Raw genomic sequence first — 900,716 nt, 5'->3', positions numbered from 1 at the left:
ACACAGTCCGCGTTCACACAGCACTACGTGGACGAGACCGGCTGGATTCAATCCGATTGCGCAACGGTGTATGCCCTCGCGATCGCCTTCGGCCTGTTGGACGGCACGACTCGGAAGCTGGCCGGTGACCGTCTCGCCGAGTTGGTGGTCCAGTCGGACTATCGAGTGACGACCGGATTCGCGGGCACCCCATTCGTGACGTGGGCGCTGTCCCTGACCGGGCACGTCGACGAGGCGTACCGCCTCCTGCTCGAGCGCGAGTGCCCCTCCTGGCTGTACTCCGTGACGATGGGAGCCACCACGATCTGGGAGCGATGGGACTCCATGCTCCCGGACGGCTCGATCAACGCGGGTGAGATGACCAGCTTCAACCACTATGCCCTGGGCGCGGTGGCCGACTGGATCTACCAAGTCGTCGGTGGCATTCGACCGGCCGCCCCCGGCTACGCGCGAGTCCGGATCGAACCTCAGCCCGGTCCCGGCATCGACTGGGTGGAGACGTCCTACGACAGCATCCACGGAACGATCAACTGCGCATGGAAAGTGGTCGCAGACACCTTCGAGCTTGCCGTGTCCATCCCCGAGGGGATTCCCGCGGATGTCATCCTGCCCGACGGCCGCGTTCTCGAAGTCGTGGGAGGGTCCCACGACTTCCGAAGCGCATTCGCCGCGACGGAGGTAAGCCGATGAAGCACCGTCACCTCGGCGCATCCGGACTGAAGATCTCGGAGATCACGTACGGCAACTGGCTCACACATGGCTCCCAGGTCGAGAACGAAGCCGCGATGGCGTGCGTGCATGCCGCCCTCGACGCCGGAATCACCACCTTCGACACCGCCGACATGTATGCGAACACCAAGGCGGAGGTGGTGCTGGGCGACGCGCTGCGCGGCCAGCGCAGGGAGTCGCTGGAGATCTTCACGAAGGCTTATTACCCGGTCGGCCCACTGGGGCCGAACGACTCCGGGTTGTCCCGCAAACACCTCATGGAGTCGATCGACGGATCCCTGCGCCGCCTAGGCACGGACTACGTCGACCTCTACCAGGCGCACCGATGGGACAACGCCACGCCGCTCGAGGAGACCATGGTTGCGTTCGCCGACATCGTGCGCTCCGGCAAGGCGCTCTACATCGGAGTCAGCGAGTGGACGGCCGACCAGCTCCGGGCAGGAGCCGCGCTGGCCAAAGAACTCCGCATCCCGTTCGTCTCCAACCAGCCGCAGTACTCGGCCCTGTGGCGAATCATCGAGTCCGACGTTGTGCCCGTGTCTCGGGAGCTCGGCATCTCGCAGATCGTCTGGTCGCCGGTTGCCCAAGGCGTCCTTACTGGCAAGTACCGACCGGGACACGCAGCCCCGGCCGGCAGCCGTGCCACCGACGGCAACGGGGGCGCCGAGATGATTTCTCGGTTCATGCGGGATGACGTCCTCGAACGAGTCCAACGGTTGCGGCCCATCGCCGACGAACTCGGGCTGTCCATGGCGCAGTTGGCGGTTTCGTGGGTGCTGCAGAACGACAATGTCGCCTCTGCGCTCATCGGCGCGTCGCGACCGGAGCAGGTGCATGAGAACGTCCGTGCGTCGGGGGTCATCATCCCGCCCGAGCTGATGTCACGGATCGACGACTGCCTTGGAGACGTCGTCGAGCGAGACCCCGCCAAGACCGTCGAAGAATCGCCCGTCAGGTAGTGCCCCGGACGCCTCCAGCTCGGGCGGTGGTCGTGACAAACGTGGGGTCGTCCGCCGTCGCCCGTTCACTCTTGGCGGTCTGTGCTCAGATCAGAGCGACTGGCGCTACTGCGAGATCCCCGACATCACCGCGTCGTGATCAGTTCCTCGGCGTCGACGAGGCCCGATAAGGCGACCGTGCCGACGACATCGTCATTGCTCAGCAGCGGAACGGCGCCGCTTGCCGCGGCGAGCTGCGGTGACTCGAGCCAGGCAGGAATCTTCCCCGCCAACCGTGTCGTGAGCGCCACCTCGTAGCTCGATACGCCGCTCTCCAGACCGTGTTGCGCTTCCGTTCGACCCAATGGTCGTTTTCCGCGGTAGTCCCCTCGAACGCGACATGGAAGACGCGTTGCTGGCCGAAATGCACCGCGATGGTGACTGGGAGCTGCTCGCGGGCGCAGTACACGGCGATCGATTCTCCGATCTTCCGGGCTTGTGGTTCCGCGCTGAGATCGCGAGCTAGCTGGGGTCACCCGCGAGGCGACTCTCGATTCCGGCGATGAGAAGGTCGATGTTGTATGCGAACTGCTCGTCGGATTCGGGCGCCCAGTGCGCGATGACAGCTCGGGCTCCAGGAAGTTCGTCGGGCTGGAGGTCATCAATCGCACGCTGCATCTCATCGAGCTGAGGGTGGCGGCCGCCATTCTGTGTCAGCACCGCTTCGCGGGCAGCCGCGAAGGTGATCTGGTTGACGGCGGTGAGGGCTCGGATCGCCTCGTCGGCGCAGAGCCCCGCGCCAGTCAGTCGTTCGAGAACCTCGTCAACGATCGTCAGCGCCCGCGGCGCCCCGCCCGCGGGAAAGCGGAAGTAGGGGCTGTGCGAGCCACTCAGAATAACGCCGGCGCGTAGCCGATCCGCGAACACGCGGATGGCCGCACGCCAATCCGCACTGTCGGGCAGCCGGGTGTCCTCAATCTGCGAAAGCACCACATCCGCTGCGACAAGTTCTAGCAGCGTTTCACGGTCGGCCACGTGATAGTTCACGGCCGATGGGTCGACGCCGAGTTCTGCGGCGATGGCTCGCATCGTGAGTCTGTCCGGCTCCATCGCCCGGGCGACTTCGATGATCTGCGCGCGACTTATGCGAGGGGGACGCCCACGTCGTCGTGGTGTCTCGGGCGTGCTGGTCACGTGATCGGTCTCTTCTCGCTGGCCGTGGGACGAGTCTACTTCGCGCCTCACGCGAAGTCGTGTTATTTTTCAAGTACTTGAATAAATAGCCCACGGGCCGAGCTTCGATGGAGAAGACCTTGTCAGAGAACACTGTGCCTGCGATCGGCACACCCGAAGCAGCTCTCGCCTCCCCGGCGCTGGCGAGTCCGACGTCCGACCCGAACACCGGGCCTGCGACGATGCCGAAGCGGCTGTGGATTCTCTATCCCCTCGGTCTGCTGAGCCTGTCGATCGTGTGGGGTTCCGTTCTCCAGGTGCTGCTCGCGCGCCAGGTCGCCGCGTTCGGCTCTGGAGGTCCGGATGACGCGGGCACGCTCGGTGTGGTCGTGAGCTTCGCCGCGATCGTCGGCCTGGTGGCCGGCCCGGTCCTCGGCTTCGCGTCCGACCGCACCCGGGTCCGCTTCCTCGGTCGCCGCAACATCTGGATCCTCGGAACTGCGCTCGTCGGGGCCGTCGCGCTCATCATCACGGGCCTGTCTCCGAACGCGTTGGTCCTCGGGATCGTCTGGGCGATCGCCATCTGGCCGCTCACCGGCTACCAGACAGCGATGGCCGCGGTGCTCCCCGAGCGGATTCCGGTGCGCGTGCGCGGAACGATGTCGGGACTGTCCGGCACCCTCGGGCTACTGGGCACATTCATCGGGGTCGCCGTCGGCGGCCTGGTCACCGACCCGCTGATCGCCTACGGCGTGGTCGCCGCGCAGCTGGTCATCATCGGCGCCGTTTTCGCTTTCTTCACGAAGGACCTCTCCGCTGAGGCTCTCCGGGCGCTCGATGCGAGCGCACCGAAGGTGAGGTCGAAGCTGCCCAGCCTGCGAACCGAGCGCGACTTCTGGCTGACGTTCGTGGGTCGGTTCTTGACGTTCTTCGGCTACTTCATCGTCCAAGGGATGATGCTCTTCCTGCTGCGCGACTACATCAAGTTCGGCGACGGGAGTACAGATGCCGCATCCGCAGCCATCGTGCAGGTCAGCGGGATCAGCATCCTGTTCACGATGGTCGCCGCGATCCTCGGCGGAGTCCTCGCTGACAGGGTCGGTCGGCTGAAGATCTTCGTTGTGGTGTCGTCGCTGATGTTCGTGCCGGCCGCTCTGATCCCGCTGCTCATGCCGGACTTCACCGGCATCCTGATCGGGATGAGCGTCGCCGGGCTGGCCTTCGGGGCGTACCTCGCCGTCGACCAGGCGCTGATCTCGCGCGTGCTGCCGAACCTTGACGACGCGGGTCGTGACATCGGGATGATCAGCGTCGCGAATGGCGCGCCACAGATCATCACGCCGGTGCTCGGCGGACTGCTCATCAGCACGGTCGGCTACCCGTCGCTGTTCGTCGTCATGATGGCGTTCACCATCATCGGTGCGATCGCGGTCATGTTCATCAAACGCGTTCGCTGAGAAATCGTGCTGCGCCATCCCTTCAACGACGACTGGTTCGTCGCCGCAGAAACCCCCGGGCGGGCGTCCGCACCGACAGGGCCGCTCACCCTCCCGCACGACGCCATGATGTTCGAGCGCCGCGACCCTGACTGCGCGAACGCACACAACACCGGCTACTTCCCCGGTGGCGTCTACCGGTACACGAAGCGGTTCGTCGCTCCCGCGGAATGGCGGGGGCTGGCTGTGCTGCTCGAGTTCGAGGGCGTGTACCAACGATCGCAGGTGTACCTCAACGGCTGGCACGTCGGGGGGCGGCCGTCAGGGTATGCCGAGTTCCGGGTGCCGCTCGACGAACACCTCTTGATCGGGGAGGAGAACGTCGTCGAGGTCGTCGCGAACAACGCGGACGAGCCGAACAGCCGGTGGTACACCGGCAGCGGCATCTACCGCCCCGTGCACCTCCTCATCGGGCCGGCGCTGCGGATCTCGGCCGCGGGACCGTGCGCACGGACACTGTCCGTCGACAGCGCTCAAGCAACCGTCGAGATCCTCACCGAGCTGGTGAATGACGAGGACCATACCCGCCGCGTGCGCGTCTCGACGGCACTCACCGCACAGGGGGACGAGCCGGTGAACGCCGCAGAGGTCGTCGACGTGCCTGGCCATGGTCGAGCCACGGTACGGCAGCTGGTGACCATCACCGATGCCGCGCTCTGGACGCCCGAGTCACCGACGCTCTACGACATCGCGGTGTCGCTCGAATCCGAGGATGAGGTGATCGACTCCAGCCACGACCGGTTCGGCATCCGCGCCATTGACGTCGACGCGAGCCACGGGCTCCGCATCAACGGTGAATCGGTCAAGCTCCGCGGCGCCGCTATCCACCACGACAACGGCGTCATCGGTGCCCACACCCTCGACGCCGCCGAACGGCGCCGCGTCCGCATTCTCAAAGAGGGCGGATTCAACGCCATCCGCAGTGCACACAACCCGGCATCCAGGGCGCTGCTGCGGGCCTGCGACGAACTCGGCGTCCTCGTGATGGACGAGCTGAACGACGCGTGGACCCGGCCGAAGGTGAACTGGGACTCCTCGATCGAGTTCGCCGAATGGTGGGAACGGGACCTCGAGGCGATGATCGAAAAGGACCGGAATCACCCGTCGGTGATCATGTACTCGATCGGCAACGAGATCGGTGAAACCGCGCTCCCCGAGGGCATCGATACGAGCCGGCGGCTTGCCGAGCGAACCCGAGAACTCGACCCATCGAGGCCCGTGACGAACTGCATCAACGCGTTTCTCAACCTGGTTGCACCCCCTGACGAGGAGAAGGTGCAGAAGAAGGCAGCAGCAGCTCGAGCCGCGGGCCGCCAGGAGACCAACAAGAACTTCATTCTGATCCTCAATCTGATGATGGGGGTGATGACCAAGGTCATGCCCCGGGTGCTCAAGCTCGGCATCGTGGACAAAAAGACCCGCGACGCGTATGCGACGGTCGACATCGCGGGCTACAACTACATGGCCTCACGGTTCCGTGGAGACTCAGCCCTCCACCCCGAGCGCGTGATGGTCGGCAGCGAGGATCCCGCGACGCAGACCGTGGCGATCTGGCAGGACATCGCCGACCAGCCGCACGTCATCGGTGACTTCGTCTGGACGGGCTGGGACTACCTGGGAGAGGGAGGGCTCGCGACCATCCGCTACAACGACCGCGCGCGCCTCTACCTGCCGTACCCCGCGCTCGCGGCAGGCACCCCGAACATCGACATCACCGGGCATCGCCAGACGCAGTCGTACCTGAACGAGATCGGGTGGGGGCTGCGGTCGGGCCCGCACCTCGCCGTCCAGCCGGTGCACCATGCGGGCGAGAAGCAGACGGTGTCGAGCTGGCGCTCAACGAACTCAATACGTAGCTGGAGCTGGGAAGGATGCGAGGGCCGGGAGGCCACCGTCGAGGTCTACGCCGACGCCGCTGAGGTGGAGCTCATGCACAACGGAATCACCGTCGGGCGTCGTCCGTCAGGCGCGGCTGCAGGGTTCTTGTCCACTTTCGCCCTGGATTTTCAGCCGGGGGAGCTCGTCGCCATCGCACGCGATTCGGATGGTCGCGAAATCGGCCGCGACTCCCTCCGCAGCGCCGCCCCCAACCTCCGGCTAGTGGTGACACCCGAGGTGGATCGGCTCCGGGCTGACGGGCAGGACCTCGCCTACGTGGCGATTGAACTGGCCGACAGCGAGGGAATCGTGCGTCCGCTACAGGACCGTCGGGTGGAGATCGTGGTCTCAGGGGCTGGCACGCTCCTCGGGTTCGGAAGCGGCGAGGCGATCACCGAAGAGGGGTTCTGCACCACGTCACACTCGACATTCCTCGGACGAGCGCTAGCCGTCGTCCGAGCGGGGCACATTCCGGGCACCATTACGGCAACCGTCCGTGCGGAAGGTTGCGAGTCCCGGAGCATCGAGCTCCTCGTCGTCTAGCCTCGACGCGGTGGCAACACCGACTGGACCGTCGCCCCACAGCACCGACTGGCCACCCCCGACCGCTCAGAACGGGTAGGGAGCGATCGACGATCTCACTGTCAGCCACTGCACGTCCGTGAACGCGTCGAGGTTGGTGCGGAGGCCACCCACCCGCGACCCGTTTCCCGACCAGCCCGTGCCGCCGAACGGGGCATTCGCTTCGTCTGAGACAGTCTGCTCGTTGATGTGGATCTTGCCCGTCGGGATGCGGTCCGCGAGATCCATCGCCGTGCCCACATCGCCCAGGATGCCGAGCGACAGTCCGTAGGAGTTCGCGAGTGCGAGCTCGGCTGCCTCGTCGATGCTCGAGAAGGACCGCACGGGCGCAACCGGGCCGAACACTTCCTCGGCCCAGGCGGGGGATGCGTCGTCAAGTTCGCTGAGCACGGTCGGCGCGTAGAACAGTCCCTCATGTGTCCCACCCGCGTGAAGTCGCGCGCCGCGATCGACCGACGATCTCACGATGCCGTCGATGCGCTGAAGCTGCTTCTCGTCGATAATCGGCCCGAGCGCAACCTGGTCGGTGTCCGGGTTCCCGACCGGCAGTTTCAGCGCCTTGTCGGTCAGTCGTTCCAGATACGCCGTGGACAGGCTTTCGTGGACGAGATGCCGGCCGGTCGTCATGCAGATCTGCCCCTGGTGCATGAACGAGCCGAACGCGCCTGCCGAGGCTGCCGCATCCAGGTCGGCCCCCGGGAGCACGATCAGCGCGTTGTTGCCGCCGAGCTCGAGGTGCACCCGCTTGAGGTTCTGCGCCGCGAGCGCTCCGACGTTGCGGCCGGCTGTGGTCGACCCGGTGAATGCAACCACCCTCACCTCGGGCGCGGTCACGAGCGCCTGACCCACCTCGACACCCCCGGGGAGCAGATGCAGGAGGCCGTCGGGCAGCCCGGCCTCCTCGAAGATCCGTGCAATGGATACCCCGCCCGAAACGACCGTGCGCGGATCCGGCTTGAGGAGCACCGCGTTGCCGAGGGCGAGCGCAGGTGCCACGGAACGGATCGCCAGGATGAGGGGGAAGTTGAAGGGTGCGATCACGCTGACCACCCCGACAGGCAGGTTGCGCGCAAACGACCAGCGGTCCTCATTCGAGGTGAGGACGTCGCCGTGCGGGTATGAGGGGAGCGCAGACGCCTCGAAGCACTCGTTCGCAGCGATATGGGTCTCGAGCTGCGCCTTCGGCGGGATCGCGCCCGTCTCGCGGACGATCCAGCGCTCCACTTCCGCCGCGTGCTCCTGCCAGAGCAGCCCGGCCCGCCGGAGCACGTCCGCCCGCTCCTCCGGACGGCGCTTCGCCCAGTCGCGCTGCGCGTGCGACGCGGATTCCGCCGCGCGCAGGACATCAGCCACACTCGCCGTGCCGACCTGACCGAGCGAGGCCCCTGTCGCCGGCTCCATCACCGCCTGCGGAGATCCTGACCCCGATCGCCAGCCTCCGCTGAACAGCGCGCCATGCCACGTCTCGGCTCCGAGCAATGTCATCGTCTCTCCCTCGCTCGACACCACGCTAGGGCGATGGCGGGGCGGGGAGCCTGCCCTCGCGAGCGCCTTGCACTGTGCGACAGAGGGACTGCGCTGGGCGGCAACAGCATGGCGCCTGCCTGCGGCGATTCTGGTCGGACGACAGATGTCGCGGATGAGGAGTGCGCCATGACCGACTACGCAGAACTGCTTTCGAGAGTCTCCGCCCCGGAGGGATCGGGACGGGAGATCTCTGACCCCGCCACGGGCGAGGTGATCGGCCGCGCGCCCGTGCAGACCGTCGACGACCTCGACGTGCTGATCGCGAGGGCCGGCGAGGCGCAACGCCCATGGGCGGCGCTCGGCCATGAGAAGCGCATCGAGCTTCTGAACGCGGTCGCCGACCGCATCGACGCATCTGCCGAGGCGCTCGCCGAGCTGCTGTCCCGCGAGCAGGGCAAGCCCCTCAACGGCCCCAACGCGCGCTTCGAAGTCGGGGCGTGCTCGGCGTGGCTGCGTGCCACGGCTGCGACCCCTCTGGACCCCGAGGTGCTCGTCGACGACGGGGAGGCGCACGCGGAAATCATCTACAAGCCGCTCGGCGTCGTCGCCGCGATCGGTCCGTGGAACTGGCCGCTCATGATAGGCATCTGGCAGATCGCCCCCTCGCTGCGGATGGGCAACGCGGTCATCGTCAAGCCGTCGTCGTTCACCCCGCTCAGCGTGCTGGCGATGGTCTCGATCATGAACGAAGTACTTCCCGAGGGCGTCCTGCAGGCGATCTCCGCAAACGGCGAGGTCGGCGGCGCGCTCGCCGCGCATCCCAAGATCGACAAGGTCATGTTCACGGGCTCGACCGCCACCGGGCGCGCGATCATCGAGGCATCAGCGGGCAACCTGGCGCGGCTCACGCTCGAGCTCGGGGGCAACGACGCCGGCATCGTGCTGCCGGACGCGAACCCGGATGCGATCGCCGAGGGCCTGTTCTGGGGCGCGTTCATCAACACCGGTCAGACCTGCGCGGCGCTCAAGCGCCTCTACGTGCACGACTCGATCTACGACGCGGTCATCGACTCGCTCGCCGCGTTCAGCAAGAACATGCCGATGGGCAACGGCCTCGACGAGCAGAACGTGCTCGGCCCAGTGCAGAACAAGAAGCAGTTCGACATCGTCGCCGGGCTCGTCGAGGACGCGAAGACCCGGGGCGGCCGGATCGTGACGGGCGGCAGCCCGGCGACAGAGCTCGGTCCGCTGTTCTACCCGATCACCATCGTCGCCGACGTCAACGACGGCGACCCGATCGTCGACGAAGAGCAGTTCGGCCCGGCACTCCCCGTGATCCGATACACCGAACTGGAGGATGCGATCGCCAGCGCCAATGCGCTCGACGTAGGCCTCGGCGCATCGGTGTGGTCGTCCGACCCCGCGAACGCGCGCGCCGTGGCGACTCGGCTCGAATCCGGGACCGTGTGGATCAACCAGCACGGCACCCTGCACCCGATGGCGCCCTTCGGCGGGGTGAAGGGCTCGGGCTACGGGCTCGAGTTCGGCGTCGAGGGGCTGAAGGCAGTCTCGGCGCCGCAGCTCATCCGCAGCTGATCCATGGAGAGGACGAACATGCCCGAGAGCACCACCCCCGTATACGACGTCATCGTCGTCGGAGCCGGATCCGCAGGATCGGTCGTCACGCGTCGCCTCGTCGACGCCGGTCGACGAGTGCTCCTGCTCGAGGCGGGCGGCCCCGACATCAACCCGATGATCCACGACCTCTCCGGAATGGGGACCCTCTGGCACGGGCCGGAGGACTGGGACTATTTCACCGTTCCCCAGGAGCACGCCGCGGGCAGGCGGCTCCATCTGCCGCGAGGAAAAGTGCTCGGCGGCTCCCATTCGCTGAACGCCATGATCTGGGTTCGCGGCGCGCGCGAGGACTACGACGGATGGGCCGCCGCCGGCAACCCGGGATGGTCGTGGGACGACGTGCTGCCGCTGTTCCGCGCCATCGAGAACAGCAGCGGCGGCGCATCGGAGCTTCGCGGCGCGGGTGGGCTGCTCGACGTCACCGACGACTATCCGCTCTCTCCCATCCAGAGCTCGATCATCGATGCTGCAGTGGAGATCGGTCTCGAGCACAACCCCGACTACAACGGCGACCACCTCGACGGTGTCTCGCAGCAGCAGATCACCGTTCGGGACGGCACGCGACTCAGCTCGTATCGGGCCTACGTGCAGCCGATCCAGGACGCCCCGAACCTCACGATCCAGACCGGGGCCTGGATCCACCGGCTCCTGTTCGACGGCCAGACGGTGGTCGGCGTCGAATACGAGCAGGACGGCGACCTCGTGCGGGTCCACGCCGACGTCGTCGTGCTCTCCGCCGGAGCGCTCGATTCGCCGAGGATCCTGCTGCGATCCGGCATCGGGCCTGCCGCCGAACTCGCCGATCTCGGTATCGAGGTGGTGCTCGACGTTCCGGGTGTCGGCAAGAACCTGCACGACCACCTCCTCTCACCCGTGATCTTCACGACCGACGAGCGCCCGGTCGATCCACCCCAGCCGGGTGTCTCGGTCACGCAGACGCATCTGTTCTGGAAGAGCGACCCTGAACTCACCGTTCCCGACACGCAGCCGATCAACTTCAGCGTGCCCATGTACGAGCCCTGGATGGAGGGGCCCGAGAGCGGCTTCTCGCTCATGGCAGGCATCATCACGCCGCACAGTCGCGGCACGCTGACGCTGACAGGCGCCGGTGCACACGACCCGATCGCCATCGATCTGGGTGCGCTCGCCGACGAACGCGACCTCGACGCGCTCACCGCATCCGTGCGGCAGTGCCGCGACATCGGCGCTGCGCCCGCGCTCGCGGAATGGGGCGCACGCGAGCTGTACCCGGGTCCCGAGGTGGACGACGACGACAAGCTTCGCGACTACGTGCGCCGCACGGCGATCACCTACCACCACCAGGTCGGCACGTGCCGCATGGGCGACGACTCCCTCGCCGTCGTCGACTCCCGTCTGCGGGTGCACGGCATCGCGGGTCTCCGGGTGGTTGACGCGTCGATCATGCCGAAGATCACCTCCGGCAACACCAACGCCCCGTCGATCCTCATCGGGGAACAAGGCGCCCGGTTCCTGCTCGACGAGAGTCTCTGAACGCTCGTGCACCCGCGTGCAAGGGGTCTTCGCGCCGGAACAAACCCCGCATCCTCACCCTGAGGAGGCTGGGACGAGCACCAATCGACGGGGCGACCTCGCCTCGGCTGAGCACCGACAGCGGTACGAAGGAGTACTGAGATGAAAGCAATCACGGTCCGGGGCGCACTTGCGCTCACGGCAGCCGCCTTGCTGGCGGCATCGCTCGCCGGCTGTGTGGCGGACGACACTGGCAGCGGCAACGCGGGCGGCACCACGGATAAGGGCGAACTGCAGTGCGGGCTCGCCAACGGAGAAGCGGCGTCGGGCGACCCCATCAAGGTCGGCGCGATCGCAACCGCGAGTGGCGGTGTCGACTTCTCGTCGTCGCCGAAGGCCGCGGCCGCCTACTTCGACTGCGTGAACGAGAACGGCGGCATCAACGGTCGCCCGATCGACTACTCCTATGAAGACGACCAGTTCGACCCCACGAAGACCGCGCAGCTCGCGGCCGGATTTGCGGCCGACAGCGACGTCGTCGGACTCGTCGGCGACGCGACCTTCATCGGCTGCGACGTCGCGAACGCCGAGTATGTCAAGGCAGATCTCTACTCGATCACCGGGGTGGGTGTGCCTCAGTCGTGCTTCTCGTCGAGCAACCTCGCGCCGGTCAACGCCGGTCCGCGACAGAGCGCGATCCAGCTGCTGCAGTGGCTCGAGGAGACCGACCAGGCGGACGCCGTCTTCCAGGTCGGCCTCAACACGCAGGGCAACGGCGACTGGGTGGCGGCGGGCATCAACGAGTACGCCGAGGCCAACGGGATCAACATCGTCGGCACCGAACTCAGCGACCCCGCGGAGACGAACTGGCTCCCCCTGATCCAGAAGATCAAGGACTCAGGCGCGACCTCGGTCATCATCGTCGACCCCGCACCGATCACCGCGGCCATCCTCGCGGCCGTCGAGCAGCAGGATGCCCGCGGCGACATCATCTGGACCTGCACCGCGTCCTGCTATGACGCTCAGTTCGGCAGCCAGATCGGGTCCTACTGGGAGGGCTTCGTGGCCAACTCGGAGCTCCAGTTGGTGGATGCCGCGGGCGAAGACAACGAGTTGTGGAAGTCGGTGATGGATGCGTACGCCGCTGATGACGCTCCGCGCGACACCTTCAGCCAGGCGGGCTTCCTCGCCGCGAAGATGTTCACCGACGCGCTGCTCGAGCTGGACCCCGCGGACATCTCTCGTGAGACCGTCTCGGAGGCGATGCTCGGCATCACGAACTACTCGTCCGATCTGCTGTGCCGGCCCTGGTACTACGGCGAAGCGGCCGAGCACAACGCCAACCACTCCACCCGTACGGCGGAGATCACGGACGGCGTGTTCACGAAGCTGAGCGAGTGCATCGACTCCGGCGACCCCGCCCTCGAGTCGATTCTCGCGAACGAGGAATCGCAGGGACTCGTCGGCTGACGCCGACGTCCTGAGCGAGAGAGCCGTCGTGATCCTTCCCTTCATCGTCGCCGGACTGGTGCTCGGGTCCCTCTACGCCCTCAGCGGCGTCGGGATGCTGGTGCTGTACCGGACGACGGGCGTGCTGAACTTCGGCTACGGCGCCCTCGGCGCCATGTCGGCGATGCTCGCCTGGCAGTTCGCAGAGCTCAGGATGCAACCGATCCTGGCCTACGTCCTGGGGATCCTGGCCGCGACGGCTCTCTCGCTTCTCTTCGGCTTCCTCGCGGGGCCCTTCCTCGCGACCGTGTCGACCCTCACCAAGGCGACGGCGACCCTCGGGCTCGCCCTCGTGCTGCTCGGGATCATGTTGTTCGTCTGGAACGACAAGGCCCGCTTCCTGCGGCTCATCACTGACACGATCGGGGTCCAGTTGGGAACCCGGATCACTCTCACTCAGATCATCTGTCTCGCGGTGGCCATGGTGATCGTGTTCGGCACGACCATCTACCTCCGACGGAGCCAGACCGGAACCTCCATGCGGGCGCTCGCGTCCGACCGCGAGCTCGCCTCGATGCTGGGGGTGCGGGTGCGCCGGATCGAACTGCTCGCCTGGAGCGTCTCGGGGGCGCTCGCCGGCTTCTCCGGCATCCTGCTCTCCAGTCAGACGCGGCTCGAGCCGGTCTTCCTCACCTTCATCGTCATCCCCTTCCTCGCCGCCGTGGTCGTGGGTCGCTTCGGTTCACTCGCCGGCACCCTCATCGGCGGACTCAGCATCGGCGTCATCCAGGCTGTCGCCTCCGCATTCCCCGCGACGTCGTCGTTCAGCAATGCGACGCCGTTCGTCGTGGCGACGATCGTCATCCTCTTCCTCCAGCGACGGAAGGTCGTCACCATCGAGGTCGCACGATGACCGCCTCCGTGCAGCAACGTTCCAGCAGGGTCTCACTGTGGTCGCGGGGGCGCATCTTCTCCGCTCGGAACATCGCGGTCGCTGTCTTCCTCGTGCTCGCGCTGGTGTTCGGACCGATCCTGCTCGGCGCCTATTGGACCCGGATCATGACGGCATGCGCGATCTTCGCCATCCCCGCCGCCGGCATCGCGCTCCTCTACGGCCGGCTCGGCCTGGTCGCGCTCGGGCAGGTCTCGCTCATGGGCGTCGGCGGGTGGATCACCCTGCGCGTCGGCCACGCGACGGCGCTCCCCTTCGAGCTGCTGCTGGTGATCGCGGCCGTCGGCACCGGCATCATCGGTGTTCTGGTCGGCCTGCCCGCGCTGCGGCTCTCCGGGCTCAACCTCGCGATCGTCACCCTCATGCTCGCGGGAGCGTTCGAAGTCGTCTTCACCGTCACGGGATTTCCGAACGGAGGGGAGGGCTTCCTGGGAAGAGCCGCCGGCGGGGTGCTTCAGAAGCCCCTTCCGCGCCCGGTACTCGGAACGACCGACCCTGACTACTTCCGCTATGTGCTCATCGTCACGGCGATCATGTTCGTGATCATCGCGCTGCACTTGGCCAACCGGCCCGGGCGAGCGTGGGCGGCGATGCGCCAGAGCGAGGCGGGAGCGCTCGCCGCCGGAATCGGGACGGTCCGCTACCGCCTCTGGGCGCTGGCAGTCGTCTCGGCGACGACGGGTGTCGCCGGCGGTCTGCTCGCCGGCAACGCCGGGCTTCTCGACCCCATCTCGTTCAAGGCATCGCAATCGATCCTGCTCTTTGCGACGGTGCTCATCGGTGGCGGCTTCTCCCTTCTCGGTGCAGCCATCGCCGGCTTCCTCTCGCAAGGGCTGCCCCCGCTGCTGAACTCCATCGGCGTCGATGGCAACCTCATCTTCGTGATCCTGGGACTCGGGATGATCCAAGCGCTCACGACAGCACCGCAGGGAATCGCGGGTCAACTGCAGGGCCTCGCTCGGCGCATCACACGCACGATCACCAAGAAGGGCAAATCGTGACCGGGGCACTGACGGTCGAGAATCTCACCGTCGTGTATGGCGGAGTGAAGCCGATCAACGACCTGTCGCTCGTGTTCGAGCGCGACGTCTGCGGTCTCGTCGGCCCGAACGGAGCCGGCAAGACCACGTTCTTCAACGTGCTGTCAGGGTTCGCCGTCCCGGCGACGGGCACGTTGACCTTCGACGGGGTCGACCTGCTGGCGATGAACCCGGCGAAGCGCGCCAGATGGGGGCTGCGACGCACCTTCCAGCAGGAGCAGGTGATCCACACCCTCACAGCGTGGGACAACATCCGTCTCTCCGCCGAGCACACGGGCGGCGGTCGTGAGGCGGTGCACGAGGCGGTGGACTTCGTCGGGCTGACGGGGCTCGACCGCCCCGGATCCGAGCTCACCATGCTGGAACGCCGCCTTGTGGAACTGGCGAAGACGGTCTGCGGTGGACCGAAGCTCGTGCTTCTCGACGAGCCCGGCGCTGGTCTCGACGTCTCCGAGACGGAGCGCCTCACCGGACTGATCCGACGCATTCCGTCCGAGTTCGGCGCGCTCGTGATCCTCGTCGACCACGACATGGATCTGGTTTCCACCGTCTGCGGCGCAACCGCCGTGCTCGACTTCGGCCAGCTGATCGCCTACGGACCGACTGCCGAGGTGCTGGCTTCCGCCGAGGTGCGCCGGGCGTACCTCGGAACATCCGATCTGGAGGCCACCGTATGAGCGAGTCGCTGATCGTCAGCGGGCTCTCGATCGACCGCGGAGGCCGCGAGGTCGTGCACGCCGTGGACCTGCGTGCCGAACCGGGGGCCATCACGGCCCTGCTCGGACCGAACGGCGCCGGGAAGTCGTCTCTCGTGCTCGCGCTGGCGGGGGTGCTGAAGCCTCGTGATGGCTCGGTATCGATCGGCGACGAAGATCTGACCGGCAGGAAGCCCACCGCCATCCGTGCCGCGGGTCTCGCGACCGTGCCCGAGGGGCACCGGGTGCTCAAGGACATGACCGTTATCGACAACCTGCGGACTGCCTCGTTCCTTGTGCCGCGTGCGGAGCGCGCTGCTGCCGTCGACCGGGTGCACGCTCTCTTCGAGGAGTTGCAGCCGCTCGGCGGACGCCTTGCCGGGTCCCTGTCTGGTGGGCAGCAGCAGATGCTCGCCATCGGTCAAGCGCTCGTCGCCCAGCCTCGGTTCCTCGTGATCGATGAGATGTCGCTGGGGCTCGCGCCCATCGTCGTGCGACGACTGGTGCCTGCCCTTCGACGCATCGCTGACGCGGGCGTCGGGGTGATCCTGATCGAGCAGTTCACGCAACTGGCGCTCGACCTGGCCGTCGACGCGTACGCGATGGCGCAGGGGCGGGTCGTGCTGAACGCGCCGGCGGCCGAGCTGAGGAAGGCGCCCGACCGCCTCGAGCAGGCGTACCGCCTCGCCTAGATTCGACCGCCCGTGCGGTCAGTCGATGGCCGCGTTCACCATGGCGGTGTCGGTGACCTGCTCGAACTTCACGGCCATGCCGTCGCGCAGACGCCAGACGTGGACCACGCGCGCCGAGAAGTCGCGCCCGGTAGCCTTGTAGGTGCCCGAGTACGTGCCGACGGCCACGACCGTGTCGCCATCCTGCAGCACCTCGTCGACGACGAGTGCGTAGCCGTCCCAATCGCGCTGAAGAGCGGCGAACACATTCTCGGCGACAGCTTGCGGCCCGACGTAGGTGCCTGCCAGAGGAAAGCCGTCCGCCTCCGTCCAGACGATGTCGTCGGCGAACGGCGCCATCACTGCCGCGAAATCGCCTTCGACGAAGCCCGCGTAGTGGGCCTCGATGATCTCCTTGTTCGTGGGCATGGTTTCGTCTCCTCGATCAGATCGGCTGGATGTCGGGGTATGCGACGGCGCCGAGCGGGTAGATGTGGCCCCCGGCGCCAGAGTGTTGGGACTCGCCTGATCCGTTGAGACCGAGGAAGATGCCGGTGGTGCGCAGCGCGTAACCCAGATCGTGCAGCCAAACGCTCGCCACCGCGATCTTGAACTCGCGGAAGCAGAAGAGGTAGAGGCCGTCGGCGAACTTCCACACGGTCGACAGGTCGACATCCCCGTGGCCGCGCTGGACTCCCTGGAGGCACTGCCACATGTACCGCTCGCTCGACATGTAAACGTGCTCGTAGAGATGCGCAGGGCTGTACCGGTATATGTTGCGCTTGCCGATGAGGTCGCGCGACGGTCCGGGTTCCTCACCGGTCACCTCGCCCCCGACGACGGCTCCCGCCCAGAACTCCTGCGTCACCTGCGGCACGTCTTCGACGTGCTCCGGCTGGATGACCGAATGCACACCCAGCGCTCGACGTGTCATGGTCGAGTACACGATGGTGAGGGCCTCGCGGCTCCGAGATGAGAACGGCAGGTTCACGTAGACGACGCCGTCGCGGACGTGGACCGCGTCATAGGGGTCCGTGGACGACCCGCTGCCCGCGAACACGCCATCCGCGCTCCACGACACAGTCTGCGCATCCGTGAAATTGAGGTGCACCGTGGGCCCGCCGGCGAACGCGATCGCCAGCTGCTCACCCGTGAGGTCGGCGCTCGGCAGCCGGTACGTGTCGATGCCCGCGGCGAACTCGTCGTAGCTGCGCCACTCGTCGGCGGGTGCGGCGTCGAGCCGGTCGGTCGAGATCTCGGTCATGTACGTGCTCTCCTTGATGGTCGAGGTCAGAGGCCGGTCACGAGATAGCCGCCATCGACCGGCAGAACCGCACCCGTGATGAACGAGGCCGCATCCGTGCAGAGGAAGGCGACGACGGTGCCGATCTCATCCGGGTCGCCGAAACGGCCGAGCGGGGTGCGGGACAGCAGGCGCTCGCGGATAGCAGGGTCGTCCTTGAGCGGTGCGAGCAACGGGGTGTCGATCCAGCCCGGTGCGATCGAGTTGACGCGGATGCCGTCGGAGGCATACACCTGCGCAAGCGACTTCGTGAGTTGCACGACTCCGCCCTTCGAGGCGGAGTATGCGGCGATGTCGCCGCCGCCGAAGTAGGAGTACATGGAGGCGATGGTCACGATCGATCCCCGCGACGCGGCGAGAAGGACGCGTGCGAGGTCGATCGTGCGGTAGACGGCGAGCAGCTGAATCGACACCACACGTTGGAACGCCTCCCATTCGAGCTCGCGCTCACCCAGGCTGATGCCGGCCGCGGGGACGAGGATGTCCAGCCGGTCGAGTTCGTCGAAGAGCTGGGTGAGCTGGCTGTCGTCGGTCACGTCGAGCTCGCGAAGGTGCACCCGTTCGTGCTTCGGGGTGTCTGCGGACCCGAGCCCGACCGCGTGGACTTCTGCCCCGAGGTCGGCGAGGACGCGCGCCGTCGCCGCGCCGAGCCCTGACGTGCCGCCCGTGACGACGGCGATCTTCCCCGCCAGCAGGTTCGGCGCGAAGGCGTGGACGCCGCGTGCCTCAGTCATTCGGCACCAGGATCGCCTTGATGACGCCATCCTGCTTGCCGCGGACGACCTCGTAAGCCGCCTCGACATCTTCAAGGGGGAACCGGTGCGTCACCAATTCGGCGTACGGGAACGCGTTGCGCTCCAGCGCTGCGATCGAGGGTTCATACCCGCCGGCAGAGAGGAACGACGGCAGGATGTCGATCTCCCGCGTGAGCAGCTGCTCATCGGCCTGGAACTCCACGAGGGCGTTCGCGCCGCAGGCGCCGGCGAGCACGACCCTGCCCCCTCGCCTGACGAGAGTGACAGCCTGCCGCTGGGCGGCAGGCACACCGGCGATCTCGATGACCGCATCCGCCAGCCGGCCGCCGAGTGCGCCGCGCACGGCATCCGGAGCGTCGGCCTCGCGACTGTTGACGGTGGCGTCCGCCCCGAAACGCAGGGCGAGGTCCAGGCGTGACTGGCGAGTGCCCACCATCACGACCCGCGCCGCGCCGGCGGTCTTCGCTGCCGCGGCTATCAGCAGCCCGACCGGACCTGGACCGATCACTACCACATCCTCACCTGGGGACACGCGTCCTCGTGCGACGGCCCGAAAGGCGACCGCGAGCGGTTCCACGAGTGCCGCGGTGTCCCAGGGGATGCTCGCAGGCAGCGGGTGCACGATCGCGTTCGCGGGGACGGTGAGTATGTCTGCGTAGCCGCCCCACAGCCCGGGGGTGTGCGTACGGGGGATGTTGATGCCGTACTCACGTCCGACGGGCTCACCGCTCGCAGGATCATCCCGATCACAGAGGTTGTACCGACCTTCGCGGCACCGCGCGCACCGGTTGCAGGGGAGGAGCATCTCCACCGACACGCGGTCGCCGACGGCGAGGCCGCGGTCGCGTTCCGCCTCGGGGCCGAGCGCCGCGATCTCGCCGACGAATTCGTGGCCAGGGACCAGCGGGAACGGATCGCCGATGTGCCCCTCGAGCAGGTGCAGGTCGGTCGCGCAGATGCCCACCCGCTTCACCCTGAGCAGCATGTCGCCACCGGTCGGCGCCTCCACGGCCACTTCATCGAGGTCGACGGATCCCTTGCGGGGGAACACCACCTGGCGGGCTGTGGTCTCGAGTGCACGCGTCACGAACAACTCCTTCGTCGCTTCATGTTGTCTCTGTCGTGGGTCCGCGGGTTTGTCGGGACAGGAACGGGCCTTGACTCTGGGGGAACGATGGCGGCTGAGCCGTTCCGCCGGAAGGTCTCGGGCGTCAGACTGCCGCACATGACGAACGATCAGGATGAATTGATCCTTGGCGACGAGTCGCCCGATTGGCTCAATATGGAGGACTTCGCGCAGGGGATCGACACCAACCGGGTTCCGCGCACGGACGCGCTGACAGGTCGCACGGTCACCGTTGATCTCTCGGGCGGTGGCTCACTGACGGTCGACTTCGATGAGACCACCGTCACCTGGACCGTCAGTGGCGTCGATTGGGCCGGCGGCGGCACGGATGCCTACGAGGCCGTGCCTGTGGGCGTCGGTGCGTTCTGGGTGGACTTCTCGATCGCCGAGCGACAAGTCGAGACGATCACGCTCGTGTTCTCGCCGCCGATCGGGTGGGGTCTCGTGGTTCACTCCGTCATCCAGCCTGAAGATTTCGCGAGCGAGACACGCGTGACGCAGACCTTCCACCCTGGTCGCGTCGTCGGCGCTCCAACGGGTGGACCGCTTCCCGCTCCTACTCGCGACCTCATCGGCAAGCGCACACTGTTCCGCTACAGTTCCCGCCACCTGTACGAGCACATCTACCTCAGCTCCCGTCGCTTCGTCTGGCACAACCTGATCGGTGAGCAGCGTGGGCATGCGGCTGCCGAGCTCACCACCACCTACAAGCTCGAGGAGGGCATGTACCTCTTCACCTGGCGTGAGGAGAAGATCCCCGTCGGCACGGTGTTCGTCTTCGACTACGCCCGCGGCCGGTCGACCGGCAAATTCATCGGCCTGACGGGCGACGGCGTCGTCGCCAACAGCCCGGGCGGGGCCGAGATTCTCGAGTTCGGGTACTCCGACTACGCGGACTTCGCCGATCCAGTCTGAATCGCGGCCGCGCGTACCTCGCTCGGCGACCGGTCGAACGTCGCGCGGAAGAGCCGCGAGAAGTGGGCTGCGTCGATGAACCCCCACCGCGCCGCGATGGTGCCGATGGCCCGGTCGGCGAGCAGGGGGTCAGCAAGGTCGCGGCGGCAGTGCTCGAGCCGTCGGGTGCGCACCCATGTTGAGACAGTGGTGCCCTCCTCGCGGAAGATACCGTGCAGGTGCCTGGTGGAGATGAAGTGCGCGGCGGCGATCGCGGCGGGGTCGAGCTGCGGGTCGGCGAGGTGATCCTCGATGTATCGGCGGATGCGGGTGGCGAGTGCCTGGTGGCCGGTCGGGCTGAGCGCGCCGAGCTCGCTCGCGAACATCGTTGTGACGAGGTCAATCGCGTTGTGGGCGAGTCGGGTGCCGGTCGGGCCTGAGAGGCGCTCGATCCCATTGGCCATCTGCTCAAGGAACGGGCCGATCATCCCCGGGAGCCCTTCGCCGTGCGCGAATCGCACCGCCGTCAGCTGCCCCACCGACTCTGCGGGGAGGTCGAGCAGTGTCTGGGGGAACATCACCACCATCATCCGAAAATCGTCATCGAAGACGAGGGAATAGGGGCGGGCGGTGTCATAGACCGCGATGTCGCCCGGCTGAAGCAGCGCTTCGCGGTTGTCTTGGATCAGGAGGCTAGAGCCGGAGATCTGCAAGCTCAGTTTGAAGTAGCGGCGGTCGCCCCGGGTGATCAGCTCCGGGGTTCGCTCGACGGTGTGCTCGCGTGCGCTTACCTCCGAGACGTGGATCTCATCGACCTCGGCCATCCGGATGCGGCCGGCGAACCGGCCCGGGTTGTTGCAGCGGACCTGCAGCGGCACGAACGACTCGCTCGCGGCGGCGCGGAACTCGGTGAAGTCATGGGTCGTGAAATCGGAGACTCCACCTCGGGTGACGGGTCCAGCGATCACGTGCAGCCTCCTCATCGAGTGCCTGTCTTCGGACAATATACGATTTGTGTGCGACGAGCACCACGCACCCCGATGATCTGCGCGGAGTGCACAAAAGCTTGCGCTCCGATCGTGGGGGGTGGCTACGTCACGCCGCGGTCATCGTCACGCCTCCGGGATCGGTCGACCGAAGGTCTCGAGAGTGATCGCCTCGGGCTCGGGTCCTCCGCGGGTCTCGGTGTCGAGCGCGTCGATGGCGGTGACCTGCTCGGCGCTCAGCTCGAAGTCGAACACTTCGAAGTTCTCGGCGATGCGTTCAGGCTTCGTCGACTTGGGGATGACGGAGCGACCCTCCTGGATGCCCCATCGGAGCATGATCTGCGCGGCCGACTTGCCGTGCGCGTTCGCGATCTCGAGGATGGTCGGGTCTTCGAGGGCACTCCTGTCGGAGTCGCGGTAGTGGGTGATCCCACCGATCGGCGACCAAGCTTGCGTGAGGATCCCGTGCTCGGCGTCGGCCGCCTGCAGCTCCTTCTGCTGGAAGTAGGGGTGCAGTTCGATCTGGTTCACGGCCGGGATCACACTGGTCTCGGCGAGCAGCTGCGTCAGGTGGTCGGGCATGAAGTTGCTCACGCCGATCGCGCGTACCTTGCCATCGGCAAGGAGTCTCTCGAGCGCTCGGTAGGCGTCGAGGGTGAGGTCGAAGCGGCTGGGTAGGGCCTGGTGCAGGATCAGCAGATCGATCTGGTCGATGCCCAGCTTGGCGGCGCTCTTGTCGAACGCGTGGAGGGTGGCGTCGTAGCCGTAGTCACTGATCCAGACCTTCGTCTCAATGAAAATCTCTTCACGGGCGACCTTGGAGCGACGGATGCCCTCCCCCACCTCGCGCTCGTTGCCGTAGGCGGCGGCGGTGTCGATGTGGCGGTAGCCGGTGCGCAGCGCCGCCTCGACGGCGGCGGTGGTCTCGTCGGGCGGTGTCTGGAAGACGCCGAGTCCGATGGCGGGGAGTTCGACGCCGTTGTTCAGCGTGAGAACCGGAACGGTCATGTCAGTCCTGCTTTCTGGCGTGGGGGCGGCGGGGTGATCCCATCAGGCAGCAGCCTGGTCTTTGATCTTCGCGAGAGCGGCCATGAAGCCTTCCGAGCATCCGCTGGAACCGGCGAGGCGGTCGAGCGCGATCTCGTCGATGTTTCGCCCGATCACGGCTCCGGGTAGCGCCTCGGCGAACCGCCGCTGATAGCCGAGCGAGGTCTCGTCCTCGGCGGGCGTGGTGATTTCCACCGCGGTCACCACGTCGTCATCGATCGTGAGAGTGACGTCGTGGTGCGACGGCAGCCCGCCATACCATCCGGTGGCGGTGTACTCGCCGTCCGCGTAGTCGGTGTCCGTAGCCGTTGCGGGCGCTTTGGTGACAGCGGTGCTCGGCGTCGGCGAGGTGCTGTCCGCGTTGGCGGCCGATGAGTTCGCACCCGGGTTCGCCTCCGCACTGCACGCGACAAAGCCGACACCGGCTGCGACGATGCCGAGGCCCACCACGGCGCGGATATGACTGCGAGGTGGCACGATCACGCCTCTCGCGAGGCGGATCGGCGGTCGGCGTCCGCTGGTCGAGCAGGTGCCGAGAAACTCTCGCAGCTCGGCTCGGTGTCCATGGCTGACACGCTACGCCCGGGGAGTCGAGCCAAGGAGGCTCTGTTCGTACCTGGTTCACCACGGTCTGGATGCCGCAGTCGTCGGAGGGCGGACTCGTTCCGCGGATCGTTCTAGCGTGAGCTCATGGACGAGCCGATCCTGCCGGAGGCAGAGGAAGCGCGGCGCCGCACGAACGTCACGCGCAAGCACTCCGGGTCGCCCCCAAGGGATGAAACGCTGTTCTGGAGCGCGCAGCCCGGCGTGCGCGAGGATGCCATCGACGCTCGTCGTCAGGACGCCATGGGTGAGACCCTCCCTGCTGCCTAGGTGCGCGAACGGTACGACCTCAAACCGCTGTGAGCGAAGTGGCCACCGACCGATCGGCTAGCGCGACTCCGTGACGTTCGTTCCGCCCCGGGCGGCTGGCGTCGACAGGCAGCCACCTGAAATGCGGCCGCGTCGGCGAGAGAGTGCGGGCCGCCCGGGGAAGATGGATCCGTGTCCGATCGACGTTTCCACCCGTTTGCGAACGCGTACCCACTGATGGGTGCCGAGCCGCTCGCTGAGCTTGCTGACTCGATCCGCCGCAACGGTCTGCGCGAGCCAGTCGTGCTCCACGCGGACGACTCCGTGCTCGACGGCCGCAATCGGTACCTCGCGTGTCGCACCGTAGGGGTCGAGCCGACCTTCGTCACCTTCCGGGGTTCCGACGAGGAAGCGCTGCAGTTCGTCATCGACACGAACACGCATCGTCGTCATTTGACCGAGAGTCAGCGTGCCCTGGTCGCGGCGCGGCTGGTCGGGTTCTCACATGGAGGTGATCGCGCCGCGTCTGTCGCAGGGGTGCCACCAATGCTCACTCAGCGGCAGGCAGCGGAGCGTCTCGGGATCAGTGAGCGCACGGTCCGTGACGGCAAGCTCGTGCTGGACTACGCGCCCGACGCGCTCGCCGGGGAAGTGGAGCGTGGCCTGCTGGCGGTGCGAGCCGCGGCAGAGATCATCCGTGCGGCGGGGAAGGACCAGGCGCTGGTCGCGGAGTACCACCGACTGCGGCGGGCAAGCGGTAGCGAGGAGTGGTACACACCACGTCACATTCTTGCCCTCGTCGCCGAGCTTCTCGGCGAGATCGATCTGGACCCGGCATCGAACCCGGGAGACCCGTGGGTGACCGCACGTCAGCACTTCAATCGTGCTGATGACGGGCTCACCCGCCCGTGGGCCGGCCGAGTGTTCCTGAACCCTCCGTGGAACGCGCAAGGCTCGCCTGCGAGGTGGGTGGCGAAACTCGTGGACGAATACGAGGAGGGGGACGTGACCGAGGCGGTATGTCTCCTCCCTGCCCGTGTGAACACGTCGTGGATGGCCCGGCTCGCGATCTACCCGCGGGTCTTCGTCCGCGGGCGGCTGAAGTTCACGGATGCTGCCGGTGACGCCCCCTTCCCAGTCGCGTTGGTATACCTCGGTGCTCGAGTTGCGGAGTTCACCGACATCTTCAGCAGGGTCGGGAACGTGTACGGATACCTCGCTCCCGCGTCTGAATCCCTGAGTGCGGCGCAGCCGGGGACGGCGTCCAGCACGACCGCCGACTGAGAGCCGACGCGCCCACGGCGACCCGAGTGCCGGGGCGTGGAGCTGACGGGTCCCATTGCCGCGGGGAGTAAGCGGCACGTGTGCCGCTTGCTCCCCGCGCCTACCGGGCGTGACGAGGGACAGCCCGTTCGTCCGGGGGGCATTCTGAGCAGCCCCCGGAGAGGACGCGGTTCGCGGCGCTTCGCTTCATCTGGTGGCCGTTCGGGCATAGCCAGACCCAGATTTTGTTTGAGCCGGGGAAGACCTCGTCGGGCCGTGTCCAGTTGAGGTAGGGGTGCCATTCGGCCGCGATTTCGGGGTGACGGGTGGCAAGGTCGTTGAACCCTGCCAGCAGCAGGCGGCCGGCGCAGTACGGGCAGCCGCCCCCTGCTACGCGCCGGTCGATGCGCATCGGGTACTCGTGTCCCTTGGCGCATCGCCAGGTCGCGGGTGCGTGGCTGTGAGGGCTGTAGTCGTGGGGGGTTTTGCCGGTGTCGGTGTAAACCCACTCGGCCGCGAGAAGAGGTTCCTTCTCCGCGAGGGTGCCGCGTTTGGTGACGGAAGCGAGCCGGCGGCATTCCCGGCATGCGTGCCCGGCGGCGCGTTCCCGGTACCGTGCCCGGAACTCGTGCCCTGCCGCACACACCCAGTCCGCGAAGATGGGCGAGTTAGCGGTGTGGCGGTACGGGTTGTATCGGGTCAGGGAGCTCGGGGCTAGCTCAGCGAAGGCCCGCGGGTGGCGAGTGGCGAAGTCGTTGAAGCCGGGAAGGATGCTCCGGTTCTGGCAGAAGGGGCAGCCCTGGTCGTTGTTGCTGCGATTGGAGGGCGTCGCGGAGAACGGGTGTCCTTCCCGCCGGCAGAGCCAGTGCACCTTGATGCTGCTGCTAATGGCGACCATGGTAGGTAGAAGGTCACCGTTGCGCTCGTAGTCCCATTGCGCCAGCAGTGCCGGACGGGAGCCGATGTCGTTGAGGCCTGGCGTGGCAGTTCCGGTGCGCGGGCACACGAGGCAGCGCGGGTCCGGGTCGCTGCTGGTGCGGGTGAAGCTGTGACCGTGTGCGCAGACGTGATGCCGGGTGTGACTGCCGGGGACGAGGCGTTGGTACGCGTCACCGAGGTAGCTGTTCGCGGTGGCGGGCGTGTCGGATGTCTGCTCGAGGAACCGGGTGAATGGTTCGCGCTCCCGCATCCGTGGGAGGTTCGCGACGGCTGCGGGGTGAACGGGGAAGTCATGCGGGTGCCCCGCGATGAAGGGTTCTCCGGTGCGCGAGGCGGTCCGGGCGGCAGCGAATGCGGGACGCAGCGCCAACCACAGTGCCCGGGTCGTATCGGGCTGCTTGCTCCCTGCTCGGGCAGTGACCGCGGACTGCAACTTCAGGAACGTGCGGGCGTAAGTCTGCCGGGGGTCAAGCATCACGCGGAGGAAGTCCGGGTGCGTGAGCTGCGCGATGAGGTCGATGACCATCGGGAACACGTCCGACTCAGACCGGCCGAGTTCGGCGGCCAGGTGCTGTGACGCCAGGCCGTACAGGCGCGGGTCGATGCGGGAGGTGCGACGCAGCTTTTCGAACCGCGCGGCTGCGCGGAGGTGCGACTGGCCGATGCGGTGCTGTGCGTCGGGTGTCTCCGTGAACCCGACCCAGCGCTGGTGGCGTGCGCACACCGGGGCGAGGAAATGCGGGTCCTGTTCGACGTGGTCGCCGTGCGTGCACAGGGTGCACATCCAGCGCTGCTGCAGCAGGTCAGTGCACTGGTCGCAGGTGGTTCCGTCGCGGTGAAACACACCCGCGTTGAACGGTCGGGGAGCCGGGGTACTCCGATTCTTCTGATGGAGAAGCGTCGGCCACTCGGCCTTCGCGAGCTGATGCTCGGCCAGGAGGACGCGGGGCAGGTCGGCGGGTTCCGAATTCGCGGCCAGAACACGCCGGGTGAGCGACTGGATGCTCTCACCATGTCGGGGGCGGACACGGAACGGGAAGGGACGCGGGCGCTCCATTGTGGTCGTCATCGTCCGTTCACCTGCTCCATGAGCGCGCGCTTCGCGGCATCGACGGCTGGTGATTCGTTTGCTTGACGCTGCTTCGGCTTGGTGGCCGCCTTGGGGCGCCGTGCGCTCACAGTGGGCAGGTTGCGGCGGCGGTAGTGGGCTTCGGAGCTGTAGTCGAGGGCGTACTGGTCCAGCGCGTCCTCGGTGAACTCTTCCGGCGCGCCTTCACCGGCGGAGATGAGGTCGATGGCGGTTCCGGTGAGGAGTCGGGAGAGGGCGCCGATGCTGCCATCTGTGCGCTGGTGCAGGTACTCCGCGAGCGGGTCGAGTGTGCCAGGGGCGTTGTCGATGAGCGGGCACAGCTTCTCGAACGTGGCGACGATACGCTTCCACGTCTTCCGGTCGTCAGGGTTGGCCCATTCGTATTTCACCATCGGGACGGCGGTGAACCGGCGAGTGAGCTGTTGGCCGCGCAGGCCCGACATGAAGCCCTGTGCGGTCAGGTCGATGCCGGCGTAGAGGAATGTCGCGGTCAGGTCGTTGGAGAGTCCCTTGAGGATGTCGGATGCTTCGCCGACTCCGGCGGTGCGGCCGGCGAGGTTGTGCAGTTCGTCGACGACGATGACCTGGGTGTTCGCGCGGCGCAGTGCCGCGACGACTTTCACCCGGAGTTCGTCCGCCGTCTCCCGGGGGAGCACCGCCAGTCCGAGGAACTCGGCGAACACGCGCATCAGCGTCTTGCCGTTCGCCGCGGCCGGCACCTCGATGTAGACGACGGGGATGTGGTCGGCGGCTCGCCAGCCGGGGAACTGCAGGCTGTACTGGTCGACCACCCACCGCATGAGGGTTTTCGCGGCGGTGGTCTTGCCCATCGTGGAATCGCCCGTGAGCATGACCCCCGCGTGCCCGGAGTTGCGGGCACTGTTGGCCGCGAAGGCTCGGGTCAGCACGGTCTTGCAGTCCTGGATGGTCGGGGTGACCACGACGAGACCGCCGGACAGGTAGGCGATGCGGGCGCGGTCGAACTCCGCCCGTTCCGGTGCCGGCATAGCGTCGTAGTCGGGGCGGGTCAGCGCGGCCACCGGGCTGATGGGCCGAGTGAGGTAGTCCAGCAGGGATTCGCGGCGGTTGAGGGCGAGGGGCGCAGCCCCGGGGTGAGTGAACTGGATTGTCATGACTTCTCCATGCGCGGTCCGCATCGGTTTCTGTGACACGCCGCCGATCGCGCACCCCGGGCGCCTCCGCCCCGGCCACGCAAGGCGGCGACCGGGGCGCAGACGATGTCACAGGCTGGTGTAGTCGTACTCGTCGTCGTCATCATCATCGAAATCGTCGAAGGACGCGGCGGCGACGGCAGGCGCCGAGGCCGGCGTCGATTGCGGGAACGGTGTCCCTGTCGTCACGGCGTTGAACTGTGCCACCTGCGCGCGAGGTTCGTCGGTGACGGGCGCCAGGTCGGGCTGAAGGTTCACCAGGTCGCTGCCGCGCTCGGTGCATTCGATGAACGTGCCGTTGTCCAGTTCCACCCACACCACCCGGGTGTTGTACGGGTCGCGCTTCACCTTCCATTTCCCCTTGTGCTTCTTGTGGGAGGACTTCTTGTTCCGGTGCGGGTGCAGTTCGGGGGAGTCGTATTGGCGGGAGTTGACCTGAACGCCCACATCTGAGATGACTCGCCACACGGTGTCCAGCAGGCCGACGTACCCGTTTGTTGTCATGGGGATGCAGAACTGAGAGACCTGGGTGACGGCGATGGTCGCCTTCTCCAGGGGAGAGATGCTCACGGTGGGCTGGCGAGGGTCGAACAGCCCTCGATGCGCACGCTGGTGGTAGTCCCGCATGAACCAGTCATCCAGCAGTGCCCACAGCATGTCCAAGCTCAGCAGATTGTCTTCTTCCGGCTTGTGGCCGCGGTCGCTGGGGCTTCCCCCGGTGTACCCGGGCAGCGTTTGGATGAACATTTCTTTGACGGTCTTGAAGAACCTCTCCACGTGCGGCTTGGCCGTGGGCGTGCGCGGCGGCGACAGGCTGATGTCGATGCCGCAACACTCTGCCGCTGCCCGGAACGTCTCGGACACGTAGTCCTTGCCGTTGTCCATCTGAATGCGCCGTGGGTGGATGAATGGATGCTGCCGCGCGAGGTCCTGATACTCCGCCCAGTCCATCAACTCGAAGTCGGTCCGCTGGTCGTTCAGCGCCGTACGCACGCCCGACAGGTCGGGCCGGTTCTGCCGGGGCGTGAGGGCCTGGCCGAGGAGCAGCACGTGGTCGACTCCCTTTGTGGCCTTTGTTCGGAGCGTCCACGCCAGAACCATGCGGGTGCCCACGTCGAGCATCACCGTCAAGTGCGGGCGCACTACCTTCTTCCCATTCCTCACCAGCACGTCCAGGGGGGTGGAGTCCACCTGGACCTCCGCGCCGGGGAACTGCTCCACGTTCTTCTTGAACTTCTCCTTCTTCGGCCGGTCGGCCGCGGAACGCCGGGTAGATGCCTTTCCCCTGAGGTACCCGCCGGCATCGAGTTGTTCGATGTACCGGTACATCGAGCTGTCCGACACGTCGCCATCGGTTCCGTGCTGTCGCCGCACGCGCCTGCGCACCTCGTCCATCACGTACTTGGCTGTACGCGTCGACTGATGGGTGCCCTCGTGCAGCACGTCGAGGATTGCGTCACGCACCGGGACGGGGATGTTCTTCGTCGGGTCAGACAGCCGTGTCCAACGACCGTCGACGAGGCCGGACAGGCCATCCTCCCGGTACTGAGCTAGTTTTCGCATGAGCGTAGTTCGCGACATCCTCATCCCGTAGGCCTGGAGTTCGCGGACCTTGTGCTGCACCCGTGTCTCCTGTGTCGTCGTCTCGAGGTCATACGCTGGGCGTCGCTCCCCGTCCGGGCCAACCCCGGTCTCGACTTCGCGGATGTGGTCGGCGAGGGTAACAACTCGCCGTTTGAGCGGTGCGTCCAGTTCGTCCAGGACCCGCGGGTCCGGGCGGGGGAAGTCGTCGGATGCCAGTTCAGCGGCGTGTCGGACGGTCTTCTTCCCCGTCTCCCGGCTCACCAGCGTCACCTCGGTGCCAGCAACGGCGACGATGTTGTGCACCACCCCATCGAGTCGGACCGATATCGGCTTCTCAACGGAGGGCATCGACGGCCTCCAATCCAGCGACGACCGCTGCGTGCAGCACAGTCTGGGGCGACAGCCGGTCACCGAGGTCGAAGGTGCACTTTCGTGACCACAGCACATGCAGCGCCATCGCTCGAGCATCCGCCTCGGCGGGGGCCGGCATCGCGGCGACGAGGTCGTGGAACGTCCACCCGTCCTCAAATGCCGTGTCCAGCTCCGTGTAGGCGTCGGCAGGTGGCGCGTAGACGGGGTGACGGAAATGGGAGATGAACTCCAAGGTGACCTGATGCTGCGGCGGCAGCTCGGTGAGGACGCGGTACCCCCACCCGACGCGCGCGCAGGCCTGAGCCGTGAGCTCGAACTGCCGACGGGCGTGCTCCACGCGGGCTTCCGGTTTCACGTCCACCAGTGACTGGGTGCCGTCGTTGTGCAGCACCAGGAAGTCCGGGAAGTGGACCTCACCCCGCATGGTCAGCTTCATCGGCTGAGATGCGACCGCGACGACCCCCGCGGCGAAATCGAGTTGCATCATCGCGGCGCGCTCCAGCATCGACTCGCACCACACGTGCCGGCCCGTCGAGGCGCACCAGTACCAGTTGTGGTAGTTCTTCTGCCCCTTGTACTGGTGACCCTCCCGTATCCGGTCGACCAGGTACAACTCCTCACTGAGAAGGTCAGGGGACAGCGGCTCAACCCGGCGTTCGTCCAGGGTCAGCCATTCCGCCCCATCGATAAGCGATTCAGGTGTGTTTCTGTTCATAGGAACTCCATGCGCGGTCCGCTCCCGAAGCTGTGACACCTGTGTGCGGTGAGCGCCCGTCACTACGCACCGAGCAAGGGCGCTCTCGTCAGAGGGACGGCCGCGGCACAGCATGGAACGGGCACCGCGGGCGTCCCTCCCGTGGTGTTGCACTCGGGCCACCCGCTCCTCGAGACCTAGCGGAGACAGGCCTCGGCGCTTCACTCTCATGGGCTGCGCGACAGTCATGACGTCCCCCCGGTTCGAATCTCAGGACGGTCCGGCCGAGGCGGTGCCGGTTCGCCGTGCCCGGGTGCGGAGGATCGCATACTCCTGGGCCTTTGCCCGGTCAACATACGGGGACGCTCGCACCCGTGCTGCAACAACTGCGAGCGCACCCACCCGCGCGGTGGTGTCACGGCCGCGGGCGAGGACCGCGCATGTGTTCGGCATGCACACACGCCAGACACCCGATACCGCACACCAGGACTGGTGGATCCGATACGACGCCGTCGCGCTCGTTGCACACGAGCTCGGTCGCCTGCCCCGGCTCAGCGACGGAGTACTTCCCGCCATGGTCTCCTGGCTCGCGAACCAACGTCGAAACGTCGGACTAACTCCCGAGAAACGCGCCGCACTGGAAGCGCTGCCGGGGTGGAGCTGGGACCCGCGCGACGACGCTTGGATAGCCCGCGCCGAAGACCTTCAGCTGTTCATCCAGGAACGTGGTCGCGCCCCCCGCATCAGGAGCGAAGGCGAGGAACGAAAGCTCGCCTACTGGCACTCCCAGCAACGCGTCGCCCTCAGCGACGGTCGGCTGCGCGCCGACCGAGTCGCAGCCTTCCGCTACGCGATCCGAGGACTCCGGGAGAACCCGGTGAAGTGACACATCCTTCCTCCCCGACGTCAGACTCGGGCATCGATGCCGCGTGGCTTTATGCGGCATGCCGCGGCATGGCCGCGCTCTGGTTGATGTGGCTCACTCTCCGGACCGTGTTGCGTCGACCGCTGACGCCCACACCCACGTCCGATGTCGCGTTCCGGCGATTTCGAAGGTGACGCCGACCGCTCGCGGGGTCCATTGCACGGCGAGCGCGTGGACTTGGATGGGTGTTTTCCCGAATCGCACCCAGACGAGAACCTCGCGCGGATCTGGATCTACCGTCTTGGGGAGCTGGTCGAGTTGGAGTTCCTGCGTCGTGAGGGAATCCAGCGGGCCGGCGGCAGCGATGCGTTCGACGATCCGCTGGTCCATTCGCGCATCCACCTGCGTCGCGTAGCGGCGGTTCGTGCCCACCTGGTCCGATCCTCGTCTCCGGCCGACAGTTGCGCCCCTGGCTAGGCGTGTCCAATCACTCGTACGCAGCCACGAGCGCCCATCGGCCGTCAATTCCCTCGACGTCTACGACGGCCGTTCGCTCATCTCGCTCGCTGCGAACGGTGAATCGCCAGGCCTGCCAGAGCCCGCCGCCCTCACGTGTGGGTTCATCAATCACTCGCCACCGGTCACCTCGCCAGACCATCCGCACAGGCTGGCCACGACCGCACCACACGTGAATATTCTCACGATCTGAGATAAGCATTGAGCGACCTTTCCTAGAACAAGTATTCGATACTAGGCGAATAGACACCAGGGCGGAAGGCACAATCCTCAGGACCGGCGCGACCGTGGACTGGCGACGTCCACCTGCTCGCAGTTGATGCAACCTGGGACGCGCGATCCGAATAGCGTCGACGGCGCACAGTCACAGCGCGCAAGGAGCGGGATGACGATGGAGATGGACTCTCTTGAGACGGCGGCGACGTTCGATCTGCCGGATGAGCAAGTCGACCTGGCCGTCACCGAAGTGGAGGTCCCCCGATGAACGACTCCCGATTCCGTCCCGTCGTCGCCGTCGACATCGACGGCGTTCTCCGCGTCGACCCGCCCGCCCGATACGAGATGCCCGCGCCGGGCCTGTTCGCACGACGCATCACGATGCGCCGGGACGCGTACCCGACCTACTTGCATGGGGAACCGGAGTGGGATGAGGAGGACAAATGGACGTCAGTCCATTGGTTCTCCGGCGTCGGGGCCGAGTGGATCCGCGACCTCCTCGAACGGGGCATCGACGTGGTCTGGGCGACCACCTGGCAGCAGTACGCGAACCTCTACTTCGCGAAACGTCTCGGGCTCCCCAAACTGCCTGTCGCGGTGCGGGGCCCGGGCGACGTGGGGGAGCGTCCTTCGGTCTGGAAGTCAAGGATGCTGTCCCGTCAATTCGACGGGCGACCGCTGCTGTGGGCAGATGACAACCCGGTCTCCAGGCAATCGATGCGACTCGATCGCCTCCGCCGCCGCAACGACCGCATCATCACCCACTTCCATTGGGTCAGAAACTGGGACGCCGGCATCACCGCCGAGGACGTCACCGAAATGAACGAGTGGCTGGACCTCGCCTCCACCCCGGCCGGTCACGACGAGCTCCGTCGGCGCCGGCGACGCGAACGCGACAACGCGCGGGCCAAGGAGATCCGCAGTCTCTGGGGAACTGTGGAGAACTATCGGGCCTGGCAGCCGGTGCGCGCACGGCTGGAGGACGAGCTTGGATTGCACCGCTCCTTCGTCGGGGTGTTCGGATCCGTCGCCCGTGCTCACCCCGGTGACATCGACCCGGCAGAGATCGCCGACCTCCTCGACCACTGGGGCAATCCCCGAGCCAACCCGCCCGTCGACGCCATCGTCGCCATCCTCAACCAGTACCAGCCCGCTCCGCGGAGACCCAGATGAACTCCGAGTCCCCGATCAACGGACACGGCATCAACACGCCGCTGACCGAGCACTCCGCGCCCGGCGTGTACATCGTGATCACGGGGTCGCGCACGCTCTACCAGGTCGAGATCATCAGCCACGACGCCCTTCCGGTCATCACCCGGTACCCAGTAGTGAACGGCCTCCTCAAAGACGGCACACCGCTGCCGGGTGTCAGCGGCTTCCAGTTCGACGCAACCACGGGTCTCGGAGAGATTCGGTGGTGGAAAGATGATCCGAACGACTACGACAGGCCGGACCTGACCTACGCAGGCACCATCCGTACCACTAGTCGGGTGCTCGTGATTGCTCAGGTCAGTGACATCCCCGCGGCCCACAACCTCGACCGGCCCCCGGTAGACGAGGGACGGCCGGGGAACGAGGCTGTTGTGGACCTAATCCGCACCACTATCGCCTCGCTCGACTCCTACGAGAAGTTCGCCGTGTTCGTCGAGCTCCTCCTTGTCGGGAAGCGCCGATGACCGAACCCGCATCCCGCACTCAGCCGGAGCTCAGTGTTGCTGAACGTGAGTTCGCGATCGCCGCGGGAGTCTCGTCGGACGCGTTCACCGGGGAGAGCGCGGAGATCAACGCCCAGTGGCAGGCCGCATCAGCCGCTTGGGTCGAAGCAGAGAAATCATCCTGGCTGACCACCGTCGAGGTCGCGAAGCTCCTGAACGTCACCGTGGCGGAGGTGCGACGCTTGCGTGCCCGCGGTGATCTGACGGCGGGTCGTGCCGGGCGCGAGTTCGCCTACCCCAACTGGCAGTTCACGTCGGGAGGCAGATTCCTCCCCGGCCTGCGAGTGCTCTTGTCTGCCTTTCCGCCCGACTACGACCCACTGGACATCGCAGCATTCATGACCACCTCGACGGAAGACCTGGACGCCGCCAGTCCGAAGGAATGGTTGGAATCCGGTGGCGATGCCCACCGACTCGTTCATCTCATCGGAGATCTGTCTTGGGCCTGACTGGTGCGACATCGGGAAAGGCGGTTGCCTCGGAGACACCTGGGATCTCCGGAACGAAGTCTGGATCCACGTGGCTCAACCTCCGCAGTATCCTCCACTCGGCCGACGCGTGGGGGTCAGGCTGTACCGCAAGTGAGCCCGGCAATGCAGCCTGTTCGGCGGTTCAACGCCAGTTCGGCGGTGCGTCGCTGCAACCCGTCCGTCTCGCGATCGCGTCGGCGTCACGGTTCGGAATCTAGAACGTCGACGGCGTCAGTCGTCCGTCCCTGTTGGTCGGCGGAGCGGATGATTGTGAACGTGTTGCTGATCGCGGCACCACTAGACCGGGTAGGCCAGGCCCGGCGTGTGAGATCACAGCTCGCGGGGCACCGCTGGACGTCACACGCCGTAGGGGTCAAGTTCACGGCGGCTGGCAGGAGCATGCGACGTGGGTGTGGTCAAAGCGCTGTCGAACGGAACGATGGCATCCGACCCTGTCAGAACGAGTGAGGCGGCGCGTTTCCGACGGCGACCCGGTACCACTGCTAACCTCCTGCCCAACTGGGATTAGGGAGTGCGCGTGGCAGACAATGACGCGACCGAGACCGCCGCTGGCGTGGGGACTATCGGATCGAACAAGGTTCGTTCCAAGAACGGCGTTGCGCGCGTCGGCCTCAAGACCATCGACGAGCAGGCCAAGAAGATCTGGAACGTCGCCCGCACGAGCGAAGTCGCGGAAGTCCAGATCGCGCGCGCGCTCGCCGGCAAAGCGGACGCGAAGGCCAGCGGCGGCGGTTGGCGCGCGAGGATTGCCATGCTCCGGCTCTACGGGATCGTGGACAAGACCCGAGAAGGCTTCTTCAAAATGACCGACCTCGGGATCGCGCTAGCGAATACTGGCGATGAGGCCGGGCATCAGCAGGCGCTACGAACGGCCGTAGTGAGGATTCCTGCCAATTCGTTAATTCTCAAACGCTACGACGGTGGCGAACTTCCCGGGCTGGACACGCTTGCGACGGAGTTCGAGTTCGGATACTCGCTTTCGAATGCCGACGCAAAGTCGGCTGCGCAGGTGTTCCTTGCCAGTGGGAAGTACGCGGGCCTGGTGTCGGACGGCGGCCACGTGAGTCTTGACGGTACGCCCTCAGACCTTCGCGACGAGCTCGAGGAAGAGCAGGGTGAAGACGAGGACTTGTCCGACTCGGGTATTGATGGCGACACTGATGCGGAGCAGGAGACTCCCCCTCCCGCCGACACACGTGGGCCTCGTCGGGATAACCCTCCCCCTCCCCCTCCGCCCGCCCTGCCCGCGCTGACCACATCTCCCGTATCGCTGAGCGTCAAGCTCGACATGAGCGGCTGGGCAGTTGATGACGTGCTTCGTGTACTCGGCGCACTCGGTTACGAGAGCACCGAGCGTGCTGGATCCTGAAGATGGATACCTGCTGTTCGAAACTGATCAACCCCGTCTACTCACGGCGTTGAAGGCCGTTGGCGTCGGCTCCCCCGTCTACGACAACGACGCGAATGCGGTCCTCGAACATACCGGGCTGGTGAAGAACGAAACTGACCCGGAGTTGACCGAAGCTGGCTTGGCGCTTTATCGCGCCGCCTTTGTCGCGCGAGATGACGAGGCCACTAACCGCTTGCTTGGCCAGGCGATCCGGACCTTGCTGCCTATACAGGCAATCGCGCAAGAACTCGGAAATTCGACGGCGATCCCTGAGCAGGGTGTGGTCGACTTACTCGCTCTGCATCGCATCGTCGATCAGGACTTCACGGTGGAAAACGCTCGGCCGACGTTCCGCTGGTTGAACACGCTCAAGGTCCTCGTGTATTCGCAGAAGCAGAAGACCGTTCGCTACGTGCCCGACTCCCCCGAGGCGGCGAAAGCGGGCGAGATCGAGTCGCTTGCTGCGATGATTTCACCACGGACCCCATACTCCAACGTTGCAAAGCTCCGTAAGGTGCTCCGCACCCAGATAGGCGTGGTGATCTGGGCTGACCAGCACTTCGGAGCGCGAGCCTTGGAAGAGCTCGTTGACGAACTCGATCCGACCAAGGTCACTGAGCTCCGGATCCTCTCCGGGAGTGCGCCCAACGTCGCATCGCCGAAGAGCTTCAAGGACTACGAGCGGTTCCGCGACGAAATGAAGGTCAAGGGAATCACGGTCGAGTGGAGGGTCGACGGAACCCGGGAGTGGCATGACCGGTGGCTGATCGACGACAAGACGGCGCACAACGTTCCACCGGTCAACAGCCTCTTCGCGAATCAGTACTCCGAGATCTTGCCCACCAAGGAACGACCGCCCGCAGAGGAATGGTGGAAGCGGGCAACGCCTCGAACGGAGTAGTTCCTGCAGGCCGGTCTGGCAGGGGCGGGAAGCCGGGGACGCGCCCCTGGCTTCTGGCATGTGTAGCAAGTCAGAAAACCAAGGTTTCGAGAACTAAGAGGACTAGGCCCCGCCCGTGAAAATACTGGGCTAAGGGCCCTAAACGACCGGCGGATTTGGCGTCTGCTGCGTGATCACCAGTACGACCTGGCTCTGGAATCGACAGCGCCAATGTCAACTGGCTTGAGAAAGTCTCAACAATTATGAGAATCCACAGTGGAGGGGCTGACGGGAATCGAACCCGCGCTATCTGCTTGGGAAGCAGAAGTTCTGCCATTGAACTACAGCCCCACTGGCCTGGCGGCCTCGGCAAGCCTATCAAAGAGCCGAACGACGTCGTCGAGCCGATCGTCAGCCGCGCAGGTAGACCGTGGTGGACTCGGTGAAGAACTCGCGCGCGGCACGCCCCTGCTCTTTCGGGCCGATGCCGCTCCCCTTGACTCCGCCGAAGGGAACGTGCGGGTCGGCGCCCGGGGTCTCGGAGTTCACGTGCAGGATCCCGACGTTCCAGTCGTCGAGGATCTCGGACACGCTCGCGATGTCGCGGGTGAAGACGGCGCCGGAGAGGCCGAACTCCGAGTCGTTCGCCAGTGCCACAGCATCCTCCCGCGAACGGGCGCGGCGGACGACGAGCACGGGACCGAACAGCTCCCGCTCCCACAGGTCGCGGTCGGAGTCGGCATCCACCTCGAAGATGGTCGGGCTGACGAAGCATCCCTCCGCGAGCTCGCCGTGCGCGTAGGCGGGTCGCCCGAAGACCTCGCGCACGCCGGCCGCTCGCGCACGCTCGATCGCGGCGAGCAGCGTGCGGTGAGACCGCGTGTCGATCACGGGCCCGAGGAAGGTGTCCGTGCTCAGTGGATCGCCGACGACGAGCTTCGCGGTGCGCTCGGCCAGCCGCTCGATGAAGGCGTCGGCGACGGCCTCCTCGACGATGACCCTCGACGTTGCCGTGCACTTCTGCCCGCTGGACCGGAAGGCGCCCGACACCACCTGATCGACGGCGAGGTCCAGGTCGGCATCCGCCAGCACGATCGCCGCGTTCTTGCCGCCCATCTCGCCCTGGAACGCCTTGCCGAGCTCGGCGCAGCGCGCACCGAGCCGTCGACCCACGCCCGTCGAGCCGGTGAAGGTGACCGCGTGCACGCCGGGATGCTCGACCAGTCCGCTGCCGATCTCGCTGTCGCCGAGCACGAGCTGCAGCACGCCGGCGGGAAGGCCCGCGTCGACCAGGGCCTCGACGAACCGCATCGCCAGCAGCGGCACCGCCGATGCCGGCTTGAACAGGACGACGTTGCCATAGGCCAGCGCGGGCGCGATCTTCCAGGCGGGGATGGCGATCGGGAAGTTGAACGGCGTGATGGCCGCGACGACCCCGACCGGGCGACGGCTGACGAGGATGCGCTCACCGCGCCGCGGCGAGTTGTAGATCTCTCCGGCTTCACGGTCGGCGTCGGCCGCGAAGAACCGCAGGATCTGTGCTGCCCGCAGCACCTCGCCACGTCCCTCGACGAGTGTCTTGCCCTCCTCGCGGCTGAGCTCGCGGCCAAGGCCGTCGGCGTCCGCTTCCAGGCGAGAGGCCGCCCGCGCGAGGTAGCCTGCCCGCTCGTGCGCGGGCGTGTGCGCCCACGACCGCGCCGCCGCCGCCGCGGCGTCCACCGCCCGCGTCAGCTCGTCGGCGCTGCACGTGCGACCACGGGCGACGACCTCGTCGCACCGTGCCGGGTTGCTGACCTCGAACTCTTCGCCCTCCCCGTCCACCCACTCGCCTGCAATGTGACTGCGCACCGTGACCGTCATGATCGAGCGCCTCAGAACGCCGGGATGCCGGTGATCATCTGCCCGAGGATGAGCGTGTGCATCTCGTCGGTGCCCTCGTACGTGCGGACGGACTCGAGGTTGTTCGCGTGGCGCAGCGGCGAGTAGTCCAGGGTGATCCCGTTGCCGCCGAGGATGGTGCGGGCCGTTCGGGCGACGTCGATCGCAACCCTGGTGTTGTTCAGCTTGCCGGTGGAGATCTGGCGATGATCCAGCGTGCCGGCATCCTTCAGCCGCCCCAGCTGGAGTGCCAGCAGGAATCCCTTGTCGATCTCCAGTGCCATGTCGACGAGCTTCTGCTGGGTGAGCTGGGCTGCGGCGATCGGACGGCCGAACTGCAGGCGCCCGATCGAATACTCCCTGGCGACGATCCAGCTGTCGCGCGCGGCGCCGAGCACACCCCATGCGATGCCGTAGCGGGCTTCGTTCAGGCAGACGTAGGGCCCACGCATGCCGATCGCTCCGGGCAGCAGCGCATCATCGGGGACGCGGACGTTGTCGAGGTCGATGTCGCACTGCTGCGATGCGCGCATCGAGAGCTTGGCGGCGATCGGCGTCGCCGTGAAGCCCTCGCTGGCGGTGGGCACGATGAACCCGCGGATGCCCGCGTCGGTCTGTGCCCAGATGATCGCGATGTCGGCGATGGCCGCAAGGCCGATCCACCGCTTCGCCCCGGTGATGACCCAGTCCGACCCGTCGCGCCGGGCGAAGGTGGTCATGCTCTGCGGGTCGGACCCGGCGCCCGGCTCCGTGAGCCCGAAGCATCCGATCACTTCCCCCGCCGCCATCCGCGGAAGCCACTCCGCCTTTTGCTCCTCGGAGCCGTGCCGGTGGATCGCGGTCATCGCGAGCGACCCCTGCACCGACATGAACGTGCGCAGGCCCGAATCGCCGGCCTCGACCTCGGAAGCAGCGAGGCCGTACTCGACCGCGCTGCGCCCCGCGCATCCGTACCCGTCCAGGTGCAATCCGAGGAGCCCGAGCTCGGCCATCGGGGCGATGATCTCGCGCGGGAAGACCGCGTTCTCGTACCATTCGGCGATGTTCGGGCGGATGGCGTCGTCCACGAATCGGCGGACCACGTCACGGAAGGCGATCTCATCGGCGGAGAGCAGCGTGTCGAAGCTGATCAGGTCGGTCGGTTCCATGGTTCCTCCAGGGCGGATGTGCGAAGCCCGCACCGTGAGACTAGGCCGAGCCCGGTGAGCAGATGTGTATCATCGGCACACTGTGACGGTGCAGCTATGCGCTGCGCACAACTCAAGGAGGAGTCATGGTCACGCTGGCCGACCTTGTGCGCGCCTCAGGGCCCGCACTGCAACCCGTCAACGCCGCGGCCAGAGCGCCGATCGAGCTCACCGGTGTGCACATCTCCGAGCTGATCGACCCCACCCGGTACCTGGAGGGCGGCGAACTGCTGCTCACCACCGGGATGCCGCTGCTCGATCCTGCTGTCGCGGTGCCCGACTACATCGAGCGGCTCGTGGATCGCGACGTGCGGGTGCTCGTCATCGGGCTGGGCCCGAACTACGACGAGGTGCCGGCCGCGCTGCGGGAGGCGTGTGATGCCGCGGGGATGCCGCTGCTGCTCGTGCCGGTGGACCAGGCGTTCCGCACGGTGACAACGAAGTACTGGGAGCTCGTCGCCGCCGAGGGCAGGGCGGGACTCGTCCAGCAGATCGGCCTCCAGACCTCCGTGGTCCGCGCAGCGGCGGGTGCGAACGGGGTGGATGCCGTGGTCAAGTCCGTCGCGCAGGCGATGGGCAGCTGGGCGATGGCGGCGCCGTTCGAGGGGCCCGAGGTCTCCATCTGGCCGGCGAGTGCGGCGGGTGTGCTGCCGGCGCTGCGCACGGAGCTGCAGCGGTTCGCCCAGCGCGGCAGCATCGGCGCCGCGACGTTTCCGCTGCACGGATTCGATGTGATCGCCTACCCGATCACCGAGGGCAGCCGTCCCGTGGGCGCGTTCGTGGTCGGGACGACCCGCCGGCCGTCGAAGACGGACCGGCAGGTGATGCTCACGGCCGCCGCGGCGCTCTCGCTGCGCGCCACGCTGCGCAACGATGCGCACGGCAGTGAGCGTTCGATCGACAGTGCCGCCGGCGCGCTCTTGCTCGACGGCGAGGTCTCCGCCGCGCGGGCGCTGCGGGCGGCGGTCGGCGCGCGCCCGATGCCTCCCGCCGTGAGGGTCTTCGTCCCCGCCGCGCATGTACTGCCCTCGACCTCCCCCCGTGCGATGGCGCCGCCGTCGCCCCAGGCCCATGCGATGGTCGCGGAGCTGATCCGCCGCGGGCTGATCGCCGAACGGTGCAACCCGCCTCTCGCCGCCTGGCACGCCGGTCGCCTGGTGCTGCTCATCGACGAGGCGGCAGGCGCGGGTCCGTCGGTGGACTCGAAGCACTGGACGCCGCTCGAGTCGCTCAGCGGAGCACTGAGCGACCCGGTGCCGCTTGCCGAGGTGCCCGCGGTGGTCCGCGCGACCGTCGAGAGAGCGCGCCGTGCACAGGCAGGAGCCGTGCTCACCGCGAGCGATGCGCCCGGCCGGTCTCAGGGTGATGTGGCGGCCGAGGCGCTGCGGATGTACTCGCGTGCGCCGCTCGTCGAAGCAGTACAGGGGTACATCCGCCATCGCGGCAGCTGGGAGGCCGCCGCGCGGGAGCTCGGACTGCACAGGAACACCGTGCGCAACCGCGTGCAGATCGCCCGGGACACCCTCGGGATCGACCTCGACGACCCGGACATCGCGTCGGAGCTGTGGATCGCACTGCGCGACCACCCGCATGGCTGACCGGGACCACTCTCGATGAAGGCTGTGCGCGCACACCAAGTTCCGCGCGGCGGGGTGCCTTATCGTCCGGAGGACAGTCGATCGAGGAGGACCAGGTGAACACGGTGGTGGAGCAGGTGCGCATCAGGGAGGGCGGGCTGCCCGGGTCGGCCTCGGCGGCGCGCGCGGATGCGCGGGCGCGGGAGCTGCCTCGCGGGCTCGGCAACGCGGTGCCGATCTTCATCGAACGGGCGTCGGGCGCGATCCTGCGCGACATCGACGGGAATCAGTTCATCGACTTCGCCTCAGGGATCGCCGTGACCAGCGTCGGCGCCTCGCACCCGCGCGTGGTGCGCGCCGTGCAGGAGCAGGCCGCGCTGTTCACGCACACCTGCTTCCTCGTGACCGAGTACGACGGCTACCTCGGCGTGGCGCAGCGGCTCAACCGACTGACGCCGGGGGATCACGCGAAGAAGACCGCCCTGTTCTCGACCGGTGCGGAGGCCGTCGAGAACGCGGTGAAGATCGCGCGGGCCCACACGGGGCGTGCCGCCGTGGTCGTGCTCGATCATGCCTTCCACGGTCGCACGCTGCTCGCCGGCACGATGACCGCGAAGTACAAGCCCTACCGGGGTGCGGGGCCAGCCGCCACCGACATCCACCGCGCACCCGCGCCGTACCCGTACCGGTGGCCCGGTGGTGCGGAGAACGCGGCAGAGCAGTCGTTCGCGCGCCTGACCGAGATGGTCGAGACTCAGATCGGCGCCGAGAACGTGGCGGCGATCGTCGTCGAACCGGTCCAGGGCGAGGGCGGCGTCATCGTCCAGCCGCCCGGGTACCTCTCCGCCATCCGCGACTACTGCACGCGGCATGGGATCGTCATGATCGCCGACGAGATCCAGGCGGGGCTTGCGCGCACCGGCGCGATGTTCGCGGTGGAGCACGACGGCGTGATCCCCGATCTCATCACGACCGCGAAGGCGCTGGCCGCCGGGCTTCCTCTCGCAGCCGTCACCGGACGGGCCGAGATCATGGACGCGATCGCGCCCGGCGGGCTCGGCGGCACCTACGCGGGCAACCCCATCGCCTGCGCCGCGGCGATCGCGGCCCTCGACGTCATCGTCGAGGAGGGCCTCGTCGACCGCGCCCGGCGCATCGAGGAGCTCACCCGGTCGGCGCTCGCCGACGCGATCGCGGCGCCGCACGTCGGGGAGTTCCGTGGCCGAGGGGCGATGCTCGCGCTCGAGATCGTGCACCCGGGTGGTACGCGGCCCGATGCCGAGACGGCCGCAGCGATCGTCGCGCGGTGCCACGAGCGCGGCCTGCTCGTGCTCCTGTCCGGCACCTTCGGCAACGTCATCCGCCTGCTGCCGCCCCTCGTCATCGATGACGACCTCCTCCTCGAAGGCATGGGCATCCTCGCCGAGGAGGTGCGGAGAGCCGATGAGCTCGCGACCGCTTGACGGCGTGGTCGTCGCGGACCTCAGCCGCGTTCTCGCCGGCCCGCTGGCCGCGGTGATGCTCGCCGACCTCGGCGCCACCGTGATCAAGGTCGAGCGCCCTGGGTCGGGCGACGACACCCGCCAGTGGGGACCTCCGTGGAGCGGATCCTCGAGCTCGTACTTCGAGAGCGCCAACCGCTCGAAGCAGTCGATCGCGCTCGACTTCGCCGATGCGGACGACCTCGCCGTCGCCCACCGGCTCGTCGCCAGAGCCGACGTCGTCATCGAGAACTACCGTGCTGGTGCCCTCGCCCGCTTCGGGCTCGACGAGGCCACGGTGCGCGAAGGAAACCCCCGGGTCGTCTACACGTCGATCAGCGGATTCGGTTCGGGAGCCGGCGCGGACCTGCCCGGCTACGACTTCCTCGTGCAGGCGGTCGGCGGCCTCATGTCCATCACCGGCGACCCGGACGGCGAGCCCCAGAAGGTCGGCGTCGCCCTGGTCGACGTGCTCACGGCGAAGGACGCGGTCATCGGGACGCTCAGCGCGCTGCGCCACCGCGACAGCACCGGCCTCGGCCAGCACGTCGAGGTCAACCTGCTCTCCTCTCTCCTGGGATCCCTGGCCAACCAGGCTTCGGCGTACCTGGCGACAGGGGAGGCTCCCGCGCGCCTGGGCAACCGGCATCCGTCCATCGCCCCCTACGACAGCCTCCGCTGCCAGGACGGGTCGCTCGCCGTCGCGTGCGGCAACGACCGGCAATGGCGGATCATCTGCGAGGTCATCGGGGCGCCCCAGCTGGCGGATGATCCGCGCTTCGCGCGCAACGCCGACCGCGTCGCCCATCACTGTGAGCTCGTCGCGGAGCTCGAGACCGCCCTCGCGGCCGACACGGTGACCGCCTGGGCGGAGCGATTCTCGGCCGCCGGCATCCCTGCCGGCAAGGTGAACACGATCGGTGAGGCGATCGCGCTCGCGCGCGACCTCGACCTCGACCCGACTGTGCCGGTCGGTGAGGGGCATCCCGACCAGCTCAGCCACCCGATCCGGTACTCCGCCTTCCGTGTCGCGACCCCTCGCACGCCTCCCGCGCTCGACGCGGACGGGGATGCTGTGCGCGCCTGGCTCGCGCAGGAACAGGTCGATGTGCGCGCAGGGTCAACTTCGCAGACACCTGTACCGCCAGGACATGCGAGCGGCGGGGACAGCCACGTAGCGTGACGCGCACCGGCGGTGGGACGCCGGCCCCGACCCGAAGGATGAACGTGCAGATGACGACGACGTATGCCGTGGTGAACCCGGTGGATGGCACGCGTGAGCGCGACTACCCCGCGCTGACGGACGCGGAAGTGGATGCGGCAGTCGCCCTCGCCGCGGGCGCCCACGCGGGGTGGAGCCGCGGCCAGACTGTGGCCGAACGCGCAGCGGTCGTGCGACGCATCGCCGAACTGCACGTCGAGCGCAGGGAGGAGCTCGCCGAGATCATCGTGCGGGAGATGGGCAAGCCGATCGACTCCGCGCTGGGTGAGGTCGACTTCTGCGGCGACATCTACTCGTACTACGCCGACAACGCCGAGGCGTTCCTCGGCGACGAGAGCATCCCGCTCCTGGCCGGCGACGGCCGCGCGTTCATCCGGCGCAGCTCCCTCGGCCCGATCCTCGGCATCATGCCGTGGAACTTCCCCTACTACCAGGTCGCCCGCTTCGCCGCCCCGAACCTGATCCTCGGCAACACGATCCTCCTCAAGCCCGCACCGCAGTGTCCGGAGTCCGCGGAAGCCCTCGCGAACCTGTTCCGCGACGCCGGCGCCCCGGCGGGCGTGTTCGTCACCCTCCTCGCCTCCGAGGGGCAGATCGCCGGAGTCATCGCCGACCCGCGCGTCCCCGGCATCTCGCTGACGGGGTCCGAGCGAGCGGGTGCCGCGGTCGCGGAGCTCGCCGGCCGCAACCTGAAGCGCGTGGTGCTCGAGCTCGGCGGATCCGACCCGTTCATCGTGCTCTCGACCGACGACATGGCCGCCACCGTCGAGTCAGCCATCACGGCGCGCATGGAGAACTCGGGCCAGGCGTGCAACGCCGCCAAGCGCTTCATCATCGTCGACCACCTCTACGACGAGTTCGTCGACGCGTTCGCCGAGGCGTTCGCCGCCCTGAGCACCGACGACCCGCGGGTCTCGGGCACTGTCGTCGGCCCGCTCTCGTCCGCGCAGGCCGCCGATCGGCTGGAGCAGCAGGTGATCCAGGCCACGTGCCACGGCGCTCGGATCCGCGTCGGCGGCACGCGTGACGGCAACTTCTTCACGCCGACGGTGCTCACCGACGTGTCGCCCCAGAACCCCGCATACCGCGAGGAGTTCTTCGGCCCGGTGGCGACGATGTACCGCGTCGCGGACGAGGCCGCCGCGGTCGCGCTCGCCAACGACACCCCGTTCGGACTGGGCTCCTACCTCGTCACGACCGACGATGAGCAGGCGCTCCGGGTCGCAGACCAGATCGAAGCCGGCATGGTCTTCGTCAACGTCGTCGCCGCCGACGGCGCCGAACTCCCCTTCGGGGGCATCAAACGCTCGGGCACGGGTCGTGAGCTCGGTCGGCTCGGAGCCGACGAGTTCGCGAACAAGAAGCTGATCCGCATCGGCTGACCCCGCCGCATCCGCGCACCAGAAAAACGCAACGACCTTCCAATGACGAAAGGCAATCGATGACCAACCGACCCCCGCAACAGCCGTCGCTCGACGACTCCGAGCACCTGGAGGTGCTCGGCTATTCGAACTCGTTCGACCGCTCGATGAGCCTCTGGGCCAACTTCGCCCTGGGCTTCACCTACCTGTCGCCGCTCGTCGGCGTCTACTCGCTGTTCGCGCTCGCGATGACCGTCGGCGGCCCGCCGTCGATCTTCTGGATCGTCATCGTCGGTGCGGGCCAGCTCCTCGTGGCGCTGGTGTTCGGTGAGATCGTGTCGCAGTACCCGATCCACGGCGGCATCTACCCCTGGGCGCGGCGACTGTGGGGCCGTCGGTACGCCTGGCTGGCCGCCTGGGCCTACGTCTGGGCGCTGCTGGTGACGATCACCGCGGTCGCCGAGTACGGCGCCGGCTTCGTCGCGAGCCTGTTCGGCCTGACCGTCGACGCGACGAGCGGCTTCGTCATCACGCTCGCGCTGCTCGTGCTCGCCCTGCTGATCAACTTCTCGGGCACCCGCTGGCTGTCGCGCGTCGCGCGCATCGGTCTCGCCGCCGAGCTGATCGGCGTGATCGGTCTGGGACTGTACCTCCTGATCTTCCAGCGCAAGCAGGAGTTCTCGGTGTTCTTCGACACGATGGGCCTCGGCGGCGAGAACGGCTACGCGTCGGCGTTCCTCGGCGCCGCGCTCGCCGGTCTCTTCCTCTTCTACGGATTCGAAGCCTGCGGCGATGTGGCCGAAGAGGTCGAGAACCCGGCCCGCCGCATCCCGCGCGCCATGGTGCTGACAATCCTCGTCGGCGGCGTCTCCGCGCTGTTCTCGTTCGGCGGCTACGTGATGGCGGCTCCCGACCTCGGGGCGATCGTCAGCGGCGAAGAGGCCGACCCGATCGGCACGATCCTCGAGTCGACCCTCGGCACCGTGGGTGCGCGCCTGTTCCTCGTCGTCGTCATCACCGCGTTCATCTCCTGCGTGCTCAGCCTGCAGGCAGCGGCCAGCCGGCTGCTGTTCTCGTTCGCGCGCGACGGGATGATCCCCGGGTCGCGGTGGCTGTCGAAGGTGTCGCCCCGCAGCAAGGTCCCGACGAATGCGCTCATCGTGGCGTGCACGGTCCCCGCCCTGTTCTGCCTGCTCATCTGGATCAACGCCGACCTGCTCGTGCCGATCACGGCCTTCGCCATCCTCGGCATCTACGTGTCGTTCCAGATGGTGGTGCTCGCCGCGCTGCGTCAGCGGGTCAAGGGCTGGAAGCCGGCGGGCCCGTTCTCGCTCGGCCGCTGGGGCATCGTGGTCAACATCGTCGCTCTGGCTTACGGCATCTTCGCCATCTACCTGCTGGCGAAGCCGGGCGAGTCGGGCGTAGTCCTGACCGACTGGATCGTGCTGCTCGGACTCGGCGTGGTGATGGGCACCGGCCTGGTCTACATGCTGCTGGCCCGTCCCGACCGCAAGTCGGACGCGCCGTCGGGCGACGCCATCGCGGTCGCCGACGAGATCCAGCGCCGCACCGGCGCGATCCGCACGATCTCCGACAAGTAGGCAGTGAGGAGCCGGTGGGTGCCCTGTCGGGGTGCCCACCGGTCTCCCGCGGGCGGCGTGCCCGCTCAGGCGCGGATGACCGTACCGTTCTCAGGACCAACGGGCACCGCGCGGTGGGCGCGACGCGGAGTTCTGGGGAGCCTGCCCATGCTCCCCACGATTCCTCCTGAGTACGGTACGTCTGGCGCTCCCAGACAGACCCTGACCGCGCCGGTAGGCTGAGCCCGTGCTGCTCAGTGACCGCGACATCCGCCTGGAACTCGACGCAGGCCGCATCGGCCTCGACCCGTGGCAGCCCGAGATGGTGCAGCCCTCGAGCGTCGATGTGCGGCTGGACCGGTACTTCCGTCTCTTCGACAACCACAAGTACCCGTTCATCGACCCCGCGGAGGATCAGCCCGACCTGACGCACCTGATCGAGGTCGCCCCGGACGAGCCCTTCATCCTGCACCCCGGCGAGTTCGCGCTCGGCTCGACGTTCGAGCAGATCACCCTGCCCGACGACGTGGCCGCCCGCCTCGAGGGCAAGTCGTCGCTCGGCCGCCTCGGCTTGCTGACCCACTCCACTGCCGGCTTCATCGACCCCGGCTTCACCGGCCACGTCACCCTCGAGCTGTCGAACGTGGCGACGCTGCCGATCAAACTGTGGCCCGGCATGAAGATCGGCCAGCTGTGCTTCTTCCGCCTGAGCTCGCCGACCGAGAACCCCTACGGCTCCGGCCCCTACGGCAACCGGTACCAGGGGCAGCGCGGGCCCACCGCATCCCGCTCGTTCCAGAACTTCCACCGCACCGACGTCGGCCGCTCCGACGCGGGTTCACGCGGCGCCTGAACGCGGCGCTGCAGGCGCCTGAGTACGGCGTTTCGAGCCGGCGGAGGTCTCCGCCCCAACTGGTCATCTCCGCGACACCTGTGGATTGCCTCTGCAGGGCCTGTGCGTCACACATGTCCCGGATCCTCCTCATTTGGTAGCTGAGCACAGCCCCGCCATGTCGGCGGTAGCGCGATGGGCCGGTACTGGAGCGACACCCGGATGGCAGACACCGTGAGTCCCCCCGGCGGGGTGATGGTCCGCGCGCGCGTCGCCTTCACTGCCTTCGAGTCACCCGACGACCCGCTCAAGCTGGCGTGGCGGCGGTTCCGCGATCCGCTGGTTCCCCTCGCCGGTGCCCAGCGCGTCCGCGAGGCCGCAGAGCACGTCGCCTCCGCTCCGGCTGGCCCCCGCAGCGGCCTCTGGCGTCTCATGGCCAGCAACAACCGCGAGATCGGCCGCAGCTACCACCTGTACCGCAGCTTCGAACGGGCCCGGACGCACGTCGAGCAGCTGCAGGCCGCGCCCGATGCGCTCGAGGTCGAGATGCTCACCGCGCCGGGGGGCTCCGCCCGCGCCTGGATCCTCACCGCCCACGGCATGCCCGTCATGACCTGCAGCCGGTGGTACGCGTCGAGCTCATCCGGGGCCGAGGCCGCAGCGCTGGCGCTCGCGGCGCTGCCTGGAGCCGTGCTGTCGCCCGCAGCGGATCGCTGTGGGCCGTCCGGGCGGTTCGTCCGCCGAACGCCGCGGAGCGACAGTGCCGACGGATGGTGAGAACTCACCGGACGTCGGTGCGGGTGGGCCCGCCGGTGCGGGTGGGCCCACCCGTGCTCCGGGCCTGCTGGCGGGGCGCTTCCAGCTCGGCCCGCTGCTGGGCTCGGGCGGCTCGGCCTCGGTCTTCGCCGCCGTCGACGGGGAGACGGGCGCTTCGGTCGCGCTGAAGACGCTGCATCCCCATCTGGCGCGTCGCGCCGACGCCAGGGCGGCGTTCCTCGGTGAGGCGGAGCGGATGCGGGGCGTCCGGCATCCGCACCTCGTCGGGGTCGTGGATGCCGGCATCGACGGCGACGCGGCCGACCCGGTCGTCTGGATCGCTCTCGACCTGGCCGAGGGCGTGAGTCTGGCCGAGCATGTCGAGCGCCACGGACCGCTCTCCGCCGCCGACGCCGTCGCGGTCGGCGAAGGCCTGCTGCGGGCGCTGACCGCCCTGCATGCGGCCGACATCATCCACCGCGACGTGTCGCCGTCCAACATCACGGTGGCCGTCGATGTCGACGGGGTGCTGTCGCTCGCGAGCGTGCGATTGCTCGACTTCGGGTCGGCCGACGCCGCCGGCGAGGCGGCTCTGGTTGCCTCCAGCATCCTGAATGCGACGGAGGACGGACGGACCGGCGTCCTCGGCAACGTGAACTACGTGTCGCCCGAGCAGGCCCGCGGCGAGCCGGTCGACGAGCGCGGCGATCTCTACCAGGCGGGCGCGGTGCTGCACTTCGCGCTGACCGGACGCCCGCCGTTCGAGCGCGCAGACGCGGCGCAGACAATGCGCGCCCACGTCGAGGCCCCACCACCGGTGCCGTCGGTGACCGACCCCCGTATCCCCCGGGCGCTCGATCGGGTGGTGGTGCGCGCGATGCTGAAGAGCCCGGCCGACCGGTTCGCGTCGGCCGACGAGATGCGGGCGGCGCTCGCCGCGGCGGCCGCACTGCCCGCCGCCCGCCCCGTGCCGGTCTCGCGCACCGACGTGACGAAGGTGCTCGGCCGCACCAACCTCACCCCCGCTGAGGCGAGATCACGTGATCTCGACGAGATCACCCGCAATGGCGCACCAGGACATGTGCGCTCGCCGAGATCACGTGATCTCGGCACGAGGGGTGGGCGCGCGGGATGGGCGTGGGCGGTCGGGGGGCTCGCGGCGGCGGGGATCGCCGCGGCGATCTTCTACGCCGCCGCGACCGCGCCGTCGGTCGCGGTCGCTTCCCCCTCGCCGACGGCGCCGCGGGCATCCGCCACACCGACCGCGTCCCGCACGGTCGCGCCGACGACCGGCGGTCCGGCGGACCCGGCCACGACCAGCGTGCCCGACCTGCGCACCCTGACCCTGGCTGCGGCACGCGCTGCCCTCGCCGAGGCGGGGTTCGTGGTGGGCGAGCTGTCGCAGGCGGATTCCCCGCGCCGGGCCGAGACCGTGCTGAGCTCGTCGCCCGGAGCCGGAGCCCGCCTCGCCCGCGGCGGCGCGGTCTCCCTCGTCGTGGCGTCCGGCTTCAACGCGGTGCCGCCGGTGGCCGGGTCGTCGCCGCAACGCGCGACCGCGACCCTCGAGGAGGCCGGCTTCGTCGTGGTGTTCGCGGAGACGGCAGGCGCAGAGGCCGCCCACGGCGCGGTGCTGGGGACGGACCCCGCGGCGGGCGCATCCATCCGTCTCGGCGCCACCGTGACCGTCCTGCGGGCCGCGCCCGCAGCATCCCCCTCCCCGACACCCCCGCCGACCACCGCGCCGACTCCGAGCGCCACGCCCACCCACGCGCCATCTCCGTCGCCGACCCCGGTGCCCACCCCATGAGCGCGCGGAACGCCTCGTCAACACCGCAGACGGCCGTCCTTCGCCCGCCGGACGCCCTGCGTTCACCGAGCGGGTCCACGCTGATCAACGACCGTGAGGCGCCCACTCGCTCCGGTCGATCTTCCACCCGAAGGAACCTGATGTCCGCTGTGCCGCGCCCCGGTGTGCTCGCGTGAGCCTCGACCTCGACGTCCGCAGAGACGACGAACAGACCACCGTCCTGCCGGTGTCGGACGACGACGCCTTCGCGGCGGCCACGCGCCGCGACCTGAAGTCCCGCCCGTCCGGTGCGGATCGCGCCTTCCGCACCGTGAGCTTCGCTGCCGGCGGGATCACCGTCGGGATCATGCTCGCGGTCGGCATCTTCCTCGCCTTCCGGGCGGGCGACGCTCTGCGGGTCGCCGGCTTCTCGTTCTTCACCGAGCAGCAGTGGTCGCCGGAGACGCAGGAGTTCGGCATCGCGGCGGTGCTGTTCGGAACGGTGTCGATCGCCCTCATCGCCCTGACGCTCTCGGTGCCGCTCGGGCTCGGCACCGCCCTGCTCATCAGCGAGATCCTGCCGGAAGGGCCGAAGTCGGCGCTCATCACTCTCGTCGACCTGATGGCGGCCGTCCCCAGCGTGGTCTACGGACTGTGGGGCGTGTTCTTCCTGCAGGCGAACGTCATCCCGGTGGCGCAGTGGATCTCGACGTACTTCGCGTGGATCCCGATCTTCGCCGTCACCGACGCCGACGGCAATCGGCTGACCGATGCGAGCGCGTTCACGTCGTCGGCGTTCATCGCCGGCATCGTCGTCGCGCTGATGGTGGTGCCCACCCAGACATCGGTGATGCGCGAGGCGTTCTCGCAGGCTCCGGTCGGAGAGCGCGAAGGCGCCCTCGCGCTCGGGTCGACGCGCTGGGGCATGATCCGCACCGTCGTGCTGCCGTTCGGACGCGGCGGCATCATCGGCGGCACCATGCTGAGTCTCGGCCGTGCCCTCGGCGAGACGATCGCGATCTACATGATCATCTCGCCCATCTTCGAGATCAACTGGCAGGTGCTCAAGACGGGATCGAACTCGGTGTCCGCGCTCATCGCGCTGCGCTACGGCGAGGCGAGCGAGTTCGGACTGTCGGCCCTCATGGCAGCCGGCCTGGTGCTCTTCCTCATCACCCTCATCATCAACTTCACCGCGTCGCAGATCGTCGCCCGGTCGCGCTCGGGCGCAGAGACGGATGCGTGACATGACGCTCTCCGACGTGCACACCGAGCCGGCGGTCCGGCCAGGACGCACCCACCTGCCCGACCCCGGCGACACGGAGGTCGGGGAGCGCCGCATCGTCCGCAGCGGCACCCTGGACGACCGGTTCAACGTGATCGGCGCGCTCGCCGCAGCCGTGGCCCTGGCCACTCTGCTGTTCGGGTGGTTCACGCCGATGACCGGTGCGGTCGGATGGGCGGTCGTCGCCTACCTCGCCTTCGTCGGCATCTTCGCCTTCCTCGTCTCCCTGCGCAGCGACCGTCAGGCCGTCGCCGACCGGGTGATGACGGCGCTGCTCTACAGCGCGGGGCTGATCCTCATCGGCGCCCTGATCTTCGTCGTCGCCTACGCGCTCATCCGCGGCATCCCCGCGATGAGCCATCTCAACTTCTTCACCGAGACGATGGAGTTCGCCGGGCCGCTGGACCCCCTCGACGTGGGCGGCATCCTGCATGCGATCGTCGGCACCCTCATCCAGATCAGCATCGCGCTCGCGATCACGATCCCGCTGGGCATCACCACCGCGGTGTTCATGAACGAGATCGGGGGCCGGTTCGCGCGATTCGTCCGCACCGTGTCCGACGCGATGACCGCGCTGCCTTCGATCGTCGCCGGCCTGTTCGTGTACGCGGCGATCATCACGCTCGTCACCCACGAGAAGTCCGGCTTCGCGGCGTCGATCGCGATCACGGTGATGATGCTGCCCATCGTGATCCGTGCGTCCGACGTCGTGCTGCGCCTCGTCTCCGGCAACCTCCGCGAGGCGTCCTACGCGCTCGGCGGATCCCGGTGGCGCACGGTGTGGCACGTCGTCCTCCCCACCGCACGGTCGGGCCTCGTCACCGCCGTCATCCTCGGCACCGCCCGCGGCGTCGGCGAGACCTCGCCCGTCCTCCTCACCTCCGGGGTGACGGCAGTCATGAACCTCAACCCGTTCTCCGGGCCGATGATCTCGCTGCCGCTGCAGGGCTTCGACATGGTCAAGTCGCCCGAGCCCAACATGATCGCGCGCGGCTTCGGCGCGGCCGCGACGCTGATCTTCCTGGTGCTGCTGCTCTTCACGATCGCCCGCATCCTCGGCGGCCGCGGACCGGGGCGGCTGACGCCCCGCCAGCAGCGGGCGGCCGCAGACGCGTCTCGCCGCGACGCGGTGCGGATGGCGCAGCGCCCGCCCGCCGGCGCCGCCGCCCACCTCGCCGTGCCCGCCTCCCACCCCGCCCCCTCGGCTCCGTCCTCAGAGGAGACACCGTGATCCGCCGTCCTTCCCGCTTCCGCCGGCTCGCCCTGGTGCTGGCCGGACTCCTCGTGATGGCCGCGGGGCTCACCAGCGTGCCCGCGACCGCCGACGACAGCTGGACCCGGATCTCCGGCTCCGGATCGACCTGGTCGCAGAACGCCCTCGACCAGTGGCGTCGCAACGTGGCGTCCAACTACGCGATGACGGTGAACTACTCGGGTGTCGGGTCGTCGGCCGGCCGCACCGACTTCATCAACCGGCGCGTCGACTTCGCGATCAGCGAGATCCCGTTCCAGACGAACCCGACCGACAACTCGGCGCCCGAGCGTCCGACGACGAAGTATGCGTACATGCCGATCGTCGCCGGCGGGACGTCGTTCATGTACAACCTGAAAATCGGCGGCAAGCGGGTCACGAACCTGCGGCTGTCGGGCACCACGATCACGAAGATCTTCACCGGCGCGATCAAGAAGTGGAACGACGCGGCCATCCAGGCCGACAACCCCGGACTGAAGATGCCCGACCGGACGATCGTGCCGGTGGTCCGGTCGGACGGGTCCGGCTCGTCGGCGCAGTTCACCCTGTGGATGTCGAAGACGCACTCCGACATCTGGAAGGCGGGCATGACCTCGCAGTTCCCGACGCCGTCGGGCGGGAAGGCGCAGAACGGCTCGCTCGGCGTCGCCGGGTACGTGAGCCAGAACTACGGTGAGGGCGCGATCACGTACGTCGAGTACTCGTACGCGCTGAAGTCGGGCTTCCCCGTCGCGAAGGTGCTGAACGAGGCCGGCTACTACATCGAGCCGACCGCGTCGTCCGTCGCCGTCGCGATGCTGAAGGCGAAGATCAACGACAACGAGTCGTCGGTGGACTACCTCACGCAGATCCTCGACGGCGTCTACGGCAGCACCGACCCGCGCGCGTACCCGCTGTCGAGCTACTCGTACATGATCGTGCCGACGGAGACCACGAACGTCTTCACCAAGAAGAAGGGGCGCACCCTCGGCGCCTTCGCCAGCTACGTCCTGTGCGAGGGGCAGCAGCAGGCGGCGGCGCTCGGCTACTCGCCGCTGCCGATGAACCTGGTGATGGCCGGGTCCGATCAGATCAAGCGCATCCCCGGTGCCGGCTCCGCAGGCATCGACCTCGCGAAGTGCAACAACCCCACCTTCAAGGCCGGCGACAGCCCCTCCAGCAACCAGCTCGCGAAGACGGCCCCACAGCCGGCCGACTGCGATCGGAAGGGCCCCAACCAGTGCACGACGGGAACCGCCGGCGCGGGCTCCGTGGAGACCCCGACGACGGGCAGCGGCACCGGCGGCAGCTCGGCCGGTGCCGGCTCCGGCGGGTCCGGCTCGGGCGGGTCGGGGTCCGGCGACGGATCGGGCGCGGCCGCGGGCGGGTCCGGCGGCGACGGGGGGAGCGGCGACGCATCCGGCGACGCCGGCGGTGGCTCGGGCGAAGCGGTCTACGACTCCAACGGGGCGCTCGTCTCGGGCTCGACAGGCACGGCCGTCGCCGCATCCGCTCCGTTCACCCTCGAGAGCGACGAATGGGGCGCGCCGCAGACGCTCATGCTGGCCGCCGGCATCCTCCTCGTCCTGGCGATGGTGGTTCCTCCTCTCGCCTCTCGGCGATTGCGCAGAGGCGGCTCGCAGCAGAGCTGATCCCCTCGCGCCGACCTCCGGGGCACGTCCCCGGCGATCGCCGTGCCCGCTGAAAGCCCCGATCAAACCCTGTTTCCCGCGCGCCATTGACGACAGCACCCATCCGCCATGATCGGCCCCGCCCTCGTTGGCGAATCGTTCACCCAGATGTCAATCCACGCCCATAGCTTCGGCTCGCCGGCATACCCGATCGGCGCTCACTCTCAGGAGTCCTCTGTTGCTTCGCCCGTCTTCCCGCACGTCCCGCACGTCGTGGATCCCCTCGCTCCTTGCGGGCGGGATCGTCGCCGGCCTGACGTTCGGCACCATGTCGCTCGCGGGCATCGCCGCGGCACCCTCGGCCGCCGCAGCGGACGGCTCGGCCGTGACGGTGACCGCGGCGACACAGGACGACGACCTCGAGAACGCGCCCTTCCCCGACCTCGCCGTGACGGTGTCGCAGACGCAGGACCTGGTGTCGCAGGGCATCCAGGTGAGCTGGACCGGAGCCGCGCAGTCGACCGTGCCCAGCCAGCAGACCGGCGGCCAGAACTTCCTGCAGATCTTCCAGTGCTGGGGGGACGACCCGGACGACGTGAACGCGCCCGACCGGACGACCTGCCAGTACGGCGCGACGCTGACGCCCGGCACCACGCGCGACGCATTCCGGGACGGCGACGACACCGTCGCCAAGGAGGACGAGCCGTACACGGTCTTCGGCGACGGCTTCGCGAACCCGACCTACACCGGCATCCCGTTCCGCTCGGTGACCAACGAGGTCGTCGAGTCGGTCGTCGACGGAAAGCACGACTCCACCGTCGACCTGAACACCAATGAGTTCTTCACCGCGCTCACGACCAACGAGGTGCCCTGGGCAGGGTCGGGCGCGGACGGCACCGGCTCGGTCAAGTTCGAGGTGCAGACCGCCCTGCAGGCCCCCGGACTCGGCTGCGGCACCCCCGTGACCGCAGACTACGGCGCGGTCTCCGGTCAGTCGTGCTGGCTCGTGATCGTGCCCAGGGGGACGAGCGACTCCGGCTCGGCGAACATCACGCAGTCCGGTCTCTTCTGGGATGCGTGGAAGCACCGCATCGCGGTGCGCCTCGACTTCAAGGCGCTCGGCCTGCGCTGCCCGATCGGCGCAGCGGAGCGTCAGCTCGCCGGCAGTGAGCTCGTCAGCCAGGCCATCTCGTCGTGGCAGCCGGCGCTCTGCAACGCGAAGGGCGGCGCGATCTACTCCGCGCTCACGGGGGTCGAATCCGACGCGCTGATCGCCGCCAACTCGGGCGGTGCGGCGCCGCTGGCGCTCACGACCGAGCCGCTCGCCGCGGGAGACGGGGTGACCGACACGCTGCAGTACGCGCCGATCGCGCTCACCGGGCTGACCGTGTCGTTCGCCGTCGACCGTGAGCCGAAGCAGTCCGCGTCGGAGGAGTCGAAGCAGCGGGCGGGTCTGCCGCTCACGGATCTCAAGCTCACACCGCGGCTGCTCGCCAAGCTGCTCACGAGCTCGTACGTCGACTCCCTGCCGACGTACGCCGACCGCACGCACCTGAGCCACCTGTCGGACGGCAAGCGGGTCTACAACCCGCGCGGGCTCACGAACGACCCCGACTTCCTGGCGATCAACGACCCGGAATGGGCGGACCAGTCACTCGTCTCGCCGTCGCTGTCCGACATCCTCGTGCCGCAGGGCCGATCCGACGCGGCCACGGTCCACTGGACCTACATCGTCAGCGACCCCGACGCAGTCGACTTCCTCAAGGGCAAGGCCGACCCGTGGGGCATGACGGTGAACCCGTGGAGCGCCACGACGGCGAAGGCGAACACCTCCGGCGCCGCCCTCACGCTGCCGCGCGACGACTTTCCGAAGGCGGATCCCGTCGTGCAGGAGGGGACCGACACGGAGGGTCCGATCGACCTCATCACGTGGCGCCCGTTCGTGACGGACTTCTCCACCAGCGCGTACCTCACACTGCGCGGCGACGGGCAGGTGCTCGGCGCGTGGGATCCGCTGGGCGTTCCGGTGCCCAAGTATCAGAAGGCCGCGCGGTACCTGCCGGGCCAGCAGCGCGTGCTCGGGCTGACCGACACCTCCGCCGCTGCGCGCTACCAGGTCTACACGGCGGCGCTGCGCAACCCCGCCGGCCGGTTCGTCTCGGCCGGCACCGACTCGATGCGCGCCGCGGCCGCCGCGATGACGCCCGCCGCCACCCAATCGCAGGTCTACGGGTTCGCACCCGAGTCCGCGCCGGCGAAGGCGGCCGCCACCGCGTACCCCCTCACCGTCCCGGTGTACGCCGCCGCGTCGCCGGCGATCGCCGACGCAGCCGTGCGATCGAGCTACGCCACGTTCATCCGCTACGCCGCGACGAACGGGCAGGAACCCGGCGTCGACCTCGGCCAGCTGCCGGACGGCTACGCCCCGATCCCCGACAGCTGGCGCACGCAGGCGCTCAACGCCGCCGTGGCCATCGAGGCCGGCGCCGCGACCCCGCCGCCCACCGAGGAGTTCCCCGATCAGCCTGCCGGCGAGCCGGGCGCCGACGGCGGATCCGGGACGGGCGCCGGCGACGGGTCCGGGCTGGGCTCGGGCGGACTCTCGGGCGACCCCTCCTCCTCCGGTACGGGCGATCCCGATGCGTCGGGCGCGGCCGCCGGGGCACTCAGCGGACCGGTGACGCCCGCCGACCCCGAACTCGCCGCCATGCCGGCGGCCGTGCCGACGAGCCTCCTCGCGGGCCTCGCCGGGGCGTGCGCCGTGCCCGTCATCGGTCGGATGCGTCGCCGCCTCTGACCCCCAGAACTCACCCTTCCCGCACCACCTCATCGCAAGACACCTCACTCAACACACAGAAGGAATCACATGAAGATCAGGAAGATGGTCGCCGTCAGCGCGGCCGTCGGAGTCGCCTTGGCCTGCGTCGGCTTCGGCAGCTCCGCCTACGCCGAGCCCGTCTCGAACAGCTACTCGCTGGTCGGGTCGGACACGCTGCAGGACTCGGCCAACGCCATCATCAACGGCACCAACGCCTCCGGTGGCTTCCTCCGCGTCACGTCGTCGAACACCACGCTCGGCAACTTCGACGCGTTCGGATCGACCGCCATCCAGGCCAAGCCCGGCGGCCCGTTCTTCGGTCGCCCGTCCGGCTCGGGCGCCGGCGTCACCGCGCTCCGCGCATCCATCACGGGTGCGACGTACTCGGGCAACGCGGCGGTTCCGGCGAAGGCGATCACCGGCCAGGTCGACATCGCGCGCTCCTCGAGCGGCCCCGGCGCCAACGCGAACACCTCCGGCCTCCTCGCCTACGTGCCGTACGCGCGCGACGCCGTCGGCTTCGCGTACAAGGGCGGCAACGCGTCGTGGGCCACGCTCACTGCCGCGCAGCTCAAGGCGATCTACGAGTGCACCACGACCGAGATCGACGGCATCGCGGTCACCCCGCGCATCCCGCAGAACGGCTCGGGCACGCGCTCGTTCTTCCTCTCGGCCATCGGCGTCACCACGCTCGGCTCGTGCGTCAACGACACCGGCAACACGACCCCCGAGAACGACGCGACCGTGCTGGGCGCGAACCAGATCATCCCGTTCTCGGCGGCCAACTGGATCTCGCAGGCGAACGGCGTGGCGGGCCTCAACACCACCACGGCGGCAGGTGTCGCGTTCGGCTCGGCGATCGCCGGGCAGGCGGCCTTCACCGGCTCCGCTCCGAACCTCGTTCCCAACTCGACCTACTACTCCGACACCAAGTTCGGCCGCGACACCTACCTCGTGGTCGAGTACGCGCGCATCAACACCGCCGACCCGAAGTACGACGCGGGACTGGCGCGCCTGGTGAACCCGACGGTGGCGAACAGCCTGACGAGCTTCGGCACGATCGGCACGTCCGTCGGCAACGTGAAGAAGAAGTTCGGCTTCCTCGCCCCCTCGACCACCACGATCACGCGCGCGTTCGCGACGCTCTGACCTGAAAGGAACAGCACCATGAACATCACTTCGAAGAAGCTGACGGCGTCCTTCGTCGCCGTCGGCCTGATCGCCGCCGGCGTGCTCGGCACGTCGCTCTCGGCCTCGGCCGCCGGGGAGCCCGACTTCTACCTCCTGGACGCCGGCGACGGGCACCTGCTCGCTGACGACCAGGTGCTGGCGTGGGAGGACCAGGTGATCTCGTCGCCCGGCAAGACCATCCCCGACCTCGACATCCCGTTCCCCGGCACGGCGGACGCCACCGGCGCCACGCTGTTCATCTCGCCCGTCGGTCAGGAGACCACCATCGCCAACTGGTCGGCGACCGGTGACTCGTCGCTGGTGCCGGGAACCGTCGGCATCCAGAGCCCCAACCTGACGCTCTCGGGCTTCACCAAGGGCAACTGGGCGGGCGTGAAGGCCGGCGGCACGTACAGCCTCGGCTTCGCGTGGACGAAGAACAACGGCCTCAACCTCGCCGACGCCGGCGTGCTGTTCACGACGATCGTCGTGCAGCCGGGCGGCGCGGGCAACTGGACGTTCGCCGACCAGAGCGGTCCGGTCGTCGAGCCGCCCGCGCACTGCGACGAGATCCCCACGCCGGACGACTGCCTCAAGGGCGACATCGACCTCGAGGCGACCACGGTCGGCGCCGAGGACGGCGCGCTCAGCCTGGAGGTCCCGGCCGGCGCGAAGGCCACGTTCGGCACCGCGACGCTCGTGAACCACCTGTCGACGTCCACCGCCGAGCTGCCGGAGTTCTCGGTCGTCGACGAGCGCATCGTGTCGCGTCCCGGCTGGACGCTGACGGCCGACGTGGCGGACTTCACCAGCGGTTCGTCGACGTTCGGCGCCGAGCACCTCGGCCTCGCTCCGACGCTCGTCACCGACGCGCACGGTGCGGAGCTGGCCGCGGCGCAGACCGCCGGCTCCGGTGTCTACCCGGCGGACTTCGCCGCTGCTGACGCGGGCAAGGGCATCGGCGAGACCACGTTCTCGGCCGACCTGACCCTCGTGGCGCCGGTCGACGCTCCTGCGGGCACCTACACCTCGAAGCTGACGCTCACGCTGATCGGCGACTAGGCACCCTTCGCGATCACCGCGATCGCACCCCGGGAGGGGCGATGCCACCAGGCATCGCCCCTCCTTTCCACGTCCTTCGGCCGGGTCAGCAGACATCGTGCGTCCGGCGTTCACATCTGGTTCACCCCGCGGATGCGAGCCAGCAAGCCTCACTTGTCGGAATGTACTGTGCAACCTTTCACCACCTCGCGCGCGGGCATCGCCACCATCGCCGCGCTCGCCCTCGGGCTTCTGCTCTCGTCGATGCCGGCGACCGCCGCACTCGCCGCCGACGACGACACGGTCGGCATCGCGGGTGCGCCCGCAGACGACTCCGGAGCCGACGGGCGCTCACGTTTCACGTACGCGGCCGACCCCGGCCAGCACATCGAGGACTTCTACGAGGTGCGCAACACGGGCACCGTCGAGCAGGAGCTGACGGTCTTCGCGACCGACGCGTTCAACAACGACGACGGAGGGTTCGCCCTCCTCGACACCGAGGCCACCCCCACCGACGCGGGCAGCTGGATCACCGTGGGCGGCAAGAAGCAGGTCACGGTCACGCTCCCCGCCGGCGGGTCGAAGGTGCTCCCGGTCGATCTGACCGTGCCTGCCGACGCATCGCCCGGCGACCACGCAGCCGGCATCGTCGTGTCGACCGTCTCGCCCGACGGTCAGGTGCTCGTCGATCGCCGGGTCGGCAGCCGCCTCTACGTCCGCGTCGCCGGCGACCTGCAGCCGCTCCTGACGATCACGGGCATGTCGCCGTCGTACTCGCCGACGATCAACCCCTTCGACGGCACGACCACCGTCACCTACACGGTCGAGAACGCCGGAAACGTCGCGCTGTCGGCCAGTGCGGTGACCGGCGTGCGCACCTTCTTCGGCCTCGAGACCGGACAGCTCGTCCGCACCGAGGTGGAGGAGATGCTGCCGGGCTCGACCCGGGCCCTCACGGTCACCGTGCCCGGTGTCGGCCAATGGGGGTACCTCAACCCCTACGTCCGCATGATCGGCAAGGCCGACGGGTTCATCGAGGCCCCGATCCAGGAGACCCGGCGCGACGTCGTCATGATCGTGGTCCCGTGGACGATCCTCGCCGTCATCGTGCTCGGCGTCGCCATCTGGCTGTTCGTGCGGTGGCGTCGCCGCCGTGACGAGAAGAACGCGGCCGCCTGGGTGGCGCACACCGAGGCGGAGGCGCGTCGCAAGGCAGAGGCGGAGTCCGTCCCGGTGCCCGTGGGCGCGCCCGCTGACGACCGCACGGATCGCTGAGGTGCCGCCCATCAACGCCCGCCGCCCAGGAGTCCGGACCCGTCGCGTCCTCGGGGGCGCGTCGATGCTGCTCGTCGCGCTCGGCGTCACGCTGCTGGGCGGCACGGCAGCGTGGGCGAGCGCGCCCCTGCCCGCACAGGGCGCCGTCGTCCGCCAGGCGGCCGCCTGCACCGAGCCGGATGTCGATGCCGACGGAGGCGTGCTGCTCTCCGCCGAGGTCCTCGGGCCTGCTCCCGACTGCGACGCTGAACAAGGCGGCTCCGACGACGACCCGGTGCCCGGCGGGCTCGGAGCAGCGCCGCCGTCCGATGCGTCCGGCCCGTCGGACGTCGCGCCGGACCCCGAACCGACGCCGATCGCCGACGACGAGACCGACCTCGGCGGCATCCTCACGGTGTCCGGCCTCGAGCATCGCTACACCCCGTCGCTGAACCCCGCAGCCGGCGACATCCAGGTGTCCGTGACCCTCCGGAACGTCTCCGAGTCGACGATCGACGCCGACACGGTGTTCTGGGTGCAGACGCCGTTCGGCAACGGCGTCGGCCAGAACGTCACCGTCACCGTCGACAACCTGAAGCCGGGCGAGACCCGGGTGATGACGGCATCCATCGAAGACGTCGGACAGTGGGGGATGTACTTCGCCCACGCGACGATCCTTCCCCCCGACGAGGTCGACGGGGTGGAGCTGAGTCCGCTCGTCCGTGATGCGACGGTGTTCGCCTTCCCCTGGTTCGTCGCGATCGTCCTCATCGTCGTCGCGACAGCCTGGTGGGGTGTGCGCGCCGCACGCGGCTCCTGGCCGGCGAGGACGGCGGAGGTGACGGCGTGACGACCACGGAGGCGCCCACGTCGCGTCGCTCCCCGAAGCCCCCGCGCGCACCGAAGGCCCCGCGCCCGCCGAAGCGTCCCCCGCGTCCCCCTGTGGTGCTGGCGCCGCTCACCACGCGTCAGGCGTTCGCCCGCAGCTTCGCCGCGGTGGCCGCCGCGCTGCTGATCATGTTCGCGCTCAACCTCCTCGTGTTCAGCCACGTCCAGCATCTGGTCGCCCAGCAGCGCCTCTCCGACGACTACCGGGCGCAGCTCGAGGCGGGCATCGCGCCGGTCAGCGAGGGCGACTTCGAGGACGTGCTCCTGGCCGACGGCGCACCGGTCGGCCTCCTGGCCATCCCGAGCCTGGGCCTGCACGAGGTCATCGTGGAGGGCACGGCGTCCGGCGTGCTGACCGCGGGCATCGGGCACCGGCGTGACACGGTGCTGCCGGGGCAGGGCGGCGTGAGCGTCCTGATGGGGCGGGCTGCCGCGTACGGGGGCCCGTTCTCGCACCTGCAGAGCCTCGCCCCGGGCGACGTGATCACGGTGCGCACCGGCCAGGGGCTGCAGGAGTTCGCGGTGATCGGCCTCCGATACGCCGGAGACCCCACGCCGCCTGCGCCGAAGGCGGGCGAGAGCCGCCTCATCCTGCAGACCTCCCGCGGCGCGCCCTACGTGCCCACCGGGGTGGCGTACGTCGACGCCGAGCTGACCTCGGACGTCCAGCCCGCCGGCGCGCGGATGACCACGACCGCGACCCTGCCGGCCTCCGACACGGCACTCGGCACGGACGTCTCGACGGTGTGGGCCCTGGTCTTCGCCGTGCAGTTCCTCATCGCCGCCGAGATCGCCGCGGTGTGGTCGCTGCGACGCATCGGCTCGCAGAAGACGTGGATCGTCTTCGTGCCCGTGCTCCTGCTCGCCGGGTTCTTCGTCGCCGACGAGATCACCCGCCTCCTCCCCAACATGCTGTGACCGCAGCATCCGACCACCCAGAAAGCCGGCAGCAGTGACCGACGACATCACCGCAGTGATCGAACCCCTTCCGTCGCGCAGGACGCCGCGACTGCGCACGCCGAGAGCACCGCGCCGCAGCGCCGCGACGGCGGCCGTGCCGGTGGCCGAGCCGCTCGCCGCCCTCGAGGGGCGCAACATCTCGGCCTGGTTCGGCGACCATCAGGTGCTCGACCGGGTCTCCCTCACCATGCCCGCGGGCGTGGTCACCTCCCTGATCGGGCCGTCCGGATGCGGCAAGTCGACCTTCCTGCGGATCCTCAACCGCATGCACGAGCTGGTGCCGTCCGCCTCGCTCGCCGGAGAGGTGCTGCTGGACGGCGAGGACATCTACGACCCCTCACGCAAGCTCGTCGAGGCGCGCAAGCACATCGGCATGGTGTTCCAGAAGCCGAATCCGTTCCCCGCGCAGTCGATCTACGACAACGTGATCGCGGGGCTCAAGCTGACCGGCACCCGGGCGTCGCGCGATGAGAAGGATGAGCTCGTCGAGTCGTGCCTGATCAAGGCGGGGCTGTGGAAAGAGGTGAAGGATCGCCTGCGGGCGCCCGGCGCCGGGCTGTCGGGCGGGCAGCAGCAGCGCCTGTGCATCGCCCGGTCGCTGGCGGTGAAGCCGCGCGTGCTGCTGATGGACGAGCCGTGCTCCGCGCTGGACCCCACTTCGACGCGCGTGATCGAGGAGACCATGCTCGAGCTCGCGCACGAGGTCACGATCGTGATCGTGACGCACAACATGCAGCAGGCCCAGCGCGTCTCTCAGCAGTGCGCGTTCTTCCTTGCGGCTCAGGGCACGCCCGGCGCGATCGTCGAGCACGGCGACACGGAGGCGATGTTCCACGACCCCGTCGACCCCCGCACGTTCGACTACGTGAACGGCCGCTTCGGGTAGTCCCGTCGTCCCACCCCATCCCGTTTACGGACGGAACACGCCGCATGCGGGCCGGCACAAGCGGCGTGTCGCGGCCGTAAACGGTGGGGGGCGGTGGGGGGAGGGACAGGAAGTCAGTGCGCGGTCGTCACGCCGACGGCGTCGTGCACCAGCACTGCGGCGACCCGCGCGCCTTGACCGGCAGCGACGATGAGCTGCTGCGGTCCGGGGGCGGCAGCATCCCCCGCTCCGTACAGACCGGGCACGCTCGTACGGCCCGCCCGGTCGACGAGCAGGTGACCCTCGCCGTCGCGGTCCACGCCGAGCCCGTCGAGGAACTCCAGCGCGGGCGTCCACACCGGGCGGACGAACCCGCCGGTCACCGCGACGCGCGTGCCGTCGGCCAACCACACCGCCTCGAGCGCCCCGCGGTCCCCGTCGAGCCCGGCGATCGGCGCGCGCTCGACGCGGATCCCGGATGCTGTCAGCTCCGCCTCCTCCACGGTGCTCACCGTGTCGGCGCCGTTCGTGAAGACCGTAAGCGCGTCGGTCCACCGTGCGATCAGCCGGGCCCGGGCGGCGAGGTCGGGCGTCTCGCCGATGAGGGCGAGCGGGCGGTCCTGCAGCTCCCACGCGTCGCACGCGGCGCAGCTGAACAGCGACATCCCGTAGAAGCCGCGGATGTTCGGCACATCGGGCAGCGTCTCGCGGAGCCCGGTCGCGATCAGCGCGGCCCGCGCGTGCAGCGTCGCCGGCCCAGCGCGGCCGTCGAGGGTCGCCACGAATCCGCCGTCGATGTCGCGGGCGAGGGATCGCACGGTCGTGCGGCGGAGGACCTCCACCTGCGGGTAGGCCGCCAGCTCTGCCCGGGCGAGCGCCCGCAGCTCCTGCGGCGGGATGCCGTCGCGGGTGAGGAACCCGTGCGAGGCGAGGGTGGCGGCGTTGCGCGGCCGGTCGGCGTCGATCACCGTGACGGTCGCGCGAGCGCGGCCGAGGTTGAGGGCGGCGGAGAGGCCCGCGGGACCCCCGCCGATGATCAGCACATCCCGCGGGGTCATGACCGGGTGAGGCTGCCCGCGCGCGAGATGCCGACCTGCTCGTCGCGGGGCACGACCTTCACCCGCTCGCGGGCGTGCTCGTGGCTCTCTCCGAGGGTGCGCTCGTGCGCGTCCAGCACGCGCCAGCCGTCCCAGGTCGTGTACGCGATCTCGCGCTCGTCGAGGAAGTCGAGCAGGTCGCCCTCGGCCACGGGGGCGGGAAGCGTCCCCGCCTCGGCGTCGGCGATCAGGTGCGCGACCGTCTCCATCGCGTCGGACTTGGTGTGGCCGATCAGGCCGACCGGACCTCGCTTGATCCACCCGGTCGCGTACAGCCCGGAGACGGGGTCGCCCGCTGCATCCGTCACGCGCCCCTCGGCGTTCGAGATCACGCCGCGCGCCTCGTCGAACGGCACATCGAGGATCGGCGAGCCGAAGTACCCCACCGCGCGGTAGACGGCCTCGACGGCGTGCTCGCGCAGCTCGCCGGTGCCGACGACGGTGCCGTCGGGTCCGGGGGCGGTGCGCTCGAAGCGCAGCCCGCGCACGCTGTCGTCGCCGAGGACCTCGACCGGCGCGTGGAAGAAGTGCAGGTGCAGGCGCCGGCTCGCCCCGGTCGTCCCGCGCTGACGCCACTGGTCGAACGTGCGCAGCATGACCTTGAGCTGGTTGTTGCCGGGGACGAAGCCCTCGAGGTGCGCGAAGTCCTCGCCGGCGAGCACGATGTCGACGTCGGGCACCTCGCCGAGCTCGCGCAGCTCGATCGGCGTGAACTTGATCGCCTCGGGCCCGCGCCGGCCGAACACGTGCACGTCGGTGACGGGCGAAGCCTCGAGACCGGCGAGCACGTTGTCGGGAATCTCGGTCGTGCGCAGATCGACGGGATGCTTGGCCAGCACACGCGCCACGTCGAGGGCGACGTTGCCGTTGCCGATGACGGCGACCCGCTCGGCCTCGAGCGGCCAGGTGCGCGGCACGTCGGGGTGCCCGTCGTACCAGGCGACGAAGTCGGCGGCGCCGTAGCTGCCGGGGAGGTCGATGCCGGGGATCGCGAGCGCCGCGTCGCGGATCGCGCCCGTGGCGAAGATCACCGCGTCGTAGCGGGCCTGCAGCTCGTCGACGGAGATGTCGCGCCCCACCTCGACGTTGCCGACGAACCGGATGCGCCCCGAGTCCAGCATCTCGTGCAGCGACGTGACGATGCCCTTGATGCGCGGGTGATCGGGGGCGACGCCGTAGCGGATCAGGCCGTAGGGCGAGGGGAGCGATTCGAGCAGGTCGATCTCGACTGCGCCGCCCCGCTCGGCCACGGACGCAGCCAGGATGTTGCCGGCGTACACGCCGGCGGGTCCGGCGCCGACGATCGCGACGCGGAGCGGGCGGAAGGAGGATGCGGTGGTCACAGGGATGCGGCCTTTCGTGCGGTCAGATCGGCGGGGGCGTACGGGCTCAGACGCACCACGTCGCCGACGACGATGACGGCGGGGTTGCGGACGCTGCGGGCGGCCGCCTGGTGGACGATGGTGGACAGGGTGCCGACGGTGACGCGCTGCCGCTCGCCGAAGCCGTCCTCGACGATGGCCACCGGGCAGTCGGCGCCGCGCTCGCCGCGGGCGAGGGTGATCGCGGCATGCGCGAGGGTGCCGACCCCCATCAGCAGTACGGCTGTGTGGTCGCGGCCGCCGCCGAGCTCGCCGAACTGGTCATGGGCGGTGACGACGGTGAAGGCGGTCGCGACCCCCCGGTGGGTGAGCGGGATGCCGGCGATCGCGGGCACGGAGACGGCACTGGTGACGCCGCTGACGACCTCGACGTCGACGCCCGCCTCACGGCAGAACGCGAGCTCTTCCAGGCCGCGCCCGAAGACGTAGGGGTCGCCGCCCTTCAACCGGACGACCCGCCTGCCCGCCCGGGCGAGCTGTACGAGGAGGGCGTTGATCGCGTCCTGCGGCACGGCGTGATGGCCGGGGAGCTTGCCGACGTCGACCACCTCGGCGGTGAGCGCCACCCCCTCGGCGGCGAGGCCGTCGAGGACGGCGCGGGCGCCGAGCCGGTCCGCGACGATCACGTCGGCGGCCTCGAGCAGGCGCAGCCCGCGGACGGTGAGCAGGCCGGGGTCGCCGGGGCCGGCGCCGACGAGGGCCACGTGTCCGTGTGCGGATGTCATCGGGGGACTCCCTGCAGCAGGCCGCGACGGCGCAGCATCCGGCGCTCGATCGGGGCGAAGAAGGCGAGCTCGACGAGGATGCCGATCGCCAGGATGACGAGGATCGTCGACAGGACGCCGGCGAGGTCGGCGAGGTCGCGACTCTGCTGCAGCATGGCGCCGAGGCCGAAGCCGATGCTGCCGCCGGTCGCGATGATCTCCGCCGCCATGAGGGAGCGCCACGAGAACGCCCAGCCCTGCTTGAGTCCGGCGAAGTAGCCGGGCAGTGCGGCGGGCAGGATGACCACGGTGGCGAGCTGGGTGCGGCTCGCGCCGAGCACCTGTCCCACCCGGCGCAGCTGCGGCGGCACCTGGTCGACGCCCGCGATGAGGCCGTTGACGATCGAGGGGATCGCGCCCATCAGGATGACGAAGTACACGGTGGCGTCCGAGAGGCCGAACCAGATGATGGCCGCAGGCACCCAGGCCACCGACGGCAGCACCTGCAGGCCCGAGATGATCGGGCCGATCGCGCGGCGGAGCACGCGCACCTCGGCCAGCAGCAGCCCGAGCGGCGTGGCGACGATGATCGCGATGAGGAAGCCCATCAGACCGCGTTCGAGGCTCGTCGCGATCGCCATCGGCAGCGTGCCGCTCTGCCATGCATCGCCGAGCGCCCCGACGACGGCCGCGGGGCTCGGCACCTTGTCGGGCCGGGGCTGGGCGATGACGACGTAGAGCTGCCAGACCACGATGAGCGCGACGACGAAGATGATGGGCGGCAGCACGCTGGTGACGAAGCGCTGCCACGGGCTGACGTGCCCGTCGACGTCGGTCTGCAGGCGATCGAGGCCGGCCGACAGGGTGCGGAGGTCGTCGTCAGGGCGCGCGCCGCGCGCGAGGGTCTCAGGCGGCATTTCGGCTGATCTCCTCACGCAGGCGGTCGGTGATCTCGACCGACAGGGCGGCCACCTCGGGCGACTCGATGCGGCGACCCTCGGTCTTCCCGACGCGCCACTCGCCGGCGACCCGGCCAGGACGGCTCGACAGCAGCACGATGCGCTGGCCGAGGCGCGCGGCCTCGCGCACGTTGTGGGTGACGAACACGATGGTGCGGCCGGTGCGCCGCCAGGTGCGTTCGAGCTCCTCGTGCAGCAGGTCGCGGGTGATGGCGTCCAGGGCGGCGAACGGCTCGTCCATCAGCAGCACCGGCCGGTCCTGCGCGAGCGCCCGGGCGAGGGCGACGCGCTGGCGCATGCCGCCGGACAGCTCGTGCGGCCGGCGATCCGCGGCCTCCGTCAGGTTGACCGTGTCGAGGAGGGCCAGCGCCTGCTCGCCGCGCTGACGGCGGGGCACCCCGCGCAGGCGCAGCGCGAGCTCGACGTTGCGGCGGGCGCTCAGCCAGGGCATCAGCGCGGACTCCTGGAACATGACCGCGGAGCCCTCGCCGGGCGTGGTGATCGTGCCGGAGGTCGGCTTGTCCAACCCGGCGATCAGGTTGAGCAGGGTGGACTTGCCGCAGCCTGACGCCCCGAGCAGGCACACGAACTCACCCGGTGCGACGTCGAGGGAGACGCGATCGAGCACGGTCGGCCCTGCGCCGAAGCGCTTGGTGACCCCGTCGATCCGCACCGCGGGGTCGGCGGCGGGTCGCTGATCGCCCCGCGGGGGCGTCGTCATGTCGAAGCTCGGCGTGAACCGCGGGACGGATGCGGCCGCCCCGGCGCGCTCGGGCGCCGCGTCCGCCGGTGCTCCGGCGGACGCGACACCCTGCGACGCGGGCTGCGTCATGAGCCGTCCTCACCCAGCCCTGCGGCCGAGACCGTCTCGCGATCGGAGTCGGACAGCAGGGTGTTGAGCAGTCGGAGGTCGAACAGGCCCTCGATCGAGCCGTCCTTCTGCGTGCCGGCCTCCAAACCGTTGGCGACGAGCGTCTCGAACGTCTCCGCGTGCGGGTTCACCGAGAACGTGACGTTCTCGAGCGCCCTGGCCAGCACGTCGTCGGCGAGGGGCTTGCCCGCGTCGACCTCGAGCTGCGCGTTGATGGCGGCCGACGCATCCTCGGCGTTCGCCTCGATCCACGTGATCGCCTCGTCGTTGGCGGCCACCAGCTCCGCGACCGTCTCAGGGTGCTCGGCGAGGAAGTCGGCGTTCACCAGCAGCACGGTGGTGGGGAAGGCGCCGTCCTCCCAGAGGTCGGCTTCGTCGACGAGCACGTGCGCCCCGCCCTCGAGGATCAGGCGCGACGCCCACGGCTCGGGCAGCCACGCCCCGTCGAGGTCGCCCTCCTGGAACAGGGTCAGCGTCTGCGCGTTCTCGGTGGGGGTGATGTGCACGTCCCCGCCGCCGGTGGTGTCGGTCTCGTAGCCCTCGTCGGCCAGCCAGCTGCGCAGCGCGACGTCCTGGGTGTTGCCGAGCTGAGGAGTGGCGAGCGTAGTGCCGGCGAGGTCGTCCGGGCTGTCGATGCCGTCGCGGACCACCAGCTGCGCACCGCCCGAAGTGACGCCGGCGACGATGCGCACCGACTCGCCGGCGGACTGGATGTACGAGTTGATCGAGGGGTTCGGGCCGATGTAGGTGGCGTCGATCGCCCCGGCCGACAGTGCTTCGATCGCGGCGGGGCCGGCGTTGAAGATCTGCGTCGTGAGCTCGGTGCCCTCGAGCTCGTCCGCCAGGATGCCCTCGTGCACCCCCACGAGCGCGGGCGCGTGCGTGACGTTCGCGAAGTAGCCGAGCCGGAGCGCGTCGGCCGCCGTGCCCCCGGTGAGGTCGGCCGGCTCGTCGCTCGACGCCTCGGCGGAGGCGCCGCAGCCCGCGAGCATCATCGCAGCCACGGCCAGGGTAGTGATCTTGAAGATGCGGGTGTTCATCAGTCGCCTCCTTCTTGTTCGAGTGGACCCCGGCCCGAGGCGAATCAGGCCAGGACGGTGCCGGCGGCGAGAGTCGCGCCGTCGGACGGGTGGATGACCAGGAACGAGCCGCCGTGCCGGTTCACGGCGTACGGTTCGACGGGGAGCTCGGGGGCGACGCGCACGCGAGCGCGTCCGATGTCGTTCACGGCGAGCGTGCTCGCGTCGTCGTGCGCGAGGGTGTCGAGGTCGTAGCGGCTGGTGACCTCCACGACCGCCTGCACGGTGGCGGTGCCGTGCTTGACGAGCACCCGCGTACCGCTGGCCAGGGGCCGAGCGTCGAGCTGGAAGAGCTCGGCGGCGAACTCCCGCGTGCCCGCGGGGGCGGAGCCGGATGCTGTCAGCACGGCGCCGCGGGCCGCATCGACGTCATCGGCGAGCTGCACGGCCACGGACTGCGGGCTGATCGCCTCCTCGACCGCGACGCCCGCCGCGGTCAGGCCGGTGACGGTCGTCTCGATGCCGCTCGGGAAGACCGTCACGCGGTCGCCGACGCGGACGGTGCCGGACGAGATGCGCCCGGCGACGGCCCGGTAGTCGCGGTAGGCGGCCTGCTCGCCCTCGGTGATCTCGGGCGAGAGTCCGCCCTGCGGCCGCAGGACGAGCTGCACGGGGAGGCGGAATGCCTCGAGATCGCTGTCGAGCTCGTCCTGGCCGGGGAGCGACTCGAGCAGCTCGAGCAGGGCAGGACCGGTGTACCAGGGCGTGTGCGGGCTGCGGTCGACGATGTTGTCGCCTTCGAGCGCTGAGACCGGGAGCACGTGCACGGCGGGGATCCCCAGCTCGTCGGTGACCGCACGCACCTGGGACTCGACCGGCGCGAACGCATCCGCGGCGTAGTCGAGCAGGTCGATCTTGTTGACGGCGACGATCACGTGCGGCACACGCAGCAGGGCGATCACGGCGAGGTGGCGGCGGGTCTGCTCGAGCACGCCCTTGCGGCCGTCGATGAGGACGACGACCGCGTCGGCGGTGGTCGCTCCGGTGACCATGTTGCGCGTGTACTGCACGTGGCCGGGGCAGTCGGCGAGCACGAAGCTGCGCGCGCCGGTGGAGAAGTAGCGGTAGGCGACGTCGATCGTGATGCCCTGCTCGCGCTCGGCGCGGAGGCCGTCGGTGAGGAGGGCGAAGTCGAAGCCCGTGCCGTGCGCGAAGCCGCGCTCGACGGAGGTGCGCGCGACCTGCTCGAGCTGGTCGGCGAGGATCGCCTTCGAGTCGTGCAGCAGTCGCCCGACGAGGGTCGACTTGCCGTCGTCGACCGACCCCGCCGTCGCGAAGCGGAAGAGGGTGGGTTCGCTCACCGTCGTCATCAGAAGTACCCGTCCTTCTTTCGGTCCTCCATGGCGGCCTCGGAGAGGCGGTCGTCCGCGCGGGTGGCGCCCCGCTCGGTCACGGTGGAGCGGGCGACTTCGGCCACGACCGCGGCGACGTCGGCAGCATCCGATTCGACCGCGCCCGTGCAGCTCATGTCGCCGACCGTGCGGTAGCGCACCACTCGGCGCTCCAGCGTCTCGCCGGCGCGGATGGGGGAGAACTCGCCCGTCGCACGCCACATTCCGTCGCGGGCATACACCTCGCGCTCGTGCGCGTAGTAGAGCGGTGGCAGGGCGATGGCCTCTCGCTCGATGTAGCGCCAGACGTCGAGCTCGGTCCAGTTCGAGATCGGGAAGGCCCGGACGTGCTGACCAGGGGTGTGGCGCCCGTTGTACAGCGCCCACAGCTCAGGGCGCTGGTTGCGCGGATCCCACTGACCGAACTCGTCGCGCAGCGAGATGATGCGCTCCTTGGCTCGGGCTTTGTCCTCGTCGCGGCGGGCGCCGCCGAACACGGCGTCGTGGCGGCCGGCCGCGATCGCGTCGAGCAGCGGCTGCGTCTGCAGCGGGTTGCGGGTGCCGTCTGCGCGCTCGTTGAGACGGCCGTCGTCGATGTAGTCCTGCACCCGGGCGACCTCCAGGCGGATGCCGAGGCGGGCGACGGTCTCGTCGCGGAAGGCGAGCACCTCGGGGAAGTTGTGCCCGGTGTCCACGTGCAGCACGGGGAACGGCACGCGGCCGGGGAAGAACGCCTTCGTGGCCAGATGGAGGACGACGACCGAGTCCTTGCCGCCCGAGAACAGCAGCACGGGGCGCTCGAACTCGGCGACCACCTCGCGGATGATGTGGATGGCCTCCGCCTCGAGGAGGTCGAGGGTGGAGAGGCCGACTCCCCTGCGGGTCGTTGAGCGAGCGAACCGAGACGAAACGTCTGCGGTGTTCGAGATCGTCATGAGTGCAGCCCGCATTCCGTCTTCGAGAGCCCGGCCCATCGACCCGAACGCGGATCCTCGCCGGCCGCGACGGGCTGGGTGCAGGGCTCGCACCCGATCGAGGGGTACCCGTTGGTGACGAGCAGGTTCACCGGCACCTGGTGGGCGCCGGCGTAGTCGAGCAGATCGTCGAACGTCCAGGCGGCGACCGGGTTGACCTTGACCAGCCCGTTGCGTTCGTCCCAGGTCACCAGCGGGGTGTTCGTCCGGGTGGGCGCCTCCTCGCGGCGGACGCCGGTGAACCACACCTCGTAGCCGCCGAGGGCGTCCTGCAGCGGAGCGACCTTGCGGCGGGCGCAGCACAGGGCGGGGTCGCGCGCGTACAGCTGCGCGCCGAACTCGGCGTCCTGCTGAGCGACGGTCTGCTCGGGGAGCACGTCGACGATCCGCACGTCGAGCACACGTCCGACCTCGTCGCGCGTGTGGCGCGTCTCGGCGAAGTGGTAGCCGGTGTCGAGGAAGAGCACGTCGACGCCGGGGAGCTGCTCGGCCACGAGGTGGGGCAGCGCGGCATCGGCCATCGAGCAGGCGACGGCCGCAGCATCCGTCGAGAAGTTCTCGGCCACCCAGCGCACGACCTCGGCGGGGGAGGCCTCGTGGTCGGTCAGGCTGCCGAGCAGCTCGTTGCCGGCCTCCGCGAGTGCGCGCAGCTCGTCGGGGGCGCGCCGGACGGCGGCGCGCGGCGCGAGGGAGACGCTCATTGGAGTGCCTCCTCGTCCGCGCGGTGCGCCCACTGGGCGAAGGTCTCGTCGGCGGCGCTGTCGCGATCGGCGAGGAAGCGCCGCACGACCCGCTCGGTGTACTCCGCGATGCCGTCGGCCTCGACCTTGAGCCCGCGGACGGTGCGGCCGAGGCCGGCCTCGTCGCGGTCCTGCGAGGCGAGCCCGCCGCCGAGGTGCACCTGGTAGCCGGGCACCTGCTCGCCGGCGTCGTTCGTGATCAGCTGGCCCTTGAGCCCGATGTCGGCAGTCTGGATGCGCGCGCACGAGTTGGGGCAGCCGTTGACGTGGAGGCTGATCGGATGCGGCAGGTCGAGGCCGCGCAGGCTCTCTTCGAGGGCGAGCACGGCGTTGGTGGCGTTGACCTTGGTCTCGACGATGGCGAGCTTGCAGAACTCGATGCCGGTGCAGGCGATGGTCCCCCGGCGGATGAGGCTCGGCCGGGAGCTCAGGCCGAGGCGGTCGAGCTCGGCGATGAGCGGGTCGATGTTCTCCTCAGGCACGTCGAGGATGACGAGCTTCTGGTGCGGGGTCGTCCGCAGGCGGGTCGATCCGTGCGTCTCGATGACGTCGGCGAGCTCGGCCAGCGTCGGGCCCGACACGCGGCCGACGATCGGGGTGACGCCGATGTAGAAGCGGCCGTCCTTCTGGCGGTGCACGCCGATGTGGTCGCCGGGCGTCGAGGGCTTCGGCGCGGCAGGCCCGTCGAGCAGGGGTGCGGAGAGGTACTCGGTCTCGAGCACGTGGCGGAACTTCTCGGCTCCCCACTCGGCCAGCAGGAACTTGAGGCGTGCCTTGTTTCGCAGGCGCCGATAGCCGTAGTCGCGGAAGATCTGCGCGACGCCGTGCCACACCTCGGCGACGCGCTCGGCCGGCACGAAGGCGCCGAGGCGCTCGCCCAGGCGCGGCGTGGTCGAGAGGCCGCCGCCGACCCACAGGTCGTAGCCCACGCCGTGCGCGGGGTGGTCGATGGCGACGAAGGCGACGTCGTTGATCTCGTGCACGACGTCCTGGCTGGGGTGCCCGGTGATCGCGGACTTGAACTTGCGGGGGAGGTTCGCCAGCGACGGATCGCCGATGAACCGCTCGGTGATCTCGTCGATCTGCGGGGTCGGGTCGATGAGCTCATCGGCCGAGATGCCGGCGACCGGCGAGCCCAGGATGACGCGCGGCACGTCGCCGCACGCCTCGGTGGTGCCGAGCCCGACGGCCTCCAGTCGACGCCAGATCTCGGGCATCGCCTCGACCTGGATCCAGTGCAGCTGGATGTTCTGCCGGTCGGTCAGGTCGGCGGTGTCACGGCCGAACTCGGTCGAGATCCCGGCCACGACCCGCAGCTGCTCGGTGGTGAGCTGGCCGCCGTCGATGCGCACGCGCAGCATGAAGTACTCGTCTTCGAGCTCGTGCGGCTCGAGAGTCGCAGTGCGTCCGCCGTCGATGCCGGGCTTGCGCTGCGTGTAGAGACCCCACACGCGGAACCGGCCGTGCAGGTCGGTCGGATCGATCGACGCGAATCCGCCCTTCGCGTAGACCTTCTCGATGCGGTCGCGCACACTCAGGCCGTCGTCGACCTGCTTCCACTCCTCGTTGCCGTTGAGCGGGGCGGTGCCGTCGATCTTCCACTGGCCGTTCGGGCGTGAGGACGGCCGCGGCGGCCGTGCCCTGGCGCCCTCGGCGGCACGCTCGGCGTGCCCGGCGCGCGCGGGCTCTTCTGCGGTCTCGATGCTCACGGGAGTCCTCCGGATGTCCCGGGCGGCCCCCGGGGCAGACGTGGCGGATCTGCTCTACGCGAGGCTAGGCGTCCTACCGGATGGGCGTCGCTGTGTTTCGCGGGGCCGTTAACCAGCGACACATGGCGTCACGAACTTGACGTCGCAGCGGCGCGGTAGCGGGCCACGACCAGGTCGACGAGCTCGTCAGCCGGAGGGGCGTCGTCGAGCAGCGGCCGGGCCACCGGGTGCGGTGCAGAACGCGTGACGGCCAGGTCGTGGAAGTAGCCGGGCGCGAGCAGGTACGTCGCGACGACGACGGGACCGGATGCTGCGGCCGCCGCGACGGCCTCATTCAGGCTCGGCTGCGCCGCAGCGAGGAAGCCCACGGTCACGGGCCGACCGATCCGGTCGGCGAGGAGGGCGGACACGGCGCGGCAGTCGTCGTTGGCGCGCTCGTCGCTGGACCCGGCGACGGCGAGCACGACCGCGGCGTCGGCGTCTGCGTCCGTGCCGAGTGCGGCGAGCCGGTCGGCGAGCACGACGGCGAGGCGGGGATCGGGGCCGAGAGCGGGGGTCACCGTGACGTCGTCGCGGCCGCCGGCGGCCTCGGCGAGGTCGACGTGCACGTGGTACCCGGCGGAGAGCAGCAGCGGCACGAGCACGACCCCCCGGCCGGGGAGGGCGGCGAGGCTCGACGCGATGTCGGGCTGCTGCACGTCGACATGCCCGAGGCGCACGTCGACTCCGGCGAGCCGGGCTGCGACGGCGTCGACCAGCGAGGCGACGGCAGCCTGGCCCGCGGGGGAGCCGGTGCCGTGCGAGATCGCGAGGAGGGCGGGCGGCAGCATCCGCTCATTCTCCCCGACGCCGCACCTCAGGCGGCGATGAGCAGGACCAGCGAGCTGTCGCCGCAGGCGAGGGCTGTCCCGCCGTCGGGCAGCCCGGCCGAGTCGGCGCCGGCGCGGAGCGCGGCGAGCGCCTCGGGCAGGCCGGCTCGGCGGAGGATCGCGCCGGGTTCCAGGTGCGCGTCGGTCGAGGTGACGACGCGGCCGCCCGCGTTCACGATGGTCGCTTCGCCGCGGCCCGACCGCAGCACCGGCAGCAGCTCACGCTCGAGGCGGTCGACGAGCGCATCGGTGCCGACGACGCCGACCATCGCGCCGGCCACCCGCACCGGGGTCGTGATCGTCACGGCGTAGTCGTCGGTGCAGACGTAGTCGACGTAGGGTCCGGTCAGGTGCCGCGCACCGGTGCGGGCGGGGATGCGCCACCACTCCAGTGCCGTGTAGTCGCGGAACTGCTCGTGCGCAGGATCGTCGATGGTCGCGAGGCGCCGCAGTGCGCCCTGACCGCCCAGCCACCAGGCGAGGTGCCACTCGGCGTCGTCCAGGGTGCCGGGAGTCGCGACGAAGCCGGCCCCCGTGATGAGCGCGTCGCGGTGGAGTGCCGGGACGGCGAACTCCTCGACCAGGCCGTCGACGGACTCTGCGGTCAGCGTGTCGAGCGCTGCGAGGCGGCCCTCGAGCAGATCGCGCCATCCGTCGATGGTGGCGAACAGCGCATCGAAGGTGTCGGCGACGCGGTCGGCGATCTCGGTCGGCGTGCGGGTCGTGACGGCGGTCATCGGCCTGCCTCCTCTCGTCGAATGCTTTGGTCGTCCGCCTCGAGGCGTGCCCGCTGGTCGATCAGCCAGCCGAACGCGGACGTGAGGTGGGCCACCGTCGCCGCCCGCGCCCCCGCAGGATCGACGGCGCGGACCGCGGCGATCACCTCCGCTCGGGCGAGCGCACTGCGGTCACGGTACTCCTGGTCGCGCAGGCACAGCCAGAGCAGTGGTCCGGCTTCGCTCTGCATCCGGATCTCCTCGTGCACGAGACGCGGAGACTGGCTGATCGCGGCGATCTCGAGCTGGAAGCGGCTGACCGCGCGCCGGGCGCCGCCGGCCGTGGACAGATCCGCCTGCTCGTCGATCGCGACGAGGCTCTCGATGTCGTCGTCGCTGGCCCGGTCGGCGGCGATCTCGGCGGCCGTGCCAGCGATGGCGCGCACCATCAGCGACAGGTCGCGCAGCTCGATCCGGCTGTGTCCGCGCAGGCGGGACTCGAGGAGGCGGGATGCGGCGTCCCGGTCGTACGTGACGAAGCTCCCGCCGTCGCGGCCGCGGCGCGTGCGCACGAGTCCCTGATCCCGCATGCCCTCGAGCGCCTCGCGGGCTGTGACGACCGCGACGCCCAGGCTGCGTGACAGCTCCGACTCGCTGGGGAGGCGCTCGCCGTCGCGGAGCACGCCGCTGACGATCGCGTCGGTGAGGCGCTGCTGCACGAGCTCGGCCCTGCCGAGGTCTTCGAGCGGGGCGAAGACGACGGCGTGCGCTGCGTCGACGCGACCCGTCGCGTGCGGCATGCGGCTCCCCCGGCAGCGGCCCCGAGGGGCCCGGCGTGTGTCCGGCGGGGGGACCCCGGCCGGTCGTGACACGACCGTAACACGATGGGCACCCTTTTGACATCTGGATCCATATGATTTAGTTGCACCGACGTCGAAGGGGATCGTCCATGACCGATCAGCATCCAGCCATCCGGCTGACCGGGCTCACCAAGGAGTTCGGATCCGTCACCGCGGTCGACCACGTCGACCTCGAGATCGCGGCGGGGGAGTTCTTCTCGATGCTCGGCCCCTCCGGGTCGGGCAAGACCACCGTGCTGCGTCTGATCGCCGGGTTCGAGCAGCCCACCGAGGGGCGCATCGAGCTGTTCGGTCAGGACGTCACCGCGAAGGCTCCGTTCGACCGCGACGTCAACACGGTCTTCCAGGACTACGCGCTCTTCCCGCACATGAGCGTGCTCGACAACGTCGCGTACGGACTGCGGGTGCGGGGGATCGGCCGCAAGGAGCGCCGGGACCGCGCGATGAAGGCGCTCGCCGGCGTCCGGCTCGAGGCGCTGGCCGCACGCAGGCCCTCCCAGCTGTCCGGCGGGCAGCGACAGCGCGTCGCGCTCGCCAGGGCCACCGTCGTCGAGCCCAAGGTCCTGCTCCTCGACGAGCCGCTCGGCGCGCTCGACCTGAAGCTGCGCGAGCAGATGCAGGTCGAGCTCAAGCAGATCCAGCGCGAGCTCGGCATCACGTTCATCTTCGTGACCCACGACCAGGAAGAGGCCCTCACCCTGTCGGACCGCATCGCCGTGTTCCACGACGGTCGCATCGAGCAGCTCGGGACCCCGGAAGACCTCTACGAGCGGCCGGCCTCGCGGTTCGTCGCCGACTTCGTGGGCACATCCAACCTCTTCGACGCCGAGCGCTCCGCCACCCTCATCGGCCGGCAGGGCGAGCACTCCATCCGCCCCGAGCGGCTGCGACTGTCGACCGAGCCGAGCGCGGCCGAGCATGTGCGCAGCGCCCCCGGGACGGTCGTGGAGTCGATCTACGTCGGCAGCGGCATCCGTCGCGTCGTCGATCTGGATGCGGGACTTCGGGTCACCGTGCTCGAACGCAACGACCGATCGCGCGCCGGCGGGCAGGACCGCGGCGACCGCGTCCACGTGAGCTGGCACGACGACGACGTCGTCGCCCTCCTTCCGCCCGGCGCCTAGCCGAGCGAGAGACCCGCGGGCATCCGCCCCGGAGCACCACCACAGCAAGACACCCGAGAGGAAGCACACATGTTCACGACACGCGGAGTCCGCACCGCCGCTGTCGCCGCGATGGTGATCGGCTCGATCGCCATCCTGGCCGGCTGCGGCACGTCATCGGGAAGCTCGGAGGGCGCCGAGGAGCAGACCGAGCTCGGCGACTACGAGGGCCAGGTGTCGATCCTGGCGTGGCCCGGCTACGTCGAGGACGGCAGCAACGACCCGGCCGTCGACTGGGTCAGCGCGTTCGAAGACAAGACCGGCTGCCAGGTGACCAGCAAGTCGTACGGCACGTCCGACGAGGCCGTCAGCCTCATGAAGACCGGCGACTACGACGTGGTGGCCGCCTCCGGCGACGCCACGCTGCGCCTGATCGCCGCCGGCGACGTCGCCCCGGTCAACACCGACCTCATCCCGAACTACGAGGGCGTCTTCGACTTCCTCAAGGACAAGGAGTGGAACTCGGTCGACGGCCAGTCGTACGGCGTTCCGCACGGCTACGGCGCCAACCTGCTCCTGTTCAACACGGATGAGGTGAGCCCCGCCCCGACCTCGTGGGACATCGTGTTCGACGGTGCGAGCGAGTACTCGGGCAAGATCACCGCGTACGACTCGCCGATCTACATCGCGGATGCGGCGGTGTACCTGATGGCGCACCAGCCCGACCTCGGCATCGAGAACCCCTACGCGCTCGACGAGACGCAGTTCGCCGCGGCCGTGGACCTGCTGAAGGCGCAGCGTCCGCACGTCGGCGAGTACTGGTCGGACTACCTGAAGGAGATCCAGGCGTTCGAGACCGGCGACTCGGTCGCCGGCACCACGTGGCAGGTCATCGAGAACGTGCTCGAGGGTGAAGGCGCCGCCACCGACGTCGTGCTGCCCGAAGAGGGCGCGACCGGATGGTCGGACACCTGGATGATCGCCTCGCAGGCCGAGAACCCGAACTGCGCCTACGCGTGGCTCGACTGGATCGCCAGCCCGGAGGCGAACGCGCAGGCCACCGCGTACTTCGGTGAAGCGCCCTCGAGCCAGGAGGCGTGCGACTACCGCGACGACTGCGAGGCGTACCACGCCGGTGACGCCGACTACGCGTCGCAGATCTGGTACTGGACCACGCCGATCGCCGACTGCGTCGACGGTCGCACCGACGTCGAGTGCGTCGACTATGCGCAGTGGACCGAGGCCTGGGCCGAGATCAAGGGCTGACGCCCACGCCGGGGGCGGCGCACACCGCCGCCCCCGGCTTCCCCGAGGAGCACGATGAGCACCCCACCACTGACGGACACGCGCAGCATCCGCGTCCCTCCGCCCCCGGCGACGCCGGCCCGGCGCGCCTCGGCGTTCCTGTCGACGCACCCGCGCACGCGACTGGCCCTGCTGCTGACCGCGCCCCTGTTCTGGCTCGTGGTCGTCTACATCGTGGCGCTGGTGCTCCTGCTGATCACCGCCTTCTGGCGAGTCGACAGCTTCACCGGCGAGATCGTCACCGACTGGACGCTCGACAACATCATCACCGTCGTCACCGGGGCGCTGTACCAGACCGTCACGCTGCGCACGCTGGGCGTCGCCATCGCGGTGACGATCATCGACGTCGCGCTCGCGCTGCCGATCGCCTTCTACATGGCCAAGGTCGCGTCGCCCCGCATGCAGCGGTTCCTCGTGATCGCGGTGCTCATGCCGCTGTGGGCGAGCTATCTCGTGAAGGCGTACGCGTGGCGCTCTGTGCTGTCGCAGGAGGGGATCCTGGAATGGATGCTGGCCCCGCTCGGCCTGCACACCCCGGGCTACGGCCTGACCGCGACGATCATCACGCTCTCGTACCTGTGGCTGCCCTACGTGATCCTGCCGATCTACGCCGGGCTCGAGCGGGTGCCCGACTCGCTGCTGGAGGCCTCTGCGGACCTCGGCGGCAAGACCTGGCGCACCGTCGGCAGCGTCGTGCTGCCGCTGGCGTTCCCCGCGATCATCGCCGGCACGATCTTCAGCTTCTCGCTCTCGCTCGGCGACTACATCACGGTCAACATCGTCGGCGGGGCCAACCAGATGCTCGGCAACCTCGTCTACACGAACGTCGGCGCCGCGAACAACCTGCCCCTCGCGGCCGCGATCGCCCTCATCCCGATCGTGATCATCTTCGGCTACCTCGCCCTCGTGCGCCGCACCGGCGCCCTGAACAACCTGTAGGACGGCATGCGACTCGGAAAGCTCTCGCGGACGACGCTCGCGATCGTGACGGCGGTGATCCTGATCGCCGTCTACGTGCCCCTGTTCGTGGTGCTGGTGAACTCGTTCTCGACGTCGACGTCGCTCACCTGGCCGCCGCCCGGCTTCACGCTCGAGTGGTGGGGCAAGGCGTTCGAAAGTCAGGGGGCCCGCGACGCGGTCACGACGAGCGTGTTCGTCGCGATCATCTCCACGATCATCGCGCTCGTGCTCGGAACGCTCATCTCGATCGCGCTGCAGCGCTTCGAGTTCTTCGGGCGGGACGCGGTGTCGCTCCTGGTGATCCTGCCGATCGCGCTGCCCGGCATCATCACGGGCATCGCGCTGAACAACTTCTTCCGCACGATCATGGGCGTGCCGCTCTCGATCTGGACGGTGGTCATCGCCCACGCCACCTTCTGCATCGTGACCGTGTTCAACAACGTCATCGCGCGCCTGCGCCGCACCGGCACGAACCTCGAGGAGGCCTCGGCCGACCTGGGTGCCGGCGTCTGGACGACCTTCCGGCTGGTGACCTTCCCGCAGCTGCGCTCCGCGCTGCTCGCCGGAGCGCTGCTCGCGTTCGCGTTGAGCTTCGACGAGATCATCGTCACCACGTTCACCGCGGGTTCGGGCGTGACGACGCTGCCGATCTTCATCCTCAACAACATGTTCCGGCCGAACCAAGCGCCGGTCGTCTCGGTGATCGCCGTGGTGCTGGTGGTGGTGTCGATCGTGCCGATCTACCTGGCGCAGCGCCTGTCGGGGTCGGAGCAGACCCGGAGGTAGCCGGGCGGGCGGGGCGCAGCATCCGCTCTCCGACGCCGCCTCGCCGTGACTTCACCTGTCGCAATCTGCGCGTTTCGGAGCACTTTGCGACAGGCGAGCGGCGTGGGTGTGGTGCATGCCAAGCCCCCAGACGCGAGAAACCACTTCTCGGGCGAGACACCGCGCGGGGCGGGGCGTCTCGAACCGGAAGTGGTTTGTCGCGGAGAGCGGATGCTGTGGCTCAGGCGGCCGGGGAGGCCTGCCCACGGGCGAACCCGGCGTCGAAGCCGCGCTCGTACGCCTGCTCGGCGTGGTGCGGGTGCGGGTGGCCGTGGCCGGCACCGTGGCGCGGACCGAAGCCGTGCCCGTGGCCGTGGCCGTGGTCGGCGTCCGGGCCGAACCCGTGGCCGTGGCCGAACTCCGCGTCAGGGCCGAAGCCGTGGCCGTGCCCGAAGCCGTGGCGGAAACCGCGACCGGGGCCGAAGCCGCGTCCACGGCCGAAGCCGCGGCGGCCGACCGGGGACTCCTCGTTCCAGCCGAGCTCGCGGGCGATGGCCTCGAGCGAGGCGAGGGTGGTGGCGAAGTCCTCGGGGGAGACGGCGCCGGCGACCCGTGCGCGGATGCCGCCCACGATCTCGTCGAGCTGCTCCTTGGCGGCGCGCCCGTCGTCGGTCAGCGACCAGGTGCCGTCGTCGGACTGCGCGATCCAGCCGCGCTCGGCGAGGCGTGCTCGGCGTGCGCCCTTGCCCTTGCGGGGAGCGCCTTCCGGGCCGCGCGGACCGCGGCGGGGGGCGTCGACATCGCCGGAGACGATGTTGAGAAGCATCCAGTCGCGGCGGGTGAGGTCGGCGTCGGCGAACGCCTTCGCGAACTCCTCGGTGAGGAGGGCGTCGACCGTGCGCAGCCAGAAGCCGAGCGGACGGCGGTCGGTCGGGAGTGTGTCGTTTTCAGAGGTGTTCATGTTCGAGGTCCTTTCGGGGCGACGCCTGGCGTCGCGTGGTTCCATGTCGTAGTGCATGTATATGTAGTGTGACATGCGCTTAAGAAACATGTCAAGTCACATGTAAAATCGCTTCATGACCGATTCGGATGCTGACGCCATCGTCGCCGCGCTCTCCCAGCTGCGGGGGCGACGCGGACCACGGCCACCGTGGATGGACGGCGCCGGTCACGACGGTCATGGCCACGGCGGTCCCCACGGCGGCTTCCACGGGGGCCCGCACCACCATCCGGGCCACGGCGCCGGCCCGCACGTGCGCTTCGCCGGCCCGGCGCGGCTGCGTCTGCTCGAGACGCTGGCCGCCGCCTCCGCGCCGCTGTCGGTCAGCGAGCTGGCCGAGGCGATCGGCGTCGATCAGCCCCGTGCGTCACGGCTCGTCCAGCAGTGCGTCGACATGGCGCTGGTGCGTCGCGAGGCGGACCCAGACGATGCGCGCCGCACCCGCATCGTGCTCACCGTCGAGGGTGGGCAGATCGTCCGCGGCTTCCGCGGACAGCGCCGCGACGCCGTCGAATCCGCGCTCGCCGGCTTCTCCGATGACGAGCGGGCCGAGCTCGCGCGTCTGCTGACGAAGCTGGCGGCGGCCTGGCCCGATCGCTGATCGCAGCACGGTGCCACCGCTCAGCAGACGATGCTCGCCTGGAAGTAGGCGTTGACGGGGGCGCCGGTCTGGCTGGTGATGGTCACGTAGGCGAAGGTCCCGGATCCGTAGCCCGACCCCTGGTATCCGCCCCACGAGGAGACCAGGACCGCACACGAACTGATGTTGCTGTCTGCGAGCAGCGTGTAGTCCCCTGAGCCTCCGGCGCTGTAAAGAGAGAGCCGCGACGAGGCATACGCGTTGCCCTCCGCGCCGAACACGCCGTAGATCGCCGGCTCGTAGTACCCGGTGGCGTCGATGACGAGCCGCATGCGAGCGCCGCGCGGCTGCACGGAGATCCCGCTGGCGGTGACCGCCACGGTCTGGCTGTCGAGGCTCGCCGAGCCCTTCGTGACGAGGAGGGCCGTCGTGTTCGGCGCCGCTGTCCCACGAGCCCACACGCCGAGGCTTCCGCTCGTGGTGACCTTGGTCGCGGTGACGCTGGCCGTGATCGCCGTCGCGGACGCGGGGATGCCGCATCCCGTCGATTTGCCGCCCTGCGCGCTGAACCCGGCGGTGCCGGACACGCGGAAGTCGCGACGGGCGTCGCTCTTCAGGTTTCCCGCCGTCGCGTTCGCCGTGTCCACCAGTCGGCACGGGGCGATCGGGACGAAGCTGGTGGTGTGACCACCGCTCGCCACATCCTGGGGTGACGCGGCATCGGGTGTGCTGTCGCCGTCGACCCTGGAGTGATCCCCCGGCGGGTCGGTCGCGACGTCCGACGCGGCCGGGGCGGCGAGGACGAATGCCGACGCGAGAGCGAGCGCGGCGACCGCGGCGGAGATCAGGATCCGTGCAGGCATGGCGGTGTCCCTTCGGTGACAGGCGGGATGGATCTCACACCTAACACCCCTCCGCGCGCCGCCGCGAGAGGATCGGTACCGCACCGGTACCGCGCGGTCACGTAGCCTGGGTGCTGTGACCGTCCAGTACCACCGCGCGGCAGTCCGCGACATCGAGCCGGAGACCCTCTACCGGCTCCTGTGGCTGCGCGTCCGCGTCTTCGTGGTCGAGCAGACGGCCGCATATCCCGAGCTCGACGGTCGCGACATCGAACGCGACACCGAGCTGTTCTGGGCGACGCAGGGTGCCGACGTGCTCGCGACGCTCCGTCTGCTGCACGATCGAGGACCGGATGCTGCGCGCATCGGTCGCGTCGCGACCGTGCCGTCCGCGCGGGGCAGGGGCATCGCGGCCGAGCTGATGACCCGCGCCGTCTCGCGGGCCGACGAGCGGTGGCCACGGCATCCGATCGTCCTGGACGCCCAGGAGCACCTCGCGTCCTGGTACGCGCGGTTCGGGTTCGTCGTCACCGGTCAGCCGTTCGTCGAGGACGACATCCCGCACGTGACGATGCGGCGCGAGCCGCAGGGCTGAGCCGGCTCCTCGTCAGACCTGCGAGGCGGTGGCCGAGGCCGTGCCGTCGCGCAGCTGCTGGTGCGGGGGCAGCTTCACGAGCAGCAGCATCCCGAGCCCGAGCGCGAGGATGATCACGAGCCCGAGGATGCCGAAGTGGGTGGCGCCGAACCATCCGATGAACAGCGCCCACAGCAGCGGCGAGAGGAAGCTCATCACGCGGCCGGTCGTGGCGTACAGGCCGAACACCTCGCCCTGCATGTTGTCGGGGGCGACGCGGGTCAGCAGCGCCCGACTCGACGCCTGCGCCGGGCCGACCGCGGCGGAGAGGACGATGCCGCCGATCCAGAAGATCGTCTTGCCCTCCTCGCGGAACACGAACACGAACAGCGCGCTGACGATCAGCACGGTCAGCGCGGTCACGATCACCGCCCGCGCCCCGAAGCGGTCGTCGAGGCGGCCCGCGATGATCGTCGAGATGCCCGCGACGAGGTTGAGCGCGATGCCGAAGATGATGACCTCGTTCGGGGAGAAGCCGAACGAGACGGCGGCGAGCACCCCGCCGAACGCGAAGACGCCCGCGAGCCCGTCGCGGTAGACGGCGCTCGCGATCAGGAACCAGAACGTCGCGCGGTGGTGGTCGAACAGGCCCTTGATGTCCTTGACGAGCACCACGTAGCTCTCGAAGAAGCCGACCCGCGGCCGATCGAGGCGTGCAGGGGCCTCCGGCACGTTCAGGAAGAAGGGCAGCGCGAACACGATCGTCCACACGGCCGCGCCGACGGCGATGAGCCGGTAGGCGAGTCCGTCCGACACATCGAGGCCGAACCAGTCGAGCTGGTTCAGCACCACGACGATGACGAGTGCGAGGATGCCGCCGATGTACCCGAGTCCCCAGCCGAGACCGCTGACGCGGCCGATGGTGCGCGGAGTCGACACCTCGAGCAGCATCGCGTTGTAGTTGACCCCGGCGATCTCGGAGGCGACCGACCCGAGCGCGACGACGATCGCGCCGTACCAGAAGTACTGCGGGTCGGCCAGGACGAAGAAGAGGGCGAACTGGGCGAGCGCGAGCGCGATGGTGGCGCCCATCACCCAGCGCTTCTTGCTGCCCGACGCGTCCGCGCGCTGGCCGAGTACCGGCGCGAGCAGGAGCACGAGGATGCCGGCGGCGAAGGTGATCCAGCCGTACCACTCGGTCAGATCGGACAGCCCCTGGCAGTACGCGCTCGCGGCGTCCGCGGCGCGGGAGCAGACGAGGCTGTCGTCGGCGTTCTGAGCGGCGACGTCGGCCGGCAGGAAGCTGTCGGAGACCAGGTAGAGCGACACCCACACGAACGTGAGGATGACGGAGTTGAACGGCTGCGTCGCCCAGTCCCACACCGCCCACGAGACGACCTGCTTGCGAGGGACCTCCGTCACGTCCGTCATAGTGGGGCCCTTCGATGTACAGCGGTGGCGGGATGCGGTGCCGCGGCGTCGCGGCGCACGCTCAGGCTATCCTCGGACCGGCAGGACGGAGACGACATGACCGACCGGACACGCCCAGGAGCCGGCCGGCCGCGCGGGCGCACCGCCCGGACCCGCGAGCATCTGGAAGCGCTCGACGGCCACGAGGACGCGTTCGTCATGTACTTCAAAGAGCGCGTCTACGCGACCTTCACGGGGCTCGCGATCGTGCTCGTCGTCTCCGCGGACGACGACCACGACGCACGGCACGCCTTCCTCGCGCTGCTCCTCGGCGTGCTCGGCATCACGCTCGCCGGCTTCGTCTCGGACGTCATCTCGCACCTCGCGGTGCATCAGGAGTTCCCGACCAGGGTGGACATGGCGATCCTGCTGCGGATCGCCGGGGGCGCGCTGAGCACCGTGATCACCCCCGCCGTGCTGCTCCTCCTCGCCTGGCTCGACGTCATCGGGCTGGTGGGGGCGCTGCGGGCGGGCACGATCGTCTACATCGTCACCCTGGGCGTGATCGGATGGTTCGCCGTCCGCCGCTCCCGGCTGCAGTGGTGGAAGCAGCTGCTGGTGCTCGTCGTGCTCGTGGCCCTGGGCCTCGCGGTCGTCGCGCTGCAGACGCTGGCGCACTCGCTCTGACGGCTGTGGTCGCAGCATCCTGCGAAGTTGATATGAGTCGACTCAACTTCGTTTGACACTCGGAAATGACCGCGCTAACGTTGAGTCATCGCGGCTCAACCCGTCGGGTGGACCGCGAGCAGACTGATCCACGAGAAGGAGAACAACATGGCACGTGCTGTGGGAATCGACCTGGGTACGACGAACTCCGTCGTGAGCGTCCTCGAGGGCGGCGAGCCCAAGGTCATCGCGAACGCCGAAGGCTTCCGCACCACCCCGTCGGTGGTCGCGTACACCAAGGACGGCGAGGTGCTCGTCGGAGAGACGGCCAAGCGCCAGGCCGTCACCAACGTCGACCGCACCGTCGCATCCGTCAAGCGCCACATGGGCACCGACTGGAAGTTCGACGTCGAGGGCAAGAAGTACACGCCGCAGGAGATCTCGGCGCGCATCCTCGCGAAGCTCAAGCACGACGCCGAGCAGTACCTCGGTGACACGGTGACGGATGCTGTCGTCACCGTCCCCGCCTACTTCAACGACGCCGAGCGCCAGGCCACCAAGGAGGCCGGCGAGATCGCGGGCCTCAACGTCCTGCGCATCATCAACGAGCCCACCGCGGCCGCGCTGGCGTACGGACTCGACAAGGGCAAGGAGGACGAGCTCATCCTCGTCTTCGACCTCGGTGGCGGCACGTTCGACGTCTCGCTGCTCGAGGTGGGCAAGGACGACGACTTCTCGACCATCCAGGTGCGCTCGACCGCGGGCGACAACCGCCTCGGCGGCGACGACTGGGACCAGCGGGTCGTCGACTACCTGATCAAGCAGTTCAAGGACACCACCGGCGTCGACGTCTCGGGCGACAAGATCGCGCTGCAGCGCCTCAAGGAGGCCGCGGAGCAGGCGAAGAAGGAGCTCTCCAGCTCCGCATCGACCAGCGTCAACCTGCCGTACCTGTCGCTGACCGAGTCGGGCCCCGTGTCGCTGAGCGAGACGATCACGCGTGCCAAGTTCGAGGACCTCACCAAGGACCTGCTCGACCGGACCAAGAAGCCGTTCCAGGACGTCATCCGCGAGGCCGGCATCAAGGTCGCCGACATCGACCACGTCGTCCTCGTCGGCGGCTCGACCCGCATGCCTGCGGTCGCCGAGCTCGTCAAGCAGGAGACCGGCAAGGACGCCAACAAGGGCGTGAACCCGGATGAGGTCGTCGCCGTGGGCGCCGCCCTCCAGGCCGGTGTCCTCAAGGGCGAGCGCAAGGACGTTCTGCTCATCGACGTCACCCCTCTGAGCCTCGGCATCGAGACCAAGGGCGGCATCATGACCAAGCTCATCGAGCGCAACACGGCCATCCCGACCAAGCGCAGCGAGACCTTCACGACCGCCGACGACAACCAGCCGTCGGTCGCGATCCAGGTCTTCCAGGGCGAGCGCGAGTTCACCCGCGACAACAAGCCGCTGGGCACGTTCGAGCTCACCGGCATCGCGCCGGCGCCGCGCGGCATCCCGCAGGTCGAGGTCACCTTCGACATCGACGCGAACGGCATCGTGCACGTGTCCGCGAAGGACAAGGGCACCGGCAAGGAGCAGTCGATGACCATCACGGGCGGCTCGTCGCTGCCCAAGGAGGACATCGAGCGCATGGTCCGCGAGGCGGAGGAGAACGCCGCGGAGGACAAGAAGCGCCGTGAGGCCGCCGAGGTGCGCAACCAGGCGGAGACCCTCTCGTACTCGATCGAGAAGCTCATCAAGGACAACGACGACAAGCTGCCCGAGGACGTCAAGTCCGAGGTCCAGGGCGACGTCGACGCGCTGAAGACGGCGCTGGCCGGCGATGACGACGACGCGGTCAAGGCCGCGTTCGAGAAGCTGAACCAGAGCCAGGGCAAGCTGGGCGAGGCGATCTACGCGTCGAGCCAGGCCGCCGCGGCCGACGGGGACGCCGCTGGGCAGGCCCCGGAGGGCGACGCGCAGCCGGCATCCGACGAGGATGTCATCGACGCAGAGGTCGTCGACGACGAGGATGAGAAGAAGGACTGATGAACAAGGACTTCCAGCCGGACGACGGCGACGAGGTCCTTCCCGGTGACGAGGGGTCGGAAGCGCAGGCTTCCGACCCTGAGTCGCAGGAGGAGGAGCTCACCGTCGACGACATCCTGGGCACGTCCCAGAACGTGGATGCTGCAGCGGAGGATGCTGTGCTGGCCGACCTCGAGTCGGCCCTGCTCAACGACCTCAAGCGACTGCAGGCCGAATATGCCAACTACCGTCGCCGCACCGAGGACCAGCGCGAGCTGGAGAAGGAGCGCGCGCAGGGCGAGGTCGTCAAAGGCCTGCTTCCGGTGCTCGACGATCTCGACCGCGCGGACAAGCACGGCGACCTCGAGCAGGGCACGCCGTTCGCGGCGATCGCCGACAAGGTGCGCGCCGTCGCCGACCGCCTCGGCGTGGTGTCGTACGGCGAGGCCGGAGAGGCGTTCGACCCGCAGCAGCACGAGGCCATCTTCCAGGCCCCCACACCGGGCGTGACCGAGCCGACCGTCCTCGAGGTCGTCGAGGTGGGCTACCGCCTCGGCGCCGTCGAGCTGCGACCGGCGAAGGTCGTCGTGGCCGTCCCGGCGGACTGAGGGGACTGAGGAGGAGCATGGCCAGCCAGGACTGGTTCGACAAGGACTTCTATACGACGCTCGGTGTCGCGAAGAACGTCTCGGACGCCGACCTGAAGAAGGCGTACCGCAAGCTCGCGCGCAAGTATCACCCGGATTCCAATCCGGGGGATGCGGCTGCGGAGGCGAAGTTCAAGGAGATCAGCGAGGCGTACTCGGTGCTCTCCGACAAGGAGCAGCGCACCGAGTACGACCAGATCCGCGCGATGGGATCGGGCGCCCGCTTCACGGCGGGCGGCCAGGGCGCCGGCGGCTTCGAGGACGTCTTCAGCATGTTCGGCCAGGGCCGCGGCGCACGCCAGAGCCCGCAGGACTTCGACGACATCTTCTCCATGTTCAACCAGCAGCAGGGCGGAAACTTCGGCAGCGGCCGGTTCGGGCAGCCGACCGGCGGCTACCGCGGCTACGGCGGCCCGCAGCGCGGCGCGGATGTCACCGCGCGCACGACGATCGACTTCGTCACGGCCACCAAGGGCGACACGATCACGCTGCAGGGCGAGGACGGCGTGCCGTTCAAGATCAAGATCCCCGCCGGCGTCTCGGACGGGCAGAAGATCCGTCTGCGCGGGCGTGGGCGCCCGTCGCCGGACGGCGGCGAGCAGGGCGACATCGTCGTCTCGGTGACGGTGCGACCGCATCCCGTCTTCACGCGCGACGGACTGAACCTCCGCGTGACGGTGCCGGTCACTTTCACGGAAGCCGCTCTCGGCGCGACCATCGAGGTGCCGACGCTCGGAGGCGACCCCGTGAAGCTGCGTGTCGCCCCGGGCACGCCCTCGGGCCGCGTCCTGCGCGTGAAGGGCCGAGGAGTCGAGACGAGCAAGGGCACCGGAGACCTCCTCGCCGAGGTGCAGGTCGCGGTGCCGTCGCATCTGGACGATCAGGCACGTGAGGCGCTGCAGCGCTTCCACGAGCTGGAGCCCAAGGAGAACCCGCGCGCCGACCTCATGTCGAAGGCGCGCGGCTGAGAAGGTGATGAGCATGCCCGAGGGTCTCGACGAGGACGCGCCGATCTTCGCGATCGCCGTCGCGGCCGACCTGTCGGGAATGCACCCGCAGACGCTGCGCCAGTACGACCGCCTGGGACTGGTCGTGCCCGAGCGCACCCGGGGCGGCTCGCGCCGCTACTCCCTGCGGCACATCGGGCAGCTGCGCGAGGTCGCGCGGATGTCGGCCGAGGGGATCGGGCTGCCGGCGATCGTGCGGATCCTCGAGCTCGAGGCCCGCGTGCGCGAGCTCGACCTGCGGGTGCGCGATCTCGAGGCGCGGGTGCGCACCGAGATCGAGCGCCGGCCCGGAGCGCGCGTGTTCGCGGCCGGCCCGAGCGGCGGCGTCATCCCCCTGCGGCAGGGAGTGCGGGTGCGCCGCGCGACCGAGGTGGTGCTGTGGCGACCGGTCGCGGACGCACCGCGTGAGGACGATCAGGCCGACTGACGACGCCGGCGGATCGTAAGCGCCAGGCCGAGAAGGATCATGGCCGCGGCGAGGACCGGCACGATCGGCACCACGCCGGTGCCGCCCGTGGTCGGGAGCACGCCGCCCGCACCCTCCTCAGGGGTGGGGGTGGGGGTCGGTGTGGGCGCCCGGTCGGCGGTGTTGACGAGCGTGAGCCGGGCGATGTCGTCCTCGTCGTGGGTCGCTGTCATGGGCAGCACGACCTTGCCCTCATCGTCGGGGACGAGCACCTCCCCGTCGACGGTCCAGACGGGCGTTCCCCACTCCACCCCGGGGATGTCGGGCAGAGCCTGCTCACGCGCCTCGATGATGGAGTTCACCGGGAACCAGGGTGAGATCAGCACCACGTCCTGCTCCAGCTCCACCGGGTTCTGGGGGTCGTAATCCCACCACCAGTCCACCGGGAACGCCGTGTCCGTCGGGATCGTCGCCGCGCCGTCGCCCTCGACGGTCTTCGTGATCGCCCACCGGGTGAGCTCCTGGACGTTGTTGGTGACGTGAAGCACCGCGGTCTGGTCGCCGCGGATCGTCAGCGTGTTGCCGGGGCTCCACGTCGACTCCGCCCAGGCGAAGCCCGGCGGCAGTGCGTCCGGGTCGGGCTCCTCCTCGAAGAGCCGCACGATCGTGCCGACGGGGAACTCGATCGGAGTGCCGTCGGGGCGGGTCGGCTCGGTCGGTGTGCCGTCGGCGGGGATTTCGAAGCGGCCGGCGGTCACGGTGCGGTCCGGCTCCCACGCCGTGTAGTCGACGGCGAAGGAGTCGGTCAGCAGCTCGTCGGCGTCGATCCCGGCGAGGTCCTTGGCGACCGCGAACGTGCCGACGAGCGTGTCCGCGGTATTCGTGAGGGTGGAGGAGACGGTCGCGGCACCTCCCTCACCGATGACGAGCTGCTCCGGGTCGAATGTCGCCTCCAGCCACTGCACCGACCTCACTCGCGGAGCCTCCTGCTCATCGAACGAAATCGTCGTGCCGAAGGGGAAGAGGAGGGGATCGCCCGCAGCGTCCACCGGGGTGACCGGGGTGCCGTCAGCAGGCAGGCGCACGGTGCCGGTCTGCACGTCGCCGGTGGGCGTCACGGCGGTCCATCCGACCGTGAACTCGAGACCAGGAAGGTCGTCGTCGTCGATGCCCTCGAACTCCTTCGACAGCTCGAAGGTGCCCTGCTGGAGGGTGTTGCGCACGGTGATGCCGATGATCCCCGTCGGCGGCAGCGGGATCTCGACGATGGCGGTCGCGAGCGGGCCGGCGCCTTCGAAGTTCTCCGGGCGGTACTCGGTCGTCGTCCCGCCGGCGGTCACCTCGATGACGGGCACCTCGAAGAGGGCAGGATCGACGGGGTCGCCGTTGAACGTCGGCAGGAGCTCGGCCAAGTCCAGCACTGCGACGTCTTGCGCGACGTCGTCGAGCAGGACGGGTCGACCGACATCGAGTGCTCGGGTGGTGCGGGTGCCCGCGGTGTCGGTGTTGTAGCTCACTGCGTAGGCGAAAGCCGGGTCGGCGGCAGCGCCCTCGACCGATTTCGCGATCGTGATCAGCCGGTCCTCCTCATCGGGGATCGGCACGACGGTGTTGGTGAGCGTCACCGCGATGGACTCGTCGTCCTCCCCGATGATGATCGTGCTGCCCGGGTCCCAGGTCGCTCGCGTCCAGACGTAGCCGTCCGGCGGGTCGATGCCGGTGCGATCCTCGGTGAGGGTGACGCGCGTGCCGAGGGGGAAGTCCTGGCCCACCTCGACGCGGGTGCCGTCGAACGGCACGTCCAGCGTGCCCGCGCCGATCTCCTCCGAACCGAGCGTGGCCACCCAGTCGACCGGAACGCTCGCGGCCGAGGGCGCGCCAGGGGTGCCGCCGAAGGGGTCCTCTGTCGTCTTCGCGACGCTGAACGTGCCGGTCAGCTCGGTCGCGGTGTTGGTCACGACCACCTCGGCGGAGCCCGCGCCCACGATGAGCGGATTCGGCGAGATGGTCGCTGTGCCCCACTCGTATCCCGGAATGCTCTCCGGCTGCACCTCCTCGAACTGCACCGACGTGCCGATCGCGAACTGCTCGCCCGCCGCGACGGCGCTCCCATCGGCCGGCACCTCGAGGGTGCCGACGCTCACGGTGCCGTCGGGAGCGGTCGCCGTGTAGTTCACGGTGAAGGTGGTGCCGGCGGGGACATCCTCCTCATCGATCCCGTCGATCGCCTTGCTCACGGCAAAGGTGCCGCTGTCGGCCTCGCAGCTGATCTCGCCGGCGAAGAAGAACGAGTGCACCTCGCCACCGCGGATCGTCACTTCCCGACCGAGCACCTGTCCGTCCAGGGGGGCCGCGGTGACGGTGACCGACGCCTCCGGAGCGTAGATGGATCCGTCGATCCGTGCTTCGGCCGCGGTGACGGCGACGTCGCCGGTGAGCGCGGACAGGTCCCACAGGATGTAGGGGGAGTACTCGCCCTGCGGGTCGCTGCGTGCGCCGATGACCGTCGTCGTTCCGGCCGGGACCCGGATGATGAGCGGGTTCGCGGCACCGGGCGTCGGACCGGGCGAGTACTGGATGAGCGCGGTGCCGGCGATGTCCGCGTAATCGACGACGTTCGGCTGGTCAGGGCTGAGCGGATCGAGCACCACGCGGCTGCCGGCATCCTCTGCCACGCCGACCGGGTTGCCGACCGTGGAGAGGCCGTCCAGGCAGCTGGCGGCGTCGTCGTACGATGCCTCGGCGTTGGCTTCGACGTAGTCGGCGACGGCGGTGGGACCCGTGTTCGCGGTGTAGACGCTGGTGTTCCCCGCGGGGCCCGAGGGGGGAGCGGCGCTCGCGGGATATGTCTGATGGGTCGCGTCGATGAGCGGGGTCTGGTCGGCGTTCGACGGATTCTCGTTGAGCCGGATCCAGTCGGCGCGGCCGAACGCCTGCCAGGGGCCGTCGCGCTGGACCATCTTCACGTCGCCCCACAGCGCGGGGTCGGAGGTGCCGGCGCTCGTGACGGCGAGGATGTTCGTGCTGTCCGGGCTGTGGCTGCCGACCAGATACCTGGTCGGGTCGCCGTCGACGGTCGGGAGCGTGTAGTCCCCCGTACCCGCCGCGACGTGGATGATCGTGTACTGGCCGCTCGAACCCTGCACGGTGGAGACGCCGCCGACGGCGATGCTGCCCTCCGTCTCCTGGTTCTGCAGCAGCGCGTCCTCGCGCGCATAGACCGTGAAGCCGCCGCTCATCGAGAACGGGTTGAATGTGCCGGGGTAGGCAGCGTGCGCGGGCGGAGCGACCGTCGTCTCGACTGTCACCGCGCCGGCGCCCACCACGATCGCCGCGGCCGCCACGGCGAGCCAGCGGTGCAGGGAAGGGCGTCGCGCAGTGGACATTCGACTCCGTCCGCACGGCGCTCGAGTGGTCGCCGCGCAGATTCAGTACACCACGGGAGGCACCGGCAGCTCCAGAGCGAATATGTCAGCTCTGCGCGGCGATGAAGGCGTCGTAGTCGGCTCGGGATACGGCGGCGTAGTCGTATGCCCACTCGAGGATCGACTCGCCGATCACGCGGCCGTTGCCGATGTAGCCCGCCACATTCGCCGCGTGGACCGACTGCGAATGAGCGCGGGCCAGGCTGGACGCGCAGGCATTCGCGTAGCGCAGGAACGGCGCGTCCTCGAGCGTCTCGGCGTCGATGCCGCCCTTCATGTCGTGGAACTGCCGCACGTACATGTCGCCCCGGAGCGCCCGCAGGTGCCCGAGGAACGGATCGGACACCGACTGCAGGATCCGCTGCAGCGCGACGACCCGGGCGCCCTCGCCGGACTGTTCGACGACCGAGTGGAACGCCGGCGGCTGCTCGGTGCCGCCGTACTGGACGAGCACGCTGCGGCCCGCCTCCTTCGCCTGCAGCAGCAGTGCGCTCCCGTCCCCGTCCTGGAGGACCACGAGGAAGCAGCGCGTGCCGACGCTGCCGACGCCGACCACTCGCCGTGCGGCGTCGGACACGGCGTAGTGGGTCAGGATCATCTTGATGTCGACGTTGGCCGTGTCGCGGTATCGGTCGATGAGCTCCTGCAGACGGTCTTCGAGCTCGTCCTCGACATGGGTCATGGTCGGCGGGTTCTCCACGAACACGAGCCGCCCGTTCTCAGCGGGCGCGGTGATCCGTCGGGCCGCACGCTCGGTCGTCCGCCGCTCGGCATCCGCCATGGCGGCCTTGAGGGCCGCGCGCGATCTGCGGTCGAGGGTGCGCATCGCGTCAGCGGGGGTGAGGTTGGAGTAGTAGCGCTCGAGCGGGGTGCGCTCGATGGCCGCGGCGATCACCCGCGCATACGTCCGCACGGCCGACAGTGCGGCCTCGCGCACGGCGACCTCATCGCGGGCCGTCGCCTCGCCCGCGATGACGACGCTGGTGACCAGGCGCTTGACGTCCCACTCCCAGGGCGCCCACGCGGCCTCATCGAAGTCGTTGACGTCGAACACGAGCGTGCGCTGCGGAGAGGCGTAGAAGCCGAAGTTGGCGAGGTGCGCGTCTCCGCAGGAGGCGACCGAGATGCCCGACGACGGCCCTCGCGCGAGATCGGCCGCCATCAGCGCCGCGCTGCCGCGATAGAACGCGAACGGGCTCGCCGACATCCGCTCCGTGCGCAGCGCGATCAGGTCGGGGAGGCGGGTGGAGTTCTGCGCCGCGATGATGCCGAGCGGGTCACGGGGCCCGGTGCCGAGCTGCGAGAGCGAGCTGCGAGCGACCGCGCTGCGTGCCTGCCGCCCCTCCTCGACCCGCGACGCCCGCGACTGCGGGCCCGCCCAGCCCGTCTCGAACGCGTTCGGCGTCACGCTCGGACACCCGTCGCTGGCTCGTGCTCTTCGACGATCATGTCGGGCGAGGCGGTCACCACCAGCCAGGCGGGGAGGATGATCACGCACAGCACGGGCAGCATGCTGACGTCGCCGACCATGGCGACGGCGACGAACAGGGCGATCCAGCCGTCCCGCGCGATCGCGAGGGTCAGGCCGATCACTCCGGCGGCGACCGCCAGCGACAGGGGCGTGTCCGGCAGGAGCACCTGCCCCAGCATCCCGGCAGCCACTCCGAGGAAGACGGCGGGGAACACCCGGCCGCCGCGGAAGCTGAACGCGGCGGCGACGAGCAGCGCGGCCATCTTGACCACGAGGATCACGACGAGCTGCCAGCCGGTGACCTCATCGTGCGCGGCGAGGAGCGTCGCGCTCTGGTCGAGGCCCTTGAACAGCGTGATCGGGCCCCCGATCGCGCCGAGGATTCCGAGGAGCACGCCGCCGACGGCGGGGACGAGGAAGCGATGCCGCAGCACGCGGCGGGCGAACCGGTGCAGCACCGGAAGTCCGTAGACGGCGATCAGCCCGAACGCCGCAGACACCGTCGCGATGATCGCACCCCAGAGCAGGTCGATCGGCCGCGGCGTGTACTCCCCGAATCCGCCGAGCTCGCCCATGCCTGCGCCGAGCAGGTTGCTGATCATCGCGCCCGCCGCCGCCGACACCAGCGGGAGGAACAGGCGATCCCACAGCGAGCCCTTGCCCGGCAGTGCGGCGAGGGTGCCGGTGAGCACGAGCGCGGCGGCGACCGGCGTGCCGAACAGCGCGCCGATCGTGGCGGAGGACGCGAGGATCACCGCCAGCTGCGGCGGGAACGCGTGCCACAGGCGCGTCATCAGCCATGCGCACAGCGACACGTTGATCGCGATGATCGGCCCCTCCGGGCCGAGGCTCACGCCACCGGCGAGGGTGAGCACGGTCGCGAGCGCGATGCCGGGCACGGCCCACAGCGGCTGCGGGGGCACCGCCAGCTCGACGGTGGCCGAATCAGGCTCCGCGTGCCCTGGGACGAGCCAGATCACGAGCCCGACGAGCACGCCGATCACCGTGAGGGTGCCGAAGATCCACCAGCCGGAATCGGGGTCAGCGCCCCATGCGTGCGGGAGGGTCTCCCAGAGGACGTGCTGGATGCCGTGGGCGATGACGTCGACGAGCGCCAGCATCCCGCCGGAGATCAGGCCGATGAGCAAGGCGGGCACCGTCAGGGCGATCAGGTGGCCTCGCGTGGGAGACCCGAGCAGACTCCCCGTGTCGGACATGTGATCACTGTATTGCCCGCCGCTCGCGCGTCACCAGGCATTTGCGGTCCACATCGGCGCGTCGGCGCTACTGTCAACGCGTGAGCACCTCTCCGTCACCTGTCAGCCGCCGTCAGTCGCGCGGGACCCTCGCCGCCATCGACAGCTCGAGCGAGAGATCGCTCGAGTCCCTCGCCCTCTCCGTCGGGGCGCTCTCCTTCGTGGTCTCCGCAGCCGTCGCGCTCCTCTCGTTCCGGTTCGCCGCGGCCCCCATCGCCGGGCCGAACTCGGTCGGGCAGTTCGCAGCGGTCGCCTCCGCGGTCACCGTGTTCCTCGCGTTCGTCGCAGGCCGTTACCTGCTGCACGCGTCGGCGGCCAAGGGGCGGGTCGGCTTCCTCGACGTGGTCGACGTCGTCGCGCTCGGCTTCGCGCACGCGGTCATCGCCCTGCTGACCTGGACGCTGCTCGCGGTCATCATGGAGCAGGCGTTCATCGGGGCCGAGGTCTTCCCGCTCGCCGTGCTGATCCTGGCCGGCGCAGCCGCGGCCCTCAGCGCGTATCTCGCGTTCTACTCCGCGACGCACATGGATCTGCAGCTGCTGGCCATCGTGCTGGCGGTCTTCCTCACCGAGGGGGTCATCGCCAGCATGCTCACGGCGAGCGACCCGCAGTGGTGGAAGGAGAACCTGAGCGCGCTCGGGATGACCGACGACCTCTCGGCCATGGCGTTCAACCTCACGCTCATCGTCGCGGGCGTCCTGGTCACCACCCTGGCGCGCAGCGCGACCAAGGGCATCCCGACCCCGCATCCGACCGGCCTGCGGAGCGTCCGCACCTGCCTCGTCGTGGTCGGCGTCTTCCTCGGCCTGGTCGGCGTCTTCCCGGTCGACCAGTTCTTCGCGCTGCACACCGCGGTCGCGTCGGGCATGGTCGTCGCCTTCGCCGTGCTGATCGTGCGCCTCAACCACTGGATCCCCGGCATGCCGCGGGTGTTCATCATGCTCGGCTGGCTCTTCGTCGCGGTCATCGTGCTGCTCGCCGTCTTCTTCGCGGTCGGGTTCTACACGCTGACGGCGGTCGAACTGGTCGCCGGCATCCTCGTGTTCACGTGGATCGTGCTGTTCATCCGCAACGCCGCCGCGCTCGAGCAGGACGCCGCCGCGGCGGCTAGCCTGGCCGCGTGAAGCGCGCCGAACCCACTCTGCCGACGCCCCCCGTCCTGTCGCCGACGCTGCGGGTGCTGATCGGGCTCGCCGCCGCCGTGATCGCCCTCGCCGGGCTCTCCTTCGCGCGGGAGCTGGTCGGGCCGCTCGCCCTGGCCGCGGTGATCGTGATCATCTGCCACCCTGTGCGGCATCCGCTGGAGCGGGCAGGCTGGCCGCGCTGGGCGGCGACGACCGCGGTGATCGTCGTGGCCTACCTGATCCTCCTGTTCATGCTGCTGCTGCTCTGGTTCGCGGGCACGCAGTTCGTACGCCTCGTCGCCGACTTCGCCGACGAGCTGAAGGCGACCGCATCCGCGCTGCTGAGCTGGCTGCAGTCGCTCGGGCTGGACGAGCAGGCTGCCGACGCGACAGCATCCCTCCTCGATCCGGGCACCATAGCCTCGTTCGCCGCGTCTCTGGGAGGCACGGTGCTGGGCGTCCTGACGGCCTTCTTCTTCGTGGTCGCGTACGTGATCTTCATGGCGGCGGACGGTGCCCGCTACTCGCGCGCCGAGGCGGCGTTCGGCGCAGCGGTGCGTCCGACGGTGCGACGCTTCCAGTCCTTCAACAGCGGAGTGCGGCGCTACTACGTCGTCAACGCGATCTTCGGGCTCATCGTCGCGATCATCGACGGCCTCGCCCTGTGGGCGCTGGGCGTGCCCGCCCCGGCGGTCTGGGCGATCCTGGCGTTCGTGACGAACTTCGTGCCGAACATCGGCTTCGTGCTCGGCCTCATCCCGCCGGCGCTGCTGGCGCTCGTGGTCGGCGGCTGGCCCATGATGCTCGCCGTCATCGCGATCTACTGCGTGGTGAACGTCACGCTGCAGGTGCTGATCCAGCCGAAGTTCGTGAGCGACGCGGTGAACCTGAGTCTGACGCTGAGCTTCTTCTCGGTGATCTTCTGGACGTTCATCATCGGCCCGCTCGGTGCGATCCTCTCGATCCCGCTCACGCTGCTCGTGCGTGCACTGGTGCTCGAAGGCGACCAGGGCAAGCGGTGGCTGCGCTGGCTGTCGGGCGACCCGGCCGCGGCGGGCGCAGACCAGACCGGATGACCGCGACGCGGCCATCCGGTCTGAGGGGTCCGACTACGAGAGCAGCCGGGCCTTCGCTGCGGCGAACTCGGCGTCGTCGAGCACGCCCGCGTCCCTGAGGGCGGCGAGCTTCTGCAGCTCGGCGACGATGTCGACGGTCGGTGCGGCCGGCGCAGGCGGTGCCGGCGGTGCGGCGTACTGCTGAGCCGCCGCGTGCTGGGCGACGGCCTGCTGAGCAGCCTGCTGCATCGCAGCCTGCTGCTGCGCGGCCTGGTACTGCTCCTGCTCGTACTGGTCCTGCGCCTTGCGCTGGCGCGAGTCGTTCATCGCGCCGGAGACGGCGTTGGCGGTGCCCGCGACGACGGCCGTGCGCGCCGCGAGCCCGATCAGGCCGGGGCGTCCCATTCGACGGATCATTCCTGCTCTCCTTCACTTTCGGCGGCGTCCGCGATCGCATTCACGACCGGGGCGGGGATGCGTTCGTAGCTGAGGAGGACGCCGCCGGACGCGACGACGCTCTCGGCGAGAGCACGCTGGTACACGAGCTCGAGGGCCACGACGAGGGCGGACCCACCAGGGGGCACGACATCGGCGAGGTCGGCGATGTCCTCCTCGCCGGTGATCCCGACCGCGTCGACGACCAGGTCGAGACCGTATTCCTCTTCGTCGTCGTCGACCTCGATGATCGTCACTTCGCCGTCTTCGGACTTCGAGACGAGCACGAAGTCGAGCAGCCGGACGTGACCGCCGCTGACCTGCTTGTTGAGGGCGGCGATGACGCCGGGATCGGGGCGATCGCCCTCGAAGCCCACGAGATAGAGCTCCACGGGCCCGTAGCGGAATTCGGCCATTTGTTGTCCCCTTCGCTGGTGCGGCTGACGTGCCGAGCGTATCGCTCGCGCTCCGGCGGTGGGAGGGTTTCTTTGCGAATTCAGGCGGGGTCGATGCGCAGCACCTCGGCGGACTCGCCGATGGCGAGATCGTCGGCGAAGCGCAGAGTGCGTGCGAGGTCGTCGACGGCGCCGATGACCGTGCCGAAGCGCTCCCGGTCCGCGCAGACGGCCGTGACGCTCACGAGATGGGTGCCGGTGTCCCAGGTGTACGTCGCGAACGGCGGGGTCGCCGGCCCCGGCGGAAGCGGCATGGCGAGCTTCTCGCCGATGCCGAGGTAGGGGCTCCGGAACGTCTCGGTATCGTCGTACTCCATCGGCATCATCGCCCGCGCGGTGCGCAGCTGCGGGGTGAGCTCCTGCACGTTCGCCATCACCACGAGGAGGTCGGGAGCGTCCTTCCACACCCAGACGAGCACCCGCCCGTCTGCCCGGCGCATGAGCAGCGGGGCGGCCTGGCTCATCGCCCATGCCGTCACTCCGCCGGCGCGACCGCCGGAGCCTCCGCCGGCCTGGGCGAGCAGCATCCGGATCGCCGCCTTGCGATGCCGGCGCCCGCGCCACCCGAGCGAACCGGTCACCGGGACCCACAGGGTCGGGTCGGCGTCGGCGTGCAGTCGTGGCATGGTTCCAGCGTAGGCGGATGCCGGTGCACCGGGTGCGGGCTCCGGGGCACCGCTGAGGCGCTCGGGTAGAGTTGAAGCGGCCCTGCAGACCGCGCACGGCCGCCGCAGAGATAGGCAGCCACCGATCCCGTGACTCCCCCCGCGACCTCCGACACCCCGCCCGCCGGCGCCACCGCCGGCCGACCGGATCGTCTCACCGTGCTCATCGGCGCAGACACGTTCCTCCCTCACGTCAACGGCGCCGCCCGCTTCGCCGAGCGCCTCGCCGCCGGCCTGGTGGCGCGCGGCCACGACGTGCACGTGATGGCGCCCAGCGCCACCCACCGCGCGCACGGTCGCTTCACCGAGGTGATCGAGGGTCAGCCTCTGACGATGCACCGCCTGCCGTCGTGGCGCTGGTACCCGCACGATTGGCTCACGTTCGTGCTCCCGTGGATGTCGAAGCACCACGCCCGGCGGGTGCTCGACGAGGTCAAGCCCGACGTCGTGCACATCCAGTCGCACATCGTGATCGGCCGCGGCCTCGCCCGGGAGGCGCGCAAGCGCGGCATCCCGATCGTCGCGACCAACCACGTGATGGCCGAGAACATCGTCGACTTCACCACCCTGCCGCCGGTGCTCGACAAGGTGGTCGTCAAGCTCGCCTGGGACGACGCGAAGCGCACTCTCGACATGGCTCGCGCCGTCACCACCCCGACGCGCAAGGCCGCCGACTTCCTCGAGGCGACCATCGCCATCGACGGAGTCGTGCCGGTGAGCTGCGGCATCGACGCGAGCAACTACACGCCCGATCTCACACCGCGCGACGCGAACCGCATGGTGTTCGTGGGGCGCCTCACGACCGAGAAGCAGATCGACGTCGTGCTGCACGCGCTCGCCCGCCTCGACCCGGCGCTCGACGTGACCTTCGACATCGTCGGCAACGGCGACCAGCGCCGCAACCTCGAGCAGCTGGTCCACCAGCTCGGCCTCGACGAGCGCGTCACCTTCCACGGGCGCACGTCCGACGAGGAGCTGCGCGCGGTGCTCTCACGCGCCAGCGTCTTCGTGATCGCCTCGATCGCCGAGCTCCAGTCGATCGCCACGATGGAGGCGATGGCCTCCGGGCTGCCGATCGTCGCCGCCAACGCCGTCGCGCTGCCGCACCTCGTCCACGACGGCGAGAACGGGTACCTCTTCGCCCCCGGCGACGTCGACGACCTCGTCGGCAAGCTGACGGCGGTGCTCACCGCGACGCCGGAGGAGCGCCTGCGCATGCAGCAGGCATCGCTCGACGGCGTGAAGGTGCACGACATGAAGCGCACGCTCGACACCTTCGAAGCGCTGTACCGCGGCGAGCCCCTGCCCGAGTAGCCGCCGTGCACATCGTCTTCTTCAGCGACCAGCACCTCGAGTCGTTCGGGGGAGCGCAGGTGTCGATGCGCCTGCAGCGCCGGTTCCTGGAGCGGGCGGGCCACACGGTCAGCGTGGTGGCGCCCGCTATGCACGGAGCCCGCGGCCGGGCCGTCGCGCCCGATGCGGGCTACCTCGACATGCCGTCGATCCCGATCACGCTCGACCGGGAGTACTCGCTCACCTGGCCGGGTGCGCGCTCGGACCGCTGGGTGGATGCGGCGCTGGCCGGTCGCCCGCCCGTCGACGTCGTGCACGTGCAGGCCGACTTCTGGGGTGCGTACATCGGGCACCGTTTCGCAGCGCGCCACGGGCTGCCCGTCGTGCACACGATGCACAACCGGGTCGACGTCGGGATCGAGGCGACCGCCCCCCTGCCCGGGCTGGTGATGCGGGTGCTGAACCGGTGGGAGCGCTCGGCGCTCGGCGACCGCACCCCCGGGGCTGACGGCTGGGCATACCTGCGCCGACTGGCCGCGCGCTCGACGGCGGTCACCGCGCCGTCCGCGCACTTCGCGCACCGGCTCGACGCGCACGGCGTCGTGCCGCGCGGTGCGCGCGGTGCACGGGTCGACGTGATCTGGAACGGCATCGACGACGACGTGCTCGACGCGGCGCTCGACGCCGGCCGACCCGTCCGGGAGGCCGGCCCGGCACGGCTCGTGTGGCTCGGGCGCATGAGCCCCGAGAAGAGGCTGCTGCCGTTCCTCGAGGCGCTCGCGGCGTCGGGCGTGCGCGCCGAGGTCGAGGTGCTCGGCGGCGGTGGTCAGCTGCGCGCCGCGCGGAGGCTCGTCGCGAAGCTGAAGCCGACGGCATCCGTCGTCTTCGCCGGGAGGCTGCCGTACACGGCCGTGCTGGCGAAGCTGCGCACGGCGGATGCGCTCGTGCAGACCTCGATCGGCTTCGAGACGCAGGGGATGACGCCCTTCGAGGCCGCATCGCTCGGCACCCCCTCGATCGTCAGCGACCCCGACATCGCCCGCGAGCTCGGCTCGGGATTCTGGGCGGTCGGCGGGGACGCGGATGCTGCGCCCGACCGCGCCGACGACTCGGTGCGGGCACTGGCGCGCACCCTCCGCCGTGCCGTCGCCGACATCGAGGCCGGCACGGCGCCGGCGGTCGACCCGCTCCTGCGCGAGCGGTTCCGCCAGTCCTCGCGGACCGCCGCGATGCTCGAGGTGTACGCCCGCGCGATCGGCTGACTCCCGCGTGGTGGTGCGGCGCCGACTCAGGGGAGGCGGGCCGGGTCGAGGGGGAGGCGGCGGTAGCCGTCCGTGTGGAGGGCGATGCCCGTGGAGGCGATCGCGATGGCCGACAGGGCTGTGATGACGATCAAGGTGAACATGGCAGGAACGCTACGCTTGCGGTAGGACTGCCACGAGTGGCAGGATGGACACACCTCGTCGGAAAACTGCCACCGTCCGACCCGCTCCCCGATCTCAGGAGAACACCATGAAGACCGTCGCCGTGATCGTCCAGGATGGGTTCGCTCCGTTCGAGTTCGGCGTGGCCTGCGAGGCGTTCGGCCTCGATCGGTCGGGCGACGGCATCCCGAACTTCGACTTCCGCGTCGTCGCGCCCGAGCCTGGCGCCATCGTGTCGAAGCTGGGGTTCTCGATCAATGTCGAGAACGACCTGTCCTTCGCCTACGAGGCCGACCTGGTGGTCGTCTCGCCGACCCCGCGGGAGTGGTGGCAGAAGGCCGACCCGCGGGTGCTCGACGCCATCCGCGACGCATCAGCCCGCGGCGCCTGGCTGCTCAGCGTGTGCAGCGGCTCGTTCCTCCTCGCCGCCGCCGGGGTCCTCGACGGCCGCAAGGCCACCACGCACTGGATGTACGCCGACACCATGGCCCGCATGTACCCCGCGATCGAGGTCGACCCCGACGTGCTCTACGTGCAGGACGGCCGCATCATCACGAGCGCGGGCACCGCGGCGGGCCTCGACGCGTGCCTGCACCTGCTGCGACAGGAGCTCGGCGCCGAGATGACCAACCGCATCGCCCGGCGCATGGTGGTGCCGCCGCAGCGTGACGGCGGGCAGGCGCAGTTCATCGACCGCCCCCTGCCGGAGGTCGCGTCCCTGTCGCTCGCGCCGGTGAGCGACTGGATGCTGGAGAACCTGCGCCTCGACCTCAGCGTCGACCAGCTGGCGGCCAAGGCCCACATGTCGCCCCGCACGTTCGCGCGCAGGTTCAAGGCCGACTTCGGCGCGACGCCGGCGGCGTGGCTCGCGCGTCAGCGTCTCATCCACGCGCAGCGGCTGCTGGAGCAGACCGACCTCGGTCTCGACCGCATCGCCTACGAGAGCGGGTTCGGGTCGGCCGCGGTGCTCAGGCAGAACTTCGCCCGGGTGCTCGGCCTCACGCCCACCGCGTATCGGTCGCGGTTCACCTGCACCCGCGACGAGATAGCGGCGCGCGCGGACGAATCCGCCGCCTGAGCGGTCGTGGCCGGCGCGACCGGGCCGCATTGCGGCCGAGCGTCGGCGGCGGTAAACTTGAGTCAAGACGGCTCAACTTTGGAGCAGCCGTCCGAGAACTTTCAGGAGACACATGAACGCCACCCAGAACCCCGGGCAGGAGGAAGCGCAGAGCGCCCTCGAGCAGTTCGGGATCAACCTCACCGACCGGGCCCGCCAGGGCAAGCTCGACCCCGTCATCGGACGCGACAGTGAGATCCGGCGCGTCAGCCAGGTGCTCACCCGCCGCACCAAGAACAACCCCGTGCTGATCGGCGAGCCAGGCGTCGGCAAGACCGCCGTCGTCGAGGGCCTCGCTCAGCGCATCGTCGCCGGCGACGTCGCCGAGTCGCTCAAGGACAAGGAGCTCGTCACGCTCGACATCTCGGCGCTCGTCGCCGGTGCGATGTACCGCGGCCAGTTCGAGGAGCGCCTGAAGAGCGTGCTGAAGGAGATCACCGAATCCGACGGCCGCGTCATCACCTTCATCGACGAGCTGCACGTGCTGATGGGCGCGGGCGGCGGCGAAGGCTCTGTCGCCGCATCCAACATGCTCAAGCCCATGCTCGCGCGCGGCGAGCTGCGGCTCATCGGCGCGACCACGCTGAACGAGTACCGCGAGTTCATCGAGAAGGATGCTGCGCTGGAGCGCCGCTTCCAGCAGGTCTACGTCGGCGAGCCCACCGTCGAGGACACGGTGGCGATCCTGCGCGGGCTGAAGGGCCGCTACGAGGCGCACCACGGCGTGACGATCACCGACGGCGCACTGGTGGCCGCGGCATCCCTGTCGAACCGCTACATCCCGAGCCGTCAGCTCCCCGACAAGGCGATCGATCTGATCGACGAGGCCATGAGCCGGCTGAAGATGGAGATCGACTCGTCGCCCACGGAGATCGACCAGCTGCGACGCCAGGTCGACCGGATGCGTCTCGAAGACCTCGCCCTCAAGAAGGAGAAGGACGACGCATCCAAGGAGCGCAGGGCGAAGCTGCGCGAGCAGATGGATGCGGCCGAGACCGAGCTGAGTGCGCTCGAGGCGCGCTGGGAGCGCGAGCGCGCGGGGCTCAACCGCGTCGGCGACCTCAAGAAGCGTCTCGACGCCGCCAGGACCGAGCGCGACCTCGCGCTGCGCGAGGCGGACTACGCGAAGGCCTCGCGGCTCGAGTACGAGACGATCAAGCAGCTCCAGGCAGAGCTCGACGACGCCGAGCGCGACGAGTCCGACCCGGCTGAAGAGCGCATGGTGAACGAGCAGGTCACCGATGAGGACATCGCCGCCGTGATCGCGGCGTGGACCGGCATCCCGCTCGGACGCCTGCTGCAAGGCGAGACCGAGAAGCTGCTGCACCTCGAGACCGAGCTCGGCAGGCGCCTGATCGGGCAGAAGGAGGCCGTGAAGGCCGTCGCCGATGCCGTGCGCCGCTCGCGGGCCGGCATCAGCGACCCGCACCGGCCGACCGGCTCGTTCCTGTTCCTCGGCCCGACCGGCGTCGGCAAGACCGAGCTGGCCAAGGCGCTCGCCGAGTTCCTCTTCGACGACGAGCGCGCCATGGTGCGCATCGACATGTCCGAGTACGGCGAGAAGCACTCGGTGTCGCGGCTGGTCGGGGCGCCCCCCGGCTACATCGGGTACGAGCAGGGCGGACAGCTCACCGAGGCCGTGCGTCGTCGGCCGTACTCGGTCGTGCTGCTCGACGAGGTCGAGAAGGCGCACCCCGAGGTGTTCGACGTGCTGCTGCAGGTGATGGACGACGGGCGCCTGACCGACGGTCAGGGCCGCACGGTCGACTTCACCAACGTGATCCTGATCCTCACCTCGAACCTCGGCTCGCCCGTGCTGATCGACCCGACTCTCTCGCTCGAGCAGAAGCGCGACACCGTGCAGGCGCTCGTGCGGCAGGCCTTCAAGCCGGAGTTCGTCAACCGCCTCGACGACATCGTGATCTTCCAGGCCCTCACCGAGGACGACCTCGCGCAGATCGTCGAGCTCGCCGTGGACCAGCTGCAGCGTCGCCTGCACGACCGCAGGCTCACGCTCGCCGTCACGCCCGACGCGCGGGCGTGGCTGGCCGAGCGCGGTTACGACCCGGTGTTCGGTGCGCGGCCGCTGCGCCGGCTCATCCAGTCCGAGATCCAGGACCGTCTCGCGATGGGCCTGCTTTCGGGCGCCGTGCGCAACGGCGACGTCGTGCGCGCGGATGTGGCGGCCGGCGGAGGGTCGCTGGAGCTGACCAGCGCGGGCCCGGTCGTCGCGGCGGCCTAACGCGCGGCGGTCCACCTGCCCTGGCGGGGCGCGGCGCATGAGACGATCGGGCATGCGCACCCTCGGGGCCCTCTGGCGCTCGTCCCATCCCGGACCCTCGGTCGTGGTGACCGCGCTCGCGCTGGCGCTCGGCCTCTCGATCGGCCTGGAATGGTGGCGGCTCGCGCTGCTCACCGTCGCGGTGTTCGCCGGCCAGCTCTCGGTGGGCATCTCGAACGACGCGATCGACGCGCCCCGGGATCGGGCGGTGGGCCGCGCGGGCAAGCCGCTCGCGTCGGGCGAGGTCGGCCTTCGCGCGGCCTGGGTCGCGGCATTCGCCTGCCTCGCCCTGGCGCTCGCGGTGTCGGCCGTGCTCGGATGGCGGATGCTGGCCGCTCACGCGTTCGCGCTCGGGTCGGCGTGGGCCTACAACGCGGGTCTCAAGTCGACGCCCGCGTCGGTGCTGCCGTTCATCCTGAGCTTCGGGACCTTCCCCTCCCTCGCGACGCTGTCGGCGGCGGACCCGCATTTTGCGCCCGGTTGGGCGTGGATCGCCGGCGGATGCCTCGGCACCGCCGTGCACTTCACGAACGTCCTGCCCGATCTGGCGGACGACGACCGCACGGGCGTGCGTGGGCTGCCCCACCGGCTCGGCGTCCGCACGGCGACGATCGTCGCCTCTCTCGCCCTGATCGCCGGGGCGATCGCCGTCCTTCTCGGCGCCGCGGGCGGAGCGGTCGGCGCCGTCTCGCCGCTGTCGTGGGCGTTCTTCGGCGTGGTGGTCGTCGTCGCCGTCTTCACCGCGCTCCTCACGCTGCGACGCGCGCCGACCCGCACCCTGTTCCGGCTCGTGATGCTCGCGGCTCTGCTGCTCGCGGCGCAGCTGGTCGCCACCGGCGCGGCGCTCGACGGCTGACCGGCGCGCGCCGGGCTCACGCCCCGCTGTCGAACCCCATCGAGTACGCCCGCGCGAAGACCCTGCCCGCCGGCGGCGCGAGCATCGCGCGGACGCCCAGCGACCTGAGCGCGTGCGCGCGGGGGAGCGGCCGGCCCAGCGCGGTGTTCATCGTCGCGAGCCGCGCGGCCGTCCGCGCCGATGCGACGCGTCGCGCCTCCCACCGCCGCAGCTCGGCGTCGGGGGCTTCGCCGTCGTGGATCCAGCGCGCGACGAGCGGTGCGAGGCCCACGGCATCCAGCAGCCCGAGGTTCATCCCCTGACCGCCGATCGGGCTCACCTCGTGCGCGGCGTCGCCGATCACGAGCACCCGGCCGTTCCGGAGCCGGGGCGAGACCACGCGTCTCACCCCGAATCCCGTCGCCTCGGTCACGCGGTCCGCCGCCTCGAACTCGCCTCGGCGGCGCAGTGCCGACCGGAGGCGCTCTGCGCGGGCGTCCGGCGACGGATCCGCCGCGGGGTCGTCCCACACCACGAATCGGCGCCGGCCCTCGGGCAGCGGGAACGATTCGAGGACCCCGCTGCGGTCGAGGTCGACGACGGCGACCCCTGCGTCCGGGTCGGCGCCGGTGGCGGAATCCGTCATGACATAGCGATCGGGGTAGACGGTGGTGGCCACGGCACCGGGTCGCAGCACGAGCGCCCGCCCGCCCGCACCGGCCGCGACGACCACGATCCGGGCGGTGTGCTCGACGACCCGGCCGCCCACCTCGGCGCGTACGACCACGGCATCCGGCCGCGGCTCGATCTCCGTCACCCGTGCGTCGCGCACCGGAGCGGGAGCGCGTTCGGCCAGCGCGCGCTCGGTCGAGGACTGCGGAAGCGTCGCGACGAACGGGAAGCGGGTCGAGAGCCGGTCGAAGCGCACGACACCGAGAACCCGCCCGTCGGCGCGGGCGACGCCGCGCCGCACACGCAGCGCCGTGGCGAGCAGACGCTCGGTCGTGCCGCCGGGCTCGAGGGCGGCGAGCACCGCCGCGTGCACCCCGATCGCGCGTGAACCGGCCCCGAGCTCCGGCCGCCGTTCGAGCACGCGCACGTCGACGTTCCTGGTCGCGAGCTCGGCGGCGAAGAGCAGCCCGACCGGGCCGGCCCCCACCACGATGACGTCAGCCATGGGCGGTCGCCAGCGCGACGACCCGGAACGGCCGGCCGCCTCCCACCCGCCACATCCCGGGTCGGGCGTCGTCGAGGGCGGCCTGCAGCTCGCCCACGGTGTAGCTGCGCCGGATCGAGCGGAGCCCGTCCGTGCGCAGGAACGTTCCGGGTGCGAGCGGCTGGATGGCGGCCGCGTAGAGCGCATAGGCGGCTCGTGAGCGCGCGATGTCGCTGTGCAGCACGAGTCCGCGCGACAGCGCCAGCGACGCGTCCGTGAAGGAGGTCAGCTCGGTCCCGAGGTGGTGCAGCACGTGGTTCGAGATCACGACGTCGTAGCTGTCGCCTTCCGCCAGGAGCATCGTCGTGTCCGCGCACCGGAACCGGACGCCCGGCGGCGCTCCGCGCGCCGTCGCGGCGGCGTGGGCGCGCGGATCGGGGTCTATCCCGGTCCACTCCACGTCGAGTCCGTCGCCTGCCGCGCGCCGGGCGAGCCGCACCACGACATCCCCGCCGCCGCATCCGAGGTCGAGCACGCGGGCGGGCCGGCCGAGACCGGCGAGGTACGGGCGCAGCGTGACCGCGTAGAGCCCGCCCCACCCCGAGACGAGCCGGTTGACCACGCCGAACCGGCGCAGCGTCGCGCTCAGGCGAGCCGGATCGCACGCAGGGTCGTCCATCAGCTCGACGAGCGTCTCGTCGCGGACGTCGAGGGTCACGACCCCGTCCGCATCGTGAGCAGCGCGGACTCGACCGTCAGCCCCGGCCCGAAGGCGAGCGTCGCGACCGGGTGGCCGTCGTCGAGGTCGGCGTCCTCGAGCAGATCGCGCAGGACGAACAGCACGGTGGCGCTGGACATGTTGCCATGATCGCGCAGGACCGCCCGCGAGCGGTCGAGTGCATCCGGATCGAGCCCGAGCCCCGCCTCGATCCGGTCGAGCACGGCGCGCCCGCCCGGGTGCACGGCCCAGGCGTGCGCCCCCGTGTCGGGTCCGAAGAAGCCGTCCACGACCGCGCGGATCTCGCGGCCCACGATCCGCGGCACCTCTGCCGAGAGGGTCATCTCGAACCCGTCGTCCTTGATGGTCCAGACCATGTCCGACTCGCCCTCGCTCGTGAGCGCGGTGGCGAAGCGCTCGAGCTCGAGTCCGCCTGGCGTGCCCACCGAGGGGTCCGCGGTCACGACGGCGGCGGCGGCGCCGTCCGCGAAGACGGACGCCGCGACGATCTGCTGCGGGTCGTTCGAGGCGCGGATGTGCAGCGAGCACAGCTCCGCGCACACGACGAGCACCACGGCGTCGGGGCGGCCCTCGGCGATGTGCGCCGCGAGCCGGAGACCCGGCAGCGCGGCCGCGCAGCCGATGAACCCCAGGTGGTAGCGCTCGACCGTGGGACGGAGGCCGAGGTCGCGCACGATCCGGTAGTCGGGGCCGGGGGCGAAGAAGCCGGTGCACGACACCGTCACGACATGGGTGACCTGGGATGCCGTCACCTGCGCCCGCGCGAGCGCGCTGCGTGCGGCTTCGGCGAACAGCGGCGGCGCCAGCCGGGTGTAGTCGTCATTGCGCTCACCCGTCGTCCGGGCTGCCAGCGCGCCGTCGGGAGTGAAGAACCCGGACGCTGCGGCCGCAGCACCCTGCCCCAGGTCGGAGATCACCGAGTGGCGGCGCTCGATGGCCGCGGCGTCGAAGGCCGCCGTGATCCAGCGCTCGGTGAGCCGGTCCACACCCGGCTGCGCCGCGAACACATCACGCACGGTCTCCTGCGTGAAGGCGTGAGCGGGGACGGCCGTCCCGATGGCGATGATGCGCGAGGGCATGAAGCGAGCCAACCACGGGTATCGCGTCAGGGGGAGGTGGCTTGCGTCTTCGTCGATCGAAGGATAGGCGGACGCGAGGGTGCGGGACCGGGAGGGATGCGTCGGCTACGCCGCGTCAGGCAGCTCGCGCATGCCCCAGAACGGGCCGATCACCACGAACAGGCACGCGAGCAGCTCGCCGCAGGCCGCGATCCAGAGCGTCGGGACCACGCCGATCCAGGTGCTGACGGCGCCGGCCACGAGTGCGGCGATGGGCATGACGCCCCACACCACGAATCGGATCGAGGCGTTCATCCGGCCGAGCAGCCGGGGCGGGGTGATGCGCTGCCGGAAGCTGACCTGCGTGATGTTGTAGAGCAGGACGGTGAAGCTCGTCACGAAGAACTGCACGACCAGCAGCGGGAAGGCCAGGGCGGGGACGAGCGAGATCGCCGGCAGGAAGAACGGCACCAGGCAGAACAGGATCGCGCTGATCGGGATCGCGCGCGCCTCGCCGATGCGGGCGACGATGCGGGGCGTCGCGATCGCTCCGAGCAGGCCGCCCACGGCCGAGAGCGAGAAGACGATGCCGAACATGGCCGGGGTCAGCCCGAGCTCGCGCAGCACGAAGATCGGCAGCAGCGTGCCCGCGATCGTGCCGAAGAAGTTCGCGACGCCGGTGGTGCCGACGATGCGGCGCAGCAGCGGGTTGCCGAACACCCAGCGCAGACCTTCGCCGATCTCCCGCGGCAGCGGGCGATGGTCGGTCGCGGGCCGGAGCTGCTCGTGATCGCGGGCGAACAGCAGTGCGGTGAACGACGCGATGTACGTTCCGACGGTGATGAGGATCGCAAAGGGTGCGGCGACGATGCTGATCAGCCAGCCGCCCACCGCCGGACCGGCGAGACCGGCCAGCTGCTCGGTGGACTGCAGCTTGCCGTTGGCCTCCGAGATCTGGTCGGGGCGGACGAGCGAGGGGATGATGCTCTGGTTCGACACGTCGAAGAACACGGTGGCCACGCCCATCACGAGCGCGACGACGTACATGTGCCAGATCTGCATCGTCCCGGTGAAGGCGACGATGGGCAGCGCAGCGAGCGCGGCGGCCCGCACGACATCGGCCCAGATCATCACCCTGCGCTTGCGCATCCGGTCGATCCAGGCGCCGGCGGGCAGCCCGACGACGAGGAACGCGGTGACCTGCGCGGCCCCGAGCAGCCCCACCTCCCACTCGGTGGCGTGCAGCACGAGCACGGCCAGCACGGGGAGCGCGAGCTCCGTGATCTGCGCGCCGAACTGGCTGAGCGCCTGACCGCCCCAGACGGTCAGGAAGTTGCGGTCGCGCCACAGCGAACCCTGCCGCACGGCGGGGGCGGCAGCATCCGTCTCGCTGACTGATTGGGACATGTCAATCAGTATCGTCGGACTGATCGAGAAATGTCAATCGCTCGGCTAGAGTGTGGCCATGACGGACGTGCAGCAGACCGAGGAGGAGCTGGCGCAGGCCCGCGCGCGGGCGCTCAGCTCGCCCCTGCGACTGCGGATGCTGCGGCTCTGCGCCTTCGAGGCTCGCACCAACAAGGAGCTCGCCGACCTGCTCGGGATCAACCCGGGCACGATGCTGCACCACGTCCGCACCCTCGTGCAGACCGGGTTCCTCGCGCCGGACGACGAGCGCACCGGAGCGCAGGGCGCCCGAGAGATCCCCTACCGTGCGACCGGACTCTCGTGGCGCACGCCCCTGACCAACCAGTCGGTGCTGCTCCTGGAGACGATGCGCCAGCAGCTCGAGGGCGTCGACCCGGCACAGGTGCAGGTCACTTGGCTGGGGCTGCGGCTGACGCCGGAGAACCGCGCCGAGCTCGAGCGGCGGCTGTACGAGCTCGTGCAGGAGTTCAAGGCCATGCCGGCCGACGTCGGCGGCGACACCTACTCGCTCGTGACGGTGCTGCACCCCGACCACAACCCGCCGTCGGCCGGCAGGGAATGACCCGGCGCGGGATGATCCGATCGTGACCGACCTGCTGATCGTGGCCGGCGCGGGCGCCCACGGCGACCCCTGGCACGTGCTCGACGACACGGCGGCGGCGCTCGCCGAGGTGCTGCGACCGCTCGGCGAGGTGCGGGTCGTGTCCACCGGCGAACTCGCGGGGCTGCCCGCCTCGCCGGCGCCCGACCTCGTCGTGTGCGACATCTCCGGGCCGCCCGAGGGCACCGGCGGCGGCGACCCGGTGCTGGAGCGGCTCCTCGCGTGGCACGCGGGCGGTGCGCCCGTCCTCGCGGTCCACTCGGCCGTGCTGGCCTTCCGGGACGACGACCGCTGGTTCGCGCTGCTCGGCGCGCGGTGGCGCGAGGGGGTCAGCGGGCACCCGCCCCTCGGCCCGGCCGATGTGCGGTCCACCGGCGACAGCGCGGCCGGCATCCGGCTCGCGGGGTTCCGCACGATCGACGAACGCTACAGCGACCTCGAGCTCGCCGACGCCGACGGCGACCGCGTCGTGCTGGCGGAGCACGTGGAGCAGGGGCGACAGCATCCGCTCATCTGGTGGCGGGCGGCCGGCGGCGCTCCCGTCGCCGTCTCACTGCTCGGGCACGACGCCCGGGCGTACGCCTCCGCGGACTACGCCGACGCCCTGCGACGGCTCGCCGCAGGGCTGCTGCGCGGCTGAACGGCTACGCGTCGACGACGAGCGACTCGGCGATCGGGCGCCGGGTGCGGGGGGCCAGCTCGCGCTCGCGGAGGCCCTCGGGGGCCGCGTCCACGTCGCCGAGCGAGCCGACGGCCATGACGGTGACGGCGGCGAGGTTGTCGCCGAATCCGAACGCCGCGGCGATCGCGTCGCGGTCGAATCCGCCCATCTGGTGGGTGTGCAGGCCGGACGCGTGCGCCTGCACGGTGAAGTACGCGGCGGCCTGGCCGGTGTCGTACACGGCCCAGCCCAGCGGACGGCCCTCGACCGACGCGACCGTGGCGAACACGACGAGCGCCGCCGCGTCACCCGCCCACGCCTGGTTGAAGCCGAGCAGTGCGCCGACGACGGCGTCGTGCGCCTCGGAGCCCCGACGAGCCACGACGAAGCGCCACGGCTGGGTGTTGTTCGCCGACGGTGCCCACCGCGCCGCCTCGAGGGCGCTCGCCAGTGCGGTCTCGTCGAGCGGGGCGGACGGATCGAACACCCGGGTGCTCCAGCGCTCGGCGAGGACGTCGAGGATGGGCGCATCCGTGGGGGCGGTGCGGTCGAGCGTGCGGGTCATGGCGTCTCCTCAGGTGGTGTGGTGATGCGGGGACGCCATCGGCCCGACGACGTCAACGGCGGATGCGGCCCGCTTGTTCCCGCTCGGTGAGGTTCGCGGGTTCTTTCCAGGTGATGCGGGGGACCGGCGCGGTGAGGCCGCGGCTACCGTGGGCCCATGACGATCGCGACGGCCGACCTGTACGACGAGCGCGGCGACGAGCTCGACTCGCTCTCGCTGCAGCTGCTCGACCTGGGCGGACGCACCGCGTTCGACGGGGTGGTCCGCACCGTGCGCTGCCACCGCGACAACGCCCTCGTGAAGGCGACGCTGGCGACCCCCGGCGACGGCGCCGTGCTGGTGGTCGACGGCGGCGGGTCGCTGGAGTCGGCACTCGTCGGCGACCTGATCGCGGCGGCCGCCGTCGCCGACGGCTGGGCCGGGATCATCGTCAACGGTGCGATCCGCGACCGCGACGCGATCGGGATGCTGCCGCTCGGAGTGAAGGCGCTCGGCTCGAACCCGCGCAAGAGCGCGAAGGACGGCGTGGGCGAGGTCGACGTGCCCGTCACGATCGCGGGGGTCGTGTTCCGTCCTGGGGCGCACGTGTGGGCGGACGCGGACGGCGTGCTCGTCGAGCGCTGACCCCCTGCCGTTCACCGCCGACCCCTCGACACCCGCCGCGGCCGCGAGCATGCTGGCAGCATGACCGGATTCCAGACCGACAGGGCGTTCAGCGGGTTCAGCGTCGACGACATCGACGCGGCCCGGCAGTTCTACGGCGAGACCCTCGGGCTCACGGTGGAGACCAATCCGATGGGCTTCCTCGACATCACCCTGCCGAGCGGGGGATCGATCCTCGCGTACGCCAAGCCGAACCACGAGCCCGCGAGCTTCACGATCCTCAACTTCCCCGTCGACGACATCGACGGTGCGGTCGACGAGCTCAACGCGAAGGGCGTGAAGACCAAGATCTACAGCGACGACGAGTTCGCCTCCGACGAGAAGGGCATCGTCCGCGGAGACGGCGTCCACGGGCCGGACATCGCCTGGTTCCGCGATCCGGCCGGCAACGTGCTCGCGGTGCTCGCCGCGTCCTGACCCGGATCCCAACCCGTTTACGGACGCGACACGCCGCGTACCTGCCGGCGCAAGCGGCGTGTCGCGTCCGTAAACGGTGTGGAGCGCCGGGTCAGCCGGACAGGGCCTCGCGGAGCTTGACCCGGCCGCCCATCCGCAGCAGCGAGTTCTCGTAGATGCGCGCGCCGACGACGATCGCGAGCACGCAGGTGCCGATGAGGATCAGAAGCGACAGGATCGGCTCCCACCACTGGGCCGTGCCGAGGAACAGGCGCATGGGCATGCCGACGGGCGCGGAGAACGGCACGTACGACATGATGCCCAGCACGAGCGGGTTGTCGAAGAAGAAGATCACCAGGAAGTACGGCGCCATCACGAGCATCGTGATCGGCATCGTCGTCGAGCCGATGTCCTCCTGGCGCGACACCATCGACGCGGCGGCCGCGAAGAGAGCGGCGAGCAGCACGAACCCGAACAGGAAGAACACCGCGAACCACGCGATCGGCACGCCGAGGCCGGCCAGCAGCTCGGTCTGACCGGTCACCGACAGCCCGATCAGCGAGATCGAGGCGAGCACCAGGATCTGCCCCATCGCGAGCACGGTGTTGCCGAGCACCTTGCCGGCCAGCAGGGCGCGGGTCGGAATCGCCGAGATCAGCAGCTCGACGACGCGCGTCTGCTTCTCCTCGACGACGCTCTGCGCGATCGTCCCTCCGAACAGCGACGCGGCGAGGAGGAACACCACGCCGAAGCCGATCGCCACGAAGTAGCCGAGGATCGGATTCGCGTCCGACGGCTCGAGCAGCTCGACCGGCGGCGTCTGGCTGAGCAGCCCCATCAGCGCCGACGGCACGCTGTCGTCGGCGACCACCTTGTACCCGAACGCGCCGGACTGCGGCACCAGCGCGGCCTCGACGTCGCCGCTGTCGACCAGGGCGAGCGCCTCGTCGGCGGTGTCGACCACGGTCGCACTCACGGACGGGATCCCGGCGACGGCCGACTCGGTCTGCGGCGTCACCGCGACGTCGATGCCGTCGGCGTTGCCCGCCTGCGTGCCGCCCCAGATCACCAGGAGCAGCGCGCCGACGAACAGGATCGCGGTGGAGATCACGAACGCCTTGCTGCGCAGCTTCGATCCGATCTCGCGGGCGGCGACCAGCCACACGCTGCGGGCGAGCGGCGGAGCGGGCACGGTGTCAGCGGTCACTGGATGACCTCCTTGAAGATCTGCGCGAGCGTCGGATGCTGCGGCGCGAAGCTCGCGACGGCCCCGCGTCCGAGGGCGGTGCGCAGCACGCGCTGGGCCGTGCCGTCGTCTGCCACGTCGAACAGGGCGCGGCCAGCCTCGCTGCCGGCCAGGGCGACACCCGGCTCCGCGGCGAGCCACGCGAGGTCGGCGTCCGAGACCAGCTCGTAGCGGTGGGTGGAATGCTGCGCGCGCAGCTCGTCACGCGATCCCGCCGCGCGGATCGTGCCGCCGGCGATGATGACGAGGTCGTCGCAGAGGCGCTCGACGACATCGAGCTGGTGCGACGAGAACAGGACGGCGGCTCCGGCGGCCGCGCGCTCCTGCAGCACCCCCGCGACCACATCGACGGCGAGCGGGTCGAGGCCGGAGAACGGCTCGTCGAGGATCAGCACCTGCGGGTCGTGCACCAGGGCGCCGGCGATCTGGGCGCGCTGCTGGTTGCCGAGCGACAGGGCCTCGACGTTGTCGCCCAGTCGCTCGCCGAGTCCGAGCCGGGTGAGCAGCGCGCGGGAGCGGGTGACCGCATCCGCCTTCGAGAATCCATGCAGGCGGGCGAGGTACACGATCTGCTCGAGCACCTTCATCTTGGGGTACAGGCCCCGCTCCTCCGGCATGTACCCGAAGCGGCGGCGCTCGGTCGCGGTCACGGGCGCGCCGTTGAGGCTGACCGTCCCGCCGTCGCCGCCGAGCACGCCGAGCACGATGCGCATCGTGGTGGTCTTGCCCGCGCCGTTGCCCCCGACGAAGCCGGTGAGCCGGCCAGGACGCACCGCGAAGCTCACCTCATCGAGGGCGGGACGGCCGCCGTAGCTCTTGCTGACGCGGTCCAGCTGCAGCATCCGGTCCCCTTCCTGGACGACTGACACCACGCTATGGGCTGAGCGCCCCGGCCGGGAAACTTTTCCATTCTGGGGAATAGATCTCGGAGGGGGTCGGTTGTCGATGACGGATTGTCCACGGTGGCCCCCACCGCGGGGCTGTCATGTCTGAAAGAAGAATGATGACCACGCGCACACTCGGCTACATCGTCGGAAGCATCTCGTCGACCTCGATCAACCGTCGTCTCGCGAAGGCGCTCGAGCGCCTCGCGCCCGAGGGCACGACGCTCGTCGAGATCCCGATCAAGGACCTCCCGTTCTACTCGCCCGACCACGACGCCGACTACCCGCAGGTCGCGCGCGACTTCAAGCAGGCGATCGCCGACGTCGACGGCGTCATCATCCTCACCCCCGAGTACAGCCGCTCCATCCCCGGCGTGCTGAAGAACGCCCTCGACTGGGCGGCCCGCCCGTGGGGCCAGGGTTCGTTCAACGGCAAGCCGACCGCCGTGATCGGCACCTCCGGCGGCGGCATCGCCACCGCGGCGGCCCAGCAGCACCTGAAGGCGATCCTCAGCCACTACAACGCCCCGACGCTCGGCCAGCCCGAGGGCTACATCCAGTCCACGCCCGGCCTCATCACCGACGAGGGCGAGGTCACGAGCCCCGAGACCGCCGCCTTCCTGGTGGCCTACCTCGAGGCGTTCGTCGCACTCGTCGACCGGTACGCACCGGCGACGGTCTCCGCGTAACACCCGTTCCAGCACCCGGATGCCCCGGCCCCTCGCGGGTCGGGGCATCGCTGTGCGTGGGGCGACAGCATCCGTCTGTCGTCGAGACCCGCCGTCCGCGTCGAGACCCACCTTCACAGAACGGGTCTCGCCCGGAAGCATGGGTATCGCCGACAACACGGAGGAGCACCCATGACCGGACGCATCGTGATCGACCTGTTCACGACCCTCGACGGGGTCGCCCAGGCACCCGGTGGACCCGAGGAGGACCCGTCGGACGGGTTCCCGTACGGCGGCTGGCAGGCGCCGCTGCTGGACGACACCGCCGGGGAGCGCGTCGGAGAGGGCATCGCGCGACTCGACGCGCTGCTGCTCGGCCGCCGCACCTACGACATCTTCGCGGCCTACTGGCCGACCCATTCCGGTGTGGATTCGCCGATCGCGGAGATCCTCAACCGCGTGCCGAAGTACGTCGCCTCGCGGGGCACGCCGACGCTGGAGTGGTCGGGCTCGTCGCAGCTCGGTCCCGATCTCGCCGCCGAGATCGCGCGGCTGCGCGAGCAGCACGCCGAGACCCACGTGATCGGCAGCGTGGACTTCGTGCAGTCGCTGCTCGCCGAGGACCTCTACGACGAGCTGAATCTCTGGGTGCACCCCGTGGTGCTCGGGCAGGGCAAGAAGGTGTTCCCGGACGGAGCGACGCCGGCGACCCTGCGGCTGCTGGAGCCGGCCGTCACGTCGGAGAAGGGCGTGCTGCTGCTGCGCTACGGCCCCGGCGGTCCCGTCCGCACCGGCGACATGGACAAGCCCGACCGCGGGCTCTGACGGCCCGCGACAGGCCCGGCCGTCTCAGCGCGCTGCGCCAGAACACCTGTTCTGGCGAGGGCAGGAGGTTTCCGGCACCGGATGGCCTGCGTCCGCCAGAACACCTGTTTCGACGAGGGGAGCGGGTGCCGGGTGAGGCGCGGTCGGCCCGCGACGGACGGATGCTGCGGCTCAGCCGAAGATCATCGGCACATCGTCGTCGTCATCCGGCGAGGCCAGGTCGAGGTCGACGACGACGGGCACGTGGTCGCTCGGGATCTCGCCCTTGCGCTCGTCGCGGTGGATCGCGGCGCCCGTCACGGCGTCTGCCAGAGCCCGCGAGCCGAGGATGAAGTCGATGCGCATGCCCTCGTTGCGGGGGAAGCGCAGTCGCTTGTAGTCCCAGTACGTGAAGCCCGCGGGGACGAGCGGGCGCACGACGTCGGCCAGGCCCGCCGCCTCGAGATCGGCGAACGCCGCGCGCTCGGGAGGGGAGACGTGGGTGGAGAACCCCTCGACGACCGCGGGGTCGCCGTTGTCGGCCGGAGTCGGCGCGATGTTGAAGTCCCCGACGAGCGCGAGGGGCAGGTCGGGCGAGGCCGCGAGGGTGGCGCGGGTGTGCGCCGCGAGCGCTTCGAGCCAGTGCAGCTTGTACGTGTAGTGCGGGTCGCCGAGCGCGCGCCCGTTCGGCACATAGAGGCTCCACACCTTCACTCCGCCGACCGTCGCGCCGATCGCACGGGCCTCGAGCGGCGCGTCGGGTCCGTCGTGGTCCTTCGCGAACCCCGGCATGCCGGGGAACGCGGTCTCGACGTCCTCGATGGGCTCGCGGCTGGCGATCGCGACGCCGTTCCACTGGCTCAGCCCGTGCGCGACGACGTGGTACCCGGCCTCCTCGAACGCCTCGTACGGGAACTGCTCCGGCTTGCACTTGATCTCCTGCATCGCGAGCACGTCGATGTGCTCGCGCACGGCGAAGTCGACGGTGCGCGCCACGCGCGCGCGGATGGAGTTCACGTTCCAGGTGGCCAGGCGCATCCCCCCAGCCTATGGTCCCGGATCCGCGGAATCCCCACCCGCGCAGGCGGTCACAGGTGGCGGAGGATGTCCTCGACCCGGTCCTTCGCGTCGCCGAACAGCATCTGCGTGTTCTCGCGGAAGAACAGCGGGTTCTGGACCCCCGCGTAGCCCGACGCCATCGACCGCTTGAACACGATGACGTTCTCGGCCTCCCACACCCGCAGCACCGGCATCCCGGCGATCGGGCTGGTCGGATCCTCCGCGGCTGCCGGGTTCACGGTGTCGTTCGCGCCGATCACGAGCACGACCGACGTCGCCGCCAGATCGTCGTTGACCTCGTCCATCTCGAGCACGATGTCGTACGGCACCTTCGCCTCGGCGAGCAGCACGTTCATGTGACCAGGCAGTCGTCCGGCGACCGGATGGATGCCGAAGCGCACGTCCACGCCCCGGTCGCGCAGCCGGCCGGCCAGTTCGGCGACCGGGTACTGGGCCTGCGCGACCGCCATGCCGTATCCGGGTGTGATGACGACGGTGGATGCTGCGCTCAGCATCTCCGCGGCGGTCTCGGCATCGATCTCCCGATGCTCGCCGGCCTCTTCGTCGCCCGCACGCGGAGCCTCGATGCCGAACCCGCCGGCGATCACCGACAGGAACGAGCGGTTCATCGCCTTGCACATGATGTAGGACAGATACGCACCGGACGAGCCGACGAGCGCACCCGTGACGATCAGCAGATCGTTGTTCAGCAGGAAGCCCGCGGCCGCGGCCGCCCAGCCCGAGTAGCTGTTGAGCATCGAGACGACGACGGGCATGTCGCCGCCGCCGATCGAGGCGACCAGGTGCCACCCGAGCGCGAGGGCGAGCACCGTCACGATGACGAGCAGCCAGAGCTCGGGAGTGATGACGTACCAGACGGTCAGGGCGACGAAGGCGATCAGGGCGCCCACGTTGAGGGCGTTCTTGCCCGGCAGCATGAGCGGCTTCGACGGCATCCGGCCGGACAGCTTCAGGAACGCCACGATCGACCCGGTGAAGGTCACCGCGCCGATGAAGACGCCCACGAACACCTCGGCGTGGTGGATGTCGTCGAGCGCGCCGGTGAGGCCGCTGTCGTAGAGCGCGCCGTTCCAGCCGACGAGCACGGCGGCGAGCCCGACGAACGAGTGCAGCAGGGCGATGAGCTCGGGCATGCCGGTCATCTCGACCACCCGCGCCCGCCACAGTCCGATCGAACCGCCGACGAGCATGGCCACGACGAGGAGGACGAGCCCGATCGCGCCGGTGCCCTCCGCCCGGCCGAACACCGCGGTCTGCACGACGAGCCCGATGGTCGCGAGCAGCGCGATCGCCATGCCGATGATGCCGTAGCGGACGCCGGCGCGCGCCGACTCGTGCTTGCTGAGCCCGGCGAGGCTCAGGATGAACAGCAGGGCGGCGACGATGTAGGCGGCGCCCGCGACGGGTCCGGCGATCATCGCTGTGCGCCCTTCTGGTCGGAGCCCTTGCTGAACATCGCGAGCATGCGGCGGGTGACGGCGAATCCGCCGAAGATGTTGATCGAGGCCAGCAGCACCGCGATCGCCGCGAGGATCTGCACGGTGAGGTCGGGCGTCGTGATCTGCACGAGCGCGCCGACGATGATGATGCCCGAGATCGCGTTGGTGACGCTCATCAGCGGCGTGTGCAGCGCGTGCGCCACCTTCCCGATGACGTAGAAGCCGACCACCACCGACAGCATCAGCACGGTGACGTGCTGCGGCAGCGGCGCCGGGGCCAGTGCGCACACCGCGAAGAGCGCGGCCAGCCCGACCCCGATGAGCGTGTTCCGCGTCGTCCGGCTGACGGTGCGCTTCGCGGGAGCGGATGCGGTGGCCACCGCATCCGTCGTCGCCTGCGGCACCGCCGACACCTGCACGGGCGGAGGCGGCCACGTCGACTCGCCGTCGCGCACGACGGTGACCGAGCGCTGCACGACGTCGTCGAAGTCGAGCGTCAGCTGCCCGTCCTTGCCCGGCGTGAGCAGCTTGATCAGATTCACCAGGTTGGTGCCGTAGAGCTGCGACGCCTGGGCCGGCAGCCGTCCGGCCAGATCGGTGTAGCCCAGGATGATCACACCGCCGGCGGTCACGGTCCGCACGCCGGCGACCGAGCCCTCGACGTTGCCGCCCTGCGCGGCGGCCATGTCGACGATGACGCTCCCCGGCTTCATGGTGGCGACGTCGGCCGCGGTGATGAGGCGCGGTGCGGGGCGCCCGGGGATGAGCGCGGTCGTGATGATGATGTCGACGTCCGCGGCCTGCTCCGAGTAGATCTCCGCGGCGCGGCGGTCGTAGGCCTCGCTCGTCGCCTTGGCGTAGCCGTCGCTCGACGCCATCTGCTCGGCGACCTCGACGGGGAGGTACTCGCCTCCGATCGAGCGGACCTGGTCGGCGACCTCGGGTCGCGGGTCGGTCGCGCGGACGATGGCGCCGAGGCTCGAGGCGGCGCCGATCGCGGCGAGACCGGCCACACCGGCGCCGGCCACGAGGACCTTCGCGGGCGGCACCTTGCCGGCCGCCGTCACCTGGCCGGTGAAGAAGCGGCCGAACTCGTGCGCGGCCTCGACGACGGCGCGGTAGCCGGAGATGTTGGCCATCGAGCTGAGCACGTCCATCGACTGTGCGCGCGAGATGCGCGGCACCGCGTCGAGGGCGAGCGCCGTGATCCCACGGGTCTGCAGCGACTCGCGCACCTCGGGACGCAGAGCGGGGCTCAGCATCCCGACGATCGTCGCTCCATCGGCGAGCAGGTCGACCTCCCGGGGCGTCGGCGGGTTGAGCTTGAGCACCACCTCGCACGCCCACGCCTCCTCCCGGCCGACGACGACCGTGCCGGCGGCGGCATACGCCCCGTCGGGGAAGGAGGACGCGGCACCCGCGCCGCTCTCGATGACGGTCTCGTACCCGAGGGCGTGCAGCTTCTGGACGGTGGTCGGGGTCGCGGCGACCCGCGTCTCCCCTGGTTGCTCAGCGACGATGCCGATGCGGGTCATCCGGTGTGATCCTTGCTGTGTGGGGTGCTGCGCCGATGGCGCACCCATGGATGGCTCCGACCCTACTTCTAGACTCGACCACATGACCGTCGCCTCCACGCCCGAACTCGAAGCCGATCGACAGGCCCTCATCGGCCTCATCCAGGACGAAGCCGTCTTCCACGGCGACTTCACCCTCTCCAGCGGCAAGAAGGCGACCTACTACGTCGATATGCGCAAGCTGACGCTCGACCACCGTGCGGCGCCCGCCATCGGCCGGATCATGCTCGATCTGATCAAGGACGTCGACGGCGTCGTCGCGGTCGGCGGGCTGACGCTCGGCGCCGACCCGATCGCGAACGCGGTGATGCACGAGTCGGCGCGCACCGACTCGCCCCTCGACGCGTTCGTGGTGCGCAAGGAGCCCAAGGACCACGGCCGCGGCCGTCAGGTGGAGGGGGCGGATGTCGCGGGCCGGCGCGTCATCGTGGTCGAGGACACCTCGACCACAGGGCAGTCGGCCCTCAAGGCCGTCGACGCGCTGCGCCGCGAAGGGGCCGAGCCGATCGCGGTCGCGGTGATCGTCGACCGCAAGACCGGCGCGCAGGCCGCGGTCGAGGCCGCCGGGCTGCAGTGGCTCGCCGCGATCGACCTCGACGACCTGGGCCTCGCGCCGCAGTAGCGGTCGCCCCGCCGCTGCCGGCGTGCCCGCCCGGCGGCGTCAGTGGAAGATCGGGAGCTGCGAGGACAGGGCGAGCATCAGGCCGAGCAACGTCAGGATCAGCACTCCGCGACGGTTCGTCGTCGCGCCGGCGGCCGAGGCCTCCTTCTGGGTGCGCAGGAACAGCACGAGGGCGACCGCCAGCACGGCCAGACCCGACAGGCCGAGGATGAGGGCCATCAGTCGCCGCCGTCCCGGCGGTGGCGGACCATCTGCACGATCAGCACCACCAGCGCGGTGGCGGTGATGAGCGCGGAGCTCACCAGCAGGAGCGTCTGCTCGAACGGATTCACGGGCGCTTCCCCACTGCGGCATCGGCCGCGATCTTCGCGATCCGCGCGGCGCGCGTCTCGGGCCTGCGGGCGCTGTCGACGGCGGAGATGCCGACCTTGCGGCTCGACGGCGGGAACGCGTCCCATCCGGCGCGCGCCGCGGGCAGCGCGTCGAGGGCGGCCTTCAGGTCGTCAGGCTCCCGCAGCGCCTCGGCGTTGTCGAGGATCGTCCACGACCCGTTCGCCTTCGCCACCTCGATCGCGCGGATGCCCGCAGCGGTGAGCAGCCCGTCTCGCTCGAGGATCTCGAGCCGCGCCTTGTTCGTGGCAGCCCACCCGCTCATCGGACGTCGCGGGGCGAACCACAGTCCGCCGGTCTGCTCGTCGAAGGTGCGCACGGGCCCGTCGATCCAGCCGAAGCACAGCGCCTGCATGATGGCGTCCTCGTAGGCCACGAGCTCCAGACCGGAGCCCTTCCGCGGCCGGACCAGCCACGCCCCGGTGGAGGTCGCATGGTGGGCGCTCAGCCACTCGCGCCACTGCGCAGCATCCGTCGCCATCACCCGTTCGCCGTCGTCGAGCGCCCCCATCACACGCCCTCGGGCAGGTCGGGCAGGTCGGTCTCGATCGGCTCGGGGGCGATCAGGTCGGCCACCGAGTCGACGATCTCGTCGGGACGGAAGGGGTAGCGCTCGATCTCGGCACGGTCGCTGATGCCGGTGAGCACGAGCACCGTGTGCAGGCCCGCCTCGATGCCGGCGACGACGTCGGTGTCCATCCGGTCGCCGATCATGCCGGTGTTCTCGGAGTGCGCGCCGATGCGGTTGAGCGCGGAGCGGAACATCATCGGGTTCGGCTTGCCCACGACGTAGGGCGCCTTGCCGGTTGCGTGGGTGATCAGCGCGGCAAACGATCCCGTGGCGGGAACGACGCCGAAGGGCGTGGGGCCGGTCGCGTCAGGGTTGGTGATGATGAAGCGCGCCCCCGCGTTGATGAAGCGGATCGCCTGCGTGATCGCCTCGAACGAGTAGTGGCGCGTCTCGCCCACCACGACGTAGTCGGGCTGCGACTCGGTCATCACGAAGCCGGCCTCGTGCAGCGCGGTGGTGAGCCCCGCCTCGCCGATGACGAACGCGGTTCCGCCGGGATGCTGCGACTTCAGGAACTCGGCCGTGGCCAGCGCCGAGGTCCAGATGCGGTCCTCCGGCACGTCGAGCCCCGACGCGCGCAGCCGGGCGCTGAGATCGCGGGGCGTGAAGATCGGGTTGTTGGTGAGCACCAGGAAGGGGACGCCGGTGTCGCGCCACTGCGCCAGCAGCTCGGCCGCCCCGGGGATGGGGCGGTTCTCGTGGACGAGCACCCCGTCCATGTCGGTGAGCCAGCAATCGATGTCGGCTGAGGTCCGCATGTGGCCAGCGTATCCGTGTCGTTCGGACGTAGTGTCGGAGCGTGGCGAGACGCGGCGCATCCTGGGACCCTCAGCATCTGCCGGATCTCACCGGCCGCACCTACGTCGTCACGGGCGCGAACGCCGGGATCGGCTACTTCTCGAGCGAGCAGCTCGTGCGCGCGGGTGCCCATGTGGTGATGACCGGCCGCAACCCGCCGCGCCTCGCGGCGGCCCGCGCCGCGATCTACCGGCGGGTACCGGGCTCGGCCGACCGCGCCGCCGTCGAGACGCTGCTGCTCGACACCAGCAACCTCGGGTCGGTGCGCGCGGCCGCTGCCACCCTGCGCGGCCGCAAGAAGATCGACGGGCTGCTGCTGAACGCCGGGATCGTGCACCCGCCGGCGCAGCGCGAGACCGCCAGCGACGGCAGCGAGATCGTGTTCGCCACCAATGTGCTCGGGCATTTCGCGCTCGCCGGCGAGCTGCTGCTGCCGCTGGCGGCCGCCCTCGGCCGGATGGTCTGGCTCGGCAGCCTGTCGACCGCGCTCACGCCGTACGACCCGGTCGACCCGCAGCTGGTCGACGGGTACACCTCGTGGCGGGCGTACGTGCAGTCGAAGGTGGCGACGACCGCACTCGGGCTGGAGGCGGCGCGGCGCCTGCACGCCGCGGGCGTGCCGGTGGCGAGCGTCGTCGCGCACCCCGGGTTCTCGATCGGCGGCCGCACCGTCGCGGTGGCCGGGGTGAACGAGCCGACCAGGGCCAAGCGCTTCGCCGACAGCCTGCTGCTGCCGGTCAGCCAGTCGAAGGAGCACGGGGCGTGGGCCCCGGTGCGCGCGCTCACCGACCCGCATGTGCGCGGCGGCGAGTTCTTCGGCCCGCGCTACCTCCTGCGCGGCGACCCGCATCGGGCGACACCCTCGCGCATCACGCGCGACCGCGACATCGCCGAGCGTCTCTGGCAGGTCGCGGAGGAGACCACTCAGGTGCGGTGGCGGCTCGACAAGGCGGCCCGTCGCCCTCGGCGCCGCTGGTTCGGCCGGGCGTAGCCGCGCGCCCCTCGCCTCAGGCGGAGAGCCAGACGGCGTCGGCAGCGTCGCCCGGCAGGCTGACGTCTGCTCCGCCGAGGCGCAGGGTGGCAGCATCCACCGCCGTCACGACCGCCCCCACGGAGACGCCCGCCGCCTCGACCGCGCGCAGCAGCTGCGGGTCGCGGTCGCTCACGCGCAGCACGCGGCCGGTGTGGCCGGTGGGCGCCGTGCGCAGCAGCACGAACGCCTCGCGGTGCACGTGCCCGTCGGCGTCGGGGATCGCGTCGCCGTGCGGGTCGAAGCGCGGGTGCCCGAGCCGCTCGTCGATGCGCGCGAGCAGGCGGTCGCTGAGCACGTGCTCGAGCACCTCTGCCTCGTCGTGCACCTCGTCCCAGGAGTAGCCGAACTCGCGGACCAGCCACGTCTCGACCAGCCGGTGCCGCCGGATGATCGCCGCGGCGCGCACCTCGCCGGCGGTGCTCAGCCGGATCGGCCCGTACGGACGGTGCGTGACCAGACCCTGGGCGGCGAGCTTCTGCACCATCTCGGTCACGCTCGACGGCGCCAGCGACAGCTCGGCGGCCAGCTGCGAGGGCGTGATCGGGTCGCTCTGCCACTCGGTGTGGTGGTAGATCGTCTTCAGGTAGTCGTCGATCGCGACGGACATCGGCACCAGGCAAGGCTACCCGCCGGTGAACACCAGCCAGAGGAGCACCCCGTTCAGGGTGATGAGGAACACGGATGCGGCGACCCCGGCGATCGTCGTGCCGACCCGGTTGCGATACCGGCCGAGGGTGCGCTCCTGCGCGGTCAGCGCCACCAGCGGGATCAGCGCGAACGGGATGCCGAACGACAGCACCACCTGGCTCAGGATCAAGGCGCCCGTCGGGTCGGCGCCGATCGCGAGGATCGCGAGTGCGGGGATGAGGGTCACCAGCCGCCGCGCGATCAGCGGGATGCGCACCCGCAGCAGCCCGTGCATGATCTCGGCGCCCGCGTACGCGCCGACGGCGGTGCTGGCCAGGCCGCTCGCGAGCAGCCCGACCGCGAACAGGGTCGCCACCAGCGGGCCGATGCCGTCGCGCAGGGCCGCGTAGGCGCCCTCGAGGCTGTCGGTGCCCGGCACGCCTGCGAGCGCCGCGGCCGCGAGCAGCAGGATGCAGAGGTTCACGGTGCCGGCGACGGCCATGGCGATCGTGACGTCCCACCGGGTCGCCCGCAGCAGCCGGGGGGTGGAGTGCTCGCTCGCACGGAACCGGTCGCGCGCCAGCGCGCTGTGCGCGTAGATGGCGTGCGGCATGATCGTCGCGCCGAGGATGGATGCTGCCAGCAGCACCGAGTCGGTCCCCTCGAAGCGGGGGACCAGACCCGCCACGATCCCCGCGGGGTCCGGCGGGACGACGAAGACGCCGAACACGAACCCGACCGCGATGATCAGCACCATCGCCATGACGACGAACTCGAACGTGCGCGGGCCGCGCCGCGACTGCAGCACGAGCAGGGCGATCGAGATGGCCCCGGTGATCGCGCCGCCCCACAGCAGCGGGAGCCCGAACAGCAGGTTGAGGGCGACCGCGCCGCCGATCACCTCGGCGATGTCGGTGGCCATCGCCACCAGCTCGGCCTGCACCCAGTAGGCGCGCCGGCCCCACCGGTTGCGGAGCCTCTCGCCGAGCACCTCGGGCAGGCTCTGGCCGGTGACGATGCCGAGCTTGGCCGACAGGTACTGGATCAGCCACGCCATCACGTTGCCGATCACGACCACCCACACCAGCAGGTAGCCGTAGCGGGCTCCCGCGGTCATGTTGCTGGCGACGTTGCCGGGGTCGAGGTAGGCGACACCCGCGACGAGAGCGGGGCCGAGCAGCCACGCGATGCGGGCGCCGACGGGTGGGCCTCCCGGCGCAGGCCGGAGGGTCGGACTCGTCGCCCGCGGTGACGTCGCCGTCGACGCTGATTTCGGCATACCGAAACTGTAGCGATGTTTCGGCGCCCCGAAAAGGCCTCGACCTTCCCGCTCACCTGTCGCAATCTGCATCCCAACGCGCACTCTGCGACAGGTGAGCGAGAGGGGAAGGGCGAGAGGGGAAGGGCGAGAGGGGGAAGAGCGAGAGGGACCGGGAGGCGCCGGGCTAGCCTGGGGCGGTGACCCCGCCGCCCGACGCCGCGCCAACAGGCGAGCCCGCCGAGCCGGAACTCCCCTACGGGGTCGGCCCGTGGCCGAGCGCGCCGGAGGAGTGGCCGGACGACCCTCGCTACGACCGCGCACTCCTGGCGGACGGCGACCGCCGCAACGTGATCGACCGCTACCGCTACTGGACCATGGACGCGATCGTCGCCGATCTCGATGCGCAGCGGCATCCGTTCCATGTCGCGATCGAGAACTGGCAGCACGACATGAACATCGGCTCGATCGTCCGCAGTGCCAACGCGTTCGGCGCCGCTGAGGTGCACATCATCGGCAAGCGGCGGTGGAACCGGCGCGGCGCCATGGTCACCGACCGCTACCAGCACGTGCGCCACCACGAGGATGTCAGCGCCTTCGCGGCGTGGGCGGCCTCAGGTGGACTCCCCGTGATCGCGGTCGACAACGTCGCGGGCTCGGAGCCGGTCGACCGGGCCGAGCTGCCCGAGCGCTGCGTGCTCCTCTTCGGCCAGGAGGGGCCCGGGCTGTCGCCCGAGGCAGTGGCGGCAGCATCCGGCGTCGTCGAGATCACCCAGTACGGCTCGACCCGCTCGATCAATGCCAGCGCGGCCGCGGCCGTGGTGATGTACGAATGGTGTCGCCGCTGGGCGTGAGGATCACGCCCCGGCGGTGAGCCATCGGGCGCCGCGCACCCGCCAGCCGAGGGTGGCGAGCCGGGCGAGCATGTACACGCCGAAGAACGCGGCCGCGAGCCAGGCGAGGCCGGCGGCGTCCGTCGGCTGCAGCAGGGCGATCGCGACGAGGGCGGGCAGGAACGGCACGAGGTTCAGCATCCCGACGACGGCGAGGTAGCGGGCGTCGCCCGCGCCCATCAGCACGCCGTCGAGCACGAAGACCACGCCGCACACCGGCTGCGCGACGGCGAGCACGATCAGCGCGGGCTGCACCAGCGCCGCGATCTCGGGGTCGCCCGTGAACACCAGGCCGATGACACCGGAGAGGCCGCCGATCACGAGGCCGACCGCCACGCCGAACCAGGCGCCCCACGCCACAGTGCGACCGAGCACGCGATGCACGAACGGCTCGTCGCCCGCGCCGAGGCCCTTGCCGATCAGCGCCTGCGCCGCGATCGCGAGCGCGTCGAGGGCGAATGCCGCGGTCGAGAAGATCGTGAACGCGACCTGCCAGCCGGCCAGCTCATCGGTGCCGAGGCCCGCCGCGACCGCGACGGTCGCGAGCAGGGCGATCCGCAGCGACACGGTGCGCACGAAGAGCCAGCCGCCCGAGCGCGCCGACCCGCGCACGCCCTCGCGCTGGGGGAGGACGGATGCGGCGTGCTCCCGCGCCAGCCGGCCCACCACCACGACGTACGCGGCCACCATGCCCCACTGCGCCACCACGGTGCCGAGGGCCGACCCGGCGATGCCCCACCCGAACCCGTAGATGAACAAGGCGTTCAGGAGGGCGTTGGCGGCGAAGCCGAGCCCGGCGATCCACAGCGGCGTCACCGTGTCCTGCAGCCCGCGCAGCAGTCCGGTGGCCGCGAAGACGATGAGCATCGCGGGCAGGCCCCACATCGAAAGCTCGAGGTAGATCCTGGCCTGCTCGGACACAGCCTCCGTCGCGGAGAACAGCCCGACGATCGTCGGCGCGAGCAGAGCGCCCACGGCGGCGAGGACCGCGCCGATGAGCACCGCCAGCCACATGCCGTCGATGCCGACGGAGACGGCGTCGCGCGTGTCGCCCGCCCCGAACCGGCGGGCGACCGCGGGCGTCGTCGAGTACGCGAGGAAGACCATCAGCCCCACGATCGTCTGCAGCACCGCCGACGCGATGCCGAGCCCCGCCAGCGGCGTCACCCCCAGATGGCCGACCAGCGCCGAGTCGACGATGAGGAACAGCGGCTCGGCGACCAGGGCCCCGAGCGCGGGGACGGCGAGGCGCAGGATGTCCCGGTTCAGGGTCTGCGCGGCCATGCGATGAGCCTAGATGCGACACATGCGGCGACTGCCCACCACCGGGGTCGGTCGGCGCGCGTATCCTGGACGGATGACCGAGACCGCCCCCCGCTCGGGTATCGAGCTGTCCGAGCTGAGCACCGAGATCCGCCCGCAGGACGACCTGTTCCGGCACGTGAACGGCTCGTGGCTGGACCGCACCGAGATCCCCGAGGACAAGGCCCGCTGGGGCTCGTTCCACCTCATCGCCGAGCAGGCGGAGAAGGACGTGCGCGCGATCGTCGAGGAGTCGCAGCAGGCGGAGCCCGGCACCGAGTCCCGCAAGATCGGCGACCTGTACTCCAGCTTCATGGACACGGACCGCATCGCGGAACTCGCCGCATCCCCGCTCGCCGATCAGCTGGCGAAGGTGGATGCCGTGGCCTCCGTCGACGACGTGCTGCGCACGATCGGCGAGTTGGAGCGCGACGGTGTGCGGGGTCTCTTCGGCCTGTACGTCGAGCCCGACCCCGGCAACCCGACCCGCTACGTGCCGTTCGTGCTTCAGAGCGGCCTGTCCCTGCCGGACGAGAGCTACTACCGGCTCGAGAGCTTCGAGGCCACGCGCACCGCGTTCCGCGGGCACATCGAGCGGATCCTGGGCCTGGCCGGCATCGACGACCCCGCGGGCACGGCCGACCGCGTCTTCGCGCTCGAGACCGAGCTGGCCACGCACCACTGGGACAACGTGCGCAGCCGCGACGCGGTCGCCACCTACAACCTGAAGACCTGGGCCGAGTTCACCGAGCTCGTCGGCCTCGATCTGCAGCCGTGGATCGACGGCGTCGCACCCGACCACGCCGACGCCTTCGCCGTCGTCAACGTGTACCAGCCGAGCTTCTTCGAGTCGTTCGGCGCCCTGCTCGTCGACGACCGCCTCGAGGACTGGAAGGCCTGGCTGCGCTTCGCCGTCGTGCACGGCGCCGCCGCGTTCCTCTCGGATGACTTCGTCGACGAGAACTTCGCGTTCTACGGCACCCAGCTCACCGGCGTGCCCGTCAACCGCGAGCGCTGGAAGCGCGGCGTCGGCCTGGCGGAGGCGGCGATGGGCGAGGCCATCGGCCGCGTCTACGTCGAACGGCACTTCCCGCCGGCGGCGAAGGAGGCCATGGACGAGCTGGTCGCCAACCTCATCGAGGCCTACCGCCAGTCCATCACCGACCTCGAGTGGATGAGCCCGGAGACCCGCGAGCGCGCGCTCGCGAAGCTCGACGCGTTCACCCCCAAGATCGGCTACCCCGTGAAGTGGAAGGACTACTCCGGGCTCGAGATCGACGCCGCCGACCTGATCGGCAACGTCCGCCGCGCGCACGTGCTCGAGCACGATCGTCAGCTCGGCAAGGTCGGGCAGCCGATCGACCGCGACGAGTGGTTCATGACCCCGCAGACCGTCAACGCGTACTACAACCCGCTGATGAACGAGATCGTGTTCCCCGCGGCGATCCTGCAGTACCCGTTCTTCGACGCGGAGCGGGATGCTGCCGCCAACTACGGCGGGATCGGCGCCGTGATCGGTCACGAGATCGGGCACGGCTTCGACGACCAGGGCAGTCGCTTCGACGGGGACGGGTCGCTGCGCGACTGGTGGACGGATGCTGACCGCGAGGCGTTCGAGGAGCGCACCAAGAATCTCATCGCGCAGTACGAGGAGCTCGTCCCGGTCGGCCTGGCCGAGGAGAACCACGTCAACGGCGCCCTCACGATCGGCGAGAACATCGGCGACCTGGGCGGCCTCGGCATCGCGCTGAAGGCCTACGCGCTGCATCTCGACGGGGCCGGCGCGGGCGACGACGTGCTGGACGGGTTCACCGGCATCCAGCGTCTGCTGCTGAGCTGGGCGCAGATCTGGCAGCAGAAGGGCCGTGACGCGGAGACGATCCGCCTCCTCACGATCGACCCGCACGCGCCCAACGAGTTCCGCTGCAACCAGATCGTCCGCAACATCGACGCGTTCTACGACGCGTTCGGGGTGACCGAGTCGGATGCTCTCTGGCTCGACGCCGACAAGCGGGTCTCCATCTGGTGATCGCCGCGGACACCGCATCGCAGACCACCCGCCGCAGCCGCATCCGACTGGAAGGAACCGCGCTCATGGGCACGCCCCCGGAGCCACTCAAGGATCCAGCATCCCAGCGGGAGTCTCGCCGGGGCGGCAAACGCCGGCTCCCGCGCAGGGCCGCGGCCGGCCGCAGGTCGTTCACCTCGACCCTGAAGGCGCTCGACCAGCTGGCGACCGCGGGTGCGCGGGTGTCGGTGCGCATCACCGACCTCGACCGCGGCCACGTGGTGCTCGCCGGCGACGACCACCTCACCCTCCCGGTGGCGGGGCTCGGCGTGGTGCCGCTGCTCATCGAGGTGGCCGCGGGCATCGAGGCGGGCACGCTCGACCCGCTCGAGATCATCGATCGCGAGGACGTCGGCCCGGTCGCGACCGTGGGCATCTGGCAGCACCTGAAGGCGCCAGCGCTGCCGCTGGTCGACCTCGCCGTGCTCGCCGCGTCGACGGGTGACGCGCTGGCCTCGAACGCCCTGATCGCGAAGGTCGGGCTCGAGGCCGTCCGCGCGCGCATCGAGCAGCTCGGCATGACGCGCACCGCGCTGATCGACGCCTTCCGCGACGAGCGAGGCCCCGACGACGCCCCGCAGGTCGCGGTCGGGTCGGCCGGCGAGCTCGCCGAGGTGTTCGCGGCGCTGGTCAACTCGCAGGCGGTCTCGCCCGCGGTGAGCGCGCAGGTCGCGGAGTGGCTGAGCCTGAACCACGACCTCTCGCTGGTGGCGTCGGCGACGGGGCTCGACCCGTTCGCGCACGAGAACGACGAGCACGGGCTGCTGTTCATCAACAAGACCGGACGTGACGCCGGCGTCCGGGTCGAGGCCGGCGTGCTCGCGGGGCCGCGGGCCGGAGTGGCCTATGCGCTCATCGTGTGCTTCGACGACCTGTCGATCATGCACCGCTCGCGCGCGCACGAGGCCTTCCGCACCCTGGGCCTCGACCTGATGGAGTACGTGTTCTAACGCTCACTCGCCGCGCGTCAGAACACGATCGTGTGGTTGCCGTGGCGGATCACGCGGTCCTGCGCATGCCACAGGACGGCGCGCGAGAGCACCTGACGCTCGACGTCGGCGCCGCGGCGGGCCAGCTCGGCCGAGGTGTCGGCGTGCGTGACGCGCACGGTGTCCTGCTCGATGATCGGACCCTCGTCGAGGTCGTCGGTCACGTAGTGCGAGGTCGCTCCGATGAGCTTCACGCCCCGCTCCTTCGCCTTGCGGTACGGCTCGGCGCCGACGAAGGCGGGCAGGAAGGAGTGGTGGATGTTGATCACCGGCACCCCGAGCTGCTCGAGGAAGTCGGCTGACAGGATCTGCATGTAGCGGGCCAGCACGACGAAGTCGACATTGCCCTTCAGCAGCTGCAGGATCTGCGCCTCCGCGGCCGCCTTGTCCGCCCCCGCCGACGGCACGTGGAAGAACGGCACCCCGAACGAGCGCACGTCCTCCGCGGCGGTCGTGTGGTTCGACACGACCATCGGGATCGACACGGGCAAGTCGCCGCGGCGGTGCCGCCAGAGCAGATCGAGCAGGCAGTGGTCCTGCTTGGACGCGAGGATCGCCATCCGCTTCGGAATCGACTGGTCGGTGATGGTCCACTGCAGGTCGAAGCCGTCGCCGAGCGTGCGTGCGAGGTCGTCCTCGAGCGCGGGGAGCGCCGCCGACAGGTCAGGGCGGTGGAACACGACGCGCTGGAAGTAGTCGCCGCCGGTCGGATCGTCGGAGTACTGGTCGAACGCGACGATGTTGCCCTGGTGCCGCGTGATCAGCGCCGAGACCGCCGCGACGATGCCCGGGCGGTCCTTGCCGTGCACGATGAGGCAGGCGTGGTCGTGGAGCAGGTGCGGTGCGGCCATGGATCGATTCTGCCCTGTCACGGACGGGTGACCCGCCGATGGCGCGTCTAGGCTGACCGCGTGGACACCCCGAGCACGCAGCATCCGCGGGTCGCCGGCCGGGACGACCGGATCACACTCCGCTTCATGACCACGCCCGCCGACACCGCCGCCGGCGGCAGCTCGGTCGCGGCAGGCAGCGTCATGGAGTGGATCGACAAGGCGGGCTACGCCTGCGCGGTCGGGTGGGCCGGCGCGTACTGCGTCACCGCGTATGTCGGCAACGTGCGTCATCGTCGTCCGATCCCGCTCGGCAGCCTGGTCGAGGTCGAGGCACGTCTCGTGCACACCGGCCGGACGAGCATGCACGTGGTCGTGACCGTCTCGTCTGCCCAGGTGAGCGACCGGCTGTACACGCCCGCGACGACCTGCATCCTGATCTTCGTCGCCAAGGGGGACGCCGGTCGCCCGGCCACGGTCCCGCCCTGGGAGCCGTCCAGCCGCTCCGATCACAAGCTCGCCGCCGCGGCGCTCGAGCGCATCGACGCGCGCACGCGGATCAAGCAGCTCATGCTCGACCAGGAGTACACCGACGCCGGCCGCGCGCCACGCACGGTGCTGCGGTTCCTCGTGCCTCCGGGCGTCGTGAACTGGGGCGGCAAGGCGCACGGCGGCACGGTGATGCGCTGGATCGACGAGGCGGCCTACGCGTGCGCGGTGGGCTGGGCGGCGGATCTGGGGGATGCTGCGGCCACCGCCGTCGCGGTGTACTCCGGCGGCATCCACTTCTTCGCACCCGTGCGCATCGGCGATCTCGTCGAGGTGGAGGCCCGCCTCGTGTACACGAGCGCCCACAGCATGCACCTCAGCATCCGGGTCTCGACGGCCGACCCGCGCACCCCGCAGGACCTCACCCTGACGACCCAGTGCATGAGCGTGTTCGTCGTACCGGGCGCGGGCGGCGTCGCCGCGCCGGTGCCGCAGTGGCTGCCGGAGACCGCCGAGGACGTCCGCCTGCACGATCATGCGAGGCAGATCATCGCGCTCCGCGAGCACATCGTGCCGATCCCCGCGTCGCTGACGCTGGAGCCGTAGGCGCCGCCTCCCGCTGCGCACCCCTGGCGGGGGGCGGCGTTTCGCGCTATCCTGGTTCCGTTCTGCGAACACGCGTTCGCACAGCGAACAGCACGAACCACGAGGAGGTGCGCGTGATCGACAAGACCGTGGCAGACGTCGAATCCGCCGTCGCCGGCATTCCAGACGGCGCGACGGTGATGATCGGCGGCTTCGGCCGCGCGGGTCAGCCGGTGGAGCTCATCGACGCGCTCATCGCGCAGGGCGCGGGTGACCTGACGATCGTCAACAACAACGCGGGCAACGGCGACGTGGGCCTGGCGGCGCTGCTGGCGACCAAGCGCGTGCGCAAGATCATCTGCTCGTTCCCCCGCCAGCACGACTCCTGGGTGTTCGACGGGCTGTACCGCGCCGGCGAGATCGAGCTCGAGATCGTGCCCCAGGGCAACCTCGCTGAGCGCATCCGCGCGGCGGGCGCCGGCATCGGCGCCTTCTTCTCGCCGACCGGCGTGGGCACGGTGCTGGCGGAGGGCAAGGAGGCCCGCGAGATCGACGGGCGGGCGTACGTGCTCGAGTATCCGATCAGGGCGGACTTCGCGCTCATCTCCGCGCTCCAGGGCGACCGGTGGGGCAACCTCGTGTTCCGCGAGACGGCACGCAACTTCGGCCCGATCATGGCCACCGCCGCGGCGACCACGATCGCGCAGGTCGACGAGATCGTCCCGCTCGGCGAGATCGACCCCGAGCACGTCGTCACCCCGGGCATCTTCGTCGATCGCGTGGTCGCGGTGGGGGAGCGGGAGTGGCTGCGAGACGGCGCCTTCGTGGGCGGCGTCGACATCGAAGGGCAGCCGGTCGCCGTCTCGGCCGGCCAGAGCGCCGGGGCAGCGGGGGTCGACCAGTGAGCACCCGCATCACCCGCGACGAGCTGGCCGCGCGCATCGCCGCCGACATCCCCGAGGGCTCCTACGTGAACCTCGGCATCGGCGCACCCACACTGGTGGCCAACTTCCTGCCCGCCGACCTCGAGATCATCCTGCACACCGAGAACGGGCTGCTCGGAATGGGCGAGGCGCCCGAACCCGGGCTCGTCGATCCCGACCTGATCAACGCGGGCAAGCAGCCCGTGACCGCGCTGGCGGGCGCCGCGTACTTCCACCACGCGGATTCGTTCGCGATGATGCGCGGCGGTCACCTCGATGTCTGCGTGCTCGGCGCCTTCCAGGTGTCGCAGCGCGGAGATCTGGCGAACTGGTCGACCGGCGCCCCCGGGGCGATCCCGGCGGTCGGGGGTGCGATGGATCTCGCCATCGGCGCGAAGTCGGTCTACGTGATGACCGACCTGCTCACCAAGACGGGGGAGTCCAAGCTCGTCGAGGCGTGCAGCTACCCGCTCACCGGGGTCGGCTGCGTCACCCGCGTCTACACCGACCACGCGGTCTTCGATGTCACGCCCGACGGCTTCGCCGTGCGTGAGGCGTTCGGGGACAACACGGTGGAGTCGCTCGCCGAGCTGACCGGGCTGGCATTGGCGGATGCGGTGGCCACCGCATCCACGCGGGGCCCTTCGACGGGCTCAGGAACCACGGAGAACTGAGATGACCGCATCCTTCGTCTACGACGCCGTGCGCACCCCGTTCGGCCGCGCCGGCGGCGCGCTGTCGGGCGTGCGCCCCGACGACCTCGCCGCCGTGGTCATGCGCGCAGCCGTCGAACGCGCCGGACTCGACCCCGCCCGCATCGACGACGTGATCTTCGGCGACGCGAACCAGGCCGGCGAGGACAACCGGAACGTCGGGCGCTTCGGCGCGCTGCTCGCGGGCTTCCCCACATCCGTCACCGGCGTGACCGTCAACCGGCTGTGCGCCTCGTCGGTGGAGGCGGTCATCCAGGGGTCGCGGGCGATCGAGGCCGGCGACGCCGACATCATCCTCGCCGGCGGCGTCGAGTCCATGAGCCGGGCACCGTACGTCGTCGAGAAGTCGCCGCGACCGTGGCCGTCCGTCGGCAACCAGACCCTGTGGAACACCTCGATCGGCTGGCGCATGACCAACAAGGCGCTGCCGGCCGGGTGGACGATCAGCAACGGCGAATCGGCCGAGAAGATCGCCGGCGAGTGGGGCATCTCCCGCGCGGAGCAGGATGCGTTCGCCGTGCGCTCGCACCGGCTCGCCGCCGAGGCATGGGCCGCGGGCGTCTACGACGGCGAGATCGTGCAGGTGCCCGGTGCCGAGCTCGCCCGCGACGAGGGCATCCGAGACGACTCATCCGTCGAGAAGCTCGCCGGGCTGAAGGCCCTGTTCGCGGCCGAGGGCACGGTGACGGCGGGCAACTCGTCGCCCATCAACGACGGCGCCTCCGCCGTGCTGCTCGCCGGCGAGGGTGTGCTCCCGGGTGAGCCGCTCGCCCGCATCGTCGGTCGCGCGTCGCACGGCGTCGACCCCGATCAGTTCCCCATCGCCCCCATCGAGGCGGCGAACAAGGCGCTCGCCCGCGCCGGCAGGACGTGGGCCGACGTCGACCTGGTGGAACTGAACGAGGCGTTCGCGTCGCAGTCGCTCGCGTGCATCGCAGGCTGGCCGGACCTCGATCCGGACAAGGTCAACATCCACGGCGGAGCGCTCGCGATCGGGCACCCGCTCGGCGCATCGGGCGGTCGCATCATCGGGCACGCGGCCCACGAGCTCGCCCGGCGCGGCGGGGGCGTCGCGGTCGCGGCGATCTGCATCGGCGTCGGCCAGGGCCTCGCGGTCGTCCTCGAGCGGTGAGAGACTCGTCGCTGCGCTCCTCGCTCGGCGGGCCGGGAGATGATGATCGGATGAGCATCGAACCCTCCGCCGACTTCGTGCAGTCGCTCGCCCGCGGCCTCGCGGTGATCCGCGCGTTCGATGCGGACAACGCGGAGCTCTCGCTCAGCGACGTGGCGCGCAGGGCCGAGCTTCCGCGCGCGGCCGCTCGCCGGTTCCTGCGCACGCTCGAGACGCTGGGCTACGTCCGTCCGTCGGCGGGGGCCGGGGCGACCGTGCGGTTCTCCCTCACACCCAAGGTGCTCGAGCTGGGGTTCAGCTACCTGTCGGCCCTCTCGCTGCCCGAGGTCGTGCAGCCCCACCTCGAGCGGCTCTCCCGGGAGGTCGACGAGTCCGTCTCGGCGGCCGTGCTCGACGGCGGCGACATCGTCTACATCGCGCGCGTCCCCACCCGCCGGATCATGAGCGTCCGCATCACGATCGGCACGCGCTTCCCCGCGTACGCCACGAGCATGGGCCGCGTGCTGCTCGCCGCGCTCCCCGAAGCCGCCCGCGCACAGGCGCTCGCCGACTCCGCGCTCGAGCACCTGACCGGGCGGACGATGACCGACCCGGCCGCGCTCGCTGCAGAGCTCGAGCGGGTGAGGGCGCAGGGGTGGTCCCTCGTCGACGGTGAGCTGGAGCCGGGGCTGCGCTCCGTCGCCGTGCCCGTGCACGGCCGCGACGGCGCGGTCGTCGCCGCGGTCAACGTGTCGACCAGCGCGACCCGCGACACGGTCGAGCACCTCACCGACGGGCATCTCCCGAAGCTGCGGGCCGCGGCATCCGCCATCGACGGCGAACTGCGCCTCGTCTGACCGTGCTACCGTCGACGTCGATCGTGATCCGCCGAGAGGAGGCCAGACCCATGAACGCATCACTCACCGTGGGCGCTCCCTCTCGTCCACGATCGCGCGACTGAGGTCGTCGCCGCCGGGAGCGCCTGCATCGCGAAAGGCACTCCCATGCACACTCCTTCCTCCCAGCCCCACTCGACCGCCCTCGTCCTCGGCGGCGGCGGCTCCACCGGCAACGCCTGGCTGATCGGCATCGTCGCCGGCCTGTTCGACGCCGGCCTCGACGTGACCGGTGCCGACCGCACGATCGGCACCTCCGCCGGCGCCACCGCGGGCGGCCAGCTGGCCGGCGCCTCACCCGCCGAACTGTTCAGGGCCACGCTCACCCCCGTCCCTCCGCAGCGGACCGCGGCGGTCGGGGCGACCGCCGCCCGCCCGCCCGTCCGAGGCCTGGACGACCACCTGGACAGGATGCGCGGGATCATCGCGACGTCCGAGGATGCCGCAGACTGGCGGCGCCGCATGGGCGCGGCGGCGCTCGAGGTCGACGCCGCGTCGGACGGGGCCCAGTCCGCACGGTGGCGGACCACCGTGGCCGGCCGGCTACCCGCCGACAGGTGGCCGGAGCGGATGCTGCTCCTCACCGCCGTGGACGCCCGCACCGGCGAGCCGGTGGTGTTCGACCGCGACAGCGGCGTCGGCCTGGCCGATGCCGTCGCGGCCAGCACGTCCGGGGGCGGCTTCGCCTACCGCATCGGCGAGGGCCGGTACATCGACGGCGGCTACCGTTCCAACGCGGAGAACGCCGATCTGGCGGCCGGCTGCGAGCGGGTGCTGGTGCTCTCGCCGCTCGGCGGACGCTCGCTGACGCCGGTCGAGTGGGGCACGCACCTGACCACGCAGGTCGACCGGCTCCGCGCGGGCGGAAGCCGCGTCGAGACGATCGTCCCCGACGCCGCGGCGGAGCACCTGTTCGGCGCCCGCGCGATGGACGGGACGCTGCGACCGGCCGCGGCTCAGGCCGGATACGACCAGGGACGCGAGCTCGTCACGCGGCTCGCCGACCTCTGGGCGTGACCCGCAGGCCTACCGGACCCCCCGCATGAGGGCGAGCACCGGCTTGACCGCCAGCAGCAGCGCGATGCCCAGGGCGATCGCGATGAAGCCGAGGATCGTGAAGTAGGGGACCTCGTTCGTCGGGTCGTAGAACTGCGCGAGCCAGCCGGCGATCGACGTGCCGAGCGCGACGGAGAGGAAGTACAGCGCGACCATCTGGGTGTGGAAGCTCTCGGGGGCGAGCTTCGTGGTGACGGACAGGCCCGGGGGCGAGATGAACATCTCGGCGATGGTGAAGACGAGCAGGATCAGCACGATCGCGATGAGCGGCGTCGAGTTCGGCGCGCCGTTCGCCCACGGGAGGAACAGCAGGAACGCGATGCCCATGACGATGGCGCCGAGCGCGAACTTCACGGGGGCGGACGGCTGCCGCGGACCGAGCTTCGTCCAGATCGCGGCGAACACCCCCGACAGGATGATGACGAAGACCGGGTTGATCGAGTTGACCCACGAGATCGGCATCTCCCAGCCGCCGATCATGCGGTTGAGCCGCTCGTCGGAGTAGATCGTGAGCACGGTGAACTGCTGCTGGTACAGCGACCAGAACCCGACGTTGACGATGAACAGCGGGATGAAGCTGAGGACGCGAGAGCGATCGTCCGCCGTGATCCGGTGCGATGACACGATGACGAAGAAGTAGGCGACCGCGGCGACGAGCGTGACGATGATGACGACGCTCGCCAGGTTGCGCGCATTGATGACGCCGAGGAGCACGAGCGCGACGATGACCACGATGCCCGCGATGCCGATGCCCACGACCAGGCCGTAGCGGTTGCGGGGGAGCGGGTTCGCGACGATCTTCGACGACTCGGGGAGCCGCTTGCGCCCGAACGAGTACTGCGTGAGCCCGATGGCCATGCCGACCGCCGCGGCGCCGAAGCCCCAGTGGAAGCCGACGTTGCTCTGCAGGAACCCGGTGATGAGGGGGCCGAGGAACGCGCCGACGTTGATGCCGAGGTAGAAGATCGAGAAGCCCGCGTCGCGCCGCAGGTCTCCGGGGGCGTAGAGCGTGCCGACGATCGCCGTGGCGTTGGCCTTGAGCCCGCCCGAGCCCAGTGCGACGAGGATGAGCCCGACGCCGAGGCCCCACACGTTCGGCAGGACGGCGAGGGCGATGTGCCCCGCCATGATGATGATCGCGCTGTAGAAGAGGACGCGCTCCGACCCGAGCAGGCGGTCGGCGAGCCACGCGCCGAGGATCGTGCACAGGTACACGGTGCCGCCGTAGGCGCCGACGATGCCCGTCGCGACCGCCTTGTCGATGCCGAGGCCGCCCTCCGCGACCGTGAAGTACATGTAGATGAGCAGGATGCCCTGCATGCCGTAGAAGCTGAAGCGCTCCCACATCTCCACGCCGAAGACCGTCGCGAGCGAACGCGGCTGGCCGAAGAAGCTGGTGTCCTTGTCGCCGGGGGCCGCCGAGGTCGCCACCGATTCTGTGCCGCTCATGGCGCCAGGGTATAGCCCTGTCAGCGCGGAAGGGAGGGGTGTCGCTCGCCGGCCGCCGCGCGACGCGGGATGCACAGGGCGAGCACGAACGCCACCACCGCAGCCACGCCGCCCAGCACGAACGACAGCTGGAAGGCGGTCGGCGAGGGCACCGGCATCCCGTCGAGCTCGGTCGTGTAGGTCGCGAGCACCGCGCCGATGACCGCGGCGGCCGTGCTCGTGCCGAGCGACCGGAACAGCGCGTTCAGGCCGTTCGAGGCGCCCGTCTCGTGCTGCGGAACCGAGCGCATGATCAGCATCGGCATCGCGGCGTAGCCGAATCCGATGCCCACGCCGATCCCGATGTTCGCGACGACCAGCTGCCAGACCTCGGTCGAGAACAGCAGCGTGAACGCGTACGACCCGACCAGCGCGAGGGCGCCCACGACGAGGAGCAGCTTCGGTCCGACGGTGCGCGCGAGCTGCCCGGAGAACGGCGACAGCACCATCATGACGAGGCCGGCCGGCATGACGACCAGGCTCGCCCCGAGCAGGGTCAGCCCGAACCCGCCCGCCGCGACCGGCAGCTCGAGCATCTGCGGGTACGACACGTTCGAGGAGAAGAGCGCGAACCCCATGGCGATGGATGCGAGGTTGGTCAGCAGCACGGGCCGCCTCGCCGCGACGCGCAGATCGAGCAGCGGCTCGTCGATGCGCAGCTCGTACCAGCCCCACAGCAGCAGCACCAGCACGCCGCCGATTCCGCACACGAGCACGGGCGCCGACGTCCAGCCCCACTCGTTCCCGCGCGACACCGCGAGCAGGATGCCGACGAGCCCGATCGCGAGCCCGGTCGCACCGAGGTAATCGAACCGGCCGGCGGTGCGCAGCACGCTCTCCGGGACGATCCACACGACGAGGGCGAAGACGACGACGCCGAGTCCGGCGGCCACCCAGAACAGCACGTGCCAGTCGCTGCGCTCGGTGATGAGCGCGCTGATCGGCAGGCCGAGGGCGCCGCCGACGCCGAGGGTCGCGCTGATGAGGGCGATCGCCGCGTCGACCCTGTTCTCGTGCAGCACGTCGCGGAGGATCGAGATGCCGAGCGGGATGACGCCCGTCACAGCTCCCTGGAGGGTGCGGCCGATGATGACGCCGACGATCCCGGGCGAGGCGGCCGCGATGACGGAGCCGACGACGAGGCTCGCCAGCAGCGCCAGGACGACCCGCTTCTTGCCGTACATGTCGCCGAGGCGGCCGGAGATCGGCGTGATGACGGCGGCGGCGACGAGGGTCGAGGTCACCACCCACGCGGTGTCCTCGCGGCTGGCGTTCAGCAGCTCGGGCAGCTTCGACTGGATCGGCACGACGAGCGTGAACATGAACGAGGACGCGAGCCCGGCGATGGCGAGCACCGCGACGATCGCGGACTGCGGCGAGGTGCGGGAGAGTCTGCGGCGCTCATCCTCGTCTCGACCCATCGGTCCAGGCTATCGGCGTGCGGACGGGGGTCGGGTCGGACGCGGCCCCCGGTCCGTCCCCGTCCGGACGTGTTCGCAACTCAGGCAGAACCGCGGATTCGGCCCCCTGGTGGCTTCCGGCTGACATATCTGCCTGAGTTGTGCGCGCACTAGCGTGGAGCCATGAGCGAGTCGTCCTTCGATGAGCCGGCCGGCATCCGCATCCGCCCCCTCGACACGGTCGAGCAGATCCACGCCGCATCCGCGGTGCTCGGCGAGGTCTGGGGCGGCGACCGGTCGGGAATGCCGCCGAATCTGCTGCGCGCGCTCGCCTATTCGGGCAACTACGCCGTGGGGCTGTATGACGGCGACCGCCTGATCGGCGCGTCCGTCGCGTTCTTCGGGCCGCCGGCATCCCGCACGATGCACTCACACATCACGGGCGTGCTGCCGGGGTATCAGCGGCACGGCTTCGGCCGCCTGCTGAAGCAGCATCAGCGGGAGTGGGCCTTCGCCCGCGACGTCGGCCACATCACGTGGACCTTCGACCCGCTCGTCGCCCGCAACGCCCACTTCAACCTGCTGGTGCTCGGCGCCCAGGTGACCGACTACCTCGTGAACCAGTACGGGGCGATGGACGACGGCGTGAACCGGGGCGACGAGTCCGACCGGCTCATGGTGACCTGGGCGCTCGCCGCGGCGCGGCCGCACGCACCCGCTGACGACCGGATCGCGGCGACGGTCGCGATCCCGCGCGACATCGAGGCGATGCGCACCGATGACCCGGGCGAGGCGGATGCCTGGCGCCGGCGCGTGCGCGGCGAGTTCGAGCGGCTGCTCGGCGACGGGCTCGTCGTGGCCGGGTTCCGCGACGAGGCGGGATACCTGTTCGTGCGACCCGAGGGTCAGAACACGTAGACCTGACCGAGGATCAGGATCGCGATGAAGAAGGCGGCGGCGATCGCGCCGATGATCGCGAGCGTGCGGCCCGACAGCTTCGCGACTCCCCAGCCGACGAGGAACGGCAGCGCGAAGAGCATGATCGCGACGAGCCACCAGAAGGCCACGTAGCCGCCGGTGGTCGCCTCCGAGAGCCGGCCCGCGAACAGCTGCTGCGACACCGGGTGGGTGGCGTAACGCACGGCGGCGGAGATCGGGACGGCGACGAAGACGAAGACGATGAGACCGATCAGCGCGCCCCAGAGTGCGGGGCTGCCGTTGTCGCTCAGGACGCCGCCGCGGAGTTCGGTTTCCTGATGCCGTGAGTTCTTGGTCGCTGCCATGGCCCGAGCCTAGCGGCGGCACGGTCCGGCGCGCTCGACGGCGGCCCGAGTGTCCGCGCCCGCCTCGCGTCTGCCATCCTGCGGCGGCGAACTGCCGACCCTGCCGCGCGCGGCGGGCACCGCATCCGCCCGCCCGTAGGCTGACGCGCATGCCCGAGTATCGCGCCCACTTCGACTTCGACATCCGGTTCGCGAACGGCGGCGGTCTCGCCGGCGTCGGCTTCCGGCTCGATCTGCCCGACGCCGCGACGACGGAGGCGGAGATCGGGATGCTGCTGGTCCGGCACCTCGGCCTCGCGCTGGTCGACGAGGTCGAGCTGCGCGGGGTGCGCATCGTCGAGGAGCCGCATCGGGGCAGCCGCGGCGTCGAGGTCGAGCGTGCGGCCAGTCGGATCGTCGACCTCAGCCACCCGATCCGCGCCGGCCTGGTGACCTACCCCGGTCTGCCCGCGCCGACCATCACGCCGCACCTCACCCGTGCCGACTCGCGCGCGAAGTACGCCCCGGGGACCGAGTTCGCGATGGACGTCATCCACATGATCGGCAACACGGGCACCTACCTCGACTCGCCGTTCCACCGATACGCCGAAGGCCCCGACCTCGCCGGGCTCGACCTCTCGAGCCTCGTCGGCCTGCGGGCCGAGGTGTTCCACCTCGAGGACTCGTGGGATGCGTCGGCCCGCGGCATCCGCGCCGAGACCCTCGCCGACCGTGACCTCCGCGGCGCCGCAGTGCTGCTGCACACCGGATGGGACCGCCTCTTCGGCACTCCCGAATACGGCGCGGGCGCCCCCTTCCTCACCGGCGCGGCCGCGCAGTGGCTCATCGACGCGGGGGCGGTGCTCGTGGGCATCGACTCGGTCAACATCGATGACACCGAATCGGGCGGCGAGCGCCCGGCGCACAGTCTGCTGCTCGGCGCGGGCGTGCACGTCGTCGAGCACCTCACCCACCTGGGCGAGCTGCCGCCGAGCGGCGCCCGCTTCACGGCGGCACCGCCGGCGATCGAGGGCTTCGGCACGTTCCCGGTGCGCGCCTTCGCCGAGCTGTGACCGGCGGACGCCGGTAGCGTGGCGGGATGATCCCGCCCGACTGGACTCCGCACCGCCGTGACGACGGCGAGCTCGTCGGCTGGATCCGCCCGGCCGGCGACGACTGGGCGGCGGTCGACCTGTTCGGCCGCGACGTGTCGGAGGCTGTCGACTGGCTCGACGCCGAGGCGGTGCTCGAGGCGCACGGCATCGGCTGGCTCGCCGACATCTGGATGCTGGACGGCCGGGCCGATGCGCCCCTGCGGGTGCGGGTGGTCGAGGTGACGCCGGGCGGCAGCGGCGAGGCCGGGCGAGTGGTGGTCAAGCTCGACGACGGGGGCGCCGTCGGCGGTCCGCCCACACGCCGATTCACCCTGCCCTGGCCGGCGCCGGCGACACTGCGGCCCCCGCGTCAGGGAGATCCGTCCGGGCTGACCCTGTTCGGCTAGCGCCCGCGCTCCGCGCCGCGGCTAGCCTGGGCGCATGCCCATCGCCCGGCCCGCCGCATCCATCGCTCTGCAGGGATTCGAGCTGCGCGTGCTGCACCTGCCGCTCGTCTCGCCCTTCACGACATCGTTCGGCACCGAGACAGTGCGCGAGGTCATCGTCGTGCGCGCGCTGACCGATGACGGCGACGGGTGGGGCGAGATCGTCACCGGGGCGGCGCCGCTGTATTCGAGCGAGTACACGCAGAGCGCGTGGGACGTCGCGACGCGCTTCCTCACCCCGGCCCTGCTCGAGCGCGGCACCCTCGCGCCCGAGGACGTCGCGGGGGTGCTGCGTCCGTTCATCGGGCACCGCATGGTCAAGGCGGGGCTCGAGCTCGCCGTCCTCGACGCGGCCCTGCGTGCGGAGGGGCGCCCGTTGGGCGAGTACCTCGGCGCGGTGCGCGACCGGGTGCCGAGCGGCGTCTCAGTCGGGATCCAGAGCGACCCCGCGGCATTCGTGGACGCGGTGGGCGGGTACCTCGACGAGGGGTACGTGCGCATCAAGATCAAGATCAAGCCGGGCCGCGACATCGCCGAGACGGCGGCCGTGCGGGCGGCGTTCGGGGGGATCCCGCTGCAGGTCGACGCCAACTCCGCCTACACACTGGCCGACGTCGAGACGCTGGCCGAGCTCGACGCGTTCGACCTGCTGCTCATCGAGCAGCCGCTGCAGGAGGACGACATCGTCGACCATGCGACGCTGGCCCGGCATCTGCGCACGCCGGTGTGCCTGGACGAGTCGATCGTCTCGGCCAAGGCCGCCGCCGACGCCCTGGCACTCGGGGCCACCTCGGTGATCAACGTCAAGGCGGGGCGCGTGGGCGGGTACCTCGAGGCCGTGGCGATCCACGACCTGTGCCGCGACGCCGGCGTGCCGGTGTGGTGCGGCGGCATGCTCGAGACGGGGATCGGGCGAGCCGCGAACGCGGCACTCGCCGCGCTGCCCGGCTTCACGCTCCCGGGCGACGTGTCGGCGTCGAGCCGTTTCTACACCCGCGACATCGTCACCGAGCCCGCGGTGCTCGAGGACGGGCACGTGCGGGTGCCGACCGGCCCGGGCCTCGGCGTCGAGATCGACCAGGCCGCGCTCGACGACGTGACCGTCGAGCGGGTCCTCGTGCGGCGGTAGCCCGAGCATGCGCAGCCACGGCACGGCGGTCGCGGGCATCGCCCTCGCAGCAGTCGCTCTCGCCCTGACCGGATGCGCGCCGGACGCCGCGGCGCCGCCGGCGCTGCCGGACGGGGTGGTCGTGTCGTTCCTGCAGCTGCGCTCGGACGTCGCGGCGCACCAGGGGCAGGTGCGGGTCGACAACGGCTCCGAGCAGCCGCTCGAGATCGGGCAGGTGGCGGTCACCGATCCCCGGTTCGACGGCGCCGCGACACGGGTGATCGCCGACCGCACCACGGTGCTGGCCCCCGGTGGGTCGGTGGACATCCGCATCCAGCTCCCTGAGATGGACTGCGCGGTCTCGGACGGCACCATGACGCTGCGGATCGACGACCTCTCGGGACACGGGCGGGAGGGCCCGCTGGCGGACCCGCTCGAGGTCATCGGCCAGCTGCACGATCGCGAATGCCGCCTGCAGCAGTTCGCCGCAGCCGCCGACCTCGGCTTCACCGGCTTCCGGCCATCGCCGGCCGGAGAGCCGGCCGAGCTCGACCTGACGATCACGCCCACCGGCCGCGGCGGCACGGGCACCGTCGTCGGCGTGCAGCGCACGAACCTCATCGACTTCGACGCCGAGACCCGCGACGGCGCCTACCCGCTCGACCTCGTCGTCGACGCGGCCGGCGCGCCCGTCACCGTGACCCTGCCGATCGTCCCGTTCCGCTGCGACCCGCACGCGGTGCAGGAGGACAAGCGGGGCACGATCTTCGACATCCGCCTCGACCTGGAGGGGGATGCCGGCGAGGTCGAGCTGTTCGTGGGTGAGGAGATGCGCGGCCACATCCTCACCTGGGTCGCCGATTGGTGCGGCTTCGGGGGCGGATGACCGCCCGCCCCCTAGGCTGAACCCATGACGACGCAGCCCCCGCAGCCGCCGTACGGCGGTGCCGCCCAGCCCCAGCCGATGACCCCCGCCGACGAGAAGCTCTGGGCGACGCTCGTGCACGTCGGCGGACTGTTCTTCTCGTTCTTCCCCGCCCTCATCGGCTACCTCGTGCTGCGCGACCGCGGACCGTTCATCCGCGCCCACACCGCGACCGCGCTGAACTTCCAGATCACCCTGGCCATCGCCGGCCTGGTCGGCTCGGTGCTCGTCGTGATCGGCATCGGCATCCTCATCCTGATCGCCGTGTGGGTGGTCAGCCTGGTGTTCTCGATCATCGCCGCGGTGAAGGCGAACCAGGGGCAGTGGTACACCTACCCCCTGACCATCACTTTCGTCAGCTGACGCCCTTCTCGACGTACTCTGGGGCCATGGCACCGCGCTCTTCGCGATCCTCCGCCCGCACCGCCGCGCGCCGGACCGGCATCGGGCTGCTGGCGATCGTCGCGGTGGGACTGACCGGATGCTTCGGCTCCGGCGATCCGGACGCGTTCGGCGACGGCGACTTCGTCGACGACGGGTGCACCAGCATCGTGGTGGCCACCTCGTCCGAGAAGGTCAACATGCTCGACGCGCTCGCCGACGCCTTCAAGGAGTCGCCCGAGCACGACGCCCTCGACGAGTGCGCCACCGTCCATCCGATCAACGTCTCCTCCGGTGAGGCCACCCGCATCCTGACCGCGGGCGGGGACTGGCCCGACGAGGACACCCGCCGTTGGCCGACGATGTGGTCGCCGGCCTCGACGGTGTGGACCGAGCGGGTCGCGGCCGCCGCATCCCCCTCCCTCGTCGGTGAGCCCGCCTCCTTCACGCACACGCCCGTCGTGTTCGGGGTGCCCGAGCCGATGGCGAAGGCGCTCGGATGGCCCGACGCCGAGATCGGCATCGCCGACTTCGAGGAGCTGTGCGCCGACCCCGACGGCTGGGCGAGCGTCGGCAAGCCGCTCTGGGGGTCGTTCAAGATCTCCAAGACCAACCCGAACACCTCGACGACCGGCCTGTCCGCGATCCTCATGCAGTCGTACGAGGCGGCAGGCAAGACCGACGGCCTGACCGCGGATGACGTCGCCGCGGCCGCCGACTTCTCGCGGGTGTTCGAGGAGTGCGTGATCCACTACGGCGACACCACCGGCAAGGTGCTGACGACGCTGTACGACGAGACCCAGAACGGCGCCAGCGGCTCCGGCTACGTCTCGGCGGTCGCGCTGGAGGAGACCTCGCTGCTCAACTACAACCAGGGCAACCCCGACTCGCACACCGTGCAGCCGGGGGAGAAGCTCACCCCGCCCAAGGAGAAGCTCGTCGCGGTCTACCCGTCCGGCGGGTCGATCTGGTCGGACAACCCCATCACGGCGCTCGGCGCCGACTGGGTCACCGACGTGCAGGCGGAGGGCGGCGCCGCGTTCGCCGCGTTCCTGCAGACCGATGCCGCGCAGAAGATCCTCCCCGACTACGGCTTCCGGCCGCTCGACGAATCCGTGCCGCTCGGCGACCTGTTCACTGCCGCGTACGGCGTGGACCCCGCCGGGCCCGCGGTGACGCTGCCCAAGCCGGGCGTCGAGGTGGTCTCGGCCGCGATCGACCAGTGGACGCAGATCCGCAAGCCCTCCTCGGTGCTCGAGGTGATCGACATCTCGGGCTCGATGGACGAGGCGATCGGCGACGGCCGCTCGAAGCTCGACGGCGCGATCGAGGGCGCGCAGGCCACCCTCGGCCACTTCCGCTCCAGCGACGAGGTCGGCGTCTGGGCGTTCACCACCGGTGTCAGCTCGACCGCCGGCGAGAACCTCGTCGTCCTGCGCGACGTGGAGCCCCTCGCCTCCGACCGCGAATCGCTCGACACCTCTCTCGCCGACCTGCGCTACGCGCAGCGTGAGGGCACGCCGCTGTACGACGCGGTCGCCGCCGCGTACGACGAGATGACCGCCCGCGCCGAGCCCGGTCGCATCAACGCGATCGTGCTGCTGTCGGACGGGCAGGACACCGACTCGTCGATCTCGCTGGACTCGCTGATCGCTCGGATCGGCAAGGCCTCCGGCGAGGGCGGCGACGACGCGCCCGTGCGCATCTTCCCGATAGCGTACGGCGAGGGGGCCGACACCGGTGCGCTCGCGCGCATCGCCGAGGCGACCGGCGGTCAGTGGTTCGACGCTTCGGACGCCGCGAAGATCGACCTCGTCTTCGCCTCGGTCATCAACAACTTCTGAGCGGACGAGGGATGCTGCTGCTCACCGCCGACGCCGGCTACATCGACGAGGCCGCCGCGGCCCTCGCCGACGACAACGTCTACGTCTCCGCCGAAGTTCCTGACGCGGCGGCCCTGCACGATCAGCTGTCGGCCGCCGTCGGAGACGAGTCGATCGGCGTCGCGGTGTTCTCCGACAACGCCGCCCTCGAAGCATCCGGCCCGGAGATCGTCTCCGAGCTCGCCGCGGCCCACCCCGAATGCGAGACGATCATCGTCGCGGTCGGAGACGACCTCTCCGCGGGCTCGCGGGTGCTCGCCGCGGGTGAGGCTGCCCGGCTCGCCAACGAGGCCGAGTCCTCGGGCGCCGATGTCGACGGCGCCCTGACCGAGACCATCCAGGGCGTGATCGCGCAGGCGCCGGAGCCGGAGGCCGGTGTCGACGCCGGCCCCTTCATCGGCATCGCCCTCGCCGTCGCCGCGGTGGCCGCGGCCGGCGCCGTGCTCTTCGGGGTGGCCCGCTCCCGCCGATCGCGATCGCGCTCGACCGGGCACCGGCCGATTCCCGACCGCATCCGCCCGCTCGTCGCCCGTCTCACCGCGCTCAGCGGGGAGTACGCGGCCGCGGGCGCCGCCGGGAACGCGGTGGCCGCGGAGGTCGCCGCCGATGCCGCGACGATCGCGCAGAACACCACCGAGCTGTTCGAGCGTCTCGACCGCAAGGGCGACGAGGGCCAGCGCGAGATCGTCGCCGTCGAGTACGGGGAGACGCTGCGCAAGGTCACCGCCGCCCTCGACAGCGACTACCTGCTCGACATCCTGCGCCACCCCGACCTGTGGGACGACCCGGGCGAGCGGATCCGTGAGGTGCGCACGGCGGTGTCGGCCTTCTCGGCGGAGCTGGTCGAGAACATCAAGCAGGTCAACGCGCGCCGCGGCCTCCACTTCCAGGTCTCGCTCGACGGACTCATCGGACGCCGCACGGAGCTGCAGGCGTGGGACCGCGAGTTCGGCAAGGCGTCGGAGGGCGACGGCGACGCACGCCCCACGGGCTGAGTGGGCGGACCGTCGTCGGAGGGGCGCCTCAGCGCTCGAGCAGCGAGAAGCGGAACGCGGCGAACCCCTCGATCGGCAGCACCGTCACGCCGGTGAACCCGGCCTCGCGCGCGTAGCGCTCGAGCGTCTCCGTCCGCATCACCGTGCCTGTGCCGACCGACCCTTCGGTCGAGAGCGAATCGGGCAGGCAGATCAGCAGGCTGTATGTGTACATCACCCGCTCGACGTCGTCGCCGTCCGGGGCGAAGGCGTCGGCCACGGCCTCGTCCATGATCACCACCACGCCGTCGGGGCGCACGGCGCGGTGCAGAGCGGTGAGCACCGCGACCGGATCGGGCAGGTCGTGCAGCGCCTCGAACACGAAGGCGGCGTCGTAGCGTCCGGCGCCGTCGGCGTCGAGCTGCTCCCCCCGGCGCAGCTGGAACGACGCGGACCCGACGCCCGCCTCGGCCGCGTGCGTCCGCGCCGCGGCGATCGAGGGCTCGTCGACGTCGAATCCGGCCACGGTGGCGTCCGGGTACGCCCGCGCGAGGGCGATCGTCGACCACCCGTGGCCGCAGCCGACGTCCGCGATGCGGGCACCGGGCCGCGAGAGCACCTGGTGCACCGCGGGAACCGATGCCAGAGCCCCGGCCAGCGCCGACTCGAACCAGGGGCGGTTGATGTCGCCCTGCGCGTCGCGCGCGTCGGCGCCGTAGGCCGCCCAGCCGACGCCGCCGCCTGCGCGGTAGGCGCTCAGGAGTTCGGGCATGCGGGTCGCGGCGGCCACCAGCATCCGTGCGAGAGGAGCGCTGAACGCCAGTGAGCCGGGGTCGGCGAGGACCTCGGCGTGCGCGGCGGGGAGCACGAAGCGCGGGTCGCCGGCGGTGCTGTCGACGGTGAGGATGCCCGCGACCGCCTGCTGCTCCAGCCACTCGCGTGCGTAGCGCTCGTCCAACCCGGTGCGCTCGGCGAGCGCGGCGACCGTCGCGGGCGCGTCGACGAGGGCGCGGTAGAGGCCGAGGCGGTCGCCGACGTAGATCGACAGCGACTCCATTCCGCCCAGGAATCGCGAGAAGATGTCATCCGCGAACGCCGCCACCTGCTCGCCGGCGTCCTCGCCGTCCGCGTCGTGCATCTCGTCTCCCCCCGACGCGGCACATGGTAGCCCGCGCGCATCGGGTGCGCCACGGGGCGGACGGATGCGGCCGGGCCACCGCGACTAGAATCGAACAGGCCGCTTGCTCGCGGCATCCGCGCGAATCCGCGCCTTCTCACTCTCCCGACCATTGGAGCCACCGTGGCCGAGCAGTCCCGCCTCGACAAAGTCATCGCCCTCGCCCGTCACCGCGGGTTCGTCTTCCAGGCGGGCGAGATCTACGGCGGTTCCCGCTCAGCATGGGACTACGGCCCCCTCGGCACCGAGCTCAAGGAGAACATCCGCCGCCAGTGGTGGCAGACGTTCGTGCGCGGCCGCGGTGACATGGTGGGCCTGGACTCGTCGGTCATCCTGCCGAAGCGCGTGTGGGAGGCGTCGGGTCACGTCGCCACCTTCACCGACCCGCTGGTCGAGTGCCTGCAGTGCCACAAGCGCTTCCGCGCCGACAACCTCATCGAGGACTTCGAGGCCCGCAAGGGCCGCACGGCCGAGAACGGCCTCGCCGACGTGCCGTGCCCGAACTGCGGCACGAAGGGCCAGTACACCGAGCCCAAGGCGTTCTCCGGCCTGGTCAAGACCTACCTCGGCGTCGTCGACGACGAGTCGGGCCTGCACTTCCTGCGCCCGGAGACCGCGCAGGGCATCTTCGTGAACTTCACCAACGTGCTCACGGCGAGCCGCAAGAAGCCCCCGTTCGGCATCGGCCAGGTCGGCAAGGCGTTCCGCAACGAGATCACGCCGGGCAACTTCATCTTCCGCACGCGCGAGTTCGAGCAGATGGAGATCGAGTTCTTCACGCCCCCGGCCGAGGCTCCGCAGTGGTTCGACCACTGGGTGGCCGCGTGCTGGGAGTGGTTCATCGACCTCGGCATCGACCCGGAGAACATGCGCCAGTTCGACGTCCCGGAGGACGAGCGGGCGCACTACTCCGCCGGCACGATCGACTTCGAGTACCGCTTCGGCTTCCCCGGCAAGGAGTGGGGCGAGCTCATGGGTGTCGCCAACCGCACCGACTACGACCTGTCCAGCCACACCGAGGCATCGGGCCAGAGCCTCAGCTACTTCGACCAGGCGTCCGGCGAGAAGTACACCCCGTACGTCATCGAGCCGTCGTTCGGCCTCACCCGGTCGATGATGGCGTTCCTCGTCGACGCGTACCGCGAGGAGCAGGTGCCCAACGCCAAGGGCGGCACCGACACGCGCACGGTGCTGAAGCTGGACCCGCGTCTCGCGCCCGTCAAGGTCGCCGTGCTGCCGCTATCGCGCAACGAGAACCTCTCGCCGCTGGCCCGCCGGGTCGCCGACGAGCTGCGCGCCGCCGGCTGGAACACCGACTTCGACGACGCCGGCGCCATCGGCCGTCGCTACCGCCGGCAGGACGAGGTCGGCACGCCCCTGTGCGTCACGATCGACTTCGACTCGCTCGACGACCACGCGGCGACCGTGCGCGACCGCGACACGATGGCGCAGGAGCGCGTGCCCCTCGAGGGCCTGCGCGCCTACCTCGCGGAGCGGCTCAAGGGCGCCTGACCGCGTTCCACCCCGTTTACGGTCACGACACGCCGCTTCGTGCTTCAACGAAGCGGCGTGTCCGTCCGTAAACGGGGTGGGGGGTGGCGCGACAGCGCGGCGACAGTGATCGGGGCACCGTGACAGCGGGGTGACAGCGGGGCGCGCGCATCGTGGAGGCATGACAACTTCCACTTCATTCGCGGTGCGCGCCGAAGGGCTCGTCAAGACCTTCGGAGACAACCGCGCGGTCGACGGCGTCGACCTCACGGTCGAGGCCGGCACCGTCTACGGCGTGCTCGGCCCGAACGGCGCGGGCAAGACCACCACGATCAGCATGCTCGCGACACTGCTGCGCCCAGACGGCGGTCGAGCCGAGATCTTCGGGCACGACGTCCAGCGCGAGGCGCAGATCGTCCGCCAGCTCGTCGGCGTGACGGGCCAGTACGCCTCCGTCGACGAGACGCTCTCCGCGACCGAGAACCTCGTGCTCTTCTCTCGTCTGCTCGGGCTCTCCCGGGCCGACTCCCGCCGCAAGGCCGCCGAGCTGCTCGAGGAGTTCGGCCTGACCGAGGCAGCCAAGCGTCCGCTGAAGAACTTCTCGGGCGGCATGCGGCGGCGCCTCGACCTCGCGGCATCCCTCATCGCCCATCCGCCCCTCATCTTCCTCGACGAGCCGACCACGGGCCTCGACCCGCGGACCCGCGCTCAGATGTGGGAGACCATCCGTCGCCTCGTCGCCAACGGCTCCACGGTGCTGCTGACGACGCAGTATCTCGATGAAGCCGACCAGCTCGCCGACCGCATCGCGGTCATCGACACGGGCAGGGTCGTCGCAGAGGGCACCCCCGACGAGCTCAAGGGCTCGATCGGAACCTCGAGCCTGCAGCTGCGTCCCGCGGACCCGGCCGACGTCGACGACGTCCGCATCGCGGTCGAGCGCGTGCTCGGCGTGACGGCCACGGTGACGCCCGAAGCGGCGCGGCTGACCGCGCCGATGCAGGACCCCGACCTGGTGACCGACCTGCTCGTCACCCTGCGCGAGTCCGGCATCCGCCTCGCTGAGATGAGCGTGCAGAAGCCGACGCTCGACGAGGTCTTCCTCACCCTGACGGGTCACGGAGTCGTCGACTCCGAGAAGCCCGAGGCCGCGCTCGAAGGGAGCCGCGCATGACCACTGCAGTCCTCACCTCGACCATCCCGCTGAAGAACCACGTGAGCATCGGTCAGTCCGTCCGCAACTCGCTGACGATGGCAGGCCGCGGACTCATCAAGATCCGGCGGACGCCCGAGCAGCTCATCGACGTCACCGTGCAGCCCATAATCTTCACCGTGATGTTCGCGTACATCTTCGGCGGTGCGATCGCCGGCAGTGTCGGGAGCTACCTCCCCTACCTGCTGCCCGGCATCCTCGTGCAGACCGTCATCACGACCTCCGTCGTGACGGGCGTGCAGCTGCGCGAGGACATGGAGAAGGGCGTCTTCGACCGGTTCCGGTCGCTTCCGATCGCACGCGTCGCTCCGCTCGCGGGTGCGCTGCTGGCCGACACGCTCCGCTACGCGATCGCGACGACGCTCACCTTCGCGACCGGGTACGTCATGGGCTACCGGCCCGCGGCCGGTCTCGGCGGCGTCGTCGCCGCGGGCCTTCTGGTCATCGGCGCGGCGTGGGCGCTCAGCTGGATCTTCGCGTTCTTCGGGGTCATTGCCCGCACCGCCGCGTCGGTGCAGGGCATCTCGTTCCTCATCCTGTTCCCGCTGACGTTCCTCTCGAACGCGTACGTCCCGACCGACACGCTGCCGCCCGCACTCGAATGGTTCGCCGAGATCAACCCGGTCTCGCACCTCGTGTCCGCCGCGCGCGCGCTGACAATGGGCACCGAGGCCGGAGCCGACATCATGGCGACCATCATCGGTGCGGCCGTCGTCGTCGCGGTCTTCGCCCCGCTGACGGTGCGAGCGTACATGCGCAAGGCATAGCGGATGCTGCGCCCGGCCGTGCTGATCACTCCAGCAGGGCCGCCAGCGCGGTGAGGTCGGACGCGGCGTCGGAGGTCTCCTCCGGCGCCGCGTCCAGCTGCGTGCGCAGGCGTCGCAGGAACGGGTCGGCCTCGTCGGCCCGTCCGCGCAGCGACGCGGACACCGCCAGCGCACGGTGCGCGTCAGCATCCCGCCCCTCCGCGGCCAGCCAGCCGGCCAGGCTCAGCGCGACGTCGGCCAGGATGGGCTGATCGCCGCTGCGCTGCGCCGCGGGGATCACCCGCCGCAGCACCTCGCGCGCCTCGTCGCGGCGGCCGAGCAGCAGCAGGGCCTGCGTGCGGCGCGACCCCGCCCACCCGATCATCTGGTCGGGGTAGCCGCCTTCGAACTCCGGATCCAGCGCGTCGAGCTCGGCGAGGGCCGCTGCACCGTCGCCCGCGGCGATCTCCACCGTCGCGGCATTCATGCGCGCCTGGCCGATCGCCCTGGCCGAGCCGTCCTCGTCGGCGAGCGCCTGGATCTGGCCGAGCCGCACTCGCGCGTCATCGATCCGTCCGAGGCGCAGCAGCAGGTTCACGCCCTGCGCGCGCTGCTGCACGACGTCAGTGATCGAGGTCAGCCCGGTGAGCCCGGCCGTCGACGCATCGGCGACCGCGAGCGCCTCCTCCAGGCGGCCCTCGAGCATGAGCCACTCCGAGCGCATCTGGCTCGAGAAGGCGATGCCCCACCGGTCATCCAGCGCCAGGAACATCGTCAGCGCCTGCTCGCTCTCGCGGCCGAGGGTGTCGACGTCCCCGCTGTTCTGGGCGATCGCCGACCGGAGCATCGCGATGAACGCGCGCGTCCAGGCCGGGGTGCTGTCGCCGGTCAGCTCGGGGATGTGGAAGCTGAGCGGCGGCCACGCGGACCGGCTCTCGCCGTCCCTCTCGCTGTCGCGCATGGCGGCTGCCGCGCCCGCCAGCAGCGGGGGGACGGCGGCGGCGAGCTCGGACGGGTGCCGCTCCGCGGCCTCGGTGAGCCCCTGCCGCAGGGACTCGAAGTCTCCGGCCGCGTCCGCTGCGAACGCGGTCGCCTCCGCGCCGAAGCCGCCGGCGGCCGCCACGGTCGCGAACAGCAGCGCGATCCCGCCGACGACGACGGCGGCCTCCGAGTCGAGGGGCAGGTCGGGCCGGCCGAAGTCGCGCATCCCGGCCTGCAGCTCCTCGAACCGCTCGCGCATCATCCACGCCCACAGCGACCCCCGGACGAGGCGCACGCCGGTCATCCGGTCGCCGGACGGCCCGCTGCTCGTGCGGAGCGCGGCGGAGAGGTTCTCGTCGTTGGCGTCGAACCAGGCCAGCCCCCTGCGGACGCCCGGGCCGCGGAGCATGGCGTCGTGGGCGGCGGCGAGGCCGGCCATGACCTCGGCCTGCCTTGCGCGGAACTGCGCCTCGAGGCCCTGCGCCCTGAGCCTGTCGATACCGTACTCGCGCACCGTCTCGAGGGTGCGCAGGCGCCCATCGCTCCGGCGCAGCAGGGAGCGGTCGACGAGCTGGTCGAAGGCGAGGCGGTCGACGCCCGCGGCCGTGGCGACGGCGGCGAGGTCGGTCACGCCGATGCCGTCGGGGAACACGGCGGCGGTCAGCAGTGCGGTGCGCTCGTCGGGCCCGAGCGTCTCCCAGCTCCAGTCGATGAGGGCGCGCAGCGTGCGATGCCGTGGCTCGATCGCCTGCGGACCGGTCGCGAGCAGCGCGAACCTGTCGTCGAGACCCTCGTCCACCTCGGCGATCGAGAGGGTGCGCGTCTTCGCCGCCGCCAGCTCGAGCGCGAGCGGGAGGCCGTCGAGGCGCCGGACGATACGTCGTGCCGCATCCGCCTCCGCGTCGCTCGGCGCCGTGCCGCGGGCCGCGCGCACGCGCCGCCGGAACAGCTCGTCCGCGTCGTCGTCGGGCAGAGGCCCCAGGGCCACGAACGCCTCGCCTGGCGCGCCGAGCGGCTCACGGCTGGTCGCGAGGACGCGTGCCGTGCCGACGGACTGCAGCAGGTCGACGGCCACCTCGGCGGCTTCGCGCGAGAGGTGCTCGCAGTTGTCGAGCACGACCAGCACCGTGCGTCCCTCCAGGGCGAGCAGGGTGCGCTCCCGCGATCCGGACGGCAGGAGCGTGTCGGAGAGCCGGATGCTGCGGCCGGCGGCGCCGGCCACCACCGTCCACACCTCGCCGGGTGCCGCCGGTGCGAGTTCGACGAACACCGTCGCCCCCTCCTGGCGGCGGGCCGTCTCCAGGGCGAGCGTCGTCTTGCCCGCGCCGCCCGGGCCGATCAGGGTGACGAGGCGCTCCGCGGCGATCTGCTCCCGGATCGCGTCGAGCTCGTCGAGCCGCCCGACGAGCGGTGTGAGCGCGGCGGGAATCGTCGTGGCCACGGGCATCGCGGCGGTCGCCTGCCCAGAGCCGGCCGCCCGCGCGAGCCGCTCGGCGTGCGCGCGGTCCTCCAGCAGGTCGCGGATCACCCAGTCGAAGCCGTCGCCGGGTGTCCACGGGTCGCCCGACCAGAGCGTGAGGGCGTCCCGCGCCGCCGCGGCGGCAGCGGCGGGCGCGCTCTCCGCGCGGGCCCGCGCGACGAGGTCCTGGAACCGGGTCAGGTCGATCTCGGCCCGGTCGAGGGCGAGCCGGTAGCCGCCGGGCACGGCCTCGATGACCCCGGCCGGCAGCGCGCGGCGCAGCCGTGACACGAGCGACTGGAGCGCCGCCCGTGGGTCCTCGGGCGCGTCGTCCGGCCAGACGTCTTCGGCGAGCGCGCGGTAGCCGACCGTGGTGCCGGCGTCGATGGCGAGCCGGAAGAGCAGCGACTCCTGCCCGCGGCCGCGCACGGCGGGCGCGTCGGCGTCGTCGATGACGAACCCGCCGAAGTACCTCAGTCGCACGGAGTCAACTGTAGAACCGGGGCGGGCTCAGACGCCGCCGTTGCCGGCCTTCGCCGATGCGGCGGCGGCCTTCGCCGCGCGCTTGTGCTCGCGGACTTTCGTCAGCGACTCGGGCGACACGATGTCGGCCACGCTGCGGAACGACCCGCCCTCGCCGTACGGAGCGGATGCCGCCTGCCACCCTGCGCCGTCGTACCCGTACTGCTTGCCGAGCAGCGCGAGGAAGATCTTCGCCTTCTGCTCGCCGAACCCGGGGAGAGCCTTCAGCCGCTTCAGCACGGTGGCGCCGTCGGGGTCGCCGGTCGTCCAGATCGCCGCCGCGTCGCCGCCCCACTCGTTGACGACGGCCTCGCACAGCGACTGCACCCGCGCAGCCATCGACCCGGGGAAGCGGTGGACGGCCGGCGTCTGCTGGAACACCGCGACGAACGCTTCCGGGTCGTACCCCGCGAGGGCAACGGCGTCGACCGATCCGGTGCGCTGCGCGATCTTGAGGGGCCCGGCGAACGCGGTCTCCATCGCCACCTGCTGGTCGAGCAGCATCCCGATCAGGAGCGCGAGCGGGTCATCGGTGAGGAGGCGGTCGGCGTCGTCATCTCCGGTGATGTGCAGGCTCATGCGTCCATCGTCGCACTTCGGGGGAGAATCGGAGGGTGACCGATCCCGCTGACCCCGACCTGCTCGATCGCGCCCACCACGCGCACGTCATCGTGATCGGCGGGGGCGCCGCGGGGCTCGTGGCCGCGCTGCAGTGCGCCAAGGTCGGCATCGCGGTGACGCTGCTGGAGGCGGGCGACCGGCTCGGCGGCGCGATCCGCTCCGCCGACGTGGCCGGCCTCACCGTCGACGTGGGGGCCGAGAGCTACGCCACCCGCGGCGGGCACGTCCGCGCGCTGATCGACGAGCTCGGCCTGGCCGACGCGGTCGTGCGCCCGGCCGGGGGCCGCCCGTGGGTGCACGGGCTGCCGGGCGCCGCGCCGCTGCCGGTGGGTGGGCTGCTCGGGATCCCCGAGAACCCGTGGGATCCGGATGTCCGCCGGGTGATCGGCTGGAGCGGGGTCTGGCGCGCCTACCTCGACCGGGTGCGGCCGCCGATGACCATCGGCCACGAGCGGAGCCTCGGAGCCCTCGTCCGCTCACGGATGGGCGAGAAGGTGCTCGAGCGCCTCGTCGCCCCCGTCGTCGGCGGCGTCTACTCGGCCCGCCCGGACGACATCGACGTCGAGGTCGCCGCACCGGGCCTCAGCGCCGCGCTCACCCGCACCGGGTCGCTCGCCGGCGCGGTGGCCACGCTGCGCTCGCAGCGCGACCCGGCCGCGGCGCCCGGCTCCGCGGTGGAGGGGCTCGCGGGCGGCATGTCGCGCCTGGTCGACGCGCTCGCCGAGCGCCTCGCCGAGCTCGGCGTCGAGGTTCGGACGGACGTCCGTGCGACCGTCGTCGCCACGGCGGGCGCCCGCTGGCGTGTAGAGGTGGCGGACGCGGACCCGCTGGACGCCGACGCCGTGATCGTCGCGACCGACGAGAGCACCGCGCGGGACCTGCTCGGCGGGGCGCTTCCCGCGCTCGCCGCGGAGCAGGCGGTGCAGCCGCACGTGGATGTCGTGACGCTGGTGCTCGATGCGCCCGCCCTGGACGCCGCCCCCCGAGGGACCGGGGTGCTCGCCGTCCCCGGTCGGACGGTCGCGAAGGCCCTCACCCACGCCACCGCCAAGTGGGCGTGGCTGGGCGAGGCCGCACGCGCGCAGGCCACGCACCGCCACGTGGTCAGGGTGTCGTTCGGCACGCAGGACGAGGCGCCCGCCACGGCGACCCTCGACGAGGCGGATGCTGCCGCCCTCGCGCTGGGCGAAGCATCCGCTCTTCTCGGGGTCCCGCTCGAGCCCGGCCAGCTCGTCGCCGCCCATATCGAGCGGTACGCGCAGAGCCAGCCCGCCTCCGTCATCGGGCACGCCGACCGGGTGTCGCGCGCGCGCCTCGCGTTGAGGCGCGTCCGCGGGCTCGGCGCGACCGGCGCGTGGCTGTCCGGCACGGGTCTGGCACAGGTCGTCCCCGACGCGATCGACGAGGCCGAGCGCGTGCGCCGAGGGCTGCTCTGGGCCGAGGACGCCACGGCCTGAACCACGTCTTCGCCTGCGTGTCAACCGCGGATGCCGATTTCGGCATACCGGTCTACTGTGGGAGACCAGACGACGCAACAGCCAGGTACAACCACGTGAGGAGACCCCACATGAGGGGCAAAGTCGGAATCGTGATCGGGCTCGCCGCGGGCTACGTGCTGGGTTCACGCGCGGGGCGCGAACGCTACGAGCAGATCAAGGAGCAGGCGCTGAAGGTGTGGAACCTGGCGCCGGTGCAGGAGCAGGTCGCCAAGGCGAAGGACTTCGCCGCGTCCAGCGCGATGGCGCTTCCCAACACGCTGTGGGACACCGCGGTCAAGGTGACGAAGGCTGCGACCTCGTCGAAGGGCACGCCCGGTCAGAAGCTCGACGCGGCGGTCCGCGCGGGCAAGGCGTCGGTGGACGATGTCGCCCAGGCGGCCGACACCACGGCCGACGCCGTGAAGGATGCGGCAGAAGACGCCATCGATTCGGTGGCGAAGGCCGCGAAGTCGACGCGCAAGCCATCGGGGAGCTGACGTGACGACCCCCCGAGGTTTTCGCGATCGGGCGGACGACAGCCTCTTCACCCTGATCGGCGAGGTGCCCGAGCTGCTGCGCAACCTCGTCATCGCCGAGGTGAACGCCGCCAAGGCGTGGGTGGGACGCACGTCGAAGGACGCCGGCATCGGCGCGCTGTGGTTCTTCGCCGCGCTCTTCGTGCTGTTCTGGTCGATCCCTGCGCTCGGCACGTGGGCGATCGCCGGCCTCTCGAGCTGGTGGCCGGTGTGGCTGTCGGCGCTCGTGGTCTTCTTCGCGATGCTGCTGGTCGCCGTCGTGTTCGCGCTCATCGGCATGCACTGGTTCCGCAAGCTCAAGAACAGGCAGAACCCGATCCAGTCGATCGCCCAGGATGTGAAGGAAGTGCGCGATGAGTTCTGAGGCGCCCGTGCCCACCCCCCGCACCGCCGTGCCCTACGGCATCACCGACCCGGTCGAGCGGGCCAGGGCCGAATTGAAGGCGGCTCTGGCCGCCATCGAGGTGAAGGGCAACCTTCCCCGTCGTGCGAGCGATGCCACCGAGCGTGGCGTCGACCGGGTGCGCGCCTACCAGCGGAAGAACCCGGCTGGGGTCGCCGCCGGGGTGGTCGCCGTGGCAGCCGGAGTCGGAGCCCTGGTGTGGTGGGCGGTCAAGGCCTTCACCGACGACTGAGCGGTCGCGCGCTCTCATCTGCTCCCGGCCTTTTCCCAGGGAGGGGTATGCTCGGGATACTGGCAGTGCAATGGTGCGGATGCTGCCGGCGGCGCCAACCCGATCAGCATCGGGTGTCCATGCGCCTGTCGGCTGCTCTCTACTCGGGGCGGCCGAAAAGCACCACGAGAGTCCCATGAGCGAAGCACTGCAGCAGATTCCCGAAAAGCCCCTGGCGGGCTGGCGCGTCCTCGTGCCGCGCGGCGGCCCGTGGGGCGACAGCGTCGCGGCCAGCCTGCGCCGTCAGGGCGCCGTGCCCGTCGTCGCGCCGCTCATCAACTTCGCGCCCAGCAACGACCAGCCCACGCTCGAGCAGGCGATCGCCGACCTCGCCGCCGGCGCCTTCGACTGGCTCACCGTCACCAGTGCGACCACCGTGGACGTGCTGTACGCCTACCGCGCCACGATCCCCGCCAACACCAAGGTCGCCGCCGTCGGCGAGACCACGGCGGCCGCGCTCGCGGCGGTCGGGTACCGGGTCGATCTCGTCCCGGAGCAGGACAACTCCGCCGCCGGCATGGCCGAGCAGATGATCGCGCTCGAGCCGGAGCCGCGCGACATCCTCACGCTGCGCAGCGAGATCGCCAAGCCCGTCCTCACCCGCATGCTCGCGGACGCCGGTCACCGGGTGCGCAGCGTCGTCGCCTACCGCACGGTCGGCGTGCCGGTCACCGACCGCATCGCCGCCGACGTCCGCAGCGGCAGGATCAACGCCATCCTCGTGACCAGCGGATCGGTGGCCGAGCAGGTGTCCCTGCAGTTCCCCGACGTGCCCGAATCCACCGTGATCGCCGCGATCGGCCCGCGCACCGCCAAGGACGCGAAGCGTGCGGGGCTCTTGGTCGACGTCGTCGCCGAGAAGCAGACGGTGGATGCGCTCATCGACGCCGTGCGCGGCTTCCCGCTGCCGCACGCCGCCGACGAATTCGCGCTGTGACCCCGCGGGTCGTCGTCCTCGCCGGCGGCGTGGGCGGGTCGCGGTTCACCCTCGGCGTGCGCGCCGCCCTCGCCGCCCGCGGCGAGGAGGAGGCCGGGGCCGCAGCATCCCTCACCGTGGTGGTCAACACCGGCGACGACCTCTGGCTGTCCGGCGTGCGACTGCAGCCGGACGTCGATTCGATCCTGTACGCCCTGGCGGGCGAGAACGACACGGTGCGGGGGTGGGGTCGCGCGGGCGACACCGAGCGCGTCAACCACGAGCTGCAGGCGTGGGGCGCGGGGTGGCCGTGGTTCACCCTCGGCGACCTCGACCTCGGCACGCACCTCGCCCGCACCGGCTGGCTGCGCGACGGACTCACCCCCACCCAGGTGATCGAGCGCCTGTCCGCGCGCTGGCCGCTCGGCGCGCGACTGCTGCCGATGACCGACGCCGAGGTCGACACCCACGTCGTGCTCGCCGGCGGCGAGCGGATGCACTTCCAGGAGTGGTGGACCCGGCACAGGGCCGCCCTCGCACCTGAGCGGTTCGAGAACCCCGGCATCGGCGACGCCGCTCCCGCACCCGGCGTGGTGGAGGCGATCGCGGAGGCCGACGTCGTGCTGATCGCGCCATCCAACCCGGTCGTCTCGATCGGGCCCATCCTGGCCGTACCCGGGATCCGCGACGCGCTGCGCGCGACCGCCGCCCCGGTCGTCGGGGTGTCCCCGATCATCGGCGGCGCCGTCGTGCGCGGGATGGCCGACGTCTGCCTCACCGCCATCGGCGTGCGCACGGCCGCCGACGCGGTCGCGGCGCACTACGGCGCGCGCTCGCACGGGGGCGTGCTGGATGCGTGGCTGGTGGCGGAAGAGGATGCGGAGCTGTCCGCATCCGTCGACGCGCTCGGCGTGCGCGCACACGTGCGACCGCTGTGGATGACGGATGCTGCGGCCTCGCGCGCGCTGGCCGAGGCGGCGCTGTCCGCAGCCGCGGTCTGACATGCCGGACCTCGCAGCGTGGGCGTGGGTGCTGCTCGCCGTCGGCTCCGTCGTCATCGGCGTCTCGAAGACGGCCCTGCCCGGCGGCGGCACGGTCGCCGTCGCGATCTTCGCCGCCGTGCTGCCCGCGCGGGAGTCGACGGGCACGATCCTGCTGCTGCTGCTCGTCGCGGACCTGTTCGCCATCACGACCTACCGGCGGCACGTGAACTGGCGGGCACTGCTGCGATTGGCGCCCGCGGTCGTCGTCGGGCTCGCGCTCGGCATCGCGTTCCTGTTCGTCGCAGACGACGAGCTCGTGCGGCGCGTGATCGGGGGCGTGCTGATCGCGGTGGTGGTCTTCACCCTCGCGCGGAGGTGGCTGCGGCACAGCGTGGAGGAAGGCGGGTCCCACCGCGTCGCCGCCGTCGCCTACGGAACCCTGGGCGGCTTCACGACGATGGTGGCGAACGCCGCCGGCCCGGTGATGTCGATGTACTTCCTGGCTGCGCGGTTCCCGGTCAAGGAGTTCCTGGGCACCGCCGCGTGGTTCTTCTTCCTCGTCAACCTCAGCAAGGTGCCGTTCTCGGCGGGACTCGGGATCATCACCGTTCCGGGGATGCTCATCGACCTCGTCCTCGTGCCCGCGGTCGTGGCCGGGGCGCTGCTCGGCCGCTGGATCGCGAACCGCATCGACCAGGTTCTGTTCGAGCGGCTCGTCATCGTCCTGACCCTGGTCGGCGCGATCTACCTGATCCTGGGCTGACACAGGCCCCCTGGCCACCTCGCCGCCCCCCGGAGTGCGGTGTGCGGCCCGCACCGCCCTGCTCCTGAGCCCGACTCCGTTCGCTCACCTGTCGCAGAGTGCGGGTCTGGATGCAGATTGCGACAGGTGAGCGGAGGGACGGGGGATGCCGCTGCACGCCTCAGGGCCCGGGTCCGGGGGCCTCAGGAACCGGGCCCCGGGGCTCAGGGGAGCAGCGCGGCGGTGCGGGGGCCGAGGCCGAGCGCCCAGGCCTCGGCGAGCTGCGCGGCGGTGTCGACGTCGCGGCGCAGCGTCGACGCATCCGGGAGGTCGAGGGCGACGAAGCCGAGGTCGAGGTGCCGGACGAACGAGCCGTCGCCGAAGGACGAGCGCCACGGCACGCCGGCCGCGGAGGTGAGGAGGGTCGAGCCGGTGCCCTCGGCATCCGCCACCACGGTCCGGTCATGTGCCGTGGCCGCGCGCAGCGCCGCCGCCAGGTCATCCGGTCGCAGCGCGGGAAGGTCGCCGAGCAGCGCCGCTCTCGGTCGCTCACCGGCGGCCGCGATGCCGACCGCGACCGCCGCGTCGAGGCGGCTGCCGCCGTCCGCGCGCGCCGTGGCCGCGGCGAGCGGCACCGAACCGTCCGGCTCGGTCTCACTCACGAACCGCAGTCCCGGGATGCCCGCCGCCTGCAGTGGCAGCGCCGCGTCGTCGGAGACGACGATCACCTGGCCCACCTCGTCGCACGCCGTGGCCGCGGCGATCGTGTCGAGCGCGATGGCCCGGGCCAGCGCGACCCGGTCGATGCCGGGGACCTCGAGCCGGGTCTTGCCGGCCGCCGCCGGCTTGACCGGTACGACGACGACCCAGTCGCCCCCGCTCACGCGCCGTACCGCGCGCGCAGGCGCGGCAGGATCTCCTTGCCGTACATCCGCAGGAACGCGCCCTGGTCGTGCCCGGGGTCGTGGAACACCAGGTGACGGAAGCCCAGCTCGATGTACCAGCTGATGCGCTCCACGTGCTCGTCGGGGTCCTCCGACACGATGAACCGCGACGCGGCACGCTCGATGGGGAGCTCCTCACCGAGCCGCTGCATCTCGATGGGGTCGTCGACGCCCATCTTCTCGTCGGGGCTCAGCGCGAGCGGTGCCCAGAATCGGGTCTTCTCCTGCGCGTCGGCGATCGTGCGGTCGAGCGAGACCTTCACTTCGATGAGCGTGTCGATGGCATCGGCCGGCCGGTCGGCCTTCTGCAGCCCCTCGTGCAGCGCGGGCAGCAGCGTGTCGGTGTACAGCTCGCGCTTCTTGCCGCTGGTGGTGATGAACCCGTCCGCGATGCGCCCGGCCAGTCGCGTCGCGGCGGGGCCGGCGGCGCCGATGTAGATCGGGACCGGGGCGTCCATCTTGTCGTAGATCGTGATGTTGCGCGCCTGGTAGTAGGTGCCGTCGAAGTTCACCCGGTCTTCCGACCAGAGCCGGCGGATGAGGCCGATCGCCTCCTTCAGCCGCTGGAACCGCTCGGGCGGGTCGGGCCAGGCGATGCCGAGGTTGGCCTCGTTGAGCGCCTCGCCGGTGCCGACCCCGAGGATCACCCGCCCCGGGTACATCACCCCGAGCGTCGCGAAGTCCTGCGCGACCACGGTGGGGTTGTAGCGGAAGGTGGGGGTCAGCACCGAGGTGCCGATGAGCACCTTCGACGTGCGGGCGCCGAGCGCGCCGAGCCAGGGGACGGATGCGGGGGCATGACCGCCCTCGTGGAGCCACGGCTGCAGGTGGTCGGAGATGAAGACGGAGTCGAACCCGACCTCCTCAGCGAGGATCGCGTAGTCGAGCAGCTCGGTGGGACCGAACTGCTCGGCCGACGCCTTGTAGCCGAACCGCAGGGGGACAGCGTGATCGGTCATGGGATGCCTCCGAGCGTCGCGGGCGTGGGGGTGGAGAGGAATTCGGCGCCGTCGGCGGCTGCGAGGCGCGCGCGGAACGCGTCGACGGTGCCGGGCCAGAGCAGCGCGAGGCGGCCGGATCGCTCGTCGACGTACCAGTTGTGGCAGCCGCCGGCGATCCAGGGAGTGGATGCTGCGGCGACCGCGATCTCGTCGGTGTAGGCCTGCTCGGCTTCCGGGCGGACGCGGCGGACCGGCATCCCCTCCTGGTCGCCGTGGGCCAGCGCCCGCACGACGTAGGACGCCTGCTCCTCCATCATGAGCACGGACGAGCTGTGCCCGAGCGAGGCGTTCGGGCCGTTCAGCACGAACATGTTCGGGAACCCGGCGACCACGGTGGAGGCGAACGACGTCATGCCGGTCGACCAGTGGTCGGCGAGGGTCTGCGCCTCACCGTGCACGAGATCGGCGTAGGGCTGCCGGGTCGACGCGAAGCCGGTGGCGAGCACGACCGCATCGACCTCGTGGCGGGTCCCGTTCGCGGCGACGAGCGTGCGACCCTCGACCGCGGTCAGCGCGTGCGGCTCGAGTGTCACGGCGGTGGACGCGACGGCGGGGTAGAAGGCGTCCGAGAGGAGGACGCGCTTGCAGCCGAAGGCGTAGTCGGGGGTGAGTGCGGCGCGCAGCGCCGGGTCCTCGACCTGCGCGTGCAGGTGCGCGAGTGCCACCGCCCGCGCGTCGGCCGCGGCGACCGGGTCGCCCGAGCGCGACGCGAACCGGGCCTCGCCCTCGGCGTACAGATCTGCGCGCAGCGCGGCCAGTACAGCCGGGTCGGCGGCGAACCCCGCACGATCGGCGTCGGAGTAGGCCACGGCTCCGCGCGGCACGATCCAGGCCGGTGTCCGCTGGAACAGCGTCACGTGTCCGGCCGTGCGGGCGAGCTCGGGCACGAGCTGCACGGCGCTCGCGCCGGTGCCCACGACCGCGACCCGCGCTCCGCGGAGGTCGGCGTCCTGGTCCCACCGCGCGGAGTGGAACAGCGGCCCGGGGAAGGTCTCCAGTCCGGAGATCTCGGGGATCTGCGGCTCGGTCAGCCGGCCGCAGGCGAGCACCAGCGTCTCCGCGGTGAGCGCGCCGTCGGGGGTGTCGAGCTGCCAGGCCGCGGCGGCAGCATCCCATCGCGCCTGCAGCAGCGGGGTGCTCAGGCGCAGCCGCCCGCCGAGGCCGGCGCCGGCGGCGACGTCCTGCAGGTAGCGGTGGATCTCGTCCCCGCGCGCGTAGAGGCCGGACCAGTGCGGGTGCGGGTGCGTGGCGAAGCCGTACAGGTGGCTCGGCACGTCGCAGGCGACGCCGGGGTAGACGTTCTCGCGCCATGTGCCGCCGACGGATGCTGCCCGCTCCAGCACGACGAACGACTCGCGGCCGGCGCGCTGGAGCGCCAGTGCCATGCCGATGCCGGCGAACCCGGCACCGACGATCGCGACCTCGACGCGCCCGGTCATGAGGCCGTCCCGAGCGTGCGGTAGTCGGTCGAGCGCAGCCGGAACGGCCGGAACATCCTGGTGGCGAGGGCGGCGGCATCGCGCACGGGCAGTTCGAGACCGTGCTCGATCCCGGCCTCGGGCTTGACGCGGCCGTCGAGCAGCGTGCCGCCGAGGTCGTCGCCGCCCGCGCGCAGCAGCGCAGCCGCGGCGGGCAGCCCCACCCGCGTCCAGGGGATCTGGATGTGCGGGATGCTGCCGCTCAGCAGCAGCCGCGAGACCGCGACCATCGCGCGGTGCTCGTCGAGCGGCGCACGCCCGGTGACGAGGGGGACACCGCCGGCGGGGCCGGGCAGGGGGATGGGGACGAACTCGGTGAAGCCTCCGGTCGCCGACTGGATCTCGCGGAGCCCGCGCAGGTGCGCGATGCGCTCGGCGGCGGTCTCGACGTGGCCGTAGAACAGCACGCTCGTCGAGCGGAGACCGGCCAGGTGCGCGGCCGTGATGCCCTCGACCCAGCGGTCGATCTCGAGGTCGCCCGGAGCGACGAGCGCGCGCACCCGCTCGCTGAGCACCTTCAGGCCGGTGCCGGGGACGGTGTCGACGCCGGCCGCGCGCAGGGCGCCGAGCGCGCCGTCGAGGCCGAGACCGCCGCGGTCGGCGAGATCGCGCACGTCCTGCGGGCGGTAGGCGTGGAGGTGCAGGCTCGGTGCAGCCGCCCGTGCGGACCGGATGATGTCGAGGTAGGCGTCCGGGTCCTCGTCCGGCGGGAGGAGCCCCTGCACGCAGAGCTCCGTGGCGCCGAGGTCGGCGGCGTCGCGGGCGATGGCGGCGACCTCGCCGAGGGTGAACGTCGCGGGGTCGGCTTCCGGGGTGCTGCGGAACCCGCTGGAGGTGAGGTTGCGGTTGACCACGAGGCTGATCGCCTCGCCGACGGTGTAGCGGCGCACATCGTCGGCGGTGGCCGTGAGCGCGTCGAGATCGGCGCCGGTCGCCTCGAGCAGGGCGACCCATTCGGCGTCGTCGAGGCTGCCAGGGTCTGCTGCCGCCCGCTCGGCGAGGGAGGGGAGGTGTGCGCTGAGCTCGCGGCGTTTCGTCTCCTCGCTGCGCTCGTCGCTCAACGGGCCGGGAGTGGTGTCCCCCTGCGGCTCGTTGAGCGAGCGGAGCGAGACGAAACGTGCCGACCGGCCTTCGGCCGCGAGGCCCGTCGCGGGGTCGGCCAGCGCGGCGACCGGGCTGTGCAGGTCCTCGTCGATCCAGGTGCCGGCATCGGCGATGTACTCGGGGTGCGCGGTGAGCCGCTCGCGCAGCTCGAAGCCGAGTGCCGCGGTGCGCGCGGCGAGGTCATCCAGCTGCGGCCACGGGCGCTCCGGGTTGACGTGGTCGGCCGTCAGGGGAGACACCCCGCCCCAGTCGTCCGCCCCCGCCCGCACCAGCAGGTCGAGCTCGGCCGGGTCGGACAGGTTCGGCGGCACCTGGATCCGCATCCGCGGCCCCATCACGAGACGCGCTGTCGCGACCGCCGCGACGTATTCGATCACCGTGGCGTCGGGCGCACCCTGCATCGCGGTCTTCGGCTTCGCACGGAAGTTCTGCACGATGATCTCCTGCAGGTGACCGTGGCGCTCGTGCGCGTCGCGCAGCGCGACGAGGGACTCGGCCCGGTCGCGCAGCGTCTCGCCGATGCCCACGAGCACTCCCGTCGTGAACGGGATGCGCAGGCGCCCCGCATCCTCGAGCACCTGCAGCCGGACGGCGGGATCCTTGTCGGGCGATCCGTGGTGCACCTGACCCGGCTCCTCGAACAGCCGCCGCGACGTGGTCTCGAGCATCATGCCCATCGACGGCGCCGTCGGCCGCAGGACGGCGAGCTCGTCGGCCGACATGACCCCCGGGTTCAGGTGGGCGAGCAGTCCGGTCTCCGCGGTGATGAGCCGCGCGATGGCACCGACGTATTCGAGCGTCGAGGCGTAGCCGTGCTCGTCGAGCCAGGCGCGCGCCTCGGGCCAGCGCTCCTCCGGACGGTCGCCGAGCGTGAGCAGCACCTCCTTGCACCCCATCGCCTCGCCCTGCCGCACGACGGCGAGCACCTGCTCGGGCGACATGTACGCGGGCTTCTGCTTCTTCAGCAGCTGCCCGGGGGTGTCGACGAACACGCAGTAGTGGCAGCGGTCGCGGCACAGGGTCGTCAGGGGCACGAACACCTTGCGCGAGTAGGTCATCACGCCGGGCCGGCCGGCGGCGGCCAGACCGGCGTCGCGCACGGCGGCGGCGGCGCGCAGCATCCGATCGAGATCGGATCCGGATGCTGTCAGCAGTGCTTCCGCGTCGTCGACGCCGAGGCGCTCGCCGGACTCGGCGCGGGCGAGCGCCGCGTCGACAGCGTGCGCGTCGACGGCCTGCGCCGGTTCGAGCAGAGTCATCGCTCCAGTCTTGCACCGTGTGCGATGCCGGGGCCGCGTCGATCGTTGTCGGTCTGTGAGCAAAACCCCCTGCGCTCGCCGGGCGCCGCTGGCAGACTGAGGGCATGGTGACCCTCCTGCTCGACTCGACGCAGCTGGAGATCGCGCTGTCGGCCACCGAGCGGGTGCTCGCATTCCATCGCGGGAATATCGTCATCGATCGCTCGACCATCACCAAGGTCCAGCTCACCGATGACGGGTGGACCTGGCTGCGCGGAGTCCCGAGCCCCGGCACGCACCTGCGCGGCATCGTCGCGATGGGCACGTGGAAGTCGGCGGGCGGAGACGACTTCGCGATCATCCGTCGCCACCGCCCCGGGGTCGTGATCGATCTCGACGGGACCGGAGACCTGAACCGCGTCATCCTCACGACGCGTCATGGACTCGCGCTCGTCACCGCCCTGCGGCTGGACGTGCCGGAGGAGGCCGCGGATGTCGCCGACATCGCCGCGGCCCAGCGGAAGCCGTCGAAGCCGCGCGTCATCGCGCCCCGACCGGCGACCGCCTAGCCTCAGCTGACGTCGCGGCGCCAGCTGGTCAGGTGCCCGAGCACCAGGAAGACCACGGCGTACCCGAGCAGCACCAGGCCGCCGACCCACCATTCCAGCGGCTCTTCGACGGCCGCCCCGCCGGTGGGTCCGGCAGTGGCGAAGACGCTCGCGCCGACGAGCGCGTCGCTGACCGCGCCGGGCAGGTACCGGGTCACGGCCGTGATGCTCTCGGCGAAGGCCGCGGCGGTCCGGGCGATCGGCTCGAGGAACTGGGTGAACACCAGCACGCCGACGATCGCTCCGACCTGATTGCGGACGAGTGCGCCGACGCCGATGCCGACGAGCACCCACAGCACGAAGGCGAGGACCATCCGCCCGAGCATCGCCCAGATGTCGGGATCGTCGAGGGCGGTGTCGTGGCCGAAGGCCGCGAGCAGCCCTGCCCCCGGACCGACCGAGGCGATCACGCCGATCACTCCGAAGAGCACGCCCATCGCGGCGCCGACCAGCACCTTCGCCGACAGGACCACGCCGCGGCGCGGCACCGCGAGGAACGTCGGGGTGAGCGTCTTGTGGCGGAACTCGGTCGTCACCATGAAGGTGCCCACGAGCAGCGGGAAGACGTATCCGACGGCGGTGGCGAGGCTGTAGAGGATCGCGGGAAGCCCGTCCGCGGGGATCTGCGGGGCGTTGCCCGGCAGATCGCCCGCGGCGGATGCCGAGAGCACGAACCCGAGGACGGCGGCCGTGAAGGCGATGTAGACAAGGAGCACCAGCGCGAGCACCCACCACATGGAGGTGGTGAACTGCTTCGTCAGCTCGGAGCGTCCGGCGGTCGCGAGGCTCATCGCTGCTCACCTTCCTCGCGGTCGGCGGCTTCGTCTGCGGCCACCCGGGCTGCGCGTGCGGCGTCCTCGTCGAACGACGAGAAGAAGCGGTCGGCCTCGACGTCCGACTCCGTCTTCTCGTGCGACTCCCACGGTCGGTCGAGCGGTTCGGCCTCCTCGACCTCCTCCGCCTCGTCGACGTCCTCCGACTCCTCGCCACCAGGCTCCGGCTCGGGCGCGACGTCCGCTTCCGGTTCCGGTTCCGGCTCGACCGCGATCTCGGGCTCGGGCTCCGGCTCGGGCGCTTCCGCCTCGGGCTCGAGAATCTCGACCTCGGGTTCGGCAACCTCGGGCTCGGCAGCCTCGGGCTCGGCAGCCTCGGGCTCGGCAGCCTCGGGCTCGGGCACCTCCGCCTCCGTCTCCGGCTCCGGCTCCGGCTCGTGAGTCTCCGGCTCGGCAACCCCCGGCTCGGGCTCGGCAACCTCGGCCTCGTCCACGGCGGGCTCCGGCTCCACGGCCGGGGCCGCAGCATCCCCGCCGCTCGTCGCGCTCGGATGCACGCGCACCCCGCTGACGAGCTCGAAGAAGACCTCCTCCAGTGCCGGACCTCGGCGCTGCAGGGCGGAGAGGGCGATGCCCGCCTGCGCGGCGACCGCGCCGATCTCGGCGGCGCCCGATCCGCGCACCGACAGCCCCGTGCGCAGCACGTCGAAGCTCGCACCGTGTGCGGTGAGCGCCTGCATGAGCGCGTCGCGGTCGGGGGCGTCGACGACCGTCGTGTACTCGGTCGGATCGGCGAGATCCTCCAGCGCGCCCTGGTAAACGAGCCGGCCACGCGAGATGATCAGGGCCGCATCCACCGTCTGCTGCACCTCGGCGAGCAGGTGCGACGACACGAAGACCGTCCGGCCCTCGGCGGCGAGCAGGCGGAGGAATCCGCGGATCCAGGTGATGCCCTCGGGGTCGAGCCCGTTCGTGGGCTCGTCCAGCACGAGCACACCGGGGTCGCCGAGCAGGGCGAAGGCGAGCCCGAGACGCTGGCGCATGCCGAGCGAGTAGCCGCCGACCTTGCGTCCGGCGGCGTCGGCCAGACCGACGAGGCCCAGCACCTCGTCGACGCGCGAGACGGGCAGCCCGGCGGCGTGCGCGTACACCTTGAGGTGGTTCGCCCCGCTGCGGCCGGGGTGGAAGCTCGACGACTCGAGCACGGCGCCGACGCTCTGCAGCGGATGCTGAAGCTTCGCGTACGGCACGCCGCCGATGGTCGCGGTGCCCCCGGTGGCGCGGACGAGGCCGAGGAGGATGCGCATCGTCGTGGTCTTGCCTGCGCCGTTCGGCCCCAGGAAGCCGGTGACGACCCCCGGCTCCACGCGCGCCGAGAAATCCGAGACCGCGGCCACCGCGCCGAAGCGCTTGGTCACGCCGGTGAACTCCAGCACACCGTCAGACATCACGGACCTCTCTCCATCGCGAGTCGTTCCTCCCATCCTGGCGGAAAACCGCGTCCGACCCGCGGTCATCCATCCCGTTCGTTTCGGACGGTAACGTTGCCCGCGTGACCGAGCCCGAACCTCACCCTGCCGCTGAGCCGCGCGTCCTCGTGCGCCGCGAGAGCGGGCTGGGGCACCTCACCCTCAACCGGCCTCGAGCGATCAACGCCCTCGACCTCGGCATGATCGAGCAGCTGTCGGCGGCGCTGGACGAGTGGGAGCACGACGCGGACATCGAGGTGGTGCTGCTGGACGGCGCCGGTGACCGCGGGCTGTGCGCCGGGGGCGACGTCCGCGGCCTCTACGACCAGATCGTGGGCGGCGACGCGGAGGATGTCGGGGTGTTCTTCCGGGCTGAATACGCGCTCAACGCGCGCATCGGCGCGTACCCGAAGCCGATGGTGGTGATCGCCGACGGGATCACGATGGGCGGAGGCATCGGGCTGGCCGGCCACGCCGCCGTCCGGGTCGCGACGGAGCGGTCCCGCCTCGCGATGCCGGAGACCCGCATCGGCTTCACGCCCGACGTCGGGGGCACGTGGCTGCTGGGCCGCGCTCCCGGCCGGATCGGCGAGTACCTCGGGCTCACCGGCGCGACGATGGATGCGTCCGACGCCGTGTACGCCGGCTTCGCCGACCACGTCGTCCCGGCGGACCGGCTCGAGGGGCTGCGCGACGCCCTCGAGACGCGCGCCGATCCGTCCACGCCGAACGAGCTCGTCCTCCTGTTCGACGAAACGCCGCCGCCGCCGGCGCTCGCCGCGGCACGGCCCTGGATCGACGACGCCTTCTCGGCCGACACCGTGGCGGACATCGTCGACCGCCTGCGCGCCCGCCCCGAGCCGGAGGCGCACGCCACCGCGGACCTGCTCGGCGAGCTCGCGCCCACCGGGCTCGCCGTGACCCTCGCGGCGGTCCGCGCCGCCCGCGCCCTGCCCGACCTGCGTGCCGCGCTGGCGCAGGAGTACGGCCTCGTGATGTGGTTCGCGCACACCCAGCCCGACCTCGTCGAGGGCATCCGCGCCCAGCTGGTCGACAAGGACCGCTCGCCACGGTGGCAGCCGGCGAGCGTGGCCGAGCTGCCCGCGGGGCTTGCCGCATCCGCTCTCTCGTTCGTCCCGCAGACGCCGCTCTGGGGGTAGGCGTGTTCGACAGCCCGCTCTCCGCGTCGGCGTACGACGTGCTCGAGGTCGCCCCGGACGTCGACGACGACGCGCTGCGCAAGGCGTACCGCCTGCGCCAGCGCCAGACCCACCCCGACACCGGCGGGGATGCGGCGGTGTTCATCCAGGTGCAGCGGGCGTGGGAGCTCGTCGGCACCCCCGAATCGCGCGCCGCCTACGACCGCGGCCACGGCTTCGCCGACGCTCCTGCACCCGAATGGTCCGGGTGGCGCGCCCCCGCGCCGCGCGCGGACACGCGCCCACGCGCCCGCTCGCACGGGCACCCGGGCGGCTGGCGACGTGAGCGGTACCTCACGCTGATCCGCGAGTGGGCGGGCCGCGGCGTCGAGCTCCCCGACCCGTACGATCCTGCGCTGGTCCGGTCCGCTCCCGTGGCGCTGAGGCGGATGCTCGCCGACGCGCTCGCCGAGGAGGCGACGGCGCGGGTGGTCGCCGATCTGGGCATCGGCTACACGGTCTGGCACGACGTCGCCGGGCCTCGGGATCCCGCCCCCGACAGCAAGCTCGACCACATCGTGCTCGGCCCGAGCGGCCTCTACGGGGTGCTGTCGGAGGACTTCGGCGGCCCCGTGCGCGTGCGGCGCGGCGACCTCATCGGCGAGGGGGTCGACGGCGCCCCGGTGGCGACCCTCGTGGCGCGGATGCGGGCGATGGCGCGCGCGGCGGGCGTGCGCTTCAGCGGGGCCATCGTCGTGCTCCCCGACGAGGACGTGCCCGAGCCGATCCAGGAGATCGGGAAGGTGCGGGGCACCCCCGTCGTGATCACCTCGCGCAGCGCCCTGTCGACCGTGCTGCGCCGGGGGATCACGGGTGCCCGGTCGATCGGCGGCAACGAGCTGTTCGACGCCCGGACGCGACTGCAGCAGACGGTGCGATTCGTCTGACCCCGATCCGGGGCCGGATCAGCCGGTGATGCCCCAGAGCAGGAGCGGGTGCGTGAGGCGCCACCATCCGTCCGGCCCCTCGACGTCGTCGGCGAGCACGAGGTCGACCGTGGTCGAGTTCAGGGGGCCGACCACCGACATCGTCCCGACGACATCGCCCTCGGCATCGGCATCGCCCAGTTCCATCGTCGGCGCGACGGTCGCGCTCTCGCCGTTCCACAGGATGGCCGTGCCGTCCGTCGCCGTGATCACGTCGACCTCCTCGCCCCACGCGGTCTCCACCGCGCCGGCGACGGTGCCGGCGGGCACGGCCCTGCGCGAGACGAGCTCCGCCTGCACGCTGTCGTACAGCTCGCGCGAGGTGTCGAAGCGGGAGTCCTCGTCCGGCTGGCCGAGCACCGCGGCGTACATCCGCACGGGCGTCGTGCCGACGACGATCTCCTCCGCGGAGAGCAGGTTGAAGGAATCGAGCCATCCGGTCTTGATGCCCAGCACGCCGGGGTCGGCGAGCAGCTCGTTGGTGTTCTCGACCACGCCGGCCCCGGGAAGCGTGACCTCCTCGGTGCCGACGATCCCCGCGATCACCGGGTCTTCCATGGCGATCTCGCCGAGGCGGACGAGGGATGCGGCGTCCGCCGTGTTGCCGGCGTCGATTCCGGTCGGGTCGGTCACCGTGACCCCGTCGACGTCGTGATCGGCCAGCCAAGCGTTCGCGGCTGTCACGAACTCCGCATCGGAGTCCCAGTACTCGGCCGCGAGCCGGTGCGCGTAGTTGTTCGCCGAGCCGATCAGCATCCCCTCGAGCATCTGGAACTGGCTGAGGGTGCCGCCCACGGGCACGTCGAGCGCGGACTCGCCGCGGTAGCGGTAGCTCCAGTAGTCCTGGCTGTCGGCCCAGGTGAAGGTGAAGGCGTCGCCCTCGTCGCCCGGCTGCAGCGGAGCCGCCTCCTGGACGAGCAGCGCGGTGACGACCTTGGTGATGCTCGCGATCGAGCGGACATCCGTCGACGAGCTGAGCACCTCGTCGGTGCCCTCGACCTGGAGCGCGGCCGTGCCGTCCTCCGGCCACGCGACCACCGCGGGCGGGGCGGGCACGGTGGCGACCTCGACCGCCGCGGCCGTCGGGGCGACCGCGTCGAGCGGCCAGAGCAGGGTCGATGCGGCGTAGGTTCCGGCCAGGACGACGACGATCGAGAGCGGGAGCAGGATGCGGCGCGCCCAGGACGAGCGCCCGCCATCCTGCTCGGCGAGCAGATCGGCCGTGACCGGGACGTACGGGTAGGCGGCGGCGGCGACCTCGGCGTCGGTGAGCGGCCGCTGGACGGCGGCCTCGTCGACCCAGGACAGCGCGACCGGATGAGGGTCGCGAGCCGGTGCGGGTGCGGCGGCGCGTGCCGGTGCGGCGGGTGCCGGTGCCGGCGCCTCTTCTTCGGCGCGCTGCTCGCCGAAAAGGGTGCCCAGATCGATGGTCTCGGGGTCGGCGTCGGCGAGCACCGGTTCGACGGACTCCGCGTCGCCGTGCTCCCGCAGCGCGCGTCGCGTCGGCGGCTCGTCGGATGTCACCTGCCCAAATTACCGTGTGCGGGGCGGGCTATACTCAACGCGAAACCACGGGAGTCCGGTGAGCCGGGCTGAGAGGAAGCGATCCACGCTTCGACCGTCGAACCTGATCCGGATCATGCCGGCGCAGGGAGGAGTGAATATGCACGTGTCCACATCCACGTCGCCACGGGGCGCAGCCACCGCCGATCGCTTCCGCTGGCGGGTCGTCGACATCGTCGTCGCCAGCGTCATCGGCGTCGCATCCGGGCTGATCTTCCTGTTCTGGAACGTCGCGTACATCGGCCCGAAGAGCCTGCTGGAGCCGCTCCTGCCCGGACTGCAGGGCCTGCTCGACGGGCCGTGGCTGTTCGCCGGGGTGCTCGGCGCGCTCATCATCCGCAAGCCGGGCGCCGCGGTCTACACCGAGACCCTCGCGGCGGTCGTGTCAGCCCTGGTGGGCAACTCCTGGGGCGGGTTCCTCACCATCGAGGCCGGTCTCGTGCAGGGGCTCGGCGCCGAGCTGGTGTTCCTGATCTTCCTGTACGCGCGGTGGAGCCTTCCGATCGCGATGCTGGCCGGCGTGGGCGCGGCGCTCGCAGGCGGGATCAACAACCTCGTCCTCTGGTACGCCGGCGCCGACACCGCCTTCACGGTGATCTACCTCGTGAGCACCGCGATCTCGGGCGCGCTGATCGCCGGGGCGCTGTCCTGGCTGCTCGCGCGAGGTCTCGCCGCCACGGGCGCGCTCGACCGCTTCGCGTCGGGCCGCGCCGCACGCGTGCGTGTCTGATTCGCCGGTGCCGGCCCCCGCCGCGGTCGACGCCCGCGGCTGGGGCTGGCGCCATGCCAGCCGGAAGGCGTGGGCGGTGCAGGATGCCACCTTCCGCATCGAGCCGGGCGAGCGGGTGCTGCTGCTCGGCGCTTCCGGATCGGGCAAATCGACCCTCCTGCACGGGCTGGCCGGTGTGCTCGGCGGCGCGGAGGAGGGTGAGGCGGTCGGTGAGCTGATCGTCGGCGGGGTGCCCGCGTCCGCCGCGCGCGGACGGGCCGGCCTCGTGCTGCAGGACCCCGACGCCCAGGTGATCCTCGCCCGCGTGGGCGACGACGCGGCGTTCGGGTGCGAGAACCTCGGCGTGCCGCGCGCGCAGATCTGGCCGCGGGTGCGGGAGGCTCTCGACGCCGTCGGCCTCGACGTGCCGCTGGACCGCCCGACGAAGGAGCTGTCCGGCGGGCAGAAGCAGCGGCTCGCACTCGCCGGCGCGCTCGCGATGCACCCCGGCCTGCTGCTCCTCGACGAGCCCACGGCGAACCTCGACCCCGAGGGTGTCGTCGAGGTCCGCGACGCGGTCGCCCGGCTGCTCGAGAGGCGGGCCACCACGCTCGTGGTCGTGGAGCACCGGATCGACGTGTGGCTGCCGCTCGTCGACAGGGTCATCGTGCTCGGCGGTGCGGGTTCCGGCGCCGCGTCGGCGGTGGTCGCCGACGGCAGCCCCGCCGAGGTGCTCGGCCGTGAAGGCCGGCGGCTCGCGGCGCAGGGTGTCTGGGTCCCCGGCTTCCCGCCGCCGACGCCTCCCGCCCCGGCCAGGGCGCCCGGTCAGGTGCTGCTGCAGGCCCGGTCGCTCGCGGTCGAGCGCGTCCGGGGCCGTGCGGTGGCCTCCGGCATCGACCTCGACGTGCGTGCAGGAGAGGCCCTGGCGATCACCGGGCCCAACGGGGCGGGGAAGTCGACGCTCGGACTGACCCTCGCCGGACTGCTGGCGGCAGCATCCGGAGATCTCACGGCCACCGAGCCGCTCGCGGTCGGTGCAGGGCGCACGCCGATCCGCTGGGCGTCGCGCCAGCTGCTCACCCGTCTGGGGATGGTCTTCCAGGAGCCGGAGCACCAGCTGCTCGGGCGCACCGTGCGCGATGAGCTCGAGGTCGGACCCCGCGCGCTGGGCCTGGACGACGGCGAGATGCGGCGGCGCGTCGACGATCTGCTCGAGCGACTGCGCCTCGACCGGCTCGCCCTGGCCAACCCCTACACGCTGTCGGGTGGTGAGAAGCGCCGGCTGACCGTCGCGGCGGCGCTCGCCACCCGCCCGAGGGTGCTGATCCTCGACGAGCCCACGTTCGGGCAGGATGCCCGCACCTGGGCCGAGCTCGTCGCGATGCTCGCCGCTCTGCGCGACGGTCAGGACGACGCCGACGGCACCGCCATCGTCGCCATCACCCACGATCTCGACGTCGCCGCGGCCCTCCACGCCCGTCGCTTCGAAATGGCGGGGGTGCCGGTGTGACCCTGCTCGACGCGCACGCCCGCACAGGGCGGGTCGCACGGATCAACCCGGTCGCGAAGCTCGGTGCCACCGCCGTGCTCACGCTCCCTCTCGTGCTCACCCTCGACGCGGTGTCCGCCGCCACGGCGCTCGCGCTCGAGCTGATGCTGTTCCCCTTCGCCGGTCTGGGCTGGCGCGAGTTCTGGGCGCGCACCTGGATCGTCTGGCTGCTCGCGCCGCTCACCGCGCTGACCATCGCGCTGTACGGCGAGCCCAGCGGCACCGTCTACGTCGACTGGCTGCTCGTCCACGTCAGCGAGGGCTCGCTGCAGCTGGCGCTGGCCACGATGCTGCGCGTGCTGGCGATCGCGCTGCCCTCGGTGGTGCTGTTCGCGACCGTTGATCCGACCGACCTCGCCGACGGGCTGGGCCAGGTGCTGCGCCTGCCCGCGCGCTTCGTGATGGGCGGCCTCGCGGCCCTCCGGATGGTCGGGCTCTTCGTCGACGACTGGCGCGCACTCGAACTCGCCCGACGTGCGCGAGGAGTGGCCGACCGGGGCCGGCTGCGGCGCTTCCTCGGCATGGCCTTCGCCCTGCTGGTGCTCTCCATCCGGCGCGGATCGAAGCTGTCGACGGCCATGGAGGCGCGCGGATTCGGCGCTCCGGTCGTGCGGACGTGGGCGCGTCCGTCGCCTTTCGGTGCGGCGGAATGGATGCTGATCGCCCTCGGCGCTGCGATCGCCGCGGCTGCGGTGGCCGCAGCAGTGTGGGCCGGCAGCTGGAACTTCATCCTCGGCCCGAGCTGACCCGCACTATCGCGCACCGTGCCGCGGTGCCACAATGTGCCCAACGAGGCTGTGGGGGCTTCGATCTGGGCAGTGCTGAGGGGGGCTGGGCATGTCTGACGTGCGCGCGCGGAAAAACGGCAGGGCCGGCAGGATCCGCACACTGATCGCCGGGCTCCTCGGCGCCCTGCTCGTCGTGTCCGGCGTCGGCGCCACCGCGCAGGCCGCGGCGACCGTGACCTTCACCGACCCGCAGCTGCGCGCCGCGGTCAACGAGGCGCTCGGCAACGATCCGGACGCTCCCGTCGACGCGGCGGCGGCCGCATCCCTCACCGAGCTCTACGCGGCGTACCGCTCGCCGGCCATCACCCGTCTGGGCGGCATCGCCGCGCTCAGCGGTCTCCACGACCTCTCGCTCGACGGCAACGCGATCGCCGACATCTCACCGCTGGCCGCACTCACGAGCCTCACCACGGCCTCGGTGACGGGGCAGAGCATCACGCTCGACTCCATCGAGACCGGGGTCTGGCAGGCGAGTCCCATCCGCGGGCTGAGCGGCGCCGTCGTGGCACCGCAGGACCCCGGCTACTGGGGCCTCACCGTCGATACCGCCGGCAAGCGCTGGCAGGCGACCCAGGCGGGCTACTACTCCGTCCCATGGTCCGTCACCGCCGGCGCCGTCGCGTATTCGGGCTACGTCAGCCAGGAGGCGACAGGAGACGCGGTCCTGCCCCCCGGCACGGTCGCGAAGCCGACGATCGGCGGGCCACTGTCGGTCGGCTCCACCGTCACGGCCGCCGTCGTCGTCGATCCGAACTACGACTGGCAGACCACCTACGCGTACCAGTGGCTCGCGGACAACGCCACGATCCCCGGCGCCACGGCCAAGACCCTGGCCATCGCCGCCGCCCAGGCCGGCGCCCGCCTCTCGGTGCGCGTGACTGTGAGCATCCCCGACTACCGGCCCGTCACCGTCGTGTCGGACCAGACGGCGAAGGTCGTGACGGCCGGCACGCCCACCGTCACGGGGACGCTGCGGGCCGGCGAAGTGCTCACCGCGAGTCCCGGCACCTGGGATCCGCCCGCCGCCTTCGCCTACCAATGGCTTGCGGGGGGCACGGCGATCTCCGGGGCGAACGCGACGACCTTCACGCTCACGACGGCGCAGGAGGGCAAGCGCATCTCCGTGCGCGTCACCGGAACGCCGGCGGCCGGCTTCGCCACCGTGACCAAGACCTCCGCGGAGACCTCCCCGGTGCTGCGCCCGCTCGTGAAGACCCCCGTGCCGACGATCTCCGGCACCCTCGCCGTCGGCTCGACGGTGAAAGCCGTGCCGGGCACGTGGGACTCCGGCGCGACCCTCGCCTACCAGTGGTACGCGAACGGAGCCGCGATCCTCGGTGCGACGACGTCGAAGCTCGTCCTGACCACCGCCCACAAGGACAAGGTCCTCACGGTCAAGGTCACCGGATCGAAGCCCGACTACATCCCCGCGACGAAGACCTCGAAGGCCAGCCTCAAGGTCATCTTCGCGACGACCCCGAAGATCTCCGGCAAGATCGCGCTCGGCGTGAAGCTGACGGTGACGCGAGGGACCTGGACGCGCGACACCGTGTTCAGCTACCGCTGGTACGCGAGCGGCGCCGCGATCCCCGGGGCGACGAAGTCATCGCTGACGATCGACACCCCGCTGCAGGGCAAGAGCATCAAGGTGAAGGTGACAGGCAAGAAGGCCGGATACGCGATCGTCGCGAAGACCTCCGCGGGAAGCGCCAAGGTCTCGCTGATGAACACGTCGAGCAAGGCATCCGTCGCCTCCGCGTACAAGCGGATCCTGGCGCCGGCGGAGAGGACCTCGGTCGGCTGGACCGGGAGGATCTCGACGTGCACCCCGGGCACCGAGGCGTCCAGGTCGAAGCGGGCCACCCTCAACGCCGTCAACTTCTACCGGGCGCTCGTCCAGCTCGACGGCGTGCGGTTCGCGGACAAGTGGAACAGCCAGGCCATGCGCAACTCGCTGCTGATGGCCGCGCGGGGGCAGATCACGCACTACCCGTCGAAGTCGGGCAAGTGCTGGTCGCAGGCAGCCTACGACGCCGCCAGCACCTCGAACCTCTTCATCGCGTGGGGTTACAGCGGGCTGTCGCCGGCCACCGGCGCCCGTGCGATCAGCGGGTACATGGACGACAGCGACGGGAACAACATCCTGGTCGGTCACCGCAGGTGGATCCTGTACCCCCCGACCTCCATCATGGGCACCGCGTCGACCAACTCCACCAACACGCTGAAGGTCATCGGCACGTCGACCGCGAAGACCTTCGCGTCACCCACCTGGATGGAGTGGCCGTCAGCCGGGTACTTCCCGACGCAGCTCGAGCCGCAGGGGCGGTGGTCGCTGTCGGCGTCCAGCTCGAGCGTGGACTTCAGCTCGGCGAAGATCAGCGTGAAGGGGCCCGGTGGCAAGAGCCTCAAGGTCACGAAATACCCGGTCACGGACGGCTACGGCCCGAACACCGTGAGCTGGCAGGTGGCCGGAGTGGCCGCGCCGAGCGGAAGCGCGGTGCGCAGCTACACCGTCACCGTCTCGGGGATCGAGGGCGCGACAGCATCCCGCTATTCGTACACGGTGAAGATCTTCCGGCCCTGACGGTCACCCGCCGGCGTCAGCGCACCTTCGCCGTCTGAGACGCGGCTGTCGTCGCGACCGCGTACCCGGGAGTCCTTCCCGTGACCTCCACGTGGATGCGCTTGCCGGCGAGGGCGCGCGTCAGCACCAGGGTCTTGCCGTGCGCGCCCGCGATCGGGTGCTCATCGGCGAACCACCGATACGAGAAGCGCGTCCCTTTCATCCACTTCGCCATCGAGAACCCAAGGGTCGAGCCGACAGCCGCCGTGCCGTGGATCCTCGGCCTGGTCGCACGTCCGACCTTGCCCTTCGTGGGGGTGACCTGCACCACCGTTCCGTAGCCTGGGACGACCGCGGTGACGCGAGCGGTGACGTGGTGGCCCAGATCGGACCGGCGAAGGTGGAACCACCAGTTCGTCGCCTTCGAGATCGGCTTGCCGTCGCGCAGCCACTGGTACGACACCTTCGTCCCCTTGCGCCACCCCTCCGTGTCGACGGCAAGGGAACCCGTTGTGATGAAGTCCCCCCAGAACTCGACCGGCGGGATGTAGACGGCGCGCGGTGTCGACGCCGACACCGTCACCTCGTCGTAGCCGGGCTTGACGCCCGTGACCTCGACGCGCACCGGAAGGTCGATGGCCCGCTCGTCGAGCCGATACGTGGCTGCCGTGGCGCCCGTCATCCACATGTCTCCCACGAACCATTGGTAGCTGAGCTTCGTCCCCGGGGTCCATGAGCCGGGGATCGCCCTCAGGGTCGACCCGACGACGTGCTTGCCGCTGATCTTCGGCGTGGGAGCGACGAGCACGGGCGAGGTCGGCGAGGAGGTGGCGACGAGCGTCGTGCGCCCCGCGAGCGCGCCGGTGACGCGGATCGCGACCCGACGGTCGGAGGTTGCCGCGCTCGGCAGGAAGGTCGCGGCGGTCTCCCCTGAGATGTCCGCGCCGTCGACCGTCCACTGGTAGGACAGCCTCGTGCCCTCGGCCCACACGCCTGGGTCCGCGGTGAGGGGGCGCCCGACGGCAGCGGGGCCCACGACCGTGGGGACGCCGGGTCCGATCACCGGTGCGGACCGTGCCGAGACGTACTGCCGCGTTCCGCCGGCGATTCCGCCGCTGGCGGAGAAGGAGATTGTCTTCCCGCGCATCGCTTCGGTGACGACGAGCGTCTCGCCGCCGCCGACGATCTTCCTGTCCGCGAACCATTCCAGGTAGGGCTTGATGGGCGCGCTCCAGGTGCCGGGGACACCGACCAGCGTCGCCCCGACGACGGCATCCCCCTGTATGGAGACCGTGCCGACGCGGATGACGCGCAGAGTCTCCTGCGAGAAGGACGTTGCGCGGGGGTAATCGGGTGCCGTGCCGGTCACGCGGACCGAGATGCGTGCACCTTCGGCGTCATCGGGGACGACGAAGGTGGCGGCTGTCGCGCCCTCGTAGGGCTTGCCGGACACACGCCACTGGTAGGAGAGTGCGTACTCAGCGGTCCAGCGCGTCACGGCCGTGAGGGTGGCCCCGACGCGCAGCAGTCCGGTGATCTCCGGGGTCGGTGCGGCGGCGACGCGCAACGTGGGTGCGGACGCTCTCGACTCGACGTCCCCACCTGGAAGGACACCCGTGACGACGACGTGCAGCCGCGCGCCCAGATCGCCGTCATACCGCGGGTTGTAGTACCGCTCAACCGCACCTTCGACGGGCTGGCCGCCGGAGTACCACTGGTACGTGAGCTGAGTCCCCTCCGGCCAGGTCCCGGGCTGTGCGTACAGCGTCGCGTTCGCGAGGGGATCGCCCGTGATCGTCGGGGTCGACCCATCTGGGACATCGGCCGTGACCGCCACCGCAGCGGCTTCCCCGACCTGGGCGGATGCCTCCAGCGGGGCGCCGACCAGACCGATGACGAGTCCGAGGATGGTCGCCGTCGAGAGCGCAGTCGAGAGTCGTCGTTGGACCACGATGACCGAACCTCCGGGGGGAGAGATTGGAAAGTCTCAGATGGGTGCAGGACCGACGGGCCGCAGCTTCTCGATCGGGGGCATTCTATGCGACGCCGTGGCCGTCGAAGCTGAAGATCTTCCGGCCCTGACGGTCACCCGCCGGCGTCGAGCTGCCGGACGAGACGCGCGGGCGCGGTCACCCGGTACGACGCGTCGATGAGCTCGGCCACCTCGCGCCAGTCGGCGGCGTCGGCGATGTCCAGCCCGAGCCAGCCCGCCGGGCCGAGGTACGCGGGCACCCAGAAACGGGGATCGGCGCGCAGTGCGGGCTCGTCGCCGGGGTCGGGCTGCACGAGGATCGCGCGATCGTGCGGCACCCATTCGCCGTCGACGCGCTGCGATCCGCCGAACCAGCAGAAGACCTTGACCGTGAAGAACGCGGGCCGCCCGTGCCCCACCTTCTCATCGGAGCCGGGCAGCGCGAGCGCGATCGCGCGCACCCGCGCGAGCAGATCGTCGTCCTCGTCGAACATGATCGGATGCGGCATTCCCGGCCCCTCAGGTCGCGTTCCACAGGGCGCGGTAGTAGGCGAGCCGCTCCCGGTCGGGCTCGAGGCCGTACGCCGCGATGAGCGCGTCCTCCCACCCCGGCCCGTAGTTCCACTCGGTGCTCATCGCCGCGACCGCGATGTCGGCCCAGCGGTCGGCGACGCCGAGCGCGCCGAGGTCGACGTGACCGGTGACCCGGCCGGCCTCGTCGAGCAGCGTGTTCGGGCAGCACGCGTCACCGTGGCACACCACCCGCACGTCGACGGGAGGCGGCGTGCGCAGCGCGTCGGGGACTCGGATGCCGCGGGCCGCCGCATTCGTGAGGCGCACCCCGACCCCCCAGTCGAACGGGCAGTCCGCCACCGGCAGGGCGTCGTGCAGGGCGCGCAGTCCCGCTCCGACGGCTCGGACGGCGACTGCCGGGTCGGCGATCCACTCGGGTGAGACGGCGCTGCGGCCAGGGAGGGAGGCCGTCACGAGCCACTCCTCGTCTTCGTCGGCGCCGACCGCGAGGACCCGGGGGACCGGCGTGCGCCCGCCGGCCCACGCGAGGCGCTCGGCCTCAGCTGCCGTGCTCGTCTCGAGGTTGCGGGGTCCGAGCTTGATGTGGCGCCCGTCGTCCGTGGCGAAGGTGAGGCCGCCGAGTCCGTTGCGCCACACCGGGGTCACGGCGGCACCTCCCGCGAGCGCCGCGACCCGCGCGGGCACCGGCACGGTTTCAGTCGGGATGCTCACGCGCTCATCCTGCCACCGGGCCTTCGCCGCTGATCGACCTCAGCGGCGGAACCATGGGCGTCGCCGCTGCGGAGGCGTGCGCCCGGCCGCCTCGGCCTGCTGTGCGCGTTCGGCGCGCGCGATGCGGCGTTCCCGCCAGGCTCGCACCTCGGCATCGACGTCGCGCGTCGGAGTCACGACCGGCGGGCCGCCCTGCAGTTGGCGTCGCGCCTCGATCACGCGGCGGTTGAAGTCGTCGACGATCTCGCGGACGAGCGCTTCGCTCGGCTCGAGATCGAGACGCGCGTCGAGTTCGAGGTTCTCCGTCCGCAGGCTGAGCGCGGGCGGCCCCAGCCCGGTGAGCTTCTCCGTCTCGATCTTCCGTCGGATCCACCAGTCCGGGTCATGGTGCGTGCCGAGTCCCTCCAAGGGCTTGCCGGCGCCCGGAAGATCATCGAACTCGCCGCGGCGGATCGCCTGCTGGATGGCGTTCTCCACGAATGCAGACTTGTTCTCCGCGTTCAGCGACACCGGCGGTCGGGTGGCCTCCGACTGCGTCGACGGGACTTCTCCCGCCGCCCGCTGCGCCGCGTAGCGAGCCGCGTTGTGCATCGCGTCAGACATCGCCGCCTCCTGTCGGGCCCGCTCGACTCACACCCCAGTCAACCTCAGACATGTCAGCGGTCTCAACAGTGCTGCCGCCCGCTCCGGCTACCCTGGGATCACGCCCACCCACGGTGAGACTCAGTGCCGCGTATGCTGACACGGGATGCCGCGGTGCGCGCACCGCCGCCGTTCGAAGGAGAACCATGGACATCATCGGCAGCTCCGCCGTCGTGACCGGCGGTGCCAGCGGTCTCGGACTCGCGACCGCTCGTCGCCTCACCGCCGCGGGCGCGGCGGTCACGATCATCGACCTCCCCTCCTCGGCCGGTGCCGACGTCGCCGCGGAACTCGGGGGCACGTTCGCACCCGCCGACGTCACCGACGCCGAGCAGGTCGCCGCCGCCGTCGCCACCGCATCCGCGGCCGGCCCCCTCCGCGTCGTCGTGAACTGCGCGGGCATCGCCCCGCCGGCGAAGGTGCTCGACCGCGACGGCGCCCCATCGCCGCTCGCCGACTTCGCCCGCGTGGTGCAGATCAACCTGATCGGGACGTTCAACGTCATCGCGCAGGCCAGTGCGGTCATCGCGAAGACCGAGCCGACAGCATCCGGCGATCGGGGAGTCATCGTCAACACCGCCTCGGTCGCCGCCTTCGACGGCCAGATCGGGCAGCCCGCCTACTCGGCCAGCAAGGGCGGCGTGCACGCCATGACCCTGCCGGTCGCCCGTGAGCTCGCGCGCTACGGCATCCGCGTCTGCACGATCGCCCCGGGCATCATGGAGACCCCGATGCTCGCCGGTCTGCCGCAGGCGGCGCAGGACTCGCTCGGCCAGCAGGTGCCCTACCCTGCCCGGCTCGGCGCGCCAGACGAATACGCCGCGCTCGTGCAGCACATCGTCGAGAACGGCTATCTCAACGGCGAGACGATCCGCCTGGACGGCGCGATCCGCATGGCGCCGAAGTAAGGAGTGGACATGACCGAATCGATACTGCTGAGCGTGGAGGGCGGGCTCGCCCGCGTCACCTTCAACCGGCCCGCGTACCTCAACGCGATGGACTTCGAGATGGGCGGACGGTGGCGCGACATCGCGCACCAGGTCACCGCCGATCCGTCGGTGCGAGCCGTGATCCTGGATGCGGCCGGCCCGGCCTTCTGCGCGGGGGGAGATGTCGTCGCGATGGGCACGTCGGGAGCCGGCGGGTCCGCCGTCACGGAGGCCGCTCATGTCATCCACGACGGCATCCGCACCTTCGTCGAGTCGGACAAGCCGATCGTCGCGGCCGTGCAGGGCGCCGTCGCCGGGGGCGGGCTCGGGCTGATGCTCGCCGCGGACTACATCGTCGCCGGCGAGAAGGCGAAGTTCGTCTCGAAGTACGCGAACATCGGCCTCACGCCCGACCTCGGCGTCTCGACTCTCCTCGCCGGCGCGGTCGGTGAACGCCGGGCTCTGCGGCTCCTCCTGCAGGACACCACGATCGACGCGGCCACCGCTCTGGACTGGGGGCTCGTCGCCGAGGTGGTGGCGCAGGATGCGCTCGCCGCCCGTGCCGAAGAGGTCGCCCGGTTCTGGCTCGCCGGGGCCGCCGGCGCGTTCGGCCAGGCCAAGCGGCTCGTCCGCACCGGCGCCGGCCGCTCGTTCGCGGACAACCTCGACGACGAGGCCCGCACGATCGGGGCGGCATTCGACACCGACGATTCGAAGGCGCGGGTCGCGGCGTTCGCCGCCGCATCCCGCAAGAGCAAGGAGCAGCGATGACGGACACGGCGACAGCGACCGGCGGCCTCGCCGGCAAGACCATCCTGATGTCGGGCGGCAGCCGTGGCATCGGCCTCGCGATCGCGCTACGCGCGGCCCGCGACGGCGCGAACATCGCCCTGCTCGCCAAGACCGACACCCCGCATCCCAAGCTCGAGGGGACCGTGCACTCCGCGGCCGAGCAGATCCGCGCAGCGGGTGGGCAGGCGCTGCCGCTCGTCGGAGACGTCCGCAACGACGACGACATCACCGAAGCAGTGCTGAAGACGCAGGGCGAGTTCGGCGGCATCGACATCGTCGTCAACAACGCCTCCGTGATCGACCTGTCGCGCTCGCTCGACCTGGCCGCCAAGAAGTACGACCTGATGCAGGACGTCAACGTGCGCGGCACGTTCATGCTCTCGCGGGCCGCGGCGCCGATCCTGAAGGATGCCGCCAACCCGCACATCCTGTCGCTGTCGCCGCCGCTGAACCTCGACCCGAAGTGGCTCGGTGCGCACACCGGCTACACGCTCGCGAAGTACGGCATGACGATGGCGACCCTCGGGCTCGCGGCCGAGCTCGCCCGCGACGGCGTCGCCGCGAACACGCTGTGGCCGCGGACGACGATCGCGACCGCGGCGGTGCAGTTCGCGCTCGGCGGCGACCGGATGATGAAGGTCAGCCGCACGCCCGAGATCTACGCCGACGCCGCCTACGAGGTGCTGCTGCAGCCGTCGCGGGAGTACACCGGCCGGACGCTCATCGTCGAGGACGTGCTCGAGGCCGCAGGCATCCCCGACTTCTCGGGGTACGCCGCGGTGCCTGGCACCCCCGACTCGGAGCTCTTCCCCGACATCTTCCTGTAGGCGAGGGCGGGTGTGCGGCGTAGCCTGCCGGCATGGGCGTGCGCAGCGGCTTCCCGATCCTCTCGACCCGTGATCTGCCCCGGCTGGTCGCGTTCTACGAGGCGGCGCTCGGCGCTGAGGTGACGTACCGCTTCACCGACGACGGCGCCGACGTGTACGTGTCGCTCGCGCTCGGGCCGGCCGCCCTCGGCATCGGGTGGGACCCCGAGACGCCGCCCGCAGACACCGGTGACCGCGCCGCCCTCTGGTTCTACGTCGACGACGTCGATGCGGCCTACAAGGCCGCGCTCACCGCCGGTGCCGCGCCGGTCTCCGAGCCCGCCCTCATGCCGTGGGGCGAGCGCGTCGCGCGTGTGCGCGACCCCGACGGGACGCTGATCAGCCTCGGCGCCGAGCCCGCGGCGTAGCTGACCCCGTCGACGAGTTCGCTTCGCCTGTCGCAATCTGCACGTGAACCCGCAGATTGCGACAGGTCAGCGCTGAGAGTGTCGGCGTCAGCGCGCGACGAGCCCGTGGCGCACGAACGCGTTCCAGACGCCGTCCTCGCGGACGCTCGTCGTCACCTCGTCGGCGAGCTCCTTCAGCTCGGGCGCCGCGTTGCCCATCGCGATACCGGTGCCGCACACCTCGAACATCTCGACGTCGTTCCAGCTGTCGCCGATGCCGATCGAGGCCGCCGCGTCGATGCCCAGGTGCTCGAGGATCGACAGGATCGCCGAGCCCTTCGTGGTGCCGCGCATGCCGATCTCGCCGTTCGATCCGCCGGGGAGCGGCATGCTGCCCGGGACGACGTGGAACCGATCGCCGAGCTCGGCCTGGGCGCGCTCCACGGTGTCGGCCTCCTGGCTGAGGAACACGGCCTTCGCGACGCGGGCGAGATCGATCCCGGCGATATCGCGGAAGCGCGGGATCCCCTGCGGCGCCGTCTGCGGCTCGTCCGGCTCGCCGTGCGCTCCCATCCAGCGCCGCATCAGCTCGGCGAGCGTCGCCTGCACCTGGAGCGACGCGTAGACGGCCTCGTCCGTCTGCAGGAAGAAGAGGATGCCGTGGCCCTCGAAGTAGGCGATGAGCTGCTCGACCGCGTCGCGCGGCATCGGCTCGGCGACGACCGTGTCGTCTCCGCTCGTGGCGTACGCGCCGCCGTTGGTGATCGCGCCGTCGAAGCCGATCTCGCTCACGCCGGGGTGGATGTCGCCGGCGGCCCGTCCGGTGCTCAGGTAGACCAGGTGACCGGCGGCACGCGCGGATCGCACCGCCTCGATGGTCGAGGGGGCGATGGTCTTGCCGTGATCGAGGATCGTGCCGTCGACGTCGAGGAAGGCGATGCGGGGGGATGTCACGGGTTTCTCCAAACAGTCGTGTCCAGGATGCCGCATGGCACCCTGGACACGAGCTGTGTCGTGATCGGTCAGCGGGTCAGCGAGGCGCCGTTGGTGCGGATGACCTCTGCGTACCAGTCGAAGGACTTCTTCCGGTAGCGCGTGAGTGAACCGGAGCCGTCATCGTTGCGATCGACGTAGATGAAGCCGTAGCGCTTGCTGAGCTGCGCCGTCGACGCGCTCACCAGGTCGATGCAGCCCCAGGTGGTGTAGCCGAGCAGGTCGACGCCGTCGGCGATGGCCTCGCCCACCTGCTCCAGGTGCGCCTGGAGGTAGGCGATGCGGTAGTCGTCCACGACGGTCGGGACGCCGTCCACCTCGACCAGCTCGTCCTTCGCGCCCAGGCCGTTCTCGACGATGAACAGCGGCTTCTGCCAGCGATCCCAGAAGCTGTTCAGCGCCAGACGCAGCCCGACCGGGTCGATCTGCCATCCCCACTCCGAGGCTTTGAGCGTGGGGTTGCGCACGCCGCCGAAGAGGTTTCCCTCGCCCATGTCGCGCTTGTCCGGGTCGACGGTCTCGCAGATGCTCGAGTAGTAGCTGAACGAGACGAAGTCGACGGTGTTCTCCTTCAGGAGCCCCCGGTCCTCATCGGTGATCGCGAGCTCGACACCCTGCTCCCGCAGGCTCCGCAGGTAGTAGCCGGGGTACTCGCCGCGCACGTGGATGTCGCCGAACGCCAGGTTCGTGCGGTCGGTGGTGAGCGCGGCGAACACGTCGTCGGGGTCGGGGGTGAGCGGGTAGACCGGCATCGACAGCACCATGCAGCCGATCTGCGCGTCGGGGGCGAGCTCGCGCGCGATCTTGGTGGCCAGCGCCGACGCGACGAGCTCGTGGTGCACGGCCTGGTAGAGGTCGGTCCGCGAGAGCTGGTCCTTCGGGGTGTTGATGCCGCCGGACATGAACGGCGCGTGCAGCACCGAGTTGATCTCGTTGAAGGTCAGCCAGTACTTGACCCGTGCGCCGTATCGGGTGAACAGGGTGCGCACATAGCGCTCGTAGAACCCGATGAGCTCGCGGCTGGCCCACCCGTCGTACTGCTCCGCCAGGTGCAGCGGCGTCTCGTAGTGCGAGATCGTGACGAGCGGCTGGATGCCGTGGCGCTCGAGTTCGTCGAGCACCCGGTCGTAGAACGCGAGGCCCTCCTCGTTCGGCTCGGACTCGTCTCCCTGCGGGAAGATCCGGCTCCAGGCGATCGAGAAGCGGTAGACCCCGAACCCCATCTCGGCGAACAGTGCGATGTCCTCCGCGTAGCGGTGGTAGAAGTCGATCGCGACCTGCTTGAGGTTGTCGTCGGTCGGCGCGTCCGCGCGCGGCGTCAGGATGCCGTTCGGCATGACGTCCTGGATGGACAGCCCCTTGCCGCCTTCGATGTAGGCGCCCTCCACCTGGTTGGCCGCGGTCGCGCCGCCCCAGAGGAAGCCCTCCGGGAAGACGGGGGATGCGGTGATGTCGCTCATGGTGCTCCTTGTCACTTTCCGGCCAGGACCCGCTCGACGGCGCCCGCGAAGAACAGCGTCTCGCCGTGCGCGATCGGACCGGCGGCTGCCGAGCCGACTTCGGGGTACAGGTCGGGGTTGGTGATGATCACCGGGGTGATCAGGTTGTAGCCGGCGCGCTCGATGGCGTCGCCGTCGAACTCGACGAGCAGGTCGCCCGCCTTCACCTCCTGGCCGCTGGTGACCTTGAGCGCGAAGTGCTCGCCGCCCAGCTTCACCGTGTCGATGCCGATGTGGATGAGCAGCTCGGCACCGTCCGCGTGACGCAGCCCGATGGCGTGGCCGGTGGGGAAGGCGGCGACGACGGTCCCGTCGAACGGCGCGTACACGGCGCCCGAGCGCGGCTGGATGGCGACGCCCTGACCGAGCGACCCGTCGGCGAACGCGGCGTCGGGGATCTCGGTGAGCGCGACGACCGTGCCGTCGAGGGGGCTGAGCACCTCGACGTCGGTGGCCTCGGCCGCGATGGTGGCGTCCTCCGCGGGCTCCTTGAAGCCGACGATGACCGTCAGCAGGAACGGGACCGCGATGGCCACGGCGAGACCCAGCGCCAGGAGGAGCATGTTGCCGTTGCCGAACAGGGCGGGCAGGGCCAGGCCGGAGGGGACCACGAACGCCGTCGAGTAGACGCCGCCGATCGCGATGATCGCGCCACCGAGCGCGCCGCCCACGATGCCGAACGCGAACGGCCGCTTCAGAGGCAGGTTGATGCCGTAGATCGCGGGCTCGGTGATGCCGGCGAGGAAGCCCGACAGGGTGGCGGGAGCCGCGAGCGACTTGAGGTTCTTGTTGCGCGCACGCACCCACACCCCGGCGACAGCGGCGGCCTGTGCGAGCACCGCGGCGAACACCGGGCCGATGAGCAGGATCTGGCCGGTGGTCTGGAACTCCAGCGTGAACAGCGGCACGAGACCCCAGTGCAGGCCGAAGATCACGAAGACCTGCCACAGGCCGCCCATGATCGCACCGCCGAGCCACGGCACGGTGGAGAACACCCAGCCGATGCCGCTGCCGAGCCAGCCGCCCACGATCGCCGACAGCGGGCCGACGACGAGGAACACGAACGGGACGCCGAGGAGCACGACGATCATGGGGGTCACGAACCGGCGGATCGAGCCGGGGAGCTTCGCGTAAAGGAACCGCTCCGCGTGCGACTGCAGCCAGACGATCACGATGATCGGGATGACGCTGGAGACGTAGCTGACCATCGTGAAGGGGATCCCGAAGAAGGTCAGATCGGGCGCGCCCACGAGCGGTGTGATGGTCGGATACAGGAGGGCCGCCGCGATCGCGAAGGAGGTGAACTCGTTCGCCTTGAAGTAGCGGGCCGCCGTGAACGCCAGCGCGAGCGGCAGGAAGTTGATGAAGGCGTCGGACAGCGCGTTGAGGACCACATAGGTCGTCGTCGCGGTGTCGATCCACCCGAAGGTGACCGCCGCAGCGAGGAACGCCTTCAGCAGGCCGGTGCCGGCGAGTGCCCAGAGGAGCGGGGTGAAGATCGCCGAGATCATCGCGATGAAGCGGTTGAAGAGGTTGCCCTTGGGGCGGTCCTGGGCGCCGGTCGCCTCACCGGCCTTGCCCAGACCGGAGATCTTCGCGATTTCCGCGTAGACCTCGGGCACATCGTTGCCGATGACGACCTGGTACTGGCCGCCGGCCTCCGCCGTCGTGATCACTCCCGGCGTGGCCTTCACGCCGGCCTTGTCGATCTTCGCGTCGTCCTTGATGACGAACCGGAGCCGGGTGGCGCAGTGCACGAGCGACTGCACGTTCTCCTCGCCGCCGACGCCCTTCAGGACGCCTGCCGCTGTCTTGGAGTAGTCCATTCGGATCACTCTCCTTCTGCCGCTGCATCGCGGCTCATGGTGCGGATTGGGGACTCGCGAGCCGTTTTCGGGCAACAAAAAAACCTGAACTCGTTCATCGCCGATCAAGCGATGTGAGTTCAGGTTTTGCCTGCTGCGCAGTAACAATCCGGAGCTGCGGCTACGGTAGCACGGCCTCCGGCGGGGCGCCAGGGGCGATCTGGCTGGCGAGGCGCTCCACGTGCACGATCACGTACAGCAGCTCCTCGTCGGTGAGCTCGGAGTCGGTCGCCGCCGCGACGTACGCCTTGACCTCCTGGGCGATCGCGAAGGACCGCGGATAGCTGTGCTTGGCGAACTCGAAGAAGGACGAGTCGGCGCTGCGCAGCATCGATCGCGACACCAGCCGCTGCAGCAGGAACTGGATATGCAGGACGAACCGGGCGTAGTCGGGGTTCTCGACGTCCAGCTGCACGCCGAGGCCGGTCTCGACGGTCGCCACCACGTGCTGCACGCGCCGGAACAGCAGCGCGGCGGTGCCGTTGGGCTCGTCGCGGGTGGCGTTGAGCAGGTGCATCGTCAGGAAGACGGCCTCCTCGGGCGGCAGCTCCCGCTCCAGCGCCGTCGAGATCGAGGCCGCCATCCGTTCGGCCGCGGCGAACTCCCGCGGGTGCAGCACACGCAGCTCGGGCATGTTCGTCGAGGGGATCCGGATGCCGTCGTCCAGCCGCTCGAGGACGAACTGGATGTGGTCGATCACCGCGATCGACAGATGCCTGCCGAGGCCGTGCCCCAGCATCCGCTCCGCCTCGTCGACCGCGCGCGTGACCGCCTCGATGACGACGTAGGGCACGTCGGTGAGCATCTGCCGTTCCCGCTCGCCCTCGGCCCCCTGGTCGAGCACGAAGGTCTTCTCGACCTTCGCCGGATCGATCGCGTCGCTCGGCTTCAGCCCGAACCCCAGGCCGCGGCCCATCAGCACCCGCTCGCGGCCGGACGCGTCGACCGAGATCACGACGTTGTTGTTGAGCACCTTGTGGGCGATCGTGTCGTCGGCCGGTGTCATTGGTGGCCCCCGGTGACCAGGAGGATGCCCCCGAGCCCGACCATCATGCCGCCGCCGGTCGCGGTGAGCGTCTCGATGCGCTTGGGCGACTTGGCGAACCACGCGCGCGCGGCGGCTGCCAGCAGCACCCACGCACTGTCGGAGATCACGCCGATGAGTCCGAACACGAGTCCGAGCTCCATCATCTGCAGCGGCACCGAGCCGGCGGAGAGGTCGACGAACTGGGGCAGCACGGCGACGAAGAACGCGATGGTCTTCGGGTTGGTGACGCCCACGATGAAGCCCTGCCACAGCTGCCGGCCGTGGGAGCGGGGGAGGCTCGCCGGATCGATCGCGGCGGCCGCCGCGCTCTTCCGATGGCGGATCGCCTGCACCCCGAGGAAGGCGAGATAGAGCGCGCCGGCGACCTTGAGCACGGTGAACAGCACGACGGACTGCGCGACGATGCCGCCGACCCCGATCGCCACGAGCGCCACGATCGGGAAGAGCGAGAGCGTGACGCCGACCACGCTGAGCAGTCCCCCCGCGCGCCCGAGCGCCAGCGTGCGGCCCACCGAGAACAGCACGGCCGGGCCGGGGATCACGATGATCACGAGGGACGCGAGTGCGAAGGCGAGGAGGTTGTCGAGCGGGACCACGGCCCCCAGCGTAATCCTGTGGCGTCCCCGAGCGCCGGTGCGGTCCTCCGGGCCGGTGACCTGCCGTGGCGCCTAGGGTGATGCCATGCCCGAACCCGCCGACGACCTCGCCGCGCTGCTCGCCGCCGGTCCGCTCGTCCTCGACGGCGGCCTCGGGACACTGCTCGAGGCGCACGGCCACGATCTGCGCTCGGAGCTCTGGTCGGCGCGACTGCTCGTCGAGCAGCCGGCCGCGGTGCGGGCTGCCCACGCGGAGTTCGTCGCCGCGGGCGCGCAGGTGCTGACCACGGCGTCGTACCAGGTCAGCTACGCCGGGCTCGGCGCGGCCGGGTTCACGGACGCGGAGGTCGACAGGATGCTGCGGCGCAGCGTCACGGTGGCCCGAGAGGCCGCGGGCGACGCTGCGGTGCTCGTCGCCGCCTCGGTCGGCCCGTACGGAGCCGCCCGAGCCGACGGGAGCGAGTACTCCGGCGCCTACGGGCTCTCGGTCGACGAGCTGCGCGAGTGGCATCGGCGCCGGCTGCGGGTCCTCGCCGAGGCAGGGGCGGACCTCCTCGCGATCGAGACGATCCCCTCGCCCGCGGAGGTCGAGGCGCTCTGCGCCGAGCTCGCCGAGATCGGCATGCCCGCCTGGGTGAGCGTCTCCGGTGCGAGCACCGGGTTCACGCCGGAGTCGCGGACCGAGGCGCTCGCCGCGGCGGCGGCGACCCCCGGAGTGATCGCCGTCGGGGTGAACTGCTGCCCACCCGGCGACGTGCTGCCCGCCCTCGCCGACCTCGACGTCGACGTGGCCCTGCTCGCCTACCCGAACAGCGGCGAGAGATGGGATGCGGTCGTCCGGCAGTGGCGCGGAGACGGCGGCCTCGACGACGCGCTGGTGGAGTCCTGGCTCGACGCCGGCGTGCGGCTCGTGGGCGGATGCTGTCGCACCACCCCCGCCGACATCGCCCGCGTCGCCCATCTCGTGGACGCGAGGCCCGCGGGCGCCTAGCCCGCCGTGAGCGGCTTGCGGAGGAAGACCTGCTCGATGCCGTCGTCGCCCTGCACCCGCTGCGACTCGCGGTAGCCCTCGCGGCCGTACAGCCGCAGGTTCGCCTCACTGAGCGATCCGGTGAACAGTTCGGCGGCGGTGGCGCCGGCATCCGCTCCGCGTCGTTCGACCGCGGCGAGCAGGCGGGTGCCGACGCCCTGGCCCTGCTGGTCCGGGGCGATCACGAGCCGGCCGATGAGCAGCAGCTCGCGGTCGAGCCGCGCGCGCACGGCGCCGACCATGCGCGGCCCGTCCAGTGCGACGACCCCGAGGTTCTCGTGCAGCTCGGCCTCGAGCTCCTCGAGGGTCTGGGTGAGCGGCGGCATGTCGACGGACCGGTAGATGAGCGCTTCCTGGACGAACGCGGCGCGCTGCAGCGTCAGCACCTCGCCGGCGTCGGCCTGGTGGATGTCGCGGAGCTCGATGTCTGGCACCCGCCCACCGTAGCCGTGCGTCCGCCGCGGGTGTCGCGCGGACGGCTCAGGGACGGGGCTCCGGCTCAGCCGCCACGAGCACGTAGACGCCGGAATCGCCGCCCGACCACAGGAATCCGAGGCGCTCGCCGACGGCCATGCCCTGCGGTCGGTCGGCGGGCGGGACGAGGTCGTAGGGCACGTCCACGGCGAGCGCGGCCGTCCCTCGGAGCGCCGCGGGCACACAGCGGGCGCGGGCGACCTCCCCGCGGCTGACCGCGATGCAGTCCTCCTCCTGCACGATCCCGTCGGCGGAGGCGATCCACACCCGCCAGCCGTGCACGACGCCGAGCGAGCGGACCCAGCGCACCGCGCCGCTGGCCGGCAGTACCGGCGGCACCGCATCGGTGTGCGACGAGGCCGACGGCTCGATCGGGATCCGCAGCACGATGCGCGCGTCCGGGTCGCGCACGAGCGTGTACGCCGCGCGGGCCTCCACCGTCGTCGTGGTGCCCTCCGCGGCAGGGCCGACCGCGTCGAGGAGCGCCCGCACCGCGAAGACCAGCACCACCAGCACGGCGACCGCGAGCCCGACTCGGCTGCGCGGCGCCCGCAGCGGCGGGGCGGAGTCGGACTCCGGCGGGGCGGGCGCCTGCACGAGCGGATCCTCGGTCAGCGTGCTCCCGCCGTCGGCGTTGCCGACCGTCTCCGGCGTCCAGGTGGGCCGGCGCTCCCGGCGCACCTGCTCCTCGAGCGCCCCGAGGCGCGCCACCGCGTCCGCGTCGGCGTCGGCCTGCGGGCCGAACACGCGTCGACGCAGCTCGTCCAACTCGGCGCGAGCAGCAGCATCCATCGTCCGTCACCCCGTGGACCGCGTCATCGGCGTCCACGTGGCCGACGCTACTCCGCCTCCGACGCGGCCGCACTGCGCTCGCCCAGGCGGCTCCCGTACCCTGGAGGCATGACCGAACCCACTCCCGTGCGCACCACCAAACCCCGCCAGGTGCGCCCGGCGACCGAGGGATGGTCGCAGAAGAAGGACGCCGAAGGCCGCCCGCTGCTGCAGTTCGCGTCGCCCAAGCGCGGCAAGCCGCCCGTGCACCTCGCCGACCTCACCCCCGAGCAGCGCGTCGAGAAGGTCAAGGAGCTGGGGCTTCCCGGCTTCCGCGCCAAGCAGCTCGAGAAGCACTATTTCACCCACTTCACGCACGACCCCGCCGACATGACCGACCTGCCCGCCGAGGGCAGGGACGAACTCGTCCACGGGATGCTGCCGCCCCTGCTGACGGAGGTGCGCCGCCTCGAGACCGACCGCGGCGACACGATCAAGTTCCTGTGGAAGCTGCACGACGGCGCCCTCGTCGAATCCGTGCTCATGCGCTACACCGGCCGGATCACCCTCTGCGTGTCGTCACAGGCCGGCTGCGGCATGAACTGCCCGTTCTGCGCGACCGGACAGGCGGGCCTCACCCGCAACATGTCGGCCGGCGAGATCGTCGAGCAGGTCGTGCGGGCCAACCGCCTGATCGCCGACGGCGGACTCGGCGACCCGCGCAAGGTCGGGCACGCCGGCGAGCGCGTCACCAACATCGTCTTCATGGGCATGGGCGAGCCGCTCGCCAACTACGCCAGGGTCATGCAGGCGGTCCGCGTCATGACCGACAAGACCCACGGCATCGGGATGAGCGCCCGCGGCATCACCGTCTCGACCGTCGGCCTCGTGCCGGCGATCACGAAGCTCGCGAACGAGGACATCCCCGTCACGTTCGCGCTGTCGCTGCACGCGCCCGACGACACGCTGCGCGACGAGCTCATCCCGGTCAACGCGCGCTGGAAGGTCGACGAGGCACTCGACGCCGCCCGCGCCTACTTCGACCGCACCGGCCGCCGCGTGTCGATCGAGTACGCGCTCATCAAGGACATGAACGACCACGCCTGGCGCGCCGATCTGCTGGCCGACAAGCTGAACGCCCGCGGTCGCGGGTGGGTGCACGTGAACCCGATCCCGCTGAACCCGACGCCCGGCTCGATCTGGACCGCGTCCGACGTCGACGTGCAGAACGAATTCGTCCGCCGTCTCAACGACGCCGGCATCCCCACCACCCTGCGCGACACCCGCGGCAAGGAGATCGACGGCGCCTGCGGGCAGCTCGTCGCCACCGAAGAGGATGAGGCGGTCGCCGCCGCCACCCCGCTCGAGGTCTGATCCGCAACCCGGGCCGCACCCTCCGCGTCCGCCACTAGCGTGGAGGGATGGTCAATTATCGGTATCTCGGCAACAGCGGTCTCAAGGTCACGGAGATCACGTACGGCAACTGGGTGACGCACGCCTCGCAGGTGGACGACACCGACGCGATCGCGACGGTGCACGCGGCGCTCGACGCCGGCATCACCACGTTCGACACGGCGGACACCTACGCCAACACGGCCGCGGAGGTCGTGCTGGGCAAGGCCATCTCCGGCCAGCGCCGCGAGGGCCTCGAGATCTTCACGAAGGTGTACTGGCCGATCGGCCCCATGGGCCCGAACGACGCCGGCCTCAGTCGCAAGCACATCTTCGACGGCATCAACGGTTCGCTGCAGCGCCTCGGCGTCGACTACGTCGACCTGTACCAGGCGCACCGCTACGACTACGAGACCCCCATCGAGGAGACGATGCAGGCCTTCGCCGACGTCGTGCGGCAGGGCAAGGCGCTCTACATCGGCGTCAGCGAGTGGACCGCTGAGCAGCTGCGTGAGGGCGCGGCGCTCGCCAAGGAGCTGAAGTTCCAGCTCGTCTCGAACCAGCCGCAGTACTCCGCGCTCTGGCGCGTCATCGAGGAGAAGGTCATCCCGACCTCCGCGGAGCTCGGCATCTCGCAGATCGTCTGGTCGCCGATGGCGCAGGGCGTGCTCAGCGGCAAGTACCTGCCCGGGCAGCCCGTCCCTGAGGGGTCGCGGGCGACCGACGAGAAGAGCGGCGCGCACTTCATCTCGCGTTTCCTGCGCGACGACGTGCTCACCGCCGTGCAGAAGCTCAAGCCGATCGCCGACGAGGCGGGTCTGAGCATGCCGCAGCTCGCCATCGCGTGGGTGCTGCAGAACCCGAACGTGGCCTCGGCCCTGGTGGGCGCCTCGCGCCCCGAGCAGATCGCCTCGAACGTCGCGGCATCCGGTGTCGTGCTCGAGCCCGCGATCATAACGGCGATCGACGAGGCTCTCTCGCCCGTCGCCGAGCGCGACCCCGAGCAGACCTACACGGTCTCGCCGAAGAGCCGCCCGGGCAGCTGACCGGCGGCGCATCATGGCCGTGACCAGCGCCGGCATCCTGCTGCACCGAGGGGTCGAACCCGAGGTGCTGATCGCCCACATGGGCGGCCCCTTCTGGGCGCGCAAGGATGCCGGCGCCTGGTCACTGCCGAAGGGCGAGTTCGACCAGGCCGCCGAGCCGGCGGCGGACGCCGCGCGCCGCGAGTTCCGGGAAGAGCTCGGCGTCGAGCCGCCCGAGCCGCTCACCGAGCTCGGCACGTGGGCCTACGCGAGCGGCAAGCGGGTCACCGTGTTCGCCGCCGACGGCGAGGGCTTCGCGACCGACGGGCTCGTGTTCGGCGAGTTCGAGCTGGAGTGGCCGCCGCGCTCGGGCAGGATGCAGTCGTTCCCCGAGGCCGACCGCGTCGCCTGGGTGGGCCTGGATGCGGCACGCGAAAAGCTCGTCCGGGGACAGGTGCCCGCGCTCGACGCGCTCGCGCGGCACCTCGCCGCCGGCCGCTGACCCGTTGTGGCCCGCGGGCGACCGCGCGACACTGGGTGACGTCCGAGACGAGGAGGAGCCCATGGCCCACGGAGACATCACCCACATCGACATCCCGGTGCAGGACTACGCGCGGGCGACCGCGTTCTACTCGGGGCTGTTCGGATGGCAGATCGCGGACGTGCCCGGCTTCGAGGGCTACCCGATGTGGCAGGCGCCGAACAAGATCAGCGGCGGGGGGCTCGCTCCCCGCGACGAGGGCTTCACCCAGCCGCGCTCGTACGTCGAGGTCGACTCCATCGACCAGACGCTCGCGGCCGCCGTGGACGCCGGCGGCACCGTGCTGCGCGGCAAGGAGCAGATCACCGAGACGAGCTGGTGGGCGGTGCTCAGCGACCCCGACGGCAACACGATCGGCCTGTTCGAGGGCTCCACGGGAGTCTGAGGGCTGCCGCGCCGCTGCTTCTACGAGTCCGCGCCCGACCGGCGCTCCGCCTCCCACTCGTCGAGGAAGGCCGGCATCCGCTCGGCGAAGAACCGGAAGAACCCGGACATCTCCCTCGCGCGCTCGGCGGACTGAGGCGCATCCGCGTTCTCGTCGGCCACGGCGTCGATGAGGTCGGCGAGCATCGCGTACAGGGGCGCGTTGGCGGTGAGCACCGAGTGCCAGCCGTCATCGATGAGGTCGTAGCGATCGCGGCGATCTCCCGCACGCGACAGCCGATGGACGATGTGGATCGTCTGCAGGTATCTCACGGCCCCCGAGACCGCGGCGGCCGAGACCCCGAGGCGCTCCGCGAGCTCCGCCGCCGAGTAGCCCTCGTCGGGAGAGCCGACCAGTGCCATCATCACGCGAGCCGCCATGCGGGGCATGCCGGCCGCGGTGAGCATGGCGGCGGCGCGCTCAGCGGCCTCCGCTCCGGGGTAGGTCGGCTCCGTCACGCCCCTATCCTCCCGTGGCAAGCTCGCGGCGACGCATCAGCGCGATGGATCCGATGCCGCCGACCGCGGCGACCACGAGCAGCCACCAGAGCCCGTCGAGCTGCACGCCGTCCACCGTCACGTTGGGGGCTGCCTCCAGCGGGGACAGGCCGGCCATCCAGTCCGGGAAGCCGAACAGCGGACCGAACAGCCCGAAGATCGCGCCGACGACGACGAGCGTCCATCCCACCACGATCGTGGCGCGGGGAGCGAGGACGAAGACCAGGGCGGTGAGGACCAGGAAGACGGATGCGGCGGCCAGCTGCCCCAGGCCGGTGACGACGATGGTCTCGACGAGCTGCGCGCCGTCGTCCATCGAGCCCAGCCCCAGCAGCGCTCCGAGCATGCCCGCCGCGACGACGAGGACCATGGCGATGACGGCCACGACGAGGTAGTCGACCAGCCAGCGCACACGACCGACGGCAGCGGACAGCACAGGTTCTGCGGTGCCGTGCGCCTCCTCCTGGCGGGCGCGGATCACCGTCTGCACCCCGGCGCCGGCCGCGAAGATGCCGAGCATCAGGAAGAACACCGAGACGGTCGCCTGATCGAGGCTGCCGTTGCTGCCGCCGATCTTCTCGAGGATGTCCACGATGGCCGGGTTGTCGCCGCTCACCTCGTCGACGACCGAGGCGAGCGCGGTCGACAGCATCCCGGTGAGCAGGCCCCCGATGGTCCACCCGAGGATCGCTCCCCACGTGAGACGCCAGACGAGGCCGGTCGGCGTCGAGAGCAGGGGGCCTGCCGCGGCGCGCGCCGCCCGCTCGGGCATGAAGCCCTCGCCGAGATCGCGCGCCGACTGGAGTGCGATGGCGACACCGGCCAGGGCGAGGCCGAACCCGAGGGCGAGGACGCCCGGCCACAGGTCGTCGTCGGCGTACGCGCGCGTGTTCTCGCCCCAGCCGAAGGGGGAGAGCCATGTCAGCCATGAGCTCTCCATCCGCTGCAGGTCGTCGCTCGGGGTGCCGAGCGCATTGCCGAGGCCCGCGAACACGAAGGTGACGATGAGGGTCCACACGGCGAGGGCGTTCGCGCCGCGCGACGTGCGCATGATCTGGCCCGCGATGAGCCCGATGCCGAGGAAGGCGACGCCGACGGCGCCGACGGCGAAGCCGGCGACCTTCGCGCCGGCGACGTTCGCCTCGGTCGGCTCGAGTCCGGTCGCAAGGAAGCCGAGCGTGGTGAGTGCGGCGAGGACGACGTTCGCGATGAGCCCGTGGATCACGGTCGCCACCACGGGGGTCGTGCGCCCGGCGGGAGTCGCCGCGACCAGTTCGGCGCGCGCCTGCTCCTCGTCCATGCGCGTGTGGCGCACGGCGAGGAACGTGCTCATGAACGCCGCGAGCATGGCCAGCCAGGGGAGGATCAGGAACACCATGAGCTGGCCTTCCCCAGCCCCGGAGGGAAGACCGCGGAAGAGCAGGATGACCGGGTTCGCCATGACCGTGACGAGGAGCGCCTGACGCTCCTGGAGATCGCCGTAGGACTGGGAGACGGCGCTGTACGACGCGTACGCGAACAGCCCGGTGCCGAGCGTCCAGATCAGCAGCTGCTTCCCGTCGCGCTGTACCCGCTGCCGCAGCAGCGGAGCGAGGCCGCTCATCGCCCCGCCGCCACGCCGCTCATCGCCCCGCTCCGGTCGGTCACCGACCCGCTCCGGTCGCTGAGCCCGTCGAAGCGTCGAGCGCCGCCACATCGTCGCCGTAGTGCCGCAGGAACAGCTCCTCCAGCGAGGGCGGCTCGATCCGCAGCCCCTGCACCGCGCGCTCGGCGAGGACGGGAAGGACCGCGTTCACGGCGTCGCTGTCGACGGTGAAGCGCGCCCGTCCCTCCGCCACCGTGAGGTCGTGGGCCCCGGGGATCGCCTCCGGCGACGCGGCTGCGTCGAACGACACCTCGGTGCGGGTGAGATGCCGCAGCTCGGCGAGCGTGCCGGACTCGACGATCCTGCCGGCGCGGATGATGCTGACACGATCGCACAGCAGCTCGACCTCGGACAGGATGTGGCTGGACAGCAGCACCGTCGCCCCCGCCGCGCGGAGACGGTCGATCTCCGCGCGGAAGACGACCTCCATGAGCGGGTCGAGACCGCTGGTCGGCTCGTCGAAGACGTACAGGTCTGCGGGCACCGAGAACGCCGCGATCAGGGCGACCTTCTGCCGGTTGCCCTTCGAGTAGGCGCGGCCCTTCTTGCGCGGGTCGAACTGGAACGCGTGCATCAGACGCTCCTTCTCGGCCCTGAAGGCGGCGTCACGGCGCGGGGCGCCGCGCAGGCGTGCGAGCAGATCGATCGCCTCGCCGCCGGAGAGGTTCGGCCAGAGGCTGACGTCGCCCGGCACCGACGCGATGCGGCGGTGCAGCGAGACGGCGTCCCGCCAGGGGTCGCCGCCCAAGACCGTGGCCTCTCCTGAGGTGGCGCGGGCGAGTCCCAGCAGCACGCGGATGGTGGTGGACTTCCCCGCGCCGTTCGGCCCGAGGAAGCCGTGGATCTGACCGGCCTCGACCTCGAGGTCGAGGCCATCGAGCGCGCGGACCTTGCCGTACCGCTTGACGAGCCCGCTGGTGTGGATGACGGTAGCCATGCGCGCGAGCGTACGCCGATTTCACGAATTTGTGAATAGTGGGAAGTGCGGGGTTCGCAAGAGTGGCGGGATCTCGCTGGCGAGTCGATTATGTATACGCTTGCGGCCCGAAGCTGGCACTTCGGGGCGCCCGCTCGCCAACTATGTATACAATGTAGAACGATGAGCGACGAGGGGGTGGGCCGCATGCGAGCGAGCGATCGCGCCTATGACACGCTCCTCGACGAGATCCAGTCCGGGCTCCTCTCACCCGGCACGGTCCTCGGCGAAGTCGAGCAGGCGGCGCGTCTGGGCGTGAGCCGTACCCCGCTGCGGGAGGCGCTCGGGCGGCTCGCCGCCGACGGCCTCGTCGCGCAGCAGTCCGCCCGCGTCACGGTCGTGACCGACATCGACGCGGGGGACATCCGCGAACTGTTCCAGGTGCGCCGCGCACTCGAGGAGTCGGCCGCGCGGATCGCCGCCGAGCACGCCGGCCGCGGCGGCGCCGAGACGTTCGCCGCGCTCGCCGCGGAGTTCGACGTCGCCACGCTCGAGGGCGCTGCCGGCCTCGACGCGTACTACGAGCTCATCGCGCGCTTCGACGCCGCCGTCGACGACGCTGTGGCGAACGAGTACCTCAGCGCCGCCCTCCGGACGGTGCGCACGCATCTCGTGCGCGTGCGCCGTCTCGCGCGCGACAACCCCGACCGGCTCGCGGCATCCGTGGCCGAGCACCGGCTCATCGCCTGCGCGATCGCGGCCGGCGACACCGACCTTGCGGCCCACGCGACGCACGTGCACCTGCACAACGCGCTGGTCAGCATCCTCGCGTCCGTCTCATGAAAGGCACGACATGACCGTCATCCACCACCTCCGCGTCCACCGCAGTGACGAGAACCTCGAACGCGAGGGACAGCTCGCCTGGCACCTGGCGCAGATCGCCGCCGACCCCGTCGCCGTGGACGACGACGTGGTCGAGATGATCATCAACCGCGTGATCGACAACGCCGCGGTGGCGGCGGCATCCGTCACGCGCGCGCCGGTGAGCGCCGCCCGGCAGCAGGCGCTCGACCACGCCGTGTCGGTGTCCGGGTCGGGCGCGACCGTCTTCGGCTGCCCGCTCGAGCGTCGCACCTCGCCCGAGTGGGCGGCGTGGGCGAACGGCGTCGCCGTCCGCGAGCTCGACTACCACGACACGTTCCTCGCCGCCGAGTACTCGCACCCCGGCGACAACATCCCGCCGATCCTCGCGGTCGCCCAGCACGTCGGCTCCGACGGAGCCGCCCTCGTGCGCGGCCTCGCCACCGGCTACGAGATCCAGATCGACCTGGTGCGGGCGATCTCGCTGCACAAGCACAAGATCGACCATGTCGCCCACCTCGGCCCGTCGGCCGCTGCGGGCATCGGCACGCTCCTCGGCCTTCCGGTCGAGACCATCTACCAGGCGATCGGTCAGGCGCTGCACACGACGACCGCGACCCGTCAGTCGCGCAAGGGCGAGATCTCGACGTGGAAGGCGCATGCGCCCGCGTTCGCCGGAAAGATGGCGGTCGAGGCGGTCGACCGCGCGATGCGCGGCGAGACCTCCCCGTCGCCCATCTACGAGGGCGAGGACGGCGTGATCGCCTGGATGCTGGACGGCCCCGACGCCGCCTACGACGTGCCGCTGCCCGCCGAGGGCGAGGCGAAGCGCGCGATCCTCGACTCGTACACGAAGGAGCACTCCGCGGAGTACCAGGCGCAGGCGTGGATCGACCTGGCCCGACGCCTGGGTGAGCAGCATCCGTCCCTGCGGGAGGGCACGAGCGACGAGGGTGCGGAGATCGAATCGGTCGTGCTGCACACCAGCCACCACACGCACTACGTGATCGGCTCGGGTGCGAACGACCCGCAGAAGTACGACCCGACCGCGTCGCGAGAGACGCTCGACCACTCGATCCCGTACATCTTCACGGTCGCGCTGCAGGACGGCGGCTGGCATCACGTCGACTCGTACACCCCGGAGCGCGCGGGTCGTGACGACACGGTGGCGCTGTGGCACAAGGTCACCACGGCAGAGGACGCGGAGTGGACCCGCCGGTACCACTCGGAGGACCCCGACGAGAAGGCCTTCGGCGGCCGAGTGGTGATCCGCTTCGCCGACGGCTCGGAGCTCGTCGACGAGATCGCGGTCGCCGACGCCCACCCGCTCGGGGCGCGGCCGTTCGCGCGGGAGGACTACATCCGCAAGTTCCGGATCCTGGCCGAGCCGGTCCTGGAGGCGGACGAGATCGAACGGTTCCTCGACCTCGCGCAGCGTCTGCCCGAGCTCACGGCCGAAGAGGTGCAGCAGCTGTCGATCGTGGCGAAGCCGGGGACGCTCCTGACCGCGCCGGCCCCGAAGGGGCTCTTCTGATGCTGTACTCGACCGTCACCGCGACGGAGAAGCGCCGCGTGCTGCGCGAGCGGCTCGCCTCGGGCGAGCTGCTGCGGTTCCCCGGGGCCTTCAACCCGCTGTCGGCACGGCTCATCGAGCGCAAGGGGTTCGACGGCGTCTACATCTCCGGCGCGGTCCTGAGCGCCGATCTCGGGCTGCCCGACATCGGGCTGACCACGCTCACCGAGGTCGCCGGGCGCGGTCAGCAGATCGCGCGGATGACCGATCTGCCCGCGATCATCGACGCCGACACCGGATTCGGCGAGCCCATGAACGTGGCGCGGACCATCCAGACGCTGGAGGACGCGGGTCTCGCCGGCACCCACATCGAAGACCAGGTCAATCCGAAGCGCTGCGGGCACCTCGACGGCAAGGCCGTCGTCGACGCCGACACCGCCGTCAAGCGCATCCGCGCAGCCGTCGACGCGCGCCGCGACCCCGGGTTCCTCATCATGGCGCGCACCGACATCCGTGCCGTAGAGGGCATCGATGCCGCGATCGACCGCGCGAAGGCGCTCGTGGACGCCGGGGCGGACGCGATCTTCCCCGAGGCGATGCGCGACCTCGGGGAGTTCGAGGCGATGCGCACGGCGCTGGACGTGCCGATCCTCGCCAACATGACGGAGTTCGGCAAGAGCGACCTCTTCACGGTCGAGCAGCTGCGCAGCGCCGGCGTCAACATGGTGATCTGGCCGGTCTCGCTGCTGCGCATCGCGATGGGCGCGGCATCCCGCGCTCTGGATACGCTCATCGACGAGGGCAACCTCACGACGAGACTCGGCGAGATGCAGCATCGCGCCGACCTGTACGACCTGATCGACTACGAGGGCTACAACCAGTTCGACACCTCCATCTTCAACTTCCAGATCGAGAAGGACCCCGCATGACCGACATCAAGAAGGGCCTGGCCGGCGTCGTCGCCGACGAGACGGCGATCAGCAAGGTCAACCCCGAGACGAACTCCCTGCTGTACCGCGGGTACCCGGTGCAGGAGCTCGCGGCGACGCAGCCGTTCGAGGCGGTCGCCCACCTGCTCTGGCACGGCGAGCTGCCCACCGACGACGAGCTCGCCGCCCTCCGGGCCACCGAGCGCGCGCACCGCACGCTCACACCCGAGGTGATCGCCGCGATCGACCTGGTGCCGCTGGACGCCCATCCGATGGACGAGGTGCGCACCGCGCTGAGCCTGATCGGCGCGATCGACCTGGCCGGCCGCGGATCGGTGCTCGAAGCCAGCGGCAGCGTGGAGGACAACCTCGAACGCAGCATCCGCCTCTTCGCCGCGCTCCCCGCGATCGTCGCCTACGGCCAGCGCCGCCGTCACGGCGACGAGCCGATCGCCCCGCGCGACGACCTCGACTACGCCGCGAACTTCCTCTGGATGACCTTCGGCGTCGAGGCCGACCCGGTCGTCGTGGACGCGTTCAACCGGTCGATGGTGCTGTACGCCGAGCACTCGTTCAATGCCTCGACGTTCACGGCCCGCGTGGTCGCCTCGGCCCTCAGCGACCTGTACTCGGCCGTCGTGGCCGCCGTCGGCGCGCTGAAGGGCCCGCTGCACGGTGGTGCGAACGAGGCGGTGCTGCACATCTTCGAGGAGATCGGCGATGCCTCGAACGTCGTGCCGTGGCTCGACGACGCGCTCGCCTCGAAGCGCAAGATCATGGGCTTCGGCCACCGCGTCTACAAACGCGGCGATTCGCGCGTGCCGACGATGAAAGCCGCGCTCGACACGCTCGTCGCGCACTACGACCGGCCGGACGTCGCCGAGCTCTACGACACCCTCGAGTCCGAGTTCGTCTCGCGCAAGGGCATCTACCCCAACCTCGACTACCCGTCCGGCCCCGCGTACAGCCTGATCGGGTTCGACATCCTCACCTTCACCCCGCTGTTCGTCGCGGCGCGGGTCACGGGCTGGACCGCGCACATCATGGAGCAGCTCGGCTCGAACGCGCTCATCCGGCCGCTGTCGGAGTACGTCGGGCCCGACGAGCGCCACATCGAGGGCTACGTTCCCGACCCCGCCGTCGCCGAGGCGCTGACGCGCGCGGAGGAGGCCGCCGGCTGATGAGCACGCGCACCGCCGTCATCGTCGACGTCGTCCGCACACCCTCCGGACGCGGCAAGCCCGGCGGCGCGCTGAGCGGAGTGCACCCGGTGGATCTCGCCGCCGGCGTGCTCACCGCCGTGCTCGAGCGCAACGGCCTCGAGTCGACGCAGATCGACGATGTGCTGCTGGGGTGCGTCAGTCAGGCGGGCGAGCAGTCCGCCAACATCGCCCGCCAGGCCGTGCTCGCCGCGGGCTTCGACGAGTCGGTACCGGCGACGACGATCGACCGGCAGTGCGGATCGTCTCAGCAGGCCGCGCACTTCGCCGCGCAGGGGGTCATCGCGGGGGCATACGACATCGTGATCGCCGGTGGCGTCGAGTCGATGAGCAGGCTCCCGCTCGGCATCGCCGCCTCCGTGGGCGGATCGCCGGTGTCGCCGGGCATCTCCGCGAGGTACCCCGCGGGGCTCGTCAACCAGGGAGTGTCCGCCGAGCTCATCGCGCACAGGTGGGGGCTCTCGCGGGCCGAGCTGGATGCGTACGCGGCCGAGTCCCATCGCAGGGCGGCGGATGCGGGAGCCCGAGGCAGCTTCGCCGGGCAGCTGCTCCCGACGGCCGGGGTCACCTCCGACGAGACCGTGCGGGCGGCCACGACCGCCGCGGCGCTGGCCGCCCTCGGTCCCGCGTTCCGCACGGACGCCTACGCCGAGAGGTTCCCCGAGCTGGACTGGCGGATCACCGCAGGCAACTCGTCCCCGCTGACCGACGGGGCATCGGCCGCGCTCATCATGAGCGAGGAGCGGGCGGTCGAGCTCGGTCTCACACCCCGGGCACGGTTCCACGCGTTCGCGGTCGTCGGCGACGATCCGCTGCTCATGCTCACCGGTCCGATCCCGGCGACGCGCCGGGTCCTGGAGCGCGGTGGGCTGACGATGGACGACCTCGACGCCTACGAGGTGAACGAGGCGTTCGCCTCCGTGCCGCTCGCCTGGGCGGCGGAGCTGCACGCAGACCCCGCCAAGCTGAACCCCTGGGGCGGGGCGATCGCGCTCGGCCACGCGCTCGGCTCGTCGGGAACGCGGCTGCTCGGAACGCTCGTGGCTCAGCTCGAGGAGTCCGGCGGCCGCTGGGGCCTCCAGACCATGTGCGAGGGCGGCGGCATGGCCAACGCGACCATCATCGAGCGTCTCTGACAGTCGCGGTGCCGATCGGCGACACCCATGGAATTTACTAGGACGTCCAGCTAAACTCATCATGCTGCCCACCCGGCCGCGCAGGATTCCTGCAGGATGCCCCACAAGGACGTGAAATCCGATGAGCATGACCGTGACGACCGATGAGAGAGCCGCGATTGTCGCGGCGGTGCGCGAGTTCGCGACCACCCGGCTGGCGCCGCACGCGCTCGACTGGGACGAGCGCCACCACTTCCCTCGTGAGGAGCTGACCGCGGCAGGCGAACTCGGCCTGGGCGGGATCTGCATCCGCGAGGACGTCGGCGGGTCCGGGCTCAGCCGGATGGACGCCGCGGCGATCTTCGAAGAGCTCGCGCAGGCGGACCCGGCGGTGGCGGCCTACATCTCCATCCACAACATGGTCGCCGGCATGATCGACGGCTACGGCGACGACGCCCAGCGGCAGCGGTGGCTCCCGCAGTTGACCGCGATGACCGGGTTCGGCGGCTACTGCCTGACCGAGCCGGGCGCAGGGTCCGACGCCGCGGCGATCACCACCAGTGCGGTCCGCGACGGCGACGAGTTCGTTCTCACGGGCGTCAAGCAGTTCATCTCCGGCGGTGGTGAGGCCGCGGTCTACGTCGTCATGGCGCGCACGTCGACGCTCGGTGAGCCGGCGCTGCCGGGTGCCAGGGGCATCAGCGCGTTCCTCGTGCCGGGAGACGCTCCCGGCCTGAGCTTCGGCGCGCTGGAGAAGAAGATGGGCTGGCACGCCCAGCCCACCCGGCAGGTGATCCTCGATCAGGTGCGCCTGCCCGCCTCCGCGCTGCTCGGCGCGATCGGGGAGGGATTCAAGATCGCGATGTCGGCGCTCGACGCGGGCCGCGTCAGCATCGCCGCATGCTCGCTCGGGGGAGCGCAGTGGGCACTCGACCGCACGGTGCAGTACGTGCATGAGCGGTTCACGTTCGGACAGGCGCTCGCCGAGAGGCAGTCCGTGGTGTTCGCCCTCGCCGACATGGCGACCGAGCTCCACGCTGCGCGCGCCCTCGTGCGCGACGCGGCCCAGGCGCTCGACGAGGGCGCCCCGGATGCCGCGATGCGCTGCGCGATGGCCAAGCGCTACGTGACCGACGCCGGCTTCGCGGTCGCCAACCAGGCTCTGCAGCTGCACGGCGGCTACGGCTACCTGCACGACTACGGCATCGAGAAGGTGGTGCGCGACCTGCGAGTGCATCAGATCCTCGAGGGCACCAACGAGATCATGCGCGTCATCATCGGCCGCGGACTCCTGGCGGCCTGACATGCGCATCGCCTTCCTCGGCCTCGGGCACATGGGTCTCCCGATGGCCGTCAACCTGGTGCGCGCAGGGTTCGACGTGACCGGCTTCGATGTCGTGCCTGCCGCCGTCGACGCGGCGCGCGCCGCATCCATCCCCGTCGCCGCATCCGGATCGGATGCCGCGGCCGGCTGCGACGTCGTGATCACGATGTTCCCGAGCGGGCGGCACGTGATCGATGCGTATCGCGGCGCCGGCGACGACCCGGGGCTGCTCGCGGTCGCCGCCCCCGGCGCGCTGTTCCTGGACTGCTCGACGATCGCGGTCGACGAGGCGCGGGCCGCCCACGAGCTCGCGGTGTCGGCGAGCATGCGCAGCCTCGACGCGCCCGTCTCCGGCGGCGTGGTCGGCGCGGAGAACGGGACGCTCGCGTTCATGGTCGGCGGCGCGGAGAGCGACTTCGAAGACGCCCTGCCGATCCTCGAGGCGATGGGCCGCCGCGTCGTGCACTGCGGCGAGGCCGGGCTCGGTCAGGCGGCCAAGGTCTGCAACAACATGATCCTCGGGGTGACCCAGATCGCCGTCGCCGAGGCGTTCGTGCTGGGGGAGCGGCTCGGTCTCAGCCACCAGGCGCTGTTCGACGTCGCGTCCAACGCGTCGGGGCAGTGCTGGGCGCTCACCACGAACTGCCCGGTGCCCGGCCCCGTGCCGACGAGCCCCGCGAACCGCGAGTACCAGCCGGGCTTCGCCGGAGCACTCATGGCGAAGGACCTCGGTCTCGCCGCGCAGGCGCTCGAGCTCACCGGGGTCGACGCCCGGATGGGCAGGCTCGCGGGCGAGATCTACACAGCGTTCGCCTCGGGCCCCGGAGCCGGGCAGGATTTCAGCGGGATCATCACCACCATCCGGGACGACAGCCCGGAATGAGCCACCTCGCCGATGACCCCGCCGCCCCGGCATCCGCCCCACCGAATCCCCTCACCCAGAACAGGTGTTCTGGCGGAGGCAGGATGATTCAGGGGCAGAACCTCCTGTGCCGGCCGGAGCACCTGTTCTGACACCGCCCGTCGCCGGGCCGCAAGACGAAGGAAGACACCGATGACCGAGTACGACACGATCCTCGCCGAGACCCGCGGGCGGGTGGGGTGGATCACCCTCAACCGCCCCGAGGCGCTGAACGCCCTCAACACGCAGCTCATGCGCGACGTGGTGGCCGCGGCATCCGCCTTCGACGCCGATCCGGAGATCGGGGCGATCGTGGTGACCGGGTCGGAGCGGGCCTTCGCCGCCGGTGCCGACATCAAGGAGATGGAGGGCAAGAGCGCTCAGGAGATGCTCGACGGCGACCACTTCGGCGACTGGGCGCTGTTCGCCGCCGTGCGCACGCCGGTGATCGCCGCCGTGGCGGGCTACGCGCTCGGCGGCGGCTGCGAGCTCGCGATGATGTGCGACGTGATCCTCGCGGCCGACACGGCCCGCTTCGGGCAGCCCGAGATCAACCTCGGCGTCATCCCCGGCATGGGCGGCACGCAGCGCCTCGTTCGCGCGGTCGGGTACTACAAGGCGGCGGAGCTCGTCTTGACCGGACGGATGATGGATGCTGCCGAGGCCGAGCGATCCGGGCTCGTCTCGCGGGTGGTGCCCGCCGGCGACCTGCTGGCCGAGGCGGAGAAGACGGCCGAGGCGATCGCCGCCAAGTCGCTGCCGTCGCTGTTCGCCGCGAAGGCCGCGCTCGACGCCGCTCTGGAGTCGTCCCTGGCCGACGGGCTGCGGTTCGAGAAGCAGGCGTTCGCCGCCCTCTTCGACACCGCCGACCAGAAGGAAGGGATGGCCGCGTTCCGCGAGAAGCGCGCCGCGGCCTTCGAGAACAGGTGAGCTACGCGCCCGCTGCGCCCGAGTGCATGGGCGGGGCCACGGCATCGCCCGCGCTCTCGCGCGCCCGCGTGAGCAGCTCGGTCAGCTCGGCCGTGTCTCCTCCGCTGAGGCCGATGTCGGCGAACACGTCGGTGTTCAGCGCGTGCGTCGCCCGCTCGACGAGAGCGCGGCCGGCCGGGGTGAGCACGAGCATCGCCGCACGCCCGTCGTTCGGGTGGGGCTCGCGTGCGACGAGCTCCGCGCGGACGAGCCGGTCGACCGTGTTCGTGACGCTGGTCGGATGCACCTGCAGCCGCGTGATCGCGCTGGCCAACGGCATCCGTCCCGCCCGCGTGAACGCGAGCAGCCGCAGCAGCTCGAACCGGGCGAAGGTGAGGCCGAAGGGCTTCAGCGCGCGGTCGATGCGGGCGAGCATCAGCTGCTGCACCCGGAACACCGAAGTGACCGCCGCCATGCCCGGTGCGGCATCCGCCCACCCGTGCGCAGACCACTGGCGACTGGCCTCGGCGATGGGATCGCCTGGCAGCGGACGCGGCTTCGCCATCGCGCACCTCCCTCGTGGCGGTGTCAACGCTAGCCGGTCGTCGCGGCCCATAGACTCGACACGTCGAAGGAGCGGAGCGCTATGAAGATCGTCGTCCTGGTCAAGGAGGTCCCGGACACCTACGGGGATCGCCAGCTGAATCTCGAGACCGGTCTCGCCGACCGTGACGCCGGCGAGAAGGTGCTCGACGAGATCGGCGAGCGGGCCCTGGAGGTCGCGCTGTCGTACGCCGACGCGCATGCGGGCACCGAGGTGGTCGTCGTGTCGATGACCCCTGAGACCGCCGTGGCCACCGTCCGCAAGGGCCTCGCGATGGGCGCCGCATCGGCCCTGCAGGTCGTCGACGATGCTCTGCGCGGCGCCGATCTCAGCCTCACCTCCGAAGTGCTCGCCGCCGCCGTGCAGCGCGCGGGGTTCGACCTGGTGATCACCGGCAACCAGTCCACCGACGGGTCCGGCGGCGTGCTCCCCGCCATGCTCGCCGAGCGCCTCGGGGTGCCCCAGCTGACGGCCCTGTCCGCCGTCGAGTTCACCGAGGACGCCGTCAGCGGGTCGCGCGCGAGCGACGCGGGGGTCGCGCGGATCTCGGCGCCGCTCCCGGCCGTGATCTCGATCACCGAAGCACTGCCCGACGCCCGGTTCCCGAACTTCAAGGGCATCATGGCGGCGAAGAAGAAGCCGTTCGAGACGGTCTCGCTGGCCGACCTCGGCGTCGACGCCGAGCGCGCCGATGCGCCGCGCTCGATCATGACCGCTGTCGCGCAGAAGCCGCCGCGCGGCGCGGGCGTGAAGATCGTCGACGAGGGCGACGCGGGCGAGAAGCTCGCCGCCTACCTCATCGAGAACCGACTGGCATAGGAGACGGCGATGGCTTTCGCGGATGATTCGATCCTCGTCCTGCTGGACGTGCTGCCCACCGGCGAGCTGGCGAAGTCGTCGGCCGGCCTGCTCGGCGCCGCCGCCGGCGTCGGCACCCCGGTCGCCCTGGTGGTCGTCGCCGAAGAGCGCCAGCAGGCGCTGGCGGCGGATGCTGCCGCCCTCGGTGCCGCGACGGTGCTCGTGACCGGACTCGGTGGCGCCGACACCGCACTCACGGTTCCCCTGGTCGACGCGCTGGCGGCCGCCGCCGACCTGGTGCGCCCGGACGCCGTGTTCGTGTCGAACTCGGTCGAGGGCCGCGACATCGCCGGTCGCTTCGCCGCCCGTGCGAACCTCGCGATCGCGGTCGACGCGGTCGGCGTCTCGCGCGACGACGAGGGCATCGTGGCCCACCACTCCGTCTACGGCGGCGCGTACAACGTCGAGTCGGCCGCCACCTTCGGCGCGCCCGTCATCACGGTGCGCCAGGGTGCGGTGGAGGCCAGGGCCGACGCCCAGCCGGTGGTCGTGGAGGAGCTGGCGGTGACCGCATCCGGTGCGCCCGCCGCCGCCATCGAGGGCTTCGACGCCGTCGTGACGACCTCGTCGCGACCCGAGCTGCGCGGGGCCGCCAAGGTGGTCTCTGGTGGTCGCGGGCTGGGCTCCGAGGAGAAGTTCGCGCTCGTCGAGCAGCTCGCCGACGCGCTCGGCGCGGCCGTGGGCGCCTCGCGCGCGGCCGTCGACGCCGGGTACATCCCCTATGCCCACCAGGTCGGGCAGACCGGCGTCTCGGTCGCCCCTCAGCTGTATGTCGCGCTCGGCATATCCGGAGCGATCCAGCACAAGGCCGGGATGCAGACCGCGAAGACCATCGTCGCGATCAACAAGGACGGCGATGCGCCGATCTTCGACATCGCCGACTTCGGCGTGGTCGGCGACCTGTTCACCGTCGTGCCGCAGCTCATCGCGGCGCTCGAGGCGAAGAAGGCCTGAGTGGCGACGTACGGGCGGACGCTGCGCCGCGGCCTGCCCCGCGTGGCCGGCGGCGAGCCGTGGCCGCCTGCGGGTGAGGCTGAGGGCGTCGCGGAGCCCGTCGAGGGGGCGGATGCTGCCGCATCCGTCGCCGATGAGCGACCCGTGCTGACACCCGAGCCCGTCGTGGCCACGACCGCCGGGGTTGAGGTGGCTGATGCTGCCGCATCTGTCGCCGAGGAGCGCCCTGTACTGACACCCGAGCCCGTCGGGGCGCCCGTGCGGGTCCGCCGCGGCCTGCCCCGCACCCCCGGTGGCGAGCCGTGGCCGCCCGCCGCGGCGGTGGCGGCAGCCTCCCTGCCCGCGGCCGCATCCGCATCCGCGCCCGCACCCGCACCCGGCGCCGCAGCACCCGACCGCGCCCTTTCTCCGCAACCGCGCCAGAACGATGTGGCGCCCTCGCAGGGAAGTGGAGCCGCACCGGCCGCAGCCGCGCCGGCCGCAGACGCCCCCTCAGCTGAGGGCGCACCGCTCCGCCGGGGCCTGCCCCGCGTCCCGGGCGGCGAACCCTGGCCGCCCGCCGGCTTCGCGCCCGTTCCGGGGGCGGCCGCTGCCGCTCCGGCACCTGCGGTCCAGCCCGAGCCGACACCAGAACCTGTCGCACCCGCGCCCGCTGCCGAACCCACGACCCGTCCCGAACCCACGACCCGACCGGCACCGGCACCGGCCGCCGCCGGCCCGCGCGCCCCGCTGCCGTTCACCCGCACGGTCTGGCCGGGCGCCGCCGCGCGCACGCGGCCGCAGCCGAAGCCTGAGCCCGTCCGCATCGGCCCCTTCACCCGCACGCAGTGGGCGGGCGCCGTGATCGTCGGCGGGATCGGGATGCTGTTCGCCGCCGCGATGGTCGTGTTCTTCACGCGGTGGTTCGTCTCGCTGGAGTTCATGCGGGACTTCCTCTACGCCTACCCCGGCGAGTACGACCTGCCCGAGTCGGCTCCGGTCGGCTTCCCGGCGTGGCTCGGCTGGCAGCACTTCTTCAACACCTTCCTGATCGTGCTGATCATCCGCTCGGGCCTGCAGGTGCGCACCGAGAAGCGCCCGACCGTGTTCTGGGCGCCGCGCGGCGACAAGAAGGGCAAGATCAGCCTCGCGCTGTGGTTCCACCAGGGGCTCGACATCTTCTGGCTCGTCAACGGAGCCGTGTTCGTCGTGCTGCTGTTCGTCACCGGCCAGTGGATGCGGATCGTCCCGACCAGCTGGGAGGTGTTCCCGAATGCGGTGAGCGCTGCCCTGCAGTACGTGACGCTCGACTGGCCGACCGAGAACGGCTGGGTGAACTACAACTCCCTGCAGCAGCTCGCCTACTTCGCGACCGTGTTCCTGGCGGCGCCACTCGCCGCGATCACCGGCTTCCGCATGTCGAAGCTGTGGCCGAAGGACGCCAAGGCGCTGAACCGCGTCTACCCCGTCGAGTGGGCGCGCGCCGTGCACTTCCCGGTGATGCTGTACTTCGTGGCGTTCATCATCGTGCACGTCACGCTCGTCTTCGCGACGGGGGCGCTGCGGAACCTCAACCACATGTACGCGGCGCAGGACGCCGTGAACTGGGTCGGGTTCTGGATCTTCGCCGCCTCCCTGCTCGTCATCGCCGCCGGCTGGGCCGCCGCGCGCCCGCTCATCCTGGCCCCGATCGCCCGGCTGTTCGGCACCGTCAGCGGACGCTGACGCGGCTCGACCGAGAACAGCATCGGGGGATAACCCCCGCAGAAGACTCCGGATGGCTCTGGCGCGCGCGGCGCGGCCGCGGCCTAACTTTGAGCCATGACTTCCGTTTCCCCGTCTCGGCGCATCTCGTCGCCGCTCGTGCTGCTCGGCGCGATCGCCCAGCTCGTGGCGGTCGGCATCGTCGGCACCGTCGTGTTCACGATCCTGATCACGCTGCTCTCGCTCGGCATCGGCCTGCTCGCCATCTTCGGCATCGGCCTGCTCTTCCTCGCCGCGCTGGTCTACGCGCTCTACGCCACGGCCTGGGTCGAGGGCGCCCGTATCGAGGGCCTGTACGGCTTCGGCATCCCCGCCCTGCGCACCCGCCGCAGCGGCCGCCCGGGCTTCGGCGGACTGATGCGCACCCTCTGGCAGCAGGCGATCGACCCGTCCATGTGGCGCGGGGTCGGCAACGCCGCCATCGCCACCCTGCTCGGCGTCATCGTGCTGCCGCTCGTCACGCTCGTCTTCTCCGGCATCGTGCTGGCCTTCGCCCCGCTGCTCGGCTCCGACGGCGCCGTGCGCCTCTTCCGCACCGACCTCGACGTGCCCACCTCGTGGGCCGCCATCATCGGCATCGCCGTCGCCCTTGTCTCGCTCGCTGCGGTCGTCGGCCTGGCGATCGTGCACGGCATGATCTCGCGGGCCATCATGGTCCCCTCGCGGGAGGCGCAGCTGACCGAGGCCGCCCGGGTGTCCGGCGCCCAGCGGGCCGGAGCCGTCCGCGCGGCCGAGGTCGAGCGCACCCGCATCGAGCGGGACCTGCACGACGGCGTCCAGCCGCGGCTGGTGTCCATCGGCATGACGCTCGGGCTCGCTCAGCAGAAGGTCGACGCAGACCCCGAGGCGGCCAAGGCGCTGATCGCCGAGGCGCACACCTCGACGAAAGCCGCCGTCACCGAGCTGCGGCAGCTGGCCCGCGGCATCCACACCTCCGTCCTCGACGACCGCGGCCTCGATGCGGCACTCTCCGCGCTGGCCGGCCGATCCCATATCCCCGTCGCCCTCGACGTGCGCCTCACCCAGCGGTGCAGTCCCGCCGCCGAGGCGGCTGTGTACTTCGTCGTCGCCGAAGCCCTGACCAACGCCGCCAAGCACTCGCGTGCCGGTGAGGTGCGTGTGCTCGTCCGGCAGCGCGACGGCGGGATGCTGTGGGCCAAGGTCGAGGACAACGGCATCGGCAATGCGCAGATCACCCCGGGTGGCGGCCTCGACGGCATCGCTAACCGCGTGCTCGGCGTGGGCGGCACCTTCCAGCTCGACAGCCCGGCCGGCGGCCCGACCACCGTGGAGGTGAGCATCCCGTGCGCATCCTGATCTGCGAAGACTCCGTACTGCTGCGGGAGGGTCTCGTGCGACTGCTCGAAGACGCCGGCCACCAGGTGGTCGCGGCCCTCCCCGACGCCACCGACCTCGACGAGGCGGTCGCCGAGACCGACCCCGACCTCTGCATCCTCGACGTGCGGCTGCCGCCGACCCACACCGACGAGGGCATCCGGGCGGCGCTCCGACTGCGCGCCGCCCGGCCCGAGCTGCCGGTTCTGGTGCTCTCGCAGTACGTGGAGGAGCGCTACGCGTCCGAGCTCATCGCCGGCAAGGGCGGCGCCCTCGGCTACCTGCTGAAGGACCGCGTCGCCGACGTCGCCGAGTTCGTCGACACCGTCGAGCGCATCGCCACCGGCGCCACCGTGTTCGATCCGGAGGTCGTCGCGCAGCTGCTCAGCAGACGCGCCATCGACGAGCGGATGCGGCGGCTCACCGACCGCGAGTCGACCGTGCTCGCGTTCATCGCAGAAGGAAAGTCCAACCAGGCGATCGCCCAGGCGCTCTTCGTCACCGAAGGCAGCGTCGAGAAGCACATCACGGCCGTCTTCCAGAAGCTCGAGCTCGAGCAGGACGAGGCGGGCAACCGCCGCGTGCTCGCCGTCCTGGCCCACCTGGAGCACGGCGGCGCCACACCCCCGACAGGAGAGATCCGATGACCACCCTCACCCCGCCGCCGCTCCCGCCGGCACCGACCACTCCGACCCCGCCCGCGCCGCAGGAGCGGCCCCCGCACCCGGCCGCCCGGGTCGTCGCGATCCTCGCGATCGTCTTCGGCGGACTCATCGTGCTGGGCGCCGCGACCGCCGCCATCATCGGCGGGCTCGCCGCCGCCGCCGTGCACACCGAGACCCGCACGGTCACCGCCGACGGCATCGCCGACCTCGACATCGACGTGTCGGCCGGCGAGGTCGTGCTCGAGTACGGCGACGTCGACGACGTCACCCTGGAGGTCACCAGCTCCCGCGGAGCGGACGCGTGGACGCTCGAGCGCGACGGCGACACCCTGACCGTCCAGACCCCGAACGGGTTCTTCGGCTTCGGCTGGATCTTCGGCGGCAACGGCCGCGCGGTGATCACGCTGCCGGCCGAGTACGAGAGCCGGACCCTGGATGCCGCCCTCGACCTCTCGGCCGGAGATCTCACCGTCTCCGGAACCTTCGGAGACCTGAAGACGACCGTGAGCGCCGGGTCGCTCGACGTCGAGGGCTCAGCCTCGTCGCTGCAGACCGACGTGAGCGCGGGCAGCGCCGACCTCGCCGTGTCCGGCGTCGCCGACGCCGACCTCGCGGTGAGCGCGGGCGAGCTGATCGTCGCTCTGACCGAGCGCGCCCCGCGCGACGTCGTGCTCGACGTCAGTGCGGGCTCGCTCACGCTCACGGTGCCGGACGGCACCTACGACGTGAACGTCTCCGTCTCGGCCGGCGAGCTGCACAACCACCTCGACACCTCGAGCACGGCGACCAGCACGATCACCGGCGAGGTGTCGGCCGGAGACGCCGTGCTGCGCGCGGGGCGCTGAGCCGGGCTCAGCGCGAGGCGGCGCCGTCTGCCCAGCCGAGGTCATATCCCTCGGCCCGGCCGGCGGCGTGCGCTTCGTCGGCGCCGAGCCGGAAGAAGTCCCGCTCGGGCGGCCGCACGATCGACCGGGCCCCCGGCAGGTCGAGGTCGCCGACCAGATCGGCGCGCCCGCGGACGACGGCGACCGGCAGGCCGGCCGCCTTGCCCTTCACGAGATCGGATGCTGCGGCCAACTCGTCCGCCACGCACGGCATCGTGACGATCAGCGGCCGGCCCTCCGCATCCGTCCCGCCGCGAAGATCCTCGAAGACGTGCACGCCCGCGGCGCCGATGGCCGCATCCGTCTGGCCCTCGCGCCAGGCGCGGCCGTGGGTGTCGCTGACGATCACGCCGACCCGTGCGCCCGTGCGCTCGCGCAGACCGGCCGCCAGTGCACGGGCGGACGCGTCGGGGTCGACGGGCAGCAGCAGCACGGTGCCGTGCGGAGTGTTGGAGGCGTCGACTCCCGCCGCAGCGGCCACGATGCCGAGGCGGTTCTCGACGATGCGGGTGATGTGCCCGGTCGGAGACGTGCGCGACGCGACCACGCGCACGGTCTCGGCCGTGATGGCGTCCTCGCGGTCGTCGGCGCGGACGAATCGGCCCTCGGCCTTCGAGACGATCTTCGAGGTGACGACGAGGATGTCGCCGTCCTGGAGTGCGCCGTCGGCCGCTGCTGCGATCAGTGCGACGAGATCGTCGCCCTCCTGCACCTCGCCGATGCCGTCGAGGGCCCAGATCTGCAGCACGTCAGCGGGTCAGCGGACGAACCGGACCTCGGTCAGCGTCTCGCCGAGGAAGGGCTCGGTGTGCGTGGCGCCGTCGAGGGTGAAGCCGTTGCGCTGGTAGAACCGGTGCGCGCGCGGGTTGTCCTCCGCGACCCACAGGTACACCTCTTCGCCCTCGTCGACCGCGGAGTCGAACAGGCGCTGGCCGATGCCGGTGCCGTGCCAGGCGTCGAGGAGGTAGATGAAGTAGAGCTCGCGGGTGCGGGGTGCGTCGCGGTCGCGGGCGGGGCCCGAGCCGACGAAGCCGACGATCTCGCCGTTGACGAGCGCCGCGCTCATCCGGAAATCGGGGCCCTGGACGGCCCAGTGGGTCCACAGCTCGGCCAGCCGGCGCGGCGACACGCGCTCGAGCGCGGCCTTGCTGATGAGGTGGTCGTAGGTCTCGTGCCAGCAGGTCGCGTGGACGCGTCCGAGTGCTTCGGCGTCCACGTCCCGCACAGGACGGACCACGATGTCTGTCTGCAGTTCGGCTTCCATGGCCAGACTCTACGTCGAAGGCGGCAGGAGGCCTAATCGAGCAGACCGGGAGAAATCCCGTGCGAATGAGGGCGCGAAAACTTGTCGAGGAGTGACAACGCGATTGCGGGATCTGTCGCGGATGCGGCTAACATCGCGCCTCGTGAACGTGTGGTGGCGAACCCTCCTGACCATCTGGCGCGCGAAGGTGCTGCTGCGCCGTCGCGGCAGGATCGACCCGGCCTCGGTGGGTCGGGTGCGACTGCGCACGCTGCCGACGGACATCGACCTGCTGCGGCACATGAACAACGGCCGGTACGCCTCTCTGTTCGACCTGGGCCGGTTCGACCTGCTCATCCGCACCGGCATCTGGGACGCCATGAACGAGCGCGGCTGGTACGCGGTCGTGGCCAACGAGACCATCACCTTCCGCAAGTCGCTGCAGCTCTGGCAGCGCTTCACCGTCGAGTCACGGCTGTACGGGCACGACGACAGGGCCGTCTACCAGATCCACCGCGCGGTGGTGGATGGCGAGATCTACGCCGAGATGGTCGTGCGCGCCCGCTTCCTGCGTCGCAGCGGAGGAGTGGTGCCGCTCGAGGAGCTGTTCGAAGCGCTGCACCGGCCCGACGACCTGCCGCCGCTGCCCGAGTGGGTCACCGCCTGGGCGACCGGCGCGGCGCTCCCCTCGACGAAGGCGCCGGCGCCGAGCGAGTGGCGCTGAGTCCCGACCCGGCTCAGTAGCCGTTCACGCAGACGGTGATCGTCTGGCTCTGCGTGCCGCGGAGCGCGGTGATCGTCCCGCTGGTGAGCGTGTAGCGGTCGGCGACGGGGCTGTTCGACGACGGATCGACCGTGAACGCGTACCCGCCGGACGGCGCGGGCGACCAGTCCACGTGGTTCACGTGCCCGCCTGCGGCCGTCATGGCCGCCTTGGCCGCCGAGAGGTCGACCGTGGTCGTCCAGCCGAAGAAGTACGGATACTCGGCGAGGTCGCGCCGCCCGGTGACAGTGATGTCGATGCAGGCTCGTGTGGCGGTCCAGGTTCCCTTGACCGCGGTCGTCACGGTGTACCAGTCCGGGTCGCCGACCGGGGGTGCCACGGCGTTGGCGTTGCAGATGCTCGTGGTCAGCACCGTGCCGGCCGCGATCGTCTCGTAGGGATACCGGCCGGTCACGACGGCGCGGGTCGGGTCGCCGGATACCGGAGTGACCTCGACGTCCTGTCCCCAGATCATGCCGGCGGCGCCCCAGTACGGCGCTTCATCGAGGTGGATGATCATCGACCAGGGGATCGGCGTGGGCGAGGTCGTCGTGATGGTGAGTGCGGCGCAGTAGCCCGAGGTGTTGGTCGCGGGCATCGTCCATGACGCCTGGCCGATCACCGTGCTCGGCTCGCCCGGTTCGAACGGGCCGTTCATGTCGGGCTCCTGGTCGGCCCAGGTGCCGACGTCCGTCGCAGCGGCGACGTGCACGGAGTCCGTCCAGGCGGCGCTGGTCGACGTCACGCTGCCCGCCGCGAGCAGGACGGCCACGGCGGCGGCAGCGCCTGCGGCGGCGCGCGCGAGACCGTTCATCAGGCCGGCACCGCCTCGGGTGCCACCGCGGGGCGACGGGCGGGGAGCAGCGTCAGGCCGACGAGGGCGAGGATCCCGAGCATGCCGGGGATCGCGACGGCCGGGCGCATCAGCGTCATGACGGCGTAGCTGCCGCCCGGGATGGTCCACGTCGGCTGCCAGACCGATGCGTCGGCGTCGACGACGTAGGCCTCGGGATCGGCGGCCTGGTTCGCGTCGCCCTGCATGCGCACCGAGACGGTGTCGCCCGACCGGGTGATCTCGATCACCCGGTGGGTGACCAGCTTTCCGGTCACCTCGCTGTGCAGGGTGGTCACCTCGCCCACCGCGACCTCGGAGGCCGGGGTGGGCGTGGCGAACAGGAGGTCGCCGGTCCGGATGCCGGGTGACATCGAGCCCGAGGCGACGACGAGGGGCTGGACGAGCCCCGCCGCGTTCGCGGCCCAGAGCCCGCCGCAGAGCACGCCCACGGCGACGAGAAGCCACAGCACGGCGGAACTGATCGCGCGCAGGGCGCGGCCGACGACGGTGCTCATGAGCTTCTTCCTGCCGTGGGCGTGCGCGCGGTCAGCTGCTGGTTCCGGTGACGGTGACCAGCGCGGTCCCCGTCGCGCCCTGGAGCGTGGCCGGGATGTCGCCGGTGGTCAGCGTGATGGTGACCGCCGTGACGTCGTCGGTCGCGAGAGCGGTCTCGGCGGCCACGGCGTCGACCGTGATGGTCGAGCCGGCGTCGGCGATCGCGCCCGTCAGGTCGGCGTCCACCGTCAGCGTGGCGTCGGCGGTGTCCGCGTTCTTCACGTAGACCTCCATCTCGTAGGTGCGGTTCGGCTGGAGGGCGCCGAAGTCCGACGCGGAGACGGGGATCGTGAGGGCGTCCCCCTCGGTGGCGTAGTCGTCCCACGGGCCGGTGGCCGTAGTGCTGCCCTTCAGATCGAGAGAGGCGACGTCCGCTTCGGCGGCGAACCAGACCTGGTCGGTCCACGCGGCGGTGGTGATCGCGGCGCCGATCCCGAAGACCGCGAGTCCGGCGATCGAGATGCGGATGATGGTGTTGCGCCGGTCCTTCCGGTCCGTCCGGTCGCGCGAAGACATGAGCTGTCCTTTCAGAGGGCGGCGACGTGCCGCCGGTCACAGCGCCGGCGGAGCCGCCGGCACGTGCATCCGTGTGAATGCACCCTCAGTATACGACTGTGGTCAGACCACAGTGGATCATCGCCCTTCCGCACAGCAATCACTCAGCCTCGAAAGGCGGCCCGGTGTCTGCCTTCCCGGCTCCCGCCGAGACCTTAGGCTGGGCGCATGGCCACAAGCCGAGCACACGACACGACTCCTTCCGACCACGATCTGGGCACCCGCGCCGTCGACCTCGCGCGGCTCTGGGTCGCCGAGAGTGCCGACTACCCGGCCGACGCATCGGCCGAGCGCCTCGCCGGCGTCCTCAAGGACCCGAACGGGCTGCCGTTCACGATCGGCTTCGTCGACGGCGTGATGCGCCCGGAGAGCCTCGCCGCGGCAGCATCCCGACTCCACGGCGTCGCCCCCCTCGTGCCCGAGTTCCTGCCCTGGTACCTGCGCGGCGCGGTCCGGGTGGGCGGAGCGATGGCGCCGGTGCTGCCGTCGCCCGTGGTGCCGATCGCGCGCCGGGTGCTGCGCGAGATGGTCGGACACCTGGTCGTCGACGCACGGCCCGACAAGCTCGGCCCCGCGATCGCGGCGCTGCGCGCGGACGGTGCGCGGCTGAACCTCAACCTGCTCGGCGAGGCGGTGCTCGGCGAGGCCGAGGCGCTTCGCCGACTCGAGGGCATCCACGACCTGATCCGGCGCGACGACGTCGACTACGTGTCGGTCAAGGTGTCCGCCATCGCCAGCCACATCTCCATGTGGGCGTTCGACGAGGTCGTCGACAAGGTGGTCGAGCGCCTGATGCCGCTGTACCTGACGGCGAGCGATCCGGCGGCCGGCGCGGAGACGTTCATCAACCTCGACATGGAGGAGTACCGCGACCTCGACCTGACGATCGCGGTGTTCACCCGCATCCTGGATGATCCCCGGCTGCGGGCCCTCGAGGCCGGCATCGTGCTGCAGGCCTACCTGCCCGATGCGCTGCCGGCCCTCCAGCGGCTCACCGGCTGGGCGCAGCAGCGCGTCGCCGCGGGCGGCGCGCGCATCAAGGTGCGGCTGGTCAAGGGCGCGAACCTGGCGATGGAGACCGTGGATGCGGTCATGCACGACTGGCCGCTGGCGACCTACGGCACGAAGCTCGACTCCGACGCGAACTACCTGCGCTGCCTCGACTACGCACTGGATGCCGAGCGCACGGCGGCGGTGCGGCTGGGTGTCGCCGGCCACAACCTCTTCGACATCGCGTACGCCTGGCTGCTCGCAGGGGAGCGCGGCGTCCGCCCGGCGACCTCCGACGCGGGGCAGGCGGAGACGCCGGCACTCGAGTTCGAGATGCTGCTCGGCATGGCACAGGGCCAGGTGGCCGCCGTCACCCGCGAAGTCGGACACGTGCTGCTGTACGTGCCGGTGGTCCGCCCCGACGAGTTCGACGTCGCGATCAGCTATCTGGTGCGCCGGCTCGAGGAGAACGCGTCGAGCGAGAACTTCCTGTCGGCCGCGTTCGATCTGGCCGACGAGCCCGCCCTGTTCGAGCGTGAGCGCGACCGCTTCCTCGCTTCGATCGCGCGGGCCGCCGACCCCACGCTGCCGATCGGCTCGAACCGCACGCAGGATCGCCGTGCCCCTGTCGCGACCGGTGCGGTGCGCGCCGACGGGCGGGTGCGGCGCGAGCAGACGCCGGCTGACGACGACGGCGGCCTGACCGAAGCCGTTCTCGACATCGCGCGCGGGTCGAGCACTCCGAGGATCGACCCAGGCGAGACCGCCCCGGTCGCGCCGCCGGCCGAGGCGCAGCTGTTCGGCGGCGAGGCCTTCGTCGAGACCGCGGTCTTCGCGCCGCGCGAGGACGAGGTCGCCGAGGGTGCACCGGGCTTCCGCAACACCGCCGACACCGACCCGGCACTGCCGGCGAACCGCGAGTGGGCGCGCGAGATCCTCGCCCGCATCGACGGATCGAGCCTCGGCGACGCCGCCGTCGCGGCCGCACGCGTCGACGACGAGGACGCCCTCGAGGCGATCGTCGCCACGGTGCGGGATGCTGCCGCGTCGTGGGGTGGCCTACCCGCGTCCGATCGCGCCGCCGTCCTCCTGGCGGCCGCACGCACGCTCGAGGCGCGCCGCGGCGATCTCATCGAGGTGGCTGCCAGCGAGACCGGGAAGGTCTTCGCCGAGGCCGATGTCGAAGTGAGCGAGGCCGTCGACTTCGCCAACTACTACGCCGCGACCGCGCGGGAGCTCGACCGGGTGTCCGGCGCGATCTTCGAGCCGGAGCGCGTGACGGTCGTGACGCCGCCCTGGAACTTCCCGATCGCGATCCCGGCGGGCGGGGTGCTCGCCGCGCTCGCCGCCGGCTCGGGCGTCGTGTTCAAGCCCGCCCCGCAGGCGCGCCGCTGTGCGGCGGTCGTCGCGGAGGCGCTCTGGGAAGCGGGCGTCCCTCGCGAGGTGCTCGCGCTCGTCGACATCGACGAGGGTGCGCTCGGTCGCCGGCTGCTCTCGCACCCCGATGTCGACCGGGTGATCCTGACCGGGTCGTGGGAGACGGCGGCGCTGTTCCGCTCGTGGCGCCCCGACCTGCCCCTGCTCGCCGAGACCAGCGGCAAGAACGCCATGATCGTGATGCCGTCGGCCGACCTCGACCTGGCAGCATCCGACCTCATCAAGAGCGCCTTCGGCCACGCGGGGCAGAAGTGCTCCGCGGCCTCGCTCGCGATCCTGGTCGGGCCGGTCGGCCGTTCCCGGCGCTTCGCACGGCAGCTGCGGGATGCTGCCGACTCGCTGCGCGTCGGGCTGCCCACCGATCCGCTCAGCGAGGTCGGGCCGGTCATCGAACCGCCGCAGGGCAAGCTCGAGTGGGCGCTGACCACTCTCGACGAGGGCGAGCAGTGGCTGGTCGAGCCGCGGCCGCTGGATGAGGCCGGCGGAGGCGGCCGGCTGTGGTCGCCCGGCATCCGGGTCGGCGTCCGGCCCGGCTCGCGCTTCCACACCGAGGAGTTCTTCGGCCCGGTGATGGGCGTCATGCACGCCTCGTCGCTCGCCCAGGCGATCGAGCTGCAGAACGCGGTGGCCTACGGGCTCACCGCCGGCCTGTACACGCAGAGCCCCGCCGAGCTGGCGCTGTGGCTCGACACCGTCGAGGCCGGCAACCTCTACGTCAACAGAGGCATCACCGGCGCGATCGTGCAGCGTCAGCCGTTCGGCGGCTGGAAGCGCTCTTCGGTCGGCGGCGGCACCAAGGCGGGTGGCCCCAACTACCTGGTCGGGCTCGGCAGCTGGCGCGCGACCGGCGGCGCGGCGCCGTCGCCGACCCTGCACCTGCGGGGTCTCGACAGCCGCATCACCGCGATCATCGAGGCGGCCCAGCCGACCCTCGACTACGAGTCCTTCGAGTGGCTGCGCCGAGGCGCCCTGTCCGATGCCATCGCCTGGGACCGAGAATTCGGCCGGGTGAAGGACGTCTCGCAGCTCGGCGTCGAGCGCAACCTGTTCCGCTACCGCCCGATGCCCTCGGTGGGGGTGCGTGCGACCGGCGATGCGTCGTGGCACGCGCTGCTCCGGGTCGTGGTCGCCGGCATCCGCTCGGGGGCGTCGTTCGACGTGAGCGTTCCCGTGGGCCTCCCCGCTGAGGTGCGCCGCGCGCTCGGCGACGAGCAGATCACGGTGTTCGTCGAGACAGAGCCAGAGTGGATCGAGCGGATGCGGCTCGCGGAGTCGCGGCCGGAGCGCGTCCGGCTCGTCGGGGCGGCAGCATCCGTCGCCGCCCTGCACGGAGCGCTCGCCGAGGCGACGGCGGGCGACCCCGACCTCGCCGTCTGCGCCAACGAGGTCACGACCGCCGGCCGTCTCGAGCTGCTCCCGTTCCTGCGTGAGCAGTCGATCAGCATCACCGCCCACCGCTTCGGCAACCCCGACCCGTGGTCCGAGGCCGTGATCTGAGACACGCGTCGCGCGGCGCAGAGGATAAACAATTTATCTTTCTGGCGCGGGAGGGAGCGGCCTAGCAGGATGGCGGTCGGGGACTTGTCTGCCGCAGCTTGTTCGGCCACGCGGCAGTGAAGAGGGACCGTTGGGGATCAGTGGCCCCGACCCGCGGAGAGTTCTTCTCCGGGGTCGGTGGCCGCGACCCGGACCATGAACGCATCCGACATCGCGCGCACGGTGAGCCCGAACAGGGTCCACTGCCCGGTCGGTGCCATCTCGTCGTCCTCGCTGAGCACGTAGACGGGGTGGTCGAGGCCTTCGGCCGCGCGGATCGCGAAGCCCTCGCCGATCGCGGCGAGCGCCTCGGCCAGATCGCGCACGGTCATGGGTTCGCGCATCCGGTAGCCGAACCGCTCCATCAGCTCGGCGTAGAAGGCCGCGAACGCCGCCACCGACTCGGCGTGGCGGGCGGCACTCGCCTCGCGCAGCTCCGGCCACGCGCCCGCCGCCGTCCGCAGCGCGAGGGCGGTGATGAACGCGTGCGAGTCCCGTGATCCTGGATCCAGGTGGAACTGCGCCGCGTAGGTCACATGGTCGAGCGCGGCGGCCCGGATGACGTCGTCCATCGAGGTCGCATCCCGGACCGCGGTCTCTGCGCTGGCCGTCGGCTCGGCGAACCGCAGGCGGACCATCGCGATCGCGAGGTCGCGGTGGTACTCGGTCTGATCCGCCCAGATGCGGTACGCGGCGCCGGTGGTGAGGCCGACCGTCCGCAGCACCTCCTGCAGCCGGATGTGCTGGACGCCGGCCGACACGCCCCGCTCGAGCAGGAGCTGGAGCCCTGCGTCGATCAGCAGGCGGCGGGTTTCTTCGGCGGTGCGGCGGCCCATGGTTCTCACTCTGGCAGTTCGGGGTGGCGAGGGGGATCAGCCGGGCCGATCGGAGCGAGTAAAAGATTCTTGACACGCGTCGGCGCCGAGCGTACCGTCTGTGTCAAGAATCTTTGACATGTCGGAGGGCGTCATGGGCTACGCGGAGCGCAACACGTGGGCGCAGCTGATCGCGAGCGTCGGCGGCACCGCCGTCTACTTCGCGATCGTGCTGCCACAGCTGGGTGGGCCGGTCGACGAGGTCGACTGGGTGTGGCCGATGGTGTGGTCGCTCCTCGGGGCGATCGTCGGGTCGATCGTGCTCAGCATCCTCTGGGGGATCGGCGCGGGCATGCGCGATCCGGAGGAGGAGCACCGCGCCGACCAGCGCGACCGCGAGATCGAGTGGTTCGGCGACCGCGTCGGGCAGGCGTTCATGGTGCTCGGCGGTCTGGCGGGGCTCATCCTCGCGATGGTCGAGGCGCACTGGTTCTGGATCGGCAACGCGATCTTCGTCGGGTTCTTCCTCTCGGCGCTGCTCGGCGGCATCGCCCGCCTGTTCGCCTACCGGAAGGGGTTCCAGTGATGGTGCGCCCCACCCGCGTCGTCAACACGATCCGCGCTGCCCGGGAGCAGGCGGGGATGACCCAGGCCGAGCTGGCGCGTCGCGTCGGCGTGACCCGCCAGACGCTCATCGCGATCGAGCAGGGCAGGTACTCGCCCACGCTCGAGCTCGCGTTCCAGATCGCCAGGGAGTTCGGCACGAGCCTGGACGCCCTCTTCCACTACCCGGAGGAATCATGAGCGCGGATGCCGTCACCACGACCATGTGGATCCAGCGGCGCTACGGCGGGCCCGAGGCGGTCGTGCGGACGGACGCGCCGGCGCCGGTCGCCGGCCGCGGCGAGGTGCTCCTGCGGGTGCGGGCCACGGCGCTGAACTCCGCCGATGTGCGGGTCATGCGCGGCGACCCGCTGATCCTGCGGCTGGCGTTCGGGCTGCGCCGCCCCCGGACGCCCGTGCAGGGCCGCGATGTCGCGGGCACGGTCGTCGAGGTCGGCGACGGGGTCGATGGCCTCGCGGTGGGCGACGAGGTCGTCGGCGAGCTGTCTGGCGGGGGCCTCGCGGAACTCGTCGTCGCGCCGGCCGCGAGGCTCGTGCGGCGGCCCGTGTCCGTGGACGCGGTCGACGCGTCGAGCGTGCCGATGGCCGGCGGCACCGCGTGGCAGGCGCTCGCAGCGGCCGGAATCGGTGCGGATGCCGGTGGCCGCCGCATCCTCGTCGTCGGAGCGGGCGGCGGCGTCGGCACCTTCGCGGTGCGGCTGGCCGCGATCCGCGGCGCCACGGTGACGGCGCTCGCGGGCGAGCGTGCGCTCGACGTGGTGCGCCGGCTGGGAGCGGCCGAGGCGCTCGACTACCGGCAGACCCCGCTCGAGGCGCTGGCGACAGCATCCTTCGACGCCGTCGTGATGATCGCGGGCGACCATCCGCTGCGCGCCCTCCGCCGCCTGGTCGCACCGGGCGGGACGGTCGTGCTGGTCTCGGGCGGCTCGCACCGCGTGTTCGGTCCGCTCGGCGCGATCGCGCGCGCCGGCATCCTGTCGATCGGCGCATCGCGTCGCCTCCGCCCGCTCGCGGCCACCGCGAAGCCCGAGGTGACCGCGGAGCTGCTGGCCCTCGTCGCCTCCGGCGAGCTGCGCCCGCACATCGAGCAGGTGTACCCGCTCTCCGACGCCCGCGCCGCGCTCGCGCACGTCGATGCCGGTCACACGGTCGGCAAGGTCGTCGTCACGCCCTAGTTCCTCGCTCTGTGCGCCGACCCCACCCTCTAGCGCCGAGCCCACCCCGTGCTCGCGGTGCAGCGAGGGCGGGCTCGGCAGTACAGGGTGGGGTCGGCGAACCGGGGCGCGGCTCGGCGAGCGTGCGGGTGCGGCATGCGAGAATGGGCTCGGCGTGCCCGGGTCGTCCCTTCGCCCCCCATCCCTGAGCGGATGACGTGGGTCGGAGGCCGCCGGGCCTTGAGGACAGCGTCCGCCACGGCCCACTTGAGGAGCGAAATGTCCACGCACCCCGACACGCTGACCGGCACCGCCGCAGCACGTACCGCCCAGCACCGCCGCTACCTGATGTGCCGCCCCGAGCACTTCACGGTGAGCTACACGATCAACCCGTGGATGGAGCCGGCCAACCCGACCGACACCGCCAAGGCCGTGCGGCAGTGGCAGGACCTGTACGACGCCTACATCGAGCTCGGCCACGAGGTGCAGCTGATCGACCCGATCGAGGGGCTGCCCGACATGGTCTACACGGCCAACGGCGGGTTCGTGATCGACGGCGTGGCCTACGGCGCGAAGTTCCGCTTCGCGGAGCGCGTGCCCGAGGGGCCGGCCTTCATGGACTGGTTCGGCGAGAACGGTTTCGAGGTCCGCGAGCCGGTCGAGGTCAACGAGGGCGAGGGCGACTTCCTGCTCGTCGGCGACACCATCCTGGCCGGCACCGGCTTCCGCTCGACCGGCGACAGCCACCGCGAGGTGGGTGAGGTGTTCGGCCGCGAGGTCGTCTCGCTCACCCTGGTCGACCCGCGGTTCTACCACCTCGACACCGCGATCGCCGTGCTCGACCCGGTCGAGGGCGTGGCCGACGGCGGCCCGGAGCACGCGAACATCGCGTATCTGCCCCACGCCTTCGACGAGCGCAGCCAGCAGGTGCTCGCCGAGCGGTACCCCGACGCCATCCGCGTGTCGGACGAGGACGGGGCCGTGTTCGGCCTGAACTCGTCCAGCGACGGCTACAACGTGATCATCTCGCCGCGGGCGAAGGGCTTCGAGGCGCAGCTGCGCGAACGGGGCTACAACCCGGTGCTCGTCGACCTGTCCGAGCTGCTGCTCGGCGGCGGCGGCATCAAGTGCTGCACGCTCGAGCTGCGCCGCTGAGAGAGGCCGGCACGATGAACACCGCAACCGGCCTGGATGCTGCGACCGCCGAGCTCATCGGCGTCGAAGAGGCGCACGTCGCGCACAACTACCACCCGCTGCCCGTCGTCATCGCCCGCGGTGAGGGGGCGTGGGTCACTGACGTCGAGGGCAAGCGCTACCTCGATCTGCTCGCGGCGTACTCGGCGCTGAACTTCGGGCACCGGCATCCCGCTCTCATCGACGCCGCGACCGAGCAGCTCGGGCGACTGACCCTCACGAGCCGCGCCTTCCACAACGACCGGCTCGGCGTGTTCGCCGCGGCGCTCGCCGACCTGTGCGGCAAGGAGCTCGTGCTGCCGATGAACACCGGCGCCGAGGCGGTCGAGACCGGGATCAAGGTCGCGCGCGCCTGGGGCTACCGCGTCAAGGGCGTGCGGCCGGATGCTGCCGCCATCGTCGTCGCGAACGGCAACTTCCACGGCCGCACGACGACGATCGTCGGCTTCAGCGACGACCCGCAGGCACGCGACGACTTCGGGCCGTACGCGCCCGGGTTCGTGCAGGTGCCGTTCGGTGACGCCGCCGCGATCGAGGCAGCCATCACCGCCGACACGGTCGCCGTGCTGATCGAGCCGATCCAGGGCGAGGCCGGCATCATCCTGCCGCCCGAGGGGTACCTGCGCGCAGTGCGCGAGATCTGCACGGCGCAGAACGTGCTGTTCATCGCCGACGAGATCCAGTCGGGCCTCGGCCGTGTCGGCGAGACGTTCGCGTGCGATCGTGAGGGCGTCGTGCCCGATGTGTACCTGCTCGGCAAGGCGCTGGGCGGCGGCATCCTGCCGCTGTCGGCCGTGGCCGCGGACGCCGAGGTGCTCGGCGTCATCCGGCCCGGTGAGCACGGCTCCACCTTCGGCGGCAATCCGCTCGCCGCCGCCGTGGGGCTGCGCGTCGTGGAGATGCTCGCGTCGGGCGAGTTCCAGGCCCGCGCGAAGGCGCTCGGCGCGCACCTCGAGGGCAGGCTCGGCGAGCTCGTCGGGCACGGCGTGACCGCCGTGCGGGTGGCGGGGCTCTGGGCGGGCGTCGACATCGATCCCGCCGTCGGCACCGGCCGTGAGGTGGCGGAGCGCCTGCTCGCCCGTGGCGTGCTGGTGAAGGACACTCACGGCCAGACCGTGCGCATCGCCCCGCCCCTCGTGATCCGCGCGACCGAGCTGGACTGGGCCGTCGAGCAGCTCAGGATCGTCCTCACGGAGTGATGTCACCCGGCCAGGGTGAAATCGCGCCCGACTGAGGCAGGCTCTGTCAGTCCGCTGGCTCCGCGGTCTATGGTGACTCCCACGACGGTGGGCACCGCCACCTCGCGGGATCGGGAGGACACGACGATGACGGATGCGGCGGAGACACGGCCCGAGGAGCCGTCACGGGGACGCGGAGCCCGGTTCTGGGTGCTCACGATCATCATCGCGGTGGCGATCATCGTCGCGGGGGTGCTGATCTACCAGGCGTCGATGGCCGCGTTCACGGCCCAGACGGGCACGGGCTCGAGTTCGTTCTCGACGGGCACCATCGACCTCACGAACGACAGCGAGGGCTCGGCGGTCTTCACCGAGACGGACCTGACGCCCGGCGACACGGGCACCTCCGACATCGTCGTGAACTACACCGGCGGGACGATCGACTCCGAGGTGCGGCTCTACTCCGAGGGCTCCGGTGCGGCGCAGGATCTGGCCGATCACATCCAGCTGACGATCACCTCGGCCGGCCAGCCCGCGAACCCTGCCGAATGGACCGGGACGCTGGCGGACCTCCAGGCGATCACCGACTTCTCGCAGGGCATCCTCCCCGTCGTCCTCGCCGATGGCCAGTCCCAGACGTACACCGTTGCGTACGAGGTGCTGGACACCGCGCCTCAGGGCGCGGCCGCCGACGTCACGTTCGTCTGGGAGGCCCAGAGCCAGTGACCTGCCGGCCATGACGACCCCGCGGCGGCAGGCGCCGGCCCCGGGCTGGCGCGGCCGTCCGATCGAGGATCTGAGCTGGCCCGTCCTCATCCGCGTGGCGGTGTGCTGGGGCGTCCTCTGCATGATCCTCACGCTCCTCGCGGCGGCGTTCGTGCCGCGTCCGTTCGGCTTCATCGGAACGACCGTCGTGACCGGATCGATGAGGCCCTCGATCCAGCCGGGCGACGTCGCGCTGGTGTGGCCTGTGGAGGAGTACGCACTCGGACAGGTGATCCTGTTCATCGATCCGAGCCACCCCGAGCAGCAGATCATGCACCGCATCATCGAGGTGCGTGAGGACGGGATGCTGGTCACCAAGGGCGACGCCAACGAATCGGCCGATTCGACCCCGGTCCACCCGGCGAATGTCATCGGCGTGGGCAGCATCCTGGTGCCGGCGATCGGGCTGCCCATCGTCTGGGCGGTCCAGGGCGCGATCCTGCTGATCGTCGCGACCGTCCTGCTCACTGCGCTCCTCGTGCGTGGCACGCTCCGTATCGAGTTCCTGCCCAATGCGCGCAAGAGCGCGGCGACGCACTCGGTCCTCGAGGCCGGAGTGGTGATCGCCATGCTCGTGGTGGCGGTGCTGGTGGTGGTCGTCGGTGTCGCGCGCTCCTCGCATGCGGCGTTCTCCGACCGATCGAGCGCGCTCGCGACGTGGGCGATGGGCACGACGACTCCGCCTCCGTCGGGGACCTGCTCGGTCAAGGGCGTCTACCACCACTGGCCGGGCGAGGCGATCATCGACTTCACGATCACCAACAACACCGGTACGGCGATCACGGCGTCACCGGAACGGTGGGTGCTCGTCTGGTCGTGGACCGGTGACGAGCAGGTCAAGTATCCGTCGTCGGGGCAGGCGGAGTCGATCACCCAAAGCGGTCAGGTCGTGACCTACATCCCCTGGAGCTGGTCGATCATCGAACCTGGTGAGGCCGAGCCTGGCCAGGTGCACATCGCGAGCGCCACCGACACCTTCCTGCCGCCCAAGGACTTCTTCCTCAACGGAGCTCCGTGCGACTACATCCCGCCGGCGGGGCCGCCGATCGGCTGAGCGCCGCTCGGCGGACACTGGCCTCACCAGCCTGTCGCGATGAGCTTCCTGGTCTTGAACCGGCCGTCACCCCGACCGGAGTACAGGTACAGGCGGCCGGTGGCATCCCGGGCGACGATGTCGGCGTAGTAGTGCCGATCGTCGTCGATGTCGGCGCCTGTCGCGATCGTGAGGGACTTCCAGCCGCTGCTGACTCGGATGGGCTTCCGGAATGTCCCGTTCCCGCGCCCGAGATGCGTCCACAGGACCCCGCTCGAGTCGACCGAGATGAGGTCGGCCTTGTAGTCCTCGTTGAGGTCGCCTGCCGCAAACAGGTGGTCACCCTTCCATCCTGTGGAGACCCGGTGGGACGGCGAGACGAACCCGCCCTTCCCGTTGCCGCGGTGGAGCCTGAGCACCCCGTTCTTGTCGATCGAGAGCATGTCAGCCCGGTTGTCGCCGTCGAGGTCGGCGGAGAAGGTGAGGCGGCGATGCTGCCATCCCGAACCGATCTTGACCGGCGGGCGGAGGTAGCCGTAGCCGTCGCCCTCGTACAGGAACATGTCGCCGCTCCCGTCGACGCCGATGATGTCGTCCCTGGGCACCGTCTCTGCGCCTTCTGGACGGTAGAAGTAGTCGTTGCGTCCCCAATTGCCGGGCGCGTAGATCTTCTGACCGCTCAGGCCGCTGCGGATCGGGATACCCGGCTGCACCACTCCGTCATGTACAGGAAAAGCCGAGAGCGTGCCGCCGCTGACCGCGATGATCTCGTTCGCCGCGCCCGTCCCGGCGTTGTCGACGGTGAGCCCCTGTCCGAGCACGATCTGATCGGCGGGAAGGGTGGCCACCGGAATGGTGACCGTCCCGGCGTCGATCGGCGCCGTCGTCAGCGGGTGGACGCGGGCGCGATCGGCCGGGACGAGCCCGGTTGATGGATCCTCCCCGATGAAGCCGCTCCAGCCGGTCAGACCGCGGTGGAGTGCGACAACGTGACCGTCGAACTCGTCGCCGCTCGTCTCGAGCCCGCGCACGGTGAACGTCCCGTCGGCGGCGGTCCGGGTGGTGTGCGTAGGGCCGAACGGGCCCTCGCCGACGGGCGCATGGGTGTAGTCGACGACTCCGTAGACGTAGACTTCCGCGTTGGCACGGGGTGTTCCGTCGGCGTTGACGAAGACCCCCGACACGGAGGTTCGGGCTTCTCTTTGCAGCGTGATCCGGCCACGCACCGATGAGGTGGCGAGGAACACGCGTGCACGGCTCCTGTCTTCGCTCTCGGGGTCCGCGCGGTCTCCCGTGAAGAAACCAGTCGCGTACCCCTCGTCCCGCCCGGTCACCACCGACAGGTGGTACGTCCCCCCTGCCCGGAGGCCCTGGATGACGAACTCGCCTTGGGTGTCGGTCCGCGTTCTGTCCGCCGAGCTCGACGCGCCCAGCCGCCACGCGTCGATCCACACCCCGCTTGCGGGGCTGCCGTCTGCATTGAGGACGCGACCAGAGAGCGAGGCGGTCGCCGCCATGGCAGGGGCGGCCGTGACCACGGAGAGGGGGGCCAACAGGACCGTCACCGCGATCGCGATCAGCCAGCGGCGCGCGCGAGTGACAGAGGGCCGATGAACGGTTGGCACGGTACTCCAGGGGGAAGGGGCGCTAGCAGTCTAAACGGGGCCCGGTGCGGGTGCTCGCCGGCTGACGCGAGCCCTCCTCTGGTATCGGGCCGGGGTCAGGGGCACTCTCTGTCGGTAGAGACCGCGTTCGTGGTCTTCACCGTGCGGCGCATGCGAGGAGCGCGTGCGCTCGCTTCAGCATGCAGGGGGCAGCAATGAGCACTCGTCTACGCACATCGATGATCGCCGCGGTGGTGACCACCCTCATCCTGGGTGCGATCGCCACGACGTCTGCAGCGGCGATCGGCGAATCGCCGCCGGATTCGCCCAACAGCGGGGCGGAGGGCGGCTTCGGGCCGGAGGATGCGCCGCCCGCCACGGATGCGATCGATGCGTCGAAGATGTCCACCACGTACGTGCCGATCACCCCGTGTCGGGTGGCCGACACCCGCAAAGGCGGCGGCCTCCTGGGTGATGGGACGACTCGTGACTTCTACATCTCCGGGTCGTTCGGGTTCGCTCCGCAGGGAGGCCAGACCGGAGGCTGCAGCATCCCGCTGGCGGCGACGGCGGTGGCCACCTCGGTCACCTCGACCGGCGCCACCGCAGCCGGGCGCGTGCGCGCCTGGCCGACCTCGGCATCCGAACCGAACACCACGGTGCTGTCATACCCGAAGGCGGTGAACATGACCTCGACGCCGACTCTGACGATCACTGCGGGGGCCGCCAAGCAGCTGCGTGTGCGCAACTTCACCGCCAGCGTGCACCTGGTCATCGATGTGGTCGGGTACTACGTGCCGCAGATCCACGCAGTGCTCTCCCCCTCGGGCGGTGTCTACAACGGCAGCCCGCGGGTCCTCTCGAGCACCAATCTCGGGACGGGGTCCTACCGAGTGCTGCTGGACATCGACGCCACCGGCTGCACGCCGGTCGTCTCCGTGCACGGCGGCCCGTACTGGGCATCCGCGTACGTGGCGGGCAGCTACATCTACGCCAACACGTACACCGATTCGGGCACGGCGATCAATCTCTACTGGACGCTGGCAGTGCTCTGCTGAGATCGGGTGAGCGGGGCGGACGTGGATCCGTCCGCCCCTCACCGCGTTCAGGCCACCGTGACGTGGATGGTGTGATGCCCGGTCGCGCCGTCGGGCGCGGGCGGGGCGGTGTCGGCGGTCTGCGTCGTGCCATCGGCCGAGAGGGCACGGCAGCGGATCGTGTGGTCGCCGGACTCGGGCGTCCACGGCAGGCTCCACTGCACCCAGGTGTCGTCGCTGATCGCCGTCGCCAGGGTCGCCGCCTGCCACGAGCCCTCGTCGATCTGCACCTCGACGCCGGCCACGCCCACGTGCTGCTGCCACGCGACTCCCGCGATGACGGTGTCTCCCGCGGCGACCTGCGCCCCCGGGCGCGGCACGTCGATGCGCGACTGCAGCTTGATCGGTCCGCGCTCGCTCCACCCCCGGGTCGTCCAGTACGCGGTCGTCGCATCGAACCGGGTGACCTCCAGCTCGGTGACCCACTTCGTCGCCGACACGTACCCGTACAGCCCTGGCACCACCATCCGCACCGGGAAACCGTGCTCGGCGGGCAGCGGCTCGCCGTTCATGCCGACCGCGAGGATCGCCGCGCGGTCGTCGGTGAGGACCTCGAGCGGAGTGCTCGCGGTGAACCCGTCGATCGAGCGCGAGAGCACCATGTCGGCGTCGGCGCTCGGCACGGCGCGGGCGAGCAGCTCGCGGATCGGGTACCCGAGCCACAGCGCGTTGCCGATCAGGTCGCCGCCGACGGTGTTCGACACGCATGCGAGCGTGGTGGTGCTCTCCTCCAGCGGCAGGGCGAGCAGCTCGTCCCACGTCAGCGTGACCTCGCGCTCGACCATCCCGTGGATCCGCAGGCTCCAGTCCTGCGTCGCCACCGACGGCACGATGAGCGCCGTGTCGATCCGGTAGAACTGCTCGTTCGGGGTGATCAGCGGGGCGAGCCCGTCGACGCCCAGCTCGGCGCCCGCCGGCACCGGCGGTGCGGTCGCGGATGGCCGGGGGAGCGTGATCGCGTCACGAACAGCGGATGCTGCCTGCCGCCCCGCCTGCAGGGCCGACGCGGCGATGGCCGAGAGGGCTCCCGCTGCCGCTGCCGCGATGGTCCAGCCGAGGAACGCGCGGCGGTCGGGGCGTTTCGTCTCGGGCGCTTCGCGGCCTCGCTCAACGAGCGGTCCGGAGTCTGGGCGTTTCGTCTCGGGCGCTTCGCGGCCTCGCTCGACGAGCGGTCCGGAGTCGGCCTGCGCACGAGGCATGAGGCGAGCGAGGGCGCGCAGGGTGAAGGCTGCCACGAGCCCCGCGACTGCGGAGGGGAGCCACGCCATGCCGCCGGCGTCCGCGCGGGTCAGGGCGACCACGGCTCCGACCGCGCCGAGCAGACCGAGCACGAGGCTGCCCCACGGGGGGCGTCGCACCTCCAGCACGCCGGCCCCGCCTGCCACCACGACCAGCACCAGCGCGATCCCGACCACGAGCGCGATCTTGTCGGCGGTGCCGAAGAGGGCGATGGCAGCATCCTTCGCCCACGACGGAGCGGCATCGATCAGCGCGCCGCCGATGACGGCGACGGGGCTCGCGGACGGCACGAACAGCGCGGCGACGAGTTCGCCGATGCCTGCTCCGAGCGCGACCGACGCGACTCCCGCCACGGCGGGAAGGACGACCGTGCCCCGTTCCCTCACTCCGTCAGCGTACGTCCGCGGACGCCGCCGCGGCCCCGTGTGCGTGCAGCCCGCCCCGAAACACCGCGGCAACACGGCCCGGACTAGGCTCGTCGCATGGGTGACCTGTTCGACGGATACGGCTCCACGCTGGCGCCTCGCAAGTCGGTGTCGGGCGTACCCGCGTTCGACGAGATGTTCGCGGGTCCGGCGCATGCCGGCGCTCTGGCGGAGTCGCGCGACGCGTACCGCGAGCTGTACCAGGCGCTGGCGCAGATGACGCAGGAAGAGCTGCGCGGCCGCACGGATTCGCTGGCGAGCTCGTACCTCGCGCAGGGCGTCACCTTCGACTTCGCGGGCGAGGAGCGCCCCTTCCCGTTGGATGCCGTGCCCCGCATCATCGACTACGACGAGTGGTCGCGGGTCGAGGCGGGAGTCAAGCAGCGCGTGCGCGCGCTGGAGGCGTTCCTCGATGACGCGTACGGGCACCAGTACTGCGTGCGCGACGGCGTGCTGCCGGCGGCGCTGATCGCCTCGTCGCAGTACTTCTACCGCCAGGCAGCGAACATCCACAGTGCCAATGGCGTCCGCATCCAGGTGTCCGGGATCGACCTCATCCGCGACGAGCACGGCGAGATGCGCGTCCTCGAAGACAACGTGCGCGTGCCCTCAGGCGTGAGCTACGTGATCGCGAACCGACGGGTCATGGCGCAGACGCTGCCCGAGCTCTTCGTGTCGATGCGGGTGCGGCCGGTCGGCGACTACCCGAACAAGCTCCTGCTCGCGCTGCGCGCCTCGGCCCCCGCCGGCATCGAGGAGCCGAACGTCGTCGTGCTGACCCCCGGCGTCTACAACTCGGCCTACTTCGAGCACACGCTGCTCGCCCGCCTCATGGGCGTCGAGCTCGTCGAGGGCCGCGACCTGCTCTGCATCGGCGGGAAGGTCTTCATGCGCACCACGCGCGGCCCCAAGCGCGTCGACGTGATCTATCGCCGGGTCGACGACGAGTTCCTCGATCCGCTGCAGTTCCGCGCCGACTCGATGCTCGGCGCCCCCGGTCTCATGCTCGCCGCACGCCTGGGCAACGTCACCATCGCCAACGCCGTCGGCAACGGCGTCGCCGACGACAAGCTGCTCTACACGTACGTCCCCGACCTGATCAGGTACTACCTCGCCGAGGAGCCCATCCTCAAGAACGTCGACACCTGGCGGCTCGAGGATCCGGGCGCTCTCGAGGAGGTGCTCGACCGCATCGACGAGCTCGTCGTGAAGCCGGTCGACGGCTCGGGCGGCAAGGGCCTCGTCGTCGGACCCGACGCGTCGCCCGCGGAGCTCGATGCGCTGCGCGCGCGGCTGCGGGCCGACCCGCGCGGATGGATCGCGCAGCCGGTCGTGATGCTCTCGACCATCCCCACCCTCGTCGAAGACGGGATGCGGCCGCGGCACGCCGATCTCCGGCCCTTCGCCGTGAACGACGGCGAGGACATCTGGGTGCTCCCGGGCGGGCTTACCCGCGTGGCACTCCCCGAAGGCCAGCTGGTCGTCAACTCCAGTCAGGGCGGCGGCTCGAAGGACACCTGGATCGTGGGCGGCTCTGCTCCCGGCCACGTCGAGTACGGCCAGGGGGCAGGGCTCGCCGGTCTCGTCGCCGATCAGGCCGCGACCATCACCGCAGCCATCCCGATCATCTACGAGGACCAGGACGAGGTCACCCACTCGCCGCAGGACCGCCCGCGCTCGCGCGTCGAGCAGCAGGAGCAGCAACAGCAGCAGGCGGAGGACGCCCCGCTGGCTGACGCGCCGACCCGCGAGGACGACGCATGCTGAGCCGCATCGCCGAGTCGCTGTTCTGGATCGGGCGGTACATCGAGCGGTCGGACGGCACGGCCCGCATCCTCGACGTGCACCTGCAGCTGCTGCTGGAGGACCCCTGGATCGACGAGGACACCGCGTGCCGGTCGCTCCTCAGCGTGATGGGCTCGTTCCCGCCGGATGGGCTCGAGGTCGTCCGCCGGGGCGACGTGCTGCAGCGCCTCGCCGGCGACCGCATGAATCCCGCATCCATCGCCTACTCGCTGTCGGCCGCGCGCGAGAACGCCCGCCGTGCCCGCGAGATCGTGTCGACCGAGCTGTGGGAGTGCCTGAACACCACGAACGCGCGCATGCCGCGGCGCCTGCAGACCGAGAAGGCGCACGAGTTCTTCCAGTGGGTGCGCGAGCGTGCAGCGCTCGCCGTCGGCATCGTCGACGCCTCCACGAGCCGGGACGAGGCGTGGCAGTTCTTCACGCTGGGCCGTTCGATCGAGCGCACCGACATGACCGCGCGGATGCTGGCGACCCGCTCCTTGACCGAGGCGTCCGGGCCGTCGTGGACCACGATCCTGCGCTCCTGCGGCGCGTACGAGGCGTACCTGCGCACGTACCGCGGCATGCCGAGCGCCCGCAACGCGGCCGAGTTCCTGCTGCTCGACCGGCTGTTCCCGCGGTCGATCATCTACTCGATCCAGCGTGCCGAGGAGTGCATGAGCGCCATCGACCCTCGCGCCGACCGCGTCGGGCATTCGAACACGGTGCTCCGTGCGCTCGGCCAGATCCGCAACGACCTGGAGTACAGCCCCATCAGCGAGATCCTCAGCGAACTCCCCGCGCACATGCGGCGGGTGCAGACCGTCTCACGGGAGGCATCGGAGGCCATCCGCGGCCGGTTCTTCCCGACACAGGCGGAGCCGAGCTGGATCGGAGAGATCTCATGACCCTGCGACGGACTCAGGGACCAGCCGGCCGCTCCTGCGGGCAGGAGCGCAGCGCATGAAAAGACTCCGCATCGAGCACAAGACGGGCTTCTCGTACCAGGGCGACGTCACCGCCTCGTACAACGAGGCGCGGATGCTGCCCGGCTCGACCGACAGCCAGTTCGTGCTGAACTCGACCCTCGACATCGAGCCGTCGACGTCGGTGAACCAGTACGTCGACTACTTCGGCACGCGCGTCGCCGCATTCGACGTGCTCTCGCCGCACAGCGGCCTGACGATCACGGCCCGCTCGCTCGTCGAGGTGCGACCGCGCCCCATCGAGCACGTCGACTACACCTGGCAGCAGCTCGCCGACGACGCGTCGCGGTCGATCGAGACGGTCGAGCAGCTGAGCCAGACCAACCGCACGCGTCCGCACGAGGAGGTCGCCGAGATCGCGCGGTCGATCGCGGCCGAGCACGACCACCCCGGTCGCGCGGCGCACGCGATCGCGATCGCCATCGGTGACGCGGTGGAGTACATGCACGGGATCACCGGCGTGCACTCGACGGCGTCCGAGGCCTGGGATGCCCGCAAGGGCGTCTGCCAGGACATCGCGCACATCACTCTCGGCGCCCTGCGCGAGGTGGGCATCCCCGCCCGCTACGTCTCGGGCTATCTGCACCCGCGCCCGTCGGCGGAGGTCGGCGAGGCCGTGACCGGTGAGTCGCACGCCTGGGTGGAGTGGTTCGCCGGCGAGTGGCAGGGCTTCGACCCGACGAACAACATCGAGATCGGCGACCGGCACGTGCTGGTGGGTCGCGGCCGCGACTACGGCGACGTCCCGCCGCTGCGCGGCGTGTACGCGGGCCCGTTCAAGTCGCACCTGCACGTGAAGGTGACCATCACCCGCGAGGCGTGAGCTCGCGTCAGCCCGGGGACGCGCAGCATCCCTCGCCCTGGCCGCCCCTCCGTCGTCGCGAGATAAGGACATGACGCGACGGGAGGATGCTTCCGCTCCGGCAGGCCTTCGTCGGCCACATCTCCTTGTCTCGCGAGAGGACGGGATCGCGACAGGAGCGGCCGGGGTTCGCTTCAGGCCGGGGGTGAGTCCGGGTCGAGGGTCTTCAGGGTGTCCTCCTCGACGGCGTTGTCCGCGTCGAGCTGCTCCTCGGTGGTCTCATCGCCGCCGAGCGGGGCAGCGTCAGCGGGCTTCGGGGTGTCGGACTCGCGGGGATCAGTCATGACCTCACGCTAAGTCGCGCCGCGCGGCGCGGTAACCCCCTTGCGCATTCGCGTCGAACCCACCCCCAGGCGTCGACCCCACCCCTTCCGCGCGGTGCGCAGAGGGTGTGCCGGGCACCAGGAGGTGGGGTCGGCGAACAGACACGGGGCCGCGAACAGGCGGGACCCGCCGCCTCACTCGCGGTGCGCGCGGTAGTACGCGAGCAGCGCCTGGGTCGACGCGTCCTGCGCGGCGAGGGCCTCGTCGTCGCCCTCGATCGCCGGTGCGATCTGCAGCGCGAGCTGCTTGCCGAGCTCGACGCCCCACTGGTCGAACGAGTTGATGCCCCAGATCGCCCCCTGGGTGAAGGTGATGTGCTCGTAGAGGGCGATCAGCTGCCCGAGCACCTGCGGGGTGAGCGCGGGGGCGAAGATCGAGGTCGTCGGACGGTTGCCGGCGAACGTGCGGGCGGCGACGAGCGGTCCGGTGGTCCCTTCGGCCTCGACCTCCTCCGCGGTCTTGCCGAACGCGAGCGCCTTCGTCTGCGCGAGGAAGTTGGCCAGGAACAGCCCGTGCACGTCGCGCCCGCCGTCCTCGAGCGGATACGCCGGGTTGACGAACGCGATGAAGTCGGCCGGGATCAGCCGGGTGCCCTGGTGGATGAGCTGGTAGAACGCGTGTTGGCCGTTCGTCCCGGGCTCGCCCCAGAACACCTCGCCCGTGTCGGTGGTCACCGGAGTGCCGTCCCAGCGCACCGACTTGCCGTTGGACTCCATCGTGAGCTGCTGCAGATAGGCGGCGAAGCGGCTGAGCTGCTGCGCGTAGGGCAGCACCGCGTGCGACTGGGCGCCGAGGAAGTTGGTGTACCAGACGTTCAGGAGGCCCATCAGAACCGGCACGTTCTGGGCGAGCGGGGCGGTGCGCATGTGCTCGTCGACGGTGTGGAACCCGGCCAGCAGGTCGCGGAAGACCCGGGGTCCGAGCGCGATCGCGAGCGGCGTGCCGATCGCGGAGTCGACGGAGTATCGCCCGCCCACCCAATCCCAGAAGCCGAACGCGTTCGCGGGGTCGATGCCGAACGCCTCGACCTTGTCGAGCGCCGTCGACACCGCGATGAAGTGGTGTGCCACGGCGTCGGTCCTGGCAGCATCCGTCCCGTCGATCGCTCCCGCCTCGGCGAGGGCGGTCCACAGCCAGTCGCGGGCGAGCCGCGCGTTGGTGAGGGTCTCGAGCGTGGTGAAGGTCTTCGACGCGATCACGAACAGGGTCGTCTCGGGGTCGAGGTCGCCGGTCTTCTGGGCGATGTCCGTGGGGTCGATGTTGGACACGAAGCGCGCCTCGATGCCGGCGTCGGCGTACGGCTTGAGCGCCTCGTAGACCATCACCGGGCCGAGGTCCGACCCGCCGATGCCGATGTTGACGACGTGCGTGACCTTCTTGCCGGTGACGCCCACCCACTCGCCGTCGCGGACCCGGTCGGCGAACGCGGAGATGTCGTCGAGCACCGCCTGCACGTCGTGATCGATGTCCTGCCCGTCCACGACGAGGGCGGGTTCGGCACCAGGCGGGCGGCGCAGGGCGGTGTGCAGCACGGCGCGGTCCTCGGTGGTGTTGATGTGCTCGCCGGCGAGCATCGCGGCGTAGCGGTCGGCGACCCCGGTCTGCTCCGCGAGGTGGACGAGGGATTCCAGGATGCTGTCGGTGACGAGGTTCTTCGACAGGTCGACGTGCAGGTCGCCCAGGGTCAGGCTGAAGCGCGCGACCCGGTCGGGGTCGTCGGCGAACCACCCGCGCAGGTCGGGGACGAGTGCGGCGCTGTGCGCCTCGAGCTCGGACCAGGCGGCGGTGGACGTGGGATCGATCGGGGCGCTCATGCCCCCACGGTATCGCCGCGGACGTGCGGCGTCACCCTAGCTGCGCGGCTCGTGACGGCGCGGGCGGTGGGTGCGGGCGACGAGGTCGCGCAGCGACTCCAGCGAGCCGGACACGAGACCGGCCGCGCGCGCCTGCACGAGCACGTTGCCGAGCGCGGTCGCCTCGACCGGACCCGCCAGCACGGGGAGCCCCGCCCGGTCGGCGGTGCGCTGGCAGAGCAGCTCGTTGAGCGCGCCGCCGCCGACGATGTGGATGGCTCGCACGTCGACGCCGCCGATGCGGCCGGCTTCGCGTGCCGCATCGGCGAATGCCTGCGCGAGCGACTCGACGATCGAGCGGGCGTAGGCGGCGCGGGTGCGCGGGGCGGCCAGGCCGTGCTCGGCGCACCACGCGTCGATGCGGCCGGGCATGTCGCCGGGGGCCAGGAACCGGGGGTCGTTCACGTCGAAGACGGGCACCGTCGCGGCATCCACCTCTTCGGCGGAATCGAGCAGCGTGGGCAGGTCGATGCGGTGGCCCTCGGTGCGCTCCCACCAGCGCACCGCCTCGCTCAGCACCCACAGCCCCATCACGTTGTGCAGCAGGCGCACGCGCCCGTCCACACCGCCCTCGTTCGTGAAGTTCGCGCGCAGCGCATCGGGGGTGAGCACGAGGCGCTCCACCTCGACGCCCACGAGCCCCCACGTGCCGCAGGAGATGTAGGCGGCAGCATCCGGCTGCATGGGGACGGCGACGACCGCCGAGGCGGTGTCGTGCGAGCCGACGGCGGTGACCGGCACGCCGGCGGGAGCGCCGAGAGCGGCGGCGACGTCGGGCAGCAGCGTGCCGACGGTGTCGCCGGGGGCGATGAGCGGGGGCAGGATGCTGCGGGGCAGGCCGAGTCCGGCGATCAGCTCATCGTCCCACTCGCCGCCCAGGACCCGGAGCAGACCGGTGGTGGAGGCGTTCGTCTGCTCGGCGCGCGCCTGGCCGGTGAGCCAGTAGCCGACCAGGTCGGGAATGAGGAGGGCGGTGTCGGCGAACTGCAGCAGCTCGTGCGGTTCGGCGGCCAGCTGGTAGAGGGTGTTGAACGGCAGGAACTGCAGGCCGTTGCGCTCGAATAGCTCGGCGTGCGGCATGCGCGCGTGCACCGCCTCGACGCCGCGGGCGGTGCGCTCGTCGCGGTAGTGGAACGGGTTGCCGAGCAGTCGCCCGTCGCGCAGCATCCCGTAGTCCACCGCCCACGAGTCCACGCCGATGCTCGCGATCTGCGGTTCGCTGCGGAACGCCTCGCGGAGCCCCTTGACCGCCGCGCCGTAGAGCGACAGGACATCCCAGTGCAGTCCATCGCCGGCGGTGACCGGGTCGTTCGCGAACCGCGCGACCTGCGTGGTCTCGAGGGTGTCCGGGCCGACGTGGCCGACGATGACCCGCCCGCTCGTCGCCCCGAGGTCGACCGCCGCGACGCTCCCTCCGGTCATCGCAGGAATGCCGCCGCGACGCCGGAGTCGACCGGGATGTGCAGGCCGGTGGTGCGCGAGAGCTCAGGGCCGGTCAGCACGTAGACCGCGTCGGCGACGTTCTCGGGCACGACCTCGCGCTTGAGGATCGTGCGGTTCGCGTAGAACTGGCCGAGGTCTTCCTCGTCGACGCCGTAGGTGGCGGCGCGGTTTGCGCCCCAGCCGGACGCGAAGATGCCGGAGCCGCGCACGACGCCGTCGGGGTTGATGCCGTTCACGCGCACGCCGTGCTCGCCGAGCTCGACCGCGAGGAGGCGCACCTGGTGCGCCTGGTCGGCCTTGGTCGCCGAGTAGGCGATGTTGTTCGGGCCCGCGAACACCGAGTTCTTCGACGAGATGTAGATGACGTCGCCGCCCATCTTCTGCGCGATGAGGGCGGATGCCGCGGCCTTCGACACCAGGAACGAGCCCTTGGCCATGACGTCGTGCTGCAGATCCCAGTCCTTCTCGGTGGTCTCCAGCAGCGGCTTCGACAGCGACAGTCCGGCGTTGTTGACGACGAGGTCGATGCCGCCGAAGGCGAGCACGGTGGCGTCGATCGCGGCCTGCACGCCCGCGGCGTCCGCGACGTTCGCGGCCACGCCGATCGCGACGTCGGTCGAGCCGAGCTCCGCGGCGACCGCCTGCGCCTTCTCGAGGTCGAGGTCGGCGACGACGACGCACGCGCCCTCCGCCGCCAGCCGCACCGCGATGGCCTTGCCGATGCCGGAGGCTGCGCCGGTCACGAACGCGATGCGCCCCTGGTGGGTCTTCGGCTTCGGCATCCGCTGCAGCTTGGCCTCCTCCAGCGCCCAGTACTCGATGCGGAACTTCTCCGCGTCCGAGATGGGGGAGTAGGTCGACAGCGACTCGGCGCCGCGCATCACGTTGATCGCGTTGACGTAGAACTCGCCGGCGACCCGGGCGGTCTGCTTGTTCGCGCCGAAGCTGAACATGCCGACGCCCGGCACCAGCACGATGAGCGGGTCGGCGCCGCGGATCGCGGGCGAATCCGCCGTCGCGTGCGCGTCGTAGTACGCCTGGTAGTCGGCCCGGTACTCCTGGTGCAGCTCCGCCAGACGGGCGAGCTGCTCGTCGAGCGTCGCCGTCGCGGGCAGGTCGAGCAGCATCGGCTTGACCTTCGTGCGCAGGAAGTGGTCGGGGCAGCTGGTGCCGAGGGCGGCCAGTTCGGGCGCGCGCTCGGCGGCGAGGAAGTCGAGCACGACGTCCGCGTCGGTGAAATGCCCGACCATCGGCTTGTCGTGCGAGGCGATGCCGCGGATCGTCGGCGCGAGCGCTGCGGCGCGGGCGCGACGGTCCGCCTCCGGGAGCGCGTCGAAACCGGGACGCACGCCGCCGAACGGGTCGGGGCGGCCGTGCTCGGCGATGTACGCCTCCGCCGTGCGGATGATCCACAGCGAGTGGGCCTCCGCCTCGTCCGACGTGTCCCCCCAGGCGGTGATGCCGTGCCCGCCGAGGATGCAGCCGATCGCGTCGGGGTGCTGCGCCTTGATGGCCGCGATGTCGAGCCCGAGCTGGAAGCCGGGGCGCCGCCACGGCACCCACACGACCTTGTCGCCGAAGATGGTCGCCGTGAGCTGCTCGCCGTCGGCGGCGGTCGCGATCGCGATCCCGGAATCCGGATGCAGGTGGTCGACGTGCGCCGCATCCACGAGTCCGTGCATCGCGGTGTCGATCGACGGCGCCGCGCCGCCCTTGCCGTGCAGGCAGTAGTCGAACGCGGCGACCATCTCGTCCTCGCGCTCGACGCCCGGGTAGACGTTCACGAGCGCGCGCACGCGGTCCAGACGCAGCACCGCGAGCCCCTCGGGCTTCAGCGTGCCGAGGTCGCCGCCCGAGCCCTTCACCCACAGCAGCTCGACCGGCTGCCCGGTCACAGGGTCGGTCTCGGTGCCCTTGGCGGAGGTGTTGCCGCCGGCGTAGTTCGTGTTCTTCGGGTCGGAGCCCAGACGGTTGCTGCGCGCGACGAGCCCTTGGACAGGCTCAGGAACCGGAACGGTGGTGTCGTTCGTCATCGCGGTCACGCGCCCCATCCGGCCTGCACGCCGCCGACGCGATCGGCCTCGATCTTCTCCTGATAGCCGGATGCTGCGAACCCCGCCATCGGGTCGGCCGGCAGTCCGCGCGACTCGCGCCATTCGGCCAGGGCCGGACGCACGTCGGTGTAGAACGCGTCCATGAGCACGGCGTTCGCGGCGAGCACGTCGCCGGAGACCTGGGCGGCGCGCAGCGCCTCGGCGTCGACGAGCAGCGCGCGAGCGGTCATCTCCTGCACGTTCAGTACCGAGCGGATCTGGCCGGGGATCTTCTTCTCGACGTTGTGGCACTGGTCGAGCATGAAGGCGACATCGGGGTTGTTGAGCCCGCCGCCGCGGATGACCTCGTAGACGATCCGGAACAGCTGGAACGGGTCGGCGGCCCCGACGATCAGGTCGTCGTCGGCATAGAACCGCGAGTTGAAGTCGAACGAGCCGAGCTTCCCGAGCCGCAGCAGCTGCATCACGATGAACTCGATGTTCGTGCCGGGCGCGTGGTGGCCGGTGTCCAGGCACACCATCGCGCGGTCGCCCAGTGCGGCCACCTGCGCGTAGCTGGTGCCCCAGTCCGGGACGTCGGTGTGGTAGAACGCCGGCTCGAAGAACTTGTACTCGAGCACGAGCCGCTGCTCGCCCGACAGGCGGGCGTAGATCTCCTGCAGCGACTCGTGCAGGCGATCCTGCCGGCCGCGGAGATCGGCCTGACCGGGGTAGTTCGACCCCTCCGCGAGCCAGATCTTCAGATCGCGGGAGCCCGTGGCGTCCATGATGTCGATGCACTCGAGGTGGTGGTCGATGGCCTTTCGGCGCACGCCCGCGTCCTCGTGGGTGAGGGCGCCGAACTTGTAGTCGTCGTCCTGGAAGGTGTTGGAGTTGATCGTGCCGAGCGCGACGCCGAGGTCCTCGGCGTGCCTGCGCAGCACGGCGTAGTCGTCGACCTTGTCCCACGGGATGTGCAGCGCCACGCTCGGGGCGAGGGCGGTCACCCGGTTCACCTCGGCGGCGTCCGCGATCTTCTCGAACGGGTCGCGCGGGGTGCCCGGGGTCGTGAACACCTTGAAGCGGGTGCCCGAGTTGCCGAACGCCCACGAGGGGAGTTCGATGCCCTGCTGCTCCAGGGTGGAGAGGATGTCGGGAGTCAGAGTGCTCACGATGCGTCGCTTTCGGTGAGGGTGTCGGTACGTGGGGTCTGCGCGCTCGCCGCGGCGAGCTGGTCTTCGAGGTGGAACACCTCGGTCAAGGGGGTGGCCGCCTGGTCGGGGCGTCCGTCGAGGCCGACGAAGAATCGGCCCATCTCCGCTTCCCAGCGGGCGGCGACGGGGGAGGCGGCGAGATATGCCTGCGCTGCCGCGTCGTCGTCGGTCTCGTAGTAGCCGAACAGGCGGCCGCCGTCGCCGAGGAACAGGGAGTAGTTGCGTCGCCCGGCTGCCGCGATCTCTGCGAGCATCTCGGGCCAGACGGGGGTGTGACGGGCGATGTACTCGTCGAGCAGCTCGGGTGCGACCTGGAGCTGGAAGGACACGCGCGTCATGGTTTCCTCTTTCGGGGGGTGCCCGGCCGGCCGTTGCCGACCGGCCGGGCGTGGCGGCTTCTTAGAAGTCGAAGTCGCCGATGTTGTCTGCGTCGAAGACGTAGGGGTCGCCGAGCAGGACGGTGCCGTCGGCGCCGACCTCGTAGTCGCCGAGCTTGCCGGCCGAGAACGAGTCGCCCTCTGCGCCGGTGATCTCACCGGTGATGAGCGCCTGCGCGGCCCACGCGGCGAGGTAGCCGAGGTCTTCCGGGTTCCACAGCGCGAACGCGGTGACGGTGCCGTCCTCGACGAACTCGCGCATCTGGTTCGGGGTGCCGAGGCCGGTCAGCGCGACCTTGCCCTTGTAGTCCGAGGTGGACAGGTAGCGGGCGGCGGCCGAGATGCCGACCGTGGTGGGCGAGATGATGCCCTTCAGGTTCGGGTGGGACTGCAGCAGCGCCGCCGTCTTGTCGAACGAGGTCTGGTCGTCGTCGTCGCCGTACACCGTCTCCACCAGGGTGATGTTCGGGTGGTCGGCGGCGAGGATCTCGGTCATCGTCTCGATCCACGCGTTCTGGTTGGTCGCGTTGGCCGAGGCCGACAGGATCGCGATCTCGCCCTCGTCGCCGATCTGCTCGGCGATCAGGTCGACCTGGATCTTCGCGATGCCGTCCGCGGTGGCCTGGTTGATGAACAGGTCACGGCAGTCCGGGTTCGTGTCCGAGTCGAACGTGACGACCTTCACGTCGGCGTCGCGCGCCTCGTTCAGGGCGTCGCAGATCGCCTGCGGGTCGTTCGCGGAGACCACCAGCGCACCGACACCCTGCTGGGTCGCGGTGTTGATGTAGGAGACCTGCGCGTCGGGGGTGGCCTCTGCGGGGCCGACCTCGGCGAACGTGCCGCCGAACTCCTCGACCGCCGCCTTGCCGCCCTTGCTGGACGTGTCGAAGTACGGGTTGCCGAGGTTCTTCGGCAGGAACGTGACCGCCAGGTTGCCGGTGTCGCCGGAGCCCGGCTCCTCCGACGGCGAGCCGGAGGTGCCGGTGTCGGCACAGCCGGACAGGGCCAGCGCAGCCGCCACGGCCACCGCCGCCACCCCGGCCACACGCTTGCGTGCAAACGTCATTGTTCTTTTCCTTTCGTGGGGTCCGCCGTGACTGCTGTCGTCGGCGGGGAGTTGCGACCTCGTCATGGTGCTGTGGAGGTCGCGACGCGTGGGGGGCGCCCCGGGCGGCGTCTGGCCTTCTGCAGCCACGTCAGGACGCTGGCTGCGACGACCGAGAGCACCAGGAGCACGCCGGTGATGATGTTGATGACGTCGGAGGTGACGTTGGCCAGGCGCAGAGCGCTGGCGAGGACGCCGATGAGGAGCGCGGCGGCGACGACCCCGTAGAGCTGGCCTCGGCCGCCGAAGACCGACACCCCGCCGAGCACGACCGCTGCGATCACCTGCAGCTCGAGCCCGGTGGCGTTGTCGCCGCGGGCGCTGCCGAAGCGCAGCGTGTAGTAGATGCCGGCGAACGCCGAGACCACTCCGGCGAGCACGAACAGCACCATCTTCGTGCGCTCGACGTCGACGCCGGAGAAGCGCGCAGCATCCTTCGACAGGCCGATGGCGTAGATCCCGCGCCCGAACGGGGTGAAGTGCAGCATGATCACGAAGATCGCCAGCAGGATGAGGAACGGCACCATGATGTACGGGATCGTCGTGCCGGCGATCTTCGCCTTGGCCAATGCCGTCCAGGTCTCCGGGAAGTTCGTCACCGCTGTGGTGCCGAGGAGGCCGACCGCGAGCCCGCGGAACAGCGCCAGGGTTCCGATCGTGACGGCGAGCGAGGGCAGGCCGACGACGGTCACGAGGAAGCCGTTGAAGGCGCCCCCGACCACGCCGACGAGCAGCGCCAGCAGTGCGGCGACCTCGAAGGGGAGCCCGGCCTGGATGCCGACGCCGGTGACGACGCTGGACAGGCCGACCATGCTGCCGACCGACAGGTCGATCTCGCCGGTGATCATGATGAGGGTCATCGGCAGCGCGATGAGGAGGATCGGCGCGATGTCCAGCAGCAGGTAGTTCAGCGTGATGGGCTGACCGAAGCCGCGCACCGTGGCGGAGGCGACGACGACGACCAGGATCAGCAGGCCGACGATGGCGGCCTCGCGCGTCAGCAGCAGCCGGCGCCACAGGGGCTTGTCGTAGTCGCGGATCACGCGGGTGGTCTCGGTGGTGGCGGTGGTGGTCATGATTGGTCCCTCGCCTCGATGAGCCGCCGTCTCTGTCTGACCGCGAGCACGCGGTCGAGCACGATGGCGCCGATGATGAGCACGCCGACGACGGCGCGCTGCCAGAAGTCGGGGATGCCGAGGATGGGCAGCGCCCGGTTGATGGTCATCAGCAGGACCGCGCCGATCGCCGCGCCCCAGACCGAGCCGACACCGCCGGTGATCGCGACGCCGCCGATGACGGCGGCGCCGACAGCATCCAGCTCCCATCCGGCTCCGGCCTGCGAGCTGACCGAGCCGTAGCGGGCGGCGTAGAACACACCGGCCAGGCCCGCGAGCGCCCCGGAGAGGATGAAGGCGGTGAGCACCCGGCGGGTGACGCGCAGGCCGTACAGCTCGGCGGCTGCCGGGTCGGAGCCGATCGCGTAGTACTCGCGGCCGCCGCGGGTGTTGCGCATGTACCAGGCGGCCACGGCCAGCACGACGACGGCGACGATGGAGAGGATCGGGATCCACAGGATCGAGCCGGTGCCGAGGGCCAGGAACTCCGGCGGCATGTCCGAGGCGTTCACGCGGTTGCTGCCCGCCCACATGACGTTGATGCCGCGGTAGGCGTACAGCGTGCCGAGGGTGATCACCATGGCAGGCACCCGCGCGAAGGCGACGAGCGCACCGTTGATCGCGCCGAGCAGGGCGCCGAAGACGACGGCGATGAGGACGACGACGGGGATCGGCAGGGCCGGCACGTTGATGAACAGGCTGCCGGTCAGGTAGGCGGACAGGCCCATCACCGATCCGACCGAGAGGTCGACGTTGCGGGTGATGATGACGATCGCCTGGCCGACTGCGACGAGCACGAGGATCGACGGGGTCAGCAGGAGGTCGCGCCAGCCGTCGGCGCTGAACAGGAACGCCGGGTTCTTCACGGTGGCGGCGATCACGACGAGGGCGAGCGCGATCAGGATGCCGAACTCGCGCGCCTTGCCGAGCGCGCCGATGTGCTTGGTGAGCCCGGAGACGGGGATGCGGGTCGTGGGTGCGCTGGTCACTTCAGCTGCTCCGATGCGTGGGTGGCGGCGAACATGACGTTCTCGGAGGTGGCCTCCGAGCGGGCGATCTCGGCCGTGATGCGGCCTTCGCGCATGACGAGGACGCGGTCGGCCATGCCGAGCACCTCGGGCAGCTCGGACGAGATCATCAGGATCCCCATGCCTTCGCCGGCGAGCTGCGAGATGAGCCGGTGCACCTCGGACTTCGTGCCGACGTCGATGCCGCGGGTGGGCTCGTCGATGATCAGCACCTTGGGCTGCGTGGCGAGCCACTTGGCCAGGACGACCTTCTGCTGGTTGCCGCCGGACAGCGTCGCCGCCACGGTGTCGAGCGCATGCGTCTTCACCTCGAGGCGGCTGGCCCACTCCTTCGCGGCGCGGTTCTCCATGCCGGTGGTGAGCAGGCCGAACTTCGCGAGCTGCTTGCGGATGGCCAGCGTGATGTTGTGGCCGACGCCGGACTCGACCACGAGCCCCTGCTTGCGGCGGTCTTCCGGGACGAGCGCGATGCCGGCGCGCATGGCGTCGACGGGGCGGCTGCGCCCGATCGTCTTGCCGCTCACGCGGACGGTCCCGTCGCGGTACCCGTCGACGCCGAAGACGGCGCGGGCGACCTCGCTGCGACCGGCGCCGACGAGGCCCGCGAGCCCCACGATCTCGCCGGCGCGCACCGTGAAGGAGATGTCGTGGAAGACGCCGGGGCTGGTCAGCCCCTCGACCTCGAGCAGAGGCTCGCCGACTGTGGTCTCCTGCTTGGGGTACAGCTCGGTGACCTCACGGCCGACCATCTGGCGCACGATCTGGTCGACGGAGGTCTCGGAGATCGGGCTGGTGGCGATGTAGGCGCCGTCGCGCATGACGGTGATGGTGTCGCAGAGTGCGAACACCTCGTCGAACCGGTGCGAGATGAAGATGAGGGCGCGGCCCTCGTCGCGCAGGCTCCGCGCGATCGTGAACAGCCGCTCGACCTCGACGCCGGAGAGCGCGGCGGTCGGCTCGTCCATGATGAGCAGCGTGGCGTCGAGCGACACGGCCTTGGCGATCTCGATGACCTGCTGGTCGGCGATGGAGAGTCCCTCGGCCGGACGGTCCGGGTCGATCGCGACGCCCAGCCGCGTGAAGAGCCGCTCGACCTCGTGGCGCATCGACTTGCGGTCGATCCGGCCGAGCCGGCCGGTGGGCTGGCGTCCCATGAAGATGTTCTCGGTGACGGAGAGGTCGGGGAAGAGCGTGGGCTCCTGGTAGATCACCGCGATCCCCGCGGCCTTCGACTGGGCGGTCGAGGTGAAGTCGACGTCCTCGCCCTTCAGTCGGAAGATGCCGCCGTCGCGCTGGTACAGCCCCGCGACGATCTTCACGAGCGTCGACTTGCCCGCACCGTTCTCGCCGACGAGCGCGTGGATCGAACCCGCGTCGACCGAGATGGTGCCTGACCGCAGGGCGATCACCGCGCCGAAGGCCTTCTGAACGTCCGCGAGTTCGAGCACTGGCGTCGCGCGCATCGAGGACATCACCCACTCTCTCCATTGAGGGATGAATCGTTTCATGCCCTGCGAATGCGAGATTAGGGCACGCGCCGAATGGCTGTCAAGCGAGCGGGGAGATCGTGAGTGAGTCGTTTCATTCGGGTGTTGGATAGAGTGCACCAACGAAGGAGGGCCGATGACGGTCAGCGTGCGGGACGTCGCCGACGACGCCGGTGTGTCGGTCGGCACGGTGTCGAATGTGCTCAACCGGCCCGAGAAGGTCGGCGCCGAGACGGTGGCCCGGGTGCAGGCGTCGATCGAGCGACTCGGGTTCGTGCGCAACGACGCGGCCCGCCAGCTACGTGCGGGGCGCAGCCGCACGATCGGGCTGGTCGTCCTCGACCTGCGCAACCCGTTCTTCACGGAGGTCGCGCGCGGTGCCGAGGAGCGTGCGGGCGAGCACGGGCTCTCCGTCCTGGTGGCCAACAGCGACGAGCGGCAGGACAGGGAGGCGACGCACCTCGATCTGTTCGAGCAGCAGCGCGTCTTCGGGGTGCTGGTGACCCCGGTCGCCGAGAACCTGCCCCGCCTCAGCCGGATGCGCGACCGCGGCATCCCGACGGTCCTGGTCGACCGCGAGTCGCACGATCCGACGTTCGCGTCGGTCGCGGTGGACGACGTCGAGGGCGGCCGCATCGCCGCACGTCATCTGCTCGACATCGGACGCCGGCGCATCGCGTTCGTGGGCGGGCCCGTCTCGATCCGCCAGGTCTCCGACCGCCTCGCCGGCGCGCAGGGCGCCGTGGCCGACGCCGGTGCGTCCATCGAGTTCATCGGCACCGACGCGCTGACGGTGGAGGAGGGTCGGCGGGCCGGCGCCCGCATCCTGCAGCGTGACGCATCCGCCCGTCCTGATGCGGTGTTCGCCGCGAACGACCTGCTCGCCCTCGGCATCCTGCAGAGTCTCGTGATGACCGGCGACGTGCGCGTGCCCGACGACATCGCCCTGATCGGCTACGACGACATCGACTTCTCCGCGGCCGCGGTCATCCCGCTCAGCTCGGTGCGTCAGCCGGCCACGCTGATCGGCTCGACCGCGGTCGACCTCCTGCTCGAGCTGCAGCAGGGCGAGGCGCGGCCGCGCGAGCACATCGTGTTCCAGCCGGAGCTGGTCGTGCGAGCCTCGACCGCCGGCAGCTGAGAGTCGCCCGCGCACCGAGATCACGTGATCTCGATGAGCGCACATGTTCTGGTGCCCCATAGCGGGTGGGCTCGCCGAGATCACGTGATCTCGCGCACACGCGAGGCTCGGAAGAGCGGCGGATGCTGCGCGTCAGCGCGTGGGCCGCGGCAGCGCGATCGGGGTGGTGCCGGCGACCTCGTCGCTGAACTGCTCAGGCTCCGGGCGGATGACGGTCACCGGGACGGTCTCGTCGATCGTCAGGGTGAACCGCTTCGTCTCGTGCCGGTGCACGCGGCCGGATGCCAGCATCCAGGTCGCCCCGATGGCGAAGGCGACGAACGCGGCCGCCGCGCCGAGCAGGATGGCCGACCGCGGGCCGAACTCGGATGCCACCCAGCCGACGATGGGAGCACCGAACGGCGTTCCCCCCATCAGGATCGCCATGTACAGGGCCATCACGCGGCCACGCAGCACCGGGTCGGTGGTGGTCTGGACGTAGCCGTTCGCGGTGGTCAGGGTCGTGACGACCGCGAATCCGGTGAACATGAGCGTGATGGCATATGCCCAGTAGGTGGGCATGAACGAGGACACCGCCGCGGCCACCGCGAACAGTGCGGTGCCGCCGACGACGAGTCGGATGCGGGCGCGGTCGCGACGGGCGGCCAGCAGCGCGCCGGCCAGCGAGCCCACGGCGAGGATCGAGCTGAGCAGGCCGTAGCCGTCGGCTTCCTGGCCGAACTCGAGCGCCATGGTCGAGGCGAAGATCGGGAAGTTCATGCCGAAGGCGCCGAGCAGGAACACCATCGCGAACGTCACGAGCAGGTCGGGGCGTCGCCCGACGTAGCGGAACCCGTCGGCCAGGCGCGCCGCCCCGGTCGCCTTCGCGCGGGGGATGAGGTCATCGATGCGGATGAGCCGCAGCGCGACGATCATCGCGAGGAAGGTGACCGCGTTGACGAGGAACACCCAGCCGGTGCCGACGGCGACGATCACGATGCCGGCCACCGCGGGGCCGATCATGCGCGCGCCGTTGAAGGAGGCGGCGTTGAGCGCGACCGCGTTGGAGGCGTTCTCGCGGCTCACCAGATCCGAGACGAAGGCCTGCCGGGCGGGATTGTCGAACGCCGAGACCACACCGAGCGCGAGGGCGAAGCCGTACATGATCGGCAGGGTCATCGCGCCGAGCAGCAGCATGACGCCGATGGCGAGACCGAGCACCAGGAGCAGGCTCTGCGTGAGCATCAGCAGACGGCGGCGCTCGAACCGGTCGGCGACCCAGCCGGTGACTCCCACCAGCAGCAGCGGCGGCGCGAACTGCAGCGCCATCGTGACGCCCATCGCACCGGCGTCGTTGTTCGTGAGCTCGGTGAGCACCACCCAGCTGAGGGCGGTCGCCTGCATCCAGGCGCCGATGTTGGACACCAGGGCGCCGATGAACCAGACCCGGTAGTTGAAGACGGCGAACGAGCGGAACATGGCGCTCATCGTGCGGCCACCTCCCGCATCAGGTCCGCCGCGCGGGCGACCGTCTCGAGGTCGTCGGCGGACAGCGACGAGAGCGCGCCCTCGAGCCACGCGTCGCGGCGGCGCGTCGTCTCGTCGACGACGCCCAGCCCCGCCTCGGTGAGGGCGATGTTGACCTTGCGGCGGTCGTCGGTGTCGGGCGTGCGGCTGAGGTAGCCGAGCTCCTCGAGGCAGTTCACTGTGCGGTTCATCGAGGGGGCGGAGACCCGCTCGCGATCGGCCAGCTCGCCGAGGGTGTGCGGGCCGTGCACCTTGAGTGCGGCGAGCACCGCGTACTGCCCGTCGCTCATCGTGTCGACCGCCTGCTGTGCGCGCAGGCGCCGGGCGAGGCGGAACGTCGCCATCCGCAGATCGGATGCGGCGTGGGCGAGGTCGATGGCAGGGGGCTCTGGAGTCGGCGGCATAGATTAGTTAGCTTAGCTCATTAGCCTTGCTAAGTAAATGCGAGGGAGTACCGGCGCGGATCGGGTGCGGAACCGGTGCGACCTCTAGAGTCGGTGCATGCCCGAGCCCACCGAAGCCCGTTCCTTCACGGACGCGCACGGCGTCGAGATCATCTACGACGTCCACCCCGCCGCGACGACCCCGCGCGCCGTCGTGCAGCTGCTGCACGGCGTCGGCGAGCACGCCGGCCGCTATGCGGCCACCATCGCAGCCCTCACCGCGGAGGGGTACATCGTCTATGCCGACGACCACCGCGGCCACGGTCGCACCGGCATGGGGCAGCACGGCGGCGACGCCGCGAAGCTCGGAACCCTCGGTCCGGGCGGGCTGCGCGCGGCAGTCGCGGCGATCTGGCATCTGACCGGTCTGATCCGCGCCGAGAACCCCGGGCTGCCGCTCGTGCTGCTGGGCCACTCGTGGGGGTCGTTCCTCGCGCAGATCCTGGTGAACCAGCATCCGGAGGCCTACGACGCACTCGTGCTCAGCGGGTCGTCGCTGCGCTGGCCCGGCTCGCTCAACTCCGGCGACCTCAACAAGGCCTGGCGCGGCCCCGACGCACTGGGCACCGAATGGCTGTCGTCCGACCTCGAGGTGGGACGTGCCTTCCTCGACGACCCGCTCACGACCACCCGCACCCTGCCGCAGCTGTTCGGGCCGCTCGACACCCTGCGCATCATCGGCAAGCCGCGCAAGGGTCTCGGACGCGACATCCCGACTCTGCTGATGGTCGGTCGCGACGACCCGGTCGGCGGTCCGCGCAGCGTGCACCGGCTGGCCGACGCCTACCGGCAGCGCTCCGGGTTCACGGATGTGACCACGCTCGTGTACCCAGGCGCGCGCCACGAGATCTTCAACGAGGTCGCCCAGGCGGACGTGCGCGGCGACCTGCTCGCCTGGCTCGACCAGCGCTTCGCCGCCCGGGACTGACGCCGCGCGCCCTGCGCGACTCTAGGCTGGTCGCATGCACGGCGAATACAAGGTCCCCGGCGGCAAGCTGGTCGTCGTCGACCTCGAGGAGCGCGACGGCCGCATCGCGGACTTCCACCTCGCGGGCGACTTCTTCCTCGAGCCGGATGACGCGCTCGCCGACATCGACGCGGCGGTGACGGGGCTCCCGCTCACCGCGGATGTGGCGACGATCGCGGCGGCGGTGCGCGCGGCGCTGCCTGAGGGTGCCCAGCTGCTCGGATTCACGCCCGAATCTGTGGGCACGGCCGTGCGCCGCGCGCTGATCACGGCGCCCGGCTGGCGCGACTTCGAGTGGGAGGTCGTGCTCGACGAGGCGCGCTCGCCGCACATGAACCTGGCGCTCGACGAGGTGCTCACCACCCGCGTCGGCGACGGTCGGCGGCGCCCGACGCTGCGGTTCTGGAAGTGGGACTCCTCGGCGGTGGTGATCGGCTCGTTCCAGTCGTATCGCAACGAGGTCGACCCGGACGGGGCGGAGCGGCACGGCTTCGAGGTCGTGCGGCGCATCTCCGGCGGCGGCGCGATGCTGATCTCCTCGGAGTGGATCATCACGTACTCGCTGTACGTGCCGGCATCCCTCGTCGCGGGGATGACCTTCGCCGACTCGTATGCGTTCCTCGACGACTGGGTGCTGCAGGGGCTGCGCGCGCTCGGGATCGACGCGACGTACAAGCCGCTCAACGACATCGCGAGCCCCGACGGCAAGATCGGCGGAGCCGCCCAGAAGCGCCTCGCCAACGGGGGAGTGCTGCACCACGCCAGCCTCAGCTACGACATGGACGGCGAGGTGCTCACCGACGTGCTGCGCATCGGCCGCGAGAAGCTCAGCGACAAGGGCACGACCTCGGCCGCGAAGCGCGTCGATCCGCTGCGGAGCCAGACCGGGATGCCCCGCGAGGAGATCATCGCCGCGCTGACCTCGACCTTCACCACGCTGTACGGCGCGACCGAGGGGCGCGTCACCGACGACGAGGTGGCCGAGGCGGAGGCGCTCGTGGCGTCGAAGTTCGCGACCGACGCGTGGCTGCACCGCGTCCCGTGACCGGCCAGGCACCGGAGCCGGCCGCGGACGCTGAGCCTCCGCTCGCCGATCCCGCCGCAGGGTCGGTGGAGATCCACCAGGGCGACAACCTCGACGTGGTCCGCGGCTTCGCCGACGGCTCGGTCACCCTCATCTACCTCGATCCGCCGTTCAACACCGGGCGCTCGCGCGGGCGCGCGGTCGAGACCGCGGTGCCGCGTGATGCGCCCTCGGCGGGTGGGCAGGTCAAGGCCGGGTATCGGGGCCGCGACTACGAGCGACTGGTCGGCGACCTGCGCCGCTACGACGACCGGTTCGACGACTACTGGGGCTTCCTCGAGCCGCGACTGGTCGAGGCGTGGCGGCTCCTGGCCGACGACGGCACGCTGTACCTGCATCTCGACTATCGCGAAGCGCACTACGCGAAGGTGCTGCTCGACGCGCTGTTCGGCCGTGAGCACTTCCTCAACGAGCTGATCTGGGCCTACGACTACGGGGCGAAGAGCAGGAGCCGCTGGCCCACGAAGCACGACACGATCCTGGTCTACGTCAAGGACCCGGATCGGTACTGGTTCGACAGCACCGCCGTCGACCGCGAGCCCTACATGGCCCCGGGTCTCGTCACGCCGGAGAAGGCTGCCCGCGGCAAGCTCCCCACCGACGTCTGGTGGCACACGATCGTCCCGACCACGGGGCGCGAGAAGACCGGGTACCCCACCCAGAAGCCCGAGGGGATCCTGCGCCGCATCGTGCAGGCCTCGAGTCGTCCCGGGGATCGCGTGCTCGACTTCTTCGCCGGCAGCGGCACGACCGGGGCCGTCGCCTCGGCGCTGGGGCGTCACGCCATCCTGGTCGACGACAACCCCGAGGCGATCGCGGTGATGACCGCGCGCATGCCCCACGCCCGGCTCGTCGTCTCGCCCTGACCCCGCACCGTTTACGGACGCGACACGCCGCATCCGATCCGTGCGATGCGGCGTGTCCCGTCCGTAAACGGGATGGGGCGCGGATGGGGGATGCTGGACCAATGCGATTCGGAACCTTCATCCCCCAGGGCTGGCGTCACGACCTCGTCGGCATCGAGCCGTCTGACCAGTGGCGGGTGATGCGCACGCTCGCGCAGCGCGCCGACGAGGGGCCGTGGGAGTCGCTCTGGGTCTACGACCACTTCCACACGGTGCCGGTGGTCAGCGAGGAGGCGACGCACGAGGCGTGGACGCTGATGGCCGCGTTCGCGGCGGTGACCGACCGCATCCGTCTCGGCCAGATGTGCACGAGCATGGGCTACCGCAATCCCGCGTACCTGGCCAAGGTGGCCGCGACCGTCGACCACGTCTCCGGCGGGCGGGTCGAGATGGGCATCGGCGGCGGCTGGTACGAGCACGAGTGGCGCGCGTACGGCTACGGCTTCCCCGCGATCGCCGACCGGCTGGGCGCCCTCGACGAGGGTGTCCAGATCATGAAGCAGGCGTGGGAGACCGGCACGGCGACGCTGGCGGGAACGCACTTCCAGGTCGACGGCGCGATCGTGCGGCCGCTGCCCGTGCAGGCGGGCGGCATCCCGATCTGGGTCGCCGGCGGCGGGGAGAAGAAGACGCTGCGCACCGTCGCCAAGTACGCCGACTACGCGAACTGGGCCTCGAACCCCACGGAGTTCGCCCACAAGCGCGAGATCCTCGCCCGGCACGGGGAGGCGGTCGGGCGCGACATCTCCGAGATCGTGCTGTCCGCGAACTTCAACACCGTGGTCGGGGTGGACGACGCCGACGTCGCCCGCCGCCTCGACGCGATCGAGGCGCGCGTCGCGCCCTTCCTCGGTGACCGCCTCGACGCCTTCATGCACGACTACCGGTCCGGCGTGGCCCTCGTGGGCACGCCGGCGCAGGTGATCGAGCGGCTGCGCGCCATGGCCGATGTGGGCATGACGTATGCGATCCACTACTTCCCCGAGCTGGCGTACGACCGGTCGGGTGCGCAGCTGTTCGAGACCGAGGTCATCCCTGCGCTGAGCTGAGCCCGTTTCGTCTCGGTCGCTGCGCTCCCTCGCTCAACGAGCGCCGGCTCGTCTGGGCTGAGTCCGCTCAGACGAGCGCGCGCGCCGAGGCGAAGGCGTCGGCCTGCACATCCGGGCTCGTCGCGTCGGCGTCGAAGACGCGCGCGATCCCGGGGTGAGCCGACCACGGCGTCCAGCCCGGGTCCCCGTCGCGGATGAACGCGACGGCGGAGCCGTGGGATGCTGCCGCCAGCCCCCGCGGCGGGCGCGGCCCCGCGATGGCCCCCACCCCTTCGGCGTCGAGCACATCGAACCAGAAGGGCACGTCGAGGCAGTGGCACGCCCAGCCGTTCACCGGTGAGGCCCACGCGAACCGGTACGCCCAGGTGGGGGCGACGCCGCGTGCTTCGGCCACCTGCACGACAGTGCGGCGGAACACCCAGTCGGAGACGAACCGGCCGAGCACGGCCGCGGTGCCCTTGCGGCGCTGCGCGGTGTTGGCGGCGAGGTACGCCTTCCGCACCGCGGCGTCCGGCAGCAGTCGCCCGAGCGCGAGACCGGCGGGGACGAGCCGCAGCTTCCCCTTCGCCCCGTCGAGCGCCATCGAGAACTCGTCGTCCGTCGCGCCGAGCACGAGCGGCTTGTCGGCGCCGATTCCGGAGCGCAGCGCCTCGATGGTGGGCTCGGCGATGAGGTCGCCGTCGATCATCGGCCCCCACGACAGGCCGTCGTGCAGCAGGGAGGTCACACCGGCCATCGGCGAGGTGGAGCCGTGGGAGATGGCCTTCTCCTGCAGATCGATGAGGGTCTGCTCGTCGGCGCCGGCGAATCCGTCGCGGGTGGGGACGACGCCGGCCAGGTGCGCGAGCTTCGCCGACAGGGTCCGCGCGCGCTCCGGCGTGACGTTCGCGATCGCGCCCGACAGCGCCCACACGCCGTGGAAGAGGTGCTGTGCGGCCGGCATGCCGAGCAGGGTGAGCACGGCGCCGCCGCCGGCGGACTGACCGGCGATCGTCACGCGGGCCGGGTCGCCCCCGAAGGCGGCGACGTTCTGCTGCACCCACTCGAGTGCGAGCAGCCAGTCCCGCACGCCGCGGTTGGACGGGGCGCCCGCGATGTGCCCGAACCCGTCGAAGCCGAGCCGGTACGAGACGACGACCGTCACCACGCCGTCGCGCGCGAACGCGGCCCCGTCGTACCAGGGGCTCGCCGGCGACCCGGCGACGTACCCGCCGCCGTGGATGTACACGAGCACCGGCAGCTGCGCCCCGGCGGTACCGGGCGACGGGGTGAACACGTTGACGTTCAGCGTCGACGCACCGGGCACCGACGGCTCGGGGATCAGGGTGATGCCGGGGTCGCCGCGCTGTGCGGTGGCGCCGAAGACGATGGCGTCGCGGACGCCCTCCCAGGGCTCGGGCGGCACAGGCGCGGCGAACCGCAGGCCGCCGACCGCCGCCTGCGCGAACGGGATGCCGAGGAACGCGGCCGATGACCGCGCCTCGTCGCGCCAGAAGCCGCGGATCTCGCCCGGCCCGATCCGCACGACGGGCGCGGCGCCGGCCGTGGACGCTGAGGGCTCAGCGCTCATCGGAGCCGCCCGGCCACAGCACCTCGAAGAGCGCATCGATCGTGCCGGCCATATCGACGTCGGGCTCCAGCATCCACTGGATCTGAAGTCCGTCGGCGACGGCCTGGAAGATTCGTGCCAGCGTCTCGGGGGGCACGGAGGTCGTGAGCGTGCCCGCGGCCTGGCGCTGGGCGAGAGCGGCGGTGAACGTCGAGCGCAGCAGCGTGCCGCGCTCGACGAAGAAGTCGTGGGCGGGATGCTGCGGGTCGACCGCGTCGACCGCCAGCCGCGAGAACAGCTGCACGAGACCCGGCACGTCGGCGTTGTGCCTGATCAGGCTGAGGTACGCGACCCGCATGTCCGGCGTCTCGTCGGCCTCCGCATCAAGGGGGCCGAACGCGGCGCTGTCGACCTCATCGCGCTTGCGGAGGATCTCGGTGAAGAGCTCCTCCTTCGAGTCGAAGTAGTGCAGCAGCCCTGCCTGGCTGAGTCCCACCGCTTCCGCGAGCTCCTTCACGGAGGCGCCGCGATACCCCTCACGGGCGATCACCTCGAGGGCGCGGGTGAGGATCTCGTCGCGCTTGGCGACGCCCTTGGCATACGCGCCACGGCGGCGGGGAGCTTCATCGGTCATAGGAAAGAGTAAAACCGAATGACGCTTGTTTCTCAAAACCAAATGTCATATGGTTTCTACGCGCAGCCACGGTGGCTGCCGAGAGGAACCGACGATGACGTCAGAATCCCTGGTGGAACCCGCCGCCCCCATCACCGAGAACACCTTCGTCGCCACCGCCGCAGGCAACGACGACCCGCCCCCGCCGATCAAGGGCCTGCGCCGCCTGTTCGGGTGGGTCATCCCCGCGAACCTCGCGATCTTCATCGTCTGGGGCGCCGTGCCCGGCATCCTCCTGCCCGCGCAGATCACCGCGCTGTTCGGCGAGGGGAACAAGGTCGCCAACCTCGCGATCGTCGCCACGATCGGCGCCTTCGCAGCCATGCTCGCCCAGCCGATCGCGGGGCAGATCTCCGACCGCACCCGCACCCGGTGGGGCCGTCGCGCGCCGTGGATGGTGATCGGCGCGCTCACCGGTGCCCTCTCGCTCGTCGGGCTCGCCTTCGCGGACAGCCTCATCGGCGTCGTGATCGCCTGGACCCTCGTGCAGATCACCTACAACTTCGCGCAGGGGCCCCTCAGCGCGGTCATGCCCGACCGCGTCCCCCTCGCCCGTCGCGGCACCTTCGCCGCGCTCTCCGGCATCGGACTCATGGTCGGTGCCCTGGGCGGCTCGATCGTCGGCGCGCTGTTCTACAACAGCATCGCCGCCGGCTATCTGACGTTCGCCGTCATCTCGGTCGTCGGGCTCAGCCTGTTCGTGATCTTCAACCCCGACTACCCGAGCACCAGGCTCGTGCTCGAGCCGTTCAAGCTCGGCGACTTCCTCCGCACCTTCTGGGTGAACCCGATCAAGCATCCCGACTTCTTCTGGGCGTTCACCGGCCGACTGCTGCTCTACACCGGCTACTTCGCGGTGACGGGCTACCAGCTGTTCCTGCTCACCGACTACTTCGGGGTCGAGCACCCCGAGACCGTCATCCCGCTGCTCGGTCTGATGAGCCTGGTCGGAATCATCATCTCGACCGTGGTGGCCGGACCGCTCTCCGACCGGATCGGCCGCCGGAAGCCCTTCATCTTCGCGTCCGCCGCCGTGGTCAGCCTGGCGTTCCTGCTGCCGTGGTTCTGGCAGGACCTCACCGCCTGGATCCTGATGACGATCATCGCCGGCTTCGGGTTCGGCATGTTCCAGGCGGTGGACACCGCGCTGATGAGCGAGGTGCTGCCGTCGGCGAAGTCGTTCGCCAAGGACCTCGGCGTCGTGAACATCGCCGCAACCCTCCCGCAGACCCTCGCCCCCGGCGTCGCCGGCGTCATCGTGCTGATCTTCGGCTACGCGGGGCTGTTCCCCGTGGCGATCGTGCTGGGCCTGCTCGGCGCGCTCGCCGTGTGGCCGATCAGGTCGACGCGCTGACCGGCATCCGCGCTACTGAACCGATAATACGAATCGACACGAAAGCGAATCTCATGACCGAAACGAGCACCACGGCGCCTGACGCGGCCGTCGCCGACCTGACCCTCGAGGAGAAGGCATCGCTGACCAGCGGCGCGAGCTTCTGGTACACGAAGGCGATCGACCGCGTCGGGGTCCCCAGCATCATGGTCACGGACGGCCCGCACGGCCTGCGCAAGCAGGCCGAGGGTGGCGACCACCTCGGCCTCGGCGCCAGCGTGCCGGCGACCTGCTTCCCGCCGGCCGTGGGCCTCGGCTCGTCGTGGGACACCGAGCTCGTCGAGCGTGTCGGTGAAGCCCTCGGGGTCGAGACCTCGATCGAGAACGTCGCAGTGCTGCTCGGACCCGGCATCAACATCAAGCGCTCGCCGCTGTGCGGCCGCAACTTCGAGTACCTCTCCGAGGACCCGATCGTGTCGGGCGTGATCGGCGCCGCCCTGGTGAAGGGCATCCAGTCGAAGGGTGTGGGCACCTCGCTCAAGCACTTCGCCGCGAACAACCAGGAGAACGACCGGATGCGGTCGAGCTCGGATGTCGACGCGCGCCCGCTGCACGAGATCTACCTGCGCGGGTTCCAGCGGGTGGTCGAGGACGCACAGCCGTGGACCGTCATGTGCTCGTACAACCGCATCAACGGCGTCTACGCGTCGGAGGACCCGTGGCTGCTGACGTCCGTGCTCCGCGATGAGTGGGGCTTCGAGGGTCTCGTGGTCTCGGACTGGGGCGCCGTCAACGATCGCGTGACGGGCCTCGCCGCGGGCATGGACCTCGAGATGCCCTCGTCGAACGGCGTGACCGACGCGCAGATCGTCGCCGCCGTCCAGGACGGCTCGCTCGACGAGTCGGTCGTCGATGTCGCCGCCGGCCGGGTGCTCGACCTGGTGCGCAAGGCCCGGACCGGTGCCGGTGCGGTCGAGGGCCCGCTCGACGTCGATGCCCACCACGCGCTCGCTCGCGAGGCCGCCGGCCGCTCGATCGTGCTGCTGCAGAACAGGGGCGCCGTCCTGCCGCTGTCGCCCGAGTCGTCGATCGCCGTGGTCGGCGTCTTCGCCGAGAAGCCCCGGTACCAGGGTGCCGGCTCGTCGATGATCAACCCCACGCGCCTCGACAGCGCGCTGGACGAGATCCGCGCGGCAGCTTCCGGCGAGGTCGCCTACGCGGCGGGCTTCAGCGTCGCCGTCGACCCGTCGGCGGACGAGACGACCGCGCTCCGCGAGGAGGCTGTGGCCGCGGCATCCGCTGCCGATGTCGCGGTCGTCTTCCTCGGTCTGCCTGCCCGCCTCGAGTCGGAGGGCTACGACCGCGAGGACATCGACCTTCCTGCGGCGCAGCTCGAGCTGCTCGACGCGGTGCTCGAGGTCAACCCGAACACGGTCGTCGTGCTCTCCAACGGAAGTGTCGTCGCGCTGCCCTTCGCCGACCGGGTCCCCGCGATCCTCGAGGGATGGCTGCTCGGCCAGGCGGGCGGCGGCGCCACCGCCGACGTGCTGTTCGGCGCGGTGAACCCGTCGGCAAAGCTCACCGAGACGATTCCGCTGCGGCTGGAGGACACCCCTTCGTTCCTCGACTTCCCCGGCGAGCACTCCCACACGCGCTACGGCGAGGGGCTGTTCGTGGGCTACCGCTGGTACGACGCGCGTCGCATGGACGTGGCGTTCCCGTTCGGCCACGGCCTCTCGTACACGACCTTCGCGTACGGGGATGCCGCGGCCGCCGTGCGCCCGGACGGCGACATCGAGGTCTCGGTGACGGTCACCAACTCCGGCGACCGTGCCGGCCGCGAGGTCGTCCAGGTCTACACCTCCCTCCCCGGCGGCACGATCCAGCGTCCTCAGCGCGAGCTCAAGGCGTTCACCTCGGTCGGACTCGAGGCGGGCGAGAGCCGCGAGGTCGTGCTGACGGTGCGCCGAAAGGACCTCGCCTACTGGGACACCCGGATCGACGGCTGGCTCGTCGAGGGCGGCGACTACGTGGTGGATGTCGCCGCGTCGAGCCGCGACATCCGCTCCTCCGTCACGGTCGCCGTAGAGGCCGACGCCTTCGTGCTGCCGCTGTCGCGCACCTCGTCGATCGGCGAGGTCATGGCCCACCCGGTCGTCGGAGCCATGGTGCAGGCGGCGATCAGTCAGATGATGGGCGGCATGGAGGGGGTCGAGGCGATCATGCCCGAGGGCGTCGACGCGTCGAAGATGATGGAGTCGTTCCCGATCGGCCGCGCCGGCATGTTCGCCGGCGCCGATTCGGGCGGTGCGATCAACTCCGAGATGATCGACGGCCTGATCGCGATGGCGAACGCCCCGCAGCAGTAGCCCGGGTCACCCTCCCCGCCGAATCCATGCCCTTCGCGCCGAGTCCAGCCCTTCGGGGTGCGCGAGGGCATGGATTCGGTGCGAAGACGGTGGATTCGACGAAGCTCACGGCGCGCAGCGACGCAGCGCGGCGGCCCCGCGGTGCGGGTCAGCCGGCGAGGAACTCCAGGATCGCGGCGGAGACCTCGTCGCCGTGGGTCCACAGCATCCCGTGCGGGGCTCCTTCGATCTCGAGATAGGTCGCGGTCGGCAGCAGGTCCTTGAAGCGACGCGCGGTCACGTCGATCGGGAGGATGTTGTCGGCCGTGCCGTGCACGATGAGCGAGGGCACGTCGATGTGCGGGATGTCGGCGCGGAAGTCGGTCGGCCAGGTCAGCGGCGCCGCGACGATCGCGGTGTTGCCTGCCTGATTCGCGATCTGGATGCTGGCATCCAGCGCTTCCTGCGAGATGCGCTCATCGAGATTCTCGTCGAGGTTGTAGAAGTCGCTGAAGAACCCGGTGAGGAACGCGTACCGGTCGTCGCGGACGGCGGCACTGGTGTCGTCGAAGAACGACTGCGGGCCGGCGCCCTCCGGGTTGTCGTCGGTCTTCAGCAGGTACGGCTCGAGCGAGCCGAGGAAGACCGCCTTCGACACCCTGCCGCTGCCGTAGCGCGACAGGTAGCGCGCGATCTCGCCCGTGCCCATCGAGAAGCCGACCAGCACCGCGTCGCGCAGGTCGAGGTCTTCGATGATCGCGTGCAGGTCAGCCGCGAACGTGTCGTAGTCGTAGCCCGAGCCCGCCTTGGTCGAGGCCCCGAAGCCGCGCCGGTCGTACGCGATCACGCGGTAGCCGGCATCGAGGAGCGCGGCCTGCTGCTTGCCCCACGACTCCCCGTTCAGCGGGAATCCGTGGATCAGCACGACCGGATCGCCGGTGCCCTGATCGGTGTAGAACAGCTCGACGTCGACCGAGTTCTCGGTGCCGACGGTGATGTACGCCACGGTCGCTCCTCACGCGCCGGGGCCCGGTGCTCCGGCTTCGTCCACGACGTTACGGCGGAGCATCCGCCCACGGGAAGGGGGTTGACGCCCAGCAGGCTCGGCCTAGGCGTCGCGGCCGGCCCCGGCCGACGGCGACACGGTGAAGATGTGCGGGGCGGCGAAGCCGCGCTCGGCGAAGGCGGCGGCGACAGCATCCGTCACGCGCTCCGCGTCGGCGTGGCGCACCAGGGCGATCGCCGCACCGCCGAAGCCGCCGCCGGTCATCCTGGCGCCGATCGCACCGGCCGACATCGCCGCCTCGACTGCCGTGTCGAGCTCGGGCACCGAGATCTCGAAGTCGTCGCGCATCGAGGCGTGCGACGCCAGCAGCAGCGGCCCGATCGCGTCGGGGCCTTCTTCTGCGAGCGTGGCGACGGTGTCGAGCACGCGCTGGTTCTCGGTGACGACGTGGCGCACGCGCCGGAAGGTGACGTCGTCCATCAGCCCCTGCGCGCGGTCGAGGTCGGCGACCGACAGGTCGCGCAGCGCCGGGACGCCCATGATCCGGGCGCCGAGCTCGCACGACGCGCGGCGCTCGCCGTAGCCGCCGGTGGAGTGCGCGTGCTTGACGTGGGTGTCCATCACCAGGAGTTCGAGGCCCGCGGCGGCGAAGCCCAGGTCGATCACCTGCGCCTCGAGCGAGCGGCAGTCGAGGAAGATCGCGGCGTCGGCGCGGCCGAGCATCGCGGCCATCTGGTCCATGATCCCGGTGGGTGCGCCGACAGCCTCGTTCTCGGCGGTGCGGCCGACCTTCGCGAGGGCCACGCGGTCGAGTCCGAGGCCCCACACGTCGTTCAGGGCGGATGCGGTGGCCCCCTCGATCGCGGCGGACGACGAGAGGCCTGCCCCGACCGGAACGGTGCTCGAGATGTCGAGGTCGACGCCGGAGACGGCATCCGCGCCCGTGGCCTGCAGCAGCGCCCAGGCGACGCCGAGCGGGTAGCGCGTCCACTCCGGCACCTGCTCGCGGTCAGCGGGGAAGATCTCGGCGAGGGTGTCGATCGACACCTCGGCCGGCTCGGGGTCGAACGTCGAGGTCACGCGGATGCGGCGGTCGTCGCGAGCGGTGAGGGCGACCGTGGTGCGGTGCTCGATCGCGAACGGCAGCACGAAGCCCTCGTTGTAGTCGGTGTGCTCGCCGATCAGGTTGACGCGGCCGGGGGCGGACCAGGTGCCGGTGGGGGTGCTCACAGCGTGACTCCTTCGACGGCGGCGCGCAGGCGCTCGGCCGACTGCTCGGGCGGGACGTCGCCGATCCAGGCGCCCATGGCGGCCTCGGATCCGGCCATGAACTTCAGCTTGTCGGCCGCGCGGCGCGGGCTGGTGAGCTGCAGGTGCAGGCGGGCGGTGTCGCGGCCGCGGTGCACGGGCGCCTGGTGCCAGGCGGCGATGTAGGGGGTGGGCGTGTCGTAGAGCGCGTCGACGCCGCGCAGCAGGCGCAGGTAGAGCGGGGCGAGCTCGTCGCGCTCCTCGGGGCTCGTCGCGGCGAAGTCGGCGACGTGGCGGTGGGGCAGCAGGTGCACCTCGAGCGGCCAGCGCGCGGCGAACGGGACGAACGCGGTCCAGTGCTCGCCCTGCAGGATGACGCGGGGTCCCTGCTGCTCGAACTCGAGGATGCGCTGGAACAGGTCGGGCGCCGTCCGGTCGATGGTGTCGAGCAGTCGCTGCGTGCGCGGAGTGATGTACGGGTACGAGTAGATCTGGCCGTGCGGATGCTGCAGCGTCACGCCGATGGCCTCGCCCCGGTTCTCGAACGGGAACACCTGCTCGATGCCCGGCAGCGCGGAGAGCGCGGCGGTGCGGTCGGCCCATGCCTCAATCACCGTGCGGGCGCGCGTGACCGTCAGGGTGCCGAACGATCCGGCGTGCTCGGGGCTGAAGCAGACGACCTCGCACCGGCCGACCGAGGTGCGGGTGCGGCCGAGGCCGAGCGCATCGAGATCGTCGAGCCCTCGGGGTGGGTCGGCCGCCGCGGGGGCGTCGCCGGTGGCCTCGGCGAGGGCGGGGCCGAACGACGGGGACTTGTTCTCGAACACCGCGACGTCGTACATCGACGGCACCTCGGACGGATTGGTCGGGGTCTGCGGGGCGAGCGGATCGAGCTCGGCCGGCGGGAGGAACGCGCGGTTCTGGCGGGCCGAGGCGACCGAGATCCAGTCGCCCGTGAGGATGTCCTGGCGCATCGTCGCCGTGGCCGGCCGCGGGTCGAGGGTGCGGGCGTCGACGGCGCGCTCTGCTCCGAGCGTGGTGCCGGGGTCGTCGAAGTAGATGAGCTCGCGGCCGTCGGCGAGGCGGGTGGACCGCTTCACCACTCCGGCACCGAGTGCGGTGGGCGCGGTGAACTCCTCAGACGTCATGACCTGACGGTATCAAGCGTGCGTGTTATCGTCAACATGGCGGGATGCTCGCGAGGCTCCGCCCGGCGGAAGGACGCGCATGGAGACCGATCGGACGGCGCAGGACGCGCGGCGGACGCGAGTGTCGATGGCCGACGTGGCGGCCGCGGCCGGGGTGTCCGGCCAGACCGTGTCGCGCGTGGTGAACGGCAGCCCCCGCGTCGACCCCGCGACGCGGCTCGCGGTCGAGCAGGCCATGGCGCGACTCGGCTATCGCATGCACCGGGCGGCGCGGGCGCTGCGCACCGGGCGCACCCACACGATCGGCGTGGTGGTCTCGACGCTCGCGACGGTCGGCAACTTCCGCATGCTGCAGGCGCTGACGGATGCTGCGGCGACCCGCGACTACGCCGTCACGGTCGTGACGCTCGGAGCGGGCGCGACGGTCGCTGACGCGTTCGAGCGGCTGCGCGACCAGGGCGTCGACGGCGCGGTGGTGCTGAACGAGGCGACCGCCGCCGTCACGGATGCGCCGACCGGGCTGGAGCTCGTGGTCGTCGACGCCCCGCCGGAGGCCGGGCTGCGCATCGTGCAGTCGGATCATGCCGGCGGTGCCCGTGCGGCCGTCGAGCATCTGCTCGCGCTGGGCCACCGCACCGTGCACCATCTCGCGGGGCCGGTCGGCTCGTTCGCTGCCGCGGAGCGCGAGCGCGGGTGGCGGGAGGCGCTCGCCGGGCGCGAGGTGCCCGAGCCGCTGCGCGGAGACTGGGCGGCAGCATCCGGCCATCGCGCCGTCGCGGCCCTCGACGCGGACGCCACCGCGCTGTTCGCGGCGAACGACCAGATGGCGCTCGGCGCGCTGCGCGGGCTCGCCGGGAGCGGGCGAGACGTGCCGGGCCGGGTGAGCGTGGTCGGGTTCGACGACGTCGCCGATGCCGCCGACTACCGCCCGCCGCTGACCACCGTGCGGCAGGACTTCGACGCGCTCGGCGAGCACGCCGTCGCGGCCCTGGTCGCCGCGATCGAGGGCGCCGCGGGTGCCGCGTCGCGGGCCGAATCCGTGCCGACCACCCTCGTCGTGCGCGAGAGCACCGCGGTCCCGCCGGCCTGAGGTCGCTCCGACTCTCTCTCTCTCTCTTCTGTCGCGAGATAAGGAGATGACGCCGGGGGAGGTCTCCTCGGTGCGGACCCATCCTCCGGTAGCCCCATTTCCTTATCTCGCGACAAGGGGGGCGGGGGCGTGACCGGGGGACGTCAGCGCGCGGCGGTGCGGGCCTCCCAGCCCGAGCGCACCATCTCGTCGACCGAGTAGCGGTTGGCCCAGTCGAGGTCGCGCGCGGCCAGTTCGCCGGTCGCGACGATCCGGTCGGGGTCGCCGGGGCGGCGCGCCGCGATCTCGGGCGTGAAGTCGATGCCGGTCACCCGGGCCATCGCGTCCATGATCTCGCGCACGCTCAGGCCGTTGCGCGAGCCCAGGTTGTACGCGGGCTCCACCGGCTCGCCGGCGGCCAGACGCTGCGCGGCCACGACGTGCGCGGCGGCGATGTCGGCGACGTGCACGTAGTCGCGCACGTTGGTGCCGTCGGGAGTGCCGTAGTCGTCGCCGTAGATGCGGGGGGTCCTGCCTTCCACGAGCGCCTCGAAGACGAGCGGGAACAGGTTGTGCGGGCTGGTGTCGTAGATCGACGGGTCGCCGGATCCGACGACGTTGAAGTACCGCAGCGAGGTGTGCCGGAGCGGATGCTGCGCCCCCGCCGTCGCGACCGCCTGATCGCGGAGCAGCCACTCGCCGATGAGCTTCGACTCGCCGTAGGGGGAGGCGGGACGCTTGGGCAGGTCTTCGGTGACGAGCTCGACGTCCGGGGTGCCGTAGACCGCCGCGGACGAGGAGAACACCAGACGCGGGACACCGGCCGCATCCATCGCCTCCAGCACGATCCGCGTGCCCTCGACGTTCTGCGAGTAGGTGTGCAGGGGACGCTGCACCGAGACGCCGGCGTACTTGAAGCCGGCGACGTGGATGACGCCCTCGACATCGTGCTCGCGCAGGGTGCGCTCGACGAGGTCGCGGTCGAGGATCGAGCCCTGCACGAACGGCACCCCGTCCGGCACGAAGGACGCGTGCCCGCTGGAGAGGTCGTCGATGACGACGGGGGGCAGACCGGCATCCGCCAGTGCACGGACGATGTGGGCGCCGATGTAGCCGGCGCCGCCGGTCACAAGCCAGGACATGTCACTCCTCGAGAGATGGGTGGGCGACGAACTCTCATTCTGCCCTGCGGCCGTGCGCCGCGCCGAACAGCCGAGGCGTCGCCGCGTTCACGCGTGGCCCCGGGCGCGGATGGGAGGATCGGCCCATGCGTCGCACCGTCGTCATCGCCCCCGACAGCTTCAAGGGCTCGATCGCCGCGGCGGCGGCCGCCTCGGCGATCGCCGACGGCTGGCGCGAGGTCGATCCGGGCGCCGAGCTCGTCCTGCGGCCGATGGCCGACGGCGGCGAGGGCACGCTCGACGCCTTCGCTGCCGCGGTGCCCGGCGCGCGCCGCATGCCCGTGCGCGTCACCGGCCCGGATGGTGCCGAGGTCGGCGCGGCCTGGCTGCTGCTGCCCGACGGCACGGGAGTCGTCGAGCTGGCCTCGACCTCGGGCATCGAGCTGCTCGGCGACCGGCGGCTCCCGCTCGATGCGCACACCCTCGGATTCGGCCAGGCGATCGCCGCCGCCCTGGATCACGGCGTCGCGCGTCTCGTCCTCGGCATCGGGTCGAGCGCGTCCACCGATGGCGGCACCGGGCTCCTGGCGGCGCTCGGCGCGCGATTCGCGGATGCTGCCGGCCACCCGATCGCGCCGGGCGCGCGTGGTCTGGGCGCACTGGCGTCCGCAGACCTGTCCGCGCTCCGCCGCGTGCCTCCGGGCGGGGTGGTCGTGCTCGGCGACGTGACCAATCCGCTCTGCGGGCCGGAGGGTGCGGCTGCGGTGTTCGGACCCCAGAAGGGGCTCGACCCCGCGCAGGTGGCGGCTGCCGACGCGGGACTCGCTCGGCTGGCCGCCTCTGTCGCGGGCCAGGGTGGCGTCGACCCGTTCGCGCCGGGCGCGGGGGCAGCCGGCGGCACAGGCTTCGCGCTACTCGCGTGGGGAGCGGAGATCGTGCCGGGTGCCGTGGCGGTCGCCGACCTGATCGGGCTGCCGGATGCGGTGGCGACAGCATCCGTCGTCGTCACGGGGGAGGGGTCGTACGACCGGCAGTCCGCCGCCGGCAAGGCGCCCGCACACGTGGCCGCGCTCGCCGCGGGGCACGGGGTGCCCGTCGCGGTGGTCGCGGGGCGCATCGCCGCCGATGCCGACGTCAGCGCGCTCGCGGCCGCCGTCTCCCTCACCGATCTGGCGGGCTCCTCGGCTGCAGCGCTCGCGGATCCCGCGCGCTGGCTGTGCTCGGCCGGAGCCGATCTGGCCCGCAGAATCGGGTAGCGGCGCCCGCGGCCAACCAGCCCGCCGGTTGAGGTGTCAGTTGGTGCCGCTTCGCGCCGCCGACCCGACCAGAACTGCCACCTGGCGAGCGCCCGCCGGCCAGCCCGCCGGTTGAGGTGTCAGATAGTGCCGCTTCGCGCCGCCGACCCGACCATAACTGCCACCTCGCACCACAGCGGCAGCCCGACCCGCCCTCACCCGAGCGGGTCGCGCAGGAGCTCGGCGAACGCCGCCTCTGCCGCACCGAACAGCAGCCGGTCGCCGGCGAGTGCGGCCGGACGGATGCTGAGTCCCTCGGCATTGGCGTGCATCGCCTGGGCCGAGACCGCGGCGACGAGTCCGTCGAGGTCGCGGGCCGCGATCGTCGCGAGGAACCCGCCGAGGACCACGACCGACGGATTCAGCACGTTGACCGCGTTGGCCAGCGCCGTGGAAAGGATGCGGCGCTGCCGCTCGACCTCGTCGTGCACGGCGTCGTCCGCCGAGGCCGACAGTGCGGCGGCCAGGGTCGGCTCGTCGGCGTGCCGCAGCCGCAGCGCCGCCAGCAGGCGCGCGCGGCTGACCTCGTCCTCGAGCACCCCGGCGTCCGCACGCCGGTCGGCGCCCGCCGCGATGCCTGGACGGTTCTGCCCGAACTCGCCGGCGTAGCCTCCGGTTCCGCCGACGGCGATGCCGTGGACGATGAGCCCGCCGCCGATGCCGCTCGCGCCGCCGTTGAGGTACACGACGTCGTCGACGCCGCGCGCCGCCCCGAACAGGTGCTCGGCCAGGGTGCCGAGCGATGCGTCGTTGCCGATCGCCACGGGAAGCCCGGTCGCCTCGGCGACCAGGTCGCGCAGCGGCTCGTCGGTCCACTTCAGGTGCGGGGCGTCGCGCACCAGCCCGTCGGAGGCGCGCACCAGGCCAGGCACCGCGAGCCCGACGCCCGCGATGCGGGTGGATGCCAGCATCCCGCTCCGCCACTCCGCGAGCGTCGCGGCGATGAGCTCGGCGGTCTCGGCGGGGGAGAGCAGGTGATCGAGCTCGATGCGGGTGCGGACCGGGATGCTGCGATCCAGCGCCACGGCGGCGATCTCGAGCGCGTCGACCTCCGGGTTCGCCGCGATCGCCACCACCTCGGCGCTCGCCGAGACGACCGGCGACGGCCGCCCGACCCGGCGTGAGGGATCGGGGGCGTGCTCCACCACCAGCCCGGCCGCGACGAGATCGGCCACCAGGTCGGCGATCGTCGAGCGGTTCAGCGCGGTGGTCTCGGTCAGCGCGGCGCGCGAGAGCGGGCCCTCCACGTGCGCGAGGCGCAGGATGCGCGCGAGGTTGCGCTGGCGCACGCCCTCCGCGGCGCTGCCCTGTCGCGCGCCGTCCGCGGCGCCGGTGGAATCGGCCATCTGCTCACTGTATGAGATCCGATCGTGACCTTGCGCACATTTGTTGCTCTTGACCACGAAACCCCCGCAACCTATTCTGGCGATGTCCACATCACTTTTCGACATTGCAGTCGAAACTTTCGAGAGGTTCAAGGATGAACAGACGCAGCATGACGCGAGCCGCGGCAGGGCTCGCAGCCGCGGGATTGGCGATCGGCGCACTGGCCGGGTGTGCGGGCAGCACGTCCGCCGAGCCGAGCGACGACGCCAGCGGAGGGGACGTCACCCTCACCTGGTGGCACAACGCCACCTCCGGCCCGCTCCCCGCCGTGTGGGAGAAGGTCGCGAAGGACTTCGAGGACGCGCACCCGGGCGTCACCGTCGAGCAGACCGGCTACCAGAACGAGGACCTGCAGCGCACGCTCATCCCGAACGCGCTCGCGGCGGGCGACCCGCCGGACCTGTTCCAGGTGTGGCCGGGCGGCGAGATCCGCGGGCAGGTCGAGAACGGCTACCTCATGCCGCTCGACGATGTCATCGGCGACACCATCACGAGCGTCGGCGCCACCGTCAACCCGTGGCAGGTCGACGGCAAGACCTACGCGGTGCCGTTCACCTTCGGCATCGAGGGCTTCTGGTACAACACCGACCTGTTCGCCGAGGCCGGCATCGACGCGCCCCCGACCACGCTCGACGAGCTCAAGGACGACGTGGCCAAGCTCCGCGACGCGGGCATCACCCCGATCTCGGTCGGCGCCGGCGACAAGTGGCCAGCCGCGCACTGGTGGTACCAGTTCGCGCTGCACTCCTGCTCGCCCGAGACGCTGCAGGCCGCAGCAGCCGACTTCGACTTCAGCGACCCGTGCTTCGTCGACGCCGGTCAGGAGCTCGAGGACTTCATCGGCATCAACCCGTTCCAGGACGGCTTCCTCGGCACGCCGGCCCAGACCGGCGCGGGCAGCTCGGCTGGTCTCGTCGCCAACGGCGACGCGGCCATGGAGCTGATGGGCCACTGGAACGCGGGCGTCATCGGCGGCCTCACCGAAGACCAGAAGGTGCCTGCCTTCCTCGGCTGGTTCCCGTTCCCGGCGATCGAGGGCTCGGCCGGCGACCCCGGCGCCGCGCTCGGCGGCGGTGACGGCTTCGGCTGCTCGGCGGAGGCTCCGCCCCAGTGCGCCGACCTGCTCGCCTACATCATGAGCGAAGACGTGCAGAAGGAGTTCGCCGCGAGCGGCTCCGGCATCCCCACGGTGGCAGCCGCCCAGGCGTCGCTCGAGGACCCGAACCTCAAGCTCGTCGCCGACGGCCTCGCGCAGGCATCGTTCGTGCAGCTGTGGCTCGACACCGAGTACGGCACCACGGTCGGCAACGCGATGAACGAGGGCATCGTCAACCTCTTCGGCGGGGCGGGAACGCCCGAGGACATCGTCAAGAAGATGGAAGACGCGGCCGGCACGCTGTGACGATGACCGCTGCACAGCCCGGGCTCGCGGTGACCACCGCGGGCCCGGGTCCCACCCCCGTCCGACGCCGCTCGGGAGCGAAGGCGCGCAAGCGCGCCGAGATCGCCCTGTTCACGGCACCCGCGCTGTTCCTGTTCCTCGGCTTCGTGATCCTGCCGGTGATCCTCGCCGCGGTCTACAGCTTCTACAACCTCCCCGCGGCCTTCCAGTGGAGCCACCTCGCCGACCCGGAGCGCTTCGTCGGCTTCGAGAACTACGTCCGCGCGCTCACGACGCCCGAGTTCCTCAAGGCGATCGGCAACACCTTCCTCATCCTCTTCGCCTCGCTGCTCGTGCAGGGACCCATCGCGATCGGGGTGGCGCTGCTGCTCAATCGCCCGATGCGGGGACGCGCGGCGCTGCGGCTGCTCATCTTCGTGCCCTACGTGCTCGCCGAGGTCATCGCCGGCCTCGCCTGGAAGCTGCTGCTGCAGCCGAACGGCGGCGTCAATGCGATGCTGGCCGCATTCGGTCTCGAGGACCTCCAGCGCGCCTGGCTCGCCGACCCGGCGATCGCCCTGTGGACGATCTTCCTCATCCTGACCTGGAAGTACGTCGGCTTCGCCATCCTGCTCATGCTCGCCGGCCTGCAGGGCGTGCCCGAGGAGCTCGCCGAGGCCGCGCAGCTCGACGGCGCGAGCTGGTGGCAGATCCAGCGCCACATCACGCTGCCGCTGCTCGGACCCACCATCCGCATCTGGGCGTTCCTGTCGATCATCGGCTCGCTGCAGGTCTTCGACATGGTGTGGGTCACGGTCGCCCCGACCGTCCGCCAGATGGCCACGGAGACCATGGCGACCTACATGGTGCAGCAGGGCCAGTTCGCCGGCCAGCCCGGCTACGGCAGTGCCATCGCCGTCATCCTGTTCGTCATCTCCCTCGTCATCGCGCTCGCCTACCAGCGCTTCGCCCTCCGCCGCGATCTCGCCGGCGCCGTCACCTCGGGAGTGCGCTGACATGACCGCCACCGCCACCCTCGTCACCTCGCGCAGCGCGCCACCGCCGGCATCCCCCGCCGGTCGCCGCTTCGACTGGGGACAGCCGTTCGTCTACCTGATCGCCCTCGTCATCGCCGCCATCGCCATCGGGCCGGTGCTGTACGTCTTCATCGGCGGCTTCCGCACGACGGCCGACCTGAACGCGAACCCGGCCGGCCTGCCCGACCCGTGGACGTTCCAGAACTGGTCGGCGGTGCTGTCGGCCCCGCGGTTCTGGGGCAACGTGTTCGCCAGCATGGTGCTCGCCACCGCGACCACCGCCGGTGTCGTGATCGCGGGCATCATGGCCGCGTTCGTGCTGGCGCGCTACGACTTCCGCGGCCGGCAGGGGCTGTACACCCTGTTCGCCGCGGGGCTCATGTTCCCTCTCACGGTCGCGGCGCTGCCGCTCACCCTCCTGCTGCGCACCCTCGGGCTGCACGGCACGTATCTCGGCGTGATCATCCCCGGAATCGCCTTCGCCCTGCCCACCACGATCATCATCCTGGTGCCGTTCCTGCGGGCCATCCCCGACGAGCTCGAGGAAGCCGCGACCATCGACGGCGCGACCAGGATGCAGTTCTTCTGGCGCATCCTGCTGCCGCTGTCGAAACCCGGTCTGGTGACCGTGGGCATCCTCGCGTTCGTGGCGAGCTGGAACGGCTACCTGCTGCCGCTGCTCGTGATCAGCACCGGGTCGCTGCCGCAGGAGCTCTGGCCGCTGCCGCTCGGGGTCACCCAGTTCTCGACCCAGTACTCGCAGGACACCGGCGCCGTGCTCGCCTACACGTCGCTGGCGATGATCCCGGCACTGGTGTTCTTCCTGATGGCAGAGAAGCGCATCGTCGGCGGCCTCACCGGGGCGGTGAAGGGATGACCCGCGTCGACGAGCTCATCGCCCAGATGACGCTCGAGGAGAAGATCGCCCAGCTGTACGGCGTGTGGGTCGGCGCGTCCGACGAGGGCGGCGACGTCGCCCCGCACCAGCACGACCTGGACGACGCCGTGGACCTCGACGAGATCCTCCCCTCCGGACTCGGCCAGCTCACCCGGCCGTTCGGCACGAAACCCGTCGACGCGGCCACCGCCGCGCTCTCCCTCGCCCGCACGCAGGAGCGCATCCGCGCCGCCTCCCGGTTCGGCATCCCGGCGGTGGCGCACGAGGAGTGCCTGGCCGGCTTCGCCGCGTGGGGCGCGACCGCGTACCCCGTGCCGCTGTCCTGGGCGGCCACGTTCGACCCCGACCTCATCGAGGAGATGGGCCGGCGCATCGGCGACGACCTGCGCTCCGTCGGCGTGCACCAGGGCCTCGCTCCCGTGCTCGACGTCGTGCGCGACGCGCGCTGGGGCAGGGTCGAGGAGACGCTCGGCGAAGACCCGCACCTCGTCGCGACCGTGGGCACCGCCTACGTCCGCGGCGTCGAGGGAGCCGGCGTCGTCGCGACCCTCAAGCACTTCGTCGGCTACTCGGCCTCGCGCGGCGGGCGAAACCTCGCGCCCGTCTCGATCGGGCAGCGCGAGCTCAACGACGTGCTGCTTCCGCCCTTCGAGATGGCGGTCCGCGACAGCGGGGTGCGCAGCGTCATGAACGCGTACACCGATCTCGACGGGGTGCCGAGCGCCGCCGACCGGTCGCTGCTCACCGGGCTGCTGCGCGAGACCTGGGGCTTCGAGGGGACCGTCGTCGCCGACTACTTCTCCGTCGCCTTCCTCCGGCTGCTGCACGGCACGGCCGAGACCTGGTCGGATGCTGCCGCACAGGCCCTCGAGGCGGGCATCGACGTCGAGCTGCCCACCGTGAAGACCTTCGGCGAGCCCCTGCGGCGCGCGGTCGAGGAGGGTGCCGTCGACGTCGCGCTCATCGACACAGCCCTGCGGCGCGTGCTCGCCCAGAAGGACGACCTCGGGCTGCTCGACCCGGACTGGTCGGCGGTTCCTCCCGCACTCGCGGGCGCCGACCTGTCCGACCCCGACGCGCTGCGCGGGACGGTCGACCTCGACCCGCCGGAGAACCGCGCGCTCGCCGCGCGGATCGCGGAGCAGGCTGTCGTGCTGGTGCGCAACGACGGGATGCTGCCGTTCACGGCCCCGCGGTCGATCGCGGTCATCGGGCCGAACGCGGACGACCCGTACGCCATGCTCGGCTGCTACTCGTTCCCCGCGCACGTGGTGTCGCAGCATCCAGGCGTCGACATCGGCATCCGGATCCCGACGCTGCTGGAGGCGCTGCGCGCAGAGTTCCCCGACGCGCACATCGCGCACGCCCTCGGCACCTCGGTCGACGGCGGCGAACGCGACGGGTTCGCCGATGCGGTGGAGCTCGCGGCCGCCGCGGACGTCGTCGTGGTGGCCGTCGGCGACCGGGCCGGACTGTTCGGCCGCGGCACGAGCGGTGAAGGCTGCGACGCGGAGACGCTCGACCTGCCCGGCGCGCAGCAGGCGCTCGTCGACGCTGTGCTCGACACCGGAACCCCGACGGTGCTGACGCTGCTGGCCGGACGTCCGTATGCGCTCGGCAGAGCGGTGGCCGAGGCGGGCGGGATCGTGCAGGCGTTCTTCGCCGGCGAAGAGGGCGGGCCGGCGATCGCCGGCGTGCTCAGCGGCCGGGTGAACCCGGTGGGGCGGCTGCCCGTCAGCATCCCGGCCGGGTCCGGATCGCAGCCGACCACGTACCTCGCTGCGCCGCTCGCACGCCGATCGGACGTCTCGAACGTCGACCCGACCGCTGCATTCCCGTTCGGGCATGGACTGTCGTACGGCGCATTCGCGTGGTCGGAGCTGGACTCCGACACGCCGTCGCTCGTCACGGACGGATCGGTGTCGGTGGTGCTCACCGTCACGAACACGGGCGAGCGGGCCGGGGCGGACGTCGTGCAGCTGTACCTGCACGATCCGGTCGCCGAGGTCGCGCGGCCGGTGCAGAAGCTGATCGGCTACGCCCGCGTCGAGCTCGCACCGGGCGAAGCCGCCGACGTGCGCTTCGACGTGCCCGCCGACCTGTTCGCGTACACGGGCCGTGACCTGCAGCGCATCGTCGACGCCGGCGAGGTGGTGCTGAGCGCAGGTCGCTCGAGCGGCGACCTGGTCTCCGCGGTGGCCCTGCGCGTCGAGGGCGAGAGGCGGGTCGTCGACCACACCAGGGCGCTGCGCCCCGGGGTGCGGGTCGGCGAGATCGCAGCGCGGGTCTGATCGCCGGCGCACATTCGTCCGCCGCAGCTGTGCCGCCGAGAGATCCGTTCAGGCCCGGACGGGCGCCGTGCTGCCCCGCACGATGAGGTGGGTGGCGAGGTCCATCCGCAGGTTGTCCGGGCGCTCGCCCTGCGCCATCCGCAGCACGAGCCTGGTCGCCTCCTCGCCCATCCGGCGGAGGGGCTGGTGCACGGTCGTGAGCTGCGGGCTCATCCACCGCGACAGGGCGATGTCGTCGTAGCCGACGACGGAGAGGTCGCCCGGTACGGAGAGCCCCACCTCGCGGCCGGCCGCGATCGCGCCGAGCGCCTGCAGGTCGCTGCCGGCGAAGATCGCGGTCGGCGGATCGGGCAGGGCGAGCAGCTCGCGGGCCTGGATCTCGCCGCCCGTCGGGTGGAAGTCGCCGTAGCGGACCCACGCGGGGTCGATCGGCAGCCCGGCCGCGTTCATGGCCGAGCGGTAGCCGTCCAGCCGGGCGAGTGAGCACATCATGTCGTCGGGCCCGGTGATGGCCGCGATACGCCGGTGCCCGAGCTCGATGAGGTGCCGGGTGGCCATCAGACCGCCCGACCAGTTCGCCGACCCCACCGACGGCACGTCCGGCGACGGGTCTCCGGCCGGGTCGACGATCGCGAAGGGGATGCCGCGGGAGCGGAGCTTGTCGCGGTGCGGGGCGGCGATGTCGGAGAACACCAGGACGACCCCGGCGGGACGGCGCCGCAGCACTCCCTCGATCCAGTCGGGCGCGGGGGAGTGCCGGTTGCCGCTCACCGTCAGCACGACCGACAGCCCGGCGGCCGCGGCGACGTCCTCGACGCCCTCGACGACCTCCATCGACCAGCTGCTGTCGAGCTCGTGGAACACCAGCTCGATGAGCTCCGCCCGCTGCGCGGTCGCCCTGCGGCGGTAGCCGTGGCGGGTGAGGTGCTCCTCGACCCGTGCGCGCGTGCTCGGCGACACATCGGTGCGGCCGTTGAGCACCTTCGAGATGGTGGCGAGCGAGACCCCGGCCTCTTCGGCGATCTGGGCGAGGGTGACCCGCGGTGCTGCTGTCATCTTTCGATCCTAGAGGCCGAAACTATCGAGATCGCGGTAGACGCAGCATCCCCTTCGGGTATAGGTTGTTGTTCACAACAATTGGATCGGACGCGAAGGAGCGCCATGCCCACCCCCACTCGCGAGGACAAGTTCTCGTTCGGCCTCTGGACCATCGGCTACAACGGCACCGACCCGTTCGGCGGCCCGACTCGCCCGCACCTCGACGTCGTGCACGCGGTCGAGAAGCTGGCCGAGCTCGGCGCCTACGGCCTCACCTTCCACGACGACGACCTGTTCGCGTTCGGATCGACGGATGCTGAGCGCCAGACGCAGATCGACCGCCTGAAGGGCGCGCTCGACGACACCGGGCTGATCATCCCGATGGTCACCACCAACCTCTTCTCCGCCCCCGTCTTCAAGGACGGCGGCTTCACCTCGAACGACCGTCAGGTGCGGCGCTTCGCGCTGCGCAAGGTGTTCCGCCAGCTCGACCTCGGTGCCGAGCTCGGTGCGAAGACGTTCGTCATGTGGGGCGGCCGCGAGGGTGCAGAGTACGACTCCGCGAAGGACATCCGCGCGGCGCTGGAGCGCTACCGCGAGGCCGTCAACCTGCTCGGCGACTACGTCACCGACAAGGGCTACGACATCCGCTTCGCGATCGAGCCCAAGCCCAACGAGCCCCGCGGCGACATCCTGCTGCCCACGCTCGGCCACGCGATCGCGTTCATCGACTCGCTCGAGCGCCCCGAGCTCGTCGGCCTCAACCCCGAGGTCGGCCACGAGCAGATGGCCGGTCTGAACTTCGCCGCCGGCATCGCGCAGGCGCTGTACCACGGCAAGCTCTTCCACATCGACCTGAACGGCCAGCGCGGCATCAAGTACGACCAGGACCTGGTCTTCGGTCACGGCGACCTGCACAACGCGTTCGCCCTCGTCGACCTGCTCGAGAACGGCGGCCCCGGTGGGGTGCCCGCCTACGAGGGGCCGCGTCACTTCGACTACAAGCCGAGCCGCACCGAGGACGAGAACGGCGTGTGGGATTCGGCATCGGCGAATATGCGCACCTACCTGCTGCTCAAGGAGCGGGCCGCGGCGTTCCGCGCCGACCCCGAGGTGCAGGAGGCGCTCGAGGCCGCCAAGGTGTTCGAGCTCGCGCAGCCCACCCTGAACGAGGGCGAGAGCTACGACGACTTCCTCGCCGACCGGTCGGCCTACGAGGACTTCGACGCGGACGCCTACATGGGCGGCCACGGCTTCGGCTTCGTGCGCCTGCAGCAGCTGGCGACCGAGCACCTGCTCGGCGCGCGCTGACCCGGCGGTCGCACACCAGCCCCCACCCCGTTTACGGACGGGACACGCCGCTTCCCCGCACGGGCAGGCGGCGTGTCCCGACCGTAAACGGTGAGGGCGAGAAAGGTACGAGATGAGCTACGTGATGGGCGTCGACTCGTCGACGCAGTCGTGCAAGGTCGTCGTGACGGATGCGGCGACCGGCGAGATCGTCCGCGAGGGGCGCGCGTCGCATCCGAACGGCACGTCGGTCGACCCTGAGGCGTGGTGGGTCGCGCTGCAGGAAGCGATCGTCGCGGCCGGCGGGCTCACCGACGTCTCCGCGTGGGCGATCGCCGGGCAGCAGCACGGCATGGTCGTGCTCGACGCCGGCGGGCGGGTGATCCGCGACGCGCTGCTGTGGAACGACACCCGATCGGCGGATGCCGCTGCCGCCCTCACCGCCGAGCTCGGCGCCGAGGCGCTCGCAGAGCGGACCGGGCTGGTTCCGGTCGCCTCCTTCACCTCGACCAAGCTGCGGTGGCTGCGCGACAACGAGTCCGACAATGCGGCGAAGGTGGCCGCCGTCGCGCTGCCGCACGACTGGCTGACCTGGCGCCTGCGCGGCTTCGGCCCTGACGCCGAGGGCGGCGCGGCGCTCGACGAACTCGTCACCGACCGCTCGGACGCCTCGGGCACCGGCTACTGGAGCCCGGCGACGGGCGACTACGACCGCGAGCTGCTCGCGGCGGCGCTCGGCCACGACGCCGTGCTGCCGCGGGTGCTCGGGCCGCGGGAGCACGTCACCGACGCCGATGGGCGCCTGGTCGGCCCCGGCGCAGGCGACAACGCCGGCGCGGCGCTGGGCCTCGCTGCCGGGCCGGGCGACGTCGTCGTCTCGATCGGCACCTCGGGCACCGTGTTCGCGGTGAGCGAGGAGCGCACGATCGATCCGACCGGCACGGTCGCGGGCTTCGCCGATGCCGACGGCAACTTCCTGCCGCTGGTGGCGACGCTCAACGCCGCGCGCGTGCTCGACGCGGTCGCCGGGCTGCTCGGAGTGGACCACGGTGAGCTCAGCCGGCTCGCGCTCGCGGCGGAGCCCGGCGCGGGAGGCCTGTCGCTCGTCCCGTACTTCGAAGGAGAGCGGACCCCCAATCTGCCGGATGCGACAGCATCCCTCACCGGGATGACGCTCGCCTCCACGACCCGCGAGAACCTCGCGCGCGCGGCGGTGGAGGGGATGCTGTCGGGTCTCGGCGCGGGCCTGGAGGCCCTGCGCGGGCTCGGCGTGCCGCTCGAGCGCGCACTGCTCATCGGCGGAGGCGCGCAGTCCGAGGCGGTCCGAACGATCGCGCCGCTGGTGCTGGGGCTTCCGGTCGACGTGCCGGAGCCGGCGGAGTACGTCGCCCTCGGCGCCGCACGGCAGGCCGCGCGTCTGGCGGGGTGAACCCGGCCGCGAACCGGCGGCGTCCCGTGATTGCAACGTTGTAGAGTCGGGGGTGCGCTGGGGAGAGGAGTGCCCGTGTCGGTGACCCTGCATGATGTGGCTCGCGCCGCCGGGGTGTCGATCAAGACGGTCTCGAACGTCATCAACGACTACCCCCATGTGCGCCCCGCCACGCGCGCGCGGGTCAACGAGGCGATCGGCGAGCTGGGCTACCAGCCGAATCTGTCTGCGCGGAGCCTGCGCTCCGGCCGCACCGGAGCCATCGCCCTCGCGCTCCCCGAGCTGAGCCTGAGCTACTTCGCCGAGCTCGCCGATTCGGTCATCCGCGCTGCAGAGCGCGTGGGCCAGGTCGTCATCATCGAGCAGACCGGCGGCGACCGTGAGCGCGAGCTGCAGCTGCTCTCGAGCTCGCAGCGGAAGATGACCGACGGGCTCATCTTCAGCCCGCTCGGGATGGGCATGGACGACGCGGCGCGCCTCGATGTCTCCTACCCCCTCGTGCTGCTCGGCGAGCGCATCTTCGACGGCCCGACCGATCACGTGACGATGCGCAACATCGATGCGGCCCGTGCGGCGACCGAGTACCTCATCTCGCAGGGCCGCCGCCGGATCGCGATCGTCGGCGCCCACGAGGGAGAGGTCGTCGGATCGGCAGGCCTGCGTCTGCGCGGATATCGCGAGGCGCTCGACGCCGCCGGCATCCCGTTCGACGAGCAGATCATCGCGTACACGACGCTCTGGCACCGCTCGAACGGCGCGACGGCGATGCGGGAGCTCCTCTCGCGCGACGTCGACTTCGACGCGGTGTTCGGGCTCAACGACACGCTCGCGCTCGGTGCGATGCGCGTGCTGCAGGAGGCCGGCTACCGCGTCCCGGGCGACGTGTCCGTGATCGGATTCGACGATCTGGACGAGGCGATGTACTCGCTGCCGAGCCTCACCACGGTCGACCCCGGCCGTGCCGAGATCGCGGAGATCGCCGTGCGATCGCTGATGGAGCGGATCGAGACCCCGCAGGCGGTGGAGGCTCCTCGCCTCCACCTCGCGCAGTTCCGCATCGTCGAGCGCGAGTCGACGGCAACTGCCTGAAGCGCTTGACACGCTCGCGCGACAGGGGCAAGATGCCATTTACAACGTTTACTTTACAACGTTGTAAGTCAGCCGGAGCAAAGGTCGACGGATCGAGGGTGATCGCGTTGGGGCGCAGTGGCCCCAGTCCGAAACCACGCTCGAACGTCCGGCCTGCTGGGTGACGCACCGACAAAGAAGTCCTCACTCACACCCTGAAGGGAACCGAGCACAGTGAAGAAGAAGCTCGCGCTCGCGGCCGGATCGGCCCTGGCGATCACCTGTCTGCTGACCGCCTGCACCGGCGGCAACGGCGGCGAAAGCACCGAGAACGGCAACGGCGGCGAGGCCGCCAGCTGCACCAACACCATCACGAAGACCGACCTCCCCACCGTCACCGTCTGGGGCTGGTACCCCAACATGGACAAGGTCGTCGACAACTTCAACGAGGGCAACGACGAGGTCCAGGCCTGCTGGACGAACGTCGGCCAGGGCAACGACGAGTACGACAAGTTCCAGACCGCGATCTCGGCGGGCACCGGAGCCCCGGACGTGATCATGCTCGAGGCCGACCGCATCCCGAACTACGTGGTGCAGGAGGCACTCGTCGACATCTCCGGCTTCGGCGTCGAGGACGTCAAGGACAACTTCAGCGCCGGCGCGTGGAAGGACGTCTCGGTCGGCTCCGCGGTCTACGGCGCTCCGGTCGATGGCGGCCCCATGGGCATGATCTACCGCACCGACATCTTCGACGAGTACGGCATCACGCCGCCCACCACGTGGGACGAGTACGAGACCGCAGCGCAGAAGATCAAGGATGCCGGCGGGCCGCTCTTCGGCGACCTCGGCGCCAACGTGCCGGCCGTCTTCATGGCCCTCACGATCCAGAACGGCGCGACGCCCTTCACCTACGACCCCGCCACTCCCGAGGAGATCGGCATCAAGGTGAACGACGACGCGTCCAAGGAGGTGCTCGACTACTGGGCCGGTCTCGTCGAGAAGGGCCTCGTGGGAACGCAGGACCAGTTCACGCCCGAGTACATCTCTGGTGTCGTCGGCGGCGACTACGCCACCTACGTCTCGGCCGCATGGGCGCCCGGCTACCTCACCGGTGCCGGCGTCGGCGAAGGCGAGGACGCGGGCAAGTTCGCCGTCGCCCCGCTCCCGCAGTGGGACACCGCGAACCCCGTGTCGGTCAACTGGGGCGGCTCGGCCTTCTCGGTGACCAGCCAGTCGACGCAGCCGGAGCTCGCCGCGAAGGTCGCGCTCGGCATCTACGCCGACGACGCCTCCCTCACGGACGGCTGGCAGAACCAGATCATCTTCCCGCTGAACAACAACGTCCTCACCTCGGACGAGTTCGTCGACGCGGAGGTCGGGTTCTTCAACGGACAGCAGGCCAACAAGGAGGTGTACGTCCCCGCGGCGGACGCCTACGAGGGCTTCACCTACAGCCCGTTCGGCTCGTTCTACTACGCCGAGTTCACGAAGGAGCTCGCCGCGATCAACGCCGGCGAGAAGACCGGATCCGAGGCCGCCGACAGCCTGCAGAAGACGCTCGTCGACTACGCCACCGAGCAGGGCTTCACCGTCACCGAGTAGTCCTCTCGCCCGGGCCGGCTCCGCTCTCGGGGTCGGCCCGGCGCGTCCCCACCGCAAGGATCAGCACATGACAACTACGACTCTCGCGCCGGCGAAGCCGCGCGCAGGCTCCAGACGGGCGTTGCGTCGCCGCTCGGCAGTGGGGTGGATCTTCATCGCCCCGTTCGGGATCGTCTTCTCGATCTTCCTCATCGCACCGCTGGCCTACGCGTTCTACCTCTCGCTGTTCAAGAAGGCGCTCATCGGCGGCACCCAGTTCGTCTGGTTCGACAACTACCTGAAGGCGTTCACCGACGACAGCTTCCTCAACGGCGTCTGGTTCGTCGTCCGCTTCTCGATCGTCCTGATCCCGCTGCAGATGCTCGTCTCGCTGGTGATCGCACTCGTCCTGGATGCGGTGGTCACGCGGTTCACCCGCTTCTCGCGGCTCATGGTCTTCCTGCCGTACGCGATCCCCGCCGCGATCGGCGCCCTCATGTGGGGCTTCCTGTACAGCGACAACTTCGGCCCGCTGAGCGACCTCTTCGGGCTGTTCGGCCAGACGGCCCCCGACTTCCTGAGCCCTGACCTGATCTTCTTCGGCCTGCTGAACGTCGTCACCTGGCAGTGGGCGGGCTACTACATGATCATCCTGTACGCGGCGCTGCAGGGCATCGACCCGTCGATCTACGAGGCGGCGCGCATCGACGGCGCGAACGCGTGGCAGATCGCGGTGCGCATCAAGGTGCCCATGGTGAGCAGCGCGCTCCTGCTGATCCTCGTGTTCGCCCTCATCGGGACGCTGCAGTTCTTCAACGAGCCGATGATGCTGAAGTTCCTGGCAGCGGGATCCATCGGGCCCGACTTCACCCCCAACATGTACGCGTACCAGCAGGCGTTCGCGCTGGCGAACTTCAACTACGGCTCGGCGATCTCGTTCGCGCTCGGCTTCGTCGTCTTCGTCTGCGTGTACATCTTCATGTTCGCAACGCGCAAGCGGGGAGGGTTCCTGCGATGACCACCACTCGGACTCTCACGGTGCCCGGTCGGGCCGCCACGGCCCCCGGAGTCGGCCACGGGCCGAAGCAGCCGCGGCGCATCGGCATCCAGGTCATGCTCGGCCTGCTCGTCGTCTACTTCCTGATCCCGTTCTGGTGGATCGTCGTCAACTCGTCGAAGGACGCCGCTGGACTGTTCGGCGGCGGGAACTCGCTGTGGTTCGCCGACACGATCGACTACCTCGGCAACCTGCAGCAGCTCTTCACGTACAACGGCGGCATCTACGTGCAGTGGCTCCTGAACTCGGCGTTCTACGCGCTGACGGGCGGAGTGGGCGCGACCGTCCTCGCCGTGCTCGCCGGATACGGCTTCGCCAAGTACGCCTTCCGGGGTCGTGACTTCACGTTCGCGCTGCTGCTGGGCTCGGTGATGGTGCCCCTCACGGCCCTCGTCATCCCGACGTTCATCATGCTGTCGCAGGTCAACCTCACCAACACGGTGTGGGCGGTCATCCTGCCGTCGCTGCTCAACCCGTTCGGCGTCTACCTCATGACCGTCTACGTGCGCGACTCGGTGCCCGACGAGCTGATCGACGCGGCGCGCGTCGACGGCGCAGGGGAGTGGCGCACGTTCTTCCAGGTGGCTCTTCCGCTGATGCGCCCGGCGGTCGTCACGGTGCTGCTGCTGTCGATCGTCGCGACGTGGAACAACTTCTTCCTCCCGCTGGCGATGCTGCAGAACAACCGCCTGTTCCCCGTCGTGGTCGGCATCAACCAATGGCAGAGCCTCGCTGCGGCGAACAACGGCGGCGGCACGTCGCTGTGGAGCCTCATCATCATCGGCTCGCTCGTCTCGATCGTGCCACTCATCATCGCGTTCCTGTCCCTGCAGAAGTACTGGCAGGGCGGCCTCTCCCTGGGAAGTCTCAAGTGATCTCTGCTCGCCTCACCATCGATCCCCGCTTCGCCGTCGGACCGATCAACCGCCGCCTCTTCGGCTCGTTCGTCGAGCACCTGGGTCGCTGCGTCTACGACGGCATCTACGAACCCGGGCACCCCACAGCCGACGCCGAGGGCTTCCGTCAGGACGTCATCGATCTGGTCAGCGGACTCGGCGTCTCCGCCATCCGGTATCCGGGCGGCAACTTCGTCTCCGGGTTCCGCTGGGAGGACAGTGTCGGCCCGAAGGAGGAGCGTCCGCGGCGGCTCGACCTGGCCTGGCACTCGACCGAGACCAACGAGGTGGGCCTGCACGAGTTCGCGTCGTGGCTCGACAAGGTCGGCAGTGAGCTCATGCTCGCGGTGAACCTCGGCACCCGCGGGACGCTCGAAGCCCTCGACCTGCTCGAGTACTCGAACATCCGCGGCGGCACGGCGCTGTCCGACCGTCGCGTGGCGAATGGCCGTGCCGAGCCGTTCGACGTGCGCATGTGGTGCCTCGGCAACGAGATGGACGGCCCCTGGCAGCTCGGGCATCGCTCGGCCGACGACTACGGCAAGATCGCGTCGCAGACCGCCAAGGCGCTGCGGCAGGTCGACCCCGACCTCGAGCTCGTCGTGTGCGGCTCGTCGAGCGCGCACATGCCGACGTTCGGCGAGTGGGAGCGGGTCGTGCTCACCCACACGTACGACGACGTCGACTACATCTCGTGCCACGCCTACTACGAGGAGCGCGGCGGAGACCTGGGCAGCTTCCTCGCGTCGGCCGTCGATATGGACCACTTCATCGAGACGGTCGTCGCGACCGCCGACCACGTCGGCGCCGTCAAGGGCAGCACGAAGAAGATCGACATCTCGTTCGACGAATGGAACGTCTGGTACATCGACCGCTACCACGGCGTCGACAAGATCACCGGGGTCGACAACTGGCCGGTCGCCCCGCGCCTGCTGGAAGACGCGTACTCGGTGGCGGATGCCGTCGTCTTCGGCAACCTGATGATCTCGCTGCTCAAGCACGCCGACCGGGTGACGAGCGCTTCGCTCGCGCAGCTCGTCAACGTGATCGCCCCGATCATGACCGAGCCGGGCGGACCCGCCTGGAAGCAGACGACGTACTTCCCGTTCGCGACGACCTCGCGCCTCGCGGTGGGGCACGCGCTCGAGGTGCGCCTCGAGTCGCCCACGTACACGACCGAGGTCTACGGGGAGGTGCCGGTGCTCGACGCCGTGGCCACTCACGACCCCGAGACCGGCGCGGTCGCGCTCTTCCTGGTCAACCGCGACCAGAACGAGTCGCATGAGGTGACCGTGGACATCTCGGCGATGTCCGGGCTCGTCGTCACCGAGGCGGTGTCGCTGTGGGACGACGACCGCTCGGCCGCGAACACCCTCCACGACACCGAGCGCGTCGGGCTGAAGCCCAACGACTCGGCGACCGTCGAGGGCGGTCGCCTGACCGTGACGCTTCCTCCGGTCTCCTGGACGGCTGTCTCGCTCAGCGCCTGATGACTCGTCGACGGATGCTGCGGGCTCACCCGATCGTGGCGCTCGCGGTCGCGGCGGCCGCAGCATCCGCTCTCCTCACGGGGTGCGCGCCGGCGGCGTCGGGCGCGCGGGAGCTGACCGGCGATCTCGCGACCCACGATCCCGCCTATGCGGTCTCGGGCGATGTCGAGTACGTGTACTCCACGGGTGACCCGAACGTCGCCGACGGGAACATCCAGATCAGGTCGTCGGCCGACGGCACGACGTGGAACGCGCGCGGCGCGGTGTGGGACGAGAAGCCCGACTGGCTCAGTGAGGCGGTGCCGGGCGTCTCGAATCTGTGGGCACCCGAGCTGATCGAGCACGACGGCACGTGGTACCTCTACTACGCGGCGTCCACCTTCGGCCAGAACACCTCGGTCATCGCGCTCGCGACGAACACGACGCTCGATCCCGACGACCCGGATTACCGCTGGGTGGATCGGGGCGAGGTCATCTCGTCATCTCCGGCCGACGATTTCAACGCCATCGACCCGGGCGTGATCGTCGACGAGGCGGGCGACCCGTGGCTGGCGTTCGGATCCTTCTGGAGCGGCATCCGCATGGTGTCGCTCCAGTGGCCGGACGGCGGACGAGCGGATGCTGCGGAGCCGCTGCGCTTGGCCGACCGCGGCGTGCCGCCGAACGCCATCGAGGCGCCGTACATCGTCGAGCACGATGGCGACTACTTCCTGTTCGTCTCGTTCGACTCCTGCTGCAAGGCGCTCGCGAGCACGTACCGCGTGATGGTGGGCCGGGCGGATGCCGTGACGGGCCCGTACGTGGATCGAGCCGGCGTGCCGCTCCTGGAGGGCGGCGGCACCAGTGTGCTCGAGGGCGACGGGCAGGTCCACATCGGCCCAGGCGGGCAGTCCTCCGCCGCCGGCACACTCGCGGTGCACTACTACGACGGGCGGCTCAACGGGGCGTTCCAGCTCGCACTGCTGCCCCTCGTCTGGGACGCCGAGGGCTGGCCGACGGTCACCTGGTGACTTCGCCAGGGTTCGGGTGTCCGTTCGTGCCGCTCCGGCGGGCGCGAGCGACCACAACTGCCACCTGAACAGCCGGGTCGGTGAGCGAGCGCAGCGAGACGAAACGCCCCGGTCAGCTCCCGAGGGCGGCCGCGACGACCGCGCGGGCCTCTTCCTGCACCTGCTTGAGGTGGTCCTCGCCGCGCAGCGACTCGGCGTACAGCTTGTACACGTCCTCGGTCCCCGATGGACGGGCCGCGAACCAGGCGTGCTCGGTCTGCACCTTGAGGCCGCCGATCGCGGCCCCGTTGCCCGGGGCGTGCGACAGCTTGCCCGTGATGGGCTCGCCCGCGAGCTCGGTCGCGGTGACCGCATCCGGTGCCAGCTTGGCGAGCTGCGCCTTCTGCGCGGGCGTCGCCGGGGCGTCCACCCGCTGGTAGGCCGAGGCGCCGAACTGCTCCTCGAGCTCGGCGTACCGCTGCGAGGGGGTCTTGCCCGTGACCGCGAGGATCTCCGCGGCGAGCAGGCACAGGATGATGCCGTCCTTGTCGGTGGTCCACACCGTGCCGTCGAAGCGCAGGAACGAGGCGCCTGCCGACTCCTCGCCGCCGAAGGCGACCGAGCCGTCGAGCAGGCCGGGAACGAACCACTTGAACCCGACCGGCACCTCGAGCAGGGTGCGCCCGAGCGACTCCGCGACACGGTCGATGATCATCGACGAGACCAGCGTCTTGCCGATCGCGGCATCGGCGGGCCAGCCGTCGCGGTGCGCGTACAGGTAGTCGATCGCGACCGCGAGGTAGTGGTTCGGGTTCATCAGCCCCGCGTCCGGGGTCACGATGCCGTGCCGGTCGGCATCCGCGTCGTTGCCCGTGAGGATGTCGTAGTCGTGGCGCTTCGCGACCAGCGAGGCCATCGCCGACGGCGATGACGGATCCATCCGGATCTTCTCGTCCCAGTCCAGGGTCATGAACCGCCAGGTCGGGTCGACATCGGGGTTCACCACGGTCAGGTCGAGCTCGTAGATCTCGGCGATGAGCGCCCAGTACTCCACCGACGCGCCGCCCAGCGGGTCGGAGCCGATCCGCACGCCCGCACGCTTGATCGCCTCGACGTCGATGATGTTCGCGAGGTCGCGCACGTACGCGTCGCGGAAGTCGTACTCGCCGAGCGCGTCACCGTCGATGTCCTTGTACGGCGTGCGGTGCACCCCGTCGAGCCCGGCCGCGATCAGCTCGTTCGCGCGGTCGGCGATCCAGCCGGTCGCGTCGGTGTCGGCCGGTCCGCCGTTCGGCGGGTTGTACTTGAAGCCGCCGTCGCGGGGCGGGTTGTGCGAGGGGGTCACGACGATGCCGTCGGCGCGGCCGGGGTCGTCGAGCGCGCGGCCCTTGTTGTACGTCAGGATCGCGTGCGAGAGCGAGGGCGTCGGCACCCACGAGTCGCGGGAGTCGACGCGCACGTCCACGCCGTTCGCGATCAGCACCTCGATGGCGCTGCGCTCGGCCGGCAGCGACAGGCCGTGCGTGTCGCGGCCGAGGAAGAGCGGCCCGCCGATCCCCTGGCCGTTGCGGTAGTCGACGATCGCCTGGGTGGTCGCGAGGATGTGGTCCTCGTTGAAGCTGGTCGACAGGGCCGACCCGCGGTGGCCGCTGGTGCCGAAGGCGACCCGCTGCTCGGGCACCGCCGCATCCGGCTTCTTGTCGTAGTACGCCGAGATCAGTTCATCGATGTCGATGAGGTCGGATGCTTCGGCCGGCTGTCCTGCGCGAGTCATGGGCCTAGTCTGCCCCGTCCACGGCGATACCGCGCCCCCGGGTTCGCCTGAAGTCCGCGGATGTCGGGCCGGATCGGGGTCAGCGGCGCGTGAGGGTCAGGGTCGCGACGCCGTCGGCGACCGCGGTGTCGAGCTCGAGCGTGTCGGGGGTGCAGGCGAAGGTCGCGTCGCCGACCGGAGCCTGCACGATCTGCTCGACGATCTCGGCGGCGTCGATGGCCTGGCCGGCGGCATCGGCGACGATCTCGAGGTCGTTCGCGACGGTCGCATCGGTGGCGATGTGGCCGGGAGTCGCCGTGTAGGTGCCGCTGATCGACCCGCTGATGTCGACCGACATCGGGGTGCCGGCAGCATCCAGTTTCAGCGTCAGGTCGGGGGTCCAGGTGTAGTCGTCCGCGCCGATCGTCAGGGCGGCGGTGCCCTCGGGCGTGAACGTGATGCCCGCCTCGCCCGCGATCGCGCTCACCTGGGCGTAGAAGTCGGTGAGCGACTGCTCGTCGACATCCCAGTCGCCGATGAGGCAGGCGGGGTCGTCCGTGTCGCCGGCCGAAACGGTCGGCGAGGGCTCACCCGACGCGGATCCGCTCTCACTCGGCGCCGTGGATGCCGTCGGCCCGGGGTCCGGATGGTTCGTCTGGCCGGTGCAGCCGGCGAGCAGCAGCAGCCCGGTCATGGTCGCTCCTGCGACGGCGGTGGTGCGCAGCATCCGGAATCGGTCGGTCATGTTCGCCCCCTCGGCTGTCCGCTCGAATCTAAGCGGGGGATCCGGCGGATGCAACGCCCGGCGGTGCCCCGACTAGGCTGAATCCCCGTGAGCACCGAGCCCGACGCCCCCACCCGTCGCACGTACAGCTACCTGGGTCCGGCGGGCACCTTCACCGAAGCGGCGCTCGCGCAGGTGCCCGAGGCCCGAGGCCAGAACTGGCGCTCCGTCCGCAACGTCGGCGAGGCGCTCGCGGACGTCGTCGAGGGCCGCGCCGACGCCGCGATGATCGCCATCGAGAACTCGGTCGACGGCGGCGTCTCCACCGCGCAGGACGCCCTCGCGACCATGCCGGGGCTGCGGATCGTCGGCGAGTATCTCGTGCCCGTCGACTTCGTGCTGGTCGCCCGGCCGGGCACGCGCCTCGACCAGGTGTCGCTCATCGCCGCGCACCCCGTCGCGTACGCGCAGTGCCTGCAGTGGCTGACCGAGCAGCTGCCGGCGCACGCGCACGTGCCCGCGGCCAGCAACGTCGCCAGCGCGATGGGGCTCCTGGAGGGGACCAGCGATGCGGATGCCGCCATCGCCGCGCCCGGGATCCTCGAGCACCACGAGCTCGAGCTGCTCGCCGCGCACATCGGCGACAACGAGCGCGCCGTGACCCGGTTCGTGCTCGTCGCACGCACCGTCGCGCCGCCGCCCCCGACCGGCGCCGACAAGACCTCGCTCATCGTCGAGCTGCCCGAAGACCACCCGGGCGCCCTGCTCGAGCTGCTCGAGCAGTTCGCCACCCGCGGCATCAACCTGTCGCTGCTCGCCTCGCGTCCGATCGGCGACGAGCTCGGCCGCTACCGGTTCGTCATCGACGCCGACGGCCACATCGAGCACGAGCGGATGGCCGACGCCCTGATGGGGCTGCGGCGGTTCAGCCCGAAGGTCATCTTCCTGGGCTCGTACCCGCGCGCCGACCACGCCATCGTGCGCTACCCGCAGCGCTACTCCGACGACGTGTTCGTCGAGGCGCGCGACTGGCTGCGCGGCCTCATCTCGGGCGAGCCCGACGCCTGAGATGCCCGAGGTGCTGCGGTACGCCGCCTTCATCGATCCCTCAGAGGCCGATGGCGGAAACCCCGCCGGTGTGGTGCTGGACGCGGACGGGCTGGACGATGCCGAGATGCAGCGGATCGCTGCCGACGTCGGCTACGCGGAGACCGCATTCCTCGTCGGGCAGGACGGCGCAGCGCGCCGCATCCGCTATTACTCGCCCATCGCTGAGGTCCCGTTCTGCGGGCACGCCACCATCGCGACAGCGGTCGTGCTCGCCGAGCGCGAGGGTGCAGGGCTCTTCCGCTTCGCCACCCCGGTCGGCGACGTGCCGATCGAGACGATCGCGACAGACGCCGGCATACGGGCGACCTTCACCAGCGTGGATCCGGTCGTGTCCGACCTTGCGCCCGACGTGCGCGAGGCGCTGCTCGCGCTGCTCGGGCTGAGCGAGAGCGACCTCGACGGCGCCTACGGTCCGCGGATCGCCCGCGCGGGCAACCCGCATCCCGTGCTCGTCATCGCCGATCGGGCGCGCTTCGACGGCTTCTCGTTCGATCCGGTCGCCGTGCGCTCGCTGATGGACGAGCAGGGCTGGACCGGAACGGTCACCGTGATGCACCGCGACCCCGCCGGCGACTGGGAGGCACGCAATCTCTTCCCGGTCGGAGCGATCACCGAAGACCCGGCCACAGGGTCGGCGGCCGCGTCGTTCGGCGGCTATCTGCGCGCGCTCAGGGCCGTGCCCGTCGGAGAGACGACGCACGTGCGCATCCGCCAGGGGCGCCATGTCGGTCGTCCCTGCCTGCTCGAGGTCGAGATCCCCCCGACGGGCGGGATCCGGGTGTCGGGCTCCGCGGCCGCGCTGTAGGAGAACTCGGTCGTGCCGCGGCGGGAACGCCGAAGCCCGCTCACCGGTGACGGCGAACGGGCTGCGGTGGGGCATGGCGCCCCGGGGGGGAATCGCGCGGTCAGGGACCGCGGGGCAGAGGCTGCGGTCAGAGAACCGCGGTGGCCTCGAACGTGACGTCTGCGGGCAGGTCCAGGAACAAGCCCTCGAACTGGGCTGCGCCCTCGGTGGGCAGACGGTCGATGAACGCCGTCGTCGAGCCGACCATCGTCCCGCTGTCGTCGCGGGCGATGATTTCGACGGACACCAGCTCCTGGTCCTCGCCGAGCGTGCTCGACACGGTTCCGCTGACCGTGGTCATGCCGTAATCGGTCGACGCCTTGATGTCGCTGACCGTCATCACACCTGTCTCGTTGGCGGGGGAAGAAGTCGCGTCGTCGGCGCCCGGTCCCCGCACGTCGAGGTGGTCGATCGTGCTGGAGCCCACACTGAAGAACGTCCCGGTGAGGATGGTCTGTCCCTGCAGCAGGGTGACATAGCTGGTTGCGGAGTCGAGGATCGTGCCATCCTCGGCGACAGCCTCGACAGTCACCGGTTCGGACGTGAAGACGTAGTCGCTGTTCGGGTTGTCGATGACGACCCCGTACCAATACGAACCGCTCGACTCGGCGCCGAAACCCGACTCGACGATCTGGATGTCGTCGACGGCAGCGGCTGCCGCGGCTGCGGACTCCGCCGGCACGTCGACTGCTCCGCTGTCGGCCGGCGCGACCGCCACGGCCTCCGAACCCGAGAAGGCATCGTCGACCGCGTCGACGGCCAGGGAGGCGAAGACGCTGGCACCGATGACTGTTCCGACGATCGAGAGAATCAAGCCCGTCAGGCCCGCGGACTTGCCCTTGCCCGTGCGGAAGAGCGAGACGATGCCGAGGACGAAGGCGATCGGCAGCAGGATCCAGCCGATGATGAGCGCGCCTGGAATGCAGGCGAAGATCATGCCGATGATGGCGACGACCAGGGCGACCCGGCCGAGGACGTTCCTCGGCTTCTTCACGGCCTGCTCCGGCGTGGCGGGACCCGTCGCGCCGAGCGGCGCCGGCGGGGGCGCCGGATTCGTGACGGTGTCGTAGGACATGGGTTCCTCTTCTCGGTGGTGCGAGCCATCCGAGGCATGCCGAGTACGACGCCGTGCCCGGGCAGTCGAGAGTTCGGCGCGACCGGGCGGCGATGGAGTGATGAGGGCAGACGGCGGTCGGTGGAGGACCGCGAACGGCTGCTCTTGCGATCAGGTTAGCATGTGGTCCGACCACAGATCCAGCGCGCCGAGGAACCTCTCAGGTTCGGGCGAGCAGCCTCAGTTCAGGCCGGCGGCGATCAGTTCGAGCGTCTGGATGCGGCCGGGCGCAGCATCCATCGCCTCCGCGTCGAACGAACCGGACACGGGCGAGAGCATCACCTCGTCGACCCCGTGCGTGGCCGCGAAGGAGCGGAGGGATGCGGCGACCTCTGCACCGGTGCCGATGAACCACCGCTGGCGGAGGCCCTCGAGGATCGGGGCGGCGAGGAGGTCGCTCGCCTCGGCGGCCGCGGCCTGCTCCACCGTCTCGAGCGGAACGAGCGGGCGGCCGCCGCGGAGCCTGGACATCATGCGCGCCTGGGGCAGCGCGCGGGCGTGCGCCTCGTCGGCGGTCGGCGCCGCCACCACATTGACGGTGAGGAACGTGCGCGGCTCGGGGTGAGCCTCGCTCGGCCGGAACTGCCCGCGGTACAGGCTGAGGGCACGCTCGAGTCCGTCGCCGGAGAAGTGGTTCGCGAACACATAGGGGAGTCCGAGCGACGCAGCGAGCTGGGCCGAATAGTCGCTGGATCCGAGCAGCCACACCTCGGGAGTCGTCTGTGCGGCGGGTGTCGCGTGCACGTCGTAGGTGCCGCCGGCGGTGAACTCGAGGGTCGCGCCTTCCGGCGAGACCAGCGCGAGGATGTCGCGGATGTGCTGGGGGAAGCGCTCCACGTCGCTCGGGGTGCCCGACATGCGCAGCAGCTGGGTGATCACCGGGTCGCTGCCGGGCGCGCGGCCGATGCCGAGGTCGATGCGACCGGGCGCGATGGCCTCGAGCGCGGCGAACTGCTCGGCGACGATGAGCGGAGCGTGGTTCGGCAGCATCACGCCACCGGACCCGAGACGGATGGTCGACGTGCGCCCCGCGGCGGCGGCCACCAGTACGGGCGGCGTGGTCGAGGCGACCGCCGGCATGTTGTGGTGCTCGGCGAACCAGTAGCGGCGGTAGCCCAGCCGGTCGGCGACGGAGGCGAGGTCGAGGGATGCCGACACCGCCTGTGCGCTGGTCTGCCCGGCGCGCACGGGCACCAGGTCGAGGACGGAGAGGGCGGGGGCGGGGGAAGGGTTCATCACCGTGGTGCAACCGCGCGGGATCCCCGACGCATTCCCGCTAGCGTGACCGCTTCACGGCGTCGTACGCATCCAGCGCGGCGCGGCGGGTCTCGCCGAGATCGACGATCGGCTGCGGATCCTCGCCCGCCGAGTACTCCGGCGCCCACCGTTTCACATACTCCCCGTGCGGGTCGAACTTCTTCGCCTGCAGCTCGGGGTTGAAGATGCGGAAGTACGGCGCCGCATCCGCTCCGGAGCCCGCGACCCACTGCCAGTTGAACGGGTTGCTCGCCGCATCCGCATCCACCAGCGTGTCCCAGAACCACTGCTCGCCGTGCCGCCAGTCGATCAGCAGGTTCTTCACCAGGAACGAGCCGACCACCATGCGCACCCGGTTGTGCATCACCCCGGTGTGCCAGAGCTCCCGCATTCCCGCGTCGACCAGCGGCACTCCGGTGCGGCCGCGCTGCCATGCCGTGAGGTGCGATCTATTGAGTCGTGGCCAGGGGAAGGCGTCGAACTCCGAGCGCCAGTTCTTGGTGGCGAGGTCTGGCGCGGAGAAGAGCGTGTATGCGGCGAACTCGCGCCAGCCGAGCTCCGAGAGGAAACGCTGGGCGGATGCGGCGTGCGCACCCGATCCGCGATGTGCGACCGTCTCGTGCCACACCTGATGAGGGCTCAGCTCGCCCCAGCGCAGACGCGGCGAGAGCCCGGACGTCACGCCGGCCGCCGGCTCGTCCCGCGCGCGGTCGTAGGCACCGAGGTCGTCCTCGAGGAAGGCGCGCAGGCGCGCGCGTGCGGCCGGCTCGCCGGGCTCCCAGGTGTCGCGCAGGCCTTCGGCCCAGTCGGGCTCCGTGGGCAGCAGCTGCCACGCGTCGAAATCGTCGGACGCGGGTGGGGTGGACGGGCCGGGGACCTCGCGCGGCTCGGGCAGGGGAGCGCGCGGCGCCGGCATCGACTGGCACGCCCGCCAGAACGGCGTGAAGACGGAGTAGGGCGTCCCCGCACCGGTCTGCACGGTCCACGGCTCGAAGAGCAGGGACGCGGCGAACGAATCGACCTCGAGCCCGTCGTGGCGCAGCACGGTCTTGATCTCGGTGTCGACCTCGCGCTCCGCCCCGCCGTAGCGGCGATTCCAGAACACCGCGCCGGCTCCGGTCGCCGCGGCGATGTCGCGGACGACGGCCGCGGCGGGACCCCGCCGCAGTACCAGGATCGAGCCTCGCTCGGAGATGCGCTCGCCGAGCGAGGCGAGCGAGTGGTGCAGCCACCACTTCGCCGCTCCGCCGAGCGGACGGATTCCCCTCGACTCCTCGTCGAGCACGTAGAGGCCGATGATCGGCTCGCCGCGGTGGATCGCCGCACGCAGCGCCGGATTGTCGGCGAGGCGCAGGTCGTCGCGGAACCAGACGAGCGAGGGACCGGGCACGCATCCATCCTGACGCGAGCCCCGCGTGCACGGATGGGCTTGACAGGCGGGCTCACCTTGTCTCCCGCACGGCTTGCGTGGCATTTGCGCGCCTGTGCAAGTTCTTGCGTACACTGACCGCATGTCGAAGCGTCTCGCCGAGGTGGCGCGCAAAGTCGGAGTCAGTGAGGCCACGGTCAGCCGCGTGCTCAACGGCAAGCCGGGGGTGTCCGAGGCCACGCGCCAGGCCGTGCTCACCGCGCTCGATGTGCTCGGCTACGAGCGGCCGACCAAGCTGCGCGGCGAACGGGCTCGGCTCGTCGGCCTGGTGCTGCCCGAGCTCACGAACCCGATCTTCCCCGCGCTCGCCGAGATCATCGGCGGGGGGCTCACCCAGAACGGCTACACGCCGCTGCTGTGCACGCAGAACGCCGGCGGGATCAGCGAGTCGGAGTACGTCGATCTGCTCCTGCAGCAGCAGGTGTCCGGCGTGATCTTCCTCGGCGGCAACTACAGCCAGGCCGACGCCCCGCACGAGCACTTCGAGCGCCTGCGTCAGGTCAACCTGCCGACGGTGCTCGTGAATGCGCGCATCCCGTCGCTCGACTTCGCCACCGTGTCGACCGACGACGTCGCGGCGGCCGAGCAGGCGGTGCTGCACCTGCACCAGCTCGGGCACCGCCGCATCGGGATGGTGCTCGGGCCGCTCGACCACATCCCCTCACGGCGGAAGCTGGATGCGGCGACCCGCCTCCTCGAACGCCTCGGTTCGCCGCTCGACGAGGATCTCGTCGTGCGCGGGCTCTATTCGCTCGAGTCGGGGCAGGCCGGCGCCGCCCGCCTGTTCGCGGCCGGAGCCACCGCCGTCGTCTGTGCGAGCGACCCGCTGGCGCTCGGGGCCGTGCGCGCGGCCCGCCGGCTGGGCATGCGCGTGCCCGAGGATGTCAGCGTCGTCGGCTTCGACGACTCGGCCCTGATGAGCTGCACCGAGCCTCCGCTCACCACCGTCAGGCAGCCGATCGAGCCGATGGGCCGCACCGTCATCGAGCTGCTGCTCTCGCAGATCGCCGGGACGACCGAAGCGGGGGACGAGCTGCTCTTCGAGCCCGAGCTCGTGCTGCGCTCGTCGACGGGTCCCGTCCGGGCCTGAGCTCGCTCCGTTTCGTCTCGCTCCGCTCGCTTAACGGGCCGGGGTGGGTGTCTGCCTGCGGGTCGTTGAGCGAGGAGCGCAGCGACGAGACGAAACGGCGTGAGCTCGCTCCGCTTCGTCTCGCTGCGCTCGCTCAACGGGCCGGGGTGGGTCTCTGACCGCAGCTCGACGAATCCAGAACCCGCCGTTGCATAATCGTGATCTTGCAGATACTTGTCAAAGAGTTGCGCGCAAAGGATCCCAAAGCTACATTCATCGGTAGCCGCCCCATCACCGACGAAGGAGCCCCGTGGACAGCGACGCCCGCGATGACGCACTGTGGTGGCGCAGCGCCGTGATCTACCAGGTCTACGTCCGCAGCTTCGCGGACGGGAACGGCGACGGCACCGGCGACCTCGCCGGCGTGCGGCAGCACCTCGGGTACCTCAAGGACCTCGGCGTCGACGCGATCTGGTTCAACCCCTGGTACCCGAGCCCGCTCGCCGATGGCGGCTACGACGTCCAGGACTACCGCGACATCGACCCTCGCTTCGGCACGCTCGCCGAGGCCGAGGCGCTCATCACCGAGGCTCTCGCGCTGGGCATCCGCACGATCATCGACGTGGTCCCGAACCACATCAGCGACCAGCACGAGTGGTTCCAGGCGGCGCTCGCCGCCGGCCCCGGCAGCCCGGAGCGCGAGCGGTTCTGGTTCCACCCCGGCAAGGGCGAGCACGGCGACGAGATCCCGACGCACTGGGTCTCGAGCTTCCAGGGCACCACATGGACCCGCACCACCGACGCCGACGGCACGCCGGGCGAGTGGTACCTGCACATGTTCACGCCCGAGCAGCCCGACCTGAACTGGAATCACCCCGACGTCCGCCGTGAGCACGAGGACATCCTGCGCTTCTGGTTCGACCGCGGAGTGGCCGGCGTCCGGATCGACTCCGCGGCGCTGCTGGTCAAGGACGCCGACCTGCCCGAGGTCGGTGAGAAGCCCGACCACCCCACCGAGGACCGCGACGAGCTGCACGACATCTACCGGTCGTGGCGGTCCATCGCCGACTCCTACCCCGGCACGCGCGTGCTCGTCGGCGAGATCTGGGTGCCTGACATCGAGCGGTTCACCCACTACCTGCGGTCCGACGAGCTGCACACGGCGTTCAACTTCGACTTCCTCGCGCGGCCGTGGGGCGCAGCATCCTTCCGCGAATCGATCGAGCAGACCCTCGCCGCCCACGCCCCCGTCGGCGCGCCGAGCACCTGGGTGCTGAGCAACCACGACGTGACGCGTCCGGCCACCCGGTATGGGCGGGAGGACACCGCGTTCGCGTTCCTGAAGAAGCGCTTCGGCGTGCCGAGCGACCCCGAGTTGGGCCTCCACCGCGCCCGCGCCGCCGCTCTGCTCGTGGCGGCGCTCCCCGGCAGCCTCTACATCTACCAGGGCGACGAGCTCGGGCTGCCCGAGGTCGAGGACCTGCCGCGCGAGCTGATCCAGGATCCGATGCACTTCCGCTCAGGCGGCGTCGACCCCGGCCGCGACGGCTGTCGCGTGCCGCTGCCCTGGTCGGGTGCCGAGCCGCCGTACGGCTTCGGCCCCGCCGGCACCGAGCCATGGCTGCCGCAGCCCGCGGACTGGTCCACGCTCACCGTCCAGGCGCAGGAGGCCGACCCGGCGTCGACCCTGCACCTCTACCGGGACGCGCTGCGGCTGCGGCGCGAGATCCCCGCGCTCGGCGACGGCCCGCTGACCTGGTGGGACGATGCGGTCCCTGCCGCCGGTCACCGGGGCGCCGCATCCGAGATCCTGGCCTTCCGCCGCGGCGACACCTTCGCGTGTGTCGTCAACACCGGCGACGACCCCGTGCCCCTGCCCGAGGGCACGACCGTCCTGCTGTCGAGTGCACCACTCGACGCGGGGCGCCTTGCGGGCGATTCCACAGCGTGGCTGCAGGTCCCTGCGCCCACGACCACCCACACCCCCGAGGGCTGACGCGCAACGAGGCAGGCGCGGTCCTCACCACGAAAGGAAAGACGATGAAGTCACCAGCAAGGGTCCTGCTCGCCGGTGTCGCCGTGGCGGCGACCATCGGCGCACTCGCCGGCTGCTCCGCCGGCGAGGGAGAGGAGAACGCCGACGGCAAGGTCGAGCTGCGGGTCGCCACGTTCCCGCCCGGAGCGGATGCTGCGGCCTACGAGGCCTTCGCCACCCAGGAGAAGCAGTTCGAGGACGAGCACCCCGACATCGACATCATCGGTGTCGAGTACGAGTGGGAAGGCCCGACCTTCGCCGTGCAGCTCGCCGGCGGCAGCCTGCCGGACGTGTTCACCGTGCCGTTCACCGACTCCAAGACGCTGCTCGAGAACGGCCAGCTCATGGACGTCACCGACGAGATCGAGGAGCTGGGCTACACCGACAGCTTCAACCCGATCATCCTCGACGGCGTCACCGACGGCGAGGGCCACATCTTCGGGTTCCCGCGCCAGGCGTACGCGATGGGTCTGCACTACAACCGCGACCTGTTCGAGCAGGCCGGCCTCGACCCCGACAGCCCGCCGACCACGTGGGAGCAGGTGCGCGAGTACGCCAAGAAGATCTCCGACGCCACCGGCAAGGCCGGCTACGCGCAGATGGCGATCAACAACACCGGCGGCTGGCAGCTGACGGCGCAGACGGTCGCGCGCGGCGGTCGCACGCAGGTCGACAACGCCGACGGTACGGCCGAGTCGACGATCGACAACGACGGCACCCGCAACACGCTGCAGTTCCTGCACGACCTGCGGTGGGAGGACGACTCGTTCGGCTCGAAGGTCGACCTCGACTGGGGCACGATCAACCAGGAGTTCGCCGCCGGCAACATCGGCATGTACACGTCGGGCTCCGACGTCTACACGGCCCTCGTGCGCGACTTCGGCATGAGCCCCGACCAGTACGGCCTCGGCGTCGTCCCGGTCGAGGGTGACGACCCCGGCACGCTCGGTGGTGGCGACATCGCGGTGATCAGCCCGACCGTCGACGACGACACCAAGGCGGCCGCGGTCACCTGGATCGACTGGTACTACATGCAGAAGCTGCTCGACGAGGATGCTGCCGTGGCCGACGCGAAGGCGCTGTCCGACTCCGGTCAGGCCGTCGGAACCCCGGTGCTCCCTGTGCTGAGCCGTGAGCTGTACGAGGAGTCGCTGACCTGGATCGAGCCGTACATCAACGTGCCGCGCGACCAGATGGCACCCTTCATCGACTCGATCTGGGACCAGACCCCAGTCGGCGAGGCGAAGAAGAGCACCCAGGAGGTCTACGCCCTGCTCGACGGTGTCGTGCAGACGGTCCTCACCGATGAGAACGCCGACATCGACGCGCTGCTCGCCAAGGCGCAGACCGACGCGCAGGCGCTGCTCGACCAGTAACCCCCCCCGCCCCACCCCGTTTACGGACGGGACACGCCGCTTCCCGCACGGAGCAGGCGGCGTGTCTCGTCCGTAATCGGACCCACCGAGTTGGAACCGACGTGACCATGACCCTGCCGCCACGTGCTGAGGCAGCATCCGCCCCTGTCGCGCCTGCGCGACGCAAGCCGCGCCGCAGCCCGGTGACCTGGTACCGCGGGGGCGGCCTCTGGAACCTCCTGTTCCTGCTGCCGATGATCTTCGTGTTCTTCTTCTTCTCGTGGTCGCCGATCGTGCAATCGGTGATCATGAGCCTGCAGAAGACGAACCTGATCGTGTCGGAGTGGGTCGGGCTCGACAACTACGTCACCGTGCTGAGCGATCCCGAGCTCGGTCGCGCGGTGATCAACACCCTGTACTTCGCTGTGCTCGCGCTGCTGTTCGGGTTCCCGCTGCCGCTGTTCATGGCCGTGCTGATGAGCGAGGTCAAGCGCGGCAAGGGCGTCTACTCGGCGCTCGCCTATCTGCCCGTGGTGATCCCCCCGGTCGTCGCGGTGCTGCTGTGGAAGTTCTTCTACAGCGCCGACCCGGCCGGCGTGTTCAACACCGCGCTCGGCTGGGTCGGCATCCCTCCGCAGCCGTGGCTGTCGTCGGCGACGCAGGCGATGCCCTCGCTCGTGCTCGAAGCGACGTGGGCCGCCGCGGGCGGGTCGATCATCATCTACCTCGCTGCGCTGCTGAGCGTGCCGCCCGAGCTGTACGACGCCGCCGAGGTCGACGGCGCGAGCATCTGGCGCAAGGTCTGGCACGTCACGATCCCGCAGCTGCGCGGCATCCTCTTCATCATGCTGATCCTGCAGGTGATCGCGACGGCGCAGGTGTTCCTCGAGCCGTTCCTGTTCACCGGCGGCGGCCCTGCCGGTGCGACGAAGACCGTGCTGCTGTACATCTACGACAAGGCGTTCCGGAACAGTCTGGGCGGCGACTACGGCGAGGCGACCGCGGTGTCGGTGCTGCTCGCGATCGTGCTCGCGATCCTCTCCTGGCTGTACTTCAAGCTGACCAACCGCTGGAGCACCTCATGACCTCCTCGATCTCCACCACCATGCGCAAGGAGGGGATGCGTGCCTTCCTGACCGCGCGGCGCGGACGGTCGCTGGGCTCGCCGAAGGGCATCGACGACCTCGCCGAGCGCACCATCGTGTCGGACTCCGAGCGGCGCCGCCCCGGCACCCGCGCCGGGATGACGATCACGCACATCTTCCTCACGGTGTCGCTCGTCGTCGCCGGGCTCGGGCCCATCCTCTGGCTCGCGAAGGCCGCGATCACCCCGACGCAGGACACCCTGTCCCAGCCGTTCGCGCTCTGGCCGAACGGGATGGACTGGGCGAACCTGTCCACCGCGTGGAACGACATCCACATCGACCAGTACTTCTTCAACACGGTGGTCATCGCCGCGGGGGCCTGGTTCTCGCAGCTGTTCATCGCCACGACGGCGGGGTACGCGCTGTCGGTCCTGCGTCCGAAGTACGCGCCGATCCTCAACGCGCTGGTGCTGGCGACGCTGTTCATCCCGGGCATCGTGCTGCTCGTGCCGCTGTACCTCACGATCGTCAACCCGCCGCTGCTGGGCGAGGTCAGCCTGCTCAACAACTACCTCGCGGTGTGGCTGCCGATGGCGGCGAACGCGTTCAACATCCTGCTGGTCAAGCGGTTCTTCGACAACCTCCCGCGCGAGGTGTTCGAGGCGGCGACCACGGATGGCGCAGGGCCGTTCCGGCTGTTCTGGTCGATCGTGCTGCCGATGTCCAAGCCCATCCTCGGGGTGGTGTCGGTGTTCGCGATCATCGCGGCGTGGAAGGACTACCTCTGGCCGAAGCTCGTGCTGCCGAACCCCGCGGTGCAGCCCCTGTCGGTCCGGCTGCCCGATGTGCAGAGCCAGACAGAGCTGGATGTGTTCCTCGCCGCACTCGCGATCTCGACCCTGATCCCGATCGCGATGTTCCTGCTGTTCCAGTCGGTGTTCCTGCGCTCCGCCGGCCTCGGCGGCGCCGTGAAGGGCTGAGGCCGCCCGATCGGCGGGGCGCCTCGGCCCCCATCCCGTTTACGGACGGGACACGCCGCGTGGCCGCCGACGCAAGCGGCGTGTCGCGTCCGTAAACGGTGGGGGGGCGGCGGTCACACGCGGGCGCCGCGCGAGCGGAGCGCCGCGCGAACCCGGGCGGCCACCTCGCGCGGGTCTCGGTCATGACGTCGGACTCGGATCACCAGCCATCCTGCGCTTATGGCCCGCTCGAGGTCGCGGGCGTCCTTGTGGTACTGGTGCGAACTCGTGCGGTGCTGCTCGCCGTCGTACTCCACCAGCACGCGCTGCTGTTCGTAGACCATGTCGCCCAGCTTGATGTGTCGACCCTGCTGATCGCGTACCGAGACGTTGATCGCGGGCTCGGGCAGCCCGGCGCGCACGAGGTCGAGTCGCAGGCTCGTCTCCCTGCTCGAGTCTGTCCGCTCTCTGACGAGGTCGACCGCCATCCGGAGCACCTTCGCGCCGTGTCTGCCCGCGTAGCGGCGGACCGCTTCACGCAGTTGATCAAGGGACGCGACCGGATGCTGGCGCCGCACCAGATGATCCCCGATCTCGACGAGTTCGTCGAGGCTCAACATCGCTGAGAGCGCGCACCAGGTGTCGATCGGATGGGTGACGAGCAACCCATCCACCATGACGCGGCGCTCGTCGCGAGGGAGCGGGTGCACCGTGACACCCCGGTGGCGGCGCCTCGCCGCATCGGAGTATGTGGTGATGTGGAGCTCGGACATCCGCAGATGTCTTGCGCGCAACGGGAAGCCGTGGACGGCGGCGGCCGTCGTGTGGCTGAACGCCGCTCCGACCGCAAGGCGCGCCTGCTCGTATCGTGCGCGCTGGATGACCTGCTGGCGCAGCAGCAGCCAGGGCTCGACGCCCTGCTCGGCGAGGTCGCGGATCGGTTGCAGCCCGGCGGCCGCGCCGGCGGGTACCTCATCGGGTCCCTCCGAGGCCAGGATGCTGTCGGTCAGCGCCGTGCGCATGACACGTACGCCGCGGAGCGGGACCGTGACGTCGCTCCGCCGCAGGCGCGAGCGGGGTACGCCGAGTGCGTCCGCCTCTCGCAGGGCGAACGGTCTTCCGAGGAGCTCGGGCGGGAGTGGTGGAACCCGGTGCATGGCTCCACGGTGTTCCGCCCGCGTTGCGGGCGGGCCGCGGCATCCTCGATCCGTCGACTACTCGCGCAGCGCCGGTCCTGTTGAGGAGCGCGCCCCCTGACCGTTTACGGACGGGACACGCCGCGTCGACCCGCGTTCAAGCGGCGTGTCCCGTCCGTAAACGCGTTGGAGTGCCGGGCCCCCGAGACCCGGGCCCCAGCCGTCGGGGCGCGCGGCGCGGAGCGCCTCGACCTACAGCCGCGAGACGTCGTGGCCGGAGGGCATCGCGAGCAGCAGGCCGCCCGCGACCACCCGCGTGGTCACCTCGCGGGCCTCGCCGAATTCGTCGCCGTCGAGCTGCACGGGCCGCGGCTCGGTCGCGGCGAGATCGATGCCGGTGCCCCGGGAGTAGCGCATGGCGTTGTCCTTGGTGCGCAGCGCCAGCACCCGGCGCCCGGCGCGGAACCGCCGCAGGACCGAGTTGTCCCACGCGACACGGCGCCACACGAAGATCCACCCGAAGGCGCCCTTCGGCTGGATGATCACGATGTCCAGGGCCCCGTCGGCCACGGAGGCCTCGGGGATCAGCTCGAGCCCCGCCGGCAGCGACCCGCAGTTGGCGAACAGCACGCTCTGCACGCGGGCCGAGTGCAGGCGGTGACCCGGCAGCTGGTACATCACGCGGAACGGCTTGGCATTGGCCAGCGAGCGGGCCGCGCCGTCGACGTAGGCCACCCAGCCGACCGACTTCTTCAGCTGGGGGTTGGTGTTCGCGATCATGGCGGCGTCCAGCCCCATCCCGCCCATCACGACGAACGCGTGGTCGTTCTTCGTGCCGTCGGCGCGGGTGAGGGTCGCGAAACCGATGTCGATCGGATGGATGTCGCCGTCGAAGGTCGCCGCGATCATCGATGCGGGGTCGACCAGCGGCAGTCGCAGGTTGCGCGCCAGAAGGTTGCCTGTGCCGCTCGGCACGATCGTGAGGGGGACGCCCGACTCGCTCATCGCCTCCGAGACCGCACGCACGGTGCCGTCGCCGCCGGCGACGAGCACGGCGTCGACCTCTTCGGCGAGGGCCGCCCTGGTCGCCCCGTCGCCGAGGTCGTCGACCGTTGTCTCGTAGAACAGCGGCTCGGCCCAGCCGGCGGCCGCTGCCGCCTCGCTCACCTGCGCGCGCAGCTTCTCGGCGGTCACCTTGATCGGGTTGTACACGAGCGCGGCCCGTTTACGGGAAGAGGATGCTGCATCGATCGGGGCAGCCTCGCCCGCCGGCGTCACGCGGCGCGCCTCGTCGGACGCGGTGGTGCCGGCGGGCGACTCGCCTGCCGTCTCATCGCCGGCGGGCGTGCTGTCCGTTGCGGCCGTCATGTCTACACATTAGGGGTGGGGCGGGCCGCGCGGCCGTCTGCGATCGGATGCGGTGATGTCCGATATCGTGCGGGCGTGACGTTCTTCGAGTCGGGGCCCGTGCGTCCCGCGTCCGGCGGGTACGCCTCGTCCGGCGCGCGCCCGCCCCGGCGGCGGATGCCGCACGGCGTGGTGGCGGGAGTCGTGCTGGCCGTGGTGTCGGCTGGACTGTTCACCGCGGTGACGATCGCCGGGCCAGAACGCGTCGCCGCGTCGGCGCAGCGTGTGTTCGGCGGCGTCCCCGAGCCGGCGCCGGAGATCGTCGAACTCGCCGATCAGGCCTATCTCACCGACGAGGGGCGGCAGCTGCTCTACGCATCCCGGCCACAGCTCGCCCCGCCCGCCGAGGTCGAGGAGATGTGCGGCAAGAGCGAGGACGACGACCCCGATCTGATGGTCACCGGGTGCTACAGCTCGCTGGGCTTCATCCTCATCGCCGACGAGTACGACCCGAGCCTGGTGGGATCGCTGGTCACGACGCTGGCGCACGAGCTGCTGCACGCGGCGTACGACGAGCTCGACGCGGGGGAGGCCGGCCAGATCGACGCCCTGCTGCACACGGCCTATGCCGACATCCCGCCGACGGATCCCATACTCGAGCAGATCAGCGGGTCGGTCGGCGCCCACGACGCCTCGCTCGACACCGAGCTGTTCGCCTACCTCGGCTCGCAGGTGATGCCGTCAAGCGGCCTCGCCCCCGAACTCGAGGCGGTGTACGCCCGCTACTTCACCGATCGGGCGGCGCTGGTGTCGACCTACACCGGCTGACCGGCAGGTCACCGGCTGACCGACGGCCCGCGGCTAGACTCGATCTCGTGATCGATCCCGTTCTTCTCCGCGACAATCCTGACCTGGTCAAGCGCTCGCAGGAGGCCCGCGGGAGCTCGCCCGACACGGTCGACGCCGCCCTCGCCGCCGACACCGCACGCCGCCAGGCGATCACCGCCTTCGAAGAGCTCCGCGCCGCCCAGAACGCGCACGGGAAGAAGGTCGCGCAGGCTCCCAAGGAGGAGAAGGCCGCGCTCGTCGCCGAGGCCAAGCAGCTCTCCGAGCAGGTCAAGCAGGCGCAGCACGCGGTCACCGCCGCGGAGGAGGCAGCATCCGCCGCCTTCGCCCAGGTCGAGAACATCGTCATCGATGGCGTCCCCGCCGGCGGCGAAGACGACTTCATCACCCTCCGCACGCACGGTGAGATCCCCGCCTTCGACTTCGAGCCGCTCGACCACCTCGCCCTCGGCGAGAAGCTCGGCGCGATCGACATGGAGCGCGGCGCGAAGGTCTCCGGCGCTCGGTTCACCTTCCTCACGGGCATCGGCGCGCGGCTCGAGTTCGCCCTGATGAACCTGGGGCTGGAGCGTGCGCTCGCCGCCGGGTTCATCCCGATCATCCCGCCGACGCTGGTGCGCGCCGAGGTCATGCGCGGCACCGGATTCCTGGGTCAGCACGCCGACGAGGTCTACCGGCTCGAGGCCGACGATCTCTACCTCGTGGGCACCAGCGAGGTGCCGCTGGCCGGCTACCACATGGACGAGATCCTCGACCTGTCGCAGGGCGCGAAGCGCTACGCCGGCTGGTCGACCTGCTACCGCCGCGAGGCGGGCTCCGGCGGCAAGGACACCCGCGGCATCATCCGCCTGCACCAGTTCAACAAGCTCGAGATGTTCGTCTACACGACCCCGGAAGACGCCGAGGCCGAGCACCTCCGCCTCGTCGAGATGCAGGAGGGGATGCTGCAGGACCTCGGTCTCAGCTACCGCGTCATCGACGTCGCCGCCGGCGACCTCGGCTCGAGCGCCGCGCGCAAGTACGACGTCGAGGCCTGGGTGCCGACGCAGGGCGCCTACCGCGAGCTGACGTCGACCTCGAACTGCACCACCTACCAGGCGCGCCGGCTCGAGATCCGCCACCGTCCCGAGGACGGCGGCAAGACGCAGCCGGTCGCGACGCTGAACGGCACCCTCGCCACCACCCGCTGGATCGTCGCGCTCCTCGAGACGCATCAGCGCGCCGACGGATCGGTCACCGTGCCCGAGGTGCTGCGCCCCTACCTGGGCGGCCTCGAGGTCATGGAGCCCATCGCGTGAGCGAGGCGCATCTCCCGCCGACCGGCAGCATCCGGGTCGTCAAACCGACCAAGGCCGCCAAGATCGTCGAGGAGATCGCCGAAGACACCGAGAACCCCGACGTCGCCACCGAGCGTCTGCTCATCGCGCTCGACATCGACGGGACGATCCTCCTCGAGGACGAGTCGCTGAGCCCGGGAGTGGTGGATGCGGTCGCCCACGCGCACCGCGCCGGCCACGAGGTGATGCTCGCCACGGGCCGCAGCTGGGAGGGCACGCGCGGCACCGTCCGCGTGCTGAACATCGCGCCGGAGTACGTCGTCTGCTCCAACGGGGCGGTCATCATGAAGCGCGTCGACGCCGACGAGGTGCACTACGAGCGGTTCCACGTGGAGACGTTCGACGCGTCCGAGGTGCTGACGCTGCTCAAGCAGCACCTGCCAGATGCGCGCTATCTCGTCGAGCTCGCCGACGGCAGGCGCCTGTACACCGAGTTCATGGACGACTGGAACCTGACGCAGGCGACGCGAGTGCCGTTCGAGGAGCTGTCGGCGCAGCCGGTGTGCCGCGTCGTGGTCGTCTCGCCCGGCGACACCGCACAGGACTTCACCGAGCTGGTCTCGCGCATCGGCCTCCACCAGGTCTCGTACGCCGTGGGGTGGAGCGCGTGGCTCGACATCGCCCCGCACGGGGTCGACAAGTCCACCGCACTCGAGCGGGTGCGCACGAACCTCGGCGTCGACCCGGCGCACGTGCTCGTCATCGGCGACGGACGCAACGACGTCGGCATGTTCGCGTGGGCGCGCCGCAACGGCGGGCGCGCGGTCGCGATGGCGCAGGGTCCGCAGGAAGTGCGGGATGCTGCGACCGAGACCACGACGTCGGTGGATGCGGGCGGCGTCGCCGCCGTCCTGAAATCGCTGTAGGGACGGCATCCGTCTTTCAGAGGTTCCACAGGCCTACCTGCGAAAATGTCCTACGGCGCTGTCGGCTAGACTCGACGCCTGTTCGACAGGGGATCCCGATCCCCGGTCGGGAGGGTTGTCCGAGCGGCCGATGGACCTGGTCTTGAAAACCAGTGGGCAGCAATGTCCCGTGGGTTCGAATCCCACACCCTCCGCAAGCATGGGGACTGTGTTCCCGGCGTGGAGTTCCCCCAGCCCGAGAGGACTCGAGTGAGCAAGCAGAACGATGTGAAGGGTGCGCGTCGCCAGACGGTGGCGCGGCACGGCGTGCTGACGTCGCCGAACGCGTTCGCCCAGATGCTCACCATCGTCGCGGTCGGCCTGGCCGTCGTGCTCGTCTCGGTCCTCGGAATCACCGGCTTCGCCGTGCTCAACACCGCGCAGGCGATCGGCGCGAACGCTGTGTCGCTGGGCGATGACGAAGAGATCCCGCCGTCGATCGGCGCCATCGAGGGCGGCGTGAACCTGCTGCTCGTGGGCACCGACTCGTGCGAGGGCCAGGACGTCAAGCTCTTCCCGCGCTGCGCGCACGACGCCGGCGGCGAGCGCAACGACGTCACCATGCTCGTGCACATCAGCGACAACCCGCGTCGCGTCACGGTCGTCTCGTTCCCGCGCGACATGTTCGTGCCGATCCCGTCGTGCCCCTACGCCGACGGCACCGGCAACTACTCGGCGATGAGCGCGCAGAAGATCAACTCGTCGTACGGCTACGGCGGGCTCGCCTGCACCGTGCTCACCGTCGAGGCGCTGACCGGCGAGGACATCCAGTTCGCCGGCGCGATCCGGTGGACCGGCGTCATCAACATGTCCGACGCGATCGGCGGCGTCGACGTCTGCGTCGAGGGCGACATCAACGACAAGCACACCGGCCTGCACCTGAAGGCGGGCAACCACACCCTCCAGGGCGAGGAGGCGCTGCAGTTCCTGCGCATCCGCCACGGCATCGGCGACGGTTCCGACCTCGGCCGCATCTCCAACCAGCAGCAGTTCATGGGCTCGATGGTGCGCAAGCTGCAGTCCGAGTCGGTGCTCGCGAACCCGTCGGTGCTGTTCAACCTGGCGACCACCGCGATGGCACAGGTCGAGAACAAGCAGCTGGTCCTCAGCCAGTCGCTGACGAACCCGACCCTGATGGTGCAGATCGCGATGGCCGTGAAGGACGTCGACTACTCCGACATCGTCTTCGTGCAGTACCCGACCGCGTACGGGTCGGTCAACGGCGAGAGCGGCGTGCTGCCCCTCACGGAGCCCGCCGACGTGCTGTTCCAGGCGCTGCGCGACAACAAGGCTCTCGAGCTCACGGGCGAGGCGAGCGGTGGTTTCGGTGTCGAGGTGACGGGTGAGGCGACCAAGCCCTCGGCCAGCCCGACCGCGACTCCCGGCAAGTCGAGCTCGCCTTCGCCGTCCGCCACCGAGGAGCCTGACGAGGCGGTCGCCCTTCCGTCGCAGGTCACCGGCAGTACGGCTGCCGATGTCACCTGCACGAAGCCTGAGGGGTAGGCGCCCGGTTCGTCTGGAGGCCCCGCAGCGGTTATGATTGCTGGGCGCGTCCGTTCGCCTCGGTGCTCGGATGCCTGGAGACGTCGCATAGTTCGGCCTAGTGCACCACCCTGCTAAGGTGGAGTCCCCTTATGGGGACCGAGGGTTCAAATCCCTCCGTCTCCGCAGAAAAACCCCTGGATATCCGGGGGTTTTCGTCTTCATCCAGGAGCTTCTGATCGACTCGGCTACGGCGCCCAGATCGGCCTTGCCCGCGCCGGCATCCTTATGCGCGCATCCGTCCTACTTATGTGGGAATCGAGCCTAATCCTGCTAGTGTCGGCATCGATCCCTTCCAGACGAGTCGGTGGGATTCGATCAGAGAGCGAGCATCGATGCTTCTCGAAAGAGACCTCATCCAGTCCGTCGGGTTCCGCAATGTGAGTGAGGGCGGCCGGATCACCGGCTTCCAGATTCGCGTCCGGATGCCCTCCTACCGCGGGATGACCGCATCGCTCATCGACGGCATCGCCGTGAAAGTCGGCGACTTCGTCGATGTCGCGGCCGACGTGCCCCTGTGGACCTTCGCCGGAACCACTTACACTCTCGCCGAACTGTGGGAGAGCGAGGACGTGCGCTGGCCGCTCGAGGAAGCGGCGATCGTCACGGTGCCGCTGGAGGGCGGGCTGCCGGACGGGGTGCATGAAGTGACGATCGAGCTGCGGCTGCGCATGTCGTACATACCCGTCGAACACCAGCCGTCCACCTATCACGTGACCAAGCACGTGACCCTGTCGCCGGAGGCAGCGGGTGCGCCGTTCAAGTACGGTGTGTCGCTGTACAGCTTCATGGGTGACTACGGCACCGTGCTCGACCTCGAGACCGCTCTCGCCGGAATCGCCGACATCGGCGCGACAGGTGTCGAGATCCTCGGCGAAGGTCACATTCCGAACTACCCGCATCCCTCGCAGGAGTGGGTGGACGACTGGTTCCGCATGTTGGAGAAGTACGGACTCGAGCCCACCACCTACGGCTCGTGGATCGACACCCGCCTGCACTCCAGCGGCCCGAAGGGCCGCGACATGACGGTCGCCGAGGGGGCTGCGGCCCTCCAGCGCGACCTTCGCCTCGCGAAACGGCTCGGCTTCCGCTTTGTCCGACCCAAGATCGGCGTCATCACCGGTGACCTGGTGCCGCACCCGATCTGGACCGAGGTCGTCGAGCAGAGTCTGCCGCTCGCCGAGGAGCTCGACGTGATCATCTGCCCGGAGATCCACGCGCCGACGCCGATCAAGCACGCCGTCGTCGAGGAGTACGTCGAATTCATCAAGCGCACCGGAACCAAGCACTTCGGGCTGCTGATCGACACGGGCATCTTCCAGGATCGTCCCATTCCGCTGAAGCCAGGTGAGCTGCCCGGTCGGCGACCCGCGTTCCTCGACGGCATCGGTGTCGATCCGGCCGACTTCGCCGACGTCGCCGAGCACGTGGTCTTCGTGCAGGCGAAGTTCCACGACATCGACGAGAACCTCGACGACCAGCAGATCCCGTGGGAGCCCGTGCTGCGAGCGATGAGGGACGCCGGCTACACCGGCTATCTCTCCAGCGAGTACGAGGGAGATCGAATTCCGTGGCGTTCCATCGAACAGGTGCGGCGCCAGCACTCCCTAATCCGCCAGGTCGCGGACGGACTCTGAGCTCAGGCATCCGAGCTCTCCGCAGTGAAAGAAGAAGGCATCATGCCCAACGGACTGATCCACGAAGACAGCCTCCGCGTCCACCCCGAGGGGCTCGCGCTCTCTCTCACTCTGCCCTGGTATCGCAGTCTTTGGCTGTCATCGGTGTCCTCGCTGAAGGTCACGATCGACGGCACCGACGTGCCTGTGGAGCGCCTGTCCTTCGAACTCCAGGGTGTCCGGTACGCACTGGATGAGCTCCCTGCGCAGAGCGAGGTGCTCTGGTTTCTCCAAGAGCACCCGCTCCTGATCGTGGCGCGCGACACTCGGGTCGAGCTCGGCGAGATCCACGACGTGACTCTCATCGGCCAGTTGCGCCTGCCCTACATGCAGATCGCACCCGGCACCGACGGCGGCCCCGGCATGTATGTGCCGAACTTCGTCCGCGACGTCAAGACGCTGACGGTGACCGATCAGGATGCCGCGGCTCCCGCGCTCGTCTCCGATGTACCGCCACCGCCGCCGGCCACCGATGCCGATCCTTTCAAGCTCGGCCTGACGCTGTACTCGGCGAGCGCGGAGTTCCGCGCCGGATGGTTCGACTTCGAAGGTCTGCTGGGTAGGGTCGCCGAGCTGGGGATCGGGCCCGGGATCGAGATCGTCGCATCGCAGATGGTGCCGACGTATCCGGTGGTCTCGGACGAGTTCGTGCGCACCTGGCGTACCGCGTTCGACAAGTACGGATTCGACGAGAGCTCGTTCGGAGCCAACCTCGACATGGGCCGTCGTCGCGATCGCGACATGTCGCCGGACGAAGAGTTCGAATTCAGCGAGCTCATGTTCCAGGGCGCGGAGAAGCTCGGATTCCCGCTCGTGCGAATCCAGAGTGCCAAGCCCGAACTGCTGCGCCGCCTGCTGCCGGTCGCCGAGACGCTGAACCTCAAGCTCGCCTACGAGATCCACGCGCCGATGGGGCCGAACGCGGAGGCCGTGCTCAAGGTGCGCGACACCTACGCCGAACTCGACTCGCCCCTGCTCGGCTTCGTCGCCGATTTCTCCTCGACGATGCACAGCATGTCACCGACCCTTCTGCGCGCCGTGCAGCGAGCCGGTCTCGACGACGCAGCGCTCGCCACGCTGCAGTCGATCTGGGGGACCGAGGCGACGATGCAGGAGCGTCAGCAGGAGTTCATCGGCTACCTCCAGAGCCGCGACTTCGATCCCGGCCGTCTCGGCTCGTTCGCGCATCTGGCCTTCAACATGCACGGGCACGTCTCGCCGCAGGAGTGGGCCGATATCATGCCGCAGATCCTGCACGTGCACGCGAAGTTCTATGACATCGACGAGAACGGTCTCGAGCCGGCGATCGATTACCCAGACCTCGTGCGGGTGTTCGTCGAGGGCGGTTACCGCGGCTACTGGTCCAGCGAGTGGGAGGGGCACGCATTCGCCGAGCTCGGCGAGGTCGACCCGCTGCTCCTCGTTCGCAGGCAGCACGACCTGATCCGCAAGGCGATGCGTGAGCTGCAGCCGGCTTAGCTCGCTTCGATCGAGCGTCCGGCCTCCTCGAACAACCCGCGCATCCACAGATGCTCGGGGTCGCGATTGTGCACAGGATGCCACCACAGGGCGTTGCTGAGGGGCGTCGCGACAAAAGGCAGAGAGACGATTCTGGTCTTTCCCAGCCGCAGTACGGCCGGTGCGAGCGACGCCTGGATCAGCCCGACTCGGCGCGTTCCGGCGACGAAGGATGCAAGAGCGAGGAAGCTCTCGACGATGACTTCGATGTGCGGCTCGATGCCGAGCTGCTGGATCTGGCGGGCCGCTGACGTGAAGGCGGATCGGGACTGGTAGGTCATGACCCAGGGCAGTTCTGCGACGTCGGTCATGGTGAGTTCGTCGCCGACGGTGGTGTTGGTGTCTGCGACGACGGCGACCCAATCGTCGTGCCACAGATCCGAGTACGGGAGGTCAGTCAGATGGCCATGCGGCATGACCATCCCATCGGCGGACCGGAGGCGGTTGGCGGCGTCCTCGACGATGGACTGGTTGTGCAGCATGAACCGGAAGCGAACCCCCGGCGCACGTTCCGCGGCCAGTGCTGCCACCGCAGTGCCGATGGTCACGAATCCGTAGTCGCTGCCGTAGATGGCGAACTCACGCACCGATTCCGTCGGGGTCCAGCTCGCCTGACTCTCGAAGACTCGTCGGGCCGCCTCGAGCGCGGTGGTGGTGTGTTCCGTGAGACGCATGGCGAACGGAGTGAGTTCGTAGGTATTGCCGCGCCGGGCGAGGATCGGGTCGTTGAAGTGGTTTCGCAGTCGACTCAATGATGCGCTCAAAGCGGGTTGACTCAGATGCAGCCCCTCGGCGGCCCTGGTGACGCTGCGCTCGGTGAGCAGCGCGTCCAAGGCGACGAGCAGATTCAGATCGAGACGGGACAGGGGTGCGTGATCGGCCACGTCAATGTGTCCTTCGGGTGGTAGCTGGTTATCCGAATCTATCAGCGCTGTCTATGGGGGATCCACCTTTCATAGCTGATCTGGATGCAGCATTTCGCCGTCGCTCAGTCTTGCCCGGGCTTATGCCCTATATCCAAACTACTTATGTGCGTTTTCTGCACATCGGAACGATACTGGCAAGACAGCAGGCAACTCGATGAACGAGCGGCCGACAACGAAGTCAGAAAGGCTGACATGACACAGCATCGACGCACCCGCGTTCTCCGCAACGGCATATTCGCCGCGACGGCTGCGGGTGCCCTCATCCTCGCCGGCTGCTCCTCCTCGGCCACTCCCGAAGAGTCCGACGGTGGCGAGCAGGCGTTTTCGTTCACGTTCGCAACGTCGAACAACCTCGAAAGCCCTTATCAGACGCTCGCGGACCTCTATATGGAGGAGAATCCCGACGTCACGATCACCACGAACCCGACGCCGAACGACAAGTACGGCGAGACGATCCGCACCCAGCTGCAGGCGGGCAACGCCTCCGACGTGATCCAGACCACGCCCGGAAGCGGTGACGCCCGCGGGCTCATCGGCCTGGCCGATGCCGGCTTCCTCGAGCCGCTCGGCGACACGGCTGCGAGCCTGGTGCCGGAGGGCAGCGAGTCGCTCTTCGAGATCGACGGCAAGGTCTACGGACAGCCGCTCGACTTCACGATCGGATCGGTCGTCGCAAGCTTCGGCAATGCCGGCCGCATGGGCATCACGGACTTCGCATGGCCCGAGTCGATGGACGACCTGTACGCGGCCTGCGATGCGGCAGCAGCCACGGGCGGCTCCCTGTTCGCGCTCGCCGGCGCCGCGCCGCCGAACACCGGGCTCATGGCGCAGGCGATCTCGGCGACGCGCGTCTACGCACAGGACCCCGACTGGAACCAGCAGCGCCTCGACGGCGACACGACCTTCGCTGACAGCGATGGCTGGAAGGACACCCTCCAGACGATCATCGACCTCAACGACGGCGGATGCTTCCAGGCCGGATCCGAAGGTGGCGGCTTCGACGCCATAACCAACGGCCTCTCTGGTGGCACGTCGATCGGCGGGTTCATCCCCTCTGGTGCCGCGATCGAGATCGCCAAGGCTGCACCGCCGGAGGCGGCGTTCGCCGTCGAGCCTTTCCCCGCCGACGGTGGCGCGCCCTACATCATGGCCAGCTCCAACTACACGCTCTCGATCAACGCCGCCTCCAAGGCGAAGGACGCATCGGCTGCGTTCCTGGAGTGGATGGCCGAGGACGCTCAGCAGCAGAAGTACTACGAGCTTTCGGGTGAACTGCCGGTGTCCGCATACAAGGACATGGACCTCACCGGAACGATCTACGAGCCGGTCGTCGACCTGCTCGCCTCGGGCTCTTACACCTCGCTGCCGTCCAACGTCTGGCCCAACCCGTCGGTCTACGACGCGCTCGGGGTCGGCGTGCAGGGGCTCCTGACCGGGCAGAAGACGATCGACCAGGTGCTCACCGAGATGGACACCGCCTGGGATCAGTGACACCTGACCGCCCGGGAGACACTCTCCCGGGCGGTCAGCACTCAGTGCACGATGACGTGAGGAACACGAGGAATCATGACTGGAACAGTGGAGTCGGAGACAGAGCTCGTCGTCCTCCCGAAGAAGGGCGGCCGTCGCGGCCCTGAGGTCCAGCAGCCCCGCCGCCCGGGCCTGCTGAAGTTCGGCCACTGGTGGTGGGCCCTTCCGGGAATCATCCTCGTCATCCTGATCCACTATGTGGCAACAGCGGTCGGCGGATTCTTCGCCTTCACGGACTGGTCAGGCATCGGCGACTTCGCGTTCGTCGGCCTCGACAACTTCGTCAAGATCTTCCAGGACCCGACCAAGATCGGCGCACTGGGCAACACCCTGTTCCTCGCGTTCGCGTCCGTCGTCCTCAGCAACATCGCGGGTCTGGCGATCGCCCTCGGATTGAACCGCGGACTGAGGTCCAGGTACGTGCTTCGCGTCCTGTTCTTCATGCCGGTGGTGCTCAGCCCGCTGGCAGTCTCGTACATCTGGAAGTTCATCTTCGACTACAACGGGCCGCTCAATGCCGTGCTGAGCGCGGTCGGACTCGAGGAACTCGCGAAGCCATGGGTCGCCGACCCGACGTGGGCGATCTGGACGGTCCTGATCGTCATCGTGTGGCAGAACACCGGCTTTGCGATGGTCATCTACATGGCTGGTCTGGCGGCGGTCCCCGTGGAGATCGAAGAAGCCGCCGCGATCGACGGCGCGAACCTCTGGCAGCGCTTCTGGCACGTCACCCTCCCTTCGATCCGCCCCGCGGTCGCGATTGCGACGACGCTCGGCATCGTGAACGGGCTTCGGGTCTTCGACCAGATCATGGCGCTCACCGCGGGCGGGCCGGCCGGCGCCACCGAAACACTGGCGACGCAGGTCTACAAGCAGTCCTTCTCGCTCGGCAACTTCGGCTACGGTGCGGCTCTCGCGCTGCTGCTCACCCTGATCATCCTGGCTTTCGCGCTCGTTCAGCAGCGTGTCACCAACGGCCGCCCCGAGGAGAGCTGACATGTTCCGCTACACGAAGTTCACGGCGCTGCGCGAGGTCGTCTTCTGGATCATCGCCATCGCCTTCCTGGCTCCGTTCTACTTCCTGGTGGCGACGTCGTTCAAGTCCGACCAGGAGACCCTGACCACGACGGCCCTGACGCCGCCGTCATCCATCGACTTCAGCAACTTCATCGCAGTGCTGACCGCGACCGGCAACTCGAACGTGATCATGGGCCTGATCAACAGCATCCTGATCACGACGGGCAGCATCCTGCTGCTCGTGCTGCTCGGCGCGCTCACCGGCTATGTCATCGCCCGCAGCACGCGGCGGTGGAGCCGGGGCGTCTACTACCTGTTCCTCATCGCTATCGTGCTGCCCACGCAGCTCGGCACCGTCCCCCTCTACATCGGGGCCCGGACCGTCGGGCTCACCGGATCGATCTGGGGCATGATCGTCCTCTACACCGGGATGCTGCTTCCCCTGTCGATCTTCCTGTACGCGGGATTCTTCCGCGGGCTGGGGACCGAGTACGAGGAAGCGGCAACGATCGACGGTGCCAGCCGGACTCAGATCTTCTTCCGGATCGTGCTGCCGCTGATGTCACCGGCCACCGGAACCGTGGCGATCCTGTGTGGGCTCATCGTCTGGAACGACTTCTTCACCTCGCTCATCTTCCTCGGCGGATCCGCCAACCAGACGCTCCCCGTTGCGATGTACTACTACATCGGCTCGCTGGTCTCGGCGTGGAACAAGATCTTCGCGATCGTCATCGTGTCGATGATTCCGATCCTGGCGTTCTACCTGTTCGCGCAGAAGCGCTTCATCCAGGGCTTCGCCGGCGGGCTGAAGGGCTGATCAGATGAGCGTCGACAATCGTGCGGCGTTTGAGGCGTTCGTCGATCTCTTCTACACGCAGAAGCGCGTGGGAGATGCCTTCGACCTGCTCGTCTCTGACGACTATCGCCAGCACAACCCGACGATCGGCGATGGGCCGGCGGCCGCGATCGAGGCCCTGACGCCCAAGTTCGACGGGTCGCCCGAGGCGCGCTTCGAGATCCAGCGGATGCTTGTCGACGGCGACCTCGCGATGGTTCACGTGAAAGCCTCCAGACCCGGCGCACCCGACGCCGCGGTCGCGGACATCTACCGATTCGAGAGCGGCCGGATCGTCGAGCACTGGGACGTGCTTCAGCAGGTTCCCGTGCATGCCGCCCACGACCATCCGATGTTCTGATCACCGAAGGACTTTCCATGTCATACCAACTCGCCCCCAACATCGAACTGCTCTTCACCGAAGCCGGCGACTATCACGACCGCGTGCGTGCGGCCGCGGCATCCGGGTTCACGGCCGTCGAGATGTGGGGCCCGACCGGCGCAGACGCTCCCTCGACGCCGAAGGACCTCCCCGCGCTGAAGGCTGCGCTCGAGGAGACCGGCACCCAGCTGACCGCCCAGCTCAGCGAGCCGCGCACCCAGTTCATGATCCCGCCGTGGGATCACTCCGAGTTCTACCGCAAGCTCGACGAAGGTGTCGAGATCGCGCACTTCCTCGGTACGCCCCGCATGGTCGTCGGCAGCGGCACGGGATTCGGCGGCTGGAAGCGCCAGGTGCAGCTCGACAAGCTGATCGAGATCTACCAGAAGGCCATCGCGCAGATCGAGGGCTCGGGCATCACGCTCGTTCTCGAACCGGTCAACGTGCGCATCGACCACCCGGGTTCGCTCCTCGACCGCACGAGCGAGGGCGTCTACGTCGCGAAGGGCGTCGACTCCCCGTTCTTCGGGGTCCTCTACGACATCTACCACTCGGCAGTCGAGGGCGAGGACATGGCCGCCGAGCTCGCGAACGCCGGTTCGATCGTGAAGTACGTGCAGCTGGCCGACACCGAGGGTCGCGGAGAGCCCGGTACGGGTTCGATCGACTGGCCCGCAACCCTTGCGACGCTGCGCTCGTCGGGCTACGACGGACCGATCGGGCTCGAGTACTACCCGACCACCGAATCGTCGGAGTCGGTGAAGCTCATCCAGAAGCTCGCGGACGACGCATGAGCGAGCGCGTCTATCCGGCATCGGTCGACGTCGCCATCGTCGGCAGCGGCCCTGCTGGTTCGACCTACGCGCGCATCCTCAGCGAGAACGCGCCGGCAGCGACGATCGCCATGTTCGAGGTTGGTCCGACTGTCTCCGATCCGCCGGGCGCACACGTGAAGAACATCGCCGACCCCGACGCGCGCGCTCGCGCTCAGCTGCGCTCGGAAGGGCCGGACGCGCACGACGGCGGCGATCGTGTCGGCGGCATCGTCAAGACGGCGCAGCGCCGCGCTCGGCCCGGCACGTTCCTCCTCGAATCCGGATACCAGGTCGAGGGAGAGGAAGGACTGCCCGTCGCCGCGTTCTCGAGCAACGTCGGCGGGATGTCCGCGCACTGGACCGGCGCGTGCCCTCGGCCGAACGACAGCGAGCGCATCGGCTTCCTCGACGACAGCGGAGAGCTCGATGAACTACTGGCGGAGGCGGAGCGACTGCTCGGTGTCACCCGCGACGCCTTCGACGCCTCTCCGCACGCGCCTCTCGTGCGGGACCGGCTGGCTGCGGCCGCCGACGATGGCCGCGATGCGCACGAGCGGGTGCAGCGGATGCCGCTCGCCGTGCATCGTCGTGACGACGGTGTGCTGGTGTGGTCAGGGTCCGACGTCGTGCTCGGCGACAAGACCCGCGGCAACGCGCACTTCACCCTTTACGACGAGTCGCTCGTCACTCGGGTGCTCGTAGAGGACGGTCACGCGGCCGGAGTGGCCGTCACCGACGTGCGCACGGGCGAGAGTCACGAGGTCCGCGCCCGCCATGTCGTCGTCGCGGCCGATGCCCTGCGCACCCCTCAGGTGCTCTGGGCCTCCGGGATCCGTCCGTGGGCTCTCGGGCGCTACCTCAACGACCAGGCGCAGATCGTGTTCGCAGTGCGCATCCGTGACTTCGAGCCCACCGCGGATGCCGACGGCGCCCCGCGGACCGGGCTCAGCGAGTACAGCGGCGTCACCTGGGTGCCGTTCACCGATCAGATGCCGTTCCACGGGCAAGTCATGCAGCTCGACGCGTCGCCGGTGAAGCTCGCAGAGGATGATCCGGCGGCGCCCGGATCGATCGTGGGGCTCGGTCTGTTCTGCGCGAAGGACCTGCAGGCCTCCGATCGGGTGGAATTCTCCGACGAGGCGGTCGACGGGTACGGGATGCCGGCCATGACGCTGCACTACACGCTCAGTGCGCATGATCACGAGGTGATCGAGCGGGCCAAGGCCGAGATCGTCCGTCTCGGAAAGGCGATCGGCGAACCTCTCGACGAACGTCCGTTCACGATGCCGCTCGGAGCTTCGCTGCACTATCAGGGCACGACGCGCATGGGTGAGACCGACGACGGCGAAAGCGTCTGCAATCCCGACAGCGAGGTCTGGGGAGTGCCCGGCCTGTTCGTCGCAGGCAACGGAGTGATCCCCACCTCGACCGCGTGCAATCCGACGCTCACGGGCGTCGCGCTCGCCGTCCGCGGAGCACGGCATATCGCCGCCGAGCTTGCTTCTGTCTGATTTCGACATTAGAGTGTAGAAACAATGACAAAGATGTCCGGCCGACCGCGTCGGCCCAGAACCAGGAGGTTCGCGTGATCCCCGATCGCATCATCGAGCAGGGAACGCTCGTGACACACGGTGCCCGCGCTGCCGTCGAAGTGCGCCTTCCCTGGTATCGCGCGCTCCCGGGATCGTGCATCGCCGGCGCGAAGCTCACCATCGACGGAGTCGAGGCTCCCGCGGAGTCGCTGCGCTGGAACATGAACGGCCGCGAGTTCAGCTTCGACGAGCTGCGCACGAACACCGAGGAATGGTGGTTCCCCACCGACTCGGCGGTGCTCTCGGGCGACCTTCCGGTCGATCCGGATGCCGAGCACGAGGTGACCGTCGGCCTGACGCTCTACATCCCGTACATCATCATCTCGGACACCGAGACGCTCCACATCGACGAGACCAACACCAAGACAATGAAGGCGGTGGCGGCATGACCCTTCGACAGGCTCAGGACGGCGGCCTCGGTTCGCCCATCCAGGGCGTCACGCTCTACAGCTTCACCCGCGCGTTCCACGCACGCGAGTACGACCTCGAAGGACTGATCCGGAAGACGGCCGCCGAGGGCTTCGGCCCGGGCCTGGAGATCATCGGCTTCTCGAGCTTCCGCGGGTTCCCCGAGATCGACGACGCGTACGCCGCATGGTTCCGCGACCTCGTCGAGGAGGTCGGCCTCACCACGACCTCGCTCGCCGTGAACGCCGATATCGGCATCCATCGCGATCGCCTGTTGAACCAGGACGAGCTCATCGCGTACATGACGCGGCAGATCAAGGCGGCGGCGAAGCTGGGCTTCCCCATCGCGCGGGTGCAGATCTCGATCGAACCCGACTCGATGGAGGCCCTCGCGCCGATCGCCGAAGAGCATGGGGTGACCCTCGCCCTCGAGGTGCACGCCGACCAGTACGCCTCGCACCCGCGCATCCTGGCGCTGCGCGACCGGTTCGAGAAGGTGGGCTCCCCCTTCCTCGGCTTCACGATGGACTGGGGTGCGACGGTCAGCGGATTCGCCCCGTCGCTCATCGAGTCGTACCGACGCCGCGGTGCGTCGGAAGGGCTGCTCGGTCAGGTCGTCGAGCTGTGGAACACCTACTACGAGCAGGGACCGCCTGCGGATCAGGCCGAGCACGGGCAGCGCTTCGGCTCGTTCATCGGGCTGGCTGCGCGCAATGGGCGTCCCGACCTCGGCATCGACTTCGGCATCAACGGCACCGGGCTGTTCGGCCCGGCGCGAGTGGACGACTGGCTGGCGATCGCGCCGTGGATCAAGCACGTGCACGGCAAGTTCTTCGGCATCGATGAGAACGGCGAGGAGCCCTCGGTCCCGGTGCGCGATCTCGTCCGCCTGCTGGTCGAGAACGGCTACAACGGCGCGATCTCGAGCGAGTACGAAGGCTGGCACTGGAACAGCTGGGAGTCGCCGTTCGACATCATCCGCGCCGAGCAGGCCGTGCAGCGCTCGGCCGCTGCCGACGCCGGCTCGCGCATGATCACCGATCTGGCGGAGGCGCGAGCACAGCTCGGCGCTTGGCTGCCGACGACAGAAGGAGCAGGAGCATGACTGACGGAATCGCAGGAACCGGCATCAAGCTGGGGACGACCCTCTACTCGATGACCAGCGAGTTCGCGGCCGGGCTGTACACGCCCGAGACGCTAATCGCCGCCGTCGCGGAAGAGGGCATCGGCCCGGGCGTCGAGTTCAACATCGCCCAACTGCTGCGTACCTACCCTGACGTCGACGACGCATTCGTGAAGCTGTGGTTCGACTCGCTCGAGAAGTACGGACTCGAGGCGAGCGCGGTGGGCACGAACCTCGACATGGGCCGCCGCAAGGACCGCGACATGACGCCCGACGAAGAGCACGACTTCCTTGCCCGCCAGCTGAAGACCGCGCACACGCTCGGCTTCAAGAAGGTGGTCATCCGATCCCACGGCAAGGAGCTGCTGCGCAGCCTCCTCCCCCTGGCAGAGAAGTACGACCAGTACCTCGGCTACGAGATCCACGCGCCGTCGGGACCCAACGACCCGCAGGTGCTGCAGATGCGCGAGATGTACGACGAGCTCCAGTCGGAGCGGCTCGGCTTCACGGCCGACTTCTCCTCCACGATGCACAGCCTGTCTCCGACCCTGCTGCGCACGCTCGGTCAGATGGGCATGGACGAGAAGCACTTCCCCGTCATGGACGAGATCTGGCACGAGCCGACCCCGATGTACGTGCGCAACCAGAAGTTCGAGGACTACCTGACCGGTGAGGGCGTCGATTTCCTGCGCTTCGGCCCGTTCACGCGCCTGGCCTTCAACATGCACGGTCTGGTGCCGCCGGAGGAGTGGCTGGACATCATGCCGCAGATCTTCCACGTGCACGCCAAGTTCTACGACATCGGCGCCGACGGCGAGGAGCCGGCGATGGACATCCCGCGCATCGTGAAGCAGTTCGTCGACGGTGGGTACCAGGGATACCTCTCCAGCGAGTGGGAGGGCCACGCGTTCTCCGACCTGGGCGAATCCGACCCGATCGATCTCGTGAAGAAGCAGCACGTCCTCATGCGCAAGGCCATCGAGGACACCGTCGCCGCGAAGCAGAACGCGAATGTCTGACACGATCGCACCGGCATCCGTCGCCGAACTGCAGTCCGAACTGGCCGCGCTGCGCGAAGAGGTCATCGCCGTGCGCGCCGTAGCCCAGAGGGCCGAGGACCGCGGTCAGGTGGAGAACCTGTTCAACCGCTACATGTACCTGCACAACGCTTTCCAGGACGAGCAGATCATCCCGCTGTGGGTGAGCGAGGGCACCGAAGGCATCCGCGCCCGCTACACCAACGCGGGGCAGTACACGACGTGGGAGAGCGTCACGCGCTACCACCGCGATCGCCCGAGCCCCGAGGGCAAGCTCATCCTGCACGCCACGACGACCCCGGTCATCGAGGTCGCCGCCGACGGCAAGACGGCCAAGGGCGTCTGGCTCATGGCAGGCACCGAGTCGGGCCTGACCGACCGGAAGGTCGCCGAGGCGTTCCCCGACATGTACTCGCCCGACGAAGTCCTCGGCAAGAAGGTCTGGGCCCACTGGGTCTGGTGCAAGTACGCGATCGACTTCCTCAAGCAGGACGGCGAGTGGAAGTTCTGGAAGTTCCGCTGCTACGAACTCGCCCGCGCACCGTTCGAGGAGAACTGGGTCAGCTTCGGCCTGAAGAACCAGGGCGCGTTCGACCTCGACCTCATGTACTTCGGCGACGACGGCAAGCCCGTGTTCATGCCGCCTGCCGACGAACCCGTGCCCAGCACGAACCACCCGTACAGCCCCACGACGGTGCAGAAGCTCGAGCCGGCGCCGCCGGTCGCGCACGACACCTTCGCCGACACGTTCAAGTAGGGACCGATCATGGCAACGCACAATTCCCTCTTCTCCGAGAAGGACGTCCGCCGCACCGCCGACGGCATCGCCGTCTCGGTGCAGCTTCCCTGGTACCGCAGCCTGTGGCTGTCGGCAGTCGACGACGTCGCAGCATCCGTCAACGGCGTCGAGGTGCCGAAGGACGAGCTTCGCTTCGTGCTGAACGACACGAGCTACCGCATCGGGGAGCTGCCCCAGCAGTCCGAGACCCTCTGGTTCGTCGCCGACAAGCCGGAGGTCGTGATCCCGCTGGACCACGCCCCTGCGGCCGGCGAGAAGCTCACCGTCGAGGTCGTGCTGACGCTGCGCCTTCTGTACATGCAGATCATGCCCGGCGTCGACGGCGGCCCCGGTCGGTACGTCACCAATCGCGTCCCGGTCGAGCGCGAGGTCGTCCTGGCATGACCCTTCGGGTCGCCATGATCGGGTACGGCTTCATGGGAGCCACCCACTCGGTCGGCTGGCGTCAGGCGCCCCGCATGTTCGATCTGCCGGACGCGGTCGAGATGGCCGTGATCGTGGGCCGGAATGCGGATGCCGTCGCCGCGGCCGCCGAGAAGTGGGGCTGGGCGGAGTCGGCGACCGACTGGCGGTCCGTGATCGCGCGCGATGACATCGACCTCATCGACATCGTCACGCCGGGTGACTCGCATGCCGAGATCGCCATCGCGGCGCTGGAGGCGGGCAAGCACGTGCTGGTCGAGAAGCCGCTCGCGAACACGGTCGAAGAGGCCGAGGCGATGGCGGCAGCGGCGGCACGCGCGAAGGAGCGCGGGGTGCGTTCGATGGTCGGGTTCACCTACCGTCGCGTCCCCGCGGTGACCTTCCTGCGCGACCTCATCGCCGAGGGAGTCGTGGGCACGGTGCAGCAGGTGCGGGCGGCCTACCGCCAGGACTGGCTCGTCGACCCGACGATGCCGCTCGCGTGGCGCCTGCAGAAAGAGCACGCGGGTTCCGGCGCGCTCGGCGACATCGGAGCCCACATCATCGACATGACTCAGTTCGTGACCGGCCAGACCGTCGACGCAGTGTCGGGCACGATCGAAACGATCGTGAAGGAACGACCTCTGCTCGGCTCGGGCTCGGGACTGTCGGGAACCGCCGCAGAGGGCTTCGGCGAGGTGACGGTCGACGACGTCGCTCTCTTCACCGGGCGGCTTTCGAGCGGGGCCCTCGTCTCTTTCGAGGCGACGCGATTTGCCACCGGGCGAAAGAACGCGCTGACGATCGAGGTGTCCGGTGACGAGGGCGCGCTCGCCTTCGATCTCGAAGACCTCAACAGCCTGCAGTTCTATGACCGCAAAGTTCGCGACGACCGACAGGGTTTCACGAAGATCCTCGTCACCGAGGCGCGGCATCCGTACGTCGCCGCGTGGTGGCCCGCCGGGCACATGCTCGGCTACGAGCACGGCTTCACTCACCAGGTCGTCGATCTCGTGACCGCGATCGCCGAGGGCGCCAACCCCCACCCGAGCTTCGCCGAAGGATTGTCGGTGCAGCGCGTGCTCGACGCCGTCGAGCGCTCGAGCGCGAACGAGTCCGCCTGGGTCGTCACCGCTGCGGGCGTCCCCGTAGCCGTCTGAGAAATCGATCCGAAGGAGAACGCGATGACGCGCCCGATCACCCTCTTCACCGGCCAGTGGGCCGACCTGCCCTTCGAGGAAGTGGCCCGACTCGCCGGCGAGTGGGGCTATGACGGCCTCGAGATCGCCTGCTGGGGGGATCACCTCGACGTGTCCCGCTGGGACGATGTCGACTACGTGCAGTCACGGCTCGACATCCTTGAGCGCAACGGGCTGAAGGTCTACACGATCTCGAACCACCTCACCGGCCAGGCGGTGTGCGACGACCCGATCGACGAGCGGCATCGCGACATCCTCTCGGACCGCGTCTGGGGCGACGGTGACCCCGAGGGCGTGCGTCAGCGCGCCGCCGAGGACATGAAGGACACGGCCCGGTTCGCGGCGAAGCTCGGCGTGAAGACGGTCGTCGGCTTCACCGGCTCCTCGGTCTGGAAGGCCGTCGCGATGTTCCCGCCGGCCTCCGACGAGTTCATCGCCCGCGGCTACCGGGACTTCGCTGATCGATGGAACCCGATCCTCGATGTGTTCGAAGAGGTCGGCGTGCGATTCGCGCTCGAAGTGCACCCGTCCGAGATCGCGTACGACTACTGGACCGCGAAGGACACGCTCGAGGCGATCGGGCATCGCAAGAGCTTCGGGTTCAACTTCGACCCGTCCCACTTCGTCTGGCAGCAGTTGGACTACGTCGCGTTCGTCCTGGACTTCGCCGAGCACATCTTCCACGTGCACGTGAAGGAGTCGATCACCAACCTCGACGGCCGCAACGGCGTGCTCGGGTCGCACCGACCGTGGGCCGATCCGCGCCGCGGCTGGACGTTCGTCTCGACCGGCCACGGAGCGGTGCGGTGGGAGCCGCTGTTCCGCGCGCTCAACGCGATCGGCTACGAGGGTCCGACGAGCGTGGAGTGGGAGGACGGAGGCATGGATCGACTCATCGGGGCTCCCGAAGCGCTGGCGTTCGTGCGGAAGCTCGCCGAGATCACTCCTCCCGCCGCCGCGTTCGACGCGGCTTTCTCGACGCATCCCGAGGGTTGAGACGGTGGCCGAATCGCCGAAGGTCAAGTGGAGCTACATGGATCACTGGCGCAGCCAGGGTCCGGCGGGCCCGATCGACCAGTGGCAGTCCCGGACCGCGATGACCCGCTTCCTGCGCCAGGTCGCTGCCGTCGGCTTCGACGCGATCGACACGTTCGACTTCCGGTTCTGGCAGATCCTCGAGCAGTACGGATCCGTCGCGAACTACCAGGAGTTCGTGCAGGAGCAGGGCCTCGAGCGCATCGTGAACACGTTCCACGGCGTGTACTACACGCCCGAGCGCTATGCCCCAGAAGTGCCGGCGACCCACGACACGATCCTCGAGGACTTCAGGGTCACGATGGACAGGTGGTCCGGCATCCAACTCGACAACATCATCGTCATGCCCGGTTCGCGGTACTTCGACGAGGTGGGCGTCACTGACGAAGGACTCAAGCACGCGGCGGAGGTCTGGGGCAAGGTCGGCCAGATCACGCAGGAGTACGGCGTCAACCTCACCTGCCACCACGAGTTCTACGGCGGCATCCGCACCCGCGCCCAGATCGACACGTTCTACGACTACGCCGACCCGGCGTTCGTGAAGTTCTTCGTCGACACCGCGCAGCACTGCATCGCCGATGTCGATCCGGTGGATGTATACGAAGCCCACCACGAGCGCGTGACGGGCTTCCATTTCAAGGACACCCGGACCAAGGACACCAACGACGACTACCGCCTCTGGCCGGATGCTGAGCTCTCGGCGGTGACCACCGAGAAGTGGTTCTACGAGATGGGCACGGCGGAAGGACTCGTCGACCTCGAATCCATGATGCGTTCGGTGCGCGACCACGGCTACTCGGGGTGGATCAGCGTGGAGCACGACAAGGCCGACAAGATCGGCGGCGACTACTCCGAAAGCACCGCGATCTCGCGGTGGTACGCGAAGAACGTACTCGACGGCATCTACGCGGAGGGCGCGAAGTGACCGGCGTCCGCTGGGCGTACGCGCTCAATCAGTGGGACACCAACATCGACGCGTTCGTCCGCCGGCGTGACCACGAGCGTGCGTTCAAGACCATCTCGATCAGTGGGTTCAGCGGCGTCGAGCTGACCGCGGTGAGCTTCGGTCCGTGGGAGCCGTTCGGCAGCCCCGATGAGATCGCGAAACTCTACGGATCGCTCGACGGGCTGCGCGAGTTCCTCGCCGAGTGCGCTCTCGAGGCTGTGAGCAGCTACGTCTACGACCCGTTCGTCGGGTTCGAGGTCGAGATGGGTCGCGGCCCCGACCCGCTGAATCCCGACTCGCTCGAACCGATCGCGGCCACCGCGCTCTGGTTCGCCGACGCGGTGCACCGGCTGGGCGGCGCCACGCTCGTCGTGCGTCCGGTAGGCTCGGCATGGCAGACGGGTGAGCTGAGCGATGAGCAGATCGGCACGCTCGCCCGACTGTGGACCGAGGTGGGCCGACGCATTGCGGGGCATGAGGTGCGCCTCGCGCTGCATGTGGACTTCCTCTCGGCCCTCCGTCTCGGCGACAGCATCGACCGCTTGCTGACGGCCACCGATCCCGAGTTCGTCGGGCTGGCGCTCGACACCGCCGAACTCGCCGTGGCGGGAATCAACCCGGTCGACTTCTTCCGAGCTCATTCTGACCGCGTCCGGCACATCCAGCTGAAGAACGCCCGGGACACCGTCGATGACGTCGAGGCTCTCACGCCTCATGCGGAGCAGTTCGTGCGCACCGAAGGTGGCACCCGCCGGATCGGGCGCTGGTTCTTCGAACCCACCGATGAGGGGGGCCTCGTCGACTTCGAGGCGTTCGCTGAGGCCGTGGCAGAGTCGGAATACTCCGGATGGATCGTGGTCGAGTCCGATCAGAGCCCGCACCCCGCCGAAAGCGCGATGGTCAGCGGCTGGTACGTGCAGAAGGTGCTGCGGCCGATCGTCGAGGGCACGCGATGAAGGTCGGACGATGACAGATCGCACGATCGGCATGGGGATCCTCGGAGCCGCGGGCATCGCCGAGCGGGCGATCGTCGAGCCCGCGCGAGAGCTGGACGGCGTGCGCGTGGTCGCGATCGGCGCACGCGATCCCGAGCGGGCGCGTGACCTGGCCGAGCGGCTCGGGGTCCCCGAGTCCGGCGACTACGACATGGTCCTGAACGATCCGCACGTCGACCTCGTCTATATCCCGCTGCCGTCGACCGTGCAGGCGCACTGGGCGGTGCGGGCGCTGCAGGCAGGCAAGCACGTCCTGTGCGAGAAGCCGCTGTCGGCGAACGGCACGACGGCGGCGGAGATCGCCGACGCCGCCGATGCGGCGGGACGTCGGGCGTTCGTGGGGTTCCACTACCGGCTGCACGGCTTCACCCGCCGGCTGCTGGAGGTACTCGCCTCAGGGGAGCTCGGCGATGTGCAGCGTGTGGAGTTCGACTACAGCATCCCTCACTTCGTCGTGCAGCCCGGCAACATCCGCCTCGACGGGGATCTCGGCGGCGGCTCGTTCATGGACGTCGGGTGCTACGCCGTGGATCTGATGCGCGCGGCGTGGGGAGACCCCGGGGTGATCTCGGCTGACGCGACGCTGTACGAGGGCGACCCGCGTGTCGACCTGCAGACGGATGCTGTGCTGGTGCTCCCCGGCGGCATCCCCGCTCACGTCCGCTCGTCGTTCATCGGGGACGACGGGGGCAGCATGTCGCTGCGGGTCACCGGTTCGGCCGCCCACCTGGAGGCCACGAGTGTCATCGTGCCGCAGTGGGGCGCGGAGCTGCGGGTCACCGCGGGCGACCGCGTGCTCATCGGCGAGAAGGCGGCAGACGGCGAGAACAGCTATGGGCGGCAGCTCGAGCACCTGATCGCGGTGCTGCGAGACGGGTCGCCCAGCCCGCTGGAAGCGGCACTCGGCGTCGGCACGATGCGCGTCGTCGATGAGGTCTACCGAGCAGCCGGTCTGCAGCCACGCTGAACGGCGTGGCGCGACGCAGCCCGTCGGCGACGGCACGCGCCGCGCGGCTCATCCCTCGTGGTTGTAATAGGGCCAGGGGAGGAAGCGGCGCTCGCCGTGGCGATCCGGGCCGGCGAGGGTCACCTCGCCGGTTGCGGCCCATTCGACGCCCCGCGGGAACATGCGGATGAACTCGATGCGCCGGAAGGTGTCGATGTCATGTCCGATCGTGATCGTGAACGAACGGCCCGCGCCGTACTCGTTGATCCACGCGATCGGCTGGTCGGTGTTCATGCCGTTGAGAGCCGCGATGCCGCCCTCGGGGATGACGACGGGATAGTGCGACATCGGCCACACCGGCGCGTTCTCGTAGGCCTCGAGATCGTCGAAGGTCGTGAGCAGCACCTGTGCGCCCTCGTACAGCTGCACACCCGTGAGGATGTCGTCGCCCGTGACCGTCCACGTCCCGTTGATGCCCTCCGTGATCGGATGCCGCGGCTCGGCGGTCTTCAGAAGCGCCTCGCCCCAGGGTCGGGGTCGCAGCCCCGTCTCGTACGCGCTCAGCTTCGCGCCGCGCATCACGTTGTACTCCTCGGGGTACCCCCACGAGTCCTCCTGCGCCGCGGAGCCGTGGAACCAGACGATGCCCTTGCCGTCGTCGTGCACGAAGCGCAGGAGCGCGGCATCCGTCTCGGCGCCGAACCCGACGGCCTTGTCGTGGTAGCCGTCACGGCCCTCGAACACCACGATCACGACGTCGTACTTGTCGATGATCTCGGCGCCGAGACCGCGCGGGTCTTCGACGACCCGGACCTTGAACCGTCCGGTGTCTTCGAGCAGGGTCGTCAGCCAGTGGTTGTGCTGACGGAAGCTCCGGTGCTCGTTGTCGTGCTCGATCGTCATGTGTCCCGAGAGGATCAGGACGTTCAGAAGGGTCATGCACTCGCTCCGTTCAGTGCGCGGCGGGCCATCGCCAGGTGGTCTCGGGTCATGGCGGTCGGGTCGTCGTCGAGCCATTCGTGGCCGCCCCACTCGCTGCAGAGGGTTCCCTCGAAGCCGGTGCCTCGCAGCAGCGCCCCGAGCTCGCGGATCGGCCCGCTCACGCGGTCGTCGGAGTCGTCGAGGTCCCAGAACTTCAGATGGAAGGCCCCGATCCAGGGCAGCACGTCCGCGATCACGGTCGCCTCCGATCGGCCGAATCTGACCAGCATGTCCATGTACAGCGTGTGGACGGATGCCGGCACCCCGCCGGATCGCAGCAGGTCGACGATCCCGCCCACGGTGGCCGCGTCGCGCCACCTGTGCCGCAGCGTGTCGATGAGTTCCGGCGGAACGCCGCCGTCCTGCAGGCGCTGAAGGTAGCTCTCGGGGAGGGCAGGCATGAACATCGAGATGTCCACGAGCAGACGCACATGCGGGTCGTCGATGCCCACGATCTGGTCGATCGCGGAGCCGGCCTGGGGCGAGCCGGGCGTCTGCGAACCCTGGATCTCCTCGAACAGCGTGAGCCCGGTCTCGTGGAGGATCGGCAGCACGCGATCGAGCAGGGGGCGGCCCGCCTGCCCGATGGGCAGGCGCAGACCGCGCGCACCCAACTGGTGGGCGATCTCGATCTGCGGCAGGAGGAACGCGAACCTCTCGTCGTCCGTGCGGCGGGTGCCCTGCGGCGACCAGTCGTCGATGCTCGCGCCCAGGATGCTGACACGCCCACCCGCCGCGGCCAGGCGCTCGCCGAATGCCGAGGCATCCGCCTCGCCCCGTCCAGGGAACGAGCGCCACAGCTGTCCCGGCTCCGCTTCGATCTCGACCGCCAGGTCGTCCTCGACGATCCCGATCGCGATGTCTACGGCATCCCGCTCAGCAGCGATCATCTCGGGCGTCCAGTTGAAGGCGCTCGCCGTGAGCACCCAGCCCGCGGGGAGCGAGCCGTCGCTGACGACTGGCCCGGCATCCGTCGCCACCACGGCTGACACGTGTGGCGCGTCGAGCACGAGCGGCCGCTCCTCCCGGAACGGCAGGGTGAGCGGGCCGTCCGGACCCACCTGCAGGTAGGGGATACGCAGCCAGAATTCCACCGCGACATCGTGGACTCCGGAAGTGAGTTCGTGAGGCACGGCCAATGTGAGGCGATCCTGCTGAAACCACCACCCGTCGTCCTCGGTCAGTTCTGCCGCTGGCACGTGACGATCGTCGAGCACCACCGTGATGTCCTCAGCGCGGGCTCCATCGATCGTCACGATCGGGTTCTGCAGCGAGGCCAAGGGCAGCGAGCGGATCCACGGCAGGGAGATCCGGACCGCGGCGCCGCCCGGAGAGGTGATCAGCGAATCGTCGCGCAGCGGGGGCAGCGTCATGGGCACGTCCTTGTGTCGGCGACCGCATCGAAAAGCGGCTTATGACGAGAACCTACACGCTTACGTAGAAAAGTGGAAGAAGTATCAGCTCGTCCCGTGCACGCCGTCGATCGTCGGCCGGCCATCGGCGAACCACCGGGGGAAGGTCACATCGAACAGCTGCTCCCGGACCATTTCGGCGCCGCCGCGGAGCGGCTCCCGAAGGTCTTCCTGCGACTGCACGATGCTCAGATCCCGGGTCGCGAGCGGCAGCGAGAGCTCGTAGACCCTCTGGCGAACCTCGGCCAGGAAGACTTCACCCGCTCCGACGACGGCTCCGCCGATCACGATCGTGCCGGGGTTGAACATGTTGACCAGCGCGGCGATTGACTCGCCCACGACGCGCGCGCACCGCTGGATGAGAGAGATTGCAAGCGCGTCGCCATTCTCGGCCGCGCGGGCGATCGCCTCGGGGGTGAGGGGCTCCCCGTCGCGCGTCCGCTGAGCGAGAGCTCCGGTGGTGCCCTCGGCGATGGCGGCCTCCGCGTCGCGCACAAGGGCCCAGCCGCCGGCCACCGCCTCGAGGCATCCGACCTTGCCGCACCGGCACAGGGCGTCCGACCCCGCGACTCGCACGTGGCCGATGTCGCCGGCCGCACCGTTCGCCCCTCGGTGGATGTGACCCTGGGAAAGCAGCCCGGCGCCGATTCCCGATCCCACCTTGCAGTAGATCAGGTCGAGGTGCTCGTCGTGGCGACGCGAGCGTTCGTTCAGTGCGAGGAGGTTGACGTCGTTGTCGACCCAGACAGGCGCCGCGTACCGCTCCTCGAATCGACGGCGGATGTCGAACCCGTTCCAGCCCGGCATGATCGGCGGCGCGACCGGGCGGCCGGATGCGAAGTCGACGGGCCCGGGGATGCCCACCGAGATGCCCCACACGGGCACATCCGGCGTGCGTGCCAGCACGTCATCGATCATCGCGAGCGCGGTGTCAAGGGTCTCGGCCGGGCCGCGCGAGATGTCCCAGGCGCGGTGAGTCTGCTCCACGATGTCCCCCTCGAGCATCGCCACTCCGACGTGGATGTGCAGAGCGCCCAGGGCGCACACGATGATGCGACCGCGAACGCCGCGGAACTGCAAGGTGCGGGGAGCGCGGCCACCGGACGATGGGCCGAACTCGCCGTCCTCGAGGTAGCCCATCTCGATCGCCTGCTCGACACGCTGGGTGACGACTCCTCGGCCGAGGCCGGTCACACGGCCGATCTCCGGTCGAGTGACTGCCTCACCCGACCGCACCATGTTGACGATCCGCAGAAGGCTCGTCACTTCGTCGGTCTGCGCGCCGAAGCGCAATGTGGACTCCTTGGCCATGGTCGATTTTTACACAAGATCGGCCTTCTTCGGGTCATCTGACGACGTCAATAGTCACACTTCTCGATACTTCGGTACTATTCATGCAAAACAACGGATGAGGAGCGATGGTGCCCCACGGAGTCGGGATCGTCGGAGCAGGCCCAGGTGTCGCTGCGCTGCACCTGCCGACGCTCGCGCGCCTGAGCGACGACTTCGAGGTCGTGCACATCTCCGATGCGGGAAGCGGCCGGGCCGCGCAGCTCGCCGATCGAATCGGTGCCCGCTCGTCGTCCGGGATCGAGGAACTGCTCGCGGACGAGAGGGTCGTGGCTGTCGTCCTGTGCAGTCCTCCCGCTGAGCACGCGGCTCAGATACTCGCGAGTGTCGCGGCGGGCAAGCGCGCGATCCTCTGTGAGAAGCCACTCGCCACGACCATGGCGGACGCGGAGGCCGTGATCGACGCGTGTCGCGCGGCGGGGACGGTGCTCCTGGTCGGTACGAACCACTTGTACGACCCTGCGTGGGGGCGGGCCAAACATCACTTGATGGCGGGCGGTCACCATGTCCAGGCGCTCTCGGTGACGCTGGCACTCCCGCCCAACGGGCGGTATCACGATGTCGTCACCGAACTGCCGGGCTCCGCTGCCGCCCCCGCGCGCGGCGCTCCGGACTTCGCGGTTCCGCAGGTCGCGGCATCCGTCGTCCGTCAGTTGATCACCGGTCTGGCCGTGCACGACCTGCCGATGCTGCGCGATCTCGCGCCGGCGATCGAACGGGTGGTATTCGCCCGCGCGGTCGCTCCCATCGGATACGTGGTGGGGTACCGGGCGTCCGGCATCCCGGTGCGGCTCGCCACGGTCATGCTTCCGGACGGCGCGGATGCGCTGTGGGAACTCACGGTCATCACCGACACCGACGTGGTGACGGTGTCGTTTCCGCCCGCGTTCGTGCATGCGGGCAGCGCCGAAGTGACCGTAATGACTGCCACGGGCAAGCGCACGAGGTACCCGCTCGACCCCGTCGACGGCTACCTCGCCGAGTGGCGCGCGCTCGCGGCCGTGTTGAACGGCTCGAGTGTGGTCGAGTACGACGAACTGCTGGACGACGCCCGCTACGCGATCGCTCTGGCGGATGCGGCATCCGCGCTGATCCTCGACGGAGCGGACGCATGACCGCCGTCTTCGCCCCGCCCGGGGCATACCGTACCGCGGTCGCCGAACTGCCCCTGAGCGCGCAGCTCGCGGATACTCCCGCGGGCTCGATCGTGGTCGTGCCGGGAAGGACGGGATGGGTGGACGCCGCACTCGCCGCCGTCGCTGCCGGGGCGGCGGCGGTCATCGTGGCCGCGCCGGCGTTCGCGGTAGCCGCCGACATCCGCCGGATGCAGGCGGGGGCGAAGGTTCCGGTCGTCGTCGAGAGGCCGCATCTGCGGACGGACTCGACCTTCGATGCCGCGGCCGGTCGATCGATCGATGGCGGCTCGACCGCTCCTCGGCTGCTCGTGGCCGACGGTGGGGCGCCGCGGGGGCTCGTTCCAATCGTCGCGCGCGAGGCGTTGGGGTGGCTGCGGGTCCTGTCGGGCGGCAGGCTCGCTCTGGCCAGCGCCGACGGCGCGTTCGCGCTCCTGGAGACCGCCGACGGGACCGCCGCAACGCTCTCGATCGTCGTGACCTCGACGCCCGGCGGTGGGTCGTTCTGCGTCCGCGCCATCGGCGAGGTCCTGACCGAGGTCGAGGTCGATGAGCGACGCACCCGCGTCAGCACGTCCACGACCCGAGGAACCCTGTCAGCGCCCGACCGGTACGAGTCCTCTGCGCGCCTTGCCGTGCGCCGTGCGCTCGCGGCGGTCGAGTCCGGTCCCACGGACGACCTGGGCGAACTCCTTGCGGACACCGAGCTGGTCGGACGTCTGAGTCCCCACCTGGCATAGACGCGGCTGATTCTCGACATAGGCGATATGGGATTCCCGGATATGCCGACTTCAGGCGAAAGTTGATCTCGGGATCACCCCACACGCTTGTCTTGTCGAAAGGATCGAAGATGATCAAGCTGCTCTCCCACCTCTCCTATGTGGCCGTCACCACGCCGGACGTCGAGGCCTCCGTGAAGTTCTACGAGGAGCAGGTCGGGCTCACCGTCGTCGATCGCATCGAGGGCGCCGTCTATCTGCGTTGCTGGGGCGACTACTACGCGTACTCGCTCGTGGTGCTTCCCGGCGACGAGCCGGCACTGGCCACGATGGCCTGGCGCACCTCGAGCGCCGAGGCGCTCGAAGAGGCCGCGAGGCGCGTCGAAGAATCCGGCATCCAGGGCGAATGGCTCGACGACGTCCACAAGATCGGTCGCGCCTACCGCTTCACAGGGCCGTTCGGCCACTCGATGACCCTGCACTGGGACGTCACCCGCCACCAGGCACCTGGTCATGTCGCATCGATCTACCCCGACCGTCCCGAAAAGCGCTCGAAAGTGGCCGGCGCACCGCGCCAGCTCGACCACGTCACCGTCGCCACCCAGGATGTGGACGCGTTCGTCAAGTGGTACGTCGACGTGCTCGGCTTCCGCTTCATGGCACGGACGATGCTCGACGAGGCGCCGATCTCGGTGTTCTCCGTGCTCACCACGAACGAGAAGTCGCACGATCTGGGGGTCGTCCTCGACGGCTCGACTCGCGCCGGCCGCGTCAACCACTACGCGTTCTGGGTGGACACGCGCGAGGAGCTGCTCATCGCCGCCGACACGCTCATGGAGAACGGCATCCCGATCGAGTACGGGCCCAACATCCACGGCATCGGCGAGCAGACCTTCCTCTACTACCGTGAGCCGTCGACGCTGCGTATCGAGCTCAACACCGGCGGGTACCGCAACTACGTGCCCGACTGGGAGGCCAACACGTGGAAGCCGTCGCAGGGTTCGAACAACTTCTACCGCAACGGCGCGATGCCGATGTCGATGACGGAGTCGTTCCCAGCCGCCGACGGTCCGAGCGCGACCGAGGAGGGCGTGCCCGACGAGATCAAGGACGCGCTGCTGAACCCGTACGCGCAGCACGGCCGAGGCTGAGACCGGAGGTGGGGCGTCGCCTCGCGTGACGCCCCACCTCGCACCGACGGTGACGCGAAGTCGCCACGATAGAGAGACTGAATGACGATGACGTCGACCGGACTGACCGCCCCGTACGCCCTCGCGCGCTTCCGCGACGGCGATTCCGTTGCGCTGGGAGTCGTCGCGGGCGACCGCATCCGCGCGATCAGCACCGACGAACTCGGCGCGGCCGACCTGAACGCGTTCCTCGCGGGCGGCGACTGGGCGCGGGTAGCAGCGGCGGCAGAGCGGACGGACGGATGGATGCCGCTGGCCGACGTCACCCTCACCGCCCCCGTGGCGCCGCGTCAGGTGTTGCAGGCGGGCGCCAACTACCGCGAGCACGTCATCGAGCTCGTTGCGGCCGGACTCACTCAGAACACCGATCGAACACCGGAAGAAGCGCGCGAGTTCGCGGCGAAGATGATGGATGACCGGGCGGCGAACGGCGAGCCCTACTTCTTCATCGGGCTGCCCGCCTGTGTTGTCGGCGACGACGTGCCGCTCGTCCTGCCCGCGTACAGCGAGGTGCACGACTGGGAGCTCGAGCTGGCGGTCGTGATCGGGCGCGAGGCTTTCCAGGTGTCCCGCGAGGATGCCCTCGACCACGTCGCCGGCTACACGATCGTCAACGACATCACGACCCGCGATCTGGTCTTCCGCAAGGACATGAAAGAGATCGGCACCGACTGGTACCGGTCCAAGAACGCGCCCGGGTTCCTGCCCACAGGGCCGTTCCTGGTTCCGGCGCCCTTCATCGACGGTGCGGACCTCGCCGTCACACTCGAGCTCAACGGCGAGGTCAAGCAGAACGGTCACACAAGCGACCTGCTGTTCGGCATCGCTGCGCTCATCTCCGGTGCGAGCGAGACGATGCCGCTGCTGCCCGGCGACCTGCTGCTGACCGGGAGCCCCCCGGGCAACGGCCAGCACTGGAAGCGCTTCCTCCGCGACGGTGACGTGATGACGGGAACGATCGAAGGCCTCGGTACGCAGGTCGTCCGGTGTGTGGCGCCATGAACGCGCCGACCGAGAACCCGGTCGACATCGACCGGACCGATCCCGAGGGTGAGGTCGTCGCGCGCGCCGAGGCGTATCGCAACTGGGGTCGATGGGGTGCGGACGACGTTCTCGGCACCTTGAACTTCATCGACGCAGCGAAGCGTGTCGAAGCGGCTGCTCTCGTGCGTGAGGGCGTCTCGATCTCGCTGGCGCAGTCGTTCGACACCGACGGCCCGCAGAAGGGCTGGCGCCGCAGGACCAACCCGGTTCACACCATGACGGACACCGGAGTCGACGCGGAGCGCGGCAATCAAGGCTTTCCCCATGGGATCGGCGGAGCCGACGACGTCATCGCGATGCCGCTGCAGTGCTCGACGCAGTGGGATGGGCACGGTCACATCTTCGACCACGGCTTCGCATGGAACGGCCGGCGAGCGGGAGACGTCGTCACGAGTGAAGGTGACCTCGTGACCGGCATCGAGCACGCGGCATCCATTGTCGTCTCGCGCGGCGTCCTCCTCGACGTCGCCCGACACCTCGCGCCCGACACGGCCGAGCTGCCGGACGGATACGCGATCAGCGCGGCCGAGCTCGACGCCTGCGCGGCTGCAGAGGATGTCACGATCGGTCGGGGTGACATCGTGCTCGTGCGCACCGGGCGACTCGCGCGGGCGCGACGTGAGGGCTGGGGCGAGTATGCCGGCGGCCCTTCGGCCGGACTCTCGCTCACGACTGCCGGCTGGCTGCACCGAAGCGAGATCGCCGCGATCGCGACCGATACCTGGGGGTTCGAGGTGCGACCGAACGAATTCGACGTTCCTTCATTCCAGCCCTTGCACCAGGTCGTGATCCCCAACATCGGTCTCACGATCGGTGAGATGTGGGACCTCGACGCGCTCGCCGAGTCCTGCGTCGAGCGAGGCAGGTGGGACTTCCTCCTCTCCGCGCCACCTCTGCCCATCACTGGGGCCGTCGGCTCGCCCATCAACCCCGTCGCGATCTTCTGACGCGCATCCCAACCCAAGAACAGAGAGGTTCTGACATGACCGCAGTGTCCAAGGTCGCCATCGCCGGCAGCGGCGTCGCCGGGCTCGCCGCCGCCATCCAGCTGGCCAAGGCCGGTGTGGAGGTCGACGTCTACGAGGCCAAGCCCGAGCTCAGTGCGCTGGGCTCTGGCATCTCGCTGCAGGGCAACGCCCTGCGCGTCTTCGACGCGCTCGGCGCGTGGGACGACATCCGCGCCGCCGGCTATCCCTTCGAGGGACTGCATCTGCGCGCTCCCGGACCGGACGCGCCGATCGTCGCCCAGCTGCCCGATGTGAAGACCGGCGGGCCGGATTACCCGGCTGCCATGGGGATGCCGCGGGCCGAGCTGGCCCGCATCCTCCTCGACCACGCCCAGCGCGCCGGCGCGCACGTGCACTTCGGCAAGAAGATCTCCGGAGTCGACGCGCGGGCCGATGACGCTGTCGAAGTCTTCGTCGACGACGAGTCCGCGGGCGAATATGACCTGCTGATCGGCGCCGACGGGCTGAACTCGACGGTTCGCGAGTTGATCGGCATCCAGACCAAGCCGGAGCCGACGGGCATGGGCATCTGGCGCACGTTCGTCTCGCGCCCCGCAGAAGTCGAGCGCAGCGAGCTCTACTACGGCGGCCCGGTCTTCATCGCCGGGTACACGCCGACCGGTGAGGACTCGATGTACGCCTTCCTGGTGGAGAAGGCGCAGGACCGCTTCGGCACACCCGACGACGAGGCCACGCGCATCATGCTCGAGGAATCGCGCGCGTACCAGGGGCCGTGGGACTCGATTCGAGCCGATCTCGAGGCCGGCGCCCACGCGAACTACACCTGGTTCACGAAGCACCTGGTGGAGGAGCCGTGGAATCGCGGCCGGGTCGTCATCATCGGGGACGCGGCTCACAGCTGCCCTCCGACGATCGCCCAGGGTGCAGCGCAGGGACTCGAAGACGCACTCGTGCTCACTGAGCTGCTGGCTTCGCGCGAACGTGTCGAACAGGATCTGTGGGATGAGTTCCACGCTCGGCGCCTGCCGCGCGCGAAGAGCATTGTCGACGCTTCCGTCCAACTCGGCCAGTGGCAGCTCGACGGGGTCCGCGATGCCGACGTGCCGGGCCTGATGTTCGGGGTCGCGCGACAGATGTCGGAGCCGGCATGACCGCGCGAACCACGGCCGGTGGCGACCGCGGTTCGGTCACCGACGTTCATGCGCACCTGCTGCTGCCCGCACTGGGCGCGGAGGTCGAACGTCGTGCGCCGGAGCAGGTCGCCGAGGCCGCCGATCTCGAGCGGCGCCGGAACGGCATCGAGTCTCTGAAGGCCTCGGGAGCGATGATCGGCGCCCGCATCCCGAAGCTGACCGACGTCGGCGCACGCCTGGCGGCGATGGATGCGCAGGGCGTCGACCGTCAGTGGGTCAGCGTGTCGCCGAACCACTTCTACCCGTGGGCGAGCGAAGGCCTCGCCGTCTGGGTCGCGGGGGAGACGAACCGCCTCATCGCCGAGCACGTCGCGCAGGCACCCGACCGGCTCACGGGTCTCGGTGTGGTTCCGCTTCAGCACCCGGAGCGCATCGTCGAGTACCTCGATGACGCCGTGCTCGGGCGCGGCCTGGCGGGTGTGGAGATCTCGTCGTTCGCAGGCGACGTCGAGCTGTCCGATGAGCGACTCGAACCCTTTTGGGCGCGCGCCGCTGAGCTCGGCTGCATCATCTTCCTGCACCCGTTCGGCTGCAGCCTCGACGAGCGGCTCGACCGCTTCTACCTTTCCAACACGGTGGGCCAACCGACCGAGAACGCCGTAGCGCTGTCGCACCTGATCTTCGCCGGTGTTCTCGATCGGCACCCGGATCTCAAGATCGTCGCCGCGCACGGCGGCGGGTACCTGCCGTCCGCGATAGGACGATCTGACCACGCGTGGAAGGTGCGTCCCGAAGCCCGCCGATGCGCGCACGCTCCGTCGACCTATCTCCGCCGGCTGTGGTTCGACACTGTCGTGCACGATCCGATCGCTCTGCGTCACCTGATCGAGGCCGCCGGAGGATCGCGTGTGCTGCTCGGCAGTGACTTCCCCTTCGACATGGGTCTGGACGACCCGGTCGGCTTCGTCCGCGGCGTGGGATTGCCCGGCGCGATCGAGAGGCGAGTCCTCGGCGAGAACGCGGAGGCGCTGATCGACAGCAGGGTGCGCGCATGAGGATCGCGCGCTGGGTCGGCGGCGAGGGGTTCATCGTGGATGATCACGTCGTGCCGTTCGCAGATGGTCTCACCGTCGCGGAACTCCTCTCGATCGGCTTGACCGGAGCGCACGAGGCGCTTCGTCGCGCTTCGGCCGCCCACGGACTGGAGGAGCGCCTGCCGCTCCAGAGCGTACGGCTGCTCGCCCCGCTCGTGCCAGCGGCCATCCGCGATTTCGTGGCGTTCGAAGAGCATGTCGAAGGGGTCAGCGCATCGGTTGATGGAAAGAGCGAGGTCGTGCCGGAGTGGTACCAGGCGCCGGCGTTCTACTTCTCCAACCCGCACACCGTGCTCGGACCGGATGAACCGGTCTCTCCGCCGGTGACCGAGCGGCTCGACTTCGAGCTCGAGGTCGCCGCCGTCATCGGCGCGGTGCCCGGTACGGGTGGGGCGAATCTGGACGCGGATGCTGCGGCATCCCACATCTTCGGCTACACGATCATGAACGACTGGTCCGCCCGCGACATCCAGTCCCGCGAGATGAAGGTGCGTCTCGGGCCCGCGAAGGGCAAGGACTTCGGCACGAGCCTCGGGCCCTGGATCGTCACTGCCGACGAACTCGAGCCCTACCTCGACGCGGAGGGGTTCCTCGGTATCCGCGCGGAGGTCTTCGTCAACGGCAAGCTGATCGGCGAGGACCTCGTCTCGAACATGGGCTGGCCCTTCGGCGAACTCGTGGCATACGCGTCGCGCAACTCTCGAGTCGTGCCAGGCGATGTGCTCGGGTCCGGCACCGTCGGCAACGGCGGATGCCTCGGCGAACTCTGGGGTCGCGCCGGCGAGCTCTCGCCGGAGCCCCTGCGCGAGGGTGACGAGGTGCGCATGGTGGTTGAGGGGATCGGCGAGCTCGCCAGCCGCGTCGGTGCCGCCGTATCCGCGCCCGGACTCGCTCCGGCGCGGACCCGATCGCGCGCGCGGTCCCGCTTGGCGTCTTTGGTTGAAAAAGAACATAAGTAAGACTAGAATGGACAAGACGTCGGGATCCGTTCTGGATCCGTCCCCTGATGTGATGCAGCATCCGGGGCACACTCGGTCGCGTCGACGGTCCGATCGTTCGGGCAGACCGCGAATGCCACTCACACCTTGGAGGCTGCGCCTCCTCATCATCTCCCTGCTCACCGTCTCGTTCCTCGGAGCGCTGGATCACACCGTGGTCGCCACCTCGCTCGCCACGATTGCGGGGGACTTGGGTGCCGTCCAGCAGATGAGCTGGGTGATCGTGTCGTACACCCTCGCCAGCACGGTCATGCTCCCGGTGCTGGGCAAGCTCGGCGATCTGCTGGGGGCCCGACTGATCTTCCTGTCGAGCCTCGTCTTGTTCCTCGTCGCATCACTGTTCTGCGGGTTCGCCCAGGACATCACTCAGCTGGCGATCGCCAGGATCGCGCAGGGGATCGGATCGGCGGGGCTGCACCTGATGCCGCAGACGATCGTCGGCACGGTCGTCGCGCCGCGCGAACGACCGCGCGTGCTCTCCGTCATCGGTGCCGCGTTTCCCGTCGCGATCCTCGTCGGCCCCTTGCTGGGCGGTGTGATCACCGATGCCTGGGGCTGGCGTTGGGTCTTCTGGATCAACATTCCGGTCGGGTTGATCGCCCTCGCTCTCGCCGTCATCGCCGTCCCGCGCGTCGCGGGGCACCGTGGGCGGACGTTCGACGTCGCGGGGGCGATCATCCTCGGTGTCTCCGTGACGGCGCTGGTCCTCGCAGCCAGTTGGGCGAGCTCTGGCGGGTGGACCGTAACCGCGCCCGTTGTGGTCGCCGGCCTGATCGCTCTGGGAGCGCTCGCCGTCTTCATCATCGTCGAGCGGCGGGTGAGTGAGCCGCTCGTGCCGCTTCGCCACTTCGCCGATCGCACGATCCTGATCTGCATCGTCCTGTCGACCGTCATCGGCGTCGGGCTCTTCTCGGTCGTCTCCTACGTTCCGACCTTCATCCAGATGGCGTACCGCACGTCCGTGACCGTGTCAGGACTCGTGCCGATCGCCACGGTGTTCGGCATGCTGGTGAGCACTCTGGTCACCGGTGCGCTGGCGAGTCGGTCGGGACGGTATCGGCCGTTCCCGATCATCGGCACAGCGCTGGCAGCGGCCGGACTGCTGGTCATGGCCTTCCTGCCGCCCGGGCTGCCGCTCTGGGTGCCGATGGCCACGATGTTCGTGGTGGGGGTGGGAACGGGCGCCTTCATGAACATCCTGGTCGCGGTCGCGCAGAGCGCGGCACCACACGGTGACACCGGAAGCGTGACCGCGACCGTGAGCCTGGTCCGTCAAGTCGGATCGACCACCGCCACGGCGATCGTCGGTGGTGTGATCGGTGCGGGCGTCGCGCTGGGACTGCCCTCAGATCTGGATGCCGCCACTCTGACACCGGCGGTGGTGCATGCGTCATCCGCCGCGGTCCAAACCGAGGTGGCTGCGCTGTACTCGGCGGTGCTCGCGCCGATCTTCATCGGACTGGCGATCGCCTACTCGATCGGGATCGTGGCCGCAGTGCTGCTTCCCCACCGTCGCCTGTCCGACCATCTGGAACTCGAACCCGTGCCGACCGTCGAGTCGGCCGTCGTCTGACCTCGAGGAGGAACCCATGTCATCCCACCCCACCATCGCCATCGTCGGCAGCGGTCCGATCGGCTCGGCCTACGCCCGAGTCCTCATCGAAGCCGTGCCGGACGCGCATGTGGTGATGTTCGAAGCCGGGCCCCAGCTCACCGCGATCCCTGGTGAGAGCGTGCGCAACATCCCCGACCCCGATGAGAAGGAGCGCGCACGCGAGATGTCGCAGGGACCGCAGGCCGGTGCTCTGCGAGAGTCGCTCGGAATCCCGGCGGGCGTGGTCGTGGAGGGTATGTTCACCGCCCGCCAAGGAACGCATCTGATCGATTTCGGGGGCCAAGGGTCGGGTCACGCGGAGACCTTCGCCGCTGCGGCCGCATCCACCAACGTCGGGGGTATGGGCGCGCATTGGACGTGCGCGACGCCGTCGCCGGCGTTCAGCGAGAAGATCCCGTTCATTTCCGACGACGAATGGGACGACCTCCTCGACGCGGCCAAGGATCTGCTGCACGTGCAGGATGCTGCTTTCGCCGATTCCGCGGTCGGCGAAGGCATCCGCTCGCTGCTCGAGGAGGAGTTCGGCGCCGAACTGCCGGAGGGGTACGGGCCGAGCACGCTCCCGGTGGCCGGCGATCCGCAGCCCGACGGCACGATGCGCTGGGCCGGCGCCGATGTCGTGCTCGGCCCGCTCGTCGATCCCACGTCGCCCCTCAGCCAGCGGTTCGAGTTGCATGACCTGTCGCTCGTCCGTCGCGTCGAAGTCGAGAACGGTCGGGCGGTCGGCGTGAGCGTCGAGGACCTGCGCTCGCGCGAGACACGCTTCGTGCCCGCCGACCTGGTCGTCGTGGCTGCCGACGCGTTCCGATCTCCGCAGCTGCTCTGGGCCTCCGGCATCCGCCCATCCGCACTCGGCCGATACCTCACCGAGCATCCGGTCGTCATCTCCACCGTCGCCGTCGATGCCGAGAAGATCGGACGATTCGCCACCGAAGACGACCTGGACGCGGAGATCGAGCGCCGCTCGGTGAACCCTGCCGATCCGGTCGCCGCCGTGAACCGGATCCCGTTCTCCGAACCCGATCACCCCTTCTCGCTGCAGGTCATGTACGCCGAGAGCCCGCCGTTCCCGCTGGATCCCGCTCATCCGGCGGCCGGCAACCGCTGGGGCTACGTCAACATGGGTTACGGCATGCGCAAGCGTCCGCGCGTCGACGACGGTGTGACGTTCGACGACGACGAGCTGGACTACCGCGGCTTTCCCAACATGACGATCGAGTACGCGCTCACCGAGGCCGAGAACGCAGAGATCGCGGCGGCCACCGAGCGCCTGCGTCGTGCCGGCAACGCCCTGGGCGAGTTCATCGCCGAGCCTCGCCTGCTTCCCAACGGTTCGAGTCTGCATTACATGGGGACGACACGGATCGGAGTGGCCGACGACGGCACCTCGGTCGCGGACCCGTGGTCACGGGTGTGGGGCGTCGACGGGCTGCTCGTGGGCGGTAACGGCACCATCCCCACCGCGAACGCGATGAATCCGACATTGATGAGTGTGGCCATCGCCGTGCGCGGGGCGCGCAAGGCGGCGGAGCCGCTTCGTTGACTACCCACGGATACGAGGGTGGCGGATCCGATCCGACATGACCTTCGTGCCGCCAGAAGACGTGGTGCCGCCGTCCACCGGGATCTCGGCCCCCGAGATGTAGGCAGCCGCGTCCGAGAGCAGGAAGACGACGACGCGCGCCACCTCGTCCGCGGTGCCGGTGCGCTCGAGCGGGGTCAGCGCCAGTTGCGTCTCGCGCATGGCAGTCGGCGCGTGCGCCGTCATCGGCGTTCCGATGAAGCCGGGGTGCACGATGTTGACCCTGATGCCGCGCGGCCCGTATTCCGTAGCGGCGACATGTGTGAGGCCTCGCAAGCCCCATTTGCTCGACGTGTACGCAACGGGGTAGTGGGCATTCAGTGCCGCGGACGATCCGATGTTCACAATCGAGGATCCGGCGGACATCAGGGGTGCGAGCGCCTGCATGCCCAGCATCGGCCCGGTCAGGTTGACGGCGATCACCCGATCCCAGTCCGCGCGGGCGGTTTCGCCGAGTCGGGTGCGGTGGGTGATCCCCGCGTTGTTCACCAGCCCCCGGAGCGGGTGCCCGAGGAGTGCCGACGCGAGATCCTCGGCGAGGCCGTTCCAGGCGCCCTCGTCGGTCACATCGAGTCGCCGGTAATCGACGCCGGTTCCACGGAGCGCGGGCGCGGCATCCGCGATGTCCGTCGCGATCACGTGAGCACCGGCTTCCGCGAGCAGCAGGGCAGCGGCGAGTCCTTGGCCTCCGGCCGCGCCGGTGACCACGACCGTCGTCCCGTCGAAGCCGGGCGAGGAAGAAGGCGCAGCGCTGCTCACGATGCGAAGCTAGCCCCAGCATCCGCGTCTCGGGAACGGGGGTTCGCTGATGGCGCGCATCAGAACTCCCGAGGAGCGGGCGCCGGCTGCCCCGTAGGGCGTGGTCCTACTCGCTGATCAGCAGCGCGGATACCTGCTGAAGTGTCCCGGGAACGAGGCGGTAGTAGGCCCAGGTGCCGCGCTTGGACCTCGTGAGGAAGCCGGCCTCGGTGAGCACCTTGAGGTGGTGCGAGACGGTGGGCTGGGAGAGGCCGATCGGGTCGATGAGGTCGCACACGCAGGCCTCGCTGTTCTCGCTGGAGGCGACGATGGACAGCAGCCGGAGTCGGGCCGGATCTGCGAGCGCCTTGAGTGTCACGGCGAGCTGTTCGGCGTCGGCCTGAGCGAGGGGCTGCTTCACCAATGGCGCGCAACACGCGACCCTGGGGGAGGCGTCAGTGAGCTCGAGCATCGTGGCCATACATCGACAGTAGTCGATATTGACAGGTTTCGATATAGCTGCGCATACTGGGCATCGACGTCCATCGATATCCAACCTGGAGGACTCCCCATGACACTCCTTGACCTGACGCCCCGAGTCGCGACCAGCGATCGGCTGGCGACGCTTCCGGTCCTGATCATCGGCGCCGGCCCGATCGGTCTGGCCGGGGCTGCGAACCTTGCGGAGCGCGGGATCGACTTCCAGATCCTCGAGGCCGGTGACAGGGTCGGCGCGGCGATCCGGCTCTGGGGTCACACGCGCCTCTTCTCTCCCTGGCGCCATCTGATCGACCCGGCGTCCCGTCGCCTCCTCGACTCCACCGGCTGGGTCGGGCCCGTCGACGAGGGGAAGGCTCCGACCGGGCACGAACTCGTCGATGAATATCTGACCGCGCTTGCTGCGGTCCCGGTGATCGGGTCGCGGATCAGGTTCGGCGCCCGAGTGCTCGCCGTCACGCGGGAGGGGATGGATCGCACCCGCACCCTCGGGCGGGAGAACGCCCCATTCCTCCTCCGCGTTCAGGCGGCCGACGGGCAGACCGAGGAGGTGACCGGGCGCGCGGTCATCGATGCATCCGGCACCTACGGCACCCCGAACCCGTTGGGCTCGACCGGTCTGGAACCCCTCGGCATCGATCAGGTCGCGGATCGCATCATCCACGCCCTCCCCGACGTCCTCGGGGCCGACCGTGCCCTGTTCGCGGGAAAGCACACGACGGTGGTCGGTGCCGGGCATTCCGCCGCGAACACCCTCATCGCGCTCGCCGAGCTCACGAAGACCGCGCTCGGGACACGGGTGACCTGGTTGATTCGGAACCGGGCAGCAGCCCGTGTCTCCGCGTCGCCCGAGGACGAGCTCGCCGATCGGGCGCGGCTGGGTTCACGGGTCGATCGGCTGGTGGGCAGCGATGCGATCGAGCGCGTCGACTCGTTCGAGATCGCGCGCGTGCAGCGCCGCGCCGACGGGATCCGGCTGATCGGACGACGTCACGGCGAGGAGGCGACCCACGACACGGACCTGGTGGTGAATGCGACCGGGTTCCGGCCGGACCTGGGCATGCTGAGGGAGATTCGGCTCGAGTTGGACGAGATCGTCGAGGCGCCGAAGCTGTTGGCGCCGCTCATTGACCCGAACCTGCACTCATGCGGGACGGTCTCTCCGCACGGGTTCGCCGAGCTGCGGCATCCGGATCCGGGGTTCTTCGTGGTGGGCATGAAGTCCTACGGCCGCGCACCGACCTTCCTGCTCGCCACCGGCTACGAGCAGGTTCGCTCGGTCACCGCCTGGGTCGACGGGGATATGCGCGCCGCGACCACCGTGCAGCTGACACTGCCCGCGACCGGGGTCTGCTCGACTGGCCCGACCGGAGCGGGATCCTGCTGCTGATGACCGAGATCAGGCACCTGGTGCCCGCGGACTGGCCCGAGGTGGAGAGCATCCTCGCTGCGGGGATCGCCGGCGGGGAGGCAACGTTCGAGACCGACACGCCGAGCTGGGAGCAGTTCGACTCGGGGAAGATCCACGACCCACGCCTGGTCGCCGTCGACGACGCAGGCGTCGTGGTCGGGTGGGCGGCAGCGTCACCGGTGTCGACGCGCGCGGCATACCGCGGCGTGATCGAGCACTCCGTCTACATCCACCCCGACCACCACGCGCAGGGCATCGGCGGACGCCTGCTCGCCGCGTTCATCGCCGCCGCGGACGAGGCCGGATACTGGACGATCCAGTCCAGCATCTTTCCGGAGAACACCCCCAGCCTGCGCCTCCACGAACATGCCGGCTTCCGAGTTGTCGGCCGACGGGAACGGATCGCCCGCTCCCGTCTCGGCCCCCACGCAGGTCAGTGGCGGGACACCGTGCTGGTCGAGCGCCGTTCCACTCGCAACGACCCCGCTCACATCTCCTCCGAATAGACTGCGGTCTATGGATTCGGTGGTCGAGGCGCCCGCGCTGACGGTGCTGGCCGATCCGACCCGCGCCCGCATCCTCCAACTGATCCGCGACGCCGACGACGGGCGCGGCCTGGTGGGTCGGCTCGCTGAACAGCTCGGGCTGCGCCAGCCCACTGTCAGCCACCACATGGCCGCGCTTCATGCCGAGGGCTTGGTCGTGCGCGAGCCGGAGGGGCGTCGGGTCTGGTACTCGATCAACCCCGAGCAAGCCGACCGTGTCGCCGCCCTGCTCGGTGCGCCGTCGGCTCCGACGGAGGAGCCGGATTGGGAGCGAGTCGTTGACGACCTGACCGCCCGCTATCGGGGCACATTCAACCGGCAGACGGTCGCCCGCTATCTGAGTGACTCCCGCGATCGCCTCGCCACTCGCGGCGACGCGATTCCGCTGCGGGCATCGCGGACCGCGACGTTCACCGTGACCCGACTCGACGACCTGGCACGCGCGGAACAGCACACCGGCACCCCGTCGGTGCTGTTCGTCTGCGTGCAGAATGCCGGGCGGTCGCAGCTCGCCGCCGGCATCCTCCGCCACCTCGCCGGCGACGCGGTGACGGTCCGCACCGCCGGGTCGGCACCCGCCGGTGAGGTGCGGGCCGTGATCGTGACGGCCCTCGATGAGATCGGTGTCACCGTGGGCGGGGAGTTCCCCAAACCGCTCACCGACGAGGCCGTCAAGGCCGCGGACGTCGTGGTCACGATGGGGTGCGGCGACGCCTGCCCGATCTATCCCGGCCGTCGATATCTGGACTGGGACCTCGAGGAGCCGGTCGGCAAGTCCCTGAGCACCGTCCGGCAGATTCGCGACGACATCGACCGACGCGTTCGCGCGCTCCTCGTGGAGCTGACCGAACCTGACGCCACCTGATTCATAGATATGGGTCTATGCTTTCGACGAGAGGAAGCGAGATCCCGTCATGAGTGAGAAGCCCACCGTCCTGTTCGTCTGCGTACACAACGCCGGCCGTTCCCAGATGGCTGCCGGGTACCTGCAGTCGATGGCAGACGGGCGGATCGATGTGCTCTCCGCCGGCTCCGAGCCCAAGGACCAGATCAACCCGGTCGCGGTGACCGCGATGGCTGAGGAAGGAATCGACATCGCCTCGAACACCCCGAGACTGCTCACCGTCGACGCCGTGCGCGAGTCGGACGTCGTGATCACGATGGGATGCGGCGACGCCTGCCCGATCTTCCCCGGCAAGCGCTACGAGGATTGGCAGCTGGATGACCCGGCTGGACAGGACGTCGACACCGTTCGCCGCATCCGCAACGAGATCCGCACGCGGGTGGAAGCACTGATCAGCGAGCTGCTGCCGGCCCGGCCGTCCGTATGAACCGTGTCGGCGCATGTCCTACGACTGCCGCGCATGATCGATGTGCCTGGGCTTGATCCCTGGCGCATCCCCATCGCGCTTTCGTGACCGGTACGCCACATACCGGCCGATGATGGTGCACACCCCGGAGATGCCGGCGACAACGGCAGTGCTCTGCCAGGTGACCTGAAGGATGCCGGAGCTCGCGATCAGTGCGCCGGCGCCCGCCCCGAGGAGTCCGAACGCGGAGAGGTGCACGGCAGGGAAGGGCACCTGTCGCAGGGCGCGGCCCAGCAGCCACGCGAACGGCGCCCCGAGCCAGACCAGGATCAGGGTGATGAACCCGGCGAAGCAGACGATCGACGCCCCATACATGTCCCCGCCCATGGTGAATGCGCTGAAGACTGCGTACCCGACGACGAACACCATGAATGCAGCCAGGATCGTCCAGGTGTGACGTGCGACATCTCGGAACGTGAACGGCATGACCGGCCCGCTCGACTCCAGGGCATCGATCGCGGCTGACTCCGAGGCTCCGTTGTTCATGGTGTGATCCTACGCCGTTATTGAACATGTTCAGTAATCGGCGCCGAGCCGGCATTGCTGCCCTGGCGCGCAGCGGTGACGAGGGGGAAAATCTAGGCCATGTCTGATCACACATCCGCTGGTGCGTCGTCCGATGCGCCCTCCTCGGCGGCGGATGCCTCTGACTCTGACGCCGTCCTCGCACGTCGCGCCCAGATGCTCGCCACAGAGCACTGGGGCCTCCTCGCCGCGAGGAGCGCCGCGCAGGGCGAGGTGCTGACCCGGATCACGATCTTCCTCACCCTCGTGTCGGCCGGCCTCCTCACGATCGGGCTGCTGGGCCAGGCGACGAAGTTCGCTGGATGGTTCGCCGGCGCGGCTCTCGCGATCCTCGGCTTCCTCGCGCTGATCGGCCTCATGACCCAGGCGCGCGTCCTCAACGTCGCCGAGGAGGACCTCATGTACGTCGTTGCGATGAATCGCCTGCGTGGGGCGTACGTCGACCTCGACCCCGCGATCGAGCCCTACTTCCTCGCGGGGATCACCGATGATCTGCCGGGCTCCGTGCGCACCTACTCGTTCCTTCGGCGACGCAACTTCAGTCATCTCTTCGGCAGCTCGTTCATGCTGATCATCGTCGTCAACGCCTGTGTGCTCGGGCTGCTGGCCGGCGGCTCCATCGTCGCTGCGGGAATCCCGGTCGGCTGGGCGATCGCCGTCGGCATCGTGGTGGGCGCCGTGGTGATCGTCGGCTTCTCCATCTACGGCAACTGGACCTACCGCGAGGCATGGCGCAACCACCGGCCGCTCCGGACGGCCGAGGATCGGACGGAACCGTCGCCGTAGAGAGCCTGCCGCCGCCGCTCGAGGGCGCCTGCCCGCGTAGGCTCCTCGGATGACCTTCGATCTCAACGACGCCGGCACCCACGCATGAGCCTGCACCTCATCGGCGGCGGCGCGACCACCGTCGCGGATGCCCCGCTGCATGCGCCGTTCGTCGCCGAAGCGGTGCAGCGCGCCGGCCACGCCGGCCGCGCGCGGCCGCGCATCGCCGTGATCTCGCTGCACCCCGAGGCCGCAGAGAAGGCCGTGGCGCTCGGCGAGCTTCTGACAGAGGCCGCATCGGGAGCCGCGATCGAGGTGCACCTGACCGCGGGGCGGCCAGGGGAGCCGATCGGGCTCGACGCGATCGCTGACGTCGATGGCATCGCGGTGGGCGGTGGCGTCGTCGAGGACGTGCGAGCCGGCCTCGAGCCGGTATTCGGCGAGGTGCGCCGGCTGGTCGCCGACGGTGTGCCCTACCTCGGCGTCTCGGCCGGCGCGATGATCGCGGCGGAGGGGTCGCTCGGCGGCGGTTCTCGCATCGGCGACGTGGTCGTCTCACCCGAGGAGCCCGGCGAGCCAGGCGACGAACTGGAGATCGAGGCCGGCATCGGCCTCGTCGACGTGGCTATCGAGGTCCATGTTGTCCAGCGGGGGATGCTGTCCCGAATGGTCGCCGCGGTCGAGTCCGGGCTGATCGCGGGCGGGCTCGGCATCGACGAGCGCACAGCCCTGATCGTGGGCGAGGGCGGGCTGCGGGTCGAAGGCGCGGGCAGCGTCTGGCGGGTGCTGCCGACCGAGGGTGGCGTGCTGGTCTCCACGATCGGCGTGTGACGGCGCCCCGCAGTCCTGAACGAGCACGAGCGCGGGGGAGTAGCAGGTGGAGCCGTGGGAGATGCGCGAGTGGTACGCCGAGTACCTCGACGCCTGCAATCGTCACGACCTGGACGACATCCGATCATTCCTCGACCCGGCCGTGCGCCGTGCCCACCTGCCCGGTGGAGTCGATGCCTGGATCAACGACCTCGCCGACCTGTTCCACGGCTTCCCCGACTGGCGGTGGCGCCGCATCCAGCTCATCGTCGAAGACGATCGTGTGGCGGCGCACGTGCGCGCGAGCGGAACACACCTCGGCCCGTTCCGCGGCATCGCGCCGACTCGACGACACGCGAACGTCGCCGAGTTCGCAATGTACCGAGTCACGAACCGGCGGATCGTGGAGTTCTCCGGTACCGATCCGATCGAACTCCTCGCGCTGCTGCAACCGTAGCCCCCGGAAGGGAGGCGAAGTGCCCACGTCGAGGCTCCATGCCCCGTCTGCGCCATTCGCCATCACCGGACAACTCTCGTCAGTCGGCCTCGGGGCTGACCTGCGCTGATTCGACGGGCCGCTCCCCAGCGAGTTCGGCGAGAGCTCGCTGGTAGCCGTCGTCGAGGGTCACAGTGACGAGGCGGCGAATTCGCCATCGGCGGGTTCCTTCGATCCACGCAGCGTGCGGGTCGACTTCCTGCAGCACGATTCGCTGTGACGTTGTATCGACGACCACGCCGATATTTCTCATGCCCGGACGATGCTCGCACTCAATGCCGATCAGCGCGCCGGCCGGGACGGCGGTGCGCAGCATCCGTCGGGTGCTGTTGAGATCGATGGGTTCGGGGGTCGCGGGAGGTGCTGGCGGCCACTCGGGCAGTGTCCGTGAGAATCGCGACTCGAAGGAGCGGTTGTGTCGCACCTTTCGGACGTTCTTGATCCGAACGAGCTCGTGTCCGTCGAAGTAGCCACCGTCGAGCGTGAGGGCGATGAGCGCCCACTTGGCTCCGACCGCCACGACGAATCCGTCGATACGGTCGTCCGGGTCGGAGCGAGACCAGAGGGCCACGATCTCCTGAGAAACCGCGGCCGCCGTCAAGCGCGAGACGACCCGCAGTTGGGTTGCCATGAAATGCCTCCGTCACCAGTTCTCTTGGATTGTCCCAGGCCCGGCGCTTCTGCCGGGAGAGGGCCGACGGCCGTTGGGCGATGATCCTCCGAACCCGCGCGTAGCGTCGCGGGGCTGCCGATGCCAGGATGTCCTCCATGAGCCGCGCCGTCACGATCGCCGCAGCCACCGGCGCCGTGGTCATCATCTGTCTGGCCGCGCTCTCCGCTCCTGCGATCGTCGCGACCTGGGCGGCCGTCAGCCCATTCGTCGACACTGCAGCATCCGCTCTCGCCTCCCCGTCGCCGTCGTCTCCGCCGGGCGCGGCGGACGAGGAGAGCGACCCAGCCTCGTCCGACCCGGACGTGCTGAACCCTGAGCAGGAGGGCGCGATCGTCCTCACCCTTCAGCAGAAGGAAGGTCCCGGCGACTGCGAAGCCAGTGCGATGATCACGACCCCCTGGCACACGCAGGGGAATGAGCCGGTCGAGCTGCGGGGCGAACTGACGGACATGGGCGCGACCGAGTTCGCGGGCGGTCCCGTCGGGTACAACGCTGACGGGCTGATCGAGTCCTACACCGTTCAGCCCGGCGACACCCTCATCGGGATCGGCGAGCGCTTCTGCATCGACTTCGTCACCGTCGGCGTCTACAACCACCGCTTCGGCTCCTCGGAGATCCAGCCAGGCGATGTCCTCGTGCTCCGCCCGGACCCCACAGCACCGTGGACCCCGTGACGATCGCCGAAACAGTTCGTCCGGTTGCTCGCCATGGATACAATTCGGCATGCCTGCGCCTCGCCCATTGGGCGACTATCTGAGAGCCCGTCGCGAGCTCCTCCATCCTGCCGATGTGGGCCTGCAGCCCGGCGTCGGATTGCGCAGGGTCCCCGGGCTCCGACGATCCGAGGTCGCCGCGCTCGCCGCCATCAGCACCGAGTACTACGTCAAGCTCGAGCAGGGTCAGGAGACGCGCCCGACCGATCAGGTGCTGGACGCGCTCTCTCGAGCCCTGAAGCTCGACGCGACCGCGAGTTCCTATCTGCGCTCGCTCGCCCGTCTGGTCGGCAGGCCTGCCGACGCCGGCACGCCGCCCGCGGTGGAGCGCACGCGATGGCTCATCGACTCGTGGCCGATGACGGCGGCGATGATCCTCACCCGCCACTCCGACATCGTGGCCGTCAATCCCCTCATGGGCACCCTGATCGACGGGTACCGAGTCGGTCGCAACGCCTTGGTCGTGCTGCTGCTCGACGGAGGGATGCGGGAGCTCTACCTGGACTGGGAGGGGCTCAGCATGCGCTCGATCGCGCTCTTCCGTTCCCGGACCGGGCTCGACCTGGACGACCCTCGGGTGCAGGAGCTGGTGGAGGAGATGACACAGGGGAGCGCTCGTTTCCGAGAGCTGTGGCATCGCCACGACATCGGAGGGATGACGGCGGGCACGCATCCGATGCGGCACCCCGCCGCGGGGCATCTCTCGCTGCAGTACGCGCACCTCCCGCTCGTCGGCACAGACGATTATTCGCTGTTCCTGTACTACGCCGAGCCGGGCACAGCGACGGAGAGCGCGCTCGCCGACCTGGCGTCAGGGAGGTAGCCGGAGTACTAGCCGCGATGGAGGCACGTCCGACATCGCGCCCGGGTCCTACTCTCGGCGACATGGATCTGGGATTATCCGGCAAGGTCGCTGTCGTCACGGGAGCGAGCAAGGGAATCGGGCTCGCGATCACTCAGGGGCTGGTGGCCGAGGGTGCACGCGTCGTCGCCGGTGCGCGGTCCTCGACGCCGGAGCTCGATGAACTCGTGTCGAGCGGCGCCGTCCTGTTCGAGAGCGTCGACCTCTCCGAGGCGGACGCACCGGCCCGCCTCGTCGCGCGGACTGCGGAATTCGGCGGGCTGGACATCCTCGTCAACAACGTCGGAGCCGTCGCCTTCCGCTTCGAGGGCTTCCTCTCGATCACCGACGACGACTGGCTCGACACTCTCAACCTGAGCTTCCTGGCCGCGGTGCGCACGACCCGGGCCGCACTCCCACTGCTCCTCGAGCGTGGCGGCGGCAACGTGGTGACGATCGGCTCGGTCAACGCGTTCCTGCCTGACCCGCCGGTGGTCGACTACTCCGCAGCCAAGGCCGCGGTCTGGAACCTGTCGAAGTCGCTGTCCAAGGAGTTCGGCGCTCAGAACATCCGCTTCAACACGATCAGCCCTGGCCCGGTCGCGACGCAGCTCTGGCTCGGCGAGCACGGGGTGGCTGCGACGGCCGCGAAGAACCTCGGGGTCGACATCGACACGGCACGCGACCAGGTGGTCGCCAGCCAGGGGGGCTTCTCGACCGGCAGGTTCACGCAGCCCTCCGAGGTCGCCGACTTGGCGCTGATCCTGGCCAGCAACCGTGCCGGCAACGTCACCGGGGCGGACTTCCTCATCGACGGCGGCCTCGTCAAGACTCTCTGACCCGCACTCCCTCACCGTCACAAGCAAGGAGCACTCATGCCCACGCACGTCGTCTTCATCCACGGACTCTGGATCCACTCGGCTGCCTGGAAGCCCTGGCAGGACCTCTTCGAGGAGAAGGGCTACGCGACGTCCGCCCCCGGCTGGCCCGGTGACCGCGAGACCGTCGAGGAGACGCGTGCGAACCCAGACGGACTCGACAACCAGGGCATCGCAGAGATCTGCCACCACTACGCCGACATCATCGCCGGGCTCGACGAGAAGCCGATCGTCGTGGGCCATTCGTTCGGCGGCCTGATCGCCCAGGAGCTCCTCGCGAACGACCTCGTGGCCGCCGCCGTCGCGATCGACCCTGCGCCGATCAAGGGCGTGAAGGTGCTGCCGTTCGCTCAGCTGCGCTCGGGTTTCCCGGTGCTCGGCAACCCGGCCAACAAGTCCCGCACGGTCGCGCTCACCGAGAAGCAGTTCAAGTACGCGTTCGGCAATGTGCTCACCGACGAGGAGTCGGATGCCCTGCACGCGGCCTGGACGATTCCGGGACCCGGCCGTCCGCTCTTCGAGGACGCCACCGCGAACTTCGTGCGCAACTCGCCGGCCGCCGTGAACACGCACACCGCCGTCCGCGGTCCGCTGCTCCTGACCTCAGGAACCGAGGACCACACGGTCCCCGAATCCGTCACCCTCGCCGTCGTGAAGCTCTACGCCGACAACACGGCCTCCGTGACGGACTACCACCGGTACGAAGGCAAGGGGCACTCCCTCACCCTCGACGACGGCTGGAAGGATGTCGCGGACGACGTGCTGGCGTGGCTGGCGGCGCAGGAGCTCTAGCGGGCCGAGTCAGCGGACCCGGATGGCCGAGGGCTGAAGCGAGACGCTGAACGACCGCGTGGTGCCGATCTCCTCGCCGTCGATCTCGAACGCCCTGGCCTCGGGGAGGGAGACGTCGAGCTTCGTGGTCCGGCCGTGGTTGACGGAGTCGGTGCTGGTCAGATCGTCCTTGTCAGAGATCAGCCGCTTGAGTCCGTTGTCCCACAGCATGGTCTTGGCCGTCTCGGCCCATTGGCCGATGCCCTCGGCGCTGAGGACCAGGTAGTCGAGCTCGCCGTCGGAGGGATCGGCGTCCGGGAGCAGCGTCAGCCCGCCTTGCAGTGTGCCGCAGTTCGCGACGAGGAGCGTGTGCCCCTCCTGCTCGCGCGGCGGTTCATCGTCCGCGGTGATGTGGAACGGGACGATCTCACTCGCAGCGAGCGCGCGCCCGAGGGACTCGATGTAGGCGAGCCACCCCGCCTTGTCCTTGAGTTCGTCGTCGGTCTCCGCGATCATGTGCGCGTCGATGCCGAAGCCGATCATCACCACGAACCCGTGCCGTTCCCTGCCGTGATCGAGATCGACCTCGACCCACCCGACGTCGATCGCGCGCGAGTCGCCCTCCAGCGCCCGGCTGAGAGCTGAAGAGATGTTGCCGAGCGGGATGTCGAGATTCCGGGCGAACAGGTTTCCGGTGCCGAGCGGCACGATCGCCAGTTCCGCGGTGGATGCGCTGTCGGCAAGGTGCGCGGCGACCGCTCGCACGGTGCCGTCGCCGCCGGCGACGATCAGGAGATCCGAGCCGGCGGCCAGCGCCGCCTCTGCCGCACCCTCGCCTGGGTCGTCCGCGGAGGTCTCCCACCAGGTGACCTCAGGCGACAGCCCCTCGCCGACCGCCTTCTCGAGCCCGGACTGCAGGCTCTCCCGATCAGTCTTGGTCGGGTTCCAGATGATCGCGATCTTGGTCGTCATGGACGGTCTCTCCATCTCGGTGTGGGTCGACCTCAAGCATGCAGGCCCTCGCGCGATTGCCCCCTACCCCTTGACAGGGGAGTCATCGGCCATTGTCAACCCCGACGAGCATGTGTGCATAGGTCCATAGAGTCATCAGCGGGGCGACCCGAGCCCGCCCAGAATCGACAGTGTGAAGATGACCGACCACGCCGCGCAGACAGCGACCGCCTGATGTCCAAGAAGAAGAACAAGAAGACGTCGTCGGTCGACCGCGTGCCGAAGCGCATCTACAAGGACGAGCTCGAGCGACTGCAGACGGAGCTCGTCGAGATGCAGCAGTGGATCATCGCCAACAAGGCCCGCGTGCTGGTGCTCTTCGAAGGGCGCGACGCCGCAGGCAAGGGCGGAGCGATCAAGCGGGTGATGCAGTATCTGAATCCGCGGCACGCGCGGGTGGTCGCCCTGCCCAAGCCGTCGAAGAAGGAGCGGGGTCAGTGGTACTTCCAGCGCTACATCGAACGCCTGCCCACCGCGGGGGAGATCGTGCTGATGGACCGCTCCTGGTACAACCGCGCCGGCGTGGAGATCGTGATGGGGTACTGCGCTGAAGACGAGTACCAGCAGTTCCTCGCTCAGGCGCCGATCGTCGAGGGTCTGCTGCGCGACGACGGCATCATCCTCATCAAGTACTGGTTCTCCGTGTCGGACGAAGAACAGCACGCGCGATTCGCTTCGCGGCTGGACGACCCGATGCGCCGGTGGAAGCTGTCTCCCATGGACCTGGAGTCGATCCTCCGCTGGGAGGACTACTCCCGCGCGAAGGATGCCATGTTCGCAGCGACCGACCTCGAGGAGTCGCCGTGGTGGACGATCGAGAGCGACGACAAGCGCGCGGCTCGCCTCAATGCGCTCACCCACCTGCTGGACAGTGTCCCGTACAAGCGGCTGAAGCCCGAGAAGGTCTCCATTCCGGACCGCCCCGACGCGGACGACTACGAGCGTCCACCGCGCGAGAACTTCCGATACGTCCCGGATGCCGCAGCCGACCTCGTGCGTGAGGAGACCGGGTAGTCCGTCACCGGATCAATCGTCGAAAAGCCCCGCTGAGCGGGGCTTTTCCGTTTTTGCGCGCAGGTGTGACCGTGGGCCGCATGAGAAAGCGATGAGAGCTTGGCGCCGTCGGCATCCGGTCCGGCCCGCCCTCCGAATCACGTGTAAGGAGCAACGTCGCTCTAGGTCAGAGCCTCGCTCCGCCGGAAGAACCCATCCCGAAAGGTAAGACCATGACCAACCGTTCGAGCATGCGACGCACCATCGGCGCTGTCAGCGCCGCCGCCCTCGTGGCCCTCAGCCTTGCGTTCGCTCCCGGCGCGGCGACCGCCGCCACGGCGGAGACCGGCTGGCTGCGGCTCGGTCATCTCTCCCCGGACACGAAGTCGGTCGACGTCGAGGTCACCTCGCCGAGCGGGAAGACCGTGCTCGAGCTGGAGGGTGTGAGTTACGGCGACGTCTCGGCGTACTCCGAGCTCACGCCAGGCTCGTACACCGTCAGCATGGTGCCGGCCGGGTCGCCCGCGAGCACGTCTGCCGTGATCTCGGCGGACATCAAGGTGCCCGCTGACAGTGCGATGACGGTCGTCGCCTACGGCCCGTCCACCGACCTCGAGGTCAAGGCGGTCGACGACGACTTGGCCGCGCCGTCCTCCGGCAGTGCACGCATCCGCCTCTTCCAGGCATCCACGCTCGCCGATTCGGTGGATGTCGAGACGTCGACCGGCGTTCCGATCGCCGAGGATGCCACCCAGGGCTCGGTGACCGACTACGCCGAGGTGCCGGCCGGGTCGTGGACGCTCGAACTGACCGGCGGAGACAAGAGCGCCTCGGCCGATGTCGATGTCGCCGCAGGCAGCGTTTCGACGCTGTTCGTCCTCGACACCGCAGACGGTGGTCTCACGATCCTCCCGATCGTCGATTCCGCGGCCGTGGGAGATGCGCCCGACGGCGGCGTGCAGACCGGCGGCGGCGGAACCGCGTCGAGCACCTCCGTCGTCACACGCACCTACGGTTGGACGAAGGCTGTCTGATGATCCTCCCCGACGTGCGCTGGGTCATCGGCGCCGCGGCGGCCGTGGTCCTCGCCGGCGCGCTGGTCGTGGCCGTCGCAATGAGGCCCGCACCCGATGGCCCGGCGCCCGAGGCCGCAGCGCCCGAGGCCGTGCACGCGGTCACGCCGACCGCCCAGGCGAATGCGTTCGCTGCCGGGGGGCTGCAGGATCCTTCCGGCTCACAGGTCTCCGTGGACGTCGGCGACCCGGTCGCGGTGCGGATCCCGAGTCTGGGCGTCTCCTCCTCGCTGGAGCGCCTGAGCGTGGGGCGGTCCGGCGCGCTCGGAGCGCCGGACGACTACGACAGTGCCGGCTGGTACGCCGACGGGCCGGCCCCCGGTGAGATCGGACCGGCGATCATCGCCGGGCACGTCGACTCGCAGACCGGACCCGCCGTGTTCGCTCGCCTGGACGAATTAGAGGTCGGTGACGATGTCGTCGTCGACACCGACGCCGGCCAGTCACTGGTCTTCACGATCACGGGACGGATGCAGTCGGCCAAGGCGAACTTCCCGACCGCCGACGTGTACCGCAATGTCCCGCGCCCTGAGCTGCGTCTCATCACCTGCGCCGGCATGTTCGACCGATCCGTCGGCCACTACACCGACAACCTCATCGTGTTCGCCGCACTGAAGGGGAGTGAGTCGCAGTGACCTCGTCATCGTTGTTCCTCGCGGTCGATGTCGGCGCCAGCCGGACGGCCGCCGCGATCGCCCGCGTCGGTGCGGACGGTGTCATCACTGCGACGCCTTTCCTGCTCGGCCGGCACACCGACAGCGTGCCCAGCGCGATCTTCGTCGGAGACGGCGAACTGCTCTTCGGCGACGCGGCCGAGCGGCGCGGCATCGCCCAGCCCGAGCGACTCATCCGCGAATTCAAGCGGCGCATCGGCGATGCGACGCCCATCCGCGCCGGCGACCGCCGGTTCACCCCCGAACAGCTGTTCGCGCTCTTCGTCTCATGGGTCGCCGATGGCGTCGCCGAACGCGAGGGCGAGCGCCCGACCGCGCTCAGCGTGTCGATCCCCGCCACGTGGGGCGATCACCGCTCGGACCTGGTGCAGAGCGCGCTCGAGCGCGCGGGATGGCGTGACGTGCAGCTCATCAGCGAGCCGGAGGCCGCGGCGCGGCACTACGCCGTCGAGCGCTCGCTCGAGGACGGATCCGTCCTCGCGGTCTACGACTTGGGCGGCGGCACATTCGACGCCGCGGTCGTCCGCATCGAGGACGATCACAGCATCCAGATCGTCGGAGACCCCGTCGGCCTCGACGCGTTCGGCGGGGCGGACTTCGACGATGCCGTGCTTCGTCACGCGGTGCAGGCGGCCGGCCTGTCGATCGCAGAGCTCGCCGCCGACGACGACGCCCGCGTCGGACTCGCCGCGCTCCGCCGCGAAGCTGTCGACGCCAAGGAAGCCCTCTCGTTCGACTCGGAGGCCGTGATCCCCGTCTTCCTCGGCGACGGAGACGCCGTGATCCGGCTCACCCGCGCGGAACTCGAGGGGATGATCGAGGACGGCATCGGACGGACGGTCGACATCGTCGCGAGCCTTCTGGAGTCCGCGAGCCTGGCGCCCGAGGACCTCACGGCGATCCTGCTGACCGGCGGCTCCTCGCGCATCCCTCGGGTCGCGCAGCAGCTGTCCGAGCGATTCGACCGGCCGGTCGCCGTCGATGCCGACCCGAAGGCGGTCATCTCACTCGGGGCCGCACGGGCGATCGCCGGCGCTGAGCGCCCGCGCGTTCCGGGGGAGGGGCGCGGGCTGGTGCTGCTCGACGCGCCCAGCGACGACGCTCCGCACGCCGACGGGAACGCGGCACCGGTCTTCGCGCGGCCCGCGGCGCGACGCCCGTGGCTCGGCAGGGCGGCTACCATCGCCGCTGTCGCCATCGGGGCGCTCGTCCTGATCGTCGGAATCGCCGTCGCTCTGCTCGCGCCCCCGGAAGCCTCGCGCGGGGCGCGCATCGAGCCGGGCAGCTCATCCGTGAGCACCCCGACCCCCGGCTCGTCGACCACCCCGTCGCCCTCGGCGACGACGGTCCATCCGCTCTTGACGCCCGCGCCGCCGGGTGTCGTGACCGATCTCTTTCCGTAGCCCGGCTGCCGACCCGCTCCGCTGCCGTGCCCCGATGAAAGGAACCCGATGAAGCCGACGACGCCGATCTCCGCCCCGCTCCGCCTGGCGGAGGGCCCCCTTCTCTGGACCGGCCACGCCCGTGCCCACGTCGACGCGGTGATCTCCGCCCGCGCGTCACGCCGCCTCCTGCTCACCGGCCCGTCCGGCTCGGGAAAATCGGGCGTCCTGCGGCACCTGCGCGGCGAACTGGCCGCCGCAGGATCGACGATCAGCACGACCCGCTCCCGGACCGAGATCGCAGCAGTGCCCGCCGGGCATGTGCTCGTCATCGATGACGCCCACCTGCTCGACGTCGGTCAGCTCTCCGCGCTCATGGAGCGCAGTGCGGACCCGGATGCCGCGCTCGTGCTCGCTGCCCGCCCGTGGCCGCAGAGCGACGGCTTCCGTGCGCTCGCCGAAAGGCTCGAGCGCTCCCAGCCGGCTGTCGTGCTCGGCAGCATCGGCCGCGCCGACGTCCACGCCTACCTCGAGCAGACCGGCGACATCATGTCGGATGCCTGCCTCGACGCCGTCCTCGAGGCGACCGGCGGCACCGCCTGGCTCGTGTCCGAGTCGCTGGCGGTCCACGACACCACCGACTGCGCCGGCGATGCCGATCACGACGCCCTGCACGACGTCCTCCGCGATGTCATCGCCCATCGCCTGCGCACCGTCGCGCCTCCCGTGCGGCACCTCGTCGAGCACCTGTGCCTGGGTGGCGACGACGGCATGCGCGCGGACCGCGACGATCTGATCCTGTCCGCGTACGCCGAGGGCCTGCTGCTGCCGGGAGGCCGCCCGGCCCCGGTCGTCCGGTCGGCCGTTCGAGCGACCTCATCGATCGAGCGCGTCATCCGCCTGTACGAGGACACGGTCGGCGCCGGAAGGGGGCCGGATGCTGCGGGCACCGGCCTGGACAGCCTCGTCGACGGGGTCCACGACGCCCACCTCGCCGAGCTGCTGCTGCAGCACGGCGACGCCGTAGGCGCGACCGACCCGCGCCGTGCGCGCGAGCTCTACCGGCGCGCTCGCGAGGCGGGCGCCGATCCCGCGACCGCCGCGATCCGCGAGGCGCGGGCCGAATGGCAGCTCGGCGGCGTCGAGGCCGCCAGCCGCCTCCTCGACGGCGCCCGCATCCCTGCCGAACATCCGGACCATGACGCCGCGGCCGACACCGCCGCGGCGGTCTGGGCGGCGCGCGGGCTGACCACCATGAGCGACGCGGTGTACCGCGCATTCGCGCCGTCGACCCCGACGTCGCGGGCCCGTGCGACCGTGGCGGCGTTCGCCGTGGCCGACGCGGGGCTCCTCGACACGACGTCGGCGCACGCGCGGGGTCCGACGATGCCGTCGACGCTCGCCGTCGCGATGGATCTGCTCGAGAGCGGTCTGCGCGCCACGCTGACGACGTCGGCGGACGCCTCGCTCGGCGAGCTCATCCGGGCGGCCGAGATGTACTCGGCCGCCCGCACGTCCGCTCCGATCCCGGAGCTGCCAGCGGTCGTCGCCGCCCTCGCGGCGCTCCACGTCGGCGAACCGGACGTCGCACTCGCCGTGCTGGATCGCGCTCTCGACGACCGCCACGGCGGTGCGTGGGCGCAGGACCGGCTCGTCCTCTGGCGTGCGTGGGTCGCCCTGCAGCTCGAACGCGCGCACGAGGTCGAGGAGGCGCTGGAGGCGATCGCGCCGACGGCGCATGCGCTCAGCCCGCGCGAGCGGCTGCTGTTCGACGCGCTGTCGGTGTCGATCGCCCGCCGCTACCACGACGCGGTCGCGCTCACGGTGGCATGGCGGGCCGCGCGGGAGAGTCTCATGCGCGCATCGTTCGACCTGTTCAGCATCCTGCCGCTCGGAGAGTTCGTTGTGACGGCGGCCAGGGTCGGCGAGCCGGAGCGCGTCGAGGCGCACTTCGCACAGGCTCTCGCGCGGCTCGAGCAGCTGGGCTCGCCTCCGCTCTGGGCAGCGCACGCCCATTGGGCCGGGATCCAGCAAGCCATCCTCCGCGGGCGACCGCAGGACATGACGTCGCACGCGCACGCGCTCATCGACGCCGCACCCCACAGCAGACTGGCCTCGATCATGGCGCAGGCGGGCCGGGTCTGGACGAACGTGCTGTCGGGCACCGTCGACGTCGAGGCAGTGGAAGCCGCGGCGACCGCGCTCGGCACCGTGGGACTCGCGTGGGACGGTGCGCGGCTCGCCGGGCACGGAGCGGGTCACACCGACGATCGCCGGCTCACGGCGCGGCTTCTCGCCGCGGCCCGTCGCCTGCATCCGCACGAGGATCTCCGTCCCCCTGCCGTCGAGAGCGACGCGGTCTCCGCGCAACGCCCGCGCACCCCCTCCGACCTCAGCCCGCGCGAGCTCGAGGTCGCTGCCCTCGTCGTGCAGGGCAAGACCTACGCCGAGATCGGTGCCACCATCTTCATCTCCCCGCGCACGGCGGAGCACCACATCGCCCGCATCCGCCGTCGCCTGGGCGCGACGAACCGGTCGGATCTCATCGCGAAGCTGCGCGTCGCCCTCGACGATGCCGACGGCGACGATGCGGGCCACGGCGGGGCGAGGGCCAGCGCATGACCGACCCACCCCGGGGATATCCCCCTACTCGATTCGCCCCGCGTGGGGGGTATACCCCGACGCGCTCAGACCACCCAGCCACGTACGGTCGAAAGACCACAATGAAGAGGAGCCGAGCATGAGCCTCACGCTCGCGACAGTCGCAGACGCCTTGATCGAATTCATCCTCAGCCTGCTCCGGGACCCGGACGCCCAGGCCGAGTTCGACGCAGACCCGGAGGGGGCGCTCGCGGCCCGCGGTCTCCAGCATGCCGGTCCATCGGATGTCGCCGCTGTCGCGCCGATCATCATCGAGCGCACGCATGTCGTCCAGGTCGGCGTTCCGCAGCCGGTCTACTTCGAGCGCGAGCACCAGTCCGCGATCGTTCGTGAGATCAACCAGGTCACCTCGCACTTCCAGTGGGTGGACGACCGGGACACCGTCGTCGACCAGTCGGTCAACCAGAACATCTGGGCAGACGGTGACGTGACGCAGACGTTCGACAACGACGCGATCGTCGCGTCCGGCGACGAGGCCGTCGCCGCGGGCAACGACGCCACGGTCGACAAGACCTGGGATGAGTCGACCACGATCGAAGCCGGCGACGACGTCAACATGGGCAACGAGACGGACGTGCAGGTCGTCGAGGATTCCATGAACGAGGAGACCGACGCCTCGACCACGACCGACGACTCCACCGTGGTCGTCGTCGACGACTCGTTCGACGAGCAGACCGGTCAGGTCGACGCTGACGACTCCTTCAACGACACCGAGACCGTCACGGAGACCGCCGACACGACGATCGTCACGGACACGGGGACGGATACCGCTGCGGCGGATCCAGCGACCGTGGAGACCGAAACCGAGACCGTCGAGCCCGAGACGGCCGACGCCGACGTCCAGTACGAGGATGCGGCGACGCAGTATGTGGAGACCGACCTGGCCGAGGATTCGGGTGGCGCGTTCTCGGACGTCGAGCCCGTGATCATCGATGAGAGCGCCGACGATGACAACTTCTGACACGAAGGAGCCGCTCCGGCTGGAGGCGGGGGCCGCTCAGGTGGACGACGCGCAGACCGCCGAGGTCAGGGCGCCGGATCGCCCGCCGCTGACCGGCAAGGAGGCGGCACCGGTGCTCGTGAAGCTGCCGCCGCCGTTCTTCGTGCGCCTCAGCCAGATCGCGTGGCTGATGAGTCTCATCGCCGGTGGCGTCGCGATCATCTACCTGTTCGTCATCCGGCAGGCCCAGCTGCCCGAGATCGAGGATCTCGTGAAGGCCGTCGACGGATCGCGGGCCGACGCCACCTATACGACGGCTGCCGACATCGTGTTCTGGTCGGTGTTCACGCCGCTGGTCGCGATCGTGCTCGCCCAGATCGCCATGCAGGTGTCGTTCGCGAGTCGTCGGGCGAACGTCCGATGGTGGCAGTTCGGGTCTGTGCTGTTCCAGGCCGGAGTCTTCCTGATCGCTCGTGAACTTGTCGTCTTCGGCGAGCGGGCCCTGCCCCTCGAGCGGATCCTCCTGGTGCAGCTGGGGCTCGCCGTCCTCGGCCTCCTGATCAGCCTGCTCCCGCAGGCTCTACGCTGGACGGCTCGCCAGCACGACGTCCGCCGCGGCGGTCCGGTCACTCCCGCTTCCGACGGCCAGCTCTGACGCCACGCCCTCGATGCTGCGGATCACGACGCGGCAGGCCTCGCTCGTGGCACGATCCGAGAGCGGCGACTCCGCCAGGCGGCGCCAGTGGCCGAGAACCCCGTCGACACGGGCATGGATCGCCCAGGCCTCCGCGTCGTCTCGCAGCCCGAGACGCCGGAGAGCCGAGGTCCCCGATCCGCCGAGGAGGCGCTGAGCGGCCGTCGCATCGGCGGCAGCGAGGGCGGGTTCGGCGGTGCGCAGCTCCGCGAGGAGAGCGAGTTCGCGGAGATCGTGACTGTTCGCGGTGATGCGCTCGATGCCGGCGCGGATGCGGGTGGACTGGCGGGTCGGATGATCCTCCAGCAGCATCTCGAGCCCGACCAGCACGCTCCGCGCCTTGAGTGACGCCCCGCGTGCACGGAACTGGTCGGCGACGAATCGCTGCACGTCGATCAGCCCGCTCTGGGCGACCATCCGCTCGGACAGCTGGGAGGACGTGCGTGCCCCGCCGCGCACGAGCGCGGCGCCCAGCCGGACGCCGAAGATCCCGAAGCGCGCGAGGAGCTCCCGCCGCTGGGTCACGCTCAGCGAGGTATCGCGCGTCGTGCGGGTGAAGCGGTCCACCGAGATGAGCAGGCGGTCGCGCACGGCGCGGTCGAGCCGGGCGAGTGTGCGGAACGCCGCGAACTCGCTCTCGCGGAGCGTGCGGGCGCCTTCAGCGAGAAGCCCTGCCACCGGGATGCATTCGAGCGCCAGGGAGCGCAGGTCGCCGTCGTGACGATAGCGCTCGGCGATGCGGGCGGCGGAGAGCAGCGAGTCGATCCGGCCGGAGCCGATCTCGTCGGCGCGCGACAGGAGTGCGACGGCGTTGACGGTCTGCGACGCGCCGGCGGCCGTGTCGCGGAAGGCCTCGAGGAACCGCACGTCCGACCCGTGGATGTGGCGGAGCAGGTACAGGATCGCGTCGGCCTCGGACGGCGAGCGCGTCGGCGTCAGGAACCGCGTGGAGCGCTCCGATACCTCCTGCGAGATCGAGGCGATGCCCGGGGTGTCGATGAGGACGGTGGAGCGGAGGCTCTCGGACGGCCAGACCACGTCGATCCAGGCGATGTCCTCTGCGGTCCGCGAACCGAGGTCGAGGACGAGCGCGCCCGCGGACCGGGTCACGGGCAGCCGCACCTCGGCGCCGCCGTGAAGGTGCGCGGTGATCGTGGCGGTCCGGCCGTAGCGGTACCAGGTGATCGTCCGGGTGCACTCACCGGCATCGGTCGGCGCGATCTGCTCGCCGATCAGAGCGTTGAGCACCGTCGACTTGCCGGCCTTGACCATGCCCGCCACGGCGAGGCGCAGCGGCTCCCGCAGGCGGCGCGCGTACCCGTCGAGCGCGGCCTCGGCGGCGGAGTCGCCGGCATACATCGCGCGGGCCTCGTCGACGAGTTCCGTGACGTCCGCGAGCGCACCGCTCATGAGCGCACGTCCCGTTCGCCCGCGGATGCCGGGATCTCGGCGCGCAGGGCCTCGATCCGCGCGATCTGCTGCCGGAGTTCGATCACGCGTCCGTTGCGGTCGGCCTCGAAGGTCGCGGCGGCCTGTTTGGCGGCGAGCACGGACTCGGACAGCGAGCGGTGCAGCTCGTCGGCGATGCCGCCGAAGTGGTCGCGAGCGACCCGCTGGACGAACCGCAGGCGGTCCTTGAGCTGTTTGCCCACCTGGAAGACGACGTCTTCGATATGCCGGCGGGCGAGGTTCTTCGCCTCGGCCTGGCGGCGGCTGAGCCGCGCCGACATGTCTTCGCGATAGGCGCGACGGCCGACGAGCACGCCGACCAGGAGCGACAGGGGGTTGATGAGCGCCATGCCCACCAGGCTCGTGGCGAGCCCCGCCATCAGGACGCCGCCATACGAGCCGCGTACGCCGATGTAGATCTTCTCGGCGGCACCGAGTCGCCCTTCGCCCATTCCCTGCAGGCTCTCGACCGGGTCGAGCACGCCGGCGGTGTCGCCGACGTCGATGAAGGGGATGGTCGACTCCTCGAGCGCGAACTCCTCGGCGACCTGCTCGGAGAGCCAGCGCGAGCGCTCGTTGGTCCAGACGAACGTCTCGGACACGGCGTTCGACACGCGCTGCTCGAGCCATTCGGCGATCTGATCCCAGATCGGGCCGGGGTCGCCCTCGTCGACGGCGATCTCCGCTTCGCGCTGCACCTTGCGGAGTCGGTCGCGCAGGTCGTGCTCGGTGTCGGAGATGAGGTCGGCGATCCCGTCGCTCAGGGTGACCTGCCACCGCGACGTCCGGCCGCGGAACTCGTCTGCGCGTGCCTTCGCCGCCTCGAGCTCGGCGATCATCGCCGGGGTGTCCTGGGGGTTCAGGAGCGCGTTCAACTCGGTCTTGATGGCCATGCCCAGCTGATCGACGACGGACACGAGATCGTGCACCGCCGAGCGGCGGTGCACGATCTCCGCCTTGCCGAGCACGTCGCGTCGCAGATGGGAGACGAGGGCCGGGAACCCGGACTCCTCGTTCAGATCGCGATCCTGCTCCTGTGCCGCCAGCATCCGCAGGTCACTCGACACCGCGAACATCGGTATGCCGCCCACATCGCCGAGGTGCGAGCGGTCGATCTCCTCGATCTGGCGCCACGACGGATAGATGTCGGTCTTCGACAGCACCGCGGCGACGTTCGGAGACACCCGCAGGGCGTGCTTGAGGAACTGCACCTCGGGCTCGGTGTACTCCTGCGAGGCGTCGGAGACGAGCAGCACGGCGTGCGCCGTCGACAGCGCGGCGAGGGTGCTGACCGACCGTGTCGATTCGATGCCGCCGACTCCCGGAGAGTCGACGAGCCGCAGCCCCCCGCGGAGCAGCTCGCGCGGAAGGACGACCTCGGCGCCCACGATGTCCAGCTCCTCGTCGCGACGGCCGCGCTCCGACACGAAGTCCGCGAGCGCGTCGAGCGGGATGGGCATCCGGTCGACGGCGCCCCCCTGGGTGTCGCCGTTGCGCACGATCGCGAACGCGGCGGCCTCCTCGCCGTACGACACGGACGTGGGCACACTGGTGGCGATGTCGTCGTCGACCGGGCAGGCGGGCGCGTTCACCAGGGCGTTCACGAGCTTGCTCTTGCCCTGCTTGTACTGGCCGACGACGATCACGCGGACGTATGGGTCATCGAGCCGCGAGCGCGTCTGCTCCAGTCGCCCGACGAGGTCGGCGCGCCCGAGCACGCGCGACAGGTCGGCGGTCTTCTCGACGAGGTGCGCCAGCTGCTGGTTGGCACGGGCGATCGCCGTCGTCGAGGTGTCATCCCCAGGGGCGGTCGTCACCGGTGCGGGGGCCACGGACTTCGTCATCGTCGACACTCCTTCGTCGTCCTGCGGATCAGCGCGGATGCTGGTGAGCATGGGGCGGGCGGCGCCTCCGGAGGTACCGGAGACACCGCCCTAGTGATTCGGCGCGGATTGCCGAACGGATGGGATCAGGACTCGTCGAATGCGTCGTCGATCGCCGGCGGCTCGATGATCGCAGCGTCGCCGCTGCCCCAGATCACGTCGGCGTCGACATCCCAGGTGGAATCGGTCTGCGACGTGAGCTCCTCGTTGAACGAGTTCGTCGCCGTCCAGCTGGCCGAGTCGGTGTTGTACGAGTCGTCCACGTCGAGGTGCGTCGAGCTGTCCGTCCACGACGAGTTGTCGGTCGTCTCGTTGTACGAGTCGGTGACGGTGGTGACGTGGGCCTCGTTGCCGATGTTCACATCGCCGTACGCCGAGATGTTCTGCGAGTGATCGACGCTCTGGCTGAGGTCCACGTCGTTGCCTGCCGCGACCGAGCCTGCACCCGAGGCGACGACTGCGGAGCTTCCGCTCTCGGCCCCGTACCCGTCCGCACCGTCGACGCCCGCATTGAACGATTGGTCGACGATCGTGTTCTGGTTGTTGACCCAGACATCGCCACCGCCGCCACCGCCGCCGCCGAGGGTGAGGTTGCCGAAGCCCGTGTTGTAGTCGCGCGTCCCCACCTCGATCGAGTGGTCGTCGACCGACTCGTCGAGATACGAGTTGTACGACCCCGCGATGAGGCTCGTCGATGCGTCGTTGTACGACCCGTTCGTCGAGTTGTCGCTGTTGTCGGTGACCGAGTTGTCGCTGTTGTCGGTGACGGAGTTGTCGCTGCCGTCCCAGACCGAGTTGTCACTGTTGTCGTCGACGGAGTTGTCGGACCAGTCGTTGAACGACCCGCTGATGCCGGTACTGGTGTCGTGCGAGTCGGTGTTCCCGACGCCGTCGAGGGCGACGTCGAGATTTCCGCTGTCGTTCGTCGACGAGTCGGTGTTGCCGACCTCGTTCAGGTCGACGCCGACGGTCGTGCTGCTCGTCGTGTTGGTCGTGTTGTGAGAGTCGCGGACCCGTGAGTTGAACGAGTCGTCGAAGTCGTTCTCGGTGTAGTCGGCCATGATCTTTCGCTTTCTTCAGTTTGAGCTGTCGGGTGGGTCAGCCGGCGAAGGAGTCGTCGATGACCGCGTCGCCGCTGTCGACGATCGCGTCGACGTCGATCGAGACGTCGGTGGACTGCCACAGGTCGTTGGTCTCGTTGAACGAGTCCTCCGCCGAGTACGACTCGGTGTACGAGTTGTACGAGTCGGCGACCGAGGTGTGGGTCGAGCTGTCCTCCCAGCTGGAGGAGTCCTCGTAGGTGTTGTACGAGCCGGTGACGGTCGTGATCGTCGTGTCGTTGTTGAGGTTGACATCGCCCTCAGCCGACGAGATGTTCGTCGAGTAGTCGACGTTCGTCGCGACGTGCACATCGTTGCCGGCGGCGATCGAGTCGTCGCCCGACGCGACCACGGCGCTGCTGCCGCTCCAGCCGCCTCCGCCGCCTGCGGCGTTGTACGACTGGTCGATGATCGTGTTCTGGTTGTTGACCATCGTGTCGCCGTCACCGCCGGCACCGCCACCGCCGCCGAGCGACACGTCGCCGAAGCCCGTGTTGTAGGAGCGCATCCCCACGTTGATGGAGTGGTCGTCGGTCGACGCGTCGGTCCACATGTTGTGCGAGTCGCTCACCGTGTCGGTGGACCAGTCGTTGTGCGAGTCGTTGACCGAGTTGTCGGAGTCGTCCGTCATCGAGTTGTCGGAGTCGTCCGTCATCGAGTTGTCGGAGTGGTCCTCCATCGAGTTGTCGCTGTGATCGTCGACCGAGTTGTCGGACTCGTCGTTCCACGAGTCCGAGATGTCGGTGGTCGTGTCGTTCGAGTCCTCGTTGAACGAGTCCGCGACATCCACGACGATGTTGCCGCTGTCGTTGGTCGATTCGTCGGTGTTGAAGGAGTTGTCAGCCGCCAGGCCGAGGGTGTTGGTGGTGTTTGTGGTCTCGGTGTTGCCCGATCCCCAGACGCCGGTGTTGAACGACTCGTCGTAGTCGTCGATCTCGATGTTGTCCATGAGCCCTATCCGATCCCGGGGCTGTCCCCGAAGGTGATGTGGCTTCACGGTAAGAGCAGCCGGGCAGGGGGCACATCGGGGAGCAGCCCGCGGCTCCCCACCCCCCAGTAGGGGATTCCTGGCGACCCCTATGGGAGTACTGCTGGTCACTGCCACCCGCGGTCACCCGTGCGTAGCGTTGCAGCAAGGAGAGGACCCCATGCGCATCGAACACCCCAGACCGACCGTGAAGAATCCACCGGAGCAGTTCGTGGGGGATGTGTGGCTGGATGTGATCGCGGCGCCCCACGAGCCGGATCAGAGGATGACGGTCGCCACCGTCCGCTTCGCCCCGGGCGCCCGGACCGCCTGGCACTCGCATGCACGCGGCCAGTACCTTCGCGTCACGTCGGGGGTCGCCCGCTTCGGCGGCCGGGACGGGTCCGTCATCGAGGTGCACCCGGGCGAGACCCTGTACACGCCGCCGGGAGAGGATCACTGGCACGCTGCGGCACCCGGATGCTTCATGGAGCACCTCGCAATGCTCGAGGCCGGCGATGACCCCGCCGCGTCGACCACGTGGAAGGAGCACGTCAGCGACGAGGATCTGGCGCGACCTGTCACCGCCACGGCGGCCGGTCGATGAGCGGCTGGACGGATGCCGAGCTCCGCGAGCTCGCTCGGGCTTCCGAGGTACGCGTTGCCGGGCGCCGTGCCGACGGCAGCTCCCGGTCGCTGGTGATCGTGTGGCACGTCGTGGTCGACGGTGCGCTGTACCTGCGCTCCGTCAAGGGTCCGCAGGGCGAGTGGTACAAGGGCGTCGCCCGGTACTTCGAGGGGTACCTCAGCTGGGCAGGACGCACCCGTGCCGTCACCTACACGCTCGACTCGTCGAAGGACACCGAGATCGATGAGGCGTACGCCGTGAAGTACGGAACCGGATCGGCGACTCAGGCGATCACCAACGATCTTTCGCACCAGACCACCCTGCGGGTCGATCCGCGCTGATCACCCGGCCGATCCGTCCGACTAAGGGAGATCGCATGTCCACCGTTCTTTTCGTCGTTTCCGCAGCCCGCACCTGGACCCTGTCCGATGGGACGGCGCACCCGACCGGATTCTGGGCCGAGGAGCTCCTCACGCCGTACCGGCTGCTGTCCGAAGCCGGGCATGACGTGGTGTTCGCGACCCCGGGCGGAATCGCGCCGGTCGCGGATGAGGCGTCGTTCGGCGACGACGGCGACGCAGAGAGGGCGGCGCTGGACAGCATCCCTGGCCTTCGATCACCGTTGGACACGCGCGAGGTCGACCTGACGTCGTACGACGCCGTGTTCTACCCCGGTGGCCACGCGCCCATGGAGGATCTCTCGCACGACGCGACGTCCGGAGCGCTCATCGCCGAGGCGCTCGACACGCAGAAGCCGATCGCGCTCGTCTGCCACGGGCTGGCGGCACTGTTGGCGGCACGTCGCGCTGACGGGACGTCGGCGGCCGCCGGACGCCGCGTCACCGCGTTCACCGACGAGGAGGAGACGCAGGGAGGCCTGGCGCCTCGTGCCCGCTGGCTCCTCGAGTCCACCCTGCGCGAGCACGGCATCGTGGTCGAGGCCGCCGAGCCGTGGGCGGACCACGTGGTCACCGACGGCAGCCTCGTGACGGGGCAGAACCCGCAGTCGTCCGCGTCCGTGGCGAAGGAGCTTCTCGCCCTTCTTTGAGCTCTTCGTGTGCGCCGTGCCGCACAATGGGCAGATGTGGTGGAGCTTTCTCAAGGCGATCAAGGACCGGAAGCACCGCGTCGCGCCGACGACGTGGGTGGTGGGGATCGCGTCCGTCGTCTACACCTTCTGGCCGCTCGACCTGATCCCCGAACTCGTGCTCGGCCCGTTGGGATTCGCGGACGACCTGGGGCTGTGGGGCATCTTCCTGCTGCTCTTCGCCCGTGAGAAGGGCCGCTGGCAGGCGGGTCTCGGGTCGTCCTAGGCGTGTCACCGCGAGAGGGTCGCTAGGCTGAGCCAGCGGACAGTGTTGTCCGCATCGCACGACGCGTTGACGTCCTTTCCCCCGGAGGAACCTCGCCGATGACCAGCACCCCCACGCCGCCTCCCGCCGGCTGGTATCGCGCCCCCGACGGATCGTCGGCCACGTGGTGGTGGGACGGCGGACAGTGGACGCAGCCCCAGCCCCAGCAGCAGCCGGGCCGACAGGCGGGGACCCACTCCCTCGCCAGGCTCGCCACGGCCACTCAGGTGCTGTTGGTCGTCTGCGGTGTCCTGTCCATCATCACCATCGGGATCGAGACGTTCGGGATCGGAGCCGTCAACAGCTACCTCGATGGTCACGGTGTGGCCGTCGACATGCTCACCGTGTACGACCAGAGCAGGTTGGTGCTCACGATTCTGTCCGGCGTCTCCCTTCTCGCCACCGGCGTGCTCTGGGTCATCTGGCAGTACCGCGCAGCCAAGCAGGTCGCCGGGCTGACGCGGCGCTCCGCAGGCTGGCACGCCGGTTCCTGGTTCGTGCCTGTCGTCAGCCTCTGGTTTCCCTACCAGGACATCTCGGACCTCTGGCGAGTGGGCGGGCGCGTTCGGCCCCCATGGCAGGTCACGTGGTGGGTGCTCTGGCTCGTCAGCAGTGGCGTCACCCAGATATCGAGCCGCATCTACCTCGCCGCAGAGGAGCTCGAACAGCTCCGCAATGCCATGTGGGTGAGCATTCTCGGTGAGAGCCTCCTTCTGGCAGCCACGCCATTGGCATGGCTGATCGTCCGCGGGATCACGCAGGGCATTCTGGAGCGCTCTTCGGTTCCCGCGCGGATGCTCGCGGTCTGACGGAGATCGCCTCAGCAGCCGACTGCGCTCCCGCACGGAAATGAGGCATCCTCCTCATGGATGGGTGGTGCCTTAGCGAGCAGTGTCGGTCAGGTCAACGCACCTGAGGAGGCGCCATGTACGCCAGCGAGCAACTGTTCGACCACCTTCGCCTTGCCACGGAGGTGCAACTGCTTCGCGAGCTCGAGCATCGGCGGGTCGCCCGTGAACGGGCATCCGAAGCCACACCGCCCGCGCGACGAGGCCTGCGGGAGTTCACGCACAAGCTGCGCGAGCTGACGCACCACGCACCCCGGCCGCTCGCACATTGACGGCTTCGCTCGCCGGACCGCTCCGCTCTGCGGACGGGCCGGGTGGGGTCGCGGCGGGAGGGGGCGGGCCTGAGTCGGCCGGCCGGCCCATTGTCCGAGGACCGTGGGACGATGAGTTCATGCGAGCCACGGTCAGCCCGGCGCTGATCGGCCGCGAGGCCGACCTCGACGCGCTCCACGACGCCTACGCCGACAGCGTCGCCGGCTCGACGCGAGCCGTTCTGGTGGGTGGCGAGGCCGGCATCGGCAAGACCCGCCTCGTCGGCGAGTTCGTGCGATCGCTCCCGCCGGAGGCGATCGTCCTGCGGGGGCAGTCCGTCGATTTCGATAGGGACGCCCCGCCCTACGCGCCCATCGTCTCGGCGCTCCGATCGCTCGCGCAGGAGGTGGGCGAAGAGGCGCTCTTCGATGCGTCCGGACCGGCGGGCGACGTGCTCGCTCTTCTCTTGCCCGAGCTCAGCCGCAGCACCACCGGTGGCGATGTCCCGGTGCGCGGCGGTGCCGACCGGCTCTACGACGTCGTCGCCGAGGTCCTCGAGAACGTCGCCGCCGCCCGACCCGTCGTGCTGGTGATCGAAGATCTGCACTGGGTCGATCCGCAGAGCCTGGGGCTGCTGCGATTCCTGATCCGGGTCGTCGAAGATGCGCGATTGCTGGTGGTGCTCACCTTCCGCAGCGACGAGCTCGGCCGTGGCAGCGCCCTGCGTGCCCTGCTGCCCGAGCTCGACCGCAACCGCCGCGTCGCGCGGATCGAACTCGCCCGCCTCGACCGTCGACAGGTGCGCGAGATGGCGACCGTGATCCTCGACGGAGCGCCCGACGAGGACGAGCTCGCACAGGTGTTCCTGCGGACCGAGGGCGTGCCCTTCTTCGTCGAGGAGCTGGTCAGCTGCAGCGGGGTGCGCGGCATGGACGACTTCCCCGACACGCTCCGCGACATCCTGCTCGCTCGCTACGATCAGCTCGCCGAATCCACGCAGCGGATGCTGAGACTCATCGCCGCGGGCGGCGTGCGGGTGGAGCACGAGCTGCTCGTCGCCGTCTGCGACGAGTCTCCTGAGCGCATCGACCTCGCCGCCAGTGAGGCGATCGCCGCGAGCGTGCTCGTGGTGGATGGCACCGCCTACGCGTTCCGACACGCGCTGGTGCGCGAGGCGGTACACGACCAGCTGCTTCCGGGTGAGCGCGTGCGCTTCCACACGCGGTACGCCCAGGCCCTGGTGGCGCAGGCCGGCACGAGTGGGGCTGACGCCACCGCGATCTCGTACCACTGGATGGCTGCGCACAACGTGCGCGAGGCGTTCATCGCCTCGGTCGCGGCATACGAGCAGGCCAGGGCGTCGTTCGCGTTCGCCACCGCCGCGACGATGGGCGAACGGGCGATCGAGCTGTGGGACCAGGTGCCCGACGCGAGCGACCTCGCCGAGCGCACGAAGGTGGAGCTGCTGAGCGAGACCTCCTACGTCCTTCGCAACGCGGGCGAGAGCGAGCGGGCGATCGCGCTCATCGACGAGGCGATCGCGCTCTGCGACCAGGCCGACCGCGCCGCCTACGCTCTGCTGCTGCGCAACAAGGCGTCGTACCTGGCCAACATCGGCCAGACCGGATCCATCGAGCTGCTGCGTGAGGCGCTCTCCGTGCTCGAGGGCGAGCCACGCAGCGTGCTGCGTGCGAACGTGCTCGGAGAGCTGGCCGCCCGGCTCATGCTCATCGCCCGATTCGATCCGGCCATCGAGATGGCCGACGGTGCTTTCGTCGAGGCGACCGCGGTCGACAATCGGGCGCGGATGTCGGTGGCATCCAACATCCGCGGGTTCTCGCGATTGGCCGGCGGCGACGTCGACGCGGGCCTCGCCGATCTCGCGCTCGCGCGTGAACTCGCCGTCGGCAACGATTCGGCGCGCCTCCGGTACTGGGTGAATCAGTCCGAGGCCTTGAATCTGCTCGGCCGCTACGACGAGGCGGTGCGCACAGCGGAGGAAGGCGCCGAGCGGGCGAGGCAGCGGGGCGTGGAGCGCACCTCCGGGGCGATGCTCCTGTCGAACGTGATCAGCCCGCTCTACGCACTGGGCCAGACGGGTCGGGCCGACGAGATGCTCGACCGCGCCCTCGAACTCGACGCGCCGATCGGCTTCAGCGCTCCGCTGCGACGCCTCAAGGTGAGGGCCGCGCTCTGGTCCGGCGATCGTGCCCTGGCCGAGCGACTGCTTCGCGGCTGGCACGGCTCCCTCGCGCAGCAGGGGAGATCGGACGTGCAGGCCGCGCTCGGCCTGGCGCTGGTGAGCGGCGAGCTCGCGTTCGCGCGCGGCGAGACCCGCGAGGCGTGGCAGGCGGTCAGTGTCCTCACCGACCCGCGGCACCGCCCGTTCCCCGCCTACGACCTCCCGCTGGTCGCCTTCGCAGCCCGCGTGCTCGGTGCGGCACGGGTCACGGGAATGGCTCTGGCCGGCCCGGACGGGGAGCCGCGCTCGCTCGACGAGTTGGAGGGCGACGTGCGGTCCGCGCTCGCCGCCGCGGGCAGCTGGCCGACCGCATCCGCGTATTCTGCGATCGTCGACGCCGAGCTATCCGGCCCCCGCGGCACCGGCACCGATCCCGAGCTCTGGCAGCTCGCGGTCGCCGCCTCGCGCGAGGCGATCGCGCCCGCCCAGCTGGCGCCCTACGCGGCGTTCCGGCTCGCCGAAGCGCTCGCCAACGCCGGAGACCGCGCCGGTGCGCGGACGGCGGCGCAGACGGCACGCGAATGGGCCGAGGAGATCGGCATGGGGCTCATCGTCGACAGCGTGACCGAACTCGAGCGCCGCGTCGGCGCGGTCGGGGGAGACCACCGCGACGCGCCTTCGGACGCGGCGTCCCTCGAGGCGCTGCTCACCGAGCGTGAGCGGCAGGTGCTCGATCTCGTCGCCCGCGGGCTGAGCAACGGGCAGATCGCCGAGCAGCTGTTCATCAGCACCAAGACCGCCAGCGTCCACGTCTCGAACATCCTCCGGAAGACGGGCGCAGCGACCCGCACCGAAGCGGCGTACCTGTCCGCGCACTCAGCGCGCTGACGGGGCGCGCCTCCCTCAGACGCGCCCGATGGCCCGCGCCGGAAGATACGGCGGATGCCTCATGCAGGCCGACCACCTCACGGACGAGTGTCGGGGTTGTCGGATCACCCGCATTGGAGGCCAATCATGGCAATCATCCTGCTCATCGCCATCGGAGTTCTCGTGCTCATCATGGGCGTCTCGACGCTCGTCCAGGTCGCTCGCGACGGGTACCACGCTGCGCCGACGCGCGACGACCTGCTGCAGCGACTCTGACTATCGCGCCGGTCTCAGGCTGGACCCCGCCTTCCGGCATCGCCGCCTCGCCCTAGACCGAGGCGGCGTCACTCGTGGGCGCAGCCGGGACGCCGTCGGAAGGGCGCGCGGTCTCCGCGATGATGCCGCGCGCCGCCAGGCCGATCGCGTGGCCGGTCGCCCCTGCCAGGAGCGCCAAGGCCGAGAGCAGAGTGAGGACCCAGCCGAGCAGCAGCCACGCGCCCGGCTCGTACGCCGACGACGCGAGGGCGAGCACCCCCACGCCCGCCAGGAGCCCGACACCACCGAATCCGGCGAAGCCGGTGACATAGGAATCGAGCCGTTGCAATGGTGTCTTCACGCACATCTCCCGTCGCAGGGGCCGAGTCAGAGCTCACTCGTCGTTGAGGGGCTCCCCGGTTGGAGTGAGCCTATCCCTCGTCCGCGCTCCAGAGCGGCACGGTGAGCATCTCGCTCACGGTCGCCTCGAGCGTGCCCGCGAGCGAGATGCCGTCGGGGTCGTCGAGCCATTGGCGCTGCAGCCCTTCCTCCAGCGCGAGCAGACGCACCGCGCCGAGGGCGGGATCGATTCCCGGGGCGAGGATGCCGGCGCGCTGCGCTCCGCGGAGTGCCCACGCGATGCCGGAGCGGACGCGCCGGTAGTTCTCGTGCATGTAGTCGTGGGCGGGGTGGTCGGGTGAGGTGGACTCGGCGGAGACGACGACGTAGAGCTGCACGAGGCCCGGAACGGTCTCGTTGTGGCGGGCGAGGGCCACCATCCCGCGGAGCACTCCGAGCCCGTCCGGCCGCCGGGAGTCGTGGGTGCGGAAGACCTCGCGATCGAGCGATTCGCGGCGCTCCAGGACAGCGATGAGGAGCTCCTCCTTCGACCGGAAGTGATGCATGAGGCCGGCACGGGTGATGTTGCACGCAGCGGCGATCTCGAGGATCGACGCACCGGAGTATCCCGCGTTCGCGAACGCGCGCACGGCGGCGGTGAGGATCTCCTCCCGCCTCGCCTGCCCTTTCGGGTAGCCGGTGTGTGCCATCGACTGCTCTCCATCCCGATTCCGGTGGCCCGGTTGCACAAACCTACACTAGTGCAGGTATTGTGTCTGAGCCGGCATGGCGCCGGCACAGTAGACATTGGAGTCCACGTTGCCCACATCCACCGAGGGCCTCGAGCCCACTTCCGTCGGCACGGCCGCCGTGGAGCCGGACGCTCCGGCCCGCACGAGGGAGCCCCGCGGGTTCGCCGTCACGTATTGGCTTGCCAGCTACGGTCTGTACCTCGGCATCCTGACACCGATCCTCGGTGGTCTTGCCGTGCGGGTGCAGAACATGGTGGGCCTGGAAGCCGCCCCGGCCGTCCTCGGGCTGGTCATGGGCGTCGGATCGCTGTTCGCCCTCGTCGCACAGCCGCTCGCGGGTCGCCTGTCGGACCGCACGACGTCGAAGTTCGGCATGCGCCGCCCCTGGATCCTTGCCGGCGTGCTGGTCGCCGGCGTCAGCCTCGCCCTGGTGGGGGTGGTGCCCGCCGTGTGGATGCTGCTCGTCGTGTGGTGTCTCGCGCAGATCGCGAGCAACTTCGCGCAGGGCCCGGAGACGGCGGCGGTCGCCGACCAGGTGCCGCACCTGCGTCGCGGCTTCATCAGCGGGCTGGCCGGCACGGCGACCCCGATCGCGATCCTCACCGGCGCGGTGATCCTCAACGCGGCGCCGAGCGACGCCCTCCGCAGCCTCGTGCCCGCCCTTCTCGCCACGGCGTTCGGCCTGCTGTTCGTGTTCACGCTCAAGGATCGCGTGCGGACGCAGCCCCCGGCCGAGCGCTTCAGCTGGAAGGAGTTCTTCGGGACCTTCTACTTCAACCCGCGCACGCACCGCGACCTGGGCTGGGCGTGGCTGACCAAGGCGCTCATCATGTTCGCCTTCGGAGCACTCGGCGGCTTCCTCACCCTGTTCACCGGCGCGCAGTTCGGCCTCGACGTCCCCGCGCAGCTGGCGTTCAACCTCTCGGCGACGATGGTCCAGGTGGCGGCCATGGTGATCGTCAGCGTCATCGCCGGCAAGTGGTCCGACAAGATCAACCGCCGCAAGCCGTTCGTGACGCTGGGCGGCGTCCTGGTCGGTCTCGGCGTCATCGTCGTCGCCCTCTCGCCGCTCGCCGGCGATGCGGGCCTCACCGTGATCCTGGTCGCCGAGGCGATCCTCGGCATCGGCGCGGGCCTGTTCTTCGGCGTCGACCAGGCGATGTGCATCGACGTGCTGCCCGATGAGGACAGCATGGCCAAGGACCTCGGCGTCCTGAACATCGCGAACACCCTTCCGGCGATGGTGGCGCCGTTCCTCGCGGGTACGATCTTCATCCCGATCGGCACGGCGCTGTTCGGCGGGGGCTACTCCGTCTGGTTCGCGTTCGCCGGCGTCGTCGGCATCATCGGCGGTCTGCTCGTCACGAAGATCCGCGGCGTCAAGTAACACCGCGCAGCAGCATCCGAGGAGGCCCCGGCGGCGCCGGGGCCTCCTCCCCACAGCACTCGAAGAAACAAGAGCAGGAGCCCCCATGACCACCAGAACCGACACCCGGTTCCCCTTCCAGGACGCAGGCCTCTCGCCCGAGCAGCGCGCCGACGACCTGCTGAGCCGACTTCCCCTCGAAGACAAGGCGGGTCTGCTGTTCGTCGGGATCTCCGTCTTCGGCGACCCCACTCAGCCGAGCCCGATGTTCCCCGCGCCCTCGCTGGAGTCGACGGTCTCCAAGCTGCGGATCAACCACATCTACGTGATCGGCGACGCGGACTCCGCGCGCGAGTTCGCGCAGTGGCACAACACATCGCAGGACATCGCGGCCCGGACGGGCTTCGGCATCCCGATCACGTTCGGAACCGACCCGCGCCACGGATTCCATTTCAACCCCGGCGCGTCCGCGGCGGCGAAGGTGTTCTCGCAGTGGCCCGAGCACCTCGGCTTCGGGGCGCTCCGCTCCGAGGAGCTCGTCGAGCAGTACGGCGACGTCATCCGCCGCGAGTACGCCGCCGTCGGACTGCGCCTTGCCCTGCACCCCCAGATCGACCTCGCCACCGAGCCGCGCTGGGCGCGACTGAACGCCACGTTCGGAGAGGACCCCGATCTCGTGGCCGGCCTGGGCGCGGCGTATGTCCGCGGACTCCAGGGCCCCGCGCTCGGAACCTCGTCCGTGTCGGCGATGGCCAAGCACTTCCCCGGCGGCGGTCCGCAGAAGGATGGCGAAGACCCGCACTTCGCCTACGGCAAGGAGCAGGTCTACCCGGGCGGCCGCTGGGACGACCACCTGAAGCCCTTCGTCGCCGCGATCGAGGCCGGCGTCTCGCAGATGATGCCGTACTACGGGATGCCGGTGGGCACCGAGTACGAAGAGGTCGGGTTCGCGTTCAACAAGGCGATCATCACCGATCTGCTGCGCACCGAACTCGGATTCGACGGGATCGTGTGCACCGACTTCGGGCTCGTCTCCGACGTCGAGATGTTCGGGGCTCCCTTCCCCGCCCGTGCGTGGGGCGTCGAGCACCTCACCGCGCAGGAGCGCATCCAGCGCCTGTTCGACGCCGGCTGCGACCAGCTGGGCGGCGAATTCTGCGTCTCCGAGCTCCTCGGCGCCGTCCGCGCCGGTCTCGTCACCGAAGAGCGCCTCGACCGGTCAGCCCGTCGCGTGCTGATCGAGAAGTTCACGCTCGGCCTGTTCGACGAGCGCCACGTCGACCCGGATGCGGCCGAGCTCGCCGTCGCCACGCCCGAGATGGTGCAGGCGGGGATCGACACGCAGCGGGCCTCGCACACCCTCCTGACGAACGGGCCGGCCGACGCGCCGACGCTCCCGCTCGGCGCCGGCGTCAAGGTGTTCGCGAAGAACATCGACGGCTCGGTCTTCGCGGGCTGCGAGATCGTCGACGACCCTGCGCAGGCGGACGTCGCGGTCCTGCGGATCGCCGCGGCCTACGAGCCGCGCACGCAGGGCTTCGAGCTGTTCATGCACGCCGGCAGCCTCGACTACACGGACGCCGACCGCGACGAGATCCTCGCGCTGTGCGCCGCTGTGCCGACCGTGATCGTGGTGAACCTCGATCGCCCCGCGATCCTCACGCCGTTCGTCGACCATGCGGCCGCGATCATCGCCGAGTACGGAGCGACCGATCAGTCCGTCGCCGACGTGCTGCTCGGAACGGCCGAGCCGAAGGGGCGGCTCCCGATCGACCTGCCCCGGTCGATGGCCTCGGTCGAGGCGAACAAGTCCGACACCCCGTTCGACATGCCCGATGCGCTCTTCCGCTTCGGGCACGGGCTGACCTACGGAGGCTGAGTCCTCAGCCGGACGTACGACCCTCGGCTGAGGAGGCGCCTCAGCCGAGGTCGTGCGCGGGGTCCTTATCCCGCGACGGCCGCCAGTCCAACGAGGCCGACGGCCGACCCATTCGCGCTTTGATGCATCCGAATGCGCCCTTCCGAGTGAATAACTCGATGATGGGCGGCAACGGGCCGCTCCGACGAAGGAGCAAGACTGTGCGAAAGATACTCATGGGCATCAGCGCCGGGGCGGTCGCCGCGCTGGCGATGATCGCGCCCGCCAGTGCCGACACCGCAGGCAATGCCGTCCTGTCCGTGCTCCACGGCATCCCCGACACCCCGGTCGACGTGTACGTCAACGGCGAACTCACGCTCGACGACTTCCAGCCAGGCGACCTTGCCGGTCCCTTGGATCTGCCGGCCGGCGACTACGAGGTCGCTCTGACCGCTCCCGACGCCACCGACGACAGCGCCCCGGTGCTCGGTCCGGTGACCCTCACGCTGGAGGCCGACACGAACTACACCGCGGTGGCGCACCTGACGGAGGACGGCGACCCGACCGTCACGCCCTACGTCAATGACACCTCCGCGACCGCGGCGGGGGAGGGCAGGCTGACAGTCCGTCACGACGCAGCCGCGCCGGCCGTCGACGTGCTCGCCGGAGATTCCCCGGTGATCGAGGGGCTCGCCAACCCCGATGAGGAATCGCTCGACCTGCCGGCCGGCACCGTCGAGGCTTCCGTCGCCGCAGCGGGCACCACTGATCCCGTGATCGGCCCGGCTCCTGTCGAGGTGCAGGAGGGCGTGCTCACGATCGTCTACGCCTGGGGCAGCCTCGAGGAGGACAGCCTCGATCTCGCGGTGCAGACCATCGAGGGCCTGCACTCGGCTCCCGATGGGGTCAACTCCGGCACGGGCGGCCAGGTCGCCGAACGCGACGCGCTGACGCAGGCGCTGTTCCTCGTCGGCGGGTTCGCTGTTGCGGCAGCGGTCGCCGCATCCGCCGTCGTCGTGATGCGTGCGCGGGCGAAGCGCTGAATCGCGAAGCCGTGGCGAGGCCGACCGCAGGGGCATCCGCTGTCCTTGCGGTCGTCCTCGCGCTCGCGGCATGTGCCTCACCGCCGGGCCCGCAGTCGGCCCCCGCACCCACGCCCACGGCGACAGTGCGTCCGACGCCGGCTGTCGAGGTGCCGATCGCGGCCGCCACCGCGGCGCCGGTGCGGAAGCGCGTCGCACCGGAACGGGTGGTGATCGACGCCCTCGGGATCGATGTGCCTGTGGTGCCGGTGGGCGTCGAGAAAGGGGGGTTCATGGAATTGCCGGACGATCCGGCGGTGGCCGGCTGGTACCGATTCGGATCGGATCCGGACAGCGCCGAAGGCAGCACCGTCATCTCGGCCCACATCGACGCGCCGCAGTACCCCATCGGCCCGTTCAGCCGTCTGCGCGACCTCGCGACAGGCCAGGCGGTGGAGGTGATCGATGCGGCGGGTGACGCCCACCGGTACCGCGTGGACAGCGTCACCTACTACCCGAAGGCGGAGCTGCCCGCGGGCGACCTGTTCGAACGAGACGGTGCACCGGCACTGGTGCTCATCACCTGCGGCGGAGCATTCGACGCGCGAACAGGCCACTACGACGACAACGTCGTCGTCATCGCGACCCCGACATCATGACCCTCGTTCGCGCTCGGACTCGGGCTCCTCGTCGAGGAGCATGCCGACCGAGGTCGCGCAGGCGTCGCCCCGCCAGGCCTCGACGCCCTCCCGGACCGCGAACGCGGCGATCACCAGCCCCGCGATCGCGTCCGCCCACCACCAGTCGAACGCGCTATTCAGCACGAGTCCGACCAGCACCGCGGCCGACAGGTACGCGCAGATCAGCGTCTGCATGGAGTCGGCGACGGCGGTCGCGGAGCCGAGCTCACGGCCGGCCCGGCGCTCGGCGAACGAGAGGAGCGGCATCACGACGACGCTCACGGCGGTGAGGACGATGCCGATCGAGCTGTGCTCCACCTCGACCCGCGCAATCAGCGCGGAGAGTGACGCGACGGTGACCCATGCGGCGAGCGCGAAGAACGCGACGGCGATCACCCTGAGAGTGCCCTTCTCCCAGCGCTCCGGGTCGCGCCGCGTGAACTGCCACGCCACGGCGGCGGCGGAGAGCACCTCGATCGTGGAATCCAACCCGAACGCGACCAGCGCCGCCGAGGAGGCGACGGTACCGGCGGTGATCGCGACGACGGCCTCGACCAGGTTGTAGCCGATCGTCGTCGCCACGATCCAGCGGATGCGGCGGTGCAGCACCCGCCTGCGGTCACGGGAGATCGGGGTGGCGCTCATGCGCAGGTGCAGGTGTCGCCTGCGCAGCAGTCGGGTTCGACGTGGAGGACGACCTGGAGCAGCTCGTTCAGCGCGGTGGCGAGGTGCGCGTCGGCGAGACGGTAGGACGAGCGTCGGCCTTCCGCCGTCGCCGCGACGAGGCCGCAGCCACGCAGGCACGCGAGTTGATTCGACATGACCTGCCGGGAAACCCCGAGCGACTCGGCGAGGTCGGACGGATACCCCGGCCCTGTGCGCAGTGCGAGCAGCACGCCCACGCGGGTCGGATCCGAGAGTGCATGGCCGAAGCGGGCGAGAGCGGCCGTATGCGTCACGGATGCGGTCAGAGCGGGCACGTCGCAATAGTACAGAGAATCGTGAATCAAGTGGATGTCGTCCCGCGCAGAATTTCCGCCGCCTGTCAAGCGCCTGACGCGACGCGCGAGCAGTGGCAGGGTGGCTCTTGATGATGAACGGCGTACACGTGCACGGCTCTGAACGGGTCGGCCTGGTTCTCGACGAGCGCTACCGGCTCGACGCGGTGCTCGGCGACGGTGCGATGGCGACGGTCTACCGTGCCTTCGATCAGGAACTCGGACGAACTGTCGCCGTCAAGCTCTTCCGGCCAGGGATGACCGAAGCGGGCGATGAGCACCGGAGAGACTCCGAGAAGCGGCTCCTGGCGTCGTTGAACCACCCGTCGCTGGTGACCCTGTTCGATGCCCGCCTGTCCGGTGGTGACCACGCGTATCTCGTGATGGAGCACATCGCCGGAGGCACGCTCACGGAGCGCCTCGAACGCGGCGCATTGCCGAGCAGTGACGCGGCTGATCTGGTGGCCCATCTCGGGGAGGCGCTGCACGTGGTGCACGCGGCCGGCATCATCCACCGCGACATCAAGCCGTCCAACATCCTGCTGCGCCCGACGTCGGAGTCCGGGCCCGCGCTCCGGGCGGTGCTCGCCGACTTCGGCATCGCCTACCTGGTCGACACCGCGCGCGTCACGACACCCGGCATGGCGGTCGGCACCGCCGCGTACATCTCGCCAGAACAGGTTCGCGGCGCCGAGCCGACGCCTGCTTCGGACATCTACTCCCTCGGACTCGTGCTGATCGAGTCGCTGACGGGGCGGCGGGCGTTCCCGCAGCAGAACTCCGGCGAAGCCATCGCCGCGCGGCTGTCCAGTCCCCCGGCAGTCCCGCCCGGGGTCAGCTTCGCCTGGCGTTCGCTGCTCGTCCGCATGACCGCCATCGACCCCCTGAGTCGACCGACCGCGCTCGAGGTGGCGCGCGCGAGCCGTGCCCTCGAGGCGGACGACCCGGCCGGCCCCGACGTGACCCAGGCGGCGATCGAGGCAGCGCCGCACGCATCGGCTCCGAGCGTCGACCCGCCGACCGCGCCGACGCGCCTCATGCCCGAGGCGCCGGCTGCCGTCGGGCACACCACCGAAGCTCTCGTCGCACCGACGCCCGTGCGCCGGTCGGCGCGACGCCGCGTGGTCGCCGTGATCTCGGCGATCGCAGCCGCTGTCGTGATCGCCATCGCCGCGTTCGTCTGGACCGGATTGGGCGACCCGCCCGCGACGACGCCCGATCTTCCCGAGGTCCAGGATCCGCTCGGGACCCACCTGGACGAGCTGCTCGAGCAGGTGACGCCATGATCCGTCGCGCCGCAGCATCCCTCGTCGCGATCGCCCTCGCTGTGACGCTCGCCGCCTGTGGCACGGCTCCGGTCGACCTCGCACGCAGCGCCTCGTCGGTCATGCAGGATTCCGTCGTCTCGGTGGCCGAGGCCGCGGCGGAGGGGGATCTCGCCACGGCGGTCGCGCAGCTCGACGAGCTGCAGCAGCGTCTCGACCAGGCCATCGCCGACGGCGATGTCAGCGCGGTGCGCGCCGGAGCCATCCAGGCGTCGATCGACGCAGTGCGCGCGGACCTCGAGGCCGCAGCGGCGCCCGAACCCTCAGCGACCCCGACGCCGGCAGCGCCCGCGACCGTCGATCAGGGCGAGGAGACGACGGCGCCCGTCGACACCAGCACCGGCAACTCGGGGCCGGGGAAGAACAGCGGCAAGGGCAAGGGCGCGGACAAGCCGAAGGGCGAGCCCAAGGACAAGCCGAAGGGCAAGGACAAGTAGGTCAGGCGGCGCTACTCGGCCCGGCCGGAGATGATCCGCGCCAGCTGCTCGATCGGGAGCTTCGGAGTGCGGTCCGATCCGACGAGTCCGTTGGTCTCCTGGAGCGTGTCGGCGAGCTGCGTGTAGCAGAAGCCCGACAGCACGCGGCTGTCGTTCACCGCGGACAGCAGGCCGCCGAGACGCTCGGCGAAGTCGTCTGTCGAGCGCGCGGCGGAGTAGCCCCACGAGTCCTCGGTCGCGTCGACGTGGAACGAGATGCCGCCGAACTCGGTGAGCATGACAGGTGCCTGGCTCACGTCTCCGCTGAGCACGAGGCGGCGGCCGGCGGGGCCGACCCCGTCGATCAGCTCGTCGATCGCGGAGCGGTCGAGATAGCGCGGGCGCACGACGTCCGGATCCCACTCGTAGTCGTGGATCGCGACGATATCGGTGTCGACCTGCTCCCAGCCGTCATTGGAGACGACCGGTCTGGTCGGATCGAGCGCCTTCGTCAGGTCGACCAGCGACCGCGCGTAGTGCTCCATGCGGGCGTCGGTCGCGACGTGCTGGATGCCCCAGCTCTCGTTCAGCGGCACCCAGGTGACGATCGACGGGTGGGAGTAATCGCGGCGCACGATCTCGAGCCACTCCCGCACCATCCGGTCGACGGACGTGGGCGAGTACCGGAAGCTCGCCGGAGCCTCGCCCCAGACGAGCAGACCGAGCCGGTCGGCCCAGTAGAGGAATCGCGGGTCCTCGAACTTCTGGTGCACCCGCGTGGCGTTGAACCCGAGATCCTTGATCAGCTGGGCCTCCGCGCGCAGGGCGTCGGCGGAGGGCGCGGCGAGATGCGACTCGGGCCAGTAGCCCTGGTTGAGCACGGACCGCACGTAGTACGGACGATCGTTCAGCAGATATCTGCCCCGGGCGACGTGCGACGTGCGCAGTCCGAGATAGGACGAGACGCGGTCATCGCCGACAGCGACCGTCGCGTCGATCAGCCGAGGATGCTCGGGAGACCAGAGGAGCTCCTCGTAGGCCTGCCCGTTGGTCAGCGCGGCGAGCGAGACGGTGATCTCGAACTCATCGCGGCTCACCGTGGTGCGGGCTTCGCCGAGGTCCTCCCCGCGGTATCGCAGACGCACCGCGACCTCGAGCGGCTCGCGGGGGACGGCGCTCAGCACGACCCTGGCGCGAACGCTCGCGGCATGCACGTCGGCGGTCCAGTGCAGGGTGTCGATCGAGACGGCCGGGACGGCCTCCAGCCACACCGGCTGCCAGATTCCGCTGGTGCGGTGGTACCAGATCACGTGCGGCTGCTCGCGCCAATCCTGCTTGCCGCGCGGCTGCGAGACGTCGTGCGGGTCGTCCTCGGCGCGCACGACGACGGTGTGGGCGTCGGACTCGTCGAGCAGATCGGTGATGTCGATCGAGAACGGAGTGTGGCCGCCTTCATGGGTGGCCGCGAGGTTGCCGTCGACCCAGACGCGGCAGCGGTAGTCGACGGCGCCGAAGTGGAGATTCAGTCGAGCGCCGGAGGAGAACCCGGCCGTCTCAAGGTCGTCACCGGTGATGGTGCGCGCATACCAGACGATGCGGTGGTGGGCGGTGTCGCCGATGCCGGATGCCGGCGACTCCGGCGGGTACGGGACGCGGATCTCCCGATCGAAGGACGGCCGCTCGAACCAGCGCTCGCGCAGTCCGGCGTCCTCGTCGTCGTGGGCGAAACCCCACGTGCCCGACAGGTCGGTCCAGTCGGAGCGCAGCAGCTGCGGGCGCGGGTGGTCGCCGACCTGCTCGCTGGCGACGGGCAGGCGCGCGTGGTCGTCCTTGATCATGGCGATAAGCATGCACCAAATATGCAGCGCTGTAAAACCCTCGGCAGAATCAGTGGACGGCGACGGGTCCTGGTGCGCTCTCGCGGACGACGATGCGGTGAGCGACGATCTCGTGGCGTCCGGTGCCGTCGAATCCCGTCATCCGCTCGATGAGCAGGCGCAGTGCGGTCGCCGCGAGGGCGTCGAGATCGGGGGAGACGGTGGTCAGGCTGGGGAAGGTCACCGCGCTCAGCCGGATGTCGTCCCAGCCGGTCACCTCGACATCGGTCGGCACGCCGATCCCGCGCTCCTGCAGTGCTCGCAGTGCGCCGATGGCGGCGAGGTCGTCGCGGCAGACCAGCGCGTCGAAGCCCAGGCCCGCGTCGATCGCGCCGCCGACCGCCTCCACGGCTCCGGCGGCCGAGATCGCGGCGGAGGGGATCAGGAGCGTGGGGTCCGGGGCGATCCCCGCGCGCTCGAGCGCCTGCTGGTATCCGGCGATGCGCTGTCGCGAGGTCTCGCTCAAGCCGTTCAGCTCGTGTCCGGCGAAGCCGATGCGGCGCCGCCCGGAGGCCAGCAGGTGGCTGGTGATCTCGTCGGCGGCCGCCACGTTGTCGATCATGACCCGGTCCATGGTCAGCGGCGCTGCGGTCTCTCCGAGCAGCACGAGGGGCAGGTCGCTGCGGTGCCGCGCGATCTCGGTGGATCCCATCACGCTCGGCTGGAACAGCATCCCGTCGACGAGCCCAGCCTCGGACGTGGCGACGAGCGCCCGCTCGCCTTCGAGCGTGGCATCCGTCTCCTCCAGGAGGACGCGATAGCCCAGCGTCTCCGCGGCGCGCGACACCACCCTGGCGAGTTCGGCGAAGTAGGGGATGCCCACATCGGCGAAGGCGAGGGCGATCAGTCCGGTCTTGCCGGTGGCGAGGCGCCGGCCCATCATGTTGGGCTTGTAGCCGAGCGTGTCGATCGCCCGCTGCACCTTCTCGCGCATGCGCGGCGAGACGTGCGGGTAGTCGCGGACGACGTTGGACACGGTCTTCATGGAGACCCCCGCGAGCTCCGCGACGTCCTGCAGGCGTACCCCGCCCATGCATCCTCCTCGACGATGCCGCAATTCCTTGGCTGACTCTAGCGCCTGGACGCGAGGATGCGGGGTGTCTTGACAGCAGAATTCCAGCGCTGTAAATTTCTGATCACCCGCCGGGCATCCCATGCCGGCGAACAGTCCGCTCAGATGAGTGGACGCACCGAACCACTCAAAGGAGAGCAATCGCATGAAGAAGCCACTCGCGCGCCGGGGGCTCGGCCTGGGTCTGGCCATCGCGGTCGGCCTGTCGCTGGCCGGCTGCGCAGCATCCACCTCAGGCGGCGGCACCGTCGAGGGCGGCGGAGAGTACGACGGGCCGAAGGTGGAGATCACCTTCTGGAACGGCTGGACCGGAGGAGCCGCGCCGGTGATCGTGCCGAAGCTCGTCGACGAGTTCAACGCCGAGCACGACAACATCGTCGTCAAGAACGTGCCCCAGGAGTGGGCCGACATCGCGTCGAAGATGCCGCTGGCCATCAAGGCGGGCAAGGGGCCGGACGTGGCAGTGCTGCACGGCGACGACCTGGCCACCTACGCCGCGCAGAAGCTGCTGCTGAAGGCGGACGGCATCGTCGACGGGCTCGGCTACAGCGCGGACGACTTCCCGCAGGGCGTCTTCGACAAGGGCAACTACAACGACGCCCAGTACGCGGTGCCGTGGAGCGTCACCCCGCTCGGCCTCTTCGTCAACAAGGAGGTCATGGCCAAGGGCGGTGTCACCGACATCCCCACCGACCAGGCGGGCTACCTCGACGCCCTTGCGGCGCTCAAGGACGCTGATGTCGCCGGCGAATGGGTCGACGGCTACGTGTTCACCGGCACGTTCGAGTTCCAGAGCCTGCTCTGGCAGTTCGGCGGCGAGCTCTACAACGACGACGTCACTGAGGCGACGTTCAACTCCGACGCCGGCGTGAAGGCGCTCACCTGGATGAACGACCTGATCGAGAAGGGCTACAGCCCGAAGAACGTCGCGCAGGACGGCAACATCAAGGCGCTGCTGGCCGGCGACACGGCGTTCAACTGGAACGGCGTCTGGCAGACCACGAACACGGCGTTCGAGGGCCTCGACTGGGCGGCGGCACCGGTGCCGCAGATCGGCACCGAGAAGGCCGTGTGGTCGAGCTCGACGCACTGGGTCTTCCCGGCGAACAAGGGTCAGAACGAGGACGAGACCGCAGCGGCCGCGACCTTCGTCAAGTGGATGAACGACAACTCCGCCGGCTGGGCGGAGACCGGTGAGCTGCCCGCAGCCAACACCGTCCGCGAAGACCCCGCGCTGCTGGAGAAGTACCCGAACCTCAAGCCCTTCATGGATGAGCTCGAGTACGCGCACTACGAGACGGTCGCCCCCGGCATCAACGAGGCGAACGCGCTCATCACGACCGCGCTGAACGAGGCTCTGACGGGCAAGAAGTCGCCGAAGGAGGCGCTGGACGACGCCAAGGCGAAGGCAGATCAGATCCTGAAGCAGAACCAGGCAAAATACGGTGGCTGAGATCGCCACCACGACCGCCCTCGGCCCGCAGCGCGCAAGCGCTGGGGGCCGGGGGCCGGTCCGGCGCGCGGCGACACGGCGCAAGACGCTGATCGCGTATCTCTTCCTCGCGCCGTTCCTGATCCTGTTCGCCACGTTCGTGGTGGCTCCGGCCGTCTTCGGACTGTGGATCAGTCTCACCGACTGGAGCCCGTTCAAGGACGTCCAGAACTTCATCGGGTTCCAGAACTACATCGACCTGTTCACCGCCGGATCCACGACCTCGGGCGACTTCTGGCAGTCGATGCGGGCGACCGCCATCTTCGTGGTCGCCAGCGTGCCCTTCCTCGTCGTCATCCCCCTGCTGGTCGCGATCCTGCTCAACCAGAAGATCCGCGCCGCGACCACCTTCCGCACGATCTTCTTCGCGCCGTACGTGCTCGGGGTGGCTGTGGTCGGCGTGATCTGGGGCTACATCCTCGACACGCAGTCGGGCATCCTGAACCACCTGCTGGGCAGCATCGGCCTGCCGTCCGACATCCCCTGGACCGTCAACGTGCCGTGGGTGTGGGTCACGCTCGTCGGCGTCACCGTGTGGTGGACCATGGGCCTGAACACCGTCATCTTCCTGGCGGGGCTCAAGGGCATCAACTCCGACCTCTACGAGGCGGCATCGCTCGACGGCGCGGGGGCGTGGCGCTCGTTCCTCAACGTGACGATCCCCGGACTGCGTCCGGTCATGCTCTTCATCACGACGACCACCGTCCTGGCCTCGGCCAACATGTTCGGCCAGTCCTACCTGCTCACCGTCGGCGGCCCGGGCAACGAGACCCGCACGGCCATCATGTACATCGCCGATCAGGGCCTCTCCCAGAACAACATGGCGCCCGCCGCCGCGATGAGCTACATCCTGTTCGCGTTCCTGACCGTGATCAGCGTCATCAACTTCCGTCTGCAGCGCGAGCGCGCCGAGAAGGGTGTCTCATGACCGCCGCGATCGCCGTCGACCGGCGTCCCCGCGCCCGCCGCATCACCGCGAAGGTGCTGCTCTACATCGTGCTCGGCGCTCTTGCGCTGATCATCGTCCTGCCGCTGGTGTGGATGCTGATCACCTCGTTCAAGACCGACGCGGATGCGGTGCGCAACCCCTTCGCGCTGCCGAACCCGATCTCGTTCGAGGCGTACCAGACCCTCGCCAGCGGGCAGCAGCCGATCCTGCTGTGGCTGTGGAACAGCTTCGCCGCCGCGACCATCCAGACGATCCTGATCCTCGTCACCGCGTCGATGGGCGCGTACGCGCTGGCGCGTATGGACTTCGCCGGCAAGAAGTTCATCTTCGGCCTCATCATCGCCACGCTGCTGGTGCCGCCGGTGGTCTTCCTCGTGCCGAACTACCTCATCGTGCAGAACTTCGGCTGGCTCGACACCATCCTGGCGATCACGGTGCCCGGCGCTGCCGGCGCGTTCGGCATCTTCTTCCTCCGCCAGTTCTTCGTGGGGCTGCCTGTCGAGATCGAGGAAGCCGCGCGCATCGACGGCGCCGGCGAGTTCCGCATCTTCCTGCAGGTCGTGCTGCCGCTCGCGCGGCCGGCGCTGGCCACACTGGCCGTGCTGTCGTTCCTCAACAACTGGAACGACTTCCTGTGGCCGGTGTACGTGCTCCTCTCACCCGAGAACATGACCCTCCAGCCCGGCCTGTCGATGCTGCAGGGCGCCTACCGCACGCACTTCGCGATCGTGATGGCCGGCGCGGTGATCGCCTCGGTGCCCGTGCTGATCCTCTTCGGTTTCGCGCAGCGGCAGATCGTCGACTCGGTCGCCGGCGCGGCGGTCAAGGGATGAATCCGGTCCGGCCGGCGCGACCGGTGCTCGCGACGCTCGTCGCGGCGATGCTCGTCGGGCTGGCCGGGTGTACGGCGATCCCGGCCGCACCGACGAGCACACCGACGCCGACGGCAGGTGCCGGGTTCGTCCTCGACGAGGACTTCCCCGATCCGGATGTCGTCGCCACCGACGACGGCTATGCGGCCTTCGCGACCGGGACGTTCGGCATCAACATCCAGTCGGCGGCGAGCCCGGATCTCGTCACCTGGCAGATCAGCCGCGACGACGCCCTCCCGACCATGCCCGCGTGGGCGACGACCGGCAAGGTGTGGGCGCCGGACGTGGCGCCGCGTCCCGACGGGGTCTACGTGATGTACTTCACCGCGGAGGACATCGCATCCGGTCGCCAGTGCATCGGCACGGCGACGAGCCCCGACCCCGCGGAACCCTTCGTCGGGGCGTCGGACGAGCCGCTCGTCTGCCCGGTCGAGGAGGGCGGCGCGATCGACGCGAGCACCTTCACCGATGACGACGGCACGCGCTACCTGCTGTGGAAGACCGACGGCAACTGCTGCGGCCAGGACACGTGGATCAGGATCGCCCCCCTCAGCGAGGACGGGCTCTCGCTCGTCGGCGAGCCGACGGACCTGATCAAGCAGTCGCTCGAGTGGGAGGGGAATCTCGTGGAGGCTCCCGTGCTCGTCCGCCACGACGACCGCTACGTGCTCCTCTACTCGGCCAACGACTACGGCGGCGACGACTACGCGACGGGCTTCGCGACCGCGGCCGACGTGCTCGGCCCATACGACAAGAATCCCGACCCGCTCCTGTCCACGGCGAACAGCGACGGGCGCTACCGCGGACCGGGCGGAGAGGATGTCGTCAGCACCCCCGCCGGAGACGTTCTCGTCTTCCACTCGTGGGACGACGCCTACGTCTACCGCGGCCTGAACGCGGCGCCGCTCGAGTGGGACGCTGACCGGCCGACCGTCGTGCTCCCCGACTGATCCCCGGGATCATCATCCTCGGATGATGCGCCGCCCCAGCTCGGATGCCACGATCGCCGCACACTCCCATCTCACAGTCGGAGGTTGTGCGTGATGACGGATTCGGCGAGGCGGCTGCGGGTCCGCGCCGCGGCAGTCCTGTGCGTGGCGATCGCGACCCTCGCGCTCGCCGGCTGCGCCGACGGTGACACCACCGTCGAGCGCGCCCAGGCCCAGGTGACGGCAAAGGAGAAGGCGCTCGCACAGGCCGAGGACGACTTCGCGCAGGCCTCCGAGCAGTTCTGCGCGTCGAGCACGACGTACATCCGCGCGCTCGATCAGTACGGCGACGTGCTGAACTCGACCGCGCCCACGGTCGGCGACGTCCGGGAGGCGGGCGCGGATCTTGCCGAGCCCCATGACGACGCGTTCGCGGGTGCGGACGCCGCGGTCGACGCCCAGCGTGAGCTGGTCGCCGCTCAGCAGGACCTGATCGACGCCCAGGTCGCTCTCGCGGAGGCCGATCCTTCCGCGACACCGGCAGCGTCCGCCGTCGCGGGGCCGACGGCCACCCCGCTCGCGCCGGCGGCGACCGTCGAGCGGGTCGAACAGGCGGAAGCGGACTTCGCCTCCGCCCAGGAGGCGATCACCGACCAGACGCCGCTGGCCGACGCATCCGAACTCTTCAACAGCGCCGCCGTCGCTCTGGAGCTCTCGTGGCTCCGCCTGCTCCTCGACGCCGGGTGCGTCACGGACGAGCAGGAGCAGCAGGCCGAGGCTGCCGTGAGCGCCTACACGAGCGCGCTGCAGCAGGACCTCGCCGACACCGGGCACTACGACGGAGACGTCGACGGCGTCTACGGCCCGGCCACGGTGGCGGCCGTCGAGGATCTGCAGAAGGCCAGCGATCTGCCCGCCACCGGCACGGTGGACAAGGCGACCGCCGCGGCGCTGCAGGCCGAGCTGGTCGCGCTCGGTGGGGCGGAGGCCCAGGAGGCCGTCGCCACGACCGCCGCCATCCAGCAGACGCTCGCGCTCGTCGGCTTCTGGGATGGGCCGGTCGACGGCGTCTGGACGCCGGAGCTGACCGAGGCGGTGCAGGACGCCCAGGTCGAGCTGGGGGTGGAGCCGACCGGGGAGGTGGATGCTGCCACCCTCGCGGCCTGGGAGAAGGCCCTGGCCGAGCGGGAGCAGGCGGCGTCGCCCGAACCGAGCCCGTCCAGCGAGCCGTCGGAGTCCGCCACGCCGTGATCGCGGTAGTGTCCCGCCATGGGCGAACTCCCGGAGCATGTCGCGGTCAATCGTGAGTACTGGGATGCCATGGCCCATGAGTGGGTGGCGGCGGGCGAGCGCTCATGGCAGGAGGTCGAGCCGTCCTGGGGACAGTGGGGCATCCCCGAATCCGAGACCCCGCTGCTCCCCGACGACATGACGGGCATGCGGGCCATCGAGCTCGGATGCGGGACCGCCTACGTGTCGGGCTGGATGGCGCGACGAGGGGCCGCCGTCACCGGGATCGACAACTCCGCCGAGCAGCTGCGCACCGCCCGGCGACTCGCCGACCAGCATGGCGTCGCCCTCGACCTCATCCACGGCAATGCGGAGTCGGTCCCTCGCGCCGACGAGTCGTTCGACTTCGCGATCAGCGAGTACGGTGCAGCCATCTGGGCCGATCCCTATCGCTGGATTCCCGAGGCGCACCGCCTGCTGCGGCCCGGAGGCACGCTGGTGTTCCTGGGGAACCACGCCTTCGTGAGCGTATGCTCGCCGCTCGACGGGTCGTTCCCGATCACCCGACGGCTGGAGCGGCCGTACTTCGGCAGCCATCGCCTTGACTGGCGGGATGCCGTGGACGACCCAGGCGGCATCGAGTTCACCCTCACCCACTCGGCCTGGATCAAGCTCTTCCGGGCGACCGGGTTCGAGGTGGTCGATCTGGTCGAGATCCAGGCGCCGGCCGACGCGACAGGGGTGCGATCGGGGATCTCGGCAGAGTGGGCCCGCGACTTCCCCAGCGAGCACGTCTGGACGGTTCGCAAGCGGTAGGTGAGGCGTCGCGGGTCTCGCCCCGCCTCACCCGTACAGCGTTGCCGGATTGCCCGGTGCCAGGATCGTCAGCGCCAGCCGTTCGAGGTGGCTGCGGATGATGGCGAGGATGTCGGTGCTGCCGTTCGTGATCACCCACTGCAGCTGCAGCCCGTCACTGATGGCGATGCACTCCTGCGCGATCGCGCGATAGTCCAGATCGTCGCGCAGCCGGCCGGCGCGGACGCCGGCTTCGAACGACGCGACGAGCTCTGCGATCGTGGCCGCGTAGCGCTCTTCGTAGAAGGAGCGCGCGGGGCTGTTCGGATCGGCTGCCTCGGCGGCGACCAGCACGAACAGCTCGATGAGCGCGGGCTGCCCGGCGAACGTCTCGGCGAGGCCGAGCATGAGGCGCAGCGGTCCGAGGCCGTCGCGATCGGGCGGAGCCTTCCGCACGATCTCCGCGGCCAGATCGAATCGGCGCTCCGTGATCCCGATGAGCAGGTGCAGCTTCGAGGGGAAGTGGTGGGTGAGCCCAGGGGTGGTCAGACCGGCTTCGCGCGCGATCTCCGCGAGGCTGGTTTCGGCGTACCCCTTCTCCGCGAACTTCGCTGCCGCAGCATCCAGAATCTGATCCCGCCGTGCACGCCCGGCGGCATAGTTCCCCCGCCTCGTCTCGGCCACGGAATCACTGTACCGACCCACCGTTGCGCACGAAAGCCTTTCATGTAAGGTGTTCATGTCGCGGGCGATGGAAGCCCCGACAGCACCCGACACCCGGCCGGATGGCCGCTTCGAGCAAGGACGCCGAATGAACTCGACCCCCGGAGCGGATGCTGCGTACTCCGTCGCCGAAGGCGACCCCGGGTTCCAGCCGCCGACATTCCTGGCCCCGGGTGTCGCGGAGCAGCAGCATCCGCAGAACGCGACGGTTCATCGTGCGCTGACCTACTCGATGCCCGACGGGTATCGGCCGCTGCAGCTCGACCTCTACGTGCCGGACGGTCGCACCGGACCGGTGCCCTGTGTGGTGTGGATCCACGGTGGCGCGTGGCTGTTCGGCTCGCGGCTGACGCCGCCCGACTACTGGCCCGCCGCCTCGCTCTTCGGAGCCGCGATCGCCGCCGGTCTGGCGGTCGCGTCGATCGACTACCGACACTCCCGCGAGGCGTCGTTCCCCGCGCAGCTGCACGATGCGAAGGCCGCGGTGCGTTACCTGCGCCGATTCGCTGCCGAACTGGGCATCGACGCCGGCCGGATCGGGGTCTGGGGCGAGTCGGCCGGCGGACACCTCGCCGCGCTCCTCGCCCTGGTGGACGATCCGGCTCTCGAGGGCGCGGATGGCGTGACGGGGGAGAGCTCCGCGGTCGACGCCGCTGTCGTCTTCTACGGCGTCGCGGACGTGGACTCCATGCCGTCGTTCCTCGACTCGATGCCCGCGGAGTGGATCGAGAATCTGCAGGCGCAGGACACGGGTGCGGGCGTCGAGCCCATCGACGTGCTGCTCGCGGCATCGCCCTACGAGAGGGAGGAAGCGCGACGTCTCGTCTCGCCGATCCATCACGTGCGCGCCGACGCTCCGCCCTTCCTGCTGGTGCACGGCGAGGCGGACGGCCTCGTGCCCGTCAGTCAGAGCGAGATGCTCCACGCCGCCCTGCAGGACGCGGGCGGGGCAGCCGAGCTCGTCACCGTCGCCGGGGCCGACCACGTCTTCCTCGGCACCGATCCGCTGCCGCAGATCGAGCGCGCAGTCGACTACCTGGCGGCCGCTCTCGACGCGACGCCGAGCCCGTAGACGGGCGCGGACCCGCTCCCCGCTACCCCCGCTGCACCAGCTCACCGCGGACGATCGAGTCGCCGGAGTGCGCCGGATCCCCGTCGAGAGGCTCGACGGAGATGTCGACCAGGCTGTACTCCGCGAGGTCGACGCCGTCGGGGATGGGGAAGGAGCCCTCGTCTCCGTCGAGCACGCCGAGGCTGATGAGCGCCTGCGCGTCGTTGCGGATCAGCCACACCTCCCGGTACTCCGTCTCGGGCGTGCTCGCGTCGAGTGTGACGACGAGCCTTCGAGTCCCGTCGGCGGTGCGGTCGACATCCGCGGTGCCGGCGGCGGTGGGGTGGTCGGGGAAGGCGTCGAGGGTCGCGCTGGCGACCGTCACGGGTGCGGGCGGTACCACGACGGCCCAGATCCCCGCACCGATCCCTGCGACGGCCACGAGTGCGGCGGCGAGGATCCAGGCGGTGCGCACCCCGCGCCGGGGCGCTCGGGTGGTTTCAGGCTCGGCGGCACCGAGCCCGAGCTCGGCGGCGATGCCTGCCCAGACCTGCGGGGGCGGCGACTCGAGCTCATCGTCGCTGATCGTGGAGCGGGCGATCTGCACAGTGCGGCTCAGCTGCGCCAGCTCGTCGGAGCACTGGCGGCAGGACGCCAGGTGCGCGAGGTCTTCGGGTGAGCCGACCGGTTCGCCGAGCGCGAGCAGCGCCAGCTGGTCGGGGTCAAGGTGCGACACGGGCGGCCTCCAATCTGCCGCGCAGGCGGATGAGGCTCCGGCGGATGTGGCTCTTGACGGTTCCCAGCGGCATGTCCAGTCTGGTCGCGATCAGCTCATGAGTGAGGTCGTCGAAGAAGGCGAGTCGCATGACCCGCTGCGCGTCCGGCTCGAGCCGTTCGATCTCGTCGGCGAGAAGGATCGAATCGGCGAGATCGGGCAGCTCCCGCACCAGGTCGTCGGGGCGCGTCATGCGCTCGAGCTCCGCCTGCACCGCTCTGATCTTGGTGCGCGATTCGTGCATGTCGGCGATGCGCCGGCGGGTGATCGCGATGAGCCACGTCGACAGCCGCGCCTTGGCGGGATCGAAGGAGGAGCGCGAGGTCCACGCCGAGACGAACACCCGCTGAGTGACGTCCTCGGCGTCGCTGCGGTCTCCGAGCGAGCGCAGGGCGAGCGTGAAGACGACCGGCGACCAGCGTCGATAGATCTGGGCGAGAGCGTCTTCGTCGCCCGCGACGAAGCGCGCGTCGAGCGCCTGCTCCGCCGTCTCGTCCAATGCCGACCTCTTCGCCTCGTCGCGAGGATGCGATCACGTCACCTGCCCGCGCATCGTCCTCTTCAGTATGTTCCCCGGCGGACGCGGATTCGGATGCACCTGTCACGACATCGTGTCCGAGTGCATCCGCCGGCGTCCTCCGGGCGGAATAACCCTGTGACGGCCTGCGGGTCCCGCAGGCCGTCTCTCACATCACCGAAGGAGCTGAATGATGAAGACAAGAATGCGCCTTGCCATCGCGGCGATCGCCACCGCCGCACTCGTGTTCGCCTCGACGCCGGCGCAGGCGACCGGCGGGTCGAGTTCGCCCGGCACGATCGTCGACGTGGCGGTAGCCGCATCCGGCGGCGGCGCCCCCGACAGCAACTCGTGGGACTACGACATCCTCGTCCAGGCCGTCCTCGCGACGGGTCTCGACGGCGCGCTCTCCGACACCAGCACGAAGTACACGGTCTTCGCTCCCAACGACCGGGCCTTCCTGCGTCTCGTGCGCGACCTCACCGGCACCACTCCGGATTCCGAGGCAGCGGCGCTCACAGCGATCACCAGCACGTTCACGACCGACCAGATCGCGAACATCCTGCTCTACCACGTGGTCGCCGGAAAGAAGCTCAGCCCCCTCAAGGTGCTGTTCTCCCGGTCGCTCACGATGGCCAACGGTGGAATCGTCGAACCGCGTGGCCTCACGCTGCGCGACGAGACGCCCTCGCTGAAGAACCCCCGGCTCGTGCTGTGGGGGCTGAACATCAAGGCGTCGAACGGCGTGATCCACACCATCGATCGGGTGCTCGTCCCCGCTGCCTGACCGAGCCGACGGCCCGCCCGGATCGCCCCCACATCCGAGCGGGCCGCTCACTGTCGCGGCGTGCCGTCGCGAGGTGGAGTACGACAGCTGAGGCTCGCGAGCGAGAATGGTGCGCATGGCTGAGCGCTCCGATGATGATCTCGATGCGATCGTCGTCGAGCTGCTCACCGTGACCCCGGCAGAATTCACGGCGGCGCGCACAGACCGCGCGCGTCAGGCGCCGAAGGAGCTGGCTGCGCGCATCAAGGCGCTCCGCAAGCCCTCCGTCTCCGCGTGGACGGTCGATCTGCTGGCGCGCGAGGGCCTGCTCGGCGAGGCGCTCGAGCTCGCGGCATCGCTGCGCGAGGCCCAGGACGACCTCGACGCGGCCGAGCTGTCGAGACTCGGCGGACAGCGGCGACAGCTGGTGGCGGCGCTCGCGGCGCAGGCTGTCGACCGGGCGGCCGAGCATGGAGTGCAGGTCAGCGCGTCCGCCCGCACGGAGGTCGAGCAGACCCTGAACGCCGCCATGATCGACGCCGATGCCGCGGCCGCGGTGCTCAGTGCGCGGCTGGTGCGGCCGCTCGAAGCCGCGGGATTCGGCGGCGTCGATCTCGGCGACGCGCTCGAGGGCTCCCAGCCCGCCGGGTCGCCGGTCGTCGCGACCGACGATCTCGCCGAGCGCCGTGCCCGCAAGGCCGCGGAGAAGGCGGTGCGCGACGCCGAGCATGCAGCGGAGCAGGCCGACCGGGAGCGCGCCAGGATCGCGACGCGCCGTGACAAGGTGCAGGAGCGCGTCGAGCGGCTCGACGAGCGCGTCACGGAGCTGCGGCGCGACCTCGCGCGCGTGGAGGCCGAGCAGGAACAGGCGGCCGCCGAGCTCGCGGAAGCCGCCCAGCAGTGGGACGCCGCCGACGAAGCCGCCCGTGCGGCCGCCTCGGCGGCGCATTCCGCGCGCGACGCGCTCGAGTGATCCGGCGACGCGCGGCGGAGTAGCATGCACGCGTGCCCATCAAGCTGGAGAACGTCGGCATCGCCGTCCGCGACCTCGAGGCCGCGATCGCGTTCTTCACCGATCTCGGTCTCACCGTGATCGGACGCGACACGGTCAGCGGCGAGTGGACCGACACCGCCGTCGGCCTGGACGGCAACCACGCCCGCATCGCGATGCTCCAGACGCCGGACGGCCACGGGACTCTCGAGCTCTTCGAGTACATCCACCCCGACGCGATCGAGACGAAGCCCACCGTCCCCAACGAGATCGGCATGCACCGGGTCGCGTTCTCCGTCGATGACATCGACGAGGCGCTCGCGATCGCCGCGCGGCACGGGTGCCACCCGCTGCGCGGGGTCGCCACCTATCAGGACGTGTACAAGCTGACCTACCTCCGTGGGCCCAGCGGCATCCTCGTGATGCTCGCCGAAGAGCTCCAGAAGCGCTGACACCCCGCCGGCGCGGTATCACCGGCGCCGCCGGACACTCCTCATCCGTGATGCACGCCATCTCCGGCGTGCCCTGGGTGAGGAGACAGACATGGCCCGCAGTATCCGCAACGGGGGCTCGGTCCCTGTGGCAGACATCGCCTCCGGCGAGATCGTGCGCCGGGGGCGCCGCATCCGCATCGCCGGAGACTTCACCGAGCGTGACGCGCACGGCGTCCGCGTCACGGGCGCCGGCGCCGCCGACGTCTCATACGAGGGCGACGCGCTCGTCATCGATACATCAGGGCTCGCGATCGGCGGTCACACCGTCCTCGTCAGCGGCATCCCCTCGCTCGGGAAGGAGAAGGGCCGGCAGGATGCTGCGTTCGACGTGATCGTCGTCGACACGCCCGCGCCCCTCGACGAGAGCCTCGCCGTGCTGCACGCGACCCGCATCCGCATCGGCGAACTCGACATCGAGTCGCTGCCGATGGGAGCCGGCGTCGAGGGCGAGTTCCGCGACGTATTCAAAGCGGTGACCAGGGACGGCGAGAAGGCGGAAGTGCTCGCGTTCGACCAGGTGGGGGAGCGCGTCGACATCGACGAGGAGCTCGCGGGCCTCGCCCAGCGTCGGCAAGAGCGCTACGGCCGGGTCGAGCCGGCCCTGTTCGAGCAGCTCGAGCAGGGCGGCGAGGTCGACGTCGCGGTGTGGGCGTCGACGCGCGACGTGGACGTGCCCGAGCCCGAGAAGTCCGATCGGCGCCAGACGCGCAAGCCGAGTCGGGTCGACGCCGCGGCGCGGAAGCAGTGGGCCGCTCTCGGCGAGAAGCTCGCCGACGTGGGCAGGGAGTACGGGCTCGAACCCGAGCGGATCGACCAGGCAGCGCCGGTCGTCTACGGGCGCATGCCTGCTGAGGCCGTCCGCAAGCTCGCGGAGCACGACCTCGTTGCCGGGGTCTTCCGCCACGACCGCGAGGGCATCGACGACCTGAACGACTCGATCGCCATCCACAACAGCGACGACGCGCACACCGCCGGGTTCACCGGCGCAGGCGTCGACGTCGCGGTGTACGAGCAGGGCCCCGACGTCACCACGAACCTGGTGATCTCCGGGCGCTTCGAGACGCCGGGATCGACGAGCAGCCACGCTCGGATGACCCACGGGATCATCCGCAACAGCCAGCCCAACCGTCCGCACGGTCACGCGCCGGACGCCAACCTGTTCTCGGCGAACAGCTACGACCTCGACGCGATCCGCTGGGCCGCGCAGGACGAGGGCTGCACGGTGATCAGTCAGAGCTTCCACCGTTCGGCCGAGCAGACCAGCGACTCGCTGTCGCACGACGACAACTACAAGGACTGGCTGGCGCTGCACTGGCCGTTCCCCACGATCGTGGAGGCCGCGGGCAACGGCACGTCGACCGAGTTCGTCAACCACAAGGGCTACAACCGGCTCACGGTTGGCAGCCACGATGACACCGCGAGCGCCATGGCGACGAGCTCGGTGTTCCGCAACCCGAAGTCGACGCACGGGGATCGGGAGCTGCCTGAGATCGCCGGCAACGGCGTCGGCGTGACGGTCGTCGGGCTCACCGACAGCGGCACGAGCTTCGCGGCCCCCGCGGTCGCCGGGATCGCCGCATGCGTGCAGGAGGCGGCGCCGGTGCTGAAGTCCTGGCCGGAGGGGACCCGTGCCGTGCTGATGGCGGGCGCGTGGCGCAACCCGAGCGGCGGGCGCTGGCGGGCCGACCTGTCGGCGGGTGTCGACGCGCGCGACGGTGCGGGCACGGCCGACGCGGGGCGATCGACTTCGATCGCGCGGGCGAGGCAGAATCGCGACAACGCGGGGGCGCTGCGCGGCTTCGACGTCGGGACGCTGCGTTCGGCGGACCTCGACGGCTCCGGGCGCACGGCATTCCGCTATCGGATCACGACGCCGCGGACGCCGCTGTTCTTCGGGTCGCACGTGAAGGTCGCGCTGGCATGGGATTCGAAGGCGACGCGCACCGACATCCTGTTCCTGTCGATCTACCAGAACACGCTGACCGTCGACCTCGACCTGGAAGTCCGCGACTCGTCCGGCTCGCTCGTCGCGTCCAGCATGTCGTGGGACAACAGCTACGAGATCGCCGAGTTCGACGCGAAGGCGGGCGAGAGCTACGACATCCGGATCCGGCGCTGGTCGGGCACCGATGACGTGTGGTTCGGCATCGCCTGGACGCAGATCTCGACCCTGTTCGACATCTTCGGCTCGGTGCAGACGGCGCCCGTCTTCGAGATCGGCGGCTGACCTACGTGAGCGCGGAGTGGCCGCCCTGCGCGAGCCACTCCGCGCGCAGGACTCCCATCACGACGGAGTCGTACCGCTCACCGCGCACCTCGCGGGCGTTGCGGAAGCGCGCCTCCTCGGTGAATCCGAGCCGGTGGCCGACGCCGAGCATCCGCGTGTTGCCCGACCAGGTCGAGAAGTCGAGCCGCACGGCGTCCGTGTGCGCGAACAGGTAGTCGGTCCAGATCCGGAGCGCCTCGGTGCCCGATCCCCGCCCGCGCGCGGCGGGGTCGAAGACGGTGACGCCCATCCGGCGCCAGTCCGACTCCTCGGCCTCCCAGTGCCACGACACCATTCCCATCAGGCCGGTGGGGTCGTCGGACGCGGCGACGACCGCGCGTTCGATCGGCGCGGCGCGCAGCGTGCCGTCGACGATGCGTCCGCGCAGGCGCTCGATGCCGGCGTCGATCTCGGCGGGCTGCCGGACGGGGTTGTAGGGGCCGTCCCACCGCTGCCACTCCTGACCTGGCTGCAGCCATTCGCGGTAGGCGGGCAGATCCGACACGGTGAAGTGCCGCAGCACGACGCCGCGACTCTCGCCGATCAGCAGGTCCGAGGCCACGGGCCCAGCCTGCCACCCGGGTGCGGCGATCGCGACGGCGGTGACCGGCGTCGCGCAAGATACAGGTATGGCACCTGACCGGGCGAACGAGCGCCTCCCGTGATCTCCGCGTGGGTCGCGGTCGCAGTCCTCATCGTCGCGGCGATCATCCTCCTCGCGACGCGACGCCGCGCCGTCCGCGACATCGCGATCAGCGCGCGCGCCGCCCGGATCACCGGATCGACGCCCATCGCGGCGACCGACGCGCCTGACGCCGCGAGCGCTCTCGCCGCGGCCGAGGCGGTGGGCATCGCCATGACCCAGGCCGGGTACTCGGTTGAGACCGTGCAGGACGTGCTCGCCGACATCGCCCGCGCGAACGGTCTGCCCGAGAGCCAGGTGGTGGTCTTCCCGAATGCGCTCCTCGTCTCGGCGCGCGGTCAGGGACAGCACCGCACCGGCACGTCGGTGAGCAGCGAGGGTCAGCTCCTCTTCTCGCAGATCGACGAGGTGCAGCGGACGGTGGATGCTGCGCGCACCGGAGTGCTCGACCCCCGGTCCACCATCGAGCGCATCGAGCGCATCCGCGCGATGCCGCCCGCGTACGGGCGCGTCGTGCGCGTCGTGGCGTACGCCTTCCTGAGCGCCGCCCTCTCGGTGCTGCTCGGCGCCTCGTGGGCCGGGGTTGCGCTGGCCGCAGCGCTCGGACTCGTCGCCGGAGCGGCGCTGCTCGTGAGCGAGCGCGTGCCGCGCCGCTACGGTGCCCTGATCACGGTCGCGATCGCCTTCGTCGTGGCGTTCGCGGTGTTCTCACTCCTGCGCGCCGGCTGGGGCTCGGGCATCGTCGCGGCACTGCTCGCGCCGCTCGTCGTCCTGCTGCCCGGGGCGCTGCTGACCACGGCGGTCCTGGAACTGTCGACGGGCCAGATGATGTCCGGCGCCGGCCGTGCCGCGGCGGGGGCCATGCAGCTCGTCCTCCTGGGCGCCGGCGTCGTGACCGCCGGTGCGCTGGTCGGGGTCTCCGACATCGATCTCACTGCCAAGGCCGAGCTGCTCGGCCCGGTCGCGCCGTGGGTCGCCGTCGCCGTCTTCGGCGTCGCGATCTCCGTGCATCGCAGCGCGCCCCGCCGGTCGCTGCCGTGGATCCTGCTCGTGCTCTACATCGCCTACGCCACCCAGGTGCTCGGCGGCCTGCTCCTGGGCGGAGTGTTCTCGGCGTTCGTAGGCGCTCTGTGCGTGACCCCGGTGACCGCGCTCGTCGCACGGCAGCCGTCGGGCCCGGCGGCCCTCGTCAGTTTCACGCCCGCGTTCTGGCTGCTGGTGCCCGGCGCGCTCGGACTCGTCGGAGTGGCGGATGTCCTCGGCGGCGACGCCGCGGCGTCGACCTCGCTGGTCGCGACGCTGGCGACGATGGTCGCGATCGCGCTGGGAGTGCTCGCCGGCTCGAGCCTGTCGAATCGGATGCAGCGCCCGGCGCTCTGACCCCCGTCGGCGCGCGTCAAGCCGGCTTGTCGTCCTCGCGTGTCCAGGCGATCGCGATCAGACGACGCAGGACGTCGAGGTCGATGTCGTCGAGCGTCCGCACGTAGACGCAGCCGGCACCCTCGGTGTACCTGCCCAGCTGGGGGAGCAGCGCCGCGCCCTCCGGCAGATCCTTCAATCCGTAGAGCGAGAGCTGCGCCTTCCGCGGGGAGAAGCCGGTCTTCGGCCAGTCGCCCTGACGCTTGGGGTCGGACGGCGAGACGTACCGGTAGCTGCCGTAGCCGATCATCGTCGGTCCCCACAGCACCGGCTCGGCGCCCGTGACCTCATGGAAGACGTCTGCCAGTACGAGGCCGTCCGCCCGCCGGCGTGCCGGCGTCGCAGCCTCGAGGAAGGCGTCCACATCGGCGTCGGTCGGCTGCGTCTTGATCTCTGCCATGCCGTCATTGTCGCGCGGCGCAACCAGGGCCGCCAGGTCGGGCCGGCGTCTCACGCCTGTGCGAGCGCGATGACCAGTCCGCCGGCCGCGCCGACGAGGACGACCGCCCACGGCGGGACGCGCCAGGCCACGAGCAGCACGAAGCAGATCAGGGCGAGCGCGAATGTCGCCGGACCGACCACCGCGGTCACGAACACCGGATCGTAGAGAGCCGCCGCGAGGATGCCGACGACCGCGGCGTTGGCCCCGCGGATCGCGGCCTGCGCGGACGGCGCAGCGGAGAAGCGATTCCAGAACGGCAGCACGCCGACGAGGAGCAGCAGCCCCGGCAGGAACACCGCGATGAGCGCGATCGCGGCGGTGAGGAGGCCGAGGGCGCCGGGCGCCGCGAGCGCCCCGAGGTAGGCGGCGAACGTGAACAGCGGCCCCGGAAGCGCCTGCGCAGCCGCGTAGCCCGCCAGGAACTGCTCGGGGCTCACCCATCCGCCGGTCACGACCTCCGCCTGGAGCAGCGGCAGAACGACATGGCCGCCGCCGAACACCAGCGCGCCCGCCCGGTAGAAGCGGTCCGCCACCTCGACGGCGAGGCTGTCGCTCAGTGCGGCGGCGATCGGCAGGGTGACGAGCAGCAGGCCGAACACGGCCAGGCACACGATGCCCGCGGCGCGTGTGACGGGGAACACCAGTCGGTGCGCGGCCACCGCCGGCCCCGTGCGGCACAGCGCGAGTCCGGCGAGCGCGCCGAGCAGGATCGCGACGACCTGGCCCAGCGAGCCGGCGAACAGGAGCACGCCGACGGCTGCGGCGACCGCGATGCCTGCGCGACGCGCGTCGGGGGTCAGCGTGCGAGCCATCCCCCAGACCGCCTGCGCGACGACCGCGACCGCGACGACCTTCAGCCCCGCCAGGATGCCGCTGCCGGTGAGGGTGTCGAGCAGGGGCCCCGCATACGCGAATGCCACCATGAGGATCGCCGAGGGCAGGGTGAACGCGACCCAGGCGGCCAGTGCCCCGAGAGTGCCTGCCCGGACCAGGCCCATTCCGAACCCGACCTGGCTCGACGCCGGCCCCGGCAGGAACTGGCTCACCGTGACGAGTTCGGCGTAGTCGTCGTCGGTCACCCAGCGGCGGCGGGCGACCAGTTCGTCGCGGAAGAAGCCGAGGTGCGCGATCGGGCCGCCGAACGAGGTGACGCCGAGCCGGAGGAATGCGCGCAGCACCTCTCCCGGAGTCCCGCTCGGCCCACTGCGCACAGCCCCGACGCTAGCGCCTCGCGGTGCTCCTAGCTCGACCTCGCCTTGAGCGTGGTCTTCGCGGCGCGCTCGACGAGCACCGGCACGAAGTCGCGCACCCTCGCATCGTCCATCGACGCGTGCGCCGCTCTGACCGCGGCCACGACCTCCGCCTCGGGGACATCGGGAAAGCGCTCCCGCAGTCGATGGACGACGTGGTCGATCGCCTCGGATTCGGATGGTGCTTTCTCGGGCATGCTTCCTCCAGAGCGACGTTGCTGCGGTCAACGTACCGTGGTGCGCACCGCTCGCAGAAGGGGGTCCTGTCAAGGCCTTCCTCGTCGCGCGGGCGTCCGGTGCACTGGTACTGGCAGCATCCGCTCTTCGCGGACGCCGTGAAAGGAACCCCATGCAGACTGTGACGCTCAACACCGGCGCGGAGATGCCGATCCTCGGATTCGGCGTCTTCCAGGTCGGGCCGGAGGAGACGGAGGATGCTGTCGCCCACGCCCTCGAGGCGGGCTACCGGCTGATCGACACCGCAGCGGCCTACGGGAACGAGGAGTCCGTGGGCGCGGCGATCGCGAAGAGCGGAGTGCCGCGCCAAGAGCTGTTCATCACCACGAAGCTGTGGGTGCAGGATGCGCCCGCCGAGGAGAACACGGCCCGGTCGTTCGACGCGTCGCTGCAGAAGCTCGGGCTGGACTACGTCGACCTGTACCTGATCCACCAGCCGTTCGGCGACTACTACGGGCAGTGGCGCGCGATGGAGAACGTGCACCGCGACGGTCGTGCCAGGGCGATCGGGGTGTCGAACTTCGCACCCGACCGCCTGCTCGACCTGGTGCTGAACAGCGAGGTGGCACCGGCGGTGAACCAGATCGAGACGCACCCGTTCCACCAGCAGGTGCAGGCGCACGAGGTCCTGGCAGCGGAGGGCATCCAGCACGAGTCGTGGGGGCCGTTCGCCGAGGGGAAGAACGACCTGTTCACGAATCCGCTGCTGAGCGAGATCGGTCACGGGCACGGGAAGTCGGTGGCGCAGGTCGTGCTGCGGTGGATGATCCAGCGCGATGTGGTGGTGATTCCCAAGTCCGTGAAGCCGGAGCGCATGGCTGAGAACATCGACGTCTTCGACTTCACGCTCACGGCCGACGAGATGGAGCGGATTCGCACGCTCGACACCGGCACGTCGCAGTTCTTCGACCACCGCGACCCCGACATGGTGCGGTGGCTCGCGGCGCGCCGCATCGGCTGAGCGTCCCGGGTCAGCCGACCTCGTCACGCCAGGAGTGGCGCGGCGCGTAGCCGAGCACCCGCCGCGCCTTGTCGATCGACAGGAGGGTCTCGTTCGGTCCGACATCCTCGCGGAACGGGACCCCTGGGTAGACCTCGGCGACCAGTTCGGCGTTCGGGCGGGTCATGACGGTGTCGGCCGCCGCGATGATGAAGCAGTCGAAGCCGGGGGCCGCAGCATCCACTGCCCGCTCGACGGCCTGCGCGCCGTCGCGTGCGTCGATGTACCCCCACAGGTTCCACTTGCGGCGCCGGGCGTCGGCGTCGAAGTCGGGGAACTCGGCGTAGTCCTCCGGCGCCATCACGTTCGAGAACCGGAGGGCGGTGATCGAGGTGTCGGGCTCCCAGCGCACGAGCTCGCGTGCCATCCGCTCCTCGAGCACCTTGACCAGCGAGTACACCGACTCCGGTCGCGGCTCGTACTCCTCGTCGACCGGGATGTACGGCGGCGGAGCATCGAACGGCAGCCCCAGGACCGTCTCGCTGGAGGCGTACACGATGCGGCGGATGCCGAGGCGCCGGGCAGCCCAGAACACATTGAAGGTGGTGGCGATGTTGCTGTGGAACGTCGCCACATCGCTGAGGATGCCGGGTGCGGGGATGGCCGCGAGGTGCACGAGGGCGTCGACGCCGTCGTGCTGATCGTTGACGGCGGTGAGCGCGTCGACGACCTGCCCGTAGTCGCGCAGGTCGACGTTCACGAAGCCCGGCCCGCGCTCGCCGGTCCTGTCGAGATTGACGACCTCGTCGCCGCGGGCACGGAGGTGCTCCACGACGACCCTGCCGAGCTTGCCTGATCCGCCTGTCACCGCGATGCGCATGGAATCACTCTCGCACCTCCGACGCCCGGTCGTGTCGGAACCGGCACGTAGGCTCACGGCGTGCCCACCGCCGGATCGATGCCGGGGCGCTGCATCCTGTGCGGCGCGATGGTCGGCGTGCGCCGAACCGACGGCTGGCACTGCGGGGTCTGCGACTGGCGCGTCGGCGACGTGCCGGACTCCGATCTGCCACCGCCGCGCATCGAGGTGGTCTACTACCTCCGCTATCGCGAGCGCATCAAGATCGGCACGTCGGCGAATCCGAAGCAGCGCCTGGCGGCGATCTGGCACGAGGAGCTGCTGGCCTTCGAACGAGGGGGACGGATGCTGGAGCGCCGGCGGCATGTGCAGTTCGCCGAGCTGCGCGAGGGCGGCGAATGGTTCACGGCCGCACCCCCGCTCCTCGCGCACGTGGCCGACGTGACCGCGGCCGCCGGCACCGCCGCGCCGTGGGACGCCTATGCGCGATGGGTGAGCGAGGCGTACTCGGGTCGCTGACCCATCACATCGACATCCCACCGAGGAGCGCGAGGCACGGGCCGATCACGACGAGCCAGGCGCCCGCCGACACGATCAGGATGCCGGTGGCCATGCGCCGCGTCTTCGGGAAGAACATCATGACCGCCCCTGCGACCAGGATGACGATGAAGGGCAGCACGAAGCCCCAGACGCCCCACAGGGACGCGGCAGTCAGACCGCTGATCACCAGGAGCCCGCCGATCACGTAGAGCCCGCAGCCGATGCCCACACCTGCGCCGACACCGAGACCTCCCTGCCGATCGGGAGGCGTCTCGGGCGGCTCGATCGGTGCAGGCGTGAACGCGGGTGGCGGTGATGCGGCGGGGCCCGGCGCCGGCGGACGATACGGCGGAGCTGGTTCCTCCGGCTCCGTCGCCCCTTCTGAGTCGTCAGGCGTGCTGCTCATGCGGTGCTGTCCTCTCGACGGGTGCTGGGCTGTGCTCGGTGAACCGGCCGTGGGCGCCCATCCAGGCGATCCGGGCCAGCAGGATCGGAATAGTGATGAGGAGGAAGAGCTGCGGGCGGGTAAGTCCCATCCACGCCACATCGTTCCCTCGGACGAACTCGATGCAGAAGCGGAAGATCCCGTACGCCGCGATGTACAGCGTCAGCGTCTCGCCGGCGGCGATGTCGCGGTGGCGCAGCCAGAACCAGAGCAGCGCGAACGCGATCGCGTGGAAGAGGATCTCGACGAGGAAGCTCGCGTTCAGCGGCACGCCGCCCGGCGCCTCCGTCAGGTAGCAGCCGACGCGTCCGATCACCATCGCGAGCGCGACTGCGGGTGCGAACAGGTCGCCCGTGCGCGGCTTGTAGCGGACGATCCGCTTCGCCACGTGCACGCCCAGCCACGCCCCCACGAGGGCGCTCAGCATGGACGCGTTGCCGTAGGCGAGCTGGTCGATGAGGCTGAGGTTCTTCGAAGGATCGAGGTGCTGCGCCCAGGTGCCGAGCCGGGAGAGGAGCGCGGCGCCCGCGAGGGCGCCGAGCACGATGTACGGGATGCGGGGATCGGTCACCCCGCGCCGACGGCGCTCGATGAGGAAGACGATGCCGGCCGCCGCCAGCCCGAGAGCCACGAAGACCGAGTGCGTTCCCAGCGGGGGGAGCCAGGGTGCGAGGTCCTGCAGCGTCGGGAACACGGTTCAGCCCAGCATCCCGATCCAGAGCATGACCCAGAACGGGATAGCGACCGCGGCGAGCACGGCGATCACCGACAGGTACAGGAGCACGAGCCGCGTGTCGCCCAGCTTGCAGCGCGAGCGCAGGAGCCCCGCCCGCCGGGCGCGTGCGTAGCCGGCGATCGCGATGCCGGCGAACGCGAGCACCGCGATGGGGCCGAGGATCGCGGTGATCGCCGCGACGGTGGTGAAGACGCACAGCCGCAGCGGATCGAACGGAACGACCGGGGCGCCGACCGAGTCGTCGCGCTGGTTGAGGTGGCTGTAGTCGGCGGCGCTCATGACACCGTCACCGGGATCTGCCTGCGCGTGCCGCCGGTCGCGGTCGAGATGCGGGTGCGTGAGAGCGGCGCCCAGGCCTGCACCGCGCAGAAGGGAGCGCACTGATGGGCGTCGGTCGTCTCGTTGACTGTGGCCACGTGGACGCAGCACTGCGTGAGGCGCTCCTCGATCATCGTGTTGATGTCCATGAACGGCTTCACCGTGATGCGCAGCACGCGGTCGGCCAGCATCCGGCGCAGCCGCTGATGCTGGCCGGGCAGCCGTGAGGCCGCCAGCGTCGCGAGCGTGCCGATCCCGAGGTCGCAGTTCACGCAGATGTCGCGCCAGATGTCGCTCATCGACGGGTGCGACAGCGACGACTGCTCGCTGAGCAGGTCGAGCAGGGAGTTCTTCACGACGTCGCGGATGGCCGCGTTCACGTTCGAGTCGGCGATGCGGTTCGCGATCATGTCGGGGTTCAAGTCGAGGAACTCCTTCAGCCGGTCGTGCCCGATCAGCCCGACGAGCGACTTCCACTCGTCCGCGTCGTCCTTGAGGAAGTACCCGACCGAGCAGCAGTGCGGATGGCTGCACGGCAGCGCGGTCAGGTCGCGCCAGGTGATCTCGCCGTCGGTCTGCGGCCCGAGCCGCGTCAGCACGCCGGTGTGGGTGAGCCGGTCGTCCGGGTCGATGCCGGCCGATCGGCCTGATCCGAACACGGGCTGGACCGTCACTCCGCCGACGTACGGCGTCGCCATCGCCCGCCGGATCACGGCGCCGATCTCGCCGTCGTTCACCCCGAGCGCCGCCGTCATCGTCAGGGTCATGAAGACGCCCGCCTCCGAGAGCCGCTCCATGGCGCGCTCCTTGAACCGACGGATGTCGGCTCCTCGGTGATATGCGGACGCCTCGGCGCTCTCGCCGTCGTACTGCAGGTACACCTCGACCCGCTCGCGGTGCTTCTTCAGCGTCGCGACGAGCGCGTCGTCCTGCGCGATCCGCAGGCCGTTCGAGTTGATCAGGATGCGCACGATCGGGCGGGCGACCAGGTGCTCGAGCAGCTGCTCGAGCCACGGGTACAGCGTCGGCTCGCCGCCGGAGAGCATCAGCACGTCGATGCGGTTGTTCTCCTTGGCGAGCCGCGCGTCGACGGAGGCGAGCACGGCGGCGAGCGGCGCGATCGCCGATGCGGCCGGCGACGACTCGGCGAAGCAGGTCGGGCAGCGCAGGTTGCAGTGGTCGGTGAGGTCTTCGAGCAGGATGCAGGTGTGCTGCGTCTGCATCTGCGGCAGGCCGTCCTCGTACGCGGAGGGGACCGGCTTGAAGTTGCCGATCGTGTCGGGGCCATGCACCTTCGTCGGCGCCGTCCACTGCTCGAGGTACGTGAGGATCTCCGCCGACTCGTCGTACAGCGTGCTGATCATGCCGTGATCAGGGCACCCGCGCTCCAGCCAGACGCGGCCGTCGCGGTCTGCGAGCCAGCCGGACAGACGCCGCACGTCGGCCAGGGGCCGATCGGGATCCTCCTCGTGGCAGCGCGGACAGAACGCGTTGACGTAGCGGTGAATGCGATATTCCCGCAGCGGCATCCCAGGGGAGCTCTGACTCATGTGCTCACGATAGACCTGAGCGTCAGCCGGACGGGTTGACGGGCCGTGGCGCGGTTGGTTCGATCGCCTCATGAGTCTCATCGAATCCGCCGACGGCACCTCGATCGCCGTGCACGAGGTGGGCAGCGGTCCCGCCGTGGTCATCGTCAACGGCGCCTTCTCGACGGCGAAGGATGCTGTCGAGATCGCGGACGCGTTCGCCGGCGCCGGGCTGCGCGCGGTCACGTACGACCGGCGCGCGCGCGGCGACAGCGGCGACACCCCTCCGGTCGACCCGCTGCGCGAGGTCGAAGACCTCGCGGCGGTGATCGCCTCGGTCGGGGGAGTGGCGGCCGTCATCGGGCATTCCTCCGGCGCCGTGCTCGCCCTGTACGCCGCAGGAGAGGGCGTCCCGGTCGGGCGGCTGCTGCTCTCCGAGCCGCCGTTCCACTTCGGCGAGGACGAGCCGGATGCCGCGCTGCCCGAGCGTCTGCAGGCTCTCGTGGACGCGGGTGAGGAGGCCGAGGCCGTGCTGGTCTTCCAGCGCGAAGGCATCGGGCTGCCGGAGGAGATGATCGAGCAGATCCGCACCAGCCCGCTCTTCGACAGCCTGGTCCCGCTGGCACAGTCGACGGTCTACGACGCGACGCTCACCCGTCAGGTGTCGACGCCGACGGCGGAGATGCGCCAGGTCGAGGTGCCGGTGACGATCCTGTGCGGCGTGCAGACCTTCCCGCTGCTCACCGGCGCCGCCCGACGGCTCGCCGAGGCGATGCCCGCGGCGGAGTTCCTCGAAGTGCCCGAATCGGTCGGACACCGCCTCGACCCCGCCGCCGCCACCCGCATCGTCGCCGAGCGGCTTCAGGTCTAGCCCCATATGGTTCGCCTGTCGCGATCTGCGACCCGCGGTGCATTTCGCGACAGGTGAAGGCGGAGCGCCGTGCTCAGGTGCCGGTCATCCGCTTCAGGGTGAGGGCGTTGCGGACCGCGTTGCCCTCGCCGTCGTTGTTGAAGTACGCGTACACCGTGCGGCCGGCGCCGCTCCATTCCCGCAGCCGGTCGGCCCACCAGGCGAGATCGTCATCCGAGTAGGAGCCGCCGTAGAGGTGCTCGTGGCTCGGCCCATGCAGTCGCACGTACGCGACATCCGACGTCGCCCGAAGGATGCAGGGGAGCCCGGCCCCGCTCATGACGCAGTACGCCGCCCGGTGCCGCTCGAGCAGTGAGAACACCGCCTCGTCATTCCAGGACGGATGCCGCAGCTCGACCGCCGTGGGCATCCACTCCGGGATGCGCTCGAGGAAGTACCCCAGCCGGTCGTCGTCGCGCTCCATCGTCGGGGGCAGCTGCACGAGCATCACGGCACGCTTGTCGCCGAGCTCCTGCCAGCCTGCCCTCATCCGCTCCAGCCAGGCCTCAGGGCCGTACAGGCGCTTGCCGTGAGTGAGCCCGCGCGGCGCCTTCACGGTCATCGCGAAGCCGCCGGGGAGCCGGCGGTTCCAGCTCTGGAAGCGCGATGCCGGCGGCCAGCGGTAGAAGCTCGCATTCAGCTCGACCGTGTCGAACACCGAGACGTAGCGGGCCAGCCGGTCGTGGGCGGGGAGCCCGGGCGGGTAGAGCACATCCTGCCAGTGGTCGTAGCTCCACCCCGAGGTGCCGATCCGGATGGCCATGGGCGCTGCCTGCGTCAGGCGATCCGGGAGTCGCCAGGGGAGGGGATCCGCAGCCAGCGGAAGCCGTACGGCGCCAGCTCGACGCTGATCCGCCCCCGCCCGTCGACCGGCACCGTGTCGGGCCCGTGCAGGTCGAGCAGCTCGGCGCCGGCCGAGTCGGTGCCGATCGCGACGCGGGTGCGCACAGGCACATCGGTGAAGTTATGGAACGCGACCATCCGGCCGACGTCCGATGTCAGCGAATGCACCAGCACGCCGTCGGTGTCGGGCGAGAGGATCTCGAGTTCGCCCCAGCCGATCTCGGCCGAGGTGCGAGAGCGGCTGATCATCCTCCGGATGAAGTCGAGCAGCGAGTCGGGGTCGTTGCGCTGCTGCTGCACGTTGACGTGCGCCGGAGCGTACCCGTCGGCCGGGAACGGCGCGACGAGCCGCCGGGGCGGTGCATCGGAGAATCCGGCGCCGGCAGCATCCGTCCACTGCATCGGCGTTCGCACCGAGCCGCGGCCGTGCACATCGGGGTTCTCGCCCATGCCGATCTCCTCGCCGTAGAACAGCACCGGGGTGCCGGGCAGGGAGAACAGCAGGCTGTAGACCATGCGGATGCGGCGAGGATCGCCGGCGAGCATGGGTGGCAGCCGCCGGGTGATGCCGCGGCCGTAGACGCGCTGACCCTCGTCGGGGGCGAACGCCGTGAACACCTCCTCGCGCTCGCGCTCGCTGAGTTTGTCGAGGGTGAGCTCGTCGTGGTTGCGCACGAAGTTCGCCCAGCCGGCCTCCGGTGGCAGCGCCGGACGCGCCTGGAGGCTCTTGACCAGGGGCGCCGGGTCGCTGCGCGCCAGCGAGAGGTAGAGGGCCTGCATCGAGAGGAAGTCGAACTGCAGGTCGAGCTCGCCGCCGCGCGGTCCGCCGAAGAACTGCAGCTGCTGCCGGAACGGCAGGTTCACCTCGCCGAGGAGGGCCGCCTCACCCGACCGCCGCTGCAGGAAGCGCTTCAGGTCACGGAGCAGCTCGTGCGGGTCACCCAGCTCGACGCCGTCGGGCGGTTCGATGAGGAACGGGACCGCGTCGATGCGGAAGCCCGAGACGCCGAGAGCCAGCCAGAAGCCCATCGTCTTGGCGATCTCATCACGCACCCGCGGGTTGGCGACGTTGAGGTCGGGCTGGTGCTTGTAGAACACGTGCTGGAAGTACTGGTCGGTGCGCGGCTCGTGCTCCCAGACCGACGCCTCCTCGCCGGGGAACACGGTCGGCTGGGGGTGCGCGGGCGGCTCGTCGCGCCACACGTAGAAGTCCCGGTACCGCGAGGTGCGGCTGCGCTTGGCGGAGACGAACCACGGATGCTTGTCGGACGTGTGGTTGACGACGAGGTCGACGATGACGCGCATGCCCCGATCGCGTGCGGTGCGCAGCACCTCGACGACGTCGCCGTGGCTGCCCAGACGCCGGTCGACGCCGTAGAAGTCGGTGATGTCATAGCCGTCGTCGCGATCGGGCGTCGGATAGAACGGCATCAGCCACAGGCAGGTGACGCCGAGGTCGGCCAGGTAGTCGATGCGCCGGGCGAGTCCGGTGAAGTCGCCGATGCCGTCGCCGTCGGCGTCCATGTAGGTCTCGACGTCGAGGCAGTAGATGACGGCGGACTTCCACCACAGGTCGCTGGTGTCGGTGATCTTCACAGTCGTCTCCTCAGCGCGGGCAGCAGGTCGCGTTCCGCGCGGTCGAGGAAGTCGTCCTGGTCGGTGCCGACACCGTGCAGATAGACGCGGTCGAAGCCGGCCGAGGCCAGCCCGGCGATCCGGTCTGCGGCCTCCTCCGCGTCGGCGGAGCAGATCGCGCCCTGGCGCAGCTGATCGTCGGTGGGGTCGCCGGCGAGCGCGTCGAAGTCCTCCGGCTGCTCGATGTCCCAGAGGGTCGGCCCGGTGATCACGGCATGCCGCCACTGCGCTCGGAGCACCGCGACGGCGGCAGCTTTGGTGTCTTCGAGGGCGAGGTGCACCTGCAGCGCCAGAGGGCCTCGCCCACCGGCATCCCGGTACGACCGCACGACCTCGTCCAGCACGGGTCGCGCCTGGCCGACGGTCACGAGGCCGTCCGCCCACCCCGCCGCCCACGCGGCCGTCTCGGCGCTCACCGCTGCCGCCAGCAGGGGCGGCGGCGCCTCGGGTCGGCTCCAGATGCGCGCCCGATGCGCGGTGATGACGTCATCGCGGGTGACCTCGTCGCCGGCGAGGAGCGCTCTGATCGTGTCGACCGATGCCGCCAGTCGCTCGTTGCGCTCGTGCTTCGCCGGCCACGGATCGCCGGTGACGTGCTCGTTCATGGCCTCGCCGCTGCCCAGTGCCGCCCAGAACCGGCCGGGGAACATCTCCTCCAGCGTCGCGATCGCCTGTGCGGCGATGACCGGGTGGTACCGCTGACCCGGCGCCGTCACGACGCCGAACGAGAAGGAGGTTGTCGCGAGAGCGGCGCCGAGCCAGCTCCACGCGTAGCCCGACTCGCCCTGCGCGAGACCCCAGGGCGCCAGGTGGTCGGAGCACATCGCGCCGTCGAATCCCGCCTGCTCGGCGCGGACGACGGAACGCAGCAGCGCGCTGGGCGGCAGCTGCTCGTGGGAGGCGTGGTAGCCGAGGAAGACCATTCCGCGAGTCTTCAGAACCCGCCGCCGCCCGGCAAGGGCTTGCACCCGAGGTACGCGAGCGCCTATGGCGCCTGCCGTGCGGGGATCAGTCGTTGTGCCAGAGCTCGCCGAGGGTGGAGCGGCGCGGGATCAGATGCGGATCGAGCACGAGGCTGCGCACCGATGCGTCGGGGCGGGCGATCCGCTCCAGCAGCAGGTCCGCCGCCACGCGGCCCATCTCCTCACCCGGCTGGCCGACCGTCGTCACGGGGACGGCGCTCTCCGACGCGAAGTGGTTGTTGTCGTAGCCGGTGATCGCGAGATCGGCGGGCACCCGGAACCCCTCGCGCTCGCCGAGCGCCTGGATGAGGCCGATGGCGACGAGGTCGGCGGCGGCGATGATGCCGTCGTAGCGGCCGGCCCCCCGGTCGAGGATCGTCTGCGCCGCCGCGCGCCCGTGGCGGATGTTGAGTCCGCGCGTCTCGAGGTGCTCCATCTCCGCCCCGGGGAACGCGGCGACCGCCTCCGCGGCGCCCTCGTAGCGGCCGCGCACGGCCGTCAGGAAGAGGGGGCCGCCGACGAACAGCAGTCGCCGGCGGCCGAGCTCGAGCAGGTGGCGCGCCGCGAGGCGTCCGCCGAGGTGCTCGTTCACCGCGACGGACGGGTGGGCGTGCGACTCGGAGTCGAAGTTCACCAGCACGGTCGGGGTCTTGCTCGCGGGCAGCACCTGCGAGCGGGCGAGCGGGGTGTCGAGCGGGGCGAGGATGATGCCGGCCACCCTGTGCTGTTCGAACAGCTCGAGATTGCGCACCTCGCGGTCGCGGTCGATGTCGGTGTTCGCGATGAGGACATTCATGCCGTTGCGCCGCATCACCTGCTCGGCCCCGCGGGCGATGTCGACGAAGAAGGAGTTGCCGAGGTCGGCGAGCACGAGGCCGACCGTCGTGCTGTTGCCCGCGGCGAGTGAGCGCGCGGCGTCGTTGCGCACGAAGCCGAGCTCGGCGATGGCGGCGAGCACCTTGCGCCGGGTCGCCTCGGCCACCTTCTCGGGATTGTTGAGCGTGTTCGACACCGTGCCGAGCGCCACACCTGCGTGCCGTGCGACGTCGGTCATGCTCGGCTGGCCGCGCCGGGCGGCTCCCTGCTCGCTGATGATGCTCTCCTGCCCGGCCGCAGACGGCCACTCCGACGCTGCGTCCTCATTATGCCGACACCCGTCCCGCGGACGGGCGATTCGATGAAGCGCTTCACAAATGTATAACGCCGGGTTGACAATCGCTCTGATTGAGTGGCAATCTTCCACTGAAGCGCTTCAATTGAGGCGTCGCATTCAAGGAGGAATTGTGACCACAGCTACGAGGCGCACCCGGCGCCTTCTCCCTGCTCTCGCGCTCGTCGGCGCGGGGGCGATGATCCTCGCCGGCTGCTCAGGCAGCGCAGAGCCGTCTGCCAGCGGAGGCGCAGGCGACGGGGAGTTCAGCTACCTCGGCCAGACCGAGAACACCACGATCGTCGGCACCCTCGAAACGCTCGCCTCCGACGTCTGCTCCGACGTCGCAGAGACCGCGGCGCTGAAGACGGACGACATCGCGGGCACCCAGTGGGACCAGCAGCTCCAGCTGCTCGCCAGCCAGGACGCCCTGTCCGACATGTCGATGGCCGCGGGCACCCCGTCGCTGATGGCACAGTTCATCGAGGCCGGCCAGGTGCTCAACCTGTCGGACGCGCTCGAGGACCTCGGGGTGGCCGACAAGATCCTGCCCGCCGCCGAGTCGACCATCAAGGCGCTCTACGGCGACGGCGGACTCTACGCCCTGCCCACCGAGTTCAACATCGAGGGCTTCTGGTACAACAAGGAGATCCTGGCCGACAACGGCATCGAGGCGCCGGAGACGTGGGACGACCTGGTGGATGCCGCCGCCACGCTCGACGCCGCAGGCGTTCAGCCGTTCTCGGCTGCCGGCAAGGACGGCTGGCCGGTCACCCGGCTCGTCGGCGACTACATCTTCCGCGACCTGGGCGCGGACGCGCTCCAGAAGGTGGCAGACGGCGACGCCAAGCTCACCGACCCGGAGTACGTCGCGGCTGCGGACGCCGTCGCCGAGCTCGGCAAGGCCGGCTACTTCGGCGACGCGGTCGGCTCGGTCGACTACAACGCCGCGCTGAACACCTTCCTCACCGGCAAGGCCGCCTTCTTCTACATGGGCAGCTGGGCGCTGGCGAACTTCAACGATGAGGCGCAGAACCAGATCGGCGCCGACAACGTCGGCTTCGCGCGGTTCCCGGCCGTCGAGGGCGGTGCGGGCAGCATCGACGAGATCCCGGCGAACGTGGGCATCCCGGTGATGTTCTCGCAGAAGGGCTACGACGCCGACACGGAGGCGTGGCTCACCTGCATCGCGGAGAACTACGGCGACACGGTGCTCAACGAGACCGGTGTCGTGTCGGGCTTCGCCATCGACAACCCGCCCGCAGACCTGCCGGAGACCACACAGACCGTGCAGGACGTGATCGCGAACGCCCCCTCGAGCGTGCTGTGGTTCGAGGCGCTGTTCACGTCGAAGGGCACGAGCATCAGCCAGACCAACGGCGGCGCACTGGCGAACGGGTCGCTCAGCGGCGCGGACTTCATGGCGCTCGTCCAGTCGGCCAACGACGAAGGCTGATCCCGTCCCCGGCTCGGGGCGGGCGCTCCTTTCCGTCCGCCCCGAGTCGTTCGTCAGCAATGAAGAGAGTTCCCCCATGCACAAAGTGCTCGGTGACAAGCGCGCCGTCTTCCTCCTGCTCGGCCCCGCCCTGCTGGTGTACACGCTCATCATGGTCGTCCCGATCGTGTGGTCGATGTTCTACACCGTGCAGGACGGCAACCCCATCGTCGGGTTCACGTTCGTCGGCTTCGACAACTTCGCGAAGTTCTTCCAGGACCCGGCTGCATGGGACGCCCTGCTCTTCACGCTGAAGTACGCCCTCGTGCTGACCGTCCTGCAGGTCGGGTTCGGCTACCTGCTCTCGCTGATGTACGTCTTCTGGCTCCGCCGCGGCTCGAGCGCCATCCGCACGATCGTCTTCTTCCCCGTCGTCCTGCCGACGGTCGCGGTCGCCCTGCTCTTCCAGCGGCTCTTCGAGGCGGCGCCCACCACCGGCCCGGTGAACGCGCTGCTCAACGCCTTCGGCCTCGACTCCATCGACTGGTTCGGCACGCCCGGCGCCGCGTTCTGGATCATCATCCTGATGGACCTCTGGCGGTCCATGGGGTTCTACGCCGTGCTGCTGTACGCCGGCCTGGTCGACATCCCCGACGACATCCTCGAATCGGCACGCCTCGACGGCGCCGCCGGCTGGAAGCTCGTGCGCACCATCGTGCTGCCGCTGTCGCTCCCGGTCCTGCTGTCGTCGCTGATCTTCAGCATCAACGGGACGCTCAAGGTCTTCGACACCGTCGTCGCGCTCACCAACGGCGGACCGGGCAGCGCCACCACCCCGCTGACCCTCTACATGTTCCGCACGTCGTTCAGCTACGGCGACTTCGGCTACGGCAGCACGATCGCGCTGATGCTCACCGTGCTGTGCCTGCTGTTCACCCTCTTCATCTTCCGGTCCACGCGCCGCGACCTCACGAAGGACTGAACCGTGACCACCACCAGCCTCATCGTGACCGGCCGGCGCCGCACCGGCGTCCAGGCGCCCGAGACCCGCCGGCGCGGGGCGGGGGACTTCCTGCGACGCCTCCCCATCCGGCTCATCATCGTCGTCCTGCTGATCATCGAGATCTACCCGATGTTCTGGATGTTCCTGGGCTCGTTCAAGACGCAGTCCGAGTTCCTCAACGAGCCGTTCTGGGCGCTGCCGCAGTCGTGGGCGCTCGACAACTACGTCGAGGTCTTCACGACCGGCGAGTTCGGCACCTACATCATCAACAGCGTCGTCACCGTCTTCCCCGCGCTCCTGATCATCCTCGCGTTCGGCACCGCCGCCGGCTTCGCGCTCGAGGTCATGGTCTGGCGGGGCCGTGGAACGGTGCTGCTGCTCTTCCTCGCCGGCATCATGGTCCCGGCCCAGATGATCCTGCTGCCGCTGTTCAGCATCTACTTCCGCACCCACCTGACCGGCACGCTCTGGCCGCTGATCATCACGTATGTCGCGATCGGCATGCCCCTCACGGTGTTCATGATGGCCACCTTCTTCCGGGCGGTGCCGCGCGAGATCTTCGAGGCCTCCACGCTCGACGGCGCGAGCATCTTCCGCTCCTTCTGGTCCGTCGGCGTCCCCCTCGTCAAGAACGCCCTGTTCACCGTCGGCCTCGTGCAGTTCTTCTTCCTCTGGAACGACCTCCTCATCGCACTGACCTTCACCACCAGCAGCGACCTGCGCACCATCCAGGTGGGCCTGCTCAACTTCACCGGGGAGTACGGCGCAGTCCAGTACGGGCCGACGTTCGCGGCGATCGCCGTCAACGTGTTCGGCACCCTGCTCATCTACCTGTTCCTCAACCAGCAGGTCATGAAGGGCCTGACGGCCGGATCGGTGAAGGGCTGACCGATGACGACCGAGATCACACAGATCTGGCTGGAGAACCGCCGCGGTGGCACCACCGTCGGCATCGACGAGGCCGCACCGCGCCTGTCGTTCGTGCCGACGGCATCCGCTCCCGGCTACGAGATCGAGTTCACCCGCGACTCGGGCCACCTCGAGACGCACCGCACGAGCAGCACCCGCCTGGTCGCGTGGCCGTTCGCGGCGCTGGCCGCGCGGGAGGGCGGGATGCTGCGGATCCGCGCCGCCGAGGGCGAGTACTCGACACCGGTCCGCGTGGAGCGGGGGCTCGGCGGCGACTGGCAGGTCGACTTCGCCTCGCCGTCCACGGCGGCGCCGCAGGGGGCCCCTCGGCCCGCGTACCTGCTGCGGGCGGAGGTCGACCTCGGCGCGCACGGGATCGCCCCCGCCGACATCGCCCGCGCTCGCGTATACGCGACCGCGCACGGCGTCTACGAGCTGGAGCTCGACGGCGCACCCGTCTCGGGCGACCGGCTCGCTCCCGGCTGGACGAGCTACGGCCACCGCATCCGCTGCCAGACGCATGACGTGACCACGGCCCTGCGCGACGGCGACCTCCACGTCTTCGGCGCGTGGCTCGCCGACGGCTGGTACCGCGGGCACATCGGCTTCGACGGCGGCGTGTGGGACCTGTACGGCACCGACGTGTCGCTGCTGCTGCAGCTCGAGGCGACCACCGCCGACGGAACCCTGCACGTGATCCCGCTGCGCTGGCGCACCCACGCCTCGCCGATCACCGAGGTCGGCCTCTACGAGGGCGAGAGCTACGACGCGCGCCTGCTGCCGGACGGGTGGTCGCTGCCCGGGTTCGACGACGCCACGTGGGACGACGCGCACGTGCTCGACCGCAGCGCGTTCCCCGCGGCGATCGAGGCGCCGACCGCGCTCCCGGTCACCGAGATCGAGACCCTGCAGCCCGTGACGAGCGAACGGCTCCCCAGCGGGCGGATCCGTCTCGACTTCGGCCAGAACATCTCCGGCGTGCTGCGCATCCGCCCGCGCGCCGCCGCCGGCACGGTCGTGCGCCTTCACCACGCCGAGGTGCTCGAGAACGGCGAGCTCGGCACGCGCCCGCTGCGCGCCGCGTTCTCGGTCGACACCTACACGTGCAGCGGTGCGCAGGGCGAGGAGTACACGCCGCGCTTCACGATCCACGGCTTCCAGTACGCGGAGCTCGAGGGGTGGGACGACGACCTGGAGCCAGGCGATGTCGAGGCCGTGGTCATCCACACCGAGATGGTGCGCACCGGCTGGTTCGCCTCGTCCCACGAGGGCCTCGACCAGCTGCACTCGAACGTGCTGTGGAGCATGCGCGACAACTTCGTCGACCTTCCCACCGACTGCCCGCAGCGCGACGAGCGGGTGGGGTGGACGGGCGACATCCAGGTGTTCGCGCCGACCGCGCTGCGGCTGTTCGCGGCGCACGGCACCCTCACGGGCTGGCTGCGCGACCTCGCGGCCGAGCAGTGGGACAGCGGGCACGTGCCGCAGTTCATCCCGTGGGTCGAGTGCGGGTTCCCGAACTTCCCGACCGCGGCGTGGGGCGATGCCGCCGTCGTGGTGCCGTGGGAGATGTACCGCAACGACGGCGATCTCACCGTCCTCGCCGACCAGTACGACAGCATGCGCGCGTGGGTCGACCTCGTCGACGGTCTCACCGGCCACACTGGCCTGTGGAACCACGGCTTCCAGCTCGGCGACTGGCTCGACCCGCAGGCGCCGCCGGATCACCCGGGCGACTCGCACACCGACCGCTACCTGGTCGCCACGGCGTACCACGTCAAGACCGCTCGCATCCTGGCCGAGGTCGCCGCGCTGCTGGGGCGCCAGGAGGATGCGGCGCACTACGGCGCTGTGGCCGCACGAGCCACGCGGGCGTTCCAGGACGAGTTCCTCACCCCTTCCGGCCGCGTCGTCAGCGACACGGCCACCTCCATCGCGGTCGCGCTCGTGTTCGAGCTGTTCGCCGACGAGCGTCAGGCCGCCCGGGCGGGGGAGCGGCTGCTCCACCTGGTCGGCCACGGCGGATTCCACATCTCGACGGGCTTCGTCGGCACGCCGATCATCTGCGATGCGCTCATCCGCGCGGGGAGCGTCGATTACGCGTACCACCTGCTGCTGCAGCAGGAGCTGCCGTCCTGGCTGTACCCGGTGACGATGGGTGCCACGACGATCTGGGAGCGGTGGGACAGCATGCTGCCCGACGGCTCGATCAACCCGGGCGACATGACCTCGTTCAACCACTACGCGCTCGGCGCGGTCGCCGACTTCCTGCATCGCGAGGTCGCCGGGCTCGCCCCCGCCGCACCCGGCTGGACCGGCATCCGGTTCGCGCCGCACCCGGGCGGCGGGCTCACGAACGCGTCGGCCGCGTATGACAGCGTGCTCGGCCGGGCCGCATCAGGGTGGCGGCGCGAGGGGACGACGCTCACGATCGAGGTCGAGGTGCCGCAGGGCGCCACCGGCGTCGTCGTGTTCCCCGAGACCGGCGAGGAAGTGCCCGTCGGGCCGGGGGCGCACACCCTCACCACCACGTTCCGCTCCGTCGGCGACGATCCAGCGGCGCCGTTCTTCGGCTGGCGCCGCGAGCAGGTCGACGCCTGAGCCGTGGCGCACCGCATCCCTCCCATCGAACGGAATCCGCAGTGACCCTCTCTCCCCGCACCACGATCACGCCCGGCCAGGTCTGGCTCGACACCGCAGGCGAGCGCATCCACGCCCACGGGGGCTCGGTCATCGCCGTCGGCGACCGCTTCTACTGGTACGGCGAGAACAAGGAGTTCTCCACGCCCGGCAGCGGGATCTGGCACTGGGGCGTGCGCGCGTACTCGTCGACCGATCTGTGCAACTGGCAGGACGAGGGCGTCATCATCCCGCCCGACGAGGACGACGAGGAATCCCCGCTGCACCCGGCCCAGCTGCTCGACCGGCCGCACATCGTCTACAACGCCGAGACGCGGAAGTACGTGTGCTGGGTGAAGGTCATGACCAAGGGCTCGATCCAGCGCTCCACCGTGCTCGTCGCCGACGACATCCTCGGTCCGTACGAGATCGTGCGCACCTGGCTGCGCCCGCTCGACATGAGCGCGGGCGACTTCGACCTGGTGGTCGACCCGCACGACGGCAAGGGGTACTACTACTTCGAGCGGGTGCACTCCGAGATGATCTGCGCCGACTTGACCACGGACTACACCGGCGTCACCGGCTACTACTCGACGCACTTCCCGCAGCCGCAGCCGCCGTTCGTACGCGAGGCGCCGGCGTATTTCGCGCGCGACCGCAAGCACTACCTGCTCACCTCGGGGACCACCGGCTACTACCCGAACCCGTCGGAAGCGGCCGTCGCTCACTCGTACCACGGGCCGTTCACGGTGCTCGGAGACCTGCACCCGAGCGACTCGTCGCGCACGTCGTTCCACTCGCAGATCTCGTCGGTGTTCCGACACCCCGGCAAGAAGGACCTCTACATCGCGATCGCCGACCGCTGGCTGCCGTCGTACCTCGCGCACGGCGAGCGGGCCCACCAGGCGTTCGTGGAGCACTTCGCGCCGGGGCGCGACGGCGATGAGCCGATGGAGGAGTTCGCCGAGGTGAACACCTCGCTCGCCGACTACGTATGGCTGCCGATCTCGTTCGACGGCGACCGGCCCGTCATCGCCTGGCGGGACGAGTGGAGCCCCGACGAGTTCGAGGACGCGTAGCGGCCCTGGCTACTCGGCCGCGGCGTGGGTCCCGGTCTCCGGCAGGCTCTTCACCTCGACCGGCACGGACTTCGTGACCATGACGGCGGTCGTGCTGGAGAGGGTGTGCTCCCGCAGCGCGTGGAGCACGGCCTGGCGGATCGTCCAGTACAGGACGATGACGGTGATCATGGCCCCCAGCACCCACCAGACGATCGCGTAGAAGATGTCCATGGCGTCGAGATTAGCGGTGGCCGGCGGGCGCGCCGTCGACCGTCTCGGCGCCCAGTGCGCGGATCAGCGACTGCGCGTCGTACGGGCCGGTGTGCCTGCGGCCGTTGATGAACAGCGTGGGCACCGCCGTGATCCCCATGGCCTCCGCGTCGAGCATGTCGTCGCGGACCCGCCCTGTGACCTCCGGCGCGGTCAGGTCGCGCTCGAACTTCTCGACGTCCAGCCCGAGCTCGCGCGCCAGGCGCACGATGTCGGAGGGCCGCTGGTTCTCCTGGTCGGCGAACAGCCCCCGCTCGAACTCGAAGAACTTGCCCTGCAGCGAAGCCGCCTCCGCTGCCTCGGCGCCGGCGAGCGCGTTCGGGTGGAACTCGGTCAGCGGTGCGTGCCGCCAGATGTAGCGGAGTCGATCGCCGAGCACCTCGTGCACCTCCTGGATCGAGCCGGAGGCCTTCAGGCAGAAGCCGCACTGGAAGTCGCCGTACTCGACGATCGTGTACGGGGCGTCCATGGCGCCGAACACGTGGTCGCGCTTCGCGTCGACCGGGCGCGCGAGCGTCTGCCCTGCGTCGACGTCGGGGCGCATCGCATCCGACACCCGGAAGATCACCGTCGCGATGACGAACGCGATGACGGATGCGGCGAGCACCCCCACCCGGGCCTCGTTCTGGACCGCGGCGTCGTCGATGGCGATATCGACGATGAACAGCGAGATCGTGAAGCCGATGCCGCACAGCGCCGACCCGCCGGCGATGCGGTCGAGCGTGAGCCCTGGCCCGAACTCGCCGAGGCGCAGCAGGCGGAGGACGGCCGCTGACCCGAACACGCCGATGAACTTGCCGGCGACCAGCCCGGCGACGATGCCCCAGGTCACCGGCGACCGGACCGCGCTGGCCAGGATCTCCTGGTTGATCACGACGCCCGCGTTCGCCAGCGCGAACAGGGGGAGGATCACATACGCCACATACGGCGCGTAGGCGGACTGCAGTCGCTCGTTGATCGAGATGGATTCGCGCAGGCTGTTGGCGGCCGCGCGGGCGTACTCGGTGTTCGGCGACTGGCGGAACGTGCGGGCGAGGTCCAGGGCGTGCTCGACGTCGCGCCGATCGGGCCGGTACACCGGCACGAGCAGGGCGATCGCCACGCCCGCCAGGGTGGGGTGCACGCCGGAGGCGAGGAACGCGAGCCACACGATGACCGCGAGGGTCGCGTAGACGGGTCCGCGTCCGCCGCGGAGATAGCGCGTGAAGTAGACGCCGGCGAGGCCCAGGGCGGCGATGACGAGCGGCAGCGGCGAGAAGCTCTCGGTGTAGACGAGCGCGATGATGCTGAGCGCGCCGATGTCGTCGACGACGGCGAGTGCGAGGAGGAACACCCGGAGGCGGCCCGGCACCCGCGGCCCGATCAGCGCGAGCGCCCCGACGAGGAAGGCCGTGTCGGTCGAGATGACGACGCCCCACGCGTTCGCGTGACCGGATCCGGCGGCGATCAGGACGAAGAGCAGAGCGGGGACCGCGAGACCGGCGACGGCGGCGATGACCGGCACCATCGCCCTCGACCAGCTGGTCAGCTCGCCGATCGCGAACTCGCGCCTCACCTCCAGGCCGACCGTGAAGAAGAAGATCGCCATCAGGGCGTCGTTCACGAGCGCGTGCAGGGTGAAGTCGAGATGCAGGTCGCCGACCCCGACGGTCAGGTGCGTCTCCCAGAAGGTCGAGTACGACCCGGACGACACATTCGCCCACACGATGGCCGCCACCGTCGCGAGCAGGAGCAGCAGAGCGCCGATCCTGCTCTGCCCCATCGCGCGGATGCGCGAGGCGATGGATCGGCGCTCCCGTGCCCGCGCGTCGACCTGCTCAGGGTCGGGGGAGCGCTGGATGAGCGTCAGGTTCACCATAGATCCGCATTCTGCTGGACCTGCCGCGCAGCGACAACCCGGCCGACCGGAGAAGGACTCACAGGCGCCTCCCAGCCAGCAGGGAACCAATCGGGACCGGCATCCGTTCTCCTCTATGGCGCGGCAGCCGGCCGCGTCGGGCTACGGTGAAACCGCGAGCCGCCCGACCACTCAGGAGAACGCATCATGACCGACACCGGATCCATCACCCGTACGCCCGGCACCGAGACCGCGGTGCTCGCGGGAGGCTGCTTCTGGGGCATGGAAGACCTCATCCGTCGCCAGCCCGGCGTGCTCGACACGCGCGTCGGCTACACGGGCGGGCAGAACGACCACGCCACGTACCGCAACCACCCGGGTCACGCCGAGGCGGTCGAGGTCGTGTTCGACCCCGCCGAGACCACGTACCGCGACATTCTGGCCTTCTTCTTCCAGATCCACGACCCGTCGACCCTGAACCGTCAGGGCAACGACATCGGGTCGAGCTACCGCTCGGCGATCTTCCCGCTCTCGGCGGAGCAGGCCGAGGTGGCCCGTGACACGATCGCGGACGTCGACGCGTCGGGCCTCTGGCCCGCGAAGGCCGTCACCACGATCGAGCCCGAGGGTCCGTTCTGGGAGGCCGAGCCGGAGCACCAGGACTACCTGGTGAAGTACCCCAACGGCTACACCTGCCACTTCCCCCGGGCCGGCTGGGTGCTGCCCGCGCGGGATCAGGCGAACAGCGGCGTCTGAAACCGGCGCTCGTAGCGGCGGATGCACTGCGTGCGGCGCGCGAACTCGAACGCCCGCACGCAGTCGCGGTCGGTCCGCGACGCCTCGCGGTACACCTCGTACTCCGCGAGCGAGGGGAACGTGAAGAGCGCGAACGCCTCGTCGCTGTCGCCTTCGCTGGGTAGGAAGTAGCCGTGGTGCGTCCCGCCGAAGCGGGGCACCAGCCGGATCCACTCTCTGGCGTACTCGGTGAATTCCGCGAGCTTGTCCGGATCGATCTCGTAGCGCAGGTGGATGGTGATCATGGCCGGGGTCAGCAGGAGCAGCTGATCGCGTCGAGCGGAGCGGTGAGCGCATCCTTCGCCCGGGCGATCGGGCCACGGTCGTCCTCGGTCGGGTACCCCTCGCGCGCCCAGTACTCGAAGCCGCCGATCATCTCCTTGACCTGGTAGCCCAGGCGCGCGAACTCGAGCGCGGCGCGGGTGGCGCCGTTGCAGCCGGGGCTCCAGCAGTAGACGACCACCGGCATGTCGAGCGGTATCTCGTCGGCGGCGCGGGCCGCGATCTCGCGCGTGGGCAGGTGCACGGCGCCGGTGGCGCGGCCCTGGTTCCACGCCACGGCGGCGCGGGAGTCCACGAACACGAAGCGGGCGCCCGCCTCGATGTCGGCGTGCACGTCCGACGGGTCGGTCTCGAACGCGAGCTTCGCGCTGAAGTGGGCGACGGCTTCGGCCGTGGGGATGCTGGTGGCGCTGGTCATGTGTCGAGTGTGGAGGATGCGCGCGTGCTGTCACGACGATCCGGTGGCCGCACGGCATCCCTGTCCGGATCGCTCGCAACGATGGCAGGGCGCCTCCGTCCGGAAGCGCCCTGCCATCGAGGGATGCTCGTCGCCTACGCGCCGCTGGCGGGCAGCTCTTCCTCGAGGGCGTCGATGTGCACGACCTCGCGGTTGCGCCAGTGGCCGAGCGCGCTCAGCAGCACGCCCGCGATCGCCCATGCGCCGAGCACGAGCCAGGGCTGCGTCATGTCGGCGGCCGGGAAGTAGCTCAGGTCGCGGATGAGGGTGGCTGCGGCGCCCGGCACGAAGTACTGGCCGATCTGCCCCCACGGGCCCACCAGGAACTGCGCGGGCATTGCTGCGGCCGAGATCGGGTTGCCGACGAGCATCGTGAGGATCGCGCCGACCGCGATGCCGGGAGGGCCGATCAGGGCGTTCATGCCCACGATGAACGACGCCGTGCCGAGCATCGCCAGGGAGAGGCCGGTTGCCAGCGCGAGGAAGTCGCCGGGCAGGATGCCGAACCAGGTGTGCGCGATCAGGGTCACGAGCGTGCCGGCGGCCACCGCGTAGACGGCGAGCGCGGTCAGGCGCCGGGCGACGCCGGCCACGAGCAGGGAGATGAGGATGCCGCCCAGCATCCCGCCCAGCACGATCGGGAAGCCGATCGCGACGAGCCCCGATCCATTCGGGTCTTCATCGACGAGGGGCACGACGTCCGTGACCGCGACGGTGACGGAGGTCGGGTCCTGGCCCGCTGCGGCGAGCTGGGCCGAGACCTGAGCCTGCAGGGTGCCCGCCAGCGAGCGGAGCATCGTCGCGACGGCGGGGCTCGCGGCGCTGGCGACGATCACCTCGGGCTCGGTGCCGACGACGACGGCGCCGTACAGCTTGCGCTGCTCGATGGCGTCGACGGCCTCGTCGCGGGTGTCGTACGTGGTGGTGTCGAAGACGCCGTCGGCGTGCTCGTCGAGCGCGGATTCGACCTGGCTCGTCGCCTGCTCAGGGCCGACGAGCCCGAGGGGGACGTCCTTGGCCTCGGCGGTCACGACCGGCCAGAGGAAGGCGAGGACGATGACGGCGACGGCGATGGCGGCGGCGGCGGAGATCGCGATGGCGGCCGGCCAGCGCGTGACGAAGCGCCCGGTTCGCGGGGTGGTGGGCTCGGACACGACAACTCCTAAAAACAATGACCGTTCTGTTTGCTCCATCACTATACAGAACAGTTACTCTGTTTGGGTGCCGAAACTGACCGATGCCTCCGCGCAGGCCCGCCGAGACGAGATCGTGGCCGCTGCCGTCCGCGTGATGGGACGCAACGGGGTGGCTCACACGTCGATGGCCGACATCTCCGCCGAGTCGGGCCTGTCGAGCGGATCGATCTACTCGCACTTCGCCAGCAAGGGCGAGATCACCGCGCAGGCGGCCGACGCGATCATCGGCCGCCGCGCGGCCGGTGTCTTCGCGGCTGTGGAGAGCGGGCAGCCGCTCCCGCCCCGTGAGGTGCTTGCGCTGATGCTGTCGGCCATGGGTGACGAGGAGGTCCCCGTGATGCTGGTCGTGCAGCTGTGGGGGGAGGCGGCCGTGGACCCGGAGATCCGCGCGGTCGTGCATGGGGCTCTCGAGCGCGTCAGGAAGATGAGCGCCGGAGCCATCCTGCCCTGGGTGCGGGCGACGCAGCCCGACCTCGACGAGGCCGCCGCCGAGCGTCGGGCCGACCAGCTCGCCACCTCGATGGTCGGCGTGGCGCAGGGCTACATCGCGCGCCGTGCGCTGTTCCCCGACACCCCCTCGTTCCTCGAGTACGCCGAGGGAGCGCACGCGGCCCTGGGGTGAGGCTGGCCGTCAGGCCGCTCGCCACTGTCGCGCGATGACGACTTGGGCGCTGTCTGATAGCGGTTTCAAGGGGTGCTTGATAGCGGTTTCAGATTCGTGTACGGTCGCATCTTGAAACCGCTATCAACGGAGACGCGATGACAAGTCAGGCCCTGTCGACGGAGACCACCGAGGTCACGTCGTTCGTGTGGGGAAGCCCCCACCTGGAGCTGACCTTTGCATGGACGCCGGATGCGCCGGTGTGGTTGGCGGGCGCGATCGTCGGAGGTCGCAGCATCCGCTTCGCGCGCATCCCGCTCGTCGAACTCGTCACGGCATCGGGCGGGCACACGCCCGCGTCCGATCGGCTCGCGCATTCCACGGTCGGTGCACGGCTTCGCCACATCGAGCATCGCGAAGTGGTGGCCGATGCGGGCCGGGTACTTGTCATCGCGCAGTCCGACGGCGACCTCGAGGTCGTGATCCGGCTCGAGATGCTCGGCGCCGCCGCCGTCCGCTCGCAGGTCACCGTCGCCAACCGAGGCGCGGGTACCGCGGTGCTCCGATCCGTCTCATCGTGGACTCAGTGCTTCACCGACGTGGACGCCGACGCCGATCCGCTCAGCGGGTGGACCCGCATCACCGGTCGCAGCGATTGGCTGGGTGAGGGGCGATGGGAGCGCGAGAGCCTTCGGGGTGACGACTTCCCGCGGCTCGCAGAACACCTCACCGGCCACAACCCCCGCGGCTCTCTCGCCGTGACCTCCGACGGCACCTGGTCGACGGGTCGATCGCTTCCGACCGCGGCCCTCGAGCGCGACGGACTCGCGATCGCCTGGCAGATCGAGCACAACGGCGCATGGCGGTGGGAGATCGGCGAGGACACGACCGGCGGCTACATCTCGCTCTCGGGGCCGACCGATTCCGATTCGGCCTGGACCCTGCCGCTGGGCGCGGGCGCGAGCTTCACCTCGGTTCCTGTGACGGTCGCGTACGCCACCGACGCGACCGAGGCGTTCGCGGCACTCACCGACCACCGGCGTGCGGCGCGTCGCCCCCATCCCGACAACTCGGCGCTCCCGGTCGTCTTCAACGACTACATGAACACGCTCAACGGCGACCCGACGACCGAGAAGCTCCTTCCGCTGGTCGCCGCGGCCGCCGAGATCGGCGCGGAGATCTTCTGCATCGACGCCGGCTGGTACGACGACAGCGGGCACTGGTGGGACAGCGTCGGCGAATGGCGTCCGTCCACCACCCGCTTCCCCGGCGGCCTCGCCGAGGTCGTCGACGCGATCCGCGACGCGGGCATGGTGCCCGGCCTGTGGCTCGAGCCCGAGGTGATCGGCGTCCGCAGCCCGATGGCGACGCGCCTGCCGGACGACGCCTTCTTCCAGCGGCACGGCGTGCGCATCGTCGAGCACGATCGATATCACCTCGACCTCCGCCATCCCGCCGCGATCGCCCACCTGGATGAGGTCGTCGACCGGCTCGTCGCCGAGTTCGGGATCGGCTTCTTCAAACTCGACTACAACATCAACCCCGGCCCGGGCACCGACGTCGATGCGCCGAGCGTGGGCGCAGGACTGCTCGACCACAACCGTGCGCACCTCGCCTGGCTCGACGGGGTGCTCGACCGGCATCCCGACCTCGTGATCGAGAACTGCGCGTCCGGTGCCATGCGGATGGACTTCGGGATGCTGTCGCGCCTGGCCATGCAGTCCACGTCCGACCAGCAGGACTTCGCCAAGTACCCGCCGATCGCCGCATCGGCGCCGCTGTCGATGCTCCCTGAGCAGGCGGCGAGCTGGGCATACCCCCAGCCCGACATGACGGCGGAGGAGGTGGCGTTCTGCCTGGTCACAGGACTCCTCGGCCGCTACTACGTCTCCGGCCACCTGAACGAGATGGATGCGGTTCAGCGCGCGCTCGTCGCGGAGGCAGTCGGCGCGGCCAAGCAGCTGCGCGGGTCGGTCAGCGCCGGGCACGCGCACTGGCCGCTCGGCCTGCCCGCCTGGGACGCGCCATGGGTCGCCCTCGGCGTGAGCGGCGATTCGGACGACATCGTGTCGATCTGGCGCCGCGGTGGATCGGGCTCGACGACGCTCGCCCTCCCGCATCTGGCGGGGCGTGAGATCGCCGTCTCGACCGTCTTCCCGCAGCACCTCCCCGAGTGGCAGTCCGAGTGGGACGCCACGACAGGGACCCTCACCGTACACGCGACCGATGCCACCATCGCCGCGCGTACCCTCCGCCTCGCCATCAGCCCGAACCGGCCGGCGCAGGGGACAGCAACACCCAACCGATCAGAATGATCACACCAAGAAGGAGCAATTCAATGAAGAAGCGGTTCCGCGCGGCGGGTCTTCTCGCCGCCACTGCAACAGCCGCCCTCGTGCTGTCCGGGTGCTCCGACCCGGGCGCCGGAGGCACCGAGAGTTCCGCCCCCGCCGCATGGCCCGCCCAGGACACCAGCCTGGACGGCGTCAGCCTGACGGTCTGGGCGGCGCAGAACTCGAACAAGATCCCCGACAGCGTCGTGGCCGGCTTCGAGGAGCTGACCGGCGCGAGCGTCGAGGTCGTCACGATCCCCGACCCGTACGAGCAGAGCGTGCAGACGAAGGTCGCCTCGGGGGACAAGCCCGACCTGGCCTTCTGGCAGCCGACAGCATCCATGCTCACGGCGCTGAACGCGTCGACCAACCTGCAGTCGCTCGACGGAGCTCCGTTCATCGACAGCTACAAGTCCGAGCTGCGCGACATCACCGGGATCCTCGACGACACCCGCTACGCCGCGCTGATCACCACCCCGGCGGTCGAGGGCGTCTACTACAACAAGCAGGTGTTCGCCGATGCGGGGATCACCGATCTGCCCGCGAACTGGGACGAGTTCCTCGAGGTCGCACGGTCGCTGAAGTCCGACGGCGTGACGCCCTTCTTCGACTTCGGCGGCGGGACTCCCTGGGCGACCCAGTGGTGGGTGCAGGTGCAGCTCGCCGACGCGGCGAAGGACGGCCTGTGGGACCGTGTCAACGCCGGTGAGGAGAAGTTCACCGACGAGACGATCCAGGGTGCGATCGACGAGTACGACAGCCTGATCAAGGAGGGGCTGTTCAACGAGAACCTCAAGACGGCGACCTTCGAGGACCAGGGTGCGGCCCTGCTCTCGGGCGACGCGGCCATGGCGGTGCAGGTCAACTCGTTCTTCGGTCAGCTGCAGTCGCTGGCGGACACGGCCGAGCTGGACGAGAAGATCGGGTTCTTCCCGATCTCGCCGAGCGGCAACGTCGGTACCTTCATCCCGGACCAGTCCAACGCGCTCGTCGCCTTCAAGACCGGCGACGCGACCCGTGAGGCCGCTGCCCGCCAGCTGCTGACCTACTGGCTGGGCGACGGCTACGGCGACTTCGTCGAGGCGCAGTCGACGCCCTCGCTGCAGGACGGGGTCGACACCCCGGCCGGCGTGCCGCAGGCGCTGCTCGACGTGAGCGCCTCGCTCTCCGACTCGGTCGGCTCCATGCAGGCGCTCGCGATCGTGAACCCCGATCTGTACCTCAACCTCGGCGACATGATCCAGGGCACGAAGTCGACCGCCGAGGTCGGGCAGACGACGCAGGACCAGTTCGCCCAGCTCGCGCAGGCCATCGGCGCCAGCGGCTTCTGATCACCACCGGGGGTGCCGGCGTCCGCGCCGGCACCCCCCCTCTGGAAGGCACATCCCCATGACGACCACGCTCGGACTCTCCCGGGGCGCTGCGCACGCGCAGGGCATCGCGGAGTTCGCACCCAGTCGCCGAGGGAAGAAGGATCACCCCCTCTGGTTCCTGATCCCCGCGCTCGTGGTGCTGGTGGTCTTCTTCTTCATCCCCACCCTCTTCAACTTCATCTATGCGTTCACCGACTGGTCGAGCTTCAAGACGGACATCAACTTCGTCGGCGCACAGAACGTCACGCAGCTGTTCTCGAACGGCACCCTGCTCAACCGGCTCTGGATCACGCTCACGTACGCGGTGCTGGTGGCCATCTTCCAGAACGTCTTCGGCCTCGCCCTCGCCCTGCTGCTCGAGCGCGACACCGCGATCAACCGCGCGGTCCGGGTCGCCTTCTTCATCCCCGTGATCATGTCGGCCCTCGCCGTCGGGTACGTGTTCCAGGCGCTGCTCAAGCCGGAGGGGGCGGTCAACGGCATCCTCGGCTTCTTCCTCGGCCACCCCGTCGAGATCGCGTGGCTCGGCAGCACCACGTGGACGATCGTCGTCGTCGCGCTCATCCACGCGTGGAAGTGGATGGGACTGTCGATGCTGATCTACCTCGCGGGGCTCAAGACCATCAGCCAGGACGTGATCGAGGCGGCCCGCCTCGATGGAGCCGACTGGTGGACGACGTTCCGCAGCATCCGCTTCCCGCTGCTCGCCCCCGCAGTCACGTTCAACGTCGCCACGGCGCTGCTCGGCTCGATGAACGGGTTCGACATCGTGCAGGCGACCACCGCCGGCGGCCCGGGCGGCACGACCGAGCTCGTCAACATCTTCATCTTCCGCACCTTCGGCCAGGGGCTGTTCGCGCAGGCGACCACGATGAGCCTGGTGCTCTTCCTGATGGTCGCGGTGCTGGCCTTCCCCGTCATCCGGATGCTCCGCAAGCGAGAGGACGTGCTGTGAACGCCGCCGTCGCCACCCGCCGTCGCTTCCACCTCGGTCGCGTGCTGCAGCCCACGGCAGCCATCCTCTCTGCGATCGTGCTCCTGGGCATCCCCTTCTGGGTCGTGCTGGTCACCGCATCCAAGGATCAGGCGGGCGCGCTCAACCCGAACCTCGAGCTGCCGGACCAGTGGCACCTGTTCGAGAACTTCGCGACCGTCTTCACCGACGGCAGGATGCTGGCCGCCTTCGGCGGAAGCGTGCTCGTGATGGTGCCGTCGGTCCTCGGGGTCCTGATCCTCGGCTCGATGGCCGCGTGGATCCTCGGCCGCCGGAGCTCTCGAGCGCTCGCGTTCGTCTATGCGCTGGCCATCAGCGGGATCGTGCTTCCGCCGGCAGTCGTGACCATCGTGCTGCTGCTGCGACAGCTCGGTCTCGCGGGCACGCCGGTCGGCATGATCGGCGTCTACATGGGCATGTACCTGTCGACGGTGATCTTCTTCGTCACCGGATTCGTGCGCACGATCCCGATCGAGCTCGAGGAGGCGGCGCGGGTCGACGGAGCATCACCGGTGCGGGTTTTCCTCACGATCATCCTGCCGCTGCTGATGCCCGTGCTGGCGACCGCGACCATCCTGATCTGCCTGTACATCTGGAACGACGTGTTCTACGCGCTGTTCGTCGTGGGGGGACGCCTCGACACGCTGCCGCTCAACCTCTACCAGGTCGCGAGCTCGGGGCTCTACCTTCAGAATTGGCACCTGATCTTCGCCTACATCATCCTGATGAGCCTGCCGCTGCTGATCACCTTCATGGTCGCGCAGCGCAAGATCATCTCGGGGATCACCAGCGGGGCCGTCAAGTGACCGCGACCCGCGAGCGGAACACGAGAACGAGAATGACCACACCGTCGAAGGCGGCGACCATCGCCGATGTCGCCGCGCGCGCGGGCGTGTCCGTGCCCACGGTCTCTCGGGTGCTGACGGGTGCGGCGCGGGTCACGCCGGAGAAGCGCGAGCGCGTCGAGCAGGCGATCGTCGAGCTGAGCTTCCGGCCGAGCGCCGCGGCCCGGGTGCTCGCGTCCCGCAAGGCCCAGGTGATCGCGGTGATCGCGGGCGACACCTCCCGCTACGGTTACGCCGAGACGATCCGCGGAATCGAGGAGGGTGCGCGCGCCGAGGGGTACACCGTGATGATCACGGTGGTCGAGAGCCCCGATGAGGACGAGATCGACCGTGCCATCGCGGCGACCCTCTCGCAGCCGCTGGCGGGCGTGGCTGTGCTCAAGTTCGACCCGCCCGGCGTCGCCGCGCTGCAGCGCGTGCCCGACGATCTGCCGCTCGTGGTGCTGTCGGGGGTGCGCGACACGAGCCTTCCCCAGGCGGTGCTCGACGAGACACGCGCGGCCGAAGAGCTCACCGACTACCTGCTCGGTCTCGGCCACGCGACGGTGCACCATGTGCGCATCCCGCCCTCCCGCAAGGAGGACGGCCGGACCACCGGCTGGCGTCGTGCGCTCCGCCGGGCCGGCGCGCCGATCCCTGAGCCGCTCGACGCCACCTGGGAGCCCAAGAGCGGGCAGGCTCTCGGCGCGGTCCTGGCGGCTGATGAGGGTGTCACCGCCGTCTTCTGCGGGAACGACGAGATCGCGATGGGCGTCATCAGCGGCCTCACCCGCGCCGGGCGCCGCGTGCCGGAGGACGTCTCCGTCGTCGGCTTCGACGACCACCCGCTCGCCGAGATGTGGACGCCGCCTCTGACCACCGTGGATCAGGACTTCGCGGGCATGGGCCGCCGCGGATTCGAGCTGCTCCTCGCCGAGATCCGCGGCGAGCCGGGCAAGCAGTTCTCGTCCGAGCGACCGCGCCTCATCGTGCGCGAGAGCGCGGGGCGCGTGGGCGGCGCCTGACGCTCTGTGTGAGGCCGCGGCATCGTGTGCTCGCCGGAATTCAGGTGCCTCAGCATCCTGCGCCGTCGGTTCACCCCTCGTTCGTGAGGAGAATCGGCGAACCGAGGACGTGCGGCCGCCCGAACGTCCTCACTTCGCCGAAACTACTCGGCAGTGAGGGGGATCCGCCGGCGCCTGAGCTACTCGCCGCGGGAGCCTCAGCTCTTGCGGGAGAACAGGAAGTACGCCGCCGGCCCGAACCAGTTGATCAGGATGACGGGGATCCAGGCCGGCTTCGGGCCCTTGATCTGATCGGCCGGCCGGTTCGCGAGGTCCCAGAACGCGAGGAACGCGAAGGCCGCCTGGACGATGCCGAGGATGCCCAGGCCGATCCGGGCCGGGACGGGGGTTTCGGAGAGGTCGCGACGCGTCATGGTCATATCCTGCCCCGACGGCGCGGGGACGGCCAGCGGTGCGCGGGTTTGAGTCGCACGGGGATCGAGTACTAGGGTTGCCAGGTCAGGTTCGCCTTACCTAACTGCAGTCGTCGCTCTGCAGCCGCCACTCCGTTCTTCCGTCACCCGAGGTTCCCCCGTGCTCGCCACCTTCCTGATCGGCCTCCGCGAGGGCCTCGAGGCCGCCCTGGTCGTCGGCATCCTGGTGGCGTACCTCACCCGCGTGGGCCGACGTGATGTTCTTCCCCGCCTCTGGGCGGGCGTCGGCCTGGCCGTCGCGCTCGCGGTCGTGATCGGCGCGGTCCTGACCTTCGGCGCGTACGCGCTCACCTTCGAGGCGCAGGAGATCATCGGCGGGACGCTGTCGCTCGTCGCGGTCGCGATGGTCACCTGGATGATCTTCTGGATGCAGCGCACCGCGCGCACGCTGAAGAGCTCGCTCGAGGGCGGGCTCGACCGGGCGCTCGCCGTCGGCGGGCTCTGGGGCATCGTGCTCATCGGGTTCGTGTCGGTCGCCCGTGAGGGCGTCGAGACGACCCTGCTGCTGTGGTCGATGGTGCAGTCCTTCGGCGACGCGCCGGCGGCCCTCGTCGGGGCGCTCCTGGGGCTGGGGGTCGCCGTCCTGCTCGGCTGGCTGCTCGCCCGGGGCATGCTGCGACTGGACCTCCGCGTCTTCTTCGGCTGGACCGGCGCGTTCCTGGTCATCGTCGCCGCGGGGGTGCTCGCCTACGCCATCCACGACCTCCAGGAGGCCGGGGTCCTGCCAGGGCCGTTCACCGCCGCGGCCCCGATCGACCCTGCAACCGGCGCCGTCGCCATCGGCTGGGCCGCGTTCCCCTTCGGCTGGGCCTTCGACGTGTCGGCCGTCATCACGCCGGGCAGCCCGCTCGCCGCGGTGCTGCAGGCGACGGTCGGCTTCATGCCGCGGATGAGCTGGCTGCAGGTCGTCGCATGGACCCTGTACGTCGGAATTGTCGGCACCCTCTTCATCCGCGGCCAGCGTCGACCGCAACCCGCGCGGGCACCCGAGGCCCTCGTCCGGGAAGCACCCGTTCCCACCGCCTCGCAGCAAGGAGCAGCATGACCCCGCACCGCACCCTCACCGCCTTCGCCGCGCTGGGCGTGGCCGCACTCGCCCTGGCCGGATGCGTCGCCAAGAGCGATGTGGCAGCATCCGACGCCCTCACCGTCTCGTCGACCGACTCGGCGTGCGAGGTCTCGGCCGCGGACGCCACCAGCGGCACGCTGACGTTCGACGTCGCGAATGACAGCTCTGAGGTGACCGAGTTCTACCTGCTCGCCGACGACGGGCTGCGCATCGTGGGCGAGGTCGAGAACATCGCACCCGGGGCCTCCCGCACGCTGACCGTCGTGGCGCAGCCGGGCGAGTACTACACGCTCTGCAAGCCGGGCATGGTGGGCGACGGGGTCGGCAAGACGGCGTTCTCGGTGTCGGGCGACCGCGTCGAGGCGACGGGTGACGACGCCGAGCAGAAGCAGCAGGCCGTCGACCTGTACGCCGCCTTCGTGAAGGATCAGGTCGAGCAGCTGCAGCCTGCCGTGCAGGAGCTCGTCGACGCGTACGAGTCGGGCGACGACACGGCAGCGCAGGAGCAGTTCCCGCAGGTGCGCGCCTACTACGAGCGCATCGAGCCGGTGGCCGAGTCGCTGGGCGACCTCGACCCGCGCATCGACTATCGCGAGGTCGACGCCGTGGCGGAGGGCCTCGACTGGACCGGCTTCCACCGCATCGAGAAGGACCTCTGGGTGCCGGCGGACGACGCGCTCAACGCCGACGGGGAGACACCCGCCTGGCAGGGCTGGCAGCCCTCGACCGCCGACGAGCGGGCCGCGTTCGGCGACCAGCTCGTCGCCGACGTGCAGGAGCTGAACGACTACGTGCACTCCGACGAGTTCCAGGCCGCCCTCGACGCCCAGGGCGTCGCGGGTCTCTCGAACGGCGCCATCGCCCTGCTCGACGAGGTCGCCACCGGCAAGATCTCCGGCGAGGAGGACTGGTGGTCGGGCACCGACCTCTGGGACTTCGCCGCGAACGTCGAGGGATCGAAGATGGCGTTCTCGCTCGTGAGCGACTTCGCCGCCTCGCAGGGCGACGAGGGCCAGGCGCTGGTCGATGACATCACGGCCGGCTACACGGACCTCGAGGCCGCGCTCGCTCAGCGCGGTTCGCTCGCCGACGGCTTCGTGAACTACCGTGAGCTCACCGACGACGACAAGCGCGAGCTCACCGACCTCATCAACGCCCTGGCCGAGCCGCTGTCGCAGCTCACCTCGACCGTCCTGGAGTGACCACGAGTTCCGACCCATCGACAGGCTCAGCGGACGGGCGACCGGCCGCTGAGCCTGCCGACGCGCCCGCCGGCCTCAGCCGCCGCGGGCTGCTCGGGCTGGCGATCGGGGCCGGCGCGGCCGGTGTCGCCATCGGCGCGGGCGCGGGAGCGGCGGCCGGCGTCGCGGTCGGGCGTGCCAGGGAGCGGGATGCTGCCGCCACCCCGTACGCCTACTTCGGCGCGCATCAGGCCGGCATCACGACCCCCGTGCAGGACCACCTGCACTTCGCGTCGTTCGACATGATGGCCCGCACCGGCCGCGATGACCTCGTCTCGCTGCTGCAGGACTGGTCCTACGCCGCCTCCCGCATGACCCAGGGTCTCGATGTGAGCGCGACCGGGGCCGTCGGCGGATCGCCCGAGGCTCCTCCCGACGACACCGGCGAAGCGCAGGGGCTCGCGGCCAGCGGCCTGACGATCACCTTCGGCTTCGGCCCGACGCTGTTCCAGACGGCCGACGGCGAGGACCGCTACGGTCTCGCCGCGCGGCGGCCCCCCGCCCTGGAGCGGCTGCCCGCCTTCCTCGGCGACGACCTCGACCCCGGTGCCTCAGGCGGAGACCTCTGCATCCAGGCGTGCGCCGATGACCCGCAGGTCGCGGTCCACGCGATCCGCAACCTCAGTCGTATCGCGTTCGGGCGTTCACGGCTGCGGTGGTCGCAGCTCGGCTTCGGGCGCACCTCGCGGACGACCGCCGCGCAGGCGACCCCGCGCAATCTGTTCGGCTTCAAGGACGGCACCGCCAACATCCTCGCGTCCGACACCGCCGCGCTCGACGACCACGTGTGGGTCGCCGGTTCGGACGAGCCCGCCTGGCTCGCCGGCGGCTCGTACCTCGTGGCGCGCAAGATCGCGATGCTCATCGAGACGTGGGACCGCGTGCGCCTCGCCGAGCAGGACCGCATCATCGGCCGTGATAAGGGCGAGGGGGCGCCGCTGTCCGGTGGCGACGAGTTCACGGAGCCCGACTTCTCCGCGACGGATGCTGCCGGCTCGCCGGCGATCGACCCGGCGAGTCACGTGCGGCTGGCGCACCCCGACGGCAACGGCGGCATCCGCATCCTCCGCCGCGGATACAACTACGTCGACGGCAACACCGACCTCGGCCGCCTCGACGCCGGCCTGTTCTTCCTCTCCTACCAGCGCGCGCCCGAGCAGTTCGTCACGCTGCAGCGGGCGCTGTCCACCGACCTCATGGCCGAGTACATCCGGCACATCGGCTCCGGCATCTGGGCGATCCCGCCCGGCGCCGAGCCCGGCTCGTACGTCGGAGCTCCCCTGTTCGCCTGAGGGCTCGCCGATGCGCGACAGTGGGCCCATGAGCGTGCCCACCGTCCTGTTCGTCTGCGTCCACAACGCCGGACGCGCGCAGATTGCCGCCGGCTTCCTGCGGACGCTCGCGGCGACCGGATCGAGGGCCGGGCAGGGGATCGAGGCGGTCCGGCCCATCCGCGACGAAATCAGGGCCAGGGTCGAGGCGCTCATCGCGAGCCTGGACCCGGCGGCCTGACCGCTGGACGACATTGCCCTCGGCATGAGGTGGCAGTCGTGGTCGCCCGTAGCGGGCGCAGCGGCATGAACTGACCCCTGAAATCCGGGCGGCCACGGTGATGTGGCAGTTGTTGCCGCATGTCACGGGTGCAGCGGCACGAACTGACACCTGACCTGGGAGCGAGGACGGACAGAGGGATGCTGTCGCCCCGCGACACGCGCTCGTCCCTCAGCGCGCGCGGGCGAGCGCCCTGAGCCAGTCCGCGAAGCGGCCGTCCGGCAGGGGCGGCGGCACCGGTGCAGGGTCGGGCGTGGCCGCGATGCCCTGATCAGCAGTTCATCGAGCTGCCGGTGTGGTCGCGATGACCCGCATCCCTCCGGTGCCGGGTCTCGAGCCGGCGTTCGAGGTCGGCGTCGACCTGGCGCGGCGGGTCAGGTACACGGCGTACCGGGTGACCTGACGCACGTCGGGCGCGCTAGCCGCGCCCGACGAAGTGGTCCATCGACGAGTAGACCTTGAACACGCGGCCGGCCACCGCATCCCATGCCCTGGTGGGAAGGACGCCGCGCAGCGCCATCGCGAGCTTCACCGTCCACGGGCGCATGACCATCGGGGTGCCGCGGACCATGCCGCGCCAGGCGGCGTCGGTGGCCTGCTCCGGCGTCATGATCGGGGTGAGCAGCGGGCCGCGCGCACCCTCGAACATGCCGGTGGAGATGTAGCTCGGGCAGAACGTCGTGACGGCGATGTGGCGATGGCCCGCCCTGGCCAGTTCGAGCCGGACCGACTCGCTCCAGCCGATCAGCGCCCACTTCGACGCCGCGTAGACGCTCATGTTCGGGTTCGCGAGCGTGCCCGCCGCCGACGCGATGTTGAGCACCCGCTGCGGGCGGCTGCGGTCGGCGATCATGGCGGGGAGTACCTCGCGCGTCAGCCACATGGGCGCGAGCGTGTTGATGCGCATCGTCAGGTCGGTGTCGCGCTCGGAGTCGTGCTCCCAGAACGGCGCACCCCGGACGATCCCGGCGTTGTTGATCAGGATGCGGGGCGCTCCGAGATCCGCGACGACCCGCGCGGCCGCGGCGCGCACGGCGGCGAGGTCCGACACGTCGACGCCGTAGGCGCGGGCGTCGACGCCCGTCGTCGAGAGCTCCGCGGCCAGCGCGGAGGCGCGCTCCTCGTCGACGTCCCACAGTGCGATGGCGCGGGCGCCCTCGCGTGCGGCGCGGCGGGCGTACAGCTCGCCCATGCCGCGGGCGGCACCGGTGATGAGCACCGTGGCGCCGCGGATGGGGTCGATGGCAGGTCTCGGCATCAGGCCATTGTGTCGAGGATCGCGGTGAGGTGCTCGAACGTCGTCCGCGGGTTGAGGATCGCGAAGCGGGCGTTCGTGCGGCCGCGGTGGCTGCTGGGCACAACGAAGGCGTGCTGTCCGTCGAGCAGCCGCGACGACCACGCGTCGTAGTCGGCCTTGGCCCAGCCATCGCGCTCGAACACGACGACGCCCAGCTGCGGGCGGCGCACGAGGGTCAGGTCGGGGCGGCGCTCGATCTCGTCGGCGATGCGTGCGGCCAGATCGACCGAGGCGGTGATCGCCTCGCGGTACGCGCCGGCGCCGTATGTGGCGAGCGAGAACCACAGCGGCAGCCCGCGCGCGCGGCGGGTCAGGTGCGCGGCGTAGTCGGACGGGCTCCAGTCGCTCGTCTCGGTGAGCGTGTCGAGGTACTCGGCGTGCTGGGTGTGGGCGCGGCGGCCGAGCTCGGGGTCGCGGTAGATCAGCGCGCACGCGTCGAACGGGGCGAACAGCCACTTGTGCGGGTCGACGACGAGCGAGTCGGCGTGCTCGACGCCCGCGAACAGGTGGCGGGTGCGCGGCGACAGGGCGGCGGCGAGTCCGTACGCGCCGTCGACGTGCAGCCAGAAGTCGTAGTCGGCCTTGAGCGCGGCGATGCCGGCGAGGTCGTCGACGATGCCGAAGTTCGTCGAGCCCGCTGTCGCGACGACCGCGAAGACGCTGTCGCCGTGCTCGGCGAGGGCGGCGGCCACCGCATCCGCGCGCAGCACGCCGTCGTCGCCCGCGGGGACGGCCACGACGTCGACGTCCATGACGCGCGCGGCGGACGCGATCGACGAGTGCGCCTCCGCGCTGCACACCACGCGCCACCGGTCGGGCCGGGCTCCGCCGGCCGGTTCCTGAGCTTGTCGAAGGGCGCTGTCCTGAGCCTGCCGAAGGGCGCGAGCCGCGACCAGCGCGGACAGGTTGCCGAGCGTCCCGCCCTGCACGAACACCCCGCCGGCCGACGCGGGCAGTCCGAACTCGGCGGCGAGCCATCGCAGCACCTCGTTCTCGGCGTGCACCGCCCCCGCGCCCTCGAGCCACGAGCCGCCGTAGAGCGCGCTCGCCGAGACGACGACGTCGAACGCGGCGGCGGCCTTGGACGGCGCGGACGGGATGAACGACAGATACTGCGGGTCGTCCGTCGAGATGCACGCGGGCGCGAGCACGTGCTCGAAGACCGAGATCGCCTTGCGGGCGCCGATGCCCTCCTCCCCGATGGTGCGGCCGGCCAGTCGGGCCAGCTCGGCGGGGGGCAGCGGCTTGTCGAGCGGGGTGTCGCTCGACAGCAGCCGGTTGCGCGAGTAGTCGAGCACCAGGTCGACGATGGCGGTGGTCTCGTCGGACACCTCGTGCATGCGGGCCGGGTGGGTCATCGGATGCTCCGGGATTCGGGGTTCATGCGCGGGGTGCGCGGGGGTGCGGTGCGCCGCACGCCGGTCGCCTCGAAGGCGGCGGCGAGCTGCAGCAGGGCGGAATCGTCGTAGGCGCGGCCGGCGAACGTCAGGCCGACCGGCATCCCGATGTCGGTCATCGTGCCCATCGGCACGGTGACCGTGGGGATGCCCAGGTGGCGGATCGCGAGGTTGCCGTTCGCGATCCAGACCCCGTTGCGCCAGCCGAGGTCGGCGGAGGCCGGGTTCACGTCCATGTCGGCGGGGCCGACGTCGGCGACGGCGGGGAAGGCGACGGCGTCGAGGCCGAGCTCCTCCAGCCACGCCTCGAGGTCGACCCGGCGGGTGCGCTCGAGGCCCGCGAGACCCGCTTCCAGCTCGGGCATGTCGCGCCACGGGGTGGCGCCGGGGTGGTCGCGCACCCACCCCGGGTACTCGGCGATGTCGTCGTCGAAGCCCGTGTAGCGGTCGGGCAGGGCGCCCGCGGGGTGCGGGAAGATGCTCGCGCCGTCCACGCCGTCGAGCGAGGGCAGGCCGGGGTCGCCGTTCGCGCGCAGGAAGTCGTCCCACGCCCAGGCCGACAGGTCGACGATCTCGCGGTGCAGGAACTCGGGCGACACGAATCCGCGGGTGGTGACGGTCGGCGCACCCGGGCGGTCTCCCTCGTAGTTGGACACCACGGGGAAGTCGACCTCGAGCACCTCGGCTCCGGCCTCCTCGAGCGAGCGGCGCGCCGCATCCCACAGCGCGATGATCGACGCGCGCGTGTCGATGCGCTGCCCGGTCGGGCCTCCGATACCCGGATGCTGCGCAGTGCCGGCCTCGTCGTCGGCGTTGATGTACATGCGGGGCACGCCGATGCGCCGCCCGCGCAGCGACGCCGTTCCGGCGAGCTCGGGGTAGGACGACGGGCGCACCTCGGACGAGCGCGGGATCTCGACCCACGGCTGCGCGCGCCAGAAGTCGCCGCGGGAGTCGGTGTCGTCGGCGACGATCACATCGAGCACCTCGAGCAGGTCGGCCATCGTGCGGGTGTGCGGCACCACCACGTCCATCGTGGGCACGAGCGGCCAGTTGCCGCGCACCGAGATCACGCCCCGCGACGGGGTGTACGCGCACAGGGCGTTGTTGCTGGCGGGCCCGCGGCCGCTCGACCAGGTCTCCTCGCCGAGGCCGAACGCCGCGTAGCTGGCGGCGGTGGCCGTGCCCGAGCCGTTGGACGACCCCGAGGCGAACGGCGCGGTCAGGAAGTCCGCGTTGTAGGGGCTCTCCGCCCGCCCGTAGACGCCCCGCTGCATGCCGCCGTTGGCCATCGGCGGCATGTTGGTCAGGCCCAGGCAGACGGCGCCGCCTGCGCGCAGGCGCTCGATGGTGAAAGCGTCGCGCTGCGCGACGAGGTCGGCGAAGGCCGGGCTGCCGGCCGCGGCGGTGAGACCGCGGACGAGGTAGCTGTCCTTCGCCGTGTACGGGATGCCGTCGAGGGGCCCGAGTGTCGCTCCGGCGGCGCGCCGGGCGTCGGATGCGGCGGCCTCGGCCCGTGCGTCGGGGTTCGCGACGACGACCGCAGTGAGGCTGGTGGCCGTCCCCGCCGGGTCATAGGCCGCGATCCGCGCGAGGTACTCGTCGACGAGCGCGACGGCGGTGGTCTCGCCCGCCTCGAGCGCTGCCCGCAGCTCGGCGATGGTGGCCTCCACGACGTCAAACATGATGCCTCCGATCGACGGCAGCTGCGCCGGTTCCTGAGGAGGCCGCGCAGCGGCCGTCTCGAAGGGCCACGACGTCGATCATCGTGCGTCCAGGCTCGGCTGCTGCTGCGTGATGCAGTGGATCCCGCCGCCGCGGGCGAAGATGGGGCGCGCGTCGACGGTCGTCACCTCGCGCCCCGGATACGCCTCCGCGAGGATGCTGCGGGCCGCAGCATCCGCCCGCTCCTCGCCGAAGCCGCACGCGATCACCCCGCCGTTGACGACGTAGTGGTTGACGTAGCTCCAGTCGACGACGCCCTCGCTGTCGCGGAGCGTCTCCGGGGCGGGGAGATCGATGATCTCGAGGCGGCGGCCAGCGGCGTCCACCTGGTCGGCCAGCAGCGCGCGCAGCTCGAGGGACACGGCGTGGTCGGGGTGGGCGGCATCGCGCTGCTCGTGCAGGAGCACGCGTCCGGGCGAGGGCATCGCGGCCACGATGTCGACGTGCCCGTTCGTGCCCATGTCGTCGTAGTCGCGGGTGAGGCCGCGGGGGAGCCAGATCGCGTGGGTGGTGCCGATCGTCCGGGCGAGCTCCGCTTCGACGCGCGCCCGGTCGGCGAACGGGTTGCGCCGAGGGTCGAGCTGCACGGTCTCGGTGAGCAGCACGGTGCCCTCGCCGTCCACGTGGATGCCGCCGCCCTCGTTCACGAGCAGCGAGCTGACGAGGTCGGCTCCGACCTCAGCGGCGATGAGGCGGGCGTGCGCGGCGGAGAGCTGCCACTGCGCCCACTCCGGCGCGCCCCACCCATTGAAGATCCAGTCGACCGCGCCCAGGCGGCCCGTCTCGTCGTCGATGACGAACGTGGCGCCGTGGTCGCGCATCCAGAATTCGTCGACCGGCGCCTCGATCAGCTCGACCTCGCTCGGCAGCATGCGCCGTGCGCGGGCGGTCTCGCTGGGATCGACCAGCATCGTGAGCGGCTCGAACGCGGCGACGGCGGTCGCGACGGCCGCCCAGGCGGCGTAGCCCTCCTCGCGGAGCGCTGCCGTGTCGCCGAGCGTGAGGCCCTCCCGGGGGAAGGCCATCCAGGTGCGGTCGTGGGGCGCGGTCTCGGCCGGCATGCGCCAGGTCATCGCGTTCTCCTCGGTGCTGAGGTAGGTTATTGATCAATTGACCAACAAGACACGAGGGTACCCACTCCATGGCCGGCACGTCAACGTCACCTCGGGTGCGACGCTCACCCGCGCAGCGCCGCGCCGAGCTGTCCGCGACCGCCCGGTCGATCGCTCTCGATCAGGGACTCGCGGCCATCACGGTCCGCGCGGTCGCATCGGGCATGGGTGTCGCGCCCGGGCTGGTCGGGCACTACACGTCGAGCATGGACGAGCTCGTCGCCGACACGTTCGCCGAGATCGTGGCGGCAGAGCTGCGCGACGTCGCGGCTCTGGCGGAGGCGCAGGACGCGGCAGTCGCACGGCTGCGCCACGTCCTCGACACCCTGCTCGACGGCTCCCGCGACGACATCACGCTGGTGTGGGTGCAGGCGTGGGCGCTCGGCGTGCGCAACGAGGCACTCGCGGCGCGCGTGCGCGAGCAGATGGACGCCTGGCAGCGGATGCTGGAGGCCGAGATCGTGCGCGGCCTCGAGGCGGGCGAGTTCACGGTCGCCGGCGGGCCGGCCGACGCGGCAGCCATCGCCTGGCACCTGCTCGCGATGATCGACGGCCTCAACGCGCACTCGCTGGTGCGGTGGGGACAGCATCCCGACCGCGCAGCGCTCGCGAAGCGCTCGCTCGCCGGGCTCCTCGGCGTCGATCCGGCCGCCTTCGGCTGACCAGACCCGGGAGCTCAGCGCGCGAAGCGCTCGCGCAGGTCGGCCTTGCGCACCTTGCCGCTCGCGGTGCGCGGCAGCTCGTCCACGAACACCACATCCCGCGGGATCTTGTACTTGGCCAGGCGCCCGTCCAGGTGCGCGCGGATCGCCTCCGCGGTCTCGCTCGCCCCGTCCCGCAGGGCGGCGACGGCGAGCGGCACCTCGCCCCAGCGCTCGTCGGACCGTCGCCGGGCTCGAGGTGCTGGCGGAGGCGCGGGTCGCCGTCGGGCGTGCGGAGCGGGAGCTGCACTCCGGCCTCAGCGAGTCGGAGCGGGCGACCCTGGCGGCCCTCCTGCGCCGCACCGCCTTCCCGGCGTAGCGGAGCGCACGCGAAAGGGCGGCGGACGACCCGATGAGTCGCCCGCCGCCCTTTCGCGTCTGCCTACGGGGTCGGCTTCAGCGAGAACGTGAAGCGCTTGCCCGACTCGATGAGCGTGGGAGCCACGTCCTGAGCCTTGCCCGTGTAGCGGGTGCCGTTGAGCCTCGTGTACGACCGGGTGCGGTCGACGATGTCGTAGCGCTGGTTGGCGTCGAGCGCCTCCACGAACTGCCGGAAGGTCTTCGCGTCCTCGGGGAACTCCATCGACTCCTCCGGGGTGCCGACGCTCAGCTTCACCAAGCCCTTGGCGGCCTTCGGCACGGTCGCCGTGAACGGGACGTACTCCGTGACGCGCGTCGAACCGGGGACGGGGGACAGGACGACCCGGAACGAGTAGTTCCCGGGGGCGACCTTCCAGTAACTGTCCCTGATCATGTCGCGCCAGGCGCCGCTCTTCCACATCTGGACCCCGGTGATGCGCGCCGCGCGGTACCCCTCGGTGAAGTGGGCGCCCACGGTCACGCCCAGGATGGTGACCTCTTCGAACGGGTTCGTCTGGAGCATGGCGATGTCATCGGCCATGTCCCAGCCGACGTACTCCGCGATGCCGTCGGCGGTCGAGTACCGGCTGGTGTTGCTGAGCGTGGCCTGCTGGCCGTTCTCACGCTGGTAGGCGATCTTCCAGGTGACCTTCGCGGTGCCCTCCCACTGGTTGTCGAGCATGCGCAGCGCGTCGGTGCCGAGCTGCTCCACCGCCGCGGAGGCGATGACCAGCGGCTCGGAGATGTGGCTGACGGCCGTGCTGCGCGCGTCGCCTGCAGTGACCTTCGTGGTGATCGGGATGGTGGGGGCTCCCGCACCGAGCTTCCCGCGGATGCCGGCGAGGCGATCGTCGACGAGGTGGCCCTTCACTTTGCCGATCGCGCTCACCATCTTGTAGGAGCCGCCGAGGTTGGGCACGATGCGTGCGGCCGAGGCGCCGTGGATGTTCACGGAGAGAGCGGAGTCCCACTCGTTGGGGTGGCCGAACGCGTAGACGTCGTCGCCGCATACGGCGGTGACCGTTCCGACGCTCGCCGAGCCCACCGCGCCGTACCCGTACGAGACGGCGATGTTGCCGCCCGCGACGATCGGGTAGTCGGCGCCGTCGTCGGCTCCGCCGCCGATCGCGAGGCCGCGCGAGGCGACCGGCCGGTATCCCTCGACGTTCTTCGCGATGCGGCTTCCTGCCGCGTCGAGCCTCGCGGCGGTGGTGCCCGTGGTGACGCGCACCGGCTGGAGCTGGCGGATGGTCGCGGTCGCCGACGTCGTCGCCGTCTCGCCGGCCATCCTCGTGACCTGTCGCTGGGCGGCGGGGCTGAGCTTCTTCGTGAGCGGCAGGTCGCCGATCGCCTTCATGTAGGCCGCAGGGGTCACGCCCGCCACGTTGTCGGGCAGGTTGCTGAAGCCGTAGGAGACTGCGCCGATGAGGGCGCCGTCGGCGTCGTACACGGGAGACCCGGAGGCCCCGGCCCAGACGCCCGCGGCGAGGGTCCCGTCGGCGCCGTTGACCACGTCACCGTCCAGCTTCACCAGGAGCAGGTCGCGGGGCTCGCCCTTCGCGTCGTAGCCGAGCCCGTTCTCGAGCTTTCCGACGTACTCGCCGGTGAACTCGGTCGGCGTCACGCCCTTCACCGTCGAGAGCCACGTCACCTGCTGGCCGTCGGCGAGCCCGGCGACCGGCGCGATCGACAGCTCCTGACCCGGCACCTCGCAGAAGGCGTCCAGTGCAGGTGCCGCCTGCGCGGGTGCAGCGGTCAGCGCGCCGACGAGCGCGGCGAGTACGGCGGCGGTCAGACCGGTGCGCGCTGCCGTGCGCCCGTTCATCGCCAAGTGCGTGGCCATAGGGGTCCCCTTTGATCGGTGCCATGCGGAACCCGTCCCGAAGTGCCGCCACAGAAGTATGCGTGATGTCGGGCTGAAGTTCCTCTGAGAGGAGTATCAGTGGGCGCGCCCAGATACCACGTCAGCCACGCGAGCGAACGGCGACGTGCGCGCGCCGCCGCGCGCCTCGTGGGCATCGGCCAGGTGGTAGGCGGCGTAGATGCCCTGCACCGCGAGCCATCGCAGCGGCTCGATCTCCCAGCGCCGCGCGCGATGCCCGACCCAGGGCAGGCGCAGGAGCTCGGTCTCCCGCCCGAGCACGAGATCGGCGAGTGTGCGTCCGGCGAGGTTCGTGGTGGCCACCCCGGTGCCGACGTAGCCGCCGGCCCACCCGAGGCCGGACGCCCGATCGAGCCCGACGGTGGGCGACCAGTCGCGCGGAACCCCGAGCACGCCCGCCCAGGCGTGCGCGATGGGCACCTCCGCACCCGATGACGCGCCGGCCGCGCCGGGGAAGAACCGCCTGAGCAGGGCGGTGAGGTTCTCGATCGTGCGCTGCTGGGTGCGCCCGTCGCTGTCGACGCGCGAGCCGTAGCGGTAGGGAACGCCGCGCCCGCCGAAGGCGATGCGGTCGTCGGCGGTGCGCTGCGCGTACATGTAGACATGCGCGAAGTCGCCCAGTGTGCTCCCGCCGGCCCAGCCCACCTCGTCCCAGAACGCCGCAGGCAGCGGCTCGGTGACGACCATCGACGAGTTCATCGGCAGCCAGGTGCGGTGCTCGCCCTTCAGATCCGGCGTGAACCCCTCGGTCGCGCGGATCACGAACGGCGCCGTCACCGTGCCGCGATCGGTCACCGCGCGCCCTGATTCGATCGCCTCGACCGTGGTGTCCTCGTAGATGGTCACCCCGAGTCGCTCGACCGCCTCCGCGAGCCCGCGCGCGAGCTTCGCGGGGTGGATGGCGGCGCAGTGCGGATGCCAGATGCCCCCGATCGCCCCGTCCACGCGCACATGCGCGGCGGTGGCGGCAGCATCCCACCGCTCGACATCGGTGTGCGGCCAGGCCGCCTCCTCGTCGAACGCCGCGAGCAGCCGCGCCTGCTGTGCGGCGTTGCGCGCGATCTCGAGCTCCCCGCCCTTGCGGATGTCGGCGTCGATGCCCTCGACCGCGGCGACCCTGATGACCTCGTCGACCGTCTCGTTCATCGCGCGCTGCTGGTCGATGGCGGCGCTGCGCCCGTGCGACGTCACGTACTGCGCGCGGCCGCCGGTCACCGAGTTGGTGAGCCACCCGCCGTTGCGCCCAGATGCGCCGAATCCGGCGAACCGGCGCTCGAGCACCGCGATCCGCAGATCGGGCTGGAGCGACTTCAGGTAGTACGCCGTCCACAGGCCGGTGTAGCCGGCGCCGACGATGCACACGTCGACGGCGAGATCCCCCTGCAGAGGCCGGCGCGCTGACGGCAGCCCGATCTGCTGCCACCAGAACGAGACGCCGCCGTTGCCGGTCATCGCGGGTCAGTCTCCCTCAGAGCGCGGCGTCTGCGGCGTCGAGCGCCGCATCGATGATGTCGAGTCCACGCACCAGATCCTCCTCCGAGATCACCAGCGGCGGGGCGACATGGATGCGGTTGAAGTGCGTGAACGGCCAGAGCCCCGCCTCCTTGCAGGCGGCGGCGACGGCGGCGACGGGGGCGGCGTCGGCCCCGGCTGCGTTGAACGGCACCAGCGGCTCGCGGGTCTCGCGGTCGCGCACCAGCTCGATGGCCCAGAACAGCCCGCGCCCGCGCACCTCGCCGACGGACGGGTGGCGCTCCGCGATGGCGCGCAGCCGCGGTTCGACGACGCGCGCGCCCAGGTCGCGCACGCGTTCGAGGATGCCGTCGCGCTCGAACACCTCGAACGTCGCGACGCCGGCCGCGCACGCGAGCGGGTGGCCGGAGTAGGTGAGGCCGCCCGGGAAGGAGACGGTGTCGAAGTGCGCGGCGATCCGGTCGGAGATGACGACCCCGCCGAGGGGCACGTACCCCGAGTTGACGCCCTTCGCGAAGGTGATCAGGTCTGGCGTCGCGTCGAACGCCTGGAACGCGAACCACTCGCCGATGCGGCCGAAGCCGACCATCACCTCGTCGGCGATGTAGACGATGCCGTACTTGTCGCACAGCGCCCGCACACCGGGCAGGTAGCCCGGCGGCGGCACGAGGACACCGTTGGTGCCGACCACCGTCTCGAGGATGATCGCGCCGATCGTGGAAGCGCCCTCGAGGATGATCGTCTGCTCGAGGTGCTCCAGCGCGCGGTCGGTCTCCTCCTCGGGGCTCGAGGAGTGGAACGGCGATCGGTAGGCGTACGGACCGAAGAAGTGCGCCACCGACCCGTCGGCGGGCTCGTTCGGCCAGCGGCGAGGGTCGCCGGTCAGCGTGATCGCCGTCGATGTGTTGCCGTGGTAGCTGCGGTACATCGACAGCACCTTGCGCTTGCCGGTCACCAGGCGCGCCATCCGCACGGCGTTCTCGTTCGCGTCGGCGCCGCCGTTCGTGAAGAACACCTTCGAGAACCCGTCGCCGGCGACCTCGCTGATGCGGCGGGCCAGCTCGCCCCGCACATCGTTGGCCATCGAGGGCTGGATCGTGGCGAGACGCCCTGCCTGCTGCTGGATGGCGGCGACGAGATCGGGATGCTGGTGCCCCAGGTTGAGGTTCACGAGCTGCGACGAGAAGTCGAGGTACGCGGTGCCCGCGTAGTCCCAGAACGTCGCCCCCTCGCCGCCGGCGACCGGCAGCGGGTCGATCAGCGCCTGCGCGCTCCAGGAGTGGAACACGTGGCCGCGGTCGTCGGCGCGCACCTGGGCTTCGAGGTCGGGTCGGACATCAAGAGTCGTCATGGGGTCTCCGCTCAGTGGTTGCTCGGGAAGCCGAGGTCGATCTGCGACGGCGTGTGGTCGGGCCAGCGGGTGGTGACCACTTTCGACCGCGTGTAGAAGTGGATCGACTCGGGTCCGTAGATGTGCGAGTCGCCGAACAGCGAATTGCGCCAGCCGCCGAACGAGAACGCGCCGATCGGCACGGGGATCGGCACGTTGACCCCCACCATCCCGACCTCGATGTCGAACTCGAACTGGCGGGCGGTGCCGCCGTCGCGGGTGAACACCGCGGTGCCGTTGGCGAACGGGCTCGCGTTGATGAGCTCGACGGCCTCGGTGTAGCTCTCGACGCGCACGACGGAGAGGACCGGCCCGAAGATCTCGTCGTCGTAGACCTTCATGCCCGGGGCGACGCGGTCGATGAGCGAGACGCCGATGAAGAAGCCATCGCCGTCGAACTCGTCCGCGGTGCCGTCCACGACGACCGTCGCGCCCTCGGCGGCGGCGCCCGTGACGTACGAGGCGACCTTGTCGCGGTGCTCGCGCGTGATGAGCGGGCCCATCTCGCTGGCGGCGTCCGTGCCGTCGCCGATGGTGAGGCCGGCGACGCGCTCGGCGACCTTGGCGACCAGGGCGTCTGCGGTCTCGTCGCCGACCGCGACCAGGACCGAGACGGCCATGCAGCGCTCGCCGGCCGACCCGTACGCGGCGGAGACCGCGGCGTCGGCCGCAGCATCCAGGTCCGCGTCCGGCATGACCACCATGTGGTTCTTCGCCCCGCCGAGCGCCTGCACGCGCTTGCCGTTGGCGGCGGCGCGCGCGTAGATCGAGGTCGCGATCGGGGTGGAGCCGACGAAGCTGACGGCCCGCACGTCGGGGCTGTCGAGGATCGCGTCGACCGCGACCTTGTCGCCCTGCACGACGTTCAGCACGCCGGCGGGCAGGCCCGCTTCCTCGTACAGCGCGGCGAGGAAGAGCGCGGCGGACGGATCCTTCTCACTCGGCTTCAGCACGACGGTGTTGCCGCAGGCGATGGCGGACGCGGTCATCCACAGGGGCACCATGACCGGGAAGTTGAAGGGCGTGATGCATCCCACGACACCCACCGGCTGCTTGACCGAGTGCACGTCGACGCCGCGCGAGACCTGCTCCGAGTGCTCGCCCTTCAGCAGGTGCACGAGACCGGCGGCGAACTCGACGTTCTCGATGCCGCGGCTGATCTCGCCCTTCGCGTCGGAGAGGACCTTGCCGTGCTCGCTCGTGATGATCGCCGCGAGATCGTCCTGCCGCTCCACGAGCAGGTGACGCAGGCGGAAGAACACGTCGGCGCGCTTGATGAGGCTCGTCGCACGCCAGGCCGGAAGGGCGGCGGATGCTGCGGCGATCGCCTGCTGCGTCTCGTCCGTGGTCGCGAACGCCACCTCGTGCTGCGCGACGCCCGTCGCCGGGTTGAAGACCGTGCCCGTGCGCTCGGCGGCGCCCGCGGGCTGACCGTTGATGTGATGGCGGATGAGGGGCATGCTGATCCTTCGTGTCGGTCCGCCGGACAGATCGACCGAGCGTCGTCTAGGCTGACGAGTCCCAGTGTGTCAGAGCAGAGGAGGGGCATTCGATGGCTGACCGTCATGAACCCACGGCGATCCGGACGGATCGTCCGACGGTCGAGGCGAGCCTGCCGAGCGTCCGGGAGGTGCTCGCGCTGGACGCGTTTGCGGCCGGGGTGCCCGAGGTGCTCGTCGGCGACGACACCCTGGACGCACGGGTGCGCTGGGCGCATGTGTCGGACAGCGCGGGCGTCGCCCGGCTTCTCGACGGCGGGGAGCTGCTGCTGTCGACCGGGTCGGGGTGGCCCGCCGAGCCCGACGAGCTCGCGGCCTTCGTCGAGGGACTGCGAGCGGCCGGGACCGCCGGCATCGTGCTCGAGCTCGGCACGCACTACCGGTACGTCCCCGGCGTGGTCGTCGACACTGCGCGGGACTGCGGGCTGGCGCTGGTCGCACTCAACCGCGAGGTCAAGTTCGTGACGCTGACCGAGGCGGTGCACAGCCGCATCATCTCGGAGCAGACCGCGGCGCTGCGCGCGCGGGATGAGGTGCGCGAGCGGTTCACCGCGCTGGCGCTGCGCGGGTCGCCCGCCGACTTCGTCGTGCACCAGCTCGCCCAGACGCTGCAGGCGCCGGTCGTGCTCGAGAACCTCGCGCACGAGGTGGTCGCCGCGGATGTGCCCCTGGCACTCCAGGAGGAGCTCTTCACCCGCTGGGAGGTGCGGTCGCGCATCGCGCACCGCGAGCGGGCGGCGCGCGCGGACTCCTGGCTGATCGTGCCCGTGGAGGCGCGGGGCGTGCGCTGGGGGCACCTCGTCGCGCTGCCGGGGCCACCGCATCCGGCCGGACGCGCGAGCGTGCTCGAGCAGGGCGCGATCGCCCTCGCGCTCGGGCGGCTCGCCGACGGCGACGTCGACGAGTGGGGGCGGATCGGGCGCGGCCAGCTCGTCGACGGACTGCTCGCCGGCCGGTTCGCCGGCCCCGGTGGCGCCGCCGCGCGGCTCGAGGCGGCGGGGCTGCCGGTCGAGGCGAGCGCGCTCTACGGCATGGTGGCGGCCGGCGCGCCACTGGCACCGGAGGTCGCCGATGCCGCCGCCCGCGCGCTCGGCGGCCGGGCGCTGACCGGCTCAGCGCCGTCGGGAGTGGCGGCGCCGGCCGCCCTGCTGCTGGTGTCGCTGCCGGCGCGGGCGGCGCTCGACGATCGTGCGGCGCTCTCGTTCGCACGGGCGCTGACGCCGCAGCCGGAGCGCCTCGTGCTGTCGATCGGCTCGCGCGCAGACGGCTTCGACTCCGCGCTCACCTCGCTGCAGGAGGCGGTCGACCTCGCCCGCGGGCGCGGGCCGCGCGCCGGCGGACCGCAGCTGCGCCGTGCGGAGGACCGGCCGCTCGCGCGCCTGGTGACGGCGCTGCGCGACGACCACCGGGTCCTCGAGCACGGCGAGCGGATGCTGGCGCCCCTGATCGAGTACGACCTCGGCCGCGGGGGAGACCTGCTCGACGTGCTGGGCGCGATGCTCGCGCATCCGGGCAACCGGACGGCCGCCGCATCCGCGTCGCACCTGTCGCGCTCGGTCTTCTACCAGCGGATCGCGCTCATCCAGGATCTGCTCGCCGCCGATCTGGACGACGGTGAGGTCCAGGCCGCGCTGCATCTCGCGCTGCTGGTGCGGCGCTCGGCCGCCCGCTGACCGCGTTCCCGCTCCGGGAGCCGGGGCTCAGCCGCGGGGCTCAGCCGCGGGGCTCGGCGATGACCTCACGCGTCGGGATGACGCGGGCGTAGCCGCCCGCGAGTGCGGCCATGAAGCTCGCGTGCACCGTCGCGCCGGGGATCTCGGTGTCGCCGAAGGAGAGGTCGGGCGCGGCGCAGGCGTCGTGGGCGACGGTCACGGCGTAGCCGAGGTCGGATGCGGCGCGCACCGTCGAGTCGACGCACATGCTCGACATCATCCCGCAGACGACGAGTCGGTCGACGCCGATCTCCTCGAGCAGCACCTGGAGCCGGGTGTCGAGGAACGAGTTGGGTTCCGCCTTGGTGACGACCGGCTCGTCGGCCTGAGGTGCGACGAGTGTGTGGATCTCGACCCCCGCGGTGCCAGGTCGCATGAACGGGGCGTCCGGCGCGTCCCAGATGTGCTGGACGTGCACGGCCGGCCGGCCGACGGACCGGAAGTGAGCGAGAAGCTCCTGCGCGTGCTCGGCGGCCTCGACCGGGCCGGAGAGCGGGTGCGCGCCGCCGGGGAAGTAGTCGTTCTGGATGTCGATGATCAGCAGTGCCTCGGTCGTCGGCAGCTCGCGTCGGGTCATGAGCTCAGCTTAGCCGGGCTGGGCCGGGGTGCCGTTGCCGCAGATTCGAAGATATGGACGAGTGAACCGAAATGCGTGCGGGATGCTGGGCGCGGTCGATGTCGGAGGCCATCGCTACCATCGAAACTATGAACGATGGTGCGCGGGAGAGGGTTGAACGGGCGACCGACGACGATGACCTCGCCCGCCTGGCCGAGTTCGATCAGTGGGTCGCCGAGCAGGCACTGGTCGACGACGAGATCGCGGCCTACCTCGACGCGCTCGCGCAGCCGGCGACGGTCGTGTCGCCGGCTCTCGGGGTGACGCTGGCGATGGACGAGATCGAGCGCGTCGCGCACCGGCAGCGCGAGGCGATCGCCGCGCAGTACGCCGCGATCGGCGAGGTGCTCGCCGACGCCCGCGAGCATCCGGAGTTCTGGCTCGGCTCCGACCCGACGCTCGACCCCGCGTGGCAGGATCCCCGCGGCCGTTCGGTCGCGGCGGTACGCGCCGAGCGTCGGCAGGTCGCCGCGCGCGCCGCGATCTGCGACATCGCCACGCGCCTGCATCTGGCCGAGACCACCGTGTCTGCGCGGGGCGCCCATGCCGCGACGCTGCAGGAGCGACTGCCCGGTCTGTGGCGCGAGTTCCTCTCGGGTGCTGTCGATGAGCGCAACGCGGTGACGGCAGCGACACTTGCCGCGACGTTGCCGGACGTTGCCAGCGACAGTTGGACGCTGTTCGACGCGCACGTGACTGCGATGGCCGGGCGTCTCACCCCGGGCAAGTTCCTCATGAACGCCCGGGCTGCGCGCGAGCGCATCCACCGGGAGTCGCTGCAGGAGCGGCATGTGCGCGCCGCGGCCGAGCGGGCCGTCTGGCTCGACCCGAACCTCGACGGCATGGCGACGCTCACGGCGTCCCTGCCCGCGATCGAGGCGCACGCCGCCTACCGCCGCGTCGACCAGACCGCCCGGCACCTGCGCGGACTGCCGGGCGAGACGCGCACGCTCGCGCAGCTGCGCGCCGACATCCTGGCCGATCTGCTCATCGACGGCGAGACCTATCCGCTGCCCGATGACACCGCGGCCGCCGCGGACACGGCGGCCCCTGCATCCGGCCGTGCACTCGTCGTGACGTCCTGCGTCCCGCCGCACCGCCGTCGCAAGGCCCAGATCGCGATCACGATCCCGGTGCTGTCGATCCTCGGGCACTCCGACGAGCCGGCGACGCTCGACGGCTACGGTCCGATCCCGCTCGAGACAGCGAAGAGACTGGCGGGGGAGTCAGCCTCGTGGATTCGAGTGCTGACGCATCCGGTCAGCGGAACCGTGCTCGACCTCGACCGGAAGACCTATCGGGTGCCGAGGGCGCTCCGGCGATGGCTCGAGGCGCAGCATCCGGTCTGCATCTTCCCCGGCTGCGCCCGCGCGGCCCGCGACTGCGATATCGACCATCGGCTCGAGTGGGCCCGCGGAGGGCCGACCGCCGCCGGCAACCTAGGCCCGGAGTGCGAGCCGCACCACGGGGTGAAGACCGAGTCGCTGTGGCGATTCGATCCCCGCACCGGTGCGGTCGTCTGGCTCAGTCCGACCGGCCGCGAGCATGCGCTGGATCCGCCGCCGTTCTGAGCGGGCGATCAGCCGGCGACGTACACCTTCCGCAGCGTCTCCCGCACGGTCCACACCGTGTGCATGCCCGCCTCGAGCCGCACGATCGAGCCGGCGCGCAGCTCGATCGCCGGCAGCGCCGGATCGGTGAACTCGACCGTCGCCGACCCCGACAGCACGATGAACACCTCGTCCGACTCGACGTCGCTCATGGCTCCCGGTGTCATCTCCCAGACGCCGATGCCGACGCCCCGTGCATCGTCGAGGTCGACGTAACCGGTCGAGGGCGTCCCCGCGACGACCTGCTCCGCGGGCACGGGCTCGTGACCGAGCGTCAGGCCGGCAGCATCCGTCACCGCCCCCGCGGTCAGCGCGGTCACGAGTCGAACCCGAGGCCGAGGCGGTCGAGGGTCTTCAGCAGCAGGTTGCGGCGTCCCTCGTTGTGGTCGGCGCGGTCGAGCGACCAGCGCGTCGCGTTGATGCCGATGGATGCGGCGGGCTCCGGTGGGAAGGGGAGGGGACGCTTGCGCACCATCTCGAGCGTCGTCTTCTCGTTGACCGTGCCGTCGAGCAGGTCGAGCATCACGTCGGCAGCGAACCGCGTCGATCCGACGCCGAGGCCGGTGAATCCGGCGGCGTAGGCCACCCGTCCGCGTCGGGCGGTGCCGAAGAACGCCGTGAACTGCGTGCTCGTGTCGATGGCCCCTGACCACTGATGCGAGAATCGCAGGCCCTCGAGCTGCGGGAACGTCGTGAAGAAGTGGCTGGCGAGCCGTGCCCACACATCCGGCCTGTTCTCGTACGCCGGGTCGACGCGGCGGCCGTAGTGGTACAGCGCGTCGTAGCCGCCGAACAGGATCCGGTTGTCCTGCGACAGCCGGTAGTAGTGGAACTGGTTCGCCATGTCGCCGATGCCCTGCCGGTCGCGCCAGCCGATCGCGGCGAGCTGCTCGTCGGTCAGCGGCTCGGTCATGAGGGCGTAGTCGTACACGGGCACCGTCATCAGGCGGTTCCGGCGCAGCAGCGAGGGGAACACATTGGTCGCGAGCACGGCGTGCGCCGCATCGACCCGGCTGTCATCGGTGACGATCGAGACGCCTGCCCCATCGGTGTCGAGACTGCGCACGTGCGACCGCTCGAAGATCTCGACACCGCGCTCCTCGGCGGCGCGGGCGAGCTCGGCGGCCAGCCGGGCCGGATGCACCAGCCCGCAGTTGCGCTTCTCCCACAGCGCGGCGAGGTAGGTGGGCGAGGCGACCGCGGCCTGCGCCTCCGCCTCGTCGAGGAACACGACGTCGTCGCCGGTGGGCACCTCGCGCAGCCACTCGATCTGATGCGGCTCCGTCGCGGGCGCGAGCTGTCCGGTCCGCTCGAAGTGGAAGTCCAGACCGTAGTCGGCTTCGGCGGCCTCGATGGCGTCGAGGTTCTCCATCCCGAGTCGCTCGATCAGCGGCATCTCGTCGGGCCAGCGGCTCATGCCGTTGTCGTGCCCATGGGTGAGGCTCGCCTCGCAGAACCCGCCGTTGCGGCCCGACGCCGCCCATCCCACGCGATTTGCCTCGACCACGACGACGCGCCGGCCGGGGTCGCGGGTCTTCGCCAGCAGTGCGGTCCAGAGCCCGGTGTAGCCGGCGCCGACCACCACGAGGTCGGCCGCGACGGCACCCCGCAGCGGCGCTCGATCGGGACGCAGCCCCTCGGGCAGGTCCTCGGTCCAGAACACCCCCGACCGGGTGGTCTCGAGGCTGCGGCTGATCACGGATGCCGAGGGCACGCGTCGTTCGAAGACGGTGGTTCCCACGGGTATCACTTCCTATCGGTGTTGGCACTGCGGGTCGTTGAGCGAGGAGCGGAGCGACGAGACGAAGCGGGGTCAGCTGTCCGACGCGTCGAAGACGCGGACGCCCTCGACGAAGGTCTGCAGCACGCGGGTCGCGCCGATCTGATCGGCGGGACCGGCGAACGGGTCGCGATCGAGCACGGCGAGATCGGCGTACTTCCCGACCTCCACGGTGCCGGTCTCGGCGTCCAGGTGGTTCACCCAGGCGGACCCGGCGGTGTACGCGGTGAGCGAGGTGGCCAGGTCGATCGCCTGCTCCGGCAGGAACGGCTCGTAGTCGCCCTCCTCATACCCGGGCGCCGCCTGCCGGTTGACGGCCGTGTGGATCGCGGCGAGCGGGTTCGGCGACGACACCGACCAGTCGCTGCCCGCCGCGAGCACGGCGCCCGAGCGCAGCAGGTCGCCGAACGGGTACTGCCACGCGTCGCGCGGCGAGCCGAGGAACGGCAGCGTCAGCTCGACCATCTGCGGCTCGAGCGTGGCCCACAGCGACTGCATGTTCGCCGCGACGCCGAGTTCGCGGAAGCGCGGCACGTCGTCGGGGTGCACGACCTGGATGTGGGCGATGTGGTGCCGGTTGTCGCCGCGTCCGTTGCGGTCGATGGCGGCGGCGACGGCGTCGAGGCACTCGCGCACGGCGCGGTCGCCGATCGCGTGGAAGTGCACCTGGAATCCGAGCGCGTCGAGCTGCGGCACGGCCTCTGCGAGGATCTCGGGCGCGACGAACGAGATGCCCGAGTTGTCGGTGAAGTGCCCGTGCCCGTCGTGGTACGGCTCGAGCATCGCCGCCGTGAAGTTCTCGGCGACCCCGTCCTGCATGACCTTGATGCTCGTCGCCTGGAACCGCCCGAGCGAGAACCGCTCCCGCCGCTCGACGAGCGAGGGGATCTGCTCGAGCCCGGCGGTGCGGTCCCACCACAGCGCGCCGACGACCCGGCCGGTCAGCGAGCCGTCCGCCGCGGCCGCCCGGTACGTCTCGCCCTGATCGACGAGGTCGCTGTAGTCGCCGATGATGGCGTCCTGCCACGCGGTGATGCCGTACGAGTGCAGGTAGCGCTGTCCGGCCAGGAGCGCCTCGTGCAGGAACTCCGGCGACGGGTCGGGGATCAGCCGGTTCACCAGCGACATCGCACCCTCGTGGAGCGTGCCGGTGGGGCGGCCGTCCGCATCCCGCTCGATGCGTCCGTCGGCGGGGTCTGGGGTGTCGCGATCGATGCCGGCGCGGCGCAGCGCGGCCGTGTTCACCCAGGCGCCGTGTCCGTCGCGGTTGGGCAGGAAAGCAGGGCGGTCGGGGAGCACGCGGTCGAGGGCCTCCGAGGTCGGGGTGCCACCGGGGAACGCCGACATCGCCCACCCGCCGCCGGTGATCCACTCCTCGTCCGGATGCGCCTGCGCGTAGGCGGCGACCGTGTCGAGGTACTCGGCCTCGGTCGACCCCTCGCTCAGATCGCACCGCAGCAGCTCCAGCCCGCCGGAGACCGGATGCACGTGCGCGTCCTGGAAGCCGGGCACCAGCATCCGTCCGGCCAGGTCGACGACCTCGGTGCGGGGGCCGATCAGCTCCCGGATCTCATCACCGCCCACGGCGACGATGCGGCCGCCCGACACGGCGACACCCGTCGCGCGCGAGCGCACGGTGTCCGCGGTGAAGACAGGGCCGCCGATGAAGACGAGCTCGGCGTGGGTCATGGTTCTCCTACCCGCCCGCCATGGTGCGGGCGATGTCGGTGGCGGAATCGCCCGCACGGCGCAGCACCAGGGCGACGACGGCGAGGGCGACGAGGGTGAGGATCAGCATGATCGTCGACACCGCGGCGATCTCGGGTCGCAGCCCCGACCGCAGCGAGCTGAGGATGTAGACGGGCCAGGGCGTCGAGCCCGACACCTGAACGAACGACGAGACGACGGTGTTGTCGAGGCTGAACGTGAACGCGAGCAGCGCGCCGGCGAGCACGGCCGGCATCGCGAGCGGCAGCGTCACCCGGCGGAATGTCGTGAACGGCGTCGCATACAGGTCGGCCGAGGCCTCTTCGAGGTTCTCCGGCAGCCCGACGAGACGGGCGCGCACGATGTAGGTGACCACGGCGACCGAGAACAGCGAGTGGCCGACGACGAGACGGACGGTGCCGTCGTTGAACACCGACATCCCGAGGTCCTGGCCGAGGAACACCAGCCAGGGCAGCAGCGACACCGCGTCGACGATCTCGGGCGTGACCGACACCAGCAGCAGCAGTCCGATGAACCACCAGGTCCACTTCCCCGGACGGCGGGCCAGCGAGATGCCGGCGAGGGTGCCGAGCAGGGTCGCGAGCACCGCGGCGATCGCGCCGGTGCGCAGCGACACCATGACGGCGTCGCTCAGGACCGACTTCCGGAACAGCGCGAGATAGCCGTCGAACCCGAACTCGGTGAACGCCGTGAGCAGCCGGCCGTTGTTGAACGAGTAGGCGACGATCACCACGATCGGCAGGAACAGGAAGACGAAGACGAGGATGCTCCACACCTTCAGCAGACGGTCGGTCACGACGCAGCCTCCCCGAGGACGAGACGGTTGCGGGAACGGAACGGCAGGCTGACGAGCCACGCCAGGGCACCGAGCAGGGCGACCGAGCCGAGGATGATGAGGATCAGCATGACCGCCATCGCCGAGCCGAGCGCCCAGTTCTGGGCGGTCTGGAACTGACTCGCGACGAGCTGCCCGACCATGTTGCCCTTCGCGCCGCCGAGCACCGTCGCGGTGATGTAGTCGCCCATCAGCGGGATGTACACCAGCAGCACGCCGACGATCACGCCGGGGCGGGCGAGCGGGAACGTCACCCGCAGGAACGTCCGGATGCTGTCGGCACCGAGATCCTTCGACGCCTCCCGCAGCGGCAGGCCGACCCGGTCGAACGCGACGAACAGCGGCAGGATCATCAGCGGCAGGTAGTTGTAGACCACGCCCAGCAGCACCGCGGGCCGGGTGTAGAGGATCTCGAGCGGCGCGAGCCCGACCAGCTGCAGCACGTGCGAGACGATGCCCTCGGGTGCGAGGATCACCTGCCATCCGATCGTTCGCACCAGGAAGTTCGTCCAGAACGGCACCAGCACGAGGGCGATCAGGAGTCCCTTGGAGCGCGCGGGCGCCTTGAGGGCCATCCAGTAGGCGACCGGCGCGCCGATCACGAAGCACAGCGCGGTGCCGCCGAGCCCGATCCACAGCGTGTTCAGGAACGTGTCGAAGAAGGTCGGCGTCAGCACCTCGGCATAGCGGTCGAAGGACAGCACGTCGTTGGCGTGCGTGCCGAACATGCCCGGCTTGTAGCCGAAGCTGTACCAGAAGACGACTGCGACCGGCAGGACGAAGAAGACCAGCAGCCACGCCCACGCGGGGATCGCGAGGGCGAACCCCGGCAGCCGCAGCCTACGCACCCGCTGCGGCCTTCGCCTTGTTCCAGATGTCGACGGTGCGCTGCTGGGCTTCGTTGACTTCGCCGTCCTTCATGGTCGCGAGCTGCTCCGGCGTGAAGAACACGAGATCGAGGCGCTCGAGCCCCTCCTCCTCCGCCGTGGACTGGATGTCCTTCGCGCCGGTGTGGTAGCCGATGTAGTCGAGTTCGGCGATCGCGTTCTCGGGCGTGAGGACGTAGTTGATGAAGGCGTGCGCGGCCTCGGGGTGCGGGGCGCTCGCCGAGATCGCCCAGTTGTCCATCCACAGCTCCGTCGTCGGCGACCCGAGCACCCACTGCCACTTGTCGGGGTCGGACGAGTTCAGGATCCCCTGCCGCGCATCGCCGTTCCACACCTCGATCAGGGCATGCGTGCCCTGCGGGATGGCGCCGGAGCCGGGGTACGAGTCGAACGCGGCGATGTGCGGTGCGAGCGTGTTGACCACGAAGTCCTCGCACGCGTCGATCTCTGCGGTGTCGGTGGTGTTCCAGTCGATGCCGTTCGCCCAGTAGTACATGCCGGTGATCTCGGCGGGGTCGTCGAGCACGCTGGTCTTGCCGCTCGCCTCGTTCTGCGCAGCATCCAGGAAATCGGCCCAGCTGGTCAGCTCCCGGGTGATGACGGTCTTGTCGTAGACGAACCCCGTCGTGCCCCACGCCTTGCAGATCGAGTACTCGTTCTCCGGGTCCCACTCGCGGCCGAGGTACGCGGCATCCATGTGCTCGAGGTTGGGGATCAGCTCCTTGTTGAGCTTCAGCAGCAGTCCGTTCTCGATCATCTGCGGGATGAAGACGCCGGTCGGCACGATGATGTCGTACCCGCCGGTGCCCTTGGCCGCCACGAGCTTCGAGATGAGCTCCTCATTCGACCCGAACGAGTCGACGGTGATCTTCGCGCCGAACTCGTCGGTGAACGAGGTGAGCACCTCGGGGGCGTCGTAGTCGCCCCACGAGTAGATCGACAGTGCGTCCTCGACGTCGCCGCCGGTGGCGACCGGCGTGGGCTTGCTGCTCGGCCCGGCGCACGCCGCGAGGAACGCGGTGCCGCCGGCGATGGCGGCCAGCGAGAGGAAGCGCCGACGCGTCAGCTCCTGCACGATGACGGGCGCCGCGGCGCGGCTGGCGAGGATGCGGACGGGGTTCTGCTCGGCCATGGGGTTCCTCTCTGGTGCTTACAGGGACTGCGCGGTGCGGACGGTGCGGGTGGTGGGCGGGTCGACGTGCCCGGCGGCGGCAGCGAGATCATCGTGCGGGAACACCTGCACGGATTCCGGTCGCCACGAGCACCACACCGAGTCGCCGACGGCCACCCGTGGCGCGTCGGGGGTGGGTCGCCGCGAGAGCACGGCCTGCTCGGCGTCCAGCTGCACGAGGAACTGCATCGTCTCGCCCAGGTGCGACAGGCCGATGATCCGGCCCTCGGCGGCGTTGGCGTCGGTGTCAGGACGCGTCGTCGCGAGCTCGACGAACTCGGGCCGCACGGCGGCGCGGGCCGGGGCGCCGGGAGCGGGGGAGGTGATCGGGGAGGCCGGCCGCACGAGCACGTGCGGCGTGGCGACGGATGCGGCGTCCGCCGCGACTGTCCCGTCGAAGAAGTTCTGCTGGCCGACGAACGCGGCCACGTAGGCCGATGCCGGCGATCCGTAGATGGTGTCGGAGTCGGCGAGCTGCTCGATGCGCCCGTCCCGCATGACGGCGATGCGGTCGCTCATCGACAGCGCCTCGCCCTGATCGTGGGTGACGAAGACGAACGTGATGCCCAGCCGCGACTGGAGCAGCTTGAGCTCGAGCTGCATCTCCTCGCGGAGCTGGCGGTCGAGGGCGCCGAGCGGCTCGTCGAGCAGCAGCACCGATGGGCGGTTGACGAGTGCCCGCGCGAGCGCGACGCGCTGCTGCTGCCCGCCGGACAGCTGGGTCGGCTTGCGGTCGGCGAAGCGGCGCATCTGCACCATGTCGAGGGCCGTGGACACGCGTTCGCGCACCTCCGCCTTCGGCACGCGGCGCTGCTGCAGGCCGTAGGCGACGTTCTCCGCGACCGACATGTGCGGGAACAGCGCGTACGCCTGGAACACCGTGTTGACGTCGCGCTTGTGGGGCGGTGCGCCCAGGACGCTCGCGCCCGAGATGAGGATGTCTCCGGCATCGGGATGCTCGAAGCCGGCGATCATGCGGAGGGTCGTCGTCTTGCCGCAGCCCGACGGGCCGAGCAGCGAGAGGAACTCGCCCTGCTCGATCTGCAGCGAGAGGTCGTCGACGGCGACCTGATCGCCGTAGCGCTTCGTGACTCCCGCCAGCACGACCGAGCCGCGTGTGCCGCTGTCCGCTCCGGCGCGCTCCGTCGTCGTGTCTGCAGCCGTCACGAATCCTCCGCTCCGCGCGCCGCCGTGGCGCGTGCCGCCATTCAATACGTCCGGGGCGGACCCTGCAATGGCCGCAAGGGCGGAACCGGACGAACCCGCGCCTCACAGCGCCGCCCCCGACACTCCGTCCGACGCCTCGTAACGCCCCCGTAACCCCGAGCCCAGCCCCCAACCCGTTTACGGACGCGACACGCCGTCTGATCCGGGCGGCACGCGGCGTGTCGCGTCCGTAAACGGAGCGGGGGACGTTGCCGAGCGCCAGGGTGAGCACGCCGTACGCGGTGCGCGCCCGGTCGGCCGGCGACGCATCCGGGAATTTCTGGGCGACGAGTCGCTCGAGGGTGCTCTGCGTGCCGACGTAGGCCGCGACGAGCACGGGCCGGATGCCGTCGATCACCCGCGCCGCCTCGACGAGGGCGAGCGGCGGCGACTGGTGGGTCGCGCGTGGCGACACGGTGCAGCTGGATGCCCGGTACGTGCTCGAGGTCGACGGCGGATTCGTGGATGTCGTCAACGGCGGCTACTGGCGCGCCGAGCCTGATGTCGCCGCGCGGCTCTTCGCCCGCGAGCAGGTGTCGGAGCGGGAGCTGTACTACCGCACCGCATTCGTGTTCCAGACCGGGTCGCCGGCGCACCGCTGGCTGGCCGAGTCGCAGTTCGTCGGCTACGCGCGACCCGAACCCGGCCTGGTCTGCATCCGCGTGTTCCGGCTGGTCTGACGCCGGGCGCGGCTCGCACCACGCGATTCCGGAACTTCCGGCACATCGGATGTGCGGGACTGCCGCGGTCTCGCGATAACGTTGCGTCGACTGCCACCGCTGGGGGCTGGCGTCACTTTTCTTGGGGAAAAGGCTGGGATGAACCTTCGCAGAGCGGTTTCCGCTGTCATCATCGGTGCGCTGATCGGGGCCGGCGTCGCCGCGGCTCCCGCCTTGGCCGCCGGACCGTCATCGCCGTCCGGCCTCGCCGCCGACGCCTACGTCGACGGGACCGTCCACTTCGCGTGGGCCGCGTCGCCGGGGGCGAGCGCGTACCGGGTCGAGTGGTCGGCGGATCCGACGTTCCCCACGGGTGCGGTGTCGATGGTCGACACGTACGGGCTCGACCATGTCACCCGCTCGCAGCCGAATGCCTCCTCACCGGCGGACGCGCCCGCGGAGATCTACTGGCGCGTGACCGCGTTCGGCACCGGCACGAGCACCTCGACCCTCGGAGAGCCCTCCGGCGCCAACCTCGTGGAGGTCGGGCTCGACTCCGCCCCCGAGACCCTCCGGCCAGGCGCAGAGGACGCGGTGGAGCACATCGCCTACCCCGATCCGACGGTGTTCTCGTGGGAGCCGGTGGTCGGTGCGATCTCCTACCAACTCGAGTACACCTCGGACACGCTGGGCGGGGGCGCCAGCGTCACCCAGGCCGTGGCCGGAACGCAGTTCGCCCCGGTGAACCCGCTCGCCCGCGTCGACAGCAGCGGCAACGTGCTCACCTGGACCTGGCGCGTGCGGGCGCAGTTCTACAACGGGACGACCTCGGCCTCGCCGGCGGTCTTCGGCACGTGGTCGCCGGCCCGGGAGTTCCAGATCACCTGGGATGACGCGCCGTCCGACCTCCACCCGGCCGACGAGGTCGCCACGGTCCACTCCGACCTGGCGTTCAGCTGGGACGCCGTCCCCGGTGCCGCGAAGTACCGCGTGACCTTCGGCGAGGCGGCGGACGGCGTCGGCGCGAACCGGACGATCCTGAACCCGCGCACGATCGACGTGTTCACCACGACCTACATCCCCACGGTGCAGGTGTCCGACACCACCCGGTTCTGGCAGGTGACCCCGCTCGACTACGCCAACAACCTCGGCACCCCGTCGGCGGTGCAGCAGTACAAGAAGAAGTGGACGACCTCCGACCAGGCGTCGCTCCCCTCCGATCCGGGCAACGCCGCCCCGGTCAGCGTCACCGGGTCGACCAGCTCGCTCACCGCCCCGACGACCTACCTGTCGGACTTCGAGCTCGCCTGGCAGCCGCTGCCCCGTGCGACGTTCTACGACCTCGAGGTGCGCGACACGTACAGCAACGTCTACGTGTGCCGCACCGCATCCACTTCGGCGACCATCCTCGGTCGGTACGAGAGCGGTCTCGACAACTCGGGTGCCGGCGAAGTGCTGAAGAGCGTGGGCGACTGCCTGTGGGACACCACCAATACGCTTCAGAAGGGAACGCCGATCCAGCCCGGTCGCACCTACAACTGGCGCGTGCGGGGTGTCGACCTCACCGGATCATCGACCACGTCGATCACGGCCGCGCTCCCGAGCGGCGCGCAGATCTCCAACTGGTCCGAGACCCGCTACGTCACCGTCAGCCCCGAGGATCGCCCCGTCCCCGAGACGGTCGCCGTCGACCTCGACCTGGACGCCTTCGCGACAGACAATCCCTCGAGCGCGAGCGGCCAGCCGGCACCGCTCATGTCCTGGAGTCGGTCTGGACGCATCGTCGATGAGGCATGGGCGAACGCCCCTGCCTACCTGGTGACCCTCTACAAGAACCCCCAGCGCACGGCTGAGATCGCCAGTGTGGTCACGACCAGCACCACCCTGCGGCTCAACGGTGTTCTTGCCGACAACGTCACGGCTGAGCCGTATTACGCCTCGGTGCACCCCGTCGCCTTCGCGATCACCCAGTTCACCGGTGGAATCCTCCTCATCGGCGGCGTCGACAACGAGAGCCACGATTCCTTCGAATGGCACAAGGAGAGCCACTCCCTCACGGGTCTGAGCACGACGGCGCTCACCGACGGCTCGGTGCGCCTGTCGTGGAACCCTCAGAGCGTGACCGGCCTCCAGGACGGCGGCAGTCGCGGGTACCAGGTGCGGGTCTTCAACGGAAGCGTCCAGCAGGGCATCGCGAAGGAGGTCGAGTACCCGTTCTTCATGGCGCAGAAGCCGGCCGCCTCCAACGACGCGTCGTTCCCGTCGACCGCGACCGATGTGCCGCTCGCGCCGGGGACCAACTACTCGTTCGACGTGGCCCCGCTCGACGCGAACGGCAATCCAGGCCCGGTCAGCAAGTCGTCGACCTTCAGCGTCGGGATCGCGACCCCGGCGGTGTCGGCGCCCGCCTCCGTCGCCGGCGGCTCGGCGGCCCTGACGTGGGCCTCGGTTCCTGGCGCGCTCAAGTACTCGGTGCAGTACCGCCGTGTGGGCGGCACCTGGTCGTCCGCCGTCGTCGTCTCGCAGACGGCCGCGACCATCACCGGCCTGGACCAGGGCAGCTACGAGTGGCAGGTGCGCACGCACGATGCTTCCAACCTGACGACCAACGTCAGCCCGTGGAGCACGACGCAGACGTTCAGCGTCGGCAGCGCACCAGGCGGTGTGCAGCTCGAAGACGCGACCGTGCTGCCGCTGAACGACCGCGTGCTGTACTGGGCGTCCACCGTCGACGGCGCCACGCGCTTCCTGGTGCAGATCGCGGAGGATGTGGCCTTCACCGCGGGCGTCAAGAACTACGAGACCGTCGCCACCTCGTTCGCGATCCCCGACGCCCTCGTCGCGAACAAGCAGTACTACTGGCGCGTGAAGGCGCTGTCCGAGCCTGTGGGCGCGTCGTCCGCGCTGCGCGTGCTGGCGGTGTCCGCGGCGGACACCTTCACCGCGCGCACCGTTCCCGCGAAGGTCTCGGGGCTGACCCTCACCAAGGTGGACACGGGCCTGACGGCGAAGTGGACGCTGCTCACGGGTGCCGCCACAGGCACCGATGTGCCGATCAGGTATGTCGTGGCGTACCGCGAGAAGAGCTCGGACGGCGATTGGTCGGGCGCCATCCAGACGGAGACCGGGACGGCCGTGTCGAGCTTCGGGGTGCAGAACCTCGAACCGGGGATGGTCTACGAGTTCCGTGTGGCGGCCACGAACAGTGAGGGTCTCGGCCCCTGGTCCGACGTCAAGGAGCTCGCGACCGCGACCGCTCCGACCGGCGCGCCCACGCTGACGGTGACGCCCAAGCTCGGCGAGCTGTCGCTCAAGATCGGCTCGGTCTCCGCCAACGGCGGCAGCGCGATCACGGGCTACCGGGTCAGCTACCGCGTCAGCGGCGCAGTCACGTGGACCACGAAGGACATCCCGGTGTCGTCCACGTACGCCCTGACCGGCCTCGAGAACGCCACCGGCTACCAGGTGTCGGTCGCCGCGATCAACGTGATCGGCGAGGGCCCCGCGACCGAGGTCTCCACACGGACGCTCGGGTACTCCTCGGCGCCCCAGACGCTCAAGGCGACCCGCGGCGACACGAAGGCGACCGTCACGTGGACGGCCCCGGCGACGCCGAACGGCACCGTCACCGGCTACGTCGTCGAGAAGCGCCTCGGCACCACGGGCACGTGGACCGCGGCGGCCACCACCTCCGCGAGCACCCTGACCGCGGCACTGACGGGCCTCACCAACGGGAAGACCTACCAGATCCGCGTGGCGGCCAAGACGAGCGTCGGCGTGGGCACGTACGCGGCCGCCGTGAGCGTCCTGCCTGCGGGCAAGCCGCTCGCGCCCACCAAGGTGACGGCCGTCTCGGACCGGAAGGGCACCATCACGGTGGCGTGGCCGAAGGCGTCGTCCAACGGCTCCGCGATCACGTCGTACGTCGTGAAGTACTCGACGAACGGGTCGTCCTGGTCCACCCTCAAGACCGTCTCGGCCAGCACGCTCAAGGTCGTGACGACCAAGGGCTCGCACGGCAAGCGCGTGTACTTCACGGTGTACGCGAAGAACGCCCTGGGCACGTCGCCGGCCAGCGCGAAGGTGAGCGTCATCCGAAAGTAGGGGAGTCGTCATCGCGAGGGGTTGACAGCATCCGTCCGCAGTCGTAACGTACAACCAAATGGTTGTACAAATCGAACTCAGCGACGACGCGGTGGACCGGATCTTCCGGGCCCTCGCCGATGCGACGCGACGCGACATCGTCCGGCGCACCCTGGGGGGCGAGGCATCGGTCTCCGACCTCGCGGCCTCATACGACATGTCCTTCGCCGCAGTGCAGAAGCACGTGGCCGTCCTCGAGGGGGCGGGTCTGGTGACCAAGCATCCCCACGGCCGCGAGCGCATGGTGCGCGGCAACCCCGAAGCGATCAGGCAGGCGCAGATCCTGCTCGACCGCTACGAGCAGATCTGGCGAGGACGCATCGGCAAGCTCGATGCGCTGCTCGCCGACGACATCACCCCCGGCGTCTGAGCCGGCACAGAAAGGCACCGTCATGCCCATCACCTCTGTCAGCAAGAACCCCGACGCGCTCACGATGACCGTGGTCGCCGATTTCGCCGCCCCGGTCGAGCGACTCTGGCAGGCCTACGCCGACCCGCGTCAGCTCGAGCGGTTCTGGGGCCCCCCGGGGTGGCCCGCCACCTTCTACCGCCACGACGTGTACCCGGGCGGGCGGTCCAGCTACGCCATGACCGGGCCGGACGGCGAGAGCTCGAACGCGTTCTGGGAGTTCCTCGCGGTCGACCCCGGCCGCAGCTTCGAGGTGCGCGACGGGTTCGCCACCGCCGACGGCTCGGAGAACACCGACATGCCGAGCATGCGGATGAGCTTCACCTTCGAGGGAACCGACGAGGGCTCGCGGGTGACCACGACCACCTTCTTCCCCTCCGCCGAGGCGCTCGACCAGCTGCTCGGCATGGGCATGGAGGACGGGATGCGGGCGGCCATGGGGCAGATGGACGACGTCCTCGCCGACCTCGCCTCGTTCGCCTCCGACCGGGCGACCGAGGCCCAGATCCTCGACGACACCCGCGTGCGGGTCGCGCGCACCATCCGCGGCACCCTCGACCAGGTCTGGCAGGCGCACAACGACGCCGCGCTCATGAAGCGCTGGCTGCTCGGCCCGGACGGGTGGGAGATGACGGTGTGCGACATCGCCGATCAGGTCGGCGACGGCTACCGGTACGAATGGGCGCCGATCGGCGGCGGTGAGGGCGGCTTCGGCTTCGAAGGCGAACTCGTTGCGTCGGATGCCCCGTACCGGGCGGTGACGACCGAGCGCATGATCGGCATGGAGGGCCCGGGCACGCTGAACGAGCTCACCCTGACGCCCGTGGACGGGGGCACGCTGCTGAGCATCGTGATCACCTATCCGAGCGTCGAGCTGCGCGACATCGTGCTCGCGACCGGCATGACCGACGGCATGGAAGCCAGCTACGCCCGGCTGGAGTCGCAGCTCGTTCCGGCGTAGAAGAAGAGGGAGCGGTCCGGGGCTCGCCGATCATCGGCTATGATGATTTGATGGGCTTGTCCTCTACGCCCGATCCGATGCGGAATCCTCCGCACTCCGGCGAGCTCCACCGCCACCCTCGCATTCGCGTCACAGGCTGATCGCCTCACGAACAGATCGTTTCTCATCTCCTCTGTATTCACCCCCCTCTGCCCCTCCGGCACACCCGTCACCTGGCGCCAAGCGGACGACGACGTCTTCGCAGCGACCACGGCCGACGGCTTCGCCGGCTTCATCACCGTCGACGCCGACGGCTACACCCTCCACGACGCGCTCGCGCGACCCCTCGGCTGCTATGCCAGCCTTCCGGTCGCGCAGGGCGCGCTCGGCGTTGCGCGCCCCCTGGCGTCGCACACACATCTTCCGCCTCGACGCCGTCGTCGCGGGACACGGGGCCGCTCGCGCGGCCCTCGCTCAAGAGAGAAGGAATCCATGGCTTTTGGAACTGTGAAGTGGTTCAACGCGGACAAGGGATTCGGGTTCATCGAGCCCGAGGACGGTACGCCCGATGTGTTCGCGCACTTCAGCGCGATCGAGGGTGGCGGCTACCGCTCGCTCGATGAGGCTCAGCGCGTCGAGTTCGACGTCGAGCAGGGCCCGAAGGGCCCCCAGGCATCGCGCATCCGCGCCGTCTGAGACCGCCACGCCGACTCCGGCCGCGTCGCCCATCGGGGTGACGCGGCCGGAGTCTGCCTTTTGTGCGGGCAGTCGGATCAGACCGCGATGACGCGCCCGCCGTGCAGCTCGCGGTGCAGGCGCTCCATCCGGGTGTCGAGGTCGGCGGCGGTGTCCGCTGCGTCCTTCAGCTCCGCCAGCAGCCGGTCGGGGACCTTGCTGTCGAACTTGTAGTAGATCTTGTGCTCGAGACTGGCCCAGAAGTCCATCGCGATCGTGCGGAACTGCACCTCGACCGGGACGTCCACCCGGCCGGACGACAGGAACACCGGCACGTCGACGACGACGTGCAGGCTCTTGTAGCCGTTGGCCTTGGGCTCGGCGATGTAGTCCTTGACCCGCCGGATCGTGATGTCGTCCTGCTGGGTGAGCAGGTCGAACAGGCGGTACGCGTCCTTCACGAAGCTGCAGGTCACACGCACCCCCGCGATGTCGGTGATCCCGGCGCGGATTGCCTCGAAACCGGGCTCGATCCCCTTGCGCTCGACCTTCTCCACCAGGCTGTCCGCGGACTTGAGCCGGCTGGAGACGTGCTCGATCGGGTTGTAGTCGTGCATGTGCTGGAACTCGTCGCGCAGGATCGCGAGCTTCGTCTCGATCTCGCGCAGCCCGAACTCGTAGGGCAGCAGGAAGTGCTGGAACTCGTCGCGCATCGATCGCAGCTCCTGCGGCGAGAACGTCATGGTGCCTTCGTCGGAGATGACCGCCATGGTGCGGGTGTCCGCAGGTTGCTGCATGCCTCCGACGCTACCCACGCGACCTCGGCGCGACCTGTGAGCGGTGAGAGGTTCCGCCGATACCCGGACCGCCGGGCACTGGCTCGCGCGGCGGTGGACTGATTGGCTGGGGGCATGCGCGCAGCCTTCATGTACTCCGCCGGTGACGTCCGTATCGAGCAGATCCCCGACCCCGTCATCGAGCGGCCGACCGACGCCGTCGTGCGCGTGGTGCGCTCGTGCATCTGCGGCTCCGACCTGCATCCGTACCACTCCCGCACCGAGAACGACGCCCGCACCACGATGGGCCATGAGTTCGTGGGCGTCGTCGAGGATATCGGCGCGGAGGTCGCGACGGTGCGCACAGGCGACTTCGTGATCGCGCCGTTCGCCTGGTCGGACGGCACGTGCGAATTCTGCCTCGCCGGTCTGCAGACCTCCTGCGTGCACGGCGGCTTCTGGAACGACGCCAGGCACGGCGTGCTGGGCGGCCAGGCCGAGGCGGTGCGGGTGCCGCTCGCCGACGGCACCCTGTTCGCGGTCCCCGGCATCGCGGAGGACTCGCCGCTCGTGCCGTCGCTGCTGACGCTGTCGGATGTGTACGGCACCGGCTGGCACGCGGCGAGGACGGCCGGCGTCGGCGCGGGCGACACCGTGGTCGTCATCGGCGACGGCGCGGTGGGACTGCTCGCGGTGCTGTCGGCCAGGCAGCTCGGCGCCGATCAGATCATCCTGATGGGCCGCCACGAGGTGCGCACGGACCTGGGTCGCCGTTTCGGTGCGACCGACGTCGTCGCCGACCGCGGCGCGGAGGGCATCGCCCAGGTGCGCGAGCTGACCCCCGGCGGTCTGGGCGCTGCGAAGGTCCTCGAGGCGGTCGGGCACATGCCCGCGTACCGTCAGGCGGTCGGCGTGCTGCGCCCCGGTGGGACCATCAGCCGCGTCGGCGTGCCGCAGTACGAGGAGGCGCCGGTGGGGTTCCGGTCGCTGTTCGGCAAGAACGCGACCCTGACCGGCGGGCCGGCGCCGGTCCGCGCCTACATCGAGGAGCTGCTGCCCGCTGTGCTGTCCGGTGAGGTCGATCCTGGTCTCGTCTTCGACCGGACCGTCACGCTCGACGAGGTGCCGAGGGGCTACCGCGAGATGGACGAGCGGACCGCGCTGAAGGTGCTCGTCACGCCGTGACCGGCCGCTCACGGCTGGACGCCTGAGCGCGTCGCCCACGGCATGATGGCGGAGTGAGCGAAAACCCGGTCGGGCGTCCCCGGCAGACCACGCACGACGAGATCCGCCGCGTCGCGTTCGGCCTGTTCGCCGAGCGCGGGTACGCCGCGACGTCGCTCGCGCAGATCGCGGCCGGCGCCGGAATCAGCCGCACGACCCTGTTCTCATACTTCCCGGCCAAGCGCGACCTGCTCTGGGAGGACCACGAGCGCGCCCTCGAGCGACTCCGCGACACCCTCGCCGAGCAGCCCGGCGTCGCGGTGGTCGACCTGCTCGTCGCGGGGATGCTGGCGATCGCCCACTACGAACCGGCCGAGCACGCGGCGCTCGCCGCCCGCCGGCGCATCGTCCAGGACGATCCGGACCTGCGCGCGCACTCGGTCTCACGCGCCGAGGAGCTCGTGGAGATGCTCGTCGATGCGTGTCTGCGTGCGCATCCGGGGGTCGACGCCGAGCTCGTCGACAGCGTCGCCAGAGCCCTCATGGCGGTGGCCTCGCGGTGCACGGAGGAGTGGTCGCTGCGCTCATCCGCCGATGAGCCGCTCGACGCCTTCACGGCCCGCCGGCTGGGTCCGCTCGCCGTCGCCCTACAGCCGCTGCTGCCCTGAAGATGTCTAATTTCCGAACAGAGTTCGGAAACGATAGCATCGAGGGCATGAAGACACTGATGGTGACCGCACCCGGCACGGCCGAGTGGGTGGAGACCGAGCGCCCCGTCGCGGGCCCGGCAGACGTGGTCGTGCGGATCAAGGCGTGCGGCATCTGCGGGTCCGACTCGCTGTACGTGCACGTCGGCGGCATCCCGCCGCGGCAGGGGCAGACCCCGCTCGGCCACGAGCCTGCGGGCGAGGTCGTCGAGGTCGGAGCCAATGTCCACGGCGTCGCGGTCGGCGACCACGTCGTCATCAACCCCATGGCCGCGCGCGACGGCATCATCGGCAGCGGCGGCGCGCAGGGCGCCCTCTCGCCCGAGGTCGTGCTGTTCGACGCGCAGGCCGGCGTGCACTTCCGGGTGATCCCCGCGGAGATCCCCTGGGAGGTGGCCGCGCTGAACGAGCCGATGGCCGTCGCGTACCACGGCGTCAACCGCTCGGGCGCGGGCGAGGGCTCGAAGGTGGTCGTCTTCGGTGCGGGCCCCGTCGGCCTCGGCGCGGCGATCGGCTTCAAGAGCAAGGGCGTCGCACACGTCGTCGTCGTCGACATGGTGCCCAACCGCCTCGAGAAGGCGCTGAAGGTCGGGGTGGATGCGGTCATCAACTCTGCGGAGGAGGACGTCGTCGCGCGGCTCAAGGAGCTGCACGGCGAGGTGCCCGGGTTCATGGGGCGCCCGTCGAAGCCCGCGACCGACGTCTACTTCGATGCCGCGGGCGCGGCTGTCGTCGTGGAGACGGTGCTCGCCGCGGCGAGGAACCGTGCGGTGCTGACGATCGTCGCCGTGCACAAGAAGCCCGTCGAGATCGACTTCCAGGCGATCCTCACCAGCGAGATCGACATCCGCATGTCGATGGGCTACCCGACCGAGATCTTCGAGGTGACGGACTCGATCATCGAGCACTGGGAGAAGTACCAGCACATCATCAGCGACGTGCTGCCGTTCGACGAGGCCGACCGTGCCCTCGCCCTGGCTTCCACGCCCGGCGCCACCGACAAGGTGGTCGTCGTCTTCGACTGACCGGGGCGCCCGCCCCGCACGCCCCGCGCCGCTCAGGCGATGCGGGAGTGCTCGCCGAGGCGGTGCCAGGAGCGGTTGTGATAGACCAGGGCGTCGCCCGGCTCTCCCGCCGGGACGTCGCGGGCGATGCTCGACTGCAGCGCGTGCGCGGCGATGACGGTCGAGCCGCCCGCCTCCATCCGGCTCACCACGGCGCACCGCACCCAGGCGCGCACGCCGTTGTACACCGGTTCGCCCGATACCAGCCGGGTCCAGCGGCCGGGGTCGGCGAAGCGGTCGACGCCGCTCGTCGCGCCCAGCTGGGCGAGCTCGATGTCGTGCACGTCCAGCAGGTGCACGACGATCGTGGCGGCCGACGCCACGGTGGCCGTCGCCGACGAGAGCGCCGACAGCGAGAACACGAGCAGCGGCGGGTCGGCGCTGACGGACGACACCGAGGTGGCGGTGAGCGCGACCGGCCCGTCCTCGCCCTCTGCGGTGATCACCGCGACCCCGCCGGGGTGTCCGCGGAACAGCGACTTGAAGTCATCGGCCGACAGCGACGGACCGAGCCCGTGCCGGCGCGGCCGAGTGGCGGCGTCGGTGTCGGAAGGCTGCGGGGATGTCGTCGAGGTCATGCCGCGACGCTACGCCTCCGAGCTGTGACCCCCGGTGCGCGAGACGCAATGTGTCGGACGTGGTCGTCTGTTTGCGCCATGTTTCATCGACGCTCACGCCCCGGGCGGCTCCGCCGGGAGACTCGTGCTATGTCCCACCTGATCAGCGTCGGAGATCTCACCGCGCAGCTCGATGGCGGTCGCGCCGTGCGGCTGCTCGACGTGCGCTGGCGGCTCGACGAGCCGGAGGGACGCCCCGCCTACCTCGCCGGGCACCTGCCCGGCGCGGTGTACGTCGACCTCGAGCGTGAGCTCACCCGGCGCGGGCACCCGGAGGAAGGGCGTCACCCGCTGCCGAGCGTCGACGCGCTGGGCGCTTCGCTGCGCCGCTGGGGCGTCCACGCGGGCGACCTCGTCGTCGTGTACGACGACAACGACGGCGTCGCCGCGGCCAGGGCGTGGTGGCTGCTGCGCCGGCGCGGCATCGAGGTGTCGCTCCTCGACGGCGGCTTCCGCGCCTGGGTGCAGGCGGGCTTGCCGCTCGAGAGCGGCGACCGCGCCGTCGCACCCGGCGACGTGGAGCTCACCGACACCGATCCGGGCACCGTGACGATCGACGAGGCGGCGCGACTGCCGCAGACCGGCATCCTCGTCGACGTGCGCGCGCCCGAGCACTACCGCGGGCGCACCGCCGCGTTCGACCCCGCAGCCGGGCACATCCCGGGGGCGATCAACATCCCGACCATCTCGCACATCGACTCGGCCGGACGCTTCCGCACGCCCGACGAGATCCGGGCCACCCTCGCGGCGCACGGGATCGCGGCGGGGGTGCCCGTCGCGCTCTACTGCGGCTCGGGCATCGCGGCGACCCATTCGGCGCTCGCGTTCGCGCTCGCCGGCGTCGACGCCCTCGTCTTCCCCGGTTCGTGGAGCCAGTGGTCGCGCACGCGCGGCCGGCCCATCTCGACGGGAGCCGAGCCGATCGGCGCGATCAGCGCCGTCTGAGCACGGGCCCGATGTGCGGCCACGCCGCATCGGCCCACTCGCCGACGATGCGCGCACGCTCCTCGACCGCACCGGCCGGGAAGGCGATGCCGCGCGTCGGCACCGAGGCGCCGAGCTCCACCAGCAGCGGACGCAGCGCCACCTCGACGGCCAGCGCGTGGGTGGGCGCGCCGATGGTGAGCACCGGCACGGCGGTCACGGACGCGAGCGCGTCTGCGCCGTACCGGTCGAGGAACGCCTTCAGCAGCCCGGTGTAGCTCGCCTTGTAGGTGGGGCTCGCGATCACCGCCACGTCGGCGGCGGCCACTCGGGCGAGGAGGGCATCGATCCGATCAGACGGGAAGGTGAAGAGCTCGTCGGCCACGTCCGCGAGCTCGATCGTCTCGTCGACCGAGACGTCCCGCCCTGCGCGCTCGGCGAGCTGCCCGGCCACCTCCTCTGCGACGAGGCGCGTGCGCGAGTGCGACTGCGGGTTGCCCACTACGACGACGATCGACGGCATCCGGTCTCCTTCATCCCCCGCGATTGAAGCGGGCTCCGCCTGGCGGGACAAGCCGCTGCGCAATGCGCGGTAACCGTGCGTCACGATGCGCCTGAGCCGGTCGCGCCGGCGTCGCGGACCGCGTAGGGTGGTGCCCGTGCTGACCTGTCGTTGCTGTCGCTGAGTGCCCTCCGCACTTCTTCGCCGACCCCCGACAGCCGCCGCGCCCTCCGCGCGGCCTCTCCCAGGAGCACCTCCGTGCGTTACGCCCACAGCATCGCCGATCTCGTCGGCAACACCCCGCTCGTCCGCCTGAACCACGTCACCGACGGCATCGGCGCGACGGTGCTCGCGAAGGTCGAGTACTTCAACCCGGGCGGTTCCGCCAAGGACCGCATCGCCGCGCGCATCCTCGACGCCGCCGAGCGCGACGGGCTGCTGCGGCCGGGCGGGACGATCGTCGAGCCGACCAGCGGCAACACCGGCGTCGGGCTCGCGATCGCGGCACTGCAGCGCGGGTACCGGATGATCTTCGTCGTGCCCGACAAGTTCGCGGGAGAGAAGGTCGCGGTGCTGGAGGCGTACGGCGCCGAGGTCGTTGTCACCGACACGCACGTCGAGCCGGAGGATCCGCGTTCCTACTACAGCGTGTCCGATCGGCTCGCCCGCGAGATCCCGGGAGCGTTCAAGCCCAACCAGTTCGCGAACCAGAACGGCCCCCGCAGCCACTACGAGACCACCGGCCCCGAGATCTGGCGCGACACCGACGGCCGCATCACCCACTTCGTGGCGGGCGTCGGCACCGGCGGCACCATCAGCGGCACCGGCCGCTACCTGCACGAGGTCTCGGACGGCCGCGTGCGCGTGGTCGGCGCCGATCCGGAGGGCTCGATCTATTCGGGCGGCCCGGTGCACGGCTACCTGGTCGAGGGCGTCGGCGAGGATTTCTGGCCGGAGACGTACGACCGGACCGTGGTGGACGAGTTCCACCGCGTCGGCGACGCCGAGTCGTTCGCGATGACCCGCAGACTCGCCCGCGAGGAGGGCCTGCTCGTCGGCGGCTCCAGCGGCATGGCGGTCGTCGCCGCCCTCCGCACCGCCCGCGACCTCGACGATGACGCCGTGGTCGTCGTGCTGCTGCCCGACCACGGCCGCGCCTACCTGTCCAGGATCTTCGACGACGACTGGATGTCCGCACACGGCTTCGACACCCCTATCGACACGCACGACACCCCCGGGAGCAACGCATGAGCATCGACCACCTTCGCGGCTTCGACAGCCTCGCCGTGCACGCCGGCCAGGAGTTCGACCCGACCACCGGCGCGGTCATCCCGCCCGTGCACTTCTCCACGACGTATGCCCAGGACGGCATCGGCGGACTCCGCGGCGGCTACGAGTACGGCCGCAGCGGCAACCCCACCCGCACGGCGCTCGAAGCGCAGCTGGCGGCCATCGAGGGCGGTGCGCACGCGTTCTCGTTCGCGTCGGGCCTCGCCGCAGAGGACGCGCTGCTCCGCGCCGCGCTCCAGCCGGGAGACGAGGTGCTGCTCGGCAGCGACGTCTACGGCGGAACCTATCGCCTGCTCTCCCGCATCCTGGGTCCGTGGGGGGTGCGCCTTCGCATCGTCGACATGAGCGACCTGGATGCCGTCGCCGCCGCCCTCGCGGAGCACCCGTCGCAGATCGTCTGGGTCGAGACGCCGAGCAACCCGCTGCTGCGCATCACCGACATCGCCGGGCTCGTCCGCCTCGGCCACGACGTCGGCGCCCTCGTCGTGGTGGACAACACGTTCGCCTCACCCGCGCTGCAGCGCCCGCTCTCCCTCGGCGCCGACGTGGTCGTGCACTCCACCACGAAGTACATCGGCGGCCACTCCGACGTCGTCGGCGGCGCCCTGGTGCTCAGCGACGACGCGCTCGCTGAGAAGGTGAAGTTCCTGCAGTACGCCGTGGGCGCGGTGTCCGGGCCGCTGGACGCGTGGCTCACCACCCGGGGCATCAAGACCCTCGCGCTGCGCATGCAGCGGCACAGCGAGAACGCGCAGGAGATCGCCGAGTTCCTCGCAGGGCACGACCGGGTCGCCCGGGTGTACTACCCGGGGCTGCCGCAGCACCCCGGCCACGACATCGCCCGCGCGCAGATGAGCGCCTTCGGCGGCATCGTGTCGGTCGCGCTCGCCGACGGGGCCGCGGCCAGGCGGTTCGCGGAGTCGACCAGGGTGTTCCAGCTGGCCGAGTCGCTCGGCGGCGTGGAGTCGCTCGTCAACTACCCAGACGCGATGACCCACGCCTCGGTGCGCGGCACCGAGCTCGCCGTGCCCGAGGAGGTCGTGCGCCTGTCGGTCGGCATCGAGTCGGCCGAAGACCTGCTCGCCGACCTCGACGCCGCCCTCGCCGCGCTCTGAGCCGGAACCAGGCTCAGAACGACCCGAGGTTCGCGGCCAGCCCTCCGCCGGAGTAGTCCGCGCGGAGGATGCCGCGCCGGCGCAGGATCGGGACCAGCTCGTCGAGGTTGCGGTGGATGGTCACGGGGTGAAGGTCGCCCGAGAAGATGAAGCCGTCGTTGCCCGCGTCGTCGCCGAGCTCTTCGATGACATCGGCGATCTCGTCGGCGGTGCCCACCGTGCCGCCCCGCCCGTCGGTGACCCGGCCGAGGCGCGCCTTGCCGGCCAGGATGGCGCGCAGCGGCACGTCGGCGAAGGAGTCGAAGCCGCCCTGCAGCCCGCGGATCGTGCCCTTGGACACGTGGTCGCCGAAGATCGCCGGGTCGAGCGGGCGATCGAGGTCGAGCGCCGTGAGATCGGTCTCCAGATCGCTGGACCATGCCTCGGCCACTTCGCGCAGCACACCGTCGTCCGGTGTCTCGGAGGCTCGGACGATGCGGTCGGCCTCCTCGACGCTCGGCGCCACGATGGGCTTGATGACGAAGAGCACCTTGATCTCGTCGGGGTCGCGGCCGTGTGCGGCCGCCGAGTCGCGGACCTTCTGGCGATAGGAGCGGATGCTGGCGACGTCGAGGTTCGACAGTGCGAGCTGGATCTGCGAGTTGGTGCCGGCGAAGTCGATGCCCCGCGGCGAACCGCCGGGGGAGGCGACGACCGGGTCGCCGGCCGGGAGGGGCTCGGCGTTCAGCGGGCCGTCGAAGGAGAAGTACTCGCCGCGGTGCTGGACGGCCCGGATCTTGGAGCCGTCGGCGTAGATCTGCGTGTGCGGGTCGGCGATGAGCGCGTCGTCGTCCCAGCTGTGCCAGAGCAGCCGGAGCGCGTCGAGCCACTCCTGCGCACGGTCGTAGGCGGCGTCGTGCGGCAGGCGGTCCGTGCCGAAGTGGTGAGCGCTGCCCACGTCGGTGACGACGTTGATGCCGAGCCGGCTCGCGGACAGGTGCTGCAGGGAGGCGAACTGCCGCGCCGCGAGGTACGGGTGGTGGGATGCCGGGTTCGCCGTCGGGATCACCCCGAGGTGCTGCGTCGCGGCGAACAGGTACGGCGCGAGCGTCCACGGGTCGTGCTTCGGACCCCCATAGGCCTTACGTACCCGCAGACCCAGGGTGTCGGGGGTGATGCCGATCGAGAGGGCGTCCTCGATGAGCACGAAGTCGAACCCTGCCTGCTCGAGCTCCCGTGCGGACTGCTGGTACAGGTCGGGCCGCTGCCACTGGTAGCCCCACTCGTAGTAGGGCCGTGCCCAGCCGTGCGGGCCGAAGCCGCGGGAGAGGAACCAGCCGAAGTGCTGGGGTCGGGTCATGTCAGTCCTGCTCTGGTGAGGAGTTCTTCCGCGGCGACGGCGGCGAGCGCCTGGTCGAGGTCGGCGATGAGGTCTTCCGGCTCCTCGATGCCGATCGACAGGCGCAGCAGCCCCTGCCCGATCCCGCGAGCGGCCAGCTCGTCGTCGGTGCGCAGATGGTGGGTGGTGGTGGCGGGGTGCAGCACGAGCGACCGCGTGTCGCCGAGGTGCGTCATGCGGGTGAACAGGCGCAGCGCATCGGTGAACGTGCGCGCGCCCTCGCGGCCGCCCTGCACCGTGAACGAGAACACCGAGCCCTGACCGCGCGGCAGGTAGCGCTGGGCGAGCGCGTGGTGCGGGCTGGTGGGAAGACCGCTGTAGTCGACCGACTCGACAGCGGGCTGCTCTGCGAGCCACTCCGCGATGCGCAGCGCGGTGGACGACTGCCGCTGCACCCGCAGCGACAGCGTCTCGACGCCCTGCTGGATGAGGAAGGCGTTCAGCGGCGACGGCACGGGGCCGTACCGCATGGCGACGCGGCGGGCGTACTCGAGCAGAGCGAACCGGCCGGCGCGCTCGACCACGGTGCGTCCGTCGTGTCCGCGGTCGCGCGCGAGCTGCGGGTAGCGATCGGGCTGCCACTCGAACCGCCCGCCGTCGACGATGACGCCGCCGAGCACCGTGCCGTGACCGGCGAGGAACTTGCTCGCCGAGTGCACGACGATGTCGGCGCCGTGCTCGAGCGGGCGCAGCAGATACGGTGTCGCGAGCGTGTTGTCGATGATCAGCGGGATGCCGTGCCGGTGCGCCAGGTCGGCGAGCGCCCGCACGTCGAGCACGTCGTTCTTGGGGTTGGGGATCGACTCGGCGAACAGGGCGCGCGTGGAGGGACGGATGCCGCCCTCCCACGCCGCGAGATCGTTGTGGTCCTCGACGAAGTCCGAGGCGATGCCGAGGCGGGCCAGGTCGTCGCGGAACAGCTCCCTGGTGCCCTCGTAGATGCTCGACGACGACAGGATGTGCTCGCCGCTGGAGACGAGCCCGAGCACGGCCGTCGAGGTGGCGGCCTGGCCGCTGGCGACCAGCAGGCCGCCGATCCCGCCCTCCAGGTCGGCGATCCGACGCTCGGCGGCTGCGACCGTCGGGTTGCCGACCCGAGAGTAGCTGTAGCCGTCGTCGGTGCCCGTGAACCGGGCGTGGCCCTGGTCGAAGTCGTCGAAGACGAACCCTGCGGTCAGATGGATCGGCGTGGCGCGCGGGCGGTGCGGGTCGGTGTCGTCGAGGCCCGCGTGGACCTGTCTGGTCGCGAAGCCCCACTGCGGGTCGGTCATGCGAGCGCCCCCGCCGGCTCTGCCCAGACCCCGCGCGCCGGGCGCGCGATGCCGAGTCGCTCACGCAGCGTGGTCTCCTCGTAGGCGGTGCGGGTGAGTCCGCGGCGCTGCAGCTCGGGCACGACCAGGTCGACGAACTGCTCGAATCCGAGCGGCTGCGTGAGCGCCTGCACGATGAAGCCGTCGGCCGCCCTGGTCGCGAAGCGCTCCTCGATCTCGTCGGCGATGGCGGTCGGCGACCCCACCGCGACCGACTCCCAGAACTCCTCCGCATACAGCTCGCGGGGCGTCAGCCGCTCGCCGGCTACGAGGCGCGCCACGCGGCGGTTGGGCGACTGCGACTCGTTGGCGATGTCGACGCTCGGCGCGAAGTCGATCGGTGCGTCCGGGTCCGCCGAGAGGGGCTGGCCGATCGAATGCGCGACGTCCTCGACGATGATCGCGTCGGGCGTCGAGGCGAGGATCTCCTCCGCGAGGCGCCGGGCGGCAGCATCCGTCTCCGCCACGACGGGGCGCAGCGACGGGAGGATCGAGACGTCGTCCGCCTCACGGCCGGCCGCGACGACGCGCGCCTTGAGCCCGGCGTAGAAGGCGCGGGCGGCGTCGATCGGCAGCGCACGGGCGAACACGGCGTCGGCGGTGGCGGCGGCCAGATCCTGGCCGGCGGCCGATCCGCCCGCCTGGAACAGGACGGGGTAGCCCTGCGGCGGGCGCGTCACGTTCAGCGGGCCGCGCACGGTGAAGTGGTCGCCGCGGTGGTCGGGCGTGTACAGGCGGCTCGCGTCGGCGAAGAGCCCGCTCTCGCGATCGGCGAGGATCGCGTCGTCGGCCCAGCTGTCCCACAGCTGCTGCACGACGCGCACGAACTCGGCGCCGCGCTCGTAGCGCAGGGCGTGGTCGAGGTGCGCGTCGCCGCCGAAGTTGCGAGCCTCCTCGTCGTAGCGGGAGGTCACCAGGTTCCATGCCGCGCGGCCCCGGCTGATGTGGTCGAGCGAGGCGAGCGCGCGGGCCACGTGGTAGGGCTCGTTGTAGCTCGTGGAGACGGTCGCCGCCAGCCCGATGCGGGACGTGCGCACGGCGAGGGCCGACAGCAGGGTGAGCGGCTCGAGGCGGGTCTGCCCGTAGTGGTCGACGCCGGAGGCGAACCGGTCCCAGAAGTAGAGGCCGTCGGCCAGGAAGATCGTGTCGAAGACTCCCCGCTCGGCGGTCTGCGCGAACCCGGCGTAGTAGTCGATGTCGACGTGGCGGTGCGGCTCGGCGCTCTCGTGGCGCCAGCCCGACACGTGCGATCCGCCCGGGTGGAACAGGAACGCCCCCAGCAGCAGTCGACGGCTCATGCCGCGTACCTTCCTCTCGGTCGCGCGAGCCCCAGATGATCGCGCAGGGTGTCTCCCTCGTACTCGGCGGGGTAGATGCCGTGGTCGGTGAGGCGGGGGACGATCTCGCCCACGAACGCCTCGAGCGTGTCGGGCAGCGTCGGCGCCATCAGGATGAAGCCGTCGGCCGCGCGCTGCTCGTACTGCTCGATGAGGTGGGCGGCGAGGGTGTCGGGCGTGCCGAGCGTGAACCTGCGGCGCAGCACCTCCCACGCCAGCTCGCGGATGGTGAACGACCCTTGCGCGCTCAGCGACTGGATCGCCGCGTAGCCCGACTTGGACTGGTTGAACGAGTCCAGGTCGAACTCGAAGTCGAACGGCCCGTCGAGGTCGCGGTCGCCGAGGTCATGGCCCAGGTAGTGCGAGAGCAGGTCGACCTGCACGCGGTCGGGCGTCAGCCGGGCGAGCTCGCGGAAGCGCTCCTCCGCCTCGGCCGCGGTCGCGCCGATGATCGGCGAGAACCACGGCAGCACGGACAGGTCGTCGCCGGTGCGCCCCGCGGCGACCGCGCGGCGCTTGTAGTCGTCGTACTGCGCCCTGCCCCCGGCGAGGTCGCCGCCGCCGAGCGTGAACACCGCGTCGGCGGTGCGTCCGGCGAGGTCGCGGCCCGCCTCAGACGCGCCGGCCTGGAACAGGGGAGGGTGCCCCTGCACGGGGCGCGGGATGTTGAGGGGCCCGCGCACCGCGAAGTGGTCGCCGCGGTGGTCGAGGACGTGCAGCTTCGAGCGGTCGGCGAACCGGCCGGAGCGCTTGTCGAAGACGAAGGCGTCGTCGTCCCAGCTGTCCCACAGGCCGTTGACGACCTCGACGAACTCGGCGCCCCGACGGTAGCGGGTGGCGTGCTCGAGGTGCGCCTCGCGGCCGAAGTTGCGGGCCTCCTCGTCGCTCGCGCTCGTCACCAGGTTCCAGGCGGCGCGGCCGGCGCTGAGGTGGTCGAGCGAGGCGAGCTTGCGGGCCGCGTGGTACGGCTCGTTGTAGGTCGTCGACACCGTCGCGGCGAGCCCGATCCGCGAGGTGACCTGCGACAGTGCGCTCAACAGGGTGAACGGCTCGAGCCGGACGTTGACGCCGTGGTCGATGCCCGATCGGAAGCGGTCCCACACGTACAGCTCGTCGGCGAGGAACAGCGTCGCGAACCGCCCGGCCTCCGCCGTCTGCGCGAACCGGGTGTAGTAGTCGATGTCGAGGTACGCGGTCGGCTCCGCCGCGGGCGATCGCCAGCCGGTGATGTGCTCGCCGCCCGGGTAGAAGACGCCGGCGGCGAAGATGAGCGGTGTGCGGGTCATGCTGCCACCGCCTCACGCGCCCAGCCCAGCTCGGGGGCGACCTGGGAGGTGAACAGCCCCAGCGCCTCCTTCTGCTCGTCGAGGTTCCGGTACAGACCGTCCAGCTGCAGCTGCAGCTGCGTCGTGTGGCCGAACGCGGGATGGCCGGAGATGGATGCGGCGATGTCGGCCGGGCTGCCGTAGTGCAGGTTGAGGCGCTCGGCGATCTGGGCGACGGAGTCGGCGCGGGGGAGGAAGTCCTTCGCCCACTCCCACTTGGCGCGAAGGCCGTGTTCGGCGCGACGCAGCGCCTCGTCGCGGTCGCGGCCGGGGAAGATCCAGGTCGACAGGCCGAGGCGGGGCGGGACCCCGTCGGCGAGCCCCCGGTGGTAGGCCGCGGCCGACACCTCGGCCGGCACGACCTGGGTGGTGCCGATCAGCACGCCCTCGCCGCGCTGGCCCGCCTCGAACGCGCTGCGCTCGGTGAGGGTGGCCTGCCAGATCCGGTCGGCGAGCCCAGGGCGCGCCGGCACGATGACCTCGCCGTCGGCGGTGATGGCCTCGCCGCGGAGCGCGGCGGCGACCTCGTCGACCTTGTCCAGATAGCTGCGGCGCCGGGCGACGGGGTCCTCCGCGGCGGGCAGGCCGAGCCGCGAGACGAGATCGGGCTGCCCGCCGTTCGCGAGGCCCAGCTCGACCCGGCCGCCGCTCAGCGCATCGAGCACGGCCGCATCCTCCGCCACCCGCAGCGGCAGCTCCAGCGGGAGGGTCACGGCCGCGGTGCCCAGGCGCAGCGTGGTCGTGCGCCCGGCGAGCACGCCGAGGAAGACGAACGGCGACGGCAGGCCGCCGAATCGGCCGGCCGCCGGCTTGGCGAGGTGGAACTGGCGCACCCAGGCGGATTCCACGCCGACCCGCTCGCCGAACTCGAACAGCTCGAGGAAGTCGAGGTAGGTCTGCTCGACGGCGGCGCGGTGCTCGGCGAGGTGCGCGAACAGGCCGATGCGCAGCGCCTGCACTGCGGGCGCGGATGTAAAGGACATGGCCGTCACAGTAGGTCGGCCGGGGGCGACAGCATCCGATCGTTCGTCACGGAACGACATGCGATGTCACCTCGCGCAATGCGCGCCCGCCCGCGCCGGGGAGGGGCTTTCATGGCCGCCATGACCGAGATCCTGACTGCACCCACCGCACCCGCCACGGGCCGGACCGTTCCGGTCCGGCCCGTCTCGTCGCCGGCCCTCGTGCGCCGCGACCCTCCGCCGCCCGCCACCTGGACGTGGGAGCCCAGCCAGCGGTGGCTGCGCGGGTATGCCGCGGGCCCGGGCGGGGAGGTCGCCGTGGTCGACAGCCGCCGGCCGATCCTGGTGTGGGAGCCGGGCGCGAAGGTGCCCGAGTACGGGTTCCCCGCCGCCGATGTGCGCACCGACCTGCTGGTGCCGGGCGAGGCGCCCCGCGAGGCCTACTACCGGCCCAAGACGCCCGCCCGCCGCTGGTTCGATCTGCAGCTCGAAGAACGCCGCATCCCCGCGGTCGCCTGGGTGTGGGACCACGACGGCCTGGACGGCTTCTTCGGGGTCACCTGGTATCCCGGTGTGCTCGACCGCTGGACCGAGGAGGACGAGAGGGTGTTCGCGCACCCCCGCGACCCGCACAGCCGCGTCGACACGCTCCGCTCGAGCCGTCGCATCGTGGTGCGCGACGGCGACAGGGTGCTCGCCGACTCCGTCGCCAGCGTGATCGTCTACGAGACCGGGCTGCCGCCCCGCTATTATCTGCCGCGCGAGGACGTGGTGTCGGGTGAGCTGGAGAGCGTCGACCGCTGGAGCGAGTGCCCCTACAAGGGGGAGGCGACCGAATACTGGGCGACGGTCGGCGACCCCGAACGCGAGATCGCGTGGTCGTACCCCGACCCGCTCGAGGCGGTGAGCGCGCTCGCCGGGCGGGTCGCCTTCTACTCCGAGCGCGTGACGGTCGAGGTCGACGGCGTCCAGGCCGGACGATCGCAGCCCGCGCGTGACGCCGTGTGACACCGGGTGTCGCCGGACGTCATCGCCGATTGGCCGCGTGCCCTCGCCCATCCCACGATTCCCTGACACAGCTCGAGCCGGCCGCCCTGCGCGCCGGCTGACCCGACCGAGAGGAACCCCATCATGACCAGCACCCGATTCAGTCCGGGAGCGCGCGCCGCCGTCGCGGCGCTCGCCGTCGGCGCCGTCACCGTCGCGCTCGCCGGCTGCGCGACCGGCACCGACACCACGAACACCGCGGCGAACAGCGACGCCGACGCCGTCTACCGCATCCCGATCACCGACCCCGGGTCCGAGATCGACCCGCTGACCGTCGCCGACTACAACGCCCAGCTCATCAGCGGCCTGGTCACCGAGCCGCTCGTGAGCCTCGACGCCGACGGGGCGCTGAACCCGCGCCTGGCGACGGCCTGGGAGGCGTCGGAGGACGGCCTCACCTGGACGGTGACGCTCCGCGAGGGCGCGCTGTTCAACGACGGCTCGCCGGTCACGTCGGCCGACGTGGTCGCGACGTTCGAGGCGATCACCGGCGAGGACAGCCTGTCGGCGGGTCGGAGCGCCTTCGAGGGCATCCTCGACTCGGTCGCCGCGGACGGCGACGGCACGGTGGTCTTCACGCTGGCCCGGGCGTTCTCGGACTTCCCGCTGCTGCTCACCGGCACGAACACGGGCATCCTTCCGGCGGACTACGAACCAGGCACGTGGCTGGACAACCCCGTGGGCGCCGGCCAGTTCCTCCTCGAGGACTACACCGTCGGCGAGGGCGCCACCTACGTGAAGAACCCCGACTACTGGGATGCCGACGACATCCTCGTGGACGGCGTCGAGCTGAAGATCTACGACGACTCGCAGGCGTCGCTGCTCGCCTTCCAGGCCGGCGAGATCGACCGCATCGCGCTCACGTCGGATGTCGCCGCCGCCGTCGACGAGTCGCAGTACCAGGTGATCTCGTCCGGCTACAACAAGTTCGACGGCATCTTCCTGAACGTCGAAGCCGCGCCGTTCGACGATCCGGCCGTCCGGGAGGCGCTCGCGTGGGCGATCGACCGACAGGGGCTCATCGACAACGTGTACGAGGGCAACGCCGACATCGCCAACGACGTCACGTTCTTCCCCGACTACGAGCTGCAGCCGGCGGGGCTGGAGCAGCGCGAGCAGGATCTCGACAAGGTCGCCGAGCTGCTCGACGGCCGCACCGTCTCGTTCACGATCACGACGGACAACCAGCTGTACGGCGAGGTGCTGCAGCAGCAGCTCAACGCCGTCCCCGGCTTCGAGGTCGACCTCGACGTGCTGACGGGCGAGCAGTACTACGCCGACGGCGATGCCACCCCGTGGCTGAACGCGCCGCTCACCATCACGAACTGGGCCAAGCGCGCTCCGTCGCAGTACATCTCGCTGATCTACACGGCGGATGCGGCGTGGAACGCCTCGCACTACGCGAACCCGGAGATCGAGCAGCTCGGCCAGAGCTTCGACGCCACCACCGACGAGGCAGAGCGCCAGGGCCTGGCCGATGACATCGCGGCGATCCAGTGGTCCGACCTGCCGGTGATCATCCCGACCTTCGCGAAGGGCAGCGTGCTGCAGAGCACGCGGATCGAGGGCGAGTTCGCCGGCGACCTCGACTTCGACACCGGGTACTCGTTCGCGGGCGTCTCGATCTCGGAGTGACGGGCATGGGAGGCGGCCGGCAGCACTACCGGATCATCGGCCAGCGGGCCGTGCAGATTCCGCTGGTGCTGCTGGTCGTCTCCGTGCTCGTGTTCTGGCTGGTGCAGGTGGTGCCGGGCGACCCTGGTCGCAACGCACTCGGTCCGTACGCGACGCTCGATCAGGTGCAGGCGTGGAACGCCGAGCGCGGGCTGGACGGGCCGCTGGTGGCCCGCTACCTCGCCTGGCTCGGCGGGTTCGCCACCGGCGACTGGGGCACGAGCCTGGTCTACGGGGATCCGGTGGTCGGGCTCGTGCTCGAGCGGCTGCTCAACTCGTTCGCGCTCGGACTCTTCGCGTTCGCGATCCTCGTGCCGGTGGCGCTCGGCCTCGGGGTGCTCCAGGCGCGCACCGAGGGATCCCGCACCGACAGGGCGCTGACCGTCCTGCTCATGTCGCTCGCCTCGGTGCCCGAGTTCGTTGTCGGGGTGGTGCTGCTCATCGTGTTCGCGCTGCTGCTGCCGGTGCTGCCGATCCAGTCGGGTGCGGGCGTCGGCGAGGGGTTCCTGCCGCAGCTGCGCGCGATGACCCTTCCGGCGATCACCCTCGCCCTCGGCTACGTGTCGGTGGTCGCGCGGATGACGCGGACCGGCGTCGTCGAGACGACCGGCTCGCAGTTCTACCGGACCGCCGTCGTGAAGGGCGTGCGCGGCCCCGCCCTGTTCGGCGGGCACGTCGCCCGCAACGCGCTCATCCCCACCGTGTCGCTGCTCGGCGTGTATCTGGGCGCACTCCTGGGCGGGAGCGCCGTCGTCGAGACGCTGTTCGGCTACCCGGGGCTCGGGGAGCTGCTGGTGACGGCGACGCAGGAGAAGGACATCTTCGTGCTCGAGGCCGGTGTCATGATCACCGGGCTCGTCGCCCTGACGGCGCTGCTGCTCACCGACATCGCCTTCACGCTCATCGACCCGCGCGTGCGCTACGCGAGGAAGGACTGAGATGACCGCGGAAGCCCTCGCGCCCGAACGCGTCGCCGTGGCGCCCGTCTCCCACAGCGCCGTGCGGTACGCCCGCCGTGCGTCGACCTGGGGCGCCCTGCTGCGCCGGCCGACCTTCACGCTGTGCGCGGCGATCGTCGTGTTCTGGGTGGTGGTCGCGATCACCTGGCGGTGGCTCGGCGTCGACCCGTTCGCGGACACCGGCGCGAAGCTCGCCCCGCCGAGCCCCGAGCACTGGTTCGGCACCGACCGGATCGGCCGCGACGTGTTCGCGCGCGTGCTCGCCGGCGCCGAGTCGGCACTGCAGATCGGCCCGGCCGGCACCATCATCGCGACCCTGCTCGGCGCGGCGATGGGCCTGGCGGCCGGCTACCACCGCAGCTGGATCGATCAGGCCTTCATGCGCGTGTTCGACGTGTTCCTCGCGCTGCCCGGCATCATCTTCCTGCTCGTGGTGGTCGGTGCCTTCGGCAGCAGCCCGCTGGTGCTCGCGCTCGCGGTCGGGGTGCTCTTCGCCCCGGGGATCGCGCGCATCATCCGCGCCGAGGTGCTCGTCGAGATGGGCAAGGACTATGTGACCAGCGCTCAGCTGCAGGGCGAGCGCACCGGGCGCGTGCTGCTCAAAGAGCTGCTGCCCAACGTCTGGCCGCAGGTGCTGGTGCAGGCCACGCTGAGCCTCGGCGCTGCGGTGTTCGTCGCCTCCTCGCTGTCGTTCCTCGGCCTCGCCGCCGCTCCGCCCTCGCCGGACTGGGGGCTCGCGGTCAACGAGAACCGCGCGTATCTGCAGGGCGCGTGGTGGACCCTGGTGTTCCCCGCTCTCGCGATCGCCTCGCTGGTCGTGTCGGTCAACCTCATCGGCGACAACCTGAAGGAGGTGCTGCGCCGATGAGCGGAGGCATCGTCACCGCGGGCGACCGCATCGTCAGCGCACGCGGGCTCACCGTCGACTACCTCGTCGACCGCGAGCAGCGCCGAGCCGTGCACGGCCTCGACCTCGACATCCGCGCGGGCGAGGCGTTCGGCCTCGTGGGGGAGTCCGGCTCGGGAAAGAGCACGGTCGCGCTCGCGCTCACCCGCTACCTGCCCGCCGGCAGCCGGGTGCGGGCCGACGAGCTGCTCGTCGACGGCGTGGACGTGCTCCGGCTCGACGCGGCGCGGCTGCGCGCATACCGCCGCGATCGCATCGGCGTCGTCTATCAGGAGCCCGCACGTGCGCTGAACCCCACCGCGACCGTGGGTGCGCAGGTCGCCGAGACGCACCGCCTGCGCGGCATCGACCGCCGCGACGTGCGCGCCCGCACCGTGCGCTCGCTGGAGGAGGTCGCGCTCCCGGACCCCGAGCTGCTGGCCGGCCGCTACCCGCACGAGCTGTCGGGCGGGCAGCAGCAGCGCGTGATGATCGCGATGGCGCTCGCCGCCCGGCCGCAGCTGCTCATCCTCGACGAGCCGACCACCGGCCTCGACAGCGAGGTACAGGCGGGCGTGCTCGCCCTGATCACCCGGCTGCAGTCCGAGATCGGCTTCGCGAGCCTGCTGATCAGCCACGACCTGCCGCTCGTCGCCGCGCACTGCGACCGCGTCGCCGTGCTCGAGAGCGGCCACCTCGTCGAGACCACGACCTCGGCGGAGCTCACCGCGGTGCCCGCTCATCCGTACACGCGCGAGCTGGTCGCCGCGATTCCCCCGATCGACGGTCCGGCCCGTCCTGAGCCCGCTCGCGTCGGGTCGCCGATCCTCACCGCATCCGGCATCTCGAAGCGCTACGGCGCGCACCTCGCCCTCGACGGGGTCGACTTGCAGCTGCACCCGGGGGAGACGCTCGGGGTGGTCGGGGAGTCCGGCAGCGGCAAGACCACTCTCGGTCGGGTCCTCGCCGGACTCGTCTCCCACGACGGGACGGTGGCGGTGGACGCGGCATCCGCCCCTCCGCCGGTGCAGGTCGTGTTCCAGAGCCCCGACGCGTCGCTGAACCCCCGGCGCTCCGTGCGGCAGACCCTGCGCCGCTCGATCCAGCTCCTCGGCGGCGACACCACGCCGGAGGAGCTCGTCGTGCGCACCGGCCTGCCGCTGGACGTGCTCGACAAGCTGCCCGGTCGCCTCTCGGGCGGGCAGAAGCAGCGCGTCGCGATCGCGCGGGCCTTCGCCGGCCGCTCCCCGGTGATCGTGTGCGACGAGCCGACCTCGGCTCTCGACGTCAGCGTGCAGGCGACGATCCTCGATCTGCTCATCGAGCTGCAGGAGCGCACCGGCGTCGCATACGTGTTCATCTCGCACGATCTCGCCGTGGTGCGCCGCATCTCGCACCGGGTCGCCGTGATGCAGCAGGGCCGCATCGTCGAGACCGCCCCGGCCGCGTCGATCTTCCGCGACGGACAGCACCCGTACACCCGCCGGCTCATCGCGGCAGCGCACCGCCTGGCGCCGGCCGTCGCGGAGTGATCAGGGGCAGACTGGGGCGGTGACCCAGCCGAGCGTCGTCGTCTGCGGGCCTGCGGCGTGGAACCACCTGATCCAGCTCGACCGCCTGCCCGAGCCCGTCCCGCACATGCAGTTCGCCGAGCGATCGGTGCGCACGGTCGGCGGCACGTCGGCGGGCAAGGCGGTGCACCTGTCCGCGCTCGGCGTCGACACCGAGCTGCACGCGCTCCTCGGGGAGGACGACGAGGGCGCCAGGGTGGCCCAGGCGCTGGCGGCTGCCGGCGTGCGCCTGCGGCAGCATCCCTCCGTGCGGACCGAGCAGCACGTCAACCTCATGACCGCGCACGGCGAGCGGGTGTCGCTCTACGTGGCGACGCCGTCCACCCCTGCCGACGAGACGATCGCCCTCGTTGAGTCCGCGCTCGCCTCCGCCGGCATCGCCGTGGTCGACCTGAGCGAGCTCGGCGCGCTGCTGCTCGCACGTCGCTCCTGGTCGGCCCCCGCGTGGATCGACCTGCACGATTACGACGGGTCGTCCGCGTTCCACGAGCCGTTCGTCGCGGCGGCGGACGTCGTGTTCATGAACGACGACGCCGTCGACGATCCATGGATGCTGATGGCCCGCTGCCTCGAGCGCGGCCCGCGCCTGGCGGTGTGCACCCTGGGCGCCCGCGGCGCGATCGCCCTGCGCGCGGACGGTCGACGCGCCGAGGTGCCCGCCGTGCCCGCCGAGGTCGTCGACACCAACGGCGCGGGCGACGCGTTCATGGCCGGGTTCCTCGCCGCCTCCCTCCGCGGCGCCGATCTCGACGCGTGCCTCGAGGCCGGCGCTGCGCAGGCGGTCGTCGCGCTCTCGAGCGCGCACCTGCACCCGCGCCTCGTGCGCTGACCTCTGCGTGTGACGGGAAAACCTTTGAAGTAAGGTATTCAGACCACTGCAAAGGAGCACAGCGTGAGCGCACCGGAATGCCGCGACCTGCGGGTCGAGTACGCACGCGCACCGCTGGCGGTCGCGACCGATGCTCCCCGGTTCACCTGGACCGTCGCACACACCCAGGTCGCCGCACGCATCGTCGTGTCGGATGCGGCGGGGAACGCCGTGTGGGACACCGGCCGGCTCGCCGGCGCGGGCACGAGCCTCATCCCCTATGCGGGTGAGCCGCTGGCCTCGAACGCCGACTACGGCTGGACCGTCGAGAGCTGGTCGGCCGACGGCGGGCGCGCCACCGCGGCGTCGATCTTCGGGACCGCCCTGCTGCGTGCCTCCGACTGGACCGCTGCACGCTGGGTCGAGCCGACGCAGCAGCCCACGGCGCTCGAGCGCTGGAGCCTGCTCGACTGGATCAGGGGAGCGGCCGGAGACACGCCGCCGGAGGACCGGCTGCGCCCCGTGCAGCTGCTGCGGCAGACGGTGCGGCTCGATGCGGCGCCGCTGCGGGCCCGGCTGTTCGCGACCGCGGAGGGGGTCTACACCGCGAGTGTCAACGGGGCCGAGGTCGGCGATGAGGTGCTCGCGCCCGGATTCGACAGCTACGCGCACCGGATCAGCGTCCAGTGCTACGACGTCACCGATCAGCTGGTGGCGGGTGAGAACGTCGTGGGCATCGCGCTCGCGGACGGCTGGTGGGCCGGCCGGATCGGGATCACCGGCTCGAGCGCGCAGTTCGGCGACCGCACCGCCGCGCTCTGGCAGCTGCACCTCGACCTCGCCGACGGCACCAGCCGGGTCATCGGCTCGGGCGACGCCGCCCGCTCCGCCCCGGGACCGTGGCGGTATGCCGACCTGTTCGTCGGCGAGTGCTTCGACGCCCGTGCGGTACCGCGCGGATGGGATGCGGTGGGCTTCGACGACGCCGGCTGGACGCCCGTCGCCGTGCGGGACGGCATCCCGGACAGGCTCGTGCCGTTCGCGGGCGAGCCGATGCGGCGCGTGGCCGAGCTCCCCGCCGTGACCTCTCGAGAGACCGCGGGAGGCACCGTCGTCGACTTCGGGCAGGTGATCGCCGGCCGCGTCCGGCTGCGGCTGACCGGCGCTGCGGCAGGCGACCGGGTCACCATCGAGCACACCGAGACGCTCGACGCGCAGGGGGAGTGGTTCGACAACATCCGCGGCATCAACAAGGAGCAGACCGACGTCTACGTCGCCGCGGGCGGCGACGAGGTCTACGAGCCGGCGTTCACCTTCCACGGGTTCCGCTACGCGCGCGTCTCCGGCGCGGCCGGGTTCGAGGCCACCGCGATCGTCATCGCGAGCGACCTCGAGCAGACCGGCACCTTCACGACGTCGGATGCGCGCCTGAACCGCCTGCACGAGAACGTGGTGTGGAGCCAGCGGGGCAACTTCGTGTCCATCCCGACCGACTGCCCGCAGCGCGAGAAGGTGGGCTGGACGGGCGACGCCCAGGTCTTCGCCCCCGCCGCGACGAACAACGCGCAGGTCGTGCCGTTCCTCTCGCGCTGGCTCGCGAACCTCCGTGCCGATCAGCTGCCGGACGGCGCCGTGCCGATCACCTCGCCGCGCTCCCCGTTCGACGTCGAGGCCGCCGCGAGCGCCACGGGGCTCGGCGGCATCGAGTGGGCGGCGGGGTGGAGCGACGCGATCGTCTTCGTGCCGTGGACGCTCTACGAGCGCACGGGCGACGTCCGCGTGCTCGAGGAGAACGTCGACGCGATCCTGCGCTGGGTCGACTTCCAGGCAGGCGCCACCGGTGATCAGTTCGGCGACTGGCTCACCCCCAGCACGCTCGAGGGGCTGCCGCCGCACGAGGGGATGGCCGTCGCGCCGCGGCTGACCGGTGAGCTCGTCGTCCCGATGTTCCGGGCGCAGTCGCTCACCCTCGCCGCCCGGATCACCGCCGTGCTCGGCCGCGACGACGAGGCCGCCGATCTCGCCCGTCGGGCGGCGGCAGCGCGAGCCGCGTTCGCCGACGAGCACCTCGATGAGGCCGGCGACCTGCCCGTGCAGCTGCAGGGTGTGTATGTGCTCGCCCTCGCGTTCGACATGGTGCCCGACGCCGTCCGCGCGCGCACCGCGGCCCGCCTGGTCGAGCTCGTGCGTGCACGCGGCGACCGGCTCGACACCGGCTTCCTGTCGGTCCCCTACCTGCTCGACGTGCTGTGGGAGTCGGGCCACCGCGACCTGGCGCGCACCCTGCTCTGGCAGAGCGAGATGCCCTCGTGGCTGTACGAAGTGGACGCGGGTGCGACCACGATCTGGGAGTCATGGGATGCCGTAGCCTCCGACGGCACGCCGCGCCCCGTCTCGCTGAACCACTACGCCTTCGGCTGCGTGGACGACTGGCTGTACCGCCGGGTCGCCGGCATCCAGGCCGCGGCCCCCGGCTACCGCGCGGCCCGCATCGAACCGGACTTCGACGCAGGGCTCACCCACGTGAGCGCCTCCGTCGCCACGCCCGCCGGACGCCTCGCGGTGGAGTGGACGCGCGAGGGCGACACTGCCACCATCTCCTGCACGGTGCCGCACGGCGTCACCGCGACGCTCGAGGCGGCGGGGCGCAGCATCCCGCTCCCCGCCGGGCAGTCGACCGTCGCGGTGGCGCTCGCGGACTGAGTCAGCCGCGGTGCGCGACGACGAGTCGCGCGTACTCGGCCGCGCTCGGCTTGGGGGTGCGGGCGAACGTGACGGGGTCGACCTCGTGCAGGCCGAGCTTCGGGCCGTAGCCGAAGATCCACTCGAAGTTGTCCATCAGCGTCCAGTGGCAGTACCCGAGCACGGGGACGCCGTCGGCGATCGCCTGCGCGAGCCCCTCCAGCGACGGCTGGATGAACGCCGTTCTGACGGTGTCGTCGTGCGTGCTGACGCCGTGCTCGCTGACGAGGATCGGCACGCCGCTGACGTCATAGGCGTACTGCACCGCGCCGCGCAGCGAGTCAGGATCGACGGGCGTCCCCATGCCGTTGAGGATCGCCCCCGGCTCGGGCGGGAGAAGGCCCTCCGGTCCGTAGTGCAGGCGCTCGTAGTTCTGCACGCCGACGAAGTCGTCGTCACGGGCGAGCTCGAGCCAGTAGTCGTAGACCTCGGCGCGCTTGCGGTCGCGCAGCTCTTCGCCGCCCGGCGCGGCGACGTCGTCGCACATCGCCAGCGAGAGCCCGACCGGCAGGTCGGGACGATGGGCCTTGATGGCGGCCGTGGCGGCGCGGTGCGCGGCGGTCATGCCCGCGCGCATGCCGGCGAAGTCCTCGCGCAGCATCACGTTGCCCGCGCGATAGCGCTCGACGCCGGCAGCCTTCTCCGCCGCGGCGAGGGTGGCCCTTTCCAGGTCGGCCACGAACGGGGGGAGGTCCGCCCACGTCAGCATCTCGGGCAGATCGGGCTCGTTGAAGGTGACGGCGAGGCGGATGCGGTCGCCGAAGCGATCCATCACGACTCCGACGAAGCGGGCGAACAGCGCGGGCGCGTCCGCGTCGAGCCACGCTCCGCGCGCGGCGAACCAGTGCGGCGACGTGAAGTGGCTGAAGGTCACGATCGGAGCGAGACCCCGCGCGATGCAGCCGTCGACGACGGCCTCGTAGTGCGCGAGCGCCTCCTCGGAGAACTCGCCCTCGACGGGCTCGATGCGGGCCCACTCGACGGAGAAGCGGTACGCGTTCAGGCCCATGCCGGCGACGAGGTCGAGATCGGTCTCCCACAGCTCCCAGCCGTTGGCGGCCTTGCCTGAACGCTCTTGGAAGACGGTCGGGGTCACGTTCTCGAGGAACCACGTGTCGCTCGTGACGTTGTCGCCCTCGTTCTGATGACCGGCGGTGGCGACGCCCCAGAGGAAGTCGACGGGGAAGGAGGTAGCAGGCATGGTCGTCCTTTCTGAACTCTGTGCCATGGTGACACACTTGTTCATTGAATGAAAGCGTGTTTCACTGAGAACAAGTCAGTGCGAGCGCATGTTAGGCACTCGCTAACGCATCGCCCAGCGGATCCGAATGGCCAAATCGGTCGACCGGGGTCACTCTGGACCGAAGGATCGCTTCCCGAGTGTGCGGTCCGCTCGACACCGAAGTCCGCAGCAGCACATCGATCACAGGAGATCAGGATGTCTCGAATCACGACAGCACGCGGCGCCGCCGTCCTTGCGACGGTCGCAGCCTCAGCCTTGGCGCTCAGCGCCTGCACCGGTTCAGGGGGAGGCGGAGAGAGCGGGGGAGCCGTCGACACGTCGAAGCTCATCATCGCCCTCGACTCCGACCAGGCCGCCCTCGGGTACGACCCCGCCCGGTACGGGAACGGCCAGCGGATGTTCTTCGAGGGCATCTACGACTCCCTGTTCGTCCTCGATGAGGAGGGCAAGGTCGTCCCGCAGCTCGTCACGTCCTTCGAGTACAACGCCGACCAGACCGAGCTCACGCTGGACCTCGACACCACCGCGACCTTCGACGACGGCTCGACGCTCACCGCCGACCTCGTCAAGCAGAACCTCGACGCCCGGGGGAACCCGGATCTCTCCGCCTACAGCGGCTTCGCGAAGGGCGGCCAGAACGAGATCTCCGAGGTGACCGTCGTCGATGACGACACCGTCACCCTCAGCTTCTCGGCAGGGAAGCCCGGATTCGAGGCGAACCTCGTGCTGCCCGCGGGTGCGATCGTCGGGCCGACCGGCGCCGCCGACCGATCGAGCCTGGACGCGACGCCGGACGGGTCGGGCCCGCTCAAGGTCGACGACGCGACGGTGAAGGGCAACTCCTACCTCCTCGTCAAGGACGAGGACAACGCCGCAGCGGCGGACTACCCGTTCGACTCCTACGAGTTCCGTCCCATCCTCGACCCGCAGGCGCGCGTCAACGCCGCCATCTCGGGTGAGGTCGACCTGGCCTACGTCACCTCCGACACGAAGGCTCAGGTCGAGTCGGCGGATGTCGGCCTGGTGGTCAACGGCGGCACGATCCAGAACCTCATCGCGTTCGACAAGGCGGGCGCGACTGCCCCGCAGTGGGGTGATCCGCGCGTCTTCCAGGCCCTCTCCATGGCGATCGACCGTGACGCCTACGTCGGCGCCGTTCACCCGGGCGAGGTCCCGACCGCCAACGCCCTTCCGGCGGACAACCCGGGATACGTCCCCGAGCTCGACGACGAGTACGCCTACGACCCGGACGCCGCCAAGGCGCTGCTGGCCGACGCCGGCTACCCCGACGGGTTCAGCTTCGACTTCACCATCACACCCGCGAGCCAGCGCGACCTCGAGGCGATCCAGCCGTACTGGGAGGCCATCGGCGTGACCGTGAACCTCAAGAACGCGGCGTCGACGGAGGAAGCATTCGCGGTGGTGCAGACCGAGCCGCTGGGCGGACCGATCCCGCTGACGTGGACCAACCCGCTCGGCAACGTGTACGGCGTGCTCTTCGGCTTCGCGAACTTCCACGAGGCTCAGAACGACCAGATCCAGGCTGCCGCCGGCGCCCTCGGCGCCGCCGGTGAGGACGCTGCGGCGCAGGAGACGGCGCTCAAGGATCTCAACCGTGCGATCGTCGACTCCGGGTGGCTCATCCCGCTGTACGAGCAGCTCGCACCCTGGGCGTACAACACGGCGAAGGTCGCCGAGCCCACGTTCCCGGGCGCCGAGGTCTTCCCGATCCTCGCGTCCCTCCAGCCCGCGTCTTGACCTGATGCCGGTGCCGACGGCGTCCCGTCGTCGGCACCGGCACCGCTGGGAGTGATGATGCTCATCTTCGTGCTGAAGCGGATCGCATGGGCGATCCTGACGCTGCTGGTCGCGTCGGGCATCGCGTTCGTGCTCGTCCACCTCTCCGGCTCCACGCCGGGCGGTGTGGCGCTCGGCCAGTCGGCGACGCCGGCGGAGGTCGCCGCCTACAACGAGTCCGTCGGCTGGTTCGATCCATGGATCGTGCAGTACGCGACGTGGGTCGGCCATGTCCTGCAGGGCGACCTCGGCGTCTCTCTGATCGACGGGCGCGAGATCGGCCCCGACATCGCCAAGCGGCTGCCGGTCACCGCCGCCCTCGCGGCGGGCGGCACCCTGCTGAGCGCGCTGCTCGGCGTGGTGCTGGGCGTCATCGCCGCGGTGCGCGGCGGCGCCGTCGACCGCTTCATCACGGTCCTCACCGGCATCATGCTCTCGCTGCCGGCGTTCTGGCTGGGTATCGTGCTCGTCTACGTCTTCGCCGTGCAGCTCAGGCTGCTGCCGGCCACCGGGTTCGTGCCCTTCGACGTCTCGCCCGAGAAGTGGTTCAAGTCGCTGGTGCTGCCCGTCCTCACCATCGCCATCACCTCCGCGGGCTTCATCGCGCGGCAGACGCGCGCGTCGATGGCCGAGGCGCTCGCGCAGGAGCACATGCGGACGCTGCGGGCCGTCGGAACGCCGAGCTGGCGCATCATCTACGTGCATGCCCTGCGCGGCGCGAGCCTCCCGATCCTCGCCACGGTCGCCGTGCAGTTCATCGTCCTGTTCGGCGGCTCGGTCATGATCGAGCTCCTCTTCGCGCTCCCCGGCATCGGCCAGGCCATGCAGTCGGCGGTCGGCTCGGCCGACCTGCCGTTCGTCCAGGCGCTCGTCCTGGTCGCCACCCTCGTCGTCGTGATCGTGAATGTGGCGCTCGAGACCCTCAACCGCACCCTCGACCCGAAACTGCGCACCTCATGACCGTCTCGACCACCGCGATCCTCACGATCCGCCGCGCCGACCGGATCCGCGCCAACCGCCTCTTCCGCTCGCCCACCGCCGTCCTCGCCCTCATCTGGCTCGTCGGACTCGTCGTGGCGTCCCTCACCGCGCCCCTCTGGCTGCGGTACGGACCACTGGAGCAGGACCTCACCGCCGTCCTCCAGGGGCCGTCCGCCGCGCACCTCCTCGGCACCGACGAGCTCGGCCGCGACCTGCTCTCCCGCATCGTGACCGCGGGCGCGTCGACGCTCGCGCTCGCGTGCATCCCGCCGATCGTGGCCGTCCTGATCACGGTGCCCGTCACGCTGTGGGCGGTGCGCAGCGCCCGCGCGGAGGGCGCCATGAACCGCGTCAGCGAGATCGTCCTGTCGCTGCCCGGAACGGTGATCATCCTCGCGTTCATCGCCGCGGTGGGCACGAACATGCCGCTCGTGATGACGCTCCTCGGCGTGCTGCTCTTCGGCGCGCTGTACCGGATCTTCTTCGGCCAGGCGAAGGCGCTGCAGAAGCAGCTCTTCGTCGAGGCCGCCGCCATCGACGGCGTGCGCCCCACCGCCGCCAGCTTCCGGCACGTCCTGCCGAACATGTCGACCACCGTGATCGTCCAGTTCGTGCTGTTCTTCGGCGTCGGCATCATGATGCAGGCCGGTCTGGCGTTCATCGGCCTCGGTCCGCAGCCGCCGGAGCCGACGTGGGGCGGAATGATCCAGGCGGCCGCGCGCTTCATCTTCCAGCAGCCCTGGATGATGGTGCCCACCGGCGCGGTCCTGGCGCTCACGATCATCGCCGCGAACGCCCTCGCCGACGTCCTCTCGGGCGGCGCGGCGACGCCCCCGCCGCTCGTGGCCCTCCGGCAGCGCGCGAAGAAGACGGCGAAGAAGCCGGCGCAGGAGCCCGCACAGTCGGTCCAGGTCTCGGCGCCGGTCGCCCTGGCGGCGGCGGACGGCGAGCTCATCATCGACGATCTCGTCCTCGGCGTCGACGGCGGCCCTGCGCTCGTCACGGGGGTGTCGCTGCGCGTCGGACCCGGCCGGGTCATGGGGCTGGTCGGAGAGTCGGGGTGCGGCAAGAGCGTGACCTCGTACGCGATCCTCGGTCTCCTCTCGCCGGGGCTCTCGGTGCGATCCGGGCGCATCCAATGGGGAGGGGTCGACCTCGCCCAGGCCGACGAGAAGACCCTCGCGAAGGTCCGCGGGCACGAGATCGCGTTCATCTCCCAGGAGCCCAGCCGGGCGCTCGACCCGATGTTCGCGGTCGGATGGCAGCTGTCCGCCGCGATCCGGCGCCTGCGCCGGGTCGGCGCGGCCGAGGCGAAGCGCATCGCGGCCGGCCTGCTGGAGGACGTGGGCATCGTCGACGTGCCGCGGGTGCTGCGCAGCCACCCGCATCAGATCTCCGGCGGGATGGCGCAGCGCGTCGCCATCGCGCTGGCGCTCGCCGGATCACCGCGGCTTCTGGTCGCCGACGAGCCCACCACCGCGCTGGATGTGACCATCCAGGCCGAGATCCTCGCCCTCCTGCGGGGACTCGTCGCATCGCGCGGGATGTCGGTCATCCTCGTCACGCACGATCTGGGCGTCGTGGCCGACCTCTGCGACGACGTGTCGGTGATGTACGCGGGCCAGATCGTGGAGACCGGGACGGTGCGCGATGTGCTCGTGCGCCCCGAGCATCCGTACACGATGGCCCTCCTGGCCGCCGACCCGCACACGATCCTCGACTTCGAAGGCACCACGAGGCTGGCGTCGATCGCCGGCCAGGTCCCGCTGCCCGGCTCGTGGACGGCGGGATGCCGGTTCGCCCAGCGGTGCAGGTTCGCCCGTGACGAGTGCATGACCGCTGTTCCGCTCCTGCCCCGCGCCGTCGGCGACGGCGGCGTCCGGTGCATCCGGCGGGACGAGGTCCGAGGCAGGCAGGACGAGTGGCGGCAGCCCGTCGCCATCGGAGGAGGAGACCTGTGAGCACGCTGCAGCCGGCATCGGAGCGGGCGGTCGGCATCGACGCGCCCCTCCTCGAAGTGCGCAACCTCGTCGTCCGCTACGGCAAGAAGGGCCCGGCCGCGGTCGACGACGTGTCGTTCACGATCGCGCGCGGCGAGACTCTCGGACTCGTCGGAGAATCCGGGTCGGGCAAGACGACGATCGGGAGGGCGATCCTCGGGCTGCAGACGGTCACGAGCGGGCAGATCCTGTTCGAGGGCCGCGACATCACGAAGGCGCGCGCTGCAGAGCGCCGCTCGCTTCAGGGTGACCTCCGCGCCGTCTTCCAGGACCCGTTCTCCTCACTCAACCCGCGCCGCCCGATCGGCGACGCCCTGACCGAGCCGCTGCGCGTGGCGGGCGTGCCCCGCACCGAGCGCGAGCAGCGCGCGAGGGAGGTGCTGGATGCCGTCGGCCTGGCTCCGGGGTCCGAGACCAGGTTCCCGCGCCAGTTCTCCGGCGGTCAGCGTCAGCGCATCTCGATCGCCCGCGCACTCGTCACCGACCCGCGCCTCGTCGTGTGCGACGAGGCGGTGAGCGCCCTCGATCTGTCCACGCAGGCGCAGGTGCTGAATCTGCTCGCCGACCTGCGTGCGGGCACGGATCTCGGCTACCTCTTCATCGCGCACGACATGGCCGTCGTCGAGTTCCTCGCCCAGCGCGTCGTGGTGCTCAACCGGGGCCGGATCGTGGAGCAGGGGCGCACGGGTGAGGTCATGCGCAATCCTCAGCACCACTACACGCGCGTGCTCATGGCCGCATCCCCTGTGCCGGATCCCGATGAGCAGGCGCGACGCCGGGAGGCATGGCGCGCGCTCAAGGCGTCCGCCGCCGCCCCGGCCGCGTAGACCGCATCCCGTCTCTAGTGGAACGTGCCCTCGACGAGCGGTGACAGCGCCTGGGCGGTCGCGCGGAAGGTCTTCACCATCGGGTTGGGAGTGTCGGTGAGACTGCAGAGCACGATGGTGGCCGGCTCGATGTCGGACACCGGCACGAACGCGAGCTCGTCGCGTCGGTACTGTCGCGAAGCCGACTGACCGGCGATGTTCACGCCGGCGCCGGCCGCGACCAGCTCGAAGAGGCCGTCCACGCTGTCGGCGGTGGGTCCGCGCCTCGGGCGCGTGCCGTCCGGACGGGGGTCGACGATCCACCAGTCGACGACCTCGGGCACTCCGCCGGCGACCGCGACGAACACCTCTTCGTTGGTCTCGCCGATGGTGACGGACTCCCGTTCGGCGAGGGGATGGTTCGCCGGTACGACGAGCACGCGCGGCTCGAGCCACAGCGGCTCGATCCGGATCCGCGGGGGCAGGGGCATCGGCGCCGGCGCGAACACCACGTCGACGCGGCCGCTCTCGAGTTCGGCGGCGACGTCGAAGAAGCCCAGCCGGCGCATCTCGATGCGCGCGTGCGGGATCGCCTGCATCGTCGCGGCGATCGCCGCGGTCGTGAGCGACCCCGCGCCCGCAGCGACGACGCCCACGCGCAGCAGCGGCGTCCGTTTGTCGCGGCTGACGGAACGGGCCCAGTCGAGGATCTGATCGTGGTCGTCCTGGACGCGGCGGGCGAGCGGAAGCAGGTCGCGACCGTACGCCGTCAGTTCCACCTTGCGGGGGCTCCGCTCGAACAGCCTGACGTCGAGCTGCTGCTCGAGCCGGCTGATCTGCTGGCTCAGCGACGGCGGGGTGATGCTCAGGCGCTCGGCGGCGCGGCCGAAGTGCAGCTCTTCGGCGAGCACACAGAAATAGCGGATCACGTGGATAGGCACATCCATGCTCGGATCTTAGTCGCAGGCTAACGTCGGGTAGGAATGTCGAACTTCCTTCCGGTCGTCCCCGCGATGAGACTTGAGACACCGCCTAACGGCGACCACTGCTTTACAAGGAGGTAAGCATGACTCTCTTTCCCGCGGACGATCCCGACAAGATCCCCTTCGCCGGCGTCCTTCCGGCCGCTCCTCGGCCCTATGTGCTCGGGGAGGGCCAGGGCGAGAAGTCGCTCGTGTTCGACCAGCTGTTCGAGATCCTCGCCTCGGGTGACGAGACCGACGACCAGTACGGCGCGTGGACGATGAAGGCGCGGCTGGGCGACCGCATCCCGGCGCACGTCCACCTGAAGACGCACGAGTTCTTCTATGTCGTCGACGGCGAGATCACCGTGTGGATGGACGACCAGTCCGACTACCACTCGCGCACGACCCTCACGACGGGCGACTTCGCGTTCGTGCCCGCGGGCATCGTGCACGCGTTCAAGATCGAGAACACGACGACCGTCTTCGGCGCGGGCACCGCCGGGTTCGAGCGGTTCTTCCACGCGATCGGCCGCAAGACCGACCTCACCGAGCCGCAGGGCGTGTTCGTGCCGGACTTCTCGGTGATGCGCGCTGCCGGCGAGAAGTACGCGACGGTCTTCATGCCCGAGTTCTCCTTCCGCGACTGAGCCGGCCGTGTCCTCGGTCCTCGAGATCGACTTCGCCTGCCCGATCGGGTTCCGTCCGCTGTCCCTCGACCTGCGGACGCCGGATGTCGCGGACGCGCCCGTCGTGGTGTTCCTGCATGGCGGCGGGTGGCTGCGCGGCAGCCGGCGGGTGTTCACACCGGGCATCGATGACGCGCACTCGTTCGATCGCATCGTCGCCGCAGGCTTCGCCATCGCATCCTGCGAATACCGGCTGAGCGGGGAGGCGCTGTTCCCCGCCCAGCTCGACGACGTCGGTGCGGCGATCGACTGGCTGCAGGCGCACGGCTCCGCGTACGGCCTCGATGCGTCGCGGCTCGTGCTGTGGGGAGTCTCGGCCGGCGCGACGCTCGCCGCGCTCACGGCCCTCCGGGGCCGACGCGTCAGCGGAGTCGTTGACTGGTTCGGACCGACCGACCTCTTCGCAATGGCCGAGCACGACATGGGCGACGCACCGAGCGAGACCCGTGAAGCGCGGTGGATCGGCGGTCCGGCGGCCGAGCGGCCCGAGATCGCGCGTGCCGCGAGCCCGCTGCACCAGGTCGGTGCCCACCTGCCTCCCGTCCACATCTCGCACGGCACCGCGGACGAGCACGTTCCGTTCGCGCAGAGCGAGGCGCTCGCCGAGGCCCTGCGTGCTGCGGGAGCAGACGAGGTGGAGTTCCACCCTGTGCCCGGGGGCCGGCACTTCTGGGCCGGTCTGGACGACACGGACGCCGTGTTCGACCGGGCCATCGACTTCGCCCGCCGTGTGACGGCGCGCTGACCCTCTGACAGGACCCCGATGCCCCGCGCGATGATGATCACCCCCGGCAGTCCCACGGAGGCTGCTCCGCTGCTGCGCCTCGAGTTCGCGCTGAGCGAGGGCCATGGGCCCGTCGCGCAGGCGACGCTCCGCACCAGCGCACGCGGGCTGGCGGAATCGTGGGTCAACGGCATCCCGACGTCGGACGACCTCCTCGAGCCGGGGTGGACGAGCTACGAGTGGCGACTCCGCGTCGCCGAACACGACGTGACCGCCGCGATCGGGCCGCGCACGGTGATCGCCCTCCGCCTCGGCAACGGGTGGTACCGGGGCTGGCTCGGCTTCACTGGACAGCGCGCCGTCTACGGGGACGAGCGGGCCGGGTACGCGGAGCTCAGCATCCGGTTCGAAGACGGGCATGTGCAGACCGTCGTCACCGATGGATCGTGGCGGGCGTCGACCGGTGAGGTGCGCGCCGACGACCTCTACAACGGCCAGACGATCGATGCGCGGCTCCGCGACGAGGCCTGGCTGCGGCCGGGGTTCGACGACAGCGAGTGGGAGGCCGTGCGTCTCGTCGACGCCGACGCCGACGCGAGCGAGCTCGTGCCCCGGTCCTCACCCCCGGTGCGGCGACTGCGCGAGCTCCCCGTGGCCGGAGTGCTGACGTCGCCCTCCGGTGCGACGCTCCTCGACTTCGGCCAGAACCTCGTCGGCTTCGTGCGCGTCGCCGCTACCGGGCCGCGCGGCACCGAGGTGGTGCTCCGGCACGCCGAGGTGCTCGAGCACGGCGAACTCGGCGTGCGGCCGCTCCGGCGCGCGGAGGCGACGGACCGGTTCATCCTGAGCGGAGCCGCGGATGTGTTCGAACCCACCCTCACGTTCCACGGATTCCGGTACGTGGAGGTCAGCGGGTGGCCGGGTGAGATCGACCCGGCCGCGTTCACCGCCGTCGTCGTCGGCACCGACATCCGCCCCACCGGCACCTTCGCCTGCTCCGATCCGCTGCTCACGCAGCTGCACGGCAACGTGGTGTGGGGGATGCGCGGCAACTTCCTGAGCGTGCCGACCGACTGCCCGCAGCGCGACGAGCGGCTCGGCTGGACCGGCGACCTCGCGGTCTTCGTCGACACCGCCGCCTACCTCGGCGACGTGGAGGCGTTCCTCGCCGACTGGCTCGTCGACGCCGAGCTCGAACGCCGGGCCACCCCTGCCGGCACGGTGCCCGTCGTCGTGCCGAACGTCATGAAGTATCTCGACACCGGGTTCCCCGAGCCCGGCGCGACCGCTGTATGGGGCGATGCCGCCGTCTGGGTTCCGTGGGCGCTGTGGCGTGCGTACGGACACGAGCAGACGCTGCGCGCTGCGTACCCGCTCATGACGGCGCACACCCGGAGCGTCGCCGCGGTGCTCGCGGAGGACGGCGTGTGGGACTCGGGCTTCCAGTTCGGCGACTGGCTCGATCCCGATGCGCCGGCCGAAGACCCCGGCCAGGCGAAGACGCCCGCAGCGGTCGTGGCGACGGCTTCGGCCTTCCGCACCGCGACCTTCGCGGCCGCCGCGGCCGAGGTGCTGGGGGAGGCGGCCGACGCCGCCGAGTTCGGCGTGCTCCGTGACCGCATCGGCGACGGCTTCCGCGGTCGCTACGTGCGCGGGGGGCGCGTCGAGAGCGACAGCCCGACGGCGTACGCCCTCGCGATCGTGTTCGGGCTGCTCGACCCGGCCGAGGTGCAGACCGCGGGCGACCGGCTCGCAGAGCTCGTGCGCGCCGCCGGTCACCGCATCGCGACGGGCTTCGCGGGTACGCCCTTCGTCGGCGACGCGCTGGCCTCCAGCGGTCACCTCGACGACGCCTACGCGCTGCTCCTGCAGCGGGAGGCTCCGTCGTGGCTCTATGCCGTGACGATGGGCGCCACCACGATCTGGGAGCGCTGGGACTCGATGCTGCCCGACGGCAGCATCAACCCGGGCGAGATGACGAGCTTCAACCACTACGCCTTCGGGGCTGTCGCCGACTGGATGCACCGCGTGATCGGCGGGATCGCGCCGCTGGAGCCCGGCTACCGTCGGATCCTCGTCGCGCCGCGCCCGGGCGGCGGGCTCACCTGGGCGGACGCCTCGCTCGACACCGAGCGCGGGCGCGTCGCGGTGTCGTGGCGCATCGACGGCGACCGCCTCGTCACCGACGTGGAGGTTCCCGCGAGTGCCGAGGCGGTGGTGAGGCTCCCTGGTCGCCCCGAGGAGCGCGTCGGCGGCGGCTCGCACCGGTTCGAGAGCGCGGTGCGATGAGGATCAGCGCGCCGTGAGCGGGTCAGGCCGCGCGCAGGCGCACCGAGATGTCTTCCGCCGTGCGCCGCAGGCGTTCAAGGAGCGGGCCGCGCAGATCGTCGACGGTATGACGCTGCGTCGACACGGCGATGTTGACGGCGGCGGCAGGGCGCGCATCGCGGCCGAAGACCGGCACGGACACCGACCGCAGACCCGCGGCGACCTCCTCGTCCTGCAGGGCGAATCCCTGATCGCGGATCGCGGCGAGCCGCTCGGCGAGCTCGTCGACGGATCGCACGGCCCGCGGCCCGGCCCCTCCGGAGAAGTCGTGGCCGGCGAGCGTCGCCCGAAGCTCCTCGTCCGGCAGGTAGGCGAGGAGCAGCTTGCCCATCGACGTGTACGGGGCCGGCAGGGTCGAACCCACCTGGATGTTCGCCGTCACGAGGTCGGAGTTCCGCAGCCGTGCGAGGTACAGCACCCGGTCGCCGACGAGCACGCCGAGGTTGACCGTCTCGCCGGTCGCCTCCGCCAGGTGCCGCAGCGGCTGTTCACTGAGCTGCGCGAGGCTGGAGCCCCGCAGCGCGGCCGATCCGAGGGTGAGCACGGCCACGCCCGGCCGGATGGCGCCGTCGGCGAGCCGCTCGACGAACCCGCCCTCTTCGAGCGTCGCCACGACGCGGAACGCGGTCGGCATGGGGATGCCGGTGCGGTCGCAGATCTCGCGCAGCTTCAGCGCGGTCGTCGTCTCGTCGAAGAGACGCAGCACATCGAGCCCCTTCGCAAGCGCCTCGATGCGGTAGCGGTTGGCCGGGGCGCCCTGCTCGGGGCTTTCGTCAGCGGTGGCGGCTTTCATCAGGCGAAACCGTATCCCTCTCTCGGTCGTCCGGCAAACTCACACGCGGAAGACCCGCAGCTGCAGGGCCAGTGTCGCGTAGTAGCCGACGAGGGTCGTGAGCTCGAAGAGCGCGGCCTCGCCCAGGGCGGCGGTGGCGGCATCCCATTGCGCGTCGTCGAGATCGCCGTCGAGCAGGGCGACGACGACGCGGCCCACCGCGAGCTCGGTCTCGGTCAGCGTGCCGGCCAGCAGGTCGAGGTCCTCGCGCCGGAGGGCCAGCAGCTCCTCCTCGGTGAACCCGAGTCCCCGGGCGATCGCCTCGTGGGCCGACCGTTCGAAGGCGCTGTCCCATCGGGCGGCGACGAGCAGGATGCCGATCTCGCGCGACCGGTCGTCGAGGCCGGTCCGATAGCGCAGGGCGGCGCCGACCTCCTGCAGCGCGGTTCCGACCGCCGGAGAGGTCAGCAGCGCGTTGAACGGTCCGTTCAGGCTGCCGTCCGGCGCCGTGAGCGGGAAGCGCTGCGGGCCCTGCGCGCGCGGGCCCGTCGTGATCGCGTCGTAGAGCGTGCGCTGATCGTCGTCGAGCTGCGCCGGCAGGAGGCGGGTCAGTCGGGCTGGTGCGGTCATCCGTCGGATCTCCCCGTTCGTGCGTTGCTCCACCAGACTACGTGATACATTCATTTAGCGAAAGCCGCTTTTACTGTTTGAAAGACGGGAGACGGGGATGTCGACCACCACGGATGCCCCACCGGTCCGCGCGACCGACTGGCTGGGGCTGCAGGGCGCGCGTGTGCTCGTGGCCGGCGCCGGCGGGATCGGCGGAGCGTGTGCGCTCGCCTACGCCGCTGCCGGCGCGGACGTCGCGGTCGTCGATCGCGACAAGGCGGCCCTCGATGCTCTCGCCGCCGACCCCCGCGCGGTGGGCCGCTTCGAGCTGATCGTGGCCGACCTCACCGAGCACGGCGCCGGCGATCGGGTGGTCGCGGAGGTCATCGATCGCCTCGGCGGACTCGAGATCATGCTGCACGCGGTGGGCATCAACGACCGTCGCCCGATCCTGGAGTTCACCGAGGACGAGTGGGACCACATCCTGCGCGTGAACCTCTCGTCGGTGTTCGGGCTCGCTCAGGCTGCCGGCCGGCATATGGTCGCCCAGGGGCACGGGCGAGTGCTCGCGCTCTCGAGCGTCTCGGGACTGCTCGCCCACCACTCGCACGGTCCGTACGCAGCATCCAAAGGCGGCATCAACCAGCTGCTCCGCGTGATGGCGCGCGAGTGGGCCGCCTCCGGCGTGACCGTGAACGCCCTCGCTCCCGGCTACATCGAGACGCCGCTCACGGCGGGTGAGCTGGCTAAGCCCGGCAAGCGGGCCGACCTCGAGAGTCTCGTGCCTGCGGGACGACTCGGCACACCCGACGAGCTCACCGGGCCCGCGCTGTTCCTGTCGTCACGCCACGCCGGATTCATCACCGGCCACGTGATGTACATCGACGGCGGCCGGACGCTCGTCTAGGACTTCGAACGACGATAGGAGAGACACATGTCGCAGATCTTCCCCCGGTTCGCCGGGAAAACCGTGCTGGTCACGGGAGCGGGCACCGGATTCGGTGCCGAGATCGCGGTCCGCGCCGCGCAGGAGGGCGCCAAGGTCGCCGTCCATTACCGCTCGTCGAAGGCCGGCGCGGAGGCGACCCTTGAGCGTATCCGCGAGGCCGGCAGCGACGGCATCCTGGTCCAGGCCGACATCGGCTCGTGGGATCAGATCACGCGCATGGCCGACGAGGTGTGGGCGGCCTTCGGCTCCCTCGACGTGCTCGTCAACAACGTCGGCGACGTCTCGAGCGAGCAGATGAACTGGGACGAGCTGACCCAGGAGGCGCTCGACGCGGTCATCGACATCGACGTCAAGGGCACGCTGCTGATGACGCACGAATTCGGCGAGCGGATGCTGCAGCAGGGCCACGGCAGCATCGTCCAGGTCGGCTCGACCGTGATCGTCCGCGGGTCCGCGCGGGCGCCGCAGTACGCCGCGGCGAAGTACGCGATCCTCGGCATCACGAAGTCGTACGCGAAGGCCTTCGCACCGTCGGTGCGCGTCAACACGTTCGCGCCGGGCTTCATGGAGACCGAGCGACTGCTCAATCGCGAGGACTGGAAGAACGGGCGCCGCGAGGTGCTGCTCTCGCAGACGCCGATGGGCGTCATCCCGCCGCCCGAATTCGTCGCCGGCGCCTGCCTCTGGCTCGCCACCGACGAGGCGGCGCACCTCACCGGCGGATACATGCTCGCCGACGGCGGCTTCAACATGGTCGGCGCGTAAGCGTCCCGACAGGCACAGGAACCAAGGAGAAACTCATGAAGCTCATCACCTTCGACGGCGGCCGCGTCGGCCGCCTGGAGCTCGAGGACGGCGTCGTCATCGAACTCGACGTGCCCTCGACCCGCGAGTGGTTCGAGCGCGGCGGCGACGTGCGCGAGACCGGCGAGCGGCTCGCCTACGCCGACGTCACGCTCGAGGCGCCGATCCGCCCGAAGAAGTTCTTCCACACGGCGGGCAACTTCGCCGACCACCACAACGAGCTCACCGCCGTCGACTGGTCGCACCCCGTGCACAAGGGCATCGTGTTCTTCCAGAACGTCGACGCGATCATCGGCCCCGGCGACGACATCGTCTACCCGGAGGGGCTCACCAAGGAGCTCGACTACGAGCTCGAGCTCGGCATCATCATCGGCAAGGCCGGCAAGTTCTTCGGGCCGGACGAGGCCGACGACTACATCGCCGGCTTCACGGTGTTCAACGACATCACCGCTCGCGACATCCAGCGCAAGGAGATGGAGTCGGGCGTGTTCTCGTTCTCGAAGGGCATCGACACGTTCTGCCCGATCGGGCCGTGGATCGTCACGCGCGACGAGGTGCCGGACATGCACGAGCTGCCGATGCAGCTGCGCGTGAACGGCGAGGTCCGTCAGCAGGGCAACACCAACCAGACGCGCATCACGTTCCCGCACCTCGTCGCGTACCACTCGCCGCAGATTTACAGCGCGGGCGACATCATCACCACCGGCACGATCTCGGGCGTCGCCGCCGTGCAGCCGAACCCGTTCGACTTCTACCTGCAGCCGGGCGACGAGATCGAGGCCGAGATCACCGGGATCGGCACGCTGCGCAACAAGGTCATCTCGTGGGAGGACCGCTACGGCGAGCCCGCCCCGCAGCGGGTGGACTGGTGAGGATCGCCAACCTCGCCGGGCGGCTCGTGCTGGTCACCGGCCACCCGGCAGAACCCCTCGCGGTCGATGTGGCCGAGGCGTCGGGAGGACGCTTCGGTCCCGACCCCATGTCGGCGTTCGCCGACTGGGCGGGGTTCCGGGCATGGGCGGCCGAGGTCGATGCGCAGGGCGTGGGGTTCACGCGCACCGACCTCGGCCCTCCGGTGCCCCGGCCTGGGCAGATCTTCGCGATCGGCATCAACTACCGCGAGCACGCCGACGAGGCGGGCTACCCGCCCGACAGCCTGCCGGTGACGTTCACGAAGTTCGCCTCCAGCCTGACCGGGCCCGAGGCCACGGTCGAGCTCCCCGAGGGGAACGTGGACTGGGAGGTCGAGCTCGTCGTCGTCATCGGGACCGGCGGTCACCGCATCCCACGGGACACCGCATGGGAGCACATCGCAGGGCTCACCGTCGGTCAGGACCTCTCCGAGCGCGTCGCGCAGCTCGACGGGCAGCGGCCGCAGTTCAGCCTGGCGAAGTCGCACCCCGGCTTCTCGCCGACGGGGCCGTGGGTGGTCACGCCCGACGAGTTCGCCGACCCGGCGGACCTCGCGATCTCGTGCGCGCTCGACGGCGAGACCCTGCAGTCCTCGCGCACCTCACGGATGATCTACGACGTCCCCGAGTTGATCGCCCGCCTGTCGGCCGTCGTCACGCTGTGGCCCGGCGACATCATCTTCAGCGGCACCCCGTCGGGCATCGGAAACGCCCGCACCCCGAAGCGCTTCATCCGGCCGGGGGAGGTGCTCACCAGCACGATCGAGGGCGTGGGCGAGCTCACGACCCGCTTCAGCGGCTGATCCGCACGCCTCGACCATCGAGGAGTCGGCGCCCATGAACCCCGCTGGGGTCAGAAGGTGACGGCGTCGGCGTAGTCGTCGGGTGGGGTGAGCCAGGGAGTGTCGAGGTATCGGCGGCGGGTGAGGAGTGTTCTCGTCCGGCACGAATCTGACCTGGGGTTCTGGCCGGTCGGTGTGTTTTCGGCCGGAGGGGCTGGTCCACACGAGGACTCCGGCGGCGATCTGCTGGACGGTCCAGGGTGCGGCGTGTTTCAGGGTGTGGTGCCGTTTGCAGAGGTGCGCGAGGTTGCAGACGGTGGTCTTGCCGCCGGTGGCGTGGTCGTGGGTGTGGTCGATGTCGCAGCGGTGCGCGCGGCGGCGGCAGCCGGGGAACCGGCAGTGCTCGTCACGGACCTGCAGGAACCGGGTGATCGCGGCGGTGGGCCGGTACCGATCCACCGCGAGGATCTGCCCGGTGGCAGGGTCGGTGAGCACCCGCTCCCACACGGGCGACTGGGCGGCGAGGATGCGGGCGGTGTCGGGGGAGATGGGTCCGTACCCGGCGAGCAGACACGGCTCCGTGCCCGCCCCGGTCATCGTGAGCACCGGGATGGTGATCTGCACGGTCGCGCGGATCCCGCCGATCCCGTCACCGGCGACCGCGCGGTCGGGCGTGCCGGTCAGCAGCAGGTCAGTCATGACGTCCGCGCGGAGCTGATCCATGGTGCGCGGATCCGGCTCGGACTCTTCGCCAGCTGCTGGGTCGGCAGTCCCGTCGCCGGGGGTCTCGCCGGTGCCCGCGTCGGTGTCGTTGCGGAGGGCGCGGGCCTGGTCGGTGAGGCGGGCTTCGATGCCGTGCACGAGGACGGCTTCGGCGATCAGGGTGAGCGCGGCCATCCCGTCGGCAAGATCCGACACGTCCACCCGCCGCGTCCCGGCCGCATCCGCATGCCGCTCCGCGAGAGTCCGGTCCAGGAACCGTTCCGCGAGCACCCGCACCACCGGGCCCAGCCGGCCCGGCGTGACCCCGACCGCCCGATCCAGAGCCGCCCGGATGTACGCGGCACGGTCGGTCTCGTCGTCGATCCGGTCGCCGGCGTCGTGGATCACCGCCGCATGCTGCCGGGAGATCTCGCCCCGCTCCACCGCGTCCACCACCGGAGCGAACCGGGCGCACAGATCGGTCGCCTCGGTCAGCAGCCGGGTCACCGTCCACTCACTCATCCGCACCGCACACGCGAGCTCCGCGACCAGGGACCGGCGGGCCATCTCCCCGGCCGTGGCCTTCCCGGTCCCCGCGACCTCCGCGACCAGCGTCCCGACCCGGGCGAGCAGCCGGATCTCCGCCGCCTCCACCCGCGCCCGCTGCCGCCGCAGCGCGACGAACTCGTCCACGAACTGCTCCACCCGCCGCGACACCACCCGACCACGCTCCGCCGCCGACACCCCCGGCACCGGGCCTTCAGGCACCGGCCCCTCCGGGGCGGGCTGAGCAGGAACAGCAGACATGAACGGCACTCCGAGCAGACAGGAACACGGGCCGAGAGCACCCCCGGACGCGAACCCCCGCGCCCCCACTCAGCCCCGTACGTCTTCACTCACCCGCCGGCGGATGCCACCGCACCCCACCCGAACCACTCGATCTCTCGCTACCACACACGATACGACCCACCTCCGACATCGACCCGGACAGCAGAGCGACGTCCGATCGGCCACCCGACGGCGGGTAGCGTGGCAGGGATGACTTCCCCCGCCACCGATCGCCGAGACTCCCTGCGGGTGATCGCGCTGACGGCCGTGGTCGTCCTCGCCGCCGCCATGCTGCGATCGCCGTTCGTCGCGGTCGCCCCCGTCGCGCGGGAGATCGGTGCCGATCTCGGCGTCGGGGCAGCCGTCATCGGGCTGCTCACCAGCATCCCCGTCCTCTGCTTCGCCGTCTGCGCACCGCTCGCGGTCGTCCTCATCCGCCGCGGCGGGGTCGACTTCGCGCTCACGGTGGCGATGGCGGGCGCGGTCGTCGGCTGCGTGATCCGCTCGTCGGGCGGGATCGTCGTGGTGATGATCGGCACCGTCATCATCGGGGCCTTCCTCGCGGTCGGCAACGTCGTGGTGCCGATGATCATCGCCCGCGACTACAGCGCCCACCGGGCCCACACGATGACCGGCGTCTACACCTCCGCGCTCAACATCGGCACGATGACCGTGACGTTCGCGACGGCGCCGCTGGCCGACGAGATCGGCTGGCGCGCGGCCATCCTCATGTGGGCGGGCTTCGGCATCGCGGCGCTCGCGGTCTGGATCCCGCTGCGCGGGCTGCGCGCCGCGCTCGTGCCCAGGCCCGGATCGACGAGAGCGGATGGTGCCGCCACCTCCAGCGTCGCCCGCGATGGGACGACCTGGCTGCTCGCGATCGCCTTCTGCGGTCAGGGCTTCGCGTTCTACGGGGTCACCGCCTGGCTGCCCAGCCTGCTCGCCGATCAGGGCGCGACGGTCGCGGTGGCGGGCGCGATCGCGTCGGTCTTCCAGGTCGGCGGGATCGCGGGCAGCCTGCTCACCCCCCTGCTGACGACGCGGGCATCGCTCCCGGTCGCCGCGACCGTGGTGGGCCTCGCCTGGCTGTTCCTGCCGCTCGGCCTGCTGCTCGCGCCGTCGCTCGCGGTGGTCTGGTGCCTCATCGGCGGCATGGCGCAGGGCGGCGGCATCACCCTGGTGTTCATCATGATCACCGCGTTCGGCGACGATGAGCACGCCACCGCGGGCAGGTCGGGGCTCGTGCAGGGGATCGGCTACGGCGTCGCGGCGACGGGACCGATCCTGCTCGGCGCCGTGCACGAGGCCACCGGCGACTGGGTCATCCCGCTGCTCACCGTCATCGTGGCGACGCTGCTGTTCCTGGTGACGGCCCTCATCGTGGCGCGCCGGCTGACGCGGCGACGCTGACTCAGAGCCCGACCGCGAGCGGCCAGCCCGTGTAGGCCTCGGCGAGGTACGTCTTGCCGGCCTCGGACTCCACCACGGAGCGCAGCTCGCCGAGCTGCCTGCGGCGGTCGAAGTCGCTGGCGTCGGGGGCGACGTGGAGCATGCTCGTCATCCACCAGGAGAAGTGCTGCGCCTTCCAGATGCGCTGCGACGCGATGTCGGCGTACGCGTGCAGCGGCTGCTCGTCGCCGCGCAGCAGCAGCGCCTGCAGCGCGCGGTTCAGCACCAGCACGTCGGCGATCGCCAGGTTCATGCCCTTGGCGCCCGTCGGCGGCACGGTGTGCGCCGCATCGCCCACGAGGGCGGCGCGCCCTCGTTGCAGCTCGTGCGCCACGAAGCTGCGGAACCGCAGCACGTCGCGCTGGAAGATCGGGCCCTCCTTGAGGGTGGTGCCGGGCACCCGCGCCTGCAGCGTGTCCCAGATCTCCGCCTCGCTCAGCGCGTTCGGGTCGGCCTCGGGATCGCACTGGAAGTACATGCGCTGCACGGTCTCGCTGCGCTGGCTGATCAGCGCGAATCCGTTCTCCGAGTTGCTGTAGATCAGCTCGTCGGCGCTCGGCGGCGCCTCGCACAGGATGCCGAACCACGCGAACGGGTACTCGCGGAAGTACCCGCCCGTGGACGAGCCGGTGACGGCAGCGCGGACGACGCTGCGCGACCCGTCCGCACCCACCACGAAGTCGGCGTCGACCTCGAGCGGGGCGCCGTCCGCATCCGCCGCGAACACGCGCGGCAGCTCGCTGTCGACGCCCTCGACCCGGGCGATCGTGGTGCCGAAGCGGATGTCCTGACCTGCGGCCAGCCGTGCCGCGATCAGATCCTTCAGCACCTCGTGCTGCGGGTACAGCCAGACGCTGCGCCCGACGTGCGCGGGGAAGTCGATCCGGTGGCCCGCGCCGGCGAAGCGCAGCTCGATGCCGTCGTGGCGGTGGCCGTCGGTGAGCACGCGGTCGGACGCCCCGCTCTGCGACAGCACCTCGACGGTGCCCTGCTCGAGGATGCCTGCGCGGATCGTCGACTCGATCTCCTCCCGCGTGCGCGAGTCGAACACGATCGACTCGATCCCCGCGGCGTCGAGCAGATGCGACAGGAAGAGGCCGGCGGGTCCGGCGCCGACGATGGCGACGCGGGTGCGGATGCGGGTCATGGACGTCTCCTTCGACGGGATGCTGTCGCCCATTGTGTTTCGCCGGAGTGTGGTGCGGCGGGGGACTCCCGTTGAACGGGACGCGATTCAGCCCGCGTGCGGACTGAGCGCGCGCTCGATGTCGCGCGCGGCGCGGTACAGCTCGAGGAGCGCCGGCTCGGTCGGGGCTTCCCGCGGCAGCACGACGGACAGGGCGGCGATCACCGCGCCGGTCGCATCGCGCAGGGGCACCGCGACGCCGGTGGACACCTCCTCCATCGACCCCGGCGCGATCGCGTGGCCGAGCGTGCGGACCTCGTCGAGCTTGCGCCGCAGCGTCCGCGGATCGGTGATGGTGTCGCCGGTCAGCGGCGCGAGCGGCCCGTCCAGGACGCGCTCCTGCAGCTCGCGGTCCGCGAACGCGAGCAGGACCAGCCCGGACGACGACGCGTGCAGCGGCAGGCGGCCGGCCACCCTCGTGACGTTCGCCCCGGACTCGGTGCCGCTCAGTCGCTCCAGGAAGAGCGCCTCATCCTGCTCGAGGATCGCCAGCTGCGTGTGCTCCCGCACGCGCTGCTGCACCCGCTCCATGAAGGGCAGGGCGGCCTGCCGCAGTCGCAGCGCCGGCGACGACCTGGTCGCGAGCTCCCACAGCCGCATGCCCACCCTGACCCGGCCGGCGTCGTCCCGTTCGAGCAGCCCCGCGGCGACGAGCTCGCCGACGATGCGATGTGCGGTGGAGTTCGGCAGACCGGCGCGGCGCCCGATCTCGGCCGCGGTCTGCGCGGTGCGGGTGGGCGTGAACGTCTCGAGCACGCGTACGAGACGGTCGGTGACCGAGTCGCCCGAGGGGGAGTTCGCCATCCTGCGAGCATGGCACAGCATCCGGCATCGTCCCGTTGATCGGGATGCGGCGAACGGTGGGCTCGCTACGTGCGCGCGCCGACGCCGAGCCGCGCCGCCAGCCATGCCTGCGCACGCCCGGCGTACTTCCGCGCCACCGGGGCCTTCTGCGCGAGAGACTCGAACGCGTGCGGGCCGCCCCGCACGACCTCGAGCGTGACGTCCACCCCTGCGCGCTGCATCCGCTCGGCGTAGTCCCGGTCCTCGGAGTAGAAGAGCTCGATGTCGCCCGCGCCCACCCACGCGGCGGGCAGGCCGGCGAAGTCGGTGCGCCGCGCCGGCGCCGCGTACTCGGCCACGTCGGCTGCGCCCGGCGAGCCGACGTACGCGGTCCAGCCGGCGAGGTTCGCGCGGTTGTCCCACAGGAAGTGACGGACGCCGTCGAGCTCACGGTTCGCCGCGGTGCGGTCGTCGAGCATCGGGCAGAAGAGCCACTGCGCCGCCGGCTGGGGACCGCCGCCGTCGTGGACGCGCAGCACGAGCCCTGCGGCCAGGCCGCCGCCGGCGCTCTGCCCGCCGATCGCGATGCGCGCGGGGTCGACGTCGAGCAGGGGAGCCTCGGTGAGAAGCCACTCCCACGCCCGGTGGCAGTCGTCCAGCGGCACCGGGTACGGGTGCTCGGGGGCGAGCCGGTACTCGACCGAGACGACCACGATGCCCAGGTCGCGCGCGAGGTCCGCGCAGCGGGCGTGGTCCTGCACCGCGGCGCCGATCACCATCCCGCCGCCGTGGATCCACAGCAGGGCCGCGCCGGAGCCGCCGCCTTCCGGGGCGAACACGTGCACGCCGGTGCCGTGGGCGAGCTCGACGAACTCCCTGGTCACGCCGTCGGGCAGTCGCGGGGCCGGCATGATCCCCGTGCCGACGCGCGCCATGCGCCGCTGCCAGCCGTGCGCGACGGGAGGGCGCGGGAAGAAGCGGTAGGTGCGCCGCAGCTGAGGGTGCAGGTCGGCGATGACGAGGCGCTCAGTGAGGTGGTGTGTCGGGTAGATGGAGGGACTCTACTGGTCGGGAGGCCCTGAATGCCAGCACGGATCCGGCAGCCTGATCGCAGACCGATCGCCGCACCGATCGCCGCACCGATCGCCCCTGCCGTGGGAGCATCGGATCATGACCGCGCCGCTGACGAACTGGGCCCGCAATGTCGAATACCGTCCGGCGGTGCTCGTCTCACCGCGCTCCGTCGAGGAACTGCGCGACGCGCTCGCCGGCACGACCAAGGCGAAGGTGCGGGGCAGCGGCCACTCGTTCAACCGGATCGCCGACACGGACGGCTCCCTGATCTCGCTCGGCGCGATGCCGTCCGCCGTCGAGATCGACCACGGCCGACGCATCGCGCGGGTGCCGGGCGGCCTTCGCTACGGGGATGTGGTGCGCGAGATCGACGCCGCCGGCTTCGCCGTGCCGAACCTGGCGTCGCTGCCGCACATCTCGGTCGCCGGTGCCGTCGCGACCGGCACGCACGGCTCGGGCGACCGGGTCTCCCCGCTCAGCGGAGCCGTCGCGGCCGTCGAGCTGATGACGGCGGGCGGGGAGCTGCGCACGATCCGCCGAGGCGACGACGACTTCGCCGGAGCCGTGATCTCGCTCGGCGCCCTCGGGGTCGTGGTCGCGGTCGAACTCGACCTCGTCGACACCTTCCGGGTCGCGCAGACCGTGTTCGAGCGCGTCCCGGTCGATGCGGTGCTCGCCGATCTCGGTGCGGTCACCACCCTCGGATACAGCACCAGCATCTTCACGACGTGGCGGAACCCGGATGTGTTCGACCAGGTGTGGGTGAAGTGCCGTGCCGGTGAGGCATCGGTGCTGCCCGGATCGCTGCTCGGCGGGACCGCAGCAACCAGCCCCCTGCACCCCCTGCCGGGCGTATCGGCCGAGGCGTGCACGCCGCAGCTCGGCGAGCCGGGCCCGTGGTTCGAGCGACTGCCGCATTTCCTGCTCGAGTTCACGCCGTCCGCCGGAGACGAGCTGCAGTCCGAGTACTTCGTCGACCGGCGCGACGCCCCGGCTGCGCTGCAGGCTCTGCGCGGCATCGCCGACCAGATCGCGCCGCTGCTGCAGATCGCCGAGACGCGCACGATGGCGGGGGAGGCGCAGTGGCTGAGTCCGACCCTCGGGGCCGACACCGTCGCGTTCCACTTCACCTGGGTCGCCGACCAGCGCGCCGTCGAGGCGCTGCTCCCGACGGTCGAGCGGGCGCTCGCCCCGTTCGGCGCCCGCCCGCACTGGGGCAAGCTCTTCGCGATGGAGGGCGACGAGCTGGCCGCGCTCTATCCGGACGCGCAGCGCTTCCGCGACCTGCGCGAGCGACTCGACCCCCGCGACGTCTTCGCGAACGCCTTCCTGGAGCGGGTCGGCCTCGCCTGAGGAGTCCGCCCACCGCTCCGACCCCCGCGAACCCCGGTCCGGTACAGTGTCGATCGTGGTCAGCCGGAACACGCCGCCTGGTTCGCAGTCCTCGCTGAGGGAGGCGAATCGCGCCCGCCTCATCGAGTCGCTCAAACGCCACGGGCGTCTGACGCAGATCGAGCTCGCCGGAAACACGGGGCTCTCGCCCGCCACGGTGTCGAACATCGTCAAGGAACTGACCGCATCCGGCATCCTGCACACCTCGTTCACCTCGCGCAGCGGGCGCCGGGCGACGCTCGTGTCGCTGGCCCGCCAGGTGGGTCTCGTCGCGGGCGTGCACTTCAGCTCGCGGCAGCTGCGCATCGCGATCGCCGACGCGACCCGCACGATCGTGTCGCAGACCACGCTGCCGCTCGCACCCGGTCACCGGCACGACGCCGAGCTCGACCGGCTGGCCATCCTGCTCGGCGACATGACCGAGTCGCTCGGCGGCACCGTCCACGACCTCCTCTCCGTCGGCGTCGGGCTGCCTGCGCCGATCGATCCGCGCACCGGGATGGTGTCCACCCCCGGCCTCCTGCCCGGCTGGGAGGGGGTCGACGTCGCAGAGAGCCTCTCCGCCCGCATCGGGCGTCCGGTGTTCGTCGACTCCGAGGCCAACCTCGGCGGCCTCGCCGAGGCGCGCGAAGGCAGCGGGCGGGCAGCATCCTCCTCCGTCTACATCCGCGTCGGGCACACCATCAGCGCGGGGCTCATCGTCGACGGCGACCTGTTCCGCGGGGTGAGCGGCAAGACCGGCCAGATCGGCCACGTCACGATCGACGAGAACGGCCCCATCTGCCGTTGCAGCAATCGCGGCTGCCTCGAGATGTACGCCGCGGGTCCCGCGCTGCTCGCGCTCTTCCCCGAGAGCGAGGGGATGCAGCGGCTCGGCGATCTGCTCACGGCGGCCGAGTCGGGCGTCGGCAGCGCCCAGCGCGTCATCGCCGACGCCGGCCGCCACATCGGCATCGCCGCGGCGAGCCTGTGCAACCTCTTCGACCCCGAGCTCATCATCGTCGGCGGGGAGCTCGCCCAGGCGGGCGAGATCCTGATGGCGCCGATGCGGCACGCCCTCGCGCGCTCCGCCCTGGCCGCGTCGAGCGGACTGCCTGAGATCGTCGGCGCCTCGTTCGGCGAATGGGCCGAGACGCGGGGTGCGATCGCGATGGCCCTCGATCACGTGACGCTCGACGCGGACGTGATCGCGTTCTCGGCATGAAGCGGGGGCTCGCGCTCGCGCTCGCCGCGGGGGTGGCGTGCGCCCTGCTGGCCGGATGCGCCCCCGAACCCTCCGACGGCGAGATCGCGCTGCTGCTGCCCGACAAGAAGACCGCCCGCTACGAGACGTTCGACCGTCCGATCTTCACGGAGCGGATCGACGAGCTCGGCGACTACGACGTGCTCTACAGCAATGCCGACCAGGATGCGGCGAAGCAGCAGCAGCAGGCGGAGTCCGCCCTCGCCGCCGGAGCCGACGTGCTGGTGCTCGACCCGGTCGACGCCAAGGCCGCGGTGACGATCGTGAACTCCGCGAACGCGCAGGGGGTGCCCGTGATCGCCTATGACCGGTTCATCGCCGACGCCGACCTGGCCTACTACGTGTCGTTCGACAACGTGCGGGTGGGGGAGCTGCAGGCCACGGCACTGGTCGACGAGCTGGCCGAGCGCGGCCGGTCCGCCGGCGGCATCATCATGGTCAACGGCTCGCCCACCGACAGCAACGCCGAGCTGTTCCGCGAGGGGGCGAGGAAGGTGATCGACGCCAGCGGCCTGCGGGTGCTCGCCGAGTATGACACCCCCGACTGGAGCCCCGACAAGGCGCAGGAGTGGGTCGCCGGCCAGATCTCGCAGTACGGCCGCGAGATCGACGGCGTGTACGCCGCGAACGACGGAACCGCCAGCGGGGCGGTCGCCGCGCTCCGAGCGGCCGACGTGTCGCCGCTGCCGGTCGTCACCGGCCAGGACGCCGAGCTGTCCGCCCTGCAGCGGATCGTCGCCGGCGATCAGTTCATGACCGTGTACAAGGCGCTGAAGCCCCAGGCCCGCCTCGCCGCGGACGTCGCCGTGGCACTCCTCACGGGCGAGGAGGTGCACGGCGACACCGAGGTCGACGGGATCACCGCAACGCTGCTCGAGCCGCTGCCGGTCACGATCGACGACATTATGGACACGGTCGTTGCGGACGGGTTCTGGAGCGTCGAAGATATCTGTACCCCCGACTATGCCGATGCCTGCGCCGCCGCAGGGATCTCGTGAGGACTGACGCGTGAGCACCGTGACACCGCAGCGCGCCGGACGCCACCGCGAGCGAGTGCTGACCATGCGCGGCATCGCCAAGCACTTCGGCGCGGTGAAGGCGCTCATCGACGTCGACTTCTGGGTCACCGAGGGCGAGGTCGTTGCGCTCATCGGCGACAACGGCGCGGGCAAGTCGACCCTCGTGAACCTGCTGGCCGGTGTGCACGCACCGGATGCCGGCACGATCGAGTTCGACGGCGACCTCGTCGAGATCGGCAGCCCCGCCGACGCGCAGGAGCTCGGCATCGCCACGGTGTTCCAGGACCTGGCGCTCTGCGACAACCTCGATGTCGTCGCGAACCTGTGGCTCGGGCGCGAGCTCACCACCGAGGGCTCGCTCGACGAGGTCGACATGGAGCAGCAGACCTGGGCGCTGCTGCGCGAGCTCTCGGCCAAGATCCCGTCTGTGCGCACCCCGGTCGCCTCGCTGTCGGGCGGCCAGCGCCAGACGGTGGCGATCGCCCGCTCGCTCATCGGCGAGCCGCGCGTCGTGATCCTCGACGAGCCGACCGCCGCACTCGGCGTCGCGCAGACGGCCGAGGTGCTCAACCTCATCGAGCGGCTGCGCGAACGCGGCCACGGCGTGGTCCTCGTCAGCCACAACATGGCCGATGTGATGGCGGTTGCGGACCGCATCGTGGTGCTGCGGCTCGGCCGCAACAACGGCGTGTACAACGCCGCCGACGTCACCACCGAGATCCTCATCGCCGCGATCACCGGAGCGGTCGACCAGGGTGCGCGGGGCCGGCCACGCGACGACGCGGATGCTGCCGCCACCGGTCACGAGACGGCACGCGAGCGCGAACCCGCCCCCGACCCCGCCGAGAGCGGTGTGATCCCGCTGCCGCAGCGCGCGCCGCGCCGTCGCCGCCACACCGAGGGCAACACCGACCGCGGCACGCCGTCATGACCGTCGACGTCGAGGAGCGCCGCGGCCTGCGCGGCTCGTTCGACCTGCTCGTCTCCCGCGTCCGCGGCGGCGAGCTCGGGTCGCTGCCCGTCGTGCTCGGGCTCGGGCTGATCTGGACGGTGTTCCAGGTGCTGAACCCGGTGTTCCTCTCCAGCCGCAACCTCGTCGACCTGACGATGCAGTGCGTGGCCACCGGCACCATCGCGCTCGGCATCGTCGTGGTGCTGCTGCTCGGCGAGATCGACCTGTCGGTCGGCTCGGTGTCCGGTCTGGCGGCGGCCGTGCTGGCCGTGACCTTCGTCGAGCTGCAGTGGCCGGTCGTGCTGGCCCTGGTCGCCGCCGTCGGCGCCGGAGTCGTCGTCGGGCTCCTCTACGGCTTCCTGTACACGCGGTTCGGTCTGCCGAGCTTCGTCATCACCCTCGCCGGGCTGCTCGGCGTGCTGGGCCTGCAGCTGTGGGTGCTCGGCCGATCCGGCACGATCAACCTCCCGCCCGACTCCCTGCTCGTCCAGTTCGCCCAGCACATGTTCCTGCCCGCCTGGGCGTCGTACCTGACGGTGTTCGTCTCGGTCGGCGTGTTCGCCTGGTCGCTCGTGCGGAGGGCGCGACGGCGCGCGGCCGCGAACCTCGACGGCCAGAGCTATCGCGAGATCGCGGTGCGCAGCGGCATCCTGCTCGTCCTCCTGCTCCTGGCCACCTGGTACCTCAACCGCGATCGGGGCGTCGGGGTCATCTTCCTGTCGTTCGTGCTGCTCGTCGTCGCGATGAACCACGTGCTGACGCGCACCCGCTGGGGGCGCGCGGTGTACGCGGTCGGCGGGTCGGTCGAGGCCGCGCGCCGCGCCGGCATCCGGGTCGAGCGCATCTACGTCGGATGCTTCGTGCTGTGCTCGAGCCTGGCCGCGGCGGGCGGTGTGCTGGCGGCCGCGCGACTCGCCGCGGCGAATCAGAGCACCGGCGCGGGCGACACCAACCTCAACGCGATCGCCGCGGCGGTGATCGGCGGCGCGTCGCTGTTCGGCGGCCGCGGCACCGCCTTCGCCGCGCTGCTCGGCATCATCGTGATCCAGTCGATCTCGTCCGGTCTGAACCTGCTGGCACTCGACTCTTCGGTGCGGTTCATGGTGACCGGCATCGTGCTCATCCTGGCGGTCATGATCGACTCGATCTCGCGCCGTACGCGCGTCGCCACCGGCCGGGCATAGGGCGCAACGAGCGGGGATCGGACCGCGGGCTGGGTTCATCGGCCGAACGCTGTTCCGCGGATGCCAAGTCGTTATGTTCACATCTTGACTTCAAGGTGTGACGTCGCCATGATCGTGCTCAGCGCACCGAAGCGCTGTCCCTGCTTCGCATCAATGACGAAAGGCGAACCATGAAGAAGTCCGCATTCCTTGCCGCGGCCGCCCTGAGCGGCGCCGCAGCACTGCTGCTCGCCGGCTGTGCCGGCAGCGGCACGCCCGCGGCCACCTCGAGCGGCGACGGAGAGGAGCCCGCCGCGGCCGGCCGCGCCTGTGTGATCCTGCCCGACGCAGCTTCCTCCCCGCGCTGGGAGAACTTCGACCGCAAGTACCTGCAGGAAGGCCTGGAGGCTGCCGGCTTCGAGGTCGACATCCAGAACGCTCAGGGCGACACCAGCAAGTACGCCACCATCGGCGACCAGCAGCTCACCCAGGGCTGCGGCGTGATGCTCCTCGTCGACTACAACGGCGCTGCCGTGGGTGTCGCGCAGAAGGCCGCCGACCAGGGCATCCCGGTCATCGCCTACGACCGTCCCTTCAAGGCCGACTACTACGTCTCATTCGACAACGTCGAGGTGGGTCGCATGGAGGGCCAGACGGTGCTCGACGGGCTCGAGGCCGCAGGCGTCGACCCGGCCGACGCGGCTGTCTACTACATGGGCGGCGACCCGGCTGACGGCAACGCAGCCATGTTCCGCTCCGGCGCCGTCGAGGTCATGGAGGCGGCGGGCATCACCGCAGTCGCAGAGCCCAAGGGCGTCTGGGACGGCGGCATCAGCCAGACCAACTTCGAGCAGGCGCTGACGGACAACGGCGGCAAGGTCGACGGCGTCTGGGCGGCCAACGACACCAACGCCGACGGCGTCATCAAGGTGCTGCAGGACCAGGACATCACCGGTGTCGCGGTCTCCGGCCAGGACGCCAACCTCGAGGGCCTGCGCAACATCCTCACCGGATGGCAGACGGCCACGGTGTACAAGCCGGTCAAGCTCGAGGCCGACAAGGCCGTCGAGGTGGCGATCGCGCTGCTGAACGGCGAGTCGCCCACGGCGGACCAGGAGCTCGAGGACGGCACCCCGTACATCGCGGTGACTCCTCAGCTGGTCGGCCCCGAGCAGGTCAAGGACGTCGTGGCCGCCGGTGACGCGTCGGCCGACGAGATCTGCACGGGCGAGATCGCCGGTGTCAGCCTCGCCGACAAGTGCGCGGAGTTCGGCGTAGAGTAAGCGCCCACCGACCGAGGGGCGTCGCGTCTTCGCAGGCGTGGCGCCCCTCGTGCGCCCGGCCAGACCATGAACCGCAAGGAAGCGAGCATGTCAGAACCGATCATCGAACTCGTGGGTGTGAAGAAGTCCTTCGGCCCCGTGAGCGTCCTCAAGGGCGTCGACCTCCGGGTGTACCCGGGCAAGGTCACCGCGCTCGTCGGCGACAACGGCGCGGGCAAGTCCACCCTGATCAAGGGCCTCGCCGGCGTGCAGCCCTACGACGAGGGCGAGGTGCGCATCGACGGGGAGCACCGTGACCTGCACTCGCCCCGCGAAGCAGGCAGCCTCGGCATCGAGGTCGTCTACCAGGACCTCGCGCTGTGCGACAACCTCGACATCGTCCAGAACATGTTCCTCGGCCGCGAGGAGCTGTCGACGGGGACGTTCGACGAGGGGCGCATGGAGCGCGACGCCTCGGACACTCTGCGCTCGCTGTCCGTGCGCACCGTCAAGTCGGTGCGGCAGAAGGTGTCTTCGCTCTCCGGCGGCCAGCGGCAGACCGTCGCGATCGCCCGCGCCGTGCTGAAGAAGGCGCGCGTCGTGATCCTCGACGAACCCACCGCGGCACTCGGCGTCGCGCAGACCGAGCAGGTGCTGCACCTCGTCGAGCGGCTCGCCGGCCAGGGCGTCGCGGTGATCCTGATCAGCCACAACCTCGCCGACGTCTTCGCCGTCGCCGACGACATCGCGGTCCTCTACCTCGGCCAGATGGTCGCGCAGGTGCAGACCGCCGAGACCACCCGCGACGACATCGTGGGCTACATCACCGGCACCAAGGTGCCCCCGGGCGTCGACCTCATCGGCACATCCAACATCGCGACGCCGGGAGGGCCGGAATGAGCAGCAACGCACGCACCAACGCCGCACCCGACCCGGTGACCAGCGATCTCATCGGCAGCGGGGTCGAGGGCGGCCTCGGCGACCAGGTCACGGCGTGGTGGCAGCGGGTGCGCGGTGGCGACATGGGCGCCCTGCCCGCGATCGGCGGCCTGGTCGTCCTCACGATCCTGTTCACGATCCTGAACCCGCGGTTCTTCAGCCCGATCAACTTCGCGAACCTGATGAGCCAGGGCGCGTCGCTCGTCGTGCTCGGCATGGCGCTCGTGTTCGTGCTGCTGCTCGGCGAGATCGACCTGTCGGCCGGCGTCACCGGCGGCGTCGCCATGGCCTCCTTCGTGGTGCTCAACGTCCGCTACGACGTGGCATGGCCGCTCGCGCTGCTCATCGCGTTCGCGATCGGGTTCACGACGGGAGCCCTGATCGGCTTCCTCGTGGCGAGAGTCGGCATCCCGTCGTTCGTCGTCACGCTCGGTCTGTTCCTGGGCTTCCAGGGACTGACCCTCCTCATCATCGGCGCGGGCGGGCTCTACCCGATCCAGGCGCCGGAGCTGCTCGCGCTGCAGAACGGCAGGCTGCCGATCTGGGGCGGCTGGGTGATGCTCGCGGTCATGCTGCTCATCTCGGCCGGAACCTCGTTCTGGGACAGGGCGCGGCGCACCAGGGCGGGCGTCCCCAACCGGGCGATCTCGCTGGTGTGGATCAAGCTCGGCGTGATCCTCGTGCTCGGCGGGCTCGCGGTGTTCGTGCTCAACCTCAACCGGTCGCAGTCGGTCAAGCCGATCGAGGGCGTGCCGATCATCGTGCCCGTGGTGCTGACGATCCTGTGGATCGGCACGTTCGTGCTCGACCGCACCAGGTTCGGGCGCTACGTGTACGCGATCGGCGGCAACGCCGAGGCGGCACGGCGCTCGGGCATCAAGGTGCGGTGGATCAAGTGGTGGGCGTTCGTCATCTGCTCGGTCCTCGCGGTCGCCGCGGGGCTCCTCGCCCAGACGCGACTCGGATCGGTGGATGCTGCGGCCGGCCGTGACATCGTGCTCAGCGGCGTCGCAGCGGCGGTCGTCGGCGGCGTCAGCCTGTTCGGCGGGCGCGGGCGGCTGATCCACGCGGCGATCGGCGCGATGGTCATCGCCTCGATCACGAACGGACTCGCTCTGCTCAAGCTCGAGGCCGGCATCAACCTGCTCGTGACCGGCGGCGTGCTGATCCTCGCCGCCACCGTGGACGCCGTCTCGCGTCTGCGCGGAGGGCAGATCCGCAGTTAGGCAGTACGGCCAGATGGCGTCCGGGGGTGCCCGACTCCCGGACGCCATCGCTGCGCCGGCCGCGATGGCCCCGGTCGCGAGGAGGCGCCTCGCGCGCGAGTAGCCTCTCCCTCATGGTGGATGAGGGCGAAGGCGTGCTCGCGCGGGTGGTGCGCGTGCTCGACTGCTTCACCGACGACGAGCCGGCCGTCACCGCCGCGCAGCTCGCGGATCGCACCGGCCTCCCCACGTCGACGCTGCACCGGCAGCTGGCCACCCTCACCGAGCTGGGGCTGCTGACGCGCACCACCGGCCACCGGTACACGATCGGTCCCCGGCTGTGGGAGCTCGGAGAGCTCTCGCCGCTCTCCGTGCGCCTGCGCGAGACCGCCCTGCCGCACATGCTGCGCCTGTACGAGGCGACCGGCGAGAACGTGCACCTCGCCGTGCTCGACCCGCCCGCCCCCGAGACCGCGCAGGCGCTGTACGTCGGCCGGATCACCGGGCAGGAGTCCATCCCCACGCTGAGCCGGATGGGCGGCCGCCATCCGCTGCACTCGACCGGCGTCGGCAAGGCCCTGCTGGCCACGCGGGACGCCGACTGGCTCGATCGCTTCTTCGTCCGGCCGCTCGAGCGGGAGACGACCCACACGATCACGTCGGCGGAGGTGCTGCGTGAGGACATCGCCCGCACCCGCGCCCGCGGGTACGCCACCACGCGCGAGGAGATGACGCTCGGCAACGTCTCGGTCGCCGCATCCGTCGCCCGCATCGAGGGCCTCCCGCCGATCGCCATCGGCACGGTGGTGCACATCGAGCGCGCGGACGAGCGACGGCTCAGCTCCCTGGTCGTCCAGACTGCGAAGGACCTCGCGAAGGCGCTCCGCGACGCCTGAATCGGATGCTGAGTCCCACTCAATGGGAATTGAGCGCGGTTTCCGGCTCCCGCAGTGTCACGCTTGACCGGGCGCCGGTTCCGACGCCGGTGCCGCACGTCGAAGGAGACCCCATGGCGACGCCCCCTGACGAGACCATCGCGGCAGCCCCCGAGTCGCTGCTCGCCTCGCCCGACATGCCGTCACAGCGCGAGATCACGGCCGAGATGGCCGAGATCCACGACGACGCCGCGCAGCGCGAGGCGGCGGGCGAGCCGGTTCCCGCGACGCTCTACGACTTCGCGCCGTACCGCTCGAGCGTGCTGCGTCACCCGACCAAGAACCCGCGACTCGTCGATCCCGAGTCGATCGAGCTCTGGTCGCCGGCCTACGGCCAGCGCGACGTCGCGCTCATCGAGTCCGACCTCACCCTGCAGCACACCGGCGAGCCGCTCGGCGAGCGCATGACCGTGACCGGCAGGCTGCTCGACTCGTGGGGGAGACCGCTCGCCAACCAGCTCGTCGAGATCTGGCAGGCCAACTCGGCCGGGCGCTACATCCACCAGCGCGACCAGCATCCCGCCCCGCTCGACCCGAACTTCACCGGCGCGGGCCGCACCATCACGAACAGCGCCGGCGAGTACTCCTTCACCACCATCAAGCCGGGCCCGTACCCGTGGAAGAACCACGTCAACGCGTGGCGGCCGGCTCACATCCACTTCTCGCTGTTCGGCAGCGGCTTCACGCAGCGGATCATCACGCAGATGTACTTCCCCGGCGACCCGCTGTTCGCGCTCGACCCGATCTACAACACCATCCGCCGGCAGAAGGATCGGGACGCCCTGATCGCCGCGTACGACCACGACCTCACCGTGCCGGAGTTCTCGATGGGCTACCGCTGGGACATCGTCGTCGACGGACCGGATGCGACGTGGTTCGAAGCGGAGGAGGAGCACTGATGAGCGAGACCACCGACACCCGCCGCGCCGCGGACGCGCGGTTCCCCGCCGACTCGCGCCTCGAGCCGACAGCCGGCCAGACCATCGGCCCGTTCTTCGCGTTCGGACTGCAGTACCCCAAGATGCACGAGGTCGCCTTCCCGCACACGCCGGGCGCGATCGTGCTGGGCGGCACCGTGTTCGACGGCGCAGGCGCGCCGATCCCCGATGCCTGCGTCGAGATCTGGGGCGCCGACACCGACGGCACGATCCCGCGGGCACGCGGGTCACGGCGTCGCGACGACCACACCTTCACCGGTTTCGGCCGCGCGTTCACGAACGACGAGGGGCACTTCGAGTTCTGGACACGCAACCCCGGTCCGATCGACGGCACCGCGCCGTTCTTCGCCGCGATCGTCTTCGCCCGCGGGCTGCCGAACAAGCTGCACACCCGGATCTACCTGCCCGAGGACGAGGAGCGGCTCGCTGCCGACGCGCTGCTCTCCGCACTCGCGCCCGACGAGCGCGCTACGCTCGTGGCCACGCGCACCCCCGACGGACACCTGCGCCACGACATCCACCTGCAGGGTGAGAAGGAGACCGTGTTCCTTGCCTACTGAGCCGGCGTTCGATGCAGGGCTGCTCTCGCCCGTGACCGTCGGACACGACGGCACGGTGTCCGATGCCGCCGTCCTCGACGCGCTCGTCGCGGTCGAGGTCGCGCTCACCCGCGCGTGGGCGGCCGTCGGCGTCGCCCCCACAGAGGCGGCCGAGGCCGTGTCGTCGGCGCTCGGCTGGCAGGGGGCCGCGCGGGTCGAGCACCACATCGACCTCGCCGCGCTCGCCGCGGCAGGGGTGTCCGGCGGCAACCCGGTGATCCCGCTGGTCGCGCAGCTCAAGGAATCGGTGCCCTCGGCCGCCACCGCCTGGGTGCACGCCGGCGCGACGAGCCAGGACATCCTCGATACCGCAGTGATGCTCGTGGCCTCGCGTGCAGTGCCCCGGATCGTCGACGCGCTCCGCAGCGCCGAGCACCACCTGACCGCCCTCGCGGTCACGCGCCGCGACCAGGTCGCCGCGGCCAGGACACTGACCCAGCACGCCGTGCCGACGACCGTCGGGCTGCGGGCCGCCACGTGGCTGCGCGGCATCCGTCGCGCCGCGGACCGTCTCGAAGCCGTCGAGTTGCCCGCACAGCTGGGAGGTGCCGGCGGCACCCTCGCGGCCTTCGTGGCGATCGCCGCGCACAGCGGAGCGGATGCCGGTGCCGCCGTGCGCCTGCCTGCCGCCTTTGCCGCGGAGCTCGGGCTCCGCACGCCCGAGGCGCCCTGGCACGTCACCCGCTGGCCCGTCACCGAGCTCGGGGACGCGCTGGTGCAGGCGATCGACGCGGTGGGCAAGCTGGCAGCCGATGTCGCCACCCTCAGCCGCACCGAGATCGGCGAAGTCGCCGAGGGCTCGTCCGGCGGGTCGTCGGCCATGCCCCAGAAGCAGAACCCCGCCCGTTCGGTGCTGCTCCGCTCGGCGGCGCTGCGCGCGCCCCAGCTCGGCGCGACCCTCCATCTCGCCGCGGCCTTCGCGGTGGATGAACGCCCGGACGGCGCGTGGCACGCGGAGTGGCCGACCCTGCGTGAACTGCTCCGGCTGGCGCTCGGAGCGGCCGCGAACGCCGACGAACTCGCCAAGGGACTCGTCGTCGACGACGAGGCGGTCACCCGTAATCTCGGCCTCACCCGCGGACTGATCGTCGCCGAGCGCCTGTCGCACGAGCCGGACCTCGTTGCCCGCGCAGAGATCCCTGGCGTGATCGCGGCCGTCTCAGCGGGAACCGCGCTGGCCGACGTGCTGGGCGGGCCACGGGCGGCCGAGGTCGCCGACCCCACCGGCTACACCGGACTCGCCGGCCCGCTCACCGACGCCGCGACGGGGCAGCAGCCCGACCCGTCCCTCGAGTTCCCGGACCCCGCATGACCGTGCCGACTCTCACGCTGACCGACCCGGTCGGTCCCGCCGACGCCCCGCTGCTCGTGCTGGGGCCGTCGCTGGGCACCTCGGCGATCCTGTGGGAGAACACCATCCCCGCGCTGGCCGGGCAGTACCGCGTCGTCGCGTGGGACCTCCCCGGCCACGGCGCCTCGCCCGCCGCGACCGATGCGTTCTCGGTGGCCGACCTCGCCGACGCCGTGGCGGAGGCCGTCCGCTCGCTCGGGGCGGACCGCATCCTGTATGCCGGCGTCTCGCTCGGCGGGGCGACCGGCCTCGAACTGCTGCTGCGCCACCCCGGACTCGTCGCCGCTGCCGCGATCGTCGCCTCGGGCGCACAGCTCGGCGACCCGCAGAGCTGGCACGAGCGCGCCGCGAAGGTGCGGGCGGAGTCGACCTCGTCGCTGATCGTCCAATCCGGACAGCGCTGGTTCGCCCCCGAGTCGATCGCGCGCGAGCCCGAGCTGTCCGGCCGGCTGTTCCACGCGCTGCAGGACGCCGACGACGAGTCGTATGCCCGCTGCTGCGAAGCGCTCGCCGACTATGACGTGCGGAGCGAGCTCGGCGAGATTGCCGTCCCGGTGCTCGCGCTCTGGGGCGCGTTCGACGAGGTCGCGCCGGAGCCCAAGGCGACCGAGATCGCGGCGGGCGTGCGCGACGGGCGCGCCGAGCGCATCGCCGGCGCGGCCCATCTGCCACCCGCCGAGCAGCCAGGGGCGACAGCATCCGCTCTGCTCGCGTTCTTCACGGAGGTGACCCCATGACCCGACCCGACGGCGAAGGCCTGACCGATCAGGAGCGCTACGACCAGGGGATGGCGGTGCGCCGCGCCGTGCTCTCGGACGCCCACGTCGACCGTGCGACCGCTGCGGCCACCGATCTCACCGCCGACTTCCAGGACTTCATCACGCGGGTCGCCTGGGGCGATGTGTGGTCGCGGCCGGGTCTCGACCGCCGGTCGCGGTCGGTCGCGGTGATCACCTCGCTCATCGCGCACGGCCACCACGAGGAGCTCGCGATGCACCTGCGTGCCGGCCTGCGCAACGGGCTCACGGTGGACGAGATCCGCGAGATCATCCTGCAGTCGGCGATCTACTCGGGCGTCCCTGCGGCGAACACCGCGTTCCGCATCGCGAACGAGGTCCTCGCCGAGGAGGAGTAGCCTCGCCCGCCCCGCCCCGCCCCGCCCCGCCCCGCCCCGCCTCGCCCTCGCCGCCTCTCCGGCCCTCCGCCTCTCCGGCCCTCCGGCTCTCCGGCCCCTCCGAAAACACCTGTTCTGGCGAACGCAGGACGCATTCGCGGCAGATCCTCCTGTGTCCGTCAGAGCGCCTGTTTCGCGCGAGGGGATGGGCGCTGAGGCAGCGGCGCGGCGGCTACACCGTCTTGATCAGGCCGGTGCCCGTCTTCGCGCGCTGGATCTCGCCGCGCGTCTAGGGTGTGACCATGCGCTCACCCGTCGCGTTCGTCCGGGGTGCCAGGCACCCGGAGGCCTTCCACGGTCGCGGCGTCCGCCGTGGGTTCTTCGAAGGCTGGTACGTGAAGCTCGTGTCGGCCGACCGGGCGCAGCGCTGGGCGGTCATCCCCGGGGTGTTCCGCGGGGTCGGCGAGAGCGGCGAGACCGATGAGGCATTCGTGCAGGTGCTCGACGGACTGACCGGGCGCTCCTGGTACCACCGGTTCGCGCCGGGGGAGTTCCACGCGTCGGACCGCGAGTTCGACGTCACGGTCGGCGGCAACCGCTTCACTGCTCAGGGGGTCACGCTCGACCTGCCGCAGCTGCGCGGACGCATCGAGTACACCACCCCGCTCGTCCCGTGGCCGGTGACCCTGCGCGAGCCGGGGATCATGGGCTGGTACGGGCTCGTGCCGTTCATGGAGTGCTTCCACGGCATCGTCTCGTTCGGGCACGCGCTGGCGGGCGAGCTCGACGTCGAGGGGACGCCGCGTTCGTTCCACGGGGGCCGGGGCTACATCGAGAAGGACTGGGGCAAGGCCTTCCCCGCCGGGTACGTCTGGATGGCGAGCAACCACATCGACCGGTCGACAGAGCTCAGGGAGCAGGTCGACGCCGCCGAGGAGGCGTCGCTGATCGCGTCGGTAGCGATCATCCCGTGGCTGCGCGGATCGTTCCGCGGGTCGATCGTCGGCTTCCGCCACAGCGGACGGCTGCACAAGTGGACCACCTACAACCGCTCCACCGAGCGCCTCCTCACGATCGACGACGACCGCGTCCGCTGGCAGGTGGACGGGCCGGACGGCGTGCTCGAGCTCGATGCCGAGCGGGTCCGCGGCGGGCTGCTGCACGCGCCCCTGCGCACCGCCATGCACCAGCGCGTCGAGGAGACGCTGGATGCCCGCATCCGACTGCGCCATCTGGCGCCGGACGGCACCGTGCTCATCGAGGGGGTCGCCGAGTGCGCGGGGCTCGAGGTCTACGGCGACACCGAGAGGCTGCTCGCGCTGTGATCACGCGATTCGAGGAGCTGGACTGGCAGCCGACGCCGATGGGGGACCTCACCCTCCGCCGCCGCGCGGAGCCCGCGGTCGGCCGGGAGATCTACGAGGTGAAGCTCGGCGAGGAGTACCTCATGTCGAGCCTGTTCACCGTCGCCGAGGAGGAGCTCGCGACCCTGGGCCTGGCTGCGCTCGACCGCGACGACCTCGTCGTGCTCGTCGGCGGCCTCGGTCTCGGGTACACGGCGCTGACCGCGCTGCGCGACCCGCGGGTGCGCTCGCTCGAGGTGATCGACGCGCTGCCCGCGGTGATCGGCTGGCATCGGCGGAAGCTCCTGCCGACCTCGGCGGAGCTCGTCGACGACCCGCGCACCACGCTCACGCACGGCGACTTCTTCGCCGTGATGCGCGCGGCGCCCGGTGACGAGGGGCGCCGGTTCGACGCGATCCTGCTCGACGTCGACCACTCGCCGCGGCACCAGCTCGACCCGAGCCACGCCGACCTCTACGACGCGGCGGGGCTGCGGGCGCTGGATCGGCACCTCACGCCGGGCGGGGTGTTCGCGCTGTGGTCGGACGATCCGCCCGACGCGGAGTTCATGGTCGCGCTGGACGCCGTCTTCGATCACGGCGCGGCGCACGTCGTCGATTTCGACAACCCGATCACCGGCGGGGTGTCCTCGAACTCGGTGTACGTCGGCGTGAGCCGCGGCTGACCCGTCAGGAGCCGATGAGCTGGTCGCGCACCTGCTTGCGCAGCACCTTGCCGATGAGGGAGCGGGGGAGGTCGTCGACCAGCACGATGCGACGAGGCACCTTGTACGCCGTGAGCCGCGTTCGCGCGTAGTCGCGCAGTGCGTCGGTGTCGAGCTCGGCGCCCTGACGTGCGACGACCGCCGCGACGACTTCCTCGCCGCCGCTCTCGCGCGGCAGCCCGACGACCGCTGCCGCATCCACGTCGGGGTGCGACTGCAGGGCCTCCTCCACCTCGCTCGGTGAGACGTTGAACCCGCCGGTGATGATGAGCTCCTTGAGGCGGTCGACAATCGTGATGAAGCCGTCCGCCGAGACCGTGACGATGTCGCCGGTGCGCAGCCATCCATCGGAGAGGAGCGCCGCGGCGGTCTCATCCGGCCGCTTCCAGTAGCCCTGGAACACCTGCGGTCCGCGGAGGAGGAGCTCGCCGCGCTCGCCGAACGGCACCTCGATCGTGGGGTCCTCCGGATCGACGACGCGGATCTCGGTGCTCGGGAAGGGCACGCCGACGGTGCCGGGCCGCCGGCTCGGGCCGATCGGGTTGCCGAGCGCGACCGGCGAGGTCTCGGTCATCCCGTAGCCCTCGACGAGCAGGCCGCCCGTGGCCACCTCCCACTTGTCGACCGTCGACACCGGAAGGCTCATCGCCCCCGAGATGGCGAACCGCACCGACGACAGGTCCACTGTGCCGCGGGCGGATGCCCTGGCCAGCTGGTCGTAGATCGGCGGCACCGCAGGCAGGAACGTGGGCGGACTCTGGCGGACGGCATCCGTCACCAGGGCGACGTCGAACTTCGGGAACAGGACGAGCTTCGCGCCGATGCTCATCGCGAAGGTCAGGCACAGCGTCAGACCGTAGGCGTGGAAGAGGGGCAGCACCCCGTAGAAGGTCTCCTCGCCCTCGTGCAGCCCCGGCACCCAGGCGCGCCCCTGCATCGCGTTCGCCCGGAGGTTGCGGTGCGTGAGGATCGCGCCTTTCGGGCTGCCCGTCGTGCCGCTCGTGTACTGCAGGAGGGCGACATCGTCGATGCCGGGTCGCTCGTGCTTCCGCGAGATCCTGCGGCCGCCGATGAGCCTGCTCCAGGGGAAGGGATGCTTGGCCTCCGGCTTCGCGGTCAGCTGCGCGCGCGCCTTCCTCGCCTTCGGGATGGGCAGCGCCAGTGCGAGGCGCTTCGCGAACGGGAGAGCCTCGGTGATGTCGACGCTGACGATGCCCGCGACGGCGAGGTCGGACGGGAATCCGGCGATGGTGTCGTAGACCTTGTCCCACACGATCGCGAAGCGGGCGCCATGATCCTCGAACTGGTGGCGCAGTTCGCGCGCCGTGTAGAGCGGGTTGTGCTCGACGACGATCGCCCCGAGCCGGAGGATCGCGTAGAACGCGGCCACGTGCTGCGGGCAGTTCGGCAGCACGAGGGCGACGCGGTCGCCCGGCTGCACGCCCAGGCGGCGCAGTCCCTCAGCGGCCCGCTCGATCGTCTCGCCGAGCTCGCGGTACGCGGTCGTCGCGCCGAAGAACACCAGCGCGGGCTTCTTCGCGCGCGCGGCGACGCTCGTCTCGATCATGTCGGTGAGGGTCTGGCTGACCTCGTCGATCTCAGCCGGCACGCCGGGGGCGTACGCCGGCAGCCACGGTTTCGCGTCGTACGGATGGGCTGTCGACATGACGGGACCTCGCTTCAGGGCGGACTCCCCAGACTACGCACCTGGCTTCGCGAAGAGGGCGAGGAGGTCGGCCTTGGCGAGGCTCGAATAGCCGGTCAGGCCGGCGTCCTTGGCCTTGAGCCGAAGCTCCGCCACCGTCATCGCGCCGAGCTCCGCCTGCTCTGCGGCGCTTCCCGACGTGGCGGTCGTCTCCCGGTGGGAGGGGTCGGCGAGGCGCGCGGCACGCTTCGCGCTCGCGAGGGTCTTGCGAAGTCGCTTGGTCGCGGCCTCCGCCTCTGCCGTCACCGCCGCCGCGTCCCGGCGCACCGCACGCTTGGAGGTCTTCGAGACGTGCTTGGCGTCGCGGATCGCGCCCTTGACCTTCCTGCGGTCGCTCTTCGGCACGCTGCCGGGAATGTCCCGGAGCGCTTGCTTGGCGGCGCGGGCGCTCTCGCCGGCGGCGTCGCGCGCCTCGAGGGCGTGCTTCTGGGCTTTCGTCGTCTTGGCCATCATGTCCTCCACGCTATGAGCCTGGACGGATCCCGCTGGCGCCCTGGCGTGCGGCCTTCTCGCGTGCTAGGCGCCGAGCGGGCGAGATCAGCGGGCGGCGCGCGTGGACTGGCGCACGATCAGGTGCGTCGGCAGCGGAGTGTCCTCGGTGGCGCTCTCGGGCTCCTCGACGGCGATCAGCACCTTCCGCATGATCAGCTCGCCGAGGCTCGCGAAGTCCTGTCGGACGGTGGTCAGCGCGGGGTAGAGGAACCCGGCCTCCGGCACGTCGTCGAAGCCGACGACGCTCACGTCCTCGGGGACGCGCAGCCCGCGCTCGCGCAGGGCCGACAGCATCCCGATCGCCATGTGGTCGTTCGCGACGAACACCGCCGCGCCCGCGTCGATGTCCAGCGCGGTGCCGATGCGGTGCCCGGAGGCGGCGCTCCAGTCGCCGTGCTGCGGCTCGATCGCTTCCAGCCGGTGCGCGGCGAGTTCGTCGCGCCAGCCGCGGATCCGCTCGATCGCATCGGGGGCGCGCTGCGGACCCGCGACATGGAGGATGCGGGTGTGGCCCAGCTCGGCCAGGTGGCGCACCGCCGATCGGGCGCCGCGGTACTGGTCGATGGAGACCAGATGCGGGTTGCGTCGCTGCGAGGCGGCGGCGGCGACGACGGGGATGCTGAGGTCGAGCCCCCGCACCACTTCGAGCACGCCGAGGTCGACGACCACCAGCACGATCGCGTCGACGCGCTGCCGCAGCAGGCCTTCCACCGCGGACCGCACGGCGGCGGGATCGGCGTCGAGCGTGCTCACCGTCTCGACGTTGTACCGCTCGGTGCGTGCGGCGACGGTGAAGTGGAGTGCGATCGAGGTGGGCCCGTAGTCGGCGACGCCCGGGGTGACGAGCCCGATCGTGCGGGTGCGGCGGGTCACGAGGGCGCGAGCGGCGGGGGATGGGCTGTACCGCAGCTGTGCGATGGCCTGCTCGACCCTGGCTCGCGTGGCAGGGCGGACGTTGGGCAGGTCGTTCAGCACGCGCGAGACGGTCTGGTGCGAGACGCCGGCGAGCCGCGCGACATCGAAGATGTTCGCGGTGCGTGCTCCCTTTTCCTCGCTCACGGGCCGGTCACTCCTCGTCTTCCGGCTGCGCCACGAGGGCCATCGCCGCTTCGACGGTGAGATTCTCGGCGGGGAGCACGTCCACGATGCGCCCGGCGCGCAGGATCGCGACCCTGTGCCCGACGCGCAGCACCTCTTCGAGCTCGGCGGAGATGAACACGACCGACAGGCCGTTGTCGGCCAGCTCGCCGACGAGGTTCTGGATCTCGACCTTGGCTCCCACGTCGATGCCTCTGGTCGGCTCGTCGAGCACGAGCACCCGCGGCGAGAGGGCGAGCAGGCGCGCCAGGAGCACCTTCTGCTGGTTGCCGCCGGAGAGCGTGCCGGCCGGCTTGTCGAGGTCGGGCGGTCGCACGTCCAGCGCCTCGACCCAGCTGGCGGCCAGCTCGCGCTGCCGCGACGGCCGGATGCGGCGCAGGATGCCGCGCTGGGCCTGCAGGGCGAGGGTGATGTTCTCCCGGACGCTGAGCTCGCTGATGATGCCCTCGGTGCGGCGGTTCTCCGACGAGTAGACGACGCCGAGCGAGATCGCCCTGCGCACGCCGCCCAGCTCGGTCCCGGAGATGCGGATGATGCCGGAGTCCAGCCCATCGACGCCGGTCAGCGCCCGCGCGAGCTCGGTGCGGCCCGAGCCCAGCAGGCCGGCCACGCCGAGGACCTCGCCCTCGGCCACGTCCACGTCGGCGTCCACGATTCCGCGGCCGACGCTCACACCGCGGGCGGAGAGCGTCTGCGTGTCCGGCTCGGTCTCGGTGGCGTCCGTGCGCGGGAAGGTCTTCAGCGCCTCGACGCTGCGGCCGAGCATCTTCTGCACGAGATCGATCCGCAGCAGCTCCTTGGTGAGGTACTCGCCCACCAGGCGGCCGTTGCGCAGGACGGTCACGCGGTCGCAGATCTCGTATACCTGGTCGAGGAAGTGCGAGACGAACAGGATCGCCACACCGCGCTCGCGCAGCTCGCGGATCACGCGGAAGAGCTCCGCCACCTCGTCGAGGTCGAGGCTCGAGGTGGGCTCATCGAGGATGAGCACGCGCACATCGGTCGAGATGGCGCGGGCGATCGCGATCAGCTGCTGCACCGCGAGCGAATGCGCCCCGAGCTGCGACGCGGGGTCGATGTCGAGGCCGAGATCGGCGAGCACCTCGTGCGCGGTCACCCGCATGCGCGGCCAGTCGATCGCGCCGAACCGCCGAGGCTCGCGGCCGAGCCAGATGTTCTCCGCCACCGACAGGTTGGGCAGGAGGTCGATCTCCTGGTACACCGTGCTGATGCCGGCCACCAGGGCGTCGTGCGGCGTCGCCAGGCGCACCACCTCGCCGTCGAGCCGGATGACGCCCGCATCCAGCCGCAGCGCTCCGGTGATCGCCTTGATGAGCGTCGACTTGCCCGCGCCGTTCTCGCCCATGAGCGAGTGCACCTCGCCGGGGAACATCCGGAAGTCGACGCCGTCCAGCGCGGTCTCGGCCTGGAAGCGCACGGTGGCTCCCACGACTTCGACCACCGGGTGGACCTGCTCGACCATGGACTCCATCATGCCGCCCGGCGGGCCGCGAGACGGTCAGGCACCCGCCCTCATCGTCGGCTGGATCTGGCGACGATGAGCCGCTGCACGACGACGAAGACGAGCAGCAGCGCGCCGATCGAGATGCGGGTCCACGACTGGTCCGCGCCGAGGAACGAGATCACGGTCTTGATGGTGCCGTAGACGAACACGCCGATCATCGAGCCGACCACGAATCCGCTGCCGCCGGTCAGGAGCGTGCCGCCGATGACGACCGCCGCGATCGTGTCGAGCTCGGTGCCGATGCCGTTCAGCGGATACGACGCGCCCGTGTAGGCGGTGAAGACGACGCCGGCGAGGCCGGCGCAGAGTCCGCTGACGACGTAGACGAACAGCTTCGTGCGCACGACCGGCAGGCCCATGAGGCGTGCCGACTGCTCGTTGCCGCCGATCGCGTAGATCGTGCGGCCGAACCGCGTGTAGTGCAGCACGAGCGCCCCGACGAGCACGACGGTCAGCGCGATGATGCCCGTGGGCGTGAGGTAGAAGCCGCCGGGCGCGCCCTGCAGCCGCGTGGACTGCAGCCACAGGATCGCCGGATCCTCGACCTTGATCGAGGACAGGCTCACCATGAACGCGAGGCCGCGTGCCGCGAACATCGCCGCGAGCGAGGCGATGAACGGCTGCACGTCGAAGAACAGGACGAGCACGCCGACCGCGAGCCCCATGGCCGCGCCGACCAGCAGCATCACCGGGATCGCGATCGCCGACGGGAGACCCGTGCTCAGGAGGCTGGCCCCCAGCATCCCCGTGAAGGCCATCACCGCGCCGACGGAGAGGTCGATGCCGCCGGTCAGGATGACGAAGGTCATGCCCACGGCGAGGATCAGCAGGTACGCGTTGTCGAGCAGCAGCGCCGACAGCACGCGCGGAGTGAGGAAGTTGCCGAAGTAGAGCTGCGCTCCCACGAGCATCACGATGAGGATGACGAGCGCCGCGAACACCGGGATCCACGAGGCGTGGCGGTGCCGGAAGCGCGTGAGGCTCTGCTGCAGGGCGGAAGAGCGCGAGTCGGTCGCGGTGAGCGTGCTCACGAGGCCACCTCCACCTTCGGTGCGGACGATCGTCGGATGCTGCGCCCCAGCCTCGTGAGATGCTCCCTCGTCCTGGGCGACTGCACCAGCACGACGATCACGACCACGATGGCCAGGAAGAGCGGGCTCACGGCGGGCGGGACGCCCAGGAACGTGATGGTCGACTTGAGCGTCTGGATCGTGAAGACGCCGACCACGGTCCCGGCGATGGAGAACTTGCCGCCCATCAGCGAGGTGCCGCCGAGCACGACCGCGAGGATCGCGTCGAGCTCGATGTAGAGGCCGGCGGCGTTGGCGTCGGCGGCCATGATGTTGGAGCTGTACAGGATGCCGGCGAGCCCCGCGAGCAGGCCGCTCGCAGCGTAGGCGCCCCAGATGATGCCGCGCGAGCGGACGCCCGCGAGCCGGCTCGCCTCGGGGTTGATGCCCACCGCCTCCGTCAGCACGCCGAGCGCTGTGCGGCGCTCGAGCAGCGCGACCACGGCGATCGCGGCGAGCGAGACGTAGAAGGCGAACGGCAGACCGAACTGGTACCCCTGCGCCATGAAGCGATACGGCTCGCTGTTGATGGTCGTGATGAAGCCGCCGGTGATGAGCAGGGCGATGCCGCGACCGGCGAGCATGAGCACGAGCGTCGCGATGATCGGCTGCACGCCGACGATCGCGACCAGGAACCCGTTCCACGCGCCCAGGACGAGGGCGACCAGCACGCCGAGGCCGATCGCGATCATGACGGTCGGCAGGCCGTTCGGGTCGCTGGAGCCCGAGATGAAGGTCAGCGCGACCGCGCCGGACACGGCCATGATGGCGCCGACGGAGAGGTCGATGCCGCGCGTCGCGATGACGAGGGTCATGCCGAGGGCGACGAGCATCAGCGGGGCGCTGTTGCGGAGGATGTCGATGAGCGGCCCGTACAGCTGGCCGTTCTGCACGGTGATCGAGATGAACGACGGCCGCGCGATGGTGTTGATCACGATCAGGGTCAGCAGGGCGGCGATCGGCCAGAACAGCCGGTGCTTCAGGACGGTCTTCATGCGGCGCTCTCCGGCGTCTGGCGAGACGGCGTCGTCTCGGGGGATTCCTGGGCGATGACCGCGACGAGGTCGTCGACGGTCGTGTCGGTGGAGTCGAGTTCGCTGATCTTACGACGATCGCGCATCACCGCGATGCGCTGCGAGATGCGCACGACCTCCTCGAGCTCCGACGAGATGAACACGACGGCCAGCCCCTGCGCCGACAGCTCGGCGACCTTGCGCTGGATGTCGGCCTTCGCGCCGACGTCGATGCCGCGGGTCGGCTCGTCGAGGATGATCAGCTGCGGTGCGGTGGCCAGCCAGCGTGCGAGCAGCACCTTCTGCTGGTTGCCGCCCGACAGATTGCGCACGAGCGCGTTCGGATTCGCGGGGCGGACGCCGAGCGCCGAGATGTAGTCGTCGACGACGGCGGCCTGCTCGGCCTTGCTGATCTTGCGGAGGGCGCCGCGCTTGGCCTGGATGCCGAGCACGATGTTCTCGGCGACGGTGAGGTCGGCCACGATGCCCTCGGCCCTGCGGTCCTCCGACGAGAACGCGACGCGCCGGTCGATCGCGTGGCGCGGCGTCGTGATGCGGGCGTGCGCGCCGCGGATCTCGGTCTCGCCGCTGTCTGGGCGGTCCGCCCCGTACAGCAGCCGGACGAGCTCGGTGCGGCCGGAGCCGAGCAGTCCGGCGATTCCGACGACCTCGCCGTCGAACACGTCGAGGTCGACCGGCTCGAGCACCTTCTTCTTGCCGACGCCGCGCGCGCGGAGGACGGGCACCGCGTCCCGGTCGATCTCGCGCTCGGACGTGCGGGAGATCGCCTCGAGCTCGTCGAGCTCTCGGCCGATCATCTGGGAGATGAGCTCGCCGCGGGGGAGGTCGGCGGCGAGGTGCTCGCCGACCAGCTTGCCGTTGCGCAGCACGGTGAGGCGGTCGGAGATCTCGTACACCTGGTCGAGGAAGTGCGTGACGAAGAGGATGGCGACGCCGCGGTCGCGCAGGTCGCGGACGACGGCGAACAGCTGCTCGACCTCGCCGCGGTCGAGGCTCGACGTGGGCTCGTCGAGCACGAGCACGCTCGCCTCGGTCACCATCGCGCGGCTGATCGCGACGAGCTGCTGCAGCGCGATCGAGTGGGTGCCGAGCAGCGACCGCGTGTCGATCCGCACACCGAGGTTCTCGAGGTGTGCGGCGGCCTCGCGATGCGTCGCCTTCCAGTCGATGCGGCCCCCCTGGCGCATCTCGTGGCCCAGCATGACGTTCTCTCCGACGGAGAGGTTCGTGCAGAGATTGACCTCCTGGTACACGGTCGAGATGCCGGCGGCCTGCGCGTCGGCGGTCGAGCGCAGCACGCGCTCCTCGCCGCCGACGGTGATGGTGCCCGCGCTGATCGTGTAGACGCCCGTGAGCGCCTTGATGAGCGTGGACTTGCCCGCTCCGTTCTCGCCCATGAGGGTGTGCACCTCGCCGCGCCGGAGCGTGAGGTCGACGCCGTCGAGGGCACGCACACCGGGGAACTCGACGGTGATGCCGCGCATCTCGACGACGGACGGCTGAGTGGTTTCGGCGGACATGTCGCGCCCTTCCGTGCAGGTCTCCGCCGGGACCGGGAGGTGGTCCCGATCCCGGCGGAGAGGATTGTCGCTGGTGGGCGTCCGATCAGTACGGACGCGAGTCCAGGACCTCTGCCGCCTGCTCCTGCGTGAACGACTGGTCGGGCACGATCGTCTTCTTCTCGACGTCTTCGCCGGCGAGGACCGCCTTGACCAGATCGGCTGCCTTCTCGCCGAGGAGCGGGTTGCACTCCACGATGAAGTTGAACTCGCCGTTCGCCAGGGCCGTCATGCCGTCCTTGACCGCGTCGATCGTCACGATCGTGATGTCCTTGCCGGGGGTGAGGCCGGCTGCCTTGATGGCGTCGAGGGCGCCGAGGCCCATGTCGTCGTTGTGCGCGAACAGCAGGTTGATGTCATCGCCGTACTTCTGCAGGAAGCCCTCCATGACCTTCTTGCCGCCGTCGCGGGTGAAGTCGCCGGTCTGCGAGTCGAGGGTGGTGATGTCCGAGCCCTCGATCGCGGCGCCGAAGCCCGTCGCACGGTCGAGTGCGGCCGAGGAGCCGGTGGTTCCCTCGAGGATCACGAGGTTCGAGCCGTCGGCGTTCTCGACGGCCCATTCGCCGGCGGTCTTGCCCTCCTGCTCGAAGTCGAGGCCGACCCAGCTCGCGTAGAGGTCCTCGCTGGCCGAGACGGTGCGGTCCTCCAGGATGACCGGGATGCCGGCATCCTTCGCCTCGGTGAGCACGTCGTCCCAGCCGTCGACCGTGATCGGTGCGATGACGATCGCGTCGACGCCCTGGTTGATGAAGCTGCGGACGGCGGCGATCTGCGCCTCCTGCTTGTTGTCAGCCGCGTTGAACTTGAGGTCGAACCCGTTCTCCTTGCTGAAGGCCTCCTTCATCGACTCGGTGTTCGCCGAGCGCCAGCCCGACTCCGACCCGGTCTGGGCGAAGCCGACGGTGATGAGCTCGTCGCCGCCCTCTTCGCCGTTGCCGCCGGTTCCGTTGCTGCTCGAGCAGCCGGCCGCGACCAGCGTCAGCGCGCCCAGCAGCGCAGCGCCGGCAAGAAACTTCTTGTTCATGCTGTGAACCTCCTCGTTCATGGATCGGCGTCGGTGCCGACCGGTGGGCGGGTGGTCGAGATCGACCCGCTGGCTTGAATGTTAGCCTTCACAATCGAGGGCCGCGCAAGTTGTGAGCGATAACATTTCGGTAACGCGCCAGGCGGACAGGGGCAGCGGCACCCTCGTCGAACCGGGGTGATGCCCGCGTTCCCGTGAGCGATCACATTTCGCCCGCACCCCTTGCTGTCCCTCACCGCCCTCGCGCTCTCAGCCCGCTGTCGTCGAATCCACCAGGTCCTCGCCGAGTCCACCACTCCGGGGAACCGGAACGTGTGGGTTCGCCCGTGAACCTGTGGATTCGGCGGAGGCTCGGCGGGCGCCGCCGTGCGTCAGCGGAGCGGGAGGGATGCGGCGGCGCGACGACGCCGGGCCAGCGTGGCGTCCGCGACGCCGGCCGTGAGGACCACCGCTGCCGCGACCACCGGCGCCAGCAGCGCCGTCTCGGTGCCCGAAGTCTCGGCGATCAGCCCAGTCAGTGCCGAGGATGCCGACTGCCCGACGACGACGGCGGAGCCGAGCATCGTCATGACCGTCGCAGAACGGCCCGCAGGACTGCGGCCGGCGGCGAGGCTGTACTGGGTCACCATCGTCGGGCCGATCCCGATGCCGATGACGAGGAGCGCAAGAGCCATCCCGGGCACGCTGCCGACGAACGGCAGGGCGAGGGTTCCGGCCAGCAGGATCCCGGCGAACACGAGCCACCGGGCGCCGAGCCGGAACCGCGCGGGGAACGCCGCGACCGCCAGCGCGAGCGCGGCGGAGCCGATGCCCATGGCGCCGTAGACGAGCCCGGACTGCTCCGCCACCCCGCGGTCGCCCATGAAGGCGGTGAGCGAGGTCAGCATCCCGCCGAAGAACATGCCCATCCCGAGTGCGCCGGCCACGGGCAGGAGCACCGCAGGGCTCACGAGCGCCCTGGCGGGTGCCCGCTCCGTCGAATCGGCGCGGACGGACACCGCGGCGGACGCGGTCGGGTGCAGCGCGAACGCGGTGACGAACACCGCTCCGAGCACCGCGGCTCCGATCACGGGGGCCACGGGGTTCATCGTGGTGGCCAGCAGGCCGACGATCACCGGACCGAACACGAACACGATCTCGTCCGCGGCCGACTCGTAGGCCATGGTGCCGTTGACGGCCTTGGTGCGCCGGTCAGCGGGGAAGGCGCGCCCGATGATCCCGACGAGGCGGCTGCGCGACAGCGGCGCGACCTGCGGCATCGTCGCACCGATCGCGAACGCGAGAGCCAGCAGCATCCCGTCCGGTGCGGGGGAGAACGCCACCCACGCGAGTGCGACCAGCAGGAGGCTGTTCGCCGCCCCCGCCACGAGGAGCACGCGTCGTTGGCCGAACCGGTCGGCCGCGGCGCCGAGCAGCGGCCCGAACAGGGCCGTGCCGAGCCCCGTCATCGCCGAGGTCGCGCCGGCGAGGGCGAGCGAGTCGCGGGCCGACACCACGAGGGTGAGGATGCCGACCACCATCATGGCGAACGGCAGCCGCGCGATCAGCGCGAGCGGGAAGTAGGGGAATCCGGTCTCGCGAATGAGACTTGCAGGGCGAGGCGCTGCGATGGTCGTGTGCATGAGGGTCCTGTGCGTCCGCCGCGGCACGCGGCATGTCGTGCCGCCTTAGCGGGAGCCAGGTAGTTGCACATTCCGGAAACGACCAGCCTACCGCGCCCTGCCCCACCGAACCCTGGACGCCTGGTCAGCTTCGCGCAGGCACCCACACCCGCATCGTCGACGGTCCGCGGTTCGCCCAGTCGTGGTACGCCACCAGCGGCACCTCGACGGTGTCGGACGGGTGCGCCCCGGCGCCCGCACGGTACGGCCACGGGTCAGCCCCCGACCGTGCCGAGCCGACCCGCACCCACACCCGGCCGTCTCGCTCGGTCGGCGCGACGCTCACGTCGACCACCGCGTTCGAGACGTCGTCATCGGGCGCCGCGGCGAGGTCCACGGACTCGAGGGCGAGCACCTCCGGCCCGCGCTCGACGGCCACGCAGCCGCGGACGGCGTCGATCCGCGGGTCGGGCTGCACGAAGCGCGGGGCGATCGGCAGGCTGAGCTCGATGGTGTCGCCGGCGCGGAAGGCCCGCCGCACGGTCACCCGATCACCCTCGGCCACGGCATCGTCCGCCCCGGCGACGCGGGCTCCCTCCGCCCACGCCGGCACCCGGAGCGTGAGGGACCACGGCGCGTCGGAGTCCTCGACGACGACGACGCGGATGCTGCCGCTCACCGGATAGTCGGTCTGCACATCGAACGCGACCCGTCGCCCGTCGGCGAGCACCGTGCGCACCTCCGCCGGCGCGAACTGGTGCAGCTGCACGCCGTCGTCGTCCGCGGTGGCGAGGTAGGCCCCCAGGCTCGCGAGCGTCCGCGCGACGTTGGGCGGGCAGCACGACACGTCGAACCACGGCGCACGCAGCGACGACGATGCCCGCGGCGAGGTCTCGTCGGGGTCCGCGGGAGCACCGGGCACCCGCTGGTGCAGCGTGTTCGCGTAGTAGAACGAGCGGCCGTCGGCGCTGGGCGAGGTGGCCACGACGTTGTACAGGGTGCGCTCGATGAGGTCGGCGTACCGCTCGTCGCCGTCGGCGAGCAGCATCCGCCACGAGAACATGATCGAGCCGATGCCGGCGCAGGTCTCCGAGTAGGCGCGGTCGCTCGGCAGCTCCCAGTCGTCGCCGAAGGCCTCGTCCTGGTGGTGCGACCCCTGGCCGCCGGTCAAGTACGTGCGTCGCGCCACGGTGCGCGCCCACTGCCCGCGGAGCGCGTCGAGCAGCTCGCCGTCGTCGCCGTCCACCGCGACGTCCACGGCCCCCGCCGACAGGTAGTTGGCCCGGACCGCGTGCCCGCGCAGGACCTCGGCATCGCGCACCGGGATGTCGTCCTGGTAGTACGAGCGCCCGTACTCGATGTCGGCGAGCGTGCCGCGCCCGCGGCGCTCGACGAAGAGCGCGGCCTGGGCCGCGTAGCGCTCGTCTTCGGTGGCGCGGGCGAACTCGGCGAGCCCCACCTCGATCTCGGCGTGGCCGCAGACGGCGTCGCGGCCGTCCGGCCCGAACTCCGCGCACACCAGGTCGGCCGCACGGCGGGCGATGCCGGCCAGGCCGTCGTCGGCATCGGGGCGGGTGCGCAGCCGCGCGACGGCCGCCTGGAACAGGTGCCCGAGGCAGTACAGCTCGTGGCCCCACTCGAGGTCGGACCAGCGGGCGCCCTGCCCGGGGCGGCCGAAGTGGGTGTTCAGGTAGCCGTCGGGCTCCTGTGCGGCCGCGACGCGTCCGACCACCTCTCGGAACCGTGCCTCGAGGGCGTCGTCGCCGGTGCGGCCGATCTCCCAGGCGAGCGCCTCCAGGTACTTGTAGACCTCGGAGTCCGCGAACTCGCGACCCCGCCGGCCGGCGGGCAGCGTTCCGGCCGCGGCCAGGTCGAAGTTCGGCAGCCAGCCCTCCGACTCGAGGCGCTCCCCGACATGGGCGATCGTGGCTGCGCCGTTCACGGACTGGCGGGTGCCCCAGAAGCCACCGGTGATGCGCACCTCGTCGAGCCCGAGCGGGCGCAGCCTGCCGGTCGAGGGGGCGACCGGAGCCGCGGGTGCAGTGGAGGTGGAGGTGGTCATCGTCATCCCTTGAAAGCGCCGGACATGAAGCCGCGCACGTAGTGCCGCTGGAGGATCAGGAAGAGCAGGATGCAGGGCAGCGCGAGCACGACGACTCCGGCCTCGGTGGCGCCGTAGTCGATCACGCCCTGCACCTGGACGCGGAGGTTCGCCACCGCCAGGGGCAGCGTCATCCGGTTGGTGTCGGTGATGAGGATCAGCGGCGCCATGAAGTCGTTCCACGCCGCGAGGAACGCGAACATGCCGACCGTGATGAGCCCCGGCTTCACGGCGGGGATCAGCACGCGCCGCAGCGCGCCGAACGTCGTCGCCCCGTCGACCATGGCCGCCTCGTCGAGCTCGCGGGGGATCGATTCGAACGAGATGCGCATCATGAACATCGAGAACGGCAGCTGGAACATCGTCAGCACGATCGCGACGCCGACGAGCGAGTTGCTGAGCCCGACCATGTTGAGGATCACGTAGAGGGGGATGAGGAGTGTCGCGTACGGGACCATCAGGATCGCCAGCACCGTGAGGAACAGCAGGTTCTTCCCCGGGAACGAGAACCGCGCGAAGGCGTAGCCGCCGAAGGTCGACACGACCAGGGTGAGCAGCACCGTCAGCAGCGCGACGAACGCGGAGTTGCCCAGGTACACCCAGATGCCGGCCTGGTAGTTGGCCAGGGCGACGTAGTTGCCGAACCCCCAGCCATCGACCTGACTCGTGCCCGGTCGGGGACCGACCGACGAGACGGCGGTCCAGATCAGCGGGTAGAGGAAGATGATCGCGAGCGCCGTGGTCAGCACCCAGTAGGGCACGCCGAACACGATGCGGGCGGCGGGGGAGCGCCGCCCGGCGCGGCGGCGGGGCTCCGCGACCCGGAGCACGTCGGTGGCGGTGGGGACGGTCTGGGCGGTCATGGCGGCCGGCCTCTCAGTTCTCATCCGTGCGGCGGAACGCGCGCAGCTGGAAGACGTTGATGACGACGAGCGCGAGCAGCACGATCACCGACAGCGCGGCGGCGATGCCGAGGTCGTTCTGCCCCTGGAACGCGACGTTGTAGATGAGCTGCACGATGGTCATCGTGCTGTTGTCCGGGCCGCCCTTGGTGAGGATGTAGAACTGCTCGAACGCGAGCAGCGATCCGGTCACGCACAGCACGATCGTGAGCGCGAAGGTAGGTCTCAGCAGCGGCACCGTGATGGTGCGGAAGGTCTGCCAGGTGGAGGCGCCGTCGATGCGGGCAGCCTCGTACACCTCGTCGGGGATCGACTGCAGCCCGACGAGCATCAGCAGCATGTAGAAGCCGGCGTACCGCCAGACGATGAGGAACACCGTCGACCACAGCGCGCCCTCCGGTGTGCCGAGGAACGTGAACCCCCACGCCTGCATGAGATCGGCGAAGGGTCCCGCGTAGGGGGAGTAGAGCACGTAAAAGAGGAGGGATGCCGAGGCGAGCCCGAGTGCGCTCGGCACCAGGAACGCGGTGCGCAGGAACGACTTCCACCTCGTCGACTCCTGGACGAGCAGTGCGAGGCCGAGGCCGAGTCCGATCAGCAGGATCGTCGTGACGACGGTGTACTTCAGGGTGAACCAGATCGAGTCCCAGAACAGCCGGTGCTGCGTCGCGTCGACGTAGTTGTCCGGGAAGTTCCAGCCGCGGTTCCCGGCCAGCAGCGGCCAGTCGGAGGCGGACATCTGCAGCACGAGCAGCAGCGGCAGCAGGAAGACGAAGCCGACGAAGATCGCGGTGGGCGAGGCGTACAGCCAGCCCTGCAGGGCGTCACGGCGGGCGCGCTTCGAGCGGCGCGGCGGGGTGAGGGTCGACATGGGTTCTCCGTGGGGATGGTGGGGCCGGGCGGCGGCGTCGCCCGCCGCCCGGCCGGGGTGACGCGGGATGTCGCCCGCGTCACCCCGGTGGGATCACTGACCGAGGATGTCGGTGATGCCGTCGTTGTCGGCGTCGACGGTGTCGGTGCCTTCGAGCACGGCGTTGCGGACCAGTGTCAGCCACGGGCTGCCCGGAGCGTTGAACGCCTGCTGGAAGTTCATCGCCACCGGCGTGTCGCCCTGGCCGGCCACCTCGTTGATCGTGACCAGACGGGGGTCCTTCGCCGCGAACTCGTTGTCGGCGAAGTCCGAGCGCGAGACGACGTCGTTGTTCTTGGCGAGCACCCCGACCTGAGCGTCCTCCGACATCAGCCAGTTGAGGAAGTTCCACGCCTGGGGCGACTTCTTCGAGTCCTTCGAGATGCCGATGCCATCGCCACCCACGAACGTGGACGCGCCGCCATCGACACCGGGGATGCCGGCGACGCCCGCATCGAAGGGCGTGGACGACAGCAGGGTCGCGGGGTAGTACATCAGCCCGACATTGCCCTCGGTGAAGCCCGCGGTCCAGGTCGGACCCGCCTCGTCCTGCGAGCTGGGAAGCACGGCGCCCGACTCCCACAGGTCGTTCCAGGTGGAGTAGACCTCCTTGGCGGCGTCGTTCGCGAGCAGCGACTCGCGCCCGTCCTCGCTGAGCACCTCCTCACCCGATGCCCAGATGCTGGGGAACCATGTGAAGACGAGGCAGCCGCCGCAGTTCAGGCCGGTGGCCGTGCCGTAGACGCCCTCCTTGTCGAGCGCCTGGACGGCCTTGGCCGCATCGGCGAACTCGGCCAGGGTGGAAGGCGCCTTCTCCGGGTCGAGGCCGGCCTCTTCGAACAGCTCCTTGTTCCAGAACAGCATCGACAGGTCGAGCACGAACGGCAGCACGTGCTCCTTGCCGTCGCTGGTTCCCGCCGACAGGTGGCCCTTGTTGATGGCGTCCTTGTAGTCCAGTGCGTCGATCTGCGCGCTGATGTCCTGGAACAGGCCCTGCTCGACCCAGTTCGGCACGTAGACGATGTCGGCGGCGAACAGATCAGGCAGACCGCTCGAGCCTGCGGCGGCGCCGACCTTGGCGACGTAGTCGTCGTTGGGGACGACGGTCAGCTCGACCTGGTTCTCGTGGCTGGCGTTGTAGGCGTCGACGAGCAGGTTGGCCTGCTTCTCGAGCGGCGCGCGCGTCCACAGGGTGAGCGTCGAGCCGTCGTCGACTCCCTCCGGGCCGATCGACTCGGCCGGTGTGCTGGTCTCACCGCTGCCGGCGCACGCGGCGAGTCCGCCGATCAGCGCTCCGGCGGTGATGATCGCCGCGAGCGATCGCGCGGTGGCGCGTCGGCGTGGCTGCGTTGTCATGCTGTCTCCTCTTGCTCATCGTTGAGCGGAAGCCCCCGGGTGGTGCCGGGCTGACCGCTGTGCAGGGGGGATTTTCGAAACCTCCGAAATCCCTTTCGGGAAGGTATCGTGAGTTTCTGCGCGCGGTCAAGGCCTCGCGCCGATAACGTTTACGGCACGAGGAGGTGGCACATGTCGACGAGCGAGGGCGCCGGGCGCACCTCCACCCTGAGCGATGTCGCCCAGCGGGCCGGAGTCTCCATCGCCACCGCGTCCAAGGCGCTGAACGGGCGGGGCGACGTGGCCCCGGCGACCAGGGTCAGGGTGCTCGAGGCGGCGGAGGCGCTCGCCTTCACCCCCAACGCGATGGCCCGCGGACTGCTGGCGGGGCGCACCGGAACGGTCGGGCTCCTCACGAGCGACCTCGAGGGCCGCTTCATGATCCCGATCCTGATGGGTGCGGAGGATGCGTTCGGCGCGGGCCAGGTCAACGTCTTCCTGTGCGACGCCCGCGGCGACGCCATCCGTGAGCAGCATCACCTCAAGGCGCTGCTGAGCCGGCGCGTCGACGGCATCATCGTGGTCGGCCGCCAGACCGACCCCCGCCCGTCCCTCGGCCAGGAGATCCCGGTGCCGGTGGTCTACGCCTACGCGCCGTCCGACGACCCGCGCGACCTCTCGCTCACTCCCGACAACTACGCGGGCGGCCGCATGGCCATCGAGCACCTGCTCGCCTGCGGGCGCACCCGCATCGCGCACGTCTCCGGCGACCCCGCCTACGCGGCCGCGCAGGACCGCCTCGCCGGTGCCCGTGCCGCGCTGGAGGCTGCGGGACTGCAGCTGGTCGGCACGCCGATGTTCTCCGAGTGGTCGGAGCCATGGGGTCGGGACGCGGCAGGGATGCTGCTGCAGCAGCACCCAGACATCGACGCCGTCTTCTGCGGCTCCGACCAGATCGCCCGCGGCGTGATCGACACGGCCCGCGAGCTCGGGCGCACGGTGCCCGACGACCTCGCGGTGATCGGGTACGACAACTGGGAGCTGCTGGCCACCAACTCGCGGCCAGAGCTCACCACCATCGACGCCAACCTGCAGCAGCTCGGCCGGCAGGCGGCGCAGCGCGTGTTCGACGCGATCGACGGCATCGACATCGGCGAGGGCGTGCACCACCTGCCGGTGCGCCTCGTGATCCGCGGCTCGACGATCGCCCGCCGCTGAGCGCGCCGCCCGCCCGGCTACCCTGTGGACCATGGGTGAGATGACGCGTCGCGTCGGCGTGCGCGAGGTCGCGCAGGCCGCGGGTGTGTCGACGCAGACCGTGTCCCGGGTCATCAACGCCCACCCGAACATCCGCGACGACACGCGTCGCCGCGTGCTCGAGGCGATGGCCGCGCTCGACTACCGCGTCAACAACGCCGCCCGTTCGCTCGGCACCGCGACCACCCGCACTCTCGGGGTGATCGCGTCGGATGCGACGCTGTACGGACCGGCGGCCGCCATCGCCGCCCTGGAGACAGCCGCGCGTGCAGAGGGCCGCTGGATCGCCACCGCCTACGCCGATGCCGAGGACGCCGCATCCGTCGACGCCGCGGTCGCGCACGTGCGGGCACAGGGTGTCGACGGGATCATCCTGGTCGCACCGCATGCCCGTACGCTCGCCGCGCTGACCGCAGCGCCGCTCGAGGTGCCGCTCGTCGCCATGCACGCCGGCGACGGCGCGGCCCGGCAGCGGGCGGGTGCGGCGCTCGCCGTCGCGCACCTGGCAGGACTCGGGCACCGTCGCATCGCGCGGCTGGGCGGGCCGGCGGACTGGGTCGAGGAGGCCGCCCGTGCGGAAGGGTTCGACCATGCGGTGCGCGCGCACGGCCTGCACGTCGGTGCGCGCTGGGCGGGCGACTGGAGTGCGGCTGCCGGCGCCGCCCTCGCGCCCGAGATCGCGGCCGCACTGCGGGCTCCGGGCGGACCGACCGGCGTCGTGGTGGCCAACGACCAGATGGCGCTCGGCCTCATCGCGGGCCTGCGCACTGCGGGCGTCGACGTGCCGGGCGATGTCAGCATCGCGGGGTTCGACGACAACCCCGACGCCGCGTTCTACCGCCCCGCGCTCACCACGGTGCGGCTCGACCTCGCCGGCGAGGCGCGCCGGTGCGTCGGCGCGGTGCTCGGCGAGGCGGAGGTCGCCGCATCCGCCCCTCCGGTGCTCGTGGCGCGGGCCTCGACCGCGCCCGCGCCCTGACCCCACCCGTCCCCCCAGCCGTTTACGGACGCGACGCGCCGCTTGGTCTGTCGCCGACGCGGCGTGTCCCGTCCGTAAACGGGTTGGGGGAGGGCGGAGTCGAACTGGCACGACCGGATTGTTACCGGTAACATCGTGGAGAATGGCGGATGCTGCATCCGCCCCAGGAGACCAACGGAGGCCACCCGTGACCAGCACCGCAACGCCGAGCGGCGCCCCGACGTCCCCCGATCAGCTCTCCGCAGCCGCCCGTGACGCGATCGTGTCAGGACGTGCGAGCCTCGGCATCGAGTTCGGATCCACGCGCATCAAGGCCTGCGTGATCGGCGACGACCCGCAGAGCGTGCTCGCCGTCGGCAGCCACGAGTGGGAGAACCGGTTCGAGGGCAGGCTCTGGACCTACGCCATCGACGAGGTCTGGTCCGGCCTCCAGGCCGCCTACGCCGACCTGACCGCCGACATCGAGCGCCGCTACGGGGTGCGCCCGGAGGCGTTCGCCGCCATCGGCGTCTCGGCGATGATGCACGGCTACCTCGCCTTCGCCGAGGACGACGAGCTGCTGGTGCCGTTCCGCACGTGGCGCAACACCAACACGGGTGCCGCGGCCGCCGAGCTCACCGAGCTGCTCGGCACGAACATCCCGCTGCGCTGGTCGATCGCGCACCTGCACCAGGCGGTGCTCGACGCCGAGCCGCACGTCGCCGACGTGGCCCACGTCACCACCCTCGCCGGCTACGTGCACTGGCAGCTGACCGGGCGCAAGGTGCTCGGCGTCGGCGACGCCTCCGGCATGTTCCCGATCGACCCGGCCACGCGCGACTACGACGCAGAGCTCGTCCGGCGCTACGACGGCCTCGCCGCCGGGCGCGTCCCCGCCCTGGCCGAACTGCTCCCCGAGGTGCTCGTCGCCGGCCGCCCGGCGGGCGAGCTCACCGCGGCCGGCGCCGCACTGCTCGACCCGACCGGCGCGCTGCGCCCCGGCATCCCGCTCTGCCCGCCCGAGGGCGACGCCGGCACCGGGATGGTCGCCACCAACGCGGTCGCCCCCCGCACCGGCAACGTGAGCGCGGGCACCAGCATCTTCGCGATGGTCGTGCTGGAACGCCCGCTCACCGCGGTCCACCACGAGCTCGACCTGGTCACCACCCCCCTCGGCGACCTCGTCGCCATGGTCCACTGCAACAACGGCGCGAGCGAGCTCGGCGCCTGGGCCGGGCTGTTCGGCCGCTTCGCCGAGGCCGCCGGTCAGCCGCTCGCCACCGACGCGGTGTTCGAGGCGCTGCTCGGTGAGGCCGTCGCCGGCGACGCCGACGCGGGCGGCCTGCTCGCGTACAACCACCTCGCCGGCGAGCCGATCGCCGGCCTCGACGAGGGTCGCCCGCTGTTCGTGCGCACCCCCGAGAGCCGCCTCACCCTCGGCAACTTCATGCGCGCCCAGCTCTACGGCGTGTTCGGCACCCTCGCGCTCGGCATGCGGGTGCTCGACGGCGAGGGCGTCGCCCTCGACCGGATGTTCGCGCACGGGGGGCTGTTCCGCACGGCAGGCGTCGCCCAGCGGATGCTGGCTGCCGCCCTCGACGCCCCGGTCGCGGTCGGCGACACCGCCTCCGAAGGTGGCGCCTGGGGCATCGCGGTGCTCGCGTCCTATCTCGCGCACGCCGACGAGCTCTCGCTGACGGACTACCTCGACGACCGTGTCTTCGGCGGTGCCCGCATCGACGTCGCCGACCCCGATCCGGCCGATGTCGCCGGGTTCGCCGCCTACCTCGACCGCTACCGCGCCGGCCTCGCCGTCGAGGCGGCGGCGGTCGCCGCCCTCTGACTCCACCCACGACCCAGCGAAGGAACACCATGGCCCGCACTCCGCTCAACTCCTCCCTCGACGGCTACGAGGTCTGGTTCGTCACCGGCAGCCAGAACCTGTACGGCGAGGAGACGCTGCGCCAGGTCGCCGAGCAGTCGCAGGAGGTCGTCGCCGGCCTGAACGGCCTGCCGGTGAAGGTCGTCTGGAAGCCCGTCCTGAAGGACTCCGACTCGATCCGCCGCCTCGCCCTCGAGGTCAACGGCCGCGACGACGTCATCGGCGTGATCGCCTGGATGCACACGTTCAGCCCCGCCAAGATGTGGATCGCGGGCCTCGACGCGCTGCAGAAGCCGCTGCTGCACTTGCACACCCAGGCCAACGTCGAGCTGCCCTGGCAGGACATCGACTTCGACTTCATGAACCTCAACCAGGCCGCGCACGGCGACCGTGAGTTCGGGTACATCCAGACCCGCCTCGGCGTCGCCCGCAAGACCGTGGTCGGACATGTGTCCAACCCCGCCGTGCAGCAGCAGATCGAGGACTGGCAGCGTGCCGCCGCCGGCTGGACCGCCGCGCGCACCCTCAAGCTCGCCCGCTTCGGCGACAACATGCGCTACGTCGCCGTCACGGAGGGTGACAAGACCGAGGCCGAGCTGCGCTTCGGCGTGCAGGTGAACACCTGGGGCGTGAACGAGCTCGCCGAGGCGGTGGATGCCGCATCCGACGCCGACGTCGACGCCCTGGTCGAGGAGTACCTGGCCGCGTACGAGGTCGCCCCCGAACTGCTGCCCGGCGCCGAGCGCCACCAGTCGCTGCGCGACGGCGCCGCGATCGAGGTCGGCCTCCGCTCCTTCCTCGAGGAAGGCGGCTTCGGTGCCTTCACCACGTCGTTCGAAGACCTCGGGTCGCTGAAGCAGCTGCCCGGCCTCGCCGTGCAGCGACTGATGGCCGAGGGCTACGGCTTCGGCGCCGAGGGCGACTGGAAGACCGCGATCCTCGTGCGCGTCGCCAACGTGATGGGCTCGGGCCTGCCCGGCGGAGCGAGCCTCATGGAGGACTACACCTACGACCTGGTCGCCGGCGACGAGAAGATCCTCGGCGCCCACATGCTCGAGGTCGCCCCGTCGCTGACCACAGCGAAGCCTCGCCTGGAGATCCACCCGCTCGGCATCGGCGGCAAGGACGACCCGGTGCGCCTGGTCTTCACCGCCGACCCCGGCCCGGCGCTCGTCGTCGCCATGAGCGACATGCGCGACCGGTTCCGCCTGGTCGCCAACGTCGTCGAGAACGTCGAGGCGCCCGACCTGCCCAACCTGCCGGTCGGCCGCGCCGTCTGGAAGCCCGCGCCCGACTTCGCCACCAGCGCGGGCTGCTGGCTCGCGGCCGGCGCCGCGCACCACACCGTGATGACCACCGCCGTGGGCATCGAGGTGTTCCGCGACTTCGCCGAGATCGCCAAGACCGAGCTCGTCGTGATCGACGAGGACACCACGGTCCGCGACTTCCAGCGCGAGCTGCGCTGGAACCAGGCGTACTACCGCCTCGCCCAGGGCATCTGATGGCCCGGACCGCGCTCTCGGGCATCCAGCACTCCCTGAAGGCCGGCGGCTATGAGGCGTCGATCGCCGGGATCGGCGCCTCCCTGCGGAGGCTCGCCTTCGACGGCCGTGACCTCGTCGTGCCCTTCGAGGCCGACGAGGTGCGTCCCGCCTTCCGCGGCGCGACGCTCGCGCCGTGGCCGAACCGCGTGGTCGACGGGCGCTACACGTTCCGGGGCGTCGACTACCAGCTCGCCCTGACCGAGCCGCCGCGCCTGCATGCGCTGCACGGCCTGGCCGCCTGGCTGCAGTTCGAGGCGGTCGACAAGAGCCCCAGCCACGTGACGCTCGCTGCGGTGATCGAGCCGCAGACGTCGTACCCGTGGCGGATCGTCGTCTCGGTCACCTACGAGCTGAGCGCCGATGGGCTGACCCAGACGGTGCTCGCGCGCAATGAGAGCACCGAGACCGCGCCGTGGGGCACCGGCCCGCACCCGTACCTCGTGGCGGGGGAGGGCACGGTCGACGACTGGATGCTGCAGCTCCCGGCCGCGCAGGTGCTGGCCGTCACCGAGGATCGCTTGATCCCGACCGCGCTCGAGCCGGTCGACGCGCACGACGCCGAGCGCTTCGACTGGCAGGTGGCCCGCACGATCGGGGCCGCGGAGATCGACCACGCGTACACGGAGCTCGGCGCGGACGAAGCGGGGCTCACCGTCGTGCGGCTGACCACGGCGTCGGGCTCAGGCGTGGAGATGGTGTGGGACGACACCTGCCCGTGGGTGCAGGTGCACACGGCCGACCTTCCGGACCCGAGCAAGCCGGGGCACCGCGCTGGGCTCGCGGTCGAGCCGATGACGTGCGCGCCCGATGCGTTCAACGACGCGGCGTACCCGTTCGACACCGGCCTGATCGAGATCGAGCCGGGCGAGACAGCCGAGGCGTCCTGGCGGATCGCCGCCATCTGAGGCCGGCGACGCCGTTCTGGTGGCAGCTCGTGCCGCATCTCCCCGGTGAAGGGTCACGAGCTGACACCTCACCCCGCGCGGTCAGTGGTCGTGCGGGGTCTCGGTCAGGCCGTGCCCGGAGTGCGAGGGCGCGAGGCGCCCTGCCTCGGTGGCGCTGAGCGCCGGCGTCACGATCGCGGCGACCAGGACGGCCGCGGCGATCAGCGGCACGAGCCGCGTCCGCGGTGCGGCGTAGCTGGTGCGGCGTGCCCGATGGATGCCACCCCGCAGCGTCAGCCCGCACGCGATCGCGGCGGCGAGCAGCAGCATCCCGCTCGCCGTCACGGCGAACACGCTCGTGCGGCCAGGGTCTGCCGCCATCGCGACGACGAGCGCGACGAGGCCGCCGAGCGCCCCCGCAACACCCGCCCGCGGCGCGATTACGCGTCCGCGGGCGAGTGCCATCGCTCCCCAAGCGATCCCGACAGCGCCGAGGGCAGCCAGGCCCATCCCCCAGGAGAGGCCCGACGTCGCCAGCCCGGCGCCCAGCGCGATCTGGATGAGTCCCGCCCCCCACGCCGACGGGGCAGCCCATGCCGAAGCATCCTGCCCCGTGGCGCTCACCACGGGAGTCTCGACCATCACGCGCTCCGGGGGGTCAGGCCGTGAGGCCTGACGTCTGTTCGCTGCGATCGGCCGCGAGTCCCACACCGAGCAGCACGAGGGCGCTCGCGAGGTGCAGGAAGTGGTCGAACGTGTTCAGCGCGAGAATGTTGAGGCTCGTTCCGACGAGGAAGAAGCCGACGACGCCCAGCACCAGGTAGGCGGTGCCCACGGTGACGTTGGTGGCCTTGGCCGCCCGCACCGATGCCAGTCCGGCGATCAGCAGGGCTGCGCCGATGAGCAGGTGGGCGACGTTGTGGAGCGGGTTGACCTCGAAGATGCCGAGCAGCAGCCCGCCTTCGGTGGCGATGAAGCCGACACCGCCGGTCACGGCGAAGCCGAGCAGACCGACGAGAAGATAGACGGCGCCGAAGATGGTGCCGACGAGGCGGTTCGGTGAGGAGCGCATGGATTCAACCTCCGGTTCTCGCGCGACGGATGTCGCGTCTGAGGTTCTTCGGAGGCCTCCGCCGATCGGTTTGGATCGGATCGGAAAGAGGCGCCCGCGGCACGCGAAAGGCCCCGGAGGTCATCCTCCGGAGCCCCTCGCCCGCGTACCGCCTGAGTCAGGTCAGCTGTCGCGCAGCTTCTCTTTGATCTCGTTGCGCTTCTCGACGGAATCCCGCTCGGCTTCCGCCTTCTTCACATCTGCGTTCGCCTTGGCCTCGTCGACCTTGTCGCCGATCTTGTCCGTGGTGTCTTCCCACGCATCCTGGATCTTGCGTCCGGCCGTCTCGGCCGTTTCCTTGGCGTCGTCCATGAATCCCATGGTCCGCTCCCTTCGTGAAGGACTGTCGTGATTCGACGCTACGTCGACGCCGCTCCAGGAGTCTGGGGCTTGCGTGTCGCCGGGTGGCCTGGTACGTCCGAAGGATGCGCTACGAGACGACACTCTCCCAAGTGGGCAACAACACCGGCATCGAGGTTCCGCCCGAGGTCATCGAGGAACTGGGCGGGGGCAAGCGGCCGCCGGTCGCGGTCTCGGTCAACGGCTTCGAGTACCGCAGCACGGTCGCCGTTATGGGAGGCAGGTACCTCATCGCGTTCAGCTCGGACAAGCGTGCGGCGACCGGACTGAAGGGCGGCGACCCGATCTCGGTCGAGCTCACCCTCGACACGGCTCCGCGCGAGGTCCAGGTGCCGGACGACCTCGCCACGGCGCTGCAGGAAGCCGGCGCGCGTGCCGCATTCGACGCCCTCTCGCCGAGCGCGCGCAAGGCGCACGTGACGAACGTCGAGGGTGCGAAGGCCGCGGACACCCGCGCGCGACGGGTCGAGAAGATCGTCGCGGGACTCGCCTGAGTTCAGCGCACCGGCGTCGTCGTGTCGATCGCCTCCCGCAGCGGGCGGCGCATGAAGGCCCAGTAGCGGGTCGGCAGCACCCGTGCGAGCACGTCCACCAGCCGCGCTTCGCGGCCGACCATCGTGCGGGGCTTCCGGGCGATGGTCGCGTCGACGATCCGCCGCGCGGCGTCCGCGGGCTCGGTGTGGTACATCCGCGCCTGCGCCTGGGCGGCCCGGTCGGCGACGGCCGGATCGATCGCGGCGGCGAAGCGTCCGTGCAGGATGATGCCGGTCTTGACACCCGCGGGGTAGATCGCGCCCACGCTCACCGTCGAGCCCGACAGCTCGTTGCGCAGCGCCTCGGTGAACCCGCGCACCGCGTACTTGCTCATCGCGTACGGGATGCGACCGGCCGGGGCGGCCAGGCCGTAGATCGACACCAGGTGGGTGATGTGCGCGGCAGGCTGCTCGCGCAGCGCGGGCAGCAGAGCCTGGGTGATGTTGACGGTGCCCCACAGGTTCACGTCCATCAGCCAGCGCATCTCCTCCATCGTGAGCTGGTCGATGTCGCCCAGCATGGAGGAGCCGGCGCACGTGATGAGGGTCTGCACGCGCGGGTGGGATGCGGCGACCTCCGCCGCGATCGCCCGCACGGCGGCATCGTCCGTGAGGTCGACCACGTGCACCGTGTGACCGGTGCCCGGCAGCGTCGCGGCCACCGCCGCGAGCCCTTCCGCGTTGCGGTCGAGCAGGGCGATGCGCGCGCCGCGCGCCGCGAGCTGACGGGCGACGTCGGCGCCCATGCCGCTGGCGGCGCCGGTGATGACGCTCGTGGCGCCGTCGACGTCGAGGCGCAGCATCCTGGCCATGGGGGTCCTTCCGGAGATCGGGTGCTCCATAGATTCTGACGGACTCGCGAGGGGTCCGCTGACGCTAACCTCGTGGAAGGGGAGGTGGGTGCATGGGAAGAACCTCGGATGCCATCGCCGAGGGTGTCTCGATCGCGTCCGCTGCCGCGCGTCTCGCCGTGCGCAACCACATCCTCGTCGAGACGATCGCGCGTGATGCGCCGTTCGATGTCGAGCGGTTCGCGGCTTTCGCGATCGAGACCCTGGAGGCGCTCGCCGCGGAGCAGGAGCAGGCCGCCGAGCTGGCGCAGCGCCTGCGCAAGCGGGCGTGGGGCAAGCACACCGACCCGGACGGCACGCACGACTACCGCGACCGCGACATGTCCAACCTGCGCCGCCGTCGGCGGCAGTATCTCGGCGTCGCGAAGGCGCTGCGCGAGCAGGCGGCCGACGAGGATGCCGTGAACGATCTCGTCGAGCAGTCGCGGGACGCCGCATGGGGCGACGTCGAAGCGAATCTGCAGCGCCGGCTGCAGGCGGAGGCCGCCCGCCCCGACCTCGAGGACGACTACGGGCAGATGCGCGCCGCGCGCATGCAGGCGCTCGTGCTGGTGGACCTTCCCCGGCTCGCGGCGCATCGCCGTCACGTCGCCGCAGCGCGCGGTGGGGCCGCCGTCGATTCGCGCCCCGGCCGGTCGTAGGGTATTCTCGTCGAGTGCCCGCGCGCCGTTTCGTGCGCCGGCACTTGCGCCCGTAGCTCAATGGATAGAGCATCTGACTACGGATCAGAAGGTTGGGAGTTCGAGTCTCTTCGGGCGCACACTGTGTTGAGACAGTAAATGGGAAAAGGGCCGATCATCGGCCCTTTTTTCGTCTCCGGACCCTTGTGCTCGCGCACTGAGCGACGTAGAGGGTGATTCCGGCCTCGAGCGGTTGACCGCACACCGGCGGTTCCCCGTCAACCTGTGGCGCGTGCCGGCGAGGACCGCTAGACCTGGAATCATGGGGTCCTCCTCTCTCCTCCTCGGACCGATGCTCCGCTACACCGCAGAGACCTGCGCCACAGTCTGGGTCGAGACCGCGGGCGACGCTGCCGTCAGTGTGAGCGTGGGCGAGCGCGAGTGGAGTGCGCGGACGTTCGCGGTGCATGGACATCACTACGCCCTCGTCGAGCTTGACGATCTCGCACCGGGGTCGGTGGCGCCCTATGAGGTTCGTCTCGACGGGGATCGGGTGTGGCCGCGGCCGGGCTCGCCGCTGCCGGCTCCCGTCATCGCCACGCGAGCACCTGAGCAGCCTCTGCGGATGGCGTGGGGATCGTGTCGCACGAGCGTGGACCACGACGCCACCGGCAATCGCACACACGGCGTCGACGCGATGCGGACGTTCGCTCTGGCCTTGGGCGAGGATGCGTCGCTTCGGCCGGATCTCATGCTGCTCCTGGGCGACCAGGTATACGCCGACATGACCACCGAGGCCATGCAGGAGTTCATCCGCGATCGCCGCGACATTCGCGAGCCTCCCGGCAAAGAGCTCAAGGACTTCGAGGAGTACGCGCACCTGTATCAGCTCGCCTGGTCGGATGATGCCAACCGATGGCTGCTGTCGACCGTACCCAGCGCCATGATCTTCGACGACCACGACGTCCGCGACGACTGGAATGCGTCCCTGGACTGGAAGAGGCAGATGGAGGCGACGTCGTGGTGGCACGACCGCATCGTCGCCGGGCTGGCCTCCTACTGGGTTTACCAGCACCTGGGCAACCTCTCTCCCGCACAACGCGCAGACGACGAGATCTGGCAGCAGATCAGCGCACACTCCGGTCCCGGTGAGCTGGACATCACCGATGCATTGGACGCCTTCGCGGATCGGGTGGACCGCGAGCCGCGCACGTACCGTTTCAGCTACTGCCGCGACTTCGGCGACATCCGTCTGGTGGTCGTCGACTCCCGGGCAGCTCGTGACCTCACGCCCACGGCCCGAGCGCTGGTCGATTCGACGGAGTGGGAGTGGCTGGACGAGCGCCTGCAGGGCGGCTTCCGACATCTGCTCGTCGCGACCTCGCTGCCGTTCCTGCTGCCTATCGGGCTGCATCACGTCGAGTCCTGGGACGAAGCGATCTCGCAGGGCGCCTGGGGGCGTTTCGCTGCCCGGATCGGCGAACGCCTGCGGCAGATGGTGGATCTCGAGCACTGGGCCGCCTGGCAGGGCAGCTTCCAGTCGCTGGCGAGTGTCCTGACGGAGATCGCCGACGGAGGCCGGGGCACCGCGCCCGACTCGATGGTGGTCCTCTCCGGCGACGTGCACTTCTCCTACGTCGCCGAGGTCGAGCGGTCCGGCGGGGGCAGGATCGTGCAAGCGGTGTGCTCTCCGGTGCGCAATCCGCTGCCGATCCTGATGCGCTGGTTCTCGGTCGTGATGTCGTACGGCCTGGCGCGTCCGGTCGGTGCCGTCGTCGCCCGCTCGGCGAAAGTGCCCGATCCGCCATTCCAGTGGACGACGACCAAGGGGCCGTGGTTCGACAACAATCTCTCGGTGCTGCGGGACACACCTGACGGCCTCGAGTTGACCTGGCACAAGGGCGTGGTCGAAAACGGCGACGAGCGGCATCCGCGAAGGGAAGAAGTCGCGCGGATCGTGGTGGGCCCACGCCCTTCGGTGACGCGGAACAGTCCAGGCGAGACCCGCGCCGAGAAATAGCGGCTACTGCGGGCGGCGGTCGGGGCCGGCCCGGGTGGAGGCGTGCCGGTCGCCCGTCAATCCCCTTCCCCGCTCGCGTCCCCGGTGAGACGGTGAAGTCATGCGAAAGGATCCCTCATGACCGGCACAGACTCCACAGGCGACCGGGGCGTCCTCGACCAGGACGCCGAACCACCCGCAGCGCCCGAGGTCGTGGACGACGAGGACCTCACGGTCCCGAACTCGCTCGAGAGCATCGAAGGCAGCCCTGCGTCGCCCGACCCCGAGGATCCGGGCGACCAGGGCGACCCCGCGGAAGCGGAAGGAACCCGCTAGGCGATGCGACTCGTGCAGGTGGCGCAGCACGCCGACGATCTCGATCGTGCGGAGGCGTTCTACAGCGAACTCCTCGGGGCGCGGTCGACTGCGCGGTTCGATCCGCCCGGACTCCTGTTCTTCGATCTCGACGGGGTGCGGCTCCTGCTCGACCGCAATGCGCCGTCCGCCCTGATCTACCTCCATGTCGACAACGTGCACGAGGTGCTCGAGCGGCTCGACGGCCGCGCCGAGGTGCTCAGCGCGCCGCACGTGATCTTCACGCACGACGGCGACGCGCTCGGCCCAGGTGGCCACGAGGAGTGGCAGGCGTTCATCCGCGACTCCGAGGGCAACACGGTGGGGCTGATCGCGTTCCAGCGTGCGTGAGCAGACCGCACAGAGGTCGATCGGTCTGAGCGGCAGGACGCCCATGTCGGCGCGCTGTGGCGATGCGATCTGCTCCGGGGGGCGTAGCCTGGGGGCATGAGCGCCTACGTCTCGGCGTTCGAGCTGTTCTCCATCGGTGTAGGACCCTCGAGCTCGCACACGGTCGGCCCCATGCGGGCGGCCAGGGACTTCGCCGCGCGCCTGCGCGCGGGCGGCGAGCTCGATGCCGTGGCTCGCGTCGCCTGCGTGCTGTACGGATCCCTCGGCGCGACGGGCCTCGGCCACGGCACGCCCGATGCCGTCGTGGCGGGGCTGCAGGGCCTCGAGCCGGAGACGGTGGATCCGGCTGAGGTGCGCTCGGCCTGGGTCGGCTGGCCCGACGAGGCCCCGCTCACGCTCGACGGCGGTCGCAGCATCCCGTTCTCGAAAGGGGACATCGCCTTCGAGCCGCGCACGCGCCTGCCGGGGCATCCGAATGCGATGACCCTGACGGCGACGGATGCCGGTGGCGCCGTGGTCGCGACCGAGACCTACTATTCGGTCGGGGGCGGGTTCATCCGGCGCGACGGCGAGGAGCCGCGGGTGGCGACGCATCCGTTCCCGCTCGCGTTCGACACGGCCGAGGAGCTGCTCGCGATCTGCGACGAGCTGCATCTGACGATCGCCGAAGCCGCGCGCATCAACGAGGAGGCGCTGCGGAGCGAGTCCGAGATCGCGGCGGGCCTCGATGCCATCTGGGATGCCATGGCCGGATGCGTCGACGCGGGACTCGCCGCGGACGGCACCCTCCCCGGGATGCTGCGGGTGAAGCGCCGCGCGGCGGCGATCCGCGCGCAGCTCGAGACGGTCGAAGCCGACGGAGGCCGAGAGCTGCCGGGCGAGTGGCTCGGGGCGTTCGCGCTCGCGGTCAACGAGGAGAACGCCGCGGGCGGGCGCGTCGTGACCGCGCCGACCAACGGGGCGGCGGGCATCGTGCCCGCGGTCGCGATGTACTGGTGGCGGTTCATGGCCGACTCGGGGCTGGGTGTCGGCAACGCCGTGACCCCGCACGGCGAGCTCGTCGGCAGCGCGCTGCTGGGCATGCACGCGCCCATGCCGGAGATCGCCGCGATGCCGGCCGCGCCCGACGCGATGGCCGAGGCGAACCGGCGCAGGGGGATCCGCCGCTACCTGCTCACGGCCACGGCCCTCGGGTCGCTGTTCAAGGCCAACGCGTCGATCTCCGGCGCCGAGGGCGGCTGCCAGGCCGAGGTCGGCTCGGCCTGCGCCATGGCGGCCGCCGGCCTGACCGCCGTGATGGGCGGCACCAACCGGCAGATCGAGAACGCCGCCGAGATCGCGATGGAGCACCACCTCGGCCTGACCTGCGACCCGGTCGGCGGGCTCGTGCAGATCCCGTGCATCGAGCGCAACGCCATCGCCGCCTCGACCGCCGTGACCGCGGCCCGCCTCGCCCTCCGCGGCGACGGCTCGCACTACGTCTCGCTCGACACGGTGGTCGAGACGATGCGCCAGACCGGGATCGACATGTCCACGAAGTACAAGGAGACGAGCGAGGGCGGCCTCGCGGTGAACGTCATCGAATGCTGAGCGGGCAGGATCCCCGTTGAGGTGGCAGTTGTGGTCGCTGGATGCGGGCGTTGCGGCACGAGCTGACACCTCACGGGGGGACGCGGGGATGCAGCGGGCGTGAGGTGGCAGGTGTGGTCGCTGGATGCCGGCGGTGCGGCACGAGCTGACACCTCATTCCGGCTGCCACCCGTGGCGGAGGAGCACCGCCCAAACCATCCCCACCGCCAGCGGGTGCTGGCCCCTGATGTGCTCGGACGTGAGGCGCACCACTTCCCACCCCTCCGCCCCATACGCCGCGTACTTCTCGATGTCCCGGTGCCACTGCGCGCGACTCGTGCGGTGGTGGTCGCCTTCGATCTCGACCACGGTTCGGAAACGAGGGAACACGACCTCGCTGATGCCGATGCGGCGGCCGTGGTCGGCGAAGATCTCGACATCCAGCTCGGGCTCGGGCAGCCCCGCGCGCGCTGCGTCGATGCGGAAGTCGGACTCGAGGGGGGAGGCGCTCCCCACCCGCACCAGCGCGAGCGCAGCGAGGAGCTTGGCCCTCTCGCGTCGACGAGGAGCGAGCGCCGCCCGCCGGAGGAGTTCGATCGTCGTGAGCGCCATCGCCGGCTGATGGTGGCCGCGGCCGTCGCGCGGCACGCGCACGAATGCGTCGCCGATGTGCACGAGTTGACGGATGCTGAGCTCGCCGGCGAGCATCGCCCACGTCGTCGCGGGCGAGGTGACCCGCAGCCCGTCGTGTGACAGGACTGCGGCGAGACCGCGGGCGAGCTTCATCGCGCGGATGCCCCTGCGGCGAGGCGCGCGAGCCGGCGCGAACACCCCGACGTCGAGGTCACCAGTGTGTTCGAGGGGCGCGCCGAGGATCACTGCAGCTGTGCGCCCGATGAAGAAGGACTCCGTCGACATGATCAGGCCGTACGCACGTGCCCGGCGCATCAGCCTCGCGCGCGAGAGCCGATCGAGCGCGAGCGGCCCGTCCGGGGGCTGGCCCGGTGGTTCAGGTCGGAGTCGCACCCCGCGGAACGGAGTCTCGAGATCGCGGGCTCGCAGACGCCTGGGCGTCACTCCGCGCTCGAGCGCTTGACTGCGGGTGAAGGCCACCGCGAGCTCTGCGGGCAGCCGGCGGGCGTGGGGCGACATCGGCCCACTGTGCACCTCGCCACTCTCAGGACTTGGGCGGCGACAGCATCCGTGGACAATCTGGGCGCCACCATGTCTGGGGAGGGCCTGCGAGGTGTCAGTTGTGGTCGCTGCGACAGCAGGATGCGGCACCAACTGTCACCGAATCGCCTCAGGGTCACAGGGATGGCCCGCGAGGTGTCAGTTGTGGTCGCTGCGACAGCAAGATGCGGCAGCAACCGTCACCGGAACCACCCCGGGCCCGAGGGTGCCCCGCGTCGGACGCGCGCCCTAGGCTGAGCGCCATGCCCGAGTTCGCCGTGCCGACCCCGAAGCGGGGCCGCGGCCGCCCGCGGGCGGGGGAGTCCGGCTCACGCGAGCGCATTCTGACCGCCGCGGTCGACGAGTTCGGCGAGCTCGGCTACGACGGCGCCACCGTCCGCGGCATCGCCGCGCGCGCGGGCGTCGACTCCGCGCTCGTGCACCACTACTTCGGCACGAAGGCCGATCTGTTCGCCGAGACGATCGGCTCGCCGATCCGCCCGGACGTGCAGGTGCCCCTGCTGCTCGACGGGCCGCTCGACGGTCTCGGCGAGCGCATCGTCCGCTACCTCCTCGAGCAGTGGGAGCGGCCAGATGTCCGCAAGCGCGGCGTCGTGCTGATGCGCTCGGCGCTCGGCAACAAGCTCGCGACGCCGCTGCTCTCCGGCTTCCTCGCGCGCGAGCTGCTCGGACGCATCGCGGCGTCGATCGGCACGCCCGATGCCGAGCTGCGCGCGGGGCTCGTCGCCTCGCAGGTCGCCGGGCTGATCGTCGCGCGCTACCTGCTGAAGCTCCCGGCCGTGGCCAGTGCCTCGGTCGATGACCTCGTCGCACGCGTCGCGCCCACCGTGCAGCGCTACCTCACCGAGTAGGCACCACCCACAGGAGAAACCATGTCATTCCAGGCATACCTCGACAACATCGAAGACAAGACCGGCCTGACGCCCCGCGAGTTCATCGCGAAAGCGGAGGAGAAGGGCTTCGGCCCCGGTACGAAGTCCGGCGAGATCGTCGCCTGGCTCGCCGAGGACTACGGGCTCGGGCGCGGCCACGCGATGGCGCTCGTGCACGTCATCACGAAGGGTCCGCAGATCGACCAGAAGCACGTCGGCACCGGCACGGCGCACAGCGACAAGTCCGACACGCTCTGGCTCGACGGCGCTGCGAGCAACCCGAACGCTTGACCGCCCGAGCTCCGTCGGCGCATAATTCATCACGTGATGAATAACGCGGTCGAGATCGCCGGGCTCCGCGTCCGCCGCGGCAGCACGGAGGTGTTCGCCGGGCTCGACGTGACGATCCCGCGCGGCCAGATCACCGGCCTGCTCGGTCCGTCCGGCTGCGGCAAGACCACCCTGATGCGCTCCATCGTCGGCGTGCAGAAAGTGGCCGGCGGCACCGTGTCGGTGCTCGGCAATCCGGCGGGGAGCCGGATGCTGCGCCGCAGCGTCGCCTACGACACCCAGGCCGCATCGGTCTACGCCGACCTGACCGTGCGCCAGAACCTCGAGTACTTCGCCCGGCTGATCGGCGCCCCGCGCAGCGACGTGGACCGCGTGATCGGACAGGTCGGCCTCGCCGACCAGGCGCGTCAGACGATCGGGTCCTTGAGTGGGGGACAGGAGAACCGGGTGTCGCTCGCCGTGGCGATGCTCGGGTCGCCCGAGCTGATCGTGCTCGATGAGCCGACCGTCGGCCTCGATCCGCTGCTGCGCGCCGAGCTGTGGACGGTGTTCCGGGCGCTCGCGGACGCGGGGGCGACGCTCATCGTCTCGAGCCATGTGATGGACGAGGCGCTCCGGTGCGACCGACTGCTGCTCATGCGCGCGGGCCGGATCATCGCCGACACGACGCCGCAGGGGCTGCTCGCCGACACCGGCGCACTGGACCCGGATGCCGCGTTCCTCGCCCTGATCGCACGCGATGCGGCGCCCGCTGCCGCTCCCTCCACCGCGGCCGAACAGCATCCGCGTCGCACTCGACGTCATCGGGGAGGCGAGCGATGAACCCGATGCGCACGCTCTCCACCGCCGCGCGCGTGCTGCGGCAGCTGCGGCACGACCCGCGCTCCATCGCCCTCATGCTCGTCGCCCCCAGCCTGCTGGTGGGGCTGTTCGCCTGGCTGTTCACCGACCAGGAGGGCGTGTTCGACCAGTTCGGCGGCCCGATCCTCGCGCTCTTCCCGTTCATCGTGATGTTCCTCATCACCTCGATCACGACGCTCCGTGAACGGCGCTCCGGCACGCTCGAGCGGCTGATGACCACTCCGATCGACAAGGCCGACTTCATCATCGGCTACGCGCTCGCGTTCGGCCTGATGGCGACTCTGCAGGCCGTGATCACCGTCACTTTCGCGGTGGCGGTGTGCGGCCTCGAGGTCGAGGGGCCCATCTGGCAGCTCGGACTCGTCGCCGTCGTCGACGCGATCCTCGGCACCGCCCTCGGTCTGCTCGCCAGCGCCTTCGCGCGCACCGAGTTCCAGGCGGTGCAGTTCATGCCGCTGCTGGTGTTCCCGCAGATCATCCTGGGCGGCCTGTTCATGCCGCGCGAGGACATGCCCGACGTGCTCTACGCGATCAGCAACTGGCTGCCGCTCAGCTACGCGATCGACGCGATCAACGCGGTCACCGCGGGCGAAGAGGGGTGGGACGTGAGCGGGCCGCTGCTCATCGTCTCGGCCTTCGCGCTGGGTGCGCTGATCCTCGCCTCGCTGACGCTCCGCCGCCGCACCCCGTAGCAGCCCCGCGCGGGCGCCGACGGCCGCCGGATCTCAGGCGTTCGCGCGGTCGCCACGCAGCTTGCGCGTGAGCGTCAGGAGCTGGGCGAGCTCGTCATCGCTGAGCACCGACATCCGGCCGGCGATCGTGCTGGCGTGGGCCGAGGCGAGCTTGCGGAACAGCGCGCCCGCCTTCGGGGTGGCCTTCACGATCGCGCCGCGACCGTCATCCGGGTCGGGCAGCTTCTCGACGAGGCCCTCGGCGACCATGCGGTCGACGAGCCGCGACACCGACGGCTGACTGATCAGCAGATTCGCGGTGACCGTGCGCAGCCGTGCCTGCATTCCGGGGGCGCGCACGACGGTCAGCAGCACGTCGTACTCCGCGTTCGTCAGAGGGGCGCCTTCGAAGTCGCTCGAGATCTCCGCGAACACCTCGTGCTGAGCGCGGAACAGGCTCTCCCATGCTTCAGCGGCAAGGCGGCGGTCGGTCATGCGCACCAGCGTAGTGGCGCACCTAGGGTGTTCGTATGAGCACGATCTCGCGGCGGGCCGTCACCATGCGGACGGGCGGGATGCTGGCCGTCCTCCTCGTCGCCGCGGCCCTGCTCCTCGTCCCCTCCGCACCCGCGCGCGCGGACGTGCAGGACTTCACGTTCGCCAGCCTCGACGTCGACTTCACGCTCACCGCCGCGGACGACGGAACCAGCCGGCTGCGCGTGGTGGAGACGTTCGTCGCCGAGTTTCCCGAGTACGACCAGAACAGGGGCATGCGGCGCAGCATCCCCGATTCCTACGAGGGAGCGCCGCTGAACCCGCACCTCGTGTCGGTCGCGGACGAGAGCGGCGCGGGCCGCCCCGTCGAGACCGAGAGCGACGACGGCTACCTGATCGTGACGAGCGCCGCAGATTCGTACGTGCACGGGGCGCAGACCTACGTGTTCACGTACGAGCTCGAGAACGTGACGAGGTACTTCTCCGACACCGATGCCGACGAGTTCTACTGGGACGTGCTCGGCGAGGAATGGGCGCAGCCGTTCGGCCGCGTCGGCATGACCCTGCACGTGGACCCTGCGCTCGCACCGGCCCTGACGGGCGAGCAGACGTGCTACGCCGGCTACACCGGCTCGACGACGCAGTGCGAGATCGCGGTCGCGCGCGAGGAGGACGGTTCGGCCACCATCACCGCGTCGGCGTCGAATCTGCTGCCGTACCAGTCGGTGACGGTCGCCGTCGGGTTCGCGGCCGGCACCTTCGTGCCCTTCAACCCCTCGCTGTTCGCGTCGGTGTGGGGATGGCTGCTGCTGATCGCGTCGGCCGGTGCGGTCGTCGCCTTCGTGTGGGCGGTCACCGTGCGTGTGCGCCGGCTGAGCGACGATCCGGGGCGTCCGACGATCATCGCCGAGTACACGTCGCCCGCGGTCATCGATGCCCTGGAGAGCTCGGTGCTGCTCGGTCGGCCGAACAAGGGCATCCCGGCGGAGGTGCTCGAGCAGGCCGTGGTGGGCAGCATCCGCATTGTCGAAGGCGAGCAGCGCCTGTTCGGCGGGGTGAAGCTGCAGGCGGAGCTGCTCGACCGCTCCCGCGCCGACGGCGACGGCCGCATGCTGCTCGACGGCCTCTTCGGTCGCGACGGGGCGCCGGGCGATGTGTACGAGTTCGGTCGCAGCGACACGGCGTTCTCGACCGCGGCGCAGGCCATCCTGAAGTCCGCCCAGCGGCAGCTCGAGCTGACCGGACTGCGACGGGTCGTGCCGTCGGGCGTGCGGCTGCGGCCGATGCTGGCGGTCTTCGGTGCGGCCGCGCTGGTCGTGCTGTTCGCGATCTTCGCGCTCGTCTCCTGGGTCTCGCCGGCTGCGCCCGTGCTGCTGCTGATCCTGGCGGTGCTGCTCGCGACGATCACCGGCGTGATCCTCTCCCGCAAGCCCCTCACCGCGCTCGGCGCCGAAGTCCGCGACCACCTCGCCGGCCTCAAGGTCTTCATCGACTGGGCAGAGGCCGACCGGATCCAGATGCTCCAGTCCCCGGCCGGCGCCGAGCGGGCGCCTGTCGACGTGAACGACCCGCGGCAGATGCTGATGCTCTACGAGCGGCTGCTGCCGTACGCGGTCGTCTTCGGCCAGGAGAAGCAGTGGGCCAAGCATCTCGCTGTGCTCTACGGCGCCGCGGCGCCTGCGTGGTACATCGGCACGCACGGGTTCGACGCGTCGGCGTTCTCGTCGGGCATCTCGACCTTGTCCGCGGCGTCCACCTCCTCGTCGTCGAGCGGGGGCTCGAGCGGAGGCGGCTCCGCCGGGGGTGGCGGCGGAGGCGGCGGCGGAGGCGGGGTGTGACCGGAGGTTTCGGCCGGTCGTGCGCGCCGCCCACGGGCACCTAGCCTGAACCCATGCCCACCCACCCCGCTCGCACCGCGCTCACCACCGCCGACTGGCGGCGGCGGGTGTTCGCCCTGTACGACGCCGTCCGCGACGCGGACGACCCGCGTGCAGCGCACGAGCGCTGGCGGCTCGGCCGCGACGAGCTGATGGCGCACCATCCCGCGACGCCCGTGCTGGAGGATGATCGGCCCGGGTTCGCCGGACTCCCGGTCGCGCCGTACGACCCGCAGTGGCGGTTCGAGCTGCCCGTCGTCGAGGCGGAGCCCCTGAGCTTCGAGTTCGCGACAGGCACCGACGGGATCGTCCCGTTCGAGCGGATCGGGATGCTGGAGATCCCGGACGTCGGATCGCTCGACGTCTGGCGGCTGGCCTCATACGGCGGTGGCATCTTCGTGCCGCTGCGCGATGCGCTGGCAGGGAAGCCGGGCGGCACGTACGGCGGAGGCCGCTACCTGCTCGACACCATCAAGGGCGCGTATCTCGGCGGCGATCCCGAGGCGGGGACGCTCGTCGTGGACTTCAACTTCGCGTACAACCCGTCGTGCGCGTACGACCCGGCCTGGGCGTGCCCGCTCGCACCGCCCGGCAACGTGCTCCGCACCGGAGTGCCGGTCGGTGAGCTCTACGCCCCCGCGGGTTGAGTAGCGCGAAGCGCGAATCGAAACCACCCGACGTCCCGGCAAGAGTAAGGGCCGGTCGGAGAGGCTTCCGACCGGCCCTTGTCCCTTGCACCAAGAGTGTCCTGCAATCACATGTCGGTAGCTGCCACAGCAAAACAACTACCGTGCTTGCACTCTATAACGGCCAGGTAACGGAAGGGAAGGGCCGGGCGTTATCTTTTCGTAATTCTTTTCCGGTGCATGGCAAACGCTCAGGTCCGCCCTTCGCGGACACCCTCAGCCGAGCGGCGCGACGGCGATCGTGAACCGGTTCGCGCGCAGCCGGTCGGCCAGCACCTCGCCCATCGCGACCATCGGCGTGAGCACGCCGGCGTGCTCGGGCAGGTCGTCTCGAGCGAGGCTCAGCGCCGATTCGCCGAGCATGACGCCCGTGCCGCCGTAGCCGGGGTCGAACGGGGCGCTGATGGTGGTGCGCACCGGCTCGCCCTCCACCGGGTAGACGTCGATGTCGAGGGCGAAGCGTCCGCGGGCGATGGCGTCCGCGTCGGGCCCGCTGCCCGGGGCGGGCAGCATCCGATCGAGGAGCGCGCGGGTCGGGGGGAATGCCAGGCCGCCCACCAGGGCCGCGGTTCCGGCCGTCAGGGCGGCGGCACGAGCGGCGCCCCGCGCGCCGCGACCGGTCATGACGACCTCGCGGTACCGCATGAGCTGGCCGTAGCCCCAGCCCGTCAGATAGTTCGAGCGCTGCACGATCTGCTGGTTATAGGCGCCCATGACGAACGGCGCCTGCCATGCCGCGGACGCGCGGTCCTTGCCCCATCCGCTGCCCGACCCATACGGCAGACGCGCCGACGGTCCGGGCGTGAGGGCGTAGGGGCTGCGGATGGCGCGGCGCACCGCCGGATCCGATTCCGCCTCCTTCAGCTGCTGCCGGAGCGAGTCGATCGTGCCTCCGCTGATGCCGCCGCGCAGCGCCCGCACGCGCAGCACCGCGGCGACGATCGGGACGCCTCCGACGGCCGCGTGCGCGAGGCCCACGCCGAGGTCCGACGGGATCGAGTCGAACCCGCAGGAGTGGACGATGCGCGCTCCCGTGCGGCCCGCGAGGTCGTGATTGTGCGCGATGCTGCGCGTGACGAACGCGCTCTCGCCGGAGAGATCGGCGTACGAGGTGCCCGCCGCGGCGCAGGCAGAGACCACGCCCAGGCCGTAGCGCAGGTACGGGCCCACGGTGGTCGCGACGACGGAGGCCGACGCAGCCATGCGGGCGACGTCCGCCGCGTCGGCGGTGTCGACCTGCACGATCTGCCAGTCGACCCCGAGCTCGCCGGCCAGCTTCTCCAGCCGCTGCCGCGAGCGGCCCGCGATCGCGATCCGCACACCGGCGGGTGCCGATCGCGCGAGGTGCGCCGCCGTGAAGCGGCCGACGAACCCGGTCGCGCCCAGGAGGACGATGTCGTGCTCGCGGGTGTTCGCGCTCATGTGACGGGAGCCTACTCACCGACCCCGTCCGCCGGGTGTCGGTCGTCGCCGGCCGGCAGCCCGGCGAGGCACTCGCGGATCAGGTCGTTCTGATCCACCTCGGCCGGCACGAACGACGCCTTCGCCGCCGAGCCGTCAGCGTCGGCGAGCACGAAGGTCGTGTACCCGGGCCCCGCGCCGCCGTGCCCGGCCCAGCGCGGTGTCGGGCAGCCGCTCGTCATGAGGCCGAGTCCGTAGCCCGGCTGATCGAGCACCGTGCCGGGCGCATCGACGGCCCGGGTGTCGAGCATCCGCGCAGGATCGAACAGAGCCCCGGCGAGGATGCCCCGCATCGCCGCCTCGATGGCCGAGGGCGAGGCGGCGATGGTCCCCGTGAGCACCCAGCCCGGGTGGTACCACGACACGTCGACCTGCGACGGGGCGCACCGCGCCCAGTCGCCCGGCTCGGCGAACGGAGCGATCTCAGTGATACCGAGCGGGTCGAGCACTGCCGATCGCACGACGTCGAAGAAGTCCGCCTGATGGGTGTGCTCCAGCATCCGGCGCACGATCGCGTACCCGATGTTCGAGTAGCGGAACCCGCTCGGCCGCGCGACCCCGCCCGCCCGATCCGTCCGCGCCATCAGCTCGTCGAAGGACCACGGCTCGTCACCGGCGATCGCCGCCGCGTAGTCGGGCCACGCCCCGTAGTCGGGCAGCCCTGCGCGATGGCGCAGCACGTCGCGGAGGCGCGCGCCGTGCAGGGATGCCGGCAGATCGACGAGGTCGCCGACCGGGGCGTCGAGGTCGTGGCCGAGCGCGAGCACGGCGGCCGCGGCCAGCGTCTTGCCGATGCTGTAGACGGGGAAGAGCGGCACGTGCCGACCCTACCGATCCGGCGCGACGCGACCGGAGGGGCTCAGTACCAGTTCACCGACTGCGAGTGACCCCACGCGGAGCACGGGCTGCCGTAGGCGCGGGAGATGTAGTCGAGGCCCCACTTGATCTGGGTGGCCGCGTTGGTCTGCCAGTCCGAACCGGCGCTCGCCATCTTGCTGCCGGGCAGTGCCTGCGGGATGCCGGTCGCGCCGCTGCCGGCGTTGTACGCCTGGTAGTTCCAGCCCGACTCCTTGCTCCACAGAGACACCAGGCACGAGAACTCGCCCGAGCCCCAGCCGTAGGTGTCGGCGGCCATGCGCGCCGCGGTCGCCTGGGCGCCCGCGACCGTGTTGACGTTCGCCAGGGCGGCGGCTTCCTTCGCCGCCTTGGCGGCGGCCTTCTTCTTCGCCTCGGCGACGCGCTTCTTCTCGGCGGCCTTCTTCGCAGCCTTCTCTGCGGCGGCCTGCTTGGCGGCCTGTGCGTCGTCGACGGCGTCCTGCAGCCGTGCGGTCTGGGCTTCGACGGCGGCTGCCTCCTCGGCGGTCGCGTCCGCGACGTCCGTGAGGACGAACGTCGGCAGCAGCTCGAGGTCGGAGAGCACGGCGATCTCCGAGCGCAGACCGGCGGTGTCGATGGTGGTGTCCGTCGCCTTCAGGTCGAGGTCGGGCGAGGCGGCGTCTGCGGAGACCTCCGCTGCCTCGTCGAGGGTCGCCTCCGCGTCGACGAGGGTGGCCTTCGCGTCGTTCGTGATCGCCCGCAGGGGCGTGGCGAACGAGTCGGCGGCGGTGGCGGCGACGGCGCCGGCGCCCGTCGACAGGACGAGCCCGAGGCCGACGCCGATGGCGACAGCAGGGCGGGTGAGGGAATGACGGAACGTGGACACGGGGCGACGGGTGCGCGCGAAGAGCATGGTGGGGCGGTATTCCTTCGGGGTATCTCCGTGCCGCGACCAGGACCTGCCTGGCGCCCTCGTCGGGTACGAGGCCGGGGCACAAGTTCACGAGTCTGTGCGTCTCGCCTGGACGAACGCCCTGCTTCTCCTGGGCGAATCGTGGGAGCGGCGGCTCTCCCGCGCCCCAGGCGACGGTCACCAAGACCCCTCGCATCGCCCATATCGACGGGTATAGAGTCGCCGCAAGACGGCACCTCGAAGGAGAACCTCCCATGGCTACGAGTCCCGCATCCGAAATCATCAACAGCCTGGGGGGTGCCGGCAACGTCGCGAGCCTGACGCACTGCGCCACCCGGCTGCGCTTCCAGCTGCACGACGCCAGCGGCGTCGACAAAGAGGCCGTCGAGGCCATCCCCGGTGTGATGGGCGCCGTGCCCCAGGCGGGCGAGCGCTACCAGGTCGTCATCGGCGGCGGCGTGCAGACCGTCTACAACGACATCCTGGCGCTGCCCGCGATGAAGGGCGGCGGGGGCGGCGGCGACGGCGACGATGCCGCATCCATCAAGGCCCGCGAGCGTGCGAAGGGGCCGCGCGGCAAGGTGGCCTGGCTCGACACCCTGTTCGAGTTCCTCTCCGACTCGTTCCGCCCGATCCTCGGCGCCCTGCTCGGCGCATCCTTCTTCATCACCTTCATGGCGCTGTTGGCGACGCTCGACGTCATCCCCGACTGGAACGCCCCCGGTGTCACGCTCGAACCCTCATGGGCCTTCGTCAACCTGATGTGGCAGTGCGTCTTCGTCTTCCTGCCGCTGATGGTCGCCTACAACGCGTCGCAGAAGATCGGTGCGGACCCCTGGGTCGGCTTCTCGATCATGGCGGTCGTGATGCTCCCCGGGTTCGCGGCGCTCGGCAACGCCGACACCGCGCAGCAGATCTCGTTCCTCGGCTCCGACATCACCACGGTGCCGATCTTCGGCATCCCGCTCACGATCTTCGACTACAGCTCGCAGGTGTTCCCGCCGCTGCTGATGGCCGCGGTGCTCGGGCCGCTGTGGAAGCTGCTGAAGAAGATCATCCCCGACAACCTGCACCTCATCTTCGTGCCGTTCTTCGCGATGCTCATCATGATCCCGCTCACGGCGTTCCTGATCGGCCCGATCGGCGTCTACCTCGGTGCGGGCCTCGCCCAGGTGCTCGCGTCGATCAACACGTTCTCGCCGTTCATCTTCGCGATCGTGATCCCGCTGGCGTACCCGTTCATGGTCCCGCTGGGTCTGCACTGGCCGATCAACGCGATCATGCTGCTGAACATCCAGACCCTCGGCTACGACTTCATCCAGGGCCCCATGGGCGCATGGAACTTCGCGTGCTTCGGTGCGACCGCCGGCGTCCTGCTGCTCGCCTGGCGCGAGAAGGACAAGGACATGAAGCAGACGGCGACCGGCGCGCTCGCCGCGGGTCTCCTCGGCGGCATCTCCGAACCGTCGCTGTACGGCATCCATCTGCGCTTCAAGCGCATCTATCCGCGGATGCTGGTGGGCTGCTTCGTCGGCGGACTCACGATCGGCGTGGGCAGCCTGCTGCTCGGCCTGCCCAACGGCATCACGACGCAGGCGTTCGTGTTCACCTCGCTGCTGACGATCCCGGCCTTCGAGCCGATCGGCCTGTACGCGATCGCCGTCGGCCTCGCCTTCGCCACCGCGATGGTGCTCGTGGTCATCTCCGGCTACAAGCCCAAGGAGCAGCCGGCCGAGGCGGAGCCGAGCGAGTACGAGAACGCCCCGGCGGCCGCCGGCGCTGCGGCGGCCGGCGCAGCATCCGTCCCCGCGGGCGGCGTGCTCATCTCGTCGCCGCTCGACGGCACCGTGGTGCCGCTGTCCACCGTGCCCGATCCGGTCTTCGCCGGCGGGACGATGGGGCCGGGGTTCGCGATCGAGCCGAGCGGCGACACGGTCTACGCGCCCGGACCCGGCCTGATCGCGGCCGCGCAGCCGACCGGCCACGCCTTCGGGCTCGTGCTCGACGGCGGCGTGGAGCTCCTCATCCACGTCGGCATCGACACGGTCAACCTGAAGGGCGAAGGGTTCGATGTGAAGGTCAAGAACGGCGACCGCGTCAAGACCGGCGACCCGCTCGTCGTCTTCGACCGGGCGGTCATCGAGAAGGCCGGCTACCCGCTGATCACCCCGGTCATCGTGCTCAACGCCGACGACTTCGGCACGATCGACGACGCCGCCGAGGGACCGGTGAAGGCAGGCGACGAACTGATCACGGTGACCTCGAAGCAGGCGGCCGCCGCGGAGCCCAGCGCCTGACGCCGTCGACGCACCGCTCCATCCTCCCCGTCCGTGCTGGGAGGATGGAGCGGTGACAGCTCCCGACATCCGCCTGATCGCCGCCGACATGGACGGCACGTTGCTGCGGCCGGACGGCGTGATCCCCGACCGGCTCTGGGCGCTGCTCGAGCGCCTGCATGAGCGCGGCATCGCGTTCGCCCCGGCGAGCGGGCGCCAGCTCGCCACCCTGCAGCGCATGTTCGGCGGTGTCGAGGTCGAGCTCGACTACATCGCGGAGAACGGCGCGTACGTCGTGCGGGGCGACGTCGAGATCTCGTCGGATGCGCTGGATCCGGCGCTGGTCGCGACGGTCGTGACACGGCTGCGCTCGCTCGTCGCGGCGGGGGAGCTGCACGCGGGACTGGTCCTGTGCGGCAAGCGCTCCGCCCACATCGAGGACACCGGCGCCGTGTTCCACGCCGAGGTCGAGAAGTACTACGAGAAGCTCGAGATCACCGACGATCTGCTCGCCGTCGACGATCAGGTGCTCAAGTTGGCGATCTACGACTTCGACGGCGGCGAGGGGCACACCGCACCCGCCTTCGACGACCTTGCGGCGAGCCACCAGGTCGTCGTCTCGGGGCAGCACTGGGTCGACATCATGAACGCGACCGTCGACAAGGGCATCGCGCTGCGCACCCTGCAGCGCGCGCTGGGCATCACCCCCGCGCAGACCATGGCGTTCGGCGACTACCTCAATGACCTCGAGCTGCTTCGCGCGGCCGACTGGTCGTACGCGATGTCGAACGCGCACCCCGATGTGCTGGCGGCAGCCCGGCACCATGCGCCGTCGAACGCGGAGGAGGGCGTCATCTCGATCGTCGAGGCCTTCCTCGACGGCGACGGCGACGGCGCCGCGCCCGCCTAGCGGGACCGGCGTAGCGTGGAGAGCATGCTGACGATCCCCACCCTGACCCTGAACGACGGCACCACCTTCCCCGAGCTCGGACTCGGCACCTACAACCTGACCGGCGAAGACGGCACCCGCGCGATCGTGTCGGCGATCGACAGCGGCTATCGGCTGCTCGACACCGCCGTCAACTACAAGAACGAGCGCGAGGTCGGCGAGGCGGTGCGACGCAGCGACATCGACCGCGATGAGCTCATCGTCGCGACCAAGATCCCCGGCCGCGCGCACGGCTACGACGAGGCCATCGAGTCCACGAACGGATCGCTCTCGGTGCTCGGCCTCGATCGCATCGACCTGTCCCTCATCCACTGGCCGAACCCGAGCGTGGACCGCTACGTCGACACCTGGCGCGCGATGATCGCCCTCCGTGACGAGGGCAGGATCCGCTCGATCGGGGTCTCGAACTTCACCGAGCGGATGCTGACGCGCCTGGTCGATGAGACGGGCGTCGTCCCCGCCGTCAACCAGGTCGAGCTGCACCCCTACTTCCCGCAGGGCGCGCTGCGCGCGTTCCACGCAGAGCACGGCATCCGCACGGAGAGCTGGAGCCCGCTCGCCCGTCGCACCGAGCTGCTCACCGAGCAGGTGATCGTCGAGCTGGCCGAGATCCACCGTGTCACGCCCACCCAGGTCGTGCTGCGCTGGCACGTCGAGCTGGGCAGCACGCCGATCCCGAAGTCGAGCGACCCGGATCGCCAGCGCGAGAACGCCGACGTCTTCGGGTTCTCGCTCACCCCCGAGCAGGTCGCGGCGATCTCCGCGCTCGAGCGCGGACGGCTGTGGGACGCCGACCCCGACACGCACGAGGAGATGTAGCGGCCGCCGCTGCTCCGGGCGACGCCACCTCTCATCGGCTCTCAGCCGAGGGCGGCGATCCACTCGGCGAAGGTCTGGGCGCCGTGCTCGGCATGAGGCCCCGGCAGCAGTGCGCCGCTGCGCATCGCCCTGCCGAAGTCGCCCCCGAGGCTGATCGCGAACACCGGCGTGCGCCTGCCCACCGCGCGCACGTACGCACGCGCCATCTCGGGCAGGGACTCCTCGCGCGGGCCGGCGAAGTCGGGCGCCCGGCCGACGGCGCCGGCTTCGGCGAGGTCGACGAGGCGGGCCCCGACCTCGCGGACGGCGACCGGCTGCGTGCGCATCCGCGGCGCGAAGTGCAGCGGACCGAGCTTGCCGATCGCGAGCACCTGTCGCGAGAACTCGTGGAACTGGGTGGTGCGGGCGATCGTGAACGGGATCCCGCTGGCCTCGGTGGCGCGTTCCTGGGCGAGCTTGCCGGCATAGAGCGGATACGTCGCGGCGCTCTCGCAGTTGACGATCGAGAGCACCACGAGGTGCGCAGGACGTGCAGCGGCGAGCGTGCGGGTCACGGCCTCGTGGAAGGCGGTGGGCTCATCGCCCTTGCGGACGCCGGACGCGTCGATCACCGCATCCACTCCGTCGAGCGACTGCGCGGCACCGGCACCCGTGACGAGATCGACGCCCGCCGATCGGGCCAGCACGACCACCTCGTGACCACGAGCGGTGGCCGCTGCGACGGCCTGCGCTCCCGCCTGGCCGGTGCCCCCGGCGACCGCTATCCTCATGGTGCCATCCTCCCATCGCCGCGAAGCCGGCCGAAAGGAACGACACCGATGTCCGAGGTCGAGTACAAGAGCATCGAGCCCGTCACGGTCTACGCGGCCAGCGGGACGGCGCAGGGACCCGGCCCGGACTACGTCCCACCCGTCATCGACGAGATCCTCCCGCCGCTGCTCACGGCGCTGCAGTCCGCGGGCGTCGACTTCGAGGAGCCCGGCATCTTCTGGTACGAGCCGACGGGCGCGGGTGACGAGCTCCGTGTCTGGGTGTCGTGGGTGGCGGGCGGCGGCGAGGCGGTGAGCGGCGACGGGTGGGAGGTCGTGGACCTTCCCGCCGTGTCTCGCGCGGCCACCCTGACGCACCATGGTGAGATGGCGGGCATCGGTTCGGCGTGGCAGCACCTCATGCAGACGGTCGCGGCCGATGGCGGGGAGATCGCCGGCCCCAGCCGCGAGGTCTATCTCGTGAGCGGCCCGATGTCGCAGTCCGAGTGGGTCACGGAACTGCAGCTGCCCGTCTCGCCCTGAGCAGGCACGACGTCAGAGCTGGGCGCCGTTGTCGTCCGGGTCGTCCAAGCCGACGGTGCGCCCGCGCCAGGACTCGTAGGCGATCAGCCAGCCCAGTGAGATGAGCAGGGCGATCGCGAGGCCGAGCCAGATGCTGCCGAGCAGGTTGCCGATGACGATGCCGAGTGCGAACAGGACGACGGTGCCGATCAGCCACTGCGTGCGGCCCCGGGGCCAGCCGGTCTGACGTGAGGTCATGCCGTCAGCCTAGGGCTGGTCTGCGGCGTTCAGGGCCACCATCCAGTCGACGCCGAACTTGTCGGTGAGCATGCCGAAGCGCCCGCCCCACGGCGGCACCTCGAACGGCACGATCGGGGTGCCGCCCTCGACGAGACCGTTCCAGTACTTCTCGAGCTCGGCCTCGTCGTCGCCGCTGACCGAGACGGAGAAGCCGGCCGGCTCGGTGAATCCCATCCGGCTGGGGGTGTCGGATCCCATCAGCACCATGCCGTCGGGCGTCGTCAGCTGCGCGTGCATCACGAGATGGTCTTCCGACGCGTCGTCGTTCTGACCGGGGAAGTCGCCGAACGTCGACACGGTGAGGTCCCCGCCGAACACGGACTGGTAGAACTCCATCGCGGCGCGGGCGTTGTCACGGAACGAGAGGTAGGGGTTGAGACTGGTCATGTCCCCATCCTGTCCGTCGTCCGCGGGGTGCACCAGGGGTGGTGCGGGCACCCTGACGGCGTCCCGGTTACTCCACGGGATGGCCTTCGTCAACCCTGCAGACGCACGCCCGGACGGCGACATACGGTTGCCCGACCGGCGACCTCCCGGGTCGCCAATGCGAAAGGGGCGATCATGGCCGATGACGAGAAGCCGTCGAGCGAGTCCGACGACACCGAGGTCACCGAGAAGCCCGGTGGGCTCGGGAAGGACGGCACGATTCCGCCCGACCCGACCGGCGTCGCAGCGGGGCACACCGACGAGCCCTCCAACTTCAACCCCGAGGAGGACGAGGACGCACCCGCCTGAGGTGCGGGCCAGGGGACCCCGGCGGCTCAGCGGTCGCGGTGGTCCTCCGGATGAAGTCGCGGTGCACGACGGGGCTCCATGAGACCGGCCGCACCGATCAGTCGGATGACCCGCTGCCGGTGACCGGACCACGGGGCCAGGAGGCGCAGCATCCCGTCATCGTCGGTGCGTGCGCCGGCGAGGGCGTAGCCGACGTGATGGGCGAGGTGGAAGTCGCCGACACTGACCGCGTCGGGATCGCCGAAGGCGCGGATGCGTGCTTCGGCCGCGGTCCACGGCCCGACGCCGCGCACGCTCGTGAGGACGCGGTCGCGGCCAGGCCCGTCGGGGGCGAGGAGCGTCTCGCGGACGATCGCCTCGCCGCGGCGAGCGGCTTCGACGACGGCGCGCGACTGCGGCGGTTCGAGCCCGGCACGATGCCACGACCACGACGGAACGTGCCGCCAGCCGTCGATGGACGGCGGTGCGAACATCGGGCGCGGGGTCGGTCCGGGCGCCCGGTCGCCGAACCAGGTGACGATGCGGCGCCACGCCGCGAACGCCTGCAGGCCGGTGACCTTCTGCTCGAAGATCGCGCTGGCGAGCGCGTCGAAGACGAGGTCGGTGCGGCTGAGCCGGAGGCCGGGGTGCCGACGGTGGGCGTCGGCGATGAGGGGATGCGTGGTGGCATCGAACCCTTCGGCCTCGTCGTGCGCGCCGCACAGGCCGGGGACCTGGTCGAGAGCCCACGCGGCGCCGGGGCCCCACGCTGCGGCGCGGACGGCGCCGTCGGCAGTCGCGCGCAGCGCCAGGGTGGCGACACCCTGCGGCGTGCGGCTCGCGCGCCAGATGACGGGGCCGGCCGTGACGAGAGTCGGGTCGTTCGCTCCGCGCCGCTGGAACACCACGGTGCGGTGGAGGTCGAGCGCACCCCGCGGCCGATACTCGGACTCGAGCGGGCGCGTCGCCGCCGGGCGCGGGTCGCGAGCGGGCGCGGGGCGCGGCTCCGCGAGCATCTGCCCGCTGAGTTCACGCACGCCCGGAGTCACGCAGCAACCCTACGCCGCCGCATCCGACATCCCGAGGCTGCTCGCCCTGCTGTTCGCCTGTCGCGATCTGCGGGTTTCGCGACCGATTGCGACAGGTGAGCGGAAGGGCGGGGGAGAGACCGAGCGGGCTTGCGGGCTAGAAGCGGTCGGGCGACGGCGTGCCGTGGCCGTAGCGGATCACGACGTCGGCGTGACGGTCGAACCGGTACCCGACGCCGCGCACGGTGCGCACGATGTCCTCGTAGCGGCCGAGCTTCGCGCGCAGGCGGCGCACGTGCACGTCGATGGTGCGCTCGCCGGGTGCATCGGCGTCGCCCTGCTGCCAGAGGGACCCGACGAGCTCGGTGCGCTCGATCGTGCGGCCCTCACGGAGGACGAGGTACTGCAGCAGCTCGAACTCCTTGAAGGTGAACGCGGCCGACTCGCCGTCGATGAGCACGCGCTTGCGCGAGATGTCGACCACGACGCCGCCGGGCGCGCGGTCTTCGTCCTCGGTCTCCTCGGCCTTGGTGCGGGCGACGGCCGACGGCTCGTGCAGCGCGAGGCGCACGACGTCGACGTCGCGGCCACCGGCGCCGACCGGCGCGAGGGCGACGGTGGCGTAGGTCTCGGCCTCGGGCGAGAGCTCGGCGATCGTGCGGCGCAGCGCGTCGACGAGCACGTTCAGGCTGACGCCGGATGCTGCCGCCTTCGCCTCATCGAGCCCCACGTACAGGGCGAAGCCGCGGGGAGCGACCCCCGGAGGCAGGTGGCGCTGCGGGGCGGCGGGAGCTGCCTCGGCGGTCTCGGCCACGTCGGGGACGAGGCGGAGGCTGGGGCGGTTGTCGGTCGGTCGGTCGAGGATCGCGGTGTTCGACATGAGAGGAGAGTCCTTGGGATGAGAACCCGGGCGATTCGCCTGTGAGCGGGTTCGGCGGTGTTGTCAGTCGCGGTCCTGGTTGTGGACCGTGTGCGGAGCAGTCGGTGTGCGCGGCGGTGAGGCGCATCCGGTGCTCGGGGACTCGGTGCTCGCGTGTTTCAGAAGCGCGAACGGAGTCCAGCGGGGGTCACCGTGTCAGCGGCACATTCGACAACACATGACAACGCGGCCGGCCATCATGGTGCCGGCAGTCCCGTTCGCCTCCCAGGCGGACAGAGAACGTGCGGTGTCAGTCATGAGGCCGATTATGACCGAATGCGTCCGCGCGCGTCAAATCGCCCAGCTGCAGCATCCGTTCTGTGACGAAATATGTCACTTTGCTCAATCGCCGCCGCACATGGCCGCCCACCGATTTGTGGTTTCTTCCGACAAATGTCTTGCGCATCTCCGAAGATGGCCCTACAGTCGCTGTCGAAGCGCTTCCGCGAAACGCTTCGACAGTTCACTCACACAAGACGACGGAGTCTCGGATGGCGAAGATCGACGAGGTGGCCAAGGCCGCCGGTGTCTCCATCAGCACCGTCTCGTACGCCCTCAGCGGCAAGCGGCCGGTGTCGCCCTCGACGCGGCGACGCATCGAGGCCGCGGTCCGCGAGCTCGGATACAGCCCGAACGCGGGAGCGCGGATGCTGGCGGGCAGCCGGACCCAGATCTTCGCGCTGACCGAGCCCCTGCGCACCGATTCGCACGCGCCGACCCACATGTCGTTCGTGCTGGCGACGGCGATCGCCGCACGCCGCCACGACTACGACGTCCTGCTGCTGACGGACGAGCAGGCATCAGCCGGCATGGGCCGCGTCGCCTCGAGCGGACTCGTCGACGCGATCCTCGTGCTCGACGTCGCCCCCGACGACGAGCGCGTCGCCCTCTCGCGCAGGGTCTCGACGCCGACCGTCTTCATCGGCGTGCCCGATGACCACGAGGGCCTCGTCTGCGTCGACCTCGACTTCGAGAGCGCCGCAGAGCTCGCCGTCGACCGGCTCGCCGACGCCGGGCACACCCGCATCGGACTGGTCGGACAGCCCGAGGTGGCCTACGAGAAGTCGAACTTCCCGCCCAGGCTGCGACGCGCCAGCGAGCGGCGTGCCGCCGAGCGGGGCGCGTCACTGACCTTCCGGGCGTCGGGAACGCGCACCTCCCACGCCGCCACGTCGCGGTCCGCGGTGTCGGAGATGCTCGCTTCGGGGGTCACCGCCATCCTCATCCACGCCGCGGACGACGTGCACAACGCCGTTCTCGCCGAGCTCGACGAGCGCGGGCTGCGGGTGCCGGAGGACATCTCCGTGGTCTCGGTCGCGGCGTCTTTCGACACGTCGGCCCTGTCGGTTCCGCTGGACGTGATCCCGCTGCAGCCGGAGCCCTCGTGCGACCTCGCCGTCGCCCTGGCCATCCGCAGCCTCACCGACGACCCGCCCCTGCCCGGTCTGCACCTCATCGCGCCCACCCTGATCGATCGGGGATCGGTCGCGGCTCCCCGCTCGCACTGACGTTCCACCCACAACTCAATAGCTCTGCGCTTCGAGTCGAAGCGCTTCGATGAACCGCCCGGCGCAGCCGGACACGAGAAAGGAGTGCCGACGATGGCACGCATGACGAAGAAGTCGACAACCCGCGCTCTCGCGGCCGTGGGGGTGGTGACCGCCGGCGCGCTCGCGCTGGCCGGCTGCTCCGGCGGCGGCGGCGACACCGGCGACGGCGACACCCTCAAGCTCTGGCACTACGAGGGCGAAGACAGCGCGATGGCCAAGGCGTGGGACGAGGCGATCAAGGTCTTCGAAGAGGAGACCGGCGCGACCGTCGAGTTCGAGCAGAAGTCGTTCGAGCAGATCCAGAAGACCGCGAGCCAGGTGCTCGACTCGGACGCCGCGCCGGACCTCATGGAGTTCAACAAGGGCAACGCCACGGCGGGCTTCCTCGCTTCGACCGGCCTCATCGCCGACATCTCGGACGCCGTGGACGAGTACGGCTGGGCGGACAAGCTCGCGCCCTCGCTGCAGACCACGGCGAAGTACTCCGAAGACGGAGTCATGGGCGGCGACACCTGGTACGGCATCCCGAACTACGGCGAGTTCGTCGGCGTCTACTACAACAAGGACGCCTTCGCGGAGGCGGGCCTCGAGATCCCGACCACCTACGACGAGTTCGTCGATGTGCTGGACGCGTTCGTCGACCAGGGCATCACGCCGCTGGCCGAGGCCGGCGCCGAATACCCCCTGGGTCAGCTGTGGTACCAGCTCGCACTGAGCCAGGCCGACCGTCAGTTCGTCAACGACTACCAGCTCTACGAGAACCCCGTGGACTGGCAGGGACCCGAGGTGACCTACGCGACCGACACCCTGAAGGAGTACGTCGACAAGGGCTACATCGCCAGCGACGTGTCGTCGGTCAAGGCAGAGGACGCGGGCGTCTCGTTCATCAACGGCTCCGCCCCGATCTTCGTGTCCGGCTCGTGGTGGTACGGGCGCTTCGTCGAGCAGGCCGGCTTCGACTGGACGCTGCAGTCCTTCCCGGACTCGACGCTCTCGCTCGGCTCGTCGGGCAACCTGTGGGTCGTGCCGGAGAACGCGGCCAACAAGGAGCTCGCGTACGAGTTCATCGACATCACGATGCGCCCGGAGATCCAGGCGATCATCGGCAACAACGGCGGCGTCCCCGTCGCCGCCGACCCGGCCGACATCACCGACCCGAAGAGCCAGGAGCTCATCGCGACGTTCAACGGCGTCCTCGAGAACGACGGTCTCTCGTTCTACCCGGACTGGCCCGCCGCCGGCTTCTACGACGTCATCGTCCGCGAACTGCAGGGCCTCGTGACCGGCTCGCAGGATGCCGCGACGACGAACGCCAACCTCGGCGCCGAGTACGAAGAAGGAACAGCGGACTTCCGCTGACCGACCCGCGGGGGCGGCGTCACGCGCCGCCCCCGCCCCACAGGAGTCGCCATGTCTGTCATCACCCGCGCCGAACGCGGCGCGCGCACGAAGCTTCCTCCGGAGGAGCCCTCGATCCCGCAGCGCAAGGGCGGCACCGCGGGGTACTGGCTCTACCTGCTGCCCGGGTTCGTCCTCCTCCTCGTCATCGTCGTCATCCCGCTCGTCTTCAACGTCTATCTGACGTTCACGAAGTGGCGCGGCGTCGGGGCCCCCGACTTCATCGGCCTCGAGAACTGGTTCACGATCTTCACCGACGAGGACTTCTGGACCTCCTTCACGAACTCCGTCTGGATGGTCCTCGCGATGGTCGTCATCCCGACGACGGTCGGCCTCATGGTCGCGGCCCTCCTCTTCGACGTCGTCGGCCGCAAGTTCGGCGGGAAGGTCGGCAGCTTCCTGCGGGCCACCTACTACCTTCCGCAGATCCTCCCCATCGCCGTCGCCGGCATCGTGATCGGCTGGATGTTCCGCCCCGGTGAGACGGGGTCGGTGAACCAGATGCTCGCGGTGTTCGGCATCCCCGCGTACGACTGGCTGGGGCAGATGCCGTCGGCGCTGCTCGTCCTGATGGGCGTCCTCGTCTGGGTCCAGATCGGCTACCCGGTCGTCGTGTTCATGGCGGCGCTCCAGCGCGTGGACCCCGAGCTGTACGAGGCCGCCGAGCTCGACGGCGCCAACTGGTACCAGCGGTTCACCGCGATCACCCTCAGCATCATCCGCCCCGAGGTGTTCGTCGTCACGCTCACGTGCACGATCGCGGCGCTCAAGGTCTTCGGCCCGGTGTACATCATCACGCAGGGCGGTCCTGCCGGCGCGACACTCGTTCCCGCCTACTACGCGTACAGCGAGTTCTTCACGAAGCGGAACATCGGCTACGGCGCGACCATCGCGACCGTCCTCACCGTCCTCGTCGTCGTGGTCTCGATCATCTTCATCCGGGTGCAGAACTCGGCGGAGCGCAAGGAAAGGGCTGGTCTGTGATGACCGCGACATCCGTCATCGTCATGCCTGCCAATGCACGCAGGCCTCGTCCCCGCGGCGGCATGACCAAGAAGCGTCCCGTCGACTGGCTGCTCCTGGTGGCCGTCATCGCCGGCGGGATCGTCGTGCTCGTGCCCTTCTACCTGATCCTCGTGAACGCCTTCAAGTCGCCCATCGACTACGCGACATCCGGTCCGTTCGCGTTCCCGCAGGAGATCGACCTCACCGGCATCCAGAACTTCTGGGAGCGCGTGAACTTCCCCGAGAAGGTGTGGAACTCGATCCTCATCTCCGGCACCGTCGCGGTGCTGGCCGTGCTCATCTCGTTGCTGAACGCCTTCGCGATCGGCATCGGACGAGTCCGCGGACGCTCGTGGATCGTGCTGCTGTTCCTGATGGCGAACCTGCTGCCGCAGGAAGCGCTGCTCTACCCGCTGTACTACATGTTCAAGTCGGTGCACCTGTACGACAACGTGTGGTCGGTCATCATCGTCTTCACGGTGATCCAGGCGGCGTTCGGCACCTACCTCCTCGCGTCGGTGCTCGGCACGTTCCCCAAGGAGGTGCTCGAGGCGGCGTCCATCGACGGCGCCACCCGCTGGCAGATCCTGTGGCGGGTCGTCTTCCCGATCACGCGGCCGACGCTGTCGGTGCTGCTGATCTTCTTCTTCATCTGGACGTGGAACGAGTTCCTCATCCCGCTCACGTTCCTGCCGTCGAACGCCAATCAGACGGTCCCCGTCGCGATCAGCGTCCTGACCGGCGATCGGCTCATGGACGTCACGACGACGGCGGGAGCGGCGCTGCTCAGCATCATCCCGACGATCGTCTTCTTCCTCATCTTCCAGCGCACACTCACGCGCGGCATCACGGCAGGAGCAGTCAAGTAATGAAGTTCACGGATGGGTTCTGGCAGCTGCGCCCCGGTGTCACCGCCCTGTACGCCCAGGAGGCGTACGACATCTGGCAGACCGACACAGCGCCCGACGGCGCAGGGCTGGTCGTCACCGCCCCGACCGCCGTCATCGCCAAGCGCGGCGACGTGCTCAACCGGGCGGCGCTCACGGTGACGCTCTCCTCGCCGATCGAGGGCGTCGTCCGGGTGCGCATCGCGCACCACGAAGGCGGCGCATGGCACGGCGGCTTCGAGCTGCCCGGCGCCGCAGAAGGCGGCGCAGGGACGGCGGATGCTGAGGCCGGCACGCTCACGACCGGCCCGCTGACCGCGCGGATCGCGCCAGGAGCACCGTGGTCGCTGGCGTTCGAGGTGGACGGCGAGCGCGTGACCGGCAGCGGTCACAAGGCTCAGGCGTTCATGCGACTGTCTCCCGACGCGGCGGTCGATCACGGCATCGTCGGCAATGCCCGTGCCGACACCGGACTGCCCGAGGAGCGCACCTTCGTGCACGAGCAGCTCGACCTCGGCGTGGGGGAGACGATCTACGGTCTCGGCGAGCGGTTCGGTCCGTACGTCAAGAACGGCCAGTCGGTCGACATCTGGAACGCCGACGGCGGCACCTCCAGCGAGCAGGCGTACAAGAGCGTGCCGTTCTACCTCTCGTCGCGCGGGTACGGCCTGCTCGTCAACGACCCCGGCCACGTCTCGTTCGAGGTCGGGTCGGAGTCGGTGGAGCGCGTGCAGTTCGCCGTGACGGGGGAGGTGCTCGAATACTTCGTGTTCGCCGGCCCCACCCCCCGCGACGTGCTCGCCCGCTACACGGCGCTCACCGGCCGGCCGCCCGTCGTGCCTGCCTGGTCGTACGGCACCTGGCTGTCGACCTCGTTCACGACGGACTACGACGAGGCGACCGTCACCTCGTTCATCGAGGGGATGGCCGAGCGCGACCTGCCGCTGTCGGTCTTCCACTTCGACTGCTTCTGGATGCGCGAATTCAACTGGTGCGACTTCGAATGGGACGCGCGGGTCTTCCCCGACCCCGAGGGGATGCTGGCGCGACTGCGCGAGCGCCGGCTGCGCATCTCGGTCTGGATCAACCCCTACATCGCTCAGCGCTCGCCCCTGTTCGCGGAGGCCGCAGCATCCGGCTATCTCGTCACGCGCGCCGACGGATCGGTGTGGCAGTGGGACCTCTGGCAGGCGGGCATGGGCCTGGTCGACTTCACCAACCCCGACGCGACCGCGTGGTTCCAGTCGAAGCTGCGCCGCCTGATGGATCAGGGCGTCGACTGCTTCAAGACCGATTTCGGCGAGCGGATCCCGACGGATGTCGTGTGGCACGACGGATCCGACCCCGCGCGCATGCACAACCTCTACACGCAGCTGTACAACCGTGCGGTGCACGACCTGCTCGTCGCCGAGCGGGGCGAGGGCGACGCGGTCCTGTTCGCGCGGTCGGCGACCGCGGGCGGGCAGACGATGCCGGTGCACTGGGGCGGCGACTCCACCTCGACGTTCGCCTCGATGGCCGAGAGCCTGCGGGGCGGGCTGTCGCTCGCGATGAGCGGCTTCGCGCACTGGAGCCACGACATCGGCGGGTTCGAGGGCACGCCCGACGCCGCCGTCTTCAAGCGGTGGACGGCCTTCGGGCTGCTGTCGAGCCACAGCCGGTTCCACGGCTCCGAGTCGTACCGGGTGCCGTGGGCCTTCGACGACGAGGCGGTGGACGTCACCCGCACCTTCTCGCAGCTGAAGATGCGGCTGATGCCGTACCTCTACCAGCTGGGGCTCGAGGCGGCGCAGACCGGTGCGCCGGTGATGCGGCCGATGCAGTTCGAGTTCCCCGCGGACCCCGCCGTCGCCTACCTCGACCGTCAGTATCTGCTCGGGCCGGACGTGCTCGTCGCCCCGGTGTTCACGGAGACGGGGGATGTCGACTTCTACCTCCCCGCCGGCGAATGGACGAGTCTCCTCACCGGCGAGACGGTGCAGGGCGGCGGGTGGCGCCGCGAGCGGCACGGGTTCGACTCGCTGCCGCTCTACGCGCGACCGGGAGCGGTCATCCCGTGGGGTGCCCGCTCCGACCGAGCCGATTACGACTACCTCGAGGGGCTGCAGCTGCGGGTGTTCCCCGGCGGATCGGGCACCCGCGACATCACCGTGACCGCCCCTGACGGCCGCGCGGAGACGTTCACGGTCGACCTCGGTGACGTGACACGATGAGTGGCGTGCAGAACGCGGCCCAGGGCTCGACCGACTATCGCGACGCCGGACTGGCGTTCCCGCCCGGATTCACCTTCGGGTCCGCGACGGCGTCGTACCAGGTGGAGGGGGCGTTCGACGAGGACGGTCGTACACCCTCGATCTGGGACACCTTCGCCAAGACGCCCGGACGGGTGTGGAACGGCGACACCGGCGACGTCGCGTGCGACCACTACCACCGGTGGGAGTCGGACCTCGATCTGATGGCCTCGCTGGGCCTGGACGCCTACCGCTTCTCGATCGCCTGGTCGCGGATCGTGCCGGACCCCGCGACGGGAGCGGTGAACCAGGCGGGCGTCGACTTCTACTCCCGGCTGGTGGACGGGCTGCTCGCCCGCGGCATCAAGCCGGTCGCGACGCTCTACCACTGGGACCTGCCGCAGACGCTGGAGGATGCCGGGGGCTGGGCCGTCCGGTCCACCACCGACGTGTTCGAGCACTACGCCGCCGTGATGGGCGCCGCCCTCGGCGACCGCGTGCACACCTGGACCACCCTCAACGAGCCGTGGTGCTCGGCGTACCTCGGCTACGGGCAGGGCGGTCACGCCCCCGGCCGCCACGAGCCCGCCGCCGCGCTCGCCGCGGTGCACCACCTCAACCTCGCACACGGGCGTGCACTGCAGGCGCTGCGCGCCACGTCGACCGGCTCGCCGCAGTACTCCGCGACCCTCAACTTCCACGTGCTCCGCGGCGTCGGCGACGGCGCCGACGAAGCCATGCGCCGGATCGACGCACTCGCGAACAGGGCCTTCACCTCGCCTATGCTCCGCGGGGAATACGACGCGGACCTCCTCGAGGACACGCGCTCGGTCACCGACTGGTCGTTCGTGCAGGACGGCGACCTCGCGACGATCCACCAGCCGATCGACGTGCTCGGTGTCAACTACTACTCCACCGCCACCGTGCGGCTCTGGGACGGCCTGTCGCCGAAGCAGATGAACGACGGTCACAAGGGCGCGGCGGGCGGCACCGCGTGGCCGGGCAGCGATCAACTCGTGGAGTTCGTGGAGCAGCCTGGTCCGTACACCGAGATGGGGTGGAACATCGCTCCAGAGGGTCTCGAGGAGCTGCTGCTGTCGCTGTCGGAGCAGTTCCCCGAGCAGCCGCTCATGATCACCGAGAACGGCGCAGCATTCGCCGACGAGGTCGCGGCGGACGGATCGATCGACGACGCCGACCGGGTCGACTACCTGCGTCGCCACCTCACCGCCGCGCATCGTGCGCTGCAGGCGGGCGTCGACCTGCGCGGCTACTTCGTGTGGTCGCTGCTGGACAACTTCGAGTGGGGCTACGGCTACGCGAAGCGGTTCGGCATCGTGCGCGTCGACTTCGACACGCTCGAGCGCACGCCGAAGCGCAGCGCGCACTGGTTCCGCGAGCTCGCGACCACGCACGTCCTCCCCGTCGGGTGAGCTCCGGCCGTCGTCCACCACGCCCGGCGCGCTCGACCCCGATGCGGCACAGCGGGCGTAGCGTGGAAGGGTGCTGACCTTCACGCATGAACCCGATGCGGCGCGTTACACCCTCCACGAGGGCGACCACCTCGTCAGCGTGCTCGACTACCGCGACGACGGGCGCTCCGTCGCCCTGACCCGCGCCTACACGGTGCCGACTTTCCGGGGCCACGGCTACGCGGGTGAGCTGGTCGACCGGGCGGTCGCAGCGCTCGAGCAGCAGGGCGGCCGCGAGGTCATCCCGGTGTGCTGGTACGTCGCCGACTGGTTCGCCGCCCACCCCGAACGCGCCGGCATCCTCCGGTCGCGTCACTCCGCCTGACTCTGTAGCCGGGGGCGTGGCAGACGTCAACCCCGCTGCGCCGCGCACCGGGTCAGGCGAGGCTGGAGGGGACGAAAGGGGTCAGCCATGACTGAACGCGATCTTCCCGAGGGCGTCATCGACGCCGATCCGGCCGGCGGCTGGGAGTCCGGCGCCGCCGCGGATGAGACCACTCAGGAGTCGACCGACGAGGCGACCGAGCCGGTCTCGGCACCCGACGGGCTGGACGTCGGCACCGTGGAGGAGTCCGTCGAGGGCGCCGACCCCGATCTCTCCGCCGACGCCGACACGGAGGCCGAGGACGCCGACCGCCCGAGCACCGAGAAGGATCCGGGCCAAGAGCCGCGTGCACCGCACCGGCAGGACCCGCCCGCGCCGACGCATCAGGCCACCGGACTCGGCGTCGACGCCCCGCCGGCACCCTGAGCTGCGGCTACGGCCGCTGCGCGAATCCGACGATCCGCGCGGCGGCGGGTGCAGCATCCCGGATCATCGTCTCGTGACCGTGGCCGTCGATCTCCTCCAGTGACGCGTCGGGCAGCAGCGCGACCACCTGCAGGCACCAGTCGCGCGGCGCGACCGCGTCACTGGCCCCGCGCAGCACGAGGGTGCGCGCAGGCACGCGCGGGTAGACGTCCTCCGGCCGGTGGGTGAGCATCGCGCGCATCTTGCGGCGCAGGTGCGGACCCGCGTGCAGGTACTCGCCGGCGCCGATCCAGAGCACGCGGGGGCTCTCGATCGCCAGGTCGTGCACGAGCCGGCGGAACTGGCCCCAGATCGAGCGGGCACGCGGATCGACGGTCGGACCGGCGAGCACGATCCGGTCCGTGAGACCGGGGTGGCGAACGACCGCCTCGATGGCCACCTGGGTGCCCATCGAGTGCCCGATCAGCACCGGGCGCCTGACGCCGCGATCACGCAGCAGGGCCGCGACGATGTCGGCCATCCGCTCGATCGTCGGCGTGCGATCCGGTTCGGGGGCATCGCCGTACCCTGGCAGGTCCAGCGAGATGACCCTGCCGTGGGGAGTCAGGTGCGCGGTCAGGTCTCCGAAGGCTCCGCGTCCCATCCCGATGCCGTGCAGCAGCACGAAGACGGCTTCACCGCCCGCCGCGCCCTCGGCGGGGTGCTCCTCGACCACGAGCGTCGCGCCCTGGTAAGAGAAGTGCGAGATCGCGTCGGTCACCGTCCGAGGCTATCCCGTGGCCGTTCCGTCTCCGCCCCGAGCGGCGTACCGTGGCCGCATGTGCCGCAACATCGTCCCGCTGAACAACTTCGAGCCGGCCGCCACCGACGACGAGTGCCACGACGCCGCACTGCAGTTCGTGCGCAAGATCGCCGGCACGACCAAGCCGGCGAAGGTGAATCAAGCCGTCTTCGATCGGGCTGTCGCTGAGATCGCCCACGCGACCCGTCACCTCATCGACGATCTCGTCACCACCGCCCCGCCCAAGAAGCGCGAGGAGGAGGCCGCCAAGCGCAGGGCGCGGTCGGCTGACCGCTATGAGGCGCTGCGGGTGTACCAGCAGGAGAAGCGGACCGCGCGGGCGGCATCCTGAGCCGCTCCCTGCGAGCAGCGCGCCGCATTCGGGCGGCGCACCGCCGGCCTCTGGGGCGATGTCGGAAGCCCGCCATACCGTTGATGGCATGCGCATCCTGCACACCTCCGACTGGCACATCGGGCGGACCTTCCACGGTCACTCCACGCTCGAGGCCCTCGGTGGCGTGCTCGCGGCGCTGACCGAGCAGGTGCGCGAACAGCGCGTCGATCTCGTCATCGTCGCCGGCGACGTCTTCGACTCGGCTACTCCTGCCGCTGCCGCGTACACGCTGCTCACCGACACGCTGGTGGCGCTCCGCGACACCGGCGCCCGCGTGGTCGTCACGAGCGGCAACCACGACTCCGCCGCGCGGCTCGGCTTCCAGGCGAAGCTGCTGCGCGACGGCATCCACGTGCTCACCGACCCGCTCTCGGTCGGCACACCCCTCACGATCGACGACGCGGACGGCCCGGTGCACGTCTACGGCATCCCGTTCCTCGAGCCGAGCCTCGTCCGCCACCTGTGGCCGGACGTCGAGCTGCGCTCGCAGGCGCAGACCCTCACCCACGCGATGGATCTCATCCGCGCCGACCTGGCCGGGCGCGGCGGACGCTCCGTCGCCGTGGCGCACTGCTTCGCCGCGGGCGTCGAGCCCACGCCTCACCTCGAGCGCGACATCCAGCAGGGCGGCCTCGACGTCGTGCCGCTCGGTGCGTTCGACGGGCCCGACTACATCGCGCTCGGGCACATCCACGGGCGCCAGCATCTGACCGATCGCGTCCGCTACGCGGGCGCGCCGCTGCACTACAGCTTCGGCGAAGGCGACAAGCCGCGCGGCTCGTGGATCGTCGAGCTGGATGCGGGGGGCCTGGCGTCCGTCCAGTGGCTCGAGCTGCCGGTGCCGCGGCGCCTCGTCACCCTCGAAGGCACCCTCGACGAGCTGCTGACCGACCCGCGGTTCGACGACATGCGCGACGCATGGGTCAGCGCCCGCTACACCGACGCGGCCCCGCAGCCCGACCCGATGCGCCGGCTGCAGGCGCGGTTCCCGCATTGCGCGATGGTCGCCCACGCGCCGTCGGTCGTGCACGCCGACGACGGCCGCAGCTATGCGGCGCGGGTGCGCGAGGCGCGCGATGACCTCGCCCTGGTCGACGCCTTCCTCCGCCACGTGCGCAACGGCGTCGGAGCCGGCGAGGGCGAGCGCGACCTCCTCCGCGACGTCATCGACGATCAGGTCGCCGCCGAGGTGCGCGGATGAAGCTTCACAGCCTCGAGCTCGAAGGCTTCGGACCCTTCCTGCACCGTCAGTGCGTCGACTTCGATGCGTTCGACGGAGACGGCATCTTCCTGATCTCCGGGCGCACGGGCGCCGGCAAGTCCAGCATCCTCGACGGTGTCTGCTTCGCGCTGTACGGCAGCGTGCCCCGCTACGACAGCGGCGACAAGCGCATCCGCAGCGACCATGCAGCGCCAGAAGACGCGACCACGGCCGTGCTCGAGTTCACGGTCGACGGCGCCCGCTACCGCGTCACGCGATCGCCCGACTACGAGCGCCCCAAGGCGCGCGGCGTCGGCACGACGCCGGTGAAGCATGCGGCCCAGCTCGATGAGCGGGTGGGTGATGCCTGGATCGGCCGCGCAGCCGGCCCCCGCGACGTCGGGCTGCTGCTCGACGAGATCCTCGGACTCAGCCGCGACCAGTTCCTGCAGGTCATCCTGCTCGCCCAGAACCGGTTCGCGCAGTTCCTCCTCGCGAAGAACGACGACCGGCAGGCCGTGCTGCGCACCCTGTTCGGCACGCGGGTGTACGAGGACTACCAGGCGGCGCTCGAGCAGCGCCGCAAGCAGTCCGAGCATGATCTCGGCCGCGCGGGCGACCAGGTCGAGCTTCTGCTGGCGGAGGCCGCCGCGCTCGCGGCCGAGCACGGCTTCGGCGCAGACGACGACGCGTCCGCCGCGACGGCCGCCCGTCTCGCCCTCGCCGTCGCAGCCGTCGACCGCGCCGCATACCGCGCCGACACGCTCGCTCGCGAGCGAGACGCCGCGGACGAGGCCGTCGCCCAGATCGTCGCGGCGCACACCGCCCTCGTCGCGCTGGATGCCCAGCGCCGAGAGCGGGATGCCGCTCGACTCGACCTCGCCGCCCGAGAGGCCGCAGAACCCGCGTTCGCCGCCGACCGCGCCACCCTCGGCCGCGCCACGCGCGCCGAGGCGCTGCGCTCGGTCATCGCCGCCGCGGCCAGGGCTGCTGTCGCCGTCGACGACGCCGCCGCCGCCGAGAGTGCGGCTCTCGCAGCGTGGTCGACCAATGTCGGCCGTGACGCAGAGCAGCAGGCGAGCGTCGACATCACCGCGCTGCGTCGTCGCATCGATGAGATGACCGGCGATCTGTCCCGCTGGGCGGATGCCGCCGCACTCGAGGCCGAGCTGCAGGCGCTCGACACGCGTATCGCCGCCGACCGCGTCGCCCTCGCCGACCTCGACGCGCAGCTCGTGGCGCTCGATGCCGCGCGCGCCGGAGCCCCGGCACAGCTGGCGACGCTCGACGAGGCGATCGCGGGTCTGGAAGGCGCCGCCGTCGTCCTGACGACCGCTCGCACCGCGCTCGCCGCGACCGAGACCCAGTTGGCCGCAGCACGCGAGGCCGCGGCGCGCGCCGACGACCTGCGTACCGCTGAGCAGGCCCACGCTGCTGCGCTGACCGCCCTCGAGTCCGCCGCAGGCGCTCTCACCTCGCTGCTGCGTCGCCGCCTCGAGGGCTTCGCCGGCGAGCTTGCCGGCGAGCTGGTCGACGGAGACCCGTGCGCCGTCTGCGGCTCGCGCGAGCATCCTGCTCCGGCCGTGCACGACGGCGAGCCGGTGACCGACGAGATGCTGGCCGCTGCCGAGCGGACGAAAGACGACGCGGCTGCGGCGGAGCAGTCGGCCGCGACGGCCGCCCGTGCCGCGCGCGCCGCCCACAGCGAGTCGGCCGCCCGGGCCCACGGACGCAGCGCCGACGACCTCGAGGCCGCGCTCGCCGCCGCCCGCACCGCCGTCGACGCCGCTGCGGCCGACGCCGCACGCCAGTCCGAGCTGATCGCGCAGCGCGCCGAGCTCTCCGACCTCGACGCGCTGGCCGCTGCCGAGCGAGACGCCCTCGCCGTCGCGAGCACCGAGAGGCGTCAGCGCCTCGCGGTGGCCGACGAGCGGGCGACGACCATGCGCGCGACCGTGACCGCCGCCCGCGGTGCCGCCCCCCGCGTCGCCAATCGCATCGCCGAGACCACCCGGCTCCGCGACCTGACCAGGGCGCTGGCCGACGCCGCGGACGCGGCCGCCGCCCGCCGTGTCGCGCACGCCGAGGCGCTCGTCGACCGCGATGCCGAGGTCGCCGCATCCGACTTCTCCGACGTGGACGATGCGGTTGCGGCGCTGCGCGACGATGCCACCCGCTCCGCTCTGACGCGCGGCATCCTCGACCATGAGGTCGCCCTGCGCACGGTGCGCGAGCGGCTGCGCACCCTCGAGCTCGATCTGGCCGGGCGCGACTCCGACGACGTGGACCTCGAGCAGTCGGCTCGCGCGGTCGCGGCCGCGAAGGACGCCGCCCGTGCGGCGACGCAGGCGGCGGAGCGCGTGGCCCAGGCCGCCGCCCGCCTGCGCAGTCTGACCGAACGTGCCGACGCCGCCTACGCCGGCATCGCCGGATTGGCCTCCGCCCACGAGCTCATCGCCGGCCTGGCCGCAGCCGTCGCCGGTCGCACGGCCAGCCGGATGGACCTCGAGACCTTCGTGCTCGCCGCCGAGCTCGAAGAGATCGTCGCGCAGGCGAACGTGCGCCTCGACGACATGTCATCGGGCCGCTACCGGCTGCGCCACAGCGACGCGGTCGCGGCACGCAACGCCGCGTCCGGGCTCGGCATCGAGATCATCGACGCCTACACCGGTCGCGCCCGTCCCGCGCAGTCGCTCTCGGGCGGAGAGACCTTCCTCGCCTCGCTCGCCCTGGCTCTCGGCCTCGCCGAGGTCGTCACGGCCCGGGCGGGCGGGCTGCGCCTCGACACCCTGTTCATCGACGAGGGGTTCGGCTCGCTCGACGCCGAGACGCTCGAACTGGCGATGCGGACGCTCGACGAACTGCGCCAGGGTGGCCGGACGGTCGGGGTCATCAGCCACGTGGAGGCGATGAAAGAGCAGCTGCCCGCGCAGCTCACGGTGACGGCGTCCCCGCATGGTCCGAGCACCATCACGCAGCACGCGTCCGTCGCGGTCTGAACCACCGCGCGCTCGGCTCTTGTCGGGGCCTCGTGCCGGGTGTAGTGTCACGCCAGATCAGCACCACAGAACCATTTCGCACCACTCCCGATACCCGCTGATCAGCCGTCGACGCGCTCGTTCGCGCCGACCGCCGGCCTGTCCGGCCACGGATTCGTCCGCGCCTCCTGCTCTGCACACAGCGTCGTGAACCGGAGTTGCCATGCGCACCACCACGGGTGTCCGTCGCGCCCTCACCGCCGTCGCCACGGCCGCCGCCCTCGTCGTCGGACTCTCCGTCGGAGCCGCCTCCGCCAGCGCCGCTCCCGCGCTCCCGGCCAAGATGGCCGCACTCGGCGACTCCATCACCCAGGCGTCCATGACCTGCTCGGCGCTGCTGAGCTGCCCGACCAACAGCTGGTCCACCGGCACGGCGGCATCGGTCGCCTCGCACGCCACCCGGCTGCGGCAGGCCGGAGCTCAGCTGACGACCTACAACGACGCCGTCCCGGGTGCGGTCGCCGCAGGGCTCCCCGCCCAGGCCACCAGAGCGGCGGGTCAGGGCGCGCAGTACGTGACGATCGAGATCGGCGCGAACGACGCGTGCAAGGACTCCGTGTCGCAGATGACCTCCACTGACGCCTTCGCCGCCAGCATCCAGACGAGTCTCGCCACGCTCGCGGCCAGCCAGGCGAAGCCGGAGATCTTCGTCGCCAGCATCCCGAACCTGAAGCGCCTGCTCGACCTCAACAAGTCCAGCGTCTCCGCCCGGCTCACCTGGGCGCTGCTCGGACTGTGCAAGTCGATGCTCGCGAGCCCGACCAGCACCAAGGCGGCCGATGTGGAGCGACGCGAGGCCGTGCAGACGCGCGTGAACGAGTACAACCTGGCGCTCGAGGCGGCATGCGCCGCGACGGCGAAGTGCCGGTGGGACGGCTATGCGGTCGCGGGCTACGCGTTCGCGAAGTCGGACATCTCGACGCGCGACTACTTCCACCCCTCGGTCAGCGGCCAGGCATCCCTCGCCGCAGTGACGTGGGAGAAGACGCAGTGGCGGTCATGACCTCCCGGTGACTGGGCGCCGGGACACGGGGTCTGGCTGAGCGGACTGGGGGGAACGCTCGGCTAGACCCCGTACTCTGCCCTGACCTTGTCGCGCAGCAGCGCGCTGCACGCGGCGACGGTCGCCCGCCAGTCCGTGATGGCGTCGTCCTGTGCGCGGTCGGACACGGCCTTGAGCACCCGCAGCGGCACGCCGAACTGCTCGGCCACCCACGCGTACGCGTACGTCTCCATGTCGACCAGGCCGGCGCCGAGGGGGCGGATCACGCCGACCGCCTCCGCGTCGTCGACGAAGTGGTCGCCGGTCGCGATCGTGACGCCCTCGCGTCCGAGCTCCACCCGGGGCGGCAGCGACACGTGCTGGCCGACGATCCCGTCGATGTCGGTGACGTCGTGCTGGATCGCGGCGTCGATGTCGTAGATCGCCTCGTGCAGGCGCGGGTCGATGGCGCCGGCGGTGCCGACGACGAGGATCTCGTCGTAGGTGCGGGCGTCGAGCGCGCGGGTCAGCGCGTAGGTGGCCTGCAGCTTGCCCGGACCGGTGACGAGCCGGTCGAATCCGGGAAGGTCGGCTTCGAAGGCGACGAGTTCGGCATCAAGGGCGGCGACGAGGAGTTTCACTGCTCCATTGTCCCAGCAGGCACCTGGGAGACCCCCGGTCAGGCGCCGCCGGAGATGATGCCGATGATGCCAGACACGAGCATGTAGACGCCGATGGCGCCGACCACGATCCAGATCGTGATGCGCGCGGTCGACGGGCCCTTCTTGTCATCGGTCACCCCTCGAGCGTAACCGCACCAGGGGGCCTCGCCCGACGGCGCGGAGGGCCGGGGCCGTCAGAACAGATCGTCGAGCTCGATCCGCACCCCCGTGCTGTCGCGGAGCGCCTGGCGCGCAGCCCACCACCCCGGCATGCCGCTCACTCCGGGGCCGGGCGGCGTCGCGGCGGACGCCAGGTACACGCCGCGCATGGGTGTGCGCCAGGGGGCCGGCGAGGCCACCGGGCGGCGCACCGCCTGCACGAGGCTGAACGCCCCGCCGAGGATGTCGCCGCCCACCTCGGCCGGGTTGAGCGCCTCGCGGTCGGCGGCCGTGGTGACGTGCGCGGCGAGGATGCGGTCGCGCACCCCGGGGGCGAACCGCTCCACCTGGGCGATGATCGCCTCGGTCGGGTCGAACGGCGAGTCCCTGGGCACATGCATGTACGCCCACAGCACCGCCTTGCCCGAAGGCGCGCGCGTCTCGTCGAGCACCGACGGCTGCACGGCCAGCACGTAGGGCCTGGCCGGGATGCGGCCGGCGGCGACCGCGTTCTCGGCCGCGACGATCTCCGCGCGCGACCCGCCGAGGTGCACGGTCGGCGCCAGGGAGAGGTCGGGGTTGGTCCACGGCACCGGGCCGTCGAGGGCGAGATCGAGCTTCGCCGCCCCCGGCCCGTACCGGTACCGCCGCAGCGCCCGTGCATAGCGCGGCGGCACGTCGGGATGCGTCGCGGCCAGTCGGGGCGACGTATCCAGCAGGAGCAGGTCACCCGCATCGCGGTCGCCGACGTCGAGGCCGGCGAGGGTGCGCACCTGGACACCGGTCTCGATCTCCCCGCCGTGCGCGCGCAGGTCGGAGGAGAGCGCGTCCGCGATCGCCTGGGCGCCGCCGCGCGGAAACCCCCAGCCCGTGGAGTGGGTGTGCGCCGCGAGCAGCAGCGCCGCGGCGGCCGCAGCGGGGGAGGGCAGCCGCGTGTTCGCGTGTGCGAGCACACCGGCGAGCAGCGCGGCGCCGGCTTCGGTGCGGAAGACGCGGTCGCCGAGCCGGGTGCCCAGCTGCAGCATCCGCGCTCCGAATCGCGCCGCCATGAAAGGATGCGGGGGCAGTCGCAGCAGTGGTCCGCCGACCGTCTCCTGCACGTCGCGGAGCCCGTCGTTGAGTGGGCCCAGCACCGCACGCCAGGCCCGCCCGTCCGCGCCGAGCTCCTCGACCGTCCGGCCGAGGTCGCGCCAGGCGATCGCGGCGCGCCCGCCGTCGAGGGGGTGCGCGAACGACGCGTCGGGGATGATCCAGTCGACGCGCTCGTGCACTCCTGCCGCGCGGAAGAACGGCGAGCTCAGCGCTGCCGGGTGCACCGCCGAGCCCACGTCGTGCCGGAATCCGGGCAGTGTCAGCTCTGCCGTCCTGGTGCCGCCGCCGATCGTCTCGGCCGCTTCGAGCACCCGCACGGCATAGCCGGCGCGGGCCAGCGCGACCGCGGCGGCGAGCCCGTTCGGGCCGCTGCCCACGATCGTCGCCCGGCGCGCCATGGGTCCAGTCTGGCAGGGCGCGGTCCTTTGAATCCGTGTGCGATGTTCGCCATGATGAGAGCAGACGCAGGATGCTGCAGAACGGGGTACGCCATGGAGTCAGTGCTGCTCGACACTCCCGCGGGGGTCACGGCCCGGCTGGGCTGGGATCCGAAGCTCCCCGAGCACGACCGGAAGCGGCTGCTGGCCAAGGAGCTCCTCTCGGCCAAGCTCGGCATCGAACCTCGCGGCATCATCGTCGAGCGCGAGAAGCCCACCACCTTCGGCCACCACACCCAGCTGTTCGCCACGGTCGACGGCCGGGAGCTGCCGCTGCAGATCCGCACCGTCAGCTTCCGGGCGGCGACGATCACCGCCCTCGCCGAGCCGGGAGTGGTGCTGGGCCTCGACCTGCGCGACGCGCACCCCGACGAGCTCACGCTCAGCGACATGCGCCGCCACTCGCACCTGTTCGACGAGTCGAACATTCCCGCGCTGACCGCGCATTGGACGCGCGTGCAGGCGATCCGTGATGCGGACGGCCGCGGCACCAGGGTGCGCGGTGAGCACGTCCGCCTCGACACGAACCTCGCCAAGGGGTGGATCCCCGACCGACACGTGCGCTACCAGCTCTTCGACCTGTCGCGGGACAGCTGGGTCATCACCCTCGCCTACGTGCCGGCGCCCGTCGAATAGACGCCGCGACCGTCAGGCCTGCTCGCGCTCGGCGAGGGCGGCATCGAGCTCGGCGAGCCAGACCGTGGCGTTGCCGTCAGAGGGGGCGCGCCAGTCGCCGCGGGGCGAGAGCGAACCGGCCGGAGACACCTTCGGCCCGTTCGGGATCGCGGAGCGCTTGAACTGCGCGAAGGCGAAGAACCGCTGCAGGAACACGCGGAGCCACTTCGTCACGGTCGCGAGGTCGTACGCGTATCGGTCGTCGGCGGGGAATCCAGGCGGCCACGCGCCGGCGTCCGCGTCCGCCCAGACGTGCCCGGCGACGAAGGCGATCTTCGAGGGGCGCATGCCGTAGCGGAGCACGTGGAACAGCGTGAAGTCGTGCAGCGCGTACGGGCCGATGCGGTCCTCGGTGGACTCGGCCGTTCCGTCCTGGCCCACGGGGACGAGCTCGGGGCTGATCTCGGTGTCGAGCACCGACTGCAGCACCGTCTTCGCCTCCGGCGTGAGCGTCGTCGCGGTCTCGGTCCCTGAGCCCGTCGACGGGTCGCCGTGTGCGATCACCCAGCGGATGACGTGCTGGATGAGCGTCTTCGGGACGCCGGCGTTCACGGCGTAGTGGCTCATGTGGTCGCCCACGCCGTACGTGGCCCAGCCGAGGGCGAGCTCGGACAGGTCGGACGTGCCGATGACCATGCCGCCGTGGTGGTTCGCGAGTCGGAAGAGATAGTCGGTGCGCAGCCCCGCCTGCACGTTCTCGAACGTGATGTCGTGCACGGGCTCGCCGTCGGCGAACGGGTGCCCGAGTCTCTCGAGCATCTCGGTCGCCAGCGGGCGGATGTCGATGGTCTCGATCTGCGCGCCGATCGCCTCGGCCAGCGCGATGGCGTTCGACTTGGTGTGCTCGGTGGTCGCGAACCCGGGCATCGTGTACGCGAGGATGTCGCTGCGGGGACGGCCCATCCGGTCCATGGCGCGGGCGACGACCAGCAGCGCGTGGGTCGAGTCCAGGCCGCCGCTCACGCCGATGACCGGCTTCGGGTCGCCGATGGCCCGCATCCGCTGCACGAGCCCGGAGACCTGGATGTTGAACGCCTCGTAGCAGTCCTGCGCGAGCCGGGCCGGGTCGTCCGGGACGAACGGGAACCGGTCGAGGGGGCGCTGCAGTCCGATGTCGCGAGCAGGCGGGTCGAGGTACAGCTCGACGGTGAGGAACTCCCCGTCGTCGGCGATCCGGTTGTCGTCGAAGGTGCCCTGACGCAGCCGATCCTGACGCAGCCGGTCGAGGTCGATGTCGGCGACGCTGTGCCGAGGGCCGTCGGGGAAGCGCTCGGTCTCGGCGAGCAGGTTGCCGCCCTCGTAGATCATCGTCTGGCCGTCCCACGACACGTCGTTCGTGGACTCGCCGGCACCGGCGGCCGCGTACGCATAGGCGGCCAGGCACCGCAGCGACTGCGACTGGGCGAGCGTCTTGCGGTCGTCGGCGCGCGCGATCGTGATGGGGCTGCCGCTCAGATTCACGAGCAGAGTCGCTCCCGCGAGTGCCGCACGCGACGACGGCGGCACCGGCACCCACATGTCCTCGCAGACCTCGGCGTGGAGGACGAGACCAGGCACGTCCCGCACGGCGAAGAGGAGGTTGTTGCCGAAGACCGTCTCGATGTCGCCGATGCGGATGCCCTCGCCCGACCACGGCTCTCCGGCGGCGTACCAGCGGCGCTCGTAGAACTCGCGGTAGGTCGGCAGATACGACTTCGGGGCGACGCCGAGCACTTCGCCGCGGTGGATCACGACGGCGCAGTTGTAGATGCGGTTGCGATGGCGCAGCGGCGCGCCGACGACGAGCACAGGGAGGAGATCGGCGGATGCTGTCGCCAGCGAGGCGATGGCGTCCTCCACGGCATCGAGCACGACGTCCTGCATCACGAGGTCGTCGATCGCGTAGCCCGTCAGGCACAGCTCGGGGAAGACCGCGACCGCGACGCCCTCGGCATCGAGCTCGACCGCGGAGGCGAGCACCGCGGCGGCGTTGGCGGTGGGGTCGGCGATGCGGACGGGCAGCGTGCACGCCGCGACGCGCGCGAATCCGTGCCGATAGGCGCTCTCGAAGGGCAGCTCGGTGGTCACGGCTCAAGTCTGGCAGGTCGGGGCGGCGCGGGCACGGACGCGCGTCGATGTCGGCGACCCGGGCTAGCCTCCTTACGGAGAGGGAGCATGCGGTACATCGAGGGTGAGAAGCGGATCGTCTGGAGCGCCAGCGATCTGAAGGCAGCGGCGGAGTGCGAGTTCGCCTGGATGCGGCGGGTCGACGCACGACTCGGCCGCGTCGCGGAGGTGGTCGACCCGGAAGACCTCACGCTCGCCCGTGCCGGGACGCTCGGCACACAGCACGAGCTCCGCGTCCTCGACCGGTACATCGCGGAGTTCGGCGATCGGGTGGCGGTGATCCCGACGGCGCGTTCGGCCGATGCCGACGGCCTGGCTGCGGCGGTCGCTGCGACCGACACGGCCCTCGCCGACCCGCACATCGAGGTCATCTACCAGGCCGCGTTCGCCACCGCCGACTTCGTCGGCTTCGCCGACTTCCTGGTACGCGACCCCTCATCGCGGGCCGATGCCGACGCACCCGCGCCGTGGATCGTGCAGGACACCAAGCTCGCCCGCCACGCACGCGTCACCGCGCTCATGCAGCTGGCCGCGTACGTCGCACAGCTCGACCGGCTCGGAGTGCCGCGCGCCGACCGGGTCGAGCTGCTGCTCGGCGACGGCACCACCAGCGTGCACCAGGTCGACGACCTGCTCCCCGTCTTCACGCTCCGTCGTGCCCGGCTGCAGGCCCTCGTGGCCGACCGGCAGCTCGAGCAGGGGGCGGCGTTCCCGGCGATCGCGTGGGGCGACCCCCGCGGCGAGCTGGCGGTCGCGGCGTGCGGGCGCTGCGCGACGTGCGAGCAGGAGGTCATCGCGAGCCGCGACCTGCTGCTCGTGGCCGGCATGCGTCCGGTGCAGCGCGAGCGCCTCCGCGCCGCGGGCATCGCCACCATCGACGACCTCGCCGTGGCAGCCGCACCGCCCGAGCGGATGGGCGCAGACGCCTTCGCCTCGCTGCGCACGCAGGCGCGCCTGCAGCTGGCGAGTCGGGCGGGGGTCCCGGTGCCCGCGCCGGTGGAGCCCGCCGAGCCGGTCGCGCCGCTGCCTTCGGTGCCGACATACGAGGTCGTCGTCCCGCCCGCGCTCGCGGCGCTGCCGCGGCCCGACCGCGGCGACCTCTTCTTCGACTTCGAGGGCGACCCCCTGCACACCGAAGCGGCGCAGACGCCCCTCTGGGGAATCGACTACCTGTTCGGCTGGGTCGACGTGCACGAGCAGTACACCGCGCTGTGGGCGCATTCCTTCGCCGATGAGAAGGCCACGCTCGAGCGCTTCCTCGACATCGTGCAGCTGCAGCGGCAGCAGCATCCCGACATGCACATCTACCATTACGCGCCGTACGAGCCCTCTCACCTGCTCGCCATGGCCGCGCGGTACGGCGTGCGCGAGGCCGACGTCGACCAGCTGCTGCGCGACGGCGTGTTCGTCGACCTGTACCCCATCGTGCGCAGGGCGCTGCGGGTCGGCTCGCGCTCCTACTCGATCAAGAAGCTCGAGCCGCTGTACATGGGCGCCGACGTGCGCACGAGCGATGTGCAGAAGGGCGACGACTCGATCGTCCGATACGTCGAGGCGAGGGCGCTCGCCGACGACGGCGACGATGCCGCCGCTCAGGTGATCCTCGACGATCTCGCCGACTACAACCGCTACGACTGCGTGTCGACCCTCCGGCTGCGTGACTGGCTCGTCGACCGGGCGCGCGAGGCGGGCCTGACACCCGCGCCGAACGCCGAGCCTGACGAGAAGGGGTACGAGCCGTCTCCGCGCTCGGTCGCGCTGAACGGGCTCGCGGACGCCGTGTCCGATGAGACCGACGTGCAGGCCCTGCGACTCGGCGCGGCCGCCATCGACTACTACCCGCGGGAGTCGAAGTCCTTCTGGGCGACGCACTTCCTGCGACTGCGCGAGCCGGTGTCGCTCTGGGATGAGACCCGCGACGTGGTCGTGCTCGACCCCGAGCGCTGCCGGATCGTCGAGGACTGGCACCGCCCCGAGCAGGCGCGCACCGATCGGCGCATCCTCGAGCTGCGCGGCGAGCTCGCGCCGGGCACCCGGCTGAGTGAGGGCGGTGAGCCGTTCGCCCTGTACGAGCTGCCCGTGCCGTTCCCCTTCTCCCCTCACGCGCGCTGGATGCACGCCGACCACAGGGTGAAGGTGGTCGAGGTTCTCGATGACGGCGCGATCGTCGAGGAGACGGCGATCGAGGGCTTCACGTGGGCCGACCTTCCTCTCGCCCTCACGCCCGCCGCACCGCCGCGCGCGCTGAATCAGCAGGTCGCGATCGACGCGTGGGCCGACGCCGTCATCGACGCCGCGCCCGCGCTGCCGTCAGACCCGGCGACCGACATCCTGCGGCGACGGCCGCCGCGCACCCGCTCCGGGGGGCTCGTCCGCAACGCCGGAGACGACGTCGACGCGATCACCCGCTCGATCCTCGACCTCGACCGCAGCTATCTCGCCGTTCAGGGCCCCCCAGGCACGGGCAAGACCTACGTGGGCTCCCACGTCATCGCCCGCCTCGTGCGCGACCACGGCTACAAGGTCGGCGTCGTCGCGCAGTCGCACGCGGTGGTGGAGAACATGCTCGGACGCATCATTGACGCCGGCGTGCCGCCGGTGCAGGTCGCCAAGGCGCCGAAAGACGCCGCGGCGACGCATCCGTTCACCGTGATCCCCAAGACGGGCGTCGCGGCGTTCACCGCAGAGCACGCCCACGAGGGCTACGTGGTCGGCGGCACGGCGTGGGATTTCGCGCACGCGGGGCGCATCCCGCGCGGCAGCCTCGACCTGCTGGTCATCGACGAGGCCGGGCAGTTCTCGCTCGCCTCGACCATCGCCGTCTCGCTCGCCTCGCCGCGGCTGCTGCTCCTCGGCGACCCGCAGCAGCTCCCGCAGGTGAGTCAGGGCACCCACCCCGAACCGGTCGACACCTCGGCGCTCGGCTGGGTGATGGACGGCGCCGACGTGGTGCCGCCGGAGTTCGGCTACTTCCTCGCGCGCACCTGGCGGATGCACCCCGCGGTCGCCGAGCCGGTCTCGCAGCTGGCCTACGGGGGCGAGCTGGCCGCGCATCCGTCGACGGCGGCGCGCGAGCTCGCGGGCGTCGAACCGGGGCTGCACCCGCGGCCCCTCCGCCACCATGGCAACGCCACCTCGTCGCCCGAAGAGGCGGCGGCCGTCGTCGAGCTGGTCCGCGACCTGGTCGGGCGAGCGTGGACCGGCATCACGGTCGACGACAGCGGCGAGGTCACGCGGCTCGCGCCGCGCCCGCTCACGCCGGACGACATCATCGTGGTCACGCCGTACAACGCCCAGCAGGTGACCGTCGAGGCGGCGCTCGCAGACGCCGGGTTCCCCCGCATCCCCGTCGGCACGGTCGATCGGTTCCAGGGCCAGGAGGCGGCTGTCGCGATCGTGTCGCTGGCGGCGTCGTCGGGGCGCGACGCCCCGCGCGGCCTGGAGTTCCTGCTGCTGCGCAACCGGCTCAACGTCGCGGTGTCCCGGGCCAAGCAGGCCGCTTACCTGTTCTACTCGCCGCGTCTGCTCGACGACCTCCCGTACACGCCGGAGGGCGTCGCGCGGCTGAGCGGCTTCGCCCGCCTCACGGGCGAGGCCTGAGCCGCACCCGTCCGCGTAGACTCGCGACACCCGAGGAGGCAGCCATGACCGACGACGCACCCCGCCAGTTCGAGATCGACCTTCCGCCCGAGCTCATCGGCGGCGCCTACGCCGACTTCGCGAATGTCTGGCACACCCCGAACGTGTTCGTGATGGACTTCCTCACGCTCGCGCAGCCCGTCAGCGAGCAGATCGACCCCGAGACCGGCGAGTCGCGGACCGTCGTGCCGGCCCGGGTGGTCAGCCGCATCCGCATCCCACCGGAGCAGGTGTTCGAGCTCGCGAAGGCGCTCACCCAGCAGCTGGAGTTCTGGGAGCAGGAGACCGGCCGCCGGCAGAGCGGCGATCCCCTCCTCGACTGAGGGTCAGACGGTGCCGTACAGGCGGTCGCCGGCGTCCCCGAGTCCGGGGACGATGTAGCCCTTCTCGTTGAGTCGCTCGTCGAGCGAGCCCAGCACGAGCGTGACGTCACGGTCGCCGACCTGCGCCTCGATCGCGGCGACGCCCTCCGGCGCGCCGAGGATGCAGATCGCGGTGACGTCCTGGGCGCCGCGCGCGAACAGGAAGTCGATCGCCGCGCCCAGCGAGCCGCCGGTGGCCAGCATCGGGTCGAGGACGAAGCACTGGCGGTCGCTGAGGTCGTCGGGCAGACGCTCCGCGTACGTCGTGGGCTCGAGGGTCTCCTCGTTGCGCGCCATGCCCAGGAAGCCGACCTCCGCGGTCGGGAGCAGTTTCACCATGCCCTCGAGCATTCCGAGACCGGCACGGAGGATCGGCACCACCAGCGGGCGCGGCTCGCTGATCCGCACGCCCGTGGTCGTGGTGACCGGCGTCTGGATCTCGATCGGGCTGACCCGCACGTTCCGGGTCGCCTCGTACGCGAGCAGCGTCACCAGCTCCTCGGTGAGCTGCCGGAACACCGGCGACGGGGTGCGCTCGTCGCGCAGGACCGTCAGTTTGTGGGTGATGAGAGGGTGGTCGGCGACGTGCACACGCATACGCACAGGTTAGGGCACGCACCCGGCCTACGCTGGGGTCGTGGGACTGACCGCCTCCGAATCCGACGACGCGCTGATGGCGCGTGCCCTCGTCCTCGCTGCGGCGGCGGGCGACGACGGCGACATCCCGGTCGGCGCGGTCGTGACCGACGCGGCCGGCACGATCATCGGCGAGGGGCGGAATCTGCGCGAGGAGCACCACGACCCGACGGCGCACGCCGAGGTCGTCGCGATGCGGCAGGCCGCAGCATCCATCGGCTCATGGAATCTCGAGGGCTGCACCCTCGTGGTCACCCTCGAGCCCTGCCTGATGTGCGCGGGCGCCCTCCTGCAGGCGCGGGTGTCACGGCTCGTCTTCGGCGCGTGGGACGGGAAGGCGGGTGCTGCCGGTTCGGTCTACGACGTCGTGCGCGACCGCCGGCTCCCGGTGCGCGCCGAGGTGGTCGGCGGCGTCCGCGAGGCCGAGGGGGCGGCGCTGCTGCGCGCGTTCTTCGGCGAACGGCGCTGACCCCCGGGTCCGTTTACGGTCACGACACGCCGCTTCGAGGCTGCGCAAGACGGCGTGTCCCGTCCGTAAACGGTCCGGGGTCAGCGGGGGAGCGCGGGCAGCACCTCGGTGCCCAGGAACTCCAGGTGGGCGAGATCGCGCTGGTCGACCAGCTGGAAGTACACGCGTCGGGCGCCCAGGGCGCGCAGCCGCTCCACCTTCTCGACGATCTCGTCGCGGCCGCCCGTGATGTTCGTGTCCCCGCGGAAGCGCGCGAGGTCGTCGCCGATCGCCTCTGCGCGGCGAGCCATGACCGCGTCGCTGTCGCCGGCGATGGTCGGCAGGGCGATCGAGTACTTCAGCGACTCGGGGTCTCGGCCGATCCGCTCGCACGCGGCGCCCACGACCGTGTAGCGCTCGGCGATGACGTCCTCGGGCTGGAAGCCGACGTTGAACTCGGTCGCGAAGCGCGCCGCGAGGGCGGGCGTGCGGGTGGGACCGTTGCCGCCCACGATCACCGGGATCCGCTCCTGCACAGGCTTCGGCAGCGCGGGGGAGTCGGTCAGGGTGTAGTGCTCTCCCGCGAAGTCGAAGCTGTCGCCGACGGGCGTCTGCCACAGCCCGGTGATCACCGCCAGCTGCTCCTCCAGCATCCCGAACCGCTTCGCGGGGAACGGGATGCTGTACGCGCTGTGCTCCTCGGCGAACCACCCGGTGCCGAGGCCCAGCTCCACCCGGCCGTCGGACATCTCGTCGACCTGAGCCACCTGGATCGCGAGGATTCCGGGCTGACGGTACGTGACGGACGAGACGAGCGTGCCGAGCCGGATGCGGGAGGTCTCGCGGGCGAGGCCGGCCAGCGTCGTCCAGGCGTCCGTGGGGCCGGGCAGCGGGTCGCCCGCGCCCATGCGCAGGTAGTGGTCGGAGCGGAAGAACCCGTCGAAGCCGAGCTGCTCGGCCGCTTGGGCGAACGCCCGCTGCTCACCGTACGAGAACCCCTGCTGGGGCTCGGTGAAGATGCAGTACTCCATGGTCTCCCGGTCTCGGCCTGAGCCGCGTCGGACGGCGGTTCCGCCTCAGTCGACCGACTTGATGACGATCGACGCCGTCGAGGGCGTCGCCCGGTCGTCGAGATAGATGTCAGGCTCCAGGTAGATCACACGGGCGGTCGGCACGGCCTCGCGCACACGCGTCTCGATGGCGTTGATGTCGGCGGCCACCTCGCCGAGTGCACGGTCGGAGGCGAACCCCAGCTTGGCGGCGACGAGGAGCTCGTCCGGGCCGAGGTACAGGGTCTTGATGTGGATGAGCTTCTCGACCTCGGGGCCGGATTCGATGGCCGCCACGATCGCGGCGTGGTCTCCGATGTTCGCGCCCTCGCCGACGAGCAGGCTCTTGGTCTCGACGCCCAGCACGATCGCGACGACGATCAGCAGCGCGCCGATCAGCAGGGTGCCGATCGCGTCGAAGACGGCGTTGCCGGTGATGGCGGTCAGGCCGACGCCGAAGAGCGCGAACACCAGTCCCGTGAGCGCCGCGATGTCCTCGAGCAGCACCACCGGCAGCTCGGGGGCCTTGGAGTGACGGACGAACGAGACCCACGACTGGTCCTTGCCGCGGACGTGGTTGGACTCGCGGATCGCGGTGCGCAGCGAGAACGACTCGAGCACGATCGAGATGAGGAGCACCGAGATGGGCACCCACACGTTCTCGAGCTCGTGCGGGTGCGTCAGCTTCTCGTAGCCCTCGCGCAGGGAGAAGAGACCGCCGACGCTGAACAGGATGATCGAGACGATGAACGCGTACACGTAGCGCTCGCGTCCGTACCCGAACGGATGGTCGGCGTCGGCCGCGCGCTTCGCCTTGCGCCCGCCGGCCAGGAGCAGCAGCTGGTTGCACGAATCGGCGATCGAGTGGATCGCCTCGGCGAGCATCGAGGCGGAGCCCGACACGAACCAGGCGATGAACTTCGCCAAGGCGATGCCGAGGTTGGCCAGGAGGGCCGCGATGATCGCCTTGTTGCCGCCGGATGCACTCATGGGCTGATCCTATTGGCCCGGCGGCGCGGCGTGTCAGTCCGCCGAGCGCAGGATGATCGCCTCGGTGGGCGGAGCCACCGACGGGGGTGCGCCGATGTAGCCGATGATCGACAGGAGCGCGTGGCGGAACTCGACGGGGCGCTCCAGGTGCGGGGTGTGTCCGACGCCCTCGAGCGACACCTCGGTCACCGCACCGCCGGCATCGGCATACGCGGTCAGCACGTCACGTGTCTGCGCCACCATCGGCTGCGCGGGCGCGATCTCGGCGCCCGGCCACTCCGGGACGATGCCGAGCGAGCCCAGGTGGTTGACGTCGGAGAGCGAGGTGTCCGAGATGAGCGTGTCCGCCGTTCCGTGCACCCACAGGATCGGCGGCTTCTGGGCGAGACCGACGATCCCCGACACGTCGAAGTGCTGCGGGGAGACGGCGTTGAGGACGCCGTTGGTGCCCGCCGCGAACCCGGGCCAGCTGTCGCTCGGCACCGCGTCGCCCGGATAGTTGCCCGCTGCCGTCGAGGTCGAGAGCATCGCCTCCACCCCGAGGTCTTCCGACGGACCGGTGTAGTCGGCCGCGACGTACTCGGCCCGGAACACGCGCCGGGGCGACGTCTCCGCGTCCTCGCCGGTGTCGTGATCGATGAGACGCTGCACGAAGTCGGGGTTGGGCAGCCCTCCGCCGGTGCCCGCGTCGTCGTCGGTGAGGCGCGACCCGTCGCGGCGCGTGCCGCCGAACCCGTATGGCGAGATCGGCGCCTCCAGGGTCAGGCTGAGGGAGGGGTGGTCCAGCGCGTACTGCAGGATCACCGCGCCGCCGAGGCCCCAGCCGACGAGGTGGGCGATCTCGATCTCCAGGACGCTCAGCACCCCGTGCACGTCGTCGCTGAAGTCGCGGACGCCGCGCGTCGCATCGACGGGCGTGTGCTCGCTGTCGCCGAAGCCGCGCAGATCGAGCGCGATCACGCGGAGGTCGCCGGGCAGGTCCTGCATCGTCTCCTGCCACAGCGCCGCGGACGACAGTGCGTCGTGCACGAGGACGACCGTCCGGTCGTGCGGCGTCGCCGGGTCGTCGCCCGCGCGCTCGAGGATGCTGATGCTCAGCGTGCCGGTGTCGATGAGGCGGGTGGTGATCCCGTCGAGGAGAGCCATGTGAACGATCCTTCGCATCGCCTGAGGGCGACCGCGCCCCGGACTCCTCGACTATAACCCTCGGCCCCCGGGCGCCACCGGGCTCGCGCTCATAGGATGGACCGCATGTCGACCGACCTCGCCCTCCCGTCCATCGCGATCCTCGGCGCCGGCTCGATGGGCGGTGCGATCCTGCACGGTCTGGTCACCTCCGGCCTCGCCGGGGCGGGCCTGACGGCCACGAACCGCTCGGCGGCGAAGGCGGCCGAGCTCGCCGACCTGGCCGGGGTCACCAGCGTCGCGCTGGAGGAGCACCCCGACGCCAACACGGCGGCAGCGGCATCCGCCGACATCGTGCTCATCGGGGTGAAGCCGGCAATGGTTCCCGACCTGCTCCGCGAGATCGCGGCGGTGCTGCGGCCGGGAACGCTCGTCGTGAGCCTCGCGGCCGGTGTCACGATCTCGACGTTCGAGGGCATTCTCGGCGCCGAGATCCCCGTGCTGCGCTCGATGCCGAACACCCCCGCGCTGGTCGGGCGTGCGGTCACCGGCCTCGCGGCCAGCGCGAGCACGAGCGAGGCCGATCTCGCGCTCGTCCAGCGCCTGTTCCAGACGGTCGGCACCGTCATCACGGTCGACGAGAGCCAGATCGACGCGCTCTCGACGATCTCGGGCTCCGGTCCTGCGTACGTGTACTTCCTGATCGAGGAGTTCGCCAAGGCGGCAGTCGACAAGGGGTTCACCGAGGAGCAGGCGCGCCTCATGACCGAGCAGACCCTCATCGGCGCCGCCGCACTGCTCGAGGCCTCGGGCGAGGAGCCCGCCGAGCTGCGTCGCCGCGTGACGAGCCCGAAGGGCACCACCGAGCGGGCTATCGGCGTGCTCGAGAAGGCGCGCCTGGAGGGCATCTTCACCGAGGCGACGGATGCTGCGCTGGCCCGCGCGAAAGAGCTCGCCGCCGGAGCGTAGGCGACGCCGGCGAGCGACGGTTGTCGAGTAGGCGCGCAGCGGCGTATCGAGACACGCCGCCGGCGGCTGATCAGCGATCGAGGGCGGCGAAGCGCTCGATGTCGCTGTTGGTGCCCGACACGATGATCAGGTCGTGGTTGGTCACGACGGTCTGAGCCTCGGCATAGCGGAACGGCTTGCCGGGGCTCTTCACGCCGACGACGGTGACGTTGTACTTCGTGCGCACGCCCGACTCGTTCAGGCCCACGCCGCGGATGAACTTCGGCGGGTACATCTTCGCCAGCACGAAATCGTCGTCGAAGCGGATGAAGTCCAGCATCCGTCCGCTCACGAGGTGCGCGACGCGCTCGCCGGCCTCCCGCTCGGGGTAGATCACGTGGTTCGCGCCGACGCGGGCGAGGATCTTGCCGTGCGACTGGGAGACGGCCTTGGCCCAGATCTGCGGCACCTTCAGGTCGACGAGGTTCGCGGTGATGAGCACGGATGCTTCGATCGACGAGCCCACGGCGACCACGGCAACCTGGAAGTCCTGCGCGCCGATCTGCTTCAGCGCGTCGATGTTCTTCGCGTCGGCCTGAACGGTGTGGGTGACCCGCTCTGACCACTTCTGCACGAGTTCGAGGCTCTCGTCGATCGCGAGCACGTCTCGATCGAGCCGGTCGAGTTCGCCGGCGCACGCGGCGCCGAAGCGCCCCAGTCCGATCACCAGGACGGGCGCATCGCCCCTGATCTGCTCAACCAACGATCGGCCTTTCCACCGGCAGCGAGTAGAGCTGCGAACGGTTCGTCGCGGCCACGGCCGCGGCCAGAGTCACTGTACCAACGCGGCCCATGAACATCGTCAGCGCCATGACGTAGACGGCGGGGTCGGGCAGCTCCGCGGTCAGACCGGTGGACAGCCCGACGGTGGCGAACCCCGAGATCACGTCGAAGAGCACGTCCTCGACGGGGGCTTTCGTGATCTGCGCGACTGCGATCGTCGAGAGTGCCACGATCGTCGCGCCCCAGGCGACGACCGACAGCGCCACGCGCTGCACGTCGCTCGGGACGCGGCGGCCGAACACCTCCACCGACTGGCGGCCCTTGGCCTCCGCGACCACGGCGAGCGCGAGGATCGCGAGGGTGGTGACCTTGATGCCGCCGGCCGTCGAGGCCGAGCCGCCGCCGACGAACATGAGCATCGACCCGACGACGAGGCTCGAGCCGTGCAGGTCGCCGATGTCGATGACCGAGAACCCGCCTGACCGCGTCATCGCCGAGAGGAAGAACGCCTGGAACGTGGTGTCCCACGCGTCCATGCTCCCGAACGTCGCGGGGTTGTCGTATTCGAGCAGGACGAAGACGCCCGCGCCGATCACGAACAGTGCGGTCGTCGTGATGAGCGTCAGCTTCGCGTGCAGCGACCAGCGGCGGACGTGCCACTGGTGGCGCCAGAGCGCGAAGATGACCGGGAAGCCGATCGAGCCGAGGAAGACGCCCGTCATCAGCACGGTCAGCAGGAAGTAGTCGTCGCCGAACGGCGTCAGCCCGCCCGCGTTCGGCACGAAGCCGGTGTTCGTGAACGACATGGCGGCGTAGTACGGGGCTTCCCAGAGGGCGGTGAGCGGGTCGACGCCGGCCAGGACCAGGGAGGGATACAGCAGGACCACGAGCCCGGCCTCGATCACCAGGGTCGACAGGGCGACCGTGACGAGCAGCTGGCCGACCTCGCCGAGCCGCACGGTCTGGCCCTCGTTCACCGGCCCGCCGTGCACGCGCATGGGGTTCGAGTCCCCGGCGGCGATCAGCTTCGCCCGCAGGCCGAGGCGCTTGGAGATCACCAGTCCGAGGATCGACGCGAGGGTGAGCACGCCGAGCGCGCCGACATTCACGCCGATGTACGTGATCAGGTGGCCGAGCGGCGACCAGTGCGAGTACATGTCGACGGTCGACAGGCCGGTGACGCAGATCGTGGACACCGCGGTGAACAGGGCGTCCGCGAACGGGGTGCGCTGCCCGTCTGCCGCCGCGGCCGGCAGCGAGTACAGGCCGGTGAAGATGAGGATGAGGGTGACGAAGATGCCGACGGCGAACCGTGAAGGGGAGTTCGTGGTCAGGTCGCGAATATCATCCCGGAGCCGCGCCAACCGGGCCCGCAGGCTCTTCCCCGCGCGCCGCCCGAAGGGGTCGGACGTCATTCTTCGGCTGCCTTTCGCTCCGGCGATCCCCGTCATGGTACTCCGCAGGGGGCGCGGCTAACCTAAGCACATGGCGGACATCTTCGACGTGATCGCGGACGGCACGCGCCGCGACATCCTGCACCTCCTGCTCGAGCGCTCTTCCGCCACCACCGGGGGTACGAGCGTCTCGCACATCGTGCAGGAGCTCGGCGTCAGTCAGCCGACGGTGTCCAAGCACCTCAAGGTCCTGCGCGAGGCGCAGCTCGTCTCCGTGCGCGAGGAGGGCCAGCACCGCTACTACAGCCTGTCGGCGGAGCCGCTGGACGAGGTGGACGACTGGCTCGTGCCGTTCCTCGTCGACGACGAGGCGGATGCTGCTGCCGCCGCCTCGGGCTCGACGCTGCCGGAGTCGGCAGCGCAGGCGGCCGACGCGGTCGGGCGCGCCGCCGCATCCGTGTCGCACGTCGTGCAGACGGCGCTGCGCAAGCTCCCCGGACGGTAGTCAGCGGGCGGTCTCGCGGCGGAACAGCCACGCGCCCCAGCCGACGGCCACGGCGAGGATCAGGGCGCACCAGCCCAGCGCCCACCAGGGCGCTGTGCCCATCGGGGTGCCCATGAGGAGGCCGCGGAGGGTCTCGATGATCGGGGTCACCGGCTGGTGCTCTGCGATCCACTGCAGCCAGGACGGGAGCGTCTCGACCGGGACGAACGCGCTGGAGAGGTAGGGCAGGAAGAGCAGGATGAAGCCGTATCCGCTGGCCGCCTCCGGGCTGCCCGCGGCGAGGCCGATCGCGGCGAAGAGGTACGTGATCGCGAGGATGTACAGCGCCACGAGGCCGATCGCGGCGATCCAGCCCGCCGCATCGGCCGTCGGCCTGAAGCCGACCAGGAGCGCGACGCCGATCACGACGCCGGTCGCGAGCAGGTTGCGCAGCAGGCTCGCGACGACATGGCCGGTGAGCACCGCGCCGGCGCGCAGCGGCATCGTGCGGAACCGGTCGATGATGCCGGTCTTCATGTCGTTGGCGACGTACACGGCCGTCGAGGAGGCGCCGAAGCCGGCGCACAGCAGGATGATGCCCGGCACGACGTAGTCGACGTAGCCGCCGCTCGGATCGAGCGCCCCGCCGAACACGAACGTGAACAGGAGCATGAGTATCACCGGCAGCATGATCGCCATCAGCAGCGATTCGCCGTCGCGGAGCGAGTGGCGCAGGCTCCGGCCGATGAACACGGTCTCGGCCGTGATGCCGGTGATCCCCGGGCGGAGCGCGGGAGTGAGAGCGGTCATGCGGACCTCCGTGAGTCGAGGGCGGTGGCTCCGCCGGTGAGGGCGAGGAACACGTCGTCGAGGGTCGGGCGGCGGATGCTGATCACGCCCGCGTCGTCGCCGAAGGCGTCCAGCGCGCGGCGGATGTCGGCGGCGGTGCCGTCGGTGTGGGCCTCGTGCAGGAGCATCCCGTCGGCATCGCGCAGCTCGACGACGTCGGCACCCGCTCGCGCCTTCAGCTCGGCGGGCGTTCCTCCGGCGACGAGGCGCCCGCCGTCGAGGACGGCGATGCGGTCGGCGAGACGGTCGGCCTCCTCGAGGTACTGGGTGGTGAGGAACACCGTGGTGCCTTCGGAGGCGAGCTCGCGGATGACGTCCCAGAGCTCGCGACGGCTCCGGGTGTCGAGCCCGGTGGTGGGCTCGTCGAGGAAGAGCACCTGGGGCGTCACCACGAAGCTGAGCGCGAGATCCAGGCGTCGGCGCATGCCGCCGGAGTAGGTGCCGACGCGCCGTGCGGCGGCGTCGGCGAGGTCGAACCGGTCGAGCAGCTCATCGGCGCGATCGCGCGCCCGGCGGGGAGTGAGCCCCGAGAGCCTGCCCAGCATGACCAGGTTCTCGGTGCCGGTGAGCACCTCGTCGACCGCCGCGGACTGGCCGGTGAGGCTGATCCGCTGTGCGACGCCGCGCGGGTCGGCGACGACGTCGACCCCGCCGACCGTCGCCGTGCCGCCATCGGGTCGCACGAGGGTGGTGAGGATGCCGATCGTCGTGGTCTTGCCCGCGCCATTGGGGCCGAGCAGGGCGAAGACCTCGCCGGCGGCGACGGTCAGGTCGAGGCCGTCCAGCACGGACTGTCCGCCGTAGGCCTTGCGCAGGCCCCTGGTCTCGATCGCGTGCATGGTCGCTCCTCCTGACTGTGTACGTCCCAAACTGTTTATGACCTTAACACACCGTTTAGGTTCTACGCAGTCCTAGGATGAGGGCATGGCAGAAGCTGACGACGTCGAACTGCCGCGCGGGATCGCGCTGGCCTGGGGCGTGGCCGCGAATCCGCAGCGCGGCCCCAAGCGCGAGATGAGCGTCGAACAGATCGTCGACGCGGCGGTCGAGATCGCCGACGCCGAGGGGCTCGCGGCGGTGTCCATGGCGGGAGTCGCGGCGCGGCTCGGCTACACGCCCATGTCGCTGTACCGCTACGTGAGCGCGAAGGACGATCTCGTGCTCCTGATGCACGAGGACGCCACCGGAGCGCCGCCTGAGTCCGTCCGCGAGGCCGACGGCTGGCGTGCGGGGCTCGAGGAGCTCTACCGCGCCCAGCTGGCGTCGTATCACCGGCATCCCTGGGTGCTCGACGTGGCGATCACCGGGTCGCCGCTGACGCCGAACGGCGCTGCCTGGATGGATGCGGGACTGCGCATCCTCGCCGACACACCCCTCACGCACGACGAGCGGATGACGGTGATCCTGCTCGTGACCGGTGCCGCGCGATGGGCGGGCATCGTGGCGGCAGGCTACGCGCGGTCGATGCGCGAGACCGGAGCCGATGCGGCGGAGATCACCCGCCGCGAGGATGCGCTGTTCCGACAGCTCGTGAGCGCCGACTCCTACCCCGATCTGCGCGCCGCGGTGGACGCGGGCGTCTTCGTCGCCGACCGCGACCCGTTCGCGGAGGGGCTGCGGATCAGCCTCGACGGTGTCGCGGACTACATCGCCGACGCAGACGGACGCCGGAAGAGCGGGGCCGTGCCCGCCCGCGCGCTGTTCGAGGAAGAGGATGCGGCGATCGCCGGGGACAAGCGCTACCGCGAGGCGCAGCGTGCCCAGCGCGATGCGGAGAAGCAGCTGCGCGACGCCCGGAAGGTCGTGCGCCAGGTGGCGCGAGAGGCTCGGGAGAGGTCACGCGCGGATTCTCGGTGAGATCACAGCAGTCACAGAGGTTTACACGCGTCGCGCGCACCACATAGAGTGTGGCTGAGCAACATCCGGGGATTGTAAGGGACATCGAGATGGCCGAGCTGCCAGACGTGCGCTTTCTGACCGTGGCCGAGGTCGCGGAGTTGATGCGCGTGTCGAAGATGACGGTCTACCGTCTCGTGCACGCCGGCGAGCTTCCCGCCGTGCGCTTCGGCCGCAGCTATCGGGTGCCCGAGACGGCCGTCACAGAGGCCCTGCAACGTCCTATCGCCGACGTCGGCTAGACTGGACCGAGGCATTTCTGCAAGTGCCTGATCCCGGGCGCGGACGATCCGCGCCCAGACCCCTGACGTAGTGAGGTTTTCCGTGGGTTCTGTCATCAAGAAGCGCCGCAAGCGCATGGCGAAGAAGAAGCACCGCAAGCTGCTTCGCAAGACGCGCCACCAGCGCCGCAACAAGAAGTAAGCGGCGTCCATCACCAAGCGCCCCCGGCGGCTCATGGACCCTGGTCCACGGGTTCGTCGAAGGGGGCGCTTCGTGCATCCATCCGGCAGGAGTGAGTCATGAAGTCCATCACCGTGCAGCAGCTGCGCGAGAGCAGCGGCGTCCCCCTGATCGACGTCCGTGAGGTCGACGAGTTCGCCGCCGGGCACGTGCCGGGTGCGGTGAACCTGCCGATGTCGACGATCGGCGAGCACCTCGATGAGCTGCCGGACGGCGAGTTCCACGTCATCTGTCAGATCGGCGGCCGCTCCGGTCGCGTGGTCGAGGCGCTCACCGTGCGCGGGCACGACGCGGTCAACGTCGACGGCGGCACCGCGGAATGGGTGGCCGCTGGGCTGCCCACCGAACGCTGAAATAAGGTGGAGGGGTGACCACCCTCACCCTCATCGGGAAGCCGGACTGCCACCTCTGCGATGTGGCACGCGAGGTCGTCGAGACCGTCGTGGCCGATCTGCCCGAGGACGCCGTCGAGGTCGACGAGCGCTCGATCGCCGACGAGCCCGAGCTCTACGCGCTCTGGTGGGAGAAGATCCCGGTGGTCCTCATCGACGGCCGGCTCCACGCGCATTGGCGCGTATCGCCGGAACGGCTGCGCGCCGCACTCAGTCAGGAGCTCTCCGCATGATCCGCCACATCGTCGCCTTCACCCTCGCCGCGGAAGACCCGGCGGTCCGCGCCGAGCAGGCCGCAGAGGCCGCGCGGCAGCTCAACGCCCTCCTCGGGGTGGTGCCGACGCTGCGCACCATGACGGCGGGGGCGAACACCCTCGCACTCGGCACGAACTGGGATCTCGCGCTCGTCGCCGATTTCGACGACGAGGCCGGGCTGGACGCCTACCAGGTGCATCCGCAGCACCAGGAGGTCGTCGCCTACATCGGGTCGATCCGCAAGGAGCGGATCGCGGTCGACTTCGAGCTCTGAGTCAGGCGGCGAGCCGGGCGCGCAGCGCCGCGAGCTCCGCGTCGGTGAGACCGCCGGAGCGCAGGTAGCCCTCGGCGCCGCCGTGCTCGGCGTCGATCCAGGCGAGCGCGTGCGCGATGGCCGCCGCAGGCGTGCCGGTCACCAGTTCCCGCAGACCCGGCGTGAGGGGTGCGCCCATCCGCTCGACGGTGGCGAGCATCGCGTCGGCCCACGGCCCCGCGAGGTTGGTCTCACTTGCCGCGTAGTCCGCCACCACGGCGGCGCGGTCGGCGCCGACCGCCTCGAGCATCAGCGCGGTGGCGACACCCGTGCGGTCCTTGCCGGCTGTGCAGTGCACCAGCACGGCGGTCGGGGCGTCGTCAGTGGACGCCGCGATGAGTCGCGCGACCTCGGCGAACGCCGTGGCGCCGTGCTGCAGCATCCCGACGTACAGCTCGCCGAGGGTGGGAAGATGCGCCATCGCCTGCGCGAGGAGGGCGGGGTCGGTCGCACCGCTGCGCATGAGGTCCTGCGCCATGCCGGACATCGCCCCCTCGAGGATGGACAGCTCGACCACCTGGAATGGGCGCCCGTCGGGCAGGAGGTCGGGAGCCATCGCGCGCTCCGCGGGCGTGCGGAAGTCCACGACGACGCCGATCGGGGTGTCGGCGAGGGCGGCCAGGCCGGCCGGGGTGAGCGCGCCCAGCGCGTCGGAGCGGAACAGGACACCCGGCCGCGTGGCGCCGCCGCCGGTCAGCGGCATGCCGCCCGTGTCGCGGAAGTTGTGGGTGCCCTCGAGCACGGCTACGGCGCCAGGCGCGTCGGACCGCGGAACAGGAAGGTCACCTCGCGGATCGAGTCCTGTCCGAACATCAGCATCAGCACGCGGGCCAGGCCCATGCCGAAGCCGCCGTGCGGCGGAACGCCGTAGCGGAAGAAGTCGAGGTAGTGCGCGAGCCCCTCGAGCGAGAGGCCCTTCTCCTGAGCCTGCGCCTCGAGCACGTCGATGCGGTGCTCGCGCTGCGCACCGGTCGTGATCTCGGTGCCCTGGAACAGCAGGTCGTAGCTGTTCGTGAGACCGGTCTCGGCGTTGCGCATGTGGTAGAACGGCCGGATCTCGGGGTGGTAGTCGGTGATGAACACGAACTGGTGTCCGAAGGTCTCGCGGACGTGGGCCGAGATCTGGCGCTCGCCCTCCGGGTCGAGGTCGCCGTCGGTGCGCGGGATGTCGTAGCCGCGCGCCTTCACGATCTCGCGCGCCTCAGCGAGGGGGATGCGCGGGAACGGCACGGTCGGCACGACGACATCGACGTCGAACAGCTCCTTGATCTCGGCGCCGTGCTTCTCGGCGACCGCCGTGAACGCGGCGGCCAGCAGCTCCTCCTGCATCGCCGCGACATCCTCGTAGGAGTCGATCCACGAGATCTCCGCGTCGACCGACGTGAACTCGGTTGCGTGGCGGCTCGTGAAGCTCGGGTCGGCGCGGAACACGTCGCCGATCTCGAAGATCTTGCCGAAGCCGGCCGCCTGCGCCATCTGCTTGTAGTGCTGCGGGCTCTGCGCGAGGTACGCCGTCTGCTCGCCGAAGTACTCGAGGGCGAACAGCTCCGCGTTGCCCTCGGCGGGCGTCGACATGAGCTTGGGGGTGTGCAGCTCGACGTAGTCGCGCTCCACCCAGTACGAGCGCATCGCGTGCTCGAGCGTGGTCTGCACGCGGAAGATGAGGTTGTTGCGGCGGGTGCGCAGATCGATGAAGCGCCAGTCCATGCGCTTGTCGAGGCCGCTGTCCGCGGCGATGGGGGTCTCGGGCAGCGCGGCCGCCGCGACCTCGAGTGCGCCGATCTTGATCTCGACGCCGCCGAGCTTGACGCGCTCGTCGTGCTTGAGCTCGCCGGTGACGGTGAGGAAGGTGCCGGTGCTGAGCTCCGAGATGAGCGACGTCAGCGCGAGGGCGTCCGCGTCCTGCGGCTCGTCGCCGGTCCCCGAGTCCGCCGAAGGGTCGATCGGCCGGGTGGCCGGGTTGACCAGCTGCACGGCGCCCGTCTCATCGCGAAGGATGACGAACTGCACCTTCTTCTGATCACGGACGGTCTCGACCCATCCCGACACCGAGACGGAACCGTCGGGGAGACCCTGAAGCTGCTTGACCAGAACGCGTTCACTCACAATCGGCCAGTCTACGTGGGCATTTCCTTCCCCGCGTTCGGGCTGCTTCCGGGCGGAGCGGATGCGGTGGGCCGCCGCATCCCGTTCCCAGTCCGTCCACAGAACAGCCGCACGTAGACTGGACGGGTGCCCGCCGACCGTCTCCATCTCGTGCGTCACGGCGAGGTCCACAACCCCGGCCGAGTGCTCTATGGTCGCCTCCCGCAGTTCCGGCTGAGCGAGGACGGACGCCGGATGGCGCGGGCCGCCGCCGACTACGTCCAGGGCCTCGAGCGCCCCGTCGCCAGCCTCGTCTGCTCACCGCTGCAGCGCACGCGCGAGTCGGCCGAGCCGTTCACCGAGATCTTCGGCCTCGAGCCGTTCGTCGACGAGCGGGTGATCGAGCCCACCAACGTCTTCGAGGGCCGCCGCATGAAGCGGGCGCTGCTCAACCCGCTGAACTGGCGGCACCTGGTCCGTCCGTCCGTGCCCAGCTGGGGCGAGGCGTACGTGCGCGTCGTCTCGCGCATGGACGCGGCGATGACCGACGCCTGGTACCGCGCGGACGGCGGCGATGTCGTGATCGTCTCCCACCAGCTGCCCATCTGGATCACCCATCTCGCGGTCGCCGGTGAGCCGCTGCGGCACAACCCCCGCAAGCGCCGGTGCGCGCTGTCGAGCGTGACCAGCTTCGAGCGCCGCGGCAGCGACTGGGTCGAGGTCGGGTACGCCGAACCCGCCGCGACCGCGGGCGCCGTCGACGTGGGAGCGGTGTGATGCGCCGGATCCTCGCCGCCGCGCTCGGCATCGGCCTGGTCGCGGGTCTCGCCGGCTGCGCCGCCGACCCGCTCGCCGAGCAGTACCGCTCCGGCGACAACAAGGGGTACATCGCGGGCGACTTCCGCGTGGTCGAGATCGCCCCCGCCGACCGCACCGACCCGATCGCCTTCGAGGGCTCGACCGAGGCGGGGGACGCGGTCTCGAACGAGGACTACGCGGGCCAGGTGGTGGTCGTGAACTTCTGGTACGCCGCGTGCGGACCATGCCGTGCGGAAGCGCCCGAGCTCGAGAAGGCGTACGCCGCCACCGCGGGGGACGAGGTCGCGTTCCTGGGCGTGAACACGGTGGACTCGGCGGCGACCGCCGCCGCCTTCGCCGAGAACTACAACGTCCCGTACCCGAGCGTCATCGCCTCGGAGGACCCCTCGATCAAGCTCGCGTTCGCCGAGCAGACCCCGATCAATGCGACGCCCACCACGCTCGTGCTCGACGGCGAGGGGCGGGTCGCCGCGCGGATCATCGGGCAGCTGCCGGACGCGTCGGTGCTCACGAGCATCGTCGACGACGTCGAGGCCGAGGCGTGAACGCGGGCGCCATCGTCGCGGACGGCGCGCTGTGGCTCGCGCTGCCCATCGCGCTCGTCGCGGGTCTGGTGTCGTTCCTCTCGCCGTGCGTGCTTCCGCTCGTGCCCGGGTACCTGGGCTACATCGGCGCCGCGGTCGCTCCGCGGCCGGCGCGGGTCGTCGCGGCGGGCCGGGCGGCCGGGTCGGGCGCCGAGCCCACGACGGTCGCCGGCGAGGCACCGGTCGCCGATCGGGCCTCGGTCGCTGACCGGTCCTCGGTCGCTGAGCCTGTCGAAGCGAGCCGCGGCCGCCTGCTCGGCGGCGTCCTGCTGTTCATCGCGGGCTTCACTGTCGTCTTCATGGCGGTCAACATCTTCGGCGGTGCTGCCGGCAAGTTCTTCATCGAGTACACCGACCTGCTCACGCGCATCTTCGGCGTCGTGATCATCGTGCTGGGCCTCGTCTTCATCGGCGTGTTCGGTTTCGCGCAGCGCACCCTCCACCCGCAGGTCCGCGGCAACATCGGGCTCATCGGCGCGCCGCTGCTCGGCCTCGCACTGGGCATCGGCTGGGCGCCGTGCATCGGCCCGACGCTGACGGCGATCCTGTCGATCTCATGGGGCTTCGGCGACCCCGTGCGCGCCGGACTCCTGGGCCTCGCGTACTCGCTGGGCCTCGGCATCCCGTTCATCCTCCTCACGCTCGGCTTCGGCTGGGCGACTCGCTCGGTCTCCTTCCTGCGCCGGCACATCCGCGTGGTGAACCTCATCGGCGGCGGGATGCTGGTGGTCCTCGGCATCCTGATGGTGTCGGGCGTGTGGACGTCGCTCATGGTCCAGCTGCAGGGGGTGCTGCCCAGTGTCGAACTCCCGCTCTGACCGGGCTCCCGTCGAGGGGACGCTGCGCCCCGCCGACCACGCCGACTCCGCCGCGGAGTCCGCGGCCGACCGGATCACCCAGCCCGCGCTCGGCCCCATCGGCTGGCTGCGCTGGGGCTGGCGCCAGCTCACCTCGATGCGCACCGCGCTCGTGCTGCTGCTGCTGCTCGCGATCGCCGCGGTGCCCGGCTCGCTCGTGCCGCAGCGCAGCGCCGACCCCAACGGCGTGACGCAGTACTACGTCGACAACCCCGACCTCGCACCCGTCCTCGACAAGCTGCAGCTGTTCGATGTGTACAGCTCGGCGTGGTTCTCGGCGATCTACATCCTGCTGTTCATCTCGCTGATCGGCTGCGTGATCCCGCGCACGTCCCACCACTGGAAGGCGCTGCGGGCTCGTCCGCCGCGCACTCCCGCACGGCTCTCGCGTCTCGACGACCACCGGTCGTCGATCGTCGAGCTGGCCCCCGGCGCCGATGCCGACGCCGCCGCGGAGGCGGCGACCCGGCTCGCGGCCGAGCAGCTGCGGGCGTCCGGGTATCGCGTGGAGCGCTACGACGCGCAGGGCGCGCTGTCGGTGTCGGCCGAGCGCGGCTACCTGCGCGAGACGGGCAACCTCGTGTTCCACTCCGCGCTGGTCGGCGTGCTGATCGCCGTCGGCGTCGGCGGCGGGCTGACCTACACGGGGCAGGCCGTCATCGTCGAGGGCGGCGCGTTCGTCAACACGATGCTCGACTACGCCTCGTTCAACCCCGGACGGTTCGTCGACGAGGACAAGCTCTCGCCCTACTCCCTCACGCTCGACGAGTTCGACGTCACCTATCAGCCGGCCGGCACCAACGCGGCAGGGCAGGCGGGCGACTTCGCCGCGAACCTGACCGTGCAGGTGCCTGGTGAGGATCCTGCCGAGGGCGTCGTCCGGGTGAACAGCCCGCTGCACATCGAGGGCGACGCGGTGTACCTGATGGGCAACGGGTACGCGCCGACCATCACCATCCGCGACGCCGACGGCGATGTCGTGTTCAGCGAATCGGTGCCCTTCCTGCCGCAGGACACCAACATGACCTCGCTCGGCGTCGTCAAGGTCACCGACGGCATGCCCGAGCAGCTCGGGCTCGTCGGCTTCTTCTACCCGACCCAGTTCCTCATGGACACCGGCGCCGCGACGTCGGTGTACCCCTCGCTGACCAACCCGGTCGTCACCCTGAACGTGTATGCGGGCGACCTGGGCATCGACGACGGCACACCCCGCTCGGTCTACACGCTCGACCCCACCGGCATGGAGCAGCTCACCGGCGGCAAGACCGGGGTCGACTCGATCGAGCTGGCCCCCGGCGAGACCTCGGACCTCCCGAACGGTCTCGGCACCGTGACGTTCGAGAACGAGGCGCCCGCCGGCGCGGACGGCTACGAGGAGTCGGTGAAGCGGTTCGTGTCGCTGTCGATCCACCGCGACGTCGCGGCCCCCTGGGTGCTGGGCTTCGCGATCCTCGCGCTGACCGGGCTGGTCACCGCGCTCTTCGTGCCGCGCCGCCGGATGTGGGTGAAGGTCGTCCGCGAGGGCGGTGCCCTGCACGTCGAATACGCCGGTCTCGCCCGCGGCGAGGACCCCACTCTGGGCGGGGCGGTCGACCAGCTGCAGCAGCGCCACGGCGACGCCCTCGAGCGCGCGCTGCGCGACGCGGACGGCGCCGATCGGCCAGAGGGCGCAGCATCCGCTCCCGCGTAGACTTGAGGCCATGACCGGTACGGAAACCCTCACGCTCGACGACGTCTCGGTGCTGCTGGTCTGGACGGCGATCACGATCTACGCGCTCGCGTTCATCGCGTACGCGGTCGACCTGTCGCGCCGCGGCGCTCTCGCCGTCGAGGCGAAGGATGCGGCGACCCGCCAGCGCGAGCTGGTCGGGGTCGGCGGGCGCGAGACGATCTCACAGGTGCGCGCGGCCGAGCAGGTCGCCGACGCCGAGCTGTCGGCCCGGCCGGGGGAGCGCCCCCGCCTGCTGTGGGCGCGGATCGGGACGTCGCTGACGGTGCTCGGGTTCCTGTTCCACGTGGCCGGCGACATCACGCGCGGCATCGCCGCGGGGCGCGTGCCGTGGTCGAACATGTACGAGTTCTCGCTCACCGGCACGATGCTCATCGTGGCCGTGTACCTCGTCGTGCTGCTGCGCTACGACCTGCGGTTCCTCGGCACGTTCATCACCGGGCTCGTCGTGATCCTGCTGGGCGGTGCGAGCCTGGCGTTCTACGTCGAGGTCGTGCCGCTGATGGACCCGCTGAAGTCGGTGTGGCTCGTCATCCACGTCTTCGTCGCCTCACTTGCGACCGCGCTGTTCTCGCTCGCCTTCGGTCTCTCGGTGCTGCAGCTCATGCAGACGCGGCGTGAGGCGAAGGCCATCGCCGCCGTCGAGGGCGACGCGCCTGCCGGCGGACCGCGCTTCCTGCGGACACTGCCCAGCTCGGATGCGCTCGAGTCGCTGGCCTACCGCTTCGCGATCATCGGCTTCATCTTCTGGACCTTCACCCTCATCGCCGGCTCCATCTGGGCCAATGACGCGTGGGGCCGCTACTGGGGCTTCGACACGAAGGAAGTCTGGACCTTCGTGATCTGGGTGCTCTACGCGGGCTACATCCACGCGCGGGCCACGCGCGGCTGGCGCGGGTCGCGGTCGGCCTGGCTGTCGATCATCGGCTTCTCGGCGGTGCTGTTCAACTTCACCATCGTGAACATGTTCTTCAAGGGCCTGCACGCGTACTCCGGCCTGAGCTGAGCTGAGGTCTGGCCCCGCCGGGCCCTTGAGGTGTCAACTGTGGTCGCTTCTGTGGGCCAATGCGGCAGGAGCTGCCACCTGAATCAGTGGCGCCCCAGCATCCATCCCTCGAGGTGGCAGGTGTGGTCGCTTGGGTGCGCTGATGCGGCACCAACTGCCACCTGAATTCGTGGTGCTCCAGCATCCAGCTCTTGAGGTGTCGACTGTGGTCGCTTCTGTGGGGCCGATGCGGCATGAGCTGCCACCTGAATCAGTGGCGCACCAGCATCCATCCCTCGAGGTGGCAGGTGTGGTCGCATCGGTGCGCCGACGCGGCACCAACTGCCACCTGAACGAGCGGGGATGCCGGGGGCAACGGAAACGGGGCCAGGTCCGGCGCTCGGTGAGCAGCCGACCTGACCCCGGAACGGGTCGTGTCGATCAGGCGGTGACGGGGGATGCCGCCATCAGCGCCCGCACCGACGTCGTCCGCCGGCGGCTGACCACGATCACGGTGGTGATGAACCCGAGCACCGACCAGATCACGAGACCGGCCAGTCCCGCGCCCACGCCCGACGCGGCGGTGAGAGCACCGACCATCGCGTTGTACGCGGGCGCCGTCGGCATCAGCGCGGCGATGCCGGACAGGAGACCGGGCACCGTCGAGACCACGCCCGTCGCGACCGCGAGGACGCCGATCAGGGCGGAGACCCAGCGGCCCGCGCCGCCGAACACCGCGAGCAGCGCCTGGTTGATCGTGGCGAAGGCGACACCCGCGACCACGGCCACGCCCGCGAAGACCGACCATTCGGCCCAGGTGTAGCTCGCGGCCAGCTGCACGACTCCGGCGACGAGCAGGCCCTGGAGCGCGCCGAGCCCCGCTGCGGGTGCGAGTGCACGCAGCGCGAGCAGTGCCGAGGGCTGACGCGACACGAGGGTGCGACGGCTCACGGCCTGGAGGGCGATGAAGGTCGCCAGCGCGCCGAACCAGAGGGCGATGGTCGCGAGGAGCGGCACGGCCGAAGCGCCGAAGAGCTCGGTGCCCGCGCCTTCCGCGACGACCGGGTTGGCGACGACGCCTGCCAGGTCAGCCGCCTCGGCATCGGTGTACGACGGGATGCCGTCGACCGCCGTGTCGAGCCCGGTGGCGAGCTCCCCGGTGCCGTCCGCGATCTCCCCGACGCCGTCGGCGAGCGTGTCCGCGCCGGTGGCGGCCTCCGCCGTCTTCGTCGCAAGCGTCTGCGCGCCGGTGGCCCAGGTCCGTGCGCCGGCACTCCAGGTCGCTGCGCCGTCGCCGAGCTGACCGACGCCGCTCGCGACGGCCGACAGACCTCCTGCGATGGTGCCGAGGCCGTCGGCGCTCTTGGCGGCGCCGTCGGCGAGCTTGTCCGAGCCGGCGGCGAGGCTGTGCGCGCCGTCGGCCGACTGCTGGAGTGCCGCGACGAGAGTCGGCTCGAACGCGGTGAGCTGACGAACCCCGTCCGCGATCTGGTCGGAGTTGGCGAGGATGCCGGTCACGGTCGGCAGAGCATCGTTCACGCGTGCCGACACCTGCGCGACGGCGTCGCAGAGCTCGGCGGATCCGCCCTCGGCGACACAGTCGGCGGACAGCGCGGCGAGCTGGTCGGCCGCATCGGTCACCGTGCCCGTGATCGCCTCGCTGTTGGCCGCGAGCTCGTCAGCGGCATCGGCGAGCTCAGGCGGCACGTCGGGCAGGCCCGAGACGCCGGCGGCGATCTGGTCGAGGCCGTCAGCCAGCCCGGCCTGACCGTCCGCGATGCCACGAGCGCCGGTCGCCCACTTGTCGAGGCCCGCCGCGGTCGCTGCGGTGCCGTCGGCCAGCTGGTGCGCGCCGGAGGCGAGCGGTGCGGCACCGGAGGCGATGCCGTCCGCGCCGGCGGCGAGCTCGCTCGCTCCGCCGGCGAGCTGCCCGACACCGCCGGAGAGCTGCGCGATGCCGTCGGCGAGGGAGATCGTGCCCTCGGCGGCCTGGTCGGCTCCGTCAGCCAGCTGGCCGGCGCCGTCTGCGGCGTCGCCCAGCTTGTCGCCGAGCGTGGTGAAGCCCATCAGCACGTTCTCGAGGTAGCCCGCCGACAGCTGCTCGCCCAGGAGGGAGGCGGCGGTGGTGGCGACCTGCGAGGTGATCGCGTCGTCGACGATGAGGCTGTCCGGCGGCGTCGTGACCTGGATGGTCGCCTGCTCGGGGGTGCTGTCGGGCATCGTCGAGGTGGCCGCGGCCGAGAAGTTCTCCGGGATCGTGATGATCGCGTTGTAGGTGCCGTCGGCCAGGCCCTCTTCGGCGTCCTCGGTGTTCGAGATCGTCCAGGTCAGGTTGCTCTCCAGCTCATCCGAGCCGTCGACGAGGCCCGCCGTCAGCTGGCGGCCGAGCGGCACCGTCTGGCCGTCGATGGTCACGGGGTCATCGTTGTTCACGATCGCCGCGGAGAGGTTGTCCAGTCGCTCGGTCGGGTTGTACAGCGACCCGATGAGGATGCCGCCGATCACGACGGGCAGCAGCACCACGCCGATGATCGTCAGCCACGTCACGGGGCGCCGCGAGCGGGAGCGTTCGATGGGGAGCGTCATGAGGTGACCTCCGAAGTCACAGCGGTGCGGGAATGGTCGAGGTCGAGGATGCCGGCGTTCACGCGGCGCGCCTCGATCAGCAGGGAGCGGGCGGCGGCGGCATCGCGTGCCGACACGATGACGGCCGACGGGTCGGCGTCGCGGAGCACGGCGGCGGCGCGATCGAGCTCCGCGCCGGTGAGGACATCGGCGCCGTCGATGACGATGAGGCGGCCGCCTCCGCGGACGGCGCGGCTGAGTTCGGTCACGGGGTCGGCAGCGTCCTCGAGGAGCGCCACGGCCACGTGCGCACGCACCCAGGCGGCGCGCTCGGGGAGCAGGTGGCCCACGACGCGCAGCTTGCCGCCGGTGGGCGCGAGCCGGCCGGCGATGCCGAGCAGCAGCGCCCGCGAGCGGCGCGGATCGGCGGAGGTGACGACGAGGGACTCGCCCGGCTCGACGCGCAGGGCGACGCCGTCGTACACGGTGACGTCCTCGTCGGTCAGGCTGAGCTCCTCGGCCACCGCGATCGCGGTCGAGTCGTGCTCGGGCCAGTCGGTCAGTGCGAGCTCGCGCTCGACGGCTTCGCCCTCGATGTCGAAGTGGGGGAGGATGCGGTCGAGCCACCGCGGCATCCACCACGCCTTGTCGCCGAGCAGGGCCATCACGGCCGGGACCAAGGTCATGCGCACGATGAACGCATCCACCGCGATGCCGACGGCGAGCCCCAGCGCGATCGGCTTGAGCGACGAGTCGCCCTCCGGGACGAATGCGGCGAAGACGGCGAACATGATGAGCGCGGCGGCGGTGACGACGCGAGCGGATGCGGTGAACCCGGAGCGCACGGCGCCGACGGCCATGGTGCGGGTTCCGCGCCCGCCTGCGGCGCGGCGTGCGTGGACGTAGTCCTCCCGCATCCGGGAGACGAGGAAGACCTCGTAGTCCATGGCCAGGCCGAACAGGACGCCCATCAGGATGATCGGCATGAAGCTGATCACCGGGCCGGTGCGGGTGACGTGCAGCGCGTCGGCGAGCCAGCCCCACTCGAACACGGCCGCCACGACGCCGAACGCCGCGAGCACCGAGAGCAGGTACCCGACCGCCGCCTTGATCGGCACCCAGATCGAGCGGAACACGATCATGAGGAGGACCAGCGAGAGACCGACGACGAACAGGCCGAAGGGCAGCAGCGCCGCCCCGAGTCGGTCGGAGATGTCGATGCCGACGGCGGTGAAGCCGGTGACCTTCAGGTCGACGCCGTACTCGTCGAGCAGGCGGTCGTGCTCGGCGCGCAGGTCGCGGACGAGCTGGGCGGTCGCCGGGTCGTCCGGTGCGGTCTCGGGAACGATCTGGATGAGCCCGGTGTCGGCCGTCTGGTTGGGGGTCGCCAGGGCGACCTCCTTGACGCCCGGGATCTTCTCGACCTCGGCGGCCAGGTCGTCCATGAGGCCGAGCGGATCCGTGGACGTCACGATCGTGCCGGTCATGATGAGCGGTCCGTTGGTGCCGGGGCCGAAGTGCTCTGCGGTCAGGTCGTAGGCCTGACGGGCCGGGCTCGACTCGGCCTGCATGCCGGCGTTCGGCAGAGCGAGCGCGAGGCTCGCGGCGGGTACGGCGAGGATGCCGAGGCCGACCACGACGGAGACCGTGACGGCGACGGGGTGCCGGGTGACGCCGGTGACCCAGCGCTCGGCGAAGCCGCGCTTCGGGCGGGCGGTGCGCGTCGCGGTCGCCGCGGCGGCTGCGCGCCGGCTCGTGCGCCGGCTCGCGCGGCGCGGCCAGCCGACGACGCGGCCCTTCGAGAACCCGAGCAGCGCAGGCGTCAGGGTGACGGCGACGAGCACGGCGATCGCCACGGTGACCGCCGCGGCGATGCCCATGGTGGTGAGGAACGGGATGCCGGCGAAGCCGAGGCCGATGAGGGCGATGAGCACGGTGACGCCGGCGAAGACCACCGCCGAGCCGGCCGTGCCGGTCGCGCGCGCGGCGGACTCCTCCGGCTCGACGCCCGAGCGCACCTGGTCCTGATGTCGCGCGACGATGAACAGGGCGTAGTCGATGCCGACGGCGAGCCCCAGCATGATCGCGAGCATCGGCGTGGTCGACGAGATGGAGGCGAACGCGGTCGAGACGTAGATGAGCGCGATGCCGAGCCCGACGCCGATCAGCGCGCTGACCAGGGGGAACCAGGCCACGGCGATGGAGCGGAATGTGACGATCAGCACGAACAGCGCGATCAGGACGCCGGCGGCCTCGATGAGCGAGAGTGCGGGGACGGAGGTGGAGAAGAGGTCGCCGCCCAGCGCGACCTGGGCGCCGTCGGGAAGGGTGTCGCGCATGTCGTCGGCGACGTCCTGGAGCTCGGCCTTGGTCTCGGCGGAGACGTCGGTCGACTGGCCGTCGAACTGCAGTCGGATGACCGCGGCCGACTCATCGTCGGAGACCAGGCCGGAGACCATCTCATCGAACGGGTCGGTCACGGCGATCACGCCGTCGACGTCCTCGAAGGCGGCGACGGTGTCGGCGATCGCGGTCGTGTACGGCTCGTCCTCGACGCTCTCGCCCTCGTCGGCGACGACGATGAGCTGCGCGCTCGTGCCGCTCGCCTGCGGGAACGTCCGATCCAGCAGGGCGATGCCCTCCTGCGCCTCGGTGCCCGGGATCGAGAAGGCGTTGTCCGTGCCCTTCATGAAGACGGCAGCAGCGCCGCCGGCCAGGGCGAGCAGCAGCAGCCAGGACACCAGGACACGCCACGAGTGGCGGTACGACCAGCGGCCGAGGGCGTACAACAGAGTAGACACGGCGCCTCCGCGAGAGTGCGATCAGGAGATTCGGATACAGCGCTGTATCGGATACATGAGTGTATCGTAAGGACTCGCTGACCGTTCAAACTGAGCAGCCGGTGTGAATCACGACGTGGAAAGGGGTCGACCATGACGGATCCGGCCGCCCCGCCCAGCCGTCGACGGGAGACCACCAGGGCGAAGCTGCTCGACGCCGCCGCCCAGCTGTTCGCCGAGGTCGGCCTGGACGCCGCCTCGGTCGAGGCGATCTGCGAGCGTGCCGGGTTCACCCGCGGGGCGTTCTACTCGAACTTCGCCTCGAAGGACGAGCTCTTCCTCGAGCTCGCCGGCCAGGTGGCCACCGCGCGCATGGAGGCCGTCCGCGCGCGCATCGCCGAGCTCGAGTGCGAGGGTGCTCTCGGCGCGCAGATCACCGACCTCGCGGCGATCATCCCCCTGGTCCTCGACGTGTCGGTGGCCGACCACGTCGGCGTCATGCTGATGAGCGAGATCCGCATCAACGCGCTGCGCTCACCGGAGCTGGCCGCCGCCTACCTCGCGCAGGACGCGGAGATGCGCACGAGTGTCGCGCAGCTGATCACGGAGATCGTCGAGTCCAACCAGCTCGTCCTGCGGGTCGAGGCCGCCGACGCGGCGCGGCTCATGCTCACCGCATGGGAGGGCGAATCGGTGCGGGCCACGATGGCGGGACTCGCCTACGAAGAGGTCGCCCAGCGCACCAATGACGTGCTCGCGCTGATGATCCGGCTGATCATCGAGGCGCCGCGGCGCTGAGCACGGCGTGGCAGCGGGCGATCCGCTCGTGCCACCACTGTTCCCGGTCCGCCGGCGCGGCGAACTCATCGAGCAGTGACGGGTCTGCGCCGACGCGGCCGACCGGCAGCATCCCTCCACGCGGCAGCAGGGGAGTGGCCGTCACGTCGCCGGCGAGCAGTGCCGCGGTGCCGAGCCCGCAGTCGTACGTCAGGTCGGGCAGCGCCGCGGCGAGCGAGACGCCCATCGCGAGGCCGACCGAGGTGTCCAGGGCGCTGGACACGACGGCAGGCAGGCCGGCCTCCGACACGATCTCGAGAGCGCGGCGGACGCCGCCGAGCGGCTGCGCCTTCACGACCAGCAGGTCCGCGGCGCCCGCTCGAGCGACCGCGAGCGGGTCAGCGGCCTTGCGGACGCTCTCGTCCGCCGCGATGGGGATGCCCATGTACTTCACGCGCCGACGCAGCTCGGCGAGCTCCTCGATGCTCGCGCACGGCTGCTCGACGTACTCGAGGTCGCAGTCGGCCAGCGCGTGGATCGCGTGCTCGGCCTCATCGAGGTTCCATCCGCCGTTGGCATCGACGCGGATGCGACCCTCGGGTCCCATGGCGGCGCGCACGGCGTGCACGCGGGCGACGTCCTCGTCCAGGCTCTGGCCGCGCTCGGCGACCTTCACCTTCGCGGTGCGGCACCCGTCGAAGCGGGCGAGGATCTCTGCGACGGATGCTGCCGCGACCGCGGGGACTGTCGCGTTGACCGGGATCTCGGTCCGCAGCGCCGGCGGCTGCTCACGCCATCCGTAGTCGATCGCGGCGGCGAGCCAGGTGGCCGCCTCCTCGTCGTCGTACTCGGTGAACGGAGAGAACTCCGTCCACCCCTGCGGGCCCTCGAGGAGCACCGCCTCGCGCACGTCGATGCCGCGGAAGCGGGTCGCCAGCGGGAGGGCGACCACACGGGCCGACGCGAGGAGCTCGGTCAGCGGCGGGAGCGTCAGAACCAATATGACTGGTTCTGCACCTGGCGGCCGCGCTCGGAGCCGTTCACCGACGACGCCTGCCGCTGCGTCGCGACCTGGGCCTCGTGCCGCGCCTGTGCCTCTTCGTGGCTGAGCGGCTTCCCGAAGATCGCGTTCTTCACGCGGTTCCAGCTGGTGCGCAGTCCCATGGCGGCTCCCTTTTCTCGATTGTGTCTGATCGACCATGCCGGGTCAATCGCCCGGTGCGCGATTCACACAGCGGTGGGTGATTGACAATAGTGTGTGAGACACAGTAACGTGTGATCCGTGAGCGAGAACGAGATCCTCGATACCCATCTGCAGGAACTGCGGCGCGGCACGGTCGTGCTCGCCTGCCTGCGGACGCTGGCGGTCCCCGGATACGGCTACGGACTGCTCGAGCAGCTGGGCGAGCGCGGCTTCGACACCGATGCCAACACGCTGTACCCGCTGCTGCGGCGCCTCGAGAAGCAGGGATTCCTCACGAGCGAGTGGAACACCGACGAGGCGAGGCCCCGCAAGTTCTACCGCACCAGCGCGGCCGGCACGCGGCTCGCTGCGACCCTCACCACCGAGTTCCACGCGATCGCCGCCGCGATCGCCTCCCTCCCCGAGGAGTGACGACCATGAACGCGACCCTGACCGACCGCTACGTCGAGGCGGCCATGCGCACGGTGCCCGAACGGCAGCGCGCCGACCTCGGCGCCGAGCTGCGGGCATCCATCGACGATCAGATCGACGCGCGGCTCGGAGCCGGCGAGCCGGCTGAGATCGCCGAGCGCGAGGTCCTCACCGGGCTCGGCGACCCCGACAAGCTCGCCGCCGGCTACACCGACCGTCCGCTGCATCTGATCGGGCCGAAGTACTACCTCGACTGGTGGCGGCTGCTGAAGCTGCTGATGTGGATCGTGCCACCCTTCGCGGCGTTCGGCGTGGCGCTGGGCATGACGCTCGCCGGCGACCCGTTCGGGTCGATCGTCGGCACGACCGTCACCGTGGTTCTCCAGGTGATCGTGCACCTCGGCTTCTGGGTGACATTCGTGTTCGTGCTCGTCGAGCGCTACTCCACCCGTGCCACCGAGGACGACGCCCTGGTGCCCTGGACCCTCGACCAGCTGCCCCAGCCACGCCAGTCGGGCGCGGGCCTCGGGGAGATGCTGACCTCGGTCGTCGGACTCGTCGTCGGCGTCGGGGCCATCATCTGGGACCAGGTCATCGGCTTCGTGCCCGGTGTCGACATCAGCTTCCTCGACCCGGGGCTGTGGCCATGGTGGCTCGGCGGGCTGTTCCTGGTCATGGCGGTGCAGACCGGCCTCCAGGTCGTGGTGTACCTGGTCGGACGCTGGACGATGACGCTCGCCGGCATCAGCGCGGCACTCACCCTCGTCGCGAGCGTGCCGGCGCTCTGGCTGCTGTCGCAGGACAGGCTCATCAACCCCCAGTTCTGGACGACGGTCATTCCCGACGACGGGGCGGAGGTCGGCCAGATCGTCTCGATCGTCGCCGGATTCGGGATCGCGGCCGGCGCCATCTGGGCCATCATCGACGTCTTCCTCAAGGCCCGCCGCGCACGCTGACATCCGGCCGGGGCAGGGGCATGTCGTTCTAAGCTGATCGGCATGCCCCTCCTCGACACCCCGGTGCGCCTCGGCGTGCAGATCCAGCCCCAGCACGTCCAGTACGGCGACATCCGCGACGCGGTGCGACGACTGGAGGACCTCGGCGTCGACATCCTCTTCAATTGGGACCACTTCTATCCGCTGTCGGGCGACCCCGACGGCCTCCACTTCGAGTCGTGGACGATGCTGGCGGCGTGGGCTGAGCAGACCGAGCGGGTCGAGTTCGGCGCCCTGGTCAACTGCAACAGCTACCGCAACGCCGACCTGCAGGCCGACATGGCCCGCACCGTCGATCACATCTCCGCCAAGGGCGGCACCGGTCGGTTCATCTTCGGCACGGGCTCCGGCTGGTTCGAGAAGGACTACGAAGAGTACGGCTACGAGTTCGGCACGCCCGGCACCCGGCTCGACGCGCTCGCCGAGGGTCTCGTCCGCATCGACGCGCGCTGGGGGAAGCTGAACCCGGCGCCGACCCGCCGCATCCCCGTCATGATCGGCGGCAAGGGCGAGCAGAAGACGCTGCGCCTCGTCGCCCGGCATGCCGACATCTGGCACAGCTTCGTCGGCGCCGACGACCTGGCCCACAAGGTCGAGGTCATCGAGCGCTGGGCCGAGAAGGAGGAGCGCGACGTGTCGGGCCTCATCGTCTCCAATGAGCTGCATCGCCGTGGCCAGGACGACGCCGACGCCCTCTTCGACGCCGGTGCGCGGCTGTTCACGCTGGGCTTCCCCGGTCCGGACTGGGACTACGACGTGGTGCGCAGCTGGCTGCGGTGGCGCGACGCCAAGAACGCATGACCGCGGCACCCCGCTTCGCGCTCGACATCGGACAGGTCGCCAGGACTTCGCGTGCGGAGGCGCTCGTCGATGCGATCGCGCAGCGCGTGGTGATCGCCGACGGCGCCATGGGCACCATGCTGCAGCGCCACGAGCCGACCCTCGAGGACTACCGCCAGCTCGAGGGCTGCAACGAGATCCTCAACATCACGCGGCCCGACATGATCGGCGCGATCCACGACGAGTACCTCGCGACGGGGATCGACGCGATCGAGACCAACACGTTCGGGGCGAACTGGTCGAACCTGTCGGACTACGGCATCGACGACCGCATCGCCGAGCTCGCCGAGGCGGGTGCCCGCATCGCCCGCGAGCGCGTCGATGCCGCGGAGGCGGCGGACGGGCGGATGCGGTGGGTGCTGGGCTCGATGGGCCCCGGGACCAAGCTGCCGAGCCTCGGGCACACCACGTACGAGCACCTCAAGCAGACCTTCGCGCTGCAGGCCGAGGGACTCATCGACGGCGGCGCCGACGCGTTCCTCGTCGAGACGTCGCAGGATCTGCTGCAGACCAAAGCGGCCGTCAACGGCTGCAAGCAGGCGATCGTCGCGCGCGGAGTGCGGCTGCCCATCCTCGTCGAGGTGACCGTCGAGACGACGGGCACGATGCTCATGGGCAGCGAGATCGGCGCGGCGCTGACCGCGCTCGAGCCGCTCGGGGTCGACGCCATCGGCCTCAATTGCGCGACGGGGCCGGCCGAGATGAGCGAGCACCTGCGCCACCTCGCGAAGCACTCCACGGTGCCGATCGCCTGCATGCCCAACGCCGGTCTGCCGGTGCTCACCGCCGACGGCGCGCACTACCCGCTCAGCCCGGCCGAGCTGGCCACCGCCCACGAGCAGTTCGTGCGCGAGTTCGGCATCGGCCTGGTCGGCGGATGCTGCGGCACCACGCCCGAGCACCTGGCCGCCGTCGTCGAGCGCCTCGCCCCCTTCCGCGCCGTCGCCCGCTCGACGACCGAGAAGACCACGGAACCCGGCGTGGCGTCGCTGTACCAGCACGTGCCGTTCGAGCAGGACTCCGCCTACCTCGCGATCGGCGAGCGCACGAACGCGAACGGCTCCAAGGCCTTCCGTGAGGCGATGCTCGCGGAGCAGTGGGACGAGTGCGTCGAGATCGCCCGCAACCAGATCCGCGTCGGGGCGCACCTGCTCGATGTGTGCATCGACTACGTCGGCCGCGACGGCGTCGACGACATCCGCGAGGTCGTCTCGCGCTTCGCGTCAGCATCCACTCTTCCGCTGGTGATCGACTCGACCGAGCCCGCCGTCATCGCCGCCGGGCTCGAGCTGATCGGCGGACGCCCCGTCGTCAACTCGGTCAACTACGAGGACGGCGACGGGCCGACGAGCCGGTTCGGCCGCATCATGCCGCTCGTCAAGGAGCACGGCACGGCGGTCATCGCCCTCACGATCGACGAGCAGGGCCAGGCGCGCACGGCCGACGACAAGGTGCGCATCGCCTCGCGGCTCATCGACGCGCTCGTCGGCGAATGGGGCATGCGGGTCTCCGACATCATCGTCGACTGCCTCACCTTCCCGATCGCCACCGGCCAGGAGGAGACCCGGCGCGACGCGATCGAGACGATCGCGGCGATCCGGCGGATCAACGAGCTGTACCCGGGCATCCACACCACGCTCGGCGTCTCCAACGTGTCCTTCGGGCTCAACCCCGCGGCGCGCATGGTGCTGAACTCAGTCTTCCTGCACGAGGCGGCCGAGGCCGGCCTGGACTCGGGCATCATCGACGCCGCGAAGATCGTGCCGCTCGCCTCCGTGCCGGAGGATCAGCGCAAGGTCGCCCTCGACCTGGTCTGGGACCGCCGCGAGTACGACGCCGACGGCAGCACGACGTATGACCCTCTGGCCGTCATGCTCGACCTGTTCGCGGGCGTCGACACCGCGGCCCTGCGCGACCAGCGCGCCGCCGAGCTCGCCGCACTGCCGGTGGGGGAGCGTCTCGAGCGACGCATCATCGACGGTGAGGCCAAGGGGCTCGAGGCGGATCTCGACCTCGCCCGCGCGGGTGGGCTCAGCGCGCTGCAGATCATCAACGACCACCTGCTCGAGGGCATGAAGGTCGTCGGCGAGCGGTTCGGATCCGGGGAGATGCAGCTGCCGTTCGTGCTGCAGTCGGCCGAGGTGATGAAGACCGCCGTCGCGCTGCTCGAGCCGCACATGGAGAAGTCCAGTGCCGCCGGCAAGGGGCGCATCGTCCTGGCCACGGTGCGCGGCGACGTGCACGACATCGGCAAGAACCTCGTCGACATCATCCTCACGAACAACGGCTACGACGTGATCAACCTCGGGATCAAGCAGCCGATCGCCGACATCATCGCGGCGGCTGAGGAGCACGACGCCGACGTCATCGGCATGTCGGGGCTGCTGGTGAAGTCGACCGTGGTGATGAAGGAGAACCTGGCCGAGCTGCAGGCCCGAGGGCTCGCGAAGCGCTGGCCGGTGATCCTGGGCGGTGCGGCGCTCACCCGCGCGTACGTAGAGGACGACCTGGCGGGCCAGTTCGACGGAGAAGTCCGCTACGCCCGCGACGCGTTCGAAGGGCTCACCCTGATGGAGCCGCTCGTGAAGATCGCGCGCGGCGCCGATCCGGCCGAGGTCGGCCTCCCCGCGCTGAAGAAGCGCATCCACCGTGCCGGCACGCAGCTGACGCTCACCGAGCCGGAGGCCATGCCCGCCCGCTCGGATGTCGCGGCCGACAACCCGGTGCCGGCGCCGCCGTTCTGGGGCACCCGCATCGTGCGCGGTGTCGCGCTCGCCGATTACGCCGCGTTCCTCGACGAACGCGCCACGTTCATGGGCCAGTGGGGCCTCAAGCCCGGCCGCGGCGAGGACGGGCTCTCCTACGAGCAGCTCGTCGAGCGGGAGGGGCGACCGCGGCTGCGGTACTGGCTCGACCGGATCCTCGGCGAGGGGATGCTGGACGCCTCCGTCGCGTACGGCTACTTCCCCGTCGTGAGCGAGGGCGACGACCTCATCGTGCTGCACCACGGCGACGACCCGGATGGGGTGCTCGGGGCGGCGGGCCTGCTCGCGCCCGATGGCGGGTCACTGGGGGACGGGGATGAGCGAGGGAGCGGAGCGGCCAAGACGAGACGCCTGGGCACCGAGCGCCTCCGCTTCCACTTCCCGCGTCAGCGCCGCGACCGGCACCTCTGCCTGTCGGACTTCGTGCGGGCGGAGGGCTCGGGGCAGATCGATGTGCTGCCCGTGCAGCTGGTCACCGCCGGGGCGCACATCGACCAGGTCACCGCGAAGCTGTTCGCCGAGGACCGGTACCGCGACTACTACGAGCTCAACGGCCTCGTCATGCAGCTGACCGAGGCGCTCGCCGAGTTCTGGCACGCCCGCATCCGCGAGGAGCTCGGCTTCTCCGCCGAGGACCCCGCCGACACCGCTGGGCTGTTCAAGCTCGAGTACCGCGGCGCGAGGTTCTCCCTCGGCTACCCCGCCTGCCCCGAGATGGAGGACCGGCGCAAGGTCGTGGAGCTGCTGCGCCCGGAGCGGATGGGCGTGGTGCTCAGCGACGAGCTGCAGCTGCACCCGGAGCAGTCCACGGATGCGTTCGTGTTCCACCACCCCGAGGCGAAGTACTTCTCGGTCTGAGCGGGCGGTGTGATCGGCGGCGGCCGGACGCTACTGGTTCCGCCCCGCCAGAGCTTGCGCGACCACGTGCGCGCGCTCCAGGCGGGCGGTCTCGCGACGGCCGACCGGCGCGACGGCCGCCGAGGCGGGCACCGGACGGTGCGCCACGCAGTAGAAGCGCACGAACCCGGCGGGGTCGTTCGGGTGGCGGTGCTTCACCGCCCACAGGTCGGTCCGTTCGAACGGTGCCGTGGTGGCGGCGCAGCCGACGCAGCGGCACGGGTCGCCCGGCACGATCTCGGACGCGAGCATCGGCGTCTCGAACGCGAGGGCTTCACGCCAGTCGGAGGAGCTTCTGAATTTCATGGCACTTCTCTCCGCCGGCATCCGCTCGGGCGGGACATCGACCCCCTCAGCATCCCACGCCTGGGCGGTCGGCGGTCACCACATCCGGATCTGCGGTTCAGGCAGGCGGTTCAGGCAGGCGGTTCCGGGGCGGCGGGCGCGGCGGATGCGGCGCGGGCCCGCAGCATCCATCCGATGAGGAGGCCGACCGCGGCGACGACGAGCGCGACCACGATCCACGGGAGCACGAGCTCCGGCATGGTCGCGGCGGAGAAGAAGACGGTGATCCCGTACTGGATCACCGTCGCGGGCTCATGCAGGAGCACCTGGTTGCCGAAGGCGTTGAAGACGGCGGTCGTGAGTGCGGGGGCGATCCAGAGCACGACCAGGCTGAAGAGAACGGCGAGGATCCGGCCGATGGTGTTCACGCCCGTCCACGCGATCGCCGCGCCGACGAGCACCGGCGGCACCCACCTCAGGACGCTCGAGATGCCGAGGGCCAGCTCCGGCTGCATCAGCACGCCGCCGGACGGCAGGAGCAGCGTGCCGAGCCAGTAGCCGGTCGTGATCGCGGCCATGCTCAATCCCACCAGCGCGCCGGCGCGGGGAGCGAGGGCGACGAGGAAGAACACCAGTGCGCCGAGCAGGATGGCCAGCACGGCGTCGGCGATCATCGTGGCCAGATACAGCACGGACTCGGGCCGCGCCTCCAGGACGCCCCGCACGGCGACCGTCGTCTGGATCACGGCGATCAGCTGCACGGCGAACACACCCGCGAACAGCAGCGTCGCACCGCCGCGGGGCAGGCGCGCATGCACTGCGCGGGCCGTGATCCCGCCGACCGCCGAGCCGGTCACGAGCAGGCCGATGATCGTGATCAGCTCGTACTGGCTGAAGGGCAGCAGCACGATCGGCTGGACGGCCGCGCCACCCGCTGCGAGGTTCTGCAGAGGTAGACGCATCCCGCTGACGATCCAGGGCAGCAGGCCGACCACGGCCGCCGCGATCCCGACGAGCACGCTCGCCCACCAGGTCATCGGTGTCGGGCGAGCCGGCGCAGCGATCGGAGTCTCGGCGCTCACGGGTGTCGACATCGGTCGGTGCTCCTGTCCTGACCGGATCACGCGACGACGCGGGCGGCCTGTGGGTCAGCGTAGGGCACGGGCTCCGCGGCGCTGCGGGGCCGCACCGGCTTGGCGCGGCGCAGCGCAGCGAGGACGGGCCGCCCGACGACGAGCAGCCCGATGACCGTCGTCACCGCGCGGAGGGTGTCCCACCCGGCGGTCGACGTGAGCAGCGAGTACACGAAGAAGCTCGCGAGGTTCTCGGCGATCGACCCGCCGGGGATGTACGAGATGCCGGTGCCCGCGCCGACGGCGAACGGCCAGAACCACATGTTCATGAGGAACCCGAACAGGTAGGAGGCGACGATCCCGTAGGCGCACAGCATCCCGATCTCCGCGCGACCGCGCACCCGGCGCGTGAGGAGCCCGGCCCCTGCGCCGACCCAGGCGCACGCGAACATCTGGAAGGGGGTCCATGGTCCGATGCCGCCCCAGACGACCGACGACAGCGCGATCGTCAGTGCGCCCAGCAGCAGGCCGAAGCGGGCGCCGAAGGCACGCCCCGCGAGGATCAGCAGCACGAACAGCGCCTCGACCCCGCCGACGCCGGTGCCGACGATGCGGATCGCCGCACCGATCGCGGCGAGCGTGCCGAGGAGGGCCAGGGTGTGCGCGGAGCGCACGGTGCCGTCGAGCGCGGCGAGCACGACCACCACCGCGACCGGGGCCAGCGCGATCGCGACGTACGGCACGGCCGCGTGCGCCTGCTCGGGCAGGGCGATCGCGACCAGGGGCCAGCAGAACGCCGCGAGCGCGACGAGGTTGGCTGCGACGAGCGCGAGCGGGCCGAGGTGGGGCAGGCGGGGGAGCCGGTGGGTGGTGGGGGTCGCGGTTCGCGCGACGGGAGGTGGCGGGCCGGTCCACAACTCAGACTGAACGGGGGCGACAGCGGCTGCGGGCGCCGTTTCGGACCGTTCTGCCTGAGTTGTGGACCGGTCGGCGGGCGCACCCACCCGCCCCTCGCGGATCGGCAGCACCCGGGCGCCGATCGCCGCGGCGAAGTCCGCGTCGTGGGTGGCGATGAGGATGGCGGTGCCGGATGCGGCGAGCGCGCCCAGGGCGGAGGCCACCAGCGCCCGGGCGTCGTCGTCGAGGCCGCGCGTCGGCTCATCCACGAGCAGCACGGCCGGGGCGGATGCGGTCTGCACCGCGAGCGCCAGGCACCGGCGCTCACCCATCGACAGATCGCGGGGATGGGATGCGGCGCGGCGCGCGAGGGCGGTCTCGTCCAGGCCGAGCAGCCGCGCGAACCGCTCGGCCGTCGTCTCCGTCAGGGCGCTGCGGCGGTCGGCGCGGCGGCATTCGGCGGCCACGGTGTCGAAGACGAACAGGTCGTCGGAGGCATCGGGGACCAGGGCGATCCGGCGGACCGCGCTCGGGTCGCCCGCGACGGTGACGGGGGCCTCATCGGCGGGGACGGCGAGGCCGACCAGCAGGGTCGACTTGCCCGCGCCGTTCGGGCCGGTGAGGGCGACGATCTCGCCGGGAGCGAGCGCGAAGCGGGCGTCGTCGACGAGGGTGCGGCTGTCGCGGGTGACGGTGAGGCCGTCGACGGTCAGAGCGGGGGGCTCGGCACGTTTCGTCTCGCCTGCGGCTCGCTCAACGGGCCGCGGGTGGTGCGCCGACTCGGGTGCGGCTCGCTCGACGAGCGCGACGGGGGAGAGGACACCGCGCTCGATGCGGAGCGTGGTGTCGGCGACGGCGCCGAGGTCGGTCACGCGGTGCTCGGCCACGATGACGCAGATGCCGGCCTCGTGCGCGAGCGCGCCGAGCAGTGCGGTGATGCGACGACGGGCGTCGGCGTCGAGGTCGGCGAGCGGCTCGTCCACGAGCAGCAGGATCGGGTGCTCCACGATCGCCGCCGCGATCGCGACGAGGGTGGCCTCCCCGGCCGAGAGCCCGTGCAGCCGCCGCCCCAGCAGCGGCACGATCCCGACGCGCCCGGCGACCTCACGCACCCGCGCCGCGACGATGAGCGGGGCGACCCCTCTGAGCTCGAGCGCGAGTCCGATCTCGTCGGCCACCCGCTCGGTCGCGAACGCCTCGCGGGGGTTCTGCAGCACCACCCCGACCCGCTGCGCGAGGTCGCGCGGGGCGACGGCGCGGCGCTCGTGGCCGACCACCATCGCCGTGCCGTCCATCTCGCCGCCGTCGACGTGCGTGTGCAGCCCGGCCAGTGCGCGCAGCAGCGTCGACTTGCCCGAGCCGGTGGATCCCGCCAGCAGCGTGAGGGATCCGGGCGTCAGGGTCAGCTCATCGACCCGCACGATCTCGTGCCCGCCGTGGCGCAGCCGCACGTCGCGCAGCTCCACCGGATGCTCGCACGATCCGGCGAGCGACCTCCCCGCGAACCCGCGCACCTCCAGCGCCGCCGCGACCGCGGTCGCCCGCTCCAGCGTGCGCTCGAGCACCGGCGAGAGCATCCGCACACCGGCGCGCTCGCCGCGAAGGCGCTGCGCGAACCGCACCGAGCGCACCGCGTCCGCGAGCGCGGGCAGGGTCGCCCAGGCGACCGCGAGCGCACGGGCGATGCCGCGCAGCGGACCGCGCCGCGACGCCCGGGCGAACACGCGCGACAGGTCGACCAGCGAGTTCAGCAGGCCGAACGCGAGGATCGTCAGGGCGATCGGCACCGCGCTGGCCGCAGCATCCCACAGCCCGTCGGCGGTGATCGGACCGAACAGCACCACATGCGCGAACGGCGCGGGCAGCCGCACCGCGGGCAGGTCGAGCAGCACGGGGCCGGAGCCCTCGGCGCCGTGGAAGAGCACCCGGTACACGACCCGGACCGCGACGAACCCGGCGGCGAGTGCCGCCGCGGCGCGCAGGGGTCCGGGCCGGAAGGTCACGCGGCGGGTTCGGCGGGCTCGCCGTTGAGGGTGAAGAGCAGTTCGACGCGGTCGCCTGGCTGCAGCTGCAGGGTGCTCAGACCCTCCTGGGCGTAGCCCCACTCGCCGCCGTCCGACTGCACCCACAGCGACCAGTAGGCGAAGGCGGCGGGCATCGAGGCGCACTCCTCGAAGTACTCGGAGCCGTCCTCGGCGGGCAGGGCGAGGTCGGCGGCGGGCTCGCCGTTGACGCGGCAGACGACCTGGTCGCCGTACTCTTCGGTGCCCTCGGTCGTGACGTCGGCCTGGGCGAGCGCATCGGCCGCGCCGATCGCGGCGTCGGTCGCGACGCACGACGCGGACGAGTCGCCGTCGATCGCGGAGGCATCGATGATCACGGTCACCCCCGCGCAGTCGGCGGGGGCAGAGGCCTCCGGCGTGCCCGACGGCGACGAGGCGGCCGGGGCTGCCCCGCCGGCGCAGGCGGACAGCGACAGGGCGAGCAGGGCGGTGGCGGCGAGGAGGAGCGGCTTCGTGGTCACCGTTTCAGCGTAGGCCGCGCACGCGCCTGCGCACGCCGCGTGACGCCGCCGTAGGCTGAGCGGGTGAGTGATTCCGAGCGATCCGTCGTGTCCGACCTCTTCGACGCCGATGAGTGGATGCCGGCGCCCGGCGCCGAGAACTTCACCGACATCACGGCACATCTGTCGAAGGACGGCCGCATCGCGCGGATCGCGTTCGACCGGCCCGAGGTGCGCAACGCGTTCCGCCCGCACACGGTGGACGAGCTGTACCGCGCGCTCGACGCCGCCCGGCAGGACACCCGCGTCGGCGTGGTCCTCCTCACCGGCAACGGCCCCAGCGCGAAGGACGGCGGGTGGGCGTTCTGCTCCGGCGGCGACCAGCGCATCCGCGGCCGCGACGGGTACCAGTACAGCGACTCTTCGACGGGCTCAGCGAGCGGGGAGGGCTCAGCGAGCACGGCCGCGAGCACCGGCCGACTGCACATCCTCGAGGTCCAGAGGCTGATCCGCTTCATGCCGAAGGTCGTCATCGCCGTCGTGCCCGGCTGGGCTGCCGGCGGCGGGCACTCGCTGCACGTGGTCTGCGACCTCACCGTCGCGAGCGCCGAGCACGGCCGCTTCAAGCAGACCGACGCCGATGTGGGCTCGTTCGACGCCGGCTACGGCTCCGCCTACTTCGCACGTCAGATCGGCCAGAAGTTCGCGCGCGAGGTGTTCTTCCTCGCCGAGGAGTACTCCGCGCAGCGCGCCTACGAGATGGGCGCCGTGAACCGGGTCGTGCCCCACGCCGACCTCGAGCGCGAGGCGATCGCGATGGCCCGCACCATCCTCACCAAGTCGCCGACGGCGATCAGGATGCTGAAATTCGCGTTCAACGCGGTGGACGACGGCCTCGTGGGCCAGCAGGTGTTCGCCGGCGAGGCCACCCGGCTCGCCTACGGCACCGATGAGGCCGTCGAGGGACGCGACTCGTTCCTCGAGAAGCGCGCGCCGGACTGGTCGGCGTACCCCTGGCACTTCTGACATGAAGCTGGAGCGCCTCGAAGGTGAGGACCCGCGCGACGTGCTGCGGGCCCTGCGCGGCGCGCTGCACGGAGCAGGACCCGCGCTCGGCCTCGGCATGACCGAGGGCCCCGCGGTCGACGAAGTGCCCGCAGGCACGGCCGTCGTCGTCACGACCTCCGGGTCGACCGGCATCCCGAAGAGCGTCCTGCTCAGCCGCGACGCCCTCACCTCGAGCGCGATGGCGACCGCCGCCCGGATCGGCGACGGCGCCTGGCTGCTCGCGCTGCCCGCGACCTACGTCGCCGGGCTCCAGGTGCTGGTGCGCTCGCTCGTCGCCGGCCGCGAGCCGTCGATCCTCGGCGGCTCGTTCAGCCCCCACGCCTTCGCCGCCGCCGCGAACACGATGGCGTCCAGTGTGGGCGGGCAGCGCGTGCCGACCTATACGTCGCTCGTGCCCGCGCAGCTGACCAGACTGCTCGACGCCGCCGACGACCCGACCGTGCTCGGCGCTCTGCGGTCGTTCGAGACGATCCTCGTCGGGGGCCAGGCGCTCTCGCCGCTGGTCCGCGAACGCGCCGAGGACGCGGGCGTCCGCATCACCCGCACATACGGCTCGACCGAGACCAGCGGCGGCTGCGTCTACGACGGGCGCCCGCTCGACACCGTCTCGATGCGCATCTCCGGCGGCGAGCTGCAGATCGGCGGCCCGACTCTCGCCGACGGCTACCTCGGCGACGCCGCCCTGACCGCGTCGGCCTTCCTGCGCGATCCCGACGGACGGCGCTGGTACCGCACCGGCGACGCCGCCCTCATCGACGGGGGAGAGCTGCGCGTGCACGGACGCATCGACAACGTCATCGTCTCCGGCGGCATCAACATCTCGCTCGACCGGGTCGAGCAGCTCGTCCGCGCCGTGCCCGGGCTGGGCTCAGCCGTGGTTGTCGGCGTGCCCGACACACGCTGGGGCGAGGCGTCCGTCGTCGTGGCGCCCCGCGGCGATGCGCTGCGTCGCAGCGAGTCCACCCAGCTCGAAGAGGCCCGCGAGGCGGTCGCCGGCGCGATCGGCTCGCACGCGCGCCCGTCGCGGCTCGTGCTCGTCGACGAGCTGCCGACGCTGCCCAGCGGCAAGCCCGATCGCGAGGCGATCCGCCGCGCGGTGGTCGCCCTGCACTGACCAGCCGGGTCCTCGCCCCGCACCGTTTACGGACGGGACACGCCGCGTGCGTCGCCGGCCATGCGGCGTGTCGCGTCCGTAAACGGGTTGGGGCCGGGGCTCAGGCGGGAGCCGGCCCGGTGGCGACCACGCAGAACCGGTTGCCCTCGGTGTCTTCCAGCACCACCCAGTCCGCGTCGTCCGGGTATCCGTCCCAGTCCACCTCGTGCGCGCCGAGCGCGAGCAGCCGCGCGATCTCGGCGGCCTGGTCGTCGGCGTACAGATCGAGATGGATGCGGGGTGGATAGGCCTGCGGATACCCCGTGACGGACAGGGCGACGCTCGCGCCCGGCGCACCCCAGTGCTCCTTGTCGGGCGGGTCGAGGATGACCCAGTCATCCGACGGCTCCGAGCGGTTCACGTAGCCGAGGGCCGCACGCCAGAAGTCCCCGGCGCGCGTGATGTCCTCGACCGTCAGCACGATCGTCCCGATGCTCAGCATCCGCCCATTCTCGAACGCCGGCCGCGTCGTCGCCAGAGGATCCGCCGGTTTCATCGCGTCGCCGCCTAGGATGACCATTCGTGGCAGGCACCCCCAGCAAGAAGCGCAAGAACACCGTCCAGAAGAAGCAGCCGTCCCGCGGCAACCCGCAGAAGCCGAAGCAGTACGGCGACCCGCGGCACGTGGAGAAGGCGACACTCGGCGACTGGATCAGCGCCGCGCGCCTGCGCACGCTGCCGCTGGCCGTCACGCCCGTCGTCATCGGCACCGGCGCCGCGCACCTGGTCGACGTCCGGTTCCACTGGGTGATCGCGCTGTGCTGCCTCATCGTCGCCATCGCTCTGCAGATCGGCGTGAACTACGCGAACGACTACAGCGACGGCATCCGCGGGACCGACGACCACCGCGTCGGGCCCGCCCGCCTGACCGCCTCCCGGAAGGCGGCACCGCGCACGGTGCTGATCGTCGCGCTCGTGTTCTTCGGCATCGCCGCGATCGCCGGGCTCGCGATCGTCATCCGCACGCAGCAGTGGTGGATGCTGCTGGTCGGCGCGGCCTGCATCGTCGCGGCCTGGTTCTACACCGGCGGCAAGCGGCCCTACGGCTATGCGGGCCTCGGCGAGCTCTTCGTCTTCGTCTTCTTCGGCCTCGTCGCCACCCTCGGGACGACCTGGGTGCAGGCGTTCGCCCTGCCGCAGGAGGCCTGGTTCGGCGCCGTCGCGGCCGGCCTCCTCGCGTGCGCGGTGCTGCTCGCCAACAACCTCCGTGACATCGATCAGGACCGCGTCGCCGGCAAGCGCACGCTCACCGTGCGCATCGGCAAGCGGGCCACCCAGATCGTGTTCACCGTGTTCGTGCTCGTGCCGTTCGCCCTCGCGATCGCGCTCGCGACGTTCTACCCGATCGCGTGGCTCACCCTGCTCGCCCTGCTGGCCGGGCTCCCGGCGATCCTCATCGTGTGGACGTACCGCCAGCCGCGTGAGCTGGTCGTGGCCCTCGGGCTGACGTCGCTGACCTCGGTCGCCTATGGGGCGCTGCTGGCCTGGTCGTTCGTCGGCTGACGCGGGCGGTCAGCGGTCGGCTGACGCGAGCGGTCAGCGGTCGGCGGAGGCGTCGGCGGCAGCATCCTCGACGTCCTCGTCCGACGCGGCGCTCTCACGACGTCCGGCGCGCCGTTCGGCGAGGCCGGTCGACAGGTCCTCGAGCGGGCGGCGCAGGAACAGCATCGACAGGCTCAGGCCGATGAGGGCCGCGAAGACCGCCGCGAGCAGGTAGTACTCGCGCAGGATCGGGAAGAGCATCATGATGCCGAACGGCACCAGGAAGGCGAGCAGCCGCAGCACGGTGTAGACGACGGCGGAGCGGATCTTCACCCCCTCATCCTACGTCCGTATCTGCGAAGCACCTGCGGGGCGAACCCGGGGCCCCGCGGCCCGCCTAGGATGAGAGTGTGCCTCGGGTGCTGTTGATTCTGGCCTTGGTGGCGACCGCCTTCTGGGTCTACACCATCGTCGACTGCGCCGTTCAGCCGGCCACCCGCCATCGCGGGGTGAGCAAGGGCGTCTGGCTCGTCATCGTGATCCTGCTGCCGGTGCTCGGCGGGCTGCTGTGGTTCACCGCCGGCCGCACCCGGGCCTCCGCCATCGCGAAGATGCGCGCTCCGGATGACGACCCCGAGTTCCTCGGCGGCCTCCGCGCCAAGTCCGAGCAGGACGAGCGCATCCGCCGCCTCGAGGAGGAGCTCGCCCGCCTCGACGCCGAGGACGACGACGACACCCGACCCCCCGCCGGCACGGCGAGCTGACGGTGACGATCGCGTCACCGGCGACGGATGCCGCCGCCGCCCTCCTCGCGGCGCTCGTGGAGCGCGGGGTGCGGCACGTCGTGCTCAGCCCCGGGTCGCGCTCGCAGGCCCTCGCCCTCGTCGCCGCCGAACTCGAGCAGCGCGGCAGCATCTCGCTGCATGTGCGCACCGATGAGCGGGTCGCCGGATTCACCGCTCTCGGCATCGGGCGCGAGAGCCGGATCCCGGCGGTCGTGATCTGCACGTCCGGCACCGCCGCGGCGAACCTGCTGCCGGCGGCGCTCGAGGCTCACCACGCCGGGGTGCCGCTGCTGCTGCTGACCGCCGACCGCCCGCCCGAGCTGCGCGGCGTGGGCGCGAACCAGACCACCCGGCAGCCCGGCATGTTCGCCCCCAACGTGCGGCTCGAGGCCGACCTGCCGGTGCCGGACGAGCACGACCCCGACGGCGGCGGAGAGCAGAGCCGGATGCTGCGCGAGGTCGCCGCGGAGGCGCTCGCGGCCGCCCTCGGCGACGGCACCCGCTCGCCCGGACCCGTGCACCTCAACCTCCCGTTCCGCGAGCCGCTCGCCGGCTCGCTGCCGGCGTGGCTCGGTGCACCGACGGCGGAGCTCGAGGTCACGGCGTCCGTCGACCAGGACGCCGCGCCCGAAGAGGAGGTCGCGGCCGACGAGACCCTGGGCGCCCTGTACCAGGGCGGTGGCGGCATCGGCGGCGCCGACCTGCCGACACCGACCGAAGACGACCCCTACGTGCTGGAGCGCGGCCCTCGCACGGTCGTGATCGCCGGGGCCGACGCGGGCGAGGACGCCGAGGCGCTCGCCCACGCCGGCGGCTGGCCGCTCGTCGCCGAGATCGTCAGCGGCGCGCGATTCGGGCGCTACCTCATCCACGGCTACCGCGACCTGCTTCGCGACCCCTCGCTGGGCGGCAGGGTTGAGCGGGCCATCGTGCTCGGCCACCCGACGCTCAGCCGCGAGGTCGTCGGCCTGCTGTCGCGCGACGACGTCGAGGTGCTGGCCGTGCGCGGGCCGGGGGAGCCGCTCAACCTCAACGGCGCGACCATCGCGATCGACACGGTCTCGGTCGCCTGGGGCGACCCCGACCGGGAATGGCTCGGAGCCTGGCTGCAGGCGTCGCGCGCAGCATCCGTCGATCTGACGCCGCCCGCGCCCGACGCCGACGGGCTCTCCTCCGCCGTGCCGAGCACGCGCCTGGAGGCGATCTCCGCCGAGCTCGAGGTGATCAGGGCGCCGCTCGACCGCGTCGCCGTGGTCGACGCCGTCTGGCGGGCGAGCTGGCCGCACGACCGGCTCGTCTTCGGCTCGTCCCGCCTGGTGCGGGTCGCCGACGCCGTGCTCGGCGGCAAGAAGGTGCCCGTGCACGCCAACCGCGGCCTGGCCGGCATCGACGGCACTGTGGCGACGGCGCTCGGCATCGCCCTCGCCAGCCAGTCGGCGGGCGGACCGGGCGTCACCCGTCTGCTGCTGGGCGACCTGGCGTTCCTGCACGACGTCGGCGCGCTGCTGCTGTCTCCGGGCGAGACGGAGCCGCGCCTCCAGGTCGTCGTCGGCAACGACGGCGGCGGCACGATCTTCGACGACCTCGAGGTGGCAGGTGTCGCCGGCTCCGACGCGATGACCCGGGTGCTCTACACACCGCAGGCCGCGCGGCTCGAGCACCTGGCGATCGCCTACGGCTGGGAGTACCAGCGCGTGACCACCCGCACCGCGCTCGACCAGGCGCTCACCGCGCCCCTCGGCGGCTGCCAGATCATCGAGGTCGCGCTCTCCCGCTAGAGCCGGGCGGCGCCGGTCCGCCATGATGGCGGCATGAGCGTCAAGAGTCACACCAACTGGACCGCAGAGCCGTCGAAGCTGCTGCGCGTGGGCAAGGGGTTCACGCTCGCCGACGTCGACCCCGACACGAAGCCCGGCTACGACGCGGGCAAGCAGCACGGGGCGGTCGACCTGACCGAAGGTGCGCTCTCGCTCGACGACCTGCAGGAGCGGCTGTACGCCGAGAGTCGCGCCGACGCGACGAACGCCGCCGTGCTGCTCGTGCTGCAGGCGATGGACTCCGCCGGCAAGGGCGGCATCATCCGTCACGTCGTGGGCTCGGTCGACCCGCAGGGCGTGGCGCTCACCGCCTTCAAGAAGCCGACCGACGAGGAGCGTGCGCACGACTTCCTCTGGAGGGTCGAGCAGCGGGTGCCGGCTCCCGGGTTCATCGGCGTGTTCGACCGGTCGCACTACGAGGACGTGCTGATCGGCAAGGTGCGCTCGCTCGCGCCCGAGGACGAGATCGAGCGCCGGTACGGGGCGATCGTCGACTTCGAGAAGCGACTGACCGACGGCGGCACCCGCGTGGTCAAGGTGATGCTGCACATCTCGCGGGACGAGCAGAGGGCGCGGCTGGCGGAACGGCTCGACCGCGCCGACAAGCACTGGAAGTACAACCCGGGCGATGTCGACGAGCGCGAGCTCTGGCCGGCGTACATGGACGCCTACCAGACCGTCTTCGACCGCACCTCGACCGCGAACGCCCCGTGGCACGTGGTGCCGGCGAACTCCAAGTGGTACGCCCGCCTCGCGGTGCAGGCCCTGCTGCTGCACGCGCTCGAGGACATCGACCCCCAGTGGCCCGCCGCGACCTTCGACGTGAAGGCCGAGAAGAAGCGCCTCGCCGCGAGCTGACGCCCCCGGGGGCCTCGATCGGATGCGGGCGGTGACCGCATCCGAAGTTCTTGCGTCATGGTGTACCTGATCTGATACAGTACTTGCTGTGACACAAGATGACGCTTTCGCCGCCGACCTCCTGCGCGGCCACACCGACACGATCGTGCTCGGCGTGCTCCGTGACGGCGACCGCTACGGCTTCGAGATCTACAAGGCCATCCGGGACGCCACCGGGGGAGACCACGAGATCAAAGAGGCGACGCTCTACGCGACGTACCGGCGCCTCGAGAAGGACGGCCTCGCCGAGTCCTACTGGGGCGACGAGACCCAGGGCGGACGCCGCAAGTACTACCGCATCACCGACGCGGGCCGCGCGGTCTACCGCGGCAAGGTCGCGGCCTGGGTCGCCACCCGCCGCATCATCGATTCGCTTCTCGACGTGAAGGGCACAGAGAAATGACCACCGACATCCACCGCCTCCTCGACGAGGCCTTCGCCGGAGTCGCGATGACGCCCGACGCGCAAGACCTCAAGGAGGAGATGCGCGCGAACCTCGTCGCACGCGTCGAAGAGCTGGAGGCCGCAGGGCAGTCCTCGTCGGATGCGGCGCGCCAGGCGATCGCCGAGCTCGGCGACGTCCGTGAACTGGTCGACGGCGCCGGCACCGGCGCCGGGAACACCGTCGGCGGGGCCGCCGCAGCCGAGTCGTACGCCGCGCTGCAGCTGCGTCACCGGGTGCGCCCCAAACCAGGGTTCGTCGTGCGCGCGGTCCTGTGGTCGGCCCTCTTCGTCGTCGGCATGACCGTCGCCCTCCTCGGGGCGACCGGTGTGCTGCCCCTGCCGCTCGGAGCGATCATCGGTCTGATGGGGAACGCGTCGACCGGGCTGGCCCTGCTGGTCGGCGACTCGCTCTCGCAGGAGACGACGACCAACCACCCGATGCCGCCGAACCGCGCGGGCGGGTACTTCCTCGCCACCCTCCTCGGCGCGCTCGGGCTCGGCTTCGGCGCGATCGTGGCGCTGGGCGCCATGCCCGTGTGGGGCATCGTGTTCGCGGCGCTCGGCGTCATCGCGGCGATCGTCCTGTTCGCCTTCCTCGGAGCGAGTCAGACGAACCGCCACAAGGCATGGGTGCGCCAGGCGAACCTGGAGCACGCGCACGTCGGCAACCGGTTCGAGCAGGAGCCGGAGGTGGCGGCACGCTTCGGCATCTACACCGCCGTCATCTGGCTCGTCACGTTCGCGGTCATCGCGGTGCTCGTCTTCACCGTCGGCTGGTGGTGGGGTCTCCTCGCGCTCGCCGGCGGCTTCGCCGTCATGATGCTCGTGCTCGCCCGCATGCTCTTCGGGGACCGCCCCAACCCGTAACGGCTCCGTTCCGTTCCACCGCTGCGCGGCCCGCGCAGCGGCCCATTCACCGAACCACGAAGGAAGGGATGCTTCGCCATGCCCGGAAACACTCAGGCGATCGTCGCCGACGATCTCGTCAAGGTCTATCGCGGCCGAGGTCGCCGCCCCGAGGTCCGCGCGCTCGACGGCCTCAGTCTCACCGTGCCGGCCGGTCGCGTCTTCGGGCTGCTCGGCCCGAACGGCGCAGGAAAGTCGACCACCACCAAGATCCTCACGACGCTCTCCACCCCGACCGCAGGCTCCGCCCGGGTCGCCGGGCACGATGTGCTCCGCGCGCCGGATGCTGTCCGCGCGTCCATCGGGTACGTCTCCCAGGGGTCGAGCACCGACCCGATCCTGACCGCGGCGGAGAGCCTGGAGATCGCCGCGCGGCTGCGTGGGGCGACGGCTGCCGATGCCCGGGCGCGCGCCGCGCGTCTGCTCGACGAGTTCGGGCTGGCCGACGCATCCCGCCGTCCGGTCGGCACGTTCTCGGGCGGCATGCGCCGCCGCCTCGACGTGGCCGCCGCCCTCGTGCACCGTCCGCAGGTGCTGTTCCTCGACGAGCCCACCACCGGCCTCGACCCCGAGGCCCGGGCGGCGATGTGGGCCGAGATCCGCCGGCTCTCGGCTGAGGAGGCGCTCACCGTCGTGCTCACCACGCACTACATGGAGGAGGCCGATCGGCTCGCCGACGAACTGCTGATCGTGAACGCCGGCCGCGCCGTCGTCCAGGGCACCCCGGCCGAGCTCAAGGCCGCGCTGCACGGCGACTCCCTGCGGGTGTCGCTCATCGAGCCCGACCCGGTCGCCGTCCGTGCCGCCATCAGCGGGGTCGCCGGACTCCGCGACGTGCTCGTCGAGGCCTCGGGCGTCGACGGCGTGCTCGCCGCGCGCACCGACGACGCCTCGGCGGCGGTCGGCGCCGTGATCGCTGCTCTGGATGCCGCGGGCGTCCGCTTCGGGCAGGTCGCCGCATCCCATCCCACCCTCGACGACGTGTACCTGCACTTCGTCGGCCACACCTTCGGCCCCGCGGCAGCGGCCGCCCTCACGACAGGAGCAGCGGCATGAGCGCCATCGCCCTCGCACCCGCCACCGCAATCCGCCCGACGACGGCGGGGTGGTTCACCCAGTCGGGCCAGGTGCTGCGGCGCTGGCTCATCTCGTCGCTGCGTCAGGCCTGGGGGCCGGTGATGTCGCTGATCCAGCCGGTGATCTGGATCGTGCTGTTCGGGCAGGTCTTCTCGTCACTCGGCGCGCTGCCGGTGTTCGAGGGATCGACCGCCACCGGCGGCTACATCGGCTACCTCGTGCCCGGCATCCTGATGATGACGGTGCTCTACTCGGGGGCGTGGGCCGGCACCGGCTTCATCGACGACATCACCTCCGGCGTGATGGACCAGTACCTCACGTCGCCGATCTCGCGCACCGCGATCATCACCGGCCAGCTGGTGCAGCAGCTGATCGTGAACCTCGTGCAGTCGCTCGTCGTGCTCGGGATCGGCTGGCTCGCCGGCGCACGCTACCCCGGCGGATTCGGCGGGATGCTGATGGCCCTGGGCGTCGCGACGCTCTTGGCGACGATCTTCTGCTGCGCGTCGAGCGCTGTGGCCCTCATCGCCCGCAACCAGATCGCCCTGATCAGCCTGTCGCAGCTGATCGTGCTGCCCGCGACCTTCCTGTCGACCACGATGATGCCGGCGGCGCTGCTGCCCGAGTGGGTGCAGAGCGTGTCGCGCTGGAACCCGATGACCTGGGCGGTCGAGCTCGGCCGTGGCGGGCTGAACGGTGCGTATCCCGAGGCCGGCTGGTGGCAGGCCGGCGGTCTCGCCCTGCTCGCCGCCCTCGCGTTCACCTGGGCCGTGCGCTCGATCCGGGCCTACCAGCGCTCGATCTGACCCGGGGCGGGGTGGGCCCGGGGCGCCGCGCCGCGCGTGTGCGGCAACCCCACCCCTTCCGCGCGACCCCACCCTGTGCTCGCCGCGAGCACGGGGTGGGGTCGGCGCTTGGGGGTGGGGTCGACGCGTCGGGGTGGGGTCGGCGCGTCGGGGTGGGGTCGCGCGGGTTCGGGGTCGCGCGGGGGCCGGCGCTCAGGCGATGGCGCGAGCGGCCCATGCGGTCGCGGAGACCGTGAAGGGACCCTCGGGCATCAGGGTTCGGGCATGGGCGCGCACGCGCTCGCGGGCGGCCCCGTCGAGCGCGGCGAGCTGTCGCCCGGCCGGCGCGACGCCGAGCGTGTACGGCTCCCACCACGCGTCGAAGCCCGGATAGTCGACCCGCACCGCCAGCTCGCCCGAGACGACCTCGGTGCACCCCGCATCCGTCAGCAGCTGGCCGAGGTCGCCGTCATGTCCACCCACCCGGGCGGTCTCATCCTCGACGTCGGGAGCCACGGCCTTGAGTGCCTGGAAGAACCGCGTCTGCGGCGCGCGGCCGCCGGCGAAGTCCCACACGCAGGCCGCGACGATGCCGCCTGGGCGCGTCACGCGGCGCATCTCCGCGACGCCGGCCGCCGCATCCGTCATGAAATGCACGACGAGCTCGGCCATCGTCGCATCGAAGGTGCTGTCGGCGAAGGGGAGCGACTCGGCGCCGCCGTGGCGGATGTCGGCGGCGGGGAACGTCGCCTGGGCCGCCGCGACGAAGCTCGCCGACGGGTCGATGCCCGCGACGTTCGCCTCGCCCCATCGGGCGGTCAGCACCTCCGTCAGCGCGCCGGGTCCGCAGCCGACGTCGAGCGCGCGACCTGACAGCGGCAGTCGGCACCAGTCCGCGAAGTGCACCGCGAGCGGGCGGGAGTACCGCCCCATGAAGCTCTCGTAGGCCTCCGCCGCGACGTCGAACGACATGCCCGCAGTGTAGGTCGAGCCGCGCGCGGGATCTACGAGCCATGCGCCAGATCGCCGACCCCACCCTCTGGGCACGAGCCCACCCTCAGCGCCCCGCGCATACGGGGTGGGCTCGACGATTCGGGGTGGGGTCGACGTGAAATAAGGGGGGTGTGCGAGCACCCCGCGTCTACGCGAGGGCGTCGACGATCGGGCGGAACTTGACCCGGGTCTCGAGCAGCTCCGTCTCCGGGTCGCTGCCCGTCACGATCCCCGCGCCCGCGTAGGCCGTGACCGGGATGCCGGCGGCCGAGGCCGCGTCGACGTCGAACTGGGCGCAGCGCAGGGCGATCGCCCACTCGCCGTCGCCGGCTGCGTCGATCCAGCCGACCGGCCCGGCGTAGCGCCCGCGGTCGAAGGGCTCGAGCCGGCGGATGAGGTCGATCGCCGCGTCGGCCGGGGTTCCGGCCACCGCCGCCGTCGGGTGCAGGGCCGCGACGAGGTCGAGCGCGGAGGCCGAGCCGCCCAGCTCGCCCTCGACGTCCGTCGCGAGGTGCCACACGTTCGGCAGCTTGAGCGTGAACGGCGCCTCGCTCGCGACGAGCGCGCGGGTGTGGGGCCGCAGGGATGCCAGCACGCTCTGCACCGCGAACTCGTGCTCGTCCAGGTCCTTGACGCTCGTCGCGAGGGCGGTGGATGCGGTGATGTCCGCGTCCGCGTCGGCCCCGCGAGGGGTCGTCCCGGCCAGAACCCGGGCCGTGATCGTGCCGCCGTGCACGGTCACCAGGGTCTCGGGGCTCGCGCCGATCAGCCCGTCGACGGCGAACGTCCAGGTGTCGGGGTACTCGGAGGCCAGGGCCCGCGCGAGCCGGCGCAGATCCGAGCCGGCGGGCACCGTGCCGCGCAGATCGCGGGCGAGCACGACCTTCTCGACCTCGCCCGCGCCGATCGCCTCGAGCGCGCGGCGGACCGATGTCATGTAGCCGGCCGCGGTCTGCTCGCCCGGTCCGACCCCGCCCGACCAGTGCGGGCCGTAGGGCGTCTCGGTGAGCACGGCGGCCGCGTCATCGTCGGGGGTGCGGATCGTGGTGACCCACGAGCGTCCGCCGCGCCGGCCGACGACGACGCGGGGCACGCTCAGCACGCTGCGGCGACCCGACCGGGCGTCGAAGGCCAAAGCCCCGAACGCGATGAGCCCCGTGCCAGGCAGGCCGACCTCGTCGTGCACCTCGGCGGCCGCGGCAACTGCTGCCCACTGGCTGCCGAGCGGCGACCGGTCAGGACCACCCTCGAGCACGAGAGCCTCGCCGAAGCCCACCATGCCCTCGCCGCGCCGGCTCCACACCACGGGATGGGACGCCGAGGTGTAGGGGAGCAGGTCTTCGACGGACTCGATCTCTCGGGTGTCCACGAGCAGCCGAGGAGCAGCGGAGACGGTCACGGCATCCAGCCTAGACTCGCACCGTGACCGACCTCGTCCGCCCGGCGCCCGGCGCCCGCCTGCTGTTCCGCTGGCGCAAGTGGGATGGGTCGGTGCACTGGGTGCACGACTGCGTCTATCTCGGCAGCGACCGGTGGGGCGACTGGGTCGGTCAGGTCGCCGGCGCACGCAGTCACCGGCCAGGGCGCGAGGTCATCGCCGCGCAGGCGAACGTCAGCCTCGTGCCGCCAGCGGGCGAGTGGGTGCTGACCATGAACGCGCCCGGTCACCTGACGCGCGTCTACATCGACCTGGCCTGGGATGCCGGCTGGACCGAGACCGGCGAGCCGGTCGGCATCGACATGGACCTCGACGTGATCGACCGTGAAGGCCAGGGAATCTGGATCGACGACCGCGACGAATGGGACGAGCACCGGGTCGCCCTCGGCTACCCGCCCGACGTCGTCGCGCGCCTGGAGCAGGTCGCGCTCGACCTCGAGCGACAGGTCACCGCGCACGAACCGCCCTTCGACGAGGCGACCGCCGCACACTGGCTCCAGCGCCTCACCGAGCTCACCGCGTCCTGAGCGCCCGCCTACACTCGATGGGGTGAGCCCCGAACCGAATCGCGCCGACCTCGGCAAAGACCCCGCGCGCGTGAGCGGCATGTTCGACGAGGTCGCCCCCGGCTACGACCGCACGAACACGGTGCTCAGCCTCGGCAACGACAGGCTCTGGCGCGCAGCCACCACCCGCGCCGTCGCGCCGCGTCGTGGTCAGCGCATCCTCGACCTCGCCGCAGGCACGGGCGCGAGCTCGGTCGCGCTCGCCGGCAGCGGCGCCGAGGTCGTCGCGGCGGACTTCTCACCCGGCATGATCGCCGAGGGGCGTCGGCGGCACGGCAGCATCCCGAATCTGTCGTTCGTCGAGGCCGACGCGACCGCTCTCCCGTTCGACGACGACGCGTTCGACGCCGTCACGATCTCGTTCGGCCTGCGCAACGTGGTGGAGCCGAAGAAGGCGCTCGCCGAGATGCTGCGCGTCACCAAGCCGGGCGGCCGCATCGTCGTGTGCGAGTTCTCGCAGCCGCCGTCGCGCGCGTTCAACGGGCTCTACCGCTTCTACAACGACCGCATCCTCCCGGTCGTCGCGAAGAGCGTGAGCTCGAACGCCGAGGCGTACGACTACCTCAACGAGTCGATCAAGGACTGGCCCGACCAGCAGACCCTCGCCGCGTGGATGCGGGAGGCCGGCTGGACCGAGGTCGCCCACCGCAATCTCTCGTTCGGCATCGTCGCCCTGCACAGGGCAGTCAAACCGGCGACCGAGCCCGCCCGGTAGGCTGGAAGGCGTGTCTCCTTCGGCGTCGAGCTCGCGTATCGCGGGCAAGCTGGGCCTGACCGACCGGATCTTCGCCGGCACCAAGGCCCGCAAGCTTCTGTCGACCGTCGAAGCAGGGCTCGAGGAGGTCGACCGCACCCTCGCCCGCGAGCTGCGCAGCGCAGACGCGATCGCCGACGCAGCCGGCCGCTACCTCTACGAGGCCGGCGGCAAGCGCGTGCGTCCGATGCTCGCCCTGCTCACCGCTCAGCTCGGCGACGGCGCCACCGAGGCCGTCATCCAGGGTGCCACCGCGCTGGAGATGACCCACCTCGGGTCGCTGTACCACGACGACGTGATGGATGCGGCGGACCGCCGCCGCGGGGTGCCCAGCGCCCACGCCGTGTGGGGCAACAGCGTGGCCATCCTCACCGGAGACCTGCTGTTCTCGCGCGCGAGCGTGCTGATGTCGCGCCTCGGCGACGACGCCATCCGGCTGCAGGCCGACACCTTCGAGCGCCTCGTGCTCGGGCAGCTGCACGAGACCGTCGGACCCGAAGAGGGCGCAGACCGTGTCGCGTTCTCGCTGCAGGTGCTCTCCGACAAGACCGGGTCGCTCATCGCCGCCTCGGCGCAGGCCGGCGCGATCTTCTCCGGCGCCCCCGCCGAGTACGAGCAGCCCCTGATCACGTTCGGCGAGAAGGCCGGCGTCGCGTTCCAGCTCATGGACGACGTCATCGACCTCTCCGACGACCCCGGCGAGACGGGCAAGGTGCCTGGCACCGACCTCCGTGCGGGCGTGCCGACCATGCCGTACCTGATCCTCGACCAGCGGACGGATGCCGGCGCCATCGCCCTGCGCGAGCGCATCGACGCGGGTGTCGCCCGCATCGCCGACGGCGCTGACCCCTCGATCCTCGACGACGACATCGCCGCGCTGCGCGACCACGACGCCACCGAGGCGACGCGACTGCTCGCAGAGCAGTGGGCCGCCGAGGCGATCGCCGCCCTCGCGCCGCTCCCCGACGGCCCCGTGCGGGAGGCGCTCACCCGCTTCGCCCAGGCCGTCGCCGACCGCAGCAGCTGACCTGCCCCCGACCGGGTCGGGGAGCGGAGTGAAAGGAACCACCATGACCAAGCTCAGGCTGGCCATCGTCGGCGCAGGCCCCGCCGGCATCTACGCGGCCGACATCCTGCTGAAGGCAGAGCGGAAGTTCGACGTCTCGATCGACCTGTTCGAGCAGCTCCCCGCGCCGTACGGGCTGGTCCGCTACGGCGTCGCGCCCGACCATCCGCGCATCAAGGGCATCATCACGGCGCTGCGCGAGGTGCTCGACCGTGGCGACATCCGCCTGTTCGGCAACGTCCGCTACGGAGAGGACATCACCCTCGACGACCTCAAGCGGCACTACCACGCGGTCATCTTCGCCACCGGCGCGATCCGCGACACCGACCTCGACATCCCCGGCATCGACGCCGTCGGCTCGTACGGCGCCGCGGACTTCGTGAGCTGGTTCGACGGACACCCCGATGTGCCGCGCGAATGGCCGCTGGACGCCGCATCCGTCGCCGTCATCGGCAACGGCAACGTGGCGCTCGACATCTCGCGGATGCTGGCCAAGCATGCAGAGGATCTGCTGGTCACCGAGATCCCCGACAACGTCCACGCCGGGCTGGCCGCATCCCAGGTCACCGATGTGCACGTGTTCGGCCGGCGCGGTCCCGCGCAGGTGAAGTTCACGCCGCTCGAGCTGCGTGAGCTCGGCGAGCTGCGCGACGTCGACATGGTCGTCTACGACGAGGACTTCGACTACGACGAGGCGTCGAAGGCGGCGATCGCCAGCAACAAGCAGGTGCTGGTCATCGACCGCGTGCTGCAGTCGTGGCGAAAGCGCGACTCCGTCAACAACGCCGGCGGCACGGCGTCGCGCCGGCTGCACCTGCACTTCTGGGCGAAGCCGCTCGAGGTCGTCACCGACGACCAGGGCCGGGTCGCCGCGCTGCGCTGGGAGCGCACCGCGCCGGACGGCCAGGGCGGCGTCGTGGGCACCGGCGAGATCCGCGAAGTGGCGATCCAGTCGCTGTACCGCGCGGTGGGCTACTTCGGCTCGCCGCTGCCGGGCATCCCGTTCGACAAGCGCCACGGCGTCATTCCCAACCACGAGGGCCAGGCGCTGCGGCAGGACTCCAACGAGCGGGTACCGGGCGTCTACGCCACGGGCTGGATCAAGCGCGGACCGGTGGGACTCATCGGCCACACGAAGTCCGACGCGATGGAGACCATCAGCCACGTCATCAACGACCAGGGCTCGTGGTGGACTCCCGCCGATCCCTCGCCGGAGGCGATCCCCGCCCTGCTGGCCGAGCGAGGTGCGCGCTGGACCGACCTCGACGGCTGGCACCGTCTCGACGCCCACGAGATCGGGCTCGGAGCGCCGCAGGAGCGTGCGCGGGTCAAGGTCGTGCCGCGCGAAGACATGGTGCGCGTCTCGCGGGGAGAGTAGCCCCTTAGGCTGGCGCCATGACCGGAGCATGGCAGCCCGACCTGCTCGGCGACGGGTTCGAGCAGCTGACGCTGCCCCTCGAGGCTGATGCCGAGGGCCCGGTCGTCGCGACTCTCGTCCGCCGACTGCCGCGGTCCTTCCTGGGTCTCGGTCACGGGCCGCTGCGCGACGTCGACGTGCTCTACGTCCACGGCTGGTCGGACTACTTCTTCCAGACCGAGGTCGCGAAGTTCTGGAACGACCTCGGCGCGCGCTTCTACGCGCTCGACCTGCGCAAGTACGGGCGCAGCCTGCGCGACGGGCAGACCCCGGGGTACATCACCGACCTCGAGACGTACGACGAGGACATCGCCGCGGCGCGAGCCGAGATGGACTCGGGCCGGCGCCTGGTGCTGCAGGGGCATTCCACCGGCGGCCTCATCCTGGCGCTGTGGGCCTCGCGGCATGCGCGGGCCGCCGACGCGCTCGTGCTGAACAGCCCGTGGCTCGAGCTGCAGATCGGCGCGATCGCCCGTCAGACCCTCGCCCCGATCGTGGGGGTGCGGGCGCGCTTCGACCCGCTCGGAACCCACCCGGTCCTCGATCTCGGCTTCTACACCCGGGCGCAGACCGAGGTCGGGGCGCTGCCCGTCCCGGGCTATCAGTCGGCGTGGCGCCCGCCGCAGGGCTTTCCGACGCATCCGGGCTGGTTCGCCGCGATCCTCGAAGGCCACCGCCGCGTCGCCGCGCGGATCGAGGTGGGATGCCCCGCGCTCGTGCTCCTCTCGACCCGCACGACGCCCCCGCTGAGCTGGCGTGAGGAGATGACGTCGTCGGACTCGGTCCTCGTCGTCGACGACATCGCGAGAGCAGCCACTCGCCTCGGCTCCATCGTCACGATCGGCCGCATCGACGGCGCCATTCACGACGTCTTCCTGTCGCGGCCGGAGCCGCGCGCGAGCGCCTACCGGATGCTGCGGCGCTGGGTCACCGGCGTGCTCTGAGCCGAGCGTGGGTCATGGAGCGGCGACGCGCTCGGCGAGTCGGCCGATCTCCTCGTCGGAGAGCGAGATGCCGGCCTGCTCGAGGCGCTGGTGCAGCACCTCGGCGATGCGGTCGAGCGGCTCGTTGGCGACGTCCATGCGCGTCTGCGCGACGATGCCGTCGAACTTCTCGTCCTCGGTGGCGTTGTTCTGCGACATCACGGGCACGTTCTGCTCGGCCTGACCGGCCATCTCGTGCTGGGCCTGCCCGGCGGTGAGCGTGTTGCGGGTGCCGTCCTGGCCGTGGTGGTCGCGGGGATCCGCACCCTCGGGGAGAGTCGTCTCCACCGGGACGTCGATGGGGGTCGCGGGCTCGAAGGGCGGCTCGTCGCGTGGAGCGGCGTCGGCCTTGCCGCTGTCGGGATAGTTCGCGCCCGGCGCCTCGAACTCGTTCTCAGTGGTGGAGATGCTGTCGTCTCGGGGGTCGCTCATGGCGTGTCCTCTCGTCCAGCATCCACTTTGCGCCCGCGGTGGCGGAGGGACGAGGGGCTTGACGGCACGATGCCGCTCGGATAGCGCGACGGCGCCCTGTTTCGCTGCGGGGGGTGAGCCCAGCACGGGTCGGCCCCTTCGCCTGTCGCAATCTGCGCGTTCTGCCGCCGATTGCGACAGGTGAACGGGTTGGAACGGGGTTCGGGGACCCGGTAGAGGTGAACCGGCCGGGTTACCGGCGGGGCCGGGGCGGGGTGAATGGACATGCGGTGGTCACCGATCGGCCACGCGCAGGGTGCGCGGGGAGCGCTACGGTGACGGCATGGACGAATCCGTCGAGGTGTACGTCATCCTCGCGGCAGGGATGCTGCTGCTGCTCGCCACGATCGGCATGGGCGTCGCTGCCGGTCGCAGCAGGCGCCGCTGACGCTTACCGGTAGTTGACGAACTGCAGGTCGACGTCGAGGTCGGCGGCCTTGAGCAGGCGCTGCACTTCCTGCAGGTCGTCGCGGCTCTTGGACTGCACGCGCAGCTCGTCGCCCTGGATCTGCGACTTGACCGACTTGGGGCCCTCGTCGCGGATGATCTTGCCGATCTTCTTGGCGTTCTCGGACGAGATGCCGTCCTTGATCGTCGAGAGGATGCGGAACTCCTTGCCGCTGGCGAAGGGCTCGCCCGACTCGAGGCTCTTCAGCGAGATGCCGCGCTTGATCAGCTTGGACTGGAAGACGTCGAGCACCGCCTTGGCGCGCTCCTCGGTGCTCGCCTTGATGAGCACCGACTCGCCGCTCCACTCGACCGACGCGCCGGTCCCCTTGAAGTCGTAGCGCTGCTCGATCTCCTTGCGGGCCTGGTTCAGCGCGTTCTCGGCCTCCTGGTGGTCGACCTTGCTCACGATGTCGAAGGATGAATCAGCCATGCGCCGAGTCTAGCCACGGCCTCTCGGCGCAGCATCCGTCATCGCCCCCTGCCCGTGCGGACACGGCGTTCGTAGACTGGGGCGATGCGACCGCTCACCGAAGCACAAGTGCGGGCGTCGATCGTGAACGCCTCGCCGGACGACCTGCGGCTCATGGAGCTGCCCCACGACTTCGTGCTGCTCGACTGGGACCACCTCGACTTCTTCGCGTGGCGCGACCCGCGCACGCGCGGCCGTGGCTACGTGGTCGCTGAGATCGACGGCGAGCCGACGGGCATCGCCCTGCGCGCCGCCGAGGGCAGCTCGCGCGCCCGGTCGGCGATGTGCAACGTGTGCCACACGATGCAGCCGGCCGACCAGGTGTCGCTGTTCTCAGCCCGCAAGGCCGGGTCGGCGGGGGAGCACGGCGACAGCGTCGGCACCTACCTCTGCGCCGACCTGTCCTGCCACGAGAACGTCCGGCTGGCCGCCCCGCTGGCGCCGAACGAGGTGCGGGCGAGCGTCGACCGCCGGATCGACGGCACCCGGCGCCGCGCCGAGGCCTTCGTGCAGCAGGTCGCCGAGACCGCGCGGAGCCGGGCATGACCGCCCCCGTCGTCGTCGTGGGCGACGCGCTGATCGACGAGCTGCGCGACGACCGCGGCGTCCGGGAGTTCGTCGGCGGCGCAGCGCTCAACGTCGCCGTCGGCCTCACCCGCCTCGGCGTTCCGGCGGCGCTCATCGCGATGGTCGGCGACGACGAGGCGGGGGAGCGGATCCGTGCCTTCCTCGGCGACTTCGGCGTCGAGCTGATCGAGACGCGGGGCCCGCACGGCAGCTCACGCGCGGTCAGCGTGCGCAGCGGCGGCGGTGAGCCGCAGTACGAGTTCAACGTCGCGGCGAAGGGCCGCCGCATCCACTTCGGCGACCGGGAGCGCGCTGCGATCGCCGCCGCCCCCGTCGTCGCGGTGAGCTGCTACCCGTTCGACGACGTCGCGCAGACGCTCGAGCTCGCGCAGGCCTGCGAGGGCGCACGCCTCGCGATCGACCCGAATCCTCGGGCCGGGATGCTGAGCGACCGCGCCGAGTTCGTGCGCGGGTTCGAGTCGCTCGCCGCGCGCGCCGAGCTCGTCAAGGTCGGCGACGACGACGCGGCGCTGCTCTACGGCGAGCCGCTCGACTGGCTGCGCGAGCGGGTCATCAGCCTGGGCGCAGCCGCCGTGCTCGCGACGGAGGGCGCCGGCGGCGCCACCATCGAAGCGGGGACGGATGCGGTCACCCGCCCGATCTCGGACCTGCCCGGCGCGATCGTCGACACCATGGGAGCGGGCGACGCAGCATTCGCGGCGACCATCGCCTGGTTGCTCGAGGCGACCCCGGACGGCGCGGACGCGTGGGGCGAGGTGCTGCAGCAGGCGATGGACGTCGCAGCGGCGACCTGCCGGTTCGAGGGTGCGCTGCTGCGTCTGCCGTCGGCGGTCGAGGGCATGGATCTCGACCGTCTCGGCACCTGAGCGATCGTGGTTCGTGGCATCGCCCGGCGCAGAGTAATATAGGTGATCGCGCCTCCGATCGACTGCAAAAGCCGGGCGGGTGCGCGCCTGGCGAGTTACCCAAGCGGCCAAAGGGATCTGACTGTAAATCAGACTGCTCAGCATTCGGGGGTTCGAATCCCTCACTCGCCACCAATCGCAAGAAGCCCCCGCTCGACGGGGGCTTCTTGCGTGTCAGGCGCGGATGCGGCGGCTACAGCGCGCCGATGCGCTCCTTGAGCTGAGCGACGACGGCGGGATCCAGCTGGCCTCCCGCGAGTGCGAGCACCTGCTCGACGGGCATCGCCTTCACGAAGCCGAGCATCGGGTCGTCGGCGAGACCGGGAGCGAGCTCCGCGAGGATGGCCCGAGACTCCGGATCGGCCAGCAGCTGCTCGAGTGTCGTAGTCGTGAGGTCGAACTTGCCGGGCATGCGCACTCCTTCGTGGTCGAGGTTGCTCCAGCATGGCACCATGCCAGGATGAGGGCACATGCCCTTGCCGGAGAGGATCGCCATGACCGTGCCCGCACCGTACCCGCCGACCGTCGACGAGCAGCGGAGCCCGTTGCTGCGCGCCGCGATCTGGGTCGCGATCGGCGCGCTCATCGCCGCCGCGCTCGTGTGCGTGGTGTGGGTGCTCATCGGCACGCAGAACGGCATCGTCGGCCGGGCATTCCTCACGATCCTGCTGCTCGCGGGCTTCGGCGGCATCTCGATCCTGGAGGCGCACCTCGCGCCGCGCCGCCCCACCTGGTTCGCGCTGGCGAGCATGGGGTCATGGGTGGTCGCGCTCATCATCGGCGCCGTGTTCATCTGGATGCCCGAGCGCCACTACTTCGGCGGCATCGGCCGGTTCATGCAGTTCCTGCTGATCGTGCTGATCCTCCAGCTGGCCCTGCTGCACATCCGCCTCTATTCGAAGGCGCTCGAGCGGCACCGCACGACGTTCACCCAGGTGGTCGGCATCGTCACGATCGCGCTGGTCGTCGGACTCGCCGCCCTCCTCATCGTGCCGCTCGTGATGTCGGAGTACGTGCGGTTCCTCGACATCTACTGGCGCATCGTGGTCGCCGTCGCGATTCTCGCCGCGGTCGGCACCGCGCTCATCCCGCTGGTCAACGCGCTCTTCGCGCCTCGCAAGCCGCGCCCGCTCGCGCCGCACCCGCATCAGGCGGTGCAGACCGCGCCGCCCGCGCCGCAGCAGGCCTGGCCGACGTACGTCGACGGCTACACGCCGCTGCCGGTCATGCCCGACGGCACGCCGGACTGGAACGCGTACTACACGGGATACCCGACGGTCCACGCACCCGCTCCCGAAGCGCCGCAGCAGACGTCGTCGGCTCCGGGATACGAGGGCTTCCCGCCGCCGCCCCCGCTGCCGCCGCGCCCCTGACCGGGCTCAGCGCCCGAGCAGCTCGAGCGCGGCCATCGCCGCGTTGTGCCCGCCGAGGCCGCTGACCGCGCCGCCGCGCCGCGCGCCCGAGCCGCACAGGAGCACCCGGTCGTGCGCGGTCGCCACGCCCCAGCGCGCGGCCGCGCCGTCGAGGTCGGCGCCGTCTTCGGCCCACGGCCACGACAGCTCGCCGTGGAAGATGTCGCCGCCGACCATCCCGAGCGACTGCTCCAGGTCGGCGGTCGTCCGCGCCTCGATGCACGGCGTGCCGTCGGGTGCGAGGTAGAGGCAGTCGGCGATGGGTTCGGCGAGCACGCTGTCGAGCGACCGCTGCGCCGCGGCCAGCAGAGCGGAGCGCACCGCATCCCCATCGGCATCCGCGACGAGCCGGTGCGGCGCCTGCAGCCCGAACAGAGTGAGCGTCTGCGCACCTTCGGCTCGCAGCTCGGGGCCGAGGATCGACGGATCCGTCAGCGAGTGGCAGTAGATCTCGGCGGGCAGGGGATCGGGGATGCTGCCGCCCGCCGCCTGGGCGTGCGCCGCGTCGAGCTGGCTCATCGTCTCATTGACATGGAAGGTGCCGGCGAACGCCGCCTCCGGCGCGACGGCGGTGTCGCGCAGCCGGGGGAGCCGCCGCAGCAGCATGTTCACCTTCACCTGGGCGCCCTCCGGACCGGGGCCTGTGGGGTCGCCGTCCTCGCCGAGCAGTCGGGCCAGCACGGCGGGACCCACTCCGCTCAGCACGAGGCGCCCGCGCAGCGTCTCCGGGCGCTCTCCGCCGACCTCGACCTCCCCGTCGGGCGAGATCGCGGTGACCGGGGCGTCCACGCGCAGCTCGGCGCCCGCGTCGCGGGCAGCCCGCTCGAGCTCGGCGCTCACCCGGCCCATGCCGCCCACGGGGACGTCCCAGTCGCCGGTGCCGCCGCCGATGACGTGGTACAGGAAGCACTTGTTCTGCCGCAGACTCGCCTCGTCCGCGGTCGCGAACGTGCCGATCAGCCCGTCCGTCAGGGCGATGCCCTGGGCGAGATCGGTCGCGAGCGATCGGCGCAGCATCCCGCCGAGCGGGTTCGTCACGACGTCGTCCCAGAGGGCGTCGTCGCCGAGCCGTCGCCGCTGCTCCGCGGCGGTCAGCAGCGGTTCGGTCATCGTCGGGAACAGGGTCTTCGCGAGCGGCACCAGCCGGTCGGTGAAGCGGGCGTACCGGTCGGACTCGGCACGGTCGCCCGTGGTGCGGGCGAACGAGTCGGCGGTGGCGGCAGCATCCGCCGTGTCGACGAGGATGCCCCGCGACGGGTCGGCCGGGTCGGGCGTGTACGACGAGTAGCGGCGCCGGCGAAGCTCGACCCGCAGGCCGAGGTCGTCGACGATGCGGCGGGGGAGCAGGCTCACCAGGTACGAGTAGCGCGAGAGGCGGGCGTCGACGCCGGACCACGGATGCTGCGACACGGCGGCTCCGCCGAGGTGGCCCAGGCGTTCGAGCACGACGACACGGAGTCCGGCGCGGCCGAGGTAGGCCGCGGCGACGAGGGCGTTGTGGCCTCCGCCGACGATGACGACGTCGTGGGTGGCGGGCGCGGTGTCGGGCATGCCGCCCACGGTAGCGCGGCCGATAGCGTGGAACCGTGACGGACGCATCGGAACTCGTTGAGCTGGCCGCGGAGATCGCACGCGAGGCGGGGGAGCTGGCCCGCACCCGGCGCGCGGCAGGCGTCGAGATCGCCGACACGAAGTCGGCGCTCGCCGATATCGTCACCGAGGCCGATCGTGAGGTAGAAGTGCTGATCCGCTCGCGGCTGGCGGCCGCGCGGCCGCAGGACGGCTTCCTCGGCGAGGAGTCGGGGGCCGAGCGCGGCACGAGCGACATCACCTGGGTCGTCGATCCGATCGACGGCACCGTGAACTACGCCTACGGCATCCCCTCGTACGCGGTGAGCATCGGCGCCGTCCGCGGCGAGCCGGATCCGGCCGAGTGGCAGGCACTCGCCGGAGTGGTCTTCAACCCCATGAGCGGAGAGCTCTTCCGCTCAGGTCTCGGCGACGGCGCGTGGCTCGGCGACGTCCGGCTGAGGGTGGCGGAGCCCACAGGCGCCGGTGCGCTGCTGGCGACCGGGTTCGGCTACGACCCGGCGACCCACGCCGGCGACCTCGCGCGCGTCGCCCGCGTGATGCCCCTCGCGCGCGACCTGCGGCGGGCGGGCGCGGCCTCGCTCGACTTCGCGTTCGTCGCGGCCGGGCGCCTGGACGGCTACTTCGAGCGGGGACTGCACCCCTGGGATCACGCGGCCGGCGCGCTGCTGGTCACCGAGGCGGGCGGTCGGGTCGGCGGTGCCGGACGCGGTGACACTCCGACCAATGCGCTCACGGTCGCGTCCGGCCCGGGCCTGTACGAACGGCTGCGCGCTCTGGCGCTCGGGGAGTGAGATATCGGACACGCGTGTCCGATATACCGGCCCCGCACATGGCATTCCCAGTGTGTCCGGGGTAGTGTTTACCCATTCGTTACCATCGCTGCCCGAACGGCGAGGGTGAATCGAAGACCTGATCCCTGTCCGCGTTGCCCCCCCGCACCCGAACCGAGAGCACGCCAGCTTGCCTTTCGACCTCCCCCCGGCTGACTCTGCGCCCACGCGCCGTTCCAGCCGCGCCGCCACCACGCCTGTCCAGGCGTCGTCGGCGACTTCGGGGAGCACGCGAGCCGAGCTGCGCCGCCAGGGTCGCGCCGTGCCGGAGGCGCCGGCCGACACGACGGTGCCGCCCATGGTCGCCGCCGCAGTCGCAGGGATCGCCGCCGCCGCAGCCGACGCGGTCTCGACCGACGATGCCGTCGCCTCCGCACCCCGCACGTCGGAGGTCGCCGCGGCGTCCTCCCGCCGTGCCGCCCGTGCCGCACGTCTGGCCACCGGCGAGCAGCCGGTGCAGGCGCAGGAGCCCGTCGCCGAGCCGGAGGGCGAGACGTACGCCGACCTCGTGTTCGACGAGCCGTTCCTCCAGGAGCCGGTGTTCGTCGCCGAGCCCGAGGTCGACTTCGTGGCCGAGCCCTTCACCGCCGACCTCGACGAGTTCGAGGCCGCCGCGCGACTCTTCTCCTTCACCGCAGAGACGCCGATCCAAGAATCCGCAGCGCCGGAAGCCGCAGCTGAGCAGGAGCCGGCCGATGAGAGCCTTCCCGCTCCCGTCGCCGCGGTGCGCAGCCGCGGCGCCTCGTTCCGGCGGCTGGCGACAGCATCCTTCTCCATCGGCGTCGTCGGCGTCGTCGGCCTGATGGCGGTCGGCATGACGACTCCGGCGCAGGCCCTCGCCGCCGCCAGCGGCAACTCGGCCACGCTCTCCGTGCTCGCGCCCTCCGGCGGCGACGTCGCGGCGGAGGACTCGCAGATCCAGGCGTACGTCGCCCCCTCCACCGTCGAGAACGTCGCGGTCGCCCGCAGCGAGAACTACGAGATGGTGAGCATGGCCCAGATCGCGGCCGATGAGGGCATCACCAACACCTCGGACTTCTACGTCAACGACCCGACCTCGAACATCCAGTGGCCCTTCGCCGTGGGTGTGCCGATCACGTACGGCTTCGGCTGGCGCTCGGGCGCCATGCACGAGGGTGCCGACTTCGTGCCCGGCGAGGGCGCACCGGTGCAGGCCATCGCCGACGGCACCGTGCGCATCGCGACCGAGAGCGGCGGCGCCTACGGCGTCACCGTCGTGCTCGACCACATCGTCGACGGTCAGCTGGTCTCGACCCGCTACGGCCACATGCTGTACGGATCGCTGAAGGTCTCGGTCGGCCAGAGGGTCACGGTCGGCACCGTGCTCGGCAACACCGGCAACACCGGACGCTCGTTCGGCGCGCACACCCACGTCGAGGTTCTGCTCAACGGCACGACCCCGACCGACCCGATCGTGTGGCTGCGCAAGTACACCGACGGAACCCACGAGGTCGGCTGACCTCGATTCGAAGGGATGCCGGTGCTCTGGTATTCTCTTCTAGTTGCCCGCATGCGGGCAGCACGCCCCGATAGCTCAGTGGCAGAGCACTTCCATGGTAAGGAAGGGGTCGTCAGTTCAATCCTGACTCGGGGCTCGGAACATCCGGATTTTCTTGCCGGATGCTGCGCGGCAGGGTAGCTCAGTTGGTGAGAGCGCACGACTCATAATCGTGAGGTCGCGGGTTCAAGCCCCGCTCCTGCTACAGATCGAGACCCCCGGATTTCCGGGGGTTTTGTCGTCTTCGGCGCGGGTAGCATTCAGGGATGACCAACCCGGCCCCTGTCGAAGACATCCCGATCGGCGGGGAGACCATCCGCCTCGGACAGTTCCTCAAGTTCGCGGGGCTGTTCGACTCCGGCGGCGACGTGAAGGAAGCCATCATCGACGGCTACGTGCTCGTCAACGGCGAGGTCGATCGTCGCCGCGGCCGGCAGCTGCAGCTCGGCGACGTCGTCAGCCACGAGGGGCGCGAGGTGCGCGTCTGCCGGTGAGGCTGTTCTAGTTCGCGGTCGGGTCGGTCGCGGTCAGTTCGGCCACGGAGATCTTGAGCGGGTAGGCGTTGGCGGCGGTGGGCACGTAGCTGGTCAGTCCGACGTTTCCGGGTGCCTGGAGGGTGGCGGTCGCGTCGGTGCGGGTGAGCTGCCACGTCGCCGGTTCGGGTGATGCGGAGCGCCACATCTTGCCGGACAGCGATGTCGGCGATGTCCCCTTCACCTCGAACGCGATCGAGTACAGCGTGCCGGGGACGATCACGAGCCCGGGCACGGTGAACGAGGAGCCGATCGCGCCGGAGCCGCGCATCATGAGGAGCTGGATCGTGCCGTCCGCCGCGACCCTCACGCGCATCAGGTACTGCTCGGCGCCGACCTGTCGTCCGATGAAGGAGATGTACTGCGCCGCGGCGATCTTGTCGACCGAGAACGACGCGGTCAACCGGGTGTTCGCGCTCGACACCGCCGTGAGGTTCGCCTGGACCCAGGACGAGTTCGGGATGGTCAGCACGCCCGCGCCCCCTGCCACGGCGTACCGCGACAGGGGTGCGGTCACCGTCCAGGCACCGCCGGCATCCGCCGAGCCCCACCCGTTCGCCACCGTCCGCTCGAACAGATCACGCGCCAGGGCGGGTGCCTGTGCGGTCACGGTCACCTGCTTGGACACCGGAGCCGATACGCCGCCGTCGTCATCTGTCACGGTGAGCGTCACCGTGTAGGTGCCCGCCGCCGCATACGTGTGCGAGGTCGTCGCCGTTGTCGTCGTCGCCGTCGCGGAGTCCCCGAACGTCCATCCATACGACGCCACCACGCCATCGCTGTCGGTACTGGATGAGCCGTCGAGGGACGCCAGCAGATTCGTCGTGGTCGCCGAGAATGCCGCGACCGGCGGCTGGTTGACCGGCGGGGTCGCCGTGACCGTCACGGTCTTCGTCACCGGAGGGGACACGCCGCCGTCGGCATCCGTCACCGTCAAGGTGATCTCGTAGGTGCCGGCCGCGGCGTAGGTGTGCGAGGTCGTGACCCCCGACCCGGTTCCGCCGTCGCCGAACGCCCACGCGTACGACGCCACGGTGCCGTCGGGGTCGCTGCTGGCGGACGCATCCGTCGACACGGCGAGGTCGTCCGCGGTGGACGTGAACGATGCCGTGGGAAGTTGATTGGCGGGCGGTGCGGCCGTGGGGTCGGTGGCGGTCAGTTCGGTGACCGAGACCTTGAGGGGGTAGGCGTTCGCCGCGCTGGGCACGTAGCTGGTCAGCCCGATGTTGCCGGGTGCCTGGAGCGCCGCGGTCGCGTCGGTGCGCGTCAGCTGCCATGCTGCCGGTTCGGGGGAGGCGGCCCGCCACATCTTGCCCGACAGCGACGTCGGCGAGGTGCCTTTCACCTCGAACGCGATCGAGTACAGCGCACCCGGCGCGATCACCAGGCCGGGCACGGTGAACGAGGAGCCGATCGCGCCGGAGCCGCGCATCACGAGGAGCTGGATGGTGCCGTCGGCCGCGACCCGCACGCGCAGCAGGTACTGCTCGGCGCCGACTTGTCGTCCGATGAAGGAGATGTACTGCGCGGCCGCGATCTTGTCGACCGAGAACGTCGCCGTCAATCGGGTGTTCGCGCTGGACACCGACGCGAGGTTCGCCTGCACCCACGACGAGTTCGCCATGGTCAGAACTCCCGCGCCTCCTGCCACGCTGTACCGCGATGGAATCGCCGCCAACGTCCAGGCGCCGCCCGCATCCGCCGAACCCCATCCGTTCACCACCGTTCGCTCGAACAGATCACGTGCGAGCACGCTGTCAGGGGGTGTCCGGACCGTCCACGTGGGCGAGACGGTCGTGGCGTCACCGTCGGCGACGCGCGCGCGCCACTCGACGTCGGTATTGCGCGGCAAGCCGGTCCACGTCGTGGTCGCCACCGATCCAGACGGGGCCGAGACCGTTGCTATGGGTGCGAAGGGCGCGGGGACCGTCGGAGCCAGGGGAAAGGGAAGGGTGAACGACGAATCCGCGTCCGTCTCGAACTGATCGAGGTACGGGGAGTAGGTGAACGCCGTCATCTTCCCCGCAGCAGGATCGAACCGGTAATACCGGAGCCAGCCGTTGCCGCCGTTGGCGCGCTCCTGATAGTCCGAGAGGATCTGATGCACCGGCTGGCCGCATGCGTTGTCGTCGGTTCGGCGGGATTCTCCGAGGTCGCCGTTGTGCTCATGCCCGTTGACCACGAGGCGGATCTGGCAGTGCGTGCGCACGAACGTCTGCCAGGTCGTCTCCGGCGGCGTGCCGCCCGGTCGCTGCGCGAACGTGCGCCGTGCTCCCGGGAGGTTCAGGAACGCGTGCGTGAACATGATCACCTGGCGGTCGGGGTGGGCGGCGAGCACGCGATCCGCCCAGTCGAGCACCGTCGCCGACGCCTCCCATTCCAGGCCGAGAGCGAGCCAATCGACACCTCCGGCGGTGAACAGCGAGTAGTTGTTCATGTTGCCGCGGTCATCGGCATCGGGGCCGAACTGGTTCTGGCCCATGTACCCGCCGTAGCGCGCGGTGCTGGGCGTCCATGAGGCGTTCTGGAACCGGCTCGGCGGGAACCACGTGTCGTACGCCGCGTGCTCGCCGGTGGAGTTGTCGAAGTCATGATTGCCCGGCACGACAGCGTTCGGCACGCCGTTGTCGTTGAGCAGCTTCAGTGCGGCCGAGGCGTTGGACCACTGGCTCGCGGAACCCCAGACGCTCACGATGTCGCCGACCTGCACGGCGAACTCGGTGTTGAGACTCGCCCGGCTGTCCACGATCCACTGCATCTGCTGCGTCATGATCGCGGTGCGGGCCGAGCTCGTCGTGTAGTTCTGGGTGTCAGGGATCACCATGAGCGTGAACGGGTCGCCGGCGGTGGGGCCCGGCACGGTGGCGCCCTTGATCCGACCCTCGAACGTGACGTTGAGCGGATCGCCGTCCGGATCGCTGACAGCGACGCTCAATCTCGGGTCGGCTGTGCGCGATGTCGTCCCATCAGCGGGGGCGACGAGCGTGGGCGTCAGCGGCGCGGTCGCCGACGCCGGAGCCGCCACCATGACGGACGCGACGACGGCCAGCGTCGCGACGAACACGATCGTTCCACGCCGGAATGGTCGGCGCGAAACGGCAGACAACGAGGACGCGCTCATACGGTCTCCCATGGTGCGGCGCGAATCTTCGGGTTTGAGGCGGATTGTGGCACCGACGCGTCGGAATGACAAGGGGGCGAGCTGCGGCCCGACCACCTTGTGGGCTGCCGTCGCACGGTGTCATCCTGCAGGGGCCACACCTGATCGCATGCTTCTCGTCGCTGCGCCCTGGAGGCCGCATGACACGCGCCGCCGTGACCCTCCCAGACCTGGCTGGTTCTCACGCCCTCGTGACGGGCGCAAGTGATGGCATCGGCCGTCAGATCGCTCTCGGACTCGCGCGCGCGGGCGCCGACCTCATCCTCCCTGTTCGCAATCGCGAGAAGGGGGAGCGTGCCGTCGCGTCCATCCGAGCGTCGATTCCGGATGCCGGCATCCAGCTGTGCGACCTCGACCTCAGCCGGCTGGGATCGGTGAGAGACCTGGCCGAGCAGCTGCGGGACGGCCCGACGATCGATGTGTTCGTGGCCAACGCGGGGATCGTCTCGCTCGGCGACCCGACGCGGCATGTCAGCGAGGACGGATTCGAGCTGCACTTCCAGACCAACTTCCTCGGTCACTTCGTGCTCACCCTCGCACTGCTCCCCGTGCTCGCGAACAGTCGCGTGGTCGTGCAGTGCAGCTACGCCGCCCGGTTCGCCCGCATCGACTGGGACGACCTGCAGTCCGAGCACCGGTACTCGGCGATGCGCGCGTACGCCATGTCGAAGCTCGCGCTCGGGCTGTTCGCCTACGAGCTGTCGCGGCGCAGCGCTGCCAACGGGTGGGGAGCGCGGGTCTCGGTGTGCCACCCCGGCATCGCCCCCGACACCGGCATCGGGCCGCTCATCCGCGAGCGCGCGTCCGACGGCACCCTCGCCGCGCTCGCACGTCGACTGGGCAACACCCCGGCCGAGGCCGCCCAGCCCGCACTCCTGGCAGTGGCGATGGATGCCGGGGGCTGCGAGTTCTACGGCCCGTCGGGACCGCCCGGCTTCTCGGGTCCTGCCCGGAACCGGCGCCCGTACCGACATCTGACGGACCGCGCGGCGGCGACACGGATGTGGGAGCGTGCGGAGGAATTCACGGTGGCGTGATCCGGACGGCGCGCTTGATCACCAGCGCATCGCTGTCGAGGCGAGCCCGGTCTCGCTCGATCGTGTCGGGAACGACAGTCCAGCCGTCTCCGGCATAGCGGGGGATGACATGAAGGTGGAAGTGGAACACGGTCTGGAAAGCGGCTTCGCCGTCGCAGACGAAGAGGTTGATCCCTTCGCACCGGAAGTCGGAGCGGCGGAGGGCACGCGCCAGGTCGTGGCCGACGGACCAGACGTGGGCGCCGGTGGCGACGTCGAGGTCCTCCAGCCCGACAGCGTGCGTGCGCGGCACGACGAGAAGATGGCCGGGCGTGACGGGGTTCAGGTCCATGAAGGCGACGACGGTCTCGTCCTCGTAGACCACGCTGGCTTCGCCCTGTCCGGCCACGATGGCGCAGAAGGGGCAGTCCTGCGGCGGCGGGGTCGTGCTCGGTGGCATAGCGCAATAGTGCCAGGACGCGCCGGCCCGTTCAGGGATGGCGCGGAGCGACGTGCACGTCGGAGATCAGTGCGCAGCATCCCACCAGTCGAGCACCCTGGTGCCGATGAGCGTGAGCCACCGGGATGGCTGCCCTTCCGGGACGTCTACATCGAACCAGGTGCGACCGGGGAGCGGGGCGCCCTGCAGCCAGGTGCCGTCGGGCTGCCGAGTGGCGCGCACGACATCGACGGCGTCGGCGAGTCGGGGGTCCGGCGGTGACTCTTCGAGAAGGCTCACGTCGCGGAAGTGGTCCAGCGCGGCCAGTGCGCTGTACCGATGACGGTTGGGATACACGAACCGGGTCGCGAACGGACCCACGAGTTCTCCGGTCGAGGCGCGATACAGCAGGCGACGGCTGAGCAGGTATTCCTCCCCGCCGTGACGGGCCTCGCGGTGACGGGTGTCGCCGGTGATGCGTTCGTATGCCAGCATTCCGCGGGCCGCGTTGAGGGTCGAGTGAAAGGACGACCGCGTCGAGTTGCCCTCCTCGGCCTCGCAGTTCCACCCGCCGTCGGCGAGGCGATGCGCCGGGAACCACTCCGCGAGCGCGGAGACGTCCGCGCCGAGCCATGCACCGCTCGCGAGTGTGTACGAGTTGATGCACACATCGACCTCGCCGCCCCAGTAGGGCAGGTCGTTGTAGTCCCACCGGCTGTTCGCCGCGAGCTTCTCGGCGGTGCCCGCAAGCGCCCCCGCATCGAGGCCCCACTCCCGCAGGTCTTTCAGCACCCAGGTCGTGGCGACCCACGGCTGACCGGGCTGCTCGGACTCCGGACTGCCGAAGAACCCGGCGGGGAAGAAGGATCCGCCCGCCCACTGGCCGTCGGCATCCTGCTTCGCCAGCAGATCGGCGCCCCAGCCCTCGGTGGCGACTCGCGCTCGCGTCGCCTCCCACGTCGACGGTGGAGCGTCGGCGAGGTCGCGCTCGACCTGCCATCGCAGAGCCGGATCAGAGTCGAGCAGCCACGCGAGCACTCCGGAGTCGATCGTCATACCCGGCAGGCTAGCCATCGCCACCGACAGCGGGAAGGCAGTCCGGTGGGCATACTGAGAACGTGACTCCCGAGGACGTGCACGCCTACTGCGCCGCGAAGTGGGGTGCGTGGGAAGACCAGCCATGGGAAGGCGATCTCGTCTTCAAAGTCGGCCCGGGCGAGCGCGGCAAGATCTTCGTCTTCTTCGGCGATGGCAGCGCGATCGGGGTCAAATCGGCCACCACCCGGGATGAAGCCGACGAGTGGCTGATCCGGTATCCGCACGATGCCAGGGTCTCGGCGTACATCGGACGCTCGGGCTGGAATGTGCTCAACACGACCGGCGGCATCCCCGACGACGAGCTGCGCGAGGCGATCGACCGATCGTACGAGCTGGTCATCGCGGGGCTGCCGAAGAAGTTCCGGGGACCGCACGCGGAGCAGGCGAGCGCGCTCTAGTCGTCCGCGGGTCGTCCCGCGGCGACGAGGTGCGGCGCCCGGCTCACCGTGATGGACAGGACGGCGGCGATGGCGCACAGTGCCGCCCCGCCCCACCATGCGTAGGTGTAGGTGCCGAAGGTGTCGCGGATGATGCCGGCGCCCAAGGCGGCGACGGCGGCGCCGATCTGGTGCGCGGCGAACACCCACCCGAAGACGATCGTGCCGCGCTCGCCGAAGATCTCGCGGCACAGCGCCGAGGTCGGGGGAACGGTGGCGACCCAGTCGAGCCCGTAGATGACCACGAACAGCACCATGCTGGGATGCACGACGTCGGACAGCAGCCAGGGCAGCAGGACGAGGCCGACACCGCGGAAGGCGTAATAGGCGACGAGCAGGATGCGCGGGTCGAACTTGTCGGTCAGCCAGCCGGAGGCGATCGTGCCAGCGATGTCGAAGAGGCCCACGACGGCGAGGAGGGTCGCGGCGGTCGTGGTGGCCATGCCGTGGTCGTGGGCCGAAGGGATGAAGTGGATGCCGATGAGCCCGTTGGTCGTGGCGCCGCAGATGGCGAACGCGACGACGAGCGCCCAGAACGACGGCCTCTTCGACGCGAAGGCGAGGCCGTCGAGTGCCCGGCGCGCGGCGTTCCCCTGGGGGCGGCTGGGTGCGGAGTGCGTCGCGGGGTCGGCTCCGAACGGGAGGACGCCGCGATCCTCCGGATAGTCGCGGAGAACGAGCCAGACTACCGGCACGGCCGCGAGGGCGACCGCTGCGACGAGGAGGGATGCTGTGCGCCACCCGGCCGACTCGGCGAGGTCGGCGACGATCGGGAGGAAGATGAGCTGGCCGGTCGCGGACCCGGCGGTGAGGATGCCCATCACCAGACCGCGGCGGCGCACGAACCAGCGGTTCGCGATCGTCGCCGCGAAGACGAGCGCCATCGAACCGGTGCCGAGCCCGATCAGGACTCCCCAGAACACGATCAGCTGCCAGGACGCGGTCATCAGGATGCTGCCGCCTGCGCCGAGTGCGACAAGGGTGAGGGCAGCTGCGACGACCTGACGGACGCCGAACCGATCCATCAGCGCGGCGGCGAAGGGTGCGGTGAGCCCGTAGAGCAGGAGGTTGATGCTGACGGCCAGCGACATCTCGGTCGTGGACCAGCCGAACTCCTCGTTCAGCGGGACCATCAGCGCGCCGGGGGCGGCCCGGAACCCGGCTGCGGCGAGGAGAGCGAGGAACGCGACGGCCGCCACCCACCACGCAGGGTGGATGCCACGGCGACTCGCTGCGGGCTCGAACGCGGGCGATCGGTCGGGTCGCGGCACGCCGTCGTCGGTCTGCCTCGTCATGCGGCCGGCTCCGCATCGCCGGGCGAGAGGTAGGCGACGGCGTCGATCTCGATGTCGAACTCACCCGACCAGCTGGCGACCGGGACGAACACCCGGGTCGGCGCATCGCCGGTGAAATGGCGCGCGTACACCTCGTTGATCGTCCGGTAGTGGCCGGCGTTCGCGGCATAGATGCGGACGTTCACGACATCGTCGAACGAGGCTCCGGCTGCCGTGAGGCACGCAGCGAGCGCGCGGAGGCAGGTGTCGGTCTGGGTTGCGATGTCGCCGCGGACGAGTTCGCCGGTCTCCGGGTCATACGGGGGCAGGCCCGAGACGTAGACGGTGGGGCCGGCCGTGTTCACAAGGGTCAGCGGGACGCCGAGGCGAGCGAACGACTCGGAGAGCACGGGAACGGTGACGATGGTGCGCATGGGTGGCCTCAGCATCCTGGAAGCGACAACTTTCTTGAAGAAAGCTACACTAGTCGCAGCACCACTGTGAAAGGAGTTCGAGATGCCACTGAGATCCGATTGGTCGGGGGAGCACTGTCCCATCCGCCGGTCGCTCGACGTGCTCGGCGACCCATGGGTGCTGCTGATCGTCCGCGATGTGCTGCACGGCCGCGGCCGGTTCGACACCTTGCGCGACAACCTCGGCATCTCGGAGGCGGTGCTCAGTCGTCGCCTCGCGGCGATGACCGACGCCGGGCTGCTCACGCGCGTCGACTACCTCGATGCCGCCGGCCGTACCCGCCAGGGATATGCCGCGACGGATGCGGCAGCCGAGCTCCTTCCGGTGCTCCAGCAGCTCGCCGTCTGGGGAGAGCGGCACACCGCGATGCCGCGGGGCGGCGCCCACATGGCCATGATCCACGAAGCGTGTGGGCAGGAGACGACGCAGGGTCAGGTCTGCAGTTCGTGCGGCGAGGTGCTCACCCCGGCGGAGATGACGTGGGTGAAGCCGTGGAAGCACGCCCGTGACCGCCTGCAGCCCGCCGGTGCCCTGCTCACGCAGTGACCGCGGTCAGTTGATGATCTCGCCGCGCTCGTCCGCGCGGAGCACGGCCAGCCGCTCCCGCCACGTCTGCCGCGCTTCGGGCGTCAGCCGGGTCCAGTCGTCGGTCTCGCCGACGATCCGGATCGGTGCGCTGCTGCGGTACGACCGCGTGGGGTTGCCCGGGAACTTCTTGTCCGTGACGTTGGGGTCGTTCTCGAACGCTCCGGTCGGCTCCACGAGGTAGACACGAGGCGCTCCGTCGCCGGGGGCGAGCTCCGCGGCCAGGCCGGCGCCATCCGGGAGGGCGGTGAAGTAGATGTGGTTCATCACGACCTCGGGGCGATAGTTCGAGGGGAAGCCCGCGGTGAGAAGGTCGCCGACCCGCAGATCGGCCTTGGTGCCGTGGAAGAACGGGCCTGCATCCAGCGCTTCGGTCATGAACCCAGCCTGTCGCAGGAACGGGCGATCGGGAAGTTCAGGCGGTCGTCGTGCGCAGCTCGCGCAGGACACTGACCCATCGCAGCAGGAACTTCGGCTCGTCGAGCCGGCGACTCCGCATCCATGAGGTCACCTCGTCGTTGCACTTGCTCGCGTTGCACGACCGGCAGGCAGGAACCACATTCTCGAGCGTGTAGCGTCCGCCGCGGGAGATGGGCAGCACGCAGTCCTTCTGCAGCGCCGCCGCCTCGTCGCCGCAGTACGCGCAGCATCCCCACGCGTCGAGGATGAGCTGCCACTGGGCGGCAGTCAGGTCGCTTCCGGATGCGGCCACCCGGCGAGACCTGCGACGCGCTGCCCGCGCCCTGCGCGTCTGAGGGACGACCATGCATCGAAAGGTACCGCTCCGGTGCCGCGCGCTCGCGGCACCGCGCGGGCTCGCGGCGGTGCGCGCATAATCAGACCGTGGCTGACAACCGACGCGCCATCGAGGTCGAGCTCGCCGAGCTGCGCCGACGGGCGTATGGCCCGGATGCCGACATCGCAGCTGATCCTGCCGCGCAGAGTCGCCTGCGAGACCTGGAGGCGGGGGAGCAGGAGGAGATCGCAGACGTCTCAGCCCCGCGCGACGCGGCGGGCACGCCTGGGGTCGCCGCACCCCCGAACTCGCGCTGGCGCCGGAGCGGCCCGTGGATCGTCGCGGGTGCAGCGATCACCATCGCCCTGCTCGCCGGCGCGGCACTCGTGGCGGAGGAGACCTCCCGTCCGCAGGCCGAGTTGACGCTGGCCGCGAGGTCGGTGCCGGGCGACGTGATCGTTCCGGGCATCAGCACGGCGACGCTTCGGGCCTGGAACATCCCGCCCGGTGCGCTCGCCTACAACGGCCGGGTCGGCAACCTGGATGTCTGGACGATGACCGATGGTGCAGATGCCGGGTGCGTCATCCTGTCGGTCGAGGGATCGTTCTACCGGCAGTCCTGCGGGCGCCGCCCGCTCGCGCCCCAGATCGACGTCGTCGCCGATCCGGAGCTGATCCCGTCCCGAAGCATGGATCCCGCCGTGCCGCCCGGCTCGGTCGTCCGCATCGGACTGTTCGACGACGTCGTCAGGATCTTCGTCGCCCGCCCCGACACGGGCCCCTGACCGGGCCGGGGATCGGTGGCCGGCGCTGGTTAGACTTCGACGATGAGCGCGTCGCCACCCGAAGCAGCCCGCGAGCGGGGGAGCTATCCGAAGGGTGTCGCGCGTCGCCAGGAGATCCTCGACCGGGCGCTCGAGGTGTTCGCCAAGCGAGGCGCGCAGCGCACCAGCCTGCGGGCGATCGCACAGGAGGTAGGTGTCACCCACGCCGCACTCACGCACTACTTCGGGTCGCTCGAAGAACTGCTCGTCGCGGTGTACCGGGAGTCCGAACTGCGCGCCGATGCGGAGGGCCCCCCGCCGGCGCCCGACGTGAGCCCGGCAGAGCAGATGCGCATCTCGGCGGCCGACAATCGCGAGATTCCCGGACTGGTCCAGCTCTACTCGACGCTCGTCGCCACGGCGCTGGAGGACGGCCACTCCGCCGCTCAGGAGTTCGCCACGCAGCGATTCGCCCGTGTGCGCGAGGACCTGGCTCAGCGCGTGCGTCACCTGCAGTCCATGGGGCGCCTGCGCGAGGACGTCGAGCCGGGGCTGGTCGCCGCGCTGGTGGTCGCCGCATCCGATGGACTCCAGACCCAGTGGCTGCTCGACCCGGCCGTCGACCATGAGGCGGCACTCGCGATGCTCGATCGTCTGCTCTCCAGCCCGCGAACTGACAGTTGACCAGCGGGCGCTCCGTCAATAAACTTCCACGTGGAGGTTTTACCTCCTGAACCTCCGGGCATGCGATCGGCTGCCCCACTCACCGAAGAGAAGGTCATCGTGGCTGCGTCAGAATCATCGAAGCCCCAGGCATCCGTCCAGCTGTACACGCTCGCGGATGCGTTCTCCGCCGACATGGGAGGCTCGCTCGACAAGCTCGCCGCCATCGGTCTGAAGAACGTGGAGGCCTTCGACTTCGCCCGCCGCCCGCAGGAGATCCGCCGCGCGCTGGACGCTGCCGGGCTGTCCTCGCCGACCGGGCACGCGCCGCTGCTGTCGGACGAGCTGTGGACGCCCGACGGCTCGATTCCCACGCCCGCGCCCGAGGTCGTCTTCGAGGCCGCCGCGGCGATCGGAATCACCACGGTCATCGACCCCTTCGTCGCCCCGGACCGGTGGCTGACGCTCGACGGAGTCACCGACATCGCCGACCGCCTCAACCGCCTCGTCGACGTCGCCGCCGGCTTCGGTCTCAGCGTCGGGTACCACAACCACGCGCAGGAGTTCATCGCGGACTTCGACGGACAGACCGCGTTCGAGCGGTTCGTCGCGCTGACCGACGCGCGCGTCGCGATCGAGCTCGACCTGTACTGGGCTCTCGTCGGCGGGCAGGATGGCGTCGGCCTCGTCTCCCGGCTCGGCGATCGGCTCGTGGCGGTGCACGTGAAGGACGGCATCGCCCCCGCCGTGAACCCCTTCGGTCCGGACGCCGACGAGTTCGGCTCTGCGAGCCTCGACCAGCGCCGCCCCGGCGAGGGCGACGTGCCGCTCGCCGCAGCTCTGAACGCCGGAACGGCCGTGCAGTTCGCGGTCATCGAGTACGACAACGCCCCAGGAGACGTCTTCGAGGACATCGCCGCGAGCTACGCGTTCCTCACCGAGGGCGGGTTCGTCCGATGAGCGCGGTCGGCATCGGCATCATCGGCGCTGGGGTCATCAGCGACACGTACATCCAGAACCTCTCCTCGTTCCCCGACGTCGAGGTCGTGATCGTCGGCGACCTGATCGCCGGGCGTGCTCGCGAGCAGGCGGAGAAGTACGGGGTGCCCGCGCACGGCACCGCCGAGGATGTGCTCGCGCACCCCGGTGTCGATCTCGTCGTCAACCTGACGATCCCGGCGGCGCACATCGAGGTCTCGCGCGCCGCGATCGCGGCGGGCAAGCACGTGTGGACGGAGAAGCCGCTCGGGCTCGACCGTGACGGCGCGGCCCAGCTGCTGCGCGAGGCGGACGCCGCAGGGCTCCGCATCGGCTCCGCGCCGGACACGCTCCTCGGCCCGGGGTTCCAGGCCGCGCGCCGCGCGATCGACGAGGGCCGCATCGGCCGCCCGCTGTTCGCGCAGACGGTATTCCAGACGCAGGGGCCCGACCTCTGGCATCCGAACCCCGCCTTCCTCTTCGCGCAGGGCGCGGGGCCGCTGCTCGACATGGGGCCGTACTACTTCTCCGCCCTGGTGAGCCTGTTCGGGCCGGTCGACCGCGTGTCGGCGTTCGGCGTGAAGGCGAACGAGGAGCGGCAGATCCACACGGGCCCGAACGCGGGGGAGACCTTCCCGGTCGAGGTGCCGTCGACGATGCAGATCATCGCCGCGTTCGACTCGGGTGCGCAGTCGCAGAGCCTGCTCAGCTTCGACTCGGCGCTCGAGCGGCACGGCATCGTGGAGATCCACGGCACCGAGGGCTCGATCGTCATCCCCGACCCGAACCAGTTCGGCGGCCGCATCGCCGTCGTGGCACCGCTCGGCGTCCTGCGCGACGGGATGTCGTTCGACCAGGAGTGGATCGAGATCGAGCACGACCAGCTCGAGGTCGGCCGCGGGCTCGGCGCTCTGGACATGGTCCGGGCGATCGCCGAGGGACGACCGCACGTCGCGTCGGGCGAACTGGGCTTCCATGTGCTCGACGTCCTGCTCTCCGCCGCCGAGTCGGCCGCTACGGGCGAGACGGTGAAGATCCAGAGCACCGTCGCGCCCGTTCCTCTCCTTCCGGCCGGGTTCGACCCCTTCGCCCTCACGCTCTGACCCAGGATGCTGCGCCGCGGCGCAGCATCCTCACGAAAGGCCACGCACACCGCCGTGTACTCGCTTCTCCTGGCGATCATCTACATCGCCTTCATCAGCCTGGGGCTGCCCGACTCGCTGATCGGCGCCGGCTGGCCGGTCATGCATCAGGACCTCGGGGTGCCCGTGGCGTTCGCCGGCATCATCACGATGATCATCGCGGGCGGCACGATCCTGTCGAGCCTCGCCTCCGAGCGCGTGACTCGCCGATTCGGTGCGGGTGTCGTGACGGCGGTCAGCGTCGGCATGACCGCGGCCGCGCTCGTGGGCTTCTCGGCGAGCGGGTCGTTCTGGATGCTGTGCCTCTGGGCAATCCCCTACGGACTGGGGGCCGGCGCCGTCGACGCGGCGCTCAACAACTACGTGGCGGTCCACTACGCCGCGCGCCACATGAACTGGCTGCACGCCTGCTGGGGGTTGGGCGCGTCGATCAGCCCGTTCGTGATGAGCTACGCCCTGTCGTCCGGTGCGGGGTGGTCGAGCGCGTATCTCGTGATCGGACTCATCCAGGTGGTCCTCACATTCGCGCTGCTCATCAGCATCCCGCTCTGGGGCAAGGTGAACCCGATCGTCCCGAGCGGGCACGCGGACGACGTGGAGGATGCCGGTGGGCACAGCTCGGGACGAGGCGGCACGCACGTCCCTCTCGCACAGGCGCTGCGGATCCCCGGCGTCGGTCTGGTCCTGATCGCCTTCCTCGCCTACTGCGCGCTCGAGAGCACGGCGATCCTCTGGGCGACGACGTACCTCGTCGCCGACCGCGGCGTCGACCCCGCCACCGCCGCCGCGTTCGCCTCCCTCTTCCTGATCGGCGTCACCGCGGGAAGGTTCCTGGCCGGCTTCTTCGCCGACCGGGTCGGCGACCAGCAGATGATCCGCGGCGGGTTCGTGACCGTCGGCGTCGGCGTCGTGCTGCTCGCGCTGCCGGTCGACACGGACGTGCTCGCGCTCGCCGGGCTCGTGATCGCGGGTCTCGGCTGCGCGCCGATCTACCCGGCGATCATCCACTCCACCCCGGTGAACTTCGGCCGCCGCAACTCGCAGGCCATCATCGGCATCCAGATGGCCGCCGCCTACACCGGCTCCACCTTCGCGCCGCCGCTGTTCGGAGCGCTCTCGGCGTGGACCGGGATGTGGACCTTCCCGCTGTTCCTCGGGCTGCTGGTGGTGCTGGGTGTCGTCATGTCCGAGCGGCTCAACCGGCTCGTCCGTCGCCGGGAACTGGTCGGCTGACTCCGGCGGTCGATTGAGGACATCCTGTGTCCGGGTTGCGTTCTAGCCTCTGAGTGAGAGCTAGGACCGAGAGGACATCATGGACTGGAAAATCGAGCTGATCTTCGTCCCCGTGTCGGACGTCGACCGTGCGAAGGACTTCTACACCGGCATCGGCTTCAACGCCGACCACGACGCCTCGCCGTTCGAGGGTCTGCGATTCGTGCAGCTGACGCCGCCGGGTTCGGCGTGCTCGATCGCCATCGGCACCGGGCTCGGCAGCGACATGGCGCCCGGCAGCTTGGACAACATCCAGGTCGTCGTCGCCGATGCGGATGCCGCGCTCGCGCAGCTGCGCGATGCCGGAGTCGAGGCGAACGGCGTCGACGAGCAGGACTGGGGCCGGTTCGTGACCTTCAGCGACCCCGACGGCAACAGGTGGACGCTGCAGCAGCTGCCCCCGCGCGACTGAGCGCCGATCTCGCGGAGTGACGCCGGCTATCTGGCGTTGCTCCAGGGGCGCAGCCGCGGCAGCCAGCCGCGCACGTTGCGTCGGTAGGTCCGGTACTCATCGCCCATAGGTCCGCTCAAGGGTGGGCTCTTCGTAGAACCGGACGAACAGTGCCACGGCGACGAACGCGATCGTCGCGTAGACGAGGGTCGCGATGCTCGCGAAGAGCAGCGCCTGCCCCAGGATGATCGCGAGCACGGCGAGGTACATCGGGTTGCGCACGAATCGGTAAGGGCCGACGACGACCAGATGCGCGGTCGGAATCGGCGGCGCGGGAGTCCCGTCCGCCCGGGCGAAGCGGATGAAGGCGTCGAGGAGCACCAGGATCCCGCTCAGGATGCTGACGCCCGTCACGATCCCGACCAGCCACAGGGCCGCGCCAGACCACGGGATGTCCCAGCCGGTGAGGAGCCAGGGGATCACCCCGGCGACGATTCCGGGGGCCAGGGCGAGGAAGATGATCGTGCCCACCCAGGCGCGAACGCGTACCCGATTCACGTCAGGCCTCCGCGCGCGCAGGTGCCGGCTCCGCCTCGAGTTCCTGATTGAGGAACCACCGGTGACCGGAGGGGTCGCGCATGACGGCGACCCGACCAATGCCGGGGTTGTCGGCGGGTTCTCTGTCGATCTGTGCGTCGGCGGCGCGTGCGCGGGTGATCGTGTCGTCGACGTTCGCGACGGTGAGATGCAAGGTCACGGGACTGCCGACCCCGATCTCCGGCGCTGGACACTGCAGTTCGGGGTGGGCGTCGGCCATCATGAACCCCGCGCCGTCGATGTCGAACTCCACATGGCCGGCTCGCCCGTCCGGCATCTCGATCGGATCAACGGTGACTCTCGCATCGAACACGACGCGGAACCACTCGATCGCCGCGCGGGCATCGGCCACGGCGAGATACGGAGTCACTTCGCTCATGACTCGAGCGTTGCACCGATCGCGCGCGTGGAACAGTGGGCCTGGATCGCTGCGAGAGGCGGGTCTAGGGTGCCCTGGAGATGGCGAACGTGACGTCCACGCGCAATCCATGCCCGGGTGCGTTCACGAGGGTCGCGGTGCCCCCTGACAAGGATGCGATGCCCGCGACGATCGACAGACCCAGCCCTGCACCGCCGCGAGTGCGCGCTCTGCTTTCCCGTGAGAAGCGATCGAACGCATGCGGAACATAGGCCTCATCCATGCCGCCGCCATCGTCGCTCACCCTGAGCCGGATCACTTCGCCCGCACGTTCAACACTCAGCTCAATGACGCCGCCGTCTCCGACCGCATCCAGCGAATTGTTCACAAGGTTGTCGCACACTCGTCCGAAGTCGGGTTCACTCACGCAGACGAAGACGTCCTCGTCGCGCGCTTCGGCGGTGTAGTCGATGCGGATGTCTCGCCCCGCTGCGCGGTGACGGCCGCGGTCGGCGGCATCCGCCAGCTCGGTCGCGAGCGCTGCGATCGATGATCGGCCGGGCTCGGCTTGAGAGTCGATTCGCGAGAGTTCCAGCATCGATGTGGCGAGCGACGACAGGCGGGTGAGCGTCTTCTGTGCGGCGGCGACATCGGACCGCATGTCGGCAAGGGTGGCGGCCTGGCTCAGAGCGAGTTCGAGGCGGGTCTGGAGGATCGCCAGAGGTGTGCGGAACTCGTGGCTCGCATCTGACACGATCTGTCGTTCTCGATCCGCCGACGCCCGAAGGTCATTGATGAGCTCGTTGAGGGTGGAGGCGAGTTCCGAGATCTCGTCGTCGGCCGGTCCGACGGGCAGCAGGTCAGTCCCTGAAGTGGTCACCAGCACCTCGGCACTGCGGCGCAGGCGGGTGACCGGGGCGAGCGCGGCCGATCCGATCAGCCACGCCGCCGCGCCGAACGCCAGGTTGATCACGGTGAGGCTTCCAATGAGGAGCAGCGCGACACCCCGGAGCACGTGCTCGTCGCTCCTGCTCGCGGTGATCACGTGCCAGGTGCCGTCCGAGGTCCCCACGGATGTGGATCGGACGAGATAGTCCTCGCCGATCATTCGCACGCCGTCGGGCTCTGCGGCGATGGTGGTCACCTGACCCGCGAGCGGTTCCGGCAGCGTGTTGAGAACGACGTCCTCGGTCGGATCCACGACAGCGACGTACTGACCGGGCCCGGGGAAATCCATCTCCTCACTGTCTCCGCTGTTGATGGCGGTGACGTATGGGCCCTCGATGCCTTCGAGCAGGCGCTCCTGGCCCTCGCTCACGATCCGTTCCACCTGGGTGAAGATCACGATGCCCACGACGATCGAGATCATGACGGCGATCAGCAGACTGCCGCCCGTGATTCGGGTGCGGATCGACAGCCGGGAGAGATTCACGAGACGGTGGCGACGAGCTCGTAGCCGACACCACGAGTCGTCGCGATCCGGACTGGCGCACCGACGGAGTCGAGCTTGCGACGGATGTAGCTGACGTATTGATCAACGATGTTGGCGTCGATGTAGCTCGCGGAACCCCAGATCGAGTCCAGGATGTCGGCTCTGGCCATCACCTGGCCGGTGTTGACGGCCAGGAGTCTGAGCAGGTCGAACTCAGTCCGACTCAGCCTCAACTCCCGCCCGCCGGCCGAGATCTCGTGTCGGAGCATGTCGATCTGAAGGCCGCCGACGTCGAGGCGGGAAGCGCCGATCGAGTCCCGGCGACGCAGTGCACGCAGCCGGGCGGCAAGTTCGGCGAACTCGAACGGCTTGGTCAAGTAATCGTCGGCTCCCGCATCCAGCCCGGCGATACGGTCGTCCACGGCGTCGCGGGCTGTGAGCAGGATGATGGCGAGGCCATCGTTCTGGCGCCGCAGCCACCGGCAGATCTCGATTCCCGTCATCCCGGGGAGCATCACATCGAGTACGGCGATGTCGTAGCCGCCGTCTCTGGCGAGGGTCAGTGCATCGACACCGTTGTCGGCGACGTCGACGATGTATCCCTCCGCTCGGAGCCCCCGCGCCAGAAGGTCTGCCATCTCGGGCTCGTCCTCAACGGTCAAGACGCGCAAAGACATGGGCCGACCTCCTTCTGTGCAGTGATCCTACGGCGGCGCTCGGAGGTGGGCCCGGCCGCGCATCGTCCTATGCCGGCACCTGCGTCCAGCGCGCGACGGCCGACGGACCGCCCAGCTCGACGATCGCCTCGGCCCGCTGCCGACGGACCTTGATGCCGAGATAGGTCGCGATCGCCACGATCACCACGAGGAAGACGACGCTGGTGACCGTCGTCCCCAGCCCCACCCCGCCTTCAGCAGGCGCCTGCGAAAGAAGGTCGCCGATCGATGCACCGAGAGGGCGGGTGAGGATGTATGCCGCCCAGAAGCAGAACACGACATTCGCCTTGAACGCGAAGCGTGCGATCACGACGACTCCGATGAGCGCAGAGAACAGGATGGTGCCAATGAGGTACCCGAGTCCGAGCCCCTCAGAGATGAGATCCCCGGCTGCCGTCCCGAGCGCAAACGTGAACAGGATGGCGAGCCAGTAGAACGCTTCCCGGCGACGGGTGAAGATCGTGTGGATCGACAGCGTGCGCTCCCGGAAGAACCAGATCCCGAACGTGATGGCGAGCACGACGCTGAAGATGACGGTGCTCACCCAGAGCTCGACACCGAGGTTGTCGGTCAGGTTGTCGGTGAGCAGTGTGCCCACGATGCTGACCAGCACCACGACGGTCCAGTATGTCGCGGAGTTGTAGCGCTTCGTCAGGAACTGCGCGACCAGCGCGGCGGCGAGAAGTGCGCTCATGACCCATGTGGTCACCGTAAGGCCGAGGCCGACGTCGACGTTGAGATAATCGGCGAACGTCTCTCCGGTTGTCGTCGACAGGATCTTGATGACCCAGAAGGCGAACGTCACCTCGGGGACCCGATTGAACAGGATGGTTCTGATGTGTTCCGGCATGGTGTTGGTCATGTCGTCACTTTCCCGGCGCGGGCTTGACGTTCCCCCAGTTCGCCGGCGCAGGGCGTGAGTGTTTTCTCAGGAACGCCCGCCGGCGGTGACTAGGGTCGGCTCCATGGATGCTCTGCCACCATGGCTGTCGACGGTGACCGCCGTCGTCGTGCTCGCGGCGATCGCCACTGTGGCGCTCACCGCAATGCGCGTGCCGGAACCCTGGGCGGGTGTCTGGGCACTCGTGAGGGCTGCCTTCCAGCTCACTGTGCTGAGCCTGGTCCTCGCCGGGATCATCCAGGACCCGCTGCTGGTGGGCTTGGGGCTGCTGGTCATGCTCGCCGCGGCCGTCTGGACCGCGGCACGACGCGCGAAGGTATCTTGGCGCGGTGTTCCTCCGCTCGCGCTGGCGATGCTGGTCGGCCCCGTCGTCGTCATGATCGTGGCGTTCGGCAGCGGGGCACTCGAGCCCTCACCGCGTTACGCCCTGGCGATCGGCGGCATCATCATCGGCAACACGATGACCGTCGCGATCATGACCGAGCGCATCTATCGGCAGGCTGTCCGCGATCACTGGGATGAGGTTGAAGGCTGGCTCGCACTCGGCGCGACCCCTTGGCAGTCCACGCGGAGTCTCGCCCACAGCGCGATACGCACTGCGCTGCTTCCCTCGATCGACCAGACCAGGACCACCGGGATCGTGGTCTTGCCTGGGGCGTTCGTCGGCGCGATCTTCGCGGGCGCATCTCCGTTCGAAGCCGGTCGTTTCCAACTCGTGGTCCTCGCCGGCATCATCGCAGCGGGCTCGCTCACCTCCACCACGCTGCTGCGCGTGACGGGTCGCGTCGTTCACCGACCGGCCGACATCGAGATGACGACCCGTCGCAGCCCGGCCTGAACGTTCTCTCAGAAACCGAGGCCTGTTTCATCCCGGCTGATCAGACGGCCTCTCTAGCGTTGAGCGTCCAGGCTCGTTGCGCTCTGTGACGGCTGACAGCGACGGGAGGCGTGAATGCGCGCACCGTCCCGACGGTCGCCGGTCGTCATTCTCATCGGCGCAACCGTCTCCATCGGTGCTGTCGTGCTGCTCGGCGTCGTCATCAAGGCGTTGGGCAACGGCCCACTTGGTATCGACATGTGGTGGCACGACCTGATGCTGGTGTGGCGGACGGATGTCGGGCTCACCGTCGCGAGGGCTCTGGATGCCGTCGGTGGCGTGGTGTCGATGATCGTCATCGGCATCGCCCTTGTCGTCGGACTCGTTCTCGCTCGACGACCCTGGGATGCGCTCGTCGTGCTCACCGCCATGGTGGTGTCGGAAGCGGTCGCGACCGTGCTCAAACTGTCGCTGACTCGGCCTCGACCGGCGGATTCCCTGGTCACCGATGCGATGACATCGTTCCCCTCAGGTCACACGACTCTCGCGGCCACCGTCATGGTGGCCCTCGCCCTGTCCATGCGGGTGGCCGTGATGTGGGGCGCGGCAGCAGTGTGGGTCACGGCCATGGCCTGGAGTCGTACCTACCTCGCGGCCCACTGGCTCACGGACGTGTTCGCAGGCGCAGTCCTCGGAACGTCGGTGGCGTTGATCGCATGGACGACGATGGCGGTCATTCGCCGCGGCGCCCAGCGGACCATAGAGAACGCCGACCGCTTGTCGCGATAGACGCGAGGCCGCGGTCGGCGCTCAGGACAGCCTGGGTCAGTCGTCAGCGGTCTCACCGTCGTCGGTGCCGTCTTCGATCTCCTGATCGTCGGCGGTCTCGCCGTCGTTCGTGCCGTCCTCGACACCTTGATCGTCGGCAGTCTCGCCGTCGTTCGTGCCGTCTTCGAACTGGACGTTGTCGTCATCGGCGATCTCGCCGTCGTTCGTGCCGTCCTCGAACCCGACGGAGGTCGGTCCAGGTGACGAGGCCTGTGCGATTGCGGGGATGCCGATCGCAAGGCCCGAGGCGAGAACGATCGCGGCGATGCCGGATCCGACGCCTAGCCGGAGCTTCTTCTTCTCGGTTTCCATGTGTGTTTCCCTTCAGACGGAATCTGCCGTCGCCTCGACGCTACGGACGGGATCGTGGGACGAACGTGAGAGCGGTAGCCGAACGCGCACAGTGGTGCCCGCTCCAGGAACGGAGCTGATTGAGATGTCGCCACGCAGCGAGTTCACGATCTCCCGGACGATGGACAACCCCAGCCCGCTGCCCTCGCCCGTGCGAGATGGGTCCGCCTGCCAGAATCGGTCGAACGCGCGCCGGGACTCAGAGCGCGTCATCCCGATGCCGCGATCCTCGACCTCCACGACCGCCCACCGCCCGCGCGAGAACACCCTCGCCACGATGGTGGTGTCCTCGCTCGAGTAGCGGCATGCGTTCACGAGGATGTTCACCAGTACGCGCTGGAGAGCAGCCGACGAGGCCTCCACTTTGGGCTGCCCGGCAATTTCGATCGCGACTCGCTCGGGGTGGGCGAGCAGCCCGCGCGCGCCCCGCACGGCCTCGCCCAATGCGACGAAGCTGACGTCCGGGCGCTCGCGCGTGTGCTCCGAGGCGACGAGCAGATCGTCGGCCGTCGCGGCAAGGACGTGCGTCGCCGCGAGCGCCTTCTCGCACGCCGCACGGTATTCGGCGAGCGTACGTGGGCGCAGAAGGGCCAACTCGAGCTGGCCCTGGATGGCCGTCAACGGTGTCCGCAACTCGTGCGAGGCGTCATCGACGAATCGACGCTGAGCGGCAAGCGCGTCGGCGACGGGCCTCATCGCAATCCCCGCGAGAGCCCAGCTGGAGAGCGGCGCTACCAGCACGAGGCCGGCGAACGCGAGCAGCAGCGCGGCACGCAGCGTCGCAAAGCCTGCCTCCGCCGAAAGCGCTGATCCGCCCTCCTCGAAGCCGTCGAAGTCGAACGTCGCCGTGACGAACGCATAGACCGAGAATGCGAAGGCGGCGTACGTGATCAACTGGACCGCCGTGAAACCGAGAGTGAGTCGCCAGCGGGCGCGTCGCAGGATCATGCGATCTCGCTCGTCACCGAGTAGCCAGCACCGCGGTGCGTCACGATGGGGTCGGCCTCGCCCGGAATAGCGAGCTTGCGGCGAAGATAGCGGATGTAGGTGGGCACCACGTTGCTGTACCCGTCGTAGTTGCGATCCCAGGCGTGGTCGATCAGCTCGCTGCTGGTGATCACCGCATCCGGGTGGCGCATCAGATAGTCCAGCACGGAGAACTCCTTCGGGCTGAGCGGGATGACCCGACCCCGACGCTCCACGGCACGTCTGCCGGGATCGAGGGTGAGCGAACCCACAGTCAGCCGCGGAGGTAGGGCCGTGGGAGCGCGGCGGAGAAGTGCGCGGATTCGCGCGAGGAGCTCCTGCACGTGGAACGGCTTGACCAGGTAGTCGTCGGCGCCTGCGTCCAGGCACTGCACGATCGTGGCGCGGGCACTGATCGCCGTGAGCATCAGGATCGGGGTGTCCGGCGCCACTTCTCGGATGCGTCGACACAGTTCGACTCCGCCGCCCGGCATGCCCGGCAGCCGCACGTCGAGCACGACGAGATCTTCCGGCTCGATCTCGAACGTGACCAGCGCGGATGCCGCATCCGCTTCGACGTCGACCGCATACCCAGCTTCGCGCAGCAGCTGCGCGACGGTCGCGGCGAGCAGCGCATCGTCCTCCACAAGCAAGACCCGCATGACACCTCCGGCGCCATCCTCACGAATACGGCTGAAGAATGAACGGCCACGCAAGCCTCGACTCTGAGAATTCGTTCAGACGGCATGACCCGGAGCGGCTTCACTGCGGAGCTGCAGCGGGGAGTCGCACCACGAAGCTGGCGCCACCGCGATGTTCGACGTCCAGGACGAGCGAACCGCCATGCAGGTCGACGAGCTCACGAGCGATCGCGAGGCCGAGCCCGGTACCCCCTGTACCGGCCGCACGCGCATCGTCCGCGCGCGCGAATCGTTCGAAGATGCGCTCGCGCAGGGCCGGGTCGACGCCGGGACCGTCGTCGGACACCCGCAGCACTGCGTCCTGACCGACTTCCGCGAGCTCCACCTCGATGCCGGAGGCGCCGTAGCGCAGGGCATTGTCGAGCAGATTGCGGACGACCCGGGTCAGCTGGCCGGGGTCGCCGAGGACCTGCGCCGCTGAGACGCGGGAGACATCGATCGTCTGCTCCGTGGCACCGCGGCCGTGGACCTCGGCGAGGACGATGTCGTCGAGGTCCACCAGAATCCTCCGGCTATGGATCGCGGCCTCGTCGAGGCGCGCGAGCAGCAGCAGATCGTCGATGAGTCCCTGCAGCTGCGTGGCATCCGCCAGCGCCCCGCGGTGCGTCGCGCCCACATCGGCGCCCGTCGGGTGGGCGAGGTCGACCTCGAGCGCGGTGCGGATCCTCGTCAGCGGACTGCGGAGCTCATGCGAGGCGTCCGACACGAAGCGCCTTTGCAGTGCGGCGGTCGCTTCAAGCCGGGCCAGCATCGAGTTCATCGTCTGCGCCAGCCGGGCGATCTCGTCGCGCGTGGCGGGTTCGGGCACGCGCTGATCCAGGCTCGACGCGCTGATCTCCGCGACGCGGGCCCGGATGCGCTCGACAGGTCTGAGCACGCGTCCCACCAGGAACCAGATCGCCACGGCGAGCAGCGCGGTGGCAACCGGCACGGCGATCAGCAGGCTCCGCGTCAATGCGCCCACACTCTCGTCGACATCATCCATCGGCGTGCCCACCACGATCGTCAGGTCCCCGTGAGGTTCGATCCGTACGCGGAACCGTGCCCGGCTCGATCCGAGCTCGATCGTGGCGGTCGTCGTCGATGGCGGTGCGTCGACATTCGAGAGGGGCGCCCCGGAGGTTGCCGCGACGACCTCGCCCGACGCATCCACGATGTACGCGAACGATTCCTCGTCGCCGCTCCCCGACAGCGTGGTGTCCCGGACGCCGGCATCGAGGGAGTCGGCGATCGACGCAGCGGCACGCTGCAGCACCTCATCCACGCTGTCGGTCAGGACGGCGCGCTGGGTCGAGACGAGCGCCACGGCGGCCAGGGTCAGGACGAACAGCACGACGAGCGAGGCGATCGCCGAGACACTCGCGCGGACGCCCATCAGCCCAGCCGGTACCCGGCGCCGCGCACAGTCTCGATCACGGGCGTGGCGGTCAGGGCGGCGATCTTGCGGCGGAGGCGAGCGATGTACACCTCCACGATGTTGGGATCGCCTTCGAAGTCGTCCTGCCAAACGCCGGCCAGAATGTCGCTCTTCGAGAGCAGCTGCCCCGTGTGGTGCAGGAAGAAGGCGAGGACGTCGAACTCCCTGGAGGTCAGGGGCAGCTGCGCTTCACCGATCCACGCACGGCGTGCGCGCACGTCCATTCGCAGGTCACCGACGCTTGTCGCAGGGGGAGAGCCCAACGCCGCCCGTCTCAGCAGCGCGTGCAACCGCGCGACGAGCACGGGAAAGCTGAAAGGCTTGACGAGGTAGTCGTCGGCCCCTGTGTCCAGGGCTTCCGCCTCGTCCAGGTCGCCGTCCTTCGCTGTCAGCATCAGCACCGGCGTCCAGTCGCCGTCGGCCCGAAGCTCTGCGCAGACCCGGTAGCCGCTCATTCCGGGGAGCATGATGTCGAGGACGATGACGTCGTGCCCGCCCTCGCGCGCTCGCCACAGACCGTCGATCCCGTTGTCGGCGAGTTCGACCGTGAACCCTTCCGAGGTCAGCCCGCGGGCGACGGCGGTCGTCATGCCGACGTCGTCGTCGATGACCAGCACCTTCACGCGCGCTCCTCACGTCGGCCGCGCAGGGGACCGCCCGCGGTCACCGACCCAGCCGTCGCATCTCAGCGTACGACTGCGTCGGTGACCGCGGGCGTGGCGTGCAGCGACTTACTCGTCGTCCTCGGTGTCCGTCTTCGAACCGACGACAGCGAAGTTCTCGTCGAGCTGTACGTCGATCTGCGTTCCGTCGCCGCGGGTGACCTCGACTTCGTACAGGCTCTCCTCGTCGCCGACCTCGGTGCCGGTGACCCGGCCTCCGCCGACGAAGTCGAGCGCGGCCTCGCTCGCCTGGTCGAGCGCGGTGCCGCTGATCGACGTCTCCGTCGCATCGTCGTCCAGAGTCCCCGCAACGGCGACGCCGGCACCCCCCGCGATCAACCCGACCGCCACAACTGATGTCGTCAGCGCGATCTTCTTCTTGCGATCCATGTCTTCCTCCTTCGACACAGTGAACGGTACGCACAGGGCACTGACTCCAGGCTGAACGGGCCGGATCCGTTCAGCCTGGAGTCAGCAAGCCCCTGGTCACGCGTGGATCGGTCCGGCTCCTGCGTCGACGATCTGCCCGTTGCGCGGAAGTCCGCCGCGCCGGGCTGTTCTGCGTCAGCCACAGGCCCGTGAACGGGTACTCGATCTCGAGCAGCATGACTACGTAGGGTCCGCACCCCAGCGGCCGAGCGCGTCGATCGCGTCACGCAGCGCGTGCCCGCGCTCGGTCAGCGCGTACGCCCGGGTGTTGTGTCGGAGCGGCAGACGAGACAGCACCCCGGCCGCTTCGAGCTCGCGCAGGCGAGTGGCGAGCATGTTCGTCGGCACCCCCAGGTCGCGCTGCAGGTCGCCGTAGCGCTGCGGGCCCTCGAGCAGCCGCTCCACGATGAGCAGCGCCCACCGGGACCCGACGATGTCGAGGGCGGCGGCGAGGTCGCTCACGCGGTCGGGTCGGCGTCCGGCTTCATCCAGAACGGCGAGTAGTGGTAGCCGTCGGGATCGTCGAACTGACGCTGGTACATGAACGGGTAGTCGTCGATGTCGCCGATCCGCCCGCCGGCGGCGCCGGCGCGCTCGACGAGCTCGTCGACCGCCTCGCGGCTGCCCAGGTCGAACGAGACCGTGACCTTCGACGGGGTGTCGGGCCCGCCGATCAGGTCTTCGACGCCCCCGACGCTCGCGTACATCTCACGGCTGCCGAGCATGACGTACTGCTCGGGCGCGATCGCGAAGCACGACACGTTGTGATCGGACATCTCGGTGTTGAGGGTCCACCCGAGGGCGGTGTAGAAGGCCGTGGCACGCTCGACGTTCTCGACGGGGCAAGTGATGAAGAGGCTCATGCGAGTCATACTTGCAAAATGCAAGTGACTCGTCAAGCCCCCTATCGACGGACTCGGCTCACAGGCGTATCACCGCAGCATCCACGCCCTCTTCATCGGCATGGAAGATCTCTTTCGCCTGATGCTCGTCCGGCCTGCCGTGCAGCAGAACCCCGAGCAACCGTCTATCCCGCTCGAGCAGCCTTCGCCCTTCCAGGGCGCGCTGCACAATGCGGTCGCTTCCGGCGCCGGCCGGCAGGGCATCGAAGCCGTGTCCGCCCAGTTCGCCGCCTCTGCCGACTTCGCCGGCACCACCGCCGCTGTGCCACTCGGCACCGAGCTCGACGCCCTGGCCGATCGCCTCGCGACCGCCGGCGCCACCGCCGAACCCACGTGGACGGTCGTCAAGAAGGCGATCACCGACGTGTTCGGCGCGGATGCGGCGACGGTCGCCGCAACCAACGACTTCACCGAAACCCTGAGACGGCTGCGCGACAGTCTGATCGCGATCAAGGTGCTGCAAGAGCTGCACTCCCTGCCGATCGAGGCGCTGACGCGCCAGCTGCGCACCGCAGAGCTCATCGCGGACGTCGCGGGAGGCTCGCCCGAGGGGGTGCCGTCGGGCCGGCTGCGCCGGTCCGTGCGTCTGCCGATCGAGCTCGGGCTCACCTCGAAGCTGTCGACGCGCGACGCGCGCGAAGAGCTGGACAAGCGGCGCAAGAGCATGGTGGCCGAGCGGAACACGCAGATCGCCGGGCTGCTCGAAGAGCACGAGACCCTGCGCACGGCGATCGCCGAGCTGGCGGACCTCGGCCCCGACCACATCCGGTCGTCCGCGCTGACGCCGAGCGCCGCGACCGCCCCGCCGGCGGTGGCGAACCTGACGCAGGCGGTCACGAGCGCCGCATCGTTCACCCAGGCGCTGCGTCAGCAGCAGCTCGGACAGCAGCAGCGGCTCGCGGCCCGCGCGCCTGACGGCGTCGACGGCACTGTGGAGGCGGCGACGGGGTTCGCTCACCTGGCCCACACGCTGGTCGAGGCCAAGGTCATCGCGCTGCCGTCGCGCGCCGCGTTCACGCCCACCCCGCTGCACGAGCTCGGGTTCATCATGAACGGCACCGGGGTCGAGAAGCTCTCCGGCGCGACGCAGGGCCTGCTGAAGACCCGCGGGATCGACCCGTCGACCACGCCGATCGATCAGATCACCGGCAACCTCGAGAACGCGCTCGCCGCCACGGTGGGCAAGCTCGAAGCGGTCGCCGGGCATCCGGAGAAGAAGTCGTTCGTGCGCATGGGCGACGCGCTCATCACCGTGTCGACCCCCGTGACGAAGGGCTGGGGAACGATCGGGACGGGCGGCATCGAGGGCTTCCCGTACCTGCCGATGGACGGCTCCGTGCCGCACACGAAGGGCATCGTCTCGCCCGCGGGCGTCGCCGACCTGCTCCTGGTCAAGCAGCAGCTGGTCGCGTACGAGGCAGTGGACGTGGCTCACATCGAGAACGTCCTGAAGGGCGAGCTCAAGTCGCGCGAGCACAGCCGGCGCGAGGAGAGCGAGACCATCACGCTCTCCGAGACGGAGAACAGCACGAGCGACGAGCACGAGCTGGAGACGACCGACCGCTTCGAGATGACGCGCGAGACCAGCGAGACCATCAAGGAGGATGTCGCGCTCAAGGCCGGCCTCAGCATCTCGGGCAGCTACGGGCCGACCGTCGAGTTCGCGGCGAGCGCGGAGGGGTCCTACTCGCGGTCGAAGGAGGAGGCGTCCAAGGCGGCCTCGTCCTTCTCGCAGGACGTGACCGAGCGCTCGTCGCGCAAGATCGCCCAGCGGGTGCTGCAGCGGACCACCGTCCGCACGCTCACCGAGACGATCGAGAAGAACATCCACACGCTCGACAACGTGAAGGGCACAGGGCACATCTCCGGCGTCTACCAGTGGGTCAACAAGGTCTACCGGGCGCAGATGTTCAACTACGGACTGCGGATGATGTTCGACTTCATGGTCCCCGAGCCCGCGGCCTTCCTCATCGCGGCTCTCGACCAGGCGCGCAACAGCGCGCTCAGCCTGACCAAGCCGCCGGACTTCACGCTGCAGCCGAACCAGATCTCGGAGAGCAACTACGCGTACTGGGTCAAGGTGTGCGGGGCGACCGACGTCGCGCCGCCGCCGGAGATGTACCGCACCAAGACCGCCGACTTCAAAGGTGGCGGCGGTGAGAGCAGCGCGAACTACAACCACTCCGGGCAGATCGCCATCGACGACGGATACCGCGCCGTCTACGGCAGCGTGGGCCGGGTCGGCAACAAGTGGGAAGACGACATGTCGCTCGACATCGTGCTCGGACGCCGCACGCAGCGGCTCGGTCTCGGTGAATGGCTGTGGACTACGAACCTCGACGACGAGCGCGACGCCATCCCGTTCGCGCTCGACAGCTTCCACATGTCGCAGGTCGCCGTCGCGATCGAGGTCAAGACCCAGCGCACCGACCGTGCACTGGAGAAGTGGCGCCTCGAGACGTGGTCGAAGCTCCTCACCGCGCACAACGCGCAGGTGTCGGCATACGAGGAGAAGCTCGCCGCGCTCAAGCTGCAGGCCGGCGTCGTGATCCGCGGTCGCAACCCGTTGTCGAACCAGGTCACGATCCAGCGGGAGCTGCAGAAGAACTGCCTCAGCATCCTGACCGATCAGCACTTCGACCTCTTCGACGCGGTCGAGGACTCGCCGGTGAACGGGCTGCCGCAGATCGACGTGTCCGAAGCGGCCAAGGAGGGCGCCTACGTACGGTTCTTCGAGCACGCCTTCGAGTGGGAGCACATGACGTGGATCTCGTACCCCTACTTCTGGGGCAGCAAGGACCAGTGGGACGAGCGGCTCGGCTACGACGATCCCGATCCCGCGTTCGTCGACTTCCTCCAGGCGGGCTTCGCACGCGTCACCGTGCCCGCGCGTCCCGGATTCGAGGGCGCGATCGACCACTTCCTCACGTTCGGCGAGATCTGGAACGGCGGTCCGCTGCCGACCATCTCGAGCCCGCTGTATCTGCCGATCGCGGACGAGCTCGCCGAGCGCCTCGACCGCCCGGGCGACGAGGTGCCGCAGGGCGACCCGTGGACCGTGCGGGTGCCGACCAACCTGGTGAAACTGCGCGCCGATGACGCGCTGCCGAAGTGGGAGCAGAATGCGCAGGGGGAGTGGGTCGAGGCCTGATGGGCTCCGGCACTCGGACGTGGGGGTGACGAGGTGGGCGACATCTCGCGGCACCGCGACATCTTCCTCTTCACCCGAGAGAGCGTTCCGCCGCAGCTGCTCGGAAGCGTGAAGCTGGCGGCGGGTGACCTCACCTACCTCGAGATGGGCAACTACCTCACCGACGTCTCGCAGTTCCGCGACCCGGTGACGTTCATCTTCGCCAAGCGCCGCATCTGGCGTGAGAAGGTCCTTCCGCAGACGGGCGACCGGGTCGGGACGGCACGCATCATCGCAGCTCTCACCGCCGCTGCGGCGCTCGGAGCGGGCCAGCTGCTCAAGAAGTTCCTGCCCAGCGGAAACGACGAGGCCGAGGCCATCGCCACCGGCGCGGCCGTGGTCGCCGGGCTGCTGGCGACGGTGCCGAACGACCTCCTCGCCGGCATCGCCGGGGCGGACGAGTGGATTGACAAGCTGCTCGGCACCCCGCTCGACAAGCTGCCGGCCCTCGACGCCGTGACGGCCAGCCCGGATGCGCGGAAGGCCCGCGACATCCAGCACTACGGCTACCTCGGTGAGTTCTTCCGCCTCTTCATCTCGGGGGTCAGCCAGCTCATCTTCGCCGACGACGTCAGCAAGCGCGTGTCGGGTGAATGGGGGTCGATCTCGCCCGTGCCGTCGAGGCGGGTCGCCGAGGTGTTCGGCGAGTTCTTCACGCAGTACTACCCGCACGAGCACACCGACCAGCCGCCCTACGTCTGGGACGCGAGCCAGCGGCCGTTGCGGCCACAGCTGTACGGCTCGAGCCAGCGGCAGCGCGACGCGCTCGACCGGCCCATCGGGATCATGAACGTGGTCGACCGGGACTACATCGGGTATCTCGCGGAGGGCCTATCGAAGATCGAGGACGACTGGCGGGCGCTGAAAGACAATGACTCGGCGGGACGACAGCGGATGCTGGTGCGCGCCGGCAAGCTGCTCCACGGGGTGGAGGACTGGTTCTTCCACTCGAACGTCGTCGAGATCCTCGAGCTGCGCAGCTACCGGCCGGTGCAGGAAGCGGGCGAGGACGACGAGAAGTTCCTGAAGCGATTCGTCGCGGATGTCGCACGGCGGCGCCCGGAGTTCTCGGCCGCGGGGCCGCGCGAGAAGGTGCGTCTGCAGCGGAAGCTGTTCCGTCGACTGCGCTTTCCCGTGTACAACGCGGGAACGAAAGAGCAGAGCGCCGGCGTGATCAGCACGGACAAGATGTCGACGCCGAGTCTGCGCCACGCCTATCCGGCGTTCCCGTCGTCGCAGGACACCGCCCACACGCTGCTCCACGCGCTGGAGAACCTCGAGCACAAGGCGATCGGCGAACCCGGGCAGATTCCCGCGTGGGTGAAGGAGGGGCTCGACGACAAGGGGGTGCCGATCCCGGATGCTGTCCTCCAGGCGGCTCTGCCGCTCGCCGTCGGTGAGCTGACGTCGCGCCTGCGTGAGGAGGTGCCGCTCATCCTCGTGCTGCTGAGCGAGGACGAGCGGCGACGACTCGTCGCGAACGTCGACCCCGCGCACTGGCCGCTCGCCCCTGGAGCCGCGCCGCCCGCGAGGGAGAAGGACGCGAAGACCGAGATCGACCTCGCGACCGCACGCCACGCGAAGGCGCTCGAGCCCCGCGTTCACCACGACGGGGCCAACGAGAGCAACTACGCGCACTTCGTGCGTCGGCTCGCAGCGAGCGGCCGGCTGAACGACCGAGGGCGTGACGAGCTCCTCGCCGCGTTCGAGATCGACCGCACCGCGGAGCAGCTGCCGACCGAGGCGCCCGGGGCGGGCGGATTCCTAATGACCTACTCCCTCGAGCTGCAGGAGCAGCTCGACAAGGGGGATGCGGAGGGGGAGAAGCTCGACGGTGAGGCATCCTCGATCTTCGGCCTGCAGTCCGACAACGGCGCCTTCAACGAGATCGTCGGGTCGCACTCGCTGATGTCGAAGGACACGCTGACGTCGGTCCCGTTCTTCGACGATGCCCGCGTGCTCGCGAGCGTGGCGTCATCGTCGGTCTTCACGATCCTCCTGCAGCAGATCGCCATTCCCGTCGCGGGCAAGCGATTCGCGTGGGATGAGATGCTGCACCGGCTCATCCGGTTCCCGCCGTCGTCCGGCGGCTGGGAGCGTGTCGCGCTCGCGACGTTCCGCGAGCGGCACACGATCCCCCCGCTCGCCGACCTTCCCGAACTCGTCCAGGCCGCGGCATCCGCACTGCGATCGGCGCCGTCGGGTGCGCCGGCGACGTCGAAGCGCGACGTGCTGGAGGGGCTCTACCGGAAGCTGGAACTTCAGCTCGCGGGGTATCGGTACCCGTGATCCTCTCCGCGGCCTTCTGCGGACCGCGGTCGATGTTCGACGCGCGTCGCTTCGCACGGGGGACGCGCTATTCGGGCAGTTCCCACAGCTCCAGCGGGAGCCCCTCCGGGTCGTGGATGCGCACGAAGCGGCCGTATTCGGTCTCCCACTCGGGGCGACGCTCGACAGAAATCCCGGCTGCTTCCAGGCGCGCCGCCAGCTCGTCGAGACCCGAGACCCTGAGGTTGAGCATGAACGGCTGGTCGGCGGCGAAGTAGTCGCTGTCAGCGGCGAACGGCGCGAAGACGGTCATGCCCGCCTCCTGCTGCCACACCGAGTCGGAGCCCGCCTCGATGCCCAGATGCTCTCGGTACCAGGCAGCCCGAGCTTCCGGATCTCGACTGCGGAAGAAGATTCCGCCTACCCCTGACACAGACATGCGTCACACAGTACCGAGACCGGAATACAGGGTCACGGCCTCTGAGGGCGCTCAGTCTGCGGAAGGGCGGCGTCGACCGGCTTCCGCCACACCGAGACGTGGCTCTCGCTGTCAGCCATGAACGGGGTGCCGTGCCAGTCGGCAGCGCGCGATTCGAACTCGAGCCCGGCCAGCTGCGCCATCAGATCGCACTCGGCGGGCCAGATGTAGCGGAAGTTCGATGCTCCGTAGCCGACGGACCCGTCGTCGTTGCGGAAGTAGTGGTGCGACGTGCCCTGCTGCGTGACCACGTCGTACGTGTCGAATCCGAGATGTCGGTCGTCGACGTTGAACGGCACGGCGTTCTGTCCCGGCGGCATGCGACGGATACCCGGAACCCACAGCTCGATGACGAACCGGCCACCGGGAGCCAGGTGCCGGGCGGCATTGCGGAAGCACGTGACCTGCTCCTCTTGCGTGCGGAGGTTGCCGATCGAATTGAACACGAGGTAGACGAGCGAGAACTCACCGTCGACGACGGTCGTCGCCATGTCGCCCGTCGTGACAGGCAGGTGCGTGGCGTCGACCTTCTCGCGCAGCTGGTCGACCATGGGCTGCGAGAGCTCGATGCCGTGCACGCGGACACCCCGCTCGAGCAGTGGGATGCCGACCCTGCCCGTCCCGATCGCGAACTCGAGTGCCGCGCCGTCGCCGGCCAGCTCGGCCAGAGTGTCCACGACGGGCTCGAGCACCTCGGGTGCGAACATGGCGGCGGAACCCTCGTCATACCGCCTCGCCATCTCGGCATCCCAGTAGTCGCTGCTCGTCACGGACCACATGCTAGTTGTGCGGGTGGTGCTCCCGCCCGTCAATAGGCTGGGCCGATGGAAGCATCTGCTGTTCCGCCCTGGGTCTGCCCGACCTGCGGCGACCAGCTGAGGTTCGAGATCCTCGACGATGAGAAGTTCCTCGTCGTCTGGTCGTGCGTGAACTGCGGTCTGATCCGCACCACCGAGCCGTAGTACCGTTCGGGGATGGTCGCCGTCTCCGCCAAGCCTGAGCTGCATGTCGACACCGTCGAAGAGTGGGAGCGGTGGCTGGAGTCCGATCCTGATCCTGACGGGGTGCGGCTGCGCCTGCGCAAGGCGGCGACGAGCAAGCCGGGCATCACCTACGCCGAAGCGCTCGACGTCGCGCTGTGCTTCGGCTGGATCGACGGGCAGAAGCAGTCGATGGATGCTGATTACTTCCTGCAGGTGTTCACCCCGCGCCGCCCGCGCGGACTGTGGTCGAAGGTCAACATCGAGCACGTCGCACGTCTGATCGAGGAGGGTCGGATGCGGCCCGCCGGCCATCGGGAGATCGAGCGTGCGAAGGCGGATGGGCGGTGGGACGCCGCCTATCGTCAGCGCGATGGGGAGATCCCGGCCGAACTCAAGGCGGCACTCGACGCCGACCCGGCGATCGCTGCCGCGTTCGCGGCGCAGTCCGCGCAGAACCGCTTCGCGATGGCGTTCCGCGTCGGCAACCTGAAGCGACCGGAGTCGCGTGCGGCCCGCGTCGCCGAGTACGTCGCGATGCTCCAGCGGGGCGACACGCTCCACTGAGGCGATGCGCCGAACGGATGGTGCGGCTGTCGCCTAGACGGTGACCGGGACCCTCGTCTGAGTGTCGACATCCGCTGCTCTGCGCGTCGCGGCGACGAAACGCGCCGTGTCCGACACGGCGTCGGTGAGCAGTGCGACGAGTCGCTCGTCGGGGTCATCGCAGCACGCGTCCGCGATCCCGTCGACGGCGAGAGTCACGATGTGCCGGCACTGCCGCACGGTCATGTCCGGGCGGCCCGGACCGACTTGCTCGCTGAAGTGGATGGCCCAGGCATCGGCCGCGGGGGCGGTCCGGAGGGCGGACTCCGCCAGCTCGCGCCACTCCGCGACGAACTCCCGGTCCCGTTCCCCGAGTGCCCTCAGGGCGGCGCGAATACCCACGGCCTGGGAACGCTGGCGATCCTCCGCGGCGATGGGCAGAGCGGCGCTCGCAGCTCGCAGGGTCAGCAGGACGTCCAGAAGCGGGTCGTCCGTCGTGAGGCCGACCACCGACGGAATGAGGGGCGTGAGCCGGGCACGGCCGGCTTCCCCCGTCCGGTCGTTCACGAGTCGCGCGAGGTGCGCGAGGGTGCCGTGCGTGCACGCCGGGTGGTCGCTCCAACGCTCCCCAGCGAGGTACGAGGCGAATTCCATGAAGCAGGCTCCGCGCCGCGGTGAACGGTGCCGACCAGGGGAGAGGATCGGCATGACATCCGGTTGAGCCATCCAGTCGCGCATGGGGCCTCCCTCTTTGGGTTCCACTGTGCGCCTGCCCCAACCGAGATTTCAAGTACCTCGGCCGGACCGCCCGGCCGAGCGCGCCCAGCGGCGCACCCGACCGGGAGCTGGGTCACGCTCGCTCGACCGGGACCTGCAGCTCGGTGACCCAGTCAGGGCCGGGCTCGTGGCCGTCCGCGACGAGGTAGACCTCGCGGCAGAGACCGGTCATGCGGTAGCCGTCGGCGACGACCTGCTGCATGAGGGCGCCCCAGGATTCGCCGATGCCGGTCATGTCTCCGCGATGGATCAGCGTCGCCATGGTCGGGACGGCAGGCAGCGTCACCACCTCGTACCCGGCGCCGGGCACCGGCGGCTCGTCGGCGGTGTACGAGATGTGCACCCCCAGGTCGTCGGTGCCCTCGATGGGTTCGTACCAGAACACGCCGGGCTCGTTCAGTGGGCGCCGTGCGGTTTCCAGGGCGGCGTCGAGTCCGGTTATGGCGCCGGCGATCGCAGCGGGCACACCCGCCGGTCCTCCCTCCGCCACCGTCGAGGTGGCGTAGAGGGTGACGGCCTCCACGGGGCGGTAGTCGACATCGATCATGGTCTCTCCTTCCAGAGTGAGAAGTCGCCGCTCGATGCGAGCGATGCGCGCGGTGTCGTCCGCGACGGATGCCGCGAGCTCGGCATGCCGCGACGCCAGGGCTGCGCGCAGGGCGTCGGAGCGGTCTCCGGCGCCGAGCACGTCGGCGATCGCGTCGAGTCCGATGCCGAGCTCACGCAGCTCGACGAGCTGCAGCAGATCGGTCAGCTGCTCGGTCGAGTACCGTCGGTACCCGGTCGCCTGGTCGACGCGCGCGGGCGTCAGCAGCCCGATCGCGTCGTAGTGTCGCAGCATCCGCACGCTCACCCGCCCGAAGGCGGCGAATTCTCCGATGGTGTACATGGTGAGAGCCACGCTCGAGCATGACACGGTGTGAGGGTCAAGCGAGATGGCGGATCCGGGTGGTGCATCATTGCTCTGTGTCTCAGGCGACGTTGCAGACCGACCGAATCCGACTGATCCCCTTGGGCGATGAGCATCTGGAACTCGAGGTCGGGTTGGACTCCGACCCGGAGGTGATGCGGTATCTGTCCGGCGACGGACGCACTCGCGCCCAGGTCGAGGTGGCTCACGGACTCCGGCTCGCGACAGCACAGGCGGTGGAGGGGCTCGGCTTCTGGGTCGGGTTCGTCGACGACGAGTTCGTCGGCTGGTGGCTGTTGCAGCCCGCCGGCTGGGGAGAGGAGACCCTCGTCCCGGGTCAGGCCGAGTTGGGGTACCGACTGCTCCGGCCGCACTGGGGCAAGGGGCTGGCCACGGAGGGTGCACGCGAGATGGTGCGGCACGCTTTCCAGGACCTCGGCATGCACCGCGTTTTCGCCCTCACCATGACCGTGAACGAACGATCCCGGGCAACCATGGCCTCAGCGGGCCTTGAGTACGTCCGAACCTTCTATGACGACGACGACCACCGCGACGGCAGCGAACTCGGTGCCGTCGAGTATGCGACGACGAAAGACCAGTGGGGCGACTAGTCCACGCCACCGTCGCGTGAGACCGTGCCCGATCGGGGCTCACCCGGTTGTATCGGCGCGCAGCTTCCTCGCCATCTCCATCATCTCGGCGCTCGGCTGGCTGAGCGCGAAGATGTTGCCCTCGCTGTCGCTGAACCACGCACTGCGCTCGTCGCCGAGGTCGGCGATGCCCTCGACGGTCTTCAGCCCAGGCATGTCGTAGTCGTGGAACACCACCCCGTGCGTGCGCAGCGCCGTCACGTCACGATCGATGTCGTCCGTCACGAGGTTGAACGCCGTGTTCTGGGCCGTGCCTGCGAAGTCGGTCCGGTACACCAGCACCATGGTTCCGCCGACGTCGTAGAACAGGTTGTAGCCTTCGTCGTCGGCATATGCCGGGTCGCGGCCGAGCACGTCGTGCCACCACGCCTTGGCTCGATCGATGTCCGCTGCCGGAAGCACCGCCGTCGCCATCAGGTTCTCGAACATGATGATTTCCAGTCCGGAGGCGTTGTCATCCCCGCGCCGGCCCAGCGCAGCGCATCGGCGATTCGGGCGCGCGAACGTGGCCCCCGACCGGAGTGTAGACCCGCATCCGTGGCCGCGGTAGGGGTGGTGGACGAACCCCGAGCGCCCAGAATATGGTCAGAGCGGACCGCCCCTGATCACCGAACAGGAGGGTGTCGCCATGGCTGAGGATTCCCGAGGCGAAGACGGATTCACCGTCGAAGCCGAACGCGAGATCGACGCACCGCCGGCCGTCGCGTGGAGGTCGTGGACCGACAGTGACGTCCTGAGTCGGTGGTGGGGGCCGTCGGGGTTCACGTGCCCCACCGCACGGATGGATGTGCGCGTGTCCGGCGTCTCGCTCGTGTCGATGGCCGCACCCGACTGGGGCTTTCCCGAGATGTTCAGCACGTGGACCTACACGGTGGTGGACGAGCCGCACAGGTTGGAGTTCACGTTCCGATTCGCGGATGCTGAGGGCGCCGCGCTTGCGCCAGGTGACCCGCGCGTCCCACCCGGAGTGCCGGCGGAGGTCGCGCACGTCATCACGTTCGAAGGGCTCCCGAGCGAGCGCACGCGCATGCGGATCGTCGAATCGGGCTACGAGACGGCGGAGCCCCTCGAGATGTCACGACAGGGACTCGAGCAGTCCCTCGACAAGCTCCTACCGCTGTTCCGCGATGGCGAGGTCGTCGACTGACCTGCCGTTTCACCGCAGAATTCCGCGCTGTCGGGCCGTTGAGACGGCGGCGGTTCGGGAAGCGACGCCGAGCTTGGTGAAGATGTGGGCGAGGTGAGATTTCACTGTCGTCTCGCTGACGAAGAGTTCGGCGGCGATGTCGGTGTTCGAGTGTCCCGAGGCGACGAGCTCGAGGACCTGGAGCTCGCGTGAGCTCAGACTGGCCTGCGGTGCCCGCATCCGCTCCAGCAGGCGTGAGGCGATCACCGGTGCAAGCGCGCTTTCTCCGGCGGCGGCCGCCCGGACCGCCGCGGTGAGTTCGTGCGGTGGCGCGTCCTTGAGCAAGTAGCCGCTGGCGCCCGCTTCGACGGCGCCGAGGATGTCAGCATCCGAGTCGTAGTTCGTCAGGATCAGAACGTAGGGCGCAGCGTCCAGTGCGCGGATGCGTCGGGTGGCGGCCGCCCCGTTGACGGCGGAGTGCGCGCCGAACTGGAGGTCCATGAGCACGACATCCGGATTCTCTCGTTCGGCGGCGGCCACCGCTTCGTCGGGCGTGCCGGCTTCGCCGACGACTTCGAAGTCGTCCTCGAGGCTGAAGAGGGCGATGAGGCCGGCGCGGACGATGGGGTGGTCGTCGGCGATCACGAGGCGGATCATGCGTGCTCCGTCAGGGTGAGATCGACGGCCACGATCGAGCCGCGGCCGGGTGCCGCATCGATGGTGAGCGTTCCGCCGAGCTGTTGCACCCGCTCGGATGCGGCTCGCAGTCCGAACGAGTCCGATTTCTCCGCCGCCTCGTCCAGAGTCTGCGAGGGGTCGAATCCGATCCCATCATCGGCGACGGTGAAGCGAAGCTGATCGTGGTCGACAGCGATCGTGATGGTCGCTGTCGACGCATGGGCGTGCTGGATGACGTTCGCGATCGCCCCCTGCGCGATGCGCAGCAGCGCGGTCTGCAAGTGCATCGGAAGGACGAGCGCGTCGGAGACGCGCACCTGCACGTCGAGCCCCTGCGGTGCCCATTGAGTGCGGGCGAGCCGGCGGAGCGCCCCTGCCAGGGTCTGGTCGTCGAGCTGGGGAGGGGTGAGTTCACGGATGAACCGCCGTGCTTCGGCGAGGTTGGCTGCGGCGGTTTCGCGGGCAAGATGGATGTGCTCGATGCCGGGGCGGCCGGGGTCGGCACGTTCTGCGGCGTGGAGCAGCATCTGGATGCTGGACAGACCCTGCGCCAGGGTGTCGTGAATCTCGCGCGCGAGTCGGGCGCGTTCGGCGAGCACACCCGATTCGTGTTCGGTCGCGGCGAGGAGCCCTCGCGTCGCGATCAATTCCCTGACGAGCGCTTCTCGCTCCGCTGCCTCGCGGGCGAGGGCCTGGTAGCCGAGTCCGATCAGCAGTGCGACGCCGGCGCCCACCAGCGGGCCGATGACCCCACCGACGGTCCACCCGCTGTGCAGTCCGAGGGCGCAGATCGCGATGATCGTGGACACCAGGATTGCCGCGGACCCCCACCATCGGCCAAGGAGATGGAGATAGAGGAAGAACAGCGGAAACACCAGGTAGGCGGCATCCGGGGTCAGCCACACCAGAAGGACCCACTCCAGCGTGAGGAGGATCAGCCAGCCCGACCGCAGCAGCCATCGTGCCTCGGTGTGCCGGGTCACAACCGATCCCAGTGCATAGGTGACCCCGAGGAGCAGGGTGAGGCCGATGACGGTGACGCTCGCATCAGTGGGAGCGACGAGTGCGCGCACGATGACCAGCACGGCGAGGGCGGCGAACAAGGCGTGCAAGCCGGTGCGGAGACCCACGAAAACGGGGGTCAATGCGGTATGCGGCATGGGCTGAACTCTACGCGCGACGCCCGGAACGGGCATCGTCCGAAAGGACGATGAGTGACTCCACACTCCGGGCGGTGAAGGGTGGCCGAGCGGCCGATGACCGGGTCGCGGCGGACGGCGAGAGTGGAGTAATCGCCGCACTCGGCGGCAGGAAAGGCACACCATGTTCGTCGCGTTACGCGATCTCCGCTTCGCACGGGGCCGGTTCATCCTCATCGGTTCCGTCGTCGCCCTCATCACCGTTCTCGTCGGGTTCCTCAGCGGATTGACGGGCGGGCTCGCCACTCAGAACATCTCGGCCGTGCTCGCTCTTCCGGGCGATCGTGTCGTCTTCTCGGCGCCGGCGATCGGCGAGAGCTCACCCAGCTTCTCCGACTCCACCATCACGAGACAGCAGGCAGCCGATTGGGCCGGCACGGCCGGGGTCACCGCCGTCGAGCCTGTGGGGATCAGCCAGACCCACGGCGAGGCCGACGGCATCCGCGCGTCGATCGCCGTGTTCGGTGTGGAGCCCGGTTTCGACGCCGGCGCACCCTCGAAGAACGGTCATCTCGGCCTGTCGGACCCCGCCGCGAAAGCCCTCGAGGTGACGACCGGGGATGACATCACGATCGCCGGCACCACCTATGCCGTCGAGACGATCGGCGGCGACGGCTGGTACAGCCACACCCCCGTCGTCGAGATGACTCTTCACGACTGGCAGGCCTACTCCGCGGCCACCGGAAACCCGGACACGTTTGCCACTGTGCTCGCCGTCACCGGCAGTCCCGACTGGGATGCCGCCGACGCCGCGAACAGCACGGTGTCCGAGAGTGCGCTCGGATCCTTGACGGCGTTGAGCGCATTCCGCTCCGAAATCGGCTCCTTGCTGCTGATGGTCGCCATGCTGTTCGGCATCTCAGGGCTGGTCATCGGCGCGTTCTTCACCGTCTGGACGATGCAGCGAAAGGGCGACATCGCCGTCCTCAAAGCGGTCGGCGCCAGTACCCGATCCCTGGTGCGTGACGCGCTCGGTCAAGCGCTGATCGTGCTGCTGGTGGGCATCGGAATCGGCTTGGGCCTCGTCGCGCTGTTCGGCGCCCTCGCCGGCACCGCACTGCCATTCCTCCTCAGCCCGATCACGACAATCCTGCCGGGCGTGATCATGACCGTTCTCGGCCTCGCCGGGGCCGCGTTCGCACTGCGCTCCGTCACCTCCGCCGACCCCCTCACCGCCCTTGGGAGCAACCGATGATCCGCCTGAACCACATCACCCTGACGTTCCCTGATGGGGAGAGCCGCATCGCCGCCGTCGACGACGTGTCGCTCACTGCTCACCCGGGAACGGTGACCGGCATCACCGGCCCGAGTGGCTCGGGCAAGTCCAGCCTCCTCGCCGTCGCCGCCACCCTGATCCGACCGGACTCCGGGCAGGTCCTGATCGACGACATCGACGCGACCATGCTGAACGCCGGCGACGCAACCGAACTGCGCCGAGACCGCATCGGGATCGTCTTCCAGCAATCCAACCTGATCCCTTCGCTCACCGCCCGCGAACAGCTGACGGTCATGAACGAGCTCGGCGCCCGGCACAGCCGACGCAACCGCGCCCAGGCCGCCGCCCGCGCAGGAGTGCTTCTGGATGCCGTCGGGCTCAAGGACCAGGGCGATAAGAGGCCGCACCAGCTCTCTGGTGGGCAACGTCAACGCGTCAACATTGCTCGAGCGCTGATGAATGACCCGAGCGTGCTGCTGATCGACGAGCCGACGAGTGCTCTCGACCAGGAACGCGGAGCCAGCATCATCGAGCTCATCCTGCGGCTGACCGACGAGCTGGACACGTCAACGCTGCTGGTCACCCACGACCTCGTCCACCTCCCGCGCGTGCACGGAGTCGTCCATCTCGTCGACGGACGCTTCGTCGAGGCTCTCGCCACCGCGTAGCTGCTCTCGTGCACGCCGGGCCGCGCGAACGGTGAGTGGCACTGCGACCGACATGGCAAGGATGGCGGATGCACCGCCGAGCATCGCACCCCAGACCGCCAGTCCGTATGGCCCGCTCAGCACGAACCCGAAGATCAGCCAGAACCCGAGCGCACCGACAGCTGACGAGAGCCCGCCGACCCACGCGCGCGACGCGATCGAGCGACGTCTGCGCCGCGTCCACAGCGCCAGGCAGGTTGCGTACGTCAGGCTCGCGGATGCCGCGGTGAGCGCGCCGAAGAACCCGCCGTACGCGGGAAGCACCACGATGACCGACTCTTCGCCACGGTCAGGCGGGACGAGCCAGCCGAAGACGACGAACAGAAACAGTCCGCCGACCACGATCCCGACGCCGAGCATCCATCCGATCACCGAGCCGTACGTCCGCCAGAACATGCGGCAACGGTATCCGGCTTCAGTACTCGATGCGTGCGACCCGACGCCGTGTGAGGATGCAGGTGTGTCCCGCTCTCCGCTCATCTCTGCCGACGACCTTTCTGAGCTGCTCGAGGCCGGAGGCGGCATCCGTCTCCTCGACGTCCGCTATCGGCTCGACAAGCCGGACGGTCGCGCGGACTATGAGGCGGGACACATCCCGGGCGCGGTGTATGTCGACATGGACACGGAACTCGCGACGCACGGCGCCCCGTCTGACGGACGGCATCCGCTGCCATCGCGGGAGACGCTCGAGAATGCCGCCCGTCGATGGGGTCTCCACGATGGCGATGCGGTGGTCGTCTACGACGACTATCGCTCGGTCGCCGCGGCGCGCGCGTGGTGGCTGCTGCGCGGCGCGGGCGTCGTCGACGTACGGGTGCTCGACGGCGGTCTTTCGGCGTGGCGGGCGGCCGGACTGCCTCTCGAGACGGGCGAGGTCGAACCCGTCCGGGGATCGATCCTGCTCGACAACCCCGGCGGCGGGCTCTCGATCGACGAGGCCGCCGCCTGGCCGCGGCGCGGCGTGCTGATCGACGCCCGCGCGCCCGAACGCTACCGGGGTGAGATCGAGCCGTACGATCCCGTGGCGGGGCACATCCCGGGCGCGATGAACCTGCCCGCCGACGCCGTGCTCGCCGGTGACAGCTTCGCGTCGCCGGCGACGATCCGAGCAGCGTTCGAGAGCGTCGGGGTCACAGCCGGAACGGCCGTCGCCGCCTACTGCGGCTCAGGCATCACCGCCGCACACACAGCGCTCGCCGGGGCGGCATCGGGGATCGAGGTGGCCGTGTATCCCGGATCATGGAGCCAGTGGTCGAACATGCCGCATCGGCCGGTCGCGACAGGCGCCCAGCCCGTGGAGCCCGCAACGTCGATCACGGTGGATCACCGCTTCGACGCCAGCCAGAAGGACGTTTGGCGCGCTTGGACGGATCCAGAGATTATGCGTCTCTGGTGGGGCTCCGACCCCGATGGTGTCGTCACGTCGGCGGCCCTCGACGTGCGACCAGGCGGCCGTTTCGACATCTCATTCCGAGATTCCAGCGGCGACCTTCACACCAGCAGCGGCGAGTACCTCCGCGTCGACGAGCCGACTGAGCTGGAGTTCACCTGGTCGTGGCTCAGCGAGACCAACACGCCGTCTCGAGTGCATATCGTCCTCGCGGGGGATGGAACCGGAACGCGAATGCGTTTCGTGCACCGTGAACTCCGTGGTGCATCGGATCACGACTACGCCGACGGCTGGCGTCGTACCTTCGCGAAACTGGACCGCGTCCTCGGCGGCTAGCGAGGCTCCTTCAGCGGAGTCTCATGAGCCCCGCGTTCGTTGGCGCGAACCCGCAGGCGTCGAAGTAAAAGTCTGTGAGATGGGGTTCGAAGTCGACGTGCAGCCATTCGCATCCTGCGGCTGCGGAGGAATCGCGGGCCACTTCGATCAGCCGGACCCCAACACCTCGCCGCCGTGCGCGAACTGCGACGATCGTGTCCTGGACGAACGCGTGGACGAGGCCGTCCCAAATGATGTTGACGAAGCCGACGAGTCCCTGGTCGTCGCGGGCGGTCACCCAGCCGAGGCTGAGGCGACCGAGTTGGCCATCCCAGTCGACGTCGGCGAGTCGGTGTTCGAACGCCTCAGCGTGCAGGGCGTTGACTTCTTGGTTGCCAAACGATCCGCGCCATTCGTACCGGACAGGATCGAGATCCGAATTGAGCAAAGGTGGCTCCTCGATGTGGGAGGCCACCATCAGGTGGCCTCTTAGTGAGTGTGGCGGGAACGGCGAGAACAGCCGCGCACCGATTCCCGTTCGGAGATCGTGTCTCTGCGCTCGATCGCGGCGGTCTCGCCTCTCCACGCATCCTGCCAAAGTAGGTCGGTGGTTGACATGCAAGCGGATACTTGCCTATTGTGACGGCATGGCGGACGTTTTCCAGGCGCTCAGCGACAGTACCCGCCGCGCCATCCTCGATGAGCTCGTCGATCGAAATGGGCAGACGCTGTTCGAACTGTGCGGGCGCCTGACGATGCGTCACGGCCTGGGTTCTACACGTCAGGCGATCTCGCAGCATCTGGACGTGCTCGAGCAGGCCGGCCTCGTCCACTCAGAGCGTCGTGGACGCTACCGGATCCTCACTCTCGACACCCGTCCGCTCGCGCAGATCGCCGAGCGGTGGCCATCGCAGTACCAGCAGGAGGAAACACCATGAAGATCACCGTGATGTCCATCTTCGTCAGCGACCAGCGCACGGCGCTCACGTTCTATACCGACGTCCTCGGGTTCGTCGTGGCCGCCGACATACCGATGGGCGAGCACAGTTGGTTGACCGTCGCGTCGGCGGACGACCCGAACGGCATGCAGATCTCGCTGGAGCCGGCCGACCATCCCGCCGTCGCGCCCTTCCGCGACGCCCTAGTGGCTGACGGCATCCCATGGACGTCTTTCGCCGTGGATGATGTGCAGGCCGAATACGACAGGCTCGTCGCCCACGGCGTCGAATTCGTCCAGCCGCCGACAAGCATGGGACCGATGACGACCGCCGTTTTCGATGACACCGTCGGCAACCTCATCCAGATCGCATCGATGGGCGAGACCGACCGATAGGAAACACATGACGCCGCGAAGAGTGGTGGTAATGGCTGATTACCACGCCTTCCCTATCTGGGAACGCACGCCCGGGCGACCGCCAGGAGGGCTCAGTCCTTCGTCGCTCCCTCTATCGCGCCAGCTCGTATCCGACCTTCTCAGCTGGAACGATACGTACGGCGAAGATGGCTCCCAATCGTTTTTCCAGAGGATGAAGGCCGAGCGGGACTTCCGACGCGAGGGACTGGCTCTGGTCGAGCGGGTTCAACACGAGCTCGGCCCAGACTTCGTCGTTGGTTACGGGCCTTAAAGAGCGAGGCCGTGAGCCGCGGGTTACGGTGGGTAGATCGGGTCAACGGAGTTCCCGGCAAGCCATGAAGGGCACGACGTTGAAAATATCTCGCATCCTGACCGTAGCCACCTGCGCCGCCCTGCTCGCTGTCGGCCTTCCCGCCGCCGCGAACGCCGCCACTTCTGTGCACGAAGGTGACTTCACCGTCCCGAAGGGCACGACGTACGTCGGTGACCTGAGGGTGCACGGCGACGTCGTCGTCGGCGCGGGCGCAAGAGTGTCCGGGAACCTGATCGTGACCGGTGACGTGACGCTGCGCGGTGGGTCGGTCGTCACCCAGTCCGTCCGCGTCACCGACGGCGCGATCAGCATCGTCCGCGCGACCGTCGTCGTAGATGTCCGCCAGACAGGCGCTGGAGGCGTCGCCATCTACGAGGGATCCGAGGTCCGCGGAGACGTTTCCGAGCAGGGCACTGGGAACCTGTCGGTCAACGGTCATGTCCGCGGCGCGATTGCCGAAGCCGACGCCGGCGCCCTCACCGTGCGTGGGACCGTCGACGGGAACGTGAAGGAGCAAGGTTCCGGCAACGTCCTGGTTCTCGGTACAGTCCGCGGCCGCGTGGCTGAGTATGACGGCGGGAATCTCTACGTCGACAAATACGTGAAGGGCAGGACCACCGACCCCACCGGCACCACCGGGGACGTCATCGAGCACGACCTCGGCGCACTCGTCGTGCACGGTCGTGTGAACGGAACGGCCCGAGAGCTGGGGGGCGGCAGCATCGGCGTCGGAAGGACCGCTGTCATCACCGGCAACGTCATCGAGTCGGAAGACGGTGATGTGGTCGTCTCGACCGGCGCGACGATCGGCGGCGAAATCCGCATGACGCCCTGAGGCGTCAAGAGTCGCGGCCCCAGACGCATCTCGGATGTTCAGTGGTCGTTGATCGAGGGGGTCCACAAGCGTCGGTGAACGAAAGCGACACCCCCGGCGGGCGATCTATGTCGCGAATACGCCACCGGGTCGCGATAGTGTGAGGCGTTTTATCCGCAGGGACGGGAGGAGCCCTCGATGTCGCCCCGTGCAGAGCAGCCACAACCGGCGCGGTCCCTCCGACACCCGGCAGAGGTTCCGTTCTTCGTCCTGATGGTCGTCTTGAACGTCTTGATTGTCGCGTTGATCGTCAACCTCGCCTGGTTCCTGCCGTTCTTGCCGGAGCGACTCAAAGACACCGGCTGGGCGCCAGCGATCCGCACGGCCTACATCGGCCTCCTGCTGTTCGTCCCCTTCCTGATCGCAATCAGAGAGATTCAACGCGCGTCCGTTCGGGGGACTGCCGTCGAGCTGTCACCCAGTCAGTTTCCAGAGCTCTTTCAGACCGCCGACGAATTCGCAACTGCCCTAGGTCTACCCCGCCGGCCGGACATTTATCTCACGAACGGCAACGGCGCCCTGAATGCGTTTGCGGCACAAGCGACCGGTCACGATTACGTGGTGTTGTCCAACGAGTTGTTCGTCAACCTCTACAACAACAACCGGGACGGTCTGCGGTTCATCCTCGGGCACGAATTGGGTCACATTCGCTTGCATCACGTGTCGCTCTGGTACCAGATTGCGATCGCCTATTCCGGAATCATCCCAGTGCTCGGACCGACCTTGTCACGGCTGCGCGAGTACTCCAGCGACCGGCACGGTGCCTATCTGTCGCCTAACGGTGAGACGGGACTGGTGCTCCTAGCGTCAGGACGCTACACCGAGAACGTCGTGGACATCGGCCAGCTGCTTCGGCAGGCCACGAAGCTGAGGGGTTTCTGGGTCGGACTGGCGCAACTGCAGAGGTCGCACCCCTTCACGGTGCGTCGGCTCGAGCGGCTCTACCAAGCGGGCTTCTTTCAGCGGTCAGTTTGAGCTGCCCGGGATTCTGAACGACCAGCACTCCTACGGAAACGGTCAAGACTCAACACAACGGATCGTCAGGCAGCGGCAGCAACCTGGCCTGAAGCGATCGGAGACTCCCCTGGTGGATCCTCTTGCGGGCACGCCCGAAGGTGGGGCGCGTCGCATTCGCCTTGCGGTCTGTTGGTCGGGGCTGAGCGCGGCGGTAGGTGGTGTGGCTAGTCGCGGTGGGTGACGATCTTGCCGGGGTGGCCTCCCGTGGTGAGTGCGGCGAGAGCCTCGGGGGTCTGCTCGAACGGGTAGGTCTGGGCGACGACCGGGCGGATGATGCCGGTGTCGACGAGGTCCGTGATCTTTGTAAGCTGTTCGCCGCTGGCGCGCATCCAGAGGAAGTCGTAGTCGACACCGAGGGTGCGGGCGTGCCTGCGGGTCATGGCGCTGAGCCGGGAGATCACCGCACGGACGATGAGGTTCGCGCCCATGCTGCGTGCGAAGGCTGGGGTGGGTGGGCCGGAGATGCCGATGGCGCGTCCGCCTGGGCGGAGGACGCGGAGTGACTTGTGCAGGTTCTCGCCGCCGAGGCTGTCGAGGACGAGGTCGAACCCGGTGAGTTCGTTCTCGAAGTCTTGGGTGCGGTAGTCGATCGTGATGTCGGCGCCGAGGCTGCGGGCAAGATCCGCGTTGGCGGCGCTGACGGTCGTCGCGACGATGGCTCCGAGGTGTTTGGCGATCTGGATGGCGATGGATCCGACGCCACCGGCGCCGGCGTGGATGAGGATCTTCTGCCGGGGTTGCACGTTGCCGAGTTCGACGAGCGCCTGCCAGGCGGTGAGCGCGACCAGCGGAAGGGATGCCGCTTCCTCGAGGCTGATCGAGGTGGGGGCGACGGCGAGGTCGTCTTCGGCGACCGCGATGCGTTCCGCGAAGGTGCCGATTCGTCCGTCTCGGACGCGCCCGTAGACGCGGTCACCGGTCGTGAACCGGGTCACGTTCGCGCCGGTCGCGGTCACGATCCCCGCAACGTCGTGCCCCAGTGTCAGGGGGAACGGGTGGGGGAGGAAGGCCTTGAATGCGCCTTCCGCGATCTTGATGTCGAGTTGATTGATGCTTGTTGCCCTCACGTCGACGAGCACGTCGTGCGCGCCCAGTGTCGGTTCGGGGAGGTCGGCCGCCAGCAGCGGCAGACCGTACCCGGCGATGGTGAATGCCTTCATGTTCAGTTCCTTCGGTTGTCGTGATGTCGTTGTCGGCCCAGTTGCGGGAGTGCCGCGGTCAGCGGGTCGCGGAGGCCAGCTGCGGGTAGAGCGCTTCGATCGGAGCCGAGAGCGCCCCCTTGACCTGTGTCGACACCTCATCCGCCAGCACCTCGAACTCGTCGGCCTCGACGGCGTCGAACACCTGACGCACAAGGTCCGCGGGGTCGAGTTTCGGCCCGGATGTGTGCGCGGCCATCGGGGTGTCCACCCACCCGGCGTGCACGCCGACGACGTGCACACCGCTGGGTGCGAGTTCAAGGCGGAGCGCGTTCGTCGCAGACCACAGCGCCGCCTTGGACACGCTGTACACCCCGGCCGTCGCAAACCAGCTCAGCACGGAGTGGATGTTGATCAGCGCTGCGCCGGGCGCGGCGGCCAGGACAGGTGTGAACGCGCGGGCAAGGCGCAGCGGACCGAAGAAGTTCGTCTCCATGCCCTCCCGCAGTTCATCCTCGGACAGGTTGAGAAGGCTCGCTGTCGACGGGGAGATACCCGCGTTGTTCACGAGTACTGTCACGTCCGGTGCCGCGGCGACCGCCGCAGCAATGGATTCCTGATCGGTGACATCCAATCGCAGCGAAACCACGCGAGGGTCGTCCCACTCGCGCGGGTTGCGGGCGGTCGCGTACACCTTGCTCGAGCCGCGCTCGAGCGCTTTGCGTACGAACTGGGTGCCGATGCCCCCGTTCGCGCCGGTGACGAGGACAACGGATGAGGTGAGATCAGGCACGGCGGTCCTCTTCGAGCAAGCAGTGAGCGGGTGGAAGGATGGGACTGATCGCGAACTCGCGACTAGACTCATAACTGAGCATAGTCAGTAATTATTTCGGAGGGCACGATGATGCCGGCGAGCGAGCCGCACATGGGCAGACGCGAACGCAACAAGCAGCAGAAGCTCGAGCGGATCATGGCCGCGGCTTCCAAGCTGTTCGCTGAGCGCGGGGTCGACGATGTCACGACCCAGCAGATCGCCGACGCCGCCGACATCGGCACCGGTACCCTGTTCCTCTACGCCAAGACCAAGGGCGAACTGCTCTTGCTCGTCCAGAACGCGAACTACGCCGCCGCGCTCGACCGAGGTCACGCCGCAGCGTCCGCCGCCCCGACGGCTGTCGACGCCGTCATGGCGTACCTGCGCCCGATCATCGAATGCAACCGCACCCAGGTGGAGAACGGCCGCACATACCTACGCGAAATGGTGTTCGGCGACCCCGCCGAGCCCCACCACGCCGCCGCGCTGGAGATCGTCGCGAGAACTGAGACCAGCATCGTCGACACCCTCACCACCCGGCACCGAATCGACCACGAGCGGGCGGCGACAATCGCCCGCATCAGCTCCGCAATCATGTACGTCACGCTAAGCGCGAGCACCAACATCGCTGCCGACACGGAGGTGCTCTTCGAGAACATCCGCCGACAAATCGCCACCGTGCTCACCGATGTTCATTGACCCACCTAGGCAACGACAGCGCAGTCGGATCCGTATACGGGCACTGCCCGCTGAGGGGACAGGGTCGCGCATCTGGGATGTCGACCGGCTGACGCGATCCTTACTGTGCCGGGCTGTCCTTCGCGCAGATCCACGCCCGCACGAGCTCCTCAAAGGCGTGGGTCTTGCTCCCAAGATCCGCGGCATCTGCGAACTTCGCCACGCCGGAAATTGGGCCCTCCCCGTCGGGGGATACCTTCTGTGCTGTCACTGGTGCTCGATGCCGCGGGTGAGTCGGAGGGTGGCGCGCAGGGCGTGGTTGTCGTCTTCGAGCTGAATGATCCGGCGTGCTCCGGCGAGGTTGACGCCTTCCGCGAGGAGGGCGACGACGCGCCGGAGCACGTCGATGTCGGCATCACTGTACCGGCGCGTCCCACCCGCGCTGCGGGCGGGGTCCAACAGTCCGCGGGATTCGTACAGCCGTAACGTCTGGATGCCGACGCCGACCAGCTCCGCGGCGATCGCGATGCTGTAAACCCCCCGCGTCCGGCCTGTCTCGAGACCTGACTCCATCACCACCTCCGAGATTTACGGGAAATGCTACTTGCATTGCTTTCCAAGTTGAGATACAAAATCTACTGCATTCGATATAGATAGCGGATGCATCCGATCGATGTGAACAGGAGGAGATCCGAAATGCTGCTGCAACACGACCCGTTCCGCGACCTCGACCGCCTCACACAGCAGGTGTTCGGAACCGTCAGCCGCCCGTCGAGCATGCCGCTGGATGCGTGGCGCGAGGGCGACCAGTTCGTCGTCGAACTCGATCTGCCCGGCATCGAGCCGGACAAGCTCGACATCGACGTGGAACGCAACGTCCTCACCATCCGAGCCGAACGACTGAGCCGGATGCCGGATGCTGCGAACTCCGTCGCTGCCGAACGCACCTGGGGTGTCTTCAGCCGACAGCTCGTGCTGGGCGACGCCCTCGACACCGAGCACGTCGACGCCGATTACACCGCCGGGGTGCTGCGCCTGCGCATCCCGATCGCCGAGCGCGCCAAGCCCCGCAAGATCGGCATCACCAGCGGTGACACTATCGTCCAGCAGGAGAACCGCAGCATCGACGCGTGACCGTGCCCGCGAGCGGCCTCACGCCGAGGAGCCGATCGCGCCAGCGCCGCGACGTCGGTACTCGCACGGATGAAGAGCGGAGCACCCGGGACGTATCGACGACTCGTGTGGATCGCAGGCGAACTCGCCGCGATCATGGCCGCCTCCGCAGCGAGGACCCCGCGTGAGGGGTCTCGTTCTCTCGACGGGAGAGACCCCTCACTGCGCGGCGCTCGACACCGGGGCCATCGCGCGGGCAACGGTCGTATTCAACCTTGATCGCTCATCGCATCTCACGGCGACCGACCTCAGAGTTACGGCAGGAGGATCTGACATGGCCGGACCGGAACGCCTCGCGGCACGACTCCTTCGCGCAATGGTCGCCGACGACGTAGACGCCGTCAGCGACCTCGTCGTCGAAATCGAGGACAGCGGCTACGCCGGCCTCGTCGCGACAGGTCTCGCGCAGTCCTATATCAGTGAGCTGCTCAAGACCACCCGACGAGAACCACTCCTGCGCGCGCTCGAAGCGCGAGTCCTCGAACTGACAGACATCGCCGAGCACACCGACAACAACCCCGACTAACCCCACCCGAGCGGCCCGTCCCATCGGAACGCACTACTCGAAGGTTGACGTCACAGTCCAAGGACAAGGTCGCGCGATCCGCATGCGGGCGGGCTCGGCAGAGGTCCCCGGGCGGGCATTGGGTCACCGCACGCAGCGCGCGTCCTCGGCTCAGACGTGTCCTCGGCTTAGAGTCGCGACATGCGGATCGTCGTTTCGGGGACACATGCGAGCGGGAAGAGCACGCTCGTCTCTGACTTCGCCGTTCGCCATCCGGAATTCGTCGTGCTCCCGGATCCGTTCGAACTGGTCGACGAATCCTGGGACAGCCCGAACGCGGCGTTGTTCGCCACTCAACTGCGTCTCGCGGCGGCCCGACTCCATCCGGACCAGACCGCGGGACACCTCGTCTCCGAACGGGGCCCGATCGACTTCCTCGCATACCTGCTGGCACTGGATGAACTCAACAGAGCAACCTCTTCGCGAGAGCTCATCGAACGATCGATCGAGATGAGCCGAGAAGCGATGCGATACGTTGACCTCCTCGTGGTCTTGCCCCTCGTCGAGGGCGCTGAGATCTTCGCTCCCGTCGACGAGGACCTTCCGCTGCGCGAAGTGATGAACGACGTGCTGCTGGATCTCGTCGCCGACGACGAGGTCGTCGGCGCCAAAGCGAACGTCGTCGAGATTGGCGGCGATCGGAACCAGAGGCTCGCAGTCCTCGAGACACTCACGATCCCTGCGCCCCCCACTCCTGAGGATCGGGATCCTCATCCGGGGACTCCCGAGGTCGGGGCTCTCAGGCGGGAGTGGTCCGGTCGTGCAGGGTGATGGCGTATCCGTCGAGGTCCTGGAACACGAAGGTCGTGCCGAACGGGCCGTCGAACGGCGCCTGGAGGATTTTCGCCCCCGCTGCTGCCAGCGCGTCGTGTCGGGTCGCGGACTCCGGGTCGTGCATCCAGAGCGCGACCCCCAGGCCCAGTGGACCGGCTTCGAGGTCGACGCCGGGCGCGGCCTCGCGGACGGCGAAGGCGGGCCGCGTATCGAAGACCACCGCGTGCGGGGGCGAGAACGGTGCACGCGACAAGCCGACGACATCCTCGTAGAAGGATGCTGCGCGCTCGAGGTTGCGCACCTGCAGGGCGATGAAGTCCGGTCCGGAAATGCTCATGATCTCTTCTCAATGTCAGGGTCCTGACATCTATTGTATGTAAGGATACTGACATGCAGGACGAGCTGCCCTCGATCGGATACGCACTCAAGCAGGCGCAGTCGCTCCTCCGTCTGCGCATGGAGGAGGCGCTCCGCCCCTACGGACTCACCGTCTCGCAGTACTCGTGCCTGTTCCGCCTCCGAAGCGAGCCCGGCATCTCGGCGGCGGGCCTCGCGCGCAGCACCTTCGTCACCCGGCAGTCGATGAATGCGATGCTCCAGCAGCTGTCCGAGCGTGATCTGGTCGCACGGCCCGAGCACCCCGACAGCGGACGCGCCCTGCCGACGGTGCTGACCGCCGCCGGCGACGATCTCCTCACCCACGTCCAGCAGACCGTGGACGACGTCGAGGAGCGCATGATCGCCGGACTGTCCGCGGCCGAGCGTGTCGCTCTGGGCCGAGCGCTGGCGGCGTGCGCGAGCGCGCTCGAGTCATGAGGCGTGCCGACGGGCAGCACACCCGCGACCAGGACGCGCTTCAGCGCGACCGTGCTGAAGAGGCGCTCCGCGACACAGCGCATCAGTGCTCCCCGGGCTTGGCTCGATCACTCCCATCGGATCCCCATGCGGGCGGCGAACGAGCGGCGGCTACTCCCGCCGATGCTCGGTCGGCCGGCTGAACGATGAGCCTTCAGTCTTCTTGAGGCTGGGGCCTCGCGCATGCGCGTCGACGGCCGCGCAGGTTGTGTTCGGCGGGGATCGCCGTCCCCCGATCAGCTGGCGACCTCGACCAACTGTGGTGCGCCGTCGGCGGACGAGGGTGGGGGGTCGATGTGCTCCGTGGTGAGCATGATCCCGCCGCTCGAGTGCGCCGAGTTGGCGAGGTCTTCGATCCATGCCCTGCTGATGGGTTCGGGCTCGGGGTCGTCGAAGACGAACCTGAGCGGGATGGACGGGTGCAGCCACACGGTGGTTCGGCCGCGGGGCGCGTCATCCGCGTGAATCCACGAGATGGTGAAGCTCTCGTTGCGTCGCAGCTTGGTGGCGATCACCACTTTGAGATGTGCGAGCGCCCGGTCCTCGATGTTGATCGGTGTCGCGGAACCGCCGTAGTAGATGGTTCCCATGCGCGTGCCCTTCGGTTCGTGAGCCCCGTACCCGTGGGTGAGGTATCCAGCCGCGCGGCCGGTGGGGATGTTGTCAGGAACGTCGACGAGTCGGGGTGCCGTTGCGACGCGCGATGAGGACGTAGATGCCCAGCACGATGATGGCCCCGAAGATTGAGCCGATGATTCCGGAGGCCTGGAAGAAGCCGCCGTTGGGGTCGCTTCCGAAGATCAGGAATCCGAGGAATCCTCCGACGAAGGATCCGACGAGTCCCAGAACAATCGTGAGCAGGATGCCCATGCTCTGCTTCCCGGGGATCACAGCCCGTGCGATCAGGCCAGCGATGAGGCCGATGATGATGAGGCCGAGGATGGTCCACAGCATGATTGCTTCCCTTCGTTCGTGAACGCCGGGCGGCATTCGAGCCGATGCCCGCGTGGTGCGGCGCGGGGAGCGGGCACTACGTCGACTGAACCACCCCTGCGGGTGTACTGGTACACCCCTGCGGGTGTAAAGCTGAGGAATGGCCTCCCCGCCCTGCCGACCCGTCACCGTGGCGCTGGTCGACGACTACGACGTCGTTCTCCGGGGTCTGGCGCACATGTTCGACGACTATCGCGACCGTGTCGTGGTCGCCGAGATCAACGCGAACACCGAGACGCATGACGCGGTCGACGTCGTCCTCTACGACTCCTTCGCGCAACCGGAATCCGATCACATCGAGATAGCCGCGCTCGTGAAGAACCCTCGAGCACGTCGCGTCGTCGTCTATACCTGGAATTTCCAGCCCGAGTTGATCGACGCGGCGCGCAGCCTCGGGGTCGACGGCTACCTGTCCAAGACATTGACCGCAGCTGAACTCGTCGCGGCGATCGAAGCGGTCCACGCAGGCGAGGTGGTCGTCAGCGATCACACTCCCCGCGTCGCGAGCGCGCCTGGGTCGGACTGGCCCGGCCGACTCGAAGGGATCACGGATCGTGAGTCCGAAATCCTTGCGCTAATCACTCAGGGGAAGAGCAACTCGGAAGTGGCACGGCTCACCTACCTCAGCCCCAACACGGTGAAGTCCTATATTCGGTCGGCGTATCGCAAGGTCGGTGTCTCGAGCCGCACTCAAGCCGTCATCTGGGGAATCGGTCACGGATTCGCACCCGACACGCACCGCATCGACCACTGGATGGGCGGACCCTGACCTGGACAGTCACCAGGCCACGCCGGGACGCGCACCGGGCGCCCACCATGGATGCGGCACCCGACGCAACCAGCAACGCGACCTCCAGGAACGCCCGTCACGCGCGAGCAGCATCCCTCAGCGGGCGATGGCGACGAGACAGGGGCTTCTGCGATCGTTGGTCGCCTGGAGTCGGTCGTGAGGCACGACTCCAAGCGGCCGGGACACGGCCATGACAGGACGCTTAGTTCGATGTCATCGGGATTGGCTCAGTCGGCGATGCCGACCGAGCGTGATAGGCGAGCGACTTCGTCGGCACTGAGCTCGAGGTCCGCAGCCTGAGCGGAGTCGGTGATCGACGTGGCGCGGCGCGCACCCGGAATCGGGATGACGTGGGGGTCAAGCGCCAGCTCCCAGGCGAGCACGACCTGCTGAGGGCTGACCCCGTGGTGCTCGCCGGCCTCGCGGAATGCCGAGAATCGGCTGCCGACTTCGCGGGCGCCGCCGCCAGTGCCGCCGAGCGGACTCCAGGGGAGGAACGCGATGGCGTGCTCCCCGCAGTACCGCAGTTCGTCGATGCTTCCGGGATGCTTGGGCGAGAACTCGTTCTGCACGCTCGCGAGGTTTCCGTCGCCGAGCACCTGCCGGGCGATGGCGATCTCTTCGACGCTCGCGTTGGAGATGCCGACGGCGCGGATGAGCCCCTCCTGCTGCAGACTCGCGAGCGTCGCCATCACGTCGCCGTAGACCAGCCACCGGTCGGGCCGGTGGTACTGGTACAGGTCGATCGTGTCCACCCCGAGGTTCTCCAGCGATCGCACTACCGCCTGGCGAAGGTACGTCGCGGAGCCGTCGCGGCCCCACACCTCTCCTTCGCTGCGCGTGATGCCACCTTTCGTCGCGACGAAGATGCTCGAACCGTCGCCGCTCCAGGTGCGGATCGCCTCGGCGACGATCCGTTCGTTCACGCCGGTCTCGTCCCATGCCGGCGCGTAGCAGTCCGCCGTGTCGATGAGAGTTACACCGGCATCGAGCGCGGCGTGCACCGTGGCAATGGCCTCCTCGTGCGAGGGGTACTGCTTGTCGTTGTTCATCGAGAGCGGCATGGCGCCCAGCCCGATCGCTGAAACTGGCCGACCGGCCAGAGTGCGCTGTTTCATCGTCGTCTCCCAAGTCTTCGCGTCCTCCCACCTTGCCAGGCCCACCCGATCTCCGAACGGGCTGTACATCCTGCCAAGCAACGCCTACGGTGACGAAGGTCCGCGGGACATGCCCATCGTGGCGCGGGTGACTTCGACCTCGAGGTGCTCGAGAGCCGGACGCTGGACGCCCAGACTCAGGAACTCGATTACCGCCCGAGACTCCATTGATGCCACCCACCACATCCGAATGGATCCGTAAACGGGCATCGCCCGTATCCGGGCATCGCGCGGTAGCGGCACCCCGCCGTGCAGGTGGATCCCTGTACGGGCCTCCCTGACTGGCTGATCAGCGGGCGCGGACGCTGGACCGATTGAGGTCGGTCACGAGAGCAGGGGTATCAGGACGCTGTTGACGATCTGGGCAACGTCGTCGCGGTTGACCGGTTGGTCGTGAACGATTCCCCAGTGGACGAGAAGGGCGATGGCGGCGGAGACTGCGATCTGGTGGCTGTTTTCGCTGCTGCGCGGTCGCAGGTCGCCGCGTTGTAGTGCGTGCTCGAGCACACCGGCGACGGCGCGGTGCAGGGAGTCGACGTACCGCTTGCGGATCAGGCTGCAAAGCTCCGGCTCTTGGCGAGCGGTGTCGAGCAGGGCCGAGACGAGATCGACCCGGGAAGCGTCCTCGTCGCCAAGAGCGCTGACAAGAGTGGCGGTGAGTTCTTCGCGGACCCGCTCGATTCCACTGCCGCTCCCATCGGTGACGGGGATGACGTCGTCGGTGAGTCCGGCGTGATCGAGGGCCTCGGCGGCGAGTTCCGCGCGGGAGGGCCAGCGTCGATAGACGGTCGCCTTGCCCACCCCCGCTCGTGCGGCCGCCTTGTCCATCGTGAGGGCCGTATAGCCGCCCTCGGCGAGTAGCTCCGTCGCTGCGCGCAGGATCAGGGCGTCTCGAGCGGGGTCGCGAGGTGGCCCGGAGACACCCGCGGGGCGGCGTAGCTGTGCACTGGACTGGGGCATGGCTCTCCTCGTGAACTAGGACCGTCTTGTCTTGAGTGTACCGATAGTGCTACCGTGGCCCAAGACCCAAGACAAACGTGTATCGGGTTCGTGGGAAGCGAGTGCGGAAGAGGTAGGTAATGAGGGCGGTAGGTTTCACCGAGTTCGGCGGCCGTGAGGTCATGCGGGTGTTGGAGCTGCCCGAACCCCACGTGGGCCCCGGGCAGGTGCGGGTCAAGGTAGCCGCGGCGCCCGTGCACCCTGCGGACGTCAACATCCGCTCGGGGATCTCCGCGAAGTTCAGCCCGGAGACGAACCCGCCGTCCGACGTGTACGTGGTCGGGTGGGAGATCGGCGGCACCATCGACGAGGTCGGTGACGGAGTGCGCGCGGAGCTGACCCTCGGCGCCGAGGTGATCGCAGTGACGGAGCCGAAGCTGGACCAGGGTGGGCAGGCACAGTACGTCCTCGTCCCGGCCGAATCGGTGGTCCTCGCCCCAAAGGGAGTCGACCTGACCGCGGCGTCGACCCTGCTGATGGCCGCTCTGACGGCCATGATGGCCGTGGACGCACTGTCTCTGCCGGCGGGCGCGACGGTGGCGGTGACGGGCGCGGCCGGCGGAATCGGCGGCTACGCCATCCAGCTCGCCAAGACCACCGGCATGACGGTCATCGCGGACACGGCGGACAAGGACCGCGACCTCGTCGCAAGCCTCGGCGCCGATCACGTCCTCGCTCGCGGAGACACGTTTCCTGCGGCCGTCCGCGAGCTGCGACCCGACGGTGTCGACGGTGTCATCGACGCAGGATCGGTCGGCGAGGCGATCGCAGCCGCGGTGCGCGACGACGGCGCCATCGCGACCGTGAAGGGATTCACCGGCAACCCCGACCGAGGCGTGCGCTGGTTCCCCGTCTTCATCTACGACCGCATGAGAGACACCGCCGCTCTGACCCAGCTCCGCGACCTGGCCCAGGCCGGCGCCCTCACGCTCCGCGTCGCCGGGACCTACCCGCTCGAGCAGGTCACCGAAGCGCATCGCGTCATCGAACAGGGCGGAGTGCGGGGACGCCCCGTGCTCGTCTTCTAAACACCGCACCAGGGGTACCCGAGTTGTCTATCAAGATCGACCGAGAGAAGAGACCGTAGTGACCGAGACGAACACAAAGAGGGCCCTGGTCACCGGGGCGACCGGAATGCAGGGCGGCGCTGTCGTCCAAGCGCTCCTGCACGGAGGTCACGAAGTGACCGCCTTCGTGCGCAACCCCGAGTCGGCGCCGGCGCGCGCTCTCGCCGAGCGGGGCGTCGCCCTCGCGACGGGTGACTTGGAGAACGTTGCCTCTTTGGAAGCGGCCAGCGCGGGACATGACGTCGTGTTCTCCGTGCAATTGTTCGCCTCCGACCCGGCCGACCTCGACTCCGAGCAGCGACAGGCACGGAACATCGCCACGGCAGCAAAGCGAGCTGACGTCGCGCAGCTCATTCACACATCCGTATCAGGCACCGGATGGCGCAGCCGCTACCCGGGCTACGACCAGAGCGCGCTGTTCCGAACGTACTGGGACAACAAAGAGGCGGCCGAAGACGCGGTCCGCCAGTCGGGCATCGACCGCTGGACCATCATCAAGCCCGCCTGGTACATGGACAACCTGCTCCCCGGCAAACGCCTCGACATGTTCCCCGAGCTGCCCGAGGGGAGGCTGGTGACGACGACAGGGCCCAAGACCGCGATGGCTCTGATCAACGCGGAAGACCTCGGAGCAGCCGTCGCCGCATTCGTCGCCGACCCCGACACATTCCACGAAGCCGAGATCGAGTTCGCGGGGGACTTGCTCACCTTCCCCGAGATCGCCGACACGATCTCTGCAGTCGCGAACCGACAGATCACTCCCGTTTTCAATGCTCCAGAGGAGTGGGAACAGATCACCGGGGCCCCCAACGCCCCCGGCAGGAACTGGGATGACCTCGTCGGCTACCCCGCTCGACCCAACCACGCGGCCCGATACGGACTGACCACCACGACTTTCAAGCAGTGGGCCGTGAGGCAGGACTGGCGCACACCGAACGCCTAACCGTCAACCGGCGACCCACCCCATCGGATGGTCATTCACCGCATCAACCGATCTGGGGTGGATCCCTGAGCGTGCATGCGCTCGGTTTGGGCACGCACATTGCGCATCGCCCGCGCAGACCACGGGCGGCTGCCTGTCTATCGACAGTCCGAAATGACCCTTGCGCCGTCGCTTCACGACCGAGCTGGTCAACCCGAGCCCAGGACGGCTCGGTCGGTCAAGATATCGCGCATTTCCCTGCCAGGATGTGCACAACTCGTATCGCATCTCTCAAAGGAGACAAATGGCCGCTGAGATCCCGTACATGCCTTCTGTCGTCAACGTCGCAGCGATTTTGGACAAGATTCGGTCTGCGGGCACGCCTCCCAAGTTCACCCATGATTTTCTCAAATCGACACTCGGGTTTGGCTCGTCCAACGACCGAGCAATGGTCAAGGTCCTGCGGTCTTTGGGATTCATCAGCGCGGACGGTACGCCTACCCAGCGGTACAACGAGTTCAAAGGCGACCCTGGCAAAGCTCTTGCGACCGGTCTCCGTGAAGGCTGGCCCGACCTATTCATGGCTGATCAGAAGGTTTACGAGAAGTCGGTTTCTCAGGTTCAGGGCATCGTGAAGACGGTGACGGGCGCGGGCGATGCGGTCGCACAGAAGACTGCCTCGACGTTTAAGGCACTGAGCGATAAGGCCGACTGGTCCGCCGGTGCAGCCGATAAGAAGACACAGGTCGACGACCAGCCCACGGAGGTGAACTCTCCAGACGAGACACGCAATGCGGAGGGAGGCAGCGGGGGCACGGGCAGTAGCGGCGTTGGCAGCGGGCTATTCCAATTGCATCACGACATTCATATCCACCTTCCGCCGACAACCGAGGTCAGCGTCTATAGGGCGATCTTCCAGGCGATCAAAGCGGAGCTAATGTGACTGACTCGTCGCTCCGTGAGTGGCTCTTCGCTGGTCTGACTGTTGAAGATGCGCTCAATGACCTGGAGGCAGAGGGTATCGCTGTGAGAGCCCCAACCGACCCGCAAGCACTGCAGCGGGTCATGCCCCTAGAAGATTTTTCTGCGGACCTACGAGCGTCTGCGATGAAAGCGCTCCCGGCCTACCTCGCGTTCTTCGTGTTCGAGAACTCAGTACGCGACGTCGTAAGCGAGCGTTTGGCCGAACGACTCGGTGCCGAGTGGTGGGACACCGCAGCTACCGCGCCGGTCAGGCGGAAGGTGGAGGGTCGCCAGAAAAGCGAGGGCAAGGACCGCTGGCATATGCGACGCGGCGCCACCGAGATCTACTACACCGACTTCGGCGACCTCGCCTCCCTCATCCAGAACAACTGGGAGCAGTTCGAGGATCTGTTTCCCGACGTCAACTGGGTGGTGAGTCGCTTCGATGAGCTTGAGAAGAGCCGCAACATCGTCGCACACAACAACCTCTTAGAGCCGCATGAGGTCGGACGGATCACTCTCTATCTAAGGGACTGGATTCGCCAGGTCGGATAAGGGTTTCCGGGGTGGCTTCCTCTGTCTGGACTGCGGCCCTTCTACGAGAGGTGCGACATTGAGACGGTTGCCTCGGGTCTTCTCGGTGATGTCCGCTGCGGAGTGGCCTCCGCGAAGCAGCCCCTGCGAGCCTAGAGTCCACCCGGACTCGGCGTGCCCACCATCGGCGTCCACCGGATCCGCGCCGCGTCGACGTCGCTGCCGTCGATGGCCCAGTCGCCGCTTCCAATAGGTGACGAACCACTGCTGCCGCTTGAGCGGTGCCTTGGCGCGCGATGCGTGCTGGATGGGCGTCGCCGTGTCGGCCCGATCGCGAGTTTGTAATCGGACGAGATGAGATCGCTCACTAGGATGAGCGAAATGCATGAACCTGAGCGATTGCGGCGCCGCGATGAGGACCGCTCGCTGCTGCTTGGGATCATCGTCCTCTTAGGACTTCTTGTCGGCGGACTCGTTCTCGTCGTCGTCTCGGTGTTGCTCACCACGACCTCGTCCGGAGACCTCTTCGTCCCTGCCGACTCCGGCAGGTGGGGTTGGATGCCGCCAATTGTTGTCGTCGTGGCCGGCAGCGCCCTCGGGCTACTCGTCATCGCGATTACGGCCTCTGCCCTATGTGGTATTGGTGCTCGCCTTGCTCGAGGGACGATTACTCGGCCTCGCCTTCGTGAGGTCTGGCCGATGGAGAACCAGGGCGAGTTGAATTCGAAGATCCCGGTCAGGGGGCAGGACTGGTTACGCTTCTTCGCTAGAGACCCTCTCACGGTGGCCGCGTTGGCATCGATCGTGATCGAGATTGTCGGACTCTGGATGCTCATCTCGTGGGACGTCGAGGGGGCAGAGGACGAGGTCGGAGACGTTCCTCTGGAGCTGTGGGGCGCTGTCCTCGCCATTCCGTTCTCGGTGTTCTGCATCTGGGTGGTCCGATTGACGTGGATACGCAGCCACGTGGCGGCCGCTGCGATAGCGCGCGCAAGGGGCGGGAACGCTTGGGCAGTCCAGTGGGCCGAAACCACCCTCCGTCGGCTGCGTTGGTTGGGAGCGCCGGCATCGAAGTACGGCTGCCTGGTGATGGGAGAACATGAGATCTCTGTGTGGAGGGCGCGCTTCGGCTCGGCCGAGCAACTTCTCAGCATCCCGAGGAGCCAACTCCTGACGGTCGAGAAGGCTGACAGCCCGTTCGATACCGGGCGCGGCCATGAACCCCTCCCCGGCGTTGCACTGACCCTAGAGGGAGACCCGCAGCGCCTGCACTTCATCGGGGCCGTAATGCTGCCAATGGGCCAGACCGCTTTCCAGGCGCAGTTCATCGATGCTGAAGCGACCATTCGCCACCCTTAGTCGGGCGTTGCGAGGTCTGACCACAACCCGGTCCCTCATTGCCACGCCGAACGGGCTGCTTATCGACTGGAGCACCGACCCACCGCAGTCACATACACATACACGAGCCGTCGGCCGCGAACTCCGTGAAGCAACTGCCGCAGGTGCGCGCTTCCTGTTCCTCGCGCCGGCGCTCTGCAGAGAGCGCCGCGGGGATCTCGCCCGCCACGAGGCGTTCGTGTGAGAGGCGGCACCGCTCAGCGACTTCAACTGGAACGCGCTGATAGTCAGCGAGCAGCTTCACCTCCGTCGCGTTGAGGCCGAGCGGGTTCTCGTTCGCCGTGCGGAAATCGTCCAAGTTCGAGGCCATGGCGTCGATCTTCCAGTCCACGCCGTTCAGCGTGCGGCCGAGCGCTTCGGCGAGAGCTCCCTGCATCTCTGGATCGCGGCGCTTCCCGACGAGCAGAATATGGAGCGCAGCTTCCTCGGCCTCCTGCGTCCAGTCCTCGCCGAAGTTGCTGGCTCCAGTCTGGAACTTCATCTCGTCGTCTGTGGGCACGTTGCCTATTCTGCCGACTCCAGCCGAGTATCCGGTCGGCGCTGCCCGACTTCGCCGTCCGCGACGGCCCGAAACCCGGTCGGCCAGCGTGCAGATGCGGGCCACCGAGCGTTGACGCCCGACAGCGCGATCCAGCGGGCACCGCGCGAGCCGGTCGAGTGTCAGATACCCCGCCCGAGGGGCACTCTCGATGAGCGCCCCGTTTGAGGGCGGCGTTCGGATGAGCGATGGGTCTCTCCGCGTCCGCGGTGATCAGATCAGTAGATGTGCGCCTCGCAGACGGCGAGGAACGCCCTCCGGCGGCGCTGAAGCTCCCGGTAGATCGTTGCTCGCGAGACGCTGAGCAGCCCGGCGGTTTCCGTCTGGGTGTACTCGCCACGGTCGTGGAGTTCGAACAGCAGGGCACGTTGTGCCTTCGACAGCTTCGGCTGCTTGCCCTTGAGCCGGCCCTTGGCGCGGGCGACCGCCATCCCTTCCCGTGTGCGCATGCTGATCAGGTCGCGCTCGAACTCCGCCACCATCCCGAGAACGTTGAACAGCAGTCGTCCGACCGGATCGGTCGGGTCGTAGCGACTCCCGCCGAGACTGAGCGCCACCCCTTCGCGGTGAGCTCATCTGCGATGTCGCGGGCGTCTCGCAGCGATCTGGCGAGTCTGTCCAACTTGGTGACGACGAGAGTATCGCCGCGTCTCACGGCGGCGAGAGCCTCCCGCAGTCCGGGTCGAGCACGATTCGCACCCGTCATCCCGTGGTCGACGTAAAGGAGGGGGCCGCGGTCCCTCTACCTCGACAGCTCCGAGGCGCGACATGTGGCCCTCTGACGGACCTACCCCCGCTGCTCGTAGTGGCGCACGCGCTCATCCCGCTCGACGAGGTACCGGTCGTCCTCGGGGTAGAACACGGCGCGCTCGATGTCGTCGCCCGCGAAGCCCTTGATGGAGTCCAGCGACTCCCAGCGCGACACCGTGGTGATCTCGGTCGTGCCGTCCCCGCGGTCGCGTGTCAGCATCCAGGCGTCGAGGTTGCCCGGCGTGCTCCGGTACTCGGCCATGCCGGTGCGTTCGATGTAGTCGACGTAGACGTCGCGGTCCGCCGTGCGGACCGCCCCGGTCCACATGCGCACCACCGCTCGTTGTTCGCTCATCACCCCAGGATCCCCCCACCCGGGCATCGATGTCTCGGGGGTGCTTGACACCGAACACCCCGGCGGATCTAGCATCGGCACCGTGGCTTCCATCCAGCGCATCGTCCTCGAGGCCTCCGCGCCCACCGCGTCCGCCGACTTCTACACCGGGGCGCTCGGCCTCGACTCCCGCGTCTCCGTGCAGCCCTCCGACGAGCCCACGACCGGGTTCCGGGGCTTCGTCCTCGGGCTGGTCGTCGCCCAGCCGGCGACGGTCGACGCCCTGGTGAGCCGCGCGTCGCAGGCGGGCGCCACCGTGCTGAAGCCGGCGAAGAAGTCGCTGTGGGGCTACGGGGGAGCGGTGCAGGCGCCGGACGGCACCGTGGTGACGATCGCGTCGTCGTCCAAGAAGAACACCGTCCCGGCGTCGTCCACCATCGATGAGATCGTGCTCCAGCTCGGTGTCGCGGATGTCGTGGCCAGCCGCGACTTCTACGCCGACCGCGGATTCACCGTGGCGAAGAGCTACGGCCGCAAGTACGTCGAGTTCGACACCGGCCCCGTGGGGCTCACCCTCAACGGCCGCAGCTCGCTGGCGAAGGTCGCGGGCGTCTCGCCGGAGGGAACGGCCTCACACGGGCTGGTCATCGCCGGTGACGCCGGCAGCTTCACCGACCCGGACGGCTTCGTGTGGGGAGCCGCCTGAGCGGTCGAGCTCCTGCGTGGCCGCCCACGACGCGAGCATGCGCAGCCCGTCGGCAGACGCCGTGTTCGCCGGCGCGGTGTACACGTTGAGCACGAGCCCGGGCTCGCTGGGCAGCTCCATCGACTCGTAGTTCAGGTCGAGGTCGCCGACCACGGGGTGGTGCAGGCGCTTCACCCCGCTGCGGTGGAAGACCACATCGCGCGACGCCCAGTGCCGGCGGAACAGTTCGCTCTGCGTCGACAGCTCGCCGACCAGGCGGATGAGGTCGGGATCGTGCGGGTTGCGGCCGGCTTCCAGGCGCAGCATGGCGGCAGCATCCTTCGCGACCCGGTCGTAGTCGCGCCAGAACGTGCGCGCCGCCGGGTCGAGGTAGATCGACCGCGTCGTGTTCACCGGCCGGTGCGGCCCGTCGTAGAGGGGCGAGTAGAGCGCGCGGGCGAGGCGGTTCTCGGCGAGGATGTCATGGCGCCCGTTGCGCACCCACGCGGGCCCGTCGGTGATCGCGTCGAGCACCTGGCGCACCGCGGGACGCACGCCACCCGCCGCCTTCGGTGCGCGCCGCCGGGTTCCGCCGGCGGTCTTCGCGAGGTCGAACAAGTACTCCCGCTCGGCGTCGTCGAGCTGCAGGGTACGGGCCACCGCATCCAGCACACTCTCCGACGCCCCCGCGAGGTTGCCCCGTTCGAGGCGCACGTAGTAGTCGACCGAGACGCCCGCGAGCATCGCGACCTCTTCGCGGCGCAGTCCAGGCACCCGGCGATTGCCGCCATAGGCGGGCAGACCGGCCAGCTCGGGCGTCACCCGCGCGCGCCGTGAGCTCAGGAACTCCCGGATCTCCCCACGCACGTCACCCATGCCTCCACCGTAGGCGTGTGGCACCCGACGCGGGAGGCACTGCCGTTGCCCCCATGCGTCCCGCGTGCTGCTCGAACGAGCCCGCGCATGCCCTTTCGTCGTCGGCGACCCTGCGCAATACTGAGCACCTGGCGCGCGGTTCGGCTTCCTCAGCGAGACCACCCTTCGTGCTGTGTGGTGTGGGGGATTGCGCCTGGCAAGTTCTGGTGTCGGGGTGAGAGCACTGTGGTGCGCGCACGTCGGGGGTACCCCATGAGCCAATTCGGAGAGCGCGTCAGCGTGGACCCATCTCATTCGGATGGGCCGCCGATGCGCGCCCTGGTCGTGAGCGACGTGCGGTTCTACCGCGAGTCCGTCGCCCGCGCGCTCGCCGATGACGGGATCGCGGCCGCGGCCGTCGAGTCGACGGCCGCCAGCCTCCCCGCGGCGGCCGCTCAGGCCTCTGTCGCGCTCGTCGACATCGATGCCGGCGGGCTCGCCCGCACGATGGCGGGCATCGGCGGCGCCTGCCCTGTCGTGGGGCTGGCGATGACGCCCCGCCCGCCGATCGCGGCGGCGGCGGCGCTGGGCATCCGCGCCTTCGTCGGCTGCGACGAGAGCCTGGCGGTCCTCGTGCGGACGGTGCGCCTGGCCGTCGAGGGTGAGGCGGTGTGCCCGAGCTCGATCGCCGCGCTGCTGTTCGCGAGCTTGGGCCGTGAGACGACACCCGCCCCGCCCCCGGTGACGGCGCTGACGCGACGCGAGCTCGAGATCGGGCGCCTCATCACGCGGGGTCTGTCGAACAGCGAGATCGCCTCCGAGCTGTTCATCCAGACGACGACCGTGAAGAACCACGTGCACCAGATCCTCCGCAAGCTCGACCTCCAGCGCCGCGGGCAGCTGGCCTCCTCCCTGCGCGACGCCTAGATCCTCCGATCCCCTCCTGGGCACCCTCCGATCCACATCGGGGGATCCGTTTCCTGAGGACGGAATGGGTCCGGCGGGATCATGCGGCCCGCGCGGGGGAGGAGTGGCATGGAGGCGTGCCGCGATCCCAGGTTCTGTTGGCCGAGATGCCGACGTTGATGGACGAGCTCCTCAGGCAGTGCCTCGAGGGCGTCGACGTCGAGGTGCTGCCCCGCGGCGCGGCCGTCGCCGACCTGCGCGACGTCGATGAGGCCGATCCGCCGCCGATCGTCATCCTGGCCAGCGAGAGCCCCACCGCCCGCCGGTTCGAGCGCGACCTGCTCGCCCCGCATCCGCAGGCCGTGATTCTGCGCGTCGAGGAGAACGGGCACGTGCTGGCCACCCGCTCTGTGGAGGTCCATCGCCGGGTGCACTCCGCGGAGATGAACCCGCAGACCATCGCCGACGCCATCCGCAGCGCTCCCACGTGGAGGGCGCGCTTTGACTGAACGGCTCCTGCCTCCGTCGATCGACCCGCGTGTGGTCGGTCTGCGCGAACGCGCCCGGGCAGTTCTCGGGGTGGCGGTCATGGGTGCGGGCGACGGCAGCCTCTTCGTCGACGGGGCCCGGTCGCTGCTCGCGGCGGATGCCGGTGCGCGCGACGACCTGGGCGGGCTGTTCGGACTGAGCGCGGATGCTGCGGCCGTCCTGACCCTGGCGCTGGCGCCCGATCTGGATGCCGAGCTCGGCGTCGTGTTCGGCGCGCTCGCCGGCGACCCGACCGTGCAGCGGCCGTCGCTCGCGCTGGCCCTGCGGCTGCTCTTCGAGCACCCGTCACCCGACGCGCGGATCATCGACGAGCTGCGCCGGCACGGTCTCGCGGTCGCCGCGCCGCGCGACTTCGAACCGCTGATCGCCGCGCCGCTCGTGCCGTCTCCCGGCCTGGTGGCGCACCTGATCGGGACCCCGTCGCTGCCATCGTGGTGCGCGACGGCCGACGGCGCCGGGCTCGCCGCCGACGCCGAGGCGCTCGAACTGTCGGTGCCGACGGCTGCTCGGCTCAATGCCGAGGACGCCGTGCGGACCGCCGACCTGGACGTGCTGCAGCTGTGGGGCCCGGATCGTCGGTCACTCCGCGAGGCCGCCGCGCTCGCGGCCCGTTCGCTCGGCAAGGACGTGATCTTCACGACCCGCGCGGATCAGGAAGCTGTCGCCGAGCTGCGCCGGGAAGCCGTGCTCCGCGCGGCGCTCATCGTCATCGACGGGGACGGTGGCGAGCCCACGCGACTCTCGGGCCGCGCGATCACCCTCCTGCGGCCCCTGATCCAGCTCTCGGACGCCCGCGAGACGGGTGCGGTGCCGCCCGGCGCCGTGGTGCGCGCCGTGGAGGTCGGCGAGCTGGGCGTGACGGAGCGCGAAACGGTGTGGCGCGCGGCGCTGCCGACCGGCGCCTCGCTCCACGCCCCACGGCTCGCGCGGCGCTTCCGGCTCGCGGGCTGGCAGATCCGCTCCGCCATCGAGGCGCTCGCCGCGACCCCCGGGGCGCCCTCGGGCGATCGCCTGCGCATCGAGACAGTGGAGGCGGCGGCGCGGGCGCAGACCGGACGCGAACTCGAGCGTCTCGCCCCGCACGTCGACGCGCTCGCCCGCTGGCGTGAGCTGGTGCTCCCTCCCGACGCGCTCGAGCAGCTGGACGAGGTGGTCAGCCGCGTCGACGCGAAGGCGACAGTCGTCGAGACGTGGGGCTTCGGCGAACGGCGGCGGACGCATCCGATCGCCGCCCTGTTCCTCGGACCGAGCGGCACGGGCAAGACGATGGCCGCCGAGGCGATCGCCGCCCGGCTCGGACTGTCGCTGCACGTCATCGACCTGTCGCGCGTCGTCTCGAAGTACATCGGCGAGACCGAGCAGCAGCTCGACGCGATCTTCGAGGCGGCGAGCCGCACCAACGCGGTGCTGTTCTTCGACGAGGCCGACGCGCTGTTCGGCAAGCGCAGCGAAGTCAGAGACGCGCACGACCGCTACGCGAACATCGAGGTCTCGTACCTGCTGCAGCGGATGGAGAGCTACGACGGCGTCACGCTGCTGGCGACCAACCTCGCGTCGAACATCGACGAGGCCTTCACCCGGCGCCTCGACTTCACCGTCCACTTCCCGTTCCCGGGTCCGCCCGCGCGCCGGATCCTGTGGGCGCAGGCCTGGCCGGCGAGCACCCCCCTCGAGGTCGACGGCGCGACGCTCGACGACCTCGCCGAGTCGTACGAGCTCGCGGGCGGCAGCATCCGCAACGTCGCGGTCGCCGCCGCCTTCCTCGCCGCGCGCGACGGCACCGCCGTCACCGATGCGCACGTCGATCACGCCCTCCGCCGCGAGCTGCGCAAGCTCGGCGCAGGCACCCACGATCGCGACCGGCTGGTGATCGCGTGAGTGCCGTCACGACCACCCTGCAGCATCGCCCCGACGCCCTCGCGGCGATGATGGCCGAAGTCCGTCGGACGCCGGGCATGCCGCTGAGCACGGCCGTGCGACGCCCCGCCGAGTCGCAGGCAGGGGTCGACCTCTCGGGTGTGCGAGTGCATATGACCAGCGAGGCGGCGGCCTACGCGCAGCTGCTCGGCGCGGCCGGGTTCACGTTCGGCGACGACATCGTGATCGGGCCGTCGGCCGACGCGAGCACCCTTTCCCACGAGGCGATGCACGCTGCACAGTTCCGTACGCACGGGACACCCGCGATGCCGAGCGGTCTGGCTGAGGCCGGTGCGCCCGCCGACCTGCAGGCGGCGCAGCACGCACGCGGCGGCGACTTTGCGGCGCCCGGAATCGGAGCACCGGTCTCGCCCGGGGGCATGGTCCAGATGCAGGAACTCGAGAAGAAGGGGTCGGTCGGGGCGACGGGCCAGTTCCTCGAGGGGATGCTGGACAGCAAGGAGGGGTCGGCGCTCTACGGCATGCTGCCGCCGTCGTTCAAGGCGGGCGTGCAGGTGTACGGCGCGATGGGCGCCTTCCTGGACGCCTTCATCACGACGGCCGCGGGGAAGGTCACCGACGCCGACGTGGTCGCGCTGAAGACCGAGTTCGGGGGGATCGCAGCCAGGGCCAAGTTCACGGCCGGGCTGATCGGGGGGATCCCCTACGGCGCCGCCGAGGATGTCGCGTCGAACCTCATCGGGCTCGCCGAGCTCGTCAAGGGCATCGTCGAGTTCTTGCTGAAGCCGGTGTTCGACACCGCGCTCGCGATCTACGACTACAACCTCTACAAGATGTACAAGCAGCAGGAGGCTGAGTACGCGAAGCAGGTCATCGAGGCGATCATCGCGTTCGGCGCGAAGGTGGCGTCCGACCCGAAGTTCCTGATCGGCAGCGGCGACGCTCTCGGCGGGGCATGCGGCGAACTCGTGTCGCAGTGGTTCCACGGCGACTTCATGACGAAGTCGGCGGTCGAGAAGGGCTTCGCCGTCGGCCGCGGGATCGGGATGGCGGCCGCCGAGGTCGCGATGCTCTTCCTGGGCCCGGAGGAGTGGGTGCTGCGCGGCGCAGTGGCGGTCGGCAGAGTCGCGAAGGGCAGTCGCCTCTTCCGCGTCCTCGCCGAGATCGTCGAGAAGATGCCCGAGGTCGCCCGCCTGCTGAAGGTGAAGCACGAGCTCGACGAGGCGAAGAAGGCGCTCAACGCGACGAAGAAGGCCGAGACCATCGCGACCGCGGCCGAGGACGCCGCCAAGGGCAAGAAGATCGCCGCGGCGGCCGGCGACGTGCCGAAGGGTCCGCCCGCGCCGAAGGTGCCGGAGGTGAAGGCACCGCCCAAAGCGCCGGAGGTGAAGGCTCCGGCGAAGGCGCCGGAGCCGAAGCCCGCGCCGAAGGTGGAGCCGAAGCCGGTGGAGCCGAAGCCGGTGGAGCCGAAGCCGGTGGAGCCGAAGCCGGTGGAGCCCAAGGCAGAGCCGAAGCCGGTGGAGCCCAAGGCAGAGCCGAAGCCTGTGGAACCGAAGGCGGAGCCCGCGCCCGTCGAACCGAAGGCGGAGCCCGCGCCCGTCGAACCGAAGGCGGAGCCCGCGCCCGTCGAGCCCAAGGCGGAGCCCAAGCCTGCGGAACCCAAGCCTGCGGAACCCAAGCCTGCGGAACCCAAGCCCGCTGAGCCGAAGGCGGAGCCCGCGCCGGTCGAACCCAAGGCGGAACCGAAGCCGGCCGAGGGTCCTGTCTCTACGACCCCAGAAGCCAAGCCGGCGACCGGCCCCGCTCCGGAACCGGCGACGCCCGGTCCCGCGCCAAAGCGCAAGGCGATCAAGGACATGACCAAGGAGGAACGCGCCGCGCTCAAGACACGGCGCGCAGCCGCGCGGGCCGAAGCCGATGCGATCAACAAAGGCGGAGCGCGGACCCTCGAGGGCCTCCCACCCGGGTGGGACTACGCAAAGCACCCGCACGGCCCAAATCGCAGATGGAAGCCGGGCGATCCCGTCGACATGCCGGACGGGCCAGGGAACTATCCGGACTGGGCGACGATTCGCAAGCGGGCGTGGATGACTAAGGCGAGCGATGAACTCGCTGCGCGCGCCGGAGGACAAAACCTCAAGGGTCCGAACCTGCTCGACCCGGTGGGTGAACTCACAGAAGCCGAACTGAAGATCACCGCGAAGACCGGTGTCATGCCAGAACGTGTCGGCGCTGAGATCGAACACTCGCGGATCCCGCAGCGGGTCGGCAAGCTGCTCGAGGATGTCGGGCTCGAGGCGACCGAAGCCAGAGAACTCTCCAAACTCGGCCACTCATCGAACCTCGACCCGACGTTCCGCGAGACGCACGCCGCGTGGGATGCCGAGGCTCTGAAGGCAGAGGGCGGCGCCCGCAATCCGAGCCTCAAGGCGGCCCTCGACGACCGGAGCGAGTTTCCCCTCACGTCCGCAACAAACGAGGAGATCGGCGCGATCGTCGACCGAATCCGAGCTCGAGGCATTGATCTCGGTGCGACCGAGCGGGGTCGTGAGCTACGCGAGATCCTCCGCATCCAGAAGCTGCGGGCGGGGCACTCGGCTACGTGGGTGGTGCCATGATCCCCGCCGTCGACTCCATGCTGCGGACCGTCCTCGAGCGGGCCGCGGGCACTCCGCCCACGCTCATCGGGTTCCAGCCACCCGACGGCAGCTGGGCGCAGCGGGTCAAGAACTTTCGGGTGAACGGCGACCCCATCACGTGCCTGAACGCCTACCTCACCGACATCCGCGAGAACCGGCGGCTGCGCACGAACGCCGTCGCCCACGAGCGCGCGCTGGGCGTCACGACGGAGATCCACGCGCCGCTCCGGGTCGACCTGCACTACTTGATCTCGGCCTGGTACCCGAGCCCTGACTCGGACTCCGTTCCCGCGACCCCGCTCGAGCACGAACTGCTGTCACGCGTGATCGCACGAATCGCGCAGACCCGCTTCAACTCCGACGAGCTGCTCACCGCGGCGCAGGCGGCCGTCATCCCCGACGCCATGCGCTCGGTCGACCTGCCGCTGACCCTGCTCCCCGTCGAGGGCTTCCCTCATCTGGGCGAGTTCTGGTCTGCGATGGGCGGGCAGACGCCGTCGTGGCGGCCGAGCTGCTATGTGATCGTCACCATGCCGGTCGCCCCGGAGCCGACCGTCGTCACCGGCATCGTCGAGACCGTCTTCGCCGACCTCCTCCTCGGCGTCGGAGCGGATGCTGTCGCCCTCCCCAGTGAGCGCATCCACGCGTTCGGCGGCACGGTGTCGTCCGGCACTGCTGCCGTCCCGGGCGCCACGGTGCGCGTGATCGGCGCCGTCGGCACGGCGACCGACGGACTCGACGTCGAGCTGACCGCCGACGCCGCCGGCCGGTTCGCCGTGTCCGGCCTCCCCGCGGGCGAGTACACGCTGCGCGTCGCCCACCCCTCACATCCCACCCCACCACCGGTCGCTGTGGTCCTGCCCCTCGCGGGCGGTCACATCGATCTCGACCTTTAGGAGCCGACATGCCATCGCTGCTGCACCCGGGTGTCTACATCGAGGAGTTCACTCCCGCCTCGCCGATCGAGGGAGTGAGCACCTCGGTCGCCGCCTTCGTCGGCGTGGCCCGCATGGGCCCGATCCTGACCCCCACCGAGGTGACGAACTGGGAGGGGTTCGTCGCCGAGTTCGGGGACTACGTCGACGAGACCTTCCCCACGGGCGACAAGCCGTACCTCGCTGCCGCGGTCAAGGGCTTCTTCCTCAACGGGGGGACAACCTGCTACATCGTCCGCGCCTCCACCGCGCAGAACGCCTGGGTCGCGCTGAAGACCAGGAACGCGCCCAAGGACCCGCTGCTGATAGCGCGCGCCCGCCGGCAGGGCGCCGGGGCCAACGGCATCAGCGTGACCGTCAGCGATCGCAGCGTGGTGGTCGACGAGCTCGCCGGCTCGCTCCAGGTCGCCCGGCCGGAGGGTGACATCGACGCGATGGTCGATCGCCGCCGGCTGACGTTCGTCGCCGCGCCGGGCTTCGCGGTCGGCGACGCCGTGATCGTCTCGAAGACCGGGCTGGCGAACCGACCGGCCGTCGTCGACGGCACTCCGGATGCGAAGACCATCACGCTGCAGCAGCCGCTCGGTGCCCCGGGCGACTACTCGGGCGGCAAGGTGCGGCTCGCCGACCCCGATGTGGGGACGCGCAGCATCCGCGTCGCGCTCCCGGCGAAGCCGCTGCGGCAGGTGCTGCCGGCGGGGTCGATCGTCGAGATCGACGTGGGCGCAGCCAACGCGGAGTTCGGTGTCGTCGCTGCGGTGGGCAACGACTCGTTCACCCTGCGCGATCCGCTCACCAAGAAGCATCCGGTCGCGAACCCCATCCGGGTCGAGTCGCGCGAGTTCGACCTGCACATCGTCGACGCGAGCGGACCCGCACCGGTGACAGAAGACCTGCTCGGTCTGTCGACGGGCGCGGGTCATCCGCGATGGTGGGGTCGCATCGAGTCGGCCGTCGTGACGCTCGAGCCTCCTGCACTGCCGCCTGGCGGCACGATCACCGATCCGCGGCCGGAGGCGGCGGCGAGCGTCCTCGCCAACGGCGCGGACGACAAGCGCGCCGACTCGTGGGCGGGGCTGCTCGCCGATCCGACCGACGTGCTCGCGACCCTCGCGCCGATCGACCGCGTGTCGATCGTCGCGATCCCCGGTGCGACGACGACCGCCGCGCATGCGGCTCTCGTCACGCACTGCGAGCTCGCCGGCGACCGCGTAGCGATCCTCGACTCGACGAAGGGGGCGAACAGCGCCGCCGTCGTCGCCGAGGCGGCCGCGGCGACCGGCGGCGACCGGGGCTTCGCGGCGCTCTACTACCCGTGGATCCAGATCGTGAACCCCGACACGAAACTGCTCGAGGCGTGGCCGCCTTCGGCGCACCTGGCGGGTGTGTACGCGCGCAGCGATGCGGAGGACGGCGTGCACAAGGCGCCCGCGAACATCTCGATCCGCGGTGCACTCGGGTTGACCCGGCGTCTCACCGACGCCGATCAGGACGGGCTCAACCAATTCGGGGTCAGCGCCCTGCGGATCCCGCCGAACGGTGGCGCTCCCGTCGTGTGGGGTGCGCGCACGACGACGACGAAAGACCGCAACTGGCAGTACGTGAACATCCGCCGGCTCTTCAACTACCTCGAGGAATCGATTTCCGACGGCATCCGCTGGGCGGTTTTCGAGCCCAATGACCGCGGCCTGTGGAAGAAGCTCGATCGATCGATCAGCGCGTTCCTGCGCCAGGAGTGGCGCAACGGCGCCCTCTTCGGCGACAAGCCGGAGGAGGCGTTCTACGTCCGCATCGACGACGCCCTCAACCCCGCGTCGACGAGGGCGCTCGGACGCCTCTACATCGAGATCGGCGTGCAGCCCACCTACCCGGCCGAGTTCATCGTGGTGCGCATCGGCATCTGGGATGGCGGCGCCGAGGCATCCGAGTCGTGACACACAGAAGGAGATGACGTCATGCCCAACCCCAGTGAGTTCATCGATCCGCAGCTCAGCCACAACTTCCTCGTCGAGATCCAGGGCATCAGCCGAGGGTCGTTCCACGAGGTCACCGGACTGGACTCGACCGTGGACGTGATCGAGCACCGTGAGGGCGGCTGGAACCAGTCGCCGCGCAAGCTCCCCGCCCAGACCAAGCACGCGAACATCGTGCTGAAGTGGGGCCTCAACATCGACCGCGACCTCATCGACTGGCACCAGCAGATCGTCGCGGGCGACATCCAGCGCAAGGACGGCTCGATCGTGCTCCTCGACCGGCGCGGCGGCGAGGTCGCCCGCTGGAACTTCGAGCGCGCGTGGCCCACGAAGTACACCGGACCCACGTTCAGCGCGGAAGCCTCGGAGGTCGCGATGGAGACCCTCGAACTCGCCCATGAGGGCGTCCGGCGGGTGAGCTGAGATGGTTCAGATCGAGCACGAGTTCCTGCTCCCGGTCGGGCTGCTCGGGGAGGACGGCGCCCTGCACCGTGAAGGCACGATGCGTCTGGCCACCGCCGCCGACGAGATCCTGCCGCTGCAGGACCCGCGCGTGCAGCGCAACACGGCCTACCTGACGGTGATCCTGCTGAGCCGCGTCGTGACGCGACTGGACGGGATCGAGCCGATCACGCCGAAGACGATCGAGTCGCTCTTCGCCGCCGACCTGGCCTTCCTGCAGGACCTCTACAACCGCATCAACGACGTGGACGACACGTCCGAGCGCACCATCGCGGTCTGCCCCGCGTGCGGAGAGGAGTTCGCCGCAGGGCCTGAGCGCCTGGGGGAACCCGTGCCTACCCGGTCGGCCAGCTGAGGAGCGAGATGGCCTTCCTCGCGTACCACCTGCACTGGCCCCTCGGCGAGCTGATGGACCTGCCCCACCGCGAGCGTCGCGCGTGGGTCGGCGAAGTCTCTGCCATCAACACGACCCTCAATGCGGCCCAGGGAGCCTGACATGCCGATTCCCGCCACCCCCGCGCCGCCGCAGCGCGCACGGGCGTTCGCCGAGCAGGTGCGCCGTCGCTGCGCACCGCGGCGTGCCCGCGCGGCGGGGCGTCCGGTGCGCTCGGGAGGGGGAGGGATGCCGGGCCTCGACCAGGTGCTGCATCTCACGGCCCGTCCGCTCGCCGTCCACGAGCACCGGCATGCGGCGGCGGTGACGTCGGTCGCGCTGCGGCTGTCGTGGACGCTTCGCGTCGACCCCGCACGAGCAGCCTCCGCACCGCGCGCGACGGGCGCCGCGCCGCGCGGGCCGGGGGAGCGAGGGCCTGTCCGCGGCCCAGCCGGAGGCATCGACCGCACCGAGATGACGATGCCGGCGCGGGTCGTTCGCGTGGTGCCGCGTGCGGCCCACGTCGAGACGGCAGCACCGATCGGCGGGCGCGCGAGGGCGGTGCCGGCGGCGCCGACGCCGATCGACCTCGCGCATCGGCGCACGCGCGGGGCCACAGCATCCCGCCGCATCGTCGCGTCGGTTCCGCTCGTGCACCGCGCCGCGCCCGCTGCGGCCGCACCGTCGGCGGTGCCGGCGTCCCGCCCGCCCGTGACGCCCACGGCGGGGCTGAAGTGGGACGGCGCCGGTGCCGTGATCCCGCTGCCGCCGCTCACCTCGGCCGACATCCCGCAGGTCGTCGACCGCGTCGTCGGTGAGATCGACCGGCGCCTCACCGCCGCCCGAGAGCGACGGGGGTGGACGGCATGAGCGGGCTGGAGAAGGCGACACTCACGAACACCGTCACAGGTCGGCGCGTGTCGGTGCAGTTCAACCCGGAGGAGTACTCGATCGACCGCGAGTCGACCTTCGCGCAGCTCGCCGTGCCCGGCCTCTCCGCCCCGGTCGTGCAGTTCGTCAACGGCAATGCGCAGACCGTTCAGCTCGACCTGCTCGTCGACACCACCGAGGCGAGCCCTGCCGGTGCGGCCGGCGCCGACGTGCGCCGACTCGTCGGCGACATCACGGCCCTCATGGACATCGACCCTGACCTGCACGCCCCGCCGCCGGCGATCTTCGCGTGGGGGCAGTTCACATTCACGTGCGTCGTGCAGAAGGTGTCGCAGACCTTCGTCCTGTTCCGCGCGGACGGCACGCCGCTGCGCGCACGGCTGAAGGTGACACTGAGCGAGTACCGCAACATCGAGCTCGAGGCGAAGGAGATCAAGCGCCAGACGGTCGACTACACGAAGACCCATGTCGTCGCACAGGGCGACACGCTCGCCCTGCTCGCCCAGCGCGAGTACGCCGACCCGACCGCGTGGCGTGCCATCGCCGTCCGCAACGGCATCACCGACCCGCGCACCCTGCCCGTCGGGATCACGCTGTCGATCCCGCGTCTGCCCTACACCGACGCGCGTGGCGTCGTGCACGTCGCGCAACCCGCCCGGGAGGCGTCATGAGCATCGCCCCCGGCTACGCCCCCGAGTTCCGGCTGCTGTTCGACGGCAGGCCGGCGCCCGCGACGCTGCGTGGATCGGTGACCTCTGTGTCCGCCACGTGCGGCTTCGGTGACGCCGACCGGTTCGAACTCGGCCTCGCGAACGAGGGCCTGCGCTGGCTCGACCACGAGCTGTTCCGCCTCGACACTCCGGTGGAACTGTGGCTGGGCTACGCCCCCGAGCAGCCGGAGCGGGTATTCGCGGGGGAGGTGGTCGGCGCCGACGCGACCTTCCCCGGCGGGGGGATGCCGACGATGCGTGTGATCGCGCAGGACCGGCGTACGCGGCTCGCTGCCTCATCCCCGTCGCGCTGGTTCGGCATCCCGATCCCGACCGTCGGGGTCATGCCGCTGCCAGACCTCGCCGTCGCGGCCGTGCCGCCGCTCGAGCATGGTCTCCTGCCGGTGATCGACCCGCTCGGCGCGGCGATCTCGGCGGCGATCGGGGCGGCGGGGGCGGTCTCAGCGATGAACGACACCAAGGTCGCGCAGAGCCTCATCCGCAAGCAGGCCGGTGAGACCAGCCTCGACTTCCTCAAGAAGATCGCGGCCGAGAACGCCTGGGAACTCGTCATCGACCACTCCGCGGAGCCGGCCGGGCTGATCCTGCGCCTCATGTCGCCCGCCGCGCACATCGCACCGGACGTGACACTGCGCTACGGGCACTCGCTGCTCGACTTCAGCCCGCGGGTGAGCACCGTCGGGCAGATCGCCAAGGCCGTCGCGCGGGTGTGGGTCGCCGCGATCAAACTGCAGCTGACGGTGAGCGTCGGCTTCGACTGGGACCGACAGTCCCTCACGGTCGAGGTCTCGCCGGGGTTCGGCAAGAAGTTCTCGGGTGACACCGGAGTGACCCTCGTGGACGAGACGCTCACCCCCGCGAACGCCGCACGGGTGGTGCTGGGCAAGCTCCTCCCGAAGCTGAACAAGCGGCTGACGGCGAAGGGCACCTGCGCGGGCGACGCCCGCATCCGCGCGGGCCACGTGCTGCGGATCGAGGGGGTCGGAGAGACCTTCGGCGGATTCTGGCGGGTCACCTCAGCGACTCACACGCTCGACGGTGGCGGCTGGCGCACCAGCTTCGACGTGCGCAAGGAGATCTGGTTCGGCTCGGTGCCCGCGGCCGCGCAGGGCGCCGCACCGGTGCACCGCGGGCTCGCAGGGCTCGCGCTGGGGGGATGAGGGGACGACATGGGACTCAGCGACATCTTCGTGGACTTCAGCGCACCCGAGACGGACTCGCGCCAAGTCGGCGTCGCCCGTGCGGAGGTGATCAGCGTGCTCGACTCGCTCATGCTCGGCCGCGTGCAGGTCAGCATCCCCTCGCTGCCCGACATCGAGCCGTGGGCGCCGGTCTGCGCACCGTTCGCCGGTGAGGGCTACGGGTTGTGGTGCATGCCCCAGGTGGGCGACACCGTCATCGTCGCCTTCGAGCACGGCGACCCCGCCCTCCCGATCGTCATCGGCAGCATCTGGAGCAGCTCGGGCGACGCGCCGATCGACCAGCCGCTCGACGCGCAGTACAAGCGGGTCCTCAAGACCCCGGGTGGCCACACGCTCGTCTTCGACGACCTGCTGAAGAAGATCACCCTGAGCCATGCCGCTGAGCACACCGTCGAGCTGGCGATGGACGGCATCACGATCAGCCTCGCCGGGGGAGCGGCGAGCCTGACGCTCAGCGCCAAGGGGTCAGCGGCGCTCGCCGGCAAGACGAGCGCCGAGGTGAAGGCCCCGAAGACGGCCGTCAAGGGCGACCTCACCCTCGACGTCGAGGGCGCCACCACGACGGTCAAAGCCGACGGGACCCTCCGCATCAGCGGCGGGCTCGTGACCATCAACTGAGAGAGGAGCATGACGTGCCCCCTGCAGCCCGCATCACAGACCCGACCGGACACCCGGGCGTCGTCACCGGCCCCGGTGTCTCCACCGTGCTGATCGGGAGCCTCCCCGCGGCCGTGCAGGGTGACCTGCACACCTGCTCGTTCCCCCCGCCGGCCGTGCACCCCCCGACCCCGATCGCGCAGGGCAGCAGCACCGTCCTCATCGGCGGTCGCCCGGCCGCGCGGATGGGAGACCTGGCCTCCTGCGGGGCGCCGATCGTGTCCGGCTGCATGAGCGTGATCGTGGGGGGATGACGTGAGCGACACCTCTCTGGGCATACCCGTCGACGCGCGGGTCCTCGGCCGCGGCTGGAGCTCCCCGGTGCGCATCGGCGACGAGACCGCGCTCGCCGCCGGCGAGGACAAGGTGCGGCAGTCGATCCGACTCATCCTCGGAACGCGCCGCGGTGAGCGTGTGATGCGGCCGGACTTCGGCGCGGGGCTCGAGGATTTCCTCTTCGAGCCGATCTCGACGACGACCGCGGCGCTGATCCGCCACCGCGTCGAGACCGCGCTCGTGCGCTGGGAGCCGCGCATCGACGTGCAGAGCGTGCGTGTGGAAGTGGGCGACCGGCGCCAGGGGCGCCTCGACGTCGAGATCGACTACCGCGTCCGCTCGACCAACACGTTCTACAACCTTGTGTACCCGTTCTTCCTCCACGAAGGCGGTGCGACATGACCGTGGCTCCCGCAGGGTCCGACCTCATCCTCGCGCGCGATCGCGCCCGCATCCTCCACGAGATCCTCGCCGCGCGCTCCGCCTTCGTCCCCGACTGGCTCCCCGCCCCGCTCGGCGCGGGGCACGGCCTCGCCGAGATCACCGCGGGGCAGCTCGAGCTGCTGCAGGAGCGGCTCAAGCACGTGCCCGAGCATCGGCTCGCCGTGCTCCTCGATCTGCTCGGCGCGTCGCGGCTGCCCGCCCAGGGCGCTCGCACGCACGTGCTCCTGACCGCGCCGCCCGGGACGGCGAACGGGCGCGTGGCTGCGGGCACGAGGATCGGCGCCGCCGTGCCGGGGCGCGACGTGCCCGTCGTCTTCGAGACGCAGCAGGACGTCGCGATCTCGTCTGCCGTGATCGCCGAGGTGCACAGCGTCCTTCCCCGGCTGGACGCGGAGAGCGACCACTCCGCCGATGTGCTGGGCCACCGCCCGCTCACCCTGTTCGGCGACCTGGCCCAGGTCGATCGCGAGCTATACATCAGCCACGACGAGCTCCTCGCCTTCGACGGGCGCGCGGTGGTGGAGCTCGAGGTCGGCGTGGCCGTGCCGCCGCCCTACCCCCTCGCCCTCGAGTGGTCATGGTGGGACGGGACGCTGTGGCGGCCGTTCGCCGACGTCGCCGCCTCGCCGCTCGACGCGGGCGACGACGGCTCGGTCGACGGCACCCAAGGGCTCACGCGCTCCGGGACCATCCGGCTCGTGGCGCCGGTGGCCACCGCCGTCCGGATCGAGGTCGACGGGCGCGAGATGCACTGGATCCGGGGCCGGCTCGCCGAGCCGTTCACCCTCCCGGAGGGCGCGCCCCTGCCCACGATCTCGCGCTTGCGACTCGCGGTCGTGAACGAGCACCGGCGGCTCCGGCTATTCCGGGAGTCGACGCCCGGCGTCACCGCGGCCACCCTCAGCTGGCCCGAGGCTCCCACCGGGGCGGTCGTGCTGCACCTGCAGGACGAGACGACGCCCTTCGAGCTCGTGTCGTACGACGTCGGGGACCCCACGGTCGACCGCGCCCCCGGATTGGTGCCGGCTCACGCGCTGGGCGCCCAGAAGGGACTCGGCGATCGGATCGGGCACCTCGTCCGCTTCGGCGCGAGCCCCGCGGCATCGCGCACCCGCGCGGTGGTGGATCTCAAGCCGGAGACTCCGCGGCGGGTCGCCCTCGACACCCTTGACGACCGCACCTCGCCGCAGGTCGTCGACGCCGACACGACGCTTCGGGTCGTGGTGCAGCACGGGCTCGCCCTCGACAAGGGCGTCGCCGACCGCAGGGCGGTCGACCTCACGAAGACGTTCGCCCCCCTCGGCCCCGCCCCAGAGCGCGGCACCGCGTTCCTGTTCGCCTGCGGCACCGCCACCGCACGGCCGCGCAGTCGCGTCACCCTTGTGCTGGAACGACCCGTCACCGCCGCGGAGAGGGCCGACAGCAACGCCGACCTCCAGCGCGATGCCGCGCGTGCCACCGCCACGAAGCTCGCCTCGATCGTCGCGACTCTGAAGGACCCGGTCTCCGCGTCGATCGCACGGGCGATCGCGGAGATCGACGTCCCGCTGCCGGAGTTCCTCGGCTCCGAGCTCGTCGACGCGCAGGGCAACCCGAAGCAGTCGGCGGCGGCCTGGTTCGGTGCCATCAGGGCGGGGCTGTCGACCGTCCGCGGCAAGCTCGGCTCCATCGACACCGAGGCCGAGGACATCGGCGACGCGTTCGAGGTGCTCGGGATCGGATCGATCCTCACCGGCAGCATGATCTCGACGCTCACCCTCATCCCCTCCGCCGACGCGATCGGCAGGATCGACGACCGGGTGACCGAGGCGCTCACGGCGCTCACGACCATCGACGGGATGCTGGGACCCGGCGGCCTTCCGTCCCAGCTCCTGAAGATGGAGCCGTACGCCTTCGTCGCAGCCGTCAAGGCCAAGCTCGCGACGATCCGCGGGCACCTGACGATCGCCCAGGGGGCGCTCATCCCCGCGATCGCGGAACTCGAGAAGATCAGCCCGGCCGCACTCGCCGTCGAGCTGGCCAGGTCGGAGGCCACCAGCATCGCCCCGCCCCGGGTCGAGTGGGAGTACCACGACGGACGCCGCTGGCGCAGCCTCGGCGTCGAGGGCGATCCACGCGTGCTCGCGCTGCTCGACTCGGGCTCGGTCCACTTCACCGTCCCCGACGACATCGCCGACGTCGACATCGACGGAGACACCCGGCGCTGGCTGCGCGCGCGGCTCGCCGACGGCGCGTTCGCACACATGAGCCTGGTCAGCTGGACGGACAAGGTCGGCACCATCAACTTCCTGCCCGTCGTGGAGCCGCGGCCGCCGCTGCTCGACAGCATCCAGGTGTTCTACACGCATCGCTCACCGGCACGGGACGCCGACGCTGTGCTCGCTCACGACGTGCACCGCTGGACCGATGTCACCCGCGAGGTGACCTGGCCGTCCGACGGCGGATCGCCGTTCGCGCCCATGCCTGAGGCCGCCCCCACGATCTACATCGGCGCCGACGCCGCGCTCCCGGCCGACTGGGTGGGGCTGTGGATCCAGCCCGCGGACCCGTCGCCGTGGGCGACGCCGCATCGACCGGTCTGGGAGGGCTGGGACGGACGCGCCTGGGTGCGGCTCGCCGTCCAGGACGGCACCGACGGGCTGCGCCGTGAAGGGGTGGTGCGCCTCTTGTGGCCCGGTGCCGACTCCGCGCCGGGCGTGACGGTGGTCGGCGCCCTCGGCACGGCGGTCGCGCTGGCCGGCCGCGGCGCCGCCCTGCGCTTCACAGTCGGCGACAAGCTGCTGCTCAGCGACGCGCAGGGTCAGGTGCCCGTGGAGGTCGCCGCGGTCGAGGGTGAGACGATCACGGCACGCCGGCCCCTGCCTCGTGCCTTCGCGGGTGCCCGGCTGACGGATGCGCCGCCGGCCAGGTTCGGCGAGCCGCGGACCTGGATGCGGGCCGTCTTCGATCCGGTGACCCCGCCGCCGGAGATCGTCATCGACCGCCTGGCCGCCCATGCGGTCGAGGTCGCCCAGATCGAGACGATCCGTGACGAAGTGCTGGGCTCCGGCGACGGTTCGCCCGGTCAGGTTCTGACCGCCCGGCAGGCTCCGATCGAGGGGGAGGCAGAGCTCGAGGTGCGCGAGCTCGACGGCGAGCGCGCCGACCTCGATCGAGCGGTTCTCGAGCGGACGCTCGTCGCCGATGGCGTCGACCTGTCGACGGTGCGCATCGACCGCGATCAGCGGTCGGGCAGGGTGAGCGCGGTGTGGGTGACCTGGAGGCCGGTCTCGTCGTTGGGTGCGGCGGACCCGGGTGCGCGCGTCTTCGTGACGGATCGCGTCCAGGGACGGTTCCTGTTCGGCGGGGGAGCGCACGGTCGCGCCGTACCCGCCGGCCGCGACAACGTCCGTCTGCGCCGGTACGCGACGACGCTCGGCCCTGCCGGCAATGTCGAGGCCGGGGCGATCTCGCAGTTGCTCAGCGCGGTGCCGGTGGCCGAGGCCGTCAACCCGGTCCGCGCGTCCGGGGGTGCCGCGGTCGAGCCGCTCGAGGCCGCCCTCCGGCGGTCGCCGGCTCTGCTCCGCCATCGGCGGGTCGCCCTCACCGAGGCCGACGTCGAGGCGATCGCGATCGAGGCGTCGCCGGCGGTCGTCCGCGCCCGCGCGCTCGGGGCGACGGACCGGTGGGGGCGTCCCTCGCCGGGCGCCGTCCGCGTGGTCATCGTCCCGCGCGACGGGAGCGCTCAGCCGTTCCCCTCGGCGCAGCTGCTGGCGGTCGTCCGCACCGCGCTCGTGGCTGCGTCCCCTGCCGTCGCCGTGCCGCGTGTCACCGTCGAAGGGCCGCTGTACCGCCCGGTGGGCGTGGCGCTGAGCGTCATCCCGCTCCCGTCGGCGAACGCCGGCGCGACCCGCGAGCGCGTGGTCGCCCGCCTCGACGACTTCCTGCATCCGCTGCGCGGAGGCGGTGACGGGGCGGGGTGGGACTTCGGGGCCGGTGTGCACCTGTCAGATCTCGCGCGCGTGCTCGAGGCCGTGGAAGGGGTCGATGCCGTGACCGACCTGGCGCTCACCCTGGACGATGTCCCGGTCGGCGATTCGGCTCTCGTGCGTCCCGATCAGATCGTCTGCCGCGGCCCCCTCGTCGTCCGACTGTCCGGGGGCGCGTGATGCCGATCTTCCCGCCGGTGACCGACACCCTGCGATGGGGGGACCTGGTCCGCCACGGCCGCGCCCAACTGCCCTTGGTCGCGCCCGACTGGACAGACCAGAACACGAGCGATCCGGGCATCGCGCTCCTCGAGCTCGTGTCGTGGCTGGTCGAGGCGGACAGCTACCGCTCCAACGCCGTCTCCGAGCGGGAGAGGCGTCTTCTGCTGGCGCTCGCCGGCGGACGGCCGCGTCCGGCGCGCGCGGCGCGCTGCCTGATCCGTGTGCAGGCCGCAGCTCCCCGTCTCGTGCCCGCAGGGCTCGAGATGGACGGCGAGCGCGATGGAGAGCACGTGCCGCTCACTCTCGTCGATGACATCGCCGTGGTCGGCGCCACCATCGCGGCGACCGCCTGGGCCGGTGAGGACGCAGCCACCGGCGGCTACGTGACCGGATGCATCGACCTCACGCGGGAGCGGGCGGCCGGGCGGGTGTTCGCCCCGTTCGGGGTGGATCCCTCGGCCGGCGACTGCTTCGTCATCGGCATCGACCGTGCAGGGGGACTCCTCGCGGGCCCCCTCGACCTCTGGGCGGTCGTCGGAGGAGACCGGGCCCCCGAGATCGTCGAGCCCGGCTACGACCACCACACGGCGGCTGTCGCGTGGGAGGCCTGGGACGGAGCCGACTGGATCGCAGTCGACGCCGACGACCGGACCGCGGCCCTCACTCGCAGCGGCCGGGTCCGTCTCCACACCCCCGCCCTGCCCGTGGGCACGCTCGGCGACCAGGGGAGCGGGATCTTCGCGGGGCGGATGATGGTGTGGCTGCGCTGCCGGCTGGTGTCGGGGCGGCTCGACGCGCCCGCGGTGCTGTCGGAGCTGCACGTCGACGTGGGTGAGGCCGTCGCGTCACGGCGCTACCGCGCTGCGGGGAAGCCCGCGGACGACCACGCACCGCTGGCGGCGGCGACCGGCGTGCCCGACGAGACCCTGCGTCTGCCCCACGACTGGTGCGGTGCGCGTCCCGCGCTCGCGCTCGCGACGGGGGAGCAGATCCACGTCGTCGACGACCTCGCGGACGCCGGCGCACGGCTTCTCGCTGCCGTGTTCGAGGCGGACGGCCGCACGGTGCGTTTCGGCGACGGCCGGTGGGGCGCGCGCCTGAGTCCTGGCGCGGAGGTGCAGGTCTCCGGAACGTGGACGACCGCTGCCGGCGTCGCGGACCTGCGCCCGCCCCTGGCGCCCGTCGTGCCGGCAGCCGATGCGGCGGCGCTTCTCGCGGGCGGGCCGGCCGTGCACCGTCTCGACCTCGTCGCCGGGCTGACGCCCGGGGCGCCGGCCGAAGACATCGCGGCCGCGGCGGCGCGGGTCGAGGCCCGGATGTGGGTCCATGAGCGGATCTCCGACCGGGCACAGGACCTGGGTGTCGCCAGCCTCGATGACCTGCCCCTCGCGCTTGTGCGCACCCTGGGGGTGCCGGAGCGGGCCATCACCGGTCTGGATGCCGAACGGATCGCGCTCGCGACGCCGGGCGTAGCGCTCGCTCGCGCCCGTGCCCTGCCCCAGGTCGATCCGCGGATGCCGGGGCTCGTCGCCGACGGATGCGTCACCGTCGTCGTCGTTCCATGGCTGCCGGCCGAGCGCCCGGAGCCGACGACGGGGGCGCTCCGGCGCGTGCGCGGCGCGCTCGAGCGGGCGCGGACCGTCGGGACCCGCTTCTTCGTGGTCGGCCCCACCTACGTGCCGATCGGGATCAGCGCAACCATCCTGCCTCGGCGCGGGGTGGCCGCCGCGGACGCGGTGGAAAAGGCGACCAGGGCACTCCGCGCCTTCCTCCACCCGGTGACGGGCGGACCGGCGAGCCGCGGCTGGCCGTTCGGCCGCACCGTGCGACGCACCGAGATCCTCGCGGTGGTCGACGAGCAGCCGGGAGTGGAGCGGATGGAGGATCTCGTGCTCACGCGGGAGGGCGCGCGCGGAGACGCCGTGTGCGGCGACATCCGACTGTGCGCCACGGAGTTCGCCCTCGCCGGGACACTGCGGCTCACCGCCCCGACTGAGGGGGTGGGCGCATGAGCGCCGCATCCACCCGAGTGCGCCAGGCCGACGGAGGTTGGCTGCTCTCCCGTGACCTGCGCGACGAGCCGCGACTGACCTCGCTGCGGCTGGCGCAGCATCACATCGCCGCGCATCGGACGTGGGGCGTCTCGGCCGGCCTGCACGTCGAACCGGATGCGGGGCGGTACTCGGTCGGGCCAGGATTCGCGATCGACCGGTGCGGCCGGGTCGCGGTCCTCGCGTGCGCCACCCCCATCGATCCGGCCGGCGCGGGGTTCGCCGGCGGGCCGGCGGCCGTCGTGCTCACCGTTCGCGGTGACGGCCCCGCCGCGAAGGTCAGGCTTCGCGAGCCGGGGTCGCTCCATCCTGCCGACATCCCCCTCGCGGTCGTCGATGCCGGGGGCGCCGTGCGGGAAGGGGACGGTGACCGGCAGTGGCTGCGGCGACCCGGTCCCGCGCGCACGCTCGGCGGAATCGTCCCGCGCGGGGCCGCGCTCCTGGCCGACCAGCCGTTCGCCACCCCATGGGGTTGGCGGGTCCACGTCGATCTCACCGCTCACCGCCTGGTGTCGGTCCCGGCCGTCGTGGCGACGGCTGCGGCGCTGCCCCCGCGCACCGTCACCGGTCGGGTGGCAGGTGCCGTCCGCAGCATCCCGGTCGCCGGGACGGCGATCCAGGTGGACACGGTGACACTCGCGGGCTTCGACATCGTCGTCCGTCACCACCTCGCCCGGGAGGATCTCGTCGCCGTGCTCGGTGCGCAGGCGGACACGCGGACCGCACCGGACGTGCGGACCGTGCCCATGCCGATCGCCTGGTTCGCGGTGCAGGCGGCCGATCGCCCCTTGGTAGAGCAGCCACTCGAGGAGTCGCCATGACGAAAGCAGCCACCGTGTTCCCCCGCACCGAGCGCCCGCAGTACTTCGCCGGTCAGGTGCTGACAGCGGCCGATCTCACCGCCGAGCAGGACCTCGACATCGGACTCCGCCGGCTGCATCACCGCATGCTCCACGGCTGGGGCATCGCCTCAGGGCTCACCGTCACCGGTGCCCGCGGCGCGACCGTGGTGGCGGTCGGTGCGGGCTACGCGCTCGACGCGGGCGGGCGCGAGCTGGTCCTCGCCGATCCGGTGCACAAGCCGGTGCCCGCCGTCGCCGGCGATTCCGCAGGAGCCCCGCGGACCTTCTGCCTCGTGCTGCGCTGGCGCAGCGACGAGGACGCGGTCGTGCTGACCAGGCCGGGCTCGTGCGGTTCCGAGGGGGCGGTGCGCCGACGGGACGAGCCGGACCTGGAGTGGATGGACCCCGCCGAGGTGCGGGTCGGGCTGGACCTCACGCTGGCACAGGTCCAAATCCAAGGGTGCCGGCTGATCGCGGATCCGGACCACGGCGCCCGCCGTCTGCTCAACCCGCCGCCCACCCCGTACACCGCGAGCGGCAGCACTCCCGGCGGTGAGACCGCCTGGACCGTGGCGACGGCCGGCGGCATCGCTCCGTGGGGGGTCGAGACCATCGTCGACACCTCGGAGGCAGGCTTCGGCGACACTCCGGCCTACCTGGCCCGGGTCGTCGGCACCCGCACCGTCACCGCAGCGCAGGCGCCGCACGGGACCCCGTGCCTCCTCGACGGCGCGCCGCACGTGGTCGACGCCGAGCCTGGGCGGTTCCGTCTCGTCGTCCCGCTCACGCGGGCGATCCTGACCGACGCTGCGGGCGCGCTCATCGAGGTGAACCCGACGGGCGCGGTGGCGTCCGCACTCCTGCCCGATCTGGTCTCGAATCGTCTCGGGTGGTCCGTGGAGTGGATCGGGGTGCAATCGTGAGCGCCTTCGCGTGGCTGGCACGCGCCGACTGGGAGGCTGCCCAGGTGACGGACGTCGTGGTGGAGGGAGGCTGCCTCCGCCTCGCGTCGACGGCCGGAGGTGGGTTCGCCCGGCGCGGCGTGGCCATCGTCGCCGCCGGCGCCCCGGTATCAGCCCAGAGGGACTCGACCACCGCCGACCGCTGGCGGCAGCTCAGCGTGCGCCTCGCCGAGCCGGCTCCGTCGAGCGCGTGGGTGCGGGTGTGGACGCGCGTCGACCCCGTGGACGATCCGCAGCCGGTTCCGCCAGCGCCCGAGCCGGATGCCGCGGCCGCTGAGGACTCCCCACCCGATACCGCGCCGGCGACGTGGAGACCCGCGCCCGTCGACGCCCTCGATGTGCGTGTGCTGTGCCGCGACGACGGGACGCTGTGGATCTGCGTCGAGCTCGGCGGCGAGGGGACGACGACGCCCCGGGTCGCCGACATCCGCGTGGAGACGGGCGACGACGGGCCGGTGACCCTGCTGCCTGTGGTCTATCGCGCGACGGCGTCCGACGCATCCACGGACGTCGCAGGAAGCGTCGACAGCGGCGACGAGCTCCTCGGACGGTATCTCGGGCTGCTCGGGGCGCAGCTGCGGAGCACCTCGTCACTCCTCGACGAGCTGCCGGCGCTCCTCAGCCCGGACGTCGCGCCCGACCGTGCCGACTCGCCCTGGATCGAGCGGCTGGCGGAATGGGTGGCGCTGGAGCCCGAGCAGCTGACGGCGCGGACCGACCCCGCCCGCCGCAGGGAAGACGTCGCGCTCGCCGTGAGCCGTCACGCGCGCCGGGGCACGCGCGACGGTCTGCGCGACGAGATCTCGCGCCGCACGGGGGTCGCGACGGCGCTGATCGAGATCGAGGAGCCGCTGCTGGAGGCGGAGATCTGGCGTCTCGACGGGGCGCCGGACACGAGCGCCCTCGGTGTCACGACCGGACTGCTCGTCGCCGACCCCGGACCTCCCGCCCTCGACCGGACGGCGATCCTGGACGCCTCGATGCTGATCGACGACGACGAGGCAGGTCTGCCCGTCCACGCGGCGATCGCGCACCGCCTCTGCGTCCACGTCGTCGGCGGAACGCCCGCCCAGGTGGCCGCGGTCGACGCCGTCGTCCAGCGCGAGCGTCCGGCCCACGTTCTCGCACGCACCTGCGCCGTCGCGCGGACCACGGGCATGTCGACCATGGTCGGCATCGACGCGCTGCCCGGCCCCGGACCGCGGGGTCTCGCCAACGACATCGCACACCACCCGTCGATCGACGGACCGGGCGTGCGCATCGGCACCGCCCGGCTCCCCGGCGAGCCGCAGAACCCACGCACGCACGCACACGAAGGAGAAGCGCCATGATGATCGCGACCGGCGACCTCGAGCCTGCCCGCCAGCCAGCCCGCGATGGCGATTGCGGATGCGGGGGCGGGGGCTCCTCCCGGGCGTCCGCGCGCCTCGAGACCGACACGGGCCGTCATGCCCCGGGCACGCGGACCCGACGCGATCCGCTCGCTGCCCTGCAGCGCAACGCGTTCTACCCGCGCAAGCTCATGGAGGTGCGCCACTGGCAGGCGGAGCAGGAGTACCACCGCGGTGCGCGCGAACTCCTGACCCGGCTCGCGACCGGGACCGGCATCCTCTGCGGTCTCGAGGTGTACCTGACCGACGACGACACCCTGGTGATCGAGGGGGGTGTCGCGGTCGACGGGCCGGGGCGGGAGATCATCGTGCCCGACGACATCGAGATCGATCCGACCCAGCCCACCGACGCCTGCGGCCGACCTCAGGGCGACCGGCTGACCGAGGGTACGGCGACGATCGCACTCTGCTACCGGGAGTGCGGCACGGATGTCGTGGCCCTCCCGTCCGAGTCGTGCGAGGGGGAGTCGCGCTGCGTCCCGAGCATGATCCGCGAGAGCTTCGCCGTGACGGTGCGGCCGGGCGCCTGGCGGCGCGAGCACGATTCGCTGTGCGAGGCCCTGTGGGGTGAAGGCGGGGAGAAGCCGCAGCCCCCGGACGGCGATCCCATCGAGGAGCGGCGACTGCGTCTGGACCGCCTCGCCCCCCGCGAGTGCGGGTGCTCCTCGCGCTGCGTGCCGCTGGCGACCGTGCTCGTCGGCACCGAAGGCGGACTGCGGCTCGACCGGCGGGTGCGCACGGTCATCCGCTCCAACGCGGAGCTGCTCGAGCTGATCCTGTGCCTCGCGGATCGCCTCGACGAGTGCTGTGGCCGGACCCCCGCGCCGGAGGTCGTCGCGCCGAAGATCACTGCGCTGTTCCCCGGTCCGGACGCGGATGCAGCGGCCGTCACGGAGTTCGGGACCGAAGGGCGACTGGAGATCGCGTTCGACCGGCCGATGTCGGCGACCGACCTCGCCGCGTCCGCGTCCTGGCTCGGGGCGTGGGTGATCACGGGCAAGGTCGCGACTCGCGTCGTGCTCGCACACCGACCGGACGAGGATCCGGGGCACATCAGCGCGCCGGCGGGCGGCAGCGCAGCGGTCTACGCCGCCTCCCTGGGTGAGCCGGAGGGCTTCCGCCCGGAAGTGGTGGCGCACGGCGGGCAGGACGGCGACCGCATCCTGGTCATCATGGCCCGGTCGGGCGGAGACGGGATCATTCGCGCCGCGGACGTCGACGCCCTCGCGCTGGACGCCGACTACGCCGGGACCACGCTCACCGCCGCGCAGCGGGCGCGGCTGTGGAAGATCGCGGAGGGCGCGCAGGGCGGCTTCTCCGGCACGGCGTCGGCCGCCCCCACGCTCGATCCGCTCCCCTCGGGAGACGACGACCCGGAGGGCGAGCTGCACATCGTGCTCCCGATCGCCCCGCCACAGGTCGCCGATCACCTGCGTCTGCTCGCCGCGTCACCCGCCGGAGTCGAATACGGCGGACCGGACGCGACCGCCGAGGAGAAGGCCGAGCTGGAGCGCTTCGTGAACGAGCGGGGGATCGAGCTGATCGTCTCCGGCCCACTCAGCGAGGACTCGCTCGCGGCCTCGGATGAGTGGCTGCGTGCATGGTGGGCCTTCGGTGAGGGCGACCGCGTCTACCGGCCGCAGCGGCTCGAGCTCGCCTTCCGGCGCGCCGAGGATCTCGGCGACGGATCGGTCAGGCTCCTGTTCCAGCTCAGTCAGTTCGAGCTGGCCGAGAACACGCACATCATCCTGCAGCTGCGCACCGATGGCCTCCCGGTCGGGGCGGATGATCCCCATCCCGTGCTGGACGCCGACTGGGAGGCCACCGCGCTCACGGAGGAGACCCTCAAGCGGCTCTGGGCCGACGACCAGTTCGACGAGGGCTTCGAGGATCCGCGCCGGATCCCGCCGGCGCCACCACTGTGGGACGGCACGCCGGGCGGCATCGCGCACTGGTCCCTCCTCCTCCACCCCTTCGCCTGACCGAACCACGAGGTGACGACAATGAACACGCAGAGCACCACGATCGACCTGGGGCTGGCTGAGTCCGGTCTGGACAGAGGCTGCCGCGACTGCGGCCACGCGGAGGGCGGAGGCGGATGCGGGTGCCGCGACGGGTGCGGCGGCTCGTGCGGATGCGGCGACGCCACGCTCGAACGCCCGCGCTGGTTCACCGGCCAGCTGGTCGGGCCGGGTGACCTCGACGCGCTGCAGCAATGGGTGCTCGGCCGCGCGCGGCGGCACAACCGGATGGTGCACGGCTGGGGCGTCTCCTGCGGGCTCGCCGTGTCGACGGTCTCGACGCAGGGCCTGGAGCCGGTGCCCTGGTCGGTCACGGTGTCGCCGGGGTTCGCGATCTCCGGATGCGGTGACGACATCAGCATCCCGTCCGAGGTGCGGATCGACATCCGCCAGCCCCGACCCACCGGCGCGGACGTGTGCGCACCGCCGGTCGACCCGTGGTGCGCCCCGGTGCGGCAGCGCCGCGACCCCGACCGCACGTACTACCTCGCGGTCCGCTACGCCGAGGAGCAGCGGCGCCCCGTCCGCGGGTCGGCGTGCGGGTGCGGCTGCGACGACGAGCCGTGCGAGTACAGCCGCATCGCGGAGACGTACGCGCTGGCGATCCTCGACGAGCTGCCCGACTGCTACGCGGATGGCGCGCAGGGCGAGAAGGAGCCGAACCGGGCGTCCGTCGACGAGCGCTCCGGCATCCGGTGCACGCCGCTCATCCGCGAGCTCGGCACGCGCCCCTGCCCCGACTGCTGCTCGCCCTGGGTCGTCCTCGCCGATCTCACCGTCAGCTCTGCGGGTGTCGTCACGGTCGATCAGCTCGCCCATCGCCGCTTCCTCGCACAGCTCGGCGAGCTCGCCTTCACGTGCGCGCCGAGTCTCGAGCGTCCGAAGATCGGGTACACCGACGTCGAGAAGGAGTCGCTCTCGCGCCTCTTCGCAGAGAACGAGCGGGCCGTCCTCGACATCGATGTTCGCGATGCGGTGCTGACCGCCCCGGCGCTCGCGCTGCGTGGCGCCCGTGTGTCGAAGGTCGTGAAGTCGGTCCTCGGCAGTATGTCGGTCGCGGAGCTCGCGGGAGCGGATGTGGGACGTCTCCGGCAGGCTGTCGCGGCGGGCGACGGTGATCCGGACGCCGTCCAGCGGGTCGTCGAGGCCGCCCGCGTCGCCGTGCGACTCGCGCAGGGGTGACGTCGGCGTCACCGGCCGGCCCGATCCTCGTCATGCACGCGGGGTAGGGTGGCCGCATGACGACGACCCCTCCCGGCTGGTACGACGACGGGCACGGCGCGCTGCGCTGGTGGGACGGCGCGCAGTGGACCGAGCACGTTGCGGAGCCGGATGCTGCGCCCGCCCCGGCGCAGGAGGCCCCTGCCGCGCAGGCTCCGGCACCGGCCCCCGAGCAGCCGGTGTATGACCCGACCCAGGACGGGACCACCGCACTCGGGCTGCCGCCGGAGGGCTACCCCGGCGGAGGCGGCATCTTCACCGCCGCGACCGACCCGGGCGAGCGGAAGAAGTCGAAGCTCTGGATCGTGTGGGTCGTCCTCGGTGTCGTGCTGCTCGGCTTCGTCATCCTCGCGGCGGTGCTCATCCCGCTGGCGCTGCGCATGTTCGCGACCGCCGGCACTGTCGAGCCCCAAAACGAGGCCCAGACTGCCGCCGTCGCCGCGGTCACCCTGTACGACGAGGCGTGGCGCGAAGTGGACTGCGACAAGTTCGAGCAGGCGACGACGCCGGACTTCCGCGCCGAGCAGCTGCTGAACGACTGCGCCGCCTTCGAAGAGCAGGCCCAGTTCTTCGCGGACTCGATCGAGTCGTACGAAGTGACGATCACCGGAATCGACGAGGCCGGCGACTCCATCACGGTCGCGACCACCGAGAACTACGCGGCCCTCATCGATCCGGACGGCAACAAGCTCAACGAATCCCAGCCGTACGTGAACCACTACGAGTACGAGACCGTGCCGTCCGGCGACGGGTGGGCGATCGACGAGCTCGACTCCGCCGACGACGAATGAACGAGGGACTTCGGCGGCCGCTGACGGCGCGCTTCTTCGTCGCGTGCATCGTGATCGGCCTGCTGGCCGGCCTGCTCTCCGGTCTCTTCGGCGTCGGCGGCGGCACGATCATCGTGCCGATGCTGGTGCTGCTGCTCCACTTCGACCAGCGCCTCGCGGTCGGCACGTCGCTTGCTGCCATCGTCCCGACCGCCTCGGTGGGCGTGATCTCGTACGCCGTGCACGGCTCGGTCGCCTGGATCCCCGCGCTCATCCTCGCGGCCGGCGCGATCGTCGGCGCGCAGATCGGCACCTGGCTGCTCCCGCGCATCTCGCAGACCGCGCTGCGCTGGGGCTTCGTGGTCTTCATGGTCCTCGTCGTCGTGAGCCTGTTCCTGGTCGTCCCGTCCCGCGATGCGGGCATCGAGCTCACCCCGCTCTCCATCGTCGGGCTCGTCGCGCTCGGCCTGTTCACCGGGACGCTGTCCGGCCTCCTCGGCGTCGGCGGCGGCGTCGTGGTCGTGCCGGCCCTGATCATCGTGTTCGGCGCGAGCGACCTGATCGCGAAGGGCACGTCGCTGCTGATGATGATCCCGGCCGCGGTGTCCGGCACGGTCGGCAACATCCGCCGGTCGAACGTCGACCTCGTCGCCGCGGCGACGATCGGCGGTGCTGCCTGCACGACCACCGCGCTCGGCGCCTGGTTCGCGACCCTCATCGACCCCTTCGTCGGCATCGTGCTGTTCTCGATCTTCCTGCTCTTCATCGCGGGGCAGATGGCGCTGCGGGCGATCAAGGGCCGCGCCGGCTGAGAGCGGGCGAGGCCCCGCTCGGTAGACTCGTCTGGTGTCAGTGAACCCCGAGCTCGTCGGTCGCGCGTTCGCGCCGACCGCGCCGTATCTGGTCGGCCGTGAGAAGGTGCGCGAGTTCGCCCGCGCCGTCTTCGCCGACGACCCGCAGCATCTCGACCCCGCGGCGGCCCAGGCGCTCGGCTACGCCGACGTGGTCGCGCCGCCGACCTTCGCGATGGTGATCCAGGACCTCACGCTGCAGCAGCTGCTCGCCGAGCCCGACTCGGGCATCGCGCTCGAGCGCACCATCCACGCCGAGCAGCGGTTCCGCTACACGCGGCCGATCGTCGCGGGCGACGAGCTGACCGGTCAGCTCTCCATCACCGGCGTGCGGGCGATCGGCGCCGGCGCGATGGTCACGAGCGAGTCCGAGATCACCGATGCCGACGGCGCGCATGTCGTCACAGCGACGTCGATCCTGCTGATCGGAGGCGACGAGTGACCCCTTCGACGAGCTCAGGGACCGTGGTGGTGGGCGACATCGTCGCCGAGCGCAGCATCCATCTCACCCGTGAGTCGCTGGTGCGCTACGCCGGAGCGTCCGGAGACTTCAACCCCATCCACTTCCGCGACGACGTCGCCGCCCGCGTGGGTCTGCCGGGCGTCCTGGCGCACGGGATGCTGACCATGGGCCTGGCCGTCGAGACGCTCGTGCCGTGGCTCGGCGACTCCGGCCGCATCCTCGAGTACGGCGTGCGGTTCACCCGGCCCGTGGTGGTCGACGCCGAGGACGGCGCAGACCTCACGGTCGTCGCCAAGGTCGGCGCCGTCGAAGAGGGTGCCGCCCGCATCGACCTGACCGTCACCTTCGGCGAGACCACCGTGCTCGGCAAGGCGCAGGTGCGCGTGCGGGTCGACTGACAGCATGCCCGAGATCACCCCGCTGCCGCTGAAGCAGCTCACCACCCTGCGCACGGGCGCCGCTCCTGAGCGCATGATCGACGCGCACACGAGCGAGGAGCTCGTCGATGCGCTCCGCGAGGTGTGGGCCGACGGCGACGAGTGGCTGGTGCTCGGCGGCGGCTCGAACCTGCTGGTCGGAGACGACCCGTTCCCGGGCACCGTCGTGCGCGTGCTCACCCAGGGGATCGAGCGGATGCCGTCGCCCCGCGACGGCTTCGTGCGCCTCAAGGCGCAGGCAGGTCACAGCTGGGACGCCGCCGTCGCCGCCGCGGTCGCGGACGGACTCGCCGGGATCGAAGCGATGTCAGGCATCCCCGGCACGATCGGCGCGGCGCCCGTGCAGAACATCGGCGCCTACGGTCAGGAGATCGTGCAGAGCCTCGTCGAGGTCGAGCTCATCGACGCGGCCACCGGCGAGGTGTCGACCGTGCCCGCCGCGGAGCTCGGACTCGGCTTCCGCACCTCGGTGCTGAAGCACCACTACGGCTCCGTGCCCGAGCGGCCCGCCGTGATCCTCTCGGTCACGCTCGAACTCGCCGACGTCGGGCAGGGCGCCTTCGAGGTCGCCGGCGACCAGCTGCGCACCGCCCTCGGCCTCGAGCCCGGCGCGACCGTCACGCTGCAGTGGATCCGCGACCACGTGCTCGCCACCCGCGCGCGCAAGGGCATGGTTCTCGACGACGCCGACCCCGACACGTACAGCGCGGGCTCGTTCTTCCAGAACGCCATCGTCTCCGCGCAGTTCGCTCGCACCCTGCCCGACGCGTGCCCTCGGTGGCCCCTCCCCGCCGCGCCGGCGCCGACCCTCGTGATCCCGCTCGGCAGTTTCGACGGCTACATCCCGCCGCGCGAGACCTCCGTGCCGGACGTCAAGGTGAGCGCGGCCTGGCTGATCGAGCACTCCGGGCTCCGCAAGGGCTTCCGCTTCCCGCGCTCACGCGCCGGGCTGTCGACCAAGCACGCCCTGGCCCTCACGAACCGCGGCGACGCGACCGCCGAGGAGATCGCCGAGCTGGCGCGGTTCATCCAGGGGCGGGTGCAGTCCGAGTTCGGGCTGATCCTGCAGCCCGAACCCGTGCTCGTCGGCGTCGAGCTGTAGCCGCGGTCAGCGGAACAGCTGCTGCAGGCGCTGCACGCCCTCGAGCAGCTGGTCGTCCCCGAGCGCGTACGACAGGCGCAGGTAGCCGGACGGGCCGAACGCCTCACCGGGCACCACGGCGACCTCGGCCTTCTCGAGGATGAGGTCGGCGAGCTCGAGCGAAGTGGTCGGCGTGACGCCTGCCCACTCCCGGTTGAGCAGGCCGCGCACGTCGGGGTAGACGTAGAACGCCCCGAGCGGGTTCGGCACCACGACGCCGTCGATCTTCGACAGCTCGGCGACGATCAGCTGACGGCGACGGTCGAACGCCTGGCGCATCGCCTCGGCCTCGGTCTGCGGGCCGGTGAGCGCGGCCAGTGCGGCGCGCTGCGCGATGTTGTTGACGTTCGAGCTGAGGTGCGACTGCAGGTTCGCGGCGACCTTGATGGCGTCGGCCGGGCCGACCATCCAGCCCACGCGCCAGCCGGTCATGGCGTAGGTCTTGGCGACGCCGTTCACGAGGATCGTCTGGGCCGCAGCATCCGGCACCGCCTCGACGATCGACACGGCGCGGGCGCCTTCGTAGACGAGGTTCTGGTAGATCTCGTCGGAGATGATCCAGATGCCGTGCTCGACGGCCCATTCGCCGATGGCCTTGGTCTCCTCGGGGGAGTAGACCGAGCCGGTGGGGTTTGACGGCGAGACGAAGACGAGCGCGGTCGTCTTGTCGGTGCGAGCGGCCTCGAGTTGGTCGACCGTGACCTTGTAGTCCTGGTCGGCTCCGGCGAACACCTCGACGGGGATGCCGTCGGCCAGCGCGATCGCCTCGGGGTACGTGGTCCAGTAGGGTGCGGGCAGGAGCACCTCGTCGCCGGGGTTCACGACGGCCTGGAAGGCCTGGTAGACGGCCTGCTTGCCGCCGTTGGTGACAATGACCTGCGCGGGCGTGACCTCGAGGCCCGAGTCGCGCAGCGTCTTGGCGGCGATCGCCTCGCGCAGCACGGGCAGGCCGGCGGCGGGGGTGTAGCGGAAGTTCGCGGGGTCCTCGAGCGCGCGGGACGCCGCATCGACGATGAAGCTCGGCGTGGCGAAGTCCGGCTCGCCGGCGGCGTAGCTGATCACCGGGCGACCGGCGGCCTGGAGGGCTTTCGCCTTCGCGTCGACCTTGAGGGTCGCCGATTCGGCGATGGCGGCGAGTTTGCGGGAGAGCGGGGCGCGTTCTGTCACGGTTTCGAGCCTAGTCGCGTGGTCGCGTCCGTCCACTGCGTGCCGGTCATGAGGACGATCGGCGAACCGAGGACAATTCGTCGGCAGAACATCCTCGGATCGCCGATTCTCCTCGGCTCGCCGGTGTCTCGATAGACGGATGCTGCGGCGCAGACGCACGGATGCTGCGGGCCCGGGTGGGGCCCGCAGCATCCGTGCGGGGAAGGTGCGGCTCAGCCGAACTGGTTCATGGTGTTGTCCTTGCCGCCGGCCTTGAGGGCGGCGTCTCCGGCGAAGTACTCCTTGTGGTTGTCGCCGATGTCGCTGCCCGCCATGTTCTGGTGCTTGACCGTGGCGATGCCCTCGCGGATCTCGCGGCGCTGCACGCCCTTGACGTAGGCGAGCATGCCCTCGGAGCCGAAGTACCCCTTGGCCAGGTCATCCGTCGACAGCGCAGCCGTGTGGTAGGTCGGCAGGGTGATCAGGTGGTGGAAGATCCCCGCGCGAGCCGACCCGTCCTTCTGGAACGAGCGGATCTTCTCGTCGGCCAGCTGCGCGAGCTCGGTGTCGTCGTACGCGACGTTCATGAGGTCCGCGCGGTCGTAGCCCGACACGTCGGCGCCCTCGGCGAGCAGGAGGTCGTAGGCCTGCTGACGGAAGTTGAGGGTCCAGTTGAACGACGGGCTGTTGTTGTAGACGAGCTTCGCGTTCGGGATGACCTTGCGGATCTCATCGACCATCCCGGCGATCTGCTCGACGTGCGGCTTTTCGGTCTCGATCCAGAGCAGGTCGGCGCCGTTGCGCAGCGACGTGATGCAGTCCAGCACGCAGCGCTCCTCGCCCGTCCCGGAGCGGAACTGGTACAGGTTGCTCGCGAGGCGCTTGGGGCGCAGCATCCTGCCTTCCCGGCGGAGGATCACGTCGCCGTCGCTGAGGTCGTCCGCGTCGATCGCGTCGACGTCGAGGAACGCGTTGTACTGGTCGCCCAGGTCGCCGGCGGTGTGCGAGACCGCGAGCTTCTGGGTGAGACCTGCGCCGAGCGAGTCGGTCCGTGCGACGATCACGCCGTTGTCGATGCCCAGCTCGAGGAACGCGTAGCGGACCGCGTTGAGCTTCGCGATGAAGTCGTCGTGCGGAACCGTGACTTTGCCGTCCTGGTGGCCGCACTGCTTCTCATCCGAGACCTGGTTCTCGATCTGGATGGCGCATGCGCCGGCCTCGATCATCTTCTTCGCCAGCAGGTACGTCGCCTCGGGGTTGCCGAAGCCGGCGTCGATGTCGGCGATGATCGGCACCACGTGGGTCTCGTAGGTGTCGATCTGCGACTGGATGAACTCGACGGCCGTGTCGTCGCCGGCGGCACGCGCGCCGTCGAGCCTCGTGAAGAGCAGGTCGAGCTCGCGGGCGTCGGCCTGACGGAGGAAGGTGTACAGCTCCTCGATCAGCGCCGGAACCGAGGTCTTCTCGTGCATCGACTGGTCGGGCAGCGGGCCGAACTCGGAGCGGAGCGCGGCCACCATCCAGCCGGACAGGTAGAGGTAGCGCTTGTTCGTGCTCTTGAGGTGCTTCTTGATCGAGATGAGCTTCTGCTGCCCGATGAAGCCGTGCCAGACCCCGAGGGACTGGGTGTACACCGACGAATCGGCGTCGTACTCGGCCATGTCGCGGCGCATGATGTCCGCCGTGTACTGCGCGATCTCCAGCCCCGTCTTGAAGCGGTTCTGTGCTCGCATCCTCGCGACGTACTCGGGGTTGATGGCGTCCCAGCTGGAGCCCTGCTGCTGCTTCAGGGCCTCGATGGACTCGATGTCGGTCTGATAGGTGGTCATGTCGTCTCTTTCATGTGGTGAGGTCGGATGGCGCGGCGGGCCGCGGTGGGGTCACTCGCCCTCGACGAGGTACTTCGCGTAGGCGGGCACGGTCAGGAACATCGGGAACTCCTCGCCGAGCGCGACCTCTCGGAACACGGCCGCGGCATCGTCGAAGCGGTCGGCGACTGCCCCGGGGGTCGACTCGGGACGGTCGACCTCGGCGAGCACGCGCTCGATCAGCCCCTCGATGTACTCGTGGGTGATGTGCGTGCCGTCGTCGGTGATGCGGTCCTGGTGGATCCACTGCCACACCTGGCTGCGGCTGATCTCGGCGGTGGCGGCATCCTCCATGAGGTTGTCGATGGCCACGGCGCCGAGGCCGCGCAGCCACGCCTCGATGTAGCGGATGGCGACCGACACGTTGCCGTACACGCCCTCCGCGGTGATCGGCAGCCCGATGTGCACGTCGAGCAGGTCCTCCGCCCGGACCGACACCTCGGGGCGCAGGCGGTCGATCTGATTCGGGCGGTCGCCCAGCACCGCGTCGAACTCCGCGCGCGCCACCGGGATCAGGTCGGGGTGGGCGACCCAGGTGCCGTCGAAGCCGTCGCCCGCCTCGCGCTTCTTGTCGGCGGCGACCTTCTCGAACGCGTGCGCGGTCACCTCGGGGTCGCGGCGGTTCGGGATGAACGCGCTCATGCCGCCGATCGCGAAGGCACCGCGCTGGTGGCACGTCTTGACCAGCAGCTCGGTGTACGCCCGCATGAACGGCACCGTCATGGTCACCTGGCTGCGGTCGGGCAGGACGAAGCGGGCGCCGCGACCGCGGTAGTTCTTGATCATCGAGAAGATGTAGTCCCAGCGGCCGGCATTCAGCCCCGCGACGTGGTCGCGCAGCTCGAACAGGATCTCCTCCATCTCGAACGCCGCAGGCAGCGTCTCGATGAGCACCGTCGCGCGGATCGTGCCGTGGGGGATGCCGATGTACTCCTCGCTGAAGGTGAACACGTCGTCCCACAGCTTCGCCTCTTCGCTCGACTCGATCTTGGCGAGGTAGAAGTAGGGGCCGCGGCCGTTCGCGATGAGCTGCGTCGCGTTGTGGAAGAAGTACAGGCCGAAGTCGACCAGGGACCCGGAGGCGTCCATCGCCCTGCCGGCACGGTCGGTGAAGCGGATGTGCTTCTCGACGAGGTGCCAGCCGCGGGGCCGCATGACGATCGTCGGCGTCTGCTCGGCGGTGACCTCGTAGGTCTTGCCCTCCGGGCTGGTGAAGCGCAGCTCGCCGCGGATCGCGTCGCGCAGCGAGAGCTGGCCCTCGATGACGTTCCTCCAGGTGGGGCTCGTAGCGTCCTCCTGGTCGGCGAGCCAGACCTTGGCACCCGAGTTGAGGGCGTTGATCGTCATCTTCGGGTCGGTCGGACCGGTGATCTCGACACGGCGGTCCTCGAGGCCGGGGCCGGCTCCGGCGACCTTCCAGTCGGCGTCCTCACGGATGTGGCGGGTGTCGTCGCGGAACTGCGGGTCGTGGCCGTTGCCGATCTCGAACCGGCGGCGCATCCGGTCGGCGAGCCGGTCGTGGCGGCGCGAGGCGAACCGGTGGTGCAGCTCCGCGAGGAACGCCGTCGCCTCGGTGGTGAGGATCTCGTCGTAGCGTTCGCGGACCGGGCCCGTGACCTCGATCATGCGGGTGGGTGCGATGCCCGTGGCGGGAGGTGTCATGGCCGTGCCTTTCCTGTTGGCGGTGCGGGAGGTCGTGTCACCACTCTGAGAGAAGTTCACGGCCCGGTCTGGCCAAATCGGGCGTGAAGTTTCGGCAGAATTCTCGTTTCGTGACAGAATCGCCGCATGACGATGACGACGTCCCGCGGCCCGGTCGCCGAACTGCCCGACGATGAAGAGGTGGACTCCCTCACGATCGGCCGACGCATCCGTCAGCTCCGCTCCGAGCGCGGCATGACCCTCGACGAGCTGGCCGCGGCGGTCGGACGCGTGCCGAGCCAGCTGTCGATGATCGAGAACGGCAAGCGCGAAGCGAAGCTGACCCTGCTGCAGGCGATCGCTCGGGCGATCGGCACCACCCTCGACGCCCTGCTCGAGTCGGAGCCGCTCGACGAGCGGGCGCAGCTGGAGATCCAGCTCGAGCGGGCGATGAAGGGGCCGACGTTCCAGGCGCTCGGCATCGAGCCGTTCCGGATCGCCAAGACCGTGCCGACCGACGCCCTCAAGACCATGCTCGCCCTGCAGGCCGAGATCGACCGCCTCCGCGACGAGCGTGCTGCCACCCCGGAGGAGGCGCGCCGCGCGAACGTGGCGCTGCGGCGGCTCATGCGCACGCAGAGCAACTACTTCGCCGACCTCGAGGCCCAGGCCGGCCGCATCCTCGAGGCCGTCGACCACCCGGGCGGCCCGCTCACGCAGCGCACAGCATCCGACATCGCCGCGCATCTCGGCTTCACGCTGCACTACGTGCCCGACCTGCCGCAGACCACGCGCAGCGTCGCAGACATCAAGAACGGGCGGCTGTACCTGTCGAGCCGGCTGACGGCGAAGGGCGACCCGCGCACCGCCGTGCTGCAGGCGCTGTCGAGCCGGATCCTCGGCCACCGCGAGCCGACCTCCTACGCGGAGTTCCTGCGGCAGCGCGTCGAGACGAACTATCTGACCGGCGCGCTGCTCATCCCCGAGGCGCACGCGGTGCCGTTCCTGCAGGACGCGAAGAAGGACCGTGCGATCTCGATCGAAGACCTCCGCGACGCCTACTCGGTCTCGTACGAGACGGCCGCGCACCGGTTCACGAACCTCGCGAGCGTGCACCTGGGCATCCCCGTGCATTTCCTCAAGGTGCACGAGTCGGGCACGATCACGAAGGCGTACGAGAACGACGACGTGAACTTCCCGACCGACCGGCTCGGCTCGATCGAGGGCCAGATGTGCTGCCGGAAGTGGACGTCGCGGGTCGTCTTCGACGTCGACGACCACTTCAACCCGTACTACCAGTACACCGACACCGGCAACGGCACCTACTGGTGCACCGCCCGGGTGGAGGCGTCGAGCGAGGGCGCCCACTCGGTCTCGGTCGGCGTGCGATTCGACGACACCAAGTGGTTCCTCGGACGCGACACCCCGAACCGGGGCGTGTCCAAGCACTCGGTCGAGGTCTGCTGCCGCCGGGCCCCGGCCGACCTCGAGACGGCGTGGCGCGAGAACTCGTGGCCGAACGTGCGCACCCCGCGGACCCTGCTCGCGACCCTGCCCACCGGATCGTTCCCCGGCGTCGACACGACCGACGTCTACGAGTTCCTCGAGGCCCACGCCCCGCGCTGAGCCCGCCCCGCGCCAGGGGTTGCGCAAATACCTTATATGCGTAAGGTTTTAGAGGACGGCTCCGCGGGAGCTGCTTTCGATGAGGAGAGCGACCATGAGACGACGCACGCGCGTGACGATCACGGCAATGGTGACAGCAGCGCTGATCGCGACAGCGACCCCCGCGATGGCGGATGCTGTCGCCACCGGCACGGGCAGCGGCCACGGCCACAGCGGCGACAGGGCCACCCTGCAGCGCTACGCCGCAGACACCTGGGCATCGCTCGACGCGATGACCGACCCCGACACCGGGCTCGCCGCCGACAACATCGAGGGCGATCTGTCGAGCCCCGCCGCCTACACCTCGCCGACCAACATCGGCGGATACCTCTGGTCGACGGTGACCGCGCGCGACCTCGGGCTGATCGACCGGCGCGACGCGCGTGACCGCATCCGCACGACCCTCCACACCCTGACCACGCTCGAGCGCAACGACGCGAGCGGGATGTTCTACAACTGGTACGACCCGGCGACGGGGGAGAAGCTCACCACCTGGCCCGACTCCGGCGACCCGGTGGAGCCGTTCCTGTCGACAGTCGACAACGGGTGGCTGGCAGCATCCCTCCGCATCGTCGCCGAGGCCGAACCGCGACTGGCGAAGCAGGCGAGAGCGCTGTACGCGTCGATGGACTTCGGGGCGTTCTTCAACCCGGCCGGCGCCCCCGGTCTCCCGGCCGGCACCAACCGCGGCGGCTTCTGGGACGACGAGCCGAGCGGCTGCAGCGTCGCGGAGCCGATGTACAACGGCTCGGGCGAGACGGCGTACTACACCTGCCACCACTACGACACGACGGTCAGCGAGAGCCGGATCGCCACCTATCTCGGCATCGCCAACGGCCAGATCCCGGCGACCGCGCTGTACGGCACCCACCGCACGATGCCCCCCGGCTGCGACTGGGCCTGGCAGGAGCAGCTCCCCTCCGGCACGACCCGCACATACCGCGGCTTCGACGTCTGGGAGGGCGTGTATGCCTACGACGGCATGTCGTTCGTGCCGAGCTGGGGCGGGAGCATGTTCGAGTCGCTGATGCCGGATCTGCTCGTACCCGAGACGAAGTGGGGCGCGAAGTCGTGGCGGCTCAACCACCCGATCACCGTCGCCGTGCAGGAGCAGCACGCTGAAGACGCCGGCTACGGATACTGGGGCTTCTCGCCCGCGTCGAACCCCTTCGGCGGCTACTCGGAGTACGGCGTCGACCTCGCCGGCATGCGATCGGACGGCTACATGTCCGATGTCGAGAAGACCGACGTCGACATCGACCGCCCCGGCTGCACGGTCGGCACGAACCCCGACCCCGAGTTCGGCGACGGCGTGGTGACGCCGCACGCGAGCTTCCTGGCGCTGCCGTACGACCGCAAGGGCGTGATGGCGAACCTCGCCGGGATCGAGGACGAGCTCGGCGCGTACGGGCCCGGCGGGTTCTACGACGCCGTCGCGGTGCACAGCGGCACGATCGCCGAGCGCTACCTGTCGCTCGACCAGTCCATGATCATGGCTGCCATCGGCAACGAGCTCACCGGGGATACGCTGAAGTCGTACTTCGTCGACCGCGAGATGGAGAAGCGTCTCCGCCCCGCGATGCGACTGCAGGACTTCAGCTCGTCGTGGGGACGGGCATCGCATCACGGTCGTGACTGACCCCCACCGAGAGGGAAGCGCATGAGCGCCGACGAGCCCCTTTCCGGCGAGGCCGCGCCGGCCGTCGTGCCGGCGGATGCTGCCGCCCCGCGCGTGGTGCGCGGCCCCCGTGGCAGCTACGCGAAAGGCCAGGCGCGGCGTCAGCAGATCGTGGACGAGGCGCTGCTGGTGTTCGCCCGCACCGGGTTCCACAGCGGGTCGCTGCGCGAGATCGCCAAGCGCGTGGGGCTCACCCCCGCCGGGCTCATGCACCACTTCGCCGACAAGGAGGAGCTCTTCGTCGAGGTCGTCCGCCAGCGCGACGAGAAGGTGCGCACCGCGGCGGGCGACCCCGCGGAGCACACCCTGATCGAGCAGGCCGAAAAGGTCGTCGCGTACAACCAGAGCACGCGCGGCCTCACGTCGCTGTACGCGATCGTGTCGGCCGAGGCTACGGACTCCGAGCACCCCTCGCACCCGGCGTTCGCGGAGCGCTACCGCGACACGGCGGTGCGCTCGGCCGAGCTGCTGCGGGCGGGTCAGGAGGCGGGCGAGATCCGCGCCGACCTCGATCCCGAGCATGCGGCGCGTCTCATCAGCGCGGTGATGGACGGTATCCAGCTGCAGTGGCTGCTCGACGACGACGTCGACATGGTCGCGCTGTTCGACGAGTTCGTCACCCGCTACCTGCGCCCCTGAGCCGGGCCGCAGGGCTGGGGCACCGACAGACTGCGACAGGCGAGCGGAAGACGGAGCCGGATCAGCCCAGGGCGTTCGCGCGGGCGACCGAGCCCAGCCACGCGAGGCTCGGCTTGGGTCGGCGCACGAAGGTGTCGCGGTCCCACCCGATCAGCCCGAAGGTCGGCCGGAAGCTGCCCCACTCGTAGTTGTCGAGCGCGCTCCAGTGCAGGTATCCGCGCACGTCGACACCGTCGCGCAGGCACGACTCGACCGCCGCGAGGGCTCCCTGCGTGTACGAGATCCGCCGGGTGTCGTCGTCGGTCGCGATGCCGTTCTCGGTGACGTACACCGGCACGCCCGCGCGCGCCCAGGCGTTGCGGATGCCGTAGCCGACCGCATCCGGGTAGTACTCCCAGCCGGTGAGCGTCCGCTCGGCGTCCTCCGGGATCGGCAGCGGGCCGCCCTCGCCGATGCGGGTGCGGGTGTAGGCCTGCACGCCCACCCAGTCGTCGCCGGCCGCAGCATCCAGGAACACGTCCTCGCGGGAGCGCCCGTACTCGGCGGCGACCTCGTCGGCGCCCGGCTCAGGCTGATACGCCTGCGTCGCCACCGACCAGCCGGCCCGCCCGCCCGCGCTCCGCACGATCTCGACCGCGCGGCGATGGGCGTCGATGAGGCGATCGGTCACGGCGGGAACCCCCGGCGGCAGCCCGATCGAGGGGAAGCCGACCTCGGGGTCGGCGAGCACCGACACCATGTTCGGCTCGTTGATCGTGCAGACCAGGTCTACGCCGTCGAGCACCGGCCGCGCCGCCTCGACGAAGCGCGCGAACCGCTCGGGGGCGTCGTCCTCGTGCCATCCGCCGCGCCGCGCGAACCAGATCGGGTTGGTGAAGTGATGCAGGGTGATGACCGGCTCGAGGCCGCTCTCGCGGGCGGTGCCGACCATGCGGCGGTAGTGCTCGATCGCCGCCCGTGACACCCATCCGTCCTCCGGCTCGATGCGCGCCCACTCGATGCTGAACCGGTACGCGCCGAGGCCCGCCGCGGCCAGCAGCCGCATGTCCTCGGGATAGCGGTGGTAGCTGTCGGCCGCGTCGCCCGAGGGCTCCTCGACGCCTGGACCCGGCAGGTGCCCCCACTCGCGCTGCCACCAGTCCGAGTTGACGTTGCCGCCCTCGATCTGGTGCGCCGCCGTGGATGCGCCCCACAGGAACCCGTCGGGGAAGGTCATGGATGGTCCTCTCATTTGATGCCCGTGAGGGCGATGCCCTGCACGAAGAAGCGCTGCAGCAGCACGAACACGATCAGCACCGGCACGATCACGACGACCGCGCCGGCCATCATCAGGCCGTACTCCGCGGCGTTCTGGCCGACCGAGTAGAGGGCGAGAGCCACGGGCAGGGTGTACTTGTCCTCCGTCGTGGCGACCACCAGCGGCCAGAGGAAGTTGTTCCAGCTGCCCAGGAACGTGAGGATCGTCAGCGTCGCGACGGCCGGCCCGCACAGCGGCATGATCACGCGCAGGAAGATGCGCCACTCGCTGGCGCCGTCGATGCGCGCCGCCTCGATGATGTCGTCGGGCAGGCTCAGCATGAACTGCCGCATCAGGAACACGCCGAGGGGCGTGATCAGGAACGGCAGGATGAGGCCGGGATACGTGTTGACCAGGCCGAGGTTCGCGGTCAGCACGAACAGCGGCACGAAGGTCACGACGCCCGGCACCATCAGGGTGACCAGCACGAGCCCGAACAGCAGCTTCTTGCCGGCGAAGTCGAGCTTGGCGAGGGCGTACCCGACCATCGACGAGAACACGATGTTGCCGAGCGTCACGGCCACCGCGACCACGACGCTGTTCGTGAAGTAGGTCGCGAAGTCGAGGCGGCCGAACAGCTCGGTGTAGTTGTCGAGCGTCGCGTCGCGCGGCAGGAACTCGGTCGGGTACTGGCGGATCTCGGTCGTCGTCTTGAACGAGCCGAGGATCATCCACACGAACGGCATGATCATCGCGATGACGCCGAGGGTGAGCACGACGTAGAGCCACCAGCGAGGTCGGGTGCCGCGACGACGGCGCTGTGCGGGAGGGACGATGACGGATGCTGTCGCGTCCGTCACGGGCTGGACGGCGGTCATGGTCAGTCCTTCCGTCCGAGGAACCGGAACTGGATCAGCGACAGCACGACGATCGCGAGGAAGAGCACGTAGCTCGCCGCCGACGCGAACGCGTAGTTGCCGAACCCGAACTGGTCGTAGGTGTACATCGCGGCCGACAGCGTGGCGTCGAGCGGGCCGCCCTGGGTCATCACGAACGGCTCCTCGAAGAACTGCAGGAAGCCGATGCCGGTGATCACCGCGGCGAAAAGGATCGTCGGGCGCAGTGCCGGCATCGTCACATGCCCGAACCGCTGGAACACGTTCGCCCCGTCGACCATCGCGGCCTCGTGCTGCTCGCGCGGCACCCCCTGGAGTCCGGCGAGGAAGATCACCATGAGCGTGCCGATGTTCCGCCACACCGCCATCAGGATGAGCGACGGGAGGGCCCAGGTCGTGGACTGCAGCCAGTTCGGACCGCTGATGCCGAACACCGCGAGGAAGGCGTTGAGGAGACCGTCTGGCTGCAGGATGAACCGCCACACGATGGCGATCGCGACGATGCTGGTCACGACAGGGGCGTAGTAGCCGACGCGGAACACGGTGCGGAACTTCGTGATGCCCTTGTCGAGGCCGAGCGCGATCAGCAGGGCGAGCGCCATCGTCAGCGGCACGCCGATGATCACGAACACGCCCGTGTTGACCAGGCTGTGCAGGAAGCGCGGGTCCTGGAACAGCGCGATGTAGTTGGCGAAGCCGACGACCTCGACGTTGAGGGGGCTGCGCAGGTCGCGGGTCGTCATGTCGGTGAAGCTCATGAAGAAGCTGGCGACGATGGGCCCGGCGAGGAACACCAGGAAGAGGATGACGAAGGGGGCGGCGAAGCCCCATGCCGCCAGGGTGGTGCGCTGCCGCCCCCTGGCGCGCCGCCGTTTGGGGGCGGGCGCCAGGGGCGCGGCAGTCGCGGCCGCAGCCGTTGCGGTGGTCATGTCACGCAGCTCAGCTGCCGGTGCCGATGGCTTCGGCCTGCTGCTGGATGCTGGCGAGCGCGTCGTCGACGCTCTTGTCGCCGCGGGTCACCTGCTCGATCTCCTGGTCGATGATCGCGGAGATCTGCGCCCAGGTCGGGATGGCCGGGGGCGCCTTGGCGTCGCTGAGCTGCTCACCGAACACGCTGGTGTACGGGTCGTCGGCGAATACCGGGTCCTCGAACGCGGACTCGACGCTCGGCAGATCGGTGGAGATCCCGTACCACTCGACCTGGGTCTCGGGCTGGCTCAGCCACCGCACGAACTTCCACGCGGTGTCGCGGTTGTCGGTGTCGCCGAAGACGGCGAGGTTGCCGCCGCCGGTGAAGCTGGTGCGGGTCTGGTCGCCCGGGACCATCGCCACGGCGAACTTGTCCTCGAAGTCCTTGCCGCCCTGGTCCTTGAGCAGGGAGACGTGGAACGGGCCGGAGTAGAACGCGCCGACGTCGCCGGCGATGAACTTCTGCTCGATCTCACCGGTCTCCAGGCGCACGTTCTCGCTCAGGCCCGAGGTGAAGAAGCTGTTGTAGTACTCGAAGGCCGTCTTCCACGCATCCGTGTCGAAGGCGAACGCACTGCCGTCCTCGGTGAGCACGTCGCCACCGGCCTGCCACACGAACGGCAGCAGGTAGAGCGAGGAGTCCGGGCCGCCCGGCGGCAGCGACAGGCCGGATGCGGCACCCTCGGCCCGCATCCCCTCGGCGAACGCGGTGAGGTCGTCCCAGGTCGCGGGGGCGTCGAGCCCCGCTGCCTCGGCCATGTCGGTGCGGTAATAGAGCACGCGGGTGTCGACGTACCACGGCACGCCGTACGACACCCCGTCGACCACGGTGGTGCCCTGCGACCCCTCGAAGAAGCTGGAGGTGTCGACGACGCCCTCCGGCGTGGGCTCGAAGGCCCCGGTCGGTGCGAACTCGCCGACCCAGGTGGTGCCGAGCATGGTCACGTCGGGGGTCTGGCCGCCGGCGATCGCCGTCGCGATGCGGTCGTGCGCGCCATCCCACGGCACGGCGGTGACGTTGATGGTCGCGTCGGGGTTCGCGTCCTCGAACTGCGCGGCGAGCTCGTCGAGGACTTCGCCCTCGTTGCCCATCGCCCAGACGTCGATCTCGCCGGTGGCGGGGCTGTCGTCGATGCCCGCGCCGGCTTCGGCGGAGGGGCTCGTGGGCTCGTCGGAGCGTCCGCAGCCGGCGAGCAGCAGCGCGCCGATTCCGAGCGCGGCGGTGCCGGCGAGCCAGCGGGTTCGTGTGGTGGTCGGGTGGTTCATCGGTCTGACGCCTCCATCGGTCGTCGGCCGCCGTCTTCGGCGACGCTGCCTCAGCTGTGCGGGGGCGTGATCAGCTCCCAGGTCCGACCGTAGCCTAAAAACCTGACACGCGAAAGGTATTAGCCGATGAGAAAGGCCTCATCCGCTCAGGCCACCTGGAGGGCGCCCCACAGCTCGGCGCGCACGGCGAACGACGACAGATCCACCCCGAGCAAGGACTCGGCCTGACTGAGCCGAGCCCGGACCGTGTGCCGGTGGACACCGAGCTCGTCGGCGGCCGCGTCGATCCGGGCGTCGTTGGCGAGCCACACGCGCAGGGTGTCGACCAATGCCGCACCGGCGGCGGCGTCGTGCGCGCGCAGGGGCGCAATCAGGGCGGCGGCGAGGCTGCGACCCGCGTCGGTGTCGAGCGCCGAGAGCACACCGGCGCCGCGCACCTCGCGGAACAGCGTGACCGGCGCCTCCGCCCGGCGCAGGGCCGTGGTCGCCTGCGCGTGCGCCGCCGCGAACGAGGAGTACGGCGCGGGGTCGGAGACGCCCACCGTCGCGCCGAAGGCCTCGGCGAACTCCGCGAACAGCTCGGTGCGCCCGGCCGGGGCGACGATCGCCAGACCCTCCTCGTCGCGGCCGTAGAAGAGGTCGCCGCGCGCTTCGGCGACACGCAGCTCGAGCCACTCCGCCGCGGCGTCCGTGCGGGTGTCGGTGACGGCCACGACGACCGGGGCCGCCGGCATCCCGCCCCACATGTCGCGTGCGACACGGCGGGCGAGCGTGGGGTCATCGGTGAGCAGCGACTGCACCAGCCCCCCGCGCATGAGGGCCCGCGCCCGCGACAGGCCTTCGTTCTGCTCCAGGGCGAGCCCGGTCATGGCGATGACCGCGTTGACGACGCCCCGCCCCTCCTGGTCGAGGTCGCCCGCCGCGATCGCGAGCACCCCGCGGAGATGGCCGCCGCGGCCGAGGGTCTGCAGCGTGAAGGTGCGAGCGCCGATGCGCAGCGTCGAGGCGGCGAGGGCGCCGCGTCGCAGCACGGCCGACACCTCGGCGTGCAGCTCGTCCGCGGTGCCCGCGTCGAGATCGCCGACCGGGTGCTCGCGGGTGAGGGATCCGGACGCGTCGAACAGCCCCGCCCAGGTGTCGAACTGCTTCGCGAGCTCGGCGAGGGTCGCGCCCAGCCCGTCCGGGCGCAGCGCGGCCAGCGAGATCGCCCGCTGCGCGGCCAGTGACCACGAGCGCCGCGCGTACGCCTGCGCGGCGATCGCCTCGGCGTTGGCGCGGGCCACGGCGATGAACGGCGTCAGGTACGGCACCTCGAACAGGGGGAGGCGCGCGGCCGCGCACGCCTGGGTCAGGAGGGGAGGGATGCCGTCGCGCACGACTTCCGTCCCGAAGCCGAGGCCGATGACGCCCCGCTGCACGAGCCGGTCGACGTAGCCGGCGGCGAACGCCGGACTCTCCTCGGCCTCCAGGAACTGCCGCCCGGTGGTCAGCAGCACGAGCCCCTCGGACAGGAACGGCGTCGGGTCGGCGAGGTCGGTGCTGTGCACCCAGCGCACCGGCTGGTCGAGCGCCGAGGGATCCAGCGCGCTCTCATCGCCGGCCAGGCGCAGCGAGAGCTCGGCCCGCCCCAGCAGCGAGCGCAGCGTCGGTGCGTCCGGAGCAGCATCCATCGCTCCTCCTCATATACGTCGCGAACAGCCGATCCCCAAGAATGTACACCGCGGCCAGTACAGCCCGCGCCGGGCGGACCGTACAGTCGGGCGCATGAGCATGACGTCTTCCCTCACCACACCCCTCGGCGGACCCTCGCTCCCGCAGGAGCGCCGCATGGTCACGAGCATCCCCGGGCCCCGCTCGCAGGAGCTGCTCGCCCGCAAGGCCGCCGCCGTCGCGGCGGGCGTCGGGCACACGGCTCCGATCGAGGCCGTCGCCGCGGGAGGCGGGGTCATCGTCGACGCCGATGGCAACTCGCTCATCGACCTCGGTTCGGGCATCGCCGTGACGAGCCTCGGCAACGCGCACCCGAAGGTCGTCGAGGCCATCGCCCAGCAGGCCGCCCAGTTCACGCACACCTGCTTCATGATCTCGCCGTACGAGTCGTACGTCGGCGTCGCCGAGGCCCTCAACCGGGTCACGCCCGGCGATCACGCGAAGAAGAGCGCCCTGTTCAACTCGGGAGCAGAGGCGGTCGAGAACGCCGTCAAGATCGCCCGCAAGTTCACCGGCAAGCCCGCCGTCGTCGCCTTCGACCACGGCTATCACGGCCGCACCAACCTCACCATGGCGCTGACGGCGAAGGCGATGCCCTACAAGAGCGGCTTCGGCCCGTTCGCGGGGGAGATCTACCGCGCGCCGCTGTCGTACCCCTTCCGCGACGGGCTCAGCGGTGCGGATGCGGCGAAGAAGGCCATCTCGCTGATCGAGAAGCAGGTGGGCGCCGACAACCTCGCCGCCGTCATCATCGAGCCGATCCAGGGTGAGGGCGGGTTCATCGTCCCGGCCGACGGCTTCCTGCCCGCGCTGGTCGACTGGTGCCGCGCGAACAACGTCGTCTTCATCGCCGACGAGATCCAGACCGGCTTCGCCCGCACCGGCGCGATGTTCGCGAGCGAGCTGTTCGGCATCGTCCCCGACCTCATCACCACCGCGAAGGGCATCGCCGGCGGCATGCCGCTCGCCGCTGTCACCGGCCGCGCCGAGATCATGGACGCCTCTCACGCGGGCGGCCTCGGCGGCACCTACGGCGGTAACCCCGTCGCCTGCGCCGCCGCACTGGCAGCGATCGACGCCTTCGAGAACGACGGGCTGATCGAGCGCGCCGGCGAGATCGAGACGATCCTGAAGGACCGCCTCGGCGCGCTGCAGCAGTCCGACCCGCGCATCGGCGACATCCGTGGCCACGGCGCCATGATCGCCGCCGAGTTCGTCGACCCCGAGACCGGTGAGCCCGACGCCGCCCTGACCGGCGCCGTCGCGAAGGCCTGCATCGCCGAGGGCGTCATCGTGCTCACGTGCGGCACCTACGGCAACGTGATCCGCTTCCTGCCGCCGCTGTCGATCCCCGACCACCTGCTCCACGAGGGCCTGGACGTGATCGCCGCCGCGCTCGCCGCACGCTGACAGCATCCGTCCTCGCTCCGGCCTTTCCTCCTCCGAGATCACGTGATCTCGATGAGAGCACGGGCTGCGGACGACCATGACGGGTGAGCTCGCCGAGATCACGTGATCTCGGCACCAGAAGGAACAAAGGAGTTGCAGATGAGTGAGATCACCAGAGACGTCGTGATCATCGGTGCGGGCGCCGCGGGGACCACCGCGGCGAACGAGCTGCGCAAGGCCGGACTGTCGGTCGCGGTGCTCGAGGCGCGCGACCGTGTCGGCGGACGCCTGTGGACCGACGTCATCGACGGCGCGATGCTCGAGATCGGCGGCCAGTGGGTCTCGCCCGACCAGGACGCGCTCATCGACACCGTCGCCGAGCTCGGGCTGGAGACGTACAGCCGGTACCGCGAGGGCGACAGCGTCTACGTCGGCCCGGACGGCACGGCCAGCCGCTTCACCGGCGAGATGTTCCCGGTGTCCGCCGAGACCGAGCGCGTGATCGCCGAGATCACCGAGCGGCTCGACGCGATGGTGGCCGAGATCGACCCCGACCGCCCGTGGGCTCACGAGAACGCGGCCGAGTGGGACAGCATCTCCTGGGACGCCTGGCTGCGCTCGCAGACCGACGACGACGAGGCCGTGCGCAACCTGGCGTTCGCCACCGGCTCGGCGATGCTGACCAAGCCCACGCACTCCTTCTCGCTCCTCCAGTCGCTGCTCATGGCGGCCTCCGCGGGCTCGTACTCGCACCTCGTCGACGCCGACTTCATCCTCGACAAGCGGGTCGTCGGCGGCCTCCAGCAGGTGCCGCTGCTGCTCGCCGAGCGCCTCGGCGACGACGTCTTCCTCAACCAGCCGGTGCGGACCCTGGAGTGGTCCACCACCGGTGTCACCGCGACGGCGGAGGGGATCACGGTGCGCGCCCGCCACGCGATCCTCGCCCTGGCGCCCGTGCTCTACAACCGCATCTCGTTCGTGCCCGCGCTGCCGCGGCTGCAGCACCAGATGCACCAGCACATCTCGATGGGCTTCGTGATCAAGGTGCACGCGGTCTACGACCGCCCGTTCTGGCGCGAGCAGGGGCTCTCGGGCACCGCCTTCAGCCCCTACGAGCTGTCGCACGAGGCGTACGACAACACCAACCACGGCGACGAGCGGGGCACCCTCGTCGGCTTCGTGTCCGACCGCACCGCGGACGACCTGTTCCGCCTCTCGGCCGAGGAGCGCAAGGAGCGCATCCTCGAGTCGCTGTCGCACTACTACGGGCCCGAGGCCAAGAACCCGGTCGTCTACTACGAGAGCGACTGGGGCAGCGAGGAGTGGACCCGCGGCGCATACGCGGCGAGCTTCGACCTCGGCGGCCTGCACCGTTACGGTGCCGACCTGCGCACACCGGTCGGGCCGATCCACTTCGCGTGCAGCGACCTCGCCGGGGCCGGCTACCAGCACGTCGACGGCGCGATCCGCATGGGGCGGTTCGCGGCGCAGAACATCATCGAGGAGACCCGGGCATGACCATCCGCATCGTCGTGGGGTACTCCGCGACCAAGGCCGGCCGTGACGCCGTCGCCTTCGCCTCACGGCTCGCGGCCGCATCCGGCGCCGACCTCGACGTCGCGATCATCCTGCCGTCGGACGGCCGCAGCGTCATCACGCCGCCCGACGCCGGGTACGACCGCTACCTGCGCGATCAGGCTGCGCAGTGGCTGGGCGATGCCGTCGCCAAGATCCCGGATGCTGTGCCGCACCGCGAGCACGTCCGCTTCGCCGACTCGTTCGCCGAGGGCCTGATCGACCTGGCCGACGAGCTGGCCGCCGCGTCGATCGTGGTCGGCGCCGCCGATGGGGGCTCACGCAACCGCCACCGTCTCGGCTCGACCACCACCGAGCTGCTGCACTCGTCCGACGTGCCGGTGGTGCTCGTGCCGCGCGGCGCCCGCAAGGTCGCCGTCGACACCGGCATCACCCGCGTCACGGCCGCCATCGGCACCCGCCCGGGCGCCGAGGCCGTGCTCGACCAGGCCTCTGCGTTCGCGATCGCCGCCGGTGTTCCGCTGCGGCTGCTGTCGCTGGTGACGGTCGACCTGCCGGCGTCGGTCGACACCGGAGTCATCCGCATCGCCGGGGCAGCCCACGCCGACGAGGTGCTCGCCGCGGCCGAGGCTGCGCTGCCCGACGCGCTCGACACCGAGATCCTCACCGCACGCGGGGAGAGCATCGAGGAGGCCGTCACCCACCTCGACTGGCAGCCGGGTGAGATCCTCCTCGTCGGCTCGAGCCGCCTCGCCCAGCCGCGCCGCCTGTTCCTCGGCTCCACCGCAGCGAAGATGCTGCACGAAGTCCCCGTCCCGGTCGTGGTCGTCCCGCGCACCCGCACCAGCAAGGAAGGATCGGGCGCATGAGCGACTCGTCCACCCCCGCCGTCGCCGCACCGGTCGACGGCGGCATCTCCAAGAAGGGCCTGAGCGCCGGCACCGTCGGCATGGTCGGCGCCGTCGTGATCGGCATCTCGACGATCGCCCCCGCCTACACGCTGACGGCGTCGCTCGGACCCACGGTCTCCGCCGTGGGCGTCCAGGTGCCCGCGATCATCCTGGTCGGATTCATCCCGATGCTCCTGGTCGCCTTCGGCTACCGCGAACTCAACCGTGCGATGCCCGACTCCGGCACCTCGTTCACGTGGGGCGTGCGCGCGTTCGGCCCGTGGATCGGCTGGATGACCGGGTGGGGGCTCATCGCCGCGACCGTGATCGTCCTGTCGAACCTCGCCGGCATCGCCGTCGAGTTCCTCTTCCTCCTGATCGCGCAAGTGAGCGGTCAGCCCGAGATCGCCGACCTCGCGTTCAACCCGTTCATCAACGTGACGGTCTGCCTGCTGTTCATGCTCGGCGCGACCCTCGTGTCGTACCGCGACATGCAGACGACCCAGAAGTTCCAGTACGTGCTGGTGACCTTCCAGGTCGTCGTGCTCGTGCTCTTCGCGGTCGTCGCGATCGTGAAGGCCGTCAACGGCACCGCGTTCGATCCGCTGCCGTTCGACTGGGCATGGTTCAACCCGTTCGAGGTCGACTCCTTCAGCGCGTTCGCCGCCGGCCTGTCGCTCTCGATCTTCATCTTCTGGGGCTGGGACGTAGTCCTCACCATGAACGAGGAGACCAAGGACCCCGACCGCACGCCGGGGCGCGCCGCCATGGCGACCGTCGTGATCATCGTCTCGCTCTACCTGCTGATCTCGATCGGCCTGATGATGTTCGCCGGCGTCGGGACGGGGGAGTTCGGCCTCGGCAACGAGGACATCACGGCCAACGTCTTCTTCGCGCTGTCCGACCCGATTCTCGGGCCGCTCGCTTTCCTGGTGTCGCTCGCGGTGCTCTCCAGCTCCGCCGCATCGCTGCAGTCCACGGCCGTCGGCCCCGCGCGCACGCTCCTGGCGATGGGCCACTACGGCGCGCTGCCGGAGAAGTTCGCGAAGGTCAGCCCGCGGTTCTTCACGCCGGGCTTCGCCACGATCGTCTCGGCCGTCGTCGCCTCGGTGTTCTACGCCGTGATGCGCCTCCTCAGCGAGAACGTCCTGACCGACACCATCCTGTCGCTCGGCATGATGATCTGCTTCTACTACGGGCTCACCGCGTTCGCGTGCGTCTGGTACTTCCGTCGGCAGTGGTTCGACTCGGCGCGGTCGTTCTTCTTCACGTTCCTGTTCCCGCTGGTCGGCGGCGTGATCCTGGCCGTGCTGTTCGTGACGACCCTGATCGACTCGATGGACCCCGCCTACGGCAGCGGCTCGAGCATCGGCGGCCTCGGGCTCGTCTTCGTGCTCGGTGTGCTGGTCATCGTGGTCGGCATCGTGATCATGATCTGGCAGGCGATCAAGCGCCCCGCGTTCTTCCGCGGTGAGACACTGGCAATGGATGCTCCGGCGAGCCTTCGCCGCGGGCGGCGATGAGGGATGTCGATGACGAACGAGACTGAGAAGACCCTGCTGGACGCTGTCCCGACGCAGCTGTTCATCGGCGGCGAATGGACGGATGCTGCGGAGGGCCGCACCTTCGATGTGCGCGATCCCGCGACCGGCGCCGTCATCCACACCATCGCGGACGCCTCGCCCGCCGACGGCATCAAGGCCCTGGATGCCGCAGTTGCGGCTCAGGAGTCGTGGGCCGCGACGCCGCCCCGCACCCGGAGCGACATCCTGCGCCGCGCGTTCGACCTCGTGCAGGAGCACAAGGAGGACCTGGCCCTCCTGATGACCCTCGAGATGGGCAAGCCGCTCGCGGAGGCGCGCGGCGAGGTCGGATACGGCGGCGAGTTCCTGCGCTGGTTCAGCGAGGAGGCGGTGCGCATCACCGGCCGCTACGGGCTCAACCCCGAGGGCACCGGGCGGATGGTCGTCTCGCAGCGGCCCGTCGGTCCGTCGTTCTTCATCACGCCGTGGAACTTCCCGCTCGCGATGGCGACCCGCAAGATCGCCCCGGCGCTCGCCGCCGGCTGCACGGTGGTCATCAAGCCGCCGGAGCTCACGCCGCTGACCACGCTGTACTTCGTGAAGCTGCTCGTCGAGGCTGGTCTGCCCGCCGGGGTCGTCAACGTCTTCACGACGACGAGCTCGAGCGCCGTCTCCGGCCCGATCATCGCCGACCCGCGCCTGCGCAAGCTCTCGTTCACGGGATCGACCGAGGTCGGGCGCAAGCTCATCGCCCAGGCGGCCGAAGGCGTGCTGCGCGTGTCGATGGAACTGGGCGGCAACGCGCCGTTCGTGGTCTTCGACGACGCCGACATCGACAAGGCGGTCGACGGCGCGATGCTCGCGAAGTTCCGCAACATCGGCCAGGCGTGCACGGCGGCGAACCGCTTCATCGTGCACGAGAAGGTCGCCGACGACTTCGCGTCCCGCGTCGCCGAGCGGGTCGCCTCCATGAAGGTCGGCCGCGGCACCGAGGACGGCGTGCAGATCGGTCCGCTCATCGACGACAAGGCGGTCGCGAAGGCCGTCGACCTCGTCGACGACGCGGTCTCCCGGGGCGCCACGGTGCTCGCCGGCGGCAAGGCGATCGAGGGGGAGGGCACGTTCTTCGAGCCCACCGTGATCACCGAGGTCGCCGCAGGCAGCGACATCCTGCGCGAGGAGATCTTCGGACCCGTCCTGGCGATCGCGACCTTCTCGGACGAGGACGAAGCCGTGCGACTCGCGAACGACACCGAGTACGGCCTCGTGTCGTACGTGTTCACCCAGGACCTCGCCCGCGGTCATCGCATGATCGACCGTCTGGAGACCGGCATGATGGGCCTGAACGTGGGCGTCGTCTCGAACGCCGCCGCCCCCTTCGGCGGTGTCAAGCAGTCCGGCGTCGGCCGTGAGGGCGGCCTCGAAGGCATCCACGAATACCTGTCCACCAAGTACACGCTGATCCCCGCCGACTGAGCGGGAGGAACGGAAGAGACCCATGAGCGACTACGCCGTCATCAACCCCGCCACGGGGGAGCGACTCGCGGAGTACCCGACGTTCACCGACGCGCAGGTGGAGGACGCGGTCGCCTCCGCGAAGAGCGCCTTCGACGACTGGTCGCGTTCGAGCACCGTCGCCGAGCGCGCCGCCCTCATCCGCCGCGTCGCCGAGCTGCACCGCGAGCGGCGCGACGAGCTCGCCGCGATCATCGTGCGGGAGATGGGCAAGCCCCTCTCCGCCGCACTCGGCGAGGTCGACTTCGCCGCCGACATCACGGAGTACTACGCAGACAAGGCCGACAAGATCATGAGCGACACCACGCTCGAGATCGACGGCGACGGCAGCGCGGTGATCCGTCGCAGCGCGCTGGGCCCGCTCCTCGGCATCATGCCCTGGAACTTCCCGTACTACCAGGTCGCGCGGTTCGCGGCGCCGAACATCGTGATCGGCAACACCATCCTCCTCAAGCACGCCCAGCAGTGCCCCGAGTCGGCCGCCGCGATGGACGCGATCTACCGCGACGCCGGCTTCCCCGACGGCGTCTACGTCAATGTCTACGTCACCAACGAGCAGGCCGCCGACATCATCGCCGACCCGCGGGTGCAGGGCGTGTCGGTGACGGGCTCCGAGCGTGCCGGCGCCGCTGTCGCCGAGGTCGCCGGGCGCAACCTCAAGAAGGTCGCGCTCGAGCTGGGCGGCTCAGACCCGTTCATCCTGCTGTCGACCGACGACCTCGACGGCGCCGTGCAGGCGGCGGTCGACGCACGTCTGGACAACACCGGGCAGTCGTGCAACGCGGCCAAGCGGTTCATCGTCCACGAGGACCTCTACGACGGCTTCCTGGAGAAGTTCACCGCCGCGATGAGCGGTGCGAAGGTGGGCGACCCGTTCGACGACGACACCGTGCTCGGCCCGCTCTCGTCGCTCGTGGCGGCGGAGCGTCTCGCCGAGCAGGTCGACAAGGCCGTCGCGCAGGGCGCGACCCTCGTCACGGGCGGCACCCGCGACGGCGCGTTCTACGAGGGCACGGTCCTCACCGGCGTGACGAGCGACATGGATGCGTACCGCGAGGAGTTCTTCGGCCCCGTCGGCGTCGTCTACAAAGTCACGGACGAGGACGAGGCGGTCGCGGTCGCGAACGACACCCCGTTCGGGCTCGGCTCGTACGTCTTCACCACGGATGCGGAGCAGGCTGACCGCGTCGCCCAGAAGATCGACGCCGGCATGGTCTACGTCAACCTCGTGCTCGCCGACGAGCCCGCGCTGCCTTTCGGCGGCGTCAAGCGCAGCGGCACCTCGCGCGAGATGGGCCTGCTGGCGGCCGACGAGTTCGTCAACAAGAAGCTCATCCGGATCGCGCCGCAGGCCTGAGCCGATTCCCACTGAGCGGTGCGCGGCCTGCGCGCACCGCTCAGTGGGAGGACAATCGGGGCATGGACGAGTCAGCGCACCACGTGACCGTGCTCACCGACGACGAGTGCCGCGAGCGCCTGCGAGGGCAGGAACTCGGACGCCTGGTCACCCATGTCGGTGACGTGCTCGACATCTTCCCGGTCAACTACACGATGGACGGCGACAGCATCCTGTTCCGCACGGCCGAGGGCAGCAAGCTGTTCGAGCTGAGCATCAACGACGAGGTGCTCTTCGAGGTCGACGATCACTCCGAAACCGAAGCGTGGAGCGTGGTGGTGCGCGGGAGCGCCCACCGCCTCGACACGACGGAAGAGGTCGAGCGTGCCGACGGCCTGCTGCTGCGACCGTGGATCCCCACGCTGAAGTACAACTACGTGCGGATCGCCCCGTCGTCGCTGTCCGGGCGCGCGTTCGAACGCGCTCCCGAACCCGACCGGTACGGCATCCAGCAGTACTGACCGGGGCGCGCCCGACGGCCGCCGGGATTCGCGGGTCGTCGGGGCATGCCGTACACTGGGATGTGCAGTTGAAGTCTGCATTCTTTTGCCATGCCCGCTGTGCCGGGCAGGATCCCCTCCACAAGATCACGGCGGAAGAGTGCGGGCAACCAGGGGCCCCAGGGTCTCTAGGGCGGTAGCTCAATTGGCAGAGCAGCGGTCTCCAAAACCGCAGGTTGCAGGTTCGATTCCTGTCCGCCCTGCGCATCAGCGCAGGCTGATTCACGAAAACTAGTCAGGTGGGTTGATGGTCCAGGACGAGCCGAAGGGCGAGGTTGTCGCCACGAGCGCGGCACCCCGCGAGAAGAAGCTGAACTTCTTCGCGCGCATCGCTCTGTTCATCCGTCAGGTCTTCGCCGAGCTTCGCAAGGTCGTCACCCCGACCCGTCAGGAGCTGGGCAAGTTCACCGCGGTGGTCCTCGGATTCGTCGTGGTCATGATGGCGATCGTGTACGGCCTCGACCTGCTGTTCGTGTGGGTCACATCGGTCGTCTTCGGCGTCCCAGCCTGACCATCCTGACCGGGCGGGTCGCAGCATCCGCCCTGTGTCGAAACGGAAGAGAACCAAGTGTCTGAAAGATATGTCGACGACGCCGACTGGGCGACCGCCGCAGAGCAGTCCAGCGAGGACGACGAAGCGCAGGAAGGCAACGTGCTGGCCGAGGAGCTCAACGCGAGCGTTCCCGCCGAGCACGCCGCACTGCACATCGAGGACGAGGACGACGACCTCGACGACACTGACGACGAAGACATCGACATCGACGACCCGGAGGCCGACGCCATCGTGAACGACGCACTCGACATCGACGAGACCGCAGAGGTCGAGGCCGCCGCCGAGGTGCTCAACGACTCGATCGCCGAGGAGGCTGCCGAGCGCAGCGCCGAGGCGGCCGAAGAGGTGACCCCGTACGACGGTCCCGACGTGAACGGCGACGAGGACGAGCTGCCCGCCGACGAGGACGAGGACGAGGATGCGGAGGAGGACCCGTACGAGGCCTTCCGCGCCGAGCTCCGCTCGCTCGAGGGCAAGTGGTACGTCATCCACTCGTACGCCGGCTTCGAGCGCAAGGTCAAGGCCAACATCGAGCAGCGCAAGTCGACGCTCGAGGTCGAAGAGGAGATCTACCAGGTCGAGGTCCCGATGGAGGACGTCGTCGAGATCAAGAACGGCCAGCGCAAGATGGTCACCCGCGTGCGCATCCCGGGCTACGTGCTCGTGCGCATGGAGCTGACCGAAGACACCTGGTCGGTCGTCCGCCACACGCCCGGCGTCACCGGCTTCGTCGGCAACGCCCACAACCCGACGCCGCTGCGCTTCGAAGAGGCCTTCAACATGCTGAAGTCGCTCGTCGAGGTCAAGGAGGTCGCTCCGGCCAAGGGCGGCGCAGGCAAGGGCGGCCAGGCCGTGGCGCGCAGCGTCATCACCGAGGTCGACTTCGAGATCGGCGAGACCATCACGATCAAGGAGGGCTCGTTCGCGGGCCTGCCCGGTTCGATCAGCGAGATCAAGCCCGAGAGCGGCAAGCTCACCGTGCTCGTCTCGCTCTTCGAGCGCGAGACCCCGGTCGAGCTCTCGTTCGACCAGGTCACCAAGCAGTAACAGCAGACTTCCCTTCGGTGAAGAGCCGAAGGGGGAACCGCTGTCCGGAAGTGCCGGACGTGCGGGAGAGAGCATCAGCGCCCTTCACGGGGCCGGATGCCTCGAGGAAAGGAAGAGGAAATGGCACCGAAGAAGAAGGTGACCGGCCTGATCAAGCTTCAGATCAACGCCGGTGCAGCCAACCCGGCGCCGCCGATCGGGCCCGCGCTCGGTCAGCATGGCGTCAACATCATGGAGTTCTGCAAGGCGTACAACGCCGCGACCGAGTCGCAGCGCGGCAACGTCATCCCCGTGGAGATCACCGTCTACGAGGACCGCAGCTTCACGTTCATTCTGAAGACCCCGCCGGCAGCCGAGCTCATCAAGAAGGCCGCTGGCGTCGCGAAGGGTTCGCCGACCCCGCACACGACCAAGGTGGCAAAGCTCACCAAGGAGCAGGTGCGTCAGATCGCAGAGACGAAGCAGCCCGACCTGAACGCGAATGACATCGAGGCCGCCTCGAAGATCATCGCGGGCACCGCCCGTTCCATGGGCATCACGGTCGAGGACTGAGGGGGATAGGAAACATGGCTACCAAGTCCAAGGCCTACCAGGCCGCTGCAGCGAAGATCGCTGCCGACAAGTTCTACACGCCCACCGAGGCCGTCGCCCTGGCGAAGGAGACCGGTTCGGCGAAGTTCGACTCGACCGTCGAGGTCGCGCTCAAGCTCGCTGTCGACCCCCGCAAGGCGGACCAGATGGTGCGCGGCACCGTCATCCTGCCCCACGGCACCGGCAAGACCGCCCGCGTCATCGTGTTCGCCACCGGCCCGGCCGCTGAGGCTGCCATCGCCGCCGGTGCGGACGAGGTCGGCGGCGCCGAGCTCATCGAGAAGGTCGCCGCAGGCTGGACCGCGTTCGACGCGGCCGTCTCGACGCCCGAGCTCATGGGCCAGGTCGGTCGTCTCGGCAAGGTGCTCGGCCCCCGCGGCCTGATGCCGAACCCGAAGACCGGCACCGTGACCCCCAACGCGGCGAAGGCCGTCGAGGAGATCAAGGGCGGCAAGATCGAGTTCCGCGTCGACAAGCACGCCAACGTGCACTTCGTCGTCGGCAAGGCCTCGTTCTCGGCCGAGCAGCTCGACGAGAACCTGAAGGCTGCGCTCGAGGAGATCGTCCGCCTCAAGCCGTCGAGCTCGAAGGGCCGCTACATCCAGAAGGGCGCCGTGTCGACCACGTTCGGCCCCGGCATCCCGCTGGACGTCAACGCCATCTGATCTCAGATCGTTCACGCGAAGGGCTCCGCCGTCAGGCGGGGCCCTTCGTCGTTCCCGGGCCTAGCCGTCGCGGCGGACCTCGAAGCCTGTGGAGCCGGCGGCGGCGATGTCGGTGACCTGCGCGCCGGAGACCCGCGAGCCGGGAGGGCCCTCGGCCATCCACGCGAGGACGGCGTCGACAGCATCCGCCGCACCTTCGATCTCCGCCTCGACCGTGCCGTCGCGCAGGTTGCGGGTCCAGCCGGACACGCCGCTGTCGGCGGCGACCATGCGCAGCGTGTACCGGTAGCCCACCCCCTGGACCTCGCCGGAGACGAGGACGTGCACGCGTCGCATGGCTCCATCTTGCCGCGCGGGTGCTGCACACGACAGGATGAGCGGCATGGGCACGATCGACGACTACCTGGCCGACCTGGATCCGGACGACCGGGAGGCGGTGGAGCGGGTCTACGACATCGCCCGCGAGGTCGTCCCCGAGGCCGAGCAGGGCAAGGGATACGGGATGCCGGCACTCGTGCACCACGGCAAGTCGCTCATCTCGGTCATGCGCGCCAAGAACCACATCGGCGTGTACCCGTTCAGCCCCGCGGCGATCGAGGCCGCCGCCGACATGCTCGTGGGAGTCGACCGCGACAAGGGCACGGTGCGGTTCCAGCCGGAGACGCCGCTGCGCGAGGATGCGATCCGCCGGATGGTCGCGTTCCGCCGCGACCAGATCGACGGGTAGCTCAGCCGGCGAGCACCAGCGACAGCCCGAGGACGATCATCACGACCGCGATCACGGCGTCGAGGATGCGCCACGCCCGCGGGGTCGCCAGCCATCGCCCCAGGTAGCGGGCGCCGATCGCGAGCGAGAAGAACCACACCACGCTCGCGGTCGCGGCTCCGAGCGCAAAGGCCCACCGCCCTTCGCCGTGAGTGTTCGCGATCGAGCCGAGCAGGAACAGCGTGTCGAGGTAGACATGCGGATTCAGCCAGGTGAGCGCGAGGCAGGTCAGCACGACGGGTGCCACGCGCGTGCGGGTGAGCGTCGCCGCCGACGTGGCGGGCTGCGCGGCCGCTGTGCCCGTCTCCGCCGGCTGGTCCGGCAGCGCGAGGCCGGTGCCGCTCGGGCGCCATACCCGGCGCGCGGCGAGGAGACCGTAGCCGATCAGGAACGCCGCGCCCAGCCAGCGCACCACGACGACCAGCCAGGGAGCGGTCTGCAGGATGACGCCGATGCCCGAGACGCCCAGCACGATGAGCACCGCATCGGACGCGGCGCACAGCGCGGCAACCAGGACGGCATGCTCGCGGCGGATGCCCTGACGCAGGACGAAGAGATTCTGCGCGCCGATGGCGACGATGAGCGAGAAGCCGAGGCCGAGGCCGGCGAGGACGGGGGAGAGCACTCTCTGACGTTAGGCGCATCCGTCTCATCAGGCCAGCTGAAGATTCTTCAGCACCATTAGCATTGCTGATGTGCGCATTCCCGCTGAAGCCGCCGAGACCCTCGCCGCCATCATCGACGAGGGGACGCTGGATGCTGCCGCCCGGCGTCTGCGCATCACTCCCTCTGCGGTGAGCCAGCGCATCAAGGCGCTCGAGCAGGCGCTCGGACGGGTGGTGCTCGTGCGCTCCAAGCCCGCGAGGGCGACCGAGGCGGGCGCAGCGGTCGTGCGCCTCGCGCGTCAGCTCGCCCTGCTCGAGCATGACGCCCTCGCCGACCTCGGTGCGGGGGAGGACGACGGGGCGCCGGTGAGCATCCCCCTCGCCGTCAACGCCGACTCGCTCGGCACGTGGTTCCTCGCGCCGCTCGCCCGGCTCGCCGACCGCCACGCGGTCGTGTTCGACCTGCATCGCGACGACCAGGACTTCACCGCCGGTCTGCTCGAGTCGGGCACGGTCATGGGCGCCGTGACGTCGCGCGCGGAACCTGTCGCCGGGTGCCGCTCCGTCCCGCTGGGCACCATGCGGTACACCGCCGTGGCGACACCGGCGTTCGCAGCACGCTGGCTGCCGGACGGACCCACCGTGACCGCCCTCGCCACCGCGCCCGTCGTCTACTTCGACCGCAGGGACGACCTGCAGGCGCAGTGGCTCGCCCGCCGCGGCGTCGAAGGCGCCGCGCCGCCGCGTCACTACGTGCCGGCATCCCACGACTTCGCGACGGCGGTCAAGCTCGGACTCGGCTGGGGGCTGCTGCCCGGCTTCCAGTCCGACGAGGAGCTCGCCGACGGACGCCTCATTCGCCTGGGCGGACCGCCGGTCGACGTGCCGCTGCACTGGCAGCAGTGGAACCTGCGCTCCCCGCTGCTCGACGCGGTCGCCGACGAGATCGTCGCCGAAGGCCGTGCCGTGCTCACCCGCGCCTGAGCACAGCTGCGGGGATCGGCGAGGGCGCGCCGAGCGCGGGCCCCTTGCCCCGGCGTGTCGGCGAAGACCTCCGCCGTTGTGCGCCGGGGGACCGGTCAGTCGTCGCTGACGCGGAGCACGATCTTGCCGCGGGTGTGCCCCTGCTCCAGCTGGGCGTGGGCCTCCGCCGCCTGCTCGAGCGCGAAGACGCTGTCGATGTAGACCTGCAGCGGGCCCGAGTCGAGCAGTCGGGCGATCGTCGCCAGGGCTCCGCCGTCCGGGATCACGCTGTACTTCGTCGCGCGCACGCCCGCCGCGTCGGCCGCCTCCGCGTACTCGGGCCACGACCCGGTCGGCACGATCACGTAGAGCCCGCCCCGGCGCAGCACCTGCAGCGACCGGGACCCGGTCTGATCGTGCACGTTGCCGATGAGGTCGATGACCACGTCGACGTCGCCGACCACCTCTTCGAAACGCGTCGTCGTGTAGTCGATCACGACCGAGGCGCCCAGTTCGCGCAGCCACCCCGCGTTGCTCCCGGACCCGGTCGCGGTGACGTGCGCCCCGAAGTACGACGCGAACTGCACCGCGAAGTGCCCGACGCCGCCGCCCGCCGCGTGGATCAGCATCCGCTGCCCCTGATGGGCGCGCGCGGTCTCGACGACGAGCCCCCACGCGGTGAGTGCGGCCAGGGGGACGCCGGCGGCCTCCACGTGCGAGAGCGAGGCGGGCTTGCGGGCGAGCGACAGCGTGGGCACCACCACGTACTCCGCGTACGTCCCGCCGGAGCGCGGGAACGGCACCATGCCGTACACCGCCGTGCCCACGGGGAAGGGGTGCGCCTCATAGGGCGTGCGCACGACGATGCCGCTGAAGTCGTAGCCGAGCACGGTCGGGTAGCTGTCGATGCTGCGGGCGACCCCACTCGTCCCCGCACGCACCTTCGCGTCGATCGGGTTCACCCCGGCGGCGACGACGCGCACCAGCACCTCGCTGAGAACGGGCCGGGGGAGCGGGACGGATGCTGCGTGCAGCGCCTCGGGACCGCCAGGGCCGTCGATCGTGACGGCGCGCATCATGTCGGGCAGGTCGGGGGCAGGAGAGGGATCGGCGTCGGTCGAGGTGGCATCGCGCATCGGTCGGAATCTCATCGACCCGCTCCTTCCGCGTGCGGTCCGCCGTCGGACGCACTGGCTCTGTATCTGGAACGCCAGTCAACCCGAGGATTGTCTCGCCCGTGTTACGCCGGTGCTACCGAGCCGCTAAGCCTGGACGAGCGCCGGCAGGGCGTGCGGGGAGAGCGCGTACTCGATCGCCAGCATGCTGGCGCCGAGCACGGCCGCGTTCTGGGCCGTGGCCGACTGCACGATCGACAGGTGCTCGGTGGCCAGTGGGATGGACCGGGTGTAGACGACCTCGCGCACGCCGGCGATCAGATGCTCGCCCACGCGCGCCATCGACCCGCCGATCGCGATGACCGAGGGGTTCATGATGCTGACGCACGCCGTCAGCACCTCGCCGATGTCCCGGCCGGCCTGGCGCACCGCCTGGATGGCGTCGATGTTGCCGCGCTTGACCAGATCGACCACGTCGTTGCCGGTCTCGGCGGCGATGCCGTTGGCGCGCAGCGCCCGGGCGATCGCCGGGCCCGAGGCGAGGGCCTCGAGGCATCCGGTGTTGCCGCAGTGGCACGGCACGCCCACCCCGCGCGCGACCCGCACGTGGCCGATGTCGCCGGCGATGCCCTGCGCCCCGCGCTGCAGGGTGCCGCCCGAGATGATCCCCGCGCCGATGCCGGTGGCGACCTTCACGAACATGAGGTGCTCGGTGCCGGGCCACGCCGTGGCGCGCTCGCCGAGCGCCATGATGTTCACGTCGTTGTCGACCAGCACGGGCACGTCCAGATGCTGACGCACCCAGCCGGGGACGTCGAAGCGGTCCCATCCCGGCATGATCGGCGGGTTGACCGGCTGGCCGGTGGAATGCTCCACGGGCCCGGGGATGCCCATGCCGATCGCGGCGAGCACCTCGACGGGGCGGCCGATCTCGGCGAGCATCTCGATCGCGTGATCGACGAGCCAGCTGAGCACGGGCACCGGCCCCAGGGTGACGTCGAGCGGTTCGCTGCGCTGGATCACGATCGAGCCGGTCAGATCGGTGATCGCGATCGTGGCGTGCGAGGCGCCGATGTCGGCCGCGAGCACCAGCCGCGCGCTCGGGTTGAGGGCGAACTGCGAGGGCGGGCGTCCACCGGTCGACACGGTCTCGGCCAGCGGTGTGATGAGCCCCATGCGCATGAGCTCGTCCACGCGCGCGGCGACGGTCGACCGGGCGAGGCCCGTGGACTTGGCGAGCTCGGCGCGTGTGCGCGGCACACCGTCGCGCAGCAGCTGGAACAGCTGACTCACCCCCGACACTCCGGAGGACGACTCACTGCTCATATTCGCCACGATTCACTCTATCGACCGGTCGCCCGCCGACCGGCGTCAGGCGCTTCGGCCGGTCGGCTTGGCGAAGCGCTGCTGCAGGAGCACCGCGACGACGATGATGACGCCCTTCGCGACGGCCTGCACCGACGAGTTGATGTTGTTCTGCACGAACACGTTGGTCAGGGTGGCGAAGATCAGGACGCCGAAGACGGTGCCCGTGATCGTGCCGCGACCGCCCACCAGGAGCGTGCCGCCGACCACGACGGCCGCGATGGCGTCGAGCTCGAGGAGCTGGCCATGGGTGGAGGTGCCCGCCGTCGTGCGGCCGAGGATCATCACGGCGCCGATGCCGGCGGTGAGACCCGAGATCGCGTACAGCCACATGGTGTGGCGGCGCACGTCGATGCCGGCGAGGCGGGCGGCCTCGCGGTTGCCGCCGATGGCGACCGTGCGGCGGCCGAACGTGGTGCGGTTGAGGAGCACCCAGCCGAGCGCGGCGACGATCGCGAAGATCCAGATGAGGACGTCGATGCCGATGAAGTCGGCGTTCATCGCCTGGATGAATCCACGGTCGCCGACCTGCAGCGTGCGGCGCTCGGCGAGGATCTCCGCCAGACCGCGCGCGGCGACGAGCATCGCGAGGGTGGCCATGAACGCGACCACCTTCCCGTACGCGATCACGACGCCGTTGATGAGCCCGGCGGCCAGGCCCACGGCGAGCGCGATGACGATCATCAGGATCCAGTGGGTCTGGTCGACGAGATCCTGCACCGCCGCGATCGTCGCGGCGACCGAGGCGAGCCCCATCACGGATCCGACGGACAGGTCGATGCCGCCCGCGATGATGACGAGGGTCATGCCGATGCTGATCACGCCGATGATCGACGCCTGACGCAGGATCGTGAGGAGGTTGCTCACACTGGTGAACGTGTCGGGCGCCGTGATGGCGCCGACGACCACGAGCAGCAGCAGCGCGACCACCAGGCCGAGGTTGCGCCCGACGGAGCCGGACATGAAGCGCTGGAACGCGGATTTGCCCGATCGGTCGACCGATCCGCCCGGAGGCGGTGCGTCCGCAGCGGTGGGGACGTCGTCGACCCCGAGAGGGCGGGGCGATGCCCCGTTGGTCTGCTCGCTCACGCGGCGGTTCCTTTCATCACGAGGTCGAGCACGCCGTGCTCGTCGATCTGGCTGGCGGGGAGGGTCTGGATGACGCGGCCATCGGCGATGACGAGCACGGTGTCGGCGAGGCCGAGCACCTCCTCGATCTCGCTGGACACGACGACGACGGCGTTGCCGGCGGCGGCGAGCGCACGGATGAGCGCGTAGATCTCGGCGCGGGCGCCGACGTCGACGCCGCGGGTGGGCTCGTCGAGGAGCAGCACCCGGGTGCCGTGGACGAGCCAGCGGGCCAGGAGGATCTTCTGCTGATTGCCGCCCGACAGCGTCATCGCCGGGCGGTCCGGGTCGGCGGGGCGCAGTTCGAGCGCCTCGATCTGCTCGCGCGCGGTCGCCCGGGCGGCGCGGTCGTCGAGGAACCCGGCGCGGGCGAACCGCGACATCGACGAGAGGGTCACGTTGACGAAGATCGGCTCGTCGAGCACCAGCCCCTGACTCTTGCGCTCCTCGGGCGACAGTCCGATGCCGGCGCGCACGGCGGCGACGACGGAGCCGCGTCGCAGCGCCTTGCCGCCCACGCGGACGCTGCCGGCCGTGGCCTTGCGGGCGCCGTAGACGGTCTCGAGGATCTCCGAGCGGCCGGAGCCGACGAGTCCGGCGAGTCCGACGACTTCACCGGCCCTGACCGAGAACGACACGTCCTGGAAGACGCCGGCGAGGGCGAGGTCCTCGACCTCGAGGACCGTGGGTGCGTCGTCGGCGATCGGGGCGGCCGGCGGGAACACGTTCGCGACCTCGCGGCCGGTCATCAGCCGGATGAGCTCAGGAGTGGGAGTCTCGGCGGCCGACAGCCCGCTCGCCATCGAGCGGCCGTCCTTGAGGACGCTGATCCGGTCGCCGATCTGGCGGATCTCTTCGAGGCGGTGGGTGATGTAGACGACCGCGATGCCCGCGGCGGTGAGCTCGCGCACGACGCCGAACAGGTTCTTGACCTCTTCGGTGTCGAGGACCGCGGACGGCTCGTCCATGATCATCAGCTTGATGTCATGCGACAGGGCGCGCGCCATGCTCACGATCTGCTTGTTGGCCGCGCTCAGCTGGCCGACCTCCGTGTGCGGCGACAGGGAACCGTGGCCGAGTCGTCGCAGCAGCTCCTTGGTCTGCTTGGAGGCCTCTGAGCGATCGGTGAAGCCGCCGCGCGCGAGCTCGTGCCCGAGGAAGATGTTCTCGGCGATGGTCAGGCCGTCGACGACGTCGAGCTCCTGGTACATCGTCGCGATGCCGATCTCGATGGCCGACTCCGGGGTCGGCAGCTCGACTGCTTCGCCCTGCCAGAGGATCTCGCCCTCGTCCGGCCGGTGGACGCCGGCCAGGGTCTTGATCAGCGTGGACTTGCCCGCGCCGTTCTGGCCGAGGATGCAGTGCACCTCGCCCGGCAGGATCTCCAGGTCGACGCCGCGGAGCGCGTGGACGCCGGCGAAGGACTTCGTCACGCCTCGGACCTCGAGTAATGCCGATTGATGGTCAACTTTGATCACGGGGGGAACATAACACGGACCGGATGCTGGGCGCGACCCTTCATGGTGGGTACCTGTCGAGGATGCCCGGATGCGTTCGTTGCCGTCGAAGCCCGTCTTTCCGGGGCTCCGAGATCAAATCGTGACTTTTGCCGACGCTAAAACAAAAGTTGACTGCCGAGCCATCACTTCTGCTACGTTGATCGAGTCGACGCGGACCCTCCACCGGTGCGCACATCGGAACCCGAGTTCTCGTCGGCCACAGCTGCATCACATTCAAGGAGGAAGAAATGCGCTCACACATGAAGGCGAGCACGCGCCTGCTGCTCACCGGCACAGCACTCGTCGCCGCGGTCGGTCTGCTCGCGGGCTGCACCGGCTCGGGGGCGGAAGAAGACGTCGTCGATCAGGGCACCACCACCGAGGAGAACGCCGAGTCGGGCGACACCGTCGTCATCGGCTTCTCCGGCCCCGCCGCCGACCACGGCTGGCTCGGCGCGATCAACTCGGGCGCGCAGGCCGCGGCCGACAGCTTCGACGACGTCGAGCTGAAGGTCGCAGAGGGCACGAACGACCCGGTCGCGCAGATCGCCGCGGTCGAGACCTTCGTCAACGAGGGCGTCGACGCCATCGTCCTGCTGCCGACCGACGGCGCCGCGCTCACCGAAGCGGCGATCGCCGCGATGGAGGCGGGCATCCCCGTCATCAACGTCGACCGGGAGTTCTCGAGCCCGTTCGCCGCTCGCAGCACGATCCTCGGCGACAACTACGGCATGGGCGTCAGCGCCGGCACGTACATCTGCGAGCAGCTCGGGGACAACCCCGACGCCGTGGTCGCGGAGATCGCCGGCATCGACTCGCTGCCGCTCACCCAGGACCGCTCGCAGGGCTTCGCCGACGCGCTCGGCGACTGCGGCCTCGAGGTCACGGCGCGTGTCGCCGCCGACTTCACGGTCGCCGGCGGTGAGGCTGCCGCCTCGCAGCTGCTCTCGGCCAACCCGAAGATCGACGCGCTGTGGAACCACGACGACGACCAGGGCATCGGCGTCCTGGCCGCCATCGAGTCGGCCGGTCGCGACGAGTTCTTCATGATGGGCGGCGCGGGCAGCAAGAGCGCGATGGAGGCCATCAAGGCCGACGACTCGGTGCTGAAGGCGACGGTCATCTACCCGTCGACGCAGGCGGCCGACGGTGTCGCACTGGCTCGTCTGATCGCGCAGAGCAAGACCATGGGCGACCTGATCACCCCCAGCATCCCGAACCGGATCGTGCTGGACGCCCCGGTCGTGACGAAGGACAACGTCGACGACTTCATCGACCTCGCCTTCGAGTAAGCGGCCCCGCGGGGTGCTCGGCGCGAGAGCCGGGCACCCCGCATCCACCCTCCAAGGAGAGGACTCTGCCATGACTGTCCCTCGACAGGCTCAGGAACCGCTTCGGGTCGCCATGATCGGCCACGGCTTCATGGGCGCCGCACACTCCCAGGGCTGGCGGGTGGCGCCCCGGTTCTTCGACCTTCCGCTCGAACCCGTGCTGCAGACGGTCGTCGGCCGCAACGCGGACTCGACCGCCGCCGCAGCGGCGAAGTGGGGCTGGCGCGAGAGCGCGACCGACTGGCGCGAGGTCATCGCACGCGACGACATCGACGTCGTGGATGTCGTCACCCCCGGTGACACGCACGCAGAGATCGCGATCGCCGCCCTCGCGGCAGGCAAGCACGTGCTCTGCGAGAAGCCGCTCGCCAACTCCGTCGCGGAGGCGCGGGCCATGGCCGACGCCGCTGCGACGGCTGCAGCATCCGGGATCCGATCCATGGTCGGGTTCACCTACCGGCGCGTCCCCGCAGCCACCTTCGCCAAGCAGCTGGTCGCGGACGGGCGCATCGGCGAGGTCCGCCAGGTGCGCGCCGAGTACCTGCAGGACTGGCTCATGGACCCCGAGTCGCCGATGACCTGGCGCCTGGACAAGAAGCTCGCCGGGTCGGGTGCGCTCGGCGACATCGGGGCGCACGCCGTCGACCTGACGGAGTACATCACCGGCCAGCATGTCGAGACCGTCTCCGGCATCATCGAGACCCTCGTCGCCGATCGTCCGCTGCCGGGCGCAGGAGAGAACGAGTCGCTGAGCCTGTCCAAGAGCGGGACGGCGTCGACGGAGCGCGGAACCGTGACCGTCGACGACATCGCCCTGTTCACCGGCCGGCTCTCGTCGGGGGCGCTCGCCTCGTTCGAGGCGAGCCGCTTCCGCACCGGGCGCAAGAACGCCCTGCGGATCGAGATCTCCGGCACCCGCGGTGCCCTCGCCTTCGACCTCGAGCGGCTCAACGAGCTCGAGTACTACGACGCCACCGCGCCCGACACCGAGCTGGGCTTCCGCCGCATCCTGGTGACGGAGAGTGCGCACCCCTACCTGGCGCCCTGGTGGCCGACCGGTCATATGCTCGGCTACGAGCACGGCTTCTCGCACCAGGTCGCCGACTTCGTCACCGCGGTCCACGACGGCAGGGCGCCGCAGCCGTCGTTCGCGGACGGACTCCACGTGCAGCAGGTGCTGGATGCGGTCGAGCGCAGCTCTGCCGCGGGCAGCGCCTGGATCCCGACCGCGGGCTGAACCGCGCATCGATCAACAGAAGAGGAAGGCATCGCAATGGCGCGACCGATCACACTGTTCACCGGCCAGTGGGCAGACCTGCCGTTCGAGGAAGTGGCCCGGCTCGCCGGCGAGTGGGGCTATGACGGCCTCGAGATCGCCTGCTGGGGCGATCACCTCGACCCGTGGCGGTGGGACGAGCCAGGGTACGTCGACGGCAAGCTCGAGGTGCTCGAGCGCAACGGGCTGAAGGCGTGGACCATCTCCAACCACCTCAAGGGCCAGGCTGTCTGCGACGACCCCATCGACCAGCGTCACCGCGACATCCTGTCGGACCGCGTGTGGGGCGACGGCGATCCTGAGGGCGTGCGGCAGCGTGCGGCCGAGGAGATGAAGAACACCGCCCGGCTGGCCGCGGCGCTCGGCGTGAAGACGGTCACCGGCTTCACCGGCTCGTCGATCTGGAAGTACGTCGCCATGTTCCCGCCGGCATCCCAGGCGATGGTCGACGCCGGATACCAGGACTTCGCCGACCGCTGGAACCCGATCCTCGACGTGTTCGACGAGGTCGGCGTTCGATTCGCGCACGAGGTGCACCCGAGCGAGATCGCCTACGACTACTGGACCACGAAGCAGGCGCTCGAGGCGATCGGGCACCGCGAGGCGTTCGGCCTGAACTGGGACCCGAGCCACATGGTGTGGCAGGACATCGACCCGGTCGGGTTCCTCTGGGACTTCCAGGACCGGATCTTCCACGTGCACTGCAAGGACACGAAGAAGCGGCTGGGCAACGGCCGCAACGGGCGGCTCTCGTCGCACCTGGCGTGGGCGGACCCGCGGCGCGGCTGGGACTTCATCTCCACCGGCCACGGCGACGTGCCGTGGGAGGACGCCTTCCGGATGCTGAACGCGATCGGCTACGCCGGGCCGCTCTCGGTGGAGTGGGAGGACGCCGGCATGGACCGCCTGGTCGGGGCTCCGGAGGCGCTCGCGTTCGTGCGTCGCCTGTCGACCTACGAGCCATCGGCGGCCGCGTTCGACGCGGCGTTCTCTACGCGCTAGCGTCCGCCGACGGCGGAGCCGCCGGGGTGGTGCCCGAGGCGAGCGCGTGCAGCAGCTGGGTGAGATCCCGGATGTCGTCGACCGACCATGCCGCGAGCGTGTTCAGGAGGGTCTTCTCCTGCGGCAGGCGTGCGGCCTCGAGGCGTTCGAGCCCGAGCGGCGTGGCCGACAGCAGGCTCGAACGGCCGTCGTCCGGGTCGGGCGTGCGCTCCACGAACCCGAGCTCCTCGAGGTAGCGCACGGTGCGGCTGATCTGCCCCTTGTCCGCCATCAGCGACTCCGCGAGCGCGGAGAGCGTGACGCTCTCGCGGCGCACGATCGTCGTGAACACCTTGTAGGCGCCCGGCAGCATGCCCGGGCTGACCCGCTCGGCGTTCTCGCTGATCAGGCGGCGGAACTGGCTGATCAGCTCACCGAACTCGGCCTCGAGGGCGCGCACCGCAACGGTGCGCGCCTCGAGGTCGTGGTTGTCGGTCACGCTCGGAGCCTAACGGTCCGAGCCGGGCGCTGCCGTGGCGGATGCTGCCGACGGCGCGGCGTCGCCGGCATCCATCGTGCGCACTGCGCCCGTGGCGGCCAGCACGCCCATCCCCTCCGGGACCGAGACCGTGGCGAGGTCGGCCTCGCTGGCCTGGATGCGCTCGCTCGTGGTCATGCGGGTGAGCGGCTTGTTCGGCAGGAACACGATCGCGATCAGGCTGATCACCGCGAACGGCACGGCGATCAGGAACGAGTGCGAGATGCCCTGCGCGTAGATGTCCTCGAACAGGACGCGGAGGGACTCGGGCATCGTCGACACCTGGGGGAGCGTGCCCGACTGCAGCGTCTCCGCCCACTTCGGCGCGTCGGCGCCGAGGCCCATGATCGCGGCCGTGATGTCATCGCGGCCCGCAGTGACGAGCTCGGTCACCTTCGCGGCCAGGGCGGCGCCCATGACCGAGACGCCGATCGTGCCGCCGAGGCTGCGGAAGAACGTGACTCCCGAGCTCGCGACGCCGATCTCACTCGGGTTCGTGGTGTTCTGGACGACCAGCACGAGGTTCTGCATCGTCATGCCGACGCCGGCGCCGAGCAGGAACATGTACAGCGAGACGAGCGCGAAGTTCGTGTCGTAGTGGATCGTCGACAGCAGGTACGAACCGGCGATCAGGAACACCGAGCCCACGATGAGGAACGGCTTCCAGTTGCCGAACTTCGTGATGAGCGCGCCCACGCCGATCGACGAGACCAGGAGGCCGCCGATCATCGGGATCGTCATCAGACCCGCTTCGGTGGGCGTCGCACCGCGAGCGAGCTGCATGAACTGGCTGAGGAACACCGAGGCGCCGAACATCGCGATGCCGGTGGCGATCGAGGCGATCGTCGCGAGGGTGAAGGTGCGGTTGCGGAACAGCGAGAGCGGGATGAGCGGTTCCTTCGAGCGGAGCTCGGTGATCACGAACGCGATCGTGCCGACGATGGCGCCGCCGACCATGAGGACGGTCTCCACGCTCCACCACTCGAACGAGTCGCCGGCGAGGGTCACCCAGATCAGCAGCAGCGCGACCGCGGCCGAGAGGAACACGATGCCCAGGTAGTCGATCGACACCTTCCGCTTGACGCGCGGAGAGACGTGCAGCGTGCGCTGCAGGATGATCAGCGCGAGGATCGCGAACGGGAGCGAGACGAAGAAGTTCCAGCGCCACCCGAGCGAGTCGGTGATGACACCGCCGAGCAGCGGGCCGCCGATGGTGGCGACGGCCATGACGGCGCCGAACAGGCCCATGTAGCGGCCGCGCTCGCGCGGGCTGATGATGTCGGCCATCAGCACCTGGCTGAGGGCGGCGAGACCGCCGGCGCCGATGCCCTGCACGGCGCGGAACGAGATGAGCATCTCGGGGCTCTGCGAGAAGCCGGCAGCGGCCGTCGCGAGCACGAAGATCGCGATGGCGATCTGGATGAGCAGCTTGCGGTTGAACAGGTCGGCGAGCTTGCCCCAGATCGGGGTCGAGATGGCCGTGGTCAGCAGCGTCGCGGTGACGACCCACGTGAAGGCGGCCTGGTTGCCGTCGAGGTCGTGGATGATCACGGGCAGCGAGGTGGAGACGACGGTCGAGGCGAGCATCGACACGAACATGCCCAAGAGGAGGCCGGAGAGGGCCGTCAGCACCTCGCGGTGCGTCATCTTGGGCTTCGTGAGCTCCTCGGGAGCAGCAGAAGGCGTGGACATAGGGATCCTTCGGATGAAGTGCGGGTGGGATGCGGCGACGACATCGGCGCGAAGAAGTTGAGCTTGGTCAACTGTTGAAGAAAGTCAACTATAAGGTCAATCGTTGACTAGTGTCAACTATTCCCGCTGGGGTGGATGAACCGGGTCGGCCGGAAGGCGGCTCAGTCGCGAGCCGCTCGGTTCAGTCGGCGAGCGCGAGGGCGCGGAACGGCTGCCGCGGGGCGGGCTGCGGCAGCGGCTCCTGAGCGGGCCTGCCCGCGAGGTGGCGGCGATGCAGTTCGTCGATCAGCGAGGTCGCGAGTCGCACCAGCTTCGCGATCTCGGTGTCGTCACGGTCGATCCACTCGCACCGCGGCTCGTCGCCGACCGGCACGAACCCGTCGTGCTGCTCCCAGGCGACGAGCGTGCGCTCGGCTCCGAGGACGTGCTGCTGCCAGAACACCTGTCGCAGATACGGACGCGGGATACTGCGCCACGCCTTGTTGGTCGTCTTGATCTCGGCGAGGATGACGCGTCCCTCGCCGTCGATCCCGACGCCGTCGGGGGTGGCGAGGTGGCGCTTCTCCACCTCAGCGTGGAACAGGGCGGACGAGGGGAGGATGCCGTGGGTCGCGGCGACCCAGCGCGCGATCTCGGGCTCGCGGATGCGGCCGTGCGCCGTGTAGGCGTTGCCGGAGAACCCCGAGCCCATCAGCTTCGCGTCGGCGGCCCTGGTGATGGACTTCTCGCTGGTGAGGCTCGCGACGTCGGTTGCGGTGATGCCGCGGGACCGCGCCCGCACCCAGGCGACCCGGTCGCGGGAGTCCGCGACGATCCGGGCAGCGAGTTCGGGTGTCACCTTTCGAGGGTACGCCGCGCCCCCGACTCCTGTGGTCGCCGCCCCCGCGCGCCGCCGCATCCCTCTCCGTTGTTCCTCGTCGCCGACCCCACCCCTCGTTCCCGTCCCCACCATGTGCGCACCGGACGTGCGCGGCGGGCTCGGCAGCAAGCGGTGGGTTCGGCGAGGTCTGCACAGGCGCGGAGGTGCGCGAGGCGTCCACAGATGTGGCGGACGGGGTCCGGGCGTGGAGCGGATGGGCGCATCGTCGTGGGGTGAGGCATGCCGAGGTCGGGGAGCTGCGACGGCTGATGCTGACCCGCGACGAGTTGCTGTCGGCGGGCCGAACGGCGCGCGAGATCGCGGCCGACGTACGCGCAGGCGCCCTGCACCGGGTGCGGCGCGGGTGGTACATGCTCGGCGACCACTGGCGCGAGCTGTGGCCCGAATCCAGACACAGAGCCCTCGTGGTCGCGGTCGACGCCGACGCCGGCGGGGTGCTCGGCGCGGATAGGGATGCGTGGACCGCCGGGGAGCGACGCCCGGTGTTCTGCCTGTTCTCTGCGGCGAGCCTTCTCGGTCTGCCGCTGTATCGGGTCGAGCCCCGACGCGCGCACGTGCTCGTCTCGGACGCGGACAGACGGAGCGCCCCGGACGTCTTCCGGCATGAGGGCGCGATCGCTGATGCCGATGTGACGGAGGTCGACGGCATCCGATGCACGTCGATCGATCGCACCGTCTTCGACATGGCGCGCCTCGCAGCGCCCGAAGTCGCCCTTACGTGCGCGGATGCCGCGCTCGGCCGCATCGGGGGCGACCCGCGCTCGTACGACGAGGCCGCAGCGGCCGAGTGGCTGTCCGGCATGCGAGAGCGTGCGGGGGTGCGCCGCGTGCGCGGCATCCGCCAGGCTCGCGCGATCTTCGAGCTCGCGGATGGCAGGTCCCAGCTCCCGCTCGAATCGGTGACGAAGCTGCAACTGTGGCGGCTGGGCTTTCGGCGACTGGGCCTCCAGATCCCGGTCGTCGGCCCGAATCGCGGCCGCTACTGGATGGACATCGAGATAGAGGAGGAGCGCATCTACTACGAGTGTGACGGTGAGACGAAATACACGGACGAGTCGCTGCGCTCGGGGAGGACTCTCGAGCAGGTGCTGCTGGATGAGAAGCGCCGCGAGGACTGGGTGCGCGGGACGACCGATCACCGGGTGCTCCGCGGAGGGAGCGCGCACGCAGCATCCGCCGATGCGCTCGCCGCTCGCCTCGCGAGTTTCGGTGTGGCCGTGCCGTCGCGCCGAGCCCACCCCTTCCTGCCGACCAGGCCCCTGAACTACGGGGCGTAGGCGGTGGGGTCGACCGCACGCGGTGGGGTCGACGAGAAATAGGGGGGAGACGCGGGCGGATTTGGGGGATGCGGGGGGACCACGTAGACTGGGGGACAACCGAAGACCGCTGGTCGTCGACGTGCGCGTGAGTGCACCGAGATCGAAGCTCTGCAGTGCAGGGGCCCGCGCAGGTGTCACGAACGATTTCCCTGGGTAACAGGATCTGAAGCTCCGTGCGCTTGCGCCGGAGCTTTTTCATTGCCCGCTTCCGCCCAGGTCGAGGTCGACGCCCCGCCATCGCGGAGCGTCTCGTACATACAAGGAGTGACCATGGCGCAGAAGGATGCATCGGTCGCCGAGCTCACGAAGAACTTCGAGAACTCGAACGCCGTACTGCTGACCGAATACCGCGGTCTGACGGTTGCCCAGCTCAAGCAGCTGCGCAACAACATCCGTCAGGACGCGGAATACGCCGTGGTGAAGAACACGCTGACCAAGATCGCCGCGAACAACGCGGGGATCTCGTCGCTGGACGAGGACCTCAAGGGCCCCTCGGCCATCGCGTTCGTGCACGGCGACTTCGTCGCCACCGCGAAGGCTCTGCGTGACTTCGCCAAGGCCAACCCGCTTCTCGTGATCAAGGGCGGCGTCTTCGAGGGGAACTCCCTCACCGCCGATGAGGTCAACAAGTACGCCTCGCTCGAGAGCCGTGAGGTTCTGCTGGCGAAGGCTGCGGGCATGATGAAGGCGACGATGGGCAAGGCCGCCGCCACCATCGACGCTCTTCGCGAAAAGCTGGAGACCGCTGAGGCCGCGTAAGCGACCGGCGATCTCTTTTCACAACCCCACCAACATCTAGGAGATACATCATGGCGAAGCTCACCACTGAGGAACTGCTGCAGCAGTTCGCCGACCTGACCCTCGTCGAGCTCAGCGAGTTCGTGAAGGCGTTCGAGGAGAAGTTCGACGTCACCGCCGCTGCTCCCGTCGCCGTTGCCGGCGCCGGTGGCGCAGGTGCCGCTGCCGAGGCCGAGGAGGAGAAGGACTCGTTCGACGTCATCCTCGAGGCTGCCGGCGACAAGAAGATCCAGGTCATCAAGACGGTCCGCGAGCTCACCTCGCTGGGCCTCGGCGAGGCCAAGGCCGTCGTCGACGGTGCTCCCAAGGCCGTCCTCGAGGGCGCCAACAAGGAGGCCGCAGAGAAGGCCAAGGCCGCTCTCGAAGAGGCCGGCGCGACGGTTACCCTCAAGTAATCACGCTTCACTCTGCGAAGGCCCCGGATGCTGGCATCCGGGGCCTTCGTGCATCTCACGCCTTCGTGGCCGCGCTGTCCAGTGCCGCCGCCGCGAGCTGAGGATCCACCGGAGCCGTCGAGCTGCGCACGATCAGCCGCGCCTGCATCTGCACGATCGTCGTCGGCCTGCTCGGATCGGCGATCTGCCCGAGCAGCAGCTCGACCGCCGCGGAGCCCTGCTGGCGGGGGAGCTGCTGCAGTGTCGTGAGCGAGAACATCTCGGCGTACTCGTGGTCGTCGACGCCGACGACGCTGAGGTCGCTGGGCACCTGGATGCCGAGCCGGCGTGCGGCCACGATCGCCCCGATCGCCACCTCGTCGCACGCGCCCACGAGGGCGGTCGGCCGCGTGCGCGCATCGCTGAGCAGGTCGACCGCCGCGGCGTACCCGCCGGGGATCGTCACGTCGGAGCGGAAATGGCGGATGTGTCCGGACAGGCCGGCCGTCGTCATCGCCGACTCGTAGCCGAGCAGGCGCCGGCGGTCGACGTGCGCCCAGTGCGGACCGGTGCCGCCGCCGACGAACACGATGTCGTGGTGCCCGAGCGCGACGAGGTGCTCGGTGGCCCGGCGCACGGCGTGGTCGTCGTCGACCGACACGTAGCTGGTGCCCTCATCCGAGCCGACGACGCTCACGATCGGGCGCCCGATCTGCACGAGCCGCTGCAGCTCCCTGTCCTCCGGCTCCAGCCCGACCGCGATCAGACCGTCGAACCGCTTGCGGGCGAGGAAGTCGTCGAAGATCTGCGCGCGCCCCACCGTGCCTGGTTTCGCGTCGTACAGGGTGAGGTCCAGTCCCCGCTCGAGCAGCGTCGCCTGGATGCCCTCGAGCACCTCCGCGAAGAACCACCGGTTGACGTACGGCATGACGACGCCGATGTTGTTCGTGCGGCCCGTCGCGAGGCTCACGGCGCTCGTCGAGGGCACGTAGCCGAGCTCGGCGGCGGCCGCCAGCACCCGCGCCCTGGTGTGCTCGGACACGTAGCCGCTGCCCGTCAGAGCCCGGCTCGCGGTCGCCTTCGAGACACCGGCACGCGCGGCCACATCGGCGATGCCGCTCATGCAGACTCCTCTCCGAGTGGTGCGGAGGAAGGATACCGCGCCGAGGAGCATCCTGGAACCGGTTCCTGAATGTCAGGGCGAAAAGTCCGGCTGCCTCCCGCCCTCATCGCCGCGTTTATCGAGTTGTGATGATAGATCGTTGTGTGTTCCCCTGTGCATCCCCTAGCGTGAGTGTGGAATCGGTTCCCGACGATCGCGCGGGTTCCCGATGCCTGGGGACGGTCTCCCCTGCATCCACTCAACGAGGAGGACACATGAAGACAACGGGCCGATCACGGCTCCTGATCTCCGTCGCAGCCCTGGGGGTCGCGGGCATCGCGCTGTCGGGTTGCACCGGAGGTCCGGGCACCAACAACAACGACAACGGGAACGGCGGCGAGGACGACGGCGTCGTCACGGTGTACGGCACGATCGCCGACACCGAGGCCGAGCTCCTCGAGCAGTCCTGGGCGGACTGGGAGGAAGAGAACGACATCGACATCAAGTACGAATCGTCGAAGGAGTTCGAGGCTCAGATCGCCGTTCGCGCACAGGGTGGCAACGCACCCGACATCGCGATCTTCCCGCAGCCCGGCCTCATGGCCGACATCGCGAACCGCGACTACCTGGTGCCCGCACCCGACGCCGTCAAGGCGAACGTCGAAGAGGGCTGGACCGAGGACTGGGCGAACTACGCGACCGTCGACGGGACGCTCTACGGCGCACCGCTGATGGCCAGCGTCAAGGGGTGGATCTGGTACTCGCCGTCGTTCTTCGCGGACCACGGCTACGAAGTGCCCACCGACTGGCAGGGCCTGCTCGATCTCACGGCGCAGATCCAGAGCGACACCGACACGCCTCCGTGGTGCATCGGCTTCGGCTCCGACGCGGCGACCGGCTGGCCCGGCACCGACTGGATCGAGGACATCGTCCTCCGTCAGTCCGGCACGGACGTCTACGACAAGTGGGTGTCCAACGAGGTTCCGTTCACGGATCCCGCCATCAAGTCGGCGTTCGACGAGTTCGGCAAGGTCGCGCTCAACCCCGACTACGTGAACGCGGGCTTCGGTGACACGGCGACGATCGTGACCACGCCGTTCGGCGACACGGCCGGCGCACTCGCCAACGGCGACTGCGCGCTGCACCACCAGGCCTCGTTCTTCGACGGGTTCATCACCGACGCGGGTGCCGAGGTCGCAGAGGACGGCGACATCTGGGCCTTCCTGATGCCTCCATTCGAGGCGGGCGGGGCCAGCGACGGCGCGGTCGTCACGGGCGGCGGCGAGATCGTCGCGGCCTTCGACGACTCCGAGTCGACGCAGAAGGTGCAGGAGTACCTCTCCAGCGCCGACTGGGCCAACTCGCGTGTCTCCCTGGGCGGCGTCATCAGCGCCAACAAGGGCCTGGACCCCGAGAACGCGTCGAGCAACATCCTGAAGGAAGCCATCAGCATCCTGCAGGACGACACCACGACGTTCCGCTTCGACGCCTCCGACCTCATGCCCGGCGCCGTCGGCGCGGGAACCTTCTTCAAGGGCATGGTCGACTGGGTCAACGGGACCGACACCGACACGGTGCTGGAGCAGATCGAGGGCGGCTGGCCGTCCGAGTGACCCACGTGTGACGGCGGGGCCGCCTCCGCACCGGAGGCGGCCCCGCTCACACACCCCGCGGCCGTACGCCGCATCGCAGAGTCCGACGACGAACTCGAAAGGTCCCCATGTCGGTCCAAGATTTCTTCCGGTGGCTGTCCACCCTCAACCCCTGGGTCGAGATCGTCGTCATCGTGTCGATCTTCCTCGTCGTCATCGGGTTGATCCTCTTCCTCGTCGAGATCGCGCCGCGCCGCGGCACCCGCTACACGGTCATCCGGCTGATCGCCTGCGTCGTCGGTCCGGCGCTGGTGTTCTTCCTGCTGCAGTCCTGGATCCAGGCGATGATCGCAGCCGCTGTGCTCGGCCTGCTGTTCTTCTTCCTCGACAAGCGTGCGAAGGACGGCGCCGGCTCGCTGTTCCAGCTCGTCGGCTTCCTGACACCCGCGATGGTGCTGCTGGCGGTCGGACTCGTCGTCCCGACGGTCCAGACGATCGTGCAGTCGTTCATGAACTCGCGGAGCACGACCTTCATCGGCTTCGAGAACTACGCCTGGATCTTCGGCAACCCGCAGAACGTGCGGATCATCGTCAACACGATCCTCTGGGTGCTCATCGCCCCGGCGGTCTCCACGGCGGCGGGCCTCGCGTACGCGTACTTCATCGACAAGACCCGCGGGGAGAAGTACTACAAGATCCTCGTCTTCCTCCCGATGGCGATCTCGATGGTGGGCGCGTCGATCATCTGGCGCTTCATGTACACGCCCCGCCCGGCCACCGCCGAGCAGATCGGCTTCCTGAATCAGATCATCGTGTGGTTCGGCGGCGAGCCGTACAACTTCCTCGCCGACGACCCGTGGAACACGCTGTGGCTGATCATCGTGTTCATCTGGATCCAGACCGGTTTCGCCATGGTGGTGCTGTCCGCGGCCATCAAGGGCGTCCCGACCGAGCAGCTCGAGGCGGCGGAGCTCGACGGCACCAACGCGTGGCAGCGGTTCTTCAATGTCACCGTCCCCGGCATCCGTCCCGCCCTCATCGTGGTCCTCACGACGATCTCGATCACCTCGCTGAAGGTGTTCGACATCGTCCGGACGATGACCGCGGGCGCCAACAGCACGTCGGTGCTGGCGAACGAGATGTACACGCAGTTCAAGAGCTTCGAGGCCGGACGCTCTGCTGCCTTCGCCGTGATCCTGTTCATCCTGGTCATGCCCATCGTGATCTACAACGCCGTGCAGCTGAAGCGGCAGAGGGAGGTGCGCTGATGGCCATCCAGCCGATCAACCTGCCCACCGATACGCAGACGGTCCGGCGGATACGGCGAGGCGAGCGCAAGGCCGAGCTCGGGCTGTCCAGCACGAAGAAGCGGCTCACGTCGCCGTGGGCGACCGCCGCTGCGCTGATCATCGCGGTCGCGTGGACGATCCCCACGTTCGGCCTGTTCATCTCGTCGTTCCGGCCGCGCGAGCTCATCAACACCACCGGCTGGTGGACGATCTTCCAGAACTGGGGCTGGACGCTCGACAACTACAGCGAGGCGCTGCAGACCGGCAACAGCCAGCTCGACATGGCCGGCGCGTTCGTGAACTCGTTCGCGATCACCATCCCCGCGGTGGTCATCCCGCTGTGCATCGGGATGCTGGCGGCCTACGCGTTCGCCTGGATGGAGTTCCGCGGCAAGAACATCCTCTTCATCGGGGTGTTCGCGCTGCAGATCGTGCCGATCCAGATGGCGCTCATCCCGCTGCTGCTGCTGTTCTCGCAGGGGACGATCTTCGGGTTCCCGGTCGTCGAGCCGTTCGGCTCTGCGGGGTACGCGCAGGTGTGGATCGCGCACTCCATGTTCGGGCTTCCACTGATCATCTACTTGCTGCACAACTTCGTGTCGGAGATCCCGGGCGAGGTCATCGAGGCCGCTCGCGTCGACGGCGCAGGTCACGGGCAGATCTTCTTCCGGCTGATCCTCCCGCTGACCGCCCCGGCGATCGCGTCGGTGGCGATCTTCCAGTTCCTCTGGGTCTGGAACGACCTGCTGGTGGCTCTGATCTTCGCGGACGGCAACGTCGCTCCGATCACGAAGCTCCTCGCCGAGATGACCGGAAGCCGCGGCCAGGACTGGTATCTGCTCACTGCGGGCGCGTTCATCGCCCTCGTGGTGCCGCTCGCCGTGTTCCTGTCGCTGCAGCGCTACTTCGTGCGCGGACTGCTGGCGGGAGCGACGAAGGGCTGAGGCTCGTCACGAGGCCGGGATCCGGGGGGCTCCCGGCCTCGTGCGCGCCGTCGTTCAGTTGCAGGAGAGCTGGGACTGCAGCGATTCCATCGCGGCGATCTCGGCGGTCTGGGTCTCTTCCATCGCCCCCGCGAACTGCAGCACGCGGGGCTCACTGCCGAGCTCGATGACCGCAGCCGCCATGGGGATGGCGCCCTCGTGGTGGCGGATCATCAGCTCGAGGAACAGGCAGTCGGCCGGCTGGCCCGTCGAGTCCGCCAGCTGAGCGAGTTCGGCATCGGTGGCCATGCCCATCTGCGCCTCGAGCTCGTCCTGGGTGGGCTGCGCCGTCTCGACGTGCCCGCCATGGGCGTCGGATGCGGTCATCCACGACATCAGGGGAGCGCCCGCCTGCGGGAGACCCCACTGGACGAGCCAGTCGTACATCTCGCCGCGCTGCGCCGACTGACCGGTCGCGATGTCGTACGACAGGGCGCGCAGCGTCTCGTCGTCCGTGGTGCGGTACACCTGCATCGCCATCTCGACGGCCTGCGCATGGTGCACCTGCATGTCACGGGCGAAGCCGGCCTCGGCGGAGTCCGTCGTGGGCGTCGCCGTCGACGCGGCGCCGCCGAAGGTGGAGAAGCGGCCGATCGCGAACGCGGCGCCCACGATCAGCGCCACCGCGATCGCCCAGACCCACCATGGCCGGGCAGTCCGCGTCACGCCCGGATCGGTCACGAGACCTTGCCTGGCCCGTCGATGCCGCCGGTGCACGGGGCGTTCGGCTCGGGCGCGCTGGTGCTGCGCCAGTATGCGGCGATGAACTCGCCGATGCGCTCGTCGTCGGCCGAGTCGACCTTCAGCTGTGCGTTCCAGGCGCTCACCACGATGGGCGCGTCGAGGCCCTCATAGGGCGACAGGACGACGTAGCTCGACGGGAGCAGAGCCTTGATGGTGCCGAGTTCGGCATCGCTGACCGCATCGGCGTCGTAGGTGATCCACACGGCTCCGTGCTCGAGCGCATGCACCGCGTTCTCGTTCTGCTGCGGCTCGGTGTAGATGCCGCAGTTGAGCCAGACCGCGTTGTGGTCGCCGCCCGTCGGGGGCGTCTGCGGGTACTCGACGCTGCCCTCGACATGGGTCGCCGTGTTCTCGTACGTCTGGACGCCCTCGATCGCCGTTCCGTCGCCGTCGCCGCGGGGGTACTCGACCGGGCGCGGGGTGAACACGACCGACGCCACGATGGCCGCGACGACCGCGATGACCGCGAGACTCCCGACCGTCCACCACACGGCCCTGCTGCGGCGGCGCTTGGCGAGCTGCTTCTGGTACTCCGCCAGCTTCTCCTGGCGCTTCTGCTCGCGCTGCTGCTTGACGGTCATGTCGATGCGCGCCTGCGTGGCGGGATTGCCGCTCGTGCGCTTGTCGGCCGGGGGAGGAGGTGTCATGGGCGCTGTTCTCGGCTCGGGCCCGAAGGCGGCGGGTCGGTGGGCCGCGGGAGGCGGCAGCATCCAGCCTATGCGGGTGAATGGGAGAGAGGGCTGGGAATCCTCCAAGGGGCGTACGCGTAGAATCGACCGTGTCGAATCGATTCGACGTCTCTCCCCACCCCACTCGCCGGGATTCCGGCGCTGTTCGCCGTTCTCGTGAAGTGACTCCTCTTGCCTGATCAGACCTCGACCGACTCCGTTCGGCTCCCGCAGCACGCGCAGCACCCGACCTCCACCGGTGCGATCCGCACCCTGGGCTCGAACCCGGCCACCGCGCCGATCATGCTGCACCCCGGCGACGCGATCCCTGCGCGACGCCGGCTGCTGTACATCGTGCTGCTCGGGGCGCTCACCGCGCTCGGCCCGTTCACCATCGACCTGTACCTGCCCGCGTTCCCCGTGCTGGAGGCCGACTTCGACACCACCGCCGCGGCGATCCAGCTGACCCTGACCGGCACCATGATCGGGTTCGCACTGGGCCAGCTGATCGTCGGGCCGCTGAGCGACAAGATCGGGCGTCGGGGGCCTCTGCTGGTCGTCACCGCCGTCCACGTCGTGGCGAGCACCGCCGCGGCACTCGCGCCGTCCCTCGAGCTGCTGTCGGTGGCACGTGTGCTGATGGGCGCGGGCGCGGCAGCCGGCGGCGTGGTCGCTGCGGCCGTGATCCGCGACCTGTTCGGCGGCAAGCGTCTCGTGGTGATGCTGTCGCGGATGGCCCTGGTCTCCGGCGTCGCCCCCGTGCTCGCACCCCTGGTCGGCTCTGCGCTGCTGCTGGTGATGCCCTGGCGCGGCATCTTCGTCGTGCTCGCCGTCTACGGCGCCGTGATGCTCGTCTCGGCGATCCTGTTCATCCCGGAGACGCTGCCGCCCGCGCGGCGCAGCGAGACGGGGTCGACCACGGTCTGGCAGCGGTACCGGAGCGTGTTCAGCGACCGCGTCTTCGTCGGGGTGCTGATCATCGGCGGCATGACCTTCAGCGGTCTGTTCTCCTACCTCTCCTCGTCGTCGTTCCTGTTCCAGGAGAGCTACGGCTTCGACGCGCAGCAGTACGGCGTGCTGTTCGCCATCAACTCGCTCGGCATCGTGCTCGGCGTGCAGTCGGCGTCGCGCTTGGCCGCGCGGTTCGGCCCGCAGTGGGTGATGGCGTTCTCCACCGCGTCGCTCGTGATCGCGGGCACCGGGATCATCGTCGCCGATCAGCTGGGACTCGGCCTCTGGGGCACGATGATCCCGCTGTTCCTGTTCATCACCTCGTGCGGCTTCACGTTCCCGTGCGTGCAGGTGCTCGCCCTCGACAGGCACGGCAAGGCCGCCGGCACGGCGCAGTCGATCATCGGTGCGACGAACTTCGGCGTCGCCGGCCTGATCACGCCCGTCGTCGGGTGGATCTCGGCGGGCTCCGACATCACCGCGACGACGATGGCCTCGGTCATGGTCGGCTGCGCCGTGATCGCGGTGATCTCGCTGTGGGCGATCGTGCGGCCGCGCACGGTGGCGCGCCTGACCCCCTAGATCTCCGACGGCCGGACGGGCTGCAGCACGAAGATGCGAGCGGTGCGCCCGGAGTCGCGCTCGTACTCGCGGTAGTCCGGCCACTGGGCCTCCATGATGCGCCACGCCGCCTCGCGCTCCGCTCCGGTGACCAGGGTGGCGCGGACGGCCATGCGGCGGCCGCGCACGGTGATCTCGGCATCCGGGTGGGCGAGCAGGTTCGCCGTCCATCCGGGATGCTGTGCGCCCGCCCAGTTGGTGCCGGCGACCAGTGCGCGGCCGTGTCCGTCGGCGGTGTACATGAGCGGCGCGTCGCGCGGTTCGCCCGACTTGGCGCCGATGGTGTGCAGCGTGAGGGAGGGGACGAGGATCGAGGTGAGCTGGATCCGGCCGCGAGTGACCGTCGCGACGAACCGCTCGACCGGCGGCAGCACACCGGTGGCGAACCGCCGGAACCAGCCGGTCCGCGTGAGCGGCGCGACCGCGGCGCGGACCACTTCGAGTGCGCGGCTCATGCTCCGGCCCCGCCCTGGCGGTCCGCCCGCACCGGCTGCAGGCGGAACAGGCGCACGGTGCGTCCGGACTCGCGCTCGTAGCTGCGGTATCCGGGCCATTGCGCCTGGATGCGGTCCCACGCGGCATCGCGTTCGCCCTCGGGGATGAGGCTCGCGCGCACCGGCATCCGCCGGCCGCGCACCGTGATCGCCGCGTCCGGGTGGGCGAGCAGGTTCGTCGTCCAGGCGGGGTGGCGGTCGCCGGCGAAGTTCGTGCCCGCGACGATCGCGCGCCCCCGGCCGTCGGGCGTGTACATGAGCGGGGCGTCGCGCTGCTCTCCGCTGCGCGCGCCCGTCGTGTGCAGCACGAGCGAGGGCACCAGCAGTCCGCTGAGCTGTACGCGGCCGCCGGTGACGCGGGCGAGTACGCGCTCGATCGGCGGCAGCACGCGGGGGCCGAGGCGTCGGAACGCCCGGGTGCGGGTGAGCGGCGCGACGAGGGTGCGCACGGTGTCGACGAGGAGGCCCATGCGGCCATTCTCGTGCACGCGCTGCTCCGTTCACGGCCACACACGGGGCGCGCGGGGCCGGAGCCTGACAGGATGGGCGGATGTCGCCTGCCGCCGTGTCGTTCGCCCGCCCGCTGTGGGTGGGTCTCGGCCTGCTCGGCGCGGCAGTCCTGCTCGGCGCGGGCATCGCCTTCGGCTTCGGCGAGCAGCCGTGGGCCATCGACGCCGCGTGGCAGGACTTCATCTCGGCGACCCGCGGGCCGGTGATGCTGGCTTTCGCGTACGGCATGGACTTCGTCGGCGGCGGGTGGTTCGCCGTCTTCGTCGTGCCCATCGGCGGGGCGATCGCGCTCCTGATCGCGCGAAGGCCGTGGGGAGCGCTGTACTGGGTGCTCGTGAGCGCGGTGAGCGCGGGCATCGTGCAGGTCCTCAAGCATCTGGTCGGCCGTGCGCGCCCGGAGGACATGATCGTGATCTCGGACTTCGGCTCGTTCCCCTCGGGCCACGTCGCCAACGCGGCGACGCTCGCGGTGGCGCTGTTCGTGCTCTTCCCGCGTGTCTGGGTCGCCGTGGCCGGCGGTGTCTGGGTGGTGCTGATGGCGTTCTCCCGCACCTACCTCGGCGCGCACTGGCTCAGCGACACCCTGGGCGGCGCGCTCGTCGGCGCGTCCGCGGCGCTGCTGACCGCAGCGGCGCTCGCTGCGCCCTTGCAGGCCGAGGGGGACAGGCGCGCCGCGCCGTCACTAGGCTGACCGCATGACCGCGTCAGACGCCGATGCCGCCGCTGAACTCGCCAGGCTGACGGCCGAGGCGGAGCTCGCCGAAGCCGAACTCAAGGCGGCGCGTGCCAGGGCCGCCCTCGCCCACGCGCAGGCAGCCGTCGGGCAGGCCGCATCCGCCCCGGCTGCCGGTTCGGAAGCAGCGCCCGCCCCGGCGCCGGCCGCCTCCGCTCCGCCTGCCGCCGCTCCGCCCACCTCCGCTCCGCCTGCCGCCGGCCCGCTCGATGCCGACGAGGTCGCCGCGATCGTGCGCGGCTACACGTTCGAGGCGCCGACCCTCGACCTCGGCGCGCTGGTGAACGGCGAGCCGGAGCCCGCCGCGCAGATCCGCATCCCGCTGGGCATGATGAACCGCCACGGCCTCGTCGCCGGCGCGACCGGCACCGGCAAGACCCGCACCCTGCAGGGCCTGGCCGAGCAGCTCGCCGCGAAGGGCGTCCCCGTGTTCGCCGCCGACATCAAGGGCGACCTGTCGGGCGTGGCCACCCCCGGCGAGCCGAGCGACAAGCTGCTGGCGCGCACCACCGCGATCGGACAGGACTGGCAGGCCGCAGCATCCGTCACGGAGTACTTCGCGCTCGGCGGCATCGGCACGGGCGTGCCGGTGCGCGCCACCGTCACCGGGTTCGGGCCGCTTCTGATGAGCAAGGTGCTCGGCCTGAACGAGACGCAGGAGTCGAGCCTCGGGCTCGTCTTCCACTACGCCGACGAGCACGGGCTCGCGCTCGTCGACCTGTCCGACCTGCGGGCGGTCCTCACCTACCTCACCGGCGACGGCAAGGCGGAGCTGAAGGAGCTGGGCGGGCTGTCCGCAGCCACCGCCGGAGTCATCCTGCGCGAGCTGATCACCTTCGCCGATGCCGGCGCGGACGTCTTCTTCGGCGAGCCCGAGTTCGACGTGCGCGAGTTCCTCCGCACCGCGCCGGACGGCCGCGGGATCATCTCGCTGCTCGAGGTGCCGGGCGTCGCCGACAAGCCGGCGCTGTTCTCCACGTTCCTGATGTACCTGCTCGCCGAGCTGTTCGAGGTGCTCCCGGAGGTCGGCGATCTCGACAAGCCGAAGCTGGTGTTCTTCTTCGACGAGGCCCACCTGCTGTTCCGGGACGCGTCGAAGGACTTCACTGCCGCGATCGTGCAGACGGTGCGTCTCATCCGGTCGAAGGGCGTCGGCGTCTTCTTCGTCACGCAGACGCCGAAGGACGTGCCGGGCGATGTGCTCGGCCAGCTGGGCTCGCGCATCCAGCACGCGCTGCGCGCCTTCACCCCCGACGACGCGAAGGCGCTGCGCGCCACGGTCGGCACGTATCCGAAGAGCGGGTACGACCTCGAACGCGTGCTCCAGGAGCTCGGCACCGGCGAGGCGATCGTCACGGTGATGAGCGAGAAGGGCGCGCCGACGCCGGTCGCCTGGACCCGGCTGCGGGCCCCGCAGGGGCTGATGAGCCCGACGCCGGAGCCGGCGATCGTCGCCGCCGTGAAGGCCTCGCCGCTGCTCGCGAAGTACGGCACCGCGATCGACCGGGAGTCGGCCCGCGAGATCCTCACGGCGAAGATGAACGCCGCCGACGAGGCCGCGGCCGCCGAGAAGGCGGAGTTGGAGCGGGCGAAGGCCGACGCCGCAGCCGAGAAGGAGAAGGCCGCGGCCGACCGGAAGGCGCAGCAGGAGTACGACCGGCTGCTGAAGAAGACCGCGGGCACGTCGCGCACCCGCCGCACGAGCCGGAAGTCGCCGATCGAAGAGGTGCTGAACTCCCGCACCACCCAGACGATCCTGAACGGCGTGATCCGCGGCATGTTCGGCACCGGCCGCCGGTGAGCCATGCCACGGGCGGGCGGATGCTGTCGCCGCACGCATAGCTGAACGCCGCCGGTCGCCGGTGGCGACCGCATCCGCCCTACGATCGGTCCATGGCGTCGAAGGCACCGAAGCGCGACATCGACGAGAGCGCGCTGCGCGTCACCCGGCCGAAGAAGGTCGCGGTGGGGGTGCCGGCCGTGCTGCACGCGCTGCAGATCTCGCAGCAGCAGATGGGTGTCGCGCGGAGCGTGCAGACGCTGATACGGGTCAACCAGAAGGACGGCTTCGACTGCCCTGGATGCGCATGGCCCGAGGAGAACAAGCGCCACGCCGCCGAGTTCTGCGAGAACGGCGCGAAGGCGGTCGCCGAGGAGGCGACCCTCCGCCAGGTCGGCCCCGACTTCTTCGCGCGCCACTCGGTCGAGGAGCTCGCCGGCCACGACGACTGGTGGCTGGGGCAGCAGGGGCGGCTGACGCATCCGATGATCCTGGACGAGGGCGCGACGCACTACCGGCCGATCGCGTGGGACGACGCGCTCGACGTCGTCGCGGAGGCGCTGCGCGACCTCGACCACCCCGACGAGTCGACCTTCTACACCTCCGGCCGCACCTCGAACGAGGCGGCGTTCCTGTACCAGCTGCTCGTGCGTGGCATCGGCACGAACAACCTGCCCGACTGCTCGAACATGTGCCACGAGTCGAGCGGATCGGCGCTGACCGAGACGATCGGCATCGGCAAGGGCACCGTGTCGATCGAGGACATCCACACGGCCGAGCTGCTGATCGTCGCCGGCCAGAACCCCGGCACGAATCATCCGCGGATGCTGTCGGCCCTCGAGAAGGCGAAGGAGAACGGCGCGAAGATCATCGCCGTCAACCCGCTGCCGGAGGCGGGGCTGATGCGGTTCGAGAATCCGCAGACCCCCAAGGGCGTGATGCTCGGCGGTCAGAAGCTCGCCGACGAGTTCGTGCAGATCCGCCTCGGCGGCGACCAGGCGCTGTTCCAGGCGATCGGCAAGCACCTGCTCGAGGCCTCTGCGGACGGGGAGTCGGCCGACCCGATCGACCACGAGTTCATCGCCGCGCACACCACCGGCTTCGAGGAGTATGCCCGGGAGCTCGCCGCCGTGCCCTGGCGCGATCTCGTCGAGGCGACCGGCGTGCCGGAGAGCGCGCTGCGCCGCGTGGCCGAGATGGTGCGGGCCTCGCGGGCGACGATCGTCTGCTGGGCGATGGGGCTGACCCAGCACAAGCACTCGGTGCCCATGCTGCGCGACGTCGTCAACGTCCTGCTGCTGCAGGGCAACATCGGCAAGCCGGGTGCGGGGGTGTGCCCCGTGCGCGGGCACTCGAACGTGCAGGGCGATCGCACGGTCGGCATCTACGAGAAGCCGTCCGAGGCGTTCCTGGCCGCGCTCGACCGCGAGTTCGGCTTCACCGCGCCCCGCGCGCACGGGTACGACGTCGTCGAGGCGATCCGGGCCATGCGCGACGGCAGGACCCGGGTGTTCATGGCCATGGGCGGCAACTTCGTCAGCGCCACCCCCGACACCCGCGTCACCGAGGCCGCGGTGCGCTCGGTCGATCTCACGGTGCAGGTCTCCACGAAGCTGAACCGCTCGCACACCGTCACGGGGCGCCGCGCCATCATCCTGCCGGCACTCGGCCGCACCGACCGCGACCGCCGGGGCGGCCGGGAGCAGCGGGTGTCCGTCGAGGACTCCATGGGCGCGGTGCACTCGTCGCGCGGCCGCCTGGCCCCGCCGTCGGACGACCTGCTCAGCGAGGTCGCGATCGTCGCACGCCTGTGCGCGCGGGTGTTCGGCGGGGGTGTCGCGGGTGCGGGCGTCGAGGGTGCGGCCGGCGTTCGTGAGGAGGATCGGCGAACGGAGGAGGATGCGGCGGCGAAAACTCCTCGATTCGCCGAAAGTCCTCGCGAAGGGGGCCGTCCACGGGCGGACTGGGCGGCGCTCGAGGGCGACTACGCGCTCATCCGCGCGCACATCGCCGCGGTGATCCCCGGGTTCGACGACTACGAGCAGCGCATCGACAAGGGCAGGACCTTCTTCCTGCCGAACGGCCCGCGCGACACCCGCAGCTTCGCCACGAGCGACGGGCTCGCGCATTTCACCGCGAATCCGCTGGAGTACCCGCGCATCCCGCGCGGGCGCGTGCTGCTGCAGACGCTCCGCTCCCACGATCAGTACAACACCACGATCTACGGCAAGGACGACCGCTACCGCGGCATCCACGGCGGGCGACGGGTCGTGCTGGTCCACGCGCGCGACATCTCCGACGCCGGCTTCGCCGAGGGGGATGTCGTCGACCTGGTGTCGGAGTGGACAGCGCGGGACGGCCACGTCGAGGAGCGACGCGCGGAGGCGTTCCGGCTGGTGGCGTACCAGACCCCGCGCGGCAACGCGGCGGCGTACTACCCGGAGACGAACGTGCTGGTGCCCCTGGACTCCGTCGCCGACGTCTCGGGGACGCCGACCTCGAAGTCCGTCGTGGTCCGGTTCGAGCGGCGCGGCTGAGCCCCCACGCGAAAGTAGGCTGAGGCCATGACCCGCGCCGCCGTCATCACGGTCTCCGATCGCTCCGCCGCAGGGCAGCGCGAGGACGCCGGCGGACCGATCGCCGTCGCCGCACTGCAGGCCGCCGGATTCTCCTGCGACACGGCGACCGTCGTGCCCGATGGCGCGGACAGCGTCGAGGCCGCCCTGCGCGCGGCGCTCGCCGCCGGTGCGCGGCTGATCGTCACGACCGGAGGCACCGGCGTCGGGCCCAGGGACCGCACGCCCGAGGGCACCGCGCGCGTGCTCACCCGAGACCTTCCAGGCATCGCGGACGAGCTCCGCCGCCTGGGAGCGGCCGAGAAGCCGGCCGGGATGCTGTCGCGCGGACTGTCCGGCGTGGTCGACGTCGATGAGGGCAGGGGCGGGGCCCTCGTGGTCAACCTGCCCGGGTCACCCGCGGCGGTCATCTCCGGCATCCCTGTGGTGCTGTCCGTCGCGCGCCACGTCATCGACCAGCTCGGTGGAGGCGACCACTGATGGGCGTCGTGCTCGCCGAGATCAGCGAGGAGCCGCTCGACCTCGACGCCCACCTGCGCGCCGTCGACGATGCGGCGATGGGCGCGGAGACCACGTTCGTCGGCCGGGTGCGCGATCATGATCCGGATGCGGCGACCGCCGTGGTCGCCCTCGAGTACTCCGCGCACCCCGACGCGGCTCGCGTGCTGCGCGAGGTCGCGGAGCGCGCCCTCGGCGACACCGCCGCGCTCGTCGCCGTCTCGCACCGGATCGGCCGGCTCGCGGTGGGCGACGCCGCCGTGGTGATCGCGGTGGCGTCGTCGCACCGCGCGGAGGCGTTCGAGGTGTGCCGCGCGCTCATCGAGGCGATCAAGGTCGAGCTGCCGGTGTGGAAGCGGCAGGTCGAGGCGGACGGCACGACGGCCTGGAAGGGCCTCGGCGGCTAGCGGCTCCGCGCCGTCAGCCCGGTCACCCGCCCGCGAACGGCGGGAGCACGTCGACGAGCGTGTCCGCGGTCAGCGGCGCATCGTCGTCGACGCGTGCGCCGGCCACGAGCACCGCGCAGCGGGGCAGGATGCCGCCGAGCGCCGGGTACTCGGCGGTGACCGCGGCGCGCAGGTCTCCGAGGGTCGCCTCGGTGCGGCGCTCGCTGTCGCGTCCGGTCGCCTCCTGTGCCGCGGCGAAGTACCGCACGTGCGCCATCACGCCTGCCAGCCGTCGGCCAGCTCGGTGACGGCGGCCACGGCCGCGCGCACCTGCTCGGGGGTGCCGCCCGCACGCCCGGCGACGAGGCCGGCCACGAACGCGCTGAACGGGGCGGCGGGGCGGGCGACGCCGTTCGCCACGTCGCGCGCCAGATCGAGCACGAGGGCGATCGGCACGTCTTCGGGGGCGAGGTCGAAGCGGTCGCGGAGCGCCTGCGCCCACGCATCCAGAGCCTCGGGCGGAAGGGTGCGGGACGGCTCGCTCATCGCTGCTCCTCGGACGACGCCGCGGCCGCGCCGCGGGCTCGGTTCAGATCCTCCCACGTGTCGACATCCTGGGCGGCTCCGCGCTCATCGCGGACGACCGCGATCGCCAGGTCGTCGAGAAGCGTGCGCACCGGCGCGTCCCGCCCGCCGTCGGGGAGAGCGGATGCTGACCGCCACAGCGCATCGGTGCGGTACATGCCGGTGAGCCACTGCGGGCGGCCGGAGGCGTCCGCGAAGCAGATCCCCTCGGTGTCGGAGGGCAGGAGCATGCTGTCGTCACGCAGCTGCCGGACGGCGAGGTCCACGCGGGGGAGGTCGCATGCGAGGACGAAGGTCCACAGCGGGAGGGCGACGTCGGTCGCTGCCGCATCCCCGCGCGCCGGCGGCGACTGCCCGGCCGGGCTCCTCCAGTGCCGGAGCGCGGCGACGATCGCCGCCGCCGGGCCGCTGAACGGCGGGTGCTCACGGACCCACTCGACGGCGGCGCCGCCGGAATCGAACGAGGCGGGCTCCTCGCCGACGATCGTGAGGGGCTGCGCGCCGGCGAGTGAGACCGCGTCGATCGCCCGGTGGAGCATCGAGCGTCCGGCGATGTCGAGGAAGGGCTTGGGGGCGCCTCCCATCCGGGTGGCGCGGCCACCGGCGAGCAGGACGGCGCCGTAGCGCGAGGGGTTGGCGGCGGTCACGACTCGTCTGGGCGCGTCCAGTCGCCGCTCTTCCCGCCGGACTTCGAGACGATCCGCACGTTCTCGATGGCCGTGGCCTTGTCGAGCCCCTTCACCATGTCGACGATGGCGAGGGCGGCGACGGAGACCGCGGTGAGCGCCTCCATCTCCACGCCCGTGCGATCAGCCGTGCGAACGGTGGCCTCGATCCATACGCCCGCGTCCTCGATGCGCAGGTCGACGGTCGCGCCGTGCACGCCGATCACGTGGGCGAGGGGAAGCAGCTCGGGAGTGCGCTTGGCTGCCTGGATCCCCGAGATGCGGGCCACGGCGAGCACATCGCCCTTGGGCACCGATCCGTCGCGGAGCGCGGCGACGACGTCGGGGGCGCAGCGGACGAATCCGCGCGCGGTGGCGGCGCGCACCGTCGGCTGCTTGTCGGTGACGTCGACCATGCGGGCGTGCCCGTCCGCATCGAGATGGGTGAAGCTCATGACATCAGCATGACATCGACCAGATCGCCGACCGCGACCGCCTCGACCTCTGCGGCGATGACCGCCCACGCCTCGGCGCGGGCGAGGCCGCCGGCCAGGTGCGAGCCGGACCCGCCGGCCGTCGCGGGCGCCACGGTCCACCGCGCCGGGTCCGTGCGGTCGATGACCGCGGGGAGATACTGGCGGCGTCCGGGCGGGGTACGCCATGTTGCTCCGGCGGGCAGGCGCAGCACCGCCCGGTGCAGGTCGGCCCTGCCCTGCATCGCGAGCAGAGCAGGGCGCACGAACACCTCGAACGAGACGGCCGCGCTGACCGGGTTGCCCGGGAGCCCGAAGAGCAGCACCCCGCCCGGCGTCGCTCCGAAGCCCTGCGGCTTGCCCGGCTGCATGGCCACCGTGGTGAACTCCATGGTGGCGGCGAGGCTGTTCTTCACGACCTCGTACGCACCGGCGCTCACACCACCCGAGAGCACCACCGCATCGACCGGATCCGCACCGGTCGTGAGCTCGTCGAGCAGCGCGGTGAGCCCGGTGCCCTCGTCGTCGACCGTCGCCTGACGGGTCACGACGGCGCCCGCGGCGAGGGCGAGCCCGGCGAGCAGCTCGCTGTTGGACTCCGGGATCTGCCCGTGCACGAGCGGAGTGCCCGGGGGCACGAGCTCCGAGCCGGTGGAGACGACGGCCACGCGCGGCGCACGCGCCACCGTCACCATCGCGACACCGGCCGCCGCGGCCGCCGACAGCTGCAGGGGGCCGAGCAGAACACCCGCCGGCAGCAGCTCGTCGCCGACGACGACGTCATCGCCCTGGCGTCGGATGTGGGCGCCGCGCTGCCGCGGCGCCCGCACGACCTCGATGACGCCGAGCGAATCGGCGAGCCCCGCCGCCGTGTCCTCGAACGGCACGATCGCGTCGGCCGCCGTCGGCACGGGCGAGCCGGTCATGATGCGGGCGGCCTCACCGGCCGCGAGCGGCGGATCGAGCGGCGTGCCCGCGGGCAGATCGGCGACGACCGTGAGGCGGGTGGACGCGTCCGCGGACGCGGCGGCGACGTCGTCGTACCGGACCGCGAAGCCGTCCATCGCCGAGTTGTCGAAGACGGGGATGTCCACGGCAGCCCGCACCGGCGCACGGAGGGTCCGTCCGCGGGCCTCGTGCAGGGGCACCTCGTCGACCGCCACGGGCGTCACCCGCGCGAGCACGACCGCGAGCTGCTCCTCGACGGAGCGCAGCGGGCTCACGCCCGCACTCCGTCGGCGCTCCACGCATCCATGCCGCCGGCGAGGACGGATGCGTCGATGCCGACGTCGTGCAGTGCCCGGGCCGCGCGCGCGGCGCGTACGCCCACCTGGCACACGATCACGAGGGGACCGTCCGCGGTGAGGGGGCTCAGCGCGCGCGGGTCGGCCAGGAGGTCGGCGAGCGGCACATGCCGCGATCCCGGGATCACCCCGCCGGCGACCTCATGGGCCTCGCGGACGTCGACGAGCACCGCGTCGTCGGTCAGCGCACCGGGCGTCACTTCGGGGATGCGGGGGGCCGCAGCATCCGTGGCGGCGATCTCGAGCGGCGCCCCCGTCGTCGCCGCCGCGCGCAGCGGCACCTCGCTCTGGCGGGCGCGCAGGGCGTCGATGAGCAGGACGCGACCGAGGAGCGGCTCGCCGATGCCGGCGATGAGCTTGACCGCCTCGGTGGCCATGAGGGCGCCGACCTGCAGGCAGAGGGCGCCGAGCACTCCGACGGCGGCGCACGAGGGCGGCTCGCCGACGGTCGCGGGCGGGTACAGGTCGGACAGCACGACGGGATCGACCCCGGCGGGCGGCGCCGACCAGAACACGGTGAGCTGCGCGCCGAACTCCTGCACCGTGCCCCAGACCAGGGGGACGCGGAGCCGCTCGCACGCGGCGGCGACGGCAGCGCGGGTGGCGAACGAGTCGCTGCCGTCGAGGACGATGTCGGCGCCGGCAAGGAGGTCGACGGCATTGGCGCCGTCGAGGCGCTCCGCGATGGGGAGAACTGTGGTCTCGGGGGCGAGGTCCGCCGCGACCCGGACGGCGCTGTCGACCTTGCGCGCGCCGACGTCCTCGTGTCGATGCATGACCTGACGCTGCAGGTTGGTGATCTCGACCGTGTCGTCGTCGATGACGGTGAGGGTGCCGACACCGGCGGCAGCGAGCGCGAGCACGGCGGGCGAGCCGAGGCCACCGGCGCCCACGATCGCGACATGCGCGGCGCGCAGTCGGCGCTGGCCGACCTCGCCGAGGCCCGCCAGGGAACGGTGCCGGGCCGTGCGCGTGGCCTCGGTCGCCGAGAGCGCGGGCACCGGCTCGACGAGCGGCGGGAAAGACATGGCACCAGCGTAGGTGCGGCCTCGGGACCGGGGCGTTCCGATTACCTTGCGCGCAATGCGGCGACGCAGATGCGGAGGAATGGCAGTGAAAACCCCGCAATCGCGGTGCTAGTTTCGAAGTCATGCCCAGCTACCGCATCTCGGAGGCCGCCCGGCTGCTCGGCGTCTCCGACGACACCGTCCGGCGGTGGGTCGACCAGGGCGCCCTGCCCGTCATCGACTCGGCCCCTGTGCAGATCCCTGGCGAGGCCCTGGCGGCGCGCGCCGTGGAACTGGCCAGCGCGCCGCCCGTCCCGGGGGACGTGCTCTCCAGCGCACGCAACCGGTTCGTGGGCATCGTCACGCGCCTCCAGGTGGACGGCGTGATGGCGCAGGTCGACCTGCAGGCGGGGCCGCACCGCGTCGTCTCGCTGATGTCGGCCGAGGCGGTGCGCGAGCTCGCCCTCGAGGTGGGGTCGCTCGCCGTCGCCGTCGTGAAGGCCACGACCGTCATCATCGAGACGCCGAAGGACTGACGTGCGCACCACCCGCATCGTCGTCGCCGCGGTGGCAGCCGCATCCCTGCTCCTCACCGGCTGCGCCACCGGCGCGGCCGGCACCGACGGAACCAGCCCCGCCGCCGAGCCGTCGGCGTCCGCCGACGTGTCCGGGGACCTCACCGTCTACGCCGCAGCGAGCCTGAAGGCCGCGTTCGACGAGATCTCGTCGCGATTCGAGCAGGAGAACCCGGAGGTCGATATCCTGCCCATCGTGTACGACGGCTCGAGCACGTTGGCGACCCAGATCATCGAGGGCGCTCCCGTCGACGTGTTCGCCTCCGCGGACGAGGCCAACCTGACCAAGGTCGTCGATGCGGGACTCGCCGGATCCGGACAGCTGTTCGCCACGAACACGCTGGTGGTCGCCACCCCTGCCGGCAACCCCGCCGAGGTGCAGGAGCTCGCCGATCTGGCCGACCCGGCGGTGAGCGTCGTGCTGTGCGCGGAGGAGGTCCCGTGCGGGGCAGCCTCCGCCGCCCTCCTCGCCCAGGCGGACGTCGACGTGACGCCGGTCAGCCGCGAGCAGAACGTGACCGCGGTCCTGACCAAGATCGCGGCCGACGAAGCCGACGCGGGCCTGGTGTACGTCACCGACGTGCGCGGGCGTGACGACGTGTTCTCGTTCGCGCCGGAGGGGGCGGACCAGGTGGTCAACCGGTACCCGATCGCCTCGCTCACCGCGGCACCGAATCCCGCCGCCGCCGCCGCGTTCACCGCGTTCGTCGTCGGCGCCGAGGGGCAGGAGATCCTCGCGGACTTCGGGTTCGGCGCACCCTGATGCGGGCGAGAGCAGCGCAAGGGTTCGTGCCGCAGATCCTGCTGCTGCCCGCGCTGCTCGCCCTCGCCCTGCTGGTGCTGCCCCTCGCGGCGCTGGTCGGCCGGGTCGACTGGTCGACCCTGTGGAGCGACATCACCTCGCCGGAGGCCCTCGCAGCGCTCTGGCTCTCGCTCGGCACCGCCGCAGTCGCGACCCTCCTGTGCGTCCTGCTCGGCGTCCCGCTCGCCCTGGTGATCGCGCGCGCGGCGCCGGGACCGGCCGCGCTGCTGCGCGCCGTGGTCACCGTGCCCCTCGTGCTCCCGCCGATGGTCGGCGGCGTGGCCCTGCTGTTCCTGCTCGGGCGCAACGGCTGGCTCGGCGCCCTGCTGGAGCCTGCGGGCATCCGCATCCCGTTCACCACCACGGCCGTGGTGCTGGCGCAGATCTTCGTGGCCCTGCCGTTCCTGGTGCTCGCCCTCGAGGGCGCGCTGCGCACGACCGGCGTCGGCTTCGAGCAGGCTGCGGCGGCGCTCGGCGCCGGACGATGGACCACGCTCGTGCGCGTGACGCTGCCGCTCGCGACCCCGGGGCTGGTCGCCGGCGTGGTGCTCTGCTTCGCCCGGGCGATCGGCGAGTTCGGCGCGACCGCCCTGTTCGCCGGGAACGCCCCCGGCACCACCCAGACGATGCCGCTCGCCATCTACAGCGCGTTCAACGGGGCAGGTGTGTCCCAGGGCACGGCGGTGGCGCTCGCCCTGCTGCTCCTGGTCACCGCAGTCGCCGTGCTGGTGCTGGTGCGCGCGTGGCGTCCGACCGCCGCGGTGGGGGCGACCCGGTGAGCGCCGCGGTCGACGCGCACGTCGTCGTCACCCGGCGCGACGGGTTCGCGCTCGACGTGACGCTCACGGCCGCTCCGGGCGAGATCGTCGCGGTGATGGGCCCGAGCGGGGCGGGCAAGTCGACGCTCCTCTCCGCGATCGCCGGCCTCACGCGCATCGATCGAGGGCGCATCGCGATCGACGGGGTCGAGGTGGCCACCCGCCGCCGCCACGTGACGCCGTCGCGGCGCGGTGTGGTGCTGCTCGGCCAGGACCCGCGGCTGTTCCCGCACATGACCGCCCGCGAGAACGTCGCCTTCGGTCCTCGGGCCGCGGGGACGGCCGCTGCCGCCGCGCGCACGGAGGCCGACGAGTGGCTCTGGCACGTGGGTCTGGACGGACGCGGCCACCTCCGGCCCGCGCAGCTGTCCGGAGGGCAGCAGCAGCGCGTCGCGCTCGCGCGGGCGCTCGCCGCCCGCCCGCGGCTCGTGCTCCTGGATGAGCCGCTCACCTCGCTCGACCCGGAGACGGCGGGCGACATCCGCACGCTCCTGCACCATCAGCTCGCCGCTGCGCACACCACCGCGCTCGTCGTCACCCACGACGCGGTCGACGCCGTCGCGCTGGCGAGCCGGCTCCTCGTCCTCGAGAACGGCGCGATCACCCAGGAAGGGGCGGTGCGCGATGTGCTGGCCGCTCCCGCCACGCGCTTCGTCGCCGTGGCCGCCGGAGTGAACCGGGTCGTCGGGACGGCGCAGGGCGGCACCTGGCGGGGCGGGTCCGCGCCGGAGGTGGTGCTCGCCGCCCGCGCGGCGGCCCGCGTCGCCGACGGCGAAGCGCTCACCGTACTGATCCGCCCGGGCGCCATCGGCCTCGAGCGCCCGCCCGAGCTGTCCTGGACGGGCGCGCTCCGGCTCGCCCGCGCGGAGGAGGTCACGCCCAACGCCTGGCTGGCGCGCGTCGTCCGGCTCGAGCAGACGCCCGCCGGCGTGCGGGTGCACACCGCCGAGCCGGCCGTCGCGGTCGACCTGCCCACGGAGCGGGCCGCCGATCTGCGCCTGGCCCCCGGCGACCCGGTGCGGCTGACCGTGCGGCCGTCGGACGTGCGCCTCGTCGCGGCATCCGCCCCGGTGCGCGCGCGTCCTAGAATCGCCGGATGAGCAGCATCCGCCCCTTCCGTCGCGGTGACGAGCCCGCCCTCGCCGAGATCTGCCTGCGGACAGCGGATGCGGGTGCGGACGCGACAGGGGTCCTCGCCGATGACGATCTCTGGGCGGAGATCTTCGTGCTGCCGTACGTCGCGCGCCACCCGGAGTGGGCGTGGGTCGTCGAGGGCGATGACGGCAGGCTGGTCGGCTACCTCGTCGGCGCCCCGGACACCGACGCGTTCGAGGAGTGGTTCGCCGGCGAGTGGTGGCCGCAGTTCGCCGACCGGTGGCCCGCCCCGCAGGCGGAGCGCTCACGTCAGGACGGCATCCTCATCTACGCGTACGGGCGCAGACCGGGGGCAGAGCCGTTCTCGGCCGAGTACCCGGCCCATCTGCACATCGACCTGCTTCCGGAGGCGCAGGGCCAGGGGCTCGGGCGACGGCTCATCGACACCTACGCCGCTGCCCTGAGCGCGGCGGGGGTGCGCGGTCTGCATCTGGTCGCCGATGCGGCCAATGCGGGCGCGGGGGCCTTCTACGAGCGGATCGGATTCGACGAGATCCCCGCCCACGACGGGGTGCGGGCATTCGCGATGCGGCTGGAGTCAACCCCCTCCTGAGCCGGCGCGGTCGGACGTAGCGTTGCCGGATGAGTCCAGACCCCGACCTGACGTCCCCGACCGGCCGCGAACCCGCCCTGCGGGCGCGTCCTCGTGCGGACGGATCGGCACCCCGCGCGCTGGTGCTCGGCGCGACCGGCTACATCGGAGGGCGGCTCGTGCCGCGGCTCCTCGCCGCCGGCTACCGTGTGCGCGTGCTGGCCCGGGACGCGGAGCGGGTGCGCCGGTTCGCCTGGGGGGCCGACGTCGAGGTCGTCGAGGGTGACGCCTCGGACGTCGCGGCCGTCGCGGAGGCCACCGCTGATGTCGACGTGGTGTACCACCTCATCCACTCGATGGCGGCGGGCCGCGGATTCGAAGACCTCGACCGCGAGGTCGCACGGACGGTCGCCGATGCGGCGGCCGCAGCATCCGTCCGCCGCATCGTGTATCTCGGCGGTCTGCACCCGGACGGCGTCGAGCTGTCCCCGCACCTGCGCTCGCGGGTCGAGGTCGGGCGGATCCTGCTCGACGCGCCCGTCCCCGCGCTGGTCCTGCAGGCCGGTGTCGTGATCGGATCGGGCTCCGCGTCGTTCGAGATGGTCCGTCACCTGACCGACGTGCTGCCGTACATGCCGGCGCCGCGGTGGGTGCGCAACCGCATCCAGCCCATCGCGGTGCGCGATGTGCTGCACTACCTGCTCGGTGCGGCGCGGGTCGATGACGACGTGAACACCGCCGTCGACATCGGCGGCCCCGATGTGCTGCGGTACGGGCAGATGATGAACGGCTACGCCGTCGTCGCAGGGCTGCGGCAGCGGGCGATCGCCGCGCTGCCCGTGCTGACGCCGCGGCTCGCCTCGCACTGGGTGAACCTGGTGACCCCGATCCCTCGCGCGATCGCCCGGCCGCTCGTCGAGTCGCTGCAGCACGAGTGCGTGGTCAAGGATCGCGCCGTCGACGCGCTCATCCCACGTCCGGAGGAGGGGCTCACGCCCTACCGGCGCGCGGTCGAGCTCGCCCTCGGGCGCGAGAAGGAGGACGCGATCGAGACCAGCTGGCGCGACGCGGAGATGACCGGCCTGCCCAGCGACCCCCTGCCGAGCGACCCGGACTGGGCGGGGCAGACCGTCTTCACCGACGCGCGCTCTGCGGAGACGAGCGCCTCACCCGAGGCGCTCTGGCGCGTGGTCGAGGGCATCGGCGGCGCGAACGGCTGGTACTCGTCGCCGGTGCTGTGGGCTGTGCGGGGATGGGCGGACCGGCTCGTGGGCGGCGTGGGGCTCGCGCGGGGCCGGCGCAGCCGCGCGCGGCTCAGCCAGGGCGACGCGCTCGACTTCTGGCGGGTCGAGGCGATCGAGCCCGGCGCGCTGCTGCGGCTGCGCGCCGAGATGAGGGTGCCGGGTTCCGCGTGGCTCGAGATGAGGGTCGAGGGCGCTGCGGCCGGCTCCCGCTACCGCCAGCGCGCGGTGTTCTTCCCGCGTGGCCTGAGCGGCCGGCTGTACTGGCTGGCGGTGCTGCCGTTCCACGGGCTCATCTTCAGCGGCATGGCGTCGCGCATCACCGCCGCTGCGGAGGCCGACACCGCCTGACCCGGCTCGCGGCGGGACTCACCGTGTCAGAGTGGGATCGCCACCAGCAGCGTCGCCGCGACGCCGGCCAGGACGCCGATCGCGAAGGTCCCCACAGCCAGCCGGACGGCCGTGCTGCGCGGCATCGAGGGCGCGGCGATCGGAGTGGGGGGCGTCGGCGCCGCCTCGGCGCGGCGGCGGGGGAGAGCATCCCGGCGGTCGAGCCAGGGCGCAGCATCCTGTCCGCAGGCCCGCACGATCCCGTCGACGGTGCGGGCTGACGGCACCTGCTTGCCGGAGAAGGCGTCCGAGAGGACCGTGCGCGAGATGCCCGTCTCGCTCTGCAGCCGTGCGAGCGTCGGGTTGCCGCCGTCGAGTCGGAGCCTGCGCAGATCCGCCGCGAACTGCGCGACGGAGTCCGTCGTGGTGGCCGTGGTCGTGTCGGTCGCCGACATCGCCCTCCCTCGGAACGCTGCGGTCGGCACATGTCCCCAGTCCATGTGTCCACCTCAGATATAGCACCGCGCCGTCGGATGGCTCGGCGCAACGCCCGCCCGGGGTGTCGCGAGATAAGGAGATGTGGTCGCGGGAGGACCATTCGCCCCGGAACGATCCTCGGGCCGCGTCATCGCCTTGTCTCGCGACAGGGGGGCAGGGGGAGGCCCGGCTCACGCCACGACGCGACCGGCCTCCAGGCGGACCACGCGATCGATCAGCCTCGGTGGGACCGCGACGTGCGAGATGAGGACGACGGCCTGGTCGTCGCCGACAGCGCCGAGCAGATCGGTCAGCAGCGTCTCCGACGCATCCGGGTCGACGCCGGCGGTCGGCTCGTCGAGCACGAGCACCGGGAACCCGCGCAGCAGCGCCCGCGCCAGCGCGATGCGCTGCGCCTGGCCGCCCGACACGAGCGCGCCGCGCTCGCCGACGCGGGCGTCGAGACCTCCCCGCTCGCGCAGCCACTCGCCGAGCCCCACGCGGGCGAGGGCGGCCTCGAGCTCCGCGTCGGTGGCGGTGTCCTGGGCGAACAGGAGGTTCTGGCGGATGTCCTCGTCGAAGAGCATCGGATGCTGCTCGCACAGCCCGACGGTCGCGCGCACGTCATCGGGGTGCAGGGCGGACGTCGGGACTCCGCCGACGGTGTACGTCCCGGAGACCTCGAGGAAGCGGACGAGCACGTGCGCCAGCGTGGTCTTCCCCGCCCCGCTCGACCCGACCACGAGCAGACGCTCGCCGGGCCGAACGGCGAGGTCGAGGTCGTGGAGGGCGGGTCGCGCCGTTCCCGGCCACCGTGCGCTCACCCCGGAGAGGCGCAGGCCGTCGCCGAGTGCCGGCGGCAGGCCGGTCGCCGTCGCGGCGCCTTCGTCGACGAGGCCGTCGGGCAGCGTCGCGGGCAGCGCGTCGGCGATGCGTGCGGCCGAGGCATGCACCTGCCGCCACGCGGACGCGGCGAGCGGCACCGATGCGAACACCTCGAACACGGCCATCGGCACGAGCACCACGACGGCGAGGCCCGGCCCGGTCAGCGAGCCGGCCGCGAGCTGAGGCGCACTGACCAGCACCGCGGCGATCGAGGCGACCCCGGCCAGGAGCGAGACGAGGGCGGCCGTGCCGGCCTGGGCGCCCGCGCGCCGCACGGTCGCTGCGCGCAGCTCGGCGTCGACGGCGCGGATACGGGCGCGGCTCTGCTCCTCCGCGCCATACGCGAGCAGCACGTCGAGACTGCCGAGGTGGTCGACGAGGGCGCCGGCGAGCCGTCCGCGCAGCGGCGCCACGTCGCGCTCGGCGCGGGCGCCCGAGGCCCATCCCCACAGCGTCGCGACGGCGGCCGCCGCGATGAGGCAGCAGAGGAGCGTGAGCGCGGCCTGCCACGCCACGCAGGCCACCAGCACGACGGCGCCGAGCGCGACGGCCGCGGACGCGACGAGCGGCTGCACCACCCGCAGCGGCAGGTTCTGCAGGTCGTCGACGTCGTCGACGAGGGCGGCGAGGACCGACCCGCGGCCGCTGCGGCCGAGCCCGTCGGGCGCGAGCGGCACGAGACGGCGGACCATGTCGGTGCGGGTGGTGGCGAGCTGGCGGAGGGCCGCATCGTGGCCGGCCAGGCGCTCGAGGTAGCGGAACGCGGCGCGAGTCAGCGCGAACAGGCGCACCCCGACGACCGCGGCGGACAGGTACAGCACCGGCGGCTGCTCGCTCGCGCGAACGATCAGCCAGGCGCTCACGGCGAGCAGGGCGACGGCGGACGCCTCGGACAGGAATCCGGATGCGGCGCCCGGCCAGAATCGGCGCAGCGGCGGCATCGCGTCGGCGAGGACCCCACGAGCGGTGACCGGTGCCGCGGGGGCGGCCCCGGTGCGCGGGACGGTCGCGACCGGCCGGCTCACGCGTGCACCTCGCGGGCGGCGAGCGGGACGACGCGATCGGCGATCGACCGCGCGGTGGTGCGGTGGGAGATGAGCAGCACTGCGGCGCCGTCGTCCGCCAGGACCCGCAGCGAGCCCCACAGGCGCGCCTCGGTGTCGGCATCGAGCGCGGAGCTCGGCTCGTCGAGGGCGATCACCGGCGCGCGGCCGCGCAGGTGCCGGTGGATCGCGCGCGCGACGGCGACCCGCTGGGCCTGCCCGCCGGAGAGCCCCGCCCCCTGGACCCCGAGCACCATGCCCGCGTCGAGATCGCCCGCACACGCGAGCTCCAGCGAGCGCACGACCAGGTCGCCGTCCGGGGTCCCGCCGTCGACGCCATCGCCCAGTGCCACGTTCTCGGCGATCGTGCCGGCGATGAGCCCCGGCTGCTGACCGGCCCAGGCCAGCCAGGCCGACGGCGGGGTCCCGCGCAGGTCGCGGCCGTCCCAGTGCGCGGTCCCCTCGAAGCGGGCGGCTCCGCGCAGGGCCGCGAACAGGCTCGACTTGCCGGCGCCGCTCGGCCCTTCGATGAGGGTCACCGTGCCCGGCGCGGCCACGAGCGACACCGGGGGCAGCGCCCGGTCACCGCGGTGCACGCGCACGCCGTCGAGCCGCAGCATCCCGTCCTCCGTGCCGGTCGTTCCTGCAGGTACCGCGTCGCCGGCCGGAGCCGGGTCTGCGGCCCGCGCGGCATCGAGCACCGCGAACACGTCGTCGGTGGCGGCGACGCCCTCCGCGGCCGCGTGGAACTGCACGCCCACCTGCCGCAGCGGCAGGTACGCCTCGGGTGCGAGGAGCAGCACGAACAGCCCGACGGCGAGGATCAGCGAGCCGTCGATGAGCCGGAATCCGATCGACACCGCGACGATGGCCACCGAGATCGACGCGAGGAACTCCAGGGCGAACCCGGACAGGAACGAGACCCTGAGCACCCGCATGGTCTCGGCGCGGTAGGTGTCGGTGACCCGCTCGATCGAGTCGGCGGCGCGGTGCTGCCGTCCGAAGACCTTGAGCGTCGCGAGCCCCTGCACGGTGTCGGCGAAGCGGGCGGCGAGCCGCTGCAGGCTGCGCCACTGCCGGTGCTGGACGGTGCGGGTGGCCAGGCCGATCAGCACCATGAACAGCGGGATCAGCGGCAGCGTGAGCAGCACGGTGAGTCCCGAGATCCAGTCCTGCCACCACATCACCGCGAGGATGACCGGCGTCGCGACGACCGTCTGCACCAGCTGCGGAAGGTACCGGCCGAAGTACGCGTCGAGCGCGTCGAGCCCGCGTCCTGCGGTGACCGCGATCTTGGCGGAGTTCTGGGTCGCGAGCCACTCCGGTCCGAGCTGGTCGATCGCCTCGACCAGCCCCGCGCGCAGCTGCAGCTCGACGCGGGCGGCGGCGCGGGCGGCGACCTCCTCGCGCGCCCACAGCAGGGTCGCGCGCACGGCCACGGCCAGCGCGAGCCAGCCGAGGGTCGCGGTCAGCTCGGGCACCGGCATCCCGTCGATCGCGCCGGTGATCGCGCGGGTGAGGAGCCACGCGAAGGCCACCACCGTCGCCGTCTGCGCGACCGCGATCGCCCCGATCGCGAGGAAGAACCAGCGGGATGCGGCGGCGTACCGCACCAGGCGGGGGTCGACCGGTCTGCCGCTCATGCGCGGGGGAGCGGCCGCATCGGCGGTGGGCGACGCCGCGGTCGTCTCGCTCGTCGCCATTCGTCGATCCTTCCATGCCTCCGTTTACGGACGCGACGCGCCGTGTACGCGCTGGCCGAGGCGGCGTGTCCCGTCCGTAAACGGATCGGCGGTCAGGGTCAGTGGACGGCGGCGGCGGCCTTCTCGATGCGCGTCCGCGTGACCCGCTTGCGGAACACCCAGTACGTCCACGCCTGGTACAGCAGCACGAGCGGGAGGAAGATCACCGCGGCCCACGTCATGATCGTGAGCGTGTAGTCGGTGCTCGACGCGTTCTCGATCGTCAGACTGAACGCCGGGTCGGTGGACGAGGGCATCACGTACGGGAAGAGCGCGGTCCACAGGGTCAGCACCGCGAACACGATCGTCCCGGCACCCGCGGCGAACGCCCGGCCGTCTCGGCCCCGCCAGTTGGCGGCGACCGAGATCAGCAGCGACACCGCCGCGACCACGCCGCACGTGACCGACAGCCAGAACAGCGGCGCGTCGCGGCCGGCGGCGATCGCGAGCGTCCAGAGCACGCAGCCCGCCGCGAAGATCACCGTCGGGATCGCCAGGCGCTTGGCGAGTGTCTGCGCGTCGCGCTGCACCTGCCCGTCCGTCTTCAGCCCGATGAAGTACACGCCGTGCACGAAGAAGAGCAGCAGCGTCGTCACACCCACCCACAGCCCGTACGGGTTGAGCAGCGTGAGGAGCGACCCGGTGAACTCGTGATCGGCATCGAGCGGCACGCCCTGCACGATGTTGCCCACGGCGACGCCCCAGAGCAGTGCGGGCACGAACGACCCGATGACGATCATCGTGTCGAAGCCCTTCTTCCACTTCAGCGAATCCCGCTGGTGGCGGTACTCGAAGGAGACGCCACGCGCGATCAGGGCGAGCAGGATCAGCAGCAGGGCGAGGTAGAAGCCGCTGAACAGCGTCGCGTACCACTCCGGGAACGCGGCGAACAGGCAGGCGCCGGCGACGATGACCCAGGTCTCGTTGAGATCCCAGACGGGACCGATCGTGTTGATGATCTGCCGGCGCGAGATGTCGTCCTTGCCGAGGAACGGCAGCGACATGCCCGCCCCGAAGTCGAAGCCGTCGAGGACGAAGTAGCCGACGAAGAGGACGCCGACGATGAAGAACCAGACGTATGCGAGATCCATGGTGCCGCCTCCTCAGTAGACCGTCGTCGGGGTGTCTTCGACCGACATCTGGGACGGATGCGGTGCGTCGGGATCCGGCAGGGGCTCAGGGCCGGTCTTCGCCGTCTTGACGATCAGCCCGACCTCGACGACCGCGAGGGCGGCGTAGATGGCGGTGAACGCGACGAGCGAGATCAGCACCGTCCAGCCGGGCACCGACGGGGAGACGCCGTCCTGGGTGAGCATGAGGCCGAACACGATCCAGGGCTGGCGGCCCATCTCGGTGAAGATCCAGCCCACGAGGATCGCGCCGAGCGAGGCCGGCCATGCCCAGATCGCGAGCTTCCACGCCCACTGCGGCACCTCGCGCTTCGCGTTCTTGCGGGTCAGCCACAACCCCACCACGGCGGTCAGGGCCGCCACCGCGCCGAGGCCGATCATCCACCGGAACGACCAGTACGTGACCCAGAGGACCGGGGCGAAGTTGCCGTCGACCTGATCGGCGAACTGCGGGAACATCGTGGTCGTGTACTCGAGGTTCAGATCGTTGATGCCCTCGACGCAGCCGTCCAGGCTGTGCGTCGACAGCAGCGCGAGCAGGTAGGGGACGCGCAGCGACCAGATCTCGCCCGTGCCGTCCGGGGTGCCGATCGAGAACAGCGAGAACGACGCATCCGCTCCGCACGCGGAGTCGAACATCGCCTCCGCGGCGGCCATCTTCATCGGCTGCGTCTGCACCATCACGAGGCCGAGCTGGTCGCCGGAGAGGCCGACGCACGCGAACGAGACGAGCATGCCCCACAGGCCGTACTTCAGCGCGGGGCGCATCATCTCCTGGTTCTGTCCCCGGGCGAGGTGCCAGGCGGCGACGGAGATGACGACGCCCGCCGTCATCATGAAGGCCGCCGACAGGGTGTGCGGCAGGGCGGCGAGGGCGACCGGGTTGGTCAGGACGGCGCCGAAGTCGGCCATCTCGGCCCGGCCGCCGTCCTGGGCCATCTGGTAGCCGACCGGATTCTGCATGAACGCGTTGGCCGCAAGGATGAAGTACGCCGAGAACCAGGCGCCGATCGTCGCGATCCAGATGCTGGCCAGGTGCAGGCCTCGTGGCAGCTTGTCCCAGCCGAAGATCCACAGGCCGATGAAGGTCGCCTCGAAGAAGAAGGCCATCAGGCCCTCGAAGGCGAGGGGGGCGCCGAACACGTCGCCCACGAAGCGTGAGTACGACGACCAGTTCATGCCGAACTGGAACTCCTGGACGATTCCGGTGACCACGCCCATGGCGAAGTTGATCAGGAAGATCTTGCCGAAGAACCGCGTCAGGTGCAGCCACTTCACGTTGCCCGTGCGGAACCAGGTGGTCTGGAAGATCGCCACGGTGAGAGCCATGCCGAGCGTGAGCGGCACGAACAGGAAGTGGTACAGCGTCGTCAGGCCGAACTGCCAGCGTGCCAGCAGGAGCGGGTCGAGAAGATCCATTGCGAAACCCTTCCACCTATCTGAAGGTCACGGTACACAGCGCGCTCCCAGGGTGGCTAGATGGGTGGGCCGTGCAAAATAATCCGACCGCCTGTGCCTGCTGGGCGCGGGTAGCCTCGGACCATGGTCGCGATCCCGCTCACCCTCGCCCGCAGGGCGCCGGCGAGCGGAGCCGCGTCCGCCGAGCCGGATGCGACCGCCCGCGGTGCGCTGGTCGACCGCTTCGGTCGCGTGCACCGAGACCTGCGCATCTCGCTGACTGACCGCTGCTCGCTGCGCTGCACCTACTGCATGCCCGAGCAGGGCAACGAGTGGCTGGCGCGCAGCAGCATACTGACCCTCGACGAGATCGTGCGGGTGGCGGGTGCCGCCGCCGCCGCGGGGGTCACCACGTTCCGTCTGACCGGCGGCGAGCCGCTGCTCCGCGCGGACATCGTCGAGGTCGTTCGTCGCCTCGCCGAGATCACCTCCCCGGACGGCGCGCCCGTGCAGATCGCGATGACGACCAACGGCATCCGCCTCCCCGAGTTCCTGCCGGAGCTGAAGGCGGCGGGGCTGCACCGTCTCAACATCTCGATCGACACCCTGCGACGCGACCGCTTCCACGAGCTCACGCGCCGTGACCGGCTCGACGATGTGCTCGAGGGGATCGCGGCGGCAGCGGCATCCGGGCTGCGTCCGCTGAAGCTGAACGCGGTCGCCATGCGCGGCGTCAACGACGACGAGCTCGTCGACCTGGTGGAGTTCGCGATCGCCCACGATGCGCAGATGAGGTTCATCGAGCAGATGCCCCTGGATGCCGGTCACACCTGGGACCGCATGTCGATGGTCACGCGCGACGAGATCCTCGAGGCGCTCGGTGCCCGCTGGGCGCTTGCGCCGGTCCCTGGCCGCGGGGGAGCGCCGGCGGAACGCTGGCTGCTGGATGGCGGGCCCGACACGGTCGGTGTGATCGCGTCGGTGACCGCACCGTTCTGCGGCGACTGCGATCGCCTCCGCCTGACCGCAGACGGGCAGCTGCGCAACTGCCTGTTCTCGACGAGCGAGTACGACCTGCTGCCGACCCTGCGACCGTCACAGGAGGCAGAGACGGAGGCGGAGTCCGGTGACGGGATCGACCGGATGCTGCGCGCCTGCGTGGCCGGCAAGCTCCCCGGGCACGCGATCAACGACCCCTCTTTCCTGCAGCCGGTGCGCGGCATGAACGCCATCGGGGGCTGAGGTGGGGCGCATCACCGCACGCCGTCCGGTCGTGAAGATCACTCTGGGAGTCCCGCCCGCGCGCCGCGCCGACACGCTCGCCGTCGAGGAGCCCCTCGAGATCCGCGTCGCAGGCACCCCGCTCGCGGTGACGATGCGGACGCCGGGCCACGACGTCGAGCTGGCCGCGGGCTTCCTGGTGTCGGAGGGCGTGATCTCGCACGGCGGCCAGTTCCGCACCGCGATCCACTGCGCAGGTCCCGGCGACACCGGCAACACGTACAACGTCCTCGACGTCGCGCTCGCCGCCGGGGTGGCGCTGCCCGACCCGGCATCGGCGCGCAACTTCTACACGACGAGCTCGTGCGGCCTGTGCGGCAAGGCGTCGATCGACGCGGTGCAGACCGTCTCGACGTACGACGTCGCGACCGATCCTGTGACGATCGCGCCCGAGCTGCTGGTCACGTTCCCCGACCTCCTGCGGGCCGAGCAGGCCGCCTTCGACAAGACCGGCGGGCTGCACGCGGCCGCGCTGTTCGACGCCGTCACCGGTGAGCTCGTCGTCGTCCGCGAGGACGTGGGCCGGCACAACGCGGTCGACAAGGTCGTCGGGTGGGCCGTGCTGCACGACCGTCTGCCCCTCAGCGGGCAGGTGCTGATGGTGTCGGGGCGGGCGAGCTTCGAGCTCGTGCAGAAGGCCGTGATGGCCGGCATCCCGATCCTGTCCGCCGTCTCGGCCCCGTCGTCGCTCGCCGTCGAACTGGCCGCGTCGGCCGGGCTCTCGCTCATCGGCTTCCTCCGCGGGGCCTCGATGAACGTCTACGCAGGGTCGGAGCGTCTCATTCCTGCAGTCGCACGGAGCACTGGCTCGGATCGCACGTCGTCCTGAGCTCGGCCACATGCAGCGGGCCGCCCGCCTCGGCGAGGACGCCCTCCATCAGGCCGACGTGCACCGCGCACAGGACCGCGCGGTGCGAGCCGTCGGCCTCGGCGTGCGGGCACGGGGAGAGGTCGATCGTGAGGCCCGCCTCGTCGACGACCGGGTCGAAGCCGGCTCCGGCGAGGTCGTCGACGAGCGCGTCGAGCTGGTGTGCCGCGTCGGCGGGGAGGTGGGCATCTGTCCAGGGCATCACCCGGCGCATGAGGTCACCGCGGCGAGCCGCGTCCGCGGCCTTGCGCCGGGCGATGGGGCTCGACGCGGCCGCACTGCCGGTCGCCGCGCTGTACAGCACTCGTGGCCTCCCGCGGGTGGTGCGGTGTTCGGTCTCGGCGATGACGTAGCCGCCGTCGATGAGCCGCTGGACGTGCTCGCGCACCGTGTTGGCGTGCAGGCCGGTCGCCTTGCAGAGCTCGGGGACGGTGCGCCGCGGCCGAGCCTGCAGCTGCCGCAGGATCTGCACACGGGAGTAGCTCGAGAGGGCGGAGTACGCCGGCCGGGTCATGGTTCGATTATCGCGCCACACCGGATACCGGTCGTGCCCCTGGTGCGGCGGCATGAGGACTTCGTGAAATCCCGGGTGTCACAGGGGGTGCCACCCTGACCGCACGGGTTACCTTCGAAGGACAGTGTGGATACGTCGTCGGAGTGAGAGCAGTCGGTCGCTGACCCGGATGTCAGCGGTCGCGGCCGGTGCCGCCGTCGTCGTGGCGCTGCTGGTCCCCGTGTCCGCCACGGCGGAGGATGCGGGCTCCGCACCGTCTGCGACGTCGTCCGCCACACCATCGGCGACGCCCACCGCCGCTCCCGACGACTCGCCCGCTCCCGACGACTCGCCGACGCCCGCCGACAGCCCGTCGCCCGCGCCGACTCCGAGCGCGTCGCCCGACGTCACGGCCACGCCGGCCCCGACCGCCACGCCGCTCCCGTCTCCGACCGTCGCCCCGCGCGCGGGGACGAAGGATGCGGCAGACGCCGTCACGGCAGCGGCCGCCGTCGTGCCGACCACGTCGCGGATCGGCGACGCCGACGTCTACGCGCGCTCCGCCAGTGCCTCGCGCTCGGCGTTCACCAGCGGGGCGTCGACCGCCGTCGTGGCGCTGGGATCGGCGGAGGTCGGGCCGGCCATCGCCGCCGCGCTCGCCGCCCAGCTCGGCGCGCCGATGCTGTACACGACGTCGACGGCCGTGCCGAGTGCGGTCGTCACCGAGCTCAAGCGCCTGAAGCCGGCGAAGATCATCGTGGTCGCGGGGAGCGGGCACATCCGCTCGGCCGTGTACACGACGCTCGGCGGCATCGCAGGCGTCGAGAAGATGACCGTCGGCTCCCGCTTCACCGGCTCGCGCCTGGTCCTGAGCCGGCTGCCTGGAAAGGTCGACGCGGTCTACCTGACCGGCGCGTCGCTGCGGAGCTACCCGCTCGCCATCGCGGCGGCGGCCGCTACAGGGCGTGCGGCGCTCCTCGTCGACGGGTCGCGGAGTGCCGCGTCGGACTCCACCGTGCGAGCTCTCAAGGCGACGGGGGCGACGCGGATCGTCATCCTGGGCAGCACGGCGTCGGTGGGCTCGTCGTTCTACCGCTCACTGGCCGGCGCCGGCTTCGACGTGGTGCGAAAGAGCTCCGAGACCCTGTACGGACTGTCCGCCGCTGCCGCGAAACAGCACCCCGCGGGGGCCGCGCGCATGATCATGGTGAATCCCTCGAGCCTCGCCGACGCCGCCCTCGGCGGTGCGCTCGCGGGCGCGACCAGACAGCCGATGGCCTACACGGTGTACGCCTGCGTGCAGTCGCAGGTGCAGGCGCAGACCGCCGCCATGAACGCGAAGCCGCTCCCGGTGGGCGCCACCTACTGGCTGACGGCCGCCGTGGCAGCCAACACCTCGTGCACGGTGCAGCGACCGAAGCTCAACGCGTCGCTGACCGCGGCCATCAACGCGACGATCGCGAACCGCGGCGGCAAGTACGCCGTCACGGTCCGCGAAGTGAGCGACACGGGTCAGAGCACATCGATCCGCGGGTCGTCGAGGCTCGAGCCGGCGAGCATGATGAAGCTCTACGCCGCATGGGCGGCGCTGCGACGGGTGCAGACGGGCACCGCATCCCTGTCCACGAAGCTGGCATCCGGGTACACCCTCGGCACGTGTCTGAGGGTCATGATCCACGCCTCCGACAACTACTGCCACGCCGACATCGTGCACTGGTTCGGGATCGGCAACCTCAATCACGCACTGAAACGATGGGGATTCAGCAACTCGACGTACGGCTCCGTACCCAAGGGGGCGAGCGTCCTCTACGCGGGCAACCGCACGACCACGAACGATCTGAGTCGCTTCGTGAAGATGCTGCGCAACGGCGAGCTCGGACTCGACGGGAAGCGGAAGAGCTACCTGCTCGACCTGATGGGCAGCCAGATCTGGACGTCCCGGATCCCGTCGGGCATCCCGGCCGGAGTCAAGCAGCAGAGCAAGCCGGGGGCCCTGTGGATCTCCACCGGACTCCTGCAGGCCGACACGGCGATCGTGTACGGCAAGCGCTCCACCTACGTCCTGTCGATCATCGGCTACGACGACGCGTCGAAGGCCGACCTGGCGGCGATCAGCCGCACCGTGTACACGCACTTCAACGGGTCGTTCGGCAAGGCCAAGGTGTACCCGGCCAAGCAGATGGTGGCCGCGAAGTCCGTCACGATGCGCACCGGACCCGGGGGGAGCTCGGCCGGAACCCTCAAAGCGGGGACCGCCATAGAGATCACCGACGCGCAGCGCATCTGGTACAAGTTCTACTTCGGCTCGCGCCTGCTCTGGGTGGATTCGCGGGCGCTCCGCAACCGCTGACGCGCGACCTCAGCGCGCGTCGTAGGCGGCCCGCGAGGCTTCGATCCGGGGATACTCGCTCGTCGCCCAGTCGGCCAGGGCCGTCGCCACCTGGATCAGCGTCGTGCCGAGCTCGGTGAGCTCGTATTCCACGCGCGGCGGCACCTCGGCGTGCACCGTGCGGGTGATGAGTCCGTCCCGCTCGAGCTGACGCAGGGTGAGGGTGAGCATCCGCTGCGACACCCCCGGGATGTGGCGCTGCAGCTCGCTGAAGCGCAGGCGCTCGCGGCGGAGCGTGCCGATGACCAGCAGCGACCACTTGTCGCCGATCCGGTCGAGCACCTCGCGGATCGCGCGTCCGTCGCCCGCATCGCCCGAACATGAGCCTTCGTAGCTGCTCATGGGTGCGGCGATCGGAGCCGTCTGTCGCGTCGTCATCTGTGCCTCGGTTACTCCCATGTGCCTTTTGCAGAGCGTGCATCCGTCACGCATCATGGGGTTACTAACCAACAGTAACCAACCCCACCGGAAAGAACCACCATGCTGATCGCCCTCTGGATCGTCAACGCCCTGCTCGCCCTCGCGATGATCGCCGCCGGCTCGATGAAGGCCCTCCGCCCGCAGCCGCAGCTGCTGGCCGCGGGAATGGCCTGGACCGAGGACTATGCCCCCGCGAACATCAAGGCGATCGGTGTCGCCGAGGTGATCGGCGGTCTCGGGCTCGTCCTGCCGCTGGCCACCGGCATCCTGCCGATCCTCACGCCCATCGCCGCCGTCTGCCTCGCGGTGCTGATGGCCGGGGCAGTCGTCGTGCACATCCGCCGGAACGAGGCGTTCGCGCCCTCGCTGGTGCTCGGTCTTCTCGCCGTCGTGAGTGCCGCGCTCGGTTTCCTCGTCGTCCTCTGACCTGCCGCCGGGGCGGCGGCATGACGCCGCCCCGTCCCGGCTCCTATGCCCTGGTGCTCTCCCAGCCCAGCGCGGGCGCCACATGGGTCGCGAACGACTCGACGAGCCGGAGGTTGAACTCCACACCGAGCTGGCTGGGGATCGTCAGCATGAGGGTGTCGGCGGACTGGATCGCGGCGTCCTGCAGCAGCTGCTCGACGAGGACGTCCGGTTCGGCGGCATAGGTCTTGCCGAAGGTGGACCGGAAGCCGTCGATGTAGCCGATGCCGTCGCCTTCGCCGCTGCGGCCGAAGTACAGCCGGTCCTCGTCCGTCGTGATCGGGAAGATCGAGCGGCTCACGGAGGTGCGCGGCTCGCCCTGGTGCCCCGCCTCGCGCCACGCCGCGCGGAACGCGTCGAGCTGTTCGGCCTGCAGGATGTCGAACGGCTGACCCGTCGCCTCGGTGAGCAGCGTCGACGACATCAGGTTCACGCCGACACGCCCCGCCCACTCGGCGGACTCGCGGTTGCCGGCGCCCCACCACACGCGCGACCGCAGTCCGGGGGAGTGCGGCTCGATGCGCGCGCGACCGGCCACCCCGCCGAACGGGCTGCTCGGATCGCCGTCGGCCATCCCCTCCCCGTCGATCGCCCGCAGGAACGTGTCGAAGTGGGCACGAGCGAGGTCGGCGCCGCGCGGATCGACGGCGCCGGTGTAGCCGAAGGTCTCGTAGCCGCGCACCACGGTCTCGGGTGAACCGCGGCTCACGCCGAGAGCGAGACGACCGTCGCTGAGCAGATCGACCGCCGCCGCCTCCTCGGCGAGGTACAGCGGATTCTCGTAGCGCATGTCGATCACGCCTGTGCCCATCTCGATGCGCTCGGTGGTCGCGGCGATCGCCGCGAGCAGCGGCATCGGCGACGCCTGCTGGCGAGCGAAGTGGTGCACGCGGAAGTAGATCCCGTTGGCGCCCAGGTCGTCCATCCCCTGGGCGAGGTCGACCGCCTGGCGCAGCGAGTCGCCCGCCGTCAGCTGCCGGCCGCCGCCGAGGGGTCCGTAGTGGCCGAATGAAAGGGTGCCGAAACGTCGCATGCTGGCGTCAACGCCCGGCGCGCGGCGGCCATTCCGCTGCATCGATGCCGTCGGATGCCGTCGGTTGCCGTCGTCAGGGCAGCAGCCGCTCCATGGCGGCGACGAAGGCGTCGACGTCGAAGTCGAACTGAGCGTCGCCGTAGTTGTCGACGCGCGCGTCCACGAGGCCGCGGATCGCTCCGTACTCCCCGTCGGCCGATGCGAGCGCCGTGCGCAGCTCCTCGATCTGGGGGTGCACGCCGCCCTCGTGGGCCGCGGTGATCGCGTCGCGCGCATAGCCCGTGCAGATCGAGAAGAGCAGGTGCATGCCGCGGCTGACGGTGATCGCATCGAAGCCGGCGGCGAGCATGCGTGCCGCGACGACCTCGGCGGGCCCGACCACGGCGAGGTCGCGGGGCGAGGTGAAGCGGAAGTAGGGCACCCACTCGCCGGTCTCGAGGATGCTGCGGCACAGTGCGCCGGCGTAGGCCCGGCTCGCCTGCTGCCAGGTCTCGCCGAGGTCGAGCTCGATGGCGGCGAAGCGCTGCTGGAACGCATCGATCGCCAGCATCTCGAGCAGGCTCTCGCGATCGGTCACGTGATAGTTGAGCGCCTTGCGGTCCACGCCGAGCTCGGTCGCGATCGCCTGCATGGTCAGCGCGGCCGGGTCGAGGCCGCGGGCGGCGCGGATGATCTGATCGCGATCGAGGCCCGCGCTCGAGCCGCGTCCGCGCCGGGGTCCATCGCTGTCAGACGTGGCCATCGCGCGCCTCCGATTCCGGCTGTTGATCATCCGTCGACTCGAGCATAGGATTTCCCACGCGGGAATAGGAATTCCCGCATGGGAATTGAGTCCACGGAGGCCCGCCCGAGGGCCGGTGGATGAAGGGAATCACATGTCGGAGAACAAGGTGCTGACCGCGGCCAGCTCGATCGGCGACTGGCTCGAGAGCCCGGTCGGCGGCGATCTGGTGCGAGGTCTGCTCGCGCAGTCCGGAGCGACCGAGGAGACGCTCGCGCCGATCAAGGGGCTGCCGCTGCAGCAGTTGGTCGCGCTCAGCCAGGGACAGCTGCCGCAGTCGGTCATCGATGACCTCGTGCGTGCCGCGAACGGCGGCGAGCTGCCGGAGGAGACCGAGAGCAGCGCGTGGGCCGAGAAGGTCACCGGAGGCCGCTTCGCCGGCAAGACGGTCATCGTCACCGGTGCCGCGTCCGGCATCGGCCGCGCCACCGCTTCCCGCGTCGCCCGCGAGGGCGGCCGCGTCGTCGCCGTCGACGTGTCGGCGGAGAAGCTCGCGGAGCTCCAGGCGTCGCTGCCGGACGCCGATGTCGTGACCGTGGCCGGCGACATCACGAAGCAGGAGTCGATCGACGAGATCGTCGCAGCGGCAGGGGAGCGCATCGACGCGCTCGCCAACGTGGCCGGCATCAACGACGACTTCTCGCCGCTGGCCGAGACCAGCGACGCGACGTGGGACCGCGTCATCGCAGTGAACCTCACTGGCGCGTTCAAGCTCAGCCGTGCGGTGCTGCCCGTGATGGTCGAGGCAGGCAAGGGCGCGATCGTCAATGTCGCGAGCGAGGCCGGTCTGCGTGGCAACGCCTCCGGCAACGCCTACACGGTGTCCAAGCACGGCGTGGTCGGCCTCACCAAGAGCGCCGCGTTCATGTACGGACCCGCGGGCATCCGCGTCAACGCGGTGGCGCCCGGTGGCGTGGCCACCGGCATCCCCTTCCCGCCGCACGTGTCGGAGGCCGGCCAGGCGCGTCTGCAGCCGTTCCAGTCGCAGATCCCGTCTGTCGCCACCGCCGAGCAGCTGGCGGCGTCGATCACGTTCCTGCTGTCGGATGACGGCGTGAACATCAACGGCGCGATCCTCGCCAGCGACGGCGGGTGGTCGGTCCAGTAGGACGACCGACCGCGGGCGGATCCTCGTCACCCCCCGGACGAGGATCCGCCCGCTATCCGGCTAGGTTCGATCGCGACCGTAGGCAGCCAGGACGGCAAGGATGATCAGCCCGTAGATCAGGTTCTGCATCGTCGCGCCGAGGTTGAAGACGGCCACCAGGGTCGCGACCTGCCCGAGTACGAGGGCGCCGACGAACGTGCCCACCATCGAGCCGCGTCCGCCGAACATCGAAGCGCCGCCGACGATGACGGCCGCCACCGAGCCGAGCAGATAGCTGTTGCCCATCGTGGTCTCGGCCTGGGAGTAGTAGCCGACGATCACGATCCCCGCGAATGCGGCGAGCAGCCCCGACAGGGCGTAGCCGGAGATGCGGATGCGGGCGACCGGCTGGCCCGCCAGGCGCGCGGCATCCTCCCGTGATCCCACGAGGAACAATGACCGTCCCCAGCCGGTGTAGCTGAGTACGGCCTGCAGCAGCAGCATCAGCAGCAGTGCCATCGGGAGCACGATCGCGATCTGAAGGCCGGCCAGGTCGACGCGAGCGGACGTGAACGAGGTCACGAGGTCGGGCACGACCGTCAGCTCGGACAGGGGGAAGTTCAGGAGCACCACGCCGAAGAGCAGCCCGTTCATCGCGATGGTCGTCACAATCGGCGTGAGGCCGACCTTGGCGACGATCACACCGTTGACGATGCCGATGACCAGACCGCCGGCGAGCGCGAGCAGGAGGGCGATCACTGGTCCGAACGAGGCGTTCCAGGTCAGGAAGCCCAGTGCGGCGAACGCGATGGTGTTCGGCACCGACAGGTCGATGCCGCCCTGGATGACCGCGATCGTCTGCCCGTACGACGCGACCGCGAGGATCGCGGCGAACGTCGCCGTGCTGATGAGTCCCGGGAGTGTGAACAGCGACGGGCGCAGCAGCCCGCCGATGACGAACAGTGCGATGAAGATCGCAATGCCCCATCCAGCTCGCGGCATCCTCGAGACCAGGCGGGCCAACCCGCTCTGGGCGGAAGGCGAGCCCTCGGTCGCGTCCTCCGCGACGACGGTCTGCGTGTCACTCATGGTGCCCCCTTCGAAGCGCCGACTGCTGGATGACGAACTGTCCGACGCGCGGAATCACCACGACGGCGAGGATGATCAGCGCGCTGATCACGTACTGCCAGTACGAGTTGATGCCGGCGAAGAACAGCAGGTTGCCCACCATGCCGAGGACGGCGGCGGCCAGGACCGTGCCGAGGATGCTGCCGCGCCCGCCGGCGAAGGCGGCACCGGACAGTGCGACCACGGCGATCGAGTTGAGCAGGTACGGGTCGCCGCTGCGCGGGTCACCGGTGAGCGTCGATCCGGCCAGGAGTACGGCGCCGAGCGAGACGATCCCGCCGGAGACCATGAAGGTCACCAGGATGGTCAGCCGCGGCTTCAGCCCCGCGGACTGCACAGCGGCCCGGCCCGAGCCGACACCGTAGACCTGCCGCCCGAACGCGGTGCGCTGGAGGAAGAGCCACAGGCCCGTGGCGATCAGCGCCACCCACACCAGTGCGATCGGCACGAACGGAACCAGCTCGCCGCTGGTGACCTGGTAGATCTCGCTGCTGAGAGCACCGCCAGGGCGGTCGAGGATCTGTCGCGCGAGAGCCGCGTAGATGAAGGCGGTGGCCAGGGTGACGGCTATGGCGGGCAGGTTGACGTACGCGACCAGCACGCCATTGATCGCGCCGCAGAGCACGCCGACGGCGATGCAGGCCAGGAGCGCCCCCGGTGCGGAGAGGCCCGCGATCTGAGTCGCGAAGACGACGTTGCACAGGCTCGTGATCGCTCCGATGGAGATATCGATGCCGCCGATCAGCACGATCAGCAGCTGCCCGAGCGCGATGAGGGCGAGCGGGGCGATCAGGTTCGCGGCGGACTGGAGCTGGAACCGGGTGAGCAGGCCGGGGTTGACGGCGAGGTACACGCCGAAGAACACCACGAAGGCGAGCACGGGAGCCAGTGCCCCGTCATAGCGCATGCGCCGCGTGCCGGAGCGGATGGGCCCGACTCTCGGCATCGGTGCGGGGATGGTGGTGGTCGTGGGGCTCATGCGGTTCCCACCGCCGCTCCGACGATCGCGTCAGGGGTGATCTGCTCGCCCTCCAGCACGCGGGCGACGCGCCCACGGTAGAGCACGGCGACCCGGTGGCACATGTGCACGAGCTCCTCCACTTCCGTTGAGAACCAGATGATCGCAACCCCCGATGCGGCGAGCTCGAGCATCGCCTGGTACAGCTCCTGCTTCGCCCGCACGTCGATGCCGCGGGTGGGATCGTGCAGCAGGAGGACGGAGCGTTCGCGGTCGATCCAGCGGCCGAACACCACCTTCTGCTGGTTGCCGCCGGACAGGGAGCCGACCGGCTCGTCCGGTCCACGGGTGCGAACGCTCAGGCCGCCGAGCACGCGTTCGATCCACGGGCGCTCCCGACGCAGCTGCAGCTGCCCGCCGGCCGCGACCGGCCGGAGCCAGGGCGCCAGCAGGTTCTCGCCGACGCTCAGCGCGAGCGCGAGGCCTTCGGTCTTGCGGTCCTCGGGAACGAAGCCGACACCGCGCCGGACCGCACGCGGGGGAGTGAGGCGACGCACCGGCTTGCCGCCCACGCTCCACTGGTCGGCGACGGCCGGGGCCGCGCCGAACAGGCAGCGCAGCAGCTCGGTCTGACCCTGGCCCTGCAGCCCGCCGATCCCGACGATCTCGCCGCGGCGGGCGACCAGGTCGACGCCGACCAGGCCCTCGGAGCGCAGGCCGCGTACGTCGAGCACCGCCGGTGCGTCGGCGGCGGGGGCCGGTGGAGCATCGGGGAAGTGGCGCCGCGCGGTGCGGCCGGCCATGAGGGAGACGAGGTCATCGTCTGACCAGGACCCGCGTGAGAACTCGCCGACGGACGCACCGTCGCGGAGCACCGTTCCGCGGTCGGCGATCTCGGAGATCTCGCCGAGGCGATGTGAGACATAGATGATGCCGACGCCTTGGGCGGTGAGCTCGCGAATCCGTTCGAAGAGCCACTCGACCCCCACGGGACTCAACGCCGACGAGGCTTCATCGAGGATGAGCAATCTCGGGTCGGCCGAGATGGCTCGCACGATCTCGATGACCTGGCGGTCGGCCAGGCGCAGATCGCCGACCACCGCCGCCGGGTTCAGATGGGTCACGTCCAACGTCGTGAGCAGCCGCTCGGCGTCTTCCCGCGACGAGCGCTGTGAGAACATCCCGCGTCCGCGCCGCTCTGGCAGGAGCAGGTTCTCCGCGATCGTCCAGTCCGGCACGAGCGCGAGCTCCTGGAAGGCGCAGGCGACGCCCCGTTCGCGCGCCTGGGCGATCGAGCCGACGGCGAAGGGCTCGCCGTTCAAGGTGATCGCCCCGCTGGTCGGCTCGGTCGCTCCCGCGAGGATGCGCGACACCGTGCTCTTGCCGGCACCGTTCTCGCCCACCAGGGCGAGCACCTCTCCCGGCAGGCAGGTGAAGCTCGCGCCCTCCAGGGCGCGCACGGCGCCATACCTCTTGGTCAGATCGGAGGCCACCAGCAGTGGCTCCGTCCGGAGCACCGCGTCTGGCGCGGTGCTCCGGATGGTCAGGTTGTCCACAGCGTCTCCTCGGACGTCGGTGCGCGATTACTTCTGGTAGAAGGCGAGCACTTCGTCCACGGTCAGGTCGAGACCGGGGAAGTCGTAGCCGAGCTGGAAGTTGTCGGCCTGATCCGGCAGGCAGTAGTCCGCCGCGTTGTCCACGGTGATCTCCAGCGGCGGGAAGAGCTGCTCCTGCGGAACGTCCTCGCCCTCGAGGAGCGCGACGGCCTGCTCGAGGCCCTTCGCGTAGATCGCGGGCTGGCCGAACACCATGTTGCCGACGAGGCCGTCATCGGCGTACTCGACGAGCGTGCACGCCTCGCCGTTGTAGCCCGAGCCGCCGACCACGGGAACGAAGTCGATACCCGCATCCGCGAACGCGGCCGGAATGCCCTGCCCGCCGGTGAGGAAGGAGTAGACGCCGCCGACATCCGGGTTGGACTGCAGGATCTGCGCCATCGCCTTCTGTGCGTCGGCCTCGTTCCAGCCGTTGGTGCCGCGTGCCACGATGTTCGCACCGCCGGAGGTGAGGATCTCCTCGACGCCGGGCATCGAGCCGTCATTCAGCGGCACGCCGGCGAGGCCCTCGAGGACGGCGACGTCCTTGTTGTCGCCGAGCTGCCCGACGAGCCACTCCGCGCCGACGGTTCCGGCATTCGCCCAGTCCGTGGACACGACGTACACGTAGTCGTTGTCGTACGGTCCACCGTTCGCGAAGACCGGGATGCCGGCTGCCTCGGCCTGGGCGATCGCGGCGTCCGCGCCGGTCGCCGATGCGGGATCGAACAGGATGGCGTCGACGCCCTCCGCGATCAGGTTCTGGATGGCGGCGTTCTGCTGGGCCGCGTCGTTGTCGTTCGTGCGGACGATCTTCACCTCGACCTTGTCTTTGTACTCCGGGCGGGCGGCCAGGGCCTGCAGCGAAGCGAGGCCCATCTCACGCCAGGCCTGGCCGCCGAGCGGCTGCTGGAACCCGATCACGAACTTCTCGGGCTCTGCGCCGCCGGACTCGGTGCCGCCGGTGTTGTCTGCGGGTGCCGACGTGCACCCGCTCAGAAGGGTGACGGTGAGGGCCGTGACGGCGATGGCTGCCGCTGCGACACCCCGGTTTCGGGTGCGTGATGACTGCATTTCTTCTCCTTTGAATATGCGTCCGACCGTGCGTCCGGCCGATTCGCCGCCGACATCGGCTGGCTGTGCGTTCGCCTCTCCGCTGTGTGTTGACGAATGCTGCGAGGGACATTACCGTAACTTTGACAGCGCTGCCAGTAGCGCTATCAAAACGGGCTAGGATCGACAGTGAAGCCACTGCCGGCAGGAACTTCCGGATCGCAGAGTCGCGAGGAAAGGACAACGAACCACCATGGGTTCAGCAGCAGCGAAGACCTTCGCACCTGACGTGGAGGTCAGGGAGTCGGGCTACCGGATCGGAGCCATCGGCGCGGGGATGATCATGGCCGACGTGCACCTCGAGGCCTACCGTGAAGCGGGATTCACCGTGGCGGCGATCGCGTCCCGCACCGAGTCGAAGGCACGCGCGCTCGCCGAGCGGTACAGCATCCCCACCGTCCACGCGACGCCGCTGGAGCTGATCGCCGACACGGACATCGACATCATCGACATCGCCTTCCCGCCCGACCAGCAGCCCGCGCTCATCCGGGCGGCGCTCGCTCAGGACCACGTCAAGGGGATCCTCGCGCAGAAGCCGCTCGCCCTGACGCTGGAAGAGGCAGCGGCCCTGCGCGATGAGGCCGCCGCGGCCGGCAAGGTGCTCTCGGTCAACCAGAACATGCGGTTCGACCAGTCCATCCGCGTGCTCCGCCAGATCCTCGACGGCGGGGAGTTGGGCGAAGTCGTGTTCGCGACCATCAACATGCACGCGATCCCGCACTGGCAGACGTTCCTGGAGGGGTACGACCGGCTCACCCTCGCGAACATGAGCGTGCACCACCTCGATGCGCTGCGGTTCCTCTTCGGCGAGCCTGAGGAGATCTACACCGCGACGCGTACCGACCCGCGCACCGAGTTCGCCCACGAGGACGGCATCGTCGTCTCCACGCTGAGGTTCCGCTCGGGCGTGCTGGCGATGTCGGTCGAGGATGTCTGGTCGGGTCCCCGTGAGGAGGGATTCGACTCCGACGTGTCGATCACCTGGCGCGTCGAAGGCACGCAGGGCGTGGCGAAGGGCACGATCGGCTGGCCCACCGGCGAGCCGTCCACGCTGACCTACGCCTCCACGCTCACCACCGACGGTGCCTGGGTGAGCCCGACCTGGGAGACGCACTGGTTCCCGCACGCCTTCATCGGCGTGATGGAACAGCTGCAGTACGCGCTCGCGACCGGCACCGAGCCCGAGCTCACCGTGGCAGACAACGTCCGGACGATCGCCCTGATCGAGGCCGGCTACCGCTCGATCGCCGAGCATCGCCCGGTGCGCATCGACGAGATCTCCGTCTGACCCTCGACCCACACCCTTCCGACGAACCACCCACTGCAAAGGAGCAAGACCAATGATTCAAGTCGGCATCTTCTCGGGATACTTCCCGTACGACCTCGAGACGACCGCGCGCAAGATCCGCGACCTCGGGTTCAACACCGTGCAGCTCGATCTGCACTTCACCGACATCGACCTGAGTGCCGGGCAGATCACCGCGGAGAAGGCCAAGCGCGTGCGCGACACGTTCCGTGCGCATGACCTGCCGATCTGCGCCATCTCGGGCTACACGAACATCGTGCACCCCGACCTGGACGAGCGCGCGCGCCGTGTCGACTACCTGAAGGAGATCATCCGCAATGCCCGCGCGTTCGGCACACCGTACGTGATCTCGGAGTCGGGCACCTTCAACGCCGAGAGCGACTGGGTGCACGACGACAAGAACAAGACGGCTGAGGGATACGACACCGCCCTGGCCGTCCTCGACGACCTGCGTCAGACGGCGTTCGATCACGGCGCGACCTTCCTCCTGGAGACGTACGTCAACAACGTCATCGGCTCGCTCGAGGAGACCGAGCGCGTGTTCGCAGACCTCGCAGGAAAGCCGGGCATCGAGCTTCTGATGGACCCGACGAACTACTTCGAGACGCACAACATCGACAAGCAGCAGGAAGTGCTCGGCGCTGTCTTCGACAGCCTTGCCGACCGCGTCCGGATCGCCCACGCCAAGGACGTGAAGCGCTCGGGCGATGACAAGAGCGAGAAGCACGCCGACATCGGCGACGCCGACGCGCTCGAATCGCACACCTTCCGCGGCGTCGGCGAGATCGAGCTGCCGGCCGCCGGCCTCGGCTCGCTCGACTACGAGTTCTACGTGCGCCGCCTGGCGGAGAAGAGCCCGAACGTGCCGCTGATCATCGAGCACCTCGACGAGAGCGACGTGCCGCGTGCGAAGAAGTTCGTCGACGACATCCTGACGAAGGTGGGTGTCTGACGATGACGACGAACCCGTCGGCACCCCGCGGTTCCGCCCTGGTCACAGGGGCCGGAGGTGCACTCGGCCGCGCCATCGCGCTGCGGCTGGGTGCCGACGGGTTCTCCATCGGCGTTCTCGGTCGCGAGGGTGACCTGCTGCGCGAGACCGCGGGTCTGCTCGATGCCGAGGGCATCCCGCACCGCGTGCTCGCCGTCGACCTCCGCGACGGTGCCGCGATCGAGGCGGCGCTGACCGAGACGGAGACCGAGCTCGGCCCGCTCACGGCCCTCGTGAACAACGCGGCGATCTACCCCGCGACGCCGTTCCTCGAGATCTCGCAGGACGAGTACGAGGACGTCGTCCGGGTGAACCAGACCGCCTACTTCCTCGCCGCGCAGGGTGCGGCGCGACGGATGGCCGATCGAGGCGCCGGTTCGATCGTGAACATCGGGTCGATCACGTTCCACGGCGGCTGGGCGAACCTCGCGAGCTACGTGTCGACCAAGGGGGCGTCGGTGGGTCTGACCCGCGCGCTCGCGCGTGAGCTCGGAGCATCCGGGGTCCGCGTCAACGGCGTCTCGCCTGGCGCCTTCCCCACCAAGGCCGAGGAGATCCATGAGAACCCGGCCGAATACAACCAATTCGTGATCGACCGCCAGTCGATCAAGCGTCGGGGGACCGACGCCGAACTCGCCGCAGTCGTGTCGTTCCTCGTCGGTCCGGATGCCGCATTCGTCACCGGACAGACGATCAACGTCGACGGCGGCTGGATCATGGAGTGAACCTGATGGCATCGCAGCCGACACCGCCGACCACCGCCGACCTCCGTCGCCGTACCGGAGATCTCGCCGCCTTCGCCGGCGTGCAGGAGGTCGTGCTCAAGAACGGGCGGGAAGAGGGGGTGCGCGCGCTCATCCTGCGCAACGCGGTCGGCCTCGAGATCGAAGTGCTCATCGACCGTGCCTTCGATCTGGGTGGGGCCAGGTTCCGCGGGGTGCCGTTCGGCTGGCGCAGCGGCAACGGGTTCCGTCATCCCGGCTTGCATGAGTCAGACGCCGAGGACGGACTGTCCTGGCTCCGCGCCCTCGACGGTCTGCTCGTCACGGGCGGGCTCGATCATGCGCTCTTCGGCGGCGAGTACGACGCGACCCACTACGCGTATCCGCCCAAGCAGACCGTGCGCCACGGGCTGCACGGCCGACTCACGGCTATTCCGGCCCGTCTGCTGCGGGTCGAGGAGGACTGGCAAGAGAGTGGCGGCACGCTCCGCGTCGTGGGCGAAGTGATCCAGGCGACCTCCTTCGGTGAGCACCTACGGCTGACCCGGACCATCGAGATCGACATGTTCGGCGCCACGGTCCGCGTGCGCGACGTCGTCGACAACCTCGGCTTCGAGCCGACCCCGCACATGTTCCTGTACCACCTCAACATCGGCTATCCCTTTGTCGACGAGGGCACCGTGCTCGTCGCGCCGATCACCGAGCACATCTGGGCGTCGGAGTCGACGATGCAGCAGGGCGTGACCTACGACACCCTTCCCGCGCCGGTCGACGGCTTCGTCGAGCAGGTGTGGGAGCACGGACTCGTCGCGGGGACGGACGGGCGGCACCGCGTGGCATTGCATGCGTCCGACGGCGCGCGCGGCATCGAGGTGTCATGGGATGCGGCCGCCCAGCCGTACTTCTTCGAGTGGCAGAACCTGCGCGCGGGTCAATACGCGGTCGGCCTCGAACCGTCGAGCACCCCGGTCACCGGCGAGTCCGCGGCACGCGAGAACGGGAGTCTCACGTGGCTCGCCCACGGAGAATCCCGTTCCTACGACATGACCATCCAGCTGCTCGACGGTGAGCAGGATGTCAGCGCCTCGGGCGCCCGCATCCGCGGCATCGGCGGTCAGCCCGCCGGTGCCGCGTCCTGAGCACTCCACCCACTGCGACCCCTGATCGGACGATGACATGACCGAACCCCGACCCGCTGCCCCGGGCATTCTGAGCGGCTACCGCGTGCTGGACTGCTCCATCGCGATGGCAGGACCGTTCGCGGGACAGCGTCTCGGCGATCTCGGCGCCGACGTGATCAAGGTCGAGCCGACCGGAGGCGAGTGGCAGCGGCACGCTGCGGCCGGCGGAGCGAAGGGCAACAAGATCAACGTCTCGTTCCTCTCGCTCAACCGGAACAAGCGCTCGCTGGCGGTCGACCTCAAGGCGCCGGAGGGTCGCGAGCTGCTCTACCGGCTGGTGGCCGAGTCGGACGTCTTCCTCCAGAACTACCGGCCGGGGGTCGCGGCCCGTCTCGGAGTCGACTACGAATCGCTGCGCGAGATCAATCCCGGGCTCGTCTACGTCTCGATCTCGGGGTACGGCGAGGACGGCCCATACCGTGATCGACCCGGCCAGGACCTCCTGCTGCAGGCGCTCAGTGGCGCGATGCTCTCGGCCGGCGCGGAAGGCTCGCCGCCTCAGGCGGCCGGGCAGTACCTCGTCGACGCGGTGACGGCGTCCACGGCCTTCGAAGCGGTGCTGGCGGCGCTGCTGCATCGGGAGCGCACCGGCGAAGGCCAGCAGGTCACCGTCAACATGCTCGACGTGATCACCACGTTGCAGATGCAGGAGATCTCGGTCTTCACAATGGGCAACGTGCCGCAGGAGCGCAGCGAGCAGCCCCACGCGCACGTCTACATCCGCGCGCCGTATGGCGCCTTCGCGACGGCGGACGGCTACCTCGCGCTCGCGATGCCGCACATGCCCACGCTGGGTGAGCTCATCGATGAGCCGTCGTTCGCCGACATGGACGGAGAGGTGGACGGCTGGACGCGCCGTGACGAGATCTACGTCGCGGTCGCCGACAAGCTGCGGACGCGCACCACCGCCGAGTGGCTCGAGCTCATGCAGCCGGCAGGGCTCTGGGTGGCCCCGGTCTACTCGTACGCGGACCTCGTCGACGACGAGCAGATCGCCCACAACGGCACGCTGGTCGAATACGAGCACCCCACAGAGGGCGTCGTGAAGACCCCCGGATTCCCCTATCGCTTCTCGCGGACTCCCGCGCGGATCGATCGAGGCGCGCCGCAGACCGGCGAGCATACGCGCGAGATCCTGCACGGGCTCGGTCTCGTGGACGACGAGGTCGCCGGCCTGCTCGCCGCAGGCGTCGTCGCCTCCACCGAGGCGTGAGAATGGCCTCGTTCGTCGGACTCACCTGGGACCATCCCCGAGGGCGGGCCGCTCTCGAGGCGGGTGCCCCGATCCTCGCGGCCGATGGCGATGAGCTGCGCTGGGACGTCCATTCGCTCGAGGGGTTCGAGTCCGCGCCGTTGGAGGATCTCGCCGACAGATACGACCTGATCGTCCTCGATCACCCCCACCTGGGCGACGCGCTCTCGAGCGGCTGCCTCCGCGCGATGGAGGACGTGATGGGGGAGACCTTCGTCGATGACGTCGCCCGCAGGGCGGTCGGTCCGTCGCTGGAGTCGTATCGGCTCGGCGGCCGGACCTGGGCGCTGCCGCTGGATGCGGCCACGCAGGTCAGCGCACGGCGTGCCGACCTCGCGGACGTCGAGCCGACCGGATGGGACGACGTGCTCGAGCTCGCCCGCTCAGCGACGGTCGCCCTCTCGCTCTCAGGTCCGCACGCCTACCTCACCTTCGCCTCGGTGTGCCAGAGCCTCGGCGCGCCGCTCGCCACCGGTGCGGCGGAGCGGATCGTCGATCCCGATGTCGGCGCCACCGCGTTCGGCATCCTCGCCGAACTTGCCGGGCTCGTACCCGCCCACAGCGAGACGCAGAACCCGATCGACCTGCTCGAGCGAATGGTCGGCACCGACGACATCGCGTACATCCCGCTCGTCTACGGCTACGTGGGATACGCCGATCGCGAGCGTGCGACCCCGGTCGTGTACGGGCCGAGCCCCGTGGGCCCGGATGGACGCAGCGGCTCGACGATCGGCGGCACCGGCATCGCGGTCACCCGGCGTTGCGATCCGACCACGGAGCTGCGCCGCCACCTCGCCTGGCTGCTGTCCGACGATGCTCAGGCCGGCTTCATCCCCGCCCACCAGGGGCAGCCGGCGATGCGGGCGGGATGGGAGAGCCGGGCGGTGAACGCGCCGGTCGGCGACTTCTATCTGCGCACCCGATCGACGATCGAGAGCGCGTGGATCCGCCCCCGCTTCGAAGGGTTCACCGCCGTGCAGGCGCTTCTCTCGGAGACTCTCCGCACGGCGCTGATCGACCGGACGCGGGCTGCTGACGTACTGGCGCGGCTGGACCGCATCCATCATGACGCCACCGGGCGTCTTGTGAACGAGGGGATCGCATCATGATCACGAGTGGAATAGACGAGGTCACGGTCGAGTCCGACGGCCATGTCGTCACGATCACCCTGAATCGTCCGCAGAAGCTCAACGCCGTGACCCCCGCGATGTCCAAGGAGCTCACCCGGCTCGCGCACGCGGTCAACGATGACGACTCCGTGCGCGCTGTCGTGCTCACCGGCGCGGGAGAGCGGGCGTTCTGCGCCGGTTCGGACATCCGCACGCTCGACGAGTATGCGACGCCATGGGAGTTCCGCAATCGGGTCGACTACTGCGACGCACTGCGTGAGGTCCGCAAGCCGATCATCGCCGCGATCAACGGGTACGCCTTCGGCGGCGGAGTCGAAACCGCCATGATCTGCGATATCCGGCTCGCCTCGGAGAACGCACAGCTCGCGGCCGCCGAGATCAAGCTCGGCTGGATCGGCGGCGGGGGCATGAGCGCCTTCCTCGCGCACTCCGCAGGGGCGAGCAACGCGGCGCTGATGCTCCTCACCGGTGACCCGATCGACGCGGCGACCGCCCACCACTGGGGTCTCGTCAGTGAAGTACACCCGCAGTCCGAGCTGCTGGGCCGGGCCCGCGAGCTCGCGCAGGTCATCGCGTCGCGACCTCCGATCGCAGCCCAGACGGCGAAAGCCAATCTGCGCGCCGCATACACGATGCCCTTCGACGATGCGATGCGCTACGAGCGCGACCTGCAGACGATCTGCTTCGCGACGGAAGACGCCGCCGAAGGGCGAGCAGCGTTCGCCGAGAAGCGCCCAGCCGAATTCCATGGACGCTGAGAAAGGATCATCGATGACGACCCACCCGTGGTTCCCTGCTCTCGATGAGACGCTCCCCGTCGACGCCGTCGACGCGACGCTGATCGGACGCGTCTGGCAGCCGGACGTCGAAGGGCCGACGCCCGTGCTGATCGACGGGGAGGATGTTCGCTCCCTCGCCGGGGGATACGCGACCGTGAGTGCCCTGGCCGAGCATCCGGAACCCGCCGCCGCCGCACGCGAGGCCGCGGGAGCGTCGCTCGGAACGCTGACGGACATCCACGCCAACACGCCGTTCGACCGCCGTGACCCGGGTCGCCCGTGGTTCCTGGCACCCCACGACCTGCAGGCGGTGAAGGCGGCCGGGGTCACCTTCGCGGTGTCGATGATCGAGCGTGTCATCGAGGAGCGTGCTCGCGGTGACCACCAGGCCGCCGCGGCGCTGCGGGAAGTGATCTCGACCCGGATCGGCGGCGACCTGCGTGGCATCGTGCCCGGCTCGGAGCGCGCCGCCGAACTCAAGCAGTTCTTCGTGGACGAAGGGCTCTGGTCGCAGTATCTCGAAGTCGGGATCGGGCCGGACGCCGAGATCTTCACGAAGGGCATGCCCCTGTCGGCACGGGGCACCGGGGAGCAGATCGGCGTGCTGGCCTCGTCGACGTGGAACAATCCCGAGCCGGAAGTCGCGCTCGTGGTGTCGTCGCGCGGGTCGGTGGTCGGCGCCACCCTCGCCAACGACGTGAATCTGCGCGACATCGAGGGGCGCAGCGCACTGCTCCTCCCCAAGGCCAAGGACAACAACGCGTCCTGTGCCACGGGGCCGTTCATCAGGCTGTTCGACGGCTCGTTCGGCATCGACGACGTCCGAGCGATGGTCGTGAGCGTCGACGTGCGCGGCGCCGATGGATTCGTGATGCACGCGTCGTCGGACATGGGCCAGATCAGCCGGGATCCGCTCGACCTCGTGGGCCAGCTGATCGGCCCTCACCATCAGTACCCCGACGGCGCGATCCTCATGCTCGGCACGCTCTTCGCGCCGATCGAAGACCGTGACGCGCCGGGCATGGGCTTCACCCATAGGCTGGACGACGTCGTGACGATCCGCTCGGCCGGGCTGGGCGCATTGGTCAACGTCGTTCGGCACAGCGAGGAGTGCGACCCGTGGGTGTTCGGAGTCACGGCTCTCATGACGAATCTCGCCGCGAGGAGGCTCCTGTGACCGAATCCGATGACCTCACCGCCCCTCGGATCACCCGGCGCAACACCGGCACCGTCACGCTCGACGAGGTCGCCGCACTCGCCGGGGTGTCGCCGTCGACGGTGTCACGCGCCATCCGCAGTCCCGATCAGGTCTCCGTGGCCGCCTACGAGGCGGTGATGCGCGCCGTCGAGGCCACCGACTACGTCCCCAACCGTGCAGCCAGCAACCTCGCATCCAACCGCAGCGGCACGGTCGCCGCCGTCATGCCGGCGATGTCGTACTCGGTCTTCGCCGACACCGTGCACGGACTCGAAGCCGTGCTCTCCGCCGCCGGCATCCAGCTGTTCCTCGGCGCGACCGGATACGACGCCGCCCGAGAAGAGCAGGTCGTCCGGGCATTCCTCGGTCGCCGTCCCGACGGCATCGTGATGGTCGGCGCCTCGCACACCCCGGGCACACGTGAGCTGCTGCAGCGATCGCGTATCCCCATCGTCGAGACCTGGGACTGGTCCGATGACCCGATCGACTCGCTGGTGGGCTTCTCGAACGGCGACGCGTTCGGCGCCATCGTCGAATACGTCCTCGGTGCCGGCTACCGCCACCCCACATTCGCGGGATGGCTGACCGGCGCCGACTCGCGCGCACACGCCCGACGCGACGGGTTCCGCGACGCCCTCGCACGGCTGCGGCCAGAAGAGCGGGTCCGCATCCTCGACACGGGTGCGCGCGGCATCAGCGTCGAAGCCGGCGGCTGGGTGCTCGACCAGGTCCTCGAACAGCATCCCGAGACCGATGTGCTCGTCTGCGCGAGCGACATCTTCGCGACCGGAGCCGTGCTGGCAGCACAGACGCGCGGGCTCAAGGTGCCTGGCGACATCGCCATCACCGGGTTCGGCGACTTCGAGATCAGCCGGTACCTGCACCCCGCGCTCACCACCATCCAGACACCGAACGACAGCATCGGGCGCCGTGCCGGCGAGCTCATCCTCGAACGCATCGCCAACCCCGACGCGGATTCCGTGTCGGTCGACCTCGGCTTCACCCTGGTCGCGCGCGACAGCGCCTGACCGGCCTCACGCCCGATCTCCCACCGGAGGACTCATGTCTCGCACGCTCACCACGACCGACCCGCGCACCGGAACACGGACCGACACCGGAATCGAGCCCACCCCGGACGACGCCGTCGACGCCATTGTCGAACGCGCCGTCGGCGCCCTCGAGCAGCTGGAGCAGCATCCCCGCACATGGCGCGCCGATCTTCTCGACGCGCTCGCTGCGTCTCTGGACGAAAGACGCGACGTGCTGGTCGACACGGCAGCCGCCGAGACCGGCCTGTCGGCGGTACGCCTGAACGGCGAACTGACGCGCACGACCTATCAGCTGCGACTGTTCGCCGACGCGGTGCGAGAGGGCGGCTTCCTCGAAGCGGCGATCGATCACGCCGGCGAGACGCCGATGGGCCCGCAGCCGGACGTGCGGCGGATGCTGGTTCCGATCGGCCCCGTGGCGGTGTTCGGGTCGAGCAACTTCCCGTTCGCGTTCTCGGTGCCGGGCGGCGACACCGCCTCCGCCCTCGCCGCGGGCAACCCCGTGATCGTGAAGGCCCACAGCGCCCACCCGCTCACCTCCCGCGCCAGCTACGAAGCGCTGCGCGTCGGCGCAGAGCGTGCAGGAGCGCCTCAGGGAACCCTCGGAATCGTCTACGGTCAGGCCGCCGGATCCCGGCTGGTGGGCCACCCTGGTGTCGCGGCGGTCGGGTTCACGGGTTCGCTCGGTGCGGCGACCCATCTGCGTGCGGTGATCGACGAGCGAGAGCGGCCGATCCCGTTCTACGGGGAGCTGCAGAGCGTGAACCCCCTCATCGTCGCCGAGGAGGCGCTGAGGGTGCGCGGTGAGGCGATCGCGACCGGCCTCGCCGGCTCGGTCACGGGTTCGGCCGGCCAGCTGTGCACCAAGCCGGGGGTCGCGTTCGTGCCCGCCGGCGCGGGCGCAGACGTGTTCGCCGCCCAGGTCGTCGCCGCGATGAAGGATGCGGCTCCCGGTGTGCTGCTCAACGACCGGGTGCTGTCGTCGTTCCGCGCCGCGGAGAAGGAGCTCTCCGAGGCGCCCGCTGTGGAGTCGCTGCTCGGCTCGGCCGAGGATCTCGGTGGCGAGGGCTTGGCCGTGGAGGCGCGCGTGCTGCGCGTCCACGCCGCGCAGCTCACGCCCGCGCACACCGTCGAGGCCTTCGGGCCGCTGGTGCTGCTCGTGGACTACGACGACACCGCGCAGCTGCTCGGAGCCCTCGAGGCCGTGCCCGACTCGTTGACAGCGACCCTGCACGTCGAGGACGACGACCTGCCGACCGTCGCCGGCATCCTGCCGCAGATCGCCGCGACGGCGGGCCGCATCGTGTTCAACGGCTACCCGACGGGCGTCCGGGTGTCGTGGGCCCAGCATCACGGCGGGCCGTGGCCGGCGACGAACTCCTTCCACACGTCCGTCGGAATCACGGCGATCCGGCGTTTCCTGCGGCCCCTGGCCTGGCAGAGCGCGCCGGAGTCGCTTCTGCCGGACGAGCTCAGGGACGGCTACCGCGGGGTGCCCCGCCGGGTCGACGGCGTGCTCGAGGTCGCACAGGCGTAGCGCCCGCTATCCCAGCTCGGCCGTGATCGCCGCGTCGACCGCCGCGATCACCGGCCGTGCGCCCTCGGACGAGTTGCCGAGCACGCTCACCGTGGTGGCGGCCGCCGGGATATGCGTCGACGCGAAGGACACGCCCGCGTCGTATCCCTCCATCACGACCGCCCGGCCCGACGTGTGCAGCCACAGGCCCATGCCGTAGTCCATCCCGTATGCCAGTTCCGCCTTGGGCAGCTTGAGGGTGGGTGCCGTCATCTGAGCCACCGTCTCGGTCGAGACGATCGCCCCTGCGTGGAACGCGCGCCAGAAGCGGTGCAGGTCGCCCGCCGTCGTGAACGCCCCGCCGTCGCCGTTGCCGATCACCGGCAGATGGAGCGTGTTGGCACGGTCTCCCGTCGCGTACAGGTAGCCGACCGCCGCCGTGCTGGGCAGCTCGTCGAGGCGAAGGAAGTCGGTGTGCGCCAGGCCCGCCGGCGCGAACACGAGCCGGCGCACGACGTCGTGGTAGGTCTCGCCGGTGACCCGCTCGATGACGATCGCGAGCACGATGTACCCGCCGTTGCAGTACGCGAACCGCTCGCCGGGCGCCGATTTCTGCGGGAACCCGTCGATGAGCGGAAGGAACGCCTCCGCCGTCGTCAGCGTGTGCACCGGCGCCGTGAGGATGTAGTCGTCGGCTGCCCAGTCGGTGTCCTCGTCGAGGTAGTCGCCGATGCCGGAGGTGTGCGACAGCAGCTGCCCGATCGTCACCGCGGCATCGATGAGGGGCAGGTCGTCGCCGAGGATGCCGCGCACCGGCTGGTCGAGCTCGAGCTCGCCCTGCGCGACGAGCCGCAGCACGGCGAGCGCCGTGAAGGTCTTGCTGCCGCTCGCGACCGCGAACTGCATCTCCGGCGCCGTCACGATGCCGAACGCGCGGTGCGCGAAGCCGTATGCCCGCCCGAACACCCGCCGCGCGCCGGTGTCCACCGTGACGACGCCGCTGAAGCCCTCGGCCGCCGCGGCGGCGTCGATGATCTGCGTGTCCAGTCGCATGTCGGTCCTCTCGCCACGACCCGTCGGGCGGCGGGCGGCCTGCGGCCGAGCCTAGATGACCTCGCACGTAGGCTGGAACCATGCCCCGGGTCCTCAACATCGCCGCCTACCTGTTCACGCGGATCGACGACCCCGCGGGGCTGCGACCCCTCCTGCGCGAGCGGGCGACCGCATCCGGATTGAAGGGCACGATCATCCTCGCCGAGGAGGGCGTGAACCTCTTCCTCGCCGGCGACGAGGCGCCGTTGCGGTCATTCGTCGACGACCTCCGCACCGATCACCGGTTCGCCGCCCTGACGACGAAGGACAGCTGGTCGGCCGAGCAGCCATTCGCCCGGATGCTCGTCAAGGTCAAGCGCGAGATCATCCGCATGGACCGCCCGACGATCGTCCCCGCGGCCGGCCGCGCGCCGGCGGTCGAGCCGGAGACGCTGCGCCGATGGCTCGACCAAGGGCACGACGACACCGGTCGCGACGTGGTCCTGCTCGACACCCGCAACGCCTTCGAGGTCGAGTACGGGACGTTCGACGGTGCGCTGGACCTGCGCATCGAGCGGTTCACCCAGTTCCCGGATGCCGTCGCCGCCCACGGCGACGAGCTCGCCGGCAAGACGGTCGTGAGCTTCTGCACCGGCGGCATCCGCTGCGAGAAGGCCGCCATCCACCTGCGCGAGTCCGGCGTGGACGCCTGGCAGCTGGACGGCGGGATCCTCGGCTACTTCGAGCACGCCGGCGGCGCGCACTTCAGCGGCGACTGCTTCGTCTTCGACGAGCGCGAGGCGCTCGGCGCCGACCTGGCGGCGCGACGGTGACCCGCCGGGCAGCCCTCGCGCTCGGTCTCGACATCGTCCTGGTGACCGTGTTCGCCGCGATCGGCCGAGCGAGTCACCAGGAGGCGATGCTCGACGGGCTGTGGACCACGGCGTGGCCGTTCCTCGCCGGTCTCGCCCTGGGCTGGATCGTCACGCTGGCGTGGCGGTCGCCGATCGCGCCCGTGCGCACAGGGCTGGGTGTGTGGGCCGTGACGGTCATCGCCGGGATGCTGCTGCGCGCCGTGTCGGGGCAGGGCGTCGCCGTCGCGTTCGTGGTGGTCGCAGCCGTCGTGCTGCTGCTCTTCCTCGTCGGGTGGCGCGCCGTCGCCACCCTCGTCTCCCGCCGGAGGTCCGCCGCATGAATCCTCGTCTCCTCACCGACGGTGCCGTCCTGCGCGCCGCCCGCCCGGGCGACGAGGACGGCATCCTCGCCTGCATCCAGGCCCTCGCCGACTACGAGCGCGAGCCCGACGCCGTCGAGAACACCGCCGAGTCCGTGCGTGCGACGCTCTTCGGCGAGGCTCCGCACGCGTTCGCGCACGTCGTGGAGCGCCAGGGGCGCATCGTCGGCATCGCCGTCTGGTTCCTCACCTACTCGACGTGGACGGGCACCCACGGCATCTGGCTGGAAGACCTGTTCGTGGACCAGGCCGAGCGCGGACGCGGGTTCGGCAAGGCGCTGATCGCGTCACTCGCCGAGGTGTGCGTCGCCCGTGGCTACCGCAGGCTCGAGTGGACGGTGCTGGACTGGAACACGCCGTCGATCGATTTCTACCGCGCGATCGGCGCCGTGCCGATGGACGAGTGGACGACGCAGCGGCTCACCGGCGACGCGTTGGAGACCCTCGCCGCGGTCGGCGACCCCGCCTAGCATGTAGGCACATCTCGCAGGAGGAAGTCCCATGGTCCAGGTCCGGGTCGCCGGCGTCGCGCTCGACGCGACCGGCCAGCACGTGATCCTGCTGAAGCCGGTCGACGAACTCCCCGGCGAGGGCAGCGTGCTGCCGATCTGGATCGGGCCGCTCGAGGCGACGTCCATCCTGGTCGCGGTCGAGGGCGCGACCGTGCCCCGCCCGCTGGCCCACGACCTGATGCGCTCTCTTCTCGACACGCTCGGGGCCGAGGTGAGGCGCGTCGAGGTGTCCCGCATCGACGACGGCACCTTCTACGCCGAGATCACGGTCGCCAGCGAGCACGGGGTGCGCGTCGTCGACGCCAGGCCATCGGATGCGATCGCCCTCGGCTCCCGGGTCGGCGCAGACATCTGGGTGGCCGACGCCGTGATGGAGGAGGCGAGCGTGCCGGACGTGCTGACCGACGAGGATGCGGACACGGCCGCGCGCCTCGACGAGTTCAAGCGCTTCCTCGACGACGTCGACCCGGAGGATTTCGCGGGCTGACGGCGACGGTCACGTGTAGGGCGGCGGCGGCGGAGGCTGCTGCACGAACCGCGGGGCCGCGCCGATCGGGCCGCGCTTGGCGCGTTCCTGGTCGGCGAGGAGGATCCCGTTCTTCACGGCGGTGCGCAGGATGAGATAGCTGACCCACAGCATCAGACCCAGGATCGCGAAGTAGAGGACGAGCATCAGGACGAAGAATCCGACGCCGAGCCCGGCGGCGAGACCTGAGTAGTCGTTGTTCACGGTGCGTGTGCTCCCTTTCGCCGCGACCACGCGCGGCAGTGGCCACGACTCTAGCGGGCGCGTCGACCCCGCTCCGTCAATTGAGATCGTTCAGCGTGGTCTCCAGCTCCTCGTACTGCTCGCCGTCCACACTCGTGTCGAGCGCCTCCCACCCCGCCGCGCTGACGAGCTGGTAGACCTCGGCCTGATCCCGGTTGCGGGCGGCGGTGAGGATCAGGTTGATGGCGTTCTCGTCATCGTCGACCGTGAAGCCGTCAAGCAGCGCGTTCAGCAGTTCGAGCTTCAGCCCGAACGACAGGTGACCGAGCGTGTTCTGCGAGTTGAGCTTGCCGACGAGCTGGCGGGCAGTGTCGTCGCCGGACGAGTTCAGCAGGCTCGCGAGCGTGAGAGAGCCGCCGAGCTCGTCCGGCAGGCTCTGCACGGTCGTGATCAGATCGGCCACCGTCGAGGCGACGCCGCCGATCGCCGCGGCGATCGCGCTGATGACGCCGGGCGCCGGCACACTCGTCGGGAAGTTGTCCAGCGCCGCCTTCAGCGCAGCGGTGAAGCGGTTGACCGTCGCCTTGGCCGGCCCGGGCCCGATGTCGTCGACCGCGTCGCGGGCGGCGGCGAACTCCGGCTGCAGACGCAGGCATGCGTCGCGGCACGCGGTGCGCTGGGTGTTCGAGATCAGCGGGTCCGGGTTGACCATGTCGGTGATCACGTCGTAGAGCGGCCGATAGTCCAGTCTCGCGAGCGGCGCGCAGATCCGCGTCGTGTAGTTGGCCTCGTGCAGGAGGGCGACCAGCTCGTTCACGCGGTGTGGACCTCGGTCGATGCACGCCTGGATCACCTGCGGAATGACGCGAGCGGCGTCGCGTGGGGCGACCCGCTCACGCATCGTCACGCTCGCGATCCCGCCCAGCACCGCATCCTTCCGTGCAAGGAGGCGGTCGATCTCGCCGGGCATGTGCACCGACGGCAGGCGGAGGATCTCGAGCACGCAGTCGCCGAGGGTTGGAGGGGAGGCGTAGTCGAGAATGCCCCGGTACCGACGGATCAGTCCGTAGACCTCGTACAGCTTCTGATCGAGCACCTGGGCGAGATTCGCCGCGATCTGGTCGAGGTGACCCTCAGGCAGCTCATCGTCCAGACCCTCCCACCTGTCGATGATCTGGAACATCCGGATCAGCTCGTAGCTGTTCTGGGAGGCGCACATCCGGTCCCGGATCTCATTCTCGTCGTCGTCATCGGTGGACCCGTCCGCAAGCTCGTACACGCTGCGGACGTTGGCCTTCTTGACGTTCTGGCGCAGCGAGTCGCTCGGGGGATCGAAGTCGACCGCCTCCGACGCGAGGAATCCGCGAACGGTCGTGTTGCCACTGTCGCCGACGTAGTGCCTGACCTGCTCCATGGCCGATTCCCCTCACTGCAGCGAGATCAGCACGGGTACCAGCCCGCTCCCGCTGCGCAGCGGGGCCATCGCCTTGCCGATGACCGCGCCGAAAGCGCGCCCGGGGTCGGCGGCCCGCATCGCGTGACCCGGCACGGCCGAACTCGTCAGCAGATCGCCGACCTCGATGGCCTCGTCGGTGACGACCGCCTTGCAGTAGGCCCGCCCGACGAGAGCGATCGGCCGCCGTCGGCCGTCCGCCGGTCGCTGCGGGTCGCGGCCGAGGACGATGCCTGGCCGGAAGTCACCGGCACCGGCGACGATCCCGACGACGCGCCGTTCGTACTCGGCACGACTCGGGACCAGCGCTCCGTCATCCCCGAGCGACATGAGCGTTCCCGGCTCTGCCGCGTCGGTGTCGTCGACATCGAACTCCTCCGCGCAGTCCATCCCGGGGAACGACAGGTCCCCGGTGACGATCACGTCACCGTGGAAGTACCCCGCGGGTCCCGCCGTGACGTGCTTCGCGTAGAGCGCGGCGGCGGTGGAGTTCGGATTGTTCTGGACGCACGCGACCGCCGATCCATTGCCGGTGCTCTCGGCGTAGACGGCAACAGCCTGCGCCGCCGGATGCTTCTGGAGGGCGACGATCGCCGGGCCCTCGCTGTTCGACAGCGCGAAGACGGCGGCACCCGTGGCGCCCGGGCCTGGCTCTGCTGGATGGCCGCGATCGCCGCCATCCCGGTGGAGGTGCTCTCGGCATGGATCGCCTCACCGCCTTCGCTGGCTGCGTCGATCGCGGTGTCGTCGGTTGTCGAGCGGACGGAGAACTGCGGCATGATTCCTCCTTGTGGAAGGCGCCCGCACGCGGCAAGGCGTGCGACAGCGCGTGTGCGGTGGAGCGGTTCAGCCGCGCGTCAACTCCGGCCGGTTCTGCGGCGGAGTCGGGGCAGGGCCGAAATCGCATTGGGCGACGCCGTCGAATGCGACACGCGCCCACACGGCGTGCATCCCCTCCGGCTCCCAAGACGACTTGATGCAGACCCACAGGCTGGCCGAACCCTGCGGCTCGGGGTCGAACTCGCCTCGGTCGAGCGGGCTGATCAGGATCATGTCGCCGACGGTGCCGTCGCACGGCACGGCGTCGGTGCGGAACATCGGTTGGATGTTGATGTGGTCGAACGGTTGCATCGAGCCCCCCAGCGACGTGTGCCCCCGGGTCCCGATGCCCGCCCAGTAGGCCTCTGCGCCGATCGTACGACCGTCGATCCGCCGGTACAAGGGACGCCGTGGTTCGCCCGCACCGACCCGCTACTCTCGGTCAGTGCCCGCACTCACGCTCATCGCCGTCGTCGTCGCCACGGTGCTGCTCGCAGCGCTCGCCCTCCTGCAGACGCTGGTGGCGGCCGGTCGCCCGCTGGGCCGATTCGTGTGGGGCGGCCAGCACCGCGTCCTCCCCACCCGGCTGCGGATCGGCAGCGCCGTCTCCGTGGTGCTCTACGCGGCCTTCGCGGCGCTGCTGTGGAGCGGGGCAGGGCTGCTCCCCGGTGGCGACACGATCTTCGTCGACGTCGCCCTCTGGGTTCTGTGTGGCTATTTCGTGCTCGGCACCGTGATGAACGCGATCTCGCGCAGTCGCGCGGAGCGCGCCACGATGACGCCGGCCTGCGCCGTGCTCGCCCTCGCGACCCTGGTGATCGCCCTCGGCTTGTGAGCGCGCACTAGCGTGGAGGCATGAGTTCACAGGCCGACCGCGCACAGACCCTTTCTCAGCTGCACTCCGCTCCCGCGATCCTCCGGGTCGTCAACGTCTGGGATGTGGTCTCCGCGAAGGCGATCCTCGCGTTGCCCGAGACGAAGGCCCTCGCCACCGCGGGGCACTCGATCGCCGCGACGTACGGCTACTCCGACGGCACGATCCCGCTCGAACTCACCCTCGACATGGTCGCCCGCATCGTGAACGCCGCCGGTGATGTGCCCGTCTCGGCCGATCTGGACGACGGCTACGACGACGCAGGCGAGACGGTGCGCCGTGCGATCGGCGTGGGCGTCGTCGGCGCCAACGTCGAAGACCGGCTGCGTCCGCTCGCCGAATCGGTCGGTGTCGTCCAGGCGATCATCGCCGCGGGCGACGCGGAGGGCGTCCCGTTCGCGCTGAACGCCCGCACCGATGCGTTCGTCCGCGGCGGAGGCCGTCCGGTGGAGGAGTCCATCGCCGACGCGATCGAGCGCGGCCGCGCCTACCTCGACGCCGGTGCCACCACCGTGTTCGTTCCCGGCATCCTCGACGCCGACGTCACCCGTCGCCTGGTCGACGGGATCGGCGAGCGCAAGGTCAGCGTCATCGGCCTGCCCGGCGCGCTCTCCGCGGGGGAGTACGAGCAGCTCGGCGTGGCCAGGATCTCCTACGGCCCGCTGACGCAGCGCGTCGCTCTGACCGCGCTGCAGGACGTCGCGCAGAGCCTCTACGCCGACGGGGTGATCCCCGCCGGAACCCGCGCGCTGAACTAGTCGGCCCCGGCGTCAGTCCGCGGGCGCCGGCGTCACCGTCACGGTCACCTTCTCGACCTCGGGGAGGACGACGTTCGCGACGTCGTCGGTGACGGTGAACGACACGACCGCGCACGCGGTCCGCGCAGGGATCGTGGTGACCGAGTAGGGATCCTCTGAGGTGCCCGACCCGCCCGACACGAGCACCGGGATGCTGCCGGCGTCCACCTCGCACGCGCTCAGATCGAGAGCCGTCCACAGGCGCGTAGAGGCGATGCTGCCGTTGTCGACCAGCCTGCCGATCTGATCGGACGCCGCCGCCGCGGGCGGGTCCGTCGGCCCGCTCATCGCGAGCTGATACGCGACCACGCCGATCACCGCGAGGGCAGATCCGGCGAGCACGGGGGCGAGCAGGTCCGTCACCTTGCTGCGGGTCAGCTCGAACGCGCCCTGCTCCAGGATGGCGTCCTCGACCTCGCGCAGCTTCTTCAGGTTGTCGCGGTTCTTCGCGATGAGCTCGCCGAGGATCTTCCGCTCGGCGTCGGTGGTCGCGAGCGCCTCCTTCTTGCCGAGCTCGAAGATCGCCACGCGGTAGACGCCGAAGCGCTGCTTGAGCTGGGCGATCGAGCTGATGTCGCCGGGGAAGGACGTCTCCGCCGAGTCCTCCAGCCGCCTGACCGTCGACGGCGGCAGCTGATCGAGAGTGAGGGCCTCCGGTGTCAGGGCTTTCAGGAGCGACCAGATCACGAGCACGACGCCGACCACGCCGACGACGGCCGCCACGAGGCACACCACGGTCCGCCAGGGCGGCCACGACGCGATGTCGAGCTCGGTGGTCGTCAGCAGCGGCCCCGCCCCGAAGACGAGCGCCGCGGCCGCTCCGATCGCGGTCGCGAGCCACTTGATGGTCTCGCGCGCCTCCTTCGTCGCGGCCGACCAGCGCTGTGCGCGGCCGATCGGGGCGGCGTCCTTCTCAGGCGGCTCCTTCGCGGCGTCGGTCCCGGGCGTGGCGGGTGGTGTCGCGGGCGGCGCGGCTGCCGGCTCGCTGCTCGCCCTCTTCCTCTTGACCATCACTGGCCGAGCGCCCCGTCTGCCGGTGCTTCCTTGTACTCGACGCCCGCGCCGCTCGGAATCCATCTCGTCGCGGGTCCGGTCCAGGTCCAGTACTTCCCGTCGCTCACCTCGACCTCGCCGTCGAACGTGCCGTCGCGCGCTGGTGGTTTCGCCATGGCAGACCCCCCGGTTGATGCCCTGATCGGTCTCCGCGCCGCCGACCCCAAGACGCGCGGAGTTGGGGGAACCCTAACCGGTCGGACGGGGGAGGGCTACACCATCACCGGAACGGGGGAGGTCGACGCGCGTTCGGTGGCGCGCTGCGAGACCTTCATGATCTCGCGGCCCTCGAGATTCGCGCCATGCAGTGACCCGGCGACCGGGTTCATCACGAGCAGCGCGATGCCGGCACGATCGGCGAACGACGTGACGTCCTCGCCGAGCGCCCGCGTGAAGAAGGCGACTCCGCGTGCATTCGGGTGCGCCGCCACGGAGCCCGCCAGTTCGCGCACGGATGCTGCCGCATCCTCGTCCCGGCTCGCCACCCGTACGAGGCAGGTGCCGAAGCGGATGTCGATGCCCTCGGTGCGGACGGCCGAGACCGTCGGCGCGCAGCCGAGATGCCGGAGCCAGGCCGCCGCGAGGTCGACGGCGCCCCGCTCGGAGATGCCGTAGGGCTGGGCGCCGGGTGCCGGCGGCAGGCTGCCGAACGTGCGCGCCTCACCGCGGCGGCTGTTCACCCGGGCGACGCCCTCATGGAGCGCGACCCGGTGGAGATGGGTCGACTGATCAGCACGCGCAGCGACGGCGCGCGTCCGGCTGATGGCGTTGCCGATGATCGAGATGGCAACGCCGAGCAGGGCCACGAGCCAGGTCACCGCGGCGATCGCGAGATTCTGCCGCGATATCGGGGGGAGGTCGACACCCGCGGCCGAGAGGCCCAGCGACGCGCCGAGGGCGACGAGCCCGGACCCGGCGATCGTGCTGCACACGGCCAGCGTGGTGAGCCAGAACCGCTGCGCCCCTGAGCGTCGCGTCGGGTGGGCGCCGAGCCAATCCCCGGTGTTGGCGGTGAGATCGCCGACGACCACATCATCCGGATCCCAGATCGTCGGATAGGTCTCGCCCATGCGGGAACCGCTGTGACGTGCTTCGTCGACAGTGGGCAGCCCTAACGGCATGGACGCTCCTCCCCAGGTGTGTGCGCGACGCCATTCTGGCATGCGAGCACGCCCGTGCCCGGAAATGGCGCCGCGCCATGCCGCACCAGGCGTGACGGGACCACCCTCCGGCGTCGCTTAGGGTGAAATCCATGCGAAGGCGCCGCGTGTGATCGGGGGATCCCGGTTCGCGTTCGCGCGCGCGCGCGAGGCCACCGCGACCCTCCTCGCACTCGCCGCCGTCTCCGCGCTCGCGGCCGCCCTCATCGTGGGTGCGGCAGCCGCGATCGCCGGCGTCGAGACGCGCGAGGTGCGCGCCGCGCTCAGCGATCAGCTCTCCGACCGCGGTCGCGTCGTCGTCAGCGTCGCCGACGATGCGTCCGCTCCTTCCCTCGAGGATGCCGCTGCCGCCGTCCTCGGCGCGCACGGCGTCGCCCGGGCCGTCGACATCCAGTCCACCGACGAGGGGATCGTGATCGTGCCCGATGCGGCCGCGATCACCGCGGCGGATCTGCCCGGCCTGATCGCCGCGCTCGCCGATCTGCCCGACGCCCTCGACGACGCCACCGACGCCCGCGTGCAGATCGCCGGTGGGCTCGAACGAACCCTCCGCGGCATCGACGAGGGCGTCGCGGTGCGCCGGGGGCCCACGGCGGTCGCCGTCGGGATGCTCGGCCTCGTCACCGCGGTCGTCGTGGGCGCGGTCGCGCTCGAGCCGGTCCGCGCGCGGCACACGGAGTCGCTGCTGCTGCGCGCCCGCGGTGCGCGACGCCGCTCGCTCGCCGGTCTCGCCGCTCTCGAATCCGCCGTCGTCGCCCTCGTGGGCGCGGCCGTGGGGGCAGTCGTCGCCACCGGGCTGGCGCTCCTCCTGACGCTGCCCGCCGCAGCGCCCCTGGTCGTGGGCGCGGCCGTGGTCGCGGTCGCCGGCGTCGCGGTGATCGTCGCGGCGATCGCGACCGCCCGCGGGGTCGATCGCCGCTCCACGCGTGCCGAGACGATCGCGCGCGCGGGCACCGCCATCCTGCTCGCCGTGGTGACCGCGGTCGCGGCCTGGCAGTTCGTGCAATCGGGCACCCCGGTCGTCACCCGCGGCGACGGCGCCGCGGTCACCGACCCGCTCGTCGCGATCGCCCCCGCGCTGGTGCTGGCGCTCGCGGCCCTCGTCGCGATCCTCCTGGCGACGCCGCTCGCGCGCCTGCTGGCGGCATCCCTCGTCCGCACGCGCGGCGTGCTCCCGATCACCCCCCTGCGCCTGGGCGGCCGCCGCCCGGCCCGCCACGCGCTGCCCATCGCCGTCGTGGCGTTCGCGGTGGGCACCATGACCGTCGCGGGCGCCTACCAGGGCAGTCTCACCGCTCTCGGCGACGCCCCGGAGGCGCTGCGCGTTGGCGCAGACGTGCGGGTGACGACGATCCCCGACGACGTGGAACCCGCCGCGGTGGCCGCGGCCGCGCAGCCGCAGACCGGTTCGATGCTCGTGCGCCCCCTGGTGGCGCAGGGCGCTGACACCCGCCTGCCGGTGCTGGCGGCCGAGACGTCGCAGCTGGGGGCGGTGATGCTCGACGCCGGAGGAACGATCGATCCGGCGGCGATCGGCTCAGAGCTCACCCCGCCCGAGATGGGTGTTCCGCTCGTCGGCGGCGACCTCGCCCTCCGGGTGATCGCGCCGGCGCCGCCGGCCGAGGAGATCGACGGCGAGTCCGTCGAGTTCTCGCCGACGGCGGCGAATCTGCAGGCGACCCTCGTGAGCACGTCCGGTCAGGTGCTGGTCCGCTCGTTCGCCAACGCGCGGATGGAGACCGTCGAGGATGAGACCGGCACCTACTTCACGGTGGATGTGGACACGGACGTCACCGAGACGATCGAGCCTCCGTCCGGCGACTGGTCACTGGTGGCGATCGATGCGGCCCTCTTCGAGTACTACGCGGGCGGGATGGGGGTGCAGGTCAGCGCGACGAGCGGCGGCGAGGCCGTCGATCTGTCCGCGTTCACCCCGGCACCGGGAACCCCGGGTGCGGTCAGCGTCCTCGACGACGGGTCCCTCGAGTTCATGCCCGCCTATGACGGCACGACCACGCCGGCCACCCGGGCGATCGCCCCGGGCGTCCCGACCGTCGCCCCTGCAGCGCTCACCGCGTCGCTCGCCGACTCGATGAGTCTCGCCGTCGGCGACACCATCTCGCTCGAGATCGACCAGCCCGACTTCGAGGTCGACATCGAGGTCGCCGAGATCGTCCCCGTGCTGCCCGGCACCCCCGCGGGCGAGGGCATCCTCGTCGACCTCGGCACGCTGTCGCTGCTGTCGCCGGCGGCCATCGTCGCCAACCAGGCGTGGATCGCCTCGGACCGGCCGGACGCGGCCGCCGCCGCGGTGGCCGCCGCGTACCCGCAGACCGTGGTGCTCGTGGCTGATCCTCGGTCGGGGCAGAACGCGGCGGGCACCGCGATCGCATTCCTGCTCGCGGCGGCAGGGGCGGCCGTGCTCGCGTTCGTCGTGCTCGCGCTGCGGCGCTCACGCGGGCGGGGCGACGCGCGCGAGCTGGCACTCCTGGCGGTGATGGGCCTCGGCCGACGCCGGGCCGGGGGCGTCCGCACCAGGGAGGATCTGCTGGCCATCGGGTTCGGGGTGGTCGGCGGACTCGCCGCCGGCGCCGTCACCGCATGGTTCGCCGTGCCGCCGCTGGTCCGCGCCGCGTACGGCACGATCCCGGAGGCGTACCCCGTTCCGCTGGTCGTGCCGTGGGGGCTGCTGACAGCATCCCTCCTCGCGACGGCTGCGATCTGCGCACTCATCGTCTCGACCGTGCGGGTGCCGACCGGCCTCGCCCGGCTGCTGCGGGAGGACGAGTGAGCAGGACACCTGGCCTCTTCGCCCTCACGCGCCGCCGTTTCGCGACGCCGCGCAGTGCCGCGCTGGTCATCGTCGCGCTCACCGTGCTCGCCGCGTTCGTGATCGCGGCCGCTCCTCGCGCACTCGTCGGGGTCGTGCGCGACGAGGTGGCGCATCAGATCTCCGGCGTGCCGGCGACGTCGCGCGACCTGTCCGGCTCCGCGATCGGACTGCCCGCTTTCGGGCCGCCCACCGATCCCGTCATCGCCGCGGAGTGGGATGACGGCGCCGCTCCCGTGCTCGGCGCGGTCGGTCAGGCACTCGCCGACAACCGGGACGCCTTCGAGCCGGCGCTGCGGTCGCTGGCCGGTCCCGCCGAGTTCGCGGAGTATGCCGAGCCGTTCCCGGTCGCTCCCGAGAGCCTTCCCGCGGACGCCCCGCTGTCGCTCGTGCAGGTGCTCACCGAGCCGACGGCGCAGCAGCACCTGACGATCGTCGAGGGCGCATGGCCGGACGACGCGACCGACTCATCGGTCGTGCAGATCGTGCTGAGCGCCGATGCCGCGGCCACCATGAAGTGGCCGGTGGGCGAACGCCGCGGCGTCCCCGTCAACAGCTCGCACCTCGACCAGGGATGGAACGAGATCTTCCCGGTGTACGAGCTCGCCGGCACGGTCGAGGCCGTCGACCCCGCCGCCGACCGGTGGCTGCACCTGCCGACCGCGCTCACCGCGACCGTCTTCGACGACGGCAACCGGCGCCCCACCGCGACCTCGGTGGCCTGGGTGACCCCGACCGCGTGGGCCGATCTCGCGTCGACGACGGCGCTGAGCGAGCAGCCCTGGGTCATCGCCTGGTACCCGATCGACGGAACCGCGGCCGTCGGCCAGGAGCCGACCGAGATGCTGTCGGCGTTCCGCGCGGCGACGAGCACCTCCGTCCCACTGGATTCCACCGGCCAGCTGCGGATGCGGTTCTCCAGCGACGTCGTCACCGTGCTGTCGACGGCGCTCGCGCGCACGAACGCCGCCGGCGCGATCCTCGCCGTCGCCGCGGTCGGGCCGCTCGCCGTGAGCGTCGCGCTCGTCGTACTGGCCGCGACCCTGATGATCCGCCGCCGACGCACCGACCTGGCCCTCCTCTCCGCACGCGGTGCGCCGCTCGCCCGGCTCCGCCGGCTGCTGTTCGGCGAGGGCCTGCTGCTCGGTCTGCCCGCCGCGGTCATCGGCGCGGTCATCGGCGTCGCGGTGACTCCGCACGACGCGGGGCCGGTGCCCACGGCCGTCGCGGTGCTGGTGGGCCTCGCGCCCGCTCTCGCTCTCGCGTTCAGCCTGCGTCCGGCGGTCCTCGAGCGCGGCGGCCGCGCCGACCTCGACGCACCGGTCCGCAGTCGGGCCGCCCGCATCCTCGAGACGGTCGTCGTCCTCCTCGCGGTCGTCGCCGTCGTCCAGCTCGTGGTCCGCGGGGTCGGCGCCGCGACCGAGGGCATCGACCCGCTGGTCGTCGTCGCGCCTCTGCTCGCAACCGTCGCGCTCGCCCTCATCTTCGTGCGACTGCACCCGCTGCCGATCGCCGCCACCTACCGCGCGGCCCGCGGTGGACGAGGGGTGGCCTCGCTCGTCGGCTCGGCGCGCAGCCTGCGCGACCCCGCCGCCGGGACGACCGCCGTGCTCGCGATGATCGTCGCTGTGGCGATCGCGGTGTTCTCCTCGCTGGTGCTGGCCACGGTCGACCGTGGGGGGACAGCCGCCGCGCAGCGTGCCGTCGGCGGAGACCTCCAGCTGACGGGGCCGTACTTCGACGACGAGATGATCGCCGCCATGCGCGACGTCGACGGCGTGGTGGAGGTCGCCGGGGTGCTGCGCGGCGACTACGTCGACGTGGTCGGGCCGGACGACCGGGCCAGCGCCCAGGCCTACGTCACCGACATCGCGGCGTTCACGGCCATCCAGCAGGGGATGGTGGGCGCCGTCCCGGTCGGTCGGGTCACCGCCGGCGCCGACCCCGCCCAGATCGTCGAGTCCACCGCGCTCGCCGCAGAGCTCGGCCAGGGCGCGACGACGCTGGCCGGAACGCCGGTCGACGTCGTCGCCACGGTCGACCGGGTGCTCGGACTGCCGCAGGCGTCGGAGTTCGTGCTGCTCGACCGGACCGACTACCAGGCCCTCACCGGCCTCGGCTTCTTCCCCCGCGCGGTCGTCGTCGACCTCGCGGACGGGACGGATGCGGCGGCCGCCGCCGCGGCACTGGGCGAGGTCATCGGCACGACGCACAGCGTGCGCATCCTCGATGACGCCCTCGCCGAGATCCAGGCCTCGCCCGCCGTCACCGCGCTGCGGTTCGTCCTGTTCGCGGCGCTCGGGCTCGCTGTGGTGCTGTCGGTGATCGCCGTGCTGCTCGTCGCAGGTGTCTCCAAGGACGCCCGCTCGCGCGTGATCACGCTGCTGCGGATCCTCGGGCTCGACCGCCGGCGCGGCCGCGCGGTCGTCGCGTGGGAGTTCGCGCCGCTCGGCCTGACCGCACTCGTCGGCGGCGTCGTGCTGGGAGCCGTGCTGCCGCTGCTCGTGGTGACGTCCATCGACCTGCGGCCGTTCACGGGCGGGGGGCGGCAACCCGCGCTCGCCGTCGACCCGGTGCTGACCGGAACACTCATCGCCGTCGTGGTGGTCGCGCTGGCGCTGGCGGTCGTCGCCGGCGTGATCAGCGCGCGGACCACCTCGATGGCCACCGTCCTGCGAACGGAGGAGGACTGATGACCGAACCCGACATCGTCTGCGAAGGGCTGGTGCGCATCTTCGCGGTCGCCGACATCGAGGTGCAGGCCCTGCAGGGGCTCGACCTCGTGATCGGCAGCGGCGAGCTGGTCGCGCTCGTGGGCGCCTCAGGCTCAGGCAAGTCGACACTGCTGTCGATCCTGTCCGGGCTCGATCAGCCCACCGCAGGCTCCGCGACCGTCGCGGGCAGGCACCTGCCCTCGCTCTCCGCGCGGGAGCGCGTGGACTACCGGCGCGAGGTCGTCGGATTCGTCTGGCAGCAGACGGCCCGGAACCTGCTGCCGTACCTCTCGGCGGTCGAGAACGTGCAGCTGGCCCGGGCGATCGGCGGCGACCGCAGCGACCCGGCGCGATCGCGCGACCTCCTCGAGCTGACCGGGGTCGGCGACGTCGCCGACCGCCGACCGGGCGAGCTGTCCGGCGGTCAGCAGCAGCGGGTGGCCATCGCGGTCGCGCTCGCCAACGCGCCGCGCGTGCTGCTCGCGGACGAGCCCACCGGCGACCTCGACGAGCACGCGTCGGCCGAAGTGCTCGCGACCTTCGAGGCGGTCAACCGCGAACTCGGCACCACCGCGCTCATCGTGACGCACGACCCCGCGGTCTCTGAGCACGTGCAGCGCACCGTCCAGATCCGCGACGGGCGCACCTCGACCGAGGTGCTGCGGTGGACGCATACGGACGAGACCGGCCAGGAGCATGCGATGGCCGAGGAGTTCGTCGTGCTCGACAAGGTCGGGCGGATGCAGCTGCCGACCGACTACATGCGCCAGCTGTCGCTGCGCGACCGGGTGCGCCTCGAGCTCAACCCCGACCACGTGGGCGTGTGGCGGGGCGACTCGCCCGTCGAGCGAGTCGACCCGCCGGCAGAGGGAGCGCCGGTCGACGCAGCGCCCGCCGACGCACCGCCCGCCGACACGACGGCCGCCGCCACGGCACCGCCGACGCGGCGCTCGCTGCGCGACCACCAGGGAGAGACCCATGACTGAGCCGGTGCTCGCCGCATCCGACCTCTCCGTCGTGCACCGCACGCCCGCCGGTGACGTGCACGCGCTCGCCGACGCCTCGCTCGAGCTGCACGCCGGCGAGTTCGTCGTGCTCGTCGGACCGTCCGGTGCGGGCAAGACGACGCTGCTGCACGTGCTGGGCGGCATCCAGCCCCCGACGACGGGGACCGTGCGCGTCGGCGACGTCACGCTGACCGAGGCGCCCGAGCGGGACGTCGACCGCGTCCGGCGCGACGACATCGGCTACGTGTTCCAGTCGTTCGGCCTGATCGGCGCACTCTCCGCGGAGGAGAACGTCGAGCTGCCGCTGCGGATCCGCGGCGTCGACCCGGCGGAGCGGTCCGCCAGGGTGGCGCACCTGCTCGAGCGCGTCGGGCTCGCCGGCCACGCCCGCCAGCGTCCGGGGGAGCTGTCGGGCGGCCAGCAGCAGCGGGTCGGCATCGCACGGGCCCTGGCCGGATCCGCGCGGGTGCTCCTCGCGGACGAGCCGACCGGTCAGCTCGACTCGCACACGGCGGAGGCGATGATCGAGCTGATCGCGTCGATCGCGCACGATGACGGCGTCGCGGTGCTGCTGTCGACCCATGACCCGTCGGTCCTCGCCCGCGCGGACCGCGTGCTCGAACTGCACGACGGCGTCCTGCGACCCGCGACGACCGAGCCGGCGCCGACGGCCGCCGCGCACCCATAGGATCGACGCAGCGGCCGCCCGAGCCGCGACAGGGAGGTCGCCGTGGACGGCACGGATCGCGGCACATGGGTTCTCGTCGACGGCGAGAACATCGACGCCACCCTCGGCAACTCGATCCTCGGTCGGCGGCCGCAGCCCGATGAGCGGCCGCGGTGGGACCGCGTGCTGTCGTTCATCGCCGACCGCTGGAACCAGTCCGCGCGCGGCCTGTTCTTCCTGAACGCCTCGACCACCCTGCCGATGACGTTCGTGCAGGCGCTGCTCGCCCTCGGCTACGAGCCGGTGCCGCTGTCCGGTCCCGCCGACGCGAAGGTCGTCGACATCGCCATCCAGCGGACCCTGCGCGCCCTGCGCGACCGCGGTGACGACGTGCTCCTCGTCAGCCACGACGGCGACTTCGTCGACGACCTGCGGGCGCTCGCCGATGGCTCCCGCCGCCTCGGCGTGCTGGCCTTCGCAGAGTTCCGCAACGCCGGATTCAGCACGATCGGCGGCGTGGAGTCGTTCGACCTCGAGTACGACGCGAAGGCGTTCGAGGCGCCGCTCCCGCGCATCCGGGTGATCCCCATCGACGAGTTCGACCCGCTCCAGTTCCTGCACTGAGCACGAGAAGAGGGATGCGGCGGGTCGCCGCATCCCTCTTCCGTCCGATCAGGAGAACGCGACTCCTCCCGGCGGGAGCGTCGGCTCGACCGGGTTCGGAGCCAGTGGCTCATCGGGGCTCGGGAAGGTCGGTTCGGCCGGGCTCGGCGCGAGCGGCTCGTCGGGGACGGGGACCCCGGCGGGACCAGGCGGCACCTCGCCGGGCGATCCGGGGACGGGCGACTCGGGAAGCGATGCGCTCATGATGTGCTCCTTGCGGGTGAGGGACTTCCAGCCTTCGTGAGATCCGGCCCGCGCCCCACCCCCTTGACGGGAACGGCCGGGGCGGATACTCCGCCCCGGCCGTTCCTGGTCTGCCCGGCTCAGCCGAGGTCGTTGGCCGCCAGCCACTCCGCGGCGATGTCGTCCGAGGAGCGCTTGTCGACGGTCGACTGCACGTTCAGCGCGACGAGGCCCTCGGGCGTGAGCGCGGCGCTGACCGCGTTGATGACGTCAGCGACCTCGTCGGCCACGTCCTCGCTCACGATCGGCACGACGTTCGAGGCCAGGAACAGGCCCTCGGGGTCTTCCAGCGTGACGAGGTCCTCCGTCTCGATGCGCGGGTCGGCGCTGTAGACGTTGGCGACCTGGATGCTGCCGGCGACGAGCTCATCCACGGTGGTGTCGGCGGTGGCGTCGAAGCCGACGGTCACGCCGTAGACCTCCTTGAGGCCACGAGGTCCGTACTCGCGGTCCTCCAGCTCGGGGGCGCCGCCGAGGACCAGGCCGTCGATGCCGGCGAGGTCACCGATCGAGACCAGGTTGTTCTCCTCCGCGAAGGCCGCGGTGACGTTGTACGAGTCCTGGTCGGTGGCGGGGGACTGGTCGAGTACGGTCAGGCCGTCCGGAAGGGCGTCCGGCAGTGCGGCGTAGACCTCTTCAGACGTCGTGGCCGTCGTCTCCGGGTCGAAGAACTGCAGCAGGTTGCCGGTGTACTCCGGGAACAGATCGATCGAGCCGTCCTCCAGCGACGGGATGTAGGCGTCGCGCTGGCCGATGTTGAACTTCCGCTCGACCTCGAAGCCGGCGCCCTCGAGCGCCTGCGCGTAGATCTCCGCGATGATCTCGTTGGAGTAGTACGCCTGCGAGCCGATGACGATGGTCGAGGACTCGCTGGGCTCTGCCGAGTTGTCGGTGTCGCCTTCGAGCGGGTCGCTCGAGGCGCAGCCGGCGAGGGTGAGCGCGGCGACGGCGGTCGCCCCGAGCGCCAGGACGAGGCGCGTGCGTGCTGTGGACATGGTGTTGCCTCCTGTGTGTTTCGGGCTGTGCGGTTCAGGCGGTCGCGTCCGCGAGCGGGCGCGACCTGGGGATGGTGGTGCGAGTGAGTGAGGTCGGGGCGGCGACGCCGCGGGGCACGACGAGGCGCTGCATCAGGGCGAACAGGCCGTCCAGGACGAGCGCGAGCGCGACGACGAGGATGCTGGCGCCGAGGATCTGATCGAAGCGCCGCAGCGGAATGCCCTGCAGGATGAAGAAGCCGAGTCCGCCGAGTCCGACATAGGCCGCGATCGTCACGGTGGCGACCACCTGCAGGGTGGCCGAGCGCAGCCCGCCGATCAGCAGCGGCAGGCCCAGCGGCACCTCGATCTTCCAGAGGATCTGCCACTCGGTCATGCCCATCGCGCGGCCGGCGTCGATCACGCTCCGGTCGATCGCCTCGAACCCGGTGTAGGCGCCCGCGAGGATCGAGGGGATCGCGAGGAGCACGAACGCGACCACGGCCGCCTCCGTCTTGTGCACGACCCCGAGCAGCAGGACCAGGAGCACGATGAGTCCGAGGGAGGGCAGCGCGCGCGCGGCGCCGGAGAGGAACACCGCGAACTCCCTGCCCTTGCCCGTGTGGCCGATCAGCCAGCCCAGCGGGATCGCGATGACCGCCGCGATGAGCACGGAGCCGAACGTGAAGGCGAGATGCTGCAGGATCGCGGTGGGGAGGGTGAGGGATCCGGTCAGGCGGTCGGGCGAGAAGATCCACGCGAACGCCTCGGCGAAGAGGTTCATGCGGTCACCGCCCGCGGTGCGCGGGGAGCGCGGACGCGCCGCGACCAGGGCATGAGCGCGCGCCCGACCAGCACGAGCATGAGGTCGATGACGAGGGCGATCAGGACGACGGCGACGACGCCGGCGAGCACCTCCTCGATGATGCGGCGCTGCGAGCCGTTCGTGAAGAGGTAGCCGAGGTTCTCGACCCCGATCAGGATGCCCACGGTGGCCAGCGAGATCGTCGACACCGCCGTCACCCGCAGCCCGGCGAGCAGGACGGGCCCCGCGAGGGGGATGTCGACCACCCAGAACCGTCGCCATGGCCCGAAGCCGACGGCGACCGCGGCGCTGCGCGTGGTGCCGTCGACCGAGGCGAGGCCGTCGGTCACCGATCGGGTCATGATCGCGAGGGCGTAGATCGTGAGGGCGACGACGAGGTTCAGCTCGGAGAGGAACGGGATGCCGAACACCGCCGCGAGGAGGCCGAACAGCCCGATCGAGGGGATCGTGTAGAGCAGACCCACCGTCGTCAGCACCGGGCCGCGCAAGTTCGTGAAGCGGAAAGCGGCCCAGCCGACCGGCACGGCGAGGACGAAGCCGAGGACGATCGCGATCAGGCTCTGCCGCAGATGATCGAGCGTGAGCTGGCCGATGAGGTCGAGGTTGTCGAGCACCCAGGTCATGTGGGGTCCTCGACGAGCACGCCCTGGGTGCGCCCGGTGCCGTCGACGAGCACCACACCGCGGGGAGTCTGCTTGCGGTGCAGGGCACGCGCGCCGCGGTCGGCGCCGATGAAGCTGGCGACGAAGTCGCTTGCGGGGTTCTCGAGGATCTCGTCGGGGGTGCCGAGCTGGGCGATCTTGGCGCCCTTCTCGAGGATGACGACCTGGTCGCCGAGCAGGAACGCCTCGTCGATGTCGTGCGTGACGAACACGATCGTCTTGTCGAGGTCGCGCTGCAGGCGCAGCGTCTCGGTCTGCAGCTCCTTGCGGACGATCGGGTCGACCGCGCCGAACGGCTCGTCCATGAGCAGGATGTTGGGGTCGACGGCGAGGCCGCGAGCCACGCCCACGCGCTGCTGCTGACCACCGGAGAGCTGGCTGGGGTAGCGGTCGGCGAGCGCACGGTCGAGGCCGACGACATCCATCAGCTCCAGGGCGCGCTGGTGGGCCGCCGCGCGTGCGGTGCCGGTGAGGACGGGAACCGTCGCGATGTTGTCGATCACCGTGAAGTGCGGCAGCAGACCGGCGTTCTGCAGCACGTAGCCGATGCCGCGGCGCAGCAGCACCGGGTCGCGGTCGGCGATGGGCTCGTCGTCGATGAGGATCTCGCCGTCGGAGGGCTCGACGAGCCGGTTGATCATGCGGAGCAGCGTGGTCTTGCCGCACCCCGACGATCCGACGAGCACCGTCGTCTTGCGCGCGGGGATCACGAGGCTGAAGTCGTCGACGGCGAGGGTGCCATCGGCGAAGCGCTTCGTGACGGAGCGGAACTCGATCGCCATGCTGTCCTTTCGGCGGGTTTCCCAGACAACCACAGGTCTATGACATGACGGGCGAGAACGCCGAGGCTTGACCCATAGCGTCATATGTGCTTTTCGGCACGGCGTGCGGAACGGATTGTCAAGCCTGATCGGACGTCGTACGCCGCCCAGTACCGTGGGCGCATGAGCACACGCGAATACGACCTCATCGTCATCGGCGCAGGCCCCGTGGGCGAGAACGTCGCCGATCGCGCGGTCCAGGGCGGGCTCTCCGTCGTGATCGTCGAGAGCGAGCTGGTCGGCGGGGAGTGCTCGTACTGGGCCTGCATGCCGTCCAAGGCGCTGCTCCGCGCCGGTGCTGCGCTGCGCGCGGCGCGCGATGTCGACGGCGCCTGCCAGGCGGTCACCGGATCGGTCGATGTGGCCGCTGCGCTGCGCCGTCGTGACGGAATGGTGCACGACTGGAACGACTTGTCCCAGGTCCAGTGGCTGCAGAGCGCGGGGATCGATCTCGTGCGCGGGCACGGACGGATCACCGGCGAGCGCGAGGTGACCGTGGAGGACGCCGACGGCGGGAGGACGGAGCTCGTCGCGCGGCACGCCGTGGCCGTCTGCACCGGGTCGGCCGCCCTGCTGCCCGACATCCCCGGATTGAAGGATGCCGCCCCCTGGACCAGCCGTGATGCCACCGGCGTGCGCGAGGTGCCCGCATCGCTGGCGATCCTCGGCGGCGGCGTCGTCGGCGCCGAGATGGCGACGCTCTACGCCTCGTTCGGGTGTGCGGTGACGCTCATCGCCCGCTCCGGTCTGCTCGGGTCGGTCGACCCGTTCGCCGGTGAGGCTGTCGCCGCCGCGCTCGCCGAGGCGGGGGCCGATGTGCGCACGGGAGTCGGGGTGGAGCGCGTGGCGCGTGCGGGTGGTGAGGTCGTGCTCACGCTCTCGGACGGCGCGGAGGTGCGAGCGGCCGAGGTGCTCGTGGCGACCGGGCGCGTGCCGCGCACCGGCGAGCTGGGGCTCGACGCCGTCGGTCTCGCCGACGGCGACTGGCTCGAGGTCGACGACACGATGCGCGTGCGCGGGGTGAACTGGCTGTACGCGGTGGGCGACGTCAACCACCGCGCGCTCCTCACCCACCAGGGCAAGTACCAGGCCAGGGCGGCCGGCGACGTCATCGCCGCGCGGGCGACCGGCGCCGCGGTGGATGACGCGCCGTGGGGTGCGCACGTCGCGACCGCCGATCACTCGGCTGTCCCGCAGGTCGTGTTCAGCGATCCGGAGGTGGCGGCGGTCGGACACACCGAGACGTCCGCACGGGCGGCGGGCCTCAGCATCCGGGTCCTCGATCAGGATCTCTCCGCGATCGCGGGGTCGAGCACCCACGCCGATCACTACCGCGGCACCGCGCGGGCGATCGTCGACGACGACCGGCGGGTGCTGGTGGGGGCGACCTTCGTCGGACCGGATGTCGCCGAGCTGCTGCACGCGGCCACCATCGCGATCGTCGGCGAGGTGCCGATCGACCGGCTGTGGCACGCGGTGCCCTCGTACCCCACGATCAGCGAGGTGTGGCTGCGCTGGCTTGAGGCCTACGGCCGCTGAGCGTCACGGCTCCGCCGGGCACGGTCAGCAGGGGTCTGTCATCCGCGGCACGTCAGGCTCGGGCGCCGAGCCCGAGGGGCACCTGACACGCGGCCGAAACACCTGTTCTGGCGCACACAGGACGTTGGATGCTGCCGAGGTCCTGTGCCGGCCGGATCACCTGTTCTGAACCGCAGGGAACGGCGGCTCGGTCACTCGCAGCCCACTCCGTCGCCGTCACGGTCGAGCTTGCGCGAGTAGCCGGGATCTCCGGTGCGGATCGGCGCCGCGCCGGCTGTGCGCACGGCGTCGCAGTTGGCGTAGGTCACGGTCTCCGCATCGGGGTCGTCGGGGTCGCCGGCATCTGCATCCGGGGAGGCGGATGCTGCGGCCGCGAGTGTCGACGTGTACGCCACCTGTCCGGGGCAGACCGCGAGCACCCCCGCGATGGCATCGTGCTCGGCCTGGGTGACCCACAAGTGGTACGCCGCCTTCACGGACACCTGATGGGCGACGTACTCGCAGCGGAAGGCTTTCTGCGGCGGCAGCCACGAGGCGGCGTCGGAGCCGCCCTTCTGCGCGTTGGTGTGACCATCGACCGCGAACAGGTTGAGCGGGTCGTTCGCGAGGGCGACGCGCTCGGCCTGGCTCAGGCGCTGGGCGCCCTTCTGCCAGGAGTCGACGAGTGCGACGACATGGTCGATCTGCACGGCGGTCGAGGTCGTGTTGCCCCGCACGAAGTCGATCGTCGACCCGGTGTACGGGTCGTCGAGCGTTCCGCTGAGCACCCGACAGCCCGCCGGTCGGTCGATCTCAGTGAGGTCGCGAGCCAGGATGTCGTTGCGGGTGTCGCATCCATTGCGGTCGACGTCGATCCATGCCGTGCCGTACTGCGCCTCGCGCTCGTACCCCGTCTTCGGCGCCCGGCCCTTGACCGGCAGCGTCTCCAGCAGGGCCGCCGCCGTCCCGGGCTCGGGTGCGACGGCGGGCGCGCTCGGGGTGGCCGTTGCGGCAGGGGACCGCGTCGGGGAGGTCGACGCCTCGGGCGTGGCCTCGGGCGTGGCCTCGGCGCTGCGCGACGCCGTGGCGGACGGGCGGGCGGTGGGTGCAGCATCCGCATCCGGGGAGGTGCCGAGCACGATCCCGCCGGCGCTGCTGACGAGCACGGCGAGCGCGACGACCGCGAACCAGGCGGATTTCGGGAGTCGCCGGATCGCGGAGGCACGTCGCTGTCGCGTCATGCTCGCCTCTCGTTCTGTGCGCGCCGAAACTCCCGCCGAACAGGCGAAGGAGGAGTGCTCGCCGCCTCCGGGGGCAGGCGGCCAGCAACCCCCGAGCCTACGCGGGCAACCTGATCACGCGCCCTGGGCCACCTGCGTGGTGACTCCGAGATCACGTGATCTCGCTGAGCGCACACGTTGTCGCGCGCCCTATCGGGTGAGCTCGCCGACATCACGTGATCTCGCGGCCCCAGGGCAGAGCACGCCAGAAGCCGGGCTCAGACGCCGTCGTTCAGCTCGCCGGTGAGGCGCCGGTGGAACACCTTGGTCGCGTCGTTCATGCCGGTGAACTCCACTTCGGTGCCGCGCTGCGCGTACTTCGTGACGATGGCGTCGAGGGTCGCGACCGAGGAGGCGTCCCACACGTGCGACTGCGACATGTCGATGACGACTCTCGGCGGGTCGGCGGCGTACTCGAACTGGGTGGTCAGGTCGTTGCTCGAGGCGAAGAACAGCGGGCCGACCACGGCGTAACGGGCGGTGCCGCCGTCGAGCGTGCGGGTGACGGACGTGAAGTGCGCGACCCTGCGCGTGAAGAGGACCATGGCCGCGAGCACCCCCGCGATCACGCCGACCGCGAGGTTGTGCGTCCAGACGGTGCAGACGACGGTCACGAGCATGACCAGGATCTCGCTGACCGGCATGCGGCGGAGGGTCGACGGGCGGATGCTGTGCCAGTCGAACGTGGCGACCGACACGGCGATCATCACGGCCACGAGCGCCGCCATCGGGATGATCGCGACCACATCGCCCAGTGCGACGACGAGGATGAGCACGAACACCCCGGCCATGAAGGTGGAGATGCGCGTGCGGGCGCCCGACGTCTTCACGCCGATCATGGTCTGCCCGATCATCGCGCAGCCGCCGGTGCCGCCGAAGAACGCCGACGCGAGGTTCGCGACGCCGAGTCCCCAGGCCTCACGGGTCTTCCGGGAGTGGGTGTCGGTGATGTCGTCGACGAGCTTCGCGGTCATCAACGATTCGAGCAGGCCGACGAGCGCCACCGCGAGCGCGTAGGGCGCGATGATCTGCACCGTCTCCCAGGTCAGCGGCACGTGCGGGATGAGCAGCTCGGGCAGGCTCTGCGGCAGCTCGCCCTGGTCGCCCACGTTCGGCACCGAGATGCCGGCCAGGGCGACGACGGCGGTGAGCAGGACGACCGCCACGAGCGGCGCAGGCACGGCGCGGGTGAGCCGCGGCCAGAGGTACAGGATCGCGAGGCCGGCGACCACGAGTGCATAGACCGCCCACGGGACATCGATCAGCTGGGGCACCTGCGACAGGAAGATGAGGATCGCCAGCGCGTTGACGAAGCCGACCATCACGCTGCGCGGGATGAAGCGCATGAGCTTGGCCACACCCAGCACCGCAAGGACGATCTGGATGACGGCCGCGCACACGACGGTCACGATCAGGTAGTCCGGGCCGTACTCGCGGGCGAGCGGCGCGATCACCAGGGCGACGGCGCCCGCGGCCGCGGTGATCATCGCCGGCCGACCGCCCGTGAACGCGATGACGACAGCGAGGACGAACGACGAGAACAGCCCGACGCGCGGGTCGACGCCGGCCACGACCGAGAACGCGATGGCCTCGGGGATGAGGGCGATCGCGACGACCAGACCCGCCAGGACCTCACGGGTGAGCAGGCGGGGGCTGCGCAGCGCCTGCCGCACGGTCGGCTCGATCCGGTAGCGTGCGGCGCTCTCACCTGCGGAGGGGACGACGGTCACGGGTTCTCCTGAGCGGCGCCGCGCGCGCGGGGCGCGGGAGGGGGCGGGACTTCCTTCGCGGCGATGACGGCGCCGGTGGGGATGCGCTCGATGCCGCGCTTCCCGTCGACGACGAGGGTCGACTCGTCCGCGCTGAGCAGCTCGCCGAGGGCATCCGTCGCCTGGCCGGTGGGCAGCAGGTACCGCACGACGACCCGGCGGCCGGGTGCGGGCAGGTTCACCATGCGCCGGGCGCGTAGTCCTTGAGGAACACCCCGAACAGATCGTCGCCGGCCTCGCCGCGGACGATCGGGTCGTACACGCGGGCAGCGCCGTCGACGAGATCGAGCGGAGCGTGGAAGCCCTCCTCGGCCAGGCGCACCTTGGTGGGATGCGGGCGCTCGTCGGTGATCCACCCCGTGTCGACGCTCGTCATCAGGATGCCGTCGCTCTCGAACATCTCGCGGGCGCTCGTGCGGGTCAGCATGTTGACCGCCGCCTTGGCCATGTTGGTGTGCGGGTGCCCGGGTCCCTTGTAGCCGCGGTTGAACACGCCCTCCATCGCGCTGACGTTCACGATGTATGTCCGGCGGGCCTCGCTCGCGGCGAGCAGCGGACGCAGCTTCGAGATGAGGATGAACGGCGCGGTGGTGTTCGCGAGCTGCACCTCGAGCATCTCGAGCGGGTCGACCTCCTCGACGCGCTGCGTCCAGGAGTTGATGTGGTCGAGGTCGGGGATGAGGCCGCCCGCGTCGATCGCGGTGCCCGCGGCGAGGCGCTCGAGCGAACTCGACCCGGCAGACATGGCCTGCTCGGTCAGCTCATCGGCGCGCGCGGCCGCGGCGGCGAGGATCGGATGCGCCGACACCGACCGTTCGAGAGCCTGCGGATGCTGGTCGTTGGTGTGGCCGAAGGTCACCAGTTCAGGCAGCGGTCCGTTCGGCAGGGGCGCCAGCTCGGCGTCGACGAGCGGCTGGTACGCGCCGGGGGAGCGGCGGACGGTCTGCGTGGCGTTGTTGATGAGGATGTCGAGGCTGCCGGCCGATGCGACGTCCTCAGCCAGCCCGATCACCTGCGCCGGGTCGCGCAGATCGATGCCGACGATCTTGAGCCGGTCGATCCAGTCGGCGGCGTCGGGAAGGCTGCTGAACCGCCGCACCGCGTCGCGGGGGAACCGCGTCGTGATGGTCGTGTGGGCGCCGTCGCGCAGCAGGCGCAGCGCGATGTACATGCCGATCTTCGCCCGGCCGCCGGTGAGCAGCGCGCGCTTGCCGGTGAGATCGGTGCGGGCGTCGCGCTTGGCGTGGCTCATCGCCGCGCATGCGGGGCAGAGCTGGTGGTAGAACGCGTCGACGACCGTGTACGGCTGCTTGCAGATGTAGCAGCCGCGCGCCTTGATCAGGGTCCCGGCCGTCGGCGCGGTGGTGGCGGTGCTGATCGGGATGCCGCGTGTCTCATCGTCGATGCGGTCGGGGGCGCCCGTCGCGGTCGCCGCGACCACGGCGCGGTCCGCCTCGGCGATGGCCTCGCGGATCTCGCGCCGGCGCGCCTTCTTCACGGCCTTGAACATCTTCGCGGTGGCCTGGCGGACGGCCACGAAGTCGGGATGCGCCTCATCGAGGCCGGCCATGCCACCCAGGACCTTGAGGGTCACCGCAAGCTCCGCCGGGTCGATGCCGCTCGGCGGCAGGTCGGCAGGGGCAGCAGTCTCGGGAAGCACACACGATGGTACTTCGACCGGATGGACGGATGCTGTTAGCGTGCGACCGTGACCACTGCCCCCGCGTCGGCCGTTCCGCGCCGCATCCATGTGTCGGCGGCGGTCATCCTCGACGACGAGGGCCGGCTGCTCGTGGTCCGCAAGGCGGGGACCACCGCCTTCATGCAGCCTGGCGGGAAGCCCGAACCGGGCGAGGCGCCCGATGAGACGCTCAGCCGCGAACTGGCGGAGGAGCTCGGCCTCAGCGTCAGCCCGCACGACCTGCGACCGCTCGGCTCGTTCACTGCCGCCGCGGCGAACGAGCCCGGCTTCCTGGTCGTCGCCGACGTGTTCGCCGCCGACATCGGTGCGCAGAGCCCCGCCGTCGGCGCCGAGATCGTCGAGCTGCGATGGATCACCCGCGCTGATGCCGAGCACCTCGAGATCGCACCCCTGGCGCGGGAGAATTTCCTGCCATGAAGGTCGACCTCAAGAAGCAGCTGCCCTGGTACACCGCCCGTCGAGGTGACTTCGAGGTCGTCGACGTGCCCCCGCAGCGGTATCTGATGGTCGACGGCCACGGCGACCCGAACACGCCCGCCTACGCCGACGCCGTGTCGACGATCTTCGGCGTCGCGTACAAGCTGAAGTTCCTCAGCAAGCGCGAGCTCGACCGCGACTACGTCGTCATGCCGCTGGAGGCCCTGTGGTGGTCGGACGACATGGCGACCTTCACGAGCGCGCGCGACAAGTCACGATGGGACTGGACCGCACTGAACCTGGTCCCCGAGTGGATCACCGACGAGCTGTTCGAGCGGGCGCTCGCCGCCGCGACGGTCGCCGCTCCACTGCGGCTCGAGAGCCTGGCGGAGGGGCGCTGCGTGCAGACGCTGCACGTCGGGCCCTTCGACGAGGAGGGCCCCGTCCTCGCCGCCATGCATGACGAGTTCATCCCCGGCCACGGGCTGCGGATGACCGGCCGGCACCACGAGATCTACCTCAGCGACATCCGCCGCACCGATCCGGCGAGGCTCCGCACCATCCTGCGGCAGCCGGTCGGCGAGGGGTGAGCAGCCTCACCATCCGCCCCGCGTGGGGGTGTGGCCCTGTCTGGCCTCGTCGGGCATCTCCATCTCGGCGCGCACCCCGAGCAGCCGCAGCGGCCGATCGGGCTCGATCCGGTCGACGAGCCGCATGATCTCGGCCGTGACGGTCTCCCGGTCGAACGTGGTCGCGATCTTGTGCACGAACGACTTCGTCACGAACGGGGCGTAGCGCACCTTCAGCCCGACCGCGACGACCGGCCGCCCCTCTCTGACCACGTCGCCGAGCACCTGCGCGCTGAGCTCGCGCGCGGCACGCTCGATCTCGGCCCGCTCGGTCAGATCGCGCTGGAATGTGGTCTCCCTGCTGTGCCCGCGCGCGACCCATGGGGTGTCATCGACCTCGGCGGTCCCGTCGCCGCGGCCGAGCTGGCGGTACCAGAGCCCCATCTTCGGCCCGAACTCCGTGACGAGCGAGGCCTCGTCGGCGTCGGCGAGTTCGGCGACCGATCGGATGCCGAGGTCCGCGAGCCGCTTCGAGATCTTGCTGCCGACACCCCACAGGTCGCGCGTGGGCCGCTCGCCCATGACGGCGAGCCAGTTCTCGGCGGTCAGGCGGAACACGCCCCGCGGCTTGCCGAAGTCGGTGGCGTTCTTCGCCCGGATGAGCGTGTCGCCCACGCCGACGCTGCAGTGCAGGTCGGTGCGCGCCAGTACGGCCGCCTGGATCGCGCGGGCATTCCGTTCCGGGTCGTCGGTGCGCACTCCCACGAACGCCTCGTCCCACCCGAGCACCTGCACCACCGCGCCGGGCTGCGCCCGCAGGGTGGCCATCACCTCGTCGGAGGCCGCCGTGTACGCGGGGGCGTCGACCGGCAGGAGCACGGCATCCGGGATCTTGCGCGCGGCGATGCGCAGCGGCATTCCCGACCCGACGCCGAACTCCCGCGCCTCGTACGACGCGGTCGACACGACGGCCCGCTCGGTGGGATCGCCGCGCCCGCCCACGATCACCGGCTTGCCTGCGAGTTCGGGGCGGCGCAGGATCTCGACCGCCGCGATGAACTGGTCGAGGTCGACGTGCAGCACCCACGGGCGCGCCTGATCGCTCACGCGTCCAGTGTGCCTGCTGCCTCGGGTGCGGTCGAGGCTCAGGCGTCGCCGCGGACGTCCCGCGCGAAGTTCGCGACGTTCTCGCGGAGCATCTCGATGCGCCGGTCGCGGGCCGCCTCGCGGTCGAACCCGAGATACGCCGACGGCGGGAGCTTGCGCACGTTCTGCGAGCACTCGAAGCCCTCGCAGATGAGGGAGCCGATCACGTCGCCGCGCCGGCCGGCGTCACCCGCCCGCTTGGTCGTGTAGAGCACGACCTCGTTGGGCAGATGGATGTCGGAGCACCAGGAGCACTGCGGCCGGGTGCGCGTGCGGGTGTCGGCCTGACGCATGAGCAGCCCGACCGGCTCGCCGTCGAGGTCGAGCACGACGTAGCCGATGCCCTGGTACTTCGGATCGCGCCAGCCGAGGAAGTCGAGGCGGTCCCAGGCGATCTCATCGAAATCGGCGGGGAGCGTCAGGTTCTTGCGCTCGCTCCGGGAGGCGTTGAGGAAGGACGCCCGGATCTGGGTGTCGGTGAGAGGTCGCATGTGCGCGCTTTCTGTGCAAACTTCGCCAGTCTACGCCGCCGGTTCGCCTGTGGGGGGGGTGACGTTGGGCGCGTAACGATATATCGTTGAGTATCGCCGAGCCCTCCGAAGCGACCCGGCGAACAGGAGGTCATCATGACTGGTTCGAACACGGGCGATTGGTTCGGGATGGGCGCGCGCGGCGCGGGCCAGAGCGGGCCGGGCGCCGGACTCTGGGATGCGGTCGAGCAGCTGCGCGGCATGTTCGAGCAGAAGGTCGGCGCTCCGCGGATGGCGCGTGGTGACGTCCGCGCCGCGGTGCTGGCGCTGCTGGCGGAGAAGCCGATGCACGGCTACCAGATCATCCACGAGATCGAGGAGCGCAGCGACGGCGCCTGGAAGCCGAGTCCCGGCTCCGTGTACCCCACTCTGCAGCTGCTCGCCGACGAGGGGCTGATCAGCGCCGAGGAGTCGGCCGGACGGAAGACGTACTCGCTGACCGACGCCGGTCGCGCGGAGGCCGCCGCGGCCGAGGACCGCTCCGCGCCGTGGGAGACCTCGGGTGCAGGACGCGACGCCCGGCACGGCGAGCTGCCGAAGGCCGGGATGAAGCTCGCGCAGGCAACCGCTCAGGTCGCGCGCGGCGGATCGCCGGAGCAGGCGCGGCAGGCCGTCGAGGTGCTCGACGAGGCGCGCCGCAAGATCTACTCGATCCTCGCCCAGGACTGACCGCTGTCGTCTTCGCGCGCCCGCTACCGCCGGATCCTGCGCTTCGCCGCCAGGTACATGGTGCAGGCATGGTGGTTCGAGCTGTTCCTCCCGCGCATCGGCCTCGCCAGGCTCGCTGCGCGGGGTCGCAGCGCGCGACTGCATGGCATCGCCCGCAGCTTCCACACGCTCGCGGTGTCGCTCGGCGGGCTGATGATCAAGGTGGGCCAGTTCATGTCGTCGCGGCTCGACGTGCTCCCGCCGGAGATCACGAAGGAGCTGGAGGGGCTCCAGGACGAGGTGCCTGCCGTCGACTTCGCAGCGATCCGCGAGCTCGCCGAGCGCGAGCTCGGCCTGCCGCTCGATCGGGCCTTCGCGTCGGTCGATCCCGTGCCGGTGGCAGCGGCATCCCTCGGTCAGGCGCATCGCGCCCGGCTGGTCGACGCCGATGCGGCTGAGACCGGATTCGCCGACGTCGTGGTGAAGGTGCAGCGGCCGGGGATCGACGAGATCGTCGCCGTCGACCTCGCCGCACTGCGGAAGGTCGCCGTCTGGCTCAGCCGGGTGCGCGTGGTGGCGGAGCACGTCGACCTGCCTGGTCTGGTCGAGGAGTTCGCCGACACCAGCAGCGACGAGATCGACTACCTGCACGAGGCGCGCAACGCCGAGCGCTTCCGGGAGGCCTTCGCGGACGACCCGCGGGTGGACGCTCCCGAGATCGCGTGGGAGCGCACGACCCGCCGGGTGCTGACCCTGCAGGACGTCACGGCGATCAAGATCAATGACGTCGACGGTCTGCGTGCAGCGGGCATCGACCCGTCGGAGGTGGCCACCGAGTTCGCCTCCGTGATGTTCGACCAGCTGTTCACCGGCGGGTTCTTCCACGCCGACCCCCACCCTGGCAACATCTTCGTCACGCCCACAGACCCGCCCGTGCCCGACGGCGAGCGGGCATGGCGGCTGACCTTCATCGACTTCGGGATGATGGGCGAAGTGCCGGACGGGCTGCGGCGAGGGCTCCGGCAGCTGATCATCGCGGTCGCCGCGCGGGATGGGAAGCGCCTGGTCGACAGCATCCGCGATGTCGGCGTCCTGCTCCCCTCCGCCGACACCGCCGAGCTGGAGCGGGCGATGACGGCGCTGTTCGCCCGGTTCGGCGGGATGGGCTTCGCCGAACTGCAGCAGGTGGACCCGCGCGAGTTCCGGGACTTCGCGACCGAGTTCGGCGACCTCGTCCGCACGATGCCCTTCCAGCTGCCGGAGAACTTCCTGCTCATCGTGCGAGCCATCTCGCTGACGTCGGGCATGTGCAGCGGACTCGACCCCGACTTCAACATCTGGGATGCGGTCGAGCCCTACGCCGCAGGGCTCCTCCGTGACGAGCGGGGCAACGTCGTGCAGGCGTTCGCGAAGGAGGCGCTGGATGTGGCCGGCATCGCCGTGCGGCTCCCGCGCCGAATGGACGATGCGCTCACACGGCTCGAGAACGGCCGGGTCGCGGTCGAGAACCCTCGGCTGGAGCGCCGGGTGTCGCTGCTCGAGCGGACCGCGCGCAGGGTGATCTCGGCGGTGCTGTTCGCCGGGCTGTTCATCGGCGGGGCGGTGCTGCGTCCGGACGAGCCGGTGCTCGGCACCATCCTGATGGTCACGTCGCTCGCGCCGCTGCTGCACGCCCTCTTCGCGGGCGCGGCCGGCCGTCGATAGCCGGCGCTAGGCGAACCACCCGTCGGCGGCCAGTTCGCCGCCGTTGCGGGGCACGTACTGATCGAAGTACACGCGGGCGACGAGCTCGCGCCGGCTCGCGACGCCGGCCTTCTCGAACACCGACTTCAGGTGGTCCTGCACGGTGTACGGCGAGAGGTGCAGGGCTGCGGCGATCTCGCGGGTGTCCGATCCGCGCAGCACCAGGGCCACGACCTCGCGCTCGCGGAGGGTGAGGCCGAACGCCGCGGCCACCAGGTCGATGACCTCCTGCGGCCGGGCCTCCTCGATGGTCACGACGACGTCGCCCGCGCGCTCGCCGATGCCCCCGAGCGGCGCCGCGCGGAGCACGAGCCAGACGCCGTCGCTCGCGCGCAGGCGGATGCGGGGGACGCCCTCGACCTCGCCCCGGGCGAACCGGCGTGCCCAGCTCACGAGTGCCTGGACCGTGGTCAGGGGGTCGCCGGTGTTCGGCACGTCCGACATCCGCGCCAGCTGCACATCCGCGCCGTGGCTCGACTGCACGATCCGGTCCTGGGCGTCGAAGATCACCACCGCGGGGCCGATGGCGCTGCGGGCGCCGCGCGTGCTGACGTCGGCGAGAAGCCCGGTCCGGATGCCGCGGGTGAACGCCGGCGCGACGGTCCGCAGGAACTCGACGTCAGCCGCGGTGAACGGCGCGTCGTCGGTGCCGCGGAAGATCGAGATCGCACCCCACGCGCCCGTCCGATCCGCGAACACGACCCTGGCCTCATCGCGGAAGCCGAAATGGGGCAGCATCAGCCGGCTCATGCGCACCGACCGCTCCACGTCGCCGGCCATCGCATCGTGGACGCTCGCCGCGACCCGGCCGGACACGAGGATCGCCGTCATGGCGGTGGGGTCGTCGGCGCCGTACTCGATCTGAGCCCACTGCACATCGGCGTCGTTCGAGCCTTCGAGCGCGTCGAACTTGCGCGTGCTCGAGACGAGCGCGGTCGCCGGGTCCATCGTCGACAGGCAGGCGCCGACGAACGGGACGGCCTTCTGCACGGCGGTCGTCGCCTCGTCCATGAAGGTGGTGAGCGGCAGCCCGGCGCGCGAGATCACATCGATGTCGCTGCGCGCGCGATCGAGAGCCATCCCCGAGGCCATGGAGGACAGTGTCCTCCGGTTGCCCGATCCGCGCCATCCCAGGTGTCTGGGATGACGGAACATCCCGGTGATCTGGGATGGCGGGCGTCAGTGCCCCGGAGCAGACTCATCGTCGGCACACCGCCTGCTGACCGAGAGGGACCCGCCATGACGCTTTCCGACGCCGCCGTCGACTCCCGCGCCGCCCGCCTGCGCGCCGCATTGGGCGACCGCATCGTCCTCGCCGGCGACGCCGAGTACGACACCGTGCGACTGCCGTGGAATCGCGCGATCGACCAGCGCCCGTTCGCGGTCGCCCGGCCGGAGTCCGCGGAGGAGGTGGTCGACATCGTGCGGGCGGCCGCCGCATCCGGTCTCCGGGTCGCGCCGCAGTCCACCGGACATGCGGCGGGTGCGCTCGCCGGCAGCGACTTGTCGGACGTCGTGCTCGTCTCGCTCGCCGGCAT

General features: G+C 70.4%; 863 protein-coding genes, 8 tRNA genes, 4 pseudogenes and 1 riboswitch (2 of these 876 only partly in view). Of the genes and pseudogenes, 522 read left to right on the top strand and 353 right to left on the bottom strand.

Annotated elements, in window-relative coordinates; all coding sequences use genetic code 11:
- A protein-coding gene (locus Microterr_RS14800; RefSeq protein ID WP_281974211.1) for a family 78 glycoside hydrolase catalytic domain crosses the window boundary here: on the top strand, positions 1–690 show its end. It extends 1,602 nt beyond the left edge of the window; 690 of the gene's 2,292 nt are visible here — the last part of the coding sequence; its start codon lies beyond the left edge, outside the window; the stop codon is at positions 688–690.
- Positions 687–1,688: an aldo/keto reductase family protein gene (locus Microterr_RS14795; protein WP_263797054.1), complete on the top strand. Its 1,002-nt coding sequence runs from the start codon at positions 687–689 to the stop codon at positions 1,686–1,688. Before Microterr_RS14800 ends, Microterr_RS14795 begins: the two co-directional genes overlap by 4 nt.
- A 125-nt stretch (positions 1,689–1,813) precedes the next feature.
- Here the strand turns inward: Microterr_RS14795 and Microterr_RS14790 are convergent, their stop codons facing one another.
- From Microterr_RS14790 to Microterr_RS14785, 3 genes and pseudogenes are all read right to left on the bottom strand, one after another.
- Positions 1,814–1,978 carry a hypothetical protein gene (locus Microterr_RS14790; RefSeq protein WP_263797055.1) on the bottom strand — a complete coding sequence of 55 codons (165 nt, stop codon included), beginning with the start codon at positions 1,976–1,978 and terminating at the stop codon, positions 1,814–1,816.
- Positions 1,979–2,034: 56 nt separating this feature from the next.
- Positions 2,035–2,136: pseudogene (locus Microterr_RS15510) on the bottom strand (heme-degrading domain-containing protein); the annotation flags it as partial.
- A gap of 53 nt (positions 2,137–2,189) precedes the next feature.
- A complete protein-coding gene (locus Microterr_RS14785) occupies positions 2,190–2,756 on the bottom strand; it encodes a TetR/AcrR family transcriptional regulator C-terminal domain-containing protein (protein ID WP_263797057.1) in 567 nt (188 codons plus the stop codon).
- Between the two features lie 224 nt (positions 2,757–2,980).
- On the opposite strand from Microterr_RS14785, the gene Microterr_RS14780 reads away from it, so the two are divergent.
- On the top strand, positions 2,981–4,297 hold the full coding sequence (locus Microterr_RS14780; RefSeq protein ID WP_263797059.1) for an MFS transporter: 1,317 nt from the start codon (positions 2,981–2,983) through the stop codon (positions 4,295–4,297).
- 435 nt (positions 4,298–4,732) lie between these two features.
- Positions 4,733–6,757: a glycoside hydrolase family 2 TIM barrel-domain containing protein gene (locus Microterr_RS14775; protein WP_486348044.1), complete on the top strand. Its 2,025-nt coding sequence runs from the start codon at positions 4,733–4,735 to the stop codon at positions 6,755–6,757.
- Between the two features lie 66 nt (positions 6,758–6,823).
- Here the strand turns inward: Microterr_RS14775 and Microterr_RS14770 are convergent, their stop codons facing one another.
- Positions 6,824–8,281: a benzaldehyde dehydrogenase gene (locus Microterr_RS14770; RefSeq protein ID WP_263797060.1), complete on the bottom strand. Its 1,458-nt coding sequence runs from the start codon at positions 8,279–8,281 to the stop codon at positions 6,824–6,826.
- Positions 8,282–8,449: 168 nt separating this feature from the next.
- Between Microterr_RS14770 and Microterr_RS14765 the strand changes: the two genes are divergently transcribed.
- The 7 genes from Microterr_RS14765 to Microterr_RS14735 all read left to right on the top strand — a co-directional run bounded on the left by Microterr_RS14765 (position 8,450) and on the right by Microterr_RS14735 (position 16,220).
- The gene (locus Microterr_RS14765; RefSeq protein WP_263797061.1) at positions 8,450–9,859 is read left to right on the top strand and encodes an aldehyde dehydrogenase family protein; all 1,410 of its coding nucleotides are present in this window, start codon (positions 8,450–8,452) and stop codon (positions 9,857–9,859) included.
- A gap of 18 nt (positions 9,860–9,877) precedes the next feature.
- Positions 9,878–11,413 carry a GMC family oxidoreductase gene (locus Microterr_RS14760; protein WP_263797062.1) on the top strand — a complete coding sequence of 512 codons (1,536 nt, stop codon included), beginning with the start codon at positions 9,878–9,880 and terminating at the stop codon, positions 11,411–11,413.
- Positions 11,414–11,554: 141 nt separating this feature from the next.
- Positions 11,555–12,862: an ABC transporter substrate-binding protein gene (locus Microterr_RS14755; RefSeq protein ID WP_263797063.1), complete on the top strand. Its 1,308-nt coding sequence runs from the start codon at positions 11,555–11,557 to the stop codon at positions 12,860–12,862.
- A 28-nt stretch (positions 12,863–12,890) separates the two neighbouring features.
- Positions 12,891–13,754 (top strand): branched-chain amino acid ABC transporter permease, encoded by an 864-nt coding sequence (locus tag Microterr_RS14750; RefSeq protein ID WP_263797065.1) that lies wholly within the window; start codon positions 12,891–12,893, stop codon positions 13,752–13,754.
- Complete coding sequence (locus Microterr_RS14745; RefSeq protein WP_263797066.1) at positions 13,751–14,794, top strand: branched-chain amino acid ABC transporter permease; 1,044 nt, start codon at positions 13,751–13,753, stop codon at positions 14,792–14,794. Before Microterr_RS14750 ends, Microterr_RS14745 begins: the two co-directional genes overlap by 4 nt.
- Positions 14,791–15,510, top strand: coding sequence for an ABC transporter ATP-binding protein (locus Microterr_RS14740; RefSeq protein WP_263797067.1), 720 nt, complete (start codon positions 14,791–14,793; stop codon positions 15,508–15,510). The genes Microterr_RS14745 and Microterr_RS14740 overlap by 4 nt, the downstream gene beginning before the upstream one ends.
- A complete protein-coding gene (locus Microterr_RS14735) occupies positions 15,507–16,220 on the top strand; it encodes an ABC transporter ATP-binding protein (protein WP_263797068.1) in 714 nt (237 codons plus the stop codon). The genes Microterr_RS14740 and Microterr_RS14735 overlap by 4 nt, the downstream gene beginning before the upstream one ends.
- A gap of 18 nt (positions 16,221–16,238) precedes the next feature.
- Here Microterr_RS14735 and Microterr_RS14730 read toward each other — a convergent pair whose 3' ends face one another.
- The 4 genes from Microterr_RS14730 to Microterr_RS14715 are packed head-to-tail and all read right to left on the bottom strand — an operon-like array spanning position 16,239 to position 19,344.
- Entirely contained in the window at positions 16,239–16,628 is a 390-nt protein-coding gene (locus Microterr_RS14730; protein WP_263797069.1) for a nuclear transport factor 2 family protein, read from the bottom strand.
- A 16-nt stretch (positions 16,629–16,644) separates the two neighbouring features.
- Positions 16,645–17,463 carry a molybdenum cofactor biosynthesis F family protein gene (locus Microterr_RS14725; RefSeq protein ID WP_263797076.1) on the bottom strand — a complete coding sequence of 273 codons (819 nt, stop codon included), beginning with the start codon at positions 17,461–17,463 and terminating at the stop codon, positions 16,645–16,647.
- A 26-nt stretch (positions 17,464–17,489) separates the two neighbouring features.
- A complete protein-coding gene (locus tag Microterr_RS14720) occupies positions 17,490–18,236 on the bottom strand; it encodes an SDR family NAD(P)-dependent oxidoreductase (RefSeq protein ID WP_263797077.1) in 747 nt (248 codons plus the stop codon).
- On the bottom strand, positions 18,229–19,344 hold the full coding sequence (locus Microterr_RS14715) for a zinc-dependent alcohol dehydrogenase (protein WP_263797078.1): 1,116 nt from the start codon (positions 19,342–19,344) through the stop codon (positions 18,229–18,231). The genes Microterr_RS14720 and Microterr_RS14715 overlap by 8 nt, the downstream gene beginning before the upstream one ends.
- Before the next feature lie 138 nt (positions 19,345–19,482).
- Here Microterr_RS14715 and Microterr_RS14710 point away from each other — a divergent pair, with 138 nt between their 5' ends.
- Positions 19,483–20,298, top strand: coding sequence for a molybdenum cofactor biosynthesis F family protein (locus Microterr_RS14710; protein WP_263797079.1), 816 nt, complete (start codon positions 19,483–19,485; stop codon positions 20,296–20,298).
- On the opposite strand, the gene Microterr_RS14705 is transcribed toward Microterr_RS14710, so the two are convergent.
- The 3 genes from Microterr_RS14705 to Microterr_RS14695 all read right to left on the bottom strand — a co-directional run bounded on the left by Microterr_RS14705 (position 20,271) and on the right by Microterr_RS14695 (position 22,757).
- Positions 20,271–21,242: an AraC-like ligand-binding domain-containing protein gene (locus Microterr_RS14705; RefSeq protein WP_404810211.1), complete on the bottom strand. Its 972-nt coding sequence runs from the start codon at positions 21,240–21,242 to the stop codon at positions 20,271–20,273. The two genes, Microterr_RS14710 and Microterr_RS14705, sit on opposite strands and share 28 nt — an antisense overlap.
- Before the next feature lie 147 nt (positions 21,243–21,389).
- Entirely contained in the window at positions 21,390–22,271 is an 882-nt protein-coding gene (locus Microterr_RS14700; RefSeq protein ID WP_263797082.1) for an aldo/keto reductase, read from the bottom strand.
- Positions 22,272–22,313: 42 nt separating this feature from the next.
- Positions 22,314–22,757, bottom strand: coding sequence for an FMN-binding protein (locus Microterr_RS14695; RefSeq protein ID WP_263797083.1), 444 nt, complete (start codon positions 22,755–22,757; stop codon positions 22,314–22,316).
- A 243-nt stretch (positions 22,758–23,000) separates the two neighbouring features.
- Between Microterr_RS14695 and Microterr_RS14690 the strand changes: the two genes are divergently transcribed.
- Both Microterr_RS14690 and Microterr_RS14685 read left to right on the top strand, forming a co-directional pair.
- A complete protein-coding gene (locus tag Microterr_RS14690) occupies positions 23,001–23,183 on the top strand; it encodes a hypothetical protein (RefSeq protein ID WP_263797084.1) in 183 nt (60 codons plus the stop codon).
- A 303-nt stretch (positions 23,184–23,486) separates the two neighbouring features.
- Complete coding sequence (locus tag Microterr_RS14685) at positions 23,487–24,446, top strand: DNA N-6-adenine-methyltransferase (protein WP_263797085.1); 960 nt, start codon at positions 23,487–23,489, stop codon at positions 24,444–24,446.
- A gap of 100 nt (positions 24,447–24,546) precedes the next feature.
- Here the strand turns inward: Microterr_RS14685 and Microterr_RS14680 are convergent, their stop codons facing one another.
- From Microterr_RS14680 to Microterr_RS14665, 4 genes are all read right to left on the bottom strand, one after another.
- Positions 24,547–26,433 (bottom strand): zinc-ribbon domain-containing protein, encoded by a 1,887-nt coding sequence (locus Microterr_RS14680; RefSeq protein ID WP_263797087.1) that lies wholly within the window; start codon positions 26,431–26,433, stop codon positions 24,547–24,549.
- Positions 26,430–27,587: a TniB family NTP-binding protein gene (locus tag Microterr_RS14675; protein WP_263797088.1), complete on the bottom strand. Its 1,158-nt coding sequence runs from the start codon at positions 27,585–27,587 to the stop codon at positions 26,430–26,432. The genes Microterr_RS14680 and Microterr_RS14675 overlap by 4 nt, the downstream gene beginning before the upstream one ends.
- 108 nt (positions 27,588–27,695) lie before the next feature.
- Positions 27,696–29,516, bottom strand: a complete 1,821-nt coding sequence (locus Microterr_RS14670; protein WP_263797090.1) for a DDE-type integrase/transposase/recombinase — start codon at positions 29,514–29,516, stop codon at positions 27,696–27,698.
- Positions 29,517–29,544: 28 nt separating this feature from the next.
- Positions 29,545–30,297: a TnsA-like heteromeric transposase endonuclease subunit gene (locus Microterr_RS14665; protein ID WP_263797092.1), complete on the bottom strand. Its 753-nt coding sequence runs from the start codon at positions 30,295–30,297 to the stop codon at positions 29,545–29,547.
- Positions 30,298–30,727: 430 nt separating this feature from the next.
- On the opposite strand from Microterr_RS14665, the gene Microterr_RS14660 reads away from it, so the two are divergent.
- Positions 30,728–31,162, top strand: coding sequence for a hypothetical protein (locus tag Microterr_RS14660; protein WP_263797093.1), 435 nt, complete (start codon positions 30,728–30,730; stop codon positions 31,160–31,162).
- Between the two features lie 93 nt (positions 31,163–31,255).
- Here the strand turns inward: Microterr_RS14660 and Microterr_RS14655 are convergent, their stop codons facing one another.
- Entirely contained in the window at positions 31,256–31,573 is a 318-nt protein-coding gene (locus tag Microterr_RS14655; RefSeq protein ID WP_263797094.1) for a hypothetical protein, read from the bottom strand.
- A gap of 564 nt (positions 31,574–32,137) precedes the next feature.
- Here Microterr_RS14655 and Microterr_RS14650 point away from each other — a divergent pair.
- The 5 genes from Microterr_RS14650 to Microterr_RS14630 all read left to right on the top strand — a co-directional run bounded on the left by Microterr_RS14650 (position 32,138) and on the right by Microterr_RS14630 (position 36,370).
- Positions 32,138–33,046, top strand: a complete 909-nt coding sequence (locus Microterr_RS14650) for a hypothetical protein (RefSeq protein WP_263797095.1) — start codon at positions 32,138–32,140, stop codon at positions 33,044–33,046.
- Positions 33,043–33,549, top strand: a complete 507-nt coding sequence (locus Microterr_RS14645; RefSeq protein ID WP_263797096.1) for a hypothetical protein — start codon at positions 33,043–33,045, stop codon at positions 33,547–33,549. The genes Microterr_RS14650 and Microterr_RS14645 overlap by 4 nt, the downstream gene beginning before the upstream one ends.
- The gene (locus tag Microterr_RS14640; RefSeq protein WP_263797097.1) at positions 33,546–34,037 is read left to right on the top strand and encodes a helix-turn-helix domain-containing protein; all 492 of its coding nucleotides are present in this window, start codon (positions 33,546–33,548) and stop codon (positions 34,035–34,037) included. Before Microterr_RS14645 ends, Microterr_RS14640 begins: the two co-directional genes overlap by 4 nt.
- 559 nt (positions 34,038–34,596) lie before the next feature.
- Entirely contained in the window at positions 34,597–35,448 is an 852-nt protein-coding gene (locus Microterr_RS14635; RefSeq protein ID WP_263797098.1) for a hypothetical protein, read from the top strand.
- Entirely contained in the window at positions 35,435–36,370 is a 936-nt protein-coding gene (locus Microterr_RS14630) for a hypothetical protein (protein WP_263797099.1), read from the top strand. The genes Microterr_RS14635 and Microterr_RS14630 overlap by 14 nt, the downstream gene beginning before the upstream one ends.
- Before the next feature lie 256 nt (positions 36,371–36,626).
- Here Microterr_RS14630 and Microterr_RS14625 read toward each other — a convergent pair.
- The 3 genes from Microterr_RS14625 to Microterr_RS14615 form a co-directional block, all read right to left on the bottom strand.
- A tRNA-Gly gene (locus Microterr_RS14625) sits at positions 36,627–36,700 on the bottom strand.
- 60 nt (positions 36,701–36,760) lie between these two features.
- On the bottom strand, positions 36,761–38,209 hold the full coding sequence (locus Microterr_RS14620) for an aldehyde dehydrogenase family protein (protein WP_263797100.1): 1,449 nt from the start codon (positions 38,207–38,209) through the stop codon (positions 36,761–36,763).
- Positions 38,210–38,220: 11 nt separating this feature from the next.
- Positions 38,221–39,375, bottom strand: coding sequence for an acyl-CoA dehydrogenase family protein (locus Microterr_RS14615; protein WP_263797101.1), 1,155 nt, complete (start codon positions 39,373–39,375; stop codon positions 38,221–38,223).
- Between the two features lie 125 nt (positions 39,376–39,500).
- On the opposite strand from Microterr_RS14615, the gene Microterr_RS14610 reads away from it, so the two are divergent.
- The 18 genes from Microterr_RS14610 (at position 39,501) to Microterr_RS14525 (ending at position 63,173) form a co-directional block, all read left to right on the top strand.
- Complete coding sequence (locus Microterr_RS14610) at positions 39,501–41,012, top strand: PucR family transcriptional regulator (protein ID WP_263797103.1); 1,512 nt, start codon at positions 39,501–39,503, stop codon at positions 41,010–41,012.
- A 95-nt stretch (positions 41,013–41,107) separates the two neighbouring features.
- Positions 41,108–42,454, top strand: coding sequence for a 4-aminobutyrate--2-oxoglutarate transaminase (gabT, locus tag Microterr_RS14605; RefSeq protein WP_263797105.1), 1,347 nt, complete (start codon positions 41,108–41,110; stop codon positions 42,452–42,454).
- Entirely contained in the window at positions 42,435–43,655 is a 1,221-nt protein-coding gene (locus Microterr_RS14600) for a CaiB/BaiF CoA transferase family protein (RefSeq protein ID WP_263797106.1), read from the top strand. The genes gabT (Microterr_RS14605) and Microterr_RS14600 overlap by 20 nt, the downstream gene beginning before the upstream one ends.
- A 50-nt stretch (positions 43,656–43,705) precedes the next feature.
- Positions 43,706–45,076: an NAD-dependent succinate-semialdehyde dehydrogenase gene (locus tag Microterr_RS14595; protein WP_263797108.1), complete on the top strand. Its 1,371-nt coding sequence runs from the start codon at positions 43,706–43,708 to the stop codon at positions 45,074–45,076.
- A 59-nt stretch (positions 45,077–45,135) separates the two neighbouring features.
- Positions 45,136–46,656 carry an APC family permease gene (locus Microterr_RS14590; RefSeq protein WP_263797109.1) on the top strand — a complete coding sequence of 507 codons (1,521 nt, stop codon included), beginning with the start codon at positions 45,136–45,138 and terminating at the stop codon, positions 46,654–46,656.
- Between the two features lie 226 nt (positions 46,657–46,882).
- A complete protein-coding gene (gene dcd / locus Microterr_RS14585) occupies positions 46,883–47,488 on the top strand; it encodes a dCTP deaminase (protein ID WP_263797110.1) in 606 nt (201 codons plus the stop codon).
- A gap of 201 nt (positions 47,489–47,689) precedes the next feature.
- Complete coding sequence (locus Microterr_RS14580; RefSeq protein ID WP_263797111.1) at positions 47,690–48,244, top strand: hypothetical protein; 555 nt, start codon at positions 47,690–47,692, stop codon at positions 48,242–48,244.
- Positions 48,228–50,030: a protein kinase domain-containing protein gene (locus tag Microterr_RS14575; RefSeq protein WP_281974208.1), complete on the top strand. Its 1,803-nt coding sequence runs from the start codon at positions 48,228–48,230 to the stop codon at positions 50,028–50,030. Before Microterr_RS14580 ends, Microterr_RS14575 begins: the two co-directional genes overlap by 17 nt.
- Positions 50,031–50,202: 172 nt before the next feature.
- Positions 50,203–51,255 (top strand): phosphate ABC transporter permease subunit PstC, encoded by a 1,053-nt coding sequence (pstC, locus tag Microterr_RS14570; RefSeq protein ID WP_263797113.1) that lies wholly within the window; start codon positions 50,203–50,205, stop codon positions 51,253–51,255.
- A gap of 1 nt (position 51,256) precedes the next feature.
- Positions 51,257–52,525 carry a phosphate ABC transporter permease PstA gene (gene pstA / locus Microterr_RS14565; RefSeq protein ID WP_263797114.1) on the top strand — a complete coding sequence of 423 codons (1,269 nt, stop codon included), beginning with the start codon at positions 51,257–51,259 and terminating at the stop codon, positions 52,523–52,525.
- Positions 52,522–54,177: a phosphate ABC transporter substrate-binding protein PstS gene (gene pstS, locus Microterr_RS14560; RefSeq protein WP_263797115.1), complete on the top strand. Its 1,656-nt coding sequence runs from the start codon at positions 52,522–52,524 to the stop codon at positions 54,175–54,177. Before pstA ends, pstS begins: the two co-directional genes overlap by 4 nt.
- 217 nt (positions 54,178–54,394) lie before the next feature.
- Entirely contained in the window at positions 54,395–56,953 is a 2,559-nt protein-coding gene (locus Microterr_RS14555; RefSeq protein WP_263797116.1) for a hypothetical protein, read from the top strand.
- A 69-nt stretch (positions 56,954–57,022) separates the two neighbouring features.
- A complete protein-coding gene (locus tag Microterr_RS14550) occupies positions 57,023–58,123 on the top strand; it encodes a hypothetical protein (RefSeq protein ID WP_263797117.1) in 1,101 nt (366 codons plus the stop codon).
- Between the two features lie 18 nt (positions 58,124–58,141).
- A complete protein-coding gene (locus Microterr_RS14545; RefSeq protein WP_263797118.1) occupies positions 58,142–59,206 on the top strand; it encodes a hypothetical protein in 1,065 nt (354 codons plus the stop codon).
- A 168-nt stretch (positions 59,207–59,374) separates the two neighbouring features.
- Positions 59,375–60,460, top strand: a complete 1,086-nt coding sequence (locus Microterr_RS14540; protein ID WP_263797119.1) for a DUF916 domain-containing protein — start codon at positions 59,375–59,377, stop codon at positions 60,458–60,460.
- A 1-nt stretch (position 60,461) separates the two neighbouring features.
- Positions 60,462–61,289: a hypothetical protein gene (locus tag Microterr_RS14535; RefSeq protein WP_263797120.1), complete on the top strand. Its 828-nt coding sequence runs from the start codon at positions 60,462–60,464 to the stop codon at positions 61,287–61,289.
- Positions 61,286–62,245: a sortase gene (locus Microterr_RS14530; RefSeq protein WP_263797121.1), complete on the top strand. Its 960-nt coding sequence runs from the start codon at positions 61,286–61,288 to the stop codon at positions 62,243–62,245. Before Microterr_RS14535 ends, Microterr_RS14530 begins: the two co-directional genes overlap by 4 nt.
- Before the next feature lie 142 nt (positions 62,246–62,387).
- A complete protein-coding gene (locus Microterr_RS14525) occupies positions 62,388–63,173 on the top strand; it encodes a phosphate ABC transporter ATP-binding protein (protein ID WP_263798872.1) in 786 nt (261 codons plus the stop codon).
- A 113-nt stretch (positions 63,174–63,286) separates the two neighbouring features.
- Here Microterr_RS14525 and Microterr_RS14520 read toward each other — a convergent pair whose 3' ends face one another.
- The 13 genes from Microterr_RS14520 to Microterr_RS14460 form a co-directional block, all read right to left on the bottom strand.
- A complete protein-coding gene (locus Microterr_RS14520; protein ID WP_263797122.1) occupies positions 63,287–64,210 on the bottom strand; it encodes an NAD(P)/FAD-dependent oxidoreductase in 924 nt (307 codons plus the stop codon).
- Positions 64,207–65,592, bottom strand: coding sequence for an FAD-dependent oxidoreductase (locus Microterr_RS14515; RefSeq protein WP_263797123.1), 1,386 nt, complete (start codon positions 65,590–65,592; stop codon positions 64,207–64,209). Before Microterr_RS14515 ends, Microterr_RS14520 begins: the two co-directional genes overlap by 4 nt.
- Positions 65,589–66,356 carry a uroporphyrinogen-III C-methyltransferase gene (gene cobA, locus Microterr_RS14510; RefSeq protein ID WP_318528818.1) on the bottom strand — a complete coding sequence of 256 codons (768 nt, stop codon included), beginning with the start codon at positions 66,354–66,356 and terminating at the stop codon, positions 65,589–65,591. The genes Microterr_RS14515 and cobA overlap by 4 nt, the downstream gene beginning before the upstream one ends.
- Positions 66,353–67,252, bottom strand: coding sequence for an ABC transporter permease (locus Microterr_RS14505; RefSeq protein WP_263797124.1), 900 nt, complete (start codon positions 67,250–67,252; stop codon positions 66,353–66,355). Before Microterr_RS14505 ends, cobA begins: the two co-directional genes overlap by 4 nt.
- A complete protein-coding gene (locus tag Microterr_RS14500; RefSeq protein WP_263798873.1) occupies positions 67,242–68,015 on the bottom strand; it encodes an ABC transporter ATP-binding protein in 774 nt (257 codons plus the stop codon). Before Microterr_RS14500 ends, Microterr_RS14505 begins: the two co-directional genes overlap by 11 nt.
- 107 nt (positions 68,016–68,122) lie before the next feature.
- Positions 68,123–69,205, bottom strand: coding sequence for an ABC transporter substrate-binding protein (locus Microterr_RS14495; RefSeq protein ID WP_263797125.1), 1,083 nt, complete (start codon positions 69,203–69,205; stop codon positions 68,123–68,125).
- A gap of 44 nt (positions 69,206–69,249) precedes the next feature.
- Complete coding sequence (locus Microterr_RS14490; protein WP_404810176.1) at positions 69,250–70,554, bottom strand: sulfate adenylyltransferase subunit 1; 1,305 nt, start codon at positions 70,552–70,554, stop codon at positions 69,250–69,252.
- Positions 70,554–71,510 carry a sulfate adenylyltransferase subunit CysD gene (gene cysD / locus Microterr_RS14485; protein WP_263797128.1) on the bottom strand — a complete coding sequence of 319 codons (957 nt, stop codon included), beginning with the start codon at positions 71,508–71,510 and terminating at the stop codon, positions 70,554–70,556. Before cysD ends, Microterr_RS14490 begins: the two co-directional genes overlap by 1 nt.
- On the bottom strand, positions 71,507–72,250 hold the full coding sequence (locus Microterr_RS14480) for a phosphoadenylyl-sulfate reductase (RefSeq protein ID WP_263797129.1): 744 nt from the start codon (positions 72,248–72,250) through the stop codon (positions 71,507–71,509). Before Microterr_RS14480 ends, cysD begins: the two co-directional genes overlap by 4 nt.
- On the bottom strand, positions 72,247–73,992 hold the full coding sequence (locus Microterr_RS14475) for a nitrite/sulfite reductase (protein WP_404810212.1): 1,746 nt from the start codon (positions 73,990–73,992) through the stop codon (positions 72,247–72,249). Before Microterr_RS14475 ends, Microterr_RS14480 begins: the two co-directional genes overlap by 4 nt.
- 134 nt (positions 73,993–74,126) lie before the next feature.
- A complete protein-coding gene (locus Microterr_RS14470; RefSeq protein WP_263797130.1) occupies positions 74,127–74,828 on the bottom strand; it encodes a sirohydrochlorin chelatase in 702 nt (233 codons plus the stop codon).
- A gap of 26 nt (positions 74,829–74,854) precedes the next feature.
- Positions 74,855–75,604 carry a cache domain-containing protein gene (locus Microterr_RS14465; RefSeq protein WP_263797131.1) on the bottom strand — a complete coding sequence of 250 codons (750 nt, stop codon included), beginning with the start codon at positions 75,602–75,604 and terminating at the stop codon, positions 74,855–74,857.
- Positions 75,601–76,383: a FadR/GntR family transcriptional regulator gene (locus Microterr_RS14460; protein WP_263797132.1), complete on the bottom strand. Its 783-nt coding sequence runs from the start codon at positions 76,381–76,383 to the stop codon at positions 75,601–75,603. Before Microterr_RS14460 ends, Microterr_RS14465 begins: the two co-directional genes overlap by 4 nt.
- A 149-nt stretch (positions 76,384–76,532) precedes the next feature.
- On the opposite strand from Microterr_RS14460, the gene Microterr_RS14455 reads away from it, so the two are divergent.
- From Microterr_RS14455 to Microterr_RS14440, 4 genes are all read left to right on the top strand, one after another.
- Positions 76,533–77,567: an ABC transporter ATP-binding protein gene (locus Microterr_RS14455; RefSeq protein WP_263797134.1), complete on the top strand. Its 1,035-nt coding sequence runs from the start codon at positions 76,533–76,535 to the stop codon at positions 77,565–77,567.
- A gap of 69 nt (positions 77,568–77,636) precedes the next feature.
- Positions 77,637–78,812, top strand: a complete 1,176-nt coding sequence (locus Microterr_RS14450; RefSeq protein ID WP_263797135.1) for an ABC transporter substrate-binding protein — start codon at positions 77,637–77,639, stop codon at positions 78,810–78,812.
- Between the two features lie 54 nt (positions 78,813–78,866).
- Complete coding sequence (locus tag Microterr_RS14445; RefSeq protein WP_263797136.1) at positions 78,867–79,790, top strand: ABC transporter permease; 924 nt, start codon at positions 78,867–78,869, stop codon at positions 79,788–79,790.
- A gap of 6 nt (positions 79,791–79,796) precedes the next feature.
- Positions 79,797–80,597 carry an ABC transporter permease gene (locus Microterr_RS14440; protein ID WP_263797138.1) on the top strand — a complete coding sequence of 267 codons (801 nt, stop codon included), beginning with the start codon at positions 79,797–79,799 and terminating at the stop codon, positions 80,595–80,597.
- A 220-nt stretch (positions 80,598–80,817) separates the two neighbouring features.
- On the opposite strand, the gene Microterr_RS14435 is transcribed toward Microterr_RS14440, so the two are convergent.
- Positions 80,818–81,537, bottom strand: coding sequence for a MarR family winged helix-turn-helix transcriptional regulator (locus Microterr_RS14435; protein WP_263797139.1), 720 nt, complete (start codon positions 81,535–81,537; stop codon positions 80,818–80,820).
- 115 nt (positions 81,538–81,652) lie between these two features.
- Here Microterr_RS14435 and Microterr_RS14430 point away from each other — a divergent pair, with 115 nt between their 5' ends.
- Positions 81,653–82,177: a MarR family winged helix-turn-helix transcriptional regulator gene (locus tag Microterr_RS14430; RefSeq protein ID WP_263797141.1), complete on the top strand. Its 525-nt coding sequence runs from the start codon at positions 81,653–81,655 to the stop codon at positions 82,175–82,177.
- Between the two features lie 20 nt (positions 82,178–82,197).
- On the opposite strand, the gene Microterr_RS14425 is transcribed toward Microterr_RS14430, so the two are convergent.
- Positions 82,198–83,019 carry a hypothetical protein gene (locus Microterr_RS14425; protein WP_263797143.1) on the bottom strand — a complete coding sequence of 274 codons (822 nt, stop codon included), beginning with the start codon at positions 83,017–83,019 and terminating at the stop codon, positions 82,198–82,200.
- A 115-nt stretch (positions 83,020–83,134) separates the two neighbouring features.
- Between Microterr_RS14425 and Microterr_RS14420 the strand changes: the two genes are divergently transcribed.
- Complete coding sequence (locus tag Microterr_RS14420) at positions 83,135–83,593, top strand: GNAT family N-acetyltransferase (RefSeq protein ID WP_263797144.1); 459 nt, start codon at positions 83,135–83,137, stop codon at positions 83,591–83,593.
- Positions 83,594–83,605: 12 nt separating this feature from the next.
- Here Microterr_RS14420 and Microterr_RS14415 read toward each other — a convergent pair whose 3' ends face one another.
- Positions 83,606–85,003: an MFS transporter gene (locus Microterr_RS14415; RefSeq protein WP_263797145.1), complete on the bottom strand. Its 1,398-nt coding sequence runs from the start codon at positions 85,001–85,003 to the stop codon at positions 83,606–83,608.
- 96 nt (positions 85,004–85,099) lie between these two features.
- Between Microterr_RS14415 and Microterr_RS14410 the strand changes: the two genes are divergently transcribed.
- From Microterr_RS14410 to Microterr_RS14390, 5 genes are all read left to right on the top strand, one after another.
- Positions 85,100–85,669 carry a hypothetical protein gene (locus Microterr_RS14410; protein WP_263797146.1) on the top strand — a complete coding sequence of 190 codons (570 nt, stop codon included), beginning with the start codon at positions 85,100–85,102 and terminating at the stop codon, positions 85,667–85,669.
- A gap of 147 nt (positions 85,670–85,816) precedes the next feature.
- On the top strand, positions 85,817–87,685 hold the full coding sequence (dnaK, locus tag Microterr_RS14405; RefSeq protein ID WP_263797147.1) for a molecular chaperone DnaK: 1,869 nt from the start codon (positions 85,817–85,819) through the stop codon (positions 87,683–87,685).
- Positions 87,682–88,272, top strand: a complete 591-nt coding sequence (locus Microterr_RS14400) for a nucleotide exchange factor GrpE (RefSeq protein WP_263798875.1) — start codon at positions 87,682–87,684, stop codon at positions 88,270–88,272. The genes dnaK and Microterr_RS14400 overlap by 4 nt, the downstream gene beginning before the upstream one ends.
- Positions 88,273–88,289: 17 nt before the next feature.
- A complete protein-coding gene (locus Microterr_RS14395; protein ID WP_263797148.1) occupies positions 88,290–89,279 on the top strand; it encodes a DnaJ C-terminal domain-containing protein in 990 nt (329 codons plus the stop codon).
- A 7-nt stretch (positions 89,280–89,286) separates the two neighbouring features.
- Entirely contained in the window at positions 89,287–89,745 is a 459-nt protein-coding gene (locus Microterr_RS14390) for a heat shock protein transcriptional repressor HspR (RefSeq protein WP_263797149.1), read from the top strand.
- On the opposite strand, the gene Microterr_RS14385 is transcribed toward Microterr_RS14390, so the two are convergent.
- The 3 genes from Microterr_RS14385 to Microterr_RS14375 form a co-directional block, all read right to left on the bottom strand.
- A complete protein-coding gene (locus tag Microterr_RS14385; RefSeq protein ID WP_263797150.1) occupies positions 89,733–93,110 on the bottom strand; it encodes a DUF5979 domain-containing protein in 3,378 nt (1,125 codons plus the stop codon). The genes Microterr_RS14390 and Microterr_RS14385 overlap by 13 nt on opposite strands.
- A gap of 85 nt (positions 93,111–93,195) precedes the next feature.
- The gene (locus tag Microterr_RS14380) at positions 93,196–94,557 is read right to left on the bottom strand and encodes a DUF2252 domain-containing protein (protein WP_263797151.1); all 1,362 of its coding nucleotides are present in this window, start codon (positions 94,555–94,557) and stop codon (positions 93,196–93,198) included.
- Positions 94,554–95,837, bottom strand: coding sequence for an ion channel protein (locus tag Microterr_RS14375; protein WP_263797152.1), 1,284 nt, complete (start codon positions 95,835–95,837; stop codon positions 94,554–94,556). The genes Microterr_RS14380 and Microterr_RS14375 overlap by 4 nt, the downstream gene beginning before the upstream one ends.
- 80 nt (positions 95,838–95,917) lie before the next feature.
- Between Microterr_RS14375 and Microterr_RS14370 the strand changes: the two genes are divergently transcribed.
- Positions 95,918–97,000: a DUF998 domain-containing protein gene (locus Microterr_RS14370; RefSeq protein WP_263797153.1), complete on the top strand. Its 1,083-nt coding sequence runs from the start codon at positions 95,918–95,920 to the stop codon at positions 96,998–97,000.
- Positions 96,997–98,076: an AI-2E family transporter gene (locus tag Microterr_RS14365; protein WP_263797154.1), complete on the top strand. Its 1,080-nt coding sequence runs from the start codon at positions 96,997–96,999 to the stop codon at positions 98,074–98,076. The genes Microterr_RS14370 and Microterr_RS14365 overlap by 4 nt, the downstream gene beginning before the upstream one ends.
- A gap of 33 nt (positions 98,077–98,109) precedes the next feature.
- Here the strand turns inward: Microterr_RS14365 and Microterr_RS14360 are convergent, their stop codons facing one another.
- From Microterr_RS14360 to Microterr_RS14350, 3 genes are all read right to left on the bottom strand, one after another.
- Positions 98,110–98,472 (bottom strand): SHOCT domain-containing protein, encoded by a 363-nt coding sequence (locus Microterr_RS14360; protein ID WP_263797155.1) that lies wholly within the window; start codon positions 98,470–98,472, stop codon positions 98,110–98,112.
- Positions 98,469–98,906: a DUF6325 family protein gene (locus tag Microterr_RS14355; protein WP_263797157.1), complete on the bottom strand. Its 438-nt coding sequence runs from the start codon at positions 98,904–98,906 to the stop codon at positions 98,469–98,471. Before Microterr_RS14355 ends, Microterr_RS14360 begins: the two co-directional genes overlap by 4 nt.
- Before the next feature lie 80 nt (positions 98,907–98,986).
- Entirely contained in the window at positions 98,987–99,571 is a 585-nt protein-coding gene (locus tag Microterr_RS14350; RefSeq protein ID WP_263797158.1) for a hypothetical protein, read from the bottom strand.
- A gap of 129 nt (positions 99,572–99,700) precedes the next feature.
- Between Microterr_RS14350 and Microterr_RS14345 the strand changes: the two genes are divergently transcribed.
- The 5 genes from Microterr_RS14345 to Microterr_RS14325 all read left to right on the top strand — a co-directional run bounded on the left by Microterr_RS14345 (position 99,701) and on the right by Microterr_RS14325 (position 106,581).
- Positions 99,701–100,924 (top strand): glycosyltransferase, encoded by a 1,224-nt coding sequence (locus Microterr_RS14345; RefSeq protein WP_404810177.1) that lies wholly within the window; start codon positions 99,701–99,703, stop codon positions 100,922–100,924.
- A 5-nt stretch (positions 100,925–100,929) separates the two neighbouring features.
- Positions 100,930–102,165 (top strand): glycosyltransferase, encoded by a 1,236-nt coding sequence (locus Microterr_RS14340; protein ID WP_263797159.1) that lies wholly within the window; start codon positions 100,930–100,932, stop codon positions 102,163–102,165.
- A 250-nt stretch (positions 102,166–102,415) separates the two neighbouring features.
- Complete coding sequence (locus Microterr_RS14335; RefSeq protein ID WP_263797160.1) at positions 102,416–103,405, top strand: GlxA family transcriptional regulator; 990 nt, start codon at positions 102,416–102,418, stop codon at positions 103,403–103,405.
- 112 nt (positions 103,406–103,517) lie between these two features.
- Positions 103,518–105,686 carry an ATP-dependent Clp protease ATP-binding subunit gene (locus Microterr_RS14330; RefSeq protein WP_263797162.1) on the top strand — a complete coding sequence of 723 codons (2,169 nt, stop codon included), beginning with the start codon at positions 103,518–103,520 and terminating at the stop codon, positions 105,684–105,686.
- Between the two features lie 52 nt (positions 105,687–105,738).
- A complete protein-coding gene (locus Microterr_RS14325) occupies positions 105,739–106,581 on the top strand; it encodes a UbiA family prenyltransferase (RefSeq protein WP_263797163.1) in 843 nt (280 codons plus the stop codon).
- 16 nt (positions 106,582–106,597) lie between these two features.
- Here the strand turns inward: Microterr_RS14325 and Microterr_RS14320 are convergent, their stop codons facing one another.
- The 4 genes from Microterr_RS14320 to Microterr_RS14305 all read right to left on the bottom strand — a co-directional run bounded on the left by Microterr_RS14320 (position 106,598) and on the right by Microterr_RS14305 (position 110,920).
- Entirely contained in the window at positions 106,598–107,737 is a 1,140-nt protein-coding gene (locus Microterr_RS14320; protein WP_263797164.1) for an FAD-dependent oxidoreductase, read from the bottom strand.
- Entirely contained in the window at positions 107,730–108,434 is a 705-nt protein-coding gene (locus tag Microterr_RS14315) for a methyltransferase domain-containing protein (RefSeq protein ID WP_263797165.1), read from the bottom strand. Before Microterr_RS14315 ends, Microterr_RS14320 begins: the two co-directional genes overlap by 8 nt.
- Positions 108,431–109,534, bottom strand: a complete 1,104-nt coding sequence (locus Microterr_RS14310) for a type III polyketide synthase (protein ID WP_263797166.1) — start codon at positions 109,532–109,534, stop codon at positions 108,431–108,433. Before Microterr_RS14310 ends, Microterr_RS14315 begins: the two co-directional genes overlap by 4 nt.
- A gap of 105 nt (positions 109,535–109,639) precedes the next feature.
- Complete coding sequence (locus tag Microterr_RS14305) at positions 109,640–110,920, bottom strand: MFS transporter (RefSeq protein ID WP_263797167.1); 1,281 nt, start codon at positions 110,918–110,920, stop codon at positions 109,640–109,642.
- Positions 110,921–110,978: 58 nt separating this feature from the next.
- Between Microterr_RS14305 and Microterr_RS14300 the strand changes: the two genes are divergently transcribed.
- Both Microterr_RS14300 and Microterr_RS14295 read left to right on the top strand, forming a co-directional pair.
- Positions 110,979–111,503 carry an ArsR/SmtB family transcription factor gene (locus tag Microterr_RS14300; protein WP_263797168.1) on the top strand — a complete coding sequence of 175 codons (525 nt, stop codon included), beginning with the start codon at positions 110,979–110,981 and terminating at the stop codon, positions 111,501–111,503.
- A 22-nt stretch (positions 111,504–111,525) separates the two neighbouring features.
- Positions 111,526–112,182: a ThuA domain-containing protein gene (locus tag Microterr_RS14295; RefSeq protein ID WP_263797170.1), complete on the top strand. Its 657-nt coding sequence runs from the start codon at positions 111,526–111,528 to the stop codon at positions 112,180–112,182.
- 4 nt (positions 112,183–112,186) lie between these two features.
- On the opposite strand, the gene Microterr_RS14290 is transcribed toward Microterr_RS14295, so the two are convergent.
- Complete coding sequence (locus tag Microterr_RS14290; protein WP_263797172.1) at positions 112,187–112,768, bottom strand: nitroreductase family protein; 582 nt, start codon at positions 112,766–112,768, stop codon at positions 112,187–112,189.
- A gap of 156 nt (positions 112,769–112,924) precedes the next feature.
- On the opposite strand from Microterr_RS14290, the gene rraA reads away from it, so the two are divergent.
- Both rraA and Microterr_RS14280 read left to right on the top strand, forming a co-directional pair.
- Positions 112,925–113,392 (top strand): ribonuclease E activity regulator RraA, encoded by a 468-nt coding sequence (gene rraA / locus Microterr_RS14285; RefSeq protein WP_263797173.1) that lies wholly within the window; start codon positions 112,925–112,927, stop codon positions 113,390–113,392.
- Positions 113,393–113,452: 60 nt separating this feature from the next.
- Entirely contained in the window at positions 113,453–113,848 is a 396-nt protein-coding gene (locus Microterr_RS14280) for a VOC family protein (protein WP_263797174.1), read from the top strand.
- A gap of 91 nt (positions 113,849–113,939) precedes the next feature.
- Here the strand turns inward: Microterr_RS14280 and Microterr_RS14275 are convergent, their stop codons facing one another.
- Positions 113,940–115,034 carry an ABC transporter permease gene (locus Microterr_RS14275; protein ID WP_263797176.1) on the bottom strand — a complete coding sequence of 365 codons (1,095 nt, stop codon included), beginning with the start codon at positions 115,032–115,034 and terminating at the stop codon, positions 113,940–113,942.
- A complete protein-coding gene (locus Microterr_RS14270; RefSeq protein WP_263797177.1) occupies positions 115,031–115,915 on the bottom strand; it encodes an ABC transporter ATP-binding protein in 885 nt (294 codons plus the stop codon). The genes Microterr_RS14275 and Microterr_RS14270 overlap by 4 nt, the downstream gene beginning before the upstream one ends.
- A gap of 161 nt (positions 115,916–116,076) precedes the next feature.
- Here Microterr_RS14270 and Microterr_RS14265 point away from each other — a divergent pair, with 161 nt between their 5' ends.
- Together Microterr_RS14265 and Microterr_RS14260 are read left to right on the top strand one after the other, a co-directional pair.
- A complete protein-coding gene (locus tag Microterr_RS14265) occupies positions 116,077–116,646 on the top strand; it encodes an NADPH-dependent FMN reductase (protein WP_263797178.1) in 570 nt (189 codons plus the stop codon).
- A 171-nt stretch (positions 116,647–116,817) separates the two neighbouring features.
- The gene (locus Microterr_RS14260; protein ID WP_263797180.1) at positions 116,818–117,450 is read left to right on the top strand and encodes a dihydrofolate reductase family protein; all 633 of its coding nucleotides are present in this window, start codon (positions 116,818–116,820) and stop codon (positions 117,448–117,450) included.
- 171 nt (positions 117,451–117,621) lie between these two features.
- Here Microterr_RS14260 and Microterr_RS14255 read toward each other — a convergent pair whose 3' ends face one another.
- From Microterr_RS14255 to Microterr_RS14245, 3 genes are read right to left on the bottom strand one after another with little or no spacing between them, the layout of a single operon-like run.
- Complete coding sequence (locus Microterr_RS14255) at positions 117,622–118,467, bottom strand: exodeoxyribonuclease III (protein ID WP_263797181.1); 846 nt, start codon at positions 118,465–118,467, stop codon at positions 117,622–117,624.
- A gap of 50 nt (positions 118,468–118,517) precedes the next feature.
- Entirely contained in the window at positions 118,518–119,927 is a 1,410-nt protein-coding gene (gene pntB, locus Microterr_RS14250; protein ID WP_263797182.1) for a Re/Si-specific NAD(P)(+) transhydrogenase subunit beta, read from the bottom strand.
- On the bottom strand, positions 119,924–121,483 hold the full coding sequence (locus Microterr_RS14245) for a Re/Si-specific NAD(P)(+) transhydrogenase subunit alpha (protein WP_263797183.1): 1,560 nt from the start codon (positions 121,481–121,483) through the stop codon (positions 119,924–119,926). The genes pntB and Microterr_RS14245 overlap by 4 nt, the downstream gene beginning before the upstream one ends.
- 82 nt (positions 121,484–121,565) lie before the next feature.
- On the opposite strand from Microterr_RS14245, the gene pyrE reads away from it, so the two are divergent.
- Positions 121,566–122,144: an orotate phosphoribosyltransferase gene (pyrE, locus tag Microterr_RS14240; RefSeq protein ID WP_263797184.1), complete on the top strand. Its 579-nt coding sequence runs from the start codon at positions 121,566–121,568 to the stop codon at positions 122,142–122,144.
- A 39-nt stretch (positions 122,145–122,183) separates the two neighbouring features.
- Here the strand turns inward: pyrE and Microterr_RS14235 are convergent, their stop codons facing one another.
- From Microterr_RS14235 to Microterr_RS14225, 3 genes are all read right to left on the bottom strand, one after another.
- Positions 122,184–122,363: a hypothetical protein gene (locus Microterr_RS14235; protein ID WP_263797185.1), complete on the bottom strand. Its 180-nt coding sequence runs from the start codon at positions 122,361–122,363 to the stop codon at positions 122,184–122,186.
- Positions 122,364–122,472: 109 nt separating this feature from the next.
- On the bottom strand, positions 122,473–123,045 hold the full coding sequence (locus tag Microterr_RS14230) for a YdeI/OmpD-associated family protein (RefSeq protein ID WP_263797186.1): 573 nt from the start codon (positions 123,043–123,045) through the stop codon (positions 122,473–122,475).
- Positions 123,045–123,863, bottom strand: coding sequence for an HAD-IIA family hydrolase (locus tag Microterr_RS14225; protein ID WP_263797187.1), 819 nt, complete (start codon positions 123,861–123,863; stop codon positions 123,045–123,047). Before Microterr_RS14225 ends, Microterr_RS14230 begins: the two co-directional genes overlap by 1 nt.
- A gap of 41 nt (positions 123,864–123,904) precedes the next feature.
- Between Microterr_RS14225 and Microterr_RS14220 the strand changes: the two genes are divergently transcribed.
- Positions 123,905–124,894, top strand: coding sequence for an SDR family NAD(P)-dependent oxidoreductase (locus Microterr_RS14220; RefSeq protein ID WP_263797188.1), 990 nt, complete (start codon positions 123,905–123,907; stop codon positions 124,892–124,894).
- Positions 124,895–124,910: 16 nt separating this feature from the next.
- On the opposite strand, the gene Microterr_RS14215 is transcribed toward Microterr_RS14220, so the two are convergent.
- Both Microterr_RS14215 and Microterr_RS14210 read right to left on the bottom strand, forming a co-directional pair.
- Positions 124,911–125,543, bottom strand: coding sequence for a metal-dependent transcriptional regulator (locus Microterr_RS14215; protein ID WP_263798877.1), 633 nt, complete (start codon positions 125,541–125,543; stop codon positions 124,911–124,913).
- A gap of 15 nt (positions 125,544–125,558) precedes the next feature.
- Positions 125,559–126,842: an Nramp family divalent metal transporter gene (locus Microterr_RS14210; protein ID WP_263797190.1), complete on the bottom strand. Its 1,284-nt coding sequence runs from the start codon at positions 126,840–126,842 to the stop codon at positions 125,559–125,561.
- A 179-nt stretch (positions 126,843–127,021) separates the two neighbouring features.
- Here Microterr_RS14210 and Microterr_RS14205 point away from each other — a divergent pair, with 179 nt between their 5' ends.
- The gene (locus Microterr_RS14205) at positions 127,022–127,675 is read left to right on the top strand and encodes a TrmH family RNA methyltransferase (protein ID WP_263797191.1); all 654 of its coding nucleotides are present in this window, start codon (positions 127,022–127,024) and stop codon (positions 127,673–127,675) included.
- Positions 127,676–127,678: 3 nt separating this feature from the next.
- On the opposite strand, the gene Microterr_RS14200 is transcribed toward Microterr_RS14205, so the two are convergent.
- Entirely contained in the window at positions 127,679–128,998 is a 1,320-nt protein-coding gene (locus Microterr_RS14200) for an MATE family efflux transporter (RefSeq protein WP_263797192.1), read from the bottom strand.
- A 73-nt stretch (positions 128,999–129,071) separates the two neighbouring features.
- Here Microterr_RS14200 and Microterr_RS14195 point away from each other — a divergent pair, with 73 nt between their 5' ends.
- Both Microterr_RS14195 and Microterr_RS14190 read left to right on the top strand, forming a co-directional pair.
- Positions 129,072–131,045, top strand: a complete 1,974-nt coding sequence (locus Microterr_RS14195) for a M13 family metallopeptidase (protein WP_263797193.1) — start codon at positions 129,072–129,074, stop codon at positions 131,043–131,045.
- Positions 131,046–131,110: 65 nt separating this feature from the next.
- Complete coding sequence (locus tag Microterr_RS14190; RefSeq protein ID WP_263797195.1) at positions 131,111–132,034, top strand: serine hydrolase; 924 nt, start codon at positions 131,111–131,113, stop codon at positions 132,032–132,034.
- Positions 132,035–132,051: 17 nt separating this feature from the next.
- On the opposite strand, the gene purU is transcribed toward Microterr_RS14190, so the two are convergent.
- On the bottom strand, positions 132,052–132,924 hold the full coding sequence (gene purU / locus Microterr_RS14185) for a formyltetrahydrofolate deformylase (protein ID WP_263797196.1): 873 nt from the start codon (positions 132,922–132,924) through the stop codon (positions 132,052–132,054).
- 60 nt (positions 132,925–132,984) lie between these two features.
- Between purU and Microterr_RS14180 the strand changes: the two genes are divergently transcribed.
- The 6 genes from Microterr_RS14180 to Microterr_RS14155 all read left to right on the top strand — a co-directional run bounded on the left by Microterr_RS14180 (position 132,985) and on the right by Microterr_RS14155 (position 138,637).
- Positions 132,985–133,998 carry an acyl-CoA thioesterase gene (locus Microterr_RS14180; protein WP_263797198.1) on the top strand — a complete coding sequence of 338 codons (1,014 nt, stop codon included), beginning with the start codon at positions 132,985–132,987 and terminating at the stop codon, positions 133,996–133,998.
- A 113-nt stretch (positions 133,999–134,111) separates the two neighbouring features.
- Positions 134,112–134,882: a 3-oxoacid CoA-transferase subunit A gene (locus tag Microterr_RS14175; protein WP_263797200.1), complete on the top strand. Its 771-nt coding sequence runs from the start codon at positions 134,112–134,114 to the stop codon at positions 134,880–134,882.
- Positions 134,879–135,574, top strand: a complete 696-nt coding sequence (locus tag Microterr_RS14170) for a 3-oxoacid CoA-transferase subunit B (RefSeq protein ID WP_263797201.1) — start codon at positions 134,879–134,881, stop codon at positions 135,572–135,574. Before Microterr_RS14175 ends, Microterr_RS14170 begins: the two co-directional genes overlap by 4 nt.
- 1 nt (position 135,575) lies before the next feature.
- A complete protein-coding gene (locus Microterr_RS14165; RefSeq protein WP_263797202.1) occupies positions 135,576–136,745 on the top strand; it encodes a thiolase family protein in 1,170 nt (389 codons plus the stop codon).
- 50 nt (positions 136,746–136,795) lie between these two features.
- Positions 136,796–137,581: an IclR family transcriptional regulator domain-containing protein gene (locus Microterr_RS14160; protein WP_263797205.1), complete on the top strand. Its 786-nt coding sequence runs from the start codon at positions 136,796–136,798 to the stop codon at positions 137,579–137,581.
- Between the two features lie 147 nt (positions 137,582–137,728).
- Positions 137,729–138,637 carry a patatin-like phospholipase family protein gene (locus Microterr_RS14155; protein WP_263797206.1) on the top strand — a complete coding sequence of 303 codons (909 nt, stop codon included), beginning with the start codon at positions 137,729–137,731 and terminating at the stop codon, positions 138,635–138,637.
- 9 nt (positions 138,638–138,646) lie between these two features.
- Here Microterr_RS14155 and Microterr_RS14150 read toward each other — a convergent pair whose 3' ends face one another.
- Both Microterr_RS14150 and Microterr_RS14145 read right to left on the bottom strand, forming a co-directional pair.
- Positions 138,647–140,125, bottom strand: coding sequence for a peptide MFS transporter (locus Microterr_RS14150; RefSeq protein ID WP_263797207.1), 1,479 nt, complete (start codon positions 140,123–140,125; stop codon positions 138,647–138,649).
- A 20-nt stretch (positions 140,126–140,145) separates the two neighbouring features.
- On the bottom strand, positions 140,146–141,585 hold the full coding sequence (locus Microterr_RS14145; RefSeq protein ID WP_263797208.1) for an MFS transporter: 1,440 nt from the start codon (positions 141,583–141,585) through the stop codon (positions 140,146–140,148).
- Between the two features lie 162 nt (positions 141,586–141,747).
- Between Microterr_RS14145 and Microterr_RS14140 the strand changes: the two genes are divergently transcribed.
- Positions 141,748–142,482 carry a GNAT family N-acetyltransferase gene (locus Microterr_RS14140; protein WP_263797209.1) on the top strand — a complete coding sequence of 245 codons (735 nt, stop codon included), beginning with the start codon at positions 141,748–141,750 and terminating at the stop codon, positions 142,480–142,482.
- On the opposite strand, the gene Microterr_RS14135 is transcribed toward Microterr_RS14140, so the two are convergent.
- A complete protein-coding gene (locus Microterr_RS14135; RefSeq protein ID WP_263797211.1) occupies positions 142,470–142,847 on the bottom strand; it encodes a hypothetical protein in 378 nt (125 codons plus the stop codon). The two genes, Microterr_RS14140 and Microterr_RS14135, sit on opposite strands and share 13 nt — an antisense overlap.
- A 149-nt stretch (positions 142,848–142,996) precedes the next feature.
- Between Microterr_RS14135 and Microterr_RS14130 the strand changes: the two genes are divergently transcribed.
- Genes Microterr_RS14130 through Microterr_RS14100 form a run of 7 tightly spaced genes read left to right on the top strand, consistent with a single transcriptional unit; the run spans position 142,997 to position 149,658 of the window.
- Complete coding sequence (locus Microterr_RS14130) at positions 142,997–143,899, top strand: cyclase family protein (protein ID WP_263797212.1); 903 nt, start codon at positions 142,997–142,999, stop codon at positions 143,897–143,899.
- 26 nt (positions 143,900–143,925) lie between these two features.
- Positions 143,926–144,327 (top strand): hypothetical protein, encoded by a 402-nt coding sequence (locus Microterr_RS14125; protein WP_263797213.1) that lies wholly within the window; start codon positions 143,926–143,928, stop codon positions 144,325–144,327.
- 34 nt (positions 144,328–144,361) lie between these two features.
- On the top strand, positions 144,362–145,495 hold the full coding sequence (gene menC / locus Microterr_RS14120) for an o-succinylbenzoate synthase (protein ID WP_263797215.1): 1,134 nt from the start codon (positions 144,362–144,364) through the stop codon (positions 145,493–145,495).
- Positions 145,496–145,502: 7 nt separating this feature from the next.
- Positions 145,503–146,360, top strand: coding sequence for a hypothetical protein (locus Microterr_RS14115; protein WP_263797217.1), 858 nt, complete (start codon positions 145,503–145,505; stop codon positions 146,358–146,360).
- 24 nt (positions 146,361–146,384) lie between these two features.
- Positions 146,385–146,762, top strand: a complete 378-nt coding sequence (locus Microterr_RS14110) for a DUF4870 domain-containing protein (RefSeq protein ID WP_263797219.1) — start codon at positions 146,385–146,387, stop codon at positions 146,760–146,762.
- A gap of 26 nt (positions 146,763–146,788) precedes the next feature.
- Positions 146,789–148,624, top strand: coding sequence for a vWA domain-containing protein (locus Microterr_RS14105; RefSeq protein WP_263797220.1), 1,836 nt, complete (start codon positions 146,789–146,791; stop codon positions 148,622–148,624).
- Positions 148,625–148,635: 11 nt separating this feature from the next.
- Complete coding sequence (locus Microterr_RS14100; protein WP_263797222.1) at positions 148,636–149,658, top strand: hypothetical protein; 1,023 nt, start codon at positions 148,636–148,638, stop codon at positions 149,656–149,658.
- Positions 149,659–149,686: 28 nt separating this feature from the next.
- On the opposite strand, the gene Microterr_RS14095 is transcribed toward Microterr_RS14100, so the two are convergent.
- Complete coding sequence (locus tag Microterr_RS14095; protein ID WP_263797224.1) at positions 149,687–150,775, bottom strand: class I SAM-dependent methyltransferase; 1,089 nt, start codon at positions 150,773–150,775, stop codon at positions 149,687–149,689.
- Between the two features lie 162 nt (positions 150,776–150,937).
- Here Microterr_RS14095 and Microterr_RS14090 point away from each other — a divergent pair, with 162 nt between their 5' ends.
- The 3 genes from Microterr_RS14090 to Microterr_RS14080 all read left to right on the top strand — a co-directional run bounded on the left by Microterr_RS14090 (position 150,938) and on the right by Microterr_RS14080 (position 154,285).
- The gene (locus Microterr_RS14090; protein WP_263797226.1) at positions 150,938–152,326 is read left to right on the top strand and encodes a glycine--tRNA ligase; all 1,389 of its coding nucleotides are present in this window, start codon (positions 150,938–150,940) and stop codon (positions 152,324–152,326) included.
- Positions 152,327–152,486: 160 nt separating this feature from the next.
- Positions 152,487–153,479: an ATP-binding cassette domain-containing protein gene (locus Microterr_RS14085; RefSeq protein WP_263797228.1), complete on the top strand. Its 993-nt coding sequence runs from the start codon at positions 152,487–152,489 to the stop codon at positions 153,477–153,479.
- The gene (locus Microterr_RS14080) at positions 153,476–154,285 is read left to right on the top strand and encodes an ABC transporter permease (protein ID WP_263797229.1); all 810 of its coding nucleotides are present in this window, start codon (positions 153,476–153,478) and stop codon (positions 154,283–154,285) included. The genes Microterr_RS14085 and Microterr_RS14080 overlap by 4 nt, the downstream gene beginning before the upstream one ends.
- A 25-nt stretch (positions 154,286–154,310) precedes the next feature.
- On the opposite strand, the gene Microterr_RS14075 is transcribed toward Microterr_RS14080, so the two are convergent.
- On the bottom strand, positions 154,311–157,187 hold the full coding sequence (locus tag Microterr_RS14075) for an ATP-binding protein (protein ID WP_263797230.1): 2,877 nt from the start codon (positions 157,185–157,187) through the stop codon (positions 154,311–154,313).
- Positions 157,188–157,214: 27 nt separating this feature from the next.
- A complete protein-coding gene (locus Microterr_RS14070; protein ID WP_263797232.1) occupies positions 157,215–157,805 on the bottom strand; it encodes an HhH-GPD-type base excision DNA repair protein in 591 nt (196 codons plus the stop codon).
- A gap of 35 nt (positions 157,806–157,840) precedes the next feature.
- On the opposite strand from Microterr_RS14070, the gene hemG reads away from it, so the two are divergent.
- The 7 genes from hemG (at position 157,841) to Microterr_RS14035 (ending at position 163,197) form a co-directional block, all read left to right on the top strand.
- Entirely contained in the window at positions 157,841–159,304 is a 1,464-nt protein-coding gene (gene hemG, locus Microterr_RS14065; RefSeq protein WP_263797234.1) for a protoporphyrinogen oxidase, read from the top strand.
- A gap of 110 nt (positions 159,305–159,414) precedes the next feature.
- Positions 159,415–159,822: a hypothetical protein gene (locus tag Microterr_RS14060; RefSeq protein WP_263797235.1), complete on the top strand. Its 408-nt coding sequence runs from the start codon at positions 159,415–159,417 to the stop codon at positions 159,820–159,822.
- Between the two features lies 1 nt (position 159,823).
- The gene (locus Microterr_RS14055) at positions 159,824–160,225 is read left to right on the top strand and encodes a phage holin family protein (RefSeq protein ID WP_263797237.1); all 402 of its coding nucleotides are present in this window, start codon (positions 159,824–159,826) and stop codon (positions 160,223–160,225) included.
- Positions 160,215–160,496: a hypothetical protein gene (locus Microterr_RS14050; protein ID WP_263797238.1), complete on the top strand. Its 282-nt coding sequence runs from the start codon at positions 160,215–160,217 to the stop codon at positions 160,494–160,496. Before Microterr_RS14055 ends, Microterr_RS14050 begins: the two co-directional genes overlap by 11 nt.
- 175 nt (positions 160,497–160,671) lie before the next feature.
- Positions 160,672–161,472: a uroporphyrinogen-III synthase gene (locus Microterr_RS14045; protein ID WP_263797239.1), complete on the top strand. Its 801-nt coding sequence runs from the start codon at positions 160,672–160,674 to the stop codon at positions 161,470–161,472.
- Positions 161,469–162,452 (top strand): 2-phospho-L-lactate transferase, encoded by a 984-nt coding sequence (gene cofD / locus Microterr_RS14040; protein WP_318528819.1) that lies wholly within the window; start codon positions 161,469–161,471, stop codon positions 162,450–162,452. Before Microterr_RS14045 ends, cofD begins: the two co-directional genes overlap by 4 nt.
- 1 nt (position 162,453) lies before the next feature.
- Positions 162,454–163,197, top strand: coding sequence for a sulfite exporter TauE/SafE family protein (locus tag Microterr_RS14035; RefSeq protein ID WP_263797240.1), 744 nt, complete (start codon positions 162,454–162,456; stop codon positions 163,195–163,197).
- A 203-nt stretch (positions 163,198–163,400) separates the two neighbouring features.
- Here Microterr_RS14035 and cofC read toward each other — a convergent pair whose 3' ends face one another.
- The 4 genes from cofC to cofG are packed head-to-tail and all read right to left on the bottom strand — an operon-like array spanning position 163,401 to position 168,962.
- Positions 163,401–164,060, bottom strand: coding sequence for a 2-phospho-L-lactate guanylyltransferase (cofC, locus tag Microterr_RS14030; protein ID WP_263797241.1), 660 nt, complete (start codon positions 164,058–164,060; stop codon positions 163,401–163,403).
- Complete coding sequence (fgd, locus tag Microterr_RS14025) at positions 164,057–165,079, bottom strand: glucose-6-phosphate dehydrogenase (coenzyme-F420) (RefSeq protein WP_263797243.1); 1,023 nt, start codon at positions 165,077–165,079, stop codon at positions 164,057–164,059. Before fgd ends, cofC begins: the two co-directional genes overlap by 4 nt.
- Positions 165,076–166,560, bottom strand: coding sequence for a flavin-containing monooxygenase (locus Microterr_RS14020; protein WP_263797245.1), 1,485 nt, complete (start codon positions 166,558–166,560; stop codon positions 165,076–165,078). Before Microterr_RS14020 ends, fgd begins: the two co-directional genes overlap by 4 nt.
- The gene (gene cofG / locus Microterr_RS14015) at positions 166,557–168,962 is read right to left on the bottom strand and encodes a 7,8-didemethyl-8-hydroxy-5-deazariboflavin synthase CofG (RefSeq protein WP_263797247.1); all 2,406 of its coding nucleotides are present in this window, start codon (positions 168,960–168,962) and stop codon (positions 166,557–166,559) included. Before cofG ends, Microterr_RS14020 begins: the two co-directional genes overlap by 4 nt.
- A gap of 104 nt (positions 168,963–169,066) precedes the next feature.
- On the opposite strand from cofG, the gene Microterr_RS14010 reads away from it, so the two are divergent.
- Complete coding sequence (locus Microterr_RS14010; protein WP_263797248.1) at positions 169,067–169,510, top strand: hypothetical protein; 444 nt, start codon at positions 169,067–169,069, stop codon at positions 169,508–169,510.
- A gap of 2 nt (positions 169,511–169,512) precedes the next feature.
- Here Microterr_RS14010 and Microterr_RS14005 read toward each other — a convergent pair whose 3' ends face one another.
- The gene (locus Microterr_RS14005; protein WP_263797250.1) at positions 169,513–170,340 is read right to left on the bottom strand and encodes an ABC transporter permease; all 828 of its coding nucleotides are present in this window, start codon (positions 170,338–170,340) and stop codon (positions 169,513–169,515) included.
- Complete coding sequence (locus Microterr_RS14000) at positions 170,337–171,770, bottom strand: ATP-binding cassette domain-containing protein (protein WP_263797252.1); 1,434 nt, start codon at positions 171,768–171,770, stop codon at positions 170,337–170,339. Before Microterr_RS14000 ends, Microterr_RS14005 begins: the two co-directional genes overlap by 4 nt.
- A gap of 104 nt (positions 171,771–171,874) precedes the next feature.
- Between Microterr_RS14000 and Microterr_RS13995 the strand changes: the two genes are divergently transcribed.
- Positions 171,875–172,951, top strand: coding sequence for an enoyl-CoA hydratase/isomerase family protein (locus Microterr_RS13995; RefSeq protein WP_263797254.1), 1,077 nt, complete (start codon positions 171,875–171,877; stop codon positions 172,949–172,951).
- A gap of 2 nt (positions 172,952–172,953) precedes the next feature.
- Complete coding sequence (locus tag Microterr_RS13990) at positions 172,954–173,877, top strand: J domain-containing protein (protein WP_263797256.1); 924 nt, start codon at positions 172,954–172,956, stop codon at positions 173,875–173,877.
- A gap of 18 nt (positions 173,878–173,895) precedes the next feature.
- Here the strand turns inward: Microterr_RS13990 and Microterr_RS13985 are convergent, their stop codons facing one another.
- Entirely contained in the window at positions 173,896–175,440 is a 1,545-nt protein-coding gene (locus Microterr_RS13985) for a D-alanyl-D-alanine carboxypeptidase family protein (RefSeq protein ID WP_263797259.1), read from the bottom strand.
- Between the two features lie 37 nt (positions 175,441–175,477).
- Positions 175,478–175,587: riboswitch (TPP riboswitch) on the top strand.
- Between Microterr_RS13985 and Microterr_RS13980 the strand changes: the two genes are divergently transcribed.
- From Microterr_RS13980 to Microterr_RS13965, 4 genes are all read left to right on the top strand, one after another.
- Positions 175,580–176,209, top strand: a complete 630-nt coding sequence (locus Microterr_RS13980; protein ID WP_263797261.1) for an ECF transporter S component — start codon at positions 175,580–175,582, stop codon at positions 176,207–176,209. (Overlaps the previous riboswitch by 8 nt.)
- A 7-nt stretch (positions 176,210–176,216) precedes the next feature.
- Positions 176,217–177,698 (top strand): ABC transporter ATP-binding protein, encoded by a 1,482-nt coding sequence (locus Microterr_RS13975; protein ID WP_263797263.1) that lies wholly within the window; start codon positions 176,217–176,219, stop codon positions 177,696–177,698.
- Positions 177,695–178,483 carry an energy-coupling factor transporter transmembrane component T family protein gene (locus tag Microterr_RS13970; protein ID WP_263797264.1) on the top strand — a complete coding sequence of 263 codons (789 nt, stop codon included), beginning with the start codon at positions 177,695–177,697 and terminating at the stop codon, positions 178,481–178,483. The genes Microterr_RS13975 and Microterr_RS13970 overlap by 4 nt, the downstream gene beginning before the upstream one ends.
- Positions 178,484–178,574: 91 nt before the next feature.
- Positions 178,575–181,109 (top strand): CAP domain-containing protein, encoded by a 2,535-nt coding sequence (locus Microterr_RS13965; RefSeq protein ID WP_263797267.1) that lies wholly within the window; start codon positions 178,575–178,577, stop codon positions 181,107–181,109.
- 16 nt (positions 181,110–181,125) lie between these two features.
- Here Microterr_RS13965 and Microterr_RS13960 read toward each other — a convergent pair whose 3' ends face one another.
- The 4 genes from Microterr_RS13960 to Microterr_RS13945 all read right to left on the bottom strand — a co-directional run bounded on the left by Microterr_RS13960 (position 181,126) and on the right by Microterr_RS13945 (position 184,908).
- On the bottom strand, positions 181,126–183,039 hold the full coding sequence (locus tag Microterr_RS13960) for a hypothetical protein (RefSeq protein ID WP_263797269.1): 1,914 nt from the start codon (positions 183,037–183,039) through the stop codon (positions 181,126–181,128).
- A gap of 134 nt (positions 183,040–183,173) precedes the next feature.
- Positions 183,174–183,569, bottom strand: a complete 396-nt coding sequence (locus tag Microterr_RS13955; protein WP_263797270.1) for an MmcQ/YjbR family DNA-binding protein — start codon at positions 183,567–183,569, stop codon at positions 183,174–183,176.
- Positions 183,570–183,579: 10 nt separating this feature from the next.
- Entirely contained in the window at positions 183,580–184,305 is a 726-nt protein-coding gene (locus Microterr_RS13950; protein WP_263797271.1) for an aminoglycoside 3'-phosphotransferase, read from the bottom strand.
- Positions 184,306–184,344: 39 nt separating this feature from the next.
- Entirely contained in the window at positions 184,345–184,908 is a 564-nt protein-coding gene (locus Microterr_RS13945; protein WP_263797272.1) for a DnaJ family domain-containing protein, read from the bottom strand.
- Between the two features lie 185 nt (positions 184,909–185,093).
- Between Microterr_RS13945 and Microterr_RS13940 the strand changes: the two genes are divergently transcribed.
- The 4 genes from Microterr_RS13940 to Microterr_RS13925 are packed head-to-tail and all read left to right on the top strand — an operon-like array spanning position 185,094 to position 187,902.
- The gene (locus Microterr_RS13940) at positions 185,094–185,855 is read left to right on the top strand and encodes an SDR family NAD(P)-dependent oxidoreductase (protein ID WP_263797273.1); all 762 of its coding nucleotides are present in this window, start codon (positions 185,094–185,096) and stop codon (positions 185,853–185,855) included.
- Between the two features lie 9 nt (positions 185,856–185,864).
- Complete coding sequence (locus Microterr_RS13935; RefSeq protein ID WP_263797274.1) at positions 185,865–186,647, top strand: enoyl-CoA hydratase/isomerase family protein; 783 nt, start codon at positions 185,865–185,867, stop codon at positions 186,645–186,647.
- Positions 186,644–187,495 carry an SDR family oxidoreductase gene (locus Microterr_RS13930; protein ID WP_263797275.1) on the top strand — a complete coding sequence of 284 codons (852 nt, stop codon included), beginning with the start codon at positions 186,644–186,646 and terminating at the stop codon, positions 187,493–187,495. Before Microterr_RS13935 ends, Microterr_RS13930 begins: the two co-directional genes overlap by 4 nt.
- Before the next feature lie 32 nt (positions 187,496–187,527).
- On the top strand, positions 187,528–187,902 hold the full coding sequence (locus tag Microterr_RS13925; protein ID WP_263797276.1) for a VOC family protein: 375 nt from the start codon (positions 187,528–187,530) through the stop codon (positions 187,900–187,902).
- Between the two features lie 87 nt (positions 187,903–187,989).
- On the opposite strand, the gene Microterr_RS13920 is transcribed toward Microterr_RS13925, so the two are convergent.
- The 5 genes from Microterr_RS13920 to Microterr_RS13900 form a co-directional block, all read right to left on the bottom strand.
- A complete protein-coding gene (locus Microterr_RS13920; protein ID WP_263797278.1) occupies positions 187,990–188,835 on the bottom strand; it encodes a Cof-type HAD-IIB family hydrolase in 846 nt (281 codons plus the stop codon).
- 68 nt (positions 188,836–188,903) lie between these two features.
- Entirely contained in the window at positions 188,904–190,334 is a 1,431-nt protein-coding gene (locus Microterr_RS13915; RefSeq protein WP_263797279.1) for a glycoside hydrolase family 1 protein, read from the bottom strand.
- An 11-nt stretch (positions 190,335–190,345) separates the two neighbouring features.
- The gene (locus Microterr_RS13910) at positions 190,346–192,199 is read right to left on the bottom strand and encodes a beta-glucoside-specific PTS transporter subunit IIABC (RefSeq protein ID WP_263797280.1); all 1,854 of its coding nucleotides are present in this window, start codon (positions 192,197–192,199) and stop codon (positions 190,346–190,348) included.
- 160 nt (positions 192,200–192,359) lie between these two features.
- A complete protein-coding gene (locus Microterr_RS13905) occupies positions 192,360–193,244 on the bottom strand; it encodes a PRD domain-containing protein (protein ID WP_263797281.1) in 885 nt (294 codons plus the stop codon).
- The gene (locus tag Microterr_RS13900; protein WP_263797282.1) at positions 193,241–193,882 is read right to left on the bottom strand and encodes a LysE family translocator; all 642 of its coding nucleotides are present in this window, start codon (positions 193,880–193,882) and stop codon (positions 193,241–193,243) included. Before Microterr_RS13900 ends, Microterr_RS13905 begins: the two co-directional genes overlap by 4 nt.
- Positions 193,883–193,967: 85 nt before the next feature.
- Between Microterr_RS13900 and mmuM the strand changes: the two genes are divergently transcribed.
- Positions 193,968–194,873: a homocysteine S-methyltransferase gene (mmuM, locus tag Microterr_RS13895; protein WP_263797283.1), complete on the top strand. Its 906-nt coding sequence runs from the start codon at positions 193,968–193,970 to the stop codon at positions 194,871–194,873.
- Here the strand turns inward: mmuM and Microterr_RS13890 are convergent.
- Positions 194,870–195,346, bottom strand: coding sequence for a GNAT family N-acetyltransferase (locus Microterr_RS13890; RefSeq protein WP_263797285.1), 477 nt, complete (start codon positions 195,344–195,346; stop codon positions 194,870–194,872). The two genes, mmuM and Microterr_RS13890, sit on opposite strands and share 4 nt — an antisense overlap.
- A 46-nt stretch (positions 195,347–195,392) precedes the next feature.
- Positions 195,393–196,178 (bottom strand): hypothetical protein, encoded by a 786-nt coding sequence (locus Microterr_RS13885; protein ID WP_263797286.1) that lies wholly within the window; start codon positions 196,176–196,178, stop codon positions 195,393–195,395.
- A gap of 108 nt (positions 196,179–196,286) precedes the next feature.
- Here Microterr_RS13885 and rlmN point away from each other — a divergent pair, with 108 nt between their 5' ends.
- The 4 genes from rlmN (at position 196,287) to Microterr_RS13865 (ending at position 199,500) form a co-directional block, all read left to right on the top strand.
- Complete coding sequence (rlmN, locus tag Microterr_RS13880; RefSeq protein ID WP_263797288.1) at positions 196,287–197,531, top strand: dual-specificity RNA methyltransferase RlmN; 1,245 nt, start codon at positions 196,287–196,289, stop codon at positions 197,529–197,531.
- A gap of 47 nt (positions 197,532–197,578) precedes the next feature.
- Complete coding sequence (locus tag Microterr_RS13875) at positions 197,579–198,595, top strand: aldo/keto reductase family protein (RefSeq protein WP_263797290.1); 1,017 nt, start codon at positions 197,579–197,581, stop codon at positions 198,593–198,595.
- Positions 198,596–198,608: 13 nt separating this feature from the next.
- Positions 198,609–199,076 carry an NUDIX hydrolase gene (locus Microterr_RS13870; protein WP_263797292.1) on the top strand — a complete coding sequence of 156 codons (468 nt, stop codon included), beginning with the start codon at positions 198,609–198,611 and terminating at the stop codon, positions 199,074–199,076.
- A 61-nt stretch (positions 199,077–199,137) separates the two neighbouring features.
- A complete protein-coding gene (locus Microterr_RS13865; RefSeq protein WP_263797293.1) occupies positions 199,138–199,500 on the top strand; it encodes a VOC family protein in 363 nt (120 codons plus the stop codon).
- Positions 199,501–199,520: 20 nt separating this feature from the next.
- On the opposite strand, the gene Microterr_RS13860 is transcribed toward Microterr_RS13865, so the two are convergent.
- Genes Microterr_RS13860 through Microterr_RS13850 form a run of 3 tightly spaced genes read right to left on the bottom strand, consistent with a single transcriptional unit; the run spans position 199,521 to position 202,618 of the window.
- On the bottom strand, positions 199,521–199,997 hold the full coding sequence (locus Microterr_RS13860; RefSeq protein WP_263797295.1) for a GbsR/MarR family transcriptional regulator: 477 nt from the start codon (positions 199,995–199,997) through the stop codon (positions 199,521–199,523).
- 4 nt (positions 199,998–200,001) lie between these two features.
- Entirely contained in the window at positions 200,002–201,639 is a 1,638-nt protein-coding gene (locus Microterr_RS13855) for an ABC transporter permease (protein ID WP_263797296.1), read from the bottom strand.
- 40 nt (positions 201,640–201,679) lie between these two features.
- Positions 201,680–202,618, bottom strand: coding sequence for an ABC transporter ATP-binding protein (locus tag Microterr_RS13850; RefSeq protein ID WP_263797298.1), 939 nt, complete (start codon positions 202,616–202,618; stop codon positions 201,680–201,682).
- A 186-nt stretch (positions 202,619–202,804) separates the two neighbouring features.
- Between Microterr_RS13850 and Microterr_RS13845 the strand changes: the two genes are divergently transcribed.
- The 8 genes from Microterr_RS13845 to Microterr_RS13810 all read left to right on the top strand — a co-directional run bounded on the left by Microterr_RS13845 (position 202,805) and on the right by Microterr_RS13810 (position 211,390).
- Positions 202,805–203,440 (top strand): GntR family transcriptional regulator, encoded by a 636-nt coding sequence (locus Microterr_RS13845; RefSeq protein ID WP_263798747.1) that lies wholly within the window; start codon positions 202,805–202,807, stop codon positions 203,438–203,440.
- Between the two features lie 10 nt (positions 203,441–203,450).
- Positions 203,451–204,992, top strand: coding sequence for an MmgE/PrpD family protein (locus Microterr_RS13840; RefSeq protein ID WP_263797300.1), 1,542 nt, complete (start codon positions 203,451–203,453; stop codon positions 204,990–204,992).
- The gene (gene prpB / locus Microterr_RS13835; RefSeq protein ID WP_263797301.1) at positions 204,992–205,900 is read left to right on the top strand and encodes a methylisocitrate lyase; all 909 of its coding nucleotides are present in this window, start codon (positions 204,992–204,994) and stop codon (positions 205,898–205,900) included. The genes Microterr_RS13840 and prpB overlap by 1 nt, the downstream gene beginning before the upstream one ends.
- Positions 205,897–207,081, top strand: coding sequence for a bifunctional 2-methylcitrate synthase/citrate synthase (locus Microterr_RS13830; RefSeq protein ID WP_263797302.1), 1,185 nt, complete (start codon positions 205,897–205,899; stop codon positions 207,079–207,081). Before prpB ends, Microterr_RS13830 begins: the two co-directional genes overlap by 4 nt.
- Positions 207,081–208,256, top strand: a complete 1,176-nt coding sequence (locus Microterr_RS13825; RefSeq protein WP_263797304.1) for a thiolase family protein — start codon at positions 207,081–207,083, stop codon at positions 208,254–208,256. The genes Microterr_RS13830 and Microterr_RS13825 overlap by 1 nt, the downstream gene beginning before the upstream one ends.
- 121 nt (positions 208,257–208,377) lie before the next feature.
- Positions 208,378–209,538 (top strand): acyl-CoA dehydrogenase family protein, encoded by a 1,161-nt coding sequence (locus tag Microterr_RS13820; protein WP_263797305.1) that lies wholly within the window; start codon positions 208,378–208,380, stop codon positions 209,536–209,538.
- A 1-nt stretch (position 209,539) separates the two neighbouring features.
- Positions 209,540–210,442, top strand: a complete 903-nt coding sequence (gene mmsB, locus Microterr_RS13815; protein ID WP_263797307.1) for a 3-hydroxyisobutyrate dehydrogenase — start codon at positions 209,540–209,542, stop codon at positions 210,440–210,442.
- Between the two features lie 171 nt (positions 210,443–210,613).
- The gene (locus Microterr_RS13810) at positions 210,614–211,390 is read left to right on the top strand and encodes an enoyl-CoA hydratase-related protein (protein ID WP_263797309.1); all 777 of its coding nucleotides are present in this window, start codon (positions 210,614–210,616) and stop codon (positions 211,388–211,390) included.
- A 1-nt stretch (position 211,391) separates the two neighbouring features.
- Here the strand turns inward: Microterr_RS13810 and Microterr_RS13805 are convergent, their stop codons facing one another.
- Entirely contained in the window at positions 211,392–211,934 is a 543-nt protein-coding gene (locus tag Microterr_RS13805) for a MarR family winged helix-turn-helix transcriptional regulator (RefSeq protein ID WP_263797310.1), read from the bottom strand.
- An 81-nt stretch (positions 211,935–212,015) separates the two neighbouring features.
- Between Microterr_RS13805 and Microterr_RS13800 the strand changes: the two genes are divergently transcribed.
- From Microterr_RS13800 to Microterr_RS13775, 6 genes are all read left to right on the top strand, one after another.
- A complete protein-coding gene (locus Microterr_RS13800; RefSeq protein ID WP_263797311.1) occupies positions 212,016–212,792 on the top strand; it encodes an electron transfer flavoprotein subunit beta/FixA family protein in 777 nt (258 codons plus the stop codon).
- Between the two features lie 9 nt (positions 212,793–212,801).
- Positions 212,802–213,785, top strand: coding sequence for an electron transfer flavoprotein subunit alpha/FixB family protein (locus tag Microterr_RS13795; protein WP_263797313.1), 984 nt, complete (start codon positions 212,802–212,804; stop codon positions 213,783–213,785).
- The gene (locus Microterr_RS13790) at positions 213,786–215,489 is read left to right on the top strand and encodes a cytochrome b/b6 domain-containing protein (protein WP_263797317.1); all 1,704 of its coding nucleotides are present in this window, start codon (positions 213,786–213,788) and stop codon (positions 215,487–215,489) included.
- Positions 215,490–215,585: 96 nt separating this feature from the next.
- The gene (locus Microterr_RS13785) at positions 215,586–216,845 is read left to right on the top strand and encodes a sensor histidine kinase (RefSeq protein WP_263797318.1); all 1,260 of its coding nucleotides are present in this window, start codon (positions 215,586–215,588) and stop codon (positions 216,843–216,845) included.
- On the top strand, positions 216,833–217,510 hold the full coding sequence (locus Microterr_RS13780) for a response regulator transcription factor (RefSeq protein ID WP_263797320.1): 678 nt from the start codon (positions 216,833–216,835) through the stop codon (positions 217,508–217,510). The genes Microterr_RS13785 and Microterr_RS13780 overlap by 13 nt, the downstream gene beginning before the upstream one ends.
- Entirely contained in the window at positions 217,507–218,373 is an 867-nt protein-coding gene (locus Microterr_RS13775; RefSeq protein WP_263797323.1) for a DUF4097 family beta strand repeat-containing protein, read from the top strand. Before Microterr_RS13780 ends, Microterr_RS13775 begins: the two co-directional genes overlap by 4 nt.
- 7 nt (positions 218,374–218,380) lie before the next feature.
- On the opposite strand, the gene Microterr_RS13770 is transcribed toward Microterr_RS13775, so the two are convergent.
- Together Microterr_RS13770 and Microterr_RS13765 are read right to left on the bottom strand one after the other, a co-directional pair.
- Entirely contained in the window at positions 218,381–219,160 is a 780-nt protein-coding gene (locus Microterr_RS13770) for a coenzyme F420-0:L-glutamate ligase (protein ID WP_263797325.1), read from the bottom strand.
- A gap of 9 nt (positions 219,161–219,169) precedes the next feature.
- A complete protein-coding gene (locus tag Microterr_RS13765) occupies positions 219,170–219,676 on the bottom strand; it encodes a GNAT family N-acetyltransferase (protein WP_263797326.1) in 507 nt (168 codons plus the stop codon).
- Between the two features lie 142 nt (positions 219,677–219,818).
- On the opposite strand from Microterr_RS13765, the gene Microterr_RS13760 reads away from it, so the two are divergent.
- On the top strand, positions 219,819–220,379 hold the full coding sequence (locus Microterr_RS13760; RefSeq protein WP_263797327.1) for an acyl-CoA thioesterase: 561 nt from the start codon (positions 219,819–219,821) through the stop codon (positions 220,377–220,379).
- Between the two features lie 13 nt (positions 220,380–220,392).
- On the opposite strand, the gene Microterr_RS13755 is transcribed toward Microterr_RS13760, so the two are convergent.
- Genes Microterr_RS13755 through Microterr_RS13745 form a run of 3 tightly spaced genes read right to left on the bottom strand, consistent with a single transcriptional unit; the run spans position 220,393 to position 222,324 of the window.
- Entirely contained in the window at positions 220,393–221,232 is an 840-nt protein-coding gene (locus Microterr_RS13755; protein WP_263797329.1) for a hypothetical protein, read from the bottom strand.
- A complete protein-coding gene (locus Microterr_RS13750) occupies positions 221,232–221,768 on the bottom strand; it encodes a signal peptidase I (RefSeq protein ID WP_263797330.1) in 537 nt (178 codons plus the stop codon). The genes Microterr_RS13755 and Microterr_RS13750 overlap by 1 nt, the downstream gene beginning before the upstream one ends.
- Before the next feature lie 31 nt (positions 221,769–221,799).
- Positions 221,800–222,324, bottom strand: coding sequence for a hypothetical protein (locus Microterr_RS13745; protein ID WP_263797332.1), 525 nt, complete (start codon positions 222,322–222,324; stop codon positions 221,800–221,802).
- 207 nt (positions 222,325–222,531) lie between these two features.
- On the opposite strand from Microterr_RS13745, the gene Microterr_RS13740 reads away from it, so the two are divergent.
- Positions 222,532–226,287, top strand: coding sequence for a bifunctional proline dehydrogenase/L-glutamate gamma-semialdehyde dehydrogenase (locus Microterr_RS13740; RefSeq protein ID WP_263797334.1), 3,756 nt, complete (start codon positions 222,532–222,534; stop codon positions 226,285–226,287).
- Between the two features lie 137 nt (positions 226,288–226,424).
- Here the strand turns inward: Microterr_RS13740 and Microterr_RS13735 are convergent, their stop codons facing one another.
- Entirely contained in the window at positions 226,425–227,162 is a 738-nt protein-coding gene (locus tag Microterr_RS13735) for a hypothetical protein (RefSeq protein ID WP_263797335.1), read from the bottom strand.
- A gap of 118 nt (positions 227,163–227,280) precedes the next feature.
- Between Microterr_RS13735 and Microterr_RS13730 the strand changes: the two genes are divergently transcribed.
- The 7 genes from Microterr_RS13730 to Microterr_RS13700 all read left to right on the top strand — a co-directional run bounded on the left by Microterr_RS13730 (position 227,281) and on the right by Microterr_RS13700 (position 233,110).
- Positions 227,281–227,727, top strand: coding sequence for a hypothetical protein (locus tag Microterr_RS13730; protein ID WP_263797336.1), 447 nt, complete (start codon positions 227,281–227,283; stop codon positions 227,725–227,727).
- Complete coding sequence (locus Microterr_RS13725) at positions 227,727–227,945, top strand: helix-turn-helix transcriptional regulator (protein ID WP_263797337.1); 219 nt, start codon at positions 227,727–227,729, stop codon at positions 227,943–227,945. Before Microterr_RS13730 ends, Microterr_RS13725 begins: the two co-directional genes overlap by 1 nt.
- Entirely contained in the window at positions 227,942–228,940 is a 999-nt protein-coding gene (locus Microterr_RS13720) for an NAD(P)-dependent alcohol dehydrogenase (protein ID WP_263797339.1), read from the top strand. Before Microterr_RS13725 ends, Microterr_RS13720 begins: the two co-directional genes overlap by 4 nt.
- 258 nt (positions 228,941–229,198) lie before the next feature.
- Entirely contained in the window at positions 229,199–230,074 is an 876-nt protein-coding gene (gene ddaH / locus Microterr_RS13715; RefSeq protein WP_263797340.1) for a dimethylargininase, read from the top strand.
- A 14-nt stretch (positions 230,075–230,088) separates the two neighbouring features.
- Positions 230,089–231,312 (top strand): ornithine--oxo-acid transaminase, encoded by a 1,224-nt coding sequence (gene rocD, locus Microterr_RS13710; RefSeq protein WP_263797341.1) that lies wholly within the window; start codon positions 230,089–230,091, stop codon positions 231,310–231,312.
- Between the two features lie 87 nt (positions 231,313–231,399).
- Entirely contained in the window at positions 231,400–232,017 is a 618-nt protein-coding gene (locus tag Microterr_RS13705) for a CalY family protein (RefSeq protein WP_263797342.1), read from the top strand.
- A gap of 10 nt (positions 232,018–232,027) precedes the next feature.
- Positions 232,028–233,110, top strand: a complete 1,083-nt coding sequence (locus Microterr_RS13700) for a signal peptidase I (protein ID WP_263797344.1) — start codon at positions 232,028–232,030, stop codon at positions 233,108–233,110.
- A gap of 23 nt (positions 233,111–233,133) precedes the next feature.
- Here the strand turns inward: Microterr_RS13700 and Microterr_RS13695 are convergent, their stop codons facing one another.
- Positions 233,134–234,642 (bottom strand): FG-GAP-like repeat-containing protein, encoded by a 1,509-nt coding sequence (locus Microterr_RS13695; RefSeq protein WP_263797346.1) that lies wholly within the window; start codon positions 234,640–234,642, stop codon positions 233,134–233,136.
- A 266-nt stretch (positions 234,643–234,908) separates the two neighbouring features.
- On the opposite strand from Microterr_RS13695, the gene Microterr_RS13690 reads away from it, so the two are divergent.
- On the top strand, positions 234,909–235,751 hold the full coding sequence (locus Microterr_RS13690) for a hypothetical protein (RefSeq protein WP_263797348.1): 843 nt from the start codon (positions 234,909–234,911) through the stop codon (positions 235,749–235,751).
- 47 nt (positions 235,752–235,798) lie between these two features.
- Here the strand turns inward: Microterr_RS13690 and Microterr_RS13685 are convergent, their stop codons facing one another.
- Positions 235,799–237,415 (bottom strand): molybdopterin-dependent oxidoreductase, encoded by a 1,617-nt coding sequence (locus tag Microterr_RS13685; RefSeq protein ID WP_263797349.1) that lies wholly within the window; start codon positions 237,413–237,415, stop codon positions 235,799–235,801.
- Positions 237,416–237,511: 96 nt separating this feature from the next.
- Between Microterr_RS13685 and Microterr_RS13680 the strand changes: the two genes are divergently transcribed.
- From Microterr_RS13680 to Microterr_RS13670, 3 genes are read left to right on the top strand one after another with little or no spacing between them, the layout of a single operon-like run.
- Positions 237,512–239,221 (top strand): circularly permuted type 2 ATP-grasp protein, encoded by a 1,710-nt coding sequence (locus Microterr_RS13680; protein WP_263797350.1) that lies wholly within the window; start codon positions 237,512–237,514, stop codon positions 239,219–239,221.
- Positions 239,215–240,147, top strand: coding sequence for an alpha-E domain-containing protein (locus Microterr_RS13675; protein WP_263797352.1), 933 nt, complete (start codon positions 239,215–239,217; stop codon positions 240,145–240,147). The genes Microterr_RS13680 and Microterr_RS13675 overlap by 7 nt, the downstream gene beginning before the upstream one ends.
- A gap of 55 nt (positions 240,148–240,202) precedes the next feature.
- Positions 240,203–241,048 carry a transglutaminase family protein gene (locus tag Microterr_RS13670; protein ID WP_263797354.1) on the top strand — a complete coding sequence of 282 codons (846 nt, stop codon included), beginning with the start codon at positions 240,203–240,205 and terminating at the stop codon, positions 241,046–241,048.
- Between the two features lie 173 nt (positions 241,049–241,221).
- On the opposite strand, the gene Microterr_RS13665 is transcribed toward Microterr_RS13670, so the two are convergent.
- The 10 genes from Microterr_RS13665 to Microterr_RS13620 form a co-directional block, all read right to left on the bottom strand.
- Complete coding sequence (locus Microterr_RS13665) at positions 241,222–241,371, bottom strand: hypothetical protein (RefSeq protein WP_263797355.1); 150 nt, start codon at positions 241,369–241,371, stop codon at positions 241,222–241,224.
- Positions 241,372–241,545: 174 nt separating this feature from the next.
- Positions 241,546–243,225, bottom strand: a complete 1,680-nt coding sequence (pgi, locus tag Microterr_RS13660; RefSeq protein ID WP_263797356.1) for a glucose-6-phosphate isomerase — start codon at positions 243,223–243,225, stop codon at positions 241,546–241,548.
- Between the two features lie 36 nt (positions 243,226–243,261).
- On the bottom strand, positions 243,262–244,686 hold the full coding sequence (locus tag Microterr_RS13655) for a rhamnulokinase (protein ID WP_263797357.1): 1,425 nt from the start codon (positions 244,684–244,686) through the stop codon (positions 243,262–243,264).
- Positions 244,683–246,740 carry a bifunctional aldolase/short-chain dehydrogenase gene (locus Microterr_RS13650; protein WP_263798748.1) on the bottom strand — a complete coding sequence of 686 codons (2,058 nt, stop codon included), beginning with the start codon at positions 246,738–246,740 and terminating at the stop codon, positions 244,683–244,685. Before Microterr_RS13650 ends, Microterr_RS13655 begins: the two co-directional genes overlap by 4 nt.
- Positions 246,741–246,745: 5 nt before the next feature.
- Complete coding sequence (gene rhaI, locus Microterr_RS13645; protein WP_263797358.1) at positions 246,746–247,912, bottom strand: L-rhamnose isomerase; 1,167 nt, start codon at positions 247,910–247,912, stop codon at positions 246,746–246,748.
- The gene (locus Microterr_RS13640) at positions 247,909–248,292 is read right to left on the bottom strand and encodes an L-rhamnose mutarotase (protein WP_263797360.1); all 384 of its coding nucleotides are present in this window, start codon (positions 248,290–248,292) and stop codon (positions 247,909–247,911) included. Before Microterr_RS13640 ends, rhaI begins: the two co-directional genes overlap by 4 nt.
- Positions 248,293–248,353: 61 nt before the next feature.
- Complete coding sequence (gene rhaS / locus Microterr_RS13635; RefSeq protein ID WP_263797361.1) at positions 248,354–249,397, bottom strand: rhamnose ABC transporter substrate-binding protein; 1,044 nt, start codon at positions 249,395–249,397, stop codon at positions 248,354–248,356.
- Positions 249,398–249,459: 62 nt separating this feature from the next.
- A complete protein-coding gene (locus Microterr_RS13630) occupies positions 249,460–250,512 on the bottom strand; it encodes an ABC transporter permease (protein ID WP_263797363.1) in 1,053 nt (350 codons plus the stop codon).
- Positions 250,509–251,540 (bottom strand): ABC transporter permease, encoded by a 1,032-nt coding sequence (locus Microterr_RS13625; RefSeq protein WP_263797365.1) that lies wholly within the window; start codon positions 251,538–251,540, stop codon positions 250,509–250,511. Before Microterr_RS13625 ends, Microterr_RS13630 begins: the two co-directional genes overlap by 4 nt.
- Positions 251,537–253,042 (bottom strand): sugar ABC transporter ATP-binding protein, encoded by a 1,506-nt coding sequence (locus tag Microterr_RS13620; protein WP_263797366.1) that lies wholly within the window; start codon positions 253,040–253,042, stop codon positions 251,537–251,539. The genes Microterr_RS13625 and Microterr_RS13620 overlap by 4 nt, the downstream gene beginning before the upstream one ends.
- A 160-nt stretch (positions 253,043–253,202) precedes the next feature.
- Between Microterr_RS13620 and Microterr_RS13615 the strand changes: the two genes are divergently transcribed.
- Positions 253,203–254,207, top strand: coding sequence for a LacI family DNA-binding transcriptional regulator (locus Microterr_RS13615; RefSeq protein WP_263797367.1), 1,005 nt, complete (start codon positions 253,203–253,205; stop codon positions 254,205–254,207).
- A gap of 132 nt (positions 254,208–254,339) precedes the next feature.
- On the opposite strand, the gene Microterr_RS13610 is transcribed toward Microterr_RS13615, so the two are convergent.
- Both Microterr_RS13610 and Microterr_RS13605 read right to left on the bottom strand, forming a co-directional pair.
- The gene (locus tag Microterr_RS13610; RefSeq protein WP_263797368.1) at positions 254,340–255,674 is read right to left on the bottom strand and encodes an MFS transporter; all 1,335 of its coding nucleotides are present in this window, start codon (positions 255,672–255,674) and stop codon (positions 254,340–254,342) included.
- On the bottom strand, positions 255,671–256,117 hold the full coding sequence (locus tag Microterr_RS13605; RefSeq protein WP_263797369.1) for a MarR family winged helix-turn-helix transcriptional regulator: 447 nt from the start codon (positions 256,115–256,117) through the stop codon (positions 255,671–255,673). Before Microterr_RS13605 ends, Microterr_RS13610 begins: the two co-directional genes overlap by 4 nt.
- A 97-nt stretch (positions 256,118–256,214) precedes the next feature.
- On the opposite strand from Microterr_RS13605, the gene Microterr_RS13600 reads away from it, so the two are divergent.
- The 4 genes from Microterr_RS13600 to Microterr_RS13585 all read left to right on the top strand — a co-directional run bounded on the left by Microterr_RS13600 (position 256,215) and on the right by Microterr_RS13585 (position 260,161).
- Entirely contained in the window at positions 256,215–257,084 is an 870-nt protein-coding gene (locus tag Microterr_RS13600) for a lysophospholipase (protein ID WP_263797370.1), read from the top strand.
- 34 nt (positions 257,085–257,118) lie between these two features.
- Positions 257,119–258,168 (top strand): lipoate-protein ligase LplAB, encoded by a 1,050-nt coding sequence (lplAB, locus tag Microterr_RS13595; protein WP_263797371.1) that lies wholly within the window; start codon positions 257,119–257,121, stop codon positions 258,166–258,168.
- The gene (locus Microterr_RS13590; protein ID WP_425560937.1) at positions 258,147–259,073 is read left to right on the top strand and encodes a DNA-methyltransferase; all 927 of its coding nucleotides are present in this window, start codon (positions 258,147–258,149) and stop codon (positions 259,071–259,073) included. The genes lplAB and Microterr_RS13590 overlap by 22 nt, the downstream gene beginning before the upstream one ends.
- 101 nt (positions 259,074–259,174) lie before the next feature.
- The gene (locus Microterr_RS13585; protein ID WP_263797372.1) at positions 259,175–260,161 is read left to right on the top strand and encodes an LLM class F420-dependent oxidoreductase; all 987 of its coding nucleotides are present in this window, start codon (positions 259,175–259,177) and stop codon (positions 260,159–260,161) included.
- A gap of 67 nt (positions 260,162–260,228) precedes the next feature.
- Here Microterr_RS13585 and Microterr_RS13580 read toward each other — a convergent pair whose 3' ends face one another.
- Both Microterr_RS13580 and Microterr_RS13575 read right to left on the bottom strand, forming a co-directional pair.
- Entirely contained in the window at positions 260,229–261,731 is a 1,503-nt protein-coding gene (locus tag Microterr_RS13580; protein ID WP_263797374.1) for a carboxylesterase/lipase family protein, read from the bottom strand.
- Positions 261,721–262,344, bottom strand: coding sequence for a TetR/AcrR family transcriptional regulator (locus Microterr_RS13575; protein ID WP_263797375.1), 624 nt, complete (start codon positions 262,342–262,344; stop codon positions 261,721–261,723). The genes Microterr_RS13580 and Microterr_RS13575 overlap by 11 nt, the downstream gene beginning before the upstream one ends.
- Before the next feature lie 94 nt (positions 262,345–262,438).
- Here Microterr_RS13575 and Microterr_RS13570 point away from each other — a divergent pair, with 94 nt between their 5' ends.
- Together Microterr_RS13570 and Microterr_RS13565 are read left to right on the top strand one after the other, a co-directional pair.
- Positions 262,439–263,737: an MFS transporter gene (locus tag Microterr_RS13570; RefSeq protein WP_263797376.1), complete on the top strand. Its 1,299-nt coding sequence runs from the start codon at positions 262,439–262,441 to the stop codon at positions 263,735–263,737.
- A gap of 53 nt (positions 263,738–263,790) precedes the next feature.
- Positions 263,791–266,085, top strand: coding sequence for a glycoside hydrolase family 3 C-terminal domain-containing protein (locus Microterr_RS13565; RefSeq protein ID WP_263797377.1), 2,295 nt, complete (start codon positions 263,791–263,793; stop codon positions 266,083–266,085).
- A 148-nt stretch (positions 266,086–266,233) separates the two neighbouring features.
- Here the strand turns inward: Microterr_RS13565 and Microterr_RS13560 are convergent, their stop codons facing one another.
- The 3 genes from Microterr_RS13560 to galT form a co-directional block, all read right to left on the bottom strand.
- The gene (locus Microterr_RS13560) at positions 266,234–267,070 is read right to left on the bottom strand and encodes an alpha/beta fold hydrolase (protein WP_263797379.1); all 837 of its coding nucleotides are present in this window, start codon (positions 267,068–267,070) and stop codon (positions 266,234–266,236) included.
- Between the two features lie 102 nt (positions 267,071–267,172).
- Complete coding sequence (gene galK / locus Microterr_RS13555) at positions 267,173–268,300, bottom strand: galactokinase (RefSeq protein WP_263797380.1); 1,128 nt, start codon at positions 268,298–268,300, stop codon at positions 267,173–267,175.
- Positions 268,297–269,466, bottom strand: a complete 1,170-nt coding sequence (galT, locus tag Microterr_RS13550; protein WP_263797382.1) for a galactose-1-phosphate uridylyltransferase — start codon at positions 269,464–269,466, stop codon at positions 268,297–268,299. The genes galK and galT overlap by 4 nt, the downstream gene beginning before the upstream one ends.
- 127 nt (positions 269,467–269,593) lie before the next feature.
- Here galT and Microterr_RS13545 point away from each other — a divergent pair, with 127 nt between their 5' ends.
- The gene (locus Microterr_RS13545) at positions 269,594–270,556 is read left to right on the top strand and encodes a LacI family DNA-binding transcriptional regulator (protein WP_263798750.1); all 963 of its coding nucleotides are present in this window, start codon (positions 269,594–269,596) and stop codon (positions 270,554–270,556) included.
- Between the two features lie 143 nt (positions 270,557–270,699).
- Here Microterr_RS13545 and galE read toward each other — a convergent pair whose 3' ends face one another.
- Entirely contained in the window at positions 270,700–271,677 is a 978-nt protein-coding gene (galE, locus tag Microterr_RS13540) for a UDP-glucose 4-epimerase GalE (RefSeq protein WP_263797383.1), read from the bottom strand.
- 125 nt (positions 271,678–271,802) lie between these two features.
- On the opposite strand from galE, the gene Microterr_RS13535 reads away from it, so the two are divergent.
- The gene (locus Microterr_RS13535; protein ID WP_263797384.1) at positions 271,803–272,912 is read left to right on the top strand and encodes a glycerate kinase; all 1,110 of its coding nucleotides are present in this window, start codon (positions 271,803–271,805) and stop codon (positions 272,910–272,912) included.
- A 194-nt stretch (positions 272,913–273,106) separates the two neighbouring features.
- On the opposite strand, the gene Microterr_RS13530 is transcribed toward Microterr_RS13535, so the two are convergent.
- Positions 273,107–274,297 (bottom strand): ROK family protein, encoded by a 1,191-nt coding sequence (locus Microterr_RS13530; RefSeq protein ID WP_263797385.1) that lies wholly within the window; start codon positions 274,295–274,297, stop codon positions 273,107–273,109.
- 134 nt (positions 274,298–274,431) lie between these two features.
- On the opposite strand from Microterr_RS13530, the gene Microterr_RS13525 reads away from it, so the two are divergent.
- Genes Microterr_RS13525 through Microterr_RS13510 form a run of 4 tightly spaced genes read left to right on the top strand, consistent with a single transcriptional unit; the run spans position 274,432 to position 279,944 of the window.
- Entirely contained in the window at positions 274,432–275,739 is a 1,308-nt protein-coding gene (locus tag Microterr_RS13525) for an ABC transporter substrate-binding protein (RefSeq protein ID WP_263797386.1), read from the top strand.
- Positions 275,740–275,741: 2 nt separating this feature from the next.
- Positions 275,742–276,734 carry a carbohydrate ABC transporter permease gene (locus tag Microterr_RS13520; protein WP_263797388.1) on the top strand — a complete coding sequence of 331 codons (993 nt, stop codon included), beginning with the start codon at positions 275,742–275,744 and terminating at the stop codon, positions 276,732–276,734.
- Between the two features lies 1 nt (position 276,735).
- Positions 276,736–277,632, top strand: a complete 897-nt coding sequence (locus tag Microterr_RS13515; RefSeq protein ID WP_263797390.1) for a carbohydrate ABC transporter permease — start codon at positions 276,736–276,738, stop codon at positions 277,630–277,632.
- Entirely contained in the window at positions 277,629–279,944 is a 2,316-nt protein-coding gene (locus Microterr_RS13510) for a beta-xylosidase/alpha-l-arabinosidase (protein WP_263797391.1), read from the top strand. The genes Microterr_RS13515 and Microterr_RS13510 overlap by 4 nt, the downstream gene beginning before the upstream one ends.
- A gap of 48 nt (positions 279,945–279,992) precedes the next feature.
- Here the strand turns inward: Microterr_RS13510 and Microterr_RS13505 are convergent, their stop codons facing one another.
- A complete protein-coding gene (locus Microterr_RS13505) occupies positions 279,993–281,000 on the bottom strand; it encodes a LacI family DNA-binding transcriptional regulator (RefSeq protein WP_263797392.1) in 1,008 nt (335 codons plus the stop codon).
- 105 nt (positions 281,001–281,105) lie between these two features.
- Between Microterr_RS13505 and xylA the strand changes: the two genes are divergently transcribed.
- The 8 genes from xylA (at position 281,106) to Microterr_RS13465 (ending at position 290,803) form a co-directional block, all read left to right on the top strand.
- On the top strand, positions 281,106–282,293 hold the full coding sequence (gene xylA, locus Microterr_RS13500) for a xylose isomerase (RefSeq protein ID WP_263797393.1): 1,188 nt from the start codon (positions 281,106–281,108) through the stop codon (positions 282,291–282,293).
- Positions 282,294–282,405: 112 nt separating this feature from the next.
- Positions 282,406–283,701, top strand: a complete 1,296-nt coding sequence (gene xylB, locus Microterr_RS13495) for a xylulokinase (RefSeq protein WP_263797394.1) — start codon at positions 282,406–282,408, stop codon at positions 283,699–283,701.
- A 75-nt stretch (positions 283,702–283,776) separates the two neighbouring features.
- Entirely contained in the window at positions 283,777–284,790 is a 1,014-nt protein-coding gene (locus Microterr_RS13490) for a LacI family DNA-binding transcriptional regulator (RefSeq protein WP_263797396.1), read from the top strand.
- Between the two features lie 213 nt (positions 284,791–285,003).
- Positions 285,004–286,371, top strand: a complete 1,368-nt coding sequence (locus tag Microterr_RS13485) for an ABC transporter substrate-binding protein (protein ID WP_263797397.1) — start codon at positions 285,004–285,006, stop codon at positions 286,369–286,371.
- A 67-nt stretch (positions 286,372–286,438) separates the two neighbouring features.
- On the top strand, positions 286,439–287,368 hold the full coding sequence (locus Microterr_RS13480) for a carbohydrate ABC transporter permease (protein WP_263797398.1): 930 nt from the start codon (positions 286,439–286,441) through the stop codon (positions 287,366–287,368).
- Complete coding sequence (locus Microterr_RS13475) at positions 287,365–288,282, top strand: carbohydrate ABC transporter permease (RefSeq protein WP_263797400.1); 918 nt, start codon at positions 287,365–287,367, stop codon at positions 288,280–288,282. The genes Microterr_RS13480 and Microterr_RS13475 overlap by 4 nt, the downstream gene beginning before the upstream one ends.
- Entirely contained in the window at positions 288,279–289,793 is a 1,515-nt protein-coding gene (arfA, locus tag Microterr_RS13470) for an arabinosylfuranosidase ArfA (protein ID WP_263797401.1), read from the top strand. The genes Microterr_RS13475 and arfA overlap by 4 nt, the downstream gene beginning before the upstream one ends.
- The gene (locus Microterr_RS13465; RefSeq protein WP_263797402.1) at positions 289,793–290,803 is read left to right on the top strand and encodes an arabinan endo-1,5-alpha-L-arabinosidase; all 1,011 of its coding nucleotides are present in this window, start codon (positions 289,793–289,795) and stop codon (positions 290,801–290,803) included. Before arfA ends, Microterr_RS13465 begins: the two co-directional genes overlap by 1 nt.
- A 112-nt stretch (positions 290,804–290,915) precedes the next feature.
- Here Microterr_RS13465 and pgm read toward each other — a convergent pair whose 3' ends face one another.
- Together pgm and Microterr_RS13455 are read right to left on the bottom strand one after the other, a co-directional pair.
- The gene (gene pgm / locus Microterr_RS13460; RefSeq protein ID WP_263797403.1) at positions 290,916–292,556 is read right to left on the bottom strand and encodes a phosphoglucomutase (alpha-D-glucose-1,6-bisphosphate-dependent); all 1,641 of its coding nucleotides are present in this window, start codon (positions 292,554–292,556) and stop codon (positions 290,916–290,918) included.
- A gap of 79 nt (positions 292,557–292,635) precedes the next feature.
- Positions 292,636–293,280 (bottom strand): hypothetical protein, encoded by a 645-nt coding sequence (locus Microterr_RS13455; RefSeq protein ID WP_263797404.1) that lies wholly within the window; start codon positions 293,278–293,280, stop codon positions 292,636–292,638.
- An 87-nt stretch (positions 293,281–293,367) separates the two neighbouring features.
- Between Microterr_RS13455 and pheA the strand changes: the two genes are divergently transcribed.
- Positions 293,368–294,327, top strand: coding sequence for a prephenate dehydratase (gene pheA, locus Microterr_RS13450; protein WP_263797405.1), 960 nt, complete (start codon positions 293,368–293,370; stop codon positions 294,325–294,327).
- A gap of 1 nt (position 294,328) precedes the next feature.
- Positions 294,329–295,174 carry a PhzF family phenazine biosynthesis protein gene (locus Microterr_RS13445; protein ID WP_263797406.1) on the top strand — a complete coding sequence of 282 codons (846 nt, stop codon included), beginning with the start codon at positions 294,329–294,331 and terminating at the stop codon, positions 295,172–295,174.
- Positions 295,175–295,301: 127 nt separating this feature from the next.
- Here the strand turns inward: Microterr_RS13445 and Microterr_RS13440 are convergent, their stop codons facing one another.
- From Microterr_RS13440 to Microterr_RS13430, 3 genes are all read right to left on the bottom strand, one after another.
- On the bottom strand, positions 295,302–296,288 hold the full coding sequence (locus Microterr_RS13440; RefSeq protein ID WP_263797407.1) for an FxLYD domain-containing protein: 987 nt from the start codon (positions 296,286–296,288) through the stop codon (positions 295,302–295,304).
- Between the two features lie 219 nt (positions 296,289–296,507).
- A complete protein-coding gene (locus tag Microterr_RS13435) occupies positions 296,508–297,563 on the bottom strand; it encodes an LLM class flavin-dependent oxidoreductase (RefSeq protein WP_263797408.1) in 1,056 nt (351 codons plus the stop codon).
- A gap of 40 nt (positions 297,564–297,603) precedes the next feature.
- The gene (locus Microterr_RS13430; RefSeq protein ID WP_263797409.1) at positions 297,604–298,974 is read right to left on the bottom strand and encodes a cryptochrome/photolyase family protein; all 1,371 of its coding nucleotides are present in this window, start codon (positions 298,972–298,974) and stop codon (positions 297,604–297,606) included.
- 121 nt (positions 298,975–299,095) lie between these two features.
- Here Microterr_RS13430 and Microterr_RS13425 point away from each other — a divergent pair, with 121 nt between their 5' ends.
- The 5 genes from Microterr_RS13425 to Microterr_RS13405 all read left to right on the top strand — a co-directional run bounded on the left by Microterr_RS13425 (position 299,096) and on the right by Microterr_RS13405 (position 305,537).
- A complete protein-coding gene (locus Microterr_RS13425) occupies positions 299,096–300,103 on the top strand; it encodes a LacI family DNA-binding transcriptional regulator (protein ID WP_263797410.1) in 1,008 nt (335 codons plus the stop codon).
- 289 nt (positions 300,104–300,392) lie between these two features.
- Positions 300,393–302,078 (top strand): glycoside hydrolase family 13 protein, encoded by a 1,686-nt coding sequence (locus tag Microterr_RS13420; protein WP_263797412.1) that lies wholly within the window; start codon positions 300,393–300,395, stop codon positions 302,076–302,078.
- A gap of 44 nt (positions 302,079–302,122) precedes the next feature.
- The gene (locus Microterr_RS13415) at positions 302,123–303,493 is read left to right on the top strand and encodes an ABC transporter substrate-binding protein (RefSeq protein WP_263797413.1); all 1,371 of its coding nucleotides are present in this window, start codon (positions 302,123–302,125) and stop codon (positions 303,491–303,493) included.
- 107 nt (positions 303,494–303,600) lie between these two features.
- The gene (locus tag Microterr_RS13410; protein WP_263797414.1) at positions 303,601–304,557 is read left to right on the top strand and encodes a carbohydrate ABC transporter permease; all 957 of its coding nucleotides are present in this window, start codon (positions 303,601–303,603) and stop codon (positions 304,555–304,557) included.
- Positions 304,554–305,537 carry a carbohydrate ABC transporter permease gene (locus Microterr_RS13405; RefSeq protein ID WP_263797415.1) on the top strand — a complete coding sequence of 328 codons (984 nt, stop codon included), beginning with the start codon at positions 304,554–304,556 and terminating at the stop codon, positions 305,535–305,537. Before Microterr_RS13410 ends, Microterr_RS13405 begins: the two co-directional genes overlap by 4 nt.
- Before the next feature lie 113 nt (positions 305,538–305,650).
- Here Microterr_RS13405 and Microterr_RS13400 read toward each other — a convergent pair whose 3' ends face one another.
- Entirely contained in the window at positions 305,651–306,538 is an 888-nt protein-coding gene (locus tag Microterr_RS13400) for a DUF559 domain-containing protein (RefSeq protein WP_263797417.1), read from the bottom strand.
- A gap of 366 nt (positions 306,539–306,904) precedes the next feature.
- On the bottom strand, positions 306,905–308,020 hold the full coding sequence (locus Microterr_RS13395; RefSeq protein WP_263797418.1) for a diacylglycerol/lipid kinase family protein: 1,116 nt from the start codon (positions 308,018–308,020) through the stop codon (positions 306,905–306,907).
- 75 nt (positions 308,021–308,095) lie between these two features.
- Between Microterr_RS13395 and Microterr_RS13390 the strand changes: the two genes are divergently transcribed.
- The 8 genes from Microterr_RS13390 (at position 308,096) to Microterr_RS13355 (ending at position 315,784) form a co-directional block, all read left to right on the top strand.
- Positions 308,096–308,827, top strand: a complete 732-nt coding sequence (locus Microterr_RS13390; RefSeq protein WP_263797419.1) for a hypothetical protein — start codon at positions 308,096–308,098, stop codon at positions 308,825–308,827.
- A gap of 47 nt (positions 308,828–308,874) precedes the next feature.
- On the top strand, positions 308,875–310,143 hold the full coding sequence (serS, locus tag Microterr_RS13385; protein WP_263797420.1) for a serine--tRNA ligase: 1,269 nt from the start codon (positions 308,875–308,877) through the stop codon (positions 310,141–310,143).
- Positions 310,140–311,048, top strand: a complete 909-nt coding sequence (locus tag Microterr_RS13380; RefSeq protein ID WP_263797421.1) for an HAD family hydrolase — start codon at positions 310,140–310,142, stop codon at positions 311,046–311,048. The genes serS and Microterr_RS13380 overlap by 4 nt, the downstream gene beginning before the upstream one ends.
- A 109-nt stretch (positions 311,049–311,157) precedes the next feature.
- A tRNA-Ser gene (locus Microterr_RS13375) sits at positions 311,158–311,242 on the top strand.
- A gap of 55 nt (positions 311,243–311,297) precedes the next feature.
- Positions 311,298–312,590, top strand: a complete 1,293-nt coding sequence (locus Microterr_RS13370) for an LCP family protein (RefSeq protein WP_318528820.1) — start codon at positions 311,298–311,300, stop codon at positions 312,588–312,590.
- Between the two features lie 76 nt (positions 312,591–312,666).
- Positions 312,667–312,755, top strand: a tRNA-Ser gene (locus Microterr_RS13365).
- Positions 312,756–312,964: 209 nt separating this feature from the next.
- Positions 312,965–314,266 (top strand): sugar phosphate isomerase/epimerase, encoded by a 1,302-nt coding sequence (locus Microterr_RS13360; protein ID WP_263797422.1) that lies wholly within the window; start codon positions 312,965–312,967, stop codon positions 314,264–314,266.
- A gap of 42 nt (positions 314,267–314,308) precedes the next feature.
- Positions 314,309–315,784 carry a sugar phosphate isomerase/epimerase gene (locus Microterr_RS13355; RefSeq protein WP_263797423.1) on the top strand — a complete coding sequence of 492 codons (1,476 nt, stop codon included), beginning with the start codon at positions 314,309–314,311 and terminating at the stop codon, positions 315,782–315,784.
- Here the strand turns inward: Microterr_RS13355 and Microterr_RS13350 are convergent.
- On the bottom strand, positions 315,781–316,707 hold the full coding sequence (locus tag Microterr_RS13350) for a LysR family transcriptional regulator (RefSeq protein WP_263797424.1): 927 nt from the start codon (positions 316,705–316,707) through the stop codon (positions 315,781–315,783). The two genes, Microterr_RS13355 and Microterr_RS13350, sit on opposite strands and share 4 nt — an antisense overlap.
- A 234-nt stretch (positions 316,708–316,941) precedes the next feature.
- On the opposite strand from Microterr_RS13350, the gene Microterr_RS13345 reads away from it, so the two are divergent.
- From Microterr_RS13345 to Microterr_RS13270, 16 genes are all read left to right on the top strand, one after another.
- The gene (locus Microterr_RS13345) at positions 316,942–318,240 is read left to right on the top strand and encodes an ABC transporter substrate-binding protein (RefSeq protein WP_263797425.1); all 1,299 of its coding nucleotides are present in this window, start codon (positions 316,942–316,944) and stop codon (positions 318,238–318,240) included.
- Positions 318,241–318,315: 75 nt separating this feature from the next.
- Positions 318,316–319,275: a carbohydrate ABC transporter permease gene (locus Microterr_RS13340; protein WP_263797426.1), complete on the top strand. Its 960-nt coding sequence runs from the start codon at positions 318,316–318,318 to the stop codon at positions 319,273–319,275.
- Between the two features lies 1 nt (position 319,276).
- Positions 319,277–320,113 (top strand): carbohydrate ABC transporter permease, encoded by an 837-nt coding sequence (locus tag Microterr_RS13335; RefSeq protein WP_263797427.1) that lies wholly within the window; start codon positions 319,277–319,279, stop codon positions 320,111–320,113.
- A 4-nt stretch (positions 320,114–320,117) separates the two neighbouring features.
- Entirely contained in the window at positions 320,118–320,492 is a 375-nt protein-coding gene (locus Microterr_RS13330; RefSeq protein WP_263797428.1) for a nuclear transport factor 2 family protein, read from the top strand.
- Positions 320,493–320,509: 17 nt separating this feature from the next.
- Entirely contained in the window at positions 320,510–321,307 is a 798-nt protein-coding gene (locus Microterr_RS13325; protein ID WP_263797429.1) for a sugar phosphate isomerase/epimerase family protein, read from the top strand.
- A complete protein-coding gene (locus tag Microterr_RS13320; protein ID WP_263797430.1) occupies positions 321,304–322,839 on the top strand; it encodes a GMC oxidoreductase in 1,536 nt (511 codons plus the stop codon). Before Microterr_RS13325 ends, Microterr_RS13320 begins: the two co-directional genes overlap by 4 nt.
- Before the next feature lie 74 nt (positions 322,840–322,913).
- A complete protein-coding gene (locus Microterr_RS13315) occupies positions 322,914–323,309 on the top strand; it encodes a C-glycoside deglycosidase beta subunit domain-containing protein (protein ID WP_263797432.1) in 396 nt (131 codons plus the stop codon).
- Positions 323,306–324,433 (top strand): sugar phosphate isomerase/epimerase family protein, encoded by a 1,128-nt coding sequence (locus Microterr_RS13310; protein ID WP_263797433.1) that lies wholly within the window; start codon positions 323,306–323,308, stop codon positions 324,431–324,433. Before Microterr_RS13315 ends, Microterr_RS13310 begins: the two co-directional genes overlap by 4 nt.
- The gene (locus tag Microterr_RS13305; protein WP_263797434.1) at positions 324,430–325,470 is read left to right on the top strand and encodes a sugar phosphate isomerase/epimerase family protein; all 1,041 of its coding nucleotides are present in this window, start codon (positions 324,430–324,432) and stop codon (positions 325,468–325,470) included. Before Microterr_RS13310 ends, Microterr_RS13305 begins: the two co-directional genes overlap by 4 nt.
- Positions 325,463–326,245, top strand: a complete 783-nt coding sequence (locus Microterr_RS13300) for a nuclear transport factor 2 family protein (protein ID WP_263797435.1) — start codon at positions 325,463–325,465, stop codon at positions 326,243–326,245. The genes Microterr_RS13305 and Microterr_RS13300 overlap by 8 nt, the downstream gene beginning before the upstream one ends.
- 9 nt (positions 326,246–326,254) lie before the next feature.
- On the top strand, positions 326,255–326,671 hold the full coding sequence (locus tag Microterr_RS13295) for a C-glycoside deglycosidase beta subunit domain-containing protein (RefSeq protein ID WP_263797436.1): 417 nt from the start codon (positions 326,255–326,257) through the stop codon (positions 326,669–326,671).
- On the top strand, positions 326,668–327,849 hold the full coding sequence (locus Microterr_RS13290; protein ID WP_263797437.1) for a Gfo/Idh/MocA family protein: 1,182 nt from the start codon (positions 326,668–326,670) through the stop codon (positions 327,847–327,849). Before Microterr_RS13295 ends, Microterr_RS13290 begins: the two co-directional genes overlap by 4 nt.
- 24 nt (positions 327,850–327,873) lie before the next feature.
- Positions 327,874–328,884, top strand: coding sequence for a sugar phosphate isomerase/epimerase family protein (locus Microterr_RS13285; protein ID WP_263797439.1), 1,011 nt, complete (start codon positions 327,874–327,876; stop codon positions 328,882–328,884).
- A 4-nt stretch (positions 328,885–328,888) separates the two neighbouring features.
- Positions 328,889–329,848, top strand: a complete 960-nt coding sequence (locus Microterr_RS13280; RefSeq protein ID WP_263797440.1) for a sugar phosphate isomerase/epimerase family protein — start codon at positions 328,889–328,891, stop codon at positions 329,846–329,848.
- On the top strand, positions 329,845–330,825 hold the full coding sequence (locus Microterr_RS13275) for a sugar phosphate isomerase/epimerase family protein (protein WP_263797441.1): 981 nt from the start codon (positions 329,845–329,847) through the stop codon (positions 330,823–330,825). The genes Microterr_RS13280 and Microterr_RS13275 overlap by 4 nt, the downstream gene beginning before the upstream one ends.
- Before the next feature lie 10 nt (positions 330,826–330,835).
- Positions 330,836–331,831 carry a Gfo/Idh/MocA family protein gene (locus tag Microterr_RS13270; protein WP_263797442.1) on the top strand — a complete coding sequence of 332 codons (996 nt, stop codon included), beginning with the start codon at positions 330,836–330,838 and terminating at the stop codon, positions 331,829–331,831.
- Between the two features lie 48 nt (positions 331,832–331,879).
- Here the strand turns inward: Microterr_RS13270 and Microterr_RS13265 are convergent, their stop codons facing one another.
- From Microterr_RS13265 to Microterr_RS13255, 3 genes are all read right to left on the bottom strand, one after another.
- Positions 331,880–332,749, bottom strand: a complete 870-nt coding sequence (locus tag Microterr_RS13265; RefSeq protein WP_263797443.1) for a ThuA domain-containing protein — start codon at positions 332,747–332,749, stop codon at positions 331,880–331,882.
- Positions 332,746–334,164, bottom strand: a complete 1,419-nt coding sequence (locus tag Microterr_RS13260; protein ID WP_263797445.1) for a sugar phosphate isomerase/epimerase — start codon at positions 334,162–334,164, stop codon at positions 332,746–332,748. The genes Microterr_RS13265 and Microterr_RS13260 overlap by 4 nt, the downstream gene beginning before the upstream one ends.
- An 84-nt stretch (positions 334,165–334,248) precedes the next feature.
- A complete protein-coding gene (locus tag Microterr_RS13255; protein WP_263797446.1) occupies positions 334,249–335,514 on the bottom strand; it encodes an ROK family protein in 1,266 nt (421 codons plus the stop codon).
- A gap of 107 nt (positions 335,515–335,621) precedes the next feature.
- On the opposite strand from Microterr_RS13255, the gene Microterr_RS13250 reads away from it, so the two are divergent.
- The 10 genes from Microterr_RS13250 (at position 335,622) to Microterr_RS13205 (ending at position 346,990) form a co-directional block, all read left to right on the top strand.
- Positions 335,622–336,668: a Gfo/Idh/MocA family protein gene (locus Microterr_RS13250; RefSeq protein ID WP_263797447.1), complete on the top strand. Its 1,047-nt coding sequence runs from the start codon at positions 335,622–335,624 to the stop codon at positions 336,666–336,668.
- Positions 336,665–337,426 carry a hypothetical protein gene (locus Microterr_RS13245; RefSeq protein ID WP_263797448.1) on the top strand — a complete coding sequence of 254 codons (762 nt, stop codon included), beginning with the start codon at positions 336,665–336,667 and terminating at the stop codon, positions 337,424–337,426. The genes Microterr_RS13250 and Microterr_RS13245 overlap by 4 nt, the downstream gene beginning before the upstream one ends.
- Before the next feature lie 110 nt (positions 337,427–337,536).
- Positions 337,537–338,556: a VOC family protein gene (locus Microterr_RS13240; protein WP_263797449.1), complete on the top strand. Its 1,020-nt coding sequence runs from the start codon at positions 337,537–337,539 to the stop codon at positions 338,554–338,556.
- Positions 338,557–338,637: 81 nt separating this feature from the next.
- Positions 338,638–339,597 (top strand): fumarylacetoacetate hydrolase family protein, encoded by a 960-nt coding sequence (locus Microterr_RS13235; protein WP_263797450.1) that lies wholly within the window; start codon positions 338,638–338,640, stop codon positions 339,595–339,597.
- Positions 339,594–340,586 carry a cyclase family protein gene (locus tag Microterr_RS13230; RefSeq protein ID WP_263797452.1) on the top strand — a complete coding sequence of 331 codons (993 nt, stop codon included), beginning with the start codon at positions 339,594–339,596 and terminating at the stop codon, positions 340,584–340,586. The genes Microterr_RS13235 and Microterr_RS13230 overlap by 4 nt, the downstream gene beginning before the upstream one ends.
- A gap of 35 nt (positions 340,587–340,621) precedes the next feature.
- Positions 340,622–341,758 (top strand): FAD-dependent monooxygenase, encoded by a 1,137-nt coding sequence (locus Microterr_RS13225; protein ID WP_263797453.1) that lies wholly within the window; start codon positions 340,622–340,624, stop codon positions 341,756–341,758.
- Positions 341,755–342,795, top strand: a complete 1,041-nt coding sequence (locus tag Microterr_RS13220; protein WP_263797454.1) for an amidohydrolase family protein — start codon at positions 341,755–341,757, stop codon at positions 342,793–342,795. Before Microterr_RS13225 ends, Microterr_RS13220 begins: the two co-directional genes overlap by 4 nt.
- A complete protein-coding gene (locus Microterr_RS13215) occupies positions 342,792–343,793 on the top strand; it encodes a fumarylacetoacetate hydrolase family protein (protein ID WP_263797455.1) in 1,002 nt (333 codons plus the stop codon). Before Microterr_RS13220 ends, Microterr_RS13215 begins: the two co-directional genes overlap by 4 nt.
- Positions 343,794–343,905: 112 nt before the next feature.
- Positions 343,906–345,405, top strand: a complete 1,500-nt coding sequence (locus tag Microterr_RS13210; protein ID WP_263797456.1) for an MFS transporter — start codon at positions 343,906–343,908, stop codon at positions 345,403–345,405.
- Positions 345,406–345,421: 16 nt separating this feature from the next.
- Positions 345,422–346,990 carry a GMC oxidoreductase gene (locus tag Microterr_RS13205; RefSeq protein WP_263797457.1) on the top strand — a complete coding sequence of 523 codons (1,569 nt, stop codon included), beginning with the start codon at positions 345,422–345,424 and terminating at the stop codon, positions 346,988–346,990.
- Here Microterr_RS13205 and Microterr_RS13200 read toward each other — a convergent pair whose 3' ends face one another.
- Together Microterr_RS13200 and Microterr_RS13195 are read right to left on the bottom strand one after the other, a co-directional pair.
- Positions 346,991–347,788 (bottom strand): SDR family NAD(P)-dependent oxidoreductase, encoded by a 798-nt coding sequence (locus tag Microterr_RS13200; protein WP_263797458.1) that lies wholly within the window; start codon positions 347,786–347,788, stop codon positions 346,991–346,993.
- A 106-nt stretch (positions 347,789–347,894) separates the two neighbouring features.
- On the bottom strand, positions 347,895–348,248 hold the full coding sequence (locus tag Microterr_RS13195; protein ID WP_263797459.1) for an ArsR/SmtB family transcription factor: 354 nt from the start codon (positions 348,246–348,248) through the stop codon (positions 347,895–347,897).
- 90 nt (positions 348,249–348,338) lie between these two features.
- On the opposite strand from Microterr_RS13195, the gene Microterr_RS13190 reads away from it, so the two are divergent.
- Genes Microterr_RS13190 through Microterr_RS13175 form a run of 4 tightly spaced genes read left to right on the top strand, consistent with a single transcriptional unit; the run spans position 348,339 to position 351,552 of the window.
- Entirely contained in the window at positions 348,339–349,655 is a 1,317-nt protein-coding gene (locus Microterr_RS13190; RefSeq protein ID WP_263797460.1) for an NAD(P)-binding domain-containing protein, read from the top strand.
- Entirely contained in the window at positions 349,655–350,182 is a 528-nt protein-coding gene (locus tag Microterr_RS13185; protein WP_263797461.1) for a GNAT family N-acetyltransferase, read from the top strand. Before Microterr_RS13190 ends, Microterr_RS13185 begins: the two co-directional genes overlap by 1 nt.
- Before the next feature lie 10 nt (positions 350,183–350,192).
- Positions 350,193–351,086 carry a metalloregulator ArsR/SmtB family transcription factor gene (locus tag Microterr_RS13180; RefSeq protein ID WP_263797462.1) on the top strand — a complete coding sequence of 298 codons (894 nt, stop codon included), beginning with the start codon at positions 350,193–350,195 and terminating at the stop codon, positions 351,084–351,086.
- A 49-nt stretch (positions 351,087–351,135) separates the two neighbouring features.
- Positions 351,136–351,552: an arsenate reductase ArsC gene (locus Microterr_RS13175; RefSeq protein ID WP_263797463.1), complete on the top strand. Its 417-nt coding sequence runs from the start codon at positions 351,136–351,138 to the stop codon at positions 351,550–351,552.
- 18 nt (positions 351,553–351,570) lie between these two features.
- Here the strand turns inward: Microterr_RS13175 and Microterr_RS13170 are convergent, their stop codons facing one another.
- Positions 351,571–352,077, bottom strand: coding sequence for a hypothetical protein (locus tag Microterr_RS13170; protein WP_263797464.1), 507 nt, complete (start codon positions 352,075–352,077; stop codon positions 351,571–351,573).
- A gap of 99 nt (positions 352,078–352,176) precedes the next feature.
- On the opposite strand from Microterr_RS13170, the gene Microterr_RS13165 reads away from it, so the two are divergent.
- The 3 genes from Microterr_RS13165 (at position 352,177) to Microterr_RS13155 (ending at position 354,148) form a co-directional block, all read left to right on the top strand.
- The gene (locus tag Microterr_RS13165; protein ID WP_263797465.1) at positions 352,177–352,902 is read left to right on the top strand and encodes a hypothetical protein; all 726 of its coding nucleotides are present in this window, start codon (positions 352,177–352,179) and stop codon (positions 352,900–352,902) included.
- Between the two features lie 84 nt (positions 352,903–352,986).
- Positions 352,987–353,712 carry a Type 1 glutamine amidotransferase-like domain-containing protein gene (locus tag Microterr_RS13160; protein ID WP_263797467.1) on the top strand — a complete coding sequence of 242 codons (726 nt, stop codon included), beginning with the start codon at positions 352,987–352,989 and terminating at the stop codon, positions 353,710–353,712.
- A gap of 61 nt (positions 353,713–353,773) precedes the next feature.
- Positions 353,774–354,148 (top strand): ester cyclase, encoded by a 375-nt coding sequence (locus tag Microterr_RS13155; protein WP_263797468.1) that lies wholly within the window; start codon positions 353,774–353,776, stop codon positions 354,146–354,148.
- Positions 354,149–354,227: 79 nt separating this feature from the next.
- Here the strand turns inward: Microterr_RS13155 and Microterr_RS13150 are convergent, their stop codons facing one another.
- On the bottom strand, positions 354,228–354,818 hold the full coding sequence (locus Microterr_RS13150; RefSeq protein ID WP_263797469.1) for a hypothetical protein: 591 nt from the start codon (positions 354,816–354,818) through the stop codon (positions 354,228–354,230).
- 137 nt (positions 354,819–354,955) lie between these two features.
- On the opposite strand from Microterr_RS13150, the gene Microterr_RS13145 reads away from it, so the two are divergent.
- The 4 genes from Microterr_RS13145 to Microterr_RS13130 all read left to right on the top strand — a co-directional run bounded on the left by Microterr_RS13145 (position 354,956) and on the right by Microterr_RS13130 (position 358,084).
- Entirely contained in the window at positions 354,956–355,534 is a 579-nt protein-coding gene (locus Microterr_RS13145; protein ID WP_263797470.1) for a LysM peptidoglycan-binding domain-containing protein, read from the top strand.
- Between the two features lie 49 nt (positions 355,535–355,583).
- Positions 355,584–356,396: a helix-turn-helix domain-containing protein gene (locus Microterr_RS13140; RefSeq protein WP_263797472.1), complete on the top strand. Its 813-nt coding sequence runs from the start codon at positions 355,584–355,586 to the stop codon at positions 356,394–356,396.
- A gap of 62 nt (positions 356,397–356,458) precedes the next feature.
- Positions 356,459–357,253: an SDR family NAD(P)-dependent oxidoreductase gene (locus Microterr_RS13135; RefSeq protein ID WP_263797473.1), complete on the top strand. Its 795-nt coding sequence runs from the start codon at positions 356,459–356,461 to the stop codon at positions 357,251–357,253.
- Positions 357,254–357,289: 36 nt separating this feature from the next.
- The gene (locus Microterr_RS13130; RefSeq protein ID WP_263797474.1) at positions 357,290–358,084 is read left to right on the top strand and encodes an alpha/beta hydrolase; all 795 of its coding nucleotides are present in this window, start codon (positions 357,290–357,292) and stop codon (positions 358,082–358,084) included.
- A gap of 9 nt (positions 358,085–358,093) precedes the next feature.
- On the opposite strand, the gene Microterr_RS13125 is transcribed toward Microterr_RS13130, so the two are convergent.
- The gene (locus Microterr_RS13125) at positions 358,094–359,035 is read right to left on the bottom strand and encodes a diacylglycerol/lipid kinase family protein (protein ID WP_263797476.1); all 942 of its coding nucleotides are present in this window, start codon (positions 359,033–359,035) and stop codon (positions 358,094–358,096) included.
- A 213-nt stretch (positions 359,036–359,248) separates the two neighbouring features.
- Between Microterr_RS13125 and ppk2 the strand changes: the two genes are divergently transcribed.
- The 7 genes from ppk2 (at position 359,249) to Microterr_RS13090 (ending at position 367,452) form a co-directional block, all read left to right on the top strand.
- A complete protein-coding gene (ppk2, locus tag Microterr_RS13120) occupies positions 359,249–360,088 on the top strand; it encodes a polyphosphate kinase 2 (protein WP_263797477.1) in 840 nt (279 codons plus the stop codon).
- 230 nt (positions 360,089–360,318) lie between these two features.
- Entirely contained in the window at positions 360,319–361,101 is a 783-nt protein-coding gene (locus Microterr_RS13115) for a DUF4397 domain-containing protein (protein WP_263797478.1), read from the top strand.
- The gene (locus Microterr_RS13110) at positions 361,101–361,775 is read left to right on the top strand and encodes a class F sortase (RefSeq protein ID WP_263797479.1); all 675 of its coding nucleotides are present in this window, start codon (positions 361,101–361,103) and stop codon (positions 361,773–361,775) included. Before Microterr_RS13115 ends, Microterr_RS13110 begins: the two co-directional genes overlap by 1 nt.
- Positions 361,772–363,217: an Hsp70 family protein gene (locus tag Microterr_RS13105; protein ID WP_263797481.1), complete on the top strand. Its 1,446-nt coding sequence runs from the start codon at positions 361,772–361,774 to the stop codon at positions 363,215–363,217. The genes Microterr_RS13110 and Microterr_RS13105 overlap by 4 nt, the downstream gene beginning before the upstream one ends.
- Before the next feature lie 48 nt (positions 363,218–363,265).
- Entirely contained in the window at positions 363,266–365,818 is a 2,553-nt protein-coding gene (locus tag Microterr_RS13100) for a LuxR C-terminal-related transcriptional regulator (RefSeq protein WP_263797482.1), read from the top strand.
- Positions 365,819–365,936: 118 nt separating this feature from the next.
- The gene (locus Microterr_RS13095) at positions 365,937–366,818 is read left to right on the top strand and encodes an IniB N-terminal domain-containing protein (RefSeq protein ID WP_263797483.1); all 882 of its coding nucleotides are present in this window, start codon (positions 365,937–365,939) and stop codon (positions 366,816–366,818) included.
- Complete coding sequence (locus Microterr_RS13090; protein WP_263797484.1) at positions 366,805–367,452, top strand: hypothetical protein; 648 nt, start codon at positions 366,805–366,807, stop codon at positions 367,450–367,452. Before Microterr_RS13095 ends, Microterr_RS13090 begins: the two co-directional genes overlap by 14 nt.
- Here the strand turns inward: Microterr_RS13090 and Microterr_RS13085 are convergent.
- The 4 genes from Microterr_RS13085 to Microterr_RS13070 form a co-directional block, all read right to left on the bottom strand.
- Positions 367,378–368,901, bottom strand: coding sequence for a dynamin family protein (locus Microterr_RS13085; RefSeq protein ID WP_263797485.1), 1,524 nt, complete (start codon positions 368,899–368,901; stop codon positions 367,378–367,380). The two genes, Microterr_RS13090 and Microterr_RS13085, sit on opposite strands and share 75 nt — an antisense overlap.
- Positions 368,898–370,784 carry a dynamin family protein gene (locus Microterr_RS13080; protein WP_263797487.1) on the bottom strand — a complete coding sequence of 629 codons (1,887 nt, stop codon included), beginning with the start codon at positions 370,782–370,784 and terminating at the stop codon, positions 368,898–368,900. Before Microterr_RS13080 ends, Microterr_RS13085 begins: the two co-directional genes overlap by 4 nt.
- 125 nt (positions 370,785–370,909) lie before the next feature.
- The gene (locus Microterr_RS13075) at positions 370,910–371,884 is read right to left on the bottom strand and encodes a hypothetical protein (RefSeq protein WP_263797488.1); all 975 of its coding nucleotides are present in this window, start codon (positions 371,882–371,884) and stop codon (positions 370,910–370,912) included.
- A gap of 37 nt (positions 371,885–371,921) precedes the next feature.
- On the bottom strand, positions 371,922–372,872 hold the full coding sequence (locus tag Microterr_RS13070) for a hypothetical protein (protein ID WP_263797489.1): 951 nt from the start codon (positions 372,870–372,872) through the stop codon (positions 371,922–371,924).
- Positions 372,873–373,071: 199 nt separating this feature from the next.
- Here Microterr_RS13070 and Microterr_RS13065 point away from each other — a divergent pair, with 199 nt between their 5' ends.
- From Microterr_RS13065 to Microterr_RS13030, 8 genes are all read left to right on the top strand, one after another.
- A complete protein-coding gene (locus tag Microterr_RS13065; RefSeq protein ID WP_263797490.1) occupies positions 373,072–373,497 on the top strand; it encodes a (R)-mandelonitrile lyase in 426 nt (141 codons plus the stop codon).
- Positions 373,494–373,859 (top strand): DUF2255 family protein, encoded by a 366-nt coding sequence (locus Microterr_RS13060; protein ID WP_263797491.1) that lies wholly within the window; start codon positions 373,494–373,496, stop codon positions 373,857–373,859. The genes Microterr_RS13065 and Microterr_RS13060 overlap by 4 nt, the downstream gene beginning before the upstream one ends.
- Positions 373,860–373,894: 35 nt before the next feature.
- Complete coding sequence (locus Microterr_RS13055) at positions 373,895–374,566, top strand: type 1 glutamine amidotransferase domain-containing protein (protein WP_263797492.1); 672 nt, start codon at positions 373,895–373,897, stop codon at positions 374,564–374,566.
- 34 nt (positions 374,567–374,600) lie between these two features.
- Complete coding sequence (locus tag Microterr_RS13050; RefSeq protein WP_263797493.1) at positions 374,601–374,831, top strand: DUF1232 domain-containing protein; 231 nt, start codon at positions 374,601–374,603, stop codon at positions 374,829–374,831.
- Positions 374,832–374,929: 98 nt separating this feature from the next.
- Positions 374,930–375,679 carry a DUF4328 domain-containing protein gene (locus Microterr_RS13045; protein WP_263797494.1) on the top strand — a complete coding sequence of 250 codons (750 nt, stop codon included), beginning with the start codon at positions 374,930–374,932 and terminating at the stop codon, positions 375,677–375,679.
- 116 nt (positions 375,680–375,795) lie between these two features.
- Positions 375,796–375,990, top strand: coding sequence for a hypothetical protein (locus Microterr_RS13040; RefSeq protein WP_263797495.1), 195 nt, complete (start codon positions 375,796–375,798; stop codon positions 375,988–375,990).
- A gap of 119 nt (positions 375,991–376,109) precedes the next feature.
- Positions 376,110–379,040: a helix-turn-helix transcriptional regulator gene (locus Microterr_RS13035; RefSeq protein ID WP_281974204.1), complete on the top strand. Its 2,931-nt coding sequence runs from the start codon at positions 376,110–376,112 to the stop codon at positions 379,038–379,040.
- Positions 379,041–379,166: 126 nt separating this feature from the next.
- Complete coding sequence (locus Microterr_RS13030; RefSeq protein ID WP_263797496.1) at positions 379,167–379,295, top strand: hypothetical protein; 129 nt, start codon at positions 379,167–379,169, stop codon at positions 379,293–379,295.
- Positions 379,296–379,347: 52 nt separating this feature from the next.
- Here the strand turns inward: Microterr_RS13030 and Microterr_RS13025 are convergent, their stop codons facing one another.
- Both Microterr_RS13025 and Microterr_RS13020 read right to left on the bottom strand, forming a co-directional pair.
- Entirely contained in the window at positions 379,348–379,635 is a 288-nt protein-coding gene (locus Microterr_RS13025; protein WP_263797497.1) for a hypothetical protein, read from the bottom strand.
- Positions 379,636–379,705: 70 nt separating this feature from the next.
- Positions 379,706–380,323, bottom strand: coding sequence for a TetR/AcrR family transcriptional regulator (locus tag Microterr_RS13020; RefSeq protein ID WP_263797498.1), 618 nt, complete (start codon positions 380,321–380,323; stop codon positions 379,706–379,708).
- 109 nt (positions 380,324–380,432) lie between these two features.
- Here Microterr_RS13020 and Microterr_RS13015 point away from each other — a divergent pair, with 109 nt between their 5' ends.
- The 4 genes from Microterr_RS13015 to Microterr_RS13000 all read left to right on the top strand — a co-directional run bounded on the left by Microterr_RS13015 (position 380,433) and on the right by Microterr_RS13000 (position 385,270).
- Entirely contained in the window at positions 380,433–381,752 is a 1,320-nt protein-coding gene (locus Microterr_RS13015; protein WP_263797499.1) for an MFS transporter, read from the top strand.
- Positions 381,753–381,837: 85 nt separating this feature from the next.
- Positions 381,838–383,610, top strand: coding sequence for a glycoside hydrolase family 3 protein (locus Microterr_RS13010; protein ID WP_263797500.1), 1,773 nt, complete (start codon positions 381,838–381,840; stop codon positions 383,608–383,610).
- Positions 383,611–383,810: 200 nt separating this feature from the next.
- On the top strand, positions 383,811–384,632 hold the full coding sequence (locus Microterr_RS13005; protein ID WP_263797501.1) for a DUF4397 domain-containing protein: 822 nt from the start codon (positions 383,811–383,813) through the stop codon (positions 384,630–384,632).
- A 149-nt stretch (positions 384,633–384,781) separates the two neighbouring features.
- Positions 384,782–385,270, top strand: a complete 489-nt coding sequence (locus Microterr_RS13000; protein WP_263797502.1) for a class F sortase — start codon at positions 384,782–384,784, stop codon at positions 385,268–385,270.
- On the opposite strand, the gene Microterr_RS12995 is transcribed toward Microterr_RS13000, so the two are convergent.
- Together Microterr_RS12995 and Microterr_RS12990 are read right to left on the bottom strand one after the other, a co-directional pair.
- A complete protein-coding gene (locus tag Microterr_RS12995; RefSeq protein WP_263797503.1) occupies positions 385,265–385,936 on the bottom strand; it encodes a cation diffusion facilitator family transporter in 672 nt (223 codons plus the stop codon). The genes Microterr_RS13000 and Microterr_RS12995 overlap by 6 nt on opposite strands.
- Complete coding sequence (locus Microterr_RS12990) at positions 385,933–386,271, bottom strand: ArsR/SmtB family transcription factor (RefSeq protein ID WP_281974203.1); 339 nt, start codon at positions 386,269–386,271, stop codon at positions 385,933–385,935. Before Microterr_RS12990 ends, Microterr_RS12995 begins: the two co-directional genes overlap by 4 nt.
- Positions 386,272–386,384: 113 nt before the next feature.
- Here Microterr_RS12990 and Microterr_RS12985 point away from each other — a divergent pair, with 113 nt between their 5' ends.
- Positions 386,385–387,575: a serine/threonine-protein kinase gene (locus tag Microterr_RS12985; RefSeq protein WP_281974202.1), complete on the top strand. Its 1,191-nt coding sequence runs from the start codon at positions 386,385–386,387 to the stop codon at positions 387,573–387,575.
- Positions 387,572–388,051, top strand: a complete 480-nt coding sequence (locus Microterr_RS12980; protein ID WP_263797505.1) for a hypothetical protein — start codon at positions 387,572–387,574, stop codon at positions 388,049–388,051. The genes Microterr_RS12985 and Microterr_RS12980 overlap by 4 nt, the downstream gene beginning before the upstream one ends.
- An 11-nt stretch (positions 388,052–388,062) precedes the next feature.
- On the opposite strand, the gene Microterr_RS12975 is transcribed toward Microterr_RS12980, so the two are convergent.
- Complete coding sequence (locus Microterr_RS12975) at positions 388,063–389,880, bottom strand: glycoside hydrolase family 2 protein (protein ID WP_263797506.1); 1,818 nt, start codon at positions 389,878–389,880, stop codon at positions 388,063–388,065.
- A gap of 37 nt (positions 389,881–389,917) precedes the next feature.
- On the bottom strand, positions 389,918–390,940 hold the full coding sequence (locus Microterr_RS12970) for a LacI family DNA-binding transcriptional regulator (RefSeq protein WP_263797507.1): 1,023 nt from the start codon (positions 390,938–390,940) through the stop codon (positions 389,918–389,920).
- A gap of 184 nt (positions 390,941–391,124) precedes the next feature.
- Here Microterr_RS12970 and Microterr_RS12965 point away from each other — a divergent pair, with 184 nt between their 5' ends.
- From Microterr_RS12965 to Microterr_RS12940, 6 genes are all read left to right on the top strand, one after another.
- A complete protein-coding gene (locus Microterr_RS12965; protein WP_263797508.1) occupies positions 391,125–392,432 on the top strand; it encodes an ABC transporter substrate-binding protein in 1,308 nt (435 codons plus the stop codon).
- Entirely contained in the window at positions 392,425–393,399 is a 975-nt protein-coding gene (locus Microterr_RS12960; RefSeq protein ID WP_263797509.1) for a carbohydrate ABC transporter permease, read from the top strand. Before Microterr_RS12965 ends, Microterr_RS12960 begins: the two co-directional genes overlap by 8 nt.
- Positions 393,396–394,253, top strand: coding sequence for a carbohydrate ABC transporter permease (locus Microterr_RS12955; protein ID WP_263797510.1), 858 nt, complete (start codon positions 393,396–393,398; stop codon positions 394,251–394,253). Before Microterr_RS12960 ends, Microterr_RS12955 begins: the two co-directional genes overlap by 4 nt.
- Complete coding sequence (locus Microterr_RS12950) at positions 394,250–395,242, top strand: glycoside hydrolase family 43 protein (protein WP_263797511.1); 993 nt, start codon at positions 394,250–394,252, stop codon at positions 395,240–395,242. The genes Microterr_RS12955 and Microterr_RS12950 overlap by 4 nt, the downstream gene beginning before the upstream one ends.
- A 93-nt stretch (positions 395,243–395,335) precedes the next feature.
- Positions 395,336–396,472, top strand: a complete 1,137-nt coding sequence (locus tag Microterr_RS12945; RefSeq protein WP_263797512.1) for a peptidoglycan-binding domain-containing protein — start codon at positions 395,336–395,338, stop codon at positions 396,470–396,472.
- An 18-nt stretch (positions 396,473–396,490) separates the two neighbouring features.
- Positions 396,491–397,267, top strand: coding sequence for a class I SAM-dependent methyltransferase (locus Microterr_RS12940; RefSeq protein WP_263797513.1), 777 nt, complete (start codon positions 396,491–396,493; stop codon positions 397,265–397,267).
- Between the two features lie 27 nt (positions 397,268–397,294).
- Here Microterr_RS12940 and Microterr_RS12935 read toward each other — a convergent pair whose 3' ends face one another.
- A complete protein-coding gene (locus Microterr_RS12935) occupies positions 397,295–397,930 on the bottom strand; it encodes a TetR/AcrR family transcriptional regulator (protein ID WP_263797514.1) in 636 nt (211 codons plus the stop codon).
- A gap of 127 nt (positions 397,931–398,057) precedes the next feature.
- Between Microterr_RS12935 and Microterr_RS12930 the strand changes: the two genes are divergently transcribed.
- On the top strand, positions 398,058–399,041 hold the full coding sequence (locus tag Microterr_RS12930; RefSeq protein ID WP_263797515.1) for an alpha/beta hydrolase: 984 nt from the start codon (positions 398,058–398,060) through the stop codon (positions 399,039–399,041).
- 22 nt (positions 399,042–399,063) lie between these two features.
- Here the strand turns inward: Microterr_RS12930 and Microterr_RS12925 are convergent, their stop codons facing one another.
- On the bottom strand, positions 399,064–399,756 hold the full coding sequence (locus Microterr_RS12925) for an anti-sigma factor (RefSeq protein ID WP_263797516.1): 693 nt from the start codon (positions 399,754–399,756) through the stop codon (positions 399,064–399,066).
- A complete protein-coding gene (locus tag Microterr_RS12920) occupies positions 399,743–400,294 on the bottom strand; it encodes an RNA polymerase sigma factor (RefSeq protein WP_263797517.1) in 552 nt (183 codons plus the stop codon). The genes Microterr_RS12925 and Microterr_RS12920 overlap by 14 nt, the downstream gene beginning before the upstream one ends.
- Positions 400,295–400,505: 211 nt before the next feature.
- Here Microterr_RS12920 and Microterr_RS12915 point away from each other — a divergent pair, with 211 nt between their 5' ends.
- From Microterr_RS12915 to Microterr_RS12900, 4 genes are all read left to right on the top strand, one after another.
- Positions 400,506–401,099 carry a fasciclin domain-containing protein gene (locus Microterr_RS12915; RefSeq protein WP_263797518.1) on the top strand — a complete coding sequence of 198 codons (594 nt, stop codon included), beginning with the start codon at positions 400,506–400,508 and terminating at the stop codon, positions 401,097–401,099.
- Between the two features lie 115 nt (positions 401,100–401,214).
- Positions 401,215–402,051, top strand: coding sequence for a transposase (locus Microterr_RS12910; RefSeq protein ID WP_263797519.1), 837 nt, complete (start codon positions 401,215–401,217; stop codon positions 402,049–402,051).
- Between the two features lie 32 nt (positions 402,052–402,083).
- A complete protein-coding gene (locus tag Microterr_RS12905) occupies positions 402,084–402,521 on the top strand; it encodes a VOC family protein (protein ID WP_263797520.1) in 438 nt (145 codons plus the stop codon).
- Between the two features lie 91 nt (positions 402,522–402,612).
- On the top strand, positions 402,613–404,790 hold the full coding sequence (locus Microterr_RS12900; RefSeq protein ID WP_263797521.1) for a S8 family serine peptidase: 2,178 nt from the start codon (positions 402,613–402,615) through the stop codon (positions 404,788–404,790).
- Between the two features lies 1 nt (position 404,791).
- Here the strand turns inward: Microterr_RS12900 and Microterr_RS12895 are convergent, their stop codons facing one another.
- Positions 404,792–405,391, bottom strand: coding sequence for a GNAT family N-acetyltransferase (locus Microterr_RS12895; RefSeq protein ID WP_263797522.1), 600 nt, complete (start codon positions 405,389–405,391; stop codon positions 404,792–404,794).
- Positions 405,392–405,490: 99 nt separating this feature from the next.
- Between Microterr_RS12895 and Microterr_RS12890 the strand changes: the two genes are divergently transcribed.
- A complete protein-coding gene (locus tag Microterr_RS12890) occupies positions 405,491–406,852 on the top strand; it encodes a threonine/serine exporter family protein (protein ID WP_263797523.1) in 1,362 nt (453 codons plus the stop codon).
- 16 nt (positions 406,853–406,868) lie between these two features.
- Here Microterr_RS12890 and Microterr_RS12885 read toward each other — a convergent pair whose 3' ends face one another.
- The 3 genes from Microterr_RS12885 to Microterr_RS12875 are packed head-to-tail and all read right to left on the bottom strand — an operon-like array spanning position 406,869 to position 408,780.
- Positions 406,869–407,291 (bottom strand): DUF1801 domain-containing protein, encoded by a 423-nt coding sequence (locus Microterr_RS12885; RefSeq protein WP_263797524.1) that lies wholly within the window; start codon positions 407,289–407,291, stop codon positions 406,869–406,871.
- A gap of 50 nt (positions 407,292–407,341) precedes the next feature.
- Positions 407,342–408,544, bottom strand: a complete 1,203-nt coding sequence (gene chrA, locus Microterr_RS12880) for a chromate efflux transporter (RefSeq protein WP_263797526.1) — start codon at positions 408,542–408,544, stop codon at positions 407,342–407,344.
- 29 nt (positions 408,545–408,573) lie between these two features.
- The gene (locus Microterr_RS12875; RefSeq protein WP_263797527.1) at positions 408,574–408,780 is read right to left on the bottom strand and encodes a three-helix bundle dimerization domain-containing protein; all 207 of its coding nucleotides are present in this window, start codon (positions 408,778–408,780) and stop codon (positions 408,574–408,576) included.
- Positions 408,781–408,932: 152 nt separating this feature from the next.
- Here Microterr_RS12875 and Microterr_RS12870 point away from each other — a divergent pair, with 152 nt between their 5' ends.
- The gene (locus Microterr_RS12870; protein ID WP_263797528.1) at positions 408,933–409,781 is read left to right on the top strand and encodes an aldo/keto reductase; all 849 of its coding nucleotides are present in this window, start codon (positions 408,933–408,935) and stop codon (positions 409,779–409,781) included.
- Between the two features lie 10 nt (positions 409,782–409,791).
- On the opposite strand, the gene Microterr_RS12865 is transcribed toward Microterr_RS12870, so the two are convergent.
- Positions 409,792–410,640: an NAD-dependent epimerase/dehydratase family protein gene (locus Microterr_RS12865; RefSeq protein ID WP_263797529.1), complete on the bottom strand. Its 849-nt coding sequence runs from the start codon at positions 410,638–410,640 to the stop codon at positions 409,792–409,794.
- 60 nt (positions 410,641–410,700) lie between these two features.
- Here Microterr_RS12865 and Microterr_RS12860 point away from each other — a divergent pair, with 60 nt between their 5' ends.
- Positions 410,701–411,138: a GIY-YIG nuclease family protein gene (locus Microterr_RS12860; protein ID WP_263797530.1), complete on the top strand. Its 438-nt coding sequence runs from the start codon at positions 410,701–410,703 to the stop codon at positions 411,136–411,138.
- Between the two features lie 4 nt (positions 411,139–411,142).
- Here the strand turns inward: Microterr_RS12860 and Microterr_RS12855 are convergent, their stop codons facing one another.
- The 4 genes from Microterr_RS12855 to Microterr_RS12840 are packed head-to-tail and all read right to left on the bottom strand — an operon-like array spanning position 411,143 to position 414,208.
- A complete protein-coding gene (locus tag Microterr_RS12855) occupies positions 411,143–411,565 on the bottom strand; it encodes a hypothetical protein (protein ID WP_263797531.1) in 423 nt (140 codons plus the stop codon).
- Positions 411,549–412,298 carry a prolipoprotein diacylglyceryl transferase gene (locus Microterr_RS12850; protein ID WP_263797532.1) on the bottom strand — a complete coding sequence of 250 codons (750 nt, stop codon included), beginning with the start codon at positions 412,296–412,298 and terminating at the stop codon, positions 411,549–411,551. The genes Microterr_RS12855 and Microterr_RS12850 overlap by 17 nt, the downstream gene beginning before the upstream one ends.
- Positions 412,299–412,301: 3 nt before the next feature.
- Complete coding sequence (locus tag Microterr_RS12845) at positions 412,302–412,619, bottom strand: hypothetical protein (RefSeq protein WP_263797533.1); 318 nt, start codon at positions 412,617–412,619, stop codon at positions 412,302–412,304.
- Positions 412,616–414,208, bottom strand: coding sequence for a radical SAM protein (locus Microterr_RS12840; RefSeq protein ID WP_263797534.1), 1,593 nt, complete (start codon positions 414,206–414,208; stop codon positions 412,616–412,618). Before Microterr_RS12840 ends, Microterr_RS12845 begins: the two co-directional genes overlap by 4 nt.
- Positions 414,209–414,278: 70 nt before the next feature.
- Here Microterr_RS12840 and Microterr_RS12835 point away from each other — a divergent pair, with 70 nt between their 5' ends.
- Positions 414,279–415,058, top strand: coding sequence for an alpha/beta fold hydrolase (locus Microterr_RS12835; RefSeq protein ID WP_263797535.1), 780 nt, complete (start codon positions 414,279–414,281; stop codon positions 415,056–415,058).
- A 73-nt stretch (positions 415,059–415,131) separates the two neighbouring features.
- Here the strand turns inward: Microterr_RS12835 and Microterr_RS12830 are convergent, their stop codons facing one another.
- From Microterr_RS12830 to Microterr_RS12815, 4 genes are all read right to left on the bottom strand, one after another.
- Positions 415,132–415,860, bottom strand: coding sequence for a DUF72 domain-containing protein (locus tag Microterr_RS12830; RefSeq protein ID WP_263797536.1), 729 nt, complete (start codon positions 415,858–415,860; stop codon positions 415,132–415,134).
- A gap of 14 nt (positions 415,861–415,874) precedes the next feature.
- Positions 415,875–417,536 (bottom strand): alpha-amylase family protein, encoded by a 1,662-nt coding sequence (locus Microterr_RS12825; protein ID WP_263797537.1) that lies wholly within the window; start codon positions 417,534–417,536, stop codon positions 415,875–415,877.
- A complete protein-coding gene (locus Microterr_RS12820; RefSeq protein ID WP_263797538.1) occupies positions 417,533–418,498 on the bottom strand; it encodes a TIGR03885 family FMN-dependent LLM class oxidoreductase in 966 nt (321 codons plus the stop codon). Before Microterr_RS12820 ends, Microterr_RS12825 begins: the two co-directional genes overlap by 4 nt.
- Positions 418,499–418,583: 85 nt before the next feature.
- Positions 418,584–419,591, bottom strand: a complete 1,008-nt coding sequence (locus Microterr_RS12815) for a LacI family DNA-binding transcriptional regulator (protein ID WP_263797539.1) — start codon at positions 419,589–419,591, stop codon at positions 418,584–418,586.
- Between the two features lie 229 nt (positions 419,592–419,820).
- Here Microterr_RS12815 and Microterr_RS12810 point away from each other — a divergent pair, with 229 nt between their 5' ends.
- The 5 genes from Microterr_RS12810 (at position 419,821) to Microterr_RS12790 (ending at position 426,732) form a co-directional block, all read left to right on the top strand.
- Entirely contained in the window at positions 419,821–421,143 is a 1,323-nt protein-coding gene (locus Microterr_RS12810) for an ABC transporter substrate-binding protein (protein ID WP_263797541.1), read from the top strand.
- Positions 421,144–421,219: 76 nt separating this feature from the next.
- Positions 421,220–422,104 carry a carbohydrate ABC transporter permease gene (locus tag Microterr_RS12805; protein ID WP_263797543.1) on the top strand — a complete coding sequence of 295 codons (885 nt, stop codon included), beginning with the start codon at positions 421,220–421,222 and terminating at the stop codon, positions 422,102–422,104.
- Between the two features lie 3 nt (positions 422,105–422,107).
- A complete protein-coding gene (locus tag Microterr_RS12800; RefSeq protein ID WP_263797544.1) occupies positions 422,108–423,013 on the top strand; it encodes a carbohydrate ABC transporter permease in 906 nt (301 codons plus the stop codon).
- A gap of 3 nt (positions 423,014–423,016) precedes the next feature.
- Positions 423,017–425,635 carry an alpha-L-rhamnosidase gene (locus tag Microterr_RS12795; RefSeq protein ID WP_263797545.1) on the top strand — a complete coding sequence of 873 codons (2,619 nt, stop codon included), beginning with the start codon at positions 423,017–423,019 and terminating at the stop codon, positions 425,633–425,635.
- A 41-nt stretch (positions 425,636–425,676) separates the two neighbouring features.
- The gene (locus Microterr_RS12790) at positions 425,677–426,732 is read left to right on the top strand and encodes a family 43 glycosylhydrolase (RefSeq protein WP_263797546.1); all 1,056 of its coding nucleotides are present in this window, start codon (positions 425,677–425,679) and stop codon (positions 426,730–426,732) included.
- Between the two features lie 9 nt (positions 426,733–426,741).
- On the opposite strand, the gene Microterr_RS12785 is transcribed toward Microterr_RS12790, so the two are convergent.
- Both Microterr_RS12785 and nhaA read right to left on the bottom strand, forming a co-directional pair.
- Complete coding sequence (locus Microterr_RS12785) at positions 426,742–426,945, bottom strand: hypothetical protein (protein ID WP_263797547.1); 204 nt, start codon at positions 426,943–426,945, stop codon at positions 426,742–426,744.
- A 10-nt stretch (positions 426,946–426,955) separates the two neighbouring features.
- Positions 426,956–428,842: a Na+/H+ antiporter NhaA gene (gene nhaA / locus Microterr_RS12780; protein ID WP_263797548.1), complete on the bottom strand. Its 1,887-nt coding sequence runs from the start codon at positions 428,840–428,842 to the stop codon at positions 426,956–426,958.
- Between the two features lie 186 nt (positions 428,843–429,028).
- Between nhaA and msrA the strand changes: the two genes are divergently transcribed.
- Positions 429,029–429,577 carry a peptide-methionine (S)-S-oxide reductase MsrA gene (gene msrA, locus Microterr_RS12775; protein WP_263797549.1) on the top strand — a complete coding sequence of 183 codons (549 nt, stop codon included), beginning with the start codon at positions 429,029–429,031 and terminating at the stop codon, positions 429,575–429,577.
- Here msrA and Microterr_RS12770 read toward each other — a convergent pair.
- From Microterr_RS12770 to Microterr_RS12760, 3 genes are all read right to left on the bottom strand, one after another.
- The gene (locus Microterr_RS12770) at positions 429,556–429,861 is read right to left on the bottom strand and encodes an NIPSNAP family protein (protein WP_263797550.1); all 306 of its coding nucleotides are present in this window, start codon (positions 429,859–429,861) and stop codon (positions 429,556–429,558) included. The two genes, msrA and Microterr_RS12770, sit on opposite strands and share 22 nt — an antisense overlap.
- An 8-nt stretch (positions 429,862–429,869) precedes the next feature.
- The gene (locus Microterr_RS12765) at positions 429,870–430,316 is read right to left on the bottom strand and encodes a rhodanese-like domain-containing protein (protein WP_263797551.1); all 447 of its coding nucleotides are present in this window, start codon (positions 430,314–430,316) and stop codon (positions 429,870–429,872) included.
- A 134-nt stretch (positions 430,317–430,450) separates the two neighbouring features.
- Entirely contained in the window at positions 430,451–431,509 is a 1,059-nt protein-coding gene (locus Microterr_RS12760; RefSeq protein WP_263797552.1) for an ABC transporter permease, read from the bottom strand.
- 67 nt (positions 431,510–431,576) lie between these two features.
- Between Microterr_RS12760 and Microterr_RS12755 the strand changes: the two genes are divergently transcribed.
- The 6 genes from Microterr_RS12755 to Microterr_RS12730 all read left to right on the top strand — a co-directional run bounded on the left by Microterr_RS12755 (position 431,577) and on the right by Microterr_RS12730 (position 438,701).
- On the top strand, positions 431,577–432,173 hold the full coding sequence (locus tag Microterr_RS12755) for a TetR/AcrR family transcriptional regulator (RefSeq protein WP_263797553.1): 597 nt from the start codon (positions 431,577–431,579) through the stop codon (positions 432,171–432,173).
- Between the two features lie 137 nt (positions 432,174–432,310).
- On the top strand, positions 432,311–434,467 hold the full coding sequence (locus Microterr_RS12750) for a glycoside hydrolase family 36 protein (protein ID WP_263797554.1): 2,157 nt from the start codon (positions 432,311–432,313) through the stop codon (positions 434,465–434,467).
- Between the two features lie 23 nt (positions 434,468–434,490).
- Complete coding sequence (locus Microterr_RS12745) at positions 434,491–435,816, top strand: ABC transporter substrate-binding protein (RefSeq protein WP_263797555.1); 1,326 nt, start codon at positions 434,491–434,493, stop codon at positions 435,814–435,816.
- A 58-nt stretch (positions 435,817–435,874) separates the two neighbouring features.
- The gene (locus Microterr_RS12740) at positions 435,875–436,813 is read left to right on the top strand and encodes a carbohydrate ABC transporter permease (RefSeq protein ID WP_263797556.1); all 939 of its coding nucleotides are present in this window, start codon (positions 435,875–435,877) and stop codon (positions 436,811–436,813) included.
- The gene (locus tag Microterr_RS12735) at positions 436,810–437,658 is read left to right on the top strand and encodes a carbohydrate ABC transporter permease (protein WP_263797557.1); all 849 of its coding nucleotides are present in this window, start codon (positions 436,810–436,812) and stop codon (positions 437,656–437,658) included. Before Microterr_RS12740 ends, Microterr_RS12735 begins: the two co-directional genes overlap by 4 nt.
- Positions 437,659–437,690: 32 nt before the next feature.
- Positions 437,691–438,701, top strand: coding sequence for a LacI family DNA-binding transcriptional regulator (locus tag Microterr_RS12730; RefSeq protein ID WP_263797558.1), 1,011 nt, complete (start codon positions 437,691–437,693; stop codon positions 438,699–438,701).
- Positions 438,702–438,898: 197 nt separating this feature from the next.
- Here Microterr_RS12730 and Microterr_RS12725 read toward each other — a convergent pair whose 3' ends face one another.
- Complete coding sequence (locus Microterr_RS12725) at positions 438,899–439,114, bottom strand: PLDc N-terminal domain-containing protein (RefSeq protein WP_263797559.1); 216 nt, start codon at positions 439,112–439,114, stop codon at positions 438,899–438,901.
- A gap of 160 nt (positions 439,115–439,274) precedes the next feature.
- On the opposite strand from Microterr_RS12725, the gene efeU reads away from it, so the two are divergent.
- The 4 genes from efeU to Microterr_RS12705 are packed head-to-tail and all read left to right on the top strand — an operon-like array spanning position 439,275 to position 442,996.
- Positions 439,275–440,219: an iron uptake transporter permease EfeU gene (efeU, locus tag Microterr_RS12720; protein WP_263797560.1), complete on the top strand. Its 945-nt coding sequence runs from the start codon at positions 439,275–439,277 to the stop codon at positions 440,217–440,219.
- Positions 440,216–441,445 carry an iron uptake system protein EfeO gene (gene efeO / locus Microterr_RS12715; RefSeq protein WP_263797561.1) on the top strand — a complete coding sequence of 410 codons (1,230 nt, stop codon included), beginning with the start codon at positions 440,216–440,218 and terminating at the stop codon, positions 441,443–441,445. The genes efeU and efeO overlap by 4 nt, the downstream gene beginning before the upstream one ends.
- Positions 441,442–442,776, top strand: coding sequence for an iron uptake transporter deferrochelatase/peroxidase subunit (efeB, locus tag Microterr_RS12710; protein WP_263797562.1), 1,335 nt, complete (start codon positions 441,442–441,444; stop codon positions 442,774–442,776). Before efeO ends, efeB begins: the two co-directional genes overlap by 4 nt.
- Positions 442,777–442,804: 28 nt before the next feature.
- Positions 442,805–442,996 (top strand): hypothetical protein, encoded by a 192-nt coding sequence (locus Microterr_RS12705; protein ID WP_263797563.1) that lies wholly within the window; start codon positions 442,805–442,807, stop codon positions 442,994–442,996.
- A gap of 457 nt (positions 442,997–443,453) precedes the next feature.
- On the opposite strand, the gene Microterr_RS12700 is transcribed toward Microterr_RS12705, so the two are convergent.
- The 4 genes from Microterr_RS12700 to Microterr_RS12685 all read right to left on the bottom strand — a co-directional run bounded on the left by Microterr_RS12700 (position 443,454) and on the right by Microterr_RS12685 (position 448,527).
- Positions 443,454–444,293: an SDR family NAD(P)-dependent oxidoreductase gene (locus tag Microterr_RS12700; protein ID WP_263797564.1), complete on the bottom strand. Its 840-nt coding sequence runs from the start codon at positions 444,291–444,293 to the stop codon at positions 443,454–443,456.
- On the bottom strand, positions 444,293–445,690 hold the full coding sequence (locus Microterr_RS12695) for a pyridoxal phosphate-dependent decarboxylase family protein (protein ID WP_263797565.1): 1,398 nt from the start codon (positions 445,688–445,690) through the stop codon (positions 444,293–444,295). Before Microterr_RS12695 ends, Microterr_RS12700 begins: the two co-directional genes overlap by 1 nt.
- Positions 445,687–447,414, bottom strand: coding sequence for an amidase (locus tag Microterr_RS12690; protein WP_263797567.1), 1,728 nt, complete (start codon positions 447,412–447,414; stop codon positions 445,687–445,689). Before Microterr_RS12690 ends, Microterr_RS12695 begins: the two co-directional genes overlap by 4 nt.
- 78 nt (positions 447,415–447,492) lie before the next feature.
- A complete protein-coding gene (locus Microterr_RS12685; protein WP_263797568.1) occupies positions 447,493–448,527 on the bottom strand; it encodes an agmatine deiminase family protein in 1,035 nt (344 codons plus the stop codon).
- A 95-nt stretch (positions 448,528–448,622) separates the two neighbouring features.
- Between Microterr_RS12685 and Microterr_RS12680 the strand changes: the two genes are divergently transcribed.
- The gene (locus tag Microterr_RS12680; protein ID WP_263797569.1) at positions 448,623–449,228 is read left to right on the top strand and encodes a TetR/AcrR family transcriptional regulator; all 606 of its coding nucleotides are present in this window, start codon (positions 448,623–448,625) and stop codon (positions 449,226–449,228) included.
- A gap of 14 nt (positions 449,229–449,242) precedes the next feature.
- Here Microterr_RS12680 and Microterr_RS12675 read toward each other — a convergent pair.
- The 5 genes and pseudogenes from Microterr_RS12675 to Microterr_RS12655 form a co-directional block, all read right to left on the bottom strand.
- A pseudogene (locus Microterr_RS12675) lies at positions 449,243–449,446 on the bottom strand (AMP-binding enzyme); the annotation flags it as partial.
- 203 nt (positions 449,447–449,649) lie between these two features.
- Positions 449,650–451,470: a hypothetical protein gene (locus Microterr_RS12670; RefSeq protein ID WP_263797570.1), complete on the bottom strand. Its 1,821-nt coding sequence runs from the start codon at positions 451,468–451,470 to the stop codon at positions 449,650–449,652.
- A gap of 96 nt (positions 451,471–451,566) precedes the next feature.
- A complete protein-coding gene (locus Microterr_RS12665; RefSeq protein WP_263797571.1) occupies positions 451,567–452,961 on the bottom strand; it encodes an NAD(P)/FAD-dependent oxidoreductase in 1,395 nt (464 codons plus the stop codon).
- A 16-nt stretch (positions 452,962–452,977) separates the two neighbouring features.
- Positions 452,978–454,333 carry an aspartate aminotransferase family protein gene (locus tag Microterr_RS12660; RefSeq protein WP_263797574.1) on the bottom strand — a complete coding sequence of 452 codons (1,356 nt, stop codon included), beginning with the start codon at positions 454,331–454,333 and terminating at the stop codon, positions 452,978–452,980.
- An 11-nt stretch (positions 454,334–454,344) separates the two neighbouring features.
- Positions 454,345–455,832: a CoA-acylating methylmalonate-semialdehyde dehydrogenase gene (locus Microterr_RS12655; protein ID WP_263797575.1), complete on the bottom strand. Its 1,488-nt coding sequence runs from the start codon at positions 455,830–455,832 to the stop codon at positions 454,345–454,347.
- A gap of 92 nt (positions 455,833–455,924) precedes the next feature.
- Between Microterr_RS12655 and Microterr_RS12650 the strand changes: the two genes are divergently transcribed.
- Positions 455,925–457,544 carry a PucR family transcriptional regulator gene (locus tag Microterr_RS12650; protein ID WP_263797576.1) on the top strand — a complete coding sequence of 540 codons (1,620 nt, stop codon included), beginning with the start codon at positions 455,925–455,927 and terminating at the stop codon, positions 457,542–457,544.
- A 40-nt stretch (positions 457,545–457,584) separates the two neighbouring features.
- Here Microterr_RS12650 and Microterr_RS12645 read toward each other — a convergent pair whose 3' ends face one another.
- Positions 457,585–458,160, bottom strand: coding sequence for a cysteine hydrolase family protein (locus tag Microterr_RS12645; protein WP_263797577.1), 576 nt, complete (start codon positions 458,158–458,160; stop codon positions 457,585–457,587).
- A gap of 128 nt (positions 458,161–458,288) precedes the next feature.
- Here Microterr_RS12645 and Microterr_RS12640 point away from each other — a divergent pair, with 128 nt between their 5' ends.
- Positions 458,289–459,770 carry an HNH endonuclease signature motif containing protein gene (locus tag Microterr_RS12640; protein WP_263797578.1) on the top strand — a complete coding sequence of 494 codons (1,482 nt, stop codon included), beginning with the start codon at positions 458,289–458,291 and terminating at the stop codon, positions 459,768–459,770.
- 8 nt (positions 459,771–459,778) lie between these two features.
- Here the strand turns inward: Microterr_RS12640 and Microterr_RS12635 are convergent, their stop codons facing one another.
- The 7 genes from Microterr_RS12635 to Microterr_RS12605 form a co-directional block, all read right to left on the bottom strand.
- A complete protein-coding gene (locus Microterr_RS12635) occupies positions 459,779–460,129 on the bottom strand; it encodes a cupin domain-containing protein (RefSeq protein WP_263797579.1) in 351 nt (116 codons plus the stop codon).
- A complete protein-coding gene (locus Microterr_RS12630) occupies positions 460,126–461,550 on the bottom strand; it encodes an NAD(P)/FAD-dependent oxidoreductase (RefSeq protein ID WP_263797580.1) in 1,425 nt (474 codons plus the stop codon). Before Microterr_RS12630 ends, Microterr_RS12635 begins: the two co-directional genes overlap by 4 nt.
- Before the next feature lie 72 nt (positions 461,551–461,622).
- Positions 461,623–463,278 (bottom strand): amidohydrolase, encoded by a 1,656-nt coding sequence (locus tag Microterr_RS12625; RefSeq protein ID WP_263797581.1) that lies wholly within the window; start codon positions 463,276–463,278, stop codon positions 461,623–461,625.
- Between the two features lie 7 nt (positions 463,279–463,285).
- Positions 463,286–464,113, bottom strand: a complete 828-nt coding sequence (locus Microterr_RS12620) for an ABC transporter permease (RefSeq protein ID WP_263797583.1) — start codon at positions 464,111–464,113, stop codon at positions 463,286–463,288.
- Positions 464,110–465,000, bottom strand: a complete 891-nt coding sequence (locus Microterr_RS12615; RefSeq protein WP_263797584.1) for an ABC transporter permease — start codon at positions 464,998–465,000, stop codon at positions 464,110–464,112. Before Microterr_RS12615 ends, Microterr_RS12620 begins: the two co-directional genes overlap by 4 nt.
- Positions 464,993–466,171, bottom strand: coding sequence for a polyamine ABC transporter substrate-binding protein (locus tag Microterr_RS12610; RefSeq protein ID WP_263797585.1), 1,179 nt, complete (start codon positions 466,169–466,171; stop codon positions 464,993–464,995). The genes Microterr_RS12615 and Microterr_RS12610 overlap by 8 nt, the downstream gene beginning before the upstream one ends.
- An 18-nt stretch (positions 466,172–466,189) precedes the next feature.
- Positions 466,190–467,377 carry an ABC transporter ATP-binding protein gene (locus tag Microterr_RS12605; RefSeq protein ID WP_263797586.1) on the bottom strand — a complete coding sequence of 396 codons (1,188 nt, stop codon included), beginning with the start codon at positions 467,375–467,377 and terminating at the stop codon, positions 466,190–466,192.
- Positions 467,378–467,760: 383 nt separating this feature from the next.
- Between Microterr_RS12605 and Microterr_RS12600 the strand changes: the two genes are divergently transcribed.
- The 5 genes from Microterr_RS12600 (at position 467,761) to Microterr_RS12580 (ending at position 474,263) form a co-directional block, all read left to right on the top strand.
- The gene (locus Microterr_RS12600) at positions 467,761–468,096 is read left to right on the top strand and encodes a DUF3237 domain-containing protein (RefSeq protein ID WP_263797587.1); all 336 of its coding nucleotides are present in this window, start codon (positions 467,761–467,763) and stop codon (positions 468,094–468,096) included.
- A gap of 138 nt (positions 468,097–468,234) precedes the next feature.
- A complete protein-coding gene (locus Microterr_RS12595; RefSeq protein WP_263797588.1) occupies positions 468,235–472,179 on the top strand; it encodes a fibronectin type III domain-containing protein in 3,945 nt (1,314 codons plus the stop codon).
- Positions 472,180–472,237: 58 nt separating this feature from the next.
- A complete protein-coding gene (locus Microterr_RS12590; RefSeq protein ID WP_263797589.1) occupies positions 472,238–472,588 on the top strand; it encodes an ArsR/SmtB family transcription factor in 351 nt (116 codons plus the stop codon).
- Between the two features lie 22 nt (positions 472,589–472,610).
- On the top strand, positions 472,611–473,588 hold the full coding sequence (locus tag Microterr_RS12585; protein ID WP_263797590.1) for an SRPBCC family protein: 978 nt from the start codon (positions 472,611–472,613) through the stop codon (positions 473,586–473,588).
- A gap of 471 nt (positions 473,589–474,059) precedes the next feature.
- Positions 474,060–474,263, top strand: coding sequence for a cold-shock protein (locus tag Microterr_RS12580; protein WP_263797592.1), 204 nt, complete (start codon positions 474,060–474,062; stop codon positions 474,261–474,263).
- A gap of 77 nt (positions 474,264–474,340) precedes the next feature.
- Here Microterr_RS12580 and Microterr_RS12575 read toward each other — a convergent pair whose 3' ends face one another.
- On the bottom strand, positions 474,341–475,012 hold the full coding sequence (locus Microterr_RS12575; RefSeq protein WP_263798753.1) for a GTP pyrophosphokinase: 672 nt from the start codon (positions 475,010–475,012) through the stop codon (positions 474,341–474,343).
- A gap of 141 nt (positions 475,013–475,153) precedes the next feature.
- On the opposite strand from Microterr_RS12575, the gene Microterr_RS12570 reads away from it, so the two are divergent.
- From Microterr_RS12570 to Microterr_RS12560, 3 genes are read left to right on the top strand one after another with little or no spacing between them, the layout of a single operon-like run.
- Positions 475,154–476,203, top strand: coding sequence for a zinc-dependent alcohol dehydrogenase family protein (locus tag Microterr_RS12570; RefSeq protein WP_263797593.1), 1,050 nt, complete (start codon positions 475,154–475,156; stop codon positions 476,201–476,203).
- 53 nt (positions 476,204–476,256) lie between these two features.
- The gene (locus Microterr_RS12565) at positions 476,257–476,850 is read left to right on the top strand and encodes a TetR/AcrR family transcriptional regulator (RefSeq protein WP_263797594.1); all 594 of its coding nucleotides are present in this window, start codon (positions 476,257–476,259) and stop codon (positions 476,848–476,850) included.
- A 47-nt stretch (positions 476,851–476,897) separates the two neighbouring features.
- Positions 476,898–477,914: a zinc-dependent alcohol dehydrogenase gene (locus Microterr_RS12560; RefSeq protein ID WP_263797595.1), complete on the top strand. Its 1,017-nt coding sequence runs from the start codon at positions 476,898–476,900 to the stop codon at positions 477,912–477,914.
- A 32-nt stretch (positions 477,915–477,946) separates the two neighbouring features.
- Here Microterr_RS12560 and Microterr_RS12555 read toward each other — a convergent pair whose 3' ends face one another.
- Positions 477,947–478,531: a flavin reductase family protein gene (locus Microterr_RS12555; protein ID WP_263797596.1), complete on the bottom strand. Its 585-nt coding sequence runs from the start codon at positions 478,529–478,531 to the stop codon at positions 477,947–477,949.
- Between the two features lie 129 nt (positions 478,532–478,660).
- Here Microterr_RS12555 and Microterr_RS12550 point away from each other — a divergent pair, with 129 nt between their 5' ends.
- Positions 478,661–479,515: a sulfurtransferase gene (locus Microterr_RS12550; protein WP_263797597.1), complete on the top strand. Its 855-nt coding sequence runs from the start codon at positions 478,661–478,663 to the stop codon at positions 479,513–479,515.
- On the opposite strand, the gene Microterr_RS12545 is transcribed toward Microterr_RS12550, so the two are convergent.
- On the bottom strand, positions 479,502–480,017 hold the full coding sequence (locus Microterr_RS12545) for an NADPH-dependent FMN reductase (RefSeq protein ID WP_263797598.1): 516 nt from the start codon (positions 480,015–480,017) through the stop codon (positions 479,502–479,504). The two genes, Microterr_RS12550 and Microterr_RS12545, sit on opposite strands and share 14 nt — an antisense overlap.
- Before the next feature lie 237 nt (positions 480,018–480,254).
- Between Microterr_RS12545 and Microterr_RS12540 the strand changes: the two genes are divergently transcribed.
- Positions 480,255–481,247 carry a pyridoxal-phosphate dependent enzyme gene (locus Microterr_RS12540; RefSeq protein ID WP_263797599.1) on the top strand — a complete coding sequence of 331 codons (993 nt, stop codon included), beginning with the start codon at positions 480,255–480,257 and terminating at the stop codon, positions 481,245–481,247.
- Positions 481,244–482,401: a cystathionine gamma-synthase gene (locus Microterr_RS12535; protein ID WP_263797600.1), complete on the top strand. Its 1,158-nt coding sequence runs from the start codon at positions 481,244–481,246 to the stop codon at positions 482,399–482,401. The genes Microterr_RS12540 and Microterr_RS12535 overlap by 4 nt, the downstream gene beginning before the upstream one ends.
- Before the next feature lie 13 nt (positions 482,402–482,414).
- Here the strand turns inward: Microterr_RS12535 and Microterr_RS12530 are convergent, their stop codons facing one another.
- Genes Microterr_RS12530 through Microterr_RS12510 form a run of 5 tightly spaced genes read right to left on the bottom strand, consistent with a single transcriptional unit; the run spans position 482,415 to position 488,734 of the window.
- Positions 482,415–483,740, bottom strand: a complete 1,326-nt coding sequence (locus Microterr_RS12530) for an NtaA/DmoA family FMN-dependent monooxygenase (protein WP_263797601.1) — start codon at positions 483,738–483,740, stop codon at positions 482,415–482,417.
- Positions 483,737–485,050: an O-acetylhomoserine aminocarboxypropyltransferase/cysteine synthase family protein gene (locus Microterr_RS12525; RefSeq protein WP_263797602.1), complete on the bottom strand. Its 1,314-nt coding sequence runs from the start codon at positions 485,048–485,050 to the stop codon at positions 483,737–483,739. Before Microterr_RS12525 ends, Microterr_RS12530 begins: the two co-directional genes overlap by 4 nt.
- Entirely contained in the window at positions 485,047–486,387 is a 1,341-nt protein-coding gene (locus tag Microterr_RS12520; RefSeq protein WP_263797603.1) for an NtaA/DmoA family FMN-dependent monooxygenase, read from the bottom strand. The genes Microterr_RS12525 and Microterr_RS12520 overlap by 4 nt, the downstream gene beginning before the upstream one ends.
- Entirely contained in the window at positions 486,384–487,712 is a 1,329-nt protein-coding gene (locus Microterr_RS12515) for an LLM class flavin-dependent oxidoreductase (RefSeq protein ID WP_263797604.1), read from the bottom strand. Before Microterr_RS12515 ends, Microterr_RS12520 begins: the two co-directional genes overlap by 4 nt.
- Positions 487,709–488,734, bottom strand: coding sequence for an LLM class flavin-dependent oxidoreductase (locus Microterr_RS12510; RefSeq protein WP_263797605.1), 1,026 nt, complete (start codon positions 488,732–488,734; stop codon positions 487,709–487,711). The genes Microterr_RS12515 and Microterr_RS12510 overlap by 4 nt, the downstream gene beginning before the upstream one ends.
- Before the next feature lie 111 nt (positions 488,735–488,845).
- Between Microterr_RS12510 and Microterr_RS12505 the strand changes: the two genes are divergently transcribed.
- The 7 genes from Microterr_RS12505 (at position 488,846) to Microterr_RS12475 (ending at position 498,361) form a co-directional block, all read left to right on the top strand.
- Complete coding sequence (locus Microterr_RS12505) at positions 488,846–489,721, top strand: DUF427 domain-containing protein (RefSeq protein ID WP_263797606.1); 876 nt, start codon at positions 488,846–488,848, stop codon at positions 489,719–489,721.
- Positions 489,722–489,844: 123 nt separating this feature from the next.
- The gene (locus tag Microterr_RS12500) at positions 489,845–491,395 is read left to right on the top strand and encodes an ABC transporter substrate-binding protein (RefSeq protein ID WP_263797607.1); all 1,551 of its coding nucleotides are present in this window, start codon (positions 489,845–489,847) and stop codon (positions 491,393–491,395) included.
- A 5-nt stretch (positions 491,396–491,400) separates the two neighbouring features.
- Positions 491,401–492,372, top strand: coding sequence for an ABC transporter permease (locus Microterr_RS12495; RefSeq protein WP_263798754.1), 972 nt, complete (start codon positions 491,401–491,403; stop codon positions 492,370–492,372).
- Position 492,373: 1 nt separating this feature from the next.
- Positions 492,374–493,261, top strand: coding sequence for an ABC transporter permease (locus Microterr_RS12490; RefSeq protein WP_263797608.1), 888 nt, complete (start codon positions 492,374–492,376; stop codon positions 493,259–493,261).
- On the top strand, positions 493,258–494,811 hold the full coding sequence (locus Microterr_RS12485; protein ID WP_263797609.1) for an ATP-binding cassette domain-containing protein: 1,554 nt from the start codon (positions 493,258–493,260) through the stop codon (positions 494,809–494,811). The genes Microterr_RS12490 and Microterr_RS12485 overlap by 4 nt, the downstream gene beginning before the upstream one ends.
- Positions 494,812–494,830: 19 nt before the next feature.
- Complete coding sequence (locus Microterr_RS12480; RefSeq protein ID WP_263797610.1) at positions 494,831–495,679, top strand: carbohydrate kinase family protein; 849 nt, start codon at positions 494,831–494,833, stop codon at positions 495,677–495,679.
- Positions 495,680–495,742: 63 nt separating this feature from the next.
- Entirely contained in the window at positions 495,743–498,361 is a 2,619-nt protein-coding gene (locus tag Microterr_RS12475) for an alpha-L-rhamnosidase (protein ID WP_263797611.1), read from the top strand.
- 1 nt (position 498,362) lies between these two features.
- On the opposite strand, the gene Microterr_RS12470 is transcribed toward Microterr_RS12475, so the two are convergent.
- A complete protein-coding gene (locus Microterr_RS12470; protein ID WP_263797612.1) occupies positions 498,363–499,601 on the bottom strand; it encodes a glycoside hydrolase family 1 protein in 1,239 nt (412 codons plus the stop codon).
- A gap of 237 nt (positions 499,602–499,838) precedes the next feature.
- Between Microterr_RS12470 and Microterr_RS12465 the strand changes: the two genes are divergently transcribed.
- Genes Microterr_RS12465 through Microterr_RS12450 form a run of 4 tightly spaced genes read left to right on the top strand, consistent with a single transcriptional unit; the run spans position 499,839 to position 505,248 of the window.
- Positions 499,839–501,401: an ABC transporter substrate-binding protein gene (locus tag Microterr_RS12465; RefSeq protein WP_263797613.1), complete on the top strand. Its 1,563-nt coding sequence runs from the start codon at positions 499,839–499,841 to the stop codon at positions 501,399–501,401.
- A gap of 54 nt (positions 501,402–501,455) precedes the next feature.
- Entirely contained in the window at positions 501,456–502,400 is a 945-nt protein-coding gene (locus Microterr_RS12460) for an ABC transporter permease (protein WP_263797614.1), read from the top strand.
- A complete protein-coding gene (locus Microterr_RS12455; protein ID WP_263797615.1) occupies positions 502,397–504,382 on the top strand; it encodes a dipeptide/oligopeptide/nickel ABC transporter permease/ATP-binding protein in 1,986 nt (661 codons plus the stop codon). Before Microterr_RS12460 ends, Microterr_RS12455 begins: the two co-directional genes overlap by 4 nt.
- Positions 504,379–505,248: an ATP-binding cassette domain-containing protein gene (locus Microterr_RS12450; protein ID WP_263797616.1), complete on the top strand. Its 870-nt coding sequence runs from the start codon at positions 504,379–504,381 to the stop codon at positions 505,246–505,248. The genes Microterr_RS12455 and Microterr_RS12450 overlap by 4 nt, the downstream gene beginning before the upstream one ends.
- Positions 505,249–505,262: 14 nt before the next feature.
- Here Microterr_RS12450 and Microterr_RS12445 read toward each other — a convergent pair whose 3' ends face one another.
- On the bottom strand, positions 505,263–506,174 hold the full coding sequence (locus Microterr_RS12445; protein ID WP_263797617.1) for a LysR family transcriptional regulator: 912 nt from the start codon (positions 506,172–506,174) through the stop codon (positions 505,263–505,265).
- A gap of 119 nt (positions 506,175–506,293) precedes the next feature.
- Here Microterr_RS12445 and Microterr_RS12440 point away from each other — a divergent pair, with 119 nt between their 5' ends.
- The 3 genes from Microterr_RS12440 to Microterr_RS12430 are packed head-to-tail and all read left to right on the top strand — an operon-like array spanning position 506,294 to position 509,891.
- Positions 506,294–506,839 (top strand): quercetin 2,3-dioxygenase, encoded by a 546-nt coding sequence (locus Microterr_RS12440; protein ID WP_263797618.1) that lies wholly within the window; start codon positions 506,294–506,296, stop codon positions 506,837–506,839.
- Positions 506,840–506,846: 7 nt separating this feature from the next.
- Complete coding sequence (locus tag Microterr_RS12435) at positions 506,847–507,623, top strand: alpha/beta hydrolase (RefSeq protein ID WP_263797619.1); 777 nt, start codon at positions 506,847–506,849, stop codon at positions 507,621–507,623.
- Between the two features lie 18 nt (positions 507,624–507,641).
- Positions 507,642–509,891: a glycoside hydrolase family 78 protein gene (locus Microterr_RS12430; RefSeq protein WP_263797620.1), complete on the top strand. Its 2,250-nt coding sequence runs from the start codon at positions 507,642–507,644 to the stop codon at positions 509,889–509,891.
- A 22-nt stretch (positions 509,892–509,913) separates the two neighbouring features.
- Here Microterr_RS12430 and Microterr_RS12425 read toward each other — a convergent pair whose 3' ends face one another.
- A complete protein-coding gene (locus tag Microterr_RS12425) occupies positions 509,914–510,723 on the bottom strand; it encodes an IclR family transcriptional regulator (RefSeq protein ID WP_263797621.1) in 810 nt (269 codons plus the stop codon).
- A gap of 39 nt (positions 510,724–510,762) precedes the next feature.
- Complete coding sequence (locus Microterr_RS12420) at positions 510,763–511,332, bottom strand: carboxymuconolactone decarboxylase family protein (protein WP_263797622.1); 570 nt, start codon at positions 511,330–511,332, stop codon at positions 510,763–510,765.
- A 97-nt stretch (positions 511,333–511,429) separates the two neighbouring features.
- On the opposite strand from Microterr_RS12420, the gene Microterr_RS12415 reads away from it, so the two are divergent.
- The 4 genes from Microterr_RS12415 to Microterr_RS12400 are packed head-to-tail and all read left to right on the top strand — an operon-like array spanning position 511,430 to position 514,778.
- The gene (locus tag Microterr_RS12415) at positions 511,430–512,218 is read left to right on the top strand and encodes an SDR family NAD(P)-dependent oxidoreductase (RefSeq protein ID WP_263797623.1); all 789 of its coding nucleotides are present in this window, start codon (positions 511,430–511,432) and stop codon (positions 512,216–512,218) included.
- Between the two features lie 27 nt (positions 512,219–512,245).
- Complete coding sequence (locus Microterr_RS12410; protein WP_263797624.1) at positions 512,246–513,025, top strand: SDR family NAD(P)-dependent oxidoreductase; 780 nt, start codon at positions 512,246–512,248, stop codon at positions 513,023–513,025.
- A 35-nt stretch (positions 513,026–513,060) separates the two neighbouring features.
- On the top strand, positions 513,061–513,936 hold the full coding sequence (locus tag Microterr_RS12405; protein ID WP_263797625.1) for a fumarylacetoacetate hydrolase family protein: 876 nt from the start codon (positions 513,061–513,063) through the stop codon (positions 513,934–513,936).
- Positions 513,933–514,778, top strand: coding sequence for a fumarylacetoacetate hydrolase family protein (locus Microterr_RS12400; RefSeq protein ID WP_263797626.1), 846 nt, complete (start codon positions 513,933–513,935; stop codon positions 514,776–514,778). Before Microterr_RS12405 ends, Microterr_RS12400 begins: the two co-directional genes overlap by 4 nt.
- Before the next feature lie 396 nt (positions 514,779–515,174).
- On the opposite strand, the pseudogene Microterr_RS12395 reads toward Microterr_RS12400, so the two are convergent.
- Positions 515,175–516,266 (bottom strand): annotated as a pseudogene (locus Microterr_RS12395) (DUF222 domain-containing protein); the annotation flags it as partial.
- 231 nt (positions 516,267–516,497) lie between these two features.
- On the opposite strand from Microterr_RS12395, the gene Microterr_RS12390 reads away from it, so the two are divergent.
- Entirely contained in the window at positions 516,498–517,697 is a 1,200-nt protein-coding gene (locus tag Microterr_RS12390) for an MFS transporter (protein ID WP_263797627.1), read from the top strand.
- A 1-nt stretch (position 517,698) separates the two neighbouring features.
- Here the strand turns inward: Microterr_RS12390 and Microterr_RS12385 are convergent, their stop codons facing one another.
- From Microterr_RS12385 to Microterr_RS12375, 3 genes are all read right to left on the bottom strand, one after another.
- A complete protein-coding gene (locus tag Microterr_RS12385) occupies positions 517,699–518,883 on the bottom strand; it encodes a 4-hydroxybenzoate 3-monooxygenase (protein WP_263797628.1) in 1,185 nt (394 codons plus the stop codon).
- Between the two features lie 87 nt (positions 518,884–518,970).
- Positions 518,971–519,726: an IclR family transcriptional regulator gene (locus Microterr_RS12380; RefSeq protein ID WP_263797629.1), complete on the bottom strand. Its 756-nt coding sequence runs from the start codon at positions 519,724–519,726 to the stop codon at positions 518,971–518,973.
- A gap of 65 nt (positions 519,727–519,791) precedes the next feature.
- The gene (locus Microterr_RS12375) at positions 519,792–520,640 is read right to left on the bottom strand and encodes an alpha/beta hydrolase (RefSeq protein ID WP_263797630.1); all 849 of its coding nucleotides are present in this window, start codon (positions 520,638–520,640) and stop codon (positions 519,792–519,794) included.
- 235 nt (positions 520,641–520,875) lie between these two features.
- Here Microterr_RS12375 and Microterr_RS12370 point away from each other — a divergent pair, with 235 nt between their 5' ends.
- The 16 genes from Microterr_RS12370 (at position 520,876) to Microterr_RS12295 (ending at position 536,920) form a co-directional block, all read left to right on the top strand.
- Positions 520,876–522,132 (top strand): FAD-binding protein, encoded by a 1,257-nt coding sequence (locus Microterr_RS12370; protein ID WP_263797631.1) that lies wholly within the window; start codon positions 520,876–520,878, stop codon positions 522,130–522,132.
- 55 nt (positions 522,133–522,187) lie between these two features.
- On the top strand, positions 522,188–523,375 hold the full coding sequence (locus tag Microterr_RS12365; RefSeq protein ID WP_263797632.1) for an ROK family transcriptional regulator: 1,188 nt from the start codon (positions 522,188–522,190) through the stop codon (positions 523,373–523,375).
- Complete coding sequence (locus tag Microterr_RS12360) at positions 523,372–524,412, top strand: sugar ABC transporter substrate-binding protein (protein WP_263797633.1); 1,041 nt, start codon at positions 523,372–523,374, stop codon at positions 524,410–524,412. The genes Microterr_RS12365 and Microterr_RS12360 overlap by 4 nt, the downstream gene beginning before the upstream one ends.
- Before the next feature lie 64 nt (positions 524,413–524,476).
- A complete protein-coding gene (locus Microterr_RS12355; RefSeq protein WP_263798755.1) occupies positions 524,477–525,364 on the top strand; it encodes an ATP-binding cassette domain-containing protein in 888 nt (295 codons plus the stop codon).
- Positions 525,361–526,569: a sugar ABC transporter permease gene (locus Microterr_RS12350; protein WP_263797634.1), complete on the top strand. Its 1,209-nt coding sequence runs from the start codon at positions 525,361–525,363 to the stop codon at positions 526,567–526,569. Before Microterr_RS12355 ends, Microterr_RS12350 begins: the two co-directional genes overlap by 4 nt.
- A gap of 170 nt (positions 526,570–526,739) precedes the next feature.
- Entirely contained in the window at positions 526,740–527,831 is a 1,092-nt protein-coding gene (locus Microterr_RS12345) for a sugar ABC transporter substrate-binding protein (protein ID WP_263797635.1), read from the top strand.
- An 87-nt stretch (positions 527,832–527,918) separates the two neighbouring features.
- Positions 527,919–528,710, top strand: coding sequence for an ATP-binding cassette domain-containing protein (locus Microterr_RS12340; protein WP_263797636.1), 792 nt, complete (start codon positions 527,919–527,921; stop codon positions 528,708–528,710).
- Positions 528,707–529,975 (top strand): sugar ABC transporter permease, encoded by a 1,269-nt coding sequence (locus Microterr_RS12335; RefSeq protein ID WP_263797637.1) that lies wholly within the window; start codon positions 528,707–528,709, stop codon positions 529,973–529,975. The genes Microterr_RS12340 and Microterr_RS12335 overlap by 4 nt, the downstream gene beginning before the upstream one ends.
- Before the next feature lie 113 nt (positions 529,976–530,088).
- Complete coding sequence (locus Microterr_RS12330) at positions 530,089–530,850, top strand: IclR family transcriptional regulator (RefSeq protein ID WP_263797638.1); 762 nt, start codon at positions 530,089–530,091, stop codon at positions 530,848–530,850.
- A gap of 113 nt (positions 530,851–530,963) precedes the next feature.
- Positions 530,964–531,788, top strand: a complete 825-nt coding sequence (gene pcaH / locus Microterr_RS12325) for a protocatechuate 3,4-dioxygenase subunit beta (RefSeq protein WP_263797639.1) — start codon at positions 530,964–530,966, stop codon at positions 531,786–531,788.
- A complete protein-coding gene (pcaG, locus tag Microterr_RS12320; RefSeq protein ID WP_263797640.1) occupies positions 531,788–532,387 on the top strand; it encodes a protocatechuate 3,4-dioxygenase subunit alpha in 600 nt (199 codons plus the stop codon). Before pcaH ends, pcaG begins: the two co-directional genes overlap by 1 nt.
- Complete coding sequence (locus Microterr_RS12315) at positions 532,377–533,738, top strand: lyase family protein (RefSeq protein ID WP_263797641.1); 1,362 nt, start codon at positions 532,377–532,379, stop codon at positions 533,736–533,738. The genes pcaG and Microterr_RS12315 overlap by 11 nt, the downstream gene beginning before the upstream one ends.
- Positions 533,735–534,514 (top strand): alpha/beta hydrolase, encoded by a 780-nt coding sequence (locus Microterr_RS12310; protein ID WP_263797642.1) that lies wholly within the window; start codon positions 533,735–533,737, stop codon positions 534,512–534,514. The genes Microterr_RS12315 and Microterr_RS12310 overlap by 4 nt, the downstream gene beginning before the upstream one ends.
- Positions 534,511–534,912, top strand: coding sequence for a 4-carboxymuconolactone decarboxylase (pcaC, locus tag Microterr_RS12305; protein ID WP_263797643.1), 402 nt, complete (start codon positions 534,511–534,513; stop codon positions 534,910–534,912). Before Microterr_RS12310 ends, pcaC begins: the two co-directional genes overlap by 4 nt.
- 281 nt (positions 534,913–535,193) lie before the next feature.
- Positions 535,194–536,216: a tocopherol cyclase family protein gene (locus tag Microterr_RS12300; RefSeq protein ID WP_263797644.1), complete on the top strand. Its 1,023-nt coding sequence runs from the start codon at positions 535,194–535,196 to the stop codon at positions 536,214–536,216.
- Positions 536,213–536,920, top strand: a complete 708-nt coding sequence (locus tag Microterr_RS12295) for a spermine/spermidine synthase domain-containing protein (protein ID WP_263797645.1) — start codon at positions 536,213–536,215, stop codon at positions 536,918–536,920. The genes Microterr_RS12300 and Microterr_RS12295 overlap by 4 nt, the downstream gene beginning before the upstream one ends.
- 4 nt (positions 536,921–536,924) lie before the next feature.
- Here Microterr_RS12295 and Microterr_RS12290 read toward each other — a convergent pair whose 3' ends face one another.
- From Microterr_RS12290 to Microterr_RS12230, 13 genes are all read right to left on the bottom strand, one after another.
- A complete protein-coding gene (locus tag Microterr_RS12290) occupies positions 536,925–538,625 on the bottom strand; it encodes a long-chain-fatty-acid--CoA ligase (RefSeq protein WP_263797646.1) in 1,701 nt (566 codons plus the stop codon).
- A gap of 33 nt (positions 538,626–538,658) precedes the next feature.
- The gene (locus tag Microterr_RS12285; protein WP_263797647.1) at positions 538,659–539,117 is read right to left on the bottom strand and encodes a hypothetical protein; all 459 of its coding nucleotides are present in this window, start codon (positions 539,115–539,117) and stop codon (positions 538,659–538,661) included.
- Between the two features lie 84 nt (positions 539,118–539,201).
- Positions 539,202–540,215 (bottom strand): LacI family DNA-binding transcriptional regulator, encoded by a 1,014-nt coding sequence (locus tag Microterr_RS12280; RefSeq protein ID WP_263797648.1) that lies wholly within the window; start codon positions 540,213–540,215, stop codon positions 539,202–539,204.
- Between the two features lie 7 nt (positions 540,216–540,222).
- Complete coding sequence (locus tag Microterr_RS12275) at positions 540,223–541,737, bottom strand: sugar ABC transporter ATP-binding protein (protein ID WP_263797649.1); 1,515 nt, start codon at positions 541,735–541,737, stop codon at positions 540,223–540,225.
- Positions 541,738–541,787: 50 nt separating this feature from the next.
- Positions 541,788–542,810: an ABC transporter permease subunit gene (locus Microterr_RS12270; protein ID WP_263797651.1), complete on the bottom strand. Its 1,023-nt coding sequence runs from the start codon at positions 542,808–542,810 to the stop codon at positions 541,788–541,790.
- Positions 542,807–543,844, bottom strand: coding sequence for an ABC transporter permease (locus Microterr_RS12265; protein ID WP_263797654.1), 1,038 nt, complete (start codon positions 543,842–543,844; stop codon positions 542,807–542,809). The genes Microterr_RS12270 and Microterr_RS12265 overlap by 4 nt, the downstream gene beginning before the upstream one ends.
- On the bottom strand, positions 543,841–545,403 hold the full coding sequence (locus Microterr_RS12260; protein ID WP_263797655.1) for a sugar ABC transporter ATP-binding protein: 1,563 nt from the start codon (positions 545,401–545,403) through the stop codon (positions 543,841–543,843). Before Microterr_RS12260 ends, Microterr_RS12265 begins: the two co-directional genes overlap by 4 nt.
- Before the next feature lie 85 nt (positions 545,404–545,488).
- The gene (locus tag Microterr_RS12255; RefSeq protein ID WP_263797656.1) at positions 545,489–546,466 is read right to left on the bottom strand and encodes an ABC transporter substrate-binding protein; all 978 of its coding nucleotides are present in this window, start codon (positions 546,464–546,466) and stop codon (positions 545,489–545,491) included.
- Positions 546,467–546,837: 371 nt separating this feature from the next.
- Positions 546,838–548,088 carry an MFS transporter gene (locus Microterr_RS12250; protein ID WP_263797657.1) on the bottom strand — a complete coding sequence of 417 codons (1,251 nt, stop codon included), beginning with the start codon at positions 548,086–548,088 and terminating at the stop codon, positions 546,838–546,840.
- A gap of 124 nt (positions 548,089–548,212) precedes the next feature.
- Positions 548,213–550,129, bottom strand: coding sequence for a glycoside hydrolase family 127 protein (locus Microterr_RS12245; protein ID WP_404810178.1), 1,917 nt, complete (start codon positions 550,127–550,129; stop codon positions 548,213–548,215).
- Between the two features lie 2 nt (positions 550,130–550,131).
- Positions 550,132–551,031, bottom strand: coding sequence for a carbohydrate ABC transporter permease (locus Microterr_RS12240; protein ID WP_263797659.1), 900 nt, complete (start codon positions 551,029–551,031; stop codon positions 550,132–550,134).
- 13 nt (positions 551,032–551,044) lie between these two features.
- Positions 551,045–551,941 carry a carbohydrate ABC transporter permease gene (locus Microterr_RS12235; RefSeq protein ID WP_263797661.1) on the bottom strand — a complete coding sequence of 299 codons (897 nt, stop codon included), beginning with the start codon at positions 551,939–551,941 and terminating at the stop codon, positions 551,045–551,047.
- Positions 551,942–552,034: 93 nt separating this feature from the next.
- A complete protein-coding gene (locus Microterr_RS12230; protein ID WP_263797662.1) occupies positions 552,035–553,336 on the bottom strand; it encodes an ABC transporter substrate-binding protein in 1,302 nt (433 codons plus the stop codon).
- A 171-nt stretch (positions 553,337–553,507) separates the two neighbouring features.
- Here Microterr_RS12230 and Microterr_RS12225 point away from each other — a divergent pair, with 171 nt between their 5' ends.
- The 5 genes from Microterr_RS12225 to Microterr_RS12205 all read left to right on the top strand — a co-directional run bounded on the left by Microterr_RS12225 (position 553,508) and on the right by Microterr_RS12205 (position 559,861).
- Positions 553,508–554,533 carry a LacI family DNA-binding transcriptional regulator gene (locus Microterr_RS12225; RefSeq protein WP_263797663.1) on the top strand — a complete coding sequence of 342 codons (1,026 nt, stop codon included), beginning with the start codon at positions 553,508–553,510 and terminating at the stop codon, positions 554,531–554,533.
- A gap of 31 nt (positions 554,534–554,564) precedes the next feature.
- The gene (locus Microterr_RS12220) at positions 554,565–555,551 is read left to right on the top strand and encodes a LacI family DNA-binding transcriptional regulator (protein WP_263797665.1); all 987 of its coding nucleotides are present in this window, start codon (positions 554,565–554,567) and stop codon (positions 555,549–555,551) included.
- 187 nt (positions 555,552–555,738) lie between these two features.
- Entirely contained in the window at positions 555,739–557,373 is a 1,635-nt protein-coding gene (locus tag Microterr_RS12215; RefSeq protein ID WP_263797666.1) for a xylulokinase, read from the top strand.
- Positions 557,374–557,402: 29 nt separating this feature from the next.
- On the top strand, positions 557,403–558,914 hold the full coding sequence (araA, locus tag Microterr_RS12210) for an L-arabinose isomerase (protein WP_263797667.1): 1,512 nt from the start codon (positions 557,403–557,405) through the stop codon (positions 558,912–558,914).
- A complete protein-coding gene (locus Microterr_RS12205; protein WP_263797668.1) occupies positions 558,914–559,861 on the top strand; it encodes an aldose 1-epimerase family protein in 948 nt (315 codons plus the stop codon). Before araA ends, Microterr_RS12205 begins: the two co-directional genes overlap by 1 nt.
- Positions 559,862–559,942: 81 nt before the next feature.
- On the opposite strand, the gene Microterr_RS12200 is transcribed toward Microterr_RS12205, so the two are convergent.
- The 3 genes from Microterr_RS12200 to Microterr_RS12190 all read right to left on the bottom strand — a co-directional run bounded on the left by Microterr_RS12200 (position 559,943) and on the right by Microterr_RS12190 (position 561,263).
- Positions 559,943–560,464: a hypothetical protein gene (locus Microterr_RS12200; protein WP_263797669.1), complete on the bottom strand. Its 522-nt coding sequence runs from the start codon at positions 560,462–560,464 to the stop codon at positions 559,943–559,945.
- 34 nt (positions 560,465–560,498) lie between these two features.
- Complete coding sequence (locus tag Microterr_RS12195) at positions 560,499–560,912, bottom strand: DUF4383 domain-containing protein (protein WP_263797670.1); 414 nt, start codon at positions 560,910–560,912, stop codon at positions 560,499–560,501.
- A 162-nt stretch (positions 560,913–561,074) separates the two neighbouring features.
- A complete protein-coding gene (locus Microterr_RS12190; protein ID WP_263797671.1) occupies positions 561,075–561,263 on the bottom strand; it encodes a hypothetical protein in 189 nt (62 codons plus the stop codon).
- A 113-nt stretch (positions 561,264–561,376) separates the two neighbouring features.
- Here Microterr_RS12190 and Microterr_RS12185 point away from each other — a divergent pair, with 113 nt between their 5' ends.
- Positions 561,377–561,805, top strand: coding sequence for a YdeI/OmpD-associated family protein (locus Microterr_RS12185; RefSeq protein ID WP_263797672.1), 429 nt, complete (start codon positions 561,377–561,379; stop codon positions 561,803–561,805).
- A 2-nt stretch (positions 561,806–561,807) separates the two neighbouring features.
- Here the strand turns inward: Microterr_RS12185 and Microterr_RS12180 are convergent, their stop codons facing one another.
- Positions 561,808–562,656, bottom strand: a complete 849-nt coding sequence (locus tag Microterr_RS12180) for an SDR family NAD(P)-dependent oxidoreductase (RefSeq protein WP_263797673.1) — start codon at positions 562,654–562,656, stop codon at positions 561,808–561,810.
- 92 nt (positions 562,657–562,748) lie between these two features.
- On the opposite strand from Microterr_RS12180, the gene Microterr_RS12175 reads away from it, so the two are divergent.
- The 6 genes from Microterr_RS12175 (at position 562,749) to Microterr_RS12150 (ending at position 567,609) form a co-directional block, all read left to right on the top strand.
- The gene (locus Microterr_RS12175; RefSeq protein WP_263797675.1) at positions 562,749–563,336 is read left to right on the top strand and encodes an asparagine synthase; all 588 of its coding nucleotides are present in this window, start codon (positions 562,749–562,751) and stop codon (positions 563,334–563,336) included.
- A gap of 46 nt (positions 563,337–563,382) precedes the next feature.
- Positions 563,383–563,455 (top strand) — tRNA-Arg (locus Microterr_RS12170).
- Between the two features lie 182 nt (positions 563,456–563,637).
- Positions 563,638–565,335 (top strand): alkaline phosphatase D family protein, encoded by a 1,698-nt coding sequence (locus Microterr_RS12165; RefSeq protein WP_449843684.1) that lies wholly within the window; start codon positions 563,638–563,640, stop codon positions 565,333–565,335.
- A 117-nt stretch (positions 565,336–565,452) separates the two neighbouring features.
- Positions 565,453–565,650, top strand: a complete 198-nt coding sequence (locus tag Microterr_RS12160; protein WP_263797677.1) for a hypothetical protein — start codon at positions 565,453–565,455, stop codon at positions 565,648–565,650.
- A gap of 3 nt (positions 565,651–565,653) precedes the next feature.
- Entirely contained in the window at positions 565,654–566,019 is a 366-nt protein-coding gene (locus Microterr_RS12155; protein ID WP_263797678.1) for a VOC family protein, read from the top strand.
- A 96-nt stretch (positions 566,020–566,115) separates the two neighbouring features.
- Positions 566,116–567,609: an L-serine ammonia-lyase, iron-sulfur-dependent, subunit alpha gene (locus Microterr_RS12150; RefSeq protein ID WP_263797679.1), complete on the top strand. Its 1,494-nt coding sequence runs from the start codon at positions 566,116–566,118 to the stop codon at positions 567,607–567,609.
- 153 nt (positions 567,610–567,762) lie between these two features.
- On the opposite strand, the gene Microterr_RS12145 is transcribed toward Microterr_RS12150, so the two are convergent.
- On the bottom strand, positions 567,763–568,740 hold the full coding sequence (locus Microterr_RS12145; RefSeq protein WP_263797680.1) for a hypothetical protein: 978 nt from the start codon (positions 568,738–568,740) through the stop codon (positions 567,763–567,765).
- Positions 568,741–569,024: 284 nt separating this feature from the next.
- On the opposite strand from Microterr_RS12145, the gene Microterr_RS12140 reads away from it, so the two are divergent.
- From Microterr_RS12140 to Microterr_RS12125, 4 genes are read left to right on the top strand one after another with little or no spacing between them, the layout of a single operon-like run.
- Positions 569,025–569,633 carry a TetR/AcrR family transcriptional regulator gene (locus Microterr_RS12140; RefSeq protein ID WP_263797681.1) on the top strand — a complete coding sequence of 203 codons (609 nt, stop codon included), beginning with the start codon at positions 569,025–569,027 and terminating at the stop codon, positions 569,631–569,633.
- A 21-nt stretch (positions 569,634–569,654) separates the two neighbouring features.
- The gene (locus tag Microterr_RS12135; RefSeq protein ID WP_263797682.1) at positions 569,655–569,945 is read left to right on the top strand and encodes a DUF4287 domain-containing protein; all 291 of its coding nucleotides are present in this window, start codon (positions 569,655–569,657) and stop codon (positions 569,943–569,945) included.
- 36 nt (positions 569,946–569,981) lie between these two features.
- Entirely contained in the window at positions 569,982–570,767 is a 786-nt protein-coding gene (locus Microterr_RS12130) for an ABC transporter ATP-binding protein (RefSeq protein ID WP_263798756.1), read from the top strand.
- On the top strand, positions 570,764–571,498 hold the full coding sequence (locus tag Microterr_RS12125) for an ABC transporter permease (RefSeq protein ID WP_263797683.1): 735 nt from the start codon (positions 570,764–570,766) through the stop codon (positions 571,496–571,498). Before Microterr_RS12130 ends, Microterr_RS12125 begins: the two co-directional genes overlap by 4 nt.
- Before the next feature lie 33 nt (positions 571,499–571,531).
- Here Microterr_RS12125 and Microterr_RS12120 read toward each other — a convergent pair whose 3' ends face one another.
- On the bottom strand, positions 571,532–571,972 hold the full coding sequence (locus Microterr_RS12120) for a MarR family winged helix-turn-helix transcriptional regulator (RefSeq protein WP_263797684.1): 441 nt from the start codon (positions 571,970–571,972) through the stop codon (positions 571,532–571,534).
- A gap of 35 nt (positions 571,973–572,007) precedes the next feature.
- On the opposite strand from Microterr_RS12120, the gene Microterr_RS12115 reads away from it, so the two are divergent.
- Together Microterr_RS12115 and Microterr_RS12110 are read left to right on the top strand one after the other, a co-directional pair.
- The gene (locus Microterr_RS12115) at positions 572,008–573,810 is read left to right on the top strand and encodes a DUF2207 domain-containing protein (protein ID WP_263797685.1); all 1,803 of its coding nucleotides are present in this window, start codon (positions 572,008–572,010) and stop codon (positions 573,808–573,810) included.
- 53 nt (positions 573,811–573,863) lie between these two features.
- Positions 573,864–574,496 (top strand): DUF1684 domain-containing protein, encoded by a 633-nt coding sequence (locus Microterr_RS12110; RefSeq protein ID WP_263797686.1) that lies wholly within the window; start codon positions 573,864–573,866, stop codon positions 574,494–574,496.
- 255 nt (positions 574,497–574,751) lie between these two features.
- Here the strand turns inward: Microterr_RS12110 and Microterr_RS12105 are convergent, their stop codons facing one another.
- The 3 genes from Microterr_RS12105 to Microterr_RS12095 are packed head-to-tail and all read right to left on the bottom strand — an operon-like array spanning position 574,752 to position 577,725.
- Positions 574,752–575,957 (bottom strand): saccharopine dehydrogenase family protein, encoded by a 1,206-nt coding sequence (locus Microterr_RS12105; protein WP_263797687.1) that lies wholly within the window; start codon positions 575,955–575,957, stop codon positions 574,752–574,754.
- A gap of 11 nt (positions 575,958–575,968) precedes the next feature.
- Positions 575,969–576,814 (bottom strand): serine hydrolase domain-containing protein, encoded by an 846-nt coding sequence (locus Microterr_RS12100; protein ID WP_263797688.1) that lies wholly within the window; start codon positions 576,812–576,814, stop codon positions 575,969–575,971.
- Positions 576,815–576,855: 41 nt separating this feature from the next.
- On the bottom strand, positions 576,856–577,725 hold the full coding sequence (locus Microterr_RS12095) for an aggregation-promoting factor C-terminal-like domain-containing protein (protein WP_263797689.1): 870 nt from the start codon (positions 577,723–577,725) through the stop codon (positions 576,856–576,858).
- Between the two features lie 254 nt (positions 577,726–577,979).
- Here Microterr_RS12095 and Microterr_RS12090 point away from each other — a divergent pair, with 254 nt between their 5' ends.
- The 3 genes from Microterr_RS12090 to Microterr_RS12080 are packed head-to-tail and all read left to right on the top strand — an operon-like array spanning position 577,980 to position 581,769.
- Positions 577,980–580,022, top strand: a complete 2,043-nt coding sequence (locus Microterr_RS12090; RefSeq protein ID WP_263797690.1) for a glucose PTS transporter subunit IIA — start codon at positions 577,980–577,982, stop codon at positions 580,020–580,022.
- Between the two features lie 52 nt (positions 580,023–580,074).
- Positions 580,075–580,911 carry a Cof-type HAD-IIB family hydrolase gene (locus Microterr_RS12085; protein ID WP_263797691.1) on the top strand — a complete coding sequence of 279 codons (837 nt, stop codon included), beginning with the start codon at positions 580,075–580,077 and terminating at the stop codon, positions 580,909–580,911.
- 24 nt (positions 580,912–580,935) lie between these two features.
- Positions 580,936–581,769, top strand: coding sequence for an aldo/keto reductase (locus Microterr_RS12080; protein ID WP_263797692.1), 834 nt, complete (start codon positions 580,936–580,938; stop codon positions 581,767–581,769).
- Positions 581,770–581,810: 41 nt separating this feature from the next.
- Here the strand turns inward: Microterr_RS12080 and Microterr_RS12075 are convergent, their stop codons facing one another.
- A complete protein-coding gene (locus Microterr_RS12075; RefSeq protein ID WP_263797693.1) occupies positions 581,811–582,539 on the bottom strand; it encodes an SDR family oxidoreductase in 729 nt (242 codons plus the stop codon).
- A 48-nt stretch (positions 582,540–582,587) separates the two neighbouring features.
- On the opposite strand from Microterr_RS12075, the gene Microterr_RS12070 reads away from it, so the two are divergent.
- Positions 582,588–583,061, top strand: coding sequence for a GyrI-like domain-containing protein (locus Microterr_RS12070; protein WP_263797694.1), 474 nt, complete (start codon positions 582,588–582,590; stop codon positions 583,059–583,061).
- Positions 583,062–583,073: 12 nt separating this feature from the next.
- On the opposite strand, the gene Microterr_RS12065 is transcribed toward Microterr_RS12070, so the two are convergent.
- Together Microterr_RS12065 and Microterr_RS12060 are read right to left on the bottom strand one after the other, a co-directional pair.
- Positions 583,074–583,298: a hypothetical protein gene (locus Microterr_RS12065; protein WP_263797695.1), complete on the bottom strand. Its 225-nt coding sequence runs from the start codon at positions 583,296–583,298 to the stop codon at positions 583,074–583,076.
- Between the two features lie 9 nt (positions 583,299–583,307).
- On the bottom strand, positions 583,308–583,727 hold the full coding sequence (locus Microterr_RS12060) for a VOC family protein (RefSeq protein ID WP_263797696.1): 420 nt from the start codon (positions 583,725–583,727) through the stop codon (positions 583,308–583,310).
- Between the two features lie 174 nt (positions 583,728–583,901).
- Here Microterr_RS12060 and Microterr_RS12055 point away from each other — a divergent pair, with 174 nt between their 5' ends.
- Positions 583,902–584,075 (top strand): hypothetical protein, encoded by a 174-nt coding sequence (locus tag Microterr_RS12055; protein ID WP_263797697.1) that lies wholly within the window; start codon positions 583,902–583,904, stop codon positions 584,073–584,075.
- A gap of 26 nt (positions 584,076–584,101) precedes the next feature.
- Here Microterr_RS12055 and Microterr_RS12050 read toward each other — a convergent pair whose 3' ends face one another.
- Together Microterr_RS12050 and Microterr_RS12045 are read right to left on the bottom strand one after the other, a co-directional pair.
- On the bottom strand, positions 584,102–585,070 hold the full coding sequence (locus Microterr_RS12050; RefSeq protein WP_263798757.1) for a DNA-3-methyladenine glycosylase family protein: 969 nt from the start codon (positions 585,068–585,070) through the stop codon (positions 584,102–584,104).
- A 169-nt stretch (positions 585,071–585,239) separates the two neighbouring features.
- On the bottom strand, positions 585,240–585,962 hold the full coding sequence (locus Microterr_RS12045; protein WP_263797698.1) for a winged helix-turn-helix domain-containing protein: 723 nt from the start codon (positions 585,960–585,962) through the stop codon (positions 585,240–585,242).
- A 530-nt stretch (positions 585,963–586,492) separates the two neighbouring features.
- On the opposite strand from Microterr_RS12045, the gene Microterr_RS12040 reads away from it, so the two are divergent.
- From Microterr_RS12040 to Microterr_RS12005, 8 genes are all read left to right on the top strand, one after another.
- Entirely contained in the window at positions 586,493–587,509 is a 1,017-nt protein-coding gene (locus Microterr_RS12040; RefSeq protein WP_263797699.1) for a LacI family DNA-binding transcriptional regulator, read from the top strand.
- A gap of 93 nt (positions 587,510–587,602) precedes the next feature.
- The gene (locus tag Microterr_RS12035) at positions 587,603–588,910 is read left to right on the top strand and encodes an ABC transporter substrate-binding protein (RefSeq protein WP_263797700.1); all 1,308 of its coding nucleotides are present in this window, start codon (positions 587,603–587,605) and stop codon (positions 588,908–588,910) included.
- 51 nt (positions 588,911–588,961) lie between these two features.
- A complete protein-coding gene (locus Microterr_RS12030; RefSeq protein WP_263797701.1) occupies positions 588,962–589,933 on the top strand; it encodes a carbohydrate ABC transporter permease in 972 nt (323 codons plus the stop codon).
- Entirely contained in the window at positions 589,933–590,823 is an 891-nt protein-coding gene (locus Microterr_RS12025; RefSeq protein WP_263797702.1) for a carbohydrate ABC transporter permease, read from the top strand. The genes Microterr_RS12030 and Microterr_RS12025 overlap by 1 nt, the downstream gene beginning before the upstream one ends.
- Complete coding sequence (gene yicI / locus Microterr_RS12020; protein ID WP_263797703.1) at positions 590,823–593,054, top strand: alpha-xylosidase; 2,232 nt, start codon at positions 590,823–590,825, stop codon at positions 593,052–593,054. Before Microterr_RS12025 ends, yicI begins: the two co-directional genes overlap by 1 nt.
- Positions 593,051–594,505, top strand: a complete 1,455-nt coding sequence (locus Microterr_RS12015; protein ID WP_263797704.1) for a GH1 family beta-glucosidase — start codon at positions 593,051–593,053, stop codon at positions 594,503–594,505. The genes yicI and Microterr_RS12015 overlap by 4 nt, the downstream gene beginning before the upstream one ends.
- A 70-nt stretch (positions 594,506–594,575) precedes the next feature.
- Positions 594,576–594,869, top strand: coding sequence for a GNAT family N-acetyltransferase (locus Microterr_RS12010; protein WP_263797705.1), 294 nt, complete (start codon positions 594,576–594,578; stop codon positions 594,867–594,869).
- 87 nt (positions 594,870–594,956) lie between these two features.
- Positions 594,957–595,295, top strand: coding sequence for a hypothetical protein (locus Microterr_RS12005; protein ID WP_263797706.1), 339 nt, complete (start codon positions 594,957–594,959; stop codon positions 595,293–595,295).
- 7 nt (positions 595,296–595,302) lie between these two features.
- Here Microterr_RS12005 and Microterr_RS12000 read toward each other — a convergent pair whose 3' ends face one another.
- Complete coding sequence (locus Microterr_RS12000) at positions 595,303–596,055, bottom strand: alpha/beta fold hydrolase (RefSeq protein WP_263797707.1); 753 nt, start codon at positions 596,053–596,055, stop codon at positions 595,303–595,305.
- Positions 596,056–596,113: 58 nt separating this feature from the next.
- Here Microterr_RS12000 and Microterr_RS11995 point away from each other — a divergent pair, with 58 nt between their 5' ends.
- From Microterr_RS11995 to Microterr_RS11980, 4 genes are all read left to right on the top strand, one after another.
- A complete protein-coding gene (locus Microterr_RS11995) occupies positions 596,114–596,428 on the top strand; it encodes a DUF2277 domain-containing protein (RefSeq protein WP_263797708.1) in 315 nt (104 codons plus the stop codon).
- An 88-nt stretch (positions 596,429–596,516) separates the two neighbouring features.
- Positions 596,517–597,671: an exonuclease SbcCD subunit D gene (locus Microterr_RS11990; RefSeq protein WP_263797709.1), complete on the top strand. Its 1,155-nt coding sequence runs from the start codon at positions 596,517–596,519 to the stop codon at positions 597,669–597,671.
- Positions 597,668–600,670 carry an AAA family ATPase gene (locus tag Microterr_RS11985; protein ID WP_263797710.1) on the top strand — a complete coding sequence of 1,001 codons (3,003 nt, stop codon included), beginning with the start codon at positions 597,668–597,670 and terminating at the stop codon, positions 600,668–600,670. Before Microterr_RS11990 ends, Microterr_RS11985 begins: the two co-directional genes overlap by 4 nt.
- A 202-nt stretch (positions 600,671–600,872) precedes the next feature.
- Positions 600,873–601,712, top strand: a complete 840-nt coding sequence (locus Microterr_RS11980; protein ID WP_263797711.1) for a GDSL-type esterase/lipase family protein — start codon at positions 600,873–600,875, stop codon at positions 601,710–601,712.
- A 62-nt stretch (positions 601,713–601,774) separates the two neighbouring features.
- On the opposite strand, the gene Microterr_RS11975 is transcribed toward Microterr_RS11980, so the two are convergent.
- Together Microterr_RS11975 and Microterr_RS11970 are read right to left on the bottom strand one after the other, a co-directional pair.
- Positions 601,775–602,332: a phosphorylase family protein gene (locus tag Microterr_RS11975; protein ID WP_263797712.1), complete on the bottom strand. Its 558-nt coding sequence runs from the start codon at positions 602,330–602,332 to the stop codon at positions 601,775–601,777.
- A gap of 215 nt (positions 602,333–602,547) precedes the next feature.
- A complete protein-coding gene (locus Microterr_RS11970; RefSeq protein ID WP_263797713.1) occupies positions 602,548–604,002 on the bottom strand; it encodes a phytoene desaturase family protein in 1,455 nt (484 codons plus the stop codon).
- A gap of 93 nt (positions 604,003–604,095) precedes the next feature.
- Here Microterr_RS11970 and Microterr_RS11965 point away from each other — a divergent pair, with 93 nt between their 5' ends.
- Positions 604,096–604,677 (top strand): hypothetical protein, encoded by a 582-nt coding sequence (locus Microterr_RS11965; protein ID WP_263797714.1) that lies wholly within the window; start codon positions 604,096–604,098, stop codon positions 604,675–604,677.
- A gap of 12 nt (positions 604,678–604,689) precedes the next feature.
- On the opposite strand, the gene Microterr_RS11960 is transcribed toward Microterr_RS11965, so the two are convergent.
- Entirely contained in the window at positions 604,690–606,783 is a 2,094-nt protein-coding gene (locus Microterr_RS11960; RefSeq protein ID WP_263797715.1) for an NAD(+) synthase, read from the bottom strand.
- Between the two features lie 87 nt (positions 606,784–606,870).
- On the opposite strand from Microterr_RS11960, the gene Microterr_RS11955 reads away from it, so the two are divergent.
- Both Microterr_RS11955 and Microterr_RS11950 read left to right on the top strand, forming a co-directional pair.
- A complete protein-coding gene (locus Microterr_RS11955) occupies positions 606,871–610,422 on the top strand; it encodes a TM0106 family RecB-like putative nuclease (protein WP_263797716.1) in 3,552 nt (1,183 codons plus the stop codon).
- A 44-nt stretch (positions 610,423–610,466) separates the two neighbouring features.
- Complete coding sequence (locus Microterr_RS11950; protein WP_263797717.1) at positions 610,467–610,784, top strand: DUF3467 domain-containing protein; 318 nt, start codon at positions 610,467–610,469, stop codon at positions 610,782–610,784.
- A 3-nt stretch (positions 610,785–610,787) separates the two neighbouring features.
- On the opposite strand, the gene upp is transcribed toward Microterr_RS11950, so the two are convergent.
- The gene (gene upp, locus Microterr_RS11945) at positions 610,788–611,420 is read right to left on the bottom strand and encodes a uracil phosphoribosyltransferase (RefSeq protein WP_263797718.1); all 633 of its coding nucleotides are present in this window, start codon (positions 611,418–611,420) and stop codon (positions 610,788–610,790) included.
- A gap of 40 nt (positions 611,421–611,460) precedes the next feature.
- On the opposite strand from upp, the gene Microterr_RS11940 reads away from it, so the two are divergent.
- Positions 611,461–611,928: a nucleoside deaminase gene (locus tag Microterr_RS11940; protein WP_404810179.1), complete on the top strand. Its 468-nt coding sequence runs from the start codon at positions 611,461–611,463 to the stop codon at positions 611,926–611,928.
- Positions 611,929–612,008: 80 nt separating this feature from the next.
- Here the strand turns inward: Microterr_RS11940 and Microterr_RS11935 are convergent, their stop codons facing one another.
- Genes Microterr_RS11935 through Microterr_RS11925 form a run of 3 tightly spaced genes read right to left on the bottom strand, consistent with a single transcriptional unit; the run spans position 612,009 to position 615,092 of the window.
- On the bottom strand, positions 612,009–612,938 hold the full coding sequence (locus tag Microterr_RS11935; protein ID WP_263797719.1) for an LLM class F420-dependent oxidoreductase: 930 nt from the start codon (positions 612,936–612,938) through the stop codon (positions 612,009–612,011).
- A gap of 45 nt (positions 612,939–612,983) precedes the next feature.
- Complete coding sequence (locus Microterr_RS11930) at positions 612,984–613,946, bottom strand: cation diffusion facilitator family transporter (RefSeq protein ID WP_263797720.1); 963 nt, start codon at positions 613,944–613,946, stop codon at positions 612,984–612,986.
- 33 nt (positions 613,947–613,979) lie between these two features.
- Positions 613,980–615,092 (bottom strand): alpha/beta hydrolase, encoded by a 1,113-nt coding sequence (locus Microterr_RS11925; protein WP_263797721.1) that lies wholly within the window; start codon positions 615,090–615,092, stop codon positions 613,980–613,982.
- A 105-nt stretch (positions 615,093–615,197) separates the two neighbouring features.
- On the opposite strand from Microterr_RS11925, the gene proC reads away from it, so the two are divergent.
- Entirely contained in the window at positions 615,198–616,040 is an 843-nt protein-coding gene (proC, locus tag Microterr_RS11920) for a pyrroline-5-carboxylate reductase (protein ID WP_404810180.1), read from the top strand.
- 70 nt (positions 616,041–616,110) lie between these two features.
- Here proC and Microterr_RS11915 read toward each other — a convergent pair whose 3' ends face one another.
- Positions 616,111–616,782 (bottom strand): potassium channel family protein, encoded by a 672-nt coding sequence (locus tag Microterr_RS11915; protein ID WP_263797723.1) that lies wholly within the window; start codon positions 616,780–616,782, stop codon positions 616,111–616,113.
- Positions 616,775–618,217, bottom strand: a complete 1,443-nt coding sequence (locus Microterr_RS11910) for a TrkH family potassium uptake protein (RefSeq protein WP_263797724.1) — start codon at positions 618,215–618,217, stop codon at positions 616,775–616,777. Before Microterr_RS11910 ends, Microterr_RS11915 begins: the two co-directional genes overlap by 8 nt.
- Before the next feature lie 70 nt (positions 618,218–618,287).
- On the opposite strand from Microterr_RS11910, the gene Microterr_RS11905 reads away from it, so the two are divergent.
- Positions 618,288–618,701 carry an ArsR/SmtB family transcription factor gene (locus Microterr_RS11905; RefSeq protein ID WP_263797725.1) on the top strand — a complete coding sequence of 138 codons (414 nt, stop codon included), beginning with the start codon at positions 618,288–618,290 and terminating at the stop codon, positions 618,699–618,701.
- Here Microterr_RS11905 and Microterr_RS11900 read toward each other — a convergent pair whose 3' ends face one another.
- Positions 618,702–619,490, bottom strand: a complete 789-nt coding sequence (locus tag Microterr_RS11900; protein ID WP_263797726.1) for an ABC transporter permease — start codon at positions 619,488–619,490, stop codon at positions 618,702–618,704. It abuts the gene before it with no gap.
- Entirely contained in the window at positions 619,487–620,368 is an 882-nt protein-coding gene (locus Microterr_RS11895) for an ATP-binding cassette domain-containing protein (RefSeq protein ID WP_263797727.1), read from the bottom strand. Before Microterr_RS11895 ends, Microterr_RS11900 begins: the two co-directional genes overlap by 4 nt.
- An 85-nt stretch (positions 620,369–620,453) precedes the next feature.
- Here Microterr_RS11895 and Microterr_RS11890 point away from each other — a divergent pair, with 85 nt between their 5' ends.
- The 6 genes from Microterr_RS11890 to Microterr_RS11865 all read left to right on the top strand — a co-directional run bounded on the left by Microterr_RS11890 (position 620,454) and on the right by Microterr_RS11865 (position 622,808).
- Complete coding sequence (locus Microterr_RS11890) at positions 620,454–621,386, top strand: TetR/AcrR family transcriptional regulator (protein WP_263797728.1); 933 nt, start codon at positions 620,454–620,456, stop codon at positions 621,384–621,386.
- An 89-nt stretch (positions 621,387–621,475) separates the two neighbouring features.
- Complete coding sequence (locus tag Microterr_RS11885) at positions 621,476–621,667, top strand: helix-turn-helix domain-containing protein (RefSeq protein WP_263797729.1); 192 nt, start codon at positions 621,476–621,478, stop codon at positions 621,665–621,667.
- A gap of 82 nt (positions 621,668–621,749) precedes the next feature.
- A complete protein-coding gene (locus Microterr_RS11880) occupies positions 621,750–621,848 on the top strand; it encodes a 30S ribosomal protein bS22 (RefSeq protein WP_003792170.1) in 99 nt (32 codons plus the stop codon).
- 98 nt (positions 621,849–621,946) lie between these two features.
- The gene (locus Microterr_RS11875; protein WP_263797730.1) at positions 621,947–622,240 is read left to right on the top strand and encodes a rhodanese-like domain-containing protein; all 294 of its coding nucleotides are present in this window, start codon (positions 621,947–621,949) and stop codon (positions 622,238–622,240) included.
- A gap of 14 nt (positions 622,241–622,254) precedes the next feature.
- Positions 622,255–622,512: a glutaredoxin family protein gene (locus Microterr_RS11870; protein WP_263797731.1), complete on the top strand. Its 258-nt coding sequence runs from the start codon at positions 622,255–622,257 to the stop codon at positions 622,510–622,512.
- Positions 622,509–622,808 (top strand): Dabb family protein, encoded by a 300-nt coding sequence (locus Microterr_RS11865; RefSeq protein ID WP_263797732.1) that lies wholly within the window; start codon positions 622,509–622,511, stop codon positions 622,806–622,808. Before Microterr_RS11870 ends, Microterr_RS11865 begins: the two co-directional genes overlap by 4 nt.
- Before the next feature lies 1 nt (position 622,809).
- Here Microterr_RS11865 and Microterr_RS11860 read toward each other — a convergent pair whose 3' ends face one another.
- On the bottom strand, positions 622,810–623,589 hold the full coding sequence (locus tag Microterr_RS11860; protein ID WP_263797733.1) for a tyrosine-protein phosphatase: 780 nt from the start codon (positions 623,587–623,589) through the stop codon (positions 622,810–622,812).
- 2 nt (positions 623,590–623,591) lie between these two features.
- Positions 623,592–624,953, bottom strand: a complete 1,362-nt coding sequence (gene aspS, locus Microterr_RS11855) for an aspartate--tRNA(Asn) ligase (protein WP_263797734.1) — start codon at positions 624,951–624,953, stop codon at positions 623,592–623,594.
- Positions 624,954–625,079: 126 nt separating this feature from the next.
- On the opposite strand from aspS, the gene Microterr_RS11850 reads away from it, so the two are divergent.
- The 5 genes from Microterr_RS11850 to ccsB are packed head-to-tail and all read left to right on the top strand — an operon-like array spanning position 625,080 to position 629,927.
- Positions 625,080–625,709, top strand: a complete 630-nt coding sequence (locus Microterr_RS11850; protein ID WP_263797735.1) for a histidine phosphatase family protein — start codon at positions 625,080–625,082, stop codon at positions 625,707–625,709.
- Entirely contained in the window at positions 625,709–626,296 is a 588-nt protein-coding gene (locus Microterr_RS11845; protein ID WP_263797736.1) for a TlpA family protein disulfide reductase, read from the top strand. The genes Microterr_RS11850 and Microterr_RS11845 overlap by 1 nt, the downstream gene beginning before the upstream one ends.
- Complete coding sequence (locus tag Microterr_RS11840; protein ID WP_281974201.1) at positions 626,293–627,153, top strand: cytochrome c biogenesis CcdA family protein; 861 nt, start codon at positions 626,293–626,295, stop codon at positions 627,151–627,153. The genes Microterr_RS11845 and Microterr_RS11840 overlap by 4 nt, the downstream gene beginning before the upstream one ends.
- The gene (resB, locus tag Microterr_RS11835; RefSeq protein WP_263797737.1) at positions 627,134–628,882 is read left to right on the top strand and encodes a cytochrome c biogenesis protein ResB; all 1,749 of its coding nucleotides are present in this window, start codon (positions 627,134–627,136) and stop codon (positions 628,880–628,882) included. Before Microterr_RS11840 ends, resB begins: the two co-directional genes overlap by 20 nt.
- Positions 628,883–628,892: 10 nt before the next feature.
- On the top strand, positions 628,893–629,927 hold the full coding sequence (ccsB, locus tag Microterr_RS11830) for a c-type cytochrome biogenesis protein CcsB (protein ID WP_263797738.1): 1,035 nt from the start codon (positions 628,893–628,895) through the stop codon (positions 629,925–629,927).
- A gap of 420 nt (positions 629,928–630,347) precedes the next feature.
- On the opposite strand, the gene Microterr_RS11825 is transcribed toward ccsB, so the two are convergent.
- The gene (locus tag Microterr_RS11825; protein WP_263797739.1) at positions 630,348–632,492 is read right to left on the bottom strand and encodes a YhgE/Pip domain-containing protein; all 2,145 of its coding nucleotides are present in this window, start codon (positions 632,490–632,492) and stop codon (positions 630,348–630,350) included.
- On the bottom strand, positions 632,489–635,272 hold the full coding sequence (locus tag Microterr_RS11820) for an MMPL family transporter (RefSeq protein ID WP_263797740.1): 2,784 nt from the start codon (positions 635,270–635,272) through the stop codon (positions 632,489–632,491). The genes Microterr_RS11825 and Microterr_RS11820 overlap by 4 nt, the downstream gene beginning before the upstream one ends.
- A gap of 132 nt (positions 635,273–635,404) precedes the next feature.
- On the opposite strand from Microterr_RS11820, the gene Microterr_RS11815 reads away from it, so the two are divergent.
- Complete coding sequence (locus tag Microterr_RS11815; RefSeq protein ID WP_263797741.1) at positions 635,405–636,049, top strand: TetR/AcrR family transcriptional regulator; 645 nt, start codon at positions 635,405–635,407, stop codon at positions 636,047–636,049.
- Here the strand turns inward: Microterr_RS11815 and Microterr_RS11810 are convergent.
- Both Microterr_RS11810 and Microterr_RS11805 read right to left on the bottom strand, forming a co-directional pair.
- A complete protein-coding gene (locus tag Microterr_RS11810) occupies positions 636,027–637,022 on the bottom strand; it encodes an o-succinylbenzoate synthase (protein ID WP_263798760.1) in 996 nt (331 codons plus the stop codon). The two genes, Microterr_RS11815 and Microterr_RS11810, sit on opposite strands and share 23 nt — an antisense overlap.
- Entirely contained in the window at positions 637,019–637,192 is a 174-nt protein-coding gene (locus Microterr_RS11805; protein WP_263797742.1) for a hypothetical protein, read from the bottom strand. Before Microterr_RS11805 ends, Microterr_RS11810 begins: the two co-directional genes overlap by 4 nt.
- Positions 637,193–637,310: 118 nt before the next feature.
- Here Microterr_RS11805 and Microterr_RS11800 point away from each other — a divergent pair, with 118 nt between their 5' ends.
- The 4 genes from Microterr_RS11800 to metH are packed head-to-tail and all read left to right on the top strand — an operon-like array spanning position 637,311 to position 643,101.
- Positions 637,311–637,643: a PadR family transcriptional regulator gene (locus tag Microterr_RS11800; RefSeq protein ID WP_263797743.1), complete on the top strand. Its 333-nt coding sequence runs from the start codon at positions 637,311–637,313 to the stop codon at positions 637,641–637,643.
- Between the two features lie 5 nt (positions 637,644–637,648).
- Positions 637,649–638,599: a permease prefix domain 1-containing protein gene (locus Microterr_RS11795; RefSeq protein WP_263797744.1), complete on the top strand. Its 951-nt coding sequence runs from the start codon at positions 637,649–637,651 to the stop codon at positions 638,597–638,599.
- Positions 638,600–638,641: 42 nt separating this feature from the next.
- A complete protein-coding gene (locus tag Microterr_RS11790; RefSeq protein ID WP_263797745.1) occupies positions 638,642–639,439 on the top strand; it encodes an LLM class F420-dependent oxidoreductase in 798 nt (265 codons plus the stop codon).
- Positions 639,436–643,101 (top strand): methionine synthase, encoded by a 3,666-nt coding sequence (metH, locus tag Microterr_RS11785; protein ID WP_263797746.1) that lies wholly within the window; start codon positions 639,436–639,438, stop codon positions 643,099–643,101. Before Microterr_RS11790 ends, metH begins: the two co-directional genes overlap by 4 nt.
- Before the next feature lie 30 nt (positions 643,102–643,131).
- Here metH and Microterr_RS11780 read toward each other — a convergent pair whose 3' ends face one another.
- From Microterr_RS11780 to Microterr_RS11765, 4 genes are all read right to left on the bottom strand, one after another.
- The gene (locus tag Microterr_RS11780) at positions 643,132–643,446 is read right to left on the bottom strand and encodes a glucose-6-phosphate dehydrogenase (RefSeq protein ID WP_263797747.1); all 315 of its coding nucleotides are present in this window, start codon (positions 643,444–643,446) and stop codon (positions 643,132–643,134) included.
- A 110-nt stretch (positions 643,447–643,556) separates the two neighbouring features.
- Positions 643,557–644,519 carry a hypothetical protein gene (locus tag Microterr_RS11775; protein WP_263797748.1) on the bottom strand — a complete coding sequence of 321 codons (963 nt, stop codon included), beginning with the start codon at positions 644,517–644,519 and terminating at the stop codon, positions 643,557–643,559.
- 26 nt (positions 644,520–644,545) lie between these two features.
- On the bottom strand, positions 644,546–647,398 hold the full coding sequence (locus tag Microterr_RS11770; protein WP_263797749.1) for an ATP-binding cassette domain-containing protein: 2,853 nt from the start codon (positions 647,396–647,398) through the stop codon (positions 644,546–644,548).
- Positions 647,395–647,919, bottom strand: coding sequence for a hypothetical protein (locus tag Microterr_RS11765; protein WP_263797750.1), 525 nt, complete (start codon positions 647,917–647,919; stop codon positions 647,395–647,397). Before Microterr_RS11765 ends, Microterr_RS11770 begins: the two co-directional genes overlap by 4 nt.
- A gap of 63 nt (positions 647,920–647,982) precedes the next feature.
- On the opposite strand from Microterr_RS11765, the gene Microterr_RS11760 reads away from it, so the two are divergent.
- Positions 647,983–648,924, top strand: coding sequence for a 1,4-dihydroxy-2-naphthoyl-CoA synthase (locus tag Microterr_RS11760; protein ID WP_404810181.1), 942 nt, complete (start codon positions 647,983–647,985; stop codon positions 648,922–648,924).
- A gap of 1 nt (position 648,925) precedes the next feature.
- Positions 648,926–650,080: an AMP-binding protein gene (locus Microterr_RS11755; RefSeq protein WP_263797751.1), complete on the top strand. Its 1,155-nt coding sequence runs from the start codon at positions 648,926–648,928 to the stop codon at positions 650,078–650,080.
- Between the two features lie 100 nt (positions 650,081–650,180).
- Here Microterr_RS11755 and Microterr_RS11750 read toward each other — a convergent pair whose 3' ends face one another.
- Positions 650,181–650,561, bottom strand: coding sequence for a VOC family protein (locus Microterr_RS11750; protein ID WP_263797752.1), 381 nt, complete (start codon positions 650,559–650,561; stop codon positions 650,181–650,183).
- Positions 650,562–650,641: 80 nt separating this feature from the next.
- Between Microterr_RS11750 and Microterr_RS11745 the strand changes: the two genes are divergently transcribed.
- Positions 650,642–651,622, top strand: a complete 981-nt coding sequence (locus tag Microterr_RS11745) for a 1,4-dihydroxy-2-naphthoate polyprenyltransferase (RefSeq protein WP_263797753.1) — start codon at positions 650,642–650,644, stop codon at positions 651,620–651,622.
- A 33-nt stretch (positions 651,623–651,655) separates the two neighbouring features.
- Here the strand turns inward: Microterr_RS11745 and Microterr_RS11740 are convergent, their stop codons facing one another.
- A complete protein-coding gene (locus Microterr_RS11740) occupies positions 651,656–651,934 on the bottom strand; it encodes a DUF4229 domain-containing protein (RefSeq protein WP_263797754.1) in 279 nt (92 codons plus the stop codon).
- A gap of 77 nt (positions 651,935–652,011) precedes the next feature.
- Here Microterr_RS11740 and Microterr_RS11735 point away from each other — a divergent pair, with 77 nt between their 5' ends.
- The 7 genes from Microterr_RS11735 (at position 652,012) to Microterr_RS11705 (ending at position 658,333) form a co-directional block, all read left to right on the top strand.
- Positions 652,012–652,365 (top strand): PLD nuclease N-terminal domain-containing protein, encoded by a 354-nt coding sequence (locus Microterr_RS11735; protein ID WP_263797755.1) that lies wholly within the window; start codon positions 652,012–652,014, stop codon positions 652,363–652,365.
- Between the two features lie 2 nt (positions 652,366–652,367).
- Positions 652,368–654,164, top strand: a complete 1,797-nt coding sequence (gene menD, locus Microterr_RS11730; protein ID WP_318528821.1) for a 2-succinyl-5-enolpyruvyl-6-hydroxy-3-cyclohexene-1-carboxylic-acid synthase — start codon at positions 652,368–652,370, stop codon at positions 654,162–654,164.
- A 33-nt stretch (positions 654,165–654,197) separates the two neighbouring features.
- On the top strand, positions 654,198–655,061 hold the full coding sequence (locus Microterr_RS11725) for a polyphosphate kinase 2 family protein (protein ID WP_263797756.1): 864 nt from the start codon (positions 654,198–654,200) through the stop codon (positions 655,059–655,061).
- 88 nt (positions 655,062–655,149) lie between these two features.
- The gene (locus tag Microterr_RS11720) at positions 655,150–655,503 is read left to right on the top strand and encodes a PadR family transcriptional regulator (RefSeq protein ID WP_263797757.1); all 354 of its coding nucleotides are present in this window, start codon (positions 655,150–655,152) and stop codon (positions 655,501–655,503) included.
- Complete coding sequence (locus Microterr_RS11715) at positions 655,500–656,411, top strand: permease prefix domain 1-containing protein (RefSeq protein WP_263797758.1); 912 nt, start codon at positions 655,500–655,502, stop codon at positions 656,409–656,411. Before Microterr_RS11720 ends, Microterr_RS11715 begins: the two co-directional genes overlap by 4 nt.
- A gap of 78 nt (positions 656,412–656,489) precedes the next feature.
- Positions 656,490–657,506, top strand: coding sequence for an ABC transporter ATP-binding protein (locus Microterr_RS11710; RefSeq protein ID WP_263797759.1), 1,017 nt, complete (start codon positions 656,490–656,492; stop codon positions 657,504–657,506).
- On the top strand, positions 657,503–658,333 hold the full coding sequence (locus tag Microterr_RS11705) for an ABC transporter permease (RefSeq protein WP_263797760.1): 831 nt from the start codon (positions 657,503–657,505) through the stop codon (positions 658,331–658,333). The genes Microterr_RS11710 and Microterr_RS11705 overlap by 4 nt, the downstream gene beginning before the upstream one ends.
- A gap of 192 nt (positions 658,334–658,525) precedes the next feature.
- Here the strand turns inward: Microterr_RS11705 and Microterr_RS11700 are convergent, their stop codons facing one another.
- The gene (locus Microterr_RS11700; protein ID WP_263797761.1) at positions 658,526–659,284 is read right to left on the bottom strand and encodes a class I SAM-dependent methyltransferase; all 759 of its coding nucleotides are present in this window, start codon (positions 659,282–659,284) and stop codon (positions 658,526–658,528) included.
- Between the two features lie 169 nt (positions 659,285–659,453).
- Positions 659,454–660,704, bottom strand: a complete 1,251-nt coding sequence (locus Microterr_RS11695; RefSeq protein WP_263797762.1) for an isochorismate synthase — start codon at positions 660,702–660,704, stop codon at positions 659,454–659,456.
- Positions 660,705–660,727: 23 nt separating this feature from the next.
- On the opposite strand from Microterr_RS11695, the gene Microterr_RS11690 reads away from it, so the two are divergent.
- Genes Microterr_RS11690 through Microterr_RS11670 form a run of 5 tightly spaced genes read left to right on the top strand, consistent with a single transcriptional unit; the run spans position 660,728 to position 665,490 of the window.
- Complete coding sequence (locus Microterr_RS11690; RefSeq protein ID WP_263797763.1) at positions 660,728–661,270, top strand: DUF402 domain-containing protein; 543 nt, start codon at positions 660,728–660,730, stop codon at positions 661,268–661,270.
- 22 nt (positions 661,271–661,292) lie between these two features.
- Positions 661,293–662,024, top strand: a complete 732-nt coding sequence (locus Microterr_RS11685) for a demethylmenaquinone methyltransferase (protein WP_263797764.1) — start codon at positions 661,293–661,295, stop codon at positions 662,022–662,024.
- Positions 662,025–662,034: 10 nt separating this feature from the next.
- Positions 662,035–663,090, top strand: coding sequence for a polyprenyl synthetase family protein (locus Microterr_RS11680; protein ID WP_263797765.1), 1,056 nt, complete (start codon positions 662,035–662,037; stop codon positions 663,088–663,090).
- A 43-nt stretch (positions 663,091–663,133) separates the two neighbouring features.
- Positions 663,134–664,507 carry an FAD-dependent oxidoreductase gene (locus Microterr_RS11675; protein WP_263797766.1) on the top strand — a complete coding sequence of 458 codons (1,374 nt, stop codon included), beginning with the start codon at positions 663,134–663,136 and terminating at the stop codon, positions 664,505–664,507.
- A gap of 17 nt (positions 664,508–664,524) precedes the next feature.
- Positions 664,525–665,490, top strand: a complete 966-nt coding sequence (locus tag Microterr_RS11670; protein ID WP_263797767.1) for an alpha/beta hydrolase — start codon at positions 664,525–664,527, stop codon at positions 665,488–665,490.
- 12 nt (positions 665,491–665,502) lie between these two features.
- Here Microterr_RS11670 and Microterr_RS11665 read toward each other — a convergent pair whose 3' ends face one another.
- Positions 665,503–665,961, bottom strand: coding sequence for a hypothetical protein (locus Microterr_RS11665; protein ID WP_263797768.1), 459 nt, complete (start codon positions 665,959–665,961; stop codon positions 665,503–665,505).
- Between the two features lie 430 nt (positions 665,962–666,391).
- A complete protein-coding gene (locus tag Microterr_RS11660) occupies positions 666,392–666,880 on the bottom strand; it encodes a YajQ family cyclic di-GMP-binding protein (protein ID WP_263797769.1) in 489 nt (162 codons plus the stop codon).
- 84 nt (positions 666,881–666,964) lie between these two features.
- Between Microterr_RS11660 and Microterr_RS11655 the strand changes: the two genes are divergently transcribed.
- From Microterr_RS11655 to Microterr_RS11645, 3 genes are all read left to right on the top strand, one after another.
- The gene (locus Microterr_RS11655) at positions 666,965–667,465 is read left to right on the top strand and encodes an FBP domain-containing protein (protein WP_263797770.1); all 501 of its coding nucleotides are present in this window, start codon (positions 666,965–666,967) and stop codon (positions 667,463–667,465) included.
- The gene (locus Microterr_RS11650; protein ID WP_263797771.1) at positions 667,462–668,373 is read left to right on the top strand and encodes a PfkB family carbohydrate kinase; all 912 of its coding nucleotides are present in this window, start codon (positions 667,462–667,464) and stop codon (positions 668,371–668,373) included. Before Microterr_RS11655 ends, Microterr_RS11650 begins: the two co-directional genes overlap by 4 nt.
- Before the next feature lie 89 nt (positions 668,374–668,462).
- A tRNA-Tyr gene (locus tag Microterr_RS11645) sits at positions 668,463–668,547 on the top strand.
- 58 nt (positions 668,548–668,605) lie between these two features.
- Here Microterr_RS11645 and Microterr_RS11640 read toward each other — a convergent pair.
- Positions 668,606–668,824 carry a hypothetical protein gene (locus Microterr_RS11640; RefSeq protein WP_263797772.1) on the bottom strand — a complete coding sequence of 73 codons (219 nt, stop codon included), beginning with the start codon at positions 668,822–668,824 and terminating at the stop codon, positions 668,606–668,608.
- A gap of 82 nt (positions 668,825–668,906) precedes the next feature.
- Between Microterr_RS11640 and Microterr_RS11635 the strand changes: the two genes are divergently transcribed.
- The gene (locus Microterr_RS11635; RefSeq protein ID WP_263797773.1) at positions 668,907–669,785 is read left to right on the top strand and encodes a hypothetical protein; all 879 of its coding nucleotides are present in this window, start codon (positions 668,907–668,909) and stop codon (positions 669,783–669,785) included.
- Positions 669,786–669,791: 6 nt separating this feature from the next.
- Here Microterr_RS11635 and Microterr_RS11630 read toward each other — a convergent pair whose 3' ends face one another.
- The gene (locus Microterr_RS11630; RefSeq protein ID WP_263797774.1) at positions 669,792–671,375 is read right to left on the bottom strand and encodes a phytoene desaturase family protein; all 1,584 of its coding nucleotides are present in this window, start codon (positions 671,373–671,375) and stop codon (positions 669,792–669,794) included.
- Positions 671,376–671,410: 35 nt separating this feature from the next.
- On the opposite strand from Microterr_RS11630, the gene Microterr_RS11625 reads away from it, so the two are divergent.
- The 5 genes from Microterr_RS11625 (at position 671,411) to Microterr_RS11605 (ending at position 674,260) form a co-directional block, all read left to right on the top strand.
- Positions 671,411–672,208 carry an inositol monophosphatase family protein gene (locus Microterr_RS11625; protein WP_263797775.1) on the top strand — a complete coding sequence of 266 codons (798 nt, stop codon included), beginning with the start codon at positions 671,411–671,413 and terminating at the stop codon, positions 672,206–672,208.
- A gap of 301 nt (positions 672,209–672,509) precedes the next feature.
- Positions 672,510–673,727 (top strand): M23 family metallopeptidase, encoded by a 1,218-nt coding sequence (locus Microterr_RS11620; RefSeq protein WP_263797776.1) that lies wholly within the window; start codon positions 672,510–672,512, stop codon positions 673,725–673,727.
- Between the two features lie 64 nt (positions 673,728–673,791).
- A tRNA-Thr gene (locus Microterr_RS11615) sits at positions 673,792–673,863 on the top strand.
- Between the two features lie 34 nt (positions 673,864–673,897).
- Positions 673,898–673,971: transfer RNA gene (locus tag Microterr_RS11610), tRNA-Met, on the top strand.
- A 61-nt stretch (positions 673,972–674,032) separates the two neighbouring features.
- Positions 674,033–674,260: an RNA-binding S4 domain-containing protein gene (locus tag Microterr_RS11605; RefSeq protein ID WP_263797777.1), complete on the top strand. Its 228-nt coding sequence runs from the start codon at positions 674,033–674,035 to the stop codon at positions 674,258–674,260.
- A gap of 7 nt (positions 674,261–674,267) precedes the next feature.
- Here Microterr_RS11605 and Microterr_RS11600 read toward each other — a convergent pair whose 3' ends face one another.
- Positions 674,268–677,363, bottom strand: a complete 3,096-nt coding sequence (locus tag Microterr_RS11600) for a PKD domain-containing protein (RefSeq protein ID WP_263797778.1) — start codon at positions 677,361–677,363, stop codon at positions 674,268–674,270.
- 236 nt (positions 677,364–677,599) lie between these two features.
- On the opposite strand from Microterr_RS11600, the gene Microterr_RS11595 reads away from it, so the two are divergent.
- Positions 677,600–678,496 (top strand): SDR family oxidoreductase, encoded by an 897-nt coding sequence (locus Microterr_RS11595; RefSeq protein ID WP_281974200.1) that lies wholly within the window; start codon positions 677,600–677,602, stop codon positions 678,494–678,496.
- Here the strand turns inward: Microterr_RS11595 and Microterr_RS11590 are convergent.
- Positions 678,483–678,935: an HIT family protein gene (locus Microterr_RS11590; RefSeq protein ID WP_263797780.1), complete on the bottom strand. Its 453-nt coding sequence runs from the start codon at positions 678,933–678,935 to the stop codon at positions 678,483–678,485. The genes Microterr_RS11595 and Microterr_RS11590 overlap by 14 nt on opposite strands.
- A gap of 66 nt (positions 678,936–679,001) precedes the next feature.
- Positions 679,002–679,970 (bottom strand): squalene cyclase, encoded by a 969-nt coding sequence (locus Microterr_RS11585; protein ID WP_263797781.1) that lies wholly within the window; start codon positions 679,968–679,970, stop codon positions 679,002–679,004.
- 62 nt (positions 679,971–680,032) lie between these two features.
- On the opposite strand from Microterr_RS11585, the gene Microterr_RS11580 reads away from it, so the two are divergent.
- Positions 680,033–680,410 (top strand): MmcQ/YjbR family DNA-binding protein, encoded by a 378-nt coding sequence (locus Microterr_RS11580; RefSeq protein ID WP_263797782.1) that lies wholly within the window; start codon positions 680,033–680,035, stop codon positions 680,408–680,410.
- Here Microterr_RS11580 and Microterr_RS11575 read toward each other — a convergent pair.
- Positions 680,407–681,744, bottom strand: a complete 1,338-nt coding sequence (locus Microterr_RS11575) for an MFS transporter (protein WP_263797783.1) — start codon at positions 681,742–681,744, stop codon at positions 680,407–680,409. The two genes, Microterr_RS11580 and Microterr_RS11575, sit on opposite strands and share 4 nt — an antisense overlap.
- Positions 681,741–682,157, bottom strand: coding sequence for a Rid family hydrolase (locus tag Microterr_RS11570; protein ID WP_263797784.1), 417 nt, complete (start codon positions 682,155–682,157; stop codon positions 681,741–681,743). The genes Microterr_RS11575 and Microterr_RS11570 overlap by 4 nt, the downstream gene beginning before the upstream one ends.
- 82 nt (positions 682,158–682,239) lie before the next feature.
- On the opposite strand from Microterr_RS11570, the gene Microterr_RS11565 reads away from it, so the two are divergent.
- Entirely contained in the window at positions 682,240–682,743 is a 504-nt protein-coding gene (locus Microterr_RS11565) for a winged helix-turn-helix transcriptional regulator (protein WP_263797785.1), read from the top strand.
- A 6-nt stretch (positions 682,744–682,749) separates the two neighbouring features.
- On the opposite strand, the gene arr is transcribed toward Microterr_RS11565, so the two are convergent.
- The gene (arr, locus tag Microterr_RS11560) at positions 682,750–683,160 is read right to left on the bottom strand and encodes an NAD(+)--rifampin ADP-ribosyltransferase (RefSeq protein WP_263797786.1); all 411 of its coding nucleotides are present in this window, start codon (positions 683,158–683,160) and stop codon (positions 682,750–682,752) included.
- A 37-nt stretch (positions 683,161–683,197) separates the two neighbouring features.
- Positions 683,198–683,548, bottom strand: a complete 351-nt coding sequence (locus tag Microterr_RS11555; RefSeq protein ID WP_263797787.1) for an HNH endonuclease — start codon at positions 683,546–683,548, stop codon at positions 683,198–683,200.
- 77 nt (positions 683,549–683,625) lie between these two features.
- Here Microterr_RS11555 and Microterr_RS11550 point away from each other — a divergent pair, with 77 nt between their 5' ends.
- The 6 genes from Microterr_RS11550 to Microterr_RS11525 all read left to right on the top strand — a co-directional run bounded on the left by Microterr_RS11550 (position 683,626) and on the right by Microterr_RS11525 (position 688,749).
- On the top strand, positions 683,626–684,303 hold the full coding sequence (locus tag Microterr_RS11550; protein ID WP_263797788.1) for a hypothetical protein: 678 nt from the start codon (positions 683,626–683,628) through the stop codon (positions 684,301–684,303).
- 42 nt (positions 684,304–684,345) lie between these two features.
- The gene (locus tag Microterr_RS11545; protein WP_263797789.1) at positions 684,346–684,966 is read left to right on the top strand and encodes a TetR/AcrR family transcriptional regulator; all 621 of its coding nucleotides are present in this window, start codon (positions 684,346–684,348) and stop codon (positions 684,964–684,966) included.
- A gap of 174 nt (positions 684,967–685,140) precedes the next feature.
- On the top strand, positions 685,141–685,905 hold the full coding sequence (locus tag Microterr_RS11540) for a sugar phosphate isomerase/epimerase family protein (RefSeq protein ID WP_263798763.1): 765 nt from the start codon (positions 685,141–685,143) through the stop codon (positions 685,903–685,905).
- Positions 685,902–687,026 carry a Gfo/Idh/MocA family protein gene (locus tag Microterr_RS11535; protein WP_263797790.1) on the top strand — a complete coding sequence of 375 codons (1,125 nt, stop codon included), beginning with the start codon at positions 685,902–685,904 and terminating at the stop codon, positions 687,024–687,026. Before Microterr_RS11540 ends, Microterr_RS11535 begins: the two co-directional genes overlap by 4 nt.
- Before the next feature lie 6 nt (positions 687,027–687,032).
- Complete coding sequence (locus Microterr_RS11530; RefSeq protein ID WP_263797791.1) at positions 687,033–688,298, top strand: MFS transporter; 1,266 nt, start codon at positions 687,033–687,035, stop codon at positions 688,296–688,298.
- Positions 688,299–688,377: 79 nt separating this feature from the next.
- Positions 688,378–688,749, top strand: coding sequence for a VOC family protein (locus tag Microterr_RS11525; protein ID WP_263797792.1), 372 nt, complete (start codon positions 688,378–688,380; stop codon positions 688,747–688,749).
- A 96-nt stretch (positions 688,750–688,845) separates the two neighbouring features.
- On the opposite strand, the gene Microterr_RS11520 is transcribed toward Microterr_RS11525, so the two are convergent.
- The 5 genes from Microterr_RS11520 to Microterr_RS11500 form a co-directional block, all read right to left on the bottom strand.
- Positions 688,846–689,286 carry a methyltransferase family protein gene (locus Microterr_RS11520; protein ID WP_263797793.1) on the bottom strand — a complete coding sequence of 147 codons (441 nt, stop codon included), beginning with the start codon at positions 689,284–689,286 and terminating at the stop codon, positions 688,846–688,848.
- Position 689,287: 1 nt separating this feature from the next.
- A complete protein-coding gene (locus tag Microterr_RS11515) occupies positions 689,288–689,704 on the bottom strand; it encodes a VOC family protein (RefSeq protein ID WP_263797794.1) in 417 nt (138 codons plus the stop codon).
- 64 nt (positions 689,705–689,768) lie between these two features.
- The gene (locus Microterr_RS11510; protein ID WP_263797795.1) at positions 689,769–691,115 is read right to left on the bottom strand and encodes a sensor histidine kinase; all 1,347 of its coding nucleotides are present in this window, start codon (positions 691,113–691,115) and stop codon (positions 689,769–689,771) included.
- Positions 691,112–691,792: a response regulator transcription factor gene (locus tag Microterr_RS11505; protein ID WP_263797796.1), complete on the bottom strand. Its 681-nt coding sequence runs from the start codon at positions 691,790–691,792 to the stop codon at positions 691,112–691,114. Before Microterr_RS11505 ends, Microterr_RS11510 begins: the two co-directional genes overlap by 4 nt.
- Before the next feature lie 67 nt (positions 691,793–691,859).
- Positions 691,860–692,693: a COG4705 family protein gene (locus Microterr_RS11500; RefSeq protein WP_263797797.1), complete on the bottom strand. Its 834-nt coding sequence runs from the start codon at positions 692,691–692,693 to the stop codon at positions 691,860–691,862.
- A gap of 103 nt (positions 692,694–692,796) precedes the next feature.
- Here Microterr_RS11500 and Microterr_RS11495 point away from each other — a divergent pair, with 103 nt between their 5' ends.
- The gene (locus Microterr_RS11495; RefSeq protein WP_263797798.1) at positions 692,797–693,570 is read left to right on the top strand and encodes an ABC transporter permease; all 774 of its coding nucleotides are present in this window, start codon (positions 692,797–692,799) and stop codon (positions 693,568–693,570) included.
- 183 nt (positions 693,571–693,753) lie between these two features.
- Positions 693,754–694,338, top strand: a complete 585-nt coding sequence (locus Microterr_RS11490) for a phosphatase PAP2 family protein (RefSeq protein WP_263797799.1) — start codon at positions 693,754–693,756, stop codon at positions 694,336–694,338.
- Between the two features lie 36 nt (positions 694,339–694,374).
- Here Microterr_RS11490 and Microterr_RS11485 read toward each other — a convergent pair whose 3' ends face one another.
- The 8 genes from Microterr_RS11485 to Microterr_RS11450 all read right to left on the bottom strand — a co-directional run bounded on the left by Microterr_RS11485 (position 694,375) and on the right by Microterr_RS11450 (position 699,766).
- Positions 694,375–694,689, bottom strand: a complete 315-nt coding sequence (locus Microterr_RS11485; protein WP_263797800.1) for a hypothetical protein — start codon at positions 694,687–694,689, stop codon at positions 694,375–694,377.
- Between the two features lie 12 nt (positions 694,690–694,701).
- The gene (locus tag Microterr_RS11480; protein ID WP_263797801.1) at positions 694,702–695,676 is read right to left on the bottom strand and encodes a sensor histidine kinase; all 975 of its coding nucleotides are present in this window, start codon (positions 695,674–695,676) and stop codon (positions 694,702–694,704) included.
- Positions 695,673–696,356, bottom strand: a complete 684-nt coding sequence (locus Microterr_RS11475; protein WP_263797802.1) for a response regulator transcription factor — start codon at positions 696,354–696,356, stop codon at positions 695,673–695,675. The genes Microterr_RS11480 and Microterr_RS11475 overlap by 4 nt, the downstream gene beginning before the upstream one ends.
- 100 nt (positions 696,357–696,456) lie before the next feature.
- Positions 696,457–697,380: a HAMP domain-containing sensor histidine kinase gene (locus Microterr_RS11470; protein WP_425593779.1), complete on the bottom strand. Its 924-nt coding sequence runs from the start codon at positions 697,378–697,380 to the stop codon at positions 696,457–696,459.
- 389 nt (positions 697,381–697,769) lie between these two features.
- Positions 697,770–698,435 carry a response regulator transcription factor gene (locus Microterr_RS11465; protein WP_263797804.1) on the bottom strand — a complete coding sequence of 222 codons (666 nt, stop codon included), beginning with the start codon at positions 698,433–698,435 and terminating at the stop codon, positions 697,770–697,772.
- Between the two features lie 108 nt (positions 698,436–698,543).
- Positions 698,544–698,864, bottom strand: coding sequence for a PepSY domain-containing protein (locus Microterr_RS11460; RefSeq protein ID WP_263797805.1), 321 nt, complete (start codon positions 698,862–698,864; stop codon positions 698,544–698,546).
- 219 nt (positions 698,865–699,083) lie between these two features.
- A complete protein-coding gene (locus Microterr_RS11455; RefSeq protein ID WP_263797806.1) occupies positions 699,084–699,365 on the bottom strand; it encodes a winged helix-turn-helix transcriptional regulator in 282 nt (93 codons plus the stop codon).
- On the bottom strand, positions 699,362–699,766 hold the full coding sequence (locus tag Microterr_RS11450) for a VOC family protein (RefSeq protein WP_263797807.1): 405 nt from the start codon (positions 699,764–699,766) through the stop codon (positions 699,362–699,364). The genes Microterr_RS11455 and Microterr_RS11450 overlap by 4 nt, the downstream gene beginning before the upstream one ends.
- A gap of 100 nt (positions 699,767–699,866) precedes the next feature.
- On the opposite strand from Microterr_RS11450, the gene Microterr_RS11445 reads away from it, so the two are divergent.
- Both Microterr_RS11445 and Microterr_RS11440 read left to right on the top strand, forming a co-directional pair.
- Complete coding sequence (locus tag Microterr_RS11445; RefSeq protein WP_263798879.1) at positions 699,867–702,956, top strand: hypothetical protein; 3,090 nt, start codon at positions 699,867–699,869, stop codon at positions 702,954–702,956.
- Positions 702,957–702,989: 33 nt separating this feature from the next.
- Positions 702,990–705,284 carry a hypothetical protein gene (locus Microterr_RS11440; RefSeq protein ID WP_263797808.1) on the top strand — a complete coding sequence of 765 codons (2,295 nt, stop codon included), beginning with the start codon at positions 702,990–702,992 and terminating at the stop codon, positions 705,282–705,284.
- Between the two features lie 67 nt (positions 705,285–705,351).
- Here the strand turns inward: Microterr_RS11440 and Microterr_RS11435 are convergent, their stop codons facing one another.
- Positions 705,352–705,702 (bottom strand): VOC family protein, encoded by a 351-nt coding sequence (locus Microterr_RS11435; protein ID WP_263797809.1) that lies wholly within the window; start codon positions 705,700–705,702, stop codon positions 705,352–705,354.
- A gap of 32 nt (positions 705,703–705,734) precedes the next feature.
- The gene (locus Microterr_RS11430; protein WP_263797810.1) at positions 705,735–706,511 is read right to left on the bottom strand and encodes a class I SAM-dependent DNA methyltransferase; all 777 of its coding nucleotides are present in this window, start codon (positions 706,509–706,511) and stop codon (positions 705,735–705,737) included.
- Between the two features lie 54 nt (positions 706,512–706,565).
- On the opposite strand from Microterr_RS11430, the gene Microterr_RS11425 reads away from it, so the two are divergent.
- Complete coding sequence (locus tag Microterr_RS11425; RefSeq protein ID WP_263797811.1) at positions 706,566–706,703, top strand: hypothetical protein; 138 nt, start codon at positions 706,566–706,568, stop codon at positions 706,701–706,703.
- A gap of 12 nt (positions 706,704–706,715) precedes the next feature.
- A complete protein-coding gene (locus Microterr_RS11420; RefSeq protein ID WP_263797812.1) occupies positions 706,716–707,288 on the top strand; it encodes a YdeI/OmpD-associated family protein in 573 nt (190 codons plus the stop codon).
- Positions 707,289–707,321: 33 nt separating this feature from the next.
- Here Microterr_RS11420 and Microterr_RS11415 read toward each other — a convergent pair whose 3' ends face one another.
- A complete protein-coding gene (locus Microterr_RS11415; protein ID WP_263797813.1) occupies positions 707,322–707,921 on the bottom strand; it encodes a hypothetical protein in 600 nt (199 codons plus the stop codon).
- A gap of 196 nt (positions 707,922–708,117) precedes the next feature.
- Complete coding sequence (locus Microterr_RS11410; protein ID WP_281974199.1) at positions 708,118–708,933, bottom strand: MerR family transcriptional regulator; 816 nt, start codon at positions 708,931–708,933, stop codon at positions 708,118–708,120.
- A gap of 20 nt (positions 708,934–708,953) precedes the next feature.
- Here Microterr_RS11410 and Microterr_RS11405 point away from each other — a divergent pair, with 20 nt between their 5' ends.
- The gene (locus Microterr_RS11405; protein WP_263797815.1) at positions 708,954–709,565 is read left to right on the top strand and encodes a GNAT family N-acetyltransferase; all 612 of its coding nucleotides are present in this window, start codon (positions 708,954–708,956) and stop codon (positions 709,563–709,565) included.
- 39 nt (positions 709,566–709,604) lie between these two features.
- On the opposite strand, the gene Microterr_RS11400 is transcribed toward Microterr_RS11405, so the two are convergent.
- Positions 709,605–710,033 (bottom strand): VOC family protein, encoded by a 429-nt coding sequence (locus tag Microterr_RS11400; RefSeq protein WP_263797816.1) that lies wholly within the window; start codon positions 710,031–710,033, stop codon positions 709,605–709,607.
- A gap of 199 nt (positions 710,034–710,232) precedes the next feature.
- Between Microterr_RS11400 and Microterr_RS11395 the strand changes: the two genes are divergently transcribed.
- Positions 710,233–710,751, top strand: coding sequence for an SRPBCC family protein (locus Microterr_RS11395; protein WP_263797817.1), 519 nt, complete (start codon positions 710,233–710,235; stop codon positions 710,749–710,751).
- A 9-nt stretch (positions 710,752–710,760) separates the two neighbouring features.
- On the opposite strand, the gene Microterr_RS11390 is transcribed toward Microterr_RS11395, so the two are convergent.
- The gene (locus Microterr_RS11390; RefSeq protein ID WP_263797818.1) at positions 710,761–711,387 is read right to left on the bottom strand and encodes a response regulator transcription factor; all 627 of its coding nucleotides are present in this window, start codon (positions 711,385–711,387) and stop codon (positions 710,761–710,763) included.
- Positions 711,384–712,568 (bottom strand): sensor histidine kinase, encoded by a 1,185-nt coding sequence (locus Microterr_RS11385; protein WP_263797819.1) that lies wholly within the window; start codon positions 712,566–712,568, stop codon positions 711,384–711,386. Before Microterr_RS11385 ends, Microterr_RS11390 begins: the two co-directional genes overlap by 4 nt.
- Before the next feature lie 163 nt (positions 712,569–712,731).
- On the opposite strand from Microterr_RS11385, the gene Microterr_RS11380 reads away from it, so the two are divergent.
- From Microterr_RS11380 to Microterr_RS15495, 3 genes are all read left to right on the top strand, one after another.
- Positions 712,732–713,802: an ABC transporter permease gene (locus Microterr_RS11380; RefSeq protein WP_263797820.1), complete on the top strand. Its 1,071-nt coding sequence runs from the start codon at positions 712,732–712,734 to the stop codon at positions 713,800–713,802.
- A complete protein-coding gene (locus tag Microterr_RS11375) occupies positions 713,799–714,491 on the top strand; it encodes an ABC transporter ATP-binding protein (RefSeq protein WP_263797822.1) in 693 nt (230 codons plus the stop codon). Before Microterr_RS11380 ends, Microterr_RS11375 begins: the two co-directional genes overlap by 4 nt.
- A gap of 265 nt (positions 714,492–714,756) precedes the next feature.
- Positions 714,757–716,256: a rhodanese-like domain-containing protein gene (locus Microterr_RS15495; RefSeq protein WP_344046741.1), complete on the top strand. Its 1,500-nt coding sequence runs from the start codon at positions 714,757–714,759 to the stop codon at positions 716,254–716,256.
- A gap of 10 nt (positions 716,257–716,266) precedes the next feature.
- On the opposite strand, the gene Microterr_RS11360 is transcribed toward Microterr_RS15495, so the two are convergent.
- Complete coding sequence (locus Microterr_RS11360; protein ID WP_263797823.1) at positions 716,267–716,713, bottom strand: GNAT family N-acetyltransferase; 447 nt, start codon at positions 716,711–716,713, stop codon at positions 716,267–716,269.
- 169 nt (positions 716,714–716,882) lie between these two features.
- Between Microterr_RS11360 and Microterr_RS11355 the strand changes: the two genes are divergently transcribed.
- The 4 genes from Microterr_RS11355 to Microterr_RS11340 all read left to right on the top strand — a co-directional run bounded on the left by Microterr_RS11355 (position 716,883) and on the right by Microterr_RS11340 (position 719,751).
- Positions 716,883–717,173, top strand: coding sequence for an ArsR/SmtB family transcription factor (locus tag Microterr_RS11355; RefSeq protein WP_263797824.1), 291 nt, complete (start codon positions 716,883–716,885; stop codon positions 717,171–717,173).
- Complete coding sequence (locus tag Microterr_RS11350) at positions 717,170–717,568, top strand: VOC family protein (protein ID WP_263797825.1); 399 nt, start codon at positions 717,170–717,172, stop codon at positions 717,566–717,568. The genes Microterr_RS11355 and Microterr_RS11350 overlap by 4 nt, the downstream gene beginning before the upstream one ends.
- 356 nt (positions 717,569–717,924) lie before the next feature.
- Positions 717,925–718,737: a hypothetical protein gene (locus Microterr_RS11345; protein WP_263797826.1), complete on the top strand. Its 813-nt coding sequence runs from the start codon at positions 717,925–717,927 to the stop codon at positions 718,735–718,737.
- Between the two features lie 177 nt (positions 718,738–718,914).
- Complete coding sequence (locus tag Microterr_RS11340; protein WP_263797827.1) at positions 718,915–719,751, top strand: M48 family metallopeptidase; 837 nt, start codon at positions 718,915–718,917, stop codon at positions 719,749–719,751.
- A 206-nt stretch (positions 719,752–719,957) separates the two neighbouring features.
- On the opposite strand, the gene Microterr_RS11335 is transcribed toward Microterr_RS11340, so the two are convergent.
- Positions 719,958–720,953 (bottom strand): NADP-dependent oxidoreductase, encoded by a 996-nt coding sequence (locus Microterr_RS11335; protein ID WP_263797828.1) that lies wholly within the window; start codon positions 720,951–720,953, stop codon positions 719,958–719,960.
- A 58-nt stretch (positions 720,954–721,011) separates the two neighbouring features.
- Positions 721,012–721,725 carry an SDR family oxidoreductase gene (locus Microterr_RS11330; RefSeq protein WP_263797829.1) on the bottom strand — a complete coding sequence of 238 codons (714 nt, stop codon included), beginning with the start codon at positions 721,723–721,725 and terminating at the stop codon, positions 721,012–721,014.
- Between the two features lie 111 nt (positions 721,726–721,836).
- Here Microterr_RS11330 and Microterr_RS11325 point away from each other — a divergent pair, with 111 nt between their 5' ends.
- The gene (locus Microterr_RS11325) at positions 721,837–722,445 is read left to right on the top strand and encodes a TetR/AcrR family transcriptional regulator (protein ID WP_404810182.1); all 609 of its coding nucleotides are present in this window, start codon (positions 721,837–721,839) and stop codon (positions 722,443–722,445) included.
- A 246-nt stretch (positions 722,446–722,691) separates the two neighbouring features.
- On the opposite strand, the gene Microterr_RS11320 is transcribed toward Microterr_RS11325, so the two are convergent.
- Positions 722,692–722,997: a MerR family transcriptional regulator gene (locus Microterr_RS11320; RefSeq protein WP_263797832.1), complete on the bottom strand. Its 306-nt coding sequence runs from the start codon at positions 722,995–722,997 to the stop codon at positions 722,692–722,694.
- Between the two features lie 123 nt (positions 722,998–723,120).
- On the opposite strand from Microterr_RS11320, the gene Microterr_RS11315 reads away from it, so the two are divergent.
- From Microterr_RS11315 to Microterr_RS11305, 3 genes are all read left to right on the top strand, one after another.
- Positions 723,121–723,558: an Hsp20/alpha crystallin family protein gene (locus Microterr_RS11315; protein WP_263797833.1), complete on the top strand. Its 438-nt coding sequence runs from the start codon at positions 723,121–723,123 to the stop codon at positions 723,556–723,558.
- A 163-nt stretch (positions 723,559–723,721) separates the two neighbouring features.
- Positions 723,722–724,123: a hypothetical protein gene (locus Microterr_RS11310; protein ID WP_263797834.1), complete on the top strand. Its 402-nt coding sequence runs from the start codon at positions 723,722–723,724 to the stop codon at positions 724,121–724,123.
- A gap of 180 nt (positions 724,124–724,303) precedes the next feature.
- Positions 724,304–724,933, top strand: a complete 630-nt coding sequence (locus Microterr_RS11305) for an ATP-binding protein (RefSeq protein WP_263797835.1) — start codon at positions 724,304–724,306, stop codon at positions 724,931–724,933.
- Here the strand turns inward: Microterr_RS11305 and Microterr_RS11300 are convergent.
- Positions 724,902–725,273, bottom strand: a complete 372-nt coding sequence (locus Microterr_RS11300; protein WP_263797836.1) for a VOC family protein — start codon at positions 725,271–725,273, stop codon at positions 724,902–724,904. The two genes, Microterr_RS11305 and Microterr_RS11300, sit on opposite strands and share 32 nt — an antisense overlap.
- Positions 725,274–725,326: 53 nt before the next feature.
- On the opposite strand from Microterr_RS11300, the gene Microterr_RS11295 reads away from it, so the two are divergent.
- Complete coding sequence (locus Microterr_RS11295; protein WP_263797837.1) at positions 725,327–725,752, top strand: MarR family winged helix-turn-helix transcriptional regulator; 426 nt, start codon at positions 725,327–725,329, stop codon at positions 725,750–725,752.
- A gap of 275 nt (positions 725,753–726,027) precedes the next feature.
- On the opposite strand, the gene Microterr_RS11290 is transcribed toward Microterr_RS11295, so the two are convergent.
- Both Microterr_RS11290 and Microterr_RS11285 read right to left on the bottom strand, forming a co-directional pair.
- On the bottom strand, positions 726,028–726,381 hold the full coding sequence (locus tag Microterr_RS11290) for a DUF7882 family protein (RefSeq protein ID WP_263797838.1): 354 nt from the start codon (positions 726,379–726,381) through the stop codon (positions 726,028–726,030).
- Positions 726,382–726,454: 73 nt separating this feature from the next.
- A complete protein-coding gene (locus tag Microterr_RS11285; RefSeq protein WP_263797839.1) occupies positions 726,455–726,745 on the bottom strand; it encodes a GlsB/YeaQ/YmgE family stress response membrane protein in 291 nt (96 codons plus the stop codon).
- A gap of 139 nt (positions 726,746–726,884) precedes the next feature.
- On the opposite strand from Microterr_RS11285, the gene Microterr_RS11280 reads away from it, so the two are divergent.
- The gene (locus tag Microterr_RS11280) at positions 726,885–727,553 is read left to right on the top strand and encodes a response regulator transcription factor (RefSeq protein WP_263797840.1); all 669 of its coding nucleotides are present in this window, start codon (positions 726,885–726,887) and stop codon (positions 727,551–727,553) included.
- Positions 727,554–727,801: 248 nt separating this feature from the next.
- Here the strand turns inward: Microterr_RS11280 and Microterr_RS11275 are convergent, their stop codons facing one another.
- Positions 727,802–728,692, bottom strand: coding sequence for an aldo/keto reductase (locus tag Microterr_RS11275; protein ID WP_263797841.1), 891 nt, complete (start codon positions 728,690–728,692; stop codon positions 727,802–727,804).
- A 363-nt stretch (positions 728,693–729,055) separates the two neighbouring features.
- A complete protein-coding gene (locus tag Microterr_RS11270; RefSeq protein ID WP_263797842.1) occupies positions 729,056–729,691 on the bottom strand; it encodes a TetR/AcrR family transcriptional regulator in 636 nt (211 codons plus the stop codon).
- A 119-nt stretch (positions 729,692–729,810) separates the two neighbouring features.
- Between Microterr_RS11270 and Microterr_RS11265 the strand changes: the two genes are divergently transcribed.
- From Microterr_RS11265 to Microterr_RS11245, 5 genes are all read left to right on the top strand, one after another.
- The gene (locus tag Microterr_RS11265) at positions 729,811–730,758 is read left to right on the top strand and encodes an NADP-dependent oxidoreductase (protein WP_263797843.1); all 948 of its coding nucleotides are present in this window, start codon (positions 729,811–729,813) and stop codon (positions 730,756–730,758) included.
- Positions 730,759–730,816: 58 nt separating this feature from the next.
- Positions 730,817–731,740: an NmrA/HSCARG family protein gene (locus Microterr_RS11260; RefSeq protein WP_263797844.1), complete on the top strand. Its 924-nt coding sequence runs from the start codon at positions 730,817–730,819 to the stop codon at positions 731,738–731,740.
- A gap of 283 nt (positions 731,741–732,023) precedes the next feature.
- The gene (locus Microterr_RS11255) at positions 732,024–732,662 is read left to right on the top strand and encodes a DUF5343 domain-containing protein (RefSeq protein WP_263797845.1); all 639 of its coding nucleotides are present in this window, start codon (positions 732,024–732,026) and stop codon (positions 732,660–732,662) included.
- Positions 732,659–733,237: a Swt1 family HEPN domain-containing protein gene (locus tag Microterr_RS11250; protein ID WP_263797846.1), complete on the top strand. Its 579-nt coding sequence runs from the start codon at positions 732,659–732,661 to the stop codon at positions 733,235–733,237. Before Microterr_RS11255 ends, Microterr_RS11250 begins: the two co-directional genes overlap by 4 nt.
- A 360-nt stretch (positions 733,238–733,597) precedes the next feature.
- Positions 733,598–734,575, top strand: a complete 978-nt coding sequence (locus Microterr_RS11245; RefSeq protein ID WP_263797847.1) for a hypothetical protein — start codon at positions 733,598–733,600, stop codon at positions 734,573–734,575.
- A gap of 88 nt (positions 734,576–734,663) precedes the next feature.
- Here the strand turns inward: Microterr_RS11245 and Microterr_RS11240 are convergent, their stop codons facing one another.
- From Microterr_RS11240 to Microterr_RS11230, 3 genes and pseudogenes are all read right to left on the bottom strand, one after another.
- Positions 734,664–735,113 carry a hypothetical protein gene (locus tag Microterr_RS11240; protein WP_263797848.1) on the bottom strand — a complete coding sequence of 150 codons (450 nt, stop codon included), beginning with the start codon at positions 735,111–735,113 and terminating at the stop codon, positions 734,664–734,666.
- Between the two features lie 257 nt (positions 735,114–735,370).
- Positions 735,371–735,876, bottom strand: a pseudogene (locus Microterr_RS11235) (recombinase family protein); the annotation flags it as partial.
- A 63-nt stretch (positions 735,877–735,939) separates the two neighbouring features.
- A complete protein-coding gene (locus tag Microterr_RS11230; protein ID WP_263797849.1) occupies positions 735,940–736,257 on the bottom strand; it encodes a hypothetical protein in 318 nt (105 codons plus the stop codon).
- Between the two features lie 82 nt (positions 736,258–736,339).
- Between Microterr_RS11230 and Microterr_RS11225 the strand changes: the two genes are divergently transcribed.
- On the top strand, positions 736,340–736,942 hold the full coding sequence (locus tag Microterr_RS11225; protein WP_263797850.1) for a VOC family protein: 603 nt from the start codon (positions 736,340–736,342) through the stop codon (positions 736,940–736,942).
- Here Microterr_RS11225 and Microterr_RS11220 read toward each other — a convergent pair.
- Positions 736,868–737,797, bottom strand: coding sequence for a helix-turn-helix transcriptional regulator (locus tag Microterr_RS11220; RefSeq protein ID WP_263797851.1), 930 nt, complete (start codon positions 737,795–737,797; stop codon positions 736,868–736,870). The two genes, Microterr_RS11225 and Microterr_RS11220, sit on opposite strands and share 75 nt — an antisense overlap.
- Before the next feature lie 309 nt (positions 737,798–738,106).
- On the opposite strand from Microterr_RS11220, the gene Microterr_RS11215 reads away from it, so the two are divergent.
- From Microterr_RS11215 to Microterr_RS11085, 27 genes are all read left to right on the top strand, one after another.
- Positions 738,107–738,703 (top strand): helix-turn-helix transcriptional regulator, encoded by a 597-nt coding sequence (locus Microterr_RS11215; RefSeq protein WP_263797852.1) that lies wholly within the window; start codon positions 738,107–738,109, stop codon positions 738,701–738,703.
- Between the two features lie 158 nt (positions 738,704–738,861).
- On the top strand, positions 738,862–739,191 hold the full coding sequence (locus Microterr_RS11210; protein ID WP_263797853.1) for a hypothetical protein: 330 nt from the start codon (positions 738,862–738,864) through the stop codon (positions 739,189–739,191).
- Positions 739,184–741,109, top strand: coding sequence for an ATP-binding protein (locus Microterr_RS11205; protein ID WP_263797854.1), 1,926 nt, complete (start codon positions 739,184–739,186; stop codon positions 741,107–741,109). Before Microterr_RS11210 ends, Microterr_RS11205 begins: the two co-directional genes overlap by 8 nt.
- Positions 741,106–743,727, top strand: coding sequence for an eCIS core domain-containing protein (locus Microterr_RS11200; protein ID WP_263797855.1), 2,622 nt, complete (start codon positions 741,106–741,108; stop codon positions 743,725–743,727). The genes Microterr_RS11205 and Microterr_RS11200 overlap by 4 nt, the downstream gene beginning before the upstream one ends.
- On the top strand, positions 743,724–744,644 hold the full coding sequence (locus Microterr_RS11195; RefSeq protein WP_263797856.1) for a Pvc16 family protein: 921 nt from the start codon (positions 743,724–743,726) through the stop codon (positions 744,642–744,644). Before Microterr_RS11200 ends, Microterr_RS11195 begins: the two co-directional genes overlap by 4 nt.
- An 8-nt stretch (positions 744,645–744,652) precedes the next feature.
- Positions 744,653–746,617, top strand: a complete 1,965-nt coding sequence (locus Microterr_RS11190) for a phage tail sheath subtilisin-like domain-containing protein (protein ID WP_263797857.1) — start codon at positions 744,653–744,655, stop codon at positions 746,615–746,617.
- A 21-nt stretch (positions 746,618–746,638) separates the two neighbouring features.
- Positions 746,639–747,079 (top strand): phage tail protein, encoded by a 441-nt coding sequence (locus Microterr_RS11185; protein WP_263797858.1) that lies wholly within the window; start codon positions 746,639–746,641, stop codon positions 747,077–747,079.
- A 1-nt stretch (position 747,080) separates the two neighbouring features.
- On the top strand, positions 747,081–747,473 hold the full coding sequence (locus Microterr_RS11180; RefSeq protein WP_263797859.1) for a hypothetical protein: 393 nt from the start codon (positions 747,081–747,083) through the stop codon (positions 747,471–747,473).
- Positions 747,474–747,481: 8 nt separating this feature from the next.
- Positions 747,482–747,613 (top strand): DUF6760 family protein, encoded by a 132-nt coding sequence (locus tag Microterr_RS11175; protein ID WP_263797860.1) that lies wholly within the window; start codon positions 747,482–747,484, stop codon positions 747,611–747,613.
- Between the two features lies 1 nt (position 747,614).
- Positions 747,615–748,361, top strand: a complete 747-nt coding sequence (locus Microterr_RS11170; RefSeq protein ID WP_263797861.1) for a hypothetical protein — start codon at positions 747,615–747,617, stop codon at positions 748,359–748,361.
- A complete protein-coding gene (locus Microterr_RS11165) occupies positions 748,358–749,053 on the top strand; it encodes a LysM peptidoglycan-binding domain-containing protein (RefSeq protein WP_263797862.1) in 696 nt (231 codons plus the stop codon). Before Microterr_RS11170 ends, Microterr_RS11165 begins: the two co-directional genes overlap by 4 nt.
- The gene (locus Microterr_RS11160; protein WP_263797863.1) at positions 749,050–750,273 is read left to right on the top strand and encodes a phage late control D family protein; all 1,224 of its coding nucleotides are present in this window, start codon (positions 749,050–749,052) and stop codon (positions 750,271–750,273) included. The genes Microterr_RS11165 and Microterr_RS11160 overlap by 4 nt, the downstream gene beginning before the upstream one ends.
- A 9-nt stretch (positions 750,274–750,282) precedes the next feature.
- Positions 750,283–750,933, top strand: coding sequence for a phage baseplate assembly protein V (locus tag Microterr_RS11155; RefSeq protein ID WP_263797864.1), 651 nt, complete (start codon positions 750,283–750,285; stop codon positions 750,931–750,933).
- Positions 750,934–750,947: 14 nt separating this feature from the next.
- Complete coding sequence (locus tag Microterr_RS11150) at positions 750,948–751,226, top strand: PAAR domain-containing protein (RefSeq protein ID WP_263797865.1); 279 nt, start codon at positions 750,948–750,950, stop codon at positions 751,224–751,226.
- A gap of 1 nt (position 751,227) precedes the next feature.
- Complete coding sequence (locus Microterr_RS11145; protein WP_263797866.1) at positions 751,228–751,650, top strand: GPW/gp25 family protein; 423 nt, start codon at positions 751,228–751,230, stop codon at positions 751,648–751,650.
- The gene (locus tag Microterr_RS11140; protein WP_263797867.1) at positions 751,647–755,840 is read left to right on the top strand and encodes a baseplate J/gp47 family protein; all 4,194 of its coding nucleotides are present in this window, start codon (positions 751,647–751,649) and stop codon (positions 755,838–755,840) included. The genes Microterr_RS11145 and Microterr_RS11140 overlap by 4 nt, the downstream gene beginning before the upstream one ends.
- Positions 755,840–757,894 (top strand): baseplate J/gp47 family protein, encoded by a 2,055-nt coding sequence (locus tag Microterr_RS11135; RefSeq protein WP_263797868.1) that lies wholly within the window; start codon positions 755,840–755,842, stop codon positions 757,892–757,894. The genes Microterr_RS11140 and Microterr_RS11135 overlap by 1 nt, the downstream gene beginning before the upstream one ends.
- Positions 757,891–758,754: a hypothetical protein gene (locus Microterr_RS11130; RefSeq protein ID WP_263797869.1), complete on the top strand. Its 864-nt coding sequence runs from the start codon at positions 757,891–757,893 to the stop codon at positions 758,752–758,754. Before Microterr_RS11135 ends, Microterr_RS11130 begins: the two co-directional genes overlap by 4 nt.
- The gene (locus Microterr_RS11125) at positions 758,751–759,698 is read left to right on the top strand and encodes a hypothetical protein (protein ID WP_263797870.1); all 948 of its coding nucleotides are present in this window, start codon (positions 758,751–758,753) and stop codon (positions 759,696–759,698) included. Before Microterr_RS11130 ends, Microterr_RS11125 begins: the two co-directional genes overlap by 4 nt.
- A complete protein-coding gene (locus Microterr_RS11120) occupies positions 759,695–761,068 on the top strand; it encodes a phage tail protein (RefSeq protein ID WP_263797871.1) in 1,374 nt (457 codons plus the stop codon). The genes Microterr_RS11125 and Microterr_RS11120 overlap by 4 nt, the downstream gene beginning before the upstream one ends.
- A complete protein-coding gene (locus tag Microterr_RS11115) occupies positions 761,065–763,110 on the top strand; it encodes a hypothetical protein (RefSeq protein WP_263797872.1) in 2,046 nt (681 codons plus the stop codon). Before Microterr_RS11120 ends, Microterr_RS11115 begins: the two co-directional genes overlap by 4 nt.
- Before the next feature lie 21 nt (positions 763,111–763,131).
- Positions 763,132–764,331 carry a hypothetical protein gene (locus Microterr_RS11110; protein ID WP_263797873.1) on the top strand — a complete coding sequence of 400 codons (1,200 nt, stop codon included), beginning with the start codon at positions 763,132–763,134 and terminating at the stop codon, positions 764,329–764,331.
- Positions 764,332–764,387: 56 nt separating this feature from the next.
- The gene (locus Microterr_RS11105) at positions 764,388–765,161 is read left to right on the top strand and encodes a DUF2510 domain-containing protein (RefSeq protein ID WP_263797874.1); all 774 of its coding nucleotides are present in this window, start codon (positions 764,388–764,390) and stop codon (positions 765,159–765,161) included.
- A complete protein-coding gene (locus Microterr_RS11100; protein WP_263797875.1) occupies positions 765,158–765,952 on the top strand; it encodes a sulfite exporter TauE/SafE family protein in 795 nt (264 codons plus the stop codon). The genes Microterr_RS11105 and Microterr_RS11100 overlap by 4 nt, the downstream gene beginning before the upstream one ends.
- 34 nt (positions 765,953–765,986) lie before the next feature.
- On the top strand, positions 765,987–766,433 hold the full coding sequence (locus Microterr_RS11095) for a MaoC family dehydratase N-terminal domain-containing protein (RefSeq protein ID WP_263797876.1): 447 nt from the start codon (positions 765,987–765,989) through the stop codon (positions 766,431–766,433).
- Positions 766,430–766,852, top strand: a complete 423-nt coding sequence (locus tag Microterr_RS11090) for a MaoC/PaaZ C-terminal domain-containing protein (RefSeq protein ID WP_263797877.1) — start codon at positions 766,430–766,432, stop codon at positions 766,850–766,852. Before Microterr_RS11095 ends, Microterr_RS11090 begins: the two co-directional genes overlap by 4 nt.
- A 4-nt stretch (positions 766,853–766,856) precedes the next feature.
- Complete coding sequence (locus Microterr_RS11085; RefSeq protein WP_263797878.1) at positions 766,857–767,993, top strand: UDP-N-acetylmuramate dehydrogenase; 1,137 nt, start codon at positions 766,857–766,859, stop codon at positions 767,991–767,993.
- 6 nt (positions 767,994–767,999) lie between these two features.
- On the opposite strand, the gene Microterr_RS11080 is transcribed toward Microterr_RS11085, so the two are convergent.
- The 3 genes from Microterr_RS11080 to aceB form a co-directional block, all read right to left on the bottom strand.
- Positions 768,000–769,199, bottom strand: a complete 1,200-nt coding sequence (locus Microterr_RS11080; protein WP_263797879.1) for a pyridoxal phosphate-dependent aminotransferase — start codon at positions 769,197–769,199, stop codon at positions 768,000–768,002.
- A 212-nt stretch (positions 769,200–769,411) separates the two neighbouring features.
- Positions 769,412–771,007 carry an isocitrate lyase gene (locus Microterr_RS11075; protein ID WP_263797880.1) on the bottom strand — a complete coding sequence of 532 codons (1,596 nt, stop codon included), beginning with the start codon at positions 771,005–771,007 and terminating at the stop codon, positions 769,412–769,414.
- Between the two features lie 51 nt (positions 771,008–771,058).
- Positions 771,059–772,708 carry a malate synthase A gene (aceB, locus tag Microterr_RS11070; RefSeq protein ID WP_263797882.1) on the bottom strand — a complete coding sequence of 550 codons (1,650 nt, stop codon included), beginning with the start codon at positions 772,706–772,708 and terminating at the stop codon, positions 771,059–771,061.
- A gap of 126 nt (positions 772,709–772,834) precedes the next feature.
- Here aceB and Microterr_RS11065 point away from each other — a divergent pair, with 126 nt between their 5' ends.
- The 3 genes from Microterr_RS11065 (at position 772,835) to Microterr_RS11055 (ending at position 776,669) form a co-directional block, all read left to right on the top strand.
- The gene (locus tag Microterr_RS11065) at positions 772,835–774,313 is read left to right on the top strand and encodes an XRE family transcriptional regulator (RefSeq protein WP_263797883.1); all 1,479 of its coding nucleotides are present in this window, start codon (positions 772,835–772,837) and stop codon (positions 774,311–774,313) included.
- A 94-nt stretch (positions 774,314–774,407) separates the two neighbouring features.
- Complete coding sequence (locus tag Microterr_RS11060) at positions 774,408–775,991, top strand: glucoamylase family protein (RefSeq protein ID WP_263797884.1); 1,584 nt, start codon at positions 774,408–774,410, stop codon at positions 775,989–775,991.
- Positions 775,992–776,012: 21 nt separating this feature from the next.
- A complete protein-coding gene (locus tag Microterr_RS11055; RefSeq protein WP_263797885.1) occupies positions 776,013–776,669 on the top strand; it encodes a TetR/AcrR family transcriptional regulator in 657 nt (218 codons plus the stop codon).
- Between the two features lie 61 nt (positions 776,670–776,730).
- Here Microterr_RS11055 and Microterr_RS11050 read toward each other — a convergent pair whose 3' ends face one another.
- The 5 genes from Microterr_RS11050 to Microterr_RS11030 form a co-directional block, all read right to left on the bottom strand.
- Positions 776,731–777,885 carry a glycoside hydrolase family 1 protein gene (locus tag Microterr_RS11050; RefSeq protein WP_263797886.1) on the bottom strand — a complete coding sequence of 385 codons (1,155 nt, stop codon included), beginning with the start codon at positions 777,883–777,885 and terminating at the stop codon, positions 776,731–776,733.
- An 11-nt stretch (positions 777,886–777,896) separates the two neighbouring features.
- On the bottom strand, positions 777,897–778,784 hold the full coding sequence (locus Microterr_RS11045) for a carbohydrate ABC transporter permease (RefSeq protein WP_263797887.1): 888 nt from the start codon (positions 778,782–778,784) through the stop codon (positions 777,897–777,899).
- A gap of 2 nt (positions 778,785–778,786) precedes the next feature.
- Complete coding sequence (locus Microterr_RS11040; RefSeq protein WP_263797888.1) at positions 778,787–779,731, bottom strand: carbohydrate ABC transporter permease; 945 nt, start codon at positions 779,729–779,731, stop codon at positions 778,787–778,789.
- Between the two features lie 10 nt (positions 779,732–779,741).
- Positions 779,742–781,037 carry a sugar ABC transporter substrate-binding protein gene (locus tag Microterr_RS11035; RefSeq protein ID WP_263797889.1) on the bottom strand — a complete coding sequence of 432 codons (1,296 nt, stop codon included), beginning with the start codon at positions 781,035–781,037 and terminating at the stop codon, positions 779,742–779,744.
- A gap of 146 nt (positions 781,038–781,183) precedes the next feature.
- Complete coding sequence (locus Microterr_RS11030; protein WP_263797890.1) at positions 781,184–782,707, bottom strand: PucR family transcriptional regulator; 1,524 nt, start codon at positions 782,705–782,707, stop codon at positions 781,184–781,186.
- 94 nt (positions 782,708–782,801) lie between these two features.
- Between Microterr_RS11030 and gabT (Microterr_RS11025) the strand changes: the two genes are divergently transcribed.
- The 12 genes from gabT (Microterr_RS11025) to rplA all read left to right on the top strand — a co-directional run bounded on the left by gabT (Microterr_RS11025) (position 782,802) and on the right by rplA (position 794,352).
- Positions 782,802–784,157 carry a 4-aminobutyrate--2-oxoglutarate transaminase gene (gabT, locus tag Microterr_RS11025; protein WP_263797891.1) on the top strand — a complete coding sequence of 452 codons (1,356 nt, stop codon included), beginning with the start codon at positions 782,802–782,804 and terminating at the stop codon, positions 784,155–784,157.
- A gap of 138 nt (positions 784,158–784,295) precedes the next feature.
- A complete protein-coding gene (locus tag Microterr_RS11020; protein WP_263797892.1) occupies positions 784,296–785,654 on the top strand; it encodes a flavin monoamine oxidase family protein in 1,359 nt (452 codons plus the stop codon).
- Positions 785,651–786,541 (top strand): universal stress protein, encoded by an 891-nt coding sequence (locus tag Microterr_RS11015; RefSeq protein ID WP_263797893.1) that lies wholly within the window; start codon positions 785,651–785,653, stop codon positions 786,539–786,541. Before Microterr_RS11020 ends, Microterr_RS11015 begins: the two co-directional genes overlap by 4 nt.
- Entirely contained in the window at positions 786,538–788,085 is a 1,548-nt protein-coding gene (locus tag Microterr_RS11010) for an APC family permease (RefSeq protein ID WP_263797894.1), read from the top strand. The genes Microterr_RS11015 and Microterr_RS11010 overlap by 4 nt, the downstream gene beginning before the upstream one ends.
- A 9-nt stretch (positions 788,086–788,094) precedes the next feature.
- Positions 788,095–789,561: an NAD-dependent succinate-semialdehyde dehydrogenase gene (locus Microterr_RS11005; RefSeq protein ID WP_263797895.1), complete on the top strand. Its 1,467-nt coding sequence runs from the start codon at positions 788,095–788,097 to the stop codon at positions 789,559–789,561.
- A gap of 22 nt (positions 789,562–789,583) precedes the next feature.
- Positions 789,584–790,957 (top strand): NAD-dependent succinate-semialdehyde dehydrogenase, encoded by a 1,374-nt coding sequence (locus Microterr_RS11000; RefSeq protein WP_263797896.1) that lies wholly within the window; start codon positions 789,584–789,586, stop codon positions 790,955–790,957.
- Positions 790,958–791,019: 62 nt separating this feature from the next.
- Positions 791,020–791,457, top strand: a complete 438-nt coding sequence (locus Microterr_RS10995; RefSeq protein ID WP_263797897.1) for a pyridoxamine 5'-phosphate oxidase family protein — start codon at positions 791,020–791,022, stop codon at positions 791,455–791,457.
- Positions 791,458–791,626: 169 nt separating this feature from the next.
- Positions 791,627–791,699 (top strand) — tRNA-Trp (locus Microterr_RS10990).
- 44 nt (positions 791,700–791,743) lie between these two features.
- The gene (secE, locus tag Microterr_RS10985; protein WP_263798765.1) at positions 791,744–792,007 is read left to right on the top strand and encodes a preprotein translocase subunit SecE; all 264 of its coding nucleotides are present in this window, start codon (positions 791,744–791,746) and stop codon (positions 792,005–792,007) included.
- A gap of 57 nt (positions 792,008–792,064) precedes the next feature.
- Positions 792,065–793,096 (top strand): transcription termination/antitermination protein NusG, encoded by a 1,032-nt coding sequence (gene nusG / locus Microterr_RS10980; RefSeq protein WP_263797898.1) that lies wholly within the window; start codon positions 792,065–792,067, stop codon positions 793,094–793,096.
- Positions 793,097–793,216: 120 nt separating this feature from the next.
- Positions 793,217–793,648: a 50S ribosomal protein L11 gene (rplK, locus tag Microterr_RS10975; RefSeq protein ID WP_263797899.1), complete on the top strand. Its 432-nt coding sequence runs from the start codon at positions 793,217–793,219 to the stop codon at positions 793,646–793,648.
- 14 nt (positions 793,649–793,662) lie between these two features.
- Entirely contained in the window at positions 793,663–794,352 is a 690-nt protein-coding gene (gene rplA / locus Microterr_RS10970) for a 50S ribosomal protein L1 (protein ID WP_263797900.1), read from the top strand.
- A gap of 60 nt (positions 794,353–794,412) precedes the next feature.
- On the opposite strand, the gene Microterr_RS10965 is transcribed toward rplA, so the two are convergent.
- On the bottom strand, positions 794,413–794,688 hold the full coding sequence (locus Microterr_RS10965) for an acylphosphatase (protein ID WP_263797901.1): 276 nt from the start codon (positions 794,686–794,688) through the stop codon (positions 794,413–794,415).
- A gap of 46 nt (positions 794,689–794,734) precedes the next feature.
- Here Microterr_RS10965 and Microterr_RS10960 point away from each other — a divergent pair, with 46 nt between their 5' ends.
- Entirely contained in the window at positions 794,735–795,079 is a 345-nt protein-coding gene (locus Microterr_RS10960; protein ID WP_263797902.1) for an iron chaperone, read from the top strand.
- A 1-nt stretch (position 795,080) separates the two neighbouring features.
- On the opposite strand, the gene Microterr_RS10955 is transcribed toward Microterr_RS10960, so the two are convergent.
- Positions 795,081–795,743, bottom strand: coding sequence for a LysE/ArgO family amino acid transporter (locus Microterr_RS10955; RefSeq protein WP_263797904.1), 663 nt, complete (start codon positions 795,741–795,743; stop codon positions 795,081–795,083).
- A gap of 70 nt (positions 795,744–795,813) precedes the next feature.
- Between Microterr_RS10955 and Microterr_RS10950 the strand changes: the two genes are divergently transcribed.
- Positions 795,814–796,707 carry a LysR family transcriptional regulator ArgP gene (locus Microterr_RS10950; protein WP_263797905.1) on the top strand — a complete coding sequence of 298 codons (894 nt, stop codon included), beginning with the start codon at positions 795,814–795,816 and terminating at the stop codon, positions 796,705–796,707.
- Positions 796,708–796,802: 95 nt separating this feature from the next.
- Here the strand turns inward: Microterr_RS10950 and Microterr_RS10945 are convergent, their stop codons facing one another.
- From Microterr_RS10945 to Microterr_RS10930, 4 genes are all read right to left on the bottom strand, one after another.
- Complete coding sequence (locus Microterr_RS10945) at positions 796,803–797,837, bottom strand: NADP-dependent oxidoreductase (RefSeq protein ID WP_263797906.1); 1,035 nt, start codon at positions 797,835–797,837, stop codon at positions 796,803–796,805.
- A gap of 111 nt (positions 797,838–797,948) precedes the next feature.
- A complete protein-coding gene (locus Microterr_RS10940; protein WP_263797907.1) occupies positions 797,949–799,127 on the bottom strand; it encodes an ROK family transcriptional regulator in 1,179 nt (392 codons plus the stop codon).
- Positions 799,128–799,172: 45 nt separating this feature from the next.
- On the bottom strand, positions 799,173–800,255 hold the full coding sequence (locus tag Microterr_RS10935) for an ABC transporter permease (protein WP_404810183.1): 1,083 nt from the start codon (positions 800,253–800,255) through the stop codon (positions 799,173–799,175).
- Positions 800,252–801,727 (bottom strand): sugar ABC transporter ATP-binding protein, encoded by a 1,476-nt coding sequence (locus Microterr_RS10930; protein WP_263797908.1) that lies wholly within the window; start codon positions 801,725–801,727, stop codon positions 800,252–800,254. Before Microterr_RS10930 ends, Microterr_RS10935 begins: the two co-directional genes overlap by 4 nt.
- Positions 801,728–802,041: 314 nt before the next feature.
- On the opposite strand from Microterr_RS10930, the gene Microterr_RS10925 reads away from it, so the two are divergent.
- From Microterr_RS10925 to Microterr_RS10915, 3 genes are all read left to right on the top strand, one after another.
- The gene (locus Microterr_RS10925; protein WP_263797909.1) at positions 802,042–803,085 is read left to right on the top strand and encodes a substrate-binding domain-containing protein; all 1,044 of its coding nucleotides are present in this window, start codon (positions 802,042–802,044) and stop codon (positions 803,083–803,085) included.
- A gap of 112 nt (positions 803,086–803,197) precedes the next feature.
- A complete protein-coding gene (locus tag Microterr_RS10920) occupies positions 803,198–804,361 on the top strand; it encodes a Gfo/Idh/MocA family protein (RefSeq protein WP_263798767.1) in 1,164 nt (387 codons plus the stop codon).
- A 36-nt stretch (positions 804,362–804,397) separates the two neighbouring features.
- On the top strand, positions 804,398–805,402 hold the full coding sequence (locus Microterr_RS10915; RefSeq protein WP_263797910.1) for a sugar phosphate isomerase/epimerase family protein: 1,005 nt from the start codon (positions 804,398–804,400) through the stop codon (positions 805,400–805,402).
- Here Microterr_RS10915 and Microterr_RS10910 read toward each other — a convergent pair.
- From Microterr_RS10910 to Microterr_RS10900, 3 genes are all read right to left on the bottom strand, one after another.
- Positions 805,392–805,880: a MarR family winged helix-turn-helix transcriptional regulator gene (locus Microterr_RS10910; protein ID WP_263797911.1), complete on the bottom strand. Its 489-nt coding sequence runs from the start codon at positions 805,878–805,880 to the stop codon at positions 805,392–805,394. The two genes, Microterr_RS10915 and Microterr_RS10910, sit on opposite strands and share 11 nt — an antisense overlap.
- A gap of 9 nt (positions 805,881–805,889) precedes the next feature.
- Complete coding sequence (locus Microterr_RS10905) at positions 805,890–807,611, bottom strand: MDR family MFS transporter (RefSeq protein ID WP_263797912.1); 1,722 nt, start codon at positions 807,609–807,611, stop codon at positions 805,890–805,892.
- A 181-nt stretch (positions 807,612–807,792) separates the two neighbouring features.
- Entirely contained in the window at positions 807,793–808,449 is a 657-nt protein-coding gene (locus Microterr_RS10900; protein ID WP_263797913.1) for a YqaJ viral recombinase family protein, read from the bottom strand.
- Between the two features lie 254 nt (positions 808,450–808,703).
- Between Microterr_RS10900 and Microterr_RS10895 the strand changes: the two genes are divergently transcribed.
- From Microterr_RS10895 to rplL, 3 genes are all read left to right on the top strand, one after another.
- Entirely contained in the window at positions 808,704–809,768 is a 1,065-nt protein-coding gene (locus tag Microterr_RS10895; RefSeq protein WP_263797914.1) for a hypothetical protein, read from the top strand.
- Positions 809,769–810,080: 312 nt separating this feature from the next.
- Entirely contained in the window at positions 810,081–810,569 is a 489-nt protein-coding gene (rplJ, locus tag Microterr_RS10890; RefSeq protein WP_263797915.1) for a 50S ribosomal protein L10, read from the top strand.
- A 50-nt stretch (positions 810,570–810,619) separates the two neighbouring features.
- Positions 810,620–811,003 (top strand): 50S ribosomal protein L7/L12, encoded by a 384-nt coding sequence (gene rplL / locus Microterr_RS10885; protein WP_263797916.1) that lies wholly within the window; start codon positions 810,620–810,622, stop codon positions 811,001–811,003.
- Between the two features lie 55 nt (positions 811,004–811,058).
- Here the strand turns inward: rplL and Microterr_RS10880 are convergent, their stop codons facing one another.
- Positions 811,059–812,105 carry a LacI family DNA-binding transcriptional regulator gene (locus tag Microterr_RS10880; protein WP_263797917.1) on the bottom strand — a complete coding sequence of 349 codons (1,047 nt, stop codon included), beginning with the start codon at positions 812,103–812,105 and terminating at the stop codon, positions 811,059–811,061.
- 254 nt (positions 812,106–812,359) lie between these two features.
- Between Microterr_RS10880 and Microterr_RS10875 the strand changes: the two genes are divergently transcribed.
- From Microterr_RS10875 to Microterr_RS10865, 3 genes are all read left to right on the top strand, one after another.
- Positions 812,360–813,697 (top strand): ABC transporter substrate-binding protein, encoded by a 1,338-nt coding sequence (locus Microterr_RS10875; RefSeq protein ID WP_263797918.1) that lies wholly within the window; start codon positions 812,360–812,362, stop codon positions 813,695–813,697.
- Positions 813,698–813,804: 107 nt separating this feature from the next.
- Positions 813,805–814,944, top strand: a complete 1,140-nt coding sequence (locus tag Microterr_RS10870) for a carbohydrate ABC transporter permease (protein ID WP_263797919.1) — start codon at positions 813,805–813,807, stop codon at positions 814,942–814,944.
- Positions 814,944–815,909, top strand: coding sequence for a carbohydrate ABC transporter permease (locus tag Microterr_RS10865; RefSeq protein ID WP_263797920.1), 966 nt, complete (start codon positions 814,944–814,946; stop codon positions 815,907–815,909). Before Microterr_RS10870 ends, Microterr_RS10865 begins: the two co-directional genes overlap by 1 nt.
- Positions 815,910–815,963: 54 nt before the next feature.
- On the opposite strand, the gene Microterr_RS10860 is transcribed toward Microterr_RS10865, so the two are convergent.
- Together Microterr_RS10860 and Microterr_RS10855 are read right to left on the bottom strand one after the other, a co-directional pair.
- On the bottom strand, positions 815,964–816,629 hold the full coding sequence (locus Microterr_RS10860; protein ID WP_318528823.1) for a DUF305 domain-containing protein: 666 nt from the start codon (positions 816,627–816,629) through the stop codon (positions 815,964–815,966).
- A complete protein-coding gene (locus Microterr_RS10855) occupies positions 816,626–817,339 on the bottom strand; it encodes a thioredoxin-like domain-containing protein (protein ID WP_263797921.1) in 714 nt (237 codons plus the stop codon). Before Microterr_RS10855 ends, Microterr_RS10860 begins: the two co-directional genes overlap by 4 nt.
- A 324-nt stretch (positions 817,340–817,663) precedes the next feature.
- On the opposite strand from Microterr_RS10855, the gene Microterr_RS10850 reads away from it, so the two are divergent.
- The gene (locus Microterr_RS10850) at positions 817,664–818,893 is read left to right on the top strand and encodes a multidrug effflux MFS transporter (RefSeq protein WP_263798769.1); all 1,230 of its coding nucleotides are present in this window, start codon (positions 817,664–817,666) and stop codon (positions 818,891–818,893) included.
- On the opposite strand, the gene Microterr_RS10845 is transcribed toward Microterr_RS10850, so the two are convergent.
- Positions 818,890–819,387 (bottom strand): nitroreductase family deazaflavin-dependent oxidoreductase, encoded by a 498-nt coding sequence (locus tag Microterr_RS10845; protein WP_263797922.1) that lies wholly within the window; start codon positions 819,385–819,387, stop codon positions 818,890–818,892. The genes Microterr_RS10850 and Microterr_RS10845 overlap by 4 nt on opposite strands.
- Positions 819,384–819,896 carry a nitroreductase family deazaflavin-dependent oxidoreductase gene (locus Microterr_RS10840; protein ID WP_263797923.1) on the bottom strand — a complete coding sequence of 171 codons (513 nt, stop codon included), beginning with the start codon at positions 819,894–819,896 and terminating at the stop codon, positions 819,384–819,386. The genes Microterr_RS10845 and Microterr_RS10840 overlap by 4 nt, the downstream gene beginning before the upstream one ends.
- Positions 819,897–819,976: 80 nt before the next feature.
- On the opposite strand from Microterr_RS10840, the gene Microterr_RS10835 reads away from it, so the two are divergent.
- From Microterr_RS10835 to Microterr_RS10815, 5 genes are all read left to right on the top strand, one after another.
- A complete protein-coding gene (locus Microterr_RS10835) occupies positions 819,977–820,627 on the top strand; it encodes a phosphatase PAP2 family protein (RefSeq protein ID WP_263797924.1) in 651 nt (216 codons plus the stop codon).
- Between the two features lie 4 nt (positions 820,628–820,631).
- Positions 820,632–822,470, top strand: a complete 1,839-nt coding sequence (locus Microterr_RS10830; protein ID WP_263797925.1) for a DUF853 domain-containing protein — start codon at positions 820,632–820,634, stop codon at positions 822,468–822,470.
- 92 nt (positions 822,471–822,562) lie between these two features.
- The gene (locus tag Microterr_RS10825; RefSeq protein ID WP_263797926.1) at positions 822,563–824,986 is read left to right on the top strand and encodes an FdhF/YdeP family oxidoreductase; all 2,424 of its coding nucleotides are present in this window, start codon (positions 822,563–822,565) and stop codon (positions 824,984–824,986) included.
- A gap of 27 nt (positions 824,987–825,013) precedes the next feature.
- Complete coding sequence (locus Microterr_RS10820) at positions 825,014–825,505, top strand: MogA/MoaB family molybdenum cofactor biosynthesis protein (RefSeq protein WP_263797927.1); 492 nt, start codon at positions 825,014–825,016, stop codon at positions 825,503–825,505.
- Positions 825,505–825,930 carry a molybdenum cofactor biosynthesis protein MoaE gene (locus Microterr_RS10815; RefSeq protein ID WP_404810184.1) on the top strand — a complete coding sequence of 142 codons (426 nt, stop codon included), beginning with the start codon at positions 825,505–825,507 and terminating at the stop codon, positions 825,928–825,930. The genes Microterr_RS10820 and Microterr_RS10815 overlap by 1 nt, the downstream gene beginning before the upstream one ends.
- Positions 825,931–825,952: 22 nt before the next feature.
- On the opposite strand, the gene Microterr_RS10810 is transcribed toward Microterr_RS10815, so the two are convergent.
- From Microterr_RS10810 to Microterr_RS10785, 6 genes are read right to left on the bottom strand one after another with little or no spacing between them, the layout of a single operon-like run.
- Positions 825,953–826,186, bottom strand: coding sequence for a MoaD/ThiS family protein (locus tag Microterr_RS10810; protein WP_263797928.1), 234 nt, complete (start codon positions 826,184–826,186; stop codon positions 825,953–825,955).
- Positions 826,186–826,455: a DUF6457 domain-containing protein gene (locus tag Microterr_RS10805; protein WP_263797930.1), complete on the bottom strand. Its 270-nt coding sequence runs from the start codon at positions 826,453–826,455 to the stop codon at positions 826,186–826,188. The genes Microterr_RS10810 and Microterr_RS10805 overlap by 1 nt, the downstream gene beginning before the upstream one ends.
- The gene (gene mobA, locus Microterr_RS10800) at positions 826,452–827,141 is read right to left on the bottom strand and encodes a molybdenum cofactor guanylyltransferase (RefSeq protein WP_263797931.1); all 690 of its coding nucleotides are present in this window, start codon (positions 827,139–827,141) and stop codon (positions 826,452–826,454) included. The genes Microterr_RS10805 and mobA overlap by 4 nt, the downstream gene beginning before the upstream one ends.
- Positions 827,138–827,614, bottom strand: a complete 477-nt coding sequence (moaC, locus tag Microterr_RS10795) for a cyclic pyranopterin monophosphate synthase MoaC (RefSeq protein WP_263797932.1) — start codon at positions 827,612–827,614, stop codon at positions 827,138–827,140. The genes mobA and moaC overlap by 4 nt, the downstream gene beginning before the upstream one ends.
- Positions 827,611–828,855 carry a molybdopterin molybdotransferase MoeA gene (locus tag Microterr_RS10790; protein ID WP_263797933.1) on the bottom strand — a complete coding sequence of 415 codons (1,245 nt, stop codon included), beginning with the start codon at positions 828,853–828,855 and terminating at the stop codon, positions 827,611–827,613. Before Microterr_RS10790 ends, moaC begins: the two co-directional genes overlap by 4 nt.
- A complete protein-coding gene (locus Microterr_RS10785; protein ID WP_263797935.1) occupies positions 828,852–829,964 on the bottom strand; it encodes a ThiF family adenylyltransferase in 1,113 nt (370 codons plus the stop codon). Before Microterr_RS10785 ends, Microterr_RS10790 begins: the two co-directional genes overlap by 4 nt.
- A 122-nt stretch (positions 829,965–830,086) precedes the next feature.
- Between Microterr_RS10785 and Microterr_RS10780 the strand changes: the two genes are divergently transcribed.
- Genes Microterr_RS10780 through Microterr_RS10755 form a run of 6 tightly spaced genes read left to right on the top strand, consistent with a single transcriptional unit; the run spans position 830,087 to position 835,417 of the window.
- On the top strand, positions 830,087–830,479 hold the full coding sequence (locus Microterr_RS10780) for a TOBE domain-containing protein (RefSeq protein ID WP_263797936.1): 393 nt from the start codon (positions 830,087–830,089) through the stop codon (positions 830,477–830,479).
- A gap of 1 nt (position 830,480) precedes the next feature.
- Entirely contained in the window at positions 830,481–831,281 is an 801-nt protein-coding gene (modA, locus tag Microterr_RS10775; protein WP_263797937.1) for a molybdate ABC transporter substrate-binding protein, read from the top strand.
- Positions 831,281–832,099 (top strand): ABC transporter permease, encoded by an 819-nt coding sequence (locus Microterr_RS10770; RefSeq protein ID WP_263797938.1) that lies wholly within the window; start codon positions 831,281–831,283, stop codon positions 832,097–832,099. Before modA ends, Microterr_RS10770 begins: the two co-directional genes overlap by 1 nt.
- The gene (locus Microterr_RS10765) at positions 832,063–833,238 is read left to right on the top strand and encodes a sulfate/molybdate ABC transporter ATP-binding protein (RefSeq protein ID WP_263797939.1); all 1,176 of its coding nucleotides are present in this window, start codon (positions 832,063–832,065) and stop codon (positions 833,236–833,238) included. Before Microterr_RS10770 ends, Microterr_RS10765 begins: the two co-directional genes overlap by 37 nt.
- Positions 833,235–833,846, top strand: a complete 612-nt coding sequence (locus Microterr_RS10760; protein WP_263797940.1) for a GNAT family N-acetyltransferase — start codon at positions 833,235–833,237, stop codon at positions 833,844–833,846. The genes Microterr_RS10765 and Microterr_RS10760 overlap by 4 nt, the downstream gene beginning before the upstream one ends.
- Positions 833,847–833,875: 29 nt before the next feature.
- A complete protein-coding gene (locus Microterr_RS10755; protein WP_263797941.1) occupies positions 833,876–835,417 on the top strand; it encodes an SDR family oxidoreductase in 1,542 nt (513 codons plus the stop codon).
- A gap of 26 nt (positions 835,418–835,443) precedes the next feature.
- Here the strand turns inward: Microterr_RS10755 and Microterr_RS10750 are convergent, their stop codons facing one another.
- From Microterr_RS10750 to Microterr_RS10730, 5 genes are all read right to left on the bottom strand, one after another.
- On the bottom strand, positions 835,444–835,851 hold the full coding sequence (locus Microterr_RS10750) for a helix-turn-helix domain-containing protein (RefSeq protein WP_263797942.1): 408 nt from the start codon (positions 835,849–835,851) through the stop codon (positions 835,444–835,446).
- Between the two features lie 213 nt (positions 835,852–836,064).
- Complete coding sequence (gene cydC, locus Microterr_RS10745) at positions 836,065–837,699, bottom strand: thiol reductant ABC exporter subunit CydC (protein ID WP_263798771.1); 1,635 nt, start codon at positions 837,697–837,699, stop codon at positions 836,065–836,067.
- An 80-nt stretch (positions 837,700–837,779) separates the two neighbouring features.
- Complete coding sequence (cydD, locus tag Microterr_RS10740) at positions 837,780–839,444, bottom strand: thiol reductant ABC exporter subunit CydD (protein WP_263798772.1); 1,665 nt, start codon at positions 839,442–839,444, stop codon at positions 837,780–837,782.
- Positions 839,445–839,602: 158 nt separating this feature from the next.
- On the bottom strand, positions 839,603–840,634 hold the full coding sequence (cydB, locus tag Microterr_RS10735) for a cytochrome d ubiquinol oxidase subunit II (RefSeq protein WP_263797943.1): 1,032 nt from the start codon (positions 840,632–840,634) through the stop codon (positions 839,603–839,605).
- A 12-nt stretch (positions 840,635–840,646) separates the two neighbouring features.
- Positions 840,647–842,092, bottom strand: coding sequence for a cytochrome ubiquinol oxidase subunit I (locus Microterr_RS10730; RefSeq protein ID WP_263797945.1), 1,446 nt, complete (start codon positions 842,090–842,092; stop codon positions 840,647–840,649).
- Between the two features lie 123 nt (positions 842,093–842,215).
- On the opposite strand from Microterr_RS10730, the gene moaA reads away from it, so the two are divergent.
- Positions 842,216–843,313, top strand: coding sequence for a GTP 3',8-cyclase MoaA (moaA, locus tag Microterr_RS10725; RefSeq protein ID WP_263797946.1), 1,098 nt, complete (start codon positions 842,216–842,218; stop codon positions 843,311–843,313).
- Between the two features lies 1 nt (position 843,314).
- Positions 843,315–844,181 carry a formate dehydrogenase accessory sulfurtransferase FdhD gene (fdhD, locus tag Microterr_RS10720; protein WP_263797947.1) on the top strand — a complete coding sequence of 289 codons (867 nt, stop codon included), beginning with the start codon at positions 843,315–843,317 and terminating at the stop codon, positions 844,179–844,181.
- Here fdhD and Microterr_RS10715 read toward each other — a convergent pair.
- Positions 844,132–844,734 (bottom strand): winged helix-turn-helix transcriptional regulator, encoded by a 603-nt coding sequence (locus tag Microterr_RS10715; protein WP_263797948.1) that lies wholly within the window; start codon positions 844,732–844,734, stop codon positions 844,132–844,134. The two genes, fdhD and Microterr_RS10715, sit on opposite strands and share 50 nt — an antisense overlap.
- A 169-nt stretch (positions 844,735–844,903) precedes the next feature.
- On the opposite strand from Microterr_RS10715, the gene Microterr_RS10710 reads away from it, so the two are divergent.
- On the top strand, positions 844,904–847,063 hold the full coding sequence (locus Microterr_RS10710; protein ID WP_263797949.1) for a serine hydrolase: 2,160 nt from the start codon (positions 844,904–844,906) through the stop codon (positions 847,061–847,063).
- Positions 847,064–847,072: 9 nt separating this feature from the next.
- Here Microterr_RS10710 and Microterr_RS10705 read toward each other — a convergent pair whose 3' ends face one another.
- Entirely contained in the window at positions 847,073–847,480 is a 408-nt protein-coding gene (locus tag Microterr_RS10705; protein WP_318528824.1) for a winged helix-turn-helix transcriptional regulator, read from the bottom strand.
- A gap of 102 nt (positions 847,481–847,582) precedes the next feature.
- Between Microterr_RS10705 and Microterr_RS10700 the strand changes: the two genes are divergently transcribed.
- Positions 847,583–847,948, top strand: coding sequence for a DoxX family protein (locus Microterr_RS10700; protein WP_263797950.1), 366 nt, complete (start codon positions 847,583–847,585; stop codon positions 847,946–847,948).
- Positions 847,949–847,991: 43 nt separating this feature from the next.
- Here Microterr_RS10700 and Microterr_RS10695 read toward each other — a convergent pair whose 3' ends face one another.
- Positions 847,992–849,020, bottom strand: coding sequence for an LLM class flavin-dependent oxidoreductase (locus Microterr_RS10695; RefSeq protein WP_263797951.1), 1,029 nt, complete (start codon positions 849,018–849,020; stop codon positions 847,992–847,994).
- Between the two features lie 73 nt (positions 849,021–849,093).
- Positions 849,094–849,762, bottom strand: coding sequence for a TetR family transcriptional regulator (locus Microterr_RS10690; protein WP_263797953.1), 669 nt, complete (start codon positions 849,760–849,762; stop codon positions 849,094–849,096).
- A gap of 133 nt (positions 849,763–849,895) precedes the next feature.
- Between Microterr_RS10690 and Microterr_RS10685 the strand changes: the two genes are divergently transcribed.
- The gene (locus tag Microterr_RS10685; RefSeq protein ID WP_263797955.1) at positions 849,896–850,909 is read left to right on the top strand and encodes an SDR family NAD(P)-dependent oxidoreductase; all 1,014 of its coding nucleotides are present in this window, start codon (positions 849,896–849,898) and stop codon (positions 850,907–850,909) included.
- Between the two features lie 60 nt (positions 850,910–850,969).
- Here the strand turns inward: Microterr_RS10685 and Microterr_RS10680 are convergent, their stop codons facing one another.
- From Microterr_RS10680 to Microterr_RS10665, 4 genes are read right to left on the bottom strand one after another with little or no spacing between them, the layout of a single operon-like run.
- Positions 850,970–851,977, bottom strand: coding sequence for an ABC transporter permease (locus tag Microterr_RS10680; RefSeq protein WP_263797957.1), 1,008 nt, complete (start codon positions 851,975–851,977; stop codon positions 850,970–850,972).
- Positions 851,970–852,995, bottom strand: coding sequence for an ABC transporter permease (locus Microterr_RS10675; RefSeq protein WP_263797958.1), 1,026 nt, complete (start codon positions 852,993–852,995; stop codon positions 851,970–851,972). Before Microterr_RS10675 ends, Microterr_RS10680 begins: the two co-directional genes overlap by 8 nt.
- On the bottom strand, positions 852,992–854,530 hold the full coding sequence (locus Microterr_RS10670; RefSeq protein ID WP_263797959.1) for a sugar ABC transporter ATP-binding protein: 1,539 nt from the start codon (positions 854,528–854,530) through the stop codon (positions 852,992–852,994). The genes Microterr_RS10675 and Microterr_RS10670 overlap by 4 nt, the downstream gene beginning before the upstream one ends.
- A 27-nt stretch (positions 854,531–854,557) precedes the next feature.
- Positions 854,558–855,643, bottom strand: a complete 1,086-nt coding sequence (locus Microterr_RS10665; RefSeq protein ID WP_263797960.1) for a substrate-binding domain-containing protein — start codon at positions 855,641–855,643, stop codon at positions 854,558–854,560.
- 232 nt (positions 855,644–855,875) lie between these two features.
- Here Microterr_RS10665 and Microterr_RS10660 point away from each other — a divergent pair, with 232 nt between their 5' ends.
- Genes Microterr_RS10660 through Microterr_RS10615 form a run of 10 tightly spaced genes read left to right on the top strand, consistent with a single transcriptional unit; the run spans position 855,876 to position 866,827 of the window.
- On the top strand, positions 855,876–856,970 hold the full coding sequence (locus Microterr_RS10660; protein ID WP_263797961.1) for a Gfo/Idh/MocA family protein: 1,095 nt from the start codon (positions 855,876–855,878) through the stop codon (positions 856,968–856,970).
- Positions 856,971–857,022: 52 nt separating this feature from the next.
- On the top strand, positions 857,023–857,940 hold the full coding sequence (locus Microterr_RS10655; protein WP_263797962.1) for a sugar phosphate isomerase/epimerase family protein: 918 nt from the start codon (positions 857,023–857,025) through the stop codon (positions 857,938–857,940).
- A 2-nt stretch (positions 857,941–857,942) separates the two neighbouring features.
- Positions 857,943–858,704 (top strand): SDR family NAD(P)-dependent oxidoreductase, encoded by a 762-nt coding sequence (locus Microterr_RS10650; RefSeq protein ID WP_263797963.1) that lies wholly within the window; start codon positions 857,943–857,945, stop codon positions 858,702–858,704.
- Between the two features lie 5 nt (positions 858,705–858,709).
- The gene (locus Microterr_RS10645) at positions 858,710–859,840 is read left to right on the top strand and encodes an aldose 1-epimerase family protein (RefSeq protein WP_263797964.1); all 1,131 of its coding nucleotides are present in this window, start codon (positions 858,710–858,712) and stop codon (positions 859,838–859,840) included.
- 37 nt (positions 859,841–859,877) lie between these two features.
- Positions 859,878–861,095, top strand: a complete 1,218-nt coding sequence (locus Microterr_RS10640; protein WP_263797965.1) for a CaiB/BaiF CoA transferase family protein — start codon at positions 859,878–859,880, stop codon at positions 861,093–861,095.
- A 2-nt stretch (positions 861,096–861,097) separates the two neighbouring features.
- On the top strand, positions 861,098–862,243 hold the full coding sequence (locus tag Microterr_RS10635; RefSeq protein WP_263797966.1) for an extracellular solute-binding protein: 1,146 nt from the start codon (positions 861,098–861,100) through the stop codon (positions 862,241–862,243).
- Entirely contained in the window at positions 862,240–863,022 is a 783-nt protein-coding gene (locus Microterr_RS10630; RefSeq protein ID WP_263797967.1) for an enoyl-CoA hydratase/isomerase family protein, read from the top strand. Before Microterr_RS10635 ends, Microterr_RS10630 begins: the two co-directional genes overlap by 4 nt.
- 13 nt (positions 863,023–863,035) lie before the next feature.
- On the top strand, positions 863,036–864,220 hold the full coding sequence (locus Microterr_RS10625) for a fumarylacetoacetate hydrolase family protein (protein WP_263797969.1): 1,185 nt from the start codon (positions 863,036–863,038) through the stop codon (positions 864,218–864,220).
- Positions 864,217–865,269 carry a LacI family DNA-binding transcriptional regulator gene (locus Microterr_RS10620; RefSeq protein ID WP_263797970.1) on the top strand — a complete coding sequence of 351 codons (1,053 nt, stop codon included), beginning with the start codon at positions 864,217–864,219 and terminating at the stop codon, positions 865,267–865,269. Before Microterr_RS10625 ends, Microterr_RS10620 begins: the two co-directional genes overlap by 4 nt.
- Positions 865,270–865,303: 34 nt before the next feature.
- On the top strand, positions 865,304–866,827 hold the full coding sequence (locus tag Microterr_RS10615; protein ID WP_263797971.1) for an aldehyde dehydrogenase (NADP(+)): 1,524 nt from the start codon (positions 865,304–865,306) through the stop codon (positions 866,825–866,827).
- A 6-nt stretch (positions 866,828–866,833) separates the two neighbouring features.
- Here Microterr_RS10615 and Microterr_RS10610 read toward each other — a convergent pair whose 3' ends face one another.
- On the bottom strand, positions 866,834–867,859 hold the full coding sequence (locus tag Microterr_RS10610; protein WP_263797972.1) for a serine hydrolase domain-containing protein: 1,026 nt from the start codon (positions 867,857–867,859) through the stop codon (positions 866,834–866,836).
- A gap of 80 nt (positions 867,860–867,939) precedes the next feature.
- Here Microterr_RS10610 and Microterr_RS10605 point away from each other — a divergent pair, with 80 nt between their 5' ends.
- From Microterr_RS10605 to Microterr_RS10590, 4 genes are read left to right on the top strand one after another with little or no spacing between them, the layout of a single operon-like run.
- On the top strand, positions 867,940–868,671 hold the full coding sequence (locus tag Microterr_RS10605) for a sulfurtransferase (RefSeq protein ID WP_263797973.1): 732 nt from the start codon (positions 867,940–867,942) through the stop codon (positions 868,669–868,671).
- On the top strand, positions 868,668–869,033 hold the full coding sequence (locus Microterr_RS10600; protein ID WP_263797974.1) for a DUF3054 domain-containing protein: 366 nt from the start codon (positions 868,668–868,670) through the stop codon (positions 869,031–869,033). Before Microterr_RS10605 ends, Microterr_RS10600 begins: the two co-directional genes overlap by 4 nt.
- Positions 869,030–869,542: a GNAT family N-acetyltransferase gene (locus Microterr_RS10595; protein WP_263797975.1), complete on the top strand. Its 513-nt coding sequence runs from the start codon at positions 869,030–869,032 to the stop codon at positions 869,540–869,542. The genes Microterr_RS10600 and Microterr_RS10595 overlap by 4 nt, the downstream gene beginning before the upstream one ends.
- A gap of 31 nt (positions 869,543–869,573) precedes the next feature.
- Complete coding sequence (locus Microterr_RS10590) at positions 869,574–870,071, top strand: bifunctional nuclease family protein (protein WP_263797977.1); 498 nt, start codon at positions 869,574–869,576, stop codon at positions 870,069–870,071.
- 9 nt (positions 870,072–870,080) lie between these two features.
- Here Microterr_RS10590 and Microterr_RS10585 read toward each other — a convergent pair whose 3' ends face one another.
- The 4 genes from Microterr_RS10585 to Microterr_RS10570 form a co-directional block, all read right to left on the bottom strand.
- Entirely contained in the window at positions 870,081–870,314 is a 234-nt protein-coding gene (locus Microterr_RS10585) for a hypothetical protein (protein ID WP_263797978.1), read from the bottom strand.
- Positions 870,315–870,390: 76 nt separating this feature from the next.
- The gene (locus tag Microterr_RS10580; protein ID WP_263797980.1) at positions 870,391–871,707 is read right to left on the bottom strand and encodes a hypothetical protein; all 1,317 of its coding nucleotides are present in this window, start codon (positions 871,705–871,707) and stop codon (positions 870,391–870,393) included.
- A gap of 12 nt (positions 871,708–871,719) precedes the next feature.
- Positions 871,720–872,169, bottom strand: coding sequence for a hypothetical protein (locus Microterr_RS10575; RefSeq protein ID WP_263797981.1), 450 nt, complete (start codon positions 872,167–872,169; stop codon positions 871,720–871,722).
- Positions 872,170–872,592: 423 nt separating this feature from the next.
- Positions 872,593–872,844 (bottom strand): hypothetical protein, encoded by a 252-nt coding sequence (locus Microterr_RS10570; RefSeq protein WP_263797983.1) that lies wholly within the window; start codon positions 872,842–872,844, stop codon positions 872,593–872,595.
- 166 nt (positions 872,845–873,010) lie between these two features.
- Between Microterr_RS10570 and Microterr_RS10565 the strand changes: the two genes are divergently transcribed.
- Both Microterr_RS10565 and Microterr_RS10560 read left to right on the top strand, forming a co-directional pair.
- On the top strand, positions 873,011–873,400 hold the full coding sequence (locus tag Microterr_RS10565; protein WP_263797984.1) for a hypothetical protein: 390 nt from the start codon (positions 873,011–873,013) through the stop codon (positions 873,398–873,400).
- Between the two features lie 20 nt (positions 873,401–873,420).
- A complete protein-coding gene (locus tag Microterr_RS10560; protein WP_263797985.1) occupies positions 873,421–874,197 on the top strand; it encodes an isocitrate lyase/PEP mutase family protein in 777 nt (258 codons plus the stop codon).
- A 12-nt stretch (positions 874,198–874,209) separates the two neighbouring features.
- Here the strand turns inward: Microterr_RS10560 and Microterr_RS10555 are convergent, their stop codons facing one another.
- From Microterr_RS10555 to Microterr_RS10545, 3 genes are all read right to left on the bottom strand, one after another.
- Positions 874,210–875,247: a hypothetical protein gene (locus Microterr_RS10555; protein ID WP_263797986.1), complete on the bottom strand. Its 1,038-nt coding sequence runs from the start codon at positions 875,245–875,247 to the stop codon at positions 874,210–874,212.
- Positions 875,247–875,405, bottom strand: coding sequence for a hypothetical protein (locus Microterr_RS10550; RefSeq protein WP_263797987.1), 159 nt, complete (start codon positions 875,403–875,405; stop codon positions 875,247–875,249). The genes Microterr_RS10555 and Microterr_RS10550 overlap by 1 nt, the downstream gene beginning before the upstream one ends.
- A 96-nt stretch (positions 875,406–875,501) precedes the next feature.
- Entirely contained in the window at positions 875,502–876,359 is an 858-nt protein-coding gene (locus Microterr_RS10545; protein ID WP_263797988.1) for a hypothetical protein, read from the bottom strand.
- 199 nt (positions 876,360–876,558) lie between these two features.
- On the opposite strand from Microterr_RS10545, the gene Microterr_RS10540 reads away from it, so the two are divergent.
- From Microterr_RS10540 to Microterr_RS10520, 5 genes are read left to right on the top strand one after another with little or no spacing between them, the layout of a single operon-like run.
- Entirely contained in the window at positions 876,559–879,240 is a 2,682-nt protein-coding gene (locus tag Microterr_RS10540; protein ID WP_263797989.1) for an FtsX-like permease family protein, read from the top strand.
- Positions 879,237–881,972: an FtsX-like permease family protein gene (locus tag Microterr_RS10535; protein ID WP_263797990.1), complete on the top strand. Its 2,736-nt coding sequence runs from the start codon at positions 879,237–879,239 to the stop codon at positions 881,970–881,972. Before Microterr_RS10540 ends, Microterr_RS10535 begins: the two co-directional genes overlap by 4 nt.
- Positions 881,972–882,979, top strand: a complete 1,008-nt coding sequence (locus Microterr_RS10530) for an ABC transporter ATP-binding protein (protein WP_263797991.1) — start codon at positions 881,972–881,974, stop codon at positions 882,977–882,979. Before Microterr_RS10535 ends, Microterr_RS10530 begins: the two co-directional genes overlap by 1 nt.
- Positions 882,972–883,688 carry an ABC transporter ATP-binding protein gene (locus tag Microterr_RS10525; RefSeq protein WP_263797992.1) on the top strand — a complete coding sequence of 239 codons (717 nt, stop codon included), beginning with the start codon at positions 882,972–882,974 and terminating at the stop codon, positions 883,686–883,688. Before Microterr_RS10530 ends, Microterr_RS10525 begins: the two co-directional genes overlap by 8 nt.
- A 42-nt stretch (positions 883,689–883,730) precedes the next feature.
- Positions 883,731–884,291, top strand: a complete 561-nt coding sequence (locus tag Microterr_RS10520) for an NYN domain-containing protein (RefSeq protein ID WP_263797993.1) — start codon at positions 883,731–883,733, stop codon at positions 884,289–884,291.
- A gap of 48 nt (positions 884,292–884,339) precedes the next feature.
- Here the strand turns inward: Microterr_RS10520 and Microterr_RS10515 are convergent, their stop codons facing one another.
- The 5 genes from Microterr_RS10515 to Microterr_RS10495 form a co-directional block, all read right to left on the bottom strand.
- Positions 884,340–884,534: a hypothetical protein gene (locus Microterr_RS10515; RefSeq protein ID WP_263797994.1), complete on the bottom strand. Its 195-nt coding sequence runs from the start codon at positions 884,532–884,534 to the stop codon at positions 884,340–884,342.
- 119 nt (positions 884,535–884,653) lie between these two features.
- Complete coding sequence (locus Microterr_RS10510; RefSeq protein ID WP_263797995.1) at positions 884,654–885,568, bottom strand: ABC transporter substrate-binding protein; 915 nt, start codon at positions 885,566–885,568, stop codon at positions 884,654–884,656.
- A 34-nt stretch (positions 885,569–885,602) separates the two neighbouring features.
- Complete coding sequence (locus Microterr_RS10505; RefSeq protein WP_263797996.1) at positions 885,603–886,331, bottom strand: ABC transporter permease; 729 nt, start codon at positions 886,329–886,331, stop codon at positions 885,603–885,605.
- Entirely contained in the window at positions 886,328–886,996 is a 669-nt protein-coding gene (locus Microterr_RS10500) for an ABC transporter permease (protein ID WP_263797997.1), read from the bottom strand. The genes Microterr_RS10505 and Microterr_RS10500 overlap by 4 nt, the downstream gene beginning before the upstream one ends.
- The gene (locus tag Microterr_RS10495; RefSeq protein ID WP_263797998.1) at positions 886,993–887,817 is read right to left on the bottom strand and encodes an ABC transporter ATP-binding protein; all 825 of its coding nucleotides are present in this window, start codon (positions 887,815–887,817) and stop codon (positions 886,993–886,995) included. The genes Microterr_RS10500 and Microterr_RS10495 overlap by 4 nt, the downstream gene beginning before the upstream one ends.
- A gap of 162 nt (positions 887,818–887,979) precedes the next feature.
- Between Microterr_RS10495 and Microterr_RS10490 the strand changes: the two genes are divergently transcribed.
- Positions 887,980–889,395: a dihydrolipoyl dehydrogenase family protein gene (locus Microterr_RS10490; RefSeq protein WP_263797999.1), complete on the top strand. Its 1,416-nt coding sequence runs from the start codon at positions 887,980–887,982 to the stop codon at positions 889,393–889,395.
- Between the two features lie 191 nt (positions 889,396–889,586).
- On the opposite strand, the gene Microterr_RS10485 is transcribed toward Microterr_RS10490, so the two are convergent.
- The 4 genes from Microterr_RS10485 to Microterr_RS10470 all read right to left on the bottom strand — a co-directional run bounded on the left by Microterr_RS10485 (position 889,587) and on the right by Microterr_RS10470 (position 894,083).
- Positions 889,587–890,615 carry a GmrSD restriction endonuclease domain-containing protein gene (locus tag Microterr_RS10485; RefSeq protein WP_263798000.1) on the bottom strand — a complete coding sequence of 343 codons (1,029 nt, stop codon included), beginning with the start codon at positions 890,613–890,615 and terminating at the stop codon, positions 889,587–889,589.
- 257 nt (positions 890,616–890,872) lie between these two features.
- A complete protein-coding gene (locus Microterr_RS10480; RefSeq protein ID WP_263798001.1) occupies positions 890,873–892,384 on the bottom strand; it encodes a SulP family inorganic anion transporter in 1,512 nt (503 codons plus the stop codon).
- Positions 892,381–892,608, bottom strand: a complete 228-nt coding sequence (locus tag Microterr_RS10475; RefSeq protein WP_263798002.1) for a putative acetyltransferase — start codon at positions 892,606–892,608, stop codon at positions 892,381–892,383. Before Microterr_RS10475 ends, Microterr_RS10480 begins: the two co-directional genes overlap by 4 nt.
- Complete coding sequence (locus Microterr_RS10470) at positions 892,602–894,083, bottom strand: SDR family oxidoreductase (RefSeq protein ID WP_263798003.1); 1,482 nt, start codon at positions 894,081–894,083, stop codon at positions 892,602–892,604. Before Microterr_RS10470 ends, Microterr_RS10475 begins: the two co-directional genes overlap by 7 nt.
- 48 nt (positions 894,084–894,131) lie before the next feature.
- Between Microterr_RS10470 and Microterr_RS10465 the strand changes: the two genes are divergently transcribed.
- Positions 894,132–894,542 (top strand): NUDIX hydrolase, encoded by a 411-nt coding sequence (locus Microterr_RS10465; protein WP_263798004.1) that lies wholly within the window; start codon positions 894,132–894,134, stop codon positions 894,540–894,542.
- On the top strand, positions 894,539–895,132 hold the full coding sequence (locus Microterr_RS10460) for a GyrI-like domain-containing protein (protein WP_263798005.1): 594 nt from the start codon (positions 894,539–894,541) through the stop codon (positions 895,130–895,132). Before Microterr_RS10465 ends, Microterr_RS10460 begins: the two co-directional genes overlap by 4 nt.
- Before the next feature lie 6 nt (positions 895,133–895,138).
- Here the strand turns inward: Microterr_RS10460 and Microterr_RS10455 are convergent, their stop codons facing one another.
- Together Microterr_RS10455 and Microterr_RS10450 are read right to left on the bottom strand one after the other, a co-directional pair.
- A complete protein-coding gene (locus Microterr_RS10455; RefSeq protein WP_449843682.1) occupies positions 895,139–896,218 on the bottom strand; it encodes a DNA polymerase IV in 1,080 nt (359 codons plus the stop codon).
- A 38-nt stretch (positions 896,219–896,256) separates the two neighbouring features.
- Positions 896,257–896,748 carry an FBP domain-containing protein gene (locus Microterr_RS10450; protein ID WP_263798006.1) on the bottom strand — a complete coding sequence of 164 codons (492 nt, stop codon included), beginning with the start codon at positions 896,746–896,748 and terminating at the stop codon, positions 896,257–896,259.
- Between the two features lie 135 nt (positions 896,749–896,883).
- Here Microterr_RS10450 and Microterr_RS10445 point away from each other — a divergent pair, with 135 nt between their 5' ends.
- Both Microterr_RS10445 and Microterr_RS10440 read left to right on the top strand, forming a co-directional pair.
- Positions 896,884–897,456: a PadR family transcriptional regulator gene (locus Microterr_RS10445; protein ID WP_404810185.1), complete on the top strand. Its 573-nt coding sequence runs from the start codon at positions 896,884–896,886 to the stop codon at positions 897,454–897,456.
- 57 nt (positions 897,457–897,513) lie between these two features.
- Complete coding sequence (locus tag Microterr_RS10440; RefSeq protein WP_263798007.1) at positions 897,514–899,139, top strand: ABC1 kinase family protein; 1,626 nt, start codon at positions 897,514–897,516, stop codon at positions 899,137–899,139.
- A 6-nt stretch (positions 899,140–899,145) separates the two neighbouring features.
- On the opposite strand, the gene Microterr_RS10435 is transcribed toward Microterr_RS10440, so the two are convergent.
- Complete coding sequence (locus tag Microterr_RS10435; RefSeq protein ID WP_263798008.1) at positions 899,146–900,270, bottom strand: helix-turn-helix transcriptional regulator; 1,125 nt, start codon at positions 900,268–900,270, stop codon at positions 899,146–899,148.
- Between the two features lie 147 nt (positions 900,271–900,417).
- Here Microterr_RS10435 and Microterr_RS10430 point away from each other — a divergent pair, with 147 nt between their 5' ends.
- On the top strand, positions 900,418–900,716 hold the 5' end (the start) of the coding sequence (locus tag Microterr_RS10430) for an FAD-binding oxidoreductase (protein WP_263798009.1). The gene runs 1,078 nt beyond the window's last position; the window shows 299 of its 1,377 coding nt (coding positions 1–299); its start codon is at positions 900,418–900,420; its stop codon lies beyond the right edge, outside the window.

Source organism: Microbacterium terricola (assembly GCF_027943945.1).
Taxonomy (GTDB): Bacteria; Actinomycetota; Actinomycetes; order Actinomycetales; family Microbacteriaceae; genus Microbacterium; species Microbacterium terricola.
Note: the sequence above shows the minus strand (reverse complement) of the source record. Positions and strands in the feature narration are given on the sequence as shown.

Excerpts from the sequence above, each read along its gene's own strand:
- Microterr_RS11630 (WP_263797774.1), bottom strand. The coding sequence starts at position 671,375 with ATGCCCGACACCGCGCCCGCCACCCACGACGTCGTCATCGTCGGCGGA.
- Microterr_RS12930 (WP_263797515.1), top strand. The coding sequence starts at position 398,058 with ATGAACTCGACCCCCGGAGCGGATGCTGCGTACTCCGTCGCCGAAGGC.
- Microterr_RS12410 (WP_263797624.1), top strand. The coding sequence starts at position 512,246 with ATGTCGCAGATCTTCCCCCGGTTCGCCGGGAAAACCGTGCTGGTCACG.
- Microterr_RS14415 (WP_263797145.1), bottom strand. The coding sequence starts at position 85,003 with ATGACGGACGTGACGGAGGTCCCTCGCAAGCAGGTCGTCTCGTGGGCG.
- Microterr_RS11215 (WP_263797852.1), top strand. The coding sequence starts at position 738,107 with ATGCGCGCCCTGGTCGTGAGCGACGTGCGGTTCTACCGCGAGTCCGTC.
- Microterr_RS10920 (WP_263798767.1), top strand. The coding sequence starts at position 803,198 with ATGATCGGCCACGGCTTCATGGGCGCCGCACACTCCCAGGGCTGGCGG.
- Microterr_RS13465 (WP_263797402.1), top strand. The coding sequence starts at position 289,793 with ATGACTCGTCGACGGATGCTGCGGGCTCACCCGATCGTGGCGCTCGCG.
- Microterr_RS13845 (WP_263798747.1), top strand. The coding sequence starts at position 202,805 with ATGCGAGCGAGCGATCGCGCCTATGACACGCTCCTCGACGAGATCCAG.
- Microterr_RS12865 (WP_263797529.1), bottom strand. The coding sequence starts at position 410,640 with ATGCGCATCGCGGTGACAGGCGGATCAGGCAAGCTCGGCAGGGTCGTC.
- Microterr_RS14000 (WP_263797252.1), bottom strand. The coding sequence starts at position 171,770 with ATGTCTGACGGTGTGCTGGAGTTCACCGGCGTGACCAAGCGCTTCGGC.
- Microterr_RS11375 (WP_263797822.1), top strand. The coding sequence starts at position 713,799 with ATGATCCGCCTGAACCACATCACCCTGACGTTCCCTGATGGGGAGAGC.
- Microterr_RS11545 (WP_263797789.1), top strand. The coding sequence starts at position 684,346 with ATGAGCGCGTCGCCACCCGAAGCAGCCCGCGAGCGGGGGAGCTATCCG.
- Microterr_RS13870 (WP_263797292.1), top strand. The coding sequence starts at position 198,609 with ATGGCCGTGACCAGCGCCGGCATCCTGCTGCACCGAGGGGTCGAACCC.
- Microterr_RS13345 (WP_263797425.1), top strand. The coding sequence starts at position 316,942 with ATGACACAGCATCGACGCACCCGCGTTCTCCGCAACGGCATATTCGCC.
- Microterr_RS11650 (WP_263797771.1), top strand. The coding sequence starts at position 667,462 with ATGACCGCCCCCGTCGTCGTCGTGGGCGACGCGCTGATCGACGAGCTG.
- Microterr_RS10490 (WP_263797999.1), top strand. The coding sequence starts at position 887,980 with ATGAGCACACGCGAATACGACCTCATCGTCATCGGCGCAGGCCCCGTG.
- Microterr_RS12875 (WP_263797527.1), bottom strand. The coding sequence starts at position 408,780 with ATGCCCGAGAAAGCACCATCCGAATCCGAGGCGATCGACCACGTCGTC.
- Microterr_RS11190 (WP_263797857.1), top strand. The coding sequence starts at position 744,653 with ATGCCATCGCTGCTGCACCCGGGTGTCTACATCGAGGAGTTCACTCCC.
- Microterr_RS13090 (WP_263797484.1), top strand. The coding sequence starts at position 366,805 with ATGACAACTTCTGACACGAAGGAGCCGCTCCGGCTGGAGGCGGGGGCC.
- Microterr_RS13185 (WP_263797461.1), top strand. The coding sequence starts at position 349,655 with ATGACCGAGATCAGGCACCTGGTGCCCGCGGACTGGCCCGAGGTGGAG.
- Microterr_RS14045 (WP_263797239.1), top strand. The coding sequence starts at position 160,672 with ATGAGCGAAGCACTGCAGCAGATTCCCGAAAAGCCCCTGGCGGGCTGG.
- Microterr_RS14150 (WP_263797207.1), bottom strand. The coding sequence starts at position 140,125 with ATGAGCGGCACAGAATCGGTGGCGACCTCGGCGGCCCCCGGCGACAAG.
- Microterr_RS13510 (WP_263797391.1), top strand. The coding sequence starts at position 277,629 with ATGACCCGCGTCGACGAGCTCATCGCCCAGATGACGCTCGAGGAGAAG.
- Microterr_RS11665 (WP_263797768.1), bottom strand. The coding sequence starts at position 665,961 with ATGAGCGACCCCCGAGACGACAGCATCTCCACCACTGAGAACGAGTTC.
- Microterr_RS14360 (WP_263797155.1), bottom strand. The coding sequence starts at position 98,472 with ATGATCCGTCGAATGGGACGCCCCGGCCTGATCGGGCTCGCGGCGCGC.
- Microterr_RS11335 (WP_263797828.1), bottom strand. The coding sequence starts at position 720,953 with ATGAAGGCATTCACCATCGCCGGGTACGGTCTGCCGCTGCTGGCGGCC.
- Microterr_RS11130 (WP_263797869.1), top strand. The coding sequence starts at position 757,891 with ATGAGCGCCGCATCCACCCGAGTGCGCCAGGCCGACGGAGGTTGGCTG.
- cofG (WP_263797247.1), bottom strand. The coding sequence starts at position 168,962 with ATGACTCTGCTCGAACCGGCGCAGGCCGTCGACGCGCACGCTGTCGAC.
- Microterr_RS12140 (WP_263797681.1), top strand. The coding sequence starts at position 569,025 with ATGCCCGAGTTCGCCGTGCCGACCCCGAAGCGGGGCCGCGGCCGCCCG.
- Microterr_RS10610 (WP_263797972.1), bottom strand. The coding sequence starts at position 867,859 with ATGCGACTGGACACGCAGATCATCGACGCCGCCGCGGCGGCCGAGGGC.
- Microterr_RS13930 (WP_263797275.1), top strand. The coding sequence starts at position 186,644 with ATGACGGACACGGCGACAGCGACCGGCGGCCTCGCCGGCAAGACCATC.
- Microterr_RS11535 (WP_263797790.1), top strand. The coding sequence starts at position 685,902 with ATGAGCGCGGTCGGCATCGGCATCATCGGCGCTGGGGTCATCAGCGAC.
- Microterr_RS14390 (WP_263797149.1), top strand. The coding sequence starts at position 89,287 with ATGAGCATGCCCGAGGGTCTCGACGAGGACGCGCCGATCTTCGCGATC.
- Microterr_RS12650 (WP_263797576.1), top strand. The coding sequence starts at position 455,925 with ATGGCTGACCGTCATGAACCCACGGCGATCCGGACGGATCGTCCGACG.
- Microterr_RS13655 (WP_263797357.1), bottom strand. The coding sequence starts at position 244,686 with ATGACCGGAGGGAGCGTCGCGGCGGTCGACCTCGGGGCGACGAGCGGG.
- Microterr_RS13570 (WP_263797376.1), top strand. The coding sequence starts at position 262,439 with ATGACGTCAGAATCCCTGGTGGAACCCGCCGCCCCCATCACCGAGAAC.
- Microterr_RS13675 (WP_263797352.1), top strand. The coding sequence starts at position 239,215 with ATGCTGAGCCGCATCGCCGAGTCGCTGTTCTGGATCGGGCGGTACATC.
- Microterr_RS12180 (WP_263797673.1), bottom strand. The coding sequence starts at position 562,656 with ATGGCCAGGATGCTGCGCCTCGACGTCGACGGCGCCACGAGCGTCATC.
- Microterr_RS11565 (WP_263797785.1), top strand. The coding sequence starts at position 682,240 with ATGCCACTGAGATCCGATTGGTCGGGGGAGCACTGTCCCATCCGCCGG.
- Microterr_RS12360 (WP_263797633.1), top strand. The coding sequence starts at position 523,372 with ATGAAGCGGGGGCTCGCGCTCGCGCTCGCCGCGGGGGTGGCGTGCGCC.
- Microterr_RS11995 (WP_263797708.1), top strand. The coding sequence starts at position 596,114 with ATGTGCCGCAACATCGTCCCGCTGAACAACTTCGAGCCGGCCGCCACC.
- Microterr_RS13290 (WP_263797437.1), top strand. The coding sequence starts at position 326,668 with ATGACCCTTCGGGTCGCCATGATCGGGTACGGCTTCATGGGAGCCACC.
- Microterr_RS14080 (WP_263797229.1), top strand. The coding sequence starts at position 153,476 with ATGACCACTGCAGTCCTCACCTCGACCATCCCGCTGAAGAACCACGTG.
- Microterr_RS14645 (WP_263797096.1), top strand. The coding sequence starts at position 33,043 with ATGAACTCCGAGTCCCCGATCAACGGACACGGCATCAACACGCCGCTG.
- Microterr_RS10995 (WP_263797897.1), top strand. The coding sequence starts at position 791,020 with ATGGACGAGTCAGCGCACCACGTGACCGTGCTCACCGACGACGAGTGC.
- Microterr_RS11970 (WP_263797713.1), bottom strand. The coding sequence starts at position 604,002 with ATGGCGCGCCGGGCGACGATCGTGGGCAGCGGCCCGAACGGGCTCGCC.
- Microterr_RS12580 (WP_263797592.1), top strand. The coding sequence starts at position 474,060 with ATGGCTTTTGGAACTGTGAAGTGGTTCAACGCGGACAAGGGATTCGGG.
- Microterr_RS11985 (WP_263797710.1), top strand. The coding sequence starts at position 597,668 with ATGAAGCTTCACAGCCTCGAGCTCGAAGGCTTCGGACCCTTCCTGCAC.
- Microterr_RS13745 (WP_263797332.1), bottom strand. The coding sequence starts at position 222,324 with ATGTCTTCGCGCGACCGGACGGACCGGAAGGACCGGCGCAACACCATC.
- Microterr_RS14355 (WP_263797157.1), bottom strand. The coding sequence starts at position 98,906 with ATGGCCGAATTCCGCTACGGGCCCGTGGAGCTCTATCTCGTGGGCTTC.
- Microterr_RS10475 (WP_263798002.1), bottom strand. The coding sequence starts at position 892,608 with ATGGTGAACCTGCCCGCACCCGGCCGCCGGGTCGTCGTGCGGTACCTG.
- Microterr_RS10780 (WP_263797936.1), top strand. The coding sequence starts at position 830,087 with ATGCCCAGCTACCGCATCTCGGAGGCCGCCCGGCTGCTCGGCGTCTCC.
- Microterr_RS12725 (WP_263797559.1), bottom strand. The coding sequence starts at position 439,114 with ATGACGCGTCGCGACCTCTCCGAAACCCCCGTCCCGGCCCGGATCGGC.
- Microterr_RS14425 (WP_263797143.1), bottom strand. The coding sequence starts at position 83,019 with ATGCCTGCACGGATCCTGATCTCCGCCGCGGTCGCCGCGCTCGCTCTC.
- Microterr_RS12415 (WP_263797623.1), top strand. The coding sequence starts at position 511,430 with ATGTCGACCACCACGGATGCCCCACCGGTCCGCGCGACCGACTGGCTG.
- Microterr_RS10755 (WP_263797941.1), top strand. The coding sequence starts at position 833,876 with ATGAGTCCAGACCCCGACCTGACGTCCCCGACCGGCCGCGAACCCGCC.
- Microterr_RS10770 (WP_263797938.1), top strand. The coding sequence starts at position 831,281 with ATGCGGGCGAGAGCAGCGCAAGGGTTCGTGCCGCAGATCCTGCTGCTG.
- Microterr_RS14215 (WP_263798877.1), bottom strand. The coding sequence starts at position 125,543 with ATGTCCGTCGCGATCGACGACTACCTGAAGACGATCTACCACCACACC.
- Microterr_RS13455 (WP_263797404.1), bottom strand. The coding sequence starts at position 293,280 with ATGACCGACCGATTCCGGATGCTGCGCACCACCGCCGTCGCAGGAGCG.
- Microterr_RS10640 (WP_263797965.1), top strand. The coding sequence starts at position 859,878 with ATGACCGAACCCCGACCCGCTGCCCCGGGCATTCTGAGCGGCTACCGC.
- Microterr_RS12610 (WP_263797585.1), bottom strand. The coding sequence starts at position 466,171 with ATGGCCGAGCAGAACCCCGTCCGCATCCTCGCCAGCCGCGCCGCGGCG.
- Microterr_RS12165 (WP_449843684.1), top strand. The coding sequence starts at position 563,638 with ATGGGGTCCTCCTCTCTCCTCCTCGGACCGATGCTCCGCTACACCGCA.
- pntB (WP_263797182.1), bottom strand. The coding sequence starts at position 119,927 with ATGATCGCCGGACCCGTCGCGGGCGCCGCCTACATCGTCGCCGCCCTG.
- Microterr_RS13665 (WP_263797355.1), bottom strand. The coding sequence starts at position 241,371 with ATGACTGATCCCCGCGAGTCCGACACCCCGAAGCCCGCTGACGCTGCC.
- Microterr_RS13785 (WP_263797318.1), top strand. The coding sequence starts at position 215,586 with ATGACTTCCGTTTCCCCGTCTCGGCGCATCTCGTCGCCGCTCGTGCTG.
- Microterr_RS10635 (WP_263797966.1), top strand. The coding sequence starts at position 861,098 with ATGGCCTCGTTCGTCGGACTCACCTGGGACCATCCCCGAGGGCGGGCC.
- Microterr_RS12380 (WP_263797629.1), bottom strand. The coding sequence starts at position 519,726 with ATGGCGAACTCCCCCTCGGGCGACTCGGTCACCGACCGTCTCGTACGC.
- Microterr_RS11845 (WP_263797736.1), top strand. The coding sequence starts at position 625,709 with ATGCGCCGGATCCTCGCCGCCGCGCTCGGCATCGGCCTGGTCGCGGGT.
- Microterr_RS11425 (WP_263797811.1), top strand. The coding sequence starts at position 706,566 with ATGGAAGCATCTGCTGTTCCGCCCTGGGTCTGCCCGACCTGCGGCGAC.
- Microterr_RS10605 (WP_263797973.1), top strand. The coding sequence starts at position 867,940 with ATGCCCCGGGTCCTCAACATCGCCGCCTACCTGTTCACGCGGATCGAC.
- Microterr_RS12105 (WP_263797687.1), bottom strand. The coding sequence starts at position 575,957 with ATGAGCGCGAACACCCGCGAGCACGACATCGTCCTCCTGGGCGCGACC.
- Microterr_RS14375 (WP_263797152.1), bottom strand. The coding sequence starts at position 95,837 with ATGTCCGACACGGGGAGTCTGCTCGGGTCTCCCACGCGAGGCCACCTG.
- Microterr_RS10715 (WP_263797948.1), bottom strand. The coding sequence starts at position 844,734 with ATGACCCGGCCGGCGTACTCCGCCCTCTCGAGCTACTCCCGTGTGCAG.
- msrA (WP_263797549.1), top strand. The coding sequence starts at position 429,029 with ATGACCGACACCGGATCCATCACCCGTACGCCCGGCACCGAGACCGCG.
- Microterr_RS11275 (WP_263797841.1), bottom strand. The coding sequence starts at position 728,692 with ATGAAACAGCGCACTCTGGCCGGTCGGCCAGTTTCAGCGATCGGGCTG.
- Microterr_RS11660 (WP_263797769.1), bottom strand. The coding sequence starts at position 666,880 with ATGGCTGATTCATCCTTCGACATCGTGAGCAAGGTCGACCACCAGGAG.
- Microterr_RS11950 (WP_263797717.1), top strand. The coding sequence starts at position 610,467 with ATGACCGACGACGCACCCCGCCAGTTCGAGATCGACCTTCCGCCCGAG.
- Microterr_RS12355 (WP_263798755.1), top strand. The coding sequence starts at position 524,477 with ATGCGCGGCATCGCCAAGCACTTCGGCGCGGTGAAGGCGCTCATCGAC.
- Microterr_RS13525 (WP_263797386.1), top strand. The coding sequence starts at position 274,432 with ATGAACAGACGCAGCATGACGCGAGCCGCGGCAGGGCTCGCAGCCGCG.
- Microterr_RS13400 (WP_263797417.1), bottom strand. The coding sequence starts at position 306,538 with ATGCGCACGGCGCTGACCGACAGCATCCTGGCCTCGGAGGGACCCGAT.
- Microterr_RS10730 (WP_263797945.1), bottom strand. The coding sequence starts at position 842,092 with ATGGATCTTCTCGACCCGCTCCTGCTGGCACGCTGGCAGTTCGGCCTG.
- Microterr_RS13545 (WP_263798750.1), top strand. The coding sequence starts at position 269,594 with ATGGCCGACGTGGCGGCCGCGGCCGGGGTGTCCGGCCAGACCGTGTCG.
- Microterr_RS11980 (WP_263797711.1), top strand. The coding sequence starts at position 600,873 with ATGCGCACCACCACGGGTGTCCGTCGCGCCCTCACCGCCGTCGCCACG.
- Microterr_RS10905 (WP_263797912.1), bottom strand. The coding sequence starts at position 807,611 with ATGTCCACGCCTTCTGCTGCTCCCGAGGAGCTCACGAAGCCCAAGATG.
- Microterr_RS13260 (WP_263797445.1), bottom strand. The coding sequence starts at position 334,164 with ATGACGCTGCCCCCGCTGCGCGACGATTCGCTGATCACCTCTCCGGGC.
- Microterr_RS12255 (WP_263797656.1), bottom strand. The coding sequence starts at position 546,466 with ATGAACAAGAAGTTTCTTGCCGGCGCTGCGCTGCTGGGCGCGCTGACG.
- Microterr_RS12585 (WP_263797590.1), top strand. The coding sequence starts at position 472,611 with ATGCCCATCACCTCTGTCAGCAAGAACCCCGACGCGCTCACGATGACC.
- Microterr_RS10750 (WP_263797942.1), bottom strand. The coding sequence starts at position 835,851 with ATGTCGGCGACCGACACGACCACGGCCACCACGACGGACTCCGTCGCG.
- Microterr_RS12570 (WP_263797593.1), top strand. The coding sequence starts at position 475,154 with ATGCGCGCAGCCTTCATGTACTCCGCCGGTGACGTCCGTATCGAGCAG.
- Microterr_RS11515 (WP_263797794.1), bottom strand. The coding sequence starts at position 689,704 with ATGAGCGAAGTGACTCCGTATCTCGCCGTGGCCGATGCCCGCGCGGCG.
- Microterr_RS14770 (WP_263797060.1), bottom strand. The coding sequence starts at position 8,281 with ATGACATTGCTCGGAGCCGAGACGTGGCATGGCGCGCTGTTCAGCGGA.
- Microterr_RS14210 (WP_263797190.1), bottom strand. The coding sequence starts at position 126,842 with ATGCCGAAATCAGCGTCGACGGCGACGTCACCGCGGGCGACGAGTCCG.
- Microterr_RS13225 (WP_263797453.1), top strand. The coding sequence starts at position 340,622 with ATGACCGCAGTGTCCAAGGTCGCCATCGCCGGCAGCGGCGTCGCCGGG.
- Microterr_RS11280 (WP_263797840.1), top strand. The coding sequence starts at position 726,885 with ATGGCCTCCCCGCCCTGCCGACCCGTCACCGTGGCGCTGGTCGACGAC.
- Microterr_RS12045 (WP_263797698.1), bottom strand. The coding sequence starts at position 585,962 with ATGTCGAACACCGCGATCCTCGACCGACCGACCGACAACCGCCCCAGC.
- Microterr_RS11500 (WP_263797797.1), bottom strand. The coding sequence starts at position 692,693 with ATGACCAACACCATGCCGGAACACATCAGAACCATCCTGTTCAATCGG.
- menC (WP_263797215.1), top strand. The coding sequence starts at position 144,362 with ATGCCCATCGCCCGGCCCGCCGCATCCATCGCTCTGCAGGGATTCGAG.
- Microterr_RS12665 (WP_263797571.1), bottom strand. The coding sequence starts at position 452,961 with ATGACCGGCAACGGCGGCGTCTCGTTCTGGTGGCAGCAGATCGGGCTG.
- Microterr_RS13475 (WP_263797400.1), top strand. The coding sequence starts at position 287,365 with ATGACCACCACTCGGACTCTCACGGTGCCCGGTCGGGCCGCCACGGCC.
- Microterr_RS12340 (WP_263797636.1), top strand. The coding sequence starts at position 527,919 with ATGTCAGAACCGATCATCGAACTCGTGGGTGTGAAGAAGTCCTTCGGC.
- Microterr_RS11805 (WP_263797742.1), bottom strand. The coding sequence starts at position 637,192 with ATGGGACTGCGCACCAGCTGGAACCGCGTGAAGAACGCGATCTTCGGG.
- Microterr_RS12975 (WP_263797506.1), bottom strand. The coding sequence starts at position 389,880 with ATGCTTATCGCCATGATCAAGGACGACCACGCGCGCCTGCCCGTCGCC.
- Microterr_RS11390 (WP_263797818.1), bottom strand. The coding sequence starts at position 711,387 with ATGATCCGCCTCGTGATCGCCGACGACCACCCCATCGTCCGCGCCGGC.
- secE (WP_263798765.1), top strand. The coding sequence starts at position 791,744 with ATGGTCCAGGACGAGCCGAAGGGCGAGGTTGTCGCCACGAGCGCGGCA.
- Microterr_RS11085 (WP_263797878.1), top strand. The coding sequence starts at position 766,857 with ATGCCCGAGATCACCCCGCTGCCGCTGAAGCAGCTCACCACCCTGCGC.
- Microterr_RS11400 (WP_263797816.1), bottom strand. The coding sequence starts at position 710,033 with ATGTTCGAGAACCTGATGGCGACGGCGGTGCTTCCGGCAGCGGACATC.
- Microterr_RS10435 (WP_263798008.1), bottom strand. The coding sequence starts at position 900,270 with ATGGCCTCGGGGATGGCTCTCGATCGCGCGCGCAGCGACATCGATGTG.
- Microterr_RS14195 (WP_263797193.1), top strand. The coding sequence starts at position 129,072 with ATGACCGAGACCGCCCCCCGCTCGGGTATCGAGCTGTCCGAGCTGAGC.
- Microterr_RS10825 (WP_263797926.1), top strand. The coding sequence starts at position 822,563 with ATGGCGTCGAAGGCACCGAAGCGCGACATCGACGAGAGCGCGCTGCGC.
- Microterr_RS10625 (WP_263797969.1), top strand. The coding sequence starts at position 863,036 with ATGACGACCCACCCGTGGTTCCCTGCTCTCGATGAGACGCTCCCCGTC.
- Microterr_RS13755 (WP_263797329.1), bottom strand. The coding sequence starts at position 221,232 with ATGAACGGTCTCGCGCGCGCCGCCGCAGGCGCTGCCGCCGCCGTGGCC.
- Microterr_RS14035 (WP_263797240.1), top strand. The coding sequence starts at position 162,454 with ATGCCGGACCTCGCAGCGTGGGCGTGGGTGCTGCTCGCCGTCGGCTCC.
- Microterr_RS12695 (WP_263797565.1), bottom strand. The coding sequence starts at position 445,690 with ATGACCCACCCGGCCCGCATGCACGAGGTGTCCGACGAGACCACCGCC.
- Microterr_RS14690 (WP_263797084.1), top strand. The coding sequence starts at position 23,001 with ATGGACGAGCCGATCCTGCCGGAGGCAGAGGAAGCGCGGCGCCGCACG.
- Microterr_RS14260 (WP_263797180.1), top strand. The coding sequence starts at position 116,818 with ATGACCGGACGCATCGTGATCGACCTGTTCACGACCCTCGACGGGGTC.
- Microterr_RS13175 (WP_263797463.1), top strand. The coding sequence starts at position 351,136 with ATGAGTGAGAAGCCCACCGTCCTGTTCGTCTGCGTACACAACGCCGGC.
- Microterr_RS11750 (WP_263797752.1), bottom strand. The coding sequence starts at position 650,561 with ATGCTGAGCATCGGGACGATCGTGCTGACGGTCGAGGACATCACGCGC.
- Microterr_RS12655 (WP_263797575.1), bottom strand. The coding sequence starts at position 455,832 with ATGCCCCTCATCCGCCATCACATCAACGGTCAGCCCGCGGGCGCCGCC.
- Microterr_RS10460 (WP_263798005.1), top strand. The coding sequence starts at position 894,539 with ATGAAGGTCGACCTCAAGAAGCAGCTGCCCTGGTACACCGCCCGTCGA.
- rplK (WP_263797899.1), top strand. The coding sequence starts at position 793,217 with ATGGCACCGAAGAAGAAGGTGACCGGCCTGATCAAGCTTCAGATCAAC.
- Microterr_RS10785 (WP_263797935.1), bottom strand. The coding sequence starts at position 829,964 with ATGTCTTTCCCGCCGCTCGTCGAGCCGGTGCCCGCGCTCTCGGCGACC.
- Microterr_RS14545 (WP_263797118.1), top strand. The coding sequence starts at position 58,142 with ATGAACATCACTTCGAAGAAGCTGACGGCGTCCTTCGTCGCCGTCGGC.
- Microterr_RS12240 (WP_263797659.1), bottom strand. The coding sequence starts at position 551,031 with ATGACCGCCCAGACCGTCCCCACCGCCACCGACGTGCTCCGGGTCGCG.
- Microterr_RS13030 (WP_263797496.1), top strand. The coding sequence starts at position 379,167 with ATGGCAATCATCCTGCTCATCGCCATCGGAGTTCTCGTGCTCATCATG.
- Microterr_RS10685 (WP_263797955.1), top strand. The coding sequence starts at position 849,896 with ATGTCGGAGAACAAGGTGCTGACCGCGGCCAGCTCGATCGGCGACTGG.
- yicI (WP_263797703.1), top strand. The coding sequence starts at position 590,823 with ATGAAGTTCACGGATGGGTTCTGGCAGCTGCGCCCCGGTGTCACCGCC.
- nhaA (WP_263797548.1), bottom strand. The coding sequence starts at position 428,842 with ATGGTGAACCTGACGCTCATCCAGCGCTCCCCCGACCCTGAGCAGGTC.
- Microterr_RS10680 (WP_263797957.1), bottom strand. The coding sequence starts at position 851,977 with ATGAGTGACACGCAGACCGTCGTCGCGGAGGACGCGACCGAGGGCTCG.
- xylA (WP_263797393.1), top strand. The coding sequence starts at position 281,106 with ATGCCCACCCCCACTCGCGAGGACAAGTTCTCGTTCGGCCTCTGGACC.
- Microterr_RS12855 (WP_263797531.1), bottom strand. The coding sequence starts at position 411,565 with ATGAGCAGCACGCCTGACGACTCAGAAGGGGCGACGGAGCCGGAGGAA.
- Microterr_RS11460 (WP_263797805.1), bottom strand. The coding sequence starts at position 698,864 with ATGGATCGCAAGAAGAAGATCGCGCTGACGACATCAGTTGTGGCGGTC.
- Microterr_RS14330 (WP_263797162.1), top strand. The coding sequence starts at position 103,518 with ATGAACGCCACCCAGAACCCCGGGCAGGAGGAAGCGCAGAGCGCCCTC.
- Microterr_RS11380 (WP_263797820.1), top strand. The coding sequence starts at position 712,732 with ATGTTCGTCGCGTTACGCGATCTCCGCTTCGCACGGGGCCGGTTCATC.
- Microterr_RS10810 (WP_263797928.1), bottom strand. The coding sequence starts at position 826,186 with ATGGCGCACGTGCGGTACTTCGCCGCGGCACAGGAGGCGACCGGACGC.
- Microterr_RS14755 (WP_263797063.1), top strand. The coding sequence starts at position 11,555 with ATGAAAGCAATCACGGTCCGGGGCGCACTTGCGCTCACGGCAGCCGCC.
- Microterr_RS12835 (WP_263797535.1), top strand. The coding sequence starts at position 414,279 with ATGAGTCTCATCGAATCCGCCGACGGCACCTCGATCGCCGTGCACGAG.
- Microterr_RS11485 (WP_263797800.1), bottom strand. The coding sequence starts at position 694,689 with ATGGAAACCGAGAAGAAGAAGCTCCGGCTAGGCGTCGGATCCGGCATC.
- Microterr_RS11285 (WP_263797839.1), bottom strand. The coding sequence starts at position 726,745 with ATGCTGTGGACCATCCTCGGCCTCATCATCATCGGCCTCATCGCTGGC.
- Microterr_RS13215 (WP_263797455.1), top strand. The coding sequence starts at position 342,792 with ATGAGGATCGCGCGCTGGGTCGGCGGCGAGGGGTTCATCGTGGATGAT.
- Microterr_RS12155 (WP_263797678.1), top strand. The coding sequence starts at position 565,654 with ATGCGACTCGTGCAGGTGGCGCAGCACGCCGACGATCTCGATCGTGCG.
- Microterr_RS12590 (WP_263797589.1), top strand. The coding sequence starts at position 472,238 with ATGGTTGTACAAATCGAACTCAGCGACGACGCGGTGGACCGGATCTTC.
- Microterr_RS10760 (WP_263797940.1), top strand. The coding sequence starts at position 833,235 with ATGAGCAGCATCCGCCCCTTCCGTCGCGGTGACGAGCCCGCCCTCGCC.
- Microterr_RS10840 (WP_263797923.1), bottom strand. The coding sequence starts at position 819,896 with ATGGGCCTCCTCGTCGACACCGTGCGCACCCTCGTCGCGCCGCTCACC.
- proC (WP_404810180.1), top strand. The coding sequence starts at position 615,198 with ATGTCGACCGACCTCGCCCTCCCGTCCATCGCGATCCTCGGCGCCGGC.
- Microterr_RS14725 (WP_263797076.1), bottom strand. The coding sequence starts at position 17,463 with ATGACCGAGATCTCGACCGACCGGCTCGACGCCGCACCCGCCGACGAG.
- Microterr_RS14410 (WP_263797146.1), top strand. The coding sequence starts at position 85,100 with ATGACCGACCGGACACGCCCAGGAGCCGGCCGGCCGCGCGGGCGCACC.
- Microterr_RS13235 (WP_263797450.1), top strand. The coding sequence starts at position 338,638 with ATGACGATGACGTCGACCGGACTGACCGCCCCGTACGCCCTCGCGCGC.
- Microterr_RS14325 (WP_263797163.1), top strand. The coding sequence starts at position 105,739 with ATGCGCACCCTCGGGGCCCTCTGGCGCTCGTCCCATCCCGGACCCTCG.
- Microterr_RS11905 (WP_263797725.1), top strand. The coding sequence starts at position 618,288 with ATGGCGGACATCTTCGACGTGATCGCGGACGGCACGCGCCGCGACATC.
- Microterr_RS13165 (WP_263797465.1), top strand. The coding sequence starts at position 352,177 with ATGTCTGATCACACATCCGCTGGTGCGTCGTCCGATGCGCCCTCCTCG.
- Microterr_RS10965 (WP_263797901.1), bottom strand. The coding sequence starts at position 794,688 with ATGCGACGCGTGCACGTCCTCGTCTCCGGCGAGGTCCAGGGGGTGGGC.
- Microterr_RS14675 (WP_263797088.1), bottom strand. The coding sequence starts at position 27,587 with ATGACAATCCAGTTCACTCACCCCGGGGCTGCGCCCCTCGCCCTCAAC.
- Microterr_RS10845 (WP_263797922.1), bottom strand. The coding sequence starts at position 819,387 with ATGAGCCGCGCACTCGAAGTGGTCCGCGCCGCGGTCGCGCCGCTCACG.
- Microterr_RS12375 (WP_263797630.1), bottom strand. The coding sequence starts at position 520,640 with ATGGCGCGCGTCGGCACGGGGATCATGCCGGCCCCGCGACTGCCCGAC.
- Microterr_RS13730 (WP_263797336.1), top strand. The coding sequence starts at position 227,281 with ATGTCGGAGGGCGTCATGGGCTACGCGGAGCGCAACACGTGGGCGCAG.
- Microterr_RS14395 (WP_263797148.1), top strand. The coding sequence starts at position 88,290 with ATGGCCAGCCAGGACTGGTTCGACAAGGACTTCTATACGACGCTCGGT.
- Microterr_RS12870 (WP_263797528.1), top strand. The coding sequence starts at position 408,933 with ATGCAGACTGTGACGCTCAACACCGGCGCGGAGATGCCGATCCTCGGA.
- arr (WP_263797786.1), bottom strand. The coding sequence starts at position 683,160 with ATGACCGAAGCGCTGGATGCAGGCCCGTTCTTCCACGGCACCAAGGCC.
- Microterr_RS11825 (WP_263797739.1), bottom strand. The coding sequence starts at position 632,492 with ATGACGCTCCCCATCGAACGCTCCCGCTCGCGGCGCCCCGTGACGTGG.
- rplL (WP_263797916.1), top strand. The coding sequence starts at position 810,620 with ATGGCGAAGCTCACCACTGAGGAACTGCTGCAGCAGTTCGCCGACCTG.
- Microterr_RS11160 (WP_263797863.1), top strand. The coding sequence starts at position 749,050 with ATGAGCATCGCCCCCGGCTACGCCCCCGAGTTCCGGCTGCTGTTCGAC.
- Microterr_RS10500 (WP_263797997.1), bottom strand. The coding sequence starts at position 886,996 with ATGACCTGGGTGCTCGACAACCTCGACCTCATCGGCCAGCTCACGCTC.
- Microterr_RS12730 (WP_263797558.1), top strand. The coding sequence starts at position 437,691 with ATGACCACACCGTCGAAGGCGGCGACCATCGCCGATGTCGCCGCGCGC.
- Microterr_RS11925 (WP_263797721.1), bottom strand. The coding sequence starts at position 615,092 with ATGGCTCTCCTCGACGGGATCACCACCCGCCTCATCGACACCGGCACG.
- Microterr_RS12805 (WP_263797543.1), top strand. The coding sequence starts at position 421,220 with ATGCACAAAGTGCTCGGTGACAAGCGCGCCGTCTTCCTCCTGCTCGGC.
- Microterr_RS11790 (WP_263797745.1), top strand. The coding sequence starts at position 638,642 with ATGCCCCTCCTCGACACCCCGGTGCGCCTCGGCGTGCAGATCCAGCCC.
- Microterr_RS14115 (WP_263797217.1), top strand. The coding sequence starts at position 145,503 with ATGCGCAGCCACGGCACGGCGGTCGCGGGCATCGCCCTCGCAGCAGTC.
- Microterr_RS12230 (WP_263797662.1), bottom strand. The coding sequence starts at position 553,336 with ATGACAACGCAGCCACGCCGACGCGCCACCGCGCGATCGCTCGCGGCG.
- Microterr_RS11170 (WP_263797861.1), top strand. The coding sequence starts at position 747,615 with ATGCCGATTCCCGCCACCCCCGCGCCGCCGCAGCGCGCACGGGCGTTC.
- Microterr_RS13100 (WP_263797482.1), top strand. The coding sequence starts at position 363,266 with ATGAAGCCGACGACGCCGATCTCCGCCCCGCTCCGCCTGGCGGAGGGC.
- Microterr_RS13530 (WP_263797385.1), bottom strand. The coding sequence starts at position 274,297 with ATGGCCGATTCCACCGGCGCCGCGGACGGCGCGCGACAGGGCAGCGCC.
- Microterr_RS13250 (WP_263797447.1), top strand. The coding sequence starts at position 335,622 with ATGGTGCCCCACGGAGTCGGGATCGTCGGAGCAGGCCCAGGTGTCGCT.
- Microterr_RS13725 (WP_263797337.1), top strand. The coding sequence starts at position 227,727 with ATGGTGCGCCCCACCCGCGTCGTCAACACGATCCGCGCTGCCCGGGAG.
- Microterr_RS11350 (WP_263797825.1), top strand. The coding sequence starts at position 717,170 with ATGAAGATCACCGTGATGTCCATCTTCGTCAGCGACCAGCGCACGGCG.
- Microterr_RS14430 (WP_263797141.1), top strand. The coding sequence starts at position 81,653 with ATGACCGATTCGGATGCTGACGCCATCGTCGCCGCGCTCTCCCAGCTG.
- Microterr_RS10700 (WP_263797950.1), top strand. The coding sequence starts at position 847,583 with ATGCTGATCGCCCTCTGGATCGTCAACGCCCTGCTCGCCCTCGCGATG.
- Microterr_RS11585 (WP_263797781.1), bottom strand. The coding sequence starts at position 679,970 with ATGACGATCGACTCCGGAGTGCTCGCGTGGCTGCTCGACTCTGATCCG.
- Microterr_RS14095 (WP_263797224.1), bottom strand. The coding sequence starts at position 150,775 with ATGCACGACGCGGACGGCGAGGACGCCGGCGAGCAGGTGGCGGCGTTC.
- Microterr_RS13325 (WP_263797429.1), top strand. The coding sequence starts at position 320,510 with ATGTCATACCAACTCGCCCCCAACATCGAACTGCTCTTCACCGAAGCC.
- Microterr_RS12065 (WP_263797695.1), bottom strand. The coding sequence starts at position 583,298 with ATGACCTCACGTCAGACCGGCTGGCCCCGGGGCCGCACGCAGTGGCTG.
- Microterr_RS10545 (WP_263797988.1), bottom strand. The coding sequence starts at position 876,359 with ATGGGCGAGACCTATCCGACGATCTGGGATCCGGATGATGTGGTCGTC.
- Microterr_RS13360 (WP_263797422.1), top strand. The coding sequence starts at position 312,965 with ATGCTTCTCGAAAGAGACCTCATCCAGTCCGTCGGGTTCCGCAATGTG.
- Microterr_RS13335 (WP_263797427.1), top strand. The coding sequence starts at position 319,277 with ATGTTCCGCTACACGAAGTTCACGGCGCTGCGCGAGGTCGTCTTCTGG.
- Microterr_RS13515 (WP_263797390.1), top strand. The coding sequence starts at position 276,736 with ATGACCGCCACCGCCACCCTCGTCACCTCGCGCAGCGCGCCACCGCCG.
- Microterr_RS13075 (WP_263797488.1), bottom strand. The coding sequence starts at position 371,884 with ATGGCCGACTACACCGAGAACGACTTCGACGACTCGTTCAACTCACGG.
- Microterr_RS11815 (WP_263797741.1), top strand. The coding sequence starts at position 635,405 with ATGACGGATCCGGCCGCCCCGCCCAGCCGTCGACGGGAGACCACCAGG.
- Microterr_RS14235 (WP_263797185.1), bottom strand. The coding sequence starts at position 122,363 with ATGGCCCTCATCCTCGGCCTGTCGGGTCTGGCCGTGCTGGCGGTCGCC.
- Microterr_RS12625 (WP_263797581.1), bottom strand. The coding sequence starts at position 463,278 with ATGACCCACGCCGAGCTCGTCTTCATCGGCGGCCCTGTCTTCACCGCG.
- pcaG (WP_263797640.1), top strand. The coding sequence starts at position 531,788 with ATGAGCGAGACCACCGACACCCGCCGCGCCGCGGACGCGCGGTTCCCC.
- Microterr_RS11655 (WP_263797770.1), top strand. The coding sequence starts at position 666,965 with ATGCGACCGCTCACCGAAGCACAAGTGCGGGCGTCGATCGTGAACGCC.
- Microterr_RS12485 (WP_263797609.1), top strand. The coding sequence starts at position 493,258 with ATGAGCGGAGGCATCGTCACCGCGGGCGACCGCATCGTCAGCGCACGC.
- Microterr_RS11255 (WP_263797845.1), top strand. The coding sequence starts at position 732,024 with ATGGCCGCTGAGATCCCGTACATGCCTTCTGTCGTCAACGTCGCAGCG.
- Microterr_RS11105 (WP_263797874.1), top strand. The coding sequence starts at position 764,388 with ATGACGACGACCCCTCCCGGCTGGTACGACGACGGGCACGGCGCGCTG.
- Microterr_RS11315 (WP_263797833.1), top strand. The coding sequence starts at position 723,121 with ATGCTGCTGCAACACGACCCGTTCCGCGACCTCGACCGCCTCACACAG.
- cydD (WP_263798772.1), bottom strand. The coding sequence starts at position 839,444 with ATGAGCGGCAGACCGGTCGACCCCCGCCTGGTGCGGTACGCCGCCGCA.
- Microterr_RS13915 (WP_263797279.1), bottom strand. The coding sequence starts at position 190,334 with ATGAGCGACATCACCGCATCCCCCGTCTTCCCGGAGGGCTTCCTCTGG.
- Microterr_RS10530 (WP_263797991.1), top strand. The coding sequence starts at position 881,972 with ATGACCGAACCCGACATCGTCTGCGAAGGGCTGGTGCGCATCTTCGCG.
- Microterr_RS13160 (WP_263797467.1), top strand. The coding sequence starts at position 352,987 with ATGAGCCTGCACCTCATCGGCGGCGGCGCGACCACCGTCGCGGATGCC.
- Microterr_RS11410 (WP_281974199.1), bottom strand. The coding sequence starts at position 708,933 with ATGTACACCATCGGAGAATTCGCCGCCTTCGGGCGGGTGAGCGTGCGG.
- Microterr_RS11345 (WP_263797826.1), top strand. The coding sequence starts at position 717,925 with ATGAAGGGCACGACGTTGAAAATATCTCGCATCCTGACCGTAGCCACC.
- ddaH (WP_263797340.1), top strand. The coding sequence starts at position 229,199 with ATGTCCACGCACCCCGACACGCTGACCGGCACCGCCGCAGCACGTACC.
- Microterr_RS10915 (WP_263797910.1), top strand. The coding sequence starts at position 804,398 with ATGGCGCGACCGATCACACTGTTCACCGGCCAGTGGGCAGACCTGCCG.
- Microterr_RS14465 (WP_263797131.1), bottom strand. The coding sequence starts at position 75,604 with ATGACCGCCGTCACGACCCGCACGCCGACCGAGATCGCCGACCGCGTC.
- Microterr_RS14745 (WP_263797066.1), top strand. The coding sequence starts at position 13,751 with ATGACCGCCTCCGTGCAGCAACGTTCCAGCAGGGTCTCACTGTGGTCG.
- Microterr_RS12530 (WP_263797601.1), bottom strand. The coding sequence starts at position 483,740 with ATGACCCGACCCCAGCACTTCGGCTGGTTCCTCTCCCGCGGCTTCGGC.
- Microterr_RS12690 (WP_263797567.1), bottom strand. The coding sequence starts at position 447,414 with ATGTTTGACGTCGTGGAGGCCACCATCGCCGAGCTGCGGGCAGCGCTC.
- Microterr_RS11220 (WP_263797851.1), bottom strand. The coding sequence starts at position 737,797 with ATGGGTGACGTGCGTGGGGAGATCCGGGAGTTCCTGAGCTCACGGCGC.
- Microterr_RS11590 (WP_263797780.1), bottom strand. The coding sequence starts at position 678,935 with ATGCCACCGAGCACGACCCCGCCGCCGCAGGACTGCCCCTTCTGCGCC.
- Microterr_RS12970 (WP_263797507.1), bottom strand. The coding sequence starts at position 390,940 with ATGGGCGGGGTACGCCTGCAGGACGTCGCGGAGCTCGCGGGGGTCTCC.
- Microterr_RS14245 (WP_263797183.1), bottom strand. The coding sequence starts at position 121,483 with ATGACCCGCATCGGCATCGTCGCTGAGCAACCAGGGGAGACGCGGGTC.
- Microterr_RS13935 (WP_263797274.1), top strand. The coding sequence starts at position 185,865 with ATGACCGAATCGATACTGCTGAGCGTGGAGGGCGGGCTCGCCCGCGTC.
- Microterr_RS13140 (WP_263797472.1), top strand. The coding sequence starts at position 355,584 with ATGCCTGCGCCTCGCCCATTGGGCGACTATCTGAGAGCCCGTCGCGAG.
- Microterr_RS14300 (WP_263797168.1), top strand. The coding sequence starts at position 110,979 with ATGACGGACGTGCAGCAGACCGAGGAGGAGCTGGCGCAGGCCCGCGCG.
- Microterr_RS10445 (WP_404810185.1), top strand. The coding sequence starts at position 896,884 with ATGACTGGTTCGAACACGGGCGATTGGTTCGGGATGGGCGCGCGCGGC.
- Microterr_RS10525 (WP_263797992.1), top strand. The coding sequence starts at position 882,972 with ATGACTGAGCCGGTGCTCGCCGCATCCGACCTCTCCGTCGTGCACCGC.
- Microterr_RS11795 (WP_263797744.1), top strand. The coding sequence starts at position 637,649 with ATGAACGCGACCCTGACCGACCGCTACGTCGAGGCGGCCATGCGCACG.
- Microterr_RS13240 (WP_263797449.1), top strand. The coding sequence starts at position 337,537 with ATGATCAAGCTGCTCTCCCACCTCTCCTATGTGGCCGTCACCACGCCG.
- Microterr_RS11725 (WP_263797756.1), top strand. The coding sequence starts at position 654,198 with ATGAGCGTCAAGAGTCACACCAACTGGACCGCAGAGCCGTCGAAGCTG.
- Microterr_RS13650 (WP_263798748.1), bottom strand. The coding sequence starts at position 246,740 with ATGACGAACGACACCACCGTTCCGGTTCCTGAGCCTGTCCAAGGGCTC.
- Microterr_RS12145 (WP_263797680.1), bottom strand. The coding sequence starts at position 568,740 with ATGTCGCCCCACGCCCGCCGGCTGCCCGCAGAGCTCGCGGTGGCCTTC.
- Microterr_RS13395 (WP_263797418.1), bottom strand. The coding sequence starts at position 308,020 with ATGACGGCCGCAACGGACAGCACGCCCGCCGGCGATGAGACGGCAGGC.
- Microterr_RS11540 (WP_263798763.1), top strand. The coding sequence starts at position 685,141 with ATGGGAGGCTCGCTCGACAAGCTCGCCGCCATCGGTCTGAAGAACGTG.
- Microterr_RS13265 (WP_263797443.1), bottom strand. The coding sequence starts at position 332,749 with ATGACCCTTCTGAACGTCCTGATCCTCTCGGGACACATGACGATCGAG.
- Microterr_RS12750 (WP_263797554.1), top strand. The coding sequence starts at position 432,311 with ATGACAAGTCAGGCCCTGTCGACGGAGACCACCGAGGTCACGTCGTTC.
- Microterr_RS12185 (WP_263797672.1), top strand. The coding sequence starts at position 561,377 with ATGCGCTACGAGACGACACTCTCCCAAGTGGGCAACAACACCGGCATC.
- Microterr_RS12005 (WP_263797706.1), top strand. The coding sequence starts at position 594,957 with ATGACTGAACGCGATCTTCCCGAGGGCGTCATCGACGCCGATCCGGCC.
- galT (WP_263797382.1), bottom strand. The coding sequence starts at position 269,466 with ATGACGTCTGAGGAGTTCACCGCGCCCACCGCACTCGGTGCCGGAGTG.
- Microterr_RS14385 (WP_263797150.1), bottom strand. The coding sequence starts at position 93,110 with ATGTCCACTGCGCGACGCCCTTCCCTGCACCGCTGGCTCGCCGTGGCG.
- Microterr_RS13095 (WP_263797483.1), top strand. The coding sequence starts at position 365,937 with ATGAGCCTCACGCTCGCGACAGTCGCAGACGCCTTGATCGAATTCATC.
- Microterr_RS13670 (WP_263797354.1), top strand. The coding sequence starts at position 240,203 with ATGAAAAGACTCCGCATCGAGCACAAGACGGGCTTCTCGTACCAGGGC.
- Microterr_RS12445 (WP_263797617.1), bottom strand. The coding sequence starts at position 506,174 with ATGGATGTGCCTATCCACGTGATCCGCTATTTCTGTGTGCTCGCCGAA.
- Microterr_RS13035 (WP_281974204.1), top strand. The coding sequence starts at position 376,110 with ATGCGAGCCACGGTCAGCCCGGCGCTGATCGGCCGCGAGGCCGACCTC.
- Microterr_RS12025 (WP_263797702.1), top strand. The coding sequence starts at position 589,933 with ATGACCGCGACATCCGTCATCGTCATGCCTGCCAATGCACGCAGGCCT.
- Microterr_RS10555 (WP_263797986.1), bottom strand. The coding sequence starts at position 875,247 with ATGGTCAAGAGGAAGAGGGCGAGCAGCGAGCCGGCAGCCGCGCCGCCC.
- Microterr_RS11340 (WP_263797827.1), top strand. The coding sequence starts at position 718,915 with ATGTCGCCCCGTGCAGAGCAGCCACAACCGGCGCGGTCCCTCCGACAC.
- Microterr_RS14165 (WP_263797202.1), top strand. The coding sequence starts at position 135,576 with ATGACCGCATCCTTCGTCTACGACGCCGTGCGCACCCCGTTCGGCCGC.
- Microterr_RS14020 (WP_263797245.1), bottom strand. The coding sequence starts at position 166,560 with ATGACCGGGCGCGTCGAGGTCGCGATCGTCGGTGCCGGGTTCGCCGGC.
- Microterr_RS11475 (WP_263797802.1), bottom strand. The coding sequence starts at position 696,356 with ATGCGGGTCTTGCTTGTGGAGGACGATGCGCTGCTCGCCGCGACCGTC.
- Microterr_RS11210 (WP_263797853.1), top strand. The coding sequence starts at position 738,862 with ATGGACGAGCTCCTCAGGCAGTGCCTCGAGGGCGTCGACGTCGAGGTG.
- pgi (WP_263797356.1), bottom strand. The coding sequence starts at position 243,225 with ATGAGCGCCCCGATCGATCCCACGTCCACCGCCGCCTGGTCCGAGCTC.
- Microterr_RS12500 (WP_263797607.1), top strand. The coding sequence starts at position 489,845 with ATGACCAGCACCCGATTCAGTCCGGGAGCGCGCGCCGCCGTCGCGGCG.
- Microterr_RS11495 (WP_263797798.1), top strand. The coding sequence starts at position 692,797 with ATGGATGCTCTGCCACCATGGCTGTCGACGGTGACCGCCGTCGTCGTG.
- Microterr_RS12550 (WP_263797597.1), top strand. The coding sequence starts at position 478,661 with ATGTCCCACCTGATCAGCGTCGGAGATCTCACCGCGCAGCTCGATGGC.
- Microterr_RS11670 (WP_263797767.1), top strand. The coding sequence starts at position 664,525 with ATGACCGGAGCATGGCAGCCCGACCTGCTCGGCGACGGGTTCGAGCAG.
- Microterr_RS13795 (WP_263797313.1), top strand. The coding sequence starts at position 212,802 with ATGGCTTTCGCGGATGATTCGATCCTCGTCCTGCTGGACGTGCTGCCC.
- Microterr_RS11715 (WP_263797758.1), top strand. The coding sequence starts at position 655,500 with ATGACCACCGACATCCACCGCCTCCTCGACGAGGCCTTCGCCGGAGTC.
- Microterr_RS12945 (WP_263797512.1), top strand. The coding sequence starts at position 395,336 with ATGACGGATTCGGCGAGGCGGCTGCGGGTCCGCGCCGCGGCAGTCCTG.
- Microterr_RS13925 (WP_263797276.1), top strand. The coding sequence starts at position 187,528 with ATGGGCGTGCGCAGCGGCTTCCCGATCCTCTCGACCCGTGATCTGCCC.
- Microterr_RS14700 (WP_263797082.1), bottom strand. The coding sequence starts at position 22,271 with ATGACCGTTCCGGTTCTCACGCTGAACAACGGCGTCGAACTCCCCGCC.
- Microterr_RS11895 (WP_263797727.1), bottom strand. The coding sequence starts at position 620,368 with ATGCACGCGATCGAGACCAGGGGCCTGCGCAAGGCCTACGGCGGACAG.
- Microterr_RS14290 (WP_263797172.1), bottom strand. The coding sequence starts at position 112,768 with ATGACCCGCACGCTCGACCGCACCGCCCCCACGGATGCGCCCATCCTC.
- Microterr_RS11930 (WP_263797720.1), bottom strand. The coding sequence starts at position 613,946 with ATGAGTGCATCCGGCGGCAACAAGGCGATCATCGCGGCCCTCCTGGCC.
- Microterr_RS14005 (WP_263797250.1), bottom strand. The coding sequence starts at position 170,340 with ATGAGCCTCGCGACCGCCGGACGCTCCGAGCTGACGAAGCAGTTCACC.
- Microterr_RS13085 (WP_263797485.1), bottom strand. The coding sequence starts at position 368,901 with ATGAGCGGTGCGCTCGCGGACGTCACGGAACTCGTCGACGAGGCCCGC.
- Microterr_RS12420 (WP_263797622.1), bottom strand. The coding sequence starts at position 511,332 with ATGACCGCACCAGCCCGACTGACCCGCCTCCTGCCGGCGCAGCTCGAC.
- Microterr_RS14550 (WP_263797117.1), top strand. The coding sequence starts at position 57,023 with ATGAAGATCAGGAAGATGGTCGCCGTCAGCGCGGCCGTCGGAGTCGCC.
- Microterr_RS13605 (WP_263797369.1), bottom strand. The coding sequence starts at position 256,117 with ATGCCGCCGACTCCAGAGCCCCCTGCCATCGACCTCGCCCACGCCGCA.
- Microterr_RS11155 (WP_263797864.1), top strand. The coding sequence starts at position 750,283 with ATGGGACTCAGCGACATCTTCGTGGACTTCAGCGCACCCGAGACGGAC.
- Microterr_RS11435 (WP_263797809.1), bottom strand. The coding sequence starts at position 705,702 with ATGTCTGTGTCAGGGGTAGGCGGAATCTTCTTCCGCAGTCGAGATCCG.
- Microterr_RS11180 (WP_263797859.1), top strand. The coding sequence starts at position 747,081 with ATGGTTCAGATCGAGCACGAGTTCCTGCTCCCGGTCGGGCTGCTCGGG.
- Microterr_RS13885 (WP_263797286.1), bottom strand. The coding sequence starts at position 196,178 with ATGGATGCTGCTGCTCGCGCCGAGTTGGACGAGCTGCGTCGACGCGTG.
- Microterr_RS12350 (WP_263797634.1), top strand. The coding sequence starts at position 525,361 with ATGACCGTCGACGTCGAGGAGCGCCGCGGCCTGCGCGGCTCGTTCGAC.
- Microterr_RS12490 (WP_263797608.1), top strand. The coding sequence starts at position 492,374 with ATGACCGCGGAAGCCCTCGCGCCCGAACGCGTCGCCGTGGCGCCCGTC.
- Microterr_RS12985 (WP_281974202.1), top strand. The coding sequence starts at position 386,385 with ATGAACGGCGTACACGTGCACGGCTCTGAACGGGTCGGCCTGGTTCTC.
- Microterr_RS12070 (WP_263797694.1), top strand. The coding sequence starts at position 582,588 with ATGTCCGAGGTCGAGTACAAGAGCATCGAGCCCGTCACGGTCTACGCG.
- Microterr_RS13320 (WP_263797430.1), top strand. The coding sequence starts at position 321,304 with ATGAGCGAGCGCGTCTATCCGGCATCGGTCGACGTCGCCATCGTCGGC.
- cydC (WP_263798771.1), bottom strand. The coding sequence starts at position 837,699 with ATGCCGCCGCTGCGCCGATTCTGGCCGGGCGCCGCATCCGGATTCCTG.
- Microterr_RS13295 (WP_263797436.1), top strand. The coding sequence starts at position 326,255 with ATGGCAACGCACAATTCCCTCTTCTCCGAGAAGGACGTCCGCCGCACC.
- Microterr_RS14125 (WP_263797213.1), top strand. The coding sequence starts at position 143,926 with ATGATCCCGCCCGACTGGACTCCGCACCGCCGTGACGACGGCGAGCTC.
- Microterr_RS12300 (WP_263797644.1), top strand. The coding sequence starts at position 535,194 with ATGCGCTCACCCGTCGCGTTCGTCCGGGGTGCCAGGCACCCGGAGGCC.
- Microterr_RS12120 (WP_263797684.1), bottom strand. The coding sequence starts at position 571,972 with ATGACCGACCGCCGCCTTGCCGCTGAAGCATGGGAGAGCCTGTTCCGC.
- Microterr_RS10550 (WP_263797987.1), bottom strand. The coding sequence starts at position 875,405 with ATGGCGAAACCACCAGCGCGCGACGGCACGTTCGACGGCGAGGTCGAG.
- Microterr_RS14590 (WP_263797109.1), top strand. The coding sequence starts at position 45,136 with ATGACCAACCGACCCCCGCAACAGCCGTCGCTCGACGACTCCGAGCAC.
- Microterr_RS11035 (WP_263797889.1), bottom strand. The coding sequence starts at position 781,037 with ATGAACCACCCGACCACCACACGAACCCGCTGGCTCGCCGGCACCGCC.
- Microterr_RS12830 (WP_263797536.1), bottom strand. The coding sequence starts at position 415,860 with ATGGCCATCCGGATCGGCACCTCGGGGTGGAGCTACGACCACTGGCAG.
- Microterr_RS14640 (WP_263797097.1), top strand. The coding sequence starts at position 33,546 with ATGACCGAACCCGCATCCCGCACTCAGCCGGAGCTCAGTGTTGCTGAA.
- Microterr_RS11900 (WP_263797726.1), bottom strand. The coding sequence starts at position 619,490 with ATGACCGCTCTCACTCCCGCGCTCCGCCCGGGGATCACCGGCATCACG.
- Microterr_RS13230 (WP_263797452.1), top strand. The coding sequence starts at position 339,594 with ATGAACGCGCCGACCGAGAACCCGGTCGACATCGACCGGACCGATCCC.
- Microterr_RS11420 (WP_263797812.1), top strand. The coding sequence starts at position 706,716 with ATGGTCGCCGTCTCCGCCAAGCCTGAGCTGCATGTCGACACCGTCGAA.
- Microterr_RS12220 (WP_263797665.1), top strand. The coding sequence starts at position 554,565 with ATGGGTGAGATGACGCGTCGCGTCGGCGTGCGCGAGGTCGCGCAGGCC.
- Microterr_RS14495 (WP_263797125.1), bottom strand. The coding sequence starts at position 69,205 with ATGAACACCCGCATCTTCAAGATCACTACCCTGGCCGTGGCTGCGATG.
- Microterr_RS10945 (WP_263797906.1), bottom strand. The coding sequence starts at position 797,837 with ATGAGATTCCGACCGATGCGCGATGCCACCTCGACCGACGCCGATCCC.
- Microterr_RS12980 (WP_263797505.1), top strand. The coding sequence starts at position 387,572 with ATGATCCGTCGCGCCGCAGCATCCCTCGTCGCGATCGCCCTCGCTGTG.
- pcaH (WP_263797639.1), top strand. The coding sequence starts at position 530,964 with ATGGCGACGCCCCCTGACGAGACCATCGCGGCAGCCCCCGAGTCGCTG.
- Microterr_RS12505 (WP_263797606.1), top strand. The coding sequence starts at position 488,846 with ATGGCCGCCATGACCGAGATCCTGACTGCACCCACCGCACCCGCCACG.
- Microterr_RS13070 (WP_263797489.1), bottom strand. The coding sequence starts at position 372,872 with ATGGACAACATCGAGATCGACGACTACGACGAGTCGTTCAACACCGGC.
- Microterr_RS11385 (WP_263797819.1), bottom strand. The coding sequence starts at position 712,568 with ATGCCGCATACCGCATTGACCCCCGTTTTCGTGGGTCTCCGCACCGGC.
- Microterr_RS11965 (WP_263797714.1), top strand. The coding sequence starts at position 604,096 with ATGGAGTCAGTGCTGCTCGACACTCCCGCGGGGGTCACGGCCCGGCTG.
- Microterr_RS14190 (WP_263797195.1), top strand. The coding sequence starts at position 131,111 with ATGGGCACGCCCCCGGAGCCACTCAAGGATCCAGCATCCCAGCGGGAG.
- Microterr_RS14505 (WP_263797124.1), bottom strand. The coding sequence starts at position 67,252 with ATGCCGCCTGAGACCCTCGCGCGCGGCGCGCGCCCTGACGACGACCTC.
- Microterr_RS13310 (WP_263797433.1), top strand. The coding sequence starts at position 323,306 with ATGACCCTTCGACAGGCTCAGGACGGCGGCCTCGGTTCGCCCATCCAG.
- Microterr_RS10870 (WP_263797919.1), top strand. The coding sequence starts at position 813,805 with ATGTCGGTCCAAGATTTCTTCCGGTGGCTGTCCACCCTCAACCCCTGG.
- Microterr_RS10650 (WP_263797963.1), top strand. The coding sequence starts at position 857,943 with ATGACGACGAACCCGTCGGCACCCCGCGGTTCCGCCCTGGTCACAGGG.
- xylB (WP_263797394.1), top strand. The coding sequence starts at position 282,406 with ATGAGCTACGTGATGGGCGTCGACTCGTCGACGCAGTCGTGCAAGGTC.
- Microterr_RS13445 (WP_263797406.1), top strand. The coding sequence starts at position 294,329 with ATGCCCGAGGTGCTGCGGTACGCCGCCTTCATCGATCCCTCAGAGGCC.
- Microterr_RS11555 (WP_263797787.1), bottom strand. The coding sequence starts at position 683,548 with ATGGTCGTCCCTCAGACGCGCAGGGCGCGGGCAGCGCGTCGCAGGTCT.
- Microterr_RS14620 (WP_263797100.1), bottom strand. The coding sequence starts at position 38,209 with ATGACGGTCACGGTGCGCAGTCACATTGCAGGCGAGTGGGTGGACGGG.
- cobA (WP_318528818.1), bottom strand. The coding sequence starts at position 66,356 with ATGACATCCGCACACGGACACGTGGCCCTCGTCGGCGCCGGCCCCGGC.
- Microterr_RS11525 (WP_263797792.1), top strand. The coding sequence starts at position 688,378 with ATGGACTGGAAAATCGAGCTGATCTTCGTCCCCGTGTCGGACGTCGAC.
- Microterr_RS12535 (WP_263797600.1), top strand. The coding sequence starts at position 481,244 with ATGAGCATCGACCACCTTCGCGGCTTCGACAGCCTCGCCGTGCACGCC.
- Microterr_RS10580 (WP_263797980.1), bottom strand. The coding sequence starts at position 871,707 with ATGGAGCAGGTCAGGCACTACGTCGGCGACAGTGGCAACACGACCGTT.
- Microterr_RS13875 (WP_263797290.1), top strand. The coding sequence starts at position 197,579 with ATGGTCAATTATCGGTATCTCGGCAACAGCGGTCTCAAGGTCACGGAG.
- Microterr_RS13405 (WP_263797415.1), top strand. The coding sequence starts at position 304,554 with ATGACCTCCTCGATCTCCACCACCATGCGCAAGGAGGGGATGCGTGCC.
- Microterr_RS12785 (WP_263797547.1), bottom strand. The coding sequence starts at position 426,945 with ATGGACATCTTCTACGCGATCGTCTGGTGGGTGCTGGGGGCCATGATC.
- Microterr_RS12040 (WP_263797699.1), top strand. The coding sequence starts at position 586,493 with ATGGCGAAGATCGACGAGGTGGCCAAGGCCGCCGGTGTCTCCATCAGC.
- Microterr_RS10850 (WP_263798769.1), top strand. The coding sequence starts at position 817,664 with ATGCTGCACCCCGGCGACGCGATCCCTGCGCGACGCCGGCTGCTGTAC.
- Microterr_RS13620 (WP_263797366.1), bottom strand. The coding sequence starts at position 253,042 with ATGCGCGCGACGCCAGTGCTCGAACTCGCGGACGTTCAGAAGGCCTTC.
- Microterr_RS13080 (WP_263797487.1), bottom strand. The coding sequence starts at position 370,784 with ATGACGAAGTCCGTGGCCCCCGCACCGGTGACGACCGCCCCTGGGGAT.
- Microterr_RS13130 (WP_263797474.1), top strand. The coding sequence starts at position 357,290 with ATGCCCACGCACGTCGTCTTCATCCACGGACTCTGGATCCACTCGGCT.
- metH (WP_263797746.1), top strand. The coding sequence starts at position 639,436 with ATGACCGCGGCACCCCGCTTCGCGCTCGACATCGGACAGGTCGCCAGG.
- Microterr_RS13245 (WP_263797448.1), top strand. The coding sequence starts at position 336,665 with ATGACCGCCGTCTTCGCCCCGCCCGGGGCATACCGTACCGCGGTCGCC.
- Microterr_RS11575 (WP_263797783.1), bottom strand. The coding sequence starts at position 681,744 with ATGACGAGGCAGACCGACGACGGCGTGCCGCGACCCGACCGATCGCCC.
- Microterr_RS13520 (WP_263797388.1), top strand. The coding sequence starts at position 275,742 with ATGACCGCTGCACAGCCCGGGCTCGCGGTGACCACCGCGGGCCCGGGT.
- Microterr_RS12430 (WP_263797620.1), top strand. The coding sequence starts at position 507,642 with ATGCCCCGCGCGATGATGATCACCCCCGGCAGTCCCACGGAGGCTGCT.
- Microterr_RS14110 (WP_263797219.1), top strand. The coding sequence starts at position 146,385 with ATGACGACGCAGCCCCCGCAGCCGCCGTACGGCGGTGCCGCCCAGCCC.
- Microterr_RS12030 (WP_263797701.1), top strand. The coding sequence starts at position 588,962 with ATGTCTGTCATCACCCGCGCCGAACGCGGCGCGCGCACGAAGCTTCCT.
- Microterr_RS13615 (WP_263797367.1), top strand. The coding sequence starts at position 253,203 with ATGACGGTCAGCGTGCGGGACGTCGCCGACGACGCCGGTGTGTCGGTC.
- Microterr_RS12460 (WP_263797614.1), top strand. The coding sequence starts at position 501,456 with ATGATGCTCATCTTCGTGCTGAAGCGGATCGCATGGGCGATCCTGACG.
- Microterr_RS10515 (WP_263797994.1), bottom strand. The coding sequence starts at position 884,534 with ATGAGCGCATCGCTTCCCGAGTCGCCCGTCCCCGGATCGCCCGGCGAG.
- Microterr_RS10830 (WP_263797925.1), top strand. The coding sequence starts at position 820,632 with ATGACCGCGTCAGACGCCGATGCCGCCGCTGAACTCGCCAGGCTGACG.
- mmuM (WP_263797283.1), top strand. The coding sequence starts at position 193,968 with ATGCCCGAACCCGCCGACGACCTCGCCGCGCTGCTCGCCGCCGGTCCG.
- Microterr_RS13020 (WP_263797498.1), bottom strand. The coding sequence starts at position 380,323 with ATGGCACACACCGGCTACCCGAAAGGGCAGGCGAGGCGGGAGGAGATC.
- Microterr_RS10815 (WP_404810184.1), top strand. The coding sequence starts at position 825,505 with ATGGGCGTCGTGCTCGCCGAGATCAGCGAGGAGCCGCTCGACCTCGAC.
- Microterr_RS13680 (WP_263797350.1), top strand. The coding sequence starts at position 237,512 with ATGGGTGACCTGTTCGACGGATACGGCTCCACGCTGGCGCCTCGCAAG.
- aceB (WP_263797882.1), bottom strand. The coding sequence starts at position 772,708 with ATGACACCTCCCGCCACGGGCATCGCACCCACCCGCATGATCGAGGTC.
- Microterr_RS14520 (WP_263797122.1), bottom strand. The coding sequence starts at position 64,210 with ATGACCCCGCGGGATGTGCTGATCATCGGCGGGGGTCCCGCGGGCCTC.
- Microterr_RS13800 (WP_263797311.1), top strand. The coding sequence starts at position 212,016 with ATGAAGATCGTCGTCCTGGTCAAGGAGGTCCCGGACACCTACGGGGAT.
- Microterr_RS14595 (WP_263797108.1), top strand. The coding sequence starts at position 43,706 with ATGACGACGACGTATGCCGTGGTGAACCCGGTGGATGGCACGCGTGAG.
- Microterr_RS13195 (WP_263797459.1), bottom strand. The coding sequence starts at position 348,248 with ATGGCCACGATGCTCGAGCTCACTGACGCCTCCCCCAGGGTCGCGTGT.
- Microterr_RS14795 (WP_263797054.1), top strand. The coding sequence starts at position 687 with ATGAAGCACCGTCACCTCGGCGCATCCGGACTGAAGATCTCGGAGATC.
- Microterr_RS14320 (WP_263797164.1), bottom strand. The coding sequence starts at position 107,737 with ATGGCTGACGTCATCGTGGTGGGGGCCGGCCCGGTCGGGCTGCTCTTC.
- Microterr_RS12685 (WP_263797568.1), bottom strand. The coding sequence starts at position 448,527 with ATGACCTGGCGCATGCCGGCCGAGACCGCGCCCCACGACCGCACCTGG.
- Microterr_RS14010 (WP_263797248.1), top strand. The coding sequence starts at position 169,067 with ATGGTGACCCTCCTGCTCGACTCGACGCAGCTGGAGATCGCGCTGTCG.
- Microterr_RS11295 (WP_263797837.1), top strand. The coding sequence starts at position 725,327 with ATGCAGGACGAGCTGCCCTCGATCGGATACGCACTCAAGCAGGCGCAG.
- Microterr_RS13945 (WP_263797272.1), bottom strand. The coding sequence starts at position 184,908 with ATGTCTGACGCGATGCACAACGCGGCTCGCTACGCGGCGCAGCGGGCG.
- Microterr_RS11050 (WP_263797886.1), bottom strand. The coding sequence starts at position 777,885 with ATGACCTTCCCCGACGGGTTCCTGTGGGGCGCATCCACGGCGGCGCAC.
- Microterr_RS14760 (WP_263797062.1), top strand. The coding sequence starts at position 9,878 with ATGCCCGAGAGCACCACCCCCGTATACGACGTCATCGTCGTCGGAGCC.
- Microterr_RS12900 (WP_263797521.1), top strand. The coding sequence starts at position 402,613 with ATGGCCCGCAGTATCCGCAACGGGGGCTCGGTCCCTGTGGCAGACATC.
- Microterr_RS12765 (WP_263797551.1), bottom strand. The coding sequence starts at position 430,316 with ATGACCAGCGCCACCAGCATCCCCACGGCCGAAGCCGTCGCCCACTTC.
- Microterr_RS12195 (WP_263797670.1), bottom strand. The coding sequence starts at position 560,912 with ATGCGCTCCTCACCGAACCGCCTCGTCGGCACCATCTTCGGCGCCGTC.
- Microterr_RS13065 (WP_263797490.1), top strand. The coding sequence starts at position 373,072 with ATGCGCATCGAACACCCCAGACCGACCGTGAAGAATCCACCGGAGCAG.
- Microterr_RS14105 (WP_263797220.1), top strand. The coding sequence starts at position 146,789 with ATGGCACCGCGCTCTTCGCGATCCTCCGCCCGCACCGCCGCGCGCCGG.
- Microterr_RS11015 (WP_263797893.1), top strand. The coding sequence starts at position 785,651 with ATGACCATCCGCATCGTCGTGGGGTACTCCGCGACCAAGGCCGGCCGT.
- Microterr_RS11530 (WP_263797791.1), top strand. The coding sequence starts at position 687,033 with ATGCTGCGCCGCGGCGCAGCATCCTCACGAAAGGCCACGCACACCGCC.
- araA (WP_263797667.1), top strand. The coding sequence starts at position 557,403 with ATGGCCCGCACTCCGCTCAACTCCTCCCTCGACGGCTACGAGGTCTGG.
- Microterr_RS11020 (WP_263797892.1), top strand. The coding sequence starts at position 784,296 with ATGAGTGAGATCACCAGAGACGTCGTGATCATCGGTGCGGGCGCCGCG.
- Microterr_RS13210 (WP_263797456.1), top strand. The coding sequence starts at position 343,906 with ATGCCACTCACACCTTGGAGGCTGCGCCTCCTCATCATCTCCCTGCTC.
- prpB (WP_263797301.1), top strand. The coding sequence starts at position 204,992 with ATGCTGTACTCGACCGTCACCGCGACGGAGAAGCGCCGCGTGCTGCGC.
- Microterr_RS12205 (WP_263797668.1), top strand. The coding sequence starts at position 558,914 with ATGGCCCGGACCGCGCTCTCGGGCATCCAGCACTCCCTGAAGGCCGGC.
- Microterr_RS13775 (WP_263797323.1), top strand. The coding sequence starts at position 217,507 with ATGACCACCCTCACCCCGCCGCCGCTCCCGCCGGCACCGACCACTCCG.
- Microterr_RS13305 (WP_263797434.1), top strand. The coding sequence starts at position 324,430 with ATGACTGACGGAATCGCAGGAACCGGCATCAAGCTGGGGACGACCCTC.
- Microterr_RS14265 (WP_263797178.1), top strand. The coding sequence starts at position 116,077 with ATGACCACGCGCACACTCGGCTACATCGTCGGAAGCATCTCGTCGACC.
- Microterr_RS12135 (WP_263797682.1), top strand. The coding sequence starts at position 569,655 with ATGTCATTCCAGGCATACCTCGACAACATCGAAGACAAGACCGGCCTG.
- Microterr_RS13575 (WP_263797375.1), bottom strand. The coding sequence starts at position 262,344 with ATGACCGATGAAGCTCCCCGCCGCCGTGGCGCGTATGCCAAGGGCGTC.
- Microterr_RS12385 (WP_263797628.1), bottom strand. The coding sequence starts at position 518,883 with ATGACCCGCATCCGCACCCGCGTCGCCATCGTCGGCGCCGGACCCGCC.
- Microterr_RS13640 (WP_263797360.1), bottom strand. The coding sequence starts at position 248,292 with ATGACGCGCGTGTCCTTCCAGCTCCAGGTCGCACCCGAGCTGCTCGAC.
- Microterr_RS12290 (WP_263797646.1), bottom strand. The coding sequence starts at position 538,625 with ATGTCGACAGCCCATCCGTACGACGCGAAACCGTGGCTGCCGGCGTAC.
- Microterr_RS12330 (WP_263797638.1), top strand. The coding sequence starts at position 530,089 with ATGGTGGATGAGGGCGAAGGCGTGCTCGCGCGGGTGGTGCGCGTGCTC.
- Microterr_RS14060 (WP_263797235.1), top strand. The coding sequence starts at position 159,415 with ATGAGGGGCAAAGTCGGAATCGTGATCGGGCTCGCCGCGGGCTACGTG.
- Microterr_RS12095 (WP_263797689.1), bottom strand. The coding sequence starts at position 577,725 with ATGCTCTTCGCGCGCACCCGTCGCCCCGTGTCCACGTTCCGTCATTCC.
- Microterr_RS11875 (WP_263797730.1), top strand. The coding sequence starts at position 621,947 with ATGAAGTCCATCACCGTGCAGCAGCTGCGCGAGAGCAGCGGCGTCCCC.
- Microterr_RS10510 (WP_263797995.1), bottom strand. The coding sequence starts at position 885,568 with ATGTCCACAGCACGCACGCGCCTCGTCCTGGCGCTCGGGGCGACCGCC.
- Microterr_RS14435 (WP_263797139.1), bottom strand. The coding sequence starts at position 81,537 with ATGAACACCTCTGAAAACGACACACTCCCGACCGACCGCCGTCCGCTC.
- ccsB (WP_263797738.1), top strand. The coding sequence starts at position 628,893 with ATGACCGGTACGGAAACCCTCACGCTCGACGACGTCTCGGTGCTGCTG.
- Microterr_RS12465 (WP_263797613.1), top strand. The coding sequence starts at position 499,839 with ATGTCTCGAATCACGACAGCACGCGGCGCCGCCGTCCTTGCGACGGTC.
- Microterr_RS11230 (WP_263797849.1), bottom strand. The coding sequence starts at position 736,257 with ATGAGCGAACAACGAGCGGTGGTGCGCATGTGGACCGGGGCGGTCCGC.
- Microterr_RS13355 (WP_263797423.1), top strand. The coding sequence starts at position 314,309 with ATGCCCAACGGACTGATCCACGAAGACAGCCTCCGCGTCCACCCCGAG.
- rraA (WP_263797173.1), top strand. The coding sequence starts at position 112,925 with ATGACGATCGCGACGGCCGACCTGTACGACGAGCGCGGCGACGAGCTC.
- Microterr_RS10675 (WP_263797958.1), bottom strand. The coding sequence starts at position 852,995 with ATGAGCCCCACGACCACCACCATCCCCGCACCGATGCCGAGAGTCGGG.
- Microterr_RS13840 (WP_263797300.1), top strand. The coding sequence starts at position 203,451 with ATGACCGTCATCCACCACCTCCGCGTCCACCGCAGTGACGAGAACCTC.
- Microterr_RS13820 (WP_263797305.1), top strand. The coding sequence starts at position 208,378 with ATGAGCATGACCGTGACGACCGATGAGAGAGCCGCGATTGTCGCGGCG.
- Microterr_RS11185 (WP_263797858.1), top strand. The coding sequence starts at position 746,639 with ATGCCCAACCCCAGTGAGTTCATCGATCCGCAGCTCAGCCACAACTTC.
- Microterr_RS14460 (WP_263797132.1), bottom strand. The coding sequence starts at position 76,383 with ATGCCGCACGCGACGGGTCGCGTCGACGCAGCGCACGCCGTCGTCTTC.
- Microterr_RS12260 (WP_263797655.1), bottom strand. The coding sequence starts at position 545,403 with ATGTCCGCCGAAACCACTCAGCCGTCCGTCGTCGAGATGCGCGGCATC.
- Microterr_RS13700 (WP_263797344.1), top strand. The coding sequence starts at position 232,028 with ATGACGACCCCGCGGCGGCAGGCGCCGGCCCCGGGCTGGCGCGGCCGT.
- Microterr_RS12275 (WP_263797649.1), bottom strand. The coding sequence starts at position 541,737 with ATGGTCGAGCAGGTCCACCCGGTGGTCGAAGTCGTGGGAGCCACCGTG.
- Microterr_RS11470 (WP_425593779.1), bottom strand. The coding sequence starts at position 697,380 with ATGGATGATGTCGACGAGAGTGTGGGCGCATTGACGCGGAGCCTGCTG.
- Microterr_RS11635 (WP_263797773.1), top strand. The coding sequence starts at position 668,907 with ATGACCGTGCCCGCACCGTACCCGCCGACCGTCGACGAGCAGCGGAGC.
- moaA (WP_263797946.1), top strand. The coding sequence starts at position 842,216 with ATGGTCGCGATCCCGCTCACCCTCGCCCGCAGGGCGCCGGCGAGCGGA.
- Microterr_RS11055 (WP_263797885.1), top strand. The coding sequence starts at position 776,013 with ATGAGCGCCGACGAGCCCCTTTCCGGCGAGGCCGCGCCGGCCGTCGTG.
- Microterr_RS11865 (WP_263797732.1), top strand. The coding sequence starts at position 622,509 with ATGATCCGCCACATCGTCGCCTTCACCCTCGCCGCGGAAGACCCGGCG.
- Microterr_RS13865 (WP_263797293.1), top strand. The coding sequence starts at position 199,138 with ATGGCCCACGGAGACATCACCCACATCGACATCCCGGTGCAGGACTAC.
- Microterr_RS10690 (WP_263797953.1), bottom strand. The coding sequence starts at position 849,762 with ATGGCCACGTCTGACAGCGATGGACCCCGGCGCGGACGCGGCTCGAGC.
- Microterr_RS11300 (WP_263797836.1), bottom strand. The coding sequence starts at position 725,273 with ATGAGCATTTCCGGACCGGACTTCATCGCCCTGCAGGTGCGCAACCTC.
- Microterr_RS12075 (WP_263797693.1), bottom strand. The coding sequence starts at position 582,539 with ATGAGGATAGCGGTCGCCGGGGGCACCGGCCAGGCGGGAGCGCAGGCC.
- Microterr_RS11100 (WP_263797875.1), top strand. The coding sequence starts at position 765,158 with ATGAACGAGGGACTTCGGCGGCCGCTGACGGCGCGCTTCTTCGTCGCG.
- Microterr_RS14200 (WP_263797192.1), bottom strand. The coding sequence starts at position 128,998 with ATGGCCGCGCAGACCCTGAACCGGGACATCCTGCGCCTCGCCGTCCCC.
- Microterr_RS10665 (WP_263797960.1), bottom strand. The coding sequence starts at position 855,643 with ATGCAGTCATCACGCACCCGAAACCGGGGTGTCGCAGCGGCAGCCATC.
- Microterr_RS10820 (WP_263797927.1), top strand. The coding sequence starts at position 825,014 with ATGACCCGCGCCGCCGTCATCACGGTCTCCGATCGCTCCGCCGCAGGG.
- Microterr_RS14445 (WP_263797136.1), top strand. The coding sequence starts at position 78,867 with ATGAGCACCCCACCACTGACGGACACGCGCAGCATCCGCGTCCCTCCG.
- Microterr_RS12910 (WP_263797519.1), top strand. The coding sequence starts at position 401,215 with ATGGCTGAGCGCTCCGATGATGATCTCGATGCGATCGTCGTCGAGCTG.
- Microterr_RS14305 (WP_263797167.1), bottom strand. The coding sequence starts at position 110,920 with ATGTCCCAATCAGTCAGCGAGACGGATGCTGCCGCCCCCGCCGTGCGG.
- Microterr_RS10440 (WP_263798007.1), top strand. The coding sequence starts at position 897,514 with ATGGTGCAGGCATGGTGGTTCGAGCTGTTCCTCCCGCGCATCGGCCTC.
- Microterr_RS13740 (WP_263797334.1), top strand. The coding sequence starts at position 222,532 with ATGGCCACAAGCCGAGCACACGACACGACTCCTTCCGACCACGATCTG.
- Microterr_RS12745 (WP_263797555.1), top strand. The coding sequence starts at position 434,491 with ATGAAGAAGCGGTTCCGCGCGGCGGGTCTTCTCGCCGCCACTGCAACA.
- Microterr_RS12190 (WP_263797671.1), bottom strand. The coding sequence starts at position 561,263 with ATGGACGACGCCAAGGAAACGGCCGAGACGGCCGGACGCAAGATCCAG.
- pgm (WP_263797403.1), bottom strand. The coding sequence starts at position 292,556 with ATGACTCGCGCAGGACAGCCGGCCGAAGCATCCGACCTCATCGACATC.
- Microterr_RS13565 (WP_263797377.1), top strand. The coding sequence starts at position 263,791 with ATGACCGAAACGAGCACCACGGCGCCTGACGCGGCCGTCGCCGACCTG.
- Microterr_RS12060 (WP_263797696.1), bottom strand. The coding sequence starts at position 583,727 with ATGACCAGTCTCAACCCCTACCTCTCGTTCCGTGACAACGCCCGCGCC.
- Microterr_RS11640 (WP_263797772.1), bottom strand. The coding sequence starts at position 668,824 with ATGCCCGGCAAGTTCGACCTCACGACTACGACACTCGAGCAGCTGCTG.
- Microterr_RS11395 (WP_263797817.1), top strand. The coding sequence starts at position 710,233 with ATGGCTGAGGATTCCCGAGGCGAAGACGGATTCACCGTCGAAGCCGAA.
- Microterr_RS13285 (WP_263797439.1), top strand. The coding sequence starts at position 327,874 with ATGACGCGCCCGATCACCCTCTTCACCGGCCAGTGGGCCGACCTGCCC.
- Microterr_RS12035 (WP_263797700.1), top strand. The coding sequence starts at position 587,603 with ATGGCACGCATGACGAAGAAGTCGACAACCCGCGCTCTCGCGGCCGTG.
- Microterr_RS14070 (WP_263797232.1), bottom strand. The coding sequence starts at position 157,805 with ATGAGCCTGCACATCACCGGAGATGACGACGCCGACCGCCTCCTCACC.
- Microterr_RS12015 (WP_263797704.1), top strand. The coding sequence starts at position 593,051 with ATGAGTGGCGTGCAGAACGCGGCCCAGGGCTCGACCGACTATCGCGAC.
- Microterr_RS14680 (WP_263797087.1), bottom strand. The coding sequence starts at position 26,433 with ATGACGACCACAATGGAGCGCCCGCGTCCCTTCCCGTTCCGTGTCCGC.
- Microterr_RS11135 (WP_263797868.1), top strand. The coding sequence starts at position 755,840 with ATGCCGATCTTCCCGCCGGTGACCGACACCCTGCGATGGGGGGACCTG.
- Microterr_RS13180 (WP_263797462.1), top strand. The coding sequence starts at position 350,193 with ATGGATTCGGTGGTCGAGGCGCCCGCGCTGACGGTGCTGGCCGATCCG.
- Microterr_RS12955 (WP_263797510.1), top strand. The coding sequence starts at position 393,396 with ATGACCGCCGCGATCGCCGTCGACCGGCGTCCCCGCGCCCGCCGCATC.
- ppk2 (WP_263797477.1), top strand. The coding sequence starts at position 359,249 with ATGTCCAAGAAGAAGAACAAGAAGACGTCGTCGGTCGACCGCGTGCCG.
- Microterr_RS12965 (WP_263797508.1), top strand. The coding sequence starts at position 391,125 with ATGAAGAAGCCACTCGCGCGCCGGGGGCTCGGCCTGGGTCTGGCCATC.
- rhaS (WP_263797361.1), bottom strand. The coding sequence starts at position 249,397 with ATGACGTTTGCACGCAAGCGTGTGGCCGGGGTGGCGGCGGTGGCCGTG.
- Microterr_RS12770 (WP_263797550.1), bottom strand. The coding sequence starts at position 429,861 with ATGATCACCATCCACCTGCGCTACGAGATCGATCCGGACAAGCTCGCG.
- Microterr_RS12160 (WP_263797677.1), top strand. The coding sequence starts at position 565,453 with ATGACCGGCACAGACTCCACAGGCGACCGGGGCGTCCTCGACCAGGAC.
- Microterr_RS12885 (WP_263797524.1), bottom strand. The coding sequence starts at position 407,291 with ATGGCAGAGATCAAGACGCAGCCGACCGACGCCGATGTGGACGCCTTC.
- Microterr_RS10940 (WP_263797907.1), bottom strand. The coding sequence starts at position 799,127 with ATGAGCAGTGAGTCGTCCTCCGGAGTGTCGGGGGTGAGTCAGCTGTTC.
- Microterr_RS13010 (WP_263797500.1), top strand. The coding sequence starts at position 381,838 with ATGACCACCAGAACCGACACCCGGTTCCCCTTCCAGGACGCAGGCCTC.
- Microterr_RS10655 (WP_263797962.1), top strand. The coding sequence starts at position 857,023 with ATGATTCAAGTCGGCATCTTCTCGGGATACTTCCCGTACGACCTCGAG.
- Microterr_RS13115 (WP_263797478.1), top strand. The coding sequence starts at position 360,319 with ATGCGACGCACCATCGGCGCTGTCAGCGCCGCCGCCCTCGTGGCCCTC.
- Microterr_RS10960 (WP_263797902.1), top strand. The coding sequence starts at position 794,735 with ATGGGCACGATCGACGACTACCTGGCCGACCTGGATCCGGACGACCGG.
- Microterr_RS11415 (WP_263797813.1), bottom strand. The coding sequence starts at position 707,921 with ATGGAATTCGCCTCGTACCTCGCTGGGGAGCGTTGGAGCGACCACCCG.
- moaC (WP_263797932.1), bottom strand. The coding sequence starts at position 827,614 with ATGAGCTTCACCCATCTCGATGCGGACGGGCACGCCCGCATGGTCGAC.
- Microterr_RS11325 (WP_404810182.1), top strand. The coding sequence starts at position 721,837 with ATGCCGGCGAGCGAGCCGCACATGGGCAGACGCGAACGCAACAAGCAG.
- Microterr_RS13300 (WP_263797435.1), top strand. The coding sequence starts at position 325,463 with ATGTCTGACACGATCGCACCGGCATCCGTCGCCGAACTGCAGTCCGAA.
- pstA (WP_263797114.1), top strand. The coding sequence starts at position 51,257 with ATGACGCTCTCCGACGTGCACACCGAGCCGGCGGTCCGGCCAGGACGC.
- Microterr_RS10805 (WP_263797930.1), bottom strand. The coding sequence starts at position 826,455 with ATGAGCGAGCCGTCCCGCACCCTTCCGCCCGAGGCTCTGGATGCGTGG.
- Microterr_RS12225 (WP_263797663.1), top strand. The coding sequence starts at position 553,508 with ATGTCGACGAGCGAGGGCGCCGGGCGCACCTCCACCCTGAGCGATGTC.
- Microterr_RS11245 (WP_263797847.1), top strand. The coding sequence starts at position 733,598 with ATGCATGAACCTGAGCGATTGCGGCGCCGCGATGAGGACCGCTCGCTG.
- Microterr_RS13905 (WP_263797281.1), bottom strand. The coding sequence starts at position 193,244 with ATGACACCGGCCGACGACACGATCGCCCACAAGGTGCTCAACAACAAC.
- Microterr_RS11305 (WP_263797835.1), top strand. The coding sequence starts at position 724,304 with ATGCGGATCGTCGTTTCGGGGACACATGCGAGCGGGAAGAGCACGCTC.
- Microterr_RS11030 (WP_263797890.1), bottom strand. The coding sequence starts at position 782,707 with ATGGATGCTGCTCCGGACGCACCGACGCTGCGCTCGCTGCTGGGGCGG.
- Microterr_RS14650 (WP_263797095.1), top strand. The coding sequence starts at position 32,138 with ATGAACGACTCCCGATTCCGTCCCGTCGTCGCCGTCGACATCGACGGC.
- Microterr_RS10560 (WP_263797985.1), top strand. The coding sequence starts at position 873,421 with ATGAGTTCACAGGCCGACCGCGCACAGACCCTTTCTCAGCTGCACTCC.
- Microterr_RS11570 (WP_263797784.1), bottom strand. The coding sequence starts at position 682,157 with ATGCGCACCATCGTCACCGTTCCCGTGCTCTCCGAGTCGTTCGCTCGC.
- Microterr_RS14580 (WP_263797111.1), top strand. The coding sequence starts at position 47,690 with ATGGCAGACACCGTGAGTCCCCCCGGCGGGGTGATGGTCCGCGCGCGC.
- Microterr_RS11265 (WP_263797843.1), top strand. The coding sequence starts at position 729,811 with ATGAGGGCGGTAGGTTTCACCGAGTTCGGCGGCCGTGAGGTCATGCGG.
- Microterr_RS14140 (WP_263797209.1), top strand. The coding sequence starts at position 141,748 with ATGAGCGAGTCGTCCTTCGATGAGCCGGCCGGCATCCGCATCCGCCCC.
- Microterr_RS13535 (WP_263797384.1), top strand. The coding sequence starts at position 271,803 with ATGCGTCGCACCGTCGTCATCGCCCCCGACAGCTTCAAGGGCTCGATC.
- Microterr_RS11935 (WP_263797719.1), bottom strand. The coding sequence starts at position 612,938 with ATGGAGTACTGCATCTTCACCGAGCCCCAGCAGGGGTTCTCGTACGGT.
- Microterr_RS14765 (WP_263797061.1), top strand. The coding sequence starts at position 8,450 with ATGACCGACTACGCAGAACTGCTTTCGAGAGTCTCCGCCCCGGAGGGA.
- Microterr_RS10645 (WP_263797964.1), top strand. The coding sequence starts at position 858,710 with ATGGCATCGCAGCCGACACCGCCGACCACCGCCGACCTCCGTCGCCGT.
- fgd (WP_263797243.1), bottom strand. The coding sequence starts at position 165,079 with ATGACCGATCACGCTGTCCCCCTGCGGTTCGGCTACAAGGCGTCGGCC.
- Microterr_RS11705 (WP_263797760.1), top strand. The coding sequence starts at position 657,503 with ATGAGCGCCATCGCCCTCGCACCCGCCACCGCAATCCGCCCGACGACG.
- Microterr_RS14785 (WP_263797057.1), bottom strand. The coding sequence starts at position 2,756 with ATGCGAGCCATCGCCGCAGAACTCGGCGTCGACCCATCGGCCGTGAAC.
- Microterr_RS13850 (WP_263797298.1), bottom strand. The coding sequence starts at position 202,618 with ATGGCTACCGTCATCCACACCAGCGGGCTCGTCAAGCGGTACGGCAAG.
- Microterr_RS14255 (WP_263797181.1), bottom strand. The coding sequence starts at position 118,467 with ATGCGCCTGGCCACCTGGAACGTGAACTCCATCCGCGCGCGCGTGGCG.
- Microterr_RS10880 (WP_263797917.1), bottom strand. The coding sequence starts at position 812,105 with ATGAGCGGCATCGCCGATGTGGCCGCGCGTGCCGGTGTCTCGAAGGCG.
- Microterr_RS14665 (WP_263797092.1), bottom strand. The coding sequence starts at position 30,297 with ATGAACAGAAACACACCTGAATCGCTTATCGATGGGGCGGAATGGCTG.
- Microterr_RS13955 (WP_263797270.1), bottom strand. The coding sequence starts at position 183,569 with ATGCCGCATCCGATCATGTTCGACGAGGACGACGATCTGCTCGCGCGG.
- Microterr_RS10450 (WP_263798006.1), bottom strand. The coding sequence starts at position 896,748 with ATGCGACCTCTCACCGACACCCAGATCCGGGCGTCCTTCCTCAACGCC.
- Microterr_RS10615 (WP_263797971.1), top strand. The coding sequence starts at position 865,304 with ATGTCTCGCACGCTCACCACGACCGACCCGCGCACCGGAACACGGACC.
- Microterr_RS12390 (WP_263797627.1), top strand. The coding sequence starts at position 516,498 with ATGACTTCCCCCGCCACCGATCGCCGAGACTCCCTGCGGGTGATCGCG.
- Microterr_RS14490 (WP_404810176.1), bottom strand. The coding sequence starts at position 70,554 with ATGACGACGGTGAGCGAACCCACCCTCTTCCGCTTCGCGACGGCGGGG.
- Microterr_RS12845 (WP_263797533.1), bottom strand. The coding sequence starts at position 412,619 with ATGAGCGCCGCCGACTACAGCCACCTCAACCAGCGCGACGACTCGGTC.
- Microterr_RS13415 (WP_263797413.1), top strand. The coding sequence starts at position 302,123 with ATGAAGTCACCAGCAAGGGTCCTGCTCGCCGGTGTCGCCGTGGCGGCG.
- Microterr_RS12080 (WP_263797692.1), top strand. The coding sequence starts at position 580,936 with ATGCTGACGATCCCCACCCTGACCCTGAACGACGGCACCACCTTCCCC.
- Microterr_RS12130 (WP_263798756.1), top strand. The coding sequence starts at position 569,982 with ATGAATAACGCGGTCGAGATCGCCGGGCTCCGCGTCCGCCGCGGCAGC.
- Microterr_RS10705 (WP_318528824.1), bottom strand. The coding sequence starts at position 847,480 with ATGACGACGCGACAGACGGCTCCGATCGCCGCACCCATGAGCAGCTAC.
- Microterr_RS14280 (WP_263797174.1), top strand. The coding sequence starts at position 113,453 with ATGACCGGATTCCAGACCGACAGGGCGTTCAGCGGGTTCAGCGTCGAC.
- Microterr_RS14610 (WP_263797103.1), top strand. The coding sequence starts at position 39,501 with ATGGTCACGCTGGCCGACCTTGTGCGCGCCTCAGGGCCCGCACTGCAA.
- Microterr_RS11040 (WP_263797888.1), bottom strand. The coding sequence starts at position 779,731 with ATGACCACCGCAACGGCTGCGGCCGCGACTGCCGCGCCCCTGGCGCCC.
- Microterr_RS10660 (WP_263797961.1), top strand. The coding sequence starts at position 855,876 with ATGGGTTCAGCAGCAGCGAAGACCTTCGCACCTGACGTGGAGGTCAGG.
- Microterr_RS14500 (WP_263798873.1), bottom strand. The coding sequence starts at position 68,015 with ATGACGACGCCCCCGCGGGGCGATCAGCGACCCGCCGCCGACCCCGCG.
- Microterr_RS14230 (WP_263797186.1), bottom strand. The coding sequence starts at position 123,045 with ATGGGGGCGCTCGACGACGGCGAACGGGTGATGGCGACGGATGCTGCG.
- Microterr_RS13255 (WP_263797446.1), bottom strand. The coding sequence starts at position 335,514 with ATGGCCAAGGAGTCCACATTGCGCTTCGGCGCGCAGACCGACGAAGTG.
- Microterr_RS12055 (WP_263797697.1), top strand. The coding sequence starts at position 583,902 with ATGGCCGATGACGAGAAGCCGTCGAGCGAGTCCGACGACACCGAGGTC.
- Microterr_RS13600 (WP_263797370.1), top strand. The coding sequence starts at position 256,215 with ATGCCCGAGCCCACCGAAGCCCGTTCCTTCACGGACGCGCACGGCGTC.
- Microterr_RS13765 (WP_263797326.1), bottom strand. The coding sequence starts at position 219,676 with ATGGAAGCCGAACTGCAGACAGACATCGTGGTCCGTCCTGTGCGGGAC.
- Microterr_RS11405 (WP_263797815.1), top strand. The coding sequence starts at position 708,954 with ATGACACGGTGTGAGGGTCAAGCGAGATGGCGGATCCGGGTGGTGCAT.
- rocD (WP_263797341.1), top strand. The coding sequence starts at position 230,089 with ATGAACACCGCAACCGGCCTGGATGCTGCGACCGCCGAGCTCATCGGC.
- Microterr_RS12670 (WP_263797570.1), bottom strand. The coding sequence starts at position 451,470 with ATGGCCACGCACTTGGCGATGAACGGGCGCACGGCAGCGCGCACCGGT.
- Microterr_RS14130 (WP_263797212.1), top strand. The coding sequence starts at position 142,997 with ATGCCCGAGTATCGCGCCCACTTCGACTTCGACATCCGGTTCGCGAAC.
- Microterr_RS13040 (WP_263797495.1), top strand. The coding sequence starts at position 375,796 with ATGTACGCCAGCGAGCAACTGTTCGACCACCTTCGCCTTGCCACGGAG.
- Microterr_RS14660 (WP_263797093.1), top strand. The coding sequence starts at position 30,728 with ATGCACACACGCCAGACACCCGATACCGCACACCAGGACTGGTGGATC.
- Microterr_RS12115 (WP_263797685.1), top strand. The coding sequence starts at position 572,008 with ATGAGCACGATCTCGCGGCGGGCCGTCACCATGCGGACGGGCGGGATG.
- cysD (WP_263797128.1), bottom strand. The coding sequence starts at position 71,510 with ATGACGATCTCGAACACCGCAGACGTTTCGTCTCGGTTCGCTCGCTCA.
- Microterr_RS14100 (WP_263797222.1), top strand. The coding sequence starts at position 148,636 with ATGCTGCTGCTCACCGCCGACGCCGGCTACATCGACGAGGCCGCCGCG.
- Microterr_RS12545 (WP_263797598.1), bottom strand. The coding sequence starts at position 480,017 with ATGCCGTCGATCGTCGTCGTAGTGGGCAACCCGCAGTCGCACTCGCGC.
- Microterr_RS11195 (WP_263797856.1), top strand. The coding sequence starts at position 743,724 with ATGATCCCCGCCGTCGACTCCATGCTGCGGACCGTCCTCGAGCGGGCC.
- Microterr_RS13220 (WP_263797454.1), top strand. The coding sequence starts at position 341,755 with ATGACCGCGCGAACCACGGCCGGTGGCGACCGCGGTTCGGTCACCGAC.
- Microterr_RS14450 (WP_263797135.1), top strand. The coding sequence starts at position 77,637 with ATGTTCACGACACGCGGAGTCCGCACCGCCGCTGTCGCCGCGATGGTG.
- rlmN (WP_263797288.1), top strand. The coding sequence starts at position 196,287 with ATGACCGAACCCACTCCCGTGCGCACCACCAAACCCCGCCAGGTGCGC.
- Microterr_RS13735 (WP_263797335.1), bottom strand. The coding sequence starts at position 227,162 with ATGGGCCGCCGCACCGCCGAAGAAACCCGCCGCCTGCTGATCGACGCA.
- Microterr_RS13805 (WP_263797310.1), bottom strand. The coding sequence starts at position 211,934 with ATGGCGAAGCCGCGTCCGCTGCCAGGCGATCCCATCGCCGAGGCCAGT.
- Microterr_RS11000 (WP_263797896.1), top strand. The coding sequence starts at position 789,584 with ATGAGCGACTACGCCGTCATCAACCCCGCCACGGGGGAGCGACTCGCG.
- Microterr_RS10590 (WP_263797977.1), top strand. The coding sequence starts at position 869,574 with ATGGTCCAGGTCCGGGTCGCCGGCGTCGCGCTCGACGCGACCGGCCAG.
- Microterr_RS11450 (WP_263797807.1), bottom strand. The coding sequence starts at position 699,766 with ATGAGCCTCTTCATCACTTGCCCCGTCGAGAACGTCGAGCGTGCCACG.
- Microterr_RS13425 (WP_263797410.1), top strand. The coding sequence starts at position 299,096 with ATGTCGAAGCGTCTCGCCGAGGTGGCGCGCAAAGTCGGAGTCAGTGAG.
- Microterr_RS11885 (WP_263797729.1), top strand. The coding sequence starts at position 621,476 with ATGGCCGAGCTGCCAGACGTGCGCTTTCTGACCGTGGCCGAGGTCGCG.
- Microterr_RS14310 (WP_263797166.1), bottom strand. The coding sequence starts at position 109,534 with ATGCCCTCGCGCATCATCGCCATCGGGACGGCCGTCCCCGCTCACGCC.
- Microterr_RS12560 (WP_263797595.1), top strand. The coding sequence starts at position 476,898 with ATGAAGACACTGATGGTGACCGCACCCGGCACGGCCGAGTGGGTGGAG.
- Microterr_RS12575 (WP_263798753.1), bottom strand. The coding sequence starts at position 475,012 with ATGGCGGTCATCTCCGACGAAGGCACCATGACGTTCTCGCCGCAGGAG.
- Microterr_RS12795 (WP_263797545.1), top strand. The coding sequence starts at position 423,017 with ATGACGACCGAGATCACACAGATCTGGCTGGAGAACCGCCGCGGTGGC.
- Microterr_RS10485 (WP_263798000.1), bottom strand. The coding sequence starts at position 890,615 with ATGACGCGACAGCGACGTGCCTCCGCGATCCGGCGACTCCCGAAATCC.
- Microterr_RS14335 (WP_263797160.1), top strand. The coding sequence starts at position 102,416 with ATGAAGACCGTCGCCGTGATCGTCCAGGATGGGTTCGCTCCGTTCGAG.
- Microterr_RS14270 (WP_263797177.1), bottom strand. The coding sequence starts at position 115,915 with ATGCTGCAGCTGGACCGCGTCAGCAAGAGCTACGGCGGCCGTCCCGCC.
- Microterr_RS14710 (WP_263797079.1), top strand. The coding sequence starts at position 19,483 with ATGACGAACGATCAGGATGAATTGATCCTTGGCGACGAGTCGCCCGAT.
- mmsB (WP_263797307.1), top strand. The coding sequence starts at position 209,540 with ATGCGCATCGCCTTCCTCGGCCTCGGGCACATGGGTCTCCCGATGGCC.
- Microterr_RS11125 (WP_263797870.1), top strand. The coding sequence starts at position 758,751 with ATGACGAAAGCAGCCACCGTGTTCCCCCGCACCGAGCGCCCGCAGTAC.
- Microterr_RS11480 (WP_263797801.1), bottom strand. The coding sequence starts at position 695,676 with ATGATCCTGCGACGCGCCCGCTGGCGACTCACTCTCGGTTTCACGGCG.
- Microterr_RS11320 (WP_263797832.1), bottom strand. The coding sequence starts at position 722,997 with ATGGAGTCAGGTCTCGAGACAGGCCGGACGCGGGGGGTTTACAGCATC.
- Microterr_RS13440 (WP_263797407.1), bottom strand. The coding sequence starts at position 296,288 with ATGTCCTACGACACCGTCACGAATCCGGCGCCCCCGCCGGCGCCGCTC.
- Microterr_RS12705 (WP_263797563.1), top strand. The coding sequence starts at position 442,805 with ATGAGCGTGCCCACCGTCCTGTTCGTCTGCGTCCACAACGCCGGACGC.
- Microterr_RS13205 (WP_263797457.1), top strand. The coding sequence starts at position 345,422 with ATGTCATCCCACCCCACCATCGCCATCGTCGGCAGCGGTCCGATCGGC.
- Microterr_RS11065 (WP_263797883.1), top strand. The coding sequence starts at position 772,835 with ATGACGATGACGACGTCCCGCGGCCCGGTCGCCGAACTGCCCGACGAT.
- Microterr_RS13155 (WP_263797468.1), top strand. The coding sequence starts at position 353,774 with ATGCGCGAGTGGTACGCCGAGTACCTCGACGCCTGCAATCGTCACGAC.
- Microterr_RS12310 (WP_263797642.1), top strand. The coding sequence starts at position 533,735 with ATGACCGTGCCGACTCTCACGCTGACCGACCCGGTCGGTCCCGCCGAC.
- Microterr_RS12600 (WP_263797587.1), top strand. The coding sequence starts at position 467,761 with ATGCCGTCGATCACCCGCGCCGCCTCGACGAGGGCGAGCGGCGGCGAC.
- Microterr_RS14470 (WP_263797130.1), bottom strand. The coding sequence starts at position 74,828 with ATGCTGCCGCCCGCCCTCCTCGCGATCTCGCACGGCACCGGCTCCCCC.
- Microterr_RS14615 (WP_263797101.1), bottom strand. The coding sequence starts at position 39,375 with ATGGAACCGACCGACCTGATCAGCTTCGACACGCTGCTCTCCGCCGAT.
- Microterr_RS12440 (WP_263797618.1), top strand. The coding sequence starts at position 506,294 with ATGACTCTCTTTCCCGCGGACGATCCCGACAAGATCCCCTTCGCCGGC.
- Microterr_RS12815 (WP_263797539.1), bottom strand. The coding sequence starts at position 419,591 with ATGACCGACGTCGCACGGCACGCAGGTGTGGCGCTCGGCACGGTGTCG.
- Microterr_RS13910 (WP_263797280.1), bottom strand. The coding sequence starts at position 192,199 with ATGGACTACTCCAAGACAGCGGCAGGCGTCCTGAAGGGCGTCGGCGGC.
- Microterr_RS12125 (WP_263797683.1), top strand. The coding sequence starts at position 570,764 with ATGAACCCGATGCGCACGCTCTCCACCGCCGCGCGCGTGCTGCGGCAG.
- Microterr_RS11890 (WP_263797728.1), top strand. The coding sequence starts at position 620,454 with ATGGCAGAAGCTGACGACGTCGAACTGCCGCGCGGGATCGCGCTGGCC.
- Microterr_RS11775 (WP_263797748.1), bottom strand. The coding sequence starts at position 644,519 with ATGTCGACACCCGTGAGCGCCGAGACTCCGATCGCTGCGCCGGCTCGC.
- Microterr_RS12495 (WP_263798754.1), top strand. The coding sequence starts at position 491,401 with ATGGGAGGCGGCCGGCAGCACTACCGGATCATCGGCCAGCGGGCCGTG.
- Microterr_RS12660 (WP_263797574.1), bottom strand. The coding sequence starts at position 454,333 with ATGACGACTCTTGATGTCCGACCCGACCTCGAAGCCCAGGTGCGCGCC.
- Microterr_RS12425 (WP_263797621.1), bottom strand. The coding sequence starts at position 510,723 with ATGAAAGCCGCCACCGCTGACGAAAGCCCCGAGCAGGGCGCCCCGGCC.
- galE (WP_263797383.1), bottom strand. The coding sequence starts at position 271,677 with ATGTCCTGGCTTGTGACCGGCGGCGCCGGCTACATCGGCGCCCACATC.
- Microterr_RS12175 (WP_263797675.1), top strand. The coding sequence starts at position 562,749 with ATGGGAAGAACCTCGGATGCCATCGCCGAGGGTGTCTCGATCGCGTCC.
- Microterr_RS10505 (WP_263797996.1), bottom strand. The coding sequence starts at position 886,331 with ATGAACCTCTTCGCCGAGGCGTTCGCGTGGATCTTCTCGCCCGACCGC.
- upp (WP_263797718.1), bottom strand. The coding sequence starts at position 611,420 with ATGCGTGTGCACGTCGCCGACCACCCTCTCATCACCCACAAACTGACG.
- Microterr_RS11360 (WP_263797823.1), bottom strand. The coding sequence starts at position 716,713 with ATGGTGGCCTCCCACATCGAGGAGCCACCTTTGCTCAATTCGGATCTC.
- Microterr_RS10695 (WP_263797951.1), bottom strand. The coding sequence starts at position 849,020 with ATGCGACGTTTCGGCACCCTTTCATTCGGCCACTACGGACCCCTCGGC.
- Microterr_RS11290 (WP_263797838.1), bottom strand. The coding sequence starts at position 726,381 with ATGGGAACCATCTACTACGGCGGTTCCGCGACACCGATCAACATCGAG.
- purU (WP_263797196.1), bottom strand. The coding sequence starts at position 132,924 with ATGGCCGCACCGCACCTGCTCCACGACCACGCCTGCCTCATCGTGCAC.
- Microterr_RS13060 (WP_263797491.1), top strand. The coding sequence starts at position 373,494 with ATGAGCGGCTGGACGGATGCCGAGCTCCGCGAGCTCGCTCGGGCTTCC.
- Microterr_RS10865 (WP_263797920.1), top strand. The coding sequence starts at position 814,944 with ATGGCCATCCAGCCGATCAACCTGCCCACCGATACGCAGACGGTCCGG.
- Microterr_RS13170 (WP_263797464.1), bottom strand. The coding sequence starts at position 352,077 with ATGAACAACGGAGCCTCGGAGTCAGCCGCGATCGATGCCCTGGAGTCG.
- Microterr_RS12940 (WP_263797513.1), top strand. The coding sequence starts at position 396,491 with ATGGGCGAACTCCCGGAGCATGTCGCGGTCAATCGTGAGTACTGGGAT.
- Microterr_RS13720 (WP_263797339.1), top strand. The coding sequence starts at position 227,942 with ATGAGCGCGGATGCCGTCACCACGACCATGTGGATCCAGCGGCGCTAC.
- Microterr_RS12150 (WP_263797679.1), top strand. The coding sequence starts at position 566,116 with ATGAGCGCCTACGTCTCGGCGTTCGAGCTGTTCTCCATCGGTGTAGGA.
- Microterr_RS12820 (WP_263797538.1), bottom strand. The coding sequence starts at position 418,498 with ATGGTCTTCCTCGGCTACCACGCCTCCCACGAGCAGCTGCCGCCCAGC.
- Microterr_RS14350 (WP_263797158.1), bottom strand. The coding sequence starts at position 99,571 with ATGCCACGACTGCACGCCGACGCCGACCCGACCCTGTGGGTCCCGGTG.
- lplAB (WP_263797371.1), top strand. The coding sequence starts at position 257,119 with ATGCACGGCGAATACAAGGTCCCCGGCGGCAAGCTGGTCGTCGTCGAC.
- Microterr_RS14735 (WP_263797068.1), top strand. The coding sequence starts at position 15,507 with ATGAGCGAGTCGCTGATCGTCAGCGGGCTCTCGATCGACCGCGGAGGC.
- Microterr_RS14600 (WP_263797106.1), top strand. The coding sequence starts at position 42,435 with ATGAGCTCGCGACCGCTTGACGGCGTGGTCGTCGCGGACCTCAGCCGC.
- Microterr_RS13050 (WP_263797493.1), top strand. The coding sequence starts at position 374,601 with ATGTGGTGGAGCTTTCTCAAGGCGATCAAGGACCGGAAGCACCGCGTC.
- Microterr_RS12520 (WP_263797603.1), bottom strand. The coding sequence starts at position 486,387 with ATGAGCCGTCGACTGCTGCTGGGGGCGTTCCTGTTCCACCCGGGCGGA.
- gabT (WP_263797891.1), top strand. The coding sequence starts at position 782,802 with ATGAGCATGACGTCTTCCCTCACCACACCCCTCGGCGGACCCTCGCTC.
- Microterr_RS14440 (WP_263797138.1), top strand. The coding sequence starts at position 79,797 with ATGCGACTCGGAAAGCTCTCGCGGACGACGCTCGCGATCGTGACGGCG.
- Microterr_RS13830 (WP_263797302.1), top strand. The coding sequence starts at position 205,897 with ATGACCGACATCAAGAAGGGCCTGGCCGGCGTCGTCGCCGACGAGACG.
- Microterr_RS13110 (WP_263797479.1), top strand. The coding sequence starts at position 361,101 with ATGATCCTCCCCGACGTGCGCTGGGTCATCGGCGCCGCGGCGGCCGTG.
- Microterr_RS12335 (WP_263797637.1), top strand. The coding sequence starts at position 528,707 with ATGAGCAGCAACGCACGCACCAACGCCGCACCCGACCCGGTGACCAGC.
- Microterr_RS10570 (WP_263797983.1), bottom strand. The coding sequence starts at position 872,844 with ATGTTCCGCACCGACGCCGTGCCGTGCGACGGCACCGTCGGCGACATG.
- Microterr_RS14085 (WP_263797228.1), top strand. The coding sequence starts at position 152,487 with ATGACAACTTCCACTTCATTCGCGGTGCGCGCCGAAGGGCTCGTCAAG.
- Microterr_RS13135 (WP_263797473.1), top strand. The coding sequence starts at position 356,459 with ATGGATCTGGGATTATCCGGCAAGGTCGCTGTCGTCACGGGAGCGAGC.
- Microterr_RS11110 (WP_263797873.1), top strand. The coding sequence starts at position 763,132 with ATGAACACGCAGAGCACCACGATCGACCTGGGGCTGGCTGAGTCCGGT.
- Microterr_RS11780 (WP_263797747.1), bottom strand. The coding sequence starts at position 643,446 with ATGAAATTCAGAAGCTCCTCCGACTGGCGTGAAGCCCTCGCGTTCGAG.
- Microterr_RS11700 (WP_263797761.1), bottom strand. The coding sequence starts at position 659,284 with ATGTCGTTCGACGTCGCGGCGGAGGCCTACGAGAGCTTCATGGGGCGG.
- Microterr_RS11075 (WP_263797880.1), bottom strand. The coding sequence starts at position 771,007 with ATGACCACCTATCAGACCGACATCGAGTCCATCGAGGCCCTGAAGCAG.
- Microterr_RS11355 (WP_263797824.1), top strand. The coding sequence starts at position 716,883 with ATGGCGGACGTTTTCCAGGCGCTCAGCGACAGTACCCGCCGCGCCATC.
- Microterr_RS12645 (WP_263797577.1), bottom strand. The coding sequence starts at position 458,160 with ATGACCCGACGCGAGCTGCCGACGACCGAGGCACTGCTGATCATCGAC.
- Microterr_RS11060 (WP_263797884.1), top strand. The coding sequence starts at position 774,408 with ATGAGACGACGCACGCGCGTGACGATCACGGCAATGGTGACAGCAGCG.
- Microterr_RS11010 (WP_263797894.1), top strand. The coding sequence starts at position 786,538 with ATGAGCGACTCGTCCACCCCCGCCGTCGCCGCACCGGTCGACGGCGGC.
- Microterr_RS13630 (WP_263797363.1), bottom strand. The coding sequence starts at position 250,512 with ATGACCACCACCGCCACCACCGAGACCACCCGCGTGATCCGCGACTAC.
- Microterr_RS12740 (WP_263797556.1), top strand. The coding sequence starts at position 435,875 with ATGACGACCACGCTCGGACTCTCCCGGGGCGCTGCGCACGCGCAGGGC.
- Microterr_RS12915 (WP_263797518.1), top strand. The coding sequence starts at position 400,506 with ATGAAGACAAGAATGCGCCTTGCCATCGCGGCGATCGCCACCGCCGCA.
- Microterr_RS13810 (WP_263797309.1), top strand. The coding sequence starts at position 210,614 with ATGACCGAGTACGACACGATCCTCGCCGAGACCCGCGGGCGGGTGGGG.
- cydB (WP_263797943.1), bottom strand. The coding sequence starts at position 840,634 with ATGGATCTCGCATACGTCTGGTTCTTCATCGTCGGCGTCCTCTTCGTC.
- Microterr_RS13980 (WP_263797261.1), top strand. The coding sequence starts at position 175,580 with ATGCACGTGTCCACATCCACGTCGCCACGGGGCGCAGCCACCGCCGAT.
- Microterr_RS13340 (WP_263797426.1), top strand. The coding sequence starts at position 318,316 with ATGACTGGAACAGTGGAGTCGGAGACAGAGCTCGTCGTCCTCCCGAAG.
- Microterr_RS10875 (WP_263797918.1), top strand. The coding sequence starts at position 812,360 with ATGAAGACAACGGGCCGATCACGGCTCCTGATCTCCGTCGCAGCCCTG.
- Microterr_RS13505 (WP_263797392.1), bottom strand. The coding sequence starts at position 281,000 with ATGACAGCAGCACCGCGGGTCACCCTCGCCCAGATCGCCGAAGAGGCC.
- Microterr_RS12510 (WP_263797605.1), bottom strand. The coding sequence starts at position 488,734 with ATGTCCTTTACATCCGCGCCCGCAGTGCAGGCGCTGCGCATCGGCCTG.
- Microterr_RS12370 (WP_263797631.1), top strand. The coding sequence starts at position 520,876 with ATGACCGCGCCGCTGACGAACTGGGCCCGCAATGTCGAATACCGTCCG.
- Microterr_RS10835 (WP_263797924.1), top strand. The coding sequence starts at position 819,977 with ATGTCGCCTGCCGCCGTGTCGTTCGCCCGCCCGCTGTGGGTGGGTCTC.
- pcaC (WP_263797643.1), top strand. The coding sequence starts at position 534,511 with ATGACCCGACCCGACGGCGAAGGCCTGACCGATCAGGAGCGCTACGAC.
- Microterr_RS13690 (WP_263797348.1), top strand. The coding sequence starts at position 234,909 with ATGAGCACTCGTCTACGCACATCGATGATCGCCGCGGTGGTGACCACC.
- Microterr_RS12090 (WP_263797690.1), top strand. The coding sequence starts at position 577,980 with ATGGCTACGAGTCCCGCATCCGAAATCATCAACAGCCTGGGGGGTGCC.
- Microterr_RS12455 (WP_263797615.1), top strand. The coding sequence starts at position 502,397 with ATGACCGTCTCGACCACCGCGATCCTCACGATCCGCCGCGCCGACCGG.
- Microterr_RS11115 (WP_263797872.1), top strand. The coding sequence starts at position 761,065 with ATGATGATCGCGACCGGCGACCTCGAGCCTGCCCGCCAGCCAGCCCGC.
- Microterr_RS10495 (WP_263797998.1), bottom strand. The coding sequence starts at position 887,817 with ATGGCGATCGAGTTCCGCTCCGTCACGAAGCGCTTCGCCGATGGCACC.
- Microterr_RS11175 (WP_263797860.1), top strand. The coding sequence starts at position 747,482 with ATGGCCTTCCTCGCGTACCACCTGCACTGGCCCCTCGGCGAGCTGATG.
- Microterr_RS12525 (WP_263797602.1), bottom strand. The coding sequence starts at position 485,050 with ATGACCGACCCGCAGTGGGGCTTCGCGACCAGACAGGTCCACGCGGGC.
- Microterr_RS14155 (WP_263797206.1), top strand. The coding sequence starts at position 137,729 with ATGCACACTCCTTCCTCCCAGCCCCACTCGACCGCCCTCGTCCTCGGC.
- Microterr_RS13825 (WP_263797304.1), top strand. The coding sequence starts at position 207,081 with ATGAGCACGCGCACCGCCGTCATCGTCGACGTCGTCCGCACACCCTCC.
- Microterr_RS12250 (WP_263797657.1), bottom strand. The coding sequence starts at position 548,088 with ATGCACACGACCATCGCAGCGCCTCGCCCTGCAAGTCTCATTCGCGAG.
- Microterr_RS12470 (WP_263797612.1), bottom strand. The coding sequence starts at position 499,601 with ATGCCTGCTACCTCCTTCCCCGTCGACTTCCTCTGGGGCGTCGCCACC.
- Microterr_RS12640 (WP_263797578.1), top strand. The coding sequence starts at position 458,289 with ATGAACGATGGTGCGCGGGAGAGGGTTGAACGGGCGACCGACGACGAT.
- Microterr_RS13410 (WP_263797414.1), top strand. The coding sequence starts at position 303,601 with ATGACCCTGCCGCCACGTGCTGAGGCAGCATCCGCCCCTGTCGCGCCT.
- Microterr_RS11990 (WP_263797709.1), top strand. The coding sequence starts at position 596,517 with ATGCGCATCCTGCACACCTCCGACTGGCACATCGGGCGGACCTTCCAC.
- Microterr_RS14145 (WP_263797208.1), bottom strand. The coding sequence starts at position 141,585 with ATGGGTCGAGACGAGGATGAGCGCCGCAGACTCTCCCGCACCTCGCCG.
- Microterr_RS11005 (WP_263797895.1), top strand. The coding sequence starts at position 788,095 with ATGACGAACGAGACTGAGAAGACCCTGCTGGACGCTGTCCCGACGCAG.
- Microterr_RS12950 (WP_263797511.1), top strand. The coding sequence starts at position 394,250 with ATGAATCCGGTCCGGCCGGCGCGACCGGTGCTCGCGACGCTCGTCGCG.
- Microterr_RS11445 (WP_263798879.1), top strand. The coding sequence starts at position 699,867 with ATGGAAGATCTCTTTCGCCTGATGCTCGTCCGGCCTGCCGTGCAGCAG.
- Microterr_RS14135 (WP_263797211.1), bottom strand. The coding sequence starts at position 142,847 with ATGGCAGCGACCAAGAACTCACGGCATCAGGAAACCGAACTCCGCGGC.
- Microterr_RS13330 (WP_263797428.1), top strand. The coding sequence starts at position 320,118 with ATGAGCGTCGACAATCGTGCGGCGTTTGAGGCGTTCGTCGATCTCTTC.
- Microterr_RS12555 (WP_263797596.1), bottom strand. The coding sequence starts at position 478,531 with ATGACCTCGACGACATCCCCGCAGCCTTCCGACACCGACGCCGCCACT.
- Microterr_RS14455 (WP_263797134.1), top strand. The coding sequence starts at position 76,533 with ATGACCGATCAGCATCCAGCCATCCGGCTGACCGGGCTCACCAAGGAG.
- Microterr_RS11755 (WP_263797751.1), top strand. The coding sequence starts at position 648,926 with ATGAAGCTGGAGCGCCTCGAAGGTGAGGACCCGCGCGACGTGCTGCGG.
- Microterr_RS10855 (WP_263797921.1), bottom strand. The coding sequence starts at position 817,339 with ATGACACCTCCTCCCCCGGCCGACAAGCGCACGAGCGGCAATCCCGCC.
- Microterr_RS11710 (WP_263797759.1), top strand. The coding sequence starts at position 656,490 with ATGCCCGGAAACACTCAGGCGATCGTCGCCGACGATCTCGTCAAGGTC.
- Microterr_RS13125 (WP_263797476.1), bottom strand. The coding sequence starts at position 359,035 with ATGACGACCAAGATCGCGATCATCTGGAACCCGACCAAGACTGATCGG.
- Microterr_RS13480 (WP_263797398.1), top strand. The coding sequence starts at position 286,439 with ATGACAACTACGACTCTCGCGCCGGCGAAGCCGCGCGCAGGCTCCAGA.
- Microterr_RS12700 (WP_263797564.1), bottom strand. The coding sequence starts at position 444,293 with ATGCCGAGACCTGCCATCGACCCCATCCGCGGCGCCACGGTGCTCATC.
- Microterr_RS11675 (WP_263797766.1), top strand. The coding sequence starts at position 663,134 with ATGACCAAGCTCAGGCTGGCCATCGTCGGCGCAGGCCCCGCCGGCATC.
- Microterr_RS13580 (WP_263797374.1), bottom strand. The coding sequence starts at position 261,731 with ATGAGCGCTGAGCCCTCAGCGTCCACGGCCGGCGCCGCGCCCGTCGTG.
- Microterr_RS11595 (WP_281974200.1), top strand. The coding sequence starts at position 677,600 with ATGACACGCGCCGCCGTGACCCTCCCAGACCTGGCTGGTTCTCACGCC.
- Microterr_RS12405 (WP_263797625.1), top strand. The coding sequence starts at position 513,061 with ATGAAGCTCATCACCTTCGACGGCGGCCGCGTCGGCCGCCTGGAGCTC.
- Microterr_RS12515 (WP_263797604.1), bottom strand. The coding sequence starts at position 487,712 with ATGACCCGCACACCGCTCATCTTCGCCGCCGGCGTCTTCTACCCGGGC.
- Microterr_RS13435 (WP_263797408.1), bottom strand. The coding sequence starts at position 297,563 with ATGAACCCTTCCCCCGCCCCCGCCCTCTCCGTCCTCGACCTGGTGCCC.
- Microterr_RS12050 (WP_263798757.1), bottom strand. The coding sequence starts at position 585,070 with ATGCTCGCGGAGCCGCGCCCCGCGCCCGCTCGCGACCCGCGCCCGGCG.
- Microterr_RS11955 (WP_263797716.1), top strand. The coding sequence starts at position 606,871 with ATGCGGTACATCGAGGGTGAGAAGCGGATCGTCTGGAGCGCCAGCGAT.
- rplJ (WP_263797915.1), top strand. The coding sequence starts at position 810,081 with ATGGCGCAGAAGGATGCATCGGTCGCCGAGCTCACGAAGAACTTCGAG.
- Microterr_RS10925 (WP_263797909.1), top strand. The coding sequence starts at position 802,042 with ATGCGCTCACACATGAAGGCGAGCACGCGCCTGCTGCTCACCGGCACA.
- Microterr_RS10595 (WP_263797975.1), top strand. The coding sequence starts at position 869,030 with ATGAATCCTCGTCTCCTCACCGACGGTGCCGTCCTGCGCGCCGCCCGC.
- Microterr_RS13145 (WP_263797470.1), top strand. The coding sequence starts at position 354,956 with ATGAGCCGCGCCGTCACGATCGCCGCAGCCACCGGCGCCGTGGTCATC.
- dnaK (WP_263797147.1), top strand. The coding sequence starts at position 85,817 with ATGGCACGTGCTGTGGGAATCGACCTGGGTACGACGAACTCCGTCGTG.
- Microterr_RS14050 (WP_263797238.1), top strand. The coding sequence starts at position 160,215 with ATGAGTTCTGAGGCGCCCGTGCCCACCCCCCGCACCGCCGTGCCCTAC.
- Microterr_RS13190 (WP_263797460.1), top strand. The coding sequence starts at position 348,339 with ATGACACTCCTTGACCTGACGCCCCGAGTCGCGACCAGCGATCGGCTG.
- Microterr_RS11910 (WP_263797724.1), bottom strand. The coding sequence starts at position 618,217 with ATGACGTCCGACCCCTTCGGGCGGCGCGCGGGGAAGAGCCTGCGGGCC.
- Microterr_RS11045 (WP_263797887.1), bottom strand. The coding sequence starts at position 778,784 with ATGACCGCCGTCCAGCCCGTGACGGACGCGACAGCATCCGTCATCGTC.
- Microterr_RS12285 (WP_263797647.1), bottom strand. The coding sequence starts at position 539,117 with ATGATGGCCAAGACGACGAAAGCCCAGAAGCACGCCCTCGAGGCGCGC.
- Microterr_RS12235 (WP_263797661.1), bottom strand. The coding sequence starts at position 551,941 with ATGTCGACCCTCACCCCGCCGCGCCGCTCGAAGCGCGCCCGCCGTGAC.
- Microterr_RS12995 (WP_263797503.1), bottom strand. The coding sequence starts at position 385,936 with ATGAGCGCCACCCCGATCTCCCGTGACCGCAGGCGGGTGCTGCACCGC.
- Microterr_RS13965 (WP_263797267.1), top strand. The coding sequence starts at position 178,575 with ATGTCTGACGTGCGCGCGCGGAAAAACGGCAGGGCCGGCAGGATCCGC.
- Microterr_RS14480 (WP_263797129.1), bottom strand. The coding sequence starts at position 72,250 with ATGAGCGTCTCCCTCGCGCCGCGCGCCGCCGTCCGGCGCGCCCCCGAC.
- Microterr_RS10710 (WP_263797949.1), top strand. The coding sequence starts at position 844,904 with ATGTCAGCGGTCGCGGCCGGTGCCGCCGTCGTCGTGGCGCTGCTGGTC.
- Microterr_RS14160 (WP_263797205.1), top strand. The coding sequence starts at position 136,796 with ATGAGCATCGAACCCTCCGCCGACTTCGTGCAGTCGCTCGCCCGCGGC.
- Microterr_RS12840 (WP_263797534.1), bottom strand. The coding sequence starts at position 414,208 with ATGAGTCAGAGCTCCCCTGGGATGCCGCTGCGGGAATATCGCATTCAC.
- Microterr_RS13940 (WP_263797273.1), top strand. The coding sequence starts at position 185,094 with ATGGACATCATCGGCAGCTCCGCCGTCGTGACCGGCGGTGCCAGCGGT.
- efeO (WP_263797561.1), top strand. The coding sequence starts at position 440,216 with ATGACCCCGCACCGCACCCTCACCGCCTTCGCCGCGCTGGGCGTGGCC.
- Microterr_RS13270 (WP_263797442.1), top strand. The coding sequence starts at position 330,836 with ATGACAGATCGCACGATCGGCATGGGGATCCTCGGAGCCGCGGGCATC.
- pyrE (WP_263797184.1), top strand. The coding sequence starts at position 121,566 with ATGACCGTCGCCTCCACGCCCGAACTCGAAGCCGATCGACAGGCCCTC.
- Microterr_RS13045 (WP_263797494.1), top strand. The coding sequence starts at position 374,930 with ATGACCAGCACCCCCACGCCGCCTCCCGCCGGCTGGTATCGCGCCCCC.
- Microterr_RS11140 (WP_263797867.1), top strand. The coding sequence starts at position 751,647 with ATGACCGTGGCTCCCGCAGGGTCCGACCTCATCCTCGCGCGCGATCGC.
- Microterr_RS12110 (WP_263797686.1), top strand. The coding sequence starts at position 573,864 with ATGCCCACCCACCCCGCTCGCACCGCGCTCACCACCGCCGACTGGCGG.
- Microterr_RS13055 (WP_263797492.1), top strand. The coding sequence starts at position 373,895 with ATGTCCACCGTTCTTTTCGTCGTTTCCGCAGCCCGCACCTGGACCCTG.
- Microterr_RS13585 (WP_263797372.1), top strand. The coding sequence starts at position 259,175 with ATGCGATTCGGAACCTTCATCCCCCAGGGCTGGCGTCACGACCTCGTC.
- Microterr_RS10630 (WP_263797967.1), top strand. The coding sequence starts at position 862,240 with ATGATCACGAGTGGAATAGACGAGGTCACGGTCGAGTCCGACGGCCAT.
- rplA (WP_263797900.1), top strand. The coding sequence starts at position 793,663 with ATGGCTACCAAGTCCAAGGCCTACCAGGCCGCTGCAGCGAAGATCGCT.
- Microterr_RS12345 (WP_263797635.1), top strand. The coding sequence starts at position 526,740 with ATGAAGAAGTCCGCATTCCTTGCCGCGGCCGCCCTGAGCGGCGCCGCA.
- Microterr_RS11505 (WP_263797796.1), bottom strand. The coding sequence starts at position 691,792 with ATGTCTTTGCGCGTCTTGACCGTTGAGGACGAGCCCGAGATGGCAGAC.
- Microterr_RS11605 (WP_263797777.1), top strand. The coding sequence starts at position 674,033 with ATGACCAACCCGGCCCCTGTCGAAGACATCCCGATCGGCGGGGAGACC.
- Microterr_RS14720 (WP_263797077.1), bottom strand. The coding sequence starts at position 18,236 with ATGACTGAGGCACGCGGCGTCCACGCCTTCGCGCCGAACCTGCTGGCG.
- Microterr_RS11270 (WP_263797842.1), bottom strand. The coding sequence starts at position 729,691 with ATGCCCCAGTCCAGTGCACAGCTACGCCGCCCCGCGGGTGTCTCCGGG.
- Microterr_RS13610 (WP_263797368.1), bottom strand. The coding sequence starts at position 255,674 with ATGAGCGCCATGTTCCGCTCGTTCGCCGTCTTCAACTACCGGGTCTGG.
- Microterr_RS13150 (WP_263797469.1), bottom strand. The coding sequence starts at position 354,818 with ATGGCAACCCAACTGCGGGTCGTCTCGCGCTTGACGGCGGCCGCGGTT.
- Microterr_RS14225 (WP_263797187.1), bottom strand. The coding sequence starts at position 123,863 with ATGCGGACCTCAGCCGACATCGATTGCTGGCTCACCGACATGGACGGG.
- Microterr_RS13855 (WP_263797296.1), bottom strand. The coding sequence starts at position 201,639 with ATGAGCGGCCTCGCTCCGCTGCTGCGGCAGCGGGTACAGCGCGACGGG.
- Microterr_RS12265 (WP_263797654.1), bottom strand. The coding sequence starts at position 543,844 with ATGAAGACCGTCCTGAAGCACCGGCTGTTCTGGCCGATCGCCGCCCTG.
- Microterr_RS12245 (WP_404810178.1), bottom strand. The coding sequence starts at position 550,129 with ATGACCACCTCCACCTCCACTGCACCCGCGGCTCCGGTCGCCCCCTCG.
- Microterr_RS12595 (WP_263797588.1), top strand. The coding sequence starts at position 468,235 with ATGAACCTTCGCAGAGCGGTTTCCGCTGTCATCATCGGTGCGCTGATC.
- Microterr_RS11165 (WP_263797862.1), top strand. The coding sequence starts at position 748,358 with ATGAGCGGGCTGGAGAAGGCGACACTCACGAACACCGTCACAGGTCGG.
- Microterr_RS14730 (WP_263797069.1), bottom strand. The coding sequence starts at position 16,628 with ATGCCCACGAACAAGGAGATCATCGAGGCCCACTACGCGGGCTTCGTC.
- Microterr_RS13750 (WP_263797330.1), bottom strand. The coding sequence starts at position 221,768 with ATGAGCACCGTCGTCGGCCGCGCCCTGCGCGCGATCAGTTCCGCCGTG.